The sequence below is a fragment of the Wolbachia endosymbiont (group B) of Hofmannophila pseudospretella genome, from assembly GCF_964028515.1.
Taxonomy (GTDB): Bacteria; Pseudomonadota; Alphaproteobacteria; order Rickettsiales; family Anaplasmataceae; genus Wolbachia.
The window spans coordinates 173,015-1,095,760 of sequence record NZ_OZ034788.1; the positions used below are offsets into that span (position 1 = coordinate 173,015).

Genomic DNA, 922,746 nt, shown 5'->3' on the forward strand with positions numbered 1-922,746 from the left:
GAAATGTAAAATTATCATAAATTTTTCTTTTTGTTCTCAAATGAATTACTATTAATTTAGTATTATATATTGCTAATAACTTAAATAATCCAACCATTTCCAGCAACAAAAACCGCTACCCGTGAGAACATTTTTCTTTGGGATGGGATGGTCTACCAAATGATACATACGAACTTTTTTATATAACGATTTTACTATACCGCAAAACTAGCTATACCAGCCTACTTCAACCACATTTACATACGAACTGATTTGCTTAGCTTTGTTGCAGCAATTTTGCGTTTTTACTTTAATAATACCATTTCTATTTAAGCTGTTCTCACAAAGGTACGTACCTTTTTGCGATTTTAGAAAAAGTAAATAAGTGAATTTTGCTTGATGCTAGAGAAGGGGATATTTTTGCTAAAAATTGTCTTTCAATCTACTTACATAGAATAGTCTTATGTTTCTATCATTTGACTTTCAATCTCAAAAAAGTTAATATTAGAAAATGAAATACGAGGGGTGTTCTTTTATGCCTAATTTAGCTAATACATTTGTTGATGACATTACACCTGCAATTTATGCATATAACCAAGAATTAAGTAGGATATCTTATAATCAGTTTGTGTTTGCATGTAAGCGGTGTTTATCGATATATTCTAAAGTAATAGATGATATTGAAGAAGAATATAACCATCTCAATAATGCAGTTAATACTGGGCAGACTATAGATGATATATTGAAAAGACTAGATCAGATCACAACAGTACTTAATCAATTTAATGAATGTCAAATTGTTCATACTAGTACATCATTCATTCCTATTGTGCTGAAGTTAGAGAGAACCATGAAAAGTGATGTTGACACAAACGCTGAAAAACTGAAGCAAAACAAAAAAGAACTAGAATTATTAAAGGGTATAATTGCCAACCAAGAAGCTGGTATATTAATTCCTAAGATACAAGAATTAAATAATAGAGCAAAATTATTGCAAGATAATATAAGAAATTCTTGGATACAGGTAGTTATTACAAATGAAAATGTTGAAACACTAACTTTAGAACAAAAAAGTAGCATTCAAGGGAATAGCAAGCAGCTTACTAATCCAGATAACGAAGATGCAACCCCACTGTCAGAATTTGATGCCGAAAATCTTTATCTGCCACAAAGTGGTAAAAATAATTATCATGATTCACCAACATCAATAACACCGCCTCCAATAATCAGGAAAGAAACTGAACAAAATGATACTAAAACTAATAAAAGACGGCTTAATAAGTCATGTAATAGAAGTACTACTATAACACAGAGTACGCAAGGGAGTAAGGTGCCTATTATAGCTATAACATTTATAGCCATAACATTAGCAACGATTACAATACCTGCTGCACTCATTGCACATTTCGTTTTCCAAGCTAGCTTATTAACAATAGGAATAATATCAGGGATTGGAGCTTGTTGTCTTATTTTTGCTGCAATCATATACTATTGTAATAAGCCTTCAAAGTCACTTGAGAATAGCAATGCTGAAGATGTAGTGAATCAAATAACAGTGTAAAATTATAACTTAAGGGGTAAGAAATATAGCAGGAGAGTTGGCTTTGTTACCTATGAAAGGCCGGCTATACAAGCAACTTATTGAAGATCTTATTTTTTTCCAATCAATTTATCCAATTTAGTAAGAGTGTTAAATTTACGGTTCTGTCATATCTATAACTCCTATAATCCCAGCTTTAATGATCTTCTTTTCTATGGTTTATAAATGCGACAGAATCCTTAAAATATCTCTAATTGTAATTATAATGAGGTTGGAAATATGCGGAAGTAATTTTTATACGTTAGCTACAGTTAAAACATAATTGACTTTGCCTAGTTAATATTTCAAATTATAAAAAAGGCAAATAATTCTATGATATTGCAGGGCAAAAAAGGGTTAATAACCGGAATAATAAATAAGAGGTCAATAGCATATGGTATAGCAAAGACCCTCTCAGAACATGGAGCTGAGCTTGCAATTACTTATCAAAATGAAACAATAAAAGAGAAATTATTACCAATAGCAAGTGAATTAAATGTAGAGTTAATATTGCACTGTAATGTTTCAAATGAGGAAACTATAGATAATGCTTTTAAGGAAATAAAGGAGAAGTGGGGTGCTATTGATTTTTTGGTACATGCAATAGCATTCTCCGATAAAAATGAGCTAAATGGTAAATATGTCAATACTTCACTAAATAACTTTATTAATGCAATGCATATATCGTGCTATTCTTTTACTGCTTTAGCGCAAAGAGCGGAAAAAATGATGTTAAATGGCGGTAGTTTACTTACTTTATCTTACTATGGTGCTGAAAAAGTTATGCCAAATTATAATGTGATGGGTTTATGTAAAGCAGCACTTGAAGCAAGTGTAAAATATATAGCATGTGATCTCGGACCACAGAACATCAGAGTAAATGCAATTTCTGCTGGTCCAATCAGAACTTTGGCATCTTCTGGAATAAGTGACTTTCACTCCATATCGGAATGGAATAGAATTAATTCTCCACTTAGACGCAATGTTACAATAGAAGATGTTGGCAAGGCAGCACTATACTTATTAAGCGACCTGAGTAGTGGTACAACTGGAGAAATTTTACATGTTGATTCAGGGTATAATATTGTGGGAATGAAGATAGTAGACTAATAGGTTCTGTCGCATCTATAAACCATAGAAAAGAAGATCATTAAAGCTGAGATTATAGGAGTTATAGAGCCATTAACATAGCAAAATTCTCAAAAGTAGAAACATTGTCATTAGCTCCGATAATTTGTTTTTTCTGAATCATGCGAATATTTTCTATACCTGTAATAGTAATCTTTGCGGAATGAAAATTTTTAAAACTAAGCATAGGCTTTATTCGCTTCTTGATAAACCTATCAACAATATTATTTAGATATTTTATTTGAAGAACTGTAATCTTCAGAAATTTCTGCATTCAAATCATCAAGAGCAGCAGTATTACTGCCGCTTTTATCAATGACAATTTTCTCAGGAAGATAGTTATACCAATTCCCACTATATAAAGAACAGATAGACAATAATGGGAAAGAAGTGATACTAAAGTAGATAAAATAGAGAGGTATAAATGGCATTAAGGTCAAAACTATTAGACGAAAAAGTTGTAAATTTGGCGAAAGAAATGTTAAAAAAGGTCAGAAATAACGCATATGTTTCAAAAAAGTTACAAGCGGTGATAGCAGGAAAAGAAAGTAGTATAAGCGCTGTGGCAAGAATATGTAAAATTTCAAGGACTGCTTTGACTGAATGGATAAAGCATCTAAAATTTGGTAGAGTAGAAAGATTATTTTCCCCGTCTCAGCGGCGAAGAAAAAGCAAATTAAACAAAAATCAACGTGAGCAAATTGAAATATGGGTAGAAAGAAATCCAAATATTACTATTAAGGAAGTGCAAATAAAAATCTCAGAGGAATTTGGCCTAAACATTAGCAAATCAACAGTGCACCGTGAGATACAAAGGATGAAGTTTTCTTACATAACACCGAGGCCAATTCACCATAAACAAGATAAAAACAAGCAAGAAGAGTTTAAAAAATACTTCAATAAAATAGTCAATTCCCACCCTGAAAAGGAGGTATTTTTTTGATGAATCACGATTTGGAACTCATTCAAAAATCGGACACGGATGGTTTAAAAAAGGGGTCAGAACACAGGTTAAAATGAAAATTGGTAGACAAAATTTCTATATCTACAGTGCGGTAAATCCAAGAAGTGGTAAGAAAATTAGCCTACTTGCTCCATATGTAAACACTGATTGTATGAATATATTTCTGGAGCAGATGTCGAAAGATTTAGGCACGAAAGAAGCCTTTCTTGTAATGGATTGTGCAAGTTGGCATAGATCAAAAAGTTTGAAAATTCAGGAAAACATTACCATCATATACTTGCCTCCTTATTCACCGGAACTGAATCCTGTTGAAAGGTTGTGGCAATATATCAAATACAATACTTTACGCAATAGTATCTACGATACCATAGGTTTACTTGAAGATGTTTTGTGTAATTTTATTGTCAATATTTCCAGTACTACTATTAAACGAGTTTGTAATGTTTCTTATTTGTTCGGTCAGTAATGGATTTTGGTATTACTCCTGAAGGCTTTACGAAAGAATGCAAGTGCTGCAGACTTGTCTCTACTAACACACAAGAGGAAGTCTACAGTATTACCAATAGTGCTCTATATAAATAAACCCATTTACCGTTTAATTTAATGTAGGTCTCTCCAACTACTACCAACCTGCTTCTTTCTTTTCCTTACTGCCTAATCTATCAGTGGTGATAAACCACTTTGTAACGTAGCATGGTCAATTTTTGCTCCCCTTATACTCATAATTTCTTCCAAATCTCGATAGCTCAAAGAGAATCGACATTTCATGTATACAGATAACATCGCTGAAAAGCTAAATCCTTTGAAATATGGCAATAATTTTTGATTGATACGAAACATCTTTGCTTTATTTTTAGACAATTATATCATTCTTCTTTCTACTTCCCTACAAATGCGATAGAACCGTTAAAAATGAGCATGGCTTTTATTATAGAATGCCCCCTATAGAAGTATATAGACTATGAAGACTTATCTTACAGGTTATGGTACGTGTTGTTGATAAAATGTTTTTTCTACATGTACTTTTTCCACACTGCACCTTCTTGATAAGACTGGCTCCTCAAGACATTTTATACGTTGTTGTACATCATTAATGCACTGCCCTATAACATCACCAATTTTTCCATCAGCATTTTTTGCCAATAACTCATCAAATCTCTTCTCAACTTTTGCTCTCTCAGAAATGTTTTTTGGAATATTACAATATTCTAAAATCTCATCTATCTGAAACCGTTTTGCTAATAGGAAGTCTTCTTGTTCTTGAATTTCCTTAGTCTTAGCTCTAGAGTAATGATTTCCTTCAAGATATATTGTTTCTCTCTCTTTACTACCCCATAACTCGTCATTTAATTTATAACTCTCACGATTCAATAACTCATTTAGTTGATCATTGTTTATCATTTCAGGGTTTATCATTTCAGGATTTGGTTCAAACTTTTGTTGTTCCTCTCTACCATCTACTTCACAATGGACATTAATTTCAATATTAGCTAAAGAAGCTAATACCTGAACTTCTTCAATGAAAATAAAATAATTTGGTCTTTCTATTGCCTTAAGGTAAGCTTGGTAAAGTTTAGATTCATTAAGAAATGAGCGTGTAATAAATTCACTGTTATATTGGTCATCGTACTCATCTTCACTATGGTTATTAAGAGTCTCTGCATATTCTCTTAAATTAAGCATAGCTTGATCACACGGTATATTAAGTTTGCTAACAACTTTATTCACTAACCTCTTCACATTATCTTCAACATTTTCAATTTTCCTTTTTGTTTGCTCAACCAACTCCTTTATTTTATCAGACTCGCCAGTTAAATCTCCTGGCTTGTTCAAAAACATATTAAAAACTTTTTCTAGCTGACTCCTTAAAGAATCTGGCATATTGTGATCATCTAAAGACGTAAATTGACTTAAGAATTTGTGCCATTCCATTCTCATATCTTGTGCTCTTTCAGCTTTATATGGACCGGAGCTATTATCACCAAACACTGCATGGAAAAAGCAATTGCCATCACCTGTAGTACTATATTTAACTACTTGACTGCTAGAGAGTTTTTGCTCCACATCACTAACAGATCGTCCTATAACAGGATAAGGAGTTATTTCTTGTCCTGAATTTTTGAATCTTTTTAGACTTTGAACATCAGAAAAATCATTTGGTAATTTTCGTTTTCTCATATTTTTACCTTCACTTAAGCTAAGCAAGTAGATAATTAAAGTATAGCAAAAATTTTTAAATTATGCAATAATTATAGCTTTAAATAGCAAATATGAGCTTTAACTGTGGCATAGTTGGACTGCCAAACATAGGAAAATCAACCTTATTTAATGCGCTTACAGAATCAAGTGCAGCTGAAGCTGCAAATTATCCTTTCTGTACAATCGAGCCAAATGTTGGCAAAGTGCCAATACGAGATCAGCGTTTGAAACAAATCGCAGCGATTGCCCACTCAGAAAAGATAATCTACAATCAACTAGAAGTTGTCGATATTGCAGGCTTGGTTAAGGGTGCAAGCAAAGGTGAAGGACTAGGAAATAAATTTTTGAGTCATATCAGAGAAGTTGATGCCATTGTTCATCTGCTCAGGTGCTTTACGGATGACGATATCAGCCATGTAAACAGTAAAATAGATCCAATATCAGATGCTGAAATAGTGGAAATGGAGTTAATTTTCGCTGACATTGATAGCATAGAAAAAAGGCTACCTCAACTTGAAAAAAAAGCAAAGCAAGGCGATAAAGAACTAAAGAAACAACTTGAGTTGACTCAGGAAGTTTTAGCTACTTTAAAACTTGGTAAACCTGCAAGAAGTTTGAGAACCATGGACGAAGCTGAAATGAAGTCACTTCAATTGCTGACAACAAAACCTGTTATGTACGTCTGTAATGTTGAAGATACTAATATCATAACTGGTAATGAACTATCTAAAAGGGTGGAAAAAATGGCGGAAGAAAATAAAAGTAAATTTTATTGCATTTCAGCAAAACTTGAAGCAGATATTGCAAATCTTGATAGTGAAGAGGAAAAACAGAATTTTTTATTAGAATTTGGCTTGCAAGAATCAGGACTTGATGGAGTAGCGCGTATTATGTATGAAGTGCTGAGTATGATAACTTTCTTTACTGTAGGGCCAAAAGAAGCACGGGCATGGCCAGTAAAGATAGGATCAACAGCTGATAAAGCAGCAGGTGTAATTCACACTGATTTTGAGAAAGGCTTTATAAAAGCAGAAACGATAAGTTTTGCAGATTATGTAAAACATGGAAGCGAATTAGCTTGCAAAGATGCAGGCAAAATTCGCTTCGAAGGCAGAGACTATATAGTGCAAGATGGTGATATAATGCACTTTAGGTTTAATCTGTAATTAACGATCATATGCCCTATACTCTGGGTTTGATTTTTCTTCTACAGATACCCCTTCTAGCCTAGTCTTAGGACGAGAAAGATACTTAAGATCATATCCTCCTCCTATACACCCTACTTCTAATTCTCCTGGTTTTAGTGAATCAAACGAAAAACTAACCGATGGTACAGGTACAGCAGCCTCAAGTGTTACAATCTCCTCCTTTTGCGATTGTATATTTTGCTCCAGATATCCTTCTAAAAATTCATGTAAAGCTTTATCTTCCATAATCACATCCTTATTTTGCCTAGCTAATTCTAAAATTTCCTCTACTTGAACATTTTCACCATTAATAGTTACCTGACCAATCTCAATGTCACTAGGATTTACATTTAAACTAATAAAGCAGTTAACAGAATTACCTTTCTCATCTTCTGCACTCCACCTAATTTTCATATTGCATGTTGCATCTTTTGCAAAGCGGTAATTTCTTTGTTGCTTATCATTCTTTTTAATCGTTACAATTAGTTTACCATCGCTGTATATTTTTGCTCTTTTTACCTCATTTTTATTTCTTTCCATCCTTTCAATTTTGTTAGAGCCTGTACGTGATCTCAAAAAAGGGATAGAATGAGAGGATAAAGTATATAAAGTAGGATATGCGAAGTTTATATCCAAGTGATATAAGTCGAGAAAAGTTTGAGATTATTGTAGCAGATCTGGAGTCTTGCAGGAAGAGGACAAAGCCAAGAACACTTGATTTATATCATGTATTTTGTGGAGTGTTATACGTCTTAAAAAGTGGCTGCCAGTGGAGAATGTTACCAAAAGAGTTTCCAAAATGGCGGAATTGTTACGACTATTTTAAGAAGTGGAGTGAAAAAGCAGATGCAAATAAAGAAAGTGTTCTGGAGCTGGTATTAAAAAAAAATAGTTGGCGTGGTCCGACAAAACAATGGTCGGAAAGAAAAAACCAGCTTCTGCATAATTGATGCACAAAGCGTAAAAAATGCAGATACTGCTGAAGAAAAAGGCTATGATGCAGGCAAAAAGGTTTCAGGAATAAAACGCCATATTGCGGTAGATACACAAGGTTTACCCCACGCAATTTATATAACAACGGCAGAAATAACTGATCGTAGTAGCGCTGTGAGAATGGTTAAAAATGCTAAAGAAAACCTATCTGAAGTTAAAAATATACTAGTTGATGCTGGCTACACAGGAGAAAATTTTGCAACACAAATAAAAGCAACTATTGGCGCTACCGTTGAAGTAATAAAGCGAAACGAATTACACACCTTTGTCGTATTGCCGAAAAGATGGGTTGTTGAGAGATCTTTTGCTTGGTTGCAAAAATGTAGGCGATTGTGGAAAAATTGCGAGCGGAAACTCAACACTAGCCTGCAAATGGTCGTTCTTGCTTTCGCTGCTTTGCTTCTGAAAAGATTATGAACAGGCTCTAAGATAAAATAAAAACTTTGACTTGTGATAGTTTAAATACCTTATTACAATAATATGAATAAATTCATCAACAAGAGGCAATCAGTACCAAAGTTAAGTTGCGTTTGAATTGGATAGAATTATACAAAAAATTAGGTCATGCAGGCAAAGTGTGTCAACACTATAACATTTCACGCTTTACCTTACGAAAATGGTACAAACGTTATGAAAAGCTAGGTGCACAGGGATTGTCAAACTTTAGTAGCAGGCCTAAAACTTTACCCTTACAAAAAATCAACGAGTCAAATGAGCAGCTCATTCTTCATCTGAGAAAAGCTAGAAAATTAGGAGCAAGACGTATTCAAGCTGAATTGAAGCGTTTACATGATATCTCTTTTGCATTGGCTACTATACACAAAGTTTTGAAGAAACACGATGTAAGTCTTTTACGTATTAAACGCCACTATATCGCAAGCAGATTAAGCGTTATAACTGCAAAGTGCCAGGAGAGCGTGTACAAATGGATGTTTGCAAAATATCCTCGGGGCTTTATCAATATACTGCTATAGATGATTGTACGCGTTATAAAGTTATCGCATTATACTCAAGGCGTACTTCAAAAAATACTCTGGATTTCTTAAAACAATTAAGGGAAAGGGCTCCATTTCATTGTTAAAGGATTCAAACCGATAGAGGACAAGAATTTTTTGCTTACGAAGTGCAAGAGTGTCTAAAAGAATGGAAAATAAAATTCCGTCCAATTAAGCCGTTTTCACCACATTTAAATGGTAAAGTAGAAAGAGCGCAGCGTACAGATTTAGATGAATTTTATAGTAGCGTTAACATTAAGGATCATGAACTGCAAGTCAAGCTTAGGGATTGGGAAGAATATTATAATAAACAACGTCCTCATAGCTCTCTTCAGGGAAAGACTCCTTGGGAAAAATATAAAGAACTGGAAAAAACAATTCCTTGTCTAAGTGAAATACAAAAAAATTATATTTCATCAAAAGAAACGTTTGTCATGCAAAATTACAAACATGACCAAGAGTTAAAGTCACTTCAAAAATACAAAACCTCTTAACAGGTATTTCAAGTTCAGACTTGATCTGACAAATTAGTTGCAATAACCTCTATGAATCACACACTTTTAATCCGTACGAATAGTTCTCTATTTTGTCTATACCAGATTCATCAATATACAACAGATCTTTAGGAGATTCTGCCGATATAATTTTCAAAAATTCAGCTCGTTTTTCTTCGCTCCTTTTTTCGTATCCATAAGTCTTCTTTTTTTGCGTGTCAATCCAATTTTTCAGAGCTCTATGAATCGTTTGACGACTTATATTGCCCCAGAATTTGGCTACCTCTGATTGTGTTTTACCACCGTACTTTTTCACAAATTCTGCAAACGCATCCCGGTCGTGAATTTTATGATTATAGCACCTATTCTCCAATTTCTTCGATTGAAAATCTCCTGTTTCTTTCCTCCTTTTCTCCCATTTGTACAATGTTATAGCCCTTCTTATAATACTCCAAATATAGACCAGTAGCGTATTATAGTCTGTTCGGACTATTGTAAAAAGGGCTATACTCTACCAATTTTGAACCTTTTTGCTACTGCTGTTTTACTCTCTCCTTCACTCAACGCTTGAATGGCTTTTTTCCTTAAGTCATAGCTGTGTGCTGCTGACACTTTTATCTTCTCGTTACCCTAAATCCCTGTTTATCATGTTTCTATTATTAATTAGAAGGGCTATGCTAATTTATAACTGGTACTAGAAGATCTTTTGCTTGGTTAGAAAAATGTAGAAGGCTATAGAAAATTGTGAACAAAAACTCAACGTTAGACGATAAATGGTCGTTCTAGCTTTCGCTTCTTTGCTTCTGAAAAGATTATGAACAGGTTCTTAGTGAAAAGATGGCTTGTTTTTAAACTCTTTTCAGGTTTAATAATATTTACACTAAGATTATCATAATGATTAACTTCTTCATTTTCGCCTGACCAATAACGTCCATCAAAAAAGCCTACTAGACCATCTTCTTTTAGAAATTCTTTTGCATCATTCATCCCTTCTTCAATTCGAATAAGATATCTACCTAACCTATTTTCAAAATTCTTTTTCTGATCTTCATTAGTAAACTTCTTATCTAATATATTCATTATTTCTTTTTGCTGACTCAATATCGCATAGTTAAAAAGAAAAATATCCCTTTTTTTTCGATAATAATTTGCTATTTTATCAAGTGGATCTGCCGGCTGGCCGCTATTATAATTTACATAATCATTAGGGTCTTCACATTTATTATCCTTAAAATCGAATCTCAAATTTTTAAAATCTGATAATACTTCTTCTGCCCTACCTTTAAGAAACTGAAGTGTATTTTGGAGCTTTTCTCCATAACTCATTCCATCTTTAATCCTAGAATAAATATACTCACCCAATCTTTTTCTAAACTCTTCTTGTCTTTTGAGATCAGGAAGCTTATTATCTAATATATTGATTATCTCCTTTTGCTTGCTTAACACTACATAGTCAAAAAGGCCTCTCTCTTTTTTATACTTCTCTGCTATTTTGTTAAAACACTTACTATCATTATAATCCAATTTTTCGAAGTCTTGGAGCACGTTTTTTACATCATTCTCACTAAATTGAAGATTTGTTTGAAGAGATGGGTTAGTTATATTCTTTCCACTTTGATCATCAGGTAAAACACATTGAGAATTTATTTGAGTGGGTGGGATAGCTAAACTTTCTTTGCTTTTTAAAGAAGAATTATTATTTTTTTTAGGCGGTGAGTTTTTCTCCTCAATACTAAAAACATTTAAAAAATTAAAAATGCGACCAAACATTTCACACCTCTTATACGTAAATAAGCTTAATTATAACTTAATGCCAAATGTTGTAAAGCTAAAATTAACATGTAAATTCATTATTTTAAGACAATTATAAGTATCTTCCTTCTATAAAAATTTTATAATCCGCATATGACAAATGTTTAAGATATTGATTTTGTTTGTATTTTTATTACTTTACCAGGCAATATTATTAATGAATTAGTCAGACAAATATCTTGGCCAAACTTTACTCCATCCACAAACTCTCCATTTGTTACTCCAGTTGCAATGAACACTGATTCACTTTTTGCCATGTCTTTCACGGTGTAGATTTTTTCTGGGTCAGTGATATTCAAATTTTTTGCTCTTTCTTTTAATTGATCCGTGTCAAATATTAATCTTCCTTCTATCTGCCCACCGATTGAGCTTAGCGCTGCTGCTGCAAGCACTCCTTCTGGAGCTCCTCCTGTACCGATATACATGTCGTGATTGCCATTTATTAGCGAAACTATGGCTGCAACATCACCATCATCTATTAATTTCACTTTTGCTCCTAGCTTCCTAATTTTTGCTATTAGTTCATCATGTCTTTCACGTTTAAGTACAATTACTATAAGATCACTTGCTTTACATCCTTTTGCCTTGGCTAAATTGTCCAGATTCTTCTCAATCCTATTTTTTAGTGAGACTACACCCTCTGGGAGATTTTTTCCCACTGCTATCTTTTCCATATAAACATCAGGTGCATGTAAAAAATTACCTTTTTTTGTTGCAGCAAGAACAGACATTGCCCCTTGTTTATAATGAGCGCAAATCGTAGTGCCCTCAAGTGGATCAACAGCGATGTCAATCTCAGGGCCACTTCCTGTGCCAACTTTTTCTCCGATATATAGCATCGGTGCTTCGTCCCTCTCCCCTTCCCCAATCACAATTGTACCATTTATTTCCATTGAGTTTAGCACCGTACGCATTGCATCAACTGCAACCTGATCGGCCTTTTTTTCATTACCAAGGCCTGCCAATTTATATGCAGCAAGTGCTGCAGCTTCGGTTACTTTCACTAACTTATAGGCTAAATCTTCCATCATTTACTCGAGAATCATAGATCAATATATATCATGCTATTTGAGACTGCAAGGTTCCTTGACTGACTTTGATGAAGTTGATATAATAAGCGTATAGCAACAATGGTAAGATTTGAATATGGTCGGTAATTTAACTTATGAAGATGTAAAGAAATTTGTAACTGATAATCCTAATATAGCTGCTCAGGAATTTGGTGAGAAGCTAAAACAAAGTGGGCTAACAGATGCAAAGATTTGTGATTTATTTATGGATATTCTCCGCTCAGGGAAAAGCAGTATTTTAAATGATTATGATACATTTCTAAAAATTGCTGAATTGCTTGCAAAGTCAAATATTAAAATTGATATTGGAGATACTACTTCTAAAACTGTATTGGATTACGCTGTGGTAGGTGGACAACCTAAGGTTATAAAGGTATTTTTGGATAGCGGTAAATTTGATCAAGAAAAAAAATTGAACGCTTTGTCTGCCGCCGTTAATGGAGGTAATGTTCAAGAATTTGAGATATTTTTAGATTACATAGATCATACGAAAATACTAGATGTTCTTAACACAGCTCCTTACAATGAGGGCAATGAAGTTATGAAGATACTCTTGAATAACAAGAGATTTACTGGAGAAGAGAAAGTTCAGGATCTGAGTAATGCCTCTATAGATGGCGACCTACCAAAAGTTAAGTTACTTTTAAAGTATATGACAGGTATACCAGAAGATGGTATAAGAAATCTTCTAAAAATAATTGAAGAAGGGAAATTACCACTCAGAAAACAACTTCAAATAGATTTTGAGTTTAAAGTCGACTTCAGCAATTCTGATCACAATAAATATCTCTCAAGCTGTGTAATAATTGCACTGCTTAGATCAGCATTAAGTAACACGCCTAATTTGGGAGGGAATAGAGCGGAGTCCAGCAGTAGTGGAGAAACTGCTGTGCTAAATAGCAATGACGTTAAAAAGTGGTATGCACGTATAGCGAGAACAATAAACTCAATCAGTTTTGAAGACTTACAAGGGGATTTAAATAAGCAAGAAACTAGTTTTCAAAGCAAGTGTGAACAAGGTACTGTGTTAGGAAACGCATTGCTAGAGCGTGCAATTCAAAATGAGAATTTCAATGTAATAAAATTTCTCTTAGAAAATAGAGTGACCGTTATTAATGCAATCAGTCAAGAAGACAGGTATTACGTTAGCAAAATTGAAGGAGACAAATCTATATTATGCTCTGTTGTCTCTTACACTGATGATGACGCTGAGATTCTGAGCATGTTACTGCAAAGTGTTAATGCAGAGCAATTAAAACTAGATCCTGAAAGTGAATTGTACAGATTATATCAACAGTTAAAGGATGATGCATTCTGCATTGCTTTTTCAAAAAAGAATTCTGTAGCAGCAGCAACATTGATACAAAATGATCGAGCAATAATTGTGCCGCATGGATCAGCAACAAATAAGGAACAAGAAACATCTCACATAGAAACAAATAGTGTATCCAATAGTAATAGAAATGTTATTAGTAGACCTGTAGCAATAGTGCCTCCAGTTAGTATTAGTGGTAATAATAATAAAAATGAAACGCCTATATCAACAAGGGCTGACCCAACTGTCACACCAAATAATGATAAGAAAGCTAACGGCTTTATAGATGCTCAATTTTCTCCACCACACAAAAAAGAAACTAAATACAAAGAAAGTTTCTACACCTCATTAAGGAGTGATGTTATTGGAGTTGTTATTACAGGATTGTTTGTTGCTACTGCTGTGATAGTTCCATCTGTAGCTGGTGCAGTAATTTGTGGTGTTGTAGCTGTCTTGGTTACAATAGTAACTGGATTACATGTAAAAAATTCTACATTGCCAAGTTATAGAGAGATGAAAGAAAATAAGGTTGAACCTGCAAAACTAATCAAAAGCGTTTAGAGCAATGTTGCAAATTTGTATTAGTTTCTTTCATTTTATTAAGATTAAGTGGGACTAGTGCGATTCGAACGCACGGCCTTCGGATTAGGAATCCAACGCTCTATCCTACTGAGCTATAGTCCCATGTCTTCTGCTATTTATGCAAAATTATAGCAAAAAGTCTCGCATTTTTCTAGGCACCCTGTACAATTAATTCACAATAATAAAAAATATTTCTGTATTTCTTGAATGTAATACTGTTATATTTAATAACACGATTCCAATTGAAAGATTAATGCTAGTTAACAATATTAGTTACTTTTATAGTAATCAAGATGGCTTTGCTTTAAACGATATAAACATTAAGGTAAAGAAAGGAAGTGTTGCCTGTTTACTAGGACATTCTGGTTGTGGCAAGTCAACAATTTTAAAATTAATTGCAGGAATAGAAAACCCAAAGTCTGGAACCATTTTCATAAATGATAGATTAGTTGCAAGTAACAAAGTATCAATTGCTATAGAGCATAGAAATATCGGATTGATTTTTCAGCATTCTGCATTATTTCCTCATAAAACAGTAATAGAAAATATAACTTTTGCTATTTGCAGTACTTCTAAGAAAGAAAAATACCTTACTGCATTGGAAATCTTGAAGCTATTTAATATAGAAAAATATGAAAACATGTACCCTCATGCTTTATCAGGAGGACAGCAACAATTAGTTGCAATAGCAAGAGTAATGGCGCAAAATCCTGATGTTGTTTTGCTCGATGAACCATTTTCTAATTTAGATGTACTGCTCAAATACCGAATAAGGCACCATATATTGTCACTTTTTAGAAGTAAAAATATTCCTGTACTCATGGTAACTCATGACCCACAAGAAGCGTTGAAAGTTGCAGATTTTATTTACGTGATGAAAAATGGTAAAATTATTCAATCAGGAGTTCCTAGTTACATATACCACAGACCTAAAGATGATACGTTAGCAAAATTTTTTAGTGAGCTTCCTTTTACTCTACAGCTAAACTAAACTTAATGTTAGGCTAAAACTATTATAAGATAATTAAAAAGTCTTGATTTATAATTCAATAAAAGTGATATAATTTATGTATCACTTGGCTTCAGTCAAGTTTTAATACCTAAAAGTTAATATTTTCAACGGAGGTACAAATGAGTTTAGGTCCATGGCAGCTATTTCTAGTCTTAATAATAATCTTAGTTCTGTTTGGTGCAGGTAGGTTACCACAAGTTATGGGTGATTTAGGCAAAGGCATTAAAAACCTTAAACAAGAACTTAAGGATTCAGAGAAACTATCATCTAATGAACCAGATCGTTAGCTTCCTTATGTTTCGTGACACGCACTTTAGTGCGTGTCATTTGTTTAAACAAGGCTAAAGAATTGAAGAGGTATGATTGAAGTACAGTAATAATTATGTTAGTTAGAAGTTATATTGTTATTAAAGGGTAATTGTGGAAAAAAGTGTGAAATTGACTGAAGATAAAAAATTGGCCTCTGATATTCTAAAAGAGGTTGCAGATACTAATAATAACGATAATGATAAAGTAACATTATTTGATATTAAAACAGCTTTACATGAGCGTGGTTTTGGTATTTTAATAATCATCTTCTCCTTACCACTATCAGTACCTATACCTGTTCCACCTGGCTATACAACCATTCTTTCTATACCTTTAATCTTATTTTCACTGCAGCTTCTATTTGGGTTTGATTCTCCTTGGATACCTAATTGGCTAGAAAGGAAATCTTTTCAACGTTCAACACTAGCTCTCGTGGTAGAAAAAACTTCACCTATATTAAAAAAAATAGAAAAATTCATGAAACCAAGAATGTCTTTTATTTTTCTTGGTCCGGGTGAAAAGATTCTAGCTTTTATGATGTTGCTTTGTGCAATAATAATAGCTCTTCCATTACCTTTTACTCACTTCCTTCCTGCAATTGGTATAACTCTTATTTCACTCGGCATTATGGGTAAAGATGGATTTTTATCTACGTTGGGAGTGTTATTTTCATTCTGTGCGTTATTGGTTACCCTTATTGTAATAGTTAAAGGACTAAAACTTATAGCCGGAACACTTTCTCTTCTTAAAAGCCTTATAACTTAAAAGCTTTAAAACACTTTAATAAAAGAATGAAGTACAGCATGAAATGAATAATCTATATTGAAATATAGCAATAACTATGTTAGTTAGAAGTTATATTGTTATTAAAGGGTAATTGTGGAAAAAAGTGTGAAATTGACTGAAGATAAAAAATTGGCCTCTGATATTCTAAAAGAGGTTGCAGATACTAATAATAACGATAATGATAAAGTAACATTATTTGATATTAAAACAGCTTTACATGAGCGTGGTTTTGGTATTTTAATGATTATCTTCTCCTTACCACTATCAGTACCTATACCTGTTCCACCTGGCTATACAACCATTCTTTCTATACCTTTAATCTTATTTTCACTGCAGCTTCTATTTGGGTTTGATTCTCCTTGGATGCCTAATTGGCTAGAAAGGAAATCTTTTCAACGTTCAACACTAGCTCTCGTGGTAGAGAAGACTTCACCTACATTAAAAAAAATAGAAAAGTTCATGAAACCAAGAATGTCTTTCATTTTTCGTGGTCCTGGTGAAAATATTTTAGCATTTATAATGCTGCTTTGTGCATTATCGATAGCAATCCCACTTCCTTTAACTAACTTCATTCCTGCAATTGGTACAACTCTCATTTCACTGGGTATCATGAGCAAAGATGGATTTCTCTCTATAATGGGAGTATTAGTATCATTGTGCGGGTTATTACTTACCCTTATTGTAATAGTTAAAGGGCCACAGCTTATACTTGGAGCATTTTTTTTTCTAAAAAGTTTTGTATATGGTTAGGCTTTACAACACTTTAACAAAAAAAAAAGAGTCCTTTACACCGATCGATAAAGATCATGTAAAAATGTACGTTTGTGGGCCAACAGTATATGATACAGCACATATAGGTAATGCACGTTCTATTGTTGTTTACGATGTATTATTTCGACTGCTTAAATTTTGTTATGGCAAAGTTACTTATGTGCGTAATATAACCGACATCGATGACAAGATAATCAACGCAGCAAATGAGAAAAATAGTAATATAGAAAGCATTAGCAAATATTACACTAAAACTTTTCATGAAGACATGGAAAGCATAAATTGTGCAGAACCAACATATGAACCAAAAGCAACGGAAAACATAGATAACATTATCAAGTTAATTGAGTCTTTGCTGCAAGCTGGTCATGCTTATGAATCCAATAAACATGTATATTTTAGTGTAGAATCTTACCCTGAATACGGCGTTTTATCAGGAAAAAAAATTGATGAATTAAACTACGGTAGTAGAGTTGAAGTTGGTGAAAATAAAAAACACCCAGGAGACTTCGTACTTTGGAAACCTGCAAACGAAACTGACTATAAACTTTCAAGTCACTGGAATAGTCCATGGGGAGAGGGAAGACCAGGGTGGCATATAGAATGTTCAGCAATGTCATATGCTTACCTTGGCAAAGATTTTGACATTCACGGTGGCGGTATAGACTTGCAATTTCCTCATCATGAGAATGAAATTGCGCAGAGTAAATCTGCATTTGCTGGGTCAACGTTTGCAAAATATTGGATACACAACGGTTTTCTTACGGTAAATGAAGAGAAAATGAGCAAATCCTTATTTAATATAGTCAAAGTAAGGGATTTGCTAGATAGTGGAGTCAGAGGTGAAGTAATACGTTATGCACTGCTCAAAACTCACTATAGAAAACCACTTGATTGGACAGAAAATGTTATCTCTGAGTCGCAAGAAACTTTAAACAAGTTTTATCGGTTATTACGTATTACATGTATTGAGGAAAGTGATGCAGAAGTCTCTAAAGATTTTATAGACGCTTTGAAAAACGATTTAAACATTCCTGAAGCTGTAGCCATATTGCATGAAATGGCTACAGAAATCAATAAGACAAGTAATGAATATGAGAAGCTCAAATTAACTAAGAACTTTGTTAAAAGCGCAAGGTTCATTGGTCTTCTTGAGTCAAGTTATCAAGAGTGGTTTGCAAGTGATGTAAGTCATCAAGAAATAGAAAGGTTGATAGACTTAAGAAAAGTAGCAAAACAAAATAAAGATTATGATACTGCAGACAAAATAAGAGAGCAATTGAAACAAATGGGGGTTACAATTTCTGACAACGAAGATGGTACAACAACTTGGTATGGAAAATTATCTCCTATTGTTTATAGATAGCCTAGTATCATCGCTTATCTTACCCATACATCAAGGCTTTGTGCTTTACACTATGTTATGCTTTAGGTCACATTACAATCCACTACTTATATTACTTTTTGGAGTATCGGGATCCAGTCTTGGTGGAATAGCTAACTGGTATTTAGGTGGAATAACAATTTTTATCAGAAAATCACATCACAAATTAGAAAATGAAGACAAAACACCAAAAATTGTAAGGCACCTACTGATTTGTGCAGTTGCATTGCTTTCGTGGGTACCAGCACTTGGAAGTGTGACTCAGATTTTATCCGGTTACTTCAAGTTAAACCTTTATATTCTTGTTCCCTTAATTATTTTATCTAACTTTCTCTGTTTATTGTATCTAACGCTTACCATCTAGCTAAACATTAATAAACAACTTTCCTTTCGGTCATATCGAGTTAAATTTCTTCTTCAAACTATCTTTTAAAATGCTTTTATTAGTTTTTGTCATAATACGATCAAATACTCCTAATAACCTCTTAAGTAAGCTTGGGGTTAGCGAAGAGATAGGATTAACAGATACGTTATTGTTCTTATCATCACCATTTGCTTTGTAGTCTATCGAAATAATCCCCCTACTCTTCCCACCAGTCAGAAGTTTTCCGATTATAGGAATTTTCAACAAAGATTTATTAATTGAGTATGCTGGTATTACTTGTCCTTCAACTTGGAATTTATAATCCTTAATATCGAGCCTACCACTAGTGCTAATTCCCAATTCTGCTCCTTCAAGCCAAGTCTCTTCAATTTCAACAGTGCCATCTTTATATGAAAAAGGTGCATTACACTTATAAAAATGTACACCTTCGTTCTTTATAGCATTTACAATACCAGGCAGTGAAGACATTGATAATAAAGTGGTAAGCAGTGGAGCATCTTTGATATAGAAATTGCTGATAGATAACATACCATAATGTTCTCCATTTTCTCTCTTAGAAGATAGATAAAGAGATAATTTACCATTTTTAACTGATTTACCAATACCTAAAGAACGCAAAAGCATACCTGAATTATCCGCGTATATTTCAAGCCCTATTTCACTATGTTCTGCTAGTATATTACTGTTATCTTCTAAAAACTGTCCTGTGAATTGACTTCCACTACAATTACCTTTAGCACAAGTTACATTTAGCTTAGCATCTTTTATGATAATTCCTTCTTTCATAATTATATTATCAACATTCATAGTAACTTCTATTTTGTTATTTAATCGATTACTATCTTTGCCAAGTAAACCTAACACATCACTTAAGTTGATTTTCTCACCGTGAATAGTTATGGCATTTTTCTCCTTACCTGATTCAATTTCTATACTAAAATTATTATTAGGTAATTTAAAGTTGCTAGAATTTAAATATAGATTTCCATTTTCTACTCTTCCGCTAAATTTTATGTCTAGATCATTTCCTACAACATCTAGTTTATCTATTAGTAACTTACCTACTCCTTTTAGCCTTGTAGAAAATAAAACTTCATTGTGATCTTCAAAATGGTTTTTCCACCCTAAGTAGCTTGAACGCAACTCGAGCTCTGATAAATCTATATTACCATTAACATACCCTGTTTTGTCTTGATACATTACTGACTCTATATTTGCATTGATATAGCCATCACCGAAATTAAGTATTTGAGCAGGCAAATCTCCAGTCAAACTCCAGGCAAAATTTTCATTTTTATTGCTACTTTTGAGGTCAAATAGCAGCTGTGTATTATTTACCATACCACTGCCATTTAAATCAATAAAATCTCCGCCGAAATTAAGCTTAATCTCATATTTACCAAGACTGCCATTATACGCGACAAAATTATCAATTTCAGAATAAAATTTGGCTAAAAAATCTACTTTTTTATCATCAGCATTTAAATTAAAAATGCGAAAACTGAATACAGATTTTGCTATTCCACCTATACTGTCCCTTGTAATCTTCATCATATCATCCAGCTTAAATTTTATAGGTTCATATAACCCATAAGCATCACTTACAGCCTGACCATTAATTGTGAGAACAGAATCCTCTTTATTGAGAGATTGCATCTCAATTTCGCCACCATCAATATTGAAATTCTGGAACTTAGCGCTATTTACAATAATTTTGAGATTGTTATCTTTGAGAGTTAACTCACCGTTCAAGTTCTCTACTCGTTCAAAATCCTCATCAAATTGAACGCTGCCATTTTCTATATCAGCAACAATTACAATACCTGACAGATCATCATTTATTAAACTATCGATTTTACCGTTAAAACTTATAATTGTATTTATAATATTCCCATCAATATTATTACAATACCACTTTCTAAATTCATTGTTCACTAGACCATCTGATACATAAGTACATACATCTTTTGCAACAAGTTTACTAATATTAACTCTAAGCAAAGCATGATTTGTGCCAAAGTTCATTTTGCCAATCAAAGAAAGGTAAGTATCATTTAACTTAAAATGAAAGTTTTTTACGCTAATGATTTCATCACTATATGTCAAATTTACATTTACATTAGTCAAGGCTAAATTTTTACCTGAGTGACTCTCTGTATTTAACACGTATATGTTTCCGTCCACAACTTCATCCTTTCCATTAATTCTAATTGAAAAGTTTCCTTTGAATCCTATTTCTTTGTCCAAATTGTAACTTTTAACTAGTGTGGAAAATTCGTTAAATAGCCCCAACTTTAGGTTATAGAATGTTCCATAGAAATTTAGTAAATTATTACGGTTTTTTATCGTAATGGATAAATCATCTAGAAACCCTTTACCTTCTTTTGTATGGACACGAATATCCAAAACATTGAAATCTTCCCCCTTCCCTACATATACTTTATCAATAAAAAATTCACCTTCCATGCTTTTATTGATAGCAATGTTAGTAATTTTAATCCTTGAGTCTGCATTGAAGTAGAAAAAAAATTTTCTTATTGTCTTTAGCAGATTTTTTGTACTACTCATCTTCTCTGTCATTACAGATGTTATCTCTTTGCTCTCCTCCCTCTTGATATATATGTGTACATTATCAGCCAAAACCTGAGAGAACTTTTTGGAACTTAACTTAAAGTGTACGAAAAGCTCAGGAACTTCTATTGTAAAATCAGGATTTGTTATTTTTAAATCTGTAATGACTAGCTTGCCATCTTGATGCCAAATAACCGAAGTACTCTCCATGCTGACATCCGAATTGGCGAATATTTTTGATATTTTTTTCTTTATGTAGAAATTAATATAACTAATATTGATTTCTAGAGGTCCCTCACCTTTAAAAAAGATAAAGAAGCAGGATATAAATAATAAAATTATAGAAAATGATATAGTAATTTTTTTAAGCATCGATTATTGCTTTTCTTGCTAGACTATCAGCTTCCTCATTGTGTTTGTCACCATTATGCGCTTTCACCCAATTCCAATTAATTTCGTGTTGCAAAGCAGCATTATCTAATTCTTTCCATAACTCTATATTTTTTACTGACTTCTTATTACTTGTCTTCCAACCATTCATTTTCCACTTATTTATCCATTCTGTTATACCATGCTTAACATAAAGACTATCCGTATATAAATTGACATTACAAGGAATTTTTAATACCTTCAGTCCATTGATCACTGCTGTTAACTCCATTTTATTATTTGTAGTATTTTCTTCTCTACCAAAAATATTCTTTCTATGATTTTGAAATAATATGATCGCTGCCCACCCCCCTAAACCAGGGTTACCAAGGCATGCTCCATCTGTGTATATTGTCACTTCCTTTTTATTCATCTTTACTGTAGTGAATGAATTAAAGTATACCGTTACTTCTATGAAAATACTATTTTTATAGATATAGAGGCAATTTAAGCCACACCTTTAAATTTTATTATGGAAACAAAAAAAAGTGCTGCAACGAGTATTATTAGAAGAGAAAGTAAAAGATAGTTTTTATGCTCTTTCATAGTCAAAACAAGTCAATAGAACAAAAAATAATACTAGCAAACAGAGAAAATAGATAAGAAATTGAGTAAGAAAACATTTTTTTCTGCGAGCTATAACTCTTAAGCCTTATAACGGATGCGGCAAACCAAATAAAAACACAACCTTCAATAATTGCCATGCTGAGGTAAAATAGAGCTTTTTTCAAAAATAATGCTGGAAGTAAACTAGTTAACACTAGTAACACGCTATAGATTAGTATGTATCTCCTCGTTTTTTCTGAGCCATAAACGATATTGAACATTGGAATCGATGCTTTTGTATAATCTTCAGATCTGTTTAAAGATAGAGCCCAAAAATGTGGTGGAGTCCACATAAAAATTATTAAAAATAGAATACAACTTTCCCAGCTTACAGAGTCAGTTACAACTGCCCAGCCAATCATTGGAGGAAAAGCACCCGCTGCACCACCAATAACAATATTCTGCGGAGTACGCCTTTTGAGCCAAATTGTATACACAAAAACATAAAATAATATGCTAATTGCAAGCAAAGCAGCAGAAACATAGTTCACTGCTATTGCCATGATAAATACTGATAATATTCCAAGAGTTATGCCAAACTCAAGCGCGCTTTCTGCAGGAACTCTACCTGAAGGTATAGGGCGGTTTTTTGTTCTCTCCATAAGCAAGTCTATATCTCTGTCATACCACATATTTATCGCACCTGCAGATCCTGAGCCAAGGGCAATGCATATCAGAGATATTAGTATAAGAAAAGGATGAATGCTACCTGGTGCAGCAACCATTCCAGCAACTGCAGTAAACACTACAAGGTACATTATCCTTGGCTTTAGCAAATGCCAAAAATCCAGTATTGTTGATTCAACATTTAGCAAAATACTTGTGTACATTCTATTTTATCACTGGTGGTTTTTCAAAAGTATGAAAAGGCGGTGGCGAAGATACTGTCCATTCTAAAGTGTCACCTTCCCAAGGATTATCTCCAGTTTTTTTGCCCCATTTGAAGAGATGTATAACTATAAATATAAAAAACATAACTGAAACAAAGGACATATATGAACCAATTGAGGATATATAATTCCAAGGGATAAACGCGTCGGGATAATCAGGTATACGCCTTGGCATGCCGGCTAATCCTAGGAAATGCTGAGGTAAGAAAGTAACATTAGTGCTAATAAAAGTGAGCCAAAAGTGTACCTTTCCTAAACACTCGTTATATTGCTTACCTGACATTTTACCTATCCAATAATAAAAACCAGCAAAGGCTCCAAACAATGCAGCAAGCGACATGACATAGTGAAAGTGAGCAACGACATAATAGGTATCATGCAAAAGTTTATCTATTCCACCGTGAGAAAGAATTATTCCGGTTATACCACCACCAACAAACATAAAAATAAAACCTAGCGCAAATAGCATAGGGGTTTTAAATTCAATTGCCCCACCCCACATAGTTGCAATCCAACTAAAGACTTTTACACCAGTTATAACACCAATAAAAATTGTTGTAGTGCTAAAAAACACAGCAGCATCTTCGCTAAGCCCAACAGTAAACATATGGTGAGCCCAAACCATAAAACCAAATGCTGCTATACCTATCATTGCATAAACCATTCCCTTATAGCCAAATACTGGTCTATGGGAAAAAGTTGACACGACTTGGCTTATAATGCCAAACGCAGGAAAAATAATGATATAAACCTCTGGGTGACCAAAAAACCAAAACAGATGTTGAAATAACACAGGATCACCACCACCAGCAGGATCAAAAAAGGAAGTGCCAATATTGCGATCAGTGAGCAGCATAGTTATAGCACCAGCAAGTACCGGTAAAGCTACAATTAACATAAACGATGTTAATAGAACAGACCAAACAAACAGTGGCATTTTAGTGAGTGACATGCCTTTTGCACGCATATTGAATATAGTGACTATAAAGTTGATCGCCCCAACAATTGATGACATACCAGCAACATGAAGTGCAAGTATAGCAAGATCAACTCCTGCACTTGGGTGAGACATGATTTGCGATAGAGGTGGGTATAAAGTCCATCCTGTCCCAGGACCTTCGCCAGCAAACACCGAGAGAATGAGCAGAATAAAAGATGATACTAATAACCAAAAACTTAAATTATTCATACGAGGAAATGCCATATCTGGTGAACCAATCATGAGAGGTACGAACCAATTACCAAATCCTCCCATTAAGGCTGGCATTATCATAAAAAACACCATTATTACCGCATGCCCTGTAATCATTACGTTATATAGCTGGTAATTATTGTTAAGTATATTAATGTGCATTAGCTGAGTACGAATAATTACCGATAATAATCCACCAATAATTCCAGCTAATATGGAAAAAATAATGTATAGTGTCCCTATATCTTTGTGATTAGTAGAAAACAGCCAACGTCTTATACCTTTTGGTACATCACTCATATCTATACTCCAAACTTAACTTACTAATTTTTTATCTTCAATCCACTTATTAAAATCTTCTTTACTCACTGCTTCAACAACAATTGGCATAAATCCATGACCTTGACCACATAGTTCATAACATTGCCCATAATAAATACCGGGCTTTGTAACGTTAAACCATGCTTCATTCAGCCTACCTGGTATTGCATCAATTTTTATACCAAAAGCCGGTATTCCCCAGCTATGTATTACATCTCCTGCTGTCACTTGTAAACGAATATTAGTATTGATAGGTAAAATAACGTTATTATCAACAGACAATAGTTTTAAATCTCTTTCGGTAAAGTCTTCTTTTCCTTTTATATAGCTGTCAAATGAAATACCTTGATATTCTGGGTACTGGTAACTCCAATACCATTGATGACCAATAACTTTTAGTGTTATGTCAGCTTTTGGCACTTTCTCCTGTAGTTTAATTAATTCAGCATTTTTAAAAGCCAATACCCCAACAATAATCGTTGGTATAACAAACCAGATAATTTCTACAAAGATATTATGAGTTATTTTACTGACATTTTTCACTTTGCCCTTACGAAAGCGAAATACTACATAAGCAAGCAGGGCCCATACAAAAAGCATAATTGCAATCATTACACTCATCACAAACGAATGTGACTTAACTACAACCTCCATTATCTCAGTTGCAGGCGCAGGAAATCCAAATTGCCAAGAAGTAGGAGCAGAAGCAATTGATATGTTTGAGTAAAACATTATCAATAATGCAAATAACTTCACCATATTTTTTGCTGTAAAACTAACTGTATAATAATATATATACACTTACTATGCAAACAGAGATTATAGAATGTACACAAGTGTTTTGCTAAATATTGAATCAAAAGTAAATGATGATTAATGTTTTTTTAGCATTTACTAAATATAATAATACGATACTAACTTGAGGAAAAAGCATTTACATGAATCTATTTTAACTTAAGTATTTACTTTAAGGAAGTTCTATAATAAGTTTAATAGTGTCTGTTATTGCTAATAACCCTCTAGCCTCACACCTAAAAGCAGTAACAGACACTATTAAACTTTAAGTAAGTTTGCCTATTTATAATTCATTGAGGTAAAAATCTTACTAATTCCTTTAATTCTATTATACAGCTGAGTTTACTAATTAACCTTTAATGTTTACGTTAGCATTTGCATCTTAAATCAAAGATTTACATATTATAGAAAATAATTATAAAATAATACACTACTTGTGTGTAAATTTTTTTGCATATCAAACTCTGTAAACAAATTTTTTAGAAAAGCCAAATAAATTATCTCTCTATGAAAGATCTATCGAATGTTGCAATTATAGGTGTAAACAAGAACGATAAAAGAGTGCGAGATTGAGTAACTATATATACTTCTGCTGGCATACCAGGATATAGGTATACGTTTTTAAATTGAGCAAGTTCTGATTTTGGTATCACCACTCGCACTGAATAATAACGCCCCATCCTTGGATCATCAAGAGCATCAGGGGAAATATGGTTTACTATACCGTTAATTAAACTTAAGCGACGTGCACTATAAGCACTCAGCCTTACTTTAACTTTCAGCCCTTCTAGTCCGTCGATAGAGACTATATTGCTATCTTTCTTTTTTGCTGACAGTATCTCTTCTATGTTTCTGGTTAGAACTTTAGCATTTATTATTAGATCATCATCTGATGGTACTATACTCATGATTGGAACTCCAGATTGTATAACACCACCTTCAGTGTGGTATCTTATATCTGTAACTATACCATCTTGAGGTGATTTAATTATTGTACGTGCTAACGAATCTTCAGCAACCATCAGCCTCTCTTTTAAGTCTGCAATAGATGTATTAACTTCCTTAAGCTCAGCATTTGCTCTTTCTTGAGCATCATTCTTCACATTTATAATCTCTAACTCATTTTCTCCAATCTTTTGCTGTACTTGAGATATTGCAGAACGGTAATGTCCAACTCTACCCTCAATGTCAGCAAACTGTTTTTCTAAAGCTAAAATGTGTGGTTTGCTTATATGGCCACTATCAAGTAATTGTCTTTTTGTTTCTAACTCTTCAGTTATCAAGTCATATTGCTTATGGGCTGCATTTAGTTGAAAATTTAGCCCTGCTAATTCATCATTTAACTGCTTTATACGTTGTTGCAGTATGTCAGTTTTTCCTAATATACTCTTTCTCTGAGAGTTGAACAACTTTACCTGATTCTTTATCGCTTTATTTACAAGTTCATCGTTAGATAATCTTTTAACCTCATCAGAAAATTCTAGCGTATCTAAGTCTCCCCTAATTGCAATAAGTCTTGCTTCAGTTGATAAAAACGATAAGAGTTTTTCTTTAATTATACTCAAATTTGCCTTTTCATTAACATCACTTAATAAAACTAAAGGCTCATCTTTTTTAACTGTTTGACCTTCTTTTACTAAAATTTTGCTTATTATTCCCCCACCCAAGTGTTGCACTATTTTTCTATTTGAAGAGACAATAACTTCTCCACTTGCATGCACTGCTCCGTCAATTGGAGCTATAGCCGACCAAATACCACCTATTCCAAAAAAGATGAATATCACCACTAAACCAAAAAATAGTGGTCCCCATGTGACTTTTAGGACTTCATTTACGTTATTACTCTCACGTTTAAAAATAAAATTTATCATCGCATCAATCCATGCGAACGTCTTATCCAAAAATTGATATTTCTTCTTTTTATTTCCTGCTCTTTGCATATCTATATCATCACTACCAATCAGGCCTGTCAAAGAAAGTCCAGCACTAAGCTTTTTTAACTTACTCATTATAATACTACTGCGAATTCTTGTTAACCAGGATAACACACAAAAACAAAGAATCTATACCTTAAGTATTTTACTTAGACTATGGAACATCAGAATAAACTATTTAGTAACAATTCTTATACTCCATTCAATGGTTCAGCATTAGGCTAGAAAATCAAAAAGGTTTTACAATAACCATAATAACTATAATTATTATTAACACTGTTACTGCTTCGTTTAAAACACGAAAATAAACGTGAGTTTTCTTATTCAAGCCCACTGCAAAATTTTTCCTATGCTTTGCAAGTAGGCCATGAATAGCAAACATTAAGAATAATGCTAGCGCTTTTACATGAAACCACCCTTCGCGATATGCTTCCCTAATAATCATTAGCATAATTCCAAAACTAAGGGAGAAAAGCATTGCAGGGTTTATGATATATCTAAGGAGTCTCTTCTCCATTATTTGAAGTAAGCTGTCATTTTCTGACCCTGGTTTTACAGATGCATGGTAAACATAAAGCCTTGGCAAATAGAGCATACCTGCCACCCACATAATTACAGAGATAACGTGAAAAGCTTCAAGCCAGTGATAGTAGTCCATATAGATAGTATTATAAAATGTCAAAAATTTCTGGTATGATCTCAATTTAATAAAAGAAAGTCAATATGAAAGCAGAAAATTTCACTAAAGAACAGGTGATTGGATTCTACAGAAAAATGCTTCTCATACGCAGATTTGAGGAAAAAGCAGGACAATTATACGGAATGGGATTAATAGGCGGATTCTGTCACTTATCAATAGGGCAAGAAGCAGTTGCAGTTGGGACTCAAGCTGCATCAAAATCTGGTGATGCTTTTATCACAAGCTATAGAGACCATGGCTTAATGCTTGCATGTAATTCTGATCCGAATGTTGTGATGGCAGAACTAACCGGCAAAGAAACAGGGTGTTCAAAAGGCAAAGGTGGCTCCATGCACATATTTGATGTTGAAAAAAATTTCTTTGGTGGACATGGAATAGTAGGTGCACAAGTCCCAATTGGTACAGGAATAGCATTTGCTAATAAATACAAGAAAAAAGATAACGTTGTATTCACATATTTTGGTGACGGTGCTGCAAATCAAGGACAAGTATATGAATCATTTAATATGGCATCTTTGTGGAAGTTACCTGTGGTTTATATCATAGAAAATAACGAATACGCAATGGGAACTTCTGTACAAAGATCAACTTTAGTAACTGAACTATATAAAAGAGGAGAGAGTTTTGGTATTCCTGGAAAACAAGTTGATGGAATGGATTTTTTCTCTGTCTATGAGGTAACAAGTGAAATAGCTGAGCACGTACGTGGGGGAAAAGGACCTCTCTTACTTGAAATGAAGACATATAGATATCGTGGCCATTCGATGTCAGATCCTGCTACTTATCGTTCAAAAGAAGAAGTTGAAGATATGAAGCAAAATCATGATCCTATAAGCACCTTAAAGCAGTATATAACAGACAATAAAATCGCTTCTGATGAAGAATGCAAAGCTATTGATAAGGAAATACGAGATTTAGTAAAAAAGTCAGAAGATTTTGCTAAAAATAGTAAAGAGCCAGGCATTGATGAACTATATACTGATATTTATAAATTTGTTAGCTAATCAGTTGCCATCAAAATTATGTTTTGGCCTACTATAGATATTTTTTGGCAGCACTTAACTTTATTATATAACAGCCTAGTCAATAGAAACTGTAGTAACTCTTATATTATTGATATACACCGCTCTTGGATCATAGGTTAAATGAGTTTTATTTGACTTTTTGTGCTAGTTTGCAGAATATAAAGTTATTAATTGAATAAAATACATGACAAAAGAAAACTGGGAGACAGTAATTGGACTTGAGGTACACGCTCAGGTTTCTTCTAAGACAAAGCTATTTTCTAGTTCACTAACGGAATTTGGCACTGAGCACAATACTCAAGTTTCTCTAGTTGATGCAGGAATGCCAGGTACATTACCAGTATTAAATTATAGCTGCATAGAGCAAGCAATATGCACCGGACTTGCAATTTCTGCAGAAATTAATAAATGCTCTTACTTTGACCGGAAAAATTATTTTTATCCCGATTTACCACAAGGTTATCAAATAACCCAGTTCTTTGAGCCAATAGTTAAAAATGGCAAAGTTTTTATCAATAATAATGAAAAAGAAATAAGAATCGCAAGAATTCACTTAGAGCAAGATGCAGGAAAGAGTATTCATGAAGAAAGCAAAACTTACATAGATTTAAATCGTGCAGGCGTTGCTTTAATGGAAATTGTTTCAGAGCCAGATCTCCGTTCATCTGCAGAAGCTGCAGAATTCATGAAAAAATTGAGGCAGATTTTGCGTTACATCGGTTCATGTGATGGTGATATGGAAAAGGGGTCACTTCGCTGTGATGCAAATGTTTCTGTTCGCCTAAAGGGTAGTAGCACGTTTGGCACTCGTTGTGAAATAAAAAACTTAAATTCAATACGTTATATTGTACAAGCTATAGATTATGAAGCACAAAGGCAGATCAAAATTTTGGAAAGCGGAGGAGAAATAAGTCAAGATACCTTATTGTTTGATGTCACTTTAGGAAAAACAAAAGTGATGAGAAGCAAAGAAGATTCAAGTGACTATAGATATTTCCCTGAACCTGATTTGCTACCTGTTGAAATAAGCCAAGACAAAATTGATTCTATTAAATCATCTTTACCCGAGTTGCCAGATCAAAAAAAACTTCGATACATAGAGGAATTAGGTATCAATGAATATGATGCAGACGTTATCACTTCTGATAAAGAAATTGCCGATTATTTTGAAAAATTAGCAAAAAAGCATGATTCAAAGATTGCAGTTACCTGGTTAACCGTCGAGCTTTTCGGTCGTTTAAATAAAACAAATATTGATATTGTTAGTTCTCCAATTAAAGCAGATGCTTTATCCGAGCTCCTCGACTTTATCGTCGATGGAACGATCTCTGCTAAACTTGGTAAACAAGTTTTTGATATTATGTTTGAAACTGGAAAGCCTGCATCCCTTATTATAGAAGAGCAGAATCTCAAGCAAATAACTGACACATGTCAAATCTCAGAGGTAATAGATAAAATCATCAATGACAACCAAGATAAAGTTCAAGAATATAAGGGTGGTAAAACAAGATTGTATGGGTTCTTTGTTGGTGAAGTCATGAAATCCACCAAAGGAAAAGCCAGCCCTGATGTCGTAAACTTGGTTTTGAGTGAAAAATTAAAATTGAGTGCCTAGGTGTACGGTCCCAGATCTTTTGCTATTTGCTTGACTTGTTTCTTTACATAGCTTCTAATTTAAATTCTGCTGTCTATTCTCTTTCATTCATAACCTTTTGCAAAACGTTTTTGCTTTCTTCTCTGCTGGTCACTATTGCTTATATAAAGCAAGTACAGTACTGAATGATGTTGCAAGCACTCAGTTCGGCAATATTATCGATTTAAGACGAAGTTAAGATTTCGATTTTTTATTCAAACTTTTCTGAAAGTTTTTATACATATTGAAGACATCTTGATAATTTAGGTGAGTGTAAACTTGAGTAGTTTCAAGGCTTGAGTGGCCAAGCAGCTGTTGTATTGATCTTATGTCAATATCTTCCTGAAGCAAATGAGTAGCAAAACTATGGCGAAATGCATGTGGAGATAAAATTTCTGGTAAGTTTAAAAATCTTCTTATTTTTTGCAAACGATTAGCAACATAAGTTCTTCCCAATTTTTTTCCTCTTACCCCCACAAAAAGATGTCCCACTTCGTCAAAGTGAGGACAAGCTTTTATATATTTTTGTATACACTTTTTTACTACTGGAAGAATAAATACCTGCCTTTGTTTATCTCCCTTACCTGTTACTATTAAACTTTCATTGCTAATATCACTAACCTTAAGATTCAATGCTTCAGTGATTCTTAAGCCCGTACCATATAGCAGAACGACAATTGCAATTTCTCTTTTTACCACCCAAGGCTCGCCTAGATCAGGCAATTTCATTTCTTTCAATAGAGTTTCTATGTTAGATATTGAAAGTGCTTTAGGTAGAGTTCTTCTCTGAATTGGCCTTGATAAAGAAAATACCGCTTCATTATTTATTTCATAATTGTTTTTTATATATTTGAAAAAATTTCTGATTACTGACAATGCGCGAGTGTTAGATCTCGCATTTACACCTCTTGCATAACGAGAGGTAAACCAACTTCTCAGTTCAGGTATGCTTAATTTTTCTAAAGAGCCAACATTTACTTCTTCATCAATGTGAGTATTTAGGAAACTTATAAGATCCTTGAGGTCCCTCATGTATGACTCCAAAGTGTTTGGTGAGTAAGACCTGTTGTACTTTAGCCAATCATACCATTTTTCAATGATTGAACCGAGGTCCACAGTTACTTTTTAAAGAAAGCATCGATGCACGCATCCCTAAAGGCTTCATTTATATCAGGATGAGAGTGACAAATTCTGTATATATCCTCTGCTGCTGCACCATATGCCATTGCAACCGCTGCTTCATTGATTAGCGTATCAGCGTATGCTCCTATGATATGTACACCGAGTATTGTATCTGCTTTGCTACAAGTCAGAACTTTCACGAATCCCTCAGCATCGTCAGTGACTTTTGCTCTACCGTTTGCAGCAAATTGACATTTACCAACTTTATACTTTCGACCAGCACTTTTTAGTTCTTCTTCAGTTTTACCGATTGAAGAAACTGCAGGGTGGGTGTAAATGACTGACGGTATGATTTCATAATCAACGTGAGGCAATTGCCTTGCTAGTATCTCTGCAACTGTCACCCCTTCTTCCTCAGCTTTGTGAGCAAGCATTGCTCCGCCAATGACGTCACCAATAGCAAATATTCCTTTTACATTGGTTTCATACCTACTATTGACTTGAATAAAGCCACGACTGTCTTTTTCTATTTTTTCAAGACCCTCAGAGCATGGTTTGCGTCCTACTGCAACCAATACCTTATCCGCCTCTATAGAGTTTGTTTGATTATCTTTTACAGAGCAAACTTTCACACTCAAAGAGTTACTACTTTGTTTTATCTCTTCAACTTTGGTGCTGAGTAAAAATTTTATTCCCTGCTTTTGTAGACTAGAAAGTAAAGACTTACTTAGTTCGCCATCCATTGCTGCAGCGATTCTATCAAAAAACTCTACTACAGTAACTTCAGAGCCTAGCCTATTCCACACAGAAGACATTTCAAGTCCTATTGCCCCAGCTCCAATTACAACAAGTTTTTTTGGTACTTCAGTTAAAGACAATGCACCAGTTGATGAAATGATATTTTTCTCATCAATATCAATTCCTGGTAGAGAACTAACATCAGAACCAGTTGCAATTACTATATTTTTTGCCTTCAGTACCTTACCTTCAACTGAAACTTCAAGGTTGCCTTGATCAAAAGAAGTAATTTTTCCAAGTCCATTGATGTTAGTAATTTTGTAAAGGTTAAACAGATATTCTATGCCTTTTCCAAGTTCCTGAACTCTAGCGTCTTTATAGCCTATCATTTCTCTCAAATCGAGACTTACATCCTTAACTTTTATGCCAAGTTTTGATAGATTATTTTTCGCGTTAGCATACTGATAAGAGGAATGGAGTAATGCTTTTGATGGTATACACCCAACTCGCAAACACGTGCCACCAAAAATGCTATTTTTGTCTATACAAGCAACTTTGAGTCCAAGTTTTGCAGCAGCAATAGCGCATTTGTAACCACCTGGACCACCACCTATAATAATTAAATCATAATCAGTCATAAAAAATAAACCTATTTTCTAAAGAATAAACACCATTTCCTTCAGTCGTTATATACATCTTACCATGGGTAAATACTGGAGCATGAAACACATTACCAGGTATTTTAATTACCCTTCCTGTACTTTCAGATCCAGGAAAAGCAAATATTGAACCTTTATTACTTGTTACCCAAAGCGTATGGGCATACATAATTGGAACAAACAATTGCACATTCTCTATAAAATCAGATGTCCAAACTGTTTTTCCACTTTGTATGTCGATGCCAATTACCTTATTATTTTTAGTCACCATGAAAATTCTTCCGCCTTCTTTTTGTTTCTCTGCAGGAATAAGAGGGCTATAATATGACTCTATGTCTGATACACTTTTTACTTGTAGTGGCTTTGACCATGAGATATTTCCTGATTTTACATCAATGCCGTAAATATAAGAATTACTCGTAGCTATTAAGATGTTATCGTGCACTCTAGGTGTAGTAGTTACATCTGTAAGCTGTGTATCCAAAAGGTTGGTAGCCAATTTTTGGCTCCATAATTTTTTACCTTCTTCATTAAAAGCTATTAACTCACCATTTGAAAATGGTGCTATTATTTTATCATTAGAGATTGCTGGTGAGATGGAATATAAACCTCGAACCTCATTTATACCATTTTGATAAGCCCAAATGGGACTGCCATCTTTTATATCAAATGCATGCAGATAGTTATCAATAGTCAATACTAAGAGCTTATTATTTATTACTACTGTTTTCCCTCTTACCGGAGATCTCAATTCTTTTTCCCATTGAATCTCCCCTGTCTTTACGTCTATTGTGTGTAGAATGTTATTCACTACAAAGAAAACATTTTTTTTGTAGCTCGATAGACTCATATTACCAATTTTTTTTCTACTTGAGAGGTATAATTTCCAATTTATAACTCTTGGGTTATCGATATCAAAGGAATATAAGGTACCGTGCTTGTCTGGTAAAATAACGCTATTTTCTGTAAGTATTGGAGCTACATATCCTTGAGATAATTTTTTATCTACTAAACTTATTCGTTCGCTTGCCATTGTATAGTTACTATACAATAACATTATCATGACAATTATTATTTTCATTATTTAGTGAAAACAAGATTCATTAATATACATACTAGAAACCTAAATCACAACGAAAATGTTCTTAATTGTGGATCAAAAGCATTAACGTAATGTCATGCCATTATGTAAAGATGCTCTTACTGTAATAATTTTTATCAAGTATTGATTAAAACACATTTCGATAGCCCAGACTAACGCTGTCAGTAATACTACCACAATATGAAATGGAAATGGACGCAGCATTTTCAGGATGAAAGATATTGTTGTAATGTCATTCATTTAAACTATGCATATCAATTTGAAAAATGTACACTGTCTTATGCTATAGTACCTAAAAGTAAATGCTCAACATACAAGATAACACTCCACTTTGTAGGCAATGGGTATTCTTGGCAGTATGTGCCCTTGCTTGCTCTGGTTTGCTATCAATAATTGTTATCTTTCTACGATTGCCTTTCATTTCCTCTCTCATTCCCTCCGCACAATATATTTTTGATAATGCACTGGTGATACATGTGAATTTGTCAATTTTGGTGTGGATGTGCTCTATAATATCTCTGCTCTTTATTATAAACCTACAAAATACCAGTAAATGGCTCAATTTTTTATGGGCTCTATCAACCCTTTCTATGCTGCTGATGTTTATATCCGCATTTGTTCCAAACACTGAAGTTATCAAAAGTAACTATATTCCCGTATTACAAAACAAATTATTTTTACTTGGACTCAGTCTTTTCATTACCAGCATATTGATAAATGCAGCCCTAGCCTACATATCAAATAAACAAGACTCATATCTTTCAATCGGACAAATTGGCCTGGTCATTATACTTGTGTCATCATTTCTTTGTGTTGTTTTAGCACATAAAAATATGCCTCCAGGTCTATATCACTCAGACAAGAATTTATTTTATGAATATCTCTTTTGGGGAGGCGGACATTTACTGCAGTTTGCTTTTGCTCAAGCAATGTTTTTAGTTTATTTGACCATACTGAATGCTCGTTATATTAGTCTAAATAAAATTACCATTTTACCACTATTTATAAACACAGTTTTGGCCGTAGGTGCGCCGTTTATATACTTTATTTATTCGGTAGATAGTGCTGAATTGATACAGTTTTTTACCTGGCATATGAGAATTGCTGGAGCAGTTCTGCCGTGCTTTTTAACAATATTAGTGTATTGCAACATAAAAACTCTGCTCAATGATAAGGGCAGTTATCTGCTCCACTCGTTTGTATTGTTTATTTATGGAGGTGTACTTGGAGTGCTAACTATTGAAGGAAATGTTACCATTCCTGCGCATTATCACGGTTCTGTGGTTGGTATTACTATAGCTTTTATGAATTTTGTCTACTGGCTGTTACCAAAATTGGGCTGTAAAGAAATAAAAAGCTCCATAGTAAGATTACAGATTTATGCATATAGCTTAGGACATTTTCTCCATATTACTGGACTTGTTTGGCTTGGTGGATATGGAGCTTTAAGAAAAGTTGCAGATTTGCCAAGCATTTCATCAATTTTGGCACGTGCTTGTTTTATTACGGGTGGAGCTATATCAGTTATTGGTGGAATGTTATTCGTAATAATTGTGATTTTACATCTTCTTAAAGGCAAGGCTCGTACCAACTAACCCACAGAAACAAAACTAAAAATTTTAGTGTAAAATAATTACTATATTTACTTTGTACTATGGCTCAAACAACCTGCTTCAAATTTGGAAAGGCAGTGAAATGAAAAAAACTATATCAAGCTAAACTGAATTCTTATTTGCTACTCCTTGTGGTTCTTGTGTTCCATTTACTTGAAAGCTAGGTTTCATTATTAAACCACCAGCTAAGAATGCAGATACTGTTGCTATAACAACGATTAACCACATGTCCAATTTTGTTGTATGTTCAAGTGTAATATACACTACTAACCCAATAGCAAGATTAGTACTAGCAGTAGCGATGTATGTTGCTTTTTCTTTTAGTTGTTTATTTGCTTCATTTTTGACTTCTAATATTTTCTTTTCTTGCTGTGAATGCTGGATTTGAGTATTTAGTTTATTTTTTTCATCTTCTAACTCTATATTTTCGCTCTGAGCTGTATTCTTTGCATGTTCTAAAGCTCTGTTTAACCGTTCAACCTTATCTTTTTTAGTTTGTAAGTCTTTATTTTCCTCCTCTAGCTGCTCAAATTTATTTATCTTTTGTTTCATTTCACTTCTCATTTCATTTTTTAGTTCATTTCTTATTTTATCTTTCAATGTAGCTATTGCCTCTTCTGGGCTTTTTTTACCTTTTAATTCCAGCACGTCCTTAAGCAATTCTGCTAGTTTTATTTTTTCGTTGGAGGGCAGATAGTATGGATCATATAGAGCATTGACAAGATCTTGTAAATCAGAAAATTTAAAATCAGGCATAATAAACCTCAATACTAAAAATTTATTATGTAATACATTTAAAATTATAAGGTCAAGAAAATTTTGTATTGTAACGAGGCTAAACTAAAAATGGCAGACATTAAAATTGCTGTATTTGCTCAATTGTGCTAACTTAAAGCTTAAAATTGAAAAATATTTATGTTAGAAGAAAAATACAGCTTTAGAGAAATTGAAGACAAATACAACATATTATGGGAAGGTAGTAAAGTTTATAAATGGAATGGTGAAAAGGATAATACTTTCACTATAGATACACCTCCACCAACGATATCTGGAAAGTTACACATCGGTCACATATTTAGCTATTGCCATACGGATTTTATTGCAAGGTTTCAGCGTATGCTGGGAAAAGATGTATTTTATCCAATTGGGTTTGATGATAATGGGCTTCCCACTGAAAGGTTAGTTGAGCAAACCTATAAAACCCGTGCAAAAGAAGTTGGCAGAGAAAAATTTATAGAAATGTGCCATGAAGTTATTGAGAAGTCAAAGCAAGAATTCAAGGAGTTATTTAAATCGGTCGGCATTAGTTATGATTGGAGTTTGGAATATCACACGATCAGCAAGGAAGCTGTGGCACTTTCTCAAATGTCATTTGTTGATTTATATAATAAGGGATATGCATACAGGAAAATGCAACCTATTCTTTGGGACCCAGTTGATAAAACCGCAATTGCACAAGCGGAAATAGAAGATAAAATTTTTGAATCATCTTTAAATACAATAGTTTTTTCCACTGAAGAAAATGAGCAGATTCACATCGCAACTACACGACCTGAGTTGCTTCCAGCATGCGTTGCGGTTTTTTGTCACCCGGAGGATGAACGCTATACTCAGCTGATTGGTAAGACAGCCATAGTGCCAATGACAGGGGCAAAAGTTCCAATAACAGCTGATGATAAGGTCAAAATAGATAAAGGCACTGGACTTGTTATGTGCTGTACATTTGGTGATGAGCTCGACATATATTGGCAGCAAAAGCATAATCTGCCGGTGACAATTATCATTGATCAGGATGGAAGAATGAATCTGCATGCAGTGAAATGGATCCCAGTGTTTGACACTGGGATCCATGGGCTAAAGGTCAAAGAAGCAAGAAAGAAAATAATTGAAATCCTAACTGAAAAGGGCCTTTTGATAGAAAGTACTAACATTTCTCATTCCGTAAAATGTGCAGAAAGATCTGGTGCATCACTTGAAATATTATCTACTTATCAGTGGTTTATCAAGACTTTAGAACAAAAAGTTCAACTGTTAGATAAAGTGAGAGAATGCAATTGGCATCCAGAATCTATGCGTAAACGCATGGAGGTGTGGATAGAAGGGCTAAATTGGGATTGGTGCATTTCAAGACAGCGTTATTTTGGTGTGCCATTTCCAATTTGGTATTCAAAACGTAAGGGAGAAGAAGGCAAAATCATTCTAGCTGAAGTAAAGGATTTACCTGTAGATCCATTAAAAGGTTTGCCGAAAGGCTATAGCAGAGAAGAAGTTACTCCAGATCAAGATGTGATGGATACTTGGGCAACAAGTGCGATCACTCCTCAACTAAGTGCACTGGCAGTAAACAGTGAGCTCGGTTTACCAAGCCATCGGTATGATAAGATATTTCCTGCAGATCTGCGCAGCCAAAGCCATGAGATAATAAGAACTTGGGCTTTTTATACGATTTTGAAGGCACATTATCATGCAGATTCACTGCCGTGGAAAAATATCATGATTAGTGGTTGGTGTTTGGCTGATGATAAAAAAAAGATGAGTAAATCAAAAGGTAACATCATTACTCCTCATGTAATGCTTGAAACCTATGGAGCTGACGTAGTACGCTATTGGGCAGCAAACTCAAGACTTGGAGTTGACACAGTCTACTCTGAAAATATCTTCAAAATTGGCAAACGACTTGTTACGAAACTTTGGAATGCTAGCAAATTTGTTTCCATGTTTATGGAAAAACATCAAGCATTGAGCATAAATTCCATCAGTGAGACGATGGATAAGTGGATATTGTCCAAATTATATAAAGTGATAGAAAAAACGACGAACAACCTATTACAGTTTGAATACTGCGAAGCTTTGAGCGCAATAGAAGAATTTTTTTGGAAAGATTTTTGTGATAATTACTTAGAGTTAGTTAAAAAACGTGCATATGGAGATGCATTGGACAGCGAGGCAAACATGAGTGCGAAACAGAGTTTAGCATATGTACTCAATATTATTTTGCGGTTATTTGCACCCTTTTTGCCATATATTACAGAGGAGATATATCATCAACTGTATAGTTATAACTCCGTGCACAATAAAAGTAATTGGCCTAGCAAGGAAGAATTGATCTATGATGAGCATTCTGAGGAAATGGGAGATAATTTTGTGCAGATATTAAACCTCGTGAGAAAAATAAAAGCAGATAATAATGTATCAGTTAAGCACTTGATAAAAAAATTGACGATAAAAGCAAACGCAGAAGATGATAAGTTAAATCAATCTGCACATGATGATTTGCAGTCAGTTTGCAATGCTGAAGTGATAGAATGGGTTGAGAGTACAGAAGCAGAGCTTATAACTGAGAATGGAAAATTTACTGTAAGTTTATTGATTGATGTAACTTAGCATTCGTATTACTATACTAATTATTTAGTTGTGAGGTAATAATGTTTGGTAATTCATATGATAATAAAATTGAAGAACAAAAAGATGATTATCATGACTTCATTCAAAGGTTTTTGTTTTTGCTCGGTAAGATAAAAGAAAAGAATAAATCAATTCACACTGCTGTAGCTAGTTTTCACATATTATCTTTTTTAATAAAATACAATGCCAATTTTAATGAAGATGAAGTGTATAAAGCCGTTATCCAAGATTTCAATAATGTAAAGGAGGCGAGACTAGAGCTTCAAGATAAGGCTAAAAAAGTATTGAATGGGTATATTGCAAATGGTGTTGAAACAGTGTCAATATATGGTAGTTGTGCAGAAGTTAAATTGGGAGCTAATAAAAACAAATTCAAAGTCAGTGAGTTTTTGAATAGTAATTTCTGTCAAGATAATGGAATTTCAGGATTTTCAACTCTGCATAGCAATGGAAAAAATGGAATGCACGGTTTTGTTTCTGAAGAAGGAATAAGGCACTATGTTGTAACTGATGGTGCATACGAAATGACTCTGAATTGGTGTGATGAGGACGGAAAAAAGTGCACTATTATAATTAATATTGATGCTAATGGTATAGAACTTATCGAGCGTAATCGTGTTACTGATGATCAATTGAAAGCAAATAAAGATGTAAAAATAGGTAACTTATTCTTGTATCAAATAAAATTTAGAAATAAGGAGAAAGGCAATCATAAATCATCTGAGAGCCTGTACGTGATCTCAAAAAAGGGATAGAATGAGAGGATAAAGTATATAAAGTAGGATATGCGAAGTTTATATCCAAGTGATATAAGTCGAGAAAAGTTTGAGATTATTGTAGCAGATCTGGAGTCTTGCAGGAAGAGGACAAAGCCAAGAACACTTGATTTATATCATGTATTTTGTGGAGTGTTATACGTCTTAAAAAGTGGCTGCCAGTGGAGAATGTTACCAAAAGAGTTTCCAAAATGGCGGAATTGTTACGACTATTTTAAGAAGTGGAGTGAAAAAGCAGATGCAAATAAAGAAAGTGTTCTGGAGCTGGTATTAAAAAAAAATAGTTGGCGTGGTCCGACAAAACAATGGTCGGAAAGAAAAAACCAGCTTCTGCATAATTGATGCACAAAGCGTAAAAAATGCAGATACTGCTGAAGAAAAAGGCTATGATGCAGGCAAAAAGGTTTCAGGAATAAAACGCCATATTGCGGTAGATACACAAGGTTTACCCCACGCAATTTATATAACAACGGCAGAAATAACTGATCGTAGTAGCGCTGTGAGAATGGTTAAAAATGCTAAAGAAAACCTATCTGAAGTTAAAAATATACTAGTTGATGCTGGCTACACAGGAGAAAATTTTGCAACACAAATAAAAGCAACTATTGGCGCTACCGTTGAAGTAATAAAGCGAAACGAATTACACACCTTTGTCGTATTGCCGAAAAGATGGGTTGTTGAGAGATCTTTTGCTTGGTTGCAAAAATGTAGGCGATTGTGGAAAAATTGCGAGCGGAAACTCAACACTAGCCTGCAAATGGTCGTTCTTGCTTTCGCTGCTTTGCTTCTGAAAAGATTATGAACAGGCTCTGAGATTGTGATAGAAAATAGTAATAGAAATATTAACATTCAAACAACTCAAGAAATTGAGCTTGGCAGCAAAGAAGCTCAAATAGGCAGTACTAAAATGCAAGACAAAATTGCACAAGTTGTAGATGACAGCTTAAACGAAAGAATTAATAAATTGGAAAAAGAAAATACAAGATTAACTGGAAATAATCAAACTATATTAGAACAATTACAGCAAAAAATGAGAGAGGTGGAGGAATTAAATGGAAAGGTAAGGGAAAAAGATGAAGTTTTGGCTGAAGTAACACAAAAACTCAAGCAGCTAAGTGATTCGGTAGAGAGTGAATTTGAAAGGAGAAAAGTAGAGAAGGAAAAGTTAGAGGAGAAGTTAAGGAAAGCGCAAAAAGAGATACAAAAGTTAAGTAAAGAAAAAGCTGAATTAGTGCAAGAAAAGCAAGATTTAGAAGAATTTGCTGAAGGTCTAGATGTTAAAGTACAAAGACTAAAGGATCAAATAAGGCAATTAGAGTACAGTGTGGCTGTAGCAGTGAATGAAAATAAAAGATTAAAACAAAAATTGAATGATACTCAAAAAGAGTTGGATGGTAAGTATGGTGAAATCCAGAGATTAGAAAGTCAATCACACGAATTAGAAAGTCAAAAAATAACAGAATTGGAAATATACTTAGAAGAGAAAAAGAAAAAAATAGCAGAGTTAGAGGTGCTGTTGGAAGAAGAAAAGGGGGAAGTTTTTAGTTTAGAATCTAGATTATGTAATTCAGAAGAAGAAAAAAAACGATTACAAAAAAAGTTAAATGAAAAAACTCAAGAAGTGATTAAACTAACTGTAGATTTAGAAGAACTAAGTAAGCAATCGGAAGAGAAAGAAACTAAATATTTCAGTAGGATTAAAGAGTTAGAAAAAATTCTTAATAAAGAAAGAAAAAACAGTGAAGAGTTAGAAAATTATAGCATCAATCTGGAGGAAGAAAGTCAAATTCAACATGAAAAGTACAAAGAGTTACTATTTGAGAAGCATTCTATAAAAGAAGAAATTTCAGATTTGAATGATCAATCTTCATTAGTTCATCAGAATCGTGTGAGCTTAGCACAAGATTTGGCAAAAAACATGATATATTTGTTCAAAGAGAATGTAAGAGAAGGAGATAAAGTGATTATATCGCAGGAAACTGTATTAGAGATTTTGAATGGATTGGAGGAATTAATCAAGAATGTTGGAGTCAGTGATCAAGAAATAAAAGGAGTAATTGAAGAAATATCTGTACAAACTAATGATAGCCTTGCTCCTTCAGATATAAGTAATGGAGACTTATCAGCACTACCAAATAAAGAGCTGGATGAAGCTTCATATTCAGAAGATTTTGGATATTCTAGTAGATGTTCTACTCCCGTCTGATGCCACCTTGTATTTTGAGTTTAGTTAGCATATCAACTAAAGTTTATCACTGGTACAATTGTGATAAGTGTTCTCCTCTACAGGTAAGATAATTTTAATCAATATATACAAGACTGCTGAAGTTTTGTATATGGGTGATGAGCAATTTACTTAATAAATATAATACATTTTATTTTATAGCTAGTTCTCTTGCTACTCTTACATTACTTACATCTTTAGCGCTTATTAATGCACCTAGTTCTTTAATTCTCGCTTTAGTTGTATTATCTGCTTTGGCTCTTATGATTTTGTATAAAATAATTATTGACACTAGTAAAGTGGAGAAGAAATTTGCTCACAAAGAGCTTGAGTTGACTCAAGAAAAGCACAATTTATACGAGGAAGGAAGAAAATTTGGTCAAAAAATAGAAGCTGAGAGGAAATCTTTTCTTAAAGAAAAAAAATCTTTGGAGGAGAAATTAGAAGCAAAAATGATCCATATAATTGGAATAACAGACGAATTAGAAAAAGTAACGAAGGAGAAAGATGAGCTTGCTGCACAAGAAAAAGAACTACTCCATAAAATCTCATATTTGTGTAAACAGTTACAGGAAAAAGAAGCTAATCTAACTGAGAGGGAAAAACACATAATGGAATTGAAAAGAAAAATAGACAATAATAAACATGAAGAATTGAATAAGGAAATAGAAAAATTATTCAAAGAAAACGAGGAGTTATCTAAGGAAATAGATAAATTACGTAAAGAGAAACATATGCTATATACACAAAAAGAAGAATTATATAAAAGGCAAGAAGAACTTTGTGTGGCATTAGATGAATTACAGTGTAAATTCAAAGAAATTAATCAGAAAAATAAAAACTTATCTAAAGAATTAAAAAGGAAATTTGAAGAGCTAGATAAAGCAGACGGTTTAATTAAAAATCAGTCTTTTGAGTTAGACAAAATAAGACAAGATTGTAATAACAAAGTGAAAAATTTAAGAAATTCACTTTTAGAGCGAGACAGTCAAATAAAACAACTTCAATATGTGATAGAAAAGGTAGAAGAATCAATAAGAGAAAATAGAGCAATTAAAGATTATAGCACAAAAATAATATTAGGGGAGACTCAGAAAATAAAATTTGTATTAGGGCAGCTTGTGCAATTCAAGTCAGTTAACGGTTCCAAAACATCGGAGGAAACGTCTGATTCTTTACAGGAAGATCTTGGATATGCCAGTCGTTCACCCACTCCGACCAGATTATCGGGTTCAGTGTCTGTACAAAGCATTGCAAGTGGACCAATCCCTGAATATGGATTGTAAAATGCAACAATTACTCTTATTATAAAAAAAATTATACAAGATAATGAACCCAATAATATGCGCACTGGATACACAAGATTTGAATAAAGCTATATCTTTAGCTAATGCTCTGCGTGATAAGGTTGGCATGGTAAAGCTTGGGTTAGAATTTTTTGCTGCACATGGCCCTTCTGGAGTGAGAGAAGTTGCAAAATGCAATATACCAATTTTTTTAGATCTGAAATTGCATGATATTCCAAACACTGTCGCTAGAACGATTGAAGCAATCAAGATTCTAGATGTTGAAATGCTAACATTGCATATCAGTGGTGGAACAAAAATGCTTCAAGAAGCGCTAAGTATAGTGCAAGGCACTAAAATAAAGCTAATTGGAGTAACAGTATTAACTAGCATGAGTAATAAAGATCTAAGTGAGCTTGGAGTGGCAAGAGAAACAAAATCACAGGTAATTTTGCTGGCAAAGCTTGCAAAAAAGATTGGTCTACATGGAATAGTTTGCTCTGCACTAGAGGCTCAAGAGGTGCACCAAGAATGTGGTAAAGACTTTAAAATTATTACTCCAGGAATCCGTATGAATCGAGGTCATGATGATCAAAAAAGGACAGCAACACCAAAAGAAGCAATAAATTCAGGAGCTGATTATATCGTAATTGGCAGACCCATTACAGAGAGTAGCAATCCCGCAAGTAGTGCAGAATTAATATTGAAATCTTTTATTGATTGAAGCAGGGCAGATAAGGTAGCATAGGGTAAAAGCAACAAACGGTATGTATCCGTTCAGCAGGGTGGCAAAACAAGGTAGACGAGAAAAGATAACTAAATGGGTGTCATCCCAGTGCTTGACCATTTTTCTTTTTTTTCTGGATTCCAGCTTCACGCACTGGAATGACAGGGCTGTGAGTGTCATCGAAGTAGCCGATACAGGCCTTTTTCTTCTGTCATCCCAGTGCCCTGAAACTGGGATCCAGTTAAATTTACAGGTATAAAAGTAATCAACGTTTCTGGTGATGATAGAAAAATGGATCCCAGCTTTATACGGCTACGTACTTTATTTGCACATTCTCCTGAATAGATACTCAGTGAAAAAAAGTGCTTGACACAAAAAAATGGATGCTGTATAGTACTAACAATTAAGTATAATACTTAGCGTAGTGTAATGCTACACTGCTTTTTTTACTTCAACAAGTAATCATTATCATTTTTCTCCCGTTACCAAGCAGCTTACGTTCATTTGTATCTACCATGAAGCCAATGCTAGAATCCAGAAAAAAGACCGGTGAATGGCAGGTACGAGCATTATACGTCACAGTTGTATGAACGTTGTTTACCATGAGGGCGCCTCCCAGCACTGGGATCCATATTGTAAACAAGCGTTTGAGTTATACTAAGCTGCCATTCACCGGTCTTTTTTCTGAATGCAGGTTGCATGACAACGCTGAGATTACTGATAAAGATTACCTTCAAATTACAATAACTATTCTAATTTTATTTTTAAAGGAGGCTATTATGTCACTTACTGATATCGCTCACCGTGTTAATGAACTCGCTTCATCATGGGAGCAATTTAAATTAATAAATGATCGCAAACTAAAAGAAATCGAAAGCAAAGGGCCTGAGCAGCTATGCAAGATAAATAGTAATATTGATAATTGCAAAGAGCGCTTAGATTTTATTGAAACTTCAGCTCAACGCCCAGAGATTAGCACAGATTTTAATACAGGTGATAAATATTTTTCTGATTATATTCGCAAAGGAATGGAAAACAGGTTATCACACAAAACCCTAAGTGGAGATGACAATGATATTGGAGGGTATTTAGTTACTCCTCACATTGTAAAACGGATAAACAAGCGTATAGCTGATTCATCTCCAATGCGGCAGATATGTTCTAGTCAAAGAATCTCCACTGAAACATTGGATTATATTATAGAAGATTGTGACCGTGCTGGTGCAGGTTGGAGTGGTGAAGTAGTAGACGACGAAGATGGTGGCTATAAATCCAAGTATGATTTTGCACAAGACACAAGTACACCTAAAATTCAAAAGATTTCCATCACAACTTATGAGCTCTATGCTCAGCCGCAAATATCACAAAAATTGCTCGATGATGCATTTGTCAATGTTGAAAATTGGCTTGTAGAAAAGGTTGCCGAAACTTTCAGTAAGAAGGAGAATGAAGCCTTTATTAAAGGTGATGGCACTTTTCAGCCTAAAGGAATTTTAACTTACGAAAATGGAAATGGTCATAATAAGATAGAGCAAATTAAAGCTGATAAGCTAGACAGCGACGCCATAATGATATTGTACTACTCTCTAAATGAACATTACTCTAAAAATGCATCATTTTTGATGAACAGGAGTACGTTAAAGGACGTGAGGCTACTAAAATCTGAAACAGGTCAGTATCTTTGGCAGCCGAGTTTATCGCTTGAAACACCAGATACTTTGATGGGAATACCAGTATATCAATCTGCTGATATGCCACCTACAATGATTGCAGTAGCGGATTTCAAACAAGCTTATAAGATCGTAGATAACAGAGGAATGAGAATATTGAGAGACCCTTATACAAACAAACCTTATGTTAAATTTTTTGTCACTAAGCGCGTTGGCGGAGAAGTTGTAAACACCAGTGCTATTAAATTGTTGAAAATTGCGAGCAAGTGCTAATATTTTATATTATTTTATGAAATAATTGACATATTATATTTTTTATGTAATAATTAAATTATTATTAACTTAAGGAGTAAAATATGTTAAAAAAAATAAAAAACTTTTTTCAGTCAATTGCAGGAAAAATTGCATCAGGCTGGAACAGCATTAAAAATTGGTGGTCTGGTAATAAGGTAAACCGAGTAATTGATCCTAATAAAAAGATAATGTTAACTGTTAAAAATTTGAGCAACGGTAAAGTAGGGTTGGTTATGCCGCAAGATATAATATTTCTAAAAAATAAAGATCAAGATGGTAATGTAATTGATGGTGAGTTTCGTTTAGATTTTAATGATGAATCATTGTATATTACAGGTCGTTACGACTCGAAAACGAAAATGGAAGATGGTAATATATGTCTATCTATTAATTCAGTTGGTACCCTAAATGGCAACAAAGTTTATGGTGATAATAAACCAGAAGAAATGACAAGTCTTTTATTAAGTTCAAAAATTATTGATCTAGAAGTAAAACAACACGCTACTGATAATAATCAATCTCTTAATGCACAGTAATACCAAAATCCATTACTGACCGAACAAATAAGAAACATTACAAACTCGTTTAATAGTAGTACTGGAAATATTGACAATAAAATTACACAAAACATCTTCAAGTAAACCTATGGTATCGTAGATACTATTGCGTAAAGTATTGTATTTGATATATTGCCACAACCTTTCAACAGGATTCAGTTCCGGTGAATAAGGAGGCAAGTATATGATGGTAATGTTTTCCTGAATTTTCAAACTTTTTGATCTATGCCAACTTGCACAATCCATTACAAGAAAGGCTTCTTTCGTGCCTAAATCTTTCGACATCTGCTCCAGAAATATATTCATACAATCAGTGTTTACATATGGAGCAAGTAGGCTAATTTTCTTACCACTTCTTGGATTTACCGCACTGTAGATATAGAAATTTTGTCTACCAATTTTCATTTTAACCTGTGTTCTGACCCCTTTTTTAAACCATCCGTGTCCGATTTTTGAATGAGTTCCAAATCGTGATTCATCAAAAAAATACCTCCTTTTCAGGGTGGGAATTGACTATTTTATTGAAGTATTTTTTAAACTCTTCTTGCTTGTTTTTATCTTGTTTATGGTGAATTGGCCTCGGTGTTATGTAAGAAAACTTCATCCTTTGTATCTCACGGTGCACTGTTGATTTGCTAATGTTTAGGCCAAATTCCTCTGAGATTTTTATTTGCACTTCCTTAATAGTAATATTTGGATTTCTTTCTACCCATATTTCAATTTGCTCACGTTGATTTTTGTTTAATTTGCTTTTTCTTCGCCGCTGAGACGGGGAAAATAATCTTTCTACTCTACCAAATTTTAGATGCTTTATCCATTCAGTCAAAGCAGTCCTTGAAATTTTACATATTCTTGCCACAGCGCTTATACTACTTTCTTTTCCTGCTATCACCGCTTGTAACTTTTTTGAAACATATGCGTTATTTCTGACCTTTTTTAACATTTCTTTCGCCAAATTTACAACTTTTTCGTCTAATAGTTTTGACCTTAATGCCATTTATACCTCTCTATTTTATCTACTTTAGTATCACTTCTTTCCCATTATTGTCTATCTGTTCTTTATATAGTGGGAATTGGTATAACTATAGCAAACTGTTAAAAAGAGCACCTCCTTTGGTGCTCTTTTTTTCTTTATAAGTTTTCTCCATAGGAGAAAATTGACTAATTAAATTTTATACTTAATAATTAAATTATTAATTCAAGGAGTAAAATATGTTAAAAAAAATAAAAAACTTTTTTAAATGGATTGCTGATCATACAGCAATTTCATGGATTTTAGGAAAATTAGGTTGGAAAAATCATCACCCTAATGACAAGGTGAGTCGAATAAGTGAATTAGAAAGTCGAGCAGGTAATTCATTTGATAATAGAGTGCATACCCTATTACAAGATCAAGATAAACCTGGTGTTTGTGATATTATGAGAAAAGGTAACGATAGATACCTGGTGCTACATGTGAGGGCAAATGACATATCAAAAGTTGTTTGTGATAGTATTGAGAATATTAAGGAAAATTTATCAGAATATTCTGCATATATCGAATGTGCCAAAAGCGTGTTCAAAGTAACTCTAGGCCGAGTTCTTGGCAGTAATCCGTTTTATTCAAGTTTTAATGTATGCTCAATAATGCCGCATGATTGTATTACTCCATGTAGTGAACTAGAAGAAATGAAAAGCATGTTAGGCCTAAGCGGAGCTGTTGTTATCATAACTCAAATATCTAAAGATTTATCTGATACAGAAAGATCAGGTTCAAAAAGAGTAAGGCTAGTACCTCCTTCAGAGGCACATGATCGTGTATTAGAAGAAAAACGAGAAATGGAAGAGCAACTTCCGGAAACGAAAGCAAGCTCATCTGCCTGTTTGGAAGAGGAAGATGAAAAATTCTTCGATGCAGAAGATGATGGAATTACACAACCACGCCAAACAACTGAAGCAGTAGTGACAAAAAAATATTATATCTTTAATCCATAAGCAAAGTAGGCAACGGTTATTATTAATTAGTCTTCACAAAAGAGCACCTCTGTGCTCTTTTTTTTCTTTATAAGTTTTCTCCATAGGAGAAAATTGACTAATTACAATTTGTATCTTCCTCGTATCAATTTTCAATAGATTCATCGATGTATAGCTATAGTTTTATCAGTGTAAGGCTAAATATGCTAAGCTTATAAGGATGACAAAGCTCGAAAAAAGGCCTAATATAAGCTTTATGAAAATCAAAGTTGGAGTAATAGGCTGCTTAGGCAGAATGGGTAAGAAAATACTCAATGAATTAATTACGAATACCAAAGTGGAAATAGCAGGTGCTGTTGCTCGCTTGGACAGTGAGTATATAGGCTTAGATATTGGTCCTATTGTAGGCAATAATTGCAATTTAGGAATCAAAGTTACAAGTTCTATTAGTGAGGTATTTGAATCGTCCGATGTTGTAATAGATTTTACAACTAAAGAATGTATGCTAGACTGCCTTAAGGCGGCCGTGAAATTTAAAAAACCGCTAGTTAGTGGCACAACTGGAATAGAAGGTCTAAATTTAAAAGAATATGCTGCTAAAGTTCCAATATTATGGTCAGCAAATATGAGTATAGGAGTTAATGTGTTGATGAAATTGGTAAAAGAAGCTGCCAAGCTTTTAGGTAATGAGTATGACGTTGAAATTTGGGAAATGCATCACAATTTAAAAAAGGATTCACCATCTGGAACAGCTATAGAGTTTGGTAAAGCAGTTGCTAACGCTGCAAAAGTGGATTTTGAGCTCAATCAATATTCACATAATAATTCAAATATAAGAGGGAAAGGAAGAATAGGCTTTGCAGTATCTCGTGGAGGTGGAGTAATAGGAGATCACAGTGTCATGTTTGTCAATTCCGATGAACGAGTAGAATTAAATCACAAGGCAATTGACCGCACAACGTTTGCTAGAGGGGCTATTCAAGCAGCAATATGGCTATGCAAGAATAAAAAGGAAATACCGGGACTTTATTCAATGCAGGATTTAGTATGAATGATAAATACGCTTTCGTTAAAAATTTAAATCTTTGGTATGGCTCTAAGCAAGTTTTATTCGACATAAATTTGAATATTTGCAAAAAGAAAGTCACAACTTTTATCGGACCGTCTGGGTGTGGTAAATCGACATTTTTGCGTTGTTTTAATCGTATGAATGATTACGTACCTGGATGTAGAGCGACTGGTGAACTGGTAATCGATGGGCTGGGTAATATATATTCACGTGATATGGATGTTGTATTGCTCAGAGCAAAAGTTGGTATGGTATTTCAAAAACCCAACCCTTTTCCAAAATCAATATATGATAATGTTGCTTATGGGCCTAAATTGCATGGCATGGTGAAAAATAAGCAAAAATTAGATGAAATAGTAGAAAGTAGTTTAACTAAGGTTAGTTTATGGGAAGAGTTGAAAGATAGATTGCAAGATAGTGCACTAAATTTATCTGGTGGCCAGCAACAAAGATTATGCATTGCTCGTGCAATTGCAGTAAAGCCAACTATTTTATTAATGGATGAACCATGCTCTGCTCTTGATCCAATGGCAACCAATGCAATCGAAAATCTTATACAAGAATTGAAATTGAGGTTCACCATAATTATGGTAACTCATTCGATGAAGCAAGCTAAAAAATTATCTGACAGCATAGTTTTCTTTTGCAATGGCAAGATTGTTGAATTCGGAAGTACTAAAGAAATATTTGAAAATGCTCAGTCTCCTTTAACGAAGGAGTATATTCTGGATCATTAGCTTAATAGTTGATATTTTAATTTTTTATATGTATAATTTTATCAAGTTTGTTGTGATAGGGGGTTAAAATGTTTAGCACAAGTGAAGCAACAAGAAAGTTGTTTAAAGCTATTGAATTACAAAATGCTAGTGGTGAAAGAATAACACCTGAGGAAGCTTGGAATCATTTTCAACAAGCATTGAAAGAAGGAGCGAATGTTAACGCTTTTGAGGATGGGATGACACCTTTGATGTCCATCCCCCTAGCTTTTAGCTCTAGTAGTGATGAAGAGCAGTCTAAGTTAAAGAGTATGGCTAAGTTGCTTGTACAGCATGAAAACATTGATATAAATATTAAAAGCAAGCAAGCTGTTATTGAGAGAAGACCAAAGGAACATGATGGTTATCCAGTGTACGAATTTGAGGGGAGAGAAGTAGTAGATCAGGGTAGAGGGGGTTGTGTATACCTTGACAATTCACAACCTGTTAATGAAGGATTTATACCTCAAAATTATGCTCGTGCAGAGGATGAAATTAAGACCGGCAAGAAGGAAAAAAATACAGCTCTACACATTGCTTGCAAGTTGGGAAATGTAGACATGGTAAAAATATTACTTACACATCCAAAGATCAAAACTAATATTAAAAACTATGAAAACAAAAATCCAAGAGATTGTATTGCAGCAGTTGTGTTAAAAGTCAATAGAAAAATTGATGTAGCTGTGAATAAGTACTTAAAATTTGTGTGGGCGTACTTATTCACAGCTATGCTATTACTATATAGAAGCAGTTTTAGGGCTATACTTCTCAGTAAACAGTCTACCGTCTCTTACTAAAGAGTTAGCAAGGATAAGTAATTTTCTCATTGCAGCAGTAGAAGCAACTTTATATGGTTTTTTATATTGATTGTATAGCTTATCAAAGAAGATTTTTATATAAGAATTGTACCTTTGCGCACTAAGAATGCACATATGTAAAACCTTTCTAATTTGTGATCTACCACCCTGAATACACCTTTTTCCCTTACTAAAACCACTATCTCGATTAAAAGGTGCAACTCCGGAAAGGCTGGATATTTCTTTATGTTGGAGAGTTCCAAGCTCGGGTAGATAACAAATAAAAGTAATAGCTGTTATTGCACCTACACCAGGTATACTAGTTATTGACATATACTTTTTTTTAAGCTCTTGATTTTTATCGACTAATTCCATTATCTCATCTTCTAAGACTTGAATTTGATTTTGTAAAACTGCAAGTAGCTCTTCCATTTGTTTGATTATAGATAAATCGGTTACTTGATGAGCTTGGGTTTTTTGTATTTTTGCTATTTCTACTAGTTGATTCCTGCGAGATAATTTTTGCTTCAAACAGTCAATACTAGTAACTTTTAAAGGAGTGACACGCATGTCTGTATTACTAACATAACGTGAGATGATGCTACAGTCTATTTTATCAGTTTTAGTAGCAATACCAAGGCTTTTTGCATAGTCTCTTACCCATCTTGGTTGAATGACATATACTTCAAAACCATGTCTTAATAAAGTATAAGCACATAATTTTTCGTATCCACCCGTTGCTTCAAGTCCAACTTTGGTTACGTTATGTAAACGCAAAAAGTCAAGTATTTGATCAATAGCTTGAACGTTATTTTCAAATACTTTATGATGTCCAAGTGGATGAATGTGGATGTCTAGTTTATTTTTGCTAATATCAATGCCAGTAATAATATTTGATAAATTCATAATTCCTCCATAAATAATCTGTATACTGCATTTTCCACCCTTATATACGAGCCTAAAAGCTCAACCAGTTGTTCGGAACTTTCAGTATAATAAACCAGAGAGGAGAACCTTGCTGCAAAACGGTCCTTATGACCAAGAATATGTACGGTTCCTCCTCTCTGCGTGTCTTTATACCGCCATTTCGTGACATTTATAAAGACTTGTTTTAACATATAAGAATATGTTAAGGAAATAATAGAACCAGAGTTCATAAAGGTAGAAGAAGTTGCTCAAAAAAGGAAACAAACTAAGTATGCTTGTGCTTTTTTGTTATCTGGAGTACTTGCTGTTGGTCTATGTTTCGTAGTTGACAACCCAGTTCCGCTTGCTGCAGTTTCATTGCTGTTCTTTGCAATAGGATGCGGTTATCTGTATAGAGCAAATACAGTTATTAATGATATTAAACTTCTCTCAAGTTATTGTGGACAAACGTACTAGTGATGTATCTGTTTAGATAAGGTGTCATTCCAGCACTTGATGCTGGAATCCAGCTAATTTGGTAAATACTTTACAATGTTTGATGACTAAAAGACTGGATGACAGACTGGGATGACACCCATTTCTTTCTAGTCTTGTCATTCGAGTAGCTGAAACTAGCTGCTTTTCTGTATCCCAGTGTCAGCTACTAGGATGACAGGAGTATGAAATGGGGCTACTTGACCATTTAGTTGTCTTTTCTCGTCTACCTTATTTTACCACTCTGCTGAACGGATACCTTTACTTTTTATGATTTCATTGGCAAGAATACGGCTTTCAAAATCGACATTTATTATGTCAGATAATGAGTTAATATCAGCGTACTTGTCAAAATTTTCTATTGTTGATTTTACCACCTCTAATATTTCTAAAAAACCGATTCGTGATTTCAAGAATTCATTAACAGCTACCTCATTTGCAGCGTTCAAAACAATACTATTTGTATGTGGAGAAGAGGAATTTAACACTTCCATACTGAGCTTTAGTGCAGGAAAACGTTTATGATCTGGTTCTTGAAAGGTCAATTTTTTTTGTTTTGTTAAGTCTAACTTGTAATTCAAAGTTGATCTTTCTGGCCAAGACAAAGCATATGCAATGGGAATTTCCATATCAGTTTCTGCAAGCACAGCAAAGCTGAATCCATCGTGATAAACTACAATTCCATGTACTATCGATTCAGGGTGCACTACTGCTTCAATTCTATTTGGGCTAATTTTAAACAAATGATGTGCTTCTATTATTTCTAGTGCTTTATTCATCATTGTTGCACTATCAACTGAGATTTTCTTTCCCATTTTCCAAGTAGGGTGACTTAGTGCCTGATTTACTGTAATATTTTTTAATTGTTCAAGGCTATAATTTAAAAATGGTCCACCAGAGGCAGTGAGTATAATCTTTTCTACACATTTATCATCATTTTGCAAAACTTGAAAAATTGCGTTGTGTTCAGAGTCGATGGGAATTATTTGTATGCTCCTTTCTTTAGCTTTTTCAAGCAGTAACTTGCCACCACAAACAATGCTTTCTTTATTTGCTAGGGCAATAACTTTAGTACCGCTTTCTATAACCTTTATAACTGGATCAAGGCCTGCGATGCCAACTATTGCAACAACTGAGAGATCAACAGGTAGAGAAGCAACATTTGCTAAACCTGGAGCGCCAACTTCTACTTTGACGTTTGTACCAAGTAGATCTTCTTTTAAATCTTTGTAGAACCTTTCATCAGAAATGGCAGCATATTTTGCATTAAGTAGATTTGCCTGTTGTGCTAGCAGAGCAAAGTTAGAATTGGCACTTAGTGCTTCCACCTGATATTCTTCCTTTCTCTTTGAGAGCAAATCTACAGTCTTTTTTCCAATGCTTCCTGTTGATCCTAAAACTGAAACTTTTTTCACCAAGATACTAACTACAATAAAATCTTCTTAGTTATTTAGTAACCAAGCTCATGATCATCACCAACAGATGGTGAAGGACCAGGTGAAAAAGATTGGCCATGATGATCACCTGCATCATGCATATCATGCAAACCATCGGCACTTTGAGCTATTTCATTGTTAGAGTGGGGATAATCATTATCCGAATGATACCCCTCATCACCGTAGTCCATACCCATTCCTTCTGATGGCATATCTTCTCCACCACCACCTGAAAAATATTCAGCAAGGCTTTCAAGAAATTTTATGCCAAACATATTACCTGATTTCCCAAATAACGTTACTAGACTGCTACCACTGACCAAACCTTCAAACACATTATTATAAGCAGCAATTGCTCCTTCATGAAAGTTGAACATCCACTTCATTCCATCCACAATTGTTGAAACAGAGTCGCTATGACCAAGACCGAAACCACTTTTTTCACTAGCGGCTTCCTGGTGTTGCTGCTGTGCCTGCCATTCTGCAATATTTGGACCTTGTGCTTCACTCATAAACTTTTATTCTAAGCCTTAAGCTATTATTTTACCAAAAACACTGTAAAATATCAATTGTTTAAGAGAGGTTATCATAAAAATAGCTAACACTAAGCTATTTTTATGATTCTGATTACTCTATACCAAAACATCGATGATGTGCTGTAGTAACAAAGTGATGACTTGAGGTTTAAGACAACTTCTATTTCTTCTTAGAAGACTGCTCCTCTCTCTTTCCTTTTTATTTTATTATCTTAATATTAATTTACTCATAAATTATTGACAAGTACTAATAATTTAATTATTATTAGTATTATATTAATAATAAGGAAGAGAAATGCCTACTACTGATTCATCTAATAATAACATACCTGCATCAGTTCCGCCACCACCACCTCCTCCTCCTTTACCACCCGGAGGTTTAAAGAATTGGACACCTCCACAGGATAATGGTAATAGTAAAAAACCTTCTAATGTGGCTACATCAGGAATTAGCAGTCGCACTGAACTAAAAAAAGGTCAATCTAAGAGTCCTGTTCAACAATCATCTCTTAATTTTGCAAAAAATCCACTATTTAAGAAAATGCAAGAAAAAAATAATGTGGATAGCAAAACTGCAGATGAAGGAAGCAATATTAGACAGAGTGAGAAAAATAGAAGCTCAACTCCCAAGCCTATATTTCCTAGAGTTTTGAGTCCTCAACAAGATAATGGTAGTAGTAACAAACCTTTCAGTAATTCAGAAGATAGCAAGAGAACTAAAACAATACCAGATCTATCTAATAGTTATAATCTATCGTCAGAGTTGGAAGAGAATAATAAACCCCTAGAAGGGCAAAACACCCTTGAAGAAAGATGTGAAATCAATACTGGACAGGGTGTGCCGCAAAAACCTATGACTGAACAACATAGTGGTGTACAGTTTGATAAGGATAAGCCAGGAGAAATGAAATGTGAAAGTAAAAATCAAAAATCATCTTTAGCAGAACAAAAAAAGGCAACTGGCTTAAAATATTCAATTGCTATTTTGTTATTGTGTACATCCGGTGCTGTAGCTGGAGTATGCACGTATTTTATGATTTCAGCGGTATTAAGTGGTGTTGCAGTACCAGTATTTTTTGCAGTTATTGCTTCTGTTTCTGCATTGGTTATGTTGAGTTCAGCTGCATATCTTATCAATTCATGTGTTTTTGCGTTAAACAGTGAGAAAAAAATAGGTCCTAATAGAAAACAATCACAAGAAGCAGAAAGCTTCGGACATAGCAATACTCCTATACCATCTCTAGAAATATCTGGAACACTCAGTGCACCGCCACCACCACCTCCGCCACCTGTGAAATCAAACGATCTATCTACAGCACAAAGGGTAATAAGAAAAAATAGCCCTAGTGATGCTAATCAAAAAGATGTGCAGCAAAAACAATCTGGTACTCCAGTAGATGCTCTAAGCAATCTATTTTCAGAGATTAGCAAAGGTACTACTTTGAAAAAAGTTCCAGATAAACAGAAACATTATCTTCCTGAAGATGGAAAGCAAGAGAGCGACGTACAAACGCTAAATCAAAATCAACCACAAAATAGTGGTTTACAGGAGGCAAAAAAGCTTGAACATAGCAATAGTGATACTACTACAGGTCCAATAAGGAAAGTTGAAAGTCAAAAAACTGACAAAGAGCCAAGCAATAGCGAGGGTAGGCAACAAACCGATAATTTGAGAGAAACAATTCTAGAACGAAGAAAGGGAATAGATTATCAAGATGAACAATCAGATTCCTTAGAGGAACGAGACGATTCTCTTTGTAGTTTGGAAGGATCACTTATAGAACCAAATAACACGTCCAATAAAGAGCTAAAGAACCCCGTACAACGGCTAGATGTAGCAACAGTATTATCCAAAAATGTAAGTACACTTTCACTACTAAATAGCCCTAGTAATAGTTTATTGAGCAATAGTGGTAATGTATCTGATGATGAAGATTGGGAAACAGAACCACATTCTATACCTTACATCAACCTTGATAAGACAAGACAAGAGATGAGACAGGAGAAAAAGGAGAAAGGTGCTTCTCCTTCTGCAACAAAAGGAAGTGGTGCAAACCAAGTGAGTAATGATACCAATTCCCACTATATAAAGAACAGATAGACAATAATGGGAAAGAAGTGATACTAAAGTAGATAAAATAGAGAGGTATAAATGGCATTAAGGTCAAAACTATTAGACGAAAAAGTTGTAAATTTGGCGAAAGAAATGTTAAAAAAGGTCAGAAATAACGCATATGTTTCAAAAAAGTTACAAGCGGTGATAGCAGGAAAAGAAAGTAGTATAAGCGCTGTGGCAAGAATATGTAAAATTTCAAGGACTGCTTTGACTGAATGGATAAAGCATCTAAAATTTGGTAGAGTAGAAAGATTATTTTCCCCGTCTCAGCGGCGAAGAAAAAGCAAATTAAACAAAAATCAACGTGAGCAAATTGAAATATGGGTAGAAAGAAATCCAAATATTACTATTAAGGAAGTGCAAATAAAAATCTCAGAGGAATTTGGCCTAAACATTAGCAAATCAACAGTGCACCGTGAGATACAAAGGATGAAGTTTTCTTACATAACACCGAGGCCAATTCACCATAAACAAGATAAAAACAAGCAAGAAGAGTTTAAAAAATACTTCAATAAAATAGTCAATTCCCACCCTGAAAAGGAGGTATTTTTTTGATGAATCACGATTTGGAACTCATTCAAAAATCGGACACGGATGGTTTAAAAAAGGGGTCAGAACACAGGTTAAAATGAAAATTGGTAGACAAAATTTCTATATCTACAGTGCGGTAAATCCAAGAAGTGGTAAGAAAATTAGCCTACTTGCTCCATATGTAAACACTGATTGTATGAATATATTTCTGGAGCAGATGTCGAAAGATTTAGGCACGAAAGAAGCCTTTCTTGTAATGGATTGTGCAAGTTGGCATAGATCAAAAAGTTTGAAAATTCAGGAAAACATTACCATCATATACTTGCCTCCTTATTCACCGGAACTGAATCCTGTTGAAAGGTTGTGGCAATATATCAAATACAATACTTTACGCAATAGTATCTACGATACCATAGGTTTACTTGAAGATGTTTTGTGTAATTTTATTGTCAATATTTCCAGTACTACTATTAAACGAGTTTGTAATGTTTCTTATTTGTTCGGTCAGTAATGGATTTTGGTATGAGGTGCAAAATTCATCTATTGTTTCTTTTGAGGAGAAAAGATTAAGAATCTCTAAGGTTTAAACAAATAGAAGGAAAACACTACAACTTTCCTTTCCTAAAATAAGTTTACCTACAGGTCTGATTGTATTAAGATTACTTAGTACAATCAGATTTATCAAATGCGCTTATCTCAATATTACCTGCCAACTTTAAAAGAAACCCCTGCTGGTGCTGAAATTATTTCTCATCAATATTTGTTACGTGCGGGCTTAATCAAGCAGACAGCATCTGGAATTTATTCTTGGTTACCGCTTGGCCTTTTGGTACTTAAAAATATTGAAAATATTATCAGAGATGAAATTGGTGCTATTGAAGTGTTGATGCCTTGTGTGCAGCCAGCAAGTCTTTGGCGAGAGTCAGGACGTTACGATGATTACGGCAAAGAAATGCTGCGTATTAAAGATAGGCATGAAAGCGATATGCTTTTTGGTCCAACACATGAGGAGGTGGTAACTGATTTGATTAGAAATACGGTAAAAAGCTACAAAGATTTGCCACTTTGTTTATATCAAATTCAGTGGAAGTTTCGTGACGAAGTAAGACCTCGTTATGGCGTTATGAGAGGCAGGGAATTTCTGATGAAGGATGCATACAGTTTTGATGTAGATTACGAAGGTGCATTGAATGCATATAATTTGATGTATAAAACTTACATAAAAATCTTCAAACGCATGGGACTTACTCCAATTGGAGTTCGAGCTGATACGGGGCCAATTGGAGGAAGTTTAAGTCATGAATTTCATATATTGGCAAACACCGGTGAGAGCACCTTATATTATGACAATAAATTTTCTGAACTACTAGAGAGTGAAGATATTGAAAGTCTGAAGAGCATATATGCAGTTGCAGACGATATGCATGACCCTAAAATTTGTCCTATACCGCAAGAACAGTTAAATGTTAGTAAAGGTATTGAAATAGGGCACATTTTTTATTTTGGTGATAAATATTCGAAGCCTATGAAGGCAAGTGTTACTTCTCAAGATGGAAAAAATGTTAATATGCATATGGGTTCGTATGGTATTGGAGTTTCAAGGCTTGTTGGCGCAATAATAGAAGCTTTCCATGATGATAAAGGAATTATCTGGCCAGAGGCAGTAGCTCCTTTTAAAGTTGGTTTGATCAATTTACAAACGAAAGTAACGGAGGCTGCAGATAAAATATACAAAGCTTTGAAAAGCGATGAAGTGCTTTATGATGATACGGACGAAAGTGTAGGAGTGAAATTTGCCAGAATGGATCTGATAGGCTTGCCGTGGCAAATAATTATTGGAAAGAAAGCAGTAACTTCAAATATAGTTGAAGTAAAAAATAGAGCAACTGGCGAGGTAGAGGAAATACAAGTTGAAGAAGCAATAAATCGTTTTAGCGCAAAATGATATACGGTATTGGCACTGACATAGTATATATACCCAGAATATTGAGAATATCACAAAAATACGGGGAAAAATTTCTCAATAAAGTCTATACTAAGAAGGAGATAGAGATAAGCAAAAAATATAATAGCCAAGAAGTAAGGGCAAAATATTTTGCTAAACGCTTTGCTGCAAAGGAAGCTTTTGTTAAAGCGCTAGGCACTGGATTCAGCCAGGGAATTATAATGAAAGATATAGAAATATACAGTAATATCAGGGGAAAACCACATCTTGCTATCACAAAGGATTTCATCTCAAAAGACTACAAGATACACCTTTCTCTAAGTGATGATCAAGATTATGCTACTGCGTTTGTTGTAATTTGCGTTTAGTAGATATTGTTTAGTACATATGATTTCAAAAATTTTTTTTGAAATTATACTTTGACCTACACAGATCGACCTTTTTGTGAATCCTGGTTTCTGCTTTCTTCAACTTGTTTTGCAAAAGACGTCTCTTGTGTATTCATATGTTGAAGTGGTTTAGCAATTTCGCGTACAACGGCAGTAACTGCGGTTAAAAATGCTTTCAGAAGTGCACCTAGAGCTCCACCAACTGCTTCCCTACCATATATACGAGCTTGCTTTTCATTATCATCAGCAGTTTCCCCTGCCCTCCTTCTTGGATCCATTCTATGAGCAATAACTGAAAACAACACTCCCCTAATTGAAGACTTCATTCGTGCTTTTGCCTTCTGAACATCCCCATCACTTACTGCTTCATGTTTTTGCCTATTATTCATTAGCTCCTTTTGTTGTTGAGCACTTAAGATCTCTTCCATCAATTGTTTTCTTCTCTTTTCCAGAACTCTTTTCTTGGACTCTGATTTATCGCGAGTGTGCTTTGTGGTTTCAAGTTCTACATCAATATCCTCAGATGCTGCTTGACTATATAAGGTTTCTATGAGCCTATCTATACTTCGCTTTACTTGCATAGTCCTTTCGTAGCTATCTAAATTATCAACTCCTTCATCAATTTGACTTAAAATATCCTCAAAAGGTTTTAAATACTCTTTAAATTGCTCTTCCAGCTGATTTTCATTCTTCAAATTCCTTTCTCTTCTGTCATCGCTATTCTCTTCAACATTATCATCTCCTTCTTCGAAAAGATCCTCATCGTTCATAATTTTTTTTAATTTAGTTAAAACCCCCACTTATTATTATTGTATATGAAAAAATTAAATTAACACTAATGAAAAGTGTTTACAACTTCAGCACTAGCTAAAACTACAGTGAAGCTGTCAAAAGTGGCAGGATCGTAATATCTCTCATATAATTCAACCGAACACCTGAGTTTTATCTTCTCCTTAGCATTAAAGCTAATCTCATAATCATTATTAGAGTTTAACATTGCAGAATTACGCAATAATTCATCAGCCAATACTGAATTTAAAATGCCATTAATTTTTATTGTAATCTTTCTACTTCCAGCACAATCAAGCACTTTTCTCCAGCCAAAAGAGGAAATATCTTTCATCTCTTCTTTGTTATTACGCAAAGTAAACCTTAAGTTTCGTATATTATTCAGCACAACAAAATTATTGTCATGACCTTTAATTTTCAGCTGTAATTTTCTCATCGCTACCTCCTTGTATTAAAATATCAAAATTAATTGTTGAATGTAAAACTTCATCATGCTGATTTATAGCACAATTACTTTCCAAAATGGTCTCACTACTAATGCTCTTTACCACCAAGCCAACATGCTTTATAGCAGCAAGCATGCTGCTTATATGATAAGTATATATGTCGCATGAAAATCTTACTTTTGTAGCAAAATTAGATAGCATATGCAGGTTAACATAATTTACTATGCGCAATCTCAGATAAGGAATAGTAACCTGCTTAGGCAGGTAATCATAGATGTTAGTAACATATTTCTTTAAATCAGAGTTTGCTTTTAATGCTGCATAAATACTATTATACAACTCATTTATAATTTGAATTTTTTCCATCTCACAGATACGGTTACGAAGATTGCAATTTGCAGGTACAATAGATGGTATCATCCTAGTGCTTACTGTACGAACATTATCTGTCAAGAAGATGTCATCCCATCCCCAGACACTGGTTCACTTTATAATGATGTCGTTCCAGTAGCTCTTTCTTGTCATACCAGTACTGGGATCCAGGAATTTTATTAAGTTGGTAAGCATAAAAGTAGCCGTTTTATTTTAAAATACAACATTTTGATGATCATGAAAAAACTGGATCCCAGTACTGGTATGACATCGAAGGGGCTACTCGGATGACACCATCTGTTGTATCTGCTATTGAATGACAAACAGGAACTACAAAACAACCTTTGGTTCGCGAAATGGAGAATACACCTTCTTTACCTCAGATAAATGGCTACTTACCCCTGGCTCACGATTTTTATAAAGAGCAGAAACATGCTGTATAATACCTAGCTTTATTTGCTCAGGAACGCTATCATAACCAGCTTCATATACAACATCAGCCCTTATTATGTTTAAATAATTGAAAAATTCAATATAGCTCCCTACGTCACTAAAATAATAACTAAGTTTTCGATTTTTATCAGTAGCCAATATTATTTTGTTCACAGGACCATAACTTAAATAGATTCTACGAGGTATATAGCCTTCATATGAAACTTGCCAAGTTTGCTTTACTAGAGACTTTTCCATATGCCACTGAGCATAATCAGTTGCCATAAAAATAAAACTTGAAATCAACTTATCATCTTGATCATTTTCAATTCGTAAAAAAGATTTAACCTCTCCTAAAGTTACTGGAAAAGATTTAGGCTTAGATTTACGTCGTATATTTATGATGGGATACTTTGGTCTTGTTGACATAACAACCCTCCTTTTCTATATATAGCTAAAATAAGTAAGACTTATCCATAAAAAATCTTACTTATTTTAGTTATCACTTAATATTAAGTTGCAGCAGCAACTCTATCGTACAAGTATATTGAGAAGAGAACGTATTAACGCTGTTTCTCCTTTTTTTAGGCCGGATTTTAGTAGATTGACATTCTGAGAATGAATGTTATTGAAAGTGGAGTTTATCTCTTTAGCAAGTAGACTGCGAAATTTCTGCACACTTTCATATGCGATATTTTCAAGTTCATGTGCAAACTTATCTTGAGCTACAGCTGATATGTCTTCAACTTTCTCATTGAACTCTTCTAGCTTTCTTTCCTTACCTTTAAAATTTTTCGTAAAAGTTTTCATATTAATTGGCCTCAACTATTCTTATAATTATAATGACAATAAAAAGACTACCGAAGTAAAAAATTAGCACTACAATACTGCAAACAACAGCAGCACACCAAACCGGTTCACTTTATAGCGTAAATTCAAGTATGTCATTCAAGTACCCCTTTTTTGTCATCCCAGTGCCCAGGCACTGAGATCTAGGAACCAGCGTCACGCACTGGAATGACACCCTCTATATAAACGTTAAGAAATTTACTAATAAAAAAAGGTAAAAGTGTTAGCTAGTTGTTACTCTCTAATCCTAAAAATTGGCGTTCTATACTGTATTTAAACATTTTATAAGCTCGCTTCAGCTTATATTAGGTGAAAACCCTAGAAATTATTGTGAAGACATAAAGTGCACATAGCGCAAAGATTTATAAGACGCCAACTGTATAATACTTTTGTCGTCTAATCTGCATAGATTGAAGGCAATAAAACAACTTCAATTTTATAGTAAGGAAGCTGAAAAATTTGTCAAGTAGTTTTCTTATCTTTTACAGGCATAATTTACATGCTACAATCAAATTTTCATAACTGGTGAATAAAAATGCAAAGAGATAAAATTAAAGTAGAAATAAAAAAGTTATCACATGGCAAAAGCTTGCCTCTTCCCTGTTATGCAACTATGCAGAGTGCTGGCATGGATCTTTATGCTGCATTGGACGACTCTGTTATTTTAAATCCACTTGAAAGGTTACTTATTCCAACTGGCATTGTGATTGCAATACCAAACGGTTTTGAAGGGCAAGTTCGCCCACGTTCTGGGCTTGCTGCAAAATATGGAATCACTGTCTTAAATTCTCCGGGCACTATAGACTCCGATTATCGAGGTGAAGTTAAAGTTTGCCTAATCAATCTAAGTAATCAGCCATATGAAATAAAAAGAGGAGATAGAATCGCACAAATCCTCATTACTCCTGTATCTCAAGTAATTTGGGATGACAGAGAAGAATTCTACACAGAAGAAACCGTCCGCAATGAAGGGGGCTTTGGCTCAAGTGGTAGATAATTTATTGCTTATAAGTTGACAATAATAATTTTTTACATATTACTTCAACTTATTTAAATGAGATAATTATGTTAACTTCTAAGAGCTATCTTCAAAAAACAAACATTGTACTTATAGTACTTACTTCTCTATGTGTCATAAGTGCAGCAACAGCACTTTCAGTTCCATGTTGGACGTCTTCAGCTTTGATGATAGGGCCAATTGGAATGAATCTACTTGCAACTGTTACCGTTGCACTGATTGCTTCAGTAACATATTCCATCATGAAAAATAATGAAATATCTGAGCTTAAAGCTCCGAGAATTGTTACTGGTAGCTATCAAAGATACCTGATGTTGCAGGTAACAGATAAAGATCTTAAATTTATTGAAGAGAACTATAAGAACGAAAATGGTGAATATATCATAGATTTTACTAACTCAAAAGGTGAAATATTCAAAGCTGCAAGTTATGGCCAGATTAAATACAAGGATAATCCTGATCCGATCTTGCTTGGCAACACTAAACTCCTTGATCTACATCAGCTATACAAGAAGAAAGGGGATAGTATATTTGAACAGATAAATTGTGAACAGGAATTAGAAACGTTAGGTTTAGGCGTTGAAGAAAATGATGCTAAAGAAATAATCATCGAATTTGTGCCAAGCTCAATTGTTAAGTCACCAAAAGTTGAACACGAAAAGCCAGAAAGATTATTAATCAGCCAAGTATAAAAGGAATAAGTCTTCCCTTCATTTTTTAGTGTTAATGACTTAAACTTATTGTAGAAACTGTCTCAAAAAATAGATATTCACATACTTGTAAGAAATTTGCTAAGGATTTTTATTTAGTCTGACTGCATCCTTTACCTTATCTAACAACCCATTAATAAAGCCAATTTTGTTTGGAGCATCAAGTAAATCAGATGCAATGTTAGTATATTCATTAATAACAATTGGTGCTGGTGTATCAAAATCAATTAACTCACATACTGCAATACGCAAAATAGATAAGCTTATAAGATTTAATCGTGAAAGTGACCAGCTTGGGTGTAAATAAGACTCTATTATTTTATCATATTCTTCACTGCTTTTTATAACCTTACATAACAAGTTTTCTAAGAACTGATGTTCAAATTCTTCACATTCAAATATATCTTTCAACGTACTTATGTAGTCCTTAAGCTCACAATTTTCCAATTTAAAAGTGCTTTTGTTGTAACTTACAAAAATATTTGAATAAGCAATTTGTACAGCAAGAAATCTTGCCGTACTTCTTTTTATGCGCCACTTTTTATCTATTGGTTTTTCCTCCATTATTTTAATTTATTGTGTAGATCTATCATATGCAAAACAGTTGAGGCTGCATGACCACCAACGTTCTTTTTATTTTTGTCAGCTCTAATTAGTGCTTTATCTTTGCTGTCAGCGGTAATTACGCCTATACCAAGGGGTATTGCATAATGCATAATAACTTCATTTAAGCCTTCAATTACTCCTTTACAAACGTATTTATAATGATCAGTTTCACCGCGAATCACGCACCCAAGAGCTAAATAACCGTCATAATTAGCATTCTTGCTTTTTACTGCAAAGAGAATTGTAGCTGGTATCTCAAATGCACCAGGAACTTCAATTATGTCATAGCTTGCATGACTTTCTTTTAATCTATCGACTGCACCTTCAAGCAAAAGGTTCGCTATTTCGGTATAATAAATTGAATTAACTATTAGTATTTTCGACATTTATCCCGACTTTTCTTGTTAAGAAGAACTTTATTAAGTATTGTTGAACCAGAGTTATAATATTACTAAATATCCAATATATTACCAGGCCGGCAGGAAAAGAAGAAAAAATAAAGACAGAAATGTAAGGTAAAAACTTCATAACATTTACTTGAATATCATCTTTACTGGTTTGATCTTTCTCACTTAGCTTCTGCTGAATTATCATGGTAGCGCCAAAAATTATAGGTAAAATGCCTATAGAAATAGGAAAGTTATAATTAAATAACCCAAATAATGTAAAAATGTTTGTTGGATCAGAAGCTGAAAGATCCTTAATCCATAAATAAAAAGGGGCGTGTCTCATCTCTATAGTAACAAATAATACTTTATACAGAGCAAAAAATACTGGTATTTGTATGAGCATAGGGAAAATGCTCGACATTGGATTTACATTGTTTCTCTTGAACAACGCAATTGTCTCTTTGTGCTGCTTTAAGCTGTCATTTTTGTACAACTCTTTTATACGAGTTAATTCAGGCTGCAGGCTTTTCACCTTGAACATCGAAATATATGATCTATTAGATAAGGGAAGCATTAAAAGTTTGATTACTAAAGTTAGCAATAATATTGCTAAGCCAAAATTTTTCAAAACAAAGTTAAAATATTCAAGCAGTAAAAACACCGGCTTGGTTATAAAATAAAGAACACCAAAATCTACAGCCTTATCAAACAAAGGTATATTGAGAGTGTCTTTATAAGAATCAAGTAAATTCAATTTCTTTGCCCCAGCAAAAAAGTAGTTCAGAGTAGAAGCACTTGTACCAGGGAGTATGTGTGTGTAAGGTCTAACAAAATCTGCTTGAAACTTATCAATGTTATTAACATTCGTGTGTTTAATGCTCACATTTATTTTATCTGATTTCTCAGGTATGATGGCTGTAAGCCAGTATTTATCAGCAAAACCAAACCAACTTTTTTCACTCGTGCTTGCCTTTATTAAACGCTTCTTAGAAATATCCTTATATGTCCACTCCTCTAGCTTATTGTTAAATGCACCTAGTACTCCTTCATGTGATATCCAATAGGATTCATTAATATTATCACGTTTACGATTGATTTTACCATAGGGAACCAAAACTACATTATCTTTTGTATTGTTTTCAATAATTTGCTCAACTTTAAACATGTAGTTATCGTCAAGGCTAATTTTCATTCTAAATAAAATGCCATTTCCATTATTCCAAAATAAATTGACCTCTTTTTGATTGAGTTTATCTGCTTGCCATACTGTTTTATAATCTGGAACTTTAATCTTTTCATTCGGATCGAGCCACCCAAATTCTGCGAAATATACATCTTTTGATTCTGCAGGTGACAGTAACACCACTTGTGAAGAAGAAGAACTCGGTTCTAAGTGGTAGTTAGTTAAGATTAAGTCATCAAACCTTGCACCTTTCAGAGAAATTGATCCTTCAAGCATGTTATTGGTTAAATTAACTCTCTGTTCTCTAGTAGAATTAATAATTTCAGAACGATTTTGGTATATCATAGGAGCAAGGTCGTTAGAAGATTCGATATGTTCAATATTTTCAATCGATGGTTGTCTTTGGCTCGTGTTAAGAAAATTATCATAAATAATATGCCATGATACTATAATCAATATAGAAAGAATTGTTGCTAAAATTAAATTTTTTGCTTCTGACATGAAATTAAATCGAACATACCTCCTTAAAGTATATATTAAATATTGTACTAAAACAATAAGATTTACTTATTTTTAATAATAGCTTTTAACGCTAATCTTAAAAATTTACTCTTATAGCTTCAAATTTTAATAATATGAATGCAGCAAAAAATCTAGTTATTTGGCTACTGATAATAGTCATTACTGCAATGTTTATTGATTCACAAGGAGATAAACTAAGCAATAGGTTTCTGAGCACTTTTCTACCGTACACAGGAAGGGTTCAAAATGGCGGAAGTATTGAATTTACAAAGTCATACGATGGACACTTTTATATTCAAGCTCAAGTCAATGATCGTAATATAACGTTTTTGCTTGATACCGGAGCAACTGATATTGTTCTATCGCAAAAAGATGCGTTACATGCTGGTATTAACTTACAAAACATTCAAGATTTTAAAATATATGAAACTGCAAAAGGTCAAATAAAAGCTGGTGTTGTTCACATCCCTCAAGTTAAAATAGGAAATTTTTTAATTAATGATGTGCACGCTAGTGTTAATACTCACTCTATGTCCCATTCATTACTTGGCATGAGCTTTTTGAGATATTTTCATTTTACTATTAGGGATAATAAGTTGATATTATATCGTAGTTAAACGTTCTATACTCTACTTATCAACGCTCTGCAGGTCAATATAGGAGCAGAGATAAATATTGCGGAACAGGTGCCGATTGCAATGCCAAAAGAAATGATTAAGCAGAAGTCTCTGACCATACCTGTACAAATCAGCACTAAAGGAAGAGCGGCAAGAAGAGTAGTACCTGAAGTTAACATAGTTCGAAATAGCGTCGAATTAATGCTGGCATCAACTACTTCACCTATTTTTGCATTTTTTCCACTTTTTTGATACTCTCGAATCCGATCATATATAACCACTGAGTTATTGATTGAGTAGCCAATTACGGTAAGGAGAGCTGCAACTGATGAAATATTAAACTCAATACTCGTTAAACTGATAAAGCCAAGAGTTAAAATCACATCATGGATCAGTGCCATTATTCCACCAAGTCCACACTGCCAGTTAAATCTAAGCCAAACATAAAAAAATATTCCAATAATTGCAATTAACATGGCTGATATCCCTTCAAATATCTGCGTTGAGCCTATTTGTGGACCAACATAATCTATTTTGCGATAAGTTACTAAATTACCTAATTTGCTTTCTAATATACTTTTAACCTTTTTAATTTTATCTTCATCTCCTTCATCTTTAAACCGCACAACTAAGTTATCACCAGCTTTTGAACTCTGTATCGTAAATCCACTCTCTTTTAGTATACTGAGAATAGCATCATCCTTGCTTGAAGATTTTATCTCTATCAAAATTCCACCTGTAAAGTCTATACCCAAATTCATTCCACGCAGCATAAAAGTAAGCATTGAAAAAATGATAAGAATAACGCTAACAAGTGCTGTCAAATTTCTATATTTACTAAATTTTATATCAAGATTATCTGGAATAAGTCTAATTGCCATATTTCCTACTTAAATTATGATTTTATATACTTTTTAAGCAATCGACTAGCTATTTTCTCTTAGCTTATACTAATAATGATCTTTGATTTACTTAATCTACTTGAAAAAGATATTTGATCAAAAAAAATGAAAACAGTCTGGTTGTCATTAATAAAGTGCTACTTAAACATCTTTTTTAATCGATTGATTTCATCAGCAAATTTTGGATCAGTTCTTATGAAATTTTCCACTTGTTTGACTGCGTGTATAACAGTAGCATGATCTCTACCACCAAAATTTCTTCCAATATCTGGCAAACTTTTTTGCGTAAACTTCTTTGCGAAATACATAGCTATTTGTCTCGGCCTCGCAAGACTACGGAGCCTTCTATTAGATTGCATATCTGCAATCTTTATATTGAAAAATTCAGCTATTTTTTTCTGTATTTCTTCTATTGTGATTGACCTATGATTTGACCTAAGAAGATCAATCAGGGTCTCACTAGCTGATTCTACTGTCATGCTTCTTCCAATTAACGAGGTATGAGCAACCTTATTTAATGCTCCTTCTAGTTCTCTTATATTGGATTTTATATTCCTTGCCAAAAATTCTAGGACATCCTTTGGAACATACATATTCATTCGTTCCACTTTCGCCTGCAATATACCAAGTCTTAATTCAAAAGTTGTTTCATTAATATCTGCAACTAATCCCCAACCAAGTCGTGATTTTATTCTTTCTTCTACTCCATCAAGATCACTAGGAGACCTATCAGCTGATATAACCAATTGTTTATTTTGGTCTATCAATGCATTGAAAGTGTGAAAAAATTCTTCTTGTGTACTATCTTTACCACTGATAAATTGCACATCATCTACCATCAATACATCTACTGATCTAAATTGCTCTTTAAATAACATAATATCTTTGCTCCGCAGCGCCGTAATATATTGATACATAAATTTCTCTGCTGATAAATATACCACTTTTCTTTTTGCTGACGGAGAATTGACTATGTCCCAAGCTATAGCATGCATTAAATGTGTTTTACCAAGTCCCACTCCACCATATAGAAATAAAGGGTTGCTTCCTGATATTGGATCTATAGATTCCGCTACACGCTTTGCCGCTGTAAATGCTAACTCATTTGACTTTCCTACCACAAAATTATCAAAAGTGAATCTGGTATCTAGTGGTGAACCAAGATTATGATTATTTTCCTCTCTATTTTTTAGTATCGTATTAGAATTTGAATTTCTTTCTTCAATTAATTGAATATCAATAGAACATACACTTTGATCTTCGCTTTGCCATAATGATAATATTTTTTCCATGTAGTGAACTGTAATCCACTCCTTTATAAATCTTGTTGGTACAGACAACAAAACTTCTCCATTTCTGTTGCTGATAAACCTTAGTGAACTCAGCCAGCTGTTATATGTTGCTTCTCCATAGAGATTATGGAGATAATTTTGGATTTTTTCCCAAGTAACATTGTGGTCCGTTACTGTAATAATCTGATCAAAAAACATAGTAGAAACCTTAGGGTTAATTAAGTTCATATACCACACCAAGAAAGAACAATAATCAGAAAGATGCAAGATAATCAATAGCTTACTGCAAGATAAAAAGCTAACACTACTTAATACATACTTAAAATTATGTAGATTTTTTGACGAGTTGTAAAGAGTATAAAAGCACTAAAATTGATCATTTTTTTGAAATAAAAACAATCAATTTGTAAATGTCGCTTGTACCGAGGGTTAGAAGTATATTATTAAAAAAATAGTAATATATTATGTATAAATAAGATATTAAATTTACTGATAAATAAGTAAAGTACTCGCATAAATATAGCTAATTTAGTATAAATTTATTAAAGCAAATTTATGATTATATTAAGTAATTTGAGTCATAATACTGTATTCGGTATTGAACTGGAGTTTTACACTGAGGGAATAAAAAAAGAATATTTATTTCTGAATAGCATCAAAAATAAAATAGCTTCTCTTGGATTTTTTTGTGAGAAAGAGAGTTCTTTAAACCAATATGAGATAAAAAGTGACTGTTATACGAGCTCTGATAATTTAATTATGCATTTTGAGTTGGCAAAACAATTACTTACTGAAGTAGCACAAAAACTTGGGGGAAATGTTTCTTTTAAAGCAAAGCCTTATCTGGATAGAGCAGGCAGTGCATTAAATGTGCATGTTAACCTTATGAATTCAAATAACGATAACTTATTTTACAGCAGCAAACAAAAATATAGTGACCACCTGATTCACAGCATAGGTGGACTATGTGCAATGATGAAAAAACATATGTTGTTTTTTGCTCCAAATGATGATTCATATTTAAGATTTCAGTACCCAGATATTCATACTCCAACGACGATTAGTTGGGGAGTGAATAACAGAACTGCTGCAATAAGAATCCCCTATTTTGGCAACGATTCCAAAAGATGCCGCCTAGAGCACCGTGTTCCTGGAGCAGATTGTAACCTTGAAAAAGTACTCACAGCAATAATTGAAGGTATAGTTTTTGGTATAGAGAACAAAATTGCTCCGCCAAATAGAGTGTATGGGATTGCATCTGATCCTCAATATAAGATGGAGAGTTTGATATAGCAACTACCTGTTAAACCCTAACCCATTAAACTCCTTTGAGGTAATTGGCCATTCTAGCACTTTCCTCACATCATTATTTACATTCCCATACCGTAATAGCAAGTCTGCAGCAGATAGTTTCTGCGTACTTTTAGACTTAGGCCCTATATTGGGAAGGTTGCTTGGTGGCTGCTCAGGAAGTGGATTACCAGATACATCCATGTGTTCAGGAAGAGATTTCATCTGATTCTTTATAGAGCTAGAGCTATTTTGTGTAAGAGTTTTATCATCTGGCATGCCAAGAATAATTTTCTCAGGCACTACCATAGTTTTTGTATAATCAACAGGATTACTATTTTCAGCATCTATAGTTACATGAATTGGTTCGCCAAACGCATTTATAGGGCCACCAAGTGATCCTTTCTCCATGCGTTCTTGTGCTCTTTTCCTTATTATTTCTTCTTCTAACTCAGTTTCAGTTCTTTCTGGTTCTTTTACGGTATCTTTTTCTTCACCTTCATCAACACTGATATACCCTTCATCTTCTGAAACTTTATCTCCTGAAACACCAGTAATTTCAGCAGGCTGTTCTTTTTTAGTTCTTATTTTATGAATCAGCAAAAGTAATAAGTAAGTAACTGCAGCAGCAGTAACTATAATGGCTATTTTTGCAGCAATGTGAATCACTGTCAAAAACACTAAGGTTGATGAAAGCCCAATCAACCCAGATACGATCACTTTATTCTTGCCTTCTGTCACACTTAGAACTGCTACCATAATAATCCCTCAAATACCATACTAAAGTTATATTATATAGAAATTTTCTTACGCTTGCAAAACTGTAAAAATTTTAATCATTTACATAAAGACATATAAGGATTAATTAATATATAATTTATCTTAGCTATAATATGATATAAATACGTATAATGTTTGGCATGAAAAGCTTACTTGTAGAGAGGAATAGAACAGTAATATTATTGCTTATCGTGATTTTTACCTTCGGCTCATACACTTATATAAAGATGCCAAGAGAAAGCAATCCTGATATACAGATTCCTATAATTAGTGTATTTGTCGGGTTTCCTGGTATTTCTGTCGAGGATAGTGAAAAGCTATTAGTGCTTCCTATAGAAAATGAACTAAGATCCATCGAAGGTGTAAAAGAATTGAGAGCTTTTGCAACTAATGATGGTGCTCACATGATAATCGAATTTAGAACAGAGTATAATAATAAAGAAGTGCTCGATAATGTCCGTTCAAAGCTTTTAAACATAAAATCAAAATTACCTATTGAAGCAGAATCTCCGATAATCAATGAAATAGACTTGAGCTTATTTCCGATACTAAACGTTGGCTTGATTGGTAATTTGCCGGAAAGAGCTTTAACTGAAATAGCACGCAAACTAAAGAAAGAAATAGAAGCTCTGCCAAATGTTCTTAAAGTTGAAGTAGCAGGTATGCGTAAAGAAACAGTGGAAGTTATAATTGAGCCCACAGTTCTAACAAAATATAACATTCAATCAAATGAGATATTTCAAGCTATATCACACAACAACAGATTGGTAGGAGTCGGATCACTAGAAAATGATACCGGTAAATATTCGATTAAAATATCAGGGTTATTAAAAGATATAGAAGATATTATGAATATTCCTATTAGATCTCAAAGTGATGCAGTTTTGAGAATCAAAGATATAGCAAAAGTATACCTTGGGTTTGAGGATCACCAAGGATTTGCTCGTATTAATGGACTACCTAGCATTGTACTAGAAATTTCAAAACGTAATGGAAAAAACATAATAGACACGGTAAATCAAGTAAAATACTTAATGGACAAAGCAAAAGATCAATTACCTGAAAATTTAAAAGTAGTTTATTTGAATGACCAGTCAAAAAATGTACGTGATGTGCTTGACGACTTGGAAAATGGTATAATATTTGCCGTATTACTAATATTAACCATAATGATGCTCTTTATGGGAACAAGGGCTGCTATTCTTGTTGCACTATCAATACCTGGCTCCTTTCTCATAGGAATAATGGCTCTTTACCTAATGGGTATTACTCTAAATATAGTTGTGCTCTTCAGTCTAATTATGGCAGTTGGCATGCTGGTTGATGATGCAATTGTAATCAGCGAATATGCTGATAGAAAGATGATTTGTGGCATGGATAAAGTAGAAGCCTTTTGCACCTCAGTTCATGATATGTTCTATCCAGTTTTATCATCAACATTGACTAAATTAGCAGTGTTTTTCCCTCTGTTACTCTGGCCCGATACAGTCGGTAAATTTATGCAGTACATACCAATTACAATAATTCTAACTTTAACTGGATCGCTAATTATGGCTTTGGTTTTTATACCAACACTTGGTGCAATATTTGGTAAACCTTCAATAACTTCAAAAAAAGAAATAATAAGAATGAGTGCTATAGAAAGTGGTGAGGTAAAAAATACTGGGCTTATAATAAGAACTTATGTACGTATGTTAGAGAAAGTCTTAGATCACCCCAAAAAATTTGTATGTGTTATTGTATGTGTTTTATTTTTGTCTAGTATATTATATTTTACTTTTGGTCCTGGATTAAAGTTCTTTCCGAATGTAGATTCAGATAACATTTTAATCAGCGTTAAAGTAAAAGAAAGCTTATCAGCCAAAGAACGAGATTTGATACTTAAGAAAGTAGAAGAACGTATTTTGGGTGTTGAAAAAGAAATTTATGTTTTTTATGCTCGATCAGGAAAATTTTCAGACAACGTTATTGCCAAAATTCAATTGGAACTTGTAGATTGGCGCTGCAGGCGCAAAGCTAAGCAAATACTAAATGATATAAGGAGCAGTGTGCAAAACATAAAAGGAGTAATAATTGATGTACAGGAACAAAAGTCAGGACCATCAGCTGACAAGCCAATACAAATTAACTTAAGCGGAAGTGCATCCAACTTGAATTCAGTAGCAGAGAAAATCCTAAAAATTATGGACCAACCTTCATCTGGATTTATAAATATTCAAGATAGTAGATCAGCACCTGAAATAGAGTGGAATATGAGTATTGATAAGAGTAAGGCTACAAGCTCTGGAGTAAGTGTTGCAACCATCGGTGATTTTATAAAGATGGTTACAAATGGAGTATTAATTGGAAAATATAGACCAAATAACGCAGATGAAGAAATTGATATTGTACTACGTTTTCCCAGAAAGAATCGCAACATGAAAACTATAGATAACCTTTTTATTAACACAGCAAATGGACCATATTCTATGAGTAGCATAGTGAAATATGTTCCCGAAAAAAAGGCAAATAAACTAAGTAGGATTGATGGATCACGCACAGTAATAATCTCTGCTGACGTTGATACTGGCTATCTTATTGATGAAAGAGTTAAGTTCATTCAAAATTCGATTACTCAAGACTGTAGTAAAGGAGTAAAGATTAATTTCAAAGGTGACAAGGAAGATCAACAGAAATCAGGAGCATTTTTATTAAAGGCTTTTATATTAGCAATTACATTGATGATATTGGTGCTAGTGGCACAGTTTAACAACATATACTATACATTTATCGTAATGACAGCAGTGTTTTTATCAACAACATGTGTATTTTTCATTTTCTTTCTTATTCAGAAAGTTTTTGTAGTTGTCATGTGTGGAGTGGGGATAATTGCTTTAGCAGGAATTATAGTGAATAATAATATACTATTGCTTGATGCCTTTCATCAGCAAATTAAGGTGCGCAAAAATAACATTAAGCAATGTATAATAAACGCTTCAATTTCTCGAATAAGACCAATACTACTTACCGTTGCAACTACAGTTCTTGGTTTAATACCGATGATTACTAGGTTAAATATCAGTTTTTTTACGCTACAAATCACATATGATGCTCCATCAAGCCAGTGGTGGGTTGATATTTCAGCAACCATAGCAAGTGGAATATTGGCTGCAACGGTCTTAACTTTATTCTTTACTCCGGCATTGCTTATCATACAAAGACATGAAAAAACTTGACTTAAATTAGCAATCATTCAACATTTAAGATAGCGTTCTTTACATGTTGAAGCTATAATTATAACTAATTAAATTGGATTTATTTATATGATTGCTAATCGTAAAAGCAGTGTTAAGCAGAAAAGCAACAAGAATAACATAGTTGGAAGCCTTGATGTAATAAAAACAGCGGGAGAGCTCTCACTTCAAAAAGGTTTGGATTTTAATATTATAATAAATGCACTTAAAAGTGCTATCGAAGCAGTAGCTCAACAAAAGTATGGTAGCAAAAGTAAAATTGTAGTTAATATAGATAGAAACACAGGCAAAGTTACCTCATATAGACAACTAAAAGTCATTAATGATGAATCAAATGAAAATGAGTGTGACTTAATTAAGTTGACACAAGCTAAGTTAATAAAAGAAGATGCAAAAGTTGGAGATACTATTAGTGAGTTGATTTCTCTTAACACTGATCTTGTTTCAGCAAGAATTGCCCAGCAAAAGATTTCTGAAATAATCAAAGATGAAGAGTTAAAAAAGCAATATGAGGAATTTAAAGACAAGGTAGGAGAAATGAGGTATGGCATCGTTAAACAAGTAGAATATTCAGATCTTATTATAGACATAAACGGAATTGGAGCATACCTTCCTTTACGAAACTTAATTGGTGGTGAGTCATTTCGTGAAGGCGATAAGGTTAAAGCTTACATACAGGCTGTTAAGCGCTCTGACGATGGACGTCAAATCATTCTTTCTAGGGCTCATGAAGGCTTTTTAGAGGCATTGTTGAATCAAGAAGTACCAGAAGTTGCTGACGGATTGATAACAATTAAAGGTATAGCTAGAGACGCTGGTTCAAGATCTAAAGTTGCTGTTTTTTCATCTGATAAGAATATCGATCCAGTAGGTGCTTGCGTTGGAGTTAAAGGAGATAGAATAAAAACTATTATACACGAATTAAACGGTGAAAAAATCGACGTCATACATTACTCATCAGATTTGGGTCAATTTGTTATTAAAGCCATTACTCCTGCAGAAGTATCAAAGGTCATTATTGACGAAAATGAAAATTGTATAGAGTTAATAGTTGCTGAAGATCAATTGAGTTTAGCTATAGGAAAAAAGGGTCAGAATGTAAGATTAGCTTCAGAGCTTGTTGGATGGAAAATTGAGATATTAAGCACTCAGCAAGAATCAGAAAGAAGAAATAAAGAATTTAGTCAATGTTCAGTTTTATTTGCTGAAGCTTTAAACTTAGAAGAGATTATGGGCCAATTATTGGTAACAGAAGGTTTTTCAAGTGTAGAAGATATATCTAACACTTCAATTAAGGAACTTGCTTCAATAGAGGGCTTCAATGAAGATATTGCAAATGAACTTCATAATAGAGCAAATAATTACCTGAAAGCAGAGAATGATAGAAAAATAGAAGAGCTAAAAAATTTAGGTATGGAAGACGATGTAATCAACTTAGCCTTATCAATAGATAATAAAATTGCTCTTAGTAAACATAATATTAAAACTTTAGAGGACATAGCAGATTTATCAAATTATGAGTTTTGTAGCATACTCTCTTCCTCAACTAACAATAAAGACAATCTAAAAGATACAGCAGATTTAATAATCATAGAAGCACGCAAAAAGCTTGGATTAATATAAAAACAATATGAATAATGAAGATATCAGTAATAAAAAATTAACCCTACAAGGCTTAAGCAAGCTTAAATTAGACATTAATTTAAACTCTTTAGATAGTCAAAGTACTGGTACTACAATAGTAAAAAAAAGAAGAAAAATTCATTCTGCAGAAGAATATAGTTTATTTGACGAGAGTAAATTAGGCTCTTTAACTGAAAAAGAACAAATTTCCCGCATTAATGCTGTACAGAATGCTACTTTGCTGAAAGAAAGGAATCAGAGAGAACAAGAAGAGAAAATAAAAAAAGAAGAAAGCAATCAAGAAGCTGAAGATAAAAATGAATCACACTCTGTACCTAAAGAAATAAATAAGGAAGTTTTAAGTAATACTAACTCAGTTGAACAAAAAGAAGATAGTATTGAACATGAGAACAATGATAAAAAGTCTTTTAAAGCTAGCAAAGATATATACTCTAAGCATTCTAAGCTAGTAATTACACAGGCAATAGATGAAAGAAATGCACACCTCCCTGTATTTAAGCAAAAATTTGGTATAAGAAGTAAACAATCAAAGTTTACTAAGGGTAAAAATATAGCAAGAGAAGTTATTATACCAGACAAAATAACTATCAGGGAATTATCTATTCGTATGGCAGAAGATAGCAAAAGTGTGTTAAAAATGTTTAAAGAAGAAGTTGGTGAGAATTATAGAGTAGATGATACAGTAGATCCAGATATAGCATGTGAAATAGCAAAAAAATTTAATCATACGGCTAAACGAGTAAGTGATGCTGATAAAGAAAAGAATTTACTCTTCATAAGCAACAGAGAAAACTTACCTAAAAGACTCAAACCACCTATCGTTACTTTTATGGGACATGTCGATCATGGTAAAACATCATTACTCGATGCATTTCGTGAATCCAATGTTGCAGAAAGAGAGTCAGGTGGCATCACTCAACACATAGGTGCTTATCAATTAACGACAAAAAATAAGCAAAAAATTACCTTCATTGATACACCAGGGCATGAAGCGTTTACTGCAATGCGTGCACGTGGTGCCAATATTACTAATATAGTTGTAATAGTAGTTGCAGCTGATGATGGAATCATGAAACAAACAGTTGAAGCAATAAACCATGCAAAAGCAGCAAATGTCTCTATTATAGTTGCCATTAATAAAATTGATAAATCACAACCTGGCGATGTAGAAAGAATAATTAATAGTTTGCCTCAGTATGACCTCATCCCCGAAGAACTTGGTGGTGATGTTATAATTGTGCCAGTATCAGCAAAAAAGAAAATCAACTTAGATAAACTAGAAGAGGCAATTTTATTAATTGCTGAATTAATGACGCTAGAAGGAATAGAGGATTGTCGAGCACTTGGATGGGTAATAGAGTCCAAAATAGATAAAGCTAAAGGAATATCAGCTACATTAATAGTTGAAGAAGGAACATTAAAGATTGGTGACATATTGATAGTTGGTACAACATACAGCAAAGTACGCAGTATGATTAATCACCTTGGTCAAAGAGAAAAAGCGGCACTACCTTCTACTCCAGTTGAAGTTACTGGTTTAAATGGTGTACCAAATGCTGGAGATAAATTTGTTGTTGTAAACTCTGAAAGGCAGGCTCGTGAAATTGTTGAATACAGGTTAGAATTAATCAAGAAAAAGCAAGAAGATTTAGACGACAGTAATTTAGATATATTCAGTCGTAATAATAGTGAAACAGAAGAACTATCTGTAGTTTTAAAGTGCGATGTAACTGGTTCTATTGAAGCAATATCAAGTTCAATTGATAAGCTTGGTAAAGACCAAGTAAAATTAAATATTCTACACAAAGCAGTAGGAGGAGTAACAGATTCAGATGTGCTGCTTGCAGAAGCATCAAGCGCAGTAATTTTAGCCTTTAATGTAAAAGTGGATTCAAAAATAAGAGAATTAGCAAAACAAAAAGGTATAGAAATACATACTTACAATATAATATATGAGCTTATTGAAGACATGAGGATGTATCTAACTAAAATGTTAAAGCCTGTTACACGAGAGGTTCGTGTTGGTTCTGCATCTGTAAGGCAAATATTTAATGCATCCAAAGCCGGTAATATAATCGGATGTTATGTCACTGATGGAGTTATAAAAAAAGACTCTTTAATTAAGGTAGTACGTGGCAGCAAATTGGTGCATGAAGGAAAGTTAAAAGCACTACGTAGATTTAAAGATGACGTTAAAGAAGTAGGTGTAAACTTTGAATGCGGAATATCGCTAGAGGGTAATATCGATATTAAAGTTGGAGATATTTTGGAAGCTTATCAATTAGTGCAAGAAGAAAGGACGTTATAGTAGTTGAATATGAAAAAGGAAATTAGAAACCTAAAAGTAGCATCGGTATTACATAGGGCAATATCAAAAATCTTAATGGAAGGTAATGTTCTTAATGAAAAAGTAGTAGTATCTGATGTAAAGCTAAGCAAAGATTTGAAGAAAGCAGATGTATATATTGTGTTATCTTCATTGAACATCCAAAATGGTAATGCTGATATCAGCACTGTTGTTAATGAAATGAACCAATCTGCATGGTCAATACGTAAATCTATATTGTGTTATGTTGATTTGCGATTTATACCTGAGTTAATTTTCAAGCCTGATTTAGCATTCGATAATTTTGTCAATGTAAGCAAAATATTACATAATCACACTTAATTAATGTATTTCAACCATTATTTCTCATTAATGAGAATACACAGTTTAACAGGTTTATGGCTTGCGCTATTTCCTAGCTTAAGCGGCATTCTTTTAGCCTCAATTTCTCTATCATATCAGGCTCTTTTTCTCCTTGTTTTGTTTACTATAGGTGCATTTTTAATGAGACCCGCAGGGTGCATAATCAATGATATCTTCGATAGAGAAATAGATGCGCACGTTGAACGAACAAAATATAGGCCACTTGCAAGTGGTGCATTAAACATAAAGCAGGCTTTGGCTTTACTTTCACTGTTACTGTCTATTGCCCTGGTAATCTTATTATTAACCAATAAAACTACTCTTATACTTGGAATAATTTCAATGTGCATGATAGTTATCTACCCCTTGCTAAAGCGTTACGTTTTGTGGCCACAATTGTTTTTAGGGTTTACTTTCAACATGGGATCACTCATGGGTTCAGCAGCAATAACAAACCAGATTAGCATAGAATCCTTGCTATTTTATATAGGATGCGTCTTTTGGACGCTTAGTTATGATACTATATACGCTCATCAAGATAAAAAAGATGATGAGAAATTAGGAATGAAATCTACTGCATTATATTTTGGCAATACAACAAAATCTTGGTTGAAAAGATTTTACTTAATATCCTTAATGGCATGGTTGTACGCTGGTATACTATCATCATTAAATAACATCTTTTATATTGCTTTACTTGCCATAGGATTCATATTTCACCACCAACACAAAAATTTCAATCCAGACGATTCTAATCAATGCATGTCCATATTTAAAAATAATTCCCAGATAGGACTCCTGCTCTTTTTCGGTATCCTTTTAGATAGAATTGTAAATTCTACTTTTGTATCCGTTCAGATGCATGGCTAATGTTAAATAATATAACCATTTCCAGCAGTAAAAATCAGCTAATGAGAGAAGTGTTTATTTTGGATGTGCTGGTCTATTAAATGTTCTACACAAATTTTCCTTTATATCAAATTTATTTTTTGATTTGACACACTTTTTTGAATGTTTTCTCAGCATTTCATTACCTTCTCTCTCTTCTCTCTTTCTCCATTTCCTGGCTCAATATTTACACATGACATTTTTCTTTGAGGATGCCTTGATAGTGGTTCATATCCAGAAGGTCCTGGCTGTGATTTTGATAAATCTTCTATTGCCTCAAATTTTCGCTTTTTCACTTGATAAGATTCATCTACTTCTTGACGGGTACTATAAGGGAAAAGGTTTGACTGCACCGTATCAAGCATTTCCTTACTACTATAGTTTGTCACAGCTTCAAGACACACCCTTTTGAACTCCTCAGAAGAATATGCATGGCTCTCAATTATATGGGAAGAAAGCATTTTATGATTATAAGCTGCTAACATTGCATATTGTTCTTTTGGCGATCCTGCTTTATCTAATAGAAATTCTAACACTTCAATATCAACTTCAGCAGCAGCTTCTCTAAATGCTTCATAATTATTGGCCGCCAACATTGCATGTCGTTCTTCTGGTGATCTTGCTCTATCTAATAGAAATTCCAACACTTTAATGTCAACGTTAACAGCATTTACCCTAAACGCTTCATAATTATTAGCCGCCAACATTGCATGTCGCTCTTCTGGTGATCCTGCTCTATCCAATAGCAGCTCCAACACTTCAATATTACCTTCACTGGCAGCTATTCTGAATGCTTGACAAGCATTAACCACCAACATTACATGTTGTTCTTCTGGCGATCCTGTTCTATCCAATAAAAACTCCAATGCTTTAATATTACTTTCAGCAGCAGCTTCTCTAAATGCTTCATAATTATTAGCCGCCAACATTGCATGTCGTTCTTCTGGTAATTCTGCTCTATCCAGCAGCAGTTTCAACACTTCAACATTACCATTACCGGCAGCTACTCTAAATGCTTCATAATTATTAGCTGCCAATATTTTACTCTGTACATCTAGTAATTTCGCTTTATCCAATAGAAACTCCAATATTTTAATATTACCACTGTCAGCAACTGCCCTAAATGCTTCATAATTCTTCACTGCTAACATTGCATGTAGTTCTTCTAGTGATCCTGCTCTATCCAGCAACAACTTCAACACTTTAATATTACCTTCACTGATAGCTTCCCAAAACGCTTCGTAATCATTAGCCGCCAACATTTTATTCTGTACATCTAGTAGTTTCGCTCTGTCCAATAGAAACTCCAACGTTTCAATATCACCACCATCATTTGCAGCTACTCTAAACGCTTCATAATCATTAGCCACCAACATTTCACGCTGTACATCTGATGATTCTGTTCTATTCAATAAAAGTTCCAGTACTTCAGTGTGCCCCGCATAAGCAGCTTTTCTAAATGCTTCATAATTATTAGCTGCCAACATTTTATACTGTACATCTAGTAATTTTGCTCTGTCCAATAGAAACTCCAATACTTTAATATTACTTTCAGCAGCAGCTTCTCTAAATGCTTCATAATTCTTCACTGCTAACATTGCATGTAGTTCTTCTGGTAATTCTACTCTATTCAGCAGCAGCTCTAATACTTCAGCATTATCATTACTGGCAGCTTCTCTAAATGCTTCATAATCATTAACTGTCAACATTTTATTCTGCACACCTAGTAATTTCGCTCTGTCCAATAGAGATTTCAACGTTTCAATATTACCTTCAGCAGCAGCTTCCCTAAATGCTTTATAATTATCAGCCGCCATTAACATTTTATATTTAATATTTTTCTGTGATTGTTGTGTTTCGTTCATAAATTACCTCTAACCTAGAGATACATTATGCAGCATAAATACTTAATATTTTTCAACATTACTGTACTTACATTTTTAAGCATTATAAATGCTTGTATTTTTTGTATACTTCTTCGATTTTTGCTTTCTTTAGGAAAATTTCTATTGCACTTTTATCATAAGATAAGCATAAACTTTTCTTACCATAATTTTTCTTTTCCATTTTTTAATGAATTAGTATTACATATTGCTAAAAATTTAAACAATATAACCATTCTCGGCGCTCAAAACTAAAAAATGTGAGAATTGTTCGTTTTAGGATGGGTTAGTCTACCAAGTGATACATATACATAGAAAGAAAAACAAATAATACTATAGACTTAATATAGACTGAGACTGAGACTATAACTATATACATGATAAATTAACTATAGCATCTTGCTGATAGCTAAGATCAACGTTGACATCATTAAAATAACTACTTACCTGCTTATTGTCTATTTTTCTCCTTTTAGCTTGTGTATTCCCTATGTCTAAGGGCCTTTTATCTTGAGACAGCAAATCTTCACTTGATGAAGTATTGACTGAAGGATAATAGTTGCTACTTTCTTTTGCATACATTTCTTTTAAGATTGAAACACCTTGAGCATTCAAATCAGATCTTTTAAATTGTAAGAGTGATTCTCTTTTTTCTATCTCATTTTTTAAATATATTAATCTATCCTCACCCCTAGTAAACAACTTTTGTATAGCATCTACAGTCTCCAAAGTATCAGGATGACTTATCCCTATAATTTCCTCCTGTATTTCTTGCAGCTGTTGAAGTTCCTGTAATGCTCTTTTCCTTTCTCCTAAATCAGAATGTAAAAGAGCTATATAAAATTTGACAGATAGTACTATAGCAGCACTCTCTGAAAACTCATAGTCTTTTTGCAGCTTCAGCACTTTTTTAAAATATTGTAACGTTCTATTGCTTAATGTTTTCCGAAGCCCTTCATCTATATTCTCTTCGATGGAATAAGGAGCAGGTTGCAAGTACTGACTATCTTCTTGATTTTTCAGAACATCTTGCAGCTGCTCAAGTAAAGCTTGTATACTCAACTTGGGTGATAAATCCTCTTCACATGGTAGCATTCTTTCATTTATAGTTACTTTTTTTCTATCTTGACTTATAAAGAAACACGCTAAGGCATAGGCATATTTTTCATCTAAGTTATAAAATTCATACGCTTCAGAAGGATAAATATAAGGATCACCATGAGATTTAAAATCATTTCTTTCAAGGAAAATTTCATCTCTCAGTTGTCTTACATAGTACAAAATCGTAAAAGCCTCAGTATACTTTTTTTGCATTACGAATATTTTAGCTACAATAGTTGCTACATTCAGATATTCTTCTATAGATTCCAGAGCTTCTTCGTCAAATAACCTCGTGACTATAAAGTCATTACGTTTAACGTATGACAATGCTTCTTTATAATTTTTTTGTTTGAGATAAGTAGAAAGTATTTTTTTATCCAAAGCAATAGGAGAGAATGCACCATTTGTCTTCTCTAATTTTTTTAAATCTAGAAAGATTGTTAACGCTCTATTATACCATCCTAAACTAGCTTGCGCACAGGCGAACTCATATTTAATTAATCTTGAATATCCATCATCTACAGTAAGTAATTCATATGATTTTGACGCAAGATTGATAACTTTTTGATACTCACACAACTTATTTAAGCTACTTAAGACTAAACAAGGAAAATTCTTATTTTCCCCTATTAGATAGTCATATTTTTGACTATGCTCAAACAAAGATAAGAGATGACTTACCTCTAAAAAACCTCCTTCAGTTTCAGATACCAGTCCTATGACACAGCTTAATATTTGTTTTTCCTCATCTATATTAAGCTGTGAACGTATTGCTTTTTTTATTAATTCATGCATAATATAAACTTTGTATTTATCTTCCTCTTCTGAATAAATCATAGAATACTGTTCTAGCAATTCGAAAACGGAATATAGCTCATCCTCATCTCTGATCCAGGCAAGAAATACACTGGGGTTAATTTCACTACAACCAAAATAAGCCATAGCATTTAAAATTTTGAAAACTTCTTCTCCGGAATACATCTCTTCTATTGCTTCTATCGAAATTAGTGATGTTATTTGTAATATCCTAGCGTATTCATTTTGTCCAGTGTTTCGTGGAAGTTTCTGATCGAACTTTTCATACTGTATTAAATATTCACAAATTCCAAATGCTTCACCCAAAGGACTTGATCCTTTGTTCTTTATACACGCTGCTGCTAGCTTTATAGCTAATGGAAAACCTTTAAGCTTTCCTACAAGTGCTTTTATTTGTTCATCTTGTGATCCATCTACTATCTCTAAAATTCTTTTGACAAGTTGTACAGCGTGTTTTTCTCGAAGACTATCTAAAGATACTTCTGATATATCTTGATAATCCAGATCAGAAGAAGTAAACAAGCAATCAAAACCACCTCTTTGACCTCTGATCTTTAAAATCCTCTTTAGATCTTCTTTTTTAACTCCCTGAAAAAGAAAGAGGCATTTTTTCCTTTCTTTATTTCTTTCTCTTTCCATACACATGCTTAGCCTATCTCGGACAAGGGAAGCAAAAGAACTTTCTATAGACAATATATCTTGAGTATTTACCTCATAGGCATGAAGATAAACTCCTTTGTTTTCTTCAACAAATTTTCTAGCTAGTTGAGTTTTGCCAATGCCAGATGGACCTACTATTGCTACTGCCCCTTCCTGTAATTTCTCATATATCTCATCTATTTGTTCATCCCTTCCAGTGAATTCCCCTACTGGAGCGCACACATCCTTTAAATTTATTTTTCTAAACAAAGACACTAATCCTTTTTCACTTGGTACCTTTATACGAGACCAAAGGTTCCTAGGTCTTGCTGTACTAGTGCACTGTAAGTCGGAGGAATTGACATAGTCTTGACAAATTGCTTCAGTATGGCTTACAAATGTTTTTTTCACTTTTTGACAATAAAGTGAATTTGATGTTTTTTTTAAATTCTCTTCCATCAAAGATATAATTTTACTATTTTTTTTAGCTCTATCTAGTCGGTTTTTGCTGTTTGTTGCCTTTTCACTTTCTCTCAACTTCGCTGTTTCTTTGAAGGATTTCATATGTACATTAAAGCTTTTTTTACGGTCTTGACGATAAGGTAAGATGTAATTGCTTAAAAAGCTTACCTCCAGTTCAATATGGGATTTAATTTTTACTATACAGTTTTGAATTATTTTCGTGCTTGGCACTTGAATTTCCTGATTAATAATATTAAATACCTCTTTCACGATTTTCTTAAAGTCTTGTGAATCTAAAGTATAAAGATAGTTTTCTGATCCCTTATTTTTAGCTTCTATTCCAATATATGTTGTGTCTTTTCTTTCACCAATAAGAAAACGACGATAACCATACTGACCAGACTTATCTTCGTTATTCCTTCTATAATAGACAAAAGAAGATTTCTCCTCTCTTATAATTTCAATATTTTCATATAAATCTCTAAGGCTATAATTTTTCTTTCCATACTTTACTATCTTGTCAGGTACCTCTTGCGAGTATTTATCAGAAATAAGAGCCTCAGCTATCCCTATACAATCCAATTTTTTCTTATGCTCTTTCTGAGTGTAATATTCAATTATCTTATCTATAGTATCATCTGCTATCTTTGAAACATGATCAAAGCCTATTTTCTCAAACTGCATTTCAAAACTTTGAAAAATATTGCATCCAGCATCCACTAATATTTTTCTAAAATCCAGTCTATATCTTTTAAACGTCTCTATCATATCTGATAGACTAACAAAACTTTTTGTTTTTTTTGTTACATTACCTACTTTCAAAGATAATCTCATATTAGACACCATCCTTTCACCTGTATACGCTGAAATTCCAAAAATGCACCGAACAAACCCATCAATGTTAATTTCTTGTGGAAACATTCTTTTTTCTTGCCTCAGCATATTCCCAAATGCATCGTATGCAGCAAGTTTAATTTCGAATAACTGTACAAAACTTATAACAAAACTTATCAAATTTGAATGCTCTATTTGGTAAAATTGATAATGCTGCTCTTCCTTATAAGATAAGTGTATTTTATTATAATATTTTCTCTGTTCATTATATATACGATCTTCTGAGCCTTTTTGAGATACTATTATCATAGTCTCTAGTAATTTAGATATTGTATATATTTCATATTCTCCGCCCCAAGCTCCAGGTACTTCCATACATTCTAAATAAGCTTCGAACATAAACTGCTGAAGTTGACTACATTCTTGCATCTTATCAAGCTCAGTGCGAATTCTCTTTACTTCATCTTCATTAAAGAAATCAGGCTGGAGCTTATTAACATCAATATTATACTGCTTAATTTTTTTATCATTGAATTTACTTTTAAACTTTTCTTTAAAGATACCTGTTATAAAATAACTTTCATTCCAACTTTCAAAAAAATCTGTCATATTAATTTTTGTTTCAAGTACTTCTCGGTTAGAATACATTGCATGAATGACTTCAATACGGAATACTTTCGTTACTAACTTCCTTAGTGTGTTATTCCCATAAACATTTATATTGTCTTGTATTAGCTTTTGCATTGCCTGTACATCATAACCTTCTTCAAATAGTTTTTTAAACCTCTTATAGAAAGCATAATCATCAAATTTTACGGGAGTTAAGTAAGCTAAAGCAACAGACCAAAATAAGCAATTACCATCTCCTGGTACATCAACTTCTTTATACGAAACAAGAGGATGCATTATCTTAGCAATATCTTTCCTGTTATTCTCTTCAGCAATATCTATAGGAGTCTTTCCTTCATTATTTGAAATATCAACATGTGCTCCCACTCTCAGTAAAAACTTAACAGTTTTTGACTCCCCCTTATAAGATAAGCAGCAATATGTAAAGGTGTATCATTATGTTCATTAACCTGAAAATTAATATCTAGCCTTGGACATACTTTGAAAAAATCTTGTAGCTTTACAACCTTCTCATTTTCTGAAAGACTACAGTCTTCTATAACACTGGTAAATCTTTTGTGTAATTCCTCCACTGTATTTTTTAAAATTGGCTCAAAATGAAAACTTCCAATACTTAGTATATGTATAGTATCTTTTTCATTGTAAATTTTTTTACTAAGAATTTCAGAGCTTAACACATTCTTTTGATAACCTTCACTATCAAGAATGTTATGTATAGGTACATTTTTTCCATCAATAGTGGTTGTTACTTCAATTAAATGCAATCTTATCTTATACTCATTACAAATCATTTTCCCCTCAATTTCAGGCCTGCCACATATAGGGGCTCGTAATCTACTTCCATACTTTAGGTCAGTTAATTCTTTATATAAGTGTGGTCTTTCATCTTTCATTTTCTCTATATCTTTAACAGTGTATTGCATGCCAACCAAATAAGTCTCCCATAAGACATCATTATTAATCTCAGGCAATGGAAGTGCTATTGTAGTATTGCTAGAATTTTTAGTATCTTCTATAATTTTATCTTTCATTTTTTCTTTATTGTTGAAAGCGTGCTTACCACAAACCTCTCTCAAAGATTTTACAGTACAGTTCACATCAGGTTTAATCTGTCTAAGACCTTGTACAACTGAATCAAAAAAACAATCTTTCCCATCAATTGATTTTCCTATTGTAAAATCTTTTGGCAGCTTCAAGTCACTTTGAATGCTAGTACCTTCCCTTTGACTTTTTATTGACTTAGATTGACCAGATATTTGCTTAGAAAAACTTGAATTTTTTTCTGAATGATTTACAGAACACGATGCGCCATTGAACATAATGCAACCTTCAATACTGATTATATCAAATATAACACATTATGGTTAATAGAATTAGCTAAACAAGAGTTTTTTAGCATTTTATTTGAAATACATAGTTTATGCTTTTAAAACTTGAGTCAGTACTTACAAATAAACTTCTGTTTTTTTACTGCAGCGTACTCACTGCTCCTTTCTATTTCTAAATAAATTAATATTATTTTAATTTCATACATCACTAAAAACTGAGTAATACATCCACTTTCAGCAACCAAAACTTCTGCCCGTGAGAAGTGTTCCTCTTGGAATCAATTGGTCTTCCAAACGATACATACGAACTTTTTTATATGGTGATTTTATTATACGCTGAAATCACCTATATTGCCTTACTTTCGCTAAATCTACATATGAACTGTTTTGCCTAACTTTGTTGTAAAAATTCCAAGCTTTTACTTTTAAAACGCCGCTTTTGTTTAAATTGTTCTCACAACAGTACGTACTTTTTTATGCTTTTGAGACACAAACAGTAAACAAAAGAATTTGCTTCCACACTGGTTGCCATGGTATTTCTATAGAATATCTAATTTGCTAATAGCTCAAGATTAACCGTATGCAAAACTCTTGAGAAAAGAAAACGCACTAATTATAAGCTGTGGACCTTTTACTATTACAATAAGAGCAAATAATATTCCACACAAGGATACCAACACTCCAAGTATCGAGACAAGCCCGTCTTTATTCATAATACCAAGTGAAATAAGAGTCGTACCGATTGCTGGAATGAAGTGAGTCAACGGAAACGGATTGGCTATCACCAATACGCAAACCAGCATTATAAATGCCAAAATCTTTTCACCTGGCCCACAGAAGATAAAAGACATTCTCGGTTTCATGAACTTTTCTATTTTTTTTAATGCAGGTAAAGTTTTTTTAACCACAAGGGCTAATGTTGAACGTTTAAAGGATTTCCTTTCCAACCAACGTGGCATCCAGGGAGAATGAAACCCAAGCAGAAGTTGTAATGAAAACAAGATTAAAGGTATAGAAAGAATAGTTGTATAACCAGGTGGAACCGGTATAGGCACCGATAGCGGCAAGGAGAAGATGATTATTAAAATACCAAAACCACGTTCTTGTAAAGCTGTTTTAATGTCAAACAATGTCACTTTATCACTATCAGCAGTACCAGTACCTGCAACCTCTTTTAGAATATCAGATGCTAATTTTTTATCTTCAGTCAAATTCTTACCCCTTTTCACAATTACCTTTTAACCAAACGACCCAATAATTAGCATAATCACTACTATAACACAACATCTATTCTTGATTTAACTGATTCATTCCTCTTTGAATTTCATACTTATGGTCTTATCTGTTTCGATACAAATTTTCGTTATTAGAAGATAAATGAGGTATATTATGAATTTGCTTAAACTCTTCAATTATAGGCAAAAAGGCCCTTTATACTGTACTAATAATGGTATTAGCTACGTGCTTTAACGTTATTATAATATTTTGCATATAAACCTATTTTATAAAAATTCACAATATGAATTAGTAAATAAATTATGTTTAAATCAGTTGCGTATATAGTAAATATAATGCATTGTGTGCCTTTGTTAATAGAAAGGTATAAGTATGCCTAGTTCAAGGCAGGTAGTACAATATAACTCATTTGATAGTAATAACCTTGAAGACACTACTTTGCCTTGCGTATTTAAAGATTTTACGATTACTTCTGAAGAGATATTTGAGATTGGTAGTGAGGGTAACCAAGTAATAGATAATTCAGATGGTGAAATAGAAAGGCTGCAACAAGAAAACTTTGATCTCAAGAAAAATGAAAAGCTCTTGGAATGCTATAAAGGTATAGCGGAAGAGTATGATCAAGAAGTGAGTGAGCTCAGCAAGAAAAATCAGATCCTAGAAAAGAAAATTAAAGAGCTTGAAGCTCAATTACAAAGAAAAACAAGAGAATTAACTAAAAATGGCCAAGAAATTGAACAGCTAAAACAAGAAATAGAAAAAGTATTATTGGACGTGAAGAATAAAAATGACATAATAGGGAACTTGGACAGCAAATTAGAAGATATGAAGAGTGAAATACAGATGATAGACAAAAAAAATGAAGAGTTACAGCAAAGGTTAAATTTGGTTGAATCTAACTCAAGTAGACTAAGAAAAGAAAGTGTAGTGCTGGTAGACAGTATAGAGGATTTGAAGAGTAATTATGAAAACCAGATATTAGAAAAAGATAAGGAACTTAATGATGTAATAGGCCAGCTCTATGTTTATTTATCAGAGCGTGAAGAACTGTTTGCAGAATTTAGTTCATTGCAGAATGAAAATGAGAGTTTAAAACAGAAAAACTTCTATATTAGTAATGAAGTGTCTCTTGAAGATGAATTAAACAAAGAAAACGTAAGAAAAGAAATAGTAAGACCTCAGTCTACAACAAAAGTGGAAATGAGGCGTATCAATGATAATGATGACCAGGAATCAATATGGCTATATAGAGAAGCAGAAGATTATCAAACAGGTGAAGATAAAAAACCTAAAAATACTAACTACGACATTGGAGTATGGAATGAAGATGACGATGAAAGTAGCGATGATCAAAAATCAACCTGGCTGTACGAAAAAGTAGAAAACAATCAAGATTATCGAACAAGTGAAGACAAAAACCTTGAAAACACTGATTACGATATTGAAGTATGGAATAAAGATGACGATGAAAGTAGCAATGATCAGGAATCAACTAGTGAAAGTGACTATAATGTTAGCTATTGCTTTGATTATGATGAAATTGTTGGTAGGACCTACGGTCAACTAGTCTACAATGCAAACATAATACGTAAAAAAGATTCTTTTTCCTTAGCAAAAGTAAAATTAAGAGAAAGAGAAAGAGAAAAATATGAAAGTATTTGGCAAAAAATAGATAATATTCATGATGAATTGGATGCTTTGGGTAACTATGGTAATGAAGAGGATTATGAAGAGTGCAATAAAAGACTTGATAAAATTGTAAGCGAGGCGCTGAAACAAAGAGTAATGTTCACTCTTCCGTATAAAGCTAATATATCTTTAGTGGATCGCATAATTGATACATTGCAAAAGCTATATTTTTCTTACGATACTACCCGAATTTATGGATTTTTAGATGAGAAAAAGATATTGCAAATAGTATCAAGAGGTGCGTCTTTAAATAGATTTAGCGATGAAGAACATGGCGATTTCGTGAACATAATTTGCTCAGATAGATACGCTCTAGATCAACGAGAAAAAATACTTTTAGAACTTAAGGACTTGGTGTACAAAAGTATCGTAGACGTAAGTGTAAAAACTGATGATCATGATTTTGAGTTAGAGATGGACAATGGACACTTTTGTATAAAATATCCAAAAGATAGTGTTGTCGAAGTTGCAAGAATATTCAACAATAAAAAAGCTAAAAATTTAGGTCTGGAAATTGGTATGCTTCAAGTTGGAGAAAGTATAGTTAGAGTTGAAAATGAAGAAGGAGTTAGGAATTACACCGACATTTCGGAGGGTAGAATTGAAATGTCTTTTACTACTTACTTTGGGAAGGTCAGTGTTTATTTATCTCCTAGTGATAGAGATAATAATAAAATAGAAGTAAAGCTCGCCAACGAAGAAAGCATAGCACGTTTTAGTAAGTTGGAGGATAAATCAAGTTTAGGGGGGAGCTGTCTTTTAGGAGGAAAAAATGTTTCTATAGGCATAGAAGATGGTTATTTTGAAATAAACAGTGACGTTTCTGAAGAGTTAGCTAAAACTATGAAACAGTCAGATTGTACAATAGAAAAATCATATGTTCCATCTAGCTTTATGAAAGAAGCTTATTGCAATCAGTTAGTAAATGAAAGGGGAATTTAAAAATCAGGCTCAAATATTTCAAAAATAACCATTCAAAGCAGCATTTTTTATACAACTTCGTTTTCAATCTATCTGGAAAGAAGATATCAAGTATTCAAAGTCCAATTCGACAAATCCATAGTCCATTCTTCCTCTAGCTTTTTTATCACTAATCCAAAATTTAGGTATAATACCAAATATCATAAATAAGTAGGCAAATAACTCACAGAACAAATAGTTTTGATCGAACTTTCCGTAATATTACGAATGAATGCACATATAGTATCCTCCAATAAACTAACAGAGTCATATATTCTATTTTTAATGAGATTGTCTTTCAAATATTGCCATAAACGCTCTACTGGATTTAACTCTGGTGAATATGGAGGTAAGTAGATTAAGGTAATATTTTGTGGTATTTTTAAACCTTTGGATCTATGCCATCCTGCACAATCCACAATAAGAAATGCCTCCCTTGTTCCTAAATATTGTGACATCTGCTCAAGGAATATATTCATACAATCAGTATTGACGTTTGGTGCGAATAAACTAGAAGTCTCTCCATTTCTAGGATTAACTGCACTATAGAGATAAAAGTTTTGCCTACCTAATTTCACCTTAACCTGTGTCCTAATGCCTTTTTTAAACCACCCGTGTCCAATCTTTGAATGTGTGCCAAACCGCGATTCATCGAAGAAAAATAGCTCTTTTTCGGGATACGTGACAATAGTTTCATTAAGATTTTTTTTTAAACTTTTCTTGTTTATTTTTATCCTGTTTATTGTGCACAGGCCTTGGAGTAATATACGAAAAACCTAACTTTTGCATCAGTCCATGTGCTGTAGACTTACTTACCTCAATAGAAAACATTTTCTCAATTATGATTTTTAATTTCTTAGCCGTTAGGTTGGCTCCTTCTTCTGCTATGACATTTTTAATTTCTTCTTGCTGCTTGTAGCTCAACTTCGGCTTTACTCCACGTCCTGGTTGTATTTTAAACGCATCGACTCCTCCTTCCTTAAATCTTGTAATCCACTTCATCAATGTAGTTCTAGTAATTCGGTATATTTGAGCAACTTTTGTTATTCCATATTCTTTTCCAGATATTATTGCCTGTAATCTTCTTCCTATCTCTCCTCTTATTCCGTGCTTCTTTAATTCCAGGTTACACTTATTATATCATTCTTCTCCTATTGCTTTACTTTTTCCTGCCATAACTCCTCACTAATTCTTAAATTGTTCTATTTTAGAAATTTTTCTTTATTTGTCTATTTATTTTTAGGAATTGGTATTAGTTTATTGGAGGATACTATATGTGCATTCATTCGTAATATTACGGAAAGTTCGATCAAAACTATTTGTTCTGTGAGTTATTTGCCTACTTATTTATGATATTTGGTATAAGGTATTGAAACTAACAAGTGGAATGATTACATAATGCACATATTAGTGAAAGGAGGTACAACATGAGTAATATAGTTCATTCAAATAAAAACAATAACCGTGATAACTTTAGTGTAAGAGGGTTACAAAGGGCCGTTGATGACATATTTGATAGCTTCTTTACAGGATGGAATCCAGAGCTTTCCAGAAGAAGCAACAGTCTATTACCAGCTTGTGACTTTTATGAAACAAAGGAAAGCTATTGCCTCTCATTAGAGTTACCAGGTATTTCCAAAGAAAGCATAGATATTAGTATATCTGGCGATAGCTTAATAGTGAAGGGTGAAAAGACATGTGATAACGAGTCAAAAGATAAGCAGTTTTATCATCGAGAAAGGTACTATGGCTCTTTCTATAGGTCTATTCAGCTTCCAGTAAATGTGGAGCGAGATAAAGTATCTGCTAGTTTTTCAGATGGAGTATTACATGTAACCATACCTAAGTCAGAGAAACACATCAAGAAGATTGATGTAAAGTAACCAGTAAGTGGTAGCAGGCTTCTAGTTTGAGGCTTGCTATTTTGAATCATTATAGATAGAATATAATAAAGTTCTATTGTCTTTGCGTATTTGTTGTACAGATGGTGTAAGGCCTTTGTTGCGTTTAGGTGTTGTTAATAATCTATTAATGGTTCTTATGTTATAATCAAGTTTAGGGGCTTTAATAAGTACGGACTATGACAGAAGCAAATCCAATAGTTACGTTGAAGGTTAAAATTAAAGAATTTAGCTTTAGTAAATTAAAGGCTGGCGAGAGCAATAAATCAGCACACTCTGGTGAAACAATGTATTTCGATCTTCCAAGAATGAACTTTGTTATTAATGGAAAGATTATAGATACAGTTTTAACCTCTGTGTTAATGGAAGGAGCGAAATATCGCAAAAGCAACCTTTTTAATAGTTATGATATATATAGCGCTGAAGCCGCAAGCAAAAAACAAAGAGAAATAGATAAAGATCATGGCAGGGCTTTTGTTAATTCAGTCCTTAAGGATCTTGAAAAAGAACTTGCATATAACGCGTTAAGTGAATTGTGGGAAAGTCATTGTGAAAATCCTGAAATTCCTGATTATCAGAAAACCAATTCGTACGGTAGAGATTTTGAGAGATTTTACAATGCTGGAAGAGAGCATATGCATCTATTACTCAAAGTAGGAGATGAGAATAAGAACTACCGACCATTTGTAAAGGAAGTTTTTAAGGAAATGTTTAAATATGCTGAAGCAGAAGTTCCGAGTGCCCCTATCTTAGAAGAACTAGTTACTAATTGTAATCAAGCAGGATACTTAGCAGGTATATTTATTGAATATCACTCTGCACTTAGCAATTATCGATTAACAACGCAAGACCCTGACAAAGTAATGAATATTGATTACACTGACCATAATAACATAAGAGTAAAGTCTGATATGGAAATACCTGTAATCAAATTTGATAATCCAGGGGAAAAAATATGTGGTCTATCCACCTCACTGGAATTTACACTTGAGTCTCAAGATGGAAAAGATGGTGTAACCTATAAAGACGGTAAATTATCACTCACTGTTCCCAAGGAATTAAAAAATTATAAAGAAGGAGATAGAAACTTGCTCTCTATTATTAGAGAATACTTTCAAAAATTCTGTGAAAAATTGGGATTTAAATTTGAGATGGAAACACAAAAAATAGAGCATGATTTAGACGATTTGCCGAAAGTAAACAGTCATCTTCAAGGCCTAAGAACGCCTATTTCCAGCAACGACCATATCATCGGTCATTAAAAGTAAGTATGTGTTGTCAGAACGAATGAAAGTTCAGTTAAGCTTTTTCTAAAGTATAGCATTTCTCCTAATAGTCCGAATAGGGTAAGATATGTGGGTAAGGTTATGTTTGACTTGTGTTGTTTTTTTGCTATTGGTTAATTTAATGTAAGTTAAAGATAAATTAAGTGGATAAGAAAAAGAAAGTATACTTATTTAAAGTTTCTCTAGACAAAAAAATCTACCGTGAGATGGAATTGAAAGCTGTCTTTATAAATTTGCAGAAACTATCATAAAGGTCTTTAGTTTTGAGTTAGATCATTAATTTGGTTTTTATAGTAACATAAACGATATTTATGAAAGTAATGAAGTATACACTTTATTTTATAATACTGATTATAGTTTATGCCTAATGAAAAAAGCGTCAAAAATTCTTATATCTACAAGGTTTTTGAGCCAGATAAAAAAATGATTTTTCTTTTTGATTATGGCGATAATTGGGAATTTTTAGTAGAATGTTGTGGCATTATTGAAGCAGAAGCTGGAACAAGATATCCAAAAGTTACTAAAAAGCAAGGAGAGGCTCCTCCACAATATCCTGACTACGAAGATGAGTAGTGTAAACAATATACCTATTAAGTTGATGGATTGCCTTGAGGAAAATAGCAGCAGGTTTAGTACTTGGTTAGTAAATTAGAAGTATTTCTTAGGAAATTATTTTAATATCTGTGTTTTTTAGGAATGTTCTCTTGCGTTGGATCGGAAGAGCTCTTCTACCTTCTCTAGCTTTGTACTCGGTTCTAGGGTACTGTACAACGCAAAGCTTATGCATGCCAATCCAGCAATCACTCCAACTGTTCCTATAGTAGGCATTTTCATAATATGTGATACAATACCACTTACCAGTAGCACCACCCCAACAGCACCAGTCAGAATCGCTCTCCGTTGCATTGCTTTTGTTGATGATTCTTCATCTGCAATTTTGAAAGATTTATCGTTAACACAAGGGTTAGAAGAAAAGATTCTTAAAGCATTCAGCTCTTTTACCACCGTTCTTCCTGAGTTAGCGAAATTCCCTTGATTTTCTTCATTCCTTTCATAATCTTCACCATTATTAATCTTCTTGCACGGCTGAGTGCCAGTTTCTGCGGTTTCTTCTTGTTGTTCTCCATAAAAATTTTCTTTATTCTTATCCGAAACTTCTTCAATATCTTCTGAAATATTATAAGAGCCTGTACATGATCTCAAAAAAGAAATAAAATAAGAGGATAATATAGATAGTGAAGGATATGAGAAGCTCATACCCAAGCGACATAAGTCGGAAAAAATTTGAGATTATTGTAAAAGATCTAGAGTCTTGCAGGAAAAAAACAAAACCAAGAAAACTTGATTTGTATGAGGTATTTTGTGGAGTATTGTACGTCTTAAAAAGCGGTTGCCAGTGGAGAATGTTACCAACAGAATTTCCAAAATGGCGCAATTGTTACGATTATTTCAAAAAATGGAGTGAAAAGCCAGATACAGCTAAAGAAAGCATTCTAGAGCGTGTGTTAAAAAAAAATAGTTCGCGTGGTCCGACAAAACAATGGTCGGAAAGAAAAAACCAGCTTTTGCATAATTGATGCACAGAGTGTAAAGAATGCAGATACTGCCAAAGAGAAGGGCTATGATGCTGGTAAAAAAATCTCAGGAATAAAGCGTCATATTGCAGTAGATACACAAGGTTTGCCGCACGCAATTTATGTGACAACGGCAGAAATAACCGATCGTAGTAGTGCTGTGAGAATGGTTAAAAGAGCACAAGAAAATCTCTCTGAAGTTAAAAATATACTGGTTGATGCTGGGTATACAGGAGAAAATTTTGCAGCTCAGATAAAAGCAACTATTGGTGCAACTGTTGAGGTAATAAAACGCAGTGAATTACATACCTTTGTTGTATTGCCAAAGAGATGGGTCGTTGAACGTTCTTTTGCTTGGTTGGAAAAGTGTAGGCGTTTGTGGAAAAACTGCGAGCGAAAGCTCAACACTAGCTTACAAATGGTTGTTCTAGCTTTTGCTGTTTTACTCCTTAAAAGATTATGAACAGGTTCTAAGCCACTGATCCTTCCATAATAGTTTCTATTAACGAGTTTTTTTCTTCTTTGTCACTTGTCATATTTGGATTCATCACTTCCTTATCATCCCAAGGCTCAAAACCTTCTACCCTTACTACACCATCTTTAACAGTACTATATGTACGTATTAATTCTCCATGACTTCCTAAGTAGTCCGAGACTATTTTCGTACGATTAAACTCCTTAAAAAGCCCATGTTTTTTAGCTTCTTCTAAAAGATCATTCTCAGCTTGCTTATTCTTGCAAAATCTAGCATAATGTAATAGTGTGAATACGTCTCTTCTACGTTCATATATATCAACTATTAGTATCCACGGAATCTTTCGTGTATCATGAAAGGATTTACTAATTTTTTCACTGATACTTTTACCCTCTTGTATCCTTTTTAATAGCTTAAAAAGCTCCTTTTTATCTTTGCTTGTTAACTGATCTTGATCAAATGGCAACTCATAGGTTATATCTGCTTCATTAGTTTTTCCGGTAATTAGTTTTCTCATATTATTTTTTTCTTTGTATCTCTTATGTAGCTAATTTGTATTAGTAAAGTATTAATCGTGTGATTTTTAAATCGCTAATTTGCAAAATTTCTTCATCTGCTCACTCCACAGCATTGGTATTTCCCTCAATTCAACTAACTTCAAACCCTTTGGCTGCCTCCCATTTACTATGTCTTCTTTGATCTTTGGTGCTAAATAATTTAACCTTAAAATTTGTTGTATACGTCTTGTACCTATATTAATTTTGGCACTTAGCTCTCCTACGCTTGCATATTTTCTCTCTTCTAGCTGACGTTTCCATAGGTGGGCTCCTACCACTGCTTTCAGTAACGCATTGTTTGTTTTACCTTCTGGCTCAATCACTGTACATTTATTTCCTTTCTTCTTCATTATTGGTATAAATTCCACCTTATCCTCCGAACCCATTTCTATTCCATCTTCTTTTACCATTACTCCTTTTATTAACTTTTTCACTACTTCTTTCTGTTTTCCAAAACTTAAATTTTTCCACTCTTCCGCTTTTTTTCCCCATTTTTCATATAGCTGTTCAGCTTTCTTCATCACTTCTTTTTCCACTTCTCCCGCTACTATAGTTCTGTTTATTGATTCACAACCTTTTCCCCTTAAGTGATTGTTACATATGTAATATCGATATCTTTTATTTTCTTTTTTTGAGTATGTCAGCGTCATGTTCACATTACAACTCTTGCACTTAATTATTCCCCTAAGTAGCGCTTCCTCATATTTTGCTTTTCTATATGGTTGATTCTTTATCAATTCCTGCGCTTTTTGCCATTTTTCTTCCTCTATTATTGCTTCATGTTTTCCTTCATACTCTTTCTCATAATGCCGTATTTTTCCCATATATATTGGATTTGTTATTATTCTTCTCACCGTCGCTTTTTTAAAGATATCTGATTTCGTATGGTACCCTTGGCTATTTAACTCTCTTGCCAACTCTGCCATTGACTTCAGCTCCAAATATCTTGCAAATATATGCTTTACTATTTTTGCTTCTTTCTCATTTATTATTAATTCTTTATCTTTTACATCATACCCAAACGGCAAAGTTCCTCCCATCCATAGTCCGTGTTCTTTTGATGTTGCTATTTTATTTTTTACCCTCTCTACTATCATTTCTCTTTCTAGTTGTGCGGCTCCTGATAACACCGTTTGTACGAACTTTCCCATTGGCGTATTATTGTCAAATATCTGCGTTACTGCTACAAAATTTACTCTATGTCTTCTAAAAAATGATGTTACTTCGATGCTGTCTTTTGTTTCCCTTGATAATCTATCTAGCGTATATACTACTACACAATCTACTTCTCCTTTTTTTACATCTTCAAATAATTCCTTTATTGCTGGTCTTTCTAAATTCTTTCCTGAGAAACCTCCATCGTCGTACCTTTTGGCCAATGCTACCCAGCCTTCTTTGCTCTTTATGTACTTCTCACATGCTACTCGTTGCGCATCTAAACTGTTAAACTTCTGCTCTAGACCGTCTTCATTTGACTTTCTCGTATATATTCCACATCTTATCCCTTTACACATTTTCCCTTCCCTTTTGATCACGCAAACCAAATAGGAGCGGCCCATTGTAACTCATTCCCATTATTTTTCCGGCTACTGCTGATAATGATGTGAAAAATTCTTCTCTGTAGATTAAACCCTTATCTGTTACCATTACTGCGTGAGTCTCTTCCCCTCTCTCTAATATTAGCTCTGTTCCCTCTACTGGCAGTTTATCGCTACTTATTCTTTTTCCCTTCTCTAGCCGATCTGCCAGATACTCTAGTCTTTTTGTCCCCTTTCTTGACATTTCTCCATACGCTTTTTCCTGCATTCTATAAGCTAATCTTGGTATCAGATATTTCTTTGAGTATCTAGGCGCCTTTTCCCCAAATACCTTCTTCCACGTTTTTCTCAGCTCACCCAAAGGTTTTCTCTCTAAATTCATTACTTTCTTTTCTATTTCTTCCTCCATATTTTTAGCCTTTCATAAATAACTTTTCAATTCTGTCTGTTTCTTTCTTTAATACCTCGGTTACTTCTTTACTATAATCCATTGCTGTCATTCCAAATTTATCCGCTTGCTCTATTTCTCCTCCAGCTTTCACTAGCTCCTCCACTATTTCTTTTTCACCTACCATGCACGCAAGGTGTAGAGGTATGCATTTATTTCCATATTCCTCAGCATTTACGTCTGCTCCTGATTTTATCAATTCCCTCACGATTTCTAGACGTTTCTCCGTTACCGCTAGGTGCAGTGCTGTGTATCCTTCTATATCTTTAGCATTCACATTCGCTCCTTTTTCGACTAATAACTCCACTGTTTTTACCTCTACTGCATAATGTAGAGCTGTTCTTCCATTCTTGTCTCTTGCATAAATATTTTTATATGAGTTCTCTAATAGTGACTCCTCTTTTCCTTTTTTACTCATGACCTACCTCACCTTTTCTTTGAATTTAAATCCCTTTTCTAAGCCCTCCTTTTCACCACCTCATCTATCATCTCATTTACTTGGCTCATTATTTTGCTTGCTAAATTTTCACATTCTTCCTTTATTAGTGATTTGTCTCTCTTTCTTATTTCTTCTATCTCTATTATTTTTAGCTCCGGCATATAGCTCCCATTCAGCATGTCTGCTATTTCTTCCACTATCCTCTCTATTCCATAGCACGTCAGTTCTCTACTTTTTGTTATTCCTCCTTTTTCTCTCAGAAATTTACTCGCCCTTTCACTCTCTTTGCTATCACATAGACGATACTTTTCACTTTCCCAAATGTAATACATTGGTGTTGCACCATATTTATTCAGTTGATTAACCTCAGCTCCTGCTTTTACTAGCTCTTTTATTATTTCAACTCCTGCTCCTCCTATTTTGCATGCAGAGTGTAGTGGCGTACATCCAGTGACATATTGAGTGGCATTTACTTCTGCTCCTTCCCTTAGCAGCACTTTTACATTTTCTAAGCTTTTCGCAAATACTGCACAGTGTAGTGGTGTATAACCATTTTTATCTCTTGCATTTACCTCTGCCCCTTTTTTTATTAATAACCTCGCTGTTTTGTAATCAGAGATTTCTACTGCTTGGTGCAATATCGTCTCTCCTTCTTCATTTCTTTTATTAATGTTTTTAAACCCGTTACTTGATACTTCTTTAAAAAACTTACTAAAAGATTCTCTCTTTTCTTCGCTAAACTTCATACTTACCTCACAAAATTAGCTTTTCTAGCGCCAGATAAATTTCTTATGTTTACCTGCTGCTATTTAATTCATGTCCTTTTTAGCATAAGAAAGCAAGTCCTTTTCTTTTTATTTCATACACTTTAAACTATTGTTAATATAATATATGAGGATCTAAATATAAGTACTTAACTTATTAGAGATATTACTTGACTATTTTTCCAACTTCTGTGCAAATGTCGATGTTCATGCCACTTTAGTACTCCTGGGTAAAATACTAAAATGTAATTTTCTAATTCGTGTATTGAGTCTTTTTGCTCTAAATCATTTTTATAGTAAACGTTGTGTTCTGCTAAAACATATTTTCTGACCTTCTGATCTGTATAATTTTTTGCTTTATAGTTGTGATACCAAAATCCATTACTGACCGAACAAATAAGAAACATTACAAACTCGTTTAATAGTAGTACTGGAAATATTGACAATAAAATTACACAAAACATCTTCAAGTAAACCTATGGTATCGTAGATACTATTGCGTAAAGTATTGTATTTGATATATTGCCACAACCTTTCAACAGGATTCAGTTCCGGTGAATAAGGAGGCAAGTATATGATGGTAATGTTTTCCTGAATTTTCAAACTTTTTGATCTATGCCAACTTGCACAATCCATTACAAGAAAGGCTTCTTTCGTGCCTAAATCTTTCGACATCTGCTCCAGAAATATATTCATACAATCAGTGTTTACATATGGAGCAAGTAGGCTAATTTTCTTACCACTTCTTGGATTTACCGCACTGTAGATATAGAAATTTTGTCTACCAATTTTCATTTTAACCTGTGTTCTGACCCCTTTTTTAAACCATCCGTGTCCGATTTTTGAATGAGTTCCAAATCGTGATTCATCAAAAAAATACCTCCTTTTCAGGGTGGGAATTGACTATTTTATTGAAGTATTTTTTAAACTCTTCTTGCTTGTTTTTATCTTGTTTATGGTGAATTGGCCTCGGTGTTATGTAAGAGCCTGTACGTGATCTCAAAAAAGGGATAGAATGAGAGGATAAAGTATATAAAGTAGGATATGCGAAGTTTATATCCAAGTGATATAAGTCGAGAAAAGTTTGAGATTATTGTAGCAGATCTGGAGTCTTGCAGGAAGAGGACAAAGCCAAGAACACTTGATTTATATCATGTATTTTGTGGAGTGTTATACGTCTTAAAAAGTGGCTGCCAGTGGAGAATGTTACCAAAAGAGTTTCCAAAATGGCGGAATTGTTACGACTATTTTAAGAAGTGGAGTGAAAAAGCAGATGCAAATAAAGAAAGTGTTCTGGAGCTGGTATTAAAAAAAAATAGTTGGCGTGGTCCGACAAAACAATGGTCGGAAAGAAAAAACCAGCTTCTGCATAATTGATGCACAAAGCGTAAAAAATGCAGATACTGCTGAAGAAAAAGGCTATGATGCAGGCAAAAAGGTTTCAGGAATAAAACGCCATATTGCGGTAGATACACAAGGTTTACCCCACGCAATTTATATAACAACGGCAGAAATAACTGATCGTAGTAGCGCTGTGAGAATGGTTAAAAATGCTAAAGAAAACCTATCTGAAGTTAAAAATATACTAGTTGATGCTGGCTACACAGGAGAAAATTTTGCAACACAAATAAAAGCAACTATTGGCGCTACCGTTGAAGTAATAAAGCGAAACGAATTACACACCTTTGTCGTATTGCCGAAAAGATGGGTTGTTGAGAGATCTTTTGCTTGGTTGCAAAAATGTAGGCGATTGTGGAAAAATTGCGAGCGGAAACTCAACACTAGCCTGCAAATGGTCGTTCTTGCTTTCGCTGCTTTGCTTCTGAAAAGATTATGAACAGGCTCTAAGAAAACTTCATCCTTTGTATCTCACGGTGCACTGTTGATTTGCTAATGTTTAGGCCAAATTCCTCTGAGATTTTTATTTGCACTTCCTTAATAGTAATATTTGGATTTCTTTCTACCCATATTTCAATTTGCTCACGTTGATTTTTGTTTAATTTGCTTTTTCTTCGCCGCTGAGACGGGGAAAATAATCTTTCTACTCTACCAAATTTTAGATGCTTTATCCATTCAGTCAAAGCAGTCCTTGAAATTTTACATATTCTTGCCACAGCGCTTATACTACTTTCTTTTCCTGCTATCACCGCTTGTAACTTTTTTGAAACATATGCGTTATTTCTGACCTTTTTTAACATTTCTTTCGCCAAATTTACAACTTTTTCGTCTAATAGTTTTGACCTTAATGCCATTTATACCTCTCTATTTTATCTACTTTAGTATCACTTCTTTCCCATTATTGTCTATCTGTTCTTTATATAGTGGGAATTGGTATTACTTTTCCTTCTTTCACCTCTGTTATTTTTACTTTTTCTAATTTAAATCTTTTTTCCCATTTCCCTAAAGCTTCTGCTGTTGCTGCATATATCTCAAGTGTTAAATCTCTACTGATTGGTTTATCCACTAATTCAAATAGTCTAGACCCATAATCCCTTCTCATTATCCTACTGTTAATAGGAGTGGTCAGTATATCAATTATTGATTGTTTCAGATGTTCTATTCCTTCTAATTCTTTTCCTGTTTTGGAGTCCATCCCTTCCATTTTTAGCCTGCAAACACGTTTTCACTGCCTTTTATTACTTTAAACCCACATGAAACTATATCTCCTACTCTTCCCGCTCCAAACCCATTTGCAAACACTGTTTTTGATCCTTCAGTTAATGCTCTTCCTTCACTAAATTTGTCTCCTTGTCTGCACATTGGCTTACCATTTACAGAAACATTGTTACTCCCACTAATGCAAAAATGCGGTGTTACTTCTACACAATAATCTCCTACTCGTACAACCGATTTATTCATTTAATTAAGGTTTATTCTATCTGCTTTCAGTTTTATTTCGCTCTTCGTCATCTCTATGCTCGATTCCCCAGCTTTCAGTGTTATTTTGTCTACTACTTCAATCTCTAAATGATGCTTCTCTTTATCATATAACAATCTTGTTCCATCCTGAAACTTCACACTATTTATTTCTTTTTTATCCTCTGGTGCAGAGTATTTTTCCTGATATATTCCTCCTAATACCACTCCTAATGATAGTTCACCAAGAGGAGAAAATACCATTACTTGTTCATCGATATCTGGTGGAGACCAATTTCTATCTTTTCCTGCTTTGCTTGTTATCCATGGTAAATAATCTGTTAAAAATTCTCCTATTTTCACTCTTACTTTTGCTTTTTCACAATCTATTTCTTTTACAACTCCTATACGGACAATATTGGCTAATTTCCTCTGTAATTCTGCAATCGCAAAATTATTCTCTAACATTTATTTCACCGATTTCTATTTTGTGTGGCATAAATTTTCCTTCTTTCCAAATAGATCGCCCTACGTGTATTGTATGCACCCATTCTACCATCCACACAAGATATGCATCTAATTCAGGTCTAAATTCGTCAACTTCTGCAGAGATAAATTCTCCTGGTGAAACATTTTTTACGTTCCAAGTATTTTTATCTACTACTTTTGCTACTTCTGCTGCTAATGACCTGACAATAATAGCTGCATTTTCTATTGTGCTATCAATCACAATCCTCGCTTCAAATCTTGCTTTCAGCGCTAATTCTTCTGTTCCAGGATCATGTCCTTTTTCAAATCCGCTAAGTTCCACAAACACCGCTGGCGCTACTAATTCCTTTCTTATCGATGGATAAATTTCACATGTCTGTATTGCTGGTATTTCTTTCTTCAGTGTGGTGCAAATTGCGTTATGCAAATCTTTAAAATTCATACACTTCCTGTAATATAACTTAATTCACGTTCAAAAAATTTTGTAAATACTTTCTCAACCTCATAATTAACAAGATTCCCTATTATCCTTGAAGCCTCAGGTTCTAGTGGCAACTTAACTTCCTTTATTGGCAATGCTGCCCTTCCTTCACGTTTAAACATACCGCTATTTCCTTTTGGCATAACTGCTGCAAATCCTCCTATAAACTCATGCTTTCCTACTTTCGATCCTCTTCTTGTTTTTTGTATTTTGCCAATTGCCGATGCTTTAATGTCATAGAGATTTGCTCTAATTAACACTTCTAATCTGCTAGTTTTCGCCTTAAAAATTCTTAATCTCTTTCTTATCAAACTTAATTTTACCTTCTTTTCCTCACTGATTTCCTTAGCTGCTTTTGATTTTAGCCATATTGCTGTTTTGTTTAATGCACTCACTGTCGCTTTTTCCACTTTTTTCCTTTCAGCATCTATACTTTGTATAATACTACCGGTGTTAATACGCATTTATACTCCTGACGCTCGAATTTTCCATACCATTCCTGAATTATCTTGCAGCGGTGGAGAATATACTTTATATTTACGGTCACCTATAACAAAAATATCTCCTTGTATCTTGTCAAAAGCATCTGATGTTTTAAGCTTAAGCATTAGGTGGAGAAGGGAAGAACTTTGAATATCTCCTTAGATATAAAATCTGTGTGGTAGACAAGAGTTCCCTTCTCAAAAGTATAGGCTGAACGGTATCGTAGAAAGACCTAAATGTTTATAATTCTGTATCCACAAGGTTAGCCTTACTTTTCATTTTAATAGTAACGTATGGAGTTATATATGATCAACAACTTTTTGGGTATAGACATATCAAAAGATCGCTTTGATGTTTCTCTTTCATTCATAAGCAACAAAGGAAAACGTGAAACCAGGAAAAGGAGTTTCAAGAATAATGATCATGGGTTTCAAGGTTTACTGAGCTTTCTACAAAAGCATAATGTAGAACAAGTAAAAGCCTGCATGGAAGCTACTGGTTGTTATAGTGAAGCCTTAGCTGAATTTCTACACAATACTGGACATTTTGTGAGTGTTGTTAATCCAGCTTGTATAAGATTTTATGCAAAAAGTAAGCTTATACGACAAAAGAATGATCAGACTGATGCAGAGATAATTGCCGATTATTGCCAAAGACAGGAACCTATTCGTTGGGCACCACCTTCTCCTGAGTTAAAGAAATTAAAGCATCTTTATCGTTGCTCGGCTGCGTTAAAAGATGAATTGACATTAGTAAATAACCACTTAGAAAAAAAAGAGAGACTGCCTAAAGAAGTTGCAAATGCTTGGGAAGACCTTGCAATGAACATAAAACAAAAAATAGAAAGAATAAAAAACTCCTTACGTGAACTATTAAATAAACACAAAGAATTGTTGGAAAATTTTCAACTTCTATTGACCATTCCAGGAATAGGAGAAGAATCAGCAGTAGCTATTTTGGCTGAAGTTCCTAACATAAAAGCTTTCAAGGATGCCAGGCAATTGGCAGCATATGCTGGAGCTATACCACGAAATATAACGTCAGGTACGTCTGTACATGCCAAGCCCAGATTAAGTAAATCCGGTTCACGAACATTATGTAAGGCAATGTACTTTCCTGCCATAGTAGCTAAGAATCATAATCCTACTATTATGACTTTTTGCAAAAGGTTAAAAGAGAAAGGCAAGCATAACATGGCCATTGTGGGAGCTGCAATGCGTAAGTTACTCCATATTGTTTTTGGTGTTTTAAGGTCAAAGAAGGCTTTTGATCCAGATCATATCAAAAACTACAGAGCTAGGAGTTTGGCTGAAAGTTTAGTGCTTTAAAATCAAAAAACGCTCCAATTATGTAAAATAGTATCTTACACAAATTTTGTAACTGGTTAGTGAATATGTTGATAAGTAAATTAATTTTATACGTACAAAAAAGCGGAAATTTACTTATCAACATATTCACTAACTATAATCTGTGTACCGTTACACAAAATGTGAATTGGAAGTATTTTTTAATTTTATGATACAGCTTGAACAATTTTTGTAATTTTTTTGTTGACTTGCAAGACGGTATCTACAATTGGCTGCAGTACATCAAACGCACTTACTTCCAACACTAAAGTTTCTCCTACAAATTGCCCTTCACCAATCTCGTATAATTTATCTGGCTCTTGCTTTAATACTTGTACCATGTACGCCTTATTTTTCGACTCATACAAAGCTAACTCTCCTAAATGGGCAAAACAATCTTTAAATAATCTCTTTATATTTTTCTGCATACCATTTTTTCTAAAAGTCTTTACATATTATTTTAAACATATTGCATATCTTATATTTTTATGGTATATTTTTAAGGTCATAAATAGAGTTTTCTATGTGGGGACCCTACTATGTTGTTACTATTTTCGCTAAAACGGCCGGACGATGGCACATTGGCAGAGGATTTGACTGCGTATGTAAATCGGTCCCTCTATCAAATCTTCTTGGCTCTTGTTTCGCGTAAAGTGGCTGTCCAAGAGTATTTACTGTCTCATTAAAGTCTGCTGGTGCAAAATACGTTGTAAATGTGCTCGCTGTTCCTAGTGGAAAACAGTTTCCACTTTCTCTTTCTATAAATCTTCTTACGGTTCCTTCAGGGTCGGTTGCTTGCCCTCTATACTCTTCAAATGTTATTCCACAGAACGTAAATCCTGATCTCATGTCATTCCTCAGCGCTGCTCCTTCTTGCCATCTTTCATATGCCTCTTTCACTTTACTATGCGAAATTAGTGCATCAAAAAACTCTGGACTTACCAGTGCATGAATCCCCGTCATATATTCACCACTTAAATTGTCCTCAACATGGCGCAATACTTCCAGACACTTACGCTTTACATCGGTTGTCGCAGTCCCCAATGCAAAATTTACTACTTTTGGTGTAATTTCAAATTCGTTGTAAAGGTTTAATAACTCCGACCCATCAGCATCAAGAATGATTCCCTTCAGCGCTCCCATTCTCAAATGTTCTAACGTTATTGCGTGTTTATTTCTCATTAGCTGCAAATGATCAGTTATTACATCTGCCAATGCTTTCAGTTCACTTTCTGACCCAAATGCCCTTATTCCCTGTACTTCCTCAGGCAACACTACGTCATCATGTGGTATATGTGGAATGGTAAAAGTTCTTATTTTTCGTTTTCCACGTTTTCCTACTGTTGCTGGTGCTCCTGGTAACTGCGTTGGTAGTAAACTTAATACTCCATTTTGCTCCTCTATAGTAATATGTCTAAATCTTACTGACCTACTTGGAAACAAATTTAAATTTTCAACTCGTCCATAATTTATCGGCAATATATTTATCGCATTTGTTAGTGCCGTCATGCTAAATGCTGTATTTGTAAATGGATTTTGCATTTTTTCTTTTCCCCCTTTTGTATTTTTAATAGTTTTTTTAAGCTCCCTTGCGGATAATGATCCCTCGTCCTTCAAGGTGCTTTATTGCTGCAGTTTTCTGCTCTTCAATGATATTTGCTGGCCATACAACTGCATGATCTGCTAGTATTGCACCACGAGCAATAATTACTCCTTTACTATTTTCCTTTGCGTTTACATCGCTTGCTATCACTCCTATAGCCGTTTGTGTCCCATCTGTGGCAGTTGGATTTAAAGCTTTAATAAAACCATCTTTAGTATCATAACCAACTACTTTTCCCAGCTTTAGATTTTGTCCCTTGGCTACTGTTATTTGATCTCTTGAATATAGGTTGGACACTTCATATTTCAGAAGATCGCCTAAATTATTTCCTTCAGTTATACTTATCATGTCTTTTTCTCTCCTTTTTTTATTTTTTTACCGCCATATTTGTGGTTGTTATACACGGCGGTTATACACATACTTTAAATGTTTGATTGCGCACGACTTTTCGCTACCTGCATCATCAACTCTTCTCCTGAATTCTGTGGTATTGCACTTAGTATTTCTGTCTTCTTCGTTCGCTCTGCAAGTAACTCCATTAAAACTTCCCTGGCTTGCTCAACACTTACGCTTTGCTCAATAAATTCTCCTATCTTTTCTGGCATTCGTGATAAGTTACATAAACGTATTAATTCAAGAACTTCAGTACGATACTTAGTTAAATTGTCAGTTTCTAGGTCATTTGTAGTTTTTTCATTCATAGTAATATCCCCTTTTTTATTAATAGATTTAAACTCTGAAAGAATTGTAATTCCATCTGCAAGACCTATTTCTACTGCTTTCTCGCCAAAATATAGCCCTGCTTCTGTTGATTTTATTGCCTCTACAGAAAGGTTTCTATTGCGTGCTATTAGCTCAACCAGCATTCCATATAAACGATTCACTTCGCTTTTTAGGCTTTCTAAACTCTCAGAAGTTATTGGCTCATGTGGATTTAAATCATTTTTTCTACTTCCTGCAAATACTGTCGTATATTTTATTCCCTGTTTTTCATCAAACCCACTTTGATCTATATGACTTGCTATTACTCCTATGCTTCCAACTCCTGAAGTTCTAGTTACCAATACTTTTTCAGCACTTGATGCAATTGCATACGCCGCAGAATACGCATCATCATTTGCTATTGCCACAATCCTCTTTTTTCTCCTTGCTTGGTAAATAAAGTCGGAAAGGTCGAATAAACCGTTTACTTCTCCTCCGGGGCTGTCTATGTCCAAAATTATTGTTTCTACTTCTTTATCTATTAAAGCTTCTTCTATCTCTTCACTTATCTTCTCATACGATGTCATCCCCAATACATCATCAAAAACTTCTGACTTTTTCGTCAAGATTCCATGTATTGGTATTATTCCTCTTTCACTATTTCTTACCGCATGTTTTATATTTTTAAAGATAGGCTGCTTTCCTGTTTGTAGTGACAGTAATTCAAAACTCCTTGGTTCTACCATTACACATCTGTTTAGCCATATCGCTTGGTTTTTCATATTATCTCTTGATTAGTAGTAACGTCGGAATCAAAACTTAAACCCAAGGAACTAGCACGTCTTTGATCTTCTGCAATTTCTTGGTCTATTTCTTCTACATCATAACCTAGCTCTGAAACCACTTCTGATCGACTCTTAAATCCATTTCTTACTGCCATTTGTTGTGCTTGCTGGTCTTTTAAAGGATCCACCCAATCAAATCCCTGTGGTATCCATTTTACTTCTTCTTTCGCTGCTTTTGCTACTTTTTTATCTATACTCAGTTCTCCACAGAGTACTGCTAATTCTAGCCATCTACTCCATACTGGTCTGCAAAATTGAAATACCATAATGTTGTGTTGCAGCATAGCACATCTACGACGAAACTCTATTAATCCTGCTCGAATGGATGAATAATTAACGCCCGTTAAATCTCCTGTTAGTTGCTCATATGTTATCCCTGTGCCTATTGCTATTGCCCTCAGCTGCTGTCTCATGAATGCTTCATAACTTCCTCCTACATCAGATGGCTCTGAAAATTTTATGTCTTCTCCTGGGTCTAAAAGCTGCATTGTTCCTGGCTCTAAACCTGATAGTGCTACTCCTTGCTCATTACTTTCACCTTCTCCTAAAATATTTGCTTCAGGATCGAGCCTTGTAATAAACCCTGCAAACATCGCTGCTGTCTTTTTTCTCACTAATTCTGCATCATCATATTGATCAAGTTCATAGAGCTTTAGCAGTATACTCGAAAGCCATGGCTCTCCTCTAATTTGCCCAGGTCTTAATGGTCTATAAATATGTAAAACATCATTTGCTGGCACTCTCACTGATTCACCAAATGAGCCTTCACCAGGGTGTTCTTTAAATAGGTAATATGCTTCTCTTTGCCCAAGCTTGTTAAACTCAATCCCGTTTCTTATTACATTACCATTTCCTAAAGTTTGATTTGTTTTATTATCTAAATGTTCAGACTCAAGTACTTGCAGTTGTAATGGCACAGAAAATCTATCTTCCAGCTTTCTCGTTCTTAAACGTACAAAACATTCTCCTCCCTCTATCATACTTCTGCATACTAGAGCTTGTAATCCATAAAAATCACTTACTCCGTTACTGTCTGCTTCATCTGTCCATCTTAGCCATAATTCTTGCACCCTCTTTCGAAATTCCCCATCCCTTGCTTTTGATTGCGGTTTTATTCCTGTTCCAATAGAGTTACTTACTATTGTATCAATAATATTTGCTGCATATGGATTTTTTCTCACCATATCACGTGATCTACTACGTAAAGTTTCAAGGTTTTGAGACAGCAAATTGTTTATACTTCCTAACTCTGGTTGAAAGTGAAAAAATCTTCTTCCTGAGCCTGCAGCATCCCAGGCTGAGCTTTTTATCTTTGGTTTGTTAAATAGTTGTTTGAATGATTTTAATAACATTTTGCCTCTTTGATTATGCAACAAGTTGTTGCACAATTTGACATTGAAAAATTATAGCAAGTTGCTAGAGAATTTGGTCAACAGATTGTATGTAGAGAGTCATTACTCTGGACTACGTTTATAAATTTCTTTTCGATGTCCTATTGCTGCAATTTTGACCATGTGCTCTGAGTTATCTATTAAGTATATGACTCGATAATCGCCAACACGCAACCTAAAGTAGCCTACCCATTTATGCGATAAAGCCTCACCTACTTTATCAGGAATAATTGTGAGACGTTTTTCTATAGCTTTTTGCACCCTTAACCGTATTGTTTTCGGAAGAGAAGGAAGATCTTCGGTATCTACACCTTCTAAATAACCAATTTGGTAAATTATTCCCACTTGATATCTTCATGTCTAATTATTTTTGCTCCAGGAACATTACGTTTAGCAGCAAGTTCAAGTAGAGCTATTTCTCCTTCATCCATTTCGTCACCTTCAGATAGTTTACTTACCTCAAGTTCTTCTTCTACTAGATCTTTTACAATTTCTTCAATAGTTCTATTTTGAACTTTTGCCATTTCTGTAAGATACTGAGCAAATTCCCCCTCAAAATTTACATTAACATTAAGCCTTCCTTGACTTTGATCCATATTATTCACTGTAAGATATCAACTCTAAACTATAACATTTTTACATAATTTTGTCAACCCCTTTATTTGTTGAAAAAACAATTTTTCTCTTTGGCTTCATACCTGCAATTTTCAATTCAGCCTTAATACGTTGTCTTAAGCTTAGTAAATCATTTATATCTACTTCAGCATATCTTACAACATGGTCACCATATGCAATTGATACTACTCGCTCTCCGTTTTGTAGTTTCTTTATCGCTTCTTCGACTTGAATTAGATAATCTTCGTTATACATTTACTACTCGCTGATCCATTTGCTTTTCACTATTTTCTTTGATTTTTTACTTTCTGGTTTTTCACTTAAACTATTCCATTTACTCTCTGGCCATCTATCTATTCCCAGTGCTATCGATGCTGCTCTTGCATAAATCCTACAGTCTAATACTTCATTTCTTTCTCTTACCTTTTGCCACTCTTGTTTGGTATAACCTTTTACTACTTTGCTGACTAATTGCTCTGCCGTTAGCTGCTTAAAATATTCAGGTGCATACTCGGGAAAATGACAGTATCCTGCTGGAGCTTCTTCACCGTCCTTTAAAACATTAAGTAATTGAAAAAGCTCTGACTTTAATATCGATACTCCTACTGGCCAGAGCTTTATTCCTCTTTTTAGCTTTTGACCACCAACTGTTATATCTACTCTACTTGGGCTGCTAAGTGGTACTAGAGCTTTATTTACACCTTTCACTGCCATTACTCTTCCAGAGCCTTGATGACCTCTTACCCAATTGTATACTTCTTGTGTCGCATACCCAGCATCAACCGCCATCATACTTATCATGTATTCAAGACCATTTTCACCGATAAAATGATGATTTAAGAGCTCAGAGAGTTTTCCCCATACTTCTCCTCTTCCAGTATCACCTTCAAATACTCGGTATTCTATTGACCAACTTTCGCGGCTTTTTCCCCATGCTACAACTTCTACTTCTAAACGATCTTTTTGGACATCTACTCCTGCAGTAAGCACCACTTCTCTCCTAGGTACTGTGCCTACGGGAAAAAATTCTCTCCTGTTAAATAATTGCTTCCAATCTGGTACTTCTCCTTTGTCTACCCAGGTTTCTCCAAGCGTAGTATTTATCCATACTTTTAGTAATTGTTCACTTTCTTTTGCATGAAGAAAATCTTCTACTGCTTGAGTCCAGCTATACCAGCCTACTGGACTATAAAGACTTGAAAGATGAAATCCTTTTTTCTCACCTTTTACTCTATTAGTAGGTCTCCATTCTCCACGCTCAAGCATCTCTGTCTTTTGATGATTTTCTATTTTGCCGCTACATTCAGTGCAGACATAATGTGCTGTTCTTGAGTCGTTGTTTTCCCATTTAATTTGTGACCATTTTAGAACTTGATAGTAATTACAATACGGACATGGTACAAAAAAGTACTGCTTATCTGTTGCTTCAAATTCTTTCTCAATTCTGCTTATTCCATGAATCGTTGGTGTTGATACTAAAAAAATCTTTCGCCGTGCAAATGTATTAGTTCGAGCAATACTGAGCAGCACTGGATCTCCTTCACCACCTGAATCTCCTGGATAGGCGTCTATTTCATCAAGAAAGAGATATTTTACTGGCATAGATCTCAGTGCTACACTGCTATTTGCTCCGGTTATTACTACTATTCCACCTGGAAATTCCTTACTTTGTACAGTATTGCCTGAGTCTCTTGACCTTGGGTCTTTTACTTTACTCTTTAAACATGGCGTACTCTCTATTAACGGCGCAAATCTTCCTTTTGACCAACGCTTTCCCATTTCAACTGTTGGCTGCACAACTAACATTGGACCAGGAGTCTGATCTATAATATAGCCTATCCAATTGTTACCAGCTTCTGTTCCTCCAATCTGCGCTCCTTTCATGAATACTACTTTTTCTGCTGGTGAGGACGGAGAAAGTGAATCCATGATTTCTTTTAAATAAGGAGTTCTTTCTGTTCTCCATTTACCTGGCTCTGATGCTGCAGTTGGCGCTAAAACTCGATACTCATTCGCCCACTCTGACACTTTAAGTAGTGGATCTGGCTTTAAACCTTCAGAAAAAGATGTAGCATATATCATATCGCTAGCTCTTCACCATCATTAGATGATACCTCAACATCACTTAAAATAGAACTGCACTCACTTGTTTTCTCACTTTCGAGTTCAATAAACATTTTCTTTTCAAGTGCTTCTTCTATGTACTTCTGAGTTAAATTACTCATTGCTATTGCAGCTATGAGCGCAACTATTCCCACCATTACCGCAGCTATAATGTTAGGGTAAATTCCCACTATCACTATTGCACATACTGTTATAGAAACACAGACGATATTGATATATTTCTTTATTTTTTTGTCTGCTATTTTCCTTTCTTCAAAATATTTATTGCTCAATAAATGAAATGTTGGAAAGTTCTTCTGTCTTCCAAATAACACTATTTCCTTCTCTTTGCTCAGTAATTTTATTAATTTTGCGTTGTTCGTTATTATTGCATACTGAAAAACATCCGTGGCATCTGCTCCTCTCTTTAGCAACAACTTTACTACGTTAAAGTGACCATGCTTTACAGCAACATAAATTCCCGTTTTTCCACTCTCATCTACAGCATCTATTTCAACTCCTTCACCAAGAATACCGTCTATTAGGTCTTCATATCCTTTTCTGGCAGCTAAATGAAGCAAACTGTTTTTATCAGCTCCGTATCTATTACTTGCTAAAATCTTTACTATATCTAATCTATTTGCTTCTTTTGCATAACAAAATGGTGTCTTGCCATTATCATCCTTAATTAAAGGATCTATATCTTCTCGCGTTAGTAAAACTTCTATTGTTTTCAGCCTTTCAGCATAATGTAGTGGCGTTTTATTTTCATAATCTTGTAAGTTAACCCCAGCATTAGGAACATTTATTAAGCATCTTACAATATCTAAACATAAGTCCCTTTCGTCGTAATTACTACTACTTATAGCTACGTGCAAAGAAGATAATTTCATTGCATTTCTGCCGCTGCCAACTACATTAACATTCGCACCAAGATTTGAAAGTAATTTTAGAGGTTGTCCGGAAACTAGTAAATTCAAGCATATTCCCTCTTTAACATAACCCTACTCATAGCTAGGTATATGAAATTCTCAGTGGATGTTGTGAGTAAATCATACTCCTTCGATAGCCTTCTATTCCTATTAACCCAAGCAAAAGTCCTTTCTACAACCCATCTTCTTGGCTGTACTTTAAACCCTTGTTCTCTTGTTGGTAGTAGCTCAGGTGGCGTATCTTTGTGCACCCAAAATCTACATGGAGGCCTTTTAACAATTTCAATATCTATGTCATATTCTTCCTTTATGTGATTCTTTAAATTTCTTCCTTGGTATCCCATGTCAGCCCACATTTTTTTAACTTTAGTATATTTTGTTCTCATATTGTTTAATGCTATTTTAATACCATCTCTATCATTTTCGTTAGCAGCGCCTACGTAACAACCTAGTATAAAACCCTGAGTGTCTGTAATTATATGCCTTTTTCTACCCTTTACTTTTTTACTTCCATCATAGCCTTTGATCCCCCCTTTTCTGTAGTCTTTACAGATTGACTATCTACTATACAGGCACTCGGCTGCTCATTCCTTCCTATTTTTCTTCTACTATATTTTGTAATTTCATAATTCATTTTCTCAAAAATTCCCTGCTTCTTCCATTGCCTGAACTGCTCATACACAGTCTTCCATAGCGGAAAATCATTTGGTAAATACCGCCATTGACACCCTGTACGCAATACATAGAAAATTGCTTCTAATATTTCTTTTTTGCTATACTTTGGCAGCCTTCCTCCTTTCTTGTATGATACTCTGAAGTGTTTTTCTATTCTTGCCCATTCCCTTTCGCTTAGATCTGTTGGATACTTTTTTCTCATCTTTACCCCGTACTAAAATTTCAGATATTATAGCCTTTTACTTGTTTCCGGACAACCTCTTACTACTCCTAGCTTCTTGTTGTTTACTGCATAATGAATTGCTGCATGATTTCTCGCATCAAGAACATCTTTGTCCGCATTTCCTTCTCTAATTAAAATTTCTACTATTTGTTCATGCCCAGCTCCTGCCGCTAAGTGTAACGGTGTATGTAGTAAAGCATTCTGCTCATTAACATTAGTCCCTTTGTCGAGTAAAAACCTTACAGCATTTGCTTCATTCAACATCGCAGCTAAGTGAAGTAAGCTATCTTTCTCCAATCCATATTTGTGATTGATTAGTGCTTGTAATATCTCTTCTCTTGCACAATCCAGCGCACTTTTACCATTATCATCAGTGATCAGTGGATTAATATTTTTCCTATTTAGTAAGAGAGCAACCATACTAAGCTCGTTAATTTCTACTGCATAATGTAGTGGGGTTTTCCCATTTAATCCTCTAACATTTACATCCACTCCTGGTTGATTAATAAGACACTTTATTAATTCTAAACTTAAGTTAGCAGACATTATTTAAAACTTAATATTAGATAATTCTTGTAATGAGTTTGTAATCTCTTCGGTTAGCGCCATATGAATCTTTTCAGTGTCACTCAGTGATGCAAGCAGTGCTGAAACTCTATTTGGAATATTAAGCAAATTATTACGGACAACTCTTGCTACATTAAATGCATCGCGCTTTACTTCCTCTACTGCTACAAGTTCACCAATCTCAGCCTTAGCTTTCGCCTCAAGAAGTTTACCTCGTTCCATTTCATTTTTTATTCGAGTTTTTAGCAACATCGTGGAAAGGTTACTTGTATTTTCGTTTTCTGGATTTTTCCTCCTAAGTGGCTGACTTGGATCTCTTATTGCCGCTACTGCTTCATTTGCTTGTTCTCTATTTACCAAACCATTCTCCAACTCAATTATTCCTTTTTTTACTAAATAACAGACATATTGCTTTGAAACTCCTATCTCTCTTGCCCATTCCGTTTGTGTGATCTTTTCCACTTCTTTTGCCCCTTTATTGCTGTTTTTCTTCTTGAATTTGTGCAAAAGTTTTGCCAGTACCAGAAAGAATTGCTTCCCTACCTGTGTATACTTGCCAACGTTTTATCGTTACATCTACAAATTTTGAATCTAGCTCTATTGTTCTGCAAATTCTTCCTGTTCTCTCACATGCAATCAGTGTGCTGCCAGAACCGCTAAATGGATCAAGTACAGTATCCCCAGGTCTGCTGCTATTAACTATTGCTTTCTCCATTAGCTCTACTGGCTTCATTGTTGGGTGCAGTGAGTTATGTATTGGCTTATCATAAAACCATAGATCACTTTGATTTCTACCGCCATGCCACTCACGTTTATTGCCGCTTTTCCACCCATAGAGCATTGATTCGTATTGTCTTTGATAATCAGATCTTCCTAGTGTAAAATGATTCTTTGCCCAAATGATGAATGTTGACCAACGACCACCTGCTTCTTCAAATACTTTTTGTAACGTCGAAAATTCTGATGATGATGTACAGATATAAATTGCACCTTTGGTGTATGCTAAAATATGAGTGCAAATATCATAGAGAAAAAGTTCGTACCTTTCACCTTGATTATCGTTTAATATCTTTTTGTCTTGACTGCTACCGTAATCAACGTTATATGGAGGATCACATACGGTAATATCTGCCATTTTATCGTCTAATACCGCTTTATATGATTCAACTACAGAGCTATCACCACAATAGATTCGATGATCACCTAAAATCCATAGATCACCTGGCTTTGTTATTTTTACCCTTTTTTCATCACCAACCAAGTCAGAAAAATCTTCTTTTTCACTATCTAAATCATCAAGGAAATGTTGAACTTTTTCTAATTCAAATCCAGTCATTTTAAGATCAAACTGCAAATCTTCTAATTCTTGAATTTCCACCTTCAAAAGATCATCATCCCACTTTGCCCAATTAGCTGATTGATTTGCCAGTAATCGAAAAGCTTTGGTTTGTGGTTCATTTAAATTATCACTTAAGACCACTGGAATACTCTCCATACCAAGTTTTCTTGCTGCTTTAAGTCTTAAATGACCATCAACCACAGTACCATCACTTTTTGCAACTATTGGAATACGAAAGCCGAATTCCCTGATTGAAGCACACATTCTGTTGACTACATCATCATTTTTACGAGGATTACGCTTATATTCGACGAGGTTTTCAACAGGATAGTAGTGGATTGCTAAATTCATATCTTAATAATTAAAAAGTTAATATTCAAAATATCTCTGACGCTAAAGAAGGCCTGAAGTCTGACCCACCAAACCCGCCATTATGGCCGAAAGGACCCACTTTTTATGGATTTTTCATCTTATTAATATCTTTACTGAAATCCATAACATAGAACATTAATGCTAAAGCATCAGATTCATTATCATCTTTAGGCAAAACCCCTTTTTCCTTTACAGCTTCAATAACTTCACTCTTACTTGCATTACCTTTGCCTGTTATAAAGCGTTTTATAGTTTTAACATTAACACCTTGGTAGGGAATATTGTTCTCTTCACACCAAGCAGACAGCACTGCAAGAAAACCACCATAGCAATGAGCTGCATCAGTTCCTAGATGTCTTCTTACTTCCTCAAAATACACTGCAGTGAACTCATGTTTCAAAGAATTAAGCCAATTGTGAAAACTTAAAAAACACATTCCACCTCCACTGAAACGGCTACCATGAAAGCTTTTGCTTCCACTTTCAATTACTCCATCTGTTAGAATTGCCCAGCCCGTTTGTTTGCCGAGATCTAGTGTTAAGATTGACGTACAAAAACTCCTTTGTGTAATTAAAGTTCAATGCCCTGTATAATATATATGTACGATGACTCGCAAATTCGTCCGCAATTTTGAAAAAAAATTAAAAAAAATTTCATATCCTGCCATTTGAGTTTTTTTCATCTTTACTTATCTTAATAACTATTTTACATAACTTATATTACGCCAATATTTATATTATTATATTATCATATATTATATTTTACCTGTATTTAAATATATATATAATATATATAAGACTTCAGTAATCCGTAAACCCTCTTTACTGGCCGATTTTAGCCACTTAACTTTAGAAACGGCTTTTAGGAATAGAACATAAAAAAGACAATATTATCAATAACTTAACGATTACTGCTTTCTGAAATACTAATTAGTAACTCAGAAATTAGGTACGAAATTGGTAGTTTTTTACCTATGAAAAAGTAGCTTCAGTAGTGTATCAAAACGTTTAAATCTTATTTTAATTTTTAAAGATTTTATTCTTTTAGATAAAAAAATTATTACTACTTTTTTATAATAAATTAGTCATACAAAGTCTTGGTAAAAATCTCTATTCATGAAACTTTTGGAGTTTTTATGAAGAATTCTTATCAAGGAATCGATTCTACAATTGTTAAACATGTGAGATTTCAAGCTTCGCGCCTTAAATCCAAAAGCTGTTTTATTAACGAAAGTCTCGAAGATATAGAACAAGAGCTTTTTTGTCAGGTTTGGCAATATCTTAACCGGCACGATGAGAAAAGAAGTAGTTTTAGTACTTTCGTTGCTAGATTAGCTAATTATTGTGCTCGCAATATGTTACGCAATCAGTTATGTCTAAAACGTAATATAACTTTTGATGATATAAACGACGATATTCCAGATCATAGGAACTCGGAAATCGAAGCGATAATTCGCACTGATATAAATAATATAATTTCAACTTTGTCTGAAAAAGATAGTAATTTATGTCAATTACTTAAGGTATTTACTATTACTGAAGTTTCTGTAATAACCAAAATACCAAAGACAACTATCTATCGCACACTAGAACGAATACGCAATAAATTCTCAGTTTTAGAGAAGTTATAAGCTCTCGATTATATTTGCTCAAAAATTTTTTTTTGCAAATTGCGGACGAATTGCCTAGGTCATCGTACATATATATTTAGGTACTGGGAGAAAAATGAAAATAATGAACAGCAATGAACGGCTAAAAGTTCAAACAGGTATAAAAATGGTCATCTTTGGTCCTTATGGTATAGGTAAAACTAGTCTCTTAAAGACCATAAATGAACCAACACTTTGTCTTGATTTTGAGGCAGGTTTACTTGCTGTTCAAGATTGGCAAGGGGATTCTGTAAGTATTCGTACTTGGAATGAGGCAAGAGATATTGCATGTCTCATAGGTGGTCCTAATCCTGCGTTAAAATCTGACTCAGCGTATAGCCAAAGACACTATGAGCATGTATCCAGTAAATACAAAGAGCTTTCTTCAGAGTTTCTCAAGTATCGATGTGTTTTTATCGATAGTATTACAGTAGCCTCTCGTTTATGTCTATTATGGGCAAAAATGCAACCTGAAGCTTTTTCTGAAAGATCAGGAAAACAAGATATGAGAGCTGCTTACGGGTTACTTGCTCAAGAGATGATGGCTTGGCTCAATCAGTTTCAACATATTCCAAATAAAGACATCATTACAGTTGGAACTCTTGGACAATACCTCGATGATTTCAATCGCTCGACTTGGCTACCTCAATGTGAAGGAGCTAAAACTGCAAGTGAAATTCCTGGGATAGTTGACGAAGTAATTAGTATGGTTGGAATCAAGAAAGATGATGGTACAGAGGTTCGTTCATTTGTCTGTCAGACGATTAATTCTTGGGGATATCCTGCTAAAGATCGAAGTGGTTGCCTTAATATGGTTGAAGAACCGCATCTAGGAAAACTTCTTACAAAAATTAAAACTAAAGCTTTTGCAATTCAACCTGTCACGCCCAACATATAGGAGGTTATTATATGCTACAAAACTTTTTAACTATTGGTCAAAAAATTCCTTTTTTCAGTGTGAAAGAATACTTGGACGATCGATCGCCAACACCAGAGGATATAATCTCACCAAGAATTTTAACAAAAAGAGGCTTATTGGTACTGGGTGGCCCACCTAAAATCGGCAAAAGCGACTTTTTGATTTCATGGCTCGTTCATATGGCTGCAGGTGTTTCTTTTCTTGGTATGGCTTCAAATAGACCTTTAAAAATTTTCTACATGCAAACTGAAATTGAATATGAATATATGAAAGAACGTTTGCAACAACTTGATAATGAACTTTTGAATGTAGCTGCTAACAACTTAATCATTACGCCAAAAGTGCACTTATCATTTAATCATGATGAAATAAGTGAAATTAAGGAGATTGTAAATGAACGCTTTAAACCTGATGTTTTGGCCATAGATCCATTACGTAACATCTTTAGCAGTGAATATGGGAATGAAAATGATAATAGTGCTTGCTGTTCTTTCTGCAAAAGACTCTTGAGAAGCTACGCAGTGCTGTCAATCCAGATGCTTGTATTGTACTCACTCATCATACAAAAAAATTATCGAAAAAGATGCTCGAAGAAGATCCATTTCAAGGCCTAAGTGGTGCTGGATCTTTACGTGGATTTTACAGTACTGGTATGGTGATGTTTGCTCATGATGAAGAAAGTAGTGTACGCCAGATAGTATTTGAGCTTCGTAATGGTGAACGCGTGCAAAATAAACTTGTCGATAAGATAAATGGTCATTGGCAGCTAATGGAATAGCTAACTTTCACTTTAAAGTCAACTTATAGGAGAGCGTATGCTACAAGATTTTTTAACTGATTTTAATAATGCAAAACTGCAGAGCAGTTTAATACCGAAAGGTACAATAGTCAAGGTAAAAATGGCAATAAAGCCTGGAGGTTATGAAAATTGGTTCACTAAAAACTACACTACTGGCAGCATCTATTTAAACACTGAATTTACTGTCACTGAAGGTCCATATGCAAAACGCAAGATTTTTCAGATTATAGGTATCAAAAATGGCAAAGCAGAAGGTGAAGAAGACATCTGGGGAGAATCTGGACGTTCTATGCTGCGTAGTATTTTGGAATCATCCAGAAATATTCATGCAAATGACACTTCAGAGAAAGCAGTTACCGCTAGAAGAATAAACTCTATAGCTGATTTCAACGATTTAGAGTTTACAGCAAAAGTAGGCGTTGAAACTAATAATACATACGGAGATAGAAATAGGATTACTACAGTTATTACTCCAGAATTACAAAAAAGTTTTCAAGATGATTGGTTGCCATTTTGAAGTATGACGAAGGAAAGTTGTGGGCTGCTGTTATTACTAGAGCTATTCAGGATGCAGCAGGAAAAAACCCTAAACTTAAAAAAGAGGCTTGTCAATGGATTCGCTCACGATCTTTTGAAACTGTTTGTGAGCTGGCTAATCTTGACTTTAAACGTCTAAAAAATATGTTGAACAAATTTGGAATAAACAAGGAGAATTTTATGGATTTTTCATCTAAAAATGCTTTAAAAATAAAATCATTATTAATTAATAATATCAAAGATTGTTTATCTTATACCAAAATCCATTACTGACCGAACAAATAAGAAACATTACAAACTCGTTTAATAGTAGTACTGGAAATATTGACAATAAAATTACACAAAACATCTTCAAGTAAACCTATGGTATCGTAGATACTATTGCGTAAAGTATTGTATTTGATATATTGCCACAACCTTTCAACAGGATTCAGTTCCGGTGAATAAGGAGGCAAGTATATGATGGTAATGTTTTCCTGAATTTTCAAACTTTTTGATCTATGCCAACTTGCACAATCCATTACAAGAAAGGCTTCTTTCGTGCCTAAATCTTTCGACATCTGCTCCAGAAATATATTCATACAATCAGTGTTTACATATGGAGCAAGTAGGCTAATTTTCTTACCACTTCTTGGATTTACCGCACTGTAGATATAGAAATTTTGTCTACCAATTTTCATTTTAACCTGTGTTCTGACCCCTTTTTTAAACCATCCGTGTCCGATTTTTGAATGAGTTCCAAATCGTGATTCATCAAAAAAATACCTCCTTTTCAGGGTGGGAATTGACTATTTTATTGAAGTATTTTTTAAACTCTTCTTGCTTGTTTTTATCTTGTTTATGGTGAATTGGCCTCGGTGTTATGTAAGAAAACTTCATCCTTTGTATCTCACGGTGCACTGTTGATTTGCTAATGTTTAGGCCAAATTCCTCTGAGATTTTTATTTGCACTTCCTTAATAGTAATATTTGGATTTCTTTCTACCCATATTTCAATTTGCTCACGTTGATTTTTGTTTAATTTGCTTTTTCTTCGCCGCTGAGACGGGGAAAATAATCTTTCTACTCTACCAAATTTTAGATGCTTTATCCATTCAGTCAAAGCAGTCCTTGAAATTTTACATATTCTTGCCACAGCGCTTATACTACTTTCTTTTCCTGCTATCACCGCTTGTAACTTTTTTGAAACATATGCGTTATTTCTGACCTTTTTTAACATTTCTTTCGCCAAATTTACAACTTTTTCGTCTAATAGTTTTGACCTTAATGCCATTTATACCTCTCTATTTTATCTACTTTAGTATCACTTCTTTCCCATTATTGTCTATCTGTTCTTTATATAGTGGGAATTGGTATTATTTGTTACCTGAAGGCAAATCTTACCAAAATAAATTCTATATTGGCAGTAGAAATGGAAATAAGATAATAGTTGAAATGGAAGGAGAAAATGCAGGAAATTGGTACAACCTGATCGAAGAAAAGAAAGGAAATATAATAGACCTTTGGACTTTAGTTAAAGGTAATATAGATTCTGCTGAAACATGGTTGAACGGTAAAGATGAAAGAAGTTCCATATTACAAGAAAAACAAAACGAAGAAAAAGCATTTTCTGTAAACCATTACTTAAACGATAAATCACCAATGCCAAAAGATATAATAGGCCCAAGAATTTTGACACCAGGTGGTCTTTTGGTCATAGGTGGTACTCCAAAGATTGGCAAAAGTCATTTTCTTCTTTCTCTATTAGTACATCTGGCAGCAGGAAGATCATTTCTTGGCATGAAGCCTACAAGACCGCTAAAAATATTCTATCTACAAAACGAAATGGAATATGATTACATTAGAGAACGTATACAACAACTCAACAAACTTCCTCATTTAGCAACAGAAAACTTAATTGTGACGAACAAGATGAATTTGACCTTAAATGAAGAAGGTATAGAAAAAATAAAAAATATGGTAGAGGAAAAGTTTGATTTAGTTGTGATTGATTCTCCTTATAATTCCGTTAACTATGGTCTGCAGCATGCAATAGAAAAACTACGTTCCAAGATTAATCCTATGGCTGGAATAATCATCACAAATCACACCAAAAAAGTACCTACCTCTATATTGGAAAAGAATCCATTTCAAGCTCTCGTTGGTGCTAACGCTTTAAGAAGTTTTTATACATCTGGAATAGTAATATTTCAACCCAATAAACGTACAAATATCTTACAAGTAGTATATGAACTTAGAAACGGTAGATCTATACCAACAAAATTCATCAATAAGATTAATGGATGTTGGAAAACTGCTAACGTTATAGCTAGAACATAAAAATTCTTCAGGTAGGTATGGATATTTATTGTTCACAAAGAAATGGACATTATAAATTATTAGGGAAGAAAGAACAATTAAGAACTCAACTCCTATCAAATATAAGGTCATGTCTTTCTTATTTACTGCCAAGAGGAACTTTTCGTGGTGATAAGTTCTATGTAGGTGATCTACAAGGCAATAAAGGACAAAGTATGATAGTGGAGTTAACTGGCAGTAAAGCCGGATTATGGCATGATTTTTCTACCGAAGAAGGAGGAGATATTTTTGATCTTTGGGCTGCTGTTACTGGAAAAAATCAATTTACTGATACGATAGAAGATATTGCTAAGTGGATTGGTTATTCGGAAAAAAATAACACTCTGGGGCAACCAACGGCATCATGGAACTATTACGATGAAAGTGATCAAGTGATTGTTACAGTTTATCGTTATAACACTGATTCAGGAAAAAGATATCTTCCTTTTGATGTAAAAAGGTCTAGTTTTACTCTACCAGAGACCAGGCCTTTATATAATATTCCAGGTATCGTGAAATCTGATAAGGTGATTTTAGTTGAAGGTGAAAAGTGTGCAGATGCTCTGATAGAGCAAGGTATGACTGCCACAACTGCAATGTTAGGAGCAAATGCACCAATAGAAAAAACAGACTGGTCACCACTTAAGGGCAAGCATGTTATTATTTGGCCAGACAATGATGAACCAGGTAAACAATATGCTGAGAAAGTTGTGAAAAAGCTTACTTTTCTTGGTGTTTTATCACTTACTCTTCTTGAAATACCGGAGAATAAACCAAAGGGATGGGATTCAGCTGATGGTATAGAAGAAAAGATGAATATTCCTGAATTCATTGAAAATAACTCGAAAAAAATCATCGTTAAGCAATTGCTTAATATTCAAGAATGGAGCGTAGAACGTTTTATAGGTCCAGTACCGGAGCAAAAGTTTCTTGTTGAAGGGTTATTTCCTTTAGGAGTGACATCTATTCTAGCTGCAATGGGAGATACTGGTAAAGGTATGCTTCTGCTTGATTTAGCACTGAAAGTTGCGAGTAGAAAAGATCAGCCATGTGGTTTTGGTCCTTTAGTTACTGAACATGGATCTGTTGTAATATTCTCTGCAGAAGATGATATGAGTGAAATACATCGTCGTTTAGAGCGTCTTGACTCACAATGCGAGAGATTAAAATATAAGGATAGGCTCTTTATTGTACCATTACCAAATGTTAGTGGATCACTTACAATCATAAAGAGTGTTTCAGGTAAAGTTATAGAGACTTCTCCTGAATTTGAATTGATAACAAAACAACTTAATAAAATAAAAAACTTAAAATTAATCGTATTTGATCCACTTGCATCATTTGTGCACGCTGATTTAAATACTGACCCAGCCGTAGGCGATTATTTGATGTCTTTATTATCTGATTTAGCAGGTAGCACTGGAGCATCAATAATTACTGCTCATCATATGAGAAAGCCAAAAAGTGAAAAACCTATATCGACTGTTGAGCAAGCACGTGATGCCATTAGAGGTACATCTGCTCTTGTTAATGGTGTTAGGTGTTCATACGCTTTTTGGTCTGTGGAAGATACAGCTAAACCGACAATTTTTAAATCAATAGGAGAATCTGTAAGACAGAACGCATTATTTTATGGAGCAATTGTTAAAGCAAACGGTTTGGCTGATCGCACTTTACGCACTTATTTAAGAAATGAAGAAACAGGATTGTTAGAGGACATAACTGAAAGATTAAGAATAAAAAATATGAACGAAAAAGATTCAAAGCAGCATCTTATAACTGCAATTACACGAGCAGCAATTTCTGGACATCCATTTACCCATACAGGAAGTACAGGAGTGTATAAACAGCGGCATAGACTACCTGAGGAGTTTCACAGTATAGGAAGAGATAGAATGGAGCGTATAGTTCAAGAGCTGTTACAAGCACGGAAGTTGGTTAAGGGAATGGCTACTGGTTCAAAAGAAGATAAATGGCTTGACATTCCTAGCGGACCATTTGCTCGCGGTGTTGGAAAGTTTAGCTGTGGAGCTGAGCTATTCTCCTAAAAAATTTTTCTGATATAAAAAAATATTTTGATTTTTGCGGACGAATTTTGAAGTCATCGTACATATATAATATATGAGGCTTAATTAAAAATGTCAATTCTCACACAGTCAGGAAGAGCAGCAATAGCAGCCAGCATAAAAAAGCAATCTATCCATCTTGCTTGGGGAACAGGTGATTCAAGTTGGAAAAGTAGCCATAAAGTAGAAAAAACTTTCGTTAAGGGTGAAATAAAATTTGATCATCAACCTATTAAAGATGTGAAGGTTGTTACAGGGCAAACAACTTATCAGCCAAGTATTGACTATACAGTTAATGGCAGTACTGATGTAATAAAACGTACGGAAAATAGCTCTATTCCAGTAAGTGATAAAGTTACTGTAGAGTATAGTGAAAGCACACCACCAGAGCTGATAACTTCTGAAAAACTGCTCAATGAACTTGGCAGACGTACTGCAGACGAAGTGCTATTCTGCACAGGTGATGAAAACGGTGAACTTATAACTCCATCTGGAAGGTTTAGGCCCTCAAATGTACCAACTAATAATCTCTATCTCAAATTTACTTTCGATTTCACGGATGCAGCAAATCAAGTAATCAGAGAGCTAGGGGTTATGGTTGGTACTAAAATAAAAGAAGAATTACCTGAAGGACAGAGATATTTTGAACCTCAAGATATAGAAGAACATGGGATTTTATTGATTTTGGAACATACCGTACCACTTATCAGAACTGCTGCAACTCGGGAAACTTTTTCATTTGTTGTAACTTTTTGAATTTTTCTAGCATTAAATGACTTTAAACGCCTATTATAACCGCTTTAATCCTGACAAAGAATACGAAAAAGCTTGTTTCTAGCAGGAAGAGGTCTACAGTCTGCAGAACTAAACGAGACTCAGGAGTATGCTCTCTCTAAGATTAAAGGCATAGGCGATGCAATATTTCGTGATGGTGATGTTATAACAGGAAGCAATTGTATTATAGATAGAGAAACTGGTAAAGTTACACTTGAGGGAGGAAAAATCTATCTGCGCGGTGCAGTTAGAAAAGTTGAAAAAGAAGAATTTGTTATTCCACTGAGTACCACAGTTCGCATAGGTGTTTATTATGTAGAATCTACGATTACAGAACTTGAGGATGAAAACCTTCGTGATCCTGCTATTGGTACAAGAAATTATCAGGAAGTAGGAGCTGCAAGGCTTAAAGTTTCCACCATTTGGGGTTATCAAGCAGAAGGTCTTTCTCCACGTTTTTCTGAAGGAGAGTTTTATCCAATCTATAACATTGAAAATGGAGTATTAATAGAACATTCACCACCTCCACAAGCAAACATAGTAACTACTGCTCTTGCTCGTTATGACAAAGAAGCAAATGGTTCCTACGTCGTAAATGGTCTTGAAGTAATGTTCCTGCAAAAGGAAGAGGGAGAAGGAGGAAAAAAAATATTTGTAATTAATGAGGGAAAAGCTCATGTTGATGGCTATGAGATTGAGTTACCTCACAGTATTCGCATTTCTTTTGATGAAGATCCAGATATAAAATCAGTTGAATCAGAACCACATACTTTTCAGCCAAATAGCCAAAGAGTAATGGAACTGAAGGTTAATGATTTTCCAATAAGTGAAATTAAAAAAGTAGATATAACTGTTCAGAAAACCATTACTGTTACTCATGGTTCATACTCTGGAGCTATTGATCCGATACCTGACTCTGCAGTACTTGAGATTATTCAAGTTAAACAAGGCAATGTTATTTATGAAAATAGTATAGATTACAAATTAAACGCAGGAAACGTTGATTGGTCATTACCAGGTAAAGAACCAGCTCCTGGAAGTAGTTATCAAATAACTTACCGCTGTCGTACTCATGTAAGCCCTGAAGATATAAGTGAACAGGGATGCAAAGTAAAAGGAGCAGTTGATAATAGCTTGGTTTTGATAGATTATACCTGGAAAATGCCCCGCTTTGATTTAATTACTATCGATAGCAAAGGGGTGGTAAGGAGAATAAAAGGAATTTCTCACCCTTGGCGACCATCGATGCCTAAAGCTCCTTCTGAACAGCTTTTGCTCTGCTACATTCATCAGACGTGGAAAAAAGGCGAAGGGGTAAAAATAGTGAATAATGCTATTCATGCTGTACCGATGAATGAGCTTGAAGCAATGAAAAAAGGAATAAATGATCTTTATGCGCTGGTTGCAGAGGAACGTCTACGCAATGATGCAAATTCAAGAGAACCTACCACCAAAAAAGGAGTATTTGTTGATTCATTCTTTGATGATGATATGCGCGATCAAGGAATTTTGCAGTCTGCAGCAATAGTAAATAAGGAACTAATTTTACCAATAGATGTAACGATTGCTGATATTGATGGAGGAGAAAAAACTTATTTGTTGCCATATGAACTTGAACCGGTACTGGAGCAGCTTTTACAGACCAAAGGAGAAAAGATCAATCCATATCAAGCTTTTGATCCAGTTCCGGCACAAATTACTCTAAATAAAAATATAGACCACTGGACGGAGGTTACCACGAATTGGAAAAGTCCAGTAACTAGAGTATTTAATGTTAAAGAAACAACAGAGCTGCTGTCAAGTACCTCATACGAAACTGAATTTATGCGAGAAGCAACTCAAAATTTTGAGATTGAAGGTTTTGCAACTGGTGAAAAGCTTAAGGAATTAAAGTTTGATGGAATTTTTATTCAACCTCAAGCATAGAAAATATTTGAAAGAAAAACATGATCGCAACATTTATTGCTGATAACAGAGGAAAAATAAAAGGAAGATTTACTGTACCAAGAAACATTCCTGCTGGGACTAAGTTAGTGCAGTTCTTCGGTGATAAAGGCAGTTATGGAAAAGCAACTTATACTGGTAAAAAAACAATTACCATAGAAGAAAGAAGAAGAGTTATCGTAGCAAGAAGAGTTGATCCTTTAGCCCAAACATTTACTTTAAATGAGAGTAGGCACATAGGAGGTGTGGAGCTATGGTTCACAAATAGCGGCAAAAAACGTGTTGCTGTGCAGATTAGAGAAACAGCAGTGGGAATGCCCTCGCAGACTGTCATTGCTGAAAGCTATATTGAGCCAAAAGATATAAAGATAGATGGCACGGCAACACGTATTACTTGGTCACCAGTGTTTTGCCATGCAGGAGAGGAGTATGCAATAGTTTTACTTACCGATGATTCAGAGACAACAGTCAAAATAGCAGAACTTGGCAAATATGATGCAGTAAATAGCCGTTGGGTAACGAGTCAGCCATATCAAGTAGGAGTATTACTCTCATCTAGCAACGCAAGTACTTGGACTCCACATCAGAACTTAGATTTAACGTTTCGGCTTTTGGCTGCAAAATTTAGCGAAGTTTCTCACATTATTGATCTTGGCAAGGTTACTGCAAATAACGTATCAGATTTAATTGTTTTGACGAACGTCGAAAAAGTAGCATTTGATACCAATGTAGAATTTATTTTAACAGATGAAGAAGGAAAAGAAAATTTTTTGTCTGATAATTTGCCGCTCGCACTGCGTGAAAGAATAAATGGGGAATTAACGGTAAAAGCAAGCCTAAAAGGAGGGCGAGAAAAAAGTCCAGTTCTTTATCCTGGGTTACAGTTAGTTATGGGTAATCTTTCAGAGTTTGGAGATTATGTTACAAGAAGCATTACAGCAGGAGCTAACACTAAGATTACCATAACATATGATGCGCTGATACCTGGCACTGCAGATGTTAAAGCATATGTGCAAAAAAATGTGGATTGGCAATTAGTAAATTTAACATCAGGAAAACCAATTGGAGAAAATTGGGTAGAGAGAACTCATGTGCTGACAAACTTTAATGGCAATGAGACAAGGATAAAATTAGTTTTAAGTGGAACGGTTGTCTATCGGCCAAAGGTAAAAAACTTGCGGATTGTTATAACGTAAAAAAATGCCAAATAATGAAACGAGGCGCGGATATCCTTTACCACATCCAGAGAATATTGCTGTGCAAGATGTGGTACGTATTCGCAAAGCGGTAGAAAAAATAGATGAAGATATGAGTGAGAGGGAAAGTAAACACAACGATCTTCAAAAAGCATTTGAACGACTGAATTTTGAGAATTTTTTGAATTTTTGGAGTAATAACAGATGACTATCGCCAAAGAAGTAGTTTATGCATTGCATCAGAGACTGAAAGATCTATCTGTAAATGCTACCCCTGATCAACTCGCATATCTCGCAAAATCTCTAGAGTCTATTGCTGGGCAAAGTACAGTACTTGATATTGTACAGATGACTGACATAAAATTAAAAGAACTTCTTGACAGTAGCACAAGTCATTTAAATAAATTAGATAGTAGTAAAAACAATGCATTAGCAGCAATCTCTGAATTAGAAGGAAAGTCATTAAAGAAAATAGATGAAAAAGGAATTACAAATTTATCACTACTTGATAGCAGAAAAGATTCACATGTTGCCACCATCAATAATGCCGGAGATCTAAATAGCATAAGAAACACATTAAATAGCCTTAAAGCCATAAGCGATATACCAACTGGTTCATCAGTTATGAAAGAAATAAAAACTAGAGAAGACCAATTAAAAATCCTTACAACTAAATTTAACTCGATTAATGATGTGCCAAATGGGTCATCAATTATAAAAGAGATAAGAAAGCGCAATATGGTTGAACCTGAATCATTACCTTTTCTGTTTGGCATTCTTAATCGATATAATGACTATGGTTGGTCTGATGATAATGGCTATTTCAAAACAGAATTAGGGCAGTGGTATAAAGATACAGCAAAAACCGACTATATGCTGCAGCTCCTTGCAGGTAGTAATACTTATGATTGTACGTATTCTAGTTTTTATCATCCACCACAGTTGTACTTCTTACAAGGAAGTAACGGTAAATTTCTGTACAGAAAAGCATTTTTACGTCGTAGTCACAGCTCAGATCAATACAGTTACCCATATGCACTACTTGGAGTAATATTTGTAAAAAACACTACAAACAGCGATAAAACACGAACGCTTCATTTTAGTGGTTCATCACGTTGGAGTTCAGGATATGAAGGAGCAGGGTTATTCGTAGGAACACCTAGTCACGTTAATACTAATAAATCGGCAATCTCAGGAATAACTTGGACAAATATTTACAACTACTCAACTAATTCTGCAGTATTTAGTAGTTCAAATAATATTACTGTGCCAGCAAATAAGACAGTAGCAATTTTATTTTACGCATCGCCATATTTTTACACATCTGATTATCACCATTACAGTTGGTTTATGAGGTGGAGTATTTATAACTTTCGGAGCAATTTTTTAACTACAGGGCTTGAGATAGATGTAGAGAGAACGCTAAGGGCTTGGCAATGTCCAGGATTATCTAACACGCATGAGATTTGGAGGTAACAAACAATGTCTATCTACATTAGATTTGAAAATGATAAACAAGTAGAAACAACAATACTTGAAAGCAAGCCAAAAGGTAAAAATTGGTATGAAGCGCCAAAAGATTTTGATTGGCAAAAAAGCTATTGTTTAACAGAAGGAGGAGAAATTGCTCAGCGGAATCAAGAAGATATTGAATTGGAGTTATTGCAAAATGCGAAATTTTCTGCACTTTCTAATCTTCGTGCTTATTATGATAACTATACTAACCAATACACAGGACATTCTCACCAGAAGTCTAAGTCGTATGCGATACAAGCGAAAGCCGCAAAAAGCATTCTAGCAGCACCAGAATCTATAGATGAAAAGGATAAAGAAATTATAGAACCTTTAGCAAAAGTCCGTGGTATTACAGTTATCGAAATGGCAAGGATAATCGAGGAAAAAGTGAAAAAAGCAGTAAAAGCGATAGTGAAATGCGAGGAGTTGGAAGACATGGCGAAGAGGAAAATTGAAGAAGCTAAAAGTGAAGTAGAGCTACAGGCTTTGCTCAATGATTTTAAACAAAGAATGCAAAAAAAATGACAGAGCAATTTTTACATGGTGTAAATGTTATTGAGGTAACCTCAGGGGCCAAGGTAGTACGCACAGCTAAATCATCAGTGATAGGTGTAATTGGTACTGCACCTGAAGCAGATGGGCAAAAATTTCCACTGAATAAGCCAGTACTGATAGCAGGAAGCTTAAAAGAAGCGGTAAAACTTGGCAAAAAGGGGACTCTTTTTTCAGCAGTAAATGGAGTATTTTCCCAAATTGGTGCAACAGTAGTAGTTATTCGAGTTGAAGAAAGTGATCCAAAATTAAAAGAAGAAGAGACGCTGAAGAATATAATTGGCGGTGTTGATGAGGAAACCGGAGAATATCAGGGAATTGAGGCATTTCTCAGCAGTGAAAGCATAGTTCATGTTGCGCCAAGAATATTAATTGCACCTCAGTTTACTCACCAACTACCAGAAGATGGCAAAAATCCAGTGGTTGCAGCATTAATTCCTATAGCAGAAAAGCTGAGAAGCATAATAGTAGCAGATGGACCAAATACTAATGATGAAGAAGCAATAAAATGGAGAAAAAGTGTAGGCAGCTCAAGAGTTTACGTGGTTGACCCATGGATTAAGTTATTTATTGAAGGAAAAGAAGAAATCTTGCCATCGAGTCCATTTGTAGCTGGTTTAATAGCTAAGATAGACAGCGAGCAAGGCTTCTGGCACTCACCTTCAAATAAAGAAATAAACGGTATTGTTGGAACAAGCAGGCCTATTGATTTTACTCTCGGTAATACAAATTGCAGAGCAAACCACTTAAATGAAAATGAAGTAACAACGATAATTCATCAAAATGGCTATAGGCTTTGGGGAAATAGAACATGTTCAAATGACTCAAAATGGGCTTTTTTGTCAGTGAGAAGGACTGCAGATTTAATTAATGATAGTTTACTTCGAGCTCATCTCTGGGCAGTTGATCGAAATATCACCAAAACTTATATAGATGATGTAATTGAGGGGGTGAATTCTTATCTTGCAAGTTTAAAAGCACAAGGAGCAATTATTAGCGGAAAATGTTATACAACACCAGAGCTCAATACACCGGCAAATATTGCAAGCGGGAAAGTATATTTTGATTTCGAATTTACACCACCATATCCGGCTGAGCAAATAATATTCAGGTCTCATCTTGTAAATAATAGTATAATAAGTTAGGAGCAAGTAAAGTGTTACCGAAAATACTGAGAAATTTTAACGTATTTGTTGATGGTCGTGGTTATGCAGGGAAAATTGATGAAATAACCTTGCCGAAGCTTACCATAAAAACTGAAGAATACAGAGCTGGTGGTATGGATATTCCAGTAAATATTGATATGGGCATGGAAAAGCTTGAAGCAGATTTCACTTTTGCTGAATACGATACAGAGCTCTTTCGGCTATTTGGGTTGATAAATGGAAATTCAGTAGCTTTGATGCTCCGTGGTGGAATGCAAGGTAGTGGAAGTAATGATATTGAAGCAGTAATAATCAATTTAAGAGGCATTTTTAAAGAATTTGATTTTGGTAACTGGAAACCTGCTGAAAAAGCAACGCTGAAGTGTACTGTAGCTGCTCATTACTATAAACTTACCATAGGTGGCAATGAGCTGATAGAGATCGATGCTGAAAATATGATAAGAAAGATAAATGGCGTTGATCAAATGGCCTTGCTGCAAACGGTTTTAGGAATATGAAAACTTATTTGAAATTTTATTTTTTAAGGAGAAGCATATTAAAATAACTTTAAAAGTGTAAAAATATTTTATTTTTTAGGAGAATTTTATGAAAACTATAACACTAAACAACCCAATTACAGTTGATGGAATTTCTGTCTCAGAACTTACCGTTAGACGTCCAAAAGTTAGGGATTATCTTGCCATAGATCGTCTAAATGGTAGTGATTTAAGTAAAGAAGTCACTCTGACAGCGAACTTAACATCAGTGGCAAAAGAATCAATTGAGGAGTTAGATATTGCTGATTATGTTAAAGTACAAGAGGTGCTCAAGGATTTTTTTTCACCAGTTATTCAAAGAACTTGAGGTCAGAAGTATTAATGTTCAGCTCTGTTGTAGGAGGCGGAGTTGAACAAATACTTGATATGGAGATTAGTGAATTTATTTTATGGAGCAAATTAGCTAGGGAGTTCAAATGTCAGTATTATCGATAAAAATAGGTGCAGTACTTGATGGCAGTTTTAATACTGTAATAAAGGGCAGTAGTAGTCAACTTACTCATCTTGGTGAGAACATAAGAAAGCTTGACTCATCTTTAAAATCAGTATCAAAATTTAAGCAGTTGGGTAGTGATGTTTTGACTAGCAGGAGGTCGTGGAAGGGCTTTGAAGATCAAGTAAAATCTTTAGCTAAACAAATGAAAGCAATAAAGAAACCGAGCAAAACTTTAAAAGCTGAATTTGATAAAGCTAAGTTTTCTGCAACAAAAGCAAAAGAAGCATATTTGAAAAAGAGAGATGCTTTGCATTCATTTAATGAAGAAGTAAGGAAAAGTGGAAGAAATATTAAGTCATTAGTAAGTGATCAATATAAACTTGGTTCTTCTATTGAAGTGCTAAAAGGTAAGTATGGTAAGCTTGGGTCTGCAATACGTAGTCACCAAAGTTTTTTAGCAAGCAAAGCACATTTTAAGTCACAAATTATAGAGACTATTGGGCTAGGGCTAACGCTTGCAGCTCCAGTTAAAGTTGCGATTGACTTTGAAAGTGCTATGGCTGATGTTACAAAAGTGGTAGATTTTAAAAAAGGAACGGATGAAGCAACTAAATTTGCAAAGAAGTTAAAAGAGATGTCACGCACTATACCATTATCAGCCGCAGAACTGGCACAAATAGCTGCAAGTGGTGGTCAACTTGGTATCAAGAAAGAAGATCTTTTTATGTTTACAGAAACAGTGGCAAAAATGTCTACAGCATTTGATATGTCTGCAGAGCAAGCAGGTGATTCTATAGCTAAACTCTCTAACGTTTATGGCATTGATGTTAGTAAAATGGAACATGTTGGTAATGTGATCAACCACTTATCAGATAACACTGCTGCTAAAGCAAGAGATATGGCTGAAACTCTAGCAATAGTTGGTGGTACTGCAAAGCAGTTTGGTTTGGATATCGAGAAAACAAGTAGTTTAGCAAATGCTTTCATTAGCTTAGGTAAAACACCTGAAAAAGCTGCAACTGCTATAAATGCTCTACTTAGTAAACTTCAGACTGCTGAAGAACAAGGAGGGGATTTTAAAGCAGCATTAGAGCAAATGGGAATAACTGCAGAAGAAATAGTACAAAGAATAAGCGAAAACGGCGAAGAAGCATTACTCTATTTTTTTCAAACTCTAAAGAAAATGGATAACCAGGAACGTTCTACAATCCTTATGAAACTTTTCGGTCAGGAATATCAAGATGATATTGCATTATTAGCTGGAAGTTTTAATAAGTATGAGGATGCAATAAAGTTATTGGCTAATACAGAAAAGTACAAGAGCTCTCTACAAGAAGAATTCAAAAATCGTGCAGACACTACAGCTAATAAATTACGACTTCTTCGAAATGCAATAGCTGAAGTTGGTATGAACCTGGGCTCAGTGATGTTGCCTACTTTAAAATCTATAGCTGAATTTTTACAAGAAAAAACTAGATATATAGCAGAGTTTGCAGAAAAATATCCAACTTTAACCACGGCGATCATGGGTACTGTAGCATCCTTGATAAGTTTAAAAATTGTAGCAGTAGGACTAGGATACGGATTTACATTGCTAGGAAGTACGATTTTTAGTCTGAAAGCAAACCTACTTGGAGTATTTTCATTTTTATCAGCTACAGTTTTTCCTGCAGTAGTAACAGGACTAAGAGCAATAACACTCGTTAACCCTATAGGACTTTTAGTTGCTGGACTTGTTACTGGTGCAGCTCTTGTTATAGCTAACTGGCAAAAGGTGAAAGACTTTTTCTCTAGCTTGTGGAAATCACTCATTGAACCTATAGGAAAAGCTTTTTCATGGATAGGGGAAAGTGTATTTGGAAAAGTATTGGAAAATAGCCCACTGAAAGAATTTGAAAAAAGAAAAACTGAAATAAAAGCAGTCCATACTCCCATAAAGAGTAATATTCTCAACAGTGGAAATCCTGTGCTAGGTAACAGTATAATTAAAGAATTTTCAAAGAGAAATAAAAATAGCTTCAGAGTCAAAAGCCTTATTGAGGAGACAGAGAGCGATAAGATATTTGCAAGGAGTAAGTTTGAAAATAAAGAACAAAATAAAACTCAGAACATCACTAATAATTACACTATCAGCATTAAAGCAGAACCTAACCAAGATGTTCGTAGTCTTGCAGATGAAGTAATAAAAAGGATAAGAGAAAAGTCACGTGATGTTTTATTTGATACGGTAGAGACATTTTATTGATGCTATCTTGTATCTTGAAAAAAGCATCTAATGTTTTAAGCTTAAGCATTAGGTGGAGAAGGGAAGAACTCTGGATGTTATCTTAGATATAAAATCTGTCCAAGAGAAAAGAGTTCCCTTCTCAAAAGTAGAGGTTGGACGGTATCTTAGAAAGACCTAAATGGTTCTAATTCTGTATGCACAAGGTTAGCCTTACTTTTCATTTTAAATGGTAACGTATGGAGTTATAAATGATCAACAACTTTTTAGGTATAGACATATCAAAAGATCGCTTTGATGTTTTTCTTTCTTTCACAAGTAAAAAAGGGAAACGCGAAACTAAGAAAAGGAATTTTAAAAGCGATGATTCTGGGTTTCAAGGTCTACTTGATTTTTTACAAAAACATAATGTGGAGCAAGTAACAATCTGTATGGAAGCTACAGGTTGTTATAGTGAAGCTTTGGCTGAATTTCTACACAATGCTGGATATTTTGTTAGTGTAGTAAATCCTTATTGCATAAAATCTTATGCAAGGAGTAAGCTTGTGCGACAAAAGAATGATCAGAGCGATGCAGAGATTATAGCAGATTATTGTCAAAGACAGGAACCTACACGTTGGACACCACCGTCTTCTGAAAAGAAAAAATTAAAACATCTTTATCGTTGTTCAGCTGCGTTAAAAAATGAATTAACATTAGTAAATAATCATTTAGAAAATAAAGAGAGACTGCCTGAAAAAGTTGTAAATGTTTGGGAAAATCTTTCAGTGAACATAGAGCAATCAATAGAAACAATAAAAAACTCCATACATGAACTATTAAAACAACACAAAGAATTGTTGGAAGATTTTCAGCTACTATTAACTGTTCAAGGCATAGGAAAGGAATCAGCAGTAGCTATTTTAGCTGAAATTTCTGATATAAAAGTTTTTATAAATGCCAGGCAATTGGCATCATATGCTGGAACTATACCACGGAATATAACATCAGGTTCATCTGTATATGCCAAGCCCAGATTAAGTAAATCAGGTTCACAAACATTACGTAAGGCAATGTATTTTCCTGCTATAGTATCTAAAAAGCATAATCCTATTATTATGACTTTTTGTAAGAGGTTAAAAGAGAAAGGCAAGCATAACATGGCCATTGTAGGAGCTGCAATGCGCAAGTTACTCCATATAGTTTTTGGTGTTTTAAGTTCAAGGAAGGCTTTTGATCCAGATCATATCAAGAATTATAAGGCTAGAAGATTAGCTGAAGTTTAAAGTCAAAAAGTGCTCCATCACATCTTATGTGAAATAGTACCTTACACAAATTTATTTAATGTTGCTGGTTAGTGTGTATGTTGATAAGTAAATTGATTTTACATATACACAACAGCAGAAATTTACTTATCAACATATACACTAACTATAATCTGTGTACTGCTACACAGATTGTGAATTGGAAGTATTTTTTTTGGTTTTATGATGCAATTTAGGAAATTTTTATGTTGACTAACAAGACGGTATCTCTTGGTCCGTATAAGTTTGCTCCCACAAGTTTAAAGTATAGCAAAGAAAATCGTTGGAGCACGATTGAGTGTATTGAAAATATGCCACTATTACAAAATATCGGTCAAGGTGTAGAAAATATAGATTTAGAAGGAATGATTTATCTGCATAATCTCAACGGGCTAAATCAATTAAAGAGTGTGAAAGAAGCTGAAAAACCACATATTTTAGTAGATAGTTTAGGTAATATTTTAGGACAATTCGTAATTACTAGGTTAGAAGAAAAGCAGATGTATTTTTTACCTAATGGACTACCAAGAAAAGTTGAATTTAGTTTGAGTTTAAAAAGCTATAGATGACTGTATACTATGTGAGTAAAGAAAATGAGATGTTAGATCTGATTTGCTGGAAACATTACGGATTTACTGATGGAGTAGTGGAATTAGTACTAGCAGAGAACTTAGGTTTGGCAGAATACGGAAGCTTTTTGCCTGCAGGATTAAGGATAAAGCTTCCTACTATTAAGAAAATAGTACAAAAGTCAAAATTAAAGGTCTGGGAATAAATGCAGCCAGATTTTATAATAGATAAATGTGAATCAATTAAAGATAGAGTTATATCATTGCACCTTACAGATGAATCAGGAATAATAGATGATGTAGTTGAAGTGTGTGTTGATTACAGGGATGAAGACATAGATATTCCGAATGAATTGAACATAGCACTAGGTTATAAGGAATTTGGAATCTTTCCAATGGGTATATATACAGTCAACGAAGTGACTATACAGGGTCCACCTAAGACTCTACTAATCAAAGCTCATGCAACAAATTTAAGAATATCTTTGAAGGCAAAAGTATCAAAAGAATGGCGCCAAATTACCATAGAAAACTTAGTAAAAGAAATAGCCCAAAAACATGGATATGGATACAAAGTCGCTAAGGAATTTAAGAATGTATTGATACCCCACATTAATCAGGCAGATGAAAGTGATATAAGTCTGTTAACAAAGATCGCAACAGAGCGTGAAGCAATGGCAAAATTAGCTGGTGGGTATATATTGTTTATTTCAAAGAATATGGCAAAATCAGCCACAGGAAAAGCTTTAGGAACAACGACTATTAGACCTCAAGATACAATTAACTGGAAAGTACATTTTACCGTACGTGATAAGTATAATTCAGTAGTGGCAAAGTGGCATAGCTATGAAAAGGGCGAAACTATTAAAGAAACAGTTGGTAGTAGCGAGCCAAGTTATATTATGCTGGAACTTTACTCTAATGCAGAGTCAGCGCTGAGTGCAGCAAATGCCAAGTTGAAACAATTGAAGCGTAACAATGAAGCTTTAGATATAACTATGCCTGGTAATCCTCAAATTTTTGCAGAAGCTAAACTTAATCTTATAGACTTTAACCAAGCGGTAGATGGTGAATGGATAGTTAATAGAGCGGAGCATACTTTAAATAGCTCAGGTTACCTTACTATGTTGTCAGCATCTTTGAGTAAGTAATGTTAATAAAAAATGAGTAAATGATCTATTTAATATTAAAAAGATGTTGAATATGGATAAATTGGGTCAAGATACAAAAAACAAGCTGCATTTTTGGTGGCTTATAACATTAATAGTATGTATTATTGCTACCTATTCCTACATGAAGGCAAAGGCTGCAGATAATTATAAAACGATATTACGCATTGCTTCTCAAAATTGTAACTTAGAGACTGTAAAATTCTTAGTAGAAAATCTATTAGATATTAATGTGCAGATCCCTAAATTAACAGCACTACATTATGCTGCAGAAGAGGGATGTGCAGAGGTTGTAAAATTCCTAGTAGAAAAAGGAGTTGATATAAATGCTACGAAATATGAAAGATGGACACCTTTACATGCAGCTACATATGAAGGCAAATTGGAGATAATTAGATTTTTATTAGACAAAGGTTCAGACCCTACCATTAGAGATACAGATGGAAAAACACCAAGGAAAATTGCTGTATTAAGATCACGGCATAATAAGGACAAACCTTATGATGAAATCATTAAGCTACTTGCAGAAGCAGAGGACCGATACGAATCAACAAAAAGTAATCACTAAAGCTGTAAGTTTTCTATAATCTGCATATAAATTTCCAAAACTATCCATAACAAGTTAATATTTTCACATGAAAAAGCAAAAAATCCCAATAGCGGTAATAATAACAATAGTTCTACAGACTGTAGGATTCATATGGTGGTTGGCAAAACTTGACTTACGTGTACACATCCATGATAAATTTATAGAAAAAAACCAAGGACTAATCGAAATAGTCTATCGACTTGAAGAGAGAGTGAAAAACCTCACTGAAGAAGTCAACGAACTTGAAGCTATTCACAAACACAAATAAATTTTACAGTGACAAAGTACATTTTATCTGTAGATGGAGGTGGCATTAGAGGGATAATACCTGCCATTATTCTAGCAGAAATTGAATCTAGGACAAAAAAGCCAATTTCCCAGATTTTTGATTTAATGGCAGGAACCTCAACCGGTGGGATTATTGTTGCTGGACTTTGTAAAAGCAATAAACTTCAATACTCTGCCAATGATTTGGTTGAACTTTACCAAGAGTATGGAGCATATATCTTTCAATCATCATTTTGGAGAAAATCAATTGCTTCTTGGCTGAGTGGTTCTCAGTACTCATATAGAAATATGGAATTTATTCTCAACAAATACTTTGGTGAAAGTACTATGGCCGATGTTGCGAGTAATCTACTACTCACCAGTTATGACATTCAGAATAGTTGTGAATTTTTCTTCAAAAGTTGGAAAGAAAAAAACATTAAGTTGAAAGATGCACTCAGAGCTACAACAGCTGCTCCAACGTACTTCACACCAAAACGTCTGAAAATTAGCCAAACAGAGAGAGTATTGATAGATGGTGGAGTGTTTGCAAATAATCCAGCGGCTTGTGCATATGCAAGTGGTAAGAGGTTATTTCCAAATGATGAGATTATACTGCTATCAATAGGCACTGGTGGAACAGATAGAAGTATAAAGTATGCTAACTCAAGGAAATTTGGCAAAATAGGGTGGATCAAGCCACTACTGAATGTGATGTTTGCCTCTGGATTGGATTGCGTTGATTATCAACTAGAACAAGTAATAGACGATAAATATATAAGAATACAATCGCAATTGAAAGTAGCATCGACTGAGATGGACAATATTACACTCAAAAATATCAAATCTCTTCAGCAAGAGGCAAATGCAATGATAGAGGACAACCAGAAATTAATAGATAAACTTTGCGATTTCATATCTTAATTTATACCAAGCAAAATTCAACTGAGCCAAAAAAGTTGGTTAGCAAATTCTGCTGGTTAAATCATTAACTAACTTTACTTATATCTTAAACATATTCAATTTTCACACTCACCCAACTCATCAGCAGTTAGGCCACTTGCTCGCACAATAATATCAATAGCAACACCTTCCTTAACTAGATCTTTTGCAATCTTGATTTTCTCTGCTTTTTTAACCTTTTCTTTACCAGTTTGCATTCCTTCAGATAAAGATCTGGCTACCGTATCCAGTAATTCTTGATCCTCAATTTTTTCGCATTTACCTATAAACCCAAAAACTGGCTCATTTTCATATTCTGTTAGTCCAAGAGCTTTAATGTTAACTGATAATGTCTTTGCTATCTTATATAATATTTCAATTGGAATATCTGTATATCCTCGTTCATAGTCGTGTATTTCTTTAGGTGTTGAACCGATTTTATTTGCCAAGTCCTCCTGAGTGTATTCCCGTATTAATCTCTCCTCTTTTATCCTTTTCCCCACTTTGTAGAGTATAGAATCAGTACAAATTTCTTTCTCTATATCATCATACTCATAAGTAGATAAGCGAGTCACTTGGGAAATAATATCAACTGAAACTCCTTCTTTCACTAGATTCTTTGCTACTTCTATTTTCGCTTCTTCTTGGCTAATTTTCTCGCTAATATATACAAACCTTACTAATGGATACAGCTTCTTGCGTAATTCCTGATCCTTAATTTCTCTATGTATTTTTGTTAGATAGACTATTTCTTTATCCTCATCTTCATACCAACTGTTTTCTCTTAGTACTGTTGGTTCTGGAAGTAGATCTATAACATTAACTGACAATGCTCCTGCTATTATATACGATTCTTTGATTGTAATAGCCTTGCACCCTAGTTCAAAGTTATGTATTTCCTTATATGTTAAACCAATTTTGCTTGCTAATTTTGCCTGAGTATACCCTTGTACTATCCTACAACCTTCTATTTTTTTCCCTAGCTCGTAGCTCAATATGCTCTGAATTATCATAGATAAATCCTCTAAAAGCTGTTTTTCCTACAGAAGCAAACATATATTCTATCACAAAAAAATCCACTATTGGCTAAGTTTTTATGAAATCACAAAAATTTCTCAATCATATAATTTGATAAGCCTGTCGTTTGCAAGATAATATCAACAGAAATTCCTTCTTTCACTAAATTCCTTGCAACTTCAATCTTCTTTTCCTTTCTGACCTTTTCTCTATAAACATGTATACCTTCAAATAAAGACTTGATTAGCATATCGCGTAATTCCCGACTCTCAATCTTTTTGTATTCTTCTATCAAATTTGATAGCTTTTCTTCCACTTCTTCATCTGATTCGGGAAGTAGATCTATGATACTGATTGATAATACCTTTGCTATTTCATCTAACATTTCAAGTGAAACAGCAGCTCTCCCTTGTTCATATTCGTATATTCCTTGATTTGTTATGCCAACTTTATTCGCTAAATCTTTTTGTGTATATCCTCGTATTAATCTCCACTCTTTTATCCTTTGCCCTACTTTGTATGGAACCGAAATTTTGTTCTCCTCATACTCACCAATAGATAGGTTAGTTGTTCGAGAGATAACATGAGCAGAAACTCCTACTTTCATCAAACCCCTTGCTACTTCTATTTTTACCGCTTTTCTGCTTCTTTCCTCGCTCAAACGAATAAATTTGGTTAATAAATAAAATACCTCGCTTAATTCTTCATCCTTATACCCCTTTACTAAATTTAATATTTCTTCATCTTCAAAATATCTTTTTTCATTTGGTAGTGTCTCTCCACAAACTAGACCTTTAACATTCACTGATAATGCTTCTGCTATGGCATATAACTTCTTAATTGGAATTTTACGACTCCCTTTTTCATATTGCAGTATTGCCCAATACTTTACACCAACCTTCTCCGCTAAATCCTTTTGAGTATACCCTCTCTCTAACCTCCAACTTTTCACTTTTTGCCCTACTTCACAGTCTAGACTTTTTTCCATACAAAGAACCATACATATAATATCTTCTACTATAGCTCAAAGGCTCCAGATATAACGGCAAGAAAAAACCTCTGGAACCTTAAAGTTGCCTGTAGACGCATTAAAGTTCTCTAAAGGTTTCTTTACTACCTTCACGTATTCTATTTACCCACGGAGACAATACTTCATTATTGCTAACCTCTTTTATAGCATACTTTTCACTCCATATGCCACATCTAGTGAAATTACCTTTCTCTACTGCTTCTTGAAGTTTCACTCCTCCAAAAAGGCAGTTTTTTCCTATTTCTTCGCCTCTTTTTTGTAACTCAGCCCACATTTCTTTGTTTTCTACTCTCACTTGTACTTGATCATATTTTTTTACATCGTGGTACAATATAATATTTAGCTGACCAATGCTTGTAGGAAATTCTAATATAATAGAGCTTTCATCTGACATATCGATATAGTTTCTTATACCTCCCTTCTCACTTTTAACCTCAACTGCATCATTGCCAATTTTTAAAATATTACTTCCTAAATCTCTCAGTATTTTGGCAACCTCTACTTTACTGTCCTCAGAAAATTCTATATATAATGTTGCATTGTCTATCTCGATATCTATTAATTCTCCTTCTTGAAGAGCACTTTCGCCAGCTTTCTCTAGTTCTTCTAGTCTCTCATCTATCTGTGGCTGAACTTCTGGCTGTAGCTCATTATAGATTTCACCTATCAATTTATTCTCCAATAAAGTATCATGAAACTCTGCACCGCTTAGCATTAATTTACGTATTAGCTTTTTACGATCAACCTTATCAAATTTATGAAAATGTGTACCTAATACTACATACTCTGCAAAACTCCATTCTCCGTCATCACATGCATTTATTCTTGCTCCTGTTGATTTTGTTTTCGCGAACTTCTCTACCAGGGAAAGGTGCTATTTCTTCAGGCTTTTTAGCCTTATTAATTTTGCTTATACCAATTCCCACTATATAAAGAACAGATAGACAATAATGGGAAAGAAGTGATACTAAAGTAGATAAAATAGAGAGGTATAAATGGCATTAAGGTCAAAACTATTAGACGAAAAAGTTGTAAATTTGGCGAAAGAAATGTTAAAAAAGGTCAGAAATAACGCATATGTTTCAAAAAAGTTACAAGCGGTGATAGCAGGAAAAGAAAGTAGTATAAGCGCTGTGGCAAGAATATGTAAAATTTCAAGGACTGCTTTGACTGAATGGATAAAGCATCTAAAATTTGGTAGAGTAGAAAGATTATTTTCCCCGTCTCAGCGGCGAAGAAAAAGCAAATTAAACAAAAATCAACGTGAGCAAATTGAAATATGGGTAGAAAGAAATCCAAATATTACTATTAAGGAAGTGCAAATAAAAATCTCAGAGGAATTTGGCCTAAACATTAGCAAATCAACAGTGCACCGTGAGATACAAAGGATGAAGTTTTCTTACATAACACCGAGGCCAATTCACCATAAACAAGATAAAAACAAGCAAGAAGAGTTTAAAAAATACTTCAATAAAATAGTCAATTCCCACCCTGAAAAGGAGGTATTTTTTTGATGAATCACGATTTGGAACTCATTCAAAAATCGGACACGGATGGTTTAAAAAAGGGGTCAGAACACAGGTTAAAATGAAAATTGGTAGACAAAATTTCTATATCTACAGTGCGGTAAATCCAAGAAGTGGTAAGAAAATTAGCCTACTTGCTCCATATGTAAACACTGATTGTATGAATATATTTCTGGAGCAGATGTCGAAAGATTTAGGCACGAAAGAAGCCTTTCTTGTAATGGATTGTGCAAGTTGGCATAGATCAAAAAGTTTGAAAATTCAGGAAAACATTACCATCATATACTTGCCTCCTTATTCACCGGAACTGAATCCTGTTGAAAGGTTGTGGCAATATATCAAATACAATACTTTACGCAATAGTATCTACGATACCATAGGTTTACTTGAAGATGTTTTGTGTAATTTTATTGTCAATATTTCCAGTACTACTATTAAACGAGTTTGTAATGTTTCTTATTTGTTCGGTCAGTAATGGATTTTGGTATTACAACCCCGTTTTTACCCAACAAGTTCTCACAAAGGTAGGTACTTTTGTGATTTTTTGGAAAGTAAATAAATGAATTTTCGTTAATGCTAAAGAAGGTATGTTTCTGTATTAATTAGGCTACAGTGAACTAAAGTGGTTAGTAATAACTTTATATGAATATACAAGGTATATGGTAAGTAACAAGCTATATCTTATTAGACATAGAGATCATGCTATTAAACGACATATCAAAGTAAATGGGAATAGATCTCCATATGATGGGGATTGGCCATACTGAGGAAACCGTTAAGCAAATTACCAGATCACGAGTAATAAAATTACTGAAGTTACAGCAAGGTAAATGTAATTATTGTTATCTTTGGCTTAGGTTTAACACATGTACATCATCAAGACCGCAATAGACGCACAATAATATGAAAAATCTATCCTTGCTTCATAAGCACTGCCACGATCAATTACATGGAAGTATGCATGACAAGTCACCTTACCAAGAAAAAGTAGAGAGGAAGTTAAGACGTTTTTGTCATGAAAATGATGCATCAAATTGTTCAGGGATGCAATAGTTAATAGTAGAATGACGTCGTTGTTTATTATAAAAAATTTCAATGTATTCAAATATGGCAGTTCTAGCTTGTTGAGCAGAGTGTTGTGAAGGATCAATAAGTAGCTCTCTTTTGAGTGAGCTTTTCTGCAGGTGAGTTATCATAACAACAACCCTTATGACTCATGCTAGAGATAATATTTTTCCTATTTAATAAGAATTGGTAATTTTTAGAAGTATATTGTGACCCTTGATCACTATGAAACAGTAGATCTTCGGTGGATTTTCGTTTATTAACAGCCATAAATAAAGGATCTATAATTAATTGTTTATCCATTGAACTACTCATTGACCAACCAACTACCATACGTGAATATAAGTCAATTATTGACTGCCAAATATATCCAGCCTTCTTTGGTTTTTATATAAGTAATATCAGTTACCCATACCTTATTGGGCTGGTCCGTAGTAAAATTTTGATCCAGGATATTTGGAGCTATAATCCTACTATCTGTTTGCTGTTTTTTAGTTTTGAATCTTCTTCTAAGCTTAGCTTGAATGCCATTTTTTTGCATTACATCTTGCGCTGTTTTGATGTTATAATTTTTGCCTAAAGCTTTTAGTTCAGCATGGATTTTAGGAGCTCCGCACCTGCATTGTGATGCTTGATATATTTTTTGAATATCTGCTAGAAGCTCCTCTCTTGCTAATTCTTTATTGCTTTTCTCCTGAGCAACCCATTTATAATAACCACAAGCAGATACATTTAAAACCCTACATAACTCCTGTATTTTATAGCTGCTTCTATGCTCTTTTATAAAAGAATATTTTACTCCTTTTGGCTGGCAAAATATCCCAGAGCTTTTTTTTAAATGTCTCTTTCCCTAGTTATTCTTGCTAACTCTTTCTTTAAGTAAAACCTTTCTTTGTCATAAGGAGCTAACTTTCCTTTGCCTGGAAATGCATCTACTCCAGACATTTTTTCATTATATTTTCTTACCCATCTGCTTAATAAATCTCCATTCATACCTAAATCTCTTGCTATTTTTGCTGACGGTTGACCTGTTTCTCTTACTAGTTTTATTGCTTCCAATTTAAACTCTATTGTATATTCCCTTCTGTTTCCCATACTACACCTCTTTGAAAAAACGTTCTATTTTAATTCAAAAACGTCTTAACTTCCTCTCTACTTTTTCTGGGTAAGGTCACTTAGCAATTTATTTAAAGAAGAAGGTAATCAACCAAAATTGCATGCAGTAGCAAAAGAAACAGGTGATCAACCAAAACTAAAAGATAGAACAACTCAGATTGTAAAATTTAGTAGTATTGCAACGTACGCATCAGTTATAGTAGCAGCTTTAGCATCAAAGTTGTTTCCAACTCCCGTATGTACTTTAGATCCTGCTTCTGGATTATCTGAGCAGCAGGCACATCTAGGCCAAGCTGATGGTAATTCTACTGTAAATTTACCATCTGCTCACCATGTACCTACTCCACAGACTATGTTGAAAAGTAAAGTTGATGAGTCTCACGAAATGTTAAATTCTTCTTTTAAGAGTGCTAAAAATAATTTCGGTGCATCTCAATCATTTCTTCCAAAGTAGATAACGGTATAGATACATCAAAACGTCAAGGCACTTTTTTTGACTCTGTTGAATTAAAAAGGCTAACTACAGAACGGCCAACTCAGTCTAGTCTTGTAACGGCTTACTAAGGATTTTTTAAATATCGATCCTCAAAAAAATCGGCGTAGGTTTAGGCAGTGTAATGCCTAAACTTACACATGCGTTGCACAGAGATTTTAAATCACGTTGTTCTTTTGGAATTTGCAATTGATCTAGTATCGTTTCTGCTGATCTGGGAACAATTGGCTGCAATAAAATACCAATTATTCTAATGTATTCGAGTAGTTTGTAAATTACTAAATTCATGTGCTCTCTGTCAGTTTTGCTTAACATCCAAGGTGCACTTTTATCTATGTAAGCGTTGGCTTTGGAAGAAATATTGATAATCAGAAGTATAATCTGGTTAAATTCATACTTTGATAGATGATCCATTACTTGATCAATTATGGCTTTGCAATCTGGTAGACTCTTATCATCTTTAAGCAAATTGCGATCGACCACTGGTACAACTCCAAAACATTGCTTGTGCAGAAATGAAATTGTTCTTTGCACTAAATTGCCTATATTGTTTGCCAGCTCTGAGTTTATGCGGCTGATCATGTTCTTCTTACTGAAATTACCATCTTGACCGAAACTTGCTTCCCGAAGGAGAAAATAGCGTAGTTGATCAACACCAAACTCTTCTGCAAGATCAATTGGATCTATAACGTTACCAAGGGATTTGGATATTTTTTCCCCCTCGTTTAGCCACCAACCATGAACTGCAATTTGCTTTGGCAGTGGTAAATCTGCTGCAAGAAGAATAGCTGGCCAGTATACAGCGTGAAAACGCAATATGTCTTTACCGATCACATGAACGTTGAAGGAGTTTGTCCAAAACTTCTTATATTCCTCATCTTCTATATTAGGAAAGCCTATTGATGTGAGATAGTTAGTGAGCGCATCTATCCAAACATAAATTACGTGCTTGTCATTCCCTGGTACTTTTATTCCCCGATTAAAACTAGTACGAGAAATCGAAAGGTCAGTCAGTCCTGATTTTACAAACGATACCACTTCATTTTTTCTGCTCTCAGGAAAGATAAAATTCGGCTGATTTTCATATAACTCCAGCAATTTGTTTTGCCAATTTGACAAGCGAAAAAAGTAGCTCTCTTCTTTTATCCACTGAACTTCAGCACCTGTTGGCGCTCTGCCATCTATCAACTCTGATTCCTGATAAAACGCTTCATCACGAACTGAATACCAACCTGAGTAAGAATCCAGATATATTTGCCCTCTCTCTTCAAGCCTATTCCATAGAGCTATAACTGCTTTTTCATGACGTTCTTCTGTAGTGCGAATAAAATCATCATAATCAAGGTTCATTAGCTCAGCCAATTTTCTGAATGTAACACTTATTTCATCTGTAAATTCTTTTGGCTCTATTCCCTTTACCTTAGCCGCTTTTTCAATTTTCTGTCCATGTTCATCCGTACCAGTAGTAAATTTGACGTTCTTTTCAGCTAGTTTCATAAATCTAGCTGCAACATCACAGATAAGGGAAGTATATGCGTGGCCGATGTGTGGCTTGTCGTTTACGTAATATATTGGCGTAGTGACGTAAAAGCTCTCAAATTGCTCCATTTTGTACTGTTTAAAGCTTTATCGTATCTGCACTAGTAATAAAAATCAATATATATCCTATCATACAAGCAATCTGAAAATCCATTATACCGCTGCGTTTTGCAGCGGTATCCTGTAAGTAATTTACGCTTGAGGGTAAGCAGTTTGCTGTCCATAACCTCACAACTGTACGAACATTCGTCTGTGAAAGTAGTGTGTTAAATACTATAGCAGATTTTGCCTCAAACACACAGATGTCATCCCAGTGCCCAGACACTGGGATCCAGAAAAATTAATTGTAAACAAATGACTATACAACATTTTCAATAAAATCACAAAAAAGCTGGATTCCAGTGTCAAGCACTGAACATTTGCTGTGCAATTTACCTTTCAAAATGAATGTTCGTATAGCTATATTCCATGATCTCCAAAATTTTTTTCCTGATAAGAATTGCTAAACTCACTTTGAGGAGGAGCACTTGGAGCAGCATTAGGACCTTGAGGAGAGTAAGGAGGTGGTGGTTCACGATGAGAAGGATCTCCAAAGCTATGCCCAGGTCCTCGTTTATGATAATCAGCTACCACTTCTTTAGCTTTCTCAATATCTTCTGACTCTTTCTCATGTTTCATATGAAAAGCCACACCACCAGCAAGACACACAAGAGAATTAATGCCAAGAATGACTAAACCCCAAACTGGTAAGACTGGGTTAATAGCGCAACCTATCAAAGCTGCTAAAGAAATTGCACCAACTGCAAATTCTATATTTCTGAACATTTTAAGTTTATTATCCAGGTAATCTACCTTTTCTGATTTTCTAGCCGTTTTTTCGCTGCTGTTGTACCACACACACATTAAAGCATGGAAAGCAACACACGCAACTACAGCTACTATCCCTAAAGCTAATAATTTCCTGTTGTCTTCTGCGTCTTTTTTCTTATCTTCTCTGCTTGGCTGGTTACTGCTACCGGAACCAAGGTTATTTATCACTGTAGTATGACCAGTATTACCACTAAACAGGCTACGAAGTAGAAAATAATCCCAAAAATCTAAACCTCTATTATTGTGTACATGTACGTGTGTAACCTGAGGGCTTGTAGGTTGTTGCCTACTATCACGTCGATCACTTCCTATATTGTGTTCATTAGTTAGGTTATAGCGCCTAAATTCCTTATACGCATCTTCAAAATTTTTATCACTCCAGTTCTCAATATTTTGCATACCACGAGAACGTAAAAATTCTTGAACATTATTGTCACTGCCATTTTCTTTTATATAGGCAAGTGCATACCTTTTTAAAACACTACCGCGCATAGATATTCTCCTCAAATTAAGATTAAATTAATAAACAATTATTACTATAAATTATATAGAATAATGTCTTTTTGTCAAGTTAGTCATAAACCTGTCAATATTCTTTCCACCAGCTCCTTTACTGTTGGTACGTTGCCATTCTCATAAAATGGGTCTTGCTTAAATTTGTACACATTGTGTCCAGAAAACATAAGTTCATTTTCAATATCACCGTCATGTATAATGTTTTGCAGTGTCTTTTGTATACAGAAGCTTCGTGGATCTGGTTTTCGCCCTGTTGAATGGTCACCATGATCTTTCCAATTGCTAAATAAGCAGTGACTCAAACATCCCATGCAATTAATTTGATCTTGTCTTATTTCCGCAAATTTGCCTGGTGTCACAAAAATAACAGTTGTATCTGGAGTTTTCATTACCTCTGTATACCCTGCTTTAATCCATGCATTTGCTAGCTCTTTGTCTTTTGCAATGAGGTAAATCTTTCTACCTCTGCTACCCATTGCAAATTCATTATTAAACTCTCCACTCACACTTTCTGAAAATTTCATTTGACGTGAATTTCGTTCCTGTAGCTCATGTATGAAGCTATTTCTTACTGCAGATGAGTAAAATCCTGTTGGACTAAATTTGTTTAAAAATACATCACCTTCTTCTAAAGTAAGTAACTTCTTTTTCCATTCTGTAGAAATCGGACTTTCTTTTGTTAAAAGTGGACGAGTGCCAAACTGAAAAGCTATTGGTCCGATTTGTAAATTGTCAAACCAATGTTCCCAATCCTTCAAATTCCACACTCCCCCCGCCATAACAATTGGCGTTTCAGAAAGACCGACTTCATTCATGAAAGATCTAAGCTCTGCAACTCTTTCAAATGGAGCCTGTGATAATTCTGGATCTTCACTATTACTGAGTCCATTGTGACCACCAGCAAGCCACGGATCCTCATATACTACTCCACCAAGTAAAAAAGAAGATATTTTTTGGTAAGCACGTTTCCACAACGCTTTAAAAGCGCGCGCCGATGAGATAATAGGGTAGTAATAAACTTGATATTTAGCTGCAATTTCTCCAAGCCTGTAAGGCATACCAGCACCGCAAGTGATGCCATGAACTAAGCCTTTTGCTTTTTCTAATATGCCATGAAGGACTTGTTCTGCTGCTCCCATTTCCCAAAGCACGTTCATATGTATTCTTCCACGGCCCTTTGATATTTCATTCGCTATTTTTGCTTGACTAACTCCAGCCTCAATACTATACTTGATTAACTCTTCATGCTTTTCATTTCTTGTTTTACCTTTATAAATTAGTGGTACCAGCTCGCCATTGTCATCGATAAGTTTAGCATTTGCACCAGAAAACGTACCAACAGCATCTGCTGCAGCAAATGCTCCACTTGATCTTCCGTCACTAATTGCAATGCCTTTGCCACCTTCGATAATCGGCCACACTTCTTTTCCTGAAATCACTATCTTTTTTATCTTATTTTTCAAAATTTCCTCTTAATCTTTCACTCTATTTTACTTAATTACTAAAAAAATAATAGCTTTTCTTTTTTCTTGTATCATCAGAGCCTCTATAGCTAACAAAGCCTATCCTATACACGCTGCACAAATATTGTAGTTTGAGAGCAATTTCCACCGGAAGGGTGTCATTCCAGTGCTTGACGCTGGAATCCAGTTTTTGATCAAAAATGTTGCTATAGTGCACAATCAATTTTCCTGGATCCCAGTGTCTGGGCACTGGGATGACATCTTTGTGTTTGAGGCAAAATCGGCTATAACATTTAACACACTGCCTTCGCAAATAAATGTTCGTATAGTTATGTGCTTGACATTGGGATCTAGAAAATCTAGTTAATATATATAGAGAAACCTTAGCTATAGTTTCAAAAGAAGTTAATGCATTTTGCTATATGATCATAGGTTTAACAGGTGGAATTGCAGTCGGAAAGAGCTTTGTAGCCAATTGCTTTAAAGAATTTGGTGCCGCTTTGTTTGATGCCGACTCTGTCGTGCACCAGCTTTATAAAGTAAACAAAAACATAATAAGTTACGCAGAAGAAAAATTTCCTGGGGTGATAGTAAATGGAAAAATAGATAGAACAGTATTATCTAAATATTTTTTAGCTTATGATGAAAATTGGAAGCAATTTCAGTCTTTAGTGCATTCCGCTGTGCGAAATGAATTAGAAATTTTTATTGCTCAGGAGAAAGAAAACGACGGAAAATTTCTAGTTCTAGACATTCCACTCCTGCTGGAAACTAGATTCCGTTCATATTGCGATTTTATTGTCTTTATCCATGCAGATAGCGCTGTACAAGCTCAAAGGATCAGTGAGCGTAATATGGATAAAAAAAAGCTGGATCTAATGTCTAGTATTCAGCTACCTATTGAAGAAAAAAAGCAAATGAGCGACTTTATCATCAATACCAGCGCAAATGTTCTTTCTCAAGTGAAAGATATAATAAACTCGTTAGACCTCAACACGTGATACGGTTATTCTCCACAAGATTACTCTGAATTTTAGCTATACTATCAGCAGATTTTACCATTAAAATTTCAAACCTTGAGCCTACATTCAAAAACGATTCTACTGATCTGCCGAAAAAATCATATCTCCATCCCTTGAATAGTTTATCTATCTGCCCAGATATTGAGCCAGCTAACTCAGCTTTTGATGAAATTAACTTTCTTGATATGTTATTTTCCTTACATTTGCTCTCCAAAATAATCGAGAGTATATCAAATACAGATTTATCATAATTATCTGACAGAGTATAATTTTGCTGCACAAATTCCTTCTCATTCTCATTAAAAATATCTATAAATTCTAATAAATCTTCCTCTTTTATATTTTTTGTGTTTCTCTTAAGGTCATCTAAAATATCATCAATATGTTCCACGTTTTTTTCAATTAAACCAGTTACTACGGCATTATTGACTACCTTATTACGATTTATATTGTAACGCTGTGCTAAGGTCTCTTGCCACTCACTAACTGCTTTAACAGTTAACATCAACCTTGGATTTGCTTCATAATTAAATTTAATCCTCTTCCATGCATCTTTTGGATTATGCAAATACTTATTGACATCAACTATTGATTCCATCTCTTCTTGAAACCAGCCCATCCTATTATCTTCTTCAAGTTTATTGCACAATATTTGGTGTAGGTCATATAGGTGTATAACGTCATTTACTGCATAATCTAATTGATCCTCAGATAATGGCCGTTTTAACCAGTCTGAATTTTTAGCTTTAATTTTATCCAGCGCTACCCCCTGATATTGCTCTACTACTTTTGAATAACCAATAAAGTCGTGATAATAATGACAAAACATAGCAGCAACTTGGGTATCAAAAATGGGAGTGGGAACACATTTAAGTACGGTGAGTAAGGATTCTATGTCTTGCCGACAACTATGAAACACTTTGGTTATGTCTCGATTCAGCATTATCTTCTTAATGAGCGATAAGTCAATCTCTGGCACTAGTATATCTACAATAAAACTCTTATCTCCGTAAGAAATTTGCATTAGCGACAATCTTGGGTAATAGGTTAAATTGTTTCTAATGAACTCCGTGTCCACTGCTATAAATTTTGGCTCTTTTGCTATCAATTCTTCACACGCATTCTTCAGTTCCAATGTCGTATTAATTAGCATATATTTTTTATTCAGTGGCTATATTTTACCACTTATATTAAATCTTTACAATTAGTTGAAATTTAAAGCACAACTATATGATAACTAACTCTTCCGTAAGTACACAGTTTTGCCAGACACAACAGTACGTACTACGTGCCCTTTTACTTTGCGTCCATCGAAAGGGGAATTTTTTGATTTACTAGCAAAGTTGTCAACTTTAATTTTCCATTCATGATCCAAATCAACTAAAATTAAGTCCGCTGCAAGGTTTTTCTGTACGCGGCCACGTGGCACATGTATGATATCTGCAGGCTTATATGTCAATTTTGCAAGCACATCAAGTAGACCCATTTGTCCACTGTGATATAGTTCAAGTGAAATGGGCAGCATTGTTTCAAGGCCAACAATACCAAATGCAGCATTTTCAAGTGGAAGATCTTTAGAACTAAGATCATGCGGAGCATGATCGGTTGCAATACAATCAATCACACCTGTCTTTAAACCTTCAATCATAGCTAAACGATCTTCCTCTGTACGCAGTGGCGGATTCATTTTTGCGATTGCTCCATGTTGCTTTACTATATCTTCAGTTAAAGTAAAGTGATGAGGAGTTACTTCACATGTAACATTTAACCCCAAATCTTTCGCTCGTTTAATAGCATCAAGTGAATCTTTTGAAGAAACATGTAAAATATGATAGTGTACATTTTCTATGTCCTTCATTAGCAGTATATCACGAGTTACCATAACCGATTCTGATGCACTCAAGATTCCCTTTACTCCCAATTCTTCAGAAATCTTACCCTCATTAATTGCGCCACCAGCAGATAGATTTAAATCTTCTGCATGTTGAGCAATAGGAACACCAAGCATACTTGAATAAAGCAGTGCCTGTCTCATAATCATTGGATTCATAACTGGCATACCATCATCGGTGAACCCAACCGCACCTGCTTCCTTTAAAAGCGCCATTTCAGTTAATTTTTCTTCCGAAGTGGTAATTTTGGCGTAAAATTCAACATTCACATGTGAAGTTTCAAGTGCTCTATATTTCAAATATTTAGCCAAGACAACACTATCAATCGCTGGAACAGTGTTTGGCTGACAAACTACGGTTGTAACGCCTCCTGCAGCCGCAGATTTGCTGCCTGTATGTATAGTTTCTTTATGCTCTTGACCTGGTTCACGAAAATGTACGTGAATGTCAATAAGGCCTGGCATTAGAACAAGCCCTTCACAGTCTATTGTTTCATCAACCCCACTTGTTGAAAATAATGATTTACCAAAATCAATAATTTTATCCCCTTCAGTCAATAAGGAACCTTTTATATCAAGTTTAGTTTCCGGGTCAATAATACGAGCATTAGTATACGCAATTTTATAGCCTTCCTTTTGGCCTTTCTGCAATAAATTCCAAATCATATTTGAGTATCAATTATAAAATAAATCTAAAGTTTTTTTAGTAAAACACAACCAAATTAAAGTGATGGTATAATAACTAGCAATGAAGGATATTTAAATTAATACTCAAGCAGCCGTTCTATTCTATAAATATCATTTTCGATTTTGACATTATCAAGTGCTGTGTTTGCCTTATACGCACAGTAACATCCTACTGCATGAAAAGTTAATGCAGCAGCAAGCGAAACACACATTGCTAAATGAACCATTGTTAAACTTGTGGGAGTGTTAAACAAACTTGTACCAACAGCAAATGCTCCAAATAATACAAAAGAAACAGAAGAATAATTACCTTGCCTTTTACTGTAAGTTCTTGCTTTCAAGAATTTTTCACTTAGCTCTTCATTCTTGCTTTCAAATTGCTTCTGTAGACTCTTCTCTAGTACTTCACTTTTGTTTTCAATTTCTTGCAGCTTTGTCTTTAAGTCGTTATTTTCATTTTCGCGTTGCATTATTTGATCAGTGAACGATTGTCTTGCATCATTCAGCTGCCCTTCCAATTGATTGTTTTGTATAGTCATTTGATCTACTTGATCTTTTAGCTTTGCAATCTCTTTTTTCTTCTTTTCAAGCTGAACTCTTGCTTCATTAGATTCTTTGCTAAGTTGCATGACTTTACTAGTTTCTTCAGCTAGTTTTTGCTCTGATTCTACAAGTTGAACTTCTGTTTGCTCACATTTCCCTTCAAGCTCCCTTGCTTGACTAGACAAATTACTATTTTCCTGTTCAAGTTGAGCTTTTACTCCCCTTAGCCCTCCCTCACTCTCTCTGAATTGAGCTTTAGCATCCCTCAGCTCTTTTTCTGCAAATTCTACCTTTTCTTCTAGCTTAGTTTTTGCTTCCTCAAGTTTCTCCAGTCGATTAGCCAGATTACTATTCTTTCTTTCTAATTCAGCATTTGTTTCCTTAAGTTCCTTTATAGTATCATTAAGCTTAGTTACTTTTTTAGTCTGTCCATTCAACTCTGCTTTCTTTTTTGCAAGCTGATCTTCTATCCTTCGTAGTGCTTCAGTAAGTTTATCTACTTGATCACTAAATTTACTAGCCTTCTGTTGTTCTTGTGTTAACTTTTCACTTGCACCCTTACGCTCCTGTTCTAACTGAATTTGTGCGCTCTTAAATTCCTCAGTTTTTTCAGCCAAGCTTTGTTGTATACTCTTTAACCTTTTCTCTAATTGAGTTTTGTCGTTAGTAAGCTGAGCTACTTCTTGTCCTAGTCGTTTAATTTTCTCTTCTAATTTTGGAGCATATTCAATTGGTATCTCAGAAGGCTTAATGCCTTTATTTTCTTCTCTGACTTCTTCAAAGAATTCCTTATCATCCACATCGACATATGACAAAACTGCATGGTAAAATAGGCCACAAATATAAGCAATATGGCGATACTTAGATGGATTATTATCTGATTTAAAATTTTCCCGCTGTACTTCCTGAATAAGGTTATAATAGGTGTCAATTTTATGATAGTGTGGCTCTAAATACTCTAGAGTTTTACCCGTTTCTAATTTTAATGGTTTACCGACATGTTTATAGTGCATACCGGCATTACCATGTGGCAAACATGGTACCGGATCTGATTGACAAGCTACCCTAATAGTCTTATTTCCAAGACACTTATCGTAAACGTCAGCTGCACCATTGTAGAATACTCTTGGGGAGCCAAAAGTTGCAACATGAACATCTTCGGCATCTTCTGTTTTATTAAGACATAAAGCAGCTATACTAGCAAGAGCACCCCCCATGCTATGACCTGTAACATTAATTTTCAAATCTTTGATTGCTAATCCTTTATCATTAGCATGCCCTTTTAATATCTTATGCACACTGGGCCAAGAGCGTTTGAATAAAGAGTAAAAACCAGAATGGACACGATGATCTTCAGGTAAAAATGACAATTTAGCTAAAGATGCACGAAGATCTTCCTTTACATCATTTAAATCACGAGTGCCGTGATAAGCTATAGTTACTTCCTTATCTTTAATAAAAATATAACCAGCATCTCGATTATATGAATTGCTACCAGTTAAAGCATAGCCAATATCATGTTGTTCTAATTTATAATCAGTATCCAAAGAATACTTGTCTTCGATGAGATCATTGTCGTAAAATCTTATAATCTGATAACCTTCTTCTTCAAACTGTCTTTTAGTTTTATATTTACCTTTTTCTAATTTTCTATCCACATTACCATAGGAAATTTTGCTGAAGGTACACATTTCTAGTAATTTTTCTTCATCAAATCCTGCAATTTGCCCTTTTATCAGATCAGCAAGGTCAGAAGCATTCTTTAACTCAGCATCTTTAAAATCTTCTATCTTCTTCCATGCTTTAACTAGGTCAGAAGTTCCTAGCCCATTAAGGTTAAAACTTTGAGCTTCTAATTCGTTCTTAAATGGTTCTAGCGCCTCAATTGCGCATTCTTTTATTTCATTACCACCAATATGTACAATACTATCGCTAATAGAATCCATACTTTGACAATGAGTAATACTTGGCATATTTTTTACCTACTATTTCATTTTAGTATATCATTAATTAATGATATACTAAAATTAATCAATAAAGCTATTAAAATTTTCTTATTTTTAACGAATTTAGTTCATTTTATCACGCTTAAGACTCTTATTTATGACAACCACTGTGTCTGCGATCTTATCATGCCAAGTTTGGCAACGTTTGTCGAAGCTTGCCCATATGAAACCTAAGAATAGTGGTGCAGTTGACAATATAAAGGAAAAAAACCTCTTTATTGCTTGTTTTGGAGTCAATTTTTCAAAAGTTTGTGCATTTACAACTCTGAGTCCAAGTAATAACTTTCCAGGTGTAGCGCCAAATCTTATCCACATATATGCTACATAACTAAAAAGCATAATAAATTGAACTATCTGATTTAGAATTAGTAACTTGATTAGCTTACTCTGCATTGCTGTTTCCTCTGCAGATAGTGGTACCTGCATTTGATATTTTGCAGCAATTTGGCCTAATATTTTACTGCTCTCTGAGCTCATGAAGAGTTGATTTAAGGCCTGACCGCAAAACTGCAAAAATAAAACGATGATGATTAAATCAAGCAGCACTGACAAATAGCGTCTAAGTCCCGTTACATAGCATATTCCATTATCATCCTTTTTCACTTTTTGAATAGCATTTATAGAAGAAAGAATGGAAAATAAACGATTAAAAATTTTATGTAACATATATGCATTTTCCAATGTTTGAGTGCCCCTGGCCGGACTTGAACCAGCATGCTTTTGCAAGCAACAGATTTTGAGTCTGCCGTGTCTACCATTCCACCACAGGGGCCTACTTTAATGCTATAAGCAACACAAGATTAGTCAAATTTTTTATCTTTTAAGTAAGGACTGAATATTCTACAATAATCAATCATTACTCTGAAAACTTAAAATGAATGAATTAGCTAATCTTATTGATTCAAGAGAAGAAATATGTAAATTGCCACACAATTTAGAAGCAGAGCAAATGCTCATTGGTGCAATGATTCGTGATAATAGAATTTGTGATGCAGTTGAAGATATAATTGCAGCAGACAATTTCTATGATCCACTACATCAAAGCATTTTTACCCAGATATCTAAAACCAGAAAACACGGCATAGTTGCCAATGAACTAAGCCTTAAGATGTTTTTTGAAAATGATAAAGCATTTGCCGAATGTGGTGGAGTTGAGTACCTAGCAAAACTTGCAGCAAAGGCAAGCATTGCGCTTGATATCTATAGCTTGACCAGAATAATCCGTGATACTTATTTAAGGAGATGCTTAATCAAGCTCGGGCAGGAGATAGTTGACGATAGTTACAACTACGACATTGAAAATCCTGCACAGTTACAAATTGAGCAGGCAATGACAAAATTGTTCAACTTAGCAGTAAAAAAGCAAGGTGATAAGACATATATAAAGCTTGCAAGTTCAATTAAAGATGTGGTTGAGAAGATCAGCAAGCTGAAGAATAACCCAGAGGCTCTAGGTATTACAACCGGACTTCAAGATCTAAACCAGCTTCTTGGTGGTTTGCAGAAATCTGATCTGTTAATTATAGCTGCAAGGCCCTCAATGGGAAAGACAGCATTGGCACTGAACATCGCACTTAACGCTTGTAAGATTTTGCAAAAAAGAACAGATAAACAACACTACGTAGCTTTTTTCTCACTTGAAATGTCAGCAGAGCAATTAACCGCAAGATTGATTACTATAGATTCAGGCATTGGTTATTATAAGGCACTGACTGGGAGAATTAGTGATTTTGAATTACATGAATTCATTAATGCTAGTACAGGTCTATCAGAATTACCTTTCATAATAGACGATACTCCTGCTCTATCAATTAGTGCCCTTCGTACCAGAATACGACTGCTATATCAACTATACAATGTAGAGGTGGTATTTATCGATTATCTGCAATTAATTCGAGGAACAACAAAAAGGAGTAGTGAAAATAGAGTGCAAGAAATCTCAGAAGTGACGCAGGGTTTAAAAGCAATTGCAAAGGAACTAAATATTCCCATTGTTGCACTATCACAGCTCTCTCGTTCTGTTGAGCAAAGGGATGATAAAAAACCACAACTTTCTGATTTACGTGATTCAGGAAGCATAGAGCAGGATGCGGATATAGTAATGTTCCTCTATAGAGAAGAATATTATGAATTAAGAAAGCAACCAAATGAAGGAAGTAATAAACATCGAGAGTGGCAAGAGAAAATGGAGAAAATTAGAAATATTGCAGAGCTGATCATTGCAAAACAAAGAAACGGGCCAATTGGCAGTGTGAAGCTACATTTTGACTCCAATAGAGGTGCATTTAAAGATTATACAGAAAGATATAGTCTGTAGCGGTTTTGAGTAATTCTGGAAGTGTTTAACAAACCATACGTGCCAAATTAAGAAGCTATCGTGAAACATAGCAATATTTAAGATTGGCATTTTATTTGTTACATTTATTTTTTTAGGAAATTCTTATCTAGGATAAGATAATCTTTTAGAAAGATCTATAAATTACTAACCTTATTACTTAATATATAAAATAGTTTTTTCTTATTTCCTTTCTTCCTTACGCCACTTTTTCTTAACTTGATGCGTATGGTTTATTTAACACTTCCGATATACAACTAAAAAATAGCAAATTCTCTATAACTTGAATATAATTTTAGCTTTACCTAAACAGAAAGATGAATTACTTAATGGATTTTGTTTTAATATCTCTTTCCTTGCCACTTTTTATTACTGAGAATTATTTGTTAATTACTGCGTTGATCCCACTTTTAAGTGCATTAGCTATTTCTTTTACTAGTAAATGGCCCAGAGTGAACAATAGCATTACTGTTGTTTCTTCTATGCTTCTATTTGCGTATACATCTCTATGCACTTTATATTTGGTGTATGGTGATCATTCTCAATTTATTCTCATGGACTTTGGTAATAATTTGCATATTAGTTTAAAGTTAGAGTCTAGTGGAGCAATATTCAGTTTATTAATATCATTTTTGTGGGTACTAACCAGTATATATGCAATATGTTATATGCGAAATAACTATGCTGATAGTAACTACTCGAGTTTTCTATGCTTTTTTTCAATAGCGATTAGCTGTGCAATGTTTATTGCTTTTTCTGGAGATTTGCTCACTACATTTGTCTTTTACGAGCTTCTAACTATTAGTACATACCCTCTGATTACTTACAATTCAACAAATGAATCAGTAATTGCAGGACGCTATTACTTTGGTTTACTATTTTTCTCTTCTTTAGTGTTATTTTTTCCTGCAATAGGCCTCTTATATAATGAATTCCATACTTTAGACTTTGTAAGAGGTGGAATATTCAAGTTTGATACTTCGTTCATAACTTTTATTGCAGTGTGTTTTGCTATGCTGATTTATGGAATAGGAAAAGCTGCATTAATGCCAATGCATTTTTGGTTGCCAAAAGCAATGGTTGCACCAACTCCTGTAAGCGCACTACTACATGCTGTTGCTGTTGTGAAATCAGGAGTGTTCATCATCATCAAAGTTATATTATACACTTTTGGCATCGATAATATGCAACGTTTTGCACAGCAAAGTTGGTTTGCTGGAGGATGGCTTCCGTACGCTGCTGGATTTACTATTATTACTGCATCGTTAATTGCATTAAAGCAAAAGGAATTAAAGAAATTGCTTGCTTATTCTACTATCTCTCAGTTGTCATATATTATATTGTTCGCTTCAATTTTTAGTGAATTTAGCATGAGGGTTGCAATTTTTCAATTAGTTTGCCACGCATTTGCAAAAATCACTTTGTTTTTCACTGCTGGAGCAATAATAACGAAAACAGGTGAGAAATACATAGATAGAATTCACGGTATAGGACGTAGTATGCCAATTAGTATGATAGCATTTACTATAGGTGCATTGTCCATGATAGGGGTACCACCTGCTCCGACTTTTTGGAGCAAATTTTTCATTTTTCAAGCTGTTTTTAACTCTAGTAATGTAACACTTTCTGTATTTGTAGCTCTGGTGTTAATTGTCAGTACTATACTCAACGCTCTATACTTCTTACCGATAATTTACAATGCCTTTTTCTTAAAACCTTCTAGAAATTATTTTATTAAAAAGACACCAATGCTTCTAATTTTACCTCCAGTTGTTACTGCTGTATGCACTTTAGTTATTTTTTTAGCTACCAAGTAATTTTTTAAATGTAATCACCTGTATTTATAGCCGTTAACAATAAATTTAAATGGTATTATACCAGTTAGAGTTGCTTTCATGTTTGATAAAGTAAAGCTAACCTCCACAGCATAGTCTTTCATTTTCTTATTTTGCTCAGCTGCAAAAAGTACAGTGGCATTTCCAGCAAATGTAACTAAGTCCTTGATCGATCGGTCAATAGATAGTGTTGTTACGTTTGTGTTGGTAATTTTTCTTGTGGATGAAACAGCTTCATTGTTTACTTTTTCCTGAAAGTCTTGATAGATTTTATATATAGAATTGTTTTTTATAAAATTTTCTTGATACTTTGATTCAACGATCTGAGAGGACTCGTATGCTTCAACGTATTGACTTACCAAGTACCTTGCTATGGAAGTGTATTCATCTTCTTTTTCACTAAAACTAAGTTTATGTATTGTAGAAAACTCATCTTCTGTGTGGTTCGTGTACTTCACAAAATTTAAATCTTTTTTAACAGGAAGTAATAGGTATATGTTTAGTAATGATAAAAATAAACATACTAAGAGAAGTAACGCTATTAACGCCATCCAAGATCTTTCTACAACGCAGAACAGGTATCTGTGGCAATACCATTCTACTGCTTTCCTGAAATAACTTTTGTTTTTTACTGATTCAACTTCCATAACCTAATTATAATAACTCTAAAAAAACTTTAAAATATGTCTAAATTTTCCAAAAAAGGATGAATGACTATATCACCTTGTTCCGCAATAAGGTAGAATTTGTCGATTTTGCTCACATCTAAATTTATCATTTTTACACTGAAGCTTTCAGGATCATAAGTATTACTTTCTGCACTTTTGTGATAATTATAGTAGTGTAATTTATTTTGATCATCAAAATAACCAAATTCATCAGCAAGGGTTCCCACTTTTCTGCCTTTACCGTCTCTGACTAGCTCAAATAGATCAATTACATGATTTTCAGATCCAGGCTCAATAAGACCTCCTACAGCAAAAAATTTAGGTGCATGACCAACATACTCCTTAAATTTTAGATTATTAGTCTTTTTTACACTACCAAAATCCACGAATTTATATTCATCTGAAAGATCAGAATATTGTGGATCATACTTTTTATATTCAAAAAACTCATTACCCAAAAAATTACAAAACGTTAGTTTATAGTCATCATGATTGAGTTTAATAACTTTAAGATAATGAAAATCTCTAGGAATCTTTACTTCCTCTTCCGTAATATGATTACGTACAACAAGCTCATCATTGAGCATATAATAGCCAATTTTTGGCAAAGTAGCTATATTGATTGACTTGTTTAGCTTAAAATTTGCTTCATAAATGCCACTTGATAGCTCCTTTCCTTTTTCTAGAGTTACGTCTTGATCTGAAGCTATATTCTTAATTAAGCTTAATTCTTTCTGCATGTTCAATATGGCTTTCGTCAAAACTTCTATTGATTGCCATACAGTTAATTTACTATCATTCAAGTTATATACTTTCAGTATTAAATTAGCAGAATTTTATCATAAATTTATGTTAAAAGTATTACACTTTTGTGTCACGATATTAACTACATTAGCTAAAACATGTTTTTTATCTAAGCGAAATTGCTTTGCAGCAACGAAAAGTTCATCTATTTCTTTCCACTGACTTAGCAGAATTTCAACATTATTTACTTCTTTCTTTATACTTTCTAAAATGAAGGTTTGAATTATATGTGACGCTAGTTCTAGATCAATTTCACTATTAATTATTTTGCTAATTATATCAGAATCATTGAGATTACGGAAAAGCGTGTAAAAATACTTATGTGTTTCATAAGCACCACTGTTTATTGCATCTATTATTGCTCCTGGAGTTCCAGGGAATAAATTCATGGTTTCATTAAATATTTTATCGTCAAATTTACATTGAGATGCAACAACTTGCTTTGTTTCATCGTAAGTTAATGGAAGTAAATTCAGCTGAAAACACCTACACCGGATGGTGGTTTGTATATCATATGGTTTATGGCTAATTATAAGTATTTTAGAATTTTGTGGCGGCTCCTCTAATATTTTTAATATTGCATTTTTAGCATTATTAGTCATTGACTCTAAGCTATCTATTATAGCTATTTTATATTCTGATTGAATGGGACTTAAGTGCAAAAAGTTTTTCATTTCTCTCACCTTTTCCACTCCTATTGTATCACCTTCAACAATTCGTAAGTCTAATGCTACTTCATCATAATTTTTGACAAGAAACCAATTAGAAAAGGATTTTGCGAATGTCGCTTTTCCTATACCTTTTTTACCACAGACCAGCCAAGATTGAACAGATAAGTTGTTCATTATCCTTTTTTTTGCTTGGGTGTGGCCTATCACTTTTTTCATTCTTTCTCCTATAGATCTTAGCTTGAAAATGCGTTATTTATTGTTTGCAATGAAATTTTGCCTTTTCTTAAAACCTTAATCTTATCTCCAGTTAAGTCAATAATAGTAGATTCTATACCAGAAACTAATTCATCATCTTCAATTACTGCAGATAAGTGTTGCTTAATAGACTGAGGTATATCTCTTGCTTTGCATATACTTTTTTCTCCTGAAATGTTAATACTAGTTGCAACTACTGGAGTTTTCAGTTCATTTAATATTGAAATCGCAATAGGATGATCAGGAATTCTTATGCCTATACTATCTTTAAAGCACTCATTTGGTAATATACTGTTATCTTGAAGTGGTAAAATATAGGTCATTGGTCCAGGAGAAAAATAGTTTATTAAATCGATATACTCTTCCTTTACCTTTGCTATATTTATCAAACTATCAATATTACTAACAAATACAGAGAGCGGCTTGTTTTGAGAACGCTTTTTTATTCGATATATTTTTTCTATAGATTCCTTACCTAGCGCATTACAAGAAAGAGCATATACTGTCTCTGTTGGAAAGCATGCTAACAAATTATTTTTTATTGCATTTATTACTTCAAATACCATATAGCTAAAACTTATGTCTACAATAGCTCTGGGTTTACCGTTATCTCGCTATATGGTAGCAATTAAGATACCGAAATGGCTAGCGCGCATCTATTGCATACTTACAATAAATTTTATCAGCAACTGCTCACTTTTACAACAGATCTGCTACAACCCGAACTCCTCATTGATTTTATCGACTATCGTCTGTGGTGGATCATCTCCCCATCCTGAATATAAAATCTCTCCATAATCTGCAACATCTATAGAGCCAGTTCTGCTTTTTGCTAGAAACATCTCTCTTTTTTCTTTATCAACTAATACATAGTGCCAAGCTGACCTTCCACGGTCTTTACCACGGACTAAGTATATGAGATCTGATCTACTTCTTCTTGTTGCATCAGCAAAGGATCTTTCATTGATAGTTCTGCTTTTACTCTTTATGCCGCCACTTTCAGAAAAAGCTTCCTTGGCTTCAGCTTTTTTGTTTGCCAATTCAGAAATTTTTCCTTTTGCTCCTAGTGCATGTTCTTTGGTATTTTGAGATGAATACTTACTGGAAAAACCTCCTCTTGTCTCATTAGAAGTCCTATTTGTAAAACGCTTAGTAAATGAGTTATCGTTATCATTTTCTGCCATAAAAGTCTCCAAATTTTAGATTGTAGAATCCAAATTTTTACTACACCCTATCATAGGTTAGTTAAATTAATATAAATGAAAGATAATATAGTAATTATTACAGGAATTACAGCCTCAGGTAAATCAGAATTATGCGATAACTTGATAAAAAAGTATAAAAACATTAGCATAATAAACTGTGACTCAAAGCAGGTATACAAAGAGATTCCCGTAATTACCGCTCAACCACCAAAGCAGAAAGAATTTTATAGGCTATACGGTTATGTTTCAGCAAGAGAAAATTATTCCGTAGGTTTATGGCTAGAGGATTTAAAGAGGGAAGTTAACAACGCGCTGAAAAATTCACGAATACCCATCATCACTGGAGGAAGTGGGCTTTACATTAGCAGCTTAATCAAGGGATTATCATCGATTCCACAAATAAGCCAGGAAGTGAGAGAAAACGTAAATGAACTTAGGAAAAATTTAAGTAAAGAGGAATTCTACAAATTAGTGCTAAGCAAAGATCCAAGGATTCAAGGTAAAATATTTATTAATGACTCACATCGCCTCTCAAGAGCACTTGAAGTTATCACTGAAACTGGCAAGACAATCTTTGTATGGCAAGAAAATAGACAGCCTCCTTTGTTCAATAATTTTAAGGTATATACAATTCTACCTAAACGTGAGGGTATATACCGAAAAATAAATTCTCGTTTTATTGAAATGGTTGAAAATGGAGCAATTGATGAAGTAAAAAACCTACTTAGCATGAACCCATCTCCACATTTGCCAGCTATGAAAGCACATGGAGTACCAGAAATTATAAGATACTTAAAAGGGGAGATTACTTTAGACGAAGCAATACAGATTGCTCAAACAAACACAAGACACTACGCAAAACGCCAGTACACTTGGTTTAAAAACCAGTTCCCAAGTTCTGAAGTAATTGACTGTGCAAGCAAATTGACAGAATTTGGAATATTTTGATTATTATGTATTATATTGCTATGCCTATGCAAACTTTTCTTGATAGTATTAAACTTTTTTCTTAAAGAACTTTCATCATTGCCTAAATTGTGATTATTAAATTCTTTGTAAAAATATTCTTACTTATGAAGCGCTACTATACCTGTAAGAGCCTTTATCACTAAATGAACTATATCACGCAATATTTCATCCTCAATTTTTCTATATTCTCTCACTAATCTTGTAACCACAATCTCCACTTTCATATCCTTGTATAGCTCTTCTCATAATAGTAGGAACAAGATAAGATAGTGATTTAGTGTAATAAGAAGGTAAAAATGCCAGCAGCGTACAGTTATGACTTAAGGAAAAAAGCCATTCAGGCGTTGGATGAAGGAAAGAGCAAAACAGCAGTAGCAAATTTTTGGCCCTCTCTAATAACTTCAACATCACTAAATTCAAGGGCTTGGCCTTCTATTATTTGGAACCTTTCATGTCCTTTTCCTGCAACTAGCAGAATCATATTTTCATCATGTGCTATATTTATACCTTTCTCTATAGCTTTTTTTCTATCTCCTATCTCCAGTGCATCAAGGCAATGTAACAAAATATCGTGACGAATTTTCCCCGGATCTTCATCACGCGGATTGTCATCTGTGACTATAACTTTACCTGCAAGCATTTGTGCTATTTTACCCATCTCTGCACGTTTTGTTTGATCACGATTCCCGCCACAACCGAACACTAGAACTATCTTTTTATTGAAGTGCCATTTTAAAGACAACAGAGCTTGTTTGAGTGCACTTGGAGTATGAGCGTAATCGACAAATGCAAAAGTGTTCACTTTTTCCATTCTTCCAGGTGGAGAAGCGAGTTTATCTATACACATTCTTTGATAGTCCATACCAGATGAAATAACTATACCGATTGCACACAACAAATTATATGCTTGAAATCGCCCAAAAATCGGAAAAAATGCGTTATAAATTTCATCACCGATTTGAATTGTCAGGTATTGACCATTGGCAGTGGGTATCTGCTTTAATAAAGTAATGTCAGAGTTTTTTTTTCCATAGGTTATAACTTTGTTGCCACGCTTTTCAGCTATGTTGAGCAACTCTCCATATTCGCCTATATCTGCATTTAAAATCGCTGTTTTTTCTTTTGGCAATACCTCATCAAACAACCTTTTCTTGGCCTCAAAATACTCATCGATACTTTTGTGATAGTCCAAATGATCTTGAGAGAAATTAGTAAAAGCTGCAGCATTGAGCCTGAGTCCATGGATTCTATATTGATCGATTCCATGGCTTGAAGCTTCTAATGCTAAGTGTTCTACGTTCTTATTATTTATGTCACGCAATGTGGAATAAAGATCATCTGCACTTGGCGTTGTAAGGCTATTATCTTTTCTATTATTATTGACACATGTTCCCAGTGTTCCTATAGACGCTGCATTATCTTGCCAAATCTGGCGACAAAATTCCACCACTGAAGTTTTACCATTCGTACCAGTTACAGCAGCAACATATTTAGGTTGTTTGAATTGATAAAACCTGCTGACTATTTCACTGTATATTCCTTGAGGGTCCGAGTGGTAAAGCACTGCAAAACTTGGAGTACTTGTCATTCCAGTGCTTGACACTGGAATCCAGTTTTCATTATACAATTGTCTAGTATGCTTGTTTACAATTAAATTTTCTGGATCCCAGTGTCTGAGCACTGGGATGACATCTTTCTTGGCCCCTTGTATCACAACGTCTACACAGTTGTGTACACATCCAGTAGGAAGACATGTTGCGTGTTCTTTACTCCTTTCTGATATACAAACAAAAAGGTAACCTTCTTTAACTCTCTTAGGATTACATGTGACGCCTTTGATTTCAATATCAAAGTCAGCATTTACAATGTTATGCAGTAGCTCTTTCAGTCTCACAATCATCTTTAACACTTGAACATGGCAGTCTTATTAATGCAGTATTCAAGTCAAAAATCAAATCTTCAGGATCTTCTAGTCCGCAAAATATTCGCACAAAACTTCCACCATAATCTGAATTCATTACAGATCTTGACATAGATCTATGGTCTATTGGTAATATCAAACTGTCACATCCTCCCCAAGAAGCACCGATGCCGAAAACTTTCATGTGATCAACCATGCAGCTTAGTTCCTCACATGAATATTCTCTATCTAGTACTATACTAAATACACTACTTGCCCCTTTGAAATAACTTTTCCATAATTCATGTTGAGGGTGGGAGGGAAGTGCTGGATACAAAACTCTTTTGATTTTTGGATGTTTTTCCAGCCACTTTGCCACTTGCATTGCTGTACTTTGATGCTTCCTCATGCGTGTTTGCAGTGTTCTAAGTCCCCTGTGTGCAAGGTAACAGTCATGCGATTGAATGGTGACTCCATAATTTTTATAGCTCTCATAAAGCAATTTAAAAGTTTTACCTTCAGCAACCATAGCTCCCATCACTAAATCTGAGTGACCAGCTAGATACTTTGTCACCGCATATAGTGCAACATCAATTCCATAATCAAGCGGCTTAAACAACAAAGGAGTGGCCCATGAATTGTCACAAACGGTTACGATTCCACATTCTTTAGCAACTTTTACTATATGCTCTATATTTGAAATCTCAAACGTTATAGAACCAGGAGTCTCAATCATGATGAGTGAAGTATTACTCTGAACTAAATCAGTTATATCCTGTGTCGGATTATAAAAAGTTACTTCTACTCCTCTTTTTGGTAGTTCATTTTCGGCAAATCTCTTTAGTCTATAATAACTATTATCTTGTATCAAGACATGCGAACCTGCTTTAGTGAAAGTCAAAATAGCAAAAGTAAGTGCAAATAATCCAGAAGGGTAGATGAGTGCTTGCCCCCTACCCTCAATTTCAGCTAGTGCATTTGAAAAATAATGAACAGTAGGCGTACCAACATTACTATAGCTGTAATCCCTTGCAACACCATCATTGATCACATCATATATACTCTCCCCATTCGCTGCACTTAAGTAATCCTTGTAAGTAGGAAATAATATGGTAGAAGAATGATAAACTGGTGGGTTCATCGATCCTTTATAATCATTAAATTTTCTTCCTGCTTTAACTAATAAAGACTCTCCTCTCACGTTTCTACTATTTATTTTTTAAATTATATTCACTTTGCGTATATAAGTTAAGAGAAATCGCATGTACTCGTTCTATTTCACTCTTTAATAATTCATAGATCAATTTATGCCTCTTCAAAGAGCTCATTCCAGAAAAGTCGTTAGATATTAATACTAATTTGATATGTGAAGGTAGTGTCGAAGAAGAAGCAAAATAATGATCTACATGCTTTGCTGATTCATCGATAATATTAATATCAATTACACCTATTGAATCGCGTAATTTTTCTTCTATTGTCTTAATAATATCCACAATAGTTCCTTTAAGCAACAATACAGTATAGTCTTCCTCTTGTCATTCCAGCTTCAAATACTGAAATGACAAGAAGAGTGATACAGCAATCACAATTACTTATTTTCCTCTTTATTATCTATGTCTTGATAATCAGAATCTACTACTTTTTCTTCCTCATTATTTGTTGTGGATGAGCTTTCTCCACCTTGTTGTTGAGATTCCTTATACATAGCTTCTCCAAGTTTCATAGATAACTGAGAGAGGTTAGTAACTTTCTGTTGTATTGAATCAGCATCATCAATGTTGTCAGATTTACTTACTTCCTTTAGCTCATTAACTGCATTTTCAATAGCAGATTTATCTTCTGGAGAAATTTTATCACCATATTCTTTCAGAGATTTTTCTGTAGAATGGACTAAGCTATCCGCTTGATTCTTCACTTCAATAAACTTTTTGCGCTTTTCATCTTCTTGCGCTTTTTCTTCAGCTTCTTTTACCATGCGATTTATTTCATCATCAGATAGACCACCTGAAGACTGAATACGTATTTTTTGCTCTTTTCCAGTAGCTTTATCCTTTGCAGAAACATGCGCTATTCCATTTGCATCTATATCAAATGTCACCTCAATTTGAGGAACCCCGCGAGGAGCAGGTGGTATTCCTTCTAAACTAAACTGACCAAGCAGTTTATTATCAATCGCCAATTTTCTTTCACCTTGATGCACCTTAATTGTAACAGCTGTTTGGTTATCATCTGCAGTTGAAAATACCTGAGATTTTTTAGTAGGAATAGTAGTATTACGTTCAATAAGTGGAGTAAATACTCCCCCTAAAGTTTCAATACCAAGGGAAAGTGGAGTTACATCAAGTAGTAACACATCTCTTACGTCACCTTGAATGATCCCTGCTTGTATTGCAGCTCCAATTGCTACAACTTCATCAGGGTTAACCCCTCTGTGTGGATCTTTGCCAAAGAATTCTTTAACTTTCTCTATGACTTTTGGCATACGAGTCATGCCACCAACAAGAACTACTTCACCAATTTGACTAGCAGACAAACCAGCATCTTCAAGAGCTTTTTTGCAAGGAATTATAGTCCTTTCAATCAAATCATTCACTAAACTTTCAAGCTTTGCTCTTGTTAGCTTCATATTTAAGTGTTTTGGGCCACTTGCATCAGCTGTAACAAACGGTAGATTTACTTCTGTTTCCATTGCACTTGACAATTCTACCTTTGCTTTTTCTGCAGCTTCTTTGATTCTTTGCATAGCCATTGGATCGTTTTTCAAATCAATGCCATTACTTTTCTTGAATTCACCCAGTAAATAATTTACTACTGCATTATCGAAGTCTTCCCCTCCAAGGTGAGTATCACCATTTGTAGCCTTTACTTCAAAAACTCCGTCACCTATTTCAAGAACTGAAATATCAAATGTACCACCACCAAGATCATACACTACTATTGTGTGTCCGTGCTTTTTATCAAGACCATAAGCAAGTGCTGCAGCAGTTGGTTCGTTAATTATTCTGAGGACATTTAATCCAGCAATTTTTCCTGCATCTTTTGTTGCTTGACGTTGAGAATCATTGAAGTACGCCGGCACTGTTATCACAGCATCTTTTACTTCCTCCCCAAGATAAGCCTCAGCTGCTTCTTTCAGATTTTGTAGTATAAATGCACCAATTTGACTAGGAGAGTATTCTTTACTATCAGTTGTTTTAACCCATGCATCCCCATTTTTTGCTGCAAACACTTTATATGGAGCTTGTAGATTTTTCATTTCAGGATCACTATATTGGCGACCTATCAATCTCTTAGTTGCAAAAAAAGTATTACTTGCATTGGTAGTTGCTTGCCTTTTTGCTGGAGCGCCAATCAACCTTTCTCCAGATGAAGTAAATGCAACTATAGATGGAGTAGTTCTTGCTCCTTCTTTATTCTCGATTACTTTTGCATCCTTGCCTTGCATTATTGCAACACAAGAATTTGTTGTTCCAAGATCTATACCTATTGCTCTTCCCATAATGAATACTCCCTTTTAAATATTATCTGATGTAAAATATATAAGTATAAAACTCGTTAATTACAAGTCCCGTTTAGTTGTTAGAGCTCAAAAGGCGCGAAAGCCATTTAGTTAACCAAAAGTTGCCCGGTAGTTTATCTGAACTACCAGCTTCTTTATCCCTGCTATTCACAATTTGACATCCAGAATTCTGCAATGGCTTATAATCATTAAAATTAACATGATCTCCTTGCTTTAAAATAAATGTATCTGCATCTAAACTATTATCAATACTAACATTTAATGTAATATTGAACTCTTTTTCGATTGTAGAAACCATATCACGCTTATTATTAAAAATGTGCGCTATAACTGCACTGCGTGCTATTAAATCAAAGGACTTATTTTGATTTTTATTAGCAATATGTTGCAAATCCCTTAGTATCGATGCAACAACCACTTCGTTTGATTTCACTCTTCCAATACCTTTACAGCGCAAACACTCTGTAGTATTAATTTCCTGTATATTTGGTTTAATTCTTTGTCTTGAAAAGACCATTAAACCAAAGTCATTGATAAAGCTAAATTGAACTTTAGCTCTATCATCTTTAAACGCCTGCTTGATAGCAAATTCAACATTTTTGCAATACTCAAGTTTCAACATGTCAATAAAATCAACAACTATTAACCCTGATAAGCCCCTGAGATTCGCTTGCCTTGATATTTCAGATAATGCCTCCATATTAGTTCTATAAGCTGTTTCTTCTATGTTATCTTCTCCTGTCATTTTTCCTGAATTTACGTCTATTGAAACAAATGCCTCAGTTAAGGTTATCACCAAAGACCCACCAGATGGTAATTCTACTCTATTGCTATATAATTCAGAAATTTGATCTTCGACTCGATAGTAAGTAAAGATTGGAACAGAGCCTCTATATAACCTAGGACGTAATTTTCCTTGTAACACATTTTTAGTGTATTTTCTTACCGCTTCACAAACTTCTCTATCAGATACTATAATTTCTGTATCATTACTACAAAAGTCACGTACAGATCTCATAACTACATCTGCTTCGTTGTAAATTAATGATGGAACATTTAAAGAAGAGAAGTTTTGCTGGATATTTTGCCATAATAAGGTCAAATTATTGTAATCTTGCTCAATTTCTTTCTTACTTTTTCCTGCACCAACAGTTCTTACTATTAAACCTGAACTTTTTGGTAAATTTATTGAATCTAATATATCCTTTAACTGTTTTCTAACGTTGGTATCTTCAATTCTGCGAGATACTCCACCCCTACTTATGGAATTGGGCATGAAAACACAGTATCTACCGACCAAAGTTACGTATGTTGTAAATGAAGCTCCTTTATTTCCTCGTTCTTCTTTAGTTAATTGAACCAATAACTTTTGATTTACTGAAATCACATCTTGTAACTTATATTTTCTATGTAAAGGTACCTCCCTCACAAAACCACTGCTGGATTCATTACTAGCTGTAGAATCTAGGCCTTCTTCTGTGCAATTATCATTTGAACAGTCCACACCACTCGAATAGCCTTCGTCAGGGAAAATTTCCTTCTCTTTTTCTGGAATATTAAAGTAATTTAGAGATATCTCAGAAAAAGACAAAAAACCTTGCTTATTTTTTCCATACTCAATGAACACGGCCTGCAAAGCAGGCTCTATACGCTTTATATAAGCAACGTATATATTACCTCTTAATTGTCTTTTTTCCTTGAATTCTTGTTCAAACTCTACAACCCTATCATTAACTAGTAGGGCAACCCTTACCTCGTTAGAACAGGTAGTACTTTCTATCAACAATAACCTTTTGCCATCACTTGCCACTTATTTACCGTCTGCTTTTCATTCTGAAATGTTCTTATACTACTTAATACATTATTGATTGTCAAGAATTTTGCGATCTGCATTATTGGGTTGACTTTTAGTGTTTTGCGTAATAAACTTGCATAGAGTTTATTATATCACTAACAATTATGGCGAAAAAAAATGCTTCTTTGCTTGTCAAGCTGGTTAGCACTGCAACTAAAACAACAAAAACTGGAGAAGAGAAACTAACAGGCTATTTTTGTGTAAAAAAACGTAATCCTAAGAACCTTCCCAAGAAGCTCGAGTTTAGGAAGTATGACCCAGTGGTCAGAAGACACGTATTATTTAAAGAAGAAAAATTAAAGTAAGTTTATCGTTATATACAATTTATAACCAAGTTATACTATAACGATAGAGCTAAACAGTATAAGATAAAAGTACAAAACACAGAAAATACTTTGAAGATTAGCTAGCCTAAAGTGCATATGTTAGTAGATCAAAATCGAAGGGTTTTCCCTAGAATACTTGCTCAACGGTTCTGTCGCATTTGTAGGGAAGTAGAAAGAAGAATGATATAATTGTCTAAAAATAAAGCAAAGATGTTTCGTATCAATCAAAAATTATTGCCATATTTCAAAGGATTTAGCTTTTCAGCGATGTTATCTGTATACATGAAATGTCGATTCTCTTTGAGCTATCGAGATTTGGAAGAAATTATGAGTATAAGGGGAGCAAAAATTGACCATGCTACGTTACAAAGTGGTTTATCACCACTGATAGATTAGGCAGTAAGGAAAAGAAAGAAGCAGGTTGGTAGTAGTTGGAGAGACCTACATTAAATTAAACGGTAAATGGGTTTATTTATATAGAGCACTATTGGTAATACTGTAGACTTCCTCTTGTGTGTTAGTAGAGACAAGTCTGCAGCACTTGCATTCTTTCGTAAAGCCTTCAGGAGTAACTATCTTCCTGAGAAAATTGTCATTGATAAAAGCGGCAGTAATACTGCTGCTCTTGATGATTTGAATGCAGAAATTTCTGAAGATTACAGTTCTTCAAATAAAATATCTAAATAATATTGTTGATAGGTTTATCAAGAAGCGAATAAAGCCTATGCTTAGTTTTAAAAATTTTCATTCCGCAAAGATTGCTATTACAGGTATAGAAAATATTCGCATGATTCAGAAAAAACAAATTATCGGAGCTAATGACAATGTTTCTACTTTTGAGAATTTTGCTATGTTAATGGCTCTATAACTCCTATAATCTCAGCTTTAATGATCTTCTTTTCTATGGTTTATAGATGTGACAGAACCTGTAAACTTGCTTTTGTTATCTTTTAGTTCAAGTAATTAAAATTTTAACAATTAGAATTATAATTACAGACCACAATAAAAAATAGATTTTTCCATTTGATCTATTTTTCACTTGTAATTTTTTATCAGCTATTAGGTTTAATTTTTCTATAAGGGTAAATATTCCTTGGATTGCTTTTATGGGATAAGAACTTTTAATTTTTTCCCTATATCCTATTTTACTTTCATGTTGACTGCTTATCCATGTTTCAACTACTTTCCACATATTGATTTCTGGATAGACTTTCCTACATGTCCCTTCTAATAAAATCATAGTTTTCTGCAGTAATAATAATTGTGTTTGAACTTTCATATCAAAATCACCAGTTATTTTTAATAGCTGAGTAAGTAAGCGAGCAAATGAAATCTTTCGTATAGGCTGTCCAACAATGGGCTCACCTATTGCTCTGCAAGCTGTAATAAAATTTCTATGCTGTGATGGAACATAACCGGCTCTAAAGTGCATTTTTGCAACGTGATCATAATCCCGATTTAAAAAGCCTTTGAGTATCTCTATAACGTAATAGCATGTCTCACGATCTATTCTACCCATGATTCCACAATCCAGGGCAATAATATTGTTGTTACTATCAATCATTAGATTTCCTGGATGCATATCAGCATGAAAAAAGCAATCCCTATACACCTGATTACAAAACGATTCTATAAGATTGATAGCTATTTGCTTGCGGTTATTCAGCTTTTCAACTTCGTATATTGGTATAGCTTCCATCCATTCTAATGTTAAAACCTTTTTTGAAGTTCTACTCCAATCTATTTCAGGTACGTAGAAACCTCTGTCATGTTTAGTATTTTCCTTCAGTTCCGAAGAGTGGGCAGCCTCAAAGCGTAGATCTAACTCTAATCGGCAAATTTCAGCAAAAGTTTTGACTAATTCAACTGGCTTCAGCCTTTTTGATTGTTCACTAAATTTTTCTGCAATTTCTGCAAGCCAAGAAAGCATTTTTATATCCCTTGAGAAGGTTTTCTCAATATTTGGCCTTAAAACCTTTACAGCAACTTCCTTACCCGCAGTTGTAACTGCTCTATGCACTTGAGAAATTGATGCTGCTGCAATTGGCTTTTCAGAAAAGCTTGAAAAAATATCGCTTAATTTACAATTAAACTCACTTTCTATAGTTTTAACTGCTATTTTATACGAAAATGATGGCAATCTATCACATATCAATAGCAAGTTATTTGTTATATCCTCATTTAAAATATCAGTGCGTGATGAAATGGATTGCCCAAATTTAATGAACACCGGACCTAATCTTTCAAGAGCACGCTTTAGTTTATGACCTTGTATTTTATTTATTGATTTTTTTGATGGTGGAAGTAAATAAGGTAACACATTGTAGCGTGTTAGCACTGTAGTTATTTGCAGAAGACGTAGAATATTTTGAATCATTTCGCTGCGTAACTGCCAAATATTTCATTTATCTCCATAATTTCATCAGGTTTACCTTGATAATAGATAGTATTATTTATGCAAATTATGTAATCTGAGGATGGTAGAGCAGAGTTAAGATCATGAGAAGTCATGAGAATTGACACTGATCGTTCTTTTGCGATTTTATTTATAATATCATAAAATTTAGCTCGTGCGTTAATATCCATTGCACTGACTGGCTCATCTAAAATGATCAAATCAGATTCTGAAATTAAACAGCGTGCAAGCAGCAGTAATTGTGTTTGTCCTGCAGAGATTTCTAATACTTGATTTTTTAGGATGTTACCGATACCAACCAATTCTATTGCTTCTGTAACAATGGGTTGATTTTTCTTCAATTTCTTCGAGGAGCTATTGAAAAGGAAAGACTCAACTGTTATTGGCATCAAATTACCAATACTAAAATTTTGTGGCATATAGCTAATTTTTATATTGTCAGCGAATACAATACTGCCAATAAAACCTTTATTTATACCAGCAACTGCTTTCACTAAAGAGGTTTTACCTCCGCCATTTGGACCAAGTATTGTAACTATATCTCCTCTTTGTACTGATATGTTGATATTATCAAGAACTTTTTTATTACCGTATGAAAGAGTAAGGTTTTCTATTTTTAGAATGCAGTTATTGACACTACTTAATTTTTTGTCAAAAATTGACTTCTTCTCAACACTTATATGAGACATTTACTGTTTTTTTTTCTATTACTTTCATTTACATTATACTACAATAGTGCCTTTTCATCCAATTTAAAAATTGTAGCTACAATCAAACCTATACACTCACTTGTAGCTTCTGTTACAGATGGAATTTCAAAGCCAGAACTACTAATGTACGAAGTAGTGTCTGAACATAACTACATGCTCAGGCCTTCAGACGCAAGTAAATTAGAATCTAGTAATATTATATTTTATACCGATGATTCTTTGGAAACATTCATTAAAACTTTCGCTAAAGAAAATAAGAAGTTAATACCGCTATCAAGTGCAATCGATCTACTTCCTGCTCGACCACATTCATTTTCTAGTCACATTCAAGATGAAAAAGATTTGCATATTTGGCTGAGTCCTGAAAATGCAAAAAGTATGATACTTTCTATCAGTGCAACATTATCTAATATAGATAAAGAAAATGCCTATCGATACAATACTAACGCAGAGGAGGCTATAAGAAAGATAGACCAAGAAGTAGAAAAAATTACGAAAGAATTGGATGAGTTAAAAAATCAAAAATACATAGTTACTCACGATGCTTATCAATATTTCGAAAAATATTTTGATTTAAGTTACCCAAGCGCCATTCTTTCTATAGAAGAGGATTCTTACATAGGTATGAAGAGTTTAATGAAATTAAAAAAGGTAATGAAAGAGGAAAACGTTAAATGTATTGTTTCTCATTCACGAGAGGATAGCATAAAGCCTAATGTCTTTTCTAGTGACGTAAAAATGGTGATTCTTGATCCTATTGGATCAGATGTAGAGCCTGGAAAGGATGCATATCTAGATATAATCAGCAGCATTGCACAAAATTTCAAGTCTTGTTTCACTGAGTAATGAGTTCTTTTGGTTCTGTCGCATTTGTAGAGAAGTAGAAAGAAGAATGATATAATTGTCTAAAAATAAAGCAAAGATGTTTCGTATCAATCAAAAATTATTGCCATATTTCAAAGGATTTAGCTTTTCAGCGATGTTATCTGTATACATGAAATGTCGATTCTCTTTGAGCTATCGAGATTTGGAAGAAATTATGAGTATAAGGGGAGCAAAAATTGACCATGCTACGTTACAAAGTGGTTTATTACCACTGATAGATTAGGCAGTAAGGAAAAGAAAGAAGCAGGTTGGTAGTAGTTGGAGAGACCTACATTAAATTAAACGGTAAATGGGTTTATTTATATAGAGCACTATTGGTAATACTGTAGACTTCCTCTTGTGTGTTAGTAGAGACAAGTCTGCAGCACTTGCATTCTTTCGTAAAGCCTTCAGGAGTAACTATCTTCCTGAGAAAATTGTCATTGATAAAAGCGGCAGTAATACTGCTGCTCTTGATGATTTGAATGCAGAAATTTCTGAAGATTACAGTTCTTCAAATAAAATATCTAAATAATATTGTTGATAGGTTTATCAAGAAGCGAATAAAGCCTATGCTTAGTTTTAAAAATTTTCATTCCGCAAAGATTACTATTACAGGTATAGAAAATATTCGCATGATTCAGAAAAAACAAATTATCGGAGCTAATGACAATGTTTCTACTTTTGAGAATTTTGCTATGTTAATGGCTCTATAACTCCTATAATCCCAGCTTTAATGATCTTCTTTTCTATGGTTTATAGATGCGACAGAACCGGAGATCTTACTGCTATTGACATTATTGCGAAAATTCTATCAATTGATAACTTCCTATTCTGTGTGAAAAAATAAGAAAGGAGAGGAAAAAAGGATTAGTTTCTTTTATGATTATCCAAGAAGTCTAGTCTAAATTCAAGTTTTGTGAATAGGCCTAGCGCTTAAATTTTTGATCAAAAAGGGACAAGTTTAGTAAAAAATAATGATATTATAAGTGGAACATAAAATAGTCCCACTGCAGTACTAATTAAGAGCAATAAAGTAGCTTTATCTGGTTGGTAATTTAAAATATTAGCAAGTATTATACTGGATCCAGAAATCGGAATAATAGCTAGTAACATCAGTGCTTTATAGATGCTTTCATCGTATATACCTGTAACATGCTTGTCTAGCAAGACAATTCCCAAAACAAATAACGGCCAGAATATGTACTTTGCTACAATAGTGGTCAAGGCAAGCTTCCAATCTACTTTAAAATTTGTAATTTGTGCAATACTTACTCCAAGCAGCACCATTCCTAATGTGATAAATGTACTTCTGATATTTATCATAACATCTGTCAAAAAAGTGGGTATTTGTATATCATATATACTTAAAAAGAAACCTAGAATCATTGCATATAATGAGGGAAGTTTGAGTAACTTTAATACGCATTCTTTTGCAGTATAGATACCATTTGCAGCTATATAAAATCCCAAGCTATTTTCAAATAGTGCCATTCCTATGTAACAGACAACATACACAGACACTGAATCTTCATCAAATAAAGCCATGGCAATCGGTAGACCAAAATAACCCATACTTGTGCTGCCCGAGCTAAACGCTAATATGTTTCTCGTGTTGTCCTTAAATAAAAAAGAAGAAAGATAATACACTGATAAGGACATAGTACTACCTATAAACCATATCAAAATCGGCAGAGAAATTACTTTTAAATTAACTTCTGTATGAGATACTCCGTATAAAATCACTATTGGATTAGCTATATAAAAGAGTATTTGAGATATAGTATTTCTATCAATTTTAAGATATCTTCCTGCTAAGTAACCAATAAGTATTGTAATGTAAATAGGTAATATTTTGAGGAAAAGAGTAAAGAACATACTAGCCTATTGTGATATCTTTGCTGATAAAGTGATATTAGATTTTAAGGTATTGTAAAAGTAAGTAAAATTTATTTTCCAATTAATCAAGTTCATAGTTAGTTAAAAAAGATTCACTGAGTGCCAAAATTTGTTCTTATATAGGACTTAATAATGATATTTTTATGATTAAATTATGTTAAGTTTGTATAAAGCTCCTTGTATATTTTTATAAACCACTTGTAGTAATTTAGGTAGATTGTTGAAAAAACACTCATCTTGAATGGTTCTCAGGAATTCTTGCCTTAATCATTAAAATCGCACTATTACTTTCCATAATTTTTTAAAGCCAACTTTTTCGTAAACACGGATTGCACAAACATTTGCTATACCTGGGTCGACAAAGGCATTCTCATAAACTTTAAAGACAAATTTGTTTAAAAATATATTCAAAGCTTGTGAACCAACTCCTTTACCTACATAATTCAGCTCTCCGATATACCAGTCTATAGCAGCACAACTTTCTGGAAGTTCTAAAGTGTTATAGACCTGTTCAGGTGGGAAATCATGTTTGTTGTAATATTGAATATAACCAATATCAACTCTATCACAATTAATAATGAATGCGTGCATCGGTTTTTCAATAATTTGTGTCTTAGATTTCAAACGTTTGAATCCTTTAACATAGTTGCTATATTTTTTCTCAATTAACTCTGGTGTCCAATTTATATCCGCATCCCACCACTTCTTTATATGGGACGTTTCTACCCATTTTAATAATAGTAAAAAATGTTCTTCTTTCAACGCTTTAAATGTGATATTTTTATTCATTAATTAAAGATTTTAAGTGTTACTACCGTTTTTATTAATTCTATCTCTAATTGCTAAGTTCATTGAAATTGATATTTCTGTACCTAGTTTTCCTGATATAGTACGCTATTTTAACGTACCGGAAGGCACAATTCAATTAACTATTGCTTATAATTTTTTAGGCATTTGCATAGGAGGGTTGTTTTTTGGTCCATTATCCGAATGTTATGGCAGAAGGAGAATTATGAGGCTTTGTTGCATCACTCAAGAGAAAAGAACTGGCAGTTACTGACAAACTTCGGTTCTGTCGCATTTGTAGGGAAGTAGAAAGAAGAATGATATAATTGTCTAAAAATAAAGCAAAGATGTTTCGTATCAATCAAAAATTATTGCCATATTTCAAAGGATTTAGCTTTTCAGCGATGTTATCTGTATACATGAAATGTCGATTCTCTTTGAGCTATCGAGATTTGGAAGAAATTATGAGTATAAGGGGAGCAAAAATTGACCATGCTACGTTACAAAGTGGTTTATCACCACTGATAGATTAGGCAGTAAGGAAAAGAAAGAAGCAGGTTGGTAGTAGTTGGAGAGACCTACATTAAATTAAACGGTAAATGGGTTTGTTTATATAGAGCACTATTGGTAATACTGTAGACTTCCTCTTGTGTGTTATACCAATTCCCACTATATAAAGAACAGATAGACAATAATGGGAAAGAAGTGATACTAAAGTAGATAAAATAGAGAGGTATAAATGGCATTAAGGTCAAAACTATTAGACGAAAAAGTTGTAAATTTGGCGAAAGAAATGTTAAAAAAGGTCAGAAATAACGCATATGTTTCAAAAAAGTTACAAGCGGTGATAGCAGGAAAAGAAAGTAGTATAAGCGCTGTGGCAAGAATATGTAAAATTTCAAGGACTGCTTTGACTGAATGGATAAAGCATCTAAAATTTGGTAGAGTAGAAAGATTATTTTCCCCGTCTCAGCGGCGAAGAAAAAGCAAATTAAACAAAAATCAACGTGAGCAAATTGAAATATGGGTAGAAAGAAATCCAAATATTACTATTAAGGAAGTGCAAATAAAAATCTCAGAGGAATTTGGCCTAAACATTAGCAAATCAACAGTGCATCGTGAGATACAAAGGATGAAGTTTTCTTACATAACACCGAGGCCAATTCACCATAAACAAGATAAAAACAAGCAAGAAGAGTTTAAAAAATACTTCAATAAAATAGTCAATTCCCACCCTGAAAAGGAGGTATTTTTTTGATGAATCACGATTTGGAACTCATTCAAAAATCGGACACGGATGGTTTAAAAAAGGGGTCAGAACACAGGTTAAAATGAAAATTGGTAGACAAAATTTCTATATCTACAGTGCGGTAAATCCAAGAAGTGGTAAGAAAATTAGCCTACTTGCTCCATATGTAAACACTGATTGTATGAATATATTTCTGGAGCAGATGTCGAAAGATTTAGGCACGAAAGAAGCCTTTCTTGTAATGGATTGTGCAAGTTGGCATAGATCAAAAAGTTTGAAAATTCAGGAAAACATTACCATCATATACTTGCCTCCTTATTCACCGGAACTGAATCCTGTTGAAAGGTTGTGGCAATATATCAAATACAATACTTTACGCAATAGTATCTACGATACCATAGGTTTACTTGAAGATGTTTTGTGTAATTTTATTGTCATACCAATTCCCACTATATAAAGAACAGATAGACAATAATGGGAAAGAAGTGATACTAAAGTAGATAAAATAGAGAGGTATAAATGGCATTAAGGTCAAAACTATTAGACGAAAAAGTTGTAAATTTGGCGAAAGAAATGTTAAAAAAGGTCAGAAATAACGCATATGTTTCAAAAAAGTTACAAGCGGTGATAGCAGGAAAAGAAAGTAGTATAAGCGCTGTGGCAAGAATATGTAAAATTTCAAGGACTGCTTTGACTGAATGGATAAAGCATCTAAAATTTGGTAGAGTAGAAAGATTATTTTCCCCGTCTCAGCGGCGAAGAAAAAGCAAATTAAACAAAAATCAACGTGAGCAAATTGAAATATGGGTAGAAAGAAATCCAAATATTACTATTAAGGAAGTGCAAATAAAAATCTCAGAGGAATTTGGCCTAAACATTAGCAAATCAACAGTGCACCGTGAGATACAAAGGATGAAGTTTTCTTACATAACACCGAGGCCAATTCACCATAAACAAGATAAAAACAAGCAAGAAGAGTTTAAAAAATACTTCAATAAAATAGTCAATTCCCACCCTGAAAAGGAGGTATTTTTTTGATGAATCACGATTTGGAACTCATTCAAAAATCGGACACGGATGGTTTAAAAAAGGGGTCAGAACACAGGTTAAAATGAAAATTGGTAGACAAAATTTCTATATCTACAGTGCGTTAAATCCAAGAAGTGGTAAGAAAATTAGCCTACTTGCTCCATATGTAAACACTGATTGTATGAATATATTTCTGGAGCAGATGTCGAAAGATTTAGGCACGAAAGAAGCCTTTCTTGTAATGGATTGTGCAAGTTGGCATAGATCAAAAAGTTTGAAAATTCAGGAAAACATTACCATCATATACTTGCCTCCTTATTCACCGGAACTGAATCCTGTTGAAAGGTTGTGGCAATATATCAAATACAATACTTTACGCAATAGTATCTACGATACCATAGGTTTACTTGAAGATGTTTTGTGTAATTTTATTGTCAATATTTCCAGTACTACTATTAAACGAGTTTGTAATGTTTCTTATTTGTTCGGTCAGTAATGGATTTTGGTATTACTCCTGAAGGCTTTACGAAAGAATGCAAGTGCTGCAGACTTGTCTCTACTAATACCAAAATCCATTACTGACCGAACAAATAAGAAACATTACAAACTCGTTTAATAGTAGTACTGGAAATATTGACAATAAAATTACACAAAACATCTTCAAGTAAACCTATGGTATCGTAGATACTATTGCGTAAAGTATTGTATTTGATATATTGCCACAACCTTTCAACAGGATTCAGTTCCGGTGAATAAGGAGGCAAGTATATGATGGTAATGTTTTCCTGAATTTTCAAACTTTTTGATCTATGCCAACTTGCACAATCCATTACAAGAAAGGCTTCTTTCGTGCCTAAATCTTTCGACATCTGCTCCAGAAATATATTCATACAATCAGTGTTTACATATGGAGCAAGTAGGCTAATTTTCTTACCACTTCTTGGATTTAACGCACTGTAGATATAGAAATTTTGTCTACCAATTTTCATTTTAACCTGTGTTCTGACCCCTTTTTTAAACCATCCGTGTCCGATTTTTGAATGAGTTCCAAATCGTGATTCATCAAAAAAATACCTCCTTTTCAGGGTGGGAATTGACTATTTTATTGAAGTATTTTTTAAACTCTTCTTGCTTGTTTTTATCTTGTTTATGGTGAATTGGCCTCGGTGTTATGTAAGAAAACTTCATCCTTTGTATCTCACGGTGCACTGTTGATTTGCTAATGTTTAGGCCAAATTCCTCTGAGATTTTTATTTGCACTTCCTTAATAGTAATATTTGGATTTCTTTCTACCCATATTTCAATTTGCTCACGTTGATTTTTGTTTAATTTGCTTTTTCTTCGCCGCTGAGACGGGGAAAATAATCTTTCTACTCTACCAAATTTTAGATGCTTTATCCATTCAGTCAAAGCAGTCCTTGAAATTTTACATATTCTTGCCACAGCGCTTATACTACTTTCTTTTCCTGCTATCACCGCTTGTAACTTTTTTGAAACATATGCGTTATTTCTGACCTTTTTTAACATTTCTTTCGCCAAATTTACAACTTTTTCGTCTAATAGTTTTGACCTTAATGCCATTTATACCTCTCTATTTTATCTACTTTAGTATCACTTCTTTCCCATTATTGTCTATCTGTTCTTTATATAGTGGGAATTGGTATAACTATCTTCCTGAGAAAATTGTCATTGATAAAAGCGGCAGTAATACTGCTGCTCTTGATGATTTGAATGCAGAAATTTCTGAAGATTACAGTTCTTCAAATAAAATATCTAAATAATATTGTTGATAGGTTTATCAAGAAGCGAATAAAGCCTATGCTTAGTTTTAAAAATTTTCATTCCGCAAAGATTACTATTACAGGTATAGAAAATATTCGCATGATTCAGAAAAAACAAATTATCGGAGCTAATGACAATGTTTCTACTTTTGAGAATTTTGCTATGTTAATGGCTCTATAACTCCTATAATCTCAGCTTTAATGATCTTCTTTTCTATGGTTTATAGATGCAACAGAACCGGAAAAAAACCCCTAAAAACTGGAAAAGAGAATAGGAATTTGACATAAGATATTCCCAAATTTTCAATGTTCATATGGTTATAAGCAGTACAGCTATTAATCATCCATTATTGATATACCTGAATTATTCTCAGTAAATAAATCAAGTATAATGTTAGGTACTCTACCATCAACTATGTGAACAACCCCTGCACATTCTTCCACCATTTTAGTATATGACATAAGCCTTTCAACAAATTTTTCTCCTTTAATTTTTCCACAATCAATCGATTCTTTTAAATTTTTAATCAAGACTCTTCTATTGCCAACTTTGTTTATTTCTTCATCTGTATCACTCAAGATTATCATTTTAGATGCGTAAACTGCAAGTGCAATTGCACTTGCAGTGCTATCAGTATCAATATGATATGTTTCTCCATTTTTTCCATAACCGATAGGTGCAATAACTGGTATAGAATCTGATTCTTCAATAAAGAATAATATATCAGGATTGATTTCAGTTGGTCTACCGATAAATCCCATATCTAGTATTTTTTCAATATTATTTAATCTATTTTCCCTAAGCGTAGTGCTTATCTTTTCAGCTTTTATGAGGTTGCCATCTTTTCCACATAGTCCAATAGCTGAACCACCAGCAGAATTTATATGCTGAACAATTTTTTTATTAATTGAACCACATAGTGCCATTTCAATGATTTTCATAGTGCTTTTGTCTGTAAGTCTGACACCATTTATAAACTTATCATTCATACCTAGCATTTTTAACACTGAGTTAATTTCATATTCTCCGTCATGAACTACCACCGGATTTATACCAAGCTGTTTCAACAGAACAACATTATGCGCAAAAGCACTAAGCAGCGTTTCATCTGAGATTATTACACTGCTGCATTTGATGATAAAAGTTTCGCCTACAAATTTAGGTATGTTAGACAGAATTTCAAATAATATTTCTGTTTTTTCCTTCAATGGCATCTTACCATTTAAAGATTCATCACTTTTCATTTTTTTATCTTGTAAATTTGAAAAACTCATCTCTTACCTTGGTGATTTTATGCTTAACACGAATGCTTATTTGATGAATTGACACATGTTCATTATTAACCCACTTTTGAGTATTTTCTAGAATAGCATCTAGACTTTCCTGACTCACTTTATCTATTTTTGTTAGCACAATATTAAAGTTAATATTATTACATATTAACCAATAAATAAAGTCTTTGTCTATTTCTTTTAATCCTACCTTGCTATCTATAAGCACAAACACTCTTTTTAGATTTCTCCTGTGAATTAGATAGTACTCAATTAGGTTTAAGTATTGTACTGCTTCTTCCTTGCTTGCAAAAGAATAGCCATAACCCGGTAGGTCGACAATCCTAAACTTATCATTGTACATAGAGTAAAAATTTATTTGTCTAGTGCATCCAGGTTTAGAAGAAACTCTTGCAGCTTTTTTGGTGTTTATCAGCAAGTTGATTAAACTCGATTTTCCTACGTTTGATCTACCAGCAAATGCAATCTCTGGAGCCGACTCATCTGGTAATGATTTTTTGTCTGAAGCTCCAAATATGAAGCTGCAGATTGATGTTATCTGTTTTGCCATTATACTTAGGTAGAAATATTCGAGACAATTATAGTGTTATTGCTTGATATAAGAAATTTTTTATTTCAGTATATATTACTTACTTAAACAGCTGAAAACTAGACCTGTACTATATGGATATAGAGAATAATTTACAAGACTTAAAAAAAAAGTTTTCTGATGTAGAGAGAAATCTGGAAAACCCTACCAATTTGAGTCAAAAAGAATTCGTTAGTTTTTCAAAGGAATACTCTGAACTCAGACCAATTATCGAGATAATCAATGAATATAATATATTAAAAGAGGAAATTTCAGATTTAGAAGAAATCATGAAAGATGAGAACAGCGATGGTGATATAAAAGAGTTAGCAAAAGAAGAACTTCTTGAGAAGCAAAAGATACTATTACCGAAAGTAAAAGCAAAACTAAAGTTGGCATTATTACCCAAAGATGAAGATGACTCAAGAAATGCAATATTAGAAATTAGGGCAGGCACAGGCGGAGAAGAAGCGGCATTATTTGCAGCGATTTTATTTCGTATGTATCAAAAATATGCAGAAAGAAGAAATTGGAAGTTTGAGCCAATAAGTATTTCCAATACAGGTATAGGTGGCTATAAGGAAGCTTCTGCACTCATTAATGGAACAGAAGTTTTTGCAAGACTGAAATTTGAGTCAGGGGTGCACAGAGTACAAAGAGTGCCAGAAACTGAATCTTCAGGAAGATTGCACACTTCCGCAGCTACTGTTGCAATATTACCTGAAGTAGAAGAGGTTGACTTTGAAATAGAAGAAAAAGATTTACGCATAGATGTTTATAGATCCAGTGGTCCTGGAGGGCAATCAGTGAATACAACTGACAGCGCAGTAAGGGTCACCCACTTGCCAACAGGGATAGTCGTAATACAGCAAGATGAAAAATCGCAGCACAAAAATAAGGCTAAAGCGCTCAAAGTGTTGAGAGCAAGGCTATACGAAATTGAAAGACAAAAAAAAGAAATGGAAAGGTCAACAATGAGGAAAAGCCAAATTGGTTCTGGAGATCGCTCTGAACGTATAAGAACTTATAACTTTCCACAATCAAGAATAACAGATCATAGAATTAATCTCACTTCACATCGATTAGAACAGATTATAAAAGAAGGTGAACTAGATGAATTGATTGAGGCATTGATTTCACGAAATGAAGCAGAAAGGTTGGCTGGAGGGGGTAATGTTACTTTTTGATGGAAATTTGAAACAAAGCATAGGTATCAGGTTAAAAAGAAGTAAAGTTAGTTGTTCATAATTTAGTTTTCCCTTTAGTATTACTAATGATAACAAAGATATGGAAACGTCAAGCGAATACCTATTCGGTTAATAGCATCATATAGAAAAAGGCAAGTTACATTTATTTGTTGCTGCTCATAGAACATCCAAATTCAACTATAGACCTGCTAAAAGGTGTAGGAAATCTGGTTCTGTCGCATCTATAAACCATAGAAAAGAAGATCATTAAAGCTGAGATTATAGGAGTTATAGAGCCATTAACATAGCAAAATTCTCAAAAGTAGAAACATTGTCATTAGCTCCGATAATTTGTTTTTTCTGAATCATGCGAATATTTTCTATACCTGTAATAGTAATCTTTGCGGAATGAAAATTTTTAAAACTAAGCATAGGCTTTATTCGCTTCTTGATAAACCTATCAACAATATTATTTAGATATTTTATTTGAAGAACTGTAATCTTCAGAAATTTCTGCATTCAAATCATCAAGAGCAGCAGTATTACTGTCGCTTTTATCAAGGTTCTGTCGCATTTGTAAGGAAGTAGAAAGAAGAATGATATAATTGTCTAAAAATAAAGCAAAGATGTTTCGTATCAATCAAAAATTATTGCCATATTTCAAAGGATTTAGCTTTTCAGCGATGTTATCTTACTGCTGCAATTGAAGGCAAAGCTTCTCCTCTAAACCCAAGGTGCTTGATTTCTATTAACTCACCATCGCTTAATTTTGAAGTAGCGTGGCGCATAAACGCAAGTTCCAAATCTTCCTTTTCTATTCCATTTCCATCTTCTGTTACAGTTATAAGATTACGCCCACCACTTTCTATTTTGATCTCTATCTCTAGCATCTATTGCATTTTCTACTAATTCCTTTTGCTGGCCTCTCTATTACCTCTCCCGCTGCTATACGGTTTATTGTTTTTGTATCTAAAAGAATTATTGCCATATTTCCAACTCTCAGTCTGATCAGGATATAGCTTGAATATCAATGCAAATCAAGTTCTCTATTAGGTGTCTTAACTAATTTAAAAACAGAAATAGTTGTAAAAACCCAGTCCGAAATGTTATCTCATGTGGATCTATGTTTGAATTTTAGTTGAATATTTTTACACAATTGTGTATAATTATTAATGCTTTTTATCTTACTTTCTCATGGCTCTTTCAAAGTTTCTCGATCCAAAATTTGACCTGTCCTTTAAACGAGTGTTTGGCACTGAGAAAAATAAGAATATCCTTATCCACTTCCTCAACGATATCTTAGGCTTTACTGGGGTTAACACTATAGAAGATGTTGAGTTCCTCAGCACTATCATGAATCCTGAGATTGCTTCTGATAAAAAAAGCATCGGTTGATGTTCTTTGCAAGGATTCATATGGAAATAGGTATATTGCAGAGGGGCATAGCCTCTATTGGTCTTAATATCAAAGCTAGCTCCTTTTTCTAAGAGCTTTTCTGCTACATTTAAATGACCATACTTTGCAGCTAAGTGTAGAGCAGTATAGCCATCATTGTCTTTAGCATCAATATCCGCTCCCTTCTCAAGAAACTTTTCAACCTTGCTAAGATCACCTTCCCTTGCAGAACTAATTAATAAATTATTATTGTTTAGAGTCATATGTATACCTCAATAAGAATCAAACTTTGAGAATACTCAATATAGCATACTACTTACACCAAATATAATAGTCACAATATTTTCCATACATAAAGAATCAATTATTTTATAAGGTGATTAAGGTAATACTTTGTTTGTAAAATTTATCAACCTATAATTTCAATTTTTTTGGAGTAACTCTATACTTTTGTTACTACTAACGACTTCAATAATATAACCATTCCAGCAACCAAAACCAGCAAGCGTGAGAACTGTTTTTCTTGGAATCTTAGAGCCTGTACGTGATCTCAAAAAAGGGATAGAATGAGAGGATAAAGTATATAAAGTAGGATATGCGAAGTTTATATCCAAGTGATATAAGTCGAGAAAAGTTTGAGATTATTGTAGCAGATCTGGAGTCTTGCAGGAAGAGGACAAAGCCAAGAACACTTGATTTATATCATGTATTTTGTGGAGTGTTATACGTCTTAAAAAGTGGCTGCCAGTGGAGAATGTTACCAAAAGAGTTTCCAAAATGGCGGAATTGTTACGACTATTTTAAGAAGTGGAGTGAAAAAGCAGATGCAAATAAAGAAAGTGTTCTGGAGCTGGTATTAAAAAAAAATAGTTGGCGTGGTCCGACAAAACAATGGTCGGAAAGAAAAAACCAGCTTCTGCATAATTGATGCACAAAGCGTAAAAAATGCAGATACTGCTGAAGAAAAAGGCTATGATGCAGGCAAAAAGGTTTCAGGAATAAAACGCCATATTGCGGTAGATACACAAGGTTTACCCCACGCAATTTATATAACAACGGCAGAAATAACTGATCGTAGTAGCGCTGTGAGAATGATTAAAAATGCTAAAGAAAACCTATCTGAAGTTAAAAATATACTAGTTGATGCTGGCTACACAGGAGAAAATTTTGCAACACAAATAAAAGCAACTATTGGCGCTACCGTTGAAGTAATAAAGCGAAACGAATTACACACCTTTGTCGTATTGCCGAAAAGATGGGTTGTTGAGAGATCTTTTGCTTGGTTGCAAAAATGTAGGCGATTGTGGAAAAATTGCGAGCGGAAACTCAACACTAGCCTGCAAATGGTCGTTCTTGCTTTCGCTGCTTTGCTTCTGAAAAGATTATGAACAGGCTCTTATGGTCTACCGCCATTCTGTTAAATGAAGATACAGATACCTTATTACTTATGCTTCTTCATTTTATTGTATGCACCAATACCTATTGTCAACTAACTTCTGTGAATCACTATTTTCCAATTGATTATTAACTTTTTTCTCTAACTTATTACAAATGTCACCTTGCATTCTATGATTAAGATCTTCAAATTGCATTGATATGTCTGGTATGTTACCTTGAAGCAGTTGTATATTAGGCGTATTTTCCTGAGATGTTGCACTTGTATTCTCTAATCTCCTTTTCTTAGACTTATCTAAATGTATAGTTGTCTTATGTCGTTTCTTATGTGATTGCACTTTTAAGTCTGAAGAACAAGGGCCTGAGGACATAATTGATTGCGCTTTTTGGCTATGAATAGCAATACAATAAAGCAAAAGATCTTTATATTCTAGATTCATAGTAGCCCCTCGCTCTAAAAGGTATTCAATAATATCTAAGCGACTAGCGATAAAAGCGTAGTGTAGAGGACTAATACCATTTCTATCCTGTAGATTTACATTAGCTCCTTTTTCTACAAAGTATTTAACAATATTTAGGTGACCAGCAATAACAGCATAGTGCAGAAAACCCCTACCACGACTATCTTGTAGATTTATGCAATCTTCTCGCTCTAAAAGGCTAGGAACAATATTTAAGAGACCACTGAATTTTCGATTCACATTAGCCCATTTATCTGTAAGGTATTCAATAATATCTGAGCTAGCAGTGACACCAGTATAGTGTAAAAGGTTTATACTATTTCTACCATGAAGATTTACAATATCTTCATACCTGAGAATGTTCAGAATAGCATTAAAAGTATTACCAACAGCAAAATCAACTACTTCGGGTTGTGGAAAAAATAATTTTTTCTCTATTTCCTTTTCTAAATATTTTTTTCTTTCACTTTCAATAGACATTTCTTGTGTAGTGCTAAGATGATTTAACCCTATTCTTTTCTCCTGTAACTCTTGCCAGTTTTGAAGCTCTTGTGATGCCTCTTTTTTTCCAAGATAGTTATACCCAACAGATAATTGTATAAGATTTTTATAAAAACCTATATGATTGCTTTCATACAACTCACCTGAGCTAATCAAGTCGTTGAACTCCGTTAACACTTCATCTAATAGATTTTTTTTGTCTTTTATACTTCTCATCTTTTCAATAAAAGGACTTCTAAGTAGAAATTGACTTTGTTTTTGGTATTTTAGAATATCGAGCAAACTCTCTTGTAAAATCGACGAATTCAATTTATGTAAGTTAATATGTGATGATGTCGTTGTAAGATAGAAGTATTTTTCATCTTGAATGCTATAAAATTCCGCTAAGGTCCGGGTGTATTTAAGATATGAAAAATACAATAGGTCATGATTTTTAAAAAAATCTTGATAGAAAGCATCTTTTTCTGTAGAATTAAATTCTACCTTAAAGTGTTCAACGTAGTACAATACCGTAAATGCACATAGATATTCTCCCTTCATTACAAATATTCTAGCCAAATCAATTGATAGAGTCGCCAATCTACTTGATAAGCTATCACTTATAGAAAGTAGAGAAGCACAACTTCGTAAATAATCTAATGCACAATCATACTTCTCTTCTATGGTGTAAGTAATAACTATAAAATGATCTAGGAGCATTTGCTCAAAATAACTCCTGTAGCTGCTTTCTCTGAGTTTAAAAAGCTCTTTTAACCCTGAGCAATCTTCTAATGCAACTAACGCAAGGGCACGTAAATATCTAATTTTTAAAGAATTTTCCGTTGAAGATGCAATAACCGGCAGTATTCTTGTTGAAAGCCCGACAACTTCCTTATACTCGCCCTCTAAATGTAAACGCGTGATAGATCTAATCATAAAAGGCTCTTCTTCTCTAAAAGTGTTATAGTTTCCAAGGTGATCAACTAAGGCGATAAGATGCAAAGTATCAGTTTCTTCCAACAAATTGCTAAATTCATCTTCAAATATTTCTACAGCAGTTAGCAGTATATCCTCCTTTTGATCTTCAGCGATTTGCGAACGTATGGCTTCTTTTATCGATTTATGCATAACATACATTTTTTTTTCGCCTATCATTTCTATATCAAGCAGAGAATAATTTTCCATCAATTTGAAAGTAGATTCTAGTTCAACCAAAACTGAAAACATATCTGGGTTAATGTAGCTGTTACCCAAATGAGCCATAACTCTCAAACACCTAAAAGGTACTCCTTCATTTTTCTCTTCCATTACTTTCATGGAAATGCTCGTCGTTATTGATACAACCCTATCATATTTGCTCTGCTTGTTGTTTTTTGGAATTATCCGATCAAAATCTTCATATTTTTTTAAATATTCATAAATTCCAAATACTTCTTCTAAATTACTTAACTTACTATTTCTAATATAAGCTGCTGCCAGCCTTATGGCTAATGGAAAACCTTCGAGCTTTTTTACAAATACTTTTATTTGTTCGTCTTGTAATTTATCTACTATTCCTAAAATTCTTTTAGTAAGTTGTACAGCTTGGTCTTCTTCAAAAGTGCCCAAAGCTACTTCTACTACGCCTTTACAAGGCTGATCAAGAGAAGTGAATAAAAAATCAAAACCTACTCGATCCTCTACCTTTATAATCTCTTCCACGTCTTCTCTTCTAGCATTATGACAAATAATGAGACATCTCTTACTTCCTATTAGTGATTTGGTTTCTTCTATACACATACCTAACTTCCTTTGAGTTAAAGAAGAAAAACGCCTCTCTATAGACAACATGTTGCTGTCTTCTGTCTCATAGATATGGCTATAACTTTCTTTACTTTTTTCAGCACACTTTCTAGCCAGTTGAGTTTTACCCATGCCATGTTTGCCAGTTATTACTACCACTGTCCCTTCTATCTTTTGCAATTCTTGACATATCTTTTTTACTTGCTCCTGCCTTCCTGTAAAGTTATCTACTGTGGCACATACATCTTTAAGCTTCTGTTTCTTAAATTTAGACTTAAATTTTTTGATAGAAAAGAAAGATTGATTAACTCCCTTTATACTAAGTGGAAATTCCTCAGTCTCTTTTGTGTCAGTATGCTCTAATTCAAAGGATTTCTTATACTCTTGAAAAATTTCTTCAGCACGGCTTTTAAATATTTTTTCTAGCTCGGAATAATAATCTAAATCTTGTAACTTTATTAGATTGCTTTCCACTAAAGACACATACTCAAAACTTTTTTCAGCTTTTTTTAGCCTCATTATGCTTCTTGCCGTATCTCGCTCCCTACTGAGCTTACTTTCTGCTGTGATTAAGGATTTTTGACGACAGAGTAGGCTTGTTTTTCTTCTTTTATAAAAAAGCATGCTTTCCTTAAATAAAGACTTTGCTTCTTTCTCAATATGTGATCTAACCTGTCCTAAAAGATTATTCCATTTTTCTCTACTTGGTATTTGAATCTCTTCATTAACAATAGAGAACACCTCTCCCACAGTGTTTGCAAAGTTTTGCTGATCTAAAGTATATACGTAATCCTCAAATTCTGCACTTGTAGTTTTTGCTTCATCATACACTTTTCTTAACTTCTCGTATATAAAAAGACGACGATAACCATACTGATACCAATTCCCACTATATAAAGAACAGATAGACAATAATGGGAAAGAAGTGATACTAAAGTAGATAAAATAGAGAGGTATAAATGGCATTAAGGTCAAAACTATTAGACGAAAAAGTTGTAAATTTGGCGAAAGAAATGTTAAAAAAGGTCAGAAATAACGCATATGTTTCAAAAAAGTTACAAGCGGTGATAGCAGGAAAAGAAAGTAGTATAAGCGCTGTGGCAAGAATATGTAAAATTTCAAGGACTGCTTTGACTGAATGGATAAAGCATCTAAAATTTGGTAGAGTAGAAAGATTATTTTCCCCGTCTCAGCGGCGAAGAAAAAGCAAATTAAACAAAAATCAACGTGAGCAAATTGAAATATGGGTAGAAAGAAATCCAAATATTACTATTAAGGAAGTGCAAATAAAAATCTCAGAGGAATTTGGCCTAAACATTAGCAAATCAACAGTGCACCGTGAGATACAAAGGATGAAGTTTTCTTACATAACACCGAGGCCAATTCACCATAAACAAGATAAAAACAAGCAAGAAGAGTTTAAAAAATACTTCAATAAAATAGTCAATTCCCACCCTGAAAAGGAGGTATTTTTTTGATGAATCACGATTTGGAACTCATTCAAAAATCGGACACGGATGGTTTAAAAAAGGGGTCAGAACACAGGTTAAAATGAAAATTGGTAGACAAAATTTCTATATCTACAGTGCGGTAAATCCAAGAAGTGGTAAGAAAATTAGCCTACTTGCTCCATATGTAAACACTGATTGTATGAATATATTTCTGGAGCAGATGTCGAAAGATTTAGGCACGAAAGAAGCCTTTCTTGTAATGGATTGTGCAAGTTGGCATAGATCAAAAAGTTTGAAAATTCAGGAAAACATTACCATCATATACTTGCCTCCTTATTCACCGGAACTGAATCCTGTTGAAAGGTTGTGGCAATATATCAAATACAATACTTTACGCAATAGTATCTACGATACCATAGGTTTACTTGAAGATGTTTTGTGTAATTTTATTGTCAATATTTCCAGTACTACTATTAAACGAGTTTGTAATGTTTCTTATTTGTTCGGTCAGTAATGGATTTTGGTATGACTAGATTTATCTCTTTTTTCATAATAGGTAAGAGAGGCTTCTTTTTCTGTTACAATTCCAATATTTTCACATAGATCTATGATGTTATAATTTCTCTTTCCATACTGCACCACTTTACCATGTATTTTCTGTGAATATTTATCTAGAACAAGAGCCTCAACCATGCTTGCACCATCTGCACTCCTATCATATTCTTTTTGAATGTAATATTGAATTATCTTATCCATAATATCCTCTACCACATTTGAAACTTGATCAAAACCAATTTTCTCAAGTTGTGCTTCAAAGCTTTGAAAAATATCACACCCAGCATCTACTAACACTTTCCTAAAAATCAGCTTACAACTGTCAAATGTTTCTATTAAATCTGATAGACAAGAAAAACTTCTGCTCCTATATGCTCTCTCGCCACTTATTGTCCTGACACCTACACATACTGGAAATCCAAAGATGCTTCGTACAAAATCTTTGTTAGCTATTTCTTGTGGAAGCACTTCTTTTTCCCTTCTTATCATCTCTCTAAATGTAGAATATATAATAAGCTTCATTTCAAATGACTGTACAAAGCTCTGAACAAAATTTACTAAATTTGAATATTCTGTTTTGTAAAATTGACAATGATTCCTATTCTCGTAAGACAAGCGTATTTTATTATGACATTTTCTCTGTTCACCATGAGTTTCAAATGAATTTTCCTTACACAGTGTTATTGCAGTTTCTAATAGCTGGGACATTGCTTTTATCTCATATGTACCACCCCAAGCTTTAGGACTCCTCATACATTCTAAATATGCTTCAAATTGAAATTTCTGAACCTTTTTAGGGTTATTTATCTTCTCAAGTTCAATACAAATGTCATCTATTGCTTTACTATTGAAGTGGCTGGGCTGGAGTTTACTAGACTTGATTCCATACTGCTGCTCAACTTCAATTTCAGAGCCAAAATCAGAAAGAAATTTTGCTTTAAAGCTACCATTTGTTATATAATTTTCATTTTTACTCTCAAAAAAGTCTGTCATACTGATCTCATCTTTCAATTCCTCTTGAAATGAACGCATTTTTTTAACAACTCTTTCACGAAATACTTTCTCTACTAACCGCCTTAGCATGTCATTTTGATAAATATCTACATCACCTTGGATTAGCCTTTGGATTATTTGTACATCATGGCCGTCTCCAAATAATTTGTAAAATCTCTTGCAGAATTCATTATTGTCAAATTTTACAGGAGTTAAATAAGCTAAAGCAGCAGACCAAAATAGGCAACTACCATCTCCTGGAACATCAATTCTTTTATACGAAACAAGTGGTTGCAGTATCTTAGCAATGCCCTTCCTGTTATTACTTCTAGCGATGTCTATGGAAGTCTTACCCTCCATGTTTAAAACATTAGCGTTAGCTTTTTTTCTCAATAGAAACCTGATAATTTCTAACTCGTCATTACGAACAGCAATATGTAACAGTGTATCACCACGTTGATTAACCTGAAAATTAACATCCAACCTTGGATGTGCTCTAAAAAAAACTTTTAGCTTTTCAAGCTTTTCCATTTCTAAAAGACTACAGTCCTCTATAGTATCAATAAGTTCTTCATATATTTGCTCCAAGGACAGTTCTTTCAACATACTCTGAATTTGAGTTAGGTCAGAATGAGGTAATATTTGCTTCCTCAAGATTGGTTCAAAATGCGCACCTCCTTTATTTATTATATGTATAGTATCTTTGTCATTATAATCTGTACTCACAGGTTTGGATGCTAACCCATCAATAAGACACCCTGACATGGAAAGATCTTCAATAACATGCAGCTTAACATTATATTCATTATATTCATTACAAATCATTCTTCCCTCAATTTCAGGCCTACCCCATATAGGAATCTGCAACGTACTTCCATACTTTAAACCAGTTAATGATGAAAACACGTCCTTATTATCCCTCTGCATTTTTTCTATATCTTCAATACTGTATTCTATATAAATCAAATAAGTTTTCCATAATTCATCATTATCAATACCAGGCTCTGGAAGTACTACTTTAGAATCTCCACGGTTTCTAGCATCTGCTATAATCTTTTTTTTCATTTCTTGACTACTTAAAGCTTGCTTCCTACAAACTTCCCTCAAAGACTTCACAGTAAAGTTCATTTCAGGTTTTAATTGCTTAAGTCCTTGTGCAACTGCGTGAAAGAAACAATCCCCTCCTCCAATTGCTTTCCCTATTGTAAAACCTTCCGGCAGCTGTAATATTTGCTGATTACTAGATAGCGGTGCGTCTTCTTTTTGCATTCTTATTAACCTAGATTGATTATCTGCTACTTGTTCTCCTGTATTTTCTTTACCTAACATAAAGCCCCCTATAATTTTAATGTTCATATTTGAATTGTTTTGTCGTAAACCTCTTTTCTCAAGATTGGTTTCAACATTTGATTCTTATGCAGCTGTACCAAATCAATTTGCTGTAGAAACCTTACGGTAATCCTAAGTAACTTTGATTGCTGAGTAACAGTGTGCTTTTCTTTTGATTTCTGACTAAACTAGATATATTCTTAAAAAAGTCAAGATTGCTTTCTGAATGATGTACATAATACAATGCATCTGACTCAATACCTCGTGTATTTATTATGTTAAACTCCACTGTAGCTAAAGAAATCTAGCAGAGCAAGAACTTTTTTCATGTTTTAGCATTTTAGTTTAGTTTGTATTTTTTAAACTAAAGCCAGTGCTTGCAAAAATACTTCTATTTTTTTACTTTAATGTACTCTTTCTACTTTTAAATAAATTAATACCCACTTAATCTCACACATCACTAAAAACCTAAACGACACAGCCATTTCCAGAACCCAAAACCAGCTATTGTAAGAAGATTTTATTTTGAGATCGTATGGTCTACCACTTGTTCTACGCGAATTTATATCAATTTATTACTTTATTTCTCTGTTTTTTTGAAATTCCCCTCATAAAATTAAATAGCTTACTGTAAAATTATAGTCTTAAGTCCTTGTTTGCAGGTTGTACAGAGACGCTGTTAAATGAAGATATAGGTGACCTATGAGTTAAGTTAACCGTGCTTTTATCTTCAAATTGCAATGCTTCACTTATATTTTCTAATTTTCTTTTTTTAGTAGTGTATTCATCAAATGCTTTTAGGTGTCTTTCATGTGATTGCATTTTTAAGTATGGAGCTGAGCACACAGTAGATTGAGGTTGATAGCAACAAATACTACTTGGGTAATAATTGGTAGTATAATGGTACAAATCATCATTGAGTTCAAGTTTCACATTAGCTCCTTGTTCTAAAGAAAAAAGGCACCTAGCGCTGTCGTAGCAATAAAACTTAACATCGTAGTTCTGAGAAATATTATTACTAATATCCTCTAGATTCGTATTAACGTTATTCATTACAAGGTAGCGAACAGTGCTTGAGTGACCATATATATCAGCAAGGTGCAAAGGAGTCATATGATCTTCATTCTGTAAATTTATATCAGCTCCATGCTCTACAAGATAGCGAACAATTCCTAGGTAACCATACATAGCAGCAAAATGCAAAGGAGTCATACCATTCTTATCCTGTAGATTTATACCAGCTCCATAAACTACAAGGTAGTGAACAATTCCTAGGTAACCATATATAGCAGCAAAATGCAAAGGAGTCATATTATCTTTGTTCAGTACCTCTATTACAGCTTTTTTCTCTATAAGGGATTTAAGCATGCTTAATCTACCATTTTTAGCAGCAAAATGCAAAGGAGTTATACCATTCTCATCCTGTAAATCTACTGTAGCCCCGTACGCTAGAAGGTACTCAAAAATCTCTAAGGAATTATGTTCAACAGCATAGTGCAAATAACCTTTACCTTCTCCGTCCTTTGAATTTATACAAATCTCTTCTTCCTCTATAAAGTATCTAACGACCTCTAAGCAATTATTTTCAATAGCATAGTATAAAACAGTACTATCAAACTGAAAATGTTCGTTATCAATAAAATACCTAACTATTTCTAGTCGATTATGGAGAGCAGCACAGTCTAAAAGGGTAAGGCTCGGGTCATCACTTACCTTAAAATTAGCCCCTTTTCCTATAAAGTATTTAACTAACGCTAAGTGACCATATATAACAGCATATTCTAAAGGAGTAGATCCATCTTTATCACCGATATTAACAATTTTACTTAATTTACTTAGATCTACATTCTCGAATATAAGCTTAATAACTTCTTCACTATCATCTATGGCCAGAAAATGTAAGAGCCTGTACATGATCTCAAAAAAGAAATAAAATAAGAGGATAATATAGATAGTGAAGGATATGAGAAGCTCATACCCAAGCGACATAAGTCGGAAAAAATTTGAGATTATTGTAAAAGATCTAGAGTCTTGCAGGAAAAAAACAAAACCAAGAAAACTTGATTTGTATGAGGTATTTTGTGGAGTATTGTACGTCTTAAAAAGCGGTTGCCAGTGGAGAATGTTACCAACAGAATTTCCAAAATGGCGCAATTGTTACGATTATTTCAAAAAATGGAGTGAAAAGCCAGATACAGCTAAAGAAAGCATTCTAGAGCGTGTGTTAAAAAAAAATAGTTCGCGTGGTCCGACAAAACAATGGTCGGAAAGAAAAAACCAGCTTTTGCATAATTGATGCACAGAGTGTAAAGAATGCAGATACTGCCAAAGAGAAGGGCTATGATGCTGGTAAAAAAATCTCAGGAATAAAGCGTCATATTGCAGTAGATACACAAGGTTTGCCGCACGCAATTTATGTGACAACGGCAGAAATAACCGATCGTAGTAGTGCTGTGAGAATGGTTAAAAGAGCACAAGAAAATCTCTCTGAAGTTAAAAATATACTGGTTGATGCTGGGTATACAGGAGAAAATTTTGCAGCTCAGATAAAAGCAACTATTGGTGCAACTGTTGAGGTAATAAAACGCAGTGAATTACATACCTTTGTTGTATTGCCAAAGAGATGGGTCGTTGAACGTTCTTTTGCTTGGTTGGAAAAGTGTAGGCGTTTGTGGAAAAACTGCGAGCGAAAGCTCAACACTAGCTTACAAATGGTTGTTCTAGCTTTTGCTGTTTTACTCCTTAAAAGATTATGAACAGGTTCTAAGATATTCATTCCATAATAATCAGATTCAATAAATTCATTAACTAACTTTTTATATTCACTTGCATAATTCCAAATGGATATGATATGGCTTACATTTTTACAGTTATTATCCATCAATGATGTCATTATTTTTCTTAAAAATTCTTCTTCTCTTTTTTCTTTTCTTTGCTCTAACCTTATCATTTTTTGTACTTCTTGATGAATTTTTGCTATCCCTTTCTCTAATCCAATCAATGAGAACTGATTAAGTAGATCAAGTGCATTCAAAACCCTTTGTTGATTTTCTTTTGATTCCCCCTTGAAAAAAATTTCTTTTGTATTAATTTGATTAGGGTCCAGGTAAGCCATGAATACTAAAATAACATATGCTTGCTGTCCAACATTTTTTTCTTCTTTTATTTTATCAATGTTAACCTTCAAAGCTTTAAAAGATTTTTTATTAACAACTTGTGTCTCCAAAAAATCAGTTTTTGATTGCTGAGCTACTCTATATTCCTCCAGATATTCTCTAATACTAAGCCCTTTTGATTTAATGCATGATATTGCTACTTTCAAATCTAATGGAAAATAATTAAGTTCTTCTATTAACTCTGATATAAATTTATCTTGTGATTCATCTTCCCCTAAGGTTTTTCGAATAAATTCCTCGGCTTCTCCTTTTTTAAAATTACCCAACTTTATTTCTTCTATATCTTCTATTTCTTTTTTCCCATCCTTGTTAGAAGAAGTAATTAAAACGTAAGGTTTTTCTCTATTAGAAAAAACAGGAAAGCTTGATGGCAAAAAATTTTCAATCTCCTTATAACTAATAGCATTATCGAAAACAAACAAACTTTTTGTGTCTTGAAGATACTCATATACATCCTCGACAATAGATTTAATGTTTCTCTCTCTCCTTTGCTCACTTTTTATAGAAATTCCTAATCTTTCAGCCAACCTAAGAAATGAATTTGAAAGCTTGTTATATGACGAGGCATCTATCCACATAATCCTTGCCCAAGTACCCTTACGCCTTTCACTAAACCCATAGCCTCTAGCAAGTTCGCTTTTCCCTATTCCAGACTTCCCACTAATTAAGACTACTCGTGACATTTTTATTTCTTGACTACTACTGTGTAACCTTAGGTTCAAATTTTTTACCACCTCTTTTCTTTCAATGAAATTTTCTGGTATCTTGCCAAAACTATAGGAAAATTGACGCCTATCTTCATCTTGTTTTCTAAGATGTTCTTTTACATCTTCTATATCTTTCCTTTTCACAGGATCTTGTTCATTAATCTTCTTTAATATAAAACGAGCTAATTTTTCTTTTTTTTCATCATTTAAAATATGCACATATCTTTCTGTGGGTGCTTCACTGAATACATACTTTTGTTTTATCTCCTCCCACTTTCTTAACTCCCATTCAAAGGGAAGCCGATAGCCGTATTTTTCAGCACAGCTATATTCCTCTAGATTATGTTCCTCAGAATTATATTGATAATAATTAACAGTTTCATCTTCTTCTTTTTTCTTTATTCCTACCCATTCATACAATTCTGAGGTTAATAAACTTTCACTACTTTGCTCATCTTTTATTTCATATCCAGGACGCGTAAAATATCCTTTCTTTTTTGACTTACCTAGAACAACACCTTGTGTTATAAGATCAACAGAAAAGTCTTGTTCCTCAGAAGTTAAAAGGTAATTCATTGTTCTATGTACAGCATCTATTACTAACTTCTTAACTCTCCTATGATAAAAAGAGGGATTGATATCTACAACTTTTATGAATGGTTCCTCAAACCTGTGAAAAATTTCTAAGCCAGCTTTTACTAAAATCTCTCTCATTTCAGCTTTGTAGCAAGGTGTAGTTATTGTAAAAATATTTTTCGCTCCTTTCTTATGCCGTTTTCCTGTAACACAATGATTGATACTCTCATTAACTTTAACACTAAATAATTTTAGTGGACTTGCTGGAATAGTATTATTCAAAATAGAATTAAAGCTGGCTGAAGCTTTGCTTATTTTTTGTATATTTGAATCTGGTTCTGCCTCCTCAAAATATTTAGATAATTTTTCCTCGAATTCTTTAACAAAAGTCTTAACAAAAAAAGTTGCTTTTTCCACTACTTCATTATCTGTAAGACTTATAACATTGGCTGTATCATTCGATGCGCTATACCATACACTACCGCTGCTTATAGATGAAGATCTTGTTACTCCAAGACTCTCTTGACTTGGTCCACACTGAAGTTCTCCACTAGATAATCTATCTTCATGATCAAGACCTCCTTTTGCTCCTATTGTTGACTCATCATCTACATAATCCATTCGATCATCTGCTACTTGTTCTCCTGTATTTCCTTTACCTAACATAAAACCCCCTATATTTTAATATTCATACTTGATTATTTTACCGTAAATCTCTTTTCTGAAGATTGGTTTTAATATCTAATTAATTTGATTCTTATACAGTTGTACTAAACTGCTCTACAAATTTACTGTAGAAACCTCACGGTAACCCTAGGTAACTTTGATTGCTGAGTAGCAGTGTGTCTTTCTTTTGATTTCTTACTAAATTAAATACTTGCTTAAAAAAGTCAGGATTGCTTTCCGAATGATGTATATAATACAATGCATCTAACTCACATTCCATGTATTCATTACATTAAACTGTATTATAGCTAAAAAGATCTAGCAGAGCAAGAACTCTTTTACATGTTTGAGTATTTTATTTTAGTTTGTATTTTAAAACTAAAGCAGCTCAGTTTCATGTACTTTTATTTCTTTATCGACTGTTATTTTTCTTCTTCAATGCACCTGTGAGTAATGATAACGTGGCAATTAAAGCTTGTAAAGCAATTTTTATATAGCAAGATTCAGCTATTCAATAAAAAGATCGTGGCTAGACCAAAAAATATAAGAGCTGAGAGAATATCAGTTGTTGCTGATGTTAAGATTGAAGACGAAACAGCAGGATCGGATCTTAAACGATGAAGCATTATAGGAATAAAAGTGCCGATAAATGTTGCAATGATCGACATTGCAATCATAGAAACTACGAAAATGATCTCTACTTTTAAACTATGGAACCTTATTGCTAATACTACGAGCGAAATTGTAGATAAAATCACTCCATTTATAAGACCTATTAAAAATTCTTTCATCAGTATTCTTTTTGCATTTTGCTCAGTTAGATATTTTGTTGCAATTGCCCGGATAGTTAGTGTTACTGTTTGGGATCCTGCATTTCCGCTCATTGATGCAATTATTGGCATAATAATTGGTAGTACTATAAAACTTTCTATTACGTTATCGAAAAAGCCAACTACTATAGAACACATTGTTGCAGCTAAGAGGTTAAATAATAACCAAGGTAGCCTTTTAATTATAGTTTTATGTATAGGAGCATTTATATCAGATTTAGAAGATACACCGCTTATTTTAAGTACATCCTCTTCTGCTTCTTGCTGAACAATTTTGATTACATCTTCAATAAGGATTACACCGATAATTTTACCATTCTTATTTACTACTGGGGCTGATAATAGAGAGTAATCCTTAAATATTCTTGCTACTTCTTCTTGGTCCATTCCAGTTTTAATTATTTTTATATCTTGACTCATTATCTCTTTTATTATTGTTTCTCCTGAGTGAGATATTACCTTATTTAAGTTGAAACTACCTATAGGTTCTAATTTCGAGTTAATGATGAAGATTTGGTAAAATGTTTCCGGTATTTTTTTATAATTACGCAAGAATTCCATTAGCTGATTTATCGTCCAATAATATGGAGCTATAACCATATTTTTATGTATCAACCTTCCTGCACTTTCTTCTGGGTATGATAACAATTCCTCTACTAATTTTTGAGTTGCATTGGGTAAATAGTTAAGTATGTTTTCTATAGACTTTCTATCTAAATCTTTCACTATGGCTACTATGTCTTCTATATCAAGAAGCATTAGTAACTTTGCTGTATTTTCTATTCCCAATATTTCTATGACCTCTAATTGTAAATCTGGTACTACATGTACTAAGGCATCACTTAACAGACGTTGATCGAGGATATTAACTAATTTCTCCCTGTGATCACTGATCGAAGTAGATAAAAAATAAGCTAACTGAACGCTATCTATCGTTTTTACAATATTACGAACATTTTCTAATTCTTGATTATCGAGAGACTCTATTAAATCATCAATAGCCTTTTTGTCTAAACCATAATGAGAACTTGTTTTAATATTCATTACTTTACCTTATTTTTTTAATAAATATACACACTTGATTTTATTGAACATTCAAGTATAATAAAATTATTTTGAATTAACTATTATATGGTTAAATTTCTATTTTGTTTGCTGTTATTGTTAGTGATAATAAATATATTAAAGTCTAAAGTATAATGAAAACCCATCCAGAAATCCTTGAATACTTTCAAGGCTTAAATAAAAGTATTTCTCTTATCAGGAGGTGTCTTTGACATAGAAAGATCGAAGTTGCGTCTTGAAGAGCTGGATTCTCAAGCATCGAATGATAATCTGTGGCAAGACAATCAAAAAGCACAAGAAATTTTAAAAGAACGCTCTAAAATTAAGCATGAAATAGAATCGTTTTCAAAATTAGAAAGCGATTACAACGATGCTATCAGCTTGATGAAATCTGCTATTGATGAGAATGATGAAGAATTTTTTTCTGAAGTTGAAAATGAATTAGCCAAGCTAGAGAAATTAATCAAACTTAAAGAGACAGAATCCTTATTTACTGGTGAAGCAGATAATAATAACTGCTTTTTAGAAATCCACTCAGGAGCTGGTGGAACAGAGAGCAATGATTGGGCTGAGATGCTCATGCGCATGTATACAAGATGGGCAGAAATTTATCACAATTTTAAAGTTGAAGTTGTAGAAAAATTAGATGGTGATTCGGTTGGTATAAAATCTACAACAATAAAGATTATCGGAGAAAAAGCTTACGGGTGGGCAAAAAGCGAAAGTGGAGTTCATAGATTGGTTAGAATATCACCATTTGATGCAAATGGTAAACGTCATACCAGTTTTGCAAGTGTAGGAGTAACTCCAGTAATTGAAGATTCAATAAATATTGTTGTGGATGAAAAGGATTTAAAGATCGACACTTACCGTGCTTCTGGAGCCGGTGGTCAGCATGTAAATAAGACTGAAAGTGCGGTACGTATTACACATATTCCAACAGGCGTTGTAGTTCAATGCCAAAATGGTCGTTCTCAACATAAAAATAAAGATGAAGCACTTAAACTACTTAAAGGACGTTTATATCAAATTGAATTGGAAAAAAAAGAACAGAAAATGGCCGAAGAATATGGCAAGAAATGCGATATAGGTTGGGGCAGTCAGATCAGATCGTATGTTATGCATCCGTATCAAATGGTGAAGGATTTAAGGACTGGACATGAAGTTGGCAATATAAATTCCGTTTTTGATGGAAATATAGATTGTTTCATAGTTAGTGTATTGGAGTTAAAATGAGATTTATTAAAAAGCTAAGTTTTATGCTCTGCTAATAAGGGAAAAAGAAAACCAAAACCTATTGAGAAAAATGGAACAATTTTGTGAATATATCTATTATTCAAGTAGCTGATGAAAATGGCAACTCATTTCTTATGGGCACAAAAATGTAATATGAAGAGAAATCTTCGTACATTAAGTTGTAGCCGCGCAACGTCTGCCATTGATGATTATTTCACCTACTGTAACTGCTGCTAAAATAAAGCAGTAATAAACTTGTGTTAACAAAGAAATAGGTGAGACAGAAGCAATGCTACCTGCTAGCAGCAGCTGGGAACCATAAGGCAAAATGCCTTTTGTAACGCAAGCAAAAATGTCTAACAAGTATGCACTACGGTATGACGGAATATTATGCTTTTGCGCGAGCCTTTTTGCAATATCGCCACTTAATAAAATAGCAATGGTATTATTAGCAACTAAAACAGTAAACATAGATGCTATGCCCGCTATTACAAATTCAGCTTTAGTTTTTGTGATATTGCTTTCATCGATAAGTTTGTGTAATGCCTTTTGACCCTGCTTGTACATTATATGACTCAATCCGCCAATAAATAGAGCAAATATCACTATCTCGTTTACTTTTTTGAAACCGTCATATATGTCATGAGAGAGTTGAATGATAGTATAGTCAAAAAAAATCATCCCTAATACACTAGCAACAATTATATTTATAGTTATTGTTACTAAAGTAGTAACTTCAAATAACCCCATGATTATTAAAGAAATATAAGGAATAATCTTTATTACTGATAAATAATCTAAATTTGATGTAGGAATAATTTTTGTACTATCTGCCATAATTGCCAGATAAATAAGCGTTATAATGCTGGCAACAAATGCTACTTTAGAATTCACTTTAAGTTTATCCTTTATCGTGGCCCCCTGTGAAGAAACAGATGCAATAGTAGTGTCAGATATCATTGAAAGATTATCACCAAATACGGCACCTCCAACTACAGTTGCAGTTCCTATTTCAAGACCAAAAGCCCCACTTTTTGCTAAGTTAACAGCTATTGGTACCATTAATACAACAACTCCCATAGACGTACCAATTGCAGTTGATATAAAAGCGGAAGCCAAAAATACTCCAGGCAGTAGTAATCTTGCTGGAAGGAAATTGAGAATTAAATCAGCAACAGTATCTGCACTACCAATTGATTGAGTCACCACAGAAAATGCTCCAGAAAATAGAAAAATTAAACACATAGTAAGGGTGTTTTTATCGCCCATACCCTCGATGACAGCATCGATGTGACGTTGAATTTTACCTGCACTGCATGCAACAGCAAAAAATAGCGCCGGTAGTAGGCAAATTACCGGTGAAACTTGGCGAAGCGGATTATCAATTCCAATAAAGAAAAAATAGACACCACTTCCAAGGTATAAGATTAAAAAAATAACCAAAGGAAAAAAAGCTGTCATTTTACTGCCTTAAAACCTATGATTATAATCAATTAAGTGATTTCAGGCAAGCTTGGTTTTCTGTAAGTTAATAACAGTCCTTTTAGACTCTCAAGTTACGCTATGGAAAATGCGTTGACTATTCTACCATAATATATAGCATCAAAAAATACTCTATAGTATGAGGTAAAGCTATGGTAATGACATATGAACAGTGGAACATAATATTAGGTGTAATTGATCAAGAGGTAAATTTAAGTGAAAACAATGTAATTGAAAGAATAAAAGAGCTATTAAAGGAAGTAAAGATACTAGGGCAAGCAGAAACATTAAGAATGTTAGAAGAGATATCGCATGGATTAGAAGTACCAAACGAGATTCCAAGAGTACAAGAGACACAAGAGCCATTAAAAAAGAGACTAAAGGTGGTAAATGTACCGCAGACAAAAGAAGAAGCAAAAAAGATACTAAAGGAGTCAAGGGTATCAAATGCTCAACAGATGGTAAAAAGAATGCTAAAAAGGTTAGGTGTACAAGAGACATCAGAAGAATCAAAAGCAGTGGCGCTAGAGGATGTGCTAAATGCACGAAAGATCTCAGAAAAGGTACCAGTGGTGCTAGATACACAAAATATAGTAGAAACATTAGGTATACTAAAGAAAAAAAGTGACAATGTGTATAAAGAGTGGGAGAAAGCCAAATTTGATGTAAATTATTGGTTTAAAACAGATTGTTTGCATGAACGCTTTTCATACACGTTATTATATTTAGTTATTGATTTTAAGCTGAGCAATTTAATAGAGGCTATGATTGAAGTAGAAGGAATCAATATTAATGCACCAAGTCCGTTTTTCAAATGGACTGCTTTACATTGGGCTGCCGAAGCAGGTAATATAGAAGTCACACTCAAGCTACTACAAAAAGGGGCAAATGTTAATCAATTGGATTCATCTGAACGAACTGCCTTACATTTGGCTACTGAAGCAGGCGATATAGAAATAACAAAGATCTTAGTAACGAATAAGGTAAATCCTAATGTGAAAGATCTGATGAACTTGACTGCTTTATATGAAGCTGCCAAGAATGGCCATAAAGAAGTAGTAAAGTACTTAATGCAGAATGGAGCAGATGTTAAGAAGAATGGGGCTCTTAAACTTACTCCTTTACATATTGCTGTTGCAAATGCTGATAAAGCATTGGTGGATTGTATAATGAAAAATGATAATAATATTGAAGAAACTATTGAGACAGTGGATGTATTTGGATGGACTCCTTTTTATTGGGCTGTTACAAGGAATAATCCATTAATATTAGAGATCCTATTACAGGGTAAATCACGATGTAAAGCAAGTGTTGATGTAGAGGATAAGTTACTTGGACGATCTCCCTTACATGTTGCTGCTACGAATGGTAATATGGAAGCAGTAGAGCTCTTAATAAACTATGGAGCAGAGGTTAACCTTAAGGATGCATGGGGATGGACTCCTTTTCATTGTGCTGCTGCAGGAGGCAATATAGAAACAATTAATTGTCTAATAAAGAACGGAGCAAGTATTGTGACGAATGATCCACAGAAAATATTATTTTCTATTTGTCCATATAATTATCTAGAAGCAGTAACTACTATAATACAACTTGGAATATGGAAGGATGTGATGAAATTGATGGAAGCTGAGTTTTTACGTTGTGCTGCCGGACATGGTAATACACTAATGGTACATACTCTATTAGAAGCTGGAGTAGATGCTAATGCAGATGATGATTTAGGATCAACTGCTTTACATAAAGCTGCCAAATATAACCATCCGGAAGTAGTAAGGATCTTAATTTTATATGGAGTAGATGTTAATGCACAGGATAGCTCTGGGCAATCTCCTTTAGCTTATGCTGTCGAACGTAGACACTGGATAGTAGTAATGACCTTACTATGTTATCGCGCAAATACTTCATTGCCTGATCACTGTGGTGAAACTGTAAGAGATTTAGCTGAACGTCAAGGTATAAGTAATCTTCTAATGGAAGCAGAAAAAAGAGCACTAGATATACTTGCGTGGCTTAAATTAGAATCAAGTATACTCAGAAACAAAGAATTAATGACAGTGCAACACATAGAATCACATATGTTGAAAGAAATAGAATCACATAATCTATCTATCAGCTTTGAACGTATGATAAGAGATCAAGCTAATCAAATTGAACAATTACAGTATAACGCTAAACTTAATGAAAAAGGAGTAGCACTTATAACTGACCACGTTAAATGTGTGCAGTTAGGGACTAACACTAAAGCGTGTCCAGATGAAATGGATGGAGTAAAAGAACAAATATTACATAGTCCTTACAGGTGGTCATATCGCACTAAAAATGTTAATGTAGGAAGAGTAACATCTTTAGCTAACGGCATTGAGTGTATGAAGTCAGGGCCTAACACTGAAGCGTGTCCAGGCCCTAGTACTAAAGAGCCTAATACTTACCTCTCTATGATGGAGAAACTACCATTAACATCTTCCCCCTCGATGATAGAAAAGTATTCGGCTATTATAGAATCTCCTTTAGGTTTTAACTAATTACGCTCGAATGATAGATGTAGAGGTAACTGACACTGAAAGTACATTGGGTAGAATTGTGTGCTATTAGATTTCAGTGTACGCTACTTTCATTATAAAATTTCTGTAGGTAAGATGTCAGAAGGTATCAAAACCATATTAGTAAAAGACGATAACGTTAGGCTGGATAGGTACATCAGAAGAATCTTTCCTGATCTAAAGCAATCTGTAATTGAAAAATCTTTAAGGAAAGGGTTAATCAAAGTTGATGATTGCAAAGCAAAGTCTAGTGATAGAGTAAATTCTGGACAAACTATAACGCTGAAACACTTGAATTATATTGAGAATGCTAGTTCTGATCGCAAATATAATGAAAAGTTAGTGAATCTACTAAGAGAGAACATATTATATGAAGACGAATATATACTAGCTATAAACAAACCCGCAGGGGTCATCGTTCAAGGTGGCGTAAAAGTAAAGATTAGCATTAGTGATTTGCTTGACCAAATAAGAGAGAGAGAAATATTTAAAATTGTTCATAGGCTGGATAGGGATACAAGCGGAGTAATAATATTCGCACGCAATGCCAGCGTTGCCAAATACCTTATGGAAGAATTTAAAGGACGGAGGATAAAAAAAACTTACCTAGCATTAACTTCTGGTATGCCGAGCAAAGATAATGGAACAATAGACTATCCGTTGGTGAAAAAATATATTTCAGGACAAGAAAGAGTGGTCATTGACGAAGACTCACCGCAGAATGCCACTACACACTTTTCAATTGTGTCAGGGCTAAAACACAATGTCGCTTATCTAAAATTACAACCAATTACTGGTAGAACCCATCAGTTACGTGTACATTTAGCTCATATAAATTGCCCTATTCTTGGTGACGGTAAATATGGCGGTAAAAAAGCTTTTATTGATGGAGTAGCAAATCAGATTCACCTGCATTCATATTCTTTGTCTTTAAAATTGCCAAATAATAAAGAAGTCACTATTACTGCTCCTGTCCCTAAACATATCGAAAAATCTATTGAAGCGCTATCTTTTGACTGAAGCGATTTCACCAATCAACTTTTCTGTCTTTGGCTTTGATTTGAAGCACAGATATTAGGCTAATTAATGCGCAGGTGGTAAGATAAACACCTGCTGCAAGTTTTGTTTCAGTTTTTTCTATAAGCCACATGCATATCGATGGAGAAAGGCCACCAAAAATACCTGCAGATATATTATGTGCTAGGCTGAAGCCAGTGCATCTAACTTTTGTTGGAAATAATTCGCAGGCAAGAGAATTATATATTCCAAAAGATGCACCTATCGGTATGCTCATCAACAGAAAAGTGAATGTTATAATATAGTGATTATCATATGATAATAGCGAAAGTACCGGCAAGCTAACACAAGCTAAAGTTACTAATGTAGGAATTATCACATTTTTTCTTCCAATTTTATCAGAAAGTATTGCAAACAGCACTGCAGACGTTCCAAATGTGATTTCAACCATGATCCTTACTAGATTTTTAATATCAATGCCTGAGAAGGTAAGTTCTTTGACAGATATGTTATAAAACATAATTACCGAATAAACGATTGCATTTTGGGCAATACCAAGTCCAATTGCTAATATAAATGCTTTTTTGTAGGTTTTGATTAGTTCAAAAAATGGAGAACTAGATAAGCTTTTATTTTTGTCATGAGTTTTATACGCTAAACTCTCTTCCATTATGTATCTTATTAAAAAACCTATCATACCCATAACAAAGCAGAAATAGAAGAGCAACCTCCAGCCCCAAATTTCATAATTTTCACCTGTAAACTTTTTGCAAATAGCTATCATTACAAAGCATGTGATAGAACCGAGAGCACCACTAAACGCTTTCATGCTCCCTAAGAATCCTAGATTTTTTTTATCGCTTGAATGCTCTATTAAAAAAGCAGAGTTAACACTTGTTTCTCCACCTGCTGCCATTCCTTGTACTATCCTACAAAACAGAAGCAGTATAGGAGAAAATATTCCTATTTCTCTAAAGCTTGGTATAACCGCAATTGCAGTAGACGATATCGAAGCCAATATTACGGAAATCAGCAAAATTTTCCTCCTACCGTGCTTATCTCCAATGTAACCAAAAATAAACGCACCAAGTGGTCTAAATCCAAAGCCAATTGCAAAACTGCCAAGAAATTTGATTGTGCTCAAATAATCATTTTCTGAAGGAAAAAAAACGTTGCTTATTATATGAGTTAAAACTCCAAACAGAGTTACTTCATACCATATAATCATATTGCAGATTATGCTTGATAGTATTGCTTTTTGAATATCGTTCATGACTTCCAGCTTACCACACTCCGCTATAAAAATTTTTATTCAATAACATTTAAAGACAACTCACGTAAATGTTTATTGTCCACTTTAGAAGGAGCACCCATTAGAACATCTTCTCCTTGCTGATTCATAGGAAAACAGATTACTTCACGAATGTTTGGTTCATCGGCAAGTAGCATAACCATTCTATCAACCCCCGGTGCTATTCCACCATGAGGAGGAACACCGAATCTGAATGCACGAACAAGCGCGCCGAATTTTGTATCAACTTCTTCTTTGCTATAACCTGCAATGGCAAAAGCCTTATACATAATATCCAACTTGTTATTACGAATCGCCCCACTTGACAGCTCTATTCCATTGCAAACAAGATCATATTGGTAAGCAAGGATGTCCAGCGGATCTTTTTCTTCTAAATCTTTCAAGCCACCATGTGGCATGGAAAATGGGTTATGAAAGAAATCTATTTTTTTGCTTTTATCATCATATGCAAAATATGGAAAATCGATGACCCAGCAGAATTTGAAGATATTGTCATCTATAAGACCCAGTTCTGATCCCAAAAGAGTACGCACTTTCCCTGCAATTATTGCTGCTTCATTTTCCTTATCAGAAGCAAAAAATACACTATCTCCAGGTTCTATATTTGTTATTTCTTTTATGGAATTTAACCTATTGTCATCAAGGAATTTAGCAATTGGTCCTTTTGCAATGCCGTCCTTATCAAATGTTATATACCCAAGACCTTTAGCACCTAATTCTTTTTGTGCATGTTCTATTTTTTTATCAAAAAAGCTACGAGGTTCTTCTGCTGTTTTAGGAGCAGGAATGGCTCTCACTACCATACCACGCTCGATATTGCTTTTGAAAATATTGAACTCTGAATCACGGAAAATTTCTGTTACATCACTAATCAATAGTGGATTGCGCAGATCTGGTTTATCAGAACCGTATTTGAGCATTGCGTCTTTGTATGTAATGTGCAGAAAATCTTCATCAACTGATTTTCGAGAAAATTTGGCAAACACTTTATATAAAGTAGACTCAATAACCTGAAATATATCCTCTTGAGTTACAAAAGACATTTCAAGGTCTAGCTGATAAAACTCCCCAGGAGAACGGTCAGCCCTTGCGTCTTCATCACGAAAACAAGGTGCAATTTGAAAATATTTATCAAACCCCGAAACCATAAGCAACTGCTTAAAAATCTGCGGAGCTTGTGGTAATGCATAGAATTTACTAGGATTTAGTCTGCTTGGCACTAAGTAGTCACGTGCACCTTCAGGAGAAGAGGCAGTAAGTATTGGAGTTTGAATTTCCAAAAATCCTTGCTCTATCATGAGCTTCCTGAGTTCTGCGATGATTTGTGAGCGAAGAATAATGTTATTGCGGACTTTTTCTCGCCTTAAGTCAAGAAAACGATATTTAAATCTCATATTTTCTGGGTATTCTTGCTCACCGGCAATGCTTGCCAATATACTCCTTTCTTCTTTTGCTATTTCTTCATCACAGTGGAACTCAACTTGCGATTCAACTTGTAAATTACTAACTATAACTTCAATTTCTCCTGTGGAAATAGAGCTATTTACCGTATCTTCAGTTCTAGCTTTGACTATTCCTGTGACAGTAATCACACTTTCTGATTTTAAATTTGAAATTTCATCAAAAAAGTCTTTGTCATTATTGAATACCAGTTGAGTAATTCCATAAAAATCTCTTAAATCAACAAAGATTAGGTTACCATGGTCACGTTTACGGTACAGCCACCCAGAGAGAGTAACTTCCTTTTCTACATCATTCTTCCTTAATTCATTACACGCGTGAGTTTTATAGCAGTTCATTTAATTGAAATTTCTAGAATACAGAAAGATTATAAAATAAATTAACCTTTGGGCAAGATAATATCTAAAGATCCTTTACAAACACTTCCAATTTGGATATAATTTCTTTGATTGTGTGTGTTGAGGTGTATTTATGAATCCTGAAGAACTACAGAAAATTCTAGCTGAAAATAAGAAGAAAGATTCTGTATTAAAAAAGCTTCTTAGAGCTGTTAAGGAGAATGACTTAGAAAAAGTAAAATCAATTTTTGAGAAAAATAGCTCTATTATTAAAGATGTTGTTGCTGAGATTAATTCCCAAAATGGTACAAATTTATTAGGTTATGCTGTTGATAGTAAAATGGCTAAATATCTAATAGAGCAAGGTGTAAAATTCATCACTGCAGTCGGAAAGGCAGTTATGAAAAAAGATTTAGAGTTAGTCAAATCAATCTGTCAGATGAATAAATCAATAGCTAAAAATGAGTTACAGCAAGATTCTAAGCCACTAGAATCTGCAACTTATGATCACAAATTTAATGATAAAATTGCAAGGTATTTGATTGAACAAGGTGCAAATCCTAATGCAACCGATAAGTGTGGTCGTTGCTTACTTCATCTGCAAATTGCACGAGGCAATTTAAAAGGAGCTAAGGCTTTAATAGAAAACGGTGCAGATGTAAACATAGTAAATCAAGAACAGGATGGCTATTGGAGACCAGGCATAGATGCTAATGCACTGAAGGGTCAAACTGCGTTGCACTTTGCAATTAGAGTATACAGAAATAATAAAGACCTAAATCCTGAAAAAGCTAATAGAGCTTTAGAATTTATAAGTTATTTAATAGAAAAAAAAGCAAACTCAAATATCAAAGATTGTAATGAAAAAACTCCTCTAGATACTGCTATATTTTTTGACACTCCAGAGATAGTAGAATTATTAATAAAAGCTGGTGTTGATCTTAATGCTGGAAAGAAAAAAGCAGAAGATGTTTTAAATTATGCTGTTACTGTAGGGCATATAGATATAGGGAAAGCTGCAATTCGATATATTTTGGAACATAACTCACGGTCAAATAAACTAGATCTTCTTAATAATCAAGAAGAGTTATCAGTCTACTGGGACGAATATAAAGCTCAAGTTAAAGAACTTCATGATATAGTGGAAGATAGAATTGACTTGACTGGTGATGGCTCTACCCGTCCTATAATGAGAACAATAAATGGCTTTTTAGATCATGAAAGTAGAAAAAATCTAGTAAAATCATCATTCATATCTAGTGCTGAGGCACCAGAAAATTTTTGTCCGAGAAAGCTGGCTGTTATAAGTGTAGCTGCAATAACCTGTGCTTTAGCGATATACTTTCTTGCTCCATTAATAATGGGTTCCTCTATTGGGGTTGGCACTCAATTGGCATTAGGAGCTGTAGGTGCAGTTGTAGGTGGTGGAATTGGAATCTTGACCAATGTGGCAATAGATCAATGCTACGTTAATTTAGCTGCTCAGAAAGCTGACTAAAATTAAAGCGTCATAGATTGCTAAAACTCCATAATTGTGTAGTAATATAATATTACTTTCCTCAAGCCTTTAGCTCCTCAAACACTTCACTTGCTCTATTTAAAACAGAGTCAGGAAAACCAGCAAGTTTTGCTACATATATTCCATATGACTCATCTGCAATGCCTTCAATTACTTCATGTAGAAAGATAACCTCTCCGTTCCATTCTTTTATTTTCATACAAAAACATTTCACATTTTCTAAGTATTCACCTACTTTAGTTAATTCATGATAATGAGTTGCAAAAATGGCGCGGCACTTATTTACATTGTGAATATGTTCAATCACTGCCTGTGCAATAGATAATCCATCATACACTCCTGTGCCCCTACCAATTTCATCAAGTATCACCAAGGAACGATCTGTTGCCTGATTTACTATCGTTGCTGTTTCGATCATCTCTACCATGAAGGTAGAATAACCAGCTGTTATATTATCTGTTGCACCAACCCTGCTAAATATCTTGTCAATCACTCCTATATGTGCACTCTCTGCTGGCACAAATGACCCCATGTGAGCTAAAACTGCAATGAGAGCGTTTTGCCTCAAAAAAGTGCTTTTTCCCGCCATATTAGGCCCAGTAATTAGATGTATACCAGCTAAATTGATGCTATTTGAAATGAATTTATCGTTAACTTCAACCACTGGATGTCTTCCACTACAGATATTGAACTCTTTACTGTCATCGATAATGGGTTTTACGTAATTATTTTGCACTGCGAGCTCCGCAAACGTGGCTCTAATATCAAGTTTTGCCAAAGCATTTGCAGCAAGAGCAATTTTTTCAGATTCTTTAGCGACTTTACTATATAGTTCACTAAAAATTTTCACTTCTAAGCCGATTGCAGCATCACGTGCCGTAAGAATTTTATTTTCTAGTTCTTTCAATTCATTAGTAGTATAGCGCATGCTATTTGCTAAGCTTTGCCTATGAATAAATATATCCGAAGTTATTTTGTGATTTGCCGACACTTCAACGTAATAACCAAGTATATTGTTGTGTAATATTTTGAGTGCAGCAATGCCAGTTAGGTCGCGATAAGACTCACGGAGCTTAGTTACCAACTTGTTACTGTTGTTCAATATATAATATAATTCGGATAATTCTTGATCATATTTTGGATTGATAAATCCTCCTTCTTTTACAGAACTGAGGTTGTTATCAAGTATAGCGCTGTTTAGAAGCTCGAATAGATCTTTATGATTACCAAGACTTTTATGTATTGTGCTTAGTTCACTCTCGTCACTACTTATCACCTGAGTAGTAAACACTGGTTCCTTTTCTCTGGTTAAGCACTGGAATGATATCTGAGAGTTAATTGCTGGTTTTTCACTTAAACAATAATTATGCAAGGTAGACAGAAACTCAGATAACTCTAAAGTTTTTCCTAGGCCTATTTTTAATAGGTTCATATCCTTTGGTGAACCACGTCCTAGTATTAAGCGCGATAAAGACCTCTCAATATCCGGAATGTTAGATAATATCTCTCGTATTTTTCTGCGTGGCTCATGATTATTTACAAAAAATTGAGCGGTGCTGAGCCTCAAATTGATTGCCTTGGAGCAAGCAAGTGGTGAAGCGAGCATTTGTTTGAGCAGGCGTCCACCAGAGGCTGTAACTGTGTGATCAATAACTGAAATTAGTGAACCTTTCTTTTCACCAAATTGAGTTGTAAACAACTCAAGATTTCTCCTTGCTGAAGCATCAATAAGCATGAAATTTTGTTGCTTATAGGTTTTTGGGAATTCAAGCCTTGGAATGGAGCCCCTTTGTGTTACTCTGACATATTCAAGCAGTGCACCGCACGCCATGATTTCTACTTTGCTGAAATTTCCTATACTACCAAGTTCCCTGATTTTATAAAACTCGCATAACGTTCTGTGAGATTTACTATACTCAAAAAAACTCTGTGCGTGTTGTGTAATTGATATTTTATAATTTTTTAAAATCGATCTAATTTTTTCGTCCTCAATGAATTTTTCAGAAATTAATAATTCTCTTGGTGATATACGCAATAAATCGCTATCTAGAGCTTTCAAATTCGTTAAAGTGTGAAAAAATTTTCCCGTTGATAATTCAAGCCAACTAATAGCATATTTGTCATTTTGCTCAACTATGGACGCGAGATAATTATTGCTTTTATCCTCCAGTAGCGAATCTTCTATAATTGTACCTGGAGTTACAACTCGTACTACATCACGTTTTACTATGGATTTATAGCCCCTCTTTTTTGCTTCATCAGCAGTTTCTAATTGGTCACAGATTGCCACTTTGAATCCTAAATCTATTAGCTTATGCAGGTAAGATTCACTACTGTGCGCTGGCACTCCACACATTGGTATTTCTTGCCCATTTGAATTGCCCCTCTTGGTTAGCACTATATTCAGCAATTTCGCAGCTTTAATAGCATCATCGAAAAACAACTCATAAAAATCTCCTAGCCTATAAAATAGCAGATGATCCTTGTATTGAGCTTTCAAATTTAAATATTGCTCCATTACAGGGGTATTTTTTTCTCTTATTAAGTTCATAACATTTTTAAATATGTTAGCAGCAAACCGCTTACTCTGGTGTTGGTTATTTTATTATGGATCAATAATTTTTTTTAGCTATAGTACAAAAACAAATAGTTTGAGGTAGAATTATGGAATATGAACGGTTGTTAAAAATATTAAGGACAATAAGTGACTTAAATGAGAACAATATAATCGAAAGGGTAAAAGAGGAATTGGAAAAAGAAGATCCAGACACGTATAAAAAGTGGCAAGATAATGGATTTAACATAAATTATACATTCGATGATCAAAGTACATTGTTACATATAGCTGCTAGAAATGATCTTGTAAAGATAGCAGAGCTTTTAATAAAAAAAGGGGCTAATGTTGATGCAGTAAATAAAGTTAAGAGAACTCCTTTACATGCTGCTGTTCTCTTTTGTTATACAGAGGTAATAAAAGTTCTCATAGAAAACGGGGTTAATGTTAATGTAGCAGATCAAAATGGGTGTACTCCTTTGCATTGTGCTGCTCACAATGAAAATAAAGAGATAGTAGAACTCCTATTAAACAAGGGGGCTAATGTTGATGCAGTAGATCTGGCTGAGAGTACTGTATTACATCATGCTATTTCTGCTGAAAATTGCCAAGTGGAAATAGTAAAAGCTATCATACAAAAGGAAGCTGATGTTGACATAGCGGATAAATACGGGCGTACTCCATTATCCTGGGCTATTAGAAATGGCTATTCAGAAGTAGCAAAAATTCTACTTGAAAACAAAGCAGATCCTTTATTGGGACATAAGAGTTTTAACACATTAAAACTCTTGATTGAATTAATAAAAAATGATTTTAAGCACTCTAAGAAAGCAGAAGAAACACAGCAACAAGAAGATGATGAATATGAATTGATTAAATACTCGTTGCTACTTCGCAATGACTGCTCCTTAACGGATGTTGTCGAAAGAAGTGCATTTGGCAAGCTGATATCTACGTGGCTTGTTGACATGTCCAACTTAACAGAGAGTCAGAAGGAGTTGAATAAAAAATTCTTAAGTACTTTTAAAGACTTTCCACATATTACTTATAAGGATTATAAGAAGGATGTTGAAAAAATTAAAAAATTTTTACTAGATCATAAAAGTAATCAAGATCTAAAAACCATTCTCAACCTTAAAAGAGGAGAATCTAAACTGACAATACTGCATATTCTATCAAGTATGGAATGTAGCAATTCAGAAGAATGCATAGATTTACTGTTGAATTCAGGTGCTGATCCTAATGAAAAGGACGACACAGGAAGAACGCCTTTGCATTATGCTACTCGTTCTGGTCATTGTGATACAATTATCAAATTGCTTCTAAGGAAAGGAGCTAATCTTGATATAAAGGATAAAAAAGGTAAAACCCCAATAGAATTTACAGTTAATAATCCCAATCTTAATATTAAAGAGTACTTTTTAACTGATGATGTTATTGATGGAATTTTTCGTAAAAAAACACAAATTGACCTTAATGGAAAAGACGAATGTATAAATTTATGGAGTGATTTCACGCTAGATGACCAAAATCCATTGAAATATTTAGATTCATTAAATGAAGCTCAAGATATAAATCAGCTAGAACAGATTGTAAATGAAGCTATAAAATCTAGTGTAAGGCTCAATTTTACTTATAAGGGAGATATATATAAAAATACTTATGAAAGTAATTATAATTTTACAGATTATATAATAAAAAGAATTAGTGAATTAGAAGAGAGTTTCCAAGATGTAAGGAACATAGAAGTTGCTAGTCGCATAGTATGTAATTTGGTAAAAAGAGGTGCAGTACTTAAAACTCTAAGCAGTATAATTGTAATTGATAAACTAGAGAAGTTTAAAGACCACAAAGCTAATCTGAAAGAAGCACGTAAAAGCTATATACATTATTCTCTAAGGTTTTTGGAAGCTGCAAAAAATGCAACTACTGGTAAGGTAAAAGAGGCAAAAATGGACAGCTTCACTTTCTACTGGAAATACTCAAAGAATAGTGTAGTCGAGGTTGCAAAAGTCACAAATGAAACAGATGAAAGCACAGGATTTCGAAGAGACGTGATAGCAATCGGTGAAAGCGAGATAGAAATTTTAACGGAAGGTGGGGTAAGAAATTATACTGACCTTATAGGTAATATAGTACTAACTTTTCATACTGATTTGGGAAAAGTAGATGTTAGATTGTATCCTGATATGGAAGATAAAAACAAAATTATAGTAGAAGTGAGTAACAAGGAGAAAATATTGGAAAAGTTTAAAAATTATAAAGAAGAGTTAGGTGAGAACTGCTTGCTTGGTGGTTCTTCTGTCTACGACGCTATTAAGCAGGGATATTTTAAAAGGCCTGAGGAAGTTTTAGAAAAAGATTCCATATATCATGGAAGTTCTTCATTAGAAAATATATCTTTATTTTCTATTGTACAACAGAACACAGAGAAAATTCGCTCGCGAGGTTAGTGTTGCTTAGCTTAAGTTTAAATTGCCAAAAAATGCAAACTTTATGATACTGAAGGAACTACTTTTTTGCTAGAAGAAAAAGCAGCAAGTAGTGAACCAAAGGCGATGAGAAAAGATCCAAGCCAAATTATAGACATTCCTGGTTTATAGTGTACTTTGGCTGCGATTTTGCTCTTACTCTTATCAATCTCTCCAATTACAACATAAATATCAGAAAATAAATTGTGATAGATACTGCTTTCAACATTTTTCTGACCTTCCGCAAGGTAAAATCTATATTCAGGAGTTACATCACCTATTACCTTACTATTAAGCAAATTCCTGATATCCATTGTACCTCTTACTGCATGGAAGTTTTTTTCTTTTATAAATTCAATGTTTCGTAAAGTGACTTTGAATTTATTGACTGTTATGCTGTCTCCTATTCCCAAGTAGTTTTCTTTTTTTTCCTGCCAACCTACTGAGCAGGCTATACCAAGCACAAGGATTGCCACTCCAGCATGAGCAAGCATCATTGCATAGTAGGATTTAGAAACTCTTCTTGCTAATAAAATTGATTCGCTTTTAAATAAACGAATTCTTTTACTGTATGCTTCTAAAACAAAGATTAATAATGCTATGGAGATAGTAATTGATAGCACAATTATTAGCTCCATGTGAAAGATAAACGGCAAAATAGCTGCAGCACTGCAGAATGAAAATCTATATTCGTGAAATATTGGCAATAGACTATTTCCCTGCCAACTGAAGTATTGCCCTATCATGGTGAGCACTAGAATAGCTAGTGCAATAGAGTTAAATAAAGAATTGTAATATGGTGCTCCAACTGAAATTAATTCACCGGTTAAATACTCAAGCACTGTAGGGTATAAAGTGCCAACGAACACGATGAAAAAGGTAGTGATGAATAATAAATTGTTCATCAGCATCATCGTAAGGCGTGAAAAGAATCTTCTACCCTCTGTCACTTGAGTAGCAGATTTCTTTTCAGATTCCAATATCGAATACTGGAAAGATGTGTGATTCTTTCTCGTAAACACTACAAATATTACTAAGCTACTGACTGTAATTACACCAAGTAGCGCTAATATATATAGTCCATATCTTGGGTCATCTGCAAACGTGTGCACTGAGGTGAGTATTCCTGAGCGGACTAGAAATGTTCCAGTTACACTCAATATAAAAGTTGTAAGCGTAAGTAAAATAGCGAAATTCCTTAAAGTATTGAAATTTCTTACAACGAGCAACAAATGTGTCAGCGCCACTGCAATTAGCCACGGCATCAAAGAAACGTTTTCCACTGGATCCCAGAACCAAAATCCACCCCAACCGAGTTCACGATATGCCCACCAGCTACCCAAGCTGATGCCCAAAGTGAGCAGCGACCAAGAAATAAGTACCCAAGGCCTGACAATTTTAGCCCAAACATTTCCTTCAGTATTTAAAATTAATCCAGCTATAGAGAGCGAAAAAGGAACGCTAAATCCAAGGTACCCCAAATATAATATCGGTGGATGAATAGCAAGGCCTATATCCTGCAATATCGGATTAAAACCAAGACCATCTGTTTCGATGCCTGGCATTTTAGTGAAGGGGTTTGATTCAAGTAAAGTGAACAGTAAAAAACAAAAGCAAATCAGCCCATGAGTGATAAGAGATATTTTTTTTAATTTACTACCACTAGTTCGTTCTGGTGTCATGCAAGTAGCTGACGCTGGAATCCAGTTTTTATTACACTGCCATTTGATGTACTCATTTGCAATTAAATTGTCTGGATCCCAGTTTCTGGGCACTGGGATGACAGAAGGTATATAAATATCCATTAGTAATAAATACATGACAAGCACTAAGGTCCAAAGCAACATAGACCCTTCTTTATTTCCCCAAACACCACAAATCTTATAGATCAAAGGTTTTGTTGTGTGTGAGTGGTAATATACGTTTTCAAGTGAGAAATCATTTTTAATGTGGCAGTAGATCAAAATAGCCATTGATGCTGACACACAAAAAAATATGGCAGAGGAGACGAATCGGTAAGAACTAAACGGTAGAAACAAATACGTTAAAGATAACAAACAGGCTACCAATAACAATATATTCCCAAATTCAGGCATAAGATTCATATAATGATACTACTAATAATAAATTGGGAGTTAAAGTTTTAATATAGGAACAAAGTTAATCTTCAATTATATTAATAGTAAGTAAAAATTAAGCATTAAGCTTTTATACTTTATATTATATAACATTAATATTGTGAGGTAATATTATGGGCACAACTAAGATTAGTGAATTTCTATTCAATATAAAAGGTAAAGTGGCAAAACAACATGCTGAACCAATAATTGAAAAAAATCTCTATACTATTTTAGGATTCAAAGATGTAGAAGATTTAGAACATAAGACAAGTAAGTCCGTTAACAAAAAAATTTGGCAATCATTTGTTGACTGCTTTGCAAAAGAAATAGATTATGCAGCAACTAAGCAAGTTGTAAAAAACGTTGTTTGTAATATTGCCAAAAGTGCCCAAGGCAATGCTTTTACTGAAGCTGAAAGCTTGATCTTAAACGACAAACAAGATAATAAAAAGAGAGAAAGAGCGATTAAAAAAGCTACTAGTATTTTAAAAAAAATCAATCCAGAAAAAGCCTTCAATGAACTTTCAGTAATAAAAAAACAAGCCGAAGATTTTTTACAAACCGATTTTTATAAGGCGCAGAGCAAACCACTGCCAGGATTTGCTACATCTGGTGCGCAGCTTTTTGCGGAAACTTTGAAATATATAGAAACACTAGAAAAATTATCAGAAGTTAAAAAGGAAGATTTAACTAAGAGTTTCCTATTAAATTATATTAGTTCACTGAACAAAAAGTATCCTAAATCACAAGGTAAAAGAGAAGATGCTATACGAATACTATCAAGCGATGAGTTGAAGAATTTTTATAATAAAGGTGTAGAGGAAGGAATACTACAACCGCTGGTATCATATAAAGAATGCAGAAATCTGTATGATAAAATGAGCCAAACAAAGAATGAATGTATAATCAAAAAAGAAGAACATGAGAAAGCAAGTAAGTCAATAACCAGTATAATTAGTGACATAAAAAAATGTAGAGAAGCAGTCCTTAATTGCAAAAATTTTCAGAGCTCCTACATAAAGGAAAAAGCAGAACACCCATTTAGAGGCACCTCATGTCAAAAAATGATTGATATATATCAAGAGAGAATTGCTGGATATCAGGAAAAAATTCGTCAAAACCTAAACCAAATAAGAGCAATATTAAAAGATACGCCGCAAGATGTGGAAGAATTTAAGGAAATAATCAATTGCGTGCATGAAGCAGAGCAGTATGATGAAATTTTTGATTCGGCTTTAATTTGTTTACCGAACATACAGAATAAGCTAGATATTCAACCAGAAAATCCCCTAACAGAACTCAGAGCTTCACAAATTAACGTTGAAATTGAGCTAACTAGGCTCTGTGAACAAAATATTAGAGTAAGCATGTGAGTGCTTCAACAAAATTCAAAAAACCAATAAAGACCTCATAAGTCTTATCAAAACAGGAGATTTCTAATAGTGGCAAATAACATGTATTTGCCACTATTACGCCACCTAAATCACACATTGTCTTCCAGAAGGAAAATTTTTGTTCCACTGGCAACCACCTCATGTATAGCTTTACTTCCATAATAAGAAAAATGGCAAAAGCAATTTTAGATCTACTCTAATAAAAGCCTATTTTCCTTGAAACTAAAATAGCTACTAAATGTGATAATAATATGATCTATTAATTCTATTCCTATGCTTTTGCAAGCTTCTGCAAGCTGTCTAGTGATACCAAAATCCATTACTGACCGAACAAATAAGAAACATTACAAACTCGTTTAATAGTAGTACTGGAAATATTGACAATAAAATTACACAAAACATCTTCAAGTAAACCTATGGTATCGTAGATACTATTGCGTAAAGTATTGTATTTGATATATTGCCACAACCTTTCAACAGGATTCAGTTCCGGTGAATAAGGAGGCAAGTATATGATGGTAATGTTTTCCTGAATTTTCAAACTTTTTGATCTATGCCAACTTGCACAATCCATTACAAGAAAGGCTTCTTTCGTGCCTAAATCTTTCGACATCTGCTCCAGAAATATATTCATACAATCAGTGTTTACATATGGAGCAAGTAGGCTAATTTTCTTACCACTTCTTGGATTTACCGCACTGTAGATATAGAAATTTTGTCTACCAATTTTCATTTTAACCTGTGTTCTGACCCCTTTTTTAAACCATCCGTGTCCGATTTTTGAATGAGTTCCAAATCGTGATTCATCAAAAAAATACCTCCTTTTCAGGGTGGGAATTGACTATTTTATTGAAGTATTTTTTAAACTCTTCTTGCTTGTTTTTATCTTGTTTATGGTGAATTGGCCTCGGTGTTATGTAAGAGCCTGTTCATAATCTTTTCAGAAGCAAAGCAGCGAAAGCAAGAACGACCATTTGCAGGCTAGTGTTGAGTTTCCGCTCGCAATTTTTCCACAATCGCCTACATTTTTGCAACCAAGCAAAAGATCTCTCAACAACCCATCTTTTCGGCAATACGACAAAGGTGTGTAATTCGTTTCGCTTTATTACTTCAACGGTAGCGCCAATAGTTGCTTTTATTTGTGTTGCAAAATTTTCTCCTGTGTAGCCAGCATCAACTAGTATATTTTTAACTTCAGATAGGTTTTCTTTAGCATTTTTAACCATTCTCACAGCGCTACTACGATCAGTTATTTCTGCCGTTGTTATATAAATTGCGTGGGGTAAACCTTGTGTATCTACCGCAATATGGCGTTTTATTCCTGAAACCTTTTTGCCTGCATCATAGCCTTTTTCTTCAGCAGTATCTGCATTTTTTACGCTTTGTGCATCAATTATGCAGAAGCTGGTTTTTTCTTTCCGACCATTGTTTTGTCGGACCACGCCAACTATTTTTTTTTAATACCAGCTCCAGAACACTTTCTTTATTTGCATCTGCTTTTTCACTCCACTTCTTAAAATAGTCGTAACAATTCCGCCATTTTGGAAACTCTTTTGGTAACATTCTCCACTGGCAGCCACTTTTTAAGACGTATAACACTCCACAAAATACATGATATAAATCAAGTGTTCTTGGCTTTGTCCTCTTCCTGCAAGACTCCAGATCTGCTACAATAATCTCAAACTTTTCTCGACTTATATCACTTGGATATAAACTTCGCATATCCTACTTTATATACTTTATCCTCTCATTCTATCCCTTTTTTGAGATCACGTACAGGCTCTAAGAAAACTTCATCCTTTGTATCTCACGGTGCACTGTTGATTTGCTAATGTTTAGGCCAAATTCCTCTGAGATTTTTATTTGCACTTCCTTAATAGTAATATTTGGATTTCTTTCTACCCATATTTCAATTTGCTCACGTTGATTTTTGTTTAATTTGCTTTTTCTTCGCCGCTGAGACGGGGAAAATAATCTTTCTACTCTACCAAATTTTAGATGCTTTATCCATTCAGTCAAAGCAGTCCTTGAAATTTTACATATTCTTGCCACAGCGCTTATACTACTTTCTTTTCCTGCTATCACCGCTTGTAACTTTTTTGAAACATATGCGTTATTTCTGACCTTTTTTAACATTTCTTTCGCCAAATTTACAACTTTTTCGTCTAATAGTTTTGACCTTAATGCCATTTATACCTCTCTATTTTATCTACTTTAGTATCACTTCTTTCCCATTATTGTCTATCTGTTCTTTATATAGTGGGAATTGGTATGAGAAACATATCGCTACTTGAAGGCTGTATATCTCCACTTGGGTGATTGTGGGATATTACAATCGATGTTGAGCCAATCAAAAGAGCGCGTCTTATGATCTCTCTAACGTAAATAGGAGTTTGATCTACTGTACCAAAGTTCTGCAGATCTTCCGCTATTAGACGATATCTTTTATTCATATAGATGACGCGAAAATTTTCTTTATTAAGGCTTCCTATACTTACTTTTAAATAATCAAGCAAATTTTCCCAGTTATTGATTATAGGTAGGTCCTTTATTTCTTCTCGTGCAGAACGAACAAAAGCCTGTTTAACACAAAAGATAGCAGATATAGCTGCATTACTAATTCCTTCGATATTCTGCAGTGCTTCTAAATCGGCATTAAAAACCTTATTCAAACTGCCGAAAATTTCTATCAAATTCTTTGCTACTGGCTTTACATCGATTCTACTATATGCTGAATATAAAATATGTTCTAAAATCTCATAATCAAGTAATGATTGTCCGTTATCTAAAATAATTCTCTCTCTTAGGCGCTTTCTATGACCTTTTTTGTAATCTTTCATTATTCATGAATTGCTTATCTCTTATAATAAGAAATTGAATTTTTAAGTAAAATATTTAATAAAACACATGAAGCATAATTGTAAATTTTTGAAGACAGCAAATGAAAGTAGCCCCTCTCTTATCATCCCCTGCTCCCTCCTTCTTGTCATTCAAGTAGCCTCTATCCCAGTGTCCCTTCTATATATTATCCCAGTGCTCCTTATATGTCATCCCAGTGCTTGACACTGGGATCCAGCCTTTCTTCCAACAAAAACCTAGCATAACTTTTGTGCTCAAAAAATTTCCAGCATCAAGTGCTGGAATGACATAGTGGAATGTCATGAAAATAGCCCCTTTGATGTCATTCCAGTGCTTGACACTGGAATCCAGACTTTAATTGTTATACTTGTAAATAACTCTGGTAAGAACAAATGTTCATCTCAAATGCAGTATTTTTGTTGAAATAGCTCAACTGGATCCCAGTGTCAAGCACTGGGATGACACCTCAAATATTAATAAATTTACTAGTTATAAAAAAGGCAAAAAAATCCCCGTGTAACGAGTTTTGACCCTATAATAATGTAAATTGGCGCTGTAATAATGTGCTAACGCTTAAAATAAGCGCGATTTGGCTGAATGTAGAAAAAATAAAAAAGACATGCAGCCGCTATAATTTTTATGTAATTTGCCAATAAATATCTGAGTTTTTTACTGAATTTTTGTTGTTGAACCCGCGCGGATCGAAAACAAGGATAAATACTCTTATTGTCATAATAAGGGAGCTGGCACAGTTTGTCAAGGAAGTTTTATGCAAGAGATCTATTGAAATACTCCTGCAAAATCATACTATTAATTAGTACACTATAAATTTAAAATTATAAATATGTTAAGCAAATTAGTAACTTTGCTATTAATTTTTATACTCCCTTTTAATTCGTACTCATATCAGTTTAGAACTAAAGCAAAGCAAGCAGTTGTTTTAGATTTAGCTTCAGACTCTTTCATTTTTGACCATAATTCCAGTGAAAAAATGGCCCCATCTTCAATGAGCAAGTTAATGACTTTATATGTAGCTTTTGATTATCTAAAAGCTGGAATAATAAATATGGAAGATAAATTTCGAGTAAGCAGAAAAGCGTGGGAAAGAAAAGGCTCTTCTATGTTTTTGAAAGAAGGTCAATTTGTTACGGTAAAAGAATTACTTGAAGGAGTTACAATCGCCTCAGGTAATGATGCATGCATAGTGCTAGCTGAAGGTATTGCAGGATCAGAGGAGAATTTTGTTGCTGAAATGAATGAAGTTGCACAAGATCTAAATCTTAATGATAGTCATTTTGTTAACTCAAGTGGATGGCCAGATGAAGATCACTTTATGAGTGCAAAAGATTTGGTAATGCTGGCAAAAAGGATTTTTACCGATTTTCCTGAATACTATAATCTATTCTCTGAACAATATTTGACATATAACGATATTGTACAAAAAAATAAAAATCTTTTACTTTTCCATGATATTGGAGTTGATGGTCTAAAGACAGGTCATACGAGTGCTGGTGGTTATGGCATTATAGCATCTGCAAAACGGAACGATAGGAGAATTTTTGCTGTTGTGAATGGTTTGGACACCGAGAAAGAGCGAATAGAGGAAGCAAAAAGACTAATACAATATTCCTTAAATCATTTTAATACCAAGAAAATATTTGCTAAAGATAGCGTAGTTGAAGAAATAGATATTGTTTATGGAAGAGATAAAAAGGTGCCCGTTACAGTTGCAAACGATGTTACCATAACTTATAACCGCAGATTACATGATAAAATTAAAGTGCGTATTGAGTATAAAGATATGGTACCCGCACCAATTAAAAAAGGGCAAGAAGTGGGCAAAATCTTCGTAGAAATACCTGGTGCTGAGCAACAAACTATACCTGTTTATGCAGCAAATGATGTGCAGGAATTGAGCTATATAAAAAAAATTTTTAGAAAGTTGTTTTAACCAGCAAACATAAGCTAAGTAGATCTGAAATACTAATCTACTTTCAACCCCTCAGCATGTAAACTGCGTGGTAAAGATTCCAACTCTTTTGCAGCAGTGAGTTCTTTATTTTTTGCATGTATACCAAGCTTATTGAATTCTCGGGCAGCAGGAAACACTCTTGCCTCAAGCGAACCAGCAGTTTTATTGTAATGATCAACAGCACTTTTTAAGCTTCTGCGTAAATTATCAAAATTTTCGCCCATTGTGCAGATTCGCTCATATAAAATATGGCCTAGTTCACTTATTCTCTTTGCATTTTCAGCTATCATCTCTTGCTTCCATCCATAGGCTACTGCCCTAAGTAGCGCGATTAAAGTGATTGGTGTTGCAATAATTACTTTTTTTTCTATTCCAATTTCTATCAAAGCTGGTTCACATTCTAGTGCTGCACTGAAAACCCCTTCTCCTGTTAAAAAAAGCACCACAAGCTCTGGCGTATTTTCAAATTGGTTCCAATATTCCTTTCTGCCTAGATCATTTATATGTTTTTTTATTGCCAGAGAATGATTCTTCAATTTTTCCTTTTGTATCTGTAAATCATTTTGCGACATAGCATCCATGTAAGAATCAAGTGGTACTTTAGCATCTATTATTATTTGCTTTCCTGATGGCATTTTTATTATTAAATCAGGACGTAACAAATTGCCCTCATTTTTATCAATTACTGAGGATTGAGTAAAAAAATCGCAATATTCAATCATTCCCGCCATTTCTACCACTCTTTTGAGCTGCATTTCACCCCACTTGCCCCTAATGTGAGGTTTCCTCAGGGCGTTGGCAAGGTTAGAGGTTTGGCTCATTAGCGCTCCAATTTGCTCTCTTAAACCTTCGTAAGCCCCTACCCTCTCCTTCTCTAGCTCACGTATTTCGCTGTCGAATTTTTCTAATTTTTCTTTTATTGGAGTGATAACTTCATTGATCGTTGCTTGCCTTTTTTTGAAGTCACTTTCTGTTTCTTTTAGTTTACTATCGATTACTTCCTTCGCTAAATTCAGAAAATTATTATTGTTTACCTGCAAAGCATCAAGAGAGAGCGCTTTAAAAGTGTTTGTAAGCCTCTCCTCTGCTTTTGTCAGTAACTCCATCTCTTTTTTCTTTTCCTCACGTTCTTTTTGCAAAATTACTTCAAGCTCTGCATTCCTCACTTTCAAATCAACTATTTCCTTATTTTTATCTACTAAAGACTGTTTTGCCTCTTGAAGTTCATGTTCTACTTTAAGTAAATTCTTCTCAAGATTCTCACTAAATTTTCTGTTCTTTCTTACAACAATATAGAGAAATAGTAGTAAAAAAAGGAAATTCAATACAAAAGCTATAGAATTGAAAAGCATCAGAACACAGAAAAAACCGCACTCACAATACTATCTAATTTTTTTATATATAAAAAAGAAAAAAAGAGCACCTGAAGAGATGCGCTTACTGAAGGGCTTGGTTTGCTAATTAATAACCGTTTTCTTCTACACTTGGATTAGTAACAGAATGTCTTTTTATTGAAAATCTTATGTAATAGTTATTTTTATAATATCAAATAGCACATATATTAACAACTCAATTTTACTCTCATTATTACAATACTTACATACCAGTTACTTCACTAAAAACTTAGCTTCAATCCGGCCAAAAGCACATATCCGGAGTTATTATCTTCCACTGCAAGCTCCTTAGTACTAAATCTTACAATATCAAAGTAATATGAAGTACCAACAGCTAATGGATATTCAAGACTGAAAGCCTGTGATGTTAATTCGTTTGTACCTTTGTCTGCAATATCCCTGACACTATTAAAATATGTTAAGCTCACTTTACGAGAATCAGAATGATAAGCAATACCTGCATTTACATAATGCATATTATTTGTTTCATGACTACGCTTCTCACCAGATTTACCACCATTCCCGTACGACAAAATGCAATCAAGTTCAAAAAGCTTTAGTTTCACACCAAAATTCCAGTGTAGTAATTGATTATGACACTGAAGATCGCTAGAATTTTTGTTTGTACAATCAGTTAAATTTTCCCTTGCAAATTCACCAGTCAAAGCAGTAGTAAAATTTATTTCATCTGATAGGGCATTTTTATAGGAAAGACCAGCGGCTATTAAATTATTATATTGTAAATTATTTTTACCTGGAACATAACTGAATCCAAGTTGAAAGTTATGAATTTCAGGAGAAATATAGTTTATCATTGGTTGTTTTAACTTCAGCTCTAGTCCATTATAGTCGCTGTAAACATTGGGTTTTACCCAAAATACCTTGTCCTTATCATACCCAGGGTCATCATCTTTTTTTCCATTACCGCGCAGATTTGCATAGTTTGTCCAATGACCATTTATTCCCCCAGCAGCTGTATAAATTTTTGAAGTGTTAATTAACATACTCTGACTAACTAAACTTCCTTTACCATATTCAAATGATCCAAACTCCTGATTCTTTATGATAAAATACCACTTCTCCATTTCTAACTTTTCTATGTCTAGTGCCTTTAAGTTTGCAATACCAGAAACTCCTGCCTTAACATCAAAACCCATTTTAGTATTTGGATGAACTTGCTGTAAATAAAGCAAGCGCAGGTCTGAATAACTTGAGGTCTTGTCTTTGGTAGAGCTAAAAGAATCTCTATTGAAAGCGTAGCCAAATCTTAAATCTACTTTTCCATCTAGTTCTACATAAAACATCTCCTTATCCAGAATTACCCTAGCGTTAGCACTTCCTCCCACAAGTAATGATAAAAATAGTGTGATTAGTAACCTCATAGGTAAGCTTAAATTCTTAATATAAGCTTAACAGAAATAAAAAACAATCCTTATATTGTGTAGAACTTAGATACTACAAACCAATTAATGACAAAAGCGTTTAAGCATTCTTCACACTATGTTTTTGAATTATATTTCCATAAATAATTGATATGCTTGATAGTTTTCGCTTTAATAACTGCTTGTTAATGGAAGAATGTATACGATTAACTATTTTAGATGTGTTATTTGCATCACAGTTCATCAAAATAAAAAGTACCTTATTCTCATCAATACATCCCAAAAAATCATCACTACGGCAATTTTTATAAAAATGTTCTATGATAATTTTTAGTGCATCATTTTCCTTATTACAACTGCTGTTTAGACCTATTATTCCTATAACTGCATTAATTTGATATTCAAAGGCAAAATTTAATACAACATATAACTCAAAAATAGTGGACTCATTGTCTGGTATGTTAAACAAATTGTGGTTTTTATATTTTTTACCTATCAGATATTTATCCCTAAACATTCCTAGCTTATGAAACAGGCTAATGTCACGTATTAATAGCTCATAATTAATCTTGCTATTAGTAAATTGCGTTGTGCGAAAAACTTTTACCTTTGTTTTTATATCTTCTCCTTTAGCGTCGATTAGAGAAAAGCCTATCACTTTTGGCAATATATCGCGCAAATCGCACCCATCTTCAGTATACTCCAAATAGCTTTTCATATCTTCAGCTGCTCTTGCACTTAAAATATTGATTAACGGCTTATTAAGTAAATTCCTTTCTTCACATTTTAATAAATTCCTTGCTGCTTGATTGAGTCCCAAGATTAACACGTTTTTTTTCTCATTATCCTGAGAAACAGATATCACAGCATCATCTTTCCTTCTTGCCGTTATAAAATCTTCCATGCTTTCATTCTATAAAATGTATTTATACCAAAATCCATTACTGACCGAACAAATAAGAAACATTACAAACTCGTTTAATAGTAGTACTGGAAATATTGACAATAAAATTACACAAAACATCTTCAAGTAAACCTATGGTATCGTAGATACTATTGCGTAAAGTATTGTATTTGATATATTGCCACAACCTTTCAACAGGATTCAGTTCCGGTGAATAAGGAGGCAAGTATATGATGGTAATGTTTTCCTGAATTTTCAAACTTTTTGATCTATGCCAACTTGCACAATCCATTACAAGAAAGGCTTCTTTCGTGCCTAAATCTTTCGACATCTGCTCCAGAAATATATTCATACAATCAGTGTTTACATATGGAGCAAGTAGGCTAATTTTCTTACCACTTCTTGGATTTACCGCACTGTAGATATAGAAATTTTGTCTACCAATTTTCATTTTAACCTGTGTTCTGACCCCTTTTTTAAACCATCCGTGTCCGATTTTTGAATGAGTTCCAAATCGTGATTCATCAAAAAAATACCTCCTTTTCAGGGTGGGAATTGACTATTTTATTGAAGTATTTTTTAAACTCTTCTTGCTTGTTTTTATCTTGTTTATGGTGAATTGGCCTCGGTGTTATGTAAGAAAACTTCATCCTTTGTATCTCACGGTGCACTGTTGATTTGCTAATGTTTAGGCCAAATTCCTCTGAGATTTTTATTTGCACTTCCTTAATAGTAATATTTGGATTTCTTTCTACCCATATTTCAATTTGCTCACGTTGATTTTTGTTTAATTTGCTTTTTCTTCGCCGCTGAGACGGGGAAAATAATCTTTCTACTCTACCAAATTTTAGATGCTTTATCCATTCAGTCAAAGCAGTCCTTGAAATTTTACATATTCTTGCCACAGCGCTTATACTACTTTCTTTTCCTGCTATCACCGCTTGTAACTTTTTTGAAACATATGCGTTATTTCTGACCTTTTTTAACATTTCTTTCGCCAAATTTACAACTTTTTCGTCTAATAGTTTTGACCTTAATGCCATTTATACCTCTCTATTTTATCTACTTTAGTATCACTTCTTTCCCATTATTGTCTATCTGTTCTTTATATAGTGGGAATTGGTATTACCAGTATAATAAAGTTGTATTAAGATTTATTTACCTATTGATATACTTAATCAAGTATAGGCAAGCATAACATAACCAGCTATTTCTAAGTGATGATAAAGGAAGCAAAATTACAAATGTAATTTTGCTTGTTCTCTTTATACCTTCATCACAACAACTGATTTTGCTGTATTGGATTAGATGGTTAAATATAACCTAAACTACTGTGACACGATTCCTCGTATGAAGGTAGTAGTTCCTCAAGCGGTGCTGAAGGTTGTACTTTTTCATAATTGTCAGAAGGAAAATTGTCTGATTCTTTATTATTAGTTGCCTTATCCATACATTTTACTGGTTGCTCTATATAGTCTTGTATTTCTTTTGTAAAACTATGATTTAGATAACAACTTGTTAAGTAAGCTACACCTGCTACTGTTAGTTCTAATGATGCAAAAACTAAAGGTGAAGCTCCTATACACCTAAAAACCTTTACTTTATACATACTCATATGAGCAGGTGGGTCAATGGTTGTTGCTAAAAAAATAAAAAAACCAAGTGAAAAAAATATTAATACCAATTCCCACTATATAAAGAACAGATAGACAATAATGGGAAAGAAGTGATACTAAAGTAGATAAAATAGAGAGGTATAAATGGCATTAAGGTCAAAACTATTAGACGAAAAAGTTGTAAATTTGGCGAAAGAAATGTTAAAAAAGGTCAGAAATAACGCATATGTTTCAAAAAAGTTACAAGCGGTGATAGCAGGAAAAGAAAGTAGTATAAGCGCTGTGGCAAGAATATGTAAAATTTCAAGGACTGCTTTGACTGAATGGATAAAGCATCTAAAATTTGGTAGAGTAGAAAGATTATTTTCCCCGTCTCAGCGGCGAAGAAAAAGCAAATTAAACAAAAATCAACGTGAGCAAATTGAAATATGGGTAGAAAGAAATCCAAATATTACTATTAAGGAAGTGCAAATAAAAATCTCAGAGGAATTTGGCCTAAACATTAGCAAATCAACAGTGCACCGTGAGATACAAAGGATGAAGTTTTCTTACATAACACCGAGGCCAATTCACCATAAACAAGATAAAAACAAGCAAGAAGAGTTTAAAAAATACTTCAATAAAATAGTCAATTCCCACCCTGAAAAGGAGGTATTTTTTTGATGAATCACGATTTGGAACTCATTCAAAAATCGGACACGGATGGTTTAAAAAAGGGGTCAGAACACAGGTTAAAATGAAAATTGGTAGACAAAATTTCTATATCTACAGTGCGGTAAATCCAAGAAGTGGTAAGAAAATTAGCCTACTTGCTCCATATGTAAACACTGATTGTATGAATATATTTCTGGAGCAGATGTCGAAAGATTTAGGCACGAAAGAAGCCTTTCTTGTAATGGATTGTGCAAGTTGGCATAGATCAAAAAGTTTGAAAATTCAGGAAAACATTACCATCATATACTTGCCTCCTTATTCACCGGAACTGAATCCTGTTGAAAGGTTGTGGCAATATATCAAATACAATACTTTACGCAATAGTATCTACGATACCATAGGTTTACTTGAAGATGTTTTGTGTAATTTTATTGTCAATATTTCCAGTACTACTATTAAACGAGTTTGTAATGTTTCTTATTTGTTCGGTCAGTAATGGATTTTGGTATAACAAGCAAATTCCACCCAATGAACAAGATCTTAACGCTACTTCTTTTAATGATTCTTCGTTTTTCTTTTTATTATTAAGGCTTCGATACATTTTATTAACGTTAGTATTGCTAATATAATCTTCTAGTTCTTTTAAAATTTGAGTCTTTAACTCTTCAATCTCATTATCTATTAACGAATAGTATTTTTTATACCGCTGCTTCAATTGAACGTCTAATACTGATTTACCACCATTGAGAAGATTTAAAATGTCTTTTTTGCATAACTCAATCTCCTGAGAAATTTTAGAATCGTTTTGTCCTTTTATATCTTGATCCATTTTATCCTGTAGTTTTTGACCAAAATCTTTAAATACAGTTCTGCAAGAAAGGTATTTTAATATAATAGGTAAAGCTAGCTCATTTCCCTTACTAAGCAAAGATAAAAGCTTCAAAGCGAAAGAATTAGGTACTGCCTCTCTTGGTAGAATTAAGGTGAAATCTTCCCATACTTGGCAAACTAATTTTATTGAAGAATCTTTAAACCCTTTTGTACCAAATTTTAATGAAGCAAAAAATTCTTCTAATTCTTCAAAAGGACAACTATTTTTCTCTAATTTTACTTTTATAATATTGCTTAACATTGTGACTCCACTAACCGTTTTATACATGTAGCTTAAGACTATTTTAATAATTTATCAAGAAAGTTTAATTATTAATTATTATATTTAATAAAATAAATATACTCTTTTACATTTCATCTGCAAGAATCTTTTCCTTAGTTTGTAAATAAAGATTTTCTGAATCTAATTGCCGCAGGTTACGTTTAGTAATATAATCTCATATTAAATAAAACTTTACCTAAGTTTATGCCAGACTCTACGTTAGTTTTAACAACTATTCTTATATTCTTCATCTTTACGTTGTCACTTTTTTTTATAAAAAGGATATTTGGATCAACAAACAAGAAGATAATAAAATCCTTCAGAAAAATTGCTCAGCAAATTAATGCGCTAGAGCAAGAAATGCAGAGCTTATCTGATGAGGATCTTGCTAGTAAAACTACGGAATTAAAACAAGAACTGAAAAATGGAAAAACACTAAATGACCTTCTCGTACCTGCATTTGCGGTTGTACGAGAAGCATCACGAAGATTCCTTAATATGAGGCATTTCGACGTTCAGCTAATTGGTGGAATGGTTCTCCATAATGGCATGATATCAGAAATGAAAACAGGAGAAGGAAAGACACTCGTCGCAACTTTAGCTGCATATCTAAATTCTTTAGAAGGAAAAGGTGTGCACGTCGTAACTGTTAACGACTATCTTGCAAAACGAGATACAGAGTGGATGAGTAAATTATATAATTCTCTTGGAGTTTCTGTTGCATTTATTACAAATAATTTGACAGACGACGAGAGAAAAAAGGCTTATAGCGCAGATATAGTATACTCAACAAATAATGAACTTGCCTTTGATTATCTACGAGATAATATGAAATTTTCTCAAGAAGATATGGTTCAAAGAGGCTTCAATTATGCAATAGTAGACGAAGTAGACTCCATACTGATTGATGAAGCGCGTACTCCGCTCATTATTTCTGGCCCACTTGAGGAAAATAATCAGATATATAAGCATATCAATAAAATAGTAATCAAATTAGTTGATTCTGACTATGAAGTCGATGAAAAGAGTAGAGCAGTGTTCCTCACTGAAAATGGCATTTCACGAGTGGAGGAATTACTAAAATCGTATAACATCATTCCTGAAAATTCCTCGCTCTATGATACTAGCAATATTATACTGACTCATTATATAGATCAAGCACTTCGTGCACATAAGCTGTTTACTGCTGATAAAGATTATATAGTGAAAAACGGTAAGGTGGTAATTATTGATGAGTTTACTGGGCGCATGATGGAAGGTAGGAGATATTCTGATGGTCTTCACCAGGCACTGGAGGCAAAGGAGAATCTTGAAATTCAGCATGAAAGTCAAACTTTAGCATCAGTCACATTTCAGAACTACTTTCGTATGTACAACAAACTTTCTGGTATGACAGGAACAGCAGTAACAGAGGCAGAGGAGTTTCATGATATATATAGATTAAATGTAGTAAAAATTCCAACTAATGTGTCTGTTAAAAGAATAGATGTTGACGATGAAATTTATGGCACAGAAAAAGAAAAATTTAGTGCTGTATTGAAATTCATAGAAGAATGCCACAAACGCCTACAACCAGTCCTTGTTGGTACGGTAAGTATTGAAAACTCTGAAAAACTTTCTGCGCTTTTGCAAAGCTATTCTCTTAAGCATTCAGTACTGAATGCTCGTTATCATGAACAAGAAGCGTATATAATAGCGCAAGCTGGAATACCAGGCAGCATTACTATAGCAACAAACATGGCAGGACGTGGAACTGATATTCAGCTTGGTGGAAATGTTGAAATGATTGCAAAAATAGAGCTCGAGAAAATAAAAAATGCTGATGAAAGAGAAAAAAAATATCAAGAAATAGTCGAAAGAGTAAAAAAAGATAAGGAAATTGCTATAAAAGCTGGTGGCTTATGTGTTATCGGAACCGAAAGGCATGAAAGCAGGAGAATAGATGATCAACTGCGTGGCCGTTCTGGTCGTCAGGGTGACCCTGGACTTTCTAAGTTCTTTCTATCACTTGAAGATGATTTAATGAGAATATTTGGCTCTGATAGAATGAGGAATTTTTTACAAAAAGTGGGACTAAAGAACAATGAGGCTATTCATCACCCATGGATTAATAAAGCACTTGAGAAAGCACAGAAGAAAGTTGAAGTTAGAAATTATGATGTGCGGAAGTCTTTGCTAAAGTTTGATGATGTAATTAACAATCAACGTAAGGTTATTTTTAAGCAGAGAAATCATATTTTAAACAATGAAATCAATGATTTAGTTGAAGTATATAGTGAAGTAAATGAGGATATAATAGAAGGTATAGTACAAAGTGGTTATTACGAAGATTATGTTGAAGATATTGCAAAAGAATTCCACATAAGATACGGGATAACGCTTAATCTAGCAGAGTTTTTGAATAAACAAGAAGCCTTGGATTATATAAATGACAAAATACAAGAATTTTTTACTGAGAAAGAAAAATATTTCAATAGTCAACAAACTACAGATTTGTGGAATACGATAGTGAAACAAGTGATGATCATGACACTTGATCATTTATGGAGGGAGCACCTTTCGGTCTTAGAGAGCCTAAGACAAAGCATAAATTTGCGTGCCATGGGGCAAAAAGACCCACTGAATGAATTTAAACGCGAAGCTTTCTTAATGTTTGAGTCGATGCTTGAAAAGTGGGGGGAGCTTACCATTCACCGCCTAGCGCACTTTAAGTTGCTAGACAATCAAGAAATAGGCAATAGGTCACGCTCTACTAAAAATAGCAGATTTCCAAAAGTTTCAAGAAATGACAAGTGCCCTTGTAACTCTGGAAAAAAATACAAAAACTGTCACGGTGCAGTTGTCATAGCGAATTAGTTGTTGCAATCACATTATAGCTGCTATAGCTAACCCAAGAAAGGCTTAGCTGATTGCTGAAAAACAAAATCAATAGCCGAATTAATATTGGGCCAAAAGGTTTGTAGAGCCTTTCTTATGGCGTGCTTGATCAGAACTTCTCAATCGGATTTAAATCTGGCGAGTATGGAGGTAAGAACAAAATTTTACACCCAATATTTTCTATCAAATTTTTCGTCCTTGCAGATTTATAAAAGCTCGCATTGTCGAGAACAATAGTCTGTCCAGGTTTAAATACAGGAACAAGTACATTTTCTACATAAGCATCAAAAATCTCGCTGTTGCAGTAGCCATCAATTATCCATGGTGCTTTAACTTTTCCTTCATTTAGTGCTCCAATCATGCTTACCCTCTTTCTTTTAAACCCTGGGCAAATAACCTCTTGCCTCTTTGAGACCACCCATATTCATAAAATTCATTGTCCTCTATTCCAGACTCATCTATGTATATCAAGTTTTCTTTATTTATTTCTTTCTTCTACTTTTTTTTATGAACTCTTTGCGTTTCTCTTTCTCGATAAAGAAAAGTTTTTTTTATATGTATAGTTTACTTTGCTAAGGTAGTTATATACTGTGTTTCTACACATATTACCAAATTCTTCAATTATCTTTTCAATTCTAATATCTTGATTTCCATCCAGAAATTTGATAAATCTATCCATATCTTTAATCTTATGGCCATATCCTTTGTGATAGCCTGAAGATGGTTTCTGTTTCTTTTTTCCTTTTCCTCCACAAATATATTGTTTTTATGCTCACTTTGAATATTTGACTGATTTTTTTATCGTCATTGTTTTTTTATCGACTCCTTTGAGAACACGTTCTTTCAGATCCTCATACCAATTCCCACTATATAAAGAACAGATAGACAATAATGGGAAAGAAGTGATACTAAAGTAGATAAAATAGAGAGGTATAAATGGCATTAAGGTCAAAACTATTAGACGAAAAAGTTGTAAATTTGGCGAAAGAAATGTTAAAAAAGGTCAGAAATAACGCATATGTTTCAAAAAAGTTACAAGCGGTGATAGCAGGAAAAGAAAGTAGTATAAGCGCTGTGGCAAGAATATGTAAAATTTCAAGGACTGCTTTGACTGAATGGATAAAGCATCTAAAATTTGGTAGAGTAGAAAGATTATTTTCCCCGTCTCAGCGGCGAAGAAAAAGCAAATTAAACAAAAATCAACGTGAGCAAATTGAAATATGGGTAGAAAGAAATCCAAATATTACTATTAAGGAAGTGCAAATAAAAATCTCAGAGGAATTTGGCCTAAACATTAGCAAATCAACAGTGCACCGTGAGAGCCTGTTCATAATCTTTTCAGAAGCAAAGCAGCGAAAGCAAGAACGACCATTTGCAGGCTAGTGTTGAGTTTCCGCTCGCAATTTTTCCACAATCGCCTACATTTTTGCAACCAAGCAAAAGATCTCTCAACAACCCATCTTTTCGGCAATACGACAAAGGTGTGTAATTCGTTTCGCTTTATTACTTCAACGGTAGCGCCAATAGTTGCTTTTATTTGTGTTGCAAAATTTTCTCCTGTGTAGCCAGCATCAACTAGTATATTTTTAACTTCAGATAGGTTTTCTTTAGCATTTTTAACCATTCTCACAGCGCTACTACGATCAGTTATTTCTGCCGTTGTTATATAAATTGCGTGGGGTAAACCTTGTGTATCTACCGCAATATGGCGTTTTATTCCTGAAACCTTTTTGCCTGCATCATAGCCTTTTTCTTCAGCAGTATCTGCATTTTTTACGCTTTGTGCATCAATTATGCAGAAGCTGGTTTTTTCTTTCCGACCATTGTTTTGTCGGACCACGCCAACTATTTTTTTTTAATACCAGCTCCAGAACACTTTCTTTATTTGCATCTGCTTTTTCACTCCACTTCTTAAAATAGTCGTAACAATTCCGCCATTTTGGAAACTCTTTTGGTAACATTCTCCACTGGCAGCCACTTTTTAAGACGTATAACACTCCACAAAATACATGATATAAATCAAGTGTTCTTGGCTTTGTCCTCTTCCTGCAAGACTCCAGATCTGCTACAATAATCTCAAACTTTTCTCGACTTATATCACTTGGATATAAACTTCGCATATCCTACTTTATATACTTTATCCTCTCATTCTATCCCTTTTTTGAGATCACGTACAGGCTCTGAGATACAAAGGATGAAGTTTTCTTACATAACACCGAGGCCAATTCACCATAAACAAGATAAAAACAAGCAAGAAGAGTTTAAAAAATACTTCAATAAAATAGTCAATTCCCACCCTGAAAAGGAGGTATTTTTTTGATGAATCACGATTTGGAACTCATTCAAAAATCGGACACGGATGGTTTAAAAAAGGGGTCAGAACACAGGTTAAAATGAAAATTGGTAGACAAAATTTCTATATCTACAGTGCGGTAAATCCAAGAAGTGGTAAGAAAATTAGCCTACTTGCTCCATATGTAAACACTGATTGTATGAATATATTTCTGGAGCAGATGTCGAAAGATTTAGGCACGAAAGAAGCCTTTCTTGTAATGGATTGTGCAAGTTGGCATAGATCAAAAAGTTTGAAAATTCAGGAAAACATTACCATCATATACTTGCCTCCTTATTCACCGGAACTGAATCCTGTTGAAAGGTTGTGGCAATATATCAAATACAATACTTTACGCAATAGTATCTACGATACCATAGGTTTACTTGAAGATGTTTTGTGTAATTTTATTGTCAATATTTCCAGTACTACTATTAAACGAGTTTGTAATGTTTCTTATTTGTTCGGTCAGTAATGGATTTTGGTATCACTATATGGACTTGGCATCTTCTTCTTTCTCATTACTTATTATACCATTCTAACCAATTTTGCCATATAGCTAAACCTCTCTTGGGTTAGCTATAGATGATAAAATATTTGATTCTAGTTTTTTATAGTCTACTAATCCGGTAGTTCTATTTGCTTGACTCATTTCAAACCTCCATTTTTTATATCACTTTATTACTTTTCTTTTCGGCTTGACACACTTTTTTGAACGTTCCCCACTTTTTCTATCACCTTTTCAAATTCTTCTACAGTTAAGCCTGTTATATTACGAAAATTTCTTGGGTGTTTCTTTATATTGTAGTAACTAAAGCTCATTTTTTTACCTTACTCTATCTGCTTATTCCTCTTCTACCTCTCTCCCATCATTTTATCATTACCTTTTGCAGCAGGTCTATTGATGCATGAGTCTGGAATCTAGGAATTCTGATTATATATTAAGTTAGTAAGTATAAAAGTTATGTAAAAATACAACGTTTTAGTGAGATTACGGAAAGCCAGCGTCACACGCTGGAATGACATCTTTCTTGGTGGACTCAAATCATAATGTTTGTACGGTTGTGGACTTATAACTAAAGCAATCTAGAAAATTAATGATATTTTATTCCCCGGCGAACGCTCTATTTTGTTTTCTAACTCTAGTTCCAAAAGAGCCATTAGAGCTATGTTAGTAGAAAGTCCGCTTGCTAATATAAGTTCATCTATATCAACAGGTACAGAGTTAATATGATCAACTATAACAGATTTTGCCTGTTGTAATTTTTCTTGTTTTTGGTTAATAGAACAGTGCTCAACATCAAATAGGCTTTTTTGCTGCGGAGGTAAACTAAACCTAATACTCTCTATTATGTCATCAGCAGCTTCAATAAGCTTAGCACCGTTCTTAATTAAATAATTACTACCACTACAGCGTGAATCTAGAGGAAAACCAGAAACTGCAAATACCTCTCTTCCTTGATTCAAAGCAAAATCTGCTGTTATGAGAGAACCAGAATTTTTTGATGCTTCAATTACCACAACACCCAGCGATAGACCAGATATAATTCGATTCCTTTGAGGAAAATACTGAGGCTTTGGTTTAGTAGCAAATGGAAGCTCAGTAATTACTAATCCGCCATTTTCAGTGATTCTTTTGTATAGATCAAGATTTTCTCTTGGGTATACTACGTCAATTCCGCTTGCTGTAACAGCAATAGTGGGATGATTTTTGTATATTACACTGTTTGCTGCAGTATCGATTCCTTTTGCAAGTCCAGAAACAATAACAAAACCAGCTTCGCTTAAATCAAGTGCCAACTTATTGGCAAAATTTCTTCCATTCATTGAAGAATTACGTCCACCGATTATTGCAATTATCTCACGGCTTAATAATGATACATCACCAAGTGTAGTTATTACAGGAGGACAACCAGAGATATTCCTTAAAATGTCAGGGTAATCTGGATTACATGTTGGTATTATTTTGGCTCCAATTTTTTCTGCATTCTTAATTTCTTCTTTTGCACTTTGAATTCCATAATCCTTGTTAGTCAACTTATTAAGATATTTTAGTACTTCATCTAGCGACCCACATGCTCTTAGTACACTAAAAAACTTTACTGGTCCCACAGTTCTAGCCAAGCTTAGCCATATTTCTAATTCTTCGTTATTCAATTTATTTATCTTCATAAAATGCTTGAATTTCTTATTAATTTAGTGTACCCAAGATAATGCAAATATACAGTATTTTATGACGCATTTTGTTACAGATAAATGCATAAAATGTAAATATACAGACTGTGTGGAGGTATGTCCCGTTGACTGCTTTTATGAAGGTAAAAACATGCTCGTGATTAACCCAGATGAGTGTATTGATTGTGGAGTGTGTATACCTGAATGTCCAGTAGATGCAATTGTAACTGATGATTCCATAAAAGATATTCTAGAGCTAGATGAAGACTTACTGAATAATGAACAAAAAATCTTTAAATCATTTTACAACATAAATGTAGAATATTCGCAAAAATGGCCAAACATTACAGCTAAAAAGCAACCCCTAGATACAGCAGAAGAGTATAAAGAAAAAAAGGATAAAACAGCTTACTTTGATGAAAATTTAGGGTAATAGAGTAAGTCTACTTTTGTATACTTACTCTTTTTTGATTAAATAGACATTGAATTGTAAGCATCTATTTCATCTGCCATAGACGATAATTGTGCACCTTCAAAACGGAGATTGTTTGCAATGTCTATTAATTTCTCACTAATTTGTGAACGAGGTTTAAGCACTGGAAAGAAAGCGTCACATCTAGCCTTGCATAGAGGTTCGTCTGTTTCATTGAACGCCTCTTCACAGTTTTTGTGGCAAATATGAGATAGATTGCGTGCCTGAAACGTTAATGAATTAGAGTCTTGTGTAGATATAACCATAATATATTCCTAAATTAAAAAACTAACACCACGGTAGCATTTATGTGTTAATAAAATTGTAATATTTATATCAGCATAATTACTTTCCAGATAAGTTTACTTTATTGAAAATTTCAGGAAAATATTGTACAATTACTCATGAACTTTGGTAAAACTTACGGCAAACGCTAATATATCTTTCAGTAAAAAAACTTTACAGCATTTTGCTAAGCTAGTTGAGCTTACTAAGCAGCCCACTCAAGAATTAGCAGAAAGACTATTCAATAGATCATGAAATGGAACTATCTGTAGTTGCTGATCAATATGACATTGAAGGTGTAGAAACAGTTGATTACAAAGACGTAAAGTGGAAATCAAGTGGATTACAAAATTAAATTTTTAAAGAATATTACTGAAAAAGATCTTCCAGTTTTACTTGCAATCTGGTATCTGATCATCAAGGAATTAATTTGCATGACACCACCTGCAAGTTACAATATCTGTATAGCTATACATAGTATAGAATTTTTCAAAATGTTTTTTCTATTGAAGATAAAAGTATCTTTTATATATGATATATAGCAAGGTATAGAATGCTTATGATTCCAACTATAGCAATTTTAAGTGGTGGATTTTCTTGCGAAAGAGAAATATCACTTATGAGCGGAAAAGCAGTCAAGAAGGCGCTTGATAGCCTTTTATATAAGGCAATAGAAATAGATGTTGATAGCAACATTGCTCAAAAGCTTAAAAAAACTAATCCTGCTCTTGCTTTTATTGCTCTACATGGTCCTTATGGTGAAGATGGCTGTATTCAAGGTTTATTGGAAATCTTAGGTATAAAATATACACACTCTGGAGTTACAGCTTCGGCTGTTGCTATGAATAAAGTGATGTCAAAGCATATATTCCGATCCCTTAGTATCGACACTCCAAAAGGTTATGTAATTAGTCGAGAAGATCTGCTAAAAAATAATATTAAAATTGATTATCCGTACGTCTTAAAACCGATTAACGAAGGCTCAAGCATTGGAGTACACATGATTTTCTCGCATGAGGATTACTTAGAGCTGAAAAATAACAGTTCTACTATAATGGAAAAGATGATCATAGAAGAATACATACCGGGTATAGAGTTACATACTGCTGTATTACTGAATGAAGCAATTGGCACTATGGAAATACGACCGAAAAATAAATTCTATGATTATGAAGCAAAGTATACAGATGGATTTGCAGAACATATATTTCCTGCTGAAATTCCTAACAACATATATAGAATAACCTTGGAACACGCGTTAAAAGTTCATCAATTTTTAGGATGTAAAACTGTTTCCCGCTCAGACTTCCGTTATAATCCCCAAAATAACACTTTAAAAATGCTTGAGGTTAATACACATCCTGGCTTTACTGAATTGTCGTTAGTACCAGAAATTGCAAAATTGACAAGAGGAATTGATTTTAATGAATTAGTCAAAATTATTGTCGAAGACAGTTTACACCACAGGAATATTAGAGATCAAGCCGATGTTGAACAATGTTACTAGAAGCCAAAGAAGTTTTTTGCGCAAGTGCGCTCTTGTTATTATCACTGCACTTTTTCTCACATTAGTACTTTATAGTTCACTTGATAAAATAACAAATCGATTCAATTACTACTTTACTTGGTGTAACGATCGCTTATCGAGCTTATTAATTAGCAATGGATTTTCAATCGACAAAGTAACCGTTACTGGAAACAAATTTACAAATGAACAGGACATTCTAAGTTTAGTAGATAGAACACAACCTATCATGTATGTATCACTCTCAAAACTAACAGATAATATACAATCTGTAAGCGAATGGATAAAACATGTAAGAATTTATAGGATTTTACCCAACACCTTACGCATTGATGTAAATGAACACAAACCTTTTGCTCTTTGGAAAGATGATAACAGAACTTCAGTAATTGACTCTGAAGGTAAAGTAATCGTAGATGATTACCAGATAGATAACCTCGTTATAATCAAAGGACAAAATTCGTTATCAAGCCTAAAATTCATTAAATATATACTAGAGAGGAAAACTCAATTAAGTGATCATATTTCTTCTTGTGTTTATGTAGGCAATAGAAGATGGAATATCATACTCGATGACAGTGCCACAGTAAAATTGCCTGAAGATAATCCTTATAGCTCATGGGATTATTTAAGCCACTTGCAAAATACAACCGACTTTACTTTTAGCAATTGGAGCATAATTGATATGCGTGTTGCTGATAAGATCCTTGTGAAGAAGTGATCTGCTCGGTGCTCCTTTTCATGTCATGCAAGTAGCCCTTTCTCTGTCATCCGAGTAGCTTAAAACTGGAATCCAGATTGCAAGTAATCAATTAGGTTGGGTGAGTATGGGTTTTGAATTATAGAAGGAAGCATTAACCATTACTAAACAAAAAGCCTTGATCTGGAGTAGAATGTTTAAAAACAGAAACATCACAAAGATCTCTCTTAGAATGAGAGTTTTCTTTAGCATGTTTGAGTCGTTTAAATATTTCAGTGTCTTTACTTATATTCTTCTCAGCATAAGCATATAAAAGATGCAGTAACTTTCCACCAGCTTGAATAGCAATTTCAACAGTAGTATTTTCATCATTACCATCTGGAGAATAGTTTAAGCTTGGTTTGAAACCATGTTTGTTTTTTGATTCCAGTAATTCTTCTATCTCTTTAAGTAATTTATCTAGCTTACCTGTATCCTTTTGGTTTGCCACTTCTTTTACCTTATTAAACAACTCACCATCTTGAACTCTTTTTATAACATATTTTCTTTTACCTTCTCCATTTTTAACGGATTTGAGATCTATACAACCAACATTAATATTTGGATCAGCAAGAAGAAGATCAACTACCTTGGAATGGCCAAATTTGAGTGCAAATACCAAAGGAGTAATACCTTTCTTAGCCTTAACATTAACATCAGCTCCATAATCCAGAAGAAGTTTAATTACATCCTCATGATTCCCTAATGCTGCAACATGCAAAGGAGCAGACCCCATCTGGTCCCGAGCATTAACATCAGCTCCATAATCCAGAAGAAGTTTAACTATATCTACGTGACCATTTTCTACTGACCAATGTAAAAAAGTACGATTTACTTTATCTCTAGCATAAACATTAACTCCTTTCTTAATTAACCGTTCAGCCTTTTTCAAATTTTTATTTTGTAAAGCTAAAAATAATTCATTTGCATTTTTCTCTAATCTTTTTGATTCCTTTTCGTCATTTAAATCCTGTTTATACTTTTCATTCTGAGGCTTTTTGCTATTGTGTTTTCTATTAGTACTATCTTCTAAAGAAAGCTGTGGTTTTACCTCTTGAACTTGATGATATTTTTTAGCTTTCTTCTTTTTATTTTGATCATGTTTACCCTTTTTATTCTGAAGGTTGCTAATATCATCATCTTTCCCTTCATGTTCTGAGCTTTGTGAAGACCTAGAACTTATATCACTCTCTAACACTGAATTTGTATGCTTGTTCTTATCTAAGATCTGATCCTCTTCATGATACCTATTAGCTCTCAACGCATTCATAATCTCTTCAGCATATTCTTTTTTTCCTTCGTTTTGCAATTTCCTTGCTATAAGTTCTGCTTGCTCTATGTTTCCTTTTTCTATTAACTCTAGTGCCTTATTTCTCCATTCTTCAGGACTCGATTTTTCCTGCTCAATATTTACATTACCTTCTTCCCTTGGCTCTATTATTTTCAATAAATTACTCTCATCATCTATAATATATACACTATCAACAGCACGAGTAACTCCAACATACAGAGCGTTCATATAAAATTTATATTTCTCCAAAGACTTATCTTTCTTATCCTTATTTCTTGAAGTGTTAACTTCCCTTTCGTTATATGAATCACGAATTCTATTAATAGTATTCTCTATCTCCCCCTCACTTTTATTCGGACATGCTATATTCCATATTTCATTGTAAGCTTTACATGATGTAAACTTGTAAAGAATCACGTTTTCAAATTCCAAGCCTTTGGCTTCATGTATATTAAACACAAGTGGAGTATCAAACAATTTACGAGCATCTTCTTTGCTTTCATCATCCAGAACTAAAACAGCACAATTTACAGATTCATTTATTTTTTTTGCTATTTCTTCTTTTTTATCATCAATAATAAAGCCAACGTTCCCTTTGTTCTTAGTCTCACTCTTCATTAGAAAAGCGTTGTCTACTGTTATTTTATCTTCTGAAGCAAAACAATAATTCTTAAGATGTAGTATACGGTTGGCAAGCTCAATGACTTGTTCACTATTACGATAATTCTTCTCAAGGGTATAAAAAACTTCTGACCCTTGATCCCTTATACATTGATTTTGACAGAGAAAAGATTTTAACTTGGATAGAGAGAAAAAACTAGGATGTATTACTTGATTAATATCACCGCATAACAAAAAATTAGCCTTACTTTCATCTTTTAAACTTTTTAATGTTAAACTCAGTGTGCTCTCGGTCAAATCTTGTACTTCATCTACAACAATCGCACTATACATTCCTTCTGTAATGCACTCATACGCAACAAGATTAGGATCATAATACTCTGAATCTTTTTCTATAAACTTCCTGTACTCTTTAAAAAAATCATAAATACTGTTCCTTTCATCTACAGAAAACATAGATTGTCTGTTTCCTAATTTACCATATCTATCTTTTCCATCTTCTCCCAATAAGTCTCCTCCACCTATTACAGCTGTAAATTCTTCAAATATTTTATCTCCATCTTTTTTATACTCTTTAAATTTATCTTTCTTGCATATTCTGTTGAACCATGAAAAAAATTTACTTCTATCAATAGGCTTCTTTCCTTTTATATCTTCTGCTCGCTTTTCAAGAAACTCATGAAGAGATAAGAAATCAATTTCTTCCGGAGCAGCAATCTTGAACTCATTAGCAGTTTCATCATAGTATTCGTATTCAAGTAATTTTTTTGATTCTTTTATAAGATTTTCGGATTTGGTAATATATAGAATTTTTCCTCCCTCAAACTTCCCTTTTATCTTCTTTAGGCTCTCCAAAGCCACTGATGTTTTTCCACTACCAGCGGCCCCATTGATAACTAAAGGTAATTCAAGCTTTCCAACCCTTTCAACTATATCTTCCTGCTTTGCACTAAAAGTAATAAATTTACCGAGACAACTAACTTGTGGAACATCTTCAATCTCCACTGTATCAGGAACTTCTTCACTTGTTACTTCTATGTTTTTTATTTTCTCTCTATTTGTTAAAAATCTAGACTTATGATAATCATGATTCAGAATTACTTCTAAAATAACAAAAGCATCTTTGTTGTTATGCTTTATACTTGTAAATAATAATCTGTCACTATCACTTAATTTAGCTCGAGAATATTCAATATTCCCATCACCTTTTATTAATTTTATATTCCCTTGGCTTGTACTGTTGTTCTCTTTTAAATCTTTAATTATTTCGTTGAACTTTTTTCTCAAAGAACTTTTATCATCACCTAAATCATGGTCATTAAACTTCTTATAAAACAATACAATACTCATAATTTCTCTTAATTACTTAATTATATTAAGAGTATAATAATATTGTTAATATGTCAATATTTCTATTATTATATTAACTTTTATTATTTATTAGTACGCAATTCTTATCTCATCATTAAATAAGTAATACTGCAAAGTTGTGGAATAAAAGTTAATGGATTTACTTTTTAGGCAGAGCTCTAATATTATAGATCTTTAATAGTATAATCTTCCCATTTGTCCACTCTGGGCCATGTACGATTAGTAGAAGGAAATAAATTTATACTCATTCAGTATTAAACAACCTAAGTAATTTGGTCACTTCCAGCACCCAAAACCAGTTAGTGTGAAAACATTTTTTTAGAATCAATTGGTGTACCATATAAACTTTTCAATATAGTGATTTTGCTACACTATGAAATCATCTATATTGGCTTACTTTCACTAAATTTACATATGAACCAATTTGCCTAACTTTGCTGCAATGATTTTAAGCTTCCATTTTTACAACCATATTTTTATAGGCTTGTTTTCACAAAGGTAGGTACTTTTTTTGCGTTTTTGGAAAAATGAACATTAAAGATTTTTATGATTCTAATTTGCAGTATGTTTCTGAAACTAAAGTGAATGTTAATAATCCTATATAAAATATAAAAAAATACACAATTCTTGATTTTCTCACAGATATAATTAACAATCAAGCTATATTATTCTAATAAAAAAGTTATGATTTTATGGTGGAAAAAGATATTAGCTGTAGAAAGTGATCCTAGACTTTTAATTGATATAGATAAACAAGCTAACTTAAAGAAAATGTTAGTTCTTTCTTTAAGGGAAGCTATAAATAAACCAGATGTTTCAATTGTTACAAACCTATACGAACATTTTACACAAAAACCTACTAGAAATAGGCGCTAGTACCCTGATTCACAATTCTCAATTATTCGGGAAATATATAAAAATGCCTTTATCCTTGTAAGCAATGATATTGCCAAGCTCAATGAAAAAAATCTTAATCAGATCATTAGTAGAAAAGTAGGGCAGATCGAAACAATTTTGGCTATAGTCTCATTAATTGATAATAAACGACTGATAAAAAAAAGAGCAGGGAGTGTTCAATTATATTAAATAAGAGTCTGATATTAGTTTTCAATTCTTCTATCAGTTAATTCATTCCCGTCAGATTAAGTTGTTTTTAGCACAATTTGTTCCATTGTTCTTCATCTAAAATTTCCACACCCAATTCCATTGCTTTTTTATATTTTGAACCTGGATCTTCTCCTGCAATTAAATAGTCAGTTTTAGTAGAAAGGCTTGAACTGATCTTTGCCCCTAAAACTTTAGCTCTTACTTTTGCCTCCCCTCTGCTCATAGCACGTAGCTTACCAGTAAACACTATAATTTTGTTATTCAAAAAAGAATCGCTAGAGTTGGAGCTCACGGGAAGAATTTGCAGATATGCAGTAAGATCATTTAACATTTTAATGTTACGTTCCTGAGAAAAAAACGATTTTAAAGATTCAGCTACTTTTTCTCCTATACCATCTATACCTACCAACTCAACATCATTTGATGACATCGAATTATACCAGTTATCATAAGATACATAATAATTTGCGAGCAATTCTGCTGCAACTTGGCCGATAAATCTGATACCCAAAGAAAATATGAACCTATCTAGAGTGATTACTCTTCTGTTTTGTATAGCACTTAATAGATTAGCTATTGACTTCTCGCCCCAACCATGATGCTCTTTTAAGGAAAACTCTTTTAATCTTTCCTCTAAAATAAAAATGTCTGGAATTTGTCTTATTAGGCTAAGATCATAAAAAAACTTTATTTGTTTTTCACCAAGGCCAACAATGTCAAATGCATCTTTTGACACAAAATGTTTTAGTTTTTCTACTATTTGAGCCTTGCAATTAAATTCTTCAGGACATCTTACTGCCACTCCTTCAATCTGCACTTTACTACCACATTCAGGACATATGTCAGGAAAAACAAATTCAGGTATATTTGTATGACGAGAACCTTCATCTACTTTGACAATTTGAGGAATTACATCTCCAGCTCTTTTAATTGTTACAACATCTCCTTCTCTTATATCTTTACGTTTTATCTCATCTTGGTTATGTAGACTTGCTCTGCTAACTAGCACTCCGCCAATATTGACTGGTACCAAATCTGCAACTGGAGTTAAAACCCCCGTTCTACCCACCTGTATAAATATTTTATTTAACTTTGTCTTCGCATAAATCGCAGAAAACTTATATGCAAGCGCTGAGCGTGGCGCTTTGTGTGTACTTCCCAGACGACTTTGTAGCACCAAATCATTCACTTTATAGACTATCCCATCGATATCATAATCCAAGTTATAACGACAATCATAGATCTCGTTATAGAACTTTAGCATTCCATTCAAACTACGTGTTAAGGAACGATGCTCATTTACGCAAAAACCAAATTTCTCAAGCTTTTCTAGTATCTCACTTTGACTTTTCTCTATTCCACCAATTAAAGAATAAGCAAAATATCTAAGAGGCCTTTTTGCTGTAATGTTCGCATTCAATTGCTTTAAAGAACCAGCAGCTGCATTTCGAGGATTAGCGAATTCATTATTTTCATTTAACTTTAAAAAGTCGCTGTTACTGATATATATTTCACCCCTTACTTCTAGTCTTCCTTGCACATCTTGTAAAAACTTAGGAAAGCCTTTTATTGTTGCAACATTGTGAGTTACATCCTCTCCTACAAAACCGTCACCTCGAGTTGCAGCTTTAACAAATTTCCCATCTTCATAAATTGCAGAAAATGACAATCCATCAATTTTTGGCTCACATAATATCTCTATTTCATCTGCAATTAAAAATCTCTTTATTTTAGACAAAAATTTTTCTACACCTTGTTCATCATAAGCATTCTCAAGAGAAAGCATAGGTTCTTGATGTTCCACCTTAGAAAATCTCTCATCAGGCGGAGCACCAACACTATCTTGTGTTGCATAAGCTTCTGGCTCTATCGCAGCTAACTTTTTTTTCAGTTCATCATATTCAGCATCACTTATCTCTGGCTTACTTTTTTGATAATATAAGATATTATGGTAATTAATTTGGTTCTGCAGTTTTTCTCTCATCTTTTCCAAGTTAGTCATGATACCAATATAATGCTCTTTATAACCAAGTCATGAATTTTTTTAAAAGGCGTTACAAATTTATACTACTAAACTGAAAATCAGTTATATCAATATTAATATAACGTTTATATTCACATGATAATATTAGAATAATTTTTAAATCAAGGAGTATATTATATGGCAAAATATAGTAATAATTCGAACGATCAACCAAGCTATTATAATCTAAGATCAAATCTTGAACTGCTCAATTCACTACCAAAAAATTCGGAAAGTCAATTGAGTTCTGAAACTTTAGCATATGGTGTGAGTGATACATTAGGAGGCTGGTTGGGCATAGATAAAGCAGCACAAAAAGCAGCAGAACAAGTAATATCTCAAATGGGTAACGATTTAAAACTAGAAGCTAGAAAAGCAGCTCAAGATGAAGTAAAAACAATAGAAGGAAAAATGCTAACTTTAGCTGAAGAGAAAGCTAATCAAATAGCTACCGAAAAAGCTAATCAAATAGAAAAAAAAATATCGACTTCAATTGATAACACAGTAAAGTCATACCAATTCCCACTATATAAAGAACAGATAGACAATAATGGGAAAGAAGTGATACTAAAGTAGATAAAATAGAGAGGTATAAATGGCATTAAGGTCAAAACTATTAGACGAAAAAGTTGTAAATTTGGCGAAAGAAATGTTAAAAAAGGTCAGAAATAACGCATATGTTTCAAAAAAGTTACAAGCGGTGATAGCAGGAAAAGAAAGTAGTATAAGCGCTGTGGCAAGAATATGTAAAATTTCAAGGACTGCTTTGACTGAATGGATAAAGCATCTAAAATTTGGTAGAGTAGAAAGATTATTTTCCCCGTCTCAGCGGCGAAGAAAAAGCAAATTAAACAAAAATCAACGTGAGCAAATTGAAATATGGGTAGAAAGAAATCCAAATATTACTATTAAGGAAGTGCAAATAAAAATCTCAGAGGAATTTGGCCTAAACATTAGCAAATCAACAGTGCACCGTGAGATACAAAGGATGAAGTTTTCTTACATAACACCGAGGCCAATTCACCATAAACAAGATAAAAACAAGCAAGAAGAGTTTAAAAAATACTTCAATAAAATAGTCAATTCCCACCCTGAAAAGGAGGTATTTTTTTGATGAATCACGATTTGGAACTCATTCAAAAATCGGACACGGATGGTTTAAAAAAGGGGTCAGAACACAGGTTAAAATGAAAATTGGTAGACAAAATTTCTATATCTACAGTGCGGTAAATCCAAGAAGTGGTAAGAAAATTAGCCTACTTGCTCCATATGTAAACACTGATTGTATGAATATATTTCTGGAGCAGATGTCGAAAGATTTAGGCACGAAAGAAGCCTTTCTTGTAATGGATTGTGCAAGTTGGCATAGATCAAAAAGTTTGAAAATTCAGGAAAACATTACCATCATATACTTGCCTCCTTATTCACCGGAACTGAATCCTGTTGAAAGGTTGTGGCAATATATCAAATACAATACTTTACGCAATAGTATCTACGATACCATAGGTTTACTTGAAGATGTTTTGTGTAATTTTATTGTCAATATTTCCAGTACTACTATTAAACGAGTTTGTAATGTTTCTTATTTGTTCGGTCAGTAATGGATTTTGGTATCAGTAGAAGCAAATGCTGAAAAAGCAGCAAAAAATGCAGCTGAAAATGCAGTGAAAAAAGTAGGACCAGAAGTTGCAGATTTGCTAAAGCCAGAAATCAAAACTCAGGTAGAAGAAGAAGTAAAAAAATATACTGAAGAAAAAATTGAAAGCCTTATCAAACCTGAAATCACAAGCAAAATAGATTATATTGTCACTTCACAAAACAAAGAAGTAAGGAAGCTTTTAGAAGATGAAATGAATAAATTAATCGAAGATGCACATAAAAATTTGAATGGGAAAATAGATCAGATTACATGTGAACTCACAGAAGTAAAATCTGATCTCTTAGAAGCTAGTGCAAAAAGTTTCCTTGAGAGCGCAAAATTATTGTCTTTTGCTGCACAAGATGAAACATGTACAAACCAAGATTTAGTGTATTTCTAATCACAGCAGGGTTTTTATATTAAGGTTTTTATGGGTTGTTTAACCCATAAAAACCTGAGGATAAATGAAGAGAAAAGTATCTGTTAAGTTGCATGGCTACTGTGCAAAATATTGAAGCAAAAAGGTTTCATCCCAGTGCTTACTACCTTGTCATCCCAGTGCTCAGACACTGGGATCCATTGTTCCTTTCTGGATTCCAGCGTCATGCGCTGGAATGACACCCTATTAAAGCAACTATATTAATACAATATTTACATTGATATGTTAAAATTAGTATTAATTTAAATTAAGGAGTATATTATGAGATATGATTGGAACGACCCAGAACATGAGGGGGAAGAAACAGCAGATGATGTAGGTTCTAAAGGAGCATTGAATGATATAGGTTCTAAAGCAACAAAAATAGTATTCGATGCTATAGGTTATCAACTAGTAAAAGCAGCATATGATGATATAGGTTCTAAAGTAGCAAAAGTAGTACTTGGTGATGTAGGTCGTGAATTAACAGGTTGTACAGATAATTTCGATAAATGCACAGAAAACTTGGACCTTTTATAGCAGATAATGGAATATACGCAAACCAAGATTTAGTGTATTTTTAATCACAATAGGGTTTTATGGGCGAAATTTAAAAAGCCCATACAAACCTTAGCTAAATGAAGAGAAAATATACTATATAGAATTACTTTGTTAAATATTCTCTACTCCCAGGTTTCGTTATGGGTAATTGTTTTAACTCTCTTGGCAATTCTTCCTCGCTATAGTTTTCGATATTAAGTTCAATCAAAGATATTACAGGAAAGGGCAGTTTTGTTTCACTATTTCTCTTGATCAAAGAAGCTTCAGCAACAACTTTACCTCCCTTCTCTTCTGCACATTTTACTGCTTCAAGTGAAGATTTACCTGTGGTAATCACATCTTCAATTAGTAATATCTTCTCACCTTGTTTAATCTCAAATCCACGGCGTAATTCAAATTTACCATTAACACGTTCGCAAAATATTGTTCGGATTCCAAGCTGTCTGCCAATCTCATAACCCACGATTATTCCACCAATTGCAGGAGATAGTATTAAGTCTACAGGTTCAATAATCTCTTTTCTTATTTTATTCGCCAATAGCTCACAAACGTTCATTGCTCTGCTTGGATTTTCAAAAATTTTAGCGCATTGTATGTAAGTGTTGCTGTGCAGCCCTGACGAGAGTACAAAATGTCCGTGCAAAATCGCACCAGCCTCTTCAAATTCTTTTATTATTGTATTATCTAATATCATTCTTAAGTTTTAAATTCTTTATTAATTATCTGTGTTATACAGATATCAGACCACACATTTATTGCAGTTTCAAACATATCAATGATTGTATAAATAGGCAAAATCAATCCCATAATGTACAAAGGAACATTCATTGATACCAAATAACTAGTTGCCATAAAATAGCACCCCATCGGCACTCCAGCGTTACCAATTGCAGCCCCTGTAGCTAAAAAAATCCATATGAACATCTCACTTAAGGAAAATGTGTGCCCATTCATCTCTGCAACAAACATCACTGTGATTAAAATAAATGCAGCACACGCATTCATATTGACTGTTGTGCATATTGGTAGAATAAAAGATGACAATTTCTTTGGTACCTTTAGCTGATTTTGCACACATTCTATAGTTGTAGGCAGCGTTGCACTAGATGATTTAGAAAAAAATGCAAGTGTAAGTGCTGGCATAACACCTTTCATCGTTTGAATTGGTGATATACCTTTATACCACATGAGTAGTGGTAAAATTACAAATGCTTGCACGAAATTTGCAGACATTATGCAAGCAAAATACCAAAAAAGACTATGGAATTCACTGCCACCTTTTAACTCGTATAAAAAACATGTGATAAAAGACCACACAGCAAGAGGAATAAACTTTAACAACCCTTGAGCAATTTTAAGAAGTGTATCAAACAGTGCAGAAAATATTTGGTGTAATATATCTTGTTTTTCTTTTGAAAGTGAAATAATAGCTCCGCCCATTAAAAAAGCAATCAATATGCTGCCAATAACGTTATTTTCAAGAAAAACTTGCACAAAATTCGAAGGAATGAGTGATTTTAAGTATGAAAAGTAATTGTGGTTGCTGTCACTCACACTTTCTATCGTGTTACTTATGAAATTTTTTCTTACTGGATCTATGAATAAATAGAAAGATAGTGCAACAAACGCAGCTATAATGGTTGTAAGCAAAGTATAAAACAGCGTCTTTTTAAGTAATACTTTAATTTCAATTGAGTCTTTAAGTCCAGAAATTGTTGAAACTATTGATAGAAAAACTAAAGGTAAACTAATCAATTTCAATAAACTGATAAATATATCACTAAATAGCTTTGCGACTTCAAATATCACTTCATTGTTTAAATAGTAAGCAACTATTGCAAACAGTATAGAAAAGAGTACTGTGAACTTATGCATTAAAAACAAAACTTCAAATTGATACTATACAACAATTTTTGGAATTAGGTTAAGATAACTTGACAAATAAGAGAAAAATAGTGAATATTCTATTATTGATTAAGTTTTTAAAATATGCCAAATTTAATAGTTGATGTATTATTTATACCAGCTATGATAGGAAAGGCAATAGGAGTGAGTACCAATAGGAGCGCTTACAGGTGCTACAACAGGTCTTGTATGTTATGCATTAAGTGCACCTTTATCTCCTCTTATTATAGGCAGTATTGCTACTGTTGTTTCTGCAGCATTTATTTCTATACCCATTGTGTTGTTCATGTCCATATTTGCTGATCCAGATCCAGAATTATTTAAGTTATTCAGTATACTATTTATTCCTCAAGTAGTAATCGGAATTGGTTTAAGTGCAGCTATAAATGCTATTTCAGATACAATGCCAAGTATAAACTCAGCAGCTAACCTTGGTGCACTAATAGGACTTGTTATGTCAGTCCTAGCAGTACTTGCAATGATATATCTACCACCTATAGTTGAAAAAGTAGAAGAATGCTTTTCTTCACAGGAAAAGAATAGCAACCATACTACATCAAGTGATAACACTTCAGAAGTAAATAGCATTGAACAATCAGTAGGTAGAGGTAGAACTATAACTACCTAAAACCCTTATCTCCCACTCAAGCTCAACATTAAATTTATCTTTTACTGCATTTTGTACTCTGTTGCCAAGGTTTTCTAAGTCAAGTGCAGTTGCATTGTTGTAATTGAGCAGAAAATTACAATGTTTCTTAGAAATTTTAGCTCTGCCGTTATTTAATCCTCGGCAGCCAGACTCATCAATCAGTTTCCATGCCTGATAACCCCTTGGATTTTTGAATATACAGCCAGCAGTTTTTCCTCTTACTGGTTGGCTTTTGTTTTTTTTGTCAATAACTTCCTTTAATCTTTGCAATATAAGCTCATACTCTGAACTTACTCCTTTAAATTCAGCTTCAACAAAAATCCACTTGCCTTTTAGATCATGTCCACGATAAAAATATCCCATTTCTTCGCTGGAGAATTCATACAAATTTCCATCTTCTAGATTCACTGCCCTTATCGACTGTACAACACTTGCAATATCACTACCATATGCACCTGCATTCATTTCTATTCCACCACCAACTGTTCCTGGAATTCCTGCAAGAAACTCAAGTCCACTAATTTGCTGCTCCCCGGCAAAGTATGCAAGGTTACTAAGCAATGCAGCACCACCTGCAACAATCGAGTTATTATCTTTACATTTTATATATGCAAATTCCTTACCTAATTTCACCATTATTCCTCGAATGCCACTATCTCGAATTATTATGTTGGATGTTGCACCGATAACACTAATTGGCAACTCCGCATCTTTTATCAAGCATATTAGATCCTCAATGTCACATGGCTTAAAAAGTACATCAGCTTGGCCACCAACATTTAACCATGTCATTTTAGACATCGAAACATTATAACGATAGATTCCACGTACTTTAGGTAAGCTTATAAGCATTTCGATTTTAACTCTACTCCTGCATTCACACCCATTTCTTCTGCATCTTCTACAAATGAAGTGCGTTCAGTAAAGTATATACCTCTCTCGCCCGCTAACATACAACGAAGACGTAGCATGTTTTCACTCATATATTCTGCTAAAGCTGCAAGCGGTGTAAAGCATGAACCATTTACTGTCTTCATGAAACTGCGCTCTGATTTTGCCCTTATAAAAGACATATTATTATTAATTTTCTCTAAAAGATCGATAACTTTTATATCATTCTTTCGGCATTGAATGCAAATTGCCCCCTGCCCTACTGCGTTTAACATGACTTTTGGTGATAATACTTCTGTAATTAAATGGTGTTTTTTTAATCTTATCAGTCCTGCTTCGGCTAAAATCATTCCATCAAAATTCTGATTTTGCAGTCTAGTTGTCACATTTCCACGCAGTGGCACTACATTTAAGTCTGGCCTGAGATTTAACAGCTGAACTTTTCTTCTTATTGAAGAAGTTGCAATTGTAGCCTGCTGTGGCAAAGTTTTTAGGCTCTTATATTTATGAGAAATAAATACATCACATGGACTTAGCCTCTCTAAAACACAAGGAATTGTTAAGTCCTTCGAGAAAAACGCAGGTACATCTTTTAGCGAATGAACCGCCATGTCTATATTGTTCTCAAGTAGCTCATCCTCAATCTCCCTGAGGAACAGTCCTTTACCTCCTATTTCAGCAAGGGTTACATTAGCATATTTATCACCAGAAGTTTTGATTTTTATGATCTCAACGGATAGATTAGGAAAAGACTCTAATAATCTTTGTTTTGCTTCCAAAGCTTGGGTGATCGCAAGGTCGCTTCCTCTCGTACCTATTTTAACTAGCATATATCCTTCATATTATATGTCTATATTCTATGTCCATTTTTTATTATCTCCAGTTTAGTTATTGAATACTTTATAATTAGTACATAGTATCACGAACATTTAGTAATCGAGGAGTATGTATGTTTGATATTTTAAAAGATTCTAATGGCAGATTTAATAAAAAGAATATTTTACCTCTTGTAGGTGCCACTGTCGCTATTATTCTAACAGCATTAAATGCAGTAGTAGCAATTCCCAGATTTTTCTCTCACCCCTCTCTATCTAGTCCTCTCGTTTGGAAAGATTTAAGTTATAGTAAATTTCTTGCTAATCACATACCACTTAGCATAGTTATTTTCTTAACACTTGGTTTATGCACTTACCTTGCAATTGACAAAATTAGACAAAACAAACAAACAGAGAATCTGAGAGCCAACTCTGAATCTAATACATGTGTTTATACTGCTTCAATAAATGATATTCTAGAAGAACAAAATCAATTATAGAGATATTGGTTCTAGGCTTGTTTTTTATCTTTCACGGACCTTTTCATTTAGGTGCTTGTGATTAGCAACCATTCAGTTTACACTATACCTAAGTATAGTTTAAATTTATGCTAAACAAGCTCACAGTTAAATCTCTTTCAGTATTGCTAATTTTTTTGCTATCTTTATATATAATACTGCCAAACTTCTTTGATAATAAGTTTCTCACCTCAAAAAAGAGGATAAATCTAGGGCTCGACCTGAAAGGTGGATCATCTATACTCCTGAACGTAGATTTAGATTTTTATTTTAAAGAGAAATTGAGCATGCTAGCCGATGAAATAAAAGAAGGTCTGTTAACACAAAGGATTGAATTCAGCATAAAAAACGATAAACAAATAGTTGTAACTTTAAGTAATATGGATGATTACAAAAAAGTTTCGATGTTAATTCATAAAATAAACCCAAACTTAGAGCTGAATAGAAAAGATACTTCAATTTTTATTTCATATAAACCACATTATAAGAATTCATTAATCAATGAAGTAGTTTCAGAGTCAATAATTAATGTTCAAAGACGCTTAGATAAGCTTGGTACTAAGGAAGTAAGTGTGCAGAAACAAGGACAAAATAAGATATTAGTCCAAGTTCCTGGAGTAGAAGACACTCAGCAGATAAAATCTCTGCTTGGCAAAACAGCCAAGCTGGCCTTCCATTTGGCAAACACCAATGTAGCTAAAATGCAAGATATCGATCATGACACTACGATTATGCTCAAGGATTCTTTGGGTAATTCCTACCCGATATTCCGCAAAACTGAAATAGGCGGTGATTCATTAGTTAATGCATCAGTCAGATTTGGCAATTTAGGTAAACCGACAGTACATTTTAAATTTGATAGCGTAGCAAGCAAAAGATTTGCAAAAATCACTAAAGAAAATGTAGGAAAGCCCTTTGCAATTGTTCTAGATAACACAGTCTTAACTGTACCAACAATACGTGAGCCCATTCTAAATGGAGAGGGAGAAATTAGCGGTAACTTCACTGAAAAACAGGCAAGTGAACTTGCAATACTTTTAAAATCCGGTGCACTACCAGCACCACTTAAAATAATTGAAGAAAAAAACATTGGTCCAAGCCTTGGAGAAGAGTCAATAAAAGCAGGAGAAGTTGCAGCAATAATATCTATCATAGCCGTTGGTTTATCTATAATAATTACTTACGGCAAATTAGGCTTTTTAGCGTCTGTTGCACTCGTTTTTAATGTAATCTCTATACTACTCATTCTTACCTTACTTGAAGCAACTCTTACTCTCCCTGGAATTGCCGGCATTGCACTAACTGTTGGTATGTCAGTTGATGCAAATGTTTTGATATTTGAACGCATCCGCGAAGAAATAAGAGCAGGAAAAAGAACAGCTCGTGCCATTGAAGAAGGATTTAAAAACGCAATAAAAACAATTCTTGATTCAAACCTCACTACACTAATTGCTTCAGGAATAATGTTCATTATTGGTAGCGGAGCAATTAGAGGATTTTCTATCACTTTATCGATAGGAGTTTTATGCTCGATGTTTTCTGCAATTATAGTCACAAAACTTCTGATAGAATTGTGCATGAACCCAAAAAAGCTAGTACTTTAGTATCTGTTCAGCAGAGTGACAAAATAAGATAGACGAGAAAAGACAACTAAATGGTTGTCATGCAAGTCAGCTATCCAGTCTTTTCGTCGTCAAAAACGTTGTAACATGCTCACCAATTTAGTGAGCATAAAACCAATATATTTGTGGAGGAAAAGGAAAGAAGAAACAGAAACCATCTTCAGGCTATCACAAAGGATATGGCCATAAGATTAAAGATATGGATAGATTTATCAAATTTCTGGATGGAAATCAAGATATTAGAATTGAAAAGATAATTGAAGAATTTGGTAATATGTGTAGAAACACAATATAAAATTACCTTAGCAAAGTAAACTATACATATAAAAAAACTTTTCTTTATCGAGAAAGAGAAACGCAAAGAGTTCATAAAAAAAAGTAGAAGAAAGAAAGAAATAAATAAAGAAAACTTGATATACATAGATGAGTCTGGAATAGAGGACAATGAATTTTATGAATATGGGTGGTCTCAAAGAGGCAAGAGGTTATTTGCCCAGGGTTTAAAAGAAAGAGGGTAAGCATGATTGGAGCACTAAATGAAGGAAAAGTTAAAGCACCATGGATAATTGATGGCTACTGCAACAGCGAGATTTTTGATGCTTATGTAGAAAATGTACTTGTTCCTGTATTTAAACCTGGACAGACTATTGTTCTCGACAATGCGAGCTTTTATAAATCTGCAAGGACGAAAAATTTGATAGAAAATATTGGGTGTAAAATTTTGTTCTTACCTCCATACTCGCCAGATTTAAATCCGATTGAGAAGTTCTGATCAAGCACGCCATAAGAAAGGCTCTACAAACCTTTTGGCCCAATATTAATTCGGCTATTGATTTTGTTTTTCAGCAATCAGCTAAGCCTTTCTTGGGTTAGCTATATTACTAAAATCTCGTATTCTACATTTGACTTTAATAGCTCTTTATCTTCCTGAAATCTGAATGTTTTATCAATGCATCTTCTATTCATCCGTTAGCAATACTTTCACTTATTCCATAGCTTTGCGCTATATGGAAATATGTACGGTATTTACGCAAATATTCTAGTGCTATTAACAAACATGCATTGTTTATTTGGTTTTCCTCCTCTTGCATTTTTCTTGCCTCTTCCTCTATTAAAATTTCTATTATTTTTCCAATGTTTTTCTTTTTACTCCTCTTAGTCTTCGAAGCTTCTCTTCATCAAGTTTACTTACCTGCTCAAAATTTATACCTTCCCTAATATTGCTTCTACTACTTGTTTCTTAAGTTATCCAAGAAGTCTAATGGCAAGCACTGACCACTTTTGCTTCAGATGCCCTTGAACAGATATTATTACTAGAAATTAAACATCAAACCAACTTCAATATTATGAGTGGATATATCATCTGCAATAGGTATTGGGATACTAAAGTAACGATAGCCGAAAAAGGTTTTAACTTCTGGGATTATTGAGTAGTCAACACCAAGCTTTATTTGATAAGCAAACCAAGGAACATTCAGTGGCATTGAATTTTCTGGTGACCCATTAATCTTTTTTAATCTAAAAACTGTTGGCCCTATACCAAGACCAATATACGGAGCAAATTGTGTATCTTGAATGCTGGAGTTATAATAGAAGTTTAATAAAAATGCAAACACGCTTGCTGATTTCTCAAATACCGGAGGAGAATTACTATCTTTAATATTGGCTGTAGAATACATAGCTTCAAAATCAACTCGGCCATTTTCCCCAGCATAGTAACCTAAAGATACGCTCCTAAGCCACTGGAAATCAATTTTGCCGTTAAATTTCTCTATACTCTGAATTTCATCCACTAATCCCGCTTTGATAAACAATGATACTACTTTTTCTTGCAAAGAAAGATTAGGATTAGCTGTATTGATTAAATTAATAAACCTTTCTCCTATTGCCTTTATACCCTTTACAAATGTTTCTGAATTATCATTGTATATCTTACCACCGTTAGCACTAACATAGAAATCAAGTTTTTTTGATTTTTCCTTTGTAGGTTCAGCTTGATCTGTAATACGTGGCCACATATTTTTCTGACCAGCTGCTTGGAAAATAGAAGGTGAACTACTTTTAAGTTCTTGATATTTTATTGGTATTTCTCTTTCAGCAACCTCTTCAGAACGTATTACACTTTCATTATTATCTGTTTCTAATTTTAACGGTTGTACTTGCTCAATGTGTCTATTGTTACTGATATAAGTAATAAAAAAATAGACACACGGAATGAAGATGAAAAATAAAGCAATAGATATTCTAATTATCATAAATGAATTATCACTTATAGTATAACTACTATATCATATATTCCTTTAATGTACAAAAATTAAGAAATAATATTTCCAATTAAACAATTATTTTCTATTCCTTTAACATGAGCTTTCACAATACTTTTAGCTTGAACTCTTGATGTAAGTTTTATTACTGCAAAATTTTCTGTTCTACCAATATTATTCTGCTCAACCAAAACGCTTTGCTCAGTGCCGAGCAAAGATTGATAAAAACTGCTCATCATTTCTTTATTTATTTCTCTTAGATGCTTTACTCGTTCTTTACGTACATTCTCTGGTATTTGTGGCATCCGTGCAGCAGGTGTGTTTTTCCGCTCTGAATATGGAAAAGCATGTAGATAAACTACATTTATTTTTTTCAGTAAATCAACTGTATCCTGAAACATTTCATCAGTTTCTGTTGGAAATCCAGCAATAATATCAGCGCCAAATGCTATATTAGGTCTTAAGCTCTTCATTTTATGATAAAATTCTATCACTTGTTCTCTATTGTGACGACGTTTCATTCTCTTTAGTATTAAATTATTACCAGACTGTAGACTCAAGTGTAAGTGAGGCATAAGTCTTGACTCATTAGCTATTAAATCCATTAGTTCATCATCAACTTCAGCAACATCAATAGAGGAAAGTCTTAGTCTCTTTAACTGTGGTATATCCTTTAAAACTCTCCTAACCATCGAACCAAGTGATTGCTTACCAAACAAATCTGTACCAAAGTCAGTAATATCAACACCTGTAAACACCACTTCTTGATACCCATTTTCTATAAAAATCTTAATTTGCTCTATAATATTGTTTACTGGCACAGATCGATTATTCCCTCTTGCCTCAGTAATTGAGCAAAATGTGCAGCTATGATTACAACCATTTTGAATTTCAATAAATGCCCTTGATTTATCTTCAAATCCATTAATGAGAATAGGTTCTACTTGGTTATCACTGACTAAGGTTTCATCATTATTTAGTAGATAATTTTCAGCTCTTAGTTTGTCTTGATTACCTAGCACTTTACTTACACCAGGAATATCACTATATGATTTAGGATCTAATTGAACAGCGCAGCCAACTACGATAATTTCTTTACTTGGGTCATTCTTATAGATCTTACGTATTTTTTGCTTTACTTGACGTTCTGCTTCGTTTGTCACTGCACAGCTATGCACCACAACAACATTTTCTCTCTTCGCTTTTTTTAATGCTTCTTTGATTAACTCACTCTCGTAGAAATTTAGACGACAACCAAATGTTATTACTTCATTCATGCTTTTGCTTTAATAGGTCTAAATTATATCAAATATCCAAGAAAAATGACTATTTTTTGGTGGATAAATGTATAACTAGTGCAAAAATACCATCAATCTCACTTTCTTCTTTTTAAATATAAAGATCTTTACACCAAGAAACATCATTGTGGCCAACCCTTTGATTATCGATCTTTTCTGCCTGGTCAAGATACTCACCACCATTTTCAATAAAGTTAACATCATATGATTGAGCCATATCTCTTAATTCATGATTAAAAGCAAGTTGAGCGATGTTTTGCTCAAAAAAATACGACTTTTCAGGCTTAGAATAAAATATTGCACACATTATATCTTTTCCAGGCTTAGCTTGGAGTATCTCTTCTATTCTCTCTTTTCCTAGCTTTTCTTCAAATTTTGTCTTTATTCTATCTTGGCTAAGTATATTTTGTTTATATTGATCACAGATCTTTTGTAATATAAGCAAATCTGTAACAGCAATTATGTCATTATTGTCTTTACTTACTAATATTCCATCAGGTATCGTTATATCACTTCCTATACCTTTTTGCTCATTATCCCTGTTATAAAGTTTTTTTCTCTGTTCTATGTACTTATCGTTACTGATACTATCGAGAGCATCAAAATCTATATAAATTATCCCTTCTTCTATTTTAGATTCTTTTTGCCTGCATAGCATACAATAAGCTGCAATGTACCGGAAGGTATCAATTTCAATTGCAAAACTGGTTCTTTCTTCAGGTTTTTTGTTATACATATCATAAAAGTAATCTTGAATGCTCATGTCCTTTCCATTGATTTTCCATCCTTGATCAACTTCTTTCCAACAAGGATTATATTTAGGGTCATGTAGATCTATAACATATACTCCTTTTACCTCTTTAAATCTATCTCTTAATTCCTCGATTTGACCTGATTTGAATCCTGATCCGTTTACAACTAAAAAGATATCTCTTTCTTCGTTAGTCTTTTGTTTATGTTTAATTAATACATCCACATAATTAAATTTGCTATTTTTGCCGTCCGGCAAAGTTTTTCCAGTATCTTTTGGAATCCACGTTACAATAATTGGCGCTGTGTTTGGTAAAATTTGCATTTTTTTATCTATACCCATAAATCTTCTATAATAGTTGCTATGTTTTATTTTATCATAAAATTATTAGTTATTATTAAATGTACAGAAAAAACAACAAGATATCAGTTCTTTTGGATGCAATAGACTCATTAACTCTTTCTATATTGATATAGACTTCATAATTTAACTACAATTACAGTATGTTATTTAGATACTTCTGAACTCACCACTTTATTCCACTGATCTTCATCTAAAATTTACCACCCCCAATCCCACTGCTTTTTTATATTTTGACTAGGTCTTCTCCTACAATTAGGTAATCAGTACTTTTATCTGAAATGTACCATATAACTACACCAAGCTACAAATATGACACAAGAATTTAGATTATTTTAGTTATTCTCTTGTATAAGATACTCTTTTATCAAAAAGAGGACTATATGAGTGAAGCAACTTTTTCTGAAAAAATCAGCTTTCTAGAGAGGACATAGCAGAGTTAAAAGAACTTATGTATCTTGAACGAAGTGAAGTAAGTGAAAGTGGAACAGGTCTATATTTAGGAATTGAGACAAGGCCTCATTTAGGTAAATATTGCTATGCAGACTTTTCTTGATAGCAAGCATATTGCTTTTTAGAAAAATATTAGTAGCATCAAACAAGAGATTGATATTAGTTTTTCTGTCAGATTAAGTTGCGTCTAGTACAACTGACTATGCAAATAAGCTTTGAAATATTTTAATTAGAGTGTATTTTCGTGTTCATTGCTATGAATGGGTGGCTGCACACTTTCCAGATGGCTATTCACTTCGATTGAATCGCCTAAATCATGTTCTATTTTTAATTTAAATCCTAACTTCTCGCAGAATTTGTAGAAATATTCTTTAATAATATCAAATAAATTTCTGCCATCAGTTTTATAATCTCTCAATTTTCGAGGCACAGTCAGTGAGAATTTGCCATCTTTATATACCACACTACCTTTTCCATCCTGAGATTCAAGTGTAAATTCCAGTGAGCTGGATAGATCACATAGCTTATCACCGAATTGACCATTACTCTCGTGGAAGAATATCGGTAGTTTCATATCAGACCTAATACTCACATTATTTTGGTTAACATAATCGATATTTATAACTTTTTCAGGGGAAGGTACTATAAGTGAATATTGTTCAAGTGAATTTTGAGATTCTATAGATACAATAGCTTCATACCCTGCCTGATTACAATTGGTAACCAACTCCTCTAAGATAGAGTCACTTGGAACTTGAGCTTCAGCATATCTAAACATTTCCTTAAAAATCTCTTTTGCGAACGGTCGATAATTTCCGTTCTCTTTCTCTGGTAATAGGTGAGCATAATTTGTACCTAGACTGTAAAATTCTTCAAATTTCTTTTTGTACTGGTCATTTTTTTTATGGTCAGGAATTTTTTCGTTTTTGTAATGTTCTGCCCAAATCTTGTCAAATTCTTTTTTGTCTCTATTTATCAGTGCTTTAATTAAGATTTTATCTACACTTTGATCATTAATAGTAAAATCCATTCTGTCAATGTCTTGATACGCCTGTTTACCAGAGTTTGCTTCCACATTCTTTTTACCAGCTCTTAACTTGCTAAAATCAAACTTTTCTGCCTGAGCTTTTAGTGTAACGACTGGATTTTCATTTTTTTCCTGTGTAGAGTTGTTCATTGTTAATACTTTGATATGAATTGCTGATAGTATAATAATACATAAAAATAGTTAATATGTCAATAATATACTTAACATAGACAGTCATAATAGGGTGACAGGATTTTAGTAAGGCTCTATTATGAATAAACGGTTTTACACAGTATGAATGTTGATGAGCAGTCAAGTGTGCTGACTTTTCTAAATAGTAAAATTGAGAATATACCAAGGTTTCATTCCGCAATATTGCCTAAACTTTGCGGCGGAGACAGAGTAATGGACTTGCTGTTTTATAGGCCGCTCAGTTATGTGGATAGAAGTAAATCACTACCTGATGCTCAAGTGGGAGAATTTACAACTTTTATGGCAAAAGTGTATGAGCACCAGCGCCCCACTGTTAGAGGTAGGCCATATAAAATAATCGTTGAAAGTGAAAGTCAGTATTTATTTATAGTTTTTTTTAATTACTCAGTTAAATATTTGTATAAATTATTTCCAGTTGGAACAGATATAGTCATCAGTGGTAAACTTGAAAAGTTTGCCGAACATTGGCAAATTACTCACCCAGATTACATGTTGTCTGATATCAATCAATTTAAAGAAATAGCCTGCATAGAGCCAATTTACCAATTATGTCGCGGTATTACTAACAAGAGCATTAGAAACATAATAAGTTCTAATCTAAAAGATTTGCCTGATTTGCCAGAGTGGATAGATGAAACATTAATCAAGCAAAAGAAATGGCTGAATTGGAAAGAAAGCATCATAAGATTGCACAGACCGAGCTCACTCGTAGAAGCAGAAGTTTGCAGAGAAAGACTTGCTTATGATGAGCTATTTGCGTACCAGTTGGCACTAAAGCTTGCAAGGGAAAATCATGTAAAAAAAGGAGGAAGGGAATTTGTAATATTGAATAAATACAAAGAGCAGGTCTTAAATGAATTACCGTTCCAATTAACAAATGATCAAATTCGAGCGATAGATGAAATCTCAGAAAGACAAAAATCCAAATACCGTATGGTAAGTCTGCTACAAGGTGACGTTGGTAGTGGAAAAACCGTGGTTGCACTCTTTACGATGCTGAATGTGGTAGAAAATAACATGCAAGCAGCTTTAATGGCACCAACCACTATCTTAGAGCCTGTACGTGATCTCAAAAAAGGGATAGAATGAGAGGATAAAGTATATAAAGTAGGATATGCGAAGTTTATATCCAAGTGATATAAGTCGAGAAAAGTTTGAGATTATTGTAGCAGATCTGGAGTCTTGCAGGAAGAGGACAAAGCCAAGAACACTTGATTTATATCATGTATTTTGTGGAGTGTTATACGTCTTAAAAAGTGGCTGCCAGTGGAGAATGTTACCAAAAGAGTTTCCAAAATGGCGGAATTGTTACGACTATTTTAAGAAGTGGAGTGAAAAAGCAGATGCAAATAAAGAAAGTGTTCTGGAGCTGGTATTAAAAAAAAATAGTTGGCGTGGTCCGACAAAACAATGGTCGGAAAGAAAAAACCAGCTTCTGCATAATTGATGCACAAAGCGTAAAAAATGCAGATACTGCTGAAGAAAAAGGCTATGATGCAGGCAAAAAGGTTTCAGGAATAAAACGCCATATTGCGGTAGATACACAAGGTTTACCCCACGCAATTTATATAACAACGGCAGAAATAACTGATCGTAGTAGCGCTGTGAGAATGGTTAAAAATGCTAAAGAAAACCTATCTGAAGTTAAAAATATACTAGTTGATGCTGGCTACACAGGAGAAAATTTTGCAACACAAATAAAAGCAACTATTGGCGCTACCGTTGAAGTAATAAAGCGAAACGAATTACACACCTTTGTCGTATTGCCGAAAAGATGGGTTGTTGAGAGATCTTTTGCTTGGTTGCAAAAATGTAGGCGATTGTGGAAAAATTGCGAGCGGAAACTCAACACTAGCCTGCAAATGGTCGTTCTTGCTTTCGCTGCTTTGCTTCTGAAAAGATTATGAACAGGCTCTTAGCGGAGCAACATTATAATTGGATCGAAGAAGCTCTATCTTGTACTGATATAAAAGTTGCTTTGCTTACTGGTAAAACTGCGCGCAAGGAAAGAAAGATTATTATGAACGAACTTGCAAGTGGTATTTTAAATATAGTAATTGGTACTCATGCATTATTTCAAGCCAACGTTACATTTAAAAATTTAGGACTCGCAGTCATAGACGAACAACAGCGATTTGGAGTGATGCAGAGGAATCGGTTGGTAGGAAAAGGAGAAAATACCGATATACTTTTTGTTACTGCAACTCCCATTCCAAGAACCTTGCAGCAAGCTATGTATGGTGACGTTGAATGTTCTATTTTAAGGGAAAAACCAAAATCTAGATTGCCAATAAAAACCGTTATTATGAACGTTAAAAAAGTATCAGATATTATTCAAAGACTGAAAGATGCTATAAATAGAGGCGAAAAAGCATATTGGATTTGTCCATATATAGAAGAAAACGAAGAACTCAATATTGCCGCAGCAGAAATGCGCTTTCAGGAACTACAAAAGACATTTTTTGATAGAGTTGGAATAATACACGGAAAACTAACTCAAGAGCAGAAAGATCAAGTGATGTTTTCCTTCAAGAGGAATGAATTTTCTCTGCTTGTTGCAACCACTGTGATAGAAGTTGGTATAGATGTACCAGATGCAACTATTATGATTATAGAGAATGCAGAGCAGTTCGGGTTATCGCAATTACATCAGTTAAGAGGTAGAGTAGGACGAGGAAATAAACCGTCTTTTTGTATACTGTTATATGACAATCTCAGTAAAAGTTCGTATTCAAAGTTAAAGATTATGTGTGAGTCACAAGATGGATTTTATATTGCTGAAAAGGATATGATGCTGAGGGGTAGCGGAGATATTTTAGGCACAAAACAATCAGGGTGCATGGAGTTTAAATTTGCTGATTTATATGAGGACAGAGAATTGCTCAACCTTGCATATAATAATGCAAAAGGTACAATAGCTAATTTTGAATTACTGCTTGATATATTTGAATATAGAAGTAGACTACATTTTTCAAAATTTCAGTAATCTTCCAAGCCATAACCTTCATGAGTAGAAGTTCCTTGACAGACGGGAGTATTTAACAAACCATACGCGTCAAGTTAAGGAAAAATAAGAGTGAAGAAGAAGTTTTTACCATAAGAATAAATTGTGCAGAGTTAATAGCAGGCCCTGTAAACAAAATGTTAGCAGGTCAAATTAATCAAGGGCAGGAAGTATAAAAATGGAAAAAAAGCGGTAACTTAGCCGAATGACAATAAATATATAGAAGGTACCGTTTTAAAGAGCACAAAAGGAATACACAGTAAAAGCGAGGAGAAGTTGAGAATATGTATGGAAGCAGTGTGGAGCAGTGGCTGCCAATGATCAAAAATTTACCACAATTACAGAAGTATACATAAGAGGTTTAAAAGGTGATGCAAAAAGGGAATTTTGGCAAAATGACTTAAGTATGCACAACAAGATCCAGATTTACATAATTGATGATCAGATGTCATTCATGCTCAGCCTATATATAGAAAAAATTCTCAAGCTCAAGAGGGCTTAGGGTGGAACTAAAATTCATGGACTTGTTGACGCACGTAATTAATTTCTTTTTTTTAAGTTAATTAATGTTAACAAGCCACGTCTGCCTGTAATCATGTTAATACCAAAATATAATGTAAGAGAAGAAATGGGCAGTGCTATGGTTAAATACAACAATTTTTGTTTTTTTCTAAACATGCTTCCATATGAAAAACATATGACATAAAAAGGCAAACAAAAAGCTAAGAACCTTGACGCGCTTTACATCTTGGCTTTACCTTATTTATAACATAAACCTTACTACCCCTTTTCACAACTTTACAATTTTTATCTCTGTTACGATGAGATTTTAGTGACCCTTTAACTTTCATATCTACAGTAAGAATAGAATTAGCTTACATTATGATCACTGACAGAGAGTTAGTCAATTGATAAATTTTTCACATTTTATTAAAATACTGTATAATTGTCGCTGATACTTCTTCGATTGACTTTTGCGTGACATCAATAATTGGCCAGTTATTTTGCTTAAAGAACTCCTCTGCTTCTTTAATTTCCTTTTCTACTTTTCTAGGGTCAGCATATATATTATTACCTTCATTATTAATTGAAGTCAGTCTATTTTTGCGTATTTCTATTAGCCTTCTTACGTCTATTGTTACTCCTATAGTCAGTTTATTTTTTAATTTTGCTAAGTCGACGTAAAAGGGTATCTCGCTAACAAAAGGAACATTTGCAACTTTATAGCCTCGGTAAGCTAAATACATACTGGTGGGAGATTTTGATGTGCGTGAAACTCCAACCAAAATTATATCGGCTTTATCAATATCTTGAATATTTTGTCCATCATCATGATTAATGGTATAGTTTATTGCCTCAATGCGCTGAAAATATTCGTTATTTATCTCAGCATGTAAGTCAAGTTTTTCGTCTTTTTTAATTTCAAGATAGGATGAGATTTCCCTAATAATGTGTGATAATATCGCTCTGTAGGGAATTTTTAGCTTTATACAATTATTTTTTAGACATTTTCTTAGCTCATCATTAGTAATAGTGCATATAACAAAATTATGCTCATCACTTTTTCTATTAATTTCCTCTAAAATTTTGTCAATCTGCTCTTCTTCTTTTACGAAAGACCAAACATATTCGATCGTTTCTACAGAACGAAAGTGTTTCAGAGCTGATTTTGCAACTGATATAACAGTTTCACCACTTGAATCTGACACTAAGTGTAGGTTAAGCTTTTTAAGGGTCATCAACGTTATACTAAAAATAATAGCAAGCAATCTGCTACTGAAATTGTGCTAATTTATTATACTACGTAAATATAGAAAAACTATCTTGTTGATAAAACTCAAACTAATTGATAAGTTCTTAACACAATTATTCTCAAAACAAATGTTTTTATTAAAGCCTACAAATTTCACTTCTTTTACTAAAAAAGCTCTACCTTGGCTTGGGGTTATTTGTTTCGCATGTTTTTTAATTGGAATGTTCTTGGCATTATTCTTCTCCCCAGGAGATTATAAACAAGGAGAAATTGTACGAATTATGTATCTTCATGTGCCTTCTGCATGGCTTGCTCTTGGAATATACGGACTCATTGCATTACTCAGTTTCATTTCGTTGGTATGGAACAATAGTGTTGCTAGTGTCTTAGCACATGCTGCTGCTCCTGCAGGGACAGTCTTTTCGGCAATATGCTTAATCACAGGTAGCATCTGGGGAAAAGGAACATGGGGTACTTGGTGGGTATGGGATGCAAGGCTTACTTCAATGCTGATTTTGTTTTTTCTGTATGTTGGTTATCTTTCATTGTGGAGCGCTTTTGATAATCAAGCAAGAGCAGAGAAATCATCAGCAGTATTTGCCATTTTTAGTGCTATAAATATTCCCATAGTAAAATTTTCTGTGAATTTATGGTCTACTCTTCATCAGCCAGCAAGTATTTTTAGAAAAGGTGGAGTAGCAATAGAAGGTTCTTTACTGCTGCCACTCATTGCAATGTTTATATTTTGTACCACACTTTTTTTAGTAGTGTGGATACTTAATGCCCTTCATTTAATTAATTTGCAGAAGATAAAGAGAGAAATTAGCATGCGATATTAGGTATACAGTTCCAGAGTGTAATGTTGTGAACAGCGACGGAAATTAAAATGTAGAGCAATCATCCATTAGCAAGTTCCAGAACTAATTACGTACAAACCACACTTCAAGATTATAGTGATTAATCACGGGAAAGTAGAAGAATCATGACTCTCTAAGGTGAACTGTATGAAAAATTAGCAAAGATACGTTAAAAATTGAAAGAAAATTTCTATTGATAGATATGCTATATTTATAATGCAAGTTATTAAATTTTTAATTACTTTAGCTTATAATAATTTCTGAGTTAACCTGAGATTTCTTGAACTGTGGTTTCTTTATATTCAGGTGGATACTTATACTTTTATGTAATTCCAGTTTTGACTGTAGAGGAGGTTCCTATGTCAAAAAATACCTATAGTGATCAAGTTAATAGTAGTTATTTATATACCAACAAACTTTTTTATGGTAAAGAAGGTATAGACGAGATGACTGAGGGTGAAACTACGACTGAGAAGCAATTCACAAATATAGTTCCGATAGTAAAAGAGGTTTTTGAACTAGTAGAAAAGAAGCTTACGAAATGTGAAGAGGAGGTTAAGCGAGCAAAAGCAGAGACTGAGTGGTATAAAAAAGTAGCTGAAGAATGTAAAAAAGAAAATGGTATAGATAAACCTGTTACTGATGAAGGAGGGAATGAAAATGGAGAAATTACATCTCGAAAAGTAACCTCAGATTGTTCCAAGTATGAAAATTGTGGGCCATATTCTCATTTTTATAAAGTTGATAATAAGATAGGTTGTCAAGGTTTTAGTGCATCTGATTTACTAAAGGAATTATATCCCGAGATGTACAGCAATCCTAAGATTGCAAAATATATAGAAGAGGGAGCAAATGGTAATTATGGTGCAGTAAATTTTAAATTTGCCTTTACAGAGGATCTTAATTCAATATCCTGGCTTGGTAATATAGAATGTGAAAAATGTGTGGATGATCAAAGAGAGTTAGCGTGTCAAGAAGAAGAGATTAAGAGTTTCTGTTACCCGAACGTTTACCGTAGTAATCCAGAATTCAACAAGAGCTTTTTTTCCAGAGGAGCATGTCCTAATCTCTTTAGAGAGTCCAGTGAAACAAGTGTTGTAAAAGCAAAACAAGTTGCACCATTGATACTTGTTAATACCTTAGGACAAATGATAGATAAAGAGGGTAATAACACTAAAGTATACTATGATGCATTGAAGCGTTATCTAAATGATGATGGTAAAATCAAGGATTGTGGAGATAATCAAAAGTGTAAGGATTATATTCCAATTATGGAGAAAGTTGCATGGAATAGTGATAAGGAAGTACTATTAAAAACTGCTGTTAATAATACGCAAGAAGCAAATCCTTACTATTATGGAAATGAGGATAATTCTACTTCCGTTGAATTTTGTTCTATATAAGGCTGAATTTGTCTAATTTTTTCTACACTAGACACAATTTAGTCGTATCTGAACAAATACATAATCTATATAAAGAGGACGTAGGTACCATCTGTCCTTTTACGGCATTTATGTCAATGATATGCGTAATCCATGATTTTAAACATAATGATCCTCCTAAGTAATACAAAAAAACTCAGAAAAATGTATATAGCTATGATAGAAGTTATCTATACATAAGTACAATATGCTTTAACTAGAGATTGTAAATTAATGAAGTTGAAAAGTCTGCAGACGAAGATAGATTTCGAGCTCTAGAATATCTTCACTATCAAAATAACAAAGCTGTCAAAATTTGTCAAGTAATTTTTATCGCAACTGTACAAAAATTGCACAGGACAAATTTAAAATGCTGTCTGTTCAGACGCATATGAAACCAGTGCTTCTTTTCATCCCACTTCCATGCGGCTAAACCCTTTTCATAATTTCCTATCTATCATTTCTTAAACCACTCCCCTGAACGGATACAATTAAATACATTTTTAACATTTTTATAGAAAACTATTAGTATAGATTTGTATGCTGCCCTCATGGCTATTTTAAAATGTTTAATACTCCTTTTCATTATTTCTTGTACACATCTACCTAACAAGCAACATTCTGTTAATATAGACAATTATAAGCACGATTATTCGTTGCAACAATATAATACTCCTTTGAAGAATAACGAACCAGCAATACCAGAAATGATACCTTTACCGGTAGAGTTTCCCGATCTTACAACCAGTAATCAGTTTCTTTCGATTAATGTTGATGAAAAAGTACCAGTAAAGGATTTACTGATTGAAATAGGAAAACTTTCTGACATTAACTTAGACATAGATCCCAAAATATCAGGTAATATTACTTTAAAGCTAAAAGATAAGAACATAAACGAAGTAATTCAGAATATAGCCAACAGCGCCAAATTGCGTTACTCAATGAATAATGGTGTAATTAGAATTGAACAAGATTTGCCATATGCACAAAATTATTACGTAGACTTCATCAATATTCAACACTCTGCGCAAAGGAGTTTTATCATTGGTAACAATATTACCGACAGTGATGGTGATAGAAACTATATGAAATCTCAATATAGTAGTGATTTATGGAATTCATTAGAAAAAGGCTTAAATGCAATAATGGATGTTAACGGAGTAGATGATGGTGAGTTTCTTTCATCCAACAGAGAAGCTGGTGTCATTATTCTAAATGCTAGAAAAGATATTCACAAAGCTGTTGAAGAATATATTAATAAAGTTAAGAAATTGGCGTCTTCTCAAGTAATGATCGAGGCCAAAATAGTTGAAGTTTTATTAGACGATAAATACCTTTCTGGTATCAACTTAAATGATTTGCATAATGAAACCAAATCTATAACAAATCAAGGTAACTCTATTATTGACCTAGCAATTAACTCTAGTGTGAGTGATTTAGGAGATTTAGTAAAAAATTTAGGCAAATTTGGCACTTCAACCGTAATTTCAAGCCCTAGAGTACATGCTATAAATAATCAGCAAGCAATGATTTCATTTACTAAAAACCATATCTATTTTACTTCCGATATACAGAAAAATACCAAAAATTCTAATCATGCATTAATTACCAAGATGAATAGCACTCCAATAGGTGTGGTGTTAATAATCCACCCAAGCATTAACATTGATACTAATGAAATATTCATGGATATACACCCAACCTTATCAAGAATTAACGATTACACTAAAGACCCAAATATAGAATATGTCGCACAACAAAATAAAATGAAATTAAATAGTGACATTCCAATTATTGAAACCAGAGAAATGCACTCTACGTTAAAAATTAAGAGCGGCGAAGTTATGGTAATTGGTGGGCTTATAGAGCATAGAAAAGATAACCAAAACTTATTGCATCAAAAGTCAAAAAAACTGGCTAAGACAGTAGAAACCGTCATCTTCCTGAAAGCAACAATCGTACCAACACTTGGTTTATTAGATATAAAAGATAGGAATTTATATATATATTAAACGTATCCGTTCAGGCAATGGCATCAACTTAAGGAAAGATGTTGGGGTTGCTATTATGATAAGAAGAGAGTATCGGAATGATAATTAAGACAGCTTAATCATAAATCTGTTGCGGTAAATTTAAGTTACTTTAGTCATATATTAAAGTTTTTAAACAGGTCTTAGTTTACTTACTTTATTGTTTTCTTTATTATCAAATATTGCTTTAAATAATATGGAGGAGCACATTGTCAGCAATTGCCGTTATTGATTTTGGTTCACAGTTTACACAGCTTATTGCAAGACAAATCAGGGAAATGGGCGTTTACTGTGAAATATTTCCAAGCAACATCGATTTCGAAACAGTATCAAAATTCAATGGATTTATTTTTTCTGGAGGACCGCAATCTGTAAATGACAATTGCTCTGAAGTAAGTGAAGTAGCACATAAAATTATAAAACTTAACGAAACAATAAACACTCCTATACTTGGAATATGTTATGGACAGCAACTCATTTGTCATTATTTCGGGGCAAAGGTAAGAAAAGGATTCAATCAGGAATTTGGCAAAACCAAAATCAAGATACTAAAAGAATCTCCAATTATAAAGGATACTTGGGACGTTAATTCCGAAGTCGATGTGCTAATGAACCATGCAGACAGTGTCGAAACTATACCGCAAGGATTTACTGTTATTGCCTCAGGTGTAATAAATCAAACAATCGCAATAATTGCCAACGAACAGCGGAAGATTTACTGTACTCAGTTCCACCCTGAAGTTAAACCTACGACAAATGGTAGTAAACTTCTCTCTAATTTCTTAGATATTGCAAATTGTGAGAGAGATTGGACAATGAAGTCATTCATTGAAAAACAGAAGGAAAAAATTCAAAACTTAGTAGGGGAGAAAAAAGTAATTGCTGCAGTAAGTGGGGGGGTTGATTCAAGTGTTGCAGCAGTTCTTACACACAAAGCTATAGGAAAACAATTAAACTGTATTTTTATCGATACTGGGTTATTGCGTAAGAGCCAGACCACTGCTATGTTAAAAGAAATTCCAATAAATTACGTTGATAAATCAAACTTGTTTTTAAGTAGGTTAAAGGGAATAACTGATCCGGAAGAAAAGCGAAAAATTATCGGCAATACTTTTATCGAAGTGTTTGAAGAAGAGGCAAAAAAAATAGGTGATGTGGATTTTTTAATGCAAGGCACCATTTACTCTGATGTAGTTGAATCAGGGCACGCTTCAGGAAACACTAGTACAATTAAATCTCATCACAATGTTGGTGGGTTGCCAGAAAAAATGAATCTGACACTAGTAGAACCTTTACGCTATCTCTTTAAAGATGAAGTAAGGCTGCTTGGCAAAGAAATTGGGCTTTCAGATGAGATAATATTTCAACATCCATTTCCTGGACCTGGACTTGCAGTGAGGATCATAGGTGAGGTTGCTGAAGAAAAGGTACGAATATTGCAAGAAGTAGATGAAATATATATCAACACAATGAAAAATTATGATTTGTATGATAAAATATGGCAGGCTTTTGCTGTACTGTTACCAGTAAAAACTGTGGGAGTTATGGGAGATAATCGTACATACGGATATGTTTGCGCTTTAAGGGCTGTGACTTCATCTGATGGCATGACAGCTGATGCATTTCCATTTGAAAATAAAGATCAACATTCGTTAGTATTTTGGAGGTTTTTGCAAGACGTCAGTAGTATAATTGTTAACAAAGTTTCCGGAGTAAATCGAGTTGTGTATGATTTAACTTCCAAGCCACCAGCAACTATTGAGTGGGAGTAGCAATAATTTCATTCCAGTTTCAGCTACTCGAATCACACCAAAGAGGCTGCTTGCATAACTCAAATTTTAAGAAAAACTATTTAATGTCATTCGAGTAGCTGACGCTGGAATCCAGAAAAAAAGAATAATGGATCCCAGTGTCAGCTACTCGAATGACATCGAAATGTTCGTACAGATATTCGTCACACACCGGAATAAAAATTAGACTTTTGCCTTGTGCAAAATAATTTCAAGGCCGCATTGTCTTTATTTTGCTTATAGCTTCCACAAGCAATGCAAACATGAATGAAGAATACAAACATGCTTTTGGTAGCTCTATGTGAAGTCCTTCAAGTATTAGATATATACCGATGAGTAAAATAAATAGAATGGCAATTACTTTTAAGCTTGGGCTGGATTTTATTAACTGAGCGGTATAACTTGATGAAAATAGCATTGCTAATATGGAAAATGTAAATGCTATAGCAACGATTATCATATTATGAGTTAATGCTATAGCAGTTAATATTGAATCAACAGAAAAAACTAAATCTATTAATATAATTTGTAGCAGAACTAAAAAAAATTGTGATTTAACGTTTGCCTTTGTTTTGTTCTCCTTATGTACAAAAATTTCGCTCCATAACTCTATAGAACTTTTAACAATAAGGAATAACCCTCCTGCAATCATAAGCAAATCTTTTACTGAAATATCTAGTGATACAGAGTGAAATATAGGCTTTTGCATTGATAATATATGTGATGTAAAAAATAGTATTACAAAACGCATCAATAGCGCCAAGCCAAAACCTATAAGGCGGGCTCTTTCTCTCAGCAGATTTGGCACCTTATCTATTGCTAGAGAAATAAAGATTAAATTGTCTATACCAAGTATAGTTTCAAGTAGCGTAAGTATCAATAAAGTCCAAGCATCAGCTAGCATTTTCATTCCAAAGTCAGATTTTGTACTTTACAATAGATGTGTAAAAATTAAGTAACTTCGACTAGGTAATTAAAAAATCAGCCTTACCCGGAAAAGAAAGAGGAAAAAGGGCATTTTTATAATAAAAGTACTTTTGTAAGAGAAATAATGAAATTAAAAATCTAACTCTCTTTACGAAAATTTTAAATAGATTGTAAAATAGTTGTACCATGAAAATATATGCCTTCTTTGTAGACTAAGATTTTTCTTTAAATTAAGATAGATACACGATAAAAGGAAATATGATAAAAGAGCCATTAGCAAAAACTGATATAGTAAAAGTTGAAGATAAGAAAGCAACAAAGGGCTTTTTTAAAATATTAGGTGAAGTAGCAGATGCTGTAAGGTCATGGGTTGGCAATATTGGCCCTGATTTAAGTAGTAGTCGCGATGTCGATAGTTTAGTCTTGAAGATGAACGAATGCTTAAACCCAAAGGGGGGTGAAGTCTCAGCACGTAAGAACACCGTATCTCTTGGTAATTTGTACTTGAGTTTATCAGAGGCAGGTCAAATAAAATTTTTACAAACCCTGGCAGAAAAGTTCAATCCGGATAAAACGAAAATAGATGAAGAAATAAAAGTATATAAGAAAAATCAAGATTCTGAGTCGAGTTATAAGTTTGAACAAGACTTAATAAAAGTCCTTGAATCACCACGCTCTAAAATATTGAAGCAGTTTATCTCCTTACCGGAGGGCCTTAAGTTTATTGTTGATATGCGTTCTGATGTACTCAAGCTGAAGAATCAATATAAAAGTCTAAGTCCACTAGAAAACGAATTAAAAAGTATACTTTGTACTTTGGTTGATGTTGATCTACTTGATCTTCATCAAATCACCTGGGATTCACCTGCATCATTGTTGGAAAAACTTATAAAATATGAAGCTGTACATAAAATTTCCTCTTGGGGTGACTTAAAAAACAGACTAGATTCTGATCATCTCTGTTTCGCTTTCTTTCATTACAAAATACCAAATGAACCTTTAATTTTTGTAGAGGTTGCACTGATGAATGAGATTGCAGATAGTATTCAACACGTTTTGGACGAGTCAGTTCCTTCAAGTGACCCAAGCAGTGCAAGTACTGCTATATTCTATTCAATATCAAACACTCAAACTGGTTTATCTGGAATTAGCCTCGGTAACTTTTTAATAAAGAGAGTCGTAGAAAAACTATCGCAAGAATTTAAAAGCGTAAAAGTGTATGCAACTCTTTCTCCAGTTCCTGGATTTACAAAATGGCTAAAAAATCAAGACGTAGCTTTATTAGGTAAGCTTAATATAAAACAATCAGGTGCAGAAATTTTAGAAAGCATAAAAACTAACGTTGAATGCGAAAAACAGTGCCTACTGAAACTTTGTGCACACTATTTGCTAAAGGTTAAAAGCAGTGGTGGAGGTGCTTATGATCCAGTAGCACACTTTCATTTAAGCAATGGTGCATCAATCAAACAAATCAACTGGATGGCTGATACTTCTGAAAAAGGCATTAGTCAGTCAGCCGGAATAATGGTGAATTATTTGTACGAATTGCCTAAAATAGATAACAATCATGAGAATTATATGATTAATAAAGCGGTTTCTCATTCAAAAAAAGTATCGTCTATGTTAAAAGAATAATAGGAAGTGTGCAAAAATGTAGAAAGTTTGAACATTTCCTAATCTTTATGTATATAACATTGAATAGCTTTATGAGGTAAAATATATGAATAGTAAGATATTAAAAGCAATAAAACAAAAAATACAAAATAGAGTATCGAGTAATGAACTGTACAGTCTCTTTATAGATCCTGAAGAAATAAATTCATTCAATGATTGTATTAGCAGTATTAAAGGTAATGAAATAGGCAAAGAGGAATCAGATGAATTGATAACCATTTATAGAGGACTTAATTCAATATTTGATAACATTGCTAGCGACTGGGATAACAATAAGAGTAGCCTAAATGATCAAAAAATTATTGTACATTATCAAAACTTAGAGTCTATCTTAAAGATAGTAAACATAATTAAAGGGTTGAAGACAGGAGTGGGCAGAGCATTCGTGATCCCTGGCCTTGATGAATCTGCGTTAATTTGTGATATCAAATCACTTCAGGAAAAAATGAAAGAAGTGCTGGAAAAGATGCAACAACAACAAAATGCAGCAAAGCAAAAAGAATTAGAAAAGAAAGCTAAAGCAGAGTTTGGCAAGTACATAAAAAATGGCACCATTGATGCGGTGTCAATTGAAAAGCGTAAGGATCAAAATTCTCTTTATGCAACAATCAAGCTAAAAGACGACAATAAAAACACAGATATTAGGGTAAGCGAATTTTTAAATAGTGAATTTTGTAAAGAAAACAATATTGCCGGTTTTCTTCTTTCAAGTGGAGATCAAAAAGAACCTATCAGTGGCTACATACATGAGGGGGTTAGATATTATAATTTAGGTACTGCAGCTCAATATGGAATAAAGTTTAACTGGTATGTAGGTGAAAGGGAATGTAGCATCACATTAAGTGCTAGCGATGGCAGTATTAAAATAGTAAGTAATAAACCAGATGATAAAGATTTAGAAAAAAATAAAGATGTAAAAATTAAAGTTCCTGTCCTTAGTTACCTAAGCCTTGCTGATGCAGTAAAAACGTGTAGACAGCAAGAAGATCCAAGTAGCACAGTGAAGCAAGCATCAGCTAATGAGCATTGCCGCCCATTGGCAAGGACTTCAGATAAATGTTTTCAGCAATAAAGAGATATAAATAATTGCTCTTGTAATACTTAAAATGTAAAATAGATCTACTTAAATAAGTAGATCTATGAAAAATATAAGAAATTTTGCAATAATAGCACATATAGATCATGGGAAGTCAACTCTTGCTGATCGTTTGATAGAAGAATGTAACGGTCTTGAGACAAGGGAAATGACCAATCAGGTACTTGACTCAATGGATATAGAGCGTGAACGTGGAATCACAATCAAAGCGCAAACGGTAAGGCTCAATTATACTGCAAATGATGGTAATCAATATTGCCTCAATCTAATGGATACACCAGGTCATGTTGACTTTTCATATGAAGTTAGCAGAAGCTTGGCCGCATGTGAAGGTTCACTTTTGGTAGTAGATAGCAGTCAGGGAGTTGAAGCTCAGACTCTGGCAAATGTGTACAAGGCAATTGACAATAATCATGAGATAATAGTTGTACTCAATAAAGTTGACCTTCCTGCTGCAGATCCAGAAAGGATAAAGTTTCAGATTGAAGAGGTAATCGGAATTGATGCAACTGAGTCAATTTTGATATCGGCAAAAACTGGTCTTGGGATAAAGGATGTACTTGAAGCTATAGTGACAAAACTTCCCGCTCCTCAAGGTGATACAAATGCTCCACTGCAAGCAATTTTAGTTGATAGTTGGTATGATCCTTACCTAGGAGTAGTAATTTTAGTGCGAGTTAAAAATGGAGTACTAAAAAAAGGCATGAGAATCGTTATGATGTCTAATAATGCTACATATCAGGTCGATAATATCGGTATTTTCACTCCTAAAAAAGTTATGACTGGTGAACTTTCAGCAGGTGAAATTGGTTTTATAACTGCTTCAATGAAAGAAGTAGCAGACTGCAAAGTAGGAGACACTATTACTGAAGAGAAAAGGCCGTGCAGCAAGGCATTACCTGGCTTTAAAGAAGTACATCCTGTAGTATTTTGCAGTATTTTTCCCAATAACACAGATGATTTTAAATATTTAAGGGAAGCACTAGAAAAATTACATTTAAATGATGCTAGTTTTACATTTGATGCTGAAACGTCAAATGCGCTAGGTTATGGATTTCGTTGCGGTTTCTTAGGAATGCTACATCTTGAAGTCATTCAAGAAAGACTCGAAAGAGAATTTGATTTAGATCTAACAGCAACTGCACCGAGTGTTATATATAAAGTTGCAACACAAAATGGTAAAGTTTTAAATATCCATAACCCAAGCGATATGCCAGACCCTACAAAAATTGAAATAGTGGAAGAACCGTGGATCACTGCAACTATAATGGTACCTGATCAATATTTAGGAGAGATTCTATCTCTGTGTGAAGAGAGGAGAGGAGAACAGCAGGATTTATCTTATGTTGGTAATACGACAACAGCACTACTGAAGTATAAATTACCGCTGTCTGAGGTTGTTTTTGATTTTTACGACAGACTAAAATCAATTTCCAAGGGATATGCAAGTTTAGATTGGGAAATATCCAATTATCAGGAAAGTCAGATAGATAAATTAAGTTTTTTAGTTAATGGAGAACCTGTGGATGCATTAGCCTGCATTGTTCATAAAAGCAGGGCAGAAAAAAGAGGCCGTGAAATATGTGCACGTTTGAAAGACTTGATACCACGCCAACAATATAAAATCGCGATTCAAGCGGCAGTAGGCGGAAAAATTATTGCTAGAGAAACGATTAACCCGTATAGAAAAGATGTAACAGCCAAGCTCTATGGTGGAGACGTCACACGAAGGATGAAGCTTCTTGAAAAGCAGAAGAAAGGTAAGAAAAGATTGCATTCTGTGGGAAACATAAACATCCCACAAAATGCTTTTATTGAGGCTTTGAAAATAAATGATTAATATATATCCCAAAACATAAATTTAAAGAACTAAGTAATATTTTCTCAATAAATTTACTGACATTGATATGGATAAATTGTGAAATAGCTATGTGAATTTGTAAAACACTATACAAGATACCATACAACGAAATCATCCCAGTGTTAAACGCTGAGATGACAGAGAGCAGCTCAATTGCTCCACTCAATCAGTAAAAATCAGATATATGTAGACATTGGCTAAAATCATTCCAACAACATTTTAGTGAAACTTAACAAGCTTATCTATAGTTTTAGTGATGATTCTTGGAGTATTTGGAGAGACTTCTGAGCCCAGTCTATTTAACCGCTCTATAGCAAACCCGCTGTTCTCATTTATTATGAAATCACATAAAATATTTTCTATATCTTTAATAACACTTTCATGCTTTCTCAGAGGATGGTTATTCGGATATCTATGAATGGTTTTGATGCTAGAATACTCAACGAAAGCTTGATCTTTAAAAGCAAGTTGTCTCAATTTCTCTTTGAATTTTTCTTCTTCATCTCTTGCTAAAAGGCAAGACTTTATCAGTGATTTTATAATCGAGTTTATAGCCTGATGTATTTCAGAATGCACTATAACTTTGATGATATTTTCTTCCACTATGTAATCATAAGTGCTTTTTTCGCTCTTTAATGACTCTATAAGCATTTTGCTATTTTGCGAATTCAATTCCAGATTCTCTTCACTTATAGGAGTCATTATAAAGGTATTGTTATTTACCCTGATGTAAAATTGTGGCAACCCTTTAGAACAGGCAAATGCTACATCCTTAGACTCAAGTGCGTGATTGTATGAAGAAGAAAGGGTGCTTGCTATAACGCTACTTGGTACTTTCATTCCATGATTACTTAGGTGATTTAACACATTCTCAACATCATGATATGTAAAACCTGTATCTTTTATCAATTCAACAACTTCTATGCAATTGTGTTGTTTATACTCTATTGTCACTTCTTCTGTAAAAAGAGTTTTAGCTGCTATATGCTTATCAAGCACTGTGAAAATCTTGATGAAACTCTCTAAATCTTGTTTGTTAATTAATTCAATACTAATTAAGTTTTTACTAACAATTATAATATTTTTTATCATTTTTTCCCACTAAGAAAACTCACTAGATGAATTGTATTTTTAATTCATTAAAAATTGTTTAAAGTGGGTATGCCAGCAACAGTAAGACAAAAAAAAAATCACATAAAATCTTCATTATGTATTATATTACATCCCTCGTGTTCATCACTGCCGCTTGTGTAAGCTGTTGCATTAATGCTATCTTCATTGTTATTTAACATACTATCCAACTTTCCTTCTTTTTCAAGATCCATCAATTTGTCACATCCAGCAATATGATGTACATAATCACCATTTTCATCAGTAATAAAAATTTGTGGAACTGTACTGACGTTATATTTTGATTTTATACCGTCAAACAAATCCGAGTTTCTAAGTACATCAATTTCTTCGTATTTCACACCTTTTTCATCCAATAACTCTTTTGCTTTCTTGCAGAATGGGCAGTACTTCTTCACATATATTACAACTTTTCCTTTAGTGTTTTTCACGATTTATCTCCATAGTTTATAAAATACAACTATTATATATAAAAAATATATATAAAATATCAAATTGTATGAAAATTATTTACAACTGTGAGCAAGGGATAAAAGATAATGTGGCACTAACTTTCGGAAATTTCGATGGCGTTCATTTAGGACATAAGTTTGCAATTTCCAATCTAAAGAAGGTAGCACAAGAAAGAGGATTACCCTCTGCAGTTTTAACTTTTGAGCCTCACCCATCAACTGTTTTATTTAGTAGGAACAATTTTAGGTTAATAGACCAAGAACAAAAAAAGGAACTAATCAGCAGCTATGGTATAGATTACTTGTATATTATTAATTTTAGTAGAGGTTTTTCTGAGGTTAGCTGCGATGACTTTATTGGTAAGATTTTGGTAAAGAAGTATGGTGCTAAACATATAACTGTTGGAGAAAGTTGTACTTTTGGTCACAAACGATTGGGTAACATATTAACTCTAGAAAAATATTCTCAGATGTATGAATATTCTTTAACTAAATTAGAGCCATTGATAATCGATAGAAAAATTTGCTCTTCTTCCTCAATCAGGGAGTGTTTACAAAAAGGCGAAATAGAAATTGCTAATAAATTGCTTGGTAGGTCTTATCAAGTTTCTGGTATTGTAACAAAAGGTGCATGTAGAGGTAGAGAAATAGGGTTTCCAACCATAAACATTCCGATAGAAGATTACATGATAAAACCTAAGCTTGGTACATATTACGCCAAAGTTGCATTTTCTGAAAATAGTTCAAGTTGGCTATATGGAGTAGTCAACATTGGTATGAGACCTACATTTAAGGACTTAAAGAAACCTATAGTAGAAATGCATATATTTGACTTCAACGAAAATTTATACAATTTTAAGGTTGATATACAACTTTTAAAATTTATTAGGGCAGAAAAAAAATTCCATAGTATTAACGAGTTAACAAAACAGATAGATCGTGATATAATGAAGGCTTACCAGTTAAAGATAAATTTATGAAAAGGATATGTTTAGTTATTATATTGATTATAGTATCATTCGATCAAACAAGTAAATTGTATATAAACTCATTGATTGATGAGGGGGAGTCAATCGAGATTACTAGTTTTATGAAATTAGTTGAAGTTTGGAATTCAGGAATTAGCTTTGGAATGTGTAGTACTCTACCGCATGGCAGCTTCTTTTTTTCGGCATGTTCAATATTAATAATTGGTATACTTGCATACTTGATATATAAATCTAATGATAAGTCAATTTACCTTAGTTTTTCTCTGATGATTGGTGGAGCGATCGGAAATGTAATTGATAGAATCTATTGGGGAGCTGTATATGATTTCATATATTTTCATATCAATGATTGGTATTGGCCAGCCTTTAATTTAGCTGATCTATCTATAGTTAGTGGAATGTGTACATTGTTATATAAGTGGTATATATATGATAGGTCTATCTCTAAGCAAAATGAGGAATGAAATAATGCTTCGCAAATTCTTTAGTTTTTTTATACTATCTGTGTTTTTTTTCATTTGTCCGATTTCTTTGGAAGCTGAAATCATAAAGCATGCTAAGCTCAGTAACGGATTGGATGTTTATGTAGTACCTAATCACCGAATTCCAACTGTTTTTCATGCAATAATATATAAAGTTGGGGGAATGGATGACCCAATTGGCAAAGCAGGATTGGCTCACTACTTTGAACACTTAATGTTTGAAACTACAGGAAAATTTAAAGACATAGAATCCACTTTGGGCAGCATTGGGGCCCAATTTAATGCTTTTACCACTAAAGAATACACCTGCTACTACGAATTAGTTCTCAAAAAAGATTTACCACTAGCAATGGAAATTGAAGCAGATAGAATGGGCAATTTTGATGTTACTCAAGACAAAATAGATAGAGAAAAAAATATCGTATTAGAAGAAAGAAAGATGAGATTTGATAATAATCCTGAAGCTTTACTATGGGAGGAAATGAACAGTGCATTTTATCGTAATGGTTATGGTAGGTCTGTTATTGGTTGGGAGAGCGATATTAAAACTTACAATCAAGATGACATAACAAGGTTTCATGATAACTATTATCATCCAGGTAATGCTATACTGCTCGTTGTTGGTGATGTAGAATTTGAAGAAGTAGCGGAATTAGCAAAGGAAAAATATGGTGCAATTAAAGCTGAGCCTTTAGTTAAGCATTATCCAAACCAAGATCCAGTACATAATGCGGACATATCGGTCATTTTAGAAAGCACTGAAGTAAAAGAGCCAGTTTTATACTTTCGCTATCGTGTTCCTTTATTTGAGCAAATAAGTGAAACTTTTCCTGTTGATTTAGCAGTTGATGTTTTGGGAAATGGCAAGTCTAGTAAGCTATATAAAGATTTAGTTCTAGATAAGAATGTAGCAGTAGAAGTGTTTGCTTATTATAATAGCTTAGCTTTTAGTAATGGTTACATTGAGATTCGGGTAACTCCAAAAAGCGGGGTAAATTTGGATGCTGTTGCAAGAGAGTTAGAACATTCTATTAATCACTTTAACTCTGAAGGAATAACAAGTGAAGAGTTGCAAAGCACAAAGTCTAAATACAAAGCAGCACAGTTTGATAATCTATCTGATTTAACTAGTGTAGCAATATTTTATATACCACGTCTAGCACTAGGTATCCCACTTGATGAAATAGACATTTCATATAGCAAAATTAATGATGTCAATCTGAAAGATGTAAATCACAAAATTCGTACTATTTTTTCTACTAATAAATTAGTCGGCCGTTTGCTACCAAAAGGAGGTAATAATGATGAGAGTAAGTAAACTTTTATTTCTACTTTTTTTCTGTCTGGGCTTTAATTTGCAGGCGAGCAGCCACCTAAATATAGAGGAGGTTACTACTAATAAAGGGCTTGAGTTTCTGTTTGTTGAAAACCGTGATTTACCAAAAGTTTCACTCAATATATCATTCAAAGATGCAGGTTACGTGTATGAAAGTGCAGAAAAGCAGGGGCTTGCTTGGTTTACTTCTCTTGTAATTCAAGAAGGAGCAGGAAAAAATGATGCCAAAGATTTTGTAAAAAAGCTTGAGGATAAAGGAATTAGTTTAAATTTTACTGCTGGTTTAGAAGCATTTAGGGTTTCATTAAATACTTTATCTGAGAATTTAGAGGATGCAATTTCACTACTGAGTGATGCTATAATGCGTCCTAAAGTTGATCCTGAAGGATTGAATAGAGTTTTTGAAAAAGCCAAAGTAAACTTTAATAATTTTGAAAAAGATCCTTATTTTATTGCTGCAAAAGAGTTGGATACGTTGTTGTTCAAAAAACATCCTTACTCAAGAGATCCATATGGAACTCTAGACACTATAATGAGCATTACTAGAGACGATGTTTTAACATACATAAAGCGTAGTTTTACTAAGGATAATATCGTTATTAGTATTGTTGGTTGTGCAACAAAAGAACAAGTTAGTACACTGCTCGATAAATATTTATCTAAGTTACCATCAAAAAGATCGAAAGTTAGAAAGATATCTGTAAAAAATGAATTTGGGCCTGCAGAAAGTAAGAGCGTTTTTATGGATATACCACAGAGTGTAATACTTTTTGCTCAAAAAGGCATAGCATATGAAGACCCTAATTACTATAATGCTAGTGTTTTGATTAATGCACTTGGTGGTATGAGTCTAAACTCAATACTGATGAAAGAGTTGAGACAAAATCTAGGTATTACTTATGGTGTTAGTGCAAGTAATATTACAAATAAACATGGGAATGTTATATCTGGATTTATAAGTACTGATAGTTCTACTGCTAGCAAAGCTATATCAGCAGTAAAAGATACATTTAGCAGAATAAAAAAGGAAGGAATTGACGAACAATTATTCAAGGATGCAAAAACCAGTTTAGTAAATAACCTTACCTTCTCTTTCCTATCCAATAATGCGAATACAGCAATGTTGCTGGATAGTATGCAGATAGACGATCGTGATGTTAACAATATAAATAATTATACGAATATCATTAATAATATTAAATTAGAGGAAGTAAACAAATTGGCAAGTTCTTTACTGAATCCTGAAAATTTATTTTTTGTTAAGGTTGGAAGAAAATAAATAATCACTACAGTACATTTAAAATTTTAACCATATTCCTTTATAATCTAGGTATGTGATTGATTTTTATGTTCAGGTGAAAAACGATACTGCAAAAGAAAGCAAAAAAACTCCAACTGCTTTGTTAAATCCTTTAATAACGATATTTTCTGTTATCAATACAGGTGTGTTGATAATCCTCAAGTTGATATACATTACAAGTCAACAGATAGGTATGATAGGCATAACGCTCGGTAATATTGGCACAGGTGTTTTTTTTAGCTCAGTATCCTTAATTTCAAGCATGTACTCTTTTTTTGACTGTTTTAGAGAAAAAAGCTTATATAAAAAATGTAATTACAAGAGAACATTAGAAGAAAAAAGAAGGGATAAATATAGAATTCAAGGTATTTGCTTAGACATTCTGTGCGATACATTATTTTTAACAGGTGCTACAGTTTCTATTGCTTTATTTAGTAATCCTATAGTTCTTTTTGTTACTGCACCTCTTGTTACATTGGGCTGTATAGTAATGATTGGTAACATAATTAACTCTATTTATCATCAAGTTAAAAACTTTAAAATTCATCTTTCACAGCTTTCAAAAGAGGAGCAGGAAGAGTTGTATACGGAAATGAAAAAAGAAATAAATTTATCACGCCTTTACAGAATTGCATCAAAAGTACTACCTGATATAGTAATATTAGCAAAACTGCACGCTAATCAGGAGAATAAAGAAAGGCGAGAAAAGGTTCAGAATTTAAAAGACATGCTAAAAGAAGGCAATCAAAAACCAATCGATGGTGATACATCTGATAAGGTTATTGAAATGAAAAAAGAAAAGCACATCGAGCAAAAAAGCTACAACTCTAAAGTTCCAACAAATCTTTCCCTGGATCAAGATGTAATAAAAGGAAAAAGTAATACCACACGATCTCTCTAATTTGCTATTGCTTAGGGTTATTTTCTGCTATTAACTTTACTGCTTTCACATAACACTTGTGTTCTTCAGCTAGAATGCGCTCTGAGAGGCTTTGAACATCATCATTTGGTAGAACTGGCACAGTAGATTGAGCGATTATGGCTCCAGCATCAACTTCAGGAATAACATAATGCACAGTACAGCCTGTGATTTTTACACCTGCTTTCAGAGCTTGCTCTTGGGCATTTAGACCTTTAAAGGATGGAAGTAAAGAGGGATGAATATTTATAACTTTATTATGCCATTTATTCAGGAAATCGGCCTTTATAATTCTCATAAATCCTGCAAGGCAAATTAAATCAACCTTATGTTGAACAAGTATTTCATGAATTTTATCAGTATCAAGTGGCTTATCTTCAACAACAAACGCTGAAACTCCTGCTTGCTTTGCTATTTTAAGGCCTCCAGCTTCACTATTATTTGTGATAACACACACAGTTTCAGCAGGGAAATTCTGATCTTGACATGCTTCTATTAAAGCCTGCATGTTTGATCCTCTACCTGAAATTAGTATTCCGAGTCTTATCTTTTTCATTTTAGTGCAGCCGTAAGAATGGACATTAATAAAATAGCTCAAAAGGAAAGTTTATTTTAGAATAAATACTATTGTGTAGCAATATTTTACACTGCTGAATAACATGGAATTAAAGAAATCATTCATTTTAGAGTAATTTTAATGTTTTACTTTGGGAATATTGTGCAATTTATGGTAAATAAATGCATATTTTTATGGCTGCGTTATTATTTATTTAACAAAGTATTAGTATAATTTACTACACTGAATTAAATGGAGAAAATTCAATGAATAAATTACCAAGCAATGCAAAAACAAGCAAGTCTCAGGTTACTCAGTGGGAGGTAATAAAAAATTGTGAATATTCTGATAATTGTTTATCAAAAGTAGTAACTTTATACGTCATTAAAATGGCGGAATTATCAGATATTTATACGAGTAATGAACCTGAAATTAATACTATACTTACAAGAATAAGCATAACCAGTGAAAATGCATTTTTAAATAAGGTTGTTGATATTGAAATTATGGAGGGCATTTTTCCGTACAAATTCAACAGCAAGAAGAAAAATAACATATCAAGGCTAGAAGATTTGTACAATTATTTATGTTCTACTGTTATTGATAGCCTTCCAAAAGAAATGCTTGAAAGCCTAAGAAGAGAATACAGAGACGCTGTTAACTTATTTAAAGCAATTACTTAACTAGGTGTAGCATTTTTAAGACTTTACCTTCTATTTCAGAAATGCCACTTTCAAGATCTTTATCTATCAAACATATGGTAGATAAATATGTTTTCTGCTTCTTTTCAACATTGATAGTTAAAGTTCCAGGAGTAATCGTAACCGAGTTAGCAAATAATGCAATGGTCTTATCATTATGTCCTATGCATTCTCTTACAATAACAATTGGCTCAACTGTAGATTTGAATCGTAGCACCTTTTTTGTTACATAAATACTTGAAAAAATAATTTGGTAAATTAGCCAAGGCATATAACTTATAAGCTGATAAAGTGATAGCCTACCACTATCATTTAGAATTTGACTAAGGGCACTTTCAGCATCAATTAACCTTTTAAAGATAATCAATGTGAACACAGAAGAAAATACTCCACAGAGAATAAAAAAAGGCTCAAAATAACCAGACAATGTAATCCATAGAGAAAACAAAATCACAAATGATAGAGAAAAAAACTTAATATTTTGCCTGACTTTCATGATTTGGAGTATAACTTAAATGATTTTTTAGGAAAATAAAAAGTTCTTGATTTTTTTGTCAAAGAACATAATAACCAAGTTATTTTAATAAGTAGTGGAGATTATGACGCTTGATGATTTTCTAAAAATGCTTGAAGAAATAAATGATACTTCAGGTTTAAGCAAGAACAACATAGTTGAAAGAATAAAAATAAAATTAGAAAGTATTGATTTACGGAGGTGGGAAGATAGTGGATTTAATATCAATCATATATTCACTACACATAGTGATCTAGATCCTGTAGAAACTACATTGTTGCATTTTGCTGCTAAGAGTGGCTATGAGAACATAGTAATAGCTCTAATTGAATATGGAGCATATGTTGATGCATGGGACAGCGATGGATGCACTCCTTTACATTTTGCTGCTGAATGGAACCACAAAGGCATATTAGATATTTTAATTGAAAGTGGAGCAAATGTTAATGCGTGGGACAATGATGTATGTACACCTTTACATCTTGCTGCTGAAGGTGGGAATGAAAGTGTAGTAAGAGCTCTAATTGCATGTGGAGCAGATGTTAACGCGCAGAACAATGATGGACACACTCCTCTACATTTTGCTACTAAGAGTGGCTATGAGAAGATAGTAATAGCTCTAATTGAACACGGAGCATATGTCGATGCGTGGGATAATTATAGAAGCACTCCCTTGCATTTTGCTGCTGAAAGTGATAATGAAAACATAGTAAGAACTCTGATTGAACATGGAGCATGTGTTAATGTGTGGGATAGTTGTGGACGCGCTCCTTTGCATTTTGCTAGCGATCATGAAAGTATAAGAGATATTTTAATTGAAAGTGGGGCATATGTTAGTAAACAGAACAATAATAGATATGCTCCTTTACACTTTGCTATTGAATGGGGCTGCAAAGATGTAATAAGTTCTTTGTCAGGCAATGCTAGTCCTAGGGCTGAAATGGCAGTAGGAAGAGTGGAACAAATTACACTTGCAGGAAGATTGGAGCTTTTTTAACCAAACTTGCATTTACTGATACCAATTCCCACTATATAAAGAACAGATAGACAATAATGGGAAAGAAGTGATACTAAAGTAGATAAAATAGAGAGGTATAAATGGCATTAAGGTCAAAACTATTAGACGAAAAAGTTGTAAATTTGGCGAAAGAAATGTTAAAAAAGGTCAGAAATAACGCATATGTTTCAAAAAAGTTACAAGCGGTGATAGCAGGAAAAGAAAGTAGTATAAGCGCTGTGGCAAGAATATGTAAAATTTCAAGGACTGCTTTGACTGAATGGATAAAGCATCTAAAATTTGGTAGAGTAGAAAGATTATTTTCCCCGTCTCAGCGGCGAAGAAAAAGCAAATTAAACAAAAATCAACGTGAGCAAATTGAAATATGGGTAGAAAGAAATCCAAATATTACTATTAAGGAAGTGCAAATAAAAATCTCAGAGGAATTTGGCCTAAACATTAGCAAATCAACAGTGCACCGTGAGATACAAAGGATGAAGTTTTCTTACATAACACCGAGGCCAATTCACCATAAACAAGATAAAAACAAGCAAGAAGAGTTTAAAAAATACTTCAATAAAATAGTCAATTCCCACCCTGAAAAGGAGGTATTTTTTTGATGAATCACGATTTGGAACTCATTCAAAAATCGGACACGGATGGTTTAAAAAAGGGGTCAGAACACAGGTTAAAATGAAAATTGGTAGACAAAATTTCTATATCTACAGTGCGGTAAATCCAAGAAGTGGTAAGAAAATTAGCCTACTTGCTCCATATGTAAACACTGATTGTATGAATATATTTCTGGAGCAGATGTCGAAAGATTTAGGCACGAAAGAAGCCTTTCTTGTAATGGATTGTGCAAGTTGGCATAGATCAAAAAGTTTGAAAATTCAGGAAAACATTACCATCATATACTTGCCTCCTTATTCACCGGAACTGAATCCTGTTGAAAGGTTGTGGCAATATATCAAATACAATACTTTACGCAATAGTATCTACGATACCATAGGTTTACTTGAAGATGTTTTGTGTAATTTTATTGTCAATATTTCCAGTACTACTATTAAACGAGTTTGTAATGTTTCTTATTTGTTCGGTCAGTAATGGATTTTGGTATGAGATAATTGTTTTGTTATGAATTAAACCAAAAGTTCTGTAATATATTGAAGCTTAAAGATATCTTTAGATATGGAAGTTATTGCAGAAAATAGAAAAGCAAGGTTTGAATACTTTATCTTAGAAGAATTTGAAGCAGGTATGATCCTCTTAAGTAGTGAAGTAAAATCACTAAGGGAAAGAAAAGCAAACATTTCTGATGCTTACGTTACTGAAAAAAAAGGTGAAATATGGCTAAACAATATGCATATTGCAGAGTATAAAGCTGCGAACCAAAAGAATCACAAGCCAAAAAGAGAACGAAAATTGCTTTTGCATAAAAAAGAGATAATAAATAAGCTAATTGGTCAAATCAAAACCTCTGGAATAACTGTTGTGCCACTTTCTATCTATTTTAATGATAAAGGGTTGGCAAAAACTAAAATTGCCATTGTGAAAGGAAAAAAACTCTACGATAAGAGAGCAACCATAAAGCAGAGAGAGTGGGACCGTGAGAAAAGTAGATTGTCTAAGAATAATTTGTAGTAAAATATGTCTTTAAGTCCAGTTATTTTTAGCATCGGTCCTGTTTCTATATATTGGTACTCTTTAGCATATGTTTTGGGTATAGTTTTTGCATATTGGTATTTACATAAGCTAGACAATCAAAAAATATTTACTAAGAATTTTTACGATTCGTTATTAACAGCCGTTATTATAGGCATTATCCTTGGAGGTAGGCTTGGCTACGTATTGATATATGATCCAGTTCTCTATATAAGCAATCCTATCGAAATACTAAAGACCTGGGAAGGAGGTATGTCATTTCATGGCGGTGCTATAGGAGTTTTGCTTGCAGTAATAATCTCCTGTAGAAGACATAACATTCCTATATTTTACACACTGGATCTAATTTCTTGTGGAGTTCCGATAGGTTTACTTCTAGGCCGCATAGGTAATTTTATAAATGGAGAGTTATTTGGCAGGGTTACAACTATGCCGTGGGGTATGGTATTTCCAGAAAGTGGTGATAATTTATTGCGCCATCCAAGCCAACTTTATGAGGCATTTTTTGAAGGAGCGCTACTTTTCGTAGTTGTAAATTCACTATTTTACTTGAACAAAATGAGATTGTATTATGGTGCAACAACTGGAGTTGCAGTTATGTTGTATGGAGTAGCACGTTTTATGGTTGAATTTTTCCGCGAGCCAGACTATCAAATTGGCTATTTATGGTTCAATTTAACTATGGGACAGTTGCTTTCTATACCTATGATTTTGTTGGGAATGCTTATATATTTAGGTGCGTTGAATTTTAGGTTTAATACAAAATCTATTCAATAGACAAGAGGTAAGTTGAATAAAAAAATATAGTAGAAGTTTATCTACTACATAGCATGTACAACTGTACGAACTTTTCGTGTTGCAGAGAATAAACGTGAGGGCACAAACCTTTTGTTGCATAGCTATGAAACAAACTTAGTAGCTACTGACCAAATTCATTATTAAGTAGATATTCATTTTTCAACAAAATCCCCTTGATTTAGAAGCTACTCTATTAAAACATATTTTTAAACTTTTGCCAAAACCCTGGTTTATTATCATTAACCTTTGTGAAGGCTATGTTTAAACTGTATCTTGGATCGTTTGGCACATCATATCTAATATTCAGTATTGAAACTTCGTTTTTACTATGAACAGAAACATCGTCATATGATAACTTTGTCGTGTAGCACTTTATATGCTTTTGCTTATCATATACTATATCACCTGATTCCCCTTCTAGTTCTATAAATTTAGTTTTTTTCTGACATTCTTTTATTTTTATTAGATCCTTGTCTAGTGATATTGAAACCGGTAGTGTATTACCAGCATACTCTTTAGCTAAAAGCTCACTTTGAGGATACATTTTTATTTCCCTTCCAAAATGTGAGTCTATAAAATTATTGCTCCAAAATTTGTCTCCAGAATGTACATATTTGTCAGTAGCATACGGTACAACACCATAATTGCATTGAACTTTGTAATCTCCAACACCATTATTTTGAAAAAAATCATGAATGGCAGTGTAACTATCAGCAGCATCATTTATGTAATCCATTACCTACCCCTTAAAACCTTTTAATCTATTATATCACAAGAAATTACATCTATCAATAAAAAGACTTTTTTGATATCAAGTATCTAGGGAGTATATTGATAGGATTTTGACATTCGTATTTCCCAATTTTTCACATACTGCTGGACTAATTCAGGATAATTTTCAATAATTAATAAATTTTCAGCGTTTCCCTTTTCAGCTGTCTTACTGAGGTTAAACGATCCTGTGATGACTTTTTGATTATCAACAATTATTACCTTATTATGAGCGATTTTTGGCTTATTATCGATCCAAATCGGTATTCCATTTGAAAACAATTCGCTTATGACACTATATTTTGAATGGAGTTGTGATTTATCTAAGACGACTTTAACATCAACACCACGCTCTTTGGCGTTAATCAAAGATTTTGCAACTGTTCCAAGAGTAAATGTATATTCTTGAACTAAGATAGATTCTTTAGATTGGTCTATCTCGCTTATTATCGGTACAGCACAGTCTTCTTCAGGTGAGAAGCAAACTGTTGCTTTTGGGCAAGACGAGGATATAGGACCCGCATAGTAGTACAGAGAAAAACATACCGACAAAAATAAAAGATATAAAAGCCTCACAAACCACACCTAAATACACGGCGGTAGTCTACATCATAGCTCAATCACCTGTCAACCCATATTCCTTCCACTTCTCTGTAACTTTCTTTATTATTTCCTCGCTCATTTCAATTTTTCTTCCCCATTCTCGTTTGGTTTCAGGTGGAAGTTTGTTTGTTGCATCAAACCCTATTTTACCTCCGAGACCACTTTCAGGAGAAGCGAAGTCTAAATAATCAATTGGAGCATTCTCTATCATGATTGTATCACGTACAGGGTCCATTCTCGTTGAAACTGCCCACATTACTTCCTTCCAATCACGTACATTTATATCATCATCAACAACTATAATAAATTTGGTGTATAAGAACTGTTTGAGAAAAGAGAGTATGCCCATAATAATTCTTTTTGCATGCCCTGGATAAGCCTTTTTTATCGATACTACCGCTATTCTATATGAGCAACCTTCTGGAGGCAGGTAAAAGTCCACTATCTCTGGAAATTGATTGATAAGAATTGGCACAAAAATTTCATTGAGTGCTTCACCAAGAATTGATGGTTCATCTGGCGGCTTACCAGTGTAAGTGCTGAGATAAATTGGATCTTTGCGCATTGTAATTGCAGTGATGTTAAACTCAGGAAACTGTTCAACAGCATTATAGTAACCGGTATGGTCTCCGTATGGCCCTTCATCTCTATACTTATCCAAACTTACATATCCTTCTAAAACAATTTCTGCATGAGCTGGCACTTGAAGAGGAATAGTCTTACAATTTACAAGCTCAAGAGGCTTTTTGCGCAGCAGCCCAGCAAATTGGTATTCTGACAACGTCTCCGGCACCGGAGTTACCGCAGCAATAATCGTTGCAGGATCGCTACCAATCACAGCAGCCGCAGGAAACTTCATATTTTGCCCCCTCTCCTTCCACCGTTTATGGTGACCTGCACCACCACGATGTGCAAGCCAGCGCATTAAAGTCGTTTTTTTATCCACGACCTGCATACGATATATTCCAAGATTAAAATTATCTTGCTTGTCTGCTGTTGGTCCTTTTGTTACCACAAGTGGCCAAGTGATAAGCGGTGCAAGTTCATTTGGCCAGCATGTCTGAATAGGTAGCAAACTAAGATCCACCTTATCCCCAGTTAGCACCACCTCTTGACATGGGGCTTTGCTTACAACTTTGCTTCGCATTGACAATACGGCTTTCAGCATAGGAAACATTTTTACAGCATCTTTGAAGGTTTTTGGTGGCTCAGGTGATCGCAAAAATGCTAGAAGTTTACCCAGATCCCTTAATTCATCAGAATTTATACCAAGTCCGAATGCAATTCTCTCAATAGTACCAAATAAATTCACTAAAACTGGAATTGAATTTTTGCCATTTTCTGTGACAACATTTTCAAAGATTATTGCTGGCCCTTTGTTTGACAAAACTCTGCGATGAATTTCCGTCATTTCAAGAACAGTTGAAACTTCCTTTTTAACTCTAATTAGATCTTTTCTCTCTTCTAAAGCCTTGATGAAGTCGCGTAAGTTATTGTACATATTTTAAAAATTTTAAGCCTTTTAAGAAGTGCTTTTCCCAGCACAACTCATTCACTTATTATTATAGAGGCTCTAGAAAAATTATTCTCCAATTCGCTTTTTAAGTTTTTATATTCAGCAGTCTTTAATTCTTCATTGGTAATAAAACTTTTCTTTATGGTTATTAAATTGCTAAATTCGGTTCCATCATTTTTATATTTACAGAACCTATTTACATATAACCAAGGAGTATCTATTTCAAAATTCAAATTTTCACAGTTTTTAATTTTGATATCTTTTATTATCATATGGCTTTCCTTAGTTTTAGGAACACCAATAAAAAGGTCTGACACTTGGTCAGAAGCTGTATTGACAACATCATTAAGCCAATTATCTCCTAAATTCAAAGCAGGTCCTAGATTTGTCTTAAAAATCTTATTTTTTTGCTGAAACTCATATTTGATTGTAAGATCTTCTACATTACGTAAAGTAAGGTCAGGCAATTCTAAGAACTTCTTTTCTTCTTCATCAAGATATACCCCACTAATCATATGAAAAACAGAATCCCTTAATTGCTCATTTGAATAATACAATCCAACCCCTGTTAAACCTAGGGCTGCTTCCCCTTGTACGGTAAGCCGGCCATATTCATTTACAACATTATCTTCTATAGTTAATTCACTATGAGATATCACTTTTGAATTTTCAGCTTGTACAGCAGGAATTTTTATGTAATCTGCTTCCTCAGAATTGAGTACTAGAGCGTTCCTATCAGCAATGTCTGGAAAAATACCCTGTGCCATACTGACGATATTAGTTGGATCAATCCAATATATTTTTCCATCTTTATTTGTTACTCTGAGCATCACATGATTAAAATTACCCATATTAGGTAATGCTTTAGAGTTAGAAGTGTTAGTAGTTCCTCTCATAACTAAAACAGGTTGAACTTTGTAACCAAGTTCCTGTAAAATAGCAGCTGTGCTAGCAGAAAAATCTTTGCAATCCCCAACTTGAGAATCAGCAATTTTCTCTAAATCTCTCGGAAAATATTGTCCTGATACTGTGCGCCAATCTCCCATATATTGAACTTTTTCATTCAATAAAGAAGTAACAGCATTGATCTTATCTTCATCAGTATTCTCACTGGCAGCAGACTCTGCTATAGCTGTAAAAGTTGCAGGAAGTGGCTGATTAATGACGCTATGATATCCAGGAGCTAATTTTTTAGCTAGATCTTCCCATTGAGATAAGCTTGAAAGTGATACCCAGGTGTTGTGTTTAATATTCAATAGCCCATTGTGTGGCTCATTTGTTGTATTTTCATAAACTGCTTTCTTTAAAGCAATACTTATAGAGTGTATATTATCATTTTTTTCCTCAGCGATTTCTAATACTTCTCTTGGATCATTAACTTTAATCTCCAGGGGTAATTCAGAATTGATTTTAGTATTTTCTGCTTGTAAATAATCTCCATAATAAGAGAAGCTCAAGCCATAAAAATTATCAACAGGAACTTTTTTGTTAACTTGCTTATATCTTAAATATACCTCTGTACCAATTTCTATTTTAGGAAATGATATGGTTACTTGTCTTAACTGATCGAAGCCTTTACTAGGACTAGCTAGCGGTTTATCTTCCATCATGTCTTCAGTGACTATATATTCCTCTCCGTTGTAAGCTGCTTTAGCCTCTAAAACAGTAAAATCTGCACTATCATCATTATAAACAAGACTGTATAGAGAGAATCTATCACGCCCAGACTCCTTGAGTATTTTTGCTTGAAGTTCTACTTCCGTTTCGTAGGTACCATCTCTATTAACATTGATGTTAACATTAGAAAACTTAATCTCAACAGAAGCATCTTCATACTTACTCCACCTTGCTTCAGATGCAGGAGTTACAAAAAATACTAATAATGTTAAGTTAAAAAGAGTTTTTAAAAATTTCATTATGTACCTACACTTATTGAACCATTAAATCCATGCAATTTTGTTCACAGTGTAAACAGGAATAAACTCGGCAGATTGGGAAAGAAGCTTATTTTCTAGAATGGCCGTTTCCTTCTCTCTACCAATTATTGGCTCGTTCATATAATTTACCGCCGTGTTTGTCAGCATTATATGCGGCGGTTATAAAATAATCAACTTTTTTACCGCCGCGGTTACAATTGTTATACATGGCGGTAAGGATTACTTAAATCTCAAATGCTTTATTATACACAAGTTTTCGCTACTTAATATCACCAAATTCTCTGATATACTACTATATAAAGTTTGCATTTTTTGATATAAATGTTTTAATATTGAGCATTTCTTTAATGTTTATATTCTTTAAGTAAGTATATGTCTAAGATACCATTTTTATTGATTTTTATATTTGCAGTAGCAAGTTTACCAGTAATAAACAATTGGCTTTCACACCGCAGTCAAGTCTTAAATGACGACCATATAGGTGAGAGATTAGATGACTACATCAGTAAAAATTTTGATAGAGTTCTAAAAGCTCTCCGAGAAGAGTCAGCTAAAAATAGTTATGCTAACGCAATCAAAAGTAAAATTTCTCAGCATAAAGATGAAATATTTGACTACACTTATCCTTACTCAGGAAATGAAAATAGCAATGTCATAGCTGTAGGGTTCTTTGACTATTCTTGTGGCTATTGTAAGGCAATAAAGAATGACATAAAACAGTTGATCAATGATGGCAAAATTAAATATATCTTTAGGGATGCTCCAATACTTGGTAACAATTCCTTAAAGGCAGCAAAAGCTGCTTTAGCAACTTATTTTATCGATAAAGAAAAGTACTTAGATTTTCACTATGCTGCACTAGATCACAGAGGAGAATTTTCAGATAAAACTATATTAGGTATAGTGAAAAATATAGGGATTAACGAGGACGATTTTAACAACTCTATGAAAAGTAATGCAGACAAAATTGAGCAAATGATAAACAACAGTAAACTTTTAGTAAGCGAGCTTGGAGTAGGCGGTACACCTTTTGTGATAATAGGAGATAGTCTTTTTGTAGGAAAAACTGATTTGAATATATTACGCAAAAAAGTAGATGAGTTAAAAGATTAATAAATTCCCTGCTTGACAGCATAAGAGAGTTTAAGTATAGTTAAGATATAGTAAGTAACAATATGTATAGGCTACATATTAGCTCAAGAAAAGTAGGTGATGTTTGCTTGCAACACAGCACGACCTTAAGTAATTAGCCTTCCTATGCTGGTTAATCTATTAAAATATTATTATCATTTTGGAGCTATAACATGAGAGATTCTAACTATGTAAGAGAGCCAATTGCTCTTTTTCAACAAATCAAAGAAAATAAAAAATCAAGTGATTTATTGCATAATCTAAAGAGCACTTATCCTGAAAAGCTAAAAATAGGAGCTGCTATAAAGACAGGAGATTGCTTTTTTGACTCCGTGGCTCAAGGATTGAACGAGTTAAAACTCGGTCATCATTTTACTGCAAAATCATTAAGAAAAGATTGTGCAGATTATGCTAGCAAAAATAGAAGGTCAAGTTTGTGGGTTTATAAAGCAGTAATAAAAGATGCTGGAGAGTATTTTGTACCTAAAAAAGATCCGGATGGAGAAGTAATAAGTGAAAATGGATCTAATAAGAAAGACTATGCAAAGTCTTTCTACAAATATTTAGAGTGTATTACTAATACACATACAGCTGACGTACCTATATGGGGTCGTCCAAACATTGAAGGTAGAATGATATGCGACAAGTACAAAGTGGAGCTCCGTGTTTATTCAATAGAGGAAGACAGTCAAAAAGTTACGGTAACTAAAATTACAGCACATGATGATGATCCAGAAGTTTTTATGGAAGATATAAATCTCAATCAACTAGAGATAGATAGTAGCAAAAAAACTGTAGGAGTAGTGAATTACATGAGGCATTTTGTGCCACTTCTTAGTGGAATCTCTAAAGATATAACAGAAAGTCAACCAGTTTCTGTTGAAGAAATCTTTGGTGAGGTTACAGAAGTTCCTGCTTATGAGCAACCAAAGCCAGAAGTACAACAAGAAAGCAGCGCTAGTGAGCCAATTCATACAGATACAGTAATTACTATTTCTCATCAACAAGGGCAAGAAACACACCAAGAGGCAATAGAAAAGAAATTAATCAATAGTTACAGAAGAGAAGCTATTTATAGCATAGCTGCTGTAATAACAGCTATAGCATTCACAGCATCTGCTATAGCTACTGTTTTTACTCAACCAATTCCTTTAGCATATCTTGCTGGAGTTGCTTTAGTTGTTGCATGTATTTGTATGTATAAGTTGACGCAGAGCCATAAAGACATTAATGAACTCAAAAGTGAGCCAAAGGAAAATATTGCCCATACTTTTCTAGAAGAAACGGGATTTAAAATTTATAGCCTGATTGATAAAGTAGCTTCAAAAGCTTAAGCTCTTTCTTACTTTATCTACACCAAATCAATTTTGTTTTCACAGGAGGAAATATGTCATTTACAGAAATTAGATTTCCAGAAAATATATCTTATGGTTCCACTGGAGGACCGGAATTTTCCACTGACGTTGTAACAACTCATAATGGTTGTGAACAGCGCAATATTAATTGGTCTCGTGCACGTGCCAGGTATAACATAGCTTATGGAGTTAGGTCAAACGAGCAGCTAACAGAGCTCATAACATTTTTTCAAGCACGAAAGGGTAAAGCAATAGGGTTTCGTTTTAAAGATTGGTCAGACTTTACAGTTACCAATCAAGAAATTGGCATAGGAGACAATAAAAAAATGATCTTTCAACTGATGAAAACTTACATAAGTGGAAAGGACAAACATACACGTATGATTAAAAAGCCAGTGCATGATACAATAAAAATTTACCTAGATGGTGTAGAGACAGAAAAATACTCAGTAAATTATTCAACTGGAGAAATAGAATTTATGAAACCACTAGCAAAAGGCATGATAATCACCGCAAGCTTCGAATTTGATGTACCAGTACGCTTTGATACAGATTACCTAAACGCTTCTATTGACAACTACAGCAGTAACAGTTGGAATAATATTCCTTTGGTGGAAGTGAAGTAAGCTATTCAGCCACTACAAAAATCAAGAGACACTGAGGCTCATATTTAAATATGAGCCTCAGTGTATTTTAAAGTCTATCGCCCATTACAATGTTCCACACTTGAAATTTGAGGAGATTCTACTAATGTAGTATTTTCTCTTCCCTGTAAAATAGAAAGTTTTAACAACTCCTTTATAGCTATTTTTGCAAGTGTTTTATCATCTTTATTTAAGATTTTATCTAGCATGTTTTTTTTCTGTAAGAGATTAACAAAATTTCTAGCTTCCTCATTAAAAGCCTCCATTGTGTTGATATAAGATAATACCAAATCCGAGCTATTTATTGCTAAAATTACATTTAGGGCAATATCTAATTTTGCTTCCTCTTTGCTATATATTGCCAAAATTCCATTTATGAAAATATCTAATTTTGTTTTATCTTTAGTTAAATCTTCAACTAACCTATTTCTAATATTATTATTATCAAACAAAATGTACTCTAGGTACGAAACAGACTCAATAAGTATAAAGTCTTCTAAAGGTACTGATTCTAAACATTCGTCAACATCAGTAAGTATTCCAAACTCAGTAATACATCCTTCTTTTTTCACAACATAGCAATCGGGAAGATTACGATACATTGATAGCAAAGAAAAAAGACGTATTATACTTGTACCTCTATCTTTCATTTCCTCAAGAAGCTTTTTATCATTTATTAGTTTGTGCAAAATGTAATCCGTAGCAAGACCTGGTTTGCGAAAACGAAACATATTATTTTCTGCAAAAATAGCCTCAGCTAATTCGATAGACTTTTTATCCTCATCTATAAAAGCCTTTTTGTTTCTATTTAACTTTATGATCTCAGCTTTACTATTTCTGCGTAGTCTAGTTTGCCCTATTAACCTCTCAAATGTTTCTGTCTTCATGTATATCTCATATTAATTAATATTAATATTTACTATATTAACTATTTTGAGAAAAATAAATGAAAATCTTAATAAATATTATACTTTTATAAAAAAATAAAAGTCTTTTTATATTTGTATGAGTATATAAGAGATTTGATTGTTGTAAGTTATCTAAGTGCCAGCGTCTAATTAATAAGTCTACTTGAAGCCGTTCGGTGTTTGCACTTTTACGATTTCTGCTTGATACATCACTACTTCTGAAATAGCTGCAAGAAATTCCAAAATTGGAACTTACCATACCGAAGTAAAAAAAAATCAATCATATGTTTTCATAAAACGCTAAGAGTGAGAGTTTTAATAGAATCAGAAGAATATAAGATTTCGTTTTTCCCATTTACTCACCTGATCTCAATTCTACTGAACGCTATTGGTTTCAGATTAAGCACAATATCCAAAAACATGTTCGCTGATTTTTCTTACTCCATTTATTTTATTCTTAAAAGCGCCCTCACCTTTATGTCTTAAGATTCAAGCCAGATGACCCCTATTATAGCAGCATTCATTGCATCCATACAAGCTTGGCATTCACTATCATTACATTCTCCTTCAAGCCTATCGTATTGATTCAGTGTAATATTATCTTTATTATTTAGCATAACCTTGAAGCATTCTTCATAGTTTTTGCCAGTAGATTCACCTGTTTTGACATCAATAAGTTCGTCATTTTCAACCTTAATATCTATTCGAGAATTTGGTCTCTCTTCTTTTTTTGTAATAGCATAAGATTGTAATTGGAAAGTGTTATTATTATTCATAAAATACTCCTTAAATTTATTCTAGTCATAGAATATAAAATTTAAGAATCTGTAAACTAGCTTTGCTCGCCACAATCTTTTTTGTAACATGGGAAATTTTTTATTGCTATGAGTTATCTAGGTGCCAGCATCTAATTATATGAGCCTGCTTGAAGCCGCTTAGTGTTTGTACAGTTGTGCCTGCGCAACTTGCTTCAAAATTTCTGCTTGTTGTTGAGCATGGACATTAGCATAACCACATGCAGGAGATGCAGCAGCAGGTCTTGCAATGCACTTAGGCCTTTTTGCTTGAGTGTCTAGATTAGATAGAATCTCTTCTATTAACAGATTAACAAAAAACCATCCTCCCATATTTTTTGGTTCCTCTTGACACCATATAATTTCAGCGTTCTTATATTTTTCGAGTTCATTGTTTAGTTTATCGGCCGGGAATGGATAAAATTGTTCTAAACGCACTACTGCTATATCGTTTATTTTTTGTGCTTCAAGCATTTCAATTATGTCGTAATAAACTTTACCACTACATATTACAACTTTACGTATTTTATCACTTGCAACTAAACCTGTTCTACACTCTGGAATTACCGTAAGAAATTTTCCTTCAAAGTCAGAAAGGTTAGAAACTGCGCTTTTATGACGCAATAGTGATTTAGGTGTAAACACCACTAAAGGCTTACGAAAATCTCGATTAATTTGTCGGCGTAAAACATGAAAATAATTCGCAGGAGTAGAGCAATTAACCACCTGCATATTATCCTCTGCACAGAGTTGCAAAAACCTCTCTATACGAGCAGAACTATGCTCAGGCCCCTGCCCTTCATAACCATGAGGCAAAAGTAAAACTAGACCACTTGATCGCAACCACTTTGTTTCTGCTGATGCAATAAACTGGTCGATAATGATTTGCGCACCATTTGCAAAATCACCAAATTGCCCTTCCCAGAGCACCAGTGAATATGGAGAGTCAAGGCTATATCCATATTCAAAACCCATCACAGCATACTCAGATAGTGCGCTATCTATAACTTCAAAGCGAGCTTGCTTCTCACTTATGTTGTTTAGTGGAATAAACTCTTCTTCCGTTGCTTGATTGATAAGTCTTGAATGACGGTGCGAGAAGGTGCCGCGGCCAGAGTCTTGGCCTGACAAGCGCACTCCTATTCCTTCTTTAAGCAATGACGCGAATGCAAGACTTTCAGCAGTTGCCCAGTCTATGTTGCTACCGGAATTTATACTGTCTATTCTGCCATCGAGTATTTTTCTAACCTTATTATTGATATTGAAGCTACTTGGAATATTGCTATTTATGTGTACACCTAATTTTTTTAGCTCATCTGGTGAAACACCAGAGTCCGTATAATATTCACTCAAATCGTTCAACTTTGCTCTTCTCAATTTCGACCACACTCCATCAAACCAATCAGCTTTTTTTGGAGTGTAAGTCACTGACTCAGCAAGACTTTTATCCAACCTTACCCTAAATTCGCTGCGCAATTTACTTACTTCATCACTAATTAGGACTTTCTCTGCAGCCAGCTTCTCTTCGTAAATTGTTCCCGGAGTTTTATGCCTTGATATTGCTTTATACATAAGTGGCTGAGTAAAATTTGGTTCATCGCCTTCATTATGGCCATATTTGCGGTAGCATATTATGTCAATCACCACATCCTTTTTAAATTTCTGCACATACTCCATTGCCAAACTCGCGGCAAAACTCACGGCTTCTGGATTATCTCCATTAACATGAAATATTGGAGCTTCTATTGATTTTGCTACATCAGTACAATAAAAAGAAGAGCGTGCACAACGAGGATTCGCAGTAAAACCAACTTGGTTATTGATGACAATATGAACGATACCACCAACTTTATAACCTTCAATGTTGCTCAAAGTCAGGGTTTCGGCAACCACTCCCTGCCCGATAAAAGCTGCATCACCATGAATTGATATTCCAAGCACAGATCTCATATTTTGTTTTGCCCTTACTCTTCCAGCTAGAACCGGATTTACCGCCTCAAGGTGAGATGGGTTAGGACATAAACTTAAGTGTATTTTTTTACCACCAGCAAGTGCTCGATCAGAAGAGTAACCAAGGTGATATTTGACATCACCAGATACCTCAAGACCACTTGGATATGCAAGGTTGCCTTGAAATTCAGACAGCATTGCCGCATATTCTTTCCCCATAACTTTGGTTAGAACATTAAGCCGTCCTCGGTGGGCCATACCAAGAACTATTTCTTCAATACCAAAAGCTGCAGAATCACTAATAACTCTTTCAATTGCAACAATGGCTGACTCCCCACCTTCGATAGAAAAACGCTTATATCCAGGAAATTTCATATGGAGAAATTGCTCGAACATCTCAGATTCAATCAAGTGCCTTAGTATTTCTTTTTTATCCTGAGGGCTTAGCGTATAGACCTGATTTTCAATTTTCTCCTGCAGCCAAACTCTTTCCTCATAAGAGGAAATATGCATAAATTCAAAACCGATATTCTTGCAGTAAATATCTCTGTAGATTCTAGTGTCACTTGTAGGAGAAAGATTCAAGTATTTTTGATAATCTATTTCCTTATTTACATTCGTTGATAATGGATTTAAGTCTGCAAAAAAGTGACCGTAAGATCTGAAAAAATTTGCTAAATCATCAGCATCTACCTTGGCTTCATTCTGTGCTCTGCAGGGTTCTGCTTTATTAACTTCTAAATTGCTCGAAAAAATTCTGTACCAATCTTCTCCAATTGATTTATCGCCTTGCAAGTAACGGCTATAAATTTCTTCCACAAATTCGACATTATCGCCATAAAAACAGGAGTTATTTTTAAAATTGGACATAATCACTACAAAAGTATCAAGTACTTATGAGTATAACTTAAGTTTTTTAAAAAAGAACTCCTTTAGTTTCTAATTATTAAGTTATACAAACACTGTAATCTGAGTTTTCCAGAAAGGGTGTCATTCTAGACTGACATCTAATCTTTCCATAAATGCTGTATTTCAACATAAAATAACTATACTCATCAACTTGTGCCCAATCATAATTCCTAGATTCCAGTGTTAGCTACTTGTTTTTTGGATTTCTATACTATTGCTGATTGAAGATTATTGAAATTTTTTTGCACATTAAGGAACGCAAGCGTTTATGAGTCAGAGGATAAGTCATATAACATTTACTCGGTCTTAATACTTTGAATTTATATTTAAGTAAACGATAAACAGTAATTGGTATGAATGATCTATTTAAAAGTGACAATTATGATAAAAATCTCAATTCTTTGATAAGAGTCATAAAGCTAAAGGATACAAAAAAAATTAATGAACAATATGATGAAACACTGAAAGATTTATCTCAAGCTCTGAAGAATTTTACAAACAATGCAAAAGATGTAGCCAAATTTGTTATATATAGCGACTTGAATAACTATATAGAACCTTTGAGCACAAAGCCACTCGGTTTTATTGGAACATTAAAAGGGATATTAGATAGAGTCTTGGGAAAAGATATTCCAACTAATGATAATGACATAAAAAATTTTGTTGGTGATGAATTATCAGGTTTCACTATAGAAAAAGCAGCCGAATACACAAATATTTTAAGTACAATTAATCTATTCAAGAAAGGACTTAAAGAAATTTTAGATTCGAAGCAGAGTGGAAAAGGCAATAAAGAACATAAATCATACGAAGTAAGCACAGAAAATAAAACGACATCAAAGCAGAAGGAAGATACTCCTAAGCTGCAAGAAGGAAAACAGCCGGTAGGAAAATTAGTTATGAAGAGAATAAAACGGCCAACAACAGCACCTCCGCCACCTCCTACTGCCTCAAAAAAGGTACACTTTAAACCAGAAATAGAGAATGTATCTCCTGAAGATTCAGGCTATGAAAGTTCATTAAGTGAAGAGTCTGGACATGAGGAAATATCAAATTATCAAGAGAAAAGTAGTAAATCTTCAACAAAAGATCCGGAAGACTCAAAGTTAGCTAAAAAGGAGCCAACTCACAAAACGAAACCTAAGAAAAATGCAGGAACAAGAAAAGGATATAAAAAGAGACAGGCTCCAGAGCCACCAGCACTAAACGCTACCAATCAAGAAATTAGGCAAGAAACTAAAGAAGATAAATCTGAAATACTGTCAAATCCTAAAAGGCTAGATATTGTTGATCAACAAGTGAGCACGAAACCAATAATAGTAGAAGTGACTTCGCAAAAATCAGCTGAAAGTAAACCAATCCTGAAAAAATCTGCTGATAAAGCAGCATCAGAAGTAAAAGCGGTTATTATAAAAGAAAAAGTAAATAGCAAGAAGGACGGTAGAGTAAAGTCAATAGTAGGAAAATTTGAGCAAAATCAAGTTGCTAAGAGCAAAGCCACCCCTGCAACACAAGCAGATATCGGTATGAAGAAAGATCCTGCACCATCGCAAAAAACTGCCTCCCAATCTCAATCATTTCCGGCGGGAAATAAAAGATCTAAAATGAACCCCATAACAGCAAAGTCCGATCCCAAGCCTTCAGTTAATACAAAGCCTATTCTCACGCACGTCAGCGTAAAGAAAATAGCTGCACGATTTGAAAGCCATGGGAAGAAATAGTTGTAACCTATTGAGCAAACCCTATAATATCCTTGATCTTTTTTATATTGTTATTTGCAATCTCTGCTGCTTTTTCTGTACCTTGTTTTAATATTTTATGTAAATGAAGCTGATCTTTTAGAAGACTATTCATCTTCTCGCGTATGGGTGATATAACGCTGATGATTAAGTCAGCTAACTCTTTTTTAAAGTTCTTCATGTCATGTTTATCCACTTTTTTACACACTTTTTCTACATTTAAACCACTAAGCACTGAATAAATATTTATCAAATTGCTTATTTCTGGACGACATTTTAAAGTAGAAAAATCAAAGCCTAGAATTGAATCTGTTTTTGCTTTTTCTATTTTCTTGACAATTAAGTCATTTGTATCGTTAAGGTTAATGCATGAATATTCTGAAGGATCAGATTTGCTCATCTTGCTTGCTCCATCTCTTAAGCTCATTATCCTTGATGTACAATCCAAAGTTAAGATTTCAGGTATGATGAAATGACTACATTTATAATGATTGTTAAAAGCTGATGAAATATCATGTGCAAGTTCTAAATGCTGTTTTTGATCATCGCCAACAGGAACGTATTTAGTTTGATACAGCAATATATCCGCAGCCATAAGTACTGGGTAGCTGTATAACCCAAGAGAAGCTTTTTGTTTATCGCTTCCAGCCTTATCTTTAAATTGAGTCATACGATTAAGCCAACCAATTGGTGTATAGCACCCTAGCAGCCAGCCCAATTCTGCATGACCACTAACTGCGGATTGATTGAAAATAATCGACTTTTCCGGATCTATTCCACATGCAATATAAGTTGCTGCTGCTTTAAAAATATTATTTTTTAATTCATTTGCGGGAAGCTTATTTGCTGTGATTGCATGCAGATCAACAACACAAAAAAGAGATTTATATTTATCCTGCAAGCCTATCCACTGCTTAATTGCACCAAGATAATTGCCCAAGTGTAATACTCCACTTGGCTGAATACCTGAGAAGACAACTTCTGTCATACCTTGAGTGTTTTATTAGTTACTTTCGCAATCAGCAGATTTTTTAGAAAGAATAACCATTGCAGGACGAAGCAACCTATTTTTAATGGTATAACCAGTTTGTAGTACTTCTACAATAGTGCCAGGCTCTTTTTCATTATCTTCTCTTTCCACAACAGCTTGATGTAAATTGCTGTCAAAAGAGTTACCTATTGGATCTATTTCTTCTATTCCATGTTTTTTTAGATCACTCACAATCTTTTGGTGCGCCACTTTTATTCCTTCATGAATAGGATCACCATCTTTCAAGTTTTCCATTGCTTTTTTTAAATTGTCACAAGAGTCGATCATATCACGTGCAAATTTTGTGACTGCATAATCACTTGCATCGCTAATTTGCTTTTGCATTATACGTTTAACGTTTTCATTATCCGCAACAGCGCGACGTAAATGATCTTCAAGCTGAACTGCACGTTCTTTTAATATATTAAGCTCTTCACTTAAATCACCTGTTTGCTGATCTTCTTGATCATCCCCTTTTCGTTTACTGACCATATCTGCAAATTTCTTTTTTTTCTCTTTATTACTATCTGACATATCATTCACCCTTACAAACTTAATAAATATATAACAATCAATCTAAAAATATCAAGCGTTAGCTATCCTTGTCTTTCTATGCTTGCATTTAAAAAGTCAATCAAAGCAGTTTTATAAAGAGAATCAGAAAAAGTATCAATATTACTTTGCGCCATATTAACATAGTGTTTAGCTTCTTCCATAGAAACATGAATGGCATTATGATGATTAATATATTGTAATGCTTGGTCAAAATTGTGTCTAGCTGAAGAAAAAGATTTCTCCCAGAATTTTTGTTCTGATGGGCTGCCTTTTTCATATGCTATAATAGAAGGTAAAGTAACTTTACCTTCAAAGAAATCTTTTCCAAGTTGCTTTCCTAAAGTGCCTTGATTAGCAGTATAATCTAGCACGTCATCAATTATTTGGAATGCCATACCAAAATTAAACCCGAAATTCCTTAGCCTCTCTGTTTCGTCACTTGTGGCTCCAGATACTACTGATGCAGCCTCGCAGCATGCAGAAAATAAAGATGCTGTCTTTTCTCCAATGATATTAAAATAATTTTTCCTAATTGTGTTAGGGTCAAAACGCGTTGTCATCTGCTTTATCTCACCCTTGACAAGCAAATTAGATGCCTTAGATAAAATAGAGAGAACATTTAAATTCCCACATTCTATAAGCCATCTAAATGCTAAGGTCAATAATAGATCACCAACTAAAATGCTTGATTTATTCCCCCAAATTTTATTTGCTGTTGCAACTCCATGGCGTGCCTTACTTTCATCAAGCACATCATCATGAAGTAAAGTAGCGTTGTGTATAAATTCTACCGATGCAGCAATGTTGACCCTACTCTCTCCAGAGTAATTCAGCATTTTACACATAATAAAAATGAGCTTAGGCCTTATCTTTTTTCCTCCTGAATTAATAAGATGAGATGTAATATCGGTAGCAAGCTTAGTACCTTCATCATTGACATTTTTGAAGATAAAGTCATTCATAGCTAATAAATCAGAAGATACAATATCATCTAATTTACTACTTTTTGTTAAATCAGTGTTTAGCATTTAAGAGGACTTATGCTTCTTGTGCCTTTTTAACTTTCTCCTTTTCTATCTTTTTTGGCTCTGCTTCTAAAGTTACTACGCCTTTTTTAATGAACCACAGTACCCTTTCAGTTGCCTGCGCCCCCACACTTAGCCAATGTTTTAACCTATCAGCTTTCACTACAACACGATTTTTATTGTCTTTTGGCAACATTGGATCATATTGTCCTATTCTCTCGATAAAGCGCCCATCTCTTGGTGCTCGTGAGTCGGCTATAACTATCCTATAAAAAGGACGTTTCTTTGCCCCAAACCTTGCTAACCTTATTTTAACTGCCATGTCAACCTTTATTCATATATTAATTACAATTTAAATACAATAAACAGCTCAAGTCAAACTAATTGTACCTCTTTTACCTAAAAATACAATATAGCCCCCTACAATCACTCATAAAAGGAAGATCTAGGATAATAAACTTTTTTATATATCATCAATCATAGCATGATTAACTTCTACTCTATACTTTGATTTTAGATAGCTAATTAACTGTTCCTTTAGCGATATCATCACACGTTTTCCGGTGTCAAGCATGTTTAATTTACCATTTGATGAATGCATTTCTTTTAGAACGCCTATTATAATTTCATTATTGTATTGAATAGGATCTGTTACCGAATTAGTTGTTTTCATATTGAAAATCTCTTCTATGAAAGAAAAAGGGTAGTTTTGTTCATTGCGTTGTATTTGCTGGCCTTTAACCAATTTTATACCTTGCATTTCTTCCAAATCTATCTTTTCTCTTAGTTGAACTGCTACTTCTTGTCCCATTTTAAACATTCTTTCTTTTATAAATTCACTACGCCAAAGCTTTATGGCTGATTCCCTACTTTCTTCAAAATTTTGTAATTTAGGAGGAACGATATCACTGATTTTTACACCAACAACAGTATCTCCAATACCCTTAAAATAACTCTTCTGATCTTTCTCGCGTGAAAAAATGAAAGAAATGAAATCACTGAAATTTCCTACTTCATTACCACTTTGGTCTTTTCCACTAGCATCTACTGGACCAATGGTTTGTATAGGTAAATTGTAATTATTGGAGATTTCTTCAATCGTTGCACCATTGTATATCTTATAATTCACTTGATTTATGAAATCATTGACTTTTTCAAAAGACTTTTGATTGGTTAAAACTGACCTTATGTCTTTTTTTAAATCAACCAAGTCTTCATCAGAGATTTTATGTATGCTTTCTACCTTTATTACGTGCCATCCAAAATTGCTTGTTAAAACTTCACTTACTTCACCTGTTTTGAGAGCAAATACCTTTTCTCTCATATTTTCAGGTAAGAAATCCTTAGTTATATTATTTACTCTGGTTTCTTCAAGTTTTACTTTACTGAACTCTTCTATTATGTGTTCAAGGCTTGCTTTACTTTCTTCAAGCGCCCTTCTTGCTATTTCAGCTTTTTCTTTGGTAGAAAATATCACATTAAATATGTCTCTTTGATCTTTAAGTTCCTGATGTTCTATTACACTATCAACCTCTTCATCTGAGATTCTGATTTGATCCTCAAAATACTTTTGATCCAGAGAAATATATTGTGCAGTTCGATATTCAGGATAATAAAAATTAAACTTATTTCTTTCATACAAATCAAGTAAGGCTTGATCATCTGGTTCAGGAACGTTTATAATTGCATCCCCAGTTATTTTAACAATATCAATTACTCTAGTTTGGTAGCGATTTTTGTATATCTGCTCATCAACACTCTCACCAAAAGTTACCGGATAATTATCTTTAAATAATGAAGTCATGAACATCATTGCAGGCAGAATTTTCTCTAGCTTTTCTATATACTCCTTTTCTGTTATATGCAGGCTATTTAGAGTTTGATGAAACTTATTATGGTCAAATTCTCCTTTATCATCCTGAAAGTACTTGGTATTTTTAATATGGCTTTTGATAGATTCTTCTCCAGCTTTTAATCCAAGTTCGCTAATTAGGTTAAACAATAGTTTTTGCTCTATAAGTGCGTTAAGTAAATCATATTTCAGCTTTTTTACTTGTTCTTTACTTACATCAGATCCAGAAATTTGCTTTTCATAATTTTGATATAGTAATTTATATTCATCTGATGTTATAACTTCCTTTCCTACTTTAGCTAATTCTTTCCTTTCATCATCATTTGATAAAAGATTGCCAATCCCCATAAAGATTAATAAGCAAACTAAAAGGAGAACTATTGCCTTGGTAAAAAAATTTCTAATACTCATTGTAAACTCAGTTAACTAACACTTAAATTTAGAATAGCAATAATTTAATATTTGTAAATCTATTAACAAATTAGCTAATATATGTAATATTGTAGTGTATTAAATTGAATGGAAGCTTATATTAACCTAAGAGCCTGTAAGTGATCTCTGAATATGGTAAGATGAGGTATAGTTGACATGAGGTAAAGTATGAGGAATACATATCCAAGTGACATAAGTTGTGAAAAATTCGAAAAGATTAGACTAATTTTAGAAAGCGTGCGCAAGAAAACAAAGCCAAGAAGATTAGGTTTATATGAGTTATTTTGTGGTGTGCTTTATGTACTAAAAAGTGGCTATCAATGGCGAATGCTTCCAAAAGAGTTTCCAAGATGGCGAAATTGTTACGATTACTTTAAGAAATGGAGTAAAAAAACGAATGAAGATAGAGAAAGTGTTCTAGAAATTGTCTTAAAAAAATTGGTTGGAGAGAACAGTGGTCGGAATACCAAAACAAGCTTCTGCATCATTGATGCCCAAAGTGTAAAAAATACCGATACTGCTGAAGAAAAAGGTTATGATGCTGGCAAGAAAATTTCAGTAATAAAGCGTCATATCGCAGTTGATACACAAGGTTTGACACACGCAATTCATATAACAACGGCAGAAATAACTGATCGTAGCAGTGCTTTGACAATGGTTAAAAATGCTAAATAAAGTCTCTCTGAAGTTAAAAACATACTGGTTGATGCAGGCTACACTGGAGAAAATTTTGCAACACAGATGAAAGTAACTATTGGTGCAACTGTTGAGGTGAAGCGAATTACACACCTTTGCTGTATTGCCAAAAAGATGGGTTGTTGAGAGATCTTTTGCCTGGTTGGAAAAATGTAGGCGATTTTGGAAAAATTGCGAGCGTAAACTTAATACTAGCCTACAAATTTGCTTTTACTTCTTTCCTCCTCAAAAGATTATGAACAGGTTCTAAGAGATAAGAAATATAAACCAAAAAGCCATTGGATGACAAAGTTAATGCTTTTTTAGTTTTAATGGTTTATATTTTATTTCTATAACAGTAAAGGAATATTAAAATGGGAGATGTTTTTTCGATGTCAATGGAATCTTCTAAAGACAATAAAGATAGAAATGAACAATTTCTCATGCAAGTAGCTGCTTGGTTGGTTGATAACACTAGCTTAACTTTTGATCAAATAGCACAATGTTGCAAGTTATCCCTTGAAAAAGTACAAGACATAGCTGATGAGGAAATAGAAGTTGAAAAATATGACCCTATTATTTCTGAAATAATTACTGAAAAAGAAATCGATAATTGCAAAAAAAATCCAAATCGTGTACCAAATTTGATTATAAAAAATATAAAAAAAAGGGCAAAGACGATTAACTTTCTTGCCTTTGCTTCCACAGCAAGGCGTAGAGATAAACCTAATGCGATTTATTATTTGGTAAAAAAATTTCCTATCTTGAACAATAATGTGATAGCTAAGCTAGTTAGTACAACAAATTACACAGTTGAGCAGGTAAGAGATAGATCTCATCATAACATACTCAATATCAAACCTCAAGATCCTGTACTACTTGGTTTATGTAGCCAGGAAAATTTAGAAGCGGAAGTAGAAAAAGCGCAAGTAGAAGAAGAGAAGAAACAAAGATTAAAAAATATAAATAATAGCTATTGATGATTCTCAAATTCTTGTACTTTGTTAATATTAGATTGACTTGTTAGTTTTTATCAGTATAATGTAAGTAAAGTATCTAGTTTAATAATAATTAAGTCTAAATACGCACTAAAAACTAGCTCAGCCTAATTTATTGTTTTATATTCACATTTTAGGTTAGTAAGCATCAATTAAAATTTTTGGAGGATTATGACAACAATTAATGAAGATGTCTTAGCAAAAGGAGAGGTTGTAGGTCAACCTGAAAAAAGCGAACAAATTCATAATGCTGACGCAGTAAAACAAATGACCAGTGAAGGTGCTGAAAAAAACAAGAAAACATTGGACCTGAGCGAATTGAAAGAGAAAACAGCAGAAGAATTGTTAGAACTAGCTGAAGAAAGAAAAATTTCAACTAGTGGTAAAGGCAATGGCAGGATGCTAAAACAGGAAATGATATTCAGTTTAATGAAGAAAATGAGTGAAGAAGGAGGCATAACCACAGGAAGTGGAGTAGTGGAAATATTGCCTGATGGTTTTGGTTTCTTACGTTCATCAAGTGCAAATTATGCTCCAAGTACCGATGATGTTTATATTTCCAATGGCCAAATAAAGAAGTTTAATTTACGTACAGGAGATATGGCATGTGGAGAAATAAGGCCACCTGGTGATAAAGAAAGATATTTTACTTTAACTAAGGTTCAAAGTATAAACTCTACTGAAATCAGTGAATTAAGAAAGTACGTCCATTTTGATAATTTGCTTCCGCTTTATCCTGAAAAAAGCCTCATTCTTGAAAACAACAGTAGCGGAGATAATAAAAAAGATATAAACATGCGTGCTGTAGATATAGTTACACCTCTTGGAAAAGGACAAAGAGCATTGATAGTTGCTCCACCTCGTACAGGAAAAACGATATTGCTTCAGCAAATGGCTCACTCTATAGCTACAAATCATCCTGAAATAGAACTAATAGTATTACTTATAGATGAAAGACCCGAAGAGGTGACAGATATGATACGCTCTGTAAAGGGTGAAGTGGTAAGCTCTACATTTGATGAACCTGCCTACCGTCATGTCCAACTTGCTGAAATAGTAATAGAAAAAGCTAAAAGAATGGTTGAACACAAAAAAGATGTAGTGATTTTGCTTGATTCTATAACTCGCCTTGCACGTGCTTATAATGCAGTCATTCCTTCGTCTGGAAAGGTTCTAACCGGTGGTGTAGATTCAAATGCGCTGCAAAGACCAAAACGCTTTTTTGGAGCAGCTCGTAATATTGAAAATGGTGGTTCTTTGACAATCATCGCTACAGCCCTTATAGAAACTGGTTCAAAAATGGATGATGTTATTTTTGAAGAGTTTAAAGGCACAGGTAATGCTGAAATTATACTAGATAGAAAACTTGCTGATAAACGTATATTCCCTGCTATTGATATTACAAAATCCGGAACAAGGAAGGAAGAGCTATTAGTTGATAAGGCCATACTAAATAAAATATGGGTATTGCGTAGGATACTTAATCCTATGGGATCTGTTGAAGCAATGGAGTTTTTACGTGATAAACTACTTTTAACAAAGAGCAATGCTGACTTTTTTAACTCCATGAATCACTAAAAGTAAGCCTATTATGATGGAGCAAAAAAGCAAAGCTCTCTTATAGCTAAAATAATTTGGATTTATCAAAATATATTAAGCTGGCAATCTACCTTAAGTTGCTATTCCAACTTATAGCACTGATTTTGATCAAAAATTTTATGTAGTCAGTTTATTTATAATCGATTTTCCAGTGTCAGCCACTTAGATGACATCTTTTTGACTCTTAATATTAATATCAATTGTGTACCAGTGTTGACATGACCCACTCAAAAGGGGATTGTATTTACTCTGAATCAGATGATAAATTAGATGCTTGGTAAGCGTAATTTGGAGCTTCCTGTGTAATGATTATATCATGAGCATGACTTTCTCTTAACCCTGATGAAGTAATAGTGACAAATTTGCAGTTTTTTTTCATCTCTTCTATGTTACGGTTGCCAGTGTAACCCATTGCAGCTTGCAACCCACCAATTAACTGACAGATCACTCCTGAAGCTGGACCTTTAAAAGGAACTCTTGCTTCTACTCCTTGTGGGACTAAATCAAGTTTTGAATCTTGAAAATAACGGCTAGCTGACCCTCGTTTCATTGCACTAATAGATCCCATTCCTCGATATTCCTTATATGCTCTACCCTTATACATGATAATCTCACCTGGGCTTTCCTCAGTACCAGCAAAGATTGAACCTATCATCACAGTATCAGCACCAGCTGCAATAGCTTTTGCAACATCTCCCGAATATTTTATTCCACCATCAGCAATTAGTCTGACGTTTTTTGTTTTACAAACCTCTGCAATATTCTTGATCGCAGAGAATTGTGGCATACCAACGCCTGTAACTATTCTGGTAGTACAAATTGATCCTGGCCCTATTCCAACTTTCACTGCATCAACACCAGCATCAATTAACGCTTCAGCAGCCTCCTTTGTTGTAATATTTCCGCCGATTAGTTGCGTATTCGGATACATCTTTTTTATTTCCTTAATGGTGCTGATAACGTTCTCGGAATGACCGTGAGCGGTATCTACAATAACCACATCAACTTCTTCTTTGACCAAAGCTTCACATCTTTCTATACCGTCTTTTTTACCAGTACCAATTGCAGCGGCAACTCTGAGTCGACCTTTACTGTCTTTACATGAATTTGGATATCTATTGTATTTTTCGATGTCTTTAACTGTGATTAGACCTATGCAACAAGAATTTTCATCAACAACCAAAAGCTTCTCTATTCTATTTGCATGCAACAATTTCATTGCTGAGGCGCTGTTTACTGCCTGCTCTCGAACTGTTACTAACTTATCTTTTGTCATTACCTCGGAAACTTTTATATTCATGTTCTGGTCTTCAATAAACCTCACATCTCGATTAGTTAAAATTCCCACTAACTTGCGTTGATCAACTACAGGAATGCCGGAATAATTATACTCTCTCATTAATGAAACTGCTTCTGCAACCGTTTTATCTGGGGAAATTGTAATTGGGTTGTACACGATCCAGCTTTCATATTTTTTCACCCTTCTTACTTCTAACACTTGTTCATCTATTGATAAATTCTTATGTATGCAACCTATTCCACCATGTTGGGCAATAGCTATTGCAAAGCCTGATTCAGTGACAGTGTCCATTGCAGAGGATATGAGAGGGATATTTAGTTCTATATTATTTGTTAGATAAGTTCTTGTGTCTGCATCACGAGGCAATACATCAGAATAGGCCGGTAAGAGAAGTACATCGTCAAACGAATAACAAGCTTCCATTTTTTTCATATGCTTTATTTAAAGCTTATACGCCAATTAATGAAATTGCAATAGAGCTTTTGCAAAATTAGCCTGGCTCCAGCTATTTTTAGATCAAAATAGGATAAAAGAGGGATGTAGCTCCTAATATATTTATCGCAAAATTACATTATTTGCTAGCAAACAGAACTGCTCAATAGTTAAGCTTTCTGGACGTTCTTCTCCACTCAGTTTAGCATTCTCAAGAATAGTTGAGACATCACTAGTTATACTTTGCAAGCTATTTCTCAGCATCTTTCTTCTTTGAGCGAACACAGCACGTGTTAGATTTGTTAAGGTTTCTAGATTTACTGCAAATCTTGGAGTGGGTAAAGGTTTTACTGTAATTACTGAAGAATATACTTTTGGTCTTGGAAAAAATTCCTTAGGTTCAATATCAAATTCCTTTTTTATGTCGCATAGTAACTGGCTTAGCACTGATAGGGAACCATAATCTTTAGAATTAGGTTCTGCTGTAATACGCTCTGCTACCTCCTTTTGGAACATTAACGTCAAATTCGTAAAAAATTTTATATTATTTAACCACTTTAAAAATAACGCTACTGAGATATTGTAAGGCAAGTTAGCAATGACTTTGACTGGACATCCTACCAGCTCTTTTTCTACAACATTAAGTGCATCTGCTTCTATAATTCTATATTTTCCCTGATTCTCATTTATCAATTGTTCGTGATGTTTCACTAAACTACTATCTTTTTCTATAGAAAGTAGAAACTTTGGATTATACGCCAATATTTCTCTTGTTAACGCACCATACCCAGGACCAATTTCAATAACATTAAAATCTTTCAGGCTACCAGCTAAGGCAACTATTCTTTTTGTTATCTCATTCGATAAAATAAAATTTTGCCCTAGACTCTTTTTTGGCTTCAGTGAAAATTTTTTCATATGATCTTAGTATGCAGTATTTTAAAAATTAGTTGACGAAAATTCATCAATAATTGTATATTGTCAGTGTATTTAATGCCGGCTTAGCTCAATTGGTAGAGCAACTGACTTGTAATCAGTAGGTTGTTAGTTCAAGTCCGACAGCCGGCACTCTTATCCATACAAGTAAAGTTGATGTCCTTTTTAATAGTAGCAAATTGGAAAATGAATGGAACACGTTCTTCATTTGTTGACTTTATAGGCAAACTTAACAACAAGAGCAACGAAATTACCTCTAAATTAGTAATTTGCCCTCCTTTTACATCATTTCCAAGCAGTATAGAGTTGAACAATAATATTAAAATAGGAGGACAGAATTGCCATCATAAAGAGTTCGGTTCTTACACAGGTGAAATTAGTGCAGGAATGTTGAAGGAACTAGGATGTAGTTACGTAATACTTGGACATTCTGAAAGGGCTCATGAAAAAGATAGTGAAATAAAACTTAAATCGAAAACAGCAATAGAATCAGGATTACACCCAATCATCTGTGTAGGTGAAAACTCAGAAGATTATAAAAATAAAAAAACAAAAGAAGTAATAGAATATCAATGCAAAAACCGTTTGCCAACACAAGGTGAATATACCATAGCATACGAACCGATATGGGCAATAGGAACAGGAAATGTGCCAAATAATGACGCAATTGCTGAGGTGATAGAGATAATAAAATTGTGTACTGGTAAAAAACACATTATATATGGTGGCTCAGTCAGCTCAGAAAATATAGGAAACTTGCTCAGTATTCCAAATCTATTAGGAGTTTTAATTGGTAGTGCAAGCTTAGATTTTGATCACTTTTATCAAATTATACAACAAGTCGAGAAAAAACTTTCTCTTAATTAATTCTAAAGGATAAATACGCTTATTGTCATGGTAAGGGAGTTGGCAAAATGTATCAAGGAGTTTTCTATTGGCTAAGGTTGTGACAATAAAGTTAAGCACTGCCAAAAACTATGGAAGAAGTCATTATAATTTGTATTATATCTTTATAAAATGGTTCGCATAAGTTATCTAGAAGTGCAACTAAACAAATACAAAAATCAAAGTGTTGCGGTTTTCGGCCTTGGTAAAACTGGTTTGTCCGTTATTAATGCTCTAACAAAAAGCAGTGCAAAAATATATGCATGGGATGATAATAAAGAGCAAATAGCAAATGCAAAAAAGATATATAAAGAGTGTAACTATACTCATCCCAATGAGTATAATTGGCATGAGATAAGCACACTAATTTTGAGCCCTGGAGTGCCAATACCAACGCATTGGGTAGTAAAACTTGCAAGAAGCTTTGACTGCAAAATAAAATCAGACATTGAGCTATTTCTCGAAACTAAAACTACAAGCCAGAAGGTTGTAGGCATCACCGGAACAAATGGCAAATCAACCACCACGTCACTAATAGGGCACATATTAAAATCCACAGGGAAAAAAGTAGCTATTGGCGGGAATTTAGGTGTGCCTATTTTGGATTTAGAAAGAGATGCAGAAATTTATGTAATTGAATTCTCCTCTTTTCAATTGGAGCTAATAAATAAAATTAATGTAGACATTTCTGTATTGCTCAACATCACACCAGACCACATAGATAGACATGGAAGTATGAATAACTACATAGCAACTAAATTAAAACTGATAAACAGTAGCAAGATTGCCGTGATAGGATGTGATAACAAAATTACCGCTGATGTATTCAATAAATTCACTGGGAACAAAATTCCAATTTCAGTAACATATTCCCTGGTGTCATTCCAGCGCATGACCAGAAAAGAAAAACCATTGCCAACTACTCAGATGATAGAGGGTAGTGCAAGAGATCTAATATCATTGGCAGATAACAATTTGCTTGATTATAGTGAACAGATTACTGGTATAGATCGAAATTATCTGGATCCCAGTGTCAGCTACTTGGATGACAAAAGGAGTGCTGAGATTCAGGAGATCTCGCTAAAACTAGAGAATCACAACTTATCAATGAGTGATATGAAAGTAAACCTAGTATCCAATGTGGAAAATATAGTAGCTGCACACGCTGTGTGCAAGTTACTTGGAGTAGATAGCAGCACTATTGTCAATGAAATCAAATCCTTTCCAGGGCTAAGACACAGAAATGAATTTCTTGGCAAAATACATAATGTACTTTTTATCAACGATAGCAAAGCAACCAATGCAGAATCGACCGAAAAGGCAATTTTATCTTATAAAAACATATATTGGATTGTTGGCGGAAAAAGCAAAAAAGGCGGAATAGAATCATTAAGCAAGCATTTCACCAAGATTAGAAAAGCTTTTCTTATTGGAGAATCAACTGAAGTTTTTGCAAACATTATGGAGAACAAAATAGATTATATGAAGTGCTATAATCTAGAAAACGCATTTAAACTGGCTTTTGAAGAGGCCATAAATAGCAAAGAAGAAGTAGCGATATTACTTTCTCCTGCATGTTCTTCTTTTGATCAGTGGAAAAATTTTGAAGAGCGCGGTGAAGCATTTTGCAGAATGTTTGAAAATCTCAGGTATAATTATATGTGATGTTTAGTATAATATTGTATGGAACAAAAGTTAATAGTAGATGAGTTGATTAAGGTTATTCCATTTGAAGGAATAAGTGATGCAACCTTATTGAAAGTGTGCACGAACCTTAACCTAGCCAATAGTTTTTGTAAATTTCAAAATGGAATATATAGTGCTTTGGAGTACATAGCAGAGGACTTAAATAGCTCAATGGAAACTGAATTTTGGAATTCCAATTTAGAAAATATGAAGGTAAGAGAGCGGATAAAGTTAGCTGTCCAAATACGCCTTTCAAACTATGCTAAGTTACAAAATTACAGAGAGTTTTTAAAAAATGTTTTATCATTCTCTATATTACCCCAAAATACATATTTTTCTAGTAAACTCTTGTACAGAACTGTTAGCGCGATTTGGTATGGCATTCATGATCAATCAACAGATTTTAACTACTATACAAAAAGAGCAATATTAGCTGGAGTGTACTTAAGTACGATACTTTTTTTTATCAATGATTATTCAAAAGATTTTGCAGATACCCTGTCGTTTCTTGACAAACGTATCAACAATGTCATGACATTTCAAAAGTTTAAAACCCGTTTGAATAGAATGGTAAGAAACTTCTTATAGCCTCTTTACTTATACGAGTTACTCGTATTTATACCTAAAGCTGCCTTGATTTTTATGTTAAGATAATTGAACATCCACTTTTTGCTTGCTTAATATTTATAGCTAAAGCTTCAGGGTGTCATTTCAGTGCGTGACGCAGAGATGTACGGAGATTGAAGATCAGTGCTTGACACTGGAATTCAGAAATTTTTTGAGAACAAAAGTTATGCTAAGTTTTTGTTGGTAAGAAAGGCTGGTGTCTGGGCACTGGGATGACAGTAGTGTGAAATGGGGCTACTTGGGGATGACAAAAAAGAATGTACTGGGATGACAAGAAATAGGGCAAATGTATAAAAATAAATATTTCTATATTCAGGAATTTGTGGACTTTAATATATCGGAATTTAGTAACTTCAATAAATTGTGATATATCTCTTATAGATTCATTCAAACTTAATTAAGTGGGAGTATTATTAATGCGAAAAGGGTTTAATTAAAATGGTATGGCGTGTGAGGAAGACATACATCAATTGGTAGAAAGTGGATTTGATATTAACTCAAAAGATATAAGCGGAGTCACTCTCTTACATAAGTTTACAAAAGAAGGCGATTTAGTTGGAGTAAAATCATTATTAGAGCACGAAGCTGACTTTAATGTTGTGGACAACGAAAATAGAAATCCACTGCATTATGCTATTATGCATGGACACAAAAAAATTGCTAAACTTCTTGTTAATCAACTGATACCAATTCCCACTATATAAAGAACAGATAGACAATAATGGGAAAGAAGTGATACTAAAGTAGATAAAATAGAGAGGTATAAATGGCATTAAGGTCAAAACTATTAGACGAAAAAGTTGTAAATTTGGCGAAAGAAATGTTAAAAAAGGTCAGAAATAACGCATATGTTTCAAAAAAGTTACAAGCGGTGATAGCAGGAAAAGAAAGTAGTATAAGCGCTGTGGCAAGAATATGTAAAATTTCAAGGACTGCTTTGACTGAATGGATAAAGCATCTAAAATTTGGTAGAGTAGAAAGATTATTTTCCCCGTCTCAGCGGCGAAGAAAAAGCAAATTAAACAAAAATCAACGTGAGCAAATTGAAATATGGGTAGAAAGAAATCCAAATATTACTATTAAGGAAGTGCAAATAAAAATCTCAGAGGAATTTGGCCTAAACATTAGCAAATCAACAGTGCACCGTGAGATACAAAGGATGAAGTTTTCTTAGAGCCTGTACGTGATCTCAAAAAAGGGATAGAATGAGAGGATAAAGTATATAAAGTAGGATATGCGAAGTTTATATCCAAGTGATATAAGTCGAGAAAAGTTTGAGATTATTGTAGCAGATCTGGAGTCTTGCAGGAAGAGGACAAAGCCAAGAACACTTGATTTATATCATGTATTTTGTGGAGTGTTATACGTCTTAAAAAGTGGCTGCCAGTGGAGAATGTTACCAAAAGAGTTTCCAAAATGGCGGAATTGTTACGACTATTTTAAGAAGTGGAGTGAAAAAGCAGATGCAAATAAAGAAAGTGTTCTGGAGCTGGTATTAAAAAAAAATAGTTGGCGTGGTCCGACAAAACAATGGTCGGAAAGAAAAAACCAGCTTCTGCATAATTGATGCACAAAGCGTAAAAAATGCAGATACTGCTGAAGAAAAAGGCTATGATGCAGGCAAAAAGGTTTCAGGAATAAAACGCCATATTGCGGTAGATACACAAGGTTTACCCCACGCAATTTATATAACAACGGCAGAAATAACTGATCGTAGTAGCGCTGTGAGAATGGTTAAAAATGCTAAAGAAAACCTATCTGAAGTTAAAAATATACTAGTTGATGCTGGCTACACAGGAGAAAATTTTGCAACACAAATAAAAGCAACTATTGGCGCTACCGTTGAAGTAATAAAGCGAAACGAATTACACACCTTTGTCGTATTGCCGAAAAGATGGGTTGTTGAGAGATCTTTTGCTTGGTTGCAAAAATGTAGGCGATTGTGGAAAAATTGCGAGCGGAAACTCAACACTAGCCTGCAAATGGTCGTTCTTGCTTTCGCTGCTTTGCTTCTGAAAAGATTATGAACAGGCTCTTACATAACACCGAGGCCAATTCACCATAAACAAGATAAAAACAAGCAAGAAGAGTTTAAAAAATACTTCAATAAAATAGTCAATTCCCACCCTGAAAAGGAGGTATTTTTTTGATGAATCACGATTTGGAACTCATTCAAAAATCGGACACGGATGGTTTAAAAAAGGGGTCAGAACACAGGTTAAAATGAAAATTGGTAGACAAAATTTCTATATCTACAGTGCGGTAAATCCAAGAAGTGGTAAGAAAATTAGCCTACTTGCTCCATATGTAAACACTGATTGTATGAATATATTTCTGGAGCAGATGTCGAAAGATTTAGGCACGAAAGAAGCCTTTCTTGTAATGGATTGTGCAAGTTGGCATAGATCAAAAAGTTTGAAAATTCAGGAAAACATTACCATCATATACTTGCCTCCTTATTCACCGGAACTGAATCCTGTTGAAAGGTTGTGGCAATATATCAAATACAATACTTTACGCAATAGTATCTACGATACCATAGGTTTACTTGAAGATGTTTTGTGTAATTTTATTGTCAATATTTCCAGTACTACTATTAAACGAGTTTGTAATGTTTCTTATTTGTTCGGTCAGTAATGGATTTTGGTATGACAATTAATTCTAGAGATAAAAATGGATTTACTCCACTTCACCTTGCTACACTACAAGATGACACAGAATTAATGGATTTTTTAATAACAAAAGGCGCAAAAATTAATGAAAAAGATGCTGAGGAAGGCTATACTCCTCTTCACATGGCTTCATTATACGGTTCTAAAAAGAGCGTCCAGATTTTAATTGATAGCGGAGCAAATCTTGAATGTGAAGATAACAACTTTCGTACTCCTTTATTTTTGACCATTTATCAATGTACTACACATTATGAAAGTAGAGCAGAGATTATAGAATATCTGATAAAGAAAGGTGCAAACATAGAAGCAAAAGATGCAGAAAATAATACTACGCTTTTTCTAGCAGCATATAACAACAAAATGAAACTGGTAAAGCTTATTGTAAAGCAAGCAAAAGCTAGGTTAAAAGAGTTTATTTGCACAAAAAACAAACATGGTTTTGATGCACTGGATTGCGCTATTAAGAATAATAATAGGCAAATGGTAATATTTCTTGTTTCAAAGGGAATAGAAGCAGATGACCAAGATTGTAGCGGTAACACCAGGTTACATAAAGCTAGCTATAATGGTGATACTAAAGCAGTTAAGTTCTTATTGGAGCTTAAGGTAAACGTTAATGCCGTCACTAGATGCAACAGAACTCCTCTGCTACTTGCAGCTAAAAAAGGCCATGTAGAAATTGTAATACCAAAATCCATTACTGACCGAACAAATAAGAAACATTACAAACTCGTTTAATAGTAGTACTGGAAATATTGACAATAAAATTACACAAAACATCTTCAAGTAAACCTATGGTATCGTAGATACTATTGCGTAAAGTATTGTATTTGATATATTGCCACAACCTTTCAACAGGATTCAGTTCCGGTGAATAAGGAGGCAAGTATATGATGGTAATGTTTTCCTGAATTTTCAAACTTTTTGATCTATGCCAACTTGCACAATCCATTACAAGAAAGGCTTCTTTCGTGCCTAAATCTTTCGACATCTGCTCCAGAAATATATTCATACAATCAGTGTTTACATATGGAGCAAGTAGGCTAATTTTCTTACCACTTCTTGGATTTACCGCACTGTAGATATAGAAATTTTGTCTACCAATTTTCATTTTAACCTGTGTTCTGACCCCTTTTTTAAACCATCCGTGTCCGATTTTTGAATGAGTTCCAAATCGTGATTCATCAAAAAAATACCTCCTTTTCAGGGTGGGAATTGACTATTTTATTGAAGTATTTTTTAAACTCTTCTTGCTTGTTTTTATCTTGTTTATGGTGAATTGGCCTCGGTGTTATGTAAGAAAACTTCATCCTTTGTATCTCACGGTGCACTGTTGATTTGCTAATGTTTAGGCCAAATTCCTCTGAGATTTTTATTTGCACTTCCTTAATAGTAATATTTGGATTTCTTTCTACCCATATTTCAATTTGCTCACGTTGATTTTTGTTTAATTTGCTTTTTCTTCGCCGCTGAGACGGGGAAAATAATCTTTCTACTCTACCAAATTTTAGATGCTTTATCCATTCAGTCAAAGCAGTCCTTGAAATTTTACATATTCTTGCCACAGCGCTTATACTACTTTCTTTTCCTGCTATCACCGCTTGTAACTTTTTTGAAACATATGCGTTATTTCTGACCTTTTTTAACATTTCTTTCGCCAAATTTACAACTTTTTCGTCTAATAGTTTTGACCTTAATGCCATTTATACCTCTCTATTTTATCTACTTTAGTATCACTTCTTTCCCATTATTGTCTATCTGTTCTTTATATAGTGGGAATTGGTATAAGCTAATATATGACAATTATCTGCTCGATAAAAATGGAATTAAATGTATCCGTTTAGCAGAGTGGCAAAATAAAATAGATAAAACCATAAAAATAAATGGTGTCATGCAATTTGAGCTTCGGCATAGATCCCCCATAAATTTTTTGGTACATGTTTTTTCAACATTAATTTCGTATTCCATGCAGTCGAAAAAGCCCTCTATTTCTAAGTTTTATTGACTCGGATAATCCATAACTGGGGTATATAGCATTTCTGCTTACATTGATCCTGTCTAAATTTAATCCCTATATCTTTGTTTGATGTTTGTTGTTCCATAATATTCTTCAATTCAAAGAATATTAATATTGGTATATAAGTATGAATATTATGCTAATATAATTACTTTTTAGGTATACATGGTAAATTTATGCCTGGAAACAGTTTTTCCTACACTTTCTTTATAAAAATCACAGGCGCCTGTTATTAGCTAAAGTAAAGGTCAAGTATCTGGAATTCTGGACATAAAATCCTCCTGTATAAAAAGATTAGAAAAAAATGCAGCGCACATATGACAGACGTGTGTATACGCTGAAAAAGATACGCTACGTTTTTTATTGAAAAGTTAACTGAAAGTCTGCAGACAAAGATAGATTTTGAGCTCTTAAAATATCTCTAATTGTCATTATAATCAGATTCAAAATATGCGGAAGTAATTTTTTTTGACAATAGATTTCTTGCATAACCAAGTGTCATTCCAGCTGGGATCCAACTAAGTTGGTAAACACTTTACAACGTTTTTTGCGCGAAAAGGCTGGATGCCAGTGTCAGCTACTTGCATGACATCGTCTTGGATGAAAATCAGTACGTGATGCACCAAAAATTGTGCATCAAAAGGGTGTCATTTGAGTAACTTTTTTGTTGTCATGCCAGTGTCAGCTACTTTCATGACACCTATTTGTTCCTATGATAGTCTTATCTGTCTATCTTATTTTGCTACTCTGCTGAACAGATACGTTTCTTTTACCTTTTTTATTCTGTAAATTTTTTAGTATTTGTATGTTTAACATAAGAACTATACAAGACTACAAATGTTGAATCAGCATTACCTTAAAGAGAGTACCCATATTTTCAGTTAATCTTAAAAATTCACTGAAGATCTCATTCTTCTGTTTATTACTTGCATTTTCCATTAAGGCTTGCGCTCTTTCCTTTATACCAAACAAATATAAAAATTCTCTTTGAGTTAAAATCTCACAATTTAAGTATTTTAATGAATCTTTTAATGCTTGAAAGTTTACAAGTGCAGTAATATCACTGTTACCAATATTTTCAAGAAAATTAGCATACTGATGCTGCCTTATCGATTGCAAAGTGCTCTTGTATGAAGGATATATATAGCCATAATCTATGATCAAAGCAGCTCCTCCATTATTGACTATCTTATTCTCAAGTTTCTTTAATATTTCGATTCCGGCTAGGCATACTTCCACTACTGCACCATTGAAACCCCCTGTCATTCCAGTCTGGAATCCAGTTTTTGGTCTGGTTAAGCACTGGAGTGACAATGAAAGACTGCCATCATCTTGTTTTATTACTCTATTTTCATACCACTGCTCATCACGATAAATAAATTGGTCAATTGGAAGGGCGTCAAATAACTCATTTGCAAAAAAAATAGTTGGCTGATTTGGTAAGTTGTCGACATCTGTGTGCCAGTTAATATCTAATCCCTTTAATTTCCCCTTTTGTGTTTTCTGTAAAATAGGGCTTATCTCAACTAGATGAATGTCCATTGAGCTAAAAAAACAGCTATATTTTTTGGTGACTCTTATTACATCATGAATGAGTGTTCCTTTACCTGGTCCAAGTTCAACTAGAGAAAATTTTGATGGCTTTCCTAATTTTTCCCATGTATTCATTATCCACACTGCAATTGTTTCACCAAATAGCTGACTAATTTCAGGTGCAGTAATGAAGTCACCATCTTTGCCAAGTGGTAATTTATTCATGTAATAGCCGTACTCTTTATGATATAGAGCAGAGTTCATAAAATCACTGATTGATATTGACCCTTGTCTTTTATCAATTAATTCGTGTATATAAGTGAGCATATTATTAATAAATGTTTAACTATAGCGTGCCATACTATAAAATAGTGGAGTATTTATATATATAATATAAGTTTAAAAGCGATAGTGCTTTGGTTATGAATAGTCAAGATACGGATTATGTTACCCTTATACCTCAAGATGATGGTGTTGAATATAAATTTGAAGAAGTTGTCAATTTTATAGAAAATAAAATTATAGGTGCTGATGGATTAACTTTAGCAGAGGTGTTTCAAGCGTTGGTTCAAATGCTGAATGGTGATCTAGAATTGGTCAAAAGAGTACTAGCATGTGCTAATATTATGGTAAAGCATGGAATGAGGATGGCGAAAGAGTCACAGCTAAGCAGAGCCGATGTTCTTCGAGCTTTAGAAGGCAAAGAAAGTATGCTCAATAGACAAGATTTTATCAAAAAACCATCTCTCCCACCTGCTATAAAATCGATTAAAAAGAAAAGTAGAGGTCTTTAAATGACTGCATCCATCAAAAAATTTACTGTACAGTGTGATTTTAAAGGACAAAATTCGCCTTTTGCAATATACATAGGAGATCCAAAGGGTGATACTCATCCAATTCACCATCAAGATTCCTGGCTTGCAAAGGAGCGTGGAGGAAATATACCTAACAAAGTCAAAGAAAGTCTGCAAAAATTACACAAGTTATCTCAAGAAAACGGAATTTCTTTTTCAGAATTATGTGCATATGCTATCACTGTAGTTAGCAACAATGATAAAAAAAGTGATAACAAGTAGTGAGATAAGTTTAATCTCTCAATATTTCATTTATAGAGGTCTTTGATCTCGTTTTTTCGTCTACTTTTTTTACTATAACTGCACAATAGGTTGAAATGTTATTTTTAGATGGAATGGATCCTGGCACTACTACAGAATAAGGTGGCACTTCACCGTAAGATAGTTTACTCGTTTCTCTATCAATAATTTTTGTTGATGCTCCAATAAACACCCCCATACTGAGGACTGATCCTTCTCTTATTATGACGCCTTCGGTTACCTCACTTCGTGCTCCAATGAAGCAGTTATTCTCTATAATGACCGGAGAAGCTTGAATAGGTTCAAGAACTCCGCCTATTCCCACTCCCCCGGAAATATGGCAATTTTTTCCTATCTGTGCACAACTACCAATTGTTGACCAGGTGTCTATCATTGTACCAGAATCAATATATGCACCAACGTTGATAAAGCTTGGCATTAGAACAACATTTTTACCTATGTAAGCAGATTGGCGGACAAAACACCCAGGGACTGCTCTAATTTTTGATTGGTAAAATTTCTCCTCATTCCATTCACTAAACTTGCTACCAATTTTGTCAAACCAGCAATTGGTATTGTCTATTATTTTGCTTTCCTCAGTGAGAAAATGTAATAATATTGACTGCTTTATCCACTTATGTACTATCCATTCTCCACTTGATAGCTTTTCTGCTACTCTAATTTTACCACTGTCAAGTAACTCAATTACCTCTTTGATTATTAATCTTGCTTCGTGTTTTAGATTATAGTCGTTAAGTTTTTCTTTATCTTTCCAAATATTTTCTATCTCATCTTGTAATTTTTTAGTTGCAAATTTTTCATTTATTATATACATATTGATATCAAATTTATATTATTTTATACGCAAGCACTATGAAAATACAATGTCATAATTGTACTAAAACTTACTTAGTATCTCGTGGGCAAATAGGTGAATCTGGAAGAAAAGTGAAATGTACAAACTGCAATCACATGTGGCATGAGTATCTAAAAGAAATGTCAAGTGAATTGTGCCCTGCTGGTATACAAGAAAAAAAAGCTAACTGGAGGCAAAGTTTAACTCTAGCTTTTGCAACAGTTGCAGGGTTATGCGTTATAATTGTTGGTGGTATCTTTCCAGGAGAGGTAAGTAAGGTATATAAAGCAGTTAGTGCATATAAAGATTCAATAAGCCATAAATTAGGATACAAAAAAGTGCAAACGGAAAATTCAAGTGCGAGAGAACTTGTTGTAAATGAGTTTTATCAAGATTACCTTTTTCTATCTAATTTTAGATCTAATTAAATAGGCATAAGTCATCAATGTTATGCAAGTAACTACACTTACTCCTCTATGATAGTGTTATCCCAGTGCTCAGACACTGGGATCCAGGAATTTTGATTGTGGATAAGCATATCAAATGGTTTGGTATAATAGAAGTCGGATTCCAGTGTCAGCTACTTTCATAACACCCTATGGTTGTTATGACATTATTTACTATAGGTTTGTTTCAGAAGCTTACATTTGGAAAACCAGTATAGATTTTTCCTACTTATGTGCTACTATAAGCCTGTAATGATAAAATAAGTGAATATGGATAAGTCAGAATACGAAATCATAGAACATGAATATGATGTGGTAATAGTAGGTGCAGGGGGAGCGGGGCTTAGAGCAACACTTGGAATGGCTGCAACTAATTTTTCAGTTGCCTGCATTTCTAAAATTTTCCCTACACGAAGTCATACAGTTGCAGCACAAGGCGGAATTAGTGCAGCTTTGAGCAACATTGCTGAAGATGACTGGCGCTGGCATGCATATGATACAATAAAAGGTTCAGACTGGCTTGGCGATCAAGATGCAATAGAGTATATGTGTAAAAATGCTGCAAAAGCTGTGATTGAACTTGAAAATTTTGGTGTACCCTTTTCTCGTACGGAAGATGGAAAAATATATCAGCGTGCCTTTGGTGGAATGACAACTCACTTTGGTAAAGGAAAATCGGCTCAGCGTACTTGTGCAGCAGCAGATAAAACTGGGCATGCAATTCTTCATACTCTATATCAGCAATGTCTTAAATTTAACGCTGAATTTTTTGTTGAATATTTTGTAATCGATTTGATTATGGACAAAGGGACATGCTGTGGAGTGATAGCTTGGTCGCTGTGTGATGGTACGTTGCATAGATTTCGTGCACATTCTGTGGTAATAGCAACAGGTGGTTATGGACGTGTTTATTTCTCTGCAACAAGTGCACACACCTGCACAGGTGATGGTAATGGCATGGTGGTAAGAGCTGGGTTGCCACTTGAAGATATGGAATTTGTGCAATTTCATCCAACAGGAATATATGGCTCAGGTTGTTTAATGACGGAAGGATGTCGTGGTGAAGGTGGGTACCTCGTTAATTCTCAGGGTGAGAAGTTTATGGAACGTTATGCACCAAAGGCAAAAGATTTGGCTTCTCGTGATGTGGTAAGTCGAGCAATAACAATTGAAATTAGAGAGGGAAGGGGAATTGGACCGAATAAGGATTACATGCACTTGAATATAGCGCATCTTGATCCAGAAGTGATCAAACTCAGATTACCAGGTATTAGTGAAACAGCAAAGACCTTTGCAGGAGTTGATGTTACTAAAGATCCGATACCTGTTATTCCAACTGTTCACTATAACATGGGAGGTATTCCAACCAACTATCATGGAGAAGTGATCACGTTGCAAAAAGGTAAAGAAGAAGTGGTAGAAGGATTATTTGCAATAGGAGAGGCAGCATGTGTTTCTGTACATGGTGCAAATCGACTAGGTTCCAACTCGCTTCTTGATCTTGTGGTTTTTGGTAGAGCTGCCGCGCTTAGGGCAAAAGAAAAATTGAAACCTGATACACCACATAAAAAATTGCATTCAGACTGCACAGACTTGATAGTAGATAGATTTAATAAAATGCGATTTGCTTCTGGAGAGTTCAAAGTAGCAAAAATACGAAGTGAAATGCAGCACACTATGCAGAAATATGCATCGGTATTCCGTGTTGCTGAAGTTTTAGAGGAAGGTAAAAAAGCTATAAAAGAAGTAGCAAAAATGATGCCTAACATTGCAGTTGAAGATCGTAGTATGATATGGAATAGTGATTTGGTTGAAGCTCTGGAGCTTGCCAATATGATTCCACAAGCAGTTATTACCATGGAATGCGCATCTAATCGCGAGGAAAGCAGAGGTGCTCATGCTCGTGAAGATTTCCCTGAACGTGATGATAAAAACTGGATGAAGCATACTATAGCATGGCTTAAAGAAGAGAAAAGCCAAGTTAGTGTAGAAATTGACTATAAAAAAGTTGCTGAAAAAACTCTGAGCGATGAGATTGATTTCATCGCCCCGGAAAAGAGAATTTATTAGTCAACCCATCTGGTTTATTTATAAATTGACGTAGTATTGATACATAGCTCATTTGAGTAGCTGGGCTTTCTGTATGCTCCGATTGATTTGACGATCTTTGTACTTCTTGCTCTGCTGAGTTGTTAGCTAAATTTTGTTGTTCAGTAACATTTTTAGGTTGTGTTGCAGTTTTGAGATTATCTTTACTGGTTTGCTGATCGTTGGTTAATTCTTTAACATGTTTCCTAATGCCGCTGAGTCCCAAAGTGACTATCAGACAGACCATGCCTGTTATAGCTATGATGGGTAACGCTGCTCCAATTGCAATTTGTCCTTGGAAGCAAGAAAGTGTTACCATTGTAATAATAGTAGTTGCTACTGTAATTGCTAACAATATGCTAGCTCTTCTGCCAGGATCAATGCATTTCCATGCAGCTTTGAGGCCATCTCCTGTTTTGTGTAGAATATGCTGACATTTTTTTGAAAAAGTTCTAACGTTATATTTTTTTTCAAGTTTTTTCCTTAGTTCTTTAGCTTTTACCTTTCCTTCTTGTGGAGTTTTTGAGTAATTTTCTAAATTACGTAAAGTGCAATAATATTTTTCAGTATGAAATTCTCGATCTTTTAGTTTCAGAGAACGGGAATCAGCACCTATTTCTAGCAGCTTTGCACAAAACTTTGTTGTATTGTCGTACTTTTTCCCTAGATCAAAAATTGTTTTCATTTGCGAAAGGTGGTTGCCTTTTTCTGCTTTTTTTGTTAGTGATACTTGTAGCGGTGTTCGTCCTTCTTCGTTAATGGCCTTTATAGCCTTACCTAACTGATCTTCAGATATTTCTTTTTCTTTTACTAAACTGGAAATCAACTCCAAACATGCAACCTTTTGTTCTCCTTTTAGCGAAGCAATATAGTGCAAAGCATTATTACCCTCTTTGTCTTGAGCAGTAATGTCTGCACTATTTTGGAGAAATAACTCTAAGGCTTTATATTTATTTGTTTTTTCAAATTTTTTATCTGTACATGATCGATTCTCATTCTTTTCTTTTATATACTGGAATAACTGATGTAGAGGTGTTAATCTTTCCCTGTTGGTAGTATTTACAGCATTACTAAATCTATCTTTGTCTGAAATTAACTCCAAACATGCAATTTTTTGCTCTCCTTTTAGTAAAGCAATGTGATGCAGAATATTATTACCCTCTTTGTCTTGAGCAGTAATATCAGCACCATTTTGGAGAAATAACTCTAAGGCTTTATATCTATTTGTTTTTTCAAATTTTTTATCTGTACATGATCGATCTTCATTTTTTTCTTTTATATGCTGGAATAAATAATAAAGAGGTGTTTGTTTTGCTGTATTTTCAGCATTTATAGCTTTTTTAAACTGTGCTTTAAGATGCTCTTTTTCTTCCTCCTTACTTACATTTAATATTATATTTGAAAATTCAAACTTTCGTTTTTGCTTTAATTCTAAAACTATTAGATGTAAAGCATTATTACCATCTGTATCTTTCAGGCTAATATCTGCTCCTTTTTGCAATAACTCCTTAAAGGATTTCTCATCTTTATTTTTAATTGCTAAATGTAGTTGATAATTATCATTACTATCCGGAGTATTTATGGTATGTGGTATAATTTCTTTAATTTTTGTTCTTATTTCTGATTTTAATTCAGGTTTCTTTACTGACTTTGCTAATTTTTCTAAGAAATCACAATAGTATGTCTTTTGCTCTTCTTTTAAGTATTGTAATTCTTTTGTAGATAATCCTAAATTGTCAGAGTTGGCTCCATACTCTAGCAATTTTGTAAGAAACTTAAATGTGTTATCGTTATCTTGGATTGTGTGAGAATCATGTTTCCCTTTTATTATCTTGTTAATTAGTGCTACCTGAAAAGGAGTCTTTCCTTCTTGATTTTCACTATCAACAAGTTGTGCTAAATTTTTCTCGTTAGCTATTTTTATCAAGGTATCTAGAAACTTAAGCTTTTGTTTCTTTTTGAGCGATGCAATAAGGTGTAAAATATTATTTCCTTTTTCATCTGTTATGCCACTGACATTTGTGCAATTTTTTAGATATTTTCTAAATTTCCTGTTGTTTCCATTTTGGATTGCATTTAGTAATTGAACGTCATTATCAGAATCCGATATTCTGTTTACTTCATCTTCAAAATCGCTATCAGAATCTGATATTCCGTTCATTTCATCTTCAAAATCGCTACCGTAGCCACTGTCTTGTTCATTGTACCTACTCAAACAACTTTTAGTGATTTCAGAAATTACTTGGTTTTTTGTTTCATTTGATATTCTTTTCGATCGTTCTACTACTTCACCTAGCACTGGAAGGAAGCACTGGATATAATATCTATAATATTTTTCCTGTTCTCTAAGTGATGCTTCTAATTTAATCAATACTTCAGGGCTAGCACCTTCCTTAAGTAACCTTTTGCATTCCTTGAGTGTTCCATCTCGACTTCTTGTTTTTTCATGCTTATGTTTTTCTTTTTTTACCTTTCTCTCTATAGTGTCATACAATTGCTTGTCTTTTTTATCTTGCTCTTGTTTTTCATTTTTGTTTATATATTCTAGTCTGTTTGCCTTAGTAACTAACACACTTAGATCTATCCTCATATTAAAACCTCAATATTAAAAGCTATTTTGCGTTAACGAATTGAATTAAACTTTTAAATTGAGCTAGATGTTGTCAAAATACAGGTAAAAAGGCAGAAAACTAGTTTCTATTAGAAAATCTGTTGTCATAATCAAATCCCCACTTTAGCACTTGTCTACTATTTTAACTATTTTATCTTAAAAAATAATAAATGTGGCTAAACTGTGAAGCGTGAATGCTGCTAAAAGAGATAAACAAATATTTTTATAGATCTTTCAAACTTGGTTTTTCTTCTAATTTTTTAAGCATTTCTTTACTTAGTATTGATTTTATCTCTTCTACGCTTTTATCAAGATCATCGTTGACTATGACGTAATCATATTTATTACTTTTACTTATCTCTTTTTGGGCTTCGGATAATCTCCGCTCTATTTCGCTTACATCATCACTATTACGCTTTTGTAAACGTAGTCTAAGCTCTTCCATTGAGGGAGGAAGTATAAAAACACTTACAACTTTTTCTCTTAAGATTTCAAACAAATGGAATGCTCCTTGCCAATCTATATTCAGTAAAACGCTTATTCCACTGCTCAGGTTTTGTTCTATAAAATCTTTTGGTATACCATAAAAATTCTCAAAAACTTTAGCATATTCAAGCATTTGACCAGCCTTACATAGTTCATGAAACTTTTCTTCAGTAACGAAAAAATAGTCTTTTCCATTTACTTCACCGGGACGAGGTTTGCGTGTAGTCATAGAAATAGACATAACTAAATCAGTTGATTGCTCAAGTAATTTTTCTGATATAGTAGTTTTTCCAGCTCCAGAAGGAGAGGATAGAATCAGTAGTATGCCCTCATTTTTTACGGTCATTTTTCTTTATTTAACAAGTACATTATAGAGTTTTTTAAGACTTTATATTTTTTGAGTCAAAGTTTAAAAGGCTAGAGCCTTCTAAATTAGAATTTGATAAATTGGCATCAACAAGAGAGGAATTATCAAAAATAGTATAACGTAAATCAGCTTTTTCAAGATTTGCCTTATTCAAATTAACGTTTACAAACTTTGCTCTGCTTAATATTGAATTAGAAAAAATAGCATTTTCTAAATTCATATCTTTAAACTCAAAGTAAGAATAATTTACATCAAATTTTTCACCCTGCGATATTTTCTCTTGCAGATCTTTAATTGAAGTTATAGCACTCTCTAGACCTGTAATTTTGCTCTGTCCCTGATTGTCAATCATAATTGAATTATCAAATTTGCAATCTGTTAAATAAGTATCAGCAATTGAACTTTTATATATGCTTGAAGAGAGGAAAGAGACATCACTCACTGTTGAATTACTCAAATTGCTAAGAAAAAAACTAGTCTTTCTAAAGGCATTGTCATAAAACACGGAGGATTTGAAATCACTTTCAATAAAGTTTGAATTAGTGACTTTTGACTTAGACCAGCTCGAATTATCAGCTAATAATTTGAAGAATATTGAATTTTCTATCTCACTCGAATCCATATTATGGTGGGAAAGAGTACTATTATAAATTTGAGAGTCTTTAATTTTTGTCTTATAAATTGAAGTTCTAGAAAGATCTGAATCTTCTATTTTTGCAGAGGTAAACAATGAATGATCAAAGAACGAACCACTCATGTCAGAATTCACAACTTTAGTATTATGAAACTTTCCATGACAAATGTTAGCGTTATAGGTATTAACTTTATACAATTCACTAAAACTAAAATCAATATTAGATAAATCAGCATCCTGAAGGTCTGCTTCGAAAACATATGCATGTTTTATCTTGGAACCATTTAGTATAGATTTAATGAAGTTTGAATTATTCCCTTTCACATAGGAAATTTGTGAATTGATTAAATTGGCTTTTTCGAAATTACTATCAACTATAATGGAAGAGTTAAGAGAAGCGCTTGAAAGATTGCTACCTGTAAAATCCGATTTTTTTATTTCTGCGCCATATATGTTAGCATTTTTTAGTGAAGAAAATTGTATCTTGAGCTTGTGTGCATCCACTCCAAAGAAACTTGCATTGTCGAAATTATTCTTCTGCATAACAGTATCGTTTATTTCACTATCACTAAAATTTATGTAGCTGGCACTTGAGTGTGATAAATTGGAGAAATTCATTTTTACATTCAAGAATTTTGCATGCAAACCAATTATATTACGCATACTTACTTTGTTGAGATTAGAATTGATAAAATCAGCATAACTGATATTAGACTGATCAAATATGATATCTGTTAAACTTGTAGAAGCAAATTTTGAAAAACTTAAATTTGTGCCTTTTATTTTAACGCCATGTAAATTAGCATTGGAAAAATTAGCACCACGCAAATCAACATCGATAAAAGACACATCTGATAAATCGGTGTTAGAAAAATCGGCACCAATTAAACTTACTCCATCAAAAATAGATTTGCTTAAATACAATTGACTAAAATTAGCACCATTTAAATTAGGACCAAAACCTTTCTTAAAATCTTGTGGTATGCCTGCTTTGTTGCACTGTACTAAAAATTTAGCAAAATCTTTTGTATTGTAAGATACGTATTTTACATCGTGCAGAGCACTTAAAAAATCATTGATTGCATCATCTCCATAGCATAAATGACCAACTAAAATTAATATCAAAAGTCTAATTATCTTTTGCATCGCAGGTACTTTCTTTTGTTTTTATAGCAAAGTTATACATCTCTGAGTCTTCTTCATTGTTTATTTCTTTATCCTCTAAAAGGTATGGCATCATTTCAGCAATTGCATTTATTATATCGATCTGCTTTTTCTCAATTGCTATGTCAATAGGGGACTTAAAATTATTATCAACTACTCTAGGATCAGCACCTTGTAATAAGAGAAAGCGAACTGTGTCTATTTGACCTTGTTTCACTGCATAAATTAGAGGAGTATCACCCAATTTATTTCTAAATCTTAGTATTTCTTGAATTGTTAATCCAATTTTTTCTAGCTTATTTATTACTCCTCTTAGACAAATTAAGTTGCCCTTCTTGATGCAGTAAAAAAATTGCTTACTGTAATCATCAGTAAATATAGTTTTAGGAAGGTGCTCATTTAGGCTATCATATTGTCTTTTATATATAGACTTGCTTTTATGGTTCCATTCTTTTTTTATTTCTTTGTTTAGCTTTGTCCATTTTTCGCTTTCTTCATTTTCTTTGTTCACAGGTGTTATATTGTCAGGCTGTTCTTCTTTCTTTTTCTCTGTTAATTGGCTTGTTGAAGGTTCGGTGTCTTTTTTGCTAATCTCCTCTTCAGGCTGTAGGTTTGTTTGATTATTGTGACTGATTTTCTTCTCTTCAGGTTCTTCTTTTTTTTCTTCTGATAAAGGACTTGTTAGAGCTTTGGTATCTTTTATATTAGTCCCCTCTTCAGGCTGTAGGTTTGTTTGTATATTTTCATTACTTGAAGCTACTTCTTCATTGATTACATTTTGGGTTGTGCTTTCTTTTGGCTCGCTGGAAGGTATTTCGACTACATTTGTTGAGTCTGTGCTTTCTTTTAGTTCGCTCAGAAGCGGAGAAGTTTTTTCAGCATCAGTATCGCTTTTCGATACGTTTTCTTGATTTATATTTTCTTCAGGTTGCTCTATAGCAAACAGGTTAGATAATAAAAATATAGCAACTAATAGTATGAAATATAAGGTATTCTTCATAAATATTATGATTAATTAAAATGATACTATAATCAAATGATTAATCTACAGTAAAAAATGCCTTAAGGTTTTATTTATAAAAAACATTTGTATTACCTTTTCTATACGAGTGTAATTTTGCAAAGACTGAATATCAAAGTTTTCCCCATTCATTTAGGTTTTACCTTAAATTGTCATTTGATACCAAAATCCATTACTGACCGAACAAATAAGAAACATTACAAACTCGTTTAATAGTAGTACTGGAAATATTGACAATAAAATTACACAAAACATCTTCAAGTAAACCTATGGTATCGTAGATACTATTGCGTAAAGTATTGTATTTGATATATTGCCACAACCTTTCAACAGGATTCAGTTCCGGTGAATAAGGAGGCAAGTATATGATGGTAATGTTTTCCTGAATTTTCAAACTTTTTGATCTATGCCAACTTGCACAATCCATTACAAGAAAGGCTTCTTTCGTGCCTAAATCTTTCGACATCTGCTCCAGAAATATATTCATACAATCAGTGTTTACATATGGAGCAAGTAGGCTAATTTTCTTACCACTTCTTGGATTTACCGCACTGTAGATATAGAAATTTTGTCTACCAATTTTCATTTTAACCTGTGTTCTGACCCCTTTTTTAAACCATCCGTGTCCGATTTTTGAATGAGTTCCAAATCGTGATTCATCAAAAAAATACCTCCTTTTCAGGGTGGGAATTGACTATTTTATTGAAGTATTTTTTAAACTCTTCTTGCTTGTTTTTATCTTGTTTATGGTGAATTGGCCTCGGTGTTATGTAAGAAAACTTCATCCTTTGTATCTCACGGTGCACTGTTGATTTGCTAATGTTTAGGCCAAATTCCTCTGAGATTTTTATTTGCACTTCCTTAATAGTAATATTTGGATTTCTTTCTACCCATATTTCAATTTGCTCACGTTGATTTTTGTTTAATTTGCTTTTTCTTCGCCGCTGAGACGGGGAAAATAATCTTTCTACTCTACCAAATTTTAGATGCTTTATCCATTCAGTCAAAGCAGTCCTTGAAATTTTACATATTCTTGCCACAGCGCTTATACTACTTTCTTTTCCTGCTATCACCGCTTGTAACTTTTTTGAAACATATGCGTTATTTCTGACCTTTTTTAACATTTCTTTCGCCAAATTTACAACTTTTTCGTCTAATAGTTTTGACCTTAATGCCATTTATACCTCTCTATTTTATCTACTTTAGTATCACTTCTTTCCCATTATTGTCTATCTGTTCTTTATATAGTGGGAATTGGTATGAGTAGTTGACACTGGCTTTTTTCTGGATTCCAGCGTCACGCGCTGGAATTACACCTTCATAATGTTATTCCATTTCTCTTGTCATCCCAGTACTTGATACTGGGATCCAGAGGACTGACCAGGTAATAAGAACTGGTCACGCGCTGGAATGATAAAGGAGGAAGTGCTGGTTTGAAATTAAATTTTCTGGACTTTAGTGTCACGCATTGACCCTATAGTTTTCTTTTCTCGTCTACCTGATTCTCTCACTCTGCTGAACGGATATAAATTACTTGACACATTTTGTAGTTTGATTATTATTAGTGAAAATGAGGGTATTTTAGAGCTCGAAATTCACCTTATTCAAGTCTGCAGACTTTTCAACTAATCTCTCAATAAAAAAATATAGCACAGTCTACTTCAGTGCATACTTAATTTCTGTCATGAGGTGTGTTATATTTTTCTAAATCGTTTTTTATAGGAGGGTCATTATGTCTAAAATTCCTTAAAATTAATTAATTTAAACATTTATTAAATAGTGCAGTACTGCCTTACGCGTTGCTAATCCAAACTTTACTTGTTGTAAAATGACACAATCTGCTACATCATTGCTAATCTCAATACCTCTGTTTATTGGTCCTGGGTGCATAACAATTGCATCGGGTTTTGCATGCGATAGTTTTTGTGCATCAAGTCCATACAAATGAAAATATTCTTTTTCTGAAGAATTATTATTCATGCGCTCTTTCTGCAACCTCAAGAGCATAATTACATCAGCATTCTTTATACCTTCAGTTAATGAATAATGAAGTGAATCTACTTCAGAAAAATGCTTACACATCAAAGCTGGTGGTGCAATTAAGCTTATTTTTGCTCCAAACATTTTTAGCAATCTTATATTTGATCTTGCAACTCTACTGTGCAAAATATCTCCACATATCACAATTTTGAGGTTTTTTATTTGCTTTTTATAATTGATAATTACAAGATAATCTGCAAGAGCTTGAGTTGGATGTTCACTGCTTCCATCGCCTGCGTTGATTAGCGAGCAGTTAACATACTTTGTCAGTGTATTAATGATACCACTACTTTTATGCCTGGTTATTATAGAGTCAGGGTTCATTGCATTTAGTGTTTTTATCATATCTTTTAGATCTTCCCCTTTGTTAATAGAAGAAGATTTTATTGGTAAAGTTATAACATTTGCTCCAAGGCTTTTTGCTGCTATTTCAAAAGATGCGAGCGTACGTGTTGAATCTTCAAAGAATAGGTTTATGACTATTTTATTTTTCAGAACATGACTATTTTCAACTTTTTCTTCAAGGTATTGGTTGGCTAATTTAGTTATATTTTCTACATCACCGATTGTGAGGTCTGAGATATTTAATAAATTCCTTCTCTTGTCCATAGCTCCTTTTTTGAGCTTATTCTACTTTCTTAATTTCAATTACACAACTGTAAAGTAAAGTAGAAGGAAGCTATAAAATTTTATTTCCACTTACATTCATCTGCTATCATAACAGCCTCAAAGAGGTGCTTTTCAAGCTCACTTATAGGTAGATCATTTTGTGGATAATTCCCCCAAGATTTTAATACATCAGAAGTTTCAATACCTTCAACAATGGGATATTCTTGATTTTTTTTAGCATATAATTCTTGAGCTTTTTTACTTACAAAAAATTCCAATAAAGCTATAGCATTTTCTCTATTTTTTGCGTTTTTTGTTACTGCTGCACCACTAAGATTCACCATTACACCATCATTAGGAAAGAAAGCTCCTAACTTTTCTGTGATATTCTTTTTATTTTCTGATGAAAGGATTCTTGCAAAGTAGTAGCTGTTTACTATTGCAACATTGCCTTCACCAGCGGCTACAGCATAAATTTGATCTGTATCACCACCGCTTGGTTTTCTTGCCATGTTGCTTACAATTCCACTCACCCATTCTTTTGTTTTTTCAAAACCATTTTTTGCAATCATAAAAGCGATCAATGATCGATTATATGGACTTGTGGAAGAGCGTACTAATATTTTCCCTTTCCATTTTTCATCCGCTAAATCTTCATAAGTACTTAATTCCTTAGGATCTACTGATTCTTTATTATAAACCAATATTCTAGCTCTTTTTGTTAGACCAAACCAATAATCTTCATTATCTCTAAATTTTGCAGGTATGGAATTTTTTAGAGTCTCTGAATCCACTCGAGATAAGAGCCCTCTTTTTTTCGCTAAAATCAAATTTACCGCATCTGCAGTTAAAAACAAATCAGCTTCACCACCATTTTCCATGCGTGAAAGCAATTGAGAATAATCGTCAATGATATAACGTACCTTGATACCGGTATTTTTTGTAAATTCATCAAATAAACTATGTACTAATTCTTCTTTACGTGATGAATAAACGTTTACTACTTGTGAATCATCAGTTCCGCTATTTTTATATAGAAAATTAACGACTATCAATATAAATGCCGCTAAAGGTATAAATACTAAAGCTTTTTTCATAAACAAACCCCTTTAGCTTAAGGTACTCAAATAGCGAGGCCTTAGCAAGTATAAAAATTCCAATCAATGGACATTGTAGGAGATTTATTTCATTCACTTATACTATAGATAGCATCCTTACAATTGTGAGATTGAACTACAACCTGCTCAAGCGTTAAACTGCTGCGTTTAGCGTCTTTGCTATGATTTTCTCCAAGAACGTTTGTTCTTTCTTGTTTTATTTCCTCAATGAATTTCTCGTTAATATTTTGGGGATCAATCGTTTCTTCAGAATATACAAGATTAGTGCAATTTGTTTTTCTATAGTAATGCACGCCAAGATACACAGCTAGTAATGCAAATATACCTAAGCCTATAAGTGGTAATAATCTTATATTATTGGTCAAAGGGTTTTGGTAAAATGTTTGTATATTATTAACACCACCTTCTGCATAAAGAAATGAAGGGAGCGCTATATTTGCAGCAACTACACCAGTTAATAATGCAGTAAATAGTGGCCTATTATTAATTACGGACTCTATTTTATTAGTTTTACTGATTACTTTTTCATCAATATTGACGAAGCCTTTTTTAGATTCCCAAGCATTAAGCACAAAATTTGAATGAGTGCCGTTGCTATACTTCAGCCTTACAGACTTTATAACTTTACCTTCTGGCTGGTGTCTAAAAACATTGTCTAAAACTTCATCTGCATTTTTTCCTTGAGTTTGATATTCTTTGGTATTTACAAACTGTTTTATTCCAAGCAGCATTGGGCTAATTGCAAACAATGAAGCAACTGCAATAATCGGTACGACGGTATAGAGTGGACTGTTTGTAAAGAACGTAATAAATTTTGCTTTATCTTGTAAATATACTAAAGCTGTAGATGTGCTAAGCACGATAGCGGCCGCACCAAAAATTACAACGCCTTTCTGCTGCATGGCGTACTGCGCTTTGGGCCAGAATCTGTTTTTTTGCAGTTTAAATTTGTTATCTGTATCAGATTTACTATCTGAGATAAAAGAATTTTCAGAGCCATCTGTCTTATATGATGGTGGAGAAGTTAAATATGTACTGCTACTCAATTTTCTGTTTAACTGTGATGATGAGTTATTGGGATTGGGGACATCAAAATTATCATCTGAACTATTTTCTATAGTTGTATAAATAGTACTTTCTGAATTAAGTTTATTCGATTTAATCCATTCTTTTACTTCATCTAAATAATCACCACCCGCTGCTTTGTCTGTTGTTTGTTCACCAGATACATTAATCCCCTTTAATGTGATATTTTTTAATTCTTTTTCACTGACATCAACTTCCGCTATTTTTTGATCTATATTTTCTAAGAGGCTATTCATATCTTTTTCTAGTAATTCCTGTATGTTTCTACAAAAGTCATCAGCAGGATTAGTGTTCCGAATATTACCATCAACTAACATTACTTTTTGCGGTAACATATCTTTGTCTTTTTTATATGCTTTTAAAAGATATAAAACACATAGGTGTTTTCCGATTTGTGGATCTTGAGGCTTATCAATTGTTTTTTGATCTCCAATTCGTGAAGTTTGACGCTTAGTTATTCCTTTAAATACTTTGATGATTTGTGTCTGCTCTTCTGTTAAATCTAAATGATTTTTTACTATATATTCTATTGCTTTGGGGTATGTAGGTGATACAACGGCAACTTCTACTCCGCTTGAAAGTGCAGATTCTAATACAGACTTTAACTTTTCTTTATTTTTAATTCCTGAGTTTTGTAAAAATTCTTTTATTTTTTCGTCAGTTAATGCATTTTCTTTGCCTGAACCATAATCACTATAATTTTTGGATGCAAATTGATTGCAAATGGGACTCTCGACAATTGTTTGATTAAAATCAAATATTAATAGTGCGCTATTGCTTGCGAGTATATTTGAGATAATTTTCTCTACTTTTTCAGGTGGTAATGGATTTTTGCCATTTTGTTTTGAAGTGCTTGTTCCGGGAGTTGGTATTGGTGAAGTTGCTGCACCATTTTCATTAACTGCTGTATGAGAAAGCGGTGTGACGTTCTTTTCATTCCCAGGCATATTTGCTCCAAAATTAATTACAATGTTACATTAATTACTCTGTATTTACTAAGATATGGTAAATACTAATTTAAAGATAAATATGAAGAATTTAGTATAAAAATTGCTTATCAAAAATCCTCTCGTCTAATGAGCAATCTTTATCAAAAAGCAGAGTGACTGTGTTTTCGTGATCTTTCTGCATTTTTATCTGCGATATATCAGGAAATTCCTTGTAATCTGATACTACAAGTGCTGGACGATTTTCCACGTCGTTGATATCAATTTGCACTATTGTATCATTTGAGATTAGCGCTCCATTCCAACGCCTTGGGTAGTAGCTATTAATGGAAGTCAGTGCAAATAAATTTGAATTAAGTGGTAAGATTGGCCCGCCGGCAGAGAAGTTATATGCAGTGCTGCCTGTGGGAGTAGACAATATTATGCCATCCCCTCTGAATTTTTCTACTTTTAGCTTATCATTAATGGTAATATTCATCTCTACTATTTGATTTGCATTTCTAAAGACATACACTTCATTTACTGCTATGTAATGGTGTTTTTTGCCACTTATGTCTGTGGCTTCCATTTTTAGTAAAGTTAGCTGAGTAGGGACTGCATGTTCTATATGATCAATTGGATCTTTAAAACATTTATTCATTAAAAACCCGACGTTGCCGGTATTTATTCCATACACATGTGTATCTTTATTTCCTATGACGTAGTCGTGCAGGGTGCGTAGCATAAAACCATCACCACCAACAACTATCAGCAAATCAACTTCAGGCTTACTTGCTTCTGCTATATTGATAAAATTAAGCTCCTGTAGTAGTTTAGATACTTCCTGAGACTTGGGTAGTGAAGAAGCAATATAGCCTACATTTTTATATTTATACATGTTAAATAAAGAGGGGAGGAACTAAAAAAGACTCCCGTATTTATCATTAAATTTAGCTATTTTACTATCCTTCTCCCCTGAACCGCTTGTCAAACTTCCAGTCCATGCAGGATGAGTAAGAGGATCTCTATCAAGCTTTATTCTTTGACCTTCTTTTCCATAAGTGGAATAAGTTTCAAACTCTTGACCATCTGTCATAACTATAGTAACTTTGTGATAATCGATTTCTGCCATTGTTCTTACAAATTTCTTACCAGCTAAGATTTTAGTGAATCTGGTTCATTTGGTCAATCATTATTGTGAAATATTGACAAAAAATAAATAAAGTAGTATTCTCAATGAAGAATGAAAAAATTTTTATGATTTTTGCTTTTCCTGGTCAGGGCTCCCAATTTGTAGGAATGGGAAAGAGCTTATATGATGAATTTTCAGTTGCAAGGAACGTATTTGATGAAGTAGATGACATATTGGGTAGAAAGCTGTCTCATTTGATTTTCAATGGTCCTATTGAGAAATTAACCATCACGGAAAACGCTCAGCCAGCTATAATGGCAGTGTCAATTGCAACGCTACGTGTTATGAAGCACGTATTTGGTGAATCTCTTTACAGCGTTCAGTATGTTTGTGGGCATTCAGTTGGCGAGTATACAGCGCTTTGTGCTGCAGGGGCATTGACGCTTGAGTCTGCAGTTAAATTACTAAAAGTTCGTAGCGAAGCAATGCATGAAGCCTCGCTGAAATGCAAAGGTGGAATGGTTGCTCTACTTGGAGCAGAAATAAGTGAAGTAGAAGGTATATTAAAATCAGCTCAAATTGATTGTGAAATTGCAAACCATAATGGTGGTGGGCAGGTAGTGGTGAGTGGTACTGCAGAAGCTCTTGAGGTGTTACCTGATTTGTTTAAAAATTCGAGTGTGAAGAAAATGATTAGATTACAAGTTAGTGGGCCTTTTCACTCATCTTTTATGAAACCCGCTGATGAAAAACTTCTGGAATTTTTAAAAAGCATCAACATAACTCGCCCTTCGATTCCTTTTGTATCAAACGTTACAGCTAAGAAAGAAAGTGATCCAGAGGTCATAAGAGCTTTGCTCGCTAAGCAAGTCGTAAGCAGAGTGAGGTGGAGAGAAATGATTTTACATATGACAAGCCGTGGCACTAATAAATTCGTTGAAATTGGGCCTAATAAAGTTCTATCCAATTTAGTTAAAAGAATTGACCAATCTATCAATACAAAAAGCATAGGTAGTATTGATGATATTGATGGCTTCTTTAATGAATCATTAATGTTGACAGCAAAAAATTTTAAAATAAAAGCTTATAACTAACATAAAGTAAAATTTGGGCTATTTTTTTGCTTTGATTATTGATGGCAGCGGAATGTCAAACATCGACACTAAAGAATATGATCTGGCGCTAGGTGATACTACAGTTAAACTTTTTATTAAAAGTAGCGATACAAGTGGAATCAATTTTATCAATGTGCATCAAAATGAAGTAACTTCAAAAGAAGCTGGTGAGAATATAATCGAGGAGTTTGGTGGAAGAATGCTGTACATTACTCATGGTGATGGTACTCCGCGCAATGTAGAATTTTACTTAAATAGTGAGCGGTATGAATTCGATCCCAATCGCATGTTTGATGATGTAGGTGCAGAAGCTAGCTTAAGAGAGTTTGGCAATTTTTCAGAAGATGCTTTGAGAATTACTAGAAACTTTGCAGAAAAAATTTTAGACTTTTTGCTTCCTGGTCAAGATCATGTTATTGCTCTGCACAATAATCACAACTCTCCCAGCTACTCATTCAAAAGCTATTTTTCTCCACCACTTTCTCATGATGTGCTAAAGATTTATCCAGAGGTATGTCCAGAAAATGGAACGGGTGAATTTTTTTACACGACAGATGAGGGCTGGTTTAATGCTTTAAAACAGAAGGAAATTTTTAATATAGTATTGCAAAATAACAAAGCAGTCGAAGACGATGGTTCTTTATCTGTGTATGCTAGCAAAAATCATATTCAATACTCTAATGTAGAAGCACAACATGGCCATTTGGAGCAGCAAATAGATATGCTATCTGCTATGCACAGTGTTTTATTTCCTAATGCAAATCAGCCCTTATTTATAGATTTATAGTAATATAAAGCGCACTACACAATTAATGAACTACCTGTCATTTCATTTGGCTTTTTGAGTCCAAGTAGCTGTAAAATAGTAGGTGCAATATCAGATAATTTTCCATCTCTCAGTTTTAAATTTTCACAAGATATAATAAATGGAACTTTATTTAGAGTGTGCGCTGTGTGAGGTGTGTTATTTTCTTCATCGAACATACATTCCACATTACCATGGTCTGCTGTAACAATGAGTGCAGTATTACCCACTTCTTTGACAACGCTGAGTACTTTTGCAAGGCAATCATCTACAGCGAGCACAGCTTGCTCGGCCGCTTTTATATTACCTGTGTGTCCCACCATATCAGGGTTAGCGTAGTTTACAACTATCAGCGCAAATTCTTGAGAATAAATTTTTTTTACAAGCTCTTCTGTGAGCTCAAAGGCTGACATTTCAGGCTGCAGGTCATAAGTTTTAACTTTTGGTGAAGGAATGAGTATTCTTTCTTCACCAGAAAAAGGTTCTTCTCTTCCACAATTGAAGAAGAAAGTCACATGAGCATATTTCTCAGTTTCAGCAATGCGCAGTTGCCGTAGTTTATTGTCTTCTATTATCTGTCCCAAAGTGTTGGCAAAAGATTCAGGAGGAAAGAGATAAGGGATTTTTAAGTCCGCTTTATATTGCATCATACTTAAAATTGAAGAGAATTTTGCCACTTCAGTATAGCCTGCTTTACCAAGACAAATACTTGCCAATTGTATCATTCGATCAGCACGAAAGTTAGCCAATAGCAATCCATCTTCTGGTTTTATACCTTGATAATCTCCTATTATTGCGGGCCTGATAAATTCATCGGTTATATTATTTTGATAATTTTCATCAATGAGCGATACTGCATCATCATAACGAGGCGCCTTTGCAAATGCGATGGCTTTATAAGCTTCAATTGTTCTTTCCCACCTATTATCACGGTCCATAGCATAATAACGCCCAGAGATAGTGGAGATTCTTATATCATTTTCCTTTATGCTTTCTGTAAATTCTTGAATGCATCTTTTCCCTGAATTTGGCAGTGTGTCTCTGCCATCTAAAAATGCGTGTATTACAACTTTAATTCCGCGCTGTGATATTTTGTTTGCTAAAGATGAAATGTGCTTTTGATGCGAATGAACACCGCCATCTGATATCAATCCCATTATATGGCATATGCCATTCTTACTTTTTAGATCATTAATAAAATTCTGTAGATTTGCATTATTTTCTATCGTTTCGATTTCTTGATTAATACGCTGAAGGCTTTGCATTACCACTCTACCACTGCCAATATTCATATGGCCAACTTCTGAATTGCCTATTTGGCCTTCTGGTAATCCAACATCAGTTCCACAGGCGGATAAACTGCATTTTGGATAATGAGAGCGAATATATTGCCAACAGGGTGGGTTTGCGTTGCTAATAGCATTGTATTTACTATTTTCTATTCCATTACCCCAGCCATCTAGTATACATAAAACGACTGATTTAAAGTTCATATAAAAGTTAACATCGAAACCCTCAATGGTACCAAAAACAAACTCTTCTCACAACTTTTGTGTTAAAATAAGAGATAGAAAAAGCTGCTTGGAGGCAATGGTATATGAAGTTTTTCATAAAATATTTTATTAAAGTGATTGACAGTTGCTGAAGTGTTTACTAAAACACTTGCATAGCTTTAATAGTGAGGTTAAATGAGCTCTAGCCAATATGTAAAGGATAATACTTTAGCAACATCAGGTTCTATAATTAATGTTTATAGATTAGTAAACTTTTTAAAAAGCAATACAAACATTACAAAGCTTATTTTACGATGTTCAAAAATTAATTATGAGGTTATAAAAGAATTAGCTCAGCTTTCTCATCTTACTTCACTTGATCTAAGTTGCAGTTATGTTGGTACAGAAGGTGCAAAGGTTTTAGCAAGCGGAAATCTTACAAATCTTACTTCACTTGATTTAGGAGGAAACGAAATTGGTGATGAAGGTACAGAGGCTTTAGCAAGCGGGAATTTTCCAAGCCTTGGTGAGCTTAAATTATACGATAATAAAATTGGCGATAGAGGTGCGAAAGCTTTAGCGAGTGGAAATCTTACAAATCTTACTTTACTTAGTTTAGGATTTAATGAAATCAGTGACAAAGGTGCGGAAGCTTTAGCGAGTGGAAATCTTACAAATCTTATTACACTTAAAGTATATGATAACAGCATTAATTACAGAGGTGCACAAACTTTGACGAGTGGAAATTTGGTACGTCTTACTTCGCTTATTTTTAATTATTGCAGTATTGATAGCACGTTGCCTAAAAATTTTCTACCTGAATTAAGAAGGCAATGTAATAAAAGAAAAATAGTAGAGGAGCCAGATAGCAAGCTAAGTGAGGTGCAGGCATCTTTGCATTTTGATAGTAAAGGCTTTAAACCTATATAACTTCTCACGTTTTGTCTGTTTAAGAGACAAAAAAGGTAGTGAATTTTGGGCTAAAAGTGAAATGTACAGATTGTATAAAATAGTGCTCCCCGGGCCGGATTCGAACCAGCGACCAATTGGTTAACAGCCAACTGCTCTACCACTGAGCTACCGAGGAATAAACTGTTTTCAATTTATCATATTGAACGTAGATTGTAAATGATTTTTATGTGGACTTTAAACCTAGATATCATTCCAGAGCATGGAGCTGTAATCCAGTTTTTATTACCTGATATGCTCATTTGACAGTTAAGTCTTTTCTACCCCTATTTGCATAATACCTTGACGATTCTGTTCACGTTTAAAAGATACCGAGGTAGTAGGGTGTATTAATTTTTGCAAGCTGTTATTTTGCTATGGATTGCTGTAATGGCATCATCTATTTTATTGTTATCACAACCTGTTTGGGCAAGTTCGGCATTTCCACCGCAATCCCTTCTGGTTACAGTAGATACTAGCTCTTTTGCATTGATCTTATTAGTTAAATCTTTACTTACTTTGACAATCAAAACTGTTTTATCCTTTTCTGTTACCATGAAGGCTATTACAGTTTTCGGTTTTTGTTGCTGTAGAGCAAATTCCCTTATTATACTTCCTGGAACGTTATTGAAAGTGTGGCTTGCGAAATTTATTCCATTTATTTCGGTACTTTTTACAGTTTCTACACTGATAAGCTTTTTATAAAGATTTTTTATTTTGACTTCAAATTCTTTGCGCTCCTGGCTTACAATACTGAGTCGACTTATTATTTCATTTACTGGTGCTTTTACGCATTCTGCAACTTTTTTTAAGCTAATTTCATTATTGCGTGCATAATTAATTGCTTCTTGACCGGTTAAAGCTTCGATTCTTCTTACTCCAGATGCAACGGAACATTCTGCTACTATCTTAAACAAACCAATTTCTCCAGTACGCTCCACGTGTGTACCGCCACATAATTCTTTTGAATCTCCAATTTTTACAACCCTAACCTTATCACCATATTTTTCACCAAATAAGGCCATGGCTCCTTCATCTATTGCCTGATCCATACCTTGAATTTTTGTAGATGTAGAAAGATTTTCTCTAATTAGAGAATTTACCATATCTTCTACCCAAAATAGCTGATCCTGAGTTACTGGCGTGTTATGACTGAAGTCAAATCTTAGCCTATTCGGTGCGACTAGAGAACCTTTTTGAGTAACATGATCACCCAAAATTTTTCTGAGTGCAAAGTGTAGAAGATGTGTAGCTGAATGATTTCTTCTTAAGTCTTGTCTTCTTTTCTTGTCAATACTAGCTGTAACTGTATCACCTTTACGAACTGAATCAGATTCAACTATACATCTGTGTAAATATAGGTCGTTAATCTTGTTGGTATTTTCAACTATTACCATACTTCCATCAGATTTGATAAAATTTCCAATATCTCCCACTTGTCCACCTGACTCTCCATAAAAAGGTGTTTTATCAAGTATAATAGTTATCTTTTCTCCTTCTTTTGCAGAATCAATTACTTCATTTTTAGGGGAAATTATTGCGAGTACTGTTGCATCCTTTACTTCATCACGTTCATAACCAACAAATTCCGTTTTGCCAAACTGATCGATTAAATTAAACCATACTTGTTCAACAGACTTTTCACCAGAGCCAGTCCAATTAGCACGTGCTCTTTCTTTTTGCTCTTTCATTGCATTATCAAAACCTTTTTGGTCAAAATTTATTTTCCTTTCTTTCAAAATATCAAGTGTGATATCCAAAGGAAATCCATAAGTGTCATATAGTTTGAATGCTGATTCTCCAGATAGAGTGTCACCTGATTTTAAATCTGCAGTGAATTTGTCCAAGAGATTAATGCCTTTCATTAAAGTGTCTTTAAAGTTTTCTTCCTCTGATTTTAACGTTGTTTCTATTAAGCTTTTAGCTCTGATTAGCTCTGGATAAGCATCTCCCATATAAGCCAAACTTGTGCCATCTATGAGTGCAGGAAAAACAAGGTTCAATAGAGAATCATTATATCCAAGTAGGTGGATATAACGTACTGCTCTCCTGATCAATCTGCGTAGTACATAATTTCTTCCTTCATTTCCAGGAAGCACTCCTTCTGCGATGAGAAATGCAGCTGCACGAAGGTGATCTGCGATAATCTTATGAGCTACTTTATTTTCCGTATTTCCACAGTACTCTTGCGATTTACTTACCAGAGCAGAAAATAGGTCAATATCATAGTTATCATGAATGTTCTGCATAACAGCTGCTATTCTTTCAAGGCCCATTCCGGTATCGATGCATTTTTTTGGTAATTTTTGTAAATTACCTTCTTCATCTTTATTAAATTCCATGAAGACCAGGTTCCAAATTTCAACAATTCTGTCGTCTTCATGCAAATCCTGATTTGCATGATCGTAAAAGATTTCAGAACATGGGCCACATGGACCAGTATTGCCCATGCTCCAAAAGTTATCATCTGTTGTAATTCTTATGATTTTATCATCTGAAAGGCCACTTATCTTACGCCAAATTTCATATGCTTCATCATCAGTGTGGTAAACAGTTATGGATAGTCTGTTTTTATCAAGAGACAATTCTTCAGTAATAAATTTCCACGCAAATTCTATAGCAGTTTCTTTAAAGTAATCACCAAAGCTAAAATTTCCGAGCATTTCAAAAAATGTGTGATGCCGAGATGTATAGCCAACATTTTCAAGATCATTGTGTTTACCACCTGCTCTGAGACACTTTTGACTTGAGACGGCACGTTTCATTTCAGTTTTTTGCGTGCCGGTAAAGATGTTTTTGAACTGTACCATACCAGCATTTGTAAACATGAGTGTTGGGTCATGCTCTGGAATCAAAGGAGAAGAAGGAACTTGCTCATGATTATTATTTACAAAAAATTTTATAAATCTTTCTCTAATTTCGTTTAGCTTCATCGTTTTTACTGAGGTTATCTATGGATAATAAGTTGTAACAGAAGTAAAATCAATTTATCAATCTAGATATTAATATATACATTACTTAGTATAATAAAAGTAACTTTTACATAAAAATTTTAATAAAAAGATATAGGTTTAAATATTTTATCCACTAACATAGAGAAGTATTTGTTAATTCAAATAATACTTTTATTAATTAATTTAAGAAGTGTGAAATGCCAAAAAAATTCCAAAACACTAAGAATAGCATGCGAAAGAGAGAAACAACAAATAAGCAGGAGATGGATGGTCCAACAATTAGAATTGCATCTGACTTGGAAAGTATAAAACAAAACAGAAGGGTAGAATTTTTAATTAAAGGAGAGAATTTAACAGTAAAAGACCTCTCTATATCTTCTAGAGCAGCTGAGATAGGCTTGGTTACAGGAATAGTAAATTCAATAGACATTCCTCAAGCAATTCGTGAATCGACAATAGATGGAATTATTTTAGGTCTTAAGAGTGGAGAAATAGAAAAAGGTAAAGAATATAATTATAGAGAATTTAAGAAAATATATCTAAAAAACCTTGTAGATGAATTGGGTAAGGATAGTTCAAAAAAGCTAAAAGAAAGAACTGATGAAAATAGCCAATTGAGAGAATCTACTACTGAAGAAATTGATTATCAGATGCAGGAAGATGTAACTATCGAATCAGCTTCTTTAACAAAACAAGAATTCGATTTTGCATCAAGCAAAGTAACTACTAAAGAGATTAATGACGTAATAAATGAAATAGAAGAATCAAATGCTAGTTATGGAATTGCTCCTGAAGATATAAGTAGTGTTTCCCGTTTTGATAGTAATTCACAAGAAGTGTTAGATCATTCTATATTTAATAGCACAGATGTGGAAGGGCCTAAATTACCCGAAATAAATGGAGGACAGTATATAGGAATAGCAGGGATTGCTGGTGGTATGTTGGGTGGAGTGCTAGCAGTAGCTTTTGCAGGATTAGGATACTTTGTATGGCATAGAAAAAATAGGGAAGGTAGCTACGATGTTGAAAAAGCGATGAAAAACCTTCCTGAACAAGCTCAACTTGAGCATTCCGGATCTACATCAGAAATAGAATCTTTGCTCAGCAATGCTACATCCGTAGCACATCTATCTCCTCAAATTAGCATCGAATAAAATTCCAGAGTTTGATGGCACAACAGTGCCATCAACTTAGCTCTCTAGCATTTGTAATGCTCTGGAACCAAAGGAGAAGAAATTTTCCTGTCTTACAAAAAATTTTATAACTCTTTCTCTAATTTTATATCGTTTTTACTAAGGTATAATAAGTTGCAATGAGAGTAAGATCAATCCGAATATTAATACATATACTATTTAGTATAATAAAAATCTTAGTAAAAAAATGTGGACTTAAATAATTTATCTTTTATACACAAGGAAATATTGATCTATTTGGAGGTCATATATGCCAGGAAGATTGTTACACGTTAAAGATACTGTACGAGAAAAAGGATTAATCAATAAGGAAAAAAGGAATAGATGGATTAGTATTGAATCTGAATTGCAAAATGTAGAACAAAATAGAACAATATATTTTCTATTGGGAGGAGGTGATTTAAAACTTAAGTATGTATGTATGCTTGATGATACATCTTATCGTATTCTTGTTGCTGAAGGAGAAATAGTGCGTGCAGAAAATCCAAAAGTGATGATTGATAATATCGTTTCTGATCTTAAGAGTGGAAAAATACGAAGTTATAAAGAATATAATGCCAAAGAGTTTTATGAAAAGTATCTCAAAGAGTTTTTGAGTAATGAGAATTTGCAAAAGATGGAAGCTGGTGATATTGAAAGTACAACAACAGAACTACCAAACTTAAAACAAGTAATGGAAAAAATGAAAAAATTAAACGCTAGTAATGGAATTACAATTCAAAATATAGGAAATGTTAAAAATACGACAAATATTTTGGGTAATCCTATGATTTATGATATGAACTTGAGAAGATTTAAATTATTGGAAACATCTCGATCAAATAAGGAAAATATGGGAGTGTTAACAGTAGGTATGTTAGCAGTGGTAGTAGTCTTGTTAGCAGCTATCGCAGCAGCTGTACCATTTAAATGTTGGTTTTATAATAGAAAAAATAAAATCCATAGTAGTTCTAAGGAAGAAACTCCATCTAGTAAGTTATTAAGTACAATAACCTTAGAAAGTAGAGGTAATAGTATTATTTAGCCAAAATATTGCAAAAATAGAATTTTTTTATTATTTTTTACAGTTTCCTCATTTAATAATTTTGATGTTCTAATTATTATACTTAATGTATCATTACCTGTTGTGTAAACAGGATGAGAATTTTCAATAATCTGCATCCTTTAGTAAGAAAAAATCAATACATTCACGATAAGTTTACCTCATATCTGTGTTTTATATGTGGAATTTCGAATGGAAAATTATGCAGGCAAAGAAAGAAGAATAGTGAATATAGTTACTCAACATTGGAGTGATATAAAAGGATCAGATAGAGAATGGCCAGAAAGACATGAAATAGACACTGCAGAAATCATGGAGTCATGGCAGCATTGTTTTATCATTGAAGTTAAAGAACGAGGTTATATATGTGAAAATGCAGGAGAAAAGGCTATTGAATTTTATGGTTTTGAACAAAAGATGTACATCGATAATAAGTATGCAATTGATGCACCATTTTTGCGGCTATATAAAATAGATGCAGTTATTGATAAACTTGAGACTGTAATAGAGAGTAAATGCTCAATTAACGAAGAGGAAGAAAGTGAAAGTGTTAAAATGAGGCAAGTATTGTTGCCAATTGGAGATAAAGAAGGTATAACACATATACTGGGTGTGATTACATTTAAGCTCCTCTAAAACACAATTTTAATTTGATTCTTTAACAAAATTATCTATACTCATAATTAATTACTACTAAAGAACTAAATAGCGGAACTTGTTTGGGATATGACAAAAATGAAATTAAAAACTAAATCTTCTGTCAAAAAGCGCTTTCACCTTACAGCTAAGGGCAAAGTCATCTCTACTCAGTCAGGTAAAAGACATGGTATGGTAAAGAGAAGTAAATCTAATATTCGTAATCAGCGTGGTACAACGATTCTTAATAAATCTGACTCGCGCATAGTTAAGCTTTATATGCCTTATGGTATTTAACAAAATGGAGGTAAAATAAAAATGGCTCGAGTAAAACGTGGAGTCACTACTCATGCTCGTCATAAAAAAATATTGAAGCTAGCAAAGGGTTATAGAGGACGGGCAAAAAATTGTTATAGAATTGCATTACAAAGAGTTGAAAAAGCACTCCAATATGCTTACAGAGACAGAAGAACCTGTAAACGTGATTTTCGTGGTTTGTGGATAATACGTATTAATGCAGCGGCAAGAGAACATGGACTTACTTACGGTAGATTTATGCATGGTCTTAAACTTGCTGAAATTGATTTAAATAGGAAAATTCTTGCTGAGATGGCTGTTAACTATAAGGATGATTTTGCTAAATTAGTAGAAACTGTAAATAGTAAGTTAGCAGAAAATTCTTAAAGCAAAAACACCTAATGAGAATTATTTTCATGGGTTCACCGGAGTTTGCAGTTAGTACGTTAAGCTTACTATTGAAATCAAATAACGAAATAGTAGCATTATATACCAAGGCTCCAAAACCTTCAGGGCGTGGGCGAAAGTTAACAAAATCCCCAGTACACGTCGTTGCTGAAGAAAGTGACATAGAGGTATGTATTCCTACCTCTCTAAGATCTTCAATAGAGCAAGAAAAGTTTAGAAATTTTAAGTCAGATGTTGCAGTTGTTGCTGCGTATGGATTGATACTTCCAAAAGAAATTTTAAATATTCCCAAATATGGTTGTATTAATATTCATCCATCATTGCTGCCTAGGTGGCGCGGTGCAGCTCCAATACAGCACACAATTTTAGCCGGAGATCAAGAAACCGGAGTTAGCATTATGCAGCTAGATGAAGGATTAGATTCTGGCCCTATTTTAAAACAGAAAAAGTTTCTTATTGAAAAAAGCGATAATTATAAGACGTTGTATGATAAATTGTCTGAATTAGGTAGTGATTTACTGCTGAAAGTACTAAACGAAATTGAAAAGCAAGTTCCCTTAAAACAGAGCGATAACGATGCGTGCTATGCTGACAAAGTAAAAGACTATAAAATTTACGCAAGTGACGCCTGTGAAATTGCTTATAGAAAGGTTAAAGCATTTTATCCAAAAGCATTCATTAAGGTAGAGAATAAACGTATCAAGATACTTGATGCTGAATTTGAAGCCTTCACTTCAGGACAAGGTGAGATCATTAATGATAATATGCATATAAGTTTAAAAGGTGGTACTTTAATTCCTAAAGTTGTACAAATGGAAGGAAGAAATCCTTGCGATATTAAAGATTTTGTTCGTGGCTTAAAATCAAGTTTAACAAAAAAATTTATAGAATAGACTACTTTGAAGGGAGGGTGAGGAGAGCTAAAGCAACTTCTACAATTTGGTATTCCGCTGCTTGTTAGCGGAATCTACAACAAGATACCGCGTTTTGGTGTACGAACATTGCAATTTGCAGGTAATTTGAGTAGTAGATGGTGTCATTCCAGTGCTTGATAATGGAATCCAGTTTCTATTGTACAGCCACCTGGTGTGCTCATTGAAAGTGAAGTTTTCTGGATCCCAGTGTCTGGGCACTGGGATGACATCTTTCTTGGTCTCTTGTATCACAATGTTCGTACAGTTGTGGATAACGTGGCGGTATGACGTAGTAGCTATATATAGACAAATTTTCTTTTCTTAGATATAATCTTAAGAAACCTTCCATATGAAAATTAAAAGAGCTTTAATATCAGTATACGATAAGACAAATATAATTGAACTTGCATCGTTTTTGATGCAGCAACAAATAGAAATTCTCTCAACAGGGAATACTTATAAAGTGCTATCAGGTGCGGGAATAAAAACGCAAGAAGTTTCAGATTACACACAATTTCCAGAAATACTAGATGGCAGAGTGAAAACTTTACATCCTAAAATTCATGGAGGAATACTCTGTGATCGAAAAAGGCACGAAGAGGAAATGCAGAATCTAGAAATTAAGCCGATAGATCTGCTTATAACTAACTTATATCCATTTTGGAAAACGGTTAATAGCAACTCAAGTGAGAAGCAAATCATAGAACAAATAGATATAGGTGGAGTAGCATTAATTAGAGCTACAGCAAAAAACTTTCATTTCACTTCAGTGATTTCTAGAATTCAAGATTACGAAACACTGAAAGCTGAGATGATCAAAAATAACAATCAGACAACATTAGAATATAGAAAACATCTAGCAACTAAAGCATTTGCTCTGACTGCACAGTATGATTCTAATATTTACAATTGGTTTTTATCACAGGGTAAAAGCAATGAGTTACCAGAGTTTTTTACTCTATATGGATGTAAAGCACAAGGACTCAGGTATGGTGAAAATCCTCATCAAAAAGCTGCATTTTATAGCAATCAATTTAGCAAATATCCACTGGAGAAAATACATGGAAAAGAATTGAGCTATAATAATATAGTCGACATAGAGTCTGCACTTAACATAATTTCTGAGTTTCAAGAACCTGCAGCAGTGATAATAAAGCACAATAATCCATGTGGCGTTGCTGTTAGTGATAGTGCTTTAAAAGCATATGAAAAAGCTCTATCATGTGATGAAATAAGCAGTTTTGGTGGAATAGTTGCTTTCAATCGGGAGATAGATTTAAAGCTAGCAGAGAAATTAAACGAGATATTTTTGGAAGTGGTGATAGCACCATCGGTAAACAATGAGGTACTAAAAATTTTACAAAAAAAGAAAAATTTAAGAGTGATTATTCATCAATCTCTTCAGCAAAATGCAAAATATCAAATCAAAAATGTTGTTGGCGGGTTCTTAGTGCAAGAAAATAATAACCATACAGTAAAAGTAGAAGAAATAAACCGAGTGACAGAATGCACTACAACAAAAAAAGAGAAGGAAGATCTTATTTTTGCTTGGAAAATATGTAAACATGTAAAATCCAATGCAATAGTGATAGCAAAAGACGGTTGTGCTATTGGCATCGGTGCAGGACAAACAAGCAGAATAGATAGTGTGAATATTGCAGTAAAAAAAGCAGGTGAAAAATGTAAAGGCGCAGTGCTTGCTTCAGATGCATTTTTTCCATTTCCAGATAGTATAGTAGAAAGTGCAAAGCATGGAATTACAGCTATAATTCAGCCAGGTGGCTCATTGAAAGATCAAGACGTGATAGCAGCTGCAAATGAGAATAAAATTGCCATGTTTTTCACTGATGTTCGTAACTTTCTCCATTAAGCTTTGTATCCTGTCAAAATTATACCTACACAGGGCTTTGTTGCATAGCAGCTTATAGGTATGAAAATTGTAGTAAATTTATGTAGTTACTTTAAACTCAACTATACCTATCTGTAATTGTAAGCTGTACTCTTGAGCTCCTGATGCGATATAGCAAATCCTAAAATGCCTTGCTGTTTTTCTTTATAGACATTCAGCTTACCTTGTACATTAGTCTATCTGGATGACATTTTACTTTTTCTAGAATATAATAATTCCCTAGAAATTACCCTACTCAATTCTATTGTACCTTGTTTAACATTGAAACATGAGTCTGGAATCTAGAAATTTTTTAAGAACAAAAGTTATTCTAAATTTTTGTTGGTAAGAAAGACTGGATTTCAGTGTCAGCTACTCGGATGACACCATCATAGAGATCAGCTACTTGGATGATAAAAGTAAGAAATATCGAAGTGTTATACTAGACTTTATACCTCTTGCATTCAAACTCACATAAATCATGAATTGTGCACGCTTCACACAAAGGTTTTTGTGCCTTGCAAATGTATCTACCGTGTAAAACTAGCCAATGATGAGCATAAAGCAGGTATTTTTTTGGAACCACATTCAAAAGAGATTGCTCTGTTTTAAATATATCTTTTTCTTTCACAAGCCCAACTCTATTGCTTACTCTAAAAACATGAGTATCAATTGCCAATGTTGGAATACCAAGCCCCGAATTTAAGAACACATTAGCGCTCTTTCTCCCAACCCCTGGTAAAGATACCAAATCATCGAAATTAGTAGGCACTTTGCTATTGTACCTCTCAATCAATATTTTGCTGAGCCCGATTATATTTTTTGCTTTGGAATTATATAAACCAATACTGCTTATGTATTTTCTCAGCTCACTTTGCCCAAGATTTAGCATTTTTTCTGGCGTATCAACAATACTAAATAGCTCCCTCGTAATTTTATTAACACTGATATCGGTTGTCCGCGCTGATAGAACTATTGCAACTAATAACGTAAAATGATTGGTATAATTTAGCTCTATTTTCGGTATGGGATTTGATTGCTTGAATTTTTCAAATATCAATTCTACTTTTTTTGAGTTCACGTATAGAGCTAAAACTACACTGGTTACTATGCAAATTTAATTGCTTGAGGATTAGATAGTCCTTCAGTATTAACATCAGACATATCAGTTTTTACCTCATCAAAATTCCTTTCAGCAAACTCGCTTGCCACTTCTGCAAAACATTTTCTAACAAGAGGCATGATAATTGGCATCAATAATTTCCGCAAATCATACCATTTTAATAGGTCAGTTTCCTTTTGTACTCTATCTCTTGGATCCTCTTCTAGTAAATCTTTTGTGTGCTTGTCAGCATATATTTCACAGCCTTTTGAGAAAATAGGAGCTAATGCTTCAATTAATACTGCCAATAACAATAGTGGACCAAGTATAGCTCCACCAACAGTTAATCCATTAGCAATGAAATTTGTTGTAACTAAATAAACAGAAAAAGCAGCTAAAGGATAGTTGATAAGAAGTTTACTGCTTAGCGCAATATAGTTCATTTTACTCATGAATTCATCAGTAGAAATTTCTGAGTTTTTATACTTCTCCATATAATAATTCACTAATGAATTACAGAGTTTATTAATAATGATATTAAATGCTATGATCCACCATGAAAAATAGCAACCTATAGTAATTGTAGTTAATAGAGTTAAAGGCAGAAAACTTATTTTTGGGACTAACATTAGAGCATTTTTGCGCTCTATAAATTTCAATGCTAATGTCTTTTTATCTTCTTCAATTAGGCTTCTCTTTTCTTTTAGAGGAGTAATATAATTAAGTAATTGTATGCTTGGCTTTGCTATATATTGATATAACTCTTGCATTAACTTTGCAATTTGTACACTCTTCTGAAAATTATCTAAATTTGGATTTAATAAAACCCTCTCTATTTGAGCCTGAAGTTCATTATAGCTTTTGAAGTCTTCTCCAAACGAACGATCATTTCTTTTTAGTATAGCAATCAACCCATCAAAATCTTTACCTACAGCTTCTTTCTCACTGATTTTTAGCTCGTTAAACAACTTTCTCCTATAGTGAAACTCTCTTGCTGTTAAACGCCCATCACTTCCAGCGCCAATACTGACTTTAACACAAGGATTTCCTAATTCCAAAGGTTCAATATATTTTTTTAGCTCTTGATAGGCTTTATAAATTTGATCAAATCTATTTTTATCTCCACCCTTGTCAGGATGATTTACAAGAATTAACTTCCTATGCTGTTTCTTCAAAATTGAGCTAAGCTCTTCATAATTCTTGTCTACAACTTGTTTAGCTTCTATTTCCAACACATTAAACAAATCAGCATTATCACGAAACTCCTGACTAGTTAACTTAAAATGTTGACTCATTACTACGCCTCACATGAACATACTGTTAGTATAATACATTTTATGCTTTACACAAGCATAAACATGTTTAACTCTCATTAAGAGAAAAAACCCTCTTTCCCATCGTATAAATACAATTTGTCCATTCTCACTACATCAAAGTTATTTTCTTCGAGTTTTGTTAGTAAGTTATTCACGTCACTGTTTGTGATAGCTTTCTTTTCATTATCTGCAATAAACCTGCAGGTTATTTGATCGCTTGAAGATTCTGACTTTCCTGGCCAGATTGCAAGACCTTTTGAGTATATCGCTATAATCTTAGGATCACTTGATTTAAATAATTCTACTATTTGGTTAAAATTGCCAGATTTGTTCCAAGCAAGCGTTATGTCGCTACCAACTAGCTTTTTAGTTTTATAGTCCTGTTCATAGCTATCTTGTATTTTACTTGTTTTATTACTTGCACTATTGTCAATTATAAGTTCAGATAGTATTCCTGGTTTCTTTCCTAGATTATTTATAATAGCTTCTGCAAATTCTTTTGTACCCACTTTCTGTTTACTTTTTTTCTCCTTATATAAATCAGCAGTGTGTACTCCATCTTCCAAAGTCTTGAGCCACGCATCATAAATTAGTTTTGCAGTAGTAGCTTGATCTATGTAAATTAGCATATGCACTGCAGCATTTAAAAGACCAGAAGGATTAGCTATATTTTTTCCTTCAATATCAGGAGCAGAACCATGCACTGCTTCGAACATCGCATATTCATTACCTATGTTGCTACTTCCAGCAAGTCCTACAGATCCAGAGGTTTGTGCGACTATATCTGATAATATGTCACCATATAAATTCTCAGTTACTATAACATCAAAATTCTCGGGCTCTGTGGCAACTTTTGCCATTCCAATATCAACTATATAATGATCTGCCTTTATATCTGGGTATTCTTTTGCAACACGATCAAATGCTGCATGAAAAGTGCCGTCAGTCATTTTCATTATGTTATCTTTAGTCAGGCAAGTTACTTTCTTTCTATTGTGTTTTTGCGCATATTCAAAAGCGTATCTGCATATTTTCTCTGAACCGGATCTAGTAATAATTTTAGTGCATTGGTACGAGTCACCAGTGAGCCTATGCTCTATTCCCGTATAAACGTCTTCTTCATTTTCACGTATTACAACAACATCAAATTTATCGAATTTATTTTCTATAACAGGGTGATACGAAATGCATGGTCTGATGTTTGCATACAGCCCTAAATTCTTCCGCAGTGCAACGTTCAAGCTTTTGTGCCCTTTGCCTTGCGGAGTTGTTGTTGGAGATTTAAGTAACACTTTTGTCCTTTCAATAGACTCCCAACCACTCGGAGAAATTCCATGAGACCATTCCTTACTATAAACACGCTCTCCTATTTCAATAATATCTATTGAGATCTCTGCTTTCGCTTCACGCAATATCGACAGCACCGCTTCCATAATTCCTGGTCCGATACCATCACCATACGCAACTGTGACTGATGTTGACATAACTTCCTTAACTGTAAATGATTTAATGTTAATTCAAATAATATAGTGGCACAAGCAGCTAATATTACCCGAATTAGTATATTTACGATTATTTAATAACGCATCTTTATATTAGATAGTGATACTAGAAATATAAATGAGGCTATGAATATTGAAATAAATCATGTGGGCTTCATGAAGCGTACTGTAGCATCCACCCTTGATGCGGTCATATATTCACTCGCTTCTTTTTTATTTAAAGACTTTATACTTATACTATATATAGTAGTAGAAATACTAATGATAACAAGATTTGGTGGTACTCCAGGAAAATTATTGCTAAAAATATATATAAAAGATGCAAATACATTTACAGATGTTACCCTAAAACAGGTAACAATAAGATGCTTTTTTAGAAACTATTCTTGGATTATTTTTCTTCCAATTTGGCTGCTGTCTTATTATTACCTTGAACATCCTCAATTTGACTATATTGCCTTATGTTGTCTCTTGTGTCCTGTTGTAATATTAATTTTACTTTTTGTATTAGCAATATTTGATAAACGCAAACAAACGTTTTATGATAAGATTGCAAAAACAGTAGTAATAGAATATAAACCTAGTTGATGTTTTTCTTTAGTTGTCTGTATTATTGCTTACAAAGTGACTTTTTTGTTTCTGCATGAGCTAAATTAACTACCAATATCATACCTGAAGAATCCACCTGACCATTCTAGAAAATTTAATGCTGAGTACACTTTACTTTTAGCTTCTTCCATAGTGTTTCCTTCTCCTACTATATTTAGCACCCTTCCGCCATCTGAAATCCAATTGCCACTTTCATCTCGCTTAGTGCCAGCATGAAATACTAGCACTCCAGGAATGTTCTCAATTTTATCTAATCCTTTAATTACCTCTCCTTTTTGATAATCACCAGGATAGCCTTTACTTGCAACGACTACACAAACTGTAATTTTGTGATTAAACTCCACCATTTTTGTATTTAACTTGCCTTCTGCAACTGACAACATCAACTTTAGCAAATCACAATTTGGATCAAGTCTAGGTAACATAGATTGTATTTCCGGATCCCCAAACCTAACATTATACTCAAGAAGCTTTGGACTATCTTTGCAAATCATTAAACCAGCAAAGAGTACTCCTTTATAGGATGTTCCCATGTTAGTCAGTGCTTGAATTGTAGGATATATTATTTTTTGGATAATTTTTTGCTCCATCTCCTTACTTATAATCGAAGGTGATGAGTATGACCCCATGCCTCCAGTATTTTGTCCCTCGTTATTTTCACCAACTCTCTTGTAATCTTTTGCACACCCAAGGGTTATTACCTTCAACCCATCAATAAGAGCAAAAAAACTTACTTCCTCTCCAATTAAAAACTCTTCTATGATTATTTCTTCACCTGACTCACCAAGATTTTTCTCCACTAGCATTGAATCTATTGCTGAAAAAGCCTCATTTTCTGTGTGGCATATTATGACACCTTTCCCTGCTGCAATTCCATTTGCTTTAATTACAAGCGGCAATTTTATTTTATTACTACGGACAAAATTTTTAGCTAACCTCTCATCAATAAAACGCTCATACTTGGCGGTTGGTATACCATATTGTTTACATAGTTCCTTCGTAAAAGACTTTGATGCCTCAAGTTTTGCAGCTGCTTGACTTGGAGCAAAAACGTTTATCCCCTCCGCAGTTAAATCATCAGCAAGCCCATTAATTATCGGCTGCTCTGGACCAATAATTACTAGCTCTATATTTTCTTTCTTGCAAAATTGTGTAACATCAACTGAATCTTGAATATTTATATTCACAAGAACTCCAAAATTCTCCATGGCCGGGCGACCAGGAGTAACATATAACTTAGTCAAGGTAGGAGACTTCTTTAGAGCCCAAAGTAAAGCATGCTCACGCCCACCAGAACCTATAACCAAAACCTTCATCTTTATTTCCTCGCTTTTCTATATATGTCAAAATTATTGTTTGCTTATAACAGTATCATTACTCATATATCTTTGCAACACGTTTGGTATTGTAACTGACCCATCGGAATTTTGATAATTCTCCATTATGGCAACAATTGTTCTTCCTATGGCTAAAGCTGAGCCGTTTAAAGTGTGAACGTATTTTTTTGTTTTTCTGTCAGTTTCTAAGAAGTATTTAGTGTTCATTCTTCTTGCCTGGAACGTACCGCAATTTGAGCAGCTTGATATTTCTCTATATTTATTTTGCTCAGGTAACCATACCTCTATGTCATAAGTCTTTTGTGCAGCAAAACCCATATCGCCACTGCAAAGTAGCATTACTCTGTACGGTAATTCTAGTTTTTTTAATATCTCTTCAGCAACACTAGTCATACGTTCAAGCTCGTCTTTTGACTGGTCTTCAGTTGTGATGCTTACTAATTCCACTTTACCAAATTGGTGTTGCCTTATCATACCTCTTGTATCTCGTCCTGCGCTGCCAGCTTCTTTACGAAAACATTCTGAATATGCAGTAAAACGAATAGGCAGTTCTTTTTCTTCTATTATTTTGTCAGCAACTAAATTTGTTAAAAATACTTCACTTGTAGGAATTAATCTTAACTCATCGGTAGTTAAATATGAATCATCGGAAAATTTTGGTAGCTGACCAACGTTATACATCGCCTCGTTTTTCACCAGAGCTGGGTGATACACCTCAGTATAGGCAAATTCATTAACATGTGTTTCCAGCATAAAATTTATTAATGCTCGTCCAAGCTTAGCTAACTGTCCTTTTAATATTGTAAACCTTGATCCAGAAATTTTTGCTGCTTGCTCAAAATCCATCAAGCCTAACCTTTCTCCGAGTTCATAATGAAATTTTGGCATAAAACTAAATTGCCTTTTTTCTCCATATTTTCTGATTTCTACGTTGGAGCTCTCATCTTCACCTATTGGCACGTTTTGTGCAGGGATATTTGGTAAGTTAGATAAGATATTCATTAAGTTATCTTTCTCCGTTTGCTCTTTTAAGCTGATTGCTTTTATCTCATTTGTTATGTTTCTTGACACTTCTACCTCATTTTCAGAGGAGCTCTTGCTCATTTTAAGCTTCTTTATTTCCTCTGTGATTTCATTGCGCTGCCTATTTAAATCTTGCAATGTAGTAGTCAGTAATCTTCTTTCATCATCAACATCTAATATTTCTTTTGCAGTAAATTCTCTTATCCCCCTGATTTTCATTGCCCTTTCAAATCCTTCAGGGTTTTTGCGTATATCTTCTATATCATGCATATGTTGTGCTATTACTAACATCATTACTCTACTTCAAAAGCTTTGAATGCTCAATATTTTTACATATAAATGCTAATATTGATTTTACCTTCATAATTTGCTAGAATTAGTTAACGTAGTATTCATAAAATATAACATGTTGAGCGTCAAAAAAAAGCACAATACATTTAAAGAGAGTACTCACTTCACTAAACTTAAGGCTAGTGGAAGATTTGCTGTCTACGCTTTTTGTATATATTTGGCAACTACATTTACCATTGGCTGTTTGGGATTGATAATGGGATCTTTCCTCTTAACCTTACCGTTTGCTATGCTCATCTCCAACCCTATAGTTTGGATTTTAATGGGAATAGTGCTTACAGCAACATACAAGATGGTTATTGAACCTTTATTTTACTTGGTAAAAGATTATGTTGATGGAAAAGGAGTTTCAGAGGGAAAAGAAAGCGATGCTAAAACTGATGAGCTATTAAAATCACCAAAGCAAGAGCAAGCTGTAAATAATCAAGGAAATCCAAAAACCCCAGATGGGGATAGTGGTATTGTACCAGGAAGTGAACCTGCCTCAAGTAACAATAGTCGTAGAAATTCTAATGCTTCAGGAGATAGTGGTTTGGGTGGCAAAGAGTTTCATGAAGATTTACAAACTCTTATGCATCAGACAAATAGAGAAAATTACTATTACTGGCTACAAGAACATGACATTTCTCATATTGCAAGAGCTGTATATAACTATTCAGAAAATTCAAGTGGCAATGTACTTTTTTGTATTCCTGGTGATGTGAGTACTTTAAACTCAAAACTGAAAGAGTATAAAATAGAACAAGGGAACACAAAAAAAATCTTTGCCTCGATTATTAATTTAGGAGGAAATCACTGGGTAACACTGATAGTCACATGTAATGGTAACAGACAATTTAGAGCTTATTATTGTGACTCATTTGGTAATAAATTACCAAATGAGGTTGAAGGAAAGGTAAAAGACGATATAAGTCTTGCTAATGAGATTGCTGAGAAGTGTCTATTACCCTTAAGTAATGAGGTGGGAAGTTTAATACGGGAAAGAGAAAATAATCCAGATAATGCTAGCCTTAAAGAGAAAAAAGATGATGTTGAAAAAACATTAGGTCATGCAAGAGAAGATAGAAATAAGTTAGTTAGTAAGCCAATTGATACTAGTTATATAGTGGGCATATTACAGGAAACCTTAGAGATAGGGAATGATAGCATAAAGAGTTCTGCGGTTGATCAGCAAAAAGATGGCTGTAATTGTGGAGTATTTGCTTTAGAAAATGCTCATAGGATTACGGAAATGCTCAACGAAGATAAATCATTTGATGAAATTGACAGAGAGTTATCAAAGCACAAGCCTAGGCCAGGACAATTGCACGAGAAGAGAAGAGAGTTCGCAAAAGCACTTATGGAGGATGAAGAGTGGAAAGAATCCATTGCTGAAGGTGGAATTTTACATGATACTATACAGCAGCTCATTCCTGAAGATAGTAAGAAAGAGGAGGCAGAATCTACCACAAGTTCGATTATTCAAAATGTTGTTACAACATGTGCAAAATATTTGGGCCTCAGTAATTAATCAATAAGATCTATGTCCCTTCAAATAGGAAATTTGGCTATTGATTCTCCGGTTATTTTAGCACCAATGTCTGGAGTGACTGATTATCCATTTAGGAGTATTGTAAAAAAACTTGGTGCAGGTTTGTTAGTCTCAGAAATGATTGCAAGCAGGGCTATGATCATGCAAACTCTACAGAGTATGCAAAAAGCAAAAGTTGATGAACTAACCGCTGTACAACTTGCTGGTTGTGAGCCTGATATTATGGCGGAAGCTGCAAAGCTAAATGAGGACATGGGTGCGAAAATCATAGATATAAATTTTGGTTGTCCAGTTAAAAAAGTTGTAAACGGTTACGCAGGGTCAGCACTTATGCGTGATGAAAAAAAGGCTGCTGAGATAATAGAAGCTGTAGTCAAGGCAGTGAGTGTGCCAGTTACAGTAAAAATGCGTACTGGATGGAATGACGAAAATCGTAATGCTCCGCGCTTGGCAAAAATTGCAGAAGATTTGGGAGCAAAGATGATTACTGTACATGGAAGGACAAGGGCACAGCTTTATAATGGTCAAGCAGATTGGAAATTCGTTAGAAATGTTAAAGAGCAGGTAAAAATTCCAGTTATAGTAAATGGAGATATTAAGAGTTTGAATGATGTTCAAAGTGCACTTAAAGAATCTGGGGCAGATGGAGTAATGATAGGTCGTGGTGCTTACGGCAAACCTTGGCTGATTAATCAAGCAATAAACTTTTTGAGTGGAAATAAAGTTTCTGAGCCAACAGCCTTAGAGAGATTAAGCATAATACTCAAGCATTATGACAGTATTCTTGAGTACTATGGAAGCGATACAGGAATAAAGATGGCCCGCAAACATATAGGATGGTACAGTAGCGGGCTTCAAAACTCATCTGAATTTCGTGTAAGAGTAAATAACATAATAGACAGCACAGAGGTGAAAGAAAATATAATCGATTTTTTTAGTTAAAAACAGATTAAACATACTACCTCATTAGCTATATTCAATTTGACTGATCATAGTGCGATGCCACCACACTCTCTTCTTCATCAGAATGTAATTGATAACTATTATCACTCAGCAATTTTTCGTCATAAGTCTCAATATCAAAATATTTTTCATATTTATCTATATTTTCACAAAGCGAAAGTGCTTTCACCTTATTCATAACCAGACCCGTACCAGCAGGAATTAATCTTCCTACTATAACATTTTCTTTTAACCCACTCAAAGGATCACTCTTTCCGCAAAATGCTGCTTCCGTAAGTACTTTTGTTGTTTCTTGGAAAGAAGCAGCAGAAATAAAGGAATTAGTTTCAAGGCTTGCTCTAGTAATGCCCTGCAGAATAGGAAGATAATGAGCAGGTCGTTTTCCAGAGTTATTCATAGCATCATTTTCTCTATCAATTTCCAGCCTGTCGATATTTTCTCCAATTAAGTACATAGTATCACCAGGATCGGTAATTTCTACTTTTTGTAGCATTTGCTTTAAGATCACTTCTAAATGCTTGTTATCTATGCGCACACCTTGCAATCTATAAACTTGCTGTATTTCAGAAATCATATAGTGTGCTAACGCTTCTAACCCAAGCACACGTAGAATATCATGAAGATCAGGATCGCCATCCATCAATAAATCACCTTTACGCACAAAATCACCTTCATTGACTATTACATGCTTACTTCTTGATACTAAATACTCAACTGGAGAAGCTTGCTCATCTACAGGTTTAATTACTATACTGCGTTTTCCTCTACGGTCTTTTTCAGAGAACATTACATAGCCATCTATTTCACTAACGATAGAATGCTCTTTAGGACGACGTGCTTCAAATAATTCTATAACCTTAGGCAAGCCACCAGTAATATCACGAGTTCTAACTGACTCTCTCGGCGTTCTTGTGATAACATCACCTGCATGAACCTTTTGGCCATCCTGTACATTAAGCACTGCACCAACTGGTATAAAGTAACATGCTTCCACACCACTTGAAAGTGTTATTACTTTTTCATTATCATCAAGCAGTGCAATACGAGGACGTAAATTCGCTACACCAGAGTGCAATTTCCAATCTTTTACTACTCTATTTGATATTCCTGTAGATTCATCCATCACTTCAGTGATTGAAATTCCATCTTTTAAATCCTGGTAAGATATTGTACCACTCTTTTCCGTAATAATAGGTAGTGTATACGGATCCCATTCCGCAACTTTATCACCAATTTTTACTAACTCACCCTCATTTACATAAAGTTTAGCACCATAAGGCACACTGTGCTTCAATTTTTCACTACCAAGGCTATCAATTAAGACGATTTCACAGGAACGGCTTATCACAATTTTATTTCCGTTTTTATCTATAATTATATTACTATTGTTTAATTTTATTCTAGCATTAATAGAAGCTATAATATTCGAGGATTCAACACCTCTAGTCATTACCCCACCTATATGGAAAGTACGCATCGTTAACTGAGTACCTGGCTCTCCAACAGATTGAGCAGCGATAACACCAACTGCTTCACCTATTGAAACAATTTTACCAGTTGCAAGGTCTCTTCCATAACACAAAGAACACACACCAGGACTTATTTCACAAGTTAAAGGCGATCTAATTTTTATAGCATCAAGACCTGCAATGTTGATTTGCTTTACTTTATCTTCATCAATTAATTCCCCTGCTTTTAATAATAACTCTTTGGTTACTGGGTTATACATATCATTTGCAGCTGTTCTACCCAGTACAACACTCTCTAGAGATGCAACTATAGTACTACCTTCAACTATAGCTCTTACAATAAGGCCATTTTTCGTTTTACAGTCATGTTTTGTAACTATGCAATTTTGAGATACATCAACCAAGCGACGAGTTAAGTATCCAGAATTTGCAGTTTTAAGTGCAGTATCAGCTAAACCTTTACGCGCACCGTGAGTAGAATTAAAGTATTCAAATACATTTAATCCTTCGCGAAAATTAGAAATTATAGGTGTTTCTATAATTTCACCAGAAGGTTTGGTCATTAACCCTCGCATTCCTGCTAACTGCTTCATCTGGGAAGTAGAACCTCTTGCACCGGAGCTAACCATCATATATATTGAATTGTACTTACTATTTTCATCATACACAGATATCGCTTTTAACATATCATTCGCTATTATATCTGTGCACTTAGACCACTCATCTATAACTTTATTATACCTCTCACTTTTAGTGATTAGTCCGTCTTGATACTGTGCAGAAAATTTCTTAATTTCACCCCTTGTATAATCAACGTGTGTAGCTTTAGTTTCAGGTATGACCATATCGCAACGACTAAAAGAAGTACCAGAAAATGTAGCATACTCAAAGCCAAGTGTCATCAATTTATCAGAAAATACCACTGTAGCACTTTGACCGCAGCTACGATATACTAAATCAACAATGCTAGTTATTTCCTTAACTGTTAATACCTGATTTATTAAATCGAAGCTTAGATTCTCATGTTTAGGAAAAATCTGCCATAATATTAAACGTCCAGGAGTTGTAAAAATAATTTTATACTGAATGTTTCCATCGCTATTGATGTATTCCATTTTGTACTTTATACGAGAATGAATATGTAAAGTACCGTTGTTTAAGGAATGCTCAACTTCACAAAAAGCACAGAAAAGTGGTAAATCATCCTCCTTAAGTTGCTGTAAAGTTAGGTAGTATATACCAAGCACTATATCTTTACTAGGAACTATGATCGGTCTTCCATTAGAAGGACTTAAAACGTTATTAATTGACATCATCAACACTCTAGCTTCAAGTTGAGCTTCCAATGAAATTGGCACATGTACCGCCATTTGATCACCATCAAAGTCAGCGTTAAATGCTGTACAAACAAGTGGATGAAGTTGTATTGCTTTACCTTCAATAAGGACTGGCTCAAAAGCCTGAATACCAAGCCTATGTAGCGTAGGCGCTCTATTTAGCAAAACAGGATGCTCTTTTATTACTTCTTCAAGCATATCCCAGACTTCTGGCTTTTCTGCTCTTATTAACTTACTAGCAAATTTAATAGTTGGAGCCATTCCATATATTTTAAGCCTTGAGTAAACAAAAGGTTTGAATAACTCAAGAGCCATTCTTTTCGGTAATCCACACTGATTTAGTTTCAAAGTTGGACCAACAACTATTACAGAACGTCCAGAGTAATCTACCCTTTTTCCTAAAAGATTCTGACGGAAACGACCTTGCTTTCCTTTCAGCATATCGCTAATAGACTTTTTATATCCAGTAGCGCCAGCTTTATTTACTAGAGTATTACGACGACTATTATCAAAAAGAGAATCAACTGCCTCTTGTAACATTCTTTTCTCATTACGAATCATAATCTCAGGAGGATTTAAACTTAACAATTTTCTCAATCTATTATTTCTATTAATAATAGTTCTATAATGATGATTTAAATCAGAAACTGCAGGTCGACCACTTTCAAGCGATACCAAGGGACGCAAGTCAGGTGGTAAAATAGGTATAGCTGTAAGTATCATCCACTCAGGTCTGTTTCCAGACTTGATAAAATTTTCAACAATACGTAATCTCTTTATAATTTTCTTTCTTCTTATTTCAGAAGCAACAGACTCTAACTCCTGTCTTAAATTCTTCCTAATTTCATGTAAATCAAGGCGTGTTAGCAATTCTCTTATAGCTTCAACACCTTGCATAGCTATAAAGCTATCGACCCCATAGCTATCTTTAGCTTCATTATAAGCTTTCTCACTAATAATTTCACCTTTTTCAAAAGAGGAAACAAGAGGATCTATTACAACATAATTATCACTATATAAAATACTTTCGATATCTCTAAGAGACATATCTAATAATGCTCCAATCCTTGAAGGAAGTGACTTCAAAAACCATATATGAGCAACAGGAGATGCAAGCTCTATATGACCCATTTTTTCTCTTCTTACTTTAGAAGATGTAACTTCTACTCCACATTTTTCGCATATACGGCCCCTATGTCTTCTTTTTTTGTACTTTCCACATAAACATTCATCATCATTGACAGGACCAAAAACTTTAGGACAAAATAATCCACCTTTCTCAACTTTGAATGTACGGTAGTTTGCAGTTGAAACATCCGTTATCTCTCCATAAGACATACGTTTAATACTTTCAGGGCTAGCAATGGAAATGCTAACCTCATTAAAAGATTGTGCGATATTAGTATGAGATATATCTTCAATTACTATGTCATTTTGCTTCAAATCCACATTAAAACACAAGGAACGCAACTCTTTTATCATGACATTAAAGGATTCAGGAATTCCACATTCAAAGTTACTGTCACCTTTTATTACCGATTCATAAATCTTAACCCTGCCATTAATGTCATCAGACTTCACAGTTAACATTTCCTGCAAAGTGTAAGCAGCACCGTAGGCTTGCAATGCCCAACATTCCATTTCACCAAAACGCTGACCACCAAAATGAGACTTTCCTCCAAGAGGTTGTTGAGTAACTAAGCTATAAGGTCCTACTGAACGCGCATGAATTTTACCATCTACTAAGTGATGCAACTTAAGCATGTACATGTAACCAACTGTAACTTTGCGATCAAACTTCTCACCCGAGCAACCATCATATAATACAACTTGCCCAGAGTTATCCAATCCAGCAAGTTCAAATAGCTTTACTATTTGTTCATCTTTTGGACCTTCAAATACAGGTGCAGTAACAGGAATGCCATTACGCAACTTATACGCAAATTCAATGAGGTGATTATCATTAATATCGCGAATGTTATTACAAATAGATAAATTACTGCCACAACTATAAACCTCAATCAGGAAGTGACGTAAACTACTGTGTGCATCTTTACAAGAGTTAAAATAATTCTCTACTAATGTAGTCAATTCATTATTTAATTCATCCTTATTAGGCGTGTCTAAAATAGAAGCCGTTATTTCATCATCATTAATATCCTCAAATTTTTTATTATCAAGATATAATGCTGCAAATTTTACAAAATCATCATCACTGAGAGATCTAATTGCCTCACAAAAAGCACGTTTGATTTTATTGATCTCATCAAGAATATTGCCTACTTTTTCTCCTAATTTTTTACAAGCCCAACCTACATGCGTTTCCAATATTTGCCCTACATTCATTCGTGAAGGAACGCCAAGAGGGTTAAGAATAATATCAATAGGAGTACCATCTTCTAAATAAGGCATATCTTCTACTGGAACAACTCGAGAAATCACACCTTTATTTCCATGTCTACCAGCCATTTTATCCCCTGGCTGTAAACTATGTTTTACAGCAATAAAAACTTTTACTGACATCGACACACCTTGAGGCAGATCATAGCCTTCATGCAATTTTTCTACTTTTCGCTTAAAGTTTGTTATTGCATGTGATACTTTTTCATCAAAATCTTTTTTTAAGTTCTCAACTTGCTTAGAAATAGATTGGTTTTTCAATCCTATATCCCACCATCCCTCACGTTCAATAAAATTAATACTTTCTCGATCTTGAGAGCCAGAATTAATAAGAATTTTTCTTAATTCATCATAGAAATATTGATTAATAACATTGATTATATGGTCTCGTTCTTTCTCAAAGTCGTTTGCCTCTTTTTGCTTAATAAGAAACGCTCTTTCGTTTTCTTCTTCCCCTCTGCGTGTAAAGACCTGCACATCAATCACTATCCCTTCAATATCTGGAGATGTATATAAAGAGGAATCCACACAATCGAATGACTTTTCACCAAAAATTGTCATTAACAATTTTGTCTCAGGAGGCAATGAAAGAGAATGCTTAGGTGTAACTTTCCCCACCAAAATATAACCTGGACCAACTCTTGTACCAACCTTTACTATACCACTATCATCCAAGTGATAAAGATTTTCTTCATTAACACCGGGTATGGCACGAGTTATTTTTTCCGACCCTAAAGGAGTGTCATGTACAACACATTCAAATTCTTCTATATGAATAGAAGTAAATAGATCTTTTTTAACAACTTCACTAGAAATAATGATTGAGTCTTCAAAATTATAACCTTGCCAAGACATAAAAGCGACTAGCAAGTTTTGGCCAAGTGCCAATTCACCGCTATTAATAGCAGGACCATCAGCTATCACATCACCTTCCTTAACACAATCACCTACATGCACCAGTGGTTTCTGGTTAATACAAGTATTATGGTTAGAACGCTGAAATTTTCTTAGATGATAAATATCTACATCCAAGTAGTTAATTCCTTCTTTGTCAAAAGCACGTATAACTATAGAGTTACTATCTGAGCTGTCAACTATGCCACCACGTTTTGCTAAAACTACAGCACCAGAGCCAGAAGCTACGAAAGACTCCATACCAGTAGCAACCAAAGGAGCAGTAGGCTTCAATAAAGGTACAGCTTGACGCTGCATATTTGAACCCATTAACGCTCTATTAGCATCATCATTTTCTAAAAATGGAATTAAAGAAGCAGCAACCGATATTACCTGCTTAGGAGATAAATCAATGTAACTTACTTGATTACTATTTACCATTACAAAGGTACCAGAATACCTACAGTATAACATATCATCAACAAAGCAATTGTTTTCATCAAGCTTTGCGCTGGTATCGGCTATATAATATAAACCTTCATCTATAGCAGACAGATACTCAATTTGATCAGTAACAACCTTATTAACTACTTTCTTATAAGGACTTTCAATGAACCCATATTTATTAATACGAGCGTATATAGCTAAGCTGTTAATTAAGCCTATATTCTGCCCCTCAGGAGTTTCAATAGGGCAAATTCTTCCGTAATGAGTTGGATGAACATCACGCACTTCAAATCCCGCCCTCTCTCTTGTTAAACCACCAGGACCTAACGCCGACAACCTTCTTTTATGTGTTATTTCAGATAATGGATTAGTCTGATCCATAAATTGAGATAATTGGGAAGAATTGAAAAAATCTCTTAAGACATTGGTTAACACTTTTGGGTTTATAAAATCAGATGGAGAGACTTTATCTAAACTAGAAGTAGACATAGAATCAACTACTGCCCGTCCCAATTTTAATAATCCAGTTCTAAATTGATTTTCTATAAACTCTCCAACTGAACGGACTCTTCTATTTGCTAAATGATCAATATCATCTACAGATCCTTGACCATCACGTAACAATACTATTTTTCTTATAATTTCAATAATGTCTTCATGTGTTAAAGTAGTTAAATTTTCCTCATAATTTAACCCAAGACAAGAGTTAAGTTTTAATCTACCAATGTTAGACAAATCATAATATTCCAGACTGAAGAAAAGATTACGAAAAAACTCCTCTACTATCTTTAAAACAGGAACTTCACCAGGACGCAAAACTTTATATATTTCATATAGAGCGTTCTCATAAGACATGTTTCCATCTAAGAAAAGTGTGTTTAATATGTAAGGTCCAACAGAAACATTATCTATGTTCAACACTGATATTTTATCTATAGATAATAATTCAAGCTTTTTAATATCCTCTAATTTTATAGATTCACCAGCAGATAAGATTTTTGTAGAACTAGCACTATCTATTAAATCTTCTGCAAGAAATAAACCACATATAGAATCATAAGGAATTAGATACTCTTTCAACCCGTTATCATATAGATTTTTAGCTAATTTTGAAGTAATACGAACATTAGCTTTAAGTAACACATTGCCTTCAACATTCTTTAAATCGAAAGGAAGCCTCACTCCCTTGAATTTATCAGGGAAAAAAGGTACTTTCCAGCCACTTTTATGTTTTATATACTCTATTTTTTCATAAAATCTACTAAGTATGTCATTATTTGATAAGCCCAAAGCCTTTAATAAAACTGATATTGGCAACTTTCTCTTTCTATCAATACGAAAATACAAATGATCTTTAACATCAAACTCAATATCAAGCCAAGAACCTCTATAAGGAATAACTCTAGCAGAATAGATCAATTTGCCAGAATTATAAGTTTTTCCCTTATCACTATCAAAAAACACTCCAGGAGATCTATGCATTTGTGAAACGATAACTTTCTCTACGCCATTGATGATAAAAGTACCTTTATCAGTCATCATAGGCAGTTCACAAAAGCGAACCTCCTGCTCTTCAGCAGATTTTATAACAGTTGCAAGCTTAGAATGATCATCACCTTCTTTAATCTCTTGATATTTTTCAAGAGAAATACCATCCTGCATAATAACAAGACGTATAGAAGCAATAACCTGAGCAGAAAAAGTTATACCACGTTTTATACATTCAGATTCACTATATTTAAGATCATCTACCCTACAATTCAAAAATTCGATAGTAGCCCTATGCAAAGGATCAGATATTGGAAAAATTGTATGAAAGATAGCTTTAAGTCTTTCATTACTCTCATTATTAGGAGTAAAGGAATTATATGATCCCTTTTGGACTTTAACCAAATCCAACAAAGAATCTTTTAAATCAATCGACCTGGAATAAGAAACTCTAGGAACAAAAGCACTAGAAGCACACATATAAGAAGAATCAACCATTAAAATACCTTCACTAATTAAAAGAGCTATATCAACATAAAATTAATATACTAACATTTTATTCAAGCTCAACTTTAGTTGCTCCTGCTTCAATAAGTTTTTGCTTTATTTTTTCTGCTTCGTCTTTAGAAACATTAGCAGTCAAATCTTTGGGTAAAGACTCAACTAACTCTTTCGCTTCTTTTAAATTCAATGTAGAATTAACTTCTCTAATAGCTTTAATCACTCCTATTTTTTTGCTTGCATCAATCTCTTTGATTACAACTTTATATTCAGCTTTTTCTTGAGCAACAGGAGCAATAGCATTATCACTAATAGGCACCCCAGCACCAACAGCTCCACCAAGAAAAGAACCACTAGGCAACCCTATTTTTTCTTCTAGAACTTTTACAAGTTCAGAAGCCTCTAATAGATTTAAAGATAATATTTTATCAACCAAATCACTTGTTACATTATTCATACTTACCACCTTATTTAACAACAAATTTATTTTTTAGAACTACAGTAATCCAAAACTCTCATAAGCCTCATAGAAGATGAATTAATAGACAATGCTAACCGAGCAGGAATATCATAAGATATTAAACGCATAATTTTAATACGCAATTCATCCAGAGAGGGAAGCTTAGCCAATTTATTAACATCTTCCACTGTTAATAATTCATTTATATGAGCCGCACAAATCACAGACATTTTTTCTTTGTTAGCATTAATAAAATCAACTATTACCTTTGCAGCTTCTACTATAGCGCTAGAGTATATAATAGCAACAGAACCAGAAAATTTACCTGATAAATAAGAAAATTTACCAGTCCTTTCCAAAGCCAAGCAAGCTAGAGTATTTTTAACTACTAACATCCCACCCATTACAGATTTTAGACTATTCCTAAGAATTAATGAATTGCTAACATTCATAGACTTGAAATTTATCAATATTAAGAAATCATTATTTACAAACACATTCATTATGTTTTGTATAAATTCATCCTTATCTTTACGCTTCACAATTTCTCTCCCTTAAATTATATCTTCTACTTTGTTTATTTTATGAGCTTTACCCATAGTTGAATTTAAAAAAACGCTTTTAAAGTAAACTCCTTTCACAGAAGCAGGTTTATTGTCTCTAATTACTTTAAGAAAGGCTTTTAAATTTTCCAGCAAATCATCAATATCAAATTTAATACTTCCTAATTTACCATGAATAACCCCATTTTTATCCGTCCTGAATTTTATTTGACCAGACTTAATGGTTTTAGTAGCTTCCGCAATATTAGAAGTCACAGTACCAAATTTAGGGTTAGGCATCAGCCCTTTAGCACCCAATACTTTTGCAATAGGAGTGATTTTTGCCATGAAATCAGGAGTAGTGATGCACCAATCAACATTCAACTTTCTACCTTTTTTTATCTCTTCAACTAAATCTTCTCCTCCTGTAATATCAGCACCAGCTTTTTCAGCTTCTAATAAATGTTTATCTTGAGCAAAAACAGCTACTTTAATATTCTTCCCGATACCTTTAGGCAAAACTACTGTACCACGCACCTGCTCTTCAGATTTACGTGAATCTACACCTAAATTGACTGCGATATCAACTGATTCATTAAATTTTGCTGAAGCAGACTCAACAACCTTCTCCAAACATTGCTTAGAATTATCATTATATGTACTCATTTACCTAACCTTCCACAACTTCTATACCCATAGATTTTGCAGTGCCTATAACCATCTTCACTGCTGAATCTTCATTATCTACTTTCATATCAACCATCTTACACTTTGCCACTTTAATGATAGCAGACATAGATAATTTAGCCACTAATTCTTTACCAGAATTACCAGAACCTTTACTTAATTTAGCTTCCTGCTTAAGCAAATAAGCCACAGGCGGACCGCTGACAGTAAAATCATGAGAGCGATCATCCTTTATGGAAATTCTCACTGTTACTAAATCACCTACTTTATAACTAGCGTTAGCAGCGCTAGTAGCTTTATTAAAAGCTTCACAAAATTTAGGAACAGGTATACCACGCGGGCCAAGTACTGAAGCAATTTTCGGTCCTGGAACTGCTTTCCCAGCTTCCATAAGTAAGTTAATCTTAGCAACTATATTACTCATAATTAATCCTCTATTTTCTCTACTTGAGCCAAATCAAGCTCTATTATTGTTGGCTTACCTAAGATTGATACTTCAACATTAATAATTTTTTTCTCATCATTTACCATATCTATCTTACCAGTAAAATTTTGAAAAAGACCATCATTAATTTTTACTTTTTCACCTTTCTCATAACCATAACTCAACTTTTTCGTTTCTTGAGCATTGTAAAGCGCACTACACATTGAGCGAATCTCATTATCCTCAATCACCTTTGGAACATTACCATTTTTCAAAAATCCATAAACCTTAAGAGATTTTGGTATATTATTAATAAAATTTAATACCTCATCGCATAAATTCATGTATAAAAAGACATAACCAGGAAAGGACTTCCTTCGTTTAGCATTTTTTTTAGATTTTAAATCCATCTCACTTAATTCTTCACAAGGAATAAAAACCCTATTAAAATAATTATTAATATTCAATCTCATAGAATTTTCTAATATATATTGGCGCACTTTCTCTTCATAATTAGAGGCAACTCTTAAAATGTACCACTTATATCTATTAAATTCCTTGCGTTTTAAAATTACCTCATCATCTGAAATCATCTCAAAATAACCAGACTCATCACCACAAAACCCAGTCTTTTGATTCAAAATATTTTTGCTTTCATCACACAGATGCATACATATATATACTTCGCATAACTCTTTTATATCAGATTTTATATCACATACTGTCTGATAAGGAATAAATACCTCCTTAAAGTAAACAGTATTGACTGCCAACTCGCATATATCCTTCTCATACCCGTAATCGACTTTAATGATATACCATTTATACTTATATTCCATAAATAATTCCAAATAAAGTCTTAATTACGTAAAGAGACATAAAATCTACGAAGCAAAAGAAAATCGAAAAGCATAATATAACAATTATTACAATAAACAAAGATGACAATACCTGCTGTTTTTTTACCCAAGCAATTCTCCTTATTTCTTGCTTTATATCGCAAAAAAAAACATACAGGTTTTTTAACATTTCTACCATAATATTAATGCAGGAGCGATAGGAATTGAACCTACAACCTCTGGTTTTGGAGACCAGCGCTCTACCAATTGAGCTACACTCCTATAATTCAAAGTTTACTCTAAAATTTCCGAAACAACGCCAGAACCAACAGTTCTACCACCTTCTCTTATCGCAAAACGCAATCCTTTATCCATTGCTATTGGTACTTGCAACTCCACTTCTATACTTACATTATCCCCTGGCATTACCATCTCCTTTCCATCTAGCAATTTTATGCTCCCAGTTACATCCGTTGTTCTTAAATAAAACTGTGGCTGATAATTTCCAAAAAATGGTGTATGCCTTCCTCCTTCTTCTTTCTTCAATATATACACCTCCGCATTAAATTTCTTATGCGGGGTTATTGTCCCTGGTTTTGCCAATACTTGCCCTCTCTCCACTTCTTCTCTCTTTGTTCCTCTTAGTAATATTCCTACATTGAGTCCTGCACTTCCCTTATCTAGCAACTTCTTAAACATCTCAACACCAGTACATATCGTCTTTTGCGTCGCTTTCAGACCTATTATCTCTATCTCATCCCCTGTCTTTACCTCCCCCTTCTCTATTCTTCCTGTTACTACCGTCCCTCGGCCCGATATTGAAAATACATCTTCTATTGGCAACAAAAACGGCAAATCTATAGGCCTTGGAGGTACTGCTACATACTCATCTAACTTCTCCATCAATTTATCTATTGATTTCTTTCCATACTCACTACTATCATCCTCTAATGCTTTTAACGCAGACCCAACTATCACAGGCACTTCATCACCTGGAAATCCATACTTACTCAGCAACTCTCTCACTTCCATTTCCACCAAATCTATCATATCAGCATCAGCAACATCAGCTTTATTTATATATACCACGATATATCCAACACCCACCTGTTTTGCTAGCAATATATGCTCTCTCGTTTGTGGCATCGGCCCATCAACCCCTGACACTACCAATATCGCTGCATCCATCTGTGCTGCACCTACTATCATATTCTTTACATAATCAGCATGTCCAGGGCAATCAACGTGTGCATAGTGTCTCTTTTCTGTTTGATATTCAACATGCGCTGTTGCTATTGTTATTCCTCTCTTTCTTTCTTCTGGCGCTTTATCTATTTGATCATATGCTACAAAATTACCATAATGCTTTGTTATCGCCGCTGTTAACGTTGTCTTCCCATGATCCACATGTCCTATCGTTCCCACGTTTACATGCGGCTTTCCAAATGCTTCTACTATCGCTGTCATAATTACTAACCTTTAATTATACTTTAACTTTAACTCATCAACCACATATTGTGGTACTTGTTCATAACAAGAAAAATGCATACTATACTGAGCTCTTCCCTGAGATATAGAACGCAAAACATTTATATAACCAAACATATTTGCAAGAGGAACCGAAGCAGTAATTATTTTGCTATTATTACCTAAATCCAGCATATCAACAACACTGCCTCTTCTACTATTTATATCACCCATAACATCACCCATATATTCTTCAGGAGTAATAATTTCCACTTTCATTATAGGTTCTAGCATTTTTGGACCAGCTTTATTTGCCATTTCCTTAAAAGCACCTTTAGCAGCAAGTTCAAAAGCCAAAGGACTAGAATCAACATCATGAAAAGCACCATCAAGAAGAGTAGCCTTAAAATCAATCAATGGAAAGCCGGAAATTATACCACCTTCTTTTATCAACTCTAAGCCATTTTGCACTCCAGGTATATACTCTTTTGGAATAGCACCGCCTACAATTTTACTTTCAAACTGAAAGCCAAAACCAGGCTCAAGAGGTTCGAATCTTATTTTAACTTTAGCAAACTGACCAGCACCACCTGATTGTTTTTTATGAGTGTAATCAATTTCAACAGATTTAGTGATAGTTTCACGATATGCAACTTGAGGCGCACCAACGTTAGCTTCAACATTAAACTCGCGCTTCATTCTATCAATAATAATCTCAAGATGTAGCTCACCCATACCTTTCAATATAGTCTGCCCACTCTCCGCATTTACTGACATCCTTAAAGAAGGATCTTCTGCAACCAATCTATTCAAAGCAACACCTAATTTTTCCTGATCTGAAGTGGTTTTCGGTTCTATAGCAGTTTCAATAACAGGGTCAGGAAATTCCATACGCTCTAATAATATAGGAAAATCAGATGAACATAAAGTATCACCAGTAATTGTTTTCTTTAATCCAACTAAGGCAACTATATCACCAACTTTAGCTTCGTTTATATCTTCTCTGTTATTTGCATGCATAAGCAACATTCTACCAATTCCTTCAGTCTCATTCTTTCCCGCATTTAACACAGCAGATTTAGATTTTAACTTACCGGAATAAATACGAATAAACGTCAAGCTACCTACAAACTTATCCGTCATCACTTTAAACGCAAGAGCAACGAATTTCTCTTTTTCTGAAGGTTTAATCTCAATTTTCTTTTCTGAATCTTTAGGATCAGTTCCAATAATTACATCAACATCAATAGGAGAGGGTAAAAAATCAACCACACCATCTAAAAGTGATTGCACGCCTTTGTTTTTAAAAGCTGACCCACATAATACAGGGACAAATCTTCCTTTAATGGCCCCTCTTCTCACACACTTTTTCAATAAATCAATTGGCAGATCGTTAGATTCAAAGTAAGTATTTATCGCCTCATCATCCATTTCAGCTGCAGCATCTAATAAAAGATTTCGATACTCTTGAGCCTTATCAAGCAAATCAGAAGGAATATCTTCATAAGAAAATTTAGCGCCTAATGTTTCTTCTTGCCATATAATGGCTTTCATAGAAATAAGATCGATTATACCTTTAAAATCTTTCTCACTTCCTATTGGCAATTGAATAACTAAAGGTGATGCGCCAAGCTTCGTTTTTATCATATCGACACATCGATAAAAATTTGCCCCTATTCTATCCATCTTATTAACAAAGCAAATACGAGGAACGCTATATTTATCAGCTTGACGCCAAACTGTCTCAGACTGAGGCTCAACTCCAGCAACTCCATCAAATACAGCAACCGCACCATCCAAAACCCTCAAAGATCTCTCAACTTCAATAGTGAAATCAACATGACCAGGAGTATCTATTATATTAATCCTATGATCATTCCAAAAACATGTTGTTGCAGCAGAGGTAATTGTAATGCCACGCTCCTTCTCTTGCTCCATCCAATCCATAGAAGCTGCACCATCGTGCACTTCACCAATCCTATTTTGCTTACCAGTATAAAATAAAATACGCTCTGTTGTGGTGGTCTTGCCAGCATCTATATGAGCCATTATTCCTATATTTCTATACCTAGATATTAAAACTTCCATACCACAATCAATCAGCTAATATTAAAAACGAAGATGAGAAAATGCCTTATTAGCTTCAGCCATTTTATACTTTTCTTCACACATCTTAAATGCACCACCACATTTATTATAAGCATCTAATATTTCAGACTGCAAACAATAAACAGTAGTTCTACCGCTCTTTTTTCGAGCAGCAGAAGTTGCTCTAGCAATCCACCTTAATGCCAAAGAAATTGCTCTATCTTGACGAATTTCAACAGGGACTTGATAAGTTGCACCACCAATACGCCGAGAGCGTACTTCTATAGAAGGGGTAACATTTTCTACTGCTGTTTCAAAAATTGATAAGGCATCTTTGCCTATTTTCTTTTCAGCTAAGGACAAAGCACTATAAGCAATCTTTTCTGCAATAGATTTTTTACCACATTCCATAATTATATTAATAAAACGCATAAGCAAGACACTACCATAACGAGAGTCAGGACTTGTTCTTTTTTTTGCTTTATTACGACGTGCCATAAATTTTAACCAGATTTCTTTACACCATATTTTGAACGAGCTTTCTTTCGATTTTGCACACCACGTAGATCAAGAGCACCTCTTATTATGTGATAACGTACACCAGGCAAATCCTTAACTCGCCCACCACGTATTAAAACAACGGAATGCTCTTGTAAATTATGACCTTCGCCAGGTATATAAGCCGTCACTTCACCGTATCCACTAATCTTTACTCTAGCTACCTTACGTAGTGCTGAATTAGGCTTTCTAGGAGTTGTAGTATATACCTTAGTGCAAACACCCCTTCTTTGAGGATTGCATTTTCCCAAAGCTGGCACCTTCTTCTTGCGAGTTAACCCTGATCTACCTTTACATATTAATTGATTTATCGTAGGCATATACTGTAAATTTAAAACTCTGAAAATAACTAAGTCTTAGTTATAAAATAATAAACCTCAATAGTCAATATAAAAATAAACATTACTACTCTAATAATCTCAGCCTAATTGCTTTGAAAGCTACTGATAATTATATGCTAAAGCGCACATTGGTTTTAATATTAAGAAATTATCACTTGCTGTGGTCGAATTAATATAGATATGGAACAAGTAATATACTGTGATGGCTATCAAAGAATATGCAGAAAATAATTCTTATAACTTATAATAGAGCCAAGAACTTCAACATTAATGCAAAAATACCAACCGAACTACCAGTAAAGCCAGATGATTTTTACAATCCTACTCTTGACACTTAGATTTAATGCAGCTACCTTAAGTTCAAAATTCTATACTCAATTTTGCTGTTCTTGCATACAAGGAACACGTTTTAGAACAATGAAAACAATCAGCGCTTTAATTAAAGAAGGGTCAAAGCTACTATCATCACATAGAATTGAATCACCACATTTGGATTGTGAAATCATCATGCAGTACGTACTTGGAGTAGAAAGATCATTCACAATCATGAATCACACCAATCAGGTACCAAGAAACAAAGAGCTTCTATTCTGGAAATTAACAAAAAAAAGAGCAGAAAGATATCCAATATCGCAAATAATAGGTAATCGTGAATTCTGGAGTAAAAATTTTATAGTTAACCAACATGTTCTAGATCCAAGACCAGATAGTGAGACAGTAATTTCAACAGTGTTAAAATATTACCAAAATAAGAAGCAAAAAATAAAAATTGCAGATTTTGGCACAGGCACAGGCTGTTTGTTGATCTCCGTACTTAGTGAGTATGAATATGCTATTGGAGTTGGTTTTGAAAAAAGCCTGGAAGCATACAAAATTACCTGCCAGAACACAAAGAAACATAATCTCCTAAGCAGAACTAAAATATTTCCAAATTCGTGGACAGAATGCAGAGATTTATTTGATCTCATAATAAGCAATCCTCCATATATTAAAAGAAGTAAGTTAAAAGATCTGCAAGCTGAAGTGCAAAAAGAGCCAAGAATTGCTCTTGATGGTGGTATCGATGGATTGAGCTGTTACCTGAGTATTTTTCCAATATTGAAAAAGTGCCTTAAAAAAGATGGGTTTGCGATACTGGAAATAGGCGAAGATCAAAGCAATATTGACAAAATAATACCCTTATATGGACTGGCTTTTCAAGAATACGCATACGACTTGGCTGGAATGAAAAGATGCATTGTTGTAAAGCAAGATAAAGAACATGACTAGTAGAACGCTAGCTTTCTAAGAACCCGCTCATAATCTCAAGAAAGGCATAAAGTAAGAAATAGAGTGTATAAATTAGGATATATGAGGAGTGTATACCCAAGTGACATAAGTCGAGAGAAGTTTGAGATTATTTTACTAGATCTGGAGTCTTGTGGAAAAAATAAAACCAAGAAAACTTGATTTGTATGATATATTTTGCGGAGTGTTGTACGCCCTAAAAAGTGGTTATCAGTGGAGGATGCTACCAAAAGAGTTTCCAAAATGGAGTAAAAAAGTAAAAGGAAATAAAAAAAAGTATTTTGGAGTGCATGTTAAAAAAAATAGTTAGTGTGGTCCGACAAAACAATGTTTGGAAAGAAAAAACCAGCTTTTGCATAATTGACGCTCAGAGTGTAAAGAACGCAGACACTGATGAAGAAAAAGGCTATGACGCTGGTAAAAAAATCTCAGGAATAAAACGCCATATCGCACAAGATGTAGATGTTTGCTATTTATTCTTAAGCTTATTTAAATAGCATTTACTTTTTTTAGTATGTAGAGATTTTCTAGGAATTATTCTATTGAATTCTATGATATTATTTTTTGTAACATTGTTATACATACCATAAGAGTGAACTGACGAAATTTGTAAAGGAGTTTTATGGCTTAGCTACATGATACTAACACTCAAGTAAATTTTCATCAATGACGCAATTTGCTATGTCTATATCTCACATAGCTTACAACTTGCTTTACTCCTTTTACTTTTCTTGCAATTGCTATTACAGCTTTTAATTCCGCCTTATTTTGAGCTATACCCATCAAATAAACGACTCTATCAACTGTATTAACGCTATAATTAATTGATTTAATATTTCTTTTTCCCAGAAGCCTCGTGCTTATCTCTGCTGTTATCATACCATCTACAGTAACATCTAGCATAGAAGCCATTTTAATTGGTGTGACTCTTATTTCATTTATCACTTCTTTAATCTCTTTTTGCTGCCAAGCTATTTTCTCTGCTGTGAGTTGCTTTTCATGATTATCAACATTTCCAATGAGTAATACTCTTCCTTCACTCACTTTAACTTTTATAGATGAAAACAGTCCGTGTTTTAAGAGTCCCTTATTGATTCTTATTACTATAGTTGTATCATCAATAATGTTTCCCAAGGATTTATCTTGCATTGTTATTGCTGTAGCCGCTGCAGTTGCTGTTACCACTATACCACTCACAAGAGCCGTACAGCCACTCTGTGTAATCAGAAAAATTGCGAGTAAGAAGCTTGCTATTAATCTCATTATTAATTTCCAGAGTTTAGAGCTTTAATTAAAGAATATTAATAAGCTTTTTTTATTGTGTAAATACTATAAATTGAATAAGCCTTGAATATTTCTAAGACAGTACTTATCTTAATAATGTTAGTTAAAGTAATTCAGGCTTAGATTCATAGTGGAGTTAACCAGTATTACAAGTTCAGTCTGTGGTACTAAAATCTAATCTTTAAATTGCATAAGATGACAGAAGTGGTTATCTATAATTTAATGAAGGGTTCTTGCGGATATGGCGAAATTGGTAGACGTGCCAGGTTTAGGTCCTGGTGAGCTTGCTCGTGGGGGTTCAAGTCCCTCTATCCGCACTTAAAGTCATGTAACTCAGGTTTTAAGAGAAAATTTATAATCACTAAGTACACTTTTGTTTGTATAAGAACCTGTTCTTAAGGATTGTATCTAACTTAAATTCTGGTAAAATGGCTTTATTAAAACATAAATAAAATATTGATAATAGGTTGTAATGTCTAGTAATATAAGTCAAAATGCAGTCGAAGCAGATACATTAAGTAATATATATACCTATAAGGAACTTAGTGTAGATAAACTAAAGTATGAGTATGAAATCACAGTTAGTAGTGATTATATAGAACAAAAGATAAACTCTAGATTACAAGAAATAGCAAAGGATGCAAAATTGCCTGGATTTAGATCCGGAAAGATGCCTTACGATCTTGTTGTTACAAATTATAAAAACGAAGCTTTGGAATATGTGATAAAAGATACGATTGACTATTGCTCAAGTGATTTAATGAAAAAAATCGAAGTTAAGTCTCACATCCATCCTAAGGTTGATATTATGTCATTACCAAACCTGGATAAAAAGGATGAAAAAGGCGACTTTCTGTACAAATTATCTTTTGAATCGATGCCAAAAGTGCCAATAATAGATCTTGATAAAATAAATTTGAAGAAAGTTAAGGCAAAAATCAAAGAGGGAGACATAAAAGAATTTATTGATTCTATAAAAACAAAATTTCCTAACTTCGTTTCTGTTGATGATGCTTCTTATCAAGCAAAAAAAGAGGATAAACTGATAATTGACTTTGAAGGGCGAATTAGAAATAAGCTCTTTCAAGGTGGAAGTGGCAAAAATTTTACTGTTAATTTAGGATCTGGAACATTTATAAATGGTTTTGAGGATCAATTAATTGGCATGAAAAAAGGGGAAACAAAAAGCTTTAAGTTGAGATTTCCTGAAGATTACCAGGTAATTTCCCTTGCGGGGCAGGAGGCTGCTTTTTCTGTTCGAGTTAATGATATTCAGATTGCCGAAGATTTGCAAAGTGATAATGAAATAGCTAGGAAAATTGGTTTTGAAGATCATTCTTCGCTAATAAATCATGTAAAAGAAGTAATTGATAATCAGTGTAAAGAAATGGGAGATCTCTTAATTAAGAAAGAGCTATTTGATTGTTTGGATGCTAGTTATAGTTTTGATTTGCCTATAGAGGTAGTAAAACAGGAACAGCAGAGAGTGGAAAGAGAGTTGAATGCTAAAGATGATTCTTGTAAAGAAGCTGAAAGACGTGTAAAGCTTGCAATGCTATTTATGGAGTTCAGTAAAGAACATGAAATATCATTAACTCAAAGTGATATTATGAATGTTATTGTAAATCAATATGTCAGTAAAGATGTATCATTTGACAGAGTATTTAAACATTTTAAATCAGACGGACAATTTCAGGAATTAGTTAGAGGGCAAGCGCTTGAGTATAAAGTGACAGATTATATGATAGAAAAAGCTAGTAAAGAAGAACAGATTGTTTCTGTGAAAGAATTAAAGGAATTATTTGATAATATTTGATAGGAAAAGGTATGACTCTTATACCAATTGTAGTTGAACAAACTAGTCGCGGTGAGCGAGCTTATGACATATATTCAAGGCTAGTAAAAGAAAGAATAATTTTCGTAACTGGCCCTATTGAAGACAACATGGCCAGCGTAATAGTAGCACAGCTTTTATTTTTAGAATCGGAAAATCCCGATAAAGACATTTGTATGTATATTAACTCACCAGGTGGTGTTGTAACTGCTGGTTTGTCGATCTACGATACAATGCAGTATATAAATCCAGACGTTTCAACTTTGTGTATAGGTCAAGCTGCATCTATGGGTTCTTTGTTGCTTACAGCTGGTGCGGAGGGTAAACGTTACTCACTACCTCATTCAAGAATTATGATACATCAGCCATCTGGTGGTTATCATGGGCAAGCAACTGATATAGAAATACATGCCAATGAAATTTTGCGAGTTAAGAAAAAACTAAATCAAATTTATGAAAAACATACTGGAAATTCACTGAAGAAAATTGAAGAAATGATGGAAAGAGATAAATTCATGGATCCTGAAGAAGCAATGAAAATTGGCTTAATTGACAGAGTAATAGCTGAGCGTAAAGATGTGAAGATTGAAAATATTAAAGTTAAACAAAAGGTAGTTTAATGGATAACAATAATGATTTACACTACTGTTCTTTTTGTAACAAGGCACAAAACGAAGTAGATAAATTGATTACTAACTCTTCAGATGGTTTAAAGGTGTTCATTTGTAATGAATGCATAGAGTTATCCCATAAAGCAATAAGTCAAAAGAAAGAGAGGGCTTTTAATTCAGATCATATATCTGATATGAAACTATCACTAAAGAAACCTGAAGATATAAAAAATTTTCTTAGCAAGCATGTTGTAGGTCAGGAACATGCGCAACATGTTTTATCTGTAGCTATGTATAATCATTGTCAATCCATGGTGCAACTTCATTCTATAAGTGATATTGAAATCGAGAAGTCAAATATAATGCTTATTGGCCCTACGGGTTCTGGTAAGACTTTGCTAGCAAAAACACTTGCTAAAGTTTCAGATGTACCATTTGCTATGGCTGATGCAACAACTTTGACTGAAGCAGGTTATGTAGGTGATGATGTAGAAAGCGTGTTATCACGTCTATTACAAGCTGCAAATTATGATGTTGCAAAGGCACAGCATGGTATAGTGTTTATCGATGAAATAGACAAAATCACAAGAAAGTCTGAAAGCGCTTCAATAACCCGTGATGTTTCAGGTGAAGGGGTCCAACAAGCTCTACTAAAAATCATGGAAGGTACGGTTGCTTATGTTCCTCCACAAGGAGGGCGAAAACACCCGCAACAAGAGTTTATACAAGTAGACACTAGTAACATACTATTTATTTGTGGAGGAGCTTTTGAAGGCCTCAATAAAATTATTGAGGCAAGAAAAAAGGGAACATCAGTTGGCTTTGGAGCGGATATAAGTCAGTCTAAAGCACAAAAGAAAAAAAATGCTTTACGCGATGCTCAACCTGAGGACTTAATTAAATTCGGTTTAATACCCGAATTTGTAGGACGGGTTCCGATAATTGCTGTTTTAGATGAGCTGAATCATGAGGATTTAATACATGTGTTAACGGAACCAAGAAATGCGCTAATAAAACAATATAAAGCATTACTTGCATTTAGCAAAGTAACCCTTGAGTTTTCAGATGAAGCAATATCAGCTATTGCTAAAAAAGCTATGAGCTATAAAATAGGTGCAAGAATATTACGTACTATCTTAGGGTCACTTTTGCTTGATGTTATGTATATATCCGGCAACGGAGGTTTTGAAGGTAGCACTATAACGGTTACTAAGAAAATGGTAGAATTAGGCAAAGCGACGATTAATCATAATAATAAGGGTAGTGTTATAACGGTTAATGATTAATTTGAGGCATATATTATGAGTATTGGACGTGCTGTAAATTTTAATTCTACTGTATTACCAGTATTACCTCTAAGAGATGTAGTAATTTTTCCAAATATAATGTTGCCTTTATTCGTAGGTAGAGAAAAATCTGTTCATGCACTAGAGTATGCAATAAGTAGCAGCAGTCACCAAAACGAGATTTTTCTCATAGCACAAAAAGATGGTTCTATTGATAATCCAGAGCCAGAGAATCTTTATGAAGTAGGCGTGTTAGCAAACATTATACAACCATTAATAAAACTGCCTGACAATGCAGTAAAAGTCATGATTCATGGGGTAAGAAGGGGAAGAGTTATAGAATATATTAGCTCTCACACTTTGTTACAGGCCAGAGTAGCGTTGGATGGTCATTATGAGTATGGAGAAAATGAAGATAATATTGATTTAGAAGCTTTAAGGCGTTCTGTTATAGATGCATTCGACAATTGGTGTAAACTAAGCAAGAAAAGTCGACCCGAGATTATTATTGACCCCATTGATCAAGTTAAAGAGGTTAATCAAATTGTAGATATGATAGCTTCGCACTTAAATATAAAGGTATCAGATAAGCAAAACATACTTGAAGTTTATAACCCAAAAGAGCGCTTAAAAAAAGTTTTTGCTCTTATTGAGAGAGAAATAAGTATTTTGAGTGCACAAAACCGCTTGTATAAGACAATTAAATCACAGGTTGAAAGTACTCAAAAAGTTTACTACCTTAATGAGCAATTAAAAGCTATACAGAAAGAATTAGGTGAGTTTGAAAATGGAGATGAAGGGAATATACTCAATGAATTTGAAAAAAAGATAAATGAAACAAAGCTTTCTGAGGAAGCAAAAGAGAAAGCCATAACTGACTTAAAGAGATATAAGAAAATGAATCCCATTTCTCCTGAAGCAACAGTTATATCTAGTTACTTGCATTGGTTGCTTGATTTGCCATGGGGAAAGTACAAAGATGCAAAAATTAACTTAAATGCGGCTAAAAAAATCTTAGATGAAAATCATTATGGCATAGAGAAAGTAAAAGATAGAATAATAGAATTTTTAGCAGTATTAAAGAGAGTAAAAGAGATAAAGGGTCCTATACTTTGCTTAGTTGGACCACCTGGTGTTGGTAAAACTTCTTTAGCTAAGTCTATGGCAAAAGCAGTAGGAAGAGATTTTGTTCGTATATCTCTTGGTGGTATACGTGATGAGTCTGAAATACGAGGACACAGGAAAACTTATATTGGCTCAATGCCTGGTAAAATCATTCAACACATGAAAAAAGCTAATTCATGCAACCCGCTTTTCCTGCTTGATGAAATAGATAAGATGGGTTCTGATTCGCGTGGTGATCCTGCATCTGCATTACTTGAGGTTTTGGATACTGAGCACAATAAACATTTTACAGATCATTACTTGGAAGTTGAGTTTGATCTTTCAAGTGTAATGTTTGTAGCCACAGCAAATAGCTTAAATTTACCGCATCCTTTGCGTGATAGGATGGAAATTATACAATTATCTGGGTATACCGAAGACGAGAAGATCAGTATTGCTACACATCACCTTATTCCAAAATTAAAAAAAGAGCATGGTTTGCATCAGAAGGAGTGGGAAATAACCAATGAAGCATTATACGAGTTGATACGTTTATATACACGTGAAAGCGGCGTGCGAAGCATGGAAAGGGAACTTGCAAAACTCATGAGAAAGGCAGTTAAAGCAATATTAACTGATAAAAATAAGAAAATATCCGTAGAGACTGGTAATTTACAAGATTATCTAGGGGTACGTAAGTATACCTTTGGCATTGCAGAAAATGAGAGTTTGGTAGGGATAGTAACTGGTCTTGCCTATACTGAAACAGGTGGTGATATTTTGATGATAGAGTCAGTCCTAATTCCTGGTAAGGGGGAGATAAAATATACAGGAAAGCTTGGAGAAGTTATGCAAGAGTCTATAAAAGCTGCGTATAGTTATGTGCGATCAAATTGTTTATTTTTCGGTATAAAGCCCGAAAAATTCCAAAATAATGATATACATTTGCATGTACCTGAAGGTGCTGTGCCAAAAGATGGTCCCTCTGCTGGCAGTGCAGTATGTACGTCTATTGTTTCTCTCATGACAAATATATCAGTTAACAAAAGTGTTGCTATGACAGGCGAAGTAACATTGCGCGGTAGAGTTTTGGCTATCGGGGGCTTGAGAGAAAAATTGCTTGCTGCGCTAAGAGGATCAATCAAAATTGTGATTATACCAAGTGAAAATGAGAAAGATATGCAGGAGATTCCCGCAAATATTAAAGAAGGGATCAACGTAATTTTTGCTAAGAATATTGATGAAGTTATAAAAATTGCTTTAACTCGCCCTATTACTTCAATTGATGGTGATAATCAAAATAGTCTACCTTCCTCCATAGAAAATAAAGATAGTACCTTCTCTGCGTTAGAAACATTAAAGCACTAAATTGAAAAGGTTTATGCAATTTTCGTTTCTTTTTTTTAACCTCAAAGCTCTGATTTGAATATATAAATTACAAGTAACATATATGGCAATTTCATAAATTCATTTTTCAAGCATATATTGCAATATCTCACTAGCAATTGCAACATCTTGGCGTGGAGTTTTGCCATGTTCTATAAACACTGAGATTGCATAGCGCGGATCATGGTAGGGGCCATAAGCGATAAACAATTTATGACTTTCACCTTTAGAGTTTATCTCTGGTGTACCGGTTTTGCCAGCAATTTGTATACTGCCTAGTCCTTTTCTATAGTTAGAATTCACCACGTCAAACATAGCTTTTCGAACCACACTAAGATGCTCATGATTCACATCAATATTAAGAAAGTCTTGCCCTGGTTTACTCATCTCAATGTGGGGAATTACCTCCTTTCCTGTTGCAACCCTCGCTGCAAGAACCGCAAGCTGTAATGGCGTTGTAAGTAAATACCCTTGTCCTATAACTAAGTTAATGGTATCACCTAAATACCACTCTGAATATAGCTTGCGTGCACGCCAATCCACATCAGGCAACAATCCCGGAGCTTCTTCCTTAAACATTCCAATTAATGGTCCACTTCCTATACCAAATTTGCTAGCCATTTCTAGTAGAGAATCTACATTTATTTTTTTTCCTATATTATAAAAGTAAGTGTTGCATGAGAAGGCCATTGCCTCGTTTAAAGATACATATCCATGGACTTTGCTTTTTAGGCAACGAAATTTTCGTTCACCTATTTTCATATAGCCCCTACACGAGAACTTTTCTTCTGGTGTTATTATTCCATCTTTTAAACCCGCAAGCGCATCTATTATTTTAAATATTGAACCAGGTGGAATTTGATATGATAATGCACGGTTTACAAGCGGTAATGAAGGATTGTTTAAATTTTTCCAAGTTTCATTTGATAATCTGCTAGTGAAAAGATTATTATCGTAAGAAGGTGAATTATATAATGCTAAAATTTCTCCGTTATTTACATCAATTACCACTGTGGAACCTTGGTGGTCTTTAAATATCTCTGCAATTTTCTTCTGTAAATCAACATCAATTGTCAGCTGTATATCTTGTCCATCTTGCTGCGGTATACTAGATAACTCTCTCATGATACGCTTCTTAGAATTTATTTCCTGCTCAGATTTTCCGGTCTTGCCTTTTAATACATGATCATATGTATATTCAATTCCACTAACCCCTGCTTCATTTATGTCTTGCTGTTTTTTTGTATATCCGATTATATGAGAACATATCGAACCAAACGGGTAATAACGTTTATAAAGAGCAGTTATTTTTGTATCTGATGATTTTGTTGTATCAGGTTTAATTTCTGATAACATCTGCAAATCAACTTCCCTAGTAAAGGTTTTTTGCCCATCAAATAAAACAATATACGAAATTTTGTTTACTGCGAGTTCAACGCTATTCCTATCCAAAATCCTGCCTCGTTTAGGCACAATAGTAACAACTTTTGTCCTATTATTATTGGATAGCACTTCATATTTTTGTCTATCTCGTACTTGTAAAGTATACAACCTATAACTGAAGATAGCAGAAATAGTAAGCTGAATACCACCTAATATGAATGCCCTGCGGTTGAAGACCTTGTTTTTTGTCCACATAGAATTCCTTTAGAACGCACTCATTCTCCTTTTATTGACACATTTCTAGCTTTCACTACATCACAAACCCTTTCTTCCCACTCACTTAAGGTAACAAGTTTGTAACCCGATTTTTTTAGTATTTCAATAATCTGAGATAAAGCTTCAACTGTATTTGATTTGTTATCGTGATCATGGAACAATATAATCGCTCCATTGTGTACATTGCTTAAAACTCTTTCAACCAGAATTTCTGATTTATCGCCTTGCCAGTCCAGAGAATCAACTGTCCATAATATGGAATACATATTTAATCGATTAGTATTTTTGATCAAATTATCGTTATGACATCCATATGGTGGACGAAACCATTTTACATTCTGTTCTGTTGCATTTTTAATTGCCACATTTGTCTTTTTCAGTTCTTGCAATTGCTCCTCACTTGAAAGTGATGTCAACTTCCTATGCGACCAAGAATGATTACCTAATTCATGACCTGCTTTATGGATTTTGTTTACTATTTCAGATGTTTTTTTATTGATACGCTCACCAAGCACAAAAAATGTCGCTTTTGTTTCATTGCTCTCCAGAATATTAATAATATCTCCTGCTCTATTATAAGACGGTCCATCATCAAACGTAAGTGCAACGAACTTATCTTTGTTATTCAATAATTTCTTTATATTACTTAAATTTCTATATGATAGATCCAAATCACAACTGAGCCCACGATATGGTAAGTTAAAGTTACAATCACTACAGAAAACTGCGCTTGAATATAGCAAAAGAAAAGCGATTATTCTTATAAACATATATAATCAGCAAAGTGATAGAGTACTACACTTTTTTGCTAAATTAAACCACTTTTAGCAGCTACTGTTTACTTCGTTACTTTGTCAATATATTATATTAATAACTTTGTATAATATAGTATGATTGCAAATATAAATACCGTTGCTCTTCAGGGAACCAGCACAGTAAATATTAATGCACAAATTCACATGTCAAATGGTATTCCAGCTTTTAATATTGTTGGACTGCCGGATAAAACTGTTGCAGAATCCAGAGAGCGTATCAGAGCAGCGTTAAATTCAATCAATCTTCTGTTACCTCCAAAAAGGATTACGGTTAATCTTTCCCCTGCGGATTTGCTTAAAGAAGGTAGTCATTATGACTTAGCTATTGCTGTTGGATTACTTGTTGTAATGAATGTGATACCAGTTGAAAAAGTTCAGTCTTATATAATTATGGGCGAGCTTGCACTAGACAGCAGAGTCATACCAATCTCAGGAGTACTTCCAACAGCAATCAATGCAAAACAGGCAAATAAAGGAGTAATTTGCCCAAGGGGAAATGGAGTAGAAGCTTCATGGGTAAAGAATGTTTCTATTCTAGCTATAGAGAAATTAACCGATATTATCAGACATTTTAAGGGTGAGCAGTTAATTCAGCCGGTAACTTTTAACTATAGCGCTGCACCCAAAGAAAAAAATTCAGTTCCAGATATAAAGGATATTAAAGGTCAAGTTGTTGCAAAAAGAGCAGCTGAAATTGCAGCAGCAGGTGGACACAATATGCTTCTTGTTGGACCTCCTGGTACTGGAAAATCAATGCTTGCTAAGCGATTTATAGGGCTATTACCTGATTTGACTGAGCAGGAGATGATTGATGTTAATATTATCTCTAGCATAACAAAAGCCGGTAACGAAACATTTAAAGTAACTCGTCCCTTTCGTGAACCTCATCATTCATGCTCCATGCCAGCGATGATAGGAGGAGGAAAAAATGCAAAGCCTGGGGAAATCACCATGGCTCACAATGGTGTGTTATTTCTTGATGAGCTACCTGAATTTCCAAGGCTTGTACTTGATTCTCTACGTCAACCACTTGAAGATAGAAAAGTTACTATTGCACGTGCAAATGCTCACATTACTTATCCAGCTAATTTTCAACTTATAGCTGCAATGAATCCCTGCAGGTGCGGTTATTTAGGTGATGCAAGTAGATCGTGCAACAAAGCTCCAAAGTGTGGCACAGATTACAAAAACAAAATATCAGGACCATTGCTTGATAGAATAGACATATGCATTGAAATGCCAAACGTTAGCATACTTTCTCCTGAAATCTCTGTGGAGGGAGAAAGTACCGAGGTTATAAGAGGAAGGGTGATAGCAGCGAGAAAAATTCAAACTGAGCGTTATAGTAAATTTAATATTCGTTGCAATGCAGAAGTCAGTGGTGAAGCATTAAATAAATTCACTGAACCAGATCAGGAAGGGTTAGAATTGCTAAAATACGTACTGAAAGAAAATTATATTTCCAATCGAGGCTATACACGTGTATTAAGAGTCGCAAGAACCATTGCAGATCTTGCGAAAAGTGAGGAAATAAAAAGAGCACACATTGCAGAGGCGCTGAATTACAGAATAAGAATGTATAAATAAATTAATTTACTTGACAGGCAGCTTTTTTTTGTCATATACTACCATTAGTGAAATTTTAATATTTTTGGAGTAAAGTTATGTTGATAATAGAAGGAATCAAAGATAAAGGTAAAGAAGTTTATAACCATGGTTGTGATTTTGTAAAAGACCACCCGTATAAAACAGCTGCCACTTTTGTAGCAATTGCAACAGCAATTTCTCTTACAGCTGCTTATTTCTTAAGTCCAGCTTATGCAACTTTTGTTGGTACAGTTGGAACAAAAGCTGCAACACTTGTTAGTCCTGCTATTACTGCAATATCTGCATTTGCAGTTGCTCATCCACTCATTGCTAGTTTGGTAGTTCTTGCTGCAGTAGCAGCTCTAATAGCTGCACCTGTGTATGCATATAAAAACAATAATAAGGCAAGCAAATTTGAGGAAGTGAAACAAGATATTTCTAATGCTCTTAAGAAAGATTCTGATGGCAATGTTAACTTAGAAAACAATAAAGTTGAAATTGCTGAAGATGATGAACCAAAAAGACTTCTTACTAACGCTTGTGTAAAACTTGGAATTGTACAATTACAACCCTAATCAGTAGTTTTACAAAGTAAAGGGATAGGCTTCTATCCCTTTTTCACAATTTTTTTTTGCATCTTAAGCAGTGTTATTTGAAAGTCTGCAATTATTACACCTAATGATTAATAATGTTAAGAATAAGTAAATCTTGTTTACTATTTGCATATATCAAAACGAAAAATGTTTGCATATTGTTAAAAAAGCAGTAACTTGTTATCAAGTGAATTCACTAATATTTGAGTAATTTAAATGTCAATCGACCTTAGTTTACCAGAATTACCCATATTGCACCCAAGGATTACCGTTGTGGGAGTGGGTGGTGCTGGTGGAAATGCTGTGAACAACATGATTCAATCCAATTTGCAAGGAGTAAATTTTGTTGTAGCAAATACCGATGCTCAAGCGTTAGAGAAGTCACTGTGTGATAAAAAAATTCAACTTGGTATCAACTTAACTAAGGGTCTTGGTGCTGGTGCTTTACCTGATGTTGGTAAAGGTGCAGCAGAAGAATCAATTGATGAGATTATGGAGCATATAAAAGATAGCCATATGCTCTTTATCACAGCAGGTATGGGTGGTGGTACTGGAACAGGTGCTGCACCGGTAATTGCAAAAGCAGCCAGAGAAGCAAGAGCGGTAGTTAAAGATAAAGGAGCAAAAGAAAAAAAGATACTGACTGTTGGAGTTGTAACTAAGCCGTTCGGTTTTGAAGGTGTGCGACGTATGCGCATTGCAGAGCTTGGACTTGAAGAGTTGCAAAAATACGTAGATACACTTATTGTCATTCCTAATCAAAATTTATTTAGAATTGCTAACGAGAAAACTACATTTGCTGACGCATTTCAACTCGCCGATAATGTTCTGCATATTGGCATAAGAGGAGTAACTGATTTGATGATCATGCCAGGACTGATTAATCTTGATTTTGCTGATATAGAAACAGTAATGAGTGAGATGGGTAAAGCAATGATTGGTACTGGAGAGGCAGAAGGAGAAGATAGGGCAATTAGTGCTGCAGAAGCTGCGATATCTAATCCATTGCTTGATAATGTATCAATGAAAGGCGCACAAGGAATATTGATTAATATTACTGGTGGTGGAGATATGACTCTATTTGAAGTTGATTCTGCAGCAAATAGAGTGCGTGAAGAAGTGGATGAAAATGCAAATATAATATTTGGTGCCACTTTTGATCAGGCGATGGAGGGAAGAGTTAGAGTTTCTGTTCTTGCAACTGGCATTGATAGCTGTAACAACAAGCCAGAAGCTTCATCTGTTAATCAAAACAAGATCCCAGCAGAGGAAAAAAATTTTAAATGGCCTTATAATCAAATTCCAATATCAGAAACAAAAGAATATGATTCAACTGAGCAAACAAATGAAAGAGTTAAGTGGGGCAGCAATGTTTATGATATACCAGCTTATTTAAGAAGAAAAAAATAATGCAATTTTGGCTACTAAAGTCAGAACCAAGCGAATACTCCTGGCAAAAAATGGAAAAGGAGCAGGTGACGCAGTGGAATGGTGTATGCAATTATCAAGCTCAAAATTACATGAGAGCTATGAAATTAGGCGATCTTGCATTTTTTTATCATACAGGTAAAGAGAGAGTTATACTTGGAATAGTTGAAGTATTAAAGGAGTATTATCATGTTTATAATTCCAAATTTGGACTAGTGAATGTAAAACTTTTGAAACCTTTAAGTAACCAAGTGACGTTAAACAGTATAAAACAAAACCCACTTTTGAAAAATATGGTTATATTAAAACAATCACGTTTATCAGTTTCTCCAGTTTTAGAGACTGAGTGGAATGAAATAATAAGGATGAGTGATGTGTAATACCTGTTGCCAAACAATATTACCTCAGCACACAACATACAGCTGTATGAGTGTTTGTTTCGAAGTAGCCGATTTTTCATCAAACACAAAGCAGTGCTTGACACTGGAATCCAGCTGTAATGCAACCACATTAAAAATGTTGTGTTTTAATATAGCTTTTATATTCACTCACCTAATGTCTAATCAGAATTCCTGGATCCCAGTGTCGGAGCACTGGGATGACATACTTCTAGTGTACAATATTCGTATAGTTGTGTGTATGATACGATGGTCTATAATTCTTCTTTTTTGGGTTCCAATGTCAAGTGATGGGATAATGTCCTTTCTGGTGCTTTATTCATGTTAGAAGTAAATATTCTTGATAAGAGGTGGCATAGTATTACGAAGGACCCACAGAGTTTTGTATTAAATATTATTAACGCTTCTCTAAAAGAATTAAAAATAGATCATTATAAACCAAATATATCAATAGCTCTCGCTGATGATAACTTGCTACATCAACTTAATCTTAAGTTTAGAGAAATAGATAAGCCAACTAATGTACTATCATTTCCATGCGAACAGTTATCTAGTGAATGTGATCTAGGAGACATAGCAATTGCAGTAGATACAATAGAAAGAGAGTCTCATGAGTACTGTATATCTATCCTCACTCACACTGCACACATGTTAGTTCATGGATTGCTGCATTTACTTGGCTATGATCATCAAAAAGAAGATGAAGAAATTATAATGAAAAGTTTAGAGAGTAAGATTTTAGCTTTGCTTGAATTTGAAAAGGAAAAGTATGGTAGATAATACCAAAATATGTTATTTACAAAAAAGGGGTTTTAGCTGTAAAAGGCAAGCAATATGGTTCAGTTTTCTTTACCAAAAAATTCTAAAGTTAATAAAAAGGGCAAGATTTATCCTACTCCTACTGGAGCAAAAAATATTAGAAGATTTCAAATTTATCGTTGGTCTGCTGATGATGATAAAAATCCAAGAATAGACACATTTTTTATCGATATGGATAATTGTGGCCCTATGGTACTTGATGTATTAATAAAAATAAAGGATGAAATAGATTCGACCTTAACTTTTAGACGCTCTTGCAGAGAAGGAATATGCGGATCTTGTGCAATGAATATTGATGGTACCAACACTCTTGCATGCACTAAATCTATACATGATATAAAAGGTGAAGTAAAAATATATCCACTACCTCATATGTATATAGTAAAGGATCTAGTTCCAGATCTAAGCCAATTTTATGAGCAATACAAATCGATTAAACCTTGGTTACAAACAGATAAATCTGCCTTAAAAAATAAAGAATACTTTCAATCTCCTGAAGATAGAAAAAAATTGGATGGTCTGTCTGATTGTATACTATGTGCTTGCTGTTCGACTGGTTGCCCAAGCTATTGGTGGAATGGTGATAAATTTTTAGGGCCAGCGATATTACTGCAAGCTTATAGATGGATTGCTGACAGTCGTGATAATAAGAAAGAAGAAAGACTTGCTTCTTTAAACGACCCATTTAAGTTGTATCGTTGTCATACAATAATGAATTGTACAAAAACCTGCCCGAAAGGGCTTAACCCAGCAAAAGCGATAGCGAAAGTAAAACAGCTTATGGTAGAGAGAGAAGGAATTTGAGTGTTATTTCTGGCACTCTTCGTAAGAAAATAGTAGACCCTCTGAAGCATAGGGTATTGTTAATACTCTAAACGTTCTTCCATTCATGAAATGTATTGTTTCACCATATGATTCCAGTAATATTTTGAATAACTCATGTCTTTGATTATTAATAGTTTGAAAATCCTTTTTTCCTAAAAGCTTTTTAGATTCAAATAGGTGAAGCATAATCTCGTGATAAGTTGGATAAGACTCCAAAAATTTTGGATCAAACTGAAAAGTTTTTATAAAAGCATTATTATAAAATTTTAGCTTTTGATTCTTACTATATATCGCTACAGCAATCGATAGCTTATCAAGCAAACTTTCTTGTGCAGCTAAACAATTGCTTAGCTCAGTATGTAATTTTTTTTCATCACTAATATCTTTTCCATACATTACTATGCTATTAGAATTTTGCATTGGAACTTCAACAAAATTAAAAACCTTAGGTTCGTTCTTGTAAGTTATTACACACTCTCCTGGTTTTACGTTATAGGAGCCACTCGCAACAGTAAATTTTTTAGAGCTGCCTATATATTTATCATAAAATAAGTTATAAAACCTTACTTTTTTATTCTTATTGTGCTTCAGTATTGGAAATGGTAAAGAGTCAAAAATTTTTTTATAGTTCTCCAATTCTCGCATAAGCTTACTATTTTCTAACTCAAGTTCATTAGCTTTTATCTTATAATCGGAGATATTCCTTATCCATAACAACACACCAATCACATTATTAGAATAATCTATTATGCTTTTACCATAACATGTGCAATAAACCTCACTGTCTTTTGACTTTAAATCTAGAGTAAAAGATTTATTTATTTCCTTTGCCTCAGCAAAACTTTTAATTAAGCTTTCTGATTGCTCAAAAAAATTTACAAACTCATTAAATGAATAAAAAACAGTATTAAGCAAAATTAGTAAATTGGGAGAAAATTTTTCTATACGTTTTTTTGCGTCCCAAATATAAAATCCATCATTCACAGTATCTATTAAATTATTTATGATAACATTTTGATGTTGTAAGTCCTTAATTTTATTACTAATTTTTAATTTAGAATATGAGAAAAAGAAGAATACTAGAATTAGTAGTAAAACTATTTCATACAAAAAAAACATAGTATTCTAAAACAAATATAAAAATTTGTAACCTCTCAGCAAAGAGATTGTACTGAAGAGGTATATAAGTGAAGATTGCCCAATACCCTAAAGCCTAATCTCTTATAAAGGTTTACAGAAGGTTTCATGCAATGTGCTACTATGTATTTGCATTCAAATTGCCTAGCTATCTTTATTCTTTCTAGAACCATTTGAGTTCCTATTCCACGACCCCTGTAAATTGGTAAAACTCCATCGCTATAAAAACCAGCTATGCTGTCTTGAATATAAAGACCGCATGTTCCAACAATTTCGTTATTTAGCATTACAAGAAAAAATCTTAACCTTGAGCTCTTATCATCACAATTCGATAATTGGCGAAAAAATGTGCTAACAATACTAATTCTGTGATAAAAAATTTTAGAAGTGTGTAAATCTAATTGCTCTAAGAGCTCACTACTATTTACAACATTGAACTTCAAATTTGGAACAGCATCATCAGGCAAAAAATAATCTTTTATATTGAGTAAAACTTTTTTTGGTGTGCTAACGTGTTTTATTTCGCATTTTTCTAAAGTACCCCCTATTTTTATACGTGGACTTATTATCCATGTTGCTTCTATATTTCGTGCTTTGAGATAATCTAGAGTTCTGCATATGGAAAGCTCAGTACATTGATCTTCACAAAACACAAAATTAAATAACGATTCTCTGGTACCATTTACTGTAAATATAACATTATCAAATTCGTCATGTATTTCCCACTTGGACAAATTCGTTGCATAAAGTATATAATCCTTCAGGTTCTGAATAATTAAGCTTGAATAACAAATTTTTTTATTCTGCATAAACCAACAATAAACAATAAAAGGCTCCTATAAAAACAAAGGCTAAAATTGCAGCTACAACATCATCTAGCATAATACCTAAAGGACCTTTTGTATTTTTATCAATCAAATTTATAGGCCACACTTTTATTATATCAAAAAACCTAAAGGAGAAAAAGCACACCAACAATACAGAGCTATTCATTTCTTGTTCTAATAATATTGAAACCAGAAGTACTGTCAGCAATTGACCAACTACTTCATCAATTACTACCTCTTTTGGATCATGCGGAGCTTTGTAATGTTGTATATAATTGCCTGTAGACCATAATCCAACTAAGAATAAAAAAAAAATAATTGCTGTACCTAAAATTCTGTCATTGAGTAATATAGGAACAATTGGGTAAGCAGCCAAGCTGCCTATAGTACCTGGCATGTTTTTTACCGTGCCAGATAGCCACCATGTTGATATTAATTTATATAAAAATTTCACAATATACCGAAATATAAAACTAATTTACAAGAACAGAAATAGTATCTTCTATAGAAGTATTTTCATATAGCAATCTATAGATCGCTTCACATATGGGCATTTTTATCTTTAGCTTTTCTGCTAAATCAAATGCAGACTTAGCAGTGTTAAAACCTTCAATTACCGACTTACCTTCTGATAAAATCTGCTGAGCACTAGAACCATTACTATTAGCTACTTTAGATCCAAAAGATAGATTTCTCGAATTTAATGATGTGCATGTCACAACCAAATCGCCTAAGCATGCTGGTCCAAGTAGTGTATTTATATCTACATTGCCGTCACCAACTTTTGCTGAGTATAAAGCCTTAATTTCACTCATACTTTTCGTAATTAATGCTGCATGAGCATTAAACCCAAACCTACCTAGAACAACCCCACATGCTATAGCAAAAACATTCTTTAACGCTGCACAAACCTGTATTCCTATAACATCGCTACTAAGGTACAATTTAATATTTTCTTGCTGTAGCTCTGATACTAATTTTGAACCTAATACTTCATTTTGACATGCAAGGACCATCGAATATGGTAATTTTCTTGCAACTTCTATAGCAAAGCTAGGACCAGAAAAAACAGCAAGAGGATTATTAGGTAAAACTTCATTGACTACTTCACTAGGTAATTTTAATGTAGATTTTTCTATTCCCTTACAAGCCAAAATTATTGCTACATTTTTTTTTAGGTTACAATCATTCAATTGATGACATATCTCCCTTAGAGACTGAGTGGGAACAGCTAGAATTATTACTGAAGCATTAACTACATCTTCAATAGCTAATTTTACTGATACATTATCAGAAATTGGACAATCAGGTAGCTTGTCACTTTCTCTTTTCTCTTTAATTGATTCAAATATGGCCTTATTGCGAGTCCACAAAATTACATTTTTCTTACTACTTAATGAAATCGCAATTGCTGTACCCCATGCGCCAGCACCTAAAACTGATATTACCACTCAATATTCCTGAAAGTATTACTTATAATTTAAAACTGTAGAATAAGTAAATTAAAAATATAACATAAAAGTATAAAATAGTTTAAATATCTATTAACCTAAGTATTCTTTTAATAAAAATAGCTTCTATTCAATATTTACTAAAAATAGTATTATTATAGTATATCTATTATATTTTAGATCTATTTGTATAATTTTGGAACGACACATTAACTATTAATTAATAAGTGTAATTTCTATTATTCATTAATAAAAATTTGATTTGTTACTTTCCTTGGTTATATATATTACTAAAATTATAAATTATTTATGGGGTGTAAAATATGCGTATATTATTAATTGAAGATGATCAAGTAAGTGCAAGGACTGTAGTTAATGCCTTAACTTCTGATGGACATTTTTGCGACGTTGTTACTTCTGCACAAGATTATAACAATAATATGGTTTCTTCAAACGGAGATTACTATGACCTAGTTATTTTAGATATACACTTGCCTGGTGATATTGACGGATATGATATACTGTTAAGATTAAGAAGTGCAAAAATCGAAGTTCCTGTTTTAATACTTTCGTGTATCTCCGCTGCCAACCATAAAGCTAAAGGACTTGGGTATGGTGCCGACGATTACTTAACCAAGCCATTTCACAAGAGCGAATTATTAGCTCGAATTAAAGCCATAGTCCGACGTACTAAAGGTCATCCCGAATCAGTGATAAAGATTGGTAATATGAATATCAATTTTGATCACAGGATTGTTGAGGTAAAAGGCAAAACAGTTCACCTTACTAACAAAGAGTATTCCATGATAGAATTGCTGGCATTGCGTAAAGGAGCAGTGTTGACAAAAGAAATGTTTTTAAACCATCTTTACAATGGCTTGGACGAACCTTCAGACAACAAAATAGTTGATGTTTTTATGTGTAAATTACGTAAAAAACTTGAAAGTGCAAATGATGGAATAAGCCACATAGAAACCGTTTGGGGTAGAGGATATGTTCTAAAAGAGTATGTTGACGATGAAGAATACTCTAGTGCTAATATAAGCGAAAGCAGTAGTGATACCAATTCCCACTATATAAAGAACAGATAGACAATAATGGGAAAGAAGTGATACTAAAGTAGATAAAATAGAGAGGTATAAATGGCATTAAGGTCAAAACTATTAGACGAAAAAGTTGTAAATTTGGCGAAAGAAATGTTAAAAAAGGTCAGAAATAACGCATATGTTTCAAAAAAGTTACAAGCGGTGATAGCAGGAAAAGAAAGTAGTATAAGCGCTGTGGCAAGAATATGTAAAATTTCAAGGACTGCTTTGACTGAATGGATAAAGCATCTAAAATTTGGTAGAGTAGAAAGATTATTTTCCCCGTCTCAGCGGCGAAGAAAAAGCAAATTAAACAAAAATCAACGTGAGCAAATTGAAATATGGGTAGAAAGAAATCCAAATATTACTATTAAGGAAGTGGTGCGACCTGAAAGTCTTCGGTCATATTGTTTAAAAGGAGAGGAATTCATTCAGAAAGAAACTGAAAGGATTCTAAAACTTATTAAACCAGATGTTTTGCCGTCTGAGTCTACGCATCAGTGCGAATCGGGCAACCGGTTGGTGCCAAGCGATGCGGACAATGAACCTCCTCTTGAAAAAGAAGATGCTCAATCGTGAGAGGGGCATAAACTGCAAGCATCATGTGGTTGGAGGGCTAGGCTAGTGGTATGGTGAACGTAAGTGAAGCTTTATAAGTACCGATACGATGAAAGAGCTAAAGATGCTGATAAGCTCTGACCAAAAGGTAATGTGGATAAGTTACATTTTTTCATTTCTAGATGTACGCAAATAATAACTCCACCGGTATAGAGAAGCCACCTAACCCACTATTGTATGACTGGAGAAACAGGGTAAGCCTGTATTTTCGCCTACATGGCAAGCAAACCGCAAGGAATGCTGATGGAAGTGCAGGTAAAGGAGAATGGAGAAAGCGAATGCCATTTTGTAACGAAATGGATAGAATTTGTAACATTAATTCGCGTGAAAACGAGCAGACTTCCGTTTGGTCCCTCGTGACAAGAAACTTTGTTAACCACTTAAGGTAGGAAAGCAGATGATTACAAGTAAACCTGTAAGTGCATCTACCAAAAGCTTTGAAGCATGGAAGCAGTTGCCATGGAAGAAATGCCAGAAAGTTATTGTGAGGCTACAAAGACGTATTGTTAAGGCTGTCCAAGAAGGAAGATGGGGTAAGGTAAAAACTTTACAACATCTTCTCACACGCTCTTTTAGCGGAAAAGCTTTGGCTGTTAAGAGAGTAACTGAAAACCAAGGAAAAAACACAGCGGGTGTAGATCGTCAACTATGGTCAACTTGCAATGCTAAATTTCAAGGAATAAAGCAGTTAAAGCAAAGAGGATATAAACCTTCTCCGCTAAAACGGATTTATATCAGTAAATCTAATGGCAAAAGAAGACCTCTTGGAATACCCACGATAAAAGATAGAGCCATGCAAGCATTATATCTGTTTGCTCTGGAACCGATAGCTGAAACGATCAGTGATCGTCACTCCTATGGCTTTAGACCTAAAAGATCCTGTGCAGATGCTACAGTAGCTTGTCATTTGTTACTGGCAAGTCGTAATCAACTACAATGGATACTTGAAGGTGATATCAAAGGATGCTTTGACAACATTAATCATGAATGGCTTATGAAGCATATTCCTATGGAGAAAAAAATTCTGCATAGTTGGTTAAAAGCTGGCTTCCTAGAATCAAAAACTCTGTATCCCACAACTGCAGGTACCCCGCAAGGTGGTATAATTTCTCCAATACTAGCCAATTTAGCCTTAAACGGACTTGAAAAGTTATTGGAAAGTCGATTTGGTAAACTCGGCAGTAGAAAAAGAAACAAAATCAGAAGTGGAGTGAATGTAATCAGATACGCAGACGACTTTATTATTTCAGGTTTCACACATGAAGTACTGGAAAAGGAAGTTAAGCCTTTAGTATCATCTTTTCTTCATGAGCGAGGTTTAATTCTGTCAGAAGAGAAGACAAAGATTACATCTATCACAACAGGGTTTGACTTTCTTGGTTGTAATGTACGTAGATATAATAAGAAGTTAATTATTAAACCTTCGAAAGAAAGTATTAAAAGACTTCTTAATAAAGCACGTACATTGATAAAAGCAAATATAGCGAACACTCAGGCTATAGTAATTAAGTCACTCAACTCTCTACTGAGAGGATGGGGAAATTACTATCACCATGTGTGTGCTAAAAAAGCGTTTAGAAAGATCGACAATGAAATTTGGCATAGTTTATGGAAATGGGCAAAGAAAAGACATCCTCGTAAAGGATTACGTTGGATAAAGAATCGTTACTTCAAAGTAATGGGTCAACGCCAATGGGTTTTTGCTGCACCCCTATGCAAGAACAAACCAAAAGAGATACGGTATTTAAGACTGCTTAAGCTGATTGATATACCTATCAGACGACATGTTAAAATCAGAGCGGATGCAAATCCCCTTGACTTAAAATGGAAAAAGTATTTTGATGAGAGAGTGAAACGAACAAGAATGTTAGCAAGCTCTTTCTCAAGAGAAGGTTCTCTACTGTTGGTGTCACCATTAAGAATGATGTTTCCTGAGGAATCATGAAGGACAAGCCGGTTCTAGAAAAGAAGAACTTAGATAAGGGGCTCAAGCGTAGTGTTGGGAAACCTGCATGCTGCGTTTCTAAGGGAGGGGGTAGTAGTAATACTGCTTCCTTACCTGACCAAATAAAAATCTCAGAGGAATTTGGCCTAAACATTAGCAAATCAACAGTGCACCGTGAGATACAAAGGATGAAGTTTTCTTACATAACACCGAGGCCAATTCACCATAAACAAGATAAAAACAAGCAAGAAGAGTTTAAAAAATACTTCAATAAAATAGTCAATTCCCACCCTGAAAAGGAGGTATTTTTTTGATGAATCACGATTTGGAACTCATTCAAAAATCGGACACGGATGGTTTAAAAAAGGGGTCAGAACACAGGTTAAAATGAAAATTGGTAGACAAAATTTCTATATCTACAGTGCGGTAAATCCAAGAAGTGGTAAGAAAATTAGCCTACTTGCTCCATATGTAAACACTGATTGTATGAATATATTTCTGGAGCAGATGTCGAAAGATTTAGGCACGAAAGAAGCCTTTCTTGTAATGGATTGTGCAAGTTGGCATAGATCAAAAAGTTTGAAAATTCAGGAAAACATTACCATCATATACTTGCCTCCTTATTCACCGGAACTGAATCCTGTTGAAAGGTTGTGGCAATATATCAAATACAATACTTTACGCAATAGTATCTACGATACCATAGGTTTACTTGAAGATGTTTTGTGTAATTTTATTGTCAATATTTCCAGTACTACTATTAAACGAGTTTGTAATGTTTCTTATTTGTTCGGTCAGTAATGGATTTTGGTATGACTATCAAGCAGAACAAGTGAAGGACAGCGCATGAAATGCTTTATTCACCCATTCATTGAAGCAACAAAATAGGTAAGATAAAAACCAATTGTAAAAGTGAGGTAACGTGGTCAGTTTTTTAGAACTTTACAAAGATTTACAACAAAAAATAAAAAAGTTGTAAGCTAAGATAAAAAGTTATAGGTAAGAAAATAAGGTTTTAGAGATAGAGGGTGATGAGTTAAAGGAAAAGCTTTGTTAAGTTCAAAAGGAAATACAAAAAGAGATAAGCCAAGAAGTAAAAGGAATATAGGTGGTCAAATTGAGCGTACAGGATATGTGAAATGTTTGATACATTTACATAGTACGGCTGACATTCATGTATTGCCTAGGTGAAATATAAGCCGAGTTCTGTTTATGTAGCTATTTATCTGGAGTAAATGTTACCATTTACTTCATGCGATTTACCCGAGTAGATATGAGAAAAACATAAAATCTACTTCTATTTAATCTTGCTCCTAGTGTTGGTTACTTGACTACCAATGTTGCCATTGTTATGGTGCGCTCTTACCACACCTTTTCACCCTTGCCTAATAATATTTTAGGCGGTAATTTTCTGTAGCCCTATAACTGGAGTTACCTCCGGCGGGCGTTACCCGTCACTACCTTTTCTTGGAGCTCGGACTTTCCTCTGCTGTGTTTATCACACAACAGCAGCTACTTATTCCACCTAGAAATTATACTTTAACATTAAAATCACAAAAGCAAAAGAAAATTTCCTAACAGTCTACATACTAAAAACATTCAGACAAATAGCTAAAGGTGATATTCCGGTACATCATCGCTATCCCAAGATAAGCTTTTTTCACTTTTAGACTCTAGCTCAGTCAGTCAAGATCCTGGTCCACCGCTTGAAGACGATGAGCTACTTCTTGACCGACTACTACTCTCCACCGATATACTGTTTAGCACTGTTTCAGATTGATCCATAGTTCGCATAGATATATGTCTTATTCTGTTATTAGCGATAAAAATTTCTTCATCGCTATTGCCACTTGAAGATGATCGCCTTCTATCATTGAAATTAGTTAGTTCTAACACAGGAGCAGCATTACGACCCTTAACATATTTGTATGCTATGAATCCTATAATTCCAGCAATACTTATTATCGCCCCAACCAAAGACCCTCCTATCATTCCTGCCCTATTAGACTCTATAGCAAGCTGAGTGGGCTGTGGTGAAGGAGTAGTTTGAGGAAGTAAAGTTGTAGTGAACAGAGGAGTTGTTACCTTTGTTCCAGTATTTGATATAGTGGACAATGTTTGTATAGTTTTCTCTGAGTTTGTTATTGGCGCATTAGTTGGCATTGTAGTAATCATAGTTGATTGTGAGGTCGCAATAGTTTCAGCTACTGTTGTTGGTTCTGATGACGTACTCATCTTAGTTGTTAATTCTGTTAAAGGCTTACTCATCGTAGTACTGCTTGCTGTAAAAGTTGACTCAACAGTCGCTGCTGTAGATTTTACAGTACTTGTCTCAGTTTCTGAAGTTACTATCGGTGCACTAGTTGACGTTGTAGCAACTGTGGTCGCTTGTGGAGTAGTAGTTGTTTTTGCTACTGTTGTTGGCCCCACTGTTACTGTACTTGTTTGAATTGTTGACTCTGTTGAAGGCCTACTCGTTGTAGAAGTAGGTGCAGTGGTAGTTGATGCTACTGTTGTTGACTCCACTGTTACTGTACTTGCCTGAGTTGTTGACTCTGTTGAAGATTTACTCATTGTGGAAGTTGGTACAATGATAGTTGATGCTTCTGTTGTTAATTTGGTAGTCTTTACAGTGTCGGTTTCTGTTGTGCTAGTAATTGCAGCAGTCGTCGTTTTCTTAGAAGTCACAACCGTCTCTGTAACAGTTATAGGAGCCACAGTACTGCTGGAAATAATACTAGGCATCAATTGGCCGTTAATGATATTAACAAAATCACTGAGAGCTTTGATACTGCTTGTCGGTATTATCGTTGCTTCAGAAGATTTTCCAGAGCTCTCTCTATTAAAAGTTATAATACTCTCTCCACTTACCGCAGTGACGATAAAACCTCCCTGATCATTGTCTTTAACGTACAATTGATCTACAGGATCTTTGAATTCATGAATAATAAAATTCGACTTTGATCGACTCTTAACAAGACTTGCTAAATGTAACTTTTGCATGTTAGAAGATTGATCATTTTCAAGAAAAGCAACTAAATCATCACCTTCAGTTCGTCTTACATACTGTAAAAAGTTTATTTTTCCTGGATTATAGATAGTAGATGGTGCTATATTTAATTGGCATCCTTTCTTACTAAGCAAACATTCATCTTTCTTTCCACTTTTTAGATCCTCAACCACTTTGGCCATATCGAACTTAAAAATATTTGTTCTTACTTCTTGGTTTTTAGTAGGCTTTATCTGTGTATAAAGCATCGTATTTTCATCTAGTACTAATTGCCCTGGATTGTCAAATTTGAATAATTTTCTTTCTATAATGTGTTTTGCTCCAGGTAAAGGTCTGAACTTTCCATCTCCTTTCGATTCTAAATACCAAGAAACTAAAGCTTGATCCTTTAAGTTATGAGCAATTACAACAACATTACCATTACCAACTTTTACTGCTTTTGGTAAAAAGTAACTATTGTCTTCATTTGCAAGATTATTTATATCAATGTTCTTGTATAATTTTACTTTTCCTACGTATTCAACCAAGGGAACATTAGTTGAATGCTTGATTTCGTAAGTGTTGAATGTTAAGCCTTTGATGCACTTTTCTTTTTTGTTAATTTCTTCTGTAGGAAAGATAACTCCAACTTTATCTACTTCAGCTGAATTTTCTATTAGTGTGGGAGATAATTGGCTCTTAAATTCATTTGCTACGTTGACACCTGTATCACACTCGTATGTTTTTGATTGATATGATGGGCTAATAAGTAATTTTACTCTACTGCTTCCATTGCCGTTATCTTGATAGCTGAGTCCATAAGTAACTCCATTTCCTTCAATCAACCCTACGTTTTTTGGATTAAAACCTATCGCTTCTTTAACTTTCAGTGTAGTTGTATTAACTCCAAGCAATCTACTTAATATAGACATAATTATATTTAAAATCTTAATAAAATGCTATTATGATTGTTTCCACGTGTTAATGTCAATGAAAATTTTAATTAAAGTTAAGAAATTAATACCTTTGTAATCTGCAAAGCGAAATATGGAAAATGATTAGCAGTAAAGAATTCACAAATTGGGTGCACCCACTCTACAGATATAATATTGTAGAGCTCAAAAAACCAACAATTGCAATTGTTAACTCTTCAAGTATAATTTGTTGAGATTTACAAGAGACTTATTAGATGAAAGAGAAAGAAGAGGAGTTTAGTTTTACATCAGATAACCTGAAGAAAGCGAAAAAGTCTATAGAGATGTATCCTAAAGGTAGAGAAGGTAGTGCTGTTATGCCTTTACTGTATCTGATTCAAGAGCAATGCGGATGGGTTTCTGAATCTGCTATGCGTTATGTTGCTGATATGCTGCATATTCCACATATTCGTGTATACGAAGTGGCAAATTTTTACACCATGTATAATTTAAAACCAGTAGGTAAATATCTGATACAAGTTTGTAGAACAACTCCTTGCTGGTTATGTAATAGCGAGGAAGTTTTAAGTACCTTTAAAAAGAAGCTTGGGATCAATATCGGTGAAACCACTAAAGATAATCTATTTACTTTAAAGGAAGTTGAATGTCTTGGTGCATGCGTTAATGCCCCTGTGGTGCAGATCAATAATGACTTTTATGAACACCTCACTCCTGAAAAAGTAGAAAATATCATAGCAGAGCTTTCAAGCAAATAGATGGAAAAGTTTTCGTTTAGGATAACCAAGCAATCAGGTTCTGCAAGAGTTGGCACAATTAAAACTCCAAATGGAAATATAGAAACACCAGCATTTATATTTTGTGCAACCAAAGCTGCAATTAAAGCTGCAGATATTGAGAGAATCAGGGAAGCAGGTACTCAGATAATACTTTCCAACACTTACCACCTAATGCTCCAACCAGGAGAAGATACCGTAGCAAAACTTGGTGGATTGCACAAGATGATGGGATGGAGTGGACCAATGCTCACTGATTCTGGTGGATACCAGATATTTAGTTTAGGACACGGGTCAGTTTCAGAAGAAATAAAGGGAATAAGACAGAAACAAAAAACTCTGATCAAAATTAACGAAGATGGGGCAATTTTTCGTTCTTACATAAATGGTAAAACTTATTGTCTAACTCCTGAAAAGTCTATACAAATTCAACAAAAATTAGGTGCAGATTTAATCCTAGTTTTAGATGAATGTACTCCATTCCATGTCAGTAAAGAATACACAAAAAAATCAATGCTCATGAGCCACAGATGGGCTGAACGTTCTTTAAATGAGTTTGAAAAAAATAATGATGGCAAACAGGCGCTGTATGGAATTAGCCAAGGCGGAGTGTATCAAGATTTACGTGGAGAAAGTTGTGACTTTATCAACAATTTGCCATTTTTTGGTCAAGCAATAGGTGGATCGCTTGGTCAGAGTAAAGAGCAGATGTATGACGTAGTTTCCTTTACTATGGAACGTTTAAAAAAAGAGAGGCCTACTCATTTGCTTGGTATCGGTGGAATTGTGGACATTTTTCGTGGAGTAGAGCTTGGTGTTGACACATTTGATTGTGTGCATCCAACTCGCCTCGCAAGACATGGTGGCGCACTTGTTAAAGTAAAAAACAGAGATTCTATTTCTTCAAAGCGTAAAGAGCATATTAATTTGCGAAATCAACGATTCGAACTAGATGATAACCCAATTGAAAATGACTGTTTGTGCTTTACTTGCAGAAAACATTCAAGAGCCTATATACACCATTTACTAAAAGCGAAGGAATTGCTGGCTTACACACTCGTTACCATTCACAATGTTTTCTTCATGAATAAGTTGATGGAATCAATAAGACAAGCAATATTGAATGATAGGCTAGATCAGGAAAAAAATAATTGGATTAGTGAAATACCGCTGCATTGTGAATTATATACCTAGTTCATATTTTGCACATGTGCGTTGCATTTTTTAATCTTCCTTAAAAACTTGACAGTACCGCATATATACGGGTATACTAGAAATATAATTTTGTGAGGCATTTATGGTTAAAAGTAAAGAAAAACATCAAATAGCGTTTTGCGTTTCAGCCTTTACACTCTTAGCTGGTTTATCATTGATCGCAACTGGAATTGCAGTAGGTACTGTACCTGCTATAGCTTCTTGTTTAGTGACAGGAGGAATTTTAACTGCCTTGTCTATTGTGCAATCAGTAGAAAGCTATTTATTTTTACAAAACAGCGAAAAAACTTTCAATAAAATGATTAGTGGTATACACTATGGATCAGAAAGCAAACTTTTTATAGAAAGGATTTTGCAACCATTCATTGAACTTTTTAGTGAGCATAAGCAACATAACTAAAGTACACTAAGCATAGAAACCACTTTATCGTAACTTGGCAGTGAATTAATTTCTCCAATCGCAGCTAAAGTAATTTTTTCATGCTGAGATAGCAATTCTTCTGCTGCTTTTTTTATATCGTAAATAGTAACAGCACTAATTTTTTCTATTAATTCGTTTTTACTGATGTGTTTATTATAGTTGCCGTAGTAATGTCCTAACGTTTCAGCACGCGAGCTAACACTTTCGCGTGACATTAAAATTTGGGATTTTACTCGCTCTTTTACTCTATTTACTTCTTCTTCCTTCAGATCGTCTGTGGACAATTTCTTTAGCTCTGTCGTTATGGATTTTAAAAGCTTATCTAGATTACTACTATCTGTACCGGCAAAAATGGAGAGCATTCCTGTATCAGCATAACTAGAGTTGAATGAGTAAATGGAGTAAGCAAGACCCTGCTTTTCTCTTACTTCCTGAAATAGGCGTGATGACATTCCGCTTCCCAGTATGGCATCAAGAACTTTGAATGTGTGATATCTATTATCATCACGAGAAACACTAGGTAGACCAATTAATAAATGTACTTGATCTAATTTACGATGTTCTAAATACTCACCACCGGTATAACTTGCATTCTCGCTTTTTTTCAGCTCTCTTGAATGAATCTTTGAGAGAAAGTCTTTGATTAATTGAACAACTTCCTCATGTTCAACATTTCCTGCAACAGCAAATATAATGTTCTCGCCAAAGTAATGCTCATTTATGTAGTTATCTAGATTAGCTCGGGTAAAAGATTTGACAGTATCTTGCGTGCCCAAGATTGATCTACCAAATGGTTGATCTTTATAAGCTGCTTCAAAATACTTATCAAAAATGATATCGCTCGGTGAATCATTAGTTTGAAAAATCTCTTGTATTACAACGCCCTTTTCGCGTTCCAATTCATCCTCTGGAAATATAGAATTCATTAATATATCTATTAATATATCAATGCCAGTCTTTATATCTTTTTTAAGAACCTTTGCGTAATAACTTGTACTTTCTCTACCGGTGCAGGCATTGAAAGCTCCACCTATGTCGTCAAAAGCTTTTGCAATTTCAAAAGCAGTTCTTGTCTTTGTTCCTTTGAAAGCCATGTGTTCTAGGAAATGAGATATTCCATTTTGACTTGCACTTTCAGCTCTACTGCCAACACCAACTCGTATATTTAAAGCTACAGAATCAACATCATGCACTCGCTCAGTTATTATGCGCAGACCATTATCTAATTTTGTTACCTGTGGTACATTCATTTTATATACTCTTTTTTAAATTCTCTTCTGCAAAACCCCAATTGATCAAATGATCAAGAAAAACTTTTATATAGTCAATTCTACGATTTTGGCAATCCAAATAGTATGCATGCTCCCACACATCCATAGTAAGCAGCGGTACTTGATCATAAATTAGCGGCAAGTCCGCATTTGGAGTTTTAGTGATTTTGAGTTTTCCTTTTTCAAGCACTAACCACACCCATCCACTACCAAATTGGCTTACTCCATAATTTGAAAATTCTTCACAAAATTTATCAAAGCCACCAATATCATCTTGAATTTTTTTTGCTAGAAGACCATCATCTTGAGGCTTACCACCACCATTCTTTTTCATTGAATTCCAATAAAAAGTGTGATTCCAAACTTGTGCTGCATTGTTAAAAATAGGAACTGTATTATTATTTCCATGAACTTTCGTTACTAATTCCTCAATTTCCATATGTTGATAATCTGTGTTTTCAACCAGTTCGTTGAGTTTATTTAAATATCCCTTATGGTGCTTATCATAATGAAAATCTAATGTCTTTACAGATATATAAGGCTCTAAAGCTGCTTTATCATACGGCAACTCAGGTAAAGTAAAACTCATGCTGACCTCTTTATTTTCGATGGTATGGTAATATGTGCTTTTGCGCAACAGATAATTTAGTTAGGTAGTGATTGCATTTATTCTAAAACAAGCGATATTAGTAAGATAATTATGTTTTTATTTTAGAGGGGTAATATGTCAAGTTTATTCAAGAATTTTAGTAGATATGCTAAGTTCGGAGATATTCCTAGAAAAAGCGTTGGATATTGTGGTAACGAAGTTTCACAAAATAGTTTCTATAAGTCCGTTTATTAATAACCTCACTGTTTTGTAATTGGATAAAAGTAAGATTTAAATCCGATTGAGAAGTTCTGGTTTGCCATTAAGCATGTCATAAGAAAAGTGCTGCCAAGCTTTTGGCCCAATATTAATTCGGCTATTGATTTTTTCTTTCAGTCCTCGGAAAAATCTTACTTAGCTTAGCTATAGATGTTTACAAAAGAAATTCAAGTGAGTGAAGAAAGAAAAATTATTTTTGCAATACCGTAGGTACGCTCCACAATTATATTGAAGTTTTTATTGCACTCAAAACCTTCATTTTTCCTCATTTCTAGAATTATTAACGCATTATCATTTAACCAGCCTGAGTGAGCTAATTCGTCTAAAGTTGAGTTAACCAGATTGATATTATAAGGTGGGTCCATAAAAACTATATCGCACTTTGAAATAGGTCTTGGTAATCCGTTAGCATTGCAACAAATTAACGTGATATCGTTCGTAATTCCAAGATCTTCTGCGGTTTTTTTAGGCAGTTGCAAATTGTAATAATCTGAATCTACCATGAATGCATGTTTAGCACCTCGAGAAAGTGCTTCAAATGAAAAAGAGCCACTTCCGCAGAATAAATCAAGTACATTTAGGTTATAAATAGGTTTTCTTGAAGAAAGTATACTAAATATTGCTTCTCGGACACTACTCATAGTGGGCCGTGCAGCTAAATTCTTGCCTGTAGTTATTTTTCTTCCACGATATTTACCCGCAATAACACGTAACATATAAAACAAGTTCGAAGTTAACTAATTATTTATAATACACATTTAATGTCAACATAGCTTCAGCAGTCTAATAGAAAGAAGGTTGCTTGTGGAGAAACGCAAGATCAATCGCTTTTCTTTGATTTATTTTCTATACTGATTGCACGACCAATCTCATCTTGTAAATCATCATGGTTGTTTTTTTCATCATGACCCATCCCTTCAATTCTACTTTCTAACTCTAACTTAATTAGAGTATTGATTTTCTCTATATTATCGAGGAAGTTTTTACATTCTTCATCACTATATTCCTCACCAGATGCTTTTTTTTCTATAAATAAACTTTTTAACCCTACTAGATCAAAACTCTGATTGGCATTTAACACAATATTTCTCTCTATAAAACTAAGATCTGATAGTAACAAACTAACCTCTAATAGATCTTCACTTTTAATGTTTACAAGATTATCAAGATTATCTAAAATAGAGAACATCTTAAGCTCCTTTTGTGCAATTTCTTTGTCTTCTTTGTCAAATTCTGACGATAGCCCTTTATCATCTATAAGTCTCTCATTCAGAGCTTTATTTAGCTTTGAAAGATTAACATCACCTTGCTTAGTGCTATCTAGTAACAAATCTACCCTCGCTCTGCGCGCATTTAAAACATCATTGTAATCGTTTAACTTGATATTACCATCTTCGTCTTGCTGAAGACCATAATAACTTAGCCCTTTGAAATTACGATTCTTCATCATTCTCTATGTTCTCATTCCTTTCATTATCTTGACGCTCTCTATCTTCTCCGGCACGTATAGCTTCTGTAGTGTTTTTTAAATTTTCTGGTTCCGTGCCTAATTTTCGCGCTACTCTATTTGATTGGTCAGGCTTATTTTCTTTTGATGATTCACCCTCTTCTTTTGGTTCTTTTGTACGTCCAATAGTGTAATCATGAAGCCTTTCCAAGAACTCACGTCTGTGCGTTTTTGCTCTATAAAGCAAATTATGCTGATAACCATCCTTTTCTCCTTTAGCAGGGTTAATTCCTATAGAGTCGAGACCATGTTCCCAAGCAAACTTCATAGCATCTTCTATTGTATAGCCCAAATGTGATCCTACATATCCTTTATAATATTCTAAATATTTATCAATTCTTCTATGTGCAATATCTTCTTTATCAATTCCAAACGCCCTGTAGATTTTTTCCTCAAGCTTATCAACATCATTTTTAGGTGATGTTGCAAATTTTGTTGCTTCAATAGTAGCACCTACAAGCTTACGTGGTACATTAATAGCATATTTCAGCACACCCCCAACTCCTGGTATTCTACCTAGCAAATTAGCTGTACCTCCAGCTAATCTGTCCGGTACATGAGTAGCCCAATCACCTAAAGACTCTAACTTTCCGCCAGCAAAGTTCTGCCACTGCTGCTTTAATCCATCTGTAACACTAGCTAAAGGTGATGCTTGATACATACTAGATATACTGTAAACACTAAACCCACCACCGGCAATGCTTGAGCCCATCTGTTGTACAAACTCCTTTAAAGAAAACATCAAAAACGAAAGCAAGAACAGCATAAAGATCTCTCCTGCGTTGATTAAATAACCTCTCTGTATGTCCTGTACCCTTTGGTAATCGCTATTTTCTTGATAGTTTTGATTTATATCATAAAAATTCTCTGATTGGCAGCTTACACTTTGCGTAATTACACCTTGCACTAAAGACTTTATTTCACTTTTTGAATTTGATTGAATGATACCCTTTTTGTAATCGTCTATTATTTTCTCATAATTCCTGCATTCTTCTTCATGCTGTTGAGATTGACAATAACGCCTTTTTATCTTACCATTTATATTATCTATCAACAATAAGATATCAGCCTTTTCTGATGCATGTAATAAACTATTCGTTAGACGCACTAGATCTTTTTCACTACAATTAGCATCAACTACTATATCACTTTCTGCTATATAATGGTCTGCTGGATTTTTCTCAGTACCAGGCACTGGATTAAAGAAAGGGTAATCTATATAACGAAAACCTTTATTAATGTAATTTGGTGGAAGAGGGATATATCCAGCGCCACCAGTAAACTTTACTGTACCACCTATTCTGCTTAGTTTTTCTATACCTTCTATATTCTTATCTACGTTCAACGGAGAAGCCTCCCCGATAGTATAAGGTACAAAAATTTGCCCTGGAGTCCAGCTAAAGTATTCTTTATCAATTATACAAAAACCACCAAATACCCATTTTGGAGCACATAACTTTATTTCAAGCCATTTATTATAGCACACAGTAAAGCCTAACTGTTTATAAAAGGTATTCATTATCATTGCAGCAAGTAATGACAGCAGGGTAAATATCATAATTGATTGCAAACAGAAACTAATACAGAATTTTATCCAACCCTCAAATAGACTTTTCAGTGGTGAAAATAAAATAGAGATTAGGAATAGCGGCATTATAGATACAAGAAAAGCTATACCCATAAAACCAGAAAGGAATATTATGTAAGCATACATACACAGCAGGAAATATAAGACAATCCCTATAAAAATTGCCGGTATCATAAAGAGACTTGCCCACATTTGATAATGTAAAAATGCTGCAAACTTTTTCCAAACAGAGTAAGCAAAAAACTTATTAAACATATCCTCCATGAAGCTAAACAATTTAGCTTCATTTCCTTGAGCAACGTTTGAATTACCTCCGGTGTTCATGTTGGGAGCAAAATTAGTAATTATGCTTATCAATTGTTCAAGACCTTTAACAAATAAAACAAGAAAATGATCATAGAAAAATCTAAAACTTCCAGGAGATATAAGCACTATTACTAGAGTGATTTTCATCATTCTGATGAGCATATCATGCTTAGTTTCTCTTATCATTCCAAAAAGATAAAGAAGCGATGAAATCACTATAAATAGAACAAGCAAGGAAAGAACAAAATTGTGAAAGCTCGTACTTTTTTCAGCTATATTTTGAAACATCGCTTGTGCAGCTGCAGGATCATTGCTATCAAAATGCTTTTTACAATTTTCGTTAATCAATAATACACATTTTAGATAGTTATAAACGTAATCAAAAAATCCAAAGTTACTTGGTTTCTGCACTCCGCTCAAAAATTCAAAAGAGTAGCCACCTGCATTATCTAGATAATATCTATCTAATATCTTTACATATATTTTCCATCCTTTTTCTAACCTCACCGTATTACAATTCCTGTCCTGTAATGTGGTGTTATCTCTGTCTAAAGTAAAAAGCCCACTTCCATCTTCCGCTACGGAATTGTAACCTAGATGTACAGTAGGAGACTCAGGGTTACGCATGGATTTTAAATTTTCGTTAGGACTAGAATCGCTAGGCCTTTTAAATAAAAGATAAGCACCATGGCCGTTAGTAAACCAACATGGAGCACCGCGTTTTTCTCTGTTATCATCTTCACTAATACACTTGCAATTTACAGTACAACTTGCATTAGGATTACTTGAAATTTTTTGTGTACTAGATTTGTAATCATTACAAATTAAGTGAAAGTCAGGCAAACTATTATCGCCCTGTTTACCTTCAAACTTAGTCACATATTTTAGCTGTTCCAAGCTTTGCAAATTATAACTACCTTTAGATTCTTTCTTATTATTATTACTCCAAGATGTCCATGCACCATTTACTCGTACTACTAAACTATCTCCATTGGTTTCAAATCCAGTATCTTTCCACTTCACCACTTGATTAGAGTGAAAACCATAATTAATTTCGCCAGTATCAGGATCTATAATTTCCTGATCTTCCGGAATAAAAGCATCGTGATCTTTTGAAAAATGAGCACCAACTGCAACCGGTTCAGGACCAAAATAATCAGCAGATATGCACCTTGGAAAAGGCATATCATTCTTACTACAACCTGTAACCAGCACACAGATTACCAAAATTAATAACCTAAACCAACATTTGCCTAAGCGTGATTGCATACCTAAACTTTTTCCAATACAGAATAAATTTCTAAAACCTTACTTCAAATATCTTTTTAATTAGTTACTCCATATATCTCATCAATCTTCCTTAACTTGTCCTTTTTTTATCAGAATCCTTTTGCTTATCTTGCTGGCTTAGTGTTTCAGATTTGCTCATTTCTTTGCCAGAACTCCCTTTTTCATCTGCTTGCTTTGGTGTATCAGGCAATTTAGCTTCAATTTTTCCACGATCTTTACTCATTCCCTGCTTGATGTTATGTATCATATTTTGGGTTCTATCATCAAGGCCAACAGTTGACAGCATAGCTTGTGATGCGCTCCTAGCAATATGACTAACACTTTGAGCAACTCCATAACCAGAGCTGAACAACGCCTGCGCCATAGTTTCTGATATGGAAACAAAAGCTTCCATTGCACTAGCAATGATGAGATATATAAATGCCTGGATTAGATCTATAGGTAATGCTGCAAAGTGCCCACCAGCCCTTTCTCCAGTACTGAGCGCAACATCAACACTAGTACCAGGACTATACCCAAGAGGTAATATTGATTTCATAAGACACAGATCATACGATAAAAAATTTACACTAATTAAGCATTGATAGCATGCAGAAAAATTTGTGAGGTTGTATAGAACTGAATACATTAACTGATTTAAAAGAGACAAGGATGAAAATAAAATGACTGGTTGCAATGAAACATGAGCCAGCGTTTTTATCCAATTATCAAATAATGTTTTAGTTTGTTGAAATAGAATAAATACGATAAATAAAGGTGCCAATGACAATAAAAATGCCACTAAAACAGTAGATATTACATACTTAAACGTAGCACTAATAATGCATCTTAAAAACACAAAAGTAGCATAAAGTATTGCCAAAAATGCAATAAAGCCAAAAGGTCCTGATAGCATTAAAGATAAAAATTTCAGCCATGTTTCTCCTGTAAATAATACTCCCGCTGTTAAATCTAAGAATGCAAATTTTTTACCTCCTTCCCCTATATAGCCAGAAAAACTATCAACTAAATAAATGCTACCATCAACAAAAAGCCCAGACAAAGTTGTACCAAAGAATTCCCAACTTCTATCACTAAAAGCAAAAGCTATAAATGCTATTTTGAATATTCTTATAATAAAATCGAATTTACTTAATTGTATTGTTCCAAGCATATAGCCAACAACAGTAAATATAACGTATAGAATAAGCAAAGCTCTTATTCCTTGTAGAAGCCCCTTTCTATATCCTTCATATGGAATTTTAATTCCGTCTTCACCCCCATCTGTTATGAAATCAAAAATCTTGTTTACAGTTGATGAAATAAAATCGTTTATTTTTCTTTTTAAAAATAAATTTACTGTGTATTTGTTATCTTCATAATATTTGGCTTCTTTGTCCGTAATATCATCTTTCTTTACGTTTTCTACATTAATACCAAAGTATATCTTTTTAGACTCTTTATCCTTTAAATGACTTCCATCTATTGCATAATAGACTACATTATCCTCTGTTATTTTATCCAACTTCTCTACTTTTCTGAAATCATTAGTTTCCGGAATAGATGGATCTCCTGGCGGATTATCACCCAAGTACATATACAGTTTTTCACCACTATCGAAGTTACATGATCTAGTCACTGCAACATGATATCCACCTCTATGAAGTTGGTAGTTGCCATTACTTGCTATAGCAAGCATCACACTACTACCATGTAGTATATCTTTTTCATCTATTTTATAATCATGATTTAATTTCAAAGAAAAATGTTCAAAATTATCACCAATTTGCGAACACACATTATCTCCTTTTGCACCCTTTTTCTCTGGAAAACATTGAATACCTTTAGCAGTATTCTGATCATCAAGATCGCCAATTTTTGCAACAAGAGCTTCGGCCCAAGAAATATCTTCTCTGTCCTCTTTGAAGTTTAATTTAGAATTTGATATTAAATTAATGTCAATCTGCTTAGAATCCCTCTTATTTTCTTCAATCTCTTTTAGTTCATCCTCAATACGTTTAAGGTGAGAATACATGTCACATGTATTTCTTTTATCATACTTCTCATACCTTATAGAAGAGACGCAATTCTCCCCTATACCTTTTGCGTTGTAACATATATTCTGATAGTAACAATTAAGCTCATAAGAGCTGTACTTGCTTATCTCATTAAAATCACATTTTTTCCCATTACATAATTTATCCAGTCCTATTTTAGTTCGTCGTAAATCTAACAATGCACCATTTATCCATGAATTTTGAATATAATCCTTATTAAAATGTACCTTATTATCATATGGAGTGTAGCCATTACCAACTAGCACTCTTCTTTCTTCTATGTTCTCTTTATTAATCTTAGGAAATTCTACTTTAGTCCTCTTACCACTTTCTCCACAAAAGAATGTTCCTCCACCAAACATGTCTTTTATTGTAACTTTATCTTTTTCATCCCCTCTTTCAGAGCTATAACAATTGCCATCAAAACTGATTCCTTTTCCTTGTGGATTGTCATAATCAATCGTTATCTCTCTGGGAATTAAGCTAAAGCTTAACTTATCACCAGGATTTGCTTTAATTCCAGTATCTACATAACGTCTATTGCTATAGAATTCATTATTTCCAAAGCCTATATCCCCACATATTTCTCGTTCATCAAGACTAGCATTATCAATTAACTTATTACTGTAATTTGGTATTAAATCATTAGTACAAAATACAGCGGGCACAAGTACTCTCTTTGGATTTTTCCCTTCTTTAAGAGGACAAAAATTTACTGACCCACCAAGAGTAATTTTGATTTTCTCATCCTTGCTAATTACTTGACCAGAATCAACCCAATGAATTTTAACTCCTTCGCCACCTTCACGAACTGGAACATCTATACTGACACTAGTATTTCTGCTCTGCAACCCAGGTTCAACACAATCCATTGTGCAGCCAGTAATTACAAGACATAGTATCAATAATAATGATTTTCTGCTCATCATTGATTTCCTGTGTTTGTCGGTATTTTAGGTGCTGATCTTTGAGCTGATTGTGGTATTTGAGGTCTTCGACTTGGTGTACCAGATTGCTGACCTGCTCTTCTTTGGATACTTTGTTCATCTAAACCTACTGTTCCCATTAAGCTTTGCTGATATTGCCTTCCTGGTTCGCTTGCTACATAAACACCAAACAGCGAATCAGATATTGTTGAAGATGCCTCAACTAAAGCTTTCATGGCATGTCCCAAAATCACAAAAGCCATCATAGCTGTGATGTTAGGTGCATGTTTGGAAGCATAACCATAAAGAATACAAGGATTAAAAATCTTTAAGTTAAGATTAAGTATACATGTAGGGCAGACCTCAAAATTAAAGACCGAATACACAATATAATCCATAACCTGGCTTATTAATGATATAAAAATTAAAAGCACTACCGGATGAATTGCAAATCTTGCTAAATTTTTGACCCAATTGTGAAACATCTGTCTAGTATATCCAAATAGAAGGCAAATAATAAAAAGAGGCGCCAAGGAAAGCAATAATGCAACTATTGCTATAGATGTGATAAAAGAAAATAAGGCGTTAAACATCGATAAGCTCACTGTTATCAAACCCCAAATCACCAAGCAAAACGATACGATACCCAAAGGACCAGAGAATATAAGAGATATTATTAGTAACACTGAGTGTGCTGATAAAAACCTATTGAGCGGTAAATCAAGAAATTCAAAAACATTTGATGTTGTACCTCCGAAATTTGCTATTTCTATTAACTGTTTTGGAGCATTAACAAAAATAGAAAATGCATTGTTATAAAAAAAACTCCAACTGTTATCGTTCAGCAATTGGGTAATAACTCCTATCTTTACACATATAATTAAAAATTCATATATAGAAGCATGAGATAATCCAAAAAAGTAATAAAGGGTGTATAAAACTATATATAATACTAATAACGACACTATTGTAGATCTGATGGTATTTGTTCTATTTGATGCTACAAAACTTTGATAAAGAGACTTCACAGGGCTAGTATCAGAGTGAATCGCGTTAGTGTCTTTGTAGCTAGAACCGAAAAATGCAGTTTTTACTTTTTCATCAAAAAAATTATATATCGCACTAAAAGTTCTTACAGGTGGCTCTTTAGTTGTAAGGTTAATGCTAAATTGACCTTCATTTTTCTTATAATCACACCCATGATCTCTTATTCCGTAATATATAGTGCCACTCTTGTCCTTTAGCTTTTCTTTTAAGCCTTCCATATATTGAGTATTATAAACTTTGCTAATGTCTACAGGTATATCTCCCTGAGTTTCATCAGGGTTGTGCTCGGGAAATTTGTCAGAAACATGTATATATAAGCTTTTTTCTAAATTAGGGATTTTTGTTACTCTTATGTTGAAACCACCTTTATCTCTGCTATCACCCAACTTGAAAATTAACTTTGATGTTTGATGGTCATTACTTATCTTGTGATCACAATTAGTACATAAACCACCACTAGGAATGTGTTCAAGATTTTCACCATCCATAGAAACATTTAAGAATGGAACATCAGTTTTTACTTCTGCATTCTTTAAAACATTATCAATAATCTCAGTATTAACAGATTTGCCACTAGAGTTAGTTGAAGCGTTAGTAATGGATCTAAATATTTCATCTTCTATATCATTGTATTCAACATGCACACAATTACTGTCACGGCTACCGGAAGAAAACTTACATATCTTTCTACAGAGTAAATTTAAAATGCGCGTATCCATCTTACTTTTCTGATCGCTTGAAAGCTTGCTGCAGTCTATATTTTCTCCCTGCTTTATAGAGTTAATATTTTCAATCTCCTTTCTTTTTTCTTCTTGGTCTGGTTTTGAAAAATCTGAACTCCAGTACTCTTGCCCGGGAAGCCATTCTGCATTGCCTATCATGAGTTTGTTAGGACATATTGTGTACTTGTATTCTCCATTTTGCCATATTGCCTGACATTCATTTTGATTTAAAACATGTGCAAAATACTCCTTCTCTACTTCACCGCAACTCTCGTCAATTTTTTTATAGGTGACCGTGCCATTATCGTTTTTACACATTTTACTTCTAACAACACTAAAGCTTATCGCATCGCCAGCTTTAAGCGCAAACGGTAATGTAACGTTTCTTACTCCAGGTTCAATTGCAAAATCTTTATATTGCGAACAAAAATTAACCTTATTAGGTACTATATTAATCTCTGTTACTTTTATTTTATCCGAAATATAGACTCCAGAATCAACCCATTTCTGCTCTGTTGACACTATATCCAATTTCTCACGCAAGCCTGATGAATCTTCTGGCTTAATACACCCGCACCCAGATAATAAAAAGAGTATCACAAAACTTATGCATAGCTTAACCAAGTTTTGGTTGCTCAAATGTTCAAACATCTGTTACTCACCTGCGCTCACTCTCCACCTGGTTTTATAGATTCACTAGAGGAAGATCCCGATCCCTTATTATCATCTCCACCTCCTCCAATAGCCCCTCTTGCCTTATTTACAGCCGCAGCAGCAACTTGACCAGCACCTCCAGCAGCAGCTTTGGCAGCAGATAAAGCTTTATTCACCATTTGTGCAGGAGTGCTACCTGAACCAAGTGCTGCTCTGTGGTTACCAGCAAGTTCAGCAGCCATACCGGGAAGAACGTTTAAAAAATGGTAAAATAAAAATAGCACCAAACATAACTTCATTAACTCTCCAAGTACAGAGTTACTAAATTCAACATACGCAAAATCAACCAGACCAAGCAGCATACTTTTCTCCCATTTATATTCTTGTAGCATGCACGCTAAAGTATTTGGATTGTTAGTACATTCTCCTCCTTTCAATTTAAACCAATATGTTTTCTTGCCTAGCATTTCAACTTGCTCTTTCTCAAAATTTAGACCTCTATAAAAGATTTTATCACATGCTATGAACATAAAAGATAGAAATGCAAAAAGGATAACTGGGTATAAACTGTAGGTAATTAACTCTTTTAGCCAACCATCAAAATATCCCTTAGTATGTTGAAACAAAACCATAGGAATGAATAAAGGCGATAAGATGATAATTACACTAAGCGCAACTAAAGATAAGATAAATACATAGCACATCCACAAAATAACCATCATCATCAAAATGGCCATAAATATACAGACAAGAGCTACTAAGATCTGTCCACCAGCAAAAATAATACCGATTACCGAACCTGCAACTAATAAGACAGGAGCAGCACCAAGCAAAACCATTAATGTTACAGCACCCCCTGCACCAATTTTACCACCAATTCCATCTAAAGGGGCACCTAAATAGAATAAAATTCTACAATCAAGCCTATCCCAAGGAGCAAGATAGCTGTAAGATATTCTTTTTCCATCTACTTTACGCATGTATTCATAATCTTTGCCTGCTTCGTAATTACATATACCTTTGCTCTCAGATGATGCTTGCAATACTATCTCCGACAAACCATTTGAAAGTTTTGTTAATTCTCCATAATAATGGGACATAGTACTGCCTGTTGTGAAGTAAATCACTAAAGCAAACTTAATAATCAACATGTACATTTCTTGAGGACTGCGAACACCACCAGACATGGCTTTTATAGAGAACAGTATTAAAGCCAAAACTAAGACAGCAGTTACGGTGTTTTTTAGCTTTTTCTGTGCTACAGATAAGAAACTGCCCTTGTTATGTCCATTTTGATCGTTAAGTGGACTGCCACTTGAATCAATACCTGCAACTAAATTATCTAACGATTCCTTAATGCATTGCACTATCATAGAAGTGATGGGAAGAGGAGCTAATGATTTACTCCCTGCCTGATTGTAGCAAGCTTCAGAGACATATGAGCTAAAACAGCCTTTATTGTCGTAACCTACAAAAATTTTTCCTTCTTTTTCCTTATTTCTTATATTAGTTTTATAGTCATTATCACTACCAATAGAAACTTCTTCTTTCCCTGTGCCATCTTTATTTTTGAATATCATCACAGATTTTTCACACATAGGAGCAATTGGATCAGGTGGTAATTCCGTGCATCCTATATCAATTCCTTGCGGCCAAGCAGTTCCAGCTGCCCTAACTTCAGCCAATTCCACACATAACCTACCCATTTTTCTCACTGCCCTGAACGTTGATCCATGTATGTCTTCGCTCTGCCCAGCTTTAAGCACTTTACATTCTAGATCGCCATCAACCTTCGGAGACCATGAACCACTTTCATATCCAGTGTCTTTCTCTCTGATATCAAAGTCTATGTATCCATCTTTCCCCCTGAAATTAAAGTCATTCGTCTTGAAAAGGTTGCCAAATGTTAAAGGATTGCGATGACACACTTCTATGTATTCACTATATTGCACCCCATTTTTTGGCCAGTAGTAGTGTTCCCTATCAACATTAACAACATCCCAGTTAGTAGAATTTAAAATCTCCTTTTCTGTTTGTTTTCCATCTCTTCCTGATCTTTTCTGTAATGCGGAAAAATACTCATCTTCTGTTCGATAATTTTTATCTGTGTCACCACTATAACCTGTGTCTTTTAGTTTAAAATTTTTATATCTCCCATCATTATCGTATGCAACTGGATGCCTAACAAAACTATGCTGACAAACAATAAGTCCCCCCACTGCCTTCCAGACTCCAACAATTGCGGCTATCATTCCAACGATAACAAGAGCAGTAAATAAACCAGCAGAAGAGACAATCAAAACAATACCAGTAAATATTGCACCAATAGCAATTACTATCCCAGCAACTGCTGCAGCTGTTTCAAACGCCTTACAGTCAGGATCAGAGGCACGGCTAAAACTACCAGTAGAATTAAACCTGCTAACAAATTCCGTTTTGTCAGTACCACTTACTGTATCTGCAAACACTGGATATGAGAGTAAAAAATCTATATTTAATAAAAATATCGCAACTAACAGTAATGACAGTTTAGTTTTAAACATTTTTCACCTTTTGATAAAACACAGGCAACCACATCTTTGGATCATCTCCGACTTCTTTCAATATATCATGTAACAATAGGACACTTTCTGCGCGTCCAGATAACACGTTGACCACATCATCCAAATCTTTCAGATCTATTCTAGCTACTACAGCATTAACTCCCTGCTTTACTAAAAAGAATCTAGTACTTGGATCTGTGTGTTTGATCAGTATGTACTCACGTTCAGTTAACATAAAAACATCTCGATAGACACTAGTAGCTTTCAGATTTGGCAAAAAAATTTGTGTTGCTGTCTGCTGTACAAGCGTATCACTAATAGCACTTTTACTTGCATCTTCAACACTCTGAGTAGCAAAAACCACAAAAGCATTTAACTTTCTCAGCACTTTCAACCAGTCTTTTATCTTAGGTGCAAAAACTGGATTATCTATTAACGCCCATGCTTCATCAAGAACAATAATAGATGGAGTGCCATCAAGCGATATACTAATCCTATGAAACAAATAAATCAAGACCGGCCCAAGAGCAACAGGATCTTTTAGCAAGCTAGCCATTTCAAAGCCAAACACTCTTGCTTTTGAAAAATCTAGCAAATCTTCTTTATTGTCAAATATTGCAGCATGAGAGCCATCATCATGCCACATAGATATTGCTCCAGCTAGAGTATCAGGGCCCGCAAGTCCTAAAAATGGTACAAGATTTCTCAAAAATCTGTCTTCTTTTTTTAATTTAAAATTTCCCTCAATTGCATCATTAATTCTAGCAATATCTTCTGAAGTGAATTTATCGTTGTATACTAAAATTAAAGATTTTATCCATTCCATCAAAAATGTTTTATTATCAGGAGTATCGTCAAGTTGCAGAGGATTAAAATTTGTCTTAGTTCTTGGTTCTATTATAGTATAGATACCACCAAGTGCTCTTAAAAAAATTTCTGCACCGCGATCTTTATCAAAAAAGAATATTCTTGGAGAAAATTTCATTGCTTGAGCACATAAAAAATTCATTAAAACAGTTTTGCCAGCACCTGTTGGCCCAATTATCATAGTATGTCCAACATCCCTTATATGAAAGTTGAAGAAAAATGGAGTGCCAGATGTTGTATCAAAAACTGTAACAGCATCTCCCCAGTGGTTATTGAATTTTTTACCAGTAGGATAATTATGTTGAGATGCAAAACCGGCCAAATTAAGACTACTTATTGTACCTTTTCTTACTATATAATCAAAATTACCAGGAATTTGCGCCCAAAATGCTGGTTCTAGATTAACCCTCTCACGAACAGGATAAACACCACAATTAGAAAGCTCCGATTCAACCAATGATAAAGCATTGTCCAATGATTTAGGGCTTTTTTCTATACATAAGATAGTTAAATGGTGTGCACCAAACGCAATTTTACCACTCATTGCATCATCAAGCGCATGAGAAATTTCTGCTATTTGAGAAATAGCTTTATCTGCAGATTGTATCATACGATTTTGCTGTATCTGCATTTTCGCAATTGCCATTTGCCTATTTGTAAATTGAAAAGACTGCGTGATAATAAATTCATAAGGAAGTTGTAAAAAAGAATCAAGCATTCCTGCAGAAGTATTATTTCCATATTCTTTGATACTAACTATTCCAGCATATTTACTTTCATTATGAGTCACAACCTGTATCATCTTATGGCCAAAAAATACCCTATGAACTGGTAAGTATCTTGATATTTCAGTTTTTAGTGGAAAAAGCGTATTTGTAACAAAGCCACAATTTACAATTCTAGATAGAAACTCCATTATTTCACAAAACAGTCCGTTTGGAGTTTCTTTTACTCCAAGGACTTTAGGCGAATAATTCCTAAGGCTTGTTACTATACGATTTGTCGTTTCCTCTAAATCTTCATAGGTATCACGCATATCACTTTCCCAAGCATGTTTTGAAGTTACATGCCCAAATTTTTTCAGTAGATGTGATAAAAATTCTACTCCCTTTGTATCTGCCCTACGAATAATCGTAATGTATAAATCATTAATAAAAGATTGCCTAGTTGCGTGTTTTTCTCTCCATTTTAGATTTACATGGTTAGCAAAAAAATTTGGTAAACTCTGGTTTGCAAATTCATCAGAAAAGATATTCTTCTTACGCCTGATGGTATGAAAGTACAAACTAAATGCTGGAGATGAAATGCTTCTTAGCATCTGATTTCTGATATTATTTTGTATCACCAAGTCTTCATCATCGGCCGTTTCAAACGCAAAGCCATTTAATTTTATAAATTTAACTAACCAATTCTGCTTTGTTATCAAGGTTGTACTATTCCAATAGCAAGAATAAGGTATAAATTCAGCAGCGTGAACCTCTCTACTTAGAATAGATTTATTCTTTGATTGAATAGCTCTAAATCTCAACATTGCATAACATCAAGTAATGTCATAAGAATTGGCTCCATGATAAAACCGATTTAAACATTTGGAGCATTTTCCCAACTTTACCATAAATAACTCAATAAACAACGGTTCCTTTGCAGAAGCTATATAGCCAAGTCCATGTATACCTGGTAACATCAGGAGAATTACTCTAAGATCATTTGTATTAATGAAAATTAGCATGCAAATTAGAACGTTTAATATTGCAAACATATAACTCACACCAAAGAGCATTGCAGGTCTTGTAAGACCTTTAAATAATTGATTCGTTTGTATGCTGCCAGTAGACATATCTTTAACCTTCTAATAAGAGCTCTAACACTAATACTACATTATTAATTAAAAATCTATTGAAATGAATAGCACTTTAGGTAAGATAATTAATTTAAATTCAATGATTATAAGCTGGCCATTTCAAGAAGCAGAAAAAATACTACAAGAATTCCCTAATAAAAAAGAGATAATATTTGAGACTGGTTATGGTCCCTCAGGTTTACCACATATTGGTACTTTTGGGGAAGTTTTTCGTACCACAGTTATTGCAAACGCTCTAAAAAAAATAGCTCCTAGTATAAAAACCAAAATCATTGCAGTTTCCGACGATATGGATGGTTTGCGAAAAATACCAGATAATGTACCAAATCAGGAAATGCTAAGAGAGAATCTGAACAAGCCATTAACCATGATACCTGACCCATTTGGCACTCATGAAAGTTATGGTCATCACATGAATTCGTTGTTGTGTAAATTTCTTGATTTGTTTGAATTTGAATACGAATTTAGAAGCGCTACAGAGTGTTATAAATCTGGCGTTTACGATGAAAAACTTTTACTCCTGCTGAAAAATTATGATAAAGTGATGGACGTAATGCTTCCATCATTTCGGGAAGAAAGGCAGCAAACTTACAGTCCATTCTTGCCGATATGCCCAAAAACTTCCCAAGTTTTACAAGTTCCAGTAATTGAAACAAATACAGATAAAGGAACAATCACGTATGAAGACCCAAACGGGGAAAAAATAGAAGTTCCAGTGACAAAAGGAAAATGTAAACTGCAATGGAAACCTGATTGGGGGATGAGGTGGGCTGCATTCGGAGTTAATTACGAAGCTCATGGAAAGGATTTGACTCCATCTGCTGTGCTTTCAAGTCAAATATGTAAAATACTTGGAGAAAAGCCACCGCTTTTGTTTTGCTATGAGTTATTTCTTGATAAAGAAGGAAAGAAAATATCAAAATCAAAAGGAAATGGTATTTCAATTGAGGAGTGGCTAACTTATGCACCCACAGAGAGTTTAGCGTTATACATCTTTCAGAGTCCTAAAAAAGCTAAACGTTTATATTTTGATGTGATACCAAAATCAACTGATGAATATTTGGAGTTTGTTAAGCGTTATAATGAAAGTAAAGAAAAGGATGTAAACAGTCCTTTATGGCACATCCACCAGGGTAAAGTTCCAAACGTAGAAACTTCAGGCATAAATTTTTCGTTACTTTTAAACCTGGCAGCAGCTTGTAATGCTGAAAATAAAGAGATTCTTTGGGGTTTTATATCAACTTATGCACCAAACGTTACACCAGAAAGCAACAAAATGCTAGATAGACTTTCGGATTTTGCAGTTAGGTATTATCACGACTTTATCAAGCCAACAAAAGCGTATAAAGCTTCAAACGAAAAAGAGAAAGAAGCGTTACTAGATTTAAAGAACAACCTACATTCCCTGCCTATTACAGCCACTGCTGAAGAGATTCAATCTCAGGTTTTCTCCATCGGAAAAAAATATAATTACAGCAACTTACGCGATTGGTTTCAGTTTTTGTATGAAACATTACTTGGACAAAAAACCGGTCCTAGAATGGGATCTTTTATCAAGCTTTATGGGATAGATAATACAATCGCTCTTATAGAAAGTGCTACTGAACGTACACTTTAGAGTTTACCTTCTTCCATTTGAGCTCTCTAGTTTTATTACTTGACAAACTTTCCCACTTTTCTTATCATATCAATAAGAGTATTTATCCTTGTTTTTGATACGCGCGGTCTCAACGACAAAATTCAGATATTTATTGGCAAATTACATAAAATTATAGCGGCTGCATGTCTTTTTTATTTTTTCTACATTCAGCCAAATCGCGCTTTAAATAAGCGTTAGCATATTATTACAACGCCAATTTACATTATTATAGGGTCAAAACTCGTTACACGGGAATTTTTTTGTCTTTTTTTTATTTAGTAAATTTCTTAATATTCATAGCTAAAGTAATTTTAGAGAGCCAGCACGTGACCAACCTGGTCAGTTTTCTGGATCCCAGTACTGGGATGACAAGAAGAGAGCTGACTTGAATGACACCAAATGGACACTGGAACAGAGGCTACTTTAATAATATTTCACCATGTCATTCCAGCACTTAATGCTGGAATCCAGAAGTTTTTTTGAGCACAAAAGTTATGCTAAGTTTTTCTTGGTAAGAAACCAGTGTCAGCTACTTGAAAAGGAAGAAGGGACTTCTTCCTTCTACTTAACTACACTGTTGTGCCTAACTCTGAAGAAACTTCTGATTGTACATCAACTACCATTTATCTACTTCACTAGGACTTGACGTTGTTTTTGCAGCAATAGCCTCCTTTAACTCATCACAAGGCTTATACACTTCATACGTAATACCACCAGCAACAAGTCCAGTGAATACAGCAGCAGCAACAGCTATACCAATTAAAGCCAATATCGGTAATGCAATACCAGCAGCAAAACATCCACCACCAACTGTTAATGCAGCTATAACACCACAAACACTACCAATCATTATTGATTTATTAGTAGTTTTTACTATATTTTCTTCAGTTTTAGGTACTCTACTTTCAGGCACTAAAGGCTTTTCATTACTTTTACAACTAGATATGCTATCTGCAAGTATTGCTAGCCAATTATCAATTTTAGTTTCTTGCCCTTCATCTTGCTCTTGACTTTTTAATGCTTTTAAAATCTCCTGAAGTTTTTTACGATCATTTCCTTCTACACGAGCAAAAACTTCTTCTAACATATTATTATCTTCACTTGCTTCTAAAATAACTTTGATTTTTTTCTCACAATTAATGAAATTCATAGCATAGCCAAGCGGTGTTAGATTATACTCCGTACCATCTTTTAACTTTTTAGTTATATTTGCAGTAGTAAGAACTTCTTTTTTATCTTCACTTGCTTCTAAAAGAACTTTGATTATTTCCTCAAAATCAATGAAATTCATAGCATAGCCAAGCGGTGTTAGATTATACTCCGTACCATCTTTTAACTTTTCAGTTATATTTGCAGTATTAAGAACTTCTTTTTTATCTTCACTTGCTTCTAAAATAACTTTGATTGTTTCCTTAAAATTATCGAAACTAATAGCATAGCCAAGCGGTGTTAGATTATACTCCGTACCATCTTTTAACTTTTTAGTTATATTTGCAGTAGCAAGAACTTCTTCTAACATATTATTATCTTCACTTGCTTCTAAAATAACTTTGATTTTTTTCTCACAATTAGTGAAATTCATAGCATAGCCAAGCGGTGTTAGATTATACTCCGTACCATCTTTTAACTTTTCAGTTATATTTGCAGTATTAAGAACTTCTTTTTTATCTTCACTTGCTTCTAAAATAACTTTGATTGTTTCCTTAAAATTATCGAAATTAATAGCATAGGCAAGCGGTGTTATATTATACTCCGTACCATTTTTTAACTTTTCAGTTATATTTGCAGTAGTAAGAATTTTTTTTAATACGCCTTTTTTTGTACATTCTTTAAGAAAAGAAGTAATATTCTTTTTATTTTTTATCTCATCCCTTAACGTATTATATAATTTCTTTTGCTCTTCTGTTAAATCTTCGTACCTTGACATATTAACTTCTTCTATAATAAGAAGAATATATTTTAATTATCATATATTTTAGTAATAAAGTCAAGAATTTAATTCACTATCACAAACACTCAAACAAGAAAAAGGGGCTTTTGCTCAAGCGTTTACAGAGTTATTAATCTTCAGTTTCATTTAAATAAGGAAGCAAGATTCGTCAACGTTTCTGTAAGTATCTGCTATACAGAAACGTTGCCACCAATAAAGCCTAAACTTACTAAATACATTTCTGTAGATTCAGATCTACTTGACTTTGGTTTGAAGTATCTTACTGTTTTGAACATTTTTTTTAGCTCATTGCAGAAATCTTTATCAGACTCTCCTTGAAAAATTTTTACTACAAATTTGCCACCATGATTCAAGAAATGCTTTACAAAATTGAGCGCTGCTTCGCATAAGAGCATAATTCTGATATGATCTAACGATTTTAAACCGCAAGATTCTGGTGCCATATCAGATAAAATTACATCAAATTTGTGATCCTTGAATTTTTCTCTTAAAATTTCAAGTTCGCTGATAATATCACACTGTATACACTCTACTCCATTAATTGCGTTTATTGGTTTTATGTCAACAGCAATCACACTCGCTCCTTTCTTAGATGCAACTTGTGACCATCCACCAGGAAAAGCGCCAAGATCAATAATTTTTTGCCCTTGTTGGAGTAGTTTAAATTTATCGTCTATTTCTATTAACTTATATGCTGAGCGCGATCTATAACCGTCCTTATTGGTTTTTTCCACATACTGATCATTCAAATGGCGATGTAGCCATCTTGTTGAAGATAATTTTCTACCTCTAGCTGTTTTTACTCTGGTCTTTATACTAATAACCTACTTATTATTGATTATATCTTTGAGCTCTTTTTCAACTACTTCTTTTACCAATGCATGTAGATACTTATTCAGCCACTCTGAAAGCTGAGGTTTTAAAAGAGATACAACTAATTCTTCAACAGTAAGATCTGCTCTTTTTTGTTGTTTATGCCGTAGTTCGCTTTGCATCTTTTCAAGCAATGTTTTAATTTCCTCCATATTTTCTTTTAAAACTAAATGCTCGTTACTTTGTTCTTGATAGCTCACTTTGTTATTACTCATTTGGATATTATCATACAAATTTTTCTCTTCTGAGTTGTAACTATGGCTATTAAATAGGTTATTCATTTTCTCACTTTGGCAATTATTCTCTTCTTCACTATTTTCTTTTTCTTCGATGTCTTCTGGGTACTCCTCTTCAAGGCATAATACGTCATCATCTTCATCTATTATTTCTGCTCTATCGCCACTTGGATTTTTACCCGATATAGCTTTTTTTATATCTTCTAGTATATCTTTTACAGATTGATTATCGCTCATACCATTAAATTTAAAGGTTTATACTATTTATCATAAAAAGCAAGTTGTAAACACTAATTACATAATTGCTTTTTGCCTGAATTAGATCGGAACGTGCTTTAAATAATTCATCTTCAGTATCCAAAAGATCAGTTGTGCTCTTTAAATTTAAGTTTACTTCTTGCTCAACTCCTTCCAATGCTAAAGCTGCTGCTTTTTCTGCTTCTTGACTTGCTTTAATAATAGCTTTTGCTGTCAGCACGTTATTCCAAGCATTTATAACTGCTTGCTCTATAGTTTTTACCGCTTCGTAATAATCATAAGTGGACTGTTTCGCATCCATTTTAGCTCTACTGAGACCAAAAATATTAACTCCTCTTTTAAAGATCGGAATATCAAGAGTAAAGACAACACTCACATTCTCTAGTAACGTGTCTAATTTTATATTGTCCTTTCCAAAATTTTTACTTGCGCTTAGATTCAAAGAAGGAAGCCATTTGGAACTTTCAGCAATCACTTCCATTCCAGCAGCCCTTTTTTTATAAATTGCTGCTTTTAGGGATAAGTTATTGGTTTTTGCTAACTGTAAACATTCATTTAATTCTGGCATAGAAGGTAGTTTACCATTAGTCTCATAAAGATTATCGGCATCTTCACCAATTAAATGATAGTAAGCAATATTAGCCAGCTTCAACTCACCTTCAGCATCAACTCTTTTGGATATAGAAGATGAAAATTTTGCTTTTGCGAATAAAACTTCAGCATTAGTAACTTCTCCAAGAGAAAAGCGTTTTTTCATAGCTGACAAGTGTTCTAAAGAAACACGTTCTTTATGTTCCCCCAGTTTTAATATTTCTGCCCTTTGTAAAACATTAACATATGCTTTCACAGCGCTGAGTGCAACTTCTTGCTTAGATTGCTGAAATCTAATTTTTGCTGCTTTAAGAAGATAATTTGATCGGCTGAATGTAGCAAAAGTGCCACTACCATCTATTATTCTTTGACTTAATGTTAGATGTTTTCCAGAGTTTTGTAGATTGTTAATAATATTAAAATTACTATCGAAATTATATTGTAAATTAATGTCAGGTAAAAACCCAGCCAATCCGGAAGATTTTAGTTGTTTTTCAGCACTCTTATATTGGTAAAATTGAGACTTTATTTTTGAGCTGTTTTTGATAGCTTTGCTTATAGCTTCCTCCAAATCAATTGCATAGCAACCTATGGTACAAAAAGCAATTACAAATATAATAATCAATCGAAACATTTTGCTTTCTAGCATGTTGTTTAAGTTATTAGCATAAATTACTTTAATAATCAATAACTAATGTTGTTGACACTATCAAGCAACTTAGTATATCATAACCTACTGTTATGTATTGATATATGAAAACTTTTTTCTTAAAAGAGAAACAAATTGATAAAAAATGGCTTGTTATAGATGCAGAAGGATTAGTAGTAGGAAGGCTTGCAGCATTTGTAGCAATGCTATTGCGTGGAAAACATAAACCTGAATATACACCTCATATGGACTGTGGTGATAATGTAATCATTGTTAATGCAGAAAAGGTACATTTTACCGGAAAGAAACTTAAAGATAAAATCTACTACAGGCATACAGGTTATTCTGGTGGTTTAAAGAAAACTACTCCAGATAATATTTTAAATGGCAAATTCCCTGAGCGTGTGATGAAAATGGCAGTAAAAAGAATGCTTGATGATGGTCCTATGGCACGTAGACGGTTTGAAAATTTGTATGTTTATTCTGGTTCAGAACATAAGCATCAAGGACAGCAACCTGAAAAAATAGATTTTGCCTCTTTAAATCGTAAAAATAAGAAATAATGGAGTAAAAAGTGAAAATAAATAATAATGATCAGCCAAAAAAGGCAATGATTGACTCACTTGGTCGTTCATATGCCACAGGTCGAAGGAAAGAATCTGTAGCAAGAGTATGGATGAAGCCAGGAAGTGGAAAATTTAGTGTTAATAAAAAAGATGATTTAATTTCTTATTTTAAAAGAGAATCAGTGTGTCAAATGATTAAAGCGCCATTCATAGTAACTTCTATGTTAGATAGGTATGATGTGTTTGCAACTGTAAAAGGTGGAGGACTATCTGGCCAAGCAGGTGCCTTAGCTCATGGAATAAGCAGAGCTTTAAGTAGTATAAGTCAAGATCTACACTCTATATTACGTAAAGGTGGATTCCTAACTAGAGATTCACGTGTTGTTGAGCGTAAGAAATATGGTCAACATAAAGCTCGGAAAAAATGTCAGTTTTCTAAGAGATAATTGTTTCATAATGGTATTTTTTTGTAAATATTATACAAGTTCTTACAAGGGTTTATGACATTTTCTCTTTTTATGACGAATTTAGTTGACTATTGGCACTAGCATAATATGCTGTTTATGTAATTTTTCAATATTAAGGTAATTTATGAGTAAAGAAGATATAGTAAACCAACTGAGTAAAGAGTGCTCTAGTCAAGGTATAGATATAACAAAAGCTAGTTTAGGTAAGCTTCATGATATTTTTATGGAAATAATCAAGAACGATCTAACCCGTAAAGGTGAAATACGTTTGCATGGAATAGGGACATTCTCTAGTCCTATAAGTAAGGAAAGACAATGCCGTAATCCTCACAGTGGTGTGATGATGACCGTTCCTAAAAAGAAAAGGGTAAAGTTTAAAGCAAGTCAAGCTCTTTCAAGTATTTTAAATACCAAAGAGAAAGTATAAGCTACTTAGATATTGTCATTTTCATCTTTTTAGTTACACTACGTAAGCCATGAAATATAGCCTCGCTGATTAAAGAATGGCCTATATTAAGAGCTGAGATGTGAGGTGTCTCTTTTATTCTTTTAGCATGTTTATAATTTATGCCATGTCCTGCGTGGCATTCTATTCCTAGCTTATTAATGTATTCTGCAGAGTTAGTAATAAGTTTTAATTTTTCTTCTGATGGATTATCACAGTAATCCCCTGTGTGAATTTCTATTATGTCAGGCTTTCTTTCTAGCTTCTCAAGATATTTTAGTTGATTAATATTTGGATCAATAAACAGTGAGATTTTTATGTCAAAGCTATGCATTTCCTCTATTATACCAGAAAGTTTACTGTGCATATTCACGATATCAAGGCCACCTTCGGTTGTTAATTCTTCTCTTTTTTCTGGTACTATACAAATCGAATAGGGTTTTACTTCTTTTGCTATTTTGAGCATTTCTTCCGTAGCTGCAATTTCAAGATTCAACTCAGTGCTAATGTTTTGTTTTAGATTGAATACATCCTCATCTCTGATATGCCTTCTGTCTTCTCGTAAGTGTACAGTGATAAAATCTGCTCCAGCATCAATAGCTATTCTTGCTGCTTCTAATGGATCTGGATAAGAAGCTCCACGTGCGTTGCGAAGGGTTGCAACGTGATCAATATTAACGCCCAATTTCACAATTTACCTCAAAAATTATTTATAAATTATACATATTATTAGATCTTATGCATGTCATTGTTTAATGCCATAGCTGAAAGACAGAGCTAGCAGTTATACCAATTCTCATTGTTGGCAAGTCAAATAAGAAACATTCAAAATTGTTTGATTGTGGAAGTGGAAAGAGAAGTAATAAATTTGCATACACTTGCCCTTTTTTACAGTTAATCTAGTTTATAGAACTACTCGTGGTAATCCAAACAAGATTTTTTCTCATAATCAAGTTATAGTAAACGGGGACAATTTTTCGCATCTAAAAAATTTTAGATTTAGGATTGAAATTAATAAGTGAAATGATTATGTAGTGCATGTATTAGTAAAAGGAGGTACAACATGAGTAATATAGTTCATTAAATAAAAACAATAATCGTGATAATTTTAGTGTAAGAGGGTTACAAAGAGCCGTTGATGACATATTTGATAGCTTCTTTACAGGATAGAACCCAGAGCTTTACAAAAGAGGCAGTAGTCTACTACCAGTTTGTGATTTTTATGAAACAAAGGAAAGCTATTGCCTATCATTAGAGTTACCAGGTATTCCTAAAGAAAGCATAGATATTAGTATATCTGGCGATAGCTTAATAGTGAAGGGTGAAAAAACATGTGATAATGAATCAAAAGATAAGCAGTTTTACCATAAAGAAAGGTACTATGGTTCTTTCTATAGATCTATTCAACTTCCAACAAATGTAGAGCAAGATAAGGTATCTGCCAACTTTTTAGATGGGGTATTGCATGTAACCATACCTAAGTCAGAGAAACACATCAAAAAAATTGATGTAAAGTAACCAGTAAGTAATAGCAGGCTTCTGACCTTGAGGCTTGCTATTTTAATATCTGTTCAGTAGAGTGGCAAAATAAGGTAAACGAGAAAAGACAACTAAATGAGTGTCATGAAAGTAGCTGATACTGGCTCCCTTATGAAGGTGTCATCTTAGCACCCAGACACTGGTTTTTTAATTGAAAATGTTGTCTTGTTTGTGATAAATTTTGCTGGATGCCAGTGTCGAGCACTGGCATGACATTATAGAAGCTGGAATTACAGTGTCAGCTACTTGAATGACAATATTTGCTGTGTAATTTACCTTAAAAAATGAATATTCCTACAGCTACGTGTAAGCTACTTTCATGACACTCATTTAGTTGTCTTTTTTGCCACTTTGCTGAATAGATATGTAAAATATTAACTTAGCAATACAGTTTATTTCAAAAATTATCTATAGATTAGACACACCATTAGATCTTATACATAGTCATTTTTTAATGCCATAGCTGAGAGACGGAACTACTCTGCCTGCTCCCATTACCATGAAACTGTATGATACCAAAGTATAACGGTGTAAAAAATATGAAAAAATACCAATAAAAAAGGTAAAATAACTTTAATAGTTAAAACCATAGGCGCCAGTTGGTTTTTAACTTAAAAATAAAAGTCAAGTATCAGGAATTCTAGACATAAACCCTCCTATATGAATAAAGAGCTAGCAAAAATAAACTTATATATTTTTTGCTGAAATTTGATTATTTGGTGAAAAAACCTGCAGGTGAAGATAGATTTTGGATCCTAAAAAACCTTCATTTTCCACTATAATGAAGCTACCAGAGTCTATCAAGCAATTTTTTATTTAAATTGCTTGCAATCTTTTTATACACTCATCTTTACCAAGAATTACCATGATATCAATGATTCCAGGCGCATCCATTATTCCAGTTATTGGGGCGCGTAATGAGTGGTATATATCGCTCATTTTTATATTATGTAATTTTGAAAATTCCTTAATCTGAGAGGATAAAAAATTCTTATTCCAATCTTCACTACCTACACTCGAAAGAAATGATGCAAGTAACTTAATTACATCGAGGTTAGATTTGACAATTTGCTGAGCTTCTTCACTAAAATCAAGCGGCAGATCTTGAATATAAAACTTTGCTAAATCCAGCAGTTCGGTTAGATAGTTTGCTCTTTTCTTTAGCTCTGTTAGTCCTTGTAATAAATAGTTCTTTTTTATATCACTCAGTTTTAACATCGGAGCAAATGTATTTAAAATATCCAGATTGCTCATGTTACTAATATAATGATTATTTAAATGTTCCAGTTTTTTAAAATCAAGTCGTGCAGGTGAACGACCGATGCTTTCTAAATTAAACCACTCTATTGCTTGCTCATCGCTAATAATCTCGTCATTGCCGTGACTCCAGCCAAGCCTAAGTAGGTAATTACGCATTGCCTGAGGCAATATTCCCATCCTTCCATAATCACAAACGTTTGTAGCATCATGCCTTTTAGATAGCTTATTCCCGTCTTCTCCATGGATAAGAGGTACGTGCGCGAAGCGTGGAACATCAAAATCAAGAGCCTGATATATTAGCAATTGCTTGAAGGTATTAGTGAGGTGATCAGAGCCACGTATAATATCAGTTATTCCAACTGAATGATCGTCAACCACCACGGCAAAAATGTACGTTGGAGTGTTGTCAGAACGTAGAATTACTATGTCATCAAGTTGGTCACTATTTATCTTAACTTGGCCACATATCTTATCTTCAACAACAATATCTTCTGAGTCTGGCACTTTGAAACGGACAACAGGGTTTGCACTTGATGTCGAATGAGTACACTTATGCTTATATATTTTTCCTTCTTCTCTTGCTCTTATTTTCTTCTCCGCAACTTCATTCTCGGGGCAGTAACAATGATATGCCCTACCCTTTTCAACTAAAAGATTTGCAACCTCAATGTGCTGCTCTATTTTTTTTGATTGATATATTATTTCCCCATCATAGTTTATTCCAAGCCATTTTAACCCATCTATTATTGCATCAATTGCTTCCTGTGTTGAACGTTTTCTATCTGTGTCTTCAATCCTCAGCAAAAATTTGCCGCTATGACGTTTCGCATAGAGCCAATTAAATAATGCAGTACGAGCTCCACCAATATGCAAGAATCCTGTTGGTGATGGAGCGAATCTAGTAACTATACCTGGCATATTTGTCTATTGTGATAACGTAACCGATGATAACTAAAATTTGTACTTGCAACAACGTGGAACTATAGTAAATTTGAAAGATTAATTTACATTTATTTTTAATAAACTGCATTGTATAATTTAATATTAGTGAATGCAGTGAGGTGTGTATATGGATAATTTATTTGAAATTGCAAGAGGAGTTATAACAAAAGAGGATGAAAATAAATTTATTGAAGCTTGCAAGAAAAGAGTTGCTTGTGTAGCTAAGCATAGAATTGATGAAAATGGAAACCCATTTCATATAGCAGCAAGTAAAGGAATTCTGTTACCTGCGTTAAAAGAGATTATAGAGTATTTAGAAGAAGATACTGAGAGCAGAGTCAAGAAAGCAAAAGATTGGGAGAAAGTAAAAAGCTTAAAAAAGGAATTTGAGAACAATAAGAAATATATTAAGGAAGCACTCCTCGATAAAAGCTATATTAAGGATGACGGGAAGAAGGTAGTATCACCCCTTTATTTCTTGGACCCTGCAGAGCGGAAGGAAGTTAAGCAAATTGCAGACATAAAATGCAGCTTTATATGTAGTAAAAAGTTTCATCTATGCTTATACATAGTAGGGGCTATAGTGTGTGCTATCGCTATGTGTATATCTTTGTATCTTCTATTTTCGGCTTCTCAATCTCTTGCATTGGCTTCAATAGCAACAATAGCTTCTGGAGGATCTTCATATCTGTTATTTAAGGCATGTAACGAGATATATAGCTTGAATAACGAAAGTACTACATTGACAGATCCTGATGTTATGCAACTTGTAGATGGTGGTTTAGCTCCAGCATGAAGTACTTGCAAGCAATAATATAGAAATTTACTTTCTTAACTTAAGAAAGTATACTTATAAGATGATAAGAAAGAAGTATAGTAAGATTTTAGTAGCGAACAGAGGGGAGATTGCCTGCAGGATAATCAAAACTGCGCACAAGATGGGCATATCTTGTGTGTCTGTGTACTCAGATGCAGATGCAAATTCTGTGTATGTAAAGCAAGCAGATGAGTCAAGGCACATTGGCCCTTCGCCTGCTTATCTTAGTTACTTGAATATCGAAAAAATATGCGAAGTAGCAGTTGAAACAGGTGCTGAGGCAGTTCATCCTGGCTATGGGTTTTTAGCGGAAAATCCAGATTTTCCCTGTGCTCTGGAAAAACATAACATAGATTTCATTGGTCCAAGTGCAAAGACAATAGAAGTTACAGCCAACAAAATAACGGCAAAAGAAGAGGCAAGAAAGGCTGGAGTAAATGTAGTGCCAGGATATATGGGTAAGATCGAAAACGCTGACCATGCATCCATGGTTGCTGAAGAAATTGGTTTTCCCGTTATGCTCAAAGCTGCATCAGGTGGTGGTGGCAAAGGAATGCGAATTGTACATTCCAAAAAAGAAATTGAACTAGCATTTACATCAGCAACAAACGAAGCAGAGAAAAGTTTTAAAGATGGTAGTATTTTTATAGAGAAATATATAGAGCTGCCAAGACACATTGAAATACAAATTATAGCAGATAAATACGGCAATGTAGTGTGTCTTGGAGAGAGAGAGTGCTCAATACAAAGGAATAATCAGAAAATAATGGAAGAAACTCCAAGTCCATTTATTAGTGAAGAAGTAAGACAAAAAATGTATGCTCAATGTGTCTCCCTTGCAAAACAAGTTGGCTATTTTTCAGCAGGCACTGTCGAGTTTGTTGTTGATAAAGACCAAAATTTCTATTTTCTTGAGGTAAATACGAGATTACAAGTTGAGCATCCAGTAACAGAATTCGTAACAGGAATAGACATAGTAGAAGAAATGATTAGAACTTCCTGCGGAGAAGAATTAAGATTCAATCAGGATGATATTAAACTTACTGGCTCTGCAATAGAAAGCAGAATTTGCGCTGAAGACCCATCAAAGAAATTTTTCCCTTCCAGCGGAAGAATAAAATATTACGATAAACCGAATGAAAATGATCATGTAAGAATAGATGATGGAGTTGCTGCAGGTTCAGAAATCAGCATGTTCTACGACTCAATGATTGCAAAAGTTATAACCTATGGAAAAGATAGAATAGAGGCGATCAGCAGAATGCAAAAAGCTTTGTCTGAGTGCTATATAGGGGAAGTAATAAACAACATAGAATTTCTAGAATCCATCTTCCATAATCCAAATTTTATTGCAGCAAAGCTCCACACGAGATTCATTCCAGATCATTACCCTAGCGGGTTTCAAGGTGATTTTATTACAGAGGAATATATTAAAATATTTATTTTTATTGCACTGTATGTTCACTTAGAAAATGAGGAAAAGTATTACAGTAAGTCAATAGATGAAGCATTCATAGTGAAAATAGACGATAATGAGTACTCCGTAAATGCAAAATATCAAGATAACACATTAACAACAGTATATAACCACAATAAATACTCCGTGGTAGGTAAGTGGAAACCAAGTTACAGGTTGTTATATATAACAATTAATGATGATACCAATATAGCACTTAAAATAGAAAGGCAAGGCAGCAAATACTTTATAAGACACGCAGGTATGAAAGCTAAATGTTGTGTATTGAAACCTCACGTAGCTGAACTAAGCAAATTAATGCTAAACAACAAAACAGAAGGGATTTCAGTAGACGCTGTAAAATCTCCAATATCCGGTTTATTGGTTAAATTATACGTTAATGCTGGAGATCAGGTAGAGGTAGGACAACCTCTGTTTGTTGTAGAGGCAATGAAAATGGAAAATATAATATGTGCTGAATCAGAAATGGTAATAAAAAATATCCCTGTTACAGAGGGGAAAAATGTACAGGCTGGTGATTTGGTATTAGATCTGGTTTCTTAAATAACATAAGCAGTATAAACTTGACCCAAATAAGATAAACGAAAACATTTGATGGGCTATACCAATGGCCATTGGTATATGCAGCAACAAAGTGACTACTCCTAGAATTACCTGAATGATGACGGAGAATAGCATAACATATAATGGTTTTATACTGGCATTTTTTATTGTGAGTATTGCTGTCAGAACTAATATCAGCAATGCCAATGCCCGGTGTATGAATTGCACTGTTACTCTATTTTCAAAGATATTTAGCCAAGCAGGCTGTAAGTAAAATAAATCTTCTGGAACAATTTGTCCATCCATTAGTGGAAAGGTATTATAAATTAAACCAGCATTTAGCCCTGCAACAAATGCACCGAAGATTATTTGTATTGTAACTAGGATTAAAATTATCCATATGCAACATGTAATGTTGCCATTAATTTTAATTATCTGTTTTGGTTTGATTTGGTAATCAAAAAATTGATATGACAATAATGCAAAAATAACCAATGCAAGCAGTAAGTGAAGTGCGAGCTTATAGTGACTAACATGAGGATTGGCTACCAAACCGCTTTTAACCATATACCAACCAGCAAAAGCTTGTAAAATTCCAAATAATAGTGCTGTAGATAACCTTATTACTGCATTTTTAGGTATTCTTTTTTTTAGTGTAAAGTATATAAATGGTAAGATAAAAACTAAACCTGTCAGCCTTGCAATCAACCTATGCACATATTCTATTAAGTATATGGTGCGGAACTCTTCCATACTCATACCATAGTTAAATGCTTTATATTCAGGTGTAGCTTCATATTTTGATTTTTCTTTTAGCCAGTCTTGTTCACTCAGCGGTGGCAATGTTCCGGTAATTGGTTTCCATTCCGTGATTGACAATCCTGCTTTTGAAAGTCTGGTAAATCCACCAATTCCCACCATGCAAATCACCATGAGAGAGCAGAGAAAAAGCCAAATAGCTACAGGTTTTGCTTCCATAAGCCATGCTGAGGGTGAATAACAAATTCCCACAAAGCGAGAAAAGCTGCAACGCTATGTAGTAGACTATAGACGGGAAAAAATATTGATACTATATAAAAATAAAAAGGCATTTTTTGTTGTCTGATAGCTATTATCAAAAAAATCAAGTTAATACCGTATACTATTATAAAATAATATAAGAATAATTCATTCAAAATTTGAGTCAGCACCAATGAAAGCAACAAAAAAGGAGTTGTAAAAAATATAAAAGCTGAGGAACCAACAAAAAAGTTTAATAGCAAAATCCCCTTAAGCCCAGTGTGCTTAAAAAGTAATTTTATATTTTTTAAATGAACGATATAAGTTTGCATATAACCTTTAATCCAGCGTGCTCTTTGTTTGATCCAAGCAAACACAGTAGTTGGTGATTCTTCCAACGTTTCTGAATCAATAATCCTGGTTTTATATCCCATCTGTGCAAATCTCAAACCAAGGTCAGCGTCTTCAGTGACATTGTAAGCATCCCAAAAAAGCACTTTCTTTAAAATTTCCACTGAAAAATGGTTACTGCTACCACCCAAAGGTATTGGCATGTTCATTTTTTGAAATCCAGGCAAAAAATATTGAAACCAGTTCATATACTCAAGAGAAAAGAATTTTGTAAGAAAATTGCAACCAAAGTTATAGTAATTTAATTTCGCCTGTACACAAGCCAACTTTTCGTCGCCCTTATTAAATTCAATGAGTGCTTTTTTCAACTGCAATGGATCTGGCTTGTCATCTGCATCATATATTACCACATACTTTCCTCTAATAAAATTCATAGCATAATTGCATGACTTAGCTTTTGTTCTAGGCAGAGAATGAGGCACTTTTATTACTTCAAAATACTGTGGTAAAGTGCATTTTTCTATAGCTGCCAACATTTCTTGGTCATCGCTCTCTATTACAAGCTTTACATCTAATTTTGATTTTGGATAATCCAAACTTTCAATGCTCTTAATCAATTGCTTTATAACCGCATTCTCTTTAAAAGCAGGCAATAAAATAGTATATATAGGTTCATTCATCTTATCATAATCTGCTTTTTGGTTAGAAATTTTACGCAAGCCAAAAATTTTAGTTACAAATTTGAATAAAGAACTAGAACATCCGATTATAAATATCAACACCAAAGCAAAATATGCATATTTTTTTGTCAGTGTTAAAGTCGAAATTATAACAAAAAAAGAGGAAAAAAAGATTGAACTGAGCCTAATGCTTTTAGCTGAAAAATTAGGATTCTTATAATATAAGTAGTTACTTGCGAATTCTGAAATACCAAAGTGCGAGTTAAGAAGATTTAAAATCTGTTCGCTATTCGCTTTTATTAATACATATTCAATACCGTAATGAGATTCGACCCAAAGGTTGATATCTTGGCTTATGTCTTCAACCATAAAAAAAGTAGTATCATTTAATTTTTGCCAAGGAATTATATTAAACCTATAGTAGAAAAGTTTCTCTTGTTCTTTGCATAAACTAGAATCAAATTTAATTTTTTCTACATTATCAGTTTGAAGTACAGGCATTAAACTTAATGCAACTTTTTGCTCAAGTCACGTGAAAACGAAGATATAACCTCACTACTACGCTTATCATCTTTACGTTCATGCATTATTTTTTTTACAGCATCAGCAGCTATACTCGCTGTGTTAGCTTGTAAATCCCCAAGAGCTTTTTCAACTTGGTCAGTAACTTTCTTCAAATTAGAATGGGCATTTTCATCTAACGTTTGATCGAGTTTCTGTCTATTATGCTTAATAATACTATTAGCCTTATCAAGTGCTTCATTCATCATTTTGTTAACTTCTGCATCTAATTTTTTGTATTTTTCAGAAGATTTTTTGTAATACTCCAACATATCTTTTCTGAATTTTTCAATTTCTTCACTTGAAAACTTGCTTTTGTTACGTTTATTGTTAAGCGCGTTTTTTATTACCTTCCCTAGCAATTTATATGAGAGGATAAAACCTACTAAAAAAGCAAGGCTTATAACTAGTAATGTAGACATAAAAACCCTAAAATTCTTTGGATACCAAATCAGCAACAAATTCCTCTTCAATCTCAGAATTAGTTAACTTAGTATAGTAAATCAAAGCAATACTAGTAGCCATTTGTTTTAATTCACTAATATACTTAGATTTAAATTGTACTACCTTTTCTTCAACAAGTTTAATCATCTTCTTGTCTTCCTCTTCCAATATATCCTTAACATTCGCTCTCATTTCTTCTACTTGAGCAAATGCATCATTTATGATTTTTTTTGCCCGTACTCTAGCTTGATTTAAAGCTGCATTATACTTGACAATTTGCTCTTCTGTAAGTCTTAAAAGGTGAATAGAACTATTAAAAGAATCCAATACTCCTTTACTCCTAGTATTTAGTATTTCATCTAATTTCGGTAAAAATAAACAACTTACTACAAAAAAAAGCGAAGAGAAGAAAACTAAAAACCAAAAAACTTGAGAAAAGAAAGTTGAAACATCAAGCTGCGGCATGTGTCAAACACTACAATATTAATATCATCGCAATTACAAACGCAAGAAATCCCATAATCTCAACCATAGCAGCACCAACATAAACGTAAGTTTTCATTTGACCTTCCGATTCAGGGTTTCTCGCAATCCCACTTAGCATAGTAGAGAAAATATTAGCTACACCCAAACCAGCACCTAACATAGCAAACGCCATCAAACCAACCGCTACAAATTTTAAAGCTACTAAATCCATATACTACCTTTAACTATTCCTTAATAATATTATAAAATGTTCTACAGGTAAGTCAAGCACTCACTTTACTGTATCTGACAAATATACGCACGTTAATATAGTAAATATATAAGCTTGTAAAACTGCAACAAACACTTCAAACCCTATTAGTGCAATTATAAACAAAAAAGGTGCAGGAGTGAAAAATATGTTCATATTTACGATAAACCCCGCTATTACTTTGATGATCGTATGGCCAGCAATCATATTTGCTGCAAGCCTTATTGATAGGCTAATCGGTCTTACTAAATAAGCAAACAACTTAATAATAATTATTACAGGTGCAAGCCACCAAGGAGTTCCTTTTGGTAGCAATATGCGTAAAAACTCTACTCCCCTTTCTTTAAACCCAACAATTGTTATATAAGTAAAAACCACCATCGACAAAGCAAAAGTGACTATTACATGACTTGTGACCGTGAAACTATAAGGAAGAACACCAACTAAATTACACGATAAAATGAAAATAAATACTGTAAATATCAAAGGAATATGCTCCAAACCTTTGCTTCCAGTGTTACTTTCTATTATTGAAACAACAAAATCATATACATATTCAACTGCAGCTTGCAAATATCCTGGTATTACTGCACCTTTTCTTATTCCAAAGAGCAAAAACAGTACCATTAATATCACCGAGATCATCATAAAAAGAGATGAGTTGGTAAAGTTTATGTCATACCCAAATAATTTTGGTAGTTCTATTATTGTATATACTTTAAATTGTTCTAGCGGATTTAACGCCATTTTGACCCTGTATACTTAAACTGCAACAGTAAATAAAGTATGAATTTTATAGGACAAAGTCAAGAATTAAGATAAGGCTCTATGTTATTATAACATTGATACATTAACAAAATATGTAATTAGAGTGTTAATTACAGTCAGCCTTGTATTTTAAAATTTACTAATCTTATTAAATTGTTCAATATCTTGACTTAACATCTTATTTTAGTTATAATTTAATTTTTAGTGAGGTATATAATGAACGAAATAGATTTTATTAACACTAATCATCCTTTAAATTTAGAGCAGGAACTTGGCAACGGATACATCAAATTGACAGATTGTTCCTTTAATGAATATACTGGCCATTATCAAATAGGAAGCGAAATACTAGATGAAAGCCATAATATGATAGGAAACTTAACTATTGATGGTTACATTTATGATGCCTATGCAGATAACCACAATATGAATCTTAAATTCTTTACGGAGATAGATTTAAAAAGTGATATAGAGAAGATCAATTCTCTTCAGAAGAAGATATAAAGTTACAAAAGCTTCTGCATCATTGTTTATGATGTAGAAGTATTCCACTACAACAAGCTTTAAAAGCACTACATTTTATATTACAATAACTTTTTTGTTTCTTTAAAGATCCATGAAATTCACATTATCTTGGTTATTAGAGCACTTAGAAACCAATGCTAGTTTAGAAGAAATTACCGATAAATTAACTCATATAGGGTTAGAAGTAGAAGATGTGATCGATAATTCCAGATTGACTGGGTTTATCGTTGCAGAGGTATTAGAAGTCGTACCTCATCCAAATGCTGATAAATTAAAATTATGTAAAGTAAATGATGGAAGCAAAATTCTACAAATAGTTTGCGGAGCAAACAATGTTAGAGAAGGTATGAAAACTGTACTTGCATCTCTTGGTAGCACATTGCCAGAAAGCGACTTTACAATTAAGCCTACAAAAATACGAGGAGTGCTAAGTGAAGGGATGCTCTGCTCTGCCTCTGAGCTTTCGCTGACTCAAGAGGAAAGTGAAGGAATCATTGAGCTTTCTGATGATTATAAAGTAGGGAATAAATTTTCCAATTGCGATCCTGTAATTGACATAAACATCACTCCAAATCGTGGAGATTGCTTAGGCTTATATGGAATAGCTCGAGATTTAGCAGCAACTGGAATTGGAACGTTAAAGGCTTTAAACATTCCACAACTTGCCTGCTCTATAAATTCACCAGTAAACGTCAAAGTTACTGACGGGGAGAGCTTTATTAGTGGAATATACATCACCAATGTAAAAAATAGAGAGAGCCCAAAATGGTTAAAAGATAAATTGGAATCGATAGGAATGCGCTCCATTTCTGCAATAGTTGATATTACTAATTACATCATGATATCCTTTAACCGCCCAATGCATGCATATAATGCAAAAACAATAGAAGGAGAGCTTGTAGTACGCAAAGCAAACGACGGAGAAAAATTTATTGGTTTAAATGGTAAAGAATACTCATTAAATAAAGACATAAGTGTTATTTCTGATGATAAAAACGTTCATGCAATTGCTGGAATTATAGGTAGTAAGTACAGTGAATGCACTCTTGAGACTACCGAAATCTTTTTAGAGTCTGCTTGGTTTGACCCTATTTCTATCACTAAATCTTCAAGGCAGCTAGGCATCTCCACAGACTCAAGTTACAGATTTGCACGTTCAGTCGACCCTGAATTTATCTTTGATGGAATCAATCTTGCAGCCAAAATGATTTTGGATTTATGTGGTGGAGAAGTGTCAAGTGTAGTGTCTGCTGGCAATCTAAATAAAGCTGATACTAAGGTAAATTTTGATTATCAAAACGTAAACAAACTTGGAAGTGTATATGCATCACCTAATGAGATATTTGATATTTTAACAAAGCTAGGGTTTAGTATCGATAAAAAAACTGAATGCAATTGGGATGTACAAGTACCAAGCTGGAGACCGGACGTAACCATACCTGCTGACTTAGTTGAAGAGGTAGTAAGAATATACGGCTATGATAAAATAAAGGAAGAGCAACTAGCAGAAGACGTTACAGTAGAAGAAGAGACACAAGATGATTTGCGCATTTTAATGACAAGCAGAGGGTTTCATGAAGTGATAACTTGGTCTTTTATGAGTGAATCAACAGCTAAGAAGTTTGGTTACTTGAATAAATTATTTATTATCGACAACCCATTTAATAATGACTTTAATATAATGAGACCAAGCATCATACCAAATTTGTTAAAAGTTACTGCAGATAATACTGCCCATGGTACACCTGATTTTGCAATTTTTGAAATTGGGCCAATTTATAATAACGAAGCTCAATCTAAGTACGTTTTAAGTGGAATTAGATCAGGAAATAATTCGCCGAAAAACCACTATAACACTGATAGAAAAATAGATATTTTTGACGCAAAGGCTGACCTCATAACAGCTTTGGAACTTTTTAATGTCAATTGTGATAATTTAGCAATAGAGAGAGCAGAAAAAGAATATTATCACCCAGGAAAATCAGGCTCCTTATCTTTTAGAAGTAAAATAGTTGGTTGTTTTGGAGAATTGCATCCGAGTATATTGGATTTTTTTAACATCAAACAAAAAATTGTAGGCTTTGAGTTGATATTAGAAAATATCGAAAATTTACCTATAAGTAGAAAAAAATTTATCGATTATAAATATCAAAGTGTAAAACGCGACTTTGCATTTATTGTAAATAAAGATGTAGCAGCAGGTAGTATAATCAATATGGTGAAAAAAAGCTCAGAGCTCATCACAGAAGTTTTGATATTTGATGTATATCATGGAAATAATATAGAATCGAATAAGATGTCTATAGCATTTTCAGTTACTTTCTGCTCTCCAACTCACACTTTAACTGAAGAGGAAATCCAAAAAGAATCAAATATGATAGTCAACTTAGTGTGTAAAAATACTGAAGGAACTTTGAGAGCTCATCATTAAGCCGTAACCGCCGTTTCCTGATTTTGCTGTGTCACGTTTACTTCATCCAATTTATTTCCTATCTTGAATTCAATATCTTTGAAAAATCTATCCCACATTCCATGCAAATGCTCTTCTATTTGAGGCCACACATCACTTTTAAATGTCGTTCCATCATCAGAAAATAAATTGCCTAAAAAGCCTCCAACTCCTTCATAACTTGATTGAAAATGTTGAAGAAATGTCTCTACTTCCTTATGAGTATCATGTGCCACACTCAATGCTTTCCCTTCTGTGCTATTATCTTTGTTTACAGTAGCTGACCATCCAATCACATTATAATTAAAACCAACTTTGAGAGAGTTCCAAATCCTCCACAAACCACTCTCATTATCTTTTGGTACATTATTTATTATAAGATTTGCTAATCTATCTACTAGAGGAGACAATAAATCTTGATAAAAGTGTTTGATATTATCTTTCATTTTAATTACAGGACTTTTTATGCACTTTTCTGCCAAGTAGTACTCAAGTTCCGCTTCCTCTAATAACTTCTTAATTGCTTCTTCATCAAAAATTTCATGCTCGAATGCTTTAAGTAAAGCATCTTCTATTATTGCAAATTTTATTTTTTCACGAGATTCCAGTTTTTCTCTATAATCATTTTTTGTTTTTTCATTTATCAACAATCCTTTTTCTTCTAATTCTAACTGTTTTAATGCTTTCAGAATTTCTTGGTTATTTTTCAAGTGCTTCTCTATTAATTTTGTACTTGGATGCTTTTCTCCTTTTCTCTTTCTCTCATCTTCTAAGTACTTATTTAAATCCTCACTTTCTTCTATTACTTCTCTTAACGATATAGGTTGATCTAAGCATTCTGCAATTTTCACTCGGTGCACATTAATCCTCTGTACTAAATCCGGCTCCTTTTCCTCTAACAGCTTACATGAATTCTCTATACCCTTTGCTTGACTTTTAAACAAATCTTGTGTTTTACGTTTCGTTATTTCTAAATACATCTTTGCTATAAAATCATTCACTTTACCTGAAGCTTCTTCTAAACTTTCCCCATTCAAAGGACCTTTTATCTCCTCTTCTAAATCTCGAAACTGGTCTATTAAGCTTAGCATGCCTAATAGGCCTAACTCACCCTTTGCTTTTTTCATTACTGATTTTACTAGCCTTCGCTCAACTTCTTGATCACCATACTCGAACTTAAAAAGACCTTCTAATTTCCTTTTTAAATCATCGTTTGTTAAGTTGTTTTTTCCTTCATTATATACTGCTTTCAGCTTTTCATGTATCCCAGTATATCTTACTTGTCCTTGTTTTTTTAAATCTTTAATTATTTCTTTAGCATCATTCAGAACTTCCTCTGTTTTTCCAAGATCTGTATCCTTATAAACATCAATTATTGTTTTCCTAGTTATTTTCCCTTCTTGTATAAGTCGCTCCCATTCTGCTTTAAATACAGGAAGCTCACTATCGTCTAGGGCATTTGGCACTTTTGCTCCTGCTTCTTTTAGATCCTTTATTATCATCTCTTTCTCATTTGGTAATTCCTTACCTTGACTTTCTAACTTCTGCTTCACTAAAGTATTTTTTAGCTCATCTTCCAGCGAAAAATCTTCTCCCCGTCTATTCTGCTGAAACTTAATTGCTTGTATAAAGGCAACTTGATAAGCATTTTCTATTAAGTGAGTTGTCAACTTAGAACCTATACTACTCATCACTTTCAACCTGAATTCGTTCAATAATTCCTTCAATTTATCACGTGTAATCTCTTCTTTTTCTAGCTTCACCAGCTCTTCCATAGTTTTTGCGAATTCTTGAATTGAAGTTGCAATCACATTCTTAATTTCATTATGCAAGGGCTTAAGACCATTGTTTAAATTGATACTAGCTGATAATTTCAGTATGATATTATGCTCTAAATCCGGCTTCACACTAAACCATTTATCATTTCCATTTTCACATAAATCTCTAAGCAGTTGTTTAAATTGCGGTGGAAATTTTATTTCCATATCCCATGTAATGTTTGGTTCAGGAAACCCCGTTTCATGAAAAGATATCTCAATATTTTGGTGCTTATTAGAATATCGCCCCATACTTATTTTAAGAACAGCAACTAAAGAGTGAGATAACTCTCTATTTAAAAGATAAAAAGTAGCCAAAGCAATTGTTGCAGGAACAATTAAGGCTACAAGCACAGTCACATTAACAAAAATTGCTATTGCAGCAAGAGCACCGTATGCAAATCTTCTCGATACACTTGTTTCACTCTTTTTTGCCTTATCTTCCACTACACCTTCTTGTGTCTTGCTGTCTGCTTTAAATCTACTGTATATGACTAACCCCATTGCAACAAAAGCAATATAAGGAAGCATTAAAACTGACAGAGCTAAATTTAATACTTTTTTCTCCGGGCAAGCTCTGTTTATCTCTTTAAATATTCTACTTGATATATTATACCAGGAAGTAAAAAAGTCAGAGTTGTAATCTTTATAATGAAATATACTGAGTGGAACATTAAAAGCAGCTACCTGTTTAGTTAACCAATCTTGCTGACTTATAGCATCAAAAAATTCTTCTCCCTCTTCTGAATTAGCAAGACCTAAATCATTCCCTTCTTCTACATTAGAAACATCTTCCATAGCATCAAAAAACTCTTCTTCCTCTTCCAAAGCAACATTAAAAATAGATTCTACTTTACCTAAACCATCACTGTTGTTATTTAAATCAATAACTTCTCTATGACCATCTGCAACAACTTGATTCATATCACCACCCTACTTAAAGCAATTTAAGTATAGCATAAACATTACTAATTTTGCAACTTTATTAACTTAATACCAACTGTCAAACCTTGGTATTCCTTAGAATAGAAATCGGCCTCGATCTCTTTATTAGTGTCCAAAGATAAGGCAAGGGTCTGCTCTTTTATATATTTATTCCATGTAGTTATTGCTTCCTTAATTTTCTCATCTTCTGCTTTAATTATTACTCTGATTCTATCTGATATATGAAAATCAGCTTGTTTTCTAGTTTCTTGAATAAGCCTCACAACATCTCTTGCGAGTCCTTCTAGAATTAGTTCGTCATTGAGCTCAGTAGTCAGAACAACAATCCCTTTATTGTTATCAAATACAGAAGAATATTCACTATTTGCTTTTAACAATAGTTCATACTCACCTTTTTCTATAGTATAGCTCTCTGTTTCATCTCCCAGAAATATTTGCTCATTCTCAATTTGTCTCCACTTTTCTTCTTTGACATATTGAACTAGTTTCTTGATTTTATCTGCAACCTTCTTACCAAGTAGCGGAAAATTTAGTTTTAGCTCTAGTGACGCAACTTCTTTCAACTCACTTACTATTTCTAGTTCTTTTACATTCACCTCATCTCTTATTATCTCTTGATATTCATTTTCAAGGAAATCGCAGGAAGACCTATGATAAATGGTCATACTGCCAAGTGGCTGCCTGATGCGCATGTTAAACGTATTTCTGATGGATAATGCAGAGTTACATATCTCTCTTACCAAATCCATCTTGGCAATGAATTCACTGTCATATCTATCTGATTGTGGAAAATCAGACAAATGAACAGATGTTTCTTTGTACTTAAGCCCTTGCCATATAGTCTCTGTTATGAGTGGCAACAAAGGAGCTGCAGCTCGAAGCATGTAATAAAAAACTGTGTACAGAACATTATAAGCGTCGGTTTTATCTTGATCTAAGTCACTTTTCCAAAAACGCTCGCGACTGCGACGAATATACCAGTTATTTAGCACTTCAAAGAAATCTGTCAGGATTTTGCAAGCCTCCTGGGAGTTATAGTTGTTCATAGAAGCTTGGATACCTTCCACAGCTTCAAAACATTTGGAAATCATGTAACGATCAATAGTACTTCTATAGTCCTTGCAAACTTCAGCTTTAATCCCATCTGCATTTGCATACATAGTGAAAAAGTGATAACTATTCCAAATAGGTTTTATTACGTCCTTCAGAATATCTCGTATTGATTTTCCTTCTTTGTCGAGTAGTAAATTACCACCGCAAACAATGGAACCAGATAGCATAAGAAAACGCAGCGCATCAGAACCATATTTGTCAAAAACCTCCATTGGATCTGCATAATTATTCAAACGTTTGGATAATTTCTGACCTTTCACATCAAGAACCACACCGTGGCATATGCAATTCTTAAATGGCTCACTATCAAATAAAGCAGTGGAAAGCACAAAAAGCGTATAAAACCATCCTCTTGTTTGTGCTATATATTCAGTAATAAAATCCGCAGGGAAATTACTCTCAAACCACTCCTTATTTTCAAACGGATAGTGAATTTGCGCGAACGGCATCGAGCCAGACTCAAACCAACAATCAAACACATCAGGCACACGACGCATAACTGATTTTCCTGTTGGATCATCAGGATTTGGTCTTGTTAAAGTATCGATAAATGGTCTGTGCAAATCATCTATTTTAACATTAAAATCTTGCTCTAGTTCTGCTATCGAACCATATACATCCACTCTTGGATATTTTGCATCATCTGATTTCCACACAGGAATTGGCGTACCCCAAAATCGATTGCGTGAAATAGACCAGTCATGCGCTCCTTCAAGCCATTTTCCAAATTGACCATCTCTTATATGATTTGGCATCCAATTAACTCTCTTATTTAGCTCTACCATTCTGCTTTTGAACTTTGTCACAGCAACGTACCAAGAAGGCATAGTGCGATAGATCAAAGGAGTATCAGTTCTCCAGCAGTGAGGATAATTATGAATATGTTGCTCAGTCTTAAACCAACTCCCCTGCTCTTTTAATTTTTTTATTACTGTATCATTGGCATCAAAAACATGAACTCCTGTTAAATCTGAAACTTCTGCAGTAAATTTCCCACCGTTATCAATTGGACAAACAGCTCGAATATCATGGCTTTGGCAAAGGTAAAAATCTTCTTCACCAAATCCAGGAGCAGTGTGCACAACACCAGTGCCGTCTTCTGCTGTAACATAATCAGCACTGAAAACACGGAATGCATTTTTTGTATCTTTAAAGTAATCAAACAGTGGTTTATAGGAAAGACCTGCAAGATCACTCGCTTTAAGTTTTGTATTACAGTTTTCATATTGAATATTGCTTTGTTCACAGTGGCCGACAAATTTCTCTAAATAACTTTCAGCAAAGATGCAGACTTCACCATTTACTAACATTGCACAATACTCAATATCTTTTCCTATTGCCAGTGCAAGGTTACTCGGCAATGTCCAAGGCGTTGTAGTCCAAGCAAGTAATTTACATTTTTGTTTAAATTGCTTTGGATTTTCTAAAAGTTCAAACGCAACAGTTACAGCTTTGCTAGTTTTTTCTCTATATGCGTTATCAAGCCTTGTCTCAAAATTAGATAATGGAGTTTCACATGCCCAACTATAGGGAACAACGCGTATTGATTCATACACCAGACCTTTATCATAAAGCTGCTTAAATGCCCACATGACCGACTCCATAAATGATTTATCCATGGTTTTATAGTCATTGTGAAAATCTACCCATCTTGCTTGTCTATTTACATACTTCTCCCATTCTGATGAAAATTGCATCACAGAAGTACGGCAATGATTATTGAATTTTTCAATGCCAAACTTCTCTATCTCAGTTCTGCCAGATATTCTAAGTTCTTTTTCCGCGCCCATCTCAGCCGGTAGCCCATGGCAATCCCAACCAAATCTACGTTCAACTCTTTTTTGCAGCATGGTTTGATATCTTGCAAATGCGTCTTTGATGAAACCAGTGAGTAAATGTCCATAATGCGGAAGCCCGTTTGCAAACGGAGGCCCATCATAAAATACAAAGCAATTATCCTTAGAACGCTTCTCAACTGATTGCTCAAAAATTTTATTTTCCTGCCAAAATTTTATGATTTCCTTTTCTAGTAATGAAAAATCAGGACTACTGCTTGTATCAGGATAATGCTTCATATTCATTCTGACTGGATAAAGTTAAAGAATATAGAACTTTTTGGAAAATTACAAATTCAAAAACTCTATTTCTATAAACATAAAAAGGTATTGACATTATTATACAGCATACTAATAAATCAGACTTATTTACTTAAGTTAAAGATGAATAAAGACAATAACAGTTGGCCTTATCAGAAATTTCATAATGCTAACAAAAGCAATAGTAAAAGCAGCTTTATTTGGGGATCGCGTTCTTATGAATACAAGAATTCTGGAGAGATTGAAAAAATACGCTATCAGTGGGAAAAGAAAAAAAATCCCGCAAATCTATTATATCAAATCTCGTATGATTGCGTAACACAGAGTTGTAGTTCTTTAAGTATTAAACCTAGATAACTTGAAAAAACCACATAAAGCGCTTCTGCGCAAGAACGCAGGAGCACTTTTTTGTAATTAGGCAGCACATCCCAATAAACTATTTTGCCGAGCTTCCAACACTCTTACATTTACTATTTTATCTCCGTACTTCCCTTCAGGATCATCAATGCAAACTGATTGCATATATGGACTTTTGCCAATAATTTGAGCTTGATGTTTGCCTTTTTTATCACTGAACAGGAATAGTCTTGCCTACCATACTTTTATTAAACTCAAATTGTTGTTCACTAATTAATTTTTGTAAACGAAGAAGGCGCTCTGTTTTAATCTCTTCTGGTACTTGATCTTTTCTTTCTGCTCCCGGCGTACCTGGTCTTGGGCTATATTTAAAACTATAAGCCTGAGCATACTTTACTTTTTCCACTAATTTCATAGTTTCTTCAAAGTCTTTTTCAGTTTCTCCAGGAAAACCAACGATAAAATCAGAAGAAAATTCAATTTCAGGTTTCAATTTGCGCAATCTGTCTATTATTCCCAAGTATTCCTCTGCCGTGTGTTTTCTATTCATTGCATGCAATATTTTATTCGAACCTGACTGCACAGGTAGGTGAACAAACGGCATGAGTTTTGATTCCTCCGCATGTACCAAGTAGAGAGATTCGTGCATATCTCTTGGATGAGAAGTTGTGTAGCGGATTCTTTCTAGGTTTTCAATTTTAGCAATGTGACTAATTAATTTTCCTAAATCCCACACTTCTCCTCCGCACTCCCCATGATAAGCATTGACATTCTGACCAAGCAAAGTAATTTCCTTTGCTCCATTTGCAACTAACTTCAATGCTTCACGGAATATTTCATTTACTGGTCGTGAATACTCAGCCCCGCGAGTGTAAGGCACCACACAAAACGTACAAAATTTATCACAACCTTCTTGTATGGCAAGAAACGCAGAAAACCCTTGACTATTGCCATAACATTCATTTGGCAATTTATCAAACTTCGCAACTTCTGGAAAATCAGTATTTATTACATGACCTTTACTTCTGCTTGCTTTTACTATCAATTCCGGTAAAGCAGCAATACTCTGCGGACCAACAACAATATCAACAAAAGGAGCCCTTCTGAACACTTCTTCTCCCTCCGCTTGAGCCACACACCCGGCCACCACTATAGTAATTTCCTTATTTTTTTGTGATGAATGGATTCTTCCAAGCTCTGAGTAAAGCTTTTCTGCTGCCTTTTCTCTAATATGACAAGTATTCAATATCACCAAATCAGCTTGTTCTACATCACTAACAATGTTGAATCCTAGAGGCTTAACTATATTCTCCATTAAAACAGAGTCATAAACGTTCATCTGACAGCCGTAAGTTTTAATGTATAGGCCTTTCATATTAAAAATTCTTCATATAAATCCTAGCAAATTATAGGAAAAACTGAATTCTAGTACAACAGCCAATAAAGATTGCTTGACAAACCTTCTCGCTTTCCTTACCCTAACAGTAGAGGTATTTTAAGAGCTCAAAAATCTATCTTCGTCTGCAGACTTTTCAGTCAATTTCTCAATAAAAAGTGTACTCTTCAGTGTATACTGTAGTATGTACGCTGCATTTTCTTTCTAATCTTTCAGGGGGATTTTATGTCCATAATTCCAGATACTTGACCTTTATTCTTAAGCTAAAAACTGATTGGTACCTATGGTTTTTATAAAGAAAGTGCAAGAAATACTTTAAAGAATATGAAATAAAGGTAGAAAAGGTTTGAGTAACCAATCCAGGCATAAATTTGTCATGTATACCAAAAAGTAATTACACTAATATAATATTCACACTTATATGCCAATATAGATATAATACTAATTAAAGAGCATGTTATGCAAGAAGAAGTATCAGATTTTGCAGATGCTCTTTGTCAAAATAGATGTGATTCCTTTCGGGTGACACCCTCCTATATCTTTCTTTAGGTTATACAGAAGTCTAACACAATTATAGAACAAGCTTAAAAGTTCTGGTAAAGTAGTTTTATTTACAAAGAGTATGCTACTTGATATTGAAAAACGCAGCATAACAAATGCACTGTGGAAGTTACAAGAAGCAGATCAAAGGGAGATTTTAACTCTTATACAGAGATTTGAGTTGCCAGAAATATTAGCAAGAATATTAGTTAGTCGTGGTGTTAACATAGAAAATGCACATGACTTCTTACATCCACTAATCAGATCACTATTACCAGATCCCTTTTACCTCCTTGATATGGACAAAGCTGTTTCTCGCATAATAAAAGCAATAAACAATAATGAAAATATTGCAATATTTGGTGACTATGATGTTGATGGAGCAACGTCATCAGCATTGATTAATAGGTATTTAAGAACGATTGGAACACACTCTATAATCTATATTCCAGATCGTGTTGATGAGGGCTATGGATTAAACGTAGATGCTTTATTACAACTTAAAAAGAACGGAATTGACTTATGTATTTCTGTTGATTGTGGTACGCTTGCATATCAACCAATAGAAGATGCAAAGGTTTTTGGGCTTGATATTATAGTTGTCGATCATCACCTTGGTACAGAAAAGTTACCAAACGCTGTAGCAGTTGTTAATCCCAACCGCCTTGATGAAAGCTCTCCTTATACTAACCTTGCAGCAGTTGGAGTGTCATTTCTGCTAATTGTTGCCCTTAACAGAAGCCTACGTGAGCAAGGATTTTTTACCCACAAAAAAGAACCAGATTTATTTGATCTACTGGATTTGGTTGCTCTTGGAACTGTTTGCGATGTTATGCAGATCACAGGCCTAAATAGGGCTTTTGTTTTACAAGGATTAAAGGTTATGTCAGCAAGAAAAAACGTTGGCTTGCGTATTTTATTTGATGCTTTGGGAATCCTTGAAAAACCAAGTGTTTCACGATTAGGGTTTAGTATTGGGCCATGCATAAATGCTGGAGGAAGAATTGGAGAAGCATCACTCGGTGCAAGGTTGCTTTCCACTGATAATGAAGAAGAGGCGCATTCAATCGCGCTAAAATTAATAGATTTAAATAATGCAAGGAAGGTGTTAGAAAATGAGGCTCTCTTAGAAGCTACAACACAGGCAGAAAAATTTACCTTATTAGGTGTAAATTTTATAATGGTAAGTGGCAATTGGCATCAAGGAATAATTGGTATCATTGCATCAAGACTAAAGGAGCAGTTTCACCTACCAACGATAGTGATATCTTTAAACAACGGAATAGGAAAAGCAAGTTGTAGGTCAATTTCTGGAGTAGATATTGGTGCCGCGGTTCTTTCTGCAAAATTTACCAACCTAATCATTGAAGGTGGTGGTCACAGTATGGCAGCGGGATTTTCGATTAAGGAAGACAAAATAAGTGATCTACATGATTTTTTTACTGAAAGATTTGCAAACTCTACAAATGACAAAATCATAAAAGCCGATGGCATAGTAACAGCTAAAGCAATAAACTTATCCCTGTGGAATCAATTGCAACGCTTAGAGCCATTTGGTGTTGGCAACCCTGAACCGAGATTTATCATTCAGGGAGCAAAGATAAGAAAGCCGGAAGTTATAGGAGTTGATCATATAAAATGTTTTATTGCTGATGATAATGTTATGGTAAAAGCTATTGCGTTTCGCTCTGCAAATACTGAGATTGGCTCTGCTATTATGCAGGGTAATGTTAAAGCCATTTTGGGTAAAATCTCTATGAATTACTGGAATGGCAATGAATTTATACAACTTATGATAGAAGATGTCTTAACCATTAGTTAAGTTACTATTTTACAATAATTACCTATCAATCTCACCAAAGACTATATCGAGTGAACCGATAATTGCTGCAATGTCAGCAAGCATGTGTCCTTTTGCCATGAAATCTAAGGCCTGTAAATGCGCAAAGCCAGGTGCTCTTATTCGGCATCTATAAGGTCTATTGGTACCATCTGAAACTATATATACTCCAAATTCGCCTTTTGGCGCTTCAACAGCTACATAAGCCTCACCTTCTGGTACATGATATCCTTCCGAGTAAAGCTTAAAATGATGAATCATAGCTTCCATGGATTCTTTCATTTCTGCTCTTGGCGGTGGAGAAATTTTTCTATCTTCAGTTTTTATTGGCCCTTCAGGCATCTTCTCTATGCATTGCTTCACCAAGCTGATAGATTGTCTGATCTCCGCCATTCTTACTAAATAACGGTCATAACAGTCACCATTTTGACCGATAGGTATATCAAAATCTAGCTGATCATATATCTCATATGGCTGGCTTTTTCGCAAGTCCCAAGCAAGTCCAGCAGCACGGAGCATTGGTCCACTAAAGCCCCAATCAAGCGCCTGTTTTATTGATATTTCACTAATTCCTACAGTGCGTTGCTTCCATATCCTATTTTCTGTCAGAAGATCATCAACATCATCTATATACTTTGGAAATTGCTCTATAAACTTTGCAATATCTTCAATCAAACCTTCTGGGATATCTGCTGCAAGTCCACCTGGCCTTATATAAGCTGCGTGAAATCTTGCACCTGAGGCCCTTTCATAGAACTCGAGTATTTTTTCTCTCTCTTCAAAGAGCCATAAAAGAGGAGTCATCGCCCCAACATCAAGTGCTTGGGAAGAGACATTTAGTAAATGATTTAGTATTCTTGTCAGCTCACAAAATAGAACACGCAAATATTTTGCCCTAATCGGAACTTCGCACTGCAATAATTTCTCTACACATAACGAATATGCATGCTCTTGTGACATTGGTGACACATAATCAAGGCGGTCAAAGTAAGGCAGAGCTTGAAGATAAGTTTTATGTTCTATCAATTTTTCAGTGCCGCGATGCAAAAGCCCAATATGAGGGTCTGACCTCTCGATCACCTCACCATCCATCTCTAAAACAAGACGTAACACCCCGTGTGCAGCTGGATGCTGAGGGCCAAAGTTTAGCATCATTGTCTTTAGATCTGGCATGTTTGGAAGTTTAAGATGTTAAAATTGTATAGGGTAAAATGTGCTTAAAGTCAATAGGCTTCTTGTACAAGCTATAACTCATCGTTACAATAGAAAAACTCTCAAAAACTTCACCACTTCTTCATGATCTGATAGACAATGTTTATGTGTCACATACAATTATTGCACTTATGTTGATCAAGGCAGCGAAATTATGTATAGATAATTTTGATTGAGAAATAGTTTTTCTACTATATAAATTCTACTTTAGAGTAATCAAAATTAATGAAAAACAATAAATATAGTTTAGGCTTAAGGATCATTCATTGGTTAATGTCTGCTCTTATTATTGGTATGCTTTGTTCTGGACTGTACATGAAAAGTTTGCCGATTAGCAGTGAAATTAAATTCAGCATATACTCTATTCATAAGGCTTGTGGTATCACCGTTCTTGGATTAATTATAGTACGTATATTTTTTCGCGTCTTTACTTATGTTCCGCCATTACCAGCCAATTTTTCTCGATTCGTAATCAATGCGAGCAAAACGATACACTTTTGTTTATATGCTTTGATGGTGCTAATACCGCTATCTGGTTATGTCATGTCTTCTGCTTCTAGTAAAGAGATCAAATATTTTGTTCATATCCCTTTGTTAATCAATGAAAACAAAGAGCTAGCTAGTGCAGCTAATCAGCTACATTCGATGCTTGCATATCTTATGATAGTCTTTATAACCTTGCATATACTTGGTGCTTTAAAACACACATTTATAGATAAACAAAACATTTTTAAACGTATGATATAGGCTATATGTTGAGCAGGCTTTGGAAGAAAGGAACGAATTTTCTCGGTAGTGAGTTTGCAATAATGGGTGGTGCTATGAGCTGGGTTTCAGAGAGAAATTTGGTTTCAGCAATCTCAAATGCTGGTGGATTTGGCGTAATTGCATGTGGTGCAATGTCTCCAGATTTACTGAAAAAAGAAATCATAGAAACACAAAAATTAACTCATAAGCCATTTGGTGTAAACCTAATTACTATGCACCCAAATTTGAGTGAGTTAATAGATATATGCATTGAAACAAAAGTAAGCCACATAGTTCTCGCTGGCGGGTTACCAAAAAAGCCTAATATAGAAAAAATCAAGAATGCAGGTATTAAAGTTATGTGCTTTACACCAGCATTAAGCCTTGCGGAAAGGTTAGTAAAAATGGGAGTAGATGCATTAATAATAGAAGGAATGGAAGCAGGTGGGCACATAGGTCCAGTTAGCACTTCTGTTCTCGCACAAGAGATATTGCCTCATTTTAAAAATGAACAAATACCAGTGTTTGTCGCAGGTGGAATAGGAAGAGGCGAAATGATAGTGAACTATCTAGAAATGGGAGCAAGTGGCTGTCAAATAGGTACATTATTTGTCTGCACAAATGAGTCAATTGCCCACAAAAATTTTAAAGAAGTGTTTATCAAATCAGCTGCGCGTAATGCAGTATCTTCTGTGCAGATCAGTGCTGATTTTCCTGTAATTCCAGTAAGAGCTATAGCTAACAAAGCAAATGACGATTTTATGAAGCATCAAAGAGACATTATCGATAAATATCAAAATGGACAGATCTCAAAAGAAAATGGGCAGCTTGAAATAGAAAAATTCTGGGCTGGAGCTTTAAGAAGGGCAGTAATTGATGGAGATGTTGAAACAGGATCTTTAATGGCCGGTCAAAGTGTTGGCATGGTTGATAGAGAAAAGCCTGTAAAAGAAGTAATAGATATGCTAGTTCAACAGGCAAGCAATTATGTTGAAATGTAAAATCAGTAATCAGCAAAGAAAATAGTTAGCAAATTGCTATAATTATCCGTAATAAGGCATAACTGCCCAGTTTTAATGTAAAATTAACGCTAAAGAGGTATTCATACATTTTATTTGTATGAGAGGAATGTTATGCTTGATTCATCATATGAGGAAAGAGTGCTATTTGATAGCGCAGTAGGAAACAATACTTACTCATCTACTAGCGATCCTATCAGAAGTTCACAAATCTCAGATAAGAGAAAGGAGAAAACAGAGAATTATTCAGCATCAAAAACGAAAGAGTTGTACGAAATTATACACAAAAAGGTCACAAAAAAAAAACATACTCATGAAAATCTAAAAAAGGGAGATGGAACTATCACAAAATGCATAGAGTTGTTCAACAAAGGAGCTGATCCTAACGTATTAATTCAATTAGAAAAATTACTGAGAGAGCAAGAAGAATATCAAAAATATTATAGATATTATATTGACAACTTCCTTCCAGCATTGAAAAAAGAAGTAATGGGATTAGAGGTCAGACTTCCAGTATTTAAGAATGAAATAGAAAAATCACAAGGATCACCAACAGGAAGAGGAAAAATATTAGAAATAATTTCAGTAATTACTAATAAGAACAGTGATAAAAATCATTCTAATAGCACTATTCAAAATCAGAAAGGTTCTAGAAATAATCAAACAGATAGACAAGGTAATGTTATGGGATTATTTAAGAAAAAAATTTTCCTAGTGAAGTTGAAATTCCCAAAAATTCAGGTATTAATCCTCTGGAAAAGGATTCTTTAGCTAAGGGTGTAAGTGGAAAAGGAACCCCAGGAACATACAATACCTTGAGAAGTTCAGGTTATTATGGTAATTTAACAACTCCTACATCAGAACAATCGCAAGCAAGAAAGAAGATCGCACAATCACAATTGAATAGTCAATCTGACCTTTCGATTGATTGTAAAGATTTAAAGAATGACTTAGATAGTGGAGTAAGTTCACCTGGCTTGTTATCAAGTAGCAGAAGGAGCAGCTTAACTTCAGTAACAAGCACTTCATCTGAAGAAGATTTAGACTCAATATTAAGCTCTGCTAAGAAAAATAATAATCTACAAAAAGAGGAAATGCAACCAGAGCAAGTTGCAGCAGCAGAGCCACAGATGCAAGAAAGTGAAAATTCAGGTGATCAAGTTAAAGAAAAGCTAATATTAAAGAGTGAAGAATCTGGGCCAAAGTTGCTTGAGCTTAAACTTGAAAAAAAAGAGGAAAAAGCTGTTTTAAATAAACAAGAAGCTGCTAATTACGAAAATAAGAGTAAAGTTAAAGAACCTCATAATAAAAATCTTCACGTCGCACTTGTAACAAGTTCTGCTCTCTTAGCAATAGGGTGCATTGTTGCAGGAGTAATGACATCAGGATTAGTAGGAGCAGGACTGTTTGTGGTGGCTGCAGTGTTTGCTACAGCTGCTGCTGCTGAATTTTGTTCAAATATTCTGTCAAGTAAATTGACATCCATTAGTGTGAGTCCTCTTGTTGATAATAAAGAGCTAACACGGTGATAAAAGTTAAATATGAGTTACTTATGGTGAGCAAGTGAATTCGGTTCTTGCCTATTGATGTAAAAATTGTTACATTTGAGGAGTATCTTAAAGGTATTTAGCTGATGCATATTCAATTGGGTAGAGTTTTTGCTATTGTAGCTCTGTTAAGTTTTATCTTCATGTCATGTTCTAGCAAAGCAAGTGATGAATTGAAAAATATACCAGGAACGTTGAAAGAACTTATTTCTTCATTTTCAGTTAAAGATACTGTAGAAAATATAAGTCCCTCAACAATTATAGGTTTATGTATAGCTACAGTGATACTTGCAGTAGTGTTCAGAGGCCTAATTTTTTTCATGATAATATTTGGCGTACTGATCATGATGTTTGGAAGCACAGAAAAGGCAACAGATTACCTGAAAGAAAAATTCAACTTTGCAAAGGACATACAGTTACAATCCAATAACAAAAAAGAAGATAAGGATTCAGTAAGATAGATGATTCTTTATTATCTTTTTATTGAATACGCATGATATTGTATGCAACCAAAAATACCAGCTACTAGCTCTAATTCTGAAAAAAAGAACAATTTAGCGTTACTAGAAAGTATTAATTTAGATTTTATCCCTTATGCTTGCCACTACGATGAAGAAACTATACTAACAAAACAGGGGGAATTGTTAAAAATAATCAAATTAGAAGACTATTCTTCAGTTGATAACTATGGTGATCTTAGAACTGAAATTAGAAAAAGTATATCAAAAAATATCAAGAGTTTATATTTTACCGTTTGGATTCACACTGTCCGTAAGCGCAATAAACTGATCTTACAGTGGAATAAAACTGCAGACTTTTCCGATCAGCTACACTCAACATGGTTTAATAAACTAGTTGATAGTAAACTACAGTATATAAATGAGCTATACATTGTGGTGTTACTTAGTGATTTTGGCAAACATATTAATAATGCATTTTTTTTTGGCAGGATAAAGAATAGGCACAAGTTATTTTTACAAAAAAATCATCAAGAATTACAAAAAATAACTGACCTGATTCAAAAAGATTTAGAACCTTTTGGAGCTAAAAAACTGGGCCTTAGGTCTAGTGAAGGCAAAATATATTCTCAAATGATGGAATTTCTCCATTACATTATTACATTAACGCACAAAGATTATCCGATATGTGAAAGGGATCTATCGCAGCATGTGAAAAACCTAAAAGTAGCTTTCGGTTTCAATAAATTTCAAACATCGTTTGAAGGTCAACAGAAGTTTGGTTCTATTTTTTGCATAAAGGAATATCGAGAAATCCCCTTAGAAAATATAGATAGGTGTTTGCAACTTGACTCTGAGCTTATCATCACAGAAATAATAATATTTACTAGTAATAATAAAGCAGTAAAAGAATTCAAAAAACAAATTAATATACTGCAAATCAGTGAGGACAATACCTTACTTCAAAACTCAGGAATAAATGAAATAATAGAGCTTGAAAAAATTTCTGCTATGGATTTTTGTCAACAGAAAATTATTGTTACAATCTTTGCAGATGATAAGAATAGGTTAGCTAAAAATATCAGCGATTTATCCTCTGTAATGTCGTTAATCGGGTTGATGATGTTTAGAACTGATCTGCACATGGAAAATCATTTTTGGGCACAGCTTCCTGGAAACTTTGCTTTTGTTACACAACCAAAAAATATATTAGAAAAATATGCTTGCAGCTTTGCTATGTTGCATGATTTTACATCAGGTACGTTAAAAGGAGGAAGATGGAAAGAAGCAGTAACAGTTTTTTTTTCAAAAAAAGGCAGTCCTTACTTTTTTAACTTTCATGGAAAGAAAAATAATGGTCATACCACAATACTTGGAGCTCCAAATTCAGGTAGAACCTCACTGATCAATTTCTTACTTTCGGAATCAAGAAAATTTAACCCTAGGATTGTTATATTGGATAATACTGGAAAATCAATAATATTTACTAAAGCAGTAAGCGGCCAATATTACATAATTGATCCAAAATATAAAGATAAAAGTCTAAAATTTAACCCACTGAACATTGAAGATAGTGCTTCTAATCGCAATATGCTTGTTGAATTGATCAAAAGGATGGTTGCAGATGCAAGTTTGGTAGACGTAGAAGAAAAGACAAAAAAAATTGTAGATTCTATATTTACTATACCAAGAGAATCACGCTCTATTTCTCAAATTTCTGAAGTGCTTTTACTTCTTGGAGGCAAAATAAGTAAATGGTGTGGTGAAGGTGAATTTGCTTACTTATTCCAAGATGGTGATGAGTCAGATATTGACTGGGGAACAAAAACTATATCCCTCAATACTGCAAATCTCACTAAGCAAAAAGAATGTATGTCCGTGATACTTTACTATTTCTTATACTCTTTCGAAGCAAAATGTGATGGCTCACCTGCAATACTTGTTTTGGATGAAGCATGGGAGATAAGTAATATTTTTCCTACAGAGGGAGAGTTTGACGACTGGATGCAAAGAATGACAAAGTTAAATGTTGTAGTAATTCTAAGTACTGAAAACTTAAACCTAGCATTTGCTAGCAAGTTTACTCAATATTTAGATAAGCATGTCGATACGAGGATCCTGATGCCGAACATAAATGCAAACAGGTTATACATGAAAGCATTTTCTCTGTCGAAAGAGGAACTGAATGTCATTTTGCAAACACCAACACAGGAAGGTTTATTTTTGATAAAGCAATACAAAGGTTTAGTAACTTTAAATCTAGATTTGAAGAATATAAAAGAAATACATGTACTTTCAGCTAATAAAGAGACTATAAAGTATATGTATGAGGCGATGAAGGAAAAAGGCGAGAAAGTGAGTAAGTGGTTACCGGTGTTCTATGAAAAATGTAAAGCTTAATTTTTTATTGATATTCTCCTTGATATTTTGTCTTTCTTATCAAGGATATGCTGATTGTCCGCGTTTTGTGGAAAGTAATACTGATATTGAGGCAAATGCAAGTAAAGTAGGTAAAGGCTTTTGGAACTTCTTTACTGGCAAGTGGGGTAGCCTGGATTTTGATCCTCATCTATTAAAAGAAATCAAAGTAACAATGGTGAAAGATCAAGGAGTAGGCGGTTACTTCGATCCAAAAATTAAGGTCTGCGATTACGAAGGGAACGACAACTGTTATATATTATCCAGTGGAACATTCTGCCGCAAGATATATGGAACGCAGAGTACAGGAGCTGGAATTTCTGCAGCAGCTTTTATCGATTGGGAAGGAGATAAAACAAAGGCTGGAGGAGAAATTGCTCAAGGTCTTGGATGGGAATGGGTAGATGGTGTTACTGATGAAGAAAAAGTAAAATTTGCTAATTCTCCTAAGATATGCGCTTGTAGCCAAAAGGGTGCTTGTATGTCAGGAATTTCTTCATGGGGCTCTAGAGTATTTTCTGGGGAAAATATTTTTCGTCCTGGAGAGATGGAAAAAGCTTGTGATACATGCTATCAAACAAAGGTAAAGTGTGCCCCTGTACAACTTGCACCTGGCCCACCTCCATTTTGTGAACAACTTGCGATGTCACCACCACAAGTTAGAATTGTCCCTATAACAAATGAAGACAATGATTACTTTCATCCAAGAGTTGGAGTCATTATTAGTGAGCTGAAAGAAAGAAGAGAGCTACCTTTTCCACGCGTTATTTCAAGTAATAAAAACATTCAAAGTGCTACATACTCTATTCCAGATAAAGATACCCACCATCACTTTAATACTTATAGAAAAAAAGGTCAGCTCTGCACTGAATATTATGGTACTGAGAGAGAAGAGTCCAAAAGAAAATTACAATTTCCTGCTCGCTGCTTCCCAGCGCCACCTGCTCCAAAGATTGAAGAAGTGAGCATACCAAAGCCTAATGAGGGTAAAGGCGAAAATACGCTAAAAGTAAAAATGAAGATAAGTGAGAACGTTTGTACTTATGACGCACGTGGAACTCACAGTAATGGCATCTGTACTTTTTATGTTAATAAAAATTCTCCTACATACATTGGCCATCTGCCTTTAATAGTAGTAAAGCCAGCAATAGTAGAAAAAACAACCAATAGCGGTAATAGAAAAAGTGATATCGATAACATAATAGAAGGTGTATTAAAAAATAATTCGCAATTTGAAGTTCTCAAAAAGTATGGATACGTTCCCGATATTGAAACAGAATGTAAAGAGCTTCAGAATGGTAAGTGCAAACTAGATGACTCAGGATATCCAAAAGTAGAAATAAAATATAAAGAAAATCCTAAAAGTAAAATGCTCTGCCTTTCTGGTTGGCAGCCGGAACCAGAAGAGCTTGTTGTTGAAAAAGGAAGTGAGCTAATACCACTGAAGTCAGTAGGAGCAAGCTATGCTAAACACAATACTGTTTACTCGAAAGAATCAAATCAATCTTATTATTTTCCCTGTAACGAAACAATTGAGGTTTTAGCAAAGCCACAAGATGCACTAGATGAAATAATATTCAATAAAAAAGGATATATTTCTATTCCTGCTGAAAATAAGCCTAGAGATAATTGCATGGCGAAAGAGGATAAAGAGGTAGATACAAAACAAAATTGTGACAAATGCAAAATAGTATATGAGTTAACAGATGGAAAGTATGAAGAAAAAAATTGTAATCATGGTGATGATGGTTGCCTCTGCTTTGATGGAGTGTGTAGTCGCTCAACACAGTATATAGGCAAGGATAATAAGCCTTTTTACTTAAGAGTTTCACAAGATGAAAGTGGCGTTGTAACGAAGTTAGATAATCCAATTAAAGCAAATAGAACAGAAGTCTTTTTCGCTGATAAATTATGCAGGTTCGATTTAGACGGTTTAAAAAAGAGATTGCGTGAAATAATAATAGCACAATTGAAACATAAGAAGCAGATTATTGAAAACAGGGATCAAAAACTTTATGAGCTTGGAGATGGCTATACAGATGATCTGTCAATGTATGATTACGTTGAAATAGAAGCATGGGGAGGTGGTGAAGCTGGTCATATAGCTGATAAAGCTCAGTCTACAGAAAATAGACCAGGAACGCCAGGTGATTACATTAAAGCTAAACTGAGAGTCAACCCTAGTTATCCATATATTAAAGTAAAAGTAACAGAAGGAGGTGGTGGACAAGAAAATCATATATCTAACAAGGATGGGGGACCTACTTTAATAAAAATGTGCAGAGACCTTTCAGAAACAATTTGTAAAGATTTAATTACTGTTGCAGGTGGAGGTACACACAGAACCTATGGGGGAAAGAATTACAAAGATACAATAATTCATGAAGAAAGTTTAAAATTAAAAGAAGAAATTAAGAAAGGGGAAAAGCTAAACTCTAGTAAAGATAATAAAATAGCATATATAGAAAATGGTGAGATTGGGTATAAAGATGTAACAAAGTGTAGTAAAAACTACGTGAATAAAACATATGGTGCTGGTGGTTGTATCAACAAAAGCAGCAAAAGTTATAGCAAGGGCGCTCCTGGTTATGTGAAAATTAAACCTATATTTGATGAAATTAATAAAGAAAGAGTAAAAAAAATAGATGATGCTATTGAAAAAATGATACAAAATCCAGATGACATCACAGGTATTGATGATTCCTTAATAAATAAACTTGATCAAAAGATTATTGATACAATTAAAGAAGAAATTAGAAAAGAATTGTTAGGATTATAGTCAAAGGACCCTGATGGTTGCAAATGGGGTAAAGTTGAATTTACATCACTGAGAGTATCTGTTCAGATGCATGTGAAACCAGTGTTTCTTTTTTTGTATCTCAGTTCTCATAATGTCATCCCAGTGCATAACGCACAGCTGTACAGAACATTGAAGATGTCATTCCAGTGCGTGACACTGGAATCCATGTAAATTTAACTGGACGCCAATGTCACAAACTAGTTTTCTCATCTATCTTATTTTGCCACTCTGCTGAACAGATACGTCAATTTCATCTACTGATGAGCTAGGTCTGCTATCATTTATATGTTGTACCAAAAGCTCCATAATTTTTTTTTGCTCATAAAATTGCTGAAATGAATATATTCTATTCGAGCCAACTAACACGAAGTATCCTCCTTGTACATTTGGAGGATTATCATGCCAGCTAATGTTTCTTACGTACTCAGCAGCTTGTAAGGAATTATCTCCTGAAAGGTTTTTAATATTAGGATCAGCACCTTTTTCTAGCAGTAATCTTGCCATTTTTTCATTACCTTTCATAGCTGCTATATGTAGAGGTGTATTGCCAAGCTGATTGCCAATATTGACATCCACCCCTTCTACACTAAGTAATAATTGAGCTACCTCGTCATGGCCATTATTAACAGCTACACACAAAGGATTCATACTGGTATCACAGCCATTGACTTTAGCACCATTATCAAGAAGCAACTTAACTACTGCTTCATGCCCATTCTGAGCAGCTAGATACAAGGGTGTGACATTATTTTTTTTATCTACTATGTTAACATCAGCATTTTTTGTGCTAATTAATAGTTCAACTATTTCAGTATGTCCGTTCTGAGAGGCTAAGTACAGAGCTGTTATACCAAATTCATTGTCTTTAGCATCAATCTCAATTTCTTGAGTATTAAGCAACACCTTTACAACTTCTACAAGTCCATTTTGAGCAGCAATATGTAAAGGTGTCTTACCATCAGTACAGTCTTTTATATTGGGATCAGCTCCCGCTTTAATTAACTCCTCTACTATAGCTTTGCTTTTAGCTACAACAGCAAAGTGTAAAACTGTACTGCCTTTAGTAGTTCTTGCATGAATATTAGCTTCTTTACTGATTAGTAACTTTACTACGTCTAAATGTCCTGAATAAGCAGCAAAATGCAAGGCTGTAAATCCTTTTTTATCCTTGATATTGATATCAGTTTTTACATTAAGTAATAACCTAACTTCATTTATGTTACCATTATAAGCGGCTTGATGTAATAGAACATTTTCAACCGAGAGCGATTGAGTGCTGAACATATTTACCTCTATATAATAGTATGCCTAGTGGTATTACATCAAAACAAGGAACATTCAAGAAAAATTTTGCATCTGGCAATCTAATTTTCTCTATTCTAATATATACAAACTCTTTAAACCCACCTTGTAATCAGGATAAACTAGAGAGACACCAAGATCTTTTTTAATTTTAGTATTGCTTACTTTTTTTGACCCTAAATAAAAACCCCGTGCGTAATTTGGTACAGAAGAAATCTCAACTGGCTCTGGAGGGCTAATATTGAGAAGCTCGGCTGCATAAGTGACCACTTCAGATTGCGTAGCAGGTAAATCATCTGCACAATTGTATATCTCATAAGGCTTTATATTTTGCATGGAAGAAAATAAAATATTCGATATATCTTCAACATGAATACGAGAAAATTTTTTTTTCACATTTCTTGCTTTGCCAAGCTGCAGGTCAATTAGCGCATTTCTACCAGGACCATATATCCCAGCCAACCGGAAAATATGTACAGGCAATTTGCTATTTAGCCACTTTTCTTCGGACTTAAGGCGCTTTTTTCCTCTAATTTCTATAGGCTTTGTTTCAGATTCCTCATTCACCCAATTACCACAGTGTTCACCATAAACATTAGTTGCAGACAGATAACCAAGCCATTTAATATTCTCCAGACAATGACCGTATCTCTCCATAACATCATCGCCGTCTGGAGGAATAGAAACTAAAACATGCGTTACGCTTTTAAGTAGATCTTGGTCGACCTTTTCATAATTAAAAAGTTGTATATCTTTATTTCTTGATGTACCGCTAACTTTCCAACCTAAATTTAGTAATTTTTGCGATAAAAATTTAGCTACATATCCATAGCCAAAGCAAAACAAGTGCATGAAAATTAATTTTTAAAATTCTTCTTGATAAATTCAACCCCTAACTTTATTCCCTCTTCATTAATAATATGCCCTAATCCATGAATTGGGTATCCTTGAGCGTTTACTCCATTTTCTTTCAGAGCTTTAACCGCTAAATCAAGGGAAGAAAAAGGTACCATGTCATCAGCATCACCATGAATAACACATATGCTGGGTTTTGATTTGATCTCCGGTGCAGTTTTTGAAGGTGAAAGAAACCTACCAGAGTATGCAACAACTGATGCACAAGACTGAAGTCGGGTAAGAGCTACATGCATTGCAAGCATTGCCCCTTGAGAAAATCCAACTAAAGAAAGCTGCATATCTTTTAAATTAAGCTCCTTTAATTTTGCATCAATAAAATGATTTACAATTGATGCAGCATTTTTCACCCCATTATATAGTGCTTCCTCACTACGATCTTCTAAACTAAACCACTGATAACCATCACCTATTTCTCTCTTAAACGGAGCATTGGGAATTACTAAATATGAATCAGGCAAAAACTTGCCCATAACTTTAGCAAGATGAACGAAATTATCGCCACTTGAACCCCAACCATGAAAAAAAATAATCAAATTTTTCTTATTTCCATTTGGACAAATTTCTTGGCTCTTAAGTTCAATCATCTCTTCATCCCTTTATGTTTATATTTAATTTTACGGTAATACTAAATTTGAGAAACAAGACCTCACTACTGCTATAGCTCTTTGATATGAATAAATACTACTTAGCTTCAACTTTCTCTATCAATTTCTTGACCAAGCCTCTCAATCTTCTGCTGGAATCATCAAGCTCTTGAATTTGTGAAGCATCTTTTCTCATGAGCTCTTTGTGATTACTCTTTATGTAATCATACATTTCCTTCATCTGAGCAATCATCTTGTTGATATCCATACCACCCATATCAGGTATCATGCTAGGCATATTTCCTTCTAGCATACCACCAGCCATAAGTTGCTGAGACATTTGCATGAATGGCTTTAAGGTCTGTTGAAGCAAATTAGGGTCGCTTGCCAATTTTTCTATTTGCTCTTTGCAAGTATCCATGTACTGCTTCATAAATTCATCATCTTGTACTTTATCTGTCATAATTACACCTACTTGAAACTAATATTATATATTGTTTTTAATTAAAAACAATACAAGAACAACTATATTAATACTTGATTAAATGACAAATTAACTATTTTAAAGCTTCACATACTCTCTTTAACCATTCCTTGTCTTTTATGCCATTTTCTATATTTTTATAAACAAATTGGTGATAGCTATTTATCCATTTAACTTCATCTTCAGTAAGCATTTGCACATCTATTAGCTTTTTATCATATGGAATGGAAGTCAGTTGTTTAAAGTTTAAGAAGCCGTTTTCTTGCTTTTCAACATACATCAGATTCTCAATTCTTATTCCATATTTTCCTGGAATGTAATAGCCAGGTTCGTTAGAAAGTATCATACCTGGCATGAGTTCCACTTTATTTCCCTTTGATATTGCTTGCGGTCCTTCATGTACCGAAAGGTAACTCCCCACTCCATGCCCTGTACCGTGCATGTAATCCATTCCAAATTTCCATAAATGTATACGCGCTAATATGTCCAATTCTCCACCAGTAGTGCCAGGGGGAAAGACCGAACTTGCTATCGCAATGTGAGCTTTTAGTACTATTGTGTAGTGAGCTCGTTGCTCATTGGTTGGATTGCCAATTGCTATAGTTCTTGTAACGTCAGTTGTACCATCAAGATACTGACCACCAGAATCGATCAAATATAGTCCATCTTTTTTAATAGCTTTATTTGTCTTACTGCTTGCACGATAATGAATAATTGCTCCATTTTCATTAAATGCGGAAATCGTTGGAAAACTCGGTTGCTTAAACAAATCCTGCTTTCTTCTATATTCTAAAATCTTTGCTTCAGCTTCGAGCTCAGTAATTTCATTGCCAATAAGCCGATATAGAAAATTTGTAACTGCTACTCCATCTTTGATGTGCGCACTTATAGCTCCAGTTATTTCAATTTGATTTTTTATTGCTTTATGAATCAAACAAGGATCTTCTTTCTCAATTATCTGCTTATTTTCTATTAGACCTTTTTCATTACCTATTGTCATTCCAGTGCTTGACACCGGGATCCATGCTTTTTTATTTCTGGTCAAGTACTGGAATGACACCGAAGCTGATTTTTCATTTAAATAATGGTTATACAAGGGATCTATTGCATTCATAATGCTCATTGGAGTTGTGCTTGGATCTATCATCATTGAATTTAGCTTACACAGAGAGCTTTCCAATTCACAAATATCAAAAATACTAACATTATTATCTAAATCCGCTTGTATGGTTGAATGTTGTTTATCTTGAACAAACAAATCAACATTACCACTTTTGTATAATATAGCACGACCCCATATACAGGGAGTATATTCAGCACTTTCATTTCTTAAATTTAGCAGCCATGAAATTGAATTTGGATCAGTCAGAAGTACTGCTTCAGCTTCTATGCTTTTAGCAACTCTTTCGCATTTACTCTTACTACTCTCACCAGATGTATGCGAGACTATTGTTTGTGTTTTATGACTACCTTCTTTTTCAATTAAGTACGGCACTAGTTTACAAATGCTTTCATATTTCCTTATCTCTTTTACAGTAAAATATCTTGAATAATAACCCAGTGAGGTAGTCAATGTTAAGTTTGCTTTTACCCACCTGTGTGGATCCTCTTCTTGTATATTATATACTTGAAAATTGTTTTGATCGAGCTGACTGCGAGCTTGTGTAATATAGCGTCCATCTGTAAAAAATGGGCAACTGTTAGTTTTTGTAACAATAAGTAGCCCATTTGTTCCTGTGAAGCCACATAACTCCGTTAACTCTTTTGAATATTCATTTAAATACTCGTCTTTAGTATGCAACATAAATGCATCAACATTTATTTCGTGCATAAAAGAGCGAAATTCTTCGATTTTTGACATGGAGTACCTTATGCAGAATTAGCAGCTATTTTCGTTTTTTTATTCCTAAGGTACACTAATATGCTAACTATCGCTGCTGGAGTTATGCCTTGTATTTGCTTAGCAATACCAATTGTTGCTGGCTTTATTGCTTGCAACTTCTCTACCACTTCAGTGGACAAACCTTTAATCTGTGAGTAGTTGAAATTAGTTGGAATTTGAGTGCTAACTTCCTCTTGTAAAAACCTCATATCTGCTTCTTGTCTTACTAGATAAGGCTTATATTTTGCTTCAATTGCAACTGCTTCACATATTTCATTTTTAGCTGTGCTGACCATCGTGATGTCATTCCAGCATTCCGTTTTGTCATTCCAACACATAACATTGTTTAACTCCGGCCATATTTCTCGTAATTTATTCCAATCGATATTTGGATAACCGAGTAAATCTAATGCTGTTTTTCTTATTCCATCATAAGATATTTTAACACCATAGAACCTGAGCTGCTCAGGAGTAATTGTTAGGCTCTCCAATTTCTCCTCAAGTTGCTTAATAGACTTAAGTTTATTCTGCAAAATAGAGTATCTCTCATGCGATACAAGGAAAATATCATAACCTTTTTGTGTTAATCTTCTATCTGCATTATCTGACCTGATTGCCAGTCTATATTCTGCACGCGAGGTGAATAATCTGTAAGGCTCAGCAATTCCCTTAGTGACCAAGTCGTCTATCATTACACCGATATATGAATCCGTACGATGAAGAACAAAACTTTTTTGAGATAAAGAGAGTGCTGCATTGATTCCGGCAATAATTCCCTGACCGGCTGCTTCTTCATATCCAGTGGTACCATTAATTTGACCAGCAAAATATAGTCCTTTAACTTTCTTAGTTTCGAGAGTATGAAATAGCTCTCGTGGATCGATATAATCGTATTCAACTGCATATCCAGGTCTTAATATTTCTGCATTTTCAAGCCCTTTTATACTCTTTATCATTTCATACTGCACTTCGATGGGCAATGAATTTGAAATTCCATTTGGATATATAGTGTTATCATCAATCCCTTCTGGTTCTAGAAATATTTGGTGATTATTTTTTTCTGCAAATTTTTTAACTTTAGTTTCAATTGATGGGCAGTATCTTGGTGCAATAACGTTATCTAAATATGAAGAAGCTGATCTGTGAAGATTCTCTCGAATTACTCTGTGTGTATGTTCATTAGTATGAGTAATAAAACATGAAACCTGAGGCTGGTTAATTTTTTCTGTAAGATAAGAAAATGGTGTAGGTGGATTGTCACCCACTTGTTCTTGTAATACTGACCAGTTTATAGTGCCACGATCAAGCCTCGGTGGAGTTCCGGTACGTAATCTGCCCAGTTTAAAATCATACTTCTTTAGCGTGTTTGCAAGCTCTATTGCAGGTTTATCTCCCATTCTTCCAGAAGGAGTTGTTTGCTCTCCTATATGAATCACACCACGTAAAAAAGTCCCTGTAGTCAAAACAACTCTGCTTGTCAGTATACGTTCACCTGAGTCTGTTATTACAGCTTTTACATAAGATTCTCCATTGCTATCACTTTCGATAAGAAAATCGTCAACTGACTCTTCTTTTACTGTCAAGTTGTTATAATTTAGAATAATTTCCTGTATTGCTTTTTTGTATAATTTTCGGTCTGCCTGTGCACGTGGGCCCCATACCGCTGCGCCTCTGCTGCCATTTAAAACGACCGAGTGTATGCTTGCTCGGTCGATAGCTCTCCCCATTATTCCATCAAGGGCGTCTACTTCTCTAACTACAACACCCTTTGCAACTCCTCCAATTGCTGGATTACAAGACATCTCTCCTATAGTTGAAATTTTGTGAGTTATAAGTAGTGTGTTCGCACCAAGGCGAGCTGCAGCTGTAGCTGCTTCACACCCGGCATGACCGCCACCTACTACCACTACGTCGTACTTATGCATCTTCTTGAGTAATTCCTACTCTATAATATTCCAACTATCAGTGATTGATGTCAAATTTTACAGATTACAACATTGCACACTAACTTAGCTCAAACTGCCGTCTCTCTCGCAGAAAAAACTTTTTCAACTTTGGGAAAGATGATACTTTTATTAACTTCTTCTTCCGGAAAGGTAATACATTCATCTACTTCTTCTTCGTGAGATACTTTGACATATGTAGAATCTGTAATCGAAATTGCACTTACTGCAGGTGTAATTGCTGTTTTATCTGCACAATACATTATAGCTACAGTTGGAAAAAGCCCTAAAATCGGTGCTATCAGCCCTATCATTCCATTTATTAATGTAAATCCTATTCTTGGATTAGGAAAAATAGCAGCTATGCTTCCAGCAAGTATAACTCCAATTGAAGAGCTTGTAGATACCATCAAACTCAAAAAATTTGCTGCTTTTTCATGCTTTTCCCCAACAGGATCTCTTTTGCAAAACTTATATAATAAATATCCTACGTGAAAAACCGCAATCAATGCTGGAGCTATACAACCAGCAATTCCACCTATGGCTAAAGGTGATGAAGTGTCAAGACTTAACCACCAAGCTAATACTCCTAGTGCTGACACTATACTATAAGCTAACAAACAAATATACATACAATCCCTCTCACTAATTAATAGGCATCATTTTTACTCTAAATCGCAAACTTCCCCTCCGCCATCTAAATACTAGAGCAACAAGGAATGCTAACGGCTGTGCAAAAATATCTAATGTTTATATTTATGTAAAGTGGAAATTTTTAGTGGGGCGAGCGACCAGGATTGAACTGGCGACATTCAGTACCACAAACTGACGCTCTACCAACTGAGCTACGCCCGCCAAGATATAAGATTTTTAACATACGAGCACAAATAGTCAATTGATTATTTAAGCTACCTCCTTTTGCAGAGGGTTTTAAATATTTTCATTTATGCTTTTATCATTATACTCAATCGTATTGACACCGTGATATGTTTAAAAGTATTTTCACATTTAGTTTTTTTACGGCTATTTCAAGAATCTCAGGGCTAATAAGAGATGTATTGATTGCTACGGTTATTGGTGCAACCTCTCTTGCAGATATATTCTTTTCCTCGTTTCGCTTTGCTAATTTATTTCGATCGTTTTTTGCAGAGGGAGCATTTACTACCTCATTCATACCATTATACTCTGCAGAGTCATATGATAATAAAAAGGCATTTAATTTCGCAAGTAGTGTAATATCCATTACGTTTATTATTCTAGTAATTTTTTGCCTTATCACACAAACCTTCTTCCCTTACATGATCAAAATCTTCACTCCTGGATTTGACCAAAATAAATTTACCTTTACTGTAACTTTGTCGAAAATTATGATGCCCTACATAATCTTCGTGTCAATCGCATCACTTATTGGTGGAATGTTGCAAGTAAAACAGCATTTTGCTTCAACAGCTATTTCACCAATCATTTTGAACCTCTGTTTAATAATCAGTTTATTTTTACCTTACATTGAAACACCGGCTCATAACCTTTCTATAGCCGTCCTGATTGGAGGGATTTTGCAGCTACTTTTAATAATATTTAGTGCATACAAATTAAAGGCTTTCTTTTCTTTTAGTTTAGAATTAAGTAACGAAGTGAAGTTGTTTTTCAAGCGTGTAATACCTGCAATTATCAACAACTGTGTAACTCAAATAAGCTTATGGATCGACACAATCATGGCGAGTTTTATACCAAATGCAGTTTCTTATATATATTATGCCGATAGACTAAATCAACTACCGCAAGGAGTAATTGGCACTGCAATTGGTACAGTACTTCTTCCTCTGATTTCAAAACGAATAAATGATACTGAGAATATAGTCAAAATACAGAACAAGGCCCTTAATATAGGGTTAATATTAATTATGCCAATAACTGCTGCTTTTATCATTATTCCTGACATAATTTTACTTACGCTTTTTTCTTACGGCCGATTTGATTATTATGCAGTGCAGCAAACTATTCCTACATTAGTAGCATTTTCTCTTTCTTTACCCGCATTTATTATAAATAAAGTATTGCTACCCACATTCTTTGCTAGGGGAAAGCTAAAAATACCAACTATGTTCTCATTAACGTGCCTTGGAATTAATGTAATACTAAATCTCCTATTAATGAACAAATACCAACATATAGGAATTGCTATTGCTACTTCCATTTCCACTTGGATAAATTCTATTTTATTGATTAATTATTTAACAGTAAATAAGATGTATAAGATTAGCCAAGCATTATTACTAAATATTGTAAAAATACTCACTGCAACATTGGTTATGTCAATAGTTCTTTATCTCTCTAATTACTTATCAGCAGGGTTGTTTTTCGATAGAGGGCTAGCTCGTATTGTTTATTTAGTAACTTTAATAGCTTTGAGTGTTATTATTTATTCTAGCACTCTTTACCTAATTTTTAGAGGAAATTTGAATAATTTGAAATATGTATAAATTACACCCTTTGTATTGCTATATGTCATTTCAGCTACTATTCCAATATCCACTCCTTTCATCCCATAACCTATTCCTGTCATCCCAGTGTCAAGCACTGGGATCCAGAAATTTTGTTGATTATATAATCTGGAAAACCTTATTTAAGTCACACTGGATCACAGTGTCACACACACAACTGTATGAGTGTTGTGGTTTGAGAGCAATTTCCACTAGGAACCCAGTGCTCATCAGACCAGCTTCTCATGTAAAAATGCTATGTTTTAACATAAGAATAGCTACTTTTTTGCTAATTAACTTAATGTCTAATCAAATTTCCTGGATCCCAGTGTCAAGCACTGGGGTGACAAGAAGAGAAGGGATGCTGGAATGAGAGGTCTATTATGAAACTTTCTTTATACGCCATATCATCAATCTTGTTTCTATTAATTCTCATGCACGTTGCTGCAACTTTTAAGGATTGGAGTGGCTACAGAGAATATATCGTAAAAGAGTTAGAGAAGACGTATGATGCTAAAGTACATGTTGGAGGAAAAATTGAAGTTTCGCTCATTACTCCAAAACTTACTATTCACAATGTATATGTACAATACAACAAAAACAAGGAGCAAAAATTATCAGATTTAATTAGTGCAAAAAAAATTGAAATAAGGCCATCGCTATTATCGTTGTTTTCATTTTCATTGCAACCAAAGTCAATCTCATTTTTGGGCATGAAAAGCAACAAAGAAAATTTACTTAATATTATGAATACGAAAGCCAATGATAATACAGTTGATATATTAATAAAGGACAGCCAAATAAGTTTTGGCGCCGATACTATTAACATCAAGGAAGTTGCTATAAAAAAAAATAAGCAGTTTTTTGGTGAAGTACAGATTGGTGACAACAATTACGATTTTTCTGGAAAGGTTAATGTAACAAAAAATAATGTACACATTAGTGTTGATTCAAATTTTGCAAATTTGCTATTTAAAGGTAATAGAAATCAAGAAGAGCTCAAGGGCAATTTAGTATTGACGATTAATAATAATTCTGATTCTATGAGCGACTTGGCAAAAATCATTAATCTTAGCTTCCTTTCTTATGTGATTCCCAGCGAAAATATTGAGATATCATCCAATATCAATCTCAATGAAAGCGAGTTTACGGCAACTGATTTAAAAATTGAGTCCAAAAGCATGCAAGGCACTGGTATAATACAAAATGATAGAAAAAGTGATCATACTAATATCAATATTAGTTTTAGTAAAGTCGACCTAAAAAACGGCTCACACAAAACAACAGATATGAAGGGTCTTTTAGAATCTTTTAGAGAGGTTGTGCCAAAGAACCTGAGCTTGGATTTTAATATGGAAGCTTCAAATATTCAATATCAAAACAGGATATTGGACAAATTTCATGCTACGCTAAAATTTGCTAATGGCGAAATAAAAGTTGATACTCTTCTTCAATTTCCTGGAACCAATAATATATCTCGCTTATCAGGAAAAGTTTCAAACAATGGCAACTTGTCTGAATTTAATGGTGATATATTGATAAAGGGTGAGTCGTTCATCTCACATATTTTACCTTCTATCAAGATGCAAGAAAGAGAGAAAAGTCAATTTACAGCAAGTTCTAAACTATATTTAGCACCTAGAATATTATCTCTTTCAGATATCAGATTGCTAAATAACAAAGAATCTTGGCAAGGATCAATTAAGGTAAATCACACAAAAAAACACAATATGATCGATAGCAAATTTAGCATACATAACATTAATATAGATAAATATGATTATTCATTATTCAGCAAAGTGCAATGGCTGAAAAACCTTAAGTATGATGTAAATATAAGAACTAGTGTTAAAGATTCTATATTCAATGGTACAAAAATTGAAGATTTGGATTTTTCATTAAAAATACAAGAGAACAAGCTAGTTGCAGACAAAATAAAGTTATTCGGAGAAGATTTCGACATTACCGGTAGTGTAAAAATATTAGTGGATCAAAAATACACTAAGCCTTTATTAGACGTAAACCTTACAGGTAATAAATTTAATGGAAATATCTTTAAATTACCAAAACTATTAGAGGTAAAAAGAAACTCAAAAAATGAAATAAATCAAATTCAATGGTCAACAAAGCAGCTTAATTTTTTAGATGAGAAAGGAGATTTTGATGCAAACGTGCAAATCAAAACTACAGAATTTAAAATTGGGCAAAACGTCTTAAAAGATTTTAACTTGGATACAGTGATAAGAAACAACACTATCACCATCAAACAGATAAGTTACATACTAGAACATGGACAAATGTTTTTTCAGGGTTATCTAAAAGCAGGCTCAATTCACACAAAATTTTCTATTGCAAATTTGGACACCAAGGAAGTTATAGGAGTTAATAACATAAATGGTAAGATAAGCTTAAGTGGTGAAATCAAAACTCAAGGGACAAGCTTTAATGATTGGGCTAGTAACTTATCAGGAAATGTAAACTTTCAAGCACAGAAAATAGAGTTTACAAATGTGGATTTTAATTCATTCATCACTAAGTTGTTAAGCAGTAAGAATAAACCTGAAATTTCCAAGCTTGCTTACGTTGATATATATAATGGCAGTACGCTTTTTGAAAATATTAATGGAAAAGTAAGTATCAAAAATGGTATATGTTCAACTAGTTCACAGTTTAGTATCGATCAAGCATCAGGTTCTATCTCTTCTAATTTAATCTTATCTAACTTCTCCTTAAATTCTATATTCAGACTTTTTTTCATACTACCAAACCATAACAGCCCTCTTTATATCGAGGCACACTTAGATGGCCCTATTTGGAGTCCTAAGATGAGTTTTGACGTAGATCAAATCTTTACCACTTTTAATTGGCAAGAAAAATAGTCAACTCTTTTATATCTATTCAGATACAATTTAGGAGGCAGTAAGCTTCATCTACCTCAAGTTCATTTGTGTTTTATTAACAATAAGACTGACTAATTACTTGCAACTCTTCAATTCTTATGTCACTGCAGCTTGTACTTGGACTCTCTATATCTCCAAGCAATAACCTCGTTATCTCTGTGTAGCCTTTGAAAACAGATAAATGTAAAACAGTCTTGCTAGAATTATCTACTATATTAACATTTGCTCCGTTTTTAAGCAATAATTTTACCACATTCTTATGGCCTCCCTGAACAGCTAAATATAGAGGAGTAGCACCGAAACGATTTCTTACATCAATATCTGCTCCGTTTTTAAGCAATAATTCCACCTCCTCTTTACAATTTCCGCAAGCAGCATAATGTAAAGGAGTAAAACCATAATTGTCCACTGCATTAACATTTGCTCCGTTTTTAAGCAATAATTTCATTTCCTCTAAGCGATTTCCGTAAGCAGCATAATGTAAAGGGACAAGACCATCATTGTCTGTTGGATTAGCATCTTGTTTGCCTCTCAACGATAATTCCATATGAGGAAGATTAAATCGATAATTACTTACTGAATTTTCTTGTTCTTGATACATAAAATACCCCCATTTTATTACAGCTTAGTATAAATATCTACACTATATAAATATCAATTCAACGCATCAACACCTGGTAACGGTAAAAGTTTCCTTTTTCATAATACACGTAGATCAACTGAACCTATGCCTAACCTGGCTAGCTCCCTGCAGTTGTTCAGCACTTGGATTATCCAAATTCTGACTTGGAAATGCCTCTATAATGTTCTTTAACTCTTTATCTGTTAAGTGATAAGTTATTTCGTTAAAAACTTGACATAACACCTGCAAATTAGAATTCTCTATAGCTGCTCTACTTTTATCTAACAAATCCCTTCTGGCCAATGACTTATCAAATTGGCTTACTATCTTATCAGCGTGTTCAGGAAATTCTGATATACATTCCAATTTGTCAGAATACCTTATTTCATCATATTCTCTATCAGACAAATAACCTGCTAATTTATTCTCATCATTCTCTCGCAGAAACTGATATAATGATATATTGCTGTTATTAAGCTTGATGTTCATCATCTCATTCTGATAATCATCCCAAAATTTGGACAATTCAATATTTTTGACAATACACTCTGGTTTCGTTGTGATACCACTATGTACCACAGCATATGCAATTATAGTTCTTACTAACATCGGTTTATCGCAATACCCTATTTGGTAATCATCACTAGCTACAATAGATAAAGGGGTCCTTCCTTTCTTGTCTACTGAATTAACATTTGCTCCTCTATCAAGCAGCAACCTTACTAATTCCTCCCGATTATACTTAAGTGCAAAATGTAAAGGAGTCCACTTTCGCCTTTCTAAGGCATTAATATTTGCCCCTTCATTAAGCAGAAATTCTGCTACTTCCTTATGACCATACCTAATTGCAATATGTAAAGGAGTCTCCTTTTGCTCAATTTTCACTGCATTAATATTGGCTCCAGCTTCTATCAACTCCGTAATCTGCTGTATATTCTCTCCTTTAGAAGAATTCATTAATAATTCATCCAATTCTCTTTGTTCCCTCTCATTCATAATTTACTCCACAATTTCATTGTAATTAATTTAATATGTAAAAAGAATAATATCAACCCAGCTTATCACCACCGGGTAACGGTTGCAAGCCAAAAGCTTCTCTTTTTTCATTGAGCGTCATGAAGCTTGCGTTTTCCACGTATTTCCACATCTTTTGCCTTTTTTCCATTAGAATTTCTATCGCGTCTTTATCATATGACAAACATAAATCTTTGCCAAACTTGAGCACTAGCCAAGAATTTAAGTGACAAATAATATTTTCTAGAGTCGGTAAGACTGTCTGTTCCCAAAGGGAAAGACGTGCTTCAACTAAATTACTGTAAGTGTTATCACCTGGTATGCCAAGCAACTGCGGCGGAACGCCAAAAGCTAGCGCAATATCACGAGCTGAGCTATGTTTTGACTCAATAAAATCCATATCCCTCGGTGATAAGCTCATTTCCTTCCACTCTAGACCCCCTTCAAGCAATATAGGTCTTCCAGCATTGACAGGACCTGAGTAATGATCATTTATCTGTCCTTTTAAGCGTTGGTACTGCTCTTGACTTAAGTTTCCACCACTTCCATCCTTTTCTGATTTTACAACTATTGCACCACTTGGTCTTGCTCCATTTTGCAGCATTGCCTGATTCCAAGCACCAGCCTGATTATGCTGATCTATACTATATGCAGCTGCCTCAATTGGTGAAAGTCCATACCAATCATTCAAAGGGTTAAAGGTTTTAAGATGCAGTACTGTTGAACGCCCGGTTAATTTATCAACTCTAAAGTCATAACTGTTGTTATTTACGGTATAACGATAGGCATAAGGAACGTTATTTCTTCCTGGAATAATTTCAACTCTATCAGGGCGCAGAAGATAAAGCTCTGTTGGTTTGTGCTGCACCTCAATCATCAATACATAAGAATTGCCATTAACTAATCGATAAGTCACAATCCCTTCAATAAATTCCGATTTTGATGTCATTGGATTAGGAGAATAAAGTAATTTTAGTAAAGGATGTGTTTTTAGTTGTGACTTTCCCTGATCAGTAAGCTGGTAGAGAGTAAAAGGTACCGAAGATGCAGCACTTGCGATCATATTAATTGCTCGAAAGGCAATGACATTTTTTATGTAGCCTTCCTCAGCAAAACTTGCATAATCGCGCCTACTCCAACTTGGTTCCATCATTAGTTGCAAAGCAGAGTATTCACTACTTTTCTTTCTTTGAAAAATGTTAAAATTCATATGTGCCTCCTGAAAAATCGAATGTGTTAAAAGATTGAAATTGTAGTTGAATTATATCAATTAGTGTTACAAGAATGATGTCATCCCAGTGCTTGACACTGGGATCCAAGAATGTAATTGTAGATAGCGCACTTAATTGGTGAGCATAGCTGTTTTATACCAGAACGAACACCTTTGACTAGATTGTATGAAAAGCTGGATCCTAGTGCCAGCTACTCGAATGACAAATAGGGGCTACTTGGATGACACCGTCATAAAGAAATTAGCGTCATCCAAAGGAGGCATAAGCTGTTAACAAAGCTGAGACTTTTCTTGCAATCCCTCAATTTTTGGATCGTTAATTTTGCTATTGCAGCTACTCATTGCATAAACATTAAGACAAATGTTTGTCACTATTCCAACAAGCATGCACATCCCTGTAACTGCTGCAGCTACAGTAAAAGCTGTGCCTAAAGTTCCACTTGTAAATATAGCGGCTATTAACGTTGGAACAAATAGATAGAATGAAGGTTTGATTACGTAACTATAAATCTTTTCAATTCTATCGAAATTTTTCCATGGTCCAGCAAGATCTTTCAATGGACCAGTAAGATTTCTTGCCATTTTAACCTGGGTTTCTAAGTTTTGCTTAAAGTAATCACTAAAACTAGTACTTGGAGAATCGTTATCAAGAATTGAAAGAGAAAACATCTTCTGGCCTTTAAATTCCCCGTTCATGCACTTAAAATTCCTAATATTAAATTTAGATCCATTAATATACCTAAGGTTAAACTGCATATTAGGATTCAATATATGATTTAAAGTGCTTGCCTTTCTATCTATTAAAACTTCGAGCTTTTCTTTGTTCTTATCATAATAGTCAATAAAATCTCTTAACTCTTTTGATAGCTTTTCTAGATCTATTTTTATGCCATAGCCTCTCAATATGATCAGAAAGGCACAAAAGTTTTGTAAATAACTTTTGGTGCCACTAAAGCTCAAATAAAATGATCTACCATGATCAATTTTTGCCCAGAGTTTTTCTTTTACTTTTTTACCCTTTGCATTTTCATACTCCTTTTCTATTACACCAAAATTTTCTGATTGTGTAATGTCAACTTCTCCAAGCAATATTTGAGCAGCCAGTATTTTCTCAAAACCTTTTGCATCTTGGTAATTTTTGCCTTTTTCCTGAAGATCCATTAATGTTGTAAATTTGTCCAAAAACTTTGATCTCAGATAAAGCTTATCCTGGTATTTCTCTTTCTCAATGTGCTCTTTAAATTGATCATTACGATTAGCAAATCTTTCCTTTGGCAAATCGTTATTTGTTACCAATTCAACAATTGGAGCTCTGTCATATAAAAACAGCTTATATAAACCACCAGCAACATATTCCCTGATAAAATCAGCAATATTGAGGTCATCATGACATATATTGCTTTCTACTTGCTGCCATAATTGATCAATAAGATTGTTTATTACAAAATCTGGCAAATAAGGATTTTGCAATTTTGTAGCTTTTCTTGATCCTTTGTAAAAAGATTCTTTGAATTGTGCTAACTTAGACTGTTCTTCCTCTTTTGTAAGCGTATGATTTAGAACAGACTTAATCATGAAATGTGCCTTATCACCTTCATTGTTACTATACTCATGCTCTGCTTGAAATCCTGAGCTGCAGCCTGCTTCTTTCTCTCCTACTTTCTTGAACTCGCTTATAGGCTGAATTGTTCTATCATGGAAATGTTTTTCCAGAGTTTCTATATTTTCCTTTTTATTTTTCTTAGATTGTTCTTTTACTACTTCTAAATCTTCCTTTTCCTTTTTAATCAAGTCTTTTACGAATTGATCCCATTGTTCTTGATTAAACTGACTCAATTCATTTTGATTTTCTTGTGTTGTACCTAACATAAAATTCCCCTACAAAATTAACTAAAATATTTTAATTTAACATGAATATTAAGTATTTATTAAAAATATTAGCGTATCTAGCAATATATGTCAAATTCTTTATTATTAGGTGATAACTTTCCTTTTTTGTTACAAAAGCCCTATATAGCTTTATACGGAAAGCCTTAAAAGCTTACCAAAAGCCTAAACTTGCTTGAAAAGCAAGTAAGTATTATAAAATTAAATAAAAGAAATTGAATATGACAGAATGGCTAATCTCTAACCAATTTACTGATTATAACCATGCTATAAAATTCATGGAAGCAAAAATTCAACAAATTTACAATAATTTATCTGACGAGCTAGTATGGCTGCTCCAGCACCCTCCACTTTACACTGCAGGAATCGGTGCAACAGATGATGACATTATTGAAAAATTATTTCCTATATATAAAACAGGTAGGGGTGGTAAATATACATATCACGGGCCAGGGCAGCGCATTATATACTTAATGCTAAACCTCAAAAAAAGAAACAAATGTGACATCAAGCTGTATATCAGGGACCTAAGTAATTGGATCATAAATGTTTTAAAACACTTTAATATACTTGGGGAATTTAAGGAAGATAGAATAGGCATTTGGGTGAACAACAACGGAGTAGAAGAAAAAATAGCAGCTTTTGGCATTCGCTTGAGAAAATGGGTAACTTATCATGGCATAGCACTTAATGTCTCTCCAAACCTTTCCCACTATAAGGGTATTATTCCTTGTGGACTAAAAGATTACGGCGTTACATCAATGGAAAAACTAGAAGTAAAAGTTTCTCTTTGCGAATTAGATGATATATTAAAGCAAGAGTTTCATAAGATATTTTAATGTATTCCTTTATTCTTTATTTTCTATGCCTTTTACTCACTAATCCTGCACACACAATCAATCAAGTTGATATTATTGCTCCTTCTTCGAAAGGAAAAGAATCAGATCTGCCTACTATAAGAGAATACGTAAAAACTTTGGGTTTTAATCCTCACATTTCGGAGAAAATATACAGTAATGACAACCCATTTTATTCTAACTCTGATGAGTTTAGAGCGAATGATTTGGTTAATGCGCTCACTGATGATAGCAAAATAATTTGGTGTATCAGAGGAGGAGAAGGGGCTTCTCGGCTAATTCCCTATCTAGAAAAGTTACCCAATGATAAAAAAGAAAGAATTGCTCAAAACAAAAATAAGAAAATTCTTATAGGCTATAGTGACATCACTGCTTTACATATCTATCTACAGGTTCAATATGACTGGCAAACCCTTCACGGCACCATGTTAGAGATGATAGTAAATAACTCTGTTGCTGAAAGCTCTGTTGAAAAATTAAAAGAATTAATTCTTAACCAACGCAACTCTATCAGATTTGACAACTTAAAGATGATAAATAATGGAGTTAGACTAAAAAATGGCAGATTAGAGTCTAAAATCATCGGTGGTAATATGACTTTGGTTGAAAATAGCATAGGAACTGCTTGGCAAATAAACGCAAAAAACAAAATTCTATTTTTAGAAGACATAAAAGTTTATCCATATTCAATTGAGCGCAGTCTAGATCACCTAAAACAAGCTCATATTTTTGATGGAGTAGATGCAGTAATCTTTGGAGACTTTATTAACTGTTATAATGATAATCTTGTTGAAGTTGTAAAAGAAAGGTTTGCAAAAAGTGTTAACTTTCCTGTATTTACAATAAAAGGGGTAGGTCATGGACATACAAATGACCCTTTACCTTTCAACACTCACACTACCATTAGCGTTCAAGACGAGAAGGAGTTTATGGATGTGCAACAGTTATACAAGTAGCTTTATCTAACACTCCTTTCATTCCAGCACTTTCCCTTCAACCATTCAAGTAGCCCTCCTTCTTGTAATCCCAGTGCCTAGACACTGGAATCCAGATCAAGTACGGCTATTATCCAAATAACCCTTCGTTGTTATTCAAGCAGCCCCTTCGTTGTCATCCCAATGCCCAGACACTGGGATCCAGGAACCTGCGTCACGCGCTCTACTATGAAGGAATGCTAGCAAACTCCCTGCTGTCCATTTATTAAGGCGGCAGATGATTTCTCTGCTCCATCAACTTTAGTACTAGGCTTTAGTAATTCATATGTAGCATAACCAACTACCAGTGCTGCTGCTGTAACTGCAACCACTGCTATAACGATAGGTATCAACTGAGCTGTAATTGTTCCAGTTGTAAAAAGTGCCACTGCTATAGAAGTGCCTAATAATCCAGTTACTCCACCGGCAATCTTTCCTTTACGAGATGCTTTCAAAAAAGAACCTCCTCCTGCTTCTAATAGAGCTTTTATTACGTTTTTACTCTTAGCATAATCTACCGGAGTCTTTCCATTTTTATCTACTGCATTAACATTTGCTTCTGCTTGAAGTAAAACCTTTACTACACTTTCGCAACCACTCGAAGCAGCTAAATGCAAAGGAACCACACCAAAAGAACTTTTCCCATTAACATTTGCTCCTTTTTCAAGTAAAATCTCTACTATACCTTCGTGACCATTATTAGTAGCTAAATACAAAACAGTATTAGCATGATGATCTCTCACATTAACATCTGCTCCTTTTTCAACTAAAATCTCTACTATATTTGTGTGACCATTCTTAGCAGCTAAATGCAAAGCAGTAGGACCATAGGAATCTTTCTTATTAACATCTGCTCCTTTTTTAAGTAAAATCTCTACTATATTTGTGTGACCATTCTCAGCAGCTATCATTAATAACGTAAACTCCTTCGTTGAGAAGAGAGGACCAAATACATAATTTAAATCAAATTCACCTTTCTCCCACTCTAGATATAGATATAGATCTTGATCCTGTTTCTTTAGTTCTTCTTGTATTTCCTCAATTATATTATCTTGATTTAAGCCTTCCTTAACCTCAATCGTACTCAGTACTTTTTTCAGTAATTCATATTCTCCTGTCATAATTCTACCTTCAATATTAAACAATATGTTTAATTATTACATAGTTATGATAAAAAGTCAATTAAAACAAGCTAATAACCGGGATTGTGAATAGTAAATTAGATTCAAATAGCCTATTTGGTGTTATTTCAGTGTTAGACCTTTTCATATCCTTACGAGCAAATTAATGTTATCCTTTTATTGCTAATCTAAAGTTTTTTATGTTCATACACTTGCGTGTTCATAGCGTTTATTCTCTGCTTGAGAGTTCGGTTAAAATTGAGGAGCTGATTGGTCTTTGTTTGCAGAACAAAATGCCGGCAGTTGCAGTTACTGACTCAGGTAACTTATTTGGCTCACTTGAATTTGCAGAATATGCAGCTAATAGGGGAATACAGCTAATAATAGGATGCAATATTATCGTTCGACACTTAGAACAAAATTTATCAATACTGCTACTTGCAAAAAATGAACAAGGGTACACTAATTTAGTCACCTTGGTGAGTGAGTCTTTTAAAAAGCGCAAGAATAATAGCGATATTCCTTACGTTGATTTTGATGAGCTATTAAATTTAAGTTCAGGCCTAATCGCCTTAACTGGTGGATATGACGGCATATTGGCTCAACTGTTATTGAAGCAAGATAAAGAAACGATAAAAAGACTGCTCTCAGCATTCGATGGTCATTTATATGTTGAATTGCAGCGTCATGGGCTGAATAAAGAGCTAGAGCTTGAAGAAGCTTTAATAGATTTTGCTTATCAGCGCAATATACCACTAGTTGCAACGAATGATGTGTTTTTTCCAAATAAGTCTGACTATGAGGCTTATGACATATTAACGTGCATATCGGAGGGCAGTTATGCCCTGGAGAATAACAGAAAGAAGTTAACTACCGAGCATTACTTCAAATCTGTGGCAGAAATGGAGGAGCTGTTCAGCGACATTCCCGAAGCAATTCATAACACTTTAGTGATAGCTAAGCGGTGCTCTTACATGCCAAGAAGCAGGCAGCCTATCTTACCTAAATTTCCTTGTCGAGAAAATAAAACTGAGAATGAAGAACTGAGGGAGCAGGCAGTTTCAGGGTTGAAGCTGCGTATTGCAAATGAAACGGACATAGACCTTAAACAATACTACGATCGGCTGAATTACGAACTAAGCGTAATAACTTCGATGAACTACGCTGGCTACTTTTTGATAGTTTCTGATTTCATTCGTTGGAGCAAAGCAAATGGCATTCCAGTTGGACCGGGAAGAGGTTCTGGTGCTGGGTCGATTGTTGCTTGGAGCTTACAAATTACAGATCTTGATCCAATAAAATTTGGTCTGATCTTTGAAAGATTTTTAAATCCTGATCGTATATCGATGCCCGATTTTGACATTGATTTCTGCCAGGAAAAGAGGGATTTAGTTATTGATTATGTTTGGAAGAAGTACGGTTATGTTGCTCAAATAATCACTTTCGGAAAATTGCAGGCTAGAGCTGTGCTGCGTGACGTTGGTAGAGTATTGCAGATGCCCTACGCTCAGGTGGATAAAATATCCAAAATGGTTCCATTTAATCCGGTAAATCCGGTAACTTTATCACAAGCGATAGAGTTTGATCAAAATCTGCAGAAAGAACGAGATAGTGATGAAGTAATTGCAAAACTCCTTGATATCTCTTTGAAGCTTGAAGGAATATACCGTCACGTTTCAACTCATGCTGCTGGAGTTGTGATATGCGATCAAAAGTTAGAAAATTTTGTTCCCGTCTATTATGATCCAAATTCGGCTTTGCCAATCACTCAATACAGCATGAAATATGTGGAGAAAGCTGGGTTAATAAAATTTGATTTTCTTGGACTTGGTACGCTAACACTAATAGATCATGTATGTCGTTTAATTAATCGTGATGAAAAAAAATTTGATATTTCCTCGGTTTCTTTGGCTGATCAAAGAACTTATGAAATGCTCTCAAGAGGTGATTCAATCGGAGTGTTTCAGCTTGAAAGTTCAGGGATGAGAGAAGCTTTAATCAAACTAAAGCCAGACTGTATTGAAGATATCATCGCTTTAATTTCTCTTTATCGCCCAGGGCCTATGGATAACATCCCAACTTATGTTGCAAGAAAGCATGGACTTGAAAAGCCAGATTACATTCATCCATTGCTTGAGGAGGTGTTAAAAGAAACATTCGGAGTAATAATCTACCAAGAACAGGTAATGGAAATAGCGCGTATTCTCTCTGGATATAGCCTCGCAGAAGCAGATTTACTCAGACGTGCCATGGGTAAGAAAATTAAGGAAGAGATGGATAAACAACGTGAACTTTTTGTTCAAGGAGCAACAAAACACGGTGTTGATTACGACAGGGCAAGTTATATTTTTGATCTTGTTGCAAAATTTGCTGGTTATGGATTTAATAAATCCCACGCTGCAGCATATGCGATTATATCTTACCAAACAGCTTACCTTAAGGCTAACTACCCGCTAGAATTTTTTACGGCCTTGATGAATCTCAACATTGATGATAGAGACAAACTGAATTTGTTTTATCATGCTGCAAAATTCAGTGGAGTTGCTGTTCTTTCGCCTGATATCAGCAAATCTAAGGCTGAATTTTCAATAGAGGGTGAGCACATACGCTACGGAATTGCTGCTTTGCGTAATGTTGGTTTTGCTATAGCAGAAGGAATAGTAAATGCACCTTATAAGGACATATGGGAATTTATTCAAAATTTGGGGCATATAATAAATAAAAGGGCATTAGAAAGTTTAATTAAATCTGGAACATTCGATAGTGTGCACAAAAATAGAAAGCAGTTATACGAGTCAATAGACACATTGATTTACTTTGCAAATAAAAATAGGCAGTCAAATCAAGCTGCTTTATTTGGTAATCTTGATATTCTGAAGCCAAAACTTGAGAACGTGGAAGATTTTAATGAAGAGGAAAAATTAGAGCATGAGTTATTTTCATTGGGATTTTACTTAACTAATCATCCACTTGAAAAATTTAGAACTCTCTTGAAAAAATTAAATATTGGGTTTATCGGAGAGAGTAAAACGATAAAAACTGCTGGTGTAATATTAAATGTGCGTATGAGAACCTCAGAACGTGGAAGATTTGTTATCCTAACACTTTCTGATCCCCACAATGTTTCTGAAATAGCATTCTACAATAATGAAATAATAGAAGAAAAAAGGAATCTATTTTCACCTGGAGCATTTGTGATAATTGATCTTGAAATTTCAGAAAACACAACGAGACTATCAGGAAAGGACATATCTGAATTTACAGAAAAGGTTACTTCTCTAATGAAAGGATTAGTTTTAACTGCTGTATGTGCAGACTCGCAAAAAGTTGCTGAGGAGTTGAATGCAGTGTTGAAAAATGGAGGCAAAACCAAAATAATGCTAAAGTTTCTTCTCGAAAAACATAAAGTCAGCATCTTGTTGCCAGGTACATATTCAATCACCCCCCAAGCTATTTATGAAATATCTCACTTAAGTTGGATTGAAGACGTAGAAATTAATACAAATAACTTGCTTATATAAAAAAGTTTTATATAATAAAGTGTTTAATTGATATTAAAGGAAGATATAGTGAATCTCTATGAATTTACTTTTATAGCACAACCGAACTTATTGCAGCAAGAAGTAGAAGAAATGGTCCAAGAATTGGCTATTTTGTTGAAAAATATTAAAGCAGATGTTATTTCTCAGGAGGTTAAAGGTCTCATAGAAAGAGAACATAGCACAGTTACAAAACAAGAGCTAGAGGCAAGTACTGAAAGCATTAAAAAAAGTCTGATTGTTTACTCTGATTTTTTAGAAACTCTGACAAAAATTTTATGGGTTGAATTGGAAGAAGATTTTTCAAATTTAAAAGAAATAAAGTCAAGAATCGATAAAGAATTGAAAAATGAACTAAGTGATACGGGAATAAAACAAAATTTTATGGACCTTCCAGGAGCTAACACTAAAAGTGCATTTATCTATAATGTAGTAAATGCTTTTAAGGAAAATATTTCACAATATCTAATAAAGCTCCTTCAAGAGGTTTTAAAAAGTTTTAAAATAGTAGACTCAAATCAATTGAATAAAACGCTGGAAGTGCTTTTGAAAAATATTGAAGCTTCAGGATTGATAAAATATGAATATTGGGGTCTACTGGATTTTGCATACCCAATAAATAAGATGAAAAGTGGTCATTACTGTATGATGTGTATAAGTTTTACTTCAAGCATTATGGATGAATTTGAGCGTAGAGTAAAACTGAATGAGAATATTATTCGCCACTTGTCTGTACGGGTTAATGAGTTTTTTAAAGGTAAATCTTACATGATGGATAAACAAATTGAGGAGAAAAGTGCATAATGATGAAAAGACGAAATAGTTTTAATAATTCTTACGTGTCTGTAAATAACAGAACTGGCTTTAGGCGTCCTAAGGTCTGTCCTCTTGCTGCATCTAAAGATGAGGACATAGACTATAAGAATATAGATTTATTGTCCAAATTCACCTCTGACTATGGTAGAATATTACCTAGAAGGTTAACAGGTGTGTGCGCAAGAAAACAAAGAAAGTTGCGCTTAGCAATTATAAGAGCACGCTTTTTAGCTCTTGCTCCTTACTGTACTAAAAAAGTTAGGTAATTTATGTTAATAATTTTAAAGGAAAATATAACAACTTTAGGTAAGCTTGGTGAAGTTGTCAAAGTTAAGCCAGGTTATGCACGTAATTTTCTTTTTCCACAAAAAAAGGCGATGAAAGCCACTAAGGAAAATTTAATAAAGTTAGAGGAACAGCGTTTATTATTGGAAGAAGAAAATACCAAAAAATTAAATGCAGCAAAAGTGCTTGCATCATCACTGCATGATAAATTTATTATATTAATAAAGCAAGCTTCAGAGGATGGAAAGATTTTTGGCTCTGTAACCACACGTGAAATTGCAAAAACTTTATTACAAGAAGGATATGATATAAGTCATCATAGTTTATCTTTGGGTGGAATAAGCATCAAAAATTTGGGCGAGTATCAAGTGAATATAGAATTACATAGTAAAGTGATAGTGCCAATTACTATATACGTTGTCAGATCTGAGAAAGATGCACATGAATTAAGGCAAGCAAAGTTGCAAAATCAGAAATCTGAGCAACAAGAGGCAGAGCAAGATGCGAGTAAAGAAGCTACTGATGGTGATAATAGCTGATCAAAGATGATCCCTTGTTATAGTCGTAAAGAAATGTCTTCCATTGCTAAGCTGGTATCATCCCAGTGCATGACACTGGGATCCAGTGTCATGCACTGGAATGACACCATTATTGGAATAAATCAAAAATGATCCCACGCTATAGCCGCAAAGAAATCTCTTCTATTTGGGAAGAAAAAAATAAGTTCAACATATGGCTCAAAATAGAAAAATTAGCATGTGAAGCTCAAGCAAAATTAAAAGTTATTCCAAGTGATGTTGCTGAAAAGCTCTCTGGTGCTATTGAATTTGATATTGAGCGTATTAACGAAATTGAATCCATTGTAAAACATGATGTTATAGCTTTTTTGACATATATTGCTGAAAAAGCGGGAGTTGATGTTCGTTATCTCCATTACGGAATGACAAGTTCTGACGTTTTAGATACATGCCTTGCGGTTCAGTTAAAGGAATCATGTGATATTTTGCTCGAAAATTTAAAAAATATACTTGCAGCACTGAAAAAAAAGGCTGAGGACTATAAAAATATTGTTTGTGTTGGGCGCAGTCATGGAATGCATGCAGAATCAACAACTCTTGGATTAAAATTTGCTAGATTTTATGCTGAATTTAAACGCAATTATCAGAGATTAATTAGCGCGAAAACAGAGATCTCGATTTGTAAAATATCAGGTGCAGTAGGTAATTTTTCAAATGTTGATCCGTTTGTTGAAGAGTATGTAGCGAAAGAAATGGGACTTATACCTGAAACCATATCGTCTCAAGTCATTCCTCGTGATAGACACGCAATATTCTTTTCAGTTTTAGGAGTGATTGCAAGTTCAATAGAGAATATTGCCGTTGAAATACGTCACTTGCAAAGAACTGAAGTTGGAGAAATTTCTGAGTATTTTTCCACTGGTCAGAAGGGAAGTTCTGCTATGCCGCATAAGTGTAATCCTATTTTAAGTGAGAATTTGACTGGGCTCTCACGCTTAATACGCAGCTATGTTTTTCCTGCATTAGAAAATGTTGCATTATGGCACGAACGAGATATATCGCACTCGTCTGTGGAAAGGTGCATTGCTCCTGATGCTTGTATAGCAATGGATTTTGCTTTAGTACGATTAACAGATTTGATAGATAAATTGGTGATCAATAAGGAAAATATTGAAAAGAACTTAAATTCTTCAAAAGGCTTGGTTTTTTCACAACGAGTATTACTCGAGTTGGTAAATAGTGGTTTGGCGAGGGAAGAGGCGTATAAAATTGTTCAGAGCAATGCAATGAAAGTGAAACAAAACAATAGTGATTTTCTGGCCGAACTGAAACAAGATAAATTCTTACTTGAAGTTATTAACTCTAAAAAACTTGAATCTTTGTTTGATTTGAAGTATTATACGAAACATATAGATCATATATATAGCAAGGTTTTTAATGAGGCTGAGTAGCTCAGTGGTAGAGCAGGAGGATCATAATCTCTTGGTCGGGGGTTCAAATCCCTCCTCAGCCACTCAAGCTAAGCTATGGTTTGGCGGTAGCAGCGCATTTGACAAAATAACGTGATTCATTGTCAATTAACTGAAGTTTTTTTTCAGTTGTTCATATAGTATATGGAATAATGTATGTGAAGTGATAAAGATACAACATTTGTTGTATCTATTCAGGGGAATGGCTAATGGTATCCGTTCAAGAAAGTGGTAAGGTAGATGAGAAAAGACAACTAAATGAATTTCATCCGAGTAGCTGACACTGGCATCTATATAAAGACAATCTCATGCACTCATTTAAAGTGAAGTTTTCTGGATCCCAGTGTCTAGGCACTGGGATGACAAGAAAAGAGTTGACTTGAATGACACCGAATAGGCACTGGGACAGAGGCTACTTGAATAATATTTCACCATGTCATTCCAGCACTTGATGCTGGAATCCAGAAGTTTTTTGAGCACAAAAGTCATGCTAAATTTTTGTTGTTAAGAAAGGCTGGATAGCTACTTGCATGACACCATTTGTTACTGTGTTTTTGTCTATCTTATTTTGCTACCCTACTGAACGAATACACAAAATCTAACTTTTTTCTATACAACCAGCCAGGTCAAGAAAGGTAAATCTATCTCTTGTTGCAAATGTAAGATTGACTACCTTGCAATATTGCTCTTTGTTCCAATTAAGATGCTCCGGTAAGTACGGAATTGATAGATCTTCAAATACTTTCTGCAGGTGTTTTGCAGATAGTAAATTTTGCTTAATTAAACTAGAAATATTACTCCATTCTTTGCAAATAATCTCTTGAATTTTTTGCTGCATCATTTGCTTCTGCTTTAGAATTTTTATAAATTCGGTATTACTAAAGCACTGAGTTATATGTTTTACATCTAAAGTGATCGGTCTGGTAATCGGGTTTTGTATTGACAATATCTCCTCTTGCAAGTTAGCCATGGTAATCGTTGTCACAGCAATTTTTTCCCCATGTAACGAGGAGGAATAATCCTGTGTTACCATCTCAATTGCATGAGCTATCATATGTTCTCCTTGACTTGCAGAGTAACTGCCTTTTGACATCACCATTCCGAGTCCTGAAATCAATAAGGCTTCCATAAGTAATAAAACTACTCTTTTATCTTTTTTAGCAAGTGCCAGGTGTTCTCTAAGCAAAATTTCCTCCAGATTGCGAACAAGTTTAAAGGGGAGTTCATTATATTCTGTGCCAAGTAATAGATGAGATAATAGCCAATCGGCTTGTACTGTTGAACGGCAGATGAAATCTGCAAATCCACTTAATGTGAGACGTGGTGGTGCATTGGCAATTATATCGGTATCAATGTATATTGCCTTTGGAAGATGTGCTCCGAACGATTTTTTATATCCATCAACTAATATTGAAGCGTTTGCAGAGCTATATCCATTCATGGAAGCGGCTGTTGGGAACGATATATAATCTTTTTTCTCGAGGTAGCTTGCATATTTGCAGATATCATTAACAGTGCCACTACCAAATGCAACCATTAAGTCACTATCTTTTGCTTTATTTCTAACTAGGTTTACAGCTTGGAGGGAAGCAGCGCTGTTCAGTCTATTTGGTGTCATCCAAGTAGCGTGACACTGCGATCCATCATAGATTCCAGTGTCACGCTCTGGAATGATAGGTGTGGCTGGAATAATTAAATGAGAAACTTTATTAAGTATGTTTTTGTTTAAAAGTTTTGCTGTATTTTCATCTGCAATCAGAAAAATGTCATTTCCGTATTGTCTACATATTTCATAGATATTATCAGCAAGTACTGTTACTTCCCTAATAAGCACTTGTTCTGTGTGCTGTAATATTTGTTTTAAATATCGCATAGAATGTTTACAATACGGTAATGTTAGTATTTCAAGATTGATATGAAGATTGACCCTGTAGAACTAACTAAGAAATTAATTTCTTTTAAAAGTATAACACCAAAAGACGATGGAGCAATAGAGCATATAGCAGCCATTCTCAAGAAAAGTGGTTTTGAATGCGAGATTTTGGAGTTTGGTGATAAAGTTAAAAATCTTTATGCGAAATATATAAATGGAGTACCAAACTTGTGTTTTGCTGGACATGTTGATGTTGTACCACCAGGTGAGTTAAAAGATTGGATATCTGATCCATTTAAGCCAGAAGTTAGAGATGGAATGCTATATGGAAGAGGAGCAGCTGATATGAAAGGCGGAGTAGCTGCATTTATTTCTGCAATGGTAGATTTCGTTGCAGAGAAGTTTCGATTTAGTGGTTCAATCAGTGCACTGATTACCAGCGCTGAAGAAAGCACGGAAGAACATGGAACAAAGGCCGTTTTGGAATGGATGAAAAGCAAGCAAAAAAAGATAGATTTTTGTATAGTTGGAGAACCAACGAGTAGTGAGAAATTAGGTGATACCATAAAAATAGGTAGAAGAGGTTCTGCAACATTTAAATTGATTTGCCATGGTAAACAAGGGCACGTTGCCTACCCAGACCTAGCGGATAACCCAATATATAAAATGATATCGATATTAAGTAAGATAAAAGATACCACTTTTGATACTGGTAATAAATATTTTCAGCCTTCACATTGCGAAATTACTACTATCGACGTTGGAAATAATACTAATAATCTAATACCTAGTTCAATAGCAGCAGGTTTCAATATTCGATATAACAATACACAAACACCGGACGTTTTATATAAGATGATTGATGCAATATGCGCCAATGTGACTAACGATTATAAACTTTCTATGCAGAGCAGCAGGGACGTTTTTCTCTCTACTCCTGATAGAAATACTGATATTATGCTTGATGCGATAAATAAAATTACTGGTATTGATGCTGTGCTGAGTACAAATGGTGGCACATCTGATGCTGCGTTTATTAAGGATATTTGTCCAGTAATTGAATTTGGTACGATCAACAAAACCGCACATCAGGTAAATGAATGCGTATCAGTAGACGATATACATAAATTAACAGCTATATATAAGGAGTTTATAAAAAATTATTTTTACCCCACTAATAAAATATTAAACCAGATCAATGTAATTGGTAATACGCCTGATGGTCCATTATTAGCTTGAGGTGCAGTTGGATAGAGAAGAAAACTTACTAGACACATTTTACCAACCCCTTATTATAATATTAAGGGTATTTTTGACTCAAAACTTGTCTTTGATCTGTGCAAGCTCAATAACAAAAACTCAGTAAAAAGCTTATTAGCGAAAATTATATGGTATCTGTTCAGCAGAGTGGCAAAATAAGATAGACAAAAAAAGTATAAGAGCCTGTACGTGATCTCAAAAAAGGGATAGAATGAGAGGATAAAGTATATAAAGTAGGATATGCGAAGTTTATATCCAAGTGATATAAGTCGAGAAAAGTTTGAGATTATTGTAGCAGATCTGGAGTCTTGCAGGAAGAGGACAAAGCCAAGAACACTTGATTTATATCATGTATTTTGTGGAGTGTTATACGTCTTAAAAAGTGGCTGCCAGTGGAGAATGTTACCAAAAGAGTTTCCAAAATGGCGGAATTGTTACGACTATTTTAAGAAGTGGAGTGAAAAAGCAGATGCAAATAAAGAAAGTGTTCTGGAGCTGGTATTAAAAAAAAATAGTTGGCGTGGTCCGACAAAACAATGGTCGGAAAGAAAAAACCAGCTTCTGCATAATTGATGCACAAAGCGTAAAAAATGCAGATACTGCTGAAGAAAAAGGCTATGATGCAGGCAAAAAGGTTTCAGGAATAAAACGCCATATTGCGGTAGATACACAAGGTTTACCCCACGCAATTTATATAACAACGGCAGAAATAACTGATCGTAGTAGCGCTGTGAGAATGGTTAAAAATGCTAAAGAAAACCTATCTGAAGTTAAAAATATACTAGTTGATGCTGGCTACACAGGAGAAAATTTTGCAACACAAATAAAAGCAACTATTGGCGCTACCGTTGAAGTAATAAAGCGAAACGAATTACACACCTTTGTCGTATTGCCGAAAAGATGGGTTGTTGAGAGATCTTTTGCTTGGTTGCAAAAATGTAGGCGATTGTGGAAAAATTGCGAGCGGAAACTCAACACTAGCCTGCAAATGGTCGTTCTTGCTTTCGCTGCTTTGCTTCTGAAAAGATTATGAACAGGCTCTAAGAGAGAAATCGGTGTCATGCAAGTAGCTGACATAGGTTCCTTTATAATGCCAGTGCTCAGACACTGATTTTTGATCGAAAATGTTGTCTTGTTTGTGATGAATTTTCCAGTGTCGCGCATTGATCATTTTTTTCTATAGTTGTCTTTTCTCGTCTACCTTATTTTGCTAACCGGCTCTACCTACCCAGATGCTTCTGAGAATTTCTTAAACATTTATAGCTCATACAAAACCCGGTCTGACTGTCATAAAGGCTTGCATGACCGCTTCAGCAAGATAACGTTCGCACTACTTCAAATTCTAATTTTCAACTTAAAGAGGTACATAATGTCAAATAACTTCAATTTCAAAGAATTTTTTCACCATCATGAAGCAAATAGCACTTTAGATGATATACAAAGGTACTTCATACTGTGGCAATCAGTGATATCACAGGCAACGATTGATGCAGCAAGTAACTGTAAAAAAACAGAAAGCTTGGTAGAGAAACGTAAAGCAACTTCCTGGCTGTCAGACTTTAGTCAAGATTTTGTTGAAACATGTATACTGGCTGACTGCGATCCGTTATACGTAAAAAATAAAATACAGCCAATTTTAAAAAAGATAAAGCCCTTTTAATGAGGTTTACCCCTCTCACCAAGAAAAATATCATTTAATCTTTTTTCTATAGCTTCATCTATATCTTGGATTAATAGCTGCTTTATCATATTCACTTTCCGTTCTGCCTCTTGAAGATTATTGTTACCGTAACTGTTCTTATTACTATAACCATAACTACTGCCATTTGGTTTATTACTCATTTTTCTTCTTGTGCTGAGTATCTGAACTATCTTCTGCTTGAAAAAAGACTTCCAGCCTGTGCTAGGAAATAATTTATAGAGAAAATGTGGAGTAAGAAACGCTACTAATATTCTAATAGAAACTCCATAACCCAAATCATCTCTATTTTCATAATACCATTTTAAATATTGATATAAATGGTAAAATGCATTTTTGAAAGAGCTAAATTCTACAGCATACCAAAAGCCACTGGTGAGAAACATGAGCATAATGCTCGATGTATAAAGATACAGAGTGAAAAGAAATAGCTTAACAACTATATCTTTCAAACTGCCCAGTATGTAATTAAATAACCTTAATTTATAAAAAAGTGATATCATTTTACGCAAACTTCAATATGGCTGGGGTGGAAGGATTCGAACCTTCGCGTGGCGGTATCAAAAACCGCTGCCTTACCACTTGGCTACACCCCAATATTGTTTATATCAATAACATTATTAACCCAATTAGTAAAAGATTTATTCGCTTTTCCTATGGGTATTATCACAACGGCTGGTTGATCATAAGAATGCATTGCCTCGATTTTTTCTACAATCTTATCAGTTTGATCATTCCTGCTCTTCATAATTGCCACTACTTCACAATTACTATTAACTTTACCTTCCCATAGATACAGAGAATTTACCTCAGGAAATATATTTACACACACAATTAACTTCTCATTTAACAATTCTTCAGAAATAGCCTTAGCCTCTTTCAAGCTTGAAAAAGTTGTATAGACTAAAACTAAATTACTCATCAAACGCTAAATAAATGCACTTCACTATACTTCACTTAGATTTATTCATCAAGAGAAAATAGAAGAGACTTCTTCAGTGCTTGACACACAGAAATTGAAGATGTCATTTAGTAGCTCTCCTCTTGTCATCCCAGTACTTAGACACTGGGATCCATTTTTTCATCTAGATGCCAGCATCAAGTGCTGGAATGACATAGTGGAATGTTATCCAAGTAGCTGACACTGGAATCCAGCTTTCATTAGAAATGTTGATTACTTTTATGCTAATAATTTTACTATTCTGCCGAACGGACACAATTGCATATAGTATAGTCTTTAGTTTTAGTGAGAATAGTTTTATTCCACTGATCAAGGAGTGCTAAATTGAAATACGTATCACCTTTATAAGTTTTATGCATTTCAGTCATAATAAATTCTGAGATTAGGTTATGCTCTAAAAAAAGGTGTGCTATTTGTGCCCCACCAATCACAAAGACTTGAGAACTACTTTGAATTGACAGAAATTCTTGCATGGAAGAGACAACAGTACATTTTGGGCCTCTATTAAAACACTTGTTACGGGAGAAAACAATAGGTGTACGATTCTTTAGTATGCTCTGAGGCACGGTTTCAAATGTCTTTCTTCCCATCACAATAACTTGCTTGTCGGTTACTTGACAAAAATGTTTAAACTCACTTGGATAACGCCAGGGCAAATCATTATTTATTCCAATTACCCCATTAGGGTCAACAGCCATAATTCCAATAATCTTCATCCCTTTAAGACAGCTTGGGCTACAAAAAATCTCATGTGGTCGCGTACATTATGCACTCTAAGGAAATCAACCTTATTTTGCAGTATAGCAGATGTAGCAATTGTTTCTAAATCTCTATTAGAGGGAGATTCTATGGAAAAAGAGGAAATAAATGACTTTCTGGAATGGCCAACTAAAACCTTGCAGCCAAAATTTTGTAAAGTTTCTATACTGCGTAAAATCTGAATATTCTGATACATAGATTTGCCAAAACCAATACCAGGATCAATAATTATTGAACTTTCATCAAAACCAAGGGCAAGTAACCTATTAATGCTCTCCTCTGCCCAATTATTTATGATATCAATTGGGTCAATATCATGTGGAATAATATTGTCCTTATGTGGTGGTATCGAAAGTGAATGCATAATAACGACACTACACCCACTACTAGCAATCGCTTTTAGAGTATGATCATTCAGATCTCCCTTCTGATCATTTACCCAGGCAATGTTGTAGTGCTTCAAAACGTTTAAAATAACGTCTGGCCAAAAACTATCAATGCTGACTTCAATATCACCATTTTTCATATAGTCGCTAAGATTATCAAGTACTGGTTTTAGACGTTCATACTCTTCCTCTGGCGTCTTTATTGAAGCTCCAGGCCTTGTTGATTGAGCTCCAAGATCAACTATGCTTGCACCATCTGATACCAGCTGCAATGCCTGCTTGGTTGCTCGATTCGCATCATAATAAAGACCACCATCTGAAAATGAATCAGGGGTAATATTGACGATACCCATAAGCTTTGGTGAAAGCGTAAAACTCTTTGAAAAACAGTCTTGAACATTGAAAGCAAAGGTTTTGTTAACCATTGCCATCAAGTGGAGCAAAAATGGTCTATTTACTAATTCTGGGTGAGGAATTTTAAGGTCAGGCGTATCAAGCGTTAAGTCATCCAATAACAAAATATCTAAATCAATAACACGAGGTGCCCATTTTTCATGAGTCTGTGGACGACCAATGTCACATTCGATTTGTTTTAAGCCTTTTAGTAGCTCCTCAGGAGAAGAAGAACAACTTCCATAGACAATCATGTTGAGAAATGGCTTGTTCCAATCAGGTGGAGCACCATTTGGTAAAATAGCCTTAGTTTCTAGAATGATCGAAGACTTTAAGTCTTTTAAATAGCGCTTCTTTAGTAACTCAGTAGCTCTTTGTAAATGGGAAAGGCGATTACCTATATTTGATCCAATAGAAATATAGATCATTCTTGCAATTCATTACAGTAAGTAAAAAAAACGCCCCCATGCACACCAGGAACTGGTGGTGCGATTTTGTGAGTAGTCACCCTGACAGAATGCTCTTTTTGCATAAAAAGGTCGTTAATCATCCTGTATATATCATGAGTTAAATGCTCGATTAAATTAAATTGCTTGCCCTGAACAAGAGATTGAATATTTTGCACTACTTCCAAATAGCAGATAGTATCTTTAAGTTGATCAGTTGTAAGCCCTGAAGGAGGAGATTTAAAAGTGAAATCAACATCAATACTCACCAATTGGGGAGAAAACTTCTCTTCTGCACTACATCCCAAATGAACCCAAAGCCGTAAATCAGATATAAGAAGATTACATGCTACCACTGAATTTAGTATCTACTTATAATTAATGACAAACATCAACATTCATCATGCCATCAAGAAAACCCCATAAGAGTTTTGCTCCTTTTTTAGCGCCTTGCATGACTTTCTCTTGCTCTTCTTCGCTTAAATCTGCAATAAGGTTTGCACATTCTTCAGAATGCCACTCATCAGCTTCCATATGAACGGTAAAAAATTTGAGAGGACGTTCGTCGTTTATTGAATAGTGTTTTTTCAGACCCTCAATTTTAGATTTAGAAACCTCTGGAGTTTGACGTTCATAAGCGTACAGAGCTCCAAGACCTGCTGCAAAATCTGATTTTACAATGTCAAAATAACCATCAACTAATTCTCGTGTCTCCTTAATTTGTGCATTTTCACAAAGCTCTGAACGTGCTACTCCCAGTCCTTCAGCAAAACGCTGCCATAATTCTGGGTGATTCTCGTCACCTTGTTCTTCCTCTATTAAATTACCAAGTAAAACTTGCCGCATTTTCAAATTCGGACACAAGGAATGTATACCGCTGATATAACGAGGAAAAGCAGCAACATGGTGATAATATTCCTTAGCATAGGTTTGCAGAGCCTGCAGGCTTAAGCTACCTTCATTCCATGACTCGTAAAATGGGTGTTTTAATAAGTGAAAACTATCTAATTGATTATTAAGTGATTGAACAAATGTCATAAATAAACACTAAATTGTTTTAGGCTACGTTTAGGTTTATCAAATGTCAAGAGGCATTTCTCACTACTACTTTAATTCCAATACATATAAAGATAGATGCGTTATTGGTTAATTTTTTAGTAAAAATTGATTTTTTTAAAAGTTCCATGTATTATTAGATCAGTGTAGTGAAAAACGCAAAATGAAGGTAACAGAAGAAAACACAATAAAAACTAGGGAAGAGTTCGTAGAAGTTCAAAATGGAATGCGAATTCAAAAGATAGTGATGTCAAACTCGAAGAGCAGTGCAGATAGCAGAAAGAAAAAGCATATAGTTTACTTTCCAGGGCTTACATATACTTTTGAAAAAGAGCCAGATGAAGACAAAAGTGAATGGAATTGGGCAGCTGAAGCAGGTATGGATGTTCACCTTATTAATTTTCCTGGTTCTGGAAAAAGCAAAGGCCATTCTTTAAACGGTCGAAATCGAGTAAATGCAGGAATTGAAGTCATTTCAGATCTTCTAAAGCAAGGCATTCACCCAGACAATATAGTACTGTATGGAAGCTGTGCTGGAGGACCAATAGCTGCGGAGGTTTATAAAAAGTTTAAAAAAGATGACAATATTCATTTAAGATGCATTATCAATAAATCCTTTAGCTCATTCAAAAAACTTGTAGTGAAATTACTACACATATCAAAACCTAAATGGCTATTTCCTCCTATAATAAAATTCATACTCAAATGCTTTGGTTGGCACTTTAAGCCACATACAATAGTAAACGATATTACTCCATACACAATTTGTTTTAATCTAGAGAACGATGGCTTTATTAGTAAGCAGGCAAATATAGGTACTAAAATTTCTGATATAGAAAAAAGTCATAGGAAAAAAAACTACCAAAAAAAAGAAACTTTTGAAGGTTTTGAGCAATACAAAGAGTTTTTCATGAAACATGCCAACTTAGCTAAAATAAAAAACCTTGAACCTGAAGTTGGAATAATGAGAAAATGCTGGAATAAGTTTCTATCGTTACTACCTATTAAGGCAGATGATATTCACTTTTCTCCGATTACAGAATTGTGCTCATCAAGTGAACACAAATACACTCTTCCTGAGCTAACTTCACTCTTTTTAGAATTCACAGATGATTACTTCAAAAAGAAGGGCTCGCTCAATCAGAAGATAAAAACAGAAGTGATATTTGAAAAGAATAGTGAAAAAGAAATAGAGGAAAAGAAACAGTATTTTACCAATTTAAAGAATTATTCAATAAGTCAGAGTATATCTAAAAAGCTAACATCTCTGCAAATATTGAAATAAGTGTTTCTTTTGTGATTAAAAAAACATTGCATCTAGAGTATCTGCCATAAGTGATAATTTTGTGCTTTCATCATAGAGATTGTTTTCACTAGCTAATAATTTCTCACTAATTTGTGGATAAAGTTTAGAAACGTACTTCTCATAGCATTTATCTAGGCATTTTTGGTCTGTCCGTTTTGCTTTGTAGGAATGGCATTTCTGCTTACATTGATTATATCTAAATTCAATCCCTTTCTCTTTGTTTGATGCTTGTTGTTCCATAATATTCTTCAATTTAAATGCTATTAATATTAGCATACAAATATGAACATTATGCTAATATCATTACTTTTTAGGTATACATGGCAAATTTATGCCTGGAAACAGTTTTTGGTTATTTCCTAGATTTTCTTTATAAAAACCAAAGGCGCCAGTTGGTTTTTATTAGCTAAGGTAAAGGTCAAATATCTGGAATTCTGAACATAAAATCCTCCTGTATAAAAAGATTAGAAAAAAATGCAGCGCATATATGACAGACGTGTATATACGCTGAAAAAGATACGCTACGTTTTTTATTGAAAAGTTAATTGAAAGTCTGCAGACAAAGATAAATTTTTGAGCTCTTAAAATATCTCTAACTTTAATTATAATTAGATTGAAAATACGCGGAAGTAATTTTTTTTGACAATAGATTTCTTTCATAACCAGGCGTCATCCCAGCTGGGATCCAATAAGAAAACCGCGCTGGAACTTTTGAATTCCAGTTATGCAAGGAATCTAATATCATGGAGTTTTCAAACACTAACAACCACGTACTATAACAAGGCAAAAATTTTACGTAAGAGGGTAGGCCTTGCAATTGTATCAATAGTGGTGGGATTGGTAGGACTCGAACCTACGACCAATTCGTTATGAGCGAACTGCTCTAACCGACTGAGCTACAATCCCTTTTATCAATACCTATAATACACGCAAAAGGAAATTTGTCTACTCGCTTATTTCACTATCAACCCAACTGTGTAAATCATTTATTGCGCCAATTTTGCGTGCAATTTCCTTACCATCTTGAAATATGATTAAAGTAGGTATAGATTGAACTCCATACTTACTTGGCACCTCAGTTTCTCCATCTATGTCGAACTTGCAGATCTTGATCTTGCCTTTTCTATCCTCAGCCAATTGCTCGATACGTGGCATCAGACTTTTGCATGGTCCACACCATTCTGCCCAAAAATCTACCAGCACAAATCCTTTGTGGTTAGCAACTTCAGATTCGAAATTTTGATCATTTACCGCTTTAATATCATCACTCATAAAATACCTAAATTTTTATAAATATAGCGTATCAATTAACAGCTGATCAACTAAATTTTTTTGGATTCAAGTGAAGTGATTATATCTGATGATTAAAGATATCTACATTCCCCCAACCCATTGAATCTAGCTCAATACGAGTAAGAAGAAACTCAAAGCACTTTTCGGCTAATTCTTTTCTATTTTCACGTTCTAGCATTAAATCTAGCTTTTCCTTTATTCTATGAAGATATAAAACATCAGATGCAGCATAACTTTTTTGCTTGTCTGTTAAATTTTCATTTCCCCAATCAGAAGATTGTTGTTGCTTATTTAATTTTATATCAAGTAGTTCTAAGCACAACTCTTTTAAGCTATGACTATCTGTATAAGTGCGAACTAAACGTGAGGCTATTTTCGTGCAATAGCAAGGCAGTGCCCAAGTTTTTAAATAATAATGTATTATGCTTACATCAAACCGCGCAAAGTGAAATATTTTGGTTATATTTTTATCCTCTAATATTTTTCTCAAATTTGGAGCTGTATAATCGTTTTTGAATTGAACTAAGTGAGCGTTGCCATCATTGAAAGAGAGCTGAACAAGGCATAATCTATCTCTGCTATGAAGTAGACCCATTGCCTCTGTATCAACAGCTATAGATTTTATATCATTCGGTATTGCACTGGCTGGCAGGTCGTCTTTATATATAAATATTCTCATAAATTTAATATGTTTTATAACACATACAATAATCAAAAATGAGTTTTAAGTATACGAAAAGATCATAGAAAACGTGCTCTCATGATTTTCATGTATGTAGGGTTTACAAATTATGATATGCACCTATAATAAGAATAAGTAAATTTTCATTGCGGGAGTGGCTCAGTTGGTAGAGCGCAACCTTGCCAAGGTTGAGGTCGAGGGTTCGAACCCCTTCTCCCGCTCTTCTTTTAACATAAAAAAATTGCTTCACTTATTCAACTAGTTCAGCCATGCTTAAAGTAGCTAAAAGCTTTTTAGAAAATTATTATTTAAGAGGGTTATATGGACAATGATACTAAAAGAATGTTATTTAGATTAGGTATAGCTACAACAATAGGAGCACTTACAGGTTTAGGACTCAGTTTTACAGCTCTATCACCTTTAGTAATGGGTGGAATTGTTGCTGCGATTCCGGCAGCCTTACTTGCATGTCGGATAATCTCTAATAGAGGACTCTCCAAAGAAGTCTTTTTTCAGACTGCTTGTTTTTGTGCTGTAGGTACTGCAATTGGAGTTGGTCTTGCTGCAGCTGCAATGGCTATTTTCCCTGGTGCAATGCTTGGAATGGGATCGGCAGCTTTAGCAGGTGGGTTGATAGCACCCATATCAGTAATCGCAGGGTTAATTGCAATAGCTTATATTATTGAACCAATAGCTAAAAAAGTGAATGAGTATATTATATCACCTGTAGTTGAATGTTTTTCTTCAAAAGGGGAAGAGAAAGAGCAAGTTATATAATAATCAATTGACGTTAGCATTCGGTTTTCTTTATAATTTTCTTTGTGAAAGAAGAAAAGTGCTTATTTGTAACGATAGCTGGTTTGCCAAATGCTGGAAAGTCAACGCTAATTAACAGTATCGTAGGCAAGAAAATTGCAATTGTCACCCCTAAAGTGCAGACAACAAGGACGCAGGTAAGGGGTGTTGCTATATGCAACAATGCGCAAATTGTTTTTACTGACTCTCCAGGAGTGTTTTCAGCAGAAACAAATCTTGAAAAAGCTTTAGTCAAATCTGCATGGGGAGCAGTTAAGGATAGTGACATTACTTTGTTGCTTGTTGATGTAAACAATTACCTAAAAAATATAGAAAGAATAAAAACGATATTTGCACGACTGGAGCGCACAAAAGGCAGATGCATTTTGGTTATCAATAAAACTGATTTAGTAAAGAAATCAGAGCTCAAGATGGCACATGAGCACCTAAATTTGCTTTATAAGTTTGAAAAAATTTTTACGATATCGGCACTGAAGAATGATGGACTTTCTAATTTGATGAATTACTTATCTGAAATTGCACCGATAAGCCCTTGGTTCTATGAAGAAGATCAAGTAACCGATTCCTCAGCTGATTTTTTATCAGCAGAAATTACAAGAGAGAAGTTATTCTTGAACCTACGTGAAGAATTGCCATACTCTACAGCTGTTATAACTGAACAATTTGAGGAAAAAAAAGATAAGAGTTTAGTCATAAAACAGATCATATTTGTATTGAAAGATAATCATAAGAAAATAGTGCTAGGAAAAGACGGCAGTAGCATAAAAAAAATTAATATCGAGGCGCGTACAGAATTGGAAAAGTTATTTGAGTGCAAAGTTCATCTCTTTTTGTTCGTAAAAGTGCGACCTTGGACTGATCGCCCTGAGGAATATATAAGTAATGCTTAATTCTTTGTTGGTATTTGATATTGAAACTATACCAGATGTAAATTCCTGTAAGAATTTACTAAATATTAGTGATGATAGCAGTGTAGAAGAAAAGAGGGACGCATTAACAAAATATCATCTTGAAATAACAAACGGGCAAAACTCTTTTCTGCGTCAGCCCTTCCACCTTGTTGTAGTCATTAGTTTTTTACTTTGTAATATAACACGCCAGAGCGGTTATGAAATGTTCACACTACAAGAAATAAGATCTGGAGGCACAGTAAACTCCAATGAAAAAGAGCTAGTAAAGGGATTTTTTAACTACATATCAGAGAAAAAGCCAAGACTAGTTTCGTTCAATGGACGCACTTTTGATATACCGGTACTGAAGTACCGTGCTATGGTTCATGGCATTCAAGCAGAATATTTTCACAAAGCTGGCGATAAGTGGAATAGTTACAATCAGAGGTACAGTAGTGATTGGCATTGTGATTTGCTTGAATCTCTCTCTGATTTTGGAGCTTCTGCAAGAATGAAGATGAACGAAGTTTGCGCAGCATTTAATCTTCCTGGTAAGATTGGAGTCGATGGGTCACAAGTTATGGGCTTATACGATAGTGGCAAAATACAAGAGATTCGCGATTATTGTGAAACAGATGTGATTAACACTTATTTAATTTACTTGAGATTCATGCATCATCAAGGAAGAATTACTACAGAAAGCTATAATAAGAGCATAGAAGAACTGCTTTTGGAATGCGAAAAAAAAGAACACCTAAAGAAATTTAAAGAAGAATGGAAAATAACTTCTGGTGAAAATTTTTATATTGAATTTAAATGAACAGATGCTATAGAGCAATCTAATGATTGCTCCATATAGTAGTTATAAACTCCTTGTAGTAGAAAAGACATTTTGATATGCCATCTGCTTAACTTCTGCTTGTTCAAACTTAGAAAAATTTTCTAAGTTTTTATCTTGGTATTCCTTTTTTACTTTCTCGAAAAAATTTTGCTTACCAAGAATATAATCACCTAAATTAGCAGCATAATATTGAGCATTACCTAAAACTGCACAGTTAATTCGACTTAATATTCTCGAAGGGTAGTAAAAGAGAGAAACATTATTGTTTGACCGGAAGTCATTTTCATCCATTATTTTAATGGCTTCATGATAACCATCTACTTGATGAACAAAATATCCTTCAGGTGCTGATATTCTCAATTGTGCACCTACATGAGCATAACCACAAATACCAGGTGATACCGCTGGTACTGGGTCTTGTCTATGTTGAGTTACTCTAATGGTTTTTTCTTGAAGAACATCATTATAAAATTCACTAGCAGTAAGATCAAAAACTCGTGGATCACCAAAAGTTGCAACATGAACATCTTCAGCTCCTTCTGTTTTATTGAGGGATAAAGCAGCTATCTTAGCAATAGCTCCTCCCATACTGTGACCTGTGAGATTAATTTTAAGATCTTTGACTTCTGATCCCTGTTTTTCAGCATGAGATTTCAAAATGCCATAAAGATTAGGCCATGAATCCACAAATGAATTATAAAATCCTCTATGCATTCTTCCACCGTTAGGTAAAAGTTCTGAAGTAGTAAAAACTACATTTATATCAGTGATTCCATCGTTTACACCATGGCTCAAACGAGTACCATGGTAAGCTATTGTTATTTCTTTACCTTTTATAAAAACATGACCAGCATCTTTTTCAAAGCTATTACCAAATGGAGTAATTTCATAACCTTCGCTGATAAGTTCAGCTCTAGTTTTATACATTTTTTCAGTAGATGGAACAATTTCAAAATCTTCTACAATTTCAAATTCAGTTTTGTATACTCTTTGAGCTAGGTTGTTACATCTTTTTTTACTTAATTTACCATCATCATCGCCATAGCTTATCTTGCAGAAATTACCCATTTCTAATAATTTCTCTCTATCAAATCCTGCAATTTTTATAATACTTTCATCTGTTTTATAGTCAGAAGGTAAAGAACATGGCTCATTTGGATCAGCACGATTTATAAATTCATAATCTTCAATGATCTCAAATTCATCGTCATATTCTTTCATCTCGTATTTGCCATCATCTACTGAAATAGAGTCTGGCTGTTCAGTATTATCTGGCTCTGAGCCTGTAGCAGCACCTGTAGTGCTAAACCAATTTCGTAAAAAACTAAAATCCATAAATACCTTGATTATTAAAAATAAAACAATAATTCACTAATTATAATATAAACTAATATTATTGTCAATAGTTATATTAATATTTTAACCTTTGTGTACTTTCACTTGAGTAAATTTTACTTCCATAGAAATAGAATAAGTATAGAGTTATAATACACTAACAAGCAAACCTCTGTGCTAAATTTTGGTTAATATACAAGTTGAGCGTATTAAGAAAGTTGCTTTTAAAGTATTGCATTTTACTTTTATTTTCGCTATAAGGTTGCTTTAAGTTGAATTTTCAACATTTTTATACTATTTATGTTATGATTTTGAAATTTTTTGGGGGCACTTCATGAAAAAATCTATTTATACTAGAACTGCTCTAGTTTCTCTATTAACTTTATGTTCTTTCAGTGGCTTTGCTGGTGACTTTTCTGACGAGAGTATAAAGGAAGTAAAAAAGCAAGAGAGTAACGAGTCAATCAAAGCTTCTGGAAAGATGGAAGTGATGAAGACGTCAAATAAAAAACTAAAAGAAAAAATGGACAGGATATGTAATGCTGATCCAAGAAAAAAAGCTGAAGAGCTTAAGAAAAAAGAAGAATTAAGATTAGCAGCTGAGCAGAAGAAAAAAGAGGAGTTGAAATTAGCAGCTGAGCAAAAGAAGAAGAAAGAAGAACTAAAATTAGCAGCTGAACAAAAGAAAAAAGAAGAAATTAGGCTAGCAAATGAGAAAAAAGCAAAACTTATAGAAGCTTCAAAAGCGAAAGCCCTGAAAGTTAAAAATTCTAATGTAGAAAAGTCAAAAATTAAGGGTTCTAAAACTAAGAATGCTAAAATTGAAGCTAAAGATATAAAAAAGGATGTAAAAGTTGTTAACAGCAATACAGAGGAAAAAGGTAAGGCAAGTCCTGTTGTTTCAGTTGGTGGGGTTGATATTATCAATACTAATCAAGGGGATGGTTTAAGAATAACTTTCGGTGGTGTTATTGATTCTCAAGGTTATGGTAACTATGGGCTAAGTGGCTATGAGCATTATAATATTATGCCGGGAAAATATACAGATTATTTTAATAATACTGAAGATAGTATAAAAGGAGCAAATCTAATATTTCCTAAAGGGATAGGAAATATTGGTGATTACAGCGAAAACATGGGCATGATTTCAGATGCAATATTGCACTTAAGAGCTGAAAACAAAAACGAAGACTTAGGACTTGTTTATGGCGCCAATGTGCAATTTCATGTTCCAGTTACTGAAGGTAAAGGAGCATCACAAGGTGTGAATGCTGCAAGAGGTAGAAGTGCACATGTGTTTTTGAACTCAAAATATGGTGATCTGAAACTTGGCTATCAATTTGGTCCTGAGTCTCTGATGAGACTTGATGCAACAAGAGTTGCAACCGTTGACGGAGCTGCAGATAGTGATTGGTTTAGAAAAGTGAATTTAGAAGGAAGTGCTGCAAACTTTCCATTTTACGTAACACCACGTCTTTATACTGAAAGCTTCTCGAGCGAGAGCGAAAAACTCTCCTTCCGTATGGCAGGAAAGTATAACAAAGAGGTTATGACCACATTGCCGTTTAGAGTTGCTTACTACTCACCAAGTTATATGGGCGCAAGATTTGGTCTTAGCTACTCACCTCGCTATGATAATAATTTATTCATTGTGAAAGAAGAGAATGATGTAAGACATGTTGGACCAGATTATGAGCATATAGTAAGTGCTGGTACATCGTATGAATATGATTTTAGTCAGCATAATATAAAAGTTAAAACTTCTGTAGTTGGTGAGTATGGTAAGGCAAAAAAACCAAATAAAGATAAGCATCTTTATAAGGAATTTGTGGAGTACAATGACCTGATGGGTGTTAACTTAGGTGCAAGCGCTGATTATAAGATTGATGAAGATCAAGCCGTAAAATTTGCTGCCTCTTTTGCATATTTGGGCAAGTCTGGTCAACCAAAGGATATTAAAATCAAAGATGGTGGTAATGGCTATAAACAAATTCCTGAAAAGGATGTTCAAGGCAAAGATAATGAAGAGTATAAAAGAATTGCAGGCTTAGCTCAATTCGATAACAATACCATGTATTGGACTACAGGGGCTGGTTATCAATATGAAAATGTCTACACAAGCTTGACATACTTTGGCAGTAGAATGAATGATGGAGATATGCTTCATGATGTTGCACTTGGTGTTCAATATGATCTATCTTCTTGCAATAAGAGCAAGTTTGTTCCTTATGCAGCTCTTCATTACTTTAGAACTGATGAAAAAGGCGCAGTGAAAGATAAAAATAAAGCTGATGTACCTTCTAACCAAGGAGTTCTTTTACTTACTGGTGTGAAGTTTTCTTTCTAATTAGTCTTAGTAATACACACCACAATTTAATGTGGTGTGTACTTCCAGATGAAAATTATTTATATTGAAAAAATTTCCAATATATGGTATAATAGCTTAGAGTAGAAGTAACAATATCATGGATATAACAGTAAATCTTGATGGAGAATTTGAGAAAATAGTACAATCTCATTCCATGTTACAAAATCGTTCCGTACCACAACAAATTGAGCATTGGGCTAAAATTGGTCAAGTTGTTGAAGATAACCCTGAGCTAAGCTATAACATCATTAAAGAAATCCTTTCAGGCACCGAAGATGCAAAATCAGGTGATGTTGAGGAGTATAAATCTACAAAATTTTGAAGGTTCTTCTTACCAACACTTTTAAGCGGTCAATGAAAAAGCTGCATAACAGTCAACTACCTAAACTTGAAGAAGCTATCAAGCAAATATAAAGATAATCCATGTATCGGAGAACTAAAGTCAGGTGACCTTGCAGGTGTTCGTGTATACAAATTCTCTATTTTTAATCAACTTACTTTGTTAGCTTATTTTTATAATGAACAAAATAATGAATTAACACTTCTTGCCCTTGCTCCACATGAGAATTTTTATAGAGATCTGAAGAAGCGAGTTTAGTCAACATAGCAGCCGTTTCTTTTCTACCATTATTTATAGGAGGCCCCTATGCAAACCAAATTAAAAAGTCATTTAGCTGGAGAATTACTTACCATCGCTACTTGCTGGAAATTAACACTTGTAGGTGGAGAAGTAATGGGATTTACTGACTATGATGAAGATTTAAATCTCAATAATATACTCTATAAATCTTCAAGCGGTTTTATAGCCAGCAGTATAATATTAAATAGCGATTTGAGAACTGATAATCTAGAAATTGAAGGAATATTAAATAGTGCTGATATTAAAGAAAAAGATGTTTTATCAGGAAGGTATGACTTTGCAAATATTGAAATATTTCTTGTGAACTATAAAGATTTGAGTCAGGGAATTATGAATTTGCATGCAGGAACTTTTGGTAAAGTAACATTAAATAGTGGGAGGTTTATCGCTGAAATTAGAGGTCTTGCGACAAAGCTTGAGAGAAGCATAACAGAGCTATATTCTCCTGTATGCAGGGCACAATTTTGCGATGATAGATGTAAAGCTGATGCTAAAAAGTTTAGTAGAATAAGCACAATTACTAAAGTGATAGATGAAAGAAGATTTGAAGACACTAATTTAATCGAAAGTGATGGATATTATAAGCACGGAGTGGTAAAATTCTTTAGTTCAGCAACATTTGAAGTTGTAGTTAAAGAATACAAAAATAAAGTAGTTACATTATTTGCTTCTCCTCCATATCAAATTTCTACCGGAGATAAATATTTGATACTTGCAGGTTGTGATAAAGCGTTTTTAACGTGCAAAAACAAGTTTAACAATACTGTGAATTTCCGTGGCGAACCATATATACCAGTTGTTTAGCAGCATAATTTTTAATATTATGAATAAGTATGGAAAGGTGGCTGAGCGGTCTAAAGCACACGCTTGGAAAGCGTGCACATATGAAAATATGTCGGGGGTTCGAATCCCCCCTTTTCCGCACATTATTTCTAGTATAACATAGGATTTTCCGTTTTGTTCTTGAACGTAATAACCATATAGCATTAGCACTTCAGCTCCGCAATTTTTCAGAGTCATCTACGTCAATAAAAGAATAGAGTTATCAAGTTGCAGAGCCTTCTTGATTTTTGATGAAGAAGAGTAGTAGAAATACAATCCAGTAGCCAGCATACCTTCCCTATTCCTAACAATATCTTGCAGTACTATACTTAGTATGTGTCATTTCTCCCTAACATCAGCAAAAGCCAATGATGGTATATATCCAACCTACCATAATATGTCAACATAATTCTTTATTGAAAATTTTAGGAAAAAATAAAACTTTTTTATTAAATAGACATGTAATCGTATTCATCCAAATATGATTCCTTTATTGTCTTTTTTGGATCAAATGGTTCAGAACTTAGATCATACGGAAAGGTTACAGTAAATTAATACTGGAAGGATATTAGTATGGAGCCTCAGATTCGTAAATGTCTTTTCTGTGTTTTATTGAAACACTTCATACTTTGCAGCATTTACATGATACGATAATCGCCAGTTCTCAGTCTTCTGTATCCTTTGAGTTTGTAACAAAACGATTCACCAAAATCAATTGGATTAACTGTAAGTCGCTCTTTTACTATCTCTTCAACTCTTAACTTTATTGTTTTTGGAAAAGCTCTTCTTACTAACATTTTCAGGAATTTAATCTTATAGCGCTTTAGTCTCACCTATAGTGGTAAGATTATCTACTTATTCTTGTATGGAAATTTACCAATTATTAAGATAATCAGTGTAGTAAAAACATATTCTAATAGTATGGAAAAATAAAATGGGTTTTGAAAAATATGTAAACGATGGTATTATAAATTTATATGATTTGCGTAACGACACAAGTAACAAAGAAATATGTAAGCTTATCGATTTTATAAAAGAAAGAAAAGATATCAAAGAATTCGCTTTTCAAGATGATGATACTGATCATAGTATACAATATAGGAAAGGTAGAAATATTAGTAATAATATGAAACCTATATGCATAGGTGTAGGAATTGGTTTAGTTGCTGGTCTAGTTGCAGGATGTTGTTTAGGGCAAGAAACTTTAGCTCTTATTGGCGTTTCTGGTGTAGTGTTGATTGCATTTGCTATAGTTGGTGCATTACTTGGAGCTGGAGCGGGCTATGTCGTAGGTAAATGCCTTGACAAAATTAAGGTTACAAATATGCAAGAAGCAATAAGTTGTTAAAGGTTCGTGTTATATTCTGAATTTCTTTCAATACTTAAAGATTTACAATCAGAGCAAACCACTTGGCCACGTGGAACTGATTTCAGCTCATCAGTTGAAACTTTACTTGAGCAGAATATGCATTTTATTTTATCACTTGGGGCGAGTGAGTGATCAACAGCAATTCTATCATCAAAAACAAAACACTCGCCTTCCCAATTACCACTTTTATTACCAGTTTTTTCAAGATAGGAAAGAATACCGCCTTTAAGATGGTAAACATCTTTAAATCCAACGCTTTTCATATATGCTGTAGATTTCTCACATCTGATTCCACCAGTACAGTACATAGCTACTTTCAGGTCTTTACTCTCAGAAAATGACTCTGCCCACTGAGGAAAATCGCGAAAACGTTGAGTGTGTGGATTGATTGCATTTTTAAACTTGCCTAATTTTACTTCGTATTCATTTCGTGTGTCTATTACTAAAACGTTAGGTTGAGAGATAAAATCATCCCAATATTCTGGATCAATGTACTGACCTCTAACGAAAATATCGAGATTACTTACACCAAGATTTACAATTTCTCTTTTTAATCTTACTTTCATCTTACTAAATGGTTGATATTCTGCCGAGCTCTCTTTCCACGTAAGACCTTTCAGCCTGTCATCAGAACGTAGAAAATCAAATATTTTATCAATTGCGCTCCTTTCTCCAGATATGGTTGCATTGATACCCTCTTCTGCAAGAAGTATAGTGCCTTTTAATTCAACATTGTCGCATGCAACTTTTATTTCGTCTTTCATGTCATAATAATTAGAGAGTTTTACAAAATGATAGAAAGTTGCAATGACAAAACTCATAATTAATTAGTTTATCGATTTAAAACATAATATATAAAATTATGAAGATATTCAATAGGACGGCTGTTAATTACTGGATATCTTTAGTTTTTGCATATAACATTTTAATATCAAATATAGATTCAAGTTAATGTTTCTGAGAGTATTTAAAAATATATTCTTGTTTTTAGTAAGTGTATTATTTGTCTGCCCTATACTATCGTTAATATCGATTCTATTTACAGAATCAGCAAACTCTGGATGGGTAATTAGTAGACTTTTTCCTGAATATATACTCAATACGTTGATTTTGATGGTAGGAGTAGGGTTAATATCCTTTATATTTGGAGTAATTCCAGCTTGGCTTACTACATTTTTTTCGTTTCCCGGAAGTAGAATTTTTGAGATTGCCTTATTCTTTCCGATATCAATTCCTGGATATATAGTATCGTTTGTTTATGTAAACACGTTAGAGTTTTCAGGTCCAATTCAGAGCTTGTTAAGAGATACTTTTCAATTGAGCAAAGGTAACTATTGGTTTCCCGAGATCAAATCCCTAGGTGGTGGAATATTAGTAATGGGATTTAGTCTATATCCATACGTTTATATGTTGGTCCGCTCAAGTCTAAAGAGCGTTAGTAACTCAGTCACTATTGCATCAACACTTGGGTTCTCCTCATTACAGAGTCTGTTTTCTGTCATCATACCCTCCATACGTCCATCAATTATAGCTGGGTTATCCTTGGTACTAATGGAAGTAATTACAGATTTCGGCACACCACAGTTTCTTGCTATCGATACTTTCACGACAGGAATATACCGTACTTGGTTTTTATTGCATGACAAATATTCAACTACTGTTTTGGCAGTTGCAGAACTGATTTTCGTTGCAATACTAATAGTTATCGAGAAAAAACTACAAAAAAGAGAAATATCTTACTCTTCAATCAATACTAATGCAGATTATCACAATAAACGTAGTATAAACGGTTCTATATCGTTGATCTTTTCTTATCTTATGTGTTTATTGCCGATATTAATAGGCTTTATTTTACCAATGATTCCACTTATATATTGGAGCATAGAGAAAGGCTTTTTCATATACGAAGCAAGATTTTATAATATAATAACAAACAGTATTAGTTTATCATTTATTACCGCGCTAATCTCGATCAGCATTGCAATAATTATTGGATATACAGCACGTAAAAATAAGGTAATAAGCAATATAGCACGTCTCATTTCTCTTGGATATGCAATTCCAAATGCAATTATTGCAATTAGCATAATAATGTTTTTAAGCAGAATATCTTCTTTCATTACTCAATATATTGTAGAAATTAGCTTGGTAGGAACTATTGGCGCATTAGTTTACTCATATTTATTTCGTTTTTTTGCTATATCTTTCAAGGCGATAGAGTCGGGACTCAAAAAAACACCAAATGAAATTGAATGGACTGCATATACTATGGGTCATGGGCCTATTTCCACGTGCCTGAATATTCATATTCCCCTTATCAAGAAAAGCATACTATCGGGATTTCTGCTCGTGTTTATGGATACGGTAAAAGAACTCACGGCAACACTAATTATCAGACCATTTAATTTTGAAACTATATCAACTAGAGTATATGAACTTGTCAGCGATGAGCGTTACAGAGAAGCTGCCCCATTTTCGTTAATGATAGTTATTATAGGTTTAACCTCTACAATAATCTTATTCACACTTGATGATAAGAATCAAAAATAAACTATTTTGCATCTGTTCAGCAGAGTAATACCAATTCCCACTATATAAAGAACAGATAGACAATAATGGGAAAGAAGTGATACTAAAGTAGATAAAATAGAGAGGTATAAATGGCATTAAGGTCAAAACTATTAGACGAAAAAGTTGTAAATTTGGCGAAAGAAATGTTAAAAAAGGTCAGAAATAACGCATATGTTTCAAAAAAGTTACAAGCGGTGATAGCAGGAAAAGAAAGTAGTATAAGCGCTGTGGCAAGAATATGTAAAATTTCAAGGACTGCTTTGACTGAATGGATAAAGCATCTAAAATTTGGTAGAGTAGAAAGATTATTTTCCCCGTCTCAGCGGCGAAGAAAAAGCAAATTAAACAAAAATCAACGTGAGCAAATTGAAATATGGGTAGAAAGAAATCCAAATATTACTATTAAGGAAGTGCAAATAAAAATCTCAGAGGAATTTGGCCTAAACATTAGCAAATCAACAGTGCACCGTGAGATACAAAGGATGAAGTTTTCTTACATAACACCGAGGCCAATTCACCATAAACAAGATAAAAACAAGCAAGAAGAGTTTAAAAAATACTTCAATAAAATAGTCAATTCCCACCCTGAAAAGGAGGTATTTTTTTGATGAATCACGATTTGGAACTCATTCAAAAATCGGACACGGATGGTTTAAAAAAGGGGTCAGAACACAGGTTAAAATGAAAATTGGTAGACAAAATTTCTATATCTACAGTGCGGTAAATCCAAGAAGTGGTAAGAAAATTAGCCTACTTGCTCCATATGTAAACACTGATTGTATGAATATATTTCTGGAGCAGATGTCGAAAGATTTAGGCACGAAAGAAGCCTTTCTTGTAATGGATTGTGCAAGTTGGCATAGATCAAAAAGTTTGAAAATTCAGGAAAACATTACCATCATATACTTGCCTCCTTATTCACCGGAACTGAATCCTGTTGAAAGGTTGTGGCAATATATCAAATACAATACTTTACGCAATAGTATCTACGATACCATAGGTTTACTTGAAGATGTTTTGTGTAATTTTATTGTCAATATTTCCAGTACTACTATTAAACGAGTTTGTAATGTTTCTTATTTGTTCGGTCAGTAATGGATTTTGGTATAACAAAATAAGATAGACGAAAAAAGACAACTATAGAAGCAAATGGTCAGTGCTTTCGTGTTTATCAACTTAGTTGGATCTCAGTATCAGCTACTCGGATGACATTATGGAAGCTCAAATGATAAAACAAGAAGCATTGGTTTCAGATGCACTTGAACAAATACACTATCTTGACGATCAATGAGGTCTAGTGTTAACGTATGGACTGTCTAAAGAAAAGGGTGGTACCATAACATCAAAGGTTTTTATGCTCTCTTCGTTCAGAAATTCATATTTACCCTGCATTATTCCTGATGGTGTATTTAAGTATGTTCCACTTGTATATTTGAATACCTCTCCAGATTTTATTACAGGTTGTTCTCCAATAACACCAACTCCGGCAATTTCATTTATTTTACCCTTATGATCTATTATTCGCCAATAGCGACTTAATAATTGAATAGTTGATGAGCTTTTGTTTTTTATCTTAACATTATACATCCATACGTAACAATTTTCATAAGGAATGGATTGCTCTTCAATATAAATTGGCAAAACTGTAACTTCAACAGAATTAGTAATAAGTGTGTATTTCATGGTCATCGTAAAGTGTTCATGATAAAAATTTAACACACTTCAATTATACACTTTTTTCATAGATTTTCCAAGCATATTATCGTACTCTAACTAGGAAATATTAATCTACATGATGAACAAAACAGATCCACTGGATAAAAAAGTGATAGGAATAATAGGAAGTGGGCAATTAGGTAAAATGACTGCTATCGCTGCAATAAAACTTGGGCACAAAACGCATATTTTTGCCAGTGCTAAAAACGATCCAGCTTGTTCTATTGCTGATGATTTAACAATAGCAGACTTCTGTGATAAGAGGGCACTTGAATCTTTTGCACAGAGTGTGGATTTAGTCACTATTGAATCTGAAAATATTCCATGTAGTGCAATTGATATTGTGTCGCAGCATACAGATTTTTATCCAGGCAAAAAGGCGTTACACATTTCGCAAAATAGGCTGAGAGAGAAAGATTTTATTAGAGATTTAAGCATAAAAACTGCTGATTACAAAAGTATACAAAATTATAATCAGCTACTAGAAAGTAGTGAAACTTTTAGCTATCCAGTGAGGCTAAAAACAACAGAAATGGGTTATGATGGAAAAGGACAATATGTGATTGAAAATGATTCTGAACTGAAGCAATTTGCTTCCTTCGATTGGAATAAAGAGTACATTCTTGAAGCAAGTGTTGATTTACTGAAAGAGGTTTCAATAGTCGTTGCAAGAGATAAAAACGGTAAAGTAGCTTTTTTTCCTATAGCAGAGAATCACCACGTTGACGGAATACTTAATACTTCAATAGCACCAGCTAAAATAGATAATAAATTAGCCCAAGAGGTACAAAAAACTGCAGAGAAAATAGCAACTGCGCTTGATGTAGTAGGAATTCTAGCTATTGAATTTTTCATCACTCAAAATCATGAATTACTAGTTAATGAACTGGCCCCAAGACCCCACAATTCTTGCCACTGGAGCTTGGATGCATGCAACGTTAGTCAATTCGAGCAGCTAGTTAGGATAATATGCGGGCTATCTATGCAGGAAGTAGTATTACGCTTTCCTTGCATGACAAAAAATATAATAGGTAATGATATATATAATTCTCACAAATATTTGAGCAATGAAAAAGCTAGTTTAACCATATATGGGAAAAAAGAGGTTAGGGACAAGCGTAAAATGGGACATGTCAATATAGATTTAAGTTATTGAGCTATAAATGCTCTTTGATCAAGATCTCCAAGATCTGCACTATATTTAGTGCTGCACCTTTGCGTAGATTATCAGCTACTATCCACATATTTAATCCGTGTTTAACGGTATCGTCTTGTCTAATACGCGATATGTATACGGCATCCTCTTGCACAACATCAATCTGAGTCATATATCCACCATCTTCGCGCTTATCTTGCACTAAAACTCCATCGTCTTCACTGAGCATTTCACGAGCTTCTTCTTCAGTTATATGCTGATCAAATTCTACATTTACTGCTATAGCATGACCAACAAGAACAGGTACTCGGACACAAGTTGCAGTTACTTTTATATCCTCTTCTAAAATTTTTTTTGCCTCCTCTTGCATTTTCCACTCCTCTTTTGTAGAACCATCTTCCATGAACTCTCCTATATGAGGAATGCAATTAAATGCTATTTGCTTAGGAAATATTTCAGGTTTTTTAGCTTCATTCATAAAGATTTTTTTTGTCTGATTGTAAAGCTCATCCATTGCTGCTTTACCTACACCAGAAGTTGATTGATAAGTTGAAGCAACGATTCTCTTTATTTTTGCTTTTTGGTGTAATAAATGTAATGCCAGCAACATTTGTATTGTAGTACAGTTTGGATTAGATATTATGTTATGGTTTTTATATTCCGTAATTTTATCTTTGTTGATCTCTGGAATAACTAGTGGCACGCCTTCTTTCATCCTAAAATAGGAAGTGTTATCTATCACAACGCACCCAGCCTCAGTTGCAATTGGTACGTATCTCTGAGAAACATGAGATTCTGCACAGAAAATGGCTATATTAGTTCCAACGAAGTCATAATCCTCAAGACATAAAACTGTTAACTCTTTGTCACCAAAACTCACCTTTTTTCCCTTTGATTTTTTCGATGCAAAAGCAACAACAGAATCTATTGAAATTTTTCCTTCGTCTTGAAACTCGGCAAGCGTGCTTAATACCTCACGCCCTACTCTTCCTGTTGCTCCAATAACAGCAATTTTATATCCCATATAGATAAACCTCTGACTTTAAAGCTATATTATATTTTTACTGATAAAATTTACAATTACTTTAATATTTTTACCTTGCAATTAACCATAATTTAGTTATAATTATAAGATACTAGTAATATTGCATGGTAGAATGAAATGAGTAAAAAACATGATGACACTAAGGTCAAACCTGCAGTATCTGAATTTCAAAAGCCTGAAAAAGTCAATAGATTAGAGATTCAAAATGTTCTTTCGAAAAAAAGCAAGCCAGCGATAAATTTTGATGATAAAAAGTATGGTGTGAAAATTTCTAAGATAGACCAGCATCTTTCAAACAAGAAGCAAGAATCTTTTGGATTAAGAGATTTTTTAAGTTCAATACCAATAATAGGAAGATTTTTAGTGAAAATTTTCACGCCTGAAAAAGAAGAGTATAAAAAACTGCAATCGCAAATAGGTCTTTCTAATAAAGCAAAAAATGAGATCTACATAGATAATAAACGCACAGAAGAAGTAGGTAGTAAACTTGAGAATGGTAATATTGAACAAGTAGATAAAGAGAAAAAAAATCTTGGCCCATAAATATCAACCATTTAAAGGGTATCTCTCATTACTGAATTTGTTGCACAGAAGTTTTACGATACCAAAATAAATAAATAGGCATGCCACTTACAGTGAACAGGCTCGAAATCAGCAGGGTGCTTACAGGGGTTTCTAATATCACCCAACAACAAAAGGTTGTTGCTATACCACCAATTAAAAGCTTATAACAACTCCTCTCCTGTATAATAACCTTTAGAAAGGCAAAACAGCACGCAAGATAAACGAACAAAAATGAAATTACAGAAAAGTCAATAATCGACGTAATCTGCTGGGCAAAATTGTTGTTTGAAGTGAGAATTAGTAAAATTGCAGTTCCAATTGAACTAACTGTTATTCCCAAAAAAGGAGAGCCATGCTTGTTCCTTTTAGAAAAGAATTTTGGCATTAGTCTATCTTCTGCAAGACCAAAAGCAACTTGTCCACTAGATAAAACCCAAGCGTTTAGACTGCCAACACAAAAAATGAATGCAACTATAGAAACAATTAAATGCCAATTACCAGAAAACATAATTTTTATCGCATCAACATATGGTGCTCTTGAACTTGCTAAATTGTTGCCATTGATCAATCCCATAATCGCAAAATTGTTGATAAAATATATAATAGCAACGCAAATTGTGCCAAGCACTACAGCTTTTGGTATAGTTTTAGCTGGATTATCAACTGACCCTGCAGGTGCTGTTGCCAATTCAAGTCCAATAAAACACCATAGAGTAAGGAGTGTAGAGCGGGCAAGAATTTGCGATATTGTAAGACTTAATATTTCTTCACTTATGATAAAATTATTTCTATCGAAAAAAAACAACGCTGCTACAGGTATTGCAAGCAATACAGCAACCTTCACAATCGTGAGCAGAAACTCAACGTGCCCTGCAGCAGCTATTCCCCTTAAATTTATTAATGTAATGATTGTAAATAACAACAGCTCTAAAAATAAACGCATACTTTTGATATCTTCATGGAAAAATGGTGTAAGATAGCCAACACCCACAACTATTAAAGCTGTTGTACTAACCCATGAGATTACCCAATATGTCCAACCAACAAAGAACGCTGCAGCAGGACCAAAAGTATGTTTCACATAAACGTGAGGACCTCCTGTTTCTGGAAACTTTGCACATAACGTAGCAAAAACTAGCGCAAGAGACACAGCACCAGCTCCTGATATCATCCAGCTTATAAGGCTATAAGCGCCATATGGAGCAAGGCTAATTGGAAGCATAAAAACCCCAGAGCCGATCTGACTACTAATGACTAAAGCAAAAACAGCCCAAAAACCTATTTTATTTGACACAATACCTCTTAATTCTATTAATGTAAGCCAGTAGTATAGCTTAAGAATTTTAGCAAATAAAAAATTTAAGTTAAGTTTTTAGTTTATGATACCAAAGTAGATAAATAAGTGTTCCGCTTAAAGGGAATAGACTTGATATTAACAATGTTTTTATAGAAGTCTCGTATATTATCCAACAGCAAAAAGATACAGCCACACCTCCAATTAAAAATTTGCAGTAGCTTTTGTCTTGTATATTAACTTTGAGAAAAGCAAGGCTACATGCTAAGTAGATAAACAAAAATGACACCACAGAGATATCAATTATTGAAGTTACTTGCTCAGCAAAACTTTTGTTTGACGTTAGGATAAGTAAAACTAACACCCCCAAAGTACTTAGTATTATTCCCCATAATGGAGCATCATGCTTATTTTTTTTGCCAAAAAATTGCGGCATTAACTTGTCTTTTGCAAGGCCTAAGGTGACCTGTCCATCAGCTAAAAACCAAGCATTTAAATTACTTACAGAAACGATAAAGGCAACAACAGAAATAATTAAATGCCAATTACCTGGAAACATAATTTTTATCGCATCAACATATGGTGCTTTTGAACTAGCTAGGTCATTACCACTTATCAATCCCATAATTGAAAGACTATTGATGAAATATATCACAGCAACACAGACTGTTCCAAGCACTATAGCCCTTGGTATTGTTTTAGAGGGATTATTGACAGATCCTGCAGGTGCCGTTGCTGATTCAAGCCCAATAAAACACCATAAAGTAAGGAGCGTAGAACGAGCAAGAGTTTGCGATATTGTAAAGTTTGATACTTCCTCACTTACAATAAAATTATTTCTATCAAAGAAAAATAGCCCTGCTATGGGTATTGCAAGAAGTGCGATAATTTTAACAATGGTCAGAAGAAGCTCAACATACCCAGCAGTAGTTACCCCTCTTAAGTTTATTAGCATGATAGCTAAAATTAATGTTATTTCTAAAAGCAAACGTATATCTTGTATATCATTATGAAAAAGCGGAGCTAAATAACCGATACTTGCAATTGTCACAGCTGTTGAACTAACCCATGAGCTTAGCCAATATGTCCAGCCAACAAAAAAAGCTGCTGTAGAGCCAAAGGCATGTTTCACATAAATATGAGGACCACCCGTTTCTGGAAATTTTGCACACAATGCAGCAAAAACTAAAGCAAGAGATATAGCGCCAAATCCTGATATCACCCAGCTTATGAGGCTATAAGCGCCATAAGGTGCAAGGCTAATTGGAAGCATAAAAATTCCAGAGCCAATTTGGCTACTAATCACCAAGGCAAAAATAGCAAAAAAGCCTATTTTATTTGACACGACAATGTTTAATTTTTATCTGAATAATTAACAATATAGTTGAAGCTCAGAAATTTCAATTGGTCTTTAAAAAATTTGCATTTTTTTAGTTTAAGCATATAATTAAAAGTATATTAATAGATTATTAAGAGGTAGCATGAATCCAAGGTTAAAAGCTTTTTTGATTATTTGTAGTTTTATTTTATTCTTACCTTTTATTTATCATTATTTAAGTCTTTTCGTTAACTATATCCTTGATCCAATTCTAGTTCGTCCTTGTAATGACTTAATTCGTAATCTTTATACCTACTTATCTACAAGTACCTCTAGTCCTGCATTAGCGTTCTTTGCTACAGGTTTTATTGTTATCGCTGCATTTATTTGCCTGAATAAAATGCTCCTGCCTTTGCAAGAGAAAATCATAAACAACTATAACTCATTTAAAAATGACAACATTGATAGTAATAACACGTTATTTGAGATTTATAATGATCCGACAATAAAACTAAAGGACAAAATCTTATTTTTCAATATACACTTAATATATTATCTACAGCTTCCATTTTTGTACGTTGCATCAAAAATATCAGCTCTACGTGGATTTCTTATATTCAATTTTGGTTTATTATTGTTAAATTATACACTGCTAATTCCAGTAGCACTTCTCGAATTAATAAAGTACCCATTGGTAAAGCTTTTTTCACCTTTGGGTTTGAATGTAAAGCAACTTAGCTTCTTGTTTAATGTAAGTGATGTAGGCACTGGCAGTCAGAGTGTCCATAATAGAAGTTTTCAGCAAAGCGTTATTGAGTGTGCCAAAAAATTAAAGGAAGAACATGGTACTCCGTCAAATGAGCTGGATGAAGAGTTTAAAAGTTATATAAGCGGGTTGACAAATCAGCAGAAAGAATTGATAGCACCTTATTTGAAGCTAGATAATTATAGAGAAGGAGAGTGGGTAAGGTGGGTAGATTCCAAAACCGGACTGACATTAACACAAGCCATAAATTTAGTTTTAATTGCAGCAAGAAAACAAAATGCAGATGTAGAGCTATTGAAATCTGTATTGCTGGTTCGTTTTGAGGAAAGTAATCGCCAGTGTGGTCCTGGAATGCTTAATCGTATCATTTATGCATTAAGTGGCCTTGAAGCAGAAAATAATTTTGCAGCTCAACTAGAACCTCAGATAATAGGAGAGTTGGCAGGTAATTCTACTAAAAGATTTCTTGAGCAATCTGTAGATAAGCACTACTTTAAAATCAAGATTTTAAAAGAAAATTTTGATGACTTATATTCACCAGGTTCTGGAGTGGATTTGAGCAATGCAAATGATGAAGTAAAGGATGGGATTTCTCATATGAGAAGTGCTATAAAAGAATTTGTATTTAAAGAGTTATATGTGAAGTTTTATAATGACTATGGAGAACATATTCGAAGAGGGCAAATAAAACAAAGGCTGAGAGAATTAATAACAGATGAAGTCATAGATGCAGCAATATTTGGTAAGATAGATGAGGTAGCAATACCTGAAAAACCATCTACTTATCTTGAAAAGATGAAAGCATTTTTTGCAGGGCATACAAGATTCTCTACTACTTAGAGCTCTGAGACTTGCCTAAGCTTTGATTGTGAGTTAGGCGTGAAGCTAAAAGGATTGGTGTTTATGGTTAACTCACAGCAAGCTAAGCAGCAGTAACCTGGCAGCACTTCTAATTTTTCCTTATTGATTTGTAGCAGATTCTTTGTTAAAGTCCATGGTTATGAAAAGAAACTTAAAATCTCATCAGTATACTTTGATGGATGAGTATTGAATATGATAATACTGATAACAAATGATGACGGCTTTGAAAGTGAAGGAATAAGATTACTCAAAGAGATTGCACATAGTTTTGCATCAGAAATATGGATAGTGGCACCAGATACTGATAGGAGTGGAGCTGCAAGATCTCTTGATTATCCAGTGAAGCAATCTATTAAAATAAATCGGCATAGTGAAAGAGAGTTTAGTGTATCTGGTACTCCCGCAGATTGTGTCATTATCGCGTTAAATAAAATTATGAATAAAAAACCAGACTTAATATTATCTGGAGTAAATATTGGATCAAATGTCGGCGATGATATTTGTTATTCAGGCACAATCGGTGCTGCAATGGAAGGTGCTGCAAGATCTATACCTTCTATTGCGCTGAGCCAAGTTTATCATGATAAAATAGACTGGAACAATACAAAAGTTTTTGCACCAAAGGTTATCAGCAAGCTAATGAAAGTTGGTTGGCCTAAAGATATAGTGATGAATATAAATTTTCCTGCTACAGAAAAAGTGAAAGGGGTCGAATTTGCTGAACAAGGTGAATATAACATTGATGGTGATTTAACTTTTACTGAAAACTTGAATGGTTCTTTGAGCTTAAATTGGTCTCGGGAACACTCAGGCAGTGGTAGTGTAGATAAAATAAAAGGAGGTTTTATTACTATTACACCGATAAAATTAGATTTTACAGATTATGATATATTAAATGCTATGAAAAATTCTTGTGCAGAGGAATTTTCTTCTATAGCTAATACTCCTATTGCTTCTGATTAGATATTTTCTACGATTTTATCGCGAGCAATCATTTTTTCTTCACCCGTGTCCATGTTTTTAATTTTTAAAATTTTACTGCTTAGCTCTTCATCACCAAAGATTAATACAACTTTTGCATTTGCTTGATTTGCTTTTTTCATGCGGGTTTTTAGAGTTCCACTATATTCGTAAATCACATATAAACCATTTCTGCGTAATTCACTTGCAAGTGTTAGAGCATGTTCTTCAGCTTCTCCACCGATTGGAATTAGGTAAATAGGTCGCTCTTCTTTCGGAGAATAATTGATTAACTCCATTATGCGTTCAATACCTCCTGCAAATCCTATCGCTGGAGTGTGTTTTCCACCTACTGAAGATACTAGATTATCGTATCTTCCACCGGCAAAAACTGCTCCTTGTGCACCTAAATCTTCTGTGACAAATTCAAATACTGTGTGACAATAATAGTCTAGACCTCGAACTAATTTGCTATTTACAGTGTAAGGTATGCCAAGAGCTTGCAGTCCATTTAACACCTGGTCAAAGAAATATGAAGATTCTTTTGTATAATAATCACTGATTTTTGGTGCGTCAGAGATTATTTCTTTATCTGTCTTATCCTTAGAGTCTAGTATTCTGAGTGGGTTTTTAATCAATCTATTTTGACTATCTTCTGATAGGTCATTTTGAAACTTTTTTAAATACGATATCAAAGCTTCTCTATACTTACTTGTTGTTTCACTATCACCCAAAGAGTTGATTTCCAGTCTTACATTCTCATTGATGCCAAATTCAGTTAACAAATGCTGAGCGAGTGATATCAATTCAATATCAGCTTTTGGATTTTCTATACCAAAAACCTCAAAATTTATCTGATGAAATTGTCTTTGTCGTCCTTTTTGTGGTCTTTCATAGCGAAATGCAGGTCCTGTTGAGAATAATTTTATCGGTGTTTGCAGTTTTTTTTCAATAAGTAGCCTGACAATCGCTGCTGTGAATTCAGGACGTAGAGTTATGCTCTTTCCTCCTTTATCAATAAAAGTATACATCTCTTTATTTATGATATCTGAACTATCACCTAAAGTCTTCGTAAAGACTTCTGTGTATTCAAATATCGGAGTTTGAACAGGTAAAAAGCCGTATAAACTTGAGATTCTATTTGCTGTTTGCTCTATGTATTTAAATTTATACCATTCATCAAACAGAAGATCTTTCGTTCCTTTAACTGTTTGATTAGTCATAGCATAGTCTCTATACCTGAAACTTCTGGTATGTGATAGCTTAGCATATTCTGCACTCCTTGTTTTAAGGTAATTGCAGCACTTGGGCACCCAGAGCAAGCTCCTTGCAGTTCAACGTAAACTATTCCGTCTTTATAGCCACGGAACTTGATATCACCACCATCTTGAGCAACTGCAGGTTTAATATAACTTTCCATCAATTCTTTTATTCTATTTACAATTTCTATATCATTTTCATTAAAGAATTCTTCCTCTAGCATTTTATTATCACTTACTCCTTCTTTATCAAATGCTTTTCCACCAGAAGTAAAGTGATCCATAATTGTAGTTAAAATTTCCACCTTTACTATATCCCAATTCATTCTATCTGATTTTGTTACCGAAATAAAATCATGACCAAAAAATACTCTTACAACATGTTCTATTTGAAAAAGATTTACTGCTAATTTAGAGTTCTTTATTTCATCTGCATTTGAAAAATCAGCTGTTTCTCCTTCGCTCAGAATTTCAAAACCAGGAAGAAATTTTAGCGTGTTTGGGTTTGGTGTTTCTTCAATCTGGATAAACATGTTATTTACCATGACAATTATAATTGTTACTATTTAATCATAAAATGATAAAAAAATATACATGTCATTCATCTTCTTCCTTTTTTTGATATTCACAATAATCACGTTTGTTTTACCTAGCGTTGTTGTATTCTTTCTCTTTTTGGCAAAGAGAAATAACATAAGTTTTATGATGAACTCTATATTAAGTAAGTTTTTGAACGAATTTAACAGCAGTAAAAGTTACACCAAAAATTACACTGGTGATAATATGTCCAAAGATGAAGCATTAAAAATACTAGGGCTGAATTCCGAGGCAAGCCAAAATGAAATCAATCAGGCATACCAAAATTTAATGAAACTGGTCCATCCAGACAAGGGAGGATCGGAATATTTTGCACAAAAGTTAAACGCAGCACGTGATAAGTTGATGAAGACCTAATTTTAACCATTGTTTTCTCTGTAAATTTTGCTTGTACATATTAAGTTGCATGATATAAAACCGGAAACATTATTCTTTAGGAGGTATTTGATGAAAAAACTTGAGAGATTTAGAAAGAATTTATTTGCGGCTATAGATGAGCTTAATATTAATAAAGTTAAAAGATATGTTAAAAAGGCAAGATATATAAATAAAGAAAAAGAGATTATTAATGGTAAAAAAGATGGTATGGCACCTATACATCTTGCTGTTTATAGAGGTAGCTTAGAGATAGTGCGGTTTTTGCTTAAAAATAATGCTAATATTAATGCTGTTAGTGATGGATGTCTTGTTCCTTACTCGTACGTTACTGCCATGAATAGCAAAGCAGAAATAAAAGAAATGATATATCATTGTACTAGTAGTACCACTTCCCAAGTAATGCAAGGTTTTACAGCTTTACACTTAGCCTTTTTTTATTGTCGATTAGATATCGCGAATCTTCTGCTCAATAATAATACTATTAATATTAATATTAAAAATGCAAATGGCAAAACGGCATTTGAGGTTATCCCAGGTTATGAAAGTCTTTGCAGTGATGGCTGTGACATAGGAAAAATATTCTTAGCTGTGTTAAGATTTCATAAAAATAATTGTACAGAACTATTACTTTCTGCTAGAATTAATACTAAATTAGAGTTAGAAGCTGGTGATACTCCAAATCCTGCACCAAGCAGTGCAGTAAAACCTTTTTCTTTTATTAATAATATATTTAGTTGGGTAACCACTGCCACACTCAATGGCTTATTCAGCAGTGCTCCTATTTTACTTCCTGCACAGCAATCTGTTGATCACTTGGCTGGTAGCCCAATTGGTTCTTCACAAGTTGATTTTAATGCAACAGCTCTACTAGTTGATGTAGTGGTCAAAAAGTTCACAGGGAAAAAGTATTCAAGGCTATTGGACAATCCACCTCTGACAAGACTTGATATTATAGAAAAAAAACTCGAGACGGCAATTAGTAGTTGTGAAAAACGTTATCAATGTCCTCGAAGTTCATTTAGCGATTCAACAATATCTAGGTTTTTATCATCACAGTCCCTCTAAATCAGTTAAAATAAGCACTCAAATTTAAGTGCTTATTTTTCTATCCCTTATTTCCTCTTCTAAAGCAGATTGCTTCTTATTAAGAGCAAAAAAATTTGAATAAGGAAGCTCAGCATGTCTTGTACGAAAGTTAAAATGATAGGTTGTTGGAAGACCTAATTCTTCACTATTGAAATTTTTTCCTGTAAATTTCAATTGCACATACTAAATTGTGTGATATAAAGCCAAGGATGTTGTACTTTAGTAGGTATTTGATGGAAAGACAAAAAATAATTGAGACATTTGGGGAAAAATTAGCTTCTGCTATAGGCAAAGGTGATTTTCAAAAAGTTAAAGAATGTATTGAAGAGATAGAGCATAAACAAATAAAAAATGAGGTTTTGAATTATGAAAAATACTATATGAAACCTATACATCATGCTACTCTCTCCGGTAATTTAAAGATATTACGGTTTTTATGTAAAAACGGTGCTGATGTTAATACTACTATTAGTAATCGATATTTGAGTACTCCCTTGCACATCGCTGCTAGACATAACAGACTAGAAATAGCAAAGTTTTTACTTGATAGTTGTGCTAACATCAATGCTAAAAATTATCAAGGCTGTACACCTTTGTACTTAGCATCTAACGATTGTCATTTAAATATGGTAAAACTCCTACTCTGTAGAGGTGCTGATGCTAGTATTCAAAGTCGTTACGGCAAAACAGCATTAGATGTTGTTGGAGATGCTAGAAAAGATGAATGTAGTAGTAGTGAAATTCAAAAAATAGAATCTGTATTGAGCAATGCTACTGAAGCTGACTGTGAAGCAGAATTAACTTCTATAAAAGCAGGTATTAAAGACGCTAACGACAGCACAGATTTTGTAAGTAGTGCAGCGAGTCTTCAATTATTCCCTACCAAAGCAATTAAGATAGAATTGGAAGTTAGTAATACCAAAAACTTGGCAAGTAGCACAGTGAACTCTTCCTCCACTCCTACCAGAGCAGATTTTAAAGAAGCTAGCAGCATCACAAGCGGCGCAGTAAAACCTTCTTCTTTTATTAATAGTATATTTAGTTGGGTAACCACTGCCACACTCAGCAGTGCTCCTGCTTTACCTCCTGCACAGCAATCTGTTGATCACTTGGCTGTTAGCCCTATTGGTTCTTCACAAATTGACTATAATGGAATAGCTACGCTAATTGCTATGGCAGTAAATTATATTAAAGGAAAACAATATTTAAGGCCACTGGACAATCCACCTCTGACAAGAATTGATATTATAGACAAAAAAGTCGAGACGGCACTTAGTGAGTGTAAAAAACGTTATCAGTGTCCTGAAAGTTCACTCAGCAGCTTAAAAATATCTAAAGGCATGCATCACATGTCCTTTTAAATCAGTTAAAATAAGCACTCAAGCTTGAGTGCTTATTTTCGTATAATCCTCTTTAAGTTTAAGCTCTTATATGTTGGGAATAAGCTGCTACGCAATTTAAGTAAACTAAGGAGGTTTATGGTGTTTTGTACAAAAACTAAATGTAGCACGTGATGAAATAACAATCTCTTGCGTTGTAAAATTTTTTTAATTTTACATATAAATTCCACTAGCATATGCCCAAATTATGTGGTATAAGGGCAAAAATTTTATCCTTTAGGAGGGTTATGGTTACAAAAACAGAAGTTAAAAAATGGAGAGATGGGTTACGTTCTGCAGTAAAGGAACGTGATTTTCAAAAAGCTGAGGAGTATATTAGAGAAGGAAAGACACATACTACTAATGTTATTAACTCTAAAGATAGAAATGGTAACTCACCTTTATCGATTGCTGTTAGTAAACAAGATTTAGAAATGATGAGGTTTTTAATTGAGAATGGTGCAGATGTTAATATTGAGGACTTTTTTCGTGTGCCTCCTATATACTATGCTGTTACAAAGGGCACCAAAGAAATGATAGAGCTTCTAATCGATAAAAAGGCTAGCATTAGTGGTTATTTTTCATATGCTGGTGAAAGACGTACTCTTATAGGCTGGGCTATAGATAAAAATAGTTCGGAAAAAGTAGAGGTCCTACTTAAGCATGGTGCTAGTCCAGATGGCAAATTTGATTTTAATGATTCTTCACAAGATTCGTGTCTACATATTGCCACTCAGAAAGATTACCAAAAAATAGTAGAGCTTCTTATTGAATATCATGCTGACGTCAATGTTCAAAACAGACGGGGGCACACACCTATATATTTGGCTATTAGTTTAAAACGTCCAAAAATAATGAAGCTGTTATACGATAGTGGTGCTGATATTGATAATGTTAAGGATATAAGGAACGAGACACCATCAGATTATGTTAAGTTATTTTATCCCGGTAAAACGATAAAAGAGATTGTTGCAGAAGCAGAGAGTGCCAATGTAAATCCAGGTGATACTACTCTTGCACCAAGTAGTGCAGTAAGACCTTCTTCTTTTATTAATAGTGTATTTAGTTGGATGGGAACTTCAACAACTGCTGCACTCAGTAGCTTATTTCAGAGTGCCCCTGCTTTACCTCCTGCACAGCAATCTATTGCACATTCAACTGGAAGCTCAATTGGTTCTTCACAAGTTGATTGTAATGGAGCAATTCTGCTAACTGCTATAGCAATCAGTAAATTCACAGGGGAAAGATATTCAATGCCACTGGATAATTCGCTTTTGACATTGGAGCAAATTAAAGAAAGAAAAGTTAGTGCTATAGAAAGAAATGTCAAGATGGCACTTAGTAATTGTGAAAAACTTTATCAATGTCCTGAAAGCTTACTGAGCAACTTAACAATATCTAAAGGCGTGCGTCATCAAAAGCCCCTCTAAATCAGTTAAAATAAGCACTCAAACTTGAGTGCTTATTTTTGAAATCTATTCTTTAAATTCAAACTTTTTATTGTACGTTGTAGGTAAGTTGTTACAATAAAATAAGTTAAGATGAAAAAGCTTTAAGTTATGGAAGATGATAGCAAAAAAGAAATAATAGAAGAAAAAGGTATATTTGGTTGGATAGAGTATAGGCTGCCCATATTTTCTTTTCTAAAACATACTGCTTCTTATCAGGTACCAAAAAATTTAAATTATGCTTGGAATTTTGGTTCTTTAGCTGGTATAGCGCTGATTTTACAAATAATAACAGGTATATTTCTTGCTATGCACTATACTCCGCATGTTGATCATGCATTTAATAGTGTGGAGCGTATAATGCGTGACGTAAGTTATGGATGGCTGATACGTTATACTCATGCTGTTGGGGCATCACTCTTCTTTATGGTGGTCTATGTTCATATCATGCGTGGATTATATTACGGATCTTATAAGAGACCGCGAGAAATGGTGTGGTTTGTTGGCATATTTATATTTTTTGCGATGATGGCAACTGCCTTTATGGGGTATGTTCTTCCATGGGGACAAATGAGCTTTTGGGGTGCAACAGTTATAACTAACTTATTTTCAGCCATACCTTTAATTGGCAATAAAGTAGTTATATGGTTGTGGGGTGGTTTTTCCGTTGATAACCCAACACTCAATCGTTTTTTTGCACTGCATTATCTTCTGCCTTTCATTATTATTGCTTTAGCTATGTTGCATGTTATTGCTCTACACAGATTTGGCTCTGGTAATCCAAGTGGAGTGGAGGTGAAATCAAGTAAGGATACTATTCCACTATATCCTTATTATATAGCAAAGGACTGCATAACTTTTGGCCTGTTTTTTATAGCTTTGTTTGCATTTGTTTTCTATGCTCCTAATTATCTTGGGCACCCTGATAATTATATAGAAGCTGATTTTATGGTAACTCCAGTACATATAGTGCCAGAATGGTATTTTTTACCTTTTTATGCGATGTTGCGTTCAATTCCAAATAAACTTATTGGTGTACTTACCATGTTTGGATCTATTTTAGTGTGGTTTCTTTTGCCTTGGCTTGATAAATCAAAGGTTAAAAGTGGCGCTTACCGTCCATTGTTTAAGAAATTTTTTTGGGTTTTTGCAGTAAATTTTGCATTTCTTGCTTGGCTTGGAGGTCAGGAAGTTAAAGAGCCTTACATTACTTTAAGTAGGCTTTCAACTCTTTATTATTTCTCATATTTTGTGATAATTTTACCTTTACTGAGTAAGTATGAGAAACCAAAAAAATTACCAAAAACCATAAGTGATTCTGCGCCGGAGATGAAGTAATGCTGGTTAAAAATATATTTGCTGTATTTTGTGCATTATTTCTTGCTAATTATGTATGTGCGGAAGAATTCACGCCATCACCAAATAAGAAGATGGACTGGAGTTTTGATGGAATTACTGGATCTTTCGATAGAGAGTCAATTCAGCGTGGCTATAAAGTATACAAGGAAGTCTGTGCTGCTTGCCATTCAATGAATAGAATAGCGTTCCGTAATTTGCAAGATGTTGGTTTTTCTGAAGAGGACGTAAAACAAATTGCAGCCTCTTATCAAGTTAAAGATGGTCCGAATGATTTGGGTGAAATGTTTGATAGACCTGGAATACCATCAGATTATTTTATTGCACCTTTTGATACGAAAGAAGCAGCTGCAGCAAGCAACAATGGTGCAATTCCACCAGACTTATCACTCATTATCAAAGCAAGGCACGATGGTGCAAACTACGTCTATTCACTTTTGATAGGCTATCAAAACGGCGAGCAGGATGAGAAAGGTTTATATTTTAATCCATATTTTTCAACAGGCAGGTTAGCTATGGCACCACCACTCTCTGAAGGAATGGTAGAATATGATGGTGCAAGACAAGCCACAGTTGAAAATATGGCATATGACGTGGTAAATTTTTTACAATGGGCAGCGGAGCCAGAACTGGAGCGCCGACATAAACTTGGGCTAAAAATAGTGACATATTTTATAATTTTGACGGTATTTTTTGTTCTCACTAACAATAGAGTTTGGAGCCAACTCTATAAAAAAGGAAAATAGAACTTCATTTACGCTCGTTTTTATACCTTACTCATAATATCATGTGTATTATGTAATGATAAACATATTATGAAAGTATAGGGATTATGGCATTTCAAATAGTTACAAATTTTCAGCCAGCTGGGGATCAACCACAAGCAATAGATAGTTTAGTTGAAGGACTAAATAACAAAAAAAGAGATCAGGTTTTACTTGGAGTAACTGGCTCTGGAAAAACTTTTACTATGGCAAATGTTATTGCAAGAACAAACAGGCCTGCGTTAATTATGGCACATAATAAAACTTTAGCGGCGCAGCTTTACGAGGAAATGAGAGGATTTTTCCCCCACAATGCTGTTGGATATTTCATTTCTTATTATGATTATTATCAGCCTGAGGCTTATTCGCCACAAACAGACACTTATATTGAAAAAGACTCTTTAATAAATGAAAGAATTGATATGCTACGCTATTCTGCTATATGCTCTCTTTTGGAGCGTAGGGACACGATTGTAGTTGCGAGTGTTTCTTGTATATATGGTCTTGGTTCGCCTGAGAGCTATCTCAGCATGACCTTGACTTTAAGTGCTGGAGATAAGATTCATGTTAATGACTTTCTGAATAATTTAGTTAATCTCCAATATAAACGTTCTGATGTCAGATTTGAGCGAGGATATTTCAGAGTGCGCGGCGACATTATTGATATATTTCCTGCCTATTATGAAAATAAAGCTTGGCGTTTATCATTGTTTGGTGATGAAATAGAGGAAATTTCTGAGATTGATGCCATGAACGGCAATATTATCAGACGTATAGATAAAGTCACCATTTTTCCAAACAGCTATTACACTACATCACGTGAGACTCTTTTGCAAGCAGTTCAGTTGATTAAAAAAGAACTACATGAACGCTTGGATTATTACTATTCACAGAACAAAATTGTTGAAGCAAAACGCCTTGAGCAGCGTACTAATTTTGATATTGAAATGATGATGGCAACGGGAGTGTGTAAAGGTATTGAAAATTATTCGCGTTATCTTTACGGAATGAAAGCCGGAGATCCACCGCCTACTTTATTTGAATATTTACCTAAAGATGTAATTTTATTTGTTGATGAAAGCCATGTAACCGTTCCCCAGATAGGTGCAATGTATAGCGGTAATGAAGCACGTAAAAAGAAATTGATAGATTATGGTTTTAGGCTACCTTCTGCTTTTGATAACCGTCCATTAAAATCGGAAGAGTGGGAGGCAATACGGCCACAGACTATTTACGTTTCGGCTACTCCAGGAAAATATGAATTAGAAAAGACAAATCACGCATTTATAGAGCAAGTTATCCGCCCAACAGGACTGACAGATCCCATCTGCACCATAAAACCAACAGAGAGTCAGGTTGATGATGTGATTCATGAGGCACAAGTGACGATAAAAAAAGGGTTTTGTATTCTAATTACCACATTGACAAAAAAAATGGCTGAAAAGCTAGCTGAGCATATGAGTGAGCTCAGTATGAAAGTAACTTACCTACATTCAGATATTGGTGCACTGGAAAGAATTGAAATTATATGCAAATTAAGATCTAAAGAAATAGATGTTCTTGTTGGCGTTAACTTGTTGCGGGAAGGTCTTGATATTCCCGAGTGTGGGTTGGTTGCAATTTTGGATGCTGACAAAGAAGGTTTTTTACGATCAGAGACTTCGCTCATTCAAACGATAGGTCGTGCTGCACGCAACGTTGAAGGCAGAGTAATTTTATATGCAGACAAAATTACTAATTCTATGGATCGTGCACTGAAAGAAACTGAAAGGAGAAGAAAGAAACAGACAGAGCATAATACACTGCATAATATTGTACCAAAAACTATAATAAAGCCTATATCAAATACTTTACAGGAAAAAGTGGTAATTGAGAATTTTAGTCAGGATGATCTAAACAGTTTGAAAAAGCAAATGTTGAAGCATGCTGAAAATTTAGAGTTTGAAGAGGCGGCAAAAATAAAAGGTATTATTGAAAGATTTAATAATAGGCCCGTTGCATAACTAGAAAAAAGATAAATAATTAATAGTTAAGCTGACTTTGATTTACCAAAGATTTGAAAAACTATTATCTAAGAACATATCTTGAAAGGACTTAAGTGGTTAAATATTAAAGAGTTCTTGAAGTAAGGAGAGCACACTCATACGTCAAGCAAACAACGTTTACCTAAAATTCTGTGACATTAGCAGCTTCCTTGGCCCGTTTTCAGTAAACAGTGATTTTGTAATTCTTCTATATATTAGAAAAATTTTTATTTTAATTAGCGTTAAACCATAGGCGCCTATTGTTTTTTAGCTAAAGTAAAGGTCAAGTATCTGGAATTCTGGACATAAAATCCCCCTGTGTAAAAAAGATTAGAAAAAAGTGCAGCGCACATACGACAGAGATTAAACATGCACTAAAGAAGATACGCTACGCCTTTTGATTAAAAATTTGACTGAACAGTCTGCAGACAAAGATAGATTTTGAGCTCTTAAAATATCTCTAACTGTGATTATAATTAGATTTAAAATATATGGAAGCAATTTTTTACGTTAATATTTTAAATTAGGCCTCTTGCATAACTATATTAAAGGTTAGCACCAGCAACTACTCCTCATTATATATTTTATCGCATTAATAATTGTTATGTTTTTGCTCTCCCTATTGCTCCTTGTGCAACATTTGGCCTTGTCACTTATATCACTTGTTACCCTCCTATTTCTTGCTTTATTCTTTTTTTTTCCTTTCAAGACACGTTCTGAGTGGCAAAACATAGGTCCACTTTAATGTGTATTAAACAAGATTTTATAACTCTAATTGTCTTTGCTTGTGCTGTTCAACTGTGACATCAACCATTACATTCAATGGAAGATGATCTGAAGGGTATCTCTCTTGTTGGAATTATATCATCTTTACCCAGGCCTTTCACCGTACGCTGTATACTCCTTTATAACAGGGGATAAAAAGCAAAAATCTATTCTTTTTTTGAGATCATATACAGATTCTAACAATTAAAATCTCACAACAAATTTGTTGTTTCATAGCTTTTATATAATCTATAATTGCAACTGTTTTAACATTAATCAGAGCCTAAAAGAGGCTTGTTATTAATGGATTACTTATAAAATCTTATGGAAAGTAGAGCTTGGTTCATTTGGCTGATCAGCAACTTAATTGTTATATTCAGCAATATGCAGATAATCTACACCTTTATAAGTGTGAATCTTGAAAAAGAACTTGGGCTCACGATTGCGCAAGTTGCACTAGCTAATTCAGCATATACTTGGACTTTTGCTATCTCACAATTTTTTAGTGGGGCAATGTTTAATGTTTTTTCCAGCAAAAAAATTTATTTTTTCTCGTTGTCGATTATGATCTTTGGATTTTTTATCCTTATTAGTAGTGACAGTTTTGTCCATCTAATTTTATCTCAATTCTTGATTGCAATTGGAGCATCGTTTGGTTTTATTGGCGCCGCTCATATAAGTAGCACATACTTTCCCCTCACCCAATTTGGACTGATGTTCTCATTAGTGCAGACAATTTCAAGTCTTTCCGCTTTGATGATTCAAATGTTGTTCTCTAGCTTTCTTTCTGAAGGTGCAGATTGGAAGAATCTGATTGTATGCGTAATATTATTTGGCGTGTCAATATTTGTGCTTATGTTTTTTTATCCGAAAGGATTTTCAAAAAAAAGTTTGGGGGGATACACAATAAAAAGCTCTCTAAAAACAGTAGTATGCTCTGTACTAACGGTGCTAAAATTAAGAGATATCTGGATAACCTCAATAGTGGGTGCTATTACTTTTGGAACATTTTTAGCGCTTAATATGTTGTGGGCACCAAGGTTGCTAATCAACTTAGAGCTCAATACAACGGAGTCAGGTGTGGCAACTGCGATATTATGGCTTGGTCTTGCAGTTGGTGCTCCAATTGCAGATCTAATCTCAAATCTATTTAAAAATAGAAGGCACATAATCTCTGCTTTTGCTCTATTGCAAGGTATTTCAGTTATTATTTTACTATACGGCCATTTAACAGTTCATATCGTATACTTTTGTATGTTAATGTTTGGTTTTTTTGCAGGAGGACACATGCTTAATTTTACTGTTGGCAGTGAGATTGTGGAGCAGAAGTATATTAGCACATCATCATCCGTTATCAATGGGTTTATGTTTGTTATGAGTGGAATTTTAGTGTCAATTTTAGCGCTTTTTTCAGATCATCAAATGGTGCTTTTCACAATATTTGCAATGTTAACATTTGCTAGTATTTTTAATTATGCTACAAAAGAAACATACTATAAAAATAAAGTAGCTGAATCTTGAGTCGATTGTTATATTATATTAACATACTGTAATAAATTATGACAATAAAAGACACAACAGTAACTAAGGCAACAATAGCTGAATGTATAAACCAGGAAATTGGATTATCGAAAGAAGACTCTATTGCAATAATAGATGATATATTGGATGAGATAAAAACGAGCTTAGCAAAGGATGGAATAGTAAAAATATCTTCATTTGGAACATTTTTGGTTAAAAACAAGAAAGAAAGACCAGGAAATATACCAAAGACATCGGAAAGGGTAGTAATTCAAGCAAGAAAATCCATTTCTTTTAGACCTTCAAAAATGACAAAGAGATTAATAAATAATCGATGAATAAGGAAAAATTATTTTACACAATTGGAGAAGTAGCTGAAGAACTACATTTGGAGCAGCATGTTTTAAGATTTTGGGAAAGTCAATTCCATCAAATTAAACCCATAAAACGGAAGGGAAGAAGACTATATGATCATAAGTGTATAGAGGCAATAAAGAAAATAAAATATATGCTATATGACAAAGGATATACAATAAAAGGAGTACAAAAGGAATTTGGTAACGATGTAAGAATTGATCATTATTCAAGAAATTTGTTGCAAGAACTTACCGATTTAAGAGACTATTTGACTGATAAAATAAATGAAGAAAGTAATAAATAGACGAAAAACACTATAAAGTTTTGTGAAAGTTGATATATCTAGAGATAAGTGTATGTGTCGTATAGCCTTGTTCTTTATATTATCAGCAATACTGATAAGCTGTGGCCTGCAAAAACCTGCACCTGTACTACTTAAAGGCGAAGAATTTTATGGAAAAAGAGACCTAGAGTACACAAGGGAGTATCATTTGATTAAAGAAAATGTTGATTCTTCGCTGCAAAAAGAAAGTAGAAAAGCCTTCGTAGATAAGGTATATAACAATAATGCACAAAGCATGTGTAAATTTGTAATACCGGTTAAAGGTGTAGTTACTTCTTCTGATAAGATATGTCAAGATGGCATAAAAATTACTGCTCAAAGTGGAACAAAGGTTATTGCTTCTGCGCCTGGCAAAGTGATATACGTAGGCAAAGGCCTGAGGTGGTACGGAAATTTAATTATAGTGGAACATAAAGATAATTACATGACTATGTACTCCTATTTAAAAAACATACAAGTTGAAATTGGTGATAAAGTGAAACAAGGCCAGGTTATTGGATCTGCAGGTAAATCAAGCACGCAAGATAAAGATCCGCAGATGTGTTTCACAATACGTCATAATGGTCAAGCGGTCGATCCTTTAGTACATATAAACTGTGATTGAATTTATGAAATATGATTTTAAAAACGTTGAAAAATTCTACCAAAATAAGTGGAATTTTTCTGTAAGCAAAGATAGTAAACAGAAGAAATGTTACGTGTTGGAGATGTTTCCATATCCATCTGGTAAGATTCACATGGGGCATCTGCGCAATTATGCAATAGGGGATGTAATAGCACGTTACAAGAGAGCTCGTGGATTTGAGGTTTTGCACCCAATTGGCTGGGATGCGTTTGGATTACCAGCTGAAAATGCAGCAAGAGACAACAAGATTAACCCTGCGGCGTGGACAAAAGAGAATATAGACAATATGCGTGCACAGCTAAAATCTATAGGTCTTTCCTATAATTGGAATCGCGAGCTTTCCACATGTGATCCCGATTATTACAAACACGAACAGAAATTTTTTCTGGATTTTTTAAAGCATGGGCTTGCCTATCGAAAAGAGTCGTGGGTTAATTGGGATCCAGTAGATCAAACAGTGCTTGCAAATGAGCAAGTGATTGATGGAAAAGGATGGCGATCAGGTGCAGTTGTTGAAAAACGTAAGTTATCTCAGTGGTTTTTAAAGATTACTGATTTTGCTGAAGATTTGCTTCATTGTCTGCAAAGTTTAAAAAACTGGCCAGAAAAAGTCAAAACTATGCAAGAGCGCTGGATAGGAAAATCTGAAGGGGCAACTATAGAGTTTGAAATAGTTGGCTTGAATAAGAAATTAAAGGTTTTTACAGTTTGTCCTCATGCTTTATTTGGAGCTTCTTTTCTTGCAATAGCAGCAGAGCATCCTATTGTGCGAAATCTTAAGGACGAAGACATACAAGGCTTTATCGACAGTGTGAAGGCAAAGGGAGAGAATGATGAAAAAATCGGGATTTACACAAGATTAAATGTCAAACATCCATTTCTTGATAAAGAGTTGCCACTGTACGTAGCGAATTTTGTGTTGATGGAGTATGGAGAAGGTGCGATTTTTGGTTGCCCTGCACATGATCAGCGTGATTTTGAATTTGCGCAGAAGTATGGTTTACCGATTATTCCTGTAGTTTGTGAAGAGAGCACAGAGATCTTAAAAGAACCGTACTTCGGTGATGGAGTGATGTTCAACTCTGAATTCTTAAACGGACTAATGATTAATGAGGCAAAGGAAGTAATTATTAAAAAGCTTGAAGAAAAAGGAATAGGTAAGAAAACAATAAACTATCGTCTACACGATTGGGGAATTTCAAGGCAACGTTATTGGGGATGTCCTATACCTATTATACATTGTAAAGATTGTGGAATTGTTCCAGTTCCAGAAAAAGACCTCCCTGTTGTTCTACCAACGGATGTAGAATTTACAAGTGGTGGTAATCCCCTGGATAAGCACCCAACTTGGAAATTTGTTGATTGTCCAAAGTGCGGAAAGCAAGCAGAACGTGAAACTGATACATTTGACACTTTTTTTGAATCTTCTTGGTATTTTGCTGCATTTTGCAGTGAAAATAAATCGATTAATAAAGATGCTTGTAATCGTTTTATGCCTGTTGATTATTATATAGGTGGAATAGAACATGCAATTCTACATTTGCTTTACTCAAGGTTTTTCTGCCGTGCTTTAACTAAATGTGGCTATTTTGATGTTAAAGAGCCTTTCTCTACTTTAATCACTCAAGGAATGGTCTGTCATGTAACTTATAAAGATGAGAATGGCAAATGCCTCTTTCCCGAAGAAGCAAAAGAGTTGGTTGCGAAGGGTGCTAAGATCCAAGTTGGAAAAGTCGAAAAGATGAGTAAGTCAAAGAAGAATACAGTTGACCCAAACTTTATCATAGAGAAGTACGGTGCTGATACTGCTCGCTTGTTTGTATTGTCTGACACTCCTCCAGAAAAAGATATGGAATGGTCAGATGATGGCGTAGAAGGCTGTTCTCGCTATATAAATAAATTGTGGCGTATGGTAATTCAGCTAAGGCCCGTAAACATACACTATGATAATGAAGGAGTTACAGGCAAACTTCTAGAATATAGAAAAAAAATCCATAAACTCTTACACGGACTTACAGATGACTTGGAAAACTGCAGATTAAACTGTGTGGTAGCGAAATTCCGTGAAATGACAAATTTAATAGCTGAAATAGACGTAAAAACTGGAAAATCTCTTATTGATGAAGGTATATGCATACTAATCAGAGTAATTGAGCCATTCATGCCACACCTGGCTGAAAATTTATGGCAAAAAATAGGAGGCGAAGGCATGCTATATATGCAACCTTGGCCAAAAGCTGATGAATCACTACTAATTAATAATATGGTGACTGTAGCAGTGCAGATCAATGGAAAGTTACGTGCGACCATTGAAGTGGCAACTGATTTACCTCAAGAAGAATTAAAGAAAATAGCAATAGACTCTATATCTAATAAAGTTGGTCAAAGCGAAATTCGCGCCGTATATGCTGTACCAAATAGGATAGTAAATATAGTTATATAAAAATTTTGAGTAGCATGTTCCTAATTTCATAGGTATACTTTTTTTAATATGTAGTTATATCTTTTTTAATATAAAGGATATATACTTGTGCATTATATATTTTTTTGTATGGGTAGTTATATGAAAATAAAGGGATTATGCGTTTTAGCTGTGTTGCTCACTTCATCTCTAGCAGGTGCAGGAGATCCTATAGGTGAGTTGAAAGATAAATATTATGCAGGTTTAAACTTTGGTGCTGGTTGGGGTGGTGGCTTTAAAATGAAACCTGGCGTTGTTTTTGGTTACCATCATGACGAAAACTCTGAATTTGAACTTGAGGTTCTCAGTAATGTTAAGTCATTAAAGAGCATAGGAGCTAGCTTATTGGCAAACTATCGCTTTTATCCTGGGCTTAATATTGATCCCGTTAGGTTATATGCTAGTGTAGGTTTAGGTGGTTATCTCCAAGTAGTACCTTTCGGCTTTGGTGTTAGTGATACAGCTGATGAAGGTGAAGGTGAAGGTGAAGTTCAAAAAGATGACAAAGAGGGCGATATAGGTCCAGGTGAAGCACCACAAAAAGTTCCACAATTTGCTGAGGACATTATTTCCGAGGATGGAACTGATACAGCTACTGATTCATCTTTAGTAGATAAAATACTGAGTTCTATTTCCTATAAAGTAAAGTTAGGTGTTGATTATGAAATTACTCCGCAGATAATTGGTACAGCTGGTATGACCATGGGTGGGCAACTAAGTAGTTTTAAACCACCATTACAAATACCGGACGCGATGCTAGAAGTAGGAATACGTTATAATTTTTAATGCTGGATAACATTGCGTACATGTTTAATGGTTAGGTGTAACCACAAGCAATGCTCAAAACTTGCTGCTAGTATGTTTGAACACTTATTTCAGTCTGTTTTAAGGAAGTAATGTGTATGAATTATATGAGAGCGATGAAAGTGCTCGCTGTATTGGTTGCTTTAGCAAGTACGGCTGGTAATGGTGCAAGTGAGTTAGAAGACCAGTACAAAGATCGGTATGAAGACCAGTACAAAGATCAGTATGAAGATCAACACAAAGATCATTGTGAAGATCAATACGAAGATCGATATGAAGACCAGTACGAAGATCAGTACTATGTAGGTTATGTCGGTTTAAACTTTGGGACTCGATGGGGTGAAAGCTTTAAATTGAAACCTAGCGTTGTTTTTGGTTATCACCATAATCAAAATTCTAAGTTTGAACTTGAGGTTCTTGCTGACATAAGTGATATAACTGATAAAGAAAAAAGGAAAGTAGTAGCTAGTTTATTGGCAAATTACCTTTACTATCCTGATCTTGAAATTGATCCCGTTAGGCTATATGCCAGTGTAGGTTTAGGTGGGTATCCCCAAATAATCCCTTTTGGCTTTGGCGTTAATGATACAGCTAATGACAATGGAGCTGAAGCACCACAAAAAGTTCCACAATTTGCTGATGAATCTAATAACGATGATGGAGCTGATACAACTGCTGATTCATCTTTAGTAGATAAAATACTGAGTTCTATTTCCTATAAAGTAAAGTTATACCAATTCCCACTATATAAAGAACAGATAGACAATAATGGGAAAGAAGTGATACTAAAGTAGATAAAATAGAGAGGTATAAATGGCATTAAGGTCAAAACTATTAGACGAAAAAGTTGTAAATTTGGCGAAAGAAATGTTAAAAAAGGTCAGAAATAACGCATATGTTTCAAAAAAGTTACAAGCGGTGATAGCAGGAAAAGAAAGTAGTATAAGCGCTGTGGCAAGAATATGTAAAATTTCAAGGACTGCTTTGACTGAATGGATAAAGCATCTAAAATTTGGTAGAGTAGAAAGATTATTTTCCCCGTCTCAGCGGCGAAGAAAAAGCAAATTAAACAAAAATCAACGTGAGCAAATTGAAATATGGGTAGAAAGAAATCCAAATATTACTATTAAGGAAGTGCAAATAAAAATCTCAGAGGAATTTGGCCTAAACATTAGCAAATCAACAGTGCACCGTGAGATACAAAGGATGAAGTTTTCTTACATAACACCGAGGCCAATTCACCATAAACAAGATAAAAACAAGCAAGAAGAGTTTAAAAAATACTTCAATAAAATAGTCAATTCCCACCCTGAAAAGGAGGTATTTTTTTGATGAATCACGATTTGGAACTCATTCAAAAATCGGACACGGATGGTTTAAAAAAGGGGTCAGAACACAGGTTAAAATGAAAATTGGTAGACAAAATTTCTATATCTACAGTGCGGTAAATCCAAGAAGTGGTAAGAAAATTAGCCTACTTGCTCCATATGTAAACACTGATTGTATGAATATATTTCTGGAGCAGATGTCGAAAGATTTAGGCACGAAAGAAGCCTTTCTTGTAATGGATTGTGCAAGTTGGCATAGATCAAAAAGTTTGAAAATTCAGGAAAACATTACCATCATATACTTGCCTCCTTATTCACCGGAACTGAATCCTGTTGAAAGGTTGTGGCAATATATCAAATACAATACTTTACGCAATAGTATCTACGATACCATAGGTTTACTTGAAGATGTTTTGTGTAATTTTATTGTCAATATTTCCAGTACTACTATTAAACGAGTTTGTAATGTTTCTTATTTGTTCGGTCAGTAATGGATTTTGGTATTAGGTGTTGATTGTGAAATTATTCCGCAGATAGTTGGCACAGTTGCTATTGCTGCAAGTGGTCAATTAAGTGGCTTTAAACCACCGATGAAAAAACCAGACACAATCATAGAAGTAGGTATACGTTATAATTTTTAAGCTATGAACACTTTGAATCCTTATACACAGTTGTATGCTCGGTGCTATATATGTGCTATTTGCAAGGGTACTCTGTTTATGCTAACATTAAGCTAAACCTTAAGCAATAAAATCAGAAGGATCAACTTCCCGCTGTAAGCAAGCAGCAACTACAGTGTTTATCATAAGAAATGCTATTGTCATCGGGCCAACTCCACCAGGCACTGGAGTAATAGCTTTGACTTTTTCTTTTACTCTCTCAAAGTCAACATCACCCACAAGCTTACTTTGATTTCCTATGTTAATGCTATTTATGCCAACATCAATCACTATTGCACCTTTTTTTATCCAATCTGGTTGAACAAAATTTGGCTTTCCAACTGCTGCAACTACTATATCCGCCTTAGAGCAATAATCAGCTAAATCCCTACTTTGTGAATGCAAAATGGTAACAGTGCAATTTTCTTGCAACAATAGGTGAAACATTGGCTTACCCACAATATTTGATCTGCCAATGATTACCGCATTTTTACCGGACAGATTATTTTCAACTGACTTAATTAAATGCAAAGAACCTTTGGGAGTACAAGGTATCAGACAATTTTTTTCACCTTTAACTAACCTGCCAACATTCTCATCATGAAAGCCATCTACATCTTTTTCAACACTTACTGTATTAATTATTCTGCTTGCACTGATGTGCTTTGGTAAAGGTAACTGAACTAAAATTCCATGCACAGATGGATCTTCATTTAATGTATTGACTTTTTTAATCAATTCATCTTCTGAGATACTATCAGGCAAAACAATAGTTTCAGAACTTATGCCTATTGATTCTGCTTTTCTTTGTTTATTACGAACGTAGACCTGACTTGCTGGATTGCTACCCACAAGAATTACTTTAAGACAAGGAAAAACATTATACTCTTTCTTTAAAATATCAATTTTTTTTGATAGCTCCTCACAGAGATCATTTGCTATTTTTTTACCGTTAATAATAATTGACATTTCCTTGCCACTCCTTGAAGTCAGGTAATGCGATATCAAATAAATTCAATGCTTTACCAACAGAATGATTTACAATATCATCCAAAGATTTTGGTTTAATATAAAAAGCAGGCATCGACGGAGCAATAATTGCTCCCATCTCCGTTAGTTTTAACATATTTCGGAGATGTCCAAGATGTAGTGGAGATTCTCGCACCATAAGAACTAATTTTCTTCTTTCTTTTAGAGTTACATCTGCAGCCCTTGTTAATAGATTGGAAGTCACCCCCGATGCTATTTCAGACATTGTTTTCATAGAACATGGAGCAATAACCATACCTGAGGTTTTAAATGAGCCGCTTGCTATTTTTTCTCCTATTTTTTCTTCAGAATAGTAAAAATCTGCAAGCGATATAATATCTTCAAGTTTTTCTTTAATCTCATGAGCTATAGTTATTTTTCCAGCACTGCTGATCACTAAATGAGTTTCATGATTGGTATTTTTTAGTGCCTCTAGAATCCGTACACCGTAAATAGAACCAGATGCTCCACTTATTCCAATTACAATCCTACTATTCACCTTCGTAATTCATTCCCAATGCACGTTTGTAGGTATCAAGTAATATTTCCTGTTCCTCCCTGTCATCATCATCCATCTTTCTTAGCCTAATAATCTGTTTCATCACTTTTATATCCCAACCTTCATCTGCAGCTTTTGCATATACATCACGAATGTGATCTTGCACATCCCTCTTTTCTTGTTCAAGTTTTTCGATTCTCTCTATATAGCTCTTCAAATCTTCAGCCGTTATTTTTACTGTATCTTCCATAGAACCCAACTAATTAATTGCTACTACAGTATTATCAGTTTTTACTTGTACTTCAATCATAGTAATAATATTTTTATCTTTTTTTAAAATCTTAAAGTAAAAACCGTACATGGAAAACTCTTCATTTTCTTCAGGAATGCGCTCTATCTCGTTTACAATCATACCTGCTAGAGTTGTAGCTTCTTCATCGGGAAGATCCCAATGTAACTGTCTATTAATATCCCTAATAGTAGATTTTCCTTCTATGTGATACATATTATCGGATATCTTTTTTATAAAATTCTCTGTGATCAAATCATGTTCATCTGAAATTTCTCCAACTATTTCTTCCAGTATATCCTCAAGAGTTACGATTCCCTGTAGTGCTCCATACTCATCAATAACAAATGCAAGGTGTTTCCTGTTTTTACGGAAGTTGTGAAGTTGTACACTGAGTGGCGTACTTTCTGGTATAAACCAAGGCTTTGACATAACTTTGGCAATCTCTATTTTATTATCCTTTTCACGCAAGGCATTTATTAGATTTTTCACGTGAACCACTCCAACAATATTATCTGGTTCTTTTTGCCATAAAGGTACTCTGCTATGGCTACTGGTTAAAATCTCTCTTATTAACTCTTCTTTGTTTCGATCTATATCAAGAGAAAATAAGTTTCTCCTGTGGGTCATAATTTGTGATATTTCTGTCTCAGCCAAATCAAGTATACTATTTAGCATATCTAAATCCTGTTGTAACATAGTGCCCTCACTGCGGTGAAGAGTAATCATATTACGCATTGCATCTGCTGCAGATATTACCTCCCTATTCTTATGAAGCCCACATAACTTCAGAATGATATTGACAATAAACTGAATGCCTAATGTCAATGGAGAAAGAACCTTGACAAAAAACAGCATAAAATAAGCAGAAAGTAATGTAAATTTTTCAGGATTTTGCATGGCGTAAGTTTTTGGTAAAACTTCACAAAATAGCAAAATACAAAACGTCATCATAAATGTTGCAAGAAGTATGCCCTCGCTCCCAAAAGAATTTATAAATATTGCTGTAAATAAAGCAGAGCAAGTAATGTTAATAATTGTGTTGAATACTAATATTGTTCCTATTGTTAATTCTTTTTTACCTAACAAAAGCTCTATTATCTTGGCTCTTTTGTTACCTTCTAGCTTTAGTTTATTCACTCGGGATCGGCTAATTGAGGTTAACCCTATTTCTGCTCCTGAGAACAAAAACGATAAAATCAATAAGAAAAAAATTGCTGACAATACTGAAATCAATAACCAATTCATTAAAGTATGATGTTATTGCGATATAGAAACAAAGTTGATTTTATATGTTGTAAGAAGCATTTGCAAGTCTATATATCTTTAATATAAAAAAATAAATCATGAAATATATCACACACTGCATTCACATGCATATTCTCAACAACAAGTGGAGGAGTTATTCTTATTACCCTATTATTTAAAATTTTAGTCATTATTAAGCCTTTGTCAAGAGATTGTTTAACAATTTTATCAGCCAAAGGTACTCTAAGCTCTATCCCTATCAATAAACCCTCCCCACGAACTTCTGAAACGATCTTCGGAAATTCTTCAGTCAAAGGCAACAACTTTTCTTTTAGATATTTACTGACCTTCTTAACATGGTCAAAAAAGCCTTCCTTTAGCATTACATCGAGTACTGCATTACCAACAGTCATAGCAAGTGGATTACCTCCATAAGTTGACCCATGAGTTCCTGGAGTGATTGCTTCTGCTATATAATCTTTTACTAAACATGCAGCCAGAGGAAATCCATTACCCATAGCCTTCGCACAAGTGAGCATATCAGGTTCAACTCCTATATTTTGATAGTAAAATAGAGAGCCAATCCGTCCATATCCGCATTGCACTTCATCAAAGCATAAAATTATTCCTTGAGCTTTTGTTATCTCTCTTACTTTTTTAAGATACTCTACATCCAATGGATGTACTCCGCCTTCACTTTGTATGGGCTCTAAAAATATGGCAGCTGTTTCGCTATTGATTTTCTTTTCTAATGCTTCAATGTTATTTCTTGGAATTTTATCAAAACCAGAAAGGAGTGGAGCAAAACCTTCGCGTGATTTTTCATTTCCCCCAGCTGAAATTGCAGCAATACTGCGGCCATGAAAACCTCCTTCAATTGTAATGATGTGACTGCGCTTTTCTTGTCCATTTAAGTAGAAATAGCGGCGAATAAATTTAATTGCAGCTTCTGTTGCTTCAAGTCCACTTGAGCAGAAAAAAACTTTATCGGCAAAGGTAAGTTCTGTTAACCGCTGAGCAAGCCTTTCCTGCTGGGGAATAGTAAAAATATTAGAGCAGTGCCATAATGAATCCAGTTGCTCCTTCAGTTTATCTGTAATGTATGGATGACAATGCCCTAGAGAGGTTGTAGAAATTCCTGCAGCAAAGTCTAAATATTTTTTACCATCCTTGTCGAAGAGATATACTCCTTCTCCTCTAACTATAGAAGCTTCAGATCTATTATAAGCATTAACAACATGATCCATTTTAAATATTATCTATACTGTGCATGAAAAAGCTTTCCCTTAATATTGCTTCAACTAAAAATTGGGCTAATATTATACAGTTCAACATAAAATTCAGAAATTTAATATGTAAAAAAGTAAAACTACACCAATTCACATTCAGCAAAAAAGAAAGCTATTTCTCTATGAGCATTCTCTAGACTATCAGAACCATGCACTCTATTTTCACTAATATCATTAGCAAAATCACCCCTAATTGTACCTTTATCTGCCTGTTTTGGATCTGTAGCACCCATGATTTGTCTGTATTTACTGACTGCATTTTCACCAATTAAAACTTGAACTATCACAGACCCAGAAGTCATAAATTCCACCAACTCTTCAAAAAAAGGCCTATCCTTATGAATTTCATAAAACAGCTCTGCTTGTTTTTTTGTCAGCAGCATCTTTCTCTGTGCTATAATTTTTAGTCCAGATTTTTCAATGTAAGAATTTATACTGCCTGTAATATTATTTTTTACTGCATCAGGTTTTAATATCGAAAGTGTTCTCTCAATTGCCATATTATTTCCTTATATTAAGATCGTATATTTATAGGTTTATTTTATTATAAACTTTGATTTGATAAAAGCAATTTTTCACTTATAGTTAAGAATAAACCATCAAGAGAGTATTGTATGCATGCTTGTTGTAAAAAAACTAAATCTACTACCAAACAACCGGTTGAAACTGAATCTTCTGCTAAAACATTTGTTAATAATTTAAAATCATCAATTTTTTGTGGAACAAAGGGATTTTTAACTTTTAATTTGGCGTGTTTGAGTTATTTGGAGTATAGCGCATATCGTAATACAAAATTAAAAGAAGGCGCTTTTTTTGCAATAAAAAGAAACATCATTCCATTTCTTGAAATGACAATCATAGTGCCATTTATTTGTCTTGCATTACCTATGATAGGTAGTATAAGTCTTAAGGAGTGTGCACTTACATGCGCTGCATTGATGATTGCAACATGTTTTGTTATAAGAACCTTTCACTTGCGTGAAAAGTTATTGAAAAAAATGACTAATAATGAAAATTATACCGAGAAACAAATAGAGCAGGAATTTAAGAAAGACATTATAAAATTTCCTATCTTTGATAAAAACAGACAGCATATTGAGTATAATTCTCCTAATCCAGGACAACTAATGAATGAAAGTCCTCCCTCTCTCTTTGTTAGGTTTTTACTTTTTCCCCTTACTATTCTTCTGAAGGCCCTACAAAGCTGCATAATGATATCTTTGGCTGCTGTTGAGCTTCTTGAAGCAGTTCCAAGTTTCTGTGTTGATGTGGTTTTTGATAGAAACTTTGTATCTACACAGAGTAACGTGAAGAGATCTGGCCATCTATTGTATGCTAGTGTGAGAAATTTAGTGCCTGTAACTAAACTTGATGAGTGTGTAGCTGATTTTATAGGCAAACCTGAAGCAAGGTGTTGTCAGTGAAGAAGGCAGTAATCTTATTTAACCTAGGCGGGCCTGATTCACTGAGTGCAGTTCGTCTTTTTTTATTTAATCTCTTTTATGATAGAAGAATAGTCAATCTACCCAATCCTTTCCGCTTTCTTTTAGCAAAGTTTATCTCCAAAAGGCGAGAAAATACTGCACAAGAAATATACGAGCACATTGGAGGTAAGTCTCCAATTTTGGAGAATACAAAAGCACAAGCTGATGCTTTAGAACTAAAATTAAATGAAGATGGAAACCATGTGTATAAGATATTCATCTGCATGCGTTATTGGCATCCATTTGCTGATGAAGTTGTTAAAAGCGTAAAGCAATTCGACCCTGACGAAATCATTCTGTTACCACTATATCCACAATATTCAACCACCACAACTCTATCATCCATCGAGAATTGGCAAAAAAATGCCAAAAAACATAGCCTAGAATGTAACACAACAATAATCAATAATTATTATGACAATGAAGACTTTATTGAAGCTTACACCAATCTGACAGCTAAGTACTACAAGTTAGCTAGCAAAATCGGTAAGCCAAGAGTACTGTTTTCAGCTCATAGCTTGCCTCTTAGTATCATTAAAAAAGGCGACCCTTACGCTTCACAGATAGAAAAAACAGTAAAGTTAATAGTAAAAAAATTGAATATTGAAGATCTTGATTGGGGAATATGTTATCAGAGTAAGGTTGGCCCAGTAAAATGGTTGGAGCCTAGCACTGAAAGTGAATTGTCACGCGCAAAAGCCGATGATATACCCGTAGTTTTATCACCTATATCTTTTGTGTCTGAACATTCGGAAACACTGGTTGAACTTGATATAGAGTATAAAGCAATTATCAAAGACGGATATTATTTTCGCGTACCAACTCTCAGTACTGATCTCTTATTTATCAAATGCTTGGCAGATTTATGTTTAGATCATTCTCAAGGTCCTGATTTATAGCACTTTATCTTTTAAGATTTTTATGGTATAACATTAAAAAGTTATTATTTTATTATCTACTTATGCCAAAAGGTAAGCCAAATACATTTATACACAGTATACATGATGCTCACAATCATGATATTAGAAAGATGTATTGTATTGCAGTAGGTTTAACAGGCATATTGTGTAAAATTTCATTGCAATTCTGTTGCGAGTTTATTGATAACAACAGATCCAATATTTGTACTATATTAGATATTGCCAAGTTCATAAAATTACCAACATCAACATTACTCATTCTTCATTCTGGACTCAAGTTAGCTGGATATAAATCTCAGGACGATAAAGGTGAGCCTAAAAAACCAGCACAGGTTATAGGTAGCTTAGCCTTCTTGGCAAATTGTACAATAGGAATATTGATGCAGACAAAAATCATTCATTTCCTAGCTGGGAACAATAAAGATATAATAAGTTATATTAGCTTAACATCAGCAGTTCTGTTTCTATTTTCAGAATTTATAAGCTATTATTATACATGGAAGAAGTATCTGGATAATAAGAATCCTGAAAAATCTGCTGAATGTAGAAAAGATGTTATTTTCAGCACGATAACCTTGTCATTAGGCTTATTAAGCTTTACATTAAAGAGAATGGAAATTGCAACTATACCGATAGACTTGGGTGGTGGCATAATCTATAACTTCAACTTAAGCATAACAGTTAGCTTAATATTAAGCATAGCATACTTGATATCAAACATCGATAAGTTTGTTAATCAACCTAGTAATGGCACTGATCCTTCTACTGGACTCTATCATGCTCACCATACTCAGCCCGGTAATGATGGTAATGATCTGCCCGATGGCAACGCTGTGGGAATGTAAGGATTAGAGGTGAAAAGATTTTATTTCTACTGCCAATGCTAATACTGCTAATTTGCTAACAATGTTCCAAAGTGGCAGAGTTTTATTTTCTTGGCTGATGTCATAAAATTCACAGTCAGTGGAATTCAAGCTAGAATATGTATCTTTTCTATTATTGCATCGATATAAGTAGCACGCAGGCGTATTCCCTACATAGTATATCAGCGGTTCTGCAGGACTGCACTTAAATACATCGATAGTTGGTACACCTTCTTGTATAATAACACTACTTACTTCTATACCTTCCTTTACCTTTTTCATTTTACTGCGCTTTTTTTTGTTGAGGTTTAACACTTCTTCACCACTTGTCACTGTTATGATACCCATTCCGTATGTGCCATTGCTTGCTTTGATAAAAACGTAAGGTTGTGTTTTTATTTTATATTCCTGATATTTACTTTGTATTAGAGACAATACTTGATCAACTTTAACCGCTATTGCTTTTAGTGATGAATCATCATTAAAATCTACTTCATTACAATTTTCTGTAAGTGCAGAAATGAGCCATGAGTCTATTTTAAACCCGCTACAAAATTCGGACGCTAATTTTTGATAAATTTCAAAATACTTAAATTTCTGTCTACTGTGCCAACCATACAGTGGGCTCGGTATTATCTCTTGTTTTACATTTTTGAGAATATCTGGAATGTGGCTTGTCATATCTCTATTCAGTATAATAACATCGGGTACAAATCCTGAAGTTGTCTTTAACAAAGAATTTTCTTTTACAATAGTCTCATATAATTCTATTAAATTATATGCTTCACTGTGAAAGAGACCAATTTTAGTTTCGAAACCTGCAAGTTGAAGCACCTTTTCTATGGCAAATACATTTTCTATATACATTTTATTTCGTGTGTAATTTTCCGGTATTATAAGGGCTTTCTTATATTGTTTTGTTTCGAAGTAGCTTTTTATCAATTTTGCTGCTGTTACTCTCGATACCTCGCTCAGATTGTTGAAACCTGCAGGAAATAAATTAGCGTCTACTGGAGCAATTTTGTAGCTGGAGTTTCTAAGATCTATAGAGCTATAAAATGGCAATGTAAGGCCGTTAAATTTTGCCTCAAACCAATTATTTATATCTTTTTCCAGATTTGGATGAATTATGTTTTGCATCTACACTTTAAATGTTATAAGAAAAGTACTATATTATAAGTTATAATCTATATAATATAACGAATTAAAATAACAAAAAATGATTAATCATGACAGCAGTAAAATGTATGGTACTACTATACTGTCAATTAGAAGAGACAAAAATGTAGTAGTAATAGGTGATGGGCAAGTCTCGCTAGGCCATACCGTTATAAAATCTGGAGCAAAAAAAGTTAGGCGTCTTTCTGGTGACTCCGTAATTGCCGGTTTTGCTGGAGCAACAGCTGATGCATTTACTCTCTTCGAAAGGCTAGAATCTAAACTTGATAAGCACCCAGGACAGTTAATGAGGGCATGTGTTGAACTTGCAAAAGACTGGAGAATGGATAAATATCTAAGAAAATTAGAAGCTATGATGATCGTGGCAGACAAGTCCATTTCATTGGTCATTACAGGAACGGGTGATGTTCTTGAACCTGAGGATGGCATTGCAGCCATTGGCTCTGGAGGAAATTTTGCTTTATCTGCAGCAAAAGCTTTGATTGACGTTGAAGGAATATCAATAGAGGAGATTGCAAAAAAGGCTATGAAGATAGCTGCCGATATATGTGTTTATACAAACCATAATCTAATTATTGAAAAAATAAAGGAGTAATATGTCAAGAACTTTGTGTACCAATTCTTCTGGTCAACCTGTAGTAGGTCAATTTGATAATAATGATGACTGTAATGAGAAAAATAGCCTCTATGAAAATGAAGGTACAGGAAGTAGCAGCATTCAAAGCTCACAAGCTTTATTAGATGATCTACCACCACAGAAGATAGTTAAAGAATTAGACAGATTTATAATCGGGCAGAATGATGCAAAGCGCGCTGTTGCTATTGCACTCAGAAATCGTTGGCGTCGAAATAAAGTCCCACTTCCACTACGTGAAGAGATTATACCTAAGAATATACTCATGATAGGCCATACGGGAGTTGGTAAAACTGAAATAGCTCGCCGTTTAGCAAAGCTTGCTGGTGCACCTTTTATAAAAGTTGAAGCAACGAAATTTACTGAAATAGGATATGTTGGACGTGATGTTGACTCGATAATACGTGATTTAGTTGACGCAGCAATAGTTTTAGTTAAGGAAAAAGCACGTAAAGCCTTAACTAAAAAAGCTTTAGGTTTGGCTGAAAAGATAATAGTCAACTCCATGGTTGGTGAAGATGCAACCGAGGAAAGCAAAAAAGTTTTCAGAGAAAGACTGAGAAATAAGGAATTTGAAGATGGAGAAGTTTCTATTAACGTCAGGGAGAGCAAGGGTATGCTACCCACTTTTGATATACCTGGTATGCCAGGTGGGCAAATTGGTGTGATGAACGTAACAGAAATCGTGGGCAAGATGTTTAATGGGAGCAAAAAAACAAAAACTATTACAGTTAAAGTGAAAGAAGCACGTGAAATATTGATTAATGAAGAAAGCGAAAGGTTAATGGATGAAGACAAGATAATTAAAGAAGCGATTGATCTTGTTAGCAATGAAGGCATAGTGTTTTTAGATGAAATAGATAAAATTGCAGCACGTACAGAAATAAAAGGTGAAGTCAACAGAGAAGGAGTGCAGCGCGATCTGTTACCATTACTTGAGGGAACAACTGTTTCAACTAAGTATGGCCCCGTAAAAACAGACTATATATTATTTATTGCATCTGGTGCTTTTCATTTATCTAAGCCATCTGATCTTTTACCAGAATTACAGGGTAGATTGCCAATTAGAGTGGAACTTAAGGCGCTTACTCAAGAGGATCTAATAAAAATATTAAAGGAACCAGAATCTAGTTTGTTAAAACAGTATATAGCGTTAATGAAAACGGAAAATGTAACACTTGAGTTTACTGATGATGGTATAGAGACTATAGCTGAAATAGCATTTACAGTTAATAGAGAAGTGGAAAATATAGGTGCAAGAAGACTTCATACTGTCATGGAGAAGCTTTTGGATGAAATAAGTTTTATCGCTTCTGAAAAAAATAGTGAAAAATTTGTTATAGATAGCAAATATGTAAGAGATAAACTAGAGTCAATTTCAAAGCAGCTTGATTTATCTAAATTTATACTTTAGAGGAAGCCTACTTTAAGTAATATAGAGCATTCAAGAGGTTTTATTTTTTCTTACTTCGTAATTCTTTAAGCTATTTTTCAATAGTAGAATTCAAGCTTAAATCAATTATTGCAATATCAAAATCTATGTCTTTTGTTAATACATCAGTTAAAAGGTCAGGTGGAGAAAGAACTGTTCTTTTATTACCAGCTCTCATTCCCACAACTCCAAGCTCTATAGCAAGTGGTGTTTTTTTGTCACCAACCTTAAACTGCACTATTTGATCTTTGATTATATACTCACCATTATGTCTCTTTATGCTATATTGAACTGATATCTCATCGCCACATTTTACTCGTTTTCCAGTTTTGTTAATTAAATTATTAAAAATCATCAGGTTATTTACTGAATCGGGATATTTATCTTTTACTTCAATCAGTTTGATGTAATAAGAGTTAAAACTCATTTTGTTGTCATCAGCAGCAATAGTAACTACACGCTCTCCGCCTTCTTTCATACCTATTACCCCTAAATTCACTTCTTTTAAGTAATCCTGACCTATTTTCAAATTGACATCAGTCGGAAGTAGCGTTGCTAGGTTGTTGGAGACTTTGTACATTTGTAGCAGAACTTCTTGGCCACAGAAAACTTTACTGCCACTGCCTTCAGTAATTTCATAAAAGTTTATCATCTCTTCTTCTTTTTGCTGTGTTATTTCTTCTAAGTATTCTGCTAACCCATGCTTTTCAATATAACGATCAAGAGCTGATTCAAGTATCGGCCTGACCAAATAACTTGCTATCATCTGTGTCAAACCACCATGTGTAGCATTTATTTCGTAAAGCTTTTCCCTTTTCTCTGGTTTATCTTTGTTTATATAAACAATCGTAATTATAAAAGCAGAAGCTAAAGTGAGAATCATTACTACAGAGATAAACATTTGTAATATAATTTTTCTAACCATCCTTCTTTACTTGATTCAATAAATCATATAAGTCATTAGTATTCCCTGAAAGCGTACTTAAATTATCTGAGGCCTGTTTAAAGAGACTATCTATATAGTTTTCCATTTCATTTTTTCCAAGCACGGACATTAAATTGTTTGTTTTATCTTGCTCATAATCTTCGATATCATCTTTGGCTTGAAAAATAAGCCCTAGATTTATTCCATAGTTATATAATGCTTCCCGCTCCTTGTCTGTAGCGCCTCCTATTATAGCCCCTATTTCACATGAAGCTGCAAATAGTTTTGCAGTTTTCATCAAATGAATTTCTTTTATTTTGTCAAAATCTGCACCTATATCTAAAATCTGCCCTCCCACCATTCCCTTCATTCCTGTTGCTTGAGAGAGCACTTTTATGATCTCACAATTTAACACAGATAATATCTCAAAAGCCAGGGTAAGTAATGCATCTCCGGCCAGTACTGCTGTTGCTTCACCAAATTTTTTGTGGCAGCTTGGCTGGCCTCTGCGGGTATCACTGTTATCCATACATGGCAGATCATCGTGAATTAGGGAGTAAGCATGAATAAATTCAATTGCTGCTGCTGTTGTTATTGCTTTTTCAACCTTTATGTTGAATATCGACGAAGATGCTATAACTAAAAAAGAACGTATATGTTTTGCAGGAGCAAGAAGCACATAACGCATAGCTGATATAAGTTTATTCTCACTATTTTCAGGTAAGAGCTTATTCACTTCTACAACAAGCAAATTTTTTGTTGTTTCGTCTAGCATTTTTAAATCTATTAACTATCGAGTGCTATGAGATAGGAAGTTTTTAATAGTTTATATAATCATAAAAGCTATTGCAAACATCAAAATTTCTTATAACATCAGAGAATAGGTTATTTTTTAGTAAGAAATGAACGAATTGGCAAAAAGCACTAGGGAAGATATAGAAGAAAAAGTAAAGAAGATTATACTAGAGCACATCAGTAAGGATGTAGAGGGATTTGGTAGTTCTTCAAAGCTTTCAGACCATGGCACAGATAGTTTAGATGCAGTTGAAATAATCATGGCAGCTGAAGAAGAATTTGGTATAGAGATTCCTGATGAAGATGCGCAAAAAATGGAAACTATGGAACAGATAGTTGAATATGTAGTAAACAAAGCAAACAATTGATGTTGAATGAGCAGAAGAGTAGTAGTTACCGGTGTTGGCTTAATTACTCCACTAGCAGCAGATGTTAATAACACCTGGTCAAAGCTGAAAGAAGGTAAATCTGGCATCAAAGCAATCAATACAGATAGGTTCGACTCTTCTGATCTTGCTTGTCAGGTTGCAGGGCAGGTGCCTGTGCAATCCGATAACATTGAGCATTATTTTAATCCACCAGATTATATTTTTGAAAAAGACCTAAAAAGAACAGATCGTTTTATTCACTACGGAATTGCAGCAGCTGTTCAGGCAGTAGAAGATTCACTAATTTTGGAAAATAAAAATATTAATAAAGAGCGAATAGGTGTAGCTATTGGTTCTGGTATAGGTGGTCTTCCATCAATTCAGGAAAATGTAATTACCATGCAGGAGAAGGGGCCTAGACGTGTTAGCCCATTTTTTGTTCCTGCAAGTCTAATAAATTTGATATCTGGTCATATTTCTATTAAATACGAATTTATAGGTCCAAATGACTCAGCGGTAACTGCATGTGCAACAGGTGCGCATGCGATTATAAACTCAGCAAGAGCTATAAAACTCGGTGAAGCTGACATTATGATTGCAGGCGGAGCAGAAAGTGCGTTATGCAGAGTTGGAATTGCAGGTTTTGCATCGATGAAGGCGCTATCAACTAAATTCAATGATAAGCCTGAAGAGGCCTCAAGGCCATGGGACGAAGAACGCGATGGATTTGTCATGGGCGAAGGGGCAGGTATATTAGTTCTGGAAGAATATGAACACGCAAAAAAAAGGGAAGCAAAAATATATGCAGAACTCACTGGATATGGACTCACAGGAGATGCGCACCACATCACAGCACCACATCCAGAAGGAAGAGGCGCACTTAAGGCAATGGAACTTGCTTTAAGGAGTGCACAAGTAAGCCCAAGTCAAATTGGGTATATCAATGCACATGGAACTTCAACAACACTTGGGGATAAAGTTGAAGTAATAGCAATGAAGCAGTTATTCGGTGACTATGCCTATAAAATACCTGTTTCCTCGACTAAATCTTCTATAGGACATTTACTTGGTGCCGCAGGAAGTGTTGAAGCAATATTTAGTATCCTTGCATTAAACAATGGAATTGTTCCACCAACTTTAAACCTACACAAACCTTCAGAAGGGTGTGATTTAAATTTTGTACCACTTAAAGCTCAAGAGCATAAAATTCAATATGCGCTTTCTAATTCATTTGGTTTTGGTGGTACCAACGCGTCTCTCATCTTTGGAAAGGTGTAGTTAATTATGCTATTTTGAATCGACTACGAAAATGTTATTCGAGTAGCTGAAACTGGAGTCCAGTTAAATTGGTCAGCATAAAAGTAATGTTGAAATATAACATTTTGATGATGATGAAGAAATGGATCCCAGTGTCAGCTACTCGAATGACAGAAGAAGAAAAAGCAAAATTTTGTCTTTTACCGCTAACCTATTATACTTACTTGATAAGTTCTATCGCTTGATTAAATGCATAAAATATTAGTAAGAAGTAACCATAAGCCCTTAATTGGAAAAATCAAGATTAATGGTTCAAAGAATGCCGTCTTGCCAATAATGGCGGCAAGCTTGTTTAGTAATTCTTCAATAACTTTGCATAACGTACCTGATTTAATTGATGTGAATTTGATGTCTGAGCTGCTTAAGAGTCTTGGTGCAGAAGTAAATTTTATATGCAATAAAGACTATAAAGCAAATCACACTTTGGAAATTGACTGTAGCAATATCAATAACTATTTAATATCACATGAAATTGCAAGCAGACTGCGAGCATCTTTTTTAATGCTAGGTCCAATGCTCAGCAGATTTGGTAGAGTTTCAACAGTATTTCCTGGTGGATGTAATATTGGAAAACGTCCTGTTGACATTCATATTAAGGCACTTGAAGCAATGGGAGCTAAAATTGAAATTGATAGCTGTAATATAACTGCAACAACAAAGGGGAAATTGCAAGGCAAAGAAATAACATTTGAAAAAGTGAGTGTTGGTGCAACAGAAAATATAATAATGGCAGCAACACTTGCAGAGGGAGTAACAATAATAAACAATGCTGCAATTGAGCCGGAAGTTCTTGATTTAATAGAATTTCTGAAGAGTATGGGTGCCAATATTGAAGTTAATAATACAAAAATCACAATAGAAGGTGTTGAAGCATTAAATGGGTGTGAGCATAAAATAATACCAGATCGCATAGAGGCCGGTACTTATGCTCTGGCTGCTGTCATTACCGGCGGCGAGCTAAAGTTAGAAGGAGTAAATTTGTCTGATATGGAATGTATTGCAAATGAATTGAAGACTATAGGAGCCGGAGTTGAGTTATGTGACGATGGTATGATTATTTCTAGAAAAAATGGCTCTATTAAATCTATTCACGTTACAACAAATCCATACCCCGACTTTCCCAGCGATATGCAACCACAACTAATGTCTGCTATGTGCATTGCAGATGGAATATCAATCATTGAAGAGAATGTTTTTGAAAGTAGATTTGCACATGCGAATGAGTTAAGAAAATTAGGTGCTAATATCAGCATCGAAAAAAGTAAAGCTACTATAAGTGGAACAAAGAGTCTATCTGGAGCTAATCTGCATGCTAATGACTTAAGATCAACCGCAGCTTTAATTCTTGCTTCTTTGGTGGCTAAAGGAGAAACTATAATAAATAACTCACATCATTTATGGAGAGGCTATGAAGCAATGGACGAAAAACTCAATTCGTGTGGAGCCGATATTTCCTTGAGGACATGTTATGAATAAGCGAACTACAGTAAAAGAGATAGATGAAATTCTATACGAAGAACATAAGGTGTTAGATCATGGATTTGTTCGAGTGATTGATTATATGGGCTCTGATAGCGCCATAGTTCAAGCTGCTCGTGTTTCTTATGGAAAAGGAACAAAACAGATAAATCAAGATGAAGCGCTTATAAAGTATTTGATGAGGCATCATCATACAACTCCATTTGAAATGTGTGAAATTAAGTTTCACGTGAAACTTCCAATTTTTATTGCAAGACAGTGGATAAGACACAGAACTGCAAATGTGAATGAATATTCCGGAAGGTATTCGATACTTGATAATGAATTTTATATACCAGAACAGGTTGCAAAACAATCTGATAATAATAAACAAGGCAGCGGTGAAGCTTTTGACTCAAGTACTTCAAAAGAAATAATAGATTCTCTAATAAATGATTCTCATTTAGTATATTCTCATTATGAGAAATTTATTGAACAGGGCCTTGCAAGGGAAATTGCCCGAACTAATCTAACACTTAATTACTATACTCAGTTTTATTGGAAAATAGATTTACATAACCTTTTTCACTTTTTAAGGCTTAGAGCTGATCAGCACGCCCAATATGAAATTAGAGTCTATGCAGAAGTTATGTTGGACATAGTAAAGAAATGGGTCCCGCTGGCCTATAATGCTTTTGTTGAATACTCGCTAAAATCAGCCTGCATTTCAAAAACTGGTCTTGAAATAATTCGCAAGCTAATAAAAGGAGAAAATGTTACGAGAGAAGAAAGTGGCATTGGTAAAAGAGAATGGAATGAGCTGATGTCTATACTTGGTAAATAATCTTGAAGATAAATGTATAGTTGTTATTTACATAGCGTTTGCAGGATAGCTGTACAAAACCCAAACCAGTCACAGCTGTACAAACATTTTGGTAATTTGCATAGTAGATGATGTCATTCCAGTGCTTGACACTGGAATCCAGGAATTTTGATTCTAAATTGGGTATTGGTCTTAAATTAAAATAAACGTTTGTGATGAGATTATATGAACACTGGATCCCAGTGTCGGAGCACTGGGATGACAAGAGAAGGAAACACTGGGATGAGAGGAGAGGGAAACACTGGCATGACAGAAGATGAAACCACTGGAACATTTATTTTTGAAAGTAAATTACATAGTAGATGGTCAGTACTTGATACTGGAATCTAGTCCTTAAGATCAAGTTATGTCCTTTCACAGACTTGCAGGTGTGAGCAACAATTTATTCATACCTTTATCAACTGATATATCAATTATTCTTGAATTTGTTCTTTCCATTGTTTCATAAAGCTTTTCAGCTTTCTTTAACATTAGTGTTGCATTTCTAAGCGTAATACAAATTTCGCAATAATCTGGAGAATTTTCAACATACATATTATATGAATAATGGTTTACAGCAAGTTCTATTGCCCTACTAACTTCCTCTAATGTAAAATTAGCAGCTCCTGTATTAGGACAAAAGCCAACCGCTCCTTTACTAGGGTCAAAAAATATGTATTTATCACTCTCTGCTTTATACAACAACATAGAATGTCCAGCATCCTTGAAATCCGCTCCATTATTAGCAAGATAAAAAGAATTAAATTCTAAGTAGCATCCTATCTCCACATCATTTAAGACACGTTTGATTTGTTCTTGGTCAGTATCTATCCATACTTTTGTTGAAGATAAACCATCACACCATTGCTCATGCATTTTCTCATCAAAATAAAATAGAGCTCCTTCTCGCCTTTTAATACTCTGAACATCAATAATAGGTAAGAATTGCGATAAAAACTGCATCATTAATAACTCAATCGTTTGTTCTTTTCTTCCATCAATATAGTCCATAAAATCTTGTTCAGATATAATATTACCAGACTCGAGGAATTGAACAAAATCTTTCCTATTCTCTAATCTTATAAAGGTAATAAAGTAATTTAATGAGTGACATAACCCTTCTTCGGGATCAAAATCTAAAATTTCTTCAAATCTATTTTTTAATTGTGCAATTTTAGATATATTCTCTGACATAAAAGCATTCAAATCAAATTGAATAGCTTGCTCACTTTCAAATAATTTATTATATTGTTCTTCAGCTGATAAATCTGGTGCTTTATATACATATCTATCATTTTCTCTATGTATACCTTCTATATCTTTAATTATACCTTGTTCTACATTTTTACTGATAGCAGTTTTATGCTTTCCTCTGTTGGCAAATTTATTTAAAAACTCCGCAATTTCCTGTTTTGAAAGTGTTTTTTCAACTTCTCCATCTTTAGTTTTAGAAAACACTCTAATTTTAGCGTTTTTCTTGTCATACCAAAATCCATTACTGACCGAACAAATAAGAAACATTACAAACTCGTTTAATAGTAGTACTGGAAATATTGACAATAAAATTACACAAAACATCTTCAAGTAAACCTATGGTATCGTAGATACTATTGCGTAAAGTATTGTATTTGATATATTGCCACAACCTTTCAACAGGATTCAGTTCCGGTGAATAAGGAGGCAAGTATATGATGGTAATGTTTTCCTGAATTTTCAAACTTTTTGATCTATGCCAACTTGCACAATCCATTACAAGAAAGGCTTCTTTCGTGCCTAAATCTTTCGACATCTGCTCCAGAAATATATTCATACAATCAGTGTTTACATATGGAGCAAGTAGGCTAATTTTCTTACCACTTCTTGGATTTACCGCACTGTAGATATAGAAATTTTGTCTACCAATTTTCATTTTAACCTGTGTTCTGACCCCTTTTTTAAACCATCCGTGTCCGATTTTTGAATGAGTTCCAAATCGTGATTCATCAAAAAAATACCTCCTTTTCAGGGTGGGAATTGACTATTTTATTGAAGTATTTTTTAAACTCTTCTTGCTTGTTTTTATCTTGTTTATGGTGAATTGGCCTCGGTGTTATGTAAGAAAACTTCATCCTTTGTATCTCACGGTGCACTGTTGATTTGCTAATGTTTAGGCCAAATTCCTCTGAGATTTTTATTTGCACTTCCTTAATAGTAATATTTGGATTTCTTTCTACCCATATTTCAATTTGCTCACGTTGATTTTTGTTTAATTTGCTTTTTCTTCGCCGCTGAGACGGGGAAAATAATCTTTCTACTCTACCAAATTTTAGATGCTTTATCCATTCAGTCAAAGCAGTCCTTGAAATTTTACATATTCTTGCCACAGCGCTTATACTACTTTCTTTTCCTGCTATCACCGCTTGTAACTTTTTTGAAACATATGCGTTATTTCTGACCTTTTTTAACATTTCTTTCGCCAAATTTACAACTTTTTCGTCTAATAGTTTTGACCTTAATGCCATTTATACCTCTCTATTTTATCTACTTTAGTATCACTTCTTTCCCATTATTGTCTATCTGTTCTTTATATAGTGGGAATTGGTATCAGTAAGTAATTGCTTTATGAATTGAGGATGTTTTTCTTGTAGGAATGTCACTAAGCAATCTGACATTCTATAGTCATTAGACATACTTGCTATTTTATATGGTGTATCATGACCAGATTCCTGCATTTTATTGTATGCTTCTTTTGTATAATGCATATCGCGAGTGCTTTCTTTTTTAGCTGCATCATAGCTCCACATGAAAAGCTTCATACCGGTACGTAAAACTTCAGGTACTGTATCCATATTACCGGTAGAGTACTCAAGAAATGCATCGCTCATTTTTTCCATTAAAATTTTAGATTTTGCACAAAGTAAGCCATTTACATCTCCAACAATAAAAGTCTTTGCTATCGTGCCGTCAGCTTCGTGTGCTCTTACTGTTCCACCACCCCATAATTCTCTATGGTCCTTACCACCTGAAAGTTCCTTGATGTGAGCTTTGTAATCATCGTAATTTTTCAGCACATAAAGCTGCAATTTTACTGGACCAGAATGAACGCTTTTTTGTGAATAGAAATTATCAGACCAGGCTCCGTAAGCATCTTTTACAGTTTGTTTTATATACTCAGGGGTATAACTAGCTAATCCCCCATATTTTACTTCTATCGTAAGCTGATCATTTATTACTATACTCTCTGTATTTGGAAATAAATTTTTAATCAACGTCTGTGATTTGTCAGATCCAGAATTTATTTTGAACTTCATATTCACCTCTTAAAAATTTTCACTATAAATAAGTCTTGGAAACAATGTGTTAACCATAGATTCAGCCCTTACTTGATTTTTACATAACTGCTGAGATATCGCTGAAAAGCCGATTCTTAGTATTGAGATATTTAGCATAGCTGCCAGCAGCAGGTATTGAGTAAAAACCGCTTGCAAGTTCAAGATAAGAGCTGCTATTCAGAACAAAAAATAAATCGCTCTGGTCAAGCAATATGTCATAACCAGAGCTCGTGCAATGTAAGTATTCATTGCCTTCATACTCTGCTATGTAGTATTTACTTGCATCAAGATCACCATTAAGCTGTAAAATTGCTGCTGAACGTCCATTCCCAATACTATGGCCTTTTATTACTTTAAGTACTTTAATCTCATCATTTTCTATGAGTTCTCTTAACTTTTCATTCTTTTGATTTAATTCTTCCTCTGCTTTTCTTCTGTCTTCTTCTAATTTTGTTTCTTTTTCGACAAGCTCATTTTGTATTTGCAAAAACATATCTTGAATGGTTAAGCCATTTAGAAAGTAATCCAATACACTTGACACAAGTGGCTGCAATTCACCGTTATCTTCGAAGCTCTTTTCCTGCTTTTTGTCATATTGATTAGGGTTATAGATTGCATAGAGAGGATAAAAACCATAATTCACCTCATCGAATGATGACTTTATGGAAAATCCGCTCTGATCAAGTGGAAGTTTAGTAGCTAAATATCTACCATTATCATCTCTGACATATAGCTCATTTATACCATAGTGACCACTATATTTGTTGTAATAAATATAAAAATTCTCAGGATTAAGATTAAAGTAATCATCTAAATTGTTAGGTTTACCGAGCTTTTCACATAGAAAACTTTTGCTCTTATCTGTAAGTTTGATGCGTGTAGAGAAGTAACACCGATCTATTCGGTCACCTTTTTCTATTTCAAAGTCTAGGACTATTTTATCGCTAAACATACAGAATTTCCTCACATTTCCAATATTTATGATTATAAATTGTGTACTATGAAAAAAGCATTAAGGTCTTTTTGTGTATCTGATTTTTCTGATTCATTTGAAAATTACAAAAATAGTTTAGGCTACTATGAGGAAAGCAGTTGATGTATTACTACCACTTCCAATTGATCAGCTATTTTCCTATATAGTTGAAGAAAACACTGAAATTTCAATTGGAGATTACGTAGTAGTACCGTTTGGTAGAAAACGCTTGATTGGAATAGTTTGGAGAAAAAGTAGCAAAAGCGATCGAGAATTAAAATTTATTGAACAAAAGGTCGATTTGCCGAGCATCAGACCAAAACTGATCGAATTTGCAGAATGGGTTGCTCAATATAATGTAATACCTATTGGTATGCTTGCCAAAGTGATAATGGGAGGAGTATTAAAGGTAAATCAAATAGATAAGTTAGTTTGCACTAAACAAAAGCAGGAAATAAGTGAAATAGATTACCAATTAAACCCTGAGCAGCAAGCAGCTCGAGATAAAATAATAAGTAATTTGAATGAGTATTCAGTAACTTTACTTGACGGTGAAACCGGGTCTGGAAAAACGGAAGTTTATCTCTCTGTGATTGCACAGTTAATTAAGAATATTCCAGCGTTCAATACACAACTAGACGAATGTTACAATATAAGAGTAATTTTTACCAAAAAGGATGTCATCCCAGTGCCCCGACACTGGGATCCAGAAAACTTAATTTCAAATCAGTACACTAAGCATTTGTACGATAAAGACTGGATTCCAGTGTCAAGCACTGGAATGACATCATCTACTACTAAAACTACCTGCAAATGTTCAAACACCAAAAGGTTACACACTGGAATGACAACAGAAGGAGGTAATGCACAAGTCCTTATCCTTCTGCCAGAAATTGTCCTAACTTCACAATTGGTAAATCGCGTTCGCAGTCAGACATCTGGAAATATAGCTGAGTGGCATTCAGGACTTACTCCAAAAGCTCGCCGAAATAATTGGCTCAGTATCGCAAATGGAAGTGCGCAGATAATTATTGGGGCACGGTCAGCGCTTTTTTTGCCTTATAAAAACCTAAAATTAATTATCGTCGATGAAGAGCATGACTCATCCTTTAAACAAGAACAGGGGATTATATATAATGCTCGAGATATGGCCATTATCTTAGCCAAACTCGAAAATATTCCGATTATTTTGTCATCCGCCACTCCGCTACTTGAAACAATTTATCATGTTAAAAAAGGGAATTACAATCATGTAAAATTGACTAAACGATTCGGTGGTGCAGAGTTGCCACAAATAAAAGTAGTAAATAATAAGCAATGGATTTCCAATGAACTTTTCGAAGGAATAAAACAAACCATAGAGAAAAAACAGCAAGTTATGCTCTTTCTAAACCGCCGGGGGTATGCGCAACTTGCAGTTTGTAAAAAATGTGGATATAAAATTTCCTGCTCAAATTGCACTGTATGGCTTACTTACCACAAGAAAAAGAACGTCCTTTTATGTCACCATTGTTCTTATCAATCAAAACTTCCAGAAAAATGCTCCAATTGTCAAAGTGAGCAGTCATTGCTCCTTTATGGTGTGGGAATTGAAAGGTTAGTTGAAGAAATAGTGAAATTAATACCAAATGCAAAAACTGCGATTATCAGCAGCGATCAGAAGTCGCTTGGTAACGTCATTGATTTAGTGTTGAAAGAAGAGGTGAATATTATAATCGGTACACAAGTGATTGCCAAAGGGCATAATTTCCCTAAGTTAACTTTGGTTGGAGTGATAAATGCAGATTTAGGACTTGAAAATTCTGACCTCAGGGCAGCAGAAAAGACGTATCAATTATTGCATCAAGTTGCGGGTAGATCTGGGAGGTTCAACGAAAAAGGAACGGTAATAGTGCAAACCAATAATCCTGAAAGTTTAATAATAAGAGCATTACAGCAGCAAAAAAGGGACTTGTTTTATGAAGTTGAACTTGAGTCAAGACGCAAAGCTAAAATGCCACCATTTAGTAGATTAATAGCGCTTATAGTTTGTGATAAGGATCAATTTGCAACGCAGAAAGCAGCAAGTGAGCTAACAAGCTTTTTACATAATCAATGTTCAACTACCTTTCAGCACTTGACGCTGAAAGAATTTGAAATTTTTGGCCCATCACCAGCAGCAATAAATTTTTTAAACAATAAATATCGTTATAGAGTGTTACTGAAAATACACAATAACCATAGTCTATTCATAAAGAAAAAGCTGAAACATTGCTGTAACTTGAGTTCAAACATTGCAATAACAATAGATGTTGATCCTGTGAGTTTCTTTTGATGTTATTTGAATTTATTTGACATTCACAGAATTAATTGTATTAATTTTTTAATCAATAGTTTGACTTTTATTACGATTTATTATATTATTGATATAATTAGAATAAGGAGATGGTATGCATGATTTAATTAAGATTATTCATAATCGAAACGAGAGTCTTGAAAAAAACATTCAAGAGTTGAAAGATTATCTTACTGATGATAGAAAAATTGTGATTGAGAAAGAGTTATTCTCAGCAGCTATTGTAGATGTAATCTCTACAAAAGGAGATTTTATTAATGAACAAGCAGTGCAAATATACCTTATTTTGCATCACTGTATTAAACACTATAGTGCAAGGTCTAAGAAAGGAGAGATATTGTCATTTCAAAACGCAATGAATATTCTAGATGAAGCAGTACATGACTATATTACTCTTGAGGATTTCTATAAATTGATCAATTTTCGAGATCAAAGTGGAAATACATTATTACACCAAGCTGTTATAAGTAATAACACTGAGGCAATAGAAGCACTTTTGAAATATGGCGCAAATTCTTTGATAAGGAATAAAGAAGACAAAATGCCATTAGATTTAGCTCAAGAAGAAAAAACAAGAGAAGCACTCATTAAATCTATGAAAGACCAAGCTCAATCGAAAAAAGAAAGTGCTAGATGTAATGGTTTGATTGGTATCATACCTGGTGTTTTTCTTGGTGTTGGACTGGGTATTGGTAGTGCTCTAGTACCTTCAATGACTATTATATTATGCGCACTCGCAGTATCTGCTCTTGTTGCTGGAATAGCAGTTGGAGTGGCTATATATTTACTAAGTCAAGACTATAAACAGGCTAAATCGATAGAAAAAGCTGTTGATTCTCAACTCTCTTCCGTTGAGCAGAAAAAGGCTTATACAAATGAAGCAATGCTAAAAGATAAACAATAACTGTGAGTTTTTTAACATTAGATTTCTTGCATAACTGGAATTCGAAAGTTCCAGCGCATTTTACTTATTGGATCCCAGTGTCAAGCACTGGGATGACATCTGTTTATGCAAGAAATCTATTCATTTAAACCTTGTTTGAGAAAACGTAGCTATAAAAACCGCAGGTACCAGTTGGTTTTTATTAGCTAAAGTAAAGGTCAAGTATCTGGAATTCTGAACATAAGATCCCCCTGTGAAAAAAAGATTAGAAAAAATGCAGTGCACATACGACAGATATGCTCTGAAGAGGATACGCTACATTTTTAGTGAGTGTGATTTAAAAGTCTGCAGACCGAAGATAGATTTTTGAGCTCAATAAATATCTCTAACTGTAATTGTAATCAGATTTAAAATATGCGGAAGTAATTTTTTAGCTAATAATTCTGTCTTGTAGGAGTTTAACAAGAGAACCAAAAAGTTAGTGTCATAAATATTTTTATCAAAAACTATTTTAAAAAAATTTAAATAGAGTTGAAAATTTTTAAAGATGAGATACCCTACCTGTAATCTAATTATTAGTTTTTTATGTTACCAATAGAGGGTCAAATAAACGCTGCAGCAAATTTTCAAGCAGAAGACTTTGAGTCTAAAAATGCTACAGATCTTGATTATTTAGCTAATCCTCTAAGTGCTTCGAATGCAAAGCTAGAGAATAGCGTTAAAGCTAAAGATAAAAAGAATGAGGTACCTTTTTCCAGTAGAAGAGGCAGCTCGCATGTTTTAGAACTTTTTTCTAATGAAAGCGTTGAGATTAACATTCAAGATGAAACGCCTTGTGCCGCTCGGAGTGAATCAGGTATAGCTGGGCTGTTTAGAGGTATAGCTGGGTTATTTAAAGGCAGGGGTAGTATGAACATAAACCTTTATCAATCTAAAGTGCAACGTAGTTCTGCAATTGATTACAGTACTAGAGAAAGTATAGGGTCACGGCTACTAAATATCTGTAACGGAGAAGAAGATATCTCTTTTGATCAAGAGATTAATTTTTTATATCAAGAGGGTTGTTTGTATGATGCCTTATTGTTGCAAGATGAAGAAAATCAGGACACACCTTTACATGTGGCTATTAAAAAAAATCATGCTGATTTTGTAAAAAAGCTTTTGTGTATTCTTAAGGAGCCATACCGTGCGAATGAGTTTTACAAGCACAAATATTTTGAACATAAGGAAGAGAATGAAAAGCCGCTTTTCAAATTTATTAATACTAAGAACAAGGATGGAAAAGATGCAATTACTCTGGCTATTGAAGGTAATAATTCAGAATGCATTTCAGCTCTTTTTAACTACTTAACTGATAAAAATATTAACAGAAGAAAAGATGTTGAAAGTGAGTACACACCTCTACACGAAGCTGTGCTTCTTGGCAAAAATGAAGCAATCAAAGAGCTTCTGAAATCAAGAGATATAGATACTGAACTCATAGATAAGGAATCTTACAAAGCATCTAATTATACTAATGACCAAGAGGCAATAGAATTATTTATTAAGCACTATAGTAGTAAAATTAGTGAGTGGCGTATAAAATTAGAAGATAATAATAAAAAATTAGCGCGAATTAAGTGCGTCCTAAGCAAAACAAAACTTGCTTGTGTATGCTTAGCAGCCTTTGGCTCTTGTTTTAGAATGTATGGAAATTCCCATGACATAATAAATGAAAAAGTGAGTGAAGATATGTTATATTATTCTCTTGCATTGCTTTCCAACACTACAGGTCTAATATTATTTTTTAATTATTTGATCGATACAATACTTTCCAAGTATGAAGAAAAAAACTCTAGTTTGAATAAAGAATCAAACAGTTATGTAGAAGAAAGAAATATGTTGAAAAATAAATTGCGTCATTTTCAAAAAAGAAATACTAGAACAAATACGCAAATATCTGAGATAATTTCAGTTCTACCTGAAGTAGAATCAAGCTGCAGTAGATTGTGATTACATTACTTTTTTTAAGATAAGTTCTGAGAAAAGTGGAAAATCTTTTTCATAGCCAATCAAACCAAGCTTTCTTTACGAAAGGTTTGATGTTATCATTTTATGCACTATCCTGAATTTGTTGAATGAACATTAATATAAAGAATTTAGTTCATGCTTTTTCTAAATTGCCAAGTTTAGGTCCATCATCATCAAGAAGGCTAGTTATACATCTGCTTCAAAACAAAGATAGGGTTATGCTACCCCTTGCATCTTTGATTAGAGAACTAGCGGATCTTATAATAGAGTGTAAGATTTGTGGGAATCTAGATACTAAATCGCCATGTTCTATTTGTATTAACCCAAAGCGTGACACCAAGCTAATGTGTGTAGTAGAAGAATTGGGTGATCTATGGGCATTTGAAAAAGGGAGTATATATTCAGGTATGTATCATGTTTTAGGTGGAAGGCTATCAGCAATAAATGGCATAGGTCCAAAAGAACTGAACCTTGATAACATTCCTAAAAGAGTTACAGAATTTAAAATTGAAGAGGTTATTGTCGCAATTAATCCAACATTAGAAGGCCAAGTTACTGCGCAATATATAATTGAATTGGTGCGACCTGAAAGTCTTCGGTCATATTGTTTAAAAGGAGAGGAATTCATTCAGAAAGAAACTGAAAGGATTCTAAAACTTATTAAACCAGATGTTTTGCCGTCTGAGTCTACGCATCAGTGCGAATCGGGCAACCGGTTGGTGCCAAGCGATGCGGACAATGAACCTCCTCTTGAAAAAGAAGATGCTCAATCGTGAGAGGGGCATAAACTGCAAGCATCATGTGGTTGGAGGGCTAGGCTAGTGGTATGGTGAACGTAAGTGAAGCTTTATAAGTACCGATACGATGAAAGAGCTAAAGATGCTGATAAGCTCTGACCAAAAGGTAATGTGGATAAGTTACATTTTTTCATTTCTAGATGTACGCAAATAATAACTCCACCGGTATAGAGAAGCCACCTAACCCACTATTGTATGACTGGAGAAACAGGGTAAGCCTGTATTTTCGCCTACATGGCAAGCAAACCGCAAGGAATGCTGATGGAAGTGCAGGTAAAGGAGAATGGAGAAAGCGAATGCCATTTTGTAACGAAATGGATAGAATTTGTAACATTAATTCGCGTGAAAACGAGCAGACTTCCGTTTGGTCCCTCGTGACAAGAAACTTTGTTAACCACTTAAGGTAGGAAAGCAGATGATTACAAGTAAACCTGTAAGTGCATCTACCAAAAGCTTTGAAGCATGGAAGCAGTTGCCATGGAAGAAATGCCAGAAAGTTATTGTGAGGCTACAAAGACGTATTGTTAAGGCTGTCCAAGAAGGAAGATGGGGTAAGGTAAAAACTTTACAACATCTTCTCACACGCTCTTTTAGCGGAAAAGCTTTGGCTGTTAAGAGAGTAACTGAAAACCAAGGAAAAAACACAGCGGGTGTAGATCGTCAACTATGGTCAACTTGCAATGCTAAATTTCAAGGAATAAAGCAGTTAAAGCAAAGAGGATATAAACCTTCTCCGCTAAAACGGATTTATATCAGTAAATCTAATGGCAAAAGAAGACCTCTTGGAATACCCACGATAAAAGATAGAGCCATGCAAGCATTATATCTGTTTGCTCTGGAACCGATAGCTGAAACGATCAGTGATCGTCACTCCTATGGCTTTAGACCTAAAAGATCCTGTGCAGATGCTACAGTAGCTTGTCATTTGTTACTGGCAAGTCGTAATCAACTACAATGGATACTTGAAGGTGATATCAAAGGATGCTTTGACAACATTAATCATGAATGGCTTATGAAGCATATTCCTATGGAGAAAAAAATTCTGCATAGTTGGTTAAAAGCTGGCTTCCTAGAATCAAAAACTCTGTATCCCACAACTGCAGGTACCCCGCAAGGTGGTATAATTTCTCCAATACTAGCCAATTTAGCCTTAAACGGACTTGAAAAGTTATTGGAAAGTCGATTTGGTAAACTCGGCAGTAGAAAAAGAAACAAAATCAGAAGTGGAGTGAATGTAATCAGATACGCAGACGACTTTATTATTTCAGGTTTCACACATGAAGTACTGGAAAAGGAAGTTAAGCCTTTAGTATCATCTTTTCTTCATGAGCGAGGTTTAATTCTGTCAGAAGAGAAGACAAAGATTACATCTATCACAACAGGGTTTGACTTTCTTGGTTGTAATGTACGTAGATATAATAAGAAGTTAATTATTAAACCTTCGAAAGAAAGTATTAAAAGACTTCTTAATAAAGCACGTACATTGATAAAAGCAAATATAGCGAACACTCAGGCTATAGTAATTAAGTCACTCAACTCTCTACTGAGAGGATGGGGAAATTACTATCACCATGTGTGTGCTAAAAAAGCGTTTAGAAAGATCGACAATGAAATTTGGCATAGTTTATGGAAATGGGCAAAGAAAAGACATCCTCGTAAAGGATTACGTTGGATAAAGAATCGTTACTTCAAAGTAATGGGTCAACGCCAATGGGTTTTTGCTGCACCCCTATGCAAGAACAAACCAAAAGAGATACGGTATTTAAGACTGCTTAAGCTGATTGATATACCTATCAGACGACATGTTAAAATCAGAGCGGATGCAAATCCCCTTGACTTAAAATGGAAAAAGTATTTTGATGAGAGAGTGAAACGAACAAGAATGTTAGCAAGCTCTTTCTCAAGAGAAGGTTCTCTACTGTTGGTGTCACCATTAAGAATGATGTTTCCTGAGGAATCATGAAGGACAAGCCGGTTCTAGAAAAGAAGAACTTAGATAAGGGGCTCAAGCGTAGTGTTGGGAAACCTGCATGCTGCGTTTCTAAGGGAGGGGGTAGTAGTAATACTGCTTCCTTACCTGACCTAAAGAACTCAAATGTAAAAATATCCCGCCTTGCTTGTGGCATACCGATAGGTGGAGAAATTGACTACCTAGATGAAGGAACGCTGAAGATAGCGCTTACTTCAAGACAGGATATTAAATAATATTCCATTTCTTCTGAGCAACACACTTTAAAAACACTGTAACATACTTCAGCCTAAAAACTTGCTTTACTAATTGAAAATATTGTATACTTAAAACATAATGTTTTAAAATGAGGAGTTGTGTTAACTTTTTTATTAGATGGAGTATATAATACTTATAATTGGTTAATTAAAAAATTAAGATCAATCGCTCTTGATTTTATTGCGTTGTTTAACAAAGAATACGCAGATAGTAAACGAATTAGATATATAATAAAAGATCATCTGGTTAAAAAAGATCTGATAAATATTGAGCCTGAACTTGAAATCAAATATGAACTAAAAAGAGATCTGATAAATATTGAACCTAAATTTAAAATCAAATATGACCCATATATCACAAAAATAGATTCTTCAAAAATGTTTAAAGTAATGGAACAAGAGCATAGATCTATTGAAAATCTGAAAAATGTGATTCAAGTGAGAATTGAAGATCTAGTTGGACGCGGGTTTAGCTATTCTTATGGTAGTGGAAGAGATCCTGTTTTTTATGCAATGAATCAGGCACATGAAATAAAGGGAATAACAAAAGATAATACGGACTTAGTTCTTCTTTTGTGGCTAATGTATGTTCATGTGCCTATAGATGAACATGGAGAACTATTAAAGGATCTTGTAAGGAATCACTCCGGTAATAGAGCTGAGATGATAGAAAAGTTATATCTACTTCAAGAAGAAGGTAAATTATCAATAAACAATCGTGAGAGTCTAGGTTGGATAATTAAAATATCTCCACTTATAGAGAAGGAGTATATTTCAAATGGAAAATTTCCTGTTATGCAAATGGTAAGTTCCGGCAATATAGATGATTTAGAAAAAAGGTTAAAAAAAGATATAGAAGGAAGGGTGAAAGAATTAACCGGCATAGATATTCAATATAGTCCCGAAAGCAGCTTGAAGAACCTTTCCATTCATGCAGTGATAGAAAGTTATGGATTACTTAATAGGTAAATGATTGTCTGGACCCTTAACTTATAAGATACTATAGTAAAATATAGCATAAGGATCTTATGTGCTTTAAAAAACTTATATCATTAGTAAGATTCAGAAAAAAAGAAGAGGAGCAATTGCCCAAGGTAATAATTTGGGAGAATGATTGCTTAGGCTATAAACAAGTTGCAAGTAAATTTAGTTCTATAATCAAGACAATTGGTAAGTCTTTTTCTATTGTATCCTTAGAAGGATATGATAAATGGGGTAAGACGTTTTTTTTGAAAGAATGGGTAAAGGATCTAGAGCAGCAAAATGAAATTGCAGCTTATTACAGCGCATGGGATATTAGTGCTATAGATCAACCATTGCCTTCTTTTTTACATTTCCTGTTTGAGGATCTATTTGCATCATACGAAGTAAAAAGAAGTGTTATACAGCAATTTAAAAACATAAACCAAGAACTATTTTCTCTCAATACATTAGGAAAGCTAATCAGTAAATCTCCACTCGCTATGCTTTCAGTATTTCTCGATGCTGCAAAAGAGGCTGATAAGAAAGACATAGGTTTTGTCTTGGGTGAATTAAATCTTCTCCAAAGGAGAAAAGAGAACATTAGAGATTTTAAAATACAACTAGCAGATGTGGTTAACAAAATCAGAAAAGGTAAAAACATTTATATAATGGTTGATGATCTTGATGTATGCCGCCCTAAATTCATTGTTGATTTTTTAGAATCGATAAAGTACATGCTTGATGTAGAAGGATTGGTTTTCATTATCTCTGTTAGTCAAGATAAAAGTAACGTGCAAAGAGCAATCAGCACAATACTTGGACCAAATTTCAGCCTAAAATCTTTTACTGATCTCTCTTTGCATTTGCCAAAACAGCCAATAGAGAAATTTACAAGAAAGCTGTTTCAAAATATTGAATTGCCGAAAAAATCAAAGAGCTTAATTATAGATAGCTTTATATTTTATGCAGAAAGCTTCTCGTTATCATTAAAAGCAATACAATACTGCATAAAGAAAATAAAGCTATGTTATGCGAAAGCTGATCCAAATTTATTTACATTTTTAGTAATACTACAGTCAGTAAACACTAATTTGTATGAGGAATTATATTCATCACCTCAGAAAGCACTGGAGAAGATTGAGAGCGCTTTGATTCTAAACGATCAGGAAGAATGGGAAAAGCTTAAAACTTCTCTTGAGACTATTTTTAAAGAAAAAGAATCAAAGACTCACAAATCTTTGAAGCAAATAAGAGATATTATATTCTAGCACTTTCTTTTTAATTTGCATGACACAATGGTTGTGCTTATTCCAGTTTAGCATTGGAACCATAAGCTGGCTCACATAAATTTTAGCATACATGACCTTGAAAGATCGCGTTGCAATACTTAAATTATTAGAATAGCAAGCTAATAATGGAGCTCAAAATGCACAACATACAAGAAACTGAAAGTTTAAAATTTGACGCTGAAGTAGGCAAAGTACTAAATATAGTAATTCATTCACTTTATACCAATAAGGATATTTTCTTGCGTGAGTTAATATCAAATGCATCAGATGCATGTGATAAATTGCGCTATGAATCACAATTAAATGCTGATTTATTAGATTCAAGTGATGAGTTGAAGATTACTATTAGCTCCAGTAAAGATAAGAATGAGCTGTATATAACCGACAATGGAATTGGAATGAACAGGCAAGATTTAATAGATAATCTTGGCACGATTGCAAGTTCTGGTACGCAAAAATTCTTGAATGCAATTAAGAATAATAAAGATTCGAGCCAAGCTGTAGAGCTGATTGGAAAATTTGGTGTTGGTTTTTATTCAAGCTTCATGGTTGCTTCAGAAGTTATAGTAGAATCAAGGAAAGCCGGAGAAGAAGAGTCTTGGGTATGGAAATCTAAAGGAGATGGAGAATATTCAATCAGCAAATTAGATGGTCAAATCTCTCGTGGCACAAAAATTACGCTCATCATGCGTCCTGAAGAAAGCGAATTTTTAGACAAATTCCGTATTGAAAACATTGTTACTACTTACTCTGACCACATAAATTTTCCCGTTGAGTTTGTAAATGAAGAGGGAAAAAGTGAAAAATTAAACAGCAAAGCTGCAATTTGGACTAAGCCAAAAAATGACGTTACTCAAGAAGAGCACAACGACTTCTTCCGCGGTGTTGCGCATGTAGGTGGTGAGCCTTGGATGATACTGCATAATAAAAATGAAGGTGCAATAGAATATACGAATTTGCTTTATGTTCCTTCTATCAAGCCTTATGATTTGTTTCATCCAGATAGACGCTGCTCTGTAAAGTTATATGTCAATAAAGTATTTATTACTGAAGATAATGTACAAATTATACCACAATACCTGCGTTTCTTGAAAGGTGTGGTTGATTCACCAGATTTGCCTCTCAACATCAGCAGAGAAACACTGCAGAATAATCGCGTTGTTGAGCAGATTAGGAAATCCCTAACTAAACGCGCGGTATCAGAGCTCGGCAAAAAAGCAAAAGATAATTTAGAGGAATACACAAAATTCTGGGGCAATTTTGGTGCGGTGTTAAAAGAAGGTCTTTGCGAAGCTATGCCAACTGATGAAAGAGAAGCATTGCTTTCCATTTGCAGATTTCATAGCACCAGTGATGATAAGCTAGTTAGTATTGATGATTATATAAGCAGAATGAAGCCTGAACAGGAACATATCTATTATCTCACAGGAAATAGTCTCGATTCAGTAAAAAACAGTCCACAACTTGAAGGATTTGTCAGTAAAGGATTGGAAGTGCTTCTATTTGTTGATCCAGTTGATGATTTCTGGACTAGCGTGATTCATGAATATAAAGATCAAAAATTTAAGTCCGTGACCCGTGCTGATGTTGATTTAGAAAAATTCTCTTCAGAAGAAGGTAAGAAAGATGAAGAAAATAAATCAGATGAAAACAAAAGCGAAGAAAACGCGGATTCTATACTCGAATACTTCACCAAAGTTCTTGGAAGCTTAGTAAAAAGTGTAAAGATCTCTAAGAAATTAACCGACAGTCCTGTGTGTCTAGCAGTTGATGAAGGAACTATGGATCTTCGTATGGAGCGTTTTTTACGTGAACAGAAGCAGCTAAATTACCGCACGCCAAAAGTACTTGAAATTAACATTAAGCATCCTTTGATAAGAAACATAATGGAATCTCACGCTGAAAATGGTGAAAATCCAACACTTGGGGATATGATTTACTTATTGTTCTATCAAGCTTGTATAGTGGAAGGTGAAGAGATGGAAGACGTAAGTCTGTTTGCTAAAAGACTCAATAATTTGCTTGGCAAAATTTCTGTTTAATGCTATAATGAACTTAGCTAATGGTCAGGGGGGTAAATCATGGGTGGTTGGAATTTACTTGGTGGGCTCATGCCGCCAACAACAAATCATGCAGAAGAAAAAGAGCGTCGCCATTCCAGAGATTCAGGTGCTGAAGAAGAATTCGAAATTTTAGAACAAGAAGAAATTAAGGAGCATCGTCATTCTGGAGATTCAGGCAATTGTTCAGAGGTTGAGGAAGGACAAAATACTAACAGAGCAATTGAATTGGAATTTCAGCTAACACAATCTTTGCTAAGTCAAGTAAAGGCAAGTGAGAATAATAGGAATGCAAATTCTGGCAAGCAAGCACAACTTGATCTAGAAAGAATGGATTTTGCAATTAATGGGCAAACAATAAGTAAAGAGTATGTGCGCGAGTTATATTATCAGCACAACTACTTAATTTTAAATGAAAATTATCGCACATTTGCTAAACAAGTTTTCACAGGAATGTTTAAATATGCTGAAGCAGAAGTTCCAAATGATAATATACTAGAAGAATTAATTACTAATTGCAATCAGGCTGGTTATGAATTTGCAATGTATAGCCACATTCATCCTATATTTAGTCAACATAGTCTAGTACCAACAATCCCTAAAAAAATAATAAGTCTTTATTGTAATAGTGCAGAATCTGTCAATGTTGAGTATAGTGATACTATAGTTATAAAAAATTCAGATCGACTAGAACAATATGAATCTGATAGTAAGCTAGAGTTTACGCTTAAATCTCAGGATGGTAAAGTAGAGTATGAAAATGGTAAAGTAACACTTATCATTCCTGAACAATTAGAGAATTACAAAGCTGATGGCAAAAGTTTGTTAGATGAAATAAATAGGCATTTCGAAGATGAGGATAATAGAATTACAGAGACTCTTGAGAAAAATATGAATGAAGGACCTAAGTCATTTTCTGCTGAAGATTTGTCTATTACTGAAAGTTCACCTGATAATAGTGAAGTAACAACTAGAGCAGTGGCTGATCCAGGCATTTTGGGTAACATTGTAAATGTATTTATAGGTGCTGCAGAAATTGGTACAGGAATAGCAACGGAATTATTGTGGCCTCAAGATCAAATTCGTGTAGAGCCAAGACGTAATGAGGAAGAATTTACTATTATTCCTAAAAATTTAACCTTTGATGAATTGACAGATGTTATAAATAAAGCAAAAAATTATGGTGATTATGCAGATTTAGATAAAACTATAAATAATATAGAGGAAAGCGATAGATTTATTACTGATTTGAATTGTGGTAATTTGAAGGATTTTTGCTCTCAACAGCTTAATTTGACTGATCATACGCACAATGTGCTGTTGAATAATAGTTATGATGAAACAAATGGTTATTATAATTATTCAGTAAAAGAGCTTTCACTACTAGCCATTGCAGCTAATGATACGCTTGTGGAAAGATATGCAAAAACGCATAAAAGTATATTATTTACGCAAGATGAAGGTCTCGATAGGCTACTTATTGGTGTTGGTGGACAGCGCTATACTAAGCTTTTATTAGAAGATTTGGAAAAAAATCGAAGTACTATTCTACCTTGGAATAGCATATGTGAAAAACTTCGAAGGGCGTTGTCTATTCGTAATCAAGAATGCGTGAAAGCGGTATTAGATAAATTTAAAGATACTGAAGCCAGGTCTAGAGTTTCTGATATGTCAGAAAAATTTTTGCACTATGCTATACAACAAGATTTTATAGATGTAGCAAAGACTATTATTAATCATAAAATTGCTGATATTAATAGTATAGACAATTCAGGGCATGCACCTTTGCATTGGGCTGTGGCACGTAATAATTTAGAATTAATGGGCTTGCTTATTGGAAATGGCGCTGAAATTGATATTCAAGATGAGAGGCATGGCAGAACAGCTTTACATTGGGCTGCTTACCATGATAAATTTGAAATAGTAAAATTACTTGTAAACAAGGGAGCTGATCGGAACATTAAAGATAGAGATGGCAAAACAGCTTTAGATCTGGTAGGAACGAAAAGTTTATATTTGGTAAGGGAAGAAAACAGGGAAAAATCTTCTAGTGAATCAAAAATCACAAAATTTCTTGAAGGTTTAGATGATAAAACACCTTTGCATTTAAATATTAAAAAAGATCCAGAATCCAAAAACATTGATAATCAACGGCCACAAAGGAGTATTGTTGATAAAGAAGAAAATATTATGAATAATAAAAAGGTTTCAATAGAAGAAACTATAGATAATAATAATTATAGGAGGGGTAAAATGCCTAAAAATATAGAAGAGAAATTGTCTAATGCTATCTTCGCTCTTAATTATGAAGAAGTAATGTCTTTAGTGGAAAAGGTAAGGAAAGAGGACGATAGTGTAGACACAAAGCAAATCTTGAATAAAGCCTTAGAAGACGCTAATAAGACGGAAGTTGGTAAGAAAGATAAACTATCTCAAAGCAAGCTCGCAAAAATTAAAATATTTCTTGAAAAAGAGTTCGAGCATGTTGCTGCATTATCAGTGAGTGGTAATATAGCTGCTACTGCAAGTAGCCAAGAAATTCCTGTAGTGGAGCGTAAAGAAAGCGAGCCGGATTCACCATCACTGAGTTCTGAAGATGATGATTTTTCTAAACTTGAAAGTGACGATTCTGCTAGAATTTCTTCAGATCCTCCTTCGTTTGATATTATTTCTGAAACAGAAGTACCTGAAACTGCAGCAGAAATGCCTTCAATGGTCACTGAGGAAAAGTCTGATGATCTAAATGACGAAAAAGATAATCAGAATTTGACAATACCTACAGCTGTAGATGAGGGTATATCGCCTATTCCCGAAAGTCAATGTGGTACTGCACACAATGAAGAAGATTTTACTGTTCCATCTCAATCATCATCATTAGGTTTTGCAAATGAAAGTGTTAATACCGTAATATCAATTGATAATAACAGAGAAAAGCAAACTTCTAATAAACCCGCCAAGTGTGTAGAACAAGTTGCTAACGAAAATATACAACTAAAATCAGTAGCTAATAAGCAAGCTAGTAATAGCAACAAAATTTACACAAAAGAGAATAGCGTTAAATGGCCTACTGTGGCTACATGGATGTTTGCAGTAACTGGAATACTTGCATTAGCTGCTGCACCAGCTGCATATTTTGCTCTCGGTACTAGTCTGCTAGTAGCAGGAGTAGCAGCAGGTATTGGAGCTTTCTGTATAGTTGCTGCTATAGCTGTACATTATTATAATAAGGCACCTTCAGGTCCACTTAAAGGATCAGATGTTGAGGAGATTGTTCGTAACGCTGCTGTAGGAGCAAGTTAAGAAATAGTAGTCTATCATTTAATAATTTATTATAATTGTATTGATTATTAATAGATAAGAACTTGGTAGACTACGAAGAGATGCTTGCTAAGTTGACAAAATTGCCATTTAATGCTACACTTAGCTTAGCTACTAATTAGGAGGAAAAACATGTTAGGTTCAGATTTTGTATCACAGAAATCAAACAAAATTTTAAAGAAATCAGATTCTAGGGATTCTGGCACTGAAGAAGGGTTTGAAATTTTAGAACGAGAGGAAAAAGGGCGCCGTCGTTCTGAGGATTCAGGTAATGAAAGTCAAGAGGAATCTGGCGTTAATAATTCTGATACTAAATCTAGTGCAGTAACTACGTTAGAATTTCAGCTAACACAATCTCTGCTGGGTCAAGTAAAGGCAAATGAGAATAATGAAGATGTAAAGTCTGGTAACACAGCTTATCAAGACCTATATAGAACGGATTTTTTTGTAATCAATGATCGCACTATAGATAATAGTTTCATTAAAGGGTTATATGATAAATATAATGAGGGAGATGATAAACGTCTGTTTGCAAAGTATGTTTTTACGGAAATTTTTAAACATGCTAAAGCAGAGGTTCCGAATGATTCCCTCATAGAGGAATTAACCACAAGTTGTAATCAAGCGGGGTATATGGCTTTCCTTGCTATCCGAATATATAGTATATTAATAAAATATCAGGTACTTTCTAGCGATTCTTACAAAAAGATCATGTACATCGATTGTTCTGATGAGAATTATGTACGCATTAACTATAAGTCATCAATGGTGGCACGCAATTCTGATGAGCCAGAGAAGGAGATATGTGAATTAGACAGTTTACTTAGATTCACACTTAAATTTCATAATGGTGAAGTAGAGTATGAAAATGGTAAAGTAACACTTATCATTCCTGAGGAATTAAAAGCTGGTAGGGAAAGTTTACTAGACGATATTAATGAACGTTTCACAGATTATGATAATGATGGATTTATTCGTTTACACGTTGCAGCACAAAAAGGTGATGTTGAGCTTGGCAGGCGTTTACTAGAATGTGGTGCAAATATTGAGATTAAATCAAAAACAAAAGTAGGTGGTGACACTGCACTTCATTTAGCTGCTAGAAATGGTCGTAAAGATTTTGTGAAGCTTTTACTTGATAGCGGTGCAAATGTTAACTCAGTGAGCAGTACAGGCAGCAGAGTAACTCCTTTACATGAAGCAGCATATAGTGGACATTTAGATGTTGCGGAATTGCTAATAGAGCGTGGTGCAACAGTTGATGCTAAAGAACGATATAATCTTACTCCTTTGATGTATGCTTCTGCAGAAGGTAATTCGGCAATGGTGGAATTACTTTTAAAAAAAAAGGCAGATCTTTATTTACAACATCATAATGGTGAAACTGCATTGCACTTAGCTGCTAATAATGGTCATTCTGATGTAGTTGCCATCTTAATAAGTGCAGCAGAAGATAAAGAAAGGTATGTTAATATGCAAAGCAATAATATTGGTACTGCGTTGCATGTTATAGCTTATAATCGAAAAATAAATGAAGGGCATAAAAAATCTGCAAAATTGCTAATAGACAATGGTACAAGCCCGTATTTAGAAAACGATCCAATTATTAATAAACCATTAGATACTCTTTTGAAAGGAAGCTCTTTAGATATGGCAAAAAAACGAGGAAATAAGGGATTTTTGGAATTTACGTCATCTTTAGGCTATTCAGCAACCGTACCAAGCAATTCAAAGAATGATCCACAAAACACAAAAAAGTATGTCGTAGCTGCTTCTGCACTTGCAATAACTGGTATTGCCTTAGGAGGAGCTGTTGCAGTTTACTTGGAAATGTTAGCAATAGGAATAGCAGTTGCAGTTTGTTGTCTTATTGCAGCTACAATTACGTACTGCCATAGGCCTAAAAGCTTAGTTGAGGATAATCAGGTCAAAAAGGTTATGCAGACAGAAGAATATCCGTCTAAGTAATAAATATAGTAGTCTATCACTTAATAATTTATTATAATTGTATTGATTATTAATAGATAAGAACTTGGTAGACTACGAAAAGATATTTTCAAGTAAAATCAAAGATATAAAAGAAGAAGGGCGCTATCGTGAATTCACACATTTTGCATCATTACCTGGCAAACTTCCCTATATTATGGATTATGAAAGAAATAGAGAGGTTATTGTCTGGTGCAGTAATAATTATCTGGGAATGTCACAAAACGATAGTGTCATTGCTGCGATTCAAAATTCATCTGTTGGTGCTGGAGGAACAAGAAATATATCAGGTACAACAAAAGAAGTTGTTGAGCTCGAGAAGTCTTTGGCTGACTTGCATCAAAAAGAAGCTGCTTTAACTTTTGCTTGTGGCTACCTTGCCAACCAAACTACGCTTAGCACTTTGTCGTCTGTTATTCCGGGTGTGGTAATTTTTTCAGATGAGAAAAATCATTCTTCAATGATAGAAGGTATAAAATCAGGAAAAAGACCGAAGCACATATTTAGGCATAATGATGTTGATCACTTAGAGCAGTTGCTAAAGTCTATAGATATAAAAACGCCGAAAATAATAGCACTTGAATCTGTATACTCAATGGATGGTGATGTAGCACCGCTTGAAGCGATATGTGATCTAGCAGATCAGTATAATGCAATTACCTATTTGGATGAGGTACACGCAGTTGGTATGTATGGACCGCGCGGTGGCGGAATTGCAGAAAGAGAAGGTTTGATGGATAGAATAACTGTTATTCAGGGTACATTATCAAAGGCTTTTGGAGTGATGGGTGGGTATATAGCATCTTCAAAGAACTTGGTAGATGTAATAAGAAGTTCCGCTCCAGGATTTATTTTTACCACTGCAATGTCACCCGTTTTAGCAGCAGCAGCAAAGGCAAGCGTTGAACATTTAAAATCAAGCAATGTTGAAAGAGAGAAGCAAAAGCAGGCTGCCCAAAAAGTAAAAGACTCACTGAGAAATGCAGGAGTGGATTTTATGCAAACAGAAACTCATATAATTCCAATCATAATTGGTAACCCCGAGTTATCTAAAAAAGCATCAAAATTGTTATTTGATGAGTATGGAATATATGTACAACATATAAATTACCCAACAGTTTCAAAGGGGACTGAGCGCTTCCGTATTACCCCTACGCCTTACCATACAAATGAAATGATAGAGAATTTAACAGAGTCTCTTGTAAAAGTTTTTGAGAAATTATCTGTTTGTGTCTGTTGTTGAGTTTAAAGTTGCCAAGAATAAGGTATCTATTTAAAAGCATGGTTAATGTACAAAATCAGTGCTTTATTTCTTGTCATGAAAGTAGCTGACACTGGGTATCCAACTAAATTGGTAAACACTTTACAACGTTTTTTGTGCAAAAGGACTAGATGCCATTGTCACACACTGACTATTTGTTCCTATAGTTGTCTTTTCTCGTCTATCTTATTTTGCCACCCTGCTGCAATGAGGGGTAGGTAAGACCATTTATTATTTTCACTACGTGACTTTTGCTCTTTTGAATGAACTTTAGTTTATATCTCCAGCAATGACAAGCGCGTTATCTTCCTTTAATCTCCCACCGCTTTCTTGCAGAAAAAGCCTACCGAGTGAAGTTTTATATTTATTAATTCCAGAGTAAATTATTCCATTGTATCTTCCGGCAGCAAGATATGCAAAACCTAGTACCGTTGAGCCAAGGGAGCGCAGATTATTATTGTCAAGTGGTAATTTATTTAACAAATTACCACTTATGTCTATTATTCCCCCTTCACGAGCTTTCATCCGCATTTTTACATGGCGAGATTTGAAATCTTCAAGAAAAGCTCCTTTCTTTTCCTCTGCCCAAAAAGTTTCTCTAAGGGCTGGAGCATCAATCACAGCTGCTACAACTCTGTTTTTATGAATGAGACAAACTGATACTGCAAAATAAACCATACAACTAAAAAGGTTTTCCTTGCCTTCTATAGGCATAATAAACCAAGTATAACCGCCGTCTTTTAGATCTTGGCCCCCATCATCTTCAAAAATAAAGTCATAGTTCTGGTTGTAGTTTTTCAAGCAATCGTATATAAGTTGCTTGGATTTTGAATAAGTTTTATTGATAAAGTCTGCTGACTTAACGCTTGAAATTTGCAATTCATTAAAATCACGTATAAGCTGCTTGGAGGCACTGCGTACAGAATCAAGCATCACATTGATTCGTGGTGATGAAATGGCCATTTACTCTTTTACTCTTTCGTAATAGCTGTTATCAGGAGTATGTACTACAATTTTATCCCCTTCTTTTATAAATTGAGGCACGTTAACACGTATTCCGTTTTCCAAAATTGCAGGCTTATAAGAAGCAGTAACAGTCTGCCCTTTGATAACAGACTCTGTTTCTTTTACAGTTAGTGTAACGTGATCAGGCACATGTGCAGAAATTATTTTATCTTGATAAGTTATTACTTTAATTTTCATATTATCTTGCAAATAAGCCTTCTTTTCCCCTAATAAGTCTAAATTTATAACAATCTGCTCGTAACTACTTGGATGCATAAGATTTACGATATTCCCTTCAGTAAAAAGATAAACATATTCCTCTTCATCTAAAATTGCCCTTCTGATTGTTGCATCAGAGCGAAACCTCTCATAGTACTTTGCTCCTGTTTGGATATTTTTCATTTCAGCTTGTATATATGCACCACCTTTACCAGGTTGAGTATGCATAATACTTACAACCAAAAACAACCCACCGTTATGTTCTAGTACCTGACCTGGCCTGATATCATTAGCCCTTTCTGCCATAATTACACTTTTAATTTAGTCTGATGATTATAAATAACTTTATACAAATATCAAAATTTTTATTGGCCAATGAATTCTGGCATGTTGATTACTATATACCTTTCCTTCATGTTGATGTATGGAAATACTTCTTTAGTAAAAGATAACATAATGTTTTTTTTTGTGCTGATAACCAAAATTTCTAATATATCCCCCGAGCCGAAATTATGCACAGACTTCACATAACCATATAATTCATTACTCTCTAGTCTTACTTCCATATTCACAAGATCATCTTGGTAAAATTCATCCTCATCATTTAACTGTGGTAGCTTATTTCTCTCTATATATAACTTTTTATTTCTTAAAAGTTCTGCTTCATTACGGGAGTTCACACCGCTAATTGTTGCTATTACTAAATTATTACTGACAACAGACACCAAGCTTATTTTATAATTTTCACTTCCGCTTATTAGTTCACCATATAGGAAAATATTTTCGGGCTTTTCAGTAAAGGTTTTTATCTTAACAGCTCCTTTGATTCCATGGGGAGAAGTAATTATTCCGAGGCATATATTCATATTAATATGATAGTTGAAATCAGCTTTTTGTCTATAGAATTGACAATTTACTGAATTAACATACAATTAATATTGTGATAATTATAGTGGGTAATGTGTGAGTTCTATCAGCAATCAAGAAAAGCAAAGTATTATAAGTGGCTTAGAAGAAATCAACTGTAATTTGCAAGGTGAATCTATAAAACTTGATGATACAAAGGAATCTATAATAGTAGCACGTCGTAAACCTGTTGTTGAAGAGGTATTAGAACATCTACGCAACTCTTGCACTACTAACTGTAATGTTATGATCGATGCAGAAACTGGATTTGGCAAGACTTATGATATTGGATTGTGGAGTCATGTACTAGCCCAAGCAGGGTTTCATCATCTGGTTGCAGTACCAAGTAGTGACCTAGTGAATCAAGCTAAAAAAATGATGAGTAGTGCATTTACTGTAAACATTAGGACACCTAAAACTGCTGAGGAAATTAAAAATGCACTGAAGGCAACTAAACCTACAACAATTATAGTGACACATGACCTGTTATTGCAGCAAGAAAATGATCGTAAATTTAAAGACCAAAATACCAAGTTGTGGATTAGTGTTGATGAAGCAGACAGTATTAACAAGCAGCAGGATTTTGAGAACATGTGCAAGCTTGATGAGGAATATCCTACAACTTACCTCACTGCAACACCAAAGAGAAGGATTTTAAATAGATGCGGAAAAGTTATCAGCCCGACAAGATTGAGTAGACGTTGTATTGCAAACGCCATCGAAACAGCAAGTGTTATTGCAAAAACCAATAGGATAACAAATTTCAATCAAGCACTTGTAGTGAACATTGCTACCTCCATCATATCTTTAGCTATATTGTTTCCTATTATAAATAGTAATGTTGCTGCTGTAATTGGTCTAACTTCAGATTATTGGCTCTATTTTGCTTTGATTGGAAACCTATATTATACAATTTCTATGTTTATATTTGGTATGGTAATGTGGCCAGTTTGGTGGACGCTAACTAAAGTAACTGGGGTAGAGTCAAGAGAATTGCTTTCTAGATTTCTTGCTAACGTGAGTAGCTTATTTACTAGAGAAAAATCGAGCCCAGCTCATGAGTATGTTGAAGAAAGCGAAGAAGTTTTTAATTACAATAAGCTTGTTGATACCGATGATTTATTAACTTCTATGAGATGGAATGTGCAAAGCCCAATTGGAGAAAGTGCTCTGCTTTTAGCTGATGATGTGAATAGTATGGTTAATCTTAACTTTGCGTTGCAGGGTAAGGATAATCTAGTATATGAAGGTGGTACGCGTTATGAAGTGTATAATAAATTTAAGCCTGAAGGGATGTCGTATCAAGACTACAGGCTCCAATTACGTCAATTAAACTTTATAAACTGCGTTAAAAAGCAACATCCTAGTTTGACAGAAAAGCAGATATCTGAATTAAAAGAAAAGGTGGATTTCAGTAGTACTGCTGAATATCTAAAATATAGAGTAACGCATTCAATGATCGATCTTACTCTCTCATATTTAATGAAGTGTGATAATATTACCTTAGATAAAAAAAGGAGAGAAGATTTAGGTGGGTTAATAGAAGATGTTAAAAGTAATGTTAGTACTACTATCAATAGTATAAACTACCTATTTAGGCTCATAAATGTTAGCACTACTGACGATAATAATATTATAAGCTATCTAAAGGAAAAAGGCTTTAGTGAGCAATTTGCTAGAAACAAGCTCTTACCGCAAATCAAGTTAGTAATTAAAGCATTGCGTCAAGGTGATAATGAGCAATGCAGGTTAATAGTTGATAATTGGCGCTTAAGCAAAGAGCTCCATGACCTTATGGAAAGAGAGGAAGGTATACTACATAGTCTCATTGATTTCTGCAAACAAAATAAATGTATCTTTGCAGGAATTGGGAAAAATGATCTTGGTATTGGAGAAAACAGACCCTTTTCAGCGATAATACATAATCAGATAGGTGGATATCGAACTCTTTATTGTGATTATGAAAAAAGAGATTTTGATTCATTGGCTAAATATGCGTTGACAACGGTTATAGATGGATCGAAAGGTCGTGGATTTGATAGTGAATATAATCATGTTGCATCAATATTTGCAGATTCGATTAGTCAGTTCAATAATCCATCTGAAGCCCTACAGAATCTTGGAAGAAATAGAGAGCGTAATGAGAGCAGACAATCATGGTTTTTCGTTGCTGCAGGTGAAAAAGTTGAGCTATTTGTGAATAAGATCTTAGCAAATTTTAAAAACGAACCACAGAAATTTTGTCAGAAAGTTTTGTTTCCAGCTACTAATAAATACAATAAGTTGCTAAAAAATAGAATGGGAGAAGAACTTGGAAGAAAAATAGAAATCTATATTAGTAAAAATATTGATGCATTAGGAAATATTGATGATTTAGCTCTGAAGAAGTTTTCTAGTGATTTGATAAAAGAAACGTATGAAAAAATTCATGATATAAATGATTTTGATGTCAAAAAGACAGAACAAGATTTACATAGGATTTTAAAAAGTACAGAGGCATACCTTCGTTCATATGAGAACAGAATTAAAAACAACGGTACATTATCTTGCACACGCTCAGCTTTATTTTTTGTGGGGAGTGCTATAACAAAGGTAATGTATTATCTTTGGGCAGGGTTTGACTATTTAGTCTTTTTGGCTAAAGCGTACAATATAGATAAATCTGGAGATACCAGTGCAAGAGCGTATGTACACATAATCAGAAACTGTCACTGTGAAAGTAGTGTGAAGGCGCAAAATGTATTGGCTCATGCATTAGAAATTGCCAAAGAACATGACAGCAGTTTCAAAAGAAATAGTTTGTACGAAGGCAATGAGGATAGATGTAAAGAAAAAATCATCTCATATTTTCAATCTAAGCAATATATACGTGCATTAGATAGAACAATTGCTCAAATTGAAAATAAACACTTGGTAACAATTTTAAAAGCTATAGGCTACATAGGCAATACTGATAAAATGGCACAAGAAATTAAAGATTTTTTATGTGATTTAAAGAATTTAAACTGCGTGGAATTTAGAGAAAAGTATTATCAAGGCAACTTATATCAAGAAAGCAAATTATACAAAATCAATAATCAAGTCAGTACGATAATTGATGAAATTGTAAGGTGTCATAAGTGGCATCATGGAATAGAGGACTGGGAACTCAAATTAAAAACCAATCATAATATTTTTGAAGTCAGAGTTAACAATGATTTTTCTAAGTTACGTGAGAAAAACTTTAACAAACGCTCTAAAGAAAGGACATATCTAGGTAGAGCTATGTTACTTATTGGGTTTATAATTTCAATGGAGCTTATAGGTAGAATATCATCAGGTCAGACCATGCCATTGCCTTTACTTTGCGGTTTTATAGTATTTGGACCACTGACATTCTTGTGTGGTGCATTGTTATATGAAATAACGACCTATTTAGTGAGAGGAGCATTTTTTACTTTTGGAGTGCCAGTTGTGTTAGGGGAGCTATTTAAATTCATTGTTAAAAACAGTTTAATGCAGAAGTTATTAGATGTGGCATTATCGTTTGGTAACGGTGCTTTCTTAGGTGTTGAGAAGAGTGCCGTGCAATCTTTTATATTTGAAGATGCAACAAAATTTGATTCATTAAGTGATATAAATGAGCTTACACTGATAAGAGAACAGGAAAAGGCAAAGTGTACAAATGAAGTAGCTGATAAAGTTGTAGCTACTGCTTTATCTGCAATTTTGATACAGCCAACAACTAGTGAGCAGGAAGGTTTAGTTTTTAACTAGAACTTTTCAGATAAATACTGAGTGAGGATTTCAATGCCTTCGTCAATCTCTTCTTCAGTGATAATGAGTGGAGGCAAGATTCTTACAACGTTATCTGATGTTACTCCAACAGTAAGTAAACCACGGTGACTTAGCTCTTCTGCAAATTTTTGATTATTCATTTTTACTTTTATTCCTAGCATCAACCCTTTTCCTCTCACTTCTTCTATCATTGGAAACTTGCTTGCTAAGTCCTCTAGTTTATTTTTTAAAGACTTACCTCTAATTTCAACATTTTCTAAGAAGCCAGGGCTGAGCAATTCATCCAATACAGCATTACCTACTGAAGTTGCAAGTGGATTACCACCAAAAGTAGAACCATGCATACCGACCGCCATGTACTTAGCAACCTTTTCAGTTGCAAGACAAGCCCCCAGAGGGAAACCTCCTCCTATTCCTTTTGCAAGAGCAAATATGTCAGGCTTAATTCCTATGTGTTCATATGCAAATAACTTTCCTGTCCTACCAGCACCGCACTGAACGCAATCAAAAAATAGCAGTATGTCGTTTTCGTTACATAGTTCTCTTAGCTCTTTCATGAAGACTTCACTCATTACTTTAATACCACCTTGTCCCTGTATTGGTTCTATTAATATAACACCTATGCCATTAGAAATTGCTTTCTTTACACTCTCAATATTGGGCTCTATGTTATCACACCAGTCAATATAAGGATTCAGTAATTCAGAAAATTTCTGTCTATCGTTTGTTGCACAAGTTAAAAATGTCCTTCCATGAAATGCACCATGAAATGTTAGAATTCTATAGCGATTTTTATTACCTTTTCCATTTTGATAGGCCCTAGCGATTTTAAGTCCACATTCCACTGCTTCTGATCCAGAATTTGCAAAAAATACAGTATTAGCAAAGCTATTGTTTATTAAATTTTCTGCAAATTTGTTGGCAGTAGATATATTATAGGTATTTGATATATGCCATAGTTTTTCTCCTTGTAATTTTAGGACATCAGTTAATCGTGGGTTGGCATGACCTAAACTGCTAACAGCTATTCCAGAGTGAAAATCTATATAGCGCTTATTATCGATATCATACAAGTAAATACCTTTGCCATAAGAAAAATTTATGTTAATAGGAGAATAAACTGGGAAGATAGGAGAAATTGTCATAAAAGTATGATATGCTAATTTTTTATTAATACCATAAAAGACGTTATTTCACAATGAGAAGAATATGTATAAATTAAGTAAATCAATGTTTATTACACTAAAAACAAATAGATATACAAAAATTATCTCACTATTCTTATTAATTTTTGTGGTTTTATTGGGCACAATATACCGCAATTATTCATTAAAGAATAATTTTCTTTCTTTTTACCGTAATTCAAATGCAAACTTAAAAGATCTATTGGAAAATAGTATAATAAAAAAATATCATTATTTACTAATAGAAAAACATCATATTAAATATAACAGTTTTGATTACATAAACCAGTTGGTAAAATTGCGTGCTGAATTGTTACAATCAGTAAGCAAAGCAAGAAATTTTAGCTTAATACTGTATGATCAAAATGCCAGAGTAATTTTCAGTAATTTTAATACTCAAGGTCATGACTATGAGCAGTTGCTTACAAATGATGAAATTGATAAATTGCTAAGCAATCAAGAAATATTTTACGCTACAGGAAATACATTAACTTCTACTTTCCCTATATTTCATGAAGATGACATTAAGCCTTCATTTTTTTTGAAGATCATTCAAAGCTATAATGACTCTTATATTATGGTATATAGTCTATTTTCAATATTAATGGGCTTATTACTAGTTATCTTAATACTAATAATGCTTTATTTGCACCTTTCCAACACCCAAATGCTAGCCAAGCAGCATAAAACTAATATTGAATTACAAAGGGTTAAAGAGGCATTAGAGCAAGAAAATGCAAATAAGATAAAATTTTTTGCAAGTGTTACACATGAGTTGCGTACACCTCTTAATGCTATTATTGGATTTGCAAAGTTGATCAAAAATGAAACTTTAGGTTCGGTAGATCACTCTGAATACAAGGAATACGTAGACGATATATATAATGCTGGTACACATTTACTTGCTTTGATTAATGATGTGCTCGATTTTTCTAAAGCTGAATCAAGTAGTTTAACAGTAGAGAAAGTGAAGTTTAATCTGAATAAGATAATAGATTCGTGCTTAAAAATGTTATCACCTAAACTAAAAGAAACAGGTATTAGTTTAAAGAAAGAGATATCTGATAAACAATTATTAGTTATCGCCGATCCCAAAAGAATGAAGCAAGTTATAATAAATTTGTTATCAAATGCAATCAAATTCACTCCTCAAGGTGGTTTAATAAGAATGATTATTAAAGAGAATATAGAAAAAAATTTATTAACTATTGAGTTTCATGATAATGGAATAGGGATAATGCAGCAGGACATATATAAAGTTATGTCCGTTTTTGGCCAAGCAGATTCGGGATATAGAAACGAAGGCACAGGTATCGGATTACCTCTAAGCAAGAAATTAGTAGAGTTAATGGGTGGGACTTTCAACATTCAAAGTGAAGCAAAACTTGGTACTACGATAATATTGAGCTTCTTTTATGAAGAGCAAACATGTGAAAAGTTGATTGATTTTTAGTAAAATATATTTGATATTGCACTTTTATATCTAGTACATTCCTAAGTCATACTGACGTGATACCTCTTGGCTAATAATAAGCAGCGGAATGTAAGTAAATTAAACTTTTTTAGCTATACTTCCTGAAAACACTTTATAATTCTTGAGCATAAAGAAAATTCCTTTAATAATGAAGCATGCTAATCAGGAACTTAATAAAACAAGCAACTCAAGTAGGAAATAGTGAAAACGTAATACAATATGTCAAATATCTCTATCAATTTGAGAAGTTTAGAAATATATTAAACCTCACTTTGTCACTAATAAAGCAAAATAGACTCTCGTTTGAAATATATCAAGAAGGATTAGTGGATATGGAAGAGGGAGTGTGTAAGACAATTCGTTCTTCTGGTTTAAATAAGTATGTTATTGTGCTAAGAAGGTCAAATCCTTACATCATAGTACATGAACTTTCACATATGGTTGAAAATGAACTGAACTTAAGCTTAGAGCAAGAATTTCTCTATAAAGTTTATCAGGATATTGAGCAGAACTTAAAGCAGTCAAATATTCTGGTACAAAAAATTATTGGTCAAATTATATTTGAAGAGATACAAGCTTATCAAACTCCAAAATCACGTGCGTCTGAGTTATTCGCACGCTATTTTGAGCTGTTTGCTTGGGCTCAGGAAGTTTATCCTAAAGATAAAGAATATCTAATTCGCACTCAAGATTTAAACAGAGTATTTCTTGCTACTAACCAATGGAAAAAGAGCTACCTAGATCTACAAATAATGGAGAGAATAGATAAAGAAGTAAAGGAATATAGCGATAAAACTGCTTTTAAAGATATAAACAAAGTACAAAGCAGTTGGACTAATAAATTTTCTCCTGGAAGCAAAAAAATTGGTTCTATATTTGAAGATGATAATTAGCTCAGCAGAATATAGTTAACTTCTTCAACATTTCAAGTTATAGTTCTCGCAATTTAAAGAGTTCAAATATATATGAAAACCATTTTAGCGATTGAAACAAGTTGCGATGAAACTGCAGCAGCAGTTGTAAATAGTGATAAGCAAGTGCTTGCTCAGGAAATTCTTTCTCAGGCAGAGCATAAAAAGTGCGGTGGAGTGATTCCTGAAATAGCATCACGCGCTCATATGAAGCATTTAAGTGGTTTAATAAAAAGTGCTATGGAAAAATCTAACCTTAATTTTCGTGATTTGGATGCAATTGCAGCAACATCAGGACCAGGACTCATAGGTGGATTAATAGTTGGTACAATGATGGCTAAAGCAATTGCGCATACAGCACAAAAACCGTTTATTGCAGTTAATCACTTAGAGGCACACGCATTAGTTATTAGGCTACTATATGAGGTTGAATTTCCGTTTTTAGTCCTGCTGATATCAGGTGGTCACTGCCAATTTTTAATTGCACAGGATGTAGGTAAATACATCAAACTTGGAGAAACGCTTGATGACTCATTAGGAGAAGCATTTGACAAAGTCGCTAAGACACTGGGTCTAAGCTATCCAGGAGGTCCGTTGATTGAAAAATTAGCTAAAAAAGGTGATGGTATGAGATTTAAACTGCCAAGGGCGATGACAAAACGCTCTGGATGTGACTTTTCGTTTTCTGGAATTAAAACAGCAGTAAAAAACTTAATACGAGAACTTGTAATGAATGAACAGGATGTGTGTGATATGTGTACCTCATTTCAAGAGTGTGTCAGCGACATACTACTTGATAGAGTCAAAAATGCAATTATTATTGCTTCATCCTTAAATATTAAAATTAATGATTTTGTAGTTACTGGTGGAGTTGCAGCAAATCATTTCCTGAAAGAGAGATTAAAAAAGCACATAGACTTGAACGTGCTTTCTCCTCCAAGCAATTTATGCACAGACAATGCAGTGATGGTTGGATGGACAGGAATTGAAAGGTTACAGAGAAACTATGTAGACTCTCTTGACTTTGCACCAAGGCCAAAGTGGGAATTAGAAAAATATTACTAGCACAAAAAATTATCTACTATATAATGCGGCCGCTGGTAAATTTTTGTAGGCTTAAAAATTACAGTGGTATCTACTAAAGCCTTATTCACTACCGGCATTATTATTTATGAGGCACAGTATGTTCAAAAATAAATTTGACACAGTTACTAATGTTTTCAAAGCTAAATTTAGTACAAGCGCAAAGACACTCAGTTCAGGTTTATTTGCTGTGGGAACCATTGGTATAGCCAGAGCAATTAGTAAGACTGACCTTTCTTCATTACAAGGCAATTCAGAAGATGAAGTCAATAAGCAAGATCTAATAAGCATATATGATTATATTAATAAAATAACTCAAGAAGAAAACTATAATATATATACTAATAATCTTGATCATATAAAAAGCAAGATTTTAGCAAAAAATATAAGTGATTCATTAGCTGAAAAATTTCGTCAAGATGGATGGAATATAACAAGTAATGATGGTTCTTCGCTATTAACAGTGGCTATTGAAAGAATTGAGGAAGAACAAAAGAAAAATAGGAATTATGATATTCATGTTGAAATAGCTGTATCTCTAATTCTTGGTATGGGCAAAGAATTGATTATAAAATTGGAGAATTTTGCAGATAGTAATGATAAAACACTTCTACATTATTTAGCTGAGTCGGGTAAAGAAGATATTTTACGTCTTGTGATAGAAAGTTTTGATTTTAATGTTAAAGAAGCAGTAAGGAGTAAAGATAGAGTTGGTAAAACACCGCTACATTATGCGGCTAAATTTGGCAATAAAGAATGCTTTGAAACTCTCATAGAAAATGAAGCACATTTTACTAGTACTATCAATTATAAGAGTGAATTACACTATGCTGCTAGAAGCGGAAATTTTAGCCTCCTAAAGTATTTAGGGGAAGTACTTACAGCAAAAGGAATTTTTGAGAGGGAGAAAATTAAAACAGATAGATACGGAAATAACGCATTACACTTTGCTGCACAATCTGGGAATCATGAGTGCATAAAATTCTTCATTAATAATCAAGTACAATTTTTAAAAAATCAATATAGTGAGAATCCTCTTCATAAGATTGCAGGTAACTCAGAAACTCAAGAAAATGCTATAAATTTTCTTATAAAGCATCTAAGACTGTTAGGTAGACTAAAAAGTGAAACTAATCGAGAAGATGTAGATGGTAACACCCCATTGCATATAGCTGCAAAACATGGAAATGAACAGCTAATAGAATTGTTTACTCAATCAGATGCAAAAATTGTTCAGAATAAACAAGGTAATACCCCCTTACATATTGCTATTATACATGGTAATGCATATTGTATAGAGCTATTTCATGAAAATATAGAAAATAGCATGCTTGAATCCAAAGGTGAGTATGGAAGAGATCTTGTACATTTAGCTGCAATGTACGGGCAGTATGATTGTCTAAACTTTTTACTCAAGAAATTTCCTGATTACGATTTAAGCACAAAAACACGCAAAGGAAATATGGCCCTACACTTAGCTCTATCGAGTAATACAGAAACAGAACTAAGAAAAAAATGTGTGAGTCTATTAATAAACAGAGGCATGCAAGTAAATAAGAGTAATAACAAAGGAAACACCCCTTTACATTTTGCTGCCCAACTTGATTTATCGTTTTTAAGCATGATAGAAAAAAAGTTGGAAGAGAAGAAATTTGACGTTTATCAAGAGGTTTTGCGTGAGAATAGCAACGGTGACACCGTCTTTCATATGGCAGCACGTGTTGGTAATAAATCATGCCTTGAGCACCTTTTTAAAAAAGAGAGTGTGGGAGAAATATTAAGTAAGGAAAATGAGGATGGACAAACTTTACTAGACTTATCTATTCTCAGTGGAAGAGTAGAATGCGTTAAGTATTTGGTAGAAAAAATCCCAATTAGTATTTTTTCAGAAGAAAATACACAAAAAAAGTTGTTATTTGCAGCTATTTTGAGCGGCAATAAGGAATGTCTTGAATTTGTGGCAAAAGAACTTGTAGGTAAAAAGGTGGCTGCTAGCATCAAAGTGTTATATGATGAAAACGACAATACACCGTTACACATGGCTGCTCTTGCCGACGGCATAGGATGCTCTCAGTATGTTATTGAAAGTATTGCTAAGTCAACTATTAGGAATACAGTATCACTTTTTCACACAAACAGTCAAGGGCTTATACCTCTACATTTAGCTGCCATGAGCCTTAATGCTGAGGTAATAGAATATTTTATGACAGATCATCATGATCCCTATACTGAGGAAATGTTTAATGTTGTATCTAAATCTGGAAGAACACCATTACACTATCTTGTAATAAATGATAATGATTTTGCAAGAATTGTAGATGAAGATTTTAAGCAAGATCAATTCTTGAAAAATTTAGTTTTAGAAAAGCGTAAACAAAATGAACACTTAAGGGAAAAAGCTACTAAAGCCTTATTATATCCAAGAATCAGCAACAGAAAGAAAATTGTAAATAAGAAACTAAATTTTGACATAAAAGATAATGAAGGAAAAACATCTTTAGACTATGCTCTTGAACATAGTGATGCAAATATCTTAAGGTTATTTTTAGATGCTTTTTATGAAATAAAGGAAGACAGAAAAAGGAAATATGATAAATTTGAAATAGATTATCAAGAAAAAAGGGAAATAGTTTTACGTATTACTAATGTGCTTACACCAATAGTAGGCATCATTATTTCATCTTGCATACTATCTGATCAATCAGGATCTACAGTGGAGAAAATTGTTACCTGTATCTCCATTTTCTGTTCTTTAATATCACTTATATCTTTCTTGTCTAATTTATTAGTTGGCCTTCGAAAAAAACCACTTAAAAGTGAAATAGAAAACTATACTGAGAAAATAAAAACAATTGAAGAGATAACAGGCAAATCAATCAAGGCAAAAGTAGAAGTTCATAGTTTGGAAGAATACAACACAATATTGGAACAATCAACAAAGCATGCAGAAGACATTTCACGATTGGAAAGCATGCTTAACAAACTTACGCATGAAGCTAGATTAGAGAGTAAAAACAAACTCAATACTCCTTTTCAGGAAATGAGTAGAAGTGGTAGTACAGCACCATTTTCAGATAAGTCTTTAACAAGCAGAAGAAGTTCATTTTTTTTGAATGATTTAACAAAAAAACTTGGTCTGTATGAAAGGCGCAACAGTAGAGCACAAGATATAATGGACAAATGTGATAGTGCATCATGTTTTATAACTATAAATGAGCATTCAGAAAGTAAACCAAAAGCTCCGAAAAACAAATTCAAGAATGTTGCAACCAAGCTAAAAAGAGTCAATATCTTTAGTAAGAAAAAAGAAGATCTTATTGCTTCATCAAGCTTATCAGAAGGTGCTAATCAAGAGAATATCACAAGAATGAATAAAGAAAATTATAGATTGATAAAACAATTTGGTGATATCAATGGGTGTTTTATATTTCCGACTTTTTTTAATTCAAGCTGTTCAACCTTAAGAGAAGAGTGTGGTAACAACCATAGCGCAGCGCATCATGTGAGTGATAGTAGTGAAAATAAGCTACCTTCTGTGAGTAAGAAGGTAGCTAATAAAATTCCGTCTGCAACATTTTCTAACCCTGAAACAGGGATTTTTGTTAAAGAAACAGACTTTTTAGGATTGGAATATAGACCAAGGGTATATTCAAGTCCACCTTGTATGAGCAAAAGATAATTTACAGGTAGAGTATTGGAATATGGAATACTTCCTGATCATATAGAAAGAGGAAAAGAGATGCAGATTGTAGTCACTGACTCTGATAGCATCAACTTTCAGAGGAGTAATAGTAAGCATTCTAGTAAACTGTCATTGAGTAGTAGATAAGAAAAACGTAGAACAATTGGCAAGGCTATCGTATAAGGTTATAGTAGAGAAGAAATTAGATAGCCTTGCTAAATTTCCATGAAAAAGTTTATATTCGCATATCATTAATATTTTATTACATTAATGATATGGTAAGGCAATAACTGTTAATACTTTTGAAATAAAAACTATATATGGTACATATAATTAAATAAAAAGGAAGATTGTGGAAATCACTCCGTCAATAAAAAAGGAATTAAAGCAAAGTATACTATATACTTGTCTAGAGAAGTGCAAGAGTGCGTTTTGGTTCATTTTCTGGTTTAGCTCAGGGATTAATGCGTTAATGTTATTCTTGCCACTTTATACTTCTCAGGTACTTGATCGAGTGATATCGAGCGAGAGTGTATCAACACTAGTTATGCTGACAATTATTACTTTATCTGCGTTTGCGTGCTCTGCAATGCTTGAAACTTGTCGATATTTAGCCATGGCAAAAATTGGCGACTGGATTGATAAAACTGCAACACCAGATCTAATAGTAAGGTCAATCAGGCTAACGTCAGTGCAGAGCTCAACTTCCAGCGGTGAAGCAATACGAGATCTTGGAGTAATAAAAAATTTCATTACAGGAAATGGTATATTTTCACTGTTCGATACTCCATGGTCGCTAATTTACCTTGTTGTGATCTTTATGATACATACCTCTACAGGGTTTATAGCTATTGCCGGGATCATTATATTAGTTTCAATGGCAGTATGGAATGAACTTGCCACTAAGCGTATATTGCGAGAAACCAATGAAGAAACTATACGCAATATTAATGCTATAGATGTTGCAACAAGAAACGCAGAGGTGGTTGAAGCTATGGGCATGTCAGAATTTATAGTTTCTGATTGGTGTAAACGGAATGATCAAAATCGTGCAATGCAAGTTACAGCGCAGAATCGTTCTAATGTAATTACTGGTATTACTAAATTTTTACGTTCAACTCTCCAAATTTCAGTAATTGGAACAGGTGCATTACTCGCAATCACAGCTCACAAAACTGCCGGTAGCATTATTGCTGCCTCGATTTTGATGGGTAGAGTATTGGCTCCATTTGATGCAGCAGTTCATACTTGGAAGTTTTTAAATCAAGCCAGAATGTCATATGAGAGGCTACAAAGACTTATACTAACATCCCCAAAAAGAGAGCAAACTATGGCTCTACCAGAGCCTGAAGGGAAGTTGGAATTTGATAGGGTATTTTTTACTCCTTATGGAAGCAATAAGCCAACAGTAAAAGGAATCTCATTTGTAATAGAACCAGGGGATGTTGTTGGTGTTATTGGTGCAAGTGCTTCTGGTAAGTCGACCATTGCAAAACTAACCGTTGGTGTTTGGAAACCCATATCAGGTGTAGTCAGACTAGATGGCGCTGATGTATATACTTGGAATCGAGAGAACTTTGGTAATTATGTTGGTTACTTACCTCAAGATATTGAGTTATTTAACACGAGCGTTAAAGCTAATATTGCCCGCATGAGACCAAATCCAAATCCTGAAGAAATAATCAAAGCAGCAAAAATTGCAGGAATACATGAATTAATACTGAGCTTACCAAATGGGTATGATACAACAATAGGAGGACCTGGAGGAGTAATACTCTCTGGTGGCCAAAAACAGCTTCTTGGACTTGCAAGGGCTTTTTATGGTAATACTAAGCTTTTAGTGCTTGATGAACCGAATGCTAACTTAGACAGTAATGGAGAGGCGCGCTTGATTAATGCAATCAATGTTGCAAGAGAGCAAAATACTACCACTGTTATCATCACTCATAAGCTACCGTTACTATCCGTAGTTGATAAAGTGATTATCATGTCAGATGGTGTTATTTATGCTATGGGACCAAAAGATGAGATTTTGAGCAGATTAGTTGCTCCATCACCAGATACCACAGAAGATAAACGTTCTTCAGCAAGTGGTTAAGAAAGAGAGAAGTTGTCACACTTCTCTTTCTCTTATAGAGTACTATATGCACAATTTATAAAATCCTAAGCAATTGTTATTCGAAAAATCCAATAATGATTAGCCGCGGAACCTATTTGCTAATTCTCTCACATTAACCTTAGAGCCTGTACGTGATCTCAAAAAAGGGATAGAATGAGAGGATAAAGTATATAAAGTAGGATATGCGAAGTTTATATCCAAGTGATATAAGTCGAGAAAAGTTTGAGATTATTGTAGCAGATCTGGAGTCTTGCAGGAAGAGGACAAAGCCAAGAACACTTGATTTATATCATGTATTTTGTGGAGTGTTATACGTCTTAAAAAGTGGCTGCCAGTGGAGAATGTTACCAAAAGAGTTTCCAAAATGGCGGAATTGTTACGACTATTTTAAGAAGTGGAGTGAAAAAGCAGATGCAAATAAAGAAAGTGTTCTGGAGCTGGTATTAAAAAAAAATAGTTGGCGTGGTCCGACAAAACAATGGTCGGAAAGAAAAAACCAGCTTCTGCATAATTGATGCACAAAGCGTAAAAAATGCAGATACTGCTGAAGAAAAAGGCTATGATGCAGGCAAAAAGGTTTCAGGAATAAAACGCCATATTGCGGTAGATACACAAGGTTTACCCCACGCAATTTATATAACAACGGCAGAAATAACTGATCGTAGTAGCGCTGTGAGAATGGTTAAAAATGCTAAAGAAAACCTATCTGAAGTTAAAAATATACTAGTTGATGCTGGCTACACAGGAGAAAATTTTGCAACACAAATAAAAGCAACTATTGGCGCTACCGTTGAAGTAATAAAGCGAAACGAATTACACACCTTTGTCGTATTGCCGAAAAGATGGGTTGTTGAGAGATCTTTTGCTTGGTTGCAAAAATGTAGGCGATTGTGGAAAAATTGCGAGCGGAAACTCAACACTAGCCTGCAAATGGTCGTTCTTGCTTTCGCTGCTTTGCTTCTGAAAAGATTATGAACAGGCTCTTAGACATTTCTGATGTAGGCTCTTGTGTATATGAGACATCAGATTTAACGCCTTTTTTGTCATGACCTTTAGTAATAGAACATACTACAGTATCAGCCTTTACATGCTTAACACTTGGATCTGATTGAAACCCATGCTTTCTTTCCATTTGTGCTTCAAGCTTACTGCTATCATGTGTAACCCTACACCTTTCTAGATTACGGTCACGTCTGTCAGGAGCTACATATCCATCTATATCACTACATAAGAACGGGCGCACTTTGAACCTGTCTGAACTAACACCATTTTCAACACTTGCAGAATTATGAGCTTTTCTATTATTGCGCATTCTATCTACAGCTTCCTTTATTTTTTCTTTTGATGGTTTTGGCAACAGTGCTGGCTTATATGCACATGCTGGTAGTTCTGGAAATGAGTCCTCCTGAAACAGCAAATGACTTTGGTTTCTCTTACTATCTGATTCTTCAATATTCTTTATTGGTGTCTTGAAAGAGTTTTCGTTTTTCTTTTTTAGATCTAATACCAAAATCCATTACTGACCGAACAAATAAGAAACATTACAAACTCGTTTAATAGTAGTACTGGAAATATTGACAATAAAATTACACAAAACATCTTCAAGTAAACCTATGGTATCGTAGATACTATTGCGTAAAGTATTGTATTTGATATATTGCCACAACCTTTCAACAGGATTCAGTTCCGGTGAATAAGGAGGCAAGTATATGATGGTAATGTTTTCCTGAATTTTCAAACTTTTTGATCTATGCCAACTTGCACAATCCATTACAAGAAAGGCTTCTTTCGTGCCTAAATCTTTCGACATCTGCTCCAGAAATATATTCATACAATCAGTGTTTACATATGGAGCAAGTAGGCTAATTTTCTTACCACTTCTTGGATTTACCGCACTGTAGATATAGAAATTTTGTCTACCAATTTTCATTTTAACCTGTGTTCTGACCCCTTTTTTAAACCATCCGTGTCCGATTTTTGAATGAGTTCCAAATCGTGATTCATCAAAAAAATACCTCCTTTTCAGGGTGGGAATTGACTATTTTATTGAAGTATTTTTTAAACTCTTCTTGCTTGTTTTTATCTTGTTTATGGTGAATTGGCCTCGGTGTTATGTAAGAAAACTTCATCCTTTGTATCTCACGGTGCACTGTTGATTTGCTAATGTTTAGGCCAAATTCCTCTGAGATTTTTATTTGCACTTCCTTAATAGTAATATTTGGATTTCTTTCTACCCATATTTCAATTTGCTCACGTTGATTTTTGTTTAATTTGCTTTTTCTTCGCCGCTGAGACGGGGAAAATAATCTTTCTACTCTACCAAATTTTAGATGCTTTATCCATTCAGTCAAAGCAGTCCTTGAAATTTTACATATTCTTGCCACAGCGCTTATACTACTTTCTTTTCCTGCTATCACCGCTTGTAACTTTTTTGAAACATATGCGTTATTTCTGACCTTTTTTAACATTTCTTTCGCCAAATTTACAACTTTTTCGTCTAATAGTTTTGACCTTAATGCCATTTATACCTCTCTATTTTATCTACTTTAGTATCACTTCTTTCCCATTATTGTCTATCTGTTCTTTATATAGTGGGAATTGGTATAACTCATTTAATCCGCTTCCAACATTATTTTTTCTTGTTGTAGTGTGAATAACACCTGGAAGTTTCACTTCATACTTAAATTTTTTACCAATGGTATCTATTGACTCATTAGATGAGGAATCTATTTGAAACCTATCGTTTGAAAATTTTGATTTTGCAGCATCAAAAAATATACTACGTTTTTCTATCTTTTTATCAGTCATATTTTACCTCTAAACCTATCAATTAATAAAAGTATAAATTAAGAGGTATTAATTTTATTATAATAATAAAGGCTCAAGAAGCATCACCGTAGGGTTTTCTATATAGTACTTAAAGGCATTTAAAAATTTTGCTCCGAGTGCTCCATCAACTGCTCTGTGGTCAACAGAGAGAGTAACTGTCATTATCTCTGCTATCTCTATTTTTTCACCTATGACAACCGGCTGTTTTTTAGATTCACCAACAGCCATAATGCAAGATTGCGGTGGATTGATTATAGCGCTGAAAGTTTTTATACCAAACATGCCTAAGTTGGAGATAGTAAATCCTCCTCCTTGAAATTCTTCGGGCTTTAGTTTTCCAGATCTTGCCCTACTTACTAAATCTTTCACTTCTTTTGATATAGATAAAACACTTTTTTCATCAGCATTTTTTACTATAGGAGTAATCAGTCCATCCTCAAGCGCTACAGCAATTGAGATATCTATATTTGAGTATCTTACTATTTTAGTATCTATCCACGATGAGTTTATATCAGGAAATTTTTTCATGCTGAAAGCCACAGCTTTTATAATTAAGTCATTAATTGTTACTTTATTGTTTTCATTTGCTGAATTAACCTCATTTTTGAGCGATATTAGCTTATCAACGTGGCAGTCTACAGTTAAATAAAAGTGTGGAATATTTTGCTTAGATTCAACTAGGCGCTGCGCTATCACTTGGCGCATATTACTTACTTCAACTGTTGTATTTTCCTCAAATCTCTCATAGCTTTTAGTTTGATCTAAAAATTCTAATACATCAGCTTTGATGATACGACCATATGGACCTGTACCTTTTAATCGCTTTATATCAACACCTTCATTTTGAGCTATTTTTTTAGCTAAGGGGCTTACTTTTATTCTATTTTCTGTTGCTCTATCCTCTTTTTTAGATCCCAGTGTCACGCACTGGGATGACATTGAAGAGCTAGATGAAATCGAAGGGTTGGATGATACTGAAAAATCGGCTTCAACCTCCTTCTCAACCTTGGTATTGATGGCAGAAGCTAAATCAAGTGCGCTTTTATCTTCCCCTTCCTCTAACATTAGAGCTATCAGTTGATTTACAGGCACGCCACTTGTTCCTTCCGACACTAAAATTTTTGCCAAAACTCCTTCATCGACAGATTCAAACTCCATTATGGCTTTATCAGTCTCAATTTCAGCGATTACATCACCTATTTCAACTTTATCTTGTTCTTTTTTACACCACTTTACAATTTTTCCTCCAGTTTTACTCATTGTTGGGGAAAGAGCAGGCATCAATATTTCTATAGGCATTTATTCTGCATTAAAAGATCTATTTAATTTTTAATTTACTCTTTACCCTATGTCAATCTAATCGTAAATTATGATACTTATATCATCCTAGTACATGATGCTGGAATCTTGGTTGACTACTGTTATCCTACTATTTCTATTGCTTAGTCCTAGACAGAGTACAAATAGTAAGATCATCATGAAAATAGACGAATCTGTTATAATGGAAATAGAAAAATGTAGTGCTTACTATCCTCTCACAAGCATATAGCTTGGGTACAGAAAAAATTTATATGAGGAGCTGGTTAAATTGATAAAAGATCAGAATTAACAGTAGTTTCCGAATCTTCTGTAGCAGGCTCTTCATGTGAAGCAGAGGACAGACTAACTTCTTTATCCTCTGTTCTCTGTATAGAACTACCACAAAAACTCCTTAACATCTCTTCAGCAGATGAATTTAAAATTTGTATAATAGACTTTTCACTTTGTTCTTTCAGCGATTGATCCATTTTAGAAATCAACTCGGAAAATTCACTACCTTCTTTTCTAGCTTCACTTTCTATCTTATTTTTTATGCTTTCTATATTACTTTGGTTAATTTCTTCTTTCGTTATGTTAAATGAATTAGCAATACCTTGATACTTAATCTCACAATCGCCACAGCCAACTATGCAAAGAGCAATAGAATCGGATATTTCACCTGCAGCCGAATTATGGATAGTGTAAGCTAAGCAATTGTCATGATATTTAATGCCAAGCTGTTGCTCTATCAACTCAGAAATTTCATTTTTTAAAGACATAAAGTACCTCCTTCTTACATTACTGTACCTTCTGATTAAAGTACAACAGCTGCTCCTAAATAGCAATCCATATATGGTTTACTTTAATAAATTATTAAAGTAAGAAGCTTTTACATCCTAAAACATAACTTAGATAGGCCAATGTAAAAAAATTTTTAAACGAGAATTATTGTATATATATTACTTATTTGGTAGAATTATTTTGGCAAAATAGCATATAAAAGTTGAGGCTAATTATGAATATTAAAGAACGAAAGGATTTACAACAGGAAGTTATTAGGAATTGTTTTCAATATACTCATAGAAAGTGAAGATAGCGCCATAGAAGCTATGGAAACAAGAGCAGTAGAGATAATTAAAAAAATAAAAGAACACATTAATGATGATATAGAACATGGTACAGGATTTGATAGTCAAAAAATGCCAATTTTAGACTGGATCGTTGCTTGTGATTCTCAGGATCATGTTAGACTAAACAACAAGTCGCTATTAAAATTTGAAAAGACAATTAAGGATGTTGGAGGAAGATCAAAGCGAAATTCAAGAGGTTATGTTGGCGGTGAAAGAGAGACATTTCTGAATTTCCACTTCTTTGAAAACGTGAATGAAAGAAGGGCAAGGAACTATGAGAGATTAGATCATGTTCTAAATCACCCTCAGAGAGTTCGCCTTAGCAACAGGGGTGAAAATATAGTAAGGCAAAGAATGCAAGAGATACTAAATAACATCAGAGATCTTGATAGAGCAGCTGACAGAGAACTATTACTGAATCTCTCTGGAAACAGGAGTGAAAATATAAGAAGACCAGGAGAACAAATGCAGCCAAGTGAAGTATCACTAAATCTCTCCGAAAATAGGGATGAATATACAATAATGAGAGAACGAAGAAGAGCGGGAAGGCGAATGCAGCCAAATTTTGTTAGACGTGAAAGAGAAGTACCACTTAGTTCAAAAATAGGACAATTAATTGGTGTAGTTTCATCCATAATTGTAGGTGCTTTCATTGGTATAATGGTTGGTATGGTCATTGCTGGTTTATGTATTGAGCTTTGTATGATCACCACTGCAGAACCGATTCTTCTCATCATGGGTGCTACTGCTGTTATAGGAGCTATTGTAGCAGGAACTGCTCCTTTATTAAAGCTAATAGAGATGTTTAAAGGTCAAGAATCTAATCTTTCTCCTAGTAGCGGTCTGGAAAGCTCTAATACTGAACATACTTATTTAAATAGGCAAAGAGTTATTTAGAAAAAAATTGAAGAAATGTTCAAGGAAGTTCATTGGTAAAATACAGAGGTTTAATTATAGCTTTGTAGTTTAGGTTCTTGGTTAAAGATTTTTATTTTAGCAGTTAAATCAAAGTCAGATCTAATTAGAGAGAGGATCTCCTTATCTCTTTTTTGCCTTCGTTTTCATTTCTGACAATTTTTTTTCCACTTAATATATCACTGATTTCATCGCCTGTTAAAGTTTCAAACTCCAGTAGATTTTCAGCAATTAGCTCCAAATCTTTCCTACACTTAGTCAAGATATGCTTTGCTTCTTCATAACATGAAGACACAACTTTCTTCACTTCTTCATCTATAAGTTTTAACGTATCTTCAGAAATTATCTCAGAACCATGCATAATTTGTTCGCAATTATGATAGATCGGACCTATTTTGTCGCTCATTCCCCATTTTGTCACCATAGCACGTGATAAATCTGATGCTAGTTTTATATCTGAAGATGCGCCGCTTGTGACTTTATCATAGCCAAAAATTAGCTCTTCTGCCACACGTCCACCCATTGCAACAGTTATATCTGCTAGCATCTTTTCTCTTGTGAGGGACACTCTATCTGTTTCTGGTAGTCTCATAACTAAACCGAGTGCTCTACCACGTGGAATAATTGTTGCTTTGTGTATAGGATCAGAAGCAGGCATATTCACTGCAACTACTGCATGACCAGCTTCATGGTAAGCAGTAAGCTTTTTTTCTTCTTCTGTAATGACTAAGGACCTTCTTTCCATGCCCATCATCACTTTATCACGTGCATACTCAAAATCATCCATGGTAACAATTTTCTTATTTCTTCTTGCAGCAATAAGCGCAGATTCATTCACTAAATTTGCTAGATCAGCTCCTGAAAAACCTGGCGTTCCCCTAGCAACTGTTTTTACGTTTACATCTGGTGCTATCGATATTTTCTTTATATGCGTATTTAATATTCTTTCACGCCCATTTATATCAGGTAAAGAAATAGTAATCTGTCGGTCAAAACGACCAGGTCTAAGTAGTGCTGGATCTAGGACGTCTGGACGGTTAGTTGCAGCAACTATTATCACACCTTCATTAGACTCGAAACCATCCATCTCAACCAGTAACTGGTTTAATGTTTGTTCCCTTTCGTCGTTACCGCCACCAAGACCAATACCGCGATGCCTACCTACTGCATCTATTTCGTCTATGAAAATTATACAAGGAGCATTTTTCTTGCCTTGATCAAACATATCCCGGACACGGCTTGCACCAACACCGACAAACATTTCAACGAAATCAGATCCAGAAATACTAAAAAACGGTACATTAGCTTCACCTGCAATTGCACGAGCAAGTAGAGTTTTACCAGTTCCAGGGGAACCAATTAAAAGACACCCTTTTGGTATCTTCCCACCTAACACTTGAAATTTTTGCCTTTGTTTAAGAAAATCAACAATTTCAACCAACTCTTCCTTTGCTTCATCAATCCCAGCAACATCATCAAATGTCACTTTTTTTCCAGTAGTCATAAGCCTAGCTTTTGATTTGCCAAAGCTTATAGTTCTATTACCTCCTGCTTGCGTTTGTTTAAAAAGGAAAAGTAATAAACCGATAAAGATAAGCGTCGGAACCCATTGAATAAGTAATCCACCAATTATACCTATTGCAGAGTCTCCAATTGAAAAGGAGAACTTCACTTTCCTATCATGCAAACTTTTTATTAAGTCACTATATATAACACCACTTGAGTTAAAGGCTGACCCATCCCTAAACTTCCCTTGGATGCTTTGGTTTCTTATTGTAATATTTTCTATATCATTATCTTCTAGTCTAGTTAAAAATTCTGAAAAAGGTATGGTTGTTTTACTCTTACCTATACTTCCGCTAAATTGAATATAAGCAACTGAAATAAGAACAATAATCACTAACCAGATCAATAAGCCTTCTAAAAATTTTTTCATTTATATTTCTAATTAAATACCAATCAAGCTTACCAAATTTTGTTTTATCGTGCTATTAATAATGCATCGAATCTTATCATCACCGTATTTTTCCGTTATAATTTACATCAGGATAAGCAACCACCTTTCCATTTTTCTCACTGTTGGAAAAGAGTAGTAAACTTTAGAAAAATAATTACAAATTTAAAAAATCTTGCCCCACTCATTGTAATCCTTAATTAAATATCAGTTAACTTTAGCAAATTTTCCTTTATTATACTGGCAATAAAATATTTAATCTCGTCATCACTAGTGCTCTTACTATTATGTTTCATACATGGATAAGCAAACATCTTTCCATCTTTTAGCACTACAGGTAAAGAGTAAAAAATTTCAGGGCAGCAGTTATAATCTTTTAGAAATTCAGGAATTTTTTGCGTTTTTTTTAGCGGAGCAATAGTTACTGAACACTTCTGATTGCTAAGTATTGTACAGCTAAATCTATTGTCCCATTCAATAGGGACATTTAATGTTAGGTGTACAGTAATTTCCTGTATCTTTGATGATTCTCTCATTATCAAGATGCTCTCTCCATATTTTCTTATTTTGCACCCAGAGAGTGTACAGTTAATATCACTATCTTTTTGCGATATTTTGTTAAATATTGTGATAAGGCTACGGTACCTTGGTTTATAGTGCTTGTTGACAATTGCCATTATAGAATAAAGAAGAAGCCTTAAAGCTATTTCCTCTGGCAGTTTATAAAGTTCATCTAATTTAATTTCAATATAACCAAGATCATGAATATTAACGCAGTCATTAAGTGCAAGGCGTGTGTAGTGCATCAACGCTTTTGCAGCTCTTTTCATATGAAGTGCTGTAAGGCATATTCGCTCTGTTAGAACATCTTGATTATCACTTGCTTTAAGTAAGTTACGGTATAAAGTTCGTCTGTATTTTAAGTCATAATTGCTTCTATCTTCGATCCATCTTAATTGGTGAAGTTTAGCATACTTTTCTATTTCACTACGACTAAAATTTAACAACGGCCTAAATACATAAATACCATTTAAGAAATACTTGTAGTCCATTGATGATAATCCATCTACTCCACTACCCCGCTCTAATCTCAACAAGAACGTTTCTGCTTGATCATTTTTGTGGTGAGCAACAAATAAATATTTAACATTATTATTTTTACACCATTTTGTTAATAAGTTATACCGTGCTTTTCGTGCCTGCAACTGAATATTGCCTTTAATATTTTTCTTCTCCCAATTTAATATGAATGATTCCTTTGCCCCAAGTTCTTTTGCATAGCTTACAGCAAAATCAGCTTCTTTTTGAGATTCTAAACGTAACCCGTGATTTACTGTTAATGCTGTAGGAAGTGAAGGTTTATTTTTTTTTGCCCAATTAATCATTAAGTGCAATAAAACTACACTGTCTACACCACCTGATACTGCAATCGCAACTTGATTATCATGAAAAGCAAACTTATTAACTATATTTTGAAATGACAGCTCCAATCGCATTATGTTTCTTGACGGTTAGGTAGTTTATGTCTCTCTACATTATACCGCTACGGAACTTCAATACAAGCAAACTAACAATCTGTGCAAAGGATTTGTACACTGCATCATCCCAGTGCTCAGCACTGGGATGCGGAGGAGATTAACTTTTGATCCCAGAGAATGAAAATTCTACTCTACGATTTTTAGCATGCTCTCTCTCATACTTGGAATTTCTAGAATCATCTTTTACATTAACCAAAGGCTCAGTTTCACCTTTAGAAGCAGTTTTTATTCTATTTTCTAGATAAGGTGTACAGCTGACCATAAATTTTTTAGCTGCATCTGCTCTTCTAGCTCCTAGTGCAAGATTATATTCGTGAGAACCACGATTGTCAGTATGACCAGTTAAAGTGACCTTTGCGTCAGGATTATTTTGTAACACTTCCATCACGTCAAGTAATGCATCTGCACTCACTTCACTGATACTAGATTCATCATAACCAAAGAAAACTCTTTTATCACCTATCTGCTTAACAACAGCATTCATTTTATTTGTCGTATTTACTCCTTTTTTAGGGCAAGAACTTACACCAGTAAGCAGTAAACAAAAACAACACATTATAATCAGTCTACTCCACATCACTAAACCTCCATAAATTTAAAATATAGTGCGTAATTTTAATTTTAGTATTAATAATCACTCTATACTAGAATAGAGTCAAGGGAAATAAAATACTAAATGTTTTCTTTACAATCTTATAATTAACTTTCTGATAAGATGCTCAATTCTTAGCAATGAAGTACAATAAAAGAATAAAAGTACAATTTTTTATTGTACTTTAAGCAAATATACTTTTAACTTTATTATTAATCTATTACGATATTAAGTAGATGTTTCAAAGCAATGAATAAAAATGAGATCTTATAAGTTTTTAGAGGAAGTATTACATAAGGTAAGGAATATCGAAAACACACTAAAACTACTAAGCAAAAGCCAATTGAATGTAGAGGACAAAGTTGAACAAATTTGTCTTCTAGAGGAAATCAGACATGAAATTATCTCTCATGATGCAATAAAGGAATCATTAGCGAATGCTCTTAGGAATAAAAAGAGTGCGAATATTCAGCAGCTAAAGTTAATAGAGGGGATACACAAAAGCAGCAGTGCTATTCCTGTTGATTTAGTAAAATCTTTGTCCAAAGCTAAGATTGAATGCCAAAACTTATGGAGGCTAACTAATTCTGAAATTAGTAACTTAGAAAAGCTGAAAGAATGCTTTACTAACCTAATTAAGCTTACTCGTGAAGCAGCTTCTATAAAATCGCAGCAATTAAAGCGCTCAAACTATGAGTCATTGCTTGCTGACTATGACTCTAATATCACAGAAAAGAACATAAAGGAAATATTTCCTAAGCTAGGTAAATTTTTTAGTGAAAATGTAGAGAAAGTAACTCAAAAGCAGAAGAAGGATAAAGTTACTAATATACAAAAAGTTACGGTTCAGAGACAGATTGAACTTGGTTCCTTATTCTTACAGCAAATGAGTGTTACACCAAATGAGATTTCCATTTCTTATCACGATCCTATCGATTATGATGAATCTGACCTTTGTTATGGTTTATTTTTACTTTTACGGCATACTGGTTATGCAATTCATCAAAAATGTTTAGCGCAAAATTCTATAAAGAGCTCAATTACGAAACATATTATGTATGAAACTCAAGGGTTATTCATGGAAAGGATCATTGGAACATCCAGAGAATTTATTGAGTTCATTCAACCACATATAAAGGAGAAACTTTCTACAAAAGGCAAAATTAATAGTAGTGTTGAAAATTTGTATTTGATTTTCAATAAAGTAAATCTTTCATCTTTTTTGAAGAATGCGGATGAATTTAGTTTATTGGCTCACATTATGCTAAGAACTAAATTAGAACAAGATCTAATAAATGGTACGTTAGAAGTTAAAGATCTACACGATAAATGGTTGGAAGGTATGAAGCATTACAAGATTTCAGTAAAAGCTAAAAATGAGCTAGACACTTATTTTCAAGATGAGTATTGGATAAGTGGTGTTATAGGCTACTTTCCTATTAAAGTCATAGCATTAATCTCTGCTGTGCAGTTTTTTTCTTTCATTAAGAAAAATCATTACGAATTTTTAGATTCTATAGTAAAAGGAGATTTCAGTTTACTTATCGATTGGTTCTCTAAAAATGTATATAGTGCAAAGTATGGCTTTTTGGAACAGCTAAAAAAGGTAACAGGTAGGGATTTAGATATTGAGTGCTACACTAGTTACTTATCTGAAAAGTATAATTTGTCTCAATAAATGGTTTTCTTGAGTTGTGTATGAGTTTTGTTCAGAATTTAATCAGAAATTTTTTTACTTTCAAAGGTTTATTTGCTAGCGATATTGCTATAGATCTTGGTACTGCAAATACTTTAGTTTATCAGAAAAATCAGGGGATAGTGCTTGATGAACCCTCAGTTGTAGCAAGAGTAAAAGAAAAAGGAAGTTACGTTCCTTATGCTTTTGGCAAAAAAGCTAAGATGATGCTCGGAAAAACACCTGGAGAAATAGAAGCGATCAGGCCCTTGAAAGACGGAGTTATTGCTGATTTTAAAAGCGCGGAAGAAATGTTAAAATATTTCATACGCAGCGCAAACACAAGATTCACTGTTAATAAGCCTAGTATTATCATATGTGTTCCATCTGGATCTACCCCAGTTGAAAGGCGTGCTATACAAGATGCAGCAGAAAGTGCTGGTGCAAATGAAGTATTCTTAATTGAAGAACCAATGGCTGCAGCAATTGGGGCTGGACTTCCAGTTACCGAACCTGAAGGTTCTATGATTGTTGACATAGGAGGTGGTACAACTGAAGTTGCAATTATTTCTTTAGGTGGAATTGTTTATTCACGTTCTGCCAGAGTAGGTGGTGATATTATGGATGAGGCAATAAAGTCATACATTCGTGAAAATCATAAGTTATTGATTGGTGAAACAACTGCTGAAAAAATTAAGAAAAATGTCGGTTCAGCCAGTCTGCCAGTTGAAAACAACAAAGAGGGAATGATAATTAAAGGCAGGGATTTAGTGAGTGGTATGCCAAAAGAAATGTTTTTATCAGAATATCAAGTTGCAGAGAGCCTAATAGAGCCTATACATCAGATAATTTCTGCTATTAGAACTGCACTGGAGAGTACTCCACCCGAACTTTCTTCTGATATAGTTGATAGAGGAATAATTTTATCTGGTGGAGGTGGGTTATTGCGCAACTTGAGTAAAGTTATTAGTGAAACAACAAAATTACCAGTTCGTGTTGCAGATGATCCACTTTGTTGTGTCGCCCTGGGTAGCGGAAAAGTACTTGAAAACATGGACTATTTTGGCCATGTTTTATTCAAGCAAGATTAAATTGTTTTTGAAGGCAGTTTATCGAATTGTTTTGATGGAATTATGTAATATAAATGAGATCCCAGCGTCACACACCAAGTAATTTAAAGGCAACTTCCAGCAGGAAATGTCATCCCAGCGCTTGACACTGGAACTTGACTACAAATAAGTATGCTGTTTCGATGAAATTGTGTAATAGAAACTGGATTCCAGTGCTTGACACCAGGTTTGTGTTTATAAATTATATGCTAAAAGAATTTGAAATTGAACCTTTATTAAAAGATAAAGCTCCGCATCAAACTAAGGCTATTGTTGCAATGTCCGGGGGAGTTGATAGCTCCGTTGCTGCAGCACTGCTGTATAACCTTGGGTACGAAGTGATAGGTGTGACTCTTCAGCTATATGGCACTGATGGCAATGCTAATGCAAGAAAAGGCGCATGCTGCGCTGGACAAGATATTTATGACGCCAAACGCGTAGCTGAAAGTGTTGGCTTTCCTCATTATATTTTAAATTACGAAGAAACATTTCAAAAGGAAGTAATAGAAGATTTTGCGAATACTTACATGCGTGGGGAAACCCCCATACCATGTGTAAGATGTAACCAAACAGTAAAATTCCGTGATCTATTGCAAGTCACAAAAAATCTTGGTGCGGATGTGCTCGTAACAGGACATTACGTAAGAAGATTAGAAGAAAATGGTGAGGTAAAGTTGTGCAGAAGTATTGATAAAAGTAAAGATCAAAGTTATTTTTTGTTTGCTACAACTGAGGAGCAGTTAAAGCTTTTGCGATTTCCACTAGGTGGGTTCTATAAAAGTGATATAAGAAAATTAGCAAAATATTTTAGCTTACAAATCTCTGAAAAGCCAGATAGTCAAGATATATGCTTTGTTTCCGAAAGCTATAGTAAAACAATAGCTAAATTAGCTCCACAATCTGTACAGAAAGGTAAAATAGTAGATATTCATGGAAAAGTGCTAGGTGAGCACAGCGGCATAGTAAATTTTACAGTGGGGCAGAGAAGAGGTCTCTGCATTGCACAAAGTGAACCTCTTTATGTAGTAAGAATTAATACAGAAAATAATGAGGTTGTAGTGGGTCCAATCAACGCGCTAATGCAAAAAAAGATATTGGTCAAAGAGTTAAATTGGTTAGAACAACCAAAAGAAGGCATGGAAGTAACTGTGAAGCTCAGGTCATCACATGCAGGAAGCTTAGCGACAATATATTCAACTGACGAAAAGAACAAAGCCTGTGTAATTTTAAACGACGATTACTTTGGCATCAGCCCTGGTCAAGCTTGTGTAGCATATAAGGGCGAACAAGTTATCGGTGGAGGGTGGATATGCTCTTAACTTGGTAACTTAATTTTTTAATGTAAAATGTAAACATACAATAAAATTTATTGCTATTTTAGCCCACACCTTGTATACTATAAAGATAATTATTATACTGTGGGCTAGAGGAATGGTTAAAGAAGTTGAAAAATTAATAAGAATTGTTGGTAAGGGCAATTTATTGGAAGCTGTATTCATTCGTGAAGGCAGTTTTCAACATGCTAACTTACATAACTGCATGGATCACAGAAATCATATAGGCCTATCTAAATTCATTAATAAAGAAGAACAAGAACCATTAGACAAATATTTTAACTTAAAATTTAGTTTACAAGGACTGTTTTTAATTTATGTTCAAGCTTATAGAGTTCTTGCAGAAAATGCTCAGCTCGATACTCAAGAAGTAATTGATAAAATATATGCTGCAGTTGAAAGTGGAAGAATGTCTACCACTTATAACGCACTAGGGGAATTGCTAGAAGAAATTGTAGATCAAGTAGAATTGACAGAAGATCAAAAAAAACTGAAGCTTCTTAGTATTTTAGCAAATCCGAAAGGTGAAACTTTATTTAACAATAATAATGACTTTGAGAAACAAGTACTTAATAATGTTAAAAAGTTATTAAAAATAAATTACGCAAATGAATTTGATAAAGAATTCAGCTTATGTAAAGAGGTAATAAATCATTATTATTCCATACATGATATAAAAGTCGATAAAGACATAGCATTACTGTTTTCTAGTTATGGTATATTTTCTACATGTACTGGAAATAGAGATATTTTATCACTCAATCAATATATTAATGAGAAAGCTAGAGTAATCAACACACCACTGTATTACAGTTACATTTTGAAGTTAATAAACGTATTAAGTAAAATTGAGTTACCACATAGAAATGGGTTCACTAAGTATACACTTAATTATAGAGGTATAAGTGAATTGAACGGGACATTTACAGCTGCAAGAGAGCAAGACAGTCAAGATTCTCTATATCCTAAAAATATCAAACGTACTCTAGAGCAACTACTAAAAAACCAAAATAGTGATGCATTTGAACAATTAGTAACAAACCCTGAGAATACGTATTACTCAGTGCCGCAAAGTGAATGCAGACTAAACTCTACTATCAGTAACAAAAAAAACAAAAATCATAAAAACACATTTTGTAAATTAGCTTTAGGCATGTTTATATTATCTGTTGGATTATATGCTGCTGACTATTTCCTTATGGAACAAAAGTTATTTAACTCAATGAATCCACAAACTAATCTAATAATTGCTGCAGTGCTGACTATTGTGGTAATATATGCCTTATTTCAACTACTACAAGATCCTCCACATTCAGCGGTCAAGGATACAACTACTAAAAGCTTTACAAATGGTCCCATGCAACTCAGCCATTAATGAGTTTCTACATATAGATGATAAATGTAGCACTTTTAAAGCGTATGCTATATAATCTTTTCTCTTGAATAAAGAGGTAATCGATGGATTTAAGTAAAATAAAGATAAATTCAGATGAAATAAATGTAGTAATTGAAATAAGTGCAAATGCTCATCCCATAAAGTATGAATTTAATAAAGAGCTCGGGTTACTACGAGTTGACAGATTTTTGTCTACTTCAATGACTTATCCTTGCAATTATGGATTTGTACCAAATACATGTGCAGGTGATGGTGATCCTGTGGATGTTTTGGTGCTCACTCAATTTCCTTTAGCGCCTGGAGTTTTGATATCGGTGCGTCCAGTGGGTGCATTACTAACTCAGGATGAAAAAGGAGAGGATGAAAAAATATTAGCCGTACCTATCTCCAGTGTTGATAGCTATTATGACAATATAAAGAACCATTCTGACTTACCTAAAAATCTACTAGATAAAATTGCTCATTTCTTTTCTCATTATAAAGATTTAGAAAAGGGAAAAACGGTAACAGTTGGAGAATGGGCTAATGTGGAAAAAGCAAAAGAAATCATTGAGAAAAGTAAAAATTAATTTGCATTAGAGCTGCTTAAAAAAATATTGTTGTTTTTAACATTGCGTTTAAAAGCATTAGACAGGCAGTAAAGGTCTTGATATTATAGTAATAATTTGGAAGGGTGGCCGAGCGGCTGAAGGCGGCGGTTTGCTAAACCGTTATACGATTGAAAAGTCGTATCGAGGGTTCGAATCCCTCTCCTTCCGTGTATTACTGTTTAGGTATTTATTGCAGTGGTTTTCTCTCTTTCACTATTAAAAGTTAGCTAGCATTCACTCAGTATTTATTATAGAATTGGTTATTAGCTGAATAGCCTTATATGCATAAAATATTAATTTTACTATTAATAATGTTGCCGCTTAGGTTACTTGCAACCGAGATTGAAATTGTTGCAGATGTAAATGGTGAGCCAATTTCAAATTTAGATATCGAAAGACGCATCAACTTTATAAATTCATTGCCTGGTAATCAGAGTGTTAATCGTGAAAAAGTAAAACCTCAAATCCTAAGACAGCTCATAGATGAAATCATCATTGTTAGCGAAGCACAGAAGATGAATATAGAATTGAGCAACGAGGAGTTAAATAATGCTGTCACGTTATTCTTAACTCAAAGTTTAAAACTTGAGGCTGATGAAGTTGATCAATACGTAAAAAAGCATAATATAGATCTCAATACCCTAAAAAAACAAGTAAAGTGTCAGCTGCTGTGGAACAAGATTATTGAAGTAGGAATTGTACCGCTTATCAATATAAGCGATAAAGAAGTGGATGACATAAGAAAACAAAAAGAGAAGCCTGATTACCTTATTAAGTTTCAGGAATTTGTAATTCCTGATCAAAAAATGGCTGAAGATTTAGTAAAAAAATTACGTACCAGTAATAATCCAGAATCTTCAATAAAGATGCGCAAAGCAACCGTTAATTTAAGTCAGCTAAAAGGTACTCTCAAGGACGTTTTGGAAAGATTAGAAATCAATGACGTAGCAGGTCCGATTAGTTTAAGCGAAGGTTACTCTATTATAAAAGTCATAGATAAGGTACAGCTCGATCATACACTGCTGGAAAGTATTTTAAAAGTAAAACAAGTTGTGGTTAAAGATTCAGAAAATTTACTCTCTAATTTTAAGGAGCAAAAGGTCAGTTGTCTAAATTTTGACAAATTAGCAGACGATTTCAAATTGCCAAGCGCAAAAGAATTTAAAATAAAAATGCGAGATTTAAATCCTGATTTACAGATTTTATTTAGTAAAACAAGTACGAATGAAATAGTAGAATTAAGAGAAAATAGCACTGCAAAGCTAATGATGTTATGTGATATCAAGAGTAATCCAGTGAATATAGAAGCAATCAAACAGGAAATGTATCAACAAAAGATTATTATACAAAGCAACCTGTTATTGGATAATATGCGTAAAAATGCAGCTGTGAGTTATCGATTTAATTGAAGCTAGAGAATATTTTTCGTTTTTTACTCTATAAAAAGTTTATGAAGAATATAATGCTGATTGGTGGCGGAGTTGGAAATGCAGTATTATTTTCGATAGGAAAAGCTTGTCTTGAAAACAATCATAAGGTTTTATATTTCGCTGGCTATAAAAAATTAAGTGATGTATTTAAACGAGCGCTGATAGAACGCGCATCAAACGTGACAATTTGGGCATGTGAAGAAGGATTGATAGAAACAAGCAGAGAACAGGATAAATCCTTTCATGGCAATATAATTGATGCAATAGTTTCTTATCAACGAGAAAAGGTAGATATTAATTTGAACACTATAGATAAAATCATCACTATTGGTTCTGATAAAATGATGAAAGCTATAAATGAAGCTAGAAAAACAATTTTAAAGCCATATCTGAAACCAAAACACATAGCAATATCATCAGTTAACTCTCCTATGCAGTGCATGATGAAAGAAATCTGCGCTCAATGTATTCAGCAACACATAAATAAGGAAACAGGAGAAATAAGTTTTGTTTATAGTTGCAGTAATCAAGACCAGGATATGGAGCTTGTTGACTTTGATTTTTTAAGTGAGCGCTTGAAGCAAAATAGTTTACAAGAAAAGCTCACTGCAAAATGGATAGAACATGTTCAAAGACACTAAACAGCACAAAGAGGAACTAAGGAAGCAATATAGAACCATAAGAAAAGATGTTGATGAAAGTTATTCTAGTTATGCAGCAAATTCTCTTATTAATCTCTTTAACAAAAACTTAAGTTGCGTTAAAGGTAAAACAATAGCAGCTTACATTCCAACAGACGGGGAAATTAATGTTGTGCCTTTGATGCATCATTTACTCGATTTAGATTATAAAGTAGCAGTCCCTAATAAAAACAAGTTATTAAAATTCGAAGAATTGAATAAAGCAGATGAAGATATAATCCCCGATACAATCATTACTCCTGTTATTGCTTTTGATGATCATTTTAATAGGTTAGGTTTTGGCGGTGGTTGGTATGATGAAATGATAAAAAAATTACGGCCACTTGGAAAAATATTTATAGGTGTAGCCTATGAGAAGCAATATTGTAAAAATTTACCTGTGGAAAAACACGATCAAAAATTGGATATTATAATTACTGAGATGTGTGTTAGACTTGAAAGCAGGTTGCTCAAGAAAATGGATAGAAAGGAGTAGCATAGTCTCCCTCTTTCTGATAGTCATTGCTTATCTGTTCAGATGCATGCAAATATTGAAACCTGTCTTGTCATCAGAGTAGCTGACACTGGGATCCAACTAAGTTGGTAAACACTTTACAACGTTTTTTGCACAAAAGGACTGGATTCTAGCGTCACGCGCTAGAATGACATCAACTTTCGAATTCCAGTTATGCAAGAAATCTATTCATTTGAAACTTGTTTGAGAAACGTAGCTATAAAAACCGCAGGTACCAGTTGGTTTTTATTAGCTAAAGTAAAGGTCAAATATCTGGAATTCTGGACATAAAATCCCCCTGTAAAAAAGATTAGAAAAAAATGCAGCGCACATATGACAGAAATTAAGTATACCCTGAAGAGGATACGCTACATTTTTTTATGAGTTTAATAAAAAGGTCTGCAGACAAAGATAGATTTTTGAGCTCTAAAAATATCTATAATTGTCATTATAATCAGATTTAAAATATGCGGAAGTAATTTTTTGTGTCCGCTTAGCAGGGTGGCAAAATAAGATAGACAGATACATTAAAACGCTCTTCAAATGTATCAACCCACTTCTTTCCCTTCTTCACTCACTTGTTCAAGATTTGGGTTCTTCACTTCAGGACTTGGCTTCATTTTCTGAGCTTTCTCATTAACTTTTTCTTCTACCTTCTCTATTTTACCCTCACCAATTGCCATAATTGCAGGTTGAAATTGATCTATAAGATCATCAAATGGTTTTTTATCATCTAGATGAGTACTGAGGCCCTTTTCCAGAAGTCTGATCATATCAGCTTCTGAAAAATTTTCAATAGTTCCATTCTTTACTAACTCTTGTATAGCAGATTGCTGCCCTTCATTTCGAAGCATTTCTACTATCTTGTTCTGATTCTTAGCTTCTTCCATGCTTTGCCCTGCTTTTAACTTACTATCGTCTGCAATACCTGCAAGCAATTCACTACGTAATCTATCAAAATTATTCTCTCTTGCTTGAATTGTAGGCAATTTATCTATTAAATCCTTATATGAACTTTTCACTGCTTTTCCTGCTTCAATCGCACCTTCTTTTATTTTTTCCCCTGCCTTTCCTATACCTATTCCTACATAACGTCCTCCAATAGCCACAAGCGCTATTAATGTGGCAAGCACAATAAGCGGAGAAAATGCTGCTCCTAATACCATTACAGCAGAAGCCATTCCAATTTTTTCATTTGCAGATGCTGATTTAAAATAATTGACTAGATTGTCCAGTGGACCTTTATTATTATTTATAACATTACCTATTGCTTGCTGATTAACAGATTTTAATGCACCTTCTATTATTTTTGAGTTAACACTTTCAGGAGTTAAACCTTTAAGCCCTTCTTCAATGAATCTTATAAATAATTCTTTGTTGACCTCCTTTTGCAAGCCTTGGTCATTAATCGCTAAACCTAAATCTTTGAGGTTCATCCCTTTAACTTGTTCTGATAGGGCTTCAAACAACTTCCTTTTTTCTTCCTGTGAGAACTGTACAATGCTTTCTATTATATCTGAAATAGCTTTTTTTAGTTCTGGGTAGTCAATGTCAAAAAACGTACTGTTTGTAGGTTCCATATTCAACTTCATCAACTATAAACATGCCTAATTATATATACTAATTATTAATTATATTATAATTGACATAAAATAATTACTCCTTTCCAAATATGGAATTTGTATTACAATACCTAGATTATATGAAATCAAGGTATTTTATGGGTGAGAAAAAATTAAGAGCTGCTGTGGTTTTATCAGGATGCGGCCACCTCGACGGCACAGAGGTGAGAGAAGCAGTCTTAACTCTGCTTGTGTTTGATCAGCAGGAAGTTGAAGTCACGTGCTTTGCTCCTAATGTTGATATCACACAAGTTATGAATCACAAAACAAAAGAAGCAGTAAAAGAAAAAAGGAATGTACTTGTAGAAGCAGCAAGAATTGCAAGAGGTGAGATAAATGATTTAAGAGAAGCTAAAGCTGAAAATTTTGACATGCTAGTCGTACCTGGTGGATATGGAGTTGCGAAAAATTTATCTGACTTAGCTGAAAATAAAACAGTAATGCCTGAGTTTGAAAGATTAGTCTCAGAGTTCTTTGTTGCAAAAAAGCCAATAGGAACTATATGTATATCTCCAGCCATTATTGTTTTAATTTTAAGTAGCAAGATGGGTAAAGAAGAAAGTAAGATTAAGGTAACTATAGGAGACGACAAAGACCAGCTGATAGAAAAGCTCGGCGGCGAACATATAACATGCGATACAAAGCTATCAATAGAAGACGAAAAGCATAATATATTTTCCTGCTCTGCTTATATGCGTAGTGATGAAAGTACACACTCTGTATATCAAGGAATAAAACACATGATTGACAGTATGGTGAAAAAAATTAATAAAAAAACCAAACAACCATTTCTCTAAAGTGTAGTTTCTTATACAATTAATTATGTTATACTTTCAGTTGCATTATTGTTGTAGCCAAAGTAATCTGTAATTGCTTATTAACAGTAAGCTATATTTAGTATGTAAGTTTAGTTCTTTTTTTTATAGATGTAAATATGTCAGACCTTTTTTATATTGAAAGTGAGTGTTGTGTAGATGGTCAGTGTGATACTTATGCAGGAGAAGTGAGTATTAATGATGTCATGTTGGGCAAGTTTAGTCTAAATTCATACAGTGGGAAAAAAGCTATAATAAATCTAGACATCGCTACATTCGATATCCATATTGCCATGGATGACCAAAATGGAAGGACAATAACAAGAGACCTCAAGGGTCCTGAATTTGTAATTAAAGATGACGGTTCCTGGTATATTAATAAGAATCTTGGTAATGATAAATTTGAAATTATAGTAAAGCAGTCATGATATGAAACATAGTGAGCGGAGCTTACTTTTTAGCAATGTTTACATACTTACTTGATTTGAAAAAAAATGGAGATTATCTTAGCTGAGCCACGCGGTTTCTGTGCAGGGGTTAAAAGAGCTGTAGACATATTAGCAATCACTTTAGAGAAATACAAAAATGAACGCCAAGTTTATGTACTACACGAAATCGTTCATAATAAGTATATAGTAGAGGATTTCAAGAAACAAGGAGTGGTTTTTGTAAGCAGCATAGAAGACATTAAAGACAATAGAGGAATATTGATCTTTAGCGCACATGGAGTGTCGAAAAGTATAGAGGATGAGGCAAAAAGAAAGGGTGTTCAAGTGATTGATGCAACATGTCCATTAGTTAGCAAAGTACATAAAGAGGCAAAAAGGTATGAGGATAGTGGTAAAGAATTAATTCTAATTGGACATGAAAATCATCCAGAAGTTAAAGGAATTATGGGAAGAGTAAGTAATCCTATATCTCTAGTGCAAACTATGCAAGACGTATACAATTTACAAATCAAAGATCCAGATAATTTATCTTATGTAACACAAACCACGTTAAGTATTGACGATACCAAAGAAATTATTGCTACACTGAAGCTCAGATTTCCAAGCATTACAGGCCCCGACTTAAAAGATATATGCTATGCAACACAAAATAGGCAGAACGCTGTTAAAAAATTGGCTAAAATTACAGACGTAGTGTTAATTGTAGGAAGCAAAAACAGTTCAAATTCAAACCGTTTATTAGACCTGTGTATTTCCAGAGGAAAAAGAGCCTATTTGATTGATAATTATAAATGTATGAACAAAAATTGGTTGCAGGGCGCAGAAAAAATAGGAATTACTGCAGGTGCTTCTGCTCCTGATATATTAGTTGATGAGCTAGTAAATTACTTAAAAATAAATATGAATACAAAAGTTTCAGTCATGCCAGATGGATTCACTGAAAATGTTCAGTTCAAGTATACTAAATGGTAATGTGCAACAAAGTGCGTCAAATCAAGTCTTTAGCTCAATTCAATTTTCAGTCTGTTGGAGAATAAAATATCAAGCTGAGATATAATTAATCCTCGTTTGTCAGGTTAAGTTGTGTCTAGCACAGAAACATTAAAATATAAAAAACCTTCACCATACAAAAGGGTTAATATTACTACTAATTTTATCAAAAACTTATAATATAAGTCATATTGTCATCTAATGTTTAATGAATTTCAATAAATTACCTTTTTAATTCTAGATGAGTATACACTTTGTTAATATGTTTGGGTCAAAACCCAAAAGTAAGTTTATGCTTTCTATAGGAAAAGAAGGCACAATGTTACTATATTTTAAAAATAATACTTTAAATAAAAGATATTTTGCTAAGGACAAAAATAATAAAGCTGTTTCTGACTTAATTTTATGTCTCTCATCAGATAAAAAAGCATCCTTATATCTGGTTCTCAATCACACTGATCAGAACTATTTGCTACAGTCTATCCCAAGAGTAAATAGGATTAGTGCTTATCTATCAGCAAAAACAAAAGTAGAGCATTTTGCTCATAATAACGATATAAATTCTATTCTCTTGGTCGAAAAGCCGAATAAATTTAATCAAAACTGGTGGTATCTATTTGTTTCATCAAAAGCAAATCATTTAATAGAATATTGGTTGGACGTGTTTGTTGAAATAGGCTCTAACTTTAAAGGAATATTAATGTTTCCTATAGAACTAGTCAGTATAGCAAAAAAGATTCTACACAAAGATCCTAGTAACTGGAAAATTATAGTTGCTGCAACTAAAACAGGTGGCTATAGACAAGTGGTTCTTAAAGAGAACAAAATGATATTTACACGTTTAATACCATTTACTAATGATAATTTACCAGGAATCATTGCTGGTGAAATATATCAGGAAGTGAAAAATACAATTCAATCTTTAACTAAGTTTGGATTTGAAAAAAATGACCCTATCGACCTTTGCATCATAGTATCAGAAGCTATTAAATCTAGTTTATCAGTTATAAATTTTTCAGAGAATAGTGTGAACATATTGACTCCATATGAGCTAGGTAAACTATTGGGAGCAGAATTAGCTATATGCGAAAAAGATAGCTTTTGTGATACTACAATTTTGTTCCATAGCTTTAAGAATAAGCCAATAAATATTTTTAACACAAAAGAAACTAAAGAATTTTATCTATTTAATTATCTTTATTTAAATTCTCCTCAAAATTTTCTATACCTACTCTTGGTTTTAGTTGTAATTAACACCTTTTGTTTGCAAAATTTGTATTCAAATTTTAATGTTGCTGATAATTTATCTGCAAAGCGGAGTGCTTTAAATAACAAACTAATAAAACTTAGCCAAAGCTATAATGTAAAAAAGATAGATGAAGTTTACGATTTTATTAATATCAATAATATTTTATCAAAAATAGAATACTCTCCTCTCATACAGGTTAAGTATGTAGAAAAGCTAAAAGTACCAGATGTAGAGCTTGAATTATTTGAGTGGAATTATAATGAGGCAAAAAGTTATATTACCACAACTTTAAGGTTTAATTTTCAATCTGGTCAAGACATTTCTTATCAATACGAGAAACTACAGAAAAATTTAAACGATAATTTCCGTACTCATGATATTAGTATTTCTAGCTTACCCACTACTAAAGAGAAAAATCTATCTATTGATGTTGAAATAGGAGAGGCAATGTAGATTGATGACTATCTCTCAACTAAAAAGAAAAGCTACAATTCAGTGCATATATTATTTATTGTTATCTATTGTATTAATAGGGTTATCAACGTGTTTTATTCTCTATAACAAAAAGGTTTATAATAAAAATCAAACTGCAGCTGAGGAAATACACTCTATTAATTTACAGATCATTGAAATTCAAAAGAAAGAAGTCGTTCTAAATAAAAACCTAGACTTATGGAAAAGAATTTCTTCTTCAAACTTACATAGTAGCAGATATGTTACAAATTTAAATTTTGAGCTTCACAAGCTATATAAAAAACACTACATGTTAGAACCTGAAATATCAATTTCTATACCTGAAGAGGCTGAACTCCACAATAAAAGTGAACGTACAAAAGTAATAAGAAGTGAAGTGGTTCTAAATTTAAGCTCAATTAGCGATAAGCATATTTTTTTATTTCTACAGTCCATTCCAAATCTTCCTGGTTATGTTATGATCAGATCTCTTACCTTGAATAAGCAGAGAAATATAGATTCTGCAGCTATAAACCAGATTTTAAGTGGTAATATGATAGAGATAGTGAGAGCTAGTATAGTTTTTGATTGGTATACCATATTAAGTAGATGAATATAAAGTTGTTTTTTATTTTTACGCTGCTATTTTTTAATGTTAGTGCATATTGCAATTGTGAAGATCTTGTAGAAAATATAGGGATTTGTAAAAAATATTCTTGCCAACAGCATATTAGTGATGAAGATTTTATTGAGCATAAAATATTAGGGTTAAATAGTGAAAATTTATGTGTATATATAGAAAGACAAGGCAATGATGAAATGGTCTGTCATTATTCCAATAATGGAATGATTATAGAAAAGAAGTACTTAAAAAGTATTTTAAAAGTTGGAAATCAAGAAATAAATGATTTCATTGATATAGCAAATTTGCGTGCGAAGGAGTGTTTTTTTATCAACAATTATAAACTAAGCTATATAGATCGAGACGATATAATAAAAGAGGCAGCAGAGAGTACTTTATCGCAATATGGTAGCATAAAAAGCATTTTTTTTGATGAAGAACAGGTTAATAGAATAGTTAGTGAGATGGAAAAGTTTAACTTACAGTCTTCAGGAGTTACAGAGGAAGAAAATTTCAATTGTAAAGTAGTCAGTTTAGATTCAATTTTATACTTTTCCCCTGATACATGGAAAATATGGGTAAATGGAAAGTTGTTTATAAATACTAAGGATTTAAAAGTGCACTCAGTAACTGAAAATTATGTAACTTTTTCATGGGCTGTAAACCAAAAGATAACAAAAGAAAGGATAAGCAATTCTAAAAATGTAAATTTTGGACATGAAGGTATTATGTTTACTCTTTATCCAGAACAAAAATTTGATTTAGACAGTTTATCTATTAAATAATCTAATACATCTGCGCTTGTAGCTCAATTGGATAGAGCGTTGCCCTCCGGAGGCAAAGGTCGTGGGTTCGAATCCCTCCAAGCGCGTTTCTAATTAAATTTGACAATAATACTCTCACATAAGATAATAAAGAGATTTATTTTAAAGCATAATTATGTCTAGTGGTACTATAAATAAAGTCATATTAGTTGGTAATTTAGGAAAAGATCCTGAAATTAGGACTACACAAAATGGAAAAGAGATGGCAAGTTTTTCAATAGCCACTTCTGAAAGTTGGACTGACAAATTTTCTGGTACTCGCTCTGAAAAGACAGAATGGCATAATATTGTAATTTTTAGTGAAGGACTAGTAAAAATTGTTAAAGACTTTGCACGGAAAGGTAGTAAAGTGTACGTTGAAGGCTCTCTGAGAACTAGAAAATGGACTGACCAAAATGGTACTGAAAAGTACACAACAGAGGTGGTGCTATACAACTTTAATAGTGCCCTTACCCTTTTAGATTCACGAAACAGTATGTCAAACTCTGATTACAAGCCAAGTGAATACAAACAAAATGAAACAGAACAAAAAGATAAACACGGAAGTTTTGATAACGATATAAAAGACGAACTAATCGATGATGAAATACCATTTTAATAACTTCAATTGAAACCTACATTTTTATGGACTGCTTGTGTTACTCCTTTTAATTCTAATGGAGATAGCGTAGATTACCAAAGTTTGCAGTGCTTGCTTGCAATGCAGGCTCAAGCTAAAAATGGTGTAGTGTTGCTCGGTAGCACCGGTGAAAGTTTATCACTTTCTGAGTATGAAAAGCGTACATTAGTTAAATTTGTATGCAAGCTAAAATTAAACACCAAAATTATAATTGGTGTGCCAGGAGTGAATCTATATCAGACTCTTGAATGGCTTGATTTTTGCAAGGGTATGCCTATTCATGGCTATCTAATGACAACTCCCATTTACACAAAGCCTGGAATCATGGGGCAGATTTTATGGTTTGAAAAGCTGCTTGAGAAAGCACATGTGCCAGCCATGCTTTACAATATTCCATCAAGAGCAGGAGTGAGTCTTCATGCTGAAACTGTACGCAACTTATTCAGCCATGAAAAATTTTGGGCTATAAAAGATTCAAGTGGAACTGTTGATACTTTAACTAAGTATAAAAAAGTTGCTCCAAATATTGAGGTATTTTGTGGAGATGATAATATGATACCCGATATGGCTGCTAAGGGTGCGGCTGGTCTGGTTTCTGTTGCTGCTAACACTTGGCCACATATAGTACATGAATATGTTAAGCAATGTCTGAGTAGTAAAAACTCTCAGGTAGATGTGTGGAAACAGACTTGTGAAGCGTTATTTACCGCCAGTAACCCAATACCTACTAAAGCACTCTTGCATGATATTGGGCTTATAAAACACAAAACTGTCCGCCTACCACTCAGCGCAGAAGATTTGCCTTCTATTGAAACATTGAGGCAAGCTAATAAAATGATTCTTAGGTGGAAAGAATTGACTAATGGCTAGGACTAGAAACACAAACTAAACATCATCAACTTCCACACCTGCATCAAATGAATTTACTGGTTATGACAGAATCAATCATGTGAAATCCCTGTTGATATGACTTAATGAATAACTATTTTAAGTTACCAATTTATTTAAGAAACTTTGATAATATTTATCCCACTTACTTTTCTATTTTCCATGTCACAATGAGCCTCTATTATTTCATCAAATTTATATTTTTTATTAATTCGTACAATTAAAAGTTTTTTTCTTATCATTTCAAAAATTTCCATTGCAGTAAGCACTAATGTAAATTTATCATGCTTATAGTGATATATCGAAGTTCCAGCTGCAAATAACGAACGCGAACTAAGTAAAGAGAAATTAATAGGAGCATTACCTGATATCTGCCCATAGGAAACATATATGCCAAACTTACCCAAAGATTCAAAAGAGAGCTTGCTTGTAGCGTAACCTATAGGGTCATACACTGCACCTACTCCTCTATTTTTCGTAATCTCCATGATTTTAGAAACGAAGTCTTTATCATTGTAGTTTATTGCGTATGTGCAGCCACTTTGTAAAGCTATCTTCATTTTTTCGTCAGAGCTTATAGAACCTATCACTATACCTTTTTTATCCTTTGCCCATTGGCATATTATTTGCCCCAAACCACCATTAGCTCCATGAACTAGTACAAAAGCACCAGGCCTGATTTTATAAGATTGATTAACTAAATAGTGAGCTGTCATACCTTTAAACAATACTGCAGCAGCAACTTCATCAGGTATATCATTCGGAATTTTTATCAAATATTTCTGGTGTACAATGCGCTTTTCACAATATGCCCCTGGAAGAGCTGTGCAATATCCAACTCTATCTCCAACCTTAAATCCATCACTAATTTTTTTACCAAGCTTTTCAACAACTCCTACTGCCTCTACTCCAAGTACTGATGGCAAATCTTTAATTTTGCGTATACCTTTTCTATGTTCTAAATCATAACGATTTAAGCCGATAGTTGTATGACGTATTAAGACTTCCTCATCTTTTGGCTCACCTACGCTCTTATCTACAAATTCTAATACTTCTGGCCCCCCAGTTTTTTTAATTTGTATAGCTCTAACCATGATAAATGTAAGACAAAAACTTTAATTATGTTATCTAGCAATTAATATTTTGCAAAATGTTATTTAGAGTTTATACACTACATGAGCGTATTGTTAATAGTTTTGAGGCACAAATTATCATGAACAGAGAAATTTGGCTTTATGGTGTTTTATTCAACGTGTTGTGCAAAGTGGATGAAGATAATGATTTGGATGTTAACAATGTAATAAAAAAAATAAAAGAAAGGTTAGAATATAGAATACAAAAATCAGATAAAAAAAGAGATTATTGTAAATATTTATATACTTCTTGGGGAAAAAAAGGATTTGATATTAATCACCAATTTGACTTGAAAGATTATGATGGCTTTCCAATAGATAGTCTTTTTTCTATTGCCATTAATTATAAATTATACACTTTAACAAATTTAGCGCAAGTTTTAATAAAAGCAGGAGCTAATGTGCAAAATGAAAAAGGATATTTACATGCCTGCGTTTTGGCTCGTTCTCCAGATATATTAAAAGCTCTCATAAAAGCGGGAGTAAATGATAACCCAAATGAAAACTATGGTGGAAATACCGCTTTAGACTATGTTGCTAAATTATATGGTAGAGATAAGTCAACGAAATGCAAGGATTGCTGTAAAATTCTAATTGAGCATACATTAGAAAAAAAACCTCACAGTAAAATGCCAGACTCTATAAAAAGTAATAAAGAGTTAACTGAGTACTGGAATGCCTGTAAAGCAAATAGTGAAGAATGGGAATTCGCAATACCAAAAACCGCAATACAAGTACTTAGTGTGCAAAAAGCAAATAAGAGCTCCTGCTCAATTCAATAGATGTATCGTACAACCTTGTTCGGATTACAATAGGAAAAGGTTTGTTATTTAAGCTTAAAAAACGTATATGATAGTGTTATTTCACTTAAATCTTTTGTACTATTGTCACGCATTATTTCAGGGTCTACGTAAAAGGATACAGGCATAGCTGCTTTTTGTTTTGGTAGCAACATTTGCTCTTCAAAACAGAAGCATGCAACTTTATTGAAATATTTACCTGCTTTAAAAGGTGTGACATTATATACTGCCATTCCAAATGAAGATTGATCAGATAAATTTTCTGCATAATAAAATACTAAACTTTTTTGCCCTATATTCGTATCAATGTAGTTAGTTTCTGATTTAAATTCCCAAGGCAGACCGGACATTACATCAGCATTGAAGTAAACCCTGATTTTTTGGTCAGTTGGATTTATTGTCGTATTAGTTGCTTTTCTCGTTGTGCCACCATATCCAGTAGCTTTGCAAAAGATGCTATACAATGGCACCGAAGCATATGCAAGAGATAGCATCAATACCACTAAAGATCCTAGGAGAAAAACTATAGAATTTTTATTGTTTCCCCTTAAAAAGGAAATCATCTAATCCTTATTGTTGAATAAATTAAGTAACCTGAGTAAATTGAGGAATATATTGATGAAGTCAAAGTAAAGATTAGTTGCACCAAGTACTGCCAGCTTAGTAGTTGCAACCTCTGAGCCATAATTATACCTATAATAAACATCTTTGATTCTCTGAGCATCGTATGCGGTCATTAAAGTAAACACTATTACTGACACAAATGATATTGCAAAATAGAGTGGACTACTCCCAAGGAACAGATTAACTATAGATGCAATGATTAATCCCCAGATTCCCATAATCAAAAAAGAACCCATACTGGTCAGATCTTTTTTTGTAGTATTACCATATAAAGCCATAGAACCAAACATGATCGATGTAATGAAAAATGCTCTCGCTATATTTTCTGCAGTATAAATTATAAAGATATGAGATAAAGAAATTCCCATTAAAACTGAGAATAGAAAAAATACAGTAAGTGTTGACTGAGCACTTAGGTGTTGAAGCCTAAAAGACATATAAAACACCAATGCAACTGGAGATAGCATTACCACAAGCGATAGAACAGGATTGGAATAAATCACCTGGAAAAGACCAGAAAATACTGTTAAAAACGCAACAAGCCCTGTAACACTTAAAGCTAAAGCCATATAATTGTATACTTTAGTTAGGTAACTCCTGAGTCCAGCGCTATAATAAACGCCCTGAGAGCGAATATCCTGTTCGTTTTTCATATAAGACATATGTAACTCCTTATTATCTCTTGATGATATATTATAATACAATACAGCGTTTTTATCAAGTATAAAATGACATACTACAATTGAATGGTGTGGTATGCAATTAGAGAATTTCTTCCATAACTATAAGCAAATCGGTTTTCAGCAGCATGTAACTATTATAACAACCTCTGACAATAGAAACTACTTTCACCATCCCCTCTATCATGATTTAAGGGGAATGGTGAAAGTAGTTTTTGCATTTACTAAAGCATTCTTCTTATAGACACTATACCAACAATCCACTATTTTTTCTATGTCTCGCGGTTTAACCTCTGGACCTATACTGATTCTAATTGAACATTCTGCTTGCTCTTTTGTTGCTCCCATTGCAAGCAAAACATGAGAAGGCCCAACTTTTCCAGAAGAACATGCAGAACCATTGCTGACTGCAATATTATTTAAGTCAAAGTGCATGAGCTGCAGATCATTCTTCACTCTCGGCATATAAATGAAACTTGTATTTGGCAATCTTTTAGAATTTTTGCCAAAGATCTTGATATCACTGACAAGACTTAATAACTCACACTCCAATTGATCACGCAGCTTCTCTACTTCATCCATTTTTGATAGAAGGTTTGGAATGTTTTGCAATGCAGCAGAAAGACCTACTATTGCAACAATATTTTCTGTACCACCACGCAATCCTTTTTCTTGCCCACCACCTATTATAGTAGGTTCTATTACAAGCTTTTTGTCAAATATTAAAACTCCACTACCTGCTATACCACCAAATTTGTGAGCAGATAAAGTAAGTAAATCCACTTCTAAATCTTTCATATTTAATTCGATTTTCCCAACACTTTGAGCAGCGTCAGTGTGACAGATTGCCCCGAATTTATGTGCCATTTTAGCTATTTCCTTAACAGGCTGGATAACTCCAGTTTCGTTATTAGCCATCATCACTGAAATTATTACTTTATTCCCTTCAAGTTTGCTTAGAATTTTTTCTAGCTCTAAAAAGTCAACAATACCCTCTTGATTAACGGGTATTATATGTGGATTATATGCAGAATTAAGAATTGAAGGATGCTCTGTAGCTGAAATTACATGCAGATAGCCTTTCATTCCTCTCATGACGAGGTTGTTTGCTTCAGTTGCACCAGACGTAAAAACTATTTCTTTATCATTTGGAACGTCAAGAGCATCACGTACGTTATCTCTTACCTCTTTAAGAATCTTCCTCGCTTCTTGTCCTCTTTTATGCAGCGATGATGGATTTAGTGTTTGTTTTGACAAAATCTCAAGTATACTTTTTTTTACATTTTTACTCACTGGAGCAGTTGCATTATAATCGGCATACACACAATTACTATCTTCCAGAGAGAATAAACTCACAGGCTTATTTTTCACTTACCATCAACCAATTATGTATGTTAACTTTAACACGATAAAAATTTATTGCAAAAACAGCGAAATTAATACATAATTAATAAACAATTTACATTATCAATCCCTGTCAAAACAGGTTTTTATTAGGAGTCATCATGGTAGAAGTCTTTTTAAATAATTCAACAAAAAAGATAGAAGGTAGATACCATCAAAGCAAAGAGGCCAATGCACCGGTTGTGCTAATTTTACATCACCATCCCCAATATGGTGGTAGTATGGATAGTAAGATTATACATAGTATATATGAATCTTTTATCGATAATAACTTTTCTGCATTGACAATTAATTTTCGTGGCGTCGGAAAATCTACCGGAACTTTTGATAAGGGTATAGGAGAATTAACTGATGCTGCAGTAGCTATTGATTGGCTTCAGGAGCATAACTCTAACAACGTTCCAATTTGGATAGTCGGTTTTTCTTTTGGAGCATGGGTAGCTATGCAGTTGACAATGCGCCGTCCAGAGATAGTAAGTTTTGTTGCCCTTTCTCTTCCAGCAACTAAGTACGATTTCTCTTTTCTCTCTCCTTGCCCAGTTCCTGGACTTATAATACAAAGTAATAATGATACAATTTCAGAAGAAAGCGATGTAACAGAATTAGCACAAAGGTTAATAAATTCGGTAAAAAATAACCATATGGAATACCATATAGTAGACGATACCAACCACTTTTTAAGGGATAAAGAAGAGGAAGTAGCTCAAATTATAGATAATTATATAAAACTACGCTTAAATAGTGCAGTCACTTCTTCCAAAAAAGTAAAAAAAGAGATAAGGGTAAAAGAATATGCCTAACTTTACAAATGAGAGAAATGAATGTATTAATATAAATAAAAAAAGTCTTGTTATGTTTAGGCAATTATTATTTCTCGTTTTAGCGATGTTTATGCTGTCAGGATGCTTTCTAAGTAAACAGCGTAAGTTAAAGAGTCCGTGTATAAAAAGCAATGAAGGCATTTCATGCGAATTATACTCCGTTAATGATCATTGGTTAAATAAGTACAAGTTATAGGTAGCTTTGTATTGTACTGTTTCTTCCATTCACAGCTTTACTAATGATCGGTTTTTTAGCTGAAAAATGTGATCTGCTTTTTCTGCAAGAATATAGTTGTGTGTTACTATAAGCATAGAGCTGTTATTTTCCTTTACATATGAATGTAACAGCAAAAATACATTCAAAGAATTTGTTGGGTCTAAATTTCCCGTTGGCTCATCTGCAAGTAAAAGCTTTGGAGAGTTTACAATGCTCCTTGCAATTGCAACCCTCTGCCTTTCTCCACCAGAAATTTCAGATACCATACTACTTGCTTTACTTTCCAGACCAAATTTTTCCAATATTGCTTGCGATTTTTTTTCTGCTTCAGCTTTACTTTTTCCTGCAATGAGCTGAGGAAGCATAACATTTTCCAACACTGATAACTCCTGTAATAAATAGTGAAATTGATAAACAAAGCTAAGAAAATTTCTTCTTACATGAGTTTTATATTTATTGCTGGCTTGCGTGCAATTTACTCCATCTATTGTCACTACACCTAAAGTTGGCTTATCCAATAGGCCCGCAATTTGTAGTATAGTTGTTTTTCCTGATCCCGAATTACCAATCAATGCAACTACTTGCCCTCTTGTAAGACTCAGATTGATGTCTTCTACAATAGTAGGACTTTTTTTGAAGCTCTTACTTACAGAAGCTAGCTCTAGTGTTACACCACTACCCATATTATAAAAAGATCCAGGAGGGAGAATTAGACCGAGAAACTGTTACCACACCCACATCGAGACTTAGCGAGAGAATTCTTGATTTGAAAACCAGAACCACTTAGATCTTCAGTATAATCTATAGTTGAATTATTTAAAAATTTCGCTGAACAATTATCAACCATTAACACAGGGTTTCCATTCTCATCATTAATTACTATATCTTTACCTTTTTCACTAAAACTGGAGTGGCTTCTATAATCCTCGCTATCTTCGTCATCGTCAAAATCGTCGTCTTCGTCATCTTCAAAATCGTCATCCAAAGACATCTTTTTATTTATTTGATCCATAAGAAAATTATACTTGAAGCCAGAGCATCCACCACCTGAAACTGCAACCCGCAAAACAGAACTCTGATCTCCTTCTTGTTCTACAAGGGAGTGGATTTTTCTTAATGCATTGTCAGTTAAGTTAATATTGTAATCTGTTGACATAACAACCACCCTTCATTATTGATAACTTATTATACTGCAAATTTTACATGTCAAACAATAATTTTCTATTAAGTTACGCGTGCTTTCCAAATAAAACAAAAGGAAGAAATTTTAAAGAGCCAGAAGATGAAAATCGCAGCTGCTTTCAGCGTGATAGGGACCGCATTATTCACTCTAATGCGTTTAGGAAATTGGGGTACAAAACACAAGTTTTTATCAATTATGAGCATGACTACTATCGCACTAGGCTAACTCATAGCCTTGAAGTTGCACAGATTGCAAGATCCATCGCACGCAGGCTCAGATTAGATGAGGACATCACTGAATGCATAGCGCTTGCACATGACCTTGGTCATCCTCCATTTGGTCACACAGGTGAGAATGCTCTAGTTCAAGTTGATAAGGAGAAGTATAAGTTTGATCATAACGTTCAAGCTATAAGGATTTTAACTTATCTTGAACAAAAACATGCCGACTTTAATGGCATGAATCTAAGTTGGGAAGTGATTGAAGGCGTTGCAAAGCATAACGGTCCTTTACTCGGTCAAAATGCAGCATCTCACACAAATAATCAGCTATTATTAGAATACAATGAAAAATATGATCTAAAACTTGAGGAATTTTCAAGCATTGAAGCACAAGTTGCTTCAATTGCCGATGACATCGCTTACAGTGTGCATGATCTTGATGATGCACTCAGAGCAAATTTAGTAACTATTGAAGATTTGCTTAATGTTCCCTTAATTGGCAAAATGTTTAAAAACGTAAGGAGTGAATATTCAGATTTGTCTCAGAGCAAACTCATACATGAATCACTGAGTAGAACTATAGGGATTATGATAAATGATGTCGTTTTTCAGGCTGAAAAAAATATTAAAGACTACAAAATAAAAAGCGTAGAAGATGTAAGAGGTCTAAATACAATGCTAGTCACATTTTCACCAGAAATTGCAAATGCCACAAAAGAGATGAAAAAATTTAACATGGAAAAAATATACAGAAGCTATAAATTGAATAGAACAATGAACAAAGCAAAACGTATAGTACAGGAGCTTTTTCAATGCTTTTATGAAAACCCAGGGTTATTACCTATAGAGTGGAACAAGCTTGCTTGTGAATCTCAGCGTTCAGTAATAATATGTGATTATATCTCAGGTATGACAGATAGATTTGCCATACACGAGCACAGAAGAATTTTTGATACCTCATACGAAATGACTTCTTTCTAATGACCGATGATTATTTCATGTCGATCGCATTAAAACTTGCAGAAAAAAGTCTTGGAAGTGTTGCACCAAATCCCGCTGTTGGATGTGTTATTGTAAAAGACGGTATGGTGATCGGTGAAGGCTACACAGGAATCGGTGGACGTCCACATGCAGAAGTAGTTGCTTTGCAAAATGCTCAAGACTTAACTCATGGTGCAACTATGTACGTCACTCTTGAGCCATGTTGCCACTTTGGAGTTACAGAACCTTGCACTGCAGAAATCATAAAATCAGGAATAAGAAAGGTAGTGATTGCAGCAATTGATCCAGATAGTAGAGTTTCAGGTGGAGGGATAAAAGCTTTAGCAGATGCAGGAATTGAAGTAAAACAAGGGATTATGCAGAAAGAAGCAGAGAAACTAAATGTTGGCTTTTTTACCACTAAGAAACTCCATAGACCATTTATAGCTTGCAAAATCGCAACAACTCTTGACGGAAAAATCGCAACATTTACAGGTGATAGCAAATGGATAACAAGTGAAGATACGAGAAATTGGGTACATGAGCTCAGAGCAAAATATGATGCAATTATGATTGGCAGTAGTACCCTTATCAATGACGATCCTCTCTTAACTTGCAGATTACCAAGACTCGAAGACAGGTCGCCAATAAGGCTAATTATCGATAGCCAAGGGAAATTGAAGAAAGAGCATAATATTGCAAAGACTGCAGACAAAGTAATAACTTGGGTAATCACAAATAAGGAAGTAGAGAGAAAAATAAAAGACATTAATTATTTGATAGTTAATACACCTCCTGTCATTCCAGTGCCCAGACACTGGGATCCAGGAAAATTGATTGTGCACTATACAACATTTTCGATCAAAAAACTGGATTCCAGTGTCAAGCACTGGAATGACACCACCGGCAAATTTCAATGTTCGTATAATTATGTGCTCGGACACTGGAATCTAGAAAAAACATGGATTTCAACTTCAAGTGCTCAACTGTACGAATGCTGTAATATAAGAGCGACTTTCACCAAGAAGGGTGTCATCCCAGTGCCCAGACACTGGGATCCAGAAAACTTCAAGCAATTGCGTAGTGAAAACTGGATTCCAGTGTCAAGCACTGGAATGACATCGGAACCTGATGTTATCGGCAAAGTCTGCCTAAAAGACATGGCATCAAAACTTGTTTCAGAAATTGGTATAACAAGGTTATTAGTTGAAGGTGGAGGAGTGTTGATTACAGAATTATTAAAGCACAATTTAATCGACAGGCTGATAATCTGCCGTAGTGGTAAAATTTTAGGTAATGATGCCACTCCTTTTGTAGGAGATTTAGGAATTCAATCCATCAATGAATGTTATCAGTTCAAAAAAGCAGAGATAATAGAGTTCAGTGAGGATGTAGTTGAGTTGTGGGATAGGCTATTGTAACTTTTATATTTTTAGATGAAAGGAGAAAAGAAAGAGGTAGAAAATCTACCTCCTATGTAATTTATTATGCTGTTTTTCCTCGATACTCGTCTTCAAGTGTTTTCTCAAATACAACTTCTTTCATTATATATTTAATCAAATTTCTGTCAATTTTACCCTGAGGTCCTTGTTCTCCTCTGTCACCCTTTTCACCTTTAGCATTTTCTATTGCATTCATTTGCTGATATGAAGAAATAGCTAGTGCGGCAAAATATACAGCGGCAATAAATAGAACTGCAATTCCAACAGGGCTAGCAATAAGTGCTAAAGATGCAGGTCCGGCAATTACTTTAGTAGCAATCAATAATGTTGTTATTGCTGCTGCTAAAGATGCAGTTGCAACTGTACTTTCAATACTCATTTTTGTTATAGGTGCTGTGTTTTTTAGTTTCCATATACTTGCAGTCATAATCACTGCCTCCTAATTAAGATTTATAAAAAGTTAATTATATACTAAGAATGTAAACTAATCAAGTATTTTTATTAATAACTTGATGTTTTATCTACTTCCTAAATTGTAACTAATTATATAAGATTGATACATGGTAAATGGTTGGCTAAATCTTGATAAACCAATAGGAATTAGCTCTGCACAAGCTGTAACTCAAATTAAAAGGATTTTTGGAATAAAAAAAGCCGGCCATCTGGGAACACTTGACCCTTTGGCTTCAGGTGTATTGCCGATCGCTCTTGGTGAAGCAACAAAAACTATACCGTATTTATCTTGTGACTTAAAGGCATACAATTTCACAATCAAATGGGGAAAGCAAACAACTACAGACGATTTAGATGGTGATATTATTAGAACTAGCACTATAAAACCTGAATATAATCAAATAAACTATGCGATTAAGGATTTTATTGGTGAGATAACACAAACTCCTCCTCAATTTTCAGCGGTGAAAATCAAGGGAGCAAGAGCATATAAATTAGCAAGAAGTGGGCAAAAGGTAAATATAAAACCTCGACAAGTCAAAATACATGAACTGAAGATGATATTTTTGGACACCATAAATAATAGTGCCGATTTTTCTATGATCTGCGGTAGCGGCGTATATGTAAGATCAATTGCAAGAGATCTTGGAATTGAATTAAATTGTTTTGGACATATTACACAATTAAGAAGAACGATGGTAGGTGATTTTAAGGAAGATGAATCAGTGATAATTGAGCAACTTACTAAAAAAAACACAACAAATTACTCTCCCCAGTGCTTGACACTGGGATCCAGATATACAAATACTTACAAATCATGTAATGGACAAAAGATTCTAGGAGCATATGTCAAAAACAATGTTCGTGATGAAATAGGCTTGATCCCAGTGCTTGACACTGGGATGACAGAGGGAGGTGGGATGGCAGAAGATGATGGAGGTAATACAAAAAGTTTCATCATCCCCATTGAATCGGCTTTAAAATCGATGTTCAAAATTGAAATTTCCCTAGAGGAGGCGGAGAAAATCAGAAAAGGTCAAGGAATTATATTAAATAACTTGCGTGGTTTAAAGAATTATGATATTTTTTGTACGATAGTGGGTAATGTACCTATTGCAATTTGCAGTTTTACTCATGGTTATGTGAAGCCTATTCGTGTTTTTAATATTTTGAAATGAGGTTTAGATGTCAATAACATCCCAAAAGAAAAAAAGTTTGATTAGTACATATGCAATTAAAGAAGATGATACAGGTTCATCTTTTGTACAATGTGCAATTTTAACCGAGAGAATCAGTAATTTAACTGAGCATTTTAAAACGCATAAGCATGACCATAATTCTAAGCGCGGTTTACTTATATTGATAGGTAGAAGGCGCAAGCACTTAAATTATATAAAACGTAAATTTGGTAATGAAGCCTATCAAGAGTTAATAGAGAAGTTAGGCATTAGAAAATAATCGAGGAATTTTGTATGTTTGAAATTATAAAAAAATCTATAGATTGGGAGGGGCGTACCTTATCTTTAGAAACTGGGAAAATAGCACGTCAAGCTGATGGTTCAGTAGTTGTAAATTATGGAGATACTTCTATCTTAGTCACTGTTGTACGAAAAAAGAAGGAAGAAAGTGTTGATTTTCTCCCTTTAAATGTTCAGTTTATTGCAAAAAGTTATGCCATGGGTAAGATTCCTGGTGGTTTTTTTAAAAGAGAAGGAAAACCATCTGATAGAGAAACTTTAATTTCAAGAGTAATAGATAGAAGTATAAGGCCGTTATTTCCTGAAGGTTTTCATGATGAAATTAGTGTAGTATGCAATCTATTAACTTACGATACGGTCAATTCTCCTGAAGTACCAGCATTGATAGGTACCGTCGCAGCTCTTGCAATTTCTGGTGTTCCTTTCCACTTTACTATAGCTGGAGTTATGGTCGGTTGTGATGAAAATAACAATTATATACTCAATCCTTCCGTTCAAGAGATGAAAGCAAGCAACTTGGATCTGTTTTTGTCTGGTGATGAAAATTCGATCTTAATGGTCGAATCGGAAGTCAAAGAGCTCTCTGAAGAAAATGTTTTGAGTGCAATAAAATTCGGCCATGAACATCTTCAACCTGTTATTAAGCTTATAAAAGAATTTGCTGATACAGTAGGCAATAAACCTGAAAGCTTTGCTCCTGTTGATATATCAGATATAACTCAAGGACTTGAAAAATATCGAAAAGACTTTGAAGAAGCATATTCAAAAACAGTAAAACAAGAGCGAGTTCAAGCTCTAGAAGTAGTCAGGAATAATATATTGAATACTCTTAAAGAGGCTGAAAAAGACGAAAAGTTAATTACTTATGCAGTAAAAAGCTTTGAAAGATCTTTAGTGCGTGAAATGATTAGAAGGAAAAGTGTGAGGATAGACAACCGTAAGTATGATGAAATACGCCAGATAGAAATTGAGGCTGACATTCTACCCAAGACTCACGGTTCTGCGCTATTTACAAGGGGCACCACTCAGGCACTAGTTGTTACTGCTCTTGGTACTACACAAGATGAGCAAATTGTGGATGACATTGAAGGGGATAGACGTGAACATTTTATGTTGCATTATAATTTTCCTCCATTTGCTGTTGGAGAGGCTTCTGCTATACGCGCACCAGGAAGGAGAGAAATTGGTCATGGTAAACTTGCTTGGAAAGCACTTCATCCTGTTTTACCTGATAAATCTGAATTTCCTTATACAATAAGGGTAGTATCTGAGATTATGGAATCTGATGGTTCTTCTTCTATGGCAACAGTTTGTGGAACTTCCATTGCATTAATGGATACAGGTGTGCCAATAAAGGCTCCCGTTGCAGGAATTGCTATGGGTCTCATCAAAGACAAAAATGAGCATATAATACTTTCTGATATACTGGGCGATGAAGACTATCTTGGTGATATGGACTTCAAAGTAGCAGGAACTAGCGAAGGGATTACAGCACTGCAGATGGATATGAAAATTCCTGGTATAAGCTTTGAAATTGTTGAAAAATCTTTAGAACAAGCAAAAGTCGGAAGATTACATATCTTAGAAAAAATGAATGCAGTAATTTCAGAACATCGTAAGGATATAAAAGATCATGTACCAAGAGTGTTATCATTTTATATAGATAAAGATAAAATTTCTGCAGCTATTGGTGCTAAAGGAAAAAATATACGCAGTGTATGTGAAAGAAGTAATGCAAAAATTGAAATAGGGGATGACGGTAAAGTTTCTGTTTTTGCCATTAGTAGTACTGAAGCTGAAGCTGCAAAGAATATGATGATTGATTCAATAACAGAGCTAGAACAAGGTTCTATAATTGATGCTAAAGTTGTAAAGATAGAGAAGTCTATTGTAGAGCTAGAATTTCTTAATGGAAGAAAAGGAAAAATGCATATAAGCGAGGTAGCTAATCAACATGTAGAGTCCATTGAGGATATACTTAAACAGGGTGATACCTTCAAAGCTTTGATAATTGATTTTGAAAAAGGTGGATGTCCAAAATTATCAAGACGTCGTGTTGATCAAGAAACAGGTGAATTTTTTGAAGGTAAGCTTTACAATGAAGAAAGGAGAGATGGTTTAAATAATAGGGATAATTATTATAACAACTCGTTTAATAAAAAACCTGGAGATAATTATCATAGTAATAGACCTACTCGTCCTCGTTCTGGTTTTAGCAATAGAAACAGACCAAAATCTGGTAATAATGACTCATCATCAGGTTTCTATTGAGGTTGAACTTACTTTCTATTATCTCAGTGTCGAAGCACTGAGATAATAGGAATTTTTAAAACTGACAAGATAACAAAAATGGTTTGTGTTATCTGTAGGGTTATAACGAAAGATTTTTAAGATCGTTTATAGCCTTTTTCATGTCTTCAGCTTTAAATATTGCTGATCCAGCAACTAATATATTTGCACCTGCTTTTATTATATCAGCTGCGTTAGAAAAGTTAACTCCACCATCTACTGAAACTTGTGTTTTAAGATTACGGTCCTGTATCATTTTCCTCACGGTAGATATCTTACTCAACTGCGAATGAATAAACTCCTGTCCTCCAAATCCAGGATTGACTGTCATAATTAGCACAATATCTAGCTCATCTATTATATACTCAAGCACGCTTGGAGAAGTTGAAGGAACAATTGAAACTCCAACTTGTATTATTTTTTTTGTATTGTTTTTATATGATTTTATCTTTCTTACTAGCCTCTCAAGATGTATCTCTGCTTCTGCATGTATAGTGATAATATCAGCACCAGCATTTATAAAACTTTCAATATGGTCACCAGGAGATTTAATCATTAAGTGCACATCAAAAGGAAGGTTGCTATATTTACGTATCGCAGAGATAACATTCGGACCTATTGTAATATTTGGAACAAAATTTCCATCCATAACGTCTATGTGTATATAATCTACATTCAAGTCGCTAATTCTTTTTACTTCCTCCCCTAATTTTGCAAAGTCTACTGAAAGTATAGAAGGTGCAATTTTAATACCCATAGACTACTTTTTACCAAAAATAAAAAAAGTAACTTATTTTTTAAACTTTGTCATCCCAATACTATATTAATCTCATTTAGAAATTTTTGTATCCTTCCAGATGCATGTGCCTTTATTTTTCTCTGCCCATTCATCTGGCCATCTTAATACTCGTTAGACTTCTTTCTTCGCCTCTTCTAAATATTCCAACACAGTTTCATGCAGCGCAGTCCAAGACATTTGCTTTTCCATATTCGGTATAAATTTTTGTTTCCAAGTGTCCTTAAATTCTTGAAACCACTGCTTCTCAAAATTTTGGAAATTAGATAAAACTTGCAACCTAAACTCATTAATCAAATTCGAGACTTCTATAGCCTTTTCAGGGCTTATAGACTTAAAAGATAATATTTCATTCTTTAAAATATCTAGCTTTTCAAATGAATTAAGCTTAAATGGAATATAAAGCGAGGATCTTATATTATACCTTAGATAAGAGTCGTAATATAGCTTAATCTTGTACATGAGCATAGCAAATGCAGTAGAAGAAATATTATTTTCATATTCTGCAAAAGAAGATAATAAACGCTTGTAATCCTCTTCATTCAAAAATGGTGATTGTAAACTTGATTCAATTTTATTATTAAAAGATGTGAATCTGTTGAAAATACAATTGCTATATTCGCTTAAAAATTCAGGCAAAATATCTTCCTGTTCTAATTTTAGAGGCAAGTCTTTTCTAATCTCTTTCGGCAAGTGATGAATTGAAAACTGATTGATAACCCACGCAAAATTTTCATCAAACTCATTTGAGTAATTAGCATTATTGTCAGGAAAAATCATATTACCTTCCCTATCATTCCAAGGCAGTATTTTATAAAAAAAACCGTTTAACCTTTTTTTTAATTTCAAAATATTTTCACTCTTATCGCCTACCTTATACAAAATCTCATTTACTTTTTGTTTTGCGTCTTGAGGACTGATTCTATCACCTATATGCAATCCGATACCACTTTTCTCTAATAACTCCCAATCAAATAACTTATGTGGATCAGGCTTACGCATTGCGTAACCTTCAATTGCTGAGTTGTATACTATAGTGCCTATCTCAGCGTGACTAAATATCATATCTTTTCTAATCTTAAAGCGCTTCATGAGGTACAAAATCAGATCTTTGACAGATTTCATTTGCTCTTCTGGAAAAGGCTCAAGCCCTGTGTTTATACCAATTCCCACTATATAAAGAACAGATAGACAATAATGGGAAAGAAGTGATACTAAAGTAGATAAAATAGAGAGGTATAAATGGCATTAAGGTCAAAACTATTAGACGAAAAAGTTGTAAATTTGGCGAAAGAAATGTTAAAAAAGGTCAGAAATAACGCATATGTTTCAAAAAAGTTACAAGCGGTGATAGCAGGAAAAGAAAGTAGTATAAGCGCTGTGGCAAGAATATGTAAAATTTCAAGGACTGCTTTGACTGAATGGATAAAGCATCTAAAATTTGGTAGAGTAGAAAGATTATTTTCCCCGTCTCAGCGGCGAAGAAAAAGCAAATTAAACAAAAATCAACGTGAGCAAATTGAAATATGGGTAGAAAGAAATCCAAATATTACTATTAAGGAAGTGCAAATAAAAATCTCAGAGGAATTTGGCCTAAACATTAGCAAATCAACAGTGCACCGTGAGATACAAAGGATGAAGTTTTCTTACATAACACCGAGGCCAATTCACCATAAACAAGATAAAAACAAGCAAGAAGAGTTTAAAAAATACTTCAATAAAATAGTCAATTCCCACCCTGAAAAGGAGGTATTTTTTTGATGAATCACGATTTGGAACTCATTCAAAAATCGGACACGGATGGTTTAAAAAAGGGGTCAGAACACAGGTTAAAATGAAAATTGGTAGACAAAATTTCTATATCTACAGTGCGGTAAATCCAAGAAGTGGTAAGAAAATTAGCCTACTTGCTCCATATGTAAACACTGATTGTATGAATATATTTCTGGAGCAGATGTCGAAAGATTTAGGCACGAAAGAAGCCTTTCTTGTAATGGATTGTGCAAGTTGGCATAGATCAAAAAGTTTGAAAATTCAGGAAAACATTACCATCATATACTTGCCTCCTTATTCACCGGAACTGAATCCTGTTGAAAGGTTGTGGCAATATATCAAATACAATACTTTACGCAATAGTATCTACGATACCATAGGTTTACTTGAAGATGTTTTGTGTAATTTTATTGTCAATATTTCCAGTACTACTATTAAACGAGTTTGTAATGTTTCTTATTTGTTCGGTCAGTAATGGATTTTGGTATTACAATCTCTATACCTATAGAATAATCATTCAGTTTTCGTAGCTCTTCAACCACATTATCTACTTGAACTTTCGCATAACTTATACCAGCATGCCATGCTCGTTTTTCAAGTGGAACCATCAGAGTAATGCTACCATCTCTATCAACAATAAGCTGTACTGATATCCCTGAAGAATTTAATGCGTATTTTGTACTTTTTAATGTTGGTGATTCGGTATGGTGCACCACCACCATCAACACTTTTTTGCCTTCTCTATCATCATAATTTAAATTCGGTGCAGGATCTAAAAATATTGGATTTTTTAATGATGTTTTCAAATCTTGAAAATCGTTCTCAATATCACTTAAACAAGATTGTTGTCCATGTACAAGAGGCGCTACAAGCAGCAACAGAAATAAAACAGACAAACATTTTTTTACTATAAGTTTCATGTAGCTCTACAAATTGCCTCAATATAACTAAATTAGCATAATACACATAAAATGTTTACTTTTTTTTTCAGCCAATCAAGACTTGCTACAGCTACAATTAATACTCTTATCATTACATTTTGGTGTTAAGTCAGGATAGAATGTGAGTATAGCGTCTTTCTTTCTCACAAATACTGATTGATAATTGTCATCTTCCATTTTATATAGACACATTCCATCTTTTCCCAGCTCCTTAAACGCCTTAGTCGCAGAAACTAAAATATCATCAGCATGAAGGTTATACGCGTACCCACTTGGGCACTTAACTTTCACTTCTCCATCCTTACCTAGATATTTCATTCCAAATGTGTAAACAGGTGGCTTAATATCTAATTTATTGCACAGAGATTCATTATCCCAAATCGCACCCGCCCACTTATCTTCTTGAGCCTCAACATATCTACCTACAAAATGCATACCACCAAGCCCCAATCTATCTGGTTCACCACAAAAAATATGCCCAAACCCTATAGTTTCTTTTTCAGTTCCGCTATTTGTAAACCAAATCTTAGTCAATTCATCTTTAAACAACCCCAAGTCTGCACTAGGTGTAATCACCTGATGATCAAGCTTATCGTATATCTTTTTCACCACTTCTTGATGCTGCGGACAATCAAGCAAAATTCTGAAATCTTCTTCATCAGGCTGTGTTCCCCAATCTCCACAAACCCTTAATACTCCTCTATCAAAATCAGTCAGCTCTGGAAGTGGTGGAATGTAGTCTGGACTTGTAGAATCTGTTTTGAAAAATGGCTCAAATTTAATTCGTGAACTCGTATCGTTGAGGTAATGCTCCTTAATGTAAAAAACAAATCCTATTACTGGTATTATTAAGCATAAGATTAATTTAGCTACTTTCGACATAACCACAACACAACGTATAAAAAAGCTAAGGTACAAGTAACAGCTTAAAAAAGTTTTAATTAGATGTTAATCTCAGTCCCGGCATTTTATCACCACTGAGCCAACTTAAAAATGCTCCCCCACCAGTTGAAATATATGTAAAATCTTTATCAGTAAGACCTGCAGCATTTACTGCAGATAGGCTATCCCCTCCTCCTATTACGCTGGTTAATTTTCCTTTGTGCGTTAAATTACTTACTAATCTCATCACCTCTACTGTACCATTTGCAAAAGCTGAATGTTCAAAAACACCAATAGGTCCATTCCACAGTAGAGTTTTACTGCTTGCTATTATACTGCTTATTGTGCTTAAAGTTTGAGGTCCGATATCTAAAATTATATCACCGTCCAAAATGGATTCAGTTTTTCTTAAAATACCAGTGCTATAATCAGAATTTACTGCAACCAAAACGTCTTCTGGCACAACTATTTTGCAATTGTTTTTATTTGCCGTCTCAACAATATTGTGCAGAAGATCATCAACACCATTTTGAAAAAAAGACTTGCCTATATTAACTTTATTAAATAACAAAAAATTATTAGCAATTGCGCCACCCAGAATAAGGTAATCAACCTTTTCTGCTAGTTTTATAAGCATTTTTATTTTAGTGGATATTTTAGCTCCACCAACTATCGCAGTAATAGGTTTAGCGTCAAACGATATGGCTTGCTCAAGATACTTTAGCTCATCTTGCAAGCAAAATCCTGCATAAGAAGGTAAAAATTCTGTAATGCGTGAAATAGAAGCATGAGCTCTGTGAGAGCAAGAAAATGCATCATTTACATATATATCTGCTAGAGATGCTAATTTTTTAGCAAAATTTGAATCATTCCGTTCTTCTTCTTTATAAAACCTCAGATTCTCTAGTAATATTATATCTCCCCCACTCATCGCATTTACTGTTCTTTGTACTTTCTCACCAATACAATCATCAATAAATTTCACTTCTTTACTCAGCAGCTGCGATAAAGTTTCAAATACGTTTTTTAGCGATAGGTTATTATCTTTTGCTTTTGGACGCCCAAAATGTGAGATAATAATAACTTTTGCACCTACATTTGCCAAATACTGAATGGTAGGTAGAGCTCTCAAAATACGAGTAGTATCACAAATTCTTTCATTTTTTATAGGAACGTTGAAGTCAACCCTGAGCAGAACATTTTTATTGTGAAAATCACAACTCTCTATGCTAGGTACACTTATCATACAATTAAGGAGCTATAAAATCACTATACAATAGTTTAGTCCAAAGTAAAGAAAGGAAATTTGAATACTAAATAAATTAATAAATAGAAAAATTACTACAAATCTTTTCAACTTTATTTTTTACTACTCTTTCAATATCAAGACTATTTCCATCAATTAATCCCTGAATTACTTCATTTATTAGATTAGCTATTTCCCTAAAATCTTCTGCCTCAAGTCCTCGCGTTGTTTCAGCAGCAGTACCAAAACGGAGCCCTGAGGTGATGGTTGGTTTTTCTGTGTCAAATGGCACAGAATTTTTATTACAGGTAATGCCAGCCCTTTCAAGACTATCCACAACGTCTTTTCCTGTTAATTTCTGTGATCTTAAGTCAACTAGTACTATATGAGAATCAGTTCCACCAGTTATAACGTTTATTCCATGTTCTTGCAGTGCTTGAGCTAAAACTTTTGCATTCTCTACAACTTTTTTACTATAAATTTTAAACTCCGGCTCTAATGCTTCCTTAAATGCAACAGCTTTTGCAGCTATCACATGCATAAGGGGCCCACCTTGCAACCCTGGAAAAACCGCAGACTTAATTTTTTTATGTAATGCTTCATCATTTGTCATTATCACTCCACCGCGAGGACCGCGTAGAGTTTTGTGAGTTGTAGAAGTCATAACATGCGCATATTCAGCAGGGGATGGGTAACAATCTGCAGCAATAAGCCCTGAATAGTGAGCAATATCTGCAAGCAGATATGCACCAACTTTATTCGCAATTTTGCGAAAGCGCTCGAAATCTATTTCTCTTGGATAAGCAGAAGCACCAACAATGATTAGCTTCGGTTTATGCTCCAGCGCTAGCTTTTCTACCTCGTCCATATCGAGTAGATAAGTATCTCTATTAACTGTATACTGAATCGACTTAAACCACTTACCAGAAAGGTTTGGTGCTGCACCATGAGTTAAATGTCCACCACAGTTCAGTGACAATCCAAGTATTGTATCACCCGGAGTAAGTAATGAAGCAAACACCGCTTGATTTGCCTGAGAACCAGAATGAGGTTGAACATTTGCAAATTTAACACCAAATAGCTTACAAAGCCTATCTATAGCTAGATTTTCAATTTCATCCACATACTCACAACCACAATAATATCTCTTACCTGGATAACCTTCTGCATATTTATTAGTCAGAAAAGAACCTTGTGCTTCCATCACTGCTTTACTCGCAAAATTTTCTGATGCAATCAATTGCAACTGTGATTTTTGCCGCCGCAGTTCTTTCTCTATAGATTGATAAACTTCATTATCAAAAGACTTCAGACTACTTTTAGAGTCACAAATCCTTTCTGAAACACTTGTCATAAGAACTTTTCTTTAACCACATAAATCCAAAAACAGCTAAAAGCAAACATACAGGAATAATTGATATTGCTTTTACTAGTAACTCAGTACCATACACAGGATTTCCTTGTACTACCATTCCATTCCAACATAAATCTATTATTTTTGCAATTCCTGTATGAAAAAAATAGCCAAAAACCATAACTATCATGTTTGATATGGCTGTGGCTAAGCCTACCAAGTTATTGTTTACATAACTTATTGCCTTGTAAATAGTAATTACCTGATACCCAGATGCAAAGCCGATAACAAGAAGTGTAGGTAATGCAATATATAAACCGCCAACTTGTGTAAAAAGCAAAAGAAAGCTAGCGATCATTGCAAAAGAACACGCAATAATCACCTCGTAATGTTTGTCTGGATACTTCTCCAGTAAATAAGCGAGAAAGAATGATCCAGCCCCCATGCCTATGAACATGAGAGAGGAAAGTGAAGATGCCAAATCTCCGGTCATTTGATATGCTTCACATAAGAACGCTTTTGCCCAACCATCAGCAAAACCTTCTAATGGTCCAACCATTAAGCCACCAAAAAAGCTGATTAGAATGATATGTTTATTGAAAAGTACAGTCTTTAAATCTTGAAGTATGTTGTCATTTCTACTCTCCTCTATGTTACTTTTTGGCGTTATTAAAAGCAACAACAGAGCAAGCAAACAACCAAACGCTGAGAAAGTATATATAACATAATTCCAACCAAATTTATTGAGCAAAAAGTCCAGAGGTAATCCACCATAAATAGCTCCCAGTAACCCTATTATTATAGATAAACTAGCCATCCTTGCTGATTTTTCTTGTGAGAAATACATACTTGCAACTTTAAAGAGCCCAATTGCCGAAGCAGATGACCCAACTCCAACAATCATTCTACCAAGTATTGAGTAATACCACTCATCAAAGCATATTAGTGGTAATGTCCCAGCAAACGTTAAGACAATACACGCAGGCAAAACAAACTTTGGCCCAAATCTATCAAGGGCAAGACCAACAGGTATGTGAGCAAGCGTATAGCCTATATAATATAGCCCACCAAATTGACCAACATCTGTAATACTTATGTTAAATTTCGTTATTAATTCAGGCGCAATTATGTTTGGAATTACGCGTAATATATATTGGTATGCATAAAACAGTGACGCCAATAACCAGATTAAAAAATTCCTCTGCAATACTTTACCCCAAAGCTAGTATTATAGATACTCTGTTTATAGAAAACAATATTTTTATGAATACTTATTTTAATTTACCGGAATTTTATACAGTTGAACTCATAGCCAACGTAAGTAGTTTATGCATTAACTAAATTTTCCAGGTTCAAGTTTGGATGATGGAAAAAGTTCACTTTTTCTATTTTTAAAAGAGACCTTTTATTTTACTTATAATTTTTTCTACCATATCTACAACTGGCTCATGAATAAGGTATATGAAAAAAATTACACCACAAATGATAAGTATATTTATGATTTTGCCTTTATTCATCTTTATCTTAAGCTTTAGTTTTGTTACAAAGTCCATTTTATTTACGCTTTTATTCTGTGATAAAAATTATACTTTAAATAATATAATTTTTAGTAAAACTTGGCTTTAGAGACGTCTAAGTTAACTTAATATTAACCTTTTCGCGTGTAAAATATAACATAAAAGCAAGGTGAGTGAATGAACATAGATACAATAGACAATACGCTACAAAACTACATAACAAAATACATTGAACAAACATTTGCCGCACACACAGGCAATAGATACGACAAGTTATACAGGGAACTTTTAAGTAGCGCAGAAGAAATAATAAAACTTACTGTAAACGAAGCAAAACAATATGATAAAAGCCTAGAAGAACTACATAACAATTCAATATTTCACGATAAGAAATTTATTCAAGCTGTTGCTAAACACCAGATATTAGAATTTCTGAATACTCATCCAAAGAAGAAAGAAATCGTTGCAGAATTTAAAAATGAACATCATATAAACGAAAGCGATTTAAAAATTTTAAAGGAAGGAAAAGATTTAGTGAATAAAATAAACGACATTAACTTAACTCAACAAAATGAGAAAAATGAAATATTGAACATTAGAAAGGTACTTTCTAAATCAATAGGAATGCCCTCTTCGAGAACTGAAAAATCCAAAGCAACTTTAGTAGAAAGTCCTGAGATGGTAAAATAGACGTACTTAACTTTTCCTAATTGGTAAATACTTTTAAGCCCACAATACCTAGTATTACCAAAACAAAGGAAAATAAACGCCCAAAATTTACTGGATCATTAAAAAACATTATTCCTATAATTGCCGCACCTATAGAACCTATACCAGTCCAAACTGCATAAGATGTACCAAGAGGAATAGATTTCATTGCTACCGATAACAAGTAAAGACTCACAGAACCGCTAACTAAAATAACTACTACAGGTATAATACGAGTAAAGCCATTACTATATTTTAATGCTGTGGTCCATATTATTTCAAACAAACCAGCTAATAGCAAATACATCCAGGCCATACTTATCGATATAAAAAAATTAACTCAGCATTTCACATGCTCTGATGATGCTGTTACATCCAATTTTCAGCTGCTCTTGAGAGGTTGCATAGGAAATTCTAATGTAGTTTTTTAGACCAAATGCAACCCCTGGAATTACAGCAACTAAATAGTCTTCCAATAAATATTCAGTAAAATCAAGATCATTACTTATTACTTTACCACTTTTTGTGCTCTTACCCAATAAACCTTCACAAGAGACAAAGAAATAGAATGCACCTTGTGGAATAGATGATGACAGTCCTGGAGCAGAATTTAGCTTTTCTATCACAAAATCTCTACGATCCTTAAAAGTTTTTTTTCTTTCTTTCAAAAAACTATGATCACCATTTAACGCTTCAACTGCTGCTGCTTGTGCTATTGAATTTGGGTTAGAAGTGCTTTGAGACTGTAGTGTAGAGATAGCATTTACCACACCACTCCTACCTGCAATATACCCTATTCTCCAACCTGTCATCGCATAAGCTTTTGACACTCCATTGACAACAAAAGTTCTATCGTAAAGCTTTGGTTCAACCTGAGCGATAGTAAAAAACCTTTCATCGTATATTATGTGTTCATAAATATCATCTGTAACAATATTTACATGTGGATACTTGAGTAATATCTGCGCTATATTTTTCAATTCATCATATGTATAGACAATTCCTGCTGGGTTATTTGGTGAGTTAAGAATTAACCATTTAGTTTTCTTAGTTATTTTGCTTTCAAGTAAATTCGGTGTCAGCTTAAAGTTTTGTTTACACTCTACAACAACTGGCAGGCCACCAAAAAGACTTACCATATCAATATATGAAACCCAATAAGGAGCTGGTATTATAGCCTCATCTCCAGGGTCAATTGTTGCCATAAATAAGTTGAATAACACCTGCTTAGCGCCAGCGCCGACACAAATTTGGTTCAGTTTATATTCTAGATTGTTATCCCTTTTTAACTTATTGATTATCGCCTCTTTAAGCTCATGCGTTCCATCAACAGCAGTATATTTAGTTTTGCCTTCATTTATCGATTGAATAGCTGCCTTTTTTATATGATCTGGAGTGTCAAAATCCGGCTCTCCCGCAGCTAAAACGCAAATTTTCTTTCCTTCGCTTTTTAATCTGTTTGCCTTATCGGTCACAGCAATTGTAGGCGACGGTTTTATCAGAGACATCCTCTTTGCAAGGTCTGACATAATCTCACTAAAGTTAAATAAAAATGATAAACTCTACACAACAAAAAAGCTAGAAGTTTTATTATTTTACATAAAGGTTGGTATTTTTGTATTCTTAAATATAGATATTAAAAAGCTTAATAAATTGAAAAAGGCAAATAAATCACTGTATAGCGAGTTTTAATAATGTAAATTGATAATGTGCTAACAAGCGTGTTTTGGCTGAAGTAGAAAAAATTTAAAAAACATGCAGCCGCTATAATTTTTATGTAATCTGCCAATAAATATCTGAGTTTTGTTGTTAAACCCGCGGAGATTAAAAACAAGGATAAATACTCTCTCTTATTGATATAAGAAGAAAAGTGGGAAGGTTTGTCAAGTAAGGTTTTCATTCCACCCTCATAAAGGCTTTTCATACAAGAGTTTTAGTAGTTTCTTACTAGGTCCACTAATGCAGCAATATTTTCAACCGGAGTATCAGGAAGCACTCCATGTCCAAGATTAAATATAAAAGGTAACCCTCTAAAACAATCTATTATACGCTTTGCTTCTTCAATTGCTTCTGACTTATTGTAGGCCAAAAGACTAGGATTAAGGTTTCCTTGCAGAGGAATTTTTAGATTTTCTTTCGCCCATTCTATTGGAACATTATAATCTATACTTACTGCAGATACGCCTGTTTGTTCGCAGTAATCTGTATAAAGATTTTCAGCAGAGCGCGGAAAACCTATTATTGGAAAATTGGGAAATCTACTCTTTATTGCCGAAACAATTTCCTTTGTTGGCTTGATGATGTATCTTTCAAACAGTTTTCCCTTCAATACACCAGCATTGCTGTCAAATAACTGAATAACATCTGCTCCAAACTCTATCTGTTTGATCAGATAAATAATTGTCGCTTCTGTTATTTTTTTTATTATTTCCTCTAGTGCCAATGGACAAAAATTTAGCACCTTGGAAAAAGTTTTACTACTACCGCCCTCTATGATGTATGAACCTACCGTCCACGGCCCTCCAGCAAAGCCTATAAGCGATTTTTCTTCTGGCAACTGGCTTCTTACTTCTTTTATAGCATTTAGGATTGGTAATGTGTTAGATTCAATTCCTTGTAGACTCTTCAAGTCTTTAGCACTTTCTATAGGTCTTATTATTGGACCCACACCTCGAATAAAATTTACATTACAGCCTAAAATGTCAGCTATTATCAAAATATCAGAAAAAATTATCGCTGCATCCATGTCGAATCTTGTTATTGGTTGTAACGTTAACTCTGTTACCAAATCTGTGCTATAACATATCTCCATGAAATTATTCATGTTTTCCACTGCCTTCCGATACTCAGGAAGAGACCTACCAGCCTGACGCATTAACCAAATAGGAACTTTTTCATCTGACTCGTTCTGGCTGATGATTCTTGCTATTTTTGCTTTGCTTCTTTTCAATCTACTTTATCTACTTTTTGTCTAAACTAAAGTATAACAGTAGTAGTAGTTCTATCAATAAATTGTTATTAACTTAAAATTCAGTAAAAATTAGTATTACTTATCTTGTGGATAAATATGTTAATAACTTCTCTATACTATTGATTTTCCTTTATGATTTATGTGTATAAGTAAGATGTCTAGAATGTTAGTAATTTTCTTTTATGGAAAAAAGCTTTATTATCATGGATTGTTATATAATTATGTATATGTCATTGAAAAAATTGTTGATCAATTGTTAGTATTTTATGTCAACAAATAATTCACAAATTAATTTGACATTATTCACATGCTTATTAAACATTTAATAACAGTTTTCTTGATAGACCTTATCTAAAGATATTTTCACCATTAAAGGGAATAAATTGAGTAAAAAAAGAACTTTAGTAGAAAAAATAGCATACAGAATTTTTCTCTTTCTCTTCAACAAAACTTCTGTGTTAAAAAAATGTGCGACTGAGGCATTAATGGGTGATCTGTCAGGTCTTGACATACTTAATAGTCTATTAAAATTCCGTGATTGTAGTATCATGGATATAATGACTCCACGTAAGGAGATATGTGCAGTAGACATTGAATCGAGCAAGGATGAGGTAATAAAGAAGGTGAAAAACACTTACCATGCTAAGATACCAACTTATAAGAATAACTTTGACAACGTAATAGGCTTTTTTTACGTAAAAGATATCATTTTCAATAAGAATAAAGATTTTAATCTGAAAAATATTATACAAAATGTAATATTTGTCCCAGCCTCAATGAAAGCAACAAATCTTTTTGTTAGAATGAAATCTTCCAAGTCATATTTAGCTATTGTACTGGATGAATATGGCGGAACTGATGGTTTAATTTCGATAAATGATCTTATAGAAGAATTGATACCAAATATTGATAACGAGAATGAGGTAAATTCAGAACACACCATTACTGAATTATCTCAAAATAAGTTTGAAATATCGGCAAGGGCCCTTATAAAGGATATAGAGGAAAATCTAAAAATAGAGTTGTGTGACTCTGAAGAGCATTATGCCACACTTAGTGGTTTGGTTCTTTCAATTGCTGGTAAGGTACCTTCTGTAGATGAAGTTATAAGATATAAAAATGGTATAAAATTTATCATCAAGGATGCAAATGAACGATACATTAACAAAATAATACTAGACTTAAGTGATTGCAAAAATTAAATTCAATATTTTTTAGTGAAAGGTACTTTATCTTGGAAGTAGGATGCATAGTAGCCAGGTATGTAATTTAAACAATTTCTTAATATACAAAAGTTTGTAGTTCTATACGTTACTGTTTGATAATTAAGGTGGGAATAGTTTTATTGGTACAAAGTTATAAAAATTAGTTGTTTAAATATTTTTAGCGATCTGTAACCCTCAAAAAGGGAGTGTTAAATAAACCATACGCTTCAAGTTAAGAGATTGTAAGTAAATTCAGGGAAGTTAAGGTAGATACTCTAGTTTTTCTGTATTTGTCTTTTAATGAAAATCGAGACCAAGTTATGGTAAGCTTTTTAAGAAAAACTTTCAAACTATTAACTTTATTCTTTAGTGCTAAAAATAACTCTCTAACCCGCCTTTTTAGCTCAATAAATGCCTTTGTTAAGCTAAGTTCTGTATTCTTTTTCACTTCTGTGCAACCAACTATGCCGTAAAATATAAGAATTGCGCACAATTTAGCATATAGTTCACATAATACTCTGCATGGCTTTCCTTTTAGCTTATCAACTCTGATATGGCTTTTATACAATTTAAATAATAACTCAATTTGCCACCTTACTCTGTAATACTTGCTCAGCACTAATTTTATTTTCTGGAACATTAGTTATACCAGTTCAATAATTTTTGATTTCTTTTAGAGGATCCTGCGATCTTGCTAATCTATTAGCTTTCCTTCTTCTGGCCATATTCAGTTAGTTTATATTCTTACTCTAATTTTTACTTCTTTTCCTAATAATACCTCGTTTTCTAAAAATCTCTAAACATTCCAGTAACTCTATTTTTTGATTTGTTTCTATATCATATATATTGGTATCAACGACTTATGAAATAAGCTCCTATTTCATTGATTTGTTTAAAAGAGCTTGGGACAAAATAACCCAGATCAGATATTAGCAAATCATTGCTTAATATATTACTTAAATGTTTCCTATATCCCGGATCTTATTCCCTCCGTTAAATTAAGTTGGTCTATTATCTGATTCATGTAGTCGAAAACTAATTGTAACTTTATTCCAGACTTAGTATTACTTTCGTAGCCACTGTAGCTAGTACCATAACCTTTATACATCTCTTCCATACTGTTAGGTAGAGTAGTATAGCTACTGTCCAATAATTTAACACTATTAAATAGCTGTAAGATTTTGCAATCAACTTGCAAGATATTTTTAAAGGGAACCACAGATTCATTATACATCCTTTTCATAAATTCCACTGCTTCTTCAGTAAATCTAAAATCCAAACCTTGTTTTGTTATATCTATCGAGTCCTCGTTTAGTAATTGACACATTGTTTCTACGCTACAATTATCAACCCCTATATTACCCAAGACCATGGCTTTTACGAACGATGAACCTTTTAGCTTTCTCTTTCTTTTTATAAACCTTGTTGTAATTGAGATTTTGTCTGCTTTTTCATTAAAAAATTCTTTGAGCTTTTTTGATAATCTAGTTACTTTATTCATTGATTCTCTCACTAAAAGTACTTCTGGGAGAACTTATACCTTATTATTCTATCTCTTTCATACCTTTATTTCCTTAACTTGACACGTATGGTTTATTTAACACTTCCCTAAGTACGTAAGAAAAAACACTCCTATACTGAAAGTACAAGCATTTGTTAAGATTATTAGGAATGTAAAACCTAGCAGAAATCTTGATAATTCAAACGCTGAACAACTTCAAGCTATTGATAGAAAAATCCCTTGATTGTACATAGGCCAAGTTGGCTTATGTGTTCTTATTCTCACTTTGTAAACATGCCAATAATTTTATCCACTATTCCACCCATATTTGCTCCAGCTTGAGTATGCTCTATTTTACCACCGTGTGAAATTAATTTAGAATCTGCACCAGGTGATATATTAACAAATTTACTACCAACAACCCCGCTGCTAGTGATTAGAGCTGAGCTATCAATTGGCAACTTTATGTCTCTGCTTATGCACATATCGATTCGTGCTATGTAGGTAGCTTTGTCAAGCGATACACCAGTTATGCTTCCGATTTCTACACCAGAGATCTTGACACTATCACCAACCCCTACACCGTTAGCATCAGTAAAAAGGCCATGTATTTTATAGCAATCCTTATAGTTTCTCTTTATGTAAGATAGCTTATTAATAGCGAAGAAGACAAGAAAAATAGTGAAAATTAATACAAATGATCCAGCAATTATTTCAAGTATATTTGACCTTCGCATCTTTAATTATTAGGATTCCAGCTTTCATAGTAGTTTTTCACCTTTTGCTTTGGGTAGTATGCATCTTTTGTACCCGTTAAATTAGGAGTTTTTCTTTTGTTATTGTTAATTGGTATTTCATTATTAGTATTATGCAGCCATATATAACATTCTGGAGGAATTGTTGTGGGGTCAGAAACATTACCATATATTACCCATCTTTTTCCTTTATTTGACTCATAGTAAGAATTTCCGTTTTCATCCCTACCTATAAGTTTACCTTTTCTCCTTAATAAGTTTGTTACTACATTATAAATTTTGGATAACATAAAGGTATTAAAACAAAAAGTATTATATATACTAATACTTTAACGATGTATTAACAACAGTTTAATGCAATTACCAATTCTACAAGTTATTATACCAATAATTGCGTCGATGTTCTGCTTTCTTACCAGGAAACATAGGGTGTCCTGGTTTATCTCTTTTTTTACAACGGCAGCTATTTTCTTTATTTCATTAACGTTGCTAGTGAAAACATACAATGGTGAAATTATAACTTATTATCTTGGAGATTGGGCTCCTCCATACGGAATAGAATTGAGAATCGACATATTGAACTCTTTGATTCTAACTTTGGTGAATTTTATAGCGCTGATTAGCGTGCTTTATAGCTTTTATATTAACGAAAAAGAAATTAGCAAAAACAAGATCACTGGTTTTTACTCTCTATTTCTACTGTGCTTAAGCGGACTACTCGGGATTCTAGTAACAAACGACATATTCAATCTTTATGTTTTTTTGGAAATTTCATCTCTTTCTTCTTATGTATTAGTTTCAATGGGAAGGGACAAAAAAGCCCTGATAGCAGCATTTGAATACCTCATTAGTGGTACTGTAGGAGCAACATTTTACTTGTTTGGCATCGGCCTTTTATACTCTATGACCGGAACGCTCAACATGTCTGACATGGCTGAAAGAATAGTACCATTATACGATAATAACATCATAAGACTTGGTACATTATTCATTTTTGTTGGTCTCTCAATCAAAATGGCACTATTTCCACTCAGCAGATGGCTGGTTAACGCATATAGTGAAGCACCTAGCTTCGTTAGCGTATTCTTTTCGGGTACAGTAACCAAAGTGATGGTATATGTTTTTATCAGAATCTTTTACACTGTTTTTCAGCAAAATTTTTTCTTACCACTGCATAATGTGATAATTATCCTCGCACTTTGCGCTATTGTATTTGGATCAATATCTGCAATAATCGAAAAAGATATAAAAAGACTGTTTGCTCACTCCAGTATCAGTCAGATTGGCTATATACTTTTAATGCTGGGTTTAAATTCAAAATCAGGTTTGTTTTCAGCAGTTCTTCACATAGTAAATCATAGCATGATAAAAACGTCTTTATTCATGGTTGCAGGGTGTATTTCTTATAAGGTTGGTATGACAAAAATAGAAAATTTATCAGGACTAAAAAAGTCAATGCCCTATACAACACTCGCATTTACTCTACTTAGTTTAGCATTAATCGGTGTACCCTTGACAAATGGCTTTGTAAGTAAGTGGTATATGATGCAAGCAATTCTTGAATCTCATGCATGGGTCTCTCTGATGGTTTTTGCTGTTAGCTCTTTTTCTGCATTAGTATACATTTGGAAAATGGTTGAGAAAATGTATTTTGAAAACAGTACAGCATCAAACGCTGGAATGACATTTAATGAGGTACCATTGCTTATGCTCTTTTGTTTATTATTTATGGCAATTTTAACGGTAATAACTGGGATATATAGTAGTCCAATTCGGTTGGTAATTAATAAATTTGCTTTTTGATTTTCTTATGTTTTATTGTATCTCAAAGTCTGTAAAGTTTTTGCTGTGGATAAGCTGAAGAAGATTCACTTATTATTAGTCATTAACGTAATAGCTCTGTTTTGCGTTGGCATTGTTGTGCAATATTCTTCTGCTGGAGGAAAGTGGGCTCCATTTGCAATTCACCAATTGGTCATATTCTCTTTCTTCCTTTTGCTTGCTATAGCTATGTCATTTATAGAGCTAGATTTTTATTTGAAGCACGCTTATTTTTTTTACATAGCAGCAGTAATTGCGCTGTTAGCAGTAAATTTTTTTGGCTCGCATATAATGGGTGCAACGAGATGGATAAGAATTGGGTCAATTAGTTTACAACCATCAGAATTTGTAAAAGTGGGCTTAATACTTGCACTTGCTTGTTATTTTAATAAACAAAGTGTGTATAAAATGATGAAATTTCAAAGCTTATTTAAGCCACTTATAATTATTTTCTTACCTGTATTCCTTGTATTGAAGCAACCTAATTTAGGAACAGCTGTAATAATATTGTTTATAGGAGCATCAATCATATTCACAGCAATAATGGAGAGACCTCATTTGATAATTTTTGGAACTCTTGGCATTTTCGCAATACCAGCTATTTGGCCTTTTTTGCGCCCTTATCACAAGCAAAGGATATTATCATTTTTGGATTCATCAGTAGATCCACTTGGAATAGGTTATAATGCACAGCAATCTCAAATAGCTATTGGTTCAGGAGGTTTGTTTGGTAAGGGATTTATTAATGGAAGTCAAACTCAACTTGGATTTTTGCCAGAGAAACGCACAGATTTTGCTTTTGCGGTACTGAGTGAGGAATGGGGTTTTTTAGGCAGCATGACTTTGATTTTACTCTATACCACATTGCTTGCTATAATATTCTCCATTGCTTACAGGTCAAAAAATTACTTTTCTAAGTTAATATCTATCGGGGTTTTTGCCTTTTTTAGTGCTCATTTCTTTATAAACATTGGAATGACAATAGGCTTCTTACCTATAATAGGTGACCCACTTCCATTTCTATCCTATGGCGGAAGCACAACTGCTGCGAGCTTAATATGTATAGGGTTGCTACTTAGTTCCGTGGCATCTACAAAGGACTTAAAGCTAAGTTTCCGATTTCACCCATAGAAAGAGCTTAGACAACCATCACTCTGCTAATGGTTAACGTCTTATTCTTCAATGAGAATCCCATTTTACGGTGCTTAAATCTATTCCCTCTTGTACCATTTCCAAAAGTGGGCTCATCTCTCTTAGCCGTCCAACATTTTTAGTAACAAGATCTGCTGCATATAGAACTTCATCTTTAGTTGTAAATCGGCCAAGGCCAAATCTAATTGATGAATGCTCAAGATCGTGGCCATTGTTTAGTGATCTTATGACATAAGAAGGCTCAAGGGATGCAGATGTGCATGCAGAACCAGAGCTTACTGCTAAATCCTTGATTGCCATGATAAGAGACTCACCCTCAACATAAGGAAAACTTAAGTTAAGGTTACCTGGAATCCTATTTTCGTAGTCACCATTTAAAACAACATCAGGAAATGCCTCTTTTATTTTGTTGTACAAAATATCTCTCAACTCTTCTAATTTGCTTGCTTCTATTTCCATTTCTTCTTTAGCGATACGTGCTGCTTCACCAAAACCAACTGCAAGGGGAGTAGGAACTGTTCCAGAGCGCATGCCTCTCTCCTGTCCACCACCACTAATTAGTGGCGTCAACCTAACACGAGGATTTTTTCTACGGACATATAACGCACCTATTCCCATAGGTCCATAAATTTTATGGCTAGAAAGGCTCATAAGATCAATGTTCATTTCATTTACGTCTATTGAAACTTTTCCAAAACTTTGGGCAGCGTCTGTATGAAAAAATATATTATGCTTTCTACACATTGCACCAATTTCTTTGACAGGTTGCATTACTCCGATTTCATTATTTGCCATCATCACTGAAATCAGAATTGTTTTATCAGTGATTGCCTCCTCAAGTTTCAACAAATCTATAATTCCGTTTTGCTTAACGGACAAATATGTAACTTTAAAGCCTTCATTTTCCAGATGTCGACAAGAATCTAAAACGCACTTATGCTCCGTGCAGACAGTTATTATATGATTTCCCTTATTCTTATAAAAATGAGCAACACCTTTGATAGCCATGTTATTTGATTCGGTTGCACCCGAGGTAAAGACGATTTCTTTGCTGTCTGCGTTCACCAAGTCAGCAATGTGCTTCCTTGCTTTTTCTACTGCTTCCTCAGCTGTCCAACCAAATGAATGGCTACGAGAGTGTGCATTACTGAACTCACCAAAATAAGGTATCATTACCTCCAAAACACGAGGATCTACTTTAGTAGTAGATTGATAATCAAGAAATATTGGTAATTTTATTTTAGCATTGCGTATTTTTTCCACATTCATAGTCAGGTTTCAGCATAGAAGTTACAACATTTAGTAGCACTAAAGCTTAATTTTTTCAAGATATATCTTGCCTAAATGAAAGTTGTTAGCGCTATCTTCTACGTTATTCCAGTGTCCCTGTAATGTCATTCCCTATGATCAGTGTTTGACACTGGTAGGTCGAATACGCACTAGACAAACCTAATAGCGCTATCAGCTTCTTGCTGTCCATTTGTTAAGACTGCTACTCCATCAACTTTAGTACTGGGCTTTAACATCATATATGTAGCACCACCAACTGCTAGTGCTACTGCTATAACTGCAACCACTGCTATAGCTATAGGTGTTGCAATTGTTTCAGTTGCAAAAAGTACCGCTGCTATAGCAGCGCCTAATAATGCAGTTTCTACAGCGGTAGTAATCCCTCTATTAAATGCTTTCACAAAAGAACGTCCTCCTGCCTTTAATAGAATTTCTACGTTTTGACCCTTGGCATAATCTAAAGGGGTCATTCCATGTGTATTTACTGCATTAACATTTGCTCCTTTTTCGAGTAAAACCTCTACTGTCTCTTTGTGACAATAAGAAACAGCATAATGTAAAGGAGTTCCATACAAATGTTGCGCATCAACATTTGCTCCTGTTTGGATTAAAAACTCTACTATCTCTTTGTGATCTTTAAGAACAGCATTGTGTAATGGGGTAAACCCAAGTTCATTCCTTTCATCAATTTTAATTCCTTCGATTTTTAATAAAGCTTTTACTGTTTCTAGATGGCCATGTTTAGCTGCTAAATTTAATACAGGAGTCCAACCTTTTCCACTCTTATCGCTAATGTTTGATCCTGATGATATTAGAGCATCCAACACATTTGCATAGCCTGCTTCAGCAGCTATCCTTGATAACGTAAACTTTGAGTATTTAGGATGCTTTGAGGTAAATTTATGATTTATATCGAATTTCTCATCAATCCACTCTTTATGTAAATCTTGATCCTGCCTCTCTAGTTCTTCTTGTATTTTCTCAATTATGTTGTCTTTATTAAAATCTTGCTTATCGTTAATTACATTCAATACTTTTTTCAGTGTTTCATATCCTTTTGCCATAACTTTATCTTTAAACTAGAATAAAATATCTAACTATTACATATTATACTAGAAAATAAATATTTATTTTAAATGAGCTAATAATCGAAATTGTGGGTAGCAAATTGAATCACAACGTTCGTATAGCTGCAACCCGCGAGCTACTATCTCTCATCCACTGAAGGTATTGCACAGCGCTATCTACTTGATCGTCGTGGCGGGTTTCTGGAAACATTAAAATTTCATACTCAAAATCGCTCAGCCATACTGCTTGGTGTGGCAGAAAAACCCTGCCAGATTCTATTATTGGAACGATTTGGTGGAATCGAGCGAGCTTACTGTTATGCGGCACTATCTCGATAACAGGTATTGCCTTTAGCTCTTGAATCAATTGCTGACCACTTGTTTTTGCTTCGATTAAAATTGCGTGTGGCTTCCATCTTGAAGCTAGTGACAGAACTTGTTCTTTAAGTTTTGGATACTCAAGCTTCGCACGGTACACATCGAGTAAATAAAACTTATTATTCACCTTTGTCCAGGTGGTGCAGACACTAAAGCCACTAGAATCGTTTGTTGAAACCGCAGTGTCCCAGCTCTGAGTTATATGTGAGAGATTGTCAGGAAAATTTCTATAGCGTTTCAACCATTCTTGCTTAATTATACCACTTGAAAGCGGCAGAGGATTTTGTTGATATTGAGCAGCAAAAGCGTAACTCCCAAGTTCAGCCTTTATCATTTCAATTTCTCCTCCATCTAGGGGATATAGCAGCTGACCTTCCTTTTTTAAGTATAAAATCCTTGAAGATGTAGCGCCTGTTGAGCTTTTGCACTCATTTGTAGTTACTTGAATAATAGGAACAGGAGAAGGGAGAATTGATCTTTTGATTGAATAGATAATTTCCTTATTTTCAGAAATCATTGGCAAACAAATATGATGCCATATATTTCTTGGTTTGGAGAGAAGATGCCCAGTCAAATCCTCCTGATGTAGTCTGTGCATTACAACAACAATAACTCCTTTTTTTCTATTATTGAGCCTAGTTACTAAAGTCTGATCAAACCAATTTGTGGCGCGTTTTCTAAACGTCTCGCTCAAAGCTTGAGAGGAACTCAGTGGATCATCTACGACGATAAAATCTCCACCTTCACCAGTCAGTGTTCCACCAACAGATGTTGCAATCCTACATCCTCTCTGCACTGTTTGAAATTTATATTTAGTGTTCTGGTCTTTACATAGTTCTATCTCTGGAAATAGCGCTCTATACCAACTAGACTGCATTACGCATCTGGTGTCGAGCGAATGCTTTTCGCTAAGCCGCTGAGAATAGCTTGCAACTATTATTCTTGCGGTTGGCTGATTTCCTAGTATCCATGCGGGCCACGCAACACTCACGCACATAGACTTCATTGAGCGTGGAGGCATATTGAATATTATTCGCTTCACTTCACCAACACTTGCTGCTTCAAGCCTGTCTGCTATGATTTTTATATACTGATAATTGTTATACTCACATCCTGGCACCACCGTTTGAAAGCATAGTTCGATAAATTTTAAAAAGTTCATGTTAGTCTCCTATAGTGTTAGTGGAATTTACTTTATGGTGGTGTCAGCCTCTTTGGTGTCATATCAGCGTCCTTTTTCTTGTCATCCAAGTAGCCCTTTCCTTGTCATTCCAGTGCTTGACACTGGAATCTAGTTTCACCTTATGATGGTGTTATTCAAGTAGCCTCTATCCAAGTGCCCCTTTGGTGTCATCCGAGTAGCTGACACTGGTTTCTTATACCAATTCCCACTATATAAAGAACAGATAGACAATAATGGGAAAGAAGTGATACTAAAGTAGATAAAATAGAGAGGTATAAATGGCATTAAGGTCAAAACTATTAGACGAAAAAGTTGTAAATTTGGCGAAAGAAATGTTAAAAAAGGTCAGAAATAACGCATATGTTTCAAAAAAGTTACAAGCGGTGATAGCAGGAAAAGAAAGTAGTATAAGCGCTGTGGCAAGAATATGTAAAATTTCAAGGACTGCTTTGACTGAATGGATAAAGCATCTAAAATTTGGTAGAGTAGAAAGATTATTTTCCCCGTCTCAGCGGCGAAGAAAAAGCAAATTAAACAAAAATCAACGTGAGCAAATTGAAATATGGGTAGAAAGAAATCCAAATATTACTATTAAGGAAGTGCAAATAAAAATCTCAGAGGAATTTGGCCTAAACATTAGCAAATCAACAGTGCACCGTGAGATACAAAGGATGAAGTTTTCTTACATAACACCGAGGCCAATTCACCATAAACAAGATAAAAACAAGCAAGAAGAGTTTAAAAAATACTTCAATAAAATAGTCAATTCCCACCCTGAAAAGGAGGTATTTTTTTGATGAATCACGATTTGGAACTCATTCAAAAATCGGACACGGATGGTTTAAAAAAGGGGTCAGAACACAGGTTAAAATGAAAATTGGTAGACAAAATTTCTATATCTACAGTGCGGTAAATCCAAGAAGTGGTAAGAAAATTAGCCTACTTGCTCCATATGTAAACACTGATTGTATGAATATATTTCTGGAGCAGATGTCGAAAGATTTAGGCACGAAAGAAGCCTTTCTTGTAATGGATTGTGCAAGTTGGCATAGATCAAAAAGTTTGAAAATTCAGGAAAACATTACCATCATATACTTGCCTCCTTATTCACCGGAACTGAATCCTGTTGAAAGGTTGTGGCAATATATCAAATACAATACTTTACGCAATAGTATCTACGATACCATAGGTTTACTTGAAGATGTTTTGTGTAATTTTATTGTCAATATTTCCAGTACTACTATTAAACGAGTTTGTAATGTTTCTTATTTGTTCGGTCAGTAATGGATTTTGGTATTACCAACAAAACCTAGCATAACTTTTGTGCTCAAAAGATTTCTGGATTCCAGCATCAAGTGCTGGCCTGAAGCTTTAGTTACAAGTATTAAGAAATTTACCAAATAAAAAAAAAGGCAAAAGAATCCCCGTGTGACGAGTTTTGACCCTATAATAATGTAAATTGGCATTGTAATAATGTGCTAACGCTTATTTAAAGCGCGTTTTGGCTGAATGTAGAAAAAATAAAAAAGACATGCAGCCGCTATAATTTTTGTGTAATTTGCCAATAGATATCTGAATTTTGTCATTGAGCCTGCAGGTCAAAAACAAGGATAAATACTCTTATTATCATGATAAGGGAGTTGGGGAAATTTGTAAAGCAATCTTTTTCATTTGTATTCCCTTATGCTTGAGGTAATTGCATACAGGCTCATGAATGTCCTTACTCTTTATTTCCATGAATTCCCTTTGAAGTTGAATATTGAAAATTAACTGGAGAATTGTGAATTACTTTGTATATGTGATAACAAGCCATGGCGCTCTCAGCAAAACCATTTAGTATCAATTTTAGTTTGTCTGGATAAGTAGCTATATCTCCGATTGCATATATTCTATCTCTACTAGTTCTAAGCGTAGCTGAATTAACAACTATGCGGCCATGTTCTAACTCTATACCCCAATTGTTTATTGGACCAAGATTCATTGATAATCCAAAAAATGGCAGCAAAAAATCAGCGGATATTTCTTTTTCTTCCTTAGAGGTAATGTTTTTTACTATCACTGCGCTCAACTGCCCATTACCTCCTGCTAGTTCGTGTAATTGATATGGCACTACCAGTTCTATCTTTCCATTATTTTTAAGTGATTCTAATTTATTTCTAGTTTCAGGAGTGCAGCGAAATTCCTTTCTCCTGTGTATCACATAAATTTTCTTTGCAACTTTAGAAAGTTCTACAGTCCAATCAGCCGCAGAATCACCCCCCCCTGCAATGACTATAGTTTTGTCCTGAAAATCAGAAATTTTATTTACACTATAAAATACAGATTTATTTTCATATTCTAATATACCACTTAAGGGTGGACGGTTAGGTTCAAACATTCCGTTACCTGCAGCAATGATAACGGCTTTGCATTTTACCTCTGTACCTATGTTCGTTATGATAGTAAAGTTTTCACCTTCGTTATTTGAAATCTTTTCCACTTTTTGACTTAAATGGTAAACAGGCTCAAATGGTGAAGCTTGCTCCATTAGTCGCTCAATTAATTTTTGGGCAGTAATTACAGGATAACCAGGTATATCATATATTGGCTTTTCTGGGTAAAGAGCTGTGCATTGTCCTCCTGCTTGATCCAAAACATCTATTATATGACATCTCATATCAAGCATTCCCGCTTGAAAAGCAGTGAATATTCCAATAGGCCCTGCACCTATTATTACGATATCGGTTTCCATATTCAGATGGTGATCTATTTATAGATATTAGCTTTCTTTGCTAACAAGGTCAATTTACAAAGGGATGTATTTTTAAAAGATGTGGCTAGATTAGATAAGATTTCCAGCGTTATGAACCACATAGTCCAAATAAGCTCTAAAAATCAGCTATCATAGCGAGATGCTGTGCGGACGGAATGGGATTCGAACCCATGGTACGCTCATCACGTACGTCAGTTTTCAAGACTGGTGCCTTAAACCGCTCGGCCATCCGTCCATTTCTTTTCTATCACAATATTTGATTTTAAGCAATCTATAAAAGCTTTACTTGCCCACGCAAAAGTTGCTAAATATACTGTCCAATATTTCCTCAACATTAATAATTCCAATCACTGCACCAAGTTCAAATGCAGCAAGCCTCAAGTCTTCAGATATCAACTCAATTGGATTATCGATATTAAAACGTTGTAAATGTTCCAGTGCTTTCTGCATGTGACTCCTATGTCTTTGCCGAGTAATCACAGGAGTGTCTCTATCATGCCCAAATTTTTCCTCTGCCTTCTCTTTTATGAGAGAGATCAATTTGTTTGTACCTATTTCCTTTAGAATAGAAATGGGTAAAAGATCTATGCCATTAATTTTTATATTGTGATTATTGATAACATTGTCAGCTTTGCTCAATACATAAATAGTATCGCTATTTACAACGTTGCAATTGATATTATGACGCTGTTCAAAAGGAAATAGTTCTATTCTTAAATCAGCTTCAAAAGACCTTTTTTTCGCTCGACTTATACCTTCTGATTCTATTGGATCTGAACTCTCACGAATTCCAGCAGTATCAGAGAGAATGATTGGGTATCCGCCAATGTCAATATGAGCTTCAAGTATATCTCTTGTTGTGCCTGCATATTCAGAAACAATAGCAATATCACGCTTGGCTAAGAAATTAAACAGAGTTGATTTACCGACATTTGGTTCACCAGTTATTACAATATGTAAACCCTCACGCAACCTTTCGCCCCGTCTATTATCATTTAAATGCTCTTGTATCAACTGCACGAGAGATTGCACTTCATTATTAATTTTTTCCAATTCACTTTTTTCTGCCCAAATGTCCTCTGGAAAGTCTATATATGCTTCGATTTTGGATTGTATCGTTATTAATCCTTGCCTCCAATTGCTGTATAGTCTCTCCAATTCTCCTGATATCTGCTTAATCGCTTGTTTAGCTTGCATTTTCGTTTCAGCATCAATTAAGTCTGCAATTCCTTCTATTTGCGTTAAGTCAAATTTACCATTTAGAAAAGCCCTAAGTGAGAATTCTCCTGGACTGGCCATAACGAAAATTCTTGATAATCCCTCTAAGATGATTTTTATGACTGCCTTGCTTCCATGCACTTGTAACTCTATAACATCCTCGCCAGTGAAACTGTTTGGAGCAGGGAAATAGATGATTATTCCATTATCTATCAATTGATTGGAATCATCATATAGATCAACTAAAGTAGCAAATCTTGGTTTAATTTTTTTCTTAATATGAAAATGATTTAAAGCTTTAAGGGCGTAGTTGCCTGAAATTCTGATTACTGCAACTCCTGACTTACCAAATACGGTTGACAAAGCAAAAATAGTTTCATTTGTGTTTGTCATTATTTATATAAACTACTTAGCAATTTAAGAAATCGAAATACCTAATCTAAAAAATTTTTGCTTATATTACTTATTCATATTAATGCAGTATTAGTAAATATATTGTATAGAAAAACTACAAAAGTCATCCAGATGAAAATATTTATTTTGAAAACTGATAATATGATTTATAATGACTGACACAAGTTTTAAATATTATGCTCAAGAAATTAGCTTGGTATTGGTCTTCTGTAGAGTTAATTAAAGGGTTTGTTATTACATTAAAATATATGTTCAAACCAAAGGTTACTTTGAGGTATCCTATGGAGAAGGGCCCTTTAAGTCCAAGGTTTCGTGGTGAGCATGCACTGCGTAGGTATCCAAATGGTGAAGAACGATGCATAGCTTGTAAGTTATGCGAAGTTATCTGCCCTGCTCAAACAATAGTTATTGAAGCAGAGGAAAGAGAAGACGGTAGTCGCCGAACCACACGCTATGATATTGATATGACAAAATGCATATATTGCGGACTTTGCCAAGAAGCATGTCCAGTTGATGCAATTGTGGAGGGTCCTAACTTTGAATTTGCTACTGAAACAAGAGAGGAGCTAATGTACAATAAAGAAAAGCTATTGCGTAATGGTGAAGTTTGGGAAGAAGCAATTGCACTCAGGTTAAAAAAGAATAGGCCGTATTATTAACTAGGTATGTCAATAATTAAAATTTCTTACAGCAAGTATGTAATAGATCTTTTGTACAACTGTTATTTAACTGAAAGATCAGTAGCTCACTTTTTGGTGTCATTCCAGCGCGTGACGCTGGAATCTAGAAAAGAAAGAAACATGAATCCCAGTGTCAAGCACTGGGATGATAAAAGGTCTAATGAATGATAAAAGTTACCTTTTTAGCCGAACAAAAAGTAAAAGAATACAGTGGTAGAGTCACTGGCTTTGATATATTACAACCGGATGCTTTGAGAGAAGCAATTGCCTTTAAGGTAAATGGTGAGTTGTATGATCTCTCACGTGAAATTGAATCTGATACAGAGATAGAGGTAATACAACTGAGTGACGAAGCGGGTTTAGATATAATAAGGCATGATGCTGCTCATATAATGGCGCAGGCAGTAAAAGAGCTCTTTCCTAATACTCAGATTACTATCGGGCCAACAATTCAAGATGGTTTCTACTATGATTTTGCTACAGATCGTACCTTTACCACGGACGATCTTGCTGCAATAGAAAAAAAAATGAAGGAAATTATAAAAAGTAACCACAGATTCGTCCGAGAAGTTTGGACTCGTAAGCAGGCAATTGATTTCTTTAGTGATATAGGTGAAAGATACAAGGTTGATATTGTCTCATCAATACCAGAAAACGAAAACCTAACTGTTTATAAACAAGGCAACTTTGTAGACCTATGTCGTGGTCCGCACTCACCATCAACTGGCAGAGTTAAAGCGTTTAAACTTATGAAAGTAGCAGGTGCATACTGGCGTGGCGATTCTAAGGGCCCAATGTTGCAAAGAATATATGGCACCGCGTGGAGAAATAAGGATGAATTAAATACTTATCTTAAACGTCTGGAGGAAGCAGAAAAACGTGACCATCGTAAAATTGCTAAGGATATGGATTTATTTCACATTCAAGAGGAAGCTGTTGGACAAATTTTTTGGCATGAGCAAGGATATACTCTATATAATGTTCTTGAGTCTTATATAAGAAAGAAATTGATAAGTAATGGCTATTTTGAAGTAAAAACTCCTATTTTAGTAAGTAAAGAGCTGTGGGAAAAATCGGGACATTGGGATAAGTTTCGTGAAAATATGTTTATTGTTGATGAATCTGAAAGCAAAAAGCTAGCAATAAAACCCATGAATTGTCCTTGCCATGTGCAGATTTTTAATTATCACACCAGAAGTTATCGTGATCTACCAATACGTATGGCAGAATTTGGCACGTGCCATAGGAATGAAAGCTCAGGCTCATTGCACGGACTGATGCGAGTGCGTGGTTTTACGCAAGACGATGCACACATTTTTTGTATGGAAAAACAAGTGAATTCTGAAACTGTAAAGTTTTGTGGCCTTTTAAAAGAAGTATATTCAGAGCTTGGATTCAATGAAATTTCTGTGAAATTTTCAGATCGTCCAGATATTAGAGCAGGTAATGATGAAGTGTGGAATAGAGCTGAAAAAGCGCTGCTTGAAGCTGTTAAAGAAGCGGGTTTGAGTTATGAACTGAGCCCTGGCGAAGGTGCATTTTATGGTCCAAAGTTAGAGTTTGTTTTGAAAGATGCGATAGGTAGAAATTGGCAATGTGGAACGTTGCAAGTTGATTTTATTTTACCGGAGCGGCTTGGAGCTTTTTATATAGGAGCAGACGGGCACAAGCATCACCCTGTTATGTTACATAGGGCAATTCTTGGGACTTTTGAGCGTTTTATTGGAATTTTAATAGAAAACTATGCAGGAAAATTTCCAGTTTGGCTTGCTCCAACACAGCTTGCTATTCTGACCATTACAAATGAGGCTGACGGTTATGCTACAGAAATCAGCAACGTTTTAAAAGAACAAGGTGTGAGAATCAAAACTGATTTGACCAATGAAAAAATTAGCTATAAGATACGTTTACATAGTTCAAGTAAGGTACCTATATTATGGATCATGGGCAAAAATGAAATTATAAATAAAACTGTGTCAGTGAGGAACTTAGGATCGGAAAAACAGGAGTCTTTTTCTTTGGAGAAAGCTACTGAATTGCTGTTAAAAAGTATTAATTTGAATTAATGGAGATAAAATTTGCAAGTCAAAAAGAACAATAAAAACAGAATTAATGAATTCATCATAGCTAAGGAGGTACGCTTAGTTGATCATAGTGGTGAAATGGTCGGGATTGTGCCAATAGAACAAGCTTTGGTATCTGCTCAGAATGTCGGTTTAGACTTAGTGGAAATTGTACCTGATTCAACTCCTCCAGTATGTAAAATTCTGGATTACAGCAAGCAGAAGTATGATATAAAAAAGAAGGCAAGTGAAGCAAAAAAGAAACAAAAGACATTAACTATAAAAGAAATTAAACTGGGTCCTAATATTGGTGATCACGACTACGAAACAAAATTGCGTCAAACAAGGGATTTTCTTGTGCATGGACATAGAATTAAAGTCACAATGAGATTTAGAGGGAGAGAGCTTATAAACACTGAAGTTGGACTGGAAAAATTAGAACGGCTAATTAGAGACGCTGAAGATATTGCAAAAGTAGAATTAGCACCTAAAAGGGAAGGAAATCAATATTCTTTAACTTTAGCTGCTAAGTAGTAAAATCACTTAAAAGTATAAGTTACTATCCTCTCTTCAATTATATGACGAAAATGTCTGATTAATCCTTGAACTGGCCAAGCTGCAGCATCGCCAAGTGCACAAATTGTATGCCCTTCTATTTGAGTTGTAAGGTCAAGTAGCTTATCTACTTCACCAGGTTTAATATTTCCTGCTACCATTCTTCTCATAATTCTCCATATCCATCCAGTGCCTTCACGGCATGGTGTACATTGTCCGCAGGACTCATGCATATAGAAATGTGATAATCTTTCTATTGCAGCTATTATGTCAGTTGATTTATCCATCACTATTACAGCAGCAGTACCAAGCCCTGATTGTGCAGCCCTTAATGAATCAAAATCCATTTCAATAGTATCACATATAGATTTTGGAATTAATGGGACTGAAGATCCACCAGGTATTACAGCAAGTAAATTATCCCAACCTCCTCGCACTCCACCTGCGTATTTTTCAATTAATTCACGCAGTGAAATTCCGAGCTCTTCTTCAACATTACATGGATTATTTACATGCCCTGAAATACAAAAGACCTTGGTACCAGTATTATTTGGTTTACCAAGAGATGCAAACCACTCTCCTCCACGATTTAGAATATCTGGAACTATGGCTATAGTTTCAACGTTGTTTATTGTAGTTGGACAGCCAAAAAGCCCAACACCTGCAGGAAATGGAGGTTTCATGCGGGGAAAGCCCTTTTTTCCTTCAATTGATTCAAGTTGAGCTGTTTCTTCTCCACATATGTAAGCTCCTGCACCCCTATGGATAAACACATCAAGATCATAACCTGATTTGCAGGCATTTTTTCCAATTAAGTTTTCTTTATAGGCTTCCTCAAGTGCTTTTTTTAGAACTAAATATTCATTATAAAATTCACCCCTGATATAAATATACGCAGCTGACGCATTGATTGCTCTTCCAGCCAGAAGAATCCCCTCAAGTAGCTTGTGTGGTTCATATCGCAGTATATCTCTATCCTTACACGTACCAGGTTCTGACTCATCTGCATTGACTACTAAATACGCTTTTAAAGGATTTTTAGGCATAAAGCTCCACTTAAGGCCAGTAGAAAATCCTGCACCCCCTCGACCTTTCAAGCCAGATTTCTTTACTTCATCAATGATTTTTTCTGATCCTAAATCCAGTAATTCCTTTGTTTTTTGCCAACTACCACGTTTTTTTGCACCCTCAAGTAGTGGTGTTTCTTTACCATTTAAGTTTGTGAATATTTTGTCCTGTTCTTTTAGCATGCTTTTAAGATTCTAAGTGATCCCGACGCGATTCGAACGCGTGACCCACTGATTAAAAGTCAGTTGCTCTACCGGCTGAGCTACGGGATCATTTTATTTTTCAGCTATACTAAACAGTAATATAGTTTTTATCTGTTTTAATCAAACTAAAATTTTCATGCGTGGTTAAATAAATTATATAATATACTGCGTTAGTGATAATTTAATTAAAAATTTTTGAAGGAAAATTTCTTGTTAATTAACAGATTTATTTGGTAAAGCTGAGATACAACTCTAAAAAGATAGAGAATTATACATAAATGCAGAATTTGTGCACTATTTAGCAATAGCCTCACAAATAAATATTTCTTGCATTTCAGCATGAGTGATTTATGCTTTAAGCAAAAGTTGGGGGCATAGCTCAGCTGGTAGAGCATCTGTTTTGCACGCAGAAGGTCAGCGGTTCGATCCCGCTTGCCTCCACCAATATAGGTTCTAGCATATCATAAAGTCAGCTTATTTTAGCCCATTAGTATTTTATACTAGTTTCCTAAAAAATCCCTCTTTCTATAACTTTTCTTTATGCAAGTAATGTTTGTTATTATAATTCTAATATATACTAACTTAATAATAAATTAATCAACAAATGTTAGAATAGATATAATTAATTGATTAATACTTATGAGTGGAAAAAAGCATGTTTTTAAGATGGTGCCTGGTAAGGTATTTAATAAGATTAATGACATAGAACTTATAAATGGAGAGGGACCTAAGATTGATGGTATGTTGGCCAGGGTTGATTTTATAGGATTAGATGACAAGAGCAATATAATGTTAGACTCACCTTTAGAATTGTGTTCAAGAGGAATCTCTGAGCGTGGAGCAGGTATTCATTGCATGAAAGAAGATGAAGGAGAATTAAATCTCTGCATACTTAAATATGACCCAGATTCAAGTAGATACGAATGTAATGTTCAAATAGAATTGAAAGAAATACTATTTCCAACGAAAAGTGAAGGCTACCATGTAATTATATCAAACAATGATGGATCTTGCATGGTAAATAAATTTATGAATCAAATAGATTTTGACTCTGAGAGAGGTAAGGAAATAGATTATCTTTACAAATTCTTCCAAAAATTTTCTCTTGGATACTTAGGCAACAAATTGGTACAATTAAAATTTTCAATAGATGCTCTAGACGATCTATTCCTTTTGTATTTTCCTGCTGAATACCAGTATATCACTCTAGAATTAAGAGAAGATAATACTCATGAATTCTATTTTTCAAACGAGCATGGAATGTATATAGATAACTTAATAGGAAATTACGAAGAGGGCAATGAAGAGGGCAATAATATATCATATTATTATAAAGAGATTGTACAAGAAGAAGTATTATCAGATTTTATCAAAAAACTAACAGACGACCAACTAAAGACCCTTGCCAATACTCTTAGTAACGAGCAACTGCAAAAAATAATTCCTGAGCTGAGCTCAAACCAGTTGCAAGCCTTGGCAAAGAACTTAACAGATAAACAACTAAAGACCCTTGCCAATACTCTTAGTAACGAGCAACTGCAAAAAATAATTCCTGAGCTGAGCTCAAACCAGTTGCAAGTCTTAGCAAAGGACTTAACAGATAAACAACTAAAGACCCTTGCCAATACTCTTAGTAACGAGCAACTGCAAAAAATAATTCCTGAACTGAATTCAAATCAACTGCAGGTTCTTGCAAAGAATTTAACGGATTGGCAGTTGCAAGAAATAATTCCTGAGCTGAGCTCAAACCAGTTGCAGGTCTTAGCAAAGGACTTAACAGATAAACAATTCCAAACTTTAGTGGATCATCTAGCCAATCACCAATTACAAACTCTTGCTCAGGTACTAAATCCAGAAAAGTTACATATAATTGTTTCTTTTTTAGATCAAGGTCAGTTTGCAAGCTTAGTAAAAGGCTTAAATACATGGCAAGTAAAAGAAATTTTACCTCACTTAAAAGTGGATCAATTCAAAGCACTTATTAAAACTTTAAGTGAACAACAACTTACAGTGCTTGTAAAAGGCTTCTCTGAGCACCATTTGACAATACTTTCCAAACAATTAGAAGGTGATAAGTTGAAAGAGTTAGTAAATAGCTTGCAGGAAGATCAACTAAAAGACTTAGTTAATAAGCTTGATACTGAGAAACTCGAAACAATTGCTCAAGGTTTCACTGATGATCCTGATAGGATTCAGATGATTATTGAGTCTTTAGCTGACAATTCAGAGAAACTTCAAGCTTTTGCTTATAAAATGCCTAACCAACAATTTACAGAACTTTTGAATCAGCTAAATGCAGAAGTTATAAAAAATATTATTCACAAGCTGCCTTACAAAAAAATAAAAAATGTGATTGATGATGTTTGCAATAAAGATCAGTCTAAAGATATTATTAATGCATTAAAAGGGGAATTTAAAAAACAAAATGAAAAGATAGAAGGTTTTATAGGTATGATTGACCAGATGCTTCCTGAGCAAAGTGAAGCAAAGTTGGGTAATGCACATCTATCACCTTACGTCTTTCAAGATACTAGTACTGAATTTACAGTAGTAGATGTTTAGTGCGAACTTGGATACTTATAAATTAATGTTTATGAGTTAAAAGAAAAAATAGTTTGCATGTGAAACTAAAAAATAATTTAAACTTTAATGATTTATGGAGGTCATTTATATGAGTAAGAACTCGCAAAACCTTTTACAAGGTACGAATAATGCTATTGTTAGTAGTAACAAACAATCTATGAAAACTCTTGATTATATTACACTTAAGAAAAATAGTGGTGAGGATGTACAGAACTTTACCAGACCGGTTAGTGGTGAGACTGTTAAAAAAGCAATTGATCAATTAGTTGACGATATTAATACCAATATTATTGTTAGCTTGAATAATAATTCAGGAACCGAGCTAATTAGAATTAAAGTTTTGGAAGAGGCAATAGGCAACAAAAGTAGAGGATTACAAAAACAGCTAGACGATTTAAAAACTAAAGTAAGTGAGATATCACCTGAGGACGCACCAACCGGTGGTCTTGATATACTCTAGTAGTTAGGAAAGTAACAGCTTGCTAGCAGGCTGTTACTCTCTCCACATACTATTTAGGTACAGTTGGGATTATTAATGCATTAAAAGGGGAATTTGAAAAACAAAATGAAAAGATAGAAGATTTTATAGGTAGGATTGACCAGATGCTTCCTGAGCAAAGTGAAGCAAAGTTGGGTAATGCACATCTATCACCTTACGTCTTTCAAGATACTAGTACTGAATTTACAGTAGTAGATGTTTAGTGCGAACTTGGATACTTATAAATTAATGTTTATGAGTTAAAAGAAAAAATAGTTTGCATGTGAAACTAAAAAATAATTTAAACTTTAATGATTTATGGAGGTCATTTATATGAGTAAGAACTCGCAAAACCTTTTACAAGGTACGAATAGTGTTATTGTTATACCAATTCCCACTATATAAAGAACAGATAGACAATAATGGGAAAGAAGTGATACTAAAGTAGATAAAATAGAGAGGTATAAATGGCATTAAGGTCAAAACTATTAGACGAAAAAGTTGTAAATTTGGCGAAAGAAATGTTAAAAAAGGTCAGAAATAACGCATATGTTTCAAAAAAGTTACAAGCGGTGATAGCAGGAAAAGAAAGTAGTATAAGCGCTGTGGCAAGAATATGTAAAATTTCAAGGACTGCTTTGACTGAATGGATAAAGCATCTAAAATTTGGTAGAGTAGAAAGATTATTTTCCCCGTCTCAGCGGCGAAGAAAAAGCAAATTAAACAAAAATCAACGTGAGCAAATTGAAATATGGGTAGAAAGAAATCCAAATATTACTATTAAGGAAGTGCAAATAAAAATCTCAGAGGAATTTGGCCTAAACATTAGCAAATCAACAGTGCACCGTGAGATACAAAGGATGAAGTTTTCTTACATAACACCGAGGCCAATTCACCATAAACAAGATAAAAACAAGCAAGAAGAGTTTAAAAAATACTTCAATAAAATAGTCAATTCCCACCCTGAAAAGGAGGTATTTTTTTGATGAATCACGATTTGGAACTCATTCAAAAATCGGACACGGATGGTTTAAAAAAGGGGTCAGAACACAGGTTAAAATGAAAATTGGTAGACAAAATTTCTATATCTACAGTGCGGTAAATCCAAGAAGTGGTAAGAAAATTAGCCTACTTGCTCCATATGTAAACACTGATTGTATGAATATATTTCTGGAGCAGATGTCGAAAGATTTAGGCACGAAAGAAGCCTTTCTTGTAATGGATTGTGCAAGTTGGCATAGATCAAAAAGTTTGAAAATTCAGGAAAACATTACCATCATATACTTGCCTCCTTATTCACCGGAACTGAATCCTGTTGAAAGGTTGTGGCAATATATCAAATACAATACTTTACGCAATAGTATCTACGATACCATAGGTTTACTTGAAGATGTTTTGTGTAATTTTATTGTCAATATTTCCAGTACTACTATTAAACGAGTTTGTAATGTTTCTTATTTGTTCGGTCAGTAATGGATTTTGGTATTAGTAGTAACAGACAACCTATAAAAACTCTTGATCATATTACACTTAAGACAGGTCTTGATCAGAATGTACAGAACCTTAACAAACCGGTTAGTGGTGTGGTTGTTAAAAACACAATTGATCAATTAGTTGACGATATTAATATAAAGCTTATTGGTAGCTTGAATAATAATTTAGGAGGATTACAAAAAGAAGATCTAGTAAATTTACTAGCTAAAGTAAATGATATGTTACTTGAGGACGCACCAACCCATCTTGATATACTCTAGTAGTTAGGAAAGTAACAGCTTGCTAGCAGGCTGTTACTCTCTCTACATATCGTTTCAATACAGCTGAATTAGGGAATCTATTTTAAAACTTTTGGCATATAGTTCTCATCATGTTTTGCAAACACTGTATCTGCAAGAAAGGTACTATTATCAAACATTTTACCTTGCACAACAATACCACTTTTTTCTGAAAACATCGGTGGAAGTATCCCTTGATATTTCACCATAACGCTCTTATTAAAATCTGTCATTTGAAAAACTACTTCGTTTTCGCTCCGTATCACGCTATTTTCAACAACCATTCCACCAACACGGATTGGCTTTTGATTATTTGGCAAAACTATGGCTTCACTTACTGTATAGAAAAATGAGATATTTTCTTTGAGCGTTGTTAAAATAAAAAAAACTGCACAACTTAAAAAGCAGAAAATTCCTGAAGTTATAATTAATCGCTTATGTTTCTTCTTCATTGGTGCTTTTAAGATTTTCTAAGTTTTTTTTACTTTTTATATAGCAAGAAACGGTAAAAATCAAATTTCCACCAATCAGTATGAAACTAATAAGGTAAGCAAAAATTACATATGTATTCATAATGCACTGCCAATAAATAACTCACCTGCATCAAAATAAATTAAGCTTCCATCCTTTTGCTGCAATACCAATTTACCACTTTTATCTATATCAGCAAAAATTCCTTCATACAATTTGTCAGCTAACTTTACACTGATTTGCTCATTCATTTTGAATGCTTTTTTTAACCACATTTCTCTTATAGCATAAAACCCATCAAATAGCCATTGCTTTCTTAGCTTGTTAAAATTTATTATTAATTCCTTTAATAGATCTATGTTAGATACAGACTCACCGTAATTGCTAATGCACGTTGTTCCTGGAAGTGGTGCATGATTGATATTAATTCCAATTCCTATAATCAGCCAATTCGAATTGGACTTTCTTTCAAGCAATATTCCACTTATTTTCTTGCCATCGATTAGAACATCATTTGGCCATTTATATTGAAGATTGAGATCGTTTATGAATGGATCTCTTGTCATCCCAGTGCTTTGACACTGGAATCCAGAAGAAAAAGTATGGATTCCAGTGTCACACACTGGAATGACACCGCAGTGGGTTTGATTATTCAAGAAATTTAACGATAATAAAGTATTCCCTACAGCAAGAGCAGTCACAAAAGTCAATTCTGTTAATTTGCTGATGTCTTTAACTTGACTCGTTAAGCCTACTGTTATTCCAGCACCATCCGATGTCATTCCAGTGCGTGACACTGGAATCCAGTTCTTATTACACAGTTGCCTGATGTGCCCATTTGTAATTAAGTTTTCTGGATCCCAGTGTCTGGGCACTGGGATGACATCATCCTTGGTGGGAATACCACAACGTTTGTACAGTTGTGTGCTTGACCATTCTTCTTTTTTTCTAGATTCCAGCGTCACGCGCTGGAATGACACCGAAAACTGATTTTCACTTAGATAATCGTTAAAGAGGTTTACTATCAAACTCGCATAGAGATTACCTTCTGGAGAAACCCAACTTTTTCCGGTGCGCCCCCTGCCTTCTGTTTGTTTATCGGCAATAATAACAGTTTCATTTGATATTCCTTTATCAATTAAATCCAACGCTTCTCTATTAGTGCTTGAAACTTCTTTGTAATGATGAATATGAAAACCCTCAAATGTTTCAGGGATCATTTTCTTAATTGTATCAAAAACTCTTTTGTTCAGGTAAACTGTTGCTACGGTTATCAAAGCTTGATGATACAGGTGATTGCATACTGCTATATGGATTCCTATTGTCATTTACTTTATAGGGAATTGCTTCAGGACCGCTTTCCACATCTTCAGTTATTGAGGTTACAGATGATTCATGTTGGTAAGCTAGTGATTGTATAGTTGAATCATCCCAATTAGTACTCCAAGAAGTATAACTATCTGTCATACTAGCATGATTAGAACAAGACACAGATGTAGTTATTGAAACGTCAGTTGAAGTTACACTACATACATCATCAGCTTTGTGAGAATCAATACCATTATGCTGCTGCTGTTTAAATTGATCAAGTGCTACCCGTAATTTAACAAATATTGGTAAGCTAGGGAATGTTTGATCTAGACTGTTTAGAGGAGAAGACGTGCTTGGATAAGAAGGCAATGAATCTAATAATGTGTTCTCTATAGTTTGTTCGCATGGTTGATTCTGGTTTATGCTATTCAGAGGCGAGGTAGTTTCTGGATATGGTGGCAACGATTCCTCTGTTTGGTTAGCTTGCTGATCAGCACCATTAACCATAACGTTTCCAGGTTGCGGTGTTTCTGTTTCTTCCACTGGATCATCAACTGGTGGTTGTTGTGGAATAGGAATAACCGACTTTTCAGGCTCTTGCGAAAGCAACGGTGGCGTAGGAGTAGGTGCATCTTTTTCTTGTACTAGACTTTGTCCTTTTTCTTCATTTTTACTTCTTGGTTCGCTATTAACCTTATTAGATTTACCCTTACTGCGTATGGCAGAAATAGTAAATGCTGCTAATGTAATTACTGAAGCTAATGCAGCAACTACAGAAATGGCAAAAATTGCCAGAGGAGTTGTAGAAATTACAATACCAAATTTAATTGCTAAAGCAACATAAGGGAAATATAAAACAGCTACAGTGCTCGATCCTCCTAGCAAGAGAGCGGCAATTGAAAATTTCAAAACAGTTTTTCTTTTACTCATTTTTCACCACAAAATATTAATTAATCACTAATTATAAACACTAAATTGTTAATTTGTCAATGAACCAATCAATGAGTAAAGATCTTCTGCGTATAAGAAAAGAACGAGGTTGATAAGTGAAGCCACTGAAGTGATAATGAATAGACCCTTAGAATAAGCAACCTTATTACCACTAGCTTTATCAAAATACATAACTTTCATGATATTTAAATAATAGTAGCATGATATCACACTCGCTATTACAAGGATCAAAGACAGGCTGATAAAGCCAGAATTTATTAAACTTTTGAATATAAAAAATTTAGCGATAAAACCTGCAAGTGGAGGTATTCCCGACATCGAGAGTAACAGCACAGAAAGATGAAATGCTACAATTGGGCGTTTCTTCCCTATACCAGACAAGTTTGCAATATCACAATCGTCATCGTCAATTTGTACGAGATATGAGAATAGCCCTATGCTTGTGATGATATATATCACCAAATACATTAAGGCACTATCTGTTCCTGCTTGTGTAAAAATAGAAAGTGAAGCAAATATGAAACCAATGTGACCAATTGAACTGTAAGCAAGCAGCCTTTTTAAGTTTTGCTGACGCAAGGCCCCAAAAGCTGAGATAAGCACAGACAATGCTGAAACGTATAAGAAAATAGGCTGAACATAACTTTTTACATTTACTAACTCTTCATTCATCAATCGAATTAAAAATGTTACAAGTGCAGCTTTTGGAGCTGTAGAAAAAAACGCAGTTACTATGGTAGGTGCACCTTGATAGACATCTGGAGCCCACATATGAAAAGGAGCAATAGCAAGCTTGAAACACAAACCAATAAGGATAAAAACTAACCCAAAAACTATTCCATAAGTTATCTGATGGTTTTGCAAGAATGAACCGAGCTCAGAGAAATTGACTTGTCCTGTATATCCATAAAGCAATGACATACCATACAGCATAATGCAGGAAGATAGTGCACTAAGTGTAAAATATTTCACTCCTGCTTCACATGAATAAATCGAATCTTTATTAAAGCTCGCAAGAACATACAAAGATATACTCATCAACTCAAAAGCTAAATAAAAAGAAATCAGACTATTTGCTGAAACCAAAGTTATCATGCCAAATAGCGCAAAAAGAATCAGTATTGAAAATTCATATTTATAGTCATATTTTGATAAATTCAGCATCAAAAGTATTAAAATTCCTGTGCTGAGAATTAACCCTTGGGCTGACCTGATGTATAAATTGAGTTTTAACAACGAATTAAAGAGAAAAATTTCATTGTTTTCTGCCGAAATAATTAAAATAATCAAAGTTACCACTGTGCAGCCAAGTGCTAATAAGTTGATAGTTCGGCGGTTAAATATAATTCCAAGCAGTAGCAACACTAACGAGGAGATAATAGAGAACGTTTCCGGCAATATCTGTATATAATTCATAGCGCATTATATTTGACTAACAAATTTGCCATACATGGCTTCAAATAATTCAGTGCAAGGGTTGGGTAGAATCCAAGCAAAATAACAAACACTGCAAGCAGAATTAAGACAGAAAATTCTATACTATCCAAGCGGTTATTTAATAATTTAGAATAGCTAACCCCCCATATTATTTGCTTACATAAATTCAGCATATAAACTGCGCTTAAAATAGTGCCAAGTGCGATAAATCCTGTAAAAAACCCTATGCTCTTAAACATTCCAACCATAGCCAAAAACTCACCTATGAATCCAGATGTTCCAGGTAGCCCTATTGAAGCCATTGAAAATAAAATGAACATAAAACCAAATTTTGGCATTGTGTTTACTATGCCAAAATATTTTGCAATCTCCAAAGTCCCAGTTCGAGTATATAGCATTCCAGCACACAAAAATAAAGCAGCAGAAATAAGGCCATGACTAATCATTTGAAATATACTACCCAGTACTCCTTCCTCACAAAATGAAAAGAGGCCAGCGGTAACGATCCCCATATGTGCTATTGAAGAATAAGCTATTAACTTCTTTATATCATCTTGAGCAAACGCAACTAGCGAAGCATATATCACCGCAATAATGCTCAGCACAACAACGAAATTTGAAAAATACAAACTTGCCTGAGGAAGCATTGGAATAGAAAACCTTAAAAATCCATATCCCCCCATTTTAATAAGCAAGCCAGCTAAAATCACAGATCCAGAAGTTGGTGATTGCACATGCGCATCAGGAAGCCAAGTGTGAAATGGAAACATAGGTACTTTTATTGCAAAAGAAATAAAAAATGTAATCCACAGCAATGACTGCACTTCAAGATCAAGGCTTGGCACTAATGTAGCTAATTTTTGTATATTAAACGTCCCAAAAGTACTATAGATATACACCAAGCCAAGCAGAAATAATAATGAGCCAGTTAATGTATAAAGAAATAACTTAAACGTCGCATATATCCTTTGCTTCCCTCCCCAAATGCCAATAATAAAGAACATTGGTATTAAAACAGCTTCAAAAAACACATAAAAGCTTATAGCATTCAGTGAAACGAAAAAACCGACTACAAAACTCTCAAGCAGTAGAAATAATGCCATATATGGCCTAAGGGTTGTATAACTCATTTTGCAGTTATAGAGTATACAAATTACAAACAAGAAAGTTGTAAGCAGAAGGAAAAGCAACGATATACCATCTATCCCTATTCCTACATTCTTGATTGGATAGCTGACAAACTGAAAGTCCGCATTGTTATAATCAAATTCTATACAAGCTACAATGCTAAGCAAAAATGGAAGTATAGCAAAAAATAGGGCAAGGAATTTTAGGTGTATAGATTGATGATTAATCCTGATCGAGGATAAAATCAACGCTCCTATCAGTGGAAGTAAGAATATACTAAGTAACAACACCTTCTATTTAATTCCAATAATATATAAAGCACCGATTATTAAAGTAACAAACATAATAAATGCATAATCAAATATATAACCAGTTTGTAACTTTATAGAACTTTTTGAACATTCATTAACCAACCTTACAACACCATTTGGTCCAAATGAATCAATAGCCTTAACATCAAACTTCCATAGAAGCCTAGATATAAACCTTATCGGTGCAATTATAACAAACTCATACACCTCATCAAAGTACCATTTATTCTGCAAAAACTTAAGTAAAAATTTACTCTTAATTTGCCTAATTACTTGATATTGGTAAATTAGGTACGCAAGTGCTATTCCACTTAGGCTTGCTAAGGTTGGCAGTAGTTTTATAAAGAAATTATGAACTCCATGCTCATCAATCATCATTAAACTTGATTTCCAAAACGCATTACTAGTTATGTTCAAAATATTTGCTCCCCACACTCCAGAAAATACCGATCCAAAAGCAAGTATCAGTAATGGTATAAGCATAATCTTTGGTGCTTCATGTATATTAATTTTACTTTGTTTTTGGCTATGGAACACAAGAAGCAACAACCTCCAAGAGTAGAATGCTGTAAAGAATGCAACAACTAAGCTTATTACAAAAGCAAAGCTATCCGTGCTATAAGCATGTTCAATTATCAAATCCTTTGAGTAAAAACCTGCAAATGGAAATATTCCAGAAAGCGCAAGAGACCCAATCCACATGAGAGTGTAAGTGCAAGGGATTTTCTTCCAGCAATTTCCCATTTTCTGAATGCTTTGCTCATGATGCATTGCATGAATTACATTGCCAGCACCAAGAAATAGTAGAGCTTTAAAAAAAGCGTGTGTCATTAAATGAAAAATAGCAACATTGTAAGCAGAAAGCCCACATGCCATGAACATATAACCAAGTTGACTGCAGGTTGAATAAGCAATTATTTTTTTTATATCATCCTGAGTAATCGCAACGGTGGCTGCAAAAAAAGCAGTAAGTGCACCAACAATAACTATTAATTCTCGTGCCACATTTGATAGCTCAAATAATGGAGAACATTTTGCTACTAAAAATATACCTGCTGTTACCATCGTTGCTGCGTGAATGAGTGCAGAAACAGGGGTTGGCCCTTCCATTGCATCTGGCAACCAAACATGTAAACCAAGCTGTGCAGATTTACCCATACAGCCAATAAAAAGTAATATGCATATTATATGAATTATTTTAAATTCACAGCAGAATGCTCTAATGTTCTGCGTGCCAAGAAAATCAGCTGTGTCAAAAATTTCAGTAAATTTCAAAGAGTGAAATGTATAATAAATGAGAAAGATCCCAATCAATAGTGCAAAATCTCCTACCCTATTCACAACAAATGCTTTAATTGCCGCATTATTTGCAGAATATTTTTGGAACCAAAATCCTATGAGTAAATAAGAACACAGGCCAACCCCTTCCCAGCCAAAAAAAAGCTGCACAAAATTATCGCTTACAACCAGCACAATCATGCAAAACGTAAATAGCGATAGGTAAGAAAAAAACCTCGACTTCCCCTTATCATGCTCCATATAACCGATAGAATAGAGGTGGACTACCAGTGAAACGGTGGTAATAACAATAAGCATTAAGGATGAGAGAGCATCCACATTAATTGCCCAATTTACTTTTAATACACTTAATGAAAATAGAGGAAATAAACTCAAGTGATAATTTTCAGAGAAGGTGAGAAAAACATACCAAGATAAAACTGCAGATATTCCAATCCCTGCCGTTGTAACTAACTGACTTTTTCTAAAAAACGCTCCAAACAATGAACCAAAAAGTGGCAGAAATACTATTAATTTCAGTATATCTATCATACTTTCATTCTTTCATTAAATTTGCTTGTTCAACGTCTATATTGCCACGGCTTCTATAATATACAACCAATATTGCAAGCCCAACTCCTGACTCTGCTGCCGCAACAGTCAACACAAACATCACAAAAATTTGCCCAACTATATCATTCATAAAGGCAGAAAAAGCAACTAAATTGATGTTAATCGCCAGCAATAATATTTCTATTGATAACAGTATGTTGATTATGCTCTTACGGTTGATGAAAATACCACACATCCCAATAGTGAACAAAACAGCAGCAATTATCAAAAAGTGATTTAATCCTATTTCCATTCTACTCCTTTTCCAAATTTAGCCTTAACCAATTTTACAGATGAAGATTGTATCAATTGCTTTAATACATTCTGTTTTTTAACTCTTTTTTTCTTGTCCTGCAAAGTAAGAGCAATTGCACCAACAATTGCAACAAGCAGCAGAATACCAGAGAGATGAAAAGCGTACATGTAGTCAGTGTAGAGCAAATTACCAATAGCTTTCACGTTATTAGTATTATAGTTTATAACATTGCTTATGTTGGGTGCTGAGCTGCGGATTACAAAGCTGATGACTAGAAAAAACACAACACATAATATAGCACCAAGAGTGAAATGCTTCGCAAAACCCTGGCGCAACCTTATGTAATCAATATCGAGCATCATAACTACAAAGAGGAACAACACTGCAACTGCACCGATGTATACTATTAGCACCATCATAGCAATGAATTCAGCTCCAAGGAGAATAAAAAGCACTGCAGAGTTAACGAAAGTGAAAATTAAAAATAACACTGCATGCACAGGATTCCTTACGCTAATTACACAAACAGCAGATAAGATGCTTAGAATTGCAAAAAAATAAAAGAAAAAATGCATTGATACTTTTAACTGCAACAATAGTTACTAACTTAAGGTAATTGTTGCTGTAAAGTCAATACTATATTAAAGATTTGAAAACATCGTACTACAAGCTTCAGCTCCTCAGTAATGCAATAAACACTCTTGACAATCTTGATTTATTAATATATAATGTATACATATTAATAGTCAGCGATAGCTCAAAATGTACAACATATTTGGTTATTTCAAAAGCAACAATAGTTCTAACGCACAAAGTAGCAGATTAAATGGAGAAAGTTATCAATACACCACAAGAGACTATATGACAATTTACTTTAATAACACATTAGCAAGTTTCAGTAGATCATTGAGAGAATTTAAAGAAAAAGCATATGGATTTATATATGATATTGGAGCTTGGTTGAAAGAAACATATGAAAATCTCACTGAACGACCTGCAATGTGTAATCACTATACCCCAAAGGAAAAACTCCTTGTTGAAGTTGAAGAAGTAGAAATGAAGGAGCTAAACCGTACATATAAGCCATTCCAAACTCCACCTATTCATCCAACAAGCAGAAGCTCTAGTGCCAATACCTCAAATCAAGTTGTTGTTACTCGACATACACCTGAAGCTACTAAAACAAGATAGATAAAAAACCTACGTTTAAATATGTAGTACTTGAGTGAAGCATTCTTTAAACTGTTCTATTCAATAAAATCTTTACAATATTTGGATCATAGGTTTAACTTTACGAAGTTATAGTCTATAGGGCTTCAATGAACGATTATCTCTCACTGCTAAATCCAGAGCAACAATTAGCTGTAACTAACGTGAATGGACCAGTTTTGATACTAGCAGGAGCCGGAACAGGAAAAACAAGAACGATCACTTCAAGGATAGCGCACATAATTCGAAATGGCTATGCTTACTCTGATGAGATCTTAGCAGTTACATTTACAAATAAAGCAGCAAATGAGATGGTATCAAGAGTGCTTGAGCTAACGGGTACAAACATACCATGGCTTGGCACTTTCCATGCAATTGCAGCGAAAATTTTACGTCATCATGCTGAAATTGTAGGCTTAAATTGCAATTTTACAATTATTGGTGTGGATGATCAATTACAGGTAATAAAAAATATTATTAATGAAATAAGCCCTGATTACCTATCAGAAAAATGTAAGACCATTATGAATATCATCCAGCAGTGGAAAGAGAAGTGTTTATTGCCGTCTGAAGTGGAAGATGTTCAATCATTTAGGCCAGTTTACGTAACTGCACTCAAAGTCTATTACCAGTATCAGGAAAGGTTAAAATTCCTTAACTCTGTCGATTTTGGTGACTTATTGTTATATAACATACAACTTTTTAATAAAAAGACTGAGGTTCTATCTTACTACCAAAACAAGTTTAAGTATGTCATGGTAGATGAGTATCAAGATACAAATGCAATACAATATCTTTGGCTAAAATACCTTGCAAAAGAGCATTCAAATATTTGCTGTGTAGGAGATGATGACCAGTCGATATACAGTTGGCGTGGTGCAGAAGTTGAAAATATTTTGAAATTTTCCGATGATTTTAAAAATGCAAAAACCTTTAAACTGGAGTGTAACTACAGGTCAACATCCCACATACTTGCAACTGCGTCATATGTTATCAATCACAATAAGACTCGCTTAGAAAAAAAATTGTGGACAACAAACGTTGAAGGGGAAAAGGTAAATCTAATAAAATTATGGGACGGAAAAGCTGAAGCAAGGTTCATAAGCGAACAGATATTAAAGCTCAATAAATACAGATTTAGTGACATTGCAGTGCTGGTAAGGGCGACTTTTCAGACTAGAGTTCTGGAAGAGTATTTTATAAAATATTCAATTCCCTACAAGATTATAAGTGGTGTAAAATTCTACGAACGTCAGGAAGTCAGGGATATAATTGCATATTTAAGATTCGTTACAAACAATAACGATGACTTAGCTTTCGAAAGGATCGTAAATCGGCCAAAAAGAAGCATAGGAGCTACAACTCTAAAGAAAATATACACGACTGCTCAGGATAACAAAATTTCTTTTTTTGAGGCAGCAAAAATATTGGTTAATAGTGATCAAGTAACCGAAAGAATTAAACTCTCACTAAATGATTTTTTAAATAAAATTAAAGCTTGGGAAGAAATAGTAAGTGTAAAACCACTGCATGAATTCGTTAAAATCGTAGCAAACCAATCAGGGTATATTGAAATGCTTGAAAATGAGGAGGTAACAGGCTTAGTACGAATAGAAAATGTCAAGGAGCTCATCTCATCTTTAAAAAATTTCGATAATGCCACAACTTTCTTGGAGCATATAAGTCTAGTGATGGAAGTGGATAATATGAATAACGATGACACCGTATATGTTATGACTCTTCATGCAGCCAAAGGACTTGAATTCCCGTGCGTGTTTCTACCTGGTTGGGAAGAGGGATTATTTCCTCATCAAAGATCTTTTGAAGATAAAAGTGGTAAAGCTTTAGAAGAAGAAAGGAGACTTGCATATGTTGGCATAACCAGGGCAAAGGAAAGGTTAATCATTTCATGTGCAGACAGAAGGGAAATGAATAACCAATGGCAACCAATGTACACTTCTCGATTCATCAAAGAGTTGCCAAGGGAAAATGTTGAGGTCATTAAGAGTAACATTGCTTACTGCTGAAGCTATAATTCCAGATAAACATACCTTGCAAATCTGAGCTACTTCAATTATATATTTCTTCTGGTAAAAATTCTCTGATGGTCTTAAATAAAATTTTCAGTGAATAATTATCAGACATATTGTGCTCTGCTGATTTTATTAAGTGTACTTCAACGTCTGTTGATTTGATTTTTTTAGCTAAATTTAATGAAATTTGATAAGGAATATCTCTATCGTTAATGCTGTGCAATAAACGCACAGGACAGTTTATATCTATTGTTTCTTGATTTAAAAGGAGATTCTTTCTGCCATCCTCGATCAAATTTTTAGTTATTTTGTATGCGCAGTGCCCTGAAGTAAAATCTATTACACCTTTAGAACACAGCTCTTCTTTTTGCCTACCCGACAATTGATTAAATATTAAATCTTCAGTGAAGTCAGGAGCAGACGATATACCAATTAGCGCTGCAGTTTTTTCTGGAAATTGAAGGGCAGTGAGCAGCATCAGCCATCCCCCCATACTTGAGCCTATAATTATTTGTTTGCTGCTAGTTAATTCGCTTATCACTTTAGCACAATTTTTTTGCCAATCACTTATTGTATAATCAGCGAAGTCACCGCTTGAATTACCGTGGCCAAAATAATCAAAGAGCACAAGTGCTACATCATTTTCTTGGCAAAATTTGTAAATGGCAGTTGCTTTAGTTCCATCCATATTGGATGCAAAACCACCAAAAAAAACTATGGAAGCTTTATTTCCTTGTAGCTTTCGATATGCTATATGGTCATTACTTCCATTAAGTAATTTACAATAATTCATACTACTTTGGCAAGGCAACCGGACTATCGCTCATCGAACGCAAATAGCTGACTAGATCTGCAATTTCTTGTGGATTGGAAATGCCTGCAAATGCCATACGTGTACCTTTTATATAGGCTTTTGGATTTTTTAAAAAAGTAAATAATTCTTCATATCCCCATTTTCCACCTTTTTCAAGCAGTGCTTTTGAGTAATTGAATGAACTGTGAAGATGGGCCTTTTTATTTTCAACTACGTTCCACAAGTTTGGTCCTACTTTATTCATTCCACCTTTCTCAAAACTGTGGCAAGCTATACATTTTTTTGCTGCTGACTTCCCCTTTTCAAAGCTAGCATTTTGCATGAGCTCCCCAATATCAAGTGCCACTTGTTCAATCTTTTGCTGAGGTTCATTGCTGGCTGCTACTATTGTTTGGTGTTCAATTTTATAATCCTCTGGGTTATAGAGCATATCAACTACATTACTAACTATCATAATTATTAATCCAGAAAGTAAAATCGATGCTGCAATCTTATTAAGCTCCATAGTTAATTCTTATCAAGTAATGTTACTTAAATTATGCAAATATTTTTGCAAACAGCAAACAATTACCTTTATTTTGCCAAAGATAGAAATTTCTATTACTTAGTTAATAGACCGCAATTCTGCTGCTGAAGTAACTCCGTGGTCCAGTCACATACTGGTCCGGAATAATATATTCAAATAGATTTCCTGCAAACCTGTCTACAATGATTGAAACTGGAATCACTTCTATAATGTTCGTTTGCTTGACCTAAGATTCAGGAGCATTTAAACTGAATTTTATAAAGTACTAAAAATGATAGGAAATCTAAGAGGAATAGTTGATGAGGTGTGTAGCGATCACATAATCCTGAATGTGAATGATGTTGGCTACATAGTATATCTTTCAGCCAAAACTTTAAGTGCTTGTTCGATTGGAAGTAGAGTAAAATTACTTATCGACACTTATGTAAATAGCAGAGAAAACGTTACTCAGCTATATGGCTTTATAAGTAAAGAAGAACAGCAGTGTCTGCGTTTATTAGTTAAAGTGAGCGGTGTCAGCTATAAAACCGCAATGTCAATTTTGAGCAAATTAACTCCAGAGCAACTGTTTTTGGCAATTATAAATGAGGATAAACTAGCACTTAAGGTGAGTGGACTTGGCCTAAAACTCATAAATCGAGTTATTACTGAGCTGAATGGTAAAGTAAGTAAATTAGAGACAAATAACAATCATTTTCACTCAATTAGTGAAGATGCTCTTTCAGCTTTGATCAATCTTGGATATGAAAGAACAAAAGCTTATGATACAATAAAAAAAATAGAAGATGAATCACCAAACTTGGACACTAAAGATATTATTCGTATGGCGCTTAAAACAATATGAAGTCAATATCATGTAGTAAGGAATACTCTGAAGATGTACGTAATTTAAATATCAGGCCTGAGCAACTTGATGATTTTGTCGGGCAAAAAGACTTAATACAAAATTTAAAAGTGTTTATAAATGCTGCACAGACGAGAGCTGAAGCTTTGGATCACGTATTGCTCTATGGTCCTCCAGGGCTTGGTAAAACAACTTTAGCACAAATTGTCTCTAAGGAGTTAAGGGTTAGCTTTCGTGCAACTTCTGGTCCATTGCTTAGTAAAGCTGGGGACTTAGCTTCAGTGCTCACTACTTTAAATGCAAAAGATGTTCTATTTATCGATGAGATCCATAGATTAAATCGTAGCATTGAGGAAGTTTTGTATACTGCTATGGAAGATTTTTGCCTAGATATACTAGTAGGTGAGGGCCCATCTACCAGAACTTTAAGAATAGATTTACCACCATTTACACTGATTGGGGCAACAACACGGCTTGGACTGCTTTCTGCACCGCTGAGGGATCGTTTTGGTATTCCCCTACATCTTGAGTTTTATTCTTTTGAGGAACTGGTTGATATTATAAAAAGAGGTGCAAGAGTTCTTTGTGCTGAAATCGAAAAGGATGCTGTGCAGGAAATTGCCTGCCGTGCCCGCGGTACTCCAAGAATTGCTTTGAGATTACTCAGAAGAATAAGAGATTTTGTTGAAGTAAAAGATGATAAAAAAATTACCCATGAAATCGCCGGTTCTGCACTGTCAAAATTGGGTATAGATAAAATGGGACTAAATAAATTAGATATGGATTATCTAAGATTTTTGTTTAACACCTCAGGACCTGTTGGAATTGACACCATATCTATTGCACTATCTGAAGATGTTGGCAATATTGAAGAAACAGTAGAACCTTATTTAATCAAGGTCAGTTTCGTAAAGCGCACACCAAGAGGACGTGTTTTAACTGATCAAGCAAAGGAATATCTCAGTATTAATTCAGTGGTATGCTAGTATTATACTATATTTTATCACATTGTATAGTATTACACTAAATATTATAATATTCTCTTATTATATGGTTTGCAGGTGTTTTAGAGGCAAATAAGAAAGTCTTCTGTTATAGTGAATATGTTCTTGAAAAATTACGTAATATATGCTAGGCTATATATTGCATAAATGCAAAGATATTAATAGGTTATTGATATTTTTTAAGATTAATACTTATTAAATACTTCATATTGTAAGATTGAGTTATTGTGTTTTATAGACTTAAGATAAAATGGTAAAAAACTTTCTAAACAATTATAGAAACAGTAATTCAATTAATGGAGAAAAAACAATGGAAAATTTTTTAATCAATAACAACGAAGAGGACGGTAGCTCAATCTTCATTAGTCGAATCAGGGAGCAAGATCTCTCTGCAGAGCAGAAGCTCAATGAATTAAAAGGATTCATGGAGGAGCTTGCTAGGAAAGCTGAGCTCAAGAGAATAGAGCTTGAGCGTCAGGCTGCGAGTTGCATTGATGAAACATTATCTCAAGTAGAGCTACAGATAAAAGATAATGAGGATTACTTTACTGATGATAATCAAGGGGTATTCGCAAATTTCTTTGAATCCCTCTTTAATCTTTTTGAAGTAAATGTAGATCCGAAAGTCTACAAAATGCTCAAGGAGAAGAAAGAGAAAAATCTGCTTCTTTCGATAATTAAGTTTTTGCGTGATAAGCTTAAGGAATTAGTTAAAAAGATCTTCAAAAAAGATTTAGACTTAAGCTGGGATAAAAGGCTAGACAAAGAGATAAAAGAATTGCAGGAGAAATTACTCAGTGGTGGATTATCTCCCGAAGAAGAAATAGCAATACTCGAACGTTTGCAAGCGTTGCAAAATTTAAAATTGAAGCTTCAAACTTTTCTCGTGGGCTCAGTCATTGCAATGTTTGCAGAAATTTTTGCAGTTGATTTAGCAGCAGTAGTAGAGCAAGATGTAACTGAGGAAAAAAGAGACAAAAAAGCAGAAAAAGCAGAATCAAAAGAAGTTCATCAAGAAATAGAAACAAAAGTGAATGAAATCACACCAATTTCCCTATTTAATTTTTCATCTCAAGTTCCAATGCCAATTGTTCTAGACAAGCAAGAACGTGCTATTTTACCAAAGCCTATAGAAAAATTAGTAGACACTCTACCTAAATCTGTTATAAGTCACAAAAATAGTGAAGTACAAAAACTGGAGAAAATGAATAAAGAAAAGAAAGAAGCAAAAGAAGGGAAAACTGAAAAACCAAAATTAGCTGTCTGTCCACCTGCTCCACAGCAAAAGGAACACAGGAGAGTTAAAAGATACAGTAATTTAGGTACGAAGGGTAAAAAGCGATCTCCTGAGTGTAATCGTTCAATGAATAATAAGCAAAAGTCTAATGCTGCTGTGGAATTGCCAGGAGGATTAACTGATGATGTGAGAGTTGAAAACCACGCTTCTTCAGTCAAAGAGAGAGGTGTGTAAAGGTTCTCTCTCTTTTTTTCATTCCAGACTGGTTTTTTATCTGGATTCCAGCATCAAGTGCTGGAATGACACCGTCTTGAATGGAAATCAGTGTGTAATGTACCAAAGGGGTGTCATGTGAGTAGTCCCTTCGGTGTCATGCAGTAGCCCCTTTGATGTCATCCCAGTCTGGGATCCAGAGAACTTAGTTTAAAAGAGTTGTTATTTCAGTCTAGGATCCATTTTCTCTTCTAGATTCCAGCATCAAGTGCTGGAATGACATGGCGGAATGTCATCCAAGTAGCTCCTTCGGTGTCATGCGAGCAAGCTCCTTTGGTGTCATCCCAGTGCTTGACACTGGGATCCAGAAATGTTGGATACATAAGGTAATGCTAAGTTGATGAGATTAGGAAAAGAGTGGATCCCAGTGTCAAGCACTGGGATGACAGAAAAATAGACGCTGGAATGACAAGAAAATAGGCACTGGAATCCAGAAGAAAAACTAGTAATGGCGGCATAACATCTTTCTTGGTCTGTTTCGATTACAATATTCATAAAGTTGTGTACTCAGACACTGTCATCCAGACACAATTTCATCATATAAATCTTTCCATTCTTGATTTGTTTTTTCAATTAAGTTTATTTTCCATTTTCTCTGCCAACTTTTCAGGAGTTTTTCTCTACTAATTGCTAAATTTATGTCTTGAAATTCTTCAAAATAGACTAGTTTACAAACATTGTACTTTGACGTAAAACCAGAGATGGCTTTGCTTTTGTGTTCCCAAATTCGTTTAGTCAAATTTGATGTTATACCTATATATAGGGTTCCATTGCGTTCACTTGCAAGTATATAAATATAATAACCTTTCATATATAATAAATAAATTTACTAGATTCCAGTGTCAAGCACTGGAATGACATTGTCTTGAGTGCATAATGCACCAAAGGTTGTGTACCACAAAGGTGTCACACCAATTTTAAAAGGCTGTCATACAAGTAGCCCCTCCGTTGTTATTCCAATGTAGGTCTCTCTCTTGTCATCCCAGTGCCTATTTTCCTGTCATCCCAGTGCTTGACACTGGGATCCAGAAAGCTTAATTTAAAAAGTTGTTATTCCAGCACTTCTTCTCTTGTCATCCCAGTCTGGAATCCAGGAGTATAAAAATGGTGAATAAAATTTATGTAAAAAAACTGCTTGTGCTGACAATTGATTCTTAATATACTCATTACATAATAATTTAATTTAGAGGTTGATATGCATGGCAATAATGATCCAAATAAAAAAGTACCTGATTCAGGGAGAACAAGGATTTATAAAAAAGATTTAGATCCAAAGAGAATAGATAACTTCAGCGATATGATTAAGCGTGAACAAGAACGAATGAAGCAAAATCAATCCAGTAGTAGTAAAAGTGGTCAGGGTAGCAGTAAATAATTATATTAGTTTAGGGGGGTGGCGTTATGCCTAGTACAAATCAAATAAATCGAGAATTAGTAAAAGCGTTTAATAGTGTTCTTCTTTTTGATGAGACTTTTATTACTAATCTCACTGTAGAAGAAGATCATATTGTTCTCTCATTTGATAAAAATATGAATATTGATCAGTGCAGAGAGTACTTGATTAATATGAGAGGGAGTATAGTAGAAGAGTTTTGTGGAAGTGAAAGTGCTGCCGATGATCTTTTTTATACAGACTCTTTTCCTTTTAACTTTAATCAAGGAAAATGGACTACAGATAGTAGCAAACATAGGTTTTCAGTGCCAATTGAAAAAGAAGTAGTTCGTAATCTAAAGTATTTGCTAGCTAATTCACTAGTACAGTTTACAACAAATGTTATTATGGAAAGTTACTCTGATCAAGATTATGTGGATGATAATACACGCGAGGTGAGCTTTGACAGAAAATCCTATTTATACTGTATACGCTTTAAGAATAGAGAATTACAAAATTCTCTTGTAAACTCATTTTCATCAAAGGTGAAAAGTTATAAAAATGGTCCTAAAAAAACTAAGGATTTTTTAGAAGAGAAAGGAAGTGATGTGTATATAAAGAAAGGCTTTTTTGATAATCCTCAATTCATTAAAGACGTAGTAATGGATAAGGTATCTCTGACATATCGTAATCTTGAAATGTCAAGGGACGAAAATGAAACTATTGAGATTCTGAAGTTCGCAATGGTTGATTTAATTCGTAAATCACTTCCGCACCTACCAATTGATTCTGTCTGGCATGCTTCCCATAAAGAAAATGGTGAGCTTTCAATTTTGGCTCCTATTGTTGATTGTGGTGATCATGTAAAGTTTTTGAATGAGAAAGAAGTTGATCATATTAATAATAAGGTGTTTGGTGGTACAAAAGTATTTCGTGATGTAAAAAATGATATTGCAGAAAGAGGTCTTCCAACATATGGTGCCGAACAAATATATGCAATAGATTTTGCTAACCCAGACATTGCTTACTGCGTGATGGATAAGATCACAGAGAGCTCTGTAATCAATAAGGATTATAAACTGTCCATTGATCCTGCGCGTGTGCCAGCTATGAAACCACAAACTCTTGCCCCTTCTGAAAAAGTAAGGATAGATGGACCAAGTGCAGATAGTGGTTTTGGTGGTTCACCTAAGAATTCAGTTATAGGTAAATCACATACTGGAAACTCAAGAAAATTACTTAGGCTCAATTACTATGATGAAGATGCACAAAGAATTAAAGATGATAATTCGGCTAAAGATAGTGGTTTTAGCGATTCTTCAGCACGATCTTTTTCTAATCAGCCCGAACCAACACTTGACCAACCGTCTGTATCACAGTCTGGCCAATGTTCTCCAAAAAAGCGTACATCAATTAGTAAAAAATCAATTTGCTCTATTTTATAGCTAAAGAAAATTAGACTATTTGAGGACGAATTGTGAATGAAAGTTTATTTGCCAAGGTATAGCTGCCTTGGCCTACAAATCTTGGTTTCTTCATCGTTTACCATTTCATACCACTGGGCAACCCAACCAGTGGTTCTTGCAAGTGCAAAAATGGGTGTAAACATACTTGAAGGGATACCGATAGCATTCATTATTATACCTGAGTAAAAATCAACATTTGGATACAACTTACGTGTAATAAAATACTCATCCTTTAAAGCTATTTCTTCAAGTTTTTTTGCAATTTCAAGTAATTCATTGTTTTGCTCTAGTTTGCTTAAAATCTCATGACAAGCATCCTTTAATATAAGCGCGCGCGGATCATAGTTTTTATAAACACGATGTCCAAATCCCATTAGCTTAAATGGATCTTTATCATCTTTAGCTTTCTCAATGAATCTATATACATCTCCACTTTGCTCTATCTCTTTTAGCATATTTATAACTGCCTCATTAGCTCCACCGTGTGCTGGACCCCAAAGTGTAGCAACTCCTGCAGACAGGCTTGCAAATAGATTAGAACCAGCTGACCCTACCAATCTGACAGCTGCTGTAGAAGCATTCTGTTCATGATCAGCATGGAGAGTAAATATTTTATCCAGAGCTTTTACAAAAAGGGTATTATTAACAGCACTGCCAAATACCATATTTAAGAAATTCTCACTATAACTTAATTTATTATTAGCATTTATGAATTTCTGATTGTTGATATGTCTATAAATCATTGCAACAATTGCAGGAACTTTTGCTATTGCAGAAATTCCAAAATCTAAATCTTCACCATTGACATTGTTGCCATGCATTTCATGGTAAGACGCTGACAAATTTGCAAAACATGCAACTAAAATCGACATAGGGTGAGCAGTTTTTGGAAATGCTTTGATTACATTTGTAACTTGCTCTGATACTTTGGATGATTCTTGTATTTTGAGAAGAAATTTTTTGTGTTGCTCTGAACTGGGTAATTCACCATAGAGCAATAAATAAATCACAGCAGTAAAATTATTATTCTCTGCCAAATCAGCTATATTATGTCCCCTATATTTAAGAACTCCTTCATCTCCATCAATGAATGTAATTGTGGAAGGGCATGAAGCTGTAGAAACAAATCCTGGATCGTAAGTGAATAATCCTGTCTTCTTATATAAATCCTTGATATTTAACACGCCAGGACCTATTGTTCCACTTAATACGGGCAGATCAATTTTTGACCCATTACTTAGTTCCAATAATGCTTTTTTATCCATCACTTGAGCTACTTAATTTTATACAGAATATACAAATTGAAGAGTATACATTAATCCGGTTAACCTTACATTAACCATATTATGCTGTCATCAATGCTTTTACTCTTGCATTTAAGCGACTTATTTTACGCGCAGCAGTATTCCTATGAATGACACCTTTATTTACACATTTGTGTAAATTGGATTCAGCATTCCGAAATGCCAAGACAACATTCTCTTTATCACCAGACTTGATTATATCAACTAATCTTCTAATAGCAGTACGAGTTTTGCTTTTTCGCATCTTATTTACTAAAGTACGCTTTGCTATTACCTTCATCATTTTTTTAGCACTCTTATGATTTGCCATATATTAATACCTGTACTTTTCTTTTAATTATAAAGTTTTTTTGTTAATTTGCAATATCAGTTTTTTCTGCAATTAATCTACTACTTCTTTCTTCAATTATTTTTTCTAAACTTTGCAAGAATTCATTTTTGTTTAACCCAGGATATATGGGAGGTAATATTTCTATTACCGCCTTTCCGGGATTCTTTCTCAGAGAAAGTATGCTTTTTGGCCAAAACAAACCAGTGTTTAAAGCAATCGGTAACACAGGAACAGATAATACGCTATATAAAGCAGCAATACCCGATTGATATTTTATATTTTGGTTTATAGTTGTTCTTGTACCTTCAGGAAATATTATTATGCCTCTATTTTCTTTTATACACACTTTTGCTAATTTCATGATATGACGCACAGAACTAATACCATCTGAGCGGTTAATAAAAATCATTTTTAATGCCATGAGATGCAAACCAATGAATGGAATCCATTTCAATTCGCGTTTTAAAATAAAAACTGCTTTTCTAAAGAGTAGTATAAAAATAAATGTTTCAAATGGAGATTGGTGTTTAGATGCAATTATAAAAGGTTGCTTAGGAATGTTTTCCATTCCCCTCACTTCATATTTAATGCCACATAATAAACGCAACATGAATAATACAACTCTCACCGAGCAAACAAGGAAAATGGTTATTACACACTCAGGAAAGCAAATTACAGGGAGAGTAATTAAAGTATAGAATACTTCCCATAATATAAGGAGTAAATTAAACAATAAACTTGCAATCACAAACACACGTAAACTTATTTGAATTTAACTTTACTACAAAACTAAAAGCAATAAGTTTAATTATTGATCATCTGAGTAATAGGATGAGAATCAGCTAATTTGTCCTTTAACTTTTCGTTAGCAATATGAGTATATATTTGTGTTGTAGAAAGATTAGTATGGCCAAGAATTTTTTGTATCAGCACAATATTTGCTCCGCTATTCAGTAGATGGGTAGCAAGAGAATGCCTAATCACATGTGGAGAGATTTTATTTTCATCAATATCGCACTTTCTTGCTAATTCCTTTATTAATTGACCAACTCTTTGCCTTGTAATTGGTTTATTAGGTTTATCACCTGGGAATAGCCAATCAGATTTTTTGTTCTTAGGAAGCAGATTGTCACGAATTGATAAATAATTTTTAAGACTTTGCAATGCTTGTTGATTAAAAAAGATTTGCCTTTCTCTGCCACTTTTTCCCTTTATTATTATGTAGCCTTCCTTACCATTACTGTTTACTAAATGTGATGCTTCACATAACTTCATATTGATTAGTTCAGAAACACGCATCCCGGAAGAGTAAAGAATATCTAAAATTGCACATAGCCTTTTACTGCTTATCTCTTTATTCGATCCGCTTGCTGATTTTTTTGCTGTTTCCATAAGCAAAAATATTTCTTGAACACTTAAATACTTAGGCAAAGGACGGGAAACTTTTGGATTTCTTAATTCATTATCATTAGCCGGTGCTGGATTAAAATCTATTATTCCATCATTGAATAGGCACTTATAGAAATTTTTGATAGCAGATATTTTTCTTGATATAGAGCTAGTTTTATATTTCTTTTGTGTACGTAAAAAGTTTACATAATCTTTAATATTAGCTTTACTTGCACCAACTAAGGTAGTGCCTCCTTCTAATAAAAATTTTTCAAGTTGGTGTAAATCTGAACGATAACTTTCCAAAGTATTTTGTGTAGAGGATTTTTCGGAAACCAAAGTATCTATGTAATACGTTATGTAAAGATCCTCTTTTTTATTTTGTGGTTGTTTATTTTTCATTATCAGCTCCTATATTTATTTCTTTGACTATAATTTGATTGAAAGTATTTTTTGTGTTTTTTATAAGAAAATATGAGATAAATAAAACATTTATCAATAAAGTAAATACTACAAACCTTTGTTTTAACCTTTTCTTTAAATTTGATCTTATTTTTACCATATTTCAATTATAACATCAAATCTATAAAAAACATCCTGTAAAGTAAGTTTTACTATCATATAAAATATCCCTTAGCTATGTCTGTTTATGCTTATTACATCATAGTATTTATTGTAATTTTAACATAAAGAGATAGTGATTTCAACTTCATTATTGTATGGGTATTAATAAATCTTTAATATATATAACAAATGTCTTGCAGCAGAAGGAATCACTTGGGACTTTTTTTTAATAAAGTGTTAATAAAAGGAATGGTTACATTTGATCCTATGGATTCACTATCTATTTTTTCTATAATTTTATTAATGCTGTGGAAAGAACGTTCTATTCTTGCTAGAATATAATTAATCAATTTTAAATCAATTTTTAACTGTTTATCTGAAAATCGTTTTATTAGCATAATTCTTAATAATTCCTCACTTGCAGGCAAAATTTTTACGCTGGTAGTTGACAATATTCGGGAGCTTAAATCTCTTAGTTTGAAGTTAAGCTTTTTTGGTGAAATTGAAGAAGTGATTAGCAGTCTCTTATCATTTTCTTTCATATAATTATAACAATGTAACAACATTTCCTCATCTTTAATGTTTTGTACATCCTCTAAAATAAACGCATCGCTATACCTAATTTCGCTTGCAAAATTATTCACATTGATAAAAATTGCATTGTTTATTGATTGCCAAATATGAGCAAGGTGAGTTTTTCCAGAGCTGTTAGGTCCAAAAAGAATCAGGCATTTCCAAGATAAATCGTTAACTATTGAGTTATATACGTGCTTATTTTCGTCTAAGGTGATATAGTTTTGCCAGCAATAATCAACTTGATTATTGCTAAATAAATTTAATTGCACGTAAAGCCTCTGACACTTCTACTTTTTGATAATAATTTTTGCATAAGAATTTACTTGGTCAGGTAAGGAAGCAGTATTACTACTACCCCCTCCCTTAGAAACGCAGCATGCAGGTTTCCCAACACTACGCTTGAGCCCCTTATCTAAGTTCTTCTTTTCTAGAACCGGCTTGTCCTTCATGATTCCTCAGGAAACATCATTCTTAATGGTGACACCAACAGTAGAGAACCTTCTCTTGAGAAAGAGCTTGCTAACATTCTTGTTCGTTTCACTCTCTCATCAAAATACTTTTTCCATTTTAAGTCAAGGGGATTTGCATCCGCTCTGATTTTAACATGTCGTCTGATAGGTATATCAATCAGCTTAAGCAGTCTTAAATACCGTATCTCTTTTGGTTTGTTCTTGCATAGGGGTGCAGCAAAAACCCATTGGCGTTGACCCATTACTTTGAAGTAACGATTCTTTATCCAACGTAATCCTTTACGAGGATGTCTTTTCTTTGCCCATTTCCATAAACTATGCCAAATTTCATTGTCGATCTTTCTAAACGCTTTTTTAGCACACACATGGTGATAGTAATTTCCCCATCCTCTCAGTAGAGAGTTGAGTGACTTAATTACTATAGCCTGAGTGTTCGCTATATTTGCTTTTATCAATGTACGTGCTTTATTAAGAAGTCTTTTAATACTTTCTTTCGAAGGTTTAATAATTAACTTCTTATTATATCTACGTACATTACAACCAAGAAAGTCAAACCCTGTTGTGATAGATGTAATCTTTGTCTTCTCTTCTGACAGAATTAAACCTCGCTCATGAAGAAAAGATGATACTAAAGGCTTAACTTCCTTTTCCAGTACTTCATGTGTGAAACCTGAAATAATAAAGTCGTCTGCGTATCTGATTACATTCACTCCACTTCTGATTTTGTTTCTTTTTCTACTGCCGAGTTTACCAAATCGACTTTCCAATAACTTTTCAAGTCCGTTTAAGGCTAAATTGGCTAGTATTGGAGAAATTATACCACCTTGCGGGGTACCTGCAGTTGTGGGATACAGAGTTTTTGATTCTAGGAAGCCAGCTTTTAACCAACTATGCAGAATTTTTTTCTCCATAGGAATATGCTTCATAAGCCATTCATGATTAATGTTGTCAAAGCATCCTTTGATATCACCTTCAAGTATCCATTGTAGTTGATTACGACTTGCCAGTAACAAATGACAAGCTACTGTAGCATCTGCACAGGATCTTTTAGGTCTAAAGCCATAGGAGTGACGATCACTGATCGTTTCAGCTATCGGTTCCAGAGCAAACAGATATAATGCTTGCATGGCTCTATCTTTTATCGTGGGTATTCCAAGAGGTCTTCTTTTGCCATTAGATTTACTGATATAAATCCGTTTTAGCGGAGAAGGTTTATATCCTCTTTGCTTTAACTGCTTTATTCCTTGAAATTTAGCATTGCAAGTTGACCATAGTTGACGATCTACACCCGCTGTGTTTTTTCCTTGGTTTTCAGTTACTCTCTTAACAGCCAAAGCTTTTCCGCTAAAAGAGCGTGTGAGAAGATGTTGTAAAGTTTTTACCTTACCCCATCTTCCTTCTTGGACAGCCTTAACAATACGTCTTTGTAGCCTCACAATAACTTTCTGGCATTTCTTCCATGGCAACTGCTTCCATGCTTCAAAGCTTTTGGTAGATGCACTTACAGGTTTACTTGTAATCATCTGCTTTCCTACCTTAAGTGGTTAACAAAGTTTCTTGTCACGAGGGACCAAACGGAAGTCTGCTCGTTTTCACGCGAATTAATGTTACAAATTCTATCCATTTCGTTACAAAATGGCATTCGCTTTCTCCATTCTCCTTTACCTGCACTTCCATCAGCATTCCTTGCGGTTTGCTTGCCATGTAGGCGAAAATACAGGCTTACCCTGTTTCTCCAGTCATACAATAGTGGGTTAGGTGGCTTCTCTATACCGGTGGAGTTATTATTTGCGTACATCTAGAAATGAAAAAATGTAACTTATCCACATTACCTTTTGGTCAGAGCTTATCAGCATCTTTAGCTCTTTCATCGTATCGGTACTTATAAAGCTTCACTTACGTTCACCATACCACTAGCCTAGCCCTCCAACCACATGATGCTTGCAGTTTATGCCCCTCTCACGATTGAGCATCTTCTTTTTCAAGAGGAGGTTCATTGTCCGCATCGCTTGGCACCAACCGGTTGCCCGATTCGCACTGATGCGTAGACTCAGACGGCAAAACATCTGGTTTAATAAGTTTTAGAATCCTTTCAGTTTCTTTCTGAATGAATTCCTCTCCTTTTAAACAATATGACCGAAGACTTTCAGGTCGCACCATTTCTCAAATGTATCAGAGATCCTTTTTCTTTTTATCGTGAACTAAAAGGTTCATTAGCCATTTTTATAAAGCTCACTTTCAAAATATTTATTAACTGTATATTCTACTAACACACTGAACATTGCTATTATTGGAATAAAAAATAATATACCTATAAACCCAAAATATGAGGTGCATATGACAACTCCCAAAATAATGATAGTTGGATGTATATGAACTTTTTTTCCTATTAATAAAGGCACTAATATGCTTGAGTCTATTAATTGACCAACACTAAATAACAGCAAGACAGCAGCACTTTCAAACCATCCACTAAATTGAGTAATGGCGCTCAAAAATCCGATAATAGTGTATAATAATGGCCCTATATAGGGTATAAATGTTAATGTTCCTGATAAAATTCCAATAGCTACAGAATGCTTCAGCCCAATTATGCTAAGGCCCACGGAGTAAAAGATCATCATAACTATACATACGTTTAGCTGTCCCTTTAGGTAATTAGATATAATGAAATCTACTTTGGAAAAATAACCTGCAGCTTTTTCTCTGTAGAGAATGGGAATTAGTTTACTAACCTTTTCTACAATTGAAGGCCAATCACGTAATACATAAAAAAACACCATAAGCGTAATAGCTATTAATGATACCATGTAAATCAAACTAAAGCTTGAACTTAGCACTTGAATTATAAGATTACTGCCCATGCTAAGAGCATTTATAAAATAAGATATATAATCACTGTAATTTTCTACTAGATTTTTAGACAAGTGATCAAATAAACTATCTTCAGTTTTTATATTAAGAAATTCTAGCATAGAAGGAATCACTTTAAGCTTTAATGAAGGTATCTTATTCACTAAGAAATTTAATATTAAAGTAATTTGAAAATATATAATAGGTAAAACAAATGTAATAACTAATATAAAAGCTATCAATAAGGCAAGTGTTATAAAAACTACAGAACATGAACGCGGTATTCTGTATTTTTCAAACTTGGTTACTAGAGGGTTAAACAAATGTGCAACAAAAACGGATATTAGACACGGAACAATCATAGGACGCATCAAAAATAATGCTCCTATTATAAAAAGTAGTACACAACAAATAGTTATATGACGTTTTTGCATATGTCTAACATAGTCGATTTACCAAAAAATATACAGTTTTTTGTAAATACTATCTATTCATTGTTTTATTAAGTATTAGATCAGCTAAATTTTCATCCAATTCCCAACCAGATAAAACTCCGTTGTGCGGGTCATATTCAAAGCTTTTCAAATTAACGATTTTGGTCAAATTCATATTTAATGATTGATTATCTTCTAGTCCTTTTGCTAATTGTGCAGGATATGGTATTAAGGTGTCTCTTTCATGATTAATGACCACTATTGATATATTATTATTTTGTAGCTTTTGTATATTGCTTACTATATCAAAGTCTAAATTTAGGACCTTAAGCATTTTTTTTAACAAACAAGAGGGTAGTATGCTTAGAGTTTTTGTCTGAGGAATTGGAAAATGCTTTATTGCCTTGTGAAAAGAGCTGAAAGTGCTGGTAAAAATAATACCTCCGAGTTTAATATCTCTGTCTGTAAAATATTTCAGCACTTCTGATGCAATTGCTCCTCCAAAGGAATGGCTGAGAAGTATAATGTTTTCAGGCTTCACACCATTGTCAATTAATTTACTGATTTCTTTTATTGAAGGCTGAGACAAGCTTTGATTCTTATTTATAAACGGAATCATGAGTGGTGGTACAGATAAAAAGATGCAAGTTAAAGCTGCTAAGATGGCTAAACTTGCTGTCCTAGATGTCATTGGATTAGTAAGTAATATTAAAGTTGGTAATAGTATTGATGTTCCTAGAAACAAGAAACTAGCTATTGCGTAAGTTATATAGTTTTGAAATGCAATTGGGTATTTATGTGCATGAGTGTGAAAATTAGACCTATGGAGATATGTAGATCTATCTTGTATATACCTGGACGCATTTTTATAATTATCACCTATTCCATGAAAAAATATAAGATGTATCTCATTTTCTTTATTATACTTAGCAACGTGCATTATTTCCCTCTAACATATATTACACCTAGTAAAAGAATATTCCTTTTTGAGAATTAGATCAAACTTTTTTAAAATGCTAGATAACTTATATTAACACCGAAAATGGTAAGCATGCACACTAACAGACTTGAGGAATACAAGATAGCAGCATTAATAGTTGCAGCAGGAGTAGGCAGTAGATGCAATGCCAAAATCCCTAAACAGTATATAAAACTGGCAGGTAAGTCTGTTTTATTTCACACAATTAGAAAATTCTTAGCTAATCAGTACATAAGTTACATAAGAGTGGTAGTAAATGAAAGTCAAAAAGATTTCTATAAAGAAGTTACGTCATCAACTATAGATACTAAATTGCTGAGTCCAGTATGTGGAGAAAAAAGCAGGCAGAGTTCAGTTAAACTTGGACTGGAGAGTTTGCAAAAGATCAATCCAGATTTTGTTATTATACATGATGCTTGTAGGCCTTTTGTATCAAATATTCTAATAAATAACTTGATTGAATCTATGATTAATGGTCAATATACAGGAGTAGTTCCAGCAATAGAAGTCGAGGATACTATATCGTTGGTGAGTAATAATTTCGTTGAATCTACGATTTTAAGAGAAAAACTTAGAGCCATACAAACCCCTCAAATTTTTAATTTCAGAGAATTATTATCGTGCCATCAGTCAGTCAAAGAATTTACTGATGATTCATCACTAATGGTGGAGCATAAAAAACATGTTGCGATTATTGAAGGTGAGAAAAAGAATTTTAAGTTAACTACAAAAGAGGATATCAATATGGCAAAACTTCTCTTTGGAGAGCCAAAATTCCGTGTCGGAACCGGTTATGATATACATAAATTTGTTAAAATTCAAAATGATACTAAGAGCTTTATAAAAATTTGCGGTGTGGAAATTGAGCATAATATGGCAATAGAGGCACATTCCGATGGTGATGTTGCAATACATGCAATCGTTGATGCAATACTCGGAGCACTAGGATGTGGCGATATAGGAGAACATTTTCCTCCTAATTCCTCTAAATGGAAGGATTGCAATTCATCTCATTTTCTTGACTTTGCTGCTAAAAAAGCACAGGAAAAAGGATATAGCGTATCTAATTTAGATATTACTATAGTTTGTGAAGAGCCTAAAATATCGCCTTACAAAGCAGGAATGAAGGAATTCATATCAAAAATATTAAAAATTAATGGTGAATTCGTAAATATCAAAGCAACCACAGCGGAAAAATTAGGTTCTATTGGAAGAAATGAGGGAATAGCAACGTATGCTTCTGTGCTATTGTGTGCAAATTTTTATTGAAGGTAGAAACGAAATAACTTACTTGACAAACTCCACCATTTCACTTCCATTGCAAGGAAAGTGGGAAGGTTTGTCAAGAAATTTCTATGAGCTGCTTTCGACATTAATAGCTGATTCAAGTCTTCTATTCAAAATTTTCAATATAAAATCCAATTCATTTGAGTTGTTATAACGTATCATGACTTTACCCTTAGAATTACTGTCATTAATTTTGATCTTTAAACCAAGCTGAGAAGATATAGCTCCTTCTAATGCTGCCATATCTTGATTTTTAGTACACTTATGCTCTTTTCGGTCGTTATTTTGTTGTAAGTCTTTTATCAATTTTTCAGTTTGTCTAACGCTCAGGCTCTGAGAAACTATTCTTTCTGCAATACTTTCCGCATTTTCAACATTAATCAATGCTCTTGCATGACCCATAGACAATTTTTTCTCGTTGATCATTGTTTTTACTCCATTAGGGAGTGATAGCATTCGTATCATATTGGTTATGTGACTGCGGCTTTTACCTAAAGTTGAGGCTAATTCTTCGTGTGTATAGGAGAATTCATCTATTAGTTTTCTGTACGCCTCACCTTCTTCTATTGGATTAATATCTTGCCTCTGTATGTTTTCAATTATCGATACTTCTAAGCATTCCTTGTCATTTAAATCTTTTATGATAACCGGTACACTATCAAGATTTATGACCTTACTTGCTCGCCAACGACGTTCCCCTGCTACTATTTCGTAACCTTCATTATTTGGATCTTTGCGCACCACAACAGGTTGTATTATACCATTTTTCTCTATCGAACCTGCAAGTTCTTTTAATGACTCCTCATCAAAATATTTTCTCGGCTGAAATTTGCTCGGGTGTAGTAATGAAATAGGTAACCGATCTTCTTTATTATCATAATTATCGCCTATGAGGCCAGCAAGACCTCTACCTAAGCGCCTATTGTCCTTCATGCTGCACCCTCACTTATCAGCTTTTTCTCTTTACAGATGCTCATGTGTTTCTTTAAAATTTCTTTTGCCAAACTTATATATGCTTGTGCACCAGGACACTTAAGATCATATACAATAGCAGGTTTTCCATGAGAAGGTGCTTCTGATAGCCGTACATTACGTGGAATAATGGTCTCATACAAGGGGATAATAGTTTTATATACTTTATCATTTAAATATTGGCAAATATCATTTTTAATCTGCTCACTAAGTTTGTTGCGTCTGTCATACATTGTGAGCAATATTCCTTCTATTAACAGGAAAGGGTTTAGGTTATTTCTTTTTATCAGCTCTACAGTCTTAACTAAATGGCTTAATCCTTCCAGAGCGAAAAATTCACACTGAAGAGGAACAATAATCGAGTCAGCAGCGGTCAGAGCATTGATAGTAAGCAGACCAAGTGATGGAGGACAATCTATAATTATGTACTCATAATTATTACGTACTTTCTCTAGCGTATCTTTTAGTACGAATTTTCCCTGCTCAAGTTGTGATAGCTCAATTTCTGCAGCTGATAAGTCAACCACTGATGAAATCAGCGATAGATTTGGAATTTCCTTTATATTGAAAATTGCCGATTTCACCAATTCACTTTCGCTGCTCAGCAGTATTTTATATATATTTTTTTCTTCCCTGCTACGATAAGAAACCCCAAGTCCTGTACTAGCATTTCCTTGAGGGTCAAGATCTACCAATAAAGTACTTTTTCCCACAGCAGCAAAGGCTGTTGATAAATTTATACTAGTTGTGGTTTTACCAACTCCACCCTTTTGATTTACTATTGCAATGATCTTGCTCACGCCTTTTATCTTATGTATAAAATAACTCTATTGTATATATGCAAGAAATTTTTGCATTAGAAAAATTTTTTTGTTGCCAATCATGCTCAAAGTAAACTGCCTTTTTTTGTCTTGTGTAACACACTTTGAACCTTATTTCCTAACTCATTCAGAGTAAATGGTTTGGGTAAAAAATGGAAGTCTTCTATATTGATTTCATCGCTCTTTAAAAAAGCATCCTCTGCATACCCAGAAATAAAAATAACTTTGATGTTTGGCCTATGTATCAATGTTTCTTTAACTATTTCTGGACCACTCACCTCTGGCATGATTACATCAGTGATTATTAGATCTATGTGTTGATTTTTTTTTCTAATGATCTCTAGTGCCTCGCTGCCTATACTCGCTTCTATTACATTAAATCCTTTTCTTGTAAGAGCCTTAGCAGTAAATTCCCTTACTGAATCTTCATCTTCAATTAATAAAATTATACCATTACCTTTAATCTCTACCGGTTTCTCTATTTCTTTACTATCTTCCTCTTTATCATTTTCATCCGATATGTAAACTATGGGCAAAAATATGCTAAATTTAGTTCCATGATTTACTTTGCTAGCAACATAGATGTATCCTTCGGTTTGTTTAATAATGCCATATACAGTAGAGAGGCCAAGACCTGTACCAGAAGTAATATCTTTGGTAGAAAAAAATGGATCAAATGCCTTTTCAATTATATCACTCGTCATTCCACATCCAGTATCAATCACTTCAATCACAACATAATTTCCATGTTCAATCGTTTCCTTATCTGGAGAAAACATATCCTGAGGTGTAGAATTTAATGAATCAACCTTTTGATTAAAGGTTCGTATAGTTAACTCTCCCCCCTTTTCCATAGCAGCACCAGCATTAACTGCTAAGTTAAGCATAACTTGCTCTAATTGTCCTTGGTCAGCCCTAACAGCACCCAAATCGCTACCATAATAAATATTAAATTTTATATTTTCACCTATTAATCTTTTGATCATTTCATAAAGATTAGCTATCGTACCATTTACATTAATAATCTTTGGCTGCAAAGTCTGTCTTCTTGAAAAAGCAAGCAGTTGTCTTACTAAATTTGACCCACGTTTTGCATTTTGCTGTATCTGTATTATATCTCCAAAAGATGGATCGCTAGCTGAGTGCTGGAGTAAAAGCAAATCACAAAATCCTATTATTCCGGTTAATATATTATTGAAATCATGTGCAATACCACCTGCTAACTGCCCTATAGCTTGCACCTTTTGATAATGCTCAAGTTTTATCTCTAGTTTTTTACGTTCAGTATTATCAATAAAATAACAAAGTATGAACATCACTTTATTATGAAGAAATTTATTAAAATATATTTTCATGTTATTACCGCCATTGAGCTGCACATCAAAGGACGCATTATTTATCCTATTACTTGAAAAATATTCACGCACTTTCATATGATAACCATCTGATATCAATGCAAAGATAGAACCATTATTTGACCCCGCAAGTTTTACTAATGCTATATTTTTCTTTATAAAATTGCCATTTATGTCGCATTGTGCAATAGCAATTGACGAATTTGTAAAACAAGGGTGTAGTTGATAATCAACAATATTTGATTCAGTTGGTGTTATAAAGCCGTGTATATAGCTATGATTGTATTTATCACAAAATATAGCAGTACTCATATAAGCCTTAAATGGAGCACCGCTTATAGTAAAAAACATAATTTCATTTTTGGTTATTGTATCGTCATACTTAGATTGAGATATAAAATCATTGATTGAGCTACCTTTTTCCAATTTTTTTAGTTCAAACATGTCTAAAAATCTTTTATTTACAGATAAGATACCTCCTTTTGTATTTGCAACGTAAGTTGCTATATTGTGTTTCTCTATCAACTCTTCATATACCTGCTCTTTGTTTACCTGTGTTGCCTTTAGTACAAAATACCCATTCGGTCTTGCTATTGGGGCTAATGATAAATTTAAAGTCTTATTACTATTTATAGCAATTTGTGGATTATCCGGTATTGGTTCAGAGAGCAAAAGAAAGTTAGATATTCTACTCTTCTTGTTTAAGGAAATGCATACTTTTACAGAAGTGTTATTTCTTAATGCATGATAGAGTGATTTTCTGTCTTTTTCTGAAACATCTCCTGCTTCAAGAATTTTATCTAGCGTAACATCATCGTTTATGTGATCTTTAAACCTTTCGTAGAACCTCGCATCAGCATAAATAATACCCTCATCTTTATGTAAAATGAGACAAAACTCTGTATTATGATTCAGCGCATTTGCAAATATTGCATTTTGAAACTCTATGATATTAAGTAGATACTTGTAACGTTTTATATTATATACCACGAAGAGAGTCATTAGAGTACTAGTTAATAAATTAATCTCTATATTAACATGCTGACTATATACATTAGAAAAATAGAGTACTGATATTGCTATTGGAGGTAAGAACATAATGACTGCCATCACAATAATTGACATCCCATAATTTCTTAGTATGAAGTCAACTCTGTTCTCTTTTTTGTTATCTATGTATCTTTTACTCATTATTATTGCTTGGCATCCTTGCACATATAAAAATATTCTACTATATTGATTTAATTATTATAGATTTATTAACATCCTTGATGGGTAGTTACTATCCCAATCTAATTAAGTCCTGTAAATATAGAGTACAATAATATTAATAAGCCAACAGAAGGCATTATGGAAAAACAAAAGACACAAGCATTTGAATGGTTCTGCGCACTGAGAAACAAGATCACCGAATCTTTCTTATCAATTGAGGTGCAGTCATTCACAGAACCAAAAATCGAAAAAAGAAAGTGGAACCGACCAGGTGGAGGAAGTGGTGAATCTACAATTATCTTTAGTAATATTTTTGAAAAAGTTGGAGTAAACGTTTCAAGAGTATACGGAAAGCTCGCAGACTCAGCCATTAATGAAATTCCTGGTGCAAGTGAAAGCAATGGAGAGTTTTGGGCAAGCGGTATATCTTTAGTGTCTCACATGCAATCTCCCCTTATCCCTGCAGCACATATGAACACAAGGCTGATATATACCTCAAAACAATGGTTTGGTGGAGGAATGGACTTTACTCCAATTTATAAAGATGAGGGAGATTGCAAATATATTCACGAATCAATTAAAGCAACTTGCGATGAGTTCAACATCGAATATTATCCGAAATTTAAAAAGCAATGTGATGATTACTTTTTTTTACAACATAGAAAAGAGCCACGTGGTATTGGTGGAATTTTTTATGACAATCTAACTTCTGGCAACTGGAAAAATGATTTTGAGTTCACAAAAGCAGTAGGTGAAGCCTTTTTAGAAATTTACTTACACATCATACACAAACATATGCAAAAATCTTGGACAAAAGAACAACGAGAAGAACAATTGATAAAACGTGGCAGATATGTGGAGTTCAATCTTCTTTATGATCGTGGTACAAGGTTTGGTTTAATGACTAATGGTAACCCCGATGCAATTATGATGTCGATGCCGCCTCTTGTTAAGTGGGTGTGAAAAGCGGTTATTAATATAAAATAAATCGTTATAGTTTAAAATTGTACCACAATGGTGAGCTTTTATATAGAGGGGTACAATCATGGGTATAGTAGATAGTTTTTTAATTAAATCCGCTAGAAATAGTAATATAAGAGGCGTGAGGCTAGCTTTAAATCTTCATAATATAGTAAACAGCTTTGAAAAACTCTTTTCTAGAATTAATCCTTTTAGGAACAAGGGGTCATTTGACTTGAATAATGATCAAACTTTAAATCGAGCTTTAGAGTATGCAGTAACAAATCTTGATCATAATGTAATGACGTTACTTATTAGTGCTGGAGCAAATATTAATGAAATAAATAATAGTATAGGAAATGTAATCCTTCAATACAAAATAGCATCAGAAGCTATGCAGTACGGAGATAAGGACAGTCTCAAAGATCGTAAAGAAAAATGTTGTTTAGTGCTTGGTGAGCTAATAAAAAAAGAAAGAAAAGAAATATTGGAGATTTTGAAACAAGCGGAAGGTTGTGACAAGCTTAAAGAGGAAGTAGAGCTAAAATTTAAGGCCAACTCACCTAAAAAACCTCCTAGAATTTTTGAGCATGATGATATTTTGCTTTTAAAAGAGCCCATTTATGCTGAGGTGTATGACGCTAAGGTTAGTAACTCATTAGAAGAGTTGAGCGTATCGGAAGAATCCATTTATGCTGAAGTATATGATTCACATAAAAGATCTACTGAAAATTTATCATTGAAAGATAGTGGTTATTCTAGTATATCAGGAGAACCTATTTATGAAGATGTAGATAATTTTTCAGAGCAAAAAAAGCCTGCTAGCTTAAATCATAAAGAACAGTCAGAACCTATTTATGCTAAAGTAGATTTATTCAAAAAGAGAGCAGAAAGGAAAATAAAGGATATAAAGGCTAATTCTGGAACTTATCATGGATTAGTGCAGGATAAAGTAAATAATTTGCAAATAAAACTAAATGAGCAAAGTGCTAATAAGCCAGCGAGTCAGCAAATCAAGACCAAGGCTGGCTTTAACGTAAAAGAAATAAGGCAAAATTTTGAGCGTAGAGATTCTGGATACGATTCTGGCTATGATTCAGATACAAAAGTTGAACAAAAATTAGAATTAGGATCTAAAGCTCCTAAATCTGAGATAGGTTCAGTAAGCATTGAACATGGGGTAATAGGAGACTGTCGATATAAAATCACTGATATATCACTCTAACTGTGTGATTCAAAATAATTGAATTGACTTTATATGTATAATCGATATAACTCAGTTAGATTCAAGTCGACTCTTTCGTCTAGTGGTTAGGACACCACCCTTTCACGGTGGTAACACGGGTTCAAATCCCGTAAGAGTCACTCAAACAGAATGCAAATAACTAAAGTTTTGAATGAAAAAAATTAGGCTTTATGTTGAAGAAGCTTTATCACAAAATGTAAGTTTGGCGCTTCATCCACGACAAAGTCACTATATTTACAATGTAATGCGGCTTAAGAAGCATGATAACATCTATCTTTTTAATGGAAAGGATGGAGAATGGTTAGGAGAAGTGGTGAATATATCAAGTAAATCGACAAAAATTATAATAAAAGAACGCACTAAACAACAACAACATGAAAAAAATCTATGTTTGTATTGTGCTCTGGTAAAAAGCGGCGCCTTAAGCAACATAGTAAGACAAGCAACTGAAATGGGAGTAACCTGCATTCAATTTATTTCAACAGAACGTACAGTAGTAAAAAACATTAACCTAAGTAGAGCGAAATTACAGGCAATTGAAGCTGCGGAACAATCCGGTAGGACAAGTATACCACAGATTTTTCTTCCTATTAATTTTTGTGAATTATCCGATTCCCAGAATAAAAATTTTGTTTTGTGTGATGAAACAGGTGAAGGACAACCTCCTAATAAAGTTCTAAAAGGCAAGAAAAACGTTGCTATTATTGTTGGCCCCGAAGGTGGTTTTTCATCTTACGAACTTGATTCTGCCAATAAATTTTGTCAGAAACTGAGTCTAGGAAAAAGAATTTTGAGAGTTGATACTGCTGTAGTTGCTGCATTAACCTTCACCAATTGGTATAGCTAGATTTTTTAATATGGCTAGTGCAACTTGACACTCTATATAAAGAAATCTGCATTATATTTTTTCTAAAAGAAATAAATGAAACTTGCATTTTTCCGAACTATCGATACTCTTAGTAAAGAAGTCGGGGCGTAGCGCAGCCTGGTAGCGCATTTGGTTTGGGACCAAAGGGTCGGGAGTTCAAATCTCTCCGCCCCGAGATTAGAAAAATTACGAGAGCACTGTAACCTAAGAGCAATTTTTATCAGCAAGTAAATGATTGACAGCAGAATGAAGCTTTTTTCATATAAATCACTGCATATCATATTCTATCGCTCAAGTTTATAAAATAATTGACAATGTTAATTTTCTAATTTATAAATGGATTTTGAAGTGATTACCGAAGGAGGTATAGAGTTTGATTGAAGTATCAGTCCATTATGGTGATGTAGATAGAGCTCTTCCAGTGTTGAAAAAAATAATTCAAAAGGAAGGAAGAGGGCTAAAAATGAAAAAAAAATATCACGAAAAGAAATCAGAGAAAACAGCTAAAAAAAAAGCTGAAGCAAGGAAAAAGAGGTATCAGCAAGAATGCAGAAGACAGCGTTATGGTTGGTAGTTTTTACTAAGGTTAATAATTAGTTATCTTATGAATATTCACGAATATCAAGCAAAGGAAATTTTACACAAGTTTAATGTCCCGGTACCAAAGGGTTTTGTTGCTACATCTGCAGAAGGAGTAGAAACTCAAATAAATCAACTAAAATCTGACGTGTTTGTGGTTAAAGCTCAGATTCATGCAGGTGGTAGGGGTAAGGCTGGTGGCGTAAAGCTAGCAAAGTCAACTAAAGAAGCTCAACAACTTGTAAAGGACATGCTTGGCATAACTTTAGTTACTCATCAAACAGGGCCAAGCGGACAGCAGGTAAAGAGAGTATACATTGAAGAAGGTTCAAGCATTAAAAAAGAGTACTATTTGAGTCTAGTAGTCGATCCAAAGCTTAGCAGGCTAGTATTTATATTTTCTTCAGAAGGTGGAATGGATATCGAAGAAGTGGCAAAAAACTCTCCTACAAAGATTGTGAATTTTAATATTGACCCTGCTACTGGTTTTACAAGTCTTGATAACAATAAGCTTTGCAATAGCTTTAATCTGAGTTCAGAACAAATAGGAAAGGTAACGAATATTGCAAAAAATATATATGATGCGTTTATTACAACTGATGCGAGCCAGATAGAAATTAATCCACTAGTTGAAACGAATGCTGGAGATTTTATTGCACTTGATGCTAAAATTAATTTTGATGACAATGCTCTATACCGTCATTCAGAAATCGTGAGCCTACGTGATTACGATGAAGAAGTCAAAGAAGAAATAGAAGCTTCAAAGCATGGTCTCAGTTATATAAAAATGGATGGCAATATTGGTTGCATGGTGAACGGTGCAGGTCTTGCTATGGCAACAATGGATATAATAAAGTACTATGGAGCAGAGCCTGCTAACTTTCTAGATGTTGGTGGTGGAGCAAGTAAGGAAACTGTCACTGAAGCATTTAAAATTATATTATCTGATAGTAATGTACAAGGAATTTTGGTTAATATATTTGGTGGTATAATGCGTTGTGATATCATTGCGAATGGAATAGTTGAAGCTGCAAAAGAAATAGATATTAAGGTCCCTTTAGTGGTTAGATTATCAGGCACTAACTTCAAAGAAGGAAAAAGAATTTTAGAAGAGTCAGGGCTAAGTATTATTGCTGCAGACGAACTTGACGAGGCTGCACAGAAAATAGTACAAGAGGTGAAGTAGAGTATGTCTGTTTTAGTAAATAAAGATACAAGATTAATATGCCAGGGCTTTACTGGTGCACAAGGTACATTTCATTCAGAACAAGCAATTAGCTATGGAACCAAAATGGTTGGCGGTGTAACTCCTAGCAAGGGTGGAAGCACTCACCTTAATTTACCGATTTTTAATACCGTAGCAGAAGCTAAAGAAAAAACTGACGTGAATGCTACTGTGATATATGTACCTGCTAAATTTGCAGCTGATGCAATACTTGAGGCAATAGATGCAGAGATAGAATTAATAGTTTGCATCACAGAGGGCATTCCTATACTTGACATGGTAAAGGTAAAGCACGCTCTCGCTGGTTCAAACAGTCGATTGATTGGCCCAAACTGTCCAGGGGTTATTACACCCGAAGAATGCAAAATAGGAATTATGCCAGGACATATTCACAAACGTGGACATATAGGAATTATGTCTCGCTCTGGAACTTTAACTTATGAAGCGGTAGCACAAACAACCGCTGTTGGTCTTGGTCAGTCAACATGTATAGGAATTGGAGGGGATCCTGTTCATGGTATGACGTTTGTTGATTGTATGGAGTTGTTTTTAAAAGATGATGACACTCATGGTATTGTAGTTATTGGTGAAATAGGTGGAAACGAAGAAGAGGATGTATCACATTTTGTGAAAACAGAAAAAACTAAAAAGCCAATCGTTGGTTTTGTAGCAGGTCAAACAGCACCTCCAGGAAGACGTATGGGGCACGCTGGGGCTATTATCTCCTCTAGTGGCGGAAGTGCTGGTGCAAAGTTAGAGGTTATGCGCAGTGCTGGGATTGCGATTGCAGAAACCCCTGCTGTGATTGGTAAAAAGGTGTTAGAAGTAATGAGTGTCAGTGCCTAGCCTAGGTCATAAAAACCCTATATCCCCAGTCATCAGTATATTTTTTGACCACTCAATCAGTAACTGACCTCCTGGTAAATGTACTGAAGTTTGTTTAGTAGCCAAACACTTACGAAGTATAGATGCAACAAATGCTGCACAAGCCGCACTACCACATGAAGCAGTAATACCTGTTCCTCTTTCCCAAACTCTTAAGTTTATTTCTCCAGATTTTTCTATTTGTGCAATACTAACATTTGTTTTCTGAGGAAATAATTCGTGATTTTCTAGCTTTGGTCCTAAATTCTGCAATGGTATTTCGCTTATGTTATCAACAAAAAAAACTATATGAGGGTTACCAATATTTACTGCAACTGGCTCTTTCAGCATTTCAAGCTCTATAGGTAGATAAAGGGGATCGCATTCACAAGAAAGAGGAATTTCATTCCATTTAAGCAGTGGTTTACCCATATTGACCTTTATTGATTTATCACCTACTTTAAAACATTCTAAGATACGATTATTTATCAGCTCAATAGTGATATATTCAGTACCTTTTTCTAACATTATCAAATACCCAACACAGCGTGCTGCGTTTCCACACATTTCAGCTCGACTACCGTCAGCATTGTAGATATGCATAAAGCAGTTTGCAGCATTAGACATTGTTATAATTATCACTTGATCACAACTGCTTTGATCAGCAATTTGTCTATAATTCCAGTCTAAATTATTTGCTGAACGTGAGTCTATGATAACAAAACTATTGCCAGTACCGTGCATCTTTACAAACGGGATCTTGTCTGTTAGGTTACTTACCATTATAGCAAAATTATATAAGTGAAAATTTTTCTTCTAATTACAGCTGTTTTGTATTCTATAGTTTTCTGTAATGTGAGTGCTAAGTCAATACCGGAGAACAGCAAAATGCTCTTTTGGCAAACTGGAGTTAGAAAGGGGGCAAATGTTTTCAATAGAAAAGTTGATAGTGACTTAATCAAAGCAGCAAAGGAATACAAAATTGGTTTTATTCGTCTTGCTCCTGACAAATTTGAAACTACGCAACGTGACTTCCTCTTAGGCAATGCAGACAATTATCCGGGCCTGATTTCCAAAGACCTGAAAGTTCTGAAAGATATTTTAGATGCTTTTCATCAACAAAAAATACCAGTAGTATTAACGATGCTTAGCTTACCTGGATCTAGATGGAAGCAAAATAATAACGATAAAGATGATTTACGTTTATGGTCAGATCAAGCTTTTCAAAAACAAGCAGCAAAATTTTGGCAAGATCTTGCGAAAGAGCTTAAAGATCATCCTGCTATTGTTGGATATAATATCTTAAATGAACCACATCCAGAAAGGCTTTATAATACTGCAGATTCGGCTATTTATAACGTAGAACAAAGCAAAGTTCAGAAGAATCTATTTGGCTTTTATAGCAGCGTGGTAAACAGTGTCCGCCAAGTTGACTCAGAGACCCCAATAATACTTGATAGCAGCAGTTATGCTGACTCTAATACTTTTAACAAATTTGAACCAGTTAGTGATAAAAATGTTCTTTATTCATTTCATATATATGAGCCCTTTACTTATACAAACTTAAAATTAAACCAAGGTAACTTTGCCTACCCTGGACATGTTCAATCTTTTGATGCAAAAAAAGTAGAGTATTGGAATAAAGATAAGTTAAAATCATATATAGAACCTGTAAAAATTTTCCAAAAGAGGTATAATATACCAGATTATAAGATCCTTGCTGGAGAGTTTGGCGGGCACCGCTACTCAAAAGGATTAGAGCACTATTTTCGAGATCTTACTTCTATTTTTAATGAATATAATTGGCATTTTGCTGTTTATGGCTTTCGAGAAGATATATGGGATGGTATGGACTATGAACTTGGAAGTAAGAAATTATCGTGGAAAGATTGGCAAGCAATTGAAGAGGGTAGGATGAAAAAAAATTATTTGCCAAATAATTCGATTTTTAAGATATTAAGAGAAGAATGGTCAAGTCAGCTCGCTGGCCATTCGTCATAAAAGAATATTTCTTTTATTGATCTTCTTTGTTTTTCTTTGACTTCAGCACCCTCTTTTTCGTAACCAACTGCTATCACTGACATTACATTAAAATCATCAGGTATATTGAATCTCTTAACTATTTTATCTCTATCAAATCCACCCATTTGATGAGCCATTAAGTTCATAGCTGCAGCCTGCAGCATAAGTGCATAATTTGCTGCACCAGTATCATGCTTAGCCCAAAAATTTTCTCCTTTACCTTGTTTGCGGAAGTTCTTAGCGCTTAGAGATATAATTAGTATTTGTGCATCTTTTGCCCACTTTTGATTAGATTCATCAAGGCAATCGAGCAATTTTTTCCATGCGCTTTGATTGTTCTGTTTGTTGCATATCACATATCGCCAAGGTTCATCACCAAAACACGAGGGTGTTAGCCTTACAGCTTCTATTAAAATATCCATTTCTTTCTGAGATATTGCTCTTGTATTATCGTATGAACGTCCGCTGTGTCTTGCTTTCATCAACGATAATAGATCTTGTTTACTCATCATTTTTAAATAGCGCATAAATAATTCATTGTAGCGCAATATAAGCAAAATTTAAATTGCAAAACTTCTTATACACATATATTACATTTAGTAAGTTATTTTTATTGGGAAGATATGTTTATAACACAATCAAGCAGTAGGTCAACACTGGCTGAAATATTGTCTTGCGTTTTACTTTTATTCTTGATGGCTCAAATAAGCATACCATTGCAGCCTGTGCCTATCACATTGCAAACTTTAGGATTAATGCTTGTTGGGCTTAAATTTAACCGCAGAACAGCATTCTATTCTGTGCTTACATATCTATCACTTGGTGCAGCAGGATTTTCTGTTTTTGCGAATTTTTCTGGTGGTCATCACATTTTTCTCGGGCCAACAGGTGGATATTTGATTGGCTGTTTAGTTGCTGTTGTAGTAATGAGCAGAGTAAATGAATTACTGAACTCTAAATATCAATCATTTATGTGTAATTCTTTAAGTTGTCTGGCGGGTACAGTCGTAATCTTTATTTGTGGTATTAGTTGGCTTACTATTTACGTAGGTCTGAAACAAGCAATAATGGTAGGTGTTTTACCATTCATCCTTCCTGGTTTGGTAAAAATTTTTCTACTTGTAGCAGCTTTGCAGTATTTGAAAAAGTGATAAGGTTTCGTCCTCATCATTTTATGTGCACTCTTGCATTTCAAGGGTATGGATATTCTCAGAGCTTTGTAGAAAATTATGAAAAGATAGCAAGTAAAGTAATTAGTGATCCTAATACTAAAATCGAAGTAGTTGATAATCTTGACACTATTTGTAGTGTTTGCCCAAACCAGACTAAACAAGGTAAATGTACCACACAAGCTAAAGTTTTAGAGCTAGATAGAAGGCATATGGAAATTTTAGGAATAAAAATTGGCGAGATTTTGACCTGGAGTGAAGCAGTAAAAAGAATTAGAAAGAAAATGTCTTTAGAGAAATTTGACTACGCATGTGAGGAGTGTAATTGGCAACCATATGGAATGTGTAGAAGTGCTCTTTTAACTCATTCTAAATAGTATCTGCCAATTAATAATATCTTTATTATTATATTAGATAAGTAATTTAGCATTTATGAATTTGTAATGTGTTACGTATAGTTCAAAGAAATAAGATTTACTGGTTACGCGCTGCAGCCAATGCCACAACACTAGGATCTATGTTTGTCTGCATGTTAATTTGCGTTGTGATTTTATGGAGGTCTTCTGTTACCTATGCTAGTGAAAATTTGGAGATACAGAAGGTCTTTGATAGTGTTGTCAAGCATATAAAAGCTGATAAAAAATATAAAGATCTTGATGTTATCGAGAGAAAAAGTGACAAATTTAATATCAAAATTTCGCAGAATTCTGGCAAGAATTTTGACATATACTCTATTTTAAAAAAAGCAAAAGATTCCTTTGAGTTAGGAGATAGTGAAACAGCTACTTCTCTCCTCAATCAGATTATCGCAAAATTTCCTTATCATGAAAGTGCTTTAATTGGACTAGGGAATATCTATTACGCTAACAAAGAATTTAAAAAAGCTGTAGAGATTTACATAAGACTGTTAAAAGAATATCCTAGCAACCCTTATGTATTAAAGAATTTTCTGACGATAATCTCACAATATGATCCTAATTTAGCATTGAGTGAAATGTTGAAATTGTATGATACACTCAGAAATAGCGCCCCTTTATCAGCAAATTTAGGTTTGATCTATATGAAAAAAGGGGATTACGTAAAAGCTAAAGAATATATGAAAGCAGCAATTTCTTTAGATCAAAACAATATTTTTTATACCTATAATTTAGCTGTTATTCTAGATAAGCTCTCAGATTTTAAAAATGCCACAGCATGTTATTCAAAGTTGTTGAACATGTCAAAAAATGCAAGTGAAAGAATACCTTTATACAAGGTAGCAGCAAGACTAAAATTTATACAACTCCATAGTGTGCACCCAGCGATTCCATAAGAGTTGCTTGTATCGCTATTTTTGTTTACAACAACAACATTGAACTATAGAATTATATCTAGAGGGGCAATTAGCTCAGCTGGTAGAGCATCTCGTTTACACCGAGGAGGTCGGCAGTTCAAGTCTGTCATTGCCCATTAGCCTAGTTGAATATTAATATTACAATTATTTCAATCAAAGTATAGAAAATGCAAGACAACATAGTACCAGTTTCAATAGTGAAAGAGCTAGAGGATTCTTATCTCTCCTACGCAATGAGTGTGATCATAAGTCGAGCTATACCTGATGTGCGAGATGGATTTAAACCTGTTCATAGGCGCATATTATACGCAATGTCGAGGGCTGGGTTCGATGCCGGTAAACCGTATAAAAAAGCAGCTCGTATAGTCGGGGATGTAATGGGAAAATATCACCCACATGGTGACATGGCTATCTATGACTCCTTGGTCAGGATGGCTCAAGATTTTTCTCTTCTTTTACCACTTATTGATGGGCAAGGTAACTTTGGTTCGATAGATGGAGATCCGCCAGCTTCAATGCGATATACAGAAGCAAGGCTCCACAGAGTGTCGCATTTTTTACTAAATGATATTGACGAAGATACAGTTGATTTTAGGCCAAACTATGATGGAAATGAAACAGAGCCTGTTGTACTGCCTGCAGAATTTCCGAATCTATTGGTAAATGGTGCAAGCGGTGTTGCAGTTGGTATGGCAACCAATATTCCTTCTCACAACCTTGGAGAAATAATAGATGCTTGTATGTTATATATAGATAATCCTGAAGTTACTTTGGATGAGTTACTTGAAGTGATGCCAGGACCGGATTTCCCAACTGGGGGAACGATTCTTGGAAGGTCTGGAATAAGATCAGCATTTGCAACGGGTCGTGGATCAATTGTTGTGCAAGGCAAGACTCACATGGAAGACCTGCCACAAGATAGGCAAGCAATAGTGATTGATGAAATACCTTACCAGGTAAATAAAGTAAAATTAATTGAGAAGATAGGTGAGCTTGTAAAAGAAAAAAGAATTGATGGCATAACAGAAATTAGGGATGAATCTGATAAGTCTGGTATTAGGGTAGTAATTGACCTCAGAAGAAATGCTGAAGCAAGTTTTATACTTAATCAAATATTGGGACTAACTCCACTAAGAAGTAGTTTTAGTGTTAACACTTTAGTCCTCAACAACAACAGGCCTGCTTTGATGTCGTTGAAAGAAATTATAGCTGCTTTTATTGATTTTAGAAAAGAAGTATTAATCAGGAGAACAGAGTTTCGTCTAAGAAAAACGAGGGAAAAAGCTCATATATATATAGGGCTCTACATTGCGGTCTTGAGCATAGATGAAGTGATAAAAATCATCCGTGGTGCAAAAGATCCTGCGGAAGCAAGTAGAGAACTTTTAAATAAAGAATGGAAAACTTCAGCTGAGATAAGCACAATTATTAGATTAATCTCAGACAGCACGAGCTTTTTGAAAGACGGAGTGTATAGATTAACTGAGCTGCAAACGAAAGCTATTCTTGACATGAAATTGCAACGTTTAACAGGCCTTGAAAAAGACAAATTAGAAGCTGAGCTAAGTTCAATGATTAACCTGATAAAAGAATATATCGCTTTTCTTGGCTCAGTAGAGAAGTTGATGAAAGAAATAAAAAACAATCTACAAGAAATAAAGAACAGATTTACTGTGCCGCGAAAAACTTCAATAGAAGAATCAGATATGGACATCGAAGCTGAAGATCTAATTCCACAAGAGGATATGGTAGTGACCGTAACTATGAATGGTTACATCAAACGTGTGAAACTCTCTCATTATAAAACCCAGCATCGTGGTGGAAAGGGAAAGCTAGGACAGGGATTAAAAGAGGAGGACGTAATTACAAAATTATTTGTTGGAAATACCCACACTAGTCTTTTATTCTTTTCTAATACTGGTCGAGTTTACAGATTAAAGGTTTATAAACTGCCTCTTGCAGAACCAACTGCACGTGGAAGAGCGCTTGTTAATATATTTCCGCTTAGTGATGGTGAAACAATAACTAACATTATGCCGCTTCCAAGTGAGAATGACGAAAATCAAAATATAGTTTTTGTTACTGCTCATGGGAACATAAGGCGTAACTCTTTAGCGGATTTTCACTATATTCCAAGCAATGGAAAAATAGCAATAAAGCTCGACGAAGGGGATAAGTTAATATCAGTTAAAGTATGTAGCGAAATTGATCATGTTCTACTTTCAACAACACTTGGAAAAAGCATCAGATTTGTTGTAAGCGATGTGCGTCAATTTAAGAGTCGTAATTCAGATGGCGTAAGAGGTATCAAACTTGCAAAAAATGACAGTGTGATATCCATGACCATACTAAACGGCATAGGTATTGCAACAGAAACAAAAGAGCTTTACTTAAGAGTTCCGCTTGCAAAAAGGATGGAAGCTGTAACCAACAACTCAATTGATTCTAAATTGGAAAAAACTTTGAATGATTTAGGAATAGATAACAAACTGTTCTTAAAACTTGCAATGAATGAGGAGTTCATATTAACTATTACTGAAAATGGCTTTGGTAAAAGAACTTCTGCGTACGAGTATAGGGTAACAAATAGAGGTGGTGTTGGTATTACAAATATCCTTACTACCGACAGAAACGGTAATGTTGTTGCTAGCTTTCCAGTTGAACAGGGTGATAATATCATGCTTATTACAGATAAAGGAAAGTTAATTCGTATTTCAGTAAATGATATCAGAATTGCAGGACGTAGCACTCAAGGAGTCACTCTGTTTAAAACAGAGAGTAGAGAAAAGGTAGTGTCAGTAGCGAAAATTGAGGATCCTGATTCCACTGAAGATAGTATTTCCGAAATTGAAAACTCTGTTTCTTCTTAACTGTATAGCAAAGGTTAAGCAAATAGTGCAAATTTCTATTGATTAATCTATAGTATTTAAATTAAAATATATGTCTATGTTCAAGTAGAGATTGATGGATAAGAAGTTAACTAAAAATAAAAAATCATTGACAAATGAGAAGAATAAAAAAACATCTCTTGTTAAAGATTTTGCCAAAAATAAGAGTAGAAGAGATTTTATCACATTAACTACGTGTGCCATGGCAGGTATAGGAGCTGCAAGCGGTCTTTGGCCATTGGTTAAGTCTATGAATCCTTCTGCTGAGGTTTTAGCGATTTCTACGGTTGAGGTTAATCTATCTGATATTCAAGAAGGACAAGGAAAAAAGGTAAAATGGCAAGGTAAGCCAGTATTTATCCGCAAGCGCACAAAACAAGAGATTGAGGCTGCAAGAGACATAGATGTAGAAAATTTGAGAGATCCTGAATCAGATGAAAAAAGAGTATACAAAGGGAAAGATGAATGGTTAATTATGATTGGAATATGCACCCATCTTGGATGTATACCAGTTGATCACGCTACAAAAGACGGCAACGGTTGGTTCTGCCCTTGTCACGGTTCATATTATGACACATCAGGCCGAGTGATTGGCGGTCCTGCACCAAAAAACATGGCTATACCTGACTACTTTTTTCCAAGTGAAAATATTGTAGTAATTGGCAAGAAGGCTTAACGGATTTTCATAATTAAAGTAATAAAAGTATATTGCATTTCAAGAAGCACACTGACTTCATAGGCAAAGCTCTTGAAGTCTATCAAGCTAATTTTATACTATGCACATATTCGGGTGATAATTAAGAAATTTGCCTGCCAAATCTTCAGAGTTGACAGCTAAATTTAAAACTTGTTCCTTTGCGTCAGAAAAATTCTGACTAACTTGCTTAAAATTATTTTCTAACTCTTCGAGGATGGAGCTGAAATTAAAAAAACTTTTCTGCATTTCATCAAGATTTTGAGTTATATAGCTTAATACATAAAGATAGAGACAAGAGGGGAAGAGATATGGTAAAGCAAGAAAAAGCTGAAAGTGAGGGAATAAATGGAGTCACCATATCAATATGAATTAAGGGAAAGAGTGATTTCAGTGGAATCGGGATGGCTTTGTTGCATCGCTTATCGGATAGTGGGTAAAGCATAATAAATTCATGAAACTACCTCAAACTTAGCCATGCCAATATCAGTAAATTTATTGAGTAAGTAACATTTTATTAGCAACTCTTTTTCTCGATTTACTTCAGATCTATTTCTAAAACTAAACCCAAATATTTGCTTTAATCTTGAAAAAAATCCTTCAATATATGACCTTTTTCCATAAACCGCTTCCTTCTTCCACTCTTTCACACCGTCTTTACCACATAATCTAATGGCAGCATTCCTTTCAGCCATATAATCCAATTTTGTATGCTCCGCTGCACGATTTTTCGGTAAAATTTTTGTCTTTATATCATATTTTTGCACAATGTATAAAGCTTGCGCCTATCATAGGGGCTCTGTCTGCATATAATGCTTTTATAGCATGCTGAAAGCTGAGCAAGTCGCAAGCACCATAATGGTCGGAGTAGGCACCATTGCTATATTGTGCAGCTATAGCTTTTTTACTATTTATACTCAATATTACGTGTAGCTTTCTTACCTGTTTATAACTGCGATACTTCGCTATTTTCCTTACTGTGACCAGGGGTATTATCTGATACTTGTACTGTCTATGGTAATTTCAATATCTTCCATATTGTTTTTGTCAACTCTGCAATCATTGATCTTAATATTGAGCTTTTTAAACCTTCTTGAAGCCTGCGAATAGCTAATGACTGCTAACTACTTGCTGCAAATATCCTTTTATAAACCCTACCGTTTGTCTTAAGCCAATTCTAAAGAGACTAGCGACTATATGCACTAAAATCACAACTTTATTACTATAAATATAATTTCCACCTCGCATTTTGGAGCTATTTTCGTACCAATTTTCTATTGCCTCATTAATAAAATGAAAAATATTTCCTCTTTCTTGCAGAAATCTGTTATATTCATGGCAGTTACTGACCTTCATTTTAGTTGGCATATTTTTCTTTCGTAGGTTAAATGCCTGTTTTATAGTGAATTTCGTCAGTAACTGCCAGTTCTTTTTATCTGAGCTATGCAACAAAGCCAATCGGGAGTCGCAATAGTAAAAGTGAAAGAAATCTTCAAAGTAGAACTATCCCCCAAAGCTGCACATGGACATAGAATATCCTTTATCAGGGATGGACGTAAACATTGAAGCTTCCCCTAGAGCTGGATATAGATATAAAGTCATTTATACCATTCCCTATATTCGAGAAAAATATCACATGCCAAGAACCTTGTCAAAATTATATAATCTATCTCTAGAGCAGGTTATTGAGAATGTCAATCCACATAAAAGAGCCAGGTATTCCTAACGCCACTAAACTCACAAATTCATTTGCTAGAGTTTATAAGTTCTTGTTTATAATAATTTTATTATATCGTAAAACGATCTATATCGGCCTATTTAAACAGTATTTTACTTTTCTTAAGGATTTTTTAAAGATCACCTATTGAATTCTATGATATTATTTTTTGTGAGATTGTTATACACGTTATGGCAAGGAAGGCAGAGAGATTTGTTAAGTAGTTTTTGCATCTATATGAGCTACTTGAATAATGGTTATAATATTTGTACAATTGTACAGCATGAGCTGAGTTCGCTTAGCCCTTATCTAAACATTCAGTTCCACCAACAGTTATTGCATCGACCTTGAGTGTTGGCTGACCAACTCCAACAGGCACATTTTGTCCGTCTTTTGAGCACGTACCAACACCAGGATCTAACTTTAGATCATTACCAATCATTGATACTTTTTTCAACACTGTTGGACCGTCACCAATGAGTGTTGCCCCTTTAACTGGCTGTATAATTTTACCATTTTCTATTAGATAAGCTTCCGAAGATGAGAAAACAAATTTTCCTGATGTTATATCAACCTGTCCACCACCAAAATTTACTGCATATAGACCTTTCTTTACACTAGATATTATTTCTTCTGGTGTATGTTTTCCTGGCAGCATATAGGTGTTTGTCATGCGTGGCATGGTAACTTCTTTGTAACTTTCTCTTCTACCATTACCAGTTGGGCTTACACCCATGAGTTTAGCGTTCATATGATCCTGCATGTATCCTTTGAGAATTCCATCTTCTATCAGCACATTATAGCCAGGTGAAGTACCCTCATCATCTATGCTAATAGAACCACGCAAATTAGGTAGAGTTCCATCATCAACTACAGTAATGTTACTGGCTGCCACTTGTTTACCCATAGAATTTGAAAATGCCGAGATTCCTTTACGGTTAAAATCGCCCTCAAGTCCATGACCTACAGCTTCATGTAATAGTACTCCAGGCCAACCTGGACCTAGAACAACCGTCATTTCTCCAGCCGGAGCTGGAATTGCCTCAAGATTTACCAGCGCTTGCTCTAACGCTTGGTTTGCAACTTCTTTCCACTTCTTCTCAGAAACAAATTTACTATAAGAGTCTCTTCCACCGTGCCCTGCAGAACCTCTCTCAGCTCGGCCATTTTTCTCTACGATGACTAGCACATTAAAACGTACCAAAGGCCTAATATCACTTAACCTGTGATCATCTTTTATTATTTGTACAGCTTGCCATTCTCCATTTAGAGTTATTTTTACCTGCTTCACGCAGTTATTCTTCGACCTTACATACTCATTAATCTCATTGAGCAGTTTAATTTTTGAGTTCAGGTCCATTTCATTTATGGGATTAATCGTTGAATACAGGCTTTTTGCCTCCTCATTTAAGTTTACTGAATTTGTTTTGCTTAAAGATGCTGAACTTTTTACCATAGAAGCAGCTTTACTAATTTCTTTTTCGCTAATCTCAGAAGAGCAAACAAAAGACGTACTATCTTCACAAAAAGACCTTAGACCAAATCCTCTTCTGATATTTAAATCCATATGTTTTAATATATTATCATCAAAAATTAGGGATTCTGATTGGCAAAACTCTAAAAATAGCTCACCACCATCACTATTGCTCAAAGCGTTGTTGACTATTTTATATACATTATTAATATTAACATTGTTCTGAGCAAAAAATATTTGATCTAGATTTGGCATTACCTTTGAGCTAAAAACTATTTGAGTATATTATTTTATTTTAACATAGTAAATCACAAAAAGCCCGGGTGGCGGAATTGGTAGACGCGCTAGCTTCAGGTGCTAGTAATTTTTCAAGTTGTGGAAGTTCAAGTCTTCTCTCGGGCACTCTGTATTGATTTTCAAGTCAATTAATGTTATGATATAATATGAATTTACTGCTAAGTTTATGGGTTATGAGAAAGAGAGGCTTATTTACAGGAAAAAAATACGAACTTATTCAAAACGCTTAGTTACTGCACTATCTATTGCTTCTTTGAGTGGGTACATAGCAGCATTAGCCCTAAATATTTCTTCCTTAAGCTTGTACTGTACTATTGTCAGCACTATGCTAAGTGCACTTTCGCTTGCTTTAAATATATGGTCATTAACTGATCATTTTAGGCAGTGTGGCCTTAATAAGCAACTCGATACCTCTTGGCAAGATAAATTAATGAAGATCTGCCTCGACATTACATCTAACGTTTCATTTTTAATAGGAGGAATTACATCTATATTACCTCTTGAATTTCCTATTATCCCCTTTATTTCCGTTGCTTTTTTTATTCTAGGTTGTACCTTTATGGCAACTAATTTCATTCGAACTATGATTAGTCAGTCGCAAATAGATGAAACTAAAACCTCAAAGCTAGTGAACATTAACATCTGCAATAGCTCCCTGATTATTACATGTTAATAAGTTAGCTTATTTAACTTGACAAATTACGCCATCCCCCTTACTATGATAGCAAGAGTATTTATCCTTGTTTTTAATCTCCGCGGATTTAACAGCAAAATTCAGTAAAAAACTCAGATATTTATTGGCAAATTACATAAAAATTATAGCGGCTGCATGTCTTTTAAATTTTTTCTACATTCAGCCAAATCGCGCTTAAAATAAGCGTTAGCACATTATTATAACGCCAATTTAAATTATTATAGGGTCAAAACTCGCTATACGGGGGTTCTTTTGTCTTTTTTTTACTTAGTAAATTTCTTAATATTTGTAGCTAAAGTAATTCAGCGTGGGACACACAACCGCACTAACGTTTGTTTTTGAAGGTACTATTTATATGGTAGATGGTCACTGGAATCCAGCTTTTTCATAATCATCAAAACATTGATTACTTTTATACTCGTAAATTTAACTGGATCCCAGTGTCAGCTACTTGGATGACATCAAAGAGAGGGTACTGGGATTACACAAAAAGGGCTACTTAAGTGACAAGATAGATAGAACTGGCATGAATTGGATTTGAGTAACTCAAATGACCAATGAAAACTGTAACCCTAAACATTATTATGCACTAAATGATAATTTTCATACACTTGTCATGGCAGTCGTGAAAGAAATAATTCATACAATAAGCATGAATGAAAGAATTGACATAATTTAGAATTTTATATATTATAAAGTATTAATAGTTAGTTAATTTATTAGGTGGAGATATGGGATATAAGTTAAGAAAAAGAGAATACGATTATAATGAAAGTTTATTCAAAGAGATAGGCATTCAAGTACAAGAAGTAGAAGGTCGTAACTTCTTAGAGCCTGTTCATAATCTTTTCAGAAGCAAAGCAGCGAAAGCAAGAACGACCATTTGCAGGCTAGTGTTGAGTTTCCGCTCGCAATTTTTCCACAATCGCCTACATTTTTGCAACCAAGCAAAAGATCTCTCAACAACCCATCTTTTCGGCAATACGACAAAGGTGTGTAATTCGTTTCGCTTTATTACTTCAACGGTAGCGCCAATAGTTGCTTTTATTTGTGTTGCAAAATTTTCTCCTGTGTAGCCAGCATCAACTAGTATATTTTTAACTTCAGATAGGTTTTCTTTAGCATTTTTAACCATTCTCACAGCGCTACTACGATCAGTTATTTCTGCCGTTGTTATATAAATTGCGTGGGGTAAACCTTGTGTATCTACCGCAATATGGCGTTTTATTCCTGAAACCTTTTTGCCTGCATCATAGCCTTTTTCTTCAGCAGTATCTGCATTTTTTACGCTTTGTGCATCAATTATGCAGAAGCTGGTTTTTTCTTTCCGACCATTGTTTTGTCGGACCACGCCAACTATTTTTTTTTAATACCAGCTCCAGAACACTTTCTTTATTTGCATCTGCTTTTTCACTCCACTTCTTAAAATAGTCGTAACAATTCCGCCATTTTGGAAACTCTTTTGGTAACATTCTCCACTGGCAGCCACTTTTTAAGACGTATAACACTCCACAAAATACATGATATAAATCAAGTGTTCTTGGCTTTGTCCTTTTCCTGCAAGACTCCAGATCTGCTACAATAATCTCAAACTTTTCTCGACTTATATCACTTGGATATAAACTTCGCATATCCTACTTTATATACTTTATCCTCTCATTCTATCCCTTTTTTGAGATCACGTACAGGCTCTTAGAAATATCTAATATAATAGCAAAAAATTATAGAAGGTTATCAATAAAGTGTCACCCAGATAAAACAGGAGGTAGCGATGAAAAAATACAAGCCCTTAACAGAAATAAAGCAGCACTTTTGCAATATATTAAACCACTAAGTGGAAAGAATAAGGGATTAATCATTCCTGAGGAATGGAAAAGGTATTTACAATCAATTCAGCAAGGTCAGAATGATAAGCGTGCAGAGTATTATGCTGTTTTTACTCGGGTAAATATCCTACTGCTCATCTCGTCATTAGTGTCGTATATTTACTTGGCGGTTAAGCTATATAAGGCTGCTAATTTTACTGATGCACCTGGCATTTTGTTTAGTGCGACTCTAATAACATTTGTTACAACTTTTTTCTTATCTGTTTATTTGATAGCTTCTTTATTGAAAAAAGCTATGGATTTGCAAAATCCTCAATGGGAACAAGGTGAAAATTTAGATCAAGAAGAGCTAAAAGATGAAATATCCAAAAGTAAAGCATTTAAATATCTAATTCTTACTTCCCAAATTTCAAATTATCTTCCTTCTATTTTATTAGTAGCAGGTTTGGTGTTACAGTGTCAATCTAGTTGCGTAGACAGTAAAATACTCATTGGATTTGCTACAGTACTAGGTTGTAGTTTATTATTACGCTTAGCAAGTGAAATCTACGAGAGGAAAGTTGTAGATCTTATAAAAACTGAAGGAATAGGTGACGAACAAAATGTACCTATAGGAGCATCAACCGAAAAGCCAAGCAGCATTGTAAATCCTGATGGTGCTTTTAACGTCTCGGCTCATCAAGTAGGTTGATTATTCTCCATACTCAAATCTCTGGCTAAAAATAACGAGCCACAGATTAGTATGGTTTTGACGTTTTGTATAGAAGCTTTTAGTATGTGATTTGATATAGCATCTCTGATTGATTCACATTCAATAGCATTTACTCCTATCTTATTAGCTCCTTCTCTGATTAAATCTGTACTTGTTGCTTTAGGTTCAGATTTAACACAAACGGCGCATAGTAGTTTGATGTATGGCTTTAAGTGCTCTAAGAACTCTGCAACGTTTCTGTTACGAGTAACACCAAAGATCATATAGATACCTTCAGCAAAATTGTCTCTTACCCACTTAGCTAACACTTTGGCACCATCATTGTTGTGCGCGCCATCTAGAAATAATTGCCAATCTTTTGGTAATAAAGAAATTAAATTACCTTCTTTTATGGACTCTAGCCGCGCAGGCCAATAAGTGCTCTGTAAACCTGAAGCAATGTCCTCTTCTCCAATATTAAATCCATACTTCCCACTCAAAATGCTACATGCTGCAATTGCGTTTCCTGAATTGATTATTTGATGATCTCCTTTTAAAGATGGCAAAGAAAATTCTATTGATTGAATAGTCGATTGAAAGACCATCCTGTTATTCTGTTTTTCGCAATTCCATTCAAGTCCTCCTCTATACAGAGGAGATTTCTTATTTATTGCATGATGTTCTAATGTGTTCGTTATAGATTTTTCTTGTGGTGCTATTACGCAAGGAACATTAGGTTTCATTATTCCAGCCTTTTCACCTGCTATGGTTTCTACGGTAGGACCAAGATATTCTGTATGGTCAAGTGCAATGGAAGTGATGATCGTTAGGATCGGATTATCTATAACATTTGTTGCATCAAGCCTTCCACCCATACCCACCTCCACTAAAGTAATATCCGCTTTATGACGAGCAAAAGCTAAGAAAGCTGCAATTGTTGTGGCCTCAAATAGAGTGATAGGTTGTTCCGCAACTGCTATACGGCATTCTTCCAGTGAGTTATGTAATTCACTATCATCGACATCATTGCCTGCAACAACTATTCTCTCATTAAAATTCACTAAATGTGGAGAAGTGTACGTATGAACTTTATACCCTGCTGCTTGCATTATATATCTTATAAATGATAGTGTTGATCCTTTGCCATTAGTGCCAGCTATGTGAATTATTGGCGGTATTTTTTTCTCGGGATTACCCAATTTATTTAGAAAACTTTTTATGCGATCAAGAGAAAAATCCTTTGGCCTACTGCCAATCAGCTTAGGCCAATGAGGCATGTATATCATAAATTATTGTTACGTTTTAATTCATCTATTACACTTGCCATGCCATTCGTGTCGATCTTTTCACTAAATTGAGAACGTTGATTAATAGCGATACTTATCCCACTCATTACAACGTCACTTATTAAGAAAGAGCTATCACTCTTAGTAACTTTAAAGTCAATACTTGTAAATTCCTCATCACCATAAGAAAGTCTTGTACCAATTAAACAAGTTTCATCATCAACTACCTTTGAGCTCATTATAATCATTTCACTATTATTTATGTATTTATACAAAATTTTAGTGCACAAACGCGCGAGATATACTTCATATTCTTTTAGAAACTCTTCTTTTTCTTTTTGAGTAGATAAATTCCAATATTTCCCTATTACAAATCGAGATATTTCTTTGAGGTTAACATTATTCTGAATGATCTTCCGAAGCTTTTCGTGTATATGTTCTGAATTTTTTCTATTCCCTTTCATAGACGTATTATCTACTTGCTGCTTCATGGCAAGCACAAAAGTTCTGTGACCTATACAACTCGCGTAAGCACTTGAGGATATTAAAATAAAAATGGTTAAGAGCTTAATAACATTCATAAGATGTATTTATTAGCTATGATACTTAAAATGCAAAATTTAACAAAGGCAAAATAATAGTCGCTAGCTCTAACATACCTATAGACATACTCTATATAAATAATCTATAATTAATAGGGGTCTATGCTATACGTTATGAGTTAAGTTAAATTTCCCGAGCGATAATTTCTGATCAAGGGGATTGCCTCTGTTAATTTCATTGAAATTAGTATGTGATACCCACCTTAACTTTAGGTCTCAGGAATCTACTAAGACTGACGGTAGATGTGGATCCCATTTTTATTATTCAGATTTATGTTACACCAATATAAAGAACAAGGTGTTTTTTTCTGTTCATCTCGTGAGATATTTCAAGTTGTAATTGACGTTGAGGAATATCCTGATTTTGTTCCTTGGTGCAAAGCTGTTTATATAAAAGAAAAAACTGATAGCCAAATGATTGTGGATCTCCTTGCAGCTTTTCATGGCATTAAAGGAAGTTACACATCAGAAGTGACCTCCCTTGCTCCAAATGGAATAAATGAAAGTTGGATAAAAGCTGTGTCCTCAAATGGAATATTTAAACATTTATACAACGAATGGAAATTCACTCCTATGAGCAAAAATAAAACTATGGTAGAGTTCTATATAGAGTTTGAGTTTAAATCCAATTTGTTTTCTACTTTATTAAACTCGGTGTATAAATATGCACAAAATAAAATAATTACTGCATTCAAAGACAGACTAGAAAGCCTTGCTAAACAAAAGTTATCTTGACATCACTTATATAAATGCATAAATTCTTTAATAAGTTAAGTATTTTCATTGTAATGATTTTTAGATTATTGTTCTTACTTATTTTTATAAGTGTTAGTTCTTATGCAGCTATTGAACAAAACTTACCCAACACTCAAAAAACTGATGAAATAACACCAAAAGAACTACTGTCCCTATTGCCTGATGATAAATTATTAGGAGATCGAAAAGCGCCAATTTTAGTGATAGAATACGCCTCGCTCACTTGTTATCACTGTTCTCTTTTTCATAAGAAAGTTTTTCCTAAAATCAAAGAGAAGTACATAGATACAGGTAAGATGTTATACATATTCCGTCATTTTCCTCTAGATTACAGAGGATTAAAAGCTGCAATGCTAAGTTATTGCTATGAAAAAGAAGAGGACTATTTTAATTTTAACAAAGCTGTGTTTAATGCAATAGACTCATGGAACTACTCTAATTTTAGTGATTTAACTATACTACAAAAAATTGCTGCACTAAGCAATTTGAAGCAAGATGTATTTAACAAATGCATTAATGATAAAAAGATGATGGACAAAATTATAAATGATAAATCACTTGCAATTAATAAACTTGATATCACAGCTACTCCTGTATTCATCATCAAGCTTAACGATGACAAATCATATGTAGAGAATGGTAAAATCAAACATGAAGGATATAGAGAGCTGGAATACTTCACTAATGTAATAGATGAGTTATATGGAAAAGCTATAGTGAAGTAATAACACTGTAGCTTACCATATAAAAACCCTATGCTGAATCATTATTTTTTGATACTGTTTGTTGCTTTTTACGCTCAAACTCTCTTTTTTTACTGTGCCAAGCATAATAATACATAGCAATTTTATTCTCTATTAATACTATCGTTCCATCATAAAATTGGACCATATCCATAACTTTTTTCTGAGCTTCGTTAAAGCGTTCTTTGTACTTCTCGCGATAAGCTGGATTGTGCAGTAATTTCACTCCTTCATTATTATTAGATTTCTTGCTTAACGTTTCAATTTCGTTAGCAATGTTATAAGACATATAACCCCCTCTAATTGATTATAAAAATTACATTTTAAGAGAGATGTAAATAAACGATCCCTTAATTCTAGTATAACAATTGGTTATTATACTAGTTAACCATAGTAAAATATATAATAATCTTTGTCACTTAAAATTTTACTTTATAAAATAACAACTTAAAATAAAAAATTTTATTATTCTTAACTCTATTGTTATATTTATAAATCTTATATAGATTAAACCTCCTTAGTTTATATTATAAAACTTAATGCGTCATAACTTTAGCAGAAAATCGTTGTACATAAGAAGCTTATTTGCAAAAGAGTATAAAAAAATAGAAGAACATTGTACTCTTGATAAGAAACAACGTATTCAAATCACTCCTGAAGAAGGAAAATTATTAAATTTATTTATCAAAATCCATAAAGTTAAAAGCATAGTTGAAATTGGCACTTTATATGGTTATTCGTCAATTTGTATGGTAAAAGCTTTACCGAAAGATGGTCATATATATACAATAGAAAATAATCCTCAACACTCAAGAATAGCAAAAAAAAATTTTAGTGCTTTTAATCTAAGTGATAAAATTACTCTAATAGAAGGTGATGCACTGGAAAAAATTAATGAATTATCAGCAAAGGCACCATTTGACATGATATTCATCGATGCTGACAAAAGTAGTTATCCTAAGTATTTAGATTGGGCAGAGTCATACATTAAACAAGATGGGCTAATCGTTGCAGATAACACTCTATTATTTGATACAGTATTTTTAGAATCTCCTCCAAAAGAAGTATCAGAAAAGTCATGGCATGCTATGAGAGAGTTTAACGATAGATTGTCAGATGAAAAAAAATATTTCTCCATATTGATTCCTACTGACGAAGGAATGACTGTAGCTTTAAAACTAACGCAAGTTAAAAATCAAGGTCAGCGTAATGTCTAGGGGGAGTTAAGCCAAAAACTCTCTCTAATAATATTTCGCGAAAACAAGGCCTTGATTTAACAATGGAGTACCATTCTTTTAAAATCTTACTTTTTTCCCATGGGAAACTATTTACGTAGTCTATTATAGAAATATGTGATGCTAAAGTAATATCGGCTAAAGTGAACTTATCGGTTGCAAGCCAAACGTTCTTGTTAATTAAGTGTTCGATGTATTCCATATGGTAAGGCAGGTTATGCTGAGCTGCATGAAGAAATCTAGAGTCAGGGCTGCGGTTAGTAATTACTTTTTCATTCATAATATACTTAGTAACTTCATTGTAAAATTTGCTATCGAACCAATTGATTAAAGCGCGTATTTTAGACTTAATAATAGTGGATGAACCAAGTAATTTGACGTCGCTATTGTAAGTCTCTTCTATATATTCACAAATGGCATTACTATCCGCTATTACAAAGTTATTATCTATTAATACTGGTACTTGTCCGATTGGATTGATCTCCATGAATTCATTCCGCTTTTCCCATGGATTTTCATATACCAAATCACAACTCAGCTTTTTTTCCTTGAGAAGAGCTCTAACTTTTCGTGAAAACGGACAAAGAGGAAAATGATATAAAATCATAATATTCCTCTTTTGTTATTCCAATGCCTATATGTTGTCATTCCAGTACGTGACATTGGAATCCAGCTTATTTCATTATGGACATTACTTTTAACATATACTCCTAGAATCCATTGTCCATTGTATAATTTCCAAATATTTTTATACTTGGATCCCAGTACAACTGTACGAACATTGTAGTTTGAGAGCAATCCCCACCGGAAGGGTGTCATTTCAGTGATTGAAACTGGAATCCAGTTCTTATTATACAACAGCCTAATGTATTCATTTAAAATTAAGTTTTCTGGATCCCAGTGTCTGGGCACTGGGATGACAGAAGAAGAGTATTTTAGGTAACAGCTGTTTATTCCAAAGTAATGTTGCAAAAGGTCTAACATATAAATTATAAGATTAATATAGAATATACCTTGCTAAAAAAAAAAAAAAGTATAACCTTTTATAAGGTATGCAGGCAAAAATTCTGTAACTTGGTCAGGTCAGAAATGAAGCAACCATATCAGAATCTTTTTGGGTTGCATACCTATTTGTACTATTTGTTTTATCTAGGCTATGAACATAGCATTAAAATATCGTCCTAGTAGCTTTAAAGATTTAGTAGGTCAAGATATATTGGTGCGTATACTAGAAAATGCTTTTACTCTCAACAAAATTCCACAATCTATACTGCTTTCTGGTAGCAGTGGAATTGGTAAAACCACCACTGCAAGAATAATAGCTTTATGTTTGAATTGCTCATTGGGGCCAACTTTTGAACCTTGTGGATCATGTACAAGTTGTCTGGCAATAAAAAATTCAAGCCATCCAGATGTAGTTGAAATCGATGCGGCAAGTCACACTAGTGTTGAGGATGTTAGAGCGATCTTGGGAGATATTTGCTATTTACCAATAAGTTCTAAATTTAAAGTTTACATTATAGATGAAGTACACATGTTATCCAGTAATGCATTTAATGCATTACTTAAAACTCTAGAAGAACCACCATCTAGCGTAAAGTTTATTCTAGCAACTACAGAAATAAAAAAGATACCAATAACTGTTATTGCACGTTGTCAAAGGTTTGACTTACATAACATTCCTTCAGCTAAGATAATGGAGCGTTTAAATGATATTGCACAAAAAGAAAATTATTTTATTGAAAAAGAAGCATCGGAATTAATTGCGCATCACTGTAGCAATTCAATGCGTAACGCTTTATTTTTGATGAATCAAGCAGTGCTATATAGCAAAGATGGTACAATATCCACTCAAAGTGTTACAGACATACTTGGTCTAGTAGATAGAAACGTTATATTTGATCTACTGGAAGCAGTATTAGATAGTGATTTACAGAAGGCTTTGTTAGTATTCGACAATGTGGTAAAAACAGCAAATCCGCTCAATATTTTTGAAGATCTACTGCAAACAATCCAGTTAATATGCCGTTTTTTAATTACAAAAGAGATTGATACAGAATATGAGAAGAGCAGAGTAAAAGATTTGAGTACAAAAAAGTCTTTAATATTTTTTTCGAGATTGTGGAAGGTGCTGCTTAAGGGTATTCAAGATATAAAGGTTTCAACATGCAATGAAATTGCCGCTGAAATGATATTAATTAGCCTTTGTTATCTTTCTGATTTGCCTTCTCCGGAACAGGTGATCAAAAAAATTCTTTCACAGAATGTAGAGCAAGGAAATAGACAGGGCAGACCTGTTGCACCTTCCCCCTCTGTCATCCAAGTAGCTGACTACTCGGATCCAAAAAAATATGTGGAAAAACCCCACTCTGTCATCCCAGTGCGTGACACTGGGATCCATGTGAAAAATAAACAACAAAATTACGATTTTGATAAGATTTTGCAACTATTAAGGCGGAGTAACCAAATTTATCTTTACAAACAACTGTGTAGTAATCTACAATTAATAGATTGTAAATTTGGGTATTTAAAATTAAAAGCTGTATCTAACTTGAATAGTAATTTTTGTAATGACTTGAAAAGTTACTTAAATCAAGCTACTAATCAGGAGTGGGTTATTATAGTTGATACGAGTTATATGAATAGGGAAGTGAGTAATTTAAATTATGCACCTGCAGTTAAGGATATATTAAATACGTTTAAAGGTGCAAAGGTAGTTAATATAGAAAATAAGGAGTAGGTTGTGGATTTCAGTCAAATAATGAAGCAAGCGCAAGAAATGCAAAAAAAGCTTGCGGAAGCTCAAGAAAAGTATATTGGAAAAGAGTTTCAAGGTATTTCTGGTGGTGGTAAAGTTTCTGTATTAGTGGAAGTGATAAAAATAGGTAGCTATAAAGCTAAAAAGGTAAATATAGACTTAGAGCTTATGAGAAATGAAGAAAAAGATATAGTAGAAGATTTAGTGACAGCAGCATTCAATGATGCCATCAAAAAAGCAGAAGAAGATATGGCAAATGCAACTTCTGATCTTGCAGGTATGATGGGTTTACCGTCTGGAATTAAACTTCCTTTTTAAATTTACTACTGAAGTTTGCCTTAATGCAGTAACTAAGTGTTTTCCTTTTATACTAGTACTTCCATGAAGTACATTCATATTACTGCATGAATATGAAGCAATTCACAATGATGAATGCAGATCAGAAGATAAAAAGACATTAGTGAAATAGGTGTCAGAAGATCAAGAGTAAAAAAAGTAGAGTAACTCTATTTATTAATTAATAAAATCTTTGTATTTTCCTAAAAGTTAGTTAAGATACAGAAGGTTTTGTGTTATTAAGTTAGCACTTGACTTAACTTTAGTTATTATTTAGACTGCTAAAGTGGAATTTTAATTTTTTTAACGAGGGCAATTATGCATTATAAAAAGTTTTTTTCGGCAGCTGCTTTAGTGACGTTGCTAAGCCTATCAAACTCTGCTTTTTCATCAGACCCTATTGGTCCAATAAGTGATGAAGAAACTAGCTACTATGTTCGTTTGCAATATAATGGTGAAGTTTTACCTTTTAAAACAAGAATTGACGGCATTGAATATAAAAAAGGAACCGAAGTTCATGATCCTTTAAAAGCATCTTTTATGGCTGGTGGTGCTGCATTTGGTTATAAAATGGACGATATCAGGGTTGATGTTGAGGGACTTTACTCACAACTAAACAAAAACGACGTTAGTGGTGCAACATTTACTCCAACAACTGTTGCAAACAGTGTGGCAGCATTTTCAGGATTGGTTAACGTTTATTACGATATAGCGATTGAAGATATGCCTATCACTCCATACGTTGGTGTTGGTGTTGGTGCAGCATATATCAGCAATCCTTCAGAAGCTAGTGCAGTTAAAGATCAAAAAGGATTTGGTTTTGCTTATCAAGCAAAAGCTGGTGTTAGTTATGATGTAACCCCAGAAATCAAGCTTTATGCTGGTGCTCGTTATTTTGGTTCTTATGGTGCTAGTTTTAATAAAGAAGCAGTATCAGTTACTAAAGAGATCAATGTCCTTTACAGCGCTGTTGGTGCAGAAGCTGGAGTAGCGTTTAATTTCTAGTCTGTTTCAGTCTTGTCATCCCAGTGAGTTTTTCTTGTCATTCAAGTAGCATGACACTGGGATCTAGAAAAAAGAAATGTGGATTCCAGTGTTTGAGCACTGGAATAACACATTATTTATTTAATGTAGTTTTTATCGTTACACGCTAGCAATTTTAATGCTACATTTAGGTAGCTGTTGTTAAGATCTCAACTAGATATAAAGTTATGCTTTTTTAATTAAAGCTTGATTTTTTTGCTGAAAATCAATATATTATATACATGGAGTTTTAATTTAAGTTGTTATGTTGGCCCCAGTAGCAAATTTATGTGTTAATAGTAGCACTAATCTCATGCAATATATTGCTGAAGTGCGAAAATTTCCTATGCTTTCCCAAGAAGAGGAAGTGCGATTAGCAAAAAATTGGCAAGAATACCAGGATATTTCTTCTGCTCACAGGTTGATTACTAGCCATTTGAATTTGGTAGTAAAAATTGCAATGAAATTTAAGAATTACGGTCTATTGTTGATGGACCTGGTCATGGAAGGAAATATGGGTTTAATGCATGCAGTGAAAAAGTTCAATCCCGATTTAGGGTTTCGTTTTTCAACTTATGCAGTATGGTGGATTGAAGCTTCAATGAAAGACTTTATATTAAAATCTTGGTCGCTTGTAAAAATAGGTACAACGCAAGCACAAAGGAGATTGTTTTTTAGTTTACGTAAAATAAAAAAAAGAATTTTACAATACACAAACAGAGAAACTTTGAGTAACGAAGAAATAAAAGCAATATCAAATGAGCTTTCTGTATCTGAAGAAGATGTTGTACAAATGAACTATCGTTTGGCTTGTAAGGATCAGTCGTTAAATAATTGTATAAAAATAGGTGATGATTCTAAAAAGGAGCTACAAGACATGATTCCATGTAATTCAATTAGCCAAGAAGTGACTTATCAGAATCATGAAGAGAAAACATTAAAAGAAAAAATTTTAAGCAATGCACTGGCAAGTCTTAACGAAAGATCAAGGGACATTTTTATTAACAGATATTTGTCTGAGAATACTCAAACTTTGGATGAGCTTAGCAAAAAATATTGTGTTTCAAGAGAAAGAATAAGACAGTTGGCTGAGCAAGCGATGAGTAAGGTAAAACAACATATAAAATCAGAGAGTTTGAAATTTGGTTTGCATGCGTAGTCTTTTCGTATTTCTAATATTTTTTTCAATAGGCACTATTGCATCGATTAGTAACGTGCAACTGAGTGAAAAATATAAAGATTGGCTTGTGTATACTGCATTGGAAGATGGTGAAAAAGTGTGTTACATTGTGTCCTACCCTAAGAAAAAAAGTGAACACTATACAGCAGATCGCAAGCCGTATGTAATGGTCAGTTACGTTGATAAAAAAGCAGATGAAGTAAGCGTCACTTCTGGCTTTCAGTATAATAATGAGCCTGTAGTTCTCAATGTTGACAAGAAAGCTGAATATCAATTACCGGTAATACAGAGAAATTTTGCGTGGTCAGAAAATACAAAAACAGACCAAGATTTAATTCTAAAAATGAAGCAGGGATTATCAATGGTAGTTAATGGAAAAGTAAAAACAGCAAATGTTGATGATACTTATTCCTTGCTTGGATTTCAAAAAGCGTACCAAAAAATGCATGATTTATGCCATACAAAGTAGATTATTGATCGCTAAAGTATAAGATAGGCTGTTTTATCTCTCAGATAAAAATATGAATAGCACTTTACATAGAATATGAATATCATTTAAAATATACTTTTGAGAATTGGTATGTCAGAAATTGTGGATGAAAGGCAAGCGGTAGTTGCAGATAAAAAGCAAGCTATATGTGAGCAAATGCGTTTTAGCGTTGGCCGCCCAAGTCTTTTAAATACGCTATCCAGAGTGAGCGGGGTGGTTGAAAGACGAAACGCGATAGATGTTTTAGCGTGTATAAATATCAAAGCACAACATGGCAGCATAAAGCTAAAGGCTACCGATCTTGACATTTCAATATTTGCCTCACTTGCTGCAAATGTATCAGCAGAAGGAGAAGTAAAAATCTCAGCACATACTTTACATGACATAGTGAAGAAGTTGCCAACTGATTTGGATGTCCATTTCGAAATGAATAATCAAGGAAAATTATTGATATCCTGTGGAAATGCAAATTTTTCTTTACCGAACGTAGTTTCAAATAACTTTCCTGTCCTTGAAGAAGGTGATCATCAATACGATTTCACTCTACTAAGTGCAGATTTGGTAGACTTATTGACTAAAACGAAGTTTGCTGTGTCGCTAGATGATACAAGGTATAATTTAAATGGGATATATCTGCATACAGACGAGCAATTTCTGTACTGTGTTGCAACTGATGGCCATCGTTTATCACGTATAAAAAGGCCTAAACCTGAAGATATCAACGGTGAATTTGGGGTGATTATTCCACGTAAAACTATCATGGAATTGTTGAAAGTATTGGGTGATTGTAATGAGATTAATATAAAGCTTTCAGATAGAAAAATCAAATTTACATGTGGTGAATATGTTCTAATATCAAAATTGATAGATGGGACTTTTCCAGATTACAAAGCTGTTATCCCGACGTCTCAAGATAAACAAATGATTGTTGAGAGTAGTAAGCTTGCTAGTGTTATAGACCGAGTTTCCGTTGTTGTGTCCGATAAAATAAAATCAATTAAATTTTCATTGCAAGAGAATTTATTAACTCTACATTCAAATTCCCAAGAGTGCAGTGATGCAACTGAGTCTATAGAGGTGGATTACGATGGAGCTCTTATGGAAGTAGGATTTAATTCTCGTTATTTGCTTGATGCTTTATCTTGCATAAAAAATAAATGTAAGATTAGCTTATCAGATGGTAATAGTGCTACAATTATCACTGATGAAGATGATCAAAGCGCACTATATATAGTGATGCCAATGAGGACTTAAGCTAGTAATCTATCTTTACTAAGTATAAGCCGTAAGGCGGTGCTGTGATTCCAGCAGCGTTTCTTTTGCATTGACTTAATATATTTAACATTTCTTGTGGATTAGTTCTATTTTTTCCAAATTCAACTAAAGTGCCAACAATAATCCTCACTTGGTTATGTAAAAAGGAAATCGCAGATATTTTGATGTATATATGACTTCCGCTTTGTACTATATCAATGTCATCGATTGTTCTTACTGGATTTGTGGCTTGACAGTCTTTTGAGCGGAAACTTGAAAGATTATGTTTTCCAAGCAGGTGTTTGGCAGCTTCACGCATGATATTTACGTCGAGTGGATTGAACACTTGCCACACATAACCAGTTTCCAGAGCTGTGGGAGCATAGCGATTAATTATTCTATATTCATAATATCTTTTTTTTGCTGAGAAGCGTGCATGAAATGCATCATCTACAAGTTCTGCACCAAGCACAACTATAGGAATCGCTTTTAAGTGGTAATTTATTCCATTTCTTATTCTATAAAGCTCAAATTGCCTTTCCATATCAAAATGGGCAACTTGCTCTAAAGCATGAACCCCTGCGTCAGTCCTGCCACCACAATGCAAAGAGACTCTCTCGCCACTGAAGTTAAATATAGCGTTTTCTATAGTCTCTTGAATTGAGTTAGCAGAGTGTTGTTGTTTCTGCCAGCCAAAAAAACTACTACCATTGTATTCTATCGTTATTTTGTATCGCACTACAAAGTCTATCTATCTTAATATAATTTAGTTCACTAACGTTCTTCGTTATTAAAAAACCCTTGGCAGATTGTTTGCGTTCAATTACCATGGAAGTTATATAAGTTAATAAATGATCCATGGCAAACAACTCAGAAGAAAGAAATAATGATAAGCAAAAAGCACTAGATAATGCAATAAGCCAAATTGAAAAAGCATTCGGTAAAGGTGCAATAATGAAGCTGAAGCAAAATCCTGTAGAAAAAATAGACACAATATCTACAGGGTCGATTGCACTTGATTCAGCTCTGGGTGTTGGGGGATTGCCAAAGGGACGTATAATTGAGATATTTGGCCCTGAGAGTTCTGGTAAAACTACCCTTGCTTTGCATGTAATTGCTGAAGCACAGAAAAAAGGAGGATTATGTGCATTTATCGATGCGGAGCACGCACTGGATGTTATATATGCTCGTAAACTTGGAGTAAACACCGATGATTTGGTGATTTCACAACCAGACACTGGGGAACAAGCGTTACATATCGTTGAGTATTTAGTATGTTCTGGTGCAGTTGATGTGATAGTCATTGACTCTGTTGCAGCATTAACTCCAAGAGCTGAAATTGAAGGAGATATGGGCGATCAGCACATGGGACTACAAGCAAGACTTCTAAGTCATGGGTTCAGGAAGCTCACCTCTGCAGTTTCAAAAGCAAACTGTATATTGATATTTATTAACCAAATCCGTATGAAAATAGGAGTAGTATATGGAAATCCTGAAACTACCACCGGTGGAAATGCGTTGAAATTCTATACTTCTATAAGACTTGATATAAGAAAAATTGGTGCAATAAAGGATAAAGAGAATATTACGGGTAATGAAACGAGAGTTAAAGTTGTAAAAAATAAAGTTGCTCCTCCATTTAGAGAAGCAAAATTTGATATAATGTACAATGAAGGCATATCAAAACTTGGGGAAATAATAGATATAGGAGCAAAACTTAATGTGCTTGAAAAGGCAGGTGCTTATTATTCATATAACAATACGCGTCTTGGGCAAGGAAAGGAAAATGTAAAAAATTATCTCAAGACAAACAAAGAAATTGCAAATGAAATAGAAGGAAAAATCAGAGATTTATTTAAAAATCACGATGATTCTATTGCAATAGAAGAGGAACGCGAACAACTTCTAGAAGAATCAGTATTCTAATCTAGATTAGTTTGTATTGAGCAGTATTCGTTTGCTATACTAAAGTTTCACTCTCAATTGAGTTGATAAAAGCTACGTTATCTCCTTGCAGCATTAAGTGTATATTTTTTGCTATTTTTTCCACTAAGAGGATAACATTATCAAAATTTGAAAATTTTGATAATACATAATCTGCTAAGCTTTTCTGACCTTCAGGTCTACCCACTCCAAATCTCAAACGCCAATAATCGTTACCAATAAAGCTATCTATAGACTTCAGTCCATTATGTCCGGCTGAGCTACCGCCTTTTTTTATTTTTATTCTTCCGAATTTTAAGTCAGCATCATCATGTATGACAACAATGTTGTCTAGCGATAATTTGTAAAAATTTTTTATTTTTGCAACAGGAATGCCTGAATTATTCATAAACGAATAAGGCTTTATCAGTATGGTTTTATTATTATTAATTATGCCTGAGGTTATCAAGTAATCAGCTTTCTTAGAAAATGACTGAAAATTCCAATACTTGCAAATTGCATCAATAACTATGAAGCCAATATTATGATGAGTTAACTCATATTGACTACCAGGATTACCAAGCCCAGCTATTAAATGCACTACTCCTCTGTTTTTGTTTGAGACTCTTCAACATCACTATCAGCAGCAGAAATTGTCACAATGGTGAAATTTTCTTCCTCATGAGCTACAAACTTAACACCTTCTGGTAATTTTATATCATTGATATGTATAGACTGACCGATCATTTTGCCAGACAAATCAATTTCTATGACTTGAGGTATTTTCTCAGGAGAGCATTTGACAGTAATAGAACGACACAAAACATTAAGCACTCCACCTAATTTGATTCCTGGTGATTTACTTTCATTGATGAATGATAAAGGTATATCTATTTTAATTTCACTACCTTTATCAACAAATTGAAAATCAACATGTTGCACAGTATCTTTTACTACATGCCATTGAATATCACGAACAAGAGCATATTCTTTTTTCCCTGAAATATCTAGTTCTATTAAATGTGCAGAAAGAGCACCTGATTTATATTGTTTAGTAAATTCCTTTGCAGACAATGTCAAATTTACGTTATCATGCCCTTTACCATATATAACTGCAGGTATACTTCCCTTCTCCCTCAGAGCCTGCATCGCTTTCTTTTTTTTTACATCACGTAACTCTGCATTAATTGTTACCATTTCTTGCCGTGCCATTGATTACTCCTATTCAGCTAATCCTTTTTATATAATTTAATAATATAACATAAAAATATTTATTTCAAACTTCATTCTTTCACACTAATTTTTTGTGGAAAAATTTATTTAGATATATACTTAAGATTACGTAGTAAGGACTATGAGTATTGACGATCAAGTAGTTTTTAAGATTTATAAGCCAACAAAAACTGCAACACAATCTGGTTTGGGTAATACAAAATTCTGGCACCTAAAAATTGAGCCTTGTTCTTACTATATTGAACCTTTGATGGGGTGGTTTGGATCAAAAGATCCCCAAAAACAGATTGTATTAAAGTTTGATTCTCTTGAAAAAGCAATATCTTACGCAAAGAAACACAACACAAAGTACACAATTGAAATGCCAAAAGATGTTAAAAGACTGCCAAAATCTTATGCAAATAATTTCGTATCAAAGTAAGTTTTATCGTAGTGTGTTTATCTAAAAACCTAAACCTAATCGTTACTATGATTTTGCTAACACACTAAGGTCATTTAGATAGTCGAACCTGGCTACCTAGTATCAAAGAGTTATTTTTTTATATATTTCTCCATAAGCTTTACAAGCCCCTTTTGGATTACTCAAATAACTTCATTCTGCTTGAAGAACTTTTATGTTGCTTTGCACTAAATTAATTTCACGTTTTATTTGTGTTAGCTATTTATTTAGTGAGTGGACATGTAATTTTACCTTAAATAACCCTATAATAAAAACATAGTTATTGAAATAATACAGAAGGTTCTCATGACAACCTCTGTATAGCTCTTAATTTTGCTGAGCGCGCACGCGGATTTGCATTTATTTCTTCCGCACTTGCTTTAATCACTTTTTTGTTTAAAAGGGAGAATGTCTTGGTAGGTCCTGGTTCACATAAATCTTTAAAAACAGTTTTGACTATACGATCTTCTAAAGAATGAAAAGTAACTACAATTAATTTGCCGTTCTCACTTAAAATCTCAGATGCAGCTTTAATACCCTTTTCAAGCTCTCCTAGCTCATCATTTACCCATATTCTGATTGCCTGAAATGTCCTAGTTGCAGGGTCAATCTTGCTTTTTCCACGAAACACTACAGAACGTACAATATCCGCAAGTTCAAATGTAGTTTTGATAATTTTCTTCTTCCGCGCATTTACTATCGCTCTTGCGATTCTGCGGGAATGACGCTCACCCCCATAATTATATATAGTGTTCGCAATCTCTTCTTCACGTAAAGCGTTAACAAACGTCGAAGCATTCATATGAGAATAGTTATCCATGCTCATGTTAAGTGGGCCATCACGTAGAAATGAGAATCCTCTATCTCCATTATCAAGCTGCATAGATGAAACTCCAACGTCGAAAACTATTCCATTGATACCTTTAATATTATTACTATCTAATAAATTTTTAATATTACTAAATTTCTCAATAAATAGATTTATTCTATCAGGGTATTTAACGTTCAGATCATCATAAAATTTGGTAACTGTTTCATCCCTATCAATTGCATACACTTTGCAATCAGCGGATTCCAATATTGCTTTGCTATATCCTCCAGCTCCAAACGTGGCATCCACATATATACCGCCACTGTGTGGTGCTAATTGAAATAGCATCTCTTTTAACAAAACTGGAGTATGTGTCATATCAAGAGACTTTGTGCACTTAAATTAAAATAACTTTCTCGCCAAAAAATATATGGAAATATATAGGTATAGTATAAGAATATTTAAATATAATCAACGATATAAAAATTTAATAAGATAATATTATTAATATAACATTTACATGATTCACGTTTGAAAAAGTAAGTAATATTACTATAATATCAAACAAATTACGGAAGATTTTGTGCGACAAATAACAAAAGTAATACTATCAAGTTTAATTTGTAACACTTTGTTGTGGTATGATCACATGCTTTTCAGCCATCTAATAAGCATAATCGGAGATGTGTTTTTTCCATCAGACGACAAATTAGTCAGCATACTTAAAGCTTTTGGAGTGTTTGCAGCGGGTTTCTTAATAAGACCAATTGGTGCTGCTATATTTGGCCACATTGGCGATAAATATGGAAGAAGGATTGCTCTATTTCTCTCTATCATATTGATGACTCTATCAACCGTACTTATTGCATTTGTTCCAGGGTATCAGAACATTGGGGTACTCGCATCAGTACTGGTGGTATGTTTAAGATTATTGCAGGGTATATCTCTTGGAGGAGAGGCAGGAAATGCCCCATTTTTAATAGAGCATGCTCCTAAAAATAAAAGAGGATTCTTTGGCAGTATTGAAGTATTGAGCGCAATTCTTGGCTCAATATTAAGTCTTATAGTGGTGCTTATATGCAAAAAAGTATCCGATTTTGAATCTTGGGGATGGAGATTGCCTTTTATTTTCAGTTTTGTAATAGGATTAATCAGTATATATATGAGATATATACTCGATGAAAGCCCAGAATATAAAAAGCAGGAAAAGCCACATGAATTACCGTTAAAAGAACTGTTAAATGGCTATAAAAAACCTTTTCTAATATCAATTGGAGTTGACATAGTTGAGAATGCATCTCTTTACATATATTTAGTGTTTTTTAATCTACTTGCATCAACAATAAACACTCACTTTAATCACGCAGTAGAAATATTGAATCAGGTTGCACTTGGAGGATTGACTATACTATTTGCAATACTTTCTGATAAGGTAGGGAGAGAAAGAGTCATGAAATTTGCATTTGTGACTTTTATAGTAGTAAGTTATCCAGTTTTTTCAATGATACTAAGTGGTAATAATTTGCTCACCATAATGGCGCACGTTCTTTTTATAATCCCAATAGCTGCTTCTCTTGGTCCTGTTAGCGCGTTTATGTGTGAATTATTCCCAATAAAGGTACGATACAGTGGATTTGGTTTATCAAGAAATATAGCTTCGGGATTTTTTGGTGGTCTTGCACCATTTATATGCACAACTATTATCAAAGTTACAGGACAAGGAACTTTAGCAAGTTTTTACATGATTTTCTGTGCACTAATTGGGTTAGTTGCTATATCACAAGTTAAGAGTTAGATTTTTTCAAAAACCAAGTGTTTAAAAAATCTAATCATAAGGTGGAAAATGCCAATTTTTAGGTGATAGTGTAAATATTTCAACTCCATCTTTTGTGACTCCAAGCGTATGCTCAAATTGTGCAGAAAGTGAAAGATCACGTGTTGTCACTGTCCAGCCATCTAGCTTGCTGAGCAGAGTTTCATGTTTTCCAGCATTGATCATTGGTTCTACCGTAAAAAACATGCCTTCTTTTAAGATAAGATCCTCACCTTCATCATAAAAATGTACAACATTTGGTGGAGCATGAAAAACCTTTCCTATGCCATGTCCACAATAATTGCGTACGATAGAATATCCAAAATCTTCAATATATTTTTCTATAGCAAATCCTATTTCATTTAACTTATTGCCAGGCTTAACTTGTTTTATCGCTTCCATTAGCGCATTGTAGGCAGCATTACACAAACGCTTTGCTTTTATTGAGGGTTTACCAGTCCAAAACATGCGACTTGTATCACCATACCAGCCATTTAAAATTACTGTAACGTCAATATTTAAAATATCTCCATCTTTAAGAGGTTTATCATCAGGAATACCATGACATACAACAGCATTTTTCGAAGTACAAATTGATTTCGGATATCCCTTATAATTCAGTGGTGCTGGAATTGCACCTGCATTGATTATAAAATCATGACATAGATCATTTAATTCATTAGTTGTTAAGCCTACTTTGACGTATGGTGCAATAAAATCAAGGGTTTCAGCTGCAAGCCTGCCAGCTTTACGCATAAAGTCAAAATCTTCTTGTGAATGTATAGTTATGTTCATGTTTCTTACGTTTTTATTGTAATTTTCTGCTTCTCTTACGGATACATCAGTGTAATAATACTATAAAAATAAGCTCCTAGATCAAGCCATTTGTGTATTAAGAGATAAAGACAAAAATCTAGACTGTGACTTTTGATTTAACCCAATGGTATAACTTACTTATTTTGCCATCGTGATCAAGCATTCCAGAATTATTTCTATAAAAGGTGTCAACTATTAGCTTTATAGAGCCTAAAGCAGCAGAAAATACAGGATTTTTGTCGTATTCGCCATCAAGACCACTACACGACTCAGGATACCCAATACGGACCTGTTTATTAAATATATGGCTAGCAATCTCTTTAATGCTTGCCAAATAGCTAGTACCACCTGTGATGACTACTTTGTTGATTAGATTTTTCTGCTCCTGAAATTGGTCTCTTATCAGTTCAAGTATTTCCTCAATCCTTGGTCTTATGATGTTAACAAGTTCAGATTTGAGCACTTGAGTCGATTCATCGCTTTCGTTACTTTGCACTGTGATGTATTCATTCTCATCTATTGAAGTTATGATAGTGCTACCGTATAGTATTTTTATGCGTTCAGCATGCTCTATACTTGTGCATAATCCATAAGCTATATCTCGGGTAATGTGAATGCCACCAATTGGAATGCTGCTTGTGTACACAAGTTTTCCTCTCTTAAAAATTCCAATTGCAGTGCATCCACCTCCTATGTCAACAACGGCAGTTCCTAGCTCTTTTTCATCTTTACTTAGACAGGCAAGGCCTGCAGAATATGCAGAAGCAACACAACCAGCCATACTTATCCCACTATTATTAGTTATACAATTTTCGATATTGGTAAGCGCTGGACGCGAAGCAGTGACAACATTAACATCAGCAGACAATCTTTTTCCATATAATCCACTGACCTCCTTTATGTCAGTCATATCATCTAAGTGATATTTAAGTGGTATATTGTGAATTATAACATTTTCTTCGATATATTTCTCAAATGTCTGAAAGACTACACGTTTTATGTCTCGGTCTAAAATTTCGTGATTAGCTGCAATTATTTCGTTATGTACGTTAAAAGAAGAAATCCCACATCCAGCCACATTCACATATATCTGGTCTATAGTCTCTTCTGATACTTGTTCAGCTAAACCTACAGTTGATGAAATAGAGTAACTTGCATGCTTTGCATCAGTTATTGATCCACCACTTATACCTTCTGCACTTTTATAACCCGTTCCTATTATTTTATAGCTAAGATTGCTATTAATCTTAACAATTAGACAAATAATCTTTGTTGTGCCTATATCTAAAACAGCAAAGATATTTCTTTTTGGCTTTACTATTACCGCAGAATACATTGATTGACCTTATTACACAATTTCATTTAAATTGCAGCTCCCTTCAATAATTTATATTTCTATTATAAATGTAGCAACATTTTAATATACCTAGACAAAAAGAAAAATAAAACACAGAATTACAATTTTTATGTCTAAGTTACCAATTGTAATTGCCCCTGACGAAAGATTAACTACACGCGCCAGTGAAGTAACAGATATAACCGATAAAATTAAAGAATTAGTAAACGACATGTTCGAAACTATGTACGATGCAGAAGGTCTTGGTCTTGCTGCAGTACAAGTTGGAGTGCTGAAGAGAATTTTTGTCATGGACGTTCAGCCAGAAAAGGCTGGAGATGAGCTAGTAGGGTATGACTCAGTTGGCAAGTTTTGTATGATTAACCCTGAAATTAAGGAATTATCTGATGAACAAGTCATTATGAGTGAAGGATGTCTTTCAATTCCGGAGCAAAGCCATGAAATCAAGCGTCCAAAATATTTAACTGTAAAATATAAAAACTTAAATAACGAAGAACAGACGCTAAAAGCTAGTGGTTGGCTTGCAAGGTGTATTCAGCATGAATTGGATCACTTAAATGGTATATTATACATTAGACATTTATCTAGGTTGAAGTATGATTTGGCTATGAAAAAAGCACAAAAGGTTAAGAGGCACTATGAGCAATGAAGATCTAGAATTGTTGAAGTTCTATCATGAAGTGGGAGTTGATTGCACACTAACTGAAAGTGAAGAGGAAAAAAAAATGGAAAATGAGAGAGCTGCACAATCTTCTGTCATCGAGCAGAAAAAAGAACAACAAACCATGTTCCCAAGTGACTGGATCATTGAAGCAAGGAAGCTTGCAAGTGAATGTAGTAGTGTAGACGAACTAAGAAGTGCAGTTAAGTCATTTGAGGGTTGTGAAATAAAAAAAACTGCAACTAATACTGTTTTTTCTGATGGTAATCCGAATGCAAAAATCATGCTTATTGGTGAAGCACCAGGAGCAAATGAAGACCTGAAAGGCATACCATTTTGTGGTGCAAGCGGAATGCTGCTCGATAAGATGCTCGGTGCAATTAGTCTGGACCGCACTAAGGTGTATATAAGCAATGCGGTATTTTGGCGTCCACCTGGTAACAGAAAGCCAACTGATCTGGAGCTTGATATGTGCAGACCATTTGTTGAGAAGCACATTGCTCTTATTTTACCGCAAATTCTGATTTTTGTCGGAGGAATTGCATGTTATAGCCTTCTTGATAACACAAAGACTATATCGAACTTGCGTGGCAGATTTCATACTTATACTAACCAATATTTATCTCATTCAATTACTACAGCCGCTATATTTCATCCAGCCTATCTACTTCGTCAACCAGCACAAAAACGCTTAGCTTGGGAAGATTTGAAGAAGATTAGGGAATATCTTGATAACACCAATAACTACACGGATGTTTAGCTTACTACTCGTTATCATCTTAGTACCGGCTAATTGAATTAAATATTGAAAAATCTACTAAACAGAGAAAAAGGCAAAAGAAAATCTATCAGCTACTACCTATTTTTTTAATTGGCGTTTTTTATTGTGTTAAATCCTTTGATAAGCGCATTTTAGCTTATGTGGGTAAAAGTTTTATAAAGACATAGAGTGCACATAGTGCAAAAAATTAAACATCAAGTATATTGAGCTTTTTGTCGTTTTATCTGCACAGACTGAAGATAAATAATATATCTTCACCCTTATTTTAAGGAGAATGGCGGAGTCCGTCAAGTAACTCTTGCTGTTGCTATAGCTGCTTGAGTTCCTGTAATCACAATGTTGGTGCAATGCACGCATGGAATTTTATTTACTCTATAATATGTTGGTTTATAGTAGTACTAATGCAGAAATAAAGGGAGGAGACATTGGAAAGCAATATAAAAAAATTGAAAGGAAATTTTTTAGAACAAGCAATTAGAGTAAATCATGCTGGCGAATATGGAGCCATTTGTATTTATTCTGGTCAAAAATTTATTCTTAAAAAATCTTCCATAATTGACAAAATAATTGAAATGGAGGAGCAGGAAAAAAAACATTTCCACTATTTTAATGAGAAAATCAAGGAGCAAAGAGTTCGTCCTACTGTTTTGTTGCCAATTTGGCGTGCTTTAGGGGTGTCACTTGGTGTTGTAACTGCTATGATGGGTAAAAAAGCCGCTATGGCTTGCACTGCTGCAGTTGAAGAAGTGATCGGAGAGCACTACAAGGAGCAAGTCTTACATTTAGAATATGGGGAATTAAGAGAAACCATAAGTAAGTTTCGTGATGAGGAGTTAGAACACAGAGATATTGCAATTCAGCACAATGCCGAAAGCGCACTTGGCTACAACGTTTTATCTTTGTTCATAAAAACAAGCTGCAAAGCTGCTATTTACCTCTCTAAATTGATTTAATCAATCACTATTTGACAACCAACCACAGTTGCCTTTAGTTCTTGTGCTAATTGCTGCCCCATATCCTCTACTCCAATCGAATGCGTATGAATGTTTATAATTAATTTCTTAATTATTATCCTAAAAATACATTAATTTAATTCCCTATTAGAGTTTTCTTGTTGTTGTAAACATGTTTGCATAAGACTAGTAGATGGAACGTTTTTAATAGTCTGATACCAATTCCCACTATATAAAGAACAGATAGACAATAATGGGAAAGAAGTGATACTAAAGTAGATAAAATAGAGAGGTATAAATGGCATTAAGGTCAAAACTATTAGACGAAAAAGTTGTAAATTTGGCGAAAGAAATGTTAAAAAAGGTCAGAAATAACGCATATGTTTCAAAAAAGTTACAAGCGGTGATAGCAGGAAAAGAAAGTAGTATAAGCGCTGTGGCAAGAATATGTAAAATTTCAAGGACTGCTTTGACTGAATGGATAAAGCATCTAAAATTTGGTAGAGTAGAAAGATTATTTTCCCCGTCTCAGCGGCGAAGAAAAAGCAAATTAAACAAAAATCAACGTGAGCAAATTGAAATATGGGTAGAAAGAAATCCAAATATTACTATTAAGGAAGTGCAAATAAAAATCTCAGAGGAATTTGGCCTAAACATTAGCAAATCAACAGTGCACCGTGAGATACAAAGGATGAAGTTTTCTTACATAACACCGAGGCCAATTCACCATAAACAAGATAAAAACAAGCAAGAAGAGTTTAAAAAATACTTCAATAAAATAGTCAATTCCCACCCTGAAAAGGAGGTATTTTTTTGATGAATCACGATTTGGAACTCATTCAAAAATCGGACACGGATGGTTTAAAAAAGGGGTCAGAACACAGGTTAAAATGAAAATTGGTAGACAAAATTTCTATATCTACAGTGCGGTAAATCCAAGAAGTGGTAAGAAAATTAGCCTACTTGCTCCATATGTAAACACTGATTGTATGAATATATTTCTGGAGCAGATGTCGAAAGATTTAGGCACGAAAGAAGCCTTTCTTGTAATGGATTGTGCAAGTTGGCATAGATCAAAAAGTTTGAAAATTCAGGAAAACATTACCATCATATACTTGCCTCCTTATTCACCGGAACTGAATCCTGTTGAAAGGTTGTGGCAATATATCAAATACAATACTTTACGCAATAGTATCTACGATACCATAGGTTTACTTGAAGATGTTTTGTGTAATTTTATTGTCAATATTTCCAGTACTACTATTAAACGAGTTTGTAATGTTTCTTATTTGTTCGGTCAGTAATGGATTTTGGTATGAGTTAACTCCTCAGGAATATTTTCAAAACTCTTGCCCATAACTTCTAAAACACTTTTCCCCTGTATAAGACAATTCCCTCCAAAGCTTGATTTGTTTTCTAACTTGCTAAACCTTATTTTGCTTTTCTCATCAATTTCTACTACCATTTTGTTACCATCTTTCCGTAGATAAATACTAATCTCTCCTATTTTAGTAGTAAAAAATATTTCAATACCACCTTTTAAGATATCTGTGTAATTTCTTTTTCCATCTTCTGTAATTTCAACTTTTACTATACTTTCCTTAATCTGAAATATGCCAACTTCTAAATCCTTAGCTTTTTCATTATTTAAAGTTCTTGCAGTTTTAACAATACTACCTTGTGGATACTTAATATAAAAATATTTATTATCTACTTCTACTTCAAGATCATATTTATCAATTTGCTTGTTATTTTCTTTCACAATACCTTCAAATGCTAGACCCTCTAGCATTTTTTTCTTACTCTTACATTGTTCGTTAAGATCATTTAAATAATTAGAGCCGTAATATCCGCCTTCAATATCGCTATAAAAAGATAATCCTTTTTCTACCCCACCTTTTAACACTAAATTACGAGTGATCTTTTGTATGATATTTTTTGTAGTTGAATTGTGTGGATTTGCATGAAAGCGATTAATTAATTCTTCCATTTTTTCAAATATAAAATTTGTTACAGTCTTATTATCCTTACCGTAATATGAGTTTAATCTTATTCCTTGATTTAAATAACCCTCTATTGTGCGTTCCATGTACTTTAAAACGCTTTCTTGCTCATCGTGTTCTGTTATACCTTTTATCATCTCATCACAAAATTTTTTAACTAGAATTTGTTCATCTGTAGTCAATGGTATTTGCAATTTCGTAAAAGATGAGTCTCGCTCAAAAAGATAAATTATTGACAATTCCTCTGCTCTTTTAATAAAGTCATAATTCCTTAGATATTCTGCAATATCTTTGTTTTTTGCGTACCTTTTCTTGGTTAAATCCATATGCCTATCTTTACGACTTATAGTCGGTAATTTTGGATTTGATGAATTACTCTGTTGACTATTGAAGAAGCTGTTAGAGAACTGTTCAGGCTCTAAAATAAGATTACTTTCACCTTGTTTACCTACTTGATTTAACATATTATATACCATAACCACTAAAACTTTTTAGTGACTACTTCAATACATAGATAAGTCAATAAAAATATCTTTTTCTCTTCAGTGCTAAAAAATTGTCAAAAATCTCAAAATTGGTTAATTGCATATAACCTACTTTCTGGTATACATCAAAACTACTGTAGAAAGCTTCAACTTTGAAAGGGATTAACAAATAAAACTCTTGTACTTTGCCTCTACTAAAGTACAATCAGGCTTTATTTAATATTTTTCATGCTTGATGAAGTACATGAGGAGTGTGGGGTATTTGGCATAAGTTACAACCAAAGTGCTGCTTTTAACTCTATACTTGCTCTCCACGCTTTGCAGCATAGAGGTCAAGAGTCTTTTGGCGTAGTAACCAGTAACAACGATAAGCTGCACTCTTATCACTTTCAAGGTCAAGTGAGCAGTGTATTTGATGATATAGATGAAATAAAGAAATCCTTACCTGGAGATTGTGCAATAGGTCATGTTCGATACTCAACAAGTGGTAGTAAATTTGGAGTGCAGCCCATATTTGGCAAAAGTGGCAAATTTGGGGATTTTGCCATAGCACATAATGGTAATTTAATTAATATTTCTCCGATACGCGAACAATTAATTAAACAAGAGTGCGTTTTTCAGTCAGATATTGATACAGAAGTAGTAGTGCATCTGACAGCAAGTGGTGAAAAAGATAGCTTTTTAGAGAGTTTTATATATGCATTAAAGCAAATACAAGGTGCTTATTCTTTTGTGGCAATCAATCAAGAAGTAGTTATTGGAGTACGTGATCCATCTGGAATCAGGCCTCTTGTTTTAGGAAAGTTAAACGATTCTTACGTTCTTGCATCTGAAACTTGTGCTCTTGATATAATAAATGCAGAGTTTATTAGAGAAATAGAACCAGGCGAATTAGTTACCATCAGTTCGGATAGTAAGCTAGCCTCAATGTTTCCTTTCCCACAGCAAAAATCAAGTTTTTGTATTTTTGAATACGTTTACTTCTCGAGACCAGACAGCATAATGGAGAATAGGTCCATATATGATATAAGAAAAGAAATAGGAAGAATACTTGCAGAAGAGAGCCCACCAAAAAACAATGTAGATATGGTTGTACCAATACCTGATTCTGGAATACCTGCAGCTATTGGATATGCAAAGCATTCAGGATTACCTATGGAACTGGGGATAATTCGTAATCATTACATAGGAAGAACTTTTATACAACCAACTGCTGAAGTACGTAAAGTTAGAATAAAATTAAAATTCAATGCTAATAAGCACACTTTGAAAGGTAAAAACATAATTTTAATAGATGATAGTATAGTGCGTGGTAGTACGTTAACAAACATAATAGTTATGCTAAAAGATGCAGGAGTAAAAGAGATTCACCTCAAAATTTCAAGTCCACCAATTAAGCATTCTTGTTTTTATGGAATAGATACGCCAGAGTGCAAAGATTTAATTGCTGCAAATAAATCTGTAGAGGAAATTAAGGAAATTATAGGAGTAAATAGCTTAGCCTTCTTGAGTATTAATGGATTATACAGGGCTGTTAAAGAAGAAAAACGTAACAATGCTACACCGCAATATTGTGATGCTTGCTTCACTGGTGACTACCCAATTGGTAAGTAATCTATTATTAATGAAGGTGAGGTTTTTTCTATATTACATTAACACTTTTAAAAATAGGTTTTTTGCATAACCATATAGTTTTTGCCTGGGCGTCATTTGAGTGAAAACTACTTTACAAATTTCGTCATTCCCTTTACTATGATAATAAGAGTATTTATCATTATTTTTGATCTGCAGGTTCAATTACAAAATCAGTAAAAAACTCAAATATTTATTGGCAAATTACACAAAAATTATAGCGGCTTTTTTTATTTTTTCTACATTCAGCCAAAACGCGCTTGTTAGGACATTATTACAACGCCAATTTACATTATTAAAACTCTTCACACGGGGATTCTTTTGCCTTTTTTCTTCATTTGGTAAATTTCTTAATATTTATAGCAAAAAGAGCACAGATGTCATTCCAGTGCTTGACACTGGGATGACAACGGAGGGACTACTCGAATAACACCTTTATGGTGGCTTAAGTCACAAGTTCGTGCAGTAATGGTGCTCCTTAAAGAAGCACCATTTGCTAATGTTTTTCTGAAATTTTAGTGCCTAGCGGCAGCTATTTGATGTTGCATCCCATGTTTGACCACTAGGGCAAGTTGGGGTTGTACTACTAGTTGTACATGCATCTTTTCCTGTTATTGCTTTCACAACTGCAGGAGCGCCAAAAAACACAGCAGTGAACGCACCGAGTGCAAAAAGCGCTGGCCACGGCATTCTGCCAAATATTGCAAGCAATGCTGCACCTATTATCACTATCGTGATCATTGGTCCACCCAAACTGTGAGTATAGCTCACTATTTTACATATCACTGCTGATGTTTCATCAGCATGTACATCAAACGCAAAGGAAAGAATTAAAGCTACAAGTAGAAGAAAGTTTTTCATTATGCCTCCGTATTTAACGCTGGATTATCCTTCACTTTGATTAAATTTAAGTAAACGGTGAGGATTTTTTACTTAAAAGTATGCTTTATTTCATTTAGAATACTTTTCTTAGTTTATTTATATTACAAGTGCTACAGAAATTTTATAGTATCGTTTATTGCCTTTATCGTGCTTTAATTGACACAATTTATAATGATGGAGTGGAGCATGCAGGGTATCTATCATTTTTAATCCTGTTATCAATATTTCCTTTTCTTATTGTTTTAATAGCCATGGCATCAACGTTCGTAAATTTCTTAGATCAATACAATGTCGGCTGGGCATTTATTATTGATAACATGCCACAGGATATTTTATCATCTTTGATGCCACGTATTAGGGAGATAATATCAGGCCCTCCGCAAAGCTTATTAACCTTGGCAATTGTAGGCGCTGTTTGGACTGCCTCATCGACAATTGAAGGATTTAGAACGATATTGAATAAGGCCTATAAAGTTCCGGTTTCATCGCCTTATATATGGAGAAGGGTGCTCAGTATATTACAATTTTTAGTAATTACGCTTGTTACAACTCTGACTATAGTATTTTTTACATTAGTGCCAATGTTAATTGATTTTTCTTACCAAGGGCTAAGTTATACTAGATATTTACTTATTGAGTTTCTGCTTTTTACTATAGTATCTTGGCTATATTTCACATTGCCAAACATAAAACAAAACTTATCAGACGTATTTCCCGGATCTTGTGTGGCTGTTATTCTTTGGACGATCTCTGCTTCAGCTTTCAAGCAATACTTAAAAGCTTCTTTTGACCAACTGAATTTGATATATGGAAGCTTAGGTGGTGTGGTAGTATCGTTACTATTTTTTTATGTGCTAAGTTTGATTTTTATATATGGAGCAAAATTTAATTTTCAGCTAAAATATTTCAATGGATCTTGCTAAGGAGAAAGAAATGGGTGACTTAGAAGGTAAAATAGCTTTAATTACCGGAGCTTCAGGTGGAATAGGCTCTTCTGTTGCAAAAAGATTTGTAAAAGAAGGTGCATGTGTAATTCTGATTTCCAGATCTCTTGATAATCTCAAGCCATTGTATAACGAAATTGAAGAGCTTAAAGAAGGCTCTGTGAAACTAATTCAACTTGATCTTTTGGACTTTGAAAACGTAGAAAAACTGGCAAATATGATAGAAAGCCCAAAATTATCAGAATCTGGAACACTTGATATACTGATTACATGCACTGAAATTTTAGGTAAGTTGAGCTCTGTTCATGATTGTGAGCTTGAAGATCTACAGAACGTAATGAACACAAATTTTACTGCCAGTTGGTACTTGCTAAAAAATTTGGGTCCAATACTAAAAAAGTCTAATGCTGGAAGAGCGATATTCATGACCTCAGAGATAACACTTTCTCCTTCCTCTTATCCATATTGGGTACCATATGCTGCAAGTAAGGCTGCGCTAGAAGCAATGGTGAAGATGTATGCATCTGAGACAAAGCATACGAACTTATGCATAAATGCCGTGTATTCGGAAGGGCCTATCGATAGTGAAATGTATAAGCAAGCATTTTTGGGAAAAGATATATCTGAATTAGTATCGCCTGAGAAGTTAACAAATAAATTCGTAGAGTTGGCTTCTGATGACTGCAGTATATCAGGACAAATCTTGCCATTAAGTAAATCTCCCGAATAAATTACCATAGTATCTGCAAAGATACCGTTAAGCCTAAAGGTAGTTAGGTTTAATAAAAATTCACATACACAGGAAAGATTGGTAACATTATTTGAGACGAGACTATTATTGTAATTATGCCAAAACGCACAGATATAGAATCTATATTAGTAATAGGAGCAGGCCCAATAGTTATAGGTCAGGCATGCGAGTTTGATTATTCCGGAACGCAAAGCTGTAAAGTATTAAAAAGTGAAGGTTATAAAGTCATTTTGGTTAACTCCAATCCTGCAACTATAATGACAGATCCTGAATTCTCTGATGCAACTTATATTGAGCCGGTACTGCCTGAAATCATAGAGAAAATTATAATCAAGGAGATGCCAGATGCAATATTGCCAACAATGGGCGGGCAAACAGCACTCAATTGCGCAATAAAACTTGCAGATGATGGAGTGTTAGACAAATACAACGTAGAATTAATAGGGGTAAATAGAGAAGCAATAAAAAAAGCAGAGGATAGAGAGTTATTCCGTAAGTCCATGGATAGAATAGGACTGAAATACCCCAAAAGTATCATTATAAAAAATCAAGAACAAATAAAAGAGGCTTTGGACTACATTGGATTACCAGCAATCATCCGCTCATCATTCACCCTTGGTGGTGCAGGTAGCGGCATAGCATACAATAAAGAGGAGTTTTTCAATATTGCAGAAAGTGCTCTAAAAATTTCACCAATAAATGAAGTTCAGATAGATGAATCAATTATGGGCTGGAAGGAATATGAAATGGAAGTTATCCGTGACTGCAAGGATAACTGTATAATAGTGTGTTCAATAGAAAATATTGATCCAATGGGAGTGCACACCGGAGATAGTATCACAGTTGCTCCTGCTTTGACTCTGCGTGATGCTGAATATCAACAAATGAGAAATGCATCTATAGCAGTGCTGAGAGAAATTGATGTTAGTGCCGGTGGTGCAAATGTTCAGTTTGCAGTGAATCCTAAAGAAGATGGAAGCCTCGTTGTAATTGAAATGAATCCAAGAGTTTCTCGCTCTTCTGCACTTGCTTCGAAAGCAACAGGCTATCCTATTGCAAAAGTTGTAACTAAACTTGCTATTGGCTATTCGCTCGATGAAATACGTAACGACTGCGCTCCAATAATACCAGCAGCATTCGAACCAGTGATTGATTATATCGTTACTAAAATTCCTCGTTTTGAATTTGAGAAGTTTAAGGGGACGAATTGTGAATTATCAACCTCCATGAAATCAGTGGGAGAAGTAATGTCGATCGGCCGCACTTTTAATGAGTCACTGCAGAAAGCTTTTCGTTCACTTGAAACTGATCTTACAGGACTTGATGAAGTATTTCCTGGGAACATTGATATTGATCACGTAAAATCTCAATTAGCAAAATTGCTGCCAAACAGATTACTGATTGCTGCTGACGCAATGCGTCATGGAATAAGCATAGAAGAAATAAATTCGATTACAGGATATGATTTGTGGGTTTTGCAGAATATACAGCTAATTATATTAGCTGAACAAAAAATCAAGGAAAACGGCCTGCCTGAGACTGCATATGAAATGTTAGAGCTGAAAAAAATGGGGTTTTCAGATGCAAGATTGGCAAAATTAAGCAATAAGAAAGTAGAGCAAATTGAAGAAATAAGAAAAAAATTTGGCATTAAACAAGTTTATAAGCGTGTAGACACCTGTGCAGCTGAATTTGAATCGAGCACTGCTTATATGTATGGCTGTTATGAGGGTGATGTTGAAAATAAAACGGAATGTGAGGCGAATATTTCGGATCGAAAAAAAGTTGTCATTTTAGGAAGTGGTCCAAACCGCATTGGTCAGGGTATTGAGTTCGATTATGCTTGCGTACATGCAGCTTCTGCCGCCAAAGAAATGGGGTATGAAACAATAATGATTAACTGTAATCCAGAAACCGTTTCAACTGATTATGATACCGCTGATCGTTTATATTTCGCCCCACTGATTGCAGAGGATGTGCTTGAAATACTAAGCAAAGAGCAAGAAAATGGCACACTGGTTGGTGTAATAGTTCAAATAGGTGGTCAAACACCTTTAAAGTTAGCCAAAGTGCTTAACGAGAGAGGTTTCAAAATTCTGGGAACTTCGTTTGATTCTATTGACCTTGCAGAAGATCGCATGAGATTTAAAAACCTTGCTTTGCAACTTAATTTAAAACAACCTGAAAGTTCTATCTGCCATTCAGTAAAAGAAGCGTTAACCAACGCAGAAAAGGTGGGGTTTCCACTAGTAGTCAGGCCATCATATGTCCTCGGCGGTCAGTCTATGTCGATTAGACATGATACTCAGAGCTTTAAAGAGTATGTCTTGAATCAAACCAAAATTTTTGAACACGGGTCACTGCTTCTTGATAAATTTTTAGTCAATGCAGTTGAGGTTGACGTTGATGCTGTATGTGATGGGAAAAAAGTTTTCATTGCAGCGGTCATGGAGCACATTGAAGAAGCTGGTATCCACTCTGGCGATTCAACATGCTCAATACCGACAAATACATTGAGTGACGAAGTAATAAAAGAGATCGAGCTCCAAACTGAAAGAATAGCTCTTGCACTAGAAGTGAAAGGTCTGATAAACATTCAGTTTGCTGTTCAAGAGAGTGATGTATACATACTTGAAGTGAATTTAAGGGCTAGCCGTACAGTTCCTTTTATTTCCAAGGTAATCAATATTCCTATTGCAAAGCTTGCCACTCAGGTTATTTTGGGTAAAAAATTGAATCAGGAAAACAAGCCTTTCAATCATTTTGCAGTTAAAGCTGCTGTTTTTCCATTCACGCGTTTTTCGGGAATTGACACTTTACTTGGTCCTGAAATGAAATCAACAGGAGAAGTGATGGGAATTGACTTATCTTTCGGAGCTGCACTTGCAAAAGTGCACATGGCTGCAGGATACAAGTTACCAACAGAAGGAACAGCTCTGGTTTCAGTAAAAGATGATGATAAAGAGTATATATTGCCTGTTGTACGAATGTTGAAAGAACTGAGTTTTGAAATATATGCCACCAAAGGCACAGCTTTGTATCTGAACAATAACGGCATTGCTGCAAAAGCTGTAAATAAAGTGAGAGAAGGCAGACCCCACATAGTTGATATGCTCAAAGATGGAAAAATAAATCTAGTAATCAATACTTCAAAAGGTGTGAAATCAGTCTCAGATAGCAAAGATATCAGGAGAACTGCTATTTTGCAAAATATAGCTTATAGCACCACAGCTTCTGGGAGTAAAGCGTTAGCGCTTGCAATTCAATATGTAAAGAATAGCAAATTGGAAGTGAAATCATTACAGCAGATACAAAATGTTTAAATATCAAGACTATAATAAATTATTACTTATTTCAAAATTAGGATCGTGTAAGCTAAGGCGAGAGAAATTTAATTAAAGGATTTTTGTGTCAGTATCAATATATAACTGCCTTGAGCGTTTGTTGAAAGGCTTTGTACTAATTTTCTTGATTCAAACAATATGCTAGACTTTAACTTAAAAATCTTTGTAAGTGATCACGACTGAAAGGTGTTTTCATGCATTTTTTACCTGAGTGCAATAAGTGTAATTCATTGAGTTTCCAAAATTGATAATGAAGAAAAGCATTACTCGTCTAATAAAAGCAATTCAATACTCCTGTGAAGGAATAAAATCAGCTTTTGTATCAGAAGTTGCGTTCAGACAGGAGTTACTGCTTTTTATAATATGTGTTTCAACTTTGTTTGTTTTAGATGTAAGTAATTTAGAACGTGCAGTAATGGTAAGTAGCCTATTTTTGGTGTTAATTGTAGAAATTATTAACACTGCTTTTGAAACAACAATTGAGCGTATTTCCAGTGAACAACATATACTTTCAAAAAAAGTGAAAGATCTAGGTAGTGCAGCAGTTTTTCTCTCATTAATTAACTTCTTGATAACATGGATGGTAATATTGATATGAATGTTGTTAAGATATATTTTCAAATTCACCGATTAAGACTTGCATGTCTTGTGGTAAATCAGAAACAAATTCCATATATTCTTTACTTTTTGGATGATATAAGCCTAGCGTGTGAGCATGTAGTGCCTGTCTATTGAAATTACGGATAAAGTCAGAGTTTTTAGCATGTTTTGCACTTTTACTACTATTTTTTCCGTAAACTTGATCACCAACTACAGAATGTCCTATGTGGCTCATGTGTACTCGAATTTGGTGTGTTCTGCCTGTCTCTAAAGTACATTTAACCAGGCTTGCTTGCCCTATAATTTTCTTCACTGAATAATGAGTGATTGCTAATTTACCTGCTGTTTTTGTGACACACATCATTTCTTTATTACTGCGTTTTGGAGCAATATGGGTTTTTACTGTTCCTTGCAGATTAGGTAATGCTCCCCAAATTACTGCTAAGTATTCCCGTTTTATTTTACGATTTGATAGCAGCTCAGACAAGAAGCTGTGGGATTGTTCATTTTTTGCAATTACCATGAGTCCACTAGTATCTTTATCAAGCCTGTGAACAATTCCTGGTCTTGTATTTGTATATGGAATTTTGCCAAGGTGAGCGATCACTGCATTCAGGAGTGTATCATTGTTTGTTCCAGCACCTGGGTGTACTGTTAATCTACTTTGTTTACTCAGAACTATAATGTCCCCATCTTCGTAGATGATATCAAGCTTTATATTATAGTTAGGTTCAATTGATGTGGATATGTCAGGTTGAACGAGATGTACTATATACTCTTCACCTGGTTTTACTATGTGGTCATTATTAATTATCGGCGTGCCAAATAATGTTACCCGCTCATCTTGTATCAATCTTTGCGCTTTACTGCGTGATATGTTGCACTTTTTAGCTATGTAAGTATCTAGCCTTAATTTTTTTTCGTCACTATTAACATTTAAGGTTATATCTATGGTCACTACCCTGCGCAAGCTACTTTGAATGCTGCATGAACATCTGGATCCACAAAATCAACTTTTGTGTTAGGTTGAGCTTGAAGCCCATCTTGTTTCTGGATATTAAAAGTCATTTGAGAGCCATCTTTCCAGTGGATTATTACCTTATTATCAAAATTTCTTAATGTTACCTCACTGACTTTTTCTCCCTTATCATCTTTTTCTTCCAACTTAATAGATTCTAATAAATAGAAGAAAAACTCACTTGCTTTGCCATTAATTTTTTTTCTCCATTCATCCATTTTTTCTTGTTCAGATAATTCTTTTTCCAATTTTGCATTTTCTTGCTCCAGCTCTTTCATCCTTTTTTTTGATTTTAATAGTCTATTTTTTTCTTTTGCTTTTTTCTCTTCATCCCGTTGTTTGTCAAAAGGAGTAGCAGTAATACTGCCTTCACTGCTATTAGGTTCATTTGATTGAGTCTGTTTATTCTTTAATTCTGCTAGCTCATCTTTTACTTTTTTTAGTTCTTCTTCTAATTCGTTCTTTATCTTTTCCGCTTCTTCTTTTTGTTTTTCCAATGTATCTATGAACTCACGATCATCGCTAATTGTTCTTTCTCCAGACTGAAAAAAGCCAACTAATCTGCTTGGTTCAAATCGCTCAACCTTATCTTCAGCGATTTTAATAGTATTCTCTAAACTAGAAAAAATGCTTTCAATTTTTAGTGAATTTGTTCTTTTTGCCAGCTCTTTAGCTTCGCTTAAAATGACCATCATTTCCTTACGCAACTTATCTAAATCTTTTTTGATGTCTCCTCTAATTCCTTGTAGATGAACAAGTGTTTCTTGAATTTCATCATTTGCAGGTTTTAGAAGTTTGCTATCAAGTAGATCTGTAGCTTCACCTAAGTGCTTATCGAGTGAGTCAACAATTTTATCTGTAAAATCAGTCAAGTGCTTATCAAGTAATTTTATCAATCGAGATATAGAATCATTTTCTTCCTCATCTTTTGTCTTTTTTTCCATTACCGATACAACCCCACCTCTTCTGAATGGAAAGAGAATATCCAAATTGTTAAACTTTTTAACAATATTATGATTATTGTTTATCTCATTGTTTTTTAGCTTGCTGAATGTTATACATATCCCAACAATAGCAATGATACTAGCCAGTGCAACTATGGCCCATTCCAAATCCTGAACATTGGCAAAGCTAAATCTATTTTGTATTAATGCGCCAACTATAATTACAGTGCTAATTATATATGGTATGGTAAGAAAAATGGCCTTATTTTTATTCTCCTGTTTCTGACTATCTAATATCTTTTTCTGACTTTCAGAAATTGGTAAAACTATTGAAAAGTTTGCTTTTTTGTGACCTATAAGACTTAAATTTGGTTTTATCTCTATTTTTAGAGCATTTTCAGCAAGTTCACTTATCTCGTTGTCTTTGCCACCTCTAATTTTATCATTTATTAATTCCTCTATCGGCTTTTTTCCTTCTTTTATCTTCTGCTTATGCATATATCTCATAGCAGAAGAGGCAACAAAAGCTGTTAAAAGAATCACAGAAACCAAAGTATAAATTGGCATGAATGTTGGGTTAAAAATATCTGTAATAAAGCTTAAATTATTACTAGTTATTATTATTGCAGCTACATAAGCCAAAGAAAATTGAAGCCAAGTATTTACAGCTGCTATAGGTAGAGTGTTACTTACGGAATATTTCTTTGTTGCACGCCATAACCTAGGAAAAAAACCAATAGCATCATCTATTTTGGCAAAATTATGATCTACCTTAACCTTGAAAGGATTTGTTGTATCTGAATGCATAAATTTCCTTACACCTTAATTAATTATATATAAATGATACTTTAAAAACAAGTTTTTTGGCTTATGCCAAGGACGATTAGAACGCACTTTACTAACCTTTATACCACTATCTGTTAGCCAAACAGAGTGTGTGCCATATGCTTCTAAGTCAGCATACTTGATGGTTTTAGTATTGCAAGCTGGGTAGTTGAATTTGCTTAGCTGAATTACTAGATCGACATTGTTACAACTTTCTACAATATCTTCTTTTTTATAAGCTAGCAACACTGACTTATTATTTCCTTTATTATATATACAGTCATAATCATTACATTTTAGCCTTTTGTTTGAATTACTGAATTTAGTATGATTCAAAATTTGATTCTGCCCGTTTTGTTTAGCCCATGTTTTGACAACAAAGTTCCTATTTTTCCTAGTAAGAGAATATAGTAAACTGTCATCTTCTTTTACAGCAAGATTATCAATGCTGACCAGGATGTCAGGGGTTCTATACATAGCGCTAGAGAAAATACCCAGCACAATAAAGAAAATTCCAAAAAAACGCCAATTCCTTTCCCACAAGCATAGCCACAATAACCCAAGTGTTATTATAATAATTGATGAGCCAGGAAAAGTGCGAGTGGGAATAACCAAATACTGAAGACTAGCGATTGCATTTGTTATACACAAGATACTGTCAATTGGGCGCTCTATAAATGGCGCTATAATCCATTCAATACCTAAAGGAATCAATAAAACATAAATTATTCCAAGTGGAATAATAATGAGTGTAACTATTGGTATAGCAATCAAATTTGTGATAATGCCACTGATTGAACAATAGTTAAAATTGTATATTGTGTACGGAACAGTTGCTAAACTTGCTATGACTGAGCTGATCATTATCGACACAAAATATTTTATTATTTTTATTTTGAATAACTTATTAGCATTGATCTGATAGCTGGCAATTAGTGCCAAAACAGCAGAAAATGACATTTGAAAACCTGGCTTTAAGATTGCTTCTGGCTCCACTATGAGTATCACCGAAGCAGCAAACGCAATTGCTATTAATCCTCGATATTTCCTTTCTATGATTATTGCAACAAGTACCAAGATCACCATGATGTAGGCACGCTGAGCAGAAATTTGCATACCGGTAATCAACAAATAAAAGGTAGTTGGCAAGATAGTAAAGAATGCAGATATTTTTTTAGTGTTATATTTAAGAGTCAAAGTTTCAGATATTGCAAATAAATTACGGAATACTATAAAAAACAGACCAGCAACAAACGATAAATGTAAACCAGATATAGCGAATAAATGTGCTATACCTGAATCTCGTATCGCATTCATAGTTTTTTGATCTATCCCGTCTTTTTTGCCAATTAATAATGCAGAGATTATGTCCGCGTGTGGCTTTTTGGTATTTTGCTGTAGGTTTTCATAGATATATTGACGGAAAGATTCTATATACTCTTGAAATTTTCTTGCTTCAGCCTTTTTGTACAGGACTATTTTGCTTGTTGCAAAGCCTGTTGCACTTATTTTCTGATAATATGCTATTCTTGCGAAATCATATGCATATTCCGAAGGCGCAATTTTTGGAGGAAAGAGTTTTGCTGATAATTTTACTTGATCCCCTATTTTAATGCCTTCTTCCGCTTTGGTTCTAACTGATATTCTGATGTTATCTAACTTAAACTTCGTGTTTTTTATTTCATAAAGCAAAAATTGCTCATATGAGCCCTTGTTATTAATATCCTTCACTGTAGCAACAATATCTTTCACATACCTTTCCTTATCAAGAATGTGAGTATTAACTGAATCTGTTCTGAATTTGCTGGCTGTAAATCCTATGAGCACTGCAATTAAAGAAATGCATAATATTGCGTATTTCCTGTATAATATTGCAATCAGAATTAGTATAGGTGAAAGCAAGAGAAAAATAGATATAGTGAAAGCACAGCTTGGTTCAAAATTTAATGAGAAATAGGTTAAAATTCCTGCACACTGAAAAACAGGGAACCACAATATCAAGTTATATTTTTCATTGCACAGATTGTTATGTATATAATTTACTATCATGTTAAGAAAGGTTAATAGATATATAAATATATGTAATAGTGTGATTTTATTCTTTTATTTATTATTATTACGCATATAATAATAAATAAGCAACGACGCGGGATGGAGCAGCTCGGTAGCTCGTCAGGCTCATAACCTGAAGGTCGTAGGTTCAAATCCTACTCCCGCAACCATCTTTCAATTGTACAAACATTGCGATTTCTCTTATTATAATAGCAATGGTATTTCTAACTCAAAGCTTGTTTTTGACCTGTAGGCTCAATCGTAACATTCAGTAAAAAACTCAGGGTATTTATTGACAAAATTATAGCGGCTGCATGCCTTTTTTCTTTTTTCTTATTACATCAATAATTTCACTATACACTTTATTGTTGTCTTTATCTGCAATTCCAGTAATAACATTACATCTATTAGATTCTTTTATAGCTATTTCTTGAAATCCTTCTCGAACTTTATTATAAAAATCAACGTCCATCTCTTCATACTTATTTTTATCCTTTGCTCTGCTGAGTCCAACTTGAACATCAATATCTAAAATAAATGTGATATCTGGATATTTAATTTCTACTAATTTGTGTAAGTCTCTTATTAGACTCAAGTCAACACCTAGTCCATACCCTTGATACGCAATAGTTGAATCGATAAATCGATCACAAATAACTGTCTTTCCCTCTTTAAGAGCTGGTAGTATTAATTCTTTCATATGTTCATATCTCATTGAGGTAAATAATAAAAGTTCAGAGATGGGATCAATATTATCCTTAAGTAGTAATCCTCTTATTTTTTCTGCAAAATCAGTACCACCTGGTTCTCTAGTCAATACGACATTATTTTCACCGTGAATTTGCTTGAAATAATTTGCAAGTAACTCAGACTGTGTTGTTTTACCAGAACCATCTATTCCTTCGAAGGTTATGAACATAAATTTTATAATTACAATGCTAAATGCAAACAGTGTACATAGAAACCATTTGACATTTAAGCAATAAGATCATAAATTATATACGGTATACAATTCTCTATGAGCTATGGTTACGCTAGACACTCCTAAGATAGATTTAGACTTTACTGCAAAGAATTTCAATCTCTTGGGAGTGGATAACAAATATTATACATTAAGTGACTGCTATGGGGAAAATGGTCTTATTGTAATGTTTATATGCAATCACTGTCCTTACGTTCAATCAATTATTAGCAATCTAGTAAGCGATGTTAATTTGTTGAAAAAAGATTATCAGGTAAACACCGTTGCAATCATGCCAAATGATGTGAATAAGTACCCAGAAGACTCCTTTGAAAACATGATTAATTTTGCCAAGAAAAATAAGTTTACATTTCCATATTTAATTGACAGTAACCAAGAAGTAGCTAAAGAGTATGGTGCTGTTTGTACCCCTGATCTCTTTGGGTTTAACGCTGATTTAAAACTTCGTTATCGTGGACGTTTTAACAATGCAAAAAAAGAGAAAGTTCAAAATTATGAAATAGGAAGTAGTGATTTATTTCAAGCGATGAAATTTATTGCAAAAACTAGCAATCCTCCAATTGACCAAAAATCAAGTATTGGTTGCTCAATCAAGTGGTCTAATTCTACAGGGTAAATATCATGCACAGTGGCTCTCAGCATTTGTTTGATATTATCATCTTACTTTCCGCTGCTGTGTTTATAGTCATAGCGTTTTGGAAAATGAATATCAGTCCAGTGCTTGGTTACTTTGTTGCAGGTGCGTTGATTGGTTCTCATGGATTTAATCTGATAAATTCAGCTGAAGCAATGGATAACTTCGCAGAATTTGGAGTAGTTTTCCTGTTGTTTATTATAGGTCTTGAATTGACATTTGAACGCCTCATCGCCATGCGTAGGCATGTGTTTGGGTTTGGTTCTCTCCAAGTTATAGTTACTATGATAGCAATATGGTGCATTGCTCTCGCCTTTGGAGTGAGCATAAACATGGCAGCAGTTATTGGTGGTGGGCTTGCACTATCTTCAACAGCAATAGTGTTGCAGGTTCTGCAAGAAAAGGGTTCTCAAGCAAGCCAAGTTGGCAGATTGTCAATAGCAGTGCTACTAATGCAGGACTTTGCAGTGGTACCTCTAATAGTACTAGTGCCCCTGCTTACTGGCAATTCTGAACACAGCTTAATAAGCTCGTTGGCAGGCTCATTAGTGCAAGCAGCTATTGCATTGGTGTTGATATTTGTAACTGGTAGGTTATTACTGAGGCCATTGTTTTCGGTTATTGCCAAAATGGAGAGTAATGAAATCTTTATATCAACAACACTTCTGATAATATTAGGATCAGCATTTATTACTGAACAATTTCATTTATCAATGGCATTAGGCGCATTTGTTGCTGGGTTACTAGTTGCAGAAACAGAACACAGGAATTCGGTAGAACATGCAGTATTGCCATTTAAAGACTTATTTCTTGGTTTATTCTTTATGACTGTTGGCATGTCTATTGATATTGACCTTTTACTCAATAAGTTACCACTCGTTACTTTATTATCAATTATCCTTATCATTTTAAAGACGTCCATTATATATACATTGTGTAGATTTTTTGGATTTAGAAGTGCACCTGCAATACAAGCTGGATTACTGCTTGCACAAGGCGGTGAATTTGCATTTATTTTATTCCGTTTAGCAGATGAATTAGATGTACTATCAAGTGAAATCGCTCAAGTGCTTATGATGGTAACTACAGTAACTATGGCTTTTACTCCTCTTTTATCGGGAATTGGAGACTGGATAGCAAATTCATTTAGCACTGAAAAAATAATACTAGACGATGAAGCAATCGAAACAGACACACAAGATCTTCATAACCACGTAATAGTTGCCGGGTTTGGTAGAGTGGGATATATGGTAACGAAAATGCTTACTGCAGAGCATTTAAGTTATGTTGTTGTAGATATTCAATCAAAAATAGTGAAAGAAGGAAAAAATGACAGTTTCCCTATATATCTTGGAGATGCTACAAGATATGAAATTTTAAAATCAGTAGGAATAGAAAGAGCTCAAGCTCTTGTGGTTTCAATAAAGAACGAAGTCACTATAAAGAAAATAGTTTCTCTAGTTGCAACAAACTTCCCGCATGTAAATATTATAATACGTTTACCAGATTTGAATAATGTGGAGGTTTATAAAGATCTAGGGGCTAGTAAAGTTATTCCCGAAACGTCTGAAATTGGATTGCAGCTAGGTGGAGCAGCATTAAGTTTAAGTGGTATTAGCGAAAGCGGAGTTACATCTTTAAAAGGTAAATTTAGAAAAGGCAACTACAGTATGTTAAAAGACCTTGGTAGTGATAAAGATGAATAATCCTCTATCACTTTAATTAGTGACCAGAAAAACACATTTAATTAAGCAACTATACTCTCTAGAAAGGTGAAATTGACCTTATTGTAACTATGAACAAAATAATAATAAAAAAATTTGGTGGTACTTCGCTAACTGACTTAAATCGAGTTGCAAATCTAATAAAAAACGATATTGAAAAAGGTTATAATGTAATTGCTGTTGTATCTGCTGCTGCAGGATTCACTGACCAAATGGCTTTTCAAGCCAGGCAAATTTCAAATTTAAATTGTAGACAAGAGTTATCAGAGTATGATGTCCTGCTTTCAGCAGGAGAACAAATCTCTTGCGGGTTATTAGCTATCACTCTTCTGTCTGTTGGAGTTAATGCTAAATCATGGCTCGCCTGGCAGTTGCCAATTCTAACGGATAATTTTTATTCTGAGTCTAAAATAAAAAAGATAAAAATTGACCATGTAAAAAGATCTTTTGCTGAGGGTTATACTGCTGCAATCATTGCTGGTTTTCAGGGTATACACGATGATAGAATCACTACTTTTGGTAGAGGAGGATCTGACATCTCAGCAATTGCCTTTGCTGTAGTCTTTGGTATTAGGACTTGTGAAATTTTTACTGATATTGACGGAATATATACAGCAGACCCAAAAATTGTTCCAAGGGCACGCAAGCTTAAATCTATCTCTTACAATGAAATATTGGAGATGTCGTCATCTGGTGCTAAAATATTGCATAATCGTTCAGTACAACTTGCAATGAAGCATAATATTAAGGTGCAAGTGTTATCCACTTTTGAGGAAGTAGAAGGCACTACAGTACTACGCGAAAAAGATGTACTGGAAAGATACTTAATTACTGGAATAACTTATAGCACTCACGAAGCTCTTGTAACTTTTACTAACTTTGCAAATACTCTGGATACTTTAAGAGATATAGCAGGAGCAAACGTTAAAATTGACATGATACATGGGTCAAGCTTTTTGATTTCCAAATTTGATGTTGATTTAATGACAAAGTTATTGAACAAAAATGAAAATTATGTCGTAAACAATAATATAGCTAAAATTTCAATAATTGGTATTGGTGTTATGTCTAACACTGAAGTGATGTACCGCACACTCAAGGTTTTAAGCGAAAAAAAGATAGAAATACTTGCTGTCACAATGTCCGAAATCAAGATCAGTATAGTTGTTCAAAAAAAACACGCTGAGGCTTTAATTAGAGATTTACATACCGAATATGAGCTTGATGTATGACAGCACGCTTGAAATTTATTTACTTGATAATTCAAAAAACTTGAAAGAGCAAAGATAGTTATTGAAATTATCTTGATTTACATCGGTTATCCAAGTTTGACATTGAATGCTTAACACCTCCTCCATTAACACCTTTCTGTAATCTTTATCAAGATGCGACATTATATCGTCAAGCAGAAGAAGAGGTGCTTTATTGTAATGAATACACCTTGCTTTTACACTAGATAAGATGATAGAAAGCAGTAATAGCTTTTGCTCTCCAGTAGAACAAAGATTTATTGGCATGTCCCCTTTTTGGTAAAAAACCCGAAAATTATCATTATGTACAGAAAAGGTTACTCTACCAGTTAATGAGTCTTTTTCTCTGTTTTCCTTTAGACGATTCTGAAAATATTCTGCAGTATCGTTCAAAGTTAGCTGACTGCTAAATTTCAAACTTGCCTTTGGAAAAAACTCATACCAAAATCCATTACTGACCGAACAAATAAGAAACATTACAAACTCGTTTAATAGTAGTACTGGAAATATTGACAATAAAATTACACAAAACATCTTCAAGTAAACCTATGGTATCGTAGATACTATTGCGTAAAGTATTGTATTTGATATATTGCCACAACCTTTCAACAGGATTCAGTTCCGGTGAATAAGGAGGCAAGTATATGATGGTAATGTTTTCCTGAATTTTCAAACTTTTTGATCTATGCCAACTTGCACAATCCATTACAAGAAAGGCTTCTTTCGTGCCTAAATCTTTCGACATCTGCTCCAGAAATATATTCATACAATCAGTGTTTACATATGGAGCAAGTAGGCTAATTTTCTTACCACTTCTTGGATTTACCGCACTGTAGATATAGAAATTTTGTCTACCAATTTTCATTTTAACCTGTGTTCTGACCCCTTTTTTAAACCATCCGTGTCCGATTTTTGAATGAGTTCCAAATCGTGATTCATCAAAAAAATACCTCCTTTTCAGGGTGGGAATTGACTATTTTATTGAAGTATTTTTTAAACTCTTCTTGCTTGTTTTTATCTTGTTTATGGTGAATTGGCCTCGGTGTTATGTAAGAAAACTTCATCCTTTGTATCTCACGGTGCACTGTTGATTTGCTAATGTTTAGGCCAAATTCCTCTGAGATTTTTATTTGCACTTCCTTAATAGTAATATTTGGATTTCTTTCTACCCATATTTCAATTTGCTCACGTTGATTTTTGTTTAATTTGCTTTTTCTTCGCCGCTGAGACGGGGAAAATAATCTTTCTACTCTACCAAATTTTAGATGCTTTATCCATTCAGTCAAAGCAGTCCTTGAAATTTTACATATTCTTGCCACAGCGCTTATACTACTTTCTTTTCCTGCTATCACCGCTTGTAACTTTTTTGAAACATATGCGTTATTTCTGACCTTTTTTAACATTTCTTTCGCCAAATTTACAACTTTTTCGTCTAATAGTTTTGACCTTAATGCCATTTATACCTCTCTATTTTATCTACTTTAGTATCACTTCTTTCCCATTATTGTCTATCTGTTCTTTATATAGTGGGAATTGGTATCACAAGAATGGTTATCAATTGTGCCCTGTAGTATTTTTAAAACAGACAAACGCATACGTAAAATATCAACTGCATTGGTAGCCATGACGTTTTCAAGGCTAGAGAGCCAATTTTCGTCTAAAATATTCTCTCTAAGCAGTTTACTTCGCTCATGTTTAGCTTTCCTGTATTTCATATAGCAATAAGTGTAATTTTCTTCAAACAGTGAGACGATACGGTCTAAAAATTTTAATCTGTCGCTCGGAGAATTAAGAAGAATATAGTCCATTTGTGGAATGAGCCATATTACATTGGATATTCTATACAGAGATGAATAACTTGATTGTGTTTTTCCATCAATTTGTATTAGTTTATTATTAAGATTCTTTCCTATACCAATTGAGTTAAAGTATGTTCCATTAAAAAAGTCATAATGCACTGCCCAATCTTCATTACTGAGTCTATTTTGCATCTCACTAATTTTTACTTTTTTCATGCCATTACTTTTAGCAAGCAACGAGATTGCCTCAAGTATATTAGTTTTACCAACACCATTTTGACCAGTTATTACAACCGATCTATCGTCTAAATCAAGTTCGAAATTTGAATGACTACGGAAATTATGTAATTTCAATTTTTTTATATAGCAATGGGTAGCCATTCTTTAATTTATATTCTGCTTACTTCCTCTAAAACCTCATCAACATGTCCACTCACTTTTACATTTTTCCAAATCTTCACTACTTTACCTTTTTTATCTATTAAAAAAGTAGTACGCTCTATTCCCATATACTTTTTGCCAAACATACTTTTCTCTACCCAAACACCATACTTTTCCAACATTTCAGCATTTTCATCAGAAACTAAAGAAAATGGCAGAGAATATTTTGCTTTGAAGTTAACGTGGCACTTAACACTATCTTTTGACACACCAATTATCACTGTGTCAAGAGAAGAGAAATTTTCTATTTTGTCTCTAAAGCCTTTTGCCTCCATTGTGCAGCCCGGAGTATCGTCTTTAGGATAAAAATAAAGAACTACATTTTTTTTATCTAAAAATTCACTCAGTGATAAAATCTCACCAGAATCTATTGGCAAGCTAAAATCAGGTGCATTATTTCCTATTGTTAATTCCATACTTTGCTCCATTATTAACACTTTTATGGTACTATATTATATTGTAATAGGAAGGGAGGATAAATGAAAGTAGCTTTTCAGATGGATGAAAGTATAAATTTTGAAGCTGATACTACATTTTCATTAATAAAAGAAGCGCAAAGAAGAAGGTACGAAATTTTTGTTTATGTACCTAATAATTTAGCGCTTAAGTTAAATCAGCCGATTGCCCTTGCTCAGAAAGTCAGCGTTGATGATTGTAGCTTCATTTCAAAAGAGGATGTAGTAATCAACCTAAATGAAATGGATATCATATTTATCAGACAGAATCCACCATTTGATATGCGGTACATTACAACAACCTATATCTTAGAAAAGACTACTGCGTTAGTAATAAATAATCCAACAGAAATAAGAAACTGTCCTGAAAAATTAATTACTTCACTATTTCCAGAGCTAATTCCTCCAACTTTGATCACTGAGAATATATCGATGATTAGAAATTTTTGTCACGACTATCAAGATATCATCTTGAAACCACTATATAGCTATGGAGGAAATGACGTAATAAGAATACAAGACCAAAATAGCATTCAAGTAGTAGTCGATCTCATGATTGCAAAATATGAATGTCCTGTGATTGCGCAAGCCTTTTGCAAAAACATAGACAAAGACAAAAGGATATTATTGCTAGATGGTAAACCAATAGGATCAATGAAGCGAGTTCCACAAGTGAATGGAGAGATCAGGACAAATATGCGACTAGGAGCAAGTTTTGAGCCTGCCCAAATGAATGATAGAGACAACGAAATATGTAATAAAATTGGTCCTGAGCTAAAGAAAAGAGGGCTAATATTCGTTGGCATTGATATTATAGATGACTTCCTTCTTGAAATTAACACAACTTCGCCTACGGGAGTAGTTTATATCAATAAGTTGTATAGTAAATCACTAGAAAAAGAACTATGGGATGCATTTGAAGAAAAAGCAATTCGTCAACTAAGTTCTTGAGCTATTGCCTTAATAAATTCAGTAACTCCATTCCTTATTCTTGTTTTCTTAGTATTATTAGCCATATCACGCAATTTTTGACAATTTTGCAATAAATCAACTAGCAACTCTCCTAGATTCTTTTTCGCGTTACTATTTTGCTCAACCATTACAGCTGCTCCCGAATCTTCAATATGTTTTGCATTATAAAATTGATGGTTATCTTTTGAGTGAGGATAAGGAATATATACAGCAGGACGCTCAGCAAGAGTAATCTCTGCTATTGAAGTTGCCCCCGCTCTGCTAATTACCAAATGAGCATTGGCCAGTTTATTTTCCATATCATCGAAAAACTCACTTAACTCACAATCAATTCCTTCACTTTTGTATAGACTCTTGACCTTGTTTATATTTTTCTTCGTACATTGCTGCGTTACTCTAATCCTCTCTTTTACTTCAACAGGTAGATCACAAATTACGCTGCTCACTACATTATCAAAAAAATTTGCACCCTGACTACCTGCTATTATTAACACGTTTAAAACTGTTTCAGCACTAGAATAGCCTTGTGCTTCTATATCGACGAAATTTCCTGTAAAAACGCATTTACTGTCTTCTGCATACTTAGTCTCTGGAAAGCTAGTTGCAATTAATTTTGCACTCTTGAAAAAGAATCTATTTACTCTCCCTAAAACTGTATTTTGTTCATGTAAAATTATAGGTATAGAAAAAATCTTTGCTGCAAAAAGAGTTGGAAAAGAAGCGTAGCTACCAAAACCAATTATTAGCTTTGGTTTTAATTTTCTTGTTTGATACAGTGCTAATACACAACTATACATTAACAAAAAGAGAAACTTCAATTTGTTGCCACTTGGCTTGCACAATGGTAAAATATAACTTTCTATATTGATGGTTTTTTGATCAGTGAATAATATACAATTGTGCCCTTGTACCTTTAGTGCTTTTGCTAAGGTTATAGCTGGAAAAACATGCCCACCTGTACCGCCTGTTGCTAGAATAATATCCATCTGTAAATAGCAATTTGATAATAGATTATTAATCATTTTTTAATAATCTGCATGTAAAATTTTATTAAGCTTTATGATAGTTGAGTTAAAAATGCCTGAAAGTAGCAACAGTAAAAACGTGAAAAATAAGCCTCAAGAGCAAAGAGAAGGCGGAAGCAGAGGTTTTATAGGATTGTTAAAAAGCATAACAAAAGCTCTTTTTAACTCAGTTGTTGATCTACCTAAGCAAGAACAACTCAATAAAAATATTGATAGACAACAAGGTTTAGACAGTAAAAGAAAAAGCCCAGAGGATCTTAATCAGGAAAAAAAGCTTGAAGTGAAAGAAGCAGCTGAAGGGTTAAAAGAAAAGTTAGAAAAATCTGATATTGGTAATCAATCTATTAGAATTGAATCGCCTAATCAGGATAATTGTAGCTCTAAAACAATGAATCGTTAGCTTAACTATTTAACGATTCATCATCTGCAGCAAGTACTGATTCGTGTATAATTTCCGAAATAGTTGGATGAGGAAAAATCGTAGATTTTATGTCGCAGTCTGTTCCCTCTAGTTGCTTTGCAAGAGCGAAATTGCTAATTAACTCTGTTACTTCCGCTCCTATCATGTGAGCTCCAAGAAGTTCGCCTGTTTTTTTGTCTATAATTGTTTTCACTAAACCTTCAGTTTCACTTAGTGTAATAGATTTACCATTAAAGTTGGAGTGAAATTTTCCTACTTTTATATCGTATCCACTTTTTATTGCCTGTTCCTCAGTAAGGCCAACGCTTGCTACTTGCGGATGAGAGTAAGTGCAATTTGGTATGCACTCTTTTTTTAACTTATGAGCATTTTTACCAGCAATTTTCTCAACACAGATTACAGCTTCATGACTTGCTTTATGCGCTAAACATGGGGGACCAGCTACATCACCTATTGCATACACACTTGATTCACTTGTTTCATACCACTCATTCGTTTCAATGAAACCAGAAGGACTCAACTTAATTTTTGTATTTTCTAAACCTATATTTTCAGTGTTTGCTTGAACGCCAACTGCAACAATTACTCTATCGAATTCTTTATCATCACCACTACTTAGCTGCACTTGAACAGAGTCTTTATTTTTAGTGAAAGTTTTTACACTCTTGCTCGTATATATTTTTATTCCTTGTTTTGTAAATATCTCTTGTACTAAATTTGAAATGTCTTTATCTTCCAGCGGCAAGATAGTGTCTTTTACTTCTATAATTGTTACATCAACCCCCAAAGTACTATAAAAACTTGCAAATTCTATTCCTATCGCACCAGAACCTATGATTAGTAGCGATTTTGGTAATTTCTTTGGAGTCATAGCGTGCTGCGCATTCCATATTAAATCTCCATCCGCCTCTATTCTAGGTAGATTTCGCGCTCTAACACCTGTTGCTAAAATGATATAATTGGAAGAAATTTCCTCCTCCTTTTTGTCATTAAGAATTTTTACAGTACGATTACCTGCAAGTTTACCAAAGCCTTGATGAACTTTGATGTTATTTTTTTTCATCAAATATGCAACACCGCTTGACAATTTATCAACAACGTTTCTTGAGTATTTCACTATTGATTGTATATCAAAACTTACATCCTTTACTTTTATGCCAAATTCTTCTGATCTTGTTATTAACCTATAAATTTCAGATGCTCTAAGTAGCGATTTTGTTGGTATACACCCCCAATTTAAGCATATACCACCCAAATTTTCTTCCTTTTCAACAATTGCAGTTTTAAATCCGAACTGCGCCGCTCTAATTGCTGCTATATAACCACCAGGACCGCTACCTATAACTGTAATATCATACTTATTCATCAGCTTTCTTCGTATTCAAAAAGATTATATATAACAGATGGAACCCGTATAATCAATGCTCAGGTGCATAGAAGCGAATTGACAAACCTTCCCACTTTTCTTCTTATATCAATAAGAGAGAGTATTTATCCTTGTTTTTAATCTCCGCGGGTTTAACAACAAAACTCAGATATTTATTGGCAGATTACATAAAAATTATAGCAGCTGCATGTTTTTTAAATTTTTTCTACTTCAGCCAAAACACGCTTGTTAGCACATTATCAATTTACATTATTAAAACTCGCTATATAGGGATTCTTTTGCCTTTTTTTACTTAGTAAATTTATTAATATCTATAGCTAAAGCTTCAGGCCAGCACTTGATGCTGGAATCTTTACTACAAATAAGCATATTGAGCACAAAATTATGCTAAAACACAACGTTTTTGGTGAGACTATGGACAAACTGAATCCCAGTATCTGGGCACTGGGATGACAAGAAATAGGCTGCTTGAATAACAATGAAAGGTTATTTGGATGATAGCTGCACTTCCAGTGTCAGCTACTCGGATGACAAGAAAGAGGGCACTGGCATGCTGAACCATAATGTTCGTACAGCTGTGCAAGAATCAGTGGGTGTGACTTGCCAAATTTTTAAATTACGGACAGCACCAAGTAACGCACAAGCACAGCGTCTATACCAGTTACTGTTATACCTTATTTTTTTCTCTACAATACATTTTACCTGATAAGAATAGAGCTACTATAAGGTAAATTAAGTTCCATGTTGCTAACGAGACACCAAAAATATAATGAGGTCTGTCACAAGATGGAGAGTAGTTAGGGTTTAATAGATTATTTCTTAGCTCTTCTATGCTAACGTTACCACTTGCTTGCTCTGTACAGCCTAAAACATCATGAAATAAGTGGAGTTCAAGACCTACATGATAAAAAGATATTATTGCACCAATGAGATAACTGCAAAACATCGCATAGATTAGGATTTTGTTGTTTTTGAACATGTACGCAACTGCAAGTAGCCCTGTAACATAGTAAACTACTCGCTCGTATATACATAACTTACACGGTATCATATTGAAAAAATACTCTAGCACATATGCAAAAATTAAAGCGACAGCGCTTGATAAGAGAAAAATTATAGAATTGTTATTTACATCTGACATAGTTAATGAATTACTACAATATCTGTGAAGAGTCAACTCTTGTTTGACAACGTTTCATGTAACGATAGAACACTAAGTACTATGTTACTACTTTTACACCTCTATACATATGCTCGCCGTTGTATATTGGTTCAATAATCAGCCCTTTCATATCAGTTGCAACTCTAGTATCACTATCTATTTTTGCAATTTCTTCTTTGGTATACAATTCATCCTTGTTTTTCGTCCAGCTATTGTCATATTGAATATCAACTTCTCCTCCATTGGTTTTAAACCCAAATGTTTCTTGCATAAGCAATCTTGCTTCTTCCAAACGTCTATTGTAACGTTTGTTATAATCTTGATAGCTAGATATAAGAAGAAGAACGTCATTAGAAAGAGTGAAATATACTATCTCTTCCATAATTTTGTAAATCTCATGTTCTGATAACTTAAACAAAGGATAATCTTTTTGAAACTTATTCTTTACTTCATTGTAAATTTCCATAATTTTTACTCTACCAGCATCGCTTAGAGCAATGATAGCATTTTCAATACTTGCTATACCGTCATAGTCATAACCTTTTCTGTCATTTTCAGCAACCAAAAAGCCATGCATAGCCTGAATCTCACCAACTTTCTTATCTTCTTTAGGTAAGATATCAAAATCAAAATAGATCATAGGAGATTTCAATACCAACAATATAAATATACGCATGCTGTCTATCTCAACACCAAAAGATAATCTTTTACTTTCTGGAATAGAGTATAGATCTTTGAAATATTGAGATACAATGTATAAAGGACATTTAGATAGTTCTGTTTTCTTATTTGGTTGCAAGTGAAAGCTGAATTCATACTCTCCTAAATCTAGCTCATTAAAATCTATAAGTTCTATATTTTTGTTTGGGTTAAATTTTCTGTTTGATATTTTATTCTCCAACTCTTTACGTTGCTCAGGAGTAAAACCAGATCCATTTATTACTAATTTCACTACACGTGTATTTTCTCTTTTTGCCCATTCGCTCAATCTCTCCAAATATTTTTCTGGGATCGGATATCCATATCTTTTTGGAAGCCACTGAAATACTAAAGGTGTATCAACCGTGAAAGTATGTGGAGATCCAGGCCTTAAATCTTGTCCTTTATAATTCATAGCAAAAGTACTAAATAAGTTAATACTTTACTATATAACATTAATTTATCAACTACTTATTTAGGTAATATTGTTTACTTATTAATAATATTACCCAAGATAAAAAGCTATATTATTAATAAAACAAGATTATCTACTTTACATAGGGATTTTTGTTCTTTTTCAAAAGTAATCTGACTGGTACACCGTGAGCAAAGAAGTTTTTTCTAAGACCATTAGTCAAATAACGTTTATAACTCTCATCAACACTTTCAGGGACGTTGCATACCAAAGAAAAAGCTGGAGGTTTGGTGCCAATTTGAGCAATATACTTCATTTTAATTGCTCTACCTTTTATAAGTGGGTGAGAATGTTTTTCCACGGCATCTATTAGCCAATTATTAAGTTTTGCAGTGCTGATCTTCTTGTTTAAGGATTCACTCACTTCAAGACACTTATCTATCACATCACCGCAGCGCATACCTTTCAATGCAGAAATTGTTACAGTTGGCACTTCCAAAAATAACCGAGTCACTTCCTGTTGTTTGACAAATTTTATTAACTTACTTCTGTCATCCTTACCTATTAAATCCCACTTATTTAAAACAATGATAATTCCCTTCCCCCCTTTAATTGCAGCTTCAGCAATTGATAAATCCTGCTGCTCAACGCCAAGCAAGGAATCTAGCATTAAAATCACTACATGAGAGCGCTTTATTGACTCTATACTTTTTTCAACAAATCTTGATTCTAAGTTATCAACAACATTTGCCTTTCTGCGGATTCCCGCAGTATCGATGAGAGTGATTAATTTCCCATTATGGTCGTATGAAATATCCACAGAGTCACGCGTGGTACCAGGTTTTGAGCTTACTATTAGTCTATTTTCTGCAAGTAAACTGTTTAAAAAAGTTGATTTTCCAACGTTTGGGCGACCGATGATTGCAATCCTCAGTCTAATGGACTCACTTTCAGGCAGCTCAGTGCCTTCGCTCAGACCTTCAATAACACTAGCTAATGCATCATAAAGATCAACCATACCAAGATTATGTTCAGCTGAGATGTACACCGGACCTATGAAGTTGAAGAACTGCAAATAATCAACGTTTTCCGATTTATGACTTTCGCATTTGTTTGCTATTAGTATTACAGGTTTGTTCGTTTTTCTCTTCAGCCACTTTGCAAACTCTTTGTTCTGCTCGTTTTGCACTTTTGCATCAACAAGAAAAAAAATTACATCTGCGCTTAATAAAGAAAACTCTATTTGTTCAATAACTTGTAGTGAAAAACTGGTTTGGTCGTTCCATCCTCCTGTATCTATAACTTTAAACTCTAAATCACTAATTCTTCCAATTCCTTCACGCCTATCTCTCGTTACTCCTGGAATGTCACTAACCACCGCTGCTTTTCTTCTTACTAGCCTATTAAATAGAGTTGACTTGCCTGCATTTGGAAGGCCTATTATGACTATTTTCAGCATAGTTTAAGAGCGTGTTTTATACATAGTAAATTATAATCAAAATTTTTCACTTTAACTATTGACTTAATAGATTATGTGCTTATCCTAAGGTTAGTATGTTTTATATTAAATTTATTATGTAAATGGGGGTAGTTATGCTAATACCAGAAAAAATATCAAGTGCAAATAAAGAGCAACATATAAAGGGTCTTTGGAAGAGATAGGTTATCCAGAAGAAATAAGTGCTTTTATTGACGAACATGAGCGAAAAAATATTTTAGATATATCGCGAAAGTTTCATAATGCTCATAACATATATAATGATGCAGAAGACTTGCCTATTGATCAGGCTGTGACAGGGATTGCAAATAGATTTCTAGAATCTATAAGAGATGCAAAAAAGAAAAAGGTTATACTGAGTGTTCCATTTGATCCCCAAAGAGGATCAGCAATACTAGATAGCTTGATATGTAGACTTAACCATCTCATACACAAGGATGACAATATTAAGGGGAATGACAAAGATAAATTAAAGCCTATTTGGGAAGAAGTGTGTGATCTCGTTTCAAAAGGTAATGATGTAAGTGAGAGAGTGTTAGAATTATTGCCAGAAGATGTAATTGAAAGATATGAAGATTACTTATCAAACCTAGAGAAAATTGCAAGTGAAAGTATTGATAATGGTGAAATAAACAAAGTTGCAGTAAAAAGAGACAATCAATGCTATTTTGTAAAGTATCCAGCAGGGTGTACTGTCATTCCTACAAAGTTGCTGAGCCATCCAGAACTTCAAGATTTAGACGGAGCGCTAAAAATCGGAGATGGTATAATTCGAATAAAAGATGGAAAATATCATGATATAAAAGGCAGCGTAATAATGACCTTTACCTTTTACGATGAAACAGTTGAAATGGTTTTATCCTCAAAAGATGCTTCAGGATTTGGTAAAATGATGGTCTATATGAACGACAAAAATTGTGAAATCTTCTCAAAGTACCTTAAAGAGCTAGAAGAAAAACCTCATATAAATGAGATTGTTGAAGCTGCCAAAAGCTTTGTGCAAACAAAACCTTCTTCTACTCTAGACGATACTAATGCATCTCAGCATTCTCAGGAAGTTCTAACAGTAAACTGATAGATAAAGCATGTACACTGTTTAACAGTGTACAATCGCTTAGCGTTAAAAATGCTAGACTATAAATCTGCTTGTGACAGTTACAGTGAATGCGTGCAGTTTCATCAATTTCGTTAGACCTTAAGAAAGTGTTTAGGTCAAAAATAGACACTTCAAAAAAGTAATGTATACTTAATTAATTGAAGAATTACTCCTCTTGATATGCAGGACTTTAAAATACTAGAAACTAAAACATTAGAAGCTGAAAAAGGAGGAGGTCCTGATAGGGTTAACAAGCAACATGAAAAAGGAAAGCTAACCGCTAGAGAAAGGCTGAGTATATTGCTCGATGAAAATTCATTTCAAGAGTATGATAAGTTTGTGAAGCATCACGCAACTGATTTTGGCATGCAAAATGCTGATTTTTTAGGTGATGGAGTTGTAATTGGCCATGGTACTATTTATGGCAGAAAAGTTTTTGTTTATTCTCAGGATTTTACTGTCTTTGGTGGATCACTTGGTGCATCACATGCAAAAAAAATATGCAAAATTATGGATATGGCAATTAATGCCAGGATTCCAATTATCGGACTAAACGATTCTGGTGGAGCCAGAATCCAAGAAGGAGTAAATTCCCTTGCTGGTTACGGAGAAATTTTTCAAAGGAATGTAAATGCATCAGGCGTTATACCACAAATCTCTCTAATCATGGGCCCATGTGCTGGTGGGGCAGTTTACTCTCCAGCGCTAACCGATTTTATTTTCATGGTAAAAAATAGCTCATACATGTTTATAACCGGACCAGATGTAGTGAAAAAAGTTACATACGAGAACGTAAGCCACGAAGATCTCGGTGGAGCAAAAATTCATACGAGCAAAACAGGAGTAACAGATTTTGCATTCAATAATGAAGTTGAAATGCTACTAGAAATGCGAAAATTCTTCACCTTTTTGCCAGCAAATAATCAAGAGTTGCCAAAAACTGTACCAATCTGCGATTTAATTGATGATGTTGATGAATCTTTGAACACTCTAGTTCCTAGTAATCCTAATACTCCTTATGATATGTATGAACTCATTGAAAAGGTGTGTGATGAAAGGAAATTTTTTGCACTAAAACCCGATTTTGCTCGTAACATCATAATTGGCTTTGGCAGAATTGGAGGAAATACTATTGGTGTTGTTGCAAATCAACCTATGCACCTTGCAGGATGCTTGGATATTGACTCTTCAAGAAAAGCTGCGAGGTTTGTAAGATTTTGTGACGCGTTTAACATTCCCATCATCACACTTATTGATGTTCCAGGTTTCCTACCAGGTACAAATCAAGAATACAATAATATAATACAACACGGAGCGAAACTGCTTTACGCTTACGCTGAAGCGACCGTGCCGAAAATTAGCCTTATCACTAGAAAAGCGTATGGTGGTGCATATATTGTTATGAACTCAAAGCATTTAAAAGGTGATATAAATTATGCTTGGCCAACCGCTGAAATAGCTGTAATGGGCCCTGAAAGTGCAGTTGAAATTATATTTCGACACGAAAAAGATCAACAAACACTAATTAAAGAATATAAAGAAAAATTTGCTAACCCATTTTTTGCTGCATCACATGGATATATTGATGATATAATAGTGCCAAGTAAAACAAGGTATCACCTTCACAAAGCACTAGAGCTACTTAAAAACAAGAAAGTAGAAAGAATATGGAAGAAGCATGATAATCTTCCTTTGTAACTTTCCTCTCAGTTTTTATTGTAAGGTCTACAGTGCCGTTACACCAATACTAGCGCTTGGATTACCAATAACGCTAACTTTTGGATTCTTTTTTCTACAATATATTCTTATACCAAAATCCATTACTGACCGAACAAATAAGAAACATTACAAACTCGTTTAATAGTAGTACTGGAAATATTGACAATAAAATTACACAAAACATCTTCAAGTAAACCTATGGTATCGTAGATACTATTGCGTAAAGTATTGTATTTGATATATTGCCACAACCTTTCAACAGGATTCAGTTCCGGTGAATAAGGAGGCAAGTATATGATGGTAATGTTTTCCTGAATTTTCAAACTTTTTGATCTATGCCAACTTGCACAATCCATTACAAGAAAGGCTTCTTTCGTGCCTAAATCTTTCGACATCTGCTCCAGAAATATATTCATACAATCAGTGTTTACATATGGAGCAAGTAGGCTAATTTTCTTACCACTTCTTGGATTTACCGCACTGTAGATATAGAAATTTTGTCTACCAATTTTCATTTTAACCTGTGTTCTGATACCAATTCCCACTATATAAAGAACAGATAGACAATAATGGGAAAGAAGTGATACTAAAGTAGATAAAATAGAGAGGTATAAATGGCATTAAGGTCAAAACTATTAGACGAAAAAGTTGTAAATTTGGCGAAAGAAATGTTAAAAAAGGTCAGAAATAACGCATATGTTTCAAAAAAGTTACAAGCGGTGATAGCAGGAAAAGAAAGTAGTATAAGCGCTGTGGCAAGAATATGTAAAATTTCAAGGACTGCTTTGACTGAATGGATAAAGCATCTAAAATTTGGTAGAGTAGAAAGATTATTTTCCCCGTCTCAGCGGCGAAGAAAAAGCAAATTAAACAAAAATCAACGTGAGCAAATTGAAATATGGGTAGAAAGAAATCCAAATATTACTATTAAGGAAGTGCAAATAAAAATCTCAGAGGAATTTGGCCTAAACATTAGCAAATCAACAGTGCACCGTGAGATACAAAGGATGAAGTTTTCTTACATAACACCGAGGCCAATTCACCATAAACAAGATAAAAACAAGCAAGAAGAGTTTAAAAAATACTTCAATAAAATAGTCAATTCCCACCCTGAAAAGGAGGTATTTTTTTGATGAATCACGATTTGGAACTCATTCAAAAATCGGACACGGATGGTTTAAAAAAGGGGTCAGAACACAGGTTAAAATGAAAATTGGTAGACAAAATTTCTATATCTACAGTGCGTTAAATCCAAGAAGTGGTAAGAAAATTAGCCTACTTGCTCCATATGTAAACACTGATTGTATGAATATATTTCTGGAGCAGATGTCGAAAGATTTAGGCACGAAAGAAGCCTTTCTTGTAATGGATTGTGCAAGTTGGCATAGATCAAAAAGTTTGAAAATTCAGGAAAACATTACCATCATATACTTGCCTCCTTATTCACCGGAACTGAATCCTGTTGAAAGGTTGTGGCAATATATCAAATACAATACTTTACGCAATAGTATCTACGATACCATAGGTTTACTTGAAGATGTTTTGTGTAATTTTATTGTCAATATTTCCAGTACTACTATTAAACGAGTTTGTAATGTTTCTTATTTGTTCGGTCAGTAATGGATTTTGGTATGACCCCTTTTTTAAACCATCCGTGTCCGATTTTTGAATGAGTTCCAAATCGTGATTCATCAAAAAAATACCTCCTTTTCAGGGTGGGAATTGACTATTTTATTGAAGTATTTTTTAAACTCTTCTTGCTTGTTTTTATCTTGTTTATGGTGAATTGGCCTCGGTGTTATGTAAGAAAACTTCATCCTTTGTATCTCACGGTGCACTGTTGATTTGCTAATGTTTAGGCCAAATTCCTCTGAGATTTTTATTTGCACTTCCTTAATAGTAATATTTGGATTTCTTTCTACCCATATTTCAATTTGCTCACGTTGATTTTTGTTTAATTTGCTTTTTCTTCGCCGCTGAGACGGGGAAAATAATCTTTCTACTCTACCAAATTTTAGATGCTTTATCCATTCAGTCAAAGCAGTCCTTGAAATTTTACATATTCTTGCCACAGCGCTTATACTACTTTCTTTTCCTGCTATCACCGCTTGTAACTTTTTTGAAACATATGCGTTATTTCTGACCTTTTTTAACATTTCTTTCGCCAAATTTACAACTTTTTCGTCTAATAGTTTTGACCTTAATGCCATTTATACCTCTCTATTTTATCTACTTTAGTATCACTTCTTTCCCATTATTGTCTATCTGTTCTTTATATAGTGGGAATTGGTATTACTTTAGCTAAAAATTACTTCCGCACATTTTAAATCTGATTATAATTACAATTAGAGATACTTTTAGAGCTCAAAAATTTATCTTTGTCTGCAGACTTTTTTTTATTAAACAATCAAACTCATAAAAAAATGTAGCGTATCCTCTTCAGCGTATGTGGGTGCATACACACATACTTAATTTCTGTCGTATGTGCACTGCATTTTTTTCTAATCTTTTTTTTCACAGGGGGATTTTATGTTCAGAATTCCAGATACTTGACCTTTACTTTAGCTAATAAAAACCAACTGGTACCTGCGGTTTTTACAGTCTCAAAATTTTTATCAAACTTCAACTATCATTCAAAGAAACTTGTAGTTATTCTTAGTGTTATTATTATAGTAGCAGTGCTTATGATGATAAGGATATGGAATCCTTTATAACCTTGGTTCTTTTAAACTTTGTAGTTGATTTTAAGTAAAGATACTCGTAATTGTGTCAGCTAATTATGAAAAAGACTTCAAGTGAGAGTATATAAGTAAGGCACTGACTACTAACAAAGATATACAAAAGTTGTCTTTGTTTACTTTGCCAAATTCCAATAAGTCGTTGTTCCTGTCTTTTAGGCCTACTATTCCATCAATTGCGGTCCTATTGCTTTTATTATCATTTTTTAGAGAGCTAACTAGAACATCTACCATAAAAGAAAAATTACTTTTATATTCATCAAGCTCTATACTTAATTTACTACCCAAAACAAATTCTATTATCTTATTAAAGACGTTCTTGAAGCCCATAACACACCTGTCAAAATAATTGTTCTAAAATTTTAATAGCATTATTCTCCTGTTAGCCAGAACTTTTTTAGCTCTTCCAATGTTCCATTAAATTTATCTCTGTCACATGGTCCAATCCCTTTCACTGAATGTGGCTCAGGTCCCGTCTGACCGTCAGTGTACTGCCATAAAATCCAGTCATTCCATCCTTTCGGTAACATTGGACTTTCTCCCCATCTTGCTATCCAGAGGGGACATTTCATTAAAGTTGGCGTTGCAAAATCTTTTAGAAAGTAAGCACTTCCATAAATCAATGGTAAGCGTCCTGTTGCTTCATGAACTTGATTAACAAAATCTTCTGCCTGTTCTGGCGTTATATTGTTTCCCCCATTTTCTTCAATATCTAGAGCAAGCAGCACTTGAGAAGCATCTCCAATTTTTTCCAAAAAATGCTCTGCTTGATCTTTTCCTTTCTCTCCTACTCCAAAATGATATGCTCCCCAAAGCAATCCTTCTTCTTCAGCTGCTTTTCTCCTTTCTTCATATGTTGGATCCACATATTTCAGCCCTTGTGTAGCTTTGTGCATAACTCCTAATATTCCATCTTCTTTCGCTAACTTAAAATCTATATCCTGCTTCCAGTGCGATAAATCTATAACTACATTTTCTACCATTTATTGCTCCTACCTTAACCCTTATTAATTACTTTACGTCTACAATAACATGAATATAATTCAGTGTGCCGTTACCAAGATTCGAACTTGGGACCTCGTCATTACCAATGACGTACTCTACCACCTGAGCTACAACGGCAAGTTCACGTATTATGATAATGAATAACATGAAAAAAAATAAGGAAAAAGAAGAAGAGAGAAAAAGATTGGCAAAAGCTTTAAAGCAAAATATTCTAAAAAGAAAAAAACAGCAACAGAGTAGACAAGATGCCAGAACTCCCAGAAGTGGAAGTAATCTCTAACTTCTTATTTGATAAAATCAAAAATAAGAAAATAAGCAATGTGACAGTCAATAATTGGAATTTACGTGTACCAATAACGAAGAATATTGATGATTTGCTAAAGGGCAAAGTTATAAATGATATCAAGCGTAGAGGTAAATATATAATCTCGAATATAGATGCTAGTATGGCTGTAATCATACACCTTGGCATGAGCGGAAAGCTTATATATGCTGAAGACAATCAAGCACAGAACAAACATGATCATGTGATATTCTTATTTTCTGACAACACTTCACTAATCTTTAATGACCCAAGAAGGTTTGGATTAGTGATTGTTTTAAACAGAGAGCAAGAACTAAATTTTTTTAATAACCTAGGAATAGAACCCCTCACAGATGAATTTGACGGACATTATTTACAGAAGTTGCTAAAGAACAGAAAAGCAAATATCAAATCAGTATTAATGAATAATAAGCTAATAGTTGGCGTAGGTAACATATATGCTTCTGAGAGCTTATTTAGAGCTCGCATATCACCACTTAGGCTAGCACAAGATTTAACATATATAGAGTGCGAAAAACTTGCTATCGAAATAAAAAATACTCTGAGTGATGCAATTGCTGCTGGTGGTTCAACACTGAAAGATTATGCACAGCCATCTGGATCTGCTGGATACTTTCAAAATAACTTTTACGTATATGGTAAAGTGCAAAAACCTTGCAGAATCTGCAACAATATCATAACACTTATACGACAAAATGGTCGTAGCACTTATTTTTGCAATGCATGTCAGAATTAAATTTTATTTTTGCATATGACACTCTTACCTGAAAAAGATCCTTTTGATTTGTTTTCAAAGTGGTATCAAGAAGTACTTAATTCTCCGTGTAAGGAGCCAACTGCAATGACGCTAGCAACGTGTAGCAAAGACTGCATTCCATCTGCAAGAGTGGTATTACTAAAGGAATATAGTAAAGAAGGTTTTGTGTTCTTTACTAACGTAAACAGTAGAAAAGGAAAAGAATTGACTAAGAACCCCAAAGCTGCACTCGTATTGCATTGGACAGAATTTTCTAGACAAGTACGAATTGAAGGAGAAGTTAGGCTTCTAAGCGGCAAAAAGGCTGACGAATATTTCTCCTCTCGAGCACGTGATAGTCAAATTAGCGCGTGGTGCTCAAAACAATCAAGAGTTCTGAAAAATTGGCAAGATTTTGAGCAGGCTATAGAATTAAAAGAGAAAGAATTTCACAATACACAAGTTTCTCGTCCTGATTTTTGGGTGGGGTTTTGTGTAATCCCAAAAGTAATTGAATTTTGGCAAGAAGGTAAGCATAGGAGACATACTAGATTTAGATACACTCTTGTTGAGAAAAGCAATTGGAAAGTGGAACAATTATATCCCTAACGTTAGAGAAAGCTACTCTGCAGATCAAAAATAAGGATTTATTGTCATGATAAGGAGCTGATCAAGTAACTTTTTATGGCTTAAAAACTTGTTGTATGTAACGTATTGTAATACTTACGCAAAATATTTTAGTGCATTCTCAAATATGAGCATTCCATCACCATATTTTGGCATAGTCACTCCTGAACGTTTACATTTTTCTTTTTCAAGAGGCCAGTTGTCCTGCTGAGTAAAAAATATTCCTCTCTCTGGGTGAGGCATTAAAGCTAAAACTCTACCACTTTTATCTGACAAAGCTGCCAGATCGTATATAGATCCGTTTGGATTGTAAGGAAATTGTAAATTTGCATAGTCACCATTTTCATCAACGTAACGCAGTGCAACGGAATTATTTTCAATCAATTGATTTAAAATATCTTGATCCATAAAAAACCTGCCTTCTCCATGAGCAACAGGAAGATATAGCTTACTCAGGCCCCGTAGCCAAACAGAACTACTCTGCAGATTAACTCTCACTCTAACCCAACAGCATCGATAATTGCCTATATCATTAGAGGTTAAAGCTAGATTAGAGAATTCTGGAACTAACTTTACTAATATCTGGCAACCGTTACATATCCCTATAATAAGCTTATCCTGAGATAAGAAATTTTGAAATTCGTCTAACAAGTTGTTTTTTATACGCAAAGCAAATGCATTACCAGCACCAGTATCATCACCATAGGAAAAACCTCCTGGAATTGCAAGTATATTGCTTAATTTCAGTTCACTTGGATTATCTATAATATCATTAATGTGAACGATTTTTACTTCAATATTATTAATACCAAGCTTTCTGCTGCATTCCATAAATGCAAATGCAGTTTCTTTTTCGCAATTTAAGCCATAACCAGATAGGATTGTAATTTTCATGAATCAAAAAACTCGAACTTTCTTTTTACAAAATTTGCTATTAAATTCAAAGCAAATAGCATTAACAATAAAGCTATAATTGCAATGGCAGCAAGCTCAATAAATGCAATTTCAGGACTACTTGACCATATGTATATTTGTACAGGTAAAACAGTTGCCGGATCGAAGAAGGATGTAGGTGTATCAGCAATAAATGCTACCATGCCTATCATAAGTAAAGGGGAAGATTCGCCTAAAATCCTTGCAATTGCAAGCACTGCACCATGTATTATCCGTGGCAACGCAATTGGTAAAGAGTGATCCAATATCACCTTGATGTGAGGTGCACCTAGCGCAAACGCTGCATCTTTTATTGCAATAGGAACGTTTGTAAAGGCATTTTTTGTTGCAATAATAATATTAGGCAGCATCATAAATGAAAGAGTCATCCCGCCAACAAATGGTGAAGAACGGGGTAACCCAAATATGCCTAAGTAGAGAGTCAGTCCTACCACACCAAATATTATCGAAGGCACTGCAGCAAGGTTATTCATGCTAATTTCTACAATACTGGTTATTAGACTATTTCTAGGCATAAATTCATAAAGACAGATACCTGACATAATTCCTATTGGTAATGCCAACGCTAAGCATACTATAATTGTCATTAATGAACCGATAAATGCCCCTAAAATCCCTGCGTTCTCAGGCTCACGAGAATCAGACTTAAGAAACAGAGACTTATTAAAAAATTTTCTTACTCTTCCCTTCTCTTTTAACCAATCAAGTAATTTAGCATAATGATCATTCAAACATTTATTTTTATATAGTGAATTGATCACACTCGATGCGGTAAACCAAATCTCATATTCACCACTATTTTTTACTCTCTTAAGAAAAAACCTCTCTAGCTCCTTGTAAGAGTTACGACTTAAAATTTCGTCACTGTCTTTAAAGTCAATTCCTTCAAACACTTTATGTAAAGAGTTATTGAGTAGGCTAATGGACTTATATCGTAAATCACCAGGATTATTAGTTAAAATAAGATCAGCATTTATTTCAACTGGCAATAAAATTTTCGTTACTGTTAAAGCACTATAAGAGTTAACTAATATACTTAGTAATATACATATAGGACACCCAATTGAGACAATCAGTGCTGTAAAAGAGCAAAAGCATAAAATGTTGTTCTTTTTATTTTTTCTTTTTACACGAGCATGTACGCGCTTAGATTGAAGTAACTTAAGGAAGTTTTTCTTTATACTCATTTACTTTTCTTTATATGAGGATTTGAAAAAACTTTCTCCTTTTTCCAGTGCTTGACACTTAGATCTAGCAGGCTTTGCCTGCAAATAATTTTTATATTTCTCATGAAAGCACAAACCAAAAGGAGAATCTGGATCCCAGTGTCAAAAATTGGGATGACACCACAGCAGGAGGCAAACGTACAGTTGTGCGTCACACACTGGGATAATAAGAGAGAGTCTTGAGATGATACAATTGACATCACTCCCTATTGTATCTACTTAGATTTTTTTTTAACATAAGTAGTACGTTCTTTGATCCTTGCAGCTTTCCCAAATAGCTTGCACAGATAATATAATTTTGCTCTACGGACCTTTCCCTTTCTTATCACTTGTACTGAAATTAATGCAGGAGAGTAAACAAAAAATTGTGATACTATACTTTCTCCGTGACTTACCTTTCTAACTGAAAAAGAAGAGTGTAATCCACGATTTCTTTTTGATATACATACGCCCTCAAATATCTGTATACGCTCACCCATACTATCAACTACCTTAAAAGTGACCTTCAAATCATTGCCAGGACAAAAAGCTGGCATCTCTTTGGCTAATCTTTGTATTTGTTGTTCGTTAAATTTTTCAAGCAAGTTTGTCATTTATCATCTCCATTCAACAATTCAGGTCTACGTTCCTTTGTTCTAACATATGACTGTTCCCTTCTCCAATCACTTATTTTTCTGTGATTGCCAGACAACAGAACCTCAGGAACTTTGTACCTACTCCACTGCTCAGGCCTAGTATATTGAGGATATTCAAGCATACCACCACTATAACTAAAACTTTCTTCAGCAACGCTATCGAAATTATTTACTACACCTGGAAGAAGCCTAATACATGCATCAAGAACCACCATCGCAGCTGGCTCACCTCCCGAAAGTATATAATCTCCAATACTTAACTCATAAGGAGTATACACATCAATTACTCTTTGGTCAACACCTTCAAATCGACCACACAATATTGTTACATGAGGAATTTCTGTTAACTCCTTTGCAATGCTCTGATTAAATTTTGTACCAGATGGAGTCATATAAATAAATCTAGTATTTTTATGAGCAGAAAGCACATTATCAACTGCATTACCAATCACATCTGGGCGCATAACCATCCCTGCTCCACCTCCATATGGAACATCATCTATAGTTGAATGTTTATCTTTAGCAAAAGAACGAATATTTACTATTTCAAGATTCCATATTTTTTTTTCCAACGCTCTTCCAGCAAGAGAATAGTTCAAAAATCCGGGGAACATTTCTGGAAATATGGTTAATATTGTAACATTGAACGCCATTAAGGTTTATTTTAAGTTATTTGGGGCTATACTCTAAGAACAGTAGATTGATATGATACATAGTTAAATTAAATATGTCACTGAATAAAACGATATACGAAGGTAAAGCCAAAGTCATTATTGAAACTGAAGACTCATCAACTGTTATACAGTACTTTAAAGATGATGTTACAGCATTCAATAAGGAAAAATATGAAATTATTGAGGGCAAAGGAATAATTAATAATCATGTTAGTGCTTTTATCATGGAAAAGCTTGGAGAAGCAGGAATTAGCACGCACTTTATAAACACTCTAAACGAAAGAGAACAGCTAGTCAAAAAACTCAAGATAATACCTCTTGAGATAGTGGTTAGAAACATTGCAGCTGGCAGCTTTTGCAAACGTTTTAATATCAAAGAAGGTGAGACACTTACATCTCCTATAATCGAATTTTTTTACAAAAATGATGACCTAGCCGACCCAATGGTGAATGAAAATCACATACTATATTTTGGTTGGTTATCCCATAAAGAAATGGAAGAAGTTAAAACTACAACTTTAAAGATCAACAAAATCTTAGTCGACCTATTTTCAAATGCAAATATATATTTAGTTGATCTCAAGTTAGAATTTGGCAAATTGATAAACAGCAGCACTAAAATCATTTTAGCCGATGAAATCAGCCCTGATAATTGTAGGCTATGGGATAAAAATACGCATAAAAAGCTAGACAAAGATGTTTTCCGTTTAAATCTAGGAAACTTAAAGGAAGCATACTCAGAAGTTGCAAAAAGACTGTCAGTAAAGTTAGACTAACTAAATACTACTCTATCAAGTGGAGGGTTACATGCCTCATCAAGTTTTCCAATAATCTCAATTTTTTCTCCACGCTTTTGGAAATGGCTTTCCACATCCTTCATATTCTCGGGATCTACAATCAGTACTATACCTATGCCGCAATTAAATGTTTTTAACATTTCTCTCTTTTCTATTTTGCCTTCTTCTTTCAGCCATAAAAATATATCTGGCCATTTCCAAGAATTAATATTTATGTCTACAAATAAATTTCCTGAGAGAATTCTTGGAATATTGTCTATTAACCCGCCACCTGTTATATGCGCAATGCCTTTTACCTTTGGCATAATAGGCAACAAAGAATCAACATATATCTTTGTTGGCTTAAGTAATATTTCACCCCAAGATTTATTATTCCATGGAGATATATCATTATAATTTATACCTAAGCTTTTAAAAATATGGCGTACCAAAGAAAATCCATTTGAGTGAATTCCATTTGATTCTAAACCAACTACACAGTCACCTGCTTTCATTATACTACAATTTGGAAGAATTTGCTTTCGATCAACAACACCAACCACAAACCCTGCAAGGTCATAGTGATTGTTACCATACATTCCAGGCATTTCTGCAGTTTCTCCACCAACTAATGCTATTTTAGATTCCTTGCACCCTTCTGCAATGCCCTGGATTACAGACAATAAAACGTTTTTGTTTAAAACGCCTGTTGCAAAGTAATCAAGGAAAAATAAAGGTGTTGCTCCTTGTGCAAGTAAATCATTTACACACATTGCAACTAAGTCTATACCTATAGTATCATGCTTATTCACCTCTTGAGCTATTAATAGTTTTGTGCCCACTCCATCAGTTGAGGAAACAAGTACTGGATGGTCGTATTTCTTACTCAGCGAAGAAAAGTCAAACAATGCGGAAAATGATCCTACTTCACTAATTACTTCTTCTCCTTTAGTCTTTTCAATGATAGGTTTAACTTTTTTTATTAGTTCATTATATAGTTTAAGGTCTATTCCAGATTTAGCATAAGTATTCATAGCGCCTTCATAAATCTTATAATTATTAATACTACATTAATGCTTTGATACAAAAAGCGCAACGAAACTTTCTCTTAAATTGACTACTACATGCCTACCAATATAGGGTTAACTTAAATCATTTATACTTTTATCCAATGAATAAAAACATAATGTTAATAACAGAGTGCCTATCAGGACGAATTCTTCATGATTTTGCTAGTTCTATGCAAGGAATAGTGGGTGGATTGGAAGAGCTTGAAGAAAACAATCCTAATATGCAAAACGAAGCATTGTCATTGCTTAAAGAAAGCTCTGATGATTTAATATATAAATACAAAGTTATGAAGCAAGCGTATTCTCATTCATCAGATAATTGCAGCTTTGTTAAGACTAAATCCAATATAGAAAATTATTTATTAAAAAAAAAGTAAAGCTTCAGTGGAGAGTAAGTGAATGTCCTACAGAAAACTTAATTGAAAAAATAAATAAGATAATTTCCAATATGGTGATAGCTATAATCAGTGCAGTGGCACAAATTGAATTAGTGTCTATTTTACTGACTAAAACAGAAGATAAAACACTACTAACTATAAAAGTAGTAAATGAACATAAATCAATAAGTACATTATTAGTGAGCAAATTAACAAAAAAAAATGATATTCGTTTGGATACAAAAGACATTATTATCTATATGACTTCTTTACTGTTAGAACAGTATAACACTAAAATCAATTGCACTTGTGAAAGTAATTCACTGAATATAGGCTTAACTATAACTTGAGATGGCTTCATATTTCATGAAAAGGACTCGATACTATAAATTTGAATCTTGGATAAGGAAAGGAAAAATTTTGTGGAGTAACCTAGACATAAAATCTGTAGTTAATTTCTTTGCAGGGAGTGTTAAATAAACCATACGCGTCAAGTTAAGGAAATATCGTGAAATATAGCAACATTTGAGATGGGCATTTTATTTGTTACATTTATTTTTTTAGGGAGTTCTTATCTAGAAGAAGATAATTTTTTCAGAAGAATCTATAAATTAATAACTTTATTACTTAATATATAAAATAGTTTTTTTTCATTTCCTTTCTTCCTTATACCACTTTTCCTTAACTTGACGCGTATGGTTTATTTAACACTCCCTAATTTACCTCATACCAATTCCCACTATATAAAGAACAGATAGACAATAATGGGAAAGAAGTGATACTAAAGTAGATAAAATAGAGAGGTATAAATGGCATTAAGGTCAAAACTATTAGACGAAAAAGTTGTAAATTTGGCGAAAGAAATGTTAAAAAAGGTCAGAAATAACGCATATGTTTCAAAAAAGTTACAAGCGGTGATAGCAGGAAAAGAAAGTAGTATAAGCGCTGTGGCAAGAATATGTAAAATTTCAAGGACTGCTTTGACTGAATGGATAAAGCATCTAAAATTTGGTAGAGTAGAAAGATTATTTTCCCCGTCTCAGCGGCGAAGAAAAAGCAAATTAAACAAAAATCAACGTGAGCAAATTGAAATATGGGTAGAAAGAAATCCAAATATTACTATTAAGGAAGTGCAAATAAAAATCTCAGAGGAATTTGGCCTAAACATTAGCAAATCAACAGTGCACCGTGAGATACAAAGGATGAAGTTTTCTTACATAACACCGAGGCCAATTCACCATAAACAAGATAAAAACAAGCAAGAAGAGTTTAAAAAATACTTCAATAAAATAGTCAATTCCCACCCTGAAAAGGAGGTATTTTTTTGATGAATCACGATTTGGAACTCATTCAAAAATCGGACACGGATGGTTTAAAAAAGGGGTCAGAACACAGGTTAAAATGAAAATTGGTAGACAAAATTTCTATATCTACAGTGCGGTAAATCCAAGAAGTGGTAAGAAAATTAGCCTACTTGCTCCATATGTAAACACTGATTGTATGAATATATTTCTGGAGCAGATGTCGAAAGATTTAGGCACGAAAGAAGCCTTTCTTGTAATGGATTGTGCAAGTTGGCATAGATCAAAAAGTTTGAAAATTCAGGAAAACATTACCATCATATACTTGCCTCCTTATTCACCGGAACTGAATCCTGTTGAAAGGTTGTGGCAATATATCAAATACAATACTTTACGCAATAGTATCTACGATACCATAGGTTTACTTGAAGATGTTTTGTGTAATTTTATTGTCAATATTTCCAGTACTACTATTAAACGAGTTTGTAATGTTTCTTATTTGTTCGGTCAGTAATGGATTTTGGTATCACAACTCATTTTAACATATATGAAAATAATGTTTAAAGAATTTTTTCCTGCTTTTTCCTGCAGTAATGAATTATTATGAAGCTTGCATTTTCTGTCGCTTACTACTGGGATAGCTTGACAGTTGCAGTACATGTCTATCAATGATAAAATAAAGATCAGTTTATTTTGATACTATGATTAGGTTACTCTTTGTTGCACTATTATTTTTTTGTGGTGGTGATGCACTTGCAAAACAGGAACCACGACCAATAGCTGGTGATAACCACATAAAGGTAATGAATTATAATCCACAGGCTATACATAAGTACACGGGCTTTTATGGTTATCAATCCAGCATATTGTTTGAGCCAGGGGAGGTAATAGAGAGTCTTTCAATGGGTGATGCAACCGGTTGGCAACTCCTTCCTCAAGGTAATAGATTATTTATTAAGCCTATAGATGATATTGCCGATACTAATGCAACTATAATTACCAATAAAAGAGTTTATTATTTCGAGTTTCATGCTGAAGAAGCAAACGGGCTAGATGATCCAAGGTTAGCATATGAAGTAAGGTTTCTTTATCCACTGTTCAACAGTGATGAAATTTATTCAACGAGTAACGGTGATATTCTAGAGCAAGCTAGTCATACCACTATCCCTGATATAAGTGATATTGAGATTATAAAGAAAGGCTTGAATTTTAACTATTCCATCTCGCACGTTGAAGGCAGTCAATCAATAATACCAATTAAGGTTTTTGATGACGGAAAATTTACATATCTACAATTTAATAAAATAAACTCTGATTTTCCGGCAGTTTTTATGGTTGATTCTGCAGGATATGAGTCCTTGATAAATTTTCGTACAGTTGATGACTACCTGATAATTGAAAGAGTAAGCTCGGTATTTACCTTAAGAAACGGATCAAGTACAGTCTGCCTATTTAATGAAAACATACCTTTCAAAAAAGGTAAGTGATTAAAGGCTATATTATTCTTATAGGTGCAAAATTCTTTCTATGGTGCTTCGTAATTCCATGAAGGCCAATAGCGCTGAGGTGTTCTTTTGTTCCATATCCTTTATTTTTATACCAATTATATTGAGGATGTTTATTATGCAATTCTTCCATAAGCCGATCTCTTGTAACTTTTGCAACGATTGAAGCGGCTGCAATTGATATACTTAAACTATCACCATTCACTACAGACTTTGTTTGCCATTTCACTTCAAGTGGTTGGTTACCATCAACTAACACATAATCTAGTTCTAAATCTAAATTTACCAGCGCACGTTTCATTGAAAGCTTTGTTGCTTGCAAGATATTGTATGAGTTTATCTCTTCTACACTTGCCATTCCTATACCAAATTTTGCAACAGACGTTATTTTTTCGTATAGAACTTGCCTACACTTAGGGGTTAGCTTTTTTGAGTCGTTTATTCCATCAATAACCGTATCTCTATCAGTAAATATTACAGCTGCAGATATCACTGGACCGGCAAGCGGACCTCTTCCAACTTCATCTACTCCTGCTATAATTCCTGATAATGTATTTTCTAATGTGAAATCTGGATATTTCATAGTTCCTATAATAAGAAAATTAAAGCAAAAATCGAACAAACGATAGAAATTATCCAAAATTTTATAACTATTGTATTTTCTGACCACCCTTTCTTTTCAAAGTGATGATGTATTGGTGTCATAAGGAAAATTCTTCTTCCTGCTCCATATCTAAATTTTGTATATTTAAAATATGATACCTGAATAATCACAGATAAAGTCTCTATTACAAAGATTATTCCAATAATGGCAAAAAGCATTTCTTTTTTAATTAAAACACTAGTGAGTCCTAAAGCTGCACCGATTGATAGGCTTCCAACATCACCCATAAATATTTTTGCTGGATGTGTGTTAAACCACAAGAAACTTAAAATAGCTCCTATAAATGCAATGCAGAATAAAGTAATGTTTACATCTGTCTGAGTGATGTATGCAACTAGTCCCAAAAAAGCAAAGGAAGTAATGGCTTGAGTTGCAGCAAGGCCATCCAAACCATCTGTGAGATTCACAGCATTGGCAGAGCCAACAATAACAAATGCAGCAAACGGAAGATATGGATAGCCAAGGTCGATTGCTACTTCTCTAAATAGAGAAATTTTTGTAAAACCTTCAGCAGATTGTAGCTTAAGTATAAACATACAGACCAGAGTAACGACAAACTGAATAAGTATTTTGGTTTTTGCACTTAAACCTCGGTGGTGATTTGTCTTCAATTTTAAATAGTCATCAATAAATCCAAGTAGAGCAAAAAATAGGGTTATAAATACTAAAAATAAAATTTCTTGTGTTAATTGAGTCCAAAACAAGATTGGTAATAAAGCAGAAGTGAGTATTATTATTCCACCCATAGGTGGTATATTCTTTTTTGTTATTAAATGACTTTCTGGTCCATATGATCTGATTGGTTGTCCATCTTTACTTATCTTTTTTAGAAGTTTTATAAAATAGGGAAAGAGAATAAACCCAAAAATAAATGAGATAAAAAACGTCTTTGTAGCTAAGATCACTTGCCTATCCAAATTGACTAGGTATTATACCAAAAGCTTTACCTAACCTCAATTTATACCTTTTTAGCAGCTCATTTTATTTATGATAAATTAGTTGTTGATGAATTATGATAAAATTTGCATACTAATATTTTGTTAATGGTAAGAGGTGGCATATGTTAGATTATATTAAAAAGCTTTTGTGGGCTACTACAGTACCTGATAATGAGAGTAGAGTTAAAAATTCTTACACGCATATAGTAGAGAAACCTTCTTTTGGTGATGCAGCTTCAAAGTTGAGTAAGGAAGAAAGGTCAGAAGAGCATCTTGTTCTTCTAAAAGGTAAAAGCAATAGCTCTGGTACAACTGTAACAGAAGGATCGTCTAGTATTCAGAATGCAGCATCAGGCAAGAATAAGCGTGGATATATCAAATTAGACAATGATGAAGAATGGGATGAATTCTTTGAGTTACAGAATGATCCAGACACTAATACTACGAACAAAGAGCCTTTTTCTCCGAAGAAAGGAGAATCTCACTATCATGGCAAAGAGATCATAGGTAAAATTGCTGACCAAATTAAAGCAGAGATATCTGAAGGTATGAAAAATCATACTATAGGATCCATAATGATAAAAGAAGGCAAAAGGGAAGATAGTATTGTTTACCCCACCGTGAGAGTTGTGCTACATGCCAATAAAGAAGGAGTAGATATAGCTAAACTTCTAGGCGGTAGTATATGTAAAGAGTATGGTGTAAGAACAATTACATTTTGTCATCCTAATCAAGAAAAAAAGAGAGGGGCATGTTGCTATATTAATAATGATAGTGATAATGAGGAAAGAGTTTATGAAATAATTAGTGGGTTATATGAAATGACTTTAAAGTGGTATGTTGATGGAAGAGAATGCAAAATTAAAGTTAACATTGATGGTAAGAATGGTGTAACTCTCCTTGAAGGCAACGGTGTTACTGCAGAGCAGTTGCATGCAAATAAAGAAGTCAAAATAGGTAAGAGACGTGAGCCAAAATCTTTATATGAAGCGTTAGTACCGCAATTGCAACAAAAGAGCTCTGAATCAGTCAAGGTTTTACAGCAGCCTTCAACAGATGTAACAAATGTGACAACAACACCAACTTCTACTTCTCAGAGATGCTCTTGACTAAATAAATAAGAAAAAGCAAAAATAGTATAACTTGCTTACAAATGTAAGTAACTTGTACTTCTATGATGAATAACACAATATTACCAAGAAATTTCTATGAACGGCCAACTTTAACCGTAGCTGGGGAGCTGCTAGGGAAGATGCTGAAATTTTCTCATTTTAGTGGAATAATAACTGAAGTTGAAGCGTATATAGGAATGGATGACCCAGCTTGTCATGCAGCAAGAGGCTATACTAATCGAACCTCAGTAATGTTTGGTACGCCAGGGTTTTCGTACGTATATTTTATATATGGAATGTACTATTGTCTAAATATTGTAACAGAAGCAGAAGGATTCCCAGCAGCAGTGTTAATACGAGGATTAAAGCTCACTGAACCGCTTGAAGCAAATTTAGGCGGGCCAGGCATACTGTGCAAAAAATTAAACATTACAAAAGAACATAATAAACAAGACCTTACTATAAGTCATGAATTTTGTCTCTATGAATATCACCTCAAACCAGATTATGTGTGCACTCCAAGAATCGGAATTAGTAAAGGCAAGGAGAAATTTTGGCGATTTAAAAGTTGCGTTTTAGCAGAAATGCCTAAAATCACACTCAACAATAAATATTAGACCTCCTGCATAAACTAGATAAAAAGGCAAATAGGCCTTTTATGTTTACCAACAATAGACTTCTTGGATAACCTAAGGATACTTTTTGATCTTCTATGGGGGAGTTGAACATTCCCTTTTTATAAAACTTTTGCATACTCCTATTTAACTTTAATAGCTCTTTATCTTCCTGAAATCTGGATGTTTTATCAATGCATCTTCTATTCAGCCGTTAGCAAGAACTTTCACTTATTCCATAGCTTTGCGCTATATGGAAATATGTACGGTATTTACACAAATATTCGAGTGCTATTAATAAATATGCATTGTTTATTTGGTTTTCCTCCTCTTGCCTTTTTCTTGGCCTCTTCCTCTATTAAAATTTCTATTATTTTTCCAATGTTTTTCTTTTTACTCCTCTTAGTCTTCGAAGCTTCTCTTCATCAAGTTTACTTACCTGCTCAAAATTTATACCTTCTCTAATATTGCTTCTACTACTTGTTTCTTAAGTTATCCAAGAAGTCTATTGTCTGTCCAGATACGAGGTAGCTGCTGCCATTTAAAATATTTTATTCACCTAAAATTACATTCTACCTATTTTAAAAGTAGTTTAAAAAACTTTATAGACTGCATACAAAAGACCTAACATCTTTAGCAATGCCTTCATAAATCCTTACTAAATCCTCACTTAGTATTGAAGGATTTCCACAATCAGAAGCACTACATATTTGCGGATCTAGAGGAACTCTGCTCAAGAGTTTGACTCCCAGCTCTTCAGACATTTTTTTTGCACCACCTTTTCCAAATATGTGTATTTTTGAATTATCTTGAACAAAATAGCTCATATTTTCCACAATGCCGATAATTGGCACGCTGAGCTTTGTGAACATATCATAAATTTTTTGTGCATCAACTAAAGCAAGCTCCTGTGGAGTTGAAACTATTATTGCTCCAGTTAAACTAAAATTCTCCATCAGACTTAAATGTACATCGCCAGTGCCAGGCGGTGTATCAATGATTAAATATTCTATATCAGACCACCTTGTTCCCATTAGCAAATTGTAAAGTGCTTTTGTGATCATAGGTCCACGCCATATTGCTGCGCGGTCCTTATCAATAAAATAGCCAATTGAAATAGTATAGAGACCATGTTTCTCTATAGGCATTGCTTTACCACTCTGTATTTCTGGTTTTAATTTCTCAGTGCCCAACATTTTAGGAATCGAAGGACCATATATATCTGCATCAACTAGCGCAACTTTATGTTTTAATTCTGCTAACGAAAGAGCTAGATTTAGTGCAACTGTCGACTTACCCACACCTCCTTTACCAGAAGCAACGACAATTATATTTTTCACTCCTTCGATATGAAGTTTAGCTTTTTGTTGCCTAGCTTGTTTTTGACCAGTAGCAACTACAGTAACCTTTCCTACTCCCGGTATCGCCTTAACAGCTTGCTCACAATTTTTTCTTAATTCTTCATTTGGTTCAGTAACTTCAAGAGCAAAAGCAACATCTTTACCCTTAATAACAATTGAGGATACTACACCAACATTCTTACCACTTTTCTTCTCTATAACCTTTTTTAGGCTCTCTCTTACGATTTCCTCATTAACCTGTGTAAATTTTTTCCAGAACATATGATGAAATTTTTTCTATTGGTGTATACTAACATAGAATAATTAAACTGCACTGACTTTAAAGCGAGGTTACAAGAATATGCTAAATGATAACAACTTAACACAAGTACAACGAAATTTGCATTTTAAGTTGAAAAAGGTAATATCAAATGGTGGGGGAATTAATAATATCTTGAAAGTAGCCTCAGAGAATGATTTACTAAAAGTTCTTACAATAGGATATACTACACGATTTCCAAGAGGTGGGGAACGCACTTTAACACTACTTAGCCTCGCCATATTCAAATGTAATGACGAATGCGTTAATTCTATTTTAATACATTCTCAAAATAACGGTACACTGCAAGAGATTATTAATACTGAAAATATTATAAACTATCAAGATGGTCTGATGTACACCTTAACATCGCTTGGCTTTGCTATAAATCACAATAAGCCAAGATATATTAATGATATTTTAACAAAAGCCCAGGACAGTGGAATACTACAAGATATTCTTGCTGCTAGAAATATTGTACAGTATTTCAATACTATGGAGTATGCTTTAACACCACTCAGTTTCTCTATATATAAAGGTAATAAAGAATGTATCAGTTCTATTTTAGAAAAAGCTCAAAATAATGATATGCTGCAAGGCGTTTTTATTGCTGAAAATATTTTACAATTTTCAGATGGTCTGACGCATATTTTAACACCAATTAGCTTTGCCATATATGAAAATAATAAGGAATTTTGTAACTACATTTCAACAATGATTCAAAATAATGTTGTATCGCAAGATATTCTGAATAGTTGGACATACATTTTAACATTGCTTGGCCTTGCTATATATAGAAATAACAATGAATATGTTAATTCTATTTTAAGACAAGCTCAAAATAATGGTAAGCTGCAAGAAGTTCTTACTGCTAAAAATACTTTGTATTCTCCAGATGGTTGGACGTATAGCTTAACATCACTTGGCTTTGCTATACATGAGGGTAATCATGCACATATTAATTCGATTTTAACTCATGCTCAAAATAGTGGTATATTGCAAGAAGTTCTTACTGCTAAAAATACTTTGTATTCTCCAGGTGGTTGGACGTATAGCTTAACATCACTTGGCTTTGCTATACATGAGGGTAATCATGCACATATTAATTCGATTTTAACTCATGCTCAAAATAGTGGTATATTGCAAGATATTCTTGCTAATCACAATGCTGTAATATCTCCAACTGATCAGACGTACAGCTTAACGCCACTTGGCATCGCTATACATAAAGGTAATATTGAATGTATTAATTCTATTATAGTACGAATTAATGACATACCACGATATATCTGTGCCACTTTTCAACCAACTGCAGCGATTAATGAAAGGAATACTAGGATTAGTAGTGCATTAGATAATGTATCTATTCCTCCTAGACTACAAGTAAATAGAATTACTTTCTGATTACCTTGTCCTTCCTGAACGCTCAGGTTCATAAGGAACTTTTTGCACAGAGGTTACTTCTACTCATCAAAAATCCTTTAATATCACTCTGGTGTATATTGACACATTAATTTTAATAATTAAACTACATTGACTTTAAAGCGAGGTTACAAAAATATGCTAAATCATCAAAATTTAACATGAAAACAAAAAGATTTGTATTTTTAGCTAAAAAGATCCATATGGAATGGAAGGAGCATCAGTAATATCTTGAAAGCAGCTTCAAGAAATGATTTACTAAAAGTTCTATATCACTTGATATACTACACGATTTCCAACAGATGGAGGACGCACTTTAACACTGCTTAGCCTAGCTATACATAGAGACAATAATGAATGTGTTAATTCTATTTTAGAACAAGCTCAAAACAATGGTATACTACAAGATATTCTTACTACTGCAAATATTATAAACTATCAAAATGGTTTGATGTACACCTTAACATCGCTTGGCTTTGCCATACATCATAATAAGGGAAGGTATATTAATGTTATTTTAACAAAAGCCCAAGAAAATGGTATATTACAAGATATTCTTGCTTCTAGAAATATTGTACAGTATTTAAATATTATAGCGTATACTTTAACGCCACTTAACTTTGCTATATATAAAGGCAATAACGAATGTATCAATTCTATTTTAATACGAGTTCAAAATAGTGATACACTACGAAATATCCTTACTTCTAAAGATATTGTGCAGCTTCCAGGCGTGACGTATGTCATTAAACCATTTGCCTTTGCTATATATAAAGGTAATAATGAATGTGTCAATTCTATTTTAATACGAGCTAAAAATAGTAGCATGCTACAAGGTGCATTTACTGAACTGTACTGTTTCCATATGGTAGATATACTTTGAATGCTTGTGAGCTAGCTGTAGTTGTTAATGAGAACAATGCTAGTATTAGGACTGCATTAGATAATGTATCTATTTCTTCTAGGTATGTTAGAGAAAATAGCAAAGTTAATTAATTTCTTAAGTAACTCTTTCTTGCAAGTACTACTTTTTTATGTATCTGTTCAGGCAATGGCGTTAACTTAAGAGAATAAATTAGCAAGCTCTCCTAAAGACATTATGGCGTTTAGGCTTATCTACTTTATTGCGGCTATACAATCTTCACGTTAACTTTAGTGCGTATTTTAAAAAGGGTTTGAAAGTTTTTTGGTGCTAATAAGCACCTGATAAAGTTTCTGTCTCATTACACCAAATAAAACTGAAAAATTTAAACGATACTCAGCAATTTGATCTGGGTTCCAAGGTTCTTGTGCATCACACATATGAAGTATTGCACATGACCAAGTTTGCACAAAATTCTTGTTTCTAAATTTATCCCAGAAAAATTCTCTAATTCTGCTTCTACTTTGAGTCGTTTATAGCACTCCTCTATGTGACACCTTAATAGATAAGCTTTACTGATATCTTCTTTATTGAAATAAAATAGAAACCAAAGGTCCTATTTTTTACAGTATTTTACTCCTTAACATCTTTCCTTAAGTTGACGCCATTGGGCTTTGTTGCATCGCTATCTACGGTGGATAAAAGATAAAAATGTTGAATATCAATAGCTTATTATTCTAGCATTTATAGTAAGGACAGTCAGTAAATATCTAAATTTAAGTAAAAGAAGTTTTACTATCATTCACTAATCTAGCTAGAATTCAAGAATTTCAATGCTTTAGCTATTTTAAGTAGAATTAAATTTACTAGTACAAACAATAAATTACTATTCTTAAATTTGATCGGATTGATTGCAAAAAATAAGATTTTCAATAAGTTGCTTGTATAGTTAGCCTTTTATAGATAGTGATGCAACAAAGCCCGCTGAAATCTAGTTCATATTATATATTTATCTGATAAGTTCCATGTATGTGTAATTTATTTAAATTGACTTCTTATCATATAATTAAATATATTATTGAAAATTAAAGGTAAGGTTGTGGCAATGGAAATTTCAAATTGGCACGAATTATTGAGTTTAGTTAATGTTGACAAAGATTTAAGCAAAGATAACGTAATTGAAAAAATACAAAATGAGCTGAAAAGATATTCAAAGGAATATGAAAAGTGGGAAAAGTCTGGCTTTGATATAAATTATGTGTTTAAAGATGGTGAAAAAGTGACTCTTTTGCATTTAGCTGCTTTCTGTAACCTAGAAAATATAGTGAACGCTCTCATAGAAAAAGGTGCAAATGTTAATGAAAAAGGTGCAGGAGGAAAGACTCCTTTATGTGGTGCTGTTTTATGTGACAACATGGTCATGGTAGATGCTCTAATAAAAGAAGGTGCCGATGTTAATGTAGTAGATATATTGAGAAGGGCTCCTTTACATTGGGCTGCTTTACGTGGCAATATGGTCATGGTAGATGCTCTAATAAAAAAAGGTGCCGATGTTAATTCAGTAGATATATGGGGAGAGACTCCTTTACACTATCTTAATCGTTCAGCAATTAAGAAAGGGTGGATTGCCGGTGGAGTAACTGCATTATTAGGTACTGCTATATCTATAGCACTTTTTACAGCCGGAGCAATTACAGCTGAGTTAATACCTATAGTTATAGCAGTAGTTGCAATTACAGCAACAGCACTAATAGTTGGCAATGCTATATATAAATTGTCAAAGCCTGATACTCAAGTTGATAAACCAATCTTAGCACAAGAAACTGCTAGCAATAGTAGGGTTACCTAGCGATTCTGCCACAGTGTCAGCTGTTTCAATGATATCCATTTGTCCCTATAATTGTCTTTTCTCGCCTACCTTACTTTACCACTCTGCTGAACAGAGACAAATTTACTTTCTTACTTCACCCACCATAACTCTAATATGACGTTTCTTTCCTGCAGATAATTTGATAAATGGCTGACCTTTAAAGCTTTCAGAGTTTATTATATAGTTAATATCATTTATAGTATTATCATTAACTTTACATCCATTTCCCTGTATTAAACGCTTTGCTGCACCTTTTGAAGGTTCAAAACCGGTGTCATGCAGCAAGTCTATCAGGAGTATGCCATTTGTAACTTGTTCTCTTGTGATAGTGTAACCAGAAAGCAATGAACTGTCTTGATTTTCAAAAGCAGAGATTGCAGTAAGTCGTGCAATTTCTGCTTCTTTATCACCATGACATATTCTTGTTACCTCTGTTGCCAAGACCTTTTTTGCTTCATTTATTTCTTGATCCTTCAAGGACTCTAATTTTTTAATTTCATCAATTGGTAAATCAGTAAAAAGTCTCAAGAAATGACCAACATCTTGATCATCAACATCGCGAAAATATTGCCAGTAGTCATAAGAATTTAGCATACTGCCATCAAGCCATACTGCCCCACTTTCAGTTTTGCCCATCTTTTTTCCTTGTGCGTTTAATAAAAGAGGTGTGGTAAGACCAAACAGCTCAGGTAAATTTAACTTTTTGCCAAGTTCAATTCCGTTTACTATATTTCCCCATTGGTCCGACCCTCCAATTTGCAGACAACAGCCATATTTTTTATTCAACTCGACAAAATCATAGGCTTGTAACAACATGTAATTAAACTCGAGAAAGCTTAGATTTTGCTCCCTATCTAGCCTAATTTTCACACTATCAAAGCCTAACATGCGATTTACAGAAAAATGTGTCCCTATATCACGCAAAAAGTCTATATATTTTATGTTATCTAACCAATCTGCGTTGTTTACTATGATTGCACCAGTTTTTCCATAATCGAAAGATATCATCTTCTCGAGGGTTTTCTTTATACCAAGTATATTTTGATTGATATCTTCTATCGGCAAGACGCTTCTTGCTTTGTCTTTACCAGATGGGTCACCAATTTTTGTTGTGCCACCTCCAAGTAGAACTATTGGCTTATAACCGAATTTTTGTAGGTGACGGAGCATCATGATTTGAATGAGACTGCCAATATGCAAACTTGGTGCCGTACAATCAAACCCAATGTATGCAATTATATAATTATCTTGTGATAATAGCTGGTCTAACCTATCAATGTTTGTACATTGATATAGGTATCCTCTTTCTTGAATGAAGTTTAAAAACTCGGATTTATGTTTCATAATATGTTATTTTGTGTGTAAACGGTGTTGTTAACGATGGCGTCATTCCAGTGCTTGACGCTGGAATCCAGTTTATTATGAAATTTCATCAAAAATGTTGTATAGTGTGCTCGTTTATGATTAAGTTTTCTAGATTCCAGTGTCAAGCACTGGAATGACACCACCAACTTCATAAGAGTTGCCTTCAAAACTACAACATTTGAGCAATTGTATAACAGCTACCTGAATAATCAATTCCATAACTCTTCTATCTTATAATATTCTCTTACTTCTGGCCTGAATAGGTGAACCATTATACCTTGAAAATTCACAATCACCCAGTTACCTTCATCCATACCTTCTACATCTATTTTATCGTATTGCTTGAGATTTTTCATCACGTGCTCAGCTAATGCTTTTACATGGCGGCTCGAATCACCGGATGCAATGATCATATATTTTGCAATGACAGTTTTATTCTGCAAATCAAAAGTAACTATATCTTGACCTTTGTTTTGATCTATTAAATCTACAATTGTATTTTTTATTGATTCTGTATCACCATTCATTATTCTAAATTATATAATTTATCTGTAATTATACACTCAAAATTTCTGAATATGAATTATTTTGATATGCTTCTAGTGTAACGTTTATAATACATATATTTGTAATATATGATAGTTTTCTGATGGTATGATCATTTACTTAATCGGATTTCCAGGTAGTGGCAAACTTACGATTGCAAAAGAGCTGTGTAATATTATTGATGGGGTGATAGTAGACAATAACCTGTTTAATAATATTATATTTGATATGATTGACTTCAGAAATGCTGAGGTTACAAGTGAAATATGGGAAAAAATTTTTGTGATTAGAGAGAATATGTTAGCAATATTGGAAAAACACCATATAGAATCAAAGCATTATATATTTACAAACGAATTGATAAAAGGTGATTACTATGATCAAAGAGTATACAAATCAGTGGTGAATTTAAGTAAAAAAATGAATGTGGAGATTCTCCCTGTGGTGTTATATTGTAATAGTGGAGAACTAGTAAAGCGCGTTCAATCAAAGGGAAGAGAGCAGGAGAGAAAAATTACTGATTCAGATTTTGCTATGAGAAGAATTAAAGAAAAGAAACTATTTGTGCCTCAAGGTTCACTTAAAATTGATAACTCAAACTTAAGCGCAAAAGAAGTTGCAAAAAAAATTGTTGAAAAAATGAATAGTAAAAAAGTAGTTGGAACTTCTATGATAGATAATTTAGCAGCAGAGAGCATTTGTGATTAGTGAAGAGAAAGAGTATCGCCCTTGTGTTGGCATAATGTTATTTAACAAACAAGGAAATATTTTTATTGGAAAACGCTTTGATAGTGACTCTTATTGGCAGATGCCACAAGGTGGAATTGATGATGGTGAAGAGCTAGAGCAGGCAGCGCTACGTGAGCTATTGGAGGAAGCTGGTACTGATAAAGCAGAAGTTGTGGCCCAAAATAAAGATTGGATATACTACAACTTACCTGAGGAAGTTATACCAACATGCTGGAATGGGAAGTATTCTGGCCAAAAGCAAAGGTGGTTCTTAATGAAATTTTGTGGGAAGGATAAGGATATTAATATTAACTATACTGATCATCCAGAGTTCAAAGAGTGGCGTTGGCAAAATGTAGATGATTTGGTAGCCAGTGCCATACCGTTCAAAAAAGAAGTTTATAAAAAAGTGATAGAAGAGTTTTCTTCTATCATAAAAGGATCTATTTATGATAATTGATTCTCATTGTCATCTAATTTATTTTTCTGGTGATGAAATACCAAAGGTAATTTCAAGAGCAGAGCAAAATGGTGTGAGAATTTTGCATAACATATGTATAAGCATTAATGATATCCCTAAATTATTAAAAATCTCTTCATCCTATGATCAAGTCTACTGCTCCGTTGGTATACATCCGCTTGATACTACTGTGGAAAAAGGTGAGTGTATAAATGCTGATGAATTGATTGAATTTACTAAGGGCAAAAAGGTAATTAGTATCGGTGAAACCGGATTAGATTTTTATAAATCTGATAACAAAAGCTATCAGAAAGAAAGTTTTGTATCACACATAGAAACAGCAAGAGTAACGGGATTACCTTTAGTTATTCACACTAGAAATGCTGATAGTGAGATGATTGATATGTTAAATTCAGAAATGAAGAAAGACGCTTTTAGTGGAGTAATGCATTGCTTTGCTTCTTCTAAGGAGCTTGCTTATAAAGCTATGGACTTGGGATTATACATTTCATTTTCTGGAATTATTACTTTTAAAAATGCGAGCTTACTCAGAGAAATTGCACAAAATGTACCACGTGAACGTGTTTTAGTTGAAACTGATGCACCTTATCTATCTCCTGAGCCTTACAGAGGAAGAAAAAATGAACCGGCAATGGTGAAATATGTTGTGAATTGTTTAGCAGAATTATGGAATGAATCGCCGGAACAAGTAGCAAAAATAACTACAAATAATTTTTTTAAGCTGTTTACAAAACTTGAGCTCAAAGAAATTATATAGGACAATTAATTTAGCCGACAAAGCTCTTCCACTGCATTTACAGATTTATTGAACATCTCTTGTTCACTATCATCCATCTTAACTTCTAGAATTTTCTCAACTCCATTTTTGCCAATAATAGTAGGAACACCAATGAATAAGTCTTTCACACCATATTCACCATTAAGATAAGCAGCGCATGGTAATATACGCCTTTTATCTTTTAAGTATGATTCTAGCATGCTTATGGCTGAAGATGCAGGAGCATAGTATGCAGATCCAGATTTAAGTAGATCAACTATTTCTTTTCCACCATTACGAGTGCGCTCAACTATTTCATCAACTTTTCCTCGCGTAATCAAACCCATCTCAATGATTTGGGTAAGTGGAATGCCAGCAATTGAAGCATAATTGATTAGTGGTACCATAGTATCACCATGTCCTCCAAGCACAAAAGCAGATACATCTTCGACAGAAATATTTAACTCACTTGCAAGAAAATAACGAAAACGAGCAGAGTCAAGCACTCCTGCCATACCAACAATCATATTAGTTGGCAGACTTGAAGATTTGTGTACTACTGAAACCATAGCATCTAAAGGATTGGTAACCACTATTACAAATGCGTTTGGAGAATGTTTTTTAATATTTTCCCCAACCTCTTTCATTACTGCAGCATTAGTTTGCAGAAGGTCATCTCTGCTCATTCCAGGTTTTCTGGCAATGCCAGCAGTTATTATAATTGCGTCAGAGTTTTTTATATCTTCATACCTATTTGTACCAGTAATATTGACATTAGATCGATCAATAGGAGATGATTCTGTAATGTCAAGCGCTTTACCTTGTGGTATTCCATCGCTGACATCAAGCAAAACAATATCTCCTAGCTCTCTTAGTGCAATCATATGGGCAAGCGTTCCACCGATATTTCCTGCGCCAATCAAAGATATTTTTTTTCTTTGTGCTGTCATTTTCTACTCCTTTATATTTACTTTTGTGGCTTTCCTACCTTCCCAAGGGGATAAGCTGTCAAACATACGAAAATCTTGCGGTAAGTCTATAGGATTATATACAACCTTTTTTGCCTCTATATCGTATCTTACTTCCTCGTAGCCAGTGAGAGGAAAATCTTTTAACATTGGATGACCTTTGAATCCATAATCCGTTAAAATCCTACGTAAATCTGGGTGATCAGAAAACTCTATTCCATACATATCAAATACTTCACGCTCAAACCACGAAGCTGCGTTAAATATCTTTGCTACACTTAGAGGTATATCACCTTCACATAACTGAAGCTTTATGTGCACTCTGATATTGTGTACAACGCTGAGCAAATTGTATATTAGCTCGAAACGTTTTTCTCTATCTGGGTAATCAACTCCAAAAACGTCAACTAATAATTCAAGCCTACACTTTTCATCATCACGTAGAAAGAGTAAGTGATTTTCAATGTCATTCAAAGCTGAATATATTACAATAGTGCCATCATTTTTCTGAATACATTCACATTTAGTCTTTTTTTGTATGTATTTTGCAGTTTTATCCATGCTATATATTTTTAGTTCGTTTTATTTTATTTTGTAGACATAGCATTCCATATAGCAACGCCTCAGCAGTTGGAGGGCATCCAGGAACATACACATCAACTGGCACAATTCTATCGCAACCACGGACTACTGAGTAAGAATAATGATAATAGCCACCGCCATTTGCACAACTTCCCATAGAAACGACGTATTTGGGATCTGCCATTTGATCATAAACTTTACGCAATGCTGCTGCCATTTTATTAGTTAACGTGCCAGCAACAATCATAACATCTGCTTGCCTTGGGCTTGCACGAAAGATTATGCCATATCTATCAAGATCATAACGACTGGATGCAGTGTGCATCATCTCTACTGCGCAACATGCAAGACCAAATGTCATTGGCCACAATGAACCAGACCTTGCCCAGTTCATTATATAATCTATTAAATCACCAAATTTAGTGATAAGAAAACCTTCTTTTTTGTAACGATTCCAGTCGCCATTAGATAAATTTACTCCCATTCCAACGCACCTTTACACCACTCATAAATAAAGCCTATAGTAAGTATTGCAAGGAATATCATCATAGACCAAAATCCGTAATAGCTTATTTTAGATAAAGAAACGGCCCAAGGAAAAAGAAAAGCAATTTCTAAATCGAATATTATGAACAATATTGCAACTAAGTAAAATTTTATGTCGAAACTTTTTCTGGCTCTTGATAAAGGATTAAAGCCACACTCATATGTAGAAAGCTTTTCACCATCTGGGTTACTGACTGCAAGAAACATAGGTAATACACCTAAAGTAAAGGATAATACAATTGATACACAGATAAAAATTAATATAGTTAAATATTCACTCATTTAAAAAACATATAACACTATGAATTTACATGCTTTCCTAATCTTTTACCACCTAAAATATGTATGTGAAAGTGCGGTATAACTTGCTCTCCATCTTTACCGTGATTAGTAACTAATCTATATCCTGTTTTTTCTAAGTTATATTTATGTGCTATTTCTCTAACAGTTTTAAAAAAACTTACTATTTCCTCTTCGGAAGCTTTCAGAACAAAATCATCGTATGAAACGTATTGAGCTTTTGGTATAACTAGAATATGAACTGGTGCATCAGGATACTTATCACGAAAAGCTAGCACATTTTCATTTTTATGTATTTCCTCATAAGACAACTCACCTCTTAATATCTTAGCAAAGATATTAGTGTCATCATAAGCTGTACTACCCATACTTTATTAAATTCCTGGTCCTCTTCTATTTTGCTTATGATTTGGTGTAGAAGGTGGGCTTATTGCTGCTTCGCTAGAAGCATCTTCAAGACTTGAAACGTCTTTTAGCTGTATATCTTGTCCACGCAAAACTGACCCATAGTCCATTTGGTGTCTTTTTGAAAACGTTTCTATTCTATTTGCCCTTCTTGCAGCAATAACTTCTGGTTGTAAATGATACATATCTCCAGGAACAGTTAGGCTATGATAACTTTCCTCTATTTGAACTTCTTTCATAACACTCTCCATAATTTATTTCCCCCTACCTCTTATGCTTTCGCAACTTTCAAAATCTTGTTTAATAGCTTTTTGCCAATTATTTAAAATTTTCTCTGATGATTTTTCTTTATCCATAGGCCTTACAACTTCCTGTGACTTCTGCTTTTTACTATCATATCCACTATACAACTTTTCTGCAATACCATACAGCAATTTCCGATCTGTGTGAACTTTAAACTCTCCACCAGTAATTTTTGCCAAATTTTTAAGATCACAATCAATCTTATTATAAATTCCTTCAAGAGCGTACTTTTTCATTACTTTTTCATCCATACCTAGATTTTTATCTTTTATTTCTTGGATAATCTTTTCAACATCAACTTCAATTACAATTTTGTTTTCTTCTCTAAAAATAGTTATATTGGGCAGATCTTCCCTTATTTCATCTAATTTCTCTGGACTCAAGTAAGGTATATCCCCCGTTAAAGTTCTTGACGCTAAAAAACTTACCTTACCTTTTTCTTGTTTTATTATTTGTATGCCAAGGTACTTACTAGCTTCTGTGGTTTTTATAGGTGGGTCATATTTCTCTTCTTCTTTAGGTACATCACTCACAGCGTTTTTTAATGAAACTTTAGCATCATGCTTCATTTCATCAATTGAAGCAAACGGTTTCTTTATAGGATAAATAAGTGCTTTAGGCACAAGAAAAAACACGCCTTTTATCTTAGCCAAAATAGACTTTTTATTTGACTCATCTTTTGCCATACATACCTCCAAATCACTTTCTACAATCAGATGGTAAAATACACCTAATTATAGACGAAAATATTTAAGCTTGTATATCTATTATAAGATGAAATTATAGAAATAGCAATCATTATTTGTACATTACCAAAGTATGTAGTATTTTTGCTGCTTTTCTTGTTCAAATTACCTTTAAAGATAAATTATGTTAAAATGGAACGCAAATAATATTATCGATGCTACTGGCGGAAGAGGGGAGGGTGTTTGTAATTCGGTATATAGCTCAAATATTTCAACGGATACAAGAAGCATAAAAAAAGGTGATTTATTTATTGCTCTCAAGGGAAAGAAATTTGATGGGCATGATTTTCTACATGAAGCATTTTTAAAAGGAGCTGTTGCTGCGGTAGTAAGCGAAGATAAATATAGAAATTTTCCTCTAATTATTGTGCAAGATACTCTAAAAGCTTTGCATAATATGGCATCATATTACATTAGAAATATTCTTGTTAATGCTAAAGTTATCACAATTACAGGTAGTGTTGGGAAAACCACTACAAAAGATATGCTTAACACTGTTTTGTTGCATTATGGAGTATCTCATGTAAATGAAGGTAACTTGAATAATAATATAGGATTGCCTTTTACGATTCTAAAAGCGCCAGAAGATTGCCAGTACTTAATCCTTGAAATAGGAATGAGTAGAGCTGGTGAAATAAAAGAGTTATCGGAGATTAGCAATCCGGATATTGCAGTTATTACCAACATTGAACCTGCGCATGTTGAAAATTTTTCATCTCTACTTGATATTGCGCAAGCGAAATTAGAAATTCTACATGGTATGAAAAATAATGGTACTTTGGTTTTGAATAAGGATAATGAACATTATGATTATCTCTTATCAAATGCTAACAGAAATGTAGTAAGCTTTGGTAAGAATGAAAGTGCTACTATTTGTTTGTTAGACCTAATAAGAGACGATAACGGTCTAAATTTAAAAATCAAACTGAACAATGGTCAAATTATGAACTGTAATTTACCTGTAAAAGGCGAACATTTTGCATACTCTGCATTAGTTGTTACAGCAGTTTTGCAAAGTCTCGAACTTGATTTATCTAAATTACCACTAGTACTTGAGAATTTTACTGTAACAGAAGGTAGAGGTAATGTTCATCAAGCTAAATACAATGGAAAATTAGTACATTTGATTAACGACTCCTATAATGCTAACCCTACTTCAATGAAGGCTGCAATAAGAACTTTAGGTACATATTCTAATTTAAGAAAAGTGGCACTACTTGGCGATATGTTAGAACTTGGTAATGAAAGCATAGTATTTCATACAGAATTGCTTGACTCTATAGTAGAACAAAATGTGAATAAAGTTCATACGGTTGGTAAATTTATGTTAGAATTGAATAAACTTTTACCGGAGAATATAAAAGGCATGCATTTCGATGATTCTAACAAATTGAAAAGTAATTTAGCTAATATTGTTCAAGATAATGATGTAATTTTAGTTAAAGGTTCTCATGGAATGAGAATGGACCTTATAGTGCAGGAATTCACAATAGAATATTAAATAAAACTATTGTATTAATTTAAAGTTAAGTTATTGGAAGTTTTAACTGTGATAAAACGTATAGTTATTTTTGGTGGAACGGGATTTATAGGAAAACACATCGTAAGACGCTTGGCAGCGGCGGGGTATTTAATAAGAATATTTACTCGTGATCAGGAAAAAGCTGCTTGTCTGAAGTTATGTGGAAATTTAGGACAAATATCAATAATTGAAGGAGATTTTTTTAATGAAAAATCAATTTTAGAAAGTATGGAGGGGTGTGATGTTGTTATAAATTTAGTAGGAATATTATATGAAAAAAGAAAATACGATTTCTATGACGTTCATGTTGGAGTAGCTGAAAGAATAGCAAAAGCTGCGCAAATAAAAAGTGTATACATGATGATACATTTTTCTGCCATGGGAATAGAAAATAGTAAGCTGTCAAGATACGCCCAAAGTAAATTAGAAGGTGAAAAAGCTGTAACTTCAGCATTTCAGGGAGCAATAATAATTAAGCCAAGTCTTGTATTCGGTAAAGAAGATAGTTTCTTCAATAAATTTGCAAGATTAGCAACAATTCTTCCTTTTTTGCCGTTAATCGGTAGTGGAATAACGAAATTTCAGCCGATATGTGTAACAAACTTAGCTGAAGTGGTATATCGTATTATCAGCTTTAATAAGCAAGATAAAAAAATTTATAATATAGGTGGACCAAAAGTTTACTCTTTTAAAAGCTTATTAAAGTTTATTCTGAATGTGACTAACAGAAAGTGTCTACTGATCAATGTACCTTTTCCAATGGCAAGATTGATAGCCTTTTTCTTAGAAAGTAAAGTTGTTTCTGTGCTGTTAAAACCTATAACCGGAGATGCAAGCCCTATACTTACTCGAGATCAGGTGAAAGTTATGATGAATAGTTCAATCGAAAAGTCAGATGATCTCGGAACAATGAAAATTAGACCACTAGCAATTGAAAATGTGGTACCAGAATACTTGAAAATTTATAGAAAGCATTGATAGAAGAATGTGCCCGGTAGGATTCGAACCTACGACCCACAGCTTAGAAGGCTGTTGCTCTATCCAACTGAGCTACGGGCACACATCATATATAAAATGCTTCTTAGTACACGTGAAGTCAAGTATTTCTTGTGAATATAATGTTTGTGATAATATCTCAAAACTTTGTCAGTACAGCATGTAACGATAAAACTGAGAAAAAAGAAACGTGGGTAATAGGAAGTCTAATAGCGCAGTAACACAGAACCCCAGGCTAAACCTGCACCTATTGAAATCAGCAATATCAGATTTCCTGACTTTATTTTTGATTCTTGTACTGCATAGTCTAAGGCTAGTGGAATTGACGCTGCTGAGGTGTTTGCATGCTTATCAACTGTATTAATTACTTTTTCTATAGGAAAATCTAATTTCTTTACTACTGCTTCAATAATGCGAATGTTTGCTTGATGGGGAATTAACCAGTCAATATCAGTAATCTTCAAACTATTGCATTTTAGAGTTTCCTCTACTGAGGCTGTTAATTTCTCTACTGCATGTTTAAACACTTCTCTTCCATTCATAAGTATCTTTCCAGAATCACGAGTAGAGGATATTCCTCCGTTTGTACATAATAAGTCCACATTGCCATCAGAGTGTAAGTTTGTTGATATAATGCTACTGCTACTCATTTCTGATTTCATTATCACTGCACCAGCACCATCACCAAAGAGTACACAAGTTGACCTATCTTCCCAATCAACAATCCTAGACATTATTTCAGCACCAATAACAAGCGCGTATTTAATTCTATCGTTAGACTTTATAAGTGAATCAGCAACTGTAACTGCATATATAAAACCAGAGCATGCTGCCTGTACATCAAAAGCAAATGCGTTTTTACATTTTAATTTACTTTGTATAATCGTTGCACAGCTAGGAAAAGTTTTGTCAGGTGTTGTTGTTGCAACTATGATCAAACCAATTTCATCTATTGAAATTTTCGCTTTTTCTATAGCATTTTTCGCTGCATTAACAGCTAAATCTGACGTTAGTTCTCCTTCATCTGCTATATGTCTTTGAACTATTCCTGTTCTTTGCCTTATCCATTCATCGTTTGTTTCAACTATCGATGCAATTTCGTTATTACTCAAAATTTTTTTTGGTAGGTAAGAACCAGTGCTCAATATGAAACTTTTATTCAATATGACTTACCCCGTTAATTATCTTCTGGTTTAAATTTTCACTGATTGCATTTACTGCAAATTTTATAGCGTGAGCAAAAGAAATAGCATCAGAATTTCCATGGCTCTTTATAATGATACCATTTAGCCCTAAAAACATAGCTCCACTTCTAATTTTAGGATTAAAACGCTCTAATGCTTTATTTAGCTTGGGTTTCAACAATATGCCGACAAGCATTTTTGTCATCCATGAATTAAATACTTCCTGTTTTATTAGACTGATAAAAGTACCAGCAGTTGCCTCAGCTGTCTTGAGCATTACATTACCAACAAAACCATCAGCAACAATTACGTCTATATTACCATCTAAAAATTCACTTGCCTCTATATATCCTTTGAAGTTAATACTTGGAGCATTTTTGAGTAACTCAAAAGCTCCTCTTACTGAGTCAGTACCTTTCACTTCTTCTGTACCAATGTTTAGCAAAGCGACTTCAGGATTTTCAACTTTTAATGCTATTTTTGCAAATATACTCCCCATTAATGCAAATTGAAATAATGAGTCAGTATTACAGTCAACATTTGCACCAAGATCAAGCAATGCAAAGCTTTTTGTCTTAGTTGGACAGATAGATGCAATAGCAGGACGATAGATATTGGGTAATGTTCCTAAAATAAATCTGGAGATAGCCATCAATGCTCCAGTGTTGCCTGAAGACACCATTCCAAAAGCTTTACCTTTTTTCACTGCTTCAACAGCTGCCTTCATACTTGAATCTTTGCGATGTCTCAGTGCAAAAGAGGGTTTATCATTTGGAAGAACATTATCAGAGCAATGGGTAAATTCGGAGTTATCGCTTACTTTTTTGTATTTTGAAAGCAAAGGAGATATTTCTTCCTGATCTCCATAAATATGAAAAAAAACTTCAACACCTGGGTCAACAAGATTATCCAAGAAAAAACTAGCACCCTGAATTACGGAAAGAGGTGCAAAATCCCCTCCCATAGCATCAAGTGCGATAACTATGTTGTTGTTAACCGTGGGTAACATATCATGAGTTACTCCGCCTTTTGTTTAATGAAAACACGTTTTCCTTTGTAACTATTGTCAACTGCTATGTTGTGAGGCAACATGAATTCTCCAGTTGTTGCACATACCACAATATTCTTAGGCTTAATAGCATGATGAGAACGATGCATATTACGCCTTGACTTTGACTTTTTTCTCTTCGGAACTGCCAAAACTTACTCCAATTCAATTATATAACACAATTTATTAGTAGCATGTTTTTTACAAGAAGTAAATAGCGAAATAAGTAAGGTTTTCTTATACAATTCAGTCTTATAAACTTAAACTCAAGCATTTTGATCAAAGTATATTGAACTTAAGACATATCTTGACTATACTCTGGCGAAGTTAATAAAAATTTTAATAAAATCAGTAAAACTAATTTTAGCTAAGATAAATGTAAAGTGAGTTCCTTTAATATAGACAGCGTTAGAATAATCGGTAGATGCTTTATGAACTTTCTGTTGAGGATTGGTAACGCATTTGTATTTTTTATTCAATCTCTATACCACTGCTTTATTCCTCCATATTATTTTAGCAATGTGGCAAGACAAATTATAGAGATAGGCTTTTTCTCTTTGCCAATTGTTGGGCTCACTGGAGTTTTTATAGGAGCAGTGATAGTTTTACAGAGTAGCTTAAGTGGTATATTGATTAATCAAGAACAAGTAGTACCTAAACTTGTTACGATCACTATCATTAAAGAGTTAGGGCCAGTTTTGATCAGCTTAATAATGGTAGGAAAGGTTGGGTCCTCAATTGCAGCAGAAATTGGCACGATGCGCATCACTGAACAAATAGATGCACTTACAACTTTGGACATCAATCCTTTCAAATATTTAATTGTACCAAGAATTCTAGCGTCAGTTATAGTATTTCCAATACTTACAGTATGTGCAGATCTAATAGGAATATTTGGAGGGTATGTCACCGCAGTCTTTGAATTTAACCACAATTTAAATATATACATAAAATATACAGCTCAATTCTTTAATATGTACGATTTTATTGTTGGGCTGATGAAAGCGACTGCTTTTGGCGCCATAATTTCTGTTTCAAGTTGTTATTACGGTTACCATTGTAGGGAAGGTGCACGAGGAGTAGGTATTGCAACAACATCAACTGTTGTTATATCCTCTATATTGATAATTTTAGCAAATTACTTGATTACTTTAATACATGCATAGCCCCATAATATCAATATTGAATCTAAGCTTATCCTTTGATGATAGAACGATATTAAACAACATAACTTTCAATATATCGAAAGGAGAATCATTAGTCATACTTGGCGGCTCAGGAAGTGGTAAATCTGTATTAACAAAAATAATTATTGGATTATTGACACCAGACTCAGGGTCTATTAAAATAAATAGCAAAAGCAAAAATAAATTTGGAGTCTTATTTCAAAATTCCGCTTTGTTTGACTATGTTACAGTGTGGGAAAATATATCTTTTAATTATAAAAAACGCTTTAATATCAGCATAAAGGAGGCAAAACGCCTAGCAATCGAGAAGTTAAATGACGTTGGACTGGAAGAAAACATAGCAGACATGTTTCCAGTAGAACTATCAGGTGGAATGAAGAAAAGAGTGGCACTTGCAAGAGCAATTGCACACAACCCAGAAATTATTGTATTGGATGAGCCAACTTCAGGATTAGACCCAATCATGTCAGATGTAGTAAACGAGATAATAATAAAATTATCTCAAGATCTTCGTCCTACAATTATCACGATTACACATGATATTCATAGTGCATTTAAAATAGCTGACAAAATAGCAGTATTATATGAAGGGGAGATCATTTCTCACGGAACTGTTCAGGAAATACAAAATACTAACAACGAATATATAAAAAAGTTCATTTATTGTATATAGCTACAGGTTTACAAACGATATTGTGGATGCTATAACTAGCCTAACTTGAGATATCGACAACCTTCGGTCTGTTACTAGTGTAGTGCTACGGTGGTATAGTGTGTTAGCTATAAAACAGCGCATTAAATATAGATAAAGTAACTTGTATCAATTTTTATTATCATGCCAATTCCAACTGAAGAAATTTATTGAATTTATTACTTCACGCTAAAATAATATACTTTACTATTCAACAGCAATTACAACTGATGATTTTATTTCATTCCACTACCTGCTGACTTACTTTCTGCTTAGCATATCCATCAAATCAGATTCTTTGAGTTTACTATGGTCAACTTTACTGAACTTATTCACCATAGAGCTCATTTGATTATACTGCTTAATTAGAAGATTAACGTCAGTTACACTTGTTCCAGAACCCTTAGAAATTCTAAGTCTTCTTTTGCCATTTAAAATATCTGGATTTTGCCTTTCTTTTTCAGTCATTGAGTTTATGATGGCTATATATTTTTTCACTTTATTGTCATCTGGCACACTGCTACTTAGCTTTTTTGTGAATGAACTAGGGATGAATTTCATTATGTTGCTAATGCCATCCATTTTACTCAGAGTTTTTAACATTCCCACTAGGTCGTTTAGGTCGAATTTACCCTTTTTTACTTTCTTTTGTAACTTATCAGTTTCTTCCTGACCAACAATCTCAGCAGCTTTTTCAACCAATGATACAACATCACCCATGCTAAGTATCCTTTTTGCAATTCTATCGGGATAAAAATCATCGAGGTCACTTAATTTTTCACCACAAGCAATAAATTTAATTGGACAATCGGTGATCATTTTCATAGAAAGAGCAGCACCACCACGTGCATCACCATCAACACGGGTAAGAATAATGCCGGTTACACCTATTGCCTCATTGAATGATTTGGCAATATTGACTGCATCCTGGCCTATCATTGCATCTGCTACTAAAATAACTTCTGCAGGTGAAACTATTTCCTTTACGGATTTCAACTCATTCATCATATTATTGTCAATATGAAGCCTGCCTGCGGTATCTAGTATTAATACATCACAACTATCGCTCTTTGCTGTTGCCAATGCCCTTTTTGTAATTGCAATAGGCCTCTCATTTATCACTATAGATAAAGTTTGTACGTCTATTTGTTTACCCAGTACCTCAAGTTGTTTCTGAGCAGCTGGCCTATAAATGTCTAAAGAGGCAAGCATCACTTTTTTCTTTTGCTTTTTTAGCTTTAAAGCAAGCTTTCCTGAGGTAGTTGTTTTACCTGCACCTTGTAAGCCCACCATCATAATCACAGCAGGGGGTTTAACTGCTAGATTTAAGTCACTTTTCTCTGATCCGAGAACTGCAACTAAATTATCCTGCACAATTTTAATTATCATTTGTGCTGGAGAGACACTTTTTATGACTTTTTCTCCAATCACTTTATCTTTAATGTCATTGATGAATTTTTTTGCAACTTCAAGTGAAACGTCAGCTTCAATTAAGGCCATGCGTATTTCTCGCATGGCAAGATTAAAATCATCTTCAGAAATGATTGACTTTCCTCTCAGTTTATTAAATACAGAATTTAAACTTTCAGTTAACGATTTAAACATAATAAAATTAGTAGAATGCTCATTAAAAAGAGAGAAGAAGATGAAACGAAACTCACTGAGTTATAACTCAGCACTTCTTTAAGTTTAGTAACATTATTAAAGTATAAACTAGTAAGTGAATTAGTCAAGTTTTGCAGTAGATTGGCAGACATTTCTCTCACTTTAAGGACCAGTTGATTGAACAGCAAGACAATATAGGGTATGAAAGCTCTAAAAATCCAATCAACATCCATTTTAAAATTTATTCTTGGGTAAAATAACCTGCGTAAAGGAATAAACAGTAAAGTGGTACATAATAACAAATTAAATTGCGACAAAATATTTTTTGTGTTGTACACAAAATCGAAAATTGAATGTTTATTGTAAATAGGCAAGTAAGGATTGCTAGCGATTACACATATAAATGCCAAAATAATTATGGATATTTTGCCTTCCCTCTCTGCTAAAGGTTTTGACTTACTTTTTGCAATAAATATGTAGTAAAGAAATTTGAGTCCCACACTTAAATGAAGCAGCAAATTTAGAACCTTATATAAATTTTTATACCCTTTTAAGGCAACAGTGTTCATTTCAATTTCAGCTGTGATATATGATTTACTGATAAATCCAGCAGTTCCAGGAAATGCAGCCATTGTAAGTATTGCGATTATAGCACACATGCCTTCCACTGACATCAGTTTACCTACTCCATTAAAACTAATTGTTTTTGTTCGTGAAATAATCGAATTACTAACTACAAACAATAATGATTGATAAACAAGAGAGAAGATTATATGCAGTATCAAAATTGGTATTGCCTTTTCCGAAGGGCTGAGTAAACCTCCTGCAATAATCAGCAAGCCCATTTGTCCTACAACATTATAGCATAGAAATCTACGAATATTTTGCTCAAGAGAAGCAAATATAATGCTGTAAATTACAGTGAGGGCGCCTACAAGCGCTAATATTTCAGTACAATCTTGCCATAGGTTATAAGTGTGTAAAAGCATCACTAAAAAAGAGACTTTAGTGGTAAATAAAGAGAGATATGTAGTGCCATGTAGTGATGAAGCGGGATATGCATCAACAATCCAAAACGAAAAAGGAAAGCAAGCACAGTTTATCAATAAACCTAAAATTATCAGGTTAGTACTTTGCAGTGCCAATCCTGCTGTTAATATAACTCCAACGAAAAAGTGTACACAAGCGTACCTTATTGCAGGTCCACTATCTCTACAGCTAGCTACGATAATAAAAAATGCACTGATGGTCATTAATTCAAAGAATATTATAACCAATATCATCTGCTTGGATAAAATTGCACAGAGTGAACAGGTAGTGTAAGCAGCAAAAGATAGCATCTCTGAAAAAGTCAAATTTTGTGTTGGTAGAACAGCTAAAAATGCAACTGACAAAAAAGATATTAGTACGATACGAAAAGATAAATCAAAATTTAGAACTGGATGAGACCAATTCAGTATAGCACCTAAATTTTCAGGTAATGTTAGGACTATCACTATTAATGCAGTTAGTAGAAGTAACAGTGACGATTTATAAAGTTGCACAGTGATGTAAACCAGTATGGTTTATGCTACCTCAATATACGAATAAAAGCAAATTGCATATTAACCACTAATTAAACTAATTACCATATAATTATATCAGGATTTAGAGGGTTATAGAGAAACCGGTCAGATTAGATTAAAAATCTAATCTGACCGATAGCTTTAATAGTGAGGTAAGCTTTAATATAGCACTCCTAATTCATAGTGCTACACTCGTGCATAATTTATTTTTAATTTGTGCACGAGCGTTAGTAAATTATTTACTTTTTGAGATAAAATTTTGCATCACTTTAATATCCAGAACTTTATTAAGTCTGCCAGTTGAGAGTTATTTATTCCCTTTCTTTTAAGTATTTGCATAAGTCAAATGAAGCTGCCAATTTTTAATTTACTCATTCGACTTTTATAACTTTTGCAATGTTTGATTCTATTAAAGAACTTTGTTAATATAGTCTTTAACGTTTTTTTAGATACCGTTGTGGTGTTTTAGTATAAATTCCGCTAACAAGTCGCTGAATATTAAATTGTTTTTAGCCTGTATCAAGCGTTGTAATTAAGGAATTTGAGCAGCAGATACTGGAACTCAGAAAGCTCTTGAGTAGCTGTATAATGAAAATTAGATTATAAAATCCTCTGACAGCACATTCTGTGTTGTATTATTATCCATAACTGTGTAATCAATATTATATTTATCGAATTCATTGCGCATCCTAGTTAAATGTCCTTTATCATGATCCAAAAGAACACTTACGTAGCTCAAGCTATCATTAAAAAGATCATTATAAATTACTGGAAATTGAACTGTGTAGGATGTTGTACACTCATCTTGACCGTTATTATCTTTACAAAGGGACATTTTTCCTGTTTTGCCAGTATCATCTTTAGTAGAAATAAGAAATTTCATACTTACGTCTTCGTTTTTTGCTACAAACTCCTTACACTTTCTACTTTTTGCAGAACACGGTCCTATAGCTATAGAGTAGCTTTCTTTTGGAAGTGTGAATATTAACTGATGTGTCATAATGCTACCTTAATAAAAAATGCTATTGTAGCATAGATCTATTAATAAATAATATATACTGTAGTATAATTAGTACGAAGGGGATTTAATCAACCTCAGTAGGTTTACCAGTTGGACCCATAAGGATTATTTGCTCTCCTTCTCTTAAGCCTCCGCACAAATTAGTGGAGCCACCAGTTTCAAGTACAATAGTGGAAATAAATCCTTTTTTTTTGTCTACTTCAGTGCCGGTTACAGCTATACCTTCCATAGCAAGGTTTGTATTATTGGCTTTTCTGTTATTGGTTTCAAAATTTTGCAACCTAAAGAATTGTCCAGGTTTAAAATTCTTTGCCGCAAGAGGTGCTTTGATCACTATTTCCACAACTTTGTTTGTTAAATATTGAACTTTTATAACCTTTGCAGTGAATTTTTCTTTAATTTTATTAAAGAATTCTTCATTGGCCAGGTGTTTTGAAGCACGTTGATTAGCTACTCGGCTCAAAAGCTGAGAAATGATAGGGTAACCATTCTTAGCGCTTGCCATAGCTTTCACGACGCTGCCGCTATACGAAGGATGAAGGTCACCAAAAAAGCTAATTGTTTTATTGCTTTGCTTATGCACTAATATTCTATCTTTATCCTGCATTTTAGGAGAAAATATTGGGTCTATTTCTTTTTCTGATGAATTCAAATGAGTAAAATACCCATTGCTTAATTTAAAATGCTTTTTATCTTCTGTTGCAATAACTGTATTTGGCTCAGTACCTGCTGCTATAAAAATAGAACGTGCTTTCATGCATTTGATTTCGCCGGATTTTGTGTCTATTAGTTTTATTGATTCAGCATGGTTATATTTATCCGTCACAACTTCAACTGGCTCTAAGTTTTCAATAAAGTAAATCCCTTCTGATAGTGCATTTTGCACCTCTTCGCTATTTAATCGATAACTTGGTGAATTTTTTAGATCTTTTCTATATACAATTTTTACTCCCCCAAGACTCTGCATTAACTCTAATATTTTTATTTCTCTGTTTTCTTTTTTTGCTAGCGCTTGCTCTGCTTGGATCAATTTTGCGTGTGATATGAGCTCATTTGCAATTTCATATTCTTCTTCTGTCCAATCTTTTTCGACATATTTCTTTCCATACTTATCAACCAATATTTCATAACGAAGAAGAAATTTTTCCACTTGAATAGGATAGTAAGCTAAAGCTTCAGTAGCAGTATCAATTGCAGTGAGTCCTGCACCTATGACAACTATCGGCATGCGAACTTGCAGATTTGCTATAGAATCACACTTAAGAGCACCTGTTAGTTGTAACGACATGAGAAAGTCGGATGCCATGCGCACTCCACGAGCTAGTATGTTTTTTATTTTAATCATTCGTGGCTTACCAGAGCCAAGTGCCAAGGAAATGTGATCAAAACCCAAGTTGAACGAGTCATCAACAGTTATCGTACCTCCAAAACGAATTCCTCCATAAAGTGCGAAATTCTCACGTCTTTCCAGTAACAGTCTGATAATTTTTAGGTAATTTTTATCCCATCTGGAAGTTATGCCATACTCTGCTACTCCACCAAATCCGCCAGCTATGCGTTCACTTAGTTTTTCATGCTCGAAATCTTTAATTAACTGGAAATGATCAATCAAAGGTTCTATCTTTAATCCATCGATGGCGATAACGTTATGTCCATCATTTAATAAATGATGAGCTAAATTAAAACCCGCAGGACCAAGTCCTACAACTAGAACGTTTTTTCCAGTATTTTCTTTTGGCAATGGACGCTGAAAATTTAAAGGATTCCAACGGCTAAGCAGAGAATATATTTCAAATCCGTACGGCAAATTGAGTACGTCGTCCAAAATCCTTGTTTCAACCACTGGCACATTTACAGGCTCTTGTTTCTGATATATGCATGAGTTCATGCAATCATTGCATATTCTATTCCCAGTAGCTGCACATAATGGGTTATCTATCATCACAATTGCAAGACTTGCTATGCTATATCCTTCGCTTTTTACCAGATTCATTTCTGATATTTTCTGCTCTAGTGGGCAGCCGTGCAGCTCAACTCTAAGTGGAGACTTTTTGAAAGTGTTGTCATCATTGATTAGCCCCTTTGAGCAGCTGTCCTTACTTTGCTTATGACAAAATATGCAGTAGTGAGCATTATCTAGTGCTTTATTCAAACTCACCTTTTTGCTTGTTAGATCAAAACCATATCTTCTTTTCACCTCATTTGAATACAGAACCTCAACCTCGTCTACTTCTTTTTTCAAGAATGATACGAGATTTTCGTAATCAATTTTCTTATGTATGCTAAATAGTATACTCTGTTTGTTTTTCACTCTCCAAACTGCATATTGAGCCGCAAGTTCTATTTCTTCTTTGTGATCCTCTTTATTTTCAAGCCAATTCATTACCTGCTCAGAAAAGTTTTTTTCTGTTGTTGGTAAAGTAAGGAAACTATTTAACCTGTTGGTTACATAATCAATATTTACTACATCAGTGTATTTCTTCAATGCATAGCGCTGAACAAAAAACCTTTTGCATCTGTATATTACAGCAAAGTCGTTGTGTTTTTTCTTTAGTTCCTCTATTTCTTTTTCAATGTTGAAAAGTTTTGCAATGAATTCATCAAGTAAATATGAAAGGTCTATTATTAACTGGCTATTACAATCATCTGTCATCCAAGTAGCTGATACTGGAATCCATCCTTCTTGTTTTCTAGATCCCAGTGTCAAGCACTGGGATGACATCGAAGAAGAAGCTGCTTTTTCTCTTGCTTCAATTAATGAACAAAACAAGCTTTCATCGGACGATTTTATGTAATCTAAAAACGCCTCATCTAACTTTATTAATTCACTACGAGTGTATAAGTTTGAAAATGAGATTTTGAAATTCAGTTGCATCTTTATACTATACAGCGTACATACTGTTTCTTACAGATGAAGATTTTATTTATTTTTTAATGCTGCTGAGATTATTGCTTCTGCAACCTTTTCTTCCTTAACATATGCAACACACTCAAATTTGTGTAGACCTAAACGCACACTTTGAATATTAGCTTGAAGAATCAATGCGTCTCCTGGAGTAACTGGCTTTGTGAATTTTGCATTTTCAATTGATCTCAAGTAAACAACTTTATTTTCCATTACCTTTTTACCGAGAACACATATTGCAGATGCCTGAGCTAAAGATTCAATTATCAAAACTCCTGGCATTATCGGATGGCCAGGAAAATGACCAATAAAAAATTGCTCATTGAAAGTCACGTTTTTAATTGCTTTTATACTCATACCAGGATCGCATTCTATAACCCTATCTACTAAGAGAAAAGGATAAGAATGTGGTAGTATTTTTATAATATCATTGATATTACATTGCATAAGCCTATTCAGTGTTTTGCAAAGCAAATTCGGGTATTTCCTTGTTTACATTTTTTAATACTACATCCGATAAATCTACTTCATCCATAGAGTATAAAACTTGATTCTTTTTTGAAATAAATAGTACCAAATCTATGTTTTTTTTTTCTGCTGTTTTTTTAGCAACTTCTTTTATCTTGTTAAAGATACTTTCTACTGCTTCTCTATAATTTTCTTCTAAATGTGACATTTTCTTAGCGTAATTATCCCTAACACTTACAGTATGCTTACTGAATTGTTCTGTCTTTTCTTTTTTTGCTTCTTCTGACAAAAGGTCAAATTCTTCTTTCGATGGCTTAAATTTTTCTAACTCATTTTCAAATTCCTTCTGTAATCTAGAATTCTGCTCCTTTATTTGTTGTTGTATATTTTGCAGAGCCAGAGATTCATTGATAACCTTATCACTATCAATAATGGCAGCCTTTGTATTGAGCGTGCTCTGAGGTTGATACCCTACAAACTTATACCCCACAAATAAGGAAATAATTAAGGCAATAACTGATGTAAATAACTGTATATATTTCATTTAAATCCCCGCTTCAATAGAAATTTTAACGTTTGTCGATGGTATTATGTCATAAGCTTCCTTTACTAAAGGAAACCCAAAATCTAATCTCAGCCTACCAAAAGGAGAAGGCATTGAAAAGCCAAAACCTGGTGATACTCTTATAAGCTTACTATCGTAATATTTCCCACTATATCCCTCCTTTTCATCTAAACCAAAAAGTGTTGCATAGTCAACAAATAGTGAGCCTTTGATACCAGCATAGTCGTATAATTTAGATAGTGGAAAATCTACTTGCTGTGTTAAATTAAAATAAGTTTTGCCTCCCAATGAGCTTTTATTTTTGTCTTCTGCTCTTGGTCCAATGCCGGAAAGGTCAAATCCTCTAATCTCATTACCCCCTTTAAAAAAGTGCTGGCCAATGTTTAGATCTTCATCGGTATAAGAAAAAATATGACCTGCTGCTACTTTAAAGCGCAGTGTTATATCATCATCAATTTTGCTTAATATAGGGTGTGTATAAAAAGATAAGAATTCAGATTTTAGGAAATTTACATTTCCTCCCAATCCTGAAATATCCTGATTTAAGCGCAATAAATATCCCTCTTTAGGAGTATAGAGGTTATCCAGTTTATTGTATGATAACGTATATCCCACTGATGAAACTTGATACTCACCTTCTTGATCTCTTATTATCTCAGAGATATCCTCATCTTTTCCACCCTTATTGTCCATGTGTATGTGATTATACTTATAAGAATATTGAAAGGAATTGGTTAGATTTTCTGAGATTTTATATGATACTTTTGCTATTCCTCCCCAGTTGCAGGTATCGAAAGTAGTGTTTGGTTTGTCTTGTTTTTCATAAAAAACACCCATGCCTAGTGAAGTATCAGAGTCATTAAAATTATTTTCAACAGCGTCTATACTAGTAGAAAGAACATATTGACTTTTTTCAAGAGCAAAAGATACCTCTTTACCACTACCAAATAAATTACGATCTGTGAAATCGGTTTTAACAAATACTCCACCAGGAAGAGACATACCACCTGTTAAAGATAACGAGGCAGTTCTTTTTTCTTTAACATTTAAATCAAGATTCACTGCATTGTCATCCACTGTATAACTATTTATTTTTACTGTTTCAAAGAAATCACTATATATCAATTTTCTACGTGATTTTTGGATCTCAGATGTGTTATATGCGTCACCTTCTGCCATGCTAAGTTTTCTTCTAATTACTTTATCTAAAGTGCGGTCATTGCCATCAATAGTAATTTGGTTTATATAAATCTTTTTACCTGGTAGCACTTTGTAAGTTACATCCACAATATTGTTATGTTGTGTATATTCTGGATTAACTTTTGCAAATATATATCCTTTTTCGCTTAAATGTTTACTTATTTTTTCTGCTGTATTGTTAATTTTAACTCTATTAAATATTTGATTATTTTCCTCTTTGATAAATTCTAATATTTCTTCCCTTAAACTTAAATCCTGAATCTCAGTTTCAATATCAACTTCATTATTTCCAAATAAGTATTGCTGCTTTTCATCAATCAAAAAAGTTAACTCTATTTGGTTGTTATTATCAACCTCAACAATTGGTTGGATATTATTTTGAATATATCCCTTAGATGAATAGAAGCGATCAAGCAGTTCTGTGTTAATCAGTAGATATTGAGGTGAATAATGAGTTCCGCTTTTAAAAATGGCTCTAAATAACTTACTAAATATATCATTGCTATGCCTTTTGATAACTTGCTCTAACTCATTTGCTGAAAAGTTTTTATTACCTATAAATCGTAAACCCTTAATTTTAGACGTTCTTCCTTCTTTTATCTTAAAAATTAGGTTTATCCTATTGCTACCAAGCTTATCTAGCTCATATGCAATTTTAACACCAATTTTACCACTGTTCCTATAAAGAGTAGCTAGATTTATTAAATCGTTTTGTAATTTTGTTTCAGTGAAAATAGTTAGTGATTTTGACTGGATAACGTTATTTAGCAACTCTTTACTGTTAAATAACTTATTGCCTTTCAATATTACTTTGTTAATCAATGGATTCTCATGAATTTTTACTACTAAGTTTTTTTCATCATCGATATAGGCGTTAATACTAGCAAATAACTTTGTTTTATATAAATCTTTTATAACTGAATCTACATCATCATCATTTATATGACTACCTGGTTCTAATTTTGTATAAAACCTTATTGTTTGATCACTTACTCGCTCATTGCCAATATACTTAATATTTTTTATCTGTACTTTTTCCTTATTTTCTAGAGCAACAAGTAGAGTGGGAAAAGAAATAAATATTATTATTAGTATGTGAAATAACTTTTTCATATGTATCTTAAAAAAGATGCCTAATATCATTTGTGATTGCAACTGCCATCAACAAAAACAGTATGGTAGCACCAAAAGTGGCTGCATATTTTTGATATTTCAAACTCAAATCTCTACGTATAACTGCTTCTATAATATAATGAAATAAATGCCCACCATCTAGTAGTGGTATTGGCAGCAAGTTAATTGCAGCTAAATTAGCTGAAATAATTGCCATAAAATATAGAACCATAATAAGTCCCTTTTTAGCTGATTGCCCTGAATATTTTGCAATTTTTATTGGCCCACCTATTTCATTTATACTCCTTTTACCAACAACAATTTGAAAGAGTGCTTTGATTGTTAAACACATAGTGTGGTAGGTTTCATTCACTGATAGGCTAGCAGCTCCAAGAAAAGATGACTGTTTTAACCCTATCATATTAATTGAGGTAATTCCTATAGTTTTTCTTTCTATTATGTTACCAAAGACATCTCTATCCTCAACTGTAAACGGAGTTAGAATAGTTCTGTACTCTTCGTTATTTCTGCTATACTTAATTTCTATTCTTGTTTCAGGGTTGGACATTATCACGCGTGAAATATCTTCAAAGTATTTTATTTTGTACTCATTGATCTGTGTAATAGTGTCACCTGGTAATAGGCCAGCTTGCTTTGCTGCACTTTCTTCAATTACATTACCAATTACTGGTGGAGTACGATAATAACCTGCCACGCTGAAAAATATTGTGAAGGCTATAACGGTAAATATCATGTTTGCAAAAGGCCCTGCAAAAACTATTGCTGCTTTTTGATATCGAGGTTTTGTATGGAATGAGTGTAATTTTTCTTCTTCAGTTAATTTTTGTTGATCAACAGGAACGCTTGCTGCATTAGTATCCCCTAACATTTTAACGTAGCCACCCAATGGAAAGGCACTTAATTTCCATCTAGTTCCAGACTTGTCGTTAAAACCAAAAATTTCAGGACCAAAGCCTATAGAAAAAGATTCAACTTTAACCTTGCATGCTTTAGCGATAATATAATGCCCACATTCATGCACGAATACTATGATAGAAATTATTAAAGAAAACGATAAAAAATAATATATTCCAGCGCTAAGTTGATGAGAAATTAATTCCACCTATGTTTTAAATCTTAATCAAACGTTGAGTATATTAAAATGCGCCTTGCTTGACAAGTATTTAGTTTAGTCTTTAAATTAAAAAAAAGTTTAATGATAATGATAGATATCTCCTTATTAAGAAGAAAACTGATGTATAGGAGTTGGCATAGGGGTTGTAAAGAAACTGATATACTTTTAGGGCATTTTGCATTGAAATATCTTGATAAATTTTCCTTAAGTGAACTAATTGAATACGAAAAAATAGTTGATCTTGATGATTGTGAATTATATTGTTACATAACTCGTAAGAAACTTCTCCCCCCTGATTTGAGTAGTGAGGTAGTCGATTTGATTGCTTGCTTTAATCACTTATGCACCCAATAATCTTGTTTACCCTATCTAATACTTCAGCATATTCTACTCTTTTTTCCTCCCTATACTTTTTGCATTCTTGATTTATTTCGTCTAATCGCTTTGTTAATTCTAAAATTTTGTCTTCGAGAGTCAATGCTGCAAGTAAGAAATTTAATGCATCTGAGCCCTTACCTCCAGTTCTTTGAGATATGGAGCTAACTAGCTTGTTGAAGCTATTAGCAAGTTGTAATAAATGGTCCTTCTTTTTACTTTCGCAAGATATTTTATATGTGTTATTATGTATAACTATTTCTACTACTTGCATATGATGCTATATTGTACAACTTTCAAATTTACAATATAGATTTTCATTCATTTATCAAGAGGGATAACTTTTTACTGCTACGAAAATAAGTTTTAAAGTATTGATGTTTTGCAACCTTCTGTGACGTCAAATTACTTGCTTCTTTCAAGTTATAGCTTCTAATTGAAAAAGAACCAAATCCCCTGATTTCAACTCTATTATGATATTTCAACGTGTTTGAAAACACTCGAAAAAAACTATCAACTATGGCTGCTATAATGACCTTATCTAACAAAAGGTGTTTTTTTGCCACTTTTGCTATTATATCAGATTTCGTTGCCATTTATATGAAGCACAAGAAGTTATTTGGCAGATAATATTATATTATATTTTTCAACACCTACTACTTCAACTTGTATTTTTTCTGATATAGAAAACTTTTTATTTTCTGGTAAATGCTCTTGATCTACTAAAAGGGTTACATTGTTCTCAATTTCAACGATTAGACCATTTTCCTCTCTCTTACTTACAGTAACCTGAATTTTATCCCCTACTTTAACTTTCTCTATCAGTTCTTCAAGAGGATCATACTCTATTTGTTTTACTCCAAGATAAATTCTTGTCCGATCTACGTTAGCCCTTATCACTTTTGCTTCTATTTCATCACCTACATTATACTTTTTTATCTCATCTGAATTGTTTTTCGACCAACTTAGATTTTGCATATAAATTGTTCCTTCTACGTCCTCAGATATCTCAGAATTATCAAAAGTCACAGATATTTGTGAACCATTGTTGCTTTTAACTTTACCAGAAACAATAGAACCAAGAGGATATTTATCAATAAATACTTGCCAAGGATTCTCTACGCACCTTTTTGTGCTTAAACTCATCTTATTTTTAATAATGTCAATACCGAGAATTTTTACATCCACTTCTTGTCCTATTGTTACAAAACTACTAATTGGTAAATTACTCTTGCTCCAAGTTATTTCTGATGAGTGTACCAAACCCGCAATCCCAGGTTTAATCTCAACAATGAATCCACAATCTTTTATACCCGTTACACATCCTTTGTGTACGCTGTTAATTGGACATTTTGACTCTAGATCTTGCCAAGGATTGTCTCCTAATTGTTTTACACCTAGGGAGATTTTTCCATTTTCTCTATCTATTTTTATAATTTTAGTTTTTATATGCTGACCACAAGAAAAAATTGCAGATGGATGACTTACATTACTCCAAGAGATATCTGTAATATGTAGCAGTCCATCTATAACTCCTACTGTATCTGATTCATGAATGCCAACAAATGCACCGTAGTGAGTGATGCTTTTTATTTTGCCTTCTACTACATCACCTTCATTTAAAGATTCTAAAAACTTAATTTTTTCACCAGCATGCAACTTCTCTAATACCAGCTTCCTTGATACTACAATATTCCCCTGCTTCTTATCCATTTTAAGAACGATGAATTTTTGTTCAGTTTCAATAAGGTGATTAGCATCTTTTATTTGCTTCAAATCCACATGACTCAGCGGTAAAAACGCACTTATTCCATCACCAAGATCAACAATAAAACCGCATTTAATTGAGCGTTTAATGATTCCTGTTACTTCATCTTTTGTAACTGCGCTTTCTTCCAATTTATTCCATTTTTCGTCTCTGATTGCTTTCTCACGACTAAGAACAACATTACCATGGTAATCTTCAATTCTTTCAACATAAACTCTAATTTTCGAGCCAACAGTGATATCATCATTACAACTGAGCTCCTTAATCAGAATCCTTCCGTCTGACTTTAAACCAACATCAACCACAATATCATTAGAATTTCTTCTTGTGATTATACCTTCTACCACATCTCCTTCTTTGATTTTGTTAGCAAAAGAATCTTCACAAAAATCATTATCTTGATTATCAAATTGATCTTGAAATATCTCTTCTATGAACCTATTTGATAATAGTCTCCTGATAGCAACTGTATTTTCCATACCTTTTAACTTTAACTTCATTAGAACTCATATATTATATAATATTAATAATTAGTGACAAGTAAATTCTCATTAATTCATTTTGAGAATTGTTTAAGCTATAAAAGATTAAGTTATGTAAGATATGCTATCTAGGAATAATAAATGGATTAGATCATTTTCCAGAAGATCTAGGTTGAAGTTGAATGTTTTGGAGAAGTATTCTATTAAAAACAGCAAGGAATCTATAAAAAAGATCGTAGACTTACAAAAAAGAATACGGGTAGAAATAGGTTTCGGTAATGGTGAAAATATGCTCCATCAGGCATTCAATGAATCTGATCTATTATTTATAGGATGTGAGCCTTATTTAAAGGGGGTTTCTTCCTTGCTAAAAAGCATAGAAGCACACAGCATAAAAAATATTTTAATATGGACAGAAGATGCAAGAGAATTAATTGCCAATTTTCCTGACAACAGTGTTGAAAAATTCTTTATTCTCTTTCCAGATCCATGGCCAAAAAGAAGTCACAACAAAAGACGGTTAATTAATACGGAATTTTTAAATTTATTAGCAAAAAAAATACTTGTCACAGGGGAAATATTTATTGCAACTGATCATCAAGATTATGCAGAGTGGATAGAGTTACATATAAAGCAGTGTAACTCTTTAATCTATAAGGAAGATAGTTTTGCGAATTATACTCCTACAAAATACCACAGAAAAGCGCTAGAATATCAGAGTAAAATAAAGTTTTTTAAAGTAAGTGTTATGTCTAAACTGACTTAGATTTGCCTCTACTTGTTAGTACAGATATGTACATGATACTCTACAGTGCAAGCAGCCCATCATGTATTGGAAATAACAGTTCACTAAATTCTTTAATCTCACAAATAGAAAGATCAATAAACTTGATAAACATCAACATTATCAGCCAGCATTGCTTTTGTAGCTTCAATTTACCTTTTTTATGACCGATTTGGATAATTTTATAACCTATAGCATTTTGTCTAGCAACCAATCTGGTGCTTCTCTACCTTTTTCCCACTTAGCAAATCTCATCTTTTCTTTTAGGTAATATTCTCTATATGCTTCTATTGGGTTACTACATTTATATCGATCAGGTAACGCTTGTGTAAAAGCTTGTATATCAGCTGATCGAAATATTAGCAAATCCTTGTTATTATCGCACCAATCTATAACTTCTTCGGATTTATGCGTTCTTTTGTATCGCAAGCTATATTCTATACACAATTCTTTTCCATGTTTTATTAACCAATCAAAGTTTCCTTTTGATTGTCTAGCCCATAAAGAACAAGGATGGTTTTTGTGAGTAAGTTTATATGGAACTTCTATATTCTGGCTTGTAATGCTGACTAAAGGATTTGGCTCTTTTAATGCTATTGAAAAAACACTGCTAAGCAATTGAGCAGTTTCTAGCGGCATTTTTACTATGTGCTTATCGCATAACATTTGTGCTGCAGTTACAGGATTTTCGTCTAATATAAAGATATTCATCTAAGCACCCAGAGATAGAATTTTTGCGTAGTATTTATTTCAATAAACCCTAAAATATCATTCAGAAAATGGATAAGTTAAATAAGCTCAGTTAAAAAAATTATACACAATTCCGAGGAACCTTTTCAAGCTACAATGAACGTATAGCTACCACTCTAGCAATATTGTTTCTCACCCACTGAAGATATTGCATGGTACTGTCTACTTGATCGTCGTGACGGATTTCTGGAAACATTAAAATCTCATACTCAAAGTCGCTAAGCCATACTGCTTGGTTAGGGAGAAAAACCCGCTCAGATTCTATAATTGGGACAATTCGGTGAAATCGAGTTAATTTGTCATCATGTGGTACTATTTGAATAATAGGTAAATCACTGTTTTTCCTGAGCTCCTGAACCAATTGCTGACCGCTTGCTTTTGCTTCGATTAAAATTGCGTGTGGCTTCCACCTTGCAGCCAGCGATAGAACTTTCTCTTTAAGTTTTGGATATTCAAGTTTTGCGCGATATACATCGAGTAAATAGAATGTATTATCTACTTTTGTCCAGGTAGTGCAGACACTAAAGTCATACCAATTCCCACTATATAAAGAACAGATAGACAATAATGGGAAAGAAGTGATACTAAAGTAGATAAAATAGAGAGGTATAAATGGCATTAAGGTCAAAACTATTAGACGAAAAAGTTGTAAATTTGGCGAAAGAAATGTTAAAAAAGGTCAGAAATAACGCATATGTTTCAAAAAAGTTACAAGCGGTGATAGCAGGAAAAGAAAGTAGTATAAGCGCTGTGGCAAGAATATGTAAAATTTCAAGGACTGCTTTGACTGAATGGATAAAGCATCTAAAATTTGGTAGAGTAGAAAGATTATTTTCCCCGTCTCAGCGGCGAAGAAAAAGCAAATTAAACAAAAATCAACGTGAGCAAATTGAAATATGGGTAGAAAGAAATCCAAATATTACTATTAAGGAAGTGCAAATAAAAATCTCAGAGCCTGTACGTGATCTCAAAAAAGGGATAGAATGAGAGGATAAAGTATATAAAGTAGGATATGCGAAGTTTATATCCAAGTGATATAAGTCGAGAAAAGTTTGAGATTATTGTAGCAGATCTGGAGTCTTGCAGGAAGAGGACAAAGCCAAGAACACTTGATTTATATCATGTATTTTGTGGAGTGTTATACGTCTTAAAAAGTGGCTGCCAGTGGAGAATGTTACCAAAAGAGTTTCCAAAATGGCGGAATTGTTACGACTATTTTAAGAAGTGGAGTGAAAAAGCAGATGCAAATAAAGAAAGTGTTCTGGAGCTGGTATTAAAAAAAAATAGTTGGCGTGGTCCGACAAAACAATGGTCGGAAAGAAAAAACCAGCTTCTGCATAATTGATGCACAAAGCGTAAAAAATGCAGATACTGCTGAAGAAAAAGGCTATGATGCAGGCAAAAAGGTTTCAGGAATAAAACGCCATATTGCGGTAGATACACAAGGTTTACCCCACGCAATTTATATAACAACGGCAGAAATAACTGATCGTAGTAGCGCTGTGAGAATGGTTAAAAATGCTAAAGAAAACCTATCTGAAGTTAAAAATATACTAGTTGATGCTGGCTACACAGGAGAAAATTTTGCAACACAAATAAAAGCAACTATTGGCGCTACCGTTGAAGTAATAAAGCGAAACGAATTACACACCTTTGTCGTATTGCCGAAAAGATGGGTTGTTGAGAGATCTTTTGCTTGGTTGCAAAAATGTAGGCGATTGTGGAAAAATTGCGAGCGGAAACTCAACACTAGCCTGCAAATGGTCGTTCTTGCTTTCGCTGCTTTGCTTCTGAAAAGATTATGAACAGGCTCTCAGAGGAATTTGGCCTAAACATTAGCAAATCAACAGTGCACCGTGAGATACAAAGGATGAAGTTTTCTTACATAACACCGAGGCCAATTCACCATAAACAAGATAAAAACAAGCAAGAAGAGTTTAAAAAATACTTCAATAAAATAGTCAATTCCCACCCTGAAAAGGAGGTATTTTTTTGATGAATCACGATTTGGAACTCATTCAAAAATCGGACACGGATGGTTTAAAAAAGGGGTCAGAACACAGGTTAAAATGAAAATTGGTAGACAAAATTTCTATATCTACAGTGCGGTAAATCCAAGAAGTGGTAAGAAAATTAGCCTACTTGCTCCATATGTAAACACTGATTGTATGAATATATTTCTGGAGCAGATGTCGAAAGATTTAGGCACGAAAGAAGCCTTTCTTGTAATGGATTGTGCAAGTTGGCATAGATCAAAAAGTTTGAAAATTCAGGAAAACATTACCATCATATACTTGCCTCCTTATTCACCGGAACTGAATCCTGTTGAAAGGTTGTGGCAATATATCAAATACAATACTTTACGCAATAGTATCTACGATACCATAGGTTTACTTGAAGATGTTTTGTGTAATTTTATTGTCAATATTTCCAGTACTACTATTAAACGAGTTTGTAATGTTTCTTATTTGTTCGGTCAGTAATGGATTTTGGTATCACTTGTATTGTTTGTTGAAATTGCAGTATCCCAACTTTGTGTTACATGCAAGAGGCTATCAGGAAAATTTTTATAGCGCTTCAACCACTCTCGTTTAATTATACCACTTGAAAGTGGTAGAGGGTTTTGTTGGTATTGAGCAGCAAAACCATAACTCCCAAGCTCAGCCTTTATCATCTCAATTTCTTCTTTTCCTTCATTGAGGGAATATAGCAATTGACCTTCTTCTCTTGAGTATATTTCCTGTTCATGCTCTGGAATATGATTATTAACTGAATAAATAATCTCCTTATCTTCAGCTATTATTGGTAAACAGACATGATGCCATATGTTTCTTGGTTTACAGAGGAGGTGACCAGTTAAATCTTCTAAATGGAGTCTGTGCATCACAAGAACGATAACTCCTTTTTTTCTGTCGTTGAGCCTGGTTACTAAAGCCTGATCAAACCAGTTTGCAGCACGCTTTCTAAATGTTTCGCTCAAAGCTTGTGCGGGACTTAGTGGATCATCCACGATAATGAAATCTCCACCTTCACCGGTTAATGTTCCTCCAACTGAGGTTGCAATTCGACATCCTCTCTGCACTGTTTGAAATTTATATTTAGTGTTTTGATCTTTGCATAATTCTACTTTCGGAAATAGCTCTCTATACCAATCAGATTGCATTATGCACCTTGTATCGAGTGAGTACTTCTCGCTAAGCAACCGAGAGTAACTTGCAACTATTATTCTTGCAGTTGGCTGATTTCCAAGTATCCATGCGGGCCATGCAACACTTACACAAATGGACTTCATTGAACGTGGCGGCATATTGAATATTATTCTTTTCACTTCACCTGAACTTGCTGCTTCAAGCCTATCTGCTATGACTTTTATATATTGATAATCATTATACTCACACCCCGGCACTACCGTTTGAAAGCATAATTCAATGAATTTGAGAAGGTTTATATTGTTCATAAAATTAAGGTTTGTTGATTTTTTTAAGATTTTGTTGTGTAATTAAATCAGCATAGTGAGGGTTAAAATATGAAAGAAATAAGAGAGCAAACTGAGAGAGAATTTATAAAAACTCAAAACGGGATGAAAATCCATACAATTACGCTTCCTAGTAAAAGTATAAACAATCAAAGTGAAAAACATCTGATATACTTTATTGGCGGAAATAAATCATTCAGTCCTAGCAAAGACTATTCCCAAAACTGGGATTGGGCTACAGATCAAGGGATTACTGTACATCTTTTTAATTATTCTGGATTTGGCTTAAGTAAAAATAACTCATTGATACGTAGTAATAGAGTTGAATCAGGTATAACAGTTGTAACTAATTTATTGGAAAAAGGCATAAAACCAGATGATATCATATTGTTCGGAAACTGCTTAGGTGGACATGTAGCAGCAGAAGTTTATAAAAATTTTAAAGATAAGGATATACATCTAAGATGTATCGTTAATAAGGCTGCTAGTTCACTCAAACAAGCTTCTCTTTATTATTTTGGATTCATAGCGAAATTAAAAATTTTTCTTGCTCCGATAATAAAATTAGTACTAAAGGTTTTTGGGTCCCATTGGAAAACATATAAAATTGTTAATGCAATTACTCCTTACACGATGTACTTCAATCAAGAAGGAGATAGGACGATTAAACAGCCAGCGCAACTTGCAACAAAAATAGAAAAAATAGAGCAAAGCGGTAGAAGGAAAGATTACCAAAAGAAAGAAGTGTTTGAAGGTTTTGAAGAATATGAAGAATTTTTCAAGCAGCATACAATATTAAGAAAAAATGATGAGTGTATTGATTCGAAAAAAGCTGATAAAGATATACATAAATTGCCAATTACGTGTTTAAAGTCTTCCAACAAAACTGATTACACTTTTCCTGAGCTGATTAGTTTTTATATTCAAGTAACAGATGAGTATTTTTCTAAGCATGGCTCATTAAATAATGAAGAGAAGGTTAAAGCATTTAAAGAAAGTAAATTTTATAAAGATTTTTCAAGCTGTAAAAATTCAAAGGGCTTTTTTCATAATCACATGAAGAAGCAAGAGATGTCATTTCAGCATGTGATACCAAAATCCATTACTGACCGAACAAATAAGAAACATTACAAACTCGTTTAATAGTAGTACTGGAAATATTGACAATAAAATTACACAAAACATCTTCAAGTAAACCTATGGTATCGTAGATACTATTGCGTAAAGTATTGTATTTGATATATTGCCACAACCTTTCAACAGGATTCAGTTCCGGTGAATAAGGAGGCAAGTATATGATGGTAATGTTTTCCTGAATTTTCAAACTTTTTGATCTATGCCAACTTGCACAATCCATTACAAGAAAGGCTTCTTTCGTGCCTAAATCTTTCGACATCTGCTCCAGAAATATATTCATACAATCAGTGTTTACATATGGAGCAAGTAGGCTAATTTTCTTACCACTTCTTGGATTTAACGCACTGTAGATATAGAAATTTTGTCTACCAATTTTCATTTTAACCTGTGTTCTGACCCCTTTTTTAAACCATCCGTGTCCGATTTTTGAATGAGTTCCAAATCGTGATTCATCAAAAAAATACCTCCTTTTCAGGGTGGGAATTGACTATTTTATTGAAGTATTTTTTAAACTCTTCTTGCTTGTTTTTATCTTGTTTATGGTGAATTGGCCTCGGTGTTATGTAAGAAAACTTCATCCTTTGTATCTCACGGTGCACTGTTGATTTGCTAATGTTTAGGCCAAATTCCTCTGAGATTTTTATTTGCACTTCCTTAATAGTAATATTTGGATTTCTTTCTACCCATATTTCAATTTGCTCACGTTGATTTTTGTTTAATTTGCTTTTTCTTCGCCGCTGAGACGGGGAAAATAATCTTTCTACTCTACCAAATTTTAGATGCTTTATCCATTCAGTCAAAGCAGTCCTTGAAATTTTACATATTCTTGCCACAGCGCTTATACTACTTTCTTTTCCTGCTATCACCGCTTGTAACTTTTTTGAAACATATGCGTTATTTCTGACCTTTTTTAACATTTCTTTCGCCAAATTTACAACTTTTTCGTCTAATAGTTTTGACCTTAATGCCATTTATACCTCTCTATTTTATCTACTTTAGTATCACTTCTTTCCCATTATTGTCTATCTGTTCTTTATATAGTGGGAATTGGTATGATAATAGAATCTAGGGAAAACAATACCTTTTTTAACAAGTAAAAGAAGGCTAGTTGCTCTTAACTTGACGCGTATACTTTCTTCAATATTTTAGCCATCTGTATCTGTTCAGATGCATGCAAATATTGAAACCAGTGTTTCTTTTCTTATCATCCGAGTACTGGGATCCAGAAGAATTAATTGTGAACAAATAGCTATACGATATTTTCAATAAAATTACAAAAAAGCTGGATTCCAGACTGGAATGACACCGTCATAAACTGTTAGGTCTTCATAATGTCATCCCAGTGTCCTCTTTCTCTTGTCATCCCAGTACTTGATACTGGGATCCAACTAAATTGGTGAACACTTTACAGCATTTTTGATGGAAAGAACTAGATGCCAGTGTCAAGCACTGACCATTTTTTCCTTAAGTTTTTGCAGCTTGTGTTCTATTACAAAACCACTGTGGTACTAACGAGTGGCAAAATGATAGCAAATCCAAGTTTTAAATTTTATTTTCAATAACGAAATTTGGCACATCTTGCTACACTTCCAGTTTTTATTGTACAAAAGAGGCTTCTGTCTGTGTCTGACATGAAGGTAATGTTATTCTCCCTCTTCCTTGTCCTGGATTTAGCTTGTGAAACGCGTGGTTAAAATCTTCATTACTCACTACCTTGGACTTTCTTTCAAGTGCAGCGTATATTTTTGCTTCATTGACTAATTGTTCTAACTCAGCTCCAGAATAGCCTTCTGTTTTTTCTACAATATCTTGAATATTTAGCCTTCCATCAGTTTTTGTATTTTTGGTATAAAGCTCCAATATCTTTTGTCTCGTTTCCACATTTGGATTAGGTATATGAACCCTTTGACCTAAGCGTCCAGGCCTAATAAGTGCTGGATCTATCTCATTGACCAGGTTAGTTGCACCAATTACTATTATATCTTTTCTGCTCTTAAATCCATCTATTTCAGTTAGTAACTGTGTTAAGCTCTCTCGACAGTGGTAAGCTGAGTTATTAGCGGTACTTCTTTTTTGGGCAACTGCATCTATTTCATCTATGAATACTATACAAGGAGAATATTTTCTCGCTACTTTAAAAAGCTCGCGTACAGCATGTGCACCATGACCAATATATACTCCAATAAGTTCTGGACCTGAGATACTTATAAAATTCATATTTGATTCACCTGCAATTGCGCGGGCAATAAGTGTTTTACCATTTCCAGGAGGGCCGTGCAGTATATAACCTTTTAGTGAGTTAATGCTTTCACTTCCAAACATCTCACGCATTTCTTCTGTCATTTGGTTACAGCAAATAATCTGCAATCGTTGTTTTAAGGAATCGTCAATTATAACATTAGCAAATGTTGTTTTATTATCTGAATTAGCTAATTCTATTTCTATAGGCAGCTCTACTTCCTTCATTTTACTAAATACTTGATCATATATAAACCAAGCGATAAAAAAGAAAACAATGAGTAACACAAAAGGCATAGCTGCGCTAATATAATATGCAGCCAGCTCATATCCTTTGCTGAGAAACATTGTATGCATATAGGCAAACAAAAGAGCAATAGAGACCATAATTGCTATGCATAGTAAACAGATAGCAATTCTTTTGAGTAATTCTGAGATTTCAATTTTTTTCATCTTACTGTCTTATATCGATTTTAAACTGAGAACAATTTTATTTAGATTAAATACTAAAAAAATATACCCCTACACTTCTTTGAATTCTACTAAATTCACTTTTAAAAAGCAATTATACATATACTTTGTGCGTGGTTAAGATAGCTCTGGAATAGTGTAAAGAACTATGTCATCATTGAAGAGAAATTCATCTGTTGTTTTGTACTCTTTATTAATTTTATAAGAATCATAAACATCGTAATCTGCTTTTGTATGGTAATCACAATATTGAAACTTACCCTCTTTATTGAAAAAGCCAAATTGATCAATGAATGTAGCCATTTTCTCACGTTTTGCTAATTCAAATACATTGACTGGGCAGTGACCTGGAGAATTCGGATTAGTAGTTCCTTCCGCAATAAAAAACGATGGTTTACCGTTAAGTAACTTGCAGAAATTTGGCTTATATTCCTTTTTCATACAGTTTAAACTTATATATTGATATTTATCTGGAATATTTGAGTATTGAGGATCATATTTTTTATGTTCAAAAAATTCATTACCTAAGAAATTACAAAACGTTAATTTATAATCATCATTATTACTGGACTTTACTACTTTAAGATAATGAAAGTCTCTAGGAATTTTTATCTCTTCTTCTGTAACGTGATTATGTATGACCAATTGGTCATCAAGCATGCAGTAACCTATTTTTGGTAAAGTAGCTACAAGCTTACCATTCAACATGATATTTGCTTGATAGATATCATCCGATAATTCTTTTCCCTTCTGCAAAGTAAAATCCTGCCCTGCCTTAGCTGGTGCACTGCACTGCTCAGTCTTAGTTAAGTTTTTTATTATTGTTGATACCTCACTAATTTCTAATATATCATGTTCATTTTTTGTGTATTGATACTTATAGCAACTACCATCTTTACATACTGGAAGACATTTTCCTTCTTCATCTGATATATAGATATAATCACCTTCTATTGTAAAATAAAGTCCACCTTTTTCTTCTTTAATCTTTTCTAGTACTGGGTCACTTTCATCGTAAAAATTGATAAAATTGAGCATTCCAATTAAATTATTTCCTTCATCATCACTCATTATGAGTTCAATACTAAAATTATTACTGTCTTTTATGTACTTACGTGCAATTAACGCTTCTTCTCCTAATTTAAGCTGTTTTATAATATTCTCTTGATTCTCGCCTATGATAGCTTTTTGTTCTATAATAAAGTCCGTGCCATTTAATTTCAGAGGTGAGTTATTTGTAAATAAAACTATCTCATTACCCTGCTTCTTTAACTTTAAATCATTAATATTCCCTACTTCAACTGTACCAATGTGTGAAGAAACAGTATTAACATTACCATTTTCCTTTACTATATAATACGCAGTGGGAAGTTTAATCAATTTTTTATAAAGCGGACTTTTATCGTCTATTTTAAATATATGTTTTTCCATGATATTACCTTAAATAACCAACAACTTGCTGATTAATGGCACTGAGGCTACTAGGAGGAGCAACATAACTCATAAAACTCCTTGGCTGCTCATTATCTGCAATTATTTTTTCAGTATTAACGAAAGCTCTTTGTTGTTCATTTAATCTTTTTTCCATATGATCTTTAAAAGTAAACAAACATTTACTAGTTTGTTTGTAATTAGGGAGTGATTTTTTCGCAGTTACACACAAGAACTTCAACAACTCGTTATGATTTTCATCATTAAGTAATGACTTATTGATAATGGTTGACTGCAGTTCTACTGGATCAAAATTTAGACTTTTCTTTGAAATGCCACATTTCACAGCTGTTGCTCCTAATACTTCTTCAAATTTTGTTACAATATCTGCTGCATTTATTATTTTTGCTACTTCCTGTATTTCATTTTTTACTTTATATTCATCCTCTCCTACCGCAGGATAAAAGAAATTTATTATTTGAGGTATAAATGAAGTTGGTCTGCTTGCTCCGCTTGTCACTGATGACTTTTTAATTTCCCTCCTTTTTCTACGTGCACCACAAATTTGATCTGCTGGATTTGTTCTACAAAATATATCTTTTGTTTGACTATAGAGCGCCTCTGTGTCTCTTTGCGATCGCAAAGCTTGAGTGTTAAAATTTTTAGCATTTTTTGTTAAATTAGCTGTTTTATTGTGCAGTTCTTCGACTTTGTTTGCAAAACCTTCTGAAGCATTTTTAGCTGCCTCTGCTGCTTCTTTAGCACCCCTAATTTCAGTCCTTGTCTGATTAATCTCACGCAAAAATTGATTGGCAACGTCAGCACCTATTCCATCTTCTCCCTTGGAACCTGGCAATCCATTCGCACCTGGAGCTCCGGTATCTCCTTTTGGACCTTGTGGACCTGGCATACCCTTAAGACCAGATCTACCAACCTGACCTTTGGGCCCTTGAAGACCTATATCACCTTTGTCACCTTTAGAACCTATCTCTCCTTTCTCACCCCTATCACCTTTTATTCCTATAGCTCCGTCTAATCCTTTAGGACCTATATCTCCCTTTGTTCCATCAATACCTGGCTCACCTTTTATACCTTGAGGACCAATATCTCCTTTTAATCCGTTTATACCCGGCTCACCCTTGTTACCTGTAAGACCTTGTGTACCATTGAAGCCTCTTAGACCTGGCTCACCTTTAGGACCTTCTGGACCTTGCAATCCATTCGTGCCTGGAGTTCCGATCTCTCCTTTCTCACCCCTATCACCTCTATCACCTTTTATTCCCATGGCTCCGTCTAATCCTTTAGGACCTATATCTCCCTTTGTTCCATCAATACCTGGCTCACCTTTTATACCTTTAGGACCTATATCTCCTTTTTCTCCCTTTGGACCTTGGACTTCTCCTGGATTTTTCCTTAGTTCTTCTGCAATGCTTTGTGTTAGCCCGGTATTATTTGCAAGGTTTTCTACTAATGTATGATTAGCATCACTTAGTAACACATCTGCTAGCTCTTCCATTCTGTTATCAGCTAGTGCAATGGCTATTCCTGTTTGAATATCTTGATTACTAATAATTCTTCCTGCAACTTGCTTCTCTAATACTAAATCTCCGCCTTGGTCACGATATTCAAGCACCTGATTAGCAATAGTGCCATTATTAATTAATTTTTGTGCAACTTTTTCAGGACTTGCATCTCTACCTTTATCACCTTTAGACCCAGTATCTCCTTTGTCACCTTTAGAACCTATCTTTCCTTTCTCACCCATATCACCTTTTATCCCCATGGCTCCGTCTAATCCTTTAGGACCAATATCTCCCTTTGTTCCATTTATACCTGGCTCACCTTTTATGCCTTGAGGACCAATATCTCCTTTTAATCCGTCTATACCCGGCTCACCCTTGTTACCTGTAAGACCTTGTGTACCATTGAAGCCCCTCAGACCTGGCTCTCCTTTGTCACCTTTTGGACCTTGTGCACCTGACAATCCATCTGTTCCAGTATCTCCTTTAGACCCAGTATCTCCTTTTGGACCTTTTATCTTTCCTGGATTTTGTCTCAACTCTTCTGCTATTCCTTCACGTAAGACAGGATCATTTACTAGCACTTTTTTATCTTGATCATTTTTTGCTTCTAGTACTGCTTTTCCTATTTCACCTACTTTTTGAGTGTCAAAGAACTGATGAACAATATTTTCAACTATTGTTTTTGCTGCATTCACATCGCCTTTTAATTTGGCATACTCAAGCAAATACTCAATTAATTTTTCCTTGTCTATTTCTTGCTTCACGATTTCTAGAGCCTTTGGCTGCTTATTTAAATCACTATGAAGCAGAAGATACTTAGCAAGTGCCCAGTCGCTCACCTTATCTTTTATAAGATTGTTAGCTTCTATCTCGCTCATACTGCTTCTATCAACAAGTAGTTTAGCAAGCTTTTCTGCAAATTTTTCATATTTTTGGAAGGCTATAGGATCGGGATTATTTTTCTTTGTGGCATCGCTTGTTATCTTACTCACAGTATCTTTTATAATGTTTTTTGCTTCCTCTAAAGAAAGTTTACTTACTACTCCTTCAGTAAGTTTTGCTACATCAATTTTATTCACAAGTTCCTGCGAATTAAGATTAATTTTACCGGCAATCTGAGTTGCGAGATTTTCACCTTTGATACCATTTGCGTTAAGAACTGCTGCTCCTAACTCAGCTTTTTTACTGGTAACTAATTCAGTTGCAATTTCTATAGCACTTGAGGCATCTCCCTTCTCACCTTTTGAGCCTTGAGAACCAGGTTGACCTTGAGAACCAGATTCTCCCTTGTTGCCTCTTTGACCCAAATGGCCTGGTTTACCTTTTATACCTATCTCTCCTTTCTCACCCATATCACCTTTTATTCCCATAGTTCCATCTACTCCTTTAGGACCAATATCACCTTTTTGTCCTTGTATGCCTGGAGAACCTTGATCACCTTTATTACCTCGTAAACCTGGAGGACCTTGTATACCTTGAGGACCTGGTAATCCAATATCTCCTTTTGATCCAGGTGCACCTGGCTCTCCTTTGTCACCTTTAGAGCCAGTATCTCCTTTAGAACCTTCTGGACCAAGAAAACCTCGGTCACCCTTATTACCTTTGGAACCTTGCTCGCCCTTTAACCCCGGTTCACCGTTACGGCCTGATTCACCCTTTTGGCCTGGAGGACCTTGTACGCCCTTAACTAACGCTTTTAAAGAATCTTCTCGCTTTACACGCTCACCAAAAAAATGTGCTATTCTTTCTGAAAATCCCATGGAATTAAGCTGATCTTTTTCCATTATAGCTACTGCTAAAGGATTTAGATGGGTTCTGTTAGAAGAAAATTCGGTAACAACTTGATTAATACTTGGAGTTATTCCATTAGTGCCTTGATTCCCTTTTTCTCCTTTAGGTCCTATAGGACCTTTATCTCCTTTTGATCCAGGCGCACCTGACGTTCCAGTATCTCCTTTAGAACCTTCTGGACCAAGAAAACCTCGATCACCCTTATTACCTTTGGAACCTTGTTCGCCCTTTAACCCCGGTTCACCGTTACGGCCTGGTTCACCCTTTTGGCCTGGAGGACCTTGTACGCCCTTAACTAACGCTTTTAAAGAATCTTCTCGCTTTACACGCTCACCAAAAAAATGTGCTATTCTTTCTGAAAATCCCATGGAATTAAGCTGATCTTTTTCCATTATAGCTGCTGCTAAAGTATATAGATGGGCTCTGTTAGAGCCTGTTCATAATCTTTTCAGAAGCAAAGCAGCGAAAGCAAGAACGACCATTTGCAGGCTAGTGTTGAGTTTCCGCTCGCAATTTTTCCACAATCGCCTACATTTTTGCAACCAAGCAAAAGATCTCTCAACAACCCATCTTTTCGGCAATACGACAAAGGTGTGTAATTCGTTTCGCTTTATTACTTCAACGGTAGCGCCAATAGTTGCTTTTATTTGTGTTGCAAAATTTTCTCCTGTGTAGCCAGCATCAACTAGTATATTTTTAACTTCAGATAGGTTTTCTTTAGCATTTTTAACCATTCTCACAGCGCTACTACGATCAGTTATTTCTGCCGTTGTTATATAAATTGCGTGGGGTAAACCTTGTGTATCTACCGCAATATGGCGTTTTATTCCTGAAACCTTTTTGCCTGCATCATAGCCTTTTTCTTCAGCAGTATCTGCATTTTTTACGCTTTGTGCATCAATTATGCAGAAGCTGGTTTTTTCTTTCCGACCATTGTTTTGTCGGACCACGCCAACTATTTTTTTTTAATACCAGCTCCAGAACACTTTCTTTATTTGCATCTGCTTTTTCACTCCACTTCTTAAAATAGTCGTAACAATTCCGCCATTTTGGAAACTCTTTTGGTAACATTCTCCACTGGCAGCCACTTTTTAAGACGTATAACACTCCACAAAATACATGATATAAATCAAGTGTTCTTGGCTTTGTCCTCTTCCTGCAAGACTCCAGATCTGCTACAATAATCTCAAACTTTTCTCGACTTATATCACTTGGATATAAACTTCGCATATCCTACTTTATATACTTTATCCTCTCATTCTATCCCTTTTTTGAGATCACGTACAGGCTCTTAGAAGAAAATTCGGTAACAACTTGATTAATACTTGGAGTTATTCCATTAGTGCCTTGATTTCCTTTTTCTCCTTTAGGTCCTTGATCGCCTTTTGATCCATGCGCACCTGACGATCCAGTATCCCCCTTGTCACCTTGAGGACCAGTCAATCCATAGTAGCCCATATCACCTTTTACTCCCCTTACACCTGGCTCACCTTTAGGACCTTGTACACCAGTATGTTCTAATCTTTCAATTCTGCGTTTTAAAAGTTCAATTTCTGTTTCTAAATTTATATGTTCTTGAATATTCACATCAACCTCCAAAAAGTTATCAAAATTTTCTAAGTTGTAATAATAAGGATATGGACCTGGTCTATTGTCGCGCTCATACCCAAAAGAATTAGGGTTAAAATCATGAAAATTTTTGCATGTGCTATTTTCATACGATATGCAACCAACATAATTATTGCCTAACTTTTTTACTGCGAAATAGTTATCTTGCGTTTCCAAGCTCTCAATTTCATAAAAAGGAAATAACTCGAATGTATTGCGTGCAAGACTGAACTGTGGAAAGATATGATTCAATATGCCAACTTTTCTACCAGTTGAATCATATACATTAGCACTCTTATAGTATCTGTATATATATTGCGATTCCTTAAAAAAATAGTCTCCTATTTCTATTTTCAATCTTTTATTAGGTGAATTTTGAAGATCCTGAACAGTAAGGGTGATATTTTTGCTACTAATTATGTCTTTTGGATCTATTAAAACCTTGCTATTTTCTAGCGGTTCATAAGCAGCACTACATCTGTTAGGATTATATGTGTGAAAATAGTTACCATTTGTATAATTCTTAGGTATATGATCAATAGTATCTATGATAGTATTTTTGCCATCATAGTAATAATAATAAGGTTGATCAGAAGTAGTAACTAAAGCAAATTTGTAATCATTTCCTACCTTTTGTAGCTTTAGTTGTAGCCCTTGGAATGAGTCGTCTAGTGTACTTTCCCTGTTATTCAAATCCAGAATTTTAAAACGCTGATTATCATCTCCGGTGATAATGTAAGATGCACTATTCAGGCTAAATGTTGTTTTGTTATTTAATCTTATTTGTGCAGGTACCCTACGACCAGTTCTATTATTACAATCTTTTTGTAGAATACCTTCCTTTTCTAGTTTAAAACGCATCTCCACCTCCCTTTGCGATTAGATATAATTAATTTATGGGTATTAATTATTGGTTAATAATGATGATAAGTAAATATAATTATATTTTACACTAATTTAATTATAAATTAACTTATGACAGAAAGTTGTTTCTTTTATAACTGAGCATAAAAATGCTTTATATTATCGAATTTCTTACCACTCCAGCTCTTTCACCTTATAGATGATGTCGTTCCTGTGCTTAATACTGAAATCTAGTTCTTCCATAATCTCGTTGGAAACGTCTTCAGTATAGGGATAAACTTTTATTAATTTACAGAAAGAACCCTACCCCCAGGATAAAGAAGCTAGTTAAATTTGTCAAGCAATTTTTTCATGACCAGCTAGATAAATAGCTACTTCTTCAATTTGATTGAGGTGAAAAATTGATTGCCGTTGCGATAAATAAGCAGCATTACTGAATCTTTGCCGTCTTTTTTTACTGCTGAATCAATTTGTTTTTGAAAATCATTAGTATTTTCAATATCGATTCCATCTAGTTGGATAATTATATCACCTTTCTTAATAACACGTAGTGTAGAATTACTACTACTATCTACACTAATAACTACTACACCCTTTGTGGGTGCATTATTTTTTAGTTCTTTTGGCAAATTTGAAACGGTTAAACCACTTATATAACTAGATGTTGATTTATTTTCTTCTTGATTATTACCTGAATCATCATTTGTAGATTCCTCGATTGCAACCTTGATATTGACTTCTTTACCTTTTCTAAGTAATTTAACCTGTACTTTCTTTCCGGGCTCAGTTCGTGAAACCATATGAGGTAATTGCGTCATTCTATCAATTTTTTTGCCGTCAAACTCTAATAGTATATCACCTACTTTGATTCCTCCTTTCTCTGCAGGACTGCCCTTTACTACGCTTGCAACTAATGCACCTTTGATATCTTTTAAACCCAAGGATTCAGCAAATTCTTTTGTTATAGGCTGAACTTGCACGCCAAGCCAACCATGTTTTATTTTTTTACCACTTTTTAATGTGTCAATAATTGAAATAGCTAGATTAGATGGTATAGCAAAGCCTATACCCACGTTACCGCCAGACTCAGATGGGGAATAAATAGCAGTATTAATACCTATAACTTTTCCATTTAGATGAAATAGTGGTCCCCCTGAGTTACCTCTATTAATTGCAGCATCAGTTTGAATAAATTCATTCATAGTACCAATACTAATGTCTCTAGATCTTGCAGATACAATTCCTGTACTTACAGAGCCACCTAAACCAAAAGGGTTGCCTATTGCAATAACTGTATCACCAACTCTTGCTTTATCAGAATTACCAAATTCAACAAAAGGAAGATCTTTATCAGAATTAATCTTAAGCACAGCAAGATCAGTTTTTGCATCATAGCCTAAAACTTCTGCTTTGAAATAAGTATTATCGTTCATAGTAACTGTAATATCTTGGGCATTTTTAATAACGTGATAGTTGGTTACTATGGTTCCACTTTTATCTATAATAAATCCAGACCCAAGTAACGTCACTTCTCTATTAATGCTAGGAGCTCTATCAAAAAATTGATCAAAATGCTCGAAAAATTCTCTAAAGTCATCAAAGAAATTATTTCTTGGCGTAAAGGGAATTTTAGTTCTACTGTTATTTTCTTGCTTAACTATTTGCTCACTTGAAATATTTACAACTGCGGGAATAAGTTCTTCCACTATATCAGCAAGCCCTTTATTACAACTGCATACAGGATCTGCAACTGTTTTTGCAAACAGATTAGCATATGAAGAAAATGAAATTAAAAAATATGCAAATATAGATAAAATAAATGCTTTACTTTTCATAAACTATTTCCATCCCTTGTTCAAAATATCTAAGAAATTATTATTTGGTGAAAGCACAAATTTAGTATTACCCTCAGCAAATGATTTACTGTAAGCTTTCATAGAGCGATAAAAGTTAAAAAACTCTTCATCAACCTTGAATGCCTCATTATAGATTCTAGTTGCTTCAGCATAACCACGGCCTCTTATTTCATGTGATTCTTTTACTGCACTAGAGACAATTCCCCTTTTTAATTTATCAGCTTTTGATCTAATTTCTTGTCCAGCTTGTTCTCCTTCTGCTCTAATTTCTTTTGCTTCCTTTTCCCTTTCAGTTTGCATGCGGCGGAATATTGCAGAACTATTTTCTTCTGGTAGATCTGCTCTCTTAATTCTTACATCTATTATTTCTATGCCAAATTTTCCAGCTTCAGAATAAACTCCACGTTGAATTAATTGCATAACTTCTGATCTCTTTTCATTCAACAAACTAATTAATGAAAATCTTCCTATATTCTCTCTTATGTGAGCTTCTATGACAGGATATAATCTTCTAACTAGCCCTGATTCATTTTTCACAGTTTGGTAAAAAGTGATAGGATCTATTATTTTATATTTTGCATAAGCATCTACTATAATACGCTTTTGATCTGCAGTTATCACTTCCCTTGGAGTTTTATCAGGACTTAGATCTAAAATTCTCTTATCAAGAAATTCTACGTTATTTATAAATGGTAGCTTAAAATATAAACCACTGTCTTTAACATCTCTGACGACTTTACCTAATTGTATAACTATCGCTTGTTTTGTTTCTTGAACAACAAAGATTGAATTAGATAATGCAATCAATAATGCAACAAATACAAAAGCAAAAACAATTTTAATATTACTACTCATGACTATTTTCCTAGATTTGTAAGAGGTAAATAAGAGAACATACCTTTTAGATCGTCTGTTATAACAAATTTATCTACCTTGCTAAAAATATTTTCCATAGTTTCAAGATAAATACGATTCTTAACAAGAGAAGGATTTTGTCTATATTCTTCATGAAGAGATAAAAAGCGATTTGCATTACCTTTTGCTTCATTTATTATTTCATTCTCGTATGCTTCTGCATCTAATTTTATCTTTATTGCTTCACCTTTTGCACGAGGTATAATATCATTACTGTAAGCGTATGCTTCGTTTATGGTACGCTCCTTATCTGCGCGAGCACTTTGTACATCCCTAAATGAGCTAATCACCTTTTCTGGTGGATCAATTTTTTTCATTTGAACGGATAAAATCTCTATACCCATTTGATATCCATCAAGAATCTGTTGCAATAAAATTCTAGTATCTCTGGAAATTTCAGCCCTGCCTTGACCTTCGAGTGCAAAAGAGATCGTATTCTTACCTATTATTTCTCTCATAGCACTTTCAGCAGCATTTTTAACGCTAAAACCAGGTTTATAATCCCGCACTTTGAATAAATAATCTTTAGCATCCCTGACTCTCCATTGGACCTCAAAGTTAACGTTGACTATGTTCTCATCTCCGGTGAGCATCACTCCTTCACCACGATCTGTATCTCGCCCATAAGAGCTGCTTATGCCAATTTCTTCACGATTTACTTCTTTAACATTCACTTTAAAAACCTTACCAACAGGATAGGGAAAGTGATAGCGCAAACCAGATGTTTCTGTATTGGAATATTTGCCAAAAGTAAGTTCTATACCTTCCTCACTAGGATGGACAATATAGAAACCAGTACAAAAATAAAACAACAAAACAATGAAAATGATGAAATAAGGTTTTTTCCCTCTATTTCTGGTTAAGCCATTAAAAAAGCATCTTATATCAGACACAGCTTTACTTAAAATATCTTCATTACCTGGACCTGACGGTTTCTTTCCAAGATTCCAAGGATTACGCTCATCCATAAAAATTATTAATTGTATAACTAATACGCTGATATTACTTAATCTTATCAAAAAATGCAAAACTATTTTGTTTACAAATTAATGATCAGAGTGAAGGATGTGATCATACACTTCCTTTTTTTCTATATGTTATGGTCAATTCTACAGAATTTCTAGCTTTTTTTGAATTCTTTATTGTCGTTTTTGATAAGTATCTTTAGTTGTATATTAATTATTAACATAAAAGACAATGCCTGGGATTTAGGAAACTTAATTTTAATCAAGTAGCTGCATAATAAATCATTGTCAAGTGATGGAATGACATTATCTACTATGCAAATTACCTGCAAATTGCAATGTTCAAACAATTGTGTATCTGAGTTTTGAGATGACGAAACTAGAGTTGTATAATCTATACATATTTGTGATAACTTCTCACCTTCGCTCAAATAACTTTTCAATATCGCTTAATTTCATTTCTATATAGGTTGGCCTTCCGTGATTACATTGTCCAGAATAAGGTGTCTTTTCCATTTGCCTCAATAATTCATTCATCTCCTCCAATTTCATCTTTCTGCCTGCTCTTATTGATCCATAACAAGCAATTGTGGCTAGTATTTTATTCACCTTATCCTCTATAGGTAATGTATCTTCTATTTCTGTTAGTCTATCCACTATATCAATGAGCATTCTCTTTGTGTCTATTGCTCCTAAGATTGCAGGAACTTCTTTTACTATGATCTTATTTTCTGATTTAATTTCAATCTCAAAACCCATCTCAAAAAGTTTATCTTTATAAGTTTTAATCATTTCCATTCCAGCTTGATTTTTGATTTCAACCATTTCAGGCAAAAGAAGTTTTTGTCTTTTTATACTTGATTTCTCCTTTAAGCACTCGTATACTAGTCTTTCATGGGCTGCATGCTGATCTACTATAATTAGTTTGTCTCTTACCTCAGCAATAATATAAGTATTGTAGATTTGACAGTGTGCAAACCCAAGTGGATAATCCCTTATTAGATCGGTTTGTTTCCTTTCCAAAATTGTAGTTTCTGCTCGTGGAGGAGATTTTTGCATACCAGTATAATCAAACGATTTTGAATGTTCTGATAAGCTTTTTGTCTCTATATTTGGAGAAGTAAATTCTCTCATTAATTGGTTTTCAAAAGGATCTGACCTTCTTCCATAAAATTCATTTTTAAGACTAGACCTACTAAAAGGATCTGATGATAGATGATTCGTTGTTGTTCTAGTCTGGGCCAATACAGTTTCTGCAAGATCTATTCTCTTTGATAGCACTTTTATTAGCCCTCTTCTCACTATTTCATATATTAGCCTCTTGTTCTGAAACCTTACCTCTGATTTATTTGGATGCACATTTACATCAACTTGATCATACGGTATCTCTAAGTGCAGCGCTGCAAAAGGATATCTATTGCTTGGAATAAGGTCGTGATACGCATAACGAATTGCACCAATAAGTAGATTATCTTTAATTGGTCTACCATTAACAAATATATAGATCTGAGTTGAATTGCTACGATTGACAGTAGGTTTACAGATGTATCCTGTAAGTCTAATGCCATCTTCTTCTTCACTAATTTGCAAAGAGTTTTCATGAAATTCTTCTTCTACTTCGCATAGCCTGCTAAATAATGAGGTCTGCTTAGTATACTTAAGAAGCTTCTTATTATCGGAGATAAGAGTAAACTCAATTCCATAATTGATCATTGCTAAGTTGTTTACAATATCAACAATGCTTTGTGTTTCTGCCCTTTCGGTTTTGAGAAATTTTAGTCTATTTGGTGTGGCAAAAAATAAATCTCGTACTTCAATATATGTTCCTGTCGATAAAGGATAAGGAACAAGCTCTTCTATTTTTTCTCCCCCCTCATATCTTATAGACCATGCTTGATCTGCTTTGCTTGCCTTAGATGATAATTTTATTCTGCTTACTGCTGCAATTGAAGACAAAGCTTCTCCTCTAAAGCCAAGATGCTTAATCTCTATCAATTCACTATCACTCAATTTTGAAGTAGCATGGCGCATAAACGCAAGTTCTAAATCATCCTTTTTTACTCCGCTACCATTATCGATCACAGTAATGAGGTTACGCCCACCACTTTCTATTCTAATTTCTATCTCTGAGCTTTTTGCATCTATTGCATTTTCCACTAATTCCTTTACCACACTTGCAGGCCTTTCTATTACCTCTCCTGCTGCTATACGATTTATGGTTTTTGTATCTAAAAGAACTATTGCCATTATAATGTTGGTTTTTCTTTTACTGCTTTAGTTTGCTCCTCTCTCCATTTTTTTAATCTATCTGCAATTTCACTATTAGAAATCGATAATATAGATGCAGCAGTAATAGCGGCATTGCATGCTCCACTCTCTCCTATAGACATTGTTGCAACTGGAACACCTTTTGGCATCTGCACTATAGATAATAGACTATCTAGCCCATTTAATTGCTTGCTATGAACAGGAATACCGATAACAGGTAAATAAGTAAGCGATGCAGTCATACCGGGTAAATGAGCCGCTCCTCCTGCACCAGCTATAATAACCTTAAAGCCTTTTTCTTGAGCAGACTTAGTAAAATTAAAGAGTCTCTCTGGTGTTCTATGTGCGGATATTATAAATACATCATGTGAAATTTCCAATTCTTTTAATAGGTTAATAGCATGCACCATAGTGCCATAATCCGACTCGCTTCCCATAATTACAGCAACATCCTTTTTCATTTTTTCTGTATTAGACATGATTTTATTTACTAACCAAATAGTATTTCAGAAGCAACAAATATTTGAATTAAATTACGAATATGATATAGCATTCTCATTAAATAGAAACTTTAAAAATTAAAATGAATCCCTATATTAAAATATAGAGGTATAAATTTCGGATATAAGGGTCTATTCATAATCTTTTTAGAAGCAAAGCGGTGGAAGCAAGAAGACGATTTGTAAGCTAGTATTGAATTTGCTTATCACAATTGTCTACACTTTTCTATAAGAGTATTAGAGACTTACCTTTTGACAATACGGCAAAGATCTCTACAGTTACATCCTCTATATTTGTTTCTTTGCAACTACTTTTTTATATATGTTTCAAAACACTTTCTTTACTTCTGCTATGTTTTTTACTTCATTTATTAAAATAATCTTGCCATTTTGAAAACATTGTTGATTCACTGAAGCCACTTTTTAGGACCTGTAGCACTATGTAAAATACATCCTAAATCTTCTTGATTTTGTTTCTTTCTACAGAACTCTACTCAGTTTTTCTCCTACTCATCTTGCTCTGTTTTCATAATTTACATACTCTATCTCCTGCTTTATTCCTTTCTTGAGATCATGTACAGTCTCTAAAACGAGTTTGTAAAATGATTATTTCTGTGTTTTAAACTTTGCAATTTCAACTTATTCTCTTTAATAGTAAGTTTTTTACAAAATAATAGTTTGAAATTACTAGTATGTTGATAAAAATTATAGTCAATTTAAAATTTTGAGTATCAGATAGTTATTGACAAATTATATAGTATTAATATATTGGTATATTAAATATTATGATATAATATTTAATAAAGCTAGTTGGTATGTGAGAGTAAAAATTATGGAAACAATATCATTAAACAATCTGGATAGTGAAGCAATAAAAAAAAATTTGCTTGGCATAATAAGTAAAATTATAGGAAAAAATACTTGGACTCAAGCTTGTGCGGCTGAGAAACTTGGTATTGATCAACCAAAGGTGTCACAAATTAAAAGTGGTAAGACAAGTGGTTTTTCTTTAGAGAGACTGTTGGGTTTTTTGAAAAAGCTTGATCATGAGATAACAATTACAATAACAGAAAATCAATCAGTAAAAGCTAAAGAAGAAAAAGTAGAATGTAGAATTGGATCTCAATAGATCCGAAGTTGACATCTTGTTTTTTGTGATATAGTATAAAGCTTATCAAGGTAGTATTTTATGGTTGAGTCTATTGTAGAAAAGTGTGTAGAACGGGTACACAATCGTTTTAAATTGGTTCTGCTAGCAAGTCAAAGAACACATGATTTGAGTACAGGAGCAAGCGATCCCGTTGAAATGGTTAAGTTTAAAGATCATAAGGATACGATAGTTTCTTTATATGAAATAGCAGAAAAGAAGGTGAATACTCATGAGTTGTTTAACCTTTTGGTGAAAAGGTGCAAGGAGCACATGAAAGGAAACACAGATAATGCTTATAGTAGTAGTCCAAGTAAGCTAGCAAATTTGTTAAATTTTTCTGATCATCAACTTAACGCGAGTCTGGATATAAGTCAAGAAAGTCAAGATGATGAAATAGATGATCAAGATAGTGATGAAGAAGTACCGATTTAGAAATCTGCAGAGGTTATAATAGCTTATAAATGATTAGTATTGCTATCTATGCGCTTTTATTCTGTATGAGTGTAATGTTATGTTGTATAGTGTTTAGGTCAAGTGATGTATACAATAAGGTTTTAGCATTCAATAATTTATCAACACAGGTAGTTTTACTCATAGCAGCAATATCAATTATTCTGAATGATTTTTTTTTAATTGATATAGCATTGCTATATGCTAGCATCAGCTTTATATCAACTATAGCACTAATGAGATTAATGTTGTTTTGATAATTTATGGTAGCATCCATTCTCATATCTTTAGGTATTTGTTTAATAGTCATTTCAAGCATAGGAGTAGTAGTATTTCCTGATTTCTATACTAGACTACATGCTGCAGGTATTGCAGATTCTAGTGGTGCAATGTTGTTGTTGATTGGTTTTGCTTGGCAAAATGAATTTTCAATCAATACTATTAAAATTATATTATTGATTTTTATAATATGGATAGCCAATTCAACTAACAGTTATATTTTAGCGCGTACTTATTATAAAAGTAAAGACTATTAAAGAAGGTTAAGATGCTAGAAATACTGAATCTAATATTACTTTTGCTGTTACTCACGGTTACAGTTTTTATAGTTCTTTCGAAACATTTGGTTGTAAGTGCTGTTCTAATGTGTGTATTTAGTGCACTTATTGCACTTATGTACTTGATTATGAATGCGCCAGATGTTGCAATTACTGAAGCTTCTGTTGGTGCAGGATTGAGCACAGTCTTTACGTTTGCAGCACTCTCTTTGGTAAAGAATTACAAAGCAAATTTATCTCATAGCCCCACAACACTTTTTTTTATGTTATTTTTGACTGCATGTTTATCATACTTTATGATTCAATTACCAGATTTTGGCAGTCATAATGCTCCAATTCACTTGCACGTTGCTCCTTATTATGTCGAAAATACTGAAAAAGCTATTGGTATTCCTAATATAGTGACAGCTGTTTTAGCAAGCTTTCGTGGCTATGACACATTTGGAGAAACTATAGTAGTTTTTACTGCTGCACTTTGTATAATGTTAATATTAGAAGAGAAAGAAAGTGATTAAAGATCCGGTATTAAGTGCAGTAACATTTTTGATGATACCTTTTATCATTTTGTTTGGTTTATACATACAGTTTCATGGTGACTATACTCCAGGTGGAGGTTTTCAGGCGGGAATAATTATTGCTTCTGGGATAATATTATATTCTATGTTATTTGATATACCTACAACTTTAAAAGCAATACCTTACTCTATTATCAAATTTACTAACGTACTAGGTATTTTAACCTATGGAGGAGCTGGTATTATAACAGTTTTATTTGGCCAAAATTTTTTATCCTATAGTATATTGTCAGCTGATAGTAGAACAGGTCAAAAATTGGGTATTTTCTTAGTGGAGCTGGGTGTATTGCTTACCGTCTCTTCTTCCATGTTAATCATATATATAAATTTTGCTCGCAAGAAAAAACAATGACTCTATATAATTATGTAGGCATTACTATATTAATGGTGCTAGGTTTCTATATCATTGTAAATGATAAAAACTTAATCAAAAAAATGATGGGATTAAGTGTCTTACAAGCATCTGTTTTGTTGTTTTACATATCTTTAGGGTATGTAAAAAGTTCTTTACCTCCTATATTGACTTCAAATTTTCACTTATATACCAATCCTATACCTCACGTCTTAATGCTTACTGCTATAGTGGTTGGAATTGCAACATTTTCAGTTGGATTGTCCATAGTAGTAAGAATGGAGAGATTAGTTGATTAAGAAGAGTGTGAATAAATTGACAGTATCTTAAACTATATGAAGTAGCAAGTAACTATAAATTAAGAATAAAACTATAAGCTTGCTAATTGTAAGTTTATTTGATAAATAAGAAATAAAATTATAAACTGTAAAGGTAATGATGTCAACTATTAATGGTACGGAAGATAGGAAAAAGATCATCAAAGATCTTGTAACTAAAAGTATAAGAAAGGGCGGTTTTATCACTTTTGATGATATAAATGATAAGTTGTCAGATGAAAGTTTTCCACCTGATTTTATAGATGATACTATAGCTTTATTGCAAGACTCTGGAATTAACATACTCGAAAGTAGTGAAGATGAGGAAGAAGCTCCTTCTAATGATGATGGTAATAAGCTTGATGATGATGAGACATCGTTGAATACTACTACAACTTTAGTGCAAAATGATGATCCAGTAAGGATTTATTTACAAGATATGAGCTCTGTAAAGCTTTTGTCGCGAGCAGATGAAATTAAGATAGCAAAAAAAATTGAATCTGAAAAGCATAACATGTTACGTGCAATAATTGAAACATCAGTGGCATTCAACATGATCAAAATATGGCGTGATGATTTAAGTGGTGGAACTTTTTTACTGAGAGAAATTATAAATCTGGATGCAATTTATAACTCTGATTTCAATATGGTAGACAAAGAAGAAAGTGAAGCTGAAGATGTTAGAGATTGTGTTAATGATGAGGAAAAAATTAATGATGAAAAGGGAAATGAGAGTGAAGACATAAGTTCAGCTAACTTAAATATTTCTGTTCTTGAAATGGAAAGTGATTTATTGCCAAAGGTTATCACGGCATTGGATGAGATCATTGCTTTAACAAATGAAGCATTGGTATTGAAAAAAAATTCTAAAGATTTCTCTAATGAGCTAGAAAATTTATATAATCAAATATGGTCTGTAGCATTACAAATTCAGTTTAGTGATGCTGCTATTACCAGAATTACACAAAAACTTTACGAAATAAATAGACTAATCACGTTTGAAGAAGCTAATCTTATTACTGAAGCTAGAAAGTACGATATTGATAGAGAAAGTTTTTATAATGTTTATGATGATGTGCTTTTAGAGCACGAGTTTAGTGAAATAAGTTTTCTCAAGATTAATGAAAATCAATCTCTTTTTACAGGTGAATTAAAAAATAAATTCTTAGGGTTTATAAACGATAGCTATGAGTATATAGCTAGTGCCTTAAGCAATATTAAGAGTTATGTACAAGGAGATAAAGTTCAGGAGTTTAAGAAGCTAATCAAGAGAATACAGAAACATGAACAAGAAGTCTCTCAAGCAAAGCAAGAAATGATTAAGGCTAATTTAAGGCTGGTGGTTTCGATTGCTAAAAAGTATTCAAAAAGAGGCCTTGATCTGCTTGATTTGATACAGGAAGGTAATATTGGTCTTATGAAGGCTGTGGATAAGTTTGATTACAAACGTGGGTATAAATTTTCGACTTATGGTACTTGGTGGGTAAAACAATCAATCACTAGGGCAATACCTGAACAGTCTAAAGTAGTTAGAATACCAGTACATATGGTGGAAATTATCAGTAAAATCAACAAAGCATTAAGAAAGATGACTCATGGAATGGGTAGAGAGCCTACATTAGAGGAATTGAGTATAGAATTGGCGATGCCGCTAGAAAGAATACGCAAAGTTATGAAGATAGCAAGAGATCCGGTAAGTCTTGAAGCTCCAACAGGAAAGGATGATAGTAGTACCTTCGGTGATTGTATAGAAGATAAGCGAGTTTCTAAACCAGAGGATGCTGCAATACTTGCCGACTTGCGTGGCATTACGACCAATGTTCTTGCAACTTTAACACCAAAAGAAGAAAGAATTCTAAGGATGCGCTTTGGCCTTGGTAAAGATGGAAAGGAGCATACCTTAGAAGAAGTAGGAAAAATTTTTAATGTTACACGTGAAAGAATTAGGCAAATAGAGGCAAAAGCACTACGTAAGTTGAAACATCCAAGCCGTGCTAAAAAACTTAGAGGTTTCTTTTAAGGCAGAAGGGCTGCTCAAAAAATAGGTAAAATTCAGCCAAAGTTCTATAATTTTACCCTATTTTTCTTTTTTATAGGCTTCATAGAGCAGTATGATTAGATATTGAATGTTATGGCAAATAAAAATAATAACTCTAATTCAAAGTGTAAAAATTTTTGTGTTCTGGGTGATAGTTTATCTGATAATGGTGTAATTATTGAAATTCTAATAACTTATCCTTTGTAAGAAACGTGAAACTTAATGCCCCTTTTTATTAAGGAGGATTTTTAGCAATGGCCTTACTGTTATTGAATATGTAGCAAAGTATTTAGGTTTAGAAGAATTTAAGTCATCATGGAGATGCTCATTTTTTGATCGATACTATGAACAGCAAAATCATAACTATGCGATTTTATATGCAACAGCATCTGAAATTCTTAACCCTATTTTTTCTTATTTCCTCAATAAATTTCGTTTAGTTATACCAAAATCCATTACTGACCGAACAAATAAGAAACATTACAAACTCGTTTAATAGTAGTACTGGAAATATTGACAATAAAATTACACAAAACATCTTCAAGTAAACCTATGGTATCGTAGATACTATTGCGTAAAGTATTGTATTTGATATATTGCCACAACCTTTCAACAGGATTCAGTTCCGGTGAATAAGGAGGCAAGTATATGATGGTAATGTTTTCCTGAATTTTCAAACTTTTTGATCTATGCCAACTTGCACAATCCATTACAAGAAAGGCTTCTTTCGTGCCTAAATCTTTCGACATCTGCTCCAGAAATATATTCATACAATCAGTGTTTACATATGGAGCAAGTAGGCTAATTTTCTTACCACTTCTTGGATTTACCGCACTGTAGATATAGAAATTTTGTCTACCAATTTTCATTTTAACCTGTGTTCTGACCCCTTTTTTAAACCATCCGTGTCCGATTTTTGAATGAGTTCCAAATCGTGATTCATCAAAAAAATACCTCCTTTTCAGGGTGGGAATTGACTATTTTATTGAAGTATTTTTTAAACTCTTCTTGCTTGTTTTTATCTTGTTTATGGTGAATTGGCCTCGGTGTTATGTAAGAAAACTTCATCCTTTGTATCTCACGGTGCACTGTTGATTTGCTAATGTTTAGGCCAAATTCCTCTGAGATTTTTATTTGCACTTCCTTAATAGTAATATTTGGATTTCTTTCTACCCATATTTCAATTTGCTCACGTTGATTTTTGTTTAATTTGCTTTTTCTTCGCCGCTGAGACGGGGAAAATAATCTTTCTACTCTACCAAATTTTAGATGCTTTATCCATTCAGTCAAAGCAGTCCTTGAAATTTTACATATTCTTGCCACAGCGCTTATACTACTTTCTTTTCCTGCTATCACCGCTTGTAACTTTTTTGAAACATATGCGTTATTTCTGACCTTTTTTAACATTTCTTTCGCCAAATTTACAACTTTTTCGTCTAATAGTTTTGACCTTAATGCCATTTATACCTCTCTATTTTATCTACTTTAGTATCACTTCTTTCCCATTATTGTCTATCTGTTCTTTATATAGTGGGAATTGGTATTAGAGGTTGTCCGGAAACAAGTAAAAGGCTATAATATCTGAAATTTTAGTACGGGGTAAAGATGAGAAAAAAGTATCCAACAGATCTAAGCGAAAGGGAATGGGCAAGAATAGAAAAACACTTCAGAGTATCATACAAGAAAGGAGGAAGGCTGCCAAAGTATAGCAAAAAAGAAATATTAGAAGCAATTTTCTATGTATTGCGTACAGGGTGTCAATGGCGGTATTTACCAAATGATTTTCCGCTATGGAAGACTGTGTATGAGCAGTTCAGGCAATGGAAGAAGCAGGGAATTTTTGAGAAAATGAATTATGAAATTACAAAATATAGTAGAAGAAAAATAGGAAGGAATGAGCAGCCGAGTGCCTGTATAGTAGATAGTCAATCTGTAAAGACTACAGAAAAGGGGGGATCAAAGGCTATGATGGAAGTAAAAAAGTAAAGGGTAGAAAAAGGCATATAATTACAGACACTCAGGGTTTTATACTAGGTTGTTACGTAGGCGCTGCTAACGAAAATGATAGAGATGGTATTAAAATAGCATTAAACAATATGAGAACAAAATATACTAAAGTTAAAAAAATGTGGGCTGACATGGGATACCAAGGAAGAAATTTAAAGAATCACATAAAGGAAGAATATGACATAGATATTGAAATTGTTAAAAGGCCTCCATGTAGATTTTGGGTGCACAAAGATACGCCACCTGAGCTACTACCAACAAGAGAACAAGGGTTTAAAGTACAGCCAAGAAGATGGGTTGTAGAAAGGACTTTTGCTTGGGTTAATAGGAATAGAAGGCTATCGAAGGAGTATGATTTACTCACAACATCCACTGAGAATTTCATATACCTAGCTATGAGTAGGGTTATGTTAAAGAGGGAATATGCTTGAATTTACTAGTTTCCGGACAACCTCTTAATCAGCTAAACGCAGTAATTAAACATCATCCAGACGTAGGTAAAGGAGATTTTATTTTTCATTATAATCGAGGAAATAATATTATGGGTGCCACTGCTTATAACAATGTTAAAGCAGAAAAAGTATTGAAATAAAGCGGTTAGTGAAATATGTAATGCATTTGGTTCTAAATGAATATGGTGTAAAGCATGTGATTGTTGCAAATGTGACTGAGGGTGGTTTGATACTAGCTTTAATAAAGACGAAAAGCAAGAGAGCTGGCTGCAAAGCTTACACAGAGTTTTAATACAAAATTAGCTAATGATTTAGATTATATGAAGAAAGGTGCAGATCTTGAAATAAAAGCATTCGATCTTAACTCTAAAGTGAAAAGTATGCTTGGTAAATATAAGAGCAAAGGGTTAAATGATCGAGATGCATACCTATCAAACATCGTAGACCAGTTTAGGGTAGGGTGATTTGGAAAAAGTATAAAGATACTCTTGTTGATATTTAAAGGAAGGCTTGATACTTACTATAATTCTGGATGCAGCACAGAAATACTAAAGGATTATTTCTTTTTTGATTATTTTTATCCAACTGCAGAACCTTGTTGTGAAGTTGGTAATGAAATGTATGAGTTGATAAAAATTAGATTTCTTTTAAACATCTTTACGGTTTGTAGTAACTATCTGCGTAGCTGAATGGTAAAGGGAGGGGGGTAAACAAAATAATCTAAAATATAGAGAAAATACAACGGTGCTTGATACATAGCTATTGCGATTTTATCCTCTTTTTGTCATTTTAGTGCTAGAATGACATTCTGCTAGTGAAGTTTATTCTTTGATATATTAACTATAAATATAGAGAAGTCTTACTAAATAAAAAGGTAAAAGGAACTTCTGAGTAGTGAAATTTTGACTCTATATTACTGTAAGTGGTGCTGTAATAATGTTCTAACAAGCGCAACTTGGCTGAGTATAGAAAAAATTTAAAAAATCGCTATAATTTTACGTAATCTACCAATAAACACCTAAGTTTTTACTGGATTTTGTGATTGATCCTACAGTCAAAAACAAATTTTGAGTCATAAATAGTTTTAGTGCCATAATAAAATAGGGAGGTTTGTCAAGTAAAGTTCTTTATTTCATCAGATGCGCTGCCAAATTGTTATGCAAGCAAGTTTTTTAGTTTTCGTATATCCGAAGTAATTCTTGTGCATTGGCCTTGATTAGGGTCGGACATTCTCTATCATTTAATAATGAATGCAATATTTCAATTGCACCTTTAATGTCGTTACTGTGTATCTTTACTATAGCGATAGCTTCTTGGCTTGAATAAGGGTACACTGCATTTGATTCTAAATTACTAATTTTATCTTTATTTGTTTTTTCACCGCTGGAGTGAAGTAAGCTCATTAATTCTAAGTATTGTGCTAACTCACGCAAAACATCAGGAGCATCTTTATCGTCTGCCAAATCATTATAAATAATAGATGCTGTGTCTGTTGGCATTGAATCTGAGATATGATTGAATGCACGTTCAAAATTTGCTAAATACTCCCAATTTGAATCTATTTCTTCTAGCAGCGACTTATTATCTTTTTTTAAGAATAATACTTCGTAAAACTTGTCACCTGCAGTTATAGATTGTTTTGTGTTATCAATGTTGCGCAATAAGTATAATGTGATGCCAACTAACATTGGCACGAGTGCAAGCAGAAAGATGTATTTTTTCATGGTAATATTCCAAATAGTTATATATTTATACATTAATGCTTTTGATTTGCAAAAACATATTGACATAGTGATTATATCACATAATAATACTCTTAAAGTTGTTTGAATAGTTGGAGATTAAAATATTTCTAAAGTAGAAATAAAGACAGCAGTATTAAGCTAAATTATTTTTTGTCGGATTTATCCGATGTACCCTCAACCTTTTATAGGTTGAAGTCTAAATTTGAGAGTTTGATCCTGGCTCAGAATGAACGCTGGCGGCAGGCCTAACACATGCAAGTCGAACGGAGTTATATTGTAGCTTGCTATGGTATAACTTAGTGGCAGACGGGTGAGTAATGTATAGGAATCTACCTAGTAGTACGGAATAATTGTTGGAAACGACAACTAATACCGTATACGCCCTACGGGGGAAAAATTTATTGCTATTAGATGAGCCTATATTAGATTAGCTAGTTGGTGGAGTAATAGCCTACCAAGGCAATGATCTATAGCTGATCTGAGAGGATGATCAGCCACACTGGAACTGAGATACGGTCCAGACTCCTACGGGAGGCAGCAGTGGGGAATATTGGACAATGGGCGAAAGCCTGATCCAGCCATGCCGCATGAGTGAAGAAGGCCTTTGGGTTGTAAAGCTCTTTTAGTGAGGAAGATAATGACGGTACTCACAGAAGAAGTCCTGGCTAACTCCGTGCCAGCAGCCGCGGTAATACGGAGAGGGCTAGCGTTATTCGGAATTATTGGGCGTAAAGGGCGCGTAGGCTGGTTAATAAGTTAAAAGTGAAATCCCGAGGCTTAACCTTGGAATTGCTTTTAAAACTATTAATCTAGAGATTGAAAGAGGATAGAGGAATTCCTGATGTAGAGGTAAAATTCGTAAATATTAGGAGGAACACCAGTGGCGAAGGCGTCTATCTGGTTCAAATCTGACGCTGAAGCGCGAAGGCGTGGGGAGCAAACAGGATTAGATACCCTGGTAGTCCACGCTGTAAACGATGAATGTTAAATATGGGAAGTTTACTTTCTGTATTACAGCTAACGCGTTAAACATTCCGCCTGGGGACTACGGTCGCAAGATTAAAACTCAAAGGAATTGACGGGGACCCGCACAAGCGGTGGAGCATGTGGTTTAATTCGATGCAACGCGAAAAACCTTACCACTTCTTGACATGGAAATCATACCTATTCGAAGGGATAGGGTCGGTTCGGCCGGATTTTACACAAGTGTTGCATGGCTGTCGTCAGCTCGTGTCGTGAGATGTTGGGTTAAGTCCCGCAACGAGCGCAACCCTCATCCTTAGTTGCCACCAGGTAATGCTGAGTACTTTAAGGAAACTGCCAGTGATAAGCTGGAGGAAGGTGGGGATGATGTCAAGTCATCATGGCCTTTATGGAGTGGGCTACACACGTGCTACAATGGTGTCTACAATGGGTTGCAAGGTGCGCAAGCCTAAGCTAATCCCTAAAAGACATCTCAGTTCGGATTGTACTCTGCAACTCGAGTACATGAAGTTGGAATCGCTAGTAATCGTGGATCAGCATGCCACGGTGAATACGTTCTCGGGTCTTGTACACACTGCCCGTCACGCCATGGGAATTGGTTTCACTCGAAGCTAATGGCCTAACCGCAAGGAAGGAGTTATTTAAAGTGGGATCAGTGACTGGGGTGAAGTCGTAACAAGGTAGCAGTAGGGGAATCTGCAGCTGGATTACCTCCTTAGGCTTTGTACGTAATTCACCATTTCAAATAATAGTGTTATTATGTACTATACTGCTGTCTTTACTTCTACTTTATTTTTTAATTTCTCAATAACGAAATTTTATGAGTAATAGGCCTCTTTCCCCATATTTACAAATATATAAAGTACAAGTTACTAGTTTTTTTTCTATTATGCATAGATTGACTGGTATCTTGCTATTTCTTTTATTAATCATACTTTCTTGGTATTTTATATTATATGTTTACTCCCCTAAGTTAATTATAGTAAGGTGTTTAAATGCATTATTGTTCACTCCTGTTGCTAAATTAGCTTATATCTTATGCTTTGTAAGCTTTATGTATCATTTTCTTAATGGTATTCGTCATTTATTGTGGGATGCTGGGCTTAATTTAGAAATTGCTAGTGTTTTAAAAAGTGCTATGTTACTAACAATAATGCTATTTCTTTCTACTATGGCTTTTTTATTTATATTTATATGAGTCAATCTGTAAATTCAGTACATCATTGGTGGGTCCAGCGTATTTCTGCGGTGATTTTGTTATTTTTATTTCCTTGGTTTATTTACTCATTTTCTTGCACATTTTATGTTGATAGCCCTTTATCTTTTAATGAAAAATTATTTCAGGCTATTAATCATCCACTAGAGCTTTTGTTTTTTGTTATACTGGTGTTTTGCATTTTTTGGCATGCAGTTCTTGGAATGCAGGTAGTGTGTGAAGATTATATAGACAGCGTACCTCTAAGGATTTTTACAATTACATGCATAAAATACTTATCAAGCATTACTTATATAGTCCTTGCTTTTACGACTTTTTTCTTTTATAGGCATATTTTCTTGTAAAATTGTTAGTTCTGTGTTAATATATTATTAGTTTACTAATTTTATTATTGAGCTATAGTGATTTTGGTTTGACAACATGTTTGGGGTGTTAAAAAAAGGAGTAGCAGATTTTACGCTTAAAGCAAAAGGTTTATTTGCTTCATCTGAATCTCAAATTTATGTCAAGGATCTTAGAAAGGTAATGACATATACAGATGGAAGAAAATGCAAATATCCAAAGAATTACGATCAGATTGTAAAATCTGGGAAAGTTGTAGAAAGTAAGAATAGTAATGATGAGACTATATATAAACTTTTGTATGGCAAGAAAATTTTTGAATTAGCTCTTGTCGAGAAAACGGATGATAGGTCCTATTTTACCATTGACTTTTTAGTTAATCGTAATCGGGAAAAAAACAAGGATGTTAAGCATTATGATGGCTACTATAAACCATTTGAGTTTTCAAAAATCGATCTTGAAAAACATATTCCAATTTTTGAAGCTAAAAAAACTAATGATCCTAAATATCCGTTTGAATTAACTCACTCTTCTGTGCTAATGAAAAAGGTAAAAAATGGAGAGGGTAAAGTTCAGGGAGTTGTTGATGAAAAGGGAAGAAATGAAGAATTACTATACACTAGTAATTATAAAAAATTAAGCACTAATTTTTCAGAAATTAGAGATCAAAATGGTAGTCTAGAGCTAGATAAAAGTCTGATATCTGTTCCTATTGTTTTTGCTGCGGGTTTAGCTAAGATTTGTGCTAGAATGCTGACTTTCATTCCTATGAAATTAGGAGAGAATTTGATAGCTAGAAAAAATCAAGTTGCAAAATCTTTTGGTTATCTTTTTTTCACTCCTGCAGTGGTAGTAAAAAATTTAGTAAATGTGGGAGCTACAATACTTAAGGTTCCAATTTTATTATTTGTAGCAAATGAGAAAAAGTATGGTGATGCTTATCTTACTATGTGGAAACACCAATTGAAAGAATGTTGGAAAGAAGTAAAAAGCGACTTTAATGTTGTTACAAATGGGGAAAGGCCAAAGCCGAAGCAGAAGGATCATAAGCCACTTAGCATAGTGGGTACATGGAAAGAGCTTAACGCTAGAAAATCAGATATTGAAAAAAACTTAGAGAAGGGGTTGAGCAAAAATAGTGAAAGTATAGATAAATCTAGAGAACTAGGTGTTGGAGAGAGCTTAAAGGAAAAGTTGCAAAACAAAACTGATGAAAAAATAGCTGCAGCCGTTAATCAAAAAAGCAACACTCCTCATATTGATGGAGAGATAAAAAGAAGACAAGATTCGTCACGAAATGTAGGGGCTCCATCACGCTCGTAGTCAACCATCACTTTAAATTACTTTTTACTTTAATCATCTCACAATAAAAACTTGCATGCATTTTGCCGTTAGTATAAGATATTAATCAAATAATTAATATCTTAATTAAATGCGCCCTGTAATACTGTGTGGTGGTAGTGGCAGCAGACTTTGGCCTCTATCTAAGCCAAAGCAATTTCAGAAAATATTTAGTCAGAATACTATGTTTCACAACACTTTGTTGAGGCTAAAAGGCGATTATATGCCACCCATCATTACCACAAATATACAATATGAGTCATTATTGATGCAGGAATTACATGCATTACAGGAATGTAAAGTAGTTTTTGAACCAGTTAAAATTGGGACAGCGGCAGCAATACTAATTGCTGTGCTTCTCTGCGATAGGAATGAGACAATCTTAGTTCTGCCTTCAGACCATTTTATAGGTGATTTGAATAGTTTTTATGTTTCTATTGAGAAAGCGTCTAAGCTAGCCTCTGAAACTGACTCTATAGTCACTTTTGGGATAAAGCCTCATGAATTCAATTCTGAATACGGCTATATAAATGCAGTATATGGTCAGAAAGAAAAATGTCATATAGTAAAAGATTTTACAGAAAAACCCGAGCGTAAGGTAAGTAACGATCATTATTGGAACTCTGGAATATTTGTGTTTAGAGCAAAACGCTATATAGATGAGATAAAAAAAATTGCTCCGACTCTCTATAATTTATGTTGTGAAAGTATGAAGCATTTTGTACCACGAGAGAGATTTCTGTATTTAAAACAGCAAAATTGTGCAGGAATGGGTGATACATCTATTGATCACCTAGTGATAGAAAAAGCAGAAAATATTGTAATGATAGAAGCCAATTTCGATTGGATGGATGTTGGCACTTGGGGTTCAGTTTTAGAGTTAAGTAAGAGATTTAATAAGAATTTTGAGTCGTTTCAAGCTGTAATCAAAGGAAGAGAGCCAGTTTTGATGACAGAAAATGATGCAAAAAATTTACTAGGTAGAGTTTATAAACGGCCAAGTAAGAGCCTAATGTTGTTCATTAATAAAGTTAAGGAAGTAAAGCCAATAAGGAAAGAGATTAAGCCATGGGGATTTTATAGTGTAGTTTTAATGGGCAAGGATTTTCTTATAAAATATCTTTTTATAAATCCACTAAGCTGCACTTCTAAGCAATTTCACCACTATAGAGATGAGTACCATATAATACTATCAGGAGTTGGATATGTTAGTTTAGATGACAAAACATATGCTATAACGAAAAATCATGTAATAGAGATTCCAAGGAAGGTGTTTCATAAAATTGAGAATAAAAGTACAAGATTTCCTCTTGAGATAGTTGAGTTTCAGGTAGGAAAGTTTTTATCTGATAATGATATAGTAAGATTGGACGATATATATGGAAGGTCTTAATATAGAATATTGAATATATTCTATAAGCTTGCTAAATTTAGACAACCTAATTTGAGGTAAAGGAAAAATTACAGTTATATGAAGCATAAAAAGTATGATATTTAAATCTTAGTATAATGTCTATTGCCTTTGAATTTACTATGGCTATTCGCTATTTGCGAGCAAAGAATTCTAGATTTTGCTCTATAATGGCCTTGTTTTCTATTATTGGTATTGCTCTTGGAGTTGCAACGCTAATAGTAGTAATGTCTGTAATGAATGGGTTCAGAGTAAAGCTGCTCGACTCTGTACTTGGCATTAATGGCCATATTAATGTTTACTTTGATAGAAGCATAAATTCAGATTACCACGCAGTGTTAAAATCTATTGAGAAAATCCCAGGTGTATTAAAAGCTACTTCTATGACCAATGATCAAGTGATCGTTGCAGCAAATGGTGGAATTGTGGGTAGCGTAGTCCGTGGTGTGTCAACTAAAGACTTACATAATAACACTACCGTTAAGAATAATGTAATTATGGGTAACGTGGAAAAATTCGATGAAGGTATCATAATAGGGGCAAGATTAGCAGAAGCTTTGAATATTGATTATGGTGATAACATTATTCTTATATCACCTGAAGGATTTGACGCACTGTCTGGTGAAATACCAAAAATGAAAGAATATAAAGTTGTAGCAATATTTGATATGGGTATGTTTGAGTACGACAATACCTTAATGTATATGCCCATAAAGTCAGCTCAAGCTTTTTTTAATTATAAAGATAATGTGAGAAATATAGAAGTGTTTGTAGATGATATTGCTATGGCTAATAAGCTAGCAAACGCTATAGCAAAAGAAACAGGAATGAGAGCTGAAAGTTGGCAATCTCAGCAAAGCCATTATGTTAATGCTTTAAAGACTGAAAGAAATGTGATGTTTTTAATTCTCACTTTAATTATAGTTGTAGCAGCATTCAATATTGTTTCAAGTTTGATGATGATAGTGCAAGAAAAGAAATCTGCAATTGCAATTATGCGTACATTTGGTGCAACAAGCGGAAGCATTATGCGCATATTTTGTGCTTGTGGATTGCTCATTGGTTTTACAGGAACTTGTCTTGGCTCTATTATAGGGGTTGTTTTTTCTCTCAATATTGAAAATATTAGAGTGTTTTTAGAAAACATTACCAACATCAAGCTATTTGATCCTATGATATACTTTTTTTCAAGTTTGCCAGTGATATTAGTTTCTCAAGATGTATTGAACATTTCTGCACTTGCATTGTTCTTGTCATTTTTAGCAACAATTCCTCCTGCATTGCAGGCAGCTGCGCAAGATCCAGCGGAGATATTACGTTATGAATGATACTCGAAAAAAATGCATAGGTTGGTTCTTAATTATATTGTTATTTGTTAGCCATATTGCAATAAATAACATAATATTTTTCAAAATAAATCAGCAAGAAAGTGAAAATAGTATAAATGGTTTAACGGAAAAGATGGATGAACTTAGAGTATTGCTTGAAGTTAATCAATCTAGAGTAGAGAAAAGGATATTTGACTTAAAGAGAAATCTGCACACTCAATGTGAGCAAGGTGATGATAGTTTAAGGCATAAGAACCTCGCAAAGTTGCTGCTACTTGTGATTAAGATGAAGAATTCGTTATTGCGAGAAGCCAAGTTTGATAATCATATAAATTCAATAAAGCCTTTGATATCAGAGCTTGACGATCCAGAAATAGAAAATGCAGTAAATGAACTAGAAAATTTGAAAGAAGTAGATACTTTACACGAGTTAAAATTCTCTTTTGAGAAGAATATTACTGTTATTAACTACAATAAAAGTACATTGTTAAAAAAAATCATTTCAAATTGGATAAAAATAGATAATCAAAATGACCCACTTAAGGTAAAATTTGCAGAAATTGAAGAATCAATAAGCGATAATGATTGGCAAAGCATAGCGACTATAATAGGCGACTTAACACATCCAGAGTTCAAGTTATGGCTTAATAAATTGAATGGTTTTATTGTAGCTTCTAAGAATACGTCAACAATATATCATCATTTATTACAATACATCTCATGATTTATTTTATAATTTTTGCTTTTTCGTTTTTATTTGGCATGTGGATCAAGGTAAGTGGTGAAGTAATAAAACTGGAATTAGGCAATTACACTATAAGTGTTGATCTATATTTCGTTATTCTTGCTTGCGTAGTCTTATTATTTTTATTGATTGCAGTTGCACGTTTTTGTTCTTCTATTTCATCAACATTTGCTAACATAAAAAATAGAAGAAGAAGTAGGGAAGAATTGCTTCTCTTTGAAGCTTTCTTTAGCTTAGACTTAGGTAATATAGAGAACACCAATAAGCTAATTAAAAATCTAAATGAAGAAGGCGATAAATTATCTTTAGTAAAGCTCTTTAACGCAGGTAAAACGGGAAATTACAGCTTTTTTAGTCATAGTTTGATGAGTATTGCAAGTAAAAATCGTAATTTAGCTCTACTTCTGGTTAATAAACTGATTATTCACCTAAAGCAAGAAAGGTCCGTCTTTCGAAAATTCATAGAATATTGCTCTAGTTCAATTAATGATAGAATTCTGTCTATTCCCCTTCAAATAGAAAATTGTGTATTGCAAGAAGATTGGGTTAATGCAATTTCGAGATTAAAGGAAGCCATTAAGTTCAATATCTTTCTTCCCTTTGATTCCAAGAAAATGTTGGCAGTTTTTTATTGTGCTTTAGCAAAGCAATACGAAAGTAAAGGAAATTTTAAAGAGGCTATAAAGTCCTTACTTAGAGCACAAGGTTGCTGTACAGCTTTTCAGCCCATCAATTACTTAAAAGTAGAATTATATATTAAACTTGGAAGAATCAAAAAAGCTTTTGCAGTGCTGGAAGAAGAGTATGCAGTAAATCCTACGCCTCAGTCAGCTAGAATGTATATCAAATTAAATAGTAAAGGCGCTGAAAGACTATATAACTTACGCCCTGATTATTATTTTAGTTATTGCTTGCTTGCTTTGTCTTCAATTAGTTTAGGGAAATATGATCTTGCAAGTCAGCATTTAGATATTGCTATGAAAAAAGCTAATTACATATCAATCTACCTTGTTATGGTACAGCTCAAGATTATGCTACAAGAGTATGATCAAGCAATTTACTGGCTAAACAAGATGGACTCAGAAGCTGTTCCTGATCCAAGTTGGAAATGTACTGGTTGTAATAGAGAGCTAAAGCAATGGGATTATAAGTGTTCGAGCTGCAATAATTTTGATTGTATATACAATCAAGCTTTATAGTAAAATACTCTTGTTAATTATTAAGAAAGGCCAATTCCATATTAAAAAAACTTGTTTTTAGACATTACCAGTTATATATTTTAATAAATTGGAGTTGTATACGAAATGAAGAGCTTGAAGGAATTATCCTTAAGAATTAAGAATATTAAATCTGTACAGAAAACTACGAAAATAATGCAAATGGTTTCTGCAGCAAAATTATTACAAAGCCAAAAGAAATTATCAAATTCAAAATTGCATATATCTAAGCTGCATAGCATTATTTCTTCACTAGCGCTATCAGCGGATCAAGAGTTACTAGCAAGAATTCTAAATATCAATAATGAAGATTCTTTCCTAGTATTTATTATTGCATCTGATCGTGGTTTATGTGGCAGCTTTAACTCCTCTGTTGTTAAATTCAGCCAGGAGCATATAAACAAATTAATTGCAAATGATAAGAAAGTAGACATTGTTTTTTTTGGTAAGAAAGCTTTTGAGACAGGCAAAAATAGATTTAATTCTAAAAATATCTTGAAGGTTGAAAATAGTAAGGGAATCACACTAAAGCGTGTGGAAGCCTTGGTTAGTGATATAGATCTAAGTAAATACAATAAAGTTAAGGTTTTTTACAGTAAATTCTATAATACCTTCATGCAAAAGCCAATATTAGAAACAATAAAACCATGGAGTAAAGACTCATTATTAATTGATAATTCTATAGTTAGTCCTCTAACAGATTACAGCTATGAGTATGAACCACAAAATATTGAGTTTATTTTAAAATCTTTGACTCAAGATTATGTTACAGCTGCTCTTTATTCTGCTTTACTTGAAAGTGCAGCAAGTGAAAATAGTGCTAGGATGGTTGCTATGGAATCAGCAAACAGAAATACAAAAGAAATGCTAAATAAACTAGCATTACTTTATAATCGTTCTCGTCAAGCAGCAATTACAACTGATTTGATTGAAGTTATAGGTGGTGCAGAATCTTTATAGAAACTCAAGGAATGAAAAATGAATATATTAAATATTGCAGCAGATATCACTAAACTAATAAAAAAGCAGAATCAAGACGCAGAAGTTACAATATATGAAACTAATAAGACCTCGGTTTCTCAGCGTCTATCAAAAATTGAACAAATATCACAATCTAAAAACTGTACTGTCGGAATTAGAGCTATAGCAGGTAAGAACAAAGCTGCGTATATTTCCACAAACGATTTGAATAATCTTAGTAGTGCAGTGAGCCAAGTGGTGGAAATGGCAAAGAATGCCCAGGAAGATCCTTATATTAGTTTTGCTGTAGATGGCAGTAATTATATCTCTTCTGCAGATTTAAATATCTCAGATAATAATGTTGTAACAATTGATAAATTAAAAGAAATTACTGAAGCTACAGAAAATTCAGCTCTTGCACATAAAAATATTATTAATTCCGAAGGAGCTTCATCTTCACATACTTCAGTAAATACAGTATTATCAACCGTTTCTGGTTTTGTTGGTTCATTTAGTAAGTCAACTTTTGTTAATCAGGTTTCTGTTGTTGCTGGAGAAAAGAGTGAAATGAAAATAGGCTACGATTACGATGTAGCATGCAACTTCAGTGATTTAAAAACACCGGAGTCAATAGGGAAAGAAGCAGCAAAAAGAGCAATAGATCAATTGGATTCATGTACAATCAGGACAGGCAAATTTCCGGTTGTTTTTGAAAAAAGAGCAGCAAAAGAGCTAGTAAAGAGCTTTGCTTCTGCCATAAATGGTAGCAATATTGTAAATAATAGCTCTTTTTTGAGAAATAGTTTAAATACTCAAATTTTTAATACTGAGATTAACATTATTGATGACCCATTGTTACCAAGGGGTATAACATCAAGACCGTTTGACGGGGAAGGAATAATGAGCAGAAGAAATGAATTTGTAAAAAATGGAGTACTGCAAAACTGGATTTTAGATCTATATTCGGCTAGGAAATTAAACTTGGAAACGACCGCAAATGCAACTCGTGCAAGTAATGCTGCAATTATTCCTTCAGCTAGTAATTTCTATTTCAAAAATGGTAATAGATCATTTAAGGAATTAATTGAAGAAGTAAAAGAAGGAATATATATAACTGATTTATTTGGTTTTGGTGTTAATTTAATCAATGGCGATTATAGTCAAGGTGCATGCGGATTTTTTATAGAAAATGGTAAAATAACGTATCCAATACACGAGATTACTGTTGCCGACAATTTGAAAAATATGTTTAGCAATTTAGTTGTTGCAAATGACCTAACTTTCTGTGGGCAGTTTAATTCACCAACGATTAAAGTTAGCGAAATGACAGTAGCAGGTTCACTTAGTGATTAAAAATTTTAGTTGCATTAAGTACAATAATTGTGTACTATTACTATGTAATGTTAAGAATAGACTATGGAGTATAGAAGTTTAGTTGCAATAACTAAGCTTAAAGCATTCTAAATCGTAATTTCAAAGTTTTTCATCACATTAATAATATTAGTTAGTAGTTTAGGAGTTATCCATATGGAATTTGGTAATATAAAATGGTTTAATGTTGAAAAAGGCTATGGTTTCATCAAGCCAGAAGGTAAAGGTGAGGACGTTTTTGTACATGTTAGTACATTAGAACGTTCAGGAATAAGACCTGATTCACTTCGAGGAGAGGATAAAAAGAGAGGAATGAAAGGGGAAAGAGTAAGTTATGAGCTTAAAGAAGAGCGTGGTAGGAACGGAGAAGATAAAAAGTCTGCAATAAATTTAAGATTGGAAGATTAGTCTATCGTGAAGCTTTTTAATAGGGTAATGTATTGTGAATAATTTTCATGAAATGGGGCTTCCAACTTTGCTTAAGCAAGCTCTAAGTAAAAATAATCTTTGTGTTCCAACCCCGATTCAGGTGCAAGCGATTCCTCTAGCTCTTCAGGGCAAAGATATTCTTGGGTCTGCTCAAACGGGAACTGGAAAAACCTTAGCATTTGCTATTCCACTGGTTGCTAAATTGCTGAATGAGCCAAGCATTGGTTCAGCTTTAGTCATCGTGCCAACCAGAGAGCTTGCTCATCAGGTAACAAATGAGATAAGAAAACTCTTATCTCAAAATTCTGTACTAAGAGTCGCTTTGTTGATTGGAGGTGAGCCTATTTTTAGGCAGCTAAATCAGCTTCAGAAAAAACCACAAATCATAATAGGTACTCCTGGTCGTATTATAGACCATATTGAGCGTAAAACTTTAGTTACTCGGAATGTTAGTATTCTTGTGCTTGATGAGACGGATCGTATGTTTGATATGGGCTTTGGAATTCAGATTGAAGAAATTATGAAGCATTTGCCTAAAATAAGGCAAACTCTTATGTTTTCTGCAACTCTTCCTGGAGAAATAGTAAAACTTACTGAAAAATATCTTAATCAACCAGAGCGTGTTTCTGTTGATTGTCAGGCTACAACTTCTGCAAAAATTAAGCAAGAAATTGTTTATGCATCAGAATCAGAAAAATATGGAAAACTTGTTACACAATTATGTCAGCGCAAAGGATCGATCATTATTTTTGTCAAAACAAAGCGAGGAGCGGATCAGCTAGCTGACAAATTGCACAAAGATGACTATAGCGCTTTGGCAATTCATGGTGATTTAAGGCAGCACAAGCGTGAAAGAGTCATTAATTCTTTTCGTCGTTGCCGCAATCAAATCATGGTTGCAACAGATGTTGCTTCTCGCGGCCTTGATATTCCGCACATTCAACATGTTATCAATTATGATGTACCACAATCGCAAGCTGATTATGTTCATCGTATAGGTAGAACTGCACGTGCGGGAGCTGAAGGATTTGCATTATCTTTTGTTACACCTCAAGATAAGAGAAGACTGCCTGCACTAGCAGATAAAGAAGGAGAGCCAAATTTTGATTGTAGTATGCAATCTCAAAAATGTAACAGCAAAAAGATCTTTAAAAGGCCAAGTACGTTAAAGGCTAAATACGGTAGAAAAAAGATCAATGTATTTAAGAAGAAAAGCAGAGTACTAGAAAAAGCGTATTAATGTACTTAACTATTCTTCTATTCTTTAAAAGCTCCAGTAAACTTGCTGCAAAGCGAAGTGATTGGAAGATGGTAGAAAGAATATATAGCTAGCCCAAATTAGATTTACCTACAATTTGATAATCTTAATTCTGCTGCTTATAACGTTTTGAGATTATCACAACGGTATAATGTTAGGCTGTGTGGACTATAATCTGTAGCTTCATTCAATTTGGCTACAACGATCTGCTAGATTTCAGTTTTTTTAATAATTGTGTGCTACTAATTATATATAAATTTACACTTTTAAAGAGAATAGATGATTTCTAAAAATTTAGAGGCAAGTTTAAATAGAGCGTTACAGATTGCTTCTGATTGTAAGCTTAAATATGCAAAAGTGGAACATTTGTTGCTAGCATTAACCAAAGATGTGGATGTAAATTATGTTTTATCAAGATGTAACATCAGAGCTGGTGAAATCATAAATATAGATAATATTATATTAAGGAATGATCATGGTAATAATACAAAAAGTTTTTTACAAGACAACTCCGACTTAACTGTCAATAAAGTTGAGCCTGATGTGCTATTTCAACGCATAATACATAAAGCCATGATACGAGCTCATCGTTTGGGAAGAAAAGAAATAAATGGAGCAAGTATTCTATTAGAGATTCTGTCTGAGCAAGATTTATACATTGAAGAGCTATTACGCAAACAGAATGCAAAGGATTCTAATTTGATTTATAACATATCCAATATAAAATATTCAGGTGATATAGAAGAATATGTAACTAATCGCAAGATAAAACTTGATAAGAATAACGATATCTCTACTGTAGCAAATAAAGGTGAATTATTAAAAGATGAAGAAGTTCTACAAAATTATTGTAGAAATTTAAATGATTATGCAAGAAGCAAAAAAATAGATTATGTCATTGGTCGTGATTATGAATTAAATCGCACTATAGAAATCTTACTAAGACGCAGAAAAAATAACCCTTTATATGTCGGAGAACCAGGTGTTGGTAAAACAACAATAGTTGAAGGCTTGGTATTGAAAATTATTGAAGGTAGTGTTCCGAGTGCACTGAGATCCAGCATAATTTATGCTTTGGATTTAGGATCACTTCTTGCAGGAACACGCTATAGAGGTGACTTCGAAGAGAGAATAAAATCTATAATAAAAGTAATTGAGGCAAAACCTGGCGCTATTCTTTTCATTGATGAAATACACACTATTATTGGAGCGGGTTCAACAAGTGGCAGCTTTCTTGATGCTGGCAATCTGCTTAAACCTGCACTTGCAAGAGGTGCATTGCGTTGTATAGGTGCAACTACATATAGAGAATATAGCAATAGCTTTGAAAAGGATAAAGCATTAGCAAGGAGGTTTCAAAAAATTAGTGTAAAAGAGTCTTCTATTAATGATACAGTAAAGATACTAGATGGTATAAAGCATTACTATGAAAGGTATCATGGAGTATATTACACGAAACATGCCATTAAATCTGCAGCTGAACTTTCACACAAGTATATTACTGGTCGAATATTACCTGATAAAGCAGTTGATGTTATAGATGAAGCAGGGGCATATTGTAAGTTACAAAAAAACAGGCGAAAAGTTATAAACAGTAGAGACATTAAGAGTACTATCGCTAGGATTACAAACGTACCTTGCGGGTTTGATGATATGCAAAGAGTAAAATCTTTGAAAGAAAATCTCAATAGGGCCATTTTTGGTCAAGAGCAAGCGATAGAGTTTCTCGTTAATTCTATTAAAATTGCTAAATCTGGTCTGAGAAGTTACAATAAACCCTTGGCAAAGTATCTTTTTGCAGGGCCAACTGGTGTAGGTAAGACTGAGCTTGCGAAGCAACTAGCACAAAATATGGGTATGAACCTTATTCGGTTTGATATGTCTGAGTATATGGAACCTCACACAATATCTAGAATGATTGGTTCCCCTCCTGGATATGTGGGTTACGACCAAGGTGGATTGCTTACAGAATCTGTATCTAATAATCAATATAGCGTAGTACTTCTTGATGAAATTGAGAAAGCTCATAGTGATATTTATAATATATTACTACAAATCATGGATTATGGGTGTGTTACAGACACTTACGGACGTAAAGTTAATTTTTCTAATACAATTTTAATTATGACAACCAACGCAGGATCATTTGAACGTAGCAAGAATTCTGTTGGCTTTGGATATAAAAACTTTAATACTAGTGACAGCGAAAAAGCAATGGAACGGATTTTTAGTCCTGAATTTCGTAATCGCTTAGATGCAGTTATTTCTTTTTCTGACTTAAATACGGATGTCATTTTGCACATTGTGGATAAATTTATTCAGGAATTGAAAAAACAACTTATGCAAAAGGGCATAAGCTGCTCAGTTGAAGAAGAAGTAAAATCTTATCTTGCACAAACAGGTTATAGTAAAGAAATGGGAGCACGTCCAATAGAGAGGCTGATTGAAAAAGAGATAAAAGTTCATTTAGCTGAAGAAATATTGAATCGTCGATTAATTAAAGGAAAGAAATTAAGGATTTATGTTGGTAAACACGGAATTGCTTTTGATATAGTTTAAATTCTTGCTTGAGTATTAAATTTGTAGTATAGTCACTATCTTTTAATGAGGCTATAGTGGCAAGTTTAACCAGAAATCAATATTACAGTAATCAAAATTTACGGAATTTATTTTCAAGGCTGGGAATAGAAGCGGAAGAAGTAATAAGCCAGGAGTTTGATGATGTACTTAAGTTAGTTGAGCGGCGCTTTAGAAAAGCTTCATTAAAATGTCACCCTGATAAAGTAATAGGAGAGAAAGAAAAAAAAGCAGCTGAAGAAAAGTTTAAAAAACTTAGTGCAGATAAAGATAAGCTAGAGCAATATCTTAATGCTTTAAAAGCAGGAAGAACTCCTGGCATATCTATATCATTACAGCAAGAAGTGCGGGAAAAACAAAGGAGAATCAATGAGATTCTATTGCGTAGAGAGAAAGCTGTAAATAGGGCAGTTTTATTTTTTATATTAGCGAATGTGGTACTTATACCAATTCCCACTATATAAAGAACAGATAGACAATAATGGGAAAGAAGTGATACTAAAGTAGATAAAATAGAGAGGTATAAATGGCATTAAGGTCAAAACTATTAGACGAAAAAGTTGTAAATTTGGCGAAAGAAATGTTAAAAAAGGTCAGAAATAACGCATATGTTTCAAAAAAGTTACAAGCGGTGATAGCAGGAAAAGAAAGTAGTATAAGCGCTGTGGCAAGAATATGTAAAATTTCAAGGACTGCTTTGACTGAATGGATAAAGCATCTAAAATTTGGTAGAGTAGAAAGATTATTTTCCCCGTCTCAGCGGCGAAGAAAAAGCAAATTAAACAAAAATCAACGTGAGCAAATTGAAATATGGGTAGAAAGAAATCCAAATATTACTATTAAGGAAGTGCAAATAAAAATCTCAGAGGAATTTGGCCTAAACATTAGCAAATCAACAGTGCACCGTGAGATACAAAGGATGAAGTTTTCTTACATAACACCGAGGCCAATTCACCATAAACAAGATAAAAACAAGCAAGAAGAGTTTAAAAAATACTTCAATAAAATAGTCAATTCCCACCCTGAAAAGGAGGTATTTTTTTGATGAATCACGATTTGGAACTCATTCAAAAATCGGACACGGATGGTTTAAAAAAGGGGTCAGAACACAGGTTAAAATGAAAATTGGTAGACAAAATTTCTATATCTACAGTGCGGTAAATCCAAGAAGTGGTAAGAAAATTAGCCTACTTGCTCCATATGTAAACACTGATTGTATGAATATATTTCTGGAGCAGATGTCGAAAGATTTAGGCACGAAAGAAGCCTTTCTTGTAATGGATTGTGCAAGTTGGCATAGATCAAAAAGTTTGAAAATTCAGGAAAACATTACCATCATATACTTGCCTCCTTATTCACCGGAACTGAATCCTGTTGAAAGGTTGTGGCAATATATCAAATACAATACTTTACGCAATAGTATCTACGATACCATAGGTTTACTTGAAGATGTTTTGTGTAATTTTATTGTCAATATTTCCAGTACTACTATTAAACGAGTTTGTAATGTTTCTTATTTGTTCGGTCAGTAATGGATTTTGGTATTAATTCATCACATAAGGTCGAATATTGCTTATCACAGCTTGCTAGTAGTGGCAAAGTGCAGAGTGTTGCTTATAAATTTTATGTTTTCAGTACAGGAATTTGGCCATGGTTATTTATTATATCCTTTTGTAGTATTATTTATGCAGCAAGTAAACAAAGAGGTTCACAAGAAGAAGGTCTGGATAGGTTAAATCGGAGATACAATCTACTCATTGCTGCTGATAATTATGTGATATGTATTGCAGCAGCGTTTGCTGTGTTCAGTTTAGTGTCGGAAATTGCACAAAAGGGCTGGCCTGCTCAATATGGAACGATGCTGATGGTTAATTTAGTATTAGATTTATTGCTTATTGCTTTACTTAGGACTTTTGTGAAAGCATCTGAACTATATAGTGAACACTGCATCCAGCGTTTATACGAAGAAGATGCAGAATTTAGCTACAAGGAAAAATTTGCATGGTATGATTACAAATTAGTACTTATGCCGCTCGTTCTTCCTATTGTTAAAATGTATTTTGAAGATTTGATTCAAGAAAAACCACAACAGCATACTACTGATCCTAAAGTTACACCTTTAAATATAGGCGTAGGAACAAGAGCATAAAAAGGTCTTTGCTTCAACTATAGTTTTTGCTACACTTTGAGTAAATTTGAAGATATTAATGAGTGAAGAAGTAAAACAAATCCTAAGTTACTACGAAAGTGAAAACCCTGGAGTAAAAACGAATCTTACTCGCATTCTTATGCATGGGAAACTTGGTGGAACTGGCAAGTTAGTAATTCTCCCTGTAGATCAGGGATTTGAGCACGGACCAATAAAAAGTTTTGAAGTTAACCCTGATGCTTACGATCCACATTATCATTTTCAGCTTGCAGTTGATTCAGGAGTAAGTGCATACGCTGCTCCGCTTGGTATGATCGAAGCTGGTGCTTCAACTTATGCTGGAATGCTACCACTTATTTTGAAGCTTAATAGCGCTAACTCTTTGCACTCAAAAAGCTTAACTTCAGATCAAGCAATAACTTCCTCTGTAAAAGATGCTCTACGTTTGGGCTGCGTGGCTGTTGGGTTTACTATATATCCTGGTTCTGCTAAGTGTTTTGATATGATGGAAGAAGCTCGCAAAATTATAGCTGAGGCTAAATCTTGTGGCCTTGCTGTAGTGCTATGGTCTTATCCACGTGGTGAAGGGATTTCAAAAGAAGGTGAAACAGCAGTTGATGTCATTGCTTATGCTGCGCATATAGCGGCTTTGCTTGGTGCCAACATAATAAAAGTAAAACTTCCAACTAACCACTTGGAAAAAGAAAAAATAGAAAATATTGAATCATTATTCAAAAGAATTAAATATATTAAAAAGTCTTGCTTTGCAGGAAAAAGAATAGTGGTTTTTTCTGGTGGTGAATCAAAGTCAGTGGATGATATATACAATGAGGCAAAAGAAATTAAGCAAGGTGGTGGTAATGGTTCAATTATCGGGCGCAACACTTTCCAAAGAAAAAAAGAGGATGCTTTATCTATGCTAAAAGATATAATTAATATCTACACATAAAAAAATGGCTGGGTGGCAGAATGGCTTATGCGGAGGACTGCAAATCCTTTTATACCGGTTCAATTCCGGTCCCGGCCTCTTACTCCAATTAGATCGTTTTTTCTTCTGAAATTTTAACAAGAAGTGTGGCTTTTAATGAAATATTTAAAAAAATAAGATACTATATTCAAAATATAAGCAGTAAAATGCCAAAGAGACTAATGAAAGTTTTATTATTGATTGGTTTGCCCTTCTTGCTTACCAGTTGCACTTTTCACTATTTATTAAAGAGCTCATATACTCATCTTGCACCAGAAAAGTACCCTTCATCCAATAAACAGCCAGTTTACGTCGGTACAGCTTACAGTGCACAGACTATATATAATGCGTTATTTAATGACTTTCTGTTAATAGGTAAGTCATCATTCACAGCTAAACATGGGCGTGCTAGTCAATATATCAATTATGGAAGAGAAGTTGGAGCAGATGTGATAATTGTATCATTTCAAAATATGCAAAAGGATAAAGAGCATTTTAGCATCACAGAACAACTATTATGGGATACAAGCTTAACAACATTTCATACAAGGACCATTGTAAACTTTGATCAGAACGTACTCTTTCTAAAAAAGGTAGGTGATGCAAAAGCTCCATGGGAATATGTCAAAGGAGAGTTCGAGCTTTACGAAGAAAACGATACTGATCCATATCTAGGGAATTGGGTAGGGTATAGAATGTGCAAGATTGCAATATATTCTTCAGAAGATGAATATTTAGGATTTGTAAATGAAGATGATTGTAAGGAAAAATCTGGAATAAATAAGATGCTTGCTTGGGAGAATGGGGATATAAGGTTGCGGATTAAAAAACAATCAAAACAGGGATTTTATTTAAATCGAAATAAGATTCCTATACTAATAAAATCTCAAATTAACAAATTTGGCTACCTAGAATTACTAGATAAAAATACTGATCAAGTTGTAGTTTACCTTCAGAAAAATTAGTTTTTACTACTTATAGAAACTATATACTTGCTATTTTGATAAACTTCACTTTAATCAGCTTTCTACGTTATTCTTGTTGCATGGTAAAAAATAAACTAAAAATAAGCAAAGTGTTTTGCAAATGATATTACGTAATTTATTGTTTTTACTTCCGCCTGAAATTGCTCACTACTTGGTAATAACGGCGTTAAAAAAGATGCCCTGTAGGAAACATATAGAACTACCGAAATCTTTAAATGCAAACTTTTTTGGTAATAAAATTAGGAGTCCTGTAGGTCTTGCCGCAGGTTTTGATAAAAATGCGGAAGTTATAAAGCCCATGCTCTCATTTGGTTTTGGATTTATTGAGGCTGGTACTGTAACTAAATATCCCCAATATGGAAACAAAAAACCGAGAATTTTTCGATTAATTAAAGATGAAGGAATAATTAATAGATTGGGATTCAATAATAAAGGGGTGGACTATTTTCTTAAGCAGATAAGTGAAACTAAGCTTGATAATTGCATTTTTGGCATCAATATAGGAAAAAACAGTACATCAAAGGACCAAATCAGCGATTATGTTGACTTAATAAAGATAGTATATGGAAAGAGCAATTATATAGTACTGAACATCTCATCCCCAAATACACCTAACTTGCGTGATTTACACAACAAACAAGAATTATCCAAGTTGTTGAAGTCTATTACTCTAACCAAAAAATCAATTGATAGCTCTGAATCGATACCGATAATATTAAAAATTTCTCCAGATATAGATCAGCAAACAAAAGAAAATATCGCTGAGCTTGTACTAGAATATAAAATTGACGGCTTAATAGTGAGCAACACTACGATAAGTCGAGATTCTTACTATAATGAGAGTGGTGGGTTGAGCGGCAGGCCATTATTTCAACTTTCAACCGAGTTATTGAGTGACATGTATAAGCTTACTAAAAGCAGAATTCTATTGATAGGATGCGGAGGAATTTCAAGTGGTGTTGATGCATATGAAAAAATAAAGGCAGGAGCCTCTTTAGTACAACTGTACACTGCTCTTGTATACCAGGGGCATCAAGTTGTGAACAAAATCAACCTGGAACTTGCGGAATTGGTAAGAAGAGATGGATTTAGTAATGTTACTGAAGCAGTGGGTTGTATACATTAGACTGTACATTTTGGAAGTTATGGATATTGTCTTAGTGAAATAGAGCTAACTTTTTAGTGTAGAGGTATGATAGAGAGTGTTTTTCTATTGAATGATTAGTATGAGAATTTTGAGCGATACAATATCTAAAGTTATTAATTATAAATTTACAGATTATGCAATATTAGAAGAGGCATTAACCCACCCAAGCGTAAATAAGAGAAATAGCGAAGACCAGGTTGTAAGCTACGAAAGGCTAGAGTTTTTGGGCGATAGTGTTTTGAATATGGTTGTATCTGTTATGCTGTTTAAAATGTTTCCTGAAGAAAAAGAAGGAGCATTGGCAAAAAGAAAAACGGATTTAGTTTGTGGCAGTACCATTGCTAATGTTGCTAAAGAAATAGAGTTAGGTAACTTTATTATCATGAATAATAGTGAACGTTGTAACGGAGGAAAATGTAACTTAAAAAATTTAGAAAATTCGCTTGAAGCACTAATAGGTGCAATTTATATTGATGGTGGACTTGAGAGTGTTGAGAAATTTATTATCCGACATTGGGAAAAGCTAGCTAAGGACATCCTCGATCCTCCTCAAGATCCTAAAACTTCACTGCAAGAATGGACTCAGAGAAATAAATTACCTTTACCAAAGTATGAGCTTGTAAAACAAACTGGACCAGCACACAATCCTGAATTTACTATATCAGTTTGCATAGAGAGTTATGACAAAGTTTCTGCATGCGCTCCTAGTAAGAAAATTGCTGAACAAAAAGCTGCTGAGTTGATGCTAGAAAAAATTAAAAAAACGACTTAGTTTAATCAAAATAGCCGTTAGCATAAATTTAAAGTAAGCTAAGCTCTTTAGTTTAGCTTACATATTTTTTTATCTCAGCCAGAATCTTATCAGATTGACTTTCATCTGAATTTAAATCAGCTACAAAGTGTGTGACATATTTTCCTTCAGGGCTAATAAGGTATATCATTGAAGAATGGTTAATTTCCTCTTCTCCATCTACTTTACTTGCATATACTTTATACTTTGTAACTACTTCATCTATTTTTTGTCTTTCACCAGTTAGCATTTGTATTCTATGGTCAAATTGCTGATGAAATTCTTTAAGCCTTTCTGTGTTATCGCGCTCAGGATCAACTGTGATAAAAAATGTTTGTAGCTTATTGTCAGTTTTCTTATCTAACTTTGCAAGTGTTTCTGAAATTATTCCGAGATTCATAGGGCAAATTCTTTTGCATGAGGAAAATCCGAAAAAAATCATCATATACTTATTTTTAAAATCACTACTGCGTACTATTTGTCCGTCTTGATTGATCAAAGAAAAATCTCCACCTACCTTAATTTCTGTATTTTGTGAAATAAATATACCTTGCTTAGTAAAATAACAATAACCTAAGAAGATAGCTGCTACTGTTATTAGCAAACTAGACAATAACCTTATAAACTTTATCATTAAAGCGTTTCCAATAAAGTTAAATCATATATTGATTAGTTGATTGATTCAATATATTCCTTCCAAAGTGGGTTGTTAATTTTATCTAACAATTTCTTATGCTCATCAATTTCTTTACTACTTGGTGAATGTTCTCTGCGAGCTAAATTACGCACTTTATGTTGAATAAACGTAGAGTTATTGTCCTGAGCACATTCATTATTAAATAAAAAGGTTTGCAATCCTCCTGTAAGCTCAACATAGACCTTTGCAAGCAATTGAGCATCAACTAATGCTCCATGCAATTCTCTACCTTCCAACGATATATCAAAACGTTTACATAATGCATTTAAAGAAGCAGGTGATCCTACAAACTTTTTTCTTGCAAGTGGTAATGTATCTAGCACTCTATCTGAGGAAATTAACCCAGCATTTAACTTGCCTAACTCCATATTAAGGAACTTAACATCGAATTCAGCATTATGAATCACCAAAATGTCATTGGATATGAAGTCAAGAAATTCAAGTGCAACATCTGAGAATAGTGGTTTATCTTCCAAAAATTCCTCACTAATACCATGAATCTTAAATGAGTGGTAAGGTATATCTCTTTCTGGATTGAGATATCGATGAAATGTTTTACCTGTTGGAATACGATTAATTAGTTCTACACATCCTATCTCAATAATTCGATGGCCAGATTTAGTATCAAGACCTGTAGTTTCAGTATCAAGTACTATTTCTCGTAGTCTACTTTCCATCAGTTGTCATTTGTTGTTAAATTTTTATCAGTACTTGCCTTCTTATAGTTAATAGAAACAAGTAACCAAGTTAGATCTGATGAATTAATATTTTTTTTGAATTGCCATACATCTTCAACTTTGTTAATAGTAGACATGCTACCTGATGTGATGTTTCCTTCATTATTCTTAACGAAGTTAATTTGCTCTGAAAGGAAATATACTGCAATAAATATTACGTTTTTTACTAACTTTATTTCTAAGATCTTTTGTGAAACGATAGAAACAATTATGGACTCATGTGTCTCTTTACGATGTTTAATCTTATCCACAAAACTGTTATATAAGTCTTTGTCCAGAAGGGATTTTAATTGAGGTAAATTTCCTTGGTTAAAATATTTTATTATTAATTCAAAAGCTATGCTTGAACCTTCTATAAAATTGGAAATAGAAAACTCTTTGTTTTTTTGTAATATTTGTTCATAAGTAGCTTCTATTGAACTTTTGTCGTTGCTATAAATATAATCTTCGATATTTTCTACCACATCTTCTTTACTTTGACTTACATCCAATACACCTGTTAGCTTTTTTAGGTTGAGACTGGCTGATCTTCCTAAAGAATTATATAAGCGTGAAAAAATAAACGCCGCTAGTAAAGCATATATTACAAGCTCTATCATGGTAACTTAACTCCTTGATATATAAAGTATCTAAATATTATTAATTATTGATAAAAATATGTTTTTCATATTAACCTATAGTTAGGTTTACTATTCATTTGTAAATGAATATATTATATAAGAAAGTATTAAAAATCTCAACTTAATTAAAGGAGACGTAAGAAATGTCACAACACAAAATGAAAATTCATGGTCAGTATGTCAAAGATTTTTCGTTTGAGAATCCAAATTCGCCATTCCTTCCTTCTAGTAAAGCTCCTGATATTAATGTAATGGTTAATATTAATTCAGCAAAATTAGAAGGAACAGAAAATAAAAAAGGAATAAGTGAAGAAAAGCCTTTTCATGAAATTACTTTGCATATAGAAGCCAAAGCAACGGTAAAAGATGAAGATGTAAAAGATGATATAGCTTTCATTTGCGAGGTAAAGTATTGCGGTATTTTTTCAATAGAAAACTTTACAGAGCTAAGTGAAGAAGAGGTGAGACAAGCTTTATTTATTGGTGGACCTACTTTTCTTTTCCCTTTTGCAAGAGAAATAATTGCAAGAACTACAAGTAGTGGTGGGTTTCCTCCACTTATGCTAGATCCTATAGATTTTGAAACTATGTATCAGCAGCAAAGTCAACAACAAAAAAGTAGCGCTAGTAATTCCAATTTTAACTAATACAGGATGAACAATTCTTTAAATGCAAAGACGACTTTAAATATTGATGGAAGGTTATATAACTACTTTAATCTAAGTAACGCTGGTAAATTCTTAGGAGTAAATTTAACCAAATTGCCTTGTTCACTCAAGGTATTGCTTGAAAATTTATTGCGCAACGAAGATGGAGTAAGCGTTAAATTAGATGACATAAAGATATTAGCAAATTGCGTCAAGAAACACATTAATCACGAAATTAGCTACAAGCCAGCAAGGGTTTTGATGCAGGATTTCACAGGAGTTCCTGCTGTCGTTGACTTAGCTTCAATGCGTAATTATGTGAAGAAAAACGGAGGTAACCCCAGCAAAATAAATCCATCTGTACCTGTTGATCTTGTGATCGATCACTCTGTTCAAGTAGATAGTTACGGAAGCACTTCTGCATTTGGTAAAAACGTTGCACTGGAAGTAAAAAGAAATTTGGAGAGGTATCAATTCTTAAAATGGGGAGAGTCATCCTTCACAAATTTTAGAGTAGTGCCACCAGGTACTGGAATTTGCCACCAAGTGAATCTTGAATATTTAGCGCAAGTTGTATGTAACGATAGCGGAGTTCTATATCCAGATACCTTAGTCGGTACAGATAGTCACACTACTATGGTAAATGGTTTATCGGTTCTTGGTTGGGGTGTTGGTGGAATAGAAGCTGAGTCTGTGATGCTTGGTCAACCAATTAGTATGGTAATTCCAGAAGTAGTAGGATTTAAATTAATAGGAAGACTTTCAGAGGGAGTAACAGCAACTGATCTAGTGCTAACGATTACTAATATCCTGAGAACAAAAGGCGTTGTTGGCAGATTTGTGGAATTTTATGGTGATGGCTTAGATTGTTTATCTTTGGCAGATAGAGCAACCATAGCTAATATGGCTCCAGAGTATGGTGCAACTTGTGGATTCTTTCCAATTGATCAGAAGACACTAGATTATTTAAACTTAACCGGAAGGCCAAAAGAGTTGATTAAATTAGTTGAAGTCTATGCAAAAGAACAAGGGCTGTGGCGTAGTAATGAAGAATTGGCGTTCTTTGACACACTGAAGCTTGATTTATCGAGCGTAGAGCCAGTAATGGCCGGTCCAAAAAGACCGCAAGATAAGGTTTTTCTTTCGCAAGTGGCAGAATCTTTTTCTAAATCATTTTCAGTTAATGAGTCAGAGGAAGGCGATAAACTCCAAGATGGAAGTGTAGTTATTGCAGCAATAACAAGCTGCACTAATACTTCAAACCCAAGCGTAATGATTGCTGCTGGACTTGTAGCGCGTAATGCAGTCAACCTTGGATTAAAATCAAAGCCTTGGGTTAAAACTTCTCTTGCTCCAGGGTCACAAGTTGTAACAGAATATTTAGAAAAATCAGGGTTACAGGAAGATCTAAATGCTTTGGGTTTTAATTTGGTTGGGTATGGCTGTACAACTTGTATTGGAAACTCCGGTCCGCTTAATGAAGATATAGAAAGTGATATTAAGGATAAAAACTTGACTGTTGCAGCAGTTTTATCCGGTAATCGTAACTTTGAAGGAAGAATCCATCCTTTAGTCAAAGCTAATTACTTGGCATCTCCGCCACTTGTTGTTGTGTATGTACTTGCAGGTACTGTACAAATTGACCTGACAAAAGATCCTATATGCAAAGATAAGAATGGAAGTGATGTTTATCTCAAAGATATATGGCCAACAAATAATGAAGTTGAGAGCTGTGTTAAAAGTGTTGTGACGCGTGAAATGTTCATACAAAAGTATAAGGATGTTTTTTTTGGTGATGAGCATTGGCAAAAGATAAAGTGTGAGAAAAGTGAAATCTATGATTGGGACGCGAAAAGCACTTATATACAAAACCCTCCCTATTTTGATAATTTATCGACTAAGAACAATAAAAGCAACATAGTTGATATAAAGAATGCGCAAATACTAGCGATGTTTGGCGATAGCGTTACTACCGACCACATTTCCCCTGCTGGAAATATTGCCTTAAATAGTCCTGCAGGCATATATTTAAAAGGTCTTGGAGTTGAACCGCAAGATTTCAATTCATATGGATCTCGCCGCGGTAACCACAACGTAATGATGCGTGGAACCTTTGCTAATATCAGAATAAGAAATAAAATGGTGAGCGCTGAGGGTGGCTATACAAAACATATTCCTTCTCAAGAAACTATGTCAATTTTTGATGCAGCAATGCAATATAAAAGAGAAGCTGTCCCATTAGTTGTCATTGCAGGAAAAGAATATGGTACAGGTTCAAGTAGGGATTGGGCAGCAAAGGGTACTGCATTACTGGGAATTAAAGCTGTGATTGCAGAAAGTTTTGAACGCATACATAGGTCCAATTTGGTCGGTATGGGTGTTCTTCCACTTGCATTTCAGGATGGAGTAACGAGAAAGATATTTGATAGTAGTGAGATAGTGAGCATAAAAGGTGAAGTAGTACCAAATGGAAATCTAGAATGTATCATTAAAAGAAAGGATGATTCAGAGCAATCCATTCAACTCAAGTGCTGTGTACAAACTGCAACTGAGGTTAAGTACTTGATGAGTGGTGGAGTGTTGAGCTATATACTTGCGCAGTCCTTTTGAGCTATCACAGTCATTAACTAGGTTTTTGAATCGATTTTGGCTCTTTATTTAAATAATAATTTATTCGATGCAAAGTTATGATATAATCTTACCTTACATATGGTAAAGGGTGTTTTGTAGATAATTATGATCAGTTCTATACAAGAACCTAACGCATTACGAAAACGATTGCAGGCATTTTATCGTGCTGATGAAAAAAGTCACGTACGTTATCTTGTAGAAAAATCAGAACTTTCGGCTGATTCAAAAAACATAGTTTACAATATTGCAAAACAAATTGTCGAAAAGATTAGAGGTAGTAAATTAGGCATTATAGATTCTTTTATACAACAGTACTCACTTTCTAATGATGAAGGAGTAGCGCTAATGTGTCTTGCTGAATCATTACTTAGAATACCAGATGATTACACAATAGATGAATTGATCAAAGATAAAATTGCCAACCAAGAATGGAATAAACACTTGGGGCGTTCCTTTTCATTGTTTGTTAATGCTTCTACATGGAGTTTAATTATAGGAAGCAGTATATTAAGAAACAATGAAGAGGATTCAAAATTCTATCACATAATTTCCAGGTTATTGAAAAATTTAGGAGAGCCAATAATTCGCAAAGCGGTGAAACAAGCAATATCCATTCTTGGCAAGCATTTTATTGTTGGAGGAACTATAGAAAAAGCATTGGAAAGTGTGAAATCAGATGACTACAGTAAGTATTTATGCTCTTTTGATATGCTTGGTGAATCTGCTTGCACAGTTGAGGATGCGGAAGAGTATTTTAATTTATACATGCATGCAATAAAAGCCATAGGTGAATCTGCTGACATAAATGATTGCTTTAAATCTCAGGGGGTTTCAATCAAATTGTCTTCGCTGCACTCACGTTATGAATTTAGCCAATTTGATAATATGGCTGAAGAACTGAGAACTAAAGTACTGGAACTTTGTCATGAAGCAAAAAAGTATAATATTTCATTGTGTATAGATGCAGAAGAATCAGAAAGGCTTGAGATGTCGCTCGTGTTATTTGAACAGTTGCGTCTTGATGAGTCACTTTCTGAGTGGGAAGGGCTTGGTCTAGCTGTGCAAGCGTATCAAAAACGTGCTTTGTCTGTTCTTGATTTTGTTGAAGATGTTGCCATTCGATCAAAGCATAAGGTTATGGTGAGACTTGTGAAAGGAGCATATTGGGACTCAGAAATCAAGCGCACACAAGAATTAGGGTTAATTGGTTATCCGGTGTTTACTAGAAAAAGCCACACAGATGTATGCTACCTTGCCTGTGCACAGAAACTTTTAAGCAAAGAGAATCACTTTTATCCATGTTTTGGAACTCATAATGCTTATACTTTTGCTACTATAATAGAGCTTGCCGATAAAAATCATCCTGGATTTGAGTTTCAGTGCTTACATGGAATGGGTAAAAGTTTGTATGATTATGCAATTTCAGAACTTGCAACAAGCATCAATTGTCGTATATATGCACCAGTTGGTAAACATAGTGATTTATTGCCATACCTTATTAGGCGCCTTCTTGAAAATGGAGCTAATAGTTCGTTTGTCAATCAAGTAAATGATTCTGACGTTAAAATTGAAGAATTAGTCTCAGATCCGTTAGAAAAAGTAAAAAGCTTAGAATATGAGCCTCATCCAAGCATTCCGTTGCCACGAGATATTTTTGGAGAGGAAAGAAAAAACTCCTTGGGAATGGATATTAGCGATTCAATTGTAGTTTCACAATTTGCAAATGATGTAAGGGAATTTAGTGAAAAGAAATGGCAAGTTGGCCCAATAATTGATGGAGAGTCATTTCTTGACAGTGCGGAATTTACCGAAGTAGTGAATCCTGCACATTTGGAAAATGTAATTGGAGAAGTGTCAAGTGCAACAAGTGCTCAGGCTTTAAATGCTCTTGAAATAGCACATAGTGCTTTTACTAAGTGGCAGAATGTTTCAGCAGGAGAGCGCGCTAAATGCCTTGAAAAAGCTGCAGATTTGCTTGAGGAAAGGATGAAAGAGTTAATTTATATTCTGATTGTAGAAGCAGGAAAAATTTTATCCGATGCAATAGCAGAAGTAAGAGAGGCAATCGACTTTTTGCGCTATTATGCAATGATAGCAAAAAATGAACTGAATGACTGGAAAAAATTGCCAGGTCCAACAGGTGAAGATAACTTCATCTTTTTTGAAGGCAGAGGAGTTTTCTTATGCATATCACCGTGGAATTTTCCACTCGCTATCTTCATTGGACAGGTTTCAGCTGCACTTGCAGCAGGTAATGCAGTGCTGGCAAAACCGGCAGAGCAAACGCCGATTATTGCTTATGAAGCCGTTAAGATACTACACGAAGCTGGAATACCAAAAAATGTGCTACACCTTGTTCCAGGGGATGGTTGGTATTTAGGTAAAACGTTAGTACCAGATAATAGAATTTCCGGTGTAGCTTTTACTGGTTCAACACAAACTGCTCAAACAATTAATCGAATGCTTGCTAGCAGAGATGGTCCTATTGTGCCACTTATCGCTGAGACTGGTGGATTAAATGCTATGATTGTTGATAGTTCTGCTCTTTTAGAGCAGGTAACTAAGGATGTTTTAATTTCTGCATTTCGCAGTGGCGGTCAACGTTGTTCTGCTCTCAGAGTGCTATTTATTCAAGAAGATATAGCAGAAAAACAGATAAAAATGATATGCAATGCAGCTCAAGAACTAAAGATAGGTGACCCAATACAACTGAGCACAGATATTGGTCCAATAATTGACAAAGCATCTATTGATATGCTCACTAAACATACGGAAAAAATATCAAGGGATGAAGATTCAAACCTTTTGTCCAAGGTACCCATGGATACAAATTCTTATAATGGTTATTTCTTTCCTCCGTACATTTATGAGATACAAAAAATTTCGCAATTAAAGCAAGAAGTGTTTGGGCCTATTTTACATATCATACGTTTTAATAAGTCGCAGTTAAATGAAGTTATAAGTGATATAAATAATACAGGATATGGACTTACGTTTTCTTTGCAAAGCCGTGTACAAAGTCAGATCGATTTAATAAGCAAGAAAATATCAGTTGGAAATGTATACATCAATCGCAATCAAATAGGTGCAGCAGTTGGAATACAACCATTTGGTGGTAGAGGACTGTCAGGTACCGGACCAAAAGCTGGTGGTCCTAATTATCTGCAACGTTTTTCTATAGAAAAGGTTGTAAGTGTCAACACTACAGCATGTGGCGGTAACATTACACTTGCGTGTTTGGATTGATTTGCAATTTCTAAATTGGAAGTCCGTGCAGTTGTGTATGCAGTACTAAAACCTAAAACTCATATACTGAAAGGATAGTTATGATTCTAAGGAGTCTTCAAAGAAAGTCTTGTCTTTAATAAAAGAAAAAGGTTGCTATAATTTTGATAAAAGCACTATAAACAAAATGAATGTAAAAAATATCTTATTAGCGTTTTTAGTACAATTTATATTCGATTTATCATTATTTGCGGCTGATCCTATTTTGCTTAATTGTATTGAAACTCCAGGGATTTATGATCTTGAAACAAGGCCAAAAAGCTTTAACTCTTCAAATAATTTAAGAAGAAAACCTGGCTCTCCAAATAATGCAGCAGGAGAATTAATAAATGTAGTGGGTAGAGTTACTGATGTAAATTGCTTATCGATACAAAATGCTGTGGTTTCTATATGGCACGCAGACTCACTTGGCATGAGCTATTATGATGAAAATGTGGAGCTTGATCCAAATTTTGCTGAATCAGGAAGATTTGTAGTAAATAACCTTGGCTATTATAATTTTATTACAATAGTACCAGGTAAAATTGGTGATAGGGCTCCACACATCAACTTTTTGGTCCAACATCCAGATTTTCCAGAATTCACAACACAAATGTTTTTTGCTGATCATAATTGCGATAACTGTGATGATCTTCTTCTTGGTAATCTTATTGAGAGTGGACTTGCAAGCCTTCTGATAGCACCATTTACTTATAATGATCGTGCCATTAAGACCTACACGTTTAATATCACCTTGGGTGGGTATAACAAATTTTCTGATAAAAGATAAAACCCTTGCATATCAGGGGAGTTCATATTAGTCTTAAGCGCTGTTGTACTTAAAATGTATATGAAAAACATCTTACTAATGTTTTTACTATGTTTTATGTGCAGCTTACAATTATTTGCAACGGAGATGTCAACGATGAAGATAACAATTTCTAAAGCTTTACCTGATTTTGAAACGCTAGTAGTGGGTTTATTTGAAAATGATGAATTTATAAGTAACGTTAAGGTTTTACAAGATAAGCAAATTATAGAGAGCATCAAAAGATTTAGTGATTTCAATGGAGGTTTTGGTGAATTTTTCTCCATTACTTCATCAGAGGGAAAGAATGTTATAGTTGCCGGGCTTGGCAAGAGAGATGAATGGGATGAAAACAAAGAATTAAATATTGGCGGAAAAATATATTACGAACTAAGCAGATTAAAGATCAAGCAAGCGGCAATTTCAATCGAAGGCAATGCAGCAAATGTTGCATACGGTGCATTTTTGCGTAGTTTTAAGTTTGATAAGTATAAAACCAAAAAGGACGAGAAAATTACAGAAGTAGAGGAGATTACAGTGCTAGCAAAAGATGAGCAATTAAGTAGTGCTGAAAAATCATTTGAGCGTTTAAGACAAGAAGGTGAAGGCATATTTCTTGCACGTGCTCTTACCACTGAACCACCTAATGTTTTATATCCAGAATCCTATGCTGATCAAATAAAAACCGAGCTTACCAAGCTTGGCCTTGAAATCGAAGTGCTTGGTAAGAAGCAGATGGAAGAGAAAAAAATGGGAGCATTGCTTGGGGTAGCACAAGGAAGTAGTAAAGAGCCAAAATTAGTAGTGATCAAATGGAATGGAGCTTCCAAGGAACAAAAGCCTGTAGCTTTTGTGGGTAAAGGTATAACGTTTGATACTGGTGGAGTGTCACTAAAACCCTCACGTGGTATGGAGTCAATGAAGTATGACATGGCAGGCTCTGCCACTGTAGTTGGAGTGATGCGTACTTTAGCTGGACGAAAAGCAAAAGTAAATGCAATTGGCGTAGTTGCACTTGCAGAAAATGCAGTGGACGGTAATGCTCAAAGACCAAGTGATGTAGTAACTTCAATGTCTGGGCAAACAATAGAAGTATTAAACACCGATGCAGAAGGAAGGCTCATACTTGCAGATGCTTTGTGGTATACGCAGGATAGATTCTCACCTAAGTTTATGATTGATCTTGCAACTTTAACTGGTGCTATAGTGGTTGCACTGGGAAATAATGAATATGCTGGTCTTTTTTCAAATAACGATGAATTAGCAAATCATCTGATTGATTCAGGAAATGAAGTAAATGAAAAATTATGGCGCTTTCCTATGAATGAAACTTATAACAAAATTATTGATTCGCCGATTGCTGATGTGCAAAATATAGCTCCTGCAGGTTCTGGTGGAGATAGTATAATGGCTGCACAGTTTCTACAGCGTTTTGTAAACGACACTTGTTGGGCACATTTAGACATTGCAGGCACTGCTTGGCACGAAAAAGGCACTGATATTTCTCCAAGAGGGGCAGTAGGTTTCGGTGTAAGGTTGCTAAATAAGTTGGTTGAGAAATACTATGAGATTAATAATTAAGGATCTTTGTATTGAGTTTATAGCTTAATTTACGGCTACATGAATGTCTATTTATAAGACGTAGAAAATGATATCATCAAAGTAACTTACATTTTCTTTTTTGGGAATTCTAAAGTTACGTACTTGAGCATCATCAAGAGAAAGTATTTTGTTCAAATGGTGGTTGTAATTATGTACTATTAAAACTTTAAAGCTATTTAGCATTGACGGTGTGTACTTAAGTGTTAAAATAAAGTAAGAAGTTTTTAGGAGTTTATATGGCAGCAGGCGGGAAAGCGAAAACAGCTAGTAAAAATAACCCTACTCAACGTAAGAAAGCTGAACAAAAAATGTATAAGGATAAGCCAGTAAAACCAGTTAGGTATATAGATCGTGATTCACGCATGAACTATATGTCAGCTCAATACGATAACGGCAATTTGGTTGGAGATGAGGTAAGTGGCAATCCTATAAAGTGGGAAGCTGTATAGTAATTGTGGTTAAAATTACTATTAATTCTAAGGAATGTGAAGTAGAGCATGGGCTCACTATAATTCAAGCTTGTGAAGTTGTGGGCGTTGAAGTTCCGCGGTTTTGTTATCATGAGCGTTTAGCAATTGCTGGTAACTGCAGAATGTGTTTAGTTGAAGTTGAGGGTGGCCCTCCAAAACCAGTAGCTTCTTGTGCAATGTCAGTTGCAGAGGGTATGGTTATTCATACCGATACTCCCAAGGTAAAAAAGGCGCGCGAAGGAGTGCTCGAGTTTTTACTAATTAATCATCCACTTGATTGTCCAATTTGTGATCAAGGTGGTGAGTGCGATTTGCAAGATATAACAATGGCTTATGGGAAAGGAATAAGCAGACTTGATGAGAATAAAAGAGCTGTGCCAAAAAAACATTTTGGTCCGCTGATTGAAACTGCAATGAATAGATGCATTCATTGTACTCGATGTGTTAGATTTTTGTCCGATGTTGCAGGTACAAATGAACTTGGAGGAATTGGCAGGGGAGAAAATATAGAGATTAGTACTTACATAAAAAGGCATATTAGCTCTGAATTATCTGGGAATATTATAGATCTCTGCCCGGTGGGAGCTTTAACTTCAAAGCCCTATTCTTTTACAGCGCGTCCATGGGAGCTATCACATTGCGAAACTATAGATGTGCTGGATGCTGTAGGAAGCAGTATTAGAGTTGATTATCGCGGTCCTGAAGTGATGAGAATATTGCCAAGGCTTAATGAAGAAGTGAACGAAGAATGGATATCAGACAAAACTCGCTTTGCTTACGATGGACTCAAAGTACAACGCCTCGATCGACCTTATATAAAAAAAGAGGGCAAATTAGTGCTAGCTGATTGGAGTGAGGCATTGACTTTTGCTGCAAAAAAACTAAAGGGCACGAAGCCAAACAAAATAGCTGCAATTGCAGGTGATTTAGCAGATTGTGAGTCTATGCTTCTGCTGAAGGAAGTGATGCATAAGCTTGGTTCAGTAAATCTAGACTGCAGACAGGATGGAGCAAAACTTATACCAAGTAATCGTGGATCTTATGTGTTCAATACCACTATCGAGGGTATAGAGAATGCAGATTTGTGTCTGCTTATAAATACAAATCCCAAAGTAGAAGCACCAATTATTAATGCACGTATAAGAAAGAGGTATTTACAAGGTAATTTCACTATTGCAAATATTGGTCCTAATGTTGAATATCTATATAATGTTGAAAGATTAGGTGATGGTCCAAACGTTCTAAAAGAAATAGAAGAGGGAAATCATAAATTCTGCGAGTTACTGAGTGCGGCTCAGAACCCTATGATAATTATCGGTCAAGATGCATTAATAAGAGATGATTCTGAATCAGTTTTAGCTCTAGCTGGCAAAATTGCAGAAAAATTTAACATGACCAGAGATGACTGGAATGGCTTTAACGTACTACATAAGGCTGCAGCAAGGGTTGGTGGACTCGATATTGGATTTGTTCCTAGCAAAGGTGGAAAAGACATTAATCAGATACTAAAGCAGGCAGAAAGTGGTGAGGTGGAAGTTGTTTATCTTCTTGGCGCAGATGAAATTGATACATCAAAATTAGAAAATACATTTGTAATTTATCAAGGACATCATGGTGATAGGGGAGCGCATATAGCAGATGTCATTCTACCTGGAGCTGCATACACAGAAAAATATGCAACTTATGTAAATACTGAAGGGCGAGTACAGAGAACAAATTTAGCTGTTTTTCCTCCTGGTGAAGCAAAGGAAGATTGGTTGATTATAAAAAATTTATCCCAATATTTGGGTCTTTCCTTGCTATATGATAGTTTATTTGATGTTAGGAAAAAATTAGACACTATTGGTCCACAGTTTAGAGATGCTGATCAAGTAGTAAAAAATAAATGGGTATCAATTGCCTGTAATGAGATCAAATTAAGTAATATCCCTTTCACTTTAAAAAAGTATGATTTTTATATGACAGACTCAATAAGTCGTGCTTCAAAAATAATGGCAGATTGTACTAAGGCTTTCCATGGACACGCTGATTAATATCTTATTTATTTTGGTACCGTTACTGCTTTCAGTTGCATATTTGGTGTACTTTGAGCGCAAAGTTATTGGTGCAATTCAACTGAGACATGGTCCAAGTGTAGTAGGGCCATTTGGTTTATTGCAGCCGTTTGCAGATGCTATCAAATTGATAATTAAAGAGCCGATAATACCATTTAGAGCAAACACCATACTGTTTATTATGGCTCCAATGCTCACCTTTATTTTAGCATTAATTGCCTGGGCAGTTATACCGTTTGGAGCTGAAATAATTACAGAAAACGGACAACAGATAGTAATCCCTAAGGTAATAGCAAATATTAATGTTGGAGTGCTTTATGTGCTAGCTGTATCCTCTTTGGGAATATATGGCATTATCATTGCGGGCTGGTCGAGTAATTCCAATTATGCATTCCTTGGCGCTATAAGGTCAACTGCTCAAATGATTTCATATGAAGTTTCAATAGGTCTAATAGTTGCTACAGTTGTTATTACAACTGGTACGTTGAATCTCGCAGAGATGGTGGTAGCGAAACATAATATGCCATTTTGGATTGATTTGCTGATGATGCCTATAGGAATAATATTTTTTATTTCTTTGCTTGCCGAAACTAATCGTCACCCATTTGACTTACCAGAAGCTGAAGCAGAGCTTGTCTCTGGGTATAATGTCGAGTATTCATCAATGCCTTTTGCTCTCTTTTTCTTGGGAGAATACGCAAACATGATTTTAGCAAGTGCTATGATGACAATATTCTTTCTAGGAGGATGGTATCCCCCATTAGAGCTTAGTTTACTGTATAAAATTTCAGGTTTGATTTGGTTCGTCTTGAAAATAATTTTATTATTGTTCATATTTATTTGGATTAGAGCTACAATACCTCGCTATCGTTATGATCAATTAATGCGTCTTGGTTGGAAAGTATTTTTGCCAATATCGGTGCTTTGGGTGATACTCATTTCAGGGGTGTTGCTTTTTACTGGGAATTTGCCTGGATCCAATGTTTAATTTCCCAAATACAAGGTTAAGGCGTAGGCGCTCAAGTCAGTGGGTTCGCGATTTAACGAGTGAAAACACTTTATCGGTAAATGATTTGATTTTTCCTCTATTTGTTCATGATAGAAAAGAAACAATTGAGCCAATTTCTGGCTTACCAGGGGTAAAGTGTTATTCAATAGATGGATTAATTTCTATAGTTCAGAAAGCTAAGGACTCGGGGATTAATGCTGTTGCAATTTTTCCTGTAGTTGATGGTAAACTAAAATCTGAAAACGCCGAGGAAGCGTATAATCGTGACAATTTAATCTGTAAAGCAATTTGTGCTGTAAAATCAAATGTACCGGATATTGGCATTATTGCAGACATTGCACTAGACCCATACACTACTCACGGTCATGATGGCATTTTAAAAAGCAGTAGGATAGATGTAGAAAATGACGAGACTGTGTCAGCATTATGTAAGCAAGCACTTGTTTTAGCAAAAGCAGGATGCGATATAGTTGCTCCTTCTGATATGATGGATGGCAGGATAGGAAAAATAAGAAAAACATTGGATGATAATAACTTTCAGAATGTCTCAATATTGTCCTATGCAGTAAAGTACTGTTCTAGCTTCTATGCGCCGTTCAGGCAAGTTGTCGGTTCGTGCGCATCATCAAATTTCATCGACAAAAGTGGTTATCAAATGGATTATAGAAATGCACGTGAAGCAATCTGCGAAATCGAAATGGATATAGATGAAGGTGCAGATTTTATTATGATAAAGCCGGGTATGCCATACTTAGATGTAATAAAAACAGCAAGTGAAAAGTTTAATTTTCCGATTTTTGCTTACCAAGTAAGCGGTGAATACGCAATGATAAAAGCTGCAGCAAATAATGGCTGGCTGGATTATAACAGAGTGATTTATGAGTCCTTAATTGGTTTTAAACGTGCAGGTGCAAGTGCAATATTTACCTATGCTGCACTTGATGTTGCAAAAAATTTGGTATCTACTTAGCAGTGTGGAACATCTAAGTAGGTAGCTGGCCGAAGTGACTTGACAAATCTTCCCACTTTCCTTATCATATCAATAAGAGTATTTATCCTTGTTTTTAATCTCTGCAGATTTAATAACAAAAATTCAGTAAAAAACTCAGGTATATATTGGCAGATTACATAAAATTATAGCGGCTGCATGTCTTTTTTATTTTTTCTACATTTAGCCAAAACACGCTTATTTTAAGCGTTAGCACATTATTACAATGCCAATTTACATTATTATAGGGTCAAAACTCACTACTGGGGGATTCTTTTGCCTTTTTTTCGTCTGGTAAATTTTTTAATATTTATAGTTAAAGCTTCAGGCCAGCGCGTGACCAGTTCTTATTACCTGTTCTGGGTCCCAGTACTGGGATGATGCCATCATAGAGATCAGCCACTTGAATGATGCCCATATTTCAGTACGTATAACGGTGTTATTCCATAGTTTGAGATCAGATGTAAGAATATTGAAGATGTCATTCCAGTACTGGAATCTAGAAAAAAAGAGCCAATCCCTGGGCACTGGGATGACGATAGAAGGGGCAACGGTTATTGCTAAACTTAGATCGTTTTTAATTATTTGCCTTTTTTCTATGCAAGAAGTGTATTGATAAGTCCATTACAATTCAGTATTGTGAAAAATATAAGTCAAGTGTTAG

General features: G+C 34.0%; 802 protein-coding genes, 25 tRNA genes, 1 rRNA gene, 3 other RNA genes and 60 pseudogenes. 449 read left to right on the forward strand and 442 right to left on the reverse strand.

Annotation, left to right across the window (positions count from 1 at the left end):
• Window positions 1-514 precede the first annotated feature (514 nt).
• The gene (locus ABWU24_RS00775) at window positions 515-1,540 is read left to right on the forward strand and encodes a hypothetical protein (protein WP_015587694.1); all 1,026 of its coding nucleotides are present in this window, start codon (window positions 515-517) and stop codon (window positions 1,538-1,540) included.
• Between the two features lie 351 nt (window positions 1,541-1,891).
• On the forward strand, window positions 1,892-2,668 hold the full coding sequence (locus tag ABWU24_RS00780) for an enoyl-ACP reductase (protein ID WP_015587693.1): 777 nt from the start codon (window positions 1,892-1,894) through the stop codon (window positions 2,666-2,668).
• 61 nt (window positions 2,669-2,729) lie between these two features.
• Here the strand turns inward: ABWU24_RS00780 and ABWU24_RS00785 are convergent.
• A pseudogene (locus ABWU24_RS00785) lies at window positions 2,730-3,027 on the reverse strand (DDE-type integrase/transposase/recombinase); the annotation flags it as partial.
• Between the two features lie 83 nt (window positions 3,028-3,110).
• On the opposite strand from ABWU24_RS00785, the gene ABWU24_RS00790 reads away from it, so the two are divergent.
• Window positions 3,111-4,116 (forward strand): IS630 family transposase gene (locus ABWU24_RS00790; RefSeq protein ID WP_353274215.1). Its coding sequence is split into 2 segments (ribosomal slippage): window positions 3,111-3,620 and window positions 3,622-4,116, totalling 1,005 coding nucleotides; the frame shifts between segments, so codons are not numbered across the junction.
• An 11-nt stretch (window positions 4,117-4,127) separates the two neighbouring features.
• Here ABWU24_RS00790 and ABWU24_RS00795 read toward each other — a convergent pair.
• A pseudogene (locus ABWU24_RS00795) lies at window positions 4,128-4,490 on the reverse strand (DDE-type integrase/transposase/recombinase); the annotation flags it as partial.
• Window positions 4,491-4,631: 141 nt separating this feature from the next.
• Window positions 4,632-5,828 (reverse strand): hypothetical protein, encoded by a 1,197-nt coding sequence (locus ABWU24_RS00800; protein WP_015587692.1) that lies wholly within the window; start codon window positions 5,826-5,828, stop codon window positions 4,632-4,634.
• Window positions 5,829-5,920: 92 nt separating this feature from the next.
• On the opposite strand from ABWU24_RS00800, the gene ychF reads away from it, so the two are divergent.
• A complete protein-coding gene (ychF, locus tag ABWU24_RS00805) occupies window positions 5,921-7,015 on the forward strand; it encodes a redox-regulated ATPase YchF (protein ID WP_341815910.1) in 1,095 nt (364 codons plus the stop codon).
• Here ychF and ABWU24_RS00810 read toward each other — a convergent pair whose 3' ends face one another.
• On the reverse strand, window positions 7,016-7,612 hold the full coding sequence (locus tag ABWU24_RS00810) for a hypothetical protein (protein ID WP_353274278.1): 597 nt from the start codon (window positions 7,610-7,612) through the stop codon (window positions 7,016-7,018).
• Window positions 7,613-7,653: 41 nt separating this feature from the next.
• On the opposite strand from ABWU24_RS00810, the gene ABWU24_RS00815 reads away from it, so the two are divergent.
• Window positions 7,654-8,446, forward strand: a protein-coding gene (locus ABWU24_RS00815; RefSeq protein ID WP_341815401.1) for an IS5 family transposase whose coding sequence is annotated in 2 segments (ribosomal slippage) — window positions 7,654-7,917 and window positions 7,919-8,446 — 792 coding nt in all. Because the reading frame shifts where the segments join, the coding sequence is not laid out codon by codon here.
• Window positions 8,447-8,535: 89 nt separating this feature from the next.
• Window positions 8,536-9,518: pseudogene (locus tag ABWU24_RS00820) on the forward strand (IS481 family transposase).
• A gap of 70 nt (window positions 9,519-9,588) precedes the next feature.
• On the opposite strand, the pseudogene ABWU24_RS00825 reads toward ABWU24_RS00820, so the two are convergent.
• The 3 genes and pseudogenes from ABWU24_RS00825 to glpX form a co-directional block, all read right to left on the reverse strand.
• A pseudogene (locus tag ABWU24_RS00825) lies at window positions 9,589-10,130 on the reverse strand (hypothetical protein); the annotation flags it as partial.
• 150 nt (window positions 10,131-10,280) lie between these two features.
• The gene (locus tag ABWU24_RS00830; protein ID WP_353274280.1) at window positions 10,281-11,288 is read right to left on the reverse strand and encodes a hypothetical protein; all 1,008 of its coding nucleotides are present in this window, start codon (window positions 11,286-11,288) and stop codon (window positions 10,281-10,283) included.
• 146 nt (window positions 11,289-11,434) lie between these two features.
• Window positions 11,435-12,358, reverse strand: coding sequence for a class II fructose-bisphosphatase (glpX, locus tag ABWU24_RS00835; RefSeq protein WP_015587689.1), 924 nt, complete (start codon window positions 12,356-12,358; stop codon window positions 11,435-11,437).
• Between the two features lie 118 nt (window positions 12,359-12,476).
• Here glpX and ABWU24_RS00840 point away from each other — a divergent pair, with 118 nt between their 5' ends.
• On the forward strand, window positions 12,477-14,276 hold the full coding sequence (locus tag ABWU24_RS00840; RefSeq protein ID WP_353274282.1) for an ankyrin repeat domain-containing protein: 1,800 nt from the start codon (window positions 12,477-12,479) through the stop codon (window positions 14,274-14,276).
• A 49-nt stretch (window positions 14,277-14,325) separates the two neighbouring features.
• On the opposite strand, the gene ABWU24_RS00845 is transcribed toward ABWU24_RS00840, so the two are convergent.
• Window positions 14,326-14,399, reverse strand: a tRNA-Arg gene (locus ABWU24_RS00845).
• A gap of 151 nt (window positions 14,400-14,550) precedes the next feature.
• Between ABWU24_RS00845 and ABWU24_RS00850 the strand changes: the two genes are divergently transcribed.
• The 6 genes from ABWU24_RS00850 (at window position 14,551) to ABWU24_RS07800 (ending at window position 18,923) form a co-directional block, all read left to right on the forward strand.
• A complete protein-coding gene (locus tag ABWU24_RS00850; protein ID WP_015587687.1) occupies window positions 14,551-15,288 on the forward strand; it encodes an ABC transporter ATP-binding protein in 738 nt (245 codons plus the stop codon).
• A 140-nt stretch (window positions 15,289-15,428) separates the two neighbouring features.
• The gene (locus ABWU24_RS00855; protein WP_006013840.1) at window positions 15,429-15,596 is read left to right on the forward strand and encodes a twin-arginine translocase TatA/TatE family subunit; all 168 of its coding nucleotides are present in this window, start codon (window positions 15,429-15,431) and stop codon (window positions 15,594-15,596) included.
• 133 nt (window positions 15,597-15,729) lie between these two features.
• The gene (locus ABWU24_RS00860; RefSeq protein ID WP_353274284.1) at window positions 15,730-16,383 is read left to right on the forward strand and encodes an exopolysaccharide biosynthesis protein; all 654 of its coding nucleotides are present in this window, start codon (window positions 15,730-15,732) and stop codon (window positions 16,381-16,383) included.
• A gap of 114 nt (window positions 16,384-16,497) precedes the next feature.
• Window positions 16,498-17,154: an exopolysaccharide biosynthesis protein gene (locus ABWU24_RS00865; protein WP_341815904.1), complete on the forward strand. Its 657-nt coding sequence runs from the start codon at window positions 16,498-16,500 to the stop codon at window positions 17,152-17,154.
• Window positions 17,147-18,541: a cysteine--tRNA ligase gene (cysS, locus tag ABWU24_RS00870; protein ID WP_015587685.1), complete on the forward strand. Its 1,395-nt coding sequence runs from the start codon at window positions 17,147-17,149 to the stop codon at window positions 18,539-18,541. The genes ABWU24_RS00865 and cysS overlap by 8 nt, the downstream gene beginning before the upstream one ends.
• Window positions 18,510-18,923 carry a YqaA family protein gene (locus ABWU24_RS07800; protein ID WP_015587684.1) on the forward strand — a complete coding sequence of 138 codons (414 nt, stop codon included), beginning with the start codon at window positions 18,510-18,512 and terminating at the stop codon, window positions 18,921-18,923. Before cysS ends, ABWU24_RS07800 begins: the two co-directional genes overlap by 32 nt.
• Before the next feature lie 30 nt (window positions 18,924-18,953).
• On the opposite strand, the gene ABWU24_RS00875 is transcribed toward ABWU24_RS07800, so the two are convergent.
• The 7 genes from ABWU24_RS00875 to hemJ form a co-directional block, all read right to left on the reverse strand.
• The gene (locus ABWU24_RS00875) at window positions 18,954-21,887 is read right to left on the reverse strand and encodes an AsmA-like C-terminal domain-containing protein (protein WP_353274286.1); all 2,934 of its coding nucleotides are present in this window, start codon (window positions 21,885-21,887) and stop codon (window positions 18,954-18,956) included.
• A complete protein-coding gene (gene rnhA, locus ABWU24_RS00880; RefSeq protein ID WP_341815902.1) occupies window positions 21,880-22,317 on the reverse strand; it encodes a ribonuclease HI in 438 nt (145 codons plus the stop codon). The genes ABWU24_RS00875 and rnhA overlap by 8 nt, the downstream gene beginning before the upstream one ends.
• Before the next feature lie 175 nt (window positions 22,318-22,492).
• A complete protein-coding gene (locus ABWU24_RS00885) occupies window positions 22,493-23,380 on the reverse strand; it encodes a heme o synthase (RefSeq protein WP_341815901.1) in 888 nt (295 codons plus the stop codon).
• A gap of 1 nt (window position 23,381) precedes the next feature.
• Complete coding sequence (ctaD, locus tag ABWU24_RS00890; protein WP_015587680.1) at window positions 23,382-24,932, reverse strand: cytochrome c oxidase subunit I; 1,551 nt, start codon at window positions 24,930-24,932, stop codon at window positions 23,382-23,384.
• Between the two features lie 15 nt (window positions 24,933-24,947).
• Window positions 24,948-25,712 (reverse strand): cytochrome c oxidase subunit II, encoded by a 765-nt coding sequence (gene coxB / locus ABWU24_RS00895; protein ID WP_015587679.1) that lies wholly within the window; start codon window positions 25,710-25,712, stop codon window positions 24,948-24,950.
• 533 nt (window positions 25,713-26,245) lie between these two features.
• A complete protein-coding gene (locus ABWU24_RS00900; RefSeq protein WP_341815900.1) occupies window positions 26,246-27,757 on the reverse strand; it encodes an HlyD family type I secretion periplasmic adaptor subunit in 1,512 nt (503 codons plus the stop codon).
• 154 nt (window positions 27,758-27,911) lie between these two features.
• Window positions 27,912-28,340 (reverse strand): protoporphyrinogen oxidase HemJ, encoded by a 429-nt coding sequence (gene hemJ, locus ABWU24_RS00905; protein WP_127463574.1) that lies wholly within the window; start codon window positions 28,338-28,340, stop codon window positions 27,912-27,914.
• 65 nt (window positions 28,341-28,405) lie between these two features.
• Between hemJ and pdhA the strand changes: the two genes are divergently transcribed.
• Window positions 28,406-29,386 (forward strand): pyruvate dehydrogenase (acetyl-transferring) E1 component subunit alpha, encoded by a 981-nt coding sequence (pdhA, locus tag ABWU24_RS00910; RefSeq protein ID WP_341815899.1) that lies wholly within the window; start codon window positions 28,406-28,408, stop codon window positions 29,384-29,386.
• A 205-nt stretch (window positions 29,387-29,591) separates the two neighbouring features.
• On the forward strand, window positions 29,592-31,022 hold the full coding sequence (gene gatB / locus ABWU24_RS00915; protein ID WP_341815898.1) for an Asp-tRNA(Asn)/Glu-tRNA(Gln) amidotransferase subunit GatB: 1,431 nt from the start codon (window positions 29,592-29,594) through the stop codon (window positions 31,020-31,022).
• A 213-nt stretch (window positions 31,023-31,235) separates the two neighbouring features.
• On the opposite strand, the gene ABWU24_RS00920 is transcribed toward gatB, so the two are convergent.
• The 3 genes from ABWU24_RS00920 to ABWU24_RS00930 are packed head-to-tail and all read right to left on the reverse strand — an operon-like array spanning window position 31,236 to window position 34,640.
• Complete coding sequence (locus ABWU24_RS00920; protein WP_341815897.1) at window positions 31,236-32,156, reverse strand: tyrosine-type recombinase/integrase; 921 nt, start codon at window positions 32,154-32,156, stop codon at window positions 31,236-31,238.
• Between the two features lie 2 nt (window positions 32,157-32,158).
• The gene (gene lpdA, locus ABWU24_RS00925) at window positions 32,159-33,538 is read right to left on the reverse strand and encodes a dihydrolipoyl dehydrogenase (protein ID WP_341815896.1); all 1,380 of its coding nucleotides are present in this window, start codon (window positions 33,536-33,538) and stop codon (window positions 32,159-32,161) included.
• Window positions 33,531-34,640: a PQQ-binding-like beta-propeller repeat protein gene (locus tag ABWU24_RS00930; protein WP_353274288.1), complete on the reverse strand. Its 1,110-nt coding sequence runs from the start codon at window positions 34,638-34,640 to the stop codon at window positions 33,531-33,533. Before ABWU24_RS00930 ends, lpdA (ABWU24_RS00925) begins: the two co-directional genes overlap by 8 nt.
• A 323-nt stretch (window positions 34,641-34,963) precedes the next feature.
• Here ABWU24_RS00930 and ABWU24_RS00935 point away from each other — a divergent pair, with 323 nt between their 5' ends.
• Entirely contained in the window at window positions 34,964-36,256 is a 1,293-nt protein-coding gene (locus ABWU24_RS00935; RefSeq protein ID WP_015587671.1) for a cbb3-type cytochrome c oxidase subunit I, read from the forward strand.
• Between the two features lie 120 nt (window positions 36,257-36,376).
• On the opposite strand, the gene ABWU24_RS00940 is transcribed toward ABWU24_RS00935, so the two are convergent.
• Window positions 36,377-37,030, reverse strand: a complete 654-nt coding sequence (locus tag ABWU24_RS00940; protein WP_341815894.1) for a hypothetical protein — start codon at window positions 37,028-37,030, stop codon at window positions 36,377-36,379.
• Between the two features lie 159 nt (window positions 37,031-37,189).
• On the opposite strand from ABWU24_RS00940, the gene ABWU24_RS00945 reads away from it, so the two are divergent.
• From ABWU24_RS00945 to ABWU24_RS00980, 8 genes are all read left to right on the forward strand, one after another.
• Window positions 37,190-39,658 carry a valine--tRNA ligase gene (locus tag ABWU24_RS00945; RefSeq protein ID WP_341815893.1) on the forward strand — a complete coding sequence of 823 codons (2,469 nt, stop codon included), beginning with the start codon at window positions 37,190-37,192 and terminating at the stop codon, window positions 39,656-39,658.
• A gap of 41 nt (window positions 39,659-39,699) precedes the next feature.
• A complete protein-coding gene (locus ABWU24_RS00950) occupies window positions 39,700-40,434 on the forward strand; it encodes a hypothetical protein (protein WP_353274290.1) in 735 nt (244 codons plus the stop codon).
• Window positions 40,435-40,464: 30 nt separating this feature from the next.
• A protein-coding gene (locus ABWU24_RS00955; protein WP_341815401.1) for an IS5 family transposase occupies window positions 40,465-41,257 on the forward strand; the annotation gives its coding sequence in 2 pieces (ribosomal slippage) (window positions 40,465-40,728 and window positions 40,730-41,257; 792 coding nt in all).
• A gap of 15 nt (window positions 41,258-41,272) precedes the next feature.
• The gene (locus ABWU24_RS00960; protein WP_353274292.1) at window positions 41,273-42,661 is read left to right on the forward strand and encodes a hypothetical protein; all 1,389 of its coding nucleotides are present in this window, start codon (window positions 41,273-41,275) and stop codon (window positions 42,659-42,661) included.
• A 137-nt stretch (window positions 42,662-42,798) separates the two neighbouring features.
• Entirely contained in the window at window positions 42,799-43,965 is a 1,167-nt protein-coding gene (locus ABWU24_RS00965; RefSeq protein ID WP_353274294.1) for a hypothetical protein, read from the forward strand.
• Between the two features lie 43 nt (window positions 43,966-44,008).
• Window positions 44,009-44,689 (forward strand): orotidine-5'-phosphate decarboxylase, encoded by a 681-nt coding sequence (gene pyrF, locus ABWU24_RS00970; RefSeq protein ID WP_006013901.1) that lies wholly within the window; start codon window positions 44,009-44,011, stop codon window positions 44,687-44,689.
• A 782-nt stretch (window positions 44,690-45,471) separates the two neighbouring features.
• Window positions 45,472-46,635, forward strand: a complete 1,164-nt coding sequence (locus tag ABWU24_RS00975; protein WP_341815886.1) for a phage major capsid protein — start codon at window positions 45,472-45,474, stop codon at window positions 46,633-46,635.
• Between the two features lie 83 nt (window positions 46,636-46,718).
• Window positions 46,719-47,192 (forward strand): hypothetical protein, encoded by a 474-nt coding sequence (locus ABWU24_RS00980; RefSeq protein WP_015587663.1) that lies wholly within the window; start codon window positions 46,719-46,721, stop codon window positions 47,190-47,192.
• Window positions 47,193-47,204: 12 nt separating this feature from the next.
• Here the strand turns inward: ABWU24_RS00980 and ABWU24_RS00985 are convergent.
• Window positions 47,205-48,210 (reverse strand): IS630 family transposase gene (locus ABWU24_RS00985; protein WP_353274215.1). Its coding sequence is split into 2 segments (ribosomal slippage): window positions 47,205-47,699 and window positions 47,701-48,210, totalling 1,005 coding nucleotides; the frame shifts between segments, so codons are not numbered across the junction.
• Between ABWU24_RS00985 and ABWU24_RS00990 the strand changes: the two genes are divergently transcribed.
• From ABWU24_RS00990 to ABWU24_RS01010, 5 genes are all read left to right on the forward strand, one after another.
• Window positions 48,204-48,350 (forward strand): hypothetical protein, encoded by a 147-nt coding sequence (locus ABWU24_RS00990; RefSeq protein WP_353274296.1) that lies wholly within the window; start codon window positions 48,204-48,206, stop codon window positions 48,348-48,350. The two genes, ABWU24_RS00985 and ABWU24_RS00990, sit on opposite strands and share 7 nt — an antisense overlap.
• Before the next feature lie 75 nt (window positions 48,351-48,425).
• Window positions 48,426-49,187 carry a hypothetical protein gene (locus ABWU24_RS00995; protein WP_015587662.1) on the forward strand — a complete coding sequence of 254 codons (762 nt, stop codon included), beginning with the start codon at window positions 48,426-48,428 and terminating at the stop codon, window positions 49,185-49,187.
• 235 nt (window positions 49,188-49,422) lie between these two features.
• Complete coding sequence (dapB, locus tag ABWU24_RS01000) at window positions 49,423-50,217, forward strand: 4-hydroxy-tetrahydrodipicolinate reductase (protein ID WP_015587661.1); 795 nt, start codon at window positions 49,423-49,425, stop codon at window positions 50,215-50,217.
• Window positions 50,214-50,972: a phosphate ABC transporter ATP-binding protein PstB gene (gene pstB, locus ABWU24_RS01005; protein WP_006013910.1), complete on the forward strand. Its 759-nt coding sequence runs from the start codon at window positions 50,214-50,216 to the stop codon at window positions 50,970-50,972. Before dapB ends, pstB begins: the two co-directional genes overlap by 4 nt.
• 68 nt (window positions 50,973-51,040) lie before the next feature.
• Complete coding sequence (locus ABWU24_RS01010) at window positions 51,041-51,787, forward strand: ankyrin repeat domain-containing protein (RefSeq protein ID WP_341815885.1); 747 nt, start codon at window positions 51,041-51,043, stop codon at window positions 51,785-51,787.
• Here the strand turns inward: ABWU24_RS01010 and ABWU24_RS01015 are convergent.
• The 3 genes from ABWU24_RS01015 to ABWU24_RS01025 all read right to left on the reverse strand — a co-directional run bounded on the left by ABWU24_RS01015 (window position 51,728) and on the right by ABWU24_RS01025 (window position 55,136).
• Window positions 51,728-52,693, reverse strand: coding sequence for an IS110 family transposase (locus tag ABWU24_RS01015; RefSeq protein WP_341815666.1), 966 nt, complete (start codon window positions 52,691-52,693; stop codon window positions 51,728-51,730). The two genes, ABWU24_RS01010 and ABWU24_RS01015, sit on opposite strands and share 60 nt — an antisense overlap.
• Before the next feature lie 731 nt (window positions 52,694-53,424).
• On the reverse strand, window positions 53,425-54,603 hold the full coding sequence (dxr, locus tag ABWU24_RS01020) for a 1-deoxy-D-xylulose-5-phosphate reductoisomerase (RefSeq protein ID WP_341815884.1): 1,179 nt from the start codon (window positions 54,601-54,603) through the stop codon (window positions 53,425-53,427).
• A gap of 35 nt (window positions 54,604-54,638) precedes the next feature.
• Window positions 54,639-55,136: a hypothetical protein gene (locus ABWU24_RS01025; RefSeq protein WP_341815883.1), complete on the reverse strand. Its 498-nt coding sequence runs from the start codon at window positions 55,134-55,136 to the stop codon at window positions 54,639-54,641.
• Between the two features lie 319 nt (window positions 55,137-55,455).
• Here ABWU24_RS01025 and ABWU24_RS01030 point away from each other — a divergent pair, with 319 nt between their 5' ends.
• The 4 genes from ABWU24_RS01030 to ABWU24_RS01045 all read left to right on the forward strand — a co-directional run bounded on the left by ABWU24_RS01030 (window position 55,456) and on the right by ABWU24_RS01045 (window position 60,120).
• Entirely contained in the window at window positions 55,456-57,261 is a 1,806-nt protein-coding gene (locus tag ABWU24_RS01030; protein WP_353274298.1) for a hypothetical protein, read from the forward strand.
• Between the two features lie 51 nt (window positions 57,262-57,312).
• Window positions 57,313-58,318 (forward strand): IS630 family transposase gene (locus ABWU24_RS01035; protein WP_353274215.1). Its coding sequence is split into 2 segments (ribosomal slippage): window positions 57,313-57,822 and window positions 57,824-58,318, totalling 1,005 coding nucleotides; the frame shifts between segments, so codons are not numbered across the junction.
• Between the two features lie 174 nt (window positions 58,319-58,492).
• Window positions 58,493-59,752 (forward strand): proline--tRNA ligase, encoded by a 1,260-nt coding sequence (proS, locus tag ABWU24_RS01040; protein WP_015587655.1) that lies wholly within the window; start codon window positions 58,493-58,495, stop codon window positions 59,750-59,752.
• Window positions 59,749-60,120, forward strand: a complete 372-nt coding sequence (locus ABWU24_RS01045) for a holo-[acyl-carrier-protein] synthase (protein WP_015587654.1) — start codon at window positions 59,749-59,751, stop codon at window positions 60,118-60,120. The genes proS and ABWU24_RS01045 overlap by 4 nt, the downstream gene beginning before the upstream one ends.
• A 56-nt stretch (window positions 60,121-60,176) precedes the next feature.
• Here the strand turns inward: ABWU24_RS01045 and ABWU24_RS01050 are convergent, their stop codons facing one another.
• From ABWU24_RS01050 to ABWU24_RS01070, 5 genes are all read right to left on the reverse strand, one after another.
• Window positions 60,177-60,911 (reverse strand): hypothetical protein, encoded by a 735-nt coding sequence (locus tag ABWU24_RS01050; RefSeq protein ID WP_341815880.1) that lies wholly within the window; start codon window positions 60,909-60,911, stop codon window positions 60,177-60,179.
• 65 nt (window positions 60,912-60,976) lie between these two features.
• Entirely contained in the window at window positions 60,977-61,366 is a 390-nt protein-coding gene (locus ABWU24_RS01055) for a phage tail tube protein (protein WP_341815879.1), read from the reverse strand.
• Window positions 61,341-61,742 (reverse strand): DUF3168 domain-containing protein, encoded by a 402-nt coding sequence (locus tag ABWU24_RS01060; protein ID WP_015587651.1) that lies wholly within the window; start codon window positions 61,740-61,742, stop codon window positions 61,341-61,343. The genes ABWU24_RS01055 and ABWU24_RS01060 overlap by 26 nt, the downstream gene beginning before the upstream one ends.
• A 336-nt stretch (window positions 61,743-62,078) precedes the next feature.
• Window positions 62,079-62,609 carry a head-tail connector protein gene (locus tag ABWU24_RS01065; protein ID WP_341815878.1) on the reverse strand — a complete coding sequence of 177 codons (531 nt, stop codon included), beginning with the start codon at window positions 62,607-62,609 and terminating at the stop codon, window positions 62,079-62,081.
• A 102-nt stretch (window positions 62,610-62,711) separates the two neighbouring features.
• Entirely contained in the window at window positions 62,712-62,990 is a 279-nt protein-coding gene (locus tag ABWU24_RS01070) for a hypothetical protein (RefSeq protein WP_341815877.1), read from the reverse strand.
• A gap of 574 nt (window positions 62,991-63,564) precedes the next feature.
• On the opposite strand from ABWU24_RS01070, the gene dut reads away from it, so the two are divergent.
• Together dut and ABWU24_RS01080 are read left to right on the forward strand one after the other, a co-directional pair.
• A complete protein-coding gene (dut, locus tag ABWU24_RS01075; RefSeq protein WP_214241245.1) occupies window positions 63,565-64,026 on the forward strand; it encodes a dUTP diphosphatase in 462 nt (153 codons plus the stop codon).
• A gap of 68 nt (window positions 64,027-64,094) precedes the next feature.
• Window positions 64,095-64,739 carry a hypothetical protein gene (locus ABWU24_RS01080; protein WP_341815876.1) on the forward strand — a complete coding sequence of 215 codons (645 nt, stop codon included), beginning with the start codon at window positions 64,095-64,097 and terminating at the stop codon, window positions 64,737-64,739.
• A gap of 99 nt (window positions 64,740-64,838) precedes the next feature.
• On the opposite strand, the gene nusB is transcribed toward ABWU24_RS01080, so the two are convergent.
• From nusB to yidC, 3 genes are read right to left on the reverse strand one after another with little or no spacing between them, the layout of a single operon-like run.
• Window positions 64,839-65,321, reverse strand: coding sequence for a transcription antitermination factor NusB (gene nusB / locus ABWU24_RS01085; protein WP_108784410.1), 483 nt, complete (start codon window positions 65,319-65,321; stop codon window positions 64,839-64,841).
• The gene (locus ABWU24_RS01090; protein WP_108784409.1) at window positions 65,321-65,749 is read right to left on the reverse strand and encodes a 6,7-dimethyl-8-ribityllumazine synthase; all 429 of its coding nucleotides are present in this window, start codon (window positions 65,747-65,749) and stop codon (window positions 65,321-65,323) included. Before ABWU24_RS01090 ends, nusB begins: the two co-directional genes overlap by 1 nt.
• Window positions 65,727-67,436: a membrane protein insertase YidC gene (gene yidC / locus ABWU24_RS01095; protein ID WP_341815874.1), complete on the reverse strand. Its 1,710-nt coding sequence runs from the start codon at window positions 67,434-67,436 to the stop codon at window positions 65,727-65,729. The genes ABWU24_RS01090 and yidC overlap by 23 nt, the downstream gene beginning before the upstream one ends.
• Before the next feature lie 134 nt (window positions 67,437-67,570).
• Here yidC and ABWU24_RS01100 point away from each other — a divergent pair, with 134 nt between their 5' ends.
• Window positions 67,571-68,074 carry a TIGR02281 family clan AA aspartic protease gene (locus ABWU24_RS01100; RefSeq protein WP_015587643.1) on the forward strand — a complete coding sequence of 168 codons (504 nt, stop codon included), beginning with the start codon at window positions 67,571-67,573 and terminating at the stop codon, window positions 68,072-68,074.
• A gap of 5 nt (window positions 68,075-68,079) precedes the next feature.
• Here the strand turns inward: ABWU24_RS01100 and secF are convergent, their stop codons facing one another.
• Together secF and dnaA are read right to left on the reverse strand one after the other, a co-directional pair.
• Window positions 68,080-68,955, reverse strand: coding sequence for a protein translocase subunit SecF (secF, locus tag ABWU24_RS01105; protein WP_135353063.1), 876 nt, complete (start codon window positions 68,953-68,955; stop codon window positions 68,080-68,082).
• 158 nt (window positions 68,956-69,113) lie between these two features.
• On the reverse strand, window positions 69,114-70,496 hold the full coding sequence (gene dnaA, locus ABWU24_RS01110; protein ID WP_015587641.1) for a chromosomal replication initiator protein DnaA: 1,383 nt from the start codon (window positions 70,494-70,496) through the stop codon (window positions 69,114-69,116).
• Between the two features lie 327 nt (window positions 70,497-70,823).
• On the opposite strand from dnaA, the gene ABWU24_RS01115 reads away from it, so the two are divergent.
• Window positions 70,824-71,561, forward strand: a complete 738-nt coding sequence (locus tag ABWU24_RS01115; protein WP_015588608.1) for a glutamine synthetase — start codon at window positions 70,824-70,826, stop codon at window positions 71,559-71,561.
• A gap of 3 nt (window positions 71,562-71,564) precedes the next feature.
• Here ABWU24_RS01115 and ABWU24_RS01120 read toward each other — a convergent pair whose 3' ends face one another.
• Window positions 71,565-72,317, reverse strand: coding sequence for a hypothetical protein (locus ABWU24_RS01120; RefSeq protein WP_015588607.1), 753 nt, complete (start codon window positions 72,315-72,317; stop codon window positions 71,565-71,567).
• Window positions 72,318-72,478: 161 nt separating this feature from the next.
• On the opposite strand from ABWU24_RS01120, the gene ABWU24_RS01125 reads away from it, so the two are divergent.
• The 5 genes from ABWU24_RS01125 to ubiA all read left to right on the forward strand — a co-directional run bounded on the left by ABWU24_RS01125 (window position 72,479) and on the right by ubiA (window position 80,774).
• Window positions 72,479-75,553: an efflux RND transporter permease subunit gene (locus tag ABWU24_RS01125; protein ID WP_341815872.1), complete on the forward strand. Its 3,075-nt coding sequence runs from the start codon at window positions 72,479-72,481 to the stop codon at window positions 75,551-75,553.
• A gap of 87 nt (window positions 75,554-75,640) precedes the next feature.
• Window positions 75,641-77,194, forward strand: a complete 1,554-nt coding sequence (nusA, locus tag ABWU24_RS01130; protein ID WP_341815871.1) for a transcription termination factor NusA — start codon at window positions 75,641-75,643, stop codon at window positions 77,192-77,194.
• A 7-nt stretch (window positions 77,195-77,201) separates the two neighbouring features.
• On the forward strand, window positions 77,202-79,523 hold the full coding sequence (gene infB, locus ABWU24_RS01135; protein WP_015588605.1) for a translation initiation factor IF-2: 2,322 nt from the start codon (window positions 77,202-77,204) through the stop codon (window positions 79,521-79,523).
• Between the two features lie 9 nt (window positions 79,524-79,532).
• Window positions 79,533-79,883 (forward strand): ribosome-binding factor A, encoded by a 351-nt coding sequence (locus tag ABWU24_RS01140; protein ID WP_341815870.1) that lies wholly within the window; start codon window positions 79,533-79,535, stop codon window positions 79,881-79,883.
• A gap of 3 nt (window positions 79,884-79,886) precedes the next feature.
• Window positions 79,887-80,774: a 4-hydroxybenzoate octaprenyltransferase gene (gene ubiA, locus ABWU24_RS01145; protein WP_341815869.1), complete on the forward strand. Its 888-nt coding sequence runs from the start codon at window positions 79,887-79,889 to the stop codon at window positions 80,772-80,774.
• 149 nt (window positions 80,775-80,923) lie between these two features.
• Here the strand turns inward: ubiA and ABWU24_RS01150 are convergent, their stop codons facing one another.
• The 4 genes from ABWU24_RS01150 to ABWU24_RS01165 form a co-directional block, all read right to left on the reverse strand.
• Window positions 80,924-82,657 carry a hypothetical protein gene (locus ABWU24_RS01150; protein ID WP_341815868.1) on the reverse strand — a complete coding sequence of 578 codons (1,734 nt, stop codon included), beginning with the start codon at window positions 82,655-82,657 and terminating at the stop codon, window positions 80,924-80,926.
• A 387-nt stretch (window positions 82,658-83,044) separates the two neighbouring features.
• On the reverse strand, window positions 83,045-87,523 hold the full coding sequence (locus ABWU24_RS01155; protein WP_341815867.1) for an ankryin: 4,479 nt from the start codon (window positions 87,521-87,523) through the stop codon (window positions 83,045-83,047).
• A 2-nt stretch (window positions 87,524-87,525) separates the two neighbouring features.
• The gene (locus ABWU24_RS01160) at window positions 87,526-88,476 is read right to left on the reverse strand and encodes a hypothetical protein (protein ID WP_341815866.1); all 951 of its coding nucleotides are present in this window, start codon (window positions 88,474-88,476) and stop codon (window positions 87,526-87,528) included.
• Between the two features lie 581 nt (window positions 88,477-89,057).
• Window positions 89,058-89,714, reverse strand: coding sequence for an exopolysaccharide biosynthesis protein (locus ABWU24_RS01165; protein WP_141456732.1), 657 nt, complete (start codon window positions 89,712-89,714; stop codon window positions 89,058-89,060).
• Between the two features lie 379 nt (window positions 89,715-90,093).
• Between ABWU24_RS01165 and ABWU24_RS01170 the strand changes: the two genes are divergently transcribed.
• A complete protein-coding gene (locus ABWU24_RS01170) occupies window positions 90,094-92,352 on the forward strand; it encodes a hypothetical protein (protein WP_264704374.1) in 2,259 nt (752 codons plus the stop codon).
• Between the two features lie 179 nt (window positions 92,353-92,531).
• On the opposite strand, the gene ABWU24_RS01175 is transcribed toward ABWU24_RS01170, so the two are convergent.
• A protein-coding gene (locus ABWU24_RS01175) for an IS630 family transposase (protein ID WP_264704656.1) occupies window positions 92,532-93,495 on the reverse strand; the annotation gives its coding sequence in 2 pieces (ribosomal slippage) (window positions 92,532-93,080 and window positions 93,082-93,495; 963 coding nt in all).
• A 302-nt stretch (window positions 93,496-93,797) separates the two neighbouring features.
• Here ABWU24_RS01175 and ABWU24_RS01180 point away from each other — a divergent pair.
• The 3 genes from ABWU24_RS01180 (at window position 93,798) to ABWU24_RS01190 (ending at window position 96,130) form a co-directional block, all read left to right on the forward strand.
• Window positions 93,798-94,253, forward strand: coding sequence for an Hsp20/alpha crystallin family protein (locus ABWU24_RS01180; protein WP_141456730.1), 456 nt, complete (start codon window positions 93,798-93,800; stop codon window positions 94,251-94,253).
• Window positions 94,254-94,450: 197 nt separating this feature from the next.
• Window positions 94,451-95,533, forward strand: a complete 1,083-nt coding sequence (locus tag ABWU24_RS01185; RefSeq protein ID WP_264339566.1) for a hypothetical protein — start codon at window positions 94,451-94,453, stop codon at window positions 95,531-95,533.
• A gap of 384 nt (window positions 95,534-95,917) precedes the next feature.
• On the forward strand, window positions 95,918-96,130 hold the full coding sequence (locus ABWU24_RS01190; protein WP_141456728.1) for a plasmid pRiA4b ORF-3 family protein: 213 nt from the start codon (window positions 95,918-95,920) through the stop codon (window positions 96,128-96,130).
• Between the two features lie 117 nt (window positions 96,131-96,247).
• On the opposite strand, the gene ABWU24_RS01195 is transcribed toward ABWU24_RS01190, so the two are convergent.
• Entirely contained in the window at window positions 96,248-96,760 is a 513-nt protein-coding gene (locus ABWU24_RS01195) for a hypothetical protein (protein ID WP_353274300.1), read from the reverse strand.
• A 41-nt stretch (window positions 96,761-96,801) separates the two neighbouring features.
• Here ABWU24_RS01195 and ABWU24_RS01200 point away from each other — a divergent pair.
• Window positions 96,802-97,594, forward strand: a protein-coding gene (locus tag ABWU24_RS01200) for an IS5 family transposase (protein ID WP_353274778.1) whose coding sequence is annotated in 2 segments (ribosomal slippage) — window positions 96,802-97,065 and window positions 97,067-97,594 — 792 coding nt in all. Because the reading frame shifts where the segments join, the coding sequence is not laid out codon by codon here.
• Between the two features lie 7 nt (window positions 97,595-97,601).
• On the opposite strand, the gene ABWU24_RS01205 is transcribed toward ABWU24_RS01200, so the two are convergent.
• The 7 genes and pseudogenes from ABWU24_RS01205 to ABWU24_RS01235 all read right to left on the reverse strand — a co-directional run.
• Window positions 97,602-98,123 carry a hypothetical protein gene (locus ABWU24_RS01205; protein WP_353274301.1) on the reverse strand — a complete coding sequence of 174 codons (522 nt, stop codon included), beginning with the start codon at window positions 98,121-98,123 and terminating at the stop codon, window positions 97,602-97,604.
• Window positions 98,124-98,189: 66 nt separating this feature from the next.
• The gene (locus tag ABWU24_RS01210; protein ID WP_341815865.1) at window positions 98,190-99,677 is read right to left on the reverse strand and encodes a recombinase family protein; all 1,488 of its coding nucleotides are present in this window, start codon (window positions 99,675-99,677) and stop codon (window positions 98,190-98,192) included.
• A complete protein-coding gene (locus tag ABWU24_RS01215) occupies window positions 99,670-100,110 on the reverse strand; it encodes a DUF2924 domain-containing protein (protein ID WP_341815864.1) in 441 nt (146 codons plus the stop codon). The genes ABWU24_RS01210 and ABWU24_RS01215 overlap by 8 nt, the downstream gene beginning before the upstream one ends.
• A 4-nt stretch (window positions 100,111-100,114) precedes the next feature.
• Window positions 100,115-100,567, reverse strand: a complete 453-nt coding sequence (locus ABWU24_RS01220) for an ankyrin repeat domain-containing protein (protein WP_338481571.1) — start codon at window positions 100,565-100,567, stop codon at window positions 100,115-100,117.
• 38 nt (window positions 100,568-100,605) lie between these two features.
• Complete coding sequence (locus ABWU24_RS01225; RefSeq protein ID WP_265039209.1) at window positions 100,606-101,334, reverse strand: ankyrin repeat domain-containing protein; 729 nt, start codon at window positions 101,332-101,334, stop codon at window positions 100,606-100,608.
• A gap of 167 nt (window positions 101,335-101,501) precedes the next feature.
• A pseudogene (locus tag ABWU24_RS01230) lies at window positions 101,502-101,720 on the reverse strand (phage tail protein); the annotation flags it as partial.
• 13 nt (window positions 101,721-101,733) lie between these two features.
• Window positions 101,734-102,337 (reverse strand): annotated as a pseudogene (locus ABWU24_RS01235) (IS630 family transposase); the annotation flags it as partial.
• Window positions 102,338-102,396: 59 nt separating this feature from the next.
• Here ABWU24_RS01235 and ABWU24_RS01240 point away from each other — a divergent pair.
• A protein-coding gene (locus ABWU24_RS01240) for an IS5 family transposase (protein WP_341815401.1) occupies window positions 102,397-103,189 on the forward strand; the annotation gives its coding sequence in 2 pieces (ribosomal slippage) (window positions 102,397-102,660 and window positions 102,662-103,189; 792 coding nt in all).
• 10 nt (window positions 103,190-103,199) lie between these two features.
• Here the strand turns inward: ABWU24_RS01240 and ABWU24_RS01245 are convergent.
• The 6 genes and pseudogenes from ABWU24_RS01245 to ABWU24_RS01270 form a co-directional block, all read right to left on the reverse strand.
• Window positions 103,200-103,604 (reverse strand): annotated as a pseudogene (locus ABWU24_RS01245) (IS630-like element ISWpi10 family transposase); the annotation flags it as partial.
• 62 nt (window positions 103,605-103,666) lie between these two features.
• Window positions 103,667-103,954, reverse strand: a complete 288-nt coding sequence (locus ABWU24_RS01250) for a GPW/gp25 family protein (RefSeq protein WP_353274303.1) — start codon at window positions 103,952-103,954, stop codon at window positions 103,667-103,669.
• 2 nt (window positions 103,955-103,956) lie between these two features.
• Entirely contained in the window at window positions 103,957-104,211 is a 255-nt protein-coding gene (locus ABWU24_RS01255) for a PAAR domain-containing protein (RefSeq protein ID WP_264704364.1), read from the reverse strand.
• A complete protein-coding gene (locus tag ABWU24_RS01260; protein WP_264685225.1) occupies window positions 104,212-104,676 on the reverse strand; it encodes a phage baseplate assembly protein V in 465 nt (154 codons plus the stop codon).
• Window positions 104,663-105,139 (reverse strand): hypothetical protein, encoded by a 477-nt coding sequence (locus ABWU24_RS01265; RefSeq protein ID WP_264685224.1) that lies wholly within the window; start codon window positions 105,137-105,139, stop codon window positions 104,663-104,665. Before ABWU24_RS01265 ends, ABWU24_RS01260 begins: the two co-directional genes overlap by 14 nt.
• Window positions 105,136-105,642 (reverse strand): phage tail protein, encoded by a 507-nt coding sequence (locus ABWU24_RS01270; protein WP_264685223.1) that lies wholly within the window; start codon window positions 105,640-105,642, stop codon window positions 105,136-105,138. Before ABWU24_RS01270 ends, ABWU24_RS01265 begins: the two co-directional genes overlap by 4 nt.
• 324 nt (window positions 105,643-105,966) lie before the next feature.
• Between ABWU24_RS01270 and ABWU24_RS01275 the strand changes: the two genes are divergently transcribed.
• Complete coding sequence (locus ABWU24_RS01275) at window positions 105,967-106,989, forward strand: IS110 family transposase (RefSeq protein ID WP_070357039.1); 1,023 nt, start codon at window positions 105,967-105,969, stop codon at window positions 106,987-106,989.
• A gap of 185 nt (window positions 106,990-107,174) precedes the next feature.
• Here the strand turns inward: ABWU24_RS01275 and ABWU24_RS01280 are convergent, their stop codons facing one another.
• From ABWU24_RS01280 to ABWU24_RS01350, 15 genes and pseudogenes are all read right to left on the reverse strand, one after another.
• Entirely contained in the window at window positions 107,175-107,435 is a 261-nt protein-coding gene (locus ABWU24_RS01280; RefSeq protein ID WP_341815862.1) for a hypothetical protein, read from the reverse strand.
• 109 nt (window positions 107,436-107,544) lie between these two features.
• Window positions 107,545-108,549, reverse strand: coding sequence for a major capsid protein (locus tag ABWU24_RS01285; protein ID WP_353274305.1), 1,005 nt, complete (start codon window positions 108,547-108,549; stop codon window positions 107,545-107,547).
• 37 nt (window positions 108,550-108,586) lie between these two features.
• Complete coding sequence (locus ABWU24_RS01290) at window positions 108,587-108,958, reverse strand: head decoration protein (protein ID WP_010082142.1); 372 nt, start codon at window positions 108,956-108,958, stop codon at window positions 108,587-108,589.
• 74 nt (window positions 108,959-109,032) lie between these two features.
• On the reverse strand, window positions 109,033-110,094 hold the full coding sequence (locus tag ABWU24_RS01295; RefSeq protein WP_006280203.1) for a S49 family peptidase: 1,062 nt from the start codon (window positions 110,092-110,094) through the stop codon (window positions 109,033-109,035).
• The gene (locus tag ABWU24_RS01300) at window positions 110,091-111,509 is read right to left on the reverse strand and encodes a phage portal protein (RefSeq protein ID WP_012673196.1); all 1,419 of its coding nucleotides are present in this window, start codon (window positions 111,507-111,509) and stop codon (window positions 110,091-110,093) included. Before ABWU24_RS01300 ends, ABWU24_RS01295 begins: the two co-directional genes overlap by 4 nt.
• Window positions 111,510-111,611: 102 nt before the next feature.
• Complete coding sequence (locus ABWU24_RS01305) at window positions 111,612-111,893, reverse strand: type II toxin-antitoxin system RelE family toxin (RefSeq protein WP_010962706.1); 282 nt, start codon at window positions 111,891-111,893, stop codon at window positions 111,612-111,614.
• The gene (locus ABWU24_RS01310) at window positions 111,884-112,144 is read right to left on the reverse strand and encodes a hypothetical protein (RefSeq protein ID WP_012673197.1); all 261 of its coding nucleotides are present in this window, start codon (window positions 112,142-112,144) and stop codon (window positions 111,884-111,886) included. Before ABWU24_RS01310 ends, ABWU24_RS01305 begins: the two co-directional genes overlap by 10 nt.
• 40 nt (window positions 112,145-112,184) lie before the next feature.
• Window positions 112,185-112,418 carry a gpW family head-tail joining protein gene (locus tag ABWU24_RS01315; RefSeq protein WP_010962704.1) on the reverse strand — a complete coding sequence of 78 codons (234 nt, stop codon included), beginning with the start codon at window positions 112,416-112,418 and terminating at the stop codon, window positions 112,185-112,187.
• Between the two features lie 3 nt (window positions 112,419-112,421).
• Complete coding sequence (locus ABWU24_RS01320; RefSeq protein WP_012673198.1) at window positions 112,422-114,245, reverse strand: phage terminase large subunit family protein; 1,824 nt, start codon at window positions 114,243-114,245, stop codon at window positions 112,422-112,424.
• A pseudogene (locus tag ABWU24_RS01325) lies at window positions 114,242-115,219 on the reverse strand (ankyrin repeat domain-containing protein); the annotation flags it as partial. The gene ABWU24_RS01320 and the pseudogene ABWU24_RS01325, both read right to left, overlap by 4 nt.
• A 23-nt stretch (window positions 115,220-115,242) precedes the next feature.
• Window positions 115,243-116,075 (reverse strand): IS5-like element ISWpi1 family transposase gene (locus ABWU24_RS01330; protein ID WP_264374449.1). Its coding sequence is split into 2 segments (ribosomal slippage): window positions 115,243-115,706 and window positions 115,706-116,075, totalling 834 coding nucleotides; the frame shifts between segments, so codons are not numbered across the junction.
• A gap of 57 nt (window positions 116,076-116,132) precedes the next feature.
• A pseudogene (locus ABWU24_RS01335) lies at window positions 116,133-116,642 on the reverse strand (ankyrin repeat domain-containing protein); the annotation flags it as partial.
• Window positions 116,643-116,645: 3 nt separating this feature from the next.
• The gene (locus ABWU24_RS01340; RefSeq protein WP_006280180.1) at window positions 116,646-117,125 is read right to left on the reverse strand and encodes a hypothetical protein; all 480 of its coding nucleotides are present in this window, start codon (window positions 117,123-117,125) and stop codon (window positions 116,646-116,648) included.
• Window positions 117,126-117,138: 13 nt separating this feature from the next.
• The gene (locus tag ABWU24_RS01345; protein WP_353274307.1) at window positions 117,139-118,353 is read right to left on the reverse strand and encodes a DNA modification methylase; all 1,215 of its coding nucleotides are present in this window, start codon (window positions 118,351-118,353) and stop codon (window positions 117,139-117,141) included.
• Between the two features lie 103 nt (window positions 118,354-118,456).
• Window positions 118,457-118,918, reverse strand: coding sequence for a crossover junction endodeoxyribonuclease RuvC (locus tag ABWU24_RS01350; RefSeq protein ID WP_341823232.1), 462 nt, complete (start codon window positions 118,916-118,918; stop codon window positions 118,457-118,459).
• A gap of 591 nt (window positions 118,919-119,509) precedes the next feature.
• Here ABWU24_RS01350 and ABWU24_RS01355 point away from each other — a divergent pair.
• The 5 genes and pseudogenes from ABWU24_RS01355 to ABWU24_RS01375 all read left to right on the forward strand — a co-directional run bounded on the left by ABWU24_RS01355 (window position 119,510) and on the right by ABWU24_RS01375 (window position 122,550).
• Window positions 119,510-120,004: a sigma-70 family RNA polymerase sigma factor gene (locus ABWU24_RS01355; protein ID WP_190321275.1), complete on the forward strand. Its 495-nt coding sequence runs from the start codon at window positions 119,510-119,512 to the stop codon at window positions 120,002-120,004.
• A 94-nt stretch (window positions 120,005-120,098) separates the two neighbouring features.
• Entirely contained in the window at window positions 120,099-120,920 is an 822-nt protein-coding gene (locus ABWU24_RS01360; RefSeq protein ID WP_010082113.1) for an ATP-binding protein, read from the forward strand.
• An 11-nt stretch (window positions 120,921-120,931) separates the two neighbouring features.
• Window positions 120,932-121,719: pseudogene (locus ABWU24_RS01365) on the forward strand (AAA family ATPase).
• A gap of 37 nt (window positions 121,720-121,756) precedes the next feature.
• The gene (locus tag ABWU24_RS01370) at window positions 121,757-122,257 is read left to right on the forward strand and encodes a hypothetical protein (protein ID WP_353274309.1); all 501 of its coding nucleotides are present in this window, start codon (window positions 121,757-121,759) and stop codon (window positions 122,255-122,257) included.
• Window positions 122,242-122,550: a hypothetical protein gene (locus ABWU24_RS01375; protein ID WP_353274311.1), complete on the forward strand. Its 309-nt coding sequence runs from the start codon at window positions 122,242-122,244 to the stop codon at window positions 122,548-122,550. Before ABWU24_RS01370 ends, ABWU24_RS01375 begins: the two co-directional genes overlap by 16 nt.
• On the opposite strand, the gene ABWU24_RS01380 is transcribed toward ABWU24_RS01375, so the two are convergent.
• A protein-coding gene (locus ABWU24_RS01380; RefSeq protein ID WP_353274215.1) for an IS630 family transposase occupies window positions 122,544-123,549 on the reverse strand; the annotation gives its coding sequence in 2 pieces (ribosomal slippage) (window positions 122,544-123,038 and window positions 123,040-123,549; 1,005 coding nt in all). The two genes, ABWU24_RS01375 and ABWU24_RS01380, sit on opposite strands and share 7 nt — an antisense overlap.
• Between ABWU24_RS01380 and ABWU24_RS01385 the strand changes: the two genes are divergently transcribed.
• The 19 genes and pseudogenes from ABWU24_RS01385 (at window position 123,543) to ABWU24_RS01475 (ending at window position 141,823) form a co-directional block, all read left to right on the forward strand.
• On the forward strand, window positions 123,543-124,595 hold the full coding sequence (locus ABWU24_RS01385; protein WP_353274313.1) for an AAA family ATPase: 1,053 nt from the start codon (window positions 123,543-123,545) through the stop codon (window positions 124,593-124,595). The two genes, ABWU24_RS01380 and ABWU24_RS01385, sit on opposite strands and share 7 nt — an antisense overlap.
• 17 nt (window positions 124,596-124,612) lie before the next feature.
• Window positions 124,613-126,661, forward strand: a complete 2,049-nt coding sequence (locus ABWU24_RS01390; RefSeq protein WP_353274315.1) for an AAA family ATPase — start codon at window positions 124,613-124,615, stop codon at window positions 126,659-126,661.
• A gap of 90 nt (window positions 126,662-126,751) precedes the next feature.
• On the forward strand, window positions 126,752-127,435 hold the full coding sequence (locus tag ABWU24_RS01395) for a hypothetical protein (RefSeq protein ID WP_208571553.1): 684 nt from the start codon (window positions 126,752-126,754) through the stop codon (window positions 127,433-127,435).
• 16 nt (window positions 127,436-127,451) lie between these two features.
• Window positions 127,452-129,379 (forward strand): annotated as a pseudogene (locus ABWU24_RS01400) (DUF4815 domain-containing protein).
• Between the two features lie 20 nt (window positions 129,380-129,399).
• Window positions 129,400-130,593: a hypothetical protein gene (locus tag ABWU24_RS01405; RefSeq protein ID WP_353274317.1), complete on the forward strand. Its 1,194-nt coding sequence runs from the start codon at window positions 129,400-129,402 to the stop codon at window positions 130,591-130,593.
• A gap of 4 nt (window positions 130,594-130,597) precedes the next feature.
• Window positions 130,598-130,801 (forward strand): hypothetical protein, encoded by a 204-nt coding sequence (locus ABWU24_RS01410; protein WP_108784583.1) that lies wholly within the window; start codon window positions 130,598-130,600, stop codon window positions 130,799-130,801.
• Complete coding sequence (locus ABWU24_RS01415; protein ID WP_264376936.1) at window positions 130,798-132,069, forward strand: hypothetical protein; 1,272 nt, start codon at window positions 130,798-130,800, stop codon at window positions 132,067-132,069. The genes ABWU24_RS01410 and ABWU24_RS01415 overlap by 4 nt, the downstream gene beginning before the upstream one ends.
• Before the next feature lie 6 nt (window positions 132,070-132,075).
• Window positions 132,076-132,633 (forward strand): hypothetical protein, encoded by a 558-nt coding sequence (locus ABWU24_RS01420; protein WP_264376937.1) that lies wholly within the window; start codon window positions 132,076-132,078, stop codon window positions 132,631-132,633.
• On the forward strand, window positions 132,630-133,805 hold the full coding sequence (locus tag ABWU24_RS01425; RefSeq protein ID WP_264376938.1) for a phage tail sheath subtilisin-like domain-containing protein: 1,176 nt from the start codon (window positions 132,630-132,632) through the stop codon (window positions 133,803-133,805). Before ABWU24_RS01420 ends, ABWU24_RS01425 begins: the two co-directional genes overlap by 4 nt.
• An 11-nt stretch (window positions 133,806-133,816) precedes the next feature.
• Window positions 133,817-134,323 (forward strand): phage major tail tube protein, encoded by a 507-nt coding sequence (locus ABWU24_RS01430; protein ID WP_108783961.1) that lies wholly within the window; start codon window positions 133,817-133,819, stop codon window positions 134,321-134,323.
• 88 nt (window positions 134,324-134,411) lie between these two features.
• Window positions 134,412-134,669 carry a phage tail assembly protein gene (locus ABWU24_RS01435; RefSeq protein WP_264375233.1) on the forward strand — a complete coding sequence of 86 codons (258 nt, stop codon included), beginning with the start codon at window positions 134,412-134,414 and terminating at the stop codon, window positions 134,667-134,669.
• Window positions 134,670-134,778: 109 nt separating this feature from the next.
• Window positions 134,779-137,043 carry a phage tail tape measure protein gene (locus tag ABWU24_RS01440; protein ID WP_353274319.1) on the forward strand — a complete coding sequence of 755 codons (2,265 nt, stop codon included), beginning with the start codon at window positions 134,779-134,781 and terminating at the stop codon, window positions 137,041-137,043.
• A gap of 230 nt (window positions 137,044-137,273) precedes the next feature.
• Complete coding sequence (locus tag ABWU24_RS01445) at window positions 137,274-138,287, forward strand: IS110 family transposase (RefSeq protein ID WP_353274321.1); 1,014 nt, start codon at window positions 137,274-137,276, stop codon at window positions 138,285-138,287.
• A 224-nt stretch (window positions 138,288-138,511) separates the two neighbouring features.
• The gene (locus ABWU24_RS01450; protein ID WP_264377561.1) at window positions 138,512-138,874 is read left to right on the forward strand and encodes a phage tail protein; all 363 of its coding nucleotides are present in this window, start codon (window positions 138,512-138,514) and stop codon (window positions 138,872-138,874) included.
• A complete protein-coding gene (locus ABWU24_RS01455) occupies window positions 138,871-139,080 on the forward strand; it encodes a tail protein X (RefSeq protein ID WP_015589019.1) in 210 nt (69 codons plus the stop codon). The genes ABWU24_RS01450 and ABWU24_RS01455 overlap by 4 nt, the downstream gene beginning before the upstream one ends.
• Window positions 139,081-140,025: a contractile injection system protein, VgrG/Pvc8 family gene (locus ABWU24_RS01460; protein WP_317586133.1), complete on the forward strand. Its 945-nt coding sequence runs from the start codon at window positions 139,081-139,083 to the stop codon at window positions 140,023-140,025. It begins immediately after the preceding gene.
• Between the two features lie 52 nt (window positions 140,026-140,077).
• Window positions 140,078-140,611, forward strand: a complete 534-nt coding sequence (locus ABWU24_RS01465) for an ankyrin repeat domain-containing protein (protein ID WP_015589021.1) — start codon at window positions 140,078-140,080, stop codon at window positions 140,609-140,611.
• A gap of 67 nt (window positions 140,612-140,678) precedes the next feature.
• Entirely contained in the window at window positions 140,679-140,900 is a 222-nt protein-coding gene (locus ABWU24_RS01470) for a hypothetical protein (protein WP_015589022.1), read from the forward strand.
• Window positions 140,901-140,908: 8 nt separating this feature from the next.
• Entirely contained in the window at window positions 140,909-141,823 is a 915-nt protein-coding gene (locus ABWU24_RS01475; RefSeq protein ID WP_353274323.1) for a patatin-like phospholipase family protein, read from the forward strand.
• Between the two features lie 95 nt (window positions 141,824-141,918).
• Here the strand turns inward: ABWU24_RS01475 and ABWU24_RS01480 are convergent, their stop codons facing one another.
• The 3 genes and pseudogenes from ABWU24_RS01480 to ABWU24_RS01490 form a co-directional block, all read right to left on the reverse strand.
• Window positions 141,919-142,854, reverse strand: a complete 936-nt coding sequence (locus ABWU24_RS01480; protein ID WP_353274325.1) for a helix-turn-helix transcriptional regulator — start codon at window positions 142,852-142,854, stop codon at window positions 141,919-141,921.
• 89 nt (window positions 142,855-142,943) lie between these two features.
• Window positions 142,944-143,846 carry a helix-turn-helix domain-containing protein gene (locus tag ABWU24_RS01485; protein WP_317586131.1) on the reverse strand — a complete coding sequence of 301 codons (903 nt, stop codon included), beginning with the start codon at window positions 143,844-143,846 and terminating at the stop codon, window positions 142,944-142,946.
• Window positions 143,847-143,946: 100 nt separating this feature from the next.
• Window positions 143,947-144,766 (reverse strand): annotated as a pseudogene (locus ABWU24_RS01490) (hypothetical protein).
• Between the two features lie 117 nt (window positions 144,767-144,883).
• Here ABWU24_RS01490 and ABWU24_RS01495 point away from each other — a divergent pair.
• Window positions 144,884-145,889 (forward strand): IS630 family transposase gene (locus ABWU24_RS01495; RefSeq protein ID WP_353274215.1). Its coding sequence is split into 2 segments (ribosomal slippage): window positions 144,884-145,393 and window positions 145,395-145,889, totalling 1,005 coding nucleotides; the frame shifts between segments, so codons are not numbered across the junction.
• Between the two features lie 538 nt (window positions 145,890-146,427).
• Here the strand turns inward: ABWU24_RS01495 and ABWU24_RS01500 are convergent.
• From ABWU24_RS01500 to ABWU24_RS01520, 5 genes and pseudogenes are all read right to left on the reverse strand, one after another.
• Window positions 146,428-146,610 (reverse strand): IS3 family transposase, encoded by a 183-nt coding sequence (locus tag ABWU24_RS01500; RefSeq protein ID WP_080600789.1) that lies wholly within the window; start codon window positions 146,608-146,610, stop codon window positions 146,428-146,430.
• Entirely contained in the window at window positions 146,561-146,812 is a 252-nt protein-coding gene (locus ABWU24_RS01505) for a DDE-type integrase/transposase/recombinase (protein ID WP_081600830.1), read from the reverse strand. The genes ABWU24_RS01500 and ABWU24_RS01505 overlap by 50 nt, the downstream gene beginning before the upstream one ends.
• 13 nt (window positions 146,813-146,825) lie before the next feature.
• Window positions 146,826-147,020, reverse strand: a complete 195-nt coding sequence (locus ABWU24_RS01510) for a hypothetical protein (RefSeq protein ID WP_051063888.1) — start codon at window positions 147,018-147,020, stop codon at window positions 146,826-146,828.
• 18 nt (window positions 147,021-147,038) lie between these two features.
• Window positions 147,039-147,299: pseudogene (locus ABWU24_RS01515) on the reverse strand (IS3 family transposase); the annotation flags it as partial.
• Between the two features lie 14 nt (window positions 147,300-147,313).
• Complete coding sequence (locus ABWU24_RS01520) at window positions 147,314-147,574, reverse strand: transposase (RefSeq protein ID WP_015588598.1); 261 nt, start codon at window positions 147,572-147,574, stop codon at window positions 147,314-147,316.
• Window positions 147,575-147,692: 118 nt separating this feature from the next.
• Between ABWU24_RS01520 and ABWU24_RS01525 the strand changes: the two genes are divergently transcribed.
• Window positions 147,693-148,049: a hypothetical protein gene (locus ABWU24_RS01525; protein WP_015588597.1), complete on the forward strand. Its 357-nt coding sequence runs from the start codon at window positions 147,693-147,695 to the stop codon at window positions 148,047-148,049.
• A 117-nt stretch (window positions 148,050-148,166) separates the two neighbouring features.
• On the opposite strand, the gene metG is transcribed toward ABWU24_RS01525, so the two are convergent.
• The 4 genes from metG to ABWU24_RS01550 form a co-directional block, all read right to left on the reverse strand.
• On the reverse strand, window positions 148,167-149,696 hold the full coding sequence (gene metG, locus ABWU24_RS01530) for a methionine--tRNA ligase (RefSeq protein ID WP_341815855.1): 1,530 nt from the start codon (window positions 149,694-149,696) through the stop codon (window positions 148,167-148,169).
• Between the two features lie 10 nt (window positions 149,697-149,706).
• A complete protein-coding gene (locus ABWU24_RS01535; protein ID WP_135353054.1) occupies window positions 149,707-149,952 on the reverse strand; it encodes a hypothetical protein in 246 nt (81 codons plus the stop codon).
• Window positions 149,953-150,086: 134 nt separating this feature from the next.
• Window positions 150,087-150,989, reverse strand: coding sequence for a hypothetical protein (locus ABWU24_RS01545; RefSeq protein ID WP_341815853.1), 903 nt, complete (start codon window positions 150,987-150,989; stop codon window positions 150,087-150,089).
• An 83-nt stretch (window positions 150,990-151,072) separates the two neighbouring features.
• The gene (locus tag ABWU24_RS01550; RefSeq protein ID WP_135353053.1) at window positions 151,073-152,476 is read right to left on the reverse strand and encodes an NAD(P)H-dependent flavin oxidoreductase; all 1,404 of its coding nucleotides are present in this window, start codon (window positions 152,474-152,476) and stop codon (window positions 151,073-151,075) included.
• A gap of 422 nt (window positions 152,477-152,898) precedes the next feature.
• On the opposite strand from ABWU24_RS01550, the gene coaE reads away from it, so the two are divergent.
• Entirely contained in the window at window positions 152,899-153,477 is a 579-nt protein-coding gene (gene coaE / locus ABWU24_RS01555) for a dephospho-CoA kinase (protein WP_135353052.1), read from the forward strand.
• On the opposite strand, the gene ABWU24_RS01560 is transcribed toward coaE, so the two are convergent.
• From ABWU24_RS01560 to ABWU24_RS01580, 5 genes are all read right to left on the reverse strand, one after another.
• Window positions 153,467-154,651: a ribonuclease D gene (locus tag ABWU24_RS01560; protein ID WP_353274329.1), complete on the reverse strand. Its 1,185-nt coding sequence runs from the start codon at window positions 154,649-154,651 to the stop codon at window positions 153,467-153,469. The two genes, coaE and ABWU24_RS01560, sit on opposite strands and share 11 nt — an antisense overlap.
• Before the next feature lie 84 nt (window positions 154,652-154,735).
• Window positions 154,736-156,055: a dihydroorotase gene (locus ABWU24_RS01565; RefSeq protein ID WP_015588591.1), complete on the reverse strand. Its 1,320-nt coding sequence runs from the start codon at window positions 156,053-156,055 to the stop codon at window positions 154,736-154,738.
• Window positions 156,056-156,153: 98 nt separating this feature from the next.
• Window positions 156,154-158,592, reverse strand: coding sequence for a lipase family protein (locus ABWU24_RS01570; protein WP_353274331.1), 2,439 nt, complete (start codon window positions 158,590-158,592; stop codon window positions 156,154-156,156).
• A 96-nt stretch (window positions 158,593-158,688) separates the two neighbouring features.
• The gene (locus ABWU24_RS01575) at window positions 158,689-159,291 is read right to left on the reverse strand and encodes an RDD family protein (RefSeq protein ID WP_063630587.1); all 603 of its coding nucleotides are present in this window, start codon (window positions 159,289-159,291) and stop codon (window positions 158,689-158,691) included.
• 23 nt (window positions 159,292-159,314) lie between these two features.
• Window positions 159,315-159,397, reverse strand: a tRNA-Leu gene (locus tag ABWU24_RS01580).
• Between the two features lie 102 nt (window positions 159,398-159,499).
• Here ABWU24_RS01580 and ABWU24_RS01585 point away from each other — a divergent pair.
• Window positions 159,500-160,942, forward strand: a complete 1,443-nt coding sequence (locus ABWU24_RS01585; RefSeq protein ID WP_063630545.1) for a replicative DNA helicase — start codon at window positions 159,500-159,502, stop codon at window positions 160,940-160,942.
• Between the two features lie 347 nt (window positions 160,943-161,289).
• Window positions 161,290-162,777, forward strand: coding sequence for a proton-conducting transporter membrane subunit (locus ABWU24_RS01590; protein ID WP_341815850.1), 1,488 nt, complete (start codon window positions 161,290-161,292; stop codon window positions 162,775-162,777).
• Window positions 162,778-162,791: 14 nt separating this feature from the next.
• Here ABWU24_RS01590 and ABWU24_RS01595 read toward each other — a convergent pair whose 3' ends face one another.
• The 5 genes from ABWU24_RS01595 to ABWU24_RS01615 form a co-directional block, all read right to left on the reverse strand.
• Window positions 162,792-163,442: a VirB8/TrbF family protein gene (locus ABWU24_RS01595; RefSeq protein WP_015588439.1), complete on the reverse strand. Its 651-nt coding sequence runs from the start codon at window positions 163,440-163,442 to the stop codon at window positions 162,792-162,794.
• Window positions 163,443-163,471: 29 nt separating this feature from the next.
• On the reverse strand, window positions 163,472-164,266 hold the full coding sequence (locus ABWU24_RS01600) for a hypothetical protein (RefSeq protein ID WP_353274333.1): 795 nt from the start codon (window positions 164,264-164,266) through the stop codon (window positions 163,472-163,474).
• A 36-nt stretch (window positions 164,267-164,302) separates the two neighbouring features.
• Window positions 164,303-165,154: a DNA polymerase III, delta' subunit gene (locus ABWU24_RS01605; protein ID WP_015588437.1), complete on the reverse strand. Its 852-nt coding sequence runs from the start codon at window positions 165,152-165,154 to the stop codon at window positions 164,303-164,305.
• A 17-nt stretch (window positions 165,155-165,171) separates the two neighbouring features.
• Complete coding sequence (locus ABWU24_RS01610) at window positions 165,172-165,759, reverse strand: L-threonylcarbamoyladenylate synthase (protein WP_015588436.1); 588 nt, start codon at window positions 165,757-165,759, stop codon at window positions 165,172-165,174.
• Between the two features lie 147 nt (window positions 165,760-165,906).
• Window positions 165,907-166,377, reverse strand: coding sequence for a hypothetical protein (locus tag ABWU24_RS01615; protein ID WP_015588435.1), 471 nt, complete (start codon window positions 166,375-166,377; stop codon window positions 165,907-165,909).
• Between the two features lie 75 nt (window positions 166,378-166,452).
• Here ABWU24_RS01615 and miaA point away from each other — a divergent pair, with 75 nt between their 5' ends.
• Window positions 166,453-167,346 (forward strand): tRNA (adenosine(37)-N6)-dimethylallyltransferase MiaA, encoded by an 894-nt coding sequence (gene miaA / locus ABWU24_RS01620; RefSeq protein ID WP_015588434.1) that lies wholly within the window; start codon window positions 166,453-166,455, stop codon window positions 167,344-167,346.
• A 358-nt stretch (window positions 167,347-167,704) separates the two neighbouring features.
• Here miaA and ABWU24_RS01625 read toward each other — a convergent pair whose 3' ends face one another.
• The 5 genes from ABWU24_RS01625 to ABWU24_RS01645 all read right to left on the reverse strand — a co-directional run bounded on the left by ABWU24_RS01625 (window position 167,705) and on the right by ABWU24_RS01645 (window position 174,597).
• Window positions 167,705-169,267, reverse strand: coding sequence for a Mur ligase family protein (locus ABWU24_RS01625; protein WP_341816081.1), 1,563 nt, complete (start codon window positions 169,265-169,267; stop codon window positions 167,705-167,707).
• Window positions 169,236-170,468: a cystathionine beta-lyase gene (gene metC, locus ABWU24_RS01630; protein WP_353274335.1), complete on the reverse strand. Its 1,233-nt coding sequence runs from the start codon at window positions 170,466-170,468 to the stop codon at window positions 169,236-169,238. Before metC ends, ABWU24_RS01625 begins: the two co-directional genes overlap by 32 nt.
• 7 nt (window positions 170,469-170,475) lie before the next feature.
• Window positions 170,476-170,760 carry a BolA family protein gene (locus tag ABWU24_RS01635; RefSeq protein WP_015588431.1) on the reverse strand — a complete coding sequence of 95 codons (285 nt, stop codon included), beginning with the start codon at window positions 170,758-170,760 and terminating at the stop codon, window positions 170,476-170,478.
• A 95-nt stretch (window positions 170,761-170,855) separates the two neighbouring features.
• Window positions 170,856-172,766, reverse strand: a complete 1,911-nt coding sequence (dnaK, locus tag ABWU24_RS01640; RefSeq protein WP_341815848.1) for a molecular chaperone DnaK — start codon at window positions 172,764-172,766, stop codon at window positions 170,856-170,858.
• A 73-nt stretch (window positions 172,767-172,839) separates the two neighbouring features.
• Complete coding sequence (locus ABWU24_RS01645; protein WP_015588429.1) at window positions 172,840-174,597, reverse strand: Rne/Rng family ribonuclease; 1,758 nt, start codon at window positions 174,595-174,597, stop codon at window positions 172,840-172,842.
• Between the two features lie 149 nt (window positions 174,598-174,746).
• On the opposite strand from ABWU24_RS01645, the gene rpmG reads away from it, so the two are divergent.
• Both rpmG and ABWU24_RS01655 read left to right on the forward strand, forming a co-directional pair.
• Complete coding sequence (gene rpmG / locus ABWU24_RS01650) at window positions 174,747-174,947, forward strand: 50S ribosomal protein L33 (RefSeq protein ID WP_012481745.1); 201 nt, start codon at window positions 174,747-174,749, stop codon at window positions 174,945-174,947.
• 231 nt (window positions 174,948-175,178) lie between these two features.
• Window positions 175,179-175,836 (forward strand): annotated as a pseudogene (locus ABWU24_RS01655) (IS6 family transposase).
• An 87-nt stretch (window positions 175,837-175,923) separates the two neighbouring features.
• Here the strand turns inward: ABWU24_RS01655 and ubiB are convergent.
• Both ubiB and ABWU24_RS01665 read right to left on the reverse strand, forming a co-directional pair.
• Window positions 175,924-177,345, reverse strand: a complete 1,422-nt coding sequence (gene ubiB, locus ABWU24_RS01660) for a 2-polyprenylphenol 6-hydroxylase (protein ID WP_015588428.1) — start codon at window positions 177,343-177,345, stop codon at window positions 175,924-175,926.
• Entirely contained in the window at window positions 177,342-178,073 is a 732-nt protein-coding gene (locus ABWU24_RS01665; RefSeq protein ID WP_015588427.1) for a metal ABC transporter ATP-binding protein, read from the reverse strand. Before ABWU24_RS01665 ends, ubiB begins: the two co-directional genes overlap by 4 nt.
• On the opposite strand from ABWU24_RS01665, the gene ABWU24_RS01670 reads away from it, so the two are divergent.
• On the forward strand, window positions 178,065-178,940 hold the full coding sequence (locus ABWU24_RS01670; RefSeq protein WP_015588426.1) for a zinc ABC transporter substrate-binding protein: 876 nt from the start codon (window positions 178,065-178,067) through the stop codon (window positions 178,938-178,940). The genes ABWU24_RS01665 and ABWU24_RS01670 overlap by 9 nt on opposite strands.
• Window positions 178,941-179,016: 76 nt before the next feature.
• Window positions 179,017-179,674: pseudogene (locus ABWU24_RS01675) on the forward strand (IS6 family transposase).
• 232 nt (window positions 179,675-179,906) lie between these two features.
• Here the strand turns inward: ABWU24_RS01675 and ABWU24_RS01680 are convergent.
• Complete coding sequence (locus ABWU24_RS01680) at window positions 179,907-180,836, reverse strand: AEC family transporter (protein WP_015588425.1); 930 nt, start codon at window positions 180,834-180,836, stop codon at window positions 179,907-179,909.
• Window positions 180,837-181,127: 291 nt separating this feature from the next.
• Window positions 181,128-181,646, reverse strand: a complete 519-nt coding sequence (locus ABWU24_RS01685; RefSeq protein ID WP_015588424.1) for a GNAT family N-acetyltransferase — start codon at window positions 181,644-181,646, stop codon at window positions 181,128-181,130.
• Window positions 181,647-181,662: 16 nt separating this feature from the next.
• On the opposite strand from ABWU24_RS01685, the gene ABWU24_RS01690 reads away from it, so the two are divergent.
• Complete coding sequence (locus ABWU24_RS01690; protein ID WP_410541815.1) at window positions 181,663-181,917, forward strand: MFS transporter; 255 nt, start codon at window positions 181,663-181,665, stop codon at window positions 181,915-181,917.
• A gap of 73 nt (window positions 181,918-181,990) precedes the next feature.
• Window positions 181,991-182,267: pseudogene (locus ABWU24_RS01695) on the forward strand (IS6 family transposase); the annotation flags it as partial.
• Here the strand turns inward: ABWU24_RS01695 and ABWU24_RS07805 are convergent.
• The gene (locus tag ABWU24_RS07805) at window positions 182,222-182,389 is read right to left on the reverse strand and encodes a hypothetical protein (RefSeq protein ID WP_410542173.1); all 168 of its coding nucleotides are present in this window, start codon (window positions 182,387-182,389) and stop codon (window positions 182,222-182,224) included. The pseudogene ABWU24_RS01695 and the gene ABWU24_RS07805 overlap by 46 nt on opposite strands.
• Between ABWU24_RS07805 and ABWU24_RS01700 the strand changes: the two genes are divergently transcribed.
• Window positions 182,383-183,349, forward strand: a protein-coding gene (locus ABWU24_RS01700) for an IS630 family transposase (protein WP_353274337.1) whose coding sequence is annotated in 2 segments (ribosomal slippage) — window positions 182,383-182,892 and window positions 182,894-183,349 — 966 coding nt in all. Because the reading frame shifts where the segments join, the coding sequence is not laid out codon by codon here. The genes ABWU24_RS07805 and ABWU24_RS01700 overlap by 7 nt on opposite strands.
• Here ABWU24_RS01700 and ABWU24_RS01705 read toward each other — a convergent pair.
• Entirely contained in the window at window positions 183,296-183,418 is a 123-nt protein-coding gene (locus ABWU24_RS01705) for a hypothetical protein (RefSeq protein ID WP_353274339.1), read from the reverse strand. The genes ABWU24_RS01700 and ABWU24_RS01705 overlap by 54 nt on opposite strands.
• On the opposite strand from ABWU24_RS01705, the gene ABWU24_RS01710 reads away from it, so the two are divergent.
• Window positions 183,412-184,417 (forward strand): IS630 family transposase gene (locus ABWU24_RS01710; protein WP_353274341.1). Its coding sequence is split into 2 segments (ribosomal slippage): window positions 183,412-183,921 and window positions 183,923-184,417, totalling 1,005 coding nucleotides; the frame shifts between segments, so codons are not numbered across the junction. The two genes, ABWU24_RS01705 and ABWU24_RS01710, sit on opposite strands and share 7 nt — an antisense overlap.
• Before the next feature lie 79 nt (window positions 184,418-184,496).
• Here the strand turns inward: ABWU24_RS01710 and ABWU24_RS01715 are convergent.
• Window positions 184,497-185,502 (reverse strand): IS630 family transposase gene (locus ABWU24_RS01715; protein WP_353274341.1). Its coding sequence is split into 2 segments (ribosomal slippage): window positions 184,497-184,991 and window positions 184,993-185,502, totalling 1,005 coding nucleotides; the frame shifts between segments, so codons are not numbered across the junction.
• Between the two features lie 83 nt (window positions 185,503-185,585).
• On the opposite strand from ABWU24_RS01715, the pseudogene ABWU24_RS01720 reads away from it, so the two are divergent.
• Window positions 185,586-185,883: pseudogene (locus ABWU24_RS01720) on the forward strand (DDE-type integrase/transposase/recombinase); the annotation flags it as partial.
• 155 nt (window positions 185,884-186,038) lie between these two features.
• Here ABWU24_RS01720 and argB read toward each other — a convergent pair.
• The gene (gene argB, locus ABWU24_RS01725) at window positions 186,039-186,947 is read right to left on the reverse strand and encodes an acetylglutamate kinase (protein WP_341815846.1); all 909 of its coding nucleotides are present in this window, start codon (window positions 186,945-186,947) and stop codon (window positions 186,039-186,041) included.
• Window positions 186,948-186,951: 4 nt separating this feature from the next.
• Entirely contained in the window at window positions 186,952-187,548 is a 597-nt protein-coding gene (yihA, locus tag ABWU24_RS01730) for a ribosome biogenesis GTP-binding protein YihA/YsxC (RefSeq protein ID WP_410541830.1), read from the reverse strand.
• A gap of 110 nt (window positions 187,549-187,658) precedes the next feature.
• Here yihA and prfA point away from each other — a divergent pair, with 110 nt between their 5' ends.
• Window positions 187,659-188,750, forward strand: a complete 1,092-nt coding sequence (prfA, locus tag ABWU24_RS01735) for a peptide chain release factor 1 (RefSeq protein WP_135352696.1) — start codon at window positions 187,659-187,661, stop codon at window positions 188,748-188,750.
• Between the two features lie 288 nt (window positions 188,751-189,038).
• Here the strand turns inward: prfA and ABWU24_RS01740 are convergent.
• Both ABWU24_RS01740 and ABWU24_RS01745 read right to left on the reverse strand, forming a co-directional pair.
• Window positions 189,039-189,312: pseudogene (locus ABWU24_RS01740) on the reverse strand (DDE-type integrase/transposase/recombinase); the annotation flags it as partial.
• 130 nt (window positions 189,313-189,442) lie between these two features.
• Window positions 189,443-189,738 (reverse strand): annotated as a pseudogene (locus ABWU24_RS01745) (ATP-binding protein); the annotation flags it as partial.
• A 206-nt stretch (window positions 189,739-189,944) separates the two neighbouring features.
• On the opposite strand from ABWU24_RS01745, the pseudogene ABWU24_RS01750 reads away from it, so the two are divergent.
• Window positions 189,945-190,188 (forward strand): annotated as a pseudogene (locus ABWU24_RS01750) (PD-(D/E)XK nuclease family transposase); the annotation flags it as partial.
• A gap of 25 nt (window positions 190,189-190,213) precedes the next feature.
• On the opposite strand, the pseudogene ABWU24_RS01755 reads toward ABWU24_RS01750, so the two are convergent.
• Both ABWU24_RS01755 and ABWU24_RS01760 read right to left on the reverse strand, forming a co-directional pair.
• Window positions 190,214-190,408 (reverse strand): annotated as a pseudogene (locus ABWU24_RS01755) (ankyrin repeat domain-containing protein); the annotation flags it as partial.
• Window positions 190,409-190,567: 159 nt separating this feature from the next.
• Window positions 190,568-190,699 (reverse strand): hypothetical protein, encoded by a 132-nt coding sequence (locus ABWU24_RS01760; RefSeq protein WP_353274343.1) that lies wholly within the window; start codon window positions 190,697-190,699, stop codon window positions 190,568-190,570.
• 41 nt (window positions 190,700-190,740) lie between these two features.
• On the opposite strand from ABWU24_RS01760, the gene ABWU24_RS01765 reads away from it, so the two are divergent.
• A protein-coding gene (locus ABWU24_RS01765) for an IS5 family transposase (protein WP_353274345.1) occupies window positions 190,741-191,533 on the forward strand; the annotation gives its coding sequence in 2 pieces (ribosomal slippage) (window positions 190,741-191,004 and window positions 191,006-191,533; 792 coding nt in all).
• Window positions 191,534-191,605: 72 nt separating this feature from the next.
• On the opposite strand, the gene ABWU24_RS01770 is transcribed toward ABWU24_RS01765, so the two are convergent.
• Entirely contained in the window at window positions 191,606-195,229 is a 3,624-nt protein-coding gene (locus ABWU24_RS01770) for an ankyrin repeat domain-containing protein (RefSeq protein ID WP_353274347.1), read from the reverse strand.
• Here ABWU24_RS01770 and ABWU24_RS01775 point away from each other — a divergent pair.
• Window positions 195,223-196,228, forward strand: a protein-coding gene (locus ABWU24_RS01775; protein WP_353274215.1) for an IS630 family transposase whose coding sequence is annotated in 2 segments (ribosomal slippage) — window positions 195,223-195,732 and window positions 195,734-196,228 — 1,005 coding nt in all. Because the reading frame shifts where the segments join, the coding sequence is not laid out codon by codon here. The two genes, ABWU24_RS01770 and ABWU24_RS01775, sit on opposite strands and share 7 nt — an antisense overlap.
• On the opposite strand, the gene ABWU24_RS01780 is transcribed toward ABWU24_RS01775, so the two are convergent.
• Complete coding sequence (locus ABWU24_RS01780) at window positions 196,222-198,591, reverse strand: ankyrin repeat domain-containing protein (RefSeq protein WP_353274349.1); 2,370 nt, start codon at window positions 198,589-198,591, stop codon at window positions 196,222-196,224. The two genes, ABWU24_RS01775 and ABWU24_RS01780, sit on opposite strands and share 7 nt — an antisense overlap.
• Before the next feature lie 636 nt (window positions 198,592-199,227).
• Window positions 199,228-200,505 carry an ankyrin repeat domain-containing protein gene (locus ABWU24_RS01785; RefSeq protein ID WP_353274351.1) on the reverse strand — a complete coding sequence of 426 codons (1,278 nt, stop codon included), beginning with the start codon at window positions 200,503-200,505 and terminating at the stop codon, window positions 199,228-199,230.
• 49 nt (window positions 200,506-200,554) lie between these two features.
• On the opposite strand from ABWU24_RS01785, the gene ABWU24_RS01790 reads away from it, so the two are divergent.
• Window positions 200,555-201,347 (forward strand): IS5 family transposase gene (locus ABWU24_RS01790; protein WP_353274778.1). Its coding sequence is split into 2 segments (ribosomal slippage): window positions 200,555-200,818 and window positions 200,820-201,347, totalling 792 coding nucleotides; the frame shifts between segments, so codons are not numbered across the junction.
• Between the two features lie 545 nt (window positions 201,348-201,892).
• Here ABWU24_RS01790 and ABWU24_RS01795 read toward each other — a convergent pair.
• Window positions 201,893-203,716: pseudogene (locus ABWU24_RS01795) on the reverse strand (NB-ARC domain-containing protein); the annotation flags it as partial.
• A 503-nt stretch (window positions 203,717-204,219) separates the two neighbouring features.
• On the reverse strand, window positions 204,220-205,590 hold the full coding sequence (gene mgtE, locus ABWU24_RS01800) for a magnesium transporter (protein ID WP_015588496.1): 1,371 nt from the start codon (window positions 205,588-205,590) through the stop codon (window positions 204,220-204,222).
• Window positions 205,591-205,745: 155 nt separating this feature from the next.
• Between mgtE and prfB the strand changes: the two genes are divergently transcribed.
• Window positions 205,746-206,847, forward strand: a protein-coding gene (prfB, locus tag ABWU24_RS01805) for a peptide chain release factor 2 (RefSeq protein WP_333782284.1) whose coding sequence is annotated in 2 segments (ribosomal slippage) — window positions 205,746-205,811 and window positions 205,813-206,847 — 1,101 coding nt in all. Because the reading frame shifts where the segments join, the coding sequence is not laid out codon by codon here.
• Between the two features lie 174 nt (window positions 206,848-207,021).
• Here prfB and ABWU24_RS01810 read toward each other — a convergent pair.
• On the reverse strand, window positions 207,022-208,308 hold the full coding sequence (locus ABWU24_RS01810) for a Na+/H+ antiporter NhaC family protein (protein WP_353274353.1): 1,287 nt from the start codon (window positions 208,306-208,308) through the stop codon (window positions 207,022-207,024).
• 173 nt (window positions 208,309-208,481) lie between these two features.
• On the opposite strand from ABWU24_RS01810, the gene ABWU24_RS01815 reads away from it, so the two are divergent.
• Together ABWU24_RS01815 and ABWU24_RS01820 are read left to right on the forward strand one after the other, a co-directional pair.
• The gene (locus ABWU24_RS01815) at window positions 208,482-210,854 is read left to right on the forward strand and encodes an ankyrin repeat domain-containing protein (RefSeq protein WP_341815840.1); all 2,373 of its coding nucleotides are present in this window, start codon (window positions 208,482-208,484) and stop codon (window positions 210,852-210,854) included.
• Window positions 210,855-210,968: 114 nt separating this feature from the next.
• Window positions 210,969-211,892: an RluA family pseudouridine synthase gene (locus ABWU24_RS01820; protein WP_015588492.1), complete on the forward strand. Its 924-nt coding sequence runs from the start codon at window positions 210,969-210,971 to the stop codon at window positions 211,890-211,892.
• 7 nt (window positions 211,893-211,899) lie between these two features.
• Here the strand turns inward: ABWU24_RS01820 and ABWU24_RS01825 are convergent, their stop codons facing one another.
• Both ABWU24_RS01825 and aspS read right to left on the reverse strand, forming a co-directional pair.
• Window positions 211,900-213,162: an MFS transporter gene (locus tag ABWU24_RS01825; RefSeq protein ID WP_135352955.1), complete on the reverse strand. Its 1,263-nt coding sequence runs from the start codon at window positions 213,160-213,162 to the stop codon at window positions 211,900-211,902.
• Between the two features lie 35 nt (window positions 213,163-213,197).
• Window positions 213,198-215,000, reverse strand: coding sequence for an aspartate--tRNA ligase (gene aspS, locus ABWU24_RS01830; RefSeq protein ID WP_135352956.1), 1,803 nt, complete (start codon window positions 214,998-215,000; stop codon window positions 213,198-213,200).
• Window positions 215,001-215,133: 133 nt separating this feature from the next.
• Between aspS and ABWU24_RS01835 the strand changes: the two genes are divergently transcribed.
• Window positions 215,134-216,498: an ankyrin repeat domain-containing protein gene (locus ABWU24_RS01835; protein WP_015588489.1), complete on the forward strand. Its 1,365-nt coding sequence runs from the start codon at window positions 215,134-215,136 to the stop codon at window positions 216,496-216,498.
• A 61-nt stretch (window positions 216,499-216,559) separates the two neighbouring features.
• Here the strand turns inward: ABWU24_RS01835 and mutS are convergent, their stop codons facing one another.
• Entirely contained in the window at window positions 216,560-219,070 is a 2,511-nt protein-coding gene (gene mutS, locus ABWU24_RS01840; protein ID WP_341815839.1) for a DNA mismatch repair protein MutS, read from the reverse strand.
• Window positions 219,071-219,183: 113 nt separating this feature from the next.
• Here mutS and ABWU24_RS01845 point away from each other — a divergent pair, with 113 nt between their 5' ends.
• Entirely contained in the window at window positions 219,184-221,526 is a 2,343-nt protein-coding gene (locus tag ABWU24_RS01845) for an ankyrin repeat domain-containing protein (RefSeq protein ID WP_341815838.1), read from the forward strand.
• Window positions 221,527-221,567: 41 nt separating this feature from the next.
• Here the strand turns inward: ABWU24_RS01845 and ABWU24_RS01850 are convergent, their stop codons facing one another.
• Window positions 221,568-223,649, reverse strand: a complete 2,082-nt coding sequence (locus ABWU24_RS01850; protein ID WP_353274355.1) for a heme lyase CcmF/NrfE family subunit — start codon at window positions 223,647-223,649, stop codon at window positions 221,568-221,570.
• A gap of 146 nt (window positions 223,650-223,795) precedes the next feature.
• Here ABWU24_RS01850 and ABWU24_RS01855 point away from each other — a divergent pair, with 146 nt between their 5' ends.
• Window positions 223,796-225,037, forward strand: coding sequence for a hypothetical protein (locus ABWU24_RS01855; RefSeq protein ID WP_341815836.1), 1,242 nt, complete (start codon window positions 223,796-223,798; stop codon window positions 225,035-225,037).
• A 212-nt stretch (window positions 225,038-225,249) separates the two neighbouring features.
• Here ABWU24_RS01855 and ABWU24_RS01860 read toward each other — a convergent pair whose 3' ends face one another.
• The 6 genes and pseudogenes from ABWU24_RS01860 to ABWU24_RS01885 form a co-directional block, all read right to left on the reverse strand.
• Complete coding sequence (locus tag ABWU24_RS01860; RefSeq protein WP_410542174.1) at window positions 225,250-225,378, reverse strand: JAB domain-containing protein; 129 nt, start codon at window positions 225,376-225,378, stop codon at window positions 225,250-225,252.
• A pseudogene (locus ABWU24_RS01865) lies at window positions 225,378-225,981 on the reverse strand (IS630 family transposase); the annotation flags it as partial. The pseudogene ABWU24_RS01865 and the gene ABWU24_RS01860, both read right to left, overlap by 1 nt.
• 6 nt (window positions 225,982-225,987) lie before the next feature.
• Window positions 225,988-226,780 (reverse strand): IS5 family transposase gene (locus ABWU24_RS01870; protein WP_341815401.1). Its coding sequence is split into 2 segments (ribosomal slippage): window positions 225,988-226,515 and window positions 226,517-226,780, totalling 792 coding nucleotides; the frame shifts between segments, so codons are not numbered across the junction.
• Window positions 226,781-226,843: 63 nt separating this feature from the next.
• Window positions 226,844-227,248, reverse strand: a pseudogene (locus tag ABWU24_RS01875) (IS630-like element ISWpi10 family transposase); the annotation flags it as partial.
• 62 nt (window positions 227,249-227,310) lie between these two features.
• Window positions 227,311-227,898 carry a RadC family protein gene (locus tag ABWU24_RS01880; RefSeq protein ID WP_353274357.1) on the reverse strand — a complete coding sequence of 196 codons (588 nt, stop codon included), beginning with the start codon at window positions 227,896-227,898 and terminating at the stop codon, window positions 227,311-227,313.
• Window positions 227,899-228,076: 178 nt separating this feature from the next.
• Window positions 228,077-228,220 carry a hypothetical protein gene (locus ABWU24_RS01885; RefSeq protein WP_353274358.1) on the reverse strand — a complete coding sequence of 48 codons (144 nt, stop codon included), beginning with the start codon at window positions 228,218-228,220 and terminating at the stop codon, window positions 228,077-228,079.
• Between the two features lie 541 nt (window positions 228,221-228,761).
• Between ABWU24_RS01885 and ABWU24_RS01890 the strand changes: the two genes are divergently transcribed.
• Window positions 228,762-229,868: a D-alanyl-D-alanine carboxypeptidase family protein gene (locus ABWU24_RS01890; RefSeq protein ID WP_341815835.1), complete on the forward strand. Its 1,107-nt coding sequence runs from the start codon at window positions 228,762-228,764 to the stop codon at window positions 229,866-229,868.
• A 32-nt stretch (window positions 229,869-229,900) separates the two neighbouring features.
• Here ABWU24_RS01890 and rmuC read toward each other — a convergent pair whose 3' ends face one another.
• From rmuC to ABWU24_RS01910, 4 genes are all read right to left on the reverse strand, one after another.
• Window positions 229,901-231,241 (reverse strand): DNA recombination protein RmuC, encoded by a 1,341-nt coding sequence (rmuC, locus tag ABWU24_RS01895; protein WP_341815834.1) that lies wholly within the window; start codon window positions 231,239-231,241, stop codon window positions 229,901-229,903.
• A gap of 263 nt (window positions 231,242-231,504) precedes the next feature.
• Complete coding sequence (locus tag ABWU24_RS01900; protein WP_341815833.1) at window positions 231,505-232,665, reverse strand: porin; 1,161 nt, start codon at window positions 232,663-232,665, stop codon at window positions 231,505-231,507.
• A gap of 100 nt (window positions 232,666-232,765) precedes the next feature.
• Window positions 232,766-233,569, reverse strand: a complete 804-nt coding sequence (locus ABWU24_RS01905; RefSeq protein WP_015588533.1) for a hypothetical protein — start codon at window positions 233,567-233,569, stop codon at window positions 232,766-232,768.
• A gap of 37 nt (window positions 233,570-233,606) precedes the next feature.
• Window positions 233,607-234,612, reverse strand: a protein-coding gene (locus tag ABWU24_RS01910) for an IS630 family transposase (protein WP_353274215.1) whose coding sequence is annotated in 2 segments (ribosomal slippage) — window positions 233,607-234,101 and window positions 234,103-234,612 — 1,005 coding nt in all. Because the reading frame shifts where the segments join, the coding sequence is not laid out codon by codon here.
• Between ABWU24_RS01910 and ABWU24_RS01915 the strand changes: the two genes are divergently transcribed.
• Window positions 234,606-234,767, forward strand: a complete 162-nt coding sequence (locus ABWU24_RS01915) for a hypothetical protein (protein WP_353274360.1) — start codon at window positions 234,606-234,608, stop codon at window positions 234,765-234,767. The genes ABWU24_RS01910 and ABWU24_RS01915 overlap by 7 nt on opposite strands.
• A gap of 114 nt (window positions 234,768-234,881) precedes the next feature.
• On the opposite strand, the gene ABWU24_RS01920 is transcribed toward ABWU24_RS01915, so the two are convergent.
• Window positions 234,882-235,178 carry a hypothetical protein gene (locus ABWU24_RS01920; protein WP_353274362.1) on the reverse strand — a complete coding sequence of 99 codons (297 nt, stop codon included), beginning with the start codon at window positions 235,176-235,178 and terminating at the stop codon, window positions 234,882-234,884.
• Between the two features lie 151 nt (window positions 235,179-235,329).
• Between ABWU24_RS01920 and ABWU24_RS01925 the strand changes: the two genes are divergently transcribed.
• A protein-coding gene (locus ABWU24_RS01925; RefSeq protein ID WP_353274215.1) for an IS630 family transposase occupies window positions 235,330-236,335 on the forward strand; the annotation gives its coding sequence in 2 pieces (ribosomal slippage) (window positions 235,330-235,839 and window positions 235,841-236,335; 1,005 coding nt in all).
• Here the strand turns inward: ABWU24_RS01925 and ABWU24_RS01930 are convergent.
• Window positions 236,243-236,971 carry a hypothetical protein gene (locus tag ABWU24_RS01930; RefSeq protein WP_353274364.1) on the reverse strand — a complete coding sequence of 243 codons (729 nt, stop codon included), beginning with the start codon at window positions 236,969-236,971 and terminating at the stop codon, window positions 236,243-236,245. The genes ABWU24_RS01925 and ABWU24_RS01930 overlap by 93 nt on opposite strands.
• A gap of 225 nt (window positions 236,972-237,196) precedes the next feature.
• On the opposite strand from ABWU24_RS01930, the gene secA reads away from it, so the two are divergent.
• Window positions 237,197-239,848, forward strand: a complete 2,652-nt coding sequence (gene secA / locus ABWU24_RS01935) for a preprotein translocase subunit SecA (RefSeq protein ID WP_341815832.1) — start codon at window positions 237,197-237,199, stop codon at window positions 239,846-239,848.
• 130 nt (window positions 239,849-239,978) lie between these two features.
• On the opposite strand, the gene ABWU24_RS01940 is transcribed toward secA, so the two are convergent.
• Both ABWU24_RS01940 and ABWU24_RS01945 read right to left on the reverse strand, forming a co-directional pair.
• Window positions 239,979-240,287, reverse strand: coding sequence for a transposase (locus ABWU24_RS01940; protein ID WP_051063872.1), 309 nt, complete (start codon window positions 240,285-240,287; stop codon window positions 239,979-239,981).
• A gap of 354 nt (window positions 240,288-240,641) precedes the next feature.
• Window positions 240,642-240,812: a hypothetical protein gene (locus ABWU24_RS01945; protein WP_353274365.1), complete on the reverse strand. Its 171-nt coding sequence runs from the start codon at window positions 240,810-240,812 to the stop codon at window positions 240,642-240,644.
• On the opposite strand from ABWU24_RS01945, the pseudogene ABWU24_RS01950 reads away from it, so the two are divergent.
• Window positions 240,806-241,210 (forward strand): annotated as a pseudogene (locus tag ABWU24_RS01950) (helix-turn-helix domain-containing protein); the annotation flags it as partial. The gene ABWU24_RS01945 and the pseudogene ABWU24_RS01950 sit on opposite strands and share 7 nt — an antisense overlap.
• Here ABWU24_RS01950 and ABWU24_RS01955 read toward each other — a convergent pair.
• Window positions 241,197-241,989 (reverse strand): IS5 family transposase gene (locus ABWU24_RS01955; protein ID WP_341815401.1). Its coding sequence is split into 2 segments (ribosomal slippage): window positions 241,197-241,724 and window positions 241,726-241,989, totalling 792 coding nucleotides; the frame shifts between segments, so codons are not numbered across the junction. The pseudogene ABWU24_RS01950 and the gene ABWU24_RS01955 sit on opposite strands and share 14 nt — an antisense overlap.
• Window positions 241,990-242,045: 56 nt before the next feature.
• On the opposite strand from ABWU24_RS01955, the pseudogene ABWU24_RS01960 reads away from it, so the two are divergent.
• Window positions 242,046-242,676: pseudogene (locus tag ABWU24_RS01960) on the forward strand (IS630 family transposase); the annotation flags it as partial.
• Between the two features lie 206 nt (window positions 242,677-242,882).
• Here ABWU24_RS01960 and ABWU24_RS01965 read toward each other — a convergent pair.
• Together ABWU24_RS01965 and dprA are read right to left on the reverse strand one after the other, a co-directional pair.
• On the reverse strand, window positions 242,883-243,023 hold the full coding sequence (locus ABWU24_RS01965; RefSeq protein WP_010405218.1) for a hypothetical protein: 141 nt from the start codon (window positions 243,021-243,023) through the stop codon (window positions 242,883-242,885).
• Between the two features lie 264 nt (window positions 243,024-243,287).
• Window positions 243,288-244,373: a DNA-processing protein DprA gene (dprA, locus tag ABWU24_RS01970; RefSeq protein WP_341815831.1), complete on the reverse strand. Its 1,086-nt coding sequence runs from the start codon at window positions 244,371-244,373 to the stop codon at window positions 243,288-243,290.
• A gap of 61 nt (window positions 244,374-244,434) precedes the next feature.
• Between dprA and ABWU24_RS01975 the strand changes: the two genes are divergently transcribed.
• The 3 genes from ABWU24_RS01975 to ABWU24_RS01985 all read left to right on the forward strand — a co-directional run bounded on the left by ABWU24_RS01975 (window position 244,435) and on the right by ABWU24_RS01985 (window position 247,379).
• Window positions 244,435-244,809 (forward strand): ferredoxin family protein, encoded by a 375-nt coding sequence (locus tag ABWU24_RS01975; protein ID WP_015588529.1) that lies wholly within the window; start codon window positions 244,435-244,437, stop codon window positions 244,807-244,809.
• An 877-nt stretch (window positions 244,810-245,686) separates the two neighbouring features.
• On the forward strand, window positions 245,687-246,640 hold the full coding sequence (locus ABWU24_RS01980; protein ID WP_015588527.1) for a D-alanine--D-alanine ligase: 954 nt from the start codon (window positions 245,687-245,689) through the stop codon (window positions 246,638-246,640).
• On the forward strand, window positions 246,621-247,379 hold the full coding sequence (locus tag ABWU24_RS01985) for a cell division protein FtsQ/DivIB (protein WP_015588526.1): 759 nt from the start codon (window positions 246,621-246,623) through the stop codon (window positions 247,377-247,379). The genes ABWU24_RS01980 and ABWU24_RS01985 overlap by 20 nt, the downstream gene beginning before the upstream one ends.
• 133 nt (window positions 247,380-247,512) lie before the next feature.
• On the opposite strand, the gene ABWU24_RS01990 is transcribed toward ABWU24_RS01985, so the two are convergent.
• Complete coding sequence (locus ABWU24_RS01990; RefSeq protein ID WP_353274367.1) at window positions 247,513-250,659, reverse strand: ankyrin repeat domain-containing protein; 3,147 nt, start codon at window positions 250,657-250,659, stop codon at window positions 247,513-247,515.
• A 1,174-nt stretch (window positions 250,660-251,833) separates the two neighbouring features.
• Entirely contained in the window at window positions 251,834-253,789 is a 1,956-nt protein-coding gene (gene ligA / locus ABWU24_RS01995) for an NAD-dependent DNA ligase LigA (protein WP_341815822.1), read from the reverse strand.
• Between the two features lie 159 nt (window positions 253,790-253,948).
• On the opposite strand from ligA, the gene ABWU24_RS02000 reads away from it, so the two are divergent.
• From ABWU24_RS02000 to ABWU24_RS02015, 4 genes are all read left to right on the forward strand, one after another.
• Complete coding sequence (locus tag ABWU24_RS02000; RefSeq protein WP_353274368.1) at window positions 253,949-254,386, forward strand: hypothetical protein; 438 nt, start codon at window positions 253,949-253,951, stop codon at window positions 254,384-254,386.
• Window positions 254,387-254,405: 19 nt separating this feature from the next.
• Window positions 254,406-255,411 (forward strand): IS630 family transposase gene (locus ABWU24_RS02005; RefSeq protein ID WP_353274215.1). Its coding sequence is split into 2 segments (ribosomal slippage): window positions 254,406-254,915 and window positions 254,917-255,411, totalling 1,005 coding nucleotides; the frame shifts between segments, so codons are not numbered across the junction.
• Window positions 255,412-255,417: 6 nt separating this feature from the next.
• Window positions 255,418-255,849 (forward strand): hypothetical protein, encoded by a 432-nt coding sequence (locus tag ABWU24_RS02010; protein ID WP_353274370.1) that lies wholly within the window; start codon window positions 255,418-255,420, stop codon window positions 255,847-255,849.
• Window positions 255,850-256,149: 300 nt separating this feature from the next.
• Complete coding sequence (locus ABWU24_RS02015; RefSeq protein ID WP_041581309.1) at window positions 256,150-256,407, forward strand: hypothetical protein; 258 nt, start codon at window positions 256,150-256,152, stop codon at window positions 256,405-256,407.
• A gap of 124 nt (window positions 256,408-256,531) precedes the next feature.
• Here the strand turns inward: ABWU24_RS02015 and pyrE are convergent, their stop codons facing one another.
• Window positions 256,532-257,122: an orotate phosphoribosyltransferase gene (gene pyrE / locus ABWU24_RS02020; protein WP_015587756.1), complete on the reverse strand. Its 591-nt coding sequence runs from the start codon at window positions 257,120-257,122 to the stop codon at window positions 256,532-256,534.
• Between the two features lie 2 nt (window positions 257,123-257,124).
• Window positions 257,125-258,303: a dicarboxylate/amino acid:cation symporter gene (locus tag ABWU24_RS02025; RefSeq protein WP_341815824.1), complete on the reverse strand. Its 1,179-nt coding sequence runs from the start codon at window positions 258,301-258,303 to the stop codon at window positions 257,125-257,127.
• 316 nt (window positions 258,304-258,619) lie between these two features.
• On the opposite strand from ABWU24_RS02025, the gene ABWU24_RS02030 reads away from it, so the two are divergent.
• Window positions 258,620-258,961: a hypothetical protein gene (locus ABWU24_RS02030; protein WP_353274372.1), complete on the forward strand. Its 342-nt coding sequence runs from the start codon at window positions 258,620-258,622 to the stop codon at window positions 258,959-258,961.
• On the opposite strand, the gene murB is transcribed toward ABWU24_RS02030, so the two are convergent.
• Both murB and hemC read right to left on the reverse strand, forming a co-directional pair.
• Entirely contained in the window at window positions 258,929-259,834 is a 906-nt protein-coding gene (gene murB, locus ABWU24_RS02035; protein WP_353274374.1) for a UDP-N-acetylmuramate dehydrogenase, read from the reverse strand. The genes ABWU24_RS02030 and murB overlap by 33 nt on opposite strands.
• Window positions 259,825-260,703, reverse strand: coding sequence for a hydroxymethylbilane synthase (gene hemC / locus ABWU24_RS02040; protein WP_015587760.1), 879 nt, complete (start codon window positions 260,701-260,703; stop codon window positions 259,825-259,827). Before hemC ends, murB begins: the two co-directional genes overlap by 10 nt.
• A 119-nt stretch (window positions 260,704-260,822) precedes the next feature.
• On the opposite strand from hemC, the gene ABWU24_RS02045 reads away from it, so the two are divergent.
• From ABWU24_RS02045 to ABWU24_RS02055, 3 genes are all read left to right on the forward strand, one after another.
• Window positions 260,823-261,188 carry a hypothetical protein gene (locus ABWU24_RS02045; protein WP_341815827.1) on the forward strand — a complete coding sequence of 122 codons (366 nt, stop codon included), beginning with the start codon at window positions 260,823-260,825 and terminating at the stop codon, window positions 261,186-261,188.
• Between the two features lie 107 nt (window positions 261,189-261,295).
• Complete coding sequence (secD, locus tag ABWU24_RS02050; protein ID WP_341815828.1) at window positions 261,296-262,810, forward strand: protein translocase subunit SecD; 1,515 nt, start codon at window positions 261,296-261,298, stop codon at window positions 262,808-262,810.
• A gap of 481 nt (window positions 262,811-263,291) precedes the next feature.
• Window positions 263,292-263,600: a transposase gene (locus tag ABWU24_RS02055; protein ID WP_051063872.1), complete on the forward strand. Its 309-nt coding sequence runs from the start codon at window positions 263,292-263,294 to the stop codon at window positions 263,598-263,600.
• Between the two features lie 199 nt (window positions 263,601-263,799).
• Here ABWU24_RS02055 and ABWU24_RS07810 read toward each other — a convergent pair.
• The 5 genes and pseudogenes from ABWU24_RS07810 to ABWU24_RS02080 all read right to left on the reverse strand — a co-directional run.
• A pseudogene (locus ABWU24_RS07810) lies at window positions 263,800-264,035 on the reverse strand (transposase family protein); the annotation flags it as partial.
• Window positions 264,036-264,141: 106 nt separating this feature from the next.
• Window positions 264,142-265,083, reverse strand: coding sequence for a P44/Msp2 family outer membrane protein (locus ABWU24_RS02065; RefSeq protein WP_341815393.1), 942 nt, complete (start codon window positions 265,081-265,083; stop codon window positions 264,142-264,144).
• A gap of 59 nt (window positions 265,084-265,142) precedes the next feature.
• Complete coding sequence (mtaB, locus tag ABWU24_RS02070) at window positions 265,143-266,369, reverse strand: tRNA (N(6)-L-threonylcarbamoyladenosine(37)-C(2))-methylthiotransferase MtaB (RefSeq protein ID WP_341815394.1); 1,227 nt, start codon at window positions 266,367-266,369, stop codon at window positions 265,143-265,145.
• Between the two features lie 112 nt (window positions 266,370-266,481).
• A complete protein-coding gene (locus tag ABWU24_RS02075) occupies window positions 266,482-267,465 on the reverse strand; it encodes a hypothetical protein (protein ID WP_353274376.1) in 984 nt (327 codons plus the stop codon).
• A 718-nt stretch (window positions 267,466-268,183) separates the two neighbouring features.
• Complete coding sequence (locus ABWU24_RS02080) at window positions 268,184-269,131, reverse strand: hypothetical protein (RefSeq protein WP_341815396.1); 948 nt, start codon at window positions 269,129-269,131, stop codon at window positions 268,184-268,186.
• Between the two features lie 144 nt (window positions 269,132-269,275).
• Here ABWU24_RS02080 and ABWU24_RS02085 point away from each other — a divergent pair.
• The 3 genes and pseudogenes from ABWU24_RS02085 to ABWU24_RS02095 all read left to right on the forward strand — a co-directional run.
• Window positions 269,276-270,247: pseudogene (locus ABWU24_RS02085) on the forward strand (DEAD/DEAH box helicase); the annotation flags it as partial.
• Between the two features lie 61 nt (window positions 270,248-270,308).
• A protein-coding gene (locus ABWU24_RS02090) for an IS5 family transposase (RefSeq protein ID WP_341815401.1) occupies window positions 270,309-271,101 on the forward strand; the annotation gives its coding sequence in 2 pieces (ribosomal slippage) (window positions 270,309-270,572 and window positions 270,574-271,101; 792 coding nt in all).
• Between the two features lie 5 nt (window positions 271,102-271,106).
• Window positions 271,107-272,180 (forward strand): annotated as a pseudogene (locus ABWU24_RS02095) (ATP-dependent DNA helicase RecG); the annotation flags it as partial.
• 740 nt (window positions 272,181-272,920) lie between these two features.
• On the opposite strand, the gene ABWU24_RS02100 reads toward ABWU24_RS02095, so the two are convergent.
• Window positions 272,921-273,049, reverse strand: coding sequence for a ribosomal protein bL36 (locus tag ABWU24_RS02100; protein WP_015587766.1), 129 nt, complete (start codon window positions 273,047-273,049; stop codon window positions 272,921-272,923).
• A 69-nt stretch (window positions 273,050-273,118) separates the two neighbouring features.
• Entirely contained in the window at window positions 273,119-273,937 is an 819-nt protein-coding gene (locus ABWU24_RS02105; RefSeq protein WP_341815399.1) for a pyruvate, water dikinase regulatory protein, read from the reverse strand.
• A gap of 142 nt (window positions 273,938-274,079) precedes the next feature.
• Between ABWU24_RS02105 and ccmC the strand changes: the two genes are divergently transcribed.
• The 4 genes from ccmC to guaA all read left to right on the forward strand — a co-directional run bounded on the left by ccmC (window position 274,080) and on the right by guaA (window position 280,031).
• Window positions 274,080-274,790, forward strand: coding sequence for a heme ABC transporter permease CcmC (ccmC, locus tag ABWU24_RS02110; protein WP_341815400.1), 711 nt, complete (start codon window positions 274,080-274,082; stop codon window positions 274,788-274,790).
• Between the two features lie 377 nt (window positions 274,791-275,167).
• Window positions 275,168-276,211 carry a hypothetical protein gene (locus ABWU24_RS02115; RefSeq protein ID WP_341815402.1) on the forward strand — a complete coding sequence of 348 codons (1,044 nt, stop codon included), beginning with the start codon at window positions 275,168-275,170 and terminating at the stop codon, window positions 276,209-276,211.
• 569 nt (window positions 276,212-276,780) lie between these two features.
• The gene (locus tag ABWU24_RS02120; protein ID WP_353274378.1) at window positions 276,781-278,241 is read left to right on the forward strand and encodes a type II secretion system protein GspD; all 1,461 of its coding nucleotides are present in this window, start codon (window positions 276,781-276,783) and stop codon (window positions 278,239-278,241) included.
• A gap of 227 nt (window positions 278,242-278,468) precedes the next feature.
• Window positions 278,469-280,031: a glutamine-hydrolyzing GMP synthase gene (gene guaA / locus ABWU24_RS02125; RefSeq protein WP_341815404.1), complete on the forward strand. Its 1,563-nt coding sequence runs from the start codon at window positions 278,469-278,471 to the stop codon at window positions 280,029-280,031.
• 229 nt (window positions 280,032-280,260) lie between these two features.
• On the opposite strand, the gene ABWU24_RS02130 is transcribed toward guaA, so the two are convergent.
• Window positions 280,261-280,953, reverse strand: a complete 693-nt coding sequence (locus ABWU24_RS02130) for a TerC family protein (RefSeq protein ID WP_341815405.1) — start codon at window positions 280,951-280,953, stop codon at window positions 280,261-280,263.
• Between the two features lie 281 nt (window positions 280,954-281,234).
• Here ABWU24_RS02130 and ABWU24_RS02135 point away from each other — a divergent pair, with 281 nt between their 5' ends.
• The 3 genes from ABWU24_RS02135 (at window position 281,235) to lepA (ending at window position 285,586) form a co-directional block, all read left to right on the forward strand.
• The gene (locus ABWU24_RS02135; protein ID WP_341815406.1) at window positions 281,235-282,611 is read left to right on the forward strand and encodes a malonyl-CoA decarboxylase; all 1,377 of its coding nucleotides are present in this window, start codon (window positions 281,235-281,237) and stop codon (window positions 282,609-282,611) included.
• Between the two features lie 85 nt (window positions 282,612-282,696).
• Entirely contained in the window at window positions 282,697-283,722 is a 1,026-nt protein-coding gene (locus ABWU24_RS02140; protein ID WP_341815407.1) for a hypothetical protein, read from the forward strand.
• A 67-nt stretch (window positions 283,723-283,789) separates the two neighbouring features.
• Window positions 283,790-285,586, forward strand: a complete 1,797-nt coding sequence (gene lepA, locus ABWU24_RS02145; protein WP_015587774.1) for a translation elongation factor 4 — start codon at window positions 283,790-283,792, stop codon at window positions 285,584-285,586.
• A 240-nt stretch (window positions 285,587-285,826) separates the two neighbouring features.
• Here the strand turns inward: lepA and ABWU24_RS02150 are convergent, their stop codons facing one another.
• Window positions 285,827-286,699 (reverse strand): hypothetical protein, encoded by an 873-nt coding sequence (locus ABWU24_RS02150; RefSeq protein WP_015587775.1) that lies wholly within the window; start codon window positions 286,697-286,699, stop codon window positions 285,827-285,829.
• A gap of 98 nt (window positions 286,700-286,797) precedes the next feature.
• Window positions 286,798-287,169, reverse strand: coding sequence for a glutaredoxin (locus tag ABWU24_RS02155; RefSeq protein ID WP_135352813.1), 372 nt, complete (start codon window positions 287,167-287,169; stop codon window positions 286,798-286,800).
• 68 nt (window positions 287,170-287,237) lie between these two features.
• On the opposite strand from ABWU24_RS02155, the gene ribF reads away from it, so the two are divergent.
• The 5 genes from ribF to ABWU24_RS02180 are packed head-to-tail and all read left to right on the forward strand — an operon-like array spanning window position 287,238 to window position 292,198.
• The gene (gene ribF, locus ABWU24_RS02160; protein ID WP_015587777.1) at window positions 287,238-288,170 is read left to right on the forward strand and encodes a riboflavin biosynthesis protein RibF; all 933 of its coding nucleotides are present in this window, start codon (window positions 287,238-287,240) and stop codon (window positions 288,168-288,170) included.
• Entirely contained in the window at window positions 288,167-288,643 is a 477-nt protein-coding gene (gene lspA / locus ABWU24_RS02165) for a signal peptidase II (RefSeq protein ID WP_341815408.1), read from the forward strand. The genes ribF and lspA overlap by 4 nt, the downstream gene beginning before the upstream one ends.
• A 4-nt stretch (window positions 288,644-288,647) precedes the next feature.
• Entirely contained in the window at window positions 288,648-289,979 is a 1,332-nt protein-coding gene (locus ABWU24_RS02170; RefSeq protein ID WP_135352827.1) for a M16 family metallopeptidase, read from the forward strand.
• Window positions 289,966-291,276 (forward strand): M16 family metallopeptidase, encoded by a 1,311-nt coding sequence (locus ABWU24_RS02175; protein WP_015587780.1) that lies wholly within the window; start codon window positions 289,966-289,968, stop codon window positions 291,274-291,276. The genes ABWU24_RS02170 and ABWU24_RS02175 overlap by 14 nt, the downstream gene beginning before the upstream one ends.
• Window positions 291,277-291,331: 55 nt before the next feature.
• Window positions 291,332-292,198: a hypothetical protein gene (locus ABWU24_RS02180; protein WP_108784152.1), complete on the forward strand. Its 867-nt coding sequence runs from the start codon at window positions 291,332-291,334 to the stop codon at window positions 292,196-292,198.
• Between the two features lie 4 nt (window positions 292,199-292,202).
• Here ABWU24_RS02180 and purN read toward each other — a convergent pair whose 3' ends face one another.
• Complete coding sequence (purN, locus tag ABWU24_RS02185) at window positions 292,203-292,772, reverse strand: phosphoribosylglycinamide formyltransferase (RefSeq protein WP_026092599.1); 570 nt, start codon at window positions 292,770-292,772, stop codon at window positions 292,203-292,205.
• Window positions 292,773-293,038: 266 nt separating this feature from the next.
• On the opposite strand from purN, the gene ABWU24_RS02190 reads away from it, so the two are divergent.
• Window positions 293,039-293,455, forward strand: coding sequence for a hypothetical protein (locus ABWU24_RS02190; RefSeq protein WP_007301944.1), 417 nt, complete (start codon window positions 293,039-293,041; stop codon window positions 293,453-293,455).
• On the opposite strand, the gene ABWU24_RS02195 is transcribed toward ABWU24_RS02190, so the two are convergent.
• Window positions 293,448-293,969 carry a Na+/H+ antiporter subunit E gene (locus tag ABWU24_RS02195; protein ID WP_015587783.1) on the reverse strand — a complete coding sequence of 174 codons (522 nt, stop codon included), beginning with the start codon at window positions 293,967-293,969 and terminating at the stop codon, window positions 293,448-293,450. The genes ABWU24_RS02190 and ABWU24_RS02195 overlap by 8 nt on opposite strands.
• Before the next feature lie 103 nt (window positions 293,970-294,072).
• On the opposite strand from ABWU24_RS02195, the gene ABWU24_RS02200 reads away from it, so the two are divergent.
• From ABWU24_RS02200 to lgt, 4 genes are all read left to right on the forward strand, one after another.
• Entirely contained in the window at window positions 294,073-294,984 is a 912-nt protein-coding gene (locus ABWU24_RS02200; protein WP_015587784.1) for an ankyrin repeat domain-containing protein, read from the forward strand.
• Between the two features lie 101 nt (window positions 294,985-295,085).
• A protein-coding gene (locus ABWU24_RS02205; protein WP_353274215.1) for an IS630 family transposase occupies window positions 295,086-296,091 on the forward strand; the annotation gives its coding sequence in 2 pieces (ribosomal slippage) (window positions 295,086-295,595 and window positions 295,597-296,091; 1,005 coding nt in all).
• A gap of 84 nt (window positions 296,092-296,175) precedes the next feature.
• A complete protein-coding gene (gene smpB, locus ABWU24_RS02210) occupies window positions 296,176-296,628 on the forward strand; it encodes an SsrA-binding protein SmpB (protein WP_341815410.1) in 453 nt (150 codons plus the stop codon).
• A gap of 6 nt (window positions 296,629-296,634) precedes the next feature.
• A complete protein-coding gene (lgt, locus tag ABWU24_RS02215; protein WP_007301947.1) occupies window positions 296,635-297,426 on the forward strand; it encodes a prolipoprotein diacylglyceryl transferase in 792 nt (263 codons plus the stop codon).
• Between the two features lie 214 nt (window positions 297,427-297,640).
• Here the strand turns inward: lgt and ABWU24_RS02220 are convergent, their stop codons facing one another.
• The 4 genes from ABWU24_RS02220 to ABWU24_RS02235 form a co-directional block, all read right to left on the reverse strand.
• A complete protein-coding gene (locus tag ABWU24_RS02220; RefSeq protein WP_341815411.1) occupies window positions 297,641-298,183 on the reverse strand; it encodes a hypothetical protein in 543 nt (180 codons plus the stop codon).
• An 83-nt stretch (window positions 298,184-298,266) separates the two neighbouring features.
• Window positions 298,267-298,794 (reverse strand): phospholipase D family protein, encoded by a 528-nt coding sequence (locus tag ABWU24_RS02225; protein ID WP_341815412.1) that lies wholly within the window; start codon window positions 298,792-298,794, stop codon window positions 298,267-298,269.
• A 40-nt stretch (window positions 298,795-298,834) separates the two neighbouring features.
• Window positions 298,835-300,322: a UbiD family decarboxylase gene (locus ABWU24_RS02230; protein WP_341815413.1), complete on the reverse strand. Its 1,488-nt coding sequence runs from the start codon at window positions 300,320-300,322 to the stop codon at window positions 298,835-298,837.
• 47 nt (window positions 300,323-300,369) lie between these two features.
• Window positions 300,370-302,253: a DUF3857 domain-containing protein gene (locus ABWU24_RS02235; RefSeq protein ID WP_341815414.1), complete on the reverse strand. Its 1,884-nt coding sequence runs from the start codon at window positions 302,251-302,253 to the stop codon at window positions 300,370-300,372.
• A gap of 393 nt (window positions 302,254-302,646) precedes the next feature.
• Here ABWU24_RS02235 and ABWU24_RS02240 point away from each other — a divergent pair, with 393 nt between their 5' ends.
• The 3 genes from ABWU24_RS02240 (at window position 302,647) to ABWU24_RS02250 (ending at window position 305,386) form a co-directional block, all read left to right on the forward strand.
• Entirely contained in the window at window positions 302,647-303,387 is a 741-nt protein-coding gene (locus tag ABWU24_RS02240; RefSeq protein WP_353274379.1) for a DsbA family protein, read from the forward strand.
• A gap of 191 nt (window positions 303,388-303,578) precedes the next feature.
• The gene (locus ABWU24_RS02245; protein WP_341815417.1) at window positions 303,579-304,739 is read left to right on the forward strand and encodes a hypothetical protein; all 1,161 of its coding nucleotides are present in this window, start codon (window positions 303,579-303,581) and stop codon (window positions 304,737-304,739) included.
• Window positions 304,740-304,792: 53 nt separating this feature from the next.
• Complete coding sequence (locus ABWU24_RS02250) at window positions 304,793-305,386, forward strand: TIGR02217 family protein (protein ID WP_341815418.1); 594 nt, start codon at window positions 304,793-304,795, stop codon at window positions 305,384-305,386.
• 74 nt (window positions 305,387-305,460) lie between these two features.
• Here ABWU24_RS02250 and ABWU24_RS02255 read toward each other — a convergent pair whose 3' ends face one another.
• From ABWU24_RS02255 to ABWU24_RS02265, 3 genes are all read right to left on the reverse strand, one after another.
• A complete protein-coding gene (locus ABWU24_RS02255; protein WP_341815419.1) occupies window positions 305,461-306,291 on the reverse strand; it encodes a hypothetical protein in 831 nt (276 codons plus the stop codon).
• A 503-nt stretch (window positions 306,292-306,794) separates the two neighbouring features.
• The gene (locus tag ABWU24_RS02260; RefSeq protein ID WP_041581313.1) at window positions 306,795-307,088 is read right to left on the reverse strand and encodes a hypothetical protein; all 294 of its coding nucleotides are present in this window, start codon (window positions 307,086-307,088) and stop codon (window positions 306,795-306,797) included.
• A gap of 159 nt (window positions 307,089-307,247) precedes the next feature.
• A complete protein-coding gene (locus tag ABWU24_RS02265; protein ID WP_341815420.1) occupies window positions 307,248-309,926 on the reverse strand; it encodes a 2-oxoglutarate dehydrogenase E1 component in 2,679 nt (892 codons plus the stop codon).
• A 392-nt stretch (window positions 309,927-310,318) separates the two neighbouring features.
• Between ABWU24_RS02265 and ABWU24_RS02270 the strand changes: the two genes are divergently transcribed.
• The gene (locus ABWU24_RS02270) at window positions 310,319-311,686 is read left to right on the forward strand and encodes a hypothetical protein (protein ID WP_341815421.1); all 1,368 of its coding nucleotides are present in this window, start codon (window positions 310,319-310,321) and stop codon (window positions 311,684-311,686) included.
• Window positions 311,687-311,693: 7 nt separating this feature from the next.
• On the opposite strand, the gene trpS is transcribed toward ABWU24_RS02270, so the two are convergent.
• From trpS to ABWU24_RS02295, 5 genes are all read right to left on the reverse strand, one after another.
• Window positions 311,694-312,692 (reverse strand): tryptophan--tRNA ligase, encoded by a 999-nt coding sequence (trpS, locus tag ABWU24_RS02275; protein WP_341815422.1) that lies wholly within the window; start codon window positions 312,690-312,692, stop codon window positions 311,694-311,696.
• 15 nt (window positions 312,693-312,707) lie between these two features.
• Window positions 312,708-313,268 carry a nucleotide exchange factor GrpE gene (locus tag ABWU24_RS02280; protein WP_007301960.1) on the reverse strand — a complete coding sequence of 187 codons (561 nt, stop codon included), beginning with the start codon at window positions 313,266-313,268 and terminating at the stop codon, window positions 312,708-312,710.
• 62 nt (window positions 313,269-313,330) lie between these two features.
• Window positions 313,331-314,317: a polyprenyl synthetase family protein gene (locus ABWU24_RS02285; protein ID WP_341815423.1), complete on the reverse strand. Its 987-nt coding sequence runs from the start codon at window positions 314,315-314,317 to the stop codon at window positions 313,331-313,333.
• A 10-nt stretch (window positions 314,318-314,327) separates the two neighbouring features.
• Complete coding sequence (gene rpsP / locus ABWU24_RS02290) at window positions 314,328-314,636, reverse strand: 30S ribosomal protein S16 (protein WP_015587798.1); 309 nt, start codon at window positions 314,634-314,636, stop codon at window positions 314,328-314,330.
• Window positions 314,637-314,777: 141 nt separating this feature from the next.
• Window positions 314,778-316,577 (reverse strand): peptidylprolyl isomerase, encoded by a 1,800-nt coding sequence (locus tag ABWU24_RS02295; protein ID WP_353274381.1) that lies wholly within the window; start codon window positions 316,575-316,577, stop codon window positions 314,778-314,780.
• Window positions 316,578-316,766: 189 nt separating this feature from the next.
• On the opposite strand from ABWU24_RS02295, the pseudogene ABWU24_RS02300 reads away from it, so the two are divergent.
• The 3 genes and pseudogenes from ABWU24_RS02300 to rho all read left to right on the forward strand — a co-directional run bounded on the left by ABWU24_RS02300 (window position 316,767) and on the right by rho (window position 319,849).
• Window positions 316,767-317,533: pseudogene (locus tag ABWU24_RS02300) on the forward strand (IS5 family transposase).
• Window positions 317,534-317,647: 114 nt separating this feature from the next.
• Window positions 317,648-318,253, forward strand: coding sequence for a cell cycle transcriptional regulator TrcR (locus tag ABWU24_RS02305; protein WP_015587801.1), 606 nt, complete (start codon window positions 317,648-317,650; stop codon window positions 318,251-318,253).
• A 189-nt stretch (window positions 318,254-318,442) separates the two neighbouring features.
• Window positions 318,443-319,849: a transcription termination factor Rho gene (gene rho / locus ABWU24_RS02310; protein ID WP_010402274.1), complete on the forward strand. Its 1,407-nt coding sequence runs from the start codon at window positions 318,443-318,445 to the stop codon at window positions 319,847-319,849.
• Window positions 319,850-320,114: 265 nt separating this feature from the next.
• Here rho and guaB read toward each other — a convergent pair whose 3' ends face one another.
• Complete coding sequence (guaB, locus tag ABWU24_RS02315; protein WP_015587802.1) at window positions 320,115-321,602, reverse strand: IMP dehydrogenase; 1,488 nt, start codon at window positions 321,600-321,602, stop codon at window positions 320,115-320,117.
• Between the two features lie 123 nt (window positions 321,603-321,725).
• Window positions 321,726-322,520, reverse strand: a complete 795-nt coding sequence (gene rsmA / locus ABWU24_RS02320; RefSeq protein WP_341815425.1) for a 16S rRNA (adenine(1518)-N(6)/adenine(1519)-N(6))-dimethyltransferase RsmA — start codon at window positions 322,518-322,520, stop codon at window positions 321,726-321,728.
• A gap of 77 nt (window positions 322,521-322,597) precedes the next feature.
• On the opposite strand from rsmA, the gene ABWU24_RS02325 reads away from it, so the two are divergent.
• The 9 genes and pseudogenes from ABWU24_RS02325 to ABWU24_RS02365 all read left to right on the forward strand — a co-directional run.
• Window positions 322,598-322,670: transfer RNA gene (locus tag ABWU24_RS02325), tRNA-Thr, on the forward strand.
• A 24-nt stretch (window positions 322,671-322,694) separates the two neighbouring features.
• Window positions 322,695-323,405 carry a triosephosphate isomerase gene (locus ABWU24_RS02330; protein ID WP_341815426.1) on the forward strand — a complete coding sequence of 237 codons (711 nt, stop codon included), beginning with the start codon at window positions 322,695-322,697 and terminating at the stop codon, window positions 323,403-323,405.
• Window positions 323,406-323,555: 150 nt separating this feature from the next.
• The gene (locus ABWU24_RS02335) at window positions 323,556-325,088 is read left to right on the forward strand and encodes a Mur ligase family protein (protein WP_341815427.1); all 1,533 of its coding nucleotides are present in this window, start codon (window positions 323,556-323,558) and stop codon (window positions 325,086-325,088) included.
• Between the two features lie 18 nt (window positions 325,089-325,106).
• On the forward strand, window positions 325,107-325,697 hold the full coding sequence (locus ABWU24_RS02340) for a COQ9 family protein (protein WP_015587824.1): 591 nt from the start codon (window positions 325,107-325,109) through the stop codon (window positions 325,695-325,697).
• 482 nt (window positions 325,698-326,179) lie between these two features.
• Window positions 326,180-326,419 (forward strand): annotated as a pseudogene (locus tag ABWU24_RS02345) (ankyrin repeat domain-containing protein); the annotation flags it as partial.
• Window positions 326,420-326,502: 83 nt separating this feature from the next.
• Window positions 326,503-326,907, forward strand: a pseudogene (locus ABWU24_RS02350) (IS630-like element ISWpi10 family transposase); the annotation flags it as partial.
• A 63-nt stretch (window positions 326,908-326,970) separates the two neighbouring features.
• Window positions 326,971-327,763 (forward strand): IS5 family transposase gene (locus tag ABWU24_RS02355; RefSeq protein ID WP_341815401.1). Its coding sequence is split into 2 segments (ribosomal slippage): window positions 326,971-327,234 and window positions 327,236-327,763, totalling 792 coding nucleotides; the frame shifts between segments, so codons are not numbered across the junction.
• 6 nt (window positions 327,764-327,769) lie between these two features.
• Window positions 327,770-328,373, forward strand: a pseudogene (locus ABWU24_RS02360) (IS630 family transposase); the annotation flags it as partial.
• An 11-nt stretch (window positions 328,374-328,384) separates the two neighbouring features.
• Window positions 328,385-329,092: pseudogene (locus tag ABWU24_RS02365) on the forward strand (ankyrin repeat domain-containing protein); the annotation flags it as partial.
• 13 nt (window positions 329,093-329,105) lie between these two features.
• Here ABWU24_RS02365 and ABWU24_RS02370 read toward each other — a convergent pair.
• Window positions 329,106-330,111 (reverse strand): IS630 family transposase gene (locus ABWU24_RS02370; protein ID WP_353274215.1). Its coding sequence is split into 2 segments (ribosomal slippage): window positions 329,106-329,600 and window positions 329,602-330,111, totalling 1,005 coding nucleotides; the frame shifts between segments, so codons are not numbered across the junction.
• A gap of 203 nt (window positions 330,112-330,314) precedes the next feature.
• Here ABWU24_RS02370 and ABWU24_RS07815 point away from each other — a divergent pair.
• Window positions 330,315-330,413: pseudogene (locus tag ABWU24_RS07815) on the forward strand (IS982 family transposase); the annotation flags it as partial.
• Window positions 330,414-331,256: 843 nt separating this feature from the next.
• Here ABWU24_RS07815 and ABWU24_RS02380 read toward each other — a convergent pair.
• Window positions 331,257-332,285 carry a class I SAM-dependent methyltransferase gene (locus tag ABWU24_RS02380; protein ID WP_341815429.1) on the reverse strand — a complete coding sequence of 343 codons (1,029 nt, stop codon included), beginning with the start codon at window positions 332,283-332,285 and terminating at the stop codon, window positions 331,257-331,259.
• A 95-nt stretch (window positions 332,286-332,380) separates the two neighbouring features.
• Here ABWU24_RS02380 and ABWU24_RS02385 point away from each other — a divergent pair, with 95 nt between their 5' ends.
• Together ABWU24_RS02385 and ABWU24_RS02390 are read left to right on the forward strand one after the other, a co-directional pair.
• Window positions 332,381-332,752, forward strand: a complete 372-nt coding sequence (locus ABWU24_RS02385) for a hypothetical protein (protein WP_015587827.1) — start codon at window positions 332,381-332,383, stop codon at window positions 332,750-332,752.
• The gene (locus ABWU24_RS02390) at window positions 332,753-333,034 is read left to right on the forward strand and encodes a DUF2610 domain-containing protein (RefSeq protein ID WP_108784050.1); all 282 of its coding nucleotides are present in this window, start codon (window positions 332,753-332,755) and stop codon (window positions 333,032-333,034) included.
• 10 nt (window positions 333,035-333,044) lie between these two features.
• On the opposite strand, the gene dapD is transcribed toward ABWU24_RS02390, so the two are convergent.
• Window positions 333,045-333,887 carry a 2,3,4,5-tetrahydropyridine-2,6-dicarboxylate N-succinyltransferase gene (gene dapD, locus ABWU24_RS02395; RefSeq protein WP_015587829.1) on the reverse strand — a complete coding sequence of 281 codons (843 nt, stop codon included), beginning with the start codon at window positions 333,885-333,887 and terminating at the stop codon, window positions 333,045-333,047.
• 38 nt (window positions 333,888-333,925) lie between these two features.
• On the opposite strand from dapD, the gene ABWU24_RS02400 reads away from it, so the two are divergent.
• Together ABWU24_RS02400 and sdhA are read left to right on the forward strand one after the other, a co-directional pair.
• Window positions 333,926-334,336 carry a zinc-ribbon domain-containing protein gene (locus ABWU24_RS02400; RefSeq protein ID WP_015587830.1) on the forward strand — a complete coding sequence of 137 codons (411 nt, stop codon included), beginning with the start codon at window positions 333,926-333,928 and terminating at the stop codon, window positions 334,334-334,336.
• 288 nt (window positions 334,337-334,624) lie between these two features.
• Complete coding sequence (sdhA, locus tag ABWU24_RS02410) at window positions 334,625-336,424, forward strand: succinate dehydrogenase flavoprotein subunit (protein ID WP_015587831.1); 1,800 nt, start codon at window positions 334,625-334,627, stop codon at window positions 336,422-336,424.
• Here the strand turns inward: sdhA and ABWU24_RS02415 are convergent.
• The 10 genes from ABWU24_RS02415 to rpmE form a co-directional block, all read right to left on the reverse strand.
• Window positions 336,396-339,032: an ankyrin repeat domain-containing protein gene (locus ABWU24_RS02415; RefSeq protein WP_341815431.1), complete on the reverse strand. Its 2,637-nt coding sequence runs from the start codon at window positions 339,030-339,032 to the stop codon at window positions 336,396-336,398. The two genes, sdhA and ABWU24_RS02415, sit on opposite strands and share 29 nt — an antisense overlap.
• 244 nt (window positions 339,033-339,276) lie before the next feature.
• On the reverse strand, window positions 339,277-339,885 hold the full coding sequence (gene gmk, locus ABWU24_RS02420) for a guanylate kinase (protein ID WP_015587833.1): 609 nt from the start codon (window positions 339,883-339,885) through the stop codon (window positions 339,277-339,279).
• Between the two features lie 34 nt (window positions 339,886-339,919).
• Entirely contained in the window at window positions 339,920-341,686 is a 1,767-nt protein-coding gene (locus ABWU24_RS02425) for a pentapeptide repeat-containing protein (protein WP_341815432.1), read from the reverse strand.
• Window positions 341,670-342,704 carry an ankyrin repeat domain-containing protein gene (locus tag ABWU24_RS02430; protein WP_341815433.1) on the reverse strand — a complete coding sequence of 345 codons (1,035 nt, stop codon included), beginning with the start codon at window positions 342,702-342,704 and terminating at the stop codon, window positions 341,670-341,672. Before ABWU24_RS02430 ends, ABWU24_RS02425 begins: the two co-directional genes overlap by 17 nt.
• Before the next feature lie 193 nt (window positions 342,705-342,897).
• Window positions 342,898-343,903, reverse strand: a protein-coding gene (locus ABWU24_RS02435) for an IS630 family transposase (protein WP_353274215.1) whose coding sequence is annotated in 2 segments (ribosomal slippage) — window positions 342,898-343,392 and window positions 343,394-343,903 — 1,005 coding nt in all. Because the reading frame shifts where the segments join, the coding sequence is not laid out codon by codon here.
• Window positions 343,904-344,486: 583 nt separating this feature from the next.
• On the reverse strand, window positions 344,487-345,374 hold the full coding sequence (locus ABWU24_RS02440) for an aspartate carbamoyltransferase catalytic subunit (RefSeq protein ID WP_341815434.1): 888 nt from the start codon (window positions 345,372-345,374) through the stop codon (window positions 344,487-344,489).
• Window positions 345,375-345,454: 80 nt separating this feature from the next.
• Window positions 345,455-346,471, reverse strand: a complete 1,017-nt coding sequence (locus tag ABWU24_RS02445; RefSeq protein WP_341815435.1) for an extracellular solute-binding protein — start codon at window positions 346,469-346,471, stop codon at window positions 345,455-345,457.
• A gap of 89 nt (window positions 346,472-346,560) precedes the next feature.
• Window positions 346,561-348,525: a hypothetical protein gene (locus tag ABWU24_RS02450; protein WP_341815436.1), complete on the reverse strand. Its 1,965-nt coding sequence runs from the start codon at window positions 348,523-348,525 to the stop codon at window positions 346,561-346,563.
• A 91-nt stretch (window positions 348,526-348,616) separates the two neighbouring features.
• A complete protein-coding gene (locus tag ABWU24_RS02455; protein WP_341815437.1) occupies window positions 348,617-349,402 on the reverse strand; it encodes an NAD kinase in 786 nt (261 codons plus the stop codon).
• A gap of 21 nt (window positions 349,403-349,423) precedes the next feature.
• Complete coding sequence (rpmE, locus tag ABWU24_RS02460; protein WP_006013575.1) at window positions 349,424-349,636, reverse strand: 50S ribosomal protein L31; 213 nt, start codon at window positions 349,634-349,636, stop codon at window positions 349,424-349,426.
• A gap of 125 nt (window positions 349,637-349,761) precedes the next feature.
• On the opposite strand from rpmE, the gene fabD reads away from it, so the two are divergent.
• Both fabD and ABWU24_RS02470 read left to right on the forward strand, forming a co-directional pair.
• The gene (fabD, locus tag ABWU24_RS02465) at window positions 349,762-350,730 is read left to right on the forward strand and encodes an ACP S-malonyltransferase (protein ID WP_341816066.1); all 969 of its coding nucleotides are present in this window, start codon (window positions 349,762-349,764) and stop codon (window positions 350,728-350,730) included.
• A 13-nt stretch (window positions 350,731-350,743) separates the two neighbouring features.
• A complete protein-coding gene (locus ABWU24_RS02470; protein WP_353274383.1) occupies window positions 350,744-351,538 on the forward strand; it encodes a hypothetical protein in 795 nt (264 codons plus the stop codon).
• A 14-nt stretch (window positions 351,539-351,552) separates the two neighbouring features.
• Here the strand turns inward: ABWU24_RS02470 and gpmI are convergent, their stop codons facing one another.
• A complete protein-coding gene (gpmI, locus tag ABWU24_RS02475) occupies window positions 351,553-353,049 on the reverse strand; it encodes a 2,3-bisphosphoglycerate-independent phosphoglycerate mutase (RefSeq protein ID WP_341815440.1) in 1,497 nt (498 codons plus the stop codon).
• 195 nt (window positions 353,050-353,244) lie between these two features.
• On the opposite strand from gpmI, the gene ABWU24_RS02480 reads away from it, so the two are divergent.
• Window positions 353,245-353,979, forward strand: coding sequence for a hypothetical protein (locus ABWU24_RS02480; protein ID WP_341815441.1), 735 nt, complete (start codon window positions 353,245-353,247; stop codon window positions 353,977-353,979).
• An 85-nt stretch (window positions 353,980-354,064) separates the two neighbouring features.
• On the opposite strand, the gene ABWU24_RS02485 is transcribed toward ABWU24_RS02480, so the two are convergent.
• Together ABWU24_RS02485 and alaS are read right to left on the reverse strand one after the other, a co-directional pair.
• A tRNA-Asn gene (locus ABWU24_RS02485) sits at window positions 354,065-354,136 on the reverse strand.
• A 211-nt stretch (window positions 354,137-354,347) separates the two neighbouring features.
• Window positions 354,348-356,930, reverse strand: coding sequence for an alanine--tRNA ligase (gene alaS / locus ABWU24_RS02490; protein ID WP_135352698.1), 2,583 nt, complete (start codon window positions 356,928-356,930; stop codon window positions 354,348-354,350).
• A 218-nt stretch (window positions 356,931-357,148) separates the two neighbouring features.
• On the opposite strand from alaS, the gene ABWU24_RS02495 reads away from it, so the two are divergent.
• The 6 genes from ABWU24_RS02495 (at window position 357,149) to fmt (ending at window position 361,420) form a co-directional block, all read left to right on the forward strand.
• Window positions 357,149-358,105, forward strand: a complete 957-nt coding sequence (locus ABWU24_RS02495) for a hypothetical protein (RefSeq protein ID WP_015587845.1) — start codon at window positions 357,149-357,151, stop codon at window positions 358,103-358,105.
• A 289-nt stretch (window positions 358,106-358,394) separates the two neighbouring features.
• Complete coding sequence (locus tag ABWU24_RS02500) at window positions 358,395-359,168, forward strand: hypothetical protein (RefSeq protein ID WP_015587846.1); 774 nt, start codon at window positions 358,395-358,397, stop codon at window positions 359,166-359,168.
• Window positions 359,169-359,378: 210 nt separating this feature from the next.
• Window positions 359,379-359,822, forward strand: coding sequence for a PAS domain-containing protein (locus tag ABWU24_RS02505; protein WP_015587847.1), 444 nt, complete (start codon window positions 359,379-359,381; stop codon window positions 359,820-359,822).
• A gap of 90 nt (window positions 359,823-359,912) precedes the next feature.
• Window positions 359,913-360,119: a 50S ribosomal protein L35 gene (gene rpmI, locus ABWU24_RS02510; RefSeq protein WP_015587848.1), complete on the forward strand. Its 207-nt coding sequence runs from the start codon at window positions 359,913-359,915 to the stop codon at window positions 360,117-360,119.
• A 21-nt stretch (window positions 360,120-360,140) separates the two neighbouring features.
• The gene (gene rplT / locus ABWU24_RS02515) at window positions 360,141-360,506 is read left to right on the forward strand and encodes a 50S ribosomal protein L20 (protein ID WP_015587849.1); all 366 of its coding nucleotides are present in this window, start codon (window positions 360,141-360,143) and stop codon (window positions 360,504-360,506) included.
• A gap of 14 nt (window positions 360,507-360,520) precedes the next feature.
• Window positions 360,521-361,420 (forward strand): methionyl-tRNA formyltransferase, encoded by a 900-nt coding sequence (fmt, locus tag ABWU24_RS02520; RefSeq protein WP_015587850.1) that lies wholly within the window; start codon window positions 360,521-360,523, stop codon window positions 361,418-361,420.
• Window positions 361,421-361,561: 141 nt separating this feature from the next.
• Here fmt and ABWU24_RS07820 read toward each other — a convergent pair.
• Window positions 361,562-361,714, reverse strand: a pseudogene (locus ABWU24_RS07820) (WPE palindromic element domain-containing protein); the annotation flags it as partial.
• Between the two features lie 76 nt (window positions 361,715-361,790).
• On the opposite strand from ABWU24_RS07820, the gene purH reads away from it, so the two are divergent.
• Window positions 361,791-363,311, forward strand: a complete 1,521-nt coding sequence (gene purH / locus ABWU24_RS02530) for a bifunctional phosphoribosylaminoimidazolecarboxamide formyltransferase/IMP cyclohydrolase (RefSeq protein ID WP_015587851.1) — start codon at window positions 361,791-361,793, stop codon at window positions 363,309-363,311.
• A gap of 460 nt (window positions 363,312-363,771) precedes the next feature.
• Here purH and nth read toward each other — a convergent pair whose 3' ends face one another.
• The 3 genes from nth to icd all read right to left on the reverse strand — a co-directional run bounded on the left by nth (window position 363,772) and on the right by icd (window position 367,231).
• Window positions 363,772-364,410: an endonuclease III gene (gene nth / locus ABWU24_RS02535; protein WP_015587852.1), complete on the reverse strand. Its 639-nt coding sequence runs from the start codon at window positions 364,408-364,410 to the stop codon at window positions 363,772-363,774.
• Between the two features lie 26 nt (window positions 364,411-364,436).
• Complete coding sequence (locus ABWU24_RS02540; RefSeq protein ID WP_015587853.1) at window positions 364,437-365,726, reverse strand: molecular chaperone DnaJ; 1,290 nt, start codon at window positions 365,724-365,726, stop codon at window positions 364,437-364,439.
• Window positions 365,727-365,803: 77 nt separating this feature from the next.
• A complete protein-coding gene (icd, locus tag ABWU24_RS02545; protein ID WP_015587854.1) occupies window positions 365,804-367,231 on the reverse strand; it encodes an isocitrate dehydrogenase in 1,428 nt (475 codons plus the stop codon).
• A gap of 144 nt (window positions 367,232-367,375) precedes the next feature.
• Between icd and ABWU24_RS02550 the strand changes: the two genes are divergently transcribed.
• Window positions 367,376-367,837 carry an RDD family protein gene (locus ABWU24_RS02550; protein WP_015587855.1) on the forward strand — a complete coding sequence of 154 codons (462 nt, stop codon included), beginning with the start codon at window positions 367,376-367,378 and terminating at the stop codon, window positions 367,835-367,837.
• Window positions 367,838-367,902: 65 nt separating this feature from the next.
• Here ABWU24_RS02550 and purD read toward each other — a convergent pair whose 3' ends face one another.
• On the reverse strand, window positions 367,903-369,174 hold the full coding sequence (gene purD / locus ABWU24_RS02555; RefSeq protein ID WP_341815443.1) for a phosphoribosylamine--glycine ligase: 1,272 nt from the start codon (window positions 369,172-369,174) through the stop codon (window positions 367,903-367,905).
• A gap of 33 nt (window positions 369,175-369,207) precedes the next feature.
• On the reverse strand, window positions 369,208-370,488 hold the full coding sequence (gene serS, locus ABWU24_RS02560) for a serine--tRNA ligase (RefSeq protein WP_015587857.1): 1,281 nt from the start codon (window positions 370,486-370,488) through the stop codon (window positions 369,208-369,210).
• Between the two features lie 343 nt (window positions 370,489-370,831).
• Here serS and ABWU24_RS02565 point away from each other — a divergent pair, with 343 nt between their 5' ends.
• Together ABWU24_RS02565 and dusB are read left to right on the forward strand one after the other, a co-directional pair.
• Window positions 370,832-372,079 (forward strand): hypothetical protein, encoded by a 1,248-nt coding sequence (locus ABWU24_RS02565; RefSeq protein ID WP_353274385.1) that lies wholly within the window; start codon window positions 370,832-370,834, stop codon window positions 372,077-372,079.
• 12 nt (window positions 372,080-372,091) lie between these two features.
• Window positions 372,092-373,042 carry a tRNA dihydrouridine synthase DusB gene (dusB, locus tag ABWU24_RS02570; RefSeq protein ID WP_015587859.1) on the forward strand — a complete coding sequence of 317 codons (951 nt, stop codon included), beginning with the start codon at window positions 372,092-372,094 and terminating at the stop codon, window positions 373,040-373,042.
• A gap of 34 nt (window positions 373,043-373,076) precedes the next feature.
• Here dusB and ABWU24_RS02575 read toward each other — a convergent pair whose 3' ends face one another.
• The 12 genes from ABWU24_RS02575 to rpsL form a co-directional block, all read right to left on the reverse strand.
• Window positions 373,077-381,596, reverse strand: a complete 8,520-nt coding sequence (locus ABWU24_RS02575) for a DNA-directed RNA polymerase subunit beta/beta' (protein ID WP_353274386.1) — start codon at window positions 381,594-381,596, stop codon at window positions 373,077-373,079.
• A gap of 58 nt (window positions 381,597-381,654) precedes the next feature.
• A complete protein-coding gene (gene rplL / locus ABWU24_RS02580) occupies window positions 381,655-382,056 on the reverse strand; it encodes a 50S ribosomal protein L7/L12 (RefSeq protein WP_015587861.1) in 402 nt (133 codons plus the stop codon).
• A 26-nt stretch (window positions 382,057-382,082) separates the two neighbouring features.
• Entirely contained in the window at window positions 382,083-382,601 is a 519-nt protein-coding gene (gene rplJ, locus ABWU24_RS02585; protein ID WP_135352702.1) for a 50S ribosomal protein L10, read from the reverse strand.
• A 12-nt stretch (window positions 382,602-382,613) separates the two neighbouring features.
• Window positions 382,614-383,267: a 50S ribosomal protein L1 gene (gene rplA, locus ABWU24_RS02590; RefSeq protein WP_015587863.1), complete on the reverse strand. Its 654-nt coding sequence runs from the start codon at window positions 383,265-383,267 to the stop codon at window positions 382,614-382,616.
• Between the two features lie 4 nt (window positions 383,268-383,271).
• Window positions 383,272-383,712 carry a 50S ribosomal protein L11 gene (locus tag ABWU24_RS02595; protein ID WP_143689749.1) on the reverse strand — a complete coding sequence of 147 codons (441 nt, stop codon included), beginning with the start codon at window positions 383,710-383,712 and terminating at the stop codon, window positions 383,272-383,274.
• 2 nt (window positions 383,713-383,714) lie between these two features.
• Window positions 383,715-384,551, reverse strand: a complete 837-nt coding sequence (nusG, locus tag ABWU24_RS02600) for a transcription termination/antitermination protein NusG (RefSeq protein ID WP_341815446.1) — start codon at window positions 384,549-384,551, stop codon at window positions 383,715-383,717.
• Window positions 384,541-384,750 carry a preprotein translocase subunit SecE gene (gene secE, locus ABWU24_RS02605; RefSeq protein ID WP_015587866.1) on the reverse strand — a complete coding sequence of 70 codons (210 nt, stop codon included), beginning with the start codon at window positions 384,748-384,750 and terminating at the stop codon, window positions 384,541-384,543. The genes nusG and secE overlap by 11 nt, the downstream gene beginning before the upstream one ends.
• 10 nt (window positions 384,751-384,760) lie before the next feature.
• A tRNA-Trp gene (locus tag ABWU24_RS02610) sits at window positions 384,761-384,833 on the reverse strand.
• A 12-nt stretch (window positions 384,834-384,845) separates the two neighbouring features.
• The gene (gene tuf / locus ABWU24_RS02615) at window positions 384,846-386,018 is read right to left on the reverse strand and encodes an elongation factor Tu (RefSeq protein WP_015587867.1); all 1,173 of its coding nucleotides are present in this window, start codon (window positions 386,016-386,018) and stop codon (window positions 384,846-384,848) included.
• A 12-nt stretch (window positions 386,019-386,030) separates the two neighbouring features.
• Complete coding sequence (gene fusA / locus ABWU24_RS02620) at window positions 386,031-388,106, reverse strand: elongation factor G (RefSeq protein WP_341815448.1); 2,076 nt, start codon at window positions 388,104-388,106, stop codon at window positions 386,031-386,033.
• A 21-nt stretch (window positions 388,107-388,127) separates the two neighbouring features.
• The gene (gene rpsG, locus ABWU24_RS02625; RefSeq protein ID WP_135353025.1) at window positions 388,128-388,604 is read right to left on the reverse strand and encodes a 30S ribosomal protein S7; all 477 of its coding nucleotides are present in this window, start codon (window positions 388,602-388,604) and stop codon (window positions 388,128-388,130) included.
• A gap of 5 nt (window positions 388,605-388,609) precedes the next feature.
• Window positions 388,610-388,984: a 30S ribosomal protein S12 gene (rpsL, locus tag ABWU24_RS02630; RefSeq protein WP_010406837.1), complete on the reverse strand. Its 375-nt coding sequence runs from the start codon at window positions 388,982-388,984 to the stop codon at window positions 388,610-388,612.
• A gap of 438 nt (window positions 388,985-389,422) precedes the next feature.
• Here rpsL and prmC point away from each other — a divergent pair, with 438 nt between their 5' ends.
• Together prmC and ABWU24_RS02640 are read left to right on the forward strand one after the other, a co-directional pair.
• On the forward strand, window positions 389,423-390,274 hold the full coding sequence (gene prmC, locus ABWU24_RS02635) for a peptide chain release factor N(5)-glutamine methyltransferase (RefSeq protein WP_015587870.1): 852 nt from the start codon (window positions 389,423-389,425) through the stop codon (window positions 390,272-390,274).
• A gap of 81 nt (window positions 390,275-390,355) precedes the next feature.
• A pseudogene (locus ABWU24_RS02640) lies at window positions 390,356-390,750 on the forward strand (transposase); the annotation flags it as partial.
• A 205-nt stretch (window positions 390,751-390,955) separates the two neighbouring features.
• Here ABWU24_RS02640 and ABWU24_RS02645 read toward each other — a convergent pair.
• A complete protein-coding gene (locus tag ABWU24_RS02645; protein WP_015587872.1) occupies window positions 390,956-391,555 on the reverse strand; it encodes a BON domain-containing protein in 600 nt (199 codons plus the stop codon).
• A 256-nt stretch (window positions 391,556-391,811) separates the two neighbouring features.
• On the opposite strand from ABWU24_RS02645, the gene ABWU24_RS02650 reads away from it, so the two are divergent.
• The 5 genes from ABWU24_RS02650 to lon all read left to right on the forward strand — a co-directional run bounded on the left by ABWU24_RS02650 (window position 391,812) and on the right by lon (window position 397,779).
• Window positions 391,812-391,893 (forward strand) — tRNA-Leu (locus ABWU24_RS02650).
• A 155-nt stretch (window positions 391,894-392,048) separates the two neighbouring features.
• Window positions 392,049-393,392 (forward strand): trigger factor, encoded by a 1,344-nt coding sequence (gene tig, locus ABWU24_RS02655; RefSeq protein WP_353274388.1) that lies wholly within the window; start codon window positions 392,049-392,051, stop codon window positions 393,390-393,392.
• An 11-nt stretch (window positions 393,393-393,403) separates the two neighbouring features.
• Window positions 393,404-394,030, forward strand: a complete 627-nt coding sequence (clpP, locus tag ABWU24_RS02660) for an ATP-dependent Clp endopeptidase proteolytic subunit ClpP (RefSeq protein WP_015587874.1) — start codon at window positions 393,404-393,406, stop codon at window positions 394,028-394,030.
• A complete protein-coding gene (gene clpX, locus ABWU24_RS02665; RefSeq protein ID WP_015587875.1) occupies window positions 394,030-395,307 on the forward strand; it encodes an ATP-dependent Clp protease ATP-binding subunit ClpX in 1,278 nt (425 codons plus the stop codon). The genes clpP and clpX overlap by 1 nt, the downstream gene beginning before the upstream one ends.
• Window positions 395,308-395,322: 15 nt before the next feature.
• Window positions 395,323-397,779, forward strand: coding sequence for an endopeptidase La (lon, locus tag ABWU24_RS02670; protein WP_341815450.1), 2,457 nt, complete (start codon window positions 395,323-395,325; stop codon window positions 397,777-397,779).
• Between the two features lie 99 nt (window positions 397,780-397,878).
• On the opposite strand, the gene ABWU24_RS02675 is transcribed toward lon, so the two are convergent.
• Both ABWU24_RS02675 and ABWU24_RS02680 read right to left on the reverse strand, forming a co-directional pair.
• On the reverse strand, window positions 397,879-399,435 hold the full coding sequence (locus ABWU24_RS02675; RefSeq protein WP_341815451.1) for a penicillin-binding transpeptidase domain-containing protein: 1,557 nt from the start codon (window positions 399,433-399,435) through the stop codon (window positions 397,879-397,881).
• Window positions 399,436-399,455: 20 nt separating this feature from the next.
• On the reverse strand, window positions 399,456-400,127 hold the full coding sequence (locus ABWU24_RS02680) for a polysaccharide deacetylase family protein (protein WP_353274390.1): 672 nt from the start codon (window positions 400,125-400,127) through the stop codon (window positions 399,456-399,458).
• A 219-nt stretch (window positions 400,128-400,346) separates the two neighbouring features.
• On the opposite strand from ABWU24_RS02680, the gene ABWU24_RS02685 reads away from it, so the two are divergent.
• The 6 genes from ABWU24_RS02685 to ABWU24_RS02715 all read left to right on the forward strand — a co-directional run bounded on the left by ABWU24_RS02685 (window position 400,347) and on the right by ABWU24_RS02715 (window position 405,900).
• Window positions 400,347-401,858, forward strand: coding sequence for a YifB family Mg chelatase-like AAA ATPase (locus ABWU24_RS02685; RefSeq protein ID WP_353274392.1), 1,512 nt, complete (start codon window positions 400,347-400,349; stop codon window positions 401,856-401,858).
• Window positions 401,859-401,935: 77 nt separating this feature from the next.
• Window positions 401,936-402,433, forward strand: coding sequence for a hypothetical protein (locus ABWU24_RS02690; RefSeq protein WP_341815472.1), 498 nt, complete (start codon window positions 401,936-401,938; stop codon window positions 402,431-402,433).
• A gap of 234 nt (window positions 402,434-402,667) precedes the next feature.
• A complete protein-coding gene (gene ftsZ, locus ABWU24_RS02695) occupies window positions 402,668-403,861 on the forward strand; it encodes a cell division protein FtsZ (RefSeq protein WP_341815473.1) in 1,194 nt (397 codons plus the stop codon).
• Window positions 403,861-404,259 carry an EVE domain-containing protein gene (locus ABWU24_RS02700; protein WP_015587882.1) on the forward strand — a complete coding sequence of 133 codons (399 nt, stop codon included), beginning with the start codon at window positions 403,861-403,863 and terminating at the stop codon, window positions 404,257-404,259. The genes ftsZ and ABWU24_RS02700 overlap by 1 nt, the downstream gene beginning before the upstream one ends.
• A 339-nt stretch (window positions 404,260-404,598) precedes the next feature.
• Window positions 404,599-405,057, forward strand: a complete 459-nt coding sequence (gene ybeY / locus ABWU24_RS02710) for an rRNA maturation RNase YbeY (RefSeq protein WP_015587883.1) — start codon at window positions 404,599-404,601, stop codon at window positions 405,055-405,057.
• Window positions 405,058-405,111: 54 nt separating this feature from the next.
• Complete coding sequence (locus tag ABWU24_RS02715) at window positions 405,112-405,900, forward strand: succinate dehydrogenase iron-sulfur subunit (RefSeq protein ID WP_015587884.1); 789 nt, start codon at window positions 405,112-405,114, stop codon at window positions 405,898-405,900.
• A 3-nt stretch (window positions 405,901-405,903) separates the two neighbouring features.
• Here the strand turns inward: ABWU24_RS02715 and ABWU24_RS02720 are convergent, their stop codons facing one another.
• Genes ABWU24_RS02720 through ABWU24_RS02735 form a run of 4 tightly spaced genes read right to left on the reverse strand, consistent with a single transcriptional unit; the run spans window position 405,904 to window position 409,336 of the window.
• The gene (locus tag ABWU24_RS02720; RefSeq protein ID WP_015587885.1) at window positions 405,904-407,040 is read right to left on the reverse strand and encodes a hypothetical protein; all 1,137 of its coding nucleotides are present in this window, start codon (window positions 407,038-407,040) and stop codon (window positions 405,904-405,906) included.
• A gap of 35 nt (window positions 407,041-407,075) precedes the next feature.
• Complete coding sequence (locus ABWU24_RS02725; RefSeq protein ID WP_135353017.1) at window positions 407,076-407,867, reverse strand: GNAT family N-acetyltransferase; 792 nt, start codon at window positions 407,865-407,867, stop codon at window positions 407,076-407,078.
• Window positions 407,857-408,339 (reverse strand): phosphatidylglycerophosphatase A, encoded by a 483-nt coding sequence (locus tag ABWU24_RS02730; RefSeq protein ID WP_015587887.1) that lies wholly within the window; start codon window positions 408,337-408,339, stop codon window positions 407,857-407,859. The genes ABWU24_RS02725 and ABWU24_RS02730 overlap by 11 nt, the downstream gene beginning before the upstream one ends.
• 19 nt (window positions 408,340-408,358) lie before the next feature.
• Entirely contained in the window at window positions 408,359-409,336 is a 978-nt protein-coding gene (locus tag ABWU24_RS02735) for an NAD(P)H-dependent glycerol-3-phosphate dehydrogenase (protein WP_015587888.1), read from the reverse strand.
• Window positions 409,337-409,659: 323 nt separating this feature from the next.
• Here ABWU24_RS02735 and ABWU24_RS02740 point away from each other — a divergent pair, with 323 nt between their 5' ends.
• The 4 genes and pseudogenes from ABWU24_RS02740 to ABWU24_RS02755 all read left to right on the forward strand — a co-directional run bounded on the left by ABWU24_RS02740 (window position 409,660) and on the right by ABWU24_RS02755 (window position 413,785).
• Window positions 409,660-410,427: a response regulator transcription factor gene (locus tag ABWU24_RS02740; RefSeq protein WP_353274394.1), complete on the forward strand. Its 768-nt coding sequence runs from the start codon at window positions 409,660-409,662 to the stop codon at window positions 410,425-410,427.
• Window positions 410,428-410,478: 51 nt separating this feature from the next.
• Window positions 410,479-410,802: pseudogene (locus ABWU24_RS02745) on the forward strand (IS630 family transposase); the annotation flags it as partial.
• 634 nt (window positions 410,803-411,436) lie between these two features.
• Window positions 411,437-412,984 (forward strand): group II intron reverse transcriptase/maturase, encoded by a 1,548-nt coding sequence (ltrA, locus tag ABWU24_RS02750; RefSeq protein ID WP_264330863.1) that lies wholly within the window; start codon window positions 411,437-411,439, stop codon window positions 412,982-412,984.
• A pseudogene (locus ABWU24_RS02755) lies at window positions 412,981-413,785 on the forward strand (IS630 family transposase). Before ltrA (ABWU24_RS02750) ends, ABWU24_RS02755 begins: the two are co-directional and overlap by 4 nt.
• A 378-nt stretch (window positions 413,786-414,163) precedes the next feature.
• Here ABWU24_RS02755 and rnpB read toward each other — a convergent pair.
• Window positions 414,164-414,513: RNase P RNA component class A (rnpB, locus tag ABWU24_RS02760), an RNA gene on the reverse strand.
• Window positions 414,514-414,670: 157 nt separating this feature from the next.
• A complete protein-coding gene (locus ABWU24_RS02765; RefSeq protein WP_353274396.1) occupies window positions 414,671-416,905 on the reverse strand; it encodes a hypothetical protein in 2,235 nt (744 codons plus the stop codon).
• A gap of 257 nt (window positions 416,906-417,162) precedes the next feature.
• Between ABWU24_RS02765 and nuoE the strand changes: the two genes are divergently transcribed.
• From nuoE to ABWU24_RS02780, 3 genes are all read left to right on the forward strand, one after another.
• The gene (nuoE, locus tag ABWU24_RS02770) at window positions 417,163-417,663 is read left to right on the forward strand and encodes an NADH-quinone oxidoreductase subunit NuoE (protein ID WP_015587891.1); all 501 of its coding nucleotides are present in this window, start codon (window positions 417,163-417,165) and stop codon (window positions 417,661-417,663) included.
• On the forward strand, window positions 417,664-418,875 hold the full coding sequence (tgt, locus tag ABWU24_RS02775) for a tRNA guanosine(34) transglycosylase Tgt (RefSeq protein WP_015587892.1): 1,212 nt from the start codon (window positions 417,664-417,666) through the stop codon (window positions 418,873-418,875). It abuts the gene before it with no gap.
• 103 nt (window positions 418,876-418,978) lie between these two features.
• Window positions 418,979-419,296, forward strand: coding sequence for a hypothetical protein (locus tag ABWU24_RS02780; RefSeq protein ID WP_015587893.1), 318 nt, complete (start codon window positions 418,979-418,981; stop codon window positions 419,294-419,296).
• Here ABWU24_RS02780 and ABWU24_RS02785 read toward each other — a convergent pair.
• From ABWU24_RS02785 to ABWU24_RS02830, 10 genes and pseudogenes are all read right to left on the reverse strand, one after another.
• Complete coding sequence (locus tag ABWU24_RS02785; RefSeq protein WP_353274397.1) at window positions 419,293-420,567, reverse strand: M16 family metallopeptidase; 1,275 nt, start codon at window positions 420,565-420,567, stop codon at window positions 419,293-419,295. The genes ABWU24_RS02780 and ABWU24_RS02785 overlap by 4 nt on opposite strands.
• A 1-nt stretch (window position 420,568) precedes the next feature.
• On the reverse strand, window positions 420,569-421,177 hold the full coding sequence (locus ABWU24_RS02790) for a superoxide dismutase (protein ID WP_015587895.1): 609 nt from the start codon (window positions 421,175-421,177) through the stop codon (window positions 420,569-420,571).
• A 446-nt stretch (window positions 421,178-421,623) separates the two neighbouring features.
• Window positions 421,624-422,172 carry a 16S rRNA (guanine(966)-N(2))-methyltransferase RsmD gene (rsmD, locus tag ABWU24_RS02795; protein WP_015587896.1) on the reverse strand — a complete coding sequence of 183 codons (549 nt, stop codon included), beginning with the start codon at window positions 422,170-422,172 and terminating at the stop codon, window positions 421,624-421,626.
• Window positions 422,173-422,276: 104 nt separating this feature from the next.
• The gene (locus tag ABWU24_RS02800; RefSeq protein WP_135353014.1) at window positions 422,277-422,906 is read right to left on the reverse strand and encodes a hypothetical protein; all 630 of its coding nucleotides are present in this window, start codon (window positions 422,904-422,906) and stop codon (window positions 422,277-422,279) included.
• Window positions 422,890-426,126: a type IV secretion system protein gene (locus tag ABWU24_RS02805; protein WP_341815478.1), complete on the reverse strand. Its 3,237-nt coding sequence runs from the start codon at window positions 426,124-426,126 to the stop codon at window positions 422,890-422,892. The genes ABWU24_RS02800 and ABWU24_RS02805 overlap by 17 nt, the downstream gene beginning before the upstream one ends.
• An 81-nt stretch (window positions 426,127-426,207) precedes the next feature.
• Window positions 426,208-429,112: pseudogene (locus tag ABWU24_RS02810) on the reverse strand (type IV secretion system protein).
• Window positions 429,109-431,529 carry a type IV secretion system protein gene (locus tag ABWU24_RS02815; protein ID WP_341815479.1) on the reverse strand — a complete coding sequence of 807 codons (2,421 nt, stop codon included), beginning with the start codon at window positions 431,527-431,529 and terminating at the stop codon, window positions 429,109-429,111. Before ABWU24_RS02815 ends, ABWU24_RS02810 begins: the two are co-directional and overlap by 4 nt.
• Window positions 431,530-431,546: 17 nt before the next feature.
• Window positions 431,547-434,075, reverse strand: a complete 2,529-nt coding sequence (locus ABWU24_RS02820) for a type IV secretion system protein (protein WP_341815480.1) — start codon at window positions 434,073-434,075, stop codon at window positions 431,547-431,549.
• Complete coding sequence (locus tag ABWU24_RS02825) at window positions 434,068-436,473, reverse strand: VirB4 family type IV secretion/conjugal transfer ATPase (RefSeq protein WP_341815481.1); 2,406 nt, start codon at window positions 436,471-436,473, stop codon at window positions 434,068-434,070. The genes ABWU24_RS02820 and ABWU24_RS02825 overlap by 8 nt, the downstream gene beginning before the upstream one ends.
• Before the next feature lie 9 nt (window positions 436,474-436,482).
• The gene (locus ABWU24_RS02830; protein ID WP_006015054.1) at window positions 436,483-436,779 is read right to left on the reverse strand and encodes a type IV secretion system protein VirB3; all 297 of its coding nucleotides are present in this window, start codon (window positions 436,777-436,779) and stop codon (window positions 436,483-436,485) included.
• A gap of 64 nt (window positions 436,780-436,843) precedes the next feature.
• On the opposite strand from ABWU24_RS02830, the gene ABWU24_RS02835 reads away from it, so the two are divergent.
• On the forward strand, window positions 436,844-438,421 hold the full coding sequence (locus ABWU24_RS02835; RefSeq protein WP_341815482.1) for a lysine--tRNA ligase: 1,578 nt from the start codon (window positions 436,844-436,846) through the stop codon (window positions 438,419-438,421).
• Window positions 438,422-439,058: 637 nt separating this feature from the next.
• Here ABWU24_RS02835 and ABWU24_RS02840 read toward each other — a convergent pair.
• From ABWU24_RS02840 to ABWU24_RS02855, 4 genes are all read right to left on the reverse strand, one after another.
• Window positions 439,059-440,369, reverse strand: a complete 1,311-nt coding sequence (locus ABWU24_RS02840; RefSeq protein ID WP_353274399.1) for a magnesium transporter — start codon at window positions 440,367-440,369, stop codon at window positions 439,059-439,061.
• Window positions 440,370-440,563: 194 nt separating this feature from the next.
• A complete protein-coding gene (locus ABWU24_RS02845; RefSeq protein ID WP_041581316.1) occupies window positions 440,564-441,142 on the reverse strand; it encodes an RlmE family RNA methyltransferase in 579 nt (192 codons plus the stop codon).
• 75 nt (window positions 441,143-441,217) lie between these two features.
• On the reverse strand, window positions 441,218-441,739 hold the full coding sequence (locus ABWU24_RS02850; RefSeq protein WP_341815484.1) for a PopZ family protein: 522 nt from the start codon (window positions 441,737-441,739) through the stop codon (window positions 441,218-441,220).
• Window positions 441,740-441,749: 10 nt separating this feature from the next.
• A complete protein-coding gene (locus ABWU24_RS02855; protein ID WP_353274401.1) occupies window positions 441,750-442,985 on the reverse strand; it encodes a TolC family protein in 1,236 nt (411 codons plus the stop codon).
• 119 nt (window positions 442,986-443,104) lie between these two features.
• Between ABWU24_RS02855 and rplM the strand changes: the two genes are divergently transcribed.
• The 3 genes from rplM (at window position 443,105) to ABWU24_RS02870 (ending at window position 444,460) form a co-directional block, all read left to right on the forward strand.
• The gene (gene rplM / locus ABWU24_RS02860; RefSeq protein ID WP_341815485.1) at window positions 443,105-443,563 is read left to right on the forward strand and encodes a 50S ribosomal protein L13; all 459 of its coding nucleotides are present in this window, start codon (window positions 443,105-443,107) and stop codon (window positions 443,561-443,563) included.
• Between the two features lie 47 nt (window positions 443,564-443,610).
• Complete coding sequence (gene rpsI / locus ABWU24_RS02865) at window positions 443,611-444,012, forward strand: 30S ribosomal protein S9 (protein ID WP_172793449.1); 402 nt, start codon at window positions 443,611-443,613, stop codon at window positions 444,010-444,012.
• A 145-nt stretch (window positions 444,013-444,157) separates the two neighbouring features.
• A complete protein-coding gene (locus tag ABWU24_RS02870; RefSeq protein WP_015587910.1) occupies window positions 444,158-444,460 on the forward strand; it encodes an HU family DNA-binding protein in 303 nt (100 codons plus the stop codon).
• Window position 444,461: 1 nt separating this feature from the next.
• Here the strand turns inward: ABWU24_RS02870 and ABWU24_RS02875 are convergent, their stop codons facing one another.
• Window positions 444,462-445,169: a pyridoxine 5'-phosphate synthase gene (locus ABWU24_RS02875; protein ID WP_341815487.1), complete on the reverse strand. Its 708-nt coding sequence runs from the start codon at window positions 445,167-445,169 to the stop codon at window positions 444,462-444,464.
• A gap of 590 nt (window positions 445,170-445,759) precedes the next feature.
• Here ABWU24_RS02875 and ABWU24_RS02880 point away from each other — a divergent pair.
• A complete protein-coding gene (locus tag ABWU24_RS02880) occupies window positions 445,760-445,996 on the forward strand; it encodes an Hsp20/alpha crystallin family protein (RefSeq protein ID WP_326490145.1) in 237 nt (78 codons plus the stop codon).
• An 837-nt stretch (window positions 445,997-446,833) separates the two neighbouring features.
• Here the strand turns inward: ABWU24_RS02880 and gltX are convergent.
• The gene (gltX, locus tag ABWU24_RS02885; protein WP_135353007.1) at window positions 446,834-448,195 is read right to left on the reverse strand and encodes a glutamate--tRNA ligase; all 1,362 of its coding nucleotides are present in this window, start codon (window positions 448,193-448,195) and stop codon (window positions 446,834-446,836) included.
• 151 nt (window positions 448,196-448,346) lie between these two features.
• Between gltX and ABWU24_RS02890 the strand changes: the two genes are divergently transcribed.
• On the forward strand, window positions 448,347-449,015 hold the full coding sequence (locus ABWU24_RS02890) for an ankyrin repeat domain-containing protein (protein WP_353274402.1): 669 nt from the start codon (window positions 448,347-448,349) through the stop codon (window positions 449,013-449,015).
• A 61-nt stretch (window positions 449,016-449,076) separates the two neighbouring features.
• Window positions 449,077-451,056 carry a biotin carboxylase N-terminal domain-containing protein gene (locus ABWU24_RS02895; protein WP_341815489.1) on the forward strand — a complete coding sequence of 660 codons (1,980 nt, stop codon included), beginning with the start codon at window positions 449,077-449,079 and terminating at the stop codon, window positions 451,054-451,056.
• On the opposite strand, the gene ABWU24_RS02900 is transcribed toward ABWU24_RS02895, so the two are convergent.
• From ABWU24_RS02900 to ABWU24_RS02925, 6 genes are read right to left on the reverse strand one after another with little or no spacing between them, the layout of a single operon-like run.
• Window positions 451,039-452,034 carry a COX15/CtaA family protein gene (locus ABWU24_RS02900; protein WP_341815490.1) on the reverse strand — a complete coding sequence of 332 codons (996 nt, stop codon included), beginning with the start codon at window positions 452,032-452,034 and terminating at the stop codon, window positions 451,039-451,041. The genes ABWU24_RS02895 and ABWU24_RS02900 overlap by 18 nt on opposite strands.
• Entirely contained in the window at window positions 452,016-453,587 is a 1,572-nt protein-coding gene (locus ABWU24_RS02905) for a glycosyltransferase family 2 protein (RefSeq protein ID WP_353274404.1), read from the reverse strand. The genes ABWU24_RS02900 and ABWU24_RS02905 overlap by 19 nt, the downstream gene beginning before the upstream one ends.
• A 5-nt stretch (window positions 453,588-453,592) precedes the next feature.
• Window positions 453,593-454,069, reverse strand: a complete 477-nt coding sequence (locus ABWU24_RS02910) for a hypothetical protein (RefSeq protein WP_341815491.1) — start codon at window positions 454,067-454,069, stop codon at window positions 453,593-453,595.
• 7 nt (window positions 454,070-454,076) lie between these two features.
• The gene (locus ABWU24_RS02915; RefSeq protein WP_341815492.1) at window positions 454,077-454,556 is read right to left on the reverse strand and encodes a hypothetical protein; all 480 of its coding nucleotides are present in this window, start codon (window positions 454,554-454,556) and stop codon (window positions 454,077-454,079) included.
• 10 nt (window positions 454,557-454,566) lie between these two features.
• Complete coding sequence (locus ABWU24_RS02920; RefSeq protein WP_143689781.1) at window positions 454,567-454,788, reverse strand: F0F1 ATP synthase subunit C; 222 nt, start codon at window positions 454,786-454,788, stop codon at window positions 454,567-454,569.
• Window positions 454,789-454,848: 60 nt separating this feature from the next.
• Entirely contained in the window at window positions 454,849-455,574 is a 726-nt protein-coding gene (locus tag ABWU24_RS02925) for a F0F1 ATP synthase subunit A (protein WP_341815493.1), read from the reverse strand.
• 237 nt (window positions 455,575-455,811) lie between these two features.
• Here ABWU24_RS02925 and ABWU24_RS02930 point away from each other — a divergent pair, with 237 nt between their 5' ends.
• Entirely contained in the window at window positions 455,812-456,099 is a 288-nt protein-coding gene (locus ABWU24_RS02930; RefSeq protein WP_341815494.1) for a hypothetical protein, read from the forward strand.
• A gap of 112 nt (window positions 456,100-456,211) precedes the next feature.
• Window positions 456,212-458,551 carry a phenylalanine--tRNA ligase subunit beta gene (gene pheT, locus ABWU24_RS02935; protein ID WP_353274406.1) on the forward strand — a complete coding sequence of 780 codons (2,340 nt, stop codon included), beginning with the start codon at window positions 456,212-456,214 and terminating at the stop codon, window positions 458,549-458,551.
• On the opposite strand, the gene ABWU24_RS02940 is transcribed toward pheT, so the two are convergent.
• The 3 genes and pseudogenes from ABWU24_RS02940 to miaB all read right to left on the reverse strand — a co-directional run bounded on the left by ABWU24_RS02940 (window position 458,548) and on the right by miaB (window position 466,272).
• A complete protein-coding gene (locus ABWU24_RS02940) occupies window positions 458,548-461,310 on the reverse strand; it encodes a hypothetical protein (protein ID WP_341815496.1) in 2,763 nt (920 codons plus the stop codon). The two genes, pheT and ABWU24_RS02940, sit on opposite strands and share 4 nt — an antisense overlap.
• 44 nt (window positions 461,311-461,354) lie before the next feature.
• Window positions 461,355-464,525: an isoleucine--tRNA ligase gene (gene ileS / locus ABWU24_RS02945; protein ID WP_341815497.1), complete on the reverse strand. Its 3,171-nt coding sequence runs from the start codon at window positions 464,523-464,525 to the stop codon at window positions 461,355-461,357.
• Between the two features lie 429 nt (window positions 464,526-464,954).
• Window positions 464,955-466,272 (reverse strand): annotated as a pseudogene (gene miaB / locus ABWU24_RS02950) (tRNA (N6-isopentenyl adenosine(37)-C2)-methylthiotransferase MiaB).
• A 643-nt stretch (window positions 466,273-466,915) separates the two neighbouring features.
• On the opposite strand from miaB, the gene recJ reads away from it, so the two are divergent.
• Entirely contained in the window at window positions 466,916-468,655 is a 1,740-nt protein-coding gene (gene recJ / locus ABWU24_RS02955) for a single-stranded-DNA-specific exonuclease RecJ (protein ID WP_341815499.1), read from the forward strand.
• A gap of 18 nt (window positions 468,656-468,673) precedes the next feature.
• Here the strand turns inward: recJ and ABWU24_RS02960 are convergent, their stop codons facing one another.
• Window positions 468,674-469,846 carry an NADH-quinone oxidoreductase subunit D gene (locus tag ABWU24_RS02960; protein ID WP_353274408.1) on the reverse strand — a complete coding sequence of 391 codons (1,173 nt, stop codon included), beginning with the start codon at window positions 469,844-469,846 and terminating at the stop codon, window positions 468,674-468,676.
• Between the two features lie 264 nt (window positions 469,847-470,110).
• Between ABWU24_RS02960 and ABWU24_RS02965 the strand changes: the two genes are divergently transcribed.
• The 7 genes and pseudogenes from ABWU24_RS02965 (at window position 470,111) to ABWU24_RS02990 (ending at window position 478,853) form a co-directional block, all read left to right on the forward strand.
• Window positions 470,111-470,632: a cytochrome b gene (locus ABWU24_RS02965; protein ID WP_341815501.1), complete on the forward strand. Its 522-nt coding sequence runs from the start codon at window positions 470,111-470,113 to the stop codon at window positions 470,630-470,632.
• Window positions 470,633-470,637: 5 nt separating this feature from the next.
• Window positions 470,638-471,633 carry an NAD(P)H-dependent flavin oxidoreductase gene (locus ABWU24_RS02970; protein ID WP_341815502.1) on the forward strand — a complete coding sequence of 332 codons (996 nt, stop codon included), beginning with the start codon at window positions 470,638-470,640 and terminating at the stop codon, window positions 471,631-471,633.
• A gap of 132 nt (window positions 471,634-471,765) precedes the next feature.
• The gene (locus ABWU24_RS07825) at window positions 471,766-472,422 is read left to right on the forward strand and encodes a hypothetical protein (RefSeq protein WP_410541810.1); all 657 of its coding nucleotides are present in this window, start codon (window positions 471,766-471,768) and stop codon (window positions 472,420-472,422) included.
• A 173-nt stretch (window positions 472,423-472,595) separates the two neighbouring features.
• Window positions 472,596-473,180: pseudogene (locus tag ABWU24_RS07830) on the forward strand (DUF350 domain-containing protein); the annotation flags it as partial.
• 104 nt (window positions 473,181-473,284) lie between these two features.
• Window positions 473,285-473,659 carry a hypothetical protein gene (locus tag ABWU24_RS02980; protein ID WP_015587929.1) on the forward strand — a complete coding sequence of 125 codons (375 nt, stop codon included), beginning with the start codon at window positions 473,285-473,287 and terminating at the stop codon, window positions 473,657-473,659.
• A gap of 42 nt (window positions 473,660-473,701) precedes the next feature.
• Window positions 473,702-476,056 (forward strand): type VI secretion protein, encoded by a 2,355-nt coding sequence (locus ABWU24_RS02985; RefSeq protein ID WP_353274410.1) that lies wholly within the window; start codon window positions 473,702-473,704, stop codon window positions 476,054-476,056.
• Window positions 476,037-478,853 carry a hypothetical protein gene (locus tag ABWU24_RS02990; RefSeq protein ID WP_353274412.1) on the forward strand — a complete coding sequence of 939 codons (2,817 nt, stop codon included), beginning with the start codon at window positions 476,037-476,039 and terminating at the stop codon, window positions 478,851-478,853. The genes ABWU24_RS02985 and ABWU24_RS02990 overlap by 20 nt, the downstream gene beginning before the upstream one ends.
• 231 nt (window positions 478,854-479,084) lie before the next feature.
• Here the strand turns inward: ABWU24_RS02990 and ABWU24_RS02995 are convergent, their stop codons facing one another.
• The 8 genes from ABWU24_RS02995 to ABWU24_RS03030 all read right to left on the reverse strand — a co-directional run bounded on the left by ABWU24_RS02995 (window position 479,085) and on the right by ABWU24_RS03030 (window position 486,842).
• The gene (locus ABWU24_RS02995; protein ID WP_341815505.1) at window positions 479,085-480,158 is read right to left on the reverse strand and encodes an ankyrin repeat domain-containing protein; all 1,074 of its coding nucleotides are present in this window, start codon (window positions 480,156-480,158) and stop codon (window positions 479,085-479,087) included.
• Between the two features lie 90 nt (window positions 480,159-480,248).
• A complete protein-coding gene (locus ABWU24_RS03000; RefSeq protein WP_341815506.1) occupies window positions 480,249-481,028 on the reverse strand; it encodes an SDR family oxidoreductase in 780 nt (259 codons plus the stop codon).
• A 5-nt stretch (window positions 481,029-481,033) separates the two neighbouring features.
• Window positions 481,034-481,678, reverse strand: a complete 645-nt coding sequence (locus ABWU24_RS03005) for an alpha/beta hydrolase (protein WP_015587933.1) — start codon at window positions 481,676-481,678, stop codon at window positions 481,034-481,036.
• 97 nt (window positions 481,679-481,775) lie between these two features.
• A complete protein-coding gene (locus tag ABWU24_RS03010; RefSeq protein ID WP_006014880.1) occupies window positions 481,776-482,141 on the reverse strand; it encodes a hypothetical protein in 366 nt (121 codons plus the stop codon).
• A gap of 94 nt (window positions 482,142-482,235) precedes the next feature.
• A complete protein-coding gene (locus ABWU24_RS03015; RefSeq protein ID WP_341815507.1) occupies window positions 482,236-484,023 on the reverse strand; it encodes an aminopeptidase P family protein in 1,788 nt (595 codons plus the stop codon).
• An 8-nt stretch (window positions 484,024-484,031) separates the two neighbouring features.
• The gene (mnmG, locus tag ABWU24_RS03020) at window positions 484,032-485,969 is read right to left on the reverse strand and encodes a tRNA uridine-5-carboxymethylaminomethyl(34) synthesis enzyme MnmG (RefSeq protein WP_341815508.1); all 1,938 of its coding nucleotides are present in this window, start codon (window positions 485,967-485,969) and stop codon (window positions 484,032-484,034) included.
• 89 nt (window positions 485,970-486,058) lie between these two features.
• Entirely contained in the window at window positions 486,059-486,619 is a 561-nt protein-coding gene (locus ABWU24_RS03025; protein WP_341815509.1) for a hypothetical protein, read from the reverse strand.
• Window positions 486,620-486,766: 147 nt separating this feature from the next.
• Window positions 486,767-486,842, reverse strand: a tRNA-His gene (locus ABWU24_RS03030).
• A gap of 131 nt (window positions 486,843-486,973) precedes the next feature.
• Between ABWU24_RS03030 and murJ the strand changes: the two genes are divergently transcribed.
• Together murJ and ABWU24_RS03040 are read left to right on the forward strand one after the other, a co-directional pair.
• Window positions 486,974-488,470 carry a murein biosynthesis integral membrane protein MurJ gene (gene murJ / locus ABWU24_RS03035; protein WP_015587938.1) on the forward strand — a complete coding sequence of 499 codons (1,497 nt, stop codon included), beginning with the start codon at window positions 486,974-486,976 and terminating at the stop codon, window positions 488,468-488,470.
• A 383-nt stretch (window positions 488,471-488,853) separates the two neighbouring features.
• A pseudogene (locus tag ABWU24_RS03040) lies at window positions 488,854-491,383 on the forward strand (AsmA-like C-terminal region-containing protein).
• A 42-nt stretch (window positions 491,384-491,425) separates the two neighbouring features.
• On the opposite strand, the gene ABWU24_RS03045 reads toward ABWU24_RS03040, so the two are convergent.
• From ABWU24_RS03045 to ABWU24_RS03060, 4 genes are all read right to left on the reverse strand, one after another.
• Entirely contained in the window at window positions 491,426-491,971 is a 546-nt protein-coding gene (locus ABWU24_RS03045; RefSeq protein WP_015587941.1) for an ankyrin repeat domain-containing protein, read from the reverse strand.
• Window positions 491,972-492,085: 114 nt separating this feature from the next.
• Complete coding sequence (locus ABWU24_RS03050) at window positions 492,086-492,988, reverse strand: ankyrin repeat domain-containing protein (protein WP_353274414.1); 903 nt, start codon at window positions 492,986-492,988, stop codon at window positions 492,086-492,088.
• Between the two features lie 52 nt (window positions 492,989-493,040).
• Window positions 493,041-494,216 carry a phage portal protein gene (locus ABWU24_RS03055; RefSeq protein WP_341815512.1) on the reverse strand — a complete coding sequence of 392 codons (1,176 nt, stop codon included), beginning with the start codon at window positions 494,214-494,216 and terminating at the stop codon, window positions 493,041-493,043.
• Between the two features lie 291 nt (window positions 494,217-494,507).
• Window positions 494,508-496,106, reverse strand: coding sequence for a hypothetical protein (locus tag ABWU24_RS03060; RefSeq protein WP_341815513.1), 1,599 nt, complete (start codon window positions 496,104-496,106; stop codon window positions 494,508-494,510).
• Window positions 496,107-496,345: 239 nt separating this feature from the next.
• Here ABWU24_RS03060 and lipB point away from each other — a divergent pair, with 239 nt between their 5' ends.
• Entirely contained in the window at window positions 496,346-496,963 is a 618-nt protein-coding gene (gene lipB / locus ABWU24_RS03065; RefSeq protein ID WP_353274416.1) for a lipoyl(octanoyl) transferase LipB, read from the forward strand.
• Window positions 496,963-497,937 carry an LD-carboxypeptidase gene (locus tag ABWU24_RS03070; RefSeq protein WP_015587944.1) on the forward strand — a complete coding sequence of 325 codons (975 nt, stop codon included), beginning with the start codon at window positions 496,963-496,965 and terminating at the stop codon, window positions 497,935-497,937. Before lipB ends, ABWU24_RS03070 begins: the two co-directional genes overlap by 1 nt.
• Window positions 497,938-498,155: 218 nt before the next feature.
• Here ABWU24_RS03070 and ABWU24_RS03075 read toward each other — a convergent pair whose 3' ends face one another.
• Entirely contained in the window at window positions 498,156-499,076 is a 921-nt protein-coding gene (locus ABWU24_RS03075) for an ankyrin repeat domain-containing protein (protein WP_353274418.1), read from the reverse strand.
• A gap of 200 nt (window positions 499,077-499,276) precedes the next feature.
• On the opposite strand from ABWU24_RS03075, the gene dnaE reads away from it, so the two are divergent.
• The 6 genes from dnaE (at window position 499,277) to ABWU24_RS03105 (ending at window position 505,747) form a co-directional block, all read left to right on the forward strand.
• The gene (gene dnaE / locus ABWU24_RS03080; RefSeq protein WP_341815516.1) at window positions 499,277-502,597 is read left to right on the forward strand and encodes a DNA polymerase III subunit alpha; all 3,321 of its coding nucleotides are present in this window, start codon (window positions 499,277-499,279) and stop codon (window positions 502,595-502,597) included.
• Window positions 502,598-502,645: 48 nt separating this feature from the next.
• A complete protein-coding gene (rpsF, locus tag ABWU24_RS03085; RefSeq protein WP_015587947.1) occupies window positions 502,646-503,419 on the forward strand; it encodes a 30S ribosomal protein S6 in 774 nt (257 codons plus the stop codon).
• Entirely contained in the window at window positions 503,419-503,697 is a 279-nt protein-coding gene (gene rpsR / locus ABWU24_RS03090) for a 30S ribosomal protein S18 (protein ID WP_015587948.1), read from the forward strand. The genes rpsF and rpsR overlap by 1 nt, the downstream gene beginning before the upstream one ends.
• A gap of 3 nt (window positions 503,698-503,700) precedes the next feature.
• Window positions 503,701-504,255 (forward strand): 50S ribosomal protein L9, encoded by a 555-nt coding sequence (gene rplI / locus ABWU24_RS03095; RefSeq protein ID WP_353274420.1) that lies wholly within the window; start codon window positions 503,701-503,703, stop codon window positions 504,253-504,255.
• A gap of 128 nt (window positions 504,256-504,383) precedes the next feature.
• Entirely contained in the window at window positions 504,384-505,685 is a 1,302-nt protein-coding gene (gene purB, locus ABWU24_RS03100; RefSeq protein WP_015587950.1) for an adenylosuccinate lyase, read from the forward strand.
• Window positions 505,676-505,747, forward strand: a tRNA-Met gene (locus ABWU24_RS03105). Before purB ends, ABWU24_RS03105 begins: the two co-directional genes overlap by 10 nt.
• Before the next feature lie 554 nt (window positions 505,748-506,301).
• On the opposite strand, the gene ABWU24_RS03115 is transcribed toward ABWU24_RS03105, so the two are convergent.
• Window positions 506,302-507,576, reverse strand: coding sequence for an iron-containing alcohol dehydrogenase (locus ABWU24_RS03115; protein ID WP_341815518.1), 1,275 nt, complete (start codon window positions 507,574-507,576; stop codon window positions 506,302-506,304).
• Between the two features lie 42 nt (window positions 507,577-507,618).
• Between ABWU24_RS03115 and dapE the strand changes: the two genes are divergently transcribed.
• The 3 genes from dapE to ABWU24_RS03130 all read left to right on the forward strand — a co-directional run bounded on the left by dapE (window position 507,619) and on the right by ABWU24_RS03130 (window position 510,496).
• The gene (gene dapE, locus ABWU24_RS03120) at window positions 507,619-508,815 is read left to right on the forward strand and encodes a succinyl-diaminopimelate desuccinylase (RefSeq protein WP_341815519.1); all 1,197 of its coding nucleotides are present in this window, start codon (window positions 507,619-507,621) and stop codon (window positions 508,813-508,815) included.
• 261 nt (window positions 508,816-509,076) lie between these two features.
• A protein-coding gene (locus tag ABWU24_RS03125; RefSeq protein WP_341815401.1) for an IS5 family transposase occupies window positions 509,077-509,869 on the forward strand; the annotation gives its coding sequence in 2 pieces (ribosomal slippage) (window positions 509,077-509,340 and window positions 509,342-509,869; 792 coding nt in all).
• Window positions 509,870-510,205: 336 nt separating this feature from the next.
• Window positions 510,206-510,496 (forward strand): hypothetical protein, encoded by a 291-nt coding sequence (locus ABWU24_RS03130; RefSeq protein WP_341815520.1) that lies wholly within the window; start codon window positions 510,206-510,208, stop codon window positions 510,494-510,496.
• On the opposite strand, the gene ABWU24_RS03135 is transcribed toward ABWU24_RS03130, so the two are convergent.
• The 7 genes from ABWU24_RS03135 to ABWU24_RS03165 all read right to left on the reverse strand — a co-directional run bounded on the left by ABWU24_RS03135 (window position 510,493) and on the right by ABWU24_RS03165 (window position 514,518).
• Complete coding sequence (locus ABWU24_RS03135) at window positions 510,493-511,038, reverse strand: hypothetical protein (protein ID WP_353274422.1); 546 nt, start codon at window positions 511,036-511,038, stop codon at window positions 510,493-510,495. The genes ABWU24_RS03130 and ABWU24_RS03135 overlap by 4 nt on opposite strands.
• A gap of 18 nt (window positions 511,039-511,056) precedes the next feature.
• Window positions 511,057-511,131 (reverse strand) — tRNA-Gln (locus tag ABWU24_RS03140).
• On the reverse strand, window positions 511,122-511,457 hold the full coding sequence (gene cutA / locus ABWU24_RS03145) for a divalent-cation tolerance protein CutA (protein ID WP_341815522.1): 336 nt from the start codon (window positions 511,455-511,457) through the stop codon (window positions 511,122-511,124). The genes ABWU24_RS03140 and cutA overlap by 10 nt, the downstream gene beginning before the upstream one ends.
• Window positions 511,458-511,732: 275 nt before the next feature.
• On the reverse strand, window positions 511,733-512,212 hold the full coding sequence (locus ABWU24_RS03150; RefSeq protein ID WP_341815524.1) for a dihydrofolate reductase: 480 nt from the start codon (window positions 512,210-512,212) through the stop codon (window positions 511,733-511,735).
• On the reverse strand, window positions 512,209-513,462 hold the full coding sequence (gene folP, locus ABWU24_RS03155; protein WP_135352987.1) for a dihydropteroate synthase: 1,254 nt from the start codon (window positions 513,460-513,462) through the stop codon (window positions 512,209-512,211). Before folP ends, ABWU24_RS03150 begins: the two co-directional genes overlap by 4 nt.
• Window positions 513,459-513,836 (reverse strand): dihydroneopterin aldolase, encoded by a 378-nt coding sequence (locus tag ABWU24_RS03160; RefSeq protein ID WP_007302114.1) that lies wholly within the window; start codon window positions 513,834-513,836, stop codon window positions 513,459-513,461. Before ABWU24_RS03160 ends, folP begins: the two co-directional genes overlap by 4 nt.
• Before the next feature lie 22 nt (window positions 513,837-513,858).
• Window positions 513,859-514,518 (reverse strand): CADD family putative folate metabolism protein, encoded by a 660-nt coding sequence (locus ABWU24_RS03165; protein WP_015587957.1) that lies wholly within the window; start codon window positions 514,516-514,518, stop codon window positions 513,859-513,861.
• 181 nt (window positions 514,519-514,699) lie between these two features.
• On the opposite strand from ABWU24_RS03165, the gene ABWU24_RS03170 reads away from it, so the two are divergent.
• Complete coding sequence (locus ABWU24_RS03170) at window positions 514,700-515,821, forward strand: alpha/beta hydrolase (protein ID WP_353274424.1); 1,122 nt, start codon at window positions 514,700-514,702, stop codon at window positions 515,819-515,821.
• Window positions 515,822-515,836: 15 nt separating this feature from the next.
• Here the strand turns inward: ABWU24_RS03170 and ABWU24_RS03175 are convergent, their stop codons facing one another.
• From ABWU24_RS03175 to ABWU24_RS03190, 4 genes are all read right to left on the reverse strand, one after another.
• Entirely contained in the window at window positions 515,837-516,082 is a 246-nt protein-coding gene (locus tag ABWU24_RS03175) for a hypothetical protein (RefSeq protein ID WP_225416265.1), read from the reverse strand.
• A gap of 589 nt (window positions 516,083-516,671) precedes the next feature.
• A tRNA-Ile gene (locus ABWU24_RS03180) sits at window positions 516,672-516,748 on the reverse strand.
• Between the two features lie 39 nt (window positions 516,749-516,787).
• Entirely contained in the window at window positions 516,788-517,114 is a 327-nt protein-coding gene (gene trxA, locus ABWU24_RS03185) for a thioredoxin (RefSeq protein ID WP_007302120.1), read from the reverse strand.
• 79 nt (window positions 517,115-517,193) lie between these two features.
• Window positions 517,194-517,814, reverse strand: coding sequence for a ribonuclease D (locus ABWU24_RS03190; RefSeq protein WP_135352985.1), 621 nt, complete (start codon window positions 517,812-517,814; stop codon window positions 517,194-517,196).
• Between the two features lie 151 nt (window positions 517,815-517,965).
• Between ABWU24_RS03190 and ABWU24_RS03195 the strand changes: the two genes are divergently transcribed.
• From ABWU24_RS03195 to ABWU24_RS03210, 4 genes are all read left to right on the forward strand, one after another.
• A tRNA-Gly gene (locus tag ABWU24_RS03195) sits at window positions 517,966-518,038 on the forward strand.
• A 100-nt stretch (window positions 518,039-518,138) separates the two neighbouring features.
• Window positions 518,139-518,594, forward strand: coding sequence for a hypothetical protein (locus tag ABWU24_RS03200; protein WP_341815528.1), 456 nt, complete (start codon window positions 518,139-518,141; stop codon window positions 518,592-518,594).
• Between the two features lie 44 nt (window positions 518,595-518,638).
• Window positions 518,639-519,523 (forward strand): GTPase Era, encoded by an 885-nt coding sequence (era, locus tag ABWU24_RS03205; RefSeq protein ID WP_015587961.1) that lies wholly within the window; start codon window positions 518,639-518,641, stop codon window positions 519,521-519,523.
• A complete protein-coding gene (locus ABWU24_RS03210) occupies window positions 519,516-520,343 on the forward strand; it encodes a 3'-5' exonuclease (protein WP_341815529.1) in 828 nt (275 codons plus the stop codon). Before era ends, ABWU24_RS03210 begins: the two co-directional genes overlap by 8 nt.
• 42 nt (window positions 520,344-520,385) lie before the next feature.
• Here ABWU24_RS03210 and ABWU24_RS03215 read toward each other — a convergent pair whose 3' ends face one another.
• Window positions 520,386-521,699, reverse strand: coding sequence for a lipase family protein (locus ABWU24_RS03215; RefSeq protein ID WP_353274425.1), 1,314 nt, complete (start codon window positions 521,697-521,699; stop codon window positions 520,386-520,388).
• Window positions 521,700-522,033: 334 nt separating this feature from the next.
• Here ABWU24_RS03215 and ABWU24_RS03220 point away from each other — a divergent pair, with 334 nt between their 5' ends.
• The 5 genes from ABWU24_RS03220 (at window position 522,034) to ABWU24_RS03240 (ending at window position 525,629) form a co-directional block, all read left to right on the forward strand.
• Window positions 522,034-524,046 carry a porin gene (locus ABWU24_RS03220; protein WP_353274427.1) on the forward strand — a complete coding sequence of 671 codons (2,013 nt, stop codon included), beginning with the start codon at window positions 522,034-522,036 and terminating at the stop codon, window positions 524,044-524,046.
• A gap of 118 nt (window positions 524,047-524,164) precedes the next feature.
• On the forward strand, window positions 524,165-524,389 hold the full coding sequence (locus ABWU24_RS03225; RefSeq protein ID WP_341815532.1) for a TA system antitoxin ParD family protein: 225 nt from the start codon (window positions 524,165-524,167) through the stop codon (window positions 524,387-524,389).
• A 66-nt stretch (window positions 524,390-524,455) separates the two neighbouring features.
• Complete coding sequence (locus ABWU24_RS03230; RefSeq protein ID WP_353274429.1) at window positions 524,456-524,665, forward strand: type II toxin-antitoxin system RelE/ParE family toxin; 210 nt, start codon at window positions 524,456-524,458, stop codon at window positions 524,663-524,665.
• A gap of 48 nt (window positions 524,666-524,713) precedes the next feature.
• The gene (locus ABWU24_RS03235) at window positions 524,714-525,511 is read left to right on the forward strand and encodes a DUF2163 domain-containing protein (RefSeq protein WP_353274431.1); all 798 of its coding nucleotides are present in this window, start codon (window positions 524,714-524,716) and stop codon (window positions 525,509-525,511) included.
• Between the two features lie 31 nt (window positions 525,512-525,542).
• Window positions 525,543-525,629, forward strand: a tRNA-Ser gene (locus tag ABWU24_RS03240).
• A gap of 538 nt (window positions 525,630-526,167) precedes the next feature.
• On the opposite strand, the gene ABWU24_RS03245 is transcribed toward ABWU24_RS03240, so the two are convergent.
• The gene (locus tag ABWU24_RS03245; RefSeq protein WP_019236727.1) at window positions 526,168-526,326 is read right to left on the reverse strand and encodes a type II toxin-antitoxin system RelE family toxin; all 159 of its coding nucleotides are present in this window, start codon (window positions 526,324-526,326) and stop codon (window positions 526,168-526,170) included.
• A 137-nt stretch (window positions 526,327-526,463) separates the two neighbouring features.
• Here ABWU24_RS03245 and ABWU24_RS03250 point away from each other — a divergent pair, with 137 nt between their 5' ends.
• Window positions 526,464-526,877, forward strand: a complete 414-nt coding sequence (locus ABWU24_RS03250) for a hypothetical protein (RefSeq protein WP_341815535.1) — start codon at window positions 526,464-526,466, stop codon at window positions 526,875-526,877.
• On the opposite strand, the gene ABWU24_RS03255 is transcribed toward ABWU24_RS03250, so the two are convergent.
• Window positions 526,874-527,719, reverse strand: coding sequence for a rhodanese-related sulfurtransferase (locus ABWU24_RS03255; protein ID WP_341815536.1), 846 nt, complete (start codon window positions 527,717-527,719; stop codon window positions 526,874-526,876). The genes ABWU24_RS03250 and ABWU24_RS03255 overlap by 4 nt on opposite strands.
• Before the next feature lie 130 nt (window positions 527,720-527,849).
• Here ABWU24_RS03255 and ABWU24_RS03260 point away from each other — a divergent pair, with 130 nt between their 5' ends.
• Entirely contained in the window at window positions 527,850-529,448 is a 1,599-nt protein-coding gene (locus ABWU24_RS03260; RefSeq protein ID WP_341815537.1) for an ABC transporter permease, read from the forward strand.
• Here ABWU24_RS03260 and ABWU24_RS03265 read toward each other — a convergent pair.
• On the reverse strand, window positions 529,416-529,565 hold the full coding sequence (locus ABWU24_RS03265; RefSeq protein ID WP_353274433.1) for a hypothetical protein: 150 nt from the start codon (window positions 529,563-529,565) through the stop codon (window positions 529,416-529,418). The genes ABWU24_RS03260 and ABWU24_RS03265 overlap by 33 nt on opposite strands.
• Here ABWU24_RS03265 and ABWU24_RS03270 point away from each other — a divergent pair.
• Window positions 529,559-530,564, forward strand: a protein-coding gene (locus tag ABWU24_RS03270) for an IS630 family transposase (RefSeq protein WP_353274215.1) whose coding sequence is annotated in 2 segments (ribosomal slippage) — window positions 529,559-530,068 and window positions 530,070-530,564 — 1,005 coding nt in all. Because the reading frame shifts where the segments join, the coding sequence is not laid out codon by codon here. The two genes, ABWU24_RS03265 and ABWU24_RS03270, sit on opposite strands and share 7 nt — an antisense overlap.
• A gap of 189 nt (window positions 530,565-530,753) precedes the next feature.
• Here ABWU24_RS03270 and apaG read toward each other — a convergent pair.
• Window positions 530,754-531,158: a Co2+/Mg2+ efflux protein ApaG gene (apaG, locus tag ABWU24_RS03275; RefSeq protein ID WP_010402892.1), complete on the reverse strand. Its 405-nt coding sequence runs from the start codon at window positions 531,156-531,158 to the stop codon at window positions 530,754-530,756.
• 106 nt (window positions 531,159-531,264) lie between these two features.
• Here apaG and ABWU24_RS03280 point away from each other — a divergent pair, with 106 nt between their 5' ends.
• Window positions 531,265-532,341, forward strand: coding sequence for a 5-(carboxyamino)imidazole ribonucleotide synthase (locus ABWU24_RS03280; protein ID WP_135353027.1), 1,077 nt, complete (start codon window positions 531,265-531,267; stop codon window positions 532,339-532,341).
• Window position 532,342: 1 nt separating this feature from the next.
• Here the strand turns inward: ABWU24_RS03280 and ABWU24_RS03285 are convergent, their stop codons facing one another.
• A complete protein-coding gene (locus tag ABWU24_RS03285; RefSeq protein WP_015587973.1) occupies window positions 532,343-533,365 on the reverse strand; it encodes an aspartate-semialdehyde dehydrogenase in 1,023 nt (340 codons plus the stop codon).
• Window positions 533,366-533,503: 138 nt separating this feature from the next.
• On the opposite strand from ABWU24_RS03285, the gene ABWU24_RS03290 reads away from it, so the two are divergent.
• A complete protein-coding gene (locus ABWU24_RS03290; protein WP_015587974.1) occupies window positions 533,504-533,929 on the forward strand; it encodes a hypothetical protein in 426 nt (141 codons plus the stop codon).
• Window positions 533,930-533,957: 28 nt separating this feature from the next.
• Here the strand turns inward: ABWU24_RS03290 and ABWU24_RS03295 are convergent, their stop codons facing one another.
• Together ABWU24_RS03295 and ABWU24_RS03300 are read right to left on the reverse strand one after the other, a co-directional pair.
• Entirely contained in the window at window positions 533,958-535,244 is a 1,287-nt protein-coding gene (locus ABWU24_RS03295; protein ID WP_341815538.1) for an APC family permease, read from the reverse strand.
• Between the two features lie 70 nt (window positions 535,245-535,314).
• On the reverse strand, window positions 535,315-536,589 hold the full coding sequence (locus ABWU24_RS03300) for an APC family permease (RefSeq protein ID WP_341815539.1): 1,275 nt from the start codon (window positions 536,587-536,589) through the stop codon (window positions 535,315-535,317).
• A 136-nt stretch (window positions 536,590-536,725) separates the two neighbouring features.
• Here ABWU24_RS03300 and ABWU24_RS03305 point away from each other — a divergent pair, with 136 nt between their 5' ends.
• Window positions 536,726-538,168, forward strand: coding sequence for a hypothetical protein (locus tag ABWU24_RS03305; protein ID WP_135352976.1), 1,443 nt, complete (start codon window positions 536,726-536,728; stop codon window positions 538,166-538,168).
• Between the two features lie 213 nt (window positions 538,169-538,381).
• Window positions 538,382-539,152 carry a 5'/3'-nucleotidase SurE gene (gene surE / locus ABWU24_RS03310; protein WP_135352975.1) on the forward strand — a complete coding sequence of 257 codons (771 nt, stop codon included), beginning with the start codon at window positions 538,382-538,384 and terminating at the stop codon, window positions 539,150-539,152.
• Here the strand turns inward: surE and hisS are convergent.
• Complete coding sequence (hisS, locus tag ABWU24_RS03315; RefSeq protein WP_341815540.1) at window positions 539,149-540,372, reverse strand: histidine--tRNA ligase; 1,224 nt, start codon at window positions 540,370-540,372, stop codon at window positions 539,149-539,151. The genes surE and hisS overlap by 4 nt on opposite strands.
• Window positions 540,369-540,941: a NifU family protein gene (locus ABWU24_RS03320; RefSeq protein ID WP_006015115.1), complete on the reverse strand. Its 573-nt coding sequence runs from the start codon at window positions 540,939-540,941 to the stop codon at window positions 540,369-540,371. The genes hisS and ABWU24_RS03320 overlap by 4 nt, the downstream gene beginning before the upstream one ends.
• A gap of 169 nt (window positions 540,942-541,110) precedes the next feature.
• Here ABWU24_RS03320 and ABWU24_RS03325 point away from each other — a divergent pair, with 169 nt between their 5' ends.
• The 16 genes and pseudogenes from ABWU24_RS03325 to ABWU24_RS03400 all read left to right on the forward strand — a co-directional run.
• The gene (locus ABWU24_RS03325; RefSeq protein ID WP_225416266.1) at window positions 541,111-541,362 is read left to right on the forward strand and encodes a J domain-containing protein; all 252 of its coding nucleotides are present in this window, start codon (window positions 541,111-541,113) and stop codon (window positions 541,360-541,362) included.
• Between the two features lie 90 nt (window positions 541,363-541,452).
• Complete coding sequence (locus tag ABWU24_RS03330; protein WP_353274435.1) at window positions 541,453-542,448, forward strand: ankyrin repeat domain-containing protein; 996 nt, start codon at window positions 541,453-541,455, stop codon at window positions 542,446-542,448.
• A gap of 254 nt (window positions 542,449-542,702) precedes the next feature.
• On the forward strand, window positions 542,703-543,830 hold the full coding sequence (locus ABWU24_RS03335) for an ankyrin repeat domain-containing protein (RefSeq protein WP_341815542.1): 1,128 nt from the start codon (window positions 542,703-542,705) through the stop codon (window positions 543,828-543,830).
• 266 nt (window positions 543,831-544,096) lie between these two features.
• Entirely contained in the window at window positions 544,097-545,278 is a 1,182-nt protein-coding gene (locus tag ABWU24_RS03340; RefSeq protein ID WP_353274437.1) for an ankyrin repeat domain-containing protein, read from the forward strand.
• 129 nt (window positions 545,279-545,407) lie between these two features.
• On the forward strand, window positions 545,408-546,634 hold the full coding sequence (locus tag ABWU24_RS03345; protein WP_341815543.1) for a cytochrome b: 1,227 nt from the start codon (window positions 545,408-545,410) through the stop codon (window positions 546,632-546,634).
• Complete coding sequence (locus ABWU24_RS03350; RefSeq protein WP_341815545.1) at window positions 546,634-547,398, forward strand: cytochrome c1; 765 nt, start codon at window positions 546,634-546,636, stop codon at window positions 547,396-547,398. The genes ABWU24_RS03345 and ABWU24_RS03350 overlap by 1 nt, the downstream gene beginning before the upstream one ends.
• An 86-nt stretch (window positions 547,399-547,484) precedes the next feature.
• A complete protein-coding gene (uvrB, locus tag ABWU24_RS03355) occupies window positions 547,485-549,419 on the forward strand; it encodes an excinuclease ABC subunit UvrB (protein ID WP_341815546.1) in 1,935 nt (644 codons plus the stop codon).
• Window positions 549,420-550,529: 1,110 nt separating this feature from the next.
• Entirely contained in the window at window positions 550,530-551,726 is a 1,197-nt protein-coding gene (locus ABWU24_RS03360) for an MFS transporter (RefSeq protein WP_135352970.1), read from the forward strand.
• A gap of 38 nt (window positions 551,727-551,764) precedes the next feature.
• Window positions 551,765-552,064, forward strand: a complete 300-nt coding sequence (locus ABWU24_RS03365) for an integration host factor subunit alpha (protein WP_108784330.1) — start codon at window positions 551,765-551,767, stop codon at window positions 552,062-552,064.
• Window positions 552,061-552,387, forward strand: a complete 327-nt coding sequence (locus tag ABWU24_RS03370) for a MerR family transcriptional regulator (protein WP_010402982.1) — start codon at window positions 552,061-552,063, stop codon at window positions 552,385-552,387. The genes ABWU24_RS03365 and ABWU24_RS03370 overlap by 4 nt, the downstream gene beginning before the upstream one ends.
• 52 nt (window positions 552,388-552,439) lie before the next feature.
• Window positions 552,440-553,030 (forward strand): murein hydrolase activator EnvC family protein, encoded by a 591-nt coding sequence (locus ABWU24_RS03375; protein WP_015587989.1) that lies wholly within the window; start codon window positions 552,440-552,442, stop codon window positions 553,028-553,030.
• Between the two features lie 4 nt (window positions 553,031-553,034).
• Window positions 553,035-555,494 (forward strand): leucine--tRNA ligase, encoded by a 2,460-nt coding sequence (leuS, locus tag ABWU24_RS03380; protein ID WP_353274439.1) that lies wholly within the window; start codon window positions 553,035-553,037, stop codon window positions 555,492-555,494.
• A 120-nt stretch (window positions 555,495-555,614) separates the two neighbouring features.
• Window positions 555,615-556,298: a hypothetical protein gene (locus tag ABWU24_RS03385; protein WP_341816071.1), complete on the forward strand. Its 684-nt coding sequence runs from the start codon at window positions 555,615-555,617 to the stop codon at window positions 556,296-556,298.
• Between the two features lie 110 nt (window positions 556,299-556,408).
• Window positions 556,409-557,110 carry a cell envelope biogenesis protein OmpA gene (locus tag ABWU24_RS03390; RefSeq protein WP_353274441.1) on the forward strand — a complete coding sequence of 234 codons (702 nt, stop codon included), beginning with the start codon at window positions 556,409-556,411 and terminating at the stop codon, window positions 557,108-557,110.
• Between the two features lie 19 nt (window positions 557,111-557,129).
• Window positions 557,130-558,135, forward strand: a protein-coding gene (locus tag ABWU24_RS03395) for an IS630 family transposase (protein WP_353274215.1) whose coding sequence is annotated in 2 segments (ribosomal slippage) — window positions 557,130-557,639 and window positions 557,641-558,135 — 1,005 coding nt in all. Because the reading frame shifts where the segments join, the coding sequence is not laid out codon by codon here.
• 12 nt (window positions 558,136-558,147) lie between these two features.
• Window positions 558,148-558,285 (forward strand): annotated as a pseudogene (locus ABWU24_RS03400) (cell envelope biogenesis protein OmpA); the annotation flags it as partial.
• A gap of 99 nt (window positions 558,286-558,384) precedes the next feature.
• On the opposite strand, the gene folD reads toward ABWU24_RS03400, so the two are convergent.
• The 6 genes from folD to ndk all read right to left on the reverse strand — a co-directional run bounded on the left by folD (window position 558,385) and on the right by ndk (window position 563,157).
• Window positions 558,385-559,272 (reverse strand): bifunctional methylenetetrahydrofolate dehydrogenase/methenyltetrahydrofolate cyclohydrolase FolD, encoded by an 888-nt coding sequence (gene folD / locus ABWU24_RS03405; RefSeq protein ID WP_341815549.1) that lies wholly within the window; start codon window positions 559,270-559,272, stop codon window positions 558,385-558,387.
• Window positions 559,256-559,831: a UbiX family flavin prenyltransferase gene (locus ABWU24_RS03410; protein ID WP_264330718.1), complete on the reverse strand. Its 576-nt coding sequence runs from the start codon at window positions 559,829-559,831 to the stop codon at window positions 559,256-559,258. Before ABWU24_RS03410 ends, folD begins: the two co-directional genes overlap by 17 nt.
• A complete protein-coding gene (locus tag ABWU24_RS03415) occupies window positions 559,824-560,081 on the reverse strand; it encodes a DUF2312 domain-containing protein (RefSeq protein ID WP_006014634.1) in 258 nt (85 codons plus the stop codon). Before ABWU24_RS03415 ends, ABWU24_RS03410 begins: the two co-directional genes overlap by 8 nt.
• A 9-nt stretch (window positions 560,082-560,090) precedes the next feature.
• Window positions 560,091-561,368 carry an HlyC/CorC family transporter gene (locus tag ABWU24_RS03420; RefSeq protein ID WP_341815550.1) on the reverse strand — a complete coding sequence of 426 codons (1,278 nt, stop codon included), beginning with the start codon at window positions 561,366-561,368 and terminating at the stop codon, window positions 560,091-560,093.
• 68 nt (window positions 561,369-561,436) lie between these two features.
• Window positions 561,437-562,615, reverse strand: coding sequence for an aspartate aminotransferase family protein (locus ABWU24_RS03425; protein WP_341815551.1), 1,179 nt, complete (start codon window positions 562,613-562,615; stop codon window positions 561,437-561,439).
• Between the two features lie 122 nt (window positions 562,616-562,737).
• Complete coding sequence (gene ndk, locus ABWU24_RS03430; protein ID WP_015587995.1) at window positions 562,738-563,157, reverse strand: nucleoside-diphosphate kinase; 420 nt, start codon at window positions 563,155-563,157, stop codon at window positions 562,738-562,740.
• A gap of 114 nt (window positions 563,158-563,271) precedes the next feature.
• On the opposite strand from ndk, the gene ABWU24_RS03435 reads away from it, so the two are divergent.
• The 3 genes from ABWU24_RS03435 (at window position 563,272) to ABWU24_RS03445 (ending at window position 565,906) form a co-directional block, all read left to right on the forward strand.
• Window positions 563,272-564,081: a hypothetical protein gene (locus ABWU24_RS03435; RefSeq protein WP_225416284.1), complete on the forward strand. Its 810-nt coding sequence runs from the start codon at window positions 563,272-563,274 to the stop codon at window positions 564,079-564,081.
• Window positions 564,078-565,040 (forward strand): ferrochelatase, encoded by a 963-nt coding sequence (gene hemH, locus ABWU24_RS03440; protein ID WP_341815552.1) that lies wholly within the window; start codon window positions 564,078-564,080, stop codon window positions 565,038-565,040. Before ABWU24_RS03435 ends, hemH begins: the two co-directional genes overlap by 4 nt.
• A 62-nt stretch (window positions 565,041-565,102) precedes the next feature.
• Complete coding sequence (locus tag ABWU24_RS03445) at window positions 565,103-565,906, forward strand: hypothetical protein (RefSeq protein WP_015587998.1); 804 nt, start codon at window positions 565,103-565,105, stop codon at window positions 565,904-565,906.
• Between the two features lie 3 nt (window positions 565,907-565,909).
• On the opposite strand, the gene gshA is transcribed toward ABWU24_RS03445, so the two are convergent.
• Window positions 565,910-567,064 carry a glutamate--cysteine ligase gene (gene gshA / locus ABWU24_RS03450; RefSeq protein WP_015587999.1) on the reverse strand — a complete coding sequence of 385 codons (1,155 nt, stop codon included), beginning with the start codon at window positions 567,062-567,064 and terminating at the stop codon, window positions 565,910-565,912.
• Between the two features lie 79 nt (window positions 567,065-567,143).
• On the opposite strand from gshA, the gene hslV reads away from it, so the two are divergent.
• On the forward strand, window positions 567,144-567,698 hold the full coding sequence (hslV, locus tag ABWU24_RS03455; RefSeq protein WP_015588000.1) for an ATP-dependent protease subunit HslV: 555 nt from the start codon (window positions 567,144-567,146) through the stop codon (window positions 567,696-567,698).
• Between the two features lies 1 nt (window position 567,699).
• Window positions 567,700-569,151, forward strand: coding sequence for an ATP-dependent protease ATPase subunit HslU (hslU, locus tag ABWU24_RS03460; RefSeq protein ID WP_341815553.1), 1,452 nt, complete (start codon window positions 567,700-567,702; stop codon window positions 569,149-569,151).
• A 70-nt stretch (window positions 569,152-569,221) separates the two neighbouring features.
• On the opposite strand, the gene ABWU24_RS03465 is transcribed toward hslU, so the two are convergent.
• Both ABWU24_RS03465 and ABWU24_RS03470 read right to left on the reverse strand, forming a co-directional pair.
• Complete coding sequence (locus tag ABWU24_RS03465) at window positions 569,222-570,094, reverse strand: FKBP-type peptidyl-prolyl cis-trans isomerase (protein WP_353274443.1); 873 nt, start codon at window positions 570,092-570,094, stop codon at window positions 569,222-569,224.
• On the reverse strand, window positions 570,087-570,869 hold the full coding sequence (locus ABWU24_RS03470) for a polyprenyl synthetase family protein (protein WP_341815554.1): 783 nt from the start codon (window positions 570,867-570,869) through the stop codon (window positions 570,087-570,089). Before ABWU24_RS03470 ends, ABWU24_RS03465 begins: the two co-directional genes overlap by 8 nt.
• Window positions 570,870-570,996: 127 nt before the next feature.
• Here ABWU24_RS03470 and acpP point away from each other — a divergent pair, with 127 nt between their 5' ends.
• The 5 genes from acpP (at window position 570,997) to ABWU24_RS03495 (ending at window position 575,245) form a co-directional block, all read left to right on the forward strand.
• Window positions 570,997-571,257 carry an acyl carrier protein gene (gene acpP, locus ABWU24_RS03475; RefSeq protein WP_015588004.1) on the forward strand — a complete coding sequence of 87 codons (261 nt, stop codon included), beginning with the start codon at window positions 570,997-570,999 and terminating at the stop codon, window positions 571,255-571,257.
• A gap of 6 nt (window positions 571,258-571,263) precedes the next feature.
• Entirely contained in the window at window positions 571,264-572,535 is a 1,272-nt protein-coding gene (fabF, locus tag ABWU24_RS03480; RefSeq protein ID WP_015588005.1) for a beta-ketoacyl-ACP synthase II, read from the forward strand.
• Between the two features lie 228 nt (window positions 572,536-572,763).
• On the forward strand, window positions 572,764-574,050 hold the full coding sequence (gene murA, locus ABWU24_RS03485; protein WP_341815555.1) for a UDP-N-acetylglucosamine 1-carboxyvinyltransferase: 1,287 nt from the start codon (window positions 572,764-572,766) through the stop codon (window positions 574,048-574,050).
• Window positions 574,043-574,876, forward strand: a complete 834-nt coding sequence (thyX, locus tag ABWU24_RS03490) for an FAD-dependent thymidylate synthase (RefSeq protein WP_341815556.1) — start codon at window positions 574,043-574,045, stop codon at window positions 574,874-574,876. The genes murA and thyX overlap by 8 nt, the downstream gene beginning before the upstream one ends.
• A 204-nt stretch (window positions 574,877-575,080) precedes the next feature.
• Window positions 575,081-575,245 (forward strand): hypothetical protein, encoded by a 165-nt coding sequence (locus ABWU24_RS03495; protein ID WP_353274445.1) that lies wholly within the window; start codon window positions 575,081-575,083, stop codon window positions 575,243-575,245.
• Between the two features lie 24 nt (window positions 575,246-575,269).
• Here ABWU24_RS03495 and ABWU24_RS03500 read toward each other — a convergent pair whose 3' ends face one another.
• The 4 genes from ABWU24_RS03500 to ABWU24_RS03515 form a co-directional block, all read right to left on the reverse strand.
• The gene (locus ABWU24_RS03500) at window positions 575,270-576,415 is read right to left on the reverse strand and encodes a hypothetical protein (protein WP_353274447.1); all 1,146 of its coding nucleotides are present in this window, start codon (window positions 576,413-576,415) and stop codon (window positions 575,270-575,272) included.
• Window positions 576,390-577,395 (reverse strand): IS630 family transposase gene (locus ABWU24_RS03505; RefSeq protein ID WP_353274215.1). Its coding sequence is split into 2 segments (ribosomal slippage): window positions 576,390-576,884 and window positions 576,886-577,395, totalling 1,005 coding nucleotides; the frame shifts between segments, so codons are not numbered across the junction. Before ABWU24_RS03505 ends, ABWU24_RS03500 begins: the two co-directional genes overlap by 26 nt.
• 51 nt (window positions 577,396-577,446) lie before the next feature.
• The gene (locus ABWU24_RS03510) at window positions 577,447-578,184 is read right to left on the reverse strand and encodes a hypothetical protein (protein WP_353274449.1); all 738 of its coding nucleotides are present in this window, start codon (window positions 578,182-578,184) and stop codon (window positions 577,447-577,449) included.
• A gap of 79 nt (window positions 578,185-578,263) precedes the next feature.
• On the reverse strand, window positions 578,264-579,157 hold the full coding sequence (locus tag ABWU24_RS03515; RefSeq protein ID WP_341815560.1) for a hypothetical protein: 894 nt from the start codon (window positions 579,155-579,157) through the stop codon (window positions 578,264-578,266).
• A 127-nt stretch (window positions 579,158-579,284) separates the two neighbouring features.
• Between ABWU24_RS03515 and priA the strand changes: the two genes are divergently transcribed.
• The 12 genes and pseudogenes from priA to hemA all read left to right on the forward strand — a co-directional run bounded on the left by priA (window position 579,285) and on the right by hemA (window position 598,288).
• Window positions 579,285-581,492, forward strand: a complete 2,208-nt coding sequence (gene priA, locus ABWU24_RS03520) for a primosomal protein N' (RefSeq protein WP_341815561.1) — start codon at window positions 579,285-579,287, stop codon at window positions 581,490-581,492.
• A gap of 115 nt (window positions 581,493-581,607) precedes the next feature.
• On the forward strand, window positions 581,608-582,417 hold the full coding sequence (locus ABWU24_RS03525) for a hypothetical protein (RefSeq protein ID WP_341815562.1): 810 nt from the start codon (window positions 581,608-581,610) through the stop codon (window positions 582,415-582,417).
• Window positions 582,418-582,981: 564 nt separating this feature from the next.
• Complete coding sequence (locus ABWU24_RS03530; RefSeq protein WP_015588013.1) at window positions 582,982-584,388, forward strand: ankyrin repeat domain-containing protein; 1,407 nt, start codon at window positions 582,982-582,984, stop codon at window positions 584,386-584,388.
• Between the two features lie 125 nt (window positions 584,389-584,513).
• Window positions 584,514-585,005, forward strand: a pseudogene (locus ABWU24_RS03535) (recombination mediator RecR); the annotation flags it as partial.
• 613 nt (window positions 585,006-585,618) lie between these two features.
• On the forward strand, window positions 585,619-587,166 hold the full coding sequence (gene ltrA, locus ABWU24_RS03540) for a group II intron reverse transcriptase/maturase (RefSeq protein WP_264330863.1): 1,548 nt from the start codon (window positions 585,619-585,621) through the stop codon (window positions 587,164-587,166).
• 137 nt (window positions 587,167-587,303) lie between these two features.
• Window positions 587,304-587,408 (forward strand): annotated as a pseudogene (locus ABWU24_RS03545) (recombination protein RecR); the annotation flags it as partial.
• Between the two features lie 120 nt (window positions 587,409-587,528).
• Complete coding sequence (locus ABWU24_RS03550; protein ID WP_353274451.1) at window positions 587,529-588,398, forward strand: hypothetical protein; 870 nt, start codon at window positions 587,529-587,531, stop codon at window positions 588,396-588,398.
• 59 nt (window positions 588,399-588,457) lie between these two features.
• Window positions 588,458-589,660: a P-loop NTPase fold protein gene (locus tag ABWU24_RS03555; RefSeq protein WP_341815564.1), complete on the forward strand. Its 1,203-nt coding sequence runs from the start codon at window positions 588,458-588,460 to the stop codon at window positions 589,658-589,660.
• 158 nt (window positions 589,661-589,818) lie between these two features.
• Complete coding sequence (gene htpG / locus ABWU24_RS03560) at window positions 589,819-591,723, forward strand: molecular chaperone HtpG (protein ID WP_341815565.1); 1,905 nt, start codon at window positions 589,819-589,821, stop codon at window positions 591,721-591,723.
• Window positions 591,724-591,762: 39 nt separating this feature from the next.
• Entirely contained in the window at window positions 591,763-595,041 is a 3,279-nt protein-coding gene (locus ABWU24_RS03565; RefSeq protein WP_353274453.1) for an ankyrin repeat domain-containing protein, read from the forward strand.
• A 150-nt stretch (window positions 595,042-595,191) separates the two neighbouring features.
• Window positions 595,192-597,027 carry an ankyrin repeat domain-containing protein gene (locus ABWU24_RS03570; RefSeq protein WP_353274455.1) on the forward strand — a complete coding sequence of 612 codons (1,836 nt, stop codon included), beginning with the start codon at window positions 595,192-595,194 and terminating at the stop codon, window positions 597,025-597,027.
• A 64-nt stretch (window positions 597,028-597,091) separates the two neighbouring features.
• The gene (hemA, locus tag ABWU24_RS03575) at window positions 597,092-598,288 is read left to right on the forward strand and encodes a 5-aminolevulinate synthase (protein ID WP_341815568.1); all 1,197 of its coding nucleotides are present in this window, start codon (window positions 597,092-597,094) and stop codon (window positions 598,286-598,288) included.
• Window positions 598,289-598,576: 288 nt separating this feature from the next.
• On the opposite strand, the gene ABWU24_RS03580 is transcribed toward hemA, so the two are convergent.
• From ABWU24_RS03580 to rimM, 3 genes are read right to left on the reverse strand one after another with little or no spacing between them, the layout of a single operon-like run.
• Window positions 598,577-599,269 (reverse strand): inositol monophosphatase family protein, encoded by a 693-nt coding sequence (locus tag ABWU24_RS03580; RefSeq protein ID WP_353274457.1) that lies wholly within the window; start codon window positions 599,267-599,269, stop codon window positions 598,577-598,579.
• A complete protein-coding gene (gene efp, locus ABWU24_RS03585) occupies window positions 599,270-599,836 on the reverse strand; it encodes an elongation factor P (protein ID WP_108784257.1) in 567 nt (188 codons plus the stop codon).
• A gap of 59 nt (window positions 599,837-599,895) precedes the next feature.
• Entirely contained in the window at window positions 599,896-600,396 is a 501-nt protein-coding gene (gene rimM, locus ABWU24_RS03590) for a ribosome maturation factor RimM (protein WP_214241605.1), read from the reverse strand.
• Window positions 600,397-600,493: 97 nt separating this feature from the next.
• On the opposite strand from rimM, the gene ABWU24_RS03595 reads away from it, so the two are divergent.
• The gene (locus tag ABWU24_RS03595; RefSeq protein WP_353274459.1) at window positions 600,494-604,192 is read left to right on the forward strand and encodes a DEAD/DEAH box helicase; all 3,699 of its coding nucleotides are present in this window, start codon (window positions 600,494-600,496) and stop codon (window positions 604,190-604,192) included.
• On the opposite strand, the gene ABWU24_RS03600 is transcribed toward ABWU24_RS03595, so the two are convergent.
• Complete coding sequence (locus ABWU24_RS03600; protein ID WP_341815571.1) at window positions 604,189-605,358, reverse strand: aspartate aminotransferase family protein; 1,170 nt, start codon at window positions 605,356-605,358, stop codon at window positions 604,189-604,191. The two genes, ABWU24_RS03595 and ABWU24_RS03600, sit on opposite strands and share 4 nt — an antisense overlap.
• Before the next feature lie 64 nt (window positions 605,359-605,422).
• On the opposite strand from ABWU24_RS03600, the gene ABWU24_RS03605 reads away from it, so the two are divergent.
• The 6 genes from ABWU24_RS03605 to ABWU24_RS03630 all read left to right on the forward strand — a co-directional run bounded on the left by ABWU24_RS03605 (window position 605,423) and on the right by ABWU24_RS03630 (window position 615,641).
• Window positions 605,423-606,850: a sensor histidine kinase gene (locus tag ABWU24_RS03605; protein ID WP_341815572.1), complete on the forward strand. Its 1,428-nt coding sequence runs from the start codon at window positions 605,423-605,425 to the stop codon at window positions 606,848-606,850.
• A 176-nt stretch (window positions 606,851-607,026) separates the two neighbouring features.
• Window positions 607,027-607,764 (forward strand): hypothetical protein, encoded by a 738-nt coding sequence (locus tag ABWU24_RS03610; RefSeq protein ID WP_015588029.1) that lies wholly within the window; start codon window positions 607,027-607,029, stop codon window positions 607,762-607,764.
• Between the two features lie 72 nt (window positions 607,765-607,836).
• Window positions 607,837-608,847 carry a tRNA (adenosine(37)-N6)-threonylcarbamoyltransferase complex transferase subunit TsaD gene (gene tsaD, locus ABWU24_RS03615; protein ID WP_015588030.1) on the forward strand — a complete coding sequence of 337 codons (1,011 nt, stop codon included), beginning with the start codon at window positions 607,837-607,839 and terminating at the stop codon, window positions 608,845-608,847.
• A gap of 118 nt (window positions 608,848-608,965) precedes the next feature.
• A complete protein-coding gene (locus tag ABWU24_RS03620) occupies window positions 608,966-612,544 on the forward strand; it encodes an ankyrin repeat domain-containing protein (RefSeq protein ID WP_353274461.1) in 3,579 nt (1,192 codons plus the stop codon).
• A gap of 355 nt (window positions 612,545-612,899) precedes the next feature.
• Window positions 612,900-614,645, forward strand: coding sequence for a type I secretion system permease/ATPase (locus ABWU24_RS03625; RefSeq protein ID WP_341815574.1), 1,746 nt, complete (start codon window positions 612,900-612,902; stop codon window positions 614,643-614,645).
• Between the two features lie 203 nt (window positions 614,646-614,848).
• A protein-coding gene (locus ABWU24_RS03630; RefSeq protein ID WP_341815401.1) for an IS5 family transposase occupies window positions 614,849-615,641 on the forward strand; the annotation gives its coding sequence in 2 pieces (ribosomal slippage) (window positions 614,849-615,112 and window positions 615,114-615,641; 792 coding nt in all).
• Here the strand turns inward: ABWU24_RS03630 and ABWU24_RS03635 are convergent.
• Both ABWU24_RS03635 and ABWU24_RS03640 read right to left on the reverse strand, forming a co-directional pair.
• Window positions 615,586-616,176 carry a hypothetical protein gene (locus ABWU24_RS03635; protein WP_353274463.1) on the reverse strand — a complete coding sequence of 197 codons (591 nt, stop codon included), beginning with the start codon at window positions 616,174-616,176 and terminating at the stop codon, window positions 615,586-615,588. The genes ABWU24_RS03630 and ABWU24_RS03635 overlap by 56 nt on opposite strands.
• A 6-nt stretch (window positions 616,177-616,182) precedes the next feature.
• Window positions 616,183-617,188 (reverse strand): IS630 family transposase gene (locus ABWU24_RS03640; RefSeq protein ID WP_353274215.1). Its coding sequence is split into 2 segments (ribosomal slippage): window positions 616,183-616,677 and window positions 616,679-617,188, totalling 1,005 coding nucleotides; the frame shifts between segments, so codons are not numbered across the junction.
• On the opposite strand from ABWU24_RS03640, the gene ABWU24_RS03645 reads away from it, so the two are divergent.
• Window positions 617,182-617,319, forward strand: a complete 138-nt coding sequence (locus ABWU24_RS03645) for a hypothetical protein (RefSeq protein ID WP_353274465.1) — start codon at window positions 617,182-617,184, stop codon at window positions 617,317-617,319. The two genes, ABWU24_RS03640 and ABWU24_RS03645, sit on opposite strands and share 7 nt — an antisense overlap.
• A 212-nt stretch (window positions 617,320-617,531) precedes the next feature.
• Here the strand turns inward: ABWU24_RS03645 and ABWU24_RS03650 are convergent, their stop codons facing one another.
• Together ABWU24_RS03650 and ABWU24_RS03655 are read right to left on the reverse strand one after the other, a co-directional pair.
• Entirely contained in the window at window positions 617,532-618,794 is a 1,263-nt protein-coding gene (locus ABWU24_RS03650; RefSeq protein WP_015588033.1) for a pyruvate dehydrogenase complex dihydrolipoamide acetyltransferase, read from the reverse strand.
• A 284-nt stretch (window positions 618,795-619,078) separates the two neighbouring features.
• Window positions 619,079-619,573 carry a hypothetical protein gene (locus ABWU24_RS03655; protein ID WP_063630816.1) on the reverse strand — a complete coding sequence of 165 codons (495 nt, stop codon included), beginning with the start codon at window positions 619,571-619,573 and terminating at the stop codon, window positions 619,079-619,081.
• A 236-nt stretch (window positions 619,574-619,809) separates the two neighbouring features.
• Here ABWU24_RS03655 and ABWU24_RS03660 point away from each other — a divergent pair.
• Window positions 619,810-620,821 (forward strand): annotated as a pseudogene (locus ABWU24_RS03660) (hypothetical protein).
• Window positions 620,822-620,945: 124 nt separating this feature from the next.
• On the opposite strand, the gene ftsH reads toward ABWU24_RS03660, so the two are convergent.
• From ftsH to ABWU24_RS03680, 3 genes are all read right to left on the reverse strand, one after another.
• The gene (gene ftsH / locus ABWU24_RS03665; protein WP_015588036.1) at window positions 620,946-622,775 is read right to left on the reverse strand and encodes an ATP-dependent zinc metalloprotease FtsH; all 1,830 of its coding nucleotides are present in this window, start codon (window positions 622,773-622,775) and stop codon (window positions 620,946-620,948) included.
• Between the two features lie 218 nt (window positions 622,776-622,993).
• Entirely contained in the window at window positions 622,994-624,289 is a 1,296-nt protein-coding gene (tilS, locus tag ABWU24_RS03675; protein WP_015588037.1) for a tRNA lysidine(34) synthetase TilS, read from the reverse strand.
• Between the two features lie 139 nt (window positions 624,290-624,428).
• Window positions 624,429-624,908: an OmpA family protein gene (locus tag ABWU24_RS03680; protein WP_264330627.1), complete on the reverse strand. Its 480-nt coding sequence runs from the start codon at window positions 624,906-624,908 to the stop codon at window positions 624,429-624,431.
• Between the two features lie 274 nt (window positions 624,909-625,182).
• Here ABWU24_RS03680 and ABWU24_RS03685 point away from each other — a divergent pair, with 274 nt between their 5' ends.
• From ABWU24_RS03685 to ABWU24_RS03725, 9 genes are all read left to right on the forward strand, one after another.
• On the forward strand, window positions 625,183-626,601 hold the full coding sequence (locus ABWU24_RS03685; RefSeq protein WP_341815578.1) for a carboxypeptidase: 1,419 nt from the start codon (window positions 625,183-625,185) through the stop codon (window positions 626,599-626,601).
• A gap of 20 nt (window positions 626,602-626,621) precedes the next feature.
• Complete coding sequence (locus tag ABWU24_RS03690; protein ID WP_015588040.1) at window positions 626,622-627,689, forward strand: rod shape-determining protein; 1,068 nt, start codon at window positions 626,622-626,624, stop codon at window positions 627,687-627,689.
• 224 nt (window positions 627,690-627,913) lie between these two features.
• Window positions 627,914-629,026, forward strand: a complete 1,113-nt coding sequence (gene mnmA, locus ABWU24_RS03695) for a tRNA 2-thiouridine(34) synthase MnmA (protein WP_341816072.1) — start codon at window positions 627,914-627,916, stop codon at window positions 629,024-629,026.
• 112 nt (window positions 629,027-629,138) lie between these two features.
• Window positions 629,139-630,416, forward strand: a complete 1,278-nt coding sequence (locus ABWU24_RS03700) for a hypothetical protein (protein WP_341815579.1) — start codon at window positions 629,139-629,141, stop codon at window positions 630,414-630,416.
• An 83-nt stretch (window positions 630,417-630,499) separates the two neighbouring features.
• On the forward strand, window positions 630,500-631,006 hold the full coding sequence (gene ppa / locus ABWU24_RS03705) for an inorganic diphosphatase (protein ID WP_341815580.1): 507 nt from the start codon (window positions 630,500-630,502) through the stop codon (window positions 631,004-631,006).
• Between the two features lie 98 nt (window positions 631,007-631,104).
• A tRNA-Ser gene (locus ABWU24_RS03710) sits at window positions 631,105-631,195 on the forward strand.
• 113 nt (window positions 631,196-631,308) lie between these two features.
• On the forward strand, window positions 631,309-632,436 hold the full coding sequence (locus ABWU24_RS03715; RefSeq protein WP_341815581.1) for a SurA N-terminal domain-containing protein: 1,128 nt from the start codon (window positions 631,309-631,311) through the stop codon (window positions 632,434-632,436).
• A 41-nt stretch (window positions 632,437-632,477) separates the two neighbouring features.
• Window positions 632,478-633,098 (forward strand): oxidoreductase, encoded by a 621-nt coding sequence (locus ABWU24_RS03720; protein ID WP_135353046.1) that lies wholly within the window; start codon window positions 632,478-632,480, stop codon window positions 633,096-633,098.
• Window positions 633,082-633,633 carry a 5-formyltetrahydrofolate cyclo-ligase gene (locus ABWU24_RS03725; RefSeq protein ID WP_341815582.1) on the forward strand — a complete coding sequence of 184 codons (552 nt, stop codon included), beginning with the start codon at window positions 633,082-633,084 and terminating at the stop codon, window positions 633,631-633,633. Before ABWU24_RS03720 ends, ABWU24_RS03725 begins: the two co-directional genes overlap by 17 nt.
• Before the next feature lie 566 nt (window positions 633,634-634,199).
• Here the strand turns inward: ABWU24_RS03725 and ABWU24_RS03730 are convergent.
• Window positions 634,200-635,231: a hypothetical protein gene (locus tag ABWU24_RS03730; protein WP_135353045.1), complete on the reverse strand. Its 1,032-nt coding sequence runs from the start codon at window positions 635,229-635,231 to the stop codon at window positions 634,200-634,202.
• A 140-nt stretch (window positions 635,232-635,371) separates the two neighbouring features.
• On the opposite strand from ABWU24_RS03730, the gene elbB reads away from it, so the two are divergent.
• From elbB to dapA, 9 genes are all read left to right on the forward strand, one after another.
• Window positions 635,372-636,070 (forward strand): isoprenoid biosynthesis glyoxalase ElbB, encoded by a 699-nt coding sequence (gene elbB / locus ABWU24_RS03735; RefSeq protein WP_341815583.1) that lies wholly within the window; start codon window positions 635,372-635,374, stop codon window positions 636,068-636,070.
• A gap of 137 nt (window positions 636,071-636,207) precedes the next feature.
• The gene (locus ABWU24_RS03740; RefSeq protein WP_015588049.1) at window positions 636,208-636,516 is read left to right on the forward strand and encodes a hypothetical protein; all 309 of its coding nucleotides are present in this window, start codon (window positions 636,208-636,210) and stop codon (window positions 636,514-636,516) included.
• A gap of 66 nt (window positions 636,517-636,582) precedes the next feature.
• Window positions 636,583-637,509: a 4-hydroxy-3-methylbut-2-enyl diphosphate reductase gene (gene ispH / locus ABWU24_RS03745; protein ID WP_015588050.1), complete on the forward strand. Its 927-nt coding sequence runs from the start codon at window positions 636,583-636,585 to the stop codon at window positions 637,507-637,509.
• Window positions 637,510-637,768: 259 nt separating this feature from the next.
• Window positions 637,769-639,229 (forward strand): hypothetical protein, encoded by a 1,461-nt coding sequence (locus ABWU24_RS03750; protein ID WP_015588051.1) that lies wholly within the window; start codon window positions 637,769-637,771, stop codon window positions 639,227-639,229.
• 4 nt (window positions 639,230-639,233) lie between these two features.
• Entirely contained in the window at window positions 639,234-639,842 is a 609-nt protein-coding gene (locus ABWU24_RS03755; RefSeq protein ID WP_015588052.1) for a hypothetical protein, read from the forward strand.
• On the forward strand, window positions 639,839-640,636 hold the full coding sequence (locus ABWU24_RS03760; protein ID WP_341815585.1) for a hypothetical protein: 798 nt from the start codon (window positions 639,839-639,841) through the stop codon (window positions 640,634-640,636). The genes ABWU24_RS03755 and ABWU24_RS03760 overlap by 4 nt, the downstream gene beginning before the upstream one ends.
• Window positions 640,637-640,648: 12 nt before the next feature.
• Window positions 640,649-640,722 (forward strand) — tRNA-Arg (locus ABWU24_RS03765).
• Window positions 640,723-640,790: 68 nt separating this feature from the next.
• Complete coding sequence (ssb, locus tag ABWU24_RS03770; protein ID WP_015588054.1) at window positions 640,791-641,273, forward strand: single-stranded DNA-binding protein; 483 nt, start codon at window positions 640,791-640,793, stop codon at window positions 641,271-641,273.
• 9 nt (window positions 641,274-641,282) lie between these two features.
• Window positions 641,283-642,164 (forward strand): 4-hydroxy-tetrahydrodipicolinate synthase, encoded by an 882-nt coding sequence (gene dapA / locus ABWU24_RS03775; RefSeq protein WP_341815586.1) that lies wholly within the window; start codon window positions 641,283-641,285, stop codon window positions 642,162-642,164.
• A gap of 134 nt (window positions 642,165-642,298) precedes the next feature.
• On the opposite strand, the gene ABWU24_RS03780 is transcribed toward dapA, so the two are convergent.
• Window positions 642,299-643,276 (reverse strand): quinone oxidoreductase family protein, encoded by a 978-nt coding sequence (locus ABWU24_RS03780; RefSeq protein ID WP_341815587.1) that lies wholly within the window; start codon window positions 643,274-643,276, stop codon window positions 642,299-642,301.
• 56 nt (window positions 643,277-643,332) lie between these two features.
• Here ABWU24_RS03780 and ABWU24_RS03785 point away from each other — a divergent pair, with 56 nt between their 5' ends.
• Window positions 643,333-644,097, forward strand: a complete 765-nt coding sequence (locus ABWU24_RS03785) for an ankyrin repeat domain-containing protein (RefSeq protein ID WP_341815588.1) — start codon at window positions 643,333-643,335, stop codon at window positions 644,095-644,097.
• Between the two features lie 44 nt (window positions 644,098-644,141).
• Here the strand turns inward: ABWU24_RS03785 and ABWU24_RS03790 are convergent, their stop codons facing one another.
• From ABWU24_RS03790 to ABWU24_RS03800, 3 genes are all read right to left on the reverse strand, one after another.
• Window positions 644,142-644,678, reverse strand: coding sequence for a cytochrome c oxidase assembly protein (locus ABWU24_RS03790; protein ID WP_341815589.1), 537 nt, complete (start codon window positions 644,676-644,678; stop codon window positions 644,142-644,144).
• Window positions 644,679-645,401 carry a Bax inhibitor-1/YccA family protein gene (locus ABWU24_RS03795; protein ID WP_353274467.1) on the reverse strand — a complete coding sequence of 241 codons (723 nt, stop codon included), beginning with the start codon at window positions 645,399-645,401 and terminating at the stop codon, window positions 644,679-644,681. It abuts the gene before it with no gap.
• A gap of 201 nt (window positions 645,402-645,602) precedes the next feature.
• On the reverse strand, window positions 645,603-646,790 hold the full coding sequence (locus ABWU24_RS03800) for a cysteine desulfurase family protein (protein WP_353274469.1): 1,188 nt from the start codon (window positions 646,788-646,790) through the stop codon (window positions 645,603-645,605).
• Window positions 646,791-646,924: 134 nt separating this feature from the next.
• On the opposite strand from ABWU24_RS03800, the gene ABWU24_RS03805 reads away from it, so the two are divergent.
• Entirely contained in the window at window positions 646,925-647,623 is a 699-nt protein-coding gene (locus ABWU24_RS03805) for an alpha/beta hydrolase (RefSeq protein WP_353274471.1), read from the forward strand.
• 246 nt (window positions 647,624-647,869) lie between these two features.
• Here the strand turns inward: ABWU24_RS03805 and ABWU24_RS03810 are convergent, their stop codons facing one another.
• Together ABWU24_RS03810 and ABWU24_RS03815 are read right to left on the reverse strand one after the other, a co-directional pair.
• Window positions 647,870-648,544: an ABC transporter ATP-binding protein gene (locus ABWU24_RS03810; RefSeq protein ID WP_214241657.1), complete on the reverse strand. Its 675-nt coding sequence runs from the start codon at window positions 648,542-648,544 to the stop codon at window positions 647,870-647,872.
• 26 nt (window positions 648,545-648,570) lie between these two features.
• A complete protein-coding gene (locus ABWU24_RS03815; protein WP_341815594.1) occupies window positions 648,571-649,017 on the reverse strand; it encodes a HesB/IscA family protein in 447 nt (148 codons plus the stop codon).
• A gap of 47 nt (window positions 649,018-649,064) precedes the next feature.
• On the opposite strand from ABWU24_RS03815, the gene ABWU24_RS03820 reads away from it, so the two are divergent.
• Complete coding sequence (locus tag ABWU24_RS03820; RefSeq protein WP_015588065.1) at window positions 649,065-650,246, forward strand: deoxyguanosinetriphosphate triphosphohydrolase; 1,182 nt, start codon at window positions 649,065-649,067, stop codon at window positions 650,244-650,246.
• Window positions 650,246-651,667 carry a bifunctional diaminohydroxyphosphoribosylaminopyrimidine deaminase/5-amino-6-(5-phosphoribosylamino)uracil reductase RibD gene (ribD, locus tag ABWU24_RS07835; protein ID WP_410541812.1) on the forward strand — a complete coding sequence of 474 codons (1,422 nt, stop codon included), beginning with the start codon at window positions 650,246-650,248 and terminating at the stop codon, window positions 651,665-651,667. Before ABWU24_RS03820 ends, ribD begins: the two co-directional genes overlap by 1 nt.
• 64 nt (window positions 651,668-651,731) lie before the next feature.
• On the opposite strand, the gene ABWU24_RS03840 is transcribed toward ribD, so the two are convergent.
• Window positions 651,732-652,115 carry a hypothetical protein gene (locus tag ABWU24_RS03840; RefSeq protein ID WP_341815596.1) on the reverse strand — a complete coding sequence of 128 codons (384 nt, stop codon included), beginning with the start codon at window positions 652,113-652,115 and terminating at the stop codon, window positions 651,732-651,734.
• Window positions 652,116-652,248: 133 nt separating this feature from the next.
• Here ABWU24_RS03840 and truB point away from each other — a divergent pair, with 133 nt between their 5' ends.
• The 3 genes from truB to pnp are packed head-to-tail and all read left to right on the forward strand — an operon-like array spanning window position 652,249 to window position 655,890.
• The gene (gene truB, locus ABWU24_RS03845; protein ID WP_341815597.1) at window positions 652,249-653,319 is read left to right on the forward strand and encodes a tRNA pseudouridine(55) synthase TruB; all 1,071 of its coding nucleotides are present in this window, start codon (window positions 652,249-652,251) and stop codon (window positions 653,317-653,319) included.
• Between the two features lie 7 nt (window positions 653,320-653,326).
• The gene (rpsO, locus tag ABWU24_RS03850) at window positions 653,327-653,599 is read left to right on the forward strand and encodes a 30S ribosomal protein S15 (RefSeq protein ID WP_015588069.1); all 273 of its coding nucleotides are present in this window, start codon (window positions 653,327-653,329) and stop codon (window positions 653,597-653,599) included.
• Between the two features lie 14 nt (window positions 653,600-653,613).
• Window positions 653,614-655,890, forward strand: coding sequence for a polyribonucleotide nucleotidyltransferase (gene pnp / locus ABWU24_RS03855; protein WP_341815598.1), 2,277 nt, complete (start codon window positions 653,614-653,616; stop codon window positions 655,888-655,890).
• Between the two features lie 100 nt (window positions 655,891-655,990).
• Here the strand turns inward: pnp and rpe are convergent, their stop codons facing one another.
• Window positions 655,991-656,665 (reverse strand): ribulose-phosphate 3-epimerase, encoded by a 675-nt coding sequence (rpe, locus tag ABWU24_RS03860; RefSeq protein ID WP_353274473.1) that lies wholly within the window; start codon window positions 656,663-656,665, stop codon window positions 655,991-655,993.
• A 153-nt stretch (window positions 656,666-656,818) separates the two neighbouring features.
• Window positions 656,819-657,877, reverse strand: a complete 1,059-nt coding sequence (locus tag ABWU24_RS03865; RefSeq protein WP_353274475.1) for an N-acetylmuramoyl-L-alanine amidase — start codon at window positions 657,875-657,877, stop codon at window positions 656,819-656,821.
• A 69-nt stretch (window positions 657,878-657,946) separates the two neighbouring features.
• Here ABWU24_RS03865 and ABWU24_RS03870 point away from each other — a divergent pair.
• Window positions 657,947-658,952, forward strand: a protein-coding gene (locus ABWU24_RS03870; protein ID WP_353274215.1) for an IS630 family transposase whose coding sequence is annotated in 2 segments (ribosomal slippage) — window positions 657,947-658,456 and window positions 658,458-658,952 — 1,005 coding nt in all. Because the reading frame shifts where the segments join, the coding sequence is not laid out codon by codon here.
• Here ABWU24_RS03870 and ABWU24_RS03875 read toward each other — a convergent pair.
• The 5 genes from ABWU24_RS03875 to ABWU24_RS03895 all read right to left on the reverse strand — a co-directional run bounded on the left by ABWU24_RS03875 (window position 658,912) and on the right by ABWU24_RS03895 (window position 664,107).
• Window positions 658,912-659,373 (reverse strand): N-acetylmuramoyl-L-alanine amidase, encoded by a 462-nt coding sequence (locus ABWU24_RS03875; protein WP_353274477.1) that lies wholly within the window; start codon window positions 659,371-659,373, stop codon window positions 658,912-658,914. The two genes, ABWU24_RS03870 and ABWU24_RS03875, sit on opposite strands and share 41 nt — an antisense overlap.
• A gap of 99 nt (window positions 659,374-659,472) precedes the next feature.
• Entirely contained in the window at window positions 659,473-660,300 is an 828-nt protein-coding gene (locus tag ABWU24_RS03880; RefSeq protein ID WP_015588073.1) for an EndoU domain-containing protein, read from the reverse strand.
• Between the two features lie 55 nt (window positions 660,301-660,355).
• Window positions 660,356-661,543, reverse strand: coding sequence for a phosphoglycerate kinase (locus tag ABWU24_RS03885; protein WP_179948603.1), 1,188 nt, complete (start codon window positions 661,541-661,543; stop codon window positions 660,356-660,358).
• 79 nt (window positions 661,544-661,622) lie between these two features.
• Window positions 661,623-662,900 carry a serine hydroxymethyltransferase gene (glyA, locus tag ABWU24_RS03890; RefSeq protein ID WP_015588075.1) on the reverse strand — a complete coding sequence of 426 codons (1,278 nt, stop codon included), beginning with the start codon at window positions 662,898-662,900 and terminating at the stop codon, window positions 661,623-661,625.
• Window positions 662,872-664,107: an MFS transporter gene (locus ABWU24_RS03895; protein WP_341815602.1), complete on the reverse strand. Its 1,236-nt coding sequence runs from the start codon at window positions 664,105-664,107 to the stop codon at window positions 662,872-662,874. Before ABWU24_RS03895 ends, glyA begins: the two co-directional genes overlap by 29 nt.
• A gap of 487 nt (window positions 664,108-664,594) precedes the next feature.
• On the opposite strand from ABWU24_RS03895, the gene ABWU24_RS03900 reads away from it, so the two are divergent.
• Window positions 664,595-665,107, forward strand: a complete 513-nt coding sequence (locus ABWU24_RS03900) for a hypothetical protein (RefSeq protein ID WP_015588077.1) — start codon at window positions 664,595-664,597, stop codon at window positions 665,105-665,107.
• A 16-nt stretch (window positions 665,108-665,123) separates the two neighbouring features.
• On the opposite strand, the gene ABWU24_RS03905 is transcribed toward ABWU24_RS03900, so the two are convergent.
• The 3 genes from ABWU24_RS03905 to hemE form a co-directional block, all read right to left on the reverse strand.
• Complete coding sequence (locus ABWU24_RS03905; RefSeq protein WP_353274479.1) at window positions 665,124-665,441, reverse strand: DMT family transporter; 318 nt, start codon at window positions 665,439-665,441, stop codon at window positions 665,124-665,126.
• Window positions 665,442-665,460: 19 nt separating this feature from the next.
• Complete coding sequence (locus ABWU24_RS03910; RefSeq protein ID WP_015588079.1) at window positions 665,461-666,654, reverse strand: pyridoxal phosphate-dependent aminotransferase; 1,194 nt, start codon at window positions 666,652-666,654, stop codon at window positions 665,461-665,463.
• A 404-nt stretch (window positions 666,655-667,058) separates the two neighbouring features.
• Window positions 667,059-668,075 carry a uroporphyrinogen decarboxylase gene (hemE, locus tag ABWU24_RS03915; protein WP_015588080.1) on the reverse strand — a complete coding sequence of 339 codons (1,017 nt, stop codon included), beginning with the start codon at window positions 668,073-668,075 and terminating at the stop codon, window positions 667,059-667,061.
• A 404-nt stretch (window positions 668,076-668,479) separates the two neighbouring features.
• On the opposite strand from hemE, the gene ABWU24_RS03920 reads away from it, so the two are divergent.
• Entirely contained in the window at window positions 668,480-669,298 is an 819-nt protein-coding gene (locus ABWU24_RS03920) for a transporter associated domain-containing protein (protein WP_015588081.1), read from the forward strand.
• Window positions 669,299-669,533: 235 nt separating this feature from the next.
• Here the strand turns inward: ABWU24_RS03920 and ABWU24_RS03925 are convergent.
• The 3 genes and pseudogenes from ABWU24_RS03925 to ABWU24_RS03935 all read right to left on the reverse strand — a co-directional run bounded on the left by ABWU24_RS03925 (window position 669,534) and on the right by ABWU24_RS03935 (window position 671,847).
• A pseudogene (locus ABWU24_RS03925) lies at window positions 669,534-670,814 on the reverse strand (IS4 family transposase).
• 269 nt (window positions 670,815-671,083) lie between these two features.
• The gene (gene mlaD, locus ABWU24_RS03930; RefSeq protein ID WP_353274481.1) at window positions 671,084-671,539 is read right to left on the reverse strand and encodes an outer membrane lipid asymmetry maintenance protein MlaD; all 456 of its coding nucleotides are present in this window, start codon (window positions 671,537-671,539) and stop codon (window positions 671,084-671,086) included.
• Between the two features lie 2 nt (window positions 671,540-671,541).
• A complete protein-coding gene (locus tag ABWU24_RS03935; protein ID WP_135353033.1) occupies window positions 671,542-671,847 on the reverse strand; it encodes an NADH-ubiquinone oxidoreductase subunit NDUFA12 family protein in 306 nt (101 codons plus the stop codon).
• A gap of 64 nt (window positions 671,848-671,911) precedes the next feature.
• On the opposite strand from ABWU24_RS03935, the gene ABWU24_RS03940 reads away from it, so the two are divergent.
• Together ABWU24_RS03940 and rodA are read left to right on the forward strand one after the other, a co-directional pair.
• Window positions 671,912-673,360 carry a proton-conducting transporter membrane subunit gene (locus ABWU24_RS03940; RefSeq protein WP_353274483.1) on the forward strand — a complete coding sequence of 483 codons (1,449 nt, stop codon included), beginning with the start codon at window positions 671,912-671,914 and terminating at the stop codon, window positions 673,358-673,360.
• Between the two features lie 45 nt (window positions 673,361-673,405).
• Window positions 673,406-674,509 carry a rod shape-determining protein RodA gene (gene rodA, locus ABWU24_RS03945; RefSeq protein ID WP_015588085.1) on the forward strand — a complete coding sequence of 368 codons (1,104 nt, stop codon included), beginning with the start codon at window positions 673,406-673,408 and terminating at the stop codon, window positions 674,507-674,509.
• Window positions 674,510-674,557: 48 nt separating this feature from the next.
• Here the strand turns inward: rodA and ABWU24_RS03950 are convergent, their stop codons facing one another.
• The 4 genes from ABWU24_RS03950 to ABWU24_RS03965 form a co-directional block, all read right to left on the reverse strand.
• Window positions 674,558-675,799 carry an IscS subfamily cysteine desulfurase gene (locus tag ABWU24_RS03950; protein WP_341815606.1) on the reverse strand — a complete coding sequence of 414 codons (1,242 nt, stop codon included), beginning with the start codon at window positions 675,797-675,799 and terminating at the stop codon, window positions 674,558-674,560.
• 170 nt (window positions 675,800-675,969) lie between these two features.
• Window positions 675,970-676,884, reverse strand: coding sequence for an ankyrin repeat domain-containing protein (locus ABWU24_RS03955; protein ID WP_341815607.1), 915 nt, complete (start codon window positions 676,882-676,884; stop codon window positions 675,970-675,972).
• 109 nt (window positions 676,885-676,993) lie between these two features.
• Window positions 676,994-678,427, reverse strand: a complete 1,434-nt coding sequence (gene terL / locus ABWU24_RS03960; RefSeq protein WP_341815608.1) for a phage terminase large subunit — start codon at window positions 678,425-678,427, stop codon at window positions 676,994-676,996.
• 135 nt (window positions 678,428-678,562) lie between these two features.
• Entirely contained in the window at window positions 678,563-678,733 is a 171-nt protein-coding gene (locus ABWU24_RS03965; protein ID WP_353274485.1) for a hypothetical protein, read from the reverse strand.
• On the opposite strand from ABWU24_RS03965, the gene ABWU24_RS03970 reads away from it, so the two are divergent.
• Window positions 678,727-679,732 (forward strand): IS630 family transposase gene (locus ABWU24_RS03970; protein WP_353274215.1). Its coding sequence is split into 2 segments (ribosomal slippage): window positions 678,727-679,236 and window positions 679,238-679,732, totalling 1,005 coding nucleotides; the frame shifts between segments, so codons are not numbered across the junction. The genes ABWU24_RS03965 and ABWU24_RS03970 overlap by 7 nt on opposite strands.
• A gap of 436 nt (window positions 679,733-680,168) precedes the next feature.
• Here the strand turns inward: ABWU24_RS03970 and ABWU24_RS03975 are convergent.
• The 3 genes from ABWU24_RS03975 to mnmE all read right to left on the reverse strand — a co-directional run bounded on the left by ABWU24_RS03975 (window position 680,169) and on the right by mnmE (window position 682,811).
• Window positions 680,169-681,179, reverse strand: coding sequence for an NAD(P)/FAD-dependent oxidoreductase (locus tag ABWU24_RS03975; RefSeq protein WP_341815609.1), 1,011 nt, complete (start codon window positions 681,177-681,179; stop codon window positions 680,169-680,171).
• 168 nt (window positions 681,180-681,347) lie between these two features.
• Window positions 681,348-681,435: transfer RNA gene (locus tag ABWU24_RS03980), tRNA-Ser, on the reverse strand.
• A gap of 47 nt (window positions 681,436-681,482) precedes the next feature.
• The gene (gene mnmE / locus ABWU24_RS03985; RefSeq protein ID WP_015588253.1) at window positions 681,483-682,811 is read right to left on the reverse strand and encodes a tRNA uridine-5-carboxymethylaminomethyl(34) synthesis GTPase MnmE; all 1,329 of its coding nucleotides are present in this window, start codon (window positions 682,809-682,811) and stop codon (window positions 681,483-681,485) included.
• A gap of 197 nt (window positions 682,812-683,008) precedes the next feature.
• On the opposite strand from mnmE, the gene nuoI reads away from it, so the two are divergent.
• From nuoI to infC, 3 genes are all read left to right on the forward strand, one after another.
• Window positions 683,009-683,491 carry an NADH-quinone oxidoreductase subunit NuoI gene (nuoI, locus tag ABWU24_RS03990; RefSeq protein WP_341815611.1) on the forward strand — a complete coding sequence of 161 codons (483 nt, stop codon included), beginning with the start codon at window positions 683,009-683,011 and terminating at the stop codon, window positions 683,489-683,491.
• A gap of 185 nt (window positions 683,492-683,676) precedes the next feature.
• Window positions 683,677-685,578, forward strand: a complete 1,902-nt coding sequence (gene thrS / locus ABWU24_RS03995) for a threonine--tRNA ligase (RefSeq protein WP_341815612.1) — start codon at window positions 683,677-683,679, stop codon at window positions 685,576-685,578.
• A 12-nt stretch (window positions 685,579-685,590) separates the two neighbouring features.
• Window positions 685,591-686,109: a translation initiation factor IF-3 gene (gene infC, locus ABWU24_RS04000; RefSeq protein ID WP_341815613.1), complete on the forward strand. Its 519-nt coding sequence runs from the start codon at window positions 685,591-685,593 to the stop codon at window positions 686,107-686,109.
• Window positions 686,110-686,114: 5 nt separating this feature from the next.
• Here infC and nuoF read toward each other — a convergent pair whose 3' ends face one another.
• Window positions 686,115-687,380: an NADH-quinone oxidoreductase subunit NuoF gene (gene nuoF / locus ABWU24_RS04005; protein ID WP_341815614.1), complete on the reverse strand. Its 1,266-nt coding sequence runs from the start codon at window positions 687,378-687,380 to the stop codon at window positions 686,115-686,117.
• Between the two features lie 17 nt (window positions 687,381-687,397).
• Window positions 687,398-687,470: transfer RNA gene (locus ABWU24_RS04010), tRNA-Lys, on the reverse strand.
• 299 nt (window positions 687,471-687,769) lie between these two features.
• Here ABWU24_RS04010 and ABWU24_RS04015 point away from each other — a divergent pair.
• The 5 genes from ABWU24_RS04015 to ABWU24_RS04035 all read left to right on the forward strand — a co-directional run bounded on the left by ABWU24_RS04015 (window position 687,770) and on the right by ABWU24_RS04035 (window position 692,216).
• Window positions 687,770-687,845: transfer RNA gene (locus ABWU24_RS04015), tRNA-Ala, on the forward strand.
• Between the two features lie 222 nt (window positions 687,846-688,067).
• The gene (locus tag ABWU24_RS04020; RefSeq protein WP_353274487.1) at window positions 688,068-689,963 is read left to right on the forward strand and encodes a magnesium transporter MgtE N-terminal domain-containing protein; all 1,896 of its coding nucleotides are present in this window, start codon (window positions 688,068-688,070) and stop codon (window positions 689,961-689,963) included.
• A 109-nt stretch (window positions 689,964-690,072) separates the two neighbouring features.
• A complete protein-coding gene (locus ABWU24_RS04025; protein WP_341815616.1) occupies window positions 690,073-690,444 on the forward strand; it encodes a hypothetical protein in 372 nt (123 codons plus the stop codon).
• A 485-nt stretch (window positions 690,445-690,929) separates the two neighbouring features.
• Window positions 690,930-691,935, forward strand: a protein-coding gene (locus tag ABWU24_RS04030; RefSeq protein ID WP_353274215.1) for an IS630 family transposase whose coding sequence is annotated in 2 segments (ribosomal slippage) — window positions 690,930-691,439 and window positions 691,441-691,935 — 1,005 coding nt in all. Because the reading frame shifts where the segments join, the coding sequence is not laid out codon by codon here.
• Entirely contained in the window at window positions 691,935-692,216 is a 282-nt protein-coding gene (locus tag ABWU24_RS04035; RefSeq protein ID WP_353274489.1) for a hypothetical protein, read from the forward strand. Before ABWU24_RS04030 ends, ABWU24_RS04035 begins: the two co-directional genes overlap by 1 nt.
• Before the next feature lie 77 nt (window positions 692,217-692,293).
• On the opposite strand, the gene ccmE is transcribed toward ABWU24_RS04035, so the two are convergent.
• From ccmE to ABWU24_RS04085, 8 genes are all read right to left on the reverse strand, one after another.
• Window positions 692,294-692,686, reverse strand: a complete 393-nt coding sequence (gene ccmE, locus ABWU24_RS04040) for a cytochrome c maturation protein CcmE (RefSeq protein ID WP_353274491.1) — start codon at window positions 692,684-692,686, stop codon at window positions 692,294-692,296.
• 117 nt (window positions 692,687-692,803) lie between these two features.
• Window positions 692,804-693,925: a biotin--[acetyl-CoA-carboxylase] ligase gene (locus ABWU24_RS04045; RefSeq protein ID WP_410542175.1), complete on the reverse strand. Its 1,122-nt coding sequence runs from the start codon at window positions 693,923-693,925 to the stop codon at window positions 692,804-692,806.
• Window positions 693,926-693,938: 13 nt separating this feature from the next.
• Window positions 693,939-694,946 carry a hypothetical protein gene (locus ABWU24_RS04060; protein ID WP_341815619.1) on the reverse strand — a complete coding sequence of 336 codons (1,008 nt, stop codon included), beginning with the start codon at window positions 694,944-694,946 and terminating at the stop codon, window positions 693,939-693,941.
• A 48-nt stretch (window positions 694,947-694,994) separates the two neighbouring features.
• A complete protein-coding gene (locus ABWU24_RS04065) occupies window positions 694,995-696,383 on the reverse strand; it encodes an NADH-quinone oxidoreductase subunit N (RefSeq protein ID WP_341815620.1) in 1,389 nt (462 codons plus the stop codon).
• Window positions 696,380-697,822: a NuoM family protein gene (locus tag ABWU24_RS04070; protein ID WP_341815621.1), complete on the reverse strand. Its 1,443-nt coding sequence runs from the start codon at window positions 697,820-697,822 to the stop codon at window positions 696,380-696,382. The genes ABWU24_RS04065 and ABWU24_RS04070 overlap by 4 nt, the downstream gene beginning before the upstream one ends.
• Window positions 697,823-697,825: 3 nt before the next feature.
• Window positions 697,826-699,673, reverse strand: a complete 1,848-nt coding sequence (gene nuoL / locus ABWU24_RS04075) for an NADH-quinone oxidoreductase subunit L (RefSeq protein ID WP_341815622.1) — start codon at window positions 699,671-699,673, stop codon at window positions 697,826-697,828.
• Window positions 699,674-699,677: 4 nt separating this feature from the next.
• Window positions 699,678-699,986, reverse strand: coding sequence for an NADH-quinone oxidoreductase subunit NuoK (gene nuoK, locus ABWU24_RS04080; protein ID WP_015588240.1), 309 nt, complete (start codon window positions 699,984-699,986; stop codon window positions 699,678-699,680).
• Window positions 699,977-700,564, reverse strand: coding sequence for an NADH-quinone oxidoreductase subunit J (locus ABWU24_RS04085; protein ID WP_135352799.1), 588 nt, complete (start codon window positions 700,562-700,564; stop codon window positions 699,977-699,979). Before ABWU24_RS04085 ends, nuoK begins: the two co-directional genes overlap by 10 nt.
• Before the next feature lie 187 nt (window positions 700,565-700,751).
• On the opposite strand from ABWU24_RS04085, the gene ABWU24_RS04090 reads away from it, so the two are divergent.
• Window positions 700,752-701,180, forward strand: coding sequence for a hypothetical protein (locus tag ABWU24_RS04090; RefSeq protein WP_015588238.1), 429 nt, complete (start codon window positions 700,752-700,754; stop codon window positions 701,178-701,180).
• 128 nt (window positions 701,181-701,308) lie between these two features.
• Window positions 701,309-703,225 (forward strand): ATP-dependent helicase, encoded by a 1,917-nt coding sequence (locus ABWU24_RS04095; RefSeq protein WP_015588237.1) that lies wholly within the window; start codon window positions 701,309-701,311, stop codon window positions 703,223-703,225.
• 43 nt (window positions 703,226-703,268) lie between these two features.
• On the opposite strand, the gene ABWU24_RS04100 is transcribed toward ABWU24_RS04095, so the two are convergent.
• Entirely contained in the window at window positions 703,269-704,024 is a 756-nt protein-coding gene (locus tag ABWU24_RS04100; protein WP_015588236.1) for an alpha/beta hydrolase, read from the reverse strand.
• Between the two features lies 1 nt (window position 704,025).
• The gene (locus ABWU24_RS04105) at window positions 704,026-704,550 is read right to left on the reverse strand and encodes a c-type cytochrome (protein WP_015588235.1); all 525 of its coding nucleotides are present in this window, start codon (window positions 704,548-704,550) and stop codon (window positions 704,026-704,028) included.
• 292 nt (window positions 704,551-704,842) lie between these two features.
• Between ABWU24_RS04105 and ruvA the strand changes: the two genes are divergently transcribed.
• From ruvA to ABWU24_RS04120, 3 genes are all read left to right on the forward strand, one after another.
• A complete protein-coding gene (gene ruvA, locus ABWU24_RS04110) occupies window positions 704,843-705,415 on the forward strand; it encodes a Holliday junction branch migration protein RuvA (protein WP_015588234.1) in 573 nt (190 codons plus the stop codon).
• Entirely contained in the window at window positions 705,412-706,401 is a 990-nt protein-coding gene (gene ruvB / locus ABWU24_RS04115; RefSeq protein ID WP_341815624.1) for a Holliday junction branch migration DNA helicase RuvB, read from the forward strand. Before ruvA ends, ruvB begins: the two co-directional genes overlap by 4 nt.
• A gap of 268 nt (window positions 706,402-706,669) precedes the next feature.
• Window positions 706,670-707,890, forward strand: coding sequence for a hypothetical protein (locus ABWU24_RS04120; RefSeq protein ID WP_341815625.1), 1,221 nt, complete (start codon window positions 706,670-706,672; stop codon window positions 707,888-707,890).
• A gap of 556 nt (window positions 707,891-708,446) precedes the next feature.
• On the opposite strand, the gene ABWU24_RS04130 is transcribed toward ABWU24_RS04120, so the two are convergent.
• A complete protein-coding gene (locus tag ABWU24_RS04130; RefSeq protein ID WP_015588231.1) occupies window positions 708,447-708,740 on the reverse strand; it encodes a GIY-YIG nuclease family protein in 294 nt (97 codons plus the stop codon).
• Between the two features lie 384 nt (window positions 708,741-709,124).
• Here ABWU24_RS04130 and ABWU24_RS04135 point away from each other — a divergent pair, with 384 nt between their 5' ends.
• Together ABWU24_RS04135 and ABWU24_RS04140 are read left to right on the forward strand one after the other, a co-directional pair.
• Window positions 709,125-709,304, forward strand: coding sequence for a hypothetical protein (locus tag ABWU24_RS04135; RefSeq protein WP_341815626.1), 180 nt, complete (start codon window positions 709,125-709,127; stop codon window positions 709,302-709,304).
• A 26-nt stretch (window positions 709,305-709,330) separates the two neighbouring features.
• The gene (locus ABWU24_RS04140; protein WP_353274493.1) at window positions 709,331-710,746 is read left to right on the forward strand and encodes a hypothetical protein; all 1,416 of its coding nucleotides are present in this window, start codon (window positions 709,331-709,333) and stop codon (window positions 710,744-710,746) included.
• A gap of 44 nt (window positions 710,747-710,790) precedes the next feature.
• On the opposite strand, the gene ABWU24_RS04145 is transcribed toward ABWU24_RS04140, so the two are convergent.
• The 10 genes from ABWU24_RS04145 to ABWU24_RS04190 all read right to left on the reverse strand — a co-directional run bounded on the left by ABWU24_RS04145 (window position 710,791) and on the right by ABWU24_RS04190 (window position 719,307).
• Entirely contained in the window at window positions 710,791-712,032 is a 1,242-nt protein-coding gene (locus ABWU24_RS04145; RefSeq protein ID WP_353274782.1) for a citrate synthase, read from the reverse strand.
• Window positions 712,033-712,111: 79 nt separating this feature from the next.
• A complete protein-coding gene (gene rpsT / locus ABWU24_RS04150; RefSeq protein ID WP_015588228.1) occupies window positions 712,112-712,381 on the reverse strand; it encodes a 30S ribosomal protein S20 in 270 nt (89 codons plus the stop codon).
• Between the two features lie 43 nt (window positions 712,382-712,424).
• Window positions 712,425-713,150 (reverse strand): lysophospholipid acyltransferase family protein, encoded by a 726-nt coding sequence (locus tag ABWU24_RS04155; protein WP_341815629.1) that lies wholly within the window; start codon window positions 713,148-713,150, stop codon window positions 712,425-712,427.
• Window positions 713,151-713,206: 56 nt separating this feature from the next.
• On the reverse strand, window positions 713,207-714,193 hold the full coding sequence (locus tag ABWU24_RS04160) for a site-specific tyrosine recombinase (RefSeq protein ID WP_353274495.1): 987 nt from the start codon (window positions 714,191-714,193) through the stop codon (window positions 713,207-713,209).
• Window positions 714,194-714,564: 371 nt separating this feature from the next.
• Window positions 714,565-715,200: a DnaA ATPase domain-containing protein gene (locus tag ABWU24_RS04165; protein ID WP_341815631.1), complete on the reverse strand. Its 636-nt coding sequence runs from the start codon at window positions 715,198-715,200 to the stop codon at window positions 714,565-714,567.
• 18 nt (window positions 715,201-715,218) lie between these two features.
• Window positions 715,219-715,380 (reverse strand): hypothetical protein, encoded by a 162-nt coding sequence (locus ABWU24_RS04170; protein ID WP_167470140.1) that lies wholly within the window; start codon window positions 715,378-715,380, stop codon window positions 715,219-715,221.
• Entirely contained in the window at window positions 715,377-716,924 is a 1,548-nt protein-coding gene (ltrA, locus tag ABWU24_RS04175; protein WP_264330863.1) for a group II intron reverse transcriptase/maturase, read from the reverse strand. Before ltrA (ABWU24_RS04175) ends, ABWU24_RS04170 begins: the two co-directional genes overlap by 4 nt.
• Window positions 716,925-717,360: 436 nt before the next feature.
• Complete coding sequence (locus tag ABWU24_RS04180) at window positions 717,361-717,561, reverse strand: hypothetical protein (RefSeq protein WP_012481961.1); 201 nt, start codon at window positions 717,559-717,561, stop codon at window positions 717,361-717,363.
• Window positions 717,562-717,614: 53 nt separating this feature from the next.
• Window positions 717,615-718,688 (reverse strand): AI-2E family transporter, encoded by a 1,074-nt coding sequence (locus ABWU24_RS04185; protein ID WP_015588126.1) that lies wholly within the window; start codon window positions 718,686-718,688, stop codon window positions 717,615-717,617.
• A 49-nt stretch (window positions 718,689-718,737) separates the two neighbouring features.
• On the reverse strand, window positions 718,738-719,307 hold the full coding sequence (locus ABWU24_RS04190) for an alpha/beta hydrolase (protein WP_341815632.1): 570 nt from the start codon (window positions 719,305-719,307) through the stop codon (window positions 718,738-718,740).
• On the opposite strand from ABWU24_RS04190, the gene ABWU24_RS04195 reads away from it, so the two are divergent.
• Both ABWU24_RS04195 and ispD read left to right on the forward strand, forming a co-directional pair.
• A complete protein-coding gene (locus ABWU24_RS04195) occupies window positions 719,306-719,452 on the forward strand; it encodes a hypothetical protein (protein ID WP_341815633.1) in 147 nt (48 codons plus the stop codon). The genes ABWU24_RS04190 and ABWU24_RS04195 overlap by 2 nt on opposite strands.
• Before the next feature lie 278 nt (window positions 719,453-719,730).
• Window positions 719,731-720,936: a 2-C-methyl-D-erythritol 4-phosphate cytidylyltransferase gene (ispD, locus tag ABWU24_RS04200; protein WP_341815634.1), complete on the forward strand. Its 1,206-nt coding sequence runs from the start codon at window positions 719,731-719,733 to the stop codon at window positions 720,934-720,936.
• Between the two features lie 84 nt (window positions 720,937-721,020).
• On the opposite strand, the gene ABWU24_RS04205 is transcribed toward ispD, so the two are convergent.
• From ABWU24_RS04205 to ABWU24_RS04215, 3 genes are all read right to left on the reverse strand, one after another.
• Window positions 721,021-721,887: a ParB/RepB/Spo0J family partition protein gene (locus tag ABWU24_RS04205; RefSeq protein ID WP_108784373.1), complete on the reverse strand. Its 867-nt coding sequence runs from the start codon at window positions 721,885-721,887 to the stop codon at window positions 721,021-721,023.
• Entirely contained in the window at window positions 721,884-722,726 is an 843-nt protein-coding gene (locus tag ABWU24_RS04210) for a ParA family protein (RefSeq protein ID WP_108784374.1), read from the reverse strand. Before ABWU24_RS04210 ends, ABWU24_RS04205 begins: the two co-directional genes overlap by 4 nt.
• Window positions 722,727-722,812: 86 nt before the next feature.
• Window positions 722,813-725,293 carry a response regulator gene (locus ABWU24_RS04215; protein ID WP_341815635.1) on the reverse strand — a complete coding sequence of 827 codons (2,481 nt, stop codon included), beginning with the start codon at window positions 725,291-725,293 and terminating at the stop codon, window positions 722,813-722,815.
• A 159-nt stretch (window positions 725,294-725,452) separates the two neighbouring features.
• Here ABWU24_RS04215 and hemF point away from each other — a divergent pair, with 159 nt between their 5' ends.
• From hemF to sucD, 8 genes are all read left to right on the forward strand, one after another.
• The gene (gene hemF, locus ABWU24_RS04220) at window positions 725,453-726,277 is read left to right on the forward strand and encodes an oxygen-dependent coproporphyrinogen oxidase (protein WP_015588132.1); all 825 of its coding nucleotides are present in this window, start codon (window positions 725,453-725,455) and stop codon (window positions 726,275-726,277) included.
• Between the two features lie 82 nt (window positions 726,278-726,359).
• Window positions 726,360-727,499 carry a hypothetical protein gene (locus ABWU24_RS04225; protein ID WP_341815636.1) on the forward strand — a complete coding sequence of 380 codons (1,140 nt, stop codon included), beginning with the start codon at window positions 726,360-726,362 and terminating at the stop codon, window positions 727,497-727,499.
• Window positions 727,500-727,567: 68 nt separating this feature from the next.
• Window positions 727,568-727,639 (forward strand) — tRNA-Glu (locus ABWU24_RS04230).
• 32 nt (window positions 727,640-727,671) lie between these two features.
• Window positions 727,672-728,367 (forward strand): 16S rRNA (uracil(1498)-N(3))-methyltransferase, encoded by a 696-nt coding sequence (locus ABWU24_RS04235; protein ID WP_353274497.1) that lies wholly within the window; start codon window positions 727,672-727,674, stop codon window positions 728,365-728,367.
• Between the two features lie 122 nt (window positions 728,368-728,489).
• Window positions 728,490-728,563: transfer RNA gene (locus ABWU24_RS04240), tRNA-Pro, on the forward strand.
• 198 nt (window positions 728,564-728,761) lie between these two features.
• Window positions 728,762-728,962: a 30S ribosomal protein S21 gene (gene rpsU / locus ABWU24_RS04245; RefSeq protein ID WP_015588134.1), complete on the forward strand. Its 201-nt coding sequence runs from the start codon at window positions 728,762-728,764 to the stop codon at window positions 728,960-728,962.
• A 30-nt stretch (window positions 728,963-728,992) separates the two neighbouring features.
• Window positions 728,993-730,153 (forward strand): ADP-forming succinate--CoA ligase subunit beta, encoded by a 1,161-nt coding sequence (sucC, locus tag ABWU24_RS04250; RefSeq protein WP_015588135.1) that lies wholly within the window; start codon window positions 728,993-728,995, stop codon window positions 730,151-730,153.
• A 3-nt stretch (window positions 730,154-730,156) separates the two neighbouring features.
• Complete coding sequence (gene sucD, locus ABWU24_RS04255) at window positions 730,157-731,038, forward strand: succinate--CoA ligase subunit alpha (protein WP_341815637.1); 882 nt, start codon at window positions 730,157-730,159, stop codon at window positions 731,036-731,038.
• A gap of 6 nt (window positions 731,039-731,044) precedes the next feature.
• Here the strand turns inward: sucD and dapF are convergent, their stop codons facing one another.
• A complete protein-coding gene (gene dapF, locus ABWU24_RS04260) occupies window positions 731,045-731,839 on the reverse strand; it encodes a diaminopimelate epimerase (RefSeq protein ID WP_341815638.1) in 795 nt (264 codons plus the stop codon).
• A 72-nt stretch (window positions 731,840-731,911) separates the two neighbouring features.
• On the opposite strand from dapF, the gene ABWU24_RS04265 reads away from it, so the two are divergent.
• The gene (locus ABWU24_RS04265) at window positions 731,912-733,057 is read left to right on the forward strand and encodes a glycoside hydrolase family 5 protein (RefSeq protein ID WP_341815639.1); all 1,146 of its coding nucleotides are present in this window, start codon (window positions 731,912-731,914) and stop codon (window positions 733,055-733,057) included.
• Here ABWU24_RS04265 and ABWU24_RS04270 read toward each other — a convergent pair.
• Complete coding sequence (locus ABWU24_RS04270) at window positions 733,033-733,605, reverse strand: nitroreductase family protein (protein ID WP_341815640.1); 573 nt, start codon at window positions 733,603-733,605, stop codon at window positions 733,033-733,035. The genes ABWU24_RS04265 and ABWU24_RS04270 overlap by 25 nt on opposite strands.
• A gap of 96 nt (window positions 733,606-733,701) precedes the next feature.
• Here ABWU24_RS04270 and ABWU24_RS04275 point away from each other — a divergent pair, with 96 nt between their 5' ends.
• From ABWU24_RS04275 to petA, 6 genes are all read left to right on the forward strand, one after another.
• Window positions 733,702-734,229, forward strand: a complete 528-nt coding sequence (locus ABWU24_RS04275) for a biotin transporter BioY (protein ID WP_341815641.1) — start codon at window positions 733,702-733,704, stop codon at window positions 734,227-734,229.
• Complete coding sequence (locus tag ABWU24_RS04280) at window positions 734,226-734,624, forward strand: DUF1284 domain-containing protein (RefSeq protein ID WP_015588140.1); 399 nt, start codon at window positions 734,226-734,228, stop codon at window positions 734,622-734,624. The genes ABWU24_RS04275 and ABWU24_RS04280 overlap by 4 nt, the downstream gene beginning before the upstream one ends.
• Before the next feature lie 68 nt (window positions 734,625-734,692).
• A complete protein-coding gene (locus ABWU24_RS04285) occupies window positions 734,693-735,559 on the forward strand; it encodes a tetratricopeptide repeat protein (RefSeq protein WP_341815642.1) in 867 nt (288 codons plus the stop codon).
• Between the two features lie 64 nt (window positions 735,560-735,623).
• Window positions 735,624-735,696: transfer RNA gene (locus ABWU24_RS04290), tRNA-Val, on the forward strand.
• A 51-nt stretch (window positions 735,697-735,747) separates the two neighbouring features.
• A complete protein-coding gene (gene gyrA / locus ABWU24_RS04295; RefSeq protein WP_341815643.1) occupies window positions 735,748-738,450 on the forward strand; it encodes a DNA topoisomerase (ATP-hydrolyzing) subunit A in 2,703 nt (900 codons plus the stop codon).
• A gap of 94 nt (window positions 738,451-738,544) precedes the next feature.
• Window positions 738,545-739,144: a ubiquinol-cytochrome c reductase iron-sulfur subunit gene (gene petA / locus ABWU24_RS04300; RefSeq protein ID WP_015588143.1), complete on the forward strand. Its 600-nt coding sequence runs from the start codon at window positions 738,545-738,547 to the stop codon at window positions 739,142-739,144.
• Window positions 739,145-739,614: 470 nt separating this feature from the next.
• Here the strand turns inward: petA and ABWU24_RS04305 are convergent, their stop codons facing one another.
• From ABWU24_RS04305 to tldD, 3 genes are all read right to left on the reverse strand, one after another.
• Window positions 739,615-739,929 carry a hypothetical protein gene (locus tag ABWU24_RS04305; protein WP_341815644.1) on the reverse strand — a complete coding sequence of 105 codons (315 nt, stop codon included), beginning with the start codon at window positions 739,927-739,929 and terminating at the stop codon, window positions 739,615-739,617.
• 343 nt (window positions 739,930-740,272) lie between these two features.
• Complete coding sequence (locus ABWU24_RS04310) at window positions 740,273-740,530, reverse strand: transposase (protein ID WP_051063876.1); 258 nt, start codon at window positions 740,528-740,530, stop codon at window positions 740,273-740,275.
• A 647-nt stretch (window positions 740,531-741,177) separates the two neighbouring features.
• Complete coding sequence (tldD, locus tag ABWU24_RS04315) at window positions 741,178-742,608, reverse strand: metalloprotease TldD (protein ID WP_341815645.1); 1,431 nt, start codon at window positions 742,606-742,608, stop codon at window positions 741,178-741,180.
• Window positions 742,609-742,670: 62 nt separating this feature from the next.
• On the opposite strand from tldD, the gene ABWU24_RS04320 reads away from it, so the two are divergent.
• Window positions 742,671-742,755: transfer RNA gene (locus tag ABWU24_RS04320), tRNA-Leu, on the forward strand.
• A 61-nt stretch (window positions 742,756-742,816) separates the two neighbouring features.
• Window positions 742,817-743,323 carry a hypothetical protein gene (locus ABWU24_RS04325; RefSeq protein ID WP_341815646.1) on the forward strand — a complete coding sequence of 169 codons (507 nt, stop codon included), beginning with the start codon at window positions 742,817-742,819 and terminating at the stop codon, window positions 743,321-743,323.
• Window positions 743,324-744,182: 859 nt separating this feature from the next.
• Here the strand turns inward: ABWU24_RS04325 and ABWU24_RS04335 are convergent.
• A protein-coding gene (locus tag ABWU24_RS04335) for an IS5 family transposase (RefSeq protein ID WP_341815401.1) occupies window positions 744,183-744,975 on the reverse strand; the annotation gives its coding sequence in 2 pieces (ribosomal slippage) (window positions 744,183-744,710 and window positions 744,712-744,975; 792 coding nt in all).
• A gap of 181 nt (window positions 744,976-745,156) precedes the next feature.
• On the opposite strand from ABWU24_RS04335, the gene ABWU24_RS04340 reads away from it, so the two are divergent.
• On the forward strand, window positions 745,157-745,861 hold the full coding sequence (locus ABWU24_RS04340) for a molecular chaperone DnaJ (RefSeq protein ID WP_353274499.1): 705 nt from the start codon (window positions 745,157-745,159) through the stop codon (window positions 745,859-745,861).
• On the opposite strand, the gene ABWU24_RS04345 is transcribed toward ABWU24_RS04340, so the two are convergent.
• Both ABWU24_RS04345 and ABWU24_RS04350 read right to left on the reverse strand, forming a co-directional pair.
• Window positions 745,849-747,147, reverse strand: coding sequence for a bifunctional folylpolyglutamate synthase/dihydrofolate synthase (locus ABWU24_RS04345; RefSeq protein WP_015588147.1), 1,299 nt, complete (start codon window positions 747,145-747,147; stop codon window positions 745,849-745,851). The two genes, ABWU24_RS04340 and ABWU24_RS04345, sit on opposite strands and share 13 nt — an antisense overlap.
• Window positions 747,144-747,728, reverse strand: coding sequence for a phospholipid-binding protein MlaC (locus ABWU24_RS04350; protein WP_015588148.1), 585 nt, complete (start codon window positions 747,726-747,728; stop codon window positions 747,144-747,146). Before ABWU24_RS04350 ends, ABWU24_RS04345 begins: the two co-directional genes overlap by 4 nt.
• A gap of 115 nt (window positions 747,729-747,843) precedes the next feature.
• Between ABWU24_RS04350 and ssrS the strand changes: the two genes are divergently transcribed.
• The 3 genes from ssrS (at window position 747,844) to ABWU24_RS04365 (ending at window position 749,230) form a co-directional block, all read left to right on the forward strand.
• Window positions 747,844-748,005, forward strand: a non-coding RNA gene (gene ssrS / locus ABWU24_RS04355) — 6S RNA.
• Between the two features lie 17 nt (window positions 748,006-748,022).
• On the forward strand, window positions 748,023-748,484 hold the full coding sequence (locus ABWU24_RS04360; protein WP_015588149.1) for a type II toxin-antitoxin system RatA family toxin: 462 nt from the start codon (window positions 748,023-748,025) through the stop codon (window positions 748,482-748,484).
• A 14-nt stretch (window positions 748,485-748,498) separates the two neighbouring features.
• Window positions 748,499-749,230 (forward strand): thioredoxin domain-containing protein, encoded by a 732-nt coding sequence (locus tag ABWU24_RS04365; RefSeq protein ID WP_051063877.1) that lies wholly within the window; start codon window positions 748,499-748,501, stop codon window positions 749,228-749,230.
• 28 nt (window positions 749,231-749,258) lie between these two features.
• Here ABWU24_RS04365 and ABWU24_RS04370 read toward each other — a convergent pair whose 3' ends face one another.
• Window positions 749,259-749,537, reverse strand: coding sequence for a DUF2671 domain-containing protein (locus ABWU24_RS04370; protein WP_015588151.1), 279 nt, complete (start codon window positions 749,535-749,537; stop codon window positions 749,259-749,261).
• 250 nt (window positions 749,538-749,787) lie between these two features.
• On the opposite strand from ABWU24_RS04370, the gene ABWU24_RS04375 reads away from it, so the two are divergent.
• Window positions 749,788-750,465: an O-methyltransferase gene (locus ABWU24_RS04375; protein WP_006013497.1), complete on the forward strand. Its 678-nt coding sequence runs from the start codon at window positions 749,788-749,790 to the stop codon at window positions 750,463-750,465.
• Here ABWU24_RS04375 and ABWU24_RS04380 read toward each other — a convergent pair.
• A complete protein-coding gene (locus ABWU24_RS04380) occupies window positions 750,437-751,090 on the reverse strand; it encodes a glutathione S-transferase family protein (RefSeq protein ID WP_015588152.1) in 654 nt (217 codons plus the stop codon). The two genes, ABWU24_RS04375 and ABWU24_RS04380, sit on opposite strands and share 29 nt — an antisense overlap.
• A gap of 203 nt (window positions 751,091-751,293) precedes the next feature.
• Window positions 751,294-751,410 (reverse strand): annotated as a pseudogene (locus tag ABWU24_RS07840) (WPE palindromic element domain-containing protein); the annotation flags it as partial.
• Between the two features lie 115 nt (window positions 751,411-751,525).
• Between ABWU24_RS07840 and ffs the strand changes: the two are divergent.
• From ffs to dnaN, 7 genes are all read left to right on the forward strand, one after another.
• An RNA gene (ffs, locus tag ABWU24_RS04390) (signal recognition particle sRNA small type) lies at window positions 751,526-751,624 on the forward strand.
• A gap of 15 nt (window positions 751,625-751,639) precedes the next feature.
• Entirely contained in the window at window positions 751,640-753,223 is a 1,584-nt protein-coding gene (gene dnaX / locus ABWU24_RS04395) for a DNA polymerase III subunit gamma/tau (RefSeq protein ID WP_341815650.1), read from the forward strand.
• Window positions 753,224-753,244: 21 nt separating this feature from the next.
• Window positions 753,245-753,559 (forward strand): YbaB/EbfC family nucleoid-associated protein, encoded by a 315-nt coding sequence (locus ABWU24_RS04400; protein ID WP_341816075.1) that lies wholly within the window; start codon window positions 753,245-753,247, stop codon window positions 753,557-753,559.
• A 336-nt stretch (window positions 753,560-753,895) separates the two neighbouring features.
• On the forward strand, window positions 753,896-754,582 hold the full coding sequence (locus ABWU24_RS04405; protein WP_353274501.1) for a P44/Msp2 family outer membrane protein: 687 nt from the start codon (window positions 753,896-753,898) through the stop codon (window positions 754,580-754,582).
• A gap of 283 nt (window positions 754,583-754,865) precedes the next feature.
• Window positions 754,866-755,759 carry an RNA polymerase factor sigma-32 gene (locus ABWU24_RS04410; RefSeq protein ID WP_015588157.1) on the forward strand — a complete coding sequence of 298 codons (894 nt, stop codon included), beginning with the start codon at window positions 754,866-754,868 and terminating at the stop codon, window positions 755,757-755,759.
• A complete protein-coding gene (locus ABWU24_RS04415) occupies window positions 755,752-756,249 on the forward strand; it encodes an invasion associated locus B family protein (RefSeq protein WP_015588158.1) in 498 nt (165 codons plus the stop codon). Before ABWU24_RS04410 ends, ABWU24_RS04415 begins: the two co-directional genes overlap by 8 nt.
• 111 nt (window positions 756,250-756,360) lie before the next feature.
• Window positions 756,361-757,524, forward strand: a complete 1,164-nt coding sequence (dnaN, locus tag ABWU24_RS04420) for a DNA polymerase III subunit beta (protein WP_341815652.1) — start codon at window positions 756,361-756,363, stop codon at window positions 757,522-757,524.
• Window position 757,525: 1 nt separating this feature from the next.
• On the opposite strand, the gene truA is transcribed toward dnaN, so the two are convergent.
• Entirely contained in the window at window positions 757,526-758,263 is a 738-nt protein-coding gene (truA, locus tag ABWU24_RS04425; protein ID WP_341815653.1) for a tRNA pseudouridine(38-40) synthase TruA, read from the reverse strand.
• Window positions 758,264-758,382: 119 nt separating this feature from the next.
• Here truA and recA point away from each other — a divergent pair, with 119 nt between their 5' ends.
• The gene (gene recA / locus ABWU24_RS04430) at window positions 758,383-759,450 is read left to right on the forward strand and encodes a recombinase RecA (RefSeq protein ID WP_353274503.1); all 1,068 of its coding nucleotides are present in this window, start codon (window positions 758,383-758,385) and stop codon (window positions 759,448-759,450) included.
• Window positions 759,451-759,484: 34 nt separating this feature from the next.
• Here the strand turns inward: recA and pth are convergent, their stop codons facing one another.
• Complete coding sequence (pth, locus tag ABWU24_RS04435; protein WP_353274505.1) at window positions 759,485-760,048, reverse strand: aminoacyl-tRNA hydrolase; 564 nt, start codon at window positions 760,046-760,048, stop codon at window positions 759,485-759,487.
• A complete protein-coding gene (locus ABWU24_RS04440) occupies window positions 760,048-760,659 on the reverse strand; it encodes a 50S ribosomal protein L25/general stress protein Ctc (protein WP_015588163.1) in 612 nt (203 codons plus the stop codon). Before ABWU24_RS04440 ends, pth begins: the two co-directional genes overlap by 1 nt.
• 142 nt (window positions 760,660-760,801) lie before the next feature.
• Between ABWU24_RS04440 and ABWU24_RS04445 the strand changes: the two genes are divergently transcribed.
• Window positions 760,802-761,101 carry an ETC complex I subunit gene (locus ABWU24_RS04445; protein WP_341815654.1) on the forward strand — a complete coding sequence of 100 codons (300 nt, stop codon included), beginning with the start codon at window positions 760,802-760,804 and terminating at the stop codon, window positions 761,099-761,101.
• Between the two features lie 322 nt (window positions 761,102-761,423).
• Here the strand turns inward: ABWU24_RS04445 and rsmH are convergent, their stop codons facing one another.
• The gene (rsmH, locus tag ABWU24_RS04450; RefSeq protein WP_341815655.1) at window positions 761,424-762,308 is read right to left on the reverse strand and encodes a 16S rRNA (cytosine(1402)-N(4))-methyltransferase RsmH; all 885 of its coding nucleotides are present in this window, start codon (window positions 762,306-762,308) and stop codon (window positions 761,424-761,426) included.
• A gap of 205 nt (window positions 762,309-762,513) precedes the next feature.
• On the opposite strand from rsmH, the gene ABWU24_RS04455 reads away from it, so the two are divergent.
• Window positions 762,514-763,725 carry an MFS transporter gene (locus ABWU24_RS04455; RefSeq protein ID WP_135352765.1) on the forward strand — a complete coding sequence of 404 codons (1,212 nt, stop codon included), beginning with the start codon at window positions 762,514-762,516 and terminating at the stop codon, window positions 763,723-763,725.
• Window positions 763,726-763,755: 30 nt separating this feature from the next.
• On the opposite strand, the pseudogene map reads toward ABWU24_RS04455, so the two are convergent.
• A pseudogene (gene map, locus ABWU24_RS04460) lies at window positions 763,756-764,553 on the reverse strand (type I methionyl aminopeptidase); the annotation flags it as partial.
• A gap of 103 nt (window positions 764,554-764,656) precedes the next feature.
• Window positions 764,657-765,895, reverse strand: coding sequence for a cell division protein FtsA (ftsA, locus tag ABWU24_RS04465; RefSeq protein ID WP_015588168.1), 1,239 nt, complete (start codon window positions 765,893-765,895; stop codon window positions 764,657-764,659).
• 130 nt (window positions 765,896-766,025) lie between these two features.
• Between ftsA and def the strand changes: the two genes are divergently transcribed.
• The 3 genes from def to ABWU24_RS04480 all read left to right on the forward strand — a co-directional run bounded on the left by def (window position 766,026) and on the right by ABWU24_RS04480 (window position 768,311).
• Complete coding sequence (def, locus tag ABWU24_RS04470) at window positions 766,026-766,565, forward strand: peptide deformylase (protein ID WP_135352763.1); 540 nt, start codon at window positions 766,026-766,028, stop codon at window positions 766,563-766,565.
• Window positions 766,555-767,337 carry a uracil-DNA glycosylase family protein gene (locus ABWU24_RS04475; RefSeq protein ID WP_135352762.1) on the forward strand — a complete coding sequence of 261 codons (783 nt, stop codon included), beginning with the start codon at window positions 766,555-766,557 and terminating at the stop codon, window positions 767,335-767,337. Before def ends, ABWU24_RS04475 begins: the two co-directional genes overlap by 11 nt.
• A gap of 446 nt (window positions 767,338-767,783) precedes the next feature.
• On the forward strand, window positions 767,784-768,311 hold the full coding sequence (locus ABWU24_RS04480; protein ID WP_015588171.1) for a demethoxyubiquinone hydroxylase family protein: 528 nt from the start codon (window positions 767,784-767,786) through the stop codon (window positions 768,309-768,311).
• A gap of 131 nt (window positions 768,312-768,442) precedes the next feature.
• Here ABWU24_RS04480 and ABWU24_RS04485 read toward each other — a convergent pair whose 3' ends face one another.
• Window positions 768,443-768,616, reverse strand: coding sequence for a hypothetical protein (locus ABWU24_RS04485; RefSeq protein ID WP_353274507.1), 174 nt, complete (start codon window positions 768,614-768,616; stop codon window positions 768,443-768,445).
• Here ABWU24_RS04485 and ABWU24_RS04490 point away from each other — a divergent pair.
• Window positions 768,610-769,615 (forward strand): IS630 family transposase gene (locus tag ABWU24_RS04490; protein ID WP_353274215.1). Its coding sequence is split into 2 segments (ribosomal slippage): window positions 768,610-769,119 and window positions 769,121-769,615, totalling 1,005 coding nucleotides; the frame shifts between segments, so codons are not numbered across the junction. The genes ABWU24_RS04485 and ABWU24_RS04490 overlap by 7 nt on opposite strands.
• Here ABWU24_RS04490 and ABWU24_RS04495 read toward each other — a convergent pair.
• Entirely contained in the window at window positions 769,609-770,778 is a 1,170-nt protein-coding gene (locus tag ABWU24_RS04495; RefSeq protein WP_353274509.1) for a hypothetical protein, read from the reverse strand. The genes ABWU24_RS04490 and ABWU24_RS04495 overlap by 7 nt on opposite strands.
• Window positions 770,779-771,027: 249 nt before the next feature.
• On the opposite strand from ABWU24_RS04495, the gene purF reads away from it, so the two are divergent.
• Window positions 771,028-772,413 carry an amidophosphoribosyltransferase gene (gene purF, locus ABWU24_RS04500; protein ID WP_015588255.1) on the forward strand — a complete coding sequence of 462 codons (1,386 nt, stop codon included), beginning with the start codon at window positions 771,028-771,030 and terminating at the stop codon, window positions 772,411-772,413.
• A 540-nt stretch (window positions 772,414-772,953) separates the two neighbouring features.
• Here purF and ABWU24_RS04505 read toward each other — a convergent pair.
• Window positions 772,954-773,292, reverse strand: coding sequence for a TrbC/VirB2 family protein (locus tag ABWU24_RS04505; protein ID WP_015588256.1), 339 nt, complete (start codon window positions 773,290-773,292; stop codon window positions 772,954-772,956).
• Between the two features lie 128 nt (window positions 773,293-773,420).
• Between ABWU24_RS04505 and ABWU24_RS04510 the strand changes: the two genes are divergently transcribed.
• The 4 genes from ABWU24_RS04510 to ABWU24_RS04525 all read left to right on the forward strand — a co-directional run bounded on the left by ABWU24_RS04510 (window position 773,421) and on the right by ABWU24_RS04525 (window position 778,950).
• Complete coding sequence (locus ABWU24_RS04510; protein ID WP_015588257.1) at window positions 773,421-774,236, forward strand: YihY/virulence factor BrkB family protein; 816 nt, start codon at window positions 773,421-773,423, stop codon at window positions 774,234-774,236.
• Window positions 774,223-774,987 (forward strand): SDR family NAD(P)-dependent oxidoreductase, encoded by a 765-nt coding sequence (locus tag ABWU24_RS04515; RefSeq protein ID WP_341815657.1) that lies wholly within the window; start codon window positions 774,223-774,225, stop codon window positions 774,985-774,987. Before ABWU24_RS04510 ends, ABWU24_RS04515 begins: the two co-directional genes overlap by 14 nt.
• A 116-nt stretch (window positions 774,988-775,103) precedes the next feature.
• On the forward strand, window positions 775,104-778,331 hold the full coding sequence (carB, locus tag ABWU24_RS04520) for a carbamoyl-phosphate synthase large subunit (protein ID WP_353274511.1): 3,228 nt from the start codon (window positions 775,104-775,106) through the stop codon (window positions 778,329-778,331).
• Between the two features lie 271 nt (window positions 778,332-778,602).
• Window positions 778,603-778,950, forward strand: coding sequence for a diacylglycerol kinase (locus tag ABWU24_RS04525; protein WP_353274513.1), 348 nt, complete (start codon window positions 778,603-778,605; stop codon window positions 778,948-778,950).
• Between the two features lie 6 nt (window positions 778,951-778,956).
• Here ABWU24_RS04525 and ABWU24_RS04530 read toward each other — a convergent pair whose 3' ends face one another.
• From ABWU24_RS04530 to ABWU24_RS04540, 3 genes are read right to left on the reverse strand one after another with little or no spacing between them, the layout of a single operon-like run.
• Window positions 778,957-779,910 carry an RluA family pseudouridine synthase gene (locus ABWU24_RS04530; RefSeq protein ID WP_410541814.1) on the reverse strand — a complete coding sequence of 318 codons (954 nt, stop codon included), beginning with the start codon at window positions 779,908-779,910 and terminating at the stop codon, window positions 778,957-778,959.
• On the reverse strand, window positions 779,910-781,721 hold the full coding sequence (locus ABWU24_RS04535; RefSeq protein WP_341815662.1) for a coiled-coil domain-containing protein: 1,812 nt from the start codon (window positions 781,719-781,721) through the stop codon (window positions 779,910-779,912). Before ABWU24_RS04535 ends, ABWU24_RS04530 begins: the two co-directional genes overlap by 1 nt.
• A 15-nt stretch (window positions 781,722-781,736) precedes the next feature.
• Window positions 781,737-783,788 carry a ComEC/Rec2 family competence protein gene (locus ABWU24_RS04540; RefSeq protein WP_353274515.1) on the reverse strand — a complete coding sequence of 684 codons (2,052 nt, stop codon included), beginning with the start codon at window positions 783,786-783,788 and terminating at the stop codon, window positions 781,737-781,739.
• Between the two features lie 96 nt (window positions 783,789-783,884).
• Between ABWU24_RS04540 and ABWU24_RS04545 the strand changes: the two genes are divergently transcribed.
• Window positions 783,885-783,961 (forward strand) — tRNA-Met (locus ABWU24_RS04545).
• Window positions 783,962-784,092: 131 nt separating this feature from the next.
• On the opposite strand, the gene tmk is transcribed toward ABWU24_RS04545, so the two are convergent.
• Window positions 784,093-784,710: a dTMP kinase gene (gene tmk, locus ABWU24_RS04550; protein ID WP_015588094.1), complete on the reverse strand. Its 618-nt coding sequence runs from the start codon at window positions 784,708-784,710 to the stop codon at window positions 784,093-784,095.
• 106 nt (window positions 784,711-784,816) lie between these two features.
• Here tmk and ABWU24_RS04555 point away from each other — a divergent pair, with 106 nt between their 5' ends.
• The 3 genes from ABWU24_RS04555 to ABWU24_RS04565 all read left to right on the forward strand — a co-directional run bounded on the left by ABWU24_RS04555 (window position 784,817) and on the right by ABWU24_RS04565 (window position 788,363).
• Complete coding sequence (locus ABWU24_RS04555) at window positions 784,817-785,389, forward strand: thioredoxin family protein (RefSeq protein WP_015588095.1); 573 nt, start codon at window positions 784,817-784,819, stop codon at window positions 785,387-785,389.
• Window positions 785,390-785,394: 5 nt separating this feature from the next.
• Window positions 785,395-787,113 (forward strand): monovalent cation:proton antiporter-2 (CPA2) family protein, encoded by a 1,719-nt coding sequence (locus ABWU24_RS04560; RefSeq protein ID WP_341815664.1) that lies wholly within the window; start codon window positions 785,395-785,397, stop codon window positions 787,111-787,113.
• An 89-nt stretch (window positions 787,114-787,202) separates the two neighbouring features.
• The gene (locus ABWU24_RS04565; RefSeq protein ID WP_015588097.1) at window positions 787,203-788,363 is read left to right on the forward strand and encodes an aspartate kinase; all 1,161 of its coding nucleotides are present in this window, start codon (window positions 787,203-787,205) and stop codon (window positions 788,361-788,363) included.
• 15 nt (window positions 788,364-788,378) lie between these two features.
• On the opposite strand, the pseudogene ABWU24_RS04570 reads toward ABWU24_RS04565, so the two are convergent.
• From ABWU24_RS04570 to bcp, 4 genes and pseudogenes are all read right to left on the reverse strand, one after another.
• Window positions 788,379-788,819, reverse strand: a pseudogene (locus ABWU24_RS04570) (DNA replication and repair protein RecF); the annotation flags it as partial.
• Window positions 788,820-788,832: 13 nt separating this feature from the next.
• Window positions 788,833-789,838 (reverse strand): IS630 family transposase gene (locus ABWU24_RS04575; RefSeq protein ID WP_353274215.1). Its coding sequence is split into 2 segments (ribosomal slippage): window positions 788,833-789,327 and window positions 789,329-789,838, totalling 1,005 coding nucleotides; the frame shifts between segments, so codons are not numbered across the junction.
• A gap of 81 nt (window positions 789,839-789,919) precedes the next feature.
• A pseudogene (locus tag ABWU24_RS04580) lies at window positions 789,920-790,561 on the reverse strand (AAA family ATPase); the annotation flags it as partial.
• Window positions 790,562-790,569: 8 nt separating this feature from the next.
• The gene (bcp, locus tag ABWU24_RS04585; RefSeq protein WP_015588099.1) at window positions 790,570-791,037 is read right to left on the reverse strand and encodes a thioredoxin-dependent thiol peroxidase; all 468 of its coding nucleotides are present in this window, start codon (window positions 791,035-791,037) and stop codon (window positions 790,570-790,572) included.
• A gap of 63 nt (window positions 791,038-791,100) precedes the next feature.
• On the opposite strand from bcp, the gene gshB reads away from it, so the two are divergent.
• A complete protein-coding gene (gshB, locus tag ABWU24_RS04590; protein ID WP_015588100.1) occupies window positions 791,101-792,027 on the forward strand; it encodes a glutathione synthase in 927 nt (308 codons plus the stop codon).
• Here the strand turns inward: gshB and ABWU24_RS04595 are convergent.
• The gene (locus tag ABWU24_RS04595; RefSeq protein ID WP_015588101.1) at window positions 792,012-793,034 is read right to left on the reverse strand and encodes a UDP-N-acetylglucosamine--N-acetylmuramyl-(pentapeptide) pyrophosphoryl-undecaprenol N-acetylglucosamine transferase; all 1,023 of its coding nucleotides are present in this window, start codon (window positions 793,032-793,034) and stop codon (window positions 792,012-792,014) included. The genes gshB and ABWU24_RS04595 overlap by 16 nt on opposite strands.
• A gap of 73 nt (window positions 793,035-793,107) precedes the next feature.
• On the opposite strand from ABWU24_RS04595, the gene ABWU24_RS04600 reads away from it, so the two are divergent.
• Window positions 793,108-793,473 (forward strand): hypothetical protein, encoded by a 366-nt coding sequence (locus ABWU24_RS04600; RefSeq protein ID WP_353274517.1) that lies wholly within the window; start codon window positions 793,108-793,110, stop codon window positions 793,471-793,473.
• Between the two features lies 1 nt (window position 793,474).
• Here ABWU24_RS04600 and lpdA (ABWU24_RS04605) read toward each other — a convergent pair whose 3' ends face one another.
• The 4 genes from lpdA (ABWU24_RS04605) to der all read right to left on the reverse strand — a co-directional run bounded on the left by lpdA (ABWU24_RS04605) (window position 793,475) and on the right by der (window position 798,616).
• Window positions 793,475-794,860 carry a dihydrolipoyl dehydrogenase gene (gene lpdA / locus ABWU24_RS04605; RefSeq protein ID WP_353274519.1) on the reverse strand — a complete coding sequence of 462 codons (1,386 nt, stop codon included), beginning with the start codon at window positions 794,858-794,860 and terminating at the stop codon, window positions 793,475-793,477.
• Window positions 794,861-795,548: 688 nt separating this feature from the next.
• Complete coding sequence (locus ABWU24_RS04610) at window positions 795,549-796,022, reverse strand: disulfide bond formation protein B (RefSeq protein WP_015588104.1); 474 nt, start codon at window positions 796,020-796,022, stop codon at window positions 795,549-795,551.
• A gap of 79 nt (window positions 796,023-796,101) precedes the next feature.
• Window positions 796,102-797,157: a hypothetical protein gene (locus ABWU24_RS04615; RefSeq protein WP_341815665.1), complete on the reverse strand. Its 1,056-nt coding sequence runs from the start codon at window positions 797,155-797,157 to the stop codon at window positions 796,102-796,104.
• Between the two features lie 133 nt (window positions 797,158-797,290).
• On the reverse strand, window positions 797,291-798,616 hold the full coding sequence (gene der / locus ABWU24_RS04620; protein WP_015588106.1) for a ribosome biogenesis GTPase Der: 1,326 nt from the start codon (window positions 798,614-798,616) through the stop codon (window positions 797,291-797,293).
• A gap of 190 nt (window positions 798,617-798,806) precedes the next feature.
• On the opposite strand from der, the gene ABWU24_RS04625 reads away from it, so the two are divergent.
• Window positions 798,807-799,730: a hypothetical protein gene (locus tag ABWU24_RS04625; RefSeq protein ID WP_353274521.1), complete on the forward strand. Its 924-nt coding sequence runs from the start codon at window positions 798,807-798,809 to the stop codon at window positions 799,728-799,730.
• A gap of 201 nt (window positions 799,731-799,931) precedes the next feature.
• Entirely contained in the window at window positions 799,932-801,449 is a 1,518-nt protein-coding gene (locus ABWU24_RS04630) for an acyl-CoA carboxylase subunit beta (protein WP_341815668.1), read from the forward strand.
• Window positions 801,450-801,571: 122 nt separating this feature from the next.
• On the opposite strand, the pseudogene ABWU24_RS04635 reads toward ABWU24_RS04630, so the two are convergent.
• Window positions 801,572-802,006 (reverse strand): annotated as a pseudogene (locus ABWU24_RS04635) (IS630 family transposase); the annotation flags it as partial.
• 78 nt (window positions 802,007-802,084) lie between these two features.
• On the opposite strand from ABWU24_RS04635, the gene ABWU24_RS04640 reads away from it, so the two are divergent.
• A protein-coding gene (locus tag ABWU24_RS04640; RefSeq protein WP_353274341.1) for an IS630 family transposase occupies window positions 802,085-803,090 on the forward strand; the annotation gives its coding sequence in 2 pieces (ribosomal slippage) (window positions 802,085-802,594 and window positions 802,596-803,090; 1,005 coding nt in all).
• Window positions 803,091-803,103: 13 nt separating this feature from the next.
• On the opposite strand, the pseudogene ABWU24_RS04645 reads toward ABWU24_RS04640, so the two are convergent.
• The 4 genes and pseudogenes from ABWU24_RS04645 to ABWU24_RS04660 form a co-directional block, all read right to left on the reverse strand.
• A pseudogene (locus ABWU24_RS04645) lies at window positions 803,104-803,680 on the reverse strand (IS630-like element ISWpi10 family transposase); the annotation flags it as partial.
• 567 nt (window positions 803,681-804,247) lie between these two features.
• Entirely contained in the window at window positions 804,248-804,538 is a 291-nt protein-coding gene (locus tag ABWU24_RS04650; protein ID WP_341815669.1) for a hypothetical protein, read from the reverse strand.
• 41 nt (window positions 804,539-804,579) lie between these two features.
• Entirely contained in the window at window positions 804,580-805,191 is a 612-nt protein-coding gene (locus ABWU24_RS04655; RefSeq protein WP_341815670.1) for a glycoside hydrolase family 25 protein, read from the reverse strand.
• A gap of 66 nt (window positions 805,192-805,257) precedes the next feature.
• Window positions 805,258-805,330, reverse strand: a tRNA-Thr gene (locus ABWU24_RS04660).
• A gap of 28 nt (window positions 805,331-805,358) precedes the next feature.
• Here ABWU24_RS04660 and ABWU24_RS04665 point away from each other — a divergent pair.
• Genes ABWU24_RS04665 through pdxH form a run of 3 tightly spaced genes read left to right on the forward strand, consistent with a single transcriptional unit; the run spans window position 805,359 to window position 806,883 of the window.
• Window positions 805,359-805,493: a hypothetical protein gene (locus ABWU24_RS04665; RefSeq protein ID WP_255324779.1), complete on the forward strand. Its 135-nt coding sequence runs from the start codon at window positions 805,359-805,361 to the stop codon at window positions 805,491-805,493.
• Complete coding sequence (gene mutM, locus ABWU24_RS04670; RefSeq protein ID WP_264375214.1) at window positions 805,459-806,274, forward strand: bifunctional DNA-formamidopyrimidine glycosylase/DNA-(apurinic or apyrimidinic site) lyase; 816 nt, start codon at window positions 805,459-805,461, stop codon at window positions 806,272-806,274. The genes ABWU24_RS04665 and mutM overlap by 35 nt, the downstream gene beginning before the upstream one ends.
• Window positions 806,275-806,289: 15 nt before the next feature.
• Window positions 806,290-806,883, forward strand: coding sequence for a pyridoxamine 5'-phosphate oxidase (gene pdxH, locus ABWU24_RS04675; RefSeq protein WP_341815671.1), 594 nt, complete (start codon window positions 806,290-806,292; stop codon window positions 806,881-806,883).
• A gap of 114 nt (window positions 806,884-806,997) precedes the next feature.
• Here the strand turns inward: pdxH and ABWU24_RS04680 are convergent, their stop codons facing one another.
• The 4 genes from ABWU24_RS04680 to trmD all read right to left on the reverse strand — a co-directional run bounded on the left by ABWU24_RS04680 (window position 806,998) and on the right by trmD (window position 810,369).
• The gene (locus ABWU24_RS04680; protein ID WP_353274523.1) at window positions 806,998-807,795 is read right to left on the reverse strand and encodes a phosphoribosylformylglycinamidine synthase subunit PurQ; all 798 of its coding nucleotides are present in this window, start codon (window positions 807,793-807,795) and stop codon (window positions 806,998-807,000) included.
• Window positions 807,792-809,042 (reverse strand): PstA family ABC transporter permease, encoded by a 1,251-nt coding sequence (locus tag ABWU24_RS04685; RefSeq protein WP_341815673.1) that lies wholly within the window; start codon window positions 809,040-809,042, stop codon window positions 807,792-807,794. Before ABWU24_RS04685 ends, ABWU24_RS04680 begins: the two co-directional genes overlap by 4 nt.
• Before the next feature lie 254 nt (window positions 809,043-809,296).
• Complete coding sequence (gene rplS, locus ABWU24_RS04690) at window positions 809,297-809,674, reverse strand: 50S ribosomal protein L19 (protein WP_135352950.1); 378 nt, start codon at window positions 809,672-809,674, stop codon at window positions 809,297-809,299.
• Window positions 809,671-810,369 (reverse strand): tRNA (guanosine(37)-N1)-methyltransferase TrmD, encoded by a 699-nt coding sequence (gene trmD / locus ABWU24_RS04695; protein ID WP_015588115.1) that lies wholly within the window; start codon window positions 810,367-810,369, stop codon window positions 809,671-809,673. The genes rplS and trmD overlap by 4 nt, the downstream gene beginning before the upstream one ends.
• A gap of 74 nt (window positions 810,370-810,443) precedes the next feature.
• Between trmD and purC the strand changes: the two genes are divergently transcribed.
• Window positions 810,444-811,166, forward strand: coding sequence for a phosphoribosylaminoimidazolesuccinocarboxamide synthase (purC, locus tag ABWU24_RS04700; protein ID WP_214241734.1), 723 nt, complete (start codon window positions 810,444-810,446; stop codon window positions 811,164-811,166).
• On the opposite strand, the gene purM is transcribed toward purC, so the two are convergent.
• Complete coding sequence (gene purM / locus ABWU24_RS04705) at window positions 811,163-812,200, reverse strand: phosphoribosylformylglycinamidine cyclo-ligase (protein ID WP_015588117.1); 1,038 nt, start codon at window positions 812,198-812,200, stop codon at window positions 811,163-811,165. The genes purC and purM overlap by 4 nt on opposite strands.
• 137 nt (window positions 812,201-812,337) lie before the next feature.
• Here purM and ABWU24_RS04710 point away from each other — a divergent pair, with 137 nt between their 5' ends.
• The 4 genes from ABWU24_RS04710 (at window position 812,338) to virB9 (ending at window position 815,401) form a co-directional block, all read left to right on the forward strand.
• Window positions 812,338-812,613: a hypothetical protein gene (locus tag ABWU24_RS04710; RefSeq protein WP_012481935.1), complete on the forward strand. Its 276-nt coding sequence runs from the start codon at window positions 812,338-812,340 to the stop codon at window positions 812,611-812,613.
• Complete coding sequence (locus tag ABWU24_RS04715; protein ID WP_341816077.1) at window positions 812,598-812,963, forward strand: histidine phosphotransferase family protein; 366 nt, start codon at window positions 812,598-812,600, stop codon at window positions 812,961-812,963. The genes ABWU24_RS04710 and ABWU24_RS04715 overlap by 16 nt, the downstream gene beginning before the upstream one ends.
• Before the next feature lie 459 nt (window positions 812,964-813,422).
• Window positions 813,423-814,428, forward strand: a protein-coding gene (locus tag ABWU24_RS04720) for an IS630 family transposase (protein WP_353274215.1) whose coding sequence is annotated in 2 segments (ribosomal slippage) — window positions 813,423-813,932 and window positions 813,934-814,428 — 1,005 coding nt in all. Because the reading frame shifts where the segments join, the coding sequence is not laid out codon by codon here.
• Window positions 814,429-814,615: 187 nt separating this feature from the next.
• The gene (gene virB9 / locus ABWU24_RS04725; RefSeq protein WP_353274525.1) at window positions 814,616-815,401 is read left to right on the forward strand and encodes a P-type conjugative transfer protein VirB9; all 786 of its coding nucleotides are present in this window, start codon (window positions 814,616-814,618) and stop codon (window positions 815,399-815,401) included.
• 7 nt (window positions 815,402-815,408) lie between these two features.
• On the opposite strand, the gene ABWU24_RS04730 is transcribed toward virB9, so the two are convergent.
• Window positions 815,409-816,002, reverse strand: a complete 594-nt coding sequence (locus ABWU24_RS04730) for a ribonuclease HII (RefSeq protein WP_015588120.1) — start codon at window positions 816,000-816,002, stop codon at window positions 815,409-815,411.
• A 5-nt stretch (window positions 816,003-816,007) separates the two neighbouring features.
• Window positions 816,008-816,988, reverse strand: coding sequence for a phospho-N-acetylmuramoyl-pentapeptide-transferase (gene mraY, locus ABWU24_RS04735; protein ID WP_341815675.1), 981 nt, complete (start codon window positions 816,986-816,988; stop codon window positions 816,008-816,010).
• 155 nt (window positions 816,989-817,143) lie between these two features.
• On the opposite strand from mraY, the gene ABWU24_RS04740 reads away from it, so the two are divergent.
• Together ABWU24_RS04740 and ABWU24_RS04745 are read left to right on the forward strand one after the other, a co-directional pair.
• The gene (locus ABWU24_RS04740) at window positions 817,144-818,130 is read left to right on the forward strand and encodes a hypothetical protein (RefSeq protein ID WP_341815676.1); all 987 of its coding nucleotides are present in this window, start codon (window positions 817,144-817,146) and stop codon (window positions 818,128-818,130) included.
• A 68-nt stretch (window positions 818,131-818,198) separates the two neighbouring features.
• Complete coding sequence (locus tag ABWU24_RS04745; RefSeq protein WP_341815677.1) at window positions 818,199-818,750, forward strand: DNA-3-methyladenine glycosylase; 552 nt, start codon at window positions 818,199-818,201, stop codon at window positions 818,748-818,750.
• Between the two features lie 217 nt (window positions 818,751-818,967).
• On the opposite strand, the pseudogene ABWU24_RS04750 reads toward ABWU24_RS04745, so the two are convergent.
• Window positions 818,968-819,201: pseudogene (locus ABWU24_RS04750) on the reverse strand (IS5/IS1182 family transposase); the annotation flags it as partial.
• Window positions 819,202-819,349: 148 nt separating this feature from the next.
• Window positions 819,350-820,369: an Mrp/NBP35 family ATP-binding protein gene (locus ABWU24_RS04755; protein WP_341815678.1), complete on the reverse strand. Its 1,020-nt coding sequence runs from the start codon at window positions 820,367-820,369 to the stop codon at window positions 819,350-819,352.
• A 79-nt stretch (window positions 820,370-820,448) separates the two neighbouring features.
• Here ABWU24_RS04755 and ABWU24_RS04760 point away from each other — a divergent pair, with 79 nt between their 5' ends.
• Together ABWU24_RS04760 and ABWU24_RS04765 are read left to right on the forward strand one after the other, a co-directional pair.
• Window positions 820,449-821,810 carry a hypothetical protein gene (locus ABWU24_RS04760; RefSeq protein ID WP_341815679.1) on the forward strand — a complete coding sequence of 454 codons (1,362 nt, stop codon included), beginning with the start codon at window positions 820,449-820,451 and terminating at the stop codon, window positions 821,808-821,810.
• A gap of 469 nt (window positions 821,811-822,279) precedes the next feature.
• Window positions 822,280-822,711: a hypothetical protein gene (locus ABWU24_RS04765; protein WP_341815680.1), complete on the forward strand. Its 432-nt coding sequence runs from the start codon at window positions 822,280-822,282 to the stop codon at window positions 822,709-822,711.
• Window positions 822,712-822,903: 192 nt separating this feature from the next.
• On the opposite strand, the pseudogene ABWU24_RS04770 reads toward ABWU24_RS04765, so the two are convergent.
• Window positions 822,904-823,285, reverse strand: a pseudogene (locus ABWU24_RS04770) (IS4 family transposase); the annotation flags it as partial.
• A gap of 510 nt (window positions 823,286-823,795) precedes the next feature.
• Here ABWU24_RS04770 and ABWU24_RS04775 point away from each other — a divergent pair.
• The gene (locus ABWU24_RS04775) at window positions 823,796-824,539 is read left to right on the forward strand and encodes an ankyrin repeat domain-containing protein (RefSeq protein WP_041581520.1); all 744 of its coding nucleotides are present in this window, start codon (window positions 823,796-823,798) and stop codon (window positions 824,537-824,539) included.
• 102 nt (window positions 824,540-824,641) lie between these two features.
• Here ABWU24_RS04775 and tyrS read toward each other — a convergent pair whose 3' ends face one another.
• Window positions 824,642-825,904 carry a tyrosine--tRNA ligase gene (gene tyrS / locus ABWU24_RS04780; RefSeq protein WP_015588221.1) on the reverse strand — a complete coding sequence of 421 codons (1,263 nt, stop codon included), beginning with the start codon at window positions 825,902-825,904 and terminating at the stop codon, window positions 824,642-824,644.
• 230 nt (window positions 825,905-826,134) lie between these two features.
• On the reverse strand, window positions 826,135-826,452 hold the full coding sequence (gene rsfS, locus ABWU24_RS04785) for a ribosome silencing factor (protein WP_015588220.1): 318 nt from the start codon (window positions 826,450-826,452) through the stop codon (window positions 826,135-826,137).
• Between the two features lie 127 nt (window positions 826,453-826,579).
• Here rsfS and ABWU24_RS04790 point away from each other — a divergent pair, with 127 nt between their 5' ends.
• From ABWU24_RS04790 to ABWU24_RS04800, 3 genes are read left to right on the forward strand one after another with little or no spacing between them, the layout of a single operon-like run.
• The gene (locus ABWU24_RS04790; protein ID WP_341815682.1) at window positions 826,580-827,179 is read left to right on the forward strand and encodes an AAA family ATPase; all 600 of its coding nucleotides are present in this window, start codon (window positions 826,580-826,582) and stop codon (window positions 827,177-827,179) included.
• The gene (locus ABWU24_RS04795; RefSeq protein WP_015588274.1) at window positions 827,172-827,660 is read left to right on the forward strand and encodes an RNA pyrophosphohydrolase; all 489 of its coding nucleotides are present in this window, start codon (window positions 827,172-827,174) and stop codon (window positions 827,658-827,660) included. Before ABWU24_RS04790 ends, ABWU24_RS04795 begins: the two co-directional genes overlap by 8 nt.
• The gene (locus tag ABWU24_RS04800; protein WP_135352735.1) at window positions 827,650-828,438 is read left to right on the forward strand and encodes a TatD family hydrolase; all 789 of its coding nucleotides are present in this window, start codon (window positions 827,650-827,652) and stop codon (window positions 828,436-828,438) included. Before ABWU24_RS04795 ends, ABWU24_RS04800 begins: the two co-directional genes overlap by 11 nt.
• A 5-nt stretch (window positions 828,439-828,443) precedes the next feature.
• Here ABWU24_RS04800 and mdh read toward each other — a convergent pair whose 3' ends face one another.
• The 7 genes from mdh to ABWU24_RS04835 are packed head-to-tail and all read right to left on the reverse strand — an operon-like array spanning window position 828,444 to window position 832,228.
• A complete protein-coding gene (mdh, locus tag ABWU24_RS04805; RefSeq protein ID WP_341815683.1) occupies window positions 828,444-829,388 on the reverse strand; it encodes a malate dehydrogenase in 945 nt (314 codons plus the stop codon).
• 3 nt (window positions 829,389-829,391) lie between these two features.
• Entirely contained in the window at window positions 829,392-829,967 is a 576-nt protein-coding gene (locus ABWU24_RS04810) for an NADH-quinone oxidoreductase subunit C (RefSeq protein ID WP_264374529.1), read from the reverse strand.
• A gap of 1 nt (window position 829,968) precedes the next feature.
• Complete coding sequence (locus ABWU24_RS04815) at window positions 829,969-830,472, reverse strand: NuoB/complex I 20 kDa subunit family protein (RefSeq protein ID WP_015588278.1); 504 nt, start codon at window positions 830,470-830,472, stop codon at window positions 829,969-829,971.
• A complete protein-coding gene (locus ABWU24_RS04820; protein WP_015588279.1) occupies window positions 830,463-830,816 on the reverse strand; it encodes an NADH-quinone oxidoreductase subunit A in 354 nt (117 codons plus the stop codon). Before ABWU24_RS04820 ends, ABWU24_RS04815 begins: the two co-directional genes overlap by 10 nt.
• 17 nt (window positions 830,817-830,833) lie before the next feature.
• Complete coding sequence (locus ABWU24_RS04825; RefSeq protein WP_006014413.1) at window positions 830,834-831,202, reverse strand: HIT domain-containing protein; 369 nt, start codon at window positions 831,200-831,202, stop codon at window positions 830,834-830,836.
• 6 nt (window positions 831,203-831,208) lie between these two features.
• Window positions 831,209-831,490 carry a hypothetical protein gene (locus ABWU24_RS04830; protein ID WP_341815684.1) on the reverse strand — a complete coding sequence of 94 codons (282 nt, stop codon included), beginning with the start codon at window positions 831,488-831,490 and terminating at the stop codon, window positions 831,209-831,211.
• A gap of 3 nt (window positions 831,491-831,493) precedes the next feature.
• On the reverse strand, window positions 831,494-832,228 hold the full coding sequence (locus ABWU24_RS04835) for a hypothetical protein (RefSeq protein ID WP_015588282.1): 735 nt from the start codon (window positions 832,226-832,228) through the stop codon (window positions 831,494-831,496).
• Window positions 832,229-832,412: 184 nt separating this feature from the next.
• On the opposite strand from ABWU24_RS04835, the gene ABWU24_RS04840 reads away from it, so the two are divergent.
• Both ABWU24_RS04840 and ABWU24_RS04845 read left to right on the forward strand, forming a co-directional pair.
• Window positions 832,413-833,789 (forward strand): UDP-N-acetylmuramoyl-tripeptide--D-alanyl-D-alanine ligase, encoded by a 1,377-nt coding sequence (locus ABWU24_RS04840; RefSeq protein ID WP_135352737.1) that lies wholly within the window; start codon window positions 832,413-832,415, stop codon window positions 833,787-833,789.
• Window positions 833,790-833,837: 48 nt separating this feature from the next.
• Window positions 833,838-834,788: a complex I NDUFA9 subunit family protein gene (locus ABWU24_RS04845; protein ID WP_015588284.1), complete on the forward strand. Its 951-nt coding sequence runs from the start codon at window positions 833,838-833,840 to the stop codon at window positions 834,786-834,788.
• A gap of 8 nt (window positions 834,789-834,796) precedes the next feature.
• Here ABWU24_RS04845 and ABWU24_RS04850 read toward each other — a convergent pair.
• The 4 genes from ABWU24_RS04850 to rpmF all read right to left on the reverse strand — a co-directional run bounded on the left by ABWU24_RS04850 (window position 834,797) and on the right by rpmF (window position 837,190).
• Window positions 834,797-834,870, reverse strand: a tRNA-Arg gene (locus ABWU24_RS04850).
• A gap of 142 nt (window positions 834,871-835,012) precedes the next feature.
• A complete protein-coding gene (locus ABWU24_RS04855) occupies window positions 835,013-835,969 on the reverse strand; it encodes a beta-ketoacyl-ACP synthase III (protein ID WP_264377619.1) in 957 nt (318 codons plus the stop codon).
• On the reverse strand, window positions 835,962-836,999 hold the full coding sequence (gene plsX / locus ABWU24_RS04860; RefSeq protein ID WP_015588286.1) for a phosphate acyltransferase PlsX: 1,038 nt from the start codon (window positions 836,997-836,999) through the stop codon (window positions 835,962-835,964). Before plsX ends, ABWU24_RS04855 begins: the two co-directional genes overlap by 8 nt.
• Window positions 837,000-837,007: 8 nt before the next feature.
• Window positions 837,008-837,190 (reverse strand): 50S ribosomal protein L32, encoded by a 183-nt coding sequence (gene rpmF, locus ABWU24_RS04865; protein WP_006014434.1) that lies wholly within the window; start codon window positions 837,188-837,190, stop codon window positions 837,008-837,010.
• Between the two features lie 231 nt (window positions 837,191-837,421).
• Here rpmF and ABWU24_RS04870 point away from each other — a divergent pair, with 231 nt between their 5' ends.
• Window positions 837,422-838,204, forward strand: a complete 783-nt coding sequence (locus ABWU24_RS04870) for an MlaE family ABC transporter permease (protein ID WP_012481974.1) — start codon at window positions 837,422-837,424, stop codon at window positions 838,202-838,204.
• Window positions 838,197-838,898: an ABC transporter ATP-binding protein gene (locus tag ABWU24_RS04875; RefSeq protein WP_015588287.1), complete on the forward strand. Its 702-nt coding sequence runs from the start codon at window positions 838,197-838,199 to the stop codon at window positions 838,896-838,898. Before ABWU24_RS04870 ends, ABWU24_RS04875 begins: the two co-directional genes overlap by 8 nt.
• Before the next feature lie 279 nt (window positions 838,899-839,177).
• Here ABWU24_RS04875 and ffh read toward each other — a convergent pair whose 3' ends face one another.
• From ffh to rseP, 8 genes are all read right to left on the reverse strand, one after another.
• Window positions 839,178-840,521 carry a signal recognition particle protein gene (gene ffh, locus ABWU24_RS04880; RefSeq protein ID WP_353274527.1) on the reverse strand — a complete coding sequence of 448 codons (1,344 nt, stop codon included), beginning with the start codon at window positions 840,519-840,521 and terminating at the stop codon, window positions 839,178-839,180.
• On the reverse strand, window positions 840,506-842,065 hold the full coding sequence (locus tag ABWU24_RS04885; protein WP_353274529.1) for a proton-conducting transporter membrane subunit: 1,560 nt from the start codon (window positions 842,063-842,065) through the stop codon (window positions 840,506-840,508). Before ABWU24_RS04885 ends, ffh begins: the two co-directional genes overlap by 16 nt.
• 616 nt (window positions 842,066-842,681) lie before the next feature.
• A complete protein-coding gene (locus ABWU24_RS04890; protein WP_341815688.1) occupies window positions 842,682-843,086 on the reverse strand; it encodes a hypothetical protein in 405 nt (134 codons plus the stop codon).
• Between the two features lie 85 nt (window positions 843,087-843,171).
• On the reverse strand, window positions 843,172-845,982 hold the full coding sequence (locus ABWU24_RS04895; RefSeq protein ID WP_353274530.1) for an FAD-dependent oxidoreductase: 2,811 nt from the start codon (window positions 845,980-845,982) through the stop codon (window positions 843,172-843,174).
• A 45-nt stretch (window positions 845,983-846,027) separates the two neighbouring features.
• Complete coding sequence (fabZ, locus tag ABWU24_RS04900) at window positions 846,028-846,459, reverse strand: 3-hydroxyacyl-ACP dehydratase FabZ (protein WP_214241899.1); 432 nt, start codon at window positions 846,457-846,459, stop codon at window positions 846,028-846,030.
• A gap of 4 nt (window positions 846,460-846,463) precedes the next feature.
• Window positions 846,464-847,024, reverse strand: coding sequence for an OmpH family outer membrane protein (locus tag ABWU24_RS04905; RefSeq protein WP_341815691.1), 561 nt, complete (start codon window positions 847,022-847,024; stop codon window positions 846,464-846,466).
• Window positions 847,025-849,358, reverse strand: coding sequence for an outer membrane protein assembly factor BamA (gene bamA / locus ABWU24_RS04910; RefSeq protein ID WP_353274532.1), 2,334 nt, complete (start codon window positions 849,356-849,358; stop codon window positions 847,025-847,027).
• 7 nt (window positions 849,359-849,365) lie between these two features.
• Window positions 849,366-850,481, reverse strand: coding sequence for an RIP metalloprotease RseP (rseP, locus tag ABWU24_RS04915; RefSeq protein ID WP_341815693.1), 1,116 nt, complete (start codon window positions 850,479-850,481; stop codon window positions 849,366-849,368).
• A 99-nt stretch (window positions 850,482-850,580) separates the two neighbouring features.
• On the opposite strand from rseP, the gene ABWU24_RS04920 reads away from it, so the two are divergent.
• Window positions 850,581-850,847 (forward strand): succinate dehydrogenase assembly factor 2, encoded by a 267-nt coding sequence (locus tag ABWU24_RS04920; RefSeq protein ID WP_010404229.1) that lies wholly within the window; start codon window positions 850,581-850,583, stop codon window positions 850,845-850,847.
• Here ABWU24_RS04920 and ABWU24_RS04925 read toward each other — a convergent pair.
• From ABWU24_RS04925 to ABWU24_RS04935, 3 genes are read right to left on the reverse strand one after another with little or no spacing between them, the layout of a single operon-like run.
• Complete coding sequence (locus ABWU24_RS04925) at window positions 850,825-851,142, reverse strand: cell division protein ZapA (protein WP_010404232.1); 318 nt, start codon at window positions 851,140-851,142, stop codon at window positions 850,825-850,827. The two genes, ABWU24_RS04920 and ABWU24_RS04925, sit on opposite strands and share 23 nt — an antisense overlap.
• A gap of 43 nt (window positions 851,143-851,185) precedes the next feature.
• Window positions 851,186-851,464 carry an HU family DNA-binding protein gene (locus ABWU24_RS04930; RefSeq protein ID WP_015588295.1) on the reverse strand — a complete coding sequence of 93 codons (279 nt, stop codon included), beginning with the start codon at window positions 851,462-851,464 and terminating at the stop codon, window positions 851,186-851,188.
• 19 nt (window positions 851,465-851,483) lie between these two features.
• Window positions 851,484-853,136 (reverse strand): 30S ribosomal protein S1, encoded by a 1,653-nt coding sequence (locus ABWU24_RS04935; protein WP_341815694.1) that lies wholly within the window; start codon window positions 853,134-853,136, stop codon window positions 851,484-851,486.
• A gap of 103 nt (window positions 853,137-853,239) precedes the next feature.
• Between ABWU24_RS04935 and trmB the strand changes: the two genes are divergently transcribed.
• A complete protein-coding gene (gene trmB, locus ABWU24_RS04940; protein ID WP_015588297.1) occupies window positions 853,240-853,884 on the forward strand; it encodes a tRNA (guanosine(46)-N7)-methyltransferase TrmB in 645 nt (214 codons plus the stop codon).
• Window positions 853,885-853,924: 40 nt separating this feature from the next.
• On the opposite strand, the gene ABWU24_RS04945 is transcribed toward trmB, so the two are convergent.
• From ABWU24_RS04945 to terL (ABWU24_RS04955), 3 genes and pseudogenes are all read right to left on the reverse strand, one after another.
• The gene (locus tag ABWU24_RS04945; RefSeq protein WP_167470134.1) at window positions 853,925-854,116 is read right to left on the reverse strand and encodes a hypothetical protein; all 192 of its coding nucleotides are present in this window, start codon (window positions 854,114-854,116) and stop codon (window positions 853,925-853,927) included.
• Entirely contained in the window at window positions 854,092-854,613 is a 522-nt protein-coding gene (locus tag ABWU24_RS04950; RefSeq protein ID WP_341815695.1) for a pyrimidine dimer DNA glycosylase/endonuclease V, read from the reverse strand. The genes ABWU24_RS04945 and ABWU24_RS04950 overlap by 25 nt, the downstream gene beginning before the upstream one ends.
• A 130-nt stretch (window positions 854,614-854,743) precedes the next feature.
• Window positions 854,744-855,184: pseudogene (gene terL, locus ABWU24_RS04955) on the reverse strand (phage terminase large subunit); the annotation flags it as partial.
• Between the two features lie 80 nt (window positions 855,185-855,264).
• Here terL (ABWU24_RS04955) and ABWU24_RS04960 point away from each other — a divergent pair.
• From ABWU24_RS04960 to ABWU24_RS04970, 3 genes and pseudogenes are all read left to right on the forward strand, one after another.
• A pseudogene (locus tag ABWU24_RS04960) lies at window positions 855,265-855,606 on the forward strand (IS630 family transposase); the annotation flags it as partial.
• Between the two features lie 58 nt (window positions 855,607-855,664).
• A protein-coding gene (locus ABWU24_RS04965) for an IS5 family transposase (protein WP_341815401.1) occupies window positions 855,665-856,457 on the forward strand; the annotation gives its coding sequence in 2 pieces (ribosomal slippage) (window positions 855,665-855,928 and window positions 855,930-856,457; 792 coding nt in all).
• A gap of 5 nt (window positions 856,458-856,462) precedes the next feature.
• Window positions 856,463-857,135: pseudogene (locus ABWU24_RS04970) on the forward strand (IS630 family transposase); the annotation flags it as partial.
• Window positions 857,136-857,137: 2 nt separating this feature from the next.
• On the opposite strand, the pseudogene ABWU24_RS04975 reads toward ABWU24_RS04970, so the two are convergent.
• Window positions 857,138-858,109 (reverse strand): annotated as a pseudogene (locus tag ABWU24_RS04975) (terminase); the annotation flags it as partial.
• A 69-nt stretch (window positions 858,110-858,178) separates the two neighbouring features.
• Here ABWU24_RS04975 and ABWU24_RS04980 point away from each other — a divergent pair.
• Complete coding sequence (locus tag ABWU24_RS04980) at window positions 858,179-859,270, forward strand: alpha/beta hydrolase (RefSeq protein WP_353274534.1); 1,092 nt, start codon at window positions 858,179-858,181, stop codon at window positions 859,268-859,270.
• Here the strand turns inward: ABWU24_RS04980 and ABWU24_RS04985 are convergent.
• From ABWU24_RS04985 to purE, 11 genes are all read right to left on the reverse strand, one after another.
• Window positions 859,230-860,235, reverse strand: a protein-coding gene (locus ABWU24_RS04985) for an IS630 family transposase (RefSeq protein WP_353274341.1) whose coding sequence is annotated in 2 segments (ribosomal slippage) — window positions 859,230-859,724 and window positions 859,726-860,235 — 1,005 coding nt in all. Because the reading frame shifts where the segments join, the coding sequence is not laid out codon by codon here. The two genes, ABWU24_RS04980 and ABWU24_RS04985, sit on opposite strands and share 41 nt — an antisense overlap.
• A 625-nt stretch (window positions 860,236-860,860) precedes the next feature.
• On the reverse strand, window positions 860,861-861,955 hold the full coding sequence (locus ABWU24_RS04990; RefSeq protein WP_353274536.1) for an AAA family ATPase: 1,095 nt from the start codon (window positions 861,953-861,955) through the stop codon (window positions 860,861-860,863).
• 135 nt (window positions 861,956-862,090) lie between these two features.
• On the reverse strand, window positions 862,091-863,404 hold the full coding sequence (locus tag ABWU24_RS04995) for a hypothetical protein (RefSeq protein ID WP_353274538.1): 1,314 nt from the start codon (window positions 863,402-863,404) through the stop codon (window positions 862,091-862,093).
• 4 nt (window positions 863,405-863,408) lie between these two features.
• Window positions 863,409-867,110: a collagen-like protein gene (locus ABWU24_RS05000; RefSeq protein WP_353274540.1), complete on the reverse strand. Its 3,702-nt coding sequence runs from the start codon at window positions 867,108-867,110 to the stop codon at window positions 863,409-863,411.
• A gap of 45 nt (window positions 867,111-867,155) precedes the next feature.
• Window positions 867,156-867,948 (reverse strand): IS5 family transposase gene (locus ABWU24_RS05005; RefSeq protein ID WP_341815401.1). Its coding sequence is split into 2 segments (ribosomal slippage): window positions 867,156-867,683 and window positions 867,685-867,948, totalling 792 coding nucleotides; the frame shifts between segments, so codons are not numbered across the junction.
• A gap of 30 nt (window positions 867,949-867,978) precedes the next feature.
• Window positions 867,979-869,187, reverse strand: a complete 1,209-nt coding sequence (locus ABWU24_RS05010) for a collagen-like protein (RefSeq protein ID WP_353274542.1) — start codon at window positions 869,185-869,187, stop codon at window positions 867,979-867,981.
• 374 nt (window positions 869,188-869,561) lie between these two features.
• On the reverse strand, window positions 869,562-871,025 hold the full coding sequence (locus ABWU24_RS05015; RefSeq protein WP_341815701.1) for a DegQ family serine endoprotease: 1,464 nt from the start codon (window positions 871,023-871,025) through the stop codon (window positions 869,562-869,564).
• Between the two features lie 3 nt (window positions 871,026-871,028).
• Window positions 871,029-871,901, reverse strand: a complete 873-nt coding sequence (gene hflC, locus ABWU24_RS05020) for a protease modulator HflC (protein ID WP_341815702.1) — start codon at window positions 871,899-871,901, stop codon at window positions 871,029-871,031.
• A 2-nt stretch (window positions 871,902-871,903) separates the two neighbouring features.
• Window positions 871,904-872,929 (reverse strand): FtsH protease activity modulator HflK, encoded by a 1,026-nt coding sequence (gene hflK / locus ABWU24_RS05025; protein WP_341815703.1) that lies wholly within the window; start codon window positions 872,927-872,929, stop codon window positions 871,904-871,906.
• A gap of 414 nt (window positions 872,930-873,343) precedes the next feature.
• Window positions 873,344-875,173: a DNA mismatch repair endonuclease MutL gene (mutL, locus tag ABWU24_RS05030; RefSeq protein WP_353274544.1), complete on the reverse strand. Its 1,830-nt coding sequence runs from the start codon at window positions 875,171-875,173 to the stop codon at window positions 873,344-873,346.
• The gene (gene purE, locus ABWU24_RS05035) at window positions 875,173-875,673 is read right to left on the reverse strand and encodes a 5-(carboxyamino)imidazole ribonucleotide mutase (RefSeq protein ID WP_015588176.1); all 501 of its coding nucleotides are present in this window, start codon (window positions 875,671-875,673) and stop codon (window positions 875,173-875,175) included. The genes mutL and purE overlap by 1 nt, the downstream gene beginning before the upstream one ends.
• A gap of 853 nt (window positions 875,674-876,526) precedes the next feature.
• On the opposite strand from purE, the gene ABWU24_RS05040 reads away from it, so the two are divergent.
• The 8 genes from ABWU24_RS05040 (at window position 876,527) to rpoD (ending at window position 881,115) form a co-directional block, all read left to right on the forward strand.
• A complete protein-coding gene (locus ABWU24_RS05040; protein ID WP_015588177.1) occupies window positions 876,527-876,823 on the forward strand; it encodes a helix-turn-helix domain-containing protein in 297 nt (98 codons plus the stop codon).
• 60 nt (window positions 876,824-876,883) lie between these two features.
• Window positions 876,884-877,276 (forward strand): DNA-directed RNA polymerase subunit omega, encoded by a 393-nt coding sequence (gene rpoZ / locus ABWU24_RS05045; RefSeq protein ID WP_015588178.1) that lies wholly within the window; start codon window positions 876,884-876,886, stop codon window positions 877,274-877,276.
• A gap of 29 nt (window positions 877,277-877,305) precedes the next feature.
• Window positions 877,306-877,551 carry a monovalent cation/H+ antiporter complex subunit F gene (locus ABWU24_RS05050; RefSeq protein WP_015588179.1) on the forward strand — a complete coding sequence of 82 codons (246 nt, stop codon included), beginning with the start codon at window positions 877,306-877,308 and terminating at the stop codon, window positions 877,549-877,551.
• 6 nt (window positions 877,552-877,557) lie between these two features.
• On the forward strand, window positions 877,558-877,830 hold the full coding sequence (mnhG, locus tag ABWU24_RS05055) for a monovalent cation/H(+) antiporter subunit G (protein WP_135352936.1): 273 nt from the start codon (window positions 877,558-877,560) through the stop codon (window positions 877,828-877,830).
• A gap of 11 nt (window positions 877,831-877,841) precedes the next feature.
• The gene (locus ABWU24_RS05060) at window positions 877,842-878,366 is read left to right on the forward strand and encodes a DUF4040 domain-containing protein (protein ID WP_341815706.1); all 525 of its coding nucleotides are present in this window, start codon (window positions 877,842-877,844) and stop codon (window positions 878,364-878,366) included.
• Entirely contained in the window at window positions 878,359-878,778 is a 420-nt protein-coding gene (locus tag ABWU24_RS05065) for a Na(+)/H(+) antiporter subunit B (RefSeq protein WP_010404274.1), read from the forward strand. The genes ABWU24_RS05060 and ABWU24_RS05065 overlap by 8 nt, the downstream gene beginning before the upstream one ends.
• Window positions 878,775-879,077 carry a cation:proton antiporter subunit C gene (locus ABWU24_RS05070; RefSeq protein ID WP_010404276.1) on the forward strand — a complete coding sequence of 101 codons (303 nt, stop codon included), beginning with the start codon at window positions 878,775-878,777 and terminating at the stop codon, window positions 879,075-879,077. Before ABWU24_RS05065 ends, ABWU24_RS05070 begins: the two co-directional genes overlap by 4 nt.
• 139 nt (window positions 879,078-879,216) lie before the next feature.
• Complete coding sequence (gene rpoD, locus ABWU24_RS05075) at window positions 879,217-881,115, forward strand: RNA polymerase sigma factor RpoD (RefSeq protein WP_015588182.1); 1,899 nt, start codon at window positions 879,217-879,219, stop codon at window positions 881,113-881,115.
• Window positions 881,116-881,588: 473 nt separating this feature from the next.
• Here rpoD and ABWU24_RS05080 read toward each other — a convergent pair.
• A protein-coding gene (locus tag ABWU24_RS05080) for an IS630 family transposase (RefSeq protein WP_353274215.1) occupies window positions 881,589-882,594 on the reverse strand; the annotation gives its coding sequence in 2 pieces (ribosomal slippage) (window positions 881,589-882,083 and window positions 882,085-882,594; 1,005 coding nt in all).
• Window positions 882,595-882,738: 144 nt separating this feature from the next.
• On the opposite strand from ABWU24_RS05080, the gene ABWU24_RS05085 reads away from it, so the two are divergent.
• The 3 genes from ABWU24_RS05085 to ABWU24_RS05095 all read left to right on the forward strand — a co-directional run bounded on the left by ABWU24_RS05085 (window position 882,739) and on the right by ABWU24_RS05095 (window position 884,056).
• A protein-coding gene (locus ABWU24_RS05085; RefSeq protein WP_264374449.1) for an IS5-like element ISWpi1 family transposase occupies window positions 882,739-883,571 on the forward strand; the annotation gives its coding sequence in 2 pieces (ribosomal slippage) (window positions 882,739-883,108 and window positions 883,108-883,571; 834 coding nt in all).
• Between the two features lie 181 nt (window positions 883,572-883,752).
• Window positions 883,753-883,884, forward strand: a complete 132-nt coding sequence (locus tag ABWU24_RS05090; protein ID WP_251373718.1) for a GDSL family lipase — start codon at window positions 883,753-883,755, stop codon at window positions 883,882-883,884.
• A 28-nt stretch (window positions 883,885-883,912) separates the two neighbouring features.
• Window positions 883,913-884,056 (forward strand): hypothetical protein, encoded by a 144-nt coding sequence (locus ABWU24_RS05095; protein ID WP_041581334.1) that lies wholly within the window; start codon window positions 883,913-883,915, stop codon window positions 884,054-884,056.
• Between the two features lie 708 nt (window positions 884,057-884,764).
• Here ABWU24_RS05095 and ABWU24_RS05100 read toward each other — a convergent pair.
• A complete protein-coding gene (locus ABWU24_RS05100) occupies window positions 884,765-885,382 on the reverse strand; it encodes a hypothetical protein (protein WP_353274546.1) in 618 nt (205 codons plus the stop codon).
• Between the two features lie 153 nt (window positions 885,383-885,535).
• Here ABWU24_RS05100 and ABWU24_RS05105 point away from each other — a divergent pair.
• From ABWU24_RS05105 to rnc, 21 genes are all read left to right on the forward strand, one after another.
• Window positions 885,536-887,039 (forward strand): 16S ribosomal RNA (locus ABWU24_RS05105).
• A gap of 102 nt (window positions 887,040-887,141) precedes the next feature.
• Window positions 887,142-887,519, forward strand: coding sequence for a succinate dehydrogenase, cytochrome b556 subunit (sdhC, locus tag ABWU24_RS05110; RefSeq protein ID WP_015588184.1), 378 nt, complete (start codon window positions 887,142-887,144; stop codon window positions 887,517-887,519).
• Entirely contained in the window at window positions 887,516-887,881 is a 366-nt protein-coding gene (gene sdhD / locus ABWU24_RS05115) for a succinate dehydrogenase, hydrophobic membrane anchor protein (RefSeq protein ID WP_341815707.1), read from the forward strand. Before sdhC ends, sdhD begins: the two co-directional genes overlap by 4 nt.
• Before the next feature lie 76 nt (window positions 887,882-887,957).
• A complete protein-coding gene (locus ABWU24_RS05120) occupies window positions 887,958-889,202 on the forward strand; it encodes a hypothetical protein (RefSeq protein WP_341815708.1) in 1,245 nt (414 codons plus the stop codon).
• Between the two features lie 109 nt (window positions 889,203-889,311).
• Window positions 889,312-890,613 carry a sugar phosphate nucleotidyltransferase gene (locus tag ABWU24_RS05125; RefSeq protein ID WP_353274548.1) on the forward strand — a complete coding sequence of 434 codons (1,302 nt, stop codon included), beginning with the start codon at window positions 889,312-889,314 and terminating at the stop codon, window positions 890,611-890,613.
• A 116-nt stretch (window positions 890,614-890,729) separates the two neighbouring features.
• On the forward strand, window positions 890,730-891,959 hold the full coding sequence (locus ABWU24_RS05130; RefSeq protein WP_015588188.1) for a lipoprotein-releasing ABC transporter permease subunit: 1,230 nt from the start codon (window positions 890,730-890,732) through the stop codon (window positions 891,957-891,959).
• Window positions 891,952-892,683, forward strand: a complete 732-nt coding sequence (locus tag ABWU24_RS05135) for a hypothetical protein (RefSeq protein WP_341815710.1) — start codon at window positions 891,952-891,954, stop codon at window positions 892,681-892,683. Before ABWU24_RS05130 ends, ABWU24_RS05135 begins: the two co-directional genes overlap by 8 nt.
• Complete coding sequence (locus ABWU24_RS05140) at window positions 892,680-893,903, forward strand: tetratricopeptide repeat protein (RefSeq protein ID WP_353274550.1); 1,224 nt, start codon at window positions 892,680-892,682, stop codon at window positions 893,901-893,903. Before ABWU24_RS05135 ends, ABWU24_RS05140 begins: the two co-directional genes overlap by 4 nt.
• Window positions 893,904-894,008: 105 nt before the next feature.
• Window positions 894,009-894,881 (forward strand): ATP synthase F1 subunit gamma, encoded by an 873-nt coding sequence (gene atpG / locus ABWU24_RS05145; RefSeq protein WP_226079282.1) that lies wholly within the window; start codon window positions 894,009-894,011, stop codon window positions 894,879-894,881.
• Window positions 894,882-894,899: 18 nt separating this feature from the next.
• Window positions 894,900-896,234, forward strand: a complete 1,335-nt coding sequence (locus ABWU24_RS05150) for a TldD/PmbA family protein (RefSeq protein ID WP_341815711.1) — start codon at window positions 894,900-894,902, stop codon at window positions 896,232-896,234.
• A gap of 174 nt (window positions 896,235-896,408) precedes the next feature.
• Window positions 896,409-896,660, forward strand: a complete 252-nt coding sequence (locus ABWU24_RS05155) for a cold-shock protein (RefSeq protein WP_015588193.1) — start codon at window positions 896,409-896,411, stop codon at window positions 896,658-896,660.
• A gap of 34 nt (window positions 896,661-896,694) precedes the next feature.
• Entirely contained in the window at window positions 896,695-897,921 is a 1,227-nt protein-coding gene (locus ABWU24_RS05160) for a DEAD/DEAH box helicase (protein WP_353274552.1), read from the forward strand.
• Window positions 897,922-898,218: 297 nt separating this feature from the next.
• Window positions 898,219-900,498: an AAA family ATPase gene (locus tag ABWU24_RS05165; RefSeq protein ID WP_341815713.1), complete on the forward strand. Its 2,280-nt coding sequence runs from the start codon at window positions 898,219-898,221 to the stop codon at window positions 900,496-900,498.
• A gap of 56 nt (window positions 900,499-900,554) precedes the next feature.
• Window positions 900,555-900,980, forward strand: a complete 426-nt coding sequence (locus tag ABWU24_RS05170) for a hypothetical protein (protein WP_353274554.1) — start codon at window positions 900,555-900,557, stop codon at window positions 900,978-900,980.
• Window positions 900,981-901,042: 62 nt separating this feature from the next.
• Window positions 901,043-902,048, forward strand: a protein-coding gene (locus tag ABWU24_RS05175) for an IS630 family transposase (RefSeq protein WP_353274215.1) whose coding sequence is annotated in 2 segments (ribosomal slippage) — window positions 901,043-901,552 and window positions 901,554-902,048 — 1,005 coding nt in all. Because the reading frame shifts where the segments join, the coding sequence is not laid out codon by codon here.
• The gene (locus tag ABWU24_RS05180; RefSeq protein WP_353274556.1) at window positions 902,048-902,665 is read left to right on the forward strand and encodes a hypothetical protein; all 618 of its coding nucleotides are present in this window, start codon (window positions 902,048-902,050) and stop codon (window positions 902,663-902,665) included. Before ABWU24_RS05175 ends, ABWU24_RS05180 begins: the two co-directional genes overlap by 1 nt.
• A 58-nt stretch (window positions 902,666-902,723) precedes the next feature.
• Complete coding sequence (locus ABWU24_RS05185; protein ID WP_341815715.1) at window positions 902,724-903,614, forward strand: class I fructose-bisphosphate aldolase; 891 nt, start codon at window positions 902,724-902,726, stop codon at window positions 903,612-903,614.
• Between the two features lie 6 nt (window positions 903,615-903,620).
• Window positions 903,621-903,692, forward strand: a tRNA-Cys gene (locus ABWU24_RS05190).
• A 107-nt stretch (window positions 903,693-903,799) separates the two neighbouring features.
• Complete coding sequence (locus ABWU24_RS05195; protein WP_341815716.1) at window positions 903,800-904,597, forward strand: hypothetical protein; 798 nt, start codon at window positions 903,800-903,802, stop codon at window positions 904,595-904,597.
• Window positions 904,598-904,718: 121 nt separating this feature from the next.
• On the forward strand, window positions 904,719-905,744 hold the full coding sequence (locus tag ABWU24_RS05200; RefSeq protein ID WP_015588199.1) for a quinone-dependent dihydroorotate dehydrogenase: 1,026 nt from the start codon (window positions 904,719-904,721) through the stop codon (window positions 905,742-905,744).
• Window positions 905,745-905,844: 100 nt separating this feature from the next.
• Window positions 905,845-906,537 (forward strand): ribonuclease III, encoded by a 693-nt coding sequence (rnc, locus tag ABWU24_RS05205; RefSeq protein ID WP_041581511.1) that lies wholly within the window; start codon window positions 905,845-905,847, stop codon window positions 906,535-906,537.
• 52 nt (window positions 906,538-906,589) lie between these two features.
• Here rnc and ABWU24_RS05210 read toward each other — a convergent pair whose 3' ends face one another.
• The 3 genes from ABWU24_RS05210 to ABWU24_RS05220 are packed head-to-tail and all read right to left on the reverse strand — an operon-like array spanning window position 906,590 to window position 908,588.
• Entirely contained in the window at window positions 906,590-907,189 is a 600-nt protein-coding gene (locus ABWU24_RS05210; protein WP_015588201.1) for an SCO family protein, read from the reverse strand.
• A 35-nt stretch (window positions 907,190-907,224) separates the two neighbouring features.
• Window positions 907,225-907,929, reverse strand: coding sequence for a DNA polymerase III subunit epsilon (gene dnaQ / locus ABWU24_RS05215; RefSeq protein ID WP_015588202.1), 705 nt, complete (start codon window positions 907,927-907,929; stop codon window positions 907,225-907,227).
• On the reverse strand, window positions 907,929-908,588 hold the full coding sequence (locus ABWU24_RS05220) for a Tim44/TimA family putative adaptor protein (protein ID WP_341815717.1): 660 nt from the start codon (window positions 908,586-908,588) through the stop codon (window positions 907,929-907,931). The genes dnaQ and ABWU24_RS05220 overlap by 1 nt, the downstream gene beginning before the upstream one ends.
• Window positions 908,589-908,752: 164 nt before the next feature.
• Between ABWU24_RS05220 and secB the strand changes: the two genes are divergently transcribed.
• The 9 genes from secB to hemB all read left to right on the forward strand — a co-directional run bounded on the left by secB (window position 908,753) and on the right by hemB (window position 922,064).
• The gene (secB, locus tag ABWU24_RS05225; protein ID WP_007302467.1) at window positions 908,753-909,256 is read left to right on the forward strand and encodes a protein-export chaperone SecB; all 504 of its coding nucleotides are present in this window, start codon (window positions 908,753-908,755) and stop codon (window positions 909,254-909,256) included.
• A 6-nt stretch (window positions 909,257-909,262) separates the two neighbouring features.
• A complete protein-coding gene (gene acnA, locus ABWU24_RS05230) occupies window positions 909,263-911,866 on the forward strand; it encodes an aconitate hydratase AcnA (RefSeq protein ID WP_353274558.1) in 2,604 nt (867 codons plus the stop codon).
• Window positions 911,867-911,992: 126 nt separating this feature from the next.
• On the forward strand, window positions 911,993-915,133 hold the full coding sequence (putA, locus tag ABWU24_RS05235; protein WP_341815719.1) for a bifunctional proline dehydrogenase/L-glutamate gamma-semialdehyde dehydrogenase PutA: 3,141 nt from the start codon (window positions 911,993-911,995) through the stop codon (window positions 915,131-915,133).
• Window positions 915,134-915,299: 166 nt separating this feature from the next.
• Window positions 915,300-915,941 carry a protocatechuate 3,4-dioxygenase gene (locus ABWU24_RS05240; RefSeq protein ID WP_341815720.1) on the forward strand — a complete coding sequence of 214 codons (642 nt, stop codon included), beginning with the start codon at window positions 915,300-915,302 and terminating at the stop codon, window positions 915,939-915,941.
• A 96-nt stretch (window positions 915,942-916,037) separates the two neighbouring features.
• Window positions 916,038-917,540 (forward strand): leucyl aminopeptidase, encoded by a 1,503-nt coding sequence (locus ABWU24_RS05245; protein ID WP_341815721.1) that lies wholly within the window; start codon window positions 916,038-916,040, stop codon window positions 917,538-917,540.
• Between the two features lie 257 nt (window positions 917,541-917,797).
• Window positions 917,798-918,010 (forward strand): hypothetical protein, encoded by a 213-nt coding sequence (locus ABWU24_RS05250; protein WP_015588209.1) that lies wholly within the window; start codon window positions 917,798-917,800, stop codon window positions 918,008-918,010.
• Window positions 917,995-920,064 carry an NADH-quinone oxidoreductase subunit NuoG gene (nuoG, locus tag ABWU24_RS05255; protein WP_353274560.1) on the forward strand — a complete coding sequence of 690 codons (2,070 nt, stop codon included), beginning with the start codon at window positions 917,995-917,997 and terminating at the stop codon, window positions 920,062-920,064. The genes ABWU24_RS05250 and nuoG overlap by 16 nt, the downstream gene beginning before the upstream one ends.
• On the forward strand, window positions 920,048-921,073 hold the full coding sequence (nuoH, locus tag ABWU24_RS05260; RefSeq protein WP_015588211.1) for an NADH-quinone oxidoreductase subunit NuoH: 1,026 nt from the start codon (window positions 920,048-920,050) through the stop codon (window positions 921,071-921,073). The genes nuoG and nuoH overlap by 17 nt, the downstream gene beginning before the upstream one ends.
• On the forward strand, window positions 921,066-922,064 hold the full coding sequence (gene hemB, locus ABWU24_RS05265; RefSeq protein ID WP_341815723.1) for a porphobilinogen synthase: 999 nt from the start codon (window positions 921,066-921,068) through the stop codon (window positions 922,062-922,064). The genes nuoH and hemB overlap by 8 nt, the downstream gene beginning before the upstream one ends.
• The last annotated feature ends 682 nt before the right edge of the window (window positions 922,065-922,746 follow it).

Coding starts and splice junctions, on each gene's coding strand:
- ABWU24_RS00775 (WP_015587694.1), top strand. CDS start 515: ATGCCTAATTTAGCTAATACATTTGTTGATGACATTACACCTGCAATT.
- ABWU24_RS00780 (WP_015587693.1), top strand. CDS start 1,892: ATGATATTGCAGGGCAAAAAAGGGTTAATAACCGGAATAATAAATAAG.
- ABWU24_RS00800 (WP_015587692.1), bottom strand. CDS start 5,828: ATGAGAAAACGAAAATTACCAAATGATTTTTCTGATGTTCAAAGTCTA.
- ychF (WP_341815910.1), top strand. CDS start 5,921: ATGAGCTTTAACTGTGGCATAGTTGGACTGCCAAACATAGGAAAATCA.
- ABWU24_RS00830 (WP_353274280.1), bottom strand. CDS start 11,288: ATGTTTGGTCGCATTTTTAATTTTTTAAATGTTTTTAGTATTGAGGAG.
- glpX (WP_015587689.1), bottom strand. CDS start 12,358: ATGGAAGATTTAGCCTATAAGTTAGTGAAAGTAACCGAAGCTGCAGCA.
- ABWU24_RS00840 (WP_353274282.1), top strand. CDS start 12,477: ATGGTCGGTAATTTAACTTATGAAGATGTAAAGAAATTTGTAACTGAT.
- ABWU24_RS00850 (WP_015587687.1), top strand. CDS start 14,551: ATGCTAGTTAACAATATTAGTTACTTTTATAGTAATCAAGATGGCTTT.
- ABWU24_RS00855 (WP_006013840.1), top strand. CDS start 15,429: ATGAGTTTAGGTCCATGGCAGCTATTTCTAGTCTTAATAATAATCTTA.
- cysS (WP_015587685.1), top strand. CDS start 17,147: ATGGTTAGGCTTTACAACACTTTAACAAAAAAAAAAGAGTCCTTTACA.
- ABWU24_RS07800 (WP_015587684.1), top strand. CDS start 18,510: ATGGAAAATTATCTCCTATTGTTTATAGATAGCCTAGTATCATCGCTT.
- ABWU24_RS00875 (WP_353274286.1), bottom strand. CDS start 21,887: ATGCTTAAAAAAATTACTATATCATTTTCTATAATTTTATTATTTATA.
- rnhA (WP_341815902.1), bottom strand. CDS start 22,317: ATGAATAAAAAGGAAGTGACAATATACACAGATGGAGCATGCCTTGGT.
- ABWU24_RS00885 (WP_341815901.1), bottom strand. CDS start 23,380: ATGTACACAAGTATTTTGCTAAATGTTGAATCAACAATACTGGATTTT.
- ctaD (WP_015587680.1), bottom strand. CDS start 24,932: ATGAGTGATGTACCAAAAGGTATAAGACGTTGGCTGTTTTCTACTAAT.
- coxB (WP_015587679.1), bottom strand. CDS start 25,712: ATGGTGAAGTTATTTGCATTATTGATAATGTTTTACTCAAACATATCA.
- ABWU24_RS00900 (WP_341815900.1), bottom strand. CDS start 27,757: ATGAGTAAGTTAAAAAAGCTTAGTGCTGGACTTTCTTTGACAGGCCTG.
- hemJ (WP_127463574.1), bottom strand. CDS start 28,340: ATGGACTACTATCACTGGCTTGAAGCTTTTCACGTTATCTCTGTAATT.
- pdhA (WP_341815899.1), top strand. CDS start 28,406: ATGAAAGCAGAAAATTTCACTAAAGAACAGGTGATTGGATTCTACAGA.
- gatB (WP_341815898.1), top strand. CDS start 29,592: ATGACAAAAGAAAACTGGGAGACAGTAATTGGACTTGAGGTACACGCT.
- lpdA (WP_341815896.1), bottom strand. CDS start 33,538: ATGACTGATTATGATTTAATTATTATAGGTGGTGGTCCAGGTGGTTAC.
- ABWU24_RS00930 (WP_353274288.1), bottom strand. CDS start 34,640: ATGAAAATAATAATTGTCATGATAATGTTATTGTATAGTAACTATACA.
- ABWU24_RS00935 (WP_015587671.1), top strand. CDS start 34,964: ATGCTCAACATACAAGATAACACTCCACTTTGTAGGCAATGGGTATTC.
- ABWU24_RS00940 (WP_341815894.1), bottom strand. CDS start 37,030: ATGCCTGATTTTAAATTTTCTGATTTACAAGATCTTGTCAATGCTCTA.
- ABWU24_RS00945 (WP_341815893.1), top strand. CDS start 37,190: ATGTTAGAAGAAAAATACAGCTTTAGAGAAATTGAAGACAAATACAAC.
- ABWU24_RS00950 (WP_353274290.1), top strand. CDS start 39,700: ATGTTTGGTAATTCATATGATAATAAAATTGAAGAACAAAAAGATGAT.
- ABWU24_RS00965 (WP_353274294.1), top strand. CDS start 42,799: ATGAGCAATTTACTTAATAAATATAATACATTTTATTTTATAGCTAGT.
- pyrF (WP_006013901.1), top strand. CDS start 44,009: ATGAACCCAATAATATGCGCACTGGATACACAAGATTTGAATAAAGCT.
- ABWU24_RS00975 (WP_341815886.1), top strand. CDS start 45,472: ATGTCACTTACTGATATCGCTCACCGTGTTAATGAACTCGCTTCATCA.
- ABWU24_RS00980 (WP_015587663.1), top strand. CDS start 46,719: ATGTTAAAAAAAATAAAAAACTTTTTTCAGTCAATTGCAGGAAAAATT.
- ABWU24_RS00990 (WP_353274296.1), top strand. CDS start 48,204: ATGCCATTTATACCTCTCTATTTTATCTACTTTAGTATCACTTCTTTC.
- ABWU24_RS00995 (WP_015587662.1), top strand. CDS start 48,426: ATGTTAAAAAAAATAAAAAACTTTTTTAAATGGATTGCTGATCATACA.
- dapB (WP_015587661.1), top strand. CDS start 49,423: ATGAAAATCAAAGTTGGAGTAATAGGCTGCTTAGGCAGAATGGGTAAG.
- pstB (WP_006013910.1), top strand. CDS start 50,214: ATGAATGATAAATACGCTTTCGTTAAAAATTTAAATCTTTGGTATGGC.
- ABWU24_RS01010 (WP_341815885.1), top strand. CDS start 51,041: ATGTTTAGCACAAGTGAAGCAACAAGAAAGTTGTTTAAAGCTATTGAA.
- ABWU24_RS01015 (WP_341815666.1), bottom strand. CDS start 52,693: ATGAATTTATCAAATATTATTACTGGCATTGATATTAGCAAAAATAAA.
- ABWU24_RS01025 (WP_341815883.1), bottom strand. CDS start 55,136: ATGAGTGAAGCACAAGGTCCAAATATTGCAGAATGGCAGGCACAGCAG.
- ABWU24_RS01030 (WP_353274298.1), top strand. CDS start 55,456: ATGCCTACTACTGATTCATCTAATAATAACATACCTGCATCAGTTCCG.
- proS (WP_015587655.1), top strand. CDS start 58,493: ATGCGCTTATCTCAATATTACCTGCCAACTTTAAAAGAAACCCCTGCT.
- ABWU24_RS01045 (WP_015587654.1), top strand. CDS start 59,749: ATGATATACGGTATTGGCACTGACATAGTATATATACCCAGAATATTG.
- ABWU24_RS01050 (WP_341815880.1), bottom strand. CDS start 60,911: ATGAACGATGAGGATCTTTTCGAAGAAGGAGATGATAATGTTGAAGAG.
- ABWU24_RS01055 (WP_341815879.1), bottom strand. CDS start 61,366: ATGAGAAAATTACAGCTGAAAATTAAAGGTCATGACAATAATTTTGTT.
- ABWU24_RS01060 (WP_015587651.1), bottom strand. CDS start 61,742: ATGGAAAAAATTCAAATTATAAATGAGTTGTATAATAGTATTTATGCA.
- ABWU24_RS01065 (WP_341815878.1), bottom strand. CDS start 62,609: ATGTCAACAAGACCAAAGTATCCCATCATAAATATACGACGTAAATCT.
- ABWU24_RS01070 (WP_341815877.1), bottom strand. CDS start 62,990: ATGAAAACTTTTACGAAAAATTTTAAAGGTAAGGAAAGAAAGCTAGAA.
- dut (WP_214241245.1), top strand. CDS start 63,565: ATGCAAAGAGATAAAATTAAAGTAGAAATAAAAAAGTTATCACATGGC.
- ABWU24_RS01080 (WP_341815876.1), top strand. CDS start 64,095: ATGTTAACTTCTAAGAGCTATCTTCAAAAAACAAACATTGTACTTATA.
- nusB (WP_108784410.1), bottom strand. CDS start 65,321: ATGGAGGAAAAACCAATAGATAAAAAGTGGCGCATAAAAAGAAGTACG.
- ABWU24_RS01090 (WP_108784409.1), bottom strand. CDS start 65,749: ATGTCGAAAATACTAATAGTTAATTCAATTTATTATACCGAAATAGCG.
- yidC (WP_341815874.1), bottom strand. CDS start 67,436: ATGTCAGAAGCAAAAAATTTAATTTTAGCAACAATTCTTTCTATATTG.
- ABWU24_RS01100 (WP_015587643.1), top strand. CDS start 67,571: ATGAATGCAGCAAAAAATCTAGTTATTTGGCTACTGATAATAGTCATT.
- secF (WP_135353063.1), bottom strand. CDS start 68,955: ATGGCAATTAGACTTATTCCAGATAATCTTGATATAAAATTTAGTAAA.
- dnaA (WP_015587641.1), bottom strand. CDS start 70,496: ATGAACTTAATTAACCCTAAGGTTTCTACTATGTTTTTTGATCAGATT.
- ABWU24_RS01115 (WP_015588608.1), top strand. CDS start 70,824: ATGATTATATTAAGTAATTTGAGTCATAATACTGTATTCGGTATTGAA.
- ABWU24_RS01120 (WP_015588607.1), bottom strand. CDS start 72,317: ATGGTAGCAGTTCTAAGTGTGACAGAAGGCAAGAATAAAGTGATCGTA.
- ABWU24_RS01125 (WP_341815872.1), top strand. CDS start 72,479: ATGAAAAGCTTACTTGTAGAGAGGAATAGAACAGTAATATTATTGCTT.
- nusA (WP_341815871.1), top strand. CDS start 75,641: ATGATTGCTAATCGTAAAAGCAGTGTTAAGCAGAAAAGCAACAAGAAT.
- infB (WP_015588605.1), top strand. CDS start 77,202: ATGAATAATGAAGATATCAGTAATAAAAAATTAACCCTACAAGGCTTA.
- ABWU24_RS01140 (WP_341815870.1), top strand. CDS start 79,533: ATGAAAAAGGAAATTAGAAACCTAAAAGTAGCATCGGTATTACATAGG.
- ubiA (WP_341815869.1), top strand. CDS start 79,887: ATGTATTTCAACCATTATTTCTCATTAATGAGAATACACAGTTTAACA.
- ABWU24_RS01150 (WP_341815868.1), bottom strand. CDS start 82,657: ATGAACGAAACACAACAATCACAGAAAAATATTAAATATAAAATGTTA.
- ABWU24_RS01160 (WP_341815866.1), bottom strand. CDS start 88,476: ATGTTCAATGGCGCATCGTGTTCTGTAAATCATTCAGAAAAAAATTCA.
- ABWU24_RS01170 (WP_264704374.1), top strand. CDS start 90,094: ATGCCTAGTTCAAGGCAGGTAGTACAATATAACTCATTTGATAGTAAT.
- ABWU24_RS01180 (WP_141456730.1), top strand. CDS start 93,798: ATGAGTAATATAGTTCATTCAAATAAAAACAATAACCGTGATAACTTT.
- ABWU24_RS01185 (WP_264339566.1), top strand. CDS start 94,451: ATGACAGAAGCAAATCCAATAGTTACGTTGAAGGTTAAAATTAAAGAA.
- ABWU24_RS01190 (WP_141456728.1), top strand. CDS start 95,918: ATGCCTAATGAAAAAAGCGTCAAAAATTCTTATATCTACAAGGTTTTT.
- ABWU24_RS01205 (WP_353274301.1), bottom strand. CDS start 98,123: ATGAGAAAACTAATTACCGGAAAAACTAATGAAGCAGATATAACCTAT.
- ABWU24_RS01210 (WP_341815865.1), bottom strand. CDS start 99,677: ATGTGTAAAGGGATAAGATGTGGAATATATACGAGAAAGTCAAATGAA.
- ABWU24_RS01215 (WP_341815864.1), bottom strand. CDS start 100,110: ATGGAGGAAGAAATAGAAAAGAAAGTAATGAATTTAGAGAGAAAACCT.
- ABWU24_RS01220 (WP_338481571.1), bottom strand. CDS start 100,567: ATGAGTAAAAAAGGAAAAGAGGAGTCACTATTAGAGAACTCATATAAA.
- ABWU24_RS01225 (WP_265039209.1), bottom strand. CDS start 101,334: ATGAAGTTTAGCGAAGAAAAGAGAGAATCTTTTAGTAAGTTTTTTAAA.
- ABWU24_RS01250 (WP_353274303.1), bottom strand. CDS start 103,954: ATGGAAGGGATGGACTCCAAAACAGGAAAAGAATTAGAAGGAATAGAA.
- ABWU24_RS01255 (WP_264704364.1), bottom strand. CDS start 104,211: ATGAATAAATCGGTTGTACGAGTAGGAGATTATTGTGTAGAAGTAACA.
- ABWU24_RS01260 (WP_264685225.1), bottom strand. CDS start 104,676: ATGTTAGAGAATAATTTTGCGATTGCAGAATTACAGAGGAAATTAGCC.
- ABWU24_RS01265 (WP_264685224.1), bottom strand. CDS start 105,139: ATGAATTTTAAAGATTTGCATAACGCAATTTGCACCACACTGAAGAAA.
- ABWU24_RS01270 (WP_264685223.1), bottom strand. CDS start 105,642: ATGCGTATTAACACCGGTAGTATTATACAAAGTATAGATGCTGAAAGG.
- ABWU24_RS01275 (WP_070357039.1), top strand. CDS start 105,967: ATGATCAACAACTTTTTGGGTATAGACATATCAAAAGATCGCTTTGAT.
- ABWU24_RS01280 (WP_341815862.1), bottom strand. CDS start 107,435: ATGCAGAAAAATATAAAGAGATTATTTAAAGATTGTTTTGCCCATTTA.
- ABWU24_RS01285 (WP_353274305.1), bottom strand. CDS start 108,549: ATGCAAAATCCATTTACAAATACAGCATTTAGCATGACGGCACTAACA.
- ABWU24_RS01290 (WP_010082142.1), bottom strand. CDS start 108,958: ATGATAAGTATAACTGAAGGAAATAATTTAGGCGATCTTCTGAAATAT.
- ABWU24_RS01295 (WP_006280203.1), bottom strand. CDS start 110,094: ATGAAAAACCAAGCGATATGGCTAAACAGATGTGTAATGGTAGAACCA.
- ABWU24_RS01300 (WP_012673196.1), bottom strand. CDS start 111,509: ATGTTATTAAAATCATTCAAACAACTATTTAACAAACCAAAGATAAAA.
- ABWU24_RS01310 (WP_012673197.1), bottom strand. CDS start 112,144: ATGGATCAAAGTCAAGGAAGGCTTAATGTTAATGTAAATTTTGAGGGG.
- ABWU24_RS01315 (WP_010962704.1), bottom strand. CDS start 112,418: ATGTATAACGAAGATTATCTAATTCAAGTCGAAGAAGCGATAAAGAAA.
- ABWU24_RS01320 (WP_012673198.1), bottom strand. CDS start 114,245: ATGATATATGCTACATCTTTTTCTGAAGGTTTAAAGCCAGATCCACTA.
- ABWU24_RS01345 (WP_353274307.1), bottom strand. CDS start 118,353: ATGAATTTAGCAATCCACTACTATCCTGTTGAAAACCTCGTCGAATAT.
- ABWU24_RS01355 (WP_190321275.1), top strand. CDS start 119,510: ATGAAGAATTCTTATCAAGGAATCGATTCTACAATTGTTAAACATGTG.
- ABWU24_RS01360 (WP_010082113.1), top strand. CDS start 120,099: ATGAAAATAATGAACAGCAATGAACGGCTAAAAGTTCAAACAGGTATA.
- ABWU24_RS01370 (WP_353274309.1), top strand. CDS start 121,757: ATGCTACAAGATTTTTTAACTGATTTTAATAATGCAAAACTGCAGAGC.
- ABWU24_RS01385 (WP_353274313.1), top strand. CDS start 123,543: ATGCCATTTATACCTCTCTATTTTATCTACTTTAGTATCACTTCTTTC.
- ABWU24_RS01390 (WP_353274315.1), top strand. CDS start 124,613: ATGGATATTTATTGTTCACAAAGAAATGGACATTATAAATTATTAGGG.
- ABWU24_RS01395 (WP_208571553.1), top strand. CDS start 126,752: ATGTCAATTCTCACACAGTCAGGAAGAGCAGCAATAGCAGCCAGCATA.
- ABWU24_RS01405 (WP_353274317.1), top strand. CDS start 129,400: ATGATCGCAACATTTATTGCTGATAACAGAGGAAAAATAAAAGGAAGA.
- ABWU24_RS01410 (WP_108784583.1), top strand. CDS start 130,598: ATGCCAAATAATGAAACGAGGCGCGGATATCCTTTACCACATCCAGAG.
- ABWU24_RS01415 (WP_264376936.1), top strand. CDS start 130,798: ATGACTATCGCCAAAGAAGTAGTTTATGCATTGCATCAGAGACTGAAA.
- ABWU24_RS01420 (WP_264376937.1), top strand. CDS start 132,076: ATGTCTATCTACATTAGATTTGAAAATGATAAACAAGTAGAAACAACA.
- ABWU24_RS01425 (WP_264376938.1), top strand. CDS start 132,630: ATGACAGAGCAATTTTTACATGGTGTAAATGTTATTGAGGTAACCTCA.
- ABWU24_RS01435 (WP_264375233.1), top strand. CDS start 134,412: ATGAAAACTATAACACTAAACAACCCAATTACAGTTGATGGAATTTCT.
- ABWU24_RS01440 (WP_353274319.1), top strand. CDS start 134,779: ATGTCAGTATTATCGATAAAAATAGGTGCAGTACTTGATGGCAGTTTT.
- ABWU24_RS01445 (WP_353274321.1), top strand. CDS start 137,274: ATGATCAACAACTTTTTAGGTATAGACATATCAAAAGATCGCTTTGAT.
- ABWU24_RS01450 (WP_264377561.1), top strand. CDS start 138,512: ATGTTGACTAACAAGACGGTATCTCTTGGTCCGTATAAGTTTGCTCCC.
- ABWU24_RS01455 (WP_015589019.1), top strand. CDS start 138,871: ATGACTGTATACTATGTGAGTAAAGAAAATGAGATGTTAGATCTGATT.
- ABWU24_RS01460 (WP_317586133.1), top strand. CDS start 139,081: ATGCAGCCAGATTTTATAATAGATAAATGTGAATCAATTAAAGATAGA.
- ABWU24_RS01465 (WP_015589021.1), top strand. CDS start 140,078: ATGGATAAATTGGGTCAAGATACAAAAAACAAGCTGCATTTTTGGTGG.
- ABWU24_RS01470 (WP_015589022.1), top strand. CDS start 140,679: ATGAAAAAGCAAAAAATCCCAATAGCGGTAATAATAACAATAGTTCTA.
- ABWU24_RS01480 (WP_353274325.1), bottom strand. CDS start 142,854: ATGATAATTCAGAGCATATTGAGCTACGAGCTAGGGAAAAAAATAGAA.
- ABWU24_RS01485 (WP_317586131.1), bottom strand. CDS start 143,846: ATGGAAAAAAGTCTAGACTGTGAAGTAGGGCAAAAAGTGAAAAGTTGG.
- ABWU24_RS01500 (WP_080600789.1), bottom strand. CDS start 146,610: ATGATAACTCACCTGCAGAAAAGCTCACTCAAAAGAGAGCTACTTATT.
- ABWU24_RS01505 (WP_081600830.1), bottom strand. CDS start 146,812: ATGGTAGTTGGTTGGTCAATGAGTAGTTCAATGGATAAACAATTAATT.
- ABWU24_RS01510 (WP_051063888.1), bottom strand. CDS start 147,020: ATGCAAAAAAATGGCATTCAAGCTAAGCTTAGAAGAAGATTCAAAACT.
- ABWU24_RS01520 (WP_015588598.1), bottom strand. CDS start 147,574: ATGGGAAACAGAAGGGAATATACAATAGAGTTTAAATTGGAAGCAATA.
- metG (WP_341815855.1), bottom strand. CDS start 149,696: ATGGAGCAATTTGAGAGCTTTTACGTCACTACGCCAATATATTACGTA.
- ABWU24_RS01545 (WP_341815853.1), bottom strand. CDS start 150,989: ATGCGCGGTAGTGTTTTAAAAAGGTATGCACTTGCCTATATAAAAGAA.
- coaE (WP_135353052.1), top strand. CDS start 152,899: ATGATCATAGGTTTAACAGGTGGAATTGCAGTCGGAAAGAGCTTTGTA.
- ABWU24_RS01560 (WP_353274329.1), bottom strand. CDS start 154,651: ATGCTAATTAATACGACATTGGAACTGAAGAATGCGTGTGAAGAATTG.
- ABWU24_RS01565 (WP_015588591.1), bottom strand. CDS start 156,055: ATGATTTGGAATTTATTGCAGAAAGGCCAAAAGGAAGGCTATAAAATT.
- ABWU24_RS01570 (WP_353274331.1), bottom strand. CDS start 158,592: ATGCCAAGTATTACTCATTGTCAAAGTATGGATTCTATTAGCGATAGT.
- ABWU24_RS01575 (WP_063630587.1), bottom strand. CDS start 159,291: ATGTTACATAAAATTTTTAATCGTTTATTTTCCATTCTTTCTTCTATA.
- ABWU24_RS01585 (WP_063630545.1), top strand. CDS start 159,500: ATGAATGAATTAGCTAATCTTATTGATTCAAGAGAAGAAATATGTAAA.
- ABWU24_RS01590 (WP_341815850.1), top strand. CDS start 161,290: ATGGATTTTGTTTTAATATCTCTTTCCTTGCCACTTTTTATTACTGAG.
- ABWU24_RS01595 (WP_015588439.1), bottom strand. CDS start 163,442: ATGGAAGTTGAATCAGTAAAAAACAAAAGTTATTTCAGGAAAGCAGTA.
- ABWU24_RS01605 (WP_015588437.1), bottom strand. CDS start 165,154: ATGAAAAAAGTGATAGGCCACACCCAAGCAAAAAAAAGGATAATGAAC.
- ABWU24_RS01610 (WP_015588436.1), bottom strand. CDS start 165,759: ATGGTATTTGAAGTAATAAATGCAATAAAAAATAATTTGTTAGCATGC.
- ABWU24_RS01615 (WP_015588435.1), bottom strand. CDS start 166,377: ATGGCAGAAAATGATAACGATAACTCATTTACTAAGCGTTTTACAAAT.
- miaA (WP_015588434.1), top strand. CDS start 166,453: ATGAAAGATAATATAGTAATTATTACAGGAATTACAGCCTCAGGTAAA.
- ABWU24_RS01625 (WP_341816081.1), bottom strand. CDS start 169,267: ATGATTGTGAGACTGAAAGAGCTACTGCATAACATTGTAAATGCTGAC.
- dnaK (WP_341815848.1), bottom strand. CDS start 172,766: ATGGGAAGAGCAATAGGTATAGATCTTGGAACAACAAATTCTTGTGTT.
- rpmG (WP_012481745.1), top strand. CDS start 174,747: ATGGCGAAAAAAAATGCTTCTTTGCTTGTCAAGCTGGTTAGCACTGCA.
- ubiB (WP_015588428.1), bottom strand. CDS start 177,345: ATGATTCAAAATATTCTACGTCTTCTGCAAATAACTACAGTGCTAACA.
- ABWU24_RS01670 (WP_015588426.1), top strand. CDS start 178,065: ATGAGACATTTACTGTTTTTTTTTCTATTACTTTCATTTACATTATAC.
- ABWU24_RS01665 (WP_015588427.1), bottom strand. CDS start 178,073: ATGTCTCATATAAGTGTTGAGAAGAAGTCAATTTTTGACAAAAAATTA.
- ABWU24_RS01680 (WP_015588425.1), bottom strand. CDS start 180,836: ATGTTCTTTACTCTTTTCCTCAAAATATTACCTATTTACATTACAATA.
- ABWU24_RS01685 (WP_015588424.1), bottom strand. CDS start 181,646: ATGAATAAAAATATCACATTTAAAGCGTTGAAAGAAGAACATTTTTTA.
- ABWU24_RS07805 (WP_410542173.1), bottom strand. CDS start 182,389: ATGCCATTTATACCTCTCTATTTTATCTACTTTAGTATCACTTCTTTC.
- ABWU24_RS01705 (WP_353274339.1), bottom strand. CDS start 183,418: ATGCCATTTATACCTCTCTATTTTATCTACTTTAGTATCACTTCTTTC.
- argB (WP_341815846.1), bottom strand. CDS start 186,947: ATGAAAAGTGATGAATCTTTAAATGGTAAGATGCCATTGAAGGAAAAA.
- prfA (WP_135352696.1), top strand. CDS start 187,659: ATGGATATAGAGAATAATTTACAAGACTTAAAAAAAAAGTTTTCTGAT.
- ABWU24_RS01770 (WP_353274347.1), bottom strand. CDS start 195,229: ATGCCATTTATACCTCTCTATTTTATCTACTTTAGTATCACTTCTTTC.
- ABWU24_RS01780 (WP_353274349.1), bottom strand. CDS start 198,591: ATGTTAGGTAAAGAAAATACAGGAGAACAAGTAGCAGATAATCAATCT.
- ABWU24_RS01785 (WP_353274351.1), bottom strand. CDS start 200,505: ATGTACAGGCTCTTACATTTTCTGGCCATAGATGATAGTGAAGAAGTT.
- mgtE (WP_015588496.1), bottom strand. CDS start 205,590: ATGAATATTAAAACAAGTTCTCATTATGGTTTAGACAAAAAGGCTATT.
- ABWU24_RS01810 (WP_353274353.1), bottom strand. CDS start 208,308: ATGACAGCTTTTTTTCCTTTGGTTATTTTTTTAATCTTATACCTTGGA.
- ABWU24_RS01815 (WP_341815840.1), top strand. CDS start 208,482: ATGGTAATGACATATGAACAGTGGAACATAATATTAGGTGTAATTGAT.
- ABWU24_RS01820 (WP_015588492.1), top strand. CDS start 210,969: ATGTCAGAAGGTATCAAAACCATATTAGTAAAAGACGATAACGTTAGG.
- ABWU24_RS01825 (WP_135352955.1), bottom strand. CDS start 213,162: ATGAACGATATTCAAAAAGCAATACTATCAAGCATAATCTGCAATATG.
- aspS (WP_135352956.1), bottom strand. CDS start 215,000: ATGAACTGCTATAAAACTCACGCGTGTAATGAATTAAGGAAGAATGAT.
- ABWU24_RS01835 (WP_015588489.1), top strand. CDS start 215,134: ATGAATCCTGAAGAACTACAGAAAATTCTAGCTGAAAATAAGAAGAAA.
- mutS (WP_341815839.1), bottom strand. CDS start 219,070: ATGAACTTAATAAGAGAAAAAAATACCCCTGTAATGGAGCAATATTTA.
- ABWU24_RS01845 (WP_341815838.1), top strand. CDS start 219,184: ATGGAATATGAACGGTTGTTAAAAATATTAAGGACAATAAGTGACTTA.
- ABWU24_RS01850 (WP_353274355.1), bottom strand. CDS start 223,649: ATGAATCTTATGCCTGAATTTGGGAATATATTGTTATTGGTAGCCTGT.
- ABWU24_RS01855 (WP_341815836.1), top strand. CDS start 223,796: ATGGGCACAACTAAGATTAGTGAATTTCTATTCAATATAAAAGGTAAA.
- ABWU24_RS01860 (WP_410542174.1), bottom strand. CDS start 225,378: ATGGATTTTGGTATCACTAGACAGCTTGCAGAAGCTTGCAAAAGCATA.
- ABWU24_RS01880 (WP_353274357.1), bottom strand. CDS start 227,898: ATGAAAGATTACAAAAAAGGTCATAGAAAGCGCCTAAGAGAGAGAATT.
- ABWU24_RS01885 (WP_353274358.1), bottom strand. CDS start 228,220: ATGACATTCCACTATGTCATTCCAGCACTTGATGCTGGAAATTTTTTG.
- ABWU24_RS01890 (WP_341815835.1), top strand. CDS start 228,762: ATGTTAAGCAAATTAGTAACTTTGCTATTAATTTTTATACTCCCTTTT.
- rmuC (WP_341815834.1), bottom strand. CDS start 231,241: ATGCTTTTCAATTCTATAGCTTTTGTATTGAATTTCCTTTTTTTACTA.
- ABWU24_RS01900 (WP_341815833.1), bottom strand. CDS start 232,665: ATGAGGTTACTAATCACACTATTTTTATCATTACTTGTGGGAGGAAGT.
- ABWU24_RS01905 (WP_015588533.1), bottom strand. CDS start 233,569: ATGGAAGATTTTATAACGGCAAGAAGGAAAGATGATGCTGTGATATCT.
- ABWU24_RS01915 (WP_353274360.1), top strand. CDS start 234,606: ATGCCATTTATACCTCTCTATTTTATCTACTTTAGTATCACTTCTTTC.
- ABWU24_RS01920 (WP_353274362.1), bottom strand. CDS start 235,178: ATGTATAAAGTAAAGGTTTTTAGGTGTATAGGAGCTTCACCTTTAGTT.
- ABWU24_RS01930 (WP_353274364.1), bottom strand. CDS start 236,971: ATGTTAAGCAATATTATAAAAGTAAAATTAGAGAAAAATAGTTGTCCT.
- secA (WP_341815832.1), top strand. CDS start 237,197: ATGCCAGACTCTACGTTAGTTTTAACAACTATTCTTATATTCTTCATC.
- ABWU24_RS01945 (WP_353274365.1), bottom strand. CDS start 240,812: ATGCCATTTATACCTCTCTATTTTATCTACTTTAGTATCACTTCTTTC.
- ABWU24_RS01965 (WP_010405218.1), bottom strand. CDS start 243,023: ATGAGCTTTAGTTACTACAATATAAAGAAACACCCAAGAAATTTTCGT.
- dprA (WP_341815831.1), bottom strand. CDS start 244,373: ATGAAGATAAATAAATTGAATAACGAAGAATTAGAAATATGGCTAAGC.
- ABWU24_RS01975 (WP_015588529.1), top strand. CDS start 244,435: ATGACGCATTTTGTTACAGATAAATGCATAAAATGTAAATATACAGAC.
- ABWU24_RS01980 (WP_015588527.1), top strand. CDS start 245,687: ATGCTTATGATTCCAACTATAGCAATTTTAAGTGGTGGATTTTCTTGC.
- ABWU24_RS01985 (WP_015588526.1), top strand. CDS start 246,621: ATGTTGAACAATGTTACTAGAAGCCAAAGAAGTTTTTTGCGCAAGTGC.
- ABWU24_RS01990 (WP_353274367.1), bottom strand. CDS start 250,659: ATGAGTATTGTATTGTTTTATAAGAAGTTTAATGACCATGATTTAGGT.
- ligA (WP_341815822.1), bottom strand. CDS start 253,789: ATGACTAACTTGGAAAAGATGAGAGAAAAACTGCAGAACCAAATTAAT.
- ABWU24_RS02000 (WP_353274368.1), top strand. CDS start 253,949: ATGGCAAAATATAGTAATAATTCGAACGATCAACCAAGCTATTATAAT.
- ABWU24_RS02015 (WP_041581309.1), top strand. CDS start 256,150: ATGAGATATGATTGGAACGACCCAGAACATGAGGGGGAAGAAACAGCA.
- pyrE (WP_015587756.1), bottom strand. CDS start 257,122: ATGATATTAGATAATACAATAATAAAAGAATTTGAAGAGGCTGGTGCG.
- ABWU24_RS02025 (WP_341815824.1), bottom strand. CDS start 258,303: ATGCATAAGTTCACAGTACTCTTTTCTATACTGTTTGCAATAGTTGCT.
- ABWU24_RS02030 (WP_353274372.1), top strand. CDS start 258,620: ATGTCCATATTTGCTGATCCAGATCCAGAATTATTTAAGTTATTCAGT.
- murB (WP_353274374.1), bottom strand. CDS start 259,834: ATGCTTATAAGCTTACCTAAAGTACGTGGAATCTATCGTTATAATGTT.
- hemC (WP_015587760.1), bottom strand. CDS start 260,703: ATGCTAGTTAAAATAGGTACGAGAGGAAGCGACCTTGCGATCACCCAA.
- ABWU24_RS02045 (WP_341815827.1), top strand. CDS start 260,823: ATGTTTGATATTTTAAAAGATTCTAATGGCAGATTTAATAAAAAGAAT.
- secD (WP_341815828.1), top strand. CDS start 261,296: ATGCTAAACAAGCTCACAGTTAAATCTCTTTCAGTATTGCTAATTTTT.
- ABWU24_RS02065 (WP_341815393.1), bottom strand. CDS start 265,083: ATGATAATTAGAATATCTATTGCTTTATTTTTCATCTTCATTCCGTGT.
- mtaB (WP_341815394.1), bottom strand. CDS start 266,369: ATGAATGAAGTAATAACATTTGGTTGTCGTCTAAATTTCTACGAGAGT.
- ABWU24_RS02075 (WP_353274376.1), bottom strand. CDS start 267,465: ATGCAAATTTTACCAAACACAGCGCCAATTATTGTAACGTGGATTCCA.
- ABWU24_RS02080 (WP_341815396.1), bottom strand. CDS start 269,131: ATGAACAACTCTACACAGGAAAAAAATGAAAATCCAGTCGTTACACTA.
- ABWU24_RS02100 (WP_015587766.1), bottom strand. CDS start 273,049: ATGAAAGTTAAAGGGTCACTAAAATCTCATCGTAACAGAGATAAAAAT.
- ABWU24_RS02105 (WP_341815399.1), bottom strand. CDS start 273,937: ATGACCCTTAAAAAGCTTAACCTACACTTAGTGTCAGATTCAAGTGGT.
- ccmC (WP_341815400.1), top strand. CDS start 274,080: ATGTTTTTATTAAAGCCTACAAATTTCACTTCTTTTACTAAAAAAGCT.
- ABWU24_RS02115 (WP_341815402.1), top strand. CDS start 275,168: ATGTCAAAAAATACCTATAGTGATCAAGTTAATAGTAGTTATTTATAT.
- ABWU24_RS02120 (WP_353274378.1), top strand. CDS start 276,781: ATGGCTATTTTAAAATGTTTAATACTCCTTTTCATTATTTCTTGTACA.
- ABWU24_RS02130 (WP_341815405.1), bottom strand. CDS start 280,953: ATGCTAGCTGATGCTTGGACTTTATTGATACTTACGCTACTTGAAACT.
- ABWU24_RS02135 (WP_341815406.1), top strand. CDS start 281,235: ATGATAAAAGAGCCATTAGCAAAAACTGATATAGTAAAAGTTGAAGAT.
- ABWU24_RS02140 (WP_341815407.1), top strand. CDS start 282,697: ATGAATAGTAAGATATTAAAAGCAATAAAACAAAAAATACAAAATAGA.
- lepA (WP_015587774.1), top strand. CDS start 283,790: ATGAAAAATATAAGAAATTTTGCAATAATAGCACATATAGATCATGGG.
- ABWU24_RS02150 (WP_015587775.1), bottom strand. CDS start 286,699: ATGATAAAAAATATTATAATTGTTAGTAAAAACTTAATTAGTATTGAA.
- ribF (WP_015587777.1), top strand. CDS start 287,238: ATGAAAATTATTTACAACTGTGAGCAAGGGATAAAAGATAATGTGGCA.
- lspA (WP_341815408.1), top strand. CDS start 288,167: ATGAAAAGGATATGTTTAGTTATTATATTGATTATAGTATCATTCGAT.
- ABWU24_RS02170 (WP_135352827.1), top strand. CDS start 288,648: ATGCTTCGCAAATTCTTTAGTTTTTTTATACTATCTGTGTTTTTTTTC.
- ABWU24_RS02175 (WP_015587780.1), top strand. CDS start 289,966: ATGAGAGTAAGTAAACTTTTATTTCTACTTTTTTTCTGTCTGGGCTTT.
- purN (WP_026092599.1), bottom strand. CDS start 292,772: ATGAAAAAGATAAGACTCGGAATACTAATTTCAGGTAGAGGATCAAAC.
- ABWU24_RS02190 (WP_007301944.1), top strand. CDS start 293,039: ATGAATAAATTACCAAGCAATGCAAAAACAAGCAAGTCTCAGGTTACT.
- ABWU24_RS02195 (WP_015587783.1), bottom strand. CDS start 293,969: ATGAAAGTCAGGCAAAATATTAAGTTTTTTTCTCTATCATTTGTGATT.
- ABWU24_RS02200 (WP_015587784.1), top strand. CDS start 294,073: ATGACGCTTGATGATTTTCTAAAAATGCTTGAAGAAATAAATGATACT.
- smpB (WP_341815410.1), top strand. CDS start 296,176: ATGGAAGTTATTGCAGAAAATAGAAAAGCAAGGTTTGAATACTTTATC.
- lgt (WP_007301947.1), top strand. CDS start 296,635: ATGTCTTTAAGTCCAGTTATTTTTAGCATCGGTCCTGTTTCTATATAT.
- ABWU24_RS02220 (WP_341815411.1), bottom strand. CDS start 298,183: ATGGATTACATAAATGATGCTGCTGATAGTTACACTGCCATTCATGAT.
- ABWU24_RS02230 (WP_341815413.1), bottom strand. CDS start 300,322: ATGTACAATAACTTACGCGACTTCATCAAGGCTTTAGAAGAGAGAAAA.
- ABWU24_RS02235 (WP_341815414.1), bottom strand. CDS start 302,253: ATGAAATTTTTAAAAACTCTTTTTAACTTAACATTATTAGTATTTTTT.
- ABWU24_RS02240 (WP_353274379.1), top strand. CDS start 302,647: ATGTCTAAGATACCATTTTTATTGATTTTTATATTTGCAGTAGCAAGT.
- ABWU24_RS02245 (WP_341815417.1), top strand. CDS start 303,579: ATGAGAGATTCTAACTATGTAAGAGAGCCAATTGCTCTTTTTCAACAA.
- ABWU24_RS02250 (WP_341815418.1), top strand. CDS start 304,793: ATGTCATTTACAGAAATTAGATTTCCAGAAAATATATCTTATGGTTCC.
- ABWU24_RS02255 (WP_341815419.1), bottom strand. CDS start 306,291: ATGAAGACAGAAACATTTGAGAGGTTAATAGGGCAAACTAGACTACGC.
- ABWU24_RS02260 (WP_041581313.1), bottom strand. CDS start 307,088: ATGAATAATAATAACACTTTCCAATTACAATCTTATGCTATTACAAAA.
- ABWU24_RS02265 (WP_341815420.1), bottom strand. CDS start 309,926: ATGTCCAATTTTAAAAATAACTCCTGTTTTTATGGCGATAATGTCGAA.
- ABWU24_RS02270 (WP_341815421.1), top strand. CDS start 310,319: ATGAATGATCTATTTAAAAGTGACAATTATGATAAAAATCTCAATTCT.
- trpS (WP_341815422.1), bottom strand. CDS start 312,692: ATGACAGAAGTTGTCTTCTCAGGTATTCAGCCAAGTGGAGTATTACAC.
- ABWU24_RS02280 (WP_007301960.1), bottom strand. CDS start 313,268: ATGTCAGATAGTAATAAAGAGAAAAAAAAGAAATTTGCAGATATGGTC.
- ABWU24_RS02285 (WP_341815423.1), bottom strand. CDS start 314,317: ATGCTAAACACTGATTTAACAAAAAGTAGTAAATTAGATGATATTGTA.
- rpsP (WP_015587798.1), bottom strand. CDS start 314,636: ATGGCAGTTAAAATAAGGTTAGCAAGGTTTGGGGCAAAGAAACGTCCT.
- ABWU24_RS02295 (WP_353274381.1), bottom strand. CDS start 316,577: ATGAGTATTAGAAATTTTTTTACCAAGGCAATAGTTCTCCTTTTAGTT.
- ABWU24_RS02305 (WP_015587801.1), top strand. CDS start 317,648: ATGGGAGATGTTTTTTCGATGTCAATGGAATCTTCTAAAGACAATAAA.
- rho (WP_010402274.1), top strand. CDS start 318,443: ATGACAACAATTAATGAAGATGTCTTAGCAAAAGGAGAGGTTGTAGGT.
- guaB (WP_015587802.1), bottom strand. CDS start 321,602: ATGAAAAAAATGGAAGCTTGTTATTCGTTTGACGATGTACTTCTCTTA.
- rsmA (WP_341815425.1), bottom strand. CDS start 322,520: ATGAAAAAATTTTCACTGAAGCCAAAAAAGAGTCTAGGGCAAAATTTT.
- ABWU24_RS02330 (WP_341815426.1), top strand. CDS start 322,695: ATGTCCTTTTTAATAGTAGCAAATTGGAAAATGAATGGAACACGTTCT.
- ABWU24_RS02335 (WP_341815427.1), top strand. CDS start 323,556: ATGGTTCGCATAAGTTATCTAGAAGTGCAACTAAACAAATACAAAAAT.
- ABWU24_RS02340 (WP_015587824.1), top strand. CDS start 325,107: ATGGAACAAAAGTTAATAGTAGATGAGTTGATTAAGGTTATTCCATTT.
- ABWU24_RS02380 (WP_341815429.1), bottom strand. CDS start 332,285: ATGCTCACTTATATACACGAATTAATTGATAAAAGACAAGGGTCAATA.
- ABWU24_RS02385 (WP_015587827.1), top strand. CDS start 332,381: ATGAATAGTCAAGATACGGATTATGTTACCCTTATACCTCAAGATGAT.
- ABWU24_RS02390 (WP_108784050.1), top strand. CDS start 332,753: ATGACTGCATCCATCAAAAAATTTACTGTACAGTGTGATTTTAAAGGA.
- dapD (WP_015587829.1), bottom strand. CDS start 333,887: ATGTATATAATAAATGAAAAATTTGCAACTAAAAAATTACAAGATGAG.
- ABWU24_RS02400 (WP_015587830.1), top strand. CDS start 333,926: ATGAAAATACAATGTCATAATTGTACTAAAACTTACTTAGTATCTCGT.
- sdhA (WP_015587831.1), top strand. CDS start 334,625: ATGGATAAGTCAGAATACGAAATCATAGAACATGAATATGATGTGGTA.
- ABWU24_RS02415 (WP_341815431.1), bottom strand. CDS start 339,032: ATGAGGATAGATCTAAGTGTGTTAGTTACTAAGGCAAACAGACTAGAA.
- gmk (WP_015587833.1), bottom strand. CDS start 339,885: ATGACCGTAAAAAATGAGGGCATACTACTGATTCTATCCTCTCCTTCT.
- ABWU24_RS02425 (WP_341815432.1), bottom strand. CDS start 341,686: ATGCAAAAGATAATTAGACTTTTGATATTAATTTTAGTTGGTCATTTA.
- ABWU24_RS02430 (WP_341815433.1), bottom strand. CDS start 342,704: ATGAAGAATACCTTATATTTCATACTATTAGTTGCTATATTTTTATTA.
- ABWU24_RS02440 (WP_341815434.1), bottom strand. CDS start 345,374: ATGGACAAGAGAAGGAATTTATTAAATATCTCAGACCTCACAATCGGT.
- ABWU24_RS02445 (WP_341815435.1), bottom strand. CDS start 346,471: ATGAAAAAAGCTTTAGTATTTATACCTTTAGCGGCATTTATATTGATA.
- ABWU24_RS02450 (WP_341815436.1), bottom strand. CDS start 348,525: ATGCCTGGGAATGAAAAGAACGTCACACCGCTTTCTCATACAGCAGTT.
- ABWU24_RS02455 (WP_341815437.1), bottom strand. CDS start 349,402: ATGTATAAATATAAAAATGTAGGCTATATTGCTTCTTCACTACCCAAG.
- rpmE (WP_006013575.1), bottom strand. CDS start 349,636: ATGGCAGAAATCGATTATCACAAAGTTACTATAGTTATGACAGATGGT.
- fabD (WP_341816066.1), top strand. CDS start 349,762: ATGATTTTTGCTTTTCCTGGTCAGGGCTCCCAATTTGTAGGAATGGGA.
- gpmI (WP_341815440.1), bottom strand. CDS start 353,049: ATGAACTTTAAATCAGTCGTTTTATGTATACTAGATGGCTGGGGTAAT.
- ABWU24_RS02480 (WP_341815441.1), top strand. CDS start 353,245: ATGAGCTCTAGCCAATATGTAAAGGATAATACTTTAGCAACATCAGGT.
- alaS (WP_135352698.1), bottom strand. CDS start 356,930: ATGAAGCTAAACGAAATTAGAGAAAGATTTATAAAATTTTTTGTAAAT.
- ABWU24_RS02495 (WP_015587845.1), top strand. CDS start 357,149: ATGCCAAAAAAATTCCAAAACACTAAGAATAGCATGCGAAAGAGAGAA.
- ABWU24_RS02500 (WP_015587846.1), top strand. CDS start 358,395: ATGCCAGGAAGATTGTTACACGTTAAAGATACTGTACGAGAAAAAGGA.
- ABWU24_RS02505 (WP_015587847.1), top strand. CDS start 359,379: ATGGAAAATTATGCAGGCAAAGAAAGAAGAATAGTGAATATAGTTACT.
- rpmI (WP_015587848.1), top strand. CDS start 359,913: ATGACAAAAATGAAATTAAAAACTAAATCTTCTGTCAAAAAGCGCTTT.
- rplT (WP_015587849.1), top strand. CDS start 360,141: ATGGCTCGAGTAAAACGTGGAGTCACTACTCATGCTCGTCATAAAAAA.
- fmt (WP_015587850.1), top strand. CDS start 360,521: ATGAGAATTATTTTCATGGGTTCACCGGAGTTTGCAGTTAGTACGTTA.
- purH (WP_015587851.1), top strand. CDS start 361,791: ATGAAAATTAAAAGAGCTTTAATATCAGTATACGATAAGACAAATATA.
- ABWU24_RS02540 (WP_015587853.1), bottom strand. CDS start 365,726: ATGAGTCAACATTTTAAGTTAACTAGTCAGGAGTTTCGTGATAATGCT.
- icd (WP_015587854.1), bottom strand. CDS start 367,231: ATGTCAACATCAGTCACAGTTGCGTATGGTGATGGTATCGGACCAGGA.
- ABWU24_RS02550 (WP_015587855.1), top strand. CDS start 367,376: ATGAATATTGAAATAAATCATGTGGGCTTCATGAAGCGTACTGTAGCA.
- purD (WP_341815443.1), bottom strand. CDS start 369,174: ATGAAGGTTTTGGTTATAGGTTCTGGTGGGCGTGAGCATGCTTTACTT.
- serS (WP_015587857.1), bottom strand. CDS start 370,488: ATGCATGATATAGAAGATATACGCAAAAACCCTGAAGGATTTGAAAGG.
- ABWU24_RS02565 (WP_353274385.1), top strand. CDS start 370,832: ATGGGAATAGTGCTTACAGCAACATACAAGATGGTTATTGAACCTTTA.
- dusB (WP_015587859.1), top strand. CDS start 372,092: ATGTCCCTTCAAATAGGAAATTTGGCTATTGATTCTCCGGTTATTTTA.
- ABWU24_RS02575 (WP_353274386.1), bottom strand. CDS start 381,596: ATGGTTGATTCTTCTTATATGTGTGCTTCTAGTGCTTTTGTTCCTAGA.
- rplL (WP_015587861.1), bottom strand. CDS start 382,056: ATGAATAATGTAACAAGTGATTTGGTTGATAAAATATTATCTTTAAAT.
- rplA (WP_015587863.1), bottom strand. CDS start 383,267: ATGAGTACATATAATGATAATTCTAAGCAATGTTTGGAGAAGGTTGTT.
- ABWU24_RS02595 (WP_143689749.1), bottom strand. CDS start 383,712: ATGAGTAATATAGTTGCTAAGATTAACTTACTTATGGAAGCTGGGAAA.
- nusG (WP_341815446.1), bottom strand. CDS start 384,551: ATGGAATATAAGTATAAATGGTATATCATTAAAGTCGATTACGGGTAT.
- secE (WP_015587866.1), bottom strand. CDS start 384,750: ATGGTAGAAATGTTAAAAAACCTGTATGTTTTTTTTTGCGATATAAAG.
- tuf (WP_015587867.1), bottom strand. CDS start 386,018: ATGACAGCGATAGTAGAAGCATTTGGAAAGCCGCATGTAAACGTGGGA.
- fusA (WP_341815448.1), bottom strand. CDS start 388,106: ATGGAAGTTTTAATATCTAGGTATAGAAATATAGGAATAATGGCTCAT.
- rpsG (WP_135353025.1), bottom strand. CDS start 388,604: ATGGCACGTCGTAATAAAGCAAAAAAAAGAACAAGTCCTGACTCTCGT.
- rpsL (WP_010406837.1), bottom strand. CDS start 388,984: ATGCCTACGATAAATCAATTAATATGTAAAGGTAGATCAGGGTTAACT.
- prmC (WP_015587870.1), top strand. CDS start 389,423: ATGAAAACAATCAGCGCTTTAATTAAAGAAGGGTCAAAGCTACTATCA.
- ABWU24_RS02645 (WP_015587872.1), bottom strand. CDS start 391,555: ATGAGATTAATAGCAAGCTTCTTACTCGCAATTTTTCTGATTACACAG.
- tig (WP_353274388.1), top strand. CDS start 392,049: ATGTCTAGTAATATAAGTCAAAATGCAGTCGAAGCAGATACATTAAGT.
- clpP (WP_015587874.1), top strand. CDS start 393,404: ATGACTCTTATACCAATTGTAGTTGAACAAACTAGTCGCGGTGAGCGA.
- clpX (WP_015587875.1), top strand. CDS start 394,030: ATGGATAACAATAATGATTTACACTACTGTTCTTTTTGTAACAAGGCA.
- lon (WP_341815450.1), top strand. CDS start 395,323: ATGAGTATTGGACGTGCTGTAAATTTTAATTCTACTGTATTACCAGTA.
- ABWU24_RS02675 (WP_341815451.1), bottom strand. CDS start 399,435: ATGTGGACAAAAAACAAGGTCTTCAACCGCAGGGCATTCATATTAGGT.
- ABWU24_RS02685 (WP_353274392.1), top strand. CDS start 400,347: ATGATTGCAAATATAAATACCGTTGCTCTTCAGGGAACCAGCACAGTA.
- ABWU24_RS02690 (WP_341815472.1), top strand. CDS start 401,936: ATGTTGATAATAGAAGGAATCAAAGATAAAGGTAAAGAAGTTTATAAC.
- ftsZ (WP_341815473.1), top strand. CDS start 402,668: ATGTCAATCGACCTTAGTTTACCAGAATTACCCATATTGCACCCAAGG.
- ABWU24_RS02700 (WP_015587882.1), top strand. CDS start 403,861: ATGCAATTTTGGCTACTAAAGTCAGAACCAAGCGAATACTCCTGGCAA.
- ybeY (WP_015587883.1), top strand. CDS start 404,599: ATGTTAGAAGTAAATATTCTTGATAAGAGGTGGCATAGTATTACGAAG.
- ABWU24_RS02715 (WP_015587884.1), top strand. CDS start 405,112: ATGGTTCAGTTTTCTTTACCAAAAAATTCTAAAGTTAATAAAAAGGGC.
- ABWU24_RS02720 (WP_015587885.1), bottom strand. CDS start 407,040: ATGTTTTTTTTGTATGAAATAGTTTTACTACTAATTCTAGTATTCTTC.
- ABWU24_RS02725 (WP_135353017.1), bottom strand. CDS start 407,867: ATGCAGAATAAAAAAATTTGTTATTCAAGCTTAATTATTCAGAACCTG.
- ABWU24_RS02740 (WP_353274394.1), top strand. CDS start 409,660: ATGCGTATATTATTAATTGAAGATGATCAAGTAAGTGCAAGGACTGTA.
- ltrA (WP_264330863.1), top strand. CDS start 411,437: ATGATTACAAGTAAACCTGTAAGTGCATCTACCAAAAGCTTTGAAGCA.
- ABWU24_RS02765 (WP_353274396.1), bottom strand. CDS start 416,905: ATGTCTATATTAAGTAGATTGCTTGGAGTTAATACAACTACACTGAAA.
- nuoE (WP_015587891.1), top strand. CDS start 417,163: ATGAAAGAGAAAGAAGAGGAGTTTAGTTTTACATCAGATAACCTGAAG.
- tgt (WP_015587892.1), top strand. CDS start 417,664: ATGGAAAAGTTTTCGTTTAGGATAACCAAGCAATCAGGTTCTGCAAGA.
- ABWU24_RS02780 (WP_015587893.1), top strand. CDS start 418,979: ATGGTTAAAAGTAAAGAAAAACATCAAATAGCGTTTTGCGTTTCAGCC.
- ABWU24_RS02785 (WP_353274397.1), bottom strand. CDS start 420,567: ATGAATGTACCACAGGTAACAAAATTAGATAATGGTCTGCGCATAATA.
- ABWU24_RS02790 (WP_015587895.1), bottom strand. CDS start 421,177: ATGAGTTTTACTTTACCTGAGTTGCCGTATGATAAAGCAGCTTTAGAG.
- rsmD (WP_015587896.1), bottom strand. CDS start 422,172: ATGTTACGTGTTATTGCGGGTAAATATCGTGGAAGAAAAATAACTACA.
- ABWU24_RS02800 (WP_135353014.1), bottom strand. CDS start 422,906: ATGATGAAGAATCGTAATTTCAAAGGGCTAAGTTATTATGGTCTTCAG.
- ABWU24_RS02805 (WP_341815478.1), bottom strand. CDS start 426,126: ATGCAATCACGCTTAGGCAAATGTTGGTTTAGGTTATTAATTTTGGTA.
- ABWU24_RS02815 (WP_341815479.1), bottom strand. CDS start 431,529: ATGTTTGAACATTTGAGCAACCAAAACTTGGTTAAGCTATGCATAAGT.
- ABWU24_RS02820 (WP_341815480.1), bottom strand. CDS start 434,075: ATGTTTAAAACTAAACTGTCATTACTGTTAGTTGCGATATTTTTATTA.
- ABWU24_RS02825 (WP_341815481.1), bottom strand. CDS start 436,473: ATGTTGAGATTTAGAGCTATTCAATCAAAGAATAAATCTATTCTAAGT.
- ABWU24_RS02830 (WP_006015054.1), bottom strand. CDS start 436,779: ATGTCTACTGGCAGCATACAAACGAATCAATTATTTAAAGGTCTTACA.
- ABWU24_RS02835 (WP_341815482.1), top strand. CDS start 436,844: ATGAATAGCACTTTAGGTAAGATAATTAATTTAAATTCAATGATTATA.
- ABWU24_RS02840 (WP_353274399.1), bottom strand. CDS start 440,369: ATGTCAAGGTACGAAGATTTAACAGAAGAGCAAAAGAAATTATATAAT.
- ABWU24_RS02850 (WP_341815484.1), bottom strand. CDS start 441,739: ATGAGCGATAATCAATCTGTAAAAGATATACTAGAAGATATAAAAAAA.
- ABWU24_RS02855 (WP_353274401.1), bottom strand. CDS start 442,985: ATGTTTCGATTGATTATTATATTTGTAATTGCTTTTTGTACCATAGGT.
- rplM (WP_341815485.1), top strand. CDS start 443,105: ATGAAAACTTTTTTCTTAAAAGAGAAACAAATTGATAAAAAATGGCTT.
- rpsI (WP_172793449.1), top strand. CDS start 443,611: ATGATTGACTCACTTGGTCGTTCATATGCCACAGGTCGAAGGAAAGAA.
- ABWU24_RS02870 (WP_015587910.1), top strand. CDS start 444,158: ATGAGTAAAGAAGATATAGTAAACCAACTGAGTAAAGAGTGCTCTAGT.
- gltX (WP_135353007.1), bottom strand. CDS start 448,195: ATGCCAGGTATAGTTACTAGATTCGCTCCATCACCAACAGGATTCTTG.
- ABWU24_RS02890 (WP_353274402.1), top strand. CDS start 448,347: ATGGATAATTTATTTGAAATTGCAAGAGGAGTTATAACAAAAGAGGAT.
- ABWU24_RS02895 (WP_341815489.1), top strand. CDS start 449,077: ATGATAAGAAAGAAGTATAGTAAGATTTTAGTAGCGAACAGAGGGGAG.
- ABWU24_RS02900 (WP_341815490.1), bottom strand. CDS start 452,034: ATGGAAGCAAAACCTGTAGCTATTTGGCTTTTTCTCTGCTCTCTCATG.
- ABWU24_RS02905 (WP_353274404.1), bottom strand. CDS start 453,587: ATGCCTGTACTTCAAACTGATAATGTAGAAAAAATTAAATTTGATTCT.
- ABWU24_RS02910 (WP_341815491.1), bottom strand. CDS start 454,069: ATGTCTACATTACTAGTTATAAGCCTTGCTTTTTTAGTAGGTTTTATC.
- ABWU24_RS02915 (WP_341815492.1), bottom strand. CDS start 454,556: ATGCCGCAGCTTGATGTTTCAACTTTCTTTTCTCAAGTTTTTTGGTTT.
- ABWU24_RS02920 (WP_143689781.1), bottom strand. CDS start 454,788: ATGGATTTAGTAGCTTTAAAATTTGTAGCGGTTGGTTTGATGGCGTTT.
- ABWU24_RS02925 (WP_341815493.1), bottom strand. CDS start 455,574: ATGGCGTTAAATCCGCTAGAACAATTTAAAGTATATACAATAATAGAA.
- ABWU24_RS02930 (WP_341815494.1), top strand. CDS start 455,812: ATGAACGAAATAGATTTTATTAACACTAATCATCCTTTAAATTTAGAG.
- pheT (WP_353274406.1), top strand. CDS start 456,212: ATGAAATTCACATTATCTTGGTTATTAGAGCACTTAGAAACCAATGCT.
- ABWU24_RS02940 (WP_341815496.1), bottom strand. CDS start 461,310: ATGAATCAAGTTGTTGCAGATGGTCATAGAGAAGTTATTGATTTAAAT.
- ileS (WP_341815497.1), bottom strand. CDS start 464,525: ATGAATATGAAGCATTATCCTGATACAAGCAGTAGTCCTGATTTTTCA.
- recJ (WP_341815499.1), top strand. CDS start 466,916: ATGCTACTTGATATTGAAAAACGCAGCATAACAAATGCACTGTGGAAG.
- ABWU24_RS02960 (WP_353274408.1), bottom strand. CDS start 469,846: ATGCCAGATCTAAAGACAATGATGCTAAACTTTGGCCCTCAGCATCCA.
- ABWU24_RS02965 (WP_341815501.1), top strand. CDS start 470,111: ATGAAAAACAATAAATATAGTTTAGGCTTAAGGATCATTCATTGGTTA.
- ABWU24_RS02970 (WP_341815502.1), top strand. CDS start 470,638: ATGTTGAGCAGGCTTTGGAAGAAAGGAACGAATTTTCTCGGTAGTGAG.
- ABWU24_RS07825 (WP_410541810.1), top strand. CDS start 471,766: ATGCTTGATTCATCATATGAGGAAAGAGTGCTATTTGATAGCGCAGTA.
- ABWU24_RS02980 (WP_015587929.1), top strand. CDS start 473,285: ATGCATATTCAATTGGGTAGAGTTTTTGCTATTGTAGCTCTGTTAAGT.
- ABWU24_RS02985 (WP_353274410.1), top strand. CDS start 473,702: ATGCAACCAAAAATACCAGCTACTAGCTCTAATTCTGAAAAAAAGAAC.
- ABWU24_RS02990 (WP_353274412.1), top strand. CDS start 476,037: ATGAAAAATGTAAAGCTTAATTTTTTATTGATATTCTCCTTGATATTT.
- ABWU24_RS02995 (WP_341815505.1), bottom strand. CDS start 480,158: ATGTTCAGCACTCAATCGCTCTCGGTTGAAAATGTTCTATTACATCAA.
- ABWU24_RS03000 (WP_341815506.1), bottom strand. CDS start 481,028: ATGCACTTGTTTTGCTTTGGCTATGGATATGTAGCTAAATTTTTATCG.
- ABWU24_RS03005 (WP_015587933.1), bottom strand. CDS start 481,678: ATGATTGAACTTAAGAGCCAAGAAATTTGTCCAAATGGAAATAAGAAA.
- ABWU24_RS03010 (WP_006014880.1), bottom strand. CDS start 482,141: ATGACAGATAAAGTACAAGATGATGAATTTATGAAGCAGTACATGGAT.
- ABWU24_RS03015 (WP_341815507.1), bottom strand. CDS start 484,023: ATGTCAAAAATCGAAGAATTTCGCTCTTTTATGCACGAAATAAATGTT.
- mnmG (WP_341815508.1), bottom strand. CDS start 485,969: ATGCATAAGTACGACGTAGTGGTAGTAGGTGGCGGTCATGCCGGGTGT.
- ABWU24_RS03025 (WP_341815509.1), bottom strand. CDS start 486,619: ATGTATATTTGTTTGTTAGCTTATAGTATAGTGTCAGCACTAGGAGTA.
- murJ (WP_015587938.1), top strand. CDS start 486,974: ATGTTTAAAAGTATTTTCACATTTAGTTTTTTTACGGCTATTTCAAGA.
- ABWU24_RS03045 (WP_015587941.1), bottom strand. CDS start 491,971: ATGTATCAAGAACAAGAAAATTCAGTAAGTAATTATCGATTTAATCTT.
- ABWU24_RS03050 (WP_353274414.1), bottom strand. CDS start 492,988: ATGAATGAGAGGGAACAAAGAGAATTGGATGAATTATTAATGAATTCT.
- ABWU24_RS03055 (WP_341815512.1), bottom strand. CDS start 494,216: ATGAATTTTAACATTTTTCAAAGAAAGAAAAGTAGTGAATACTCTGCT.
- ABWU24_RS03060 (WP_341815513.1), bottom strand. CDS start 496,106: ATGTTAGGTACAACACAAGAAAATCAAAATGAATTGAGTCAGTTTAAT.
- lipB (WP_353274416.1), top strand. CDS start 496,346: ATGACAGAATGGCTAATCTCTAACCAATTTACTGATTATAACCATGCT.
- ABWU24_RS03070 (WP_015587944.1), top strand. CDS start 496,963: ATGTATTCCTTTATTCTTTATTTTCTATGCCTTTTACTCACTAATCCT.
- ABWU24_RS03075 (WP_353274418.1), bottom strand. CDS start 499,076: ATGACAGGAGAATATGAATTACTGAAAAAAGTACTGAGTACGATTGAG.
- dnaE (WP_341815516.1), top strand. CDS start 499,277: ATGTTCATACACTTGCGTGTTCATAGCGTTTATTCTCTGCTTGAGAGT.
- rpsR (WP_015587948.1), top strand. CDS start 503,419: ATGATGAAAAGACGAAATAGTTTTAATAATTCTTACGTGTCTGTAAAT.
- rplI (WP_353274420.1), top strand. CDS start 503,701: ATGTTAATAATTTTAAAGGAAAATATAACAACTTTAGGTAAGCTTGGT.
- purB (WP_015587950.1), top strand. CDS start 504,384: ATGATCCCACGCTATAGCCGCAAAGAAATCTCTTCTATTTGGGAAGAA.
- ABWU24_RS03115 (WP_341815518.1), bottom strand. CDS start 507,576: ATGCGATATTTAAAACAAATATTACAGCACACAGAACAAGTGCTTATT.
- dapE (WP_341815519.1), top strand. CDS start 507,619: ATGAAGATTGACCCTGTAGAACTAACTAAGAAATTAATTTCTTTTAAA.
- ABWU24_RS03130 (WP_341815520.1), top strand. CDS start 510,206: ATGTCAAATAACTTCAATTTCAAAGAATTTTTTCACCATCATGAAGCA.
- ABWU24_RS03135 (WP_353274422.1), bottom strand. CDS start 511,038: ATGATATCACTTTTTTATAAATTAAGGTTATTTAATTACATACTGGGC.
- cutA (WP_341815522.1), bottom strand. CDS start 511,457: ATGAGTAATTTAGTTTTAGTCTATACAACTTTTTCAAGCTTGAAAGAG.
- ABWU24_RS03150 (WP_341815524.1), bottom strand. CDS start 512,212: ATGAAGATTATTGGAATTATGGCTGTTGACCCTAATGGGGTAATTGGA.
- folP (WP_135352987.1), bottom strand. CDS start 513,462: ATGATCTATATTTCTATTGGATCAAATATAGGTAATCGCCTTTCCCAT.
- ABWU24_RS03165 (WP_015587957.1), bottom strand. CDS start 514,518: ATGACATTTGTTCAATCACTTAATAATCAATTAGATAGTTTTCACTTA.
- ABWU24_RS03170 (WP_353274424.1), top strand. CDS start 514,700: ATGAAGGTAACAGAAGAAAACACAATAAAAACTAGGGAAGAGTTCGTA.
- ABWU24_RS03175 (WP_225416265.1), bottom strand. CDS start 516,082: ATGGAACAACAAGCATCAAACAAAGAGAAAGGGATTGAATTTAGATAT.
- trxA (WP_007302120.1), bottom strand. CDS start 517,114: ATGAGTGATGATATTAAAGCGGTAAATGATCAAAATTTCGAATCTGAA.
- ABWU24_RS03190 (WP_135352985.1), bottom strand. CDS start 517,814: ATGAGAATATTTATATATAAAGACGACCTGCCAGCCAGTGCAATACCG.
- ABWU24_RS03200 (WP_341815528.1), top strand. CDS start 518,139: ATGGACAATGATACTAAAAGAATGTTATTTAGATTAGGTATAGCTACA.
- ABWU24_RS03210 (WP_341815529.1), top strand. CDS start 519,516: ATGCTTAATTCTTTGTTGGTATTTGATATTGAAACTATACCAGATGTA.
- ABWU24_RS03215 (WP_353274425.1), bottom strand. CDS start 521,699: ATGGATTTTAGTTTTTTACGAAATTGGTTTAGCACTACAGGTGCTGCT.
- ABWU24_RS03220 (WP_353274427.1), top strand. CDS start 522,034: ATGAAAAAATCTATTTATACTAGAACTGCTCTAGTTTCTCTATTAACT.
- ABWU24_RS03225 (WP_341815532.1), top strand. CDS start 524,165: ATGGATATAACAGTAAATCTTGATGGAGAATTTGAGAAAATAGTACAA.
- ABWU24_RS03235 (WP_353274431.1), top strand. CDS start 524,714: ATGCAAACCAAATTAAAAAGTCATTTAGCTGGAGAATTACTTACCATC.
- ABWU24_RS03245 (WP_019236727.1), bottom strand. CDS start 526,326: ATGTTAGTAAGAAGAGCTTTTCCAAAAACAATAAAGTTAAGAGTTGAA.
- ABWU24_RS03250 (WP_341815535.1), top strand. CDS start 526,464: ATGGGTTTTGAAAAATATGTAAACGATGGTATTATAAATTTATATGAT.
- ABWU24_RS03255 (WP_341815536.1), bottom strand. CDS start 527,719: ATGAGTTTTGTCATTGCAACTTTCTATCATTTTGTAAAACTCTCTAAT.
- ABWU24_RS03260 (WP_341815537.1), top strand. CDS start 527,850: ATGTTTCTGAGAGTATTTAAAAATATATTCTTGTTTTTAGTAAGTGTA.
- ABWU24_RS03265 (WP_353274433.1), bottom strand. CDS start 529,565: ATGCCATTTATACCTCTCTATTTTATCTACTTTAGTATCACTTCTTTC.
- apaG (WP_010402892.1), bottom strand. CDS start 531,158: ATGACCATGAAATACACACTTATTACTAATTCTGTTGAAGTTACAGTT.
- ABWU24_RS03280 (WP_135353027.1), top strand. CDS start 531,265: ATGAACAAAACAGATCCACTGGATAAAAAAGTGATAGGAATAATAGGA.
- ABWU24_RS03285 (WP_015587973.1), bottom strand. CDS start 533,365: ATGGGATATAAAATTGCTGTTATTGGAGCAACAGGAAGAGTAGGGCGT.
- ABWU24_RS03290 (WP_015587974.1), top strand. CDS start 533,504: ATGAGTAAAAAACATGATGACACTAAGGTCAAACCTGCAGTATCTGAA.
- ABWU24_RS03305 (WP_135352976.1), top strand. CDS start 536,726: ATGAATCCAAGGTTAAAAGCTTTTTTGATTATTTGTAGTTTTATTTTA.
- surE (WP_135352975.1), top strand. CDS start 538,382: ATGATAATACTGATAACAAATGATGACGGCTTTGAAAGTGAAGGAATA.
- hisS (WP_341815540.1), bottom strand. CDS start 540,372: ATGACTAATCAAACAGTTAAAGGAACGAAAGATCTTCTGTTTGATGAA.
- ABWU24_RS03320 (WP_006015115.1), bottom strand. CDS start 540,941: ATGTTTATCCAGATTGAAGAAACACCAAACCCAAACACGCTAAAATTT.
- ABWU24_RS03325 (WP_225416266.1), top strand. CDS start 541,111: ATGATGAACTCTATATTAAGTAAGTTTTTGAACGAATTTAACAGCAGT.
- ABWU24_RS03330 (WP_353274435.1), top strand. CDS start 541,453: ATGAAAAAACTTGAGAGATTTAGAAAGAATTTATTTGCGGCTATAGAT.
- ABWU24_RS03335 (WP_341815542.1), top strand. CDS start 542,703: ATGGAAAGACAAAAAATAATTGAGACATTTGGGGAAAAATTAGCTTCT.
- ABWU24_RS03340 (WP_353274437.1), top strand. CDS start 544,097: ATGGTTACAAAAACAGAAGTTAAAAAATGGAGAGATGGGTTACGTTCT.
- ABWU24_RS03345 (WP_341815543.1), top strand. CDS start 545,408: ATGGAAGATGATAGCAAAAAAGAAATAATAGAAGAAAAAGGTATATTT.
- ABWU24_RS03350 (WP_341815545.1), top strand. CDS start 546,634: ATGCTGGTTAAAAATATATTTGCTGTATTTTGTGCATTATTTCTTGCT.
- uvrB (WP_341815546.1), top strand. CDS start 547,485: ATGGCATTTCAAATAGTTACAAATTTTCAGCCAGCTGGGGATCAACCA.
- ABWU24_RS03360 (WP_135352970.1), top strand. CDS start 550,530: ATGGAAAGTAGAGCTTGGTTCATTTGGCTGATCAGCAACTTAATTGTT.
- ABWU24_RS03365 (WP_108784330.1), top strand. CDS start 551,765: ATGACAATAAAAGACACAACAGTAACTAAGGCAACAATAGCTGAATGT.
- ABWU24_RS03370 (WP_010402982.1), top strand. CDS start 552,061: ATGAATAAGGAAAAATTATTTTACACAATTGGAGAAGTAGCTGAAGAA.
- ABWU24_RS03375 (WP_015587989.1), top strand. CDS start 552,440: ATGTGTCGTATAGCCTTGTTCTTTATATTATCAGCAATACTGATAAGC.
- leuS (WP_353274439.1), top strand. CDS start 553,035: ATGAAATATGATTTTAAAAACGTTGAAAAATTCTACCAAAATAAGTGG.
- ABWU24_RS03385 (WP_341816071.1), top strand. CDS start 555,615: ATGAAAATAAAGGGATTATGCGTTTTAGCTGTGTTGCTCACTTCATCT.
- ABWU24_RS03390 (WP_353274441.1), top strand. CDS start 556,409: ATGTGTATGAATTATATGAGAGCGATGAAAGTGCTCGCTGTATTGGTT.
- folD (WP_341815549.1), bottom strand. CDS start 559,272: ATGTCAATTATTATTAACGGTAAAAAAATAGCAAATGATCTCTGTGAG.
- ABWU24_RS03415 (WP_006014634.1), bottom strand. CDS start 560,081: ATGGAAGATACAGTAAAAATAACGGCTGAAGATTTGAAGAGCTATATA.
- ABWU24_RS03420 (WP_341815550.1), bottom strand. CDS start 561,368: ATGAATTGGTTATTGATTTCAGTATTGTCAGCAATTTTTTTCTTATTG.
- ABWU24_RS03425 (WP_341815551.1), bottom strand. CDS start 562,615: ATGGATCATGTTGTTAATGCTTATAATAGATCTGAAGCTTCTATAGTT.
- ndk (WP_015587995.1), bottom strand. CDS start 563,157: ATGGCAATTGAGAGAACACTTTCGATATTAAAACCTGATGCAGTAAAA.
- ABWU24_RS03435 (WP_225416284.1), top strand. CDS start 563,272: ATGCATGCTTGTTGTAAAAAAACTAAATCTACTACCAAACAACCGGTT.
- ABWU24_RS03445 (WP_015587998.1), top strand. CDS start 565,103: ATGCCAAAAGGTAAGCCAAATACATTTATACACAGTATACATGATGCT.
- gshA (WP_015587999.1), bottom strand. CDS start 567,064: ATGCAAAACATAATTCATCCAAATCTGGAAAAAGATATAAATAATTGG.
- hslV (WP_015588000.1), top strand. CDS start 567,144: ATGATTAATCATGACAGCAGTAAAATGTATGGTACTACTATACTGTCA.
- hslU (WP_341815553.1), top strand. CDS start 567,700: ATGTCAAGAACTTTGTGTACCAATTCTTCTGGTCAACCTGTAGTAGGT.
- ABWU24_RS03465 (WP_353274443.1), bottom strand. CDS start 570,094: ATGGTTAGAAAAATTATATTACAAATGTTTATCTCTGTAGTAATGATT.
- ABWU24_RS03470 (WP_341815554.1), bottom strand. CDS start 570,869: ATGCTAGACGAAACAACAAAAAATTTGCTTGTTGTAGAAGTGAATAAG.
- acpP (WP_015588004.1), top strand. CDS start 570,997: ATGAACGAATTGGCAAAAAGCACTAGGGAAGATATAGAAGAAAAAGTA.
- fabF (WP_015588005.1), top strand. CDS start 571,264: ATGAGCAGAAGAGTAGTAGTTACCGGTGTTGGCTTAATTACTCCACTA.
- murA (WP_341815555.1), top strand. CDS start 572,764: ATGCATAAAATATTAGTAAGAAGTAACCATAAGCCCTTAATTGGAAAA.
- thyX (WP_341815556.1), top strand. CDS start 574,043: ATGAATAAGCGAACTACAGTAAAAGAGATAGATGAAATTCTATACGAA.
- ABWU24_RS03495 (WP_353274445.1), top strand. CDS start 575,081: ATGAACACTGGATCCCAGTGTCGGAGCACTGGGATGACAAGAGAAGGA.
- ABWU24_RS03500 (WP_353274447.1), bottom strand. CDS start 576,415: ATGTTTCTTATTTGTTCGGTCAGTAATGGATTTTGGTATGACAAGAAA.
- ABWU24_RS03510 (WP_353274449.1), bottom strand. CDS start 578,184: ATGAAGTTCAAAATAAATTCTGGATCTGACAAATCACAGACGTTGATT.
- ABWU24_RS03515 (WP_341815560.1), bottom strand. CDS start 579,157: ATGTTTAGCGATAAAATAGTCCTAGACTTTGAAATAGAAAAAGGTGAC.
- priA (WP_341815561.1), top strand. CDS start 579,285: ATGAGGAAAGCAGTTGATGTATTACTACCACTTCCAATTGATCAGCTA.
- ABWU24_RS03525 (WP_341815562.1), top strand. CDS start 581,608: ATGCATGATTTAATTAAGATTATTCATAATCGAAACGAGAGTCTTGAA.
- ABWU24_RS03530 (WP_015588013.1), top strand. CDS start 582,982: ATGTTACCAATAGAGGGTCAAATAAACGCTGCAGCAAATTTTCAAGCA.
- ltrA (WP_264330863.1), top strand. CDS start 585,619: ATGATTACAAGTAAACCTGTAAGTGCATCTACCAAAAGCTTTGAAGCA.
- ABWU24_RS03555 (WP_341815564.1), top strand. CDS start 588,458: ATGTGCTTTAAAAAACTTATATCATTAGTAAGATTCAGAAAAAAAGAA.
- htpG (WP_341815565.1), top strand. CDS start 589,819: ATGCACAACATACAAGAAACTGAAAGTTTAAAATTTGACGCTGAAGTA.
- ABWU24_RS03565 (WP_353274453.1), top strand. CDS start 591,763: ATGGGTGGTTGGAATTTACTTGGTGGGCTCATGCCGCCAACAACAAAT.
- ABWU24_RS03570 (WP_353274455.1), top strand. CDS start 595,192: ATGTTAGGTTCAGATTTTGTATCACAGAAATCAAACAAAATTTTAAAG.
- ABWU24_RS03580 (WP_353274457.1), bottom strand. CDS start 599,269: ATGGCCATTTCATCACCACGAATCAATGTGATGCTTGATTCTGTACGC.
- efp (WP_108784257.1), bottom strand. CDS start 599,836: ATGGCAGAAAGGGCTAATGATATCAGGCCAGGTCAGGTACTAGAACAT.
- rimM (WP_214241605.1), bottom strand. CDS start 600,396: ATGAATATATGCCTCGGAATAATTACTTCTCCCCATGGAATCAAAGGA.
- ABWU24_RS03600 (WP_341815571.1), bottom strand. CDS start 605,358: ATGACAATTTCTCCTATCTTCCCAGTTTATTCTCCTATTAACATAAAT.
- ABWU24_RS03605 (WP_341815572.1), top strand. CDS start 605,423: ATGTATAAATTAAGTAAATCAATGTTTATTACACTAAAAACAAATAGA.
- ABWU24_RS03610 (WP_015588029.1), top strand. CDS start 607,027: ATGCTAATCAGGAACTTAATAAAACAAGCAACTCAAGTAGGAAATAGT.
- tsaD (WP_015588030.1), top strand. CDS start 607,837: ATGAAAACCATTTTAGCGATTGAAACAAGTTGCGATGAAACTGCAGCA.
- ABWU24_RS03620 (WP_353274461.1), top strand. CDS start 608,966: ATGTTCAAAAATAAATTTGACACAGTTACTAATGTTTTCAAAGCTAAA.
- ABWU24_RS03645 (WP_353274465.1), top strand. CDS start 617,182: ATGCCATTTATACCTCTCTATTTTATCTACTTTAGTATCACTTCTTTC.
- ABWU24_RS03650 (WP_015588033.1), bottom strand. CDS start 618,794: ATGCCTATAGAAATATTGATGCCTGCTCTTTCCCCAACAATGAGTAAA.
- ABWU24_RS03655 (WP_063630816.1), bottom strand. CDS start 619,573: ATGTCTTTAAAAAATGAAATTTCTGAGTTGATAGAGCAACAGCTTGGC.
- ftsH (WP_015588036.1), bottom strand. CDS start 622,775: ATGAAAAAATTTTTAGAAGGCTTATTGATCTGGTTAGTGATTATTGTT.
- tilS (WP_015588037.1), bottom strand. CDS start 624,289: ATGCGATTGGAGCTGTCATTTCAAAATATAGTTAATAAGTTTGCTTTT.
- ABWU24_RS03680 (WP_264330627.1), bottom strand. CDS start 624,908: ATGTGGAGTAGACTGATTATAATGTGTTGTTTTTGTTTACTGCTTACT.
- ABWU24_RS03685 (WP_341815578.1), top strand. CDS start 625,183: ATGAGATCTTATAAGTTTTTAGAGGAAGTATTACATAAGGTAAGGAAT.
- ABWU24_RS03690 (WP_015588040.1), top strand. CDS start 626,622: ATGAGTTTTGTTCAGAATTTAATCAGAAATTTTTTTACTTTCAAAGGT.
- mnmA (WP_341816072.1), top strand. CDS start 627,914: ATGCTAAAAGAATTTGAAATTGAACCTTTATTAAAAGATAAAGCTCCG.
- ABWU24_RS03700 (WP_341815579.1), top strand. CDS start 629,139: ATGGTTAAAGAAGTTGAAAAATTAATAAGAATTGTTGGTAAGGGCAAT.
- ppa (WP_341815580.1), top strand. CDS start 630,500: ATGGATTTAAGTAAAATAAAGATAAATTCAGATGAAATAAATGTAGTA.
- ABWU24_RS03715 (WP_341815581.1), top strand. CDS start 631,309: ATGCATAAAATATTAATTTTACTATTAATAATGTTGCCGCTTAGGTTA.
- ABWU24_RS03720 (WP_135353046.1), top strand. CDS start 632,478: ATGAAGAATATAATGCTGATTGGTGGCGGAGTTGGAAATGCAGTATTA.
- ABWU24_RS03725 (WP_341815582.1), top strand. CDS start 633,082: ATGTTCAAAGACACTAAACAGCACAAAGAGGAACTAAGGAAGCAATAT.
- ABWU24_RS03730 (WP_135353045.1), bottom strand. CDS start 635,231: ATGGAACCTACAAACAGTACGTTTTTTGACATTGACTACCCAGAACTA.
- elbB (WP_341815583.1), top strand. CDS start 635,372: ATGGGTGAGAAAAAATTAAGAGCTGCTGTGGTTTTATCAGGATGCGGC.
- ABWU24_RS03740 (WP_015588049.1), top strand. CDS start 636,208: ATGTCAGACCTTTTTTATATTGAAAGTGAGTGTTGTGTAGATGGTCAG.
- ispH (WP_015588050.1), top strand. CDS start 636,583: ATGGAGATTATCTTAGCTGAGCCACGCGGTTTCTGTGCAGGGGTTAAA.
- ABWU24_RS03750 (WP_015588051.1), top strand. CDS start 637,769: ATGAGTATACACTTTGTTAATATGTTTGGGTCAAAACCCAAAAGTAAG.
- ABWU24_RS03755 (WP_015588052.1), top strand. CDS start 639,234: ATGACTATCTCTCAACTAAAAAGAAAAGCTACAATTCAGTGCATATAT.
- ABWU24_RS03760 (WP_341815585.1), top strand. CDS start 639,839: ATGAATATAAAGTTGTTTTTTATTTTTACGCTGCTATTTTTTAATGTT.
- ssb (WP_015588054.1), top strand. CDS start 640,791: ATGTCTAGTGGTACTATAAATAAAGTCATATTAGTTGGTAATTTAGGA.
- ABWU24_RS03780 (WP_341815587.1), bottom strand. CDS start 643,276: ATGGTTAGAGCTATACAAATTAAAAAAACTGGGGGGCCAGAAGTATTA.
- ABWU24_RS03785 (WP_341815588.1), top strand. CDS start 643,333: ATGTTATTTAGAGTTTATACACTACATGAGCGTATTGTTAATAGTTTT.
- ABWU24_RS03790 (WP_341815589.1), bottom strand. CDS start 644,678: ATGATTTCCTTTTTAAGGGGAAACAATAAAAATTCTATAGTTTTTCTC.
- ABWU24_RS03795 (WP_353274467.1), bottom strand. CDS start 645,401: ATGTCTTATATGAAAAACGAACAGGATATTCGCTCTCAGGGCGTTTAT.
- ABWU24_RS03805 (WP_353274471.1), top strand. CDS start 646,925: ATGGTAGAAGTCTTTTTAAATAATTCAACAAAAAAGATAGAAGGTAGA.
- ABWU24_RS03810 (WP_214241657.1), bottom strand. CDS start 648,544: ATGGGTAGTGGTGTAACACTAGAGCTAGCTTCTGTAAGTAAGAGCTTC.
- ABWU24_RS03815 (WP_341815594.1), bottom strand. CDS start 649,017: ATGTCAACAGATTACAATATTAACTTAACTGACAATGCATTAAGAAAA.
- ABWU24_RS03820 (WP_015588065.1), top strand. CDS start 649,065: ATGTCAAACAATAATTTTCTATTAAGTTACGCGTGCTTTCCAAATAAA.
- ribD (WP_410541812.1), top strand. CDS start 650,246: ATGACCGATGATTATTTCATGTCGATCGCATTAAAACTTGCAGAAAAA.
- ABWU24_RS03840 (WP_341815596.1), bottom strand. CDS start 652,115: ATGACTGCAAGTATATGGAAACTAAAAAACACAGCACCTATAACAAAA.
- truB (WP_341815597.1), top strand. CDS start 652,249: ATGGTAAATGGTTGGCTAAATCTTGATAAACCAATAGGAATTAGCTCT.
- rpsO (WP_015588069.1), top strand. CDS start 653,327: ATGTCAATAACATCCCAAAAGAAAAAAAGTTTGATTAGTACATATGCA.
- pnp (WP_341815598.1), top strand. CDS start 653,614: ATGTTTGAAATTATAAAAAAATCTATAGATTGGGAGGGGCGTACCTTA.
- rpe (WP_353274473.1), bottom strand. CDS start 656,665: ATGGGTATTAAAATTGCACCTTCTATACTTTCAGTAGACTTTGCAAAA.
- ABWU24_RS03880 (WP_015588073.1), bottom strand. CDS start 660,300: ATGTCGAAAGTAGCTAAATTAATCTTATGCTTAATAATACCAGTAATA.
- glyA (WP_015588075.1), bottom strand. CDS start 662,900: ATGACAAGTGTTTCAGAAAGGATTTGTGACTCTAAAAGTAGTCTGAAG.
- ABWU24_RS03900 (WP_015588077.1), top strand. CDS start 664,595: ATGAACATAGATACAATAGACAATACGCTACAAAACTACATAACAAAA.
- ABWU24_RS03905 (WP_353274479.1), bottom strand. CDS start 665,441: ATGGCCTGGATGTATTTGCTATTAGCTGGTTTGTTTGAAATAATATGG.
- ABWU24_RS03910 (WP_015588079.1), bottom strand. CDS start 666,654: ATGTCAGACCTTGCAAAGAGGATGTCTCTGATAAAACCGTCGCCTACA.
- mlaD (WP_353274481.1), bottom strand. CDS start 671,539: ATGCGAAGGTCAAATATACTTGAAATAATTGCTGGATCATTTGTATTA.
- ABWU24_RS03935 (WP_135353033.1), bottom strand. CDS start 671,847: ATGTTATCCAAAATTTATAATGTAGTAACAAACTTATTAAGGAGAAAA.
- ABWU24_RS03940 (WP_353274483.1), top strand. CDS start 671,912: ATGCAATTACCAATTCTACAAGTTATTATACCAATAATTGCGTCGATG.
- ABWU24_RS03950 (WP_341815606.1), bottom strand. CDS start 675,799: ATGAATGTGGAAAAAATACGCAATGCTAAAATAAAATTACCAATATTT.
- ABWU24_RS03955 (WP_341815607.1), bottom strand. CDS start 676,884: ATGGCAAAAGGATATGAAACACTGAAAAAAGTATTGAATGTAATTAAC.
- terL (WP_341815608.1), bottom strand. CDS start 678,427: ATGAACTTTTTAAAATTTATCGAACTATGCTTTCAAACGGTGGTGCCA.
- ABWU24_RS03965 (WP_353274485.1), bottom strand. CDS start 678,733: ATGCCATTTATACCTCTCTATTTTATCTACTTTAGTATCACTTCTTTC.
- ABWU24_RS03975 (WP_341815609.1), bottom strand. CDS start 681,179: ATGGAAACCGATATCGTAATAATAGGTGCAGGGCCTATTGGAATATTC.
- mnmE (WP_015588253.1), bottom strand. CDS start 682,811: ATGACAAACACAAATGAAACTATTTTTGCTTTGTCAACCGTATTTGGT.
- nuoI (WP_341815611.1), top strand. CDS start 683,009: ATGCTCAAGAAATTAGCTTGGTATTGGTCTTCTGTAGAGTTAATTAAA.
- thrS (WP_341815612.1), top strand. CDS start 683,677: ATGATAAAAGTTACCTTTTTAGCCGAACAAAAAGTAAAAGAATACAGT.
- nuoF (WP_341815614.1), bottom strand. CDS start 687,380: ATGCTAAAAGAACAGGACAAAATATTCACAAACTTAAATGGTAAAGAA.
- ABWU24_RS04020 (WP_353274487.1), top strand. CDS start 688,068: ATGGTGCCTGGTAAGGTATTTAATAAGATTAATGACATAGAACTTATA.
- ABWU24_RS04025 (WP_341815616.1), top strand. CDS start 690,073: ATGAGTAAGAACTCGCAAAACCTTTTACAAGGTACGAATAATGCTATT.
- ABWU24_RS04035 (WP_353274489.1), top strand. CDS start 691,935: ATGGATTTTGGTATTAGTAGTAACAGACAACCTATAAAAACTCTTGAT.
- ccmE (WP_353274491.1), bottom strand. CDS start 692,686: ATGAAGAAGAAACATAAGCGATTAATTATAACTTCAGGAATTTTCTGC.
- ABWU24_RS04045 (WP_410542175.1), bottom strand. CDS start 693,925: ATGATCCCTGAAACATTTGAGGGTTTTCATATTCATCATTACAAAGAA.
- ABWU24_RS04060 (WP_341815619.1), bottom strand. CDS start 694,946: ATGAGTAAAAGAAAAACTGTTTTGAAATTTTCAATTGCCGCTCTCTTG.
- ABWU24_RS04065 (WP_341815620.1), bottom strand. CDS start 696,383: ATGAATTATATACAGATATTGCCGGAAACGTTCTCTATTATCTCCTCG.
- nuoL (WP_341815622.1), bottom strand. CDS start 699,673: ATGATAGATATACTGAAATTAATAGTATTTCTGCCACTTTTTGGTTCA.
- nuoK (WP_015588240.1), bottom strand. CDS start 699,986: ATGGAAATAGGATTAAATCACTTTTTGATAATTGCTGCTGTTTTGTTC.
- ABWU24_RS04085 (WP_135352799.1), bottom strand. CDS start 700,564: ATGCATTTTTTCTTTTATTTTTTTGCAATTCTAAGCATCTTATCTGCT.
- ABWU24_RS04090 (WP_015588238.1), top strand. CDS start 700,752: ATGTACAACATATTTGGTTATTTCAAAAGCAACAATAGTTCTAACGCA.
- ABWU24_RS04095 (WP_015588237.1), top strand. CDS start 701,309: ATGAACGATTATCTCTCACTGCTAAATCCAGAGCAACAATTAGCTGTA.
- ABWU24_RS04100 (WP_015588236.1), bottom strand. CDS start 704,024: ATGAATTATTGTAAATTACTTAATGGAAGTAATGACCATATAGCATAT.
- ABWU24_RS04105 (WP_015588235.1), bottom strand. CDS start 704,550: ATGGAGCTTAATAAGATTGCAGCATCGATTTTACTTTCTGGATTAATA.
- ruvA (WP_015588234.1), top strand. CDS start 704,843: ATGATAGGAAATCTAAGAGGAATAGTTGATGAGGTGTGTAGCGATCAC.
- ruvB (WP_341815624.1), top strand. CDS start 705,412: ATGAAGTCAATATCATGTAGTAAGGAATACTCTGAAGATGTACGTAAT.
- ABWU24_RS04120 (WP_341815625.1), top strand. CDS start 706,670: ATGGTAAAAAACTTTCTAAACAATTATAGAAACAGTAATTCAATTAAT.
- ABWU24_RS04130 (WP_015588231.1), bottom strand. CDS start 708,740: ATGAAAGGTTATTATATTTATATACTTGCAAGTGAACGCAATGGAACC.
- ABWU24_RS04135 (WP_341815626.1), top strand. CDS start 709,125: ATGCATGGCAATAATGATCCAAATAAAAAAGTACCTGATTCAGGGAGA.
- ABWU24_RS04140 (WP_353274493.1), top strand. CDS start 709,331: ATGCCTAGTACAAATCAAATAAATCGAGAATTAGTAAAAGCGTTTAAT.
- ABWU24_RS04145 (WP_353274782.1), bottom strand. CDS start 712,032: ATGGATAAAAAAGCATTATTGGAACTAAGTAATGGGTCAAAAATTGAT.
- rpsT (WP_015588228.1), bottom strand. CDS start 712,381: ATGGCAAATCATAAGAGTGCTAAAAAAATGATGAAGGTAATAGCAAAG.
- ABWU24_RS04160 (WP_353274495.1), bottom strand. CDS start 714,193: ATGAAAAATAAACAACCACAAAATAAAAAAGAGGATCTTTACATAACG.
- ABWU24_RS04170 (WP_167470140.1), bottom strand. CDS start 715,380: ATGAAGGACAAGCCGGTTCTAGAAAAGAAGAACTTAGATAAGGGGCTC.
- ltrA (WP_264330863.1), bottom strand. CDS start 716,924: ATGATTACAAGTAAACCTGTAAGTGCATCTACCAAAAGCTTTGAAGCA.
- ABWU24_RS04180 (WP_012481961.1), bottom strand. CDS start 717,561: ATGGTGCGACCTGAAAGTCTTCGGTCATATTGTTTAAAAGGAGAGGAA.
- ABWU24_RS04185 (WP_015588126.1), bottom strand. CDS start 718,688: ATGCAAAAACGTCATATAACTATTTGTTGTGTACTACTTTTTATAATA.
- ABWU24_RS04195 (WP_341815633.1), top strand. CDS start 719,306: ATGAGTGGTGGTACAGATAAAAAGATGCAAGTTAAAGCTGCTAAGATG.
- ABWU24_RS04190 (WP_341815632.1), bottom strand. CDS start 719,307: ATGATTCCGTTTATAAATAAGAATCAAAGCTTGTCTCAGCCTTCAATA.
- ispD (WP_341815634.1), top strand. CDS start 719,731: ATGGTAAGCATGCACACTAACAGACTTGAGGAATACAAGATAGCAGCA.
- ABWU24_RS04205 (WP_108784373.1), bottom strand. CDS start 721,887: ATGAAGGACAATAGGCGCTTAGGTAGAGGTCTTGCTGGCCTCATAGGC.
- ABWU24_RS04215 (WP_341815635.1), bottom strand. CDS start 725,293: ATGAGTAAAAGATACATAGATAACAAAAAAGAGAACAGAGTTGACTTC.
- hemF (WP_015588132.1), top strand. CDS start 725,453: ATGGAAAAACAAAAGACACAAGCATTTGAATGGTTCTGCGCACTGAGA.
- ABWU24_RS04225 (WP_341815636.1), top strand. CDS start 726,360: ATGGGTATAGTAGATAGTTTTTTAATTAAATCCGCTAGAAATAGTAAT.
- ABWU24_RS04235 (WP_353274497.1), top strand. CDS start 727,672: ATGAAAAAAATTAGGCTTTATGTTGAAGAAGCTTTATCACAAAATGTA.
- sucC (WP_015588135.1), top strand. CDS start 728,993: ATGAATATTCACGAATATCAAGCAAAGGAAATTTTACACAAGTTTAAT.
- sucD (WP_341815637.1), top strand. CDS start 730,157: ATGTCTGTTTTAGTAAATAAAGATACAAGATTAATATGCCAGGGCTTT.
- dapF (WP_341815638.1), bottom strand. CDS start 731,839: ATGGTAAGTAACCTAACAGACAAGATCCCGTTTGTAAAGATGCACGGT.
- ABWU24_RS04270 (WP_341815640.1), bottom strand. CDS start 733,605: ATGCGCTATTTAAAAATGATGAGTAAACAAGATCTATTATCGTTGATG.
- ABWU24_RS04275 (WP_341815641.1), top strand. CDS start 733,702: ATGTTTATAACACAATCAAGCAGTAGGTCAACACTGGCTGAAATATTG.
- gyrA (WP_341815643.1), top strand. CDS start 735,748: ATGCAAGACAACATAGTACCAGTTTCAATAGTGAAAGAGCTAGAGGAT.
- petA (WP_015588143.1), top strand. CDS start 738,545: ATGGATAAGAAGTTAACTAAAAATAAAAAATCATTGACAAATGAGAAG.
- ABWU24_RS04310 (WP_051063876.1), bottom strand. CDS start 740,530: ATGCCAACTAAAATGAAGGTCAGTAACTGCCATGAATATAACAGATTT.
- tldD (WP_341815645.1), bottom strand. CDS start 742,608: ATGCCAAATCTAGATCAAATATTTTTTGCTCAGAACAATGTTAATATT.
- ABWU24_RS04325 (WP_341815646.1), top strand. CDS start 742,817: ATGGGTTATGAGAAAGAGAGGCTTATTTACAGGAAAAAAATACGAACT.
- ABWU24_RS04345 (WP_015588147.1), bottom strand. CDS start 747,147: ATGATATACATGCCTCATTGGCCTAAGCTGATTGGCAGTAGGCCAAAG.
- ABWU24_RS04350 (WP_015588148.1), bottom strand. CDS start 747,728: ATGAATGTTATTAAGCTCTTAACCATTTTTATTTTAATATCCTCAAGT.
- ABWU24_RS04360 (WP_015588149.1), top strand. CDS start 748,023: ATGTTACACCAATATAAAGAACAAGGTGTTTTTTTCTGTTCATCTCGT.
- ABWU24_RS04365 (WP_051063877.1), top strand. CDS start 748,499: ATGCATAAATTCTTTAATAAGTTAAGTATTTTCATTGTAATGATTTTT.
- ABWU24_RS04370 (WP_015588151.1), bottom strand. CDS start 749,537: ATGTCTTATAACATTGCTAACGAAATTGAAACGTTAAGCAAGAAATCT.
- ABWU24_RS04375 (WP_006013497.1), top strand. CDS start 749,788: ATGCGTCATAACTTTAGCAGAAAATCGTTGTACATAAGAAGCTTATTT.
- ABWU24_RS04380 (WP_015588152.1), bottom strand. CDS start 751,090: ATGATTTTATATCATTTTCCTCTTTGTCCGTTTTCACGAAAAGTTAGA.
- dnaX (WP_341815650.1), top strand. CDS start 751,640: ATGAACATAGCATTAAAATATCGTCCTAGTAGCTTTAAAGATTTAGTA.
- ABWU24_RS04400 (WP_341816075.1), top strand. CDS start 753,245: ATGAAGCAAGCGCAAGAAATGCAAAAAAAGCTTGCGGAAGCTCAAGAA.
- ABWU24_RS04405 (WP_353274501.1), top strand. CDS start 753,896: ATGCATTATAAAAAGTTTTTTTCGGCAGCTGCTTTAGTGACGTTGCTA.
- ABWU24_RS04410 (WP_015588157.1), top strand. CDS start 754,866: ATGTTGGCCCCAGTAGCAAATTTATGTGTTAATAGTAGCACTAATCTC.
- ABWU24_RS04415 (WP_015588158.1), top strand. CDS start 755,752: ATGCGTAGTCTTTTCGTATTTCTAATATTTTTTTCAATAGGCACTATT.
- dnaN (WP_341815652.1), top strand. CDS start 756,361: ATGTCAGAAATTGTGGATGAAAGGCAAGCGGTAGTTGCAGATAAAAAG.
- recA (WP_353274503.1), top strand. CDS start 758,383: ATGGCAAACAACTCAGAAGAAAGAAATAATGATAAGCAAAAAGCACTA.
- ABWU24_RS04440 (WP_015588163.1), bottom strand. CDS start 760,659: ATGGCACGGCAAGAAATGGTAACAATTAATGCAGAGTTACGTGATGTA.
- ABWU24_RS04445 (WP_341815654.1), top strand. CDS start 760,802: ATGAGTATTGACGATCAAGTAGTTTTTAAGATTTATAAGCCAACAAAA.
- rsmH (WP_341815655.1), bottom strand. CDS start 762,308: ATGACACATACTCCAGTTTTGTTAAAAGAGATGCTATTTCAATTAGCA.
- ftsA (WP_015588168.1), bottom strand. CDS start 765,895: ATGTATTCTGCGGTAATAGTAAAGCCAAAAAGAAATATCTTTGCTGTT.
- def (WP_135352763.1), top strand. CDS start 766,026: ATGTCTAAGTTACCAATTGTAATTGCCCCTGACGAAAGATTAACTACA.
- ABWU24_RS04475 (WP_135352762.1), top strand. CDS start 766,555: ATGAGCAATGAAGATCTAGAATTGTTGAAGTTCTATCATGAAGTGGGA.
- ABWU24_RS04485 (WP_353274507.1), bottom strand. CDS start 768,616: ATGCCATTTATACCTCTCTATTTTATCTACTTTAGTATCACTTCTTTC.
- ABWU24_RS04495 (WP_353274509.1), bottom strand. CDS start 770,778: ATGTTAAATCAAGTAGGTAAACAAGGTGAAAGTAATCTTATTTTAGAG.
- purF (WP_015588255.1), top strand. CDS start 771,028: ATGCTTGATGAAGTACATGAGGAGTGTGGGGTATTTGGCATAAGTTAC.
- ABWU24_RS04505 (WP_015588256.1), bottom strand. CDS start 773,292: ATGAAAAACTTTCTTCTACTTGTAGCTTTAATTCTTTCCTTTGCGTTT.
- ABWU24_RS04515 (WP_341815657.1), top strand. CDS start 774,223: ATGGATCTTGCTAAGGAGAAAGAAATGGGTGACTTAGAAGGTAAAATA.
- carB (WP_353274511.1), top strand. CDS start 775,104: ATGCCAAAACGCACAGATATAGAATCTATATTAGTAATAGGAGCAGGC.
- ABWU24_RS04525 (WP_353274513.1), top strand. CDS start 778,603: ATGAAGAAAAGCATTACTCGTCTAATAAAAGCAATTCAATACTCCTGT.
- ABWU24_RS04535 (WP_341815662.1), bottom strand. CDS start 781,721: ATGCATTCAGATACAACAAATCCTTTCAAGGTTAAGGTAGATCATAAT.
- ABWU24_RS04540 (WP_353274515.1), bottom strand. CDS start 783,788: ATGATAGTAAATTATATACATAACAATCTGTGCAATGAAAAATATAAC.
- tmk (WP_015588094.1), bottom strand. CDS start 784,710: ATGTTCATAACCTTCGAAGGAATAGATGGTTCTGGTAAAACAACACAG.
- ABWU24_RS04555 (WP_015588095.1), top strand. CDS start 784,817: ATGGTTACGCTAGACACTCCTAAGATAGATTTAGACTTTACTGCAAAG.
- ABWU24_RS04560 (WP_341815664.1), top strand. CDS start 785,395: ATGCACAGTGGCTCTCAGCATTTGTTTGATATTATCATCTTACTTTCC.
- ABWU24_RS04565 (WP_015588097.1), top strand. CDS start 787,203: ATGAACAAAATAATAATAAAAAAATTTGGTGGTACTTCGCTAACTGAC.
- bcp (WP_015588099.1), bottom strand. CDS start 791,037: ATGGAATTAACAATAGGAAATAATGCACCTGATTTTAGCTTGCCAATA.
- gshB (WP_015588100.1), top strand. CDS start 791,101: ATGAAAGTAGCTTTTCAGATGGATGAAAGTATAAATTTTGAAGCTGAT.
- ABWU24_RS04595 (WP_015588101.1), bottom strand. CDS start 793,034: ATGGATATTATTCTAGCAACAGGCGGTACAGGTGGGCATGTTTTTCCA.
- ABWU24_RS04600 (WP_353274517.1), top strand. CDS start 793,108: ATGATAGTTGAGTTAAAAATGCCTGAAAGTAGCAACAGTAAAAACGTG.
- lpdA (WP_353274519.1), bottom strand. CDS start 794,860: ATGAATAAGTATGATATTACAGTTATAGGTAGCGGTCCTGGTGGTTAT.
- ABWU24_RS04610 (WP_015588104.1), bottom strand. CDS start 796,022: ATGTCAGATGTAAATAACAATTCTATAATTTTTCTCTTATCAAGCGCT.
- ABWU24_RS04615 (WP_341815665.1), bottom strand. CDS start 797,157: ATGAATTATAAAGGACAAGATTTAAGGCCTGGATCTCCACATACTTTC.
- der (WP_015588106.1), bottom strand. CDS start 798,616: ATGCTGAAAATAGTCATAATAGGCCTTCCAAATGCAGGCAAGTCAACT.
- ABWU24_RS04630 (WP_341815668.1), top strand. CDS start 799,932: ATGCAGGACTTTAAAATACTAGAAACTAAAACATTAGAAGCTGAAAAA.
- ABWU24_RS04650 (WP_341815669.1), bottom strand. CDS start 804,538: ATGGGCTTCAAGAACGTCTTTAATAAGATAATAGAATTTGTTTTGGGT.
- ABWU24_RS04655 (WP_341815670.1), bottom strand. CDS start 805,191: ATGGTAGAAAATGTAGTTATAGATTTATCGCACTGGAAGCAGGATATA.
- ABWU24_RS04665 (WP_255324779.1), top strand. CDS start 805,359: ATGAAAAAAAATAAGGAAAAAGAAGAAGAGAGAAAAAGATTGGCAAAA.
- mutM (WP_264375214.1), top strand. CDS start 805,459: ATGCCAGAACTCCCAGAAGTGGAAGTAATCTCTAACTTCTTATTTGAT.
- pdxH (WP_341815671.1), top strand. CDS start 806,290: ATGACACTCTTACCTGAAAAAGATCCTTTTGATTTGTTTTCAAAGTGG.
- ABWU24_RS04680 (WP_353274523.1), bottom strand. CDS start 807,795: ATGAAAATTACAATCCTATCTGGTTATGGCTTAAATTGCGAAAAAGAA.
- ABWU24_RS04685 (WP_341815673.1), bottom strand. CDS start 809,042: ATGAGTATAAAGAAAAACTTCCTTAAGTTACTTCAATCTAAGCGCGTA.
- rplS (WP_135352950.1), bottom strand. CDS start 809,674: ATGACAAACTTGCTTGAAAAATTTAACGAACAACAAATACAAAGATTA.
- trmD (WP_015588115.1), bottom strand. CDS start 810,369: ATGGCGTTCAATGTTACAATATTAACCATATTTCCAGAAATGTTCCCC.
- purC (WP_214241734.1), top strand. CDS start 810,444: ATGTCACTGAATAAAACGATATACGAAGGTAAAGCCAAAGTCATTATT.
- purM (WP_015588117.1), bottom strand. CDS start 812,200: ATGAATACTTATGCTAAATCTGGAATAGACCTTAAACTATATAATGAA.
- ABWU24_RS04710 (WP_012481935.1), top strand. CDS start 812,338: ATGAATAAAAACATAATGTTAATAACAGAGTGCCTATCAGGACGAATT.
- virB9 (WP_353274525.1), top strand. CDS start 814,616: ATGATTAGGTTACTCTTTGTTGCACTATTATTTTTTTGTGGTGGTGAT.
- ABWU24_RS04730 (WP_015588120.1), bottom strand. CDS start 816,002: ATGAAATATCCAGATTTCACATTAGAAAATACATTATCAGGAATTATA.
- ABWU24_RS04740 (WP_341815676.1), top strand. CDS start 817,144: ATGTTAGATTATATTAAAAAGCTTTTGTGGGCTACTACAGTACCTGAT.
- ABWU24_RS04745 (WP_341815677.1), top strand. CDS start 818,199: ATGAATAACACAATATTACCAAGAAATTTCTATGAACGGCCAACTTTA.
- ABWU24_RS04755 (WP_341815678.1), bottom strand. CDS start 820,369: ATGTTCTGGAAAAAATTTACACAGGTTAATGAGGAAATCGTAAGAGAG.
- ABWU24_RS04760 (WP_341815679.1), top strand. CDS start 820,449: ATGCTAAATGATAACAACTTAACACAAGTACAACGAAATTTGCATTTT.
- ABWU24_RS04765 (WP_341815680.1), top strand. CDS start 822,280: ATGTACACCTTAACATCGCTTGGCTTTGCCATACATCATAATAAGGGA.
- ABWU24_RS04775 (WP_041581520.1), top strand. CDS start 823,796: ATGGAAATTTCAAATTGGCACGAATTATTGAGTTTAGTTAATGTTGAC.
- tyrS (WP_015588221.1), bottom strand. CDS start 825,904: ATGAAACATAAATCCGAGTTTTTAAACTTCATTCAAGAAAGAGGATAC.
- rsfS (WP_015588220.1), bottom strand. CDS start 826,452: ATGAATGGTGATACAGAATCAATAAAAAATACAATTGTAGATTTAATA.
- ABWU24_RS04790 (WP_341815682.1), top strand. CDS start 826,580: ATGATCATTTACTTAATCGGATTTCCAGGTAGTGGCAAACTTACGATT.
- ABWU24_RS04800 (WP_135352735.1), top strand. CDS start 827,650: ATGATAATTGATTCTCATTGTCATCTAATTTATTTTTCTGGTGATGAA.
- mdh (WP_341815683.1), bottom strand. CDS start 829,388: ATGACAGCACAAAGAAAAAAAATATCTTTGATTGGCGCAGGAAATATC.
- ABWU24_RS04810 (WP_264374529.1), bottom strand. CDS start 829,967: ATGGATAAAACTGCAAAATACATACAAAAAAAGACTAAATGTGAATGT.
- ABWU24_RS04815 (WP_015588278.1), bottom strand. CDS start 830,472: ATGGGAGTAAATTTATCTAATGGCGACTGGAATCGTTACAAAAAAGAA.
- ABWU24_RS04820 (WP_015588279.1), bottom strand. CDS start 830,816: ATGAGTGAATATTTAACTATATTAATTTTTATCTGTGTATCAATTGTA.
- ABWU24_RS04825 (WP_006014413.1), bottom strand. CDS start 831,202: ATGGGTAGTACAGCTTATGATGACACTAATATCTTTGCTAAGATATTA.
- ABWU24_RS04830 (WP_341815684.1), bottom strand. CDS start 831,490: ATGGAGAGTGTTATGAAAGAAGTTCAAATAGAGGAAAGTTATCATAGC.
- ABWU24_RS04835 (WP_015588282.1), bottom strand. CDS start 832,228: ATGGCAAAAGATGAGTCAAATAAAAAGTCTATTTTGGCTAAGATAAAA.
- ABWU24_RS04840 (WP_135352737.1), top strand. CDS start 832,413: ATGTTAAAATGGAACGCAAATAATATTATCGATGCTACTGGCGGAAGA.
- plsX (WP_015588286.1), bottom strand. CDS start 836,999: ATGTTACCCACGGTTAACAACAACATAGTTATCGCACTTGATGCTATG.
- ABWU24_RS04875 (WP_015588287.1), top strand. CDS start 838,197: ATGCATAGCCCCATAATATCAATATTGAATCTAAGCTTATCCTTTGAT.
- ffh (WP_353274527.1), bottom strand. CDS start 840,521: ATGTTTAAATCGTTAACTGAAAGTTTAAATTCTGTATTTAATAAACTG.
- ABWU24_RS04890 (WP_341815688.1), bottom strand. CDS start 843,086: ATGACACATCAGTTAATATTCACACTTCCAAAAGAAAGCTACTCTATA.
- ABWU24_RS04895 (WP_353274530.1), bottom strand. CDS start 845,982: ATGCAACTGAATTTCAAAATCTCATTTTCAAACTTATACACTCGTAGT.
- fabZ (WP_214241899.1), bottom strand. CDS start 846,459: ATGCAATGTAATATCAATGATATTATAAAAATACTACCACATTCTTAT.
- ABWU24_RS04905 (WP_341815691.1), bottom strand. CDS start 847,024: ATGAAATATATACAGTTATTTACATCAGTTATTGCCTTAATTATTTCC.
- bamA (WP_353274532.1), bottom strand. CDS start 849,358: ATGAAAAAGTTATTTCACATACTAATAATAATATTTATTTCTTTTCCC.
- ABWU24_RS04920 (WP_010404229.1), top strand. CDS start 850,581: ATGATAGATATCTCCTTATTAAGAAGAAAACTGATGTATAGGAGTTGG.
- ABWU24_RS04925 (WP_010404232.1), bottom strand. CDS start 851,142: ATGCAAGTAGTAGAAATAGTTATACATAATAACACATATAAAATATCT.
- ABWU24_RS04930 (WP_015588295.1), bottom strand. CDS start 851,464: ATGGCAACGAAATCTGATATAATAGCAAAAGTGGCAAAAAAACACCTT.
- ABWU24_RS04935 (WP_341815694.1), bottom strand. CDS start 853,136: ATGAAGTTAAAGTTAAAAGGTATGGAAAATACAGTTGCTATCAGGAGA.
- trmB (WP_015588297.1), top strand. CDS start 853,240: ATGCTATCTAGGAATAATAAATGGATTAGATCATTTTCCAGAAGATCT.
- ABWU24_RS04950 (WP_341815695.1), bottom strand. CDS start 854,613: ATGAATATCTTTATATTAGACGAAAATCCTGTAACTGCAGCACAAATG.
- ABWU24_RS04980 (WP_353274534.1), top strand. CDS start 858,179: ATGAAAGAAATAAGAGAGCAAACTGAGAGAGAATTTATAAAAACTCAA.
- ABWU24_RS04990 (WP_353274536.1), bottom strand. CDS start 861,955: ATGAAAAAAATTGAAATCTCAGAATTACTCAAAAGAATTGCTATCTGT.
- ABWU24_RS04995 (WP_353274538.1), bottom strand. CDS start 863,404: ATGGAAAAACATATATTTAAAATAGACGATAAAAGTCCGCTTTATAAA.
- ABWU24_RS05000 (WP_353274540.1), bottom strand. CDS start 867,110: ATGGAAAAAGATCAGCTTAATTCCATGGGATTTTCAGAAAGAATAGCA.
- ABWU24_RS05010 (WP_353274542.1), bottom strand. CDS start 869,187: ATGCGTTTTAAACTAGAAAAGGAAGGTATTCTACAAAAAGATTGTAAT.
- ABWU24_RS05015 (WP_341815701.1), bottom strand. CDS start 871,025: ATGAAAAGTAAAGCATTTATTTTATCTATATTTGCATATTTTTTAATT.
- hflC (WP_341815702.1), bottom strand. CDS start 871,901: ATGAGTAGTAATATTAAAATTGTTTTTGCTTTTGTATTTGTTGCATTA.
- hflK (WP_341815703.1), bottom strand. CDS start 872,929: ATGGATGAGCGTAATCCTTGGAATCTTGGAAAGAAACCGTCAGGTCCA.
- mutL (WP_353274544.1), bottom strand. CDS start 875,173: ATGGCAATAGTTCTTTTAGATACAAAAACCATAAATCGTATAGCAGCA.
- purE (WP_015588176.1), bottom strand. CDS start 875,673: ATGTCTAATACAGAAAAAATGAAAAAGGATGTTGCTGTAATTATGGGA.
- ABWU24_RS05040 (WP_015588177.1), top strand. CDS start 876,527: ATGGAAACAATATCATTAAACAATCTGGATAGTGAAGCAATAAAAAAA.
- rpoZ (WP_015588178.1), top strand. CDS start 876,884: ATGGTTGAGTCTATTGTAGAAAAGTGTGTAGAACGGGTACACAATCGT.
- ABWU24_RS05050 (WP_015588179.1), top strand. CDS start 877,306: ATGATTAGTATTGCTATCTATGCGCTTTTATTCTGTATGAGTGTAATG.
- mnhG (WP_135352936.1), top strand. CDS start 877,558: ATGGTAGCATCCATTCTCATATCTTTAGGTATTTGTTTAATAGTCATT.
- ABWU24_RS05060 (WP_341815706.1), top strand. CDS start 877,842: ATGCTAGAAATACTGAATCTAATATTACTTTTGCTGTTACTCACGGTT.
- ABWU24_RS05070 (WP_010404276.1), top strand. CDS start 878,775: ATGACTCTATATAATTATGTAGGCATTACTATATTAATGGTGCTAGGT.
- rpoD (WP_015588182.1), top strand. CDS start 879,217: ATGTCAACTATTAATGGTACGGAAGATAGGAAAAAGATCATCAAAGAT.
- ABWU24_RS05090 (WP_251373718.1), top strand. CDS start 883,753: ATGCATTTGGTTCTAAATGAATATGGTGTAAAGCATGTGATTGTTGCA.
- ABWU24_RS05095 (WP_041581334.1), top strand. CDS start 883,913: ATGAAGAAAGGTGCAGATCTTGAAATAAAAGCATTCGATCTTAACTCT.
- ABWU24_RS05100 (WP_353274546.1), bottom strand. CDS start 885,382: ATGTCAATATGTTTTTGCAAATCAAAAGCATTAATGTATAAATATATA.
- sdhC (WP_015588184.1), top strand. CDS start 887,142: ATGAGTAATAGGCCTCTTTCCCCATATTTACAAATATATAAAGTACAA.
- sdhD (WP_341815707.1), top strand. CDS start 887,516: ATGAGTCAATCTGTAAATTCAGTACATCATTGGTGGGTCCAGCGTATT.
- ABWU24_RS05120 (WP_341815708.1), top strand. CDS start 887,958: ATGTTTGGGGTGTTAAAAAAAGGAGTAGCAGATTTTACGCTTAAAGCA.
- ABWU24_RS05125 (WP_353274548.1), top strand. CDS start 889,312: ATGCGCCCTGTAATACTGTGTGGTGGTAGTGGCAGCAGACTTTGGCCT.
- ABWU24_RS05130 (WP_015588188.1), top strand. CDS start 890,730: ATGTCTATTGCCTTTGAATTTACTATGGCTATTCGCTATTTGCGAGCA.
- ABWU24_RS05135 (WP_341815710.1), top strand. CDS start 891,952: ATGAATGATACTCGAAAAAAATGCATAGGTTGGTTCTTAATTATATTG.
- ABWU24_RS05140 (WP_353274550.1), top strand. CDS start 892,680: ATGATTTATTTTATAATTTTTGCTTTTTCGTTTTTATTTGGCATGTGG.
- atpG (WP_226079282.1), top strand. CDS start 894,009: ATGAAGAGCTTGAAGGAATTATCCTTAAGAATTAAGAATATTAAATCT.
- ABWU24_RS05150 (WP_341815711.1), top strand. CDS start 894,900: ATGAATATATTAAATATTGCAGCAGATATCACTAAACTAATAAAAAAG.
- ABWU24_RS05155 (WP_015588193.1), top strand. CDS start 896,409: ATGGAATTTGGTAATATAAAATGGTTTAATGTTGAAAAAGGCTATGGT.
- ABWU24_RS05165 (WP_341815713.1), top strand. CDS start 898,219: ATGATTTCTAAAAATTTAGAGGCAAGTTTAAATAGAGCGTTACAGATT.
- ABWU24_RS05180 (WP_353274556.1), top strand. CDS start 902,048: ATGGATTTTGGTATTAATTCATCACATAAGGTCGAATATTGCTTATCA.
- ABWU24_RS05185 (WP_341815715.1), top strand. CDS start 902,724: ATGAGTGAAGAAGTAAAACAAATCCTAAGTTACTACGAAAGTGAAAAC.
- ABWU24_RS05195 (WP_341815716.1), top strand. CDS start 903,800: ATGCCAAAGAGACTAATGAAAGTTTTATTATTGATTGGTTTGCCCTTC.
- ABWU24_RS05200 (WP_015588199.1), top strand. CDS start 904,719: ATGATATTACGTAATTTATTGTTTTTACTTCCGCCTGAAATTGCTCAC.
- rnc (WP_041581511.1), top strand. CDS start 905,845: ATGAGAATTTTGAGCGATACAATATCTAAAGTTATTAATTATAAATTT.
- ABWU24_RS05210 (WP_015588201.1), bottom strand. CDS start 907,189: ATGATAAAGTTTATAAGGTTATTGTCTAGTTTGCTAATAACAGTAGCA.
- dnaQ (WP_015588202.1), bottom strand. CDS start 907,929: ATGGAAAGTAGACTACGAGAAATAGTACTTGATACTGAAACTACAGGT.
- ABWU24_RS05220 (WP_341815717.1), bottom strand. CDS start 908,588: ATGATAGAGCTTGTAATATATGCTTTACTAGCGGCGTTTATTTTTTCA.
- secB (WP_007302467.1), top strand. CDS start 908,753: ATGTCACAACACAAAATGAAAATTCATGGTCAGTATGTCAAAGATTTT.
- acnA (WP_353274558.1), top strand. CDS start 909,263: ATGAACAATTCTTTAAATGCAAAGACGACTTTAAATATTGATGGAAGG.
- putA (WP_341815719.1), top strand. CDS start 911,993: ATGATCAGTTCTATACAAGAACCTAACGCATTACGAAAACGATTGCAG.
- ABWU24_RS05240 (WP_341815720.1), top strand. CDS start 915,300: ATGAATGTAAAAAATATCTTATTAGCGTTTTTAGTACAATTTATATTC.
- ABWU24_RS05245 (WP_341815721.1), top strand. CDS start 916,038: ATGTGCAGCTTACAATTATTTGCAACGGAGATGTCAACGATGAAGATA.
- ABWU24_RS05250 (WP_015588209.1), top strand. CDS start 917,798: ATGGCAGCAGGCGGGAAAGCGAAAACAGCTAGTAAAAATAACCCTACT.
- nuoH (WP_015588211.1), top strand. CDS start 920,048: ATGGACACGCTGATTAATATCTTATTTATTTTGGTACCGTTACTGCTT.
- hemB (WP_341815723.1), top strand. CDS start 921,066: ATGTTTAATTTCCCAAATACAAGGTTAAGGCGTAGGCGCTCAAGTCAG.